822 protein-coding genes, 68 tRNA genes, 13 rRNA genes, 1 other RNA gene, 6 pseudogenes, 10 riboswitches and 4 other annotated features (2 of these 924 cut by a window edge) are annotated in these 922,746 nt (G+C 37.9%); of the genes and pseudogenes, 229 read left to right on the top strand and 681 right to left on the bottom strand.

The window, feature by feature from the left end; translation table 11 throughout:
* A protein-coding gene (locus MHI34_RS14115; protein ID WP_036124257.1) for a spore germination protein crosses the window boundary here: on the bottom strand, positions 1 to 361 show its start. Its footprint begins 1,307 nt before the window's first position; 361 of the gene's 1,668 nt are visible here — the first part of the coding sequence; the start codon lies at positions 359 to 361; its stop codon lies off the left edge, out of view.
* A 405-nt stretch (positions 362 to 766) separates the two neighbouring features.
* On the opposite strand from MHI34_RS14115, the gene MHI34_RS14110 reads away from it, so the two are divergent.
* The 6 genes from MHI34_RS14110 (at position 767) to MHI34_RS14085 (ending at position 7,254) form a co-directional block, all read left to right on the top strand.
* Positions 767 to 1,771: a hypothetical protein gene (locus MHI34_RS14110; protein ID WP_058844351.1), complete on the top strand. Its 1,005-nt coding sequence runs from the start codon at positions 767 to 769 to the stop codon at positions 1,769 to 1,771.
* A gap of 642 nt (positions 1,772 to 2,413) precedes the next feature.
* On the top strand, positions 2,414 to 3,541 hold the full coding sequence (locus tag MHI34_RS14105) for a hypothetical protein (protein WP_036124253.1): 1,128 nt from the start codon (positions 2,414 to 2,416) through the stop codon (positions 3,539 to 3,541).
* Positions 3,542 to 3,715: 174 nt separating this feature from the next.
* A complete protein-coding gene (locus MHI34_RS14100; protein ID WP_058844350.1) occupies positions 3,716 to 5,206 on the top strand; it encodes a serine hydrolase domain-containing protein in 1,491 nt (496 codons plus the stop codon).
* A gap of 574 nt (positions 5,207 to 5,780) precedes the next feature.
* A complete protein-coding gene (locus MHI34_RS14095; RefSeq protein ID WP_139149540.1) occupies positions 5,781 to 5,882 on the top strand; it encodes a YjcZ family sporulation protein in 102 nt (33 codons plus the stop codon).
* A 503-nt stretch (positions 5,883 to 6,385) separates the two neighbouring features.
* Entirely contained in the window at positions 6,386 to 6,772 is a 387-nt protein-coding gene (locus MHI34_RS14090) for a hypothetical protein (protein WP_340809288.1), read from the top strand.
* Between the two features lie 17 nt (positions 6,773 to 6,789).
* On the top strand, positions 6,790 to 7,254 hold the full coding sequence (locus tag MHI34_RS14085; RefSeq protein WP_036124246.1) for a hypothetical protein: 465 nt from the start codon (positions 6,790 to 6,792) through the stop codon (positions 7,252 to 7,254).
* Between the two features lie 455 nt (positions 7,255 to 7,709).
* On the opposite strand, the gene MHI34_RS14080 is transcribed toward MHI34_RS14085, so the two are convergent.
* From MHI34_RS14080 to MHI34_RS14065, 4 genes are all read right to left on the bottom strand, one after another.
* Positions 7,710 to 8,291, bottom strand: coding sequence for a hypothetical protein (locus MHI34_RS14080; RefSeq protein ID WP_342503552.1), 582 nt, complete (start codon positions 8,289 to 8,291; stop codon positions 7,710 to 7,712).
* A gap of 639 nt (positions 8,292 to 8,930) precedes the next feature.
* Positions 8,931 to 9,542: a hypothetical protein gene (locus tag MHI34_RS14075; protein WP_036124242.1), complete on the bottom strand. Its 612-nt coding sequence runs from the start codon at positions 9,540 to 9,542 to the stop codon at positions 8,931 to 8,933.
* A 34-nt stretch (positions 9,543 to 9,576) separates the two neighbouring features.
* Positions 9,577 to 10,191: a hypothetical protein gene (locus MHI34_RS14070; protein WP_058844346.1), complete on the bottom strand. Its 615-nt coding sequence runs from the start codon at positions 10,189 to 10,191 to the stop codon at positions 9,577 to 9,579.
* A 267-nt stretch (positions 10,192 to 10,458) separates the two neighbouring features.
* Positions 10,459 to 10,944, bottom strand: a complete 486-nt coding sequence (locus MHI34_RS14065; RefSeq protein ID WP_342503551.1) for a DinB family protein — start codon at positions 10,942 to 10,944, stop codon at positions 10,459 to 10,461.
* 341 nt (positions 10,945 to 11,285) lie between these two features.
* Between MHI34_RS14065 and MHI34_RS14060 the strand changes: the two are divergent.
* Positions 11,286 to 11,586: pseudogene (locus MHI34_RS14060) on the top strand (IS3 family transposase); the annotation flags it as partial.
* A 51-nt stretch (positions 11,587 to 11,637) separates the two neighbouring features.
* Here MHI34_RS14060 and MHI34_RS14055 read toward each other — a convergent pair.
* From MHI34_RS14055 to MHI34_RS14045, 3 genes are all read right to left on the bottom strand, one after another.
* Positions 11,638 to 11,865, bottom strand: coding sequence for a hypothetical protein (locus tag MHI34_RS14055; RefSeq protein ID WP_036125924.1), 228 nt, complete (start codon positions 11,863 to 11,865; stop codon positions 11,638 to 11,640).
* A gap of 192 nt (positions 11,866 to 12,057) precedes the next feature.
* Positions 12,058 to 12,594, bottom strand: a complete 537-nt coding sequence (locus MHI34_RS14050; RefSeq protein ID WP_230593913.1) for a hypothetical protein — start codon at positions 12,592 to 12,594, stop codon at positions 12,058 to 12,060.
* A 401-nt stretch (positions 12,595 to 12,995) separates the two neighbouring features.
* Positions 12,996 to 13,069: transfer RNA gene (locus MHI34_RS14045), tRNA-Arg, on the bottom strand.
* Positions 13,070 to 13,289: 220 nt separating this feature from the next.
* Between MHI34_RS14045 and MHI34_RS14040 the strand changes: the two genes are divergently transcribed.
* On the top strand, positions 13,290 to 14,036 hold the full coding sequence (locus MHI34_RS14040) for a glucose 1-dehydrogenase (protein WP_058844342.1): 747 nt from the start codon (positions 13,290 to 13,292) through the stop codon (positions 14,034 to 14,036).
* 92 nt (positions 14,037 to 14,128) lie between these two features.
* On the top strand, positions 14,129 to 14,779 hold the full coding sequence (locus MHI34_RS14035) for a hypothetical protein (protein ID WP_342503550.1): 651 nt from the start codon (positions 14,129 to 14,131) through the stop codon (positions 14,777 to 14,779).
* Positions 14,780 to 14,793: 14 nt separating this feature from the next.
* Here the strand turns inward: MHI34_RS14035 and MHI34_RS14030 are convergent, their stop codons facing one another.
* The 14 genes from MHI34_RS14030 to MHI34_RS13965 form a co-directional block, all read right to left on the bottom strand.
* Entirely contained in the window at positions 14,794 to 15,462 is a 669-nt protein-coding gene (locus MHI34_RS14030; protein ID WP_058844341.1) for a DUF2071 domain-containing protein, read from the bottom strand.
* 59 nt (positions 15,463 to 15,521) lie between these two features.
* The gene (locus tag MHI34_RS14025) at positions 15,522 to 15,692 is read right to left on the bottom strand and encodes a DUF2639 domain-containing protein (protein ID WP_170829897.1); all 171 of its coding nucleotides are present in this window, start codon (positions 15,690 to 15,692) and stop codon (positions 15,522 to 15,524) included.
* 98 nt (positions 15,693 to 15,790) lie between these two features.
* Positions 15,791 to 17,251, bottom strand: coding sequence for a YdiU family protein (locus tag MHI34_RS14020; RefSeq protein ID WP_058844340.1), 1,461 nt, complete (start codon positions 17,249 to 17,251; stop codon positions 15,791 to 15,793).
* A gap of 130 nt (positions 17,252 to 17,381) precedes the next feature.
* On the bottom strand, positions 17,382 to 17,885 hold the full coding sequence (locus tag MHI34_RS14015; protein WP_036128211.1) for a metallophosphoesterase: 504 nt from the start codon (positions 17,883 to 17,885) through the stop codon (positions 17,382 to 17,384).
* A gap of 12 nt (positions 17,886 to 17,897) precedes the next feature.
* Positions 17,898 to 18,491 carry an XTP/dITP diphosphatase gene (locus tag MHI34_RS14010; protein ID WP_036128214.1) on the bottom strand — a complete coding sequence of 198 codons (594 nt, stop codon included), beginning with the start codon at positions 18,489 to 18,491 and terminating at the stop codon, positions 17,898 to 17,900.
* A gap of 2 nt (positions 18,492 to 18,493) precedes the next feature.
* Complete coding sequence (gene rph / locus MHI34_RS14005; protein ID WP_036128216.1) at positions 18,494 to 19,243, bottom strand: ribonuclease PH; 750 nt, start codon at positions 19,241 to 19,243, stop codon at positions 18,494 to 18,496.
* A gap of 134 nt (positions 19,244 to 19,377) precedes the next feature.
* Entirely contained in the window at positions 19,378 to 20,175 is a 798-nt protein-coding gene (gene racE / locus MHI34_RS14000) for a glutamate racemase (protein WP_036128218.1), read from the bottom strand.
* A 10-nt stretch (positions 20,176 to 20,185) separates the two neighbouring features.
* The gene (locus MHI34_RS13995; RefSeq protein WP_016991542.1) at positions 20,186 to 20,638 is read right to left on the bottom strand and encodes a MarR family transcriptional regulator; all 453 of its coding nucleotides are present in this window, start codon (positions 20,636 to 20,638) and stop codon (positions 20,186 to 20,188) included.
* A gap of 74 nt (positions 20,639 to 20,712) precedes the next feature.
* Positions 20,713 to 20,934, bottom strand: a complete 222-nt coding sequence (locus tag MHI34_RS13990) for a LuxR C-terminal-related transcriptional regulator (RefSeq protein ID WP_004226437.1) — start codon at positions 20,932 to 20,934, stop codon at positions 20,713 to 20,715.
* Between the two features lie 187 nt (positions 20,935 to 21,121).
* Positions 21,122 to 21,586, bottom strand: a complete 465-nt coding sequence (locus MHI34_RS13985) for a thioesterase family protein (RefSeq protein ID WP_036128221.1) — start codon at positions 21,584 to 21,586, stop codon at positions 21,122 to 21,124.
* Between the two features lie 297 nt (positions 21,587 to 21,883).
* A complete protein-coding gene (tnpA, locus tag MHI34_RS13980) occupies positions 21,884 to 22,357 on the bottom strand; it encodes an IS200/IS605 family transposase (protein ID WP_271912593.1) in 474 nt (157 codons plus the stop codon).
* 191 nt (positions 22,358 to 22,548) lie between these two features.
* Complete coding sequence (gene sdhB, locus MHI34_RS13975) at positions 22,549 to 23,328, bottom strand: succinate dehydrogenase iron-sulfur subunit (RefSeq protein WP_058844339.1); 780 nt, start codon at positions 23,326 to 23,328, stop codon at positions 22,549 to 22,551.
* A gap of 5 nt (positions 23,329 to 23,333) precedes the next feature.
* The gene (gene sdhA / locus MHI34_RS13970; RefSeq protein ID WP_036128225.1) at positions 23,334 to 25,088 is read right to left on the bottom strand and encodes a succinate dehydrogenase flavoprotein subunit; all 1,755 of its coding nucleotides are present in this window, start codon (positions 25,086 to 25,088) and stop codon (positions 23,334 to 23,336) included.
* A gap of 66 nt (positions 25,089 to 25,154) precedes the next feature.
* Positions 25,155 to 25,763 (bottom strand): succinate dehydrogenase cytochrome b558 subunit, encoded by a 609-nt coding sequence (locus tag MHI34_RS13965; RefSeq protein ID WP_036128227.1) that lies wholly within the window; start codon positions 25,761 to 25,763, stop codon positions 25,155 to 25,157.
* 272 nt (positions 25,764 to 26,035) lie between these two features.
* Here MHI34_RS13965 and MHI34_RS13960 point away from each other — a divergent pair, with 272 nt between their 5' ends.
* Positions 26,036 to 26,470: a YslB family protein gene (locus MHI34_RS13960; protein ID WP_036128229.1), complete on the top strand. Its 435-nt coding sequence runs from the start codon at positions 26,036 to 26,038 to the stop codon at positions 26,468 to 26,470.
* A gap of 95 nt (positions 26,471 to 26,565) precedes the next feature.
* On the opposite strand, the gene MHI34_RS13955 is transcribed toward MHI34_RS13960, so the two are convergent.
* The 14 genes from MHI34_RS13955 to zapA form a co-directional block, all read right to left on the bottom strand.
* Positions 26,566 to 27,792 carry an aspartate kinase gene (locus MHI34_RS13955; RefSeq protein ID WP_058844338.1) on the bottom strand — a complete coding sequence of 409 codons (1,227 nt, stop codon included), beginning with the start codon at positions 27,790 to 27,792 and terminating at the stop codon, positions 26,566 to 26,568.
* Between the two features lie 113 nt (positions 27,793 to 27,905).
* A riboswitch (Lysine riboswitch) is annotated at positions 27,906 to 28,084 on the bottom strand.
* A gap of 109 nt (positions 28,085 to 28,193) precedes the next feature.
* Positions 28,194 to 29,984, bottom strand: coding sequence for an excinuclease ABC subunit UvrC (gene uvrC / locus MHI34_RS13950; protein WP_036128233.1), 1,791 nt, complete (start codon positions 29,982 to 29,984; stop codon positions 28,194 to 28,196).
* 124 nt (positions 29,985 to 30,108) lie between these two features.
* Positions 30,109 to 30,420, bottom strand: coding sequence for a thioredoxin (trxA, locus tag MHI34_RS13945; RefSeq protein ID WP_004226420.1), 312 nt, complete (start codon positions 30,418 to 30,420; stop codon positions 30,109 to 30,111).
* 121 nt (positions 30,421 to 30,541) lie between these two features.
* Positions 30,542 to 31,891, bottom strand: coding sequence for an amino acid permease (locus tag MHI34_RS13940; RefSeq protein WP_141904735.1), 1,350 nt, complete (start codon positions 31,889 to 31,891; stop codon positions 30,542 to 30,544).
* Between the two features lie 58 nt (positions 31,892 to 31,949).
* Positions 31,950 to 32,182, bottom strand: a binding site (T-box leader).
* 129 nt (positions 32,183 to 32,311) lie between these two features.
* Positions 32,312 to 33,289, bottom strand: coding sequence for an electron transfer flavoprotein subunit alpha/FixB family protein (locus MHI34_RS13935; protein WP_342503549.1), 978 nt, complete (start codon positions 33,287 to 33,289; stop codon positions 32,312 to 32,314).
* 47 nt (positions 33,290 to 33,336) lie between these two features.
* Positions 33,337 to 34,110 (bottom strand): electron transfer flavoprotein subunit beta/FixA family protein, encoded by a 774-nt coding sequence (locus tag MHI34_RS13930; protein WP_036128240.1) that lies wholly within the window; start codon positions 34,108 to 34,110, stop codon positions 33,337 to 33,339.
* Between the two features lie 113 nt (positions 34,111 to 34,223).
* Complete coding sequence (locus tag MHI34_RS13925; protein ID WP_271910646.1) at positions 34,224 to 34,997, bottom strand: enoyl-CoA hydratase; 774 nt, start codon at positions 34,995 to 34,997, stop codon at positions 34,224 to 34,226.
* A gap of 14 nt (positions 34,998 to 35,011) precedes the next feature.
* Positions 35,012 to 35,593, bottom strand: a complete 582-nt coding sequence (locus tag MHI34_RS13920) for a TetR/AcrR family transcriptional regulator (protein WP_036128243.1) — start codon at positions 35,591 to 35,593, stop codon at positions 35,012 to 35,014.
* Between the two features lie 147 nt (positions 35,594 to 35,740).
* Positions 35,741 to 37,435 (bottom strand): AMP-binding protein, encoded by a 1,695-nt coding sequence (locus MHI34_RS13915; protein ID WP_036128244.1) that lies wholly within the window; start codon positions 37,433 to 37,435, stop codon positions 35,741 to 35,743.
* Positions 37,436 to 37,863: 428 nt separating this feature from the next.
* Complete coding sequence (locus tag MHI34_RS13910; RefSeq protein WP_036128246.1) at positions 37,864 to 38,277, bottom strand: DUF350 domain-containing protein; 414 nt, start codon at positions 38,275 to 38,277, stop codon at positions 37,864 to 37,866.
* 22 nt (positions 38,278 to 38,299) lie between these two features.
* A complete protein-coding gene (locus MHI34_RS13905; RefSeq protein WP_101966538.1) occupies positions 38,300 to 40,666 on the bottom strand; it encodes an endonuclease MutS2 in 2,367 nt (788 codons plus the stop codon).
* Positions 40,667 to 40,684: 18 nt separating this feature from the next.
* Positions 40,685 to 42,394: a DNA polymerase/3'-5' exonuclease PolX gene (gene polX, locus MHI34_RS13900; protein WP_058844334.1), complete on the bottom strand. Its 1,710-nt coding sequence runs from the start codon at positions 42,392 to 42,394 to the stop codon at positions 40,685 to 40,687.
* Positions 42,395 to 42,453: 59 nt separating this feature from the next.
* Positions 42,454 to 42,993, bottom strand: coding sequence for a CvpA family protein (locus MHI34_RS13895; RefSeq protein ID WP_036128251.1), 540 nt, complete (start codon positions 42,991 to 42,993; stop codon positions 42,454 to 42,456).
* A 5-nt stretch (positions 42,994 to 42,998) separates the two neighbouring features.
* Positions 42,999 to 43,259 carry a cell division protein ZapA gene (gene zapA, locus MHI34_RS13890; protein ID WP_036128254.1) on the bottom strand — a complete coding sequence of 87 codons (261 nt, stop codon included), beginning with the start codon at positions 43,257 to 43,259 and terminating at the stop codon, positions 42,999 to 43,001.
* Between the two features lie 135 nt (positions 43,260 to 43,394).
* Between zapA and rnhC the strand changes: the two genes are divergently transcribed.
* Positions 43,395 to 44,321 (top strand): ribonuclease HIII, encoded by a 927-nt coding sequence (gene rnhC / locus MHI34_RS13885; RefSeq protein ID WP_342503548.1) that lies wholly within the window; start codon positions 43,395 to 43,397, stop codon positions 44,319 to 44,321.
* Between the two features lie 279 nt (positions 44,322 to 44,600).
* Here the strand turns inward: rnhC and pheT are convergent, their stop codons facing one another.
* From pheT to MHI34_RS13865, 4 genes and pseudogenes are all read right to left on the bottom strand, one after another.
* Positions 44,601 to 47,018, bottom strand: a complete 2,418-nt coding sequence (gene pheT, locus MHI34_RS13880; protein ID WP_342503547.1) for a phenylalanine--tRNA ligase subunit beta — start codon at positions 47,016 to 47,018, stop codon at positions 44,601 to 44,603.
* Positions 47,019 to 47,030: 12 nt separating this feature from the next.
* A complete protein-coding gene (gene pheS / locus MHI34_RS13875; RefSeq protein WP_036128260.1) occupies positions 47,031 to 48,068 on the bottom strand; it encodes a phenylalanine--tRNA ligase subunit alpha in 1,038 nt (345 codons plus the stop codon).
* Positions 48,069 to 48,460: 392 nt separating this feature from the next.
* A complete protein-coding gene (locus MHI34_RS13870; protein ID WP_058844332.1) occupies positions 48,461 to 49,225 on the bottom strand; it encodes an RNA methyltransferase in 765 nt (254 codons plus the stop codon).
* Between the two features lie 204 nt (positions 49,226 to 49,429).
* Positions 49,430 to 50,771, bottom strand: a pseudogene (locus tag MHI34_RS13865) (FAD-binding oxidoreductase).
* A gap of 152 nt (positions 50,772 to 50,923) precedes the next feature.
* Here MHI34_RS13865 and MHI34_RS13860 point away from each other — a divergent pair.
* From MHI34_RS13860 to MHI34_RS13850, 3 genes are all read left to right on the top strand, one after another.
* On the top strand, positions 50,924 to 52,333 hold the full coding sequence (locus tag MHI34_RS13860) for a LysM peptidoglycan-binding domain-containing protein (protein WP_342503546.1): 1,410 nt from the start codon (positions 50,924 to 50,926) through the stop codon (positions 52,331 to 52,333).
* Between the two features lie 140 nt (positions 52,334 to 52,473).
* Positions 52,474 to 52,638, top strand: coding sequence for a YfhD family protein (locus MHI34_RS13855; RefSeq protein ID WP_139149533.1), 165 nt, complete (start codon positions 52,474 to 52,476; stop codon positions 52,636 to 52,638).
* A gap of 12 nt (positions 52,639 to 52,650) precedes the next feature.
* Positions 52,651 to 52,842 carry an H-type small acid-soluble spore protein gene (locus tag MHI34_RS13850; protein WP_036128267.1) on the top strand — a complete coding sequence of 64 codons (192 nt, stop codon included), beginning with the start codon at positions 52,651 to 52,653 and terminating at the stop codon, positions 52,840 to 52,842.
* A 51-nt stretch (positions 52,843 to 52,893) separates the two neighbouring features.
* Here the strand turns inward: MHI34_RS13850 and MHI34_RS13845 are convergent, their stop codons facing one another.
* Complete coding sequence (locus MHI34_RS13845) at positions 52,894 to 55,038, bottom strand: EAL domain-containing protein (RefSeq protein ID WP_244504879.1); 2,145 nt, start codon at positions 55,036 to 55,038, stop codon at positions 52,894 to 52,896.
* A gap of 197 nt (positions 55,039 to 55,235) precedes the next feature.
* Positions 55,236 to 55,763, bottom strand: coding sequence for a sigma-70 family RNA polymerase sigma factor (locus MHI34_RS13840; protein WP_271910658.1), 528 nt, complete (start codon positions 55,761 to 55,763; stop codon positions 55,236 to 55,238).
* A 238-nt stretch (positions 55,764 to 56,001) separates the two neighbouring features.
* On the opposite strand from MHI34_RS13840, the gene sspI reads away from it, so the two are divergent.
* Positions 56,002 to 56,211: a small acid-soluble spore protein SspI gene (gene sspI / locus MHI34_RS13835; RefSeq protein WP_036128269.1), complete on the top strand. Its 210-nt coding sequence runs from the start codon at positions 56,002 to 56,004 to the stop codon at positions 56,209 to 56,211.
* A gap of 78 nt (positions 56,212 to 56,289) precedes the next feature.
* Positions 56,290 to 57,669: an FAD-linked oxidase C-terminal domain-containing protein gene (locus MHI34_RS13830; RefSeq protein ID WP_036128270.1), complete on the top strand. Its 1,380-nt coding sequence runs from the start codon at positions 56,290 to 56,292 to the stop codon at positions 57,667 to 57,669.
* Positions 57,670 to 57,715: 46 nt separating this feature from the next.
* Here MHI34_RS13830 and MHI34_RS13825 read toward each other — a convergent pair whose 3' ends face one another.
* The 24 genes from MHI34_RS13825 to MHI34_RS13710 all read right to left on the bottom strand — a co-directional run bounded on the left by MHI34_RS13825 (position 57,716) and on the right by MHI34_RS13710 (position 94,425).
* Positions 57,716 to 58,228, bottom strand: a complete 513-nt coding sequence (locus tag MHI34_RS13825; protein WP_036128271.1) for a GNAT family N-acetyltransferase — start codon at positions 58,226 to 58,228, stop codon at positions 57,716 to 57,718.
* Positions 58,229 to 58,243: 15 nt separating this feature from the next.
* Positions 58,244 to 58,957, bottom strand: a complete 714-nt coding sequence (locus MHI34_RS13820) for an amino acid ABC transporter permease (RefSeq protein ID WP_036128272.1) — start codon at positions 58,955 to 58,957, stop codon at positions 58,244 to 58,246.
* Between the two features lie 12 nt (positions 58,958 to 58,969).
* Positions 58,970 to 59,674: an amino acid ABC transporter permease gene (locus tag MHI34_RS13815; protein WP_036128280.1), complete on the bottom strand. Its 705-nt coding sequence runs from the start codon at positions 59,672 to 59,674 to the stop codon at positions 58,970 to 58,972.
* Positions 59,675 to 59,697: 23 nt separating this feature from the next.
* A complete protein-coding gene (locus MHI34_RS13810) occupies positions 59,698 to 60,522 on the bottom strand; it encodes a transporter substrate-binding domain-containing protein (protein ID WP_058844327.1) in 825 nt (274 codons plus the stop codon).
* A gap of 20 nt (positions 60,523 to 60,542) precedes the next feature.
* Positions 60,543 to 60,821: a glutaredoxin family protein gene (locus MHI34_RS13805; protein WP_340809307.1), complete on the bottom strand. Its 279-nt coding sequence runs from the start codon at positions 60,819 to 60,821 to the stop codon at positions 60,543 to 60,545.
* Positions 60,822 to 60,834: 13 nt separating this feature from the next.
* On the bottom strand, positions 60,835 to 61,848 hold the full coding sequence (locus MHI34_RS13800) for an LLM class flavin-dependent oxidoreductase (RefSeq protein WP_342503545.1): 1,014 nt from the start codon (positions 61,846 to 61,848) through the stop codon (positions 60,835 to 60,837).
* A 45-nt stretch (positions 61,849 to 61,893) separates the two neighbouring features.
* Complete coding sequence (locus MHI34_RS13795; protein WP_058844325.1) at positions 61,894 to 63,222, bottom strand: LLM class flavin-dependent oxidoreductase; 1,329 nt, start codon at positions 63,220 to 63,222, stop codon at positions 61,894 to 61,896.
* Positions 63,223 to 63,406: 184 nt separating this feature from the next.
* Positions 63,407 to 64,303, bottom strand: coding sequence for a LysR family transcriptional regulator (locus MHI34_RS13790; protein WP_036128277.1), 897 nt, complete (start codon positions 64,301 to 64,303; stop codon positions 63,407 to 63,409).
* 862 nt (positions 64,304 to 65,165) lie between these two features.
* The gene (gene argF / locus MHI34_RS13785; RefSeq protein WP_340834826.1) at positions 65,166 to 66,131 is read right to left on the bottom strand and encodes an ornithine carbamoyltransferase; all 966 of its coding nucleotides are present in this window, start codon (positions 66,129 to 66,131) and stop codon (positions 65,166 to 65,168) included.
* 229 nt (positions 66,132 to 66,360) lie between these two features.
* Positions 66,361 to 67,131, bottom strand: coding sequence for a thioesterase domain-containing protein (locus MHI34_RS13780; protein ID WP_342503543.1), 771 nt, complete (start codon positions 67,129 to 67,131; stop codon positions 66,361 to 66,363).
* Entirely contained in the window at positions 67,122 to 68,204 is a 1,083-nt protein-coding gene (locus MHI34_RS13775) for a Gfo/Idh/MocA family oxidoreductase (RefSeq protein WP_342503542.1), read from the bottom strand. Before MHI34_RS13775 ends, MHI34_RS13780 begins: the two co-directional genes overlap by 10 nt.
* Positions 68,201 to 69,325, bottom strand: a complete 1,125-nt coding sequence (locus MHI34_RS13770) for a saccharopine dehydrogenase NADP-binding domain-containing protein (RefSeq protein WP_342503541.1) — start codon at positions 69,323 to 69,325, stop codon at positions 68,201 to 68,203. Before MHI34_RS13770 ends, MHI34_RS13775 begins: the two co-directional genes overlap by 4 nt.
* Entirely contained in the window at positions 69,309 to 74,825 is a 5,517-nt protein-coding gene (locus MHI34_RS13765) for an amino acid adenylation domain-containing protein (RefSeq protein ID WP_342503540.1), read from the bottom strand. The genes MHI34_RS13770 and MHI34_RS13765 overlap by 17 nt, the downstream gene beginning before the upstream one ends.
* Before the next feature lies 1 nt (position 74,826).
* A complete protein-coding gene (locus tag MHI34_RS13760; protein ID WP_342503539.1) occupies positions 74,827 to 75,864 on the bottom strand; it encodes a methyltransferase in 1,038 nt (345 codons plus the stop codon).
* 11 nt (positions 75,865 to 75,875) lie between these two features.
* Positions 75,876 to 76,640: an ABC transporter permease subunit gene (locus MHI34_RS13755; RefSeq protein ID WP_330493083.1), complete on the bottom strand. Its 765-nt coding sequence runs from the start codon at positions 76,638 to 76,640 to the stop codon at positions 75,876 to 75,878.
* The gene (locus MHI34_RS13750) at positions 76,624 to 77,382 is read right to left on the bottom strand and encodes an ABC transporter ATP-binding protein (RefSeq protein ID WP_036121594.1); all 759 of its coding nucleotides are present in this window, start codon (positions 77,380 to 77,382) and stop codon (positions 76,624 to 76,626) included. Before MHI34_RS13750 ends, MHI34_RS13755 begins: the two co-directional genes overlap by 17 nt.
* Before the next feature lie 14 nt (positions 77,383 to 77,396).
* Complete coding sequence (locus MHI34_RS13745; protein WP_342503538.1) at positions 77,397 to 78,365, bottom strand: MetQ/NlpA family ABC transporter substrate-binding protein; 969 nt, start codon at positions 78,363 to 78,365, stop codon at positions 77,397 to 77,399.
* Positions 78,362 to 86,164 (bottom strand): amino acid adenylation domain-containing protein, encoded by a 7,803-nt coding sequence (locus tag MHI34_RS13740; protein ID WP_342503537.1) that lies wholly within the window; start codon positions 86,162 to 86,164, stop codon positions 78,362 to 78,364. The genes MHI34_RS13745 and MHI34_RS13740 overlap by 4 nt, the downstream gene beginning before the upstream one ends.
* Positions 86,161 to 87,804 (bottom strand): AMP-binding protein, encoded by a 1,644-nt coding sequence (locus tag MHI34_RS13735; protein ID WP_342503536.1) that lies wholly within the window; start codon positions 87,802 to 87,804, stop codon positions 86,161 to 86,163. The genes MHI34_RS13740 and MHI34_RS13735 overlap by 4 nt, the downstream gene beginning before the upstream one ends.
* Before the next feature lie 37 nt (positions 87,805 to 87,841).
* The gene (locus tag MHI34_RS13730; RefSeq protein ID WP_036121611.1) at positions 87,842 to 89,554 is read right to left on the bottom strand and encodes an ABC transporter ATP-binding protein; all 1,713 of its coding nucleotides are present in this window, start codon (positions 89,552 to 89,554) and stop codon (positions 87,842 to 87,844) included.
* 108 nt (positions 89,555 to 89,662) lie between these two features.
* Positions 89,663 to 91,411 (bottom strand): ABC transporter ATP-binding protein, encoded by a 1,749-nt coding sequence (locus MHI34_RS13725; protein WP_330493079.1) that lies wholly within the window; start codon positions 91,409 to 91,411, stop codon positions 89,663 to 89,665.
* Positions 91,412 to 91,476: 65 nt separating this feature from the next.
* Positions 91,477 to 92,946, bottom strand: coding sequence for an energy-coupling factor ABC transporter ATP-binding protein (locus tag MHI34_RS13720; protein ID WP_342503535.1), 1,470 nt, complete (start codon positions 92,944 to 92,946; stop codon positions 91,477 to 91,479).
* Positions 92,940 to 93,662, bottom strand: a complete 723-nt coding sequence (locus MHI34_RS13715; RefSeq protein ID WP_051891635.1) for an energy-coupling factor transporter transmembrane component T — start codon at positions 93,660 to 93,662, stop codon at positions 92,940 to 92,942. Before MHI34_RS13715 ends, MHI34_RS13720 begins: the two co-directional genes overlap by 7 nt.
* 40 nt (positions 93,663 to 93,702) lie before the next feature.
* Positions 93,703 to 94,425 carry an MptD family putative ECF transporter S component gene (locus MHI34_RS13710; protein ID WP_244504859.1) on the bottom strand — a complete coding sequence of 241 codons (723 nt, stop codon included), beginning with the start codon at positions 94,423 to 94,425 and terminating at the stop codon, positions 93,703 to 93,705.
* A 56-nt stretch (positions 94,426 to 94,481) separates the two neighbouring features.
* On the opposite strand from MHI34_RS13710, the gene MHI34_RS13705 reads away from it, so the two are divergent.
* Both MHI34_RS13705 and MHI34_RS13700 read left to right on the top strand, forming a co-directional pair.
* The gene (locus MHI34_RS13705) at positions 94,482 to 95,441 is read left to right on the top strand and encodes an AraC family transcriptional regulator (protein WP_036121620.1); all 960 of its coding nucleotides are present in this window, start codon (positions 94,482 to 94,484) and stop codon (positions 95,439 to 95,441) included.
* A 65-nt stretch (positions 95,442 to 95,506) separates the two neighbouring features.
* Positions 95,507 to 96,166, top strand: a complete 660-nt coding sequence (locus tag MHI34_RS13700) for a 4'-phosphopantetheinyl transferase superfamily protein (RefSeq protein WP_342503534.1) — start codon at positions 95,507 to 95,509, stop codon at positions 96,164 to 96,166.
* Positions 96,167 to 96,335: 169 nt separating this feature from the next.
* Here the strand turns inward: MHI34_RS13700 and MHI34_RS13695 are convergent, their stop codons facing one another.
* From MHI34_RS13695 to MHI34_RS13685, 3 genes are all read right to left on the bottom strand, one after another.
* Positions 96,336 to 97,862, bottom strand: a complete 1,527-nt coding sequence (locus tag MHI34_RS13695; RefSeq protein ID WP_342504468.1) for a thiol-activated cytolysin family protein — start codon at positions 97,860 to 97,862, stop codon at positions 96,336 to 96,338.
* Positions 97,863 to 98,097: 235 nt separating this feature from the next.
* The gene (locus MHI34_RS13690) at positions 98,098 to 99,186 is read right to left on the bottom strand and encodes a M42 family metallopeptidase (RefSeq protein WP_036121625.1); all 1,089 of its coding nucleotides are present in this window, start codon (positions 99,184 to 99,186) and stop codon (positions 98,098 to 98,100) included.
* 94 nt (positions 99,187 to 99,280) lie between these two features.
* Positions 99,281 to 99,766, bottom strand: coding sequence for a dUTP diphosphatase (locus MHI34_RS13685; protein WP_036121628.1), 486 nt, complete (start codon positions 99,764 to 99,766; stop codon positions 99,281 to 99,283).
* Positions 99,767 to 99,873: 107 nt separating this feature from the next.
* Between MHI34_RS13685 and MHI34_RS13680 the strand changes: the two genes are divergently transcribed.
* The gene (locus MHI34_RS13680; protein WP_036121631.1) at positions 99,874 to 100,269 is read left to right on the top strand and encodes a hypothetical protein; all 396 of its coding nucleotides are present in this window, start codon (positions 99,874 to 99,876) and stop codon (positions 100,267 to 100,269) included.
* A 24-nt stretch (positions 100,270 to 100,293) separates the two neighbouring features.
* Here the strand turns inward: MHI34_RS13680 and MHI34_RS13675 are convergent, their stop codons facing one another.
* The 24 genes from MHI34_RS13675 to citZ all read right to left on the bottom strand — a co-directional run bounded on the left by MHI34_RS13675 (position 100,294) and on the right by citZ (position 124,022).
* Entirely contained in the window at positions 100,294 to 100,557 is a 264-nt protein-coding gene (locus MHI34_RS13675) for a DUF1294 domain-containing protein (protein ID WP_058843380.1), read from the bottom strand.
* A 176-nt stretch (positions 100,558 to 100,733) separates the two neighbouring features.
* Positions 100,734 to 101,093, bottom strand: a complete 360-nt coding sequence (rplT, locus tag MHI34_RS13670) for a 50S ribosomal protein L20 (RefSeq protein ID WP_004226314.1) — start codon at positions 101,091 to 101,093, stop codon at positions 100,734 to 100,736.
* Between the two features lie 55 nt (positions 101,094 to 101,148).
* Positions 101,149 to 101,349, bottom strand: a complete 201-nt coding sequence (gene rpmI / locus MHI34_RS13665) for a 50S ribosomal protein L35 (RefSeq protein ID WP_004226312.1) — start codon at positions 101,347 to 101,349, stop codon at positions 101,149 to 101,151.
* A gap of 31 nt (positions 101,350 to 101,380) precedes the next feature.
* Positions 101,381 to 101,884 (bottom strand): translation initiation factor IF-3, encoded by a 504-nt coding sequence (gene infC, locus MHI34_RS13660; protein ID WP_025114499.1) that lies wholly within the window; start codon positions 101,882 to 101,884, stop codon positions 101,381 to 101,383.
* A gap of 95 nt (positions 101,885 to 101,979) precedes the next feature.
* Positions 101,980 to 102,128 (bottom strand) — a sequence feature (ribosomal protein L20 leader region).
* Between the two features lie 170 nt (positions 102,129 to 102,298).
* Positions 102,299 to 104,230: a threonine--tRNA ligase gene (gene thrS / locus MHI34_RS13655; protein WP_036118963.1), complete on the bottom strand. Its 1,932-nt coding sequence runs from the start codon at positions 104,228 to 104,230 to the stop codon at positions 102,299 to 102,301.
* A gap of 502 nt (positions 104,231 to 104,732) precedes the next feature.
* Entirely contained in the window at positions 104,733 to 105,662 is a 930-nt protein-coding gene (gene dnaI, locus MHI34_RS13650) for a primosomal protein DnaI (RefSeq protein WP_255358782.1), read from the bottom strand.
* A gap of 27 nt (positions 105,663 to 105,689) precedes the next feature.
* Positions 105,690 to 107,054 carry a DnaD domain protein gene (locus MHI34_RS13645; RefSeq protein WP_342503533.1) on the bottom strand — a complete coding sequence of 455 codons (1,365 nt, stop codon included), beginning with the start codon at positions 107,052 to 107,054 and terminating at the stop codon, positions 105,690 to 105,692.
* Positions 107,055 to 107,070: 16 nt separating this feature from the next.
* Positions 107,071 to 107,541 (bottom strand): transcriptional regulator NrdR, encoded by a 471-nt coding sequence (gene nrdR / locus MHI34_RS13640; RefSeq protein WP_036118958.1) that lies wholly within the window; start codon positions 107,539 to 107,541, stop codon positions 107,071 to 107,073.
* 188 nt (positions 107,542 to 107,729) lie between these two features.
* Complete coding sequence (locus tag MHI34_RS13635; RefSeq protein WP_036118955.1) at positions 107,730 to 108,752, bottom strand: glyceraldehyde-3-phosphate dehydrogenase; 1,023 nt, start codon at positions 108,750 to 108,752, stop codon at positions 107,730 to 107,732.
* 204 nt (positions 108,753 to 108,956) lie between these two features.
* Positions 108,957 to 109,550 (bottom strand): dephospho-CoA kinase, encoded by a 594-nt coding sequence (coaE, locus tag MHI34_RS13630; protein WP_036118953.1) that lies wholly within the window; start codon positions 109,548 to 109,550, stop codon positions 108,957 to 108,959.
* A 13-nt stretch (positions 109,551 to 109,563) separates the two neighbouring features.
* Complete coding sequence (gene mutM / locus MHI34_RS13625; protein ID WP_036118952.1) at positions 109,564 to 110,436, bottom strand: bifunctional DNA-formamidopyrimidine glycosylase/DNA-(apurinic or apyrimidinic site) lyase; 873 nt, start codon at positions 110,434 to 110,436, stop codon at positions 109,564 to 109,566.
* Positions 110,437 to 110,448: 12 nt separating this feature from the next.
* Entirely contained in the window at positions 110,449 to 113,076 is a 2,628-nt protein-coding gene (polA, locus tag MHI34_RS13620; protein WP_036118950.1) for a DNA polymerase I, read from the bottom strand.
* Entirely contained in the window at positions 113,073 to 113,258 is a 186-nt protein-coding gene (locus tag MHI34_RS13615; protein ID WP_036118948.1) for a hypothetical protein, read from the bottom strand. Before MHI34_RS13615 ends, polA begins: the two co-directional genes overlap by 4 nt.
* A gap of 104 nt (positions 113,259 to 113,362) precedes the next feature.
* Positions 113,363 to 113,779, bottom strand: coding sequence for a hypothetical protein (locus MHI34_RS13610; protein WP_036118946.1), 417 nt, complete (start codon positions 113,777 to 113,779; stop codon positions 113,363 to 113,365).
* A gap of 183 nt (positions 113,780 to 113,962) precedes the next feature.
* Entirely contained in the window at positions 113,963 to 114,973 is a 1,011-nt protein-coding gene (locus MHI34_RS13605) for a protease modulator HflC (protein WP_036118944.1), read from the bottom strand.
* Positions 114,973 to 115,935, bottom strand: coding sequence for an FtsH protease activity modulator HflK (hflK, locus tag MHI34_RS13600; protein ID WP_036118942.1), 963 nt, complete (start codon positions 115,933 to 115,935; stop codon positions 114,973 to 114,975). Before hflK ends, MHI34_RS13605 begins: the two co-directional genes overlap by 1 nt.
* A gap of 139 nt (positions 115,936 to 116,074) precedes the next feature.
* A complete protein-coding gene (locus tag MHI34_RS13595) occupies positions 116,075 to 116,788 on the bottom strand; it encodes an LrgB family protein (RefSeq protein WP_340809328.1) in 714 nt (237 codons plus the stop codon).
* A complete protein-coding gene (locus MHI34_RS13590; protein ID WP_036118937.1) occupies positions 116,785 to 117,153 on the bottom strand; it encodes a CidA/LrgA family holin-like protein in 369 nt (122 codons plus the stop codon). The genes MHI34_RS13595 and MHI34_RS13590 overlap by 4 nt, the downstream gene beginning before the upstream one ends.
* 366 nt (positions 117,154 to 117,519) lie before the next feature.
* On the bottom strand, positions 117,520 to 119,055 hold the full coding sequence (locus MHI34_RS13585; RefSeq protein WP_036118935.1) for an ATP-binding protein: 1,536 nt from the start codon (positions 119,053 to 119,055) through the stop codon (positions 117,520 to 117,522).
* The gene (locus MHI34_RS13580; protein ID WP_036118933.1) at positions 119,052 to 119,768 is read right to left on the bottom strand and encodes a response regulator transcription factor; all 717 of its coding nucleotides are present in this window, start codon (positions 119,766 to 119,768) and stop codon (positions 119,052 to 119,054) included. Before MHI34_RS13580 ends, MHI34_RS13585 begins: the two co-directional genes overlap by 4 nt.
* Before the next feature lie 52 nt (positions 119,769 to 119,820).
* Positions 119,821 to 120,261: a MaoC/PaaZ C-terminal domain-containing protein gene (locus MHI34_RS13575; protein ID WP_141904685.1), complete on the bottom strand. Its 441-nt coding sequence runs from the start codon at positions 120,259 to 120,261 to the stop codon at positions 119,821 to 119,823.
* A gap of 186 nt (positions 120,262 to 120,447) precedes the next feature.
* A complete protein-coding gene (gene mdh / locus MHI34_RS13570) occupies positions 120,448 to 121,386 on the bottom strand; it encodes a malate dehydrogenase (RefSeq protein WP_036118928.1) in 939 nt (312 codons plus the stop codon).
* A gap of 178 nt (positions 121,387 to 121,564) precedes the next feature.
* Positions 121,565 to 122,827, bottom strand: coding sequence for an NADP-dependent isocitrate dehydrogenase (gene icd / locus MHI34_RS13565; protein ID WP_036118927.1), 1,263 nt, complete (start codon positions 122,825 to 122,827; stop codon positions 121,565 to 121,567).
* Between the two features lie 79 nt (positions 122,828 to 122,906).
* The gene (gene citZ / locus MHI34_RS13560) at positions 122,907 to 124,022 is read right to left on the bottom strand and encodes a citrate synthase (RefSeq protein WP_036118926.1); all 1,116 of its coding nucleotides are present in this window, start codon (positions 124,020 to 124,022) and stop codon (positions 122,907 to 122,909) included.
* Positions 124,023 to 124,272: 250 nt separating this feature from the next.
* Between citZ and MHI34_RS13555 the strand changes: the two genes are divergently transcribed.
* Complete coding sequence (locus MHI34_RS13555; RefSeq protein WP_082673687.1) at positions 124,273 to 125,238, top strand: AI-2E family transporter; 966 nt, start codon at positions 124,273 to 124,275, stop codon at positions 125,236 to 125,238.
* Here the strand turns inward: MHI34_RS13555 and MHI34_RS13550 are convergent.
* The 8 genes from MHI34_RS13550 to MHI34_RS13515 form a co-directional block, all read right to left on the bottom strand.
* Positions 125,222 to 125,611 (bottom strand): FxsA family protein, encoded by a 390-nt coding sequence (locus MHI34_RS13550; protein WP_051891590.1) that lies wholly within the window; start codon positions 125,609 to 125,611, stop codon positions 125,222 to 125,224. The genes MHI34_RS13555 and MHI34_RS13550 overlap by 17 nt on opposite strands.
* 201 nt (positions 125,612 to 125,812) lie before the next feature.
* On the bottom strand, positions 125,813 to 127,573 hold the full coding sequence (gene pyk / locus MHI34_RS13545) for a pyruvate kinase (RefSeq protein WP_271910704.1): 1,761 nt from the start codon (positions 127,571 to 127,573) through the stop codon (positions 125,813 to 125,815).
* A 26-nt stretch (positions 127,574 to 127,599) separates the two neighbouring features.
* Positions 127,600 to 128,559 (bottom strand): 6-phosphofructokinase, encoded by a 960-nt coding sequence (gene pfkA / locus MHI34_RS13540; RefSeq protein ID WP_036118919.1) that lies wholly within the window; start codon positions 128,557 to 128,559, stop codon positions 127,600 to 127,602.
* Between the two features lie 323 nt (positions 128,560 to 128,882).
* Positions 128,883 to 129,839, bottom strand: a complete 957-nt coding sequence (locus MHI34_RS13535) for an acetyl-CoA carboxylase carboxyltransferase subunit alpha (protein WP_036118918.1) — start codon at positions 129,837 to 129,839, stop codon at positions 128,883 to 128,885.
* Complete coding sequence (gene accD / locus MHI34_RS13530; RefSeq protein ID WP_036118916.1) at positions 129,832 to 130,689, bottom strand: acetyl-CoA carboxylase, carboxyltransferase subunit beta; 858 nt, start codon at positions 130,687 to 130,689, stop codon at positions 129,832 to 129,834. The genes MHI34_RS13535 and accD overlap by 8 nt, the downstream gene beginning before the upstream one ends.
* A 24-nt stretch (positions 130,690 to 130,713) precedes the next feature.
* Positions 130,714 to 131,355 carry a GntR family transcriptional regulator gene (locus MHI34_RS13525; RefSeq protein ID WP_340809335.1) on the bottom strand — a complete coding sequence of 214 codons (642 nt, stop codon included), beginning with the start codon at positions 131,353 to 131,355 and terminating at the stop codon, positions 130,714 to 130,716.
* A 131-nt stretch (positions 131,356 to 131,486) separates the two neighbouring features.
* Positions 131,487 to 134,570, bottom strand: coding sequence for a DNA polymerase III subunit alpha (dnaE, locus tag MHI34_RS13520; protein WP_101966540.1), 3,084 nt, complete (start codon positions 134,568 to 134,570; stop codon positions 131,487 to 131,489).
* Positions 134,571 to 134,592: 22 nt separating this feature from the next.
* Positions 134,593 to 135,537, bottom strand: coding sequence for a bifunctional oligoribonuclease/PAP phosphatase NrnA (locus MHI34_RS13515; RefSeq protein WP_036118911.1), 945 nt, complete (start codon positions 135,535 to 135,537; stop codon positions 134,593 to 134,595).
* 90 nt (positions 135,538 to 135,627) lie between these two features.
* Between MHI34_RS13515 and MHI34_RS13510 the strand changes: the two genes are divergently transcribed.
* Positions 135,628 to 135,933 (top strand): YtpI family protein, encoded by a 306-nt coding sequence (locus MHI34_RS13510; protein ID WP_058843386.1) that lies wholly within the window; start codon positions 135,628 to 135,630, stop codon positions 135,931 to 135,933.
* Between the two features lie 56 nt (positions 135,934 to 135,989).
* Here MHI34_RS13510 and MHI34_RS13505 read toward each other — a convergent pair whose 3' ends face one another.
* Both MHI34_RS13505 and MHI34_RS13500 read right to left on the bottom strand, forming a co-directional pair.
* The gene (locus MHI34_RS13505) at positions 135,990 to 137,297 is read right to left on the bottom strand and encodes a DRTGG domain-containing protein (protein WP_036118907.1); all 1,308 of its coding nucleotides are present in this window, start codon (positions 137,295 to 137,297) and stop codon (positions 135,990 to 135,992) included.
* 152 nt (positions 137,298 to 137,449) lie between these two features.
* Positions 137,450 to 138,133 carry a metal-dependent hydrolase gene (locus MHI34_RS13500; RefSeq protein ID WP_340809339.1) on the bottom strand — a complete coding sequence of 228 codons (684 nt, stop codon included), beginning with the start codon at positions 138,131 to 138,133 and terminating at the stop codon, positions 137,450 to 137,452.
* Between the two features lie 233 nt (positions 138,134 to 138,366).
* On the opposite strand from MHI34_RS13500, the gene MHI34_RS13495 reads away from it, so the two are divergent.
* Positions 138,367 to 139,455 (top strand): Xaa-Pro peptidase family protein, encoded by a 1,089-nt coding sequence (locus MHI34_RS13495; protein WP_340809340.1) that lies wholly within the window; start codon positions 138,367 to 138,369, stop codon positions 139,453 to 139,455.
* Between the two features lie 48 nt (positions 139,456 to 139,503).
* On the opposite strand, the gene ald (MHI34_RS13490) is transcribed toward MHI34_RS13495, so the two are convergent.
* Positions 139,504 to 140,619: an alanine dehydrogenase gene (ald, locus tag MHI34_RS13490; RefSeq protein WP_036118902.1), complete on the bottom strand. Its 1,116-nt coding sequence runs from the start codon at positions 140,617 to 140,619 to the stop codon at positions 139,504 to 139,506.
* A 425-nt stretch (positions 140,620 to 141,044) separates the two neighbouring features.
* Here ald (MHI34_RS13490) and MHI34_RS13485 point away from each other — a divergent pair, with 425 nt between their 5' ends.
* Positions 141,045 to 141,494: a universal stress protein gene (locus MHI34_RS13485; RefSeq protein ID WP_036118901.1), complete on the top strand. Its 450-nt coding sequence runs from the start codon at positions 141,045 to 141,047 to the stop codon at positions 141,492 to 141,494.
* 209 nt (positions 141,495 to 141,703) lie between these two features.
* On the opposite strand, the gene MHI34_RS13480 is transcribed toward MHI34_RS13485, so the two are convergent.
* From MHI34_RS13480 to MHI34_RS13460, 5 genes are all read right to left on the bottom strand, one after another.
* Entirely contained in the window at positions 141,704 to 142,633 is a 930-nt protein-coding gene (locus MHI34_RS13480; RefSeq protein WP_271910709.1) for a class I SAM-dependent methyltransferase, read from the bottom strand.
* Positions 142,634 to 142,723: 90 nt separating this feature from the next.
* A complete protein-coding gene (tpx, locus tag MHI34_RS13475; RefSeq protein WP_004226187.1) occupies positions 142,724 to 143,227 on the bottom strand; it encodes a thiol peroxidase in 504 nt (167 codons plus the stop codon).
* 134 nt (positions 143,228 to 143,361) lie between these two features.
* Positions 143,362 to 143,988, bottom strand: a complete 627-nt coding sequence (locus MHI34_RS13470) for an RDD family protein (RefSeq protein ID WP_089934178.1) — start codon at positions 143,986 to 143,988, stop codon at positions 143,362 to 143,364.
* 12 nt (positions 143,989 to 144,000) lie between these two features.
* Positions 144,001 to 145,014 (bottom strand): signal peptide peptidase SppA, encoded by a 1,014-nt coding sequence (gene sppA / locus MHI34_RS13465; protein ID WP_036118896.1) that lies wholly within the window; start codon positions 145,012 to 145,014, stop codon positions 144,001 to 144,003.
* A 166-nt stretch (positions 145,015 to 145,180) separates the two neighbouring features.
* Positions 145,181 to 146,782, bottom strand: coding sequence for an acyl--CoA ligase (locus tag MHI34_RS13460; protein WP_340809343.1), 1,602 nt, complete (start codon positions 146,780 to 146,782; stop codon positions 145,181 to 145,183).
* 190 nt (positions 146,783 to 146,972) lie between these two features.
* A riboswitch (TPP riboswitch) is annotated at positions 146,973 to 147,070 on the top strand.
* A 92-nt stretch (positions 147,071 to 147,162) separates the two neighbouring features.
* On the opposite strand from MHI34_RS13460, the gene thiM reads away from it, so the two are divergent.
* Genes thiM through thiE form a run of 3 tightly spaced genes read left to right on the top strand, consistent with a single transcriptional unit; the run spans position 147,163 to position 149,373 of the window.
* Positions 147,163 to 147,930 carry a hydroxyethylthiazole kinase gene (gene thiM, locus MHI34_RS13455; RefSeq protein WP_036118892.1) on the top strand — a complete coding sequence of 256 codons (768 nt, stop codon included), beginning with the start codon at positions 147,163 to 147,165 and terminating at the stop codon, positions 147,928 to 147,930.
* Positions 147,918 to 148,742, top strand: a complete 825-nt coding sequence (gene thiD / locus MHI34_RS13450) for a bifunctional hydroxymethylpyrimidine kinase/phosphomethylpyrimidine kinase (RefSeq protein WP_036118890.1) — start codon at positions 147,918 to 147,920, stop codon at positions 148,740 to 148,742. Before thiM ends, thiD begins: the two co-directional genes overlap by 13 nt.
* Positions 148,732 to 149,373, top strand: coding sequence for a thiamine phosphate synthase (gene thiE / locus MHI34_RS13445; protein WP_342503532.1), 642 nt, complete (start codon positions 148,732 to 148,734; stop codon positions 149,371 to 149,373). The genes thiD and thiE overlap by 11 nt, the downstream gene beginning before the upstream one ends.
* Positions 149,374 to 149,443: 70 nt before the next feature.
* Here thiE and MHI34_RS13440 read toward each other — a convergent pair whose 3' ends face one another.
* The 5 genes from MHI34_RS13440 to ezrA all read right to left on the bottom strand — a co-directional run bounded on the left by MHI34_RS13440 (position 149,444) and on the right by ezrA (position 154,530).
* Positions 149,444 to 149,659, bottom strand: coding sequence for an alpha/beta-type small acid-soluble spore protein (locus MHI34_RS13440; RefSeq protein WP_036118875.1), 216 nt, complete (start codon positions 149,657 to 149,659; stop codon positions 149,444 to 149,446).
* Between the two features lie 144 nt (positions 149,660 to 149,803).
* On the bottom strand, positions 149,804 to 151,015 hold the full coding sequence (gene thiI, locus MHI34_RS13435) for a tRNA uracil 4-sulfurtransferase ThiI (protein WP_036118873.1): 1,212 nt from the start codon (positions 151,013 to 151,015) through the stop codon (positions 149,804 to 149,806).
* The gene (locus MHI34_RS13430; protein ID WP_036118871.1) at positions 151,015 to 152,169 is read right to left on the bottom strand and encodes a cysteine desulfurase family protein; all 1,155 of its coding nucleotides are present in this window, start codon (positions 152,167 to 152,169) and stop codon (positions 151,015 to 151,017) included. The genes thiI and MHI34_RS13430 overlap by 1 nt, the downstream gene beginning before the upstream one ends.
* A 106-nt stretch (positions 152,170 to 152,275) precedes the next feature.
* Positions 152,276 to 152,743: a GNAT family N-acetyltransferase gene (locus MHI34_RS13425; RefSeq protein ID WP_340809846.1), complete on the bottom strand. Its 468-nt coding sequence runs from the start codon at positions 152,741 to 152,743 to the stop codon at positions 152,276 to 152,278.
* A gap of 86 nt (positions 152,744 to 152,829) precedes the next feature.
* Positions 152,830 to 154,530 carry a septation ring formation regulator EzrA gene (gene ezrA / locus MHI34_RS13420; RefSeq protein WP_036118869.1) on the bottom strand — a complete coding sequence of 567 codons (1,701 nt, stop codon included), beginning with the start codon at positions 154,528 to 154,530 and terminating at the stop codon, positions 152,830 to 152,832.
* A 163-nt stretch (positions 154,531 to 154,693) separates the two neighbouring features.
* Here ezrA and hisJ point away from each other — a divergent pair, with 163 nt between their 5' ends.
* Complete coding sequence (hisJ, locus tag MHI34_RS13415; protein WP_340809348.1) at positions 154,694 to 155,488, top strand: histidinol-phosphatase HisJ; 795 nt, start codon at positions 154,694 to 154,696, stop codon at positions 155,486 to 155,488.
* Positions 155,489 to 155,512: 24 nt separating this feature from the next.
* Entirely contained in the window at positions 155,513 to 155,992 is a 480-nt protein-coding gene (locus MHI34_RS13410) for a GAF domain-containing protein (protein ID WP_036118867.1), read from the top strand.
* Between the two features lie 86 nt (positions 155,993 to 156,078).
* On the opposite strand, the gene MHI34_RS13405 is transcribed toward MHI34_RS13410, so the two are convergent.
* Positions 156,079 to 157,962 carry a GGDEF domain-containing protein gene (locus tag MHI34_RS13405; RefSeq protein ID WP_342503531.1) on the bottom strand — a complete coding sequence of 628 codons (1,884 nt, stop codon included), beginning with the start codon at positions 157,960 to 157,962 and terminating at the stop codon, positions 156,079 to 156,081.
* A gap of 473 nt (positions 157,963 to 158,435) precedes the next feature.
* Between MHI34_RS13405 and rpsD the strand changes: the two genes are divergently transcribed.
* On the top strand, positions 158,436 to 159,038 hold the full coding sequence (rpsD, locus tag MHI34_RS13400) for a 30S ribosomal protein S4 (protein WP_036118865.1): 603 nt from the start codon (positions 158,436 to 158,438) through the stop codon (positions 159,036 to 159,038).
* Between the two features lie 119 nt (positions 159,039 to 159,157).
* Here the strand turns inward: rpsD and MHI34_RS13395 are convergent, their stop codons facing one another.
* Together MHI34_RS13395 and MHI34_RS13390 are read right to left on the bottom strand one after the other, a co-directional pair.
* On the bottom strand, positions 159,158 to 160,354 hold the full coding sequence (locus MHI34_RS13395) for an MFS transporter (protein WP_340809350.1): 1,197 nt from the start codon (positions 160,352 to 160,354) through the stop codon (positions 159,158 to 159,160).
* A 90-nt stretch (positions 160,355 to 160,444) separates the two neighbouring features.
* The gene (locus MHI34_RS13390; protein WP_058843400.1) at positions 160,445 to 160,993 is read right to left on the bottom strand and encodes a MarR family transcriptional regulator; all 549 of its coding nucleotides are present in this window, start codon (positions 160,991 to 160,993) and stop codon (positions 160,445 to 160,447) included.
* Positions 160,994 to 161,533: 540 nt separating this feature from the next.
* On the opposite strand from MHI34_RS13390, the gene MHI34_RS13385 reads away from it, so the two are divergent.
* Together MHI34_RS13385 and MHI34_RS13380 are read left to right on the top strand one after the other, a co-directional pair.
* Positions 161,534 to 162,739: an iron-containing alcohol dehydrogenase gene (locus MHI34_RS13385; protein ID WP_036118859.1), complete on the top strand. Its 1,206-nt coding sequence runs from the start codon at positions 161,534 to 161,536 to the stop codon at positions 162,737 to 162,739.
* 144 nt (positions 162,740 to 162,883) lie between these two features.
* Positions 162,884 to 163,687, top strand: coding sequence for a cobalamin-binding protein (locus tag MHI34_RS13380; RefSeq protein ID WP_340809353.1), 804 nt, complete (start codon positions 162,884 to 162,886; stop codon positions 163,685 to 163,687).
* 57 nt (positions 163,688 to 163,744) lie between these two features.
* Here the strand turns inward: MHI34_RS13380 and tyrS are convergent, their stop codons facing one another.
* Positions 163,745 to 165,013, bottom strand: coding sequence for a tyrosine--tRNA ligase (gene tyrS, locus MHI34_RS13375; protein WP_036118855.1), 1,269 nt, complete (start codon positions 165,011 to 165,013; stop codon positions 163,745 to 163,747).
* 85 nt (positions 165,014 to 165,098) lie between these two features.
* Positions 165,099 to 165,307: a binding site (T-box leader), on the bottom strand.
* A 102-nt stretch (positions 165,308 to 165,409) separates the two neighbouring features.
* Between tyrS and MHI34_RS13370 the strand changes: the two genes are divergently transcribed.
* Positions 165,410 to 168,418, top strand: a complete 3,009-nt coding sequence (locus tag MHI34_RS13370; protein WP_089934189.1) for a transglycosylase domain-containing protein — start codon at positions 165,410 to 165,412, stop codon at positions 168,416 to 168,418.
* A 137-nt stretch (positions 168,419 to 168,555) separates the two neighbouring features.
* Positions 168,556 to 169,437, top strand: a complete 882-nt coding sequence (locus MHI34_RS13365) for an NAD-dependent epimerase/dehydratase family protein (protein ID WP_036118853.1) — start codon at positions 168,556 to 168,558, stop codon at positions 169,435 to 169,437.
* Between the two features lie 171 nt (positions 169,438 to 169,608).
* Here the strand turns inward: MHI34_RS13365 and MHI34_RS13360 are convergent, their stop codons facing one another.
* The 5 genes from MHI34_RS13360 to acsA form a co-directional block, all read right to left on the bottom strand.
* On the bottom strand, positions 169,609 to 170,739 hold the full coding sequence (locus tag MHI34_RS13360; protein WP_340809355.1) for an acetylornithine transaminase: 1,131 nt from the start codon (positions 170,737 to 170,739) through the stop codon (positions 169,609 to 169,611).
* 73 nt (positions 170,740 to 170,812) lie between these two features.
* Entirely contained in the window at positions 170,813 to 171,598 is a 786-nt protein-coding gene (argB, locus tag MHI34_RS13355) for an acetylglutamate kinase (protein ID WP_340809356.1), read from the bottom strand.
* Positions 171,561 to 172,793 (bottom strand): bifunctional glutamate N-acetyltransferase/amino-acid acetyltransferase ArgJ, encoded by a 1,233-nt coding sequence (gene argJ, locus MHI34_RS13350; RefSeq protein WP_340809357.1) that lies wholly within the window; start codon positions 172,791 to 172,793, stop codon positions 171,561 to 171,563. Before argJ ends, argB begins: the two co-directional genes overlap by 38 nt.
* A gap of 57 nt (positions 172,794 to 172,850) precedes the next feature.
* Positions 172,851 to 173,885 carry an N-acetyl-gamma-glutamyl-phosphate reductase gene (gene argC / locus MHI34_RS13345; RefSeq protein WP_170829887.1) on the bottom strand — a complete coding sequence of 345 codons (1,035 nt, stop codon included), beginning with the start codon at positions 173,883 to 173,885 and terminating at the stop codon, positions 172,851 to 172,853.
* Positions 173,886 to 174,120: 235 nt separating this feature from the next.
* Positions 174,121 to 175,842, bottom strand: a complete 1,722-nt coding sequence (gene acsA, locus MHI34_RS13340) for an acetate--CoA ligase (RefSeq protein WP_089934201.1) — start codon at positions 175,840 to 175,842, stop codon at positions 174,121 to 174,123.
* Between the two features lie 327 nt (positions 175,843 to 176,169).
* Here acsA and MHI34_RS13335 point away from each other — a divergent pair, with 327 nt between their 5' ends.
* From MHI34_RS13335 to MHI34_RS13325, 3 genes are read left to right on the top strand one after another with little or no spacing between them, the layout of a single operon-like run.
* Complete coding sequence (locus MHI34_RS13335; RefSeq protein ID WP_036118837.1) at positions 176,170 to 176,802, top strand: GNAT family N-acetyltransferase; 633 nt, start codon at positions 176,170 to 176,172, stop codon at positions 176,800 to 176,802.
* Positions 176,803 to 176,826: 24 nt separating this feature from the next.
* Positions 176,827 to 177,474 (top strand): acetoin utilization AcuB family protein, encoded by a 648-nt coding sequence (locus tag MHI34_RS13330; protein ID WP_058843409.1) that lies wholly within the window; start codon positions 176,827 to 176,829, stop codon positions 177,472 to 177,474.
* A complete protein-coding gene (locus MHI34_RS13325; protein ID WP_036118833.1) occupies positions 177,474 to 178,634 on the top strand; it encodes an acetoin utilization protein AcuC in 1,161 nt (386 codons plus the stop codon). The genes MHI34_RS13330 and MHI34_RS13325 overlap by 1 nt, the downstream gene beginning before the upstream one ends.
* Before the next feature lie 244 nt (positions 178,635 to 178,878).
* Here MHI34_RS13325 and ccpA read toward each other — a convergent pair whose 3' ends face one another.
* Both ccpA and MHI34_RS13315 read right to left on the bottom strand, forming a co-directional pair.
* Complete coding sequence (gene ccpA, locus MHI34_RS13320; protein WP_036118832.1) at positions 178,879 to 179,883, bottom strand: catabolite control protein A; 1,005 nt, start codon at positions 179,881 to 179,883, stop codon at positions 178,879 to 178,881.
* A 174-nt stretch (positions 179,884 to 180,057) separates the two neighbouring features.
* Positions 180,058 to 181,143, bottom strand: coding sequence for a bifunctional 3-deoxy-7-phosphoheptulonate synthase/chorismate mutase (locus tag MHI34_RS13315; RefSeq protein ID WP_036118830.1), 1,086 nt, complete (start codon positions 181,141 to 181,143; stop codon positions 180,058 to 180,060).
* 174 nt (positions 181,144 to 181,317) lie between these two features.
* Here MHI34_RS13315 and pilM point away from each other — a divergent pair, with 174 nt between their 5' ends.
* Complete coding sequence (gene pilM / locus MHI34_RS13310) at positions 181,318 to 183,471, top strand: pilus assembly protein PilM (RefSeq protein ID WP_036118828.1); 2,154 nt, start codon at positions 181,318 to 181,320, stop codon at positions 183,469 to 183,471.
* A 52-nt stretch (positions 183,472 to 183,523) separates the two neighbouring features.
* On the opposite strand, the gene MHI34_RS13305 is transcribed toward pilM, so the two are convergent.
* From MHI34_RS13305 to MHI34_RS13265, 9 genes are all read right to left on the bottom strand, one after another.
* The gene (locus tag MHI34_RS13305) at positions 183,524 to 184,015 is read right to left on the bottom strand and encodes a YtxH domain-containing protein (protein ID WP_036118827.1); all 492 of its coding nucleotides are present in this window, start codon (positions 184,013 to 184,015) and stop codon (positions 183,524 to 183,526) included.
* A gap of 133 nt (positions 184,016 to 184,148) precedes the next feature.
* Positions 184,149 to 184,652: a DUF948 domain-containing protein gene (locus MHI34_RS13300; protein ID WP_036118825.1), complete on the bottom strand. Its 504-nt coding sequence runs from the start codon at positions 184,650 to 184,652 to the stop codon at positions 184,149 to 184,151.
* Between the two features lie 109 nt (positions 184,653 to 184,761).
* Positions 184,762 to 186,075 carry a UDP-N-acetylmuramate--L-alanine ligase gene (gene murC / locus MHI34_RS13295; RefSeq protein ID WP_036118824.1) on the bottom strand — a complete coding sequence of 438 codons (1,314 nt, stop codon included), beginning with the start codon at positions 186,073 to 186,075 and terminating at the stop codon, positions 184,762 to 184,764.
* A 229-nt stretch (positions 186,076 to 186,304) separates the two neighbouring features.
* Positions 186,305 to 189,613, bottom strand: a complete 3,309-nt coding sequence (locus tag MHI34_RS13290) for a DNA translocase FtsK (RefSeq protein WP_342503530.1) — start codon at positions 189,611 to 189,613, stop codon at positions 186,305 to 186,307.
* A gap of 261 nt (positions 189,614 to 189,874) precedes the next feature.
* A complete protein-coding gene (gene ytpR / locus MHI34_RS13285; protein ID WP_089934482.1) occupies positions 189,875 to 190,489 on the bottom strand; it encodes a YtpR family tRNA-binding protein in 615 nt (204 codons plus the stop codon).
* A complete protein-coding gene (locus tag MHI34_RS13280; RefSeq protein WP_036118818.1) occupies positions 190,486 to 191,310 on the bottom strand; it encodes a DUF1444 domain-containing protein in 825 nt (274 codons plus the stop codon). The genes ytpR and MHI34_RS13280 overlap by 4 nt, the downstream gene beginning before the upstream one ends.
* A 70-nt stretch (positions 191,311 to 191,380) precedes the next feature.
* Positions 191,381 to 191,899, bottom strand: a complete 519-nt coding sequence (locus tag MHI34_RS13275; RefSeq protein WP_036118816.1) for a hypothetical protein — start codon at positions 191,897 to 191,899, stop codon at positions 191,381 to 191,383.
* 94 nt (positions 191,900 to 191,993) lie between these two features.
* Entirely contained in the window at positions 191,994 to 192,515 is a 522-nt protein-coding gene (locus tag MHI34_RS13270) for a DUF84 family protein (RefSeq protein ID WP_330492990.1), read from the bottom strand.
* A 59-nt stretch (positions 192,516 to 192,574) separates the two neighbouring features.
* Positions 192,575 to 193,651, bottom strand: a complete 1,077-nt coding sequence (locus tag MHI34_RS13265; protein WP_036118812.1) for a M42 family metallopeptidase — start codon at positions 193,649 to 193,651, stop codon at positions 192,575 to 192,577.
* Positions 193,652 to 193,816: 165 nt separating this feature from the next.
* Here MHI34_RS13265 and MHI34_RS13260 point away from each other — a divergent pair, with 165 nt between their 5' ends.
* Entirely contained in the window at positions 193,817 to 194,131 is a 315-nt protein-coding gene (locus tag MHI34_RS13260; protein ID WP_036118810.1) for a peptidase M4, read from the top strand.
* A gap of 53 nt (positions 194,132 to 194,184) precedes the next feature.
* On the opposite strand, the gene MHI34_RS13255 is transcribed toward MHI34_RS13260, so the two are convergent.
* The 7 genes from MHI34_RS13255 to pepV form a co-directional block, all read right to left on the bottom strand.
* Positions 194,185 to 195,411, bottom strand: a complete 1,227-nt coding sequence (locus MHI34_RS13255) for an ATP-grasp domain-containing protein (protein WP_342503529.1) — start codon at positions 195,409 to 195,411, stop codon at positions 194,185 to 194,187.
* Positions 195,412 to 195,540: 129 nt separating this feature from the next.
* Complete coding sequence (locus MHI34_RS13250) at positions 195,541 to 196,404, bottom strand: MBL fold metallo-hydrolase (protein ID WP_036118806.1); 864 nt, start codon at positions 196,402 to 196,404, stop codon at positions 195,541 to 195,543.
* An 11-nt stretch (positions 196,405 to 196,415) separates the two neighbouring features.
* Positions 196,416 to 197,066, bottom strand: a complete 651-nt coding sequence (gene trmB / locus MHI34_RS13245) for a tRNA (guanosine(46)-N7)-methyltransferase TrmB (RefSeq protein ID WP_342503528.1) — start codon at positions 197,064 to 197,066, stop codon at positions 196,416 to 196,418.
* 95 nt (positions 197,067 to 197,161) lie between these two features.
* Complete coding sequence (locus MHI34_RS13240; protein WP_342503527.1) at positions 197,162 to 198,094, bottom strand: diacylglycerol kinase family protein; 933 nt, start codon at positions 198,092 to 198,094, stop codon at positions 197,162 to 197,164.
* A gap of 3 nt (positions 198,095 to 198,097) precedes the next feature.
* Positions 198,098 to 199,102, bottom strand: coding sequence for a nuclease-related domain-containing protein (locus MHI34_RS13235; protein WP_058845060.1), 1,005 nt, complete (start codon positions 199,100 to 199,102; stop codon positions 198,098 to 198,100).
* A 479-nt stretch (positions 199,103 to 199,581) separates the two neighbouring features.
* Entirely contained in the window at positions 199,582 to 200,436 is an 855-nt protein-coding gene (dat, locus tag MHI34_RS13230) for a D-amino-acid transaminase (RefSeq protein ID WP_036118799.1), read from the bottom strand.
* A gap of 27 nt (positions 200,437 to 200,463) precedes the next feature.
* Positions 200,464 to 201,870, bottom strand: a complete 1,407-nt coding sequence (gene pepV, locus MHI34_RS13225; RefSeq protein WP_342503526.1) for a dipeptidase PepV — start codon at positions 201,868 to 201,870, stop codon at positions 200,464 to 200,466.
* A gap of 357 nt (positions 201,871 to 202,227) precedes the next feature.
* Between pepV and MHI34_RS13220 the strand changes: the two genes are divergently transcribed.
* Entirely contained in the window at positions 202,228 to 202,449 is a 222-nt protein-coding gene (locus MHI34_RS13220; protein ID WP_036118795.1) for a DeoR family transcriptional regulator, read from the top strand.
* Between the two features lie 272 nt (positions 202,450 to 202,721).
* Complete coding sequence (locus tag MHI34_RS13215; protein WP_080717032.1) at positions 202,722 to 203,891, top strand: MFS transporter; 1,170 nt, start codon at positions 202,722 to 202,724, stop codon at positions 203,889 to 203,891.
* Positions 203,892 to 203,939: 48 nt separating this feature from the next.
* Here the strand turns inward: MHI34_RS13215 and MHI34_RS13210 are convergent, their stop codons facing one another.
* The 4 genes from MHI34_RS13210 to asnB all read right to left on the bottom strand — a co-directional run bounded on the left by MHI34_RS13210 (position 203,940) and on the right by asnB (position 210,075).
* Positions 203,940 to 205,457: a GGDEF domain-containing protein gene (locus tag MHI34_RS13210; RefSeq protein ID WP_089934489.1), complete on the bottom strand. Its 1,518-nt coding sequence runs from the start codon at positions 205,455 to 205,457 to the stop codon at positions 203,940 to 203,942.
* Positions 205,458 to 205,615: 158 nt separating this feature from the next.
* Complete coding sequence (locus MHI34_RS13205) at positions 205,616 to 206,329, bottom strand: pseudouridine synthase (RefSeq protein WP_342503525.1); 714 nt, start codon at positions 206,327 to 206,329, stop codon at positions 205,616 to 205,618.
* 10 nt (positions 206,330 to 206,339) lie between these two features.
* Positions 206,340 to 207,953 carry a polysaccharide biosynthesis protein gene (locus MHI34_RS13200; protein ID WP_080717031.1) on the bottom strand — a complete coding sequence of 538 codons (1,614 nt, stop codon included), beginning with the start codon at positions 207,951 to 207,953 and terminating at the stop codon, positions 206,340 to 206,342.
* Between the two features lie 271 nt (positions 207,954 to 208,224).
* Entirely contained in the window at positions 208,225 to 210,075 is a 1,851-nt protein-coding gene (asnB, locus tag MHI34_RS13195; protein WP_036118787.1) for an asparagine synthase (glutamine-hydrolyzing), read from the bottom strand.
* Between the two features lie 287 nt (positions 210,076 to 210,362).
* On the opposite strand from asnB, the gene MHI34_RS13190 reads away from it, so the two are divergent.
* Positions 210,363 to 211,613, top strand: a complete 1,251-nt coding sequence (locus tag MHI34_RS13190; protein WP_036118785.1) for an NAD(P)/FAD-dependent oxidoreductase — start codon at positions 210,363 to 210,365, stop codon at positions 211,611 to 211,613.
* Between the two features lie 468 nt (positions 211,614 to 212,081).
* On the opposite strand, the gene MHI34_RS13185 is transcribed toward MHI34_RS13190, so the two are convergent.
* From MHI34_RS13185 to MHI34_RS13160, 6 genes are all read right to left on the bottom strand, one after another.
* Positions 212,082 to 212,774 carry an AIM24 family protein gene (locus MHI34_RS13185; protein WP_036118779.1) on the bottom strand — a complete coding sequence of 231 codons (693 nt, stop codon included), beginning with the start codon at positions 212,772 to 212,774 and terminating at the stop codon, positions 212,082 to 212,084.
* A 276-nt stretch (positions 212,775 to 213,050) separates the two neighbouring features.
* A complete protein-coding gene (locus MHI34_RS13180; protein ID WP_036118777.1) occupies positions 213,051 to 214,319 on the bottom strand; it encodes an OFA family MFS transporter in 1,269 nt (422 codons plus the stop codon).
* Positions 214,320 to 215,085: 766 nt separating this feature from the next.
* Positions 215,086 to 215,991: a DMT family transporter gene (locus MHI34_RS13175; protein ID WP_036118776.1), complete on the bottom strand. Its 906-nt coding sequence runs from the start codon at positions 215,989 to 215,991 to the stop codon at positions 215,086 to 215,088.
* Positions 215,992 to 216,158: 167 nt separating this feature from the next.
* A complete protein-coding gene (locus MHI34_RS13170; protein ID WP_036118775.1) occupies positions 216,159 to 217,370 on the bottom strand; it encodes an amidohydrolase in 1,212 nt (403 codons plus the stop codon).
* The gene (locus MHI34_RS13165; protein WP_342503524.1) at positions 217,367 to 218,617 is read right to left on the bottom strand and encodes an amidohydrolase family protein; all 1,251 of its coding nucleotides are present in this window, start codon (positions 218,615 to 218,617) and stop codon (positions 217,367 to 217,369) included. Before MHI34_RS13165 ends, MHI34_RS13170 begins: the two co-directional genes overlap by 4 nt.
* A gap of 43 nt (positions 218,618 to 218,660) precedes the next feature.
* Positions 218,661 to 220,220, bottom strand: coding sequence for a glutathione ABC transporter substrate-binding protein (locus MHI34_RS13160; protein ID WP_342503523.1), 1,560 nt, complete (start codon positions 220,218 to 220,220; stop codon positions 218,661 to 218,663).
* Positions 220,221 to 220,401: 181 nt separating this feature from the next.
* Between MHI34_RS13160 and MHI34_RS13155 the strand changes: the two genes are divergently transcribed.
* The 8 genes from MHI34_RS13155 (at position 220,402) to MHI34_RS13120 (ending at position 228,696) form a co-directional block, all read left to right on the top strand.
* Complete coding sequence (locus MHI34_RS13155; RefSeq protein WP_036118772.1) at positions 220,402 to 221,304, top strand: ABC transporter permease; 903 nt, start codon at positions 220,402 to 220,404, stop codon at positions 221,302 to 221,304.
* Positions 221,305 to 221,318: 14 nt separating this feature from the next.
* On the top strand, positions 221,319 to 222,239 hold the full coding sequence (gene nikB, locus MHI34_RS13150) for a nickel ABC transporter permease (RefSeq protein ID WP_036118771.1): 921 nt from the start codon (positions 221,319 to 221,321) through the stop codon (positions 222,237 to 222,239).
* Between the two features lie 14 nt (positions 222,240 to 222,253).
* Positions 222,254 to 223,267: an ABC transporter ATP-binding protein gene (locus tag MHI34_RS13145; RefSeq protein WP_342503522.1), complete on the top strand. Its 1,014-nt coding sequence runs from the start codon at positions 222,254 to 222,256 to the stop codon at positions 223,265 to 223,267.
* Complete coding sequence (locus tag MHI34_RS13140) at positions 223,264 to 224,256, top strand: dipeptide ABC transporter ATP-binding protein (RefSeq protein WP_058845053.1); 993 nt, start codon at positions 223,264 to 223,266, stop codon at positions 224,254 to 224,256. The genes MHI34_RS13145 and MHI34_RS13140 overlap by 4 nt, the downstream gene beginning before the upstream one ends.
* Positions 224,257 to 224,293: 37 nt before the next feature.
* Positions 224,294 to 225,046: a histidine kinase gene (locus MHI34_RS13135; protein ID WP_342503521.1), complete on the top strand. Its 753-nt coding sequence runs from the start codon at positions 224,294 to 224,296 to the stop codon at positions 225,044 to 225,046.
* A gap of 38 nt (positions 225,047 to 225,084) precedes the next feature.
* Positions 225,085 to 225,783, top strand: a complete 699-nt coding sequence (locus MHI34_RS13130; protein WP_036118767.1) for a response regulator — start codon at positions 225,085 to 225,087, stop codon at positions 225,781 to 225,783.
* A gap of 4 nt (positions 225,784 to 225,787) precedes the next feature.
* Positions 225,788 to 227,050: a permease gene (locus MHI34_RS13125; RefSeq protein WP_342503520.1), complete on the top strand. Its 1,263-nt coding sequence runs from the start codon at positions 225,788 to 225,790 to the stop codon at positions 227,048 to 227,050.
* 464 nt (positions 227,051 to 227,514) lie between these two features.
* Positions 227,515 to 228,696 carry a nucleoside transporter C-terminal domain-containing protein gene (locus MHI34_RS13120; RefSeq protein ID WP_036118765.1) on the top strand — a complete coding sequence of 394 codons (1,182 nt, stop codon included), beginning with the start codon at positions 227,515 to 227,517 and terminating at the stop codon, positions 228,694 to 228,696.
* A 137-nt stretch (positions 228,697 to 228,833) separates the two neighbouring features.
* Here the strand turns inward: MHI34_RS13120 and leuS are convergent, their stop codons facing one another.
* The 4 genes from leuS to MHI34_RS13100 all read right to left on the bottom strand — a co-directional run bounded on the left by leuS (position 228,834) and on the right by MHI34_RS13100 (position 235,087).
* Positions 228,834 to 231,251, bottom strand: a complete 2,418-nt coding sequence (gene leuS / locus MHI34_RS13115; protein WP_036118764.1) for a leucine--tRNA ligase — start codon at positions 231,249 to 231,251, stop codon at positions 228,834 to 228,836.
* An 87-nt stretch (positions 231,252 to 231,338) separates the two neighbouring features.
* Positions 231,339 to 231,549: a binding site (T-box leader), on the bottom strand.
* A 66-nt stretch (positions 231,550 to 231,615) separates the two neighbouring features.
* Positions 231,616 to 233,358 carry a SulP family inorganic anion transporter gene (locus tag MHI34_RS13110; protein WP_089934498.1) on the bottom strand — a complete coding sequence of 581 codons (1,743 nt, stop codon included), beginning with the start codon at positions 233,356 to 233,358 and terminating at the stop codon, positions 231,616 to 231,618.
* A gap of 56 nt (positions 233,359 to 233,414) precedes the next feature.
* Positions 233,415 to 233,762: a metalloregulator ArsR/SmtB family transcription factor gene (locus MHI34_RS13105; RefSeq protein WP_036118762.1), complete on the bottom strand. Its 348-nt coding sequence runs from the start codon at positions 233,760 to 233,762 to the stop codon at positions 233,415 to 233,417.
* A 146-nt stretch (positions 233,763 to 233,908) separates the two neighbouring features.
* Positions 233,909 to 235,087 carry an MFS transporter gene (locus MHI34_RS13100; RefSeq protein ID WP_036118761.1) on the bottom strand — a complete coding sequence of 393 codons (1,179 nt, stop codon included), beginning with the start codon at positions 235,085 to 235,087 and terminating at the stop codon, positions 233,909 to 233,911.
* Between the two features lie 236 nt (positions 235,088 to 235,323).
* Here MHI34_RS13100 and MHI34_RS13095 point away from each other — a divergent pair, with 236 nt between their 5' ends.
* Positions 235,324 to 236,280: a TIGR01212 family radical SAM protein gene (locus MHI34_RS13095; protein WP_036118760.1), complete on the top strand. Its 957-nt coding sequence runs from the start codon at positions 235,324 to 235,326 to the stop codon at positions 236,278 to 236,280.
* Complete coding sequence (locus MHI34_RS13090) at positions 236,277 to 236,852, top strand: class I SAM-dependent methyltransferase (RefSeq protein WP_058845048.1); 576 nt, start codon at positions 236,277 to 236,279, stop codon at positions 236,850 to 236,852. Before MHI34_RS13095 ends, MHI34_RS13090 begins: the two co-directional genes overlap by 4 nt.
* A 64-nt stretch (positions 236,853 to 236,916) precedes the next feature.
* On the opposite strand, the gene MHI34_RS13085 is transcribed toward MHI34_RS13090, so the two are convergent.
* Positions 236,917 to 238,425: an alanine/glycine:cation symporter family protein gene (locus MHI34_RS13085; RefSeq protein ID WP_036118756.1), complete on the bottom strand. Its 1,509-nt coding sequence runs from the start codon at positions 238,423 to 238,425 to the stop codon at positions 236,917 to 236,919.
* A gap of 127 nt (positions 238,426 to 238,552) precedes the next feature.
* Complete coding sequence (locus MHI34_RS13080) at positions 238,553 to 239,359, bottom strand: alpha/beta hydrolase (protein ID WP_036118754.1); 807 nt, start codon at positions 239,357 to 239,359, stop codon at positions 238,553 to 238,555.
* Between the two features lie 134 nt (positions 239,360 to 239,493).
* On the opposite strand from MHI34_RS13080, the gene MHI34_RS13075 reads away from it, so the two are divergent.
* Positions 239,494 to 240,006, top strand: coding sequence for a gamma carbonic anhydrase family protein (locus tag MHI34_RS13075; protein ID WP_036118752.1), 513 nt, complete (start codon positions 239,494 to 239,496; stop codon positions 240,004 to 240,006).
* Between the two features lie 177 nt (positions 240,007 to 240,183).
* On the opposite strand, the gene metK is transcribed toward MHI34_RS13075, so the two are convergent.
* Positions 240,184 to 241,380, bottom strand: a complete 1,197-nt coding sequence (metK, locus tag MHI34_RS13070) for a methionine adenosyltransferase (protein WP_058845047.1) — start codon at positions 241,378 to 241,380, stop codon at positions 240,184 to 240,186.
* A gap of 257 nt (positions 241,381 to 241,637) precedes the next feature.
* A riboswitch (SAM riboswitch) is annotated at positions 241,638 to 241,756 on the bottom strand.
* Between the two features lie 389 nt (positions 241,757 to 242,145).
* On the opposite strand from metK, the gene pckA reads away from it, so the two are divergent.
* Both pckA and MHI34_RS13060 read left to right on the top strand, forming a co-directional pair.
* Positions 242,146 to 243,732: a phosphoenolpyruvate carboxykinase (ATP) gene (pckA, locus tag MHI34_RS13065; protein ID WP_036118749.1), complete on the top strand. Its 1,587-nt coding sequence runs from the start codon at positions 242,146 to 242,148 to the stop codon at positions 243,730 to 243,732.
* A gap of 85 nt (positions 243,733 to 243,817) precedes the next feature.
* On the top strand, positions 243,818 to 244,774 hold the full coding sequence (locus tag MHI34_RS13060) for an alpha/beta hydrolase (protein WP_342503519.1): 957 nt from the start codon (positions 243,818 to 243,820) through the stop codon (positions 244,772 to 244,774).
* Positions 244,775 to 244,871: 97 nt separating this feature from the next.
* Here MHI34_RS13060 and MHI34_RS13055 read toward each other — a convergent pair whose 3' ends face one another.
* The 10 genes from MHI34_RS13055 to MHI34_RS13010 form a co-directional block, all read right to left on the bottom strand.
* Positions 244,872 to 245,648 carry a prolyl oligopeptidase family serine peptidase gene (locus tag MHI34_RS13055; RefSeq protein WP_036118745.1) on the bottom strand — a complete coding sequence of 259 codons (777 nt, stop codon included), beginning with the start codon at positions 245,646 to 245,648 and terminating at the stop codon, positions 244,872 to 244,874.
* Entirely contained in the window at positions 245,632 to 246,099 is a 468-nt protein-coding gene (locus tag MHI34_RS13050) for an NUDIX domain-containing protein (protein WP_036118781.1), read from the bottom strand. The genes MHI34_RS13055 and MHI34_RS13050 overlap by 17 nt, the downstream gene beginning before the upstream one ends.
* Positions 246,100 to 246,335: 236 nt before the next feature.
* Complete coding sequence (locus tag MHI34_RS13045) at positions 246,336 to 247,259, bottom strand: aminopeptidase (protein WP_342503518.1); 924 nt, start codon at positions 247,257 to 247,259, stop codon at positions 246,336 to 246,338.
* An 11-nt stretch (positions 247,260 to 247,270) separates the two neighbouring features.
* Positions 247,271 to 248,032, bottom strand: coding sequence for an IclR family transcriptional regulator (locus tag MHI34_RS13040; protein WP_036118741.1), 762 nt, complete (start codon positions 248,030 to 248,032; stop codon positions 247,271 to 247,273).
* Positions 248,033 to 248,167: 135 nt separating this feature from the next.
* Complete coding sequence (locus MHI34_RS13035; protein WP_340809370.1) at positions 248,168 to 249,436, bottom strand: ArgE/DapE family deacylase; 1,269 nt, start codon at positions 249,434 to 249,436, stop codon at positions 248,168 to 248,170.
* Positions 249,429 to 250,382, bottom strand: a complete 954-nt coding sequence (locus tag MHI34_RS13030; RefSeq protein ID WP_342503517.1) for a DUF1177 domain-containing protein — start codon at positions 250,380 to 250,382, stop codon at positions 249,429 to 249,431. Before MHI34_RS13030 ends, MHI34_RS13035 begins: the two co-directional genes overlap by 8 nt.
* Before the next feature lie 50 nt (positions 250,383 to 250,432).
* Positions 250,433 to 251,440, bottom strand: a complete 1,008-nt coding sequence (locus MHI34_RS13025) for a dipeptide ABC transporter ATP-binding protein (RefSeq protein ID WP_036118734.1) — start codon at positions 251,438 to 251,440, stop codon at positions 250,433 to 250,435.
* Entirely contained in the window at positions 251,424 to 252,446 is a 1,023-nt protein-coding gene (locus MHI34_RS13020) for an ABC transporter ATP-binding protein (protein ID WP_036118732.1), read from the bottom strand. Before MHI34_RS13020 ends, MHI34_RS13025 begins: the two co-directional genes overlap by 17 nt.
* Before the next feature lie 17 nt (positions 252,447 to 252,463).
* On the bottom strand, positions 252,464 to 253,330 hold the full coding sequence (locus MHI34_RS13015) for an ABC transporter permease (protein ID WP_058845041.1): 867 nt from the start codon (positions 253,328 to 253,330) through the stop codon (positions 252,464 to 252,466).
* Positions 253,331 to 253,332: 2 nt separating this feature from the next.
* The gene (locus MHI34_RS13010) at positions 253,333 to 254,295 is read right to left on the bottom strand and encodes an ABC transporter permease (protein ID WP_036118726.1); all 963 of its coding nucleotides are present in this window, start codon (positions 254,293 to 254,295) and stop codon (positions 253,333 to 253,335) included.
* 216 nt (positions 254,296 to 254,511) lie between these two features.
* Between MHI34_RS13010 and MHI34_RS13005 the strand changes: the two genes are divergently transcribed.
* From MHI34_RS13005 to MHI34_RS12990, 4 genes are all read left to right on the top strand, one after another.
* Positions 254,512 to 256,113, top strand: coding sequence for an ABC transporter substrate-binding protein (locus MHI34_RS13005; RefSeq protein ID WP_089934507.1), 1,602 nt, complete (start codon positions 254,512 to 254,514; stop codon positions 256,111 to 256,113).
* A gap of 62 nt (positions 256,114 to 256,175) precedes the next feature.
* Positions 256,176 to 257,246 (top strand): amidohydrolase family protein, encoded by a 1,071-nt coding sequence (locus MHI34_RS13000; RefSeq protein ID WP_036118719.1) that lies wholly within the window; start codon positions 256,176 to 256,178, stop codon positions 257,244 to 257,246.
* A complete protein-coding gene (locus MHI34_RS12995) occupies positions 257,243 to 258,385 on the top strand; it encodes an amidohydrolase (protein WP_342503516.1) in 1,143 nt (380 codons plus the stop codon). Before MHI34_RS13000 ends, MHI34_RS12995 begins: the two co-directional genes overlap by 4 nt.
* A 5-nt stretch (positions 258,386 to 258,390) precedes the next feature.
* Complete coding sequence (locus tag MHI34_RS12990; RefSeq protein ID WP_342503515.1) at positions 258,391 to 259,062, top strand: AroM family protein; 672 nt, start codon at positions 258,391 to 258,393, stop codon at positions 259,060 to 259,062.
* A 403-nt stretch (positions 259,063 to 259,465) separates the two neighbouring features.
* Here the strand turns inward: MHI34_RS12990 and MHI34_RS12985 are convergent, their stop codons facing one another.
* On the bottom strand, positions 259,466 to 259,783 hold the full coding sequence (locus MHI34_RS12985; RefSeq protein ID WP_016992524.1) for a hypothetical protein: 318 nt from the start codon (positions 259,781 to 259,783) through the stop codon (positions 259,466 to 259,468).
* A gap of 137 nt (positions 259,784 to 259,920) precedes the next feature.
* Here MHI34_RS12985 and ytzI point away from each other — a divergent pair, with 137 nt between their 5' ends.
* The 4 genes from ytzI (at position 259,921) to MHI34_RS12965 (ending at position 261,660) form a co-directional block, all read left to right on the top strand.
* Positions 259,921 to 260,067 carry a YtzI protein gene (ytzI, locus tag MHI34_RS12980; RefSeq protein WP_094029263.1) on the top strand — a complete coding sequence of 49 codons (147 nt, stop codon included), beginning with the start codon at positions 259,921 to 259,923 and terminating at the stop codon, positions 260,065 to 260,067.
* Positions 260,068 to 260,097: 30 nt separating this feature from the next.
* The gene (locus MHI34_RS12975; RefSeq protein WP_180957787.1) at positions 260,098 to 260,259 is read left to right on the top strand and encodes a hypothetical protein; all 162 of its coding nucleotides are present in this window, start codon (positions 260,098 to 260,100) and stop codon (positions 260,257 to 260,259) included.
* Positions 260,256 to 260,489, top strand: coding sequence for a membrane protein insertion efficiency factor YidD (yidD, locus tag MHI34_RS12970; protein WP_036123166.1), 234 nt, complete (start codon positions 260,256 to 260,258; stop codon positions 260,487 to 260,489). Before MHI34_RS12975 ends, yidD begins: the two co-directional genes overlap by 4 nt.
* A gap of 109 nt (positions 260,490 to 260,598) precedes the next feature.
* Complete coding sequence (locus MHI34_RS12965; protein WP_089934515.1) at positions 260,599 to 261,660, top strand: zinc ABC transporter substrate-binding protein; 1,062 nt, start codon at positions 260,599 to 260,601, stop codon at positions 261,658 to 261,660.
* On the opposite strand, the gene MHI34_RS12960 is transcribed toward MHI34_RS12965, so the two are convergent.
* The 7 genes from MHI34_RS12960 to MHI34_RS12930 form a co-directional block, all read right to left on the bottom strand.
* The gene (locus MHI34_RS12960; RefSeq protein WP_271910752.1) at positions 261,657 to 262,880 is read right to left on the bottom strand and encodes a transglutaminase domain-containing protein; all 1,224 of its coding nucleotides are present in this window, start codon (positions 262,878 to 262,880) and stop codon (positions 261,657 to 261,659) included. The two genes, MHI34_RS12965 and MHI34_RS12960, sit on opposite strands and share 4 nt — an antisense overlap.
* Positions 262,881 to 263,011: 131 nt before the next feature.
* Positions 263,012 to 264,436, bottom strand: coding sequence for an o-succinylbenzoate--CoA ligase (locus MHI34_RS12955; RefSeq protein ID WP_342503514.1), 1,425 nt, complete (start codon positions 264,434 to 264,436; stop codon positions 263,012 to 263,014).
* Positions 264,437 to 264,746: 310 nt separating this feature from the next.
* Positions 264,747 to 264,944, bottom strand: coding sequence for a hypothetical protein (locus MHI34_RS12950; protein ID WP_342503513.1), 198 nt, complete (start codon positions 264,942 to 264,944; stop codon positions 264,747 to 264,749).
* Between the two features lie 70 nt (positions 264,945 to 265,014).
* Complete coding sequence (menB, locus tag MHI34_RS12945; protein ID WP_036123154.1) at positions 265,015 to 265,833, bottom strand: 1,4-dihydroxy-2-naphthoyl-CoA synthase; 819 nt, start codon at positions 265,831 to 265,833, stop codon at positions 265,015 to 265,017.
* A gap of 63 nt (positions 265,834 to 265,896) precedes the next feature.
* Complete coding sequence (gene menH, locus MHI34_RS12940) at positions 265,897 to 266,706, bottom strand: 2-succinyl-6-hydroxy-2,4-cyclohexadiene-1-carboxylate synthase (RefSeq protein WP_342503512.1); 810 nt, start codon at positions 266,704 to 266,706, stop codon at positions 265,897 to 265,899.
* Positions 266,703 to 268,418 carry a 2-succinyl-5-enolpyruvyl-6-hydroxy-3-cyclohexene-1-carboxylic-acid synthase gene (menD, locus tag MHI34_RS12935; protein ID WP_058845032.1) on the bottom strand — a complete coding sequence of 572 codons (1,716 nt, stop codon included), beginning with the start codon at positions 268,416 to 268,418 and terminating at the stop codon, positions 266,703 to 266,705. The genes menH and menD overlap by 4 nt, the downstream gene beginning before the upstream one ends.
* Complete coding sequence (locus tag MHI34_RS12930; RefSeq protein ID WP_271910758.1) at positions 268,411 to 269,796, bottom strand: isochorismate synthase; 1,386 nt, start codon at positions 269,794 to 269,796, stop codon at positions 268,411 to 268,413. Before MHI34_RS12930 ends, menD begins: the two co-directional genes overlap by 8 nt.
* 247 nt (positions 269,797 to 270,043) lie before the next feature.
* Between MHI34_RS12930 and MHI34_RS12925 the strand changes: the two genes are divergently transcribed.
* Positions 270,044 to 270,964: a 1,4-dihydroxy-2-naphthoate polyprenyltransferase gene (locus MHI34_RS12925; RefSeq protein ID WP_036123142.1), complete on the top strand. Its 921-nt coding sequence runs from the start codon at positions 270,044 to 270,046 to the stop codon at positions 270,962 to 270,964.
* 13 nt (positions 270,965 to 270,977) lie between these two features.
* Here MHI34_RS12925 and MHI34_RS12920 read toward each other — a convergent pair whose 3' ends face one another.
* The 26 genes from MHI34_RS12920 to MHI34_RS12795 form a co-directional block, all read right to left on the bottom strand.
* Positions 270,978 to 271,904: a dipeptidase gene (locus tag MHI34_RS12920; protein WP_342503511.1), complete on the bottom strand. Its 927-nt coding sequence runs from the start codon at positions 271,902 to 271,904 to the stop codon at positions 270,978 to 270,980.
* Between the two features lie 47 nt (positions 271,905 to 271,951).
* A complete protein-coding gene (locus MHI34_RS12915) occupies positions 271,952 to 272,401 on the bottom strand; it encodes a TraR/DksA C4-type zinc finger protein (protein ID WP_141905367.1) in 450 nt (149 codons plus the stop codon).
* A gap of 75 nt (positions 272,402 to 272,476) precedes the next feature.
* Complete coding sequence (locus MHI34_RS12910; RefSeq protein WP_271910760.1) at positions 272,477 to 273,238, bottom strand: MerR family transcriptional regulator; 762 nt, start codon at positions 273,236 to 273,238, stop codon at positions 272,477 to 272,479.
* Between the two features lie 844 nt (positions 273,239 to 274,082).
* On the bottom strand, positions 274,083 to 275,285 hold the full coding sequence (locus tag MHI34_RS12905) for a diaminopropionate ammonia-lyase (RefSeq protein WP_340811938.1): 1,203 nt from the start codon (positions 275,283 to 275,285) through the stop codon (positions 274,083 to 274,085).
* 274 nt (positions 275,286 to 275,559) lie between these two features.
* Positions 275,560 to 275,631: transfer RNA gene (locus MHI34_RS12900), tRNA-Glu, on the bottom strand.
* Positions 275,632 to 275,633: 2 nt separating this feature from the next.
* Positions 275,634 to 275,724 (bottom strand) — tRNA-Ser (locus MHI34_RS12895).
* 9 nt (positions 275,725 to 275,733) lie between these two features.
* Positions 275,734 to 275,810, bottom strand: a tRNA-Asn gene (locus tag MHI34_RS12890).
* A 7-nt stretch (positions 275,811 to 275,817) separates the two neighbouring features.
* Positions 275,818 to 275,891 (bottom strand) — tRNA-Ile (locus tag MHI34_RS12885).
* 1 nt (position 275,892) lies between these two features.
* A tRNA-Gly gene (locus tag MHI34_RS12880) sits at positions 275,893 to 275,966 on the bottom strand.
* 5 nt (positions 275,967 to 275,971) lie between these two features.
* Positions 275,972 to 276,047 (bottom strand) — tRNA-Phe (locus tag MHI34_RS12875).
* 57 nt (positions 276,048 to 276,104) lie between these two features.
* Positions 276,105 to 276,180, bottom strand: a tRNA-Asp gene (locus MHI34_RS12870).
* 3 nt (positions 276,181 to 276,183) lie between these two features.
* A tRNA-Met gene (locus MHI34_RS12865) sits at positions 276,184 to 276,258 on the bottom strand.
* Between the two features lie 53 nt (positions 276,259 to 276,311).
* A tRNA-Ser gene (locus tag MHI34_RS12860) sits at positions 276,312 to 276,404 on the bottom strand.
* Positions 276,405 to 276,419: 15 nt separating this feature from the next.
* Positions 276,420 to 276,496, bottom strand: a tRNA-Ile gene (locus tag MHI34_RS12855).
* A 7-nt stretch (positions 276,497 to 276,503) separates the two neighbouring features.
* Positions 276,504 to 276,577: transfer RNA gene (locus MHI34_RS12850), tRNA-Met, on the bottom strand.
* 27 nt (positions 276,578 to 276,604) lie between these two features.
* Positions 276,605 to 276,680: transfer RNA gene (locus MHI34_RS12845), tRNA-Ala, on the bottom strand.
* A 16-nt stretch (positions 276,681 to 276,696) separates the two neighbouring features.
* Positions 276,697 to 276,773: transfer RNA gene (locus tag MHI34_RS12840), tRNA-Pro, on the bottom strand.
* A gap of 7 nt (positions 276,774 to 276,780) precedes the next feature.
* Positions 276,781 to 276,857: transfer RNA gene (locus MHI34_RS12835), tRNA-Arg, on the bottom strand.
* Positions 276,858 to 276,865: 8 nt separating this feature from the next.
* Positions 276,866 to 276,954: transfer RNA gene (locus MHI34_RS12830), tRNA-Leu, on the bottom strand.
* 5 nt (positions 276,955 to 276,959) lie between these two features.
* Positions 276,960 to 277,034, bottom strand: a tRNA-Gly gene (locus MHI34_RS12825).
* A 35-nt stretch (positions 277,035 to 277,069) separates the two neighbouring features.
* A tRNA-Leu gene (locus tag MHI34_RS12820) sits at positions 277,070 to 277,154 on the bottom strand.
* A gap of 17 nt (positions 277,155 to 277,171) precedes the next feature.
* Positions 277,172 to 277,247, bottom strand: a tRNA-Lys gene (locus tag MHI34_RS12815).
* Positions 277,248 to 277,255: 8 nt separating this feature from the next.
* Positions 277,256 to 277,331 (bottom strand) — tRNA-Thr (locus MHI34_RS12810).
* Positions 277,332 to 277,334: 3 nt separating this feature from the next.
* Positions 277,335 to 277,410, bottom strand: a tRNA-Val gene (locus MHI34_RS12805).
* Positions 277,411 to 277,420: 10 nt separating this feature from the next.
* Positions 277,421 to 277,536: ribosomal RNA gene (gene rrf, locus MHI34_RS12800) — 5S ribosomal RNA — on the bottom strand.
* 319 nt (positions 277,537 to 277,855) lie between these two features.
* Positions 277,856 to 278,926: a cysteine desulfurase family protein gene (locus MHI34_RS12795; protein WP_082673677.1), complete on the bottom strand. Its 1,071-nt coding sequence runs from the start codon at positions 278,924 to 278,926 to the stop codon at positions 277,856 to 277,858.
* 100 nt (positions 278,927 to 279,026) lie between these two features.
* Here MHI34_RS12795 and nadB point away from each other — a divergent pair, with 100 nt between their 5' ends.
* From nadB to MHI34_RS12775, 4 genes are all read left to right on the top strand, one after another.
* Positions 279,027 to 280,613 (top strand): L-aspartate oxidase, encoded by a 1,587-nt coding sequence (gene nadB, locus MHI34_RS12790; RefSeq protein ID WP_058843238.1) that lies wholly within the window; start codon positions 279,027 to 279,029, stop codon positions 280,611 to 280,613.
* Positions 280,570 to 281,430, top strand: a complete 861-nt coding sequence (nadC, locus tag MHI34_RS12785) for a carboxylating nicotinate-nucleotide diphosphorylase (RefSeq protein WP_058843237.1) — start codon at positions 280,570 to 280,572, stop codon at positions 281,428 to 281,430. The genes nadB and nadC overlap by 44 nt, the downstream gene beginning before the upstream one ends.
* A complete protein-coding gene (gene nadA / locus MHI34_RS12780) occupies positions 281,417 to 282,520 on the top strand; it encodes a quinolinate synthase NadA (protein ID WP_058843236.1) in 1,104 nt (367 codons plus the stop codon). The genes nadC and nadA overlap by 14 nt, the downstream gene beginning before the upstream one ends.
* Positions 282,521 to 282,717: 197 nt before the next feature.
* Positions 282,718 to 283,134, top strand: a complete 417-nt coding sequence (locus MHI34_RS12775) for a VOC family protein (RefSeq protein ID WP_058843235.1) — start codon at positions 282,718 to 282,720, stop codon at positions 283,132 to 283,134.
* Between the two features lie 60 nt (positions 283,135 to 283,194).
* On the opposite strand, the gene MHI34_RS12770 is transcribed toward MHI34_RS12775, so the two are convergent.
* The 24 genes from MHI34_RS12770 to MHI34_RS12655 all read right to left on the bottom strand — a co-directional run bounded on the left by MHI34_RS12770 (position 283,195) and on the right by MHI34_RS12655 (position 291,228).
* A tRNA-Glu gene (locus tag MHI34_RS12770) sits at positions 283,195 to 283,266 on the bottom strand.
* A gap of 2 nt (positions 283,267 to 283,268) precedes the next feature.
* Positions 283,269 to 283,359: transfer RNA gene (locus MHI34_RS12765), tRNA-Ser, on the bottom strand.
* A 9-nt stretch (positions 283,360 to 283,368) separates the two neighbouring features.
* Positions 283,369 to 283,445 (bottom strand) — tRNA-Asn (locus MHI34_RS12760).
* A 7-nt stretch (positions 283,446 to 283,452) separates the two neighbouring features.
* A tRNA-Ile gene (locus tag MHI34_RS12755) sits at positions 283,453 to 283,526 on the bottom strand.
* Between the two features lies 1 nt (position 283,527).
* Positions 283,528 to 283,601: transfer RNA gene (locus tag MHI34_RS12750), tRNA-Gly, on the bottom strand.
* A 5-nt stretch (positions 283,602 to 283,606) separates the two neighbouring features.
* Positions 283,607 to 283,682 (bottom strand) — tRNA-Phe (locus tag MHI34_RS12745).
* Between the two features lie 57 nt (positions 283,683 to 283,739).
* Positions 283,740 to 283,815, bottom strand: a tRNA-Asp gene (locus MHI34_RS12740).
* Between the two features lie 3 nt (positions 283,816 to 283,818).
* Positions 283,819 to 283,893 (bottom strand) — tRNA-Met (locus MHI34_RS12735).
* A 53-nt stretch (positions 283,894 to 283,946) separates the two neighbouring features.
* Positions 283,947 to 284,039, bottom strand: a tRNA-Ser gene (locus MHI34_RS12730).
* Between the two features lie 15 nt (positions 284,040 to 284,054).
* Positions 284,055 to 284,131, bottom strand: a tRNA-Ile gene (locus MHI34_RS12725).
* A gap of 7 nt (positions 284,132 to 284,138) precedes the next feature.
* Positions 284,139 to 284,212, bottom strand: a tRNA-Met gene (locus MHI34_RS12720).
* A 27-nt stretch (positions 284,213 to 284,239) separates the two neighbouring features.
* Positions 284,240 to 284,315, bottom strand: a tRNA-Ala gene (locus tag MHI34_RS12715).
* Between the two features lie 16 nt (positions 284,316 to 284,331).
* A tRNA-Pro gene (locus tag MHI34_RS12710) sits at positions 284,332 to 284,408 on the bottom strand.
* Positions 284,409 to 284,415: 7 nt separating this feature from the next.
* Positions 284,416 to 284,492 (bottom strand) — tRNA-Arg (locus tag MHI34_RS12705).
* Positions 284,493 to 284,500: 8 nt separating this feature from the next.
* A tRNA-Leu gene (locus tag MHI34_RS12700) sits at positions 284,501 to 284,589 on the bottom strand.
* A 5-nt stretch (positions 284,590 to 284,594) separates the two neighbouring features.
* Positions 284,595 to 284,669 (bottom strand) — tRNA-Gly (locus MHI34_RS12695).
* A 35-nt stretch (positions 284,670 to 284,704) separates the two neighbouring features.
* A tRNA-Leu gene (locus MHI34_RS12690) sits at positions 284,705 to 284,789 on the bottom strand.
* A 17-nt stretch (positions 284,790 to 284,806) separates the two neighbouring features.
* Positions 284,807 to 284,882 (bottom strand) — tRNA-Lys (locus MHI34_RS12685).
* Between the two features lie 8 nt (positions 284,883 to 284,890).
* Positions 284,891 to 284,966, bottom strand: a tRNA-Thr gene (locus tag MHI34_RS12680).
* A gap of 3 nt (positions 284,967 to 284,969) precedes the next feature.
* Positions 284,970 to 285,045, bottom strand: a tRNA-Val gene (locus tag MHI34_RS12675).
* Positions 285,046 to 285,055: 10 nt separating this feature from the next.
* Positions 285,056 to 285,171, bottom strand: a 5S ribosomal RNA gene (rrf, locus tag MHI34_RS12670).
* A gap of 165 nt (positions 285,172 to 285,336) precedes the next feature.
* Positions 285,337 to 288,264 (bottom strand): 23S ribosomal RNA (locus tag MHI34_RS12665).
* 243 nt (positions 288,265 to 288,507) lie between these two features.
* A 16S ribosomal RNA gene (locus tag MHI34_RS12660) occupies positions 288,508 to 290,059 on the bottom strand.
* Together the 16S, 23S and 5S rRNA genes with 20 tRNA genes alongside form the textbook arrangement of a ribosomal RNA operon.
* 269 nt (positions 290,060 to 290,328) lie before the next feature.
* A complete protein-coding gene (locus tag MHI34_RS12655; protein ID WP_058843227.1) occupies positions 290,329 to 291,228 on the bottom strand; it encodes a DMT family transporter in 900 nt (299 codons plus the stop codon).
* A gap of 369 nt (positions 291,229 to 291,597) precedes the next feature.
* On the opposite strand from MHI34_RS12655, the gene MHI34_RS12650 reads away from it, so the two are divergent.
* Both MHI34_RS12650 and MHI34_RS12645 read left to right on the top strand, forming a co-directional pair.
* Positions 291,598 to 292,320: an MgtC/SapB family protein gene (locus MHI34_RS12650; protein ID WP_036119888.1), complete on the top strand. Its 723-nt coding sequence runs from the start codon at positions 291,598 to 291,600 to the stop codon at positions 292,318 to 292,320.
* Positions 292,321 to 292,334: 14 nt separating this feature from the next.
* On the top strand, positions 292,335 to 293,318 hold the full coding sequence (locus tag MHI34_RS12645) for a cation diffusion facilitator family transporter (protein WP_036119886.1): 984 nt from the start codon (positions 292,335 to 292,337) through the stop codon (positions 293,316 to 293,318).
* Positions 293,319 to 293,372: 54 nt separating this feature from the next.
* Here the strand turns inward: MHI34_RS12645 and MHI34_RS12640 are convergent, their stop codons facing one another.
* From MHI34_RS12640 to pruA, 5 genes are all read right to left on the bottom strand, one after another.
* Positions 293,373 to 294,110 (bottom strand): hypothetical protein, encoded by a 738-nt coding sequence (locus MHI34_RS12640; protein ID WP_342503510.1) that lies wholly within the window; start codon positions 294,108 to 294,110, stop codon positions 293,373 to 293,375.
* Between the two features lie 364 nt (positions 294,111 to 294,474).
* Positions 294,475 to 295,638 (bottom strand): iron-containing alcohol dehydrogenase, encoded by a 1,164-nt coding sequence (locus MHI34_RS12635; protein ID WP_342503509.1) that lies wholly within the window; start codon positions 295,636 to 295,638, stop codon positions 294,475 to 294,477.
* A gap of 270 nt (positions 295,639 to 295,908) precedes the next feature.
* Complete coding sequence (locus MHI34_RS12630) at positions 295,909 to 297,153, bottom strand: Glu/Leu/Phe/Val dehydrogenase (protein ID WP_036119879.1); 1,245 nt, start codon at positions 297,151 to 297,153, stop codon at positions 295,909 to 295,911.
* A gap of 83 nt (positions 297,154 to 297,236) precedes the next feature.
* Positions 297,237 to 298,430: an ornithine--oxo-acid transaminase gene (locus tag MHI34_RS12625; RefSeq protein WP_036119876.1), complete on the bottom strand. Its 1,194-nt coding sequence runs from the start codon at positions 298,428 to 298,430 to the stop codon at positions 297,237 to 297,239.
* Positions 298,431 to 298,681: 251 nt separating this feature from the next.
* Complete coding sequence (gene pruA / locus MHI34_RS12620; protein ID WP_036119871.1) at positions 298,682 to 300,226, bottom strand: L-glutamate gamma-semialdehyde dehydrogenase; 1,545 nt, start codon at positions 300,224 to 300,226, stop codon at positions 298,682 to 298,684.
* Positions 300,227 to 300,371: 145 nt separating this feature from the next.
* Here pruA and MHI34_RS12615 point away from each other — a divergent pair, with 145 nt between their 5' ends.
* Complete coding sequence (locus tag MHI34_RS12615) at positions 300,372 to 301,679, top strand: sigma 54-interacting transcriptional regulator (RefSeq protein ID WP_058844857.1); 1,308 nt, start codon at positions 300,372 to 300,374, stop codon at positions 301,677 to 301,679.
* Between the two features lie 43 nt (positions 301,680 to 301,722).
* On the opposite strand, the gene yugI is transcribed toward MHI34_RS12615, so the two are convergent.
* Positions 301,723 to 302,100 carry a S1 domain-containing post-transcriptional regulator GSP13 gene (gene yugI / locus MHI34_RS12610; RefSeq protein WP_036119858.1) on the bottom strand — a complete coding sequence of 126 codons (378 nt, stop codon included), beginning with the start codon at positions 302,098 to 302,100 and terminating at the stop codon, positions 301,723 to 301,725.
* 84 nt (positions 302,101 to 302,184) lie between these two features.
* Complete coding sequence (locus MHI34_RS12605; RefSeq protein ID WP_230593773.1) at positions 302,185 to 302,724, bottom strand: sigma-70 family RNA polymerase sigma factor; 540 nt, start codon at positions 302,722 to 302,724, stop codon at positions 302,185 to 302,187.
* A gap of 222 nt (positions 302,725 to 302,946) precedes the next feature.
* On the opposite strand from MHI34_RS12605, the gene MHI34_RS12600 reads away from it, so the two are divergent.
* On the top strand, positions 302,947 to 304,287 hold the full coding sequence (locus tag MHI34_RS12600; RefSeq protein ID WP_036119854.1) for a sodium-dependent transporter: 1,341 nt from the start codon (positions 302,947 to 302,949) through the stop codon (positions 304,285 to 304,287).
* Between the two features lie 81 nt (positions 304,288 to 304,368).
* Here MHI34_RS12600 and MHI34_RS12595 read toward each other — a convergent pair whose 3' ends face one another.
* Complete coding sequence (locus MHI34_RS12595; protein ID WP_080717041.1) at positions 304,369 to 304,629, bottom strand: DUF1871 family protein; 261 nt, start codon at positions 304,627 to 304,629, stop codon at positions 304,369 to 304,371.
* A gap of 72 nt (positions 304,630 to 304,701) precedes the next feature.
* Here MHI34_RS12595 and MHI34_RS12590 point away from each other — a divergent pair, with 72 nt between their 5' ends.
* Together MHI34_RS12590 and MHI34_RS12585 are read left to right on the top strand one after the other, a co-directional pair.
* Positions 304,702 to 305,871 carry a MalY/PatB family protein gene (locus MHI34_RS12590; protein WP_036119849.1) on the top strand — a complete coding sequence of 390 codons (1,170 nt, stop codon included), beginning with the start codon at positions 304,702 to 304,704 and terminating at the stop codon, positions 305,869 to 305,871.
* Positions 305,872 to 305,983: 112 nt separating this feature from the next.
* The gene (locus MHI34_RS12585) at positions 305,984 to 307,402 is read left to right on the top strand and encodes a hypothetical protein (RefSeq protein WP_330493966.1); all 1,419 of its coding nucleotides are present in this window, start codon (positions 305,984 to 305,986) and stop codon (positions 307,400 to 307,402) included.
* Positions 307,403 to 307,462: 60 nt separating this feature from the next.
* Here the strand turns inward: MHI34_RS12585 and MHI34_RS12580 are convergent, their stop codons facing one another.
* Together MHI34_RS12580 and MHI34_RS12575 are read right to left on the bottom strand one after the other, a co-directional pair.
* Positions 307,463 to 307,675, bottom strand: coding sequence for a hypothetical protein (locus tag MHI34_RS12580; RefSeq protein ID WP_036118109.1), 213 nt, complete (start codon positions 307,673 to 307,675; stop codon positions 307,463 to 307,465).
* A gap of 22 nt (positions 307,676 to 307,697) precedes the next feature.
* Positions 307,698 to 308,285 carry a peptidylprolyl isomerase gene (locus MHI34_RS12575; RefSeq protein WP_036118107.1) on the bottom strand — a complete coding sequence of 196 codons (588 nt, stop codon included), beginning with the start codon at positions 308,283 to 308,285 and terminating at the stop codon, positions 307,698 to 307,700.
* Between the two features lie 238 nt (positions 308,286 to 308,523).
* On the opposite strand from MHI34_RS12575, the gene MHI34_RS12570 reads away from it, so the two are divergent.
* The gene (locus tag MHI34_RS12570) at positions 308,524 to 310,374 is read left to right on the top strand and encodes a transglycosylase domain-containing protein (RefSeq protein WP_036118104.1); all 1,851 of its coding nucleotides are present in this window, start codon (positions 308,524 to 308,526) and stop codon (positions 310,372 to 310,374) included.
* A 482-nt stretch (positions 310,375 to 310,856) separates the two neighbouring features.
* On the opposite strand, the gene MHI34_RS12565 is transcribed toward MHI34_RS12570, so the two are convergent.
* Positions 310,857 to 311,420: a DUF5366 family protein gene (locus tag MHI34_RS12565; protein ID WP_089934034.1), complete on the bottom strand. Its 564-nt coding sequence runs from the start codon at positions 311,418 to 311,420 to the stop codon at positions 310,857 to 310,859.
* A 154-nt stretch (positions 311,421 to 311,574) separates the two neighbouring features.
* Here MHI34_RS12565 and MHI34_RS12560 point away from each other — a divergent pair, with 154 nt between their 5' ends.
* The 7 genes from MHI34_RS12560 to mnhG are packed head-to-tail and all read left to right on the top strand — an operon-like array spanning position 311,575 to position 317,330.
* Positions 311,575 to 313,986 (top strand): Na+/H+ antiporter subunit A, encoded by a 2,412-nt coding sequence (locus MHI34_RS12560; protein WP_342503508.1) that lies wholly within the window; start codon positions 311,575 to 311,577, stop codon positions 313,984 to 313,986.
* Complete coding sequence (locus tag MHI34_RS12555) at positions 313,973 to 314,395, top strand: Na(+)/H(+) antiporter subunit B (protein WP_036119837.1); 423 nt, start codon at positions 313,973 to 313,975, stop codon at positions 314,393 to 314,395. Before MHI34_RS12560 ends, MHI34_RS12555 begins: the two co-directional genes overlap by 14 nt.
* Positions 314,395 to 314,736, top strand: a complete 342-nt coding sequence (locus MHI34_RS12550; RefSeq protein WP_004228379.1) for a Na(+)/H(+) antiporter subunit C — start codon at positions 314,395 to 314,397, stop codon at positions 314,734 to 314,736. The genes MHI34_RS12555 and MHI34_RS12550 overlap by 1 nt, the downstream gene beginning before the upstream one ends.
* Positions 314,729 to 316,216 carry a Na+/H+ antiporter subunit D gene (locus MHI34_RS12545; protein WP_342503507.1) on the top strand — a complete coding sequence of 496 codons (1,488 nt, stop codon included), beginning with the start codon at positions 314,729 to 314,731 and terminating at the stop codon, positions 316,214 to 316,216. The genes MHI34_RS12550 and MHI34_RS12545 overlap by 8 nt, the downstream gene beginning before the upstream one ends.
* Positions 316,217 to 316,220: 4 nt before the next feature.
* Positions 316,221 to 316,700 carry a Na+/H+ antiporter subunit E gene (locus MHI34_RS12540; protein ID WP_036119832.1) on the top strand — a complete coding sequence of 160 codons (480 nt, stop codon included), beginning with the start codon at positions 316,221 to 316,223 and terminating at the stop codon, positions 316,698 to 316,700.
* Complete coding sequence (locus MHI34_RS12535; RefSeq protein ID WP_342503506.1) at positions 316,697 to 316,978, top strand: Na(+)/H(+) antiporter subunit F1; 282 nt, start codon at positions 316,697 to 316,699, stop codon at positions 316,976 to 316,978. Before MHI34_RS12540 ends, MHI34_RS12535 begins: the two co-directional genes overlap by 4 nt.
* Positions 316,962 to 317,330, top strand: coding sequence for a monovalent cation/H(+) antiporter subunit G (gene mnhG, locus MHI34_RS12530; RefSeq protein WP_036119829.1), 369 nt, complete (start codon positions 316,962 to 316,964; stop codon positions 317,328 to 317,330). Before MHI34_RS12535 ends, mnhG begins: the two co-directional genes overlap by 17 nt.
* Before the next feature lie 49 nt (positions 317,331 to 317,379).
* On the opposite strand, the gene cysC is transcribed toward mnhG, so the two are convergent.
* The 4 genes from cysC to MHI34_RS12510 form a co-directional block, all read right to left on the bottom strand.
* Complete coding sequence (cysC, locus tag MHI34_RS12525) at positions 317,380 to 317,973, bottom strand: adenylyl-sulfate kinase (RefSeq protein WP_036119825.1); 594 nt, start codon at positions 317,971 to 317,973, stop codon at positions 317,380 to 317,382.
* Positions 317,970 to 319,109 (bottom strand): sulfate adenylyltransferase, encoded by a 1,140-nt coding sequence (gene sat / locus MHI34_RS12520; RefSeq protein ID WP_036119823.1) that lies wholly within the window; start codon positions 319,107 to 319,109, stop codon positions 317,970 to 317,972. Before sat ends, cysC begins: the two co-directional genes overlap by 4 nt.
* Positions 319,110 to 319,180: 71 nt before the next feature.
* Entirely contained in the window at positions 319,181 to 320,245 is a 1,065-nt protein-coding gene (locus MHI34_RS12515; RefSeq protein ID WP_330493971.1) for an inorganic phosphate transporter, read from the bottom strand.
* A gap of 12 nt (positions 320,246 to 320,257) precedes the next feature.
* Positions 320,258 to 320,959 (bottom strand): phosphoadenylyl-sulfate reductase, encoded by a 702-nt coding sequence (locus tag MHI34_RS12510; RefSeq protein ID WP_036119818.1) that lies wholly within the window; start codon positions 320,957 to 320,959, stop codon positions 320,258 to 320,260.
* Positions 320,960 to 321,423: 464 nt separating this feature from the next.
* Here MHI34_RS12510 and MHI34_RS12505 point away from each other — a divergent pair, with 464 nt between their 5' ends.
* Genes MHI34_RS12505 through MHI34_RS12490 form a run of 4 tightly spaced genes read left to right on the top strand, consistent with a single transcriptional unit; the run spans position 321,424 to position 325,293 of the window.
* The gene (locus tag MHI34_RS12505) at positions 321,424 to 322,476 is read left to right on the top strand and encodes a sulfate ABC transporter substrate-binding protein (protein WP_036119815.1); all 1,053 of its coding nucleotides are present in this window, start codon (positions 321,424 to 321,426) and stop codon (positions 322,474 to 322,476) included.
* Positions 322,477 to 322,487: 11 nt separating this feature from the next.
* Positions 322,488 to 323,321, top strand: coding sequence for a sulfate ABC transporter permease subunit CysT (gene cysT, locus MHI34_RS12500; protein ID WP_036119812.1), 834 nt, complete (start codon positions 322,488 to 322,490; stop codon positions 323,319 to 323,321).
* 10 nt (positions 323,322 to 323,331) lie between these two features.
* Entirely contained in the window at positions 323,332 to 324,207 is an 876-nt protein-coding gene (cysW, locus tag MHI34_RS12495) for a sulfate ABC transporter permease subunit CysW (RefSeq protein ID WP_036119808.1), read from the top strand.
* A gap of 15 nt (positions 324,208 to 324,222) precedes the next feature.
* Positions 324,223 to 325,293 (top strand): sulfate/molybdate ABC transporter ATP-binding protein, encoded by a 1,071-nt coding sequence (locus MHI34_RS12490; RefSeq protein ID WP_342503505.1) that lies wholly within the window; start codon positions 324,223 to 324,225, stop codon positions 325,291 to 325,293.
* Between the two features lie 409 nt (positions 325,294 to 325,702).
* On the opposite strand, the gene MHI34_RS12485 is transcribed toward MHI34_RS12490, so the two are convergent.
* The 9 genes from MHI34_RS12485 to MHI34_RS12445 form a co-directional block, all read right to left on the bottom strand.
* Complete coding sequence (locus tag MHI34_RS12485; protein WP_145991300.1) at positions 325,703 to 326,557, bottom strand: IS3 family transposase; 855 nt, start codon at positions 326,555 to 326,557, stop codon at positions 325,703 to 325,705.
* Positions 326,542 to 327,048 (bottom strand): helix-turn-helix domain-containing protein, encoded by a 507-nt coding sequence (locus MHI34_RS12480; RefSeq protein ID WP_180957841.1) that lies wholly within the window; start codon positions 327,046 to 327,048, stop codon positions 326,542 to 326,544. The genes MHI34_RS12485 and MHI34_RS12480 overlap by 16 nt, the downstream gene beginning before the upstream one ends.
* Positions 327,049 to 327,260: 212 nt before the next feature.
* A complete protein-coding gene (gene cysI / locus MHI34_RS12475) occupies positions 327,261 to 328,976 on the bottom strand; it encodes an assimilatory sulfite reductase (NADPH) hemoprotein subunit (RefSeq protein WP_342503504.1) in 1,716 nt (571 codons plus the stop codon).
* Positions 328,977 to 329,098: 122 nt separating this feature from the next.
* Positions 329,099 to 330,892 carry an assimilatory sulfite reductase (NADPH) flavoprotein subunit gene (locus MHI34_RS12470; RefSeq protein ID WP_342503503.1) on the bottom strand — a complete coding sequence of 598 codons (1,794 nt, stop codon included), beginning with the start codon at positions 330,890 to 330,892 and terminating at the stop codon, positions 329,099 to 329,101.
* A gap of 42 nt (positions 330,893 to 330,934) precedes the next feature.
* Entirely contained in the window at positions 330,935 to 331,084 is a 150-nt protein-coding gene (locus MHI34_RS12465; protein ID WP_080717104.1) for a YezD family protein, read from the bottom strand.
* Positions 331,084 to 331,827 carry a sirohydrochlorin chelatase gene (locus MHI34_RS12460; RefSeq protein ID WP_342503502.1) on the bottom strand — a complete coding sequence of 248 codons (744 nt, stop codon included), beginning with the start codon at positions 331,825 to 331,827 and terminating at the stop codon, positions 331,084 to 331,086. Before MHI34_RS12460 ends, MHI34_RS12465 begins: the two co-directional genes overlap by 1 nt.
* Positions 331,828 to 331,836: 9 nt before the next feature.
* Positions 331,837 to 332,610 (bottom strand): uroporphyrinogen-III C-methyltransferase, encoded by a 774-nt coding sequence (cobA, locus tag MHI34_RS12455; protein ID WP_058844845.1) that lies wholly within the window; start codon positions 332,608 to 332,610, stop codon positions 331,837 to 331,839.
* Positions 332,611 to 332,908: 298 nt separating this feature from the next.
* Positions 332,909 to 333,112 (bottom strand): hypothetical protein, encoded by a 204-nt coding sequence (locus MHI34_RS12450; RefSeq protein ID WP_036119794.1) that lies wholly within the window; start codon positions 333,110 to 333,112, stop codon positions 332,909 to 332,911.
* A 134-nt stretch (positions 333,113 to 333,246) separates the two neighbouring features.
* The gene (locus tag MHI34_RS12445; protein WP_036119791.1) at positions 333,247 to 334,755 is read right to left on the bottom strand and encodes a leucyl aminopeptidase; all 1,509 of its coding nucleotides are present in this window, start codon (positions 334,753 to 334,755) and stop codon (positions 333,247 to 333,249) included.
* An 83-nt stretch (positions 334,756 to 334,838) separates the two neighbouring features.
* On the opposite strand from MHI34_RS12445, the gene MHI34_RS12440 reads away from it, so the two are divergent.
* The gene (locus MHI34_RS12440) at positions 334,839 to 335,363 is read left to right on the top strand and encodes a divergent PAP2 family protein (RefSeq protein WP_342503501.1); all 525 of its coding nucleotides are present in this window, start codon (positions 334,839 to 334,841) and stop codon (positions 335,361 to 335,363) included.
* Positions 335,364 to 335,453: 90 nt separating this feature from the next.
* On the opposite strand, the gene MHI34_RS12435 is transcribed toward MHI34_RS12440, so the two are convergent.
* From MHI34_RS12435 to MHI34_RS12415, 5 genes are all read right to left on the bottom strand, one after another.
* Positions 335,454 to 335,783, bottom strand: coding sequence for a YuiB family protein (locus tag MHI34_RS12435; RefSeq protein ID WP_036119784.1), 330 nt, complete (start codon positions 335,781 to 335,783; stop codon positions 335,454 to 335,456).
* A gap of 305 nt (positions 335,784 to 336,088) precedes the next feature.
* Positions 336,089 to 337,882 carry a carbon starvation protein A gene (locus MHI34_RS12430; protein WP_342503500.1) on the bottom strand — a complete coding sequence of 598 codons (1,794 nt, stop codon included), beginning with the start codon at positions 337,880 to 337,882 and terminating at the stop codon, positions 336,089 to 336,091.
* Between the two features lie 118 nt (positions 337,883 to 338,000).
* Positions 338,001 to 338,738: a LytTR family DNA-binding domain-containing protein gene (locus MHI34_RS12425; protein ID WP_338651801.1), complete on the bottom strand. Its 738-nt coding sequence runs from the start codon at positions 338,736 to 338,738 to the stop codon at positions 338,001 to 338,003.
* A gap of 6 nt (positions 338,739 to 338,744) precedes the next feature.
* The gene (locus MHI34_RS12420; RefSeq protein ID WP_058844841.1) at positions 338,745 to 340,496 is read right to left on the bottom strand and encodes a sensor histidine kinase; all 1,752 of its coding nucleotides are present in this window, start codon (positions 340,494 to 340,496) and stop codon (positions 338,745 to 338,747) included.
* A 24-nt stretch (positions 340,497 to 340,520) separates the two neighbouring features.
* On the bottom strand, positions 340,521 to 341,018 hold the full coding sequence (locus MHI34_RS12415; RefSeq protein ID WP_058844840.1) for an NUDIX hydrolase: 498 nt from the start codon (positions 341,016 to 341,018) through the stop codon (positions 340,521 to 340,523).
* Positions 341,019 to 341,187: 169 nt separating this feature from the next.
* Here MHI34_RS12415 and MHI34_RS12410 point away from each other — a divergent pair, with 169 nt between their 5' ends.
* Together MHI34_RS12410 and MHI34_RS12405 are read left to right on the top strand one after the other, a co-directional pair.
* Entirely contained in the window at positions 341,188 to 341,739 is a 552-nt protein-coding gene (locus MHI34_RS12410) for a hypothetical protein (RefSeq protein ID WP_342503499.1), read from the top strand.
* 211 nt (positions 341,740 to 341,950) lie between these two features.
* Positions 341,951 to 342,472, top strand: a complete 522-nt coding sequence (locus MHI34_RS12405) for a GNAT family N-acetyltransferase (RefSeq protein WP_342504467.1) — start codon at positions 341,951 to 341,953, stop codon at positions 342,470 to 342,472.
* A gap of 212 nt (positions 342,473 to 342,684) precedes the next feature.
* On the opposite strand, the gene MHI34_RS12400 is transcribed toward MHI34_RS12405, so the two are convergent.
* Positions 342,685 to 343,059 (bottom strand): iron-sulfur cluster assembly accessory protein, encoded by a 375-nt coding sequence (locus MHI34_RS12400; RefSeq protein ID WP_036119760.1) that lies wholly within the window; start codon positions 343,057 to 343,059, stop codon positions 342,685 to 342,687.
* Positions 343,060 to 343,245: 186 nt separating this feature from the next.
* Between MHI34_RS12400 and MHI34_RS12395 the strand changes: the two genes are divergently transcribed.
* Positions 343,246 to 343,938 carry a DUF2225 domain-containing protein gene (locus MHI34_RS12395; protein ID WP_342503498.1) on the top strand — a complete coding sequence of 231 codons (693 nt, stop codon included), beginning with the start codon at positions 343,246 to 343,248 and terminating at the stop codon, positions 343,936 to 343,938.
* A 48-nt stretch (positions 343,939 to 343,986) separates the two neighbouring features.
* On the opposite strand, the gene MHI34_RS12390 is transcribed toward MHI34_RS12395, so the two are convergent.
* A complete protein-coding gene (locus tag MHI34_RS12390) occupies positions 343,987 to 344,223 on the bottom strand; it encodes a NifU family protein (protein ID WP_004228295.1) in 237 nt (78 codons plus the stop codon).
* 83 nt (positions 344,224 to 344,306) lie between these two features.
* Between MHI34_RS12390 and MHI34_RS12385 the strand changes: the two genes are divergently transcribed.
* On the top strand, positions 344,307 to 344,642 hold the full coding sequence (locus MHI34_RS12385; protein WP_141905624.1) for a YuzD family protein: 336 nt from the start codon (positions 344,307 to 344,309) through the stop codon (positions 344,640 to 344,642).
* A gap of 71 nt (positions 344,643 to 344,713) precedes the next feature.
* Here the strand turns inward: MHI34_RS12385 and MHI34_RS12380 are convergent, their stop codons facing one another.
* Entirely contained in the window at positions 344,714 to 345,778 is a 1,065-nt protein-coding gene (locus MHI34_RS12380) for an NAD(P)/FAD-dependent oxidoreductase (protein ID WP_036119742.1), read from the bottom strand.
* 269 nt (positions 345,779 to 346,047) lie between these two features.
* Between MHI34_RS12380 and MHI34_RS12375 the strand changes: the two genes are divergently transcribed.
* Positions 346,048 to 346,284, top strand: coding sequence for a YuzB family protein (locus tag MHI34_RS12375; protein WP_036119739.1), 237 nt, complete (start codon positions 346,048 to 346,050; stop codon positions 346,282 to 346,284).
* Positions 346,285 to 346,364: 80 nt separating this feature from the next.
* On the opposite strand, the gene MHI34_RS12370 is transcribed toward MHI34_RS12375, so the two are convergent.
* On the bottom strand, positions 346,365 to 347,117 hold the full coding sequence (locus MHI34_RS12370) for a TIGR01457 family HAD-type hydrolase (protein ID WP_036119736.1): 753 nt from the start codon (positions 347,115 to 347,117) through the stop codon (positions 346,365 to 346,367).
* Positions 347,114 to 347,572, bottom strand: coding sequence for a DUF86 domain-containing protein (locus MHI34_RS12365; protein WP_036119733.1), 459 nt, complete (start codon positions 347,570 to 347,572; stop codon positions 347,114 to 347,116). Before MHI34_RS12365 ends, MHI34_RS12370 begins: the two co-directional genes overlap by 4 nt.
* A gap of 88 nt (positions 347,573 to 347,660) precedes the next feature.
* Between MHI34_RS12365 and MHI34_RS12360 the strand changes: the two genes are divergently transcribed.
* The gene (locus MHI34_RS12360; RefSeq protein ID WP_036119730.1) at positions 347,661 to 347,927 is read left to right on the top strand and encodes a DUF3055 domain-containing protein; all 267 of its coding nucleotides are present in this window, start codon (positions 347,661 to 347,663) and stop codon (positions 347,925 to 347,927) included.
* An 86-nt stretch (positions 347,928 to 348,013) separates the two neighbouring features.
* Here the strand turns inward: MHI34_RS12360 and MHI34_RS12355 are convergent, their stop codons facing one another.
* From MHI34_RS12355 to sufC, 15 genes are all read right to left on the bottom strand, one after another.
* Complete coding sequence (locus MHI34_RS12355; protein WP_170829885.1) at positions 348,014 to 348,202, bottom strand: hypothetical protein; 189 nt, start codon at positions 348,200 to 348,202, stop codon at positions 348,014 to 348,016.
* 57 nt (positions 348,203 to 348,259) lie between these two features.
* A complete protein-coding gene (locus MHI34_RS12350; RefSeq protein WP_342503497.1) occupies positions 348,260 to 348,787 on the bottom strand; it encodes an HAD family hydrolase in 528 nt (175 codons plus the stop codon).
* 117 nt (positions 348,788 to 348,904) lie between these two features.
* On the bottom strand, positions 348,905 to 349,252 hold the full coding sequence (locus MHI34_RS12345) for a YutD family protein (protein WP_036119722.1): 348 nt from the start codon (positions 349,250 to 349,252) through the stop codon (positions 348,905 to 348,907).
* A 33-nt stretch (positions 349,253 to 349,285) separates the two neighbouring features.
* On the bottom strand, positions 349,286 to 350,203 hold the full coding sequence (gene lipA / locus MHI34_RS12340; protein WP_036119719.1) for a lipoyl synthase: 918 nt from the start codon (positions 350,201 to 350,203) through the stop codon (positions 349,286 to 349,288).
* A 106-nt stretch (positions 350,204 to 350,309) separates the two neighbouring features.
* Positions 350,310 to 351,107, bottom strand: coding sequence for a sporulation protein YunB (yunB, locus tag MHI34_RS12335; RefSeq protein ID WP_051891599.1), 798 nt, complete (start codon positions 351,105 to 351,107; stop codon positions 350,310 to 350,312).
* Between the two features lie 23 nt (positions 351,108 to 351,130).
* Positions 351,131 to 352,240 carry an HD-GYP domain-containing protein gene (locus MHI34_RS12330; protein ID WP_036119715.1) on the bottom strand — a complete coding sequence of 370 codons (1,110 nt, stop codon included), beginning with the start codon at positions 352,238 to 352,240 and terminating at the stop codon, positions 351,131 to 351,133.
* A 33-nt stretch (positions 352,241 to 352,273) separates the two neighbouring features.
* Entirely contained in the window at positions 352,274 to 353,641 is a 1,368-nt protein-coding gene (locus tag MHI34_RS12325) for a bifunctional UDP-sugar hydrolase/5'-nucleotidase (protein ID WP_058844835.1), read from the bottom strand.
* A 20-nt stretch (positions 353,642 to 353,661) separates the two neighbouring features.
* The gene (locus tag MHI34_RS12320; protein ID WP_058844834.1) at positions 353,662 to 354,486 is read right to left on the bottom strand and encodes a sulfite exporter TauE/SafE family protein; all 825 of its coding nucleotides are present in this window, start codon (positions 354,484 to 354,486) and stop codon (positions 353,662 to 353,664) included.
* Positions 354,486 to 355,343 carry a DUF72 domain-containing protein gene (locus tag MHI34_RS12315; protein ID WP_342503496.1) on the bottom strand — a complete coding sequence of 286 codons (858 nt, stop codon included), beginning with the start codon at positions 355,341 to 355,343 and terminating at the stop codon, positions 354,486 to 354,488. The genes MHI34_RS12320 and MHI34_RS12315 overlap by 1 nt, the downstream gene beginning before the upstream one ends.
* A 177-nt stretch (positions 355,344 to 355,520) precedes the next feature.
* On the bottom strand, positions 355,521 to 356,516 hold the full coding sequence (locus MHI34_RS12310; RefSeq protein ID WP_340811977.1) for an ABC transporter substrate-binding protein: 996 nt from the start codon (positions 356,514 to 356,516) through the stop codon (positions 355,521 to 355,523).
* A 258-nt stretch (positions 356,517 to 356,774) separates the two neighbouring features.
* A complete protein-coding gene (gene sufB, locus MHI34_RS12305; protein WP_036119701.1) occupies positions 356,775 to 358,172 on the bottom strand; it encodes a Fe-S cluster assembly protein SufB in 1,398 nt (465 codons plus the stop codon).
* 101 nt (positions 358,173 to 358,273) lie between these two features.
* Positions 358,274 to 358,699: a Fe-S cluster assembly sulfur transfer protein SufU gene (gene sufU, locus MHI34_RS12300; protein ID WP_058844831.1), complete on the bottom strand. Its 426-nt coding sequence runs from the start codon at positions 358,697 to 358,699 to the stop codon at positions 358,274 to 358,276.
* Positions 358,689 to 359,918 carry a cysteine desulfurase gene (locus MHI34_RS12295; RefSeq protein WP_058844830.1) on the bottom strand — a complete coding sequence of 410 codons (1,230 nt, stop codon included), beginning with the start codon at positions 359,916 to 359,918 and terminating at the stop codon, positions 358,689 to 358,691. Before MHI34_RS12295 ends, sufU begins: the two co-directional genes overlap by 11 nt.
* A complete protein-coding gene (gene sufD, locus MHI34_RS12290; RefSeq protein WP_036119683.1) occupies positions 359,918 to 361,225 on the bottom strand; it encodes a Fe-S cluster assembly protein SufD in 1,308 nt (435 codons plus the stop codon). The genes MHI34_RS12295 and sufD overlap by 1 nt, the downstream gene beginning before the upstream one ends.
* 18 nt (positions 361,226 to 361,243) lie before the next feature.
* Complete coding sequence (gene sufC, locus MHI34_RS12285) at positions 361,244 to 362,029, bottom strand: Fe-S cluster assembly ATPase SufC (RefSeq protein WP_089934132.1); 786 nt, start codon at positions 362,027 to 362,029, stop codon at positions 361,244 to 361,246.
* Positions 362,030 to 362,549: 520 nt separating this feature from the next.
* Between sufC and MHI34_RS12280 the strand changes: the two genes are divergently transcribed.
* The gene (locus MHI34_RS12280; RefSeq protein ID WP_036119678.1) at positions 362,550 to 363,452 is read left to right on the top strand and encodes a LysR family transcriptional regulator; all 903 of its coding nucleotides are present in this window, start codon (positions 362,550 to 362,552) and stop codon (positions 363,450 to 363,452) included.
* Between the two features lie 508 nt (positions 363,453 to 363,960).
* On the opposite strand, the gene MHI34_RS12275 is transcribed toward MHI34_RS12280, so the two are convergent.
* From MHI34_RS12275 to MHI34_RS12205, 15 genes are all read right to left on the bottom strand, one after another.
* Complete coding sequence (locus tag MHI34_RS12275) at positions 363,961 to 365,007, bottom strand: glycosyl hydrolase family 18 protein (RefSeq protein ID WP_342504466.1); 1,047 nt, start codon at positions 365,005 to 365,007, stop codon at positions 363,961 to 363,963.
* A 22-nt stretch (positions 365,008 to 365,029) separates the two neighbouring features.
* Positions 365,030 to 366,781, bottom strand: coding sequence for a polysaccharide deacetylase family protein (locus tag MHI34_RS12270; protein ID WP_342503495.1), 1,752 nt, complete (start codon positions 366,779 to 366,781; stop codon positions 365,030 to 365,032).
* Positions 366,778 to 368,649 (bottom strand): glycosyltransferase, encoded by a 1,872-nt coding sequence (locus MHI34_RS12265; RefSeq protein ID WP_342503494.1) that lies wholly within the window; start codon positions 368,647 to 368,649, stop codon positions 366,778 to 366,780. The genes MHI34_RS12270 and MHI34_RS12265 overlap by 4 nt, the downstream gene beginning before the upstream one ends.
* Entirely contained in the window at positions 368,646 to 370,076 is a 1,431-nt protein-coding gene (locus MHI34_RS12260; RefSeq protein WP_330493982.1) for a polysaccharide deacetylase family protein, read from the bottom strand. The genes MHI34_RS12265 and MHI34_RS12260 overlap by 4 nt, the downstream gene beginning before the upstream one ends.
* Before the next feature lie 16 nt (positions 370,077 to 370,092).
* A complete protein-coding gene (locus tag MHI34_RS12255) occupies positions 370,093 to 371,418 on the bottom strand; it encodes a nucleotide sugar dehydrogenase (RefSeq protein WP_342503493.1) in 1,326 nt (441 codons plus the stop codon).
* Positions 371,419 to 371,939: 521 nt separating this feature from the next.
* Complete coding sequence (locus tag MHI34_RS12250; protein ID WP_036119645.1) at positions 371,940 to 372,788, bottom strand: MetQ/NlpA family ABC transporter substrate-binding protein; 849 nt, start codon at positions 372,786 to 372,788, stop codon at positions 371,940 to 371,942.
* 70 nt (positions 372,789 to 372,858) lie between these two features.
* Complete coding sequence (locus tag MHI34_RS12245) at positions 372,859 to 373,527, bottom strand: methionine ABC transporter permease (protein WP_036119643.1); 669 nt, start codon at positions 373,525 to 373,527, stop codon at positions 372,859 to 372,861.
* A complete protein-coding gene (locus MHI34_RS12240) occupies positions 373,517 to 374,545 on the bottom strand; it encodes a methionine ABC transporter ATP-binding protein (protein WP_036119655.1) in 1,029 nt (342 codons plus the stop codon). The genes MHI34_RS12245 and MHI34_RS12240 overlap by 11 nt, the downstream gene beginning before the upstream one ends.
* An 83-nt stretch (positions 374,546 to 374,628) precedes the next feature.
* Positions 374,629 to 374,732: riboswitch (SAM riboswitch) on the bottom strand.
* A 56-nt stretch (positions 374,733 to 374,788) separates the two neighbouring features.
* Positions 374,789 to 375,100 carry a thioredoxin family protein gene (locus MHI34_RS12235; RefSeq protein ID WP_036119641.1) on the bottom strand — a complete coding sequence of 104 codons (312 nt, stop codon included), beginning with the start codon at positions 375,098 to 375,100 and terminating at the stop codon, positions 374,789 to 374,791.
* Between the two features lie 14 nt (positions 375,101 to 375,114).
* Positions 375,115 to 375,456: a TOPRIM domain-containing protein gene (locus MHI34_RS12230; RefSeq protein WP_036119638.1), complete on the bottom strand. Its 342-nt coding sequence runs from the start codon at positions 375,454 to 375,456 to the stop codon at positions 375,115 to 375,117.
* A 91-nt stretch (positions 375,457 to 375,547) separates the two neighbouring features.
* Entirely contained in the window at positions 375,548 to 375,928 is a 381-nt protein-coding gene (gene gcvH / locus MHI34_RS12225; protein ID WP_036119635.1) for a glycine cleavage system protein GcvH, read from the bottom strand.
* Positions 375,929 to 376,134: 206 nt separating this feature from the next.
* The gene (locus MHI34_RS12220; protein WP_342503492.1) at positions 376,135 to 376,491 is read right to left on the bottom strand and encodes an arsenate reductase family protein; all 357 of its coding nucleotides are present in this window, start codon (positions 376,489 to 376,491) and stop codon (positions 376,135 to 376,137) included.
* Between the two features lie 231 nt (positions 376,492 to 376,722).
* Positions 376,723 to 378,507 (bottom strand): acyl-CoA dehydrogenase family protein, encoded by a 1,785-nt coding sequence (locus MHI34_RS12215; RefSeq protein ID WP_036119631.1) that lies wholly within the window; start codon positions 378,505 to 378,507, stop codon positions 376,723 to 376,725.
* A 126-nt stretch (positions 378,508 to 378,633) separates the two neighbouring features.
* Entirely contained in the window at positions 378,634 to 379,806 is a 1,173-nt protein-coding gene (locus MHI34_RS12210) for an acetyl-CoA C-acetyltransferase (RefSeq protein WP_058844823.1), read from the bottom strand.
* A gap of 49 nt (positions 379,807 to 379,855) precedes the next feature.
* Positions 379,856 to 382,240 carry a 3-hydroxyacyl-CoA dehydrogenase/enoyl-CoA hydratase family protein gene (locus MHI34_RS12205; protein WP_271910814.1) on the bottom strand — a complete coding sequence of 795 codons (2,385 nt, stop codon included), beginning with the start codon at positions 382,238 to 382,240 and terminating at the stop codon, positions 379,856 to 379,858.
* A 376-nt stretch (positions 382,241 to 382,616) separates the two neighbouring features.
* Between MHI34_RS12205 and MHI34_RS12200 the strand changes: the two genes are divergently transcribed.
* Together MHI34_RS12200 and MHI34_RS12195 are read left to right on the top strand one after the other, a co-directional pair.
* Positions 382,617 to 382,931 carry a thioredoxin family protein gene (locus MHI34_RS12200; RefSeq protein ID WP_036119622.1) on the top strand — a complete coding sequence of 105 codons (315 nt, stop codon included), beginning with the start codon at positions 382,617 to 382,619 and terminating at the stop codon, positions 382,929 to 382,931.
* A 59-nt stretch (positions 382,932 to 382,990) separates the two neighbouring features.
* Positions 382,991 to 383,494 carry a C39 family peptidase gene (locus MHI34_RS12195; protein WP_271913619.1) on the top strand — a complete coding sequence of 168 codons (504 nt, stop codon included), beginning with the start codon at positions 382,991 to 382,993 and terminating at the stop codon, positions 383,492 to 383,494.
* Between the two features lie 86 nt (positions 383,495 to 383,580).
* Here the strand turns inward: MHI34_RS12195 and MHI34_RS12190 are convergent, their stop codons facing one another.
* The 9 genes from MHI34_RS12190 to MHI34_RS12150 all read right to left on the bottom strand — a co-directional run bounded on the left by MHI34_RS12190 (position 383,581) and on the right by MHI34_RS12150 (position 393,397).
* Positions 383,581 to 384,468, bottom strand: a complete 888-nt coding sequence (locus MHI34_RS12190) for a 5'-3' exonuclease (protein ID WP_330493984.1) — start codon at positions 384,466 to 384,468, stop codon at positions 383,581 to 383,583.
* Between the two features lie 114 nt (positions 384,469 to 384,582).
* On the bottom strand, positions 384,583 to 385,575 hold the full coding sequence (locus MHI34_RS12185) for an agmatinase family protein (protein WP_334312329.1): 993 nt from the start codon (positions 385,573 to 385,575) through the stop codon (positions 384,583 to 384,585).
* A gap of 419 nt (positions 385,576 to 385,994) precedes the next feature.
* Positions 385,995 to 386,987: a polysaccharide deacetylase family protein gene (locus tag MHI34_RS12180; protein ID WP_330493986.1), complete on the bottom strand. Its 993-nt coding sequence runs from the start codon at positions 386,985 to 386,987 to the stop codon at positions 385,995 to 385,997.
* 4 nt (positions 386,988 to 386,991) lie between these two features.
* Entirely contained in the window at positions 386,992 to 387,738 is a 747-nt protein-coding gene (locus tag MHI34_RS12175; protein WP_230593767.1) for a hypothetical protein, read from the bottom strand.
* Complete coding sequence (locus MHI34_RS12170) at positions 387,719 to 389,392, bottom strand: GNAT family N-acetyltransferase (protein WP_342503491.1); 1,674 nt, start codon at positions 389,390 to 389,392, stop codon at positions 387,719 to 387,721. Before MHI34_RS12170 ends, MHI34_RS12175 begins: the two co-directional genes overlap by 20 nt.
* Before the next feature lies 1 nt (position 389,393).
* The gene (locus tag MHI34_RS12165) at positions 389,394 to 390,524 is read right to left on the bottom strand and encodes a glycosyltransferase family 4 protein (protein WP_170829883.1); all 1,131 of its coding nucleotides are present in this window, start codon (positions 390,522 to 390,524) and stop codon (positions 389,394 to 389,396) included.
* A gap of 11 nt (positions 390,525 to 390,535) precedes the next feature.
* Positions 390,536 to 391,171 (bottom strand): sugar transferase, encoded by a 636-nt coding sequence (locus tag MHI34_RS12160; RefSeq protein WP_036119603.1) that lies wholly within the window; start codon positions 391,169 to 391,171, stop codon positions 390,536 to 390,538.
* A 141-nt stretch (positions 391,172 to 391,312) separates the two neighbouring features.
* Positions 391,313 to 391,762 carry an SACOL1771 family peroxiredoxin gene (locus MHI34_RS12155; RefSeq protein WP_058844818.1) on the bottom strand — a complete coding sequence of 150 codons (450 nt, stop codon included), beginning with the start codon at positions 391,760 to 391,762 and terminating at the stop codon, positions 391,313 to 391,315.
* Positions 391,763 to 391,795: 33 nt separating this feature from the next.
* Entirely contained in the window at positions 391,796 to 393,397 is a 1,602-nt protein-coding gene (locus tag MHI34_RS12150; protein ID WP_230593771.1) for a Na/Pi symporter, read from the bottom strand.
* A gap of 212 nt (positions 393,398 to 393,609) precedes the next feature.
* Here MHI34_RS12150 and MHI34_RS12145 point away from each other — a divergent pair, with 212 nt between their 5' ends.
* Positions 393,610 to 394,233: a hypothetical protein gene (locus tag MHI34_RS12145; RefSeq protein WP_058844816.1), complete on the top strand. Its 624-nt coding sequence runs from the start codon at positions 393,610 to 393,612 to the stop codon at positions 394,231 to 394,233.
* Positions 394,234 to 394,272: 39 nt separating this feature from the next.
* Here the strand turns inward: MHI34_RS12145 and MHI34_RS12140 are convergent, their stop codons facing one another.
* Together MHI34_RS12140 and MHI34_RS12135 are read right to left on the bottom strand one after the other, a co-directional pair.
* Positions 394,273 to 395,883 carry a GNAT family N-acetyltransferase gene (locus MHI34_RS12140; RefSeq protein ID WP_342503490.1) on the bottom strand — a complete coding sequence of 537 codons (1,611 nt, stop codon included), beginning with the start codon at positions 395,881 to 395,883 and terminating at the stop codon, positions 394,273 to 394,275.
* Between the two features lie 136 nt (positions 395,884 to 396,019).
* Positions 396,020 to 397,708 carry an FAD-dependent oxidoreductase gene (locus MHI34_RS12135; RefSeq protein WP_342503489.1) on the bottom strand — a complete coding sequence of 563 codons (1,689 nt, stop codon included), beginning with the start codon at positions 397,706 to 397,708 and terminating at the stop codon, positions 396,020 to 396,022.
* A 234-nt stretch (positions 397,709 to 397,942) separates the two neighbouring features.
* Between MHI34_RS12135 and MHI34_RS12130 the strand changes: the two genes are divergently transcribed.
* Positions 397,943 to 398,629 (top strand): ZIP family metal transporter, encoded by a 687-nt coding sequence (locus tag MHI34_RS12130; protein ID WP_230593770.1) that lies wholly within the window; start codon positions 397,943 to 397,945, stop codon positions 398,627 to 398,629.
* A gap of 37 nt (positions 398,630 to 398,666) precedes the next feature.
* Here MHI34_RS12130 and MHI34_RS12125 read toward each other — a convergent pair whose 3' ends face one another.
* Positions 398,667 to 399,728, bottom strand: a complete 1,062-nt coding sequence (locus MHI34_RS12125) for an S-layer homology domain-containing protein (RefSeq protein ID WP_342503488.1) — start codon at positions 399,726 to 399,728, stop codon at positions 398,667 to 398,669.
* A 342-nt stretch (positions 399,729 to 400,070) separates the two neighbouring features.
* Between MHI34_RS12125 and MHI34_RS12120 the strand changes: the two genes are divergently transcribed.
* Positions 400,071 to 400,967 (top strand): copper oxidase, encoded by an 897-nt coding sequence (locus tag MHI34_RS12120; protein WP_342503487.1) that lies wholly within the window; start codon positions 400,071 to 400,073, stop codon positions 400,965 to 400,967.
* A 221-nt stretch (positions 400,968 to 401,188) separates the two neighbouring features.
* The gene (locus MHI34_RS12115; RefSeq protein ID WP_342503486.1) at positions 401,189 to 402,088 is read left to right on the top strand and encodes a 3-hydroxyacyl-CoA dehydrogenase; all 900 of its coding nucleotides are present in this window, start codon (positions 401,189 to 401,191) and stop codon (positions 402,086 to 402,088) included.
* A 54-nt stretch (positions 402,089 to 402,142) separates the two neighbouring features.
* Here the strand turns inward: MHI34_RS12115 and MHI34_RS12110 are convergent, their stop codons facing one another.
* On the bottom strand, positions 402,143 to 402,334 hold the full coding sequence (locus MHI34_RS12110; RefSeq protein WP_058844808.1) for a hypothetical protein: 192 nt from the start codon (positions 402,332 to 402,334) through the stop codon (positions 402,143 to 402,145).
* Positions 402,335 to 402,337: 3 nt separating this feature from the next.
* Positions 402,338 to 402,889, bottom strand: a complete 552-nt coding sequence (locus MHI34_RS12105) for a sigma-70 family RNA polymerase sigma factor (RefSeq protein ID WP_340809389.1) — start codon at positions 402,887 to 402,889, stop codon at positions 402,338 to 402,340.
* Positions 402,890 to 403,062: 173 nt separating this feature from the next.
* Here MHI34_RS12105 and MHI34_RS12100 point away from each other — a divergent pair, with 173 nt between their 5' ends.
* Together MHI34_RS12100 and MHI34_RS12095 are read left to right on the top strand one after the other, a co-directional pair.
* Positions 403,063 to 403,218 (top strand): YvrJ family protein, encoded by a 156-nt coding sequence (locus MHI34_RS12100; protein ID WP_080717074.1) that lies wholly within the window; start codon positions 403,063 to 403,065, stop codon positions 403,216 to 403,218.
* A 117-nt stretch (positions 403,219 to 403,335) separates the two neighbouring features.
* Complete coding sequence (locus MHI34_RS12095) at positions 403,336 to 403,617, top strand: hypothetical protein (RefSeq protein WP_230593837.1); 282 nt, start codon at positions 403,336 to 403,338, stop codon at positions 403,615 to 403,617.
* Positions 403,618 to 403,664: 47 nt separating this feature from the next.
* Here the strand turns inward: MHI34_RS12095 and MHI34_RS12090 are convergent, their stop codons facing one another.
* Positions 403,665 to 404,162 carry a GNAT family N-acetyltransferase gene (locus MHI34_RS12090; RefSeq protein ID WP_330493708.1) on the bottom strand — a complete coding sequence of 166 codons (498 nt, stop codon included), beginning with the start codon at positions 404,160 to 404,162 and terminating at the stop codon, positions 403,665 to 403,667.
* Positions 404,163 to 404,815: 653 nt separating this feature from the next.
* On the opposite strand from MHI34_RS12090, the gene MHI34_RS12085 reads away from it, so the two are divergent.
* On the top strand, positions 404,816 to 406,252 hold the full coding sequence (locus MHI34_RS12085; RefSeq protein WP_036122875.1) for an amino acid permease: 1,437 nt from the start codon (positions 404,816 to 404,818) through the stop codon (positions 406,250 to 406,252).
* 314 nt (positions 406,253 to 406,566) lie between these two features.
* Here MHI34_RS12085 and ald (MHI34_RS12080) read toward each other — a convergent pair whose 3' ends face one another.
* From ald (MHI34_RS12080) to MHI34_RS12065, 4 genes are all read right to left on the bottom strand, one after another.
* Positions 406,567 to 407,694: an alanine dehydrogenase gene (ald, locus tag MHI34_RS12080; RefSeq protein WP_342503485.1), complete on the bottom strand. Its 1,128-nt coding sequence runs from the start codon at positions 407,692 to 407,694 to the stop codon at positions 406,567 to 406,569.
* A 15-nt stretch (positions 407,695 to 407,709) separates the two neighbouring features.
* Complete coding sequence (gene kynU / locus MHI34_RS12075; RefSeq protein WP_170829884.1) at positions 407,710 to 408,996, bottom strand: kynureninase; 1,287 nt, start codon at positions 408,994 to 408,996, stop codon at positions 407,710 to 407,712.
* Between the two features lie 161 nt (positions 408,997 to 409,157).
* The gene (locus MHI34_RS12070) at positions 409,158 to 409,766 is read right to left on the bottom strand and encodes a TetR/AcrR family transcriptional regulator (RefSeq protein ID WP_036122895.1); all 609 of its coding nucleotides are present in this window, start codon (positions 409,764 to 409,766) and stop codon (positions 409,158 to 409,160) included.
* A gap of 534 nt (positions 409,767 to 410,300) precedes the next feature.
* Positions 410,301 to 411,149, bottom strand: a complete 849-nt coding sequence (locus MHI34_RS12065; RefSeq protein ID WP_036122898.1) for a pyridoxamine kinase — start codon at positions 411,147 to 411,149, stop codon at positions 410,301 to 410,303.
* 178 nt (positions 411,150 to 411,327) lie between these two features.
* Between MHI34_RS12065 and MHI34_RS12060 the strand changes: the two genes are divergently transcribed.
* Together MHI34_RS12060 and MHI34_RS12055 are read left to right on the top strand one after the other, a co-directional pair.
* Complete coding sequence (locus MHI34_RS12060; protein ID WP_036122901.1) at positions 411,328 to 411,882, top strand: ECF transporter S component; 555 nt, start codon at positions 411,328 to 411,330, stop codon at positions 411,880 to 411,882.
* A gap of 136 nt (positions 411,883 to 412,018) precedes the next feature.
* Positions 412,019 to 412,459 carry a cell wall hydrolase gene (locus MHI34_RS12055; RefSeq protein ID WP_036122904.1) on the top strand — a complete coding sequence of 147 codons (441 nt, stop codon included), beginning with the start codon at positions 412,019 to 412,021 and terminating at the stop codon, positions 412,457 to 412,459.
* Positions 412,460 to 412,695: 236 nt separating this feature from the next.
* Here the strand turns inward: MHI34_RS12055 and MHI34_RS12050 are convergent, their stop codons facing one another.
* The 3 genes from MHI34_RS12050 to MHI34_RS12040 form a co-directional block, all read right to left on the bottom strand.
* Positions 412,696 to 413,610, bottom strand: coding sequence for a hypothetical protein (locus MHI34_RS12050; protein ID WP_058844805.1), 915 nt, complete (start codon positions 413,608 to 413,610; stop codon positions 412,696 to 412,698).
* 404 nt (positions 413,611 to 414,014) lie between these two features.
* Positions 414,015 to 415,271, bottom strand: a complete 1,257-nt coding sequence (locus MHI34_RS12045) for an MFS transporter (RefSeq protein WP_058844804.1) — start codon at positions 415,269 to 415,271, stop codon at positions 414,015 to 414,017.
* Between the two features lie 991 nt (positions 415,272 to 416,262).
* Positions 416,263 to 417,867 carry a hypothetical protein gene (locus MHI34_RS12040; protein ID WP_058844395.1) on the bottom strand — a complete coding sequence of 535 codons (1,605 nt, stop codon included), beginning with the start codon at positions 417,865 to 417,867 and terminating at the stop codon, positions 416,263 to 416,265.
* Positions 417,868 to 419,088: 1,221 nt separating this feature from the next.
* Between MHI34_RS12040 and MHI34_RS12035 the strand changes: the two genes are divergently transcribed.
* Positions 419,089 to 419,667: a hypothetical protein gene (locus MHI34_RS12035; protein WP_036122920.1), complete on the top strand. Its 579-nt coding sequence runs from the start codon at positions 419,089 to 419,091 to the stop codon at positions 419,665 to 419,667.
* A 290-nt stretch (positions 419,668 to 419,957) separates the two neighbouring features.
* Here MHI34_RS12035 and MHI34_RS12030 read toward each other — a convergent pair whose 3' ends face one another.
* The 4 genes and pseudogenes from MHI34_RS12030 to MHI34_RS12015 form a co-directional block, all read right to left on the bottom strand.
* The gene (locus tag MHI34_RS12030; RefSeq protein WP_036122923.1) at positions 419,958 to 420,140 is read right to left on the bottom strand and encodes a hypothetical protein; all 183 of its coding nucleotides are present in this window, start codon (positions 420,138 to 420,140) and stop codon (positions 419,958 to 419,960) included.
* A gap of 290 nt (positions 420,141 to 420,430) precedes the next feature.
* A pseudogene (locus MHI34_RS12025) lies at positions 420,431 to 420,667 on the bottom strand (transposase); the annotation flags it as partial.
* 527 nt (positions 420,668 to 421,194) lie between these two features.
* Positions 421,195 to 422,481, bottom strand: coding sequence for an S-layer homology domain-containing protein (locus MHI34_RS12020; RefSeq protein WP_342503484.1), 1,287 nt, complete (start codon positions 422,479 to 422,481; stop codon positions 421,195 to 421,197).
* Between the two features lie 578 nt (positions 422,482 to 423,059).
* Positions 423,060 to 423,209 carry a hypothetical protein gene (locus tag MHI34_RS12015; protein WP_186436198.1) on the bottom strand — a complete coding sequence of 50 codons (150 nt, stop codon included), beginning with the start codon at positions 423,207 to 423,209 and terminating at the stop codon, positions 423,060 to 423,062.
* A 715-nt stretch (positions 423,210 to 423,924) separates the two neighbouring features.
* Between MHI34_RS12015 and MHI34_RS12010 the strand changes: the two are divergent.
* Positions 423,925 to 424,602, top strand: a pseudogene (locus MHI34_RS12010) (IS30 family transposase); the annotation flags it as partial.
* Between the two features lie 452 nt (positions 424,603 to 425,054).
* Here the strand turns inward: MHI34_RS12010 and MHI34_RS12005 are convergent.
* The 5 genes from MHI34_RS12005 to MHI34_RS11985 all read right to left on the bottom strand — a co-directional run bounded on the left by MHI34_RS12005 (position 425,055) and on the right by MHI34_RS11985 (position 434,142).
* The gene (locus MHI34_RS12005; RefSeq protein WP_342503483.1) at positions 425,055 to 429,845 is read right to left on the bottom strand and encodes a DNRLRE domain-containing protein; all 4,791 of its coding nucleotides are present in this window, start codon (positions 429,843 to 429,845) and stop codon (positions 425,055 to 425,057) included.
* Positions 429,846 to 430,572: 727 nt separating this feature from the next.
* On the bottom strand, positions 430,573 to 431,361 hold the full coding sequence (locus MHI34_RS12000) for an HNH endonuclease (RefSeq protein WP_342503482.1): 789 nt from the start codon (positions 431,359 to 431,361) through the stop codon (positions 430,573 to 430,575).
* A complete protein-coding gene (locus MHI34_RS11995) occupies positions 431,354 to 432,499 on the bottom strand; it encodes an AAA family ATPase (protein WP_342503481.1) in 1,146 nt (381 codons plus the stop codon). The genes MHI34_RS12000 and MHI34_RS11995 overlap by 8 nt, the downstream gene beginning before the upstream one ends.
* 702 nt (positions 432,500 to 433,201) lie before the next feature.
* The gene (locus tag MHI34_RS11990) at positions 433,202 to 433,462 is read right to left on the bottom strand and encodes a hypothetical protein (RefSeq protein ID WP_342503480.1); all 261 of its coding nucleotides are present in this window, start codon (positions 433,460 to 433,462) and stop codon (positions 433,202 to 433,204) included.
* 26 nt (positions 433,463 to 433,488) lie between these two features.
* Positions 433,489 to 434,142 (bottom strand): hypothetical protein, encoded by a 654-nt coding sequence (locus tag MHI34_RS11985; protein ID WP_342503479.1) that lies wholly within the window; start codon positions 434,140 to 434,142, stop codon positions 433,489 to 433,491.
* A 201-nt stretch (positions 434,143 to 434,343) separates the two neighbouring features.
* On the opposite strand from MHI34_RS11985, the gene MHI34_RS11980 reads away from it, so the two are divergent.
* From MHI34_RS11980 to MHI34_RS11955, 6 genes are all read left to right on the top strand, one after another.
* Positions 434,344 to 434,601, top strand: coding sequence for a hypothetical protein (locus MHI34_RS11980; RefSeq protein WP_342503478.1), 258 nt, complete (start codon positions 434,344 to 434,346; stop codon positions 434,599 to 434,601).
* Between the two features lie 14 nt (positions 434,602 to 434,615).
* The gene (locus tag MHI34_RS11975; RefSeq protein WP_342503477.1) at positions 434,616 to 434,849 is read left to right on the top strand and encodes a DNA-binding protein; all 234 of its coding nucleotides are present in this window, start codon (positions 434,616 to 434,618) and stop codon (positions 434,847 to 434,849) included.
* Positions 434,850 to 435,194: 345 nt separating this feature from the next.
* Positions 435,195 to 435,455, top strand: a complete 261-nt coding sequence (locus MHI34_RS11970) for an Arm DNA-binding domain-containing protein (protein ID WP_342503476.1) — start codon at positions 435,195 to 435,197, stop codon at positions 435,453 to 435,455.
* Positions 435,419 to 435,658, top strand: coding sequence for a hypothetical protein (locus tag MHI34_RS11965; protein ID WP_342503475.1), 240 nt, complete (start codon positions 435,419 to 435,421; stop codon positions 435,656 to 435,658). Before MHI34_RS11970 ends, MHI34_RS11965 begins: the two co-directional genes overlap by 37 nt.
* A 457-nt stretch (positions 435,659 to 436,115) precedes the next feature.
* Positions 436,116 to 436,301 carry a tyrosine-type recombinase/integrase gene (locus MHI34_RS11960; RefSeq protein ID WP_342503474.1) on the top strand — a complete coding sequence of 62 codons (186 nt, stop codon included), beginning with the start codon at positions 436,116 to 436,118 and terminating at the stop codon, positions 436,299 to 436,301.
* 662 nt (positions 436,302 to 436,963) lie between these two features.
* Positions 436,964 to 438,196, top strand: a complete 1,233-nt coding sequence (locus tag MHI34_RS11955) for a DNA cytosine methyltransferase (RefSeq protein WP_342503473.1) — start codon at positions 436,964 to 436,966, stop codon at positions 438,194 to 438,196.
* 125 nt (positions 438,197 to 438,321) lie between these two features.
* On the opposite strand, the gene MHI34_RS11950 is transcribed toward MHI34_RS11955, so the two are convergent.
* The 4 genes from MHI34_RS11950 to drmE form a co-directional block, all read right to left on the bottom strand.
* Positions 438,322 to 438,849 (bottom strand): phospholipase D-like domain-containing protein, encoded by a 528-nt coding sequence (locus MHI34_RS11950; RefSeq protein WP_342503472.1) that lies wholly within the window; start codon positions 438,847 to 438,849, stop codon positions 438,322 to 438,324.
* 141 nt (positions 438,850 to 438,990) lie between these two features.
* The gene (locus tag MHI34_RS11945) at positions 438,991 to 440,790 is read right to left on the bottom strand and encodes a DUF1998 domain-containing protein (protein WP_342503471.1); all 1,800 of its coding nucleotides are present in this window, start codon (positions 440,788 to 440,790) and stop codon (positions 438,991 to 438,993) included.
* Entirely contained in the window at positions 440,787 to 444,137 is a 3,351-nt protein-coding gene (drmA, locus tag MHI34_RS11940) for a DISARM system helicase DrmA (protein WP_342503470.1), read from the bottom strand. The genes MHI34_RS11945 and drmA overlap by 4 nt, the downstream gene beginning before the upstream one ends.
* Before the next feature lies 1 nt (position 444,138).
* Positions 444,139 to 446,406 (bottom strand): DISARM system-associated protein DrmE, encoded by a 2,268-nt coding sequence (gene drmE / locus MHI34_RS11935; protein ID WP_342503469.1) that lies wholly within the window; start codon positions 446,404 to 446,406, stop codon positions 444,139 to 444,141.
* Positions 446,407 to 448,949: 2,543 nt separating this feature from the next.
* On the opposite strand from drmE, the gene MHI34_RS11930 reads away from it, so the two are divergent.
* On the top strand, positions 448,950 to 450,116 hold the full coding sequence (locus MHI34_RS11930) for a site-specific integrase (RefSeq protein ID WP_342503468.1): 1,167 nt from the start codon (positions 448,950 to 448,952) through the stop codon (positions 450,114 to 450,116).
* Between the two features lie 136 nt (positions 450,117 to 450,252).
* Here MHI34_RS11930 and MHI34_RS11925 read toward each other — a convergent pair.
* The 4 genes from MHI34_RS11925 to MHI34_RS11910 form a co-directional block, all read right to left on the bottom strand.
* Positions 450,253 to 450,328, bottom strand: a tRNA-OTHER gene (locus tag MHI34_RS11925).
* Positions 450,329 to 450,514: 186 nt separating this feature from the next.
* Positions 450,515 to 451,522 (bottom strand): DUF4435 domain-containing protein, encoded by a 1,008-nt coding sequence (locus tag MHI34_RS11920; RefSeq protein WP_342503467.1) that lies wholly within the window; start codon positions 451,520 to 451,522, stop codon positions 450,515 to 450,517.
* Between the two features lies 1 nt (position 451,523).
* Positions 451,524 to 452,966 carry an AAA family ATPase gene (locus MHI34_RS11915; RefSeq protein WP_342503466.1) on the bottom strand — a complete coding sequence of 481 codons (1,443 nt, stop codon included), beginning with the start codon at positions 452,964 to 452,966 and terminating at the stop codon, positions 451,524 to 451,526.
* A 1,086-nt stretch (positions 452,967 to 454,052) separates the two neighbouring features.
* Positions 454,053 to 454,190 (bottom strand): hypothetical protein, encoded by a 138-nt coding sequence (locus MHI34_RS11910; RefSeq protein ID WP_342503465.1) that lies wholly within the window; start codon positions 454,188 to 454,190, stop codon positions 454,053 to 454,055.
* Between the two features lie 81 nt (positions 454,191 to 454,271).
* Here MHI34_RS11910 and MHI34_RS11905 point away from each other — a divergent pair, with 81 nt between their 5' ends.
* The 3 genes from MHI34_RS11905 (at position 454,272) to MHI34_RS11895 (ending at position 456,211) form a co-directional block, all read left to right on the top strand.
* On the top strand, positions 454,272 to 454,853 hold the full coding sequence (locus tag MHI34_RS11905; protein ID WP_342503464.1) for a hypothetical protein: 582 nt from the start codon (positions 454,272 to 454,274) through the stop codon (positions 454,851 to 454,853).
* A 180-nt stretch (positions 454,854 to 455,033) separates the two neighbouring features.
* The gene (locus MHI34_RS11900; RefSeq protein ID WP_342503463.1) at positions 455,034 to 455,474 is read left to right on the top strand and encodes an NUDIX domain-containing protein; all 441 of its coding nucleotides are present in this window, start codon (positions 455,034 to 455,036) and stop codon (positions 455,472 to 455,474) included.
* Between the two features lie 182 nt (positions 455,475 to 455,656).
* Entirely contained in the window at positions 455,657 to 456,211 is a 555-nt protein-coding gene (locus MHI34_RS11895) for a recombinase family protein (RefSeq protein ID WP_342503462.1), read from the top strand.
* Between the two features lie 218 nt (positions 456,212 to 456,429).
* On the opposite strand, the gene MHI34_RS11890 is transcribed toward MHI34_RS11895, so the two are convergent.
* The 27 genes from MHI34_RS11890 to MHI34_RS11760 all read right to left on the bottom strand — a co-directional run bounded on the left by MHI34_RS11890 (position 456,430) and on the right by MHI34_RS11760 (position 481,056).
* Complete coding sequence (locus MHI34_RS11890; RefSeq protein WP_342503461.1) at positions 456,430 to 456,603, bottom strand: hypothetical protein; 174 nt, start codon at positions 456,601 to 456,603, stop codon at positions 456,430 to 456,432.
* A gap of 280 nt (positions 456,604 to 456,883) precedes the next feature.
* Positions 456,884 to 458,149 (bottom strand): hypothetical protein, encoded by a 1,266-nt coding sequence (locus tag MHI34_RS11885; protein WP_342503460.1) that lies wholly within the window; start codon positions 458,147 to 458,149, stop codon positions 456,884 to 456,886.
* A 101-nt stretch (positions 458,150 to 458,250) separates the two neighbouring features.
* Positions 458,251 to 458,610, bottom strand: coding sequence for a helix-turn-helix domain-containing protein (locus tag MHI34_RS11880; RefSeq protein WP_342503459.1), 360 nt, complete (start codon positions 458,608 to 458,610; stop codon positions 458,251 to 458,253).
* 353 nt (positions 458,611 to 458,963) lie between these two features.
* On the bottom strand, positions 458,964 to 459,347 hold the full coding sequence (locus MHI34_RS11875) for a hypothetical protein (RefSeq protein ID WP_342503458.1): 384 nt from the start codon (positions 459,345 to 459,347) through the stop codon (positions 458,964 to 458,966).
* A gap of 87 nt (positions 459,348 to 459,434) precedes the next feature.
* The gene (locus MHI34_RS11870; RefSeq protein ID WP_342503457.1) at positions 459,435 to 459,698 is read right to left on the bottom strand and encodes a hypothetical protein; all 264 of its coding nucleotides are present in this window, start codon (positions 459,696 to 459,698) and stop codon (positions 459,435 to 459,437) included.
* A gap of 719 nt (positions 459,699 to 460,417) precedes the next feature.
* On the bottom strand, positions 460,418 to 461,383 hold the full coding sequence (locus MHI34_RS11865; RefSeq protein ID WP_342503456.1) for a site-specific integrase: 966 nt from the start codon (positions 461,381 to 461,383) through the stop codon (positions 460,418 to 460,420).
* A gap of 179 nt (positions 461,384 to 461,562) precedes the next feature.
* Positions 461,563 to 461,918, bottom strand: a transfer-messenger RNA (tmRNA) gene (ssrA, locus tag MHI34_RS11860).
* 337 nt (positions 461,919 to 462,255) lie between these two features.
* Positions 462,256 to 462,723, bottom strand: coding sequence for an SsrA-binding protein SmpB (smpB, locus tag MHI34_RS11855; RefSeq protein WP_025116583.1), 468 nt, complete (start codon positions 462,721 to 462,723; stop codon positions 462,256 to 462,258).
* Between the two features lie 70 nt (positions 462,724 to 462,793).
* Positions 462,794 to 465,262: a ribonuclease R gene (rnr, locus tag MHI34_RS11850; RefSeq protein WP_342503455.1), complete on the bottom strand. Its 2,469-nt coding sequence runs from the start codon at positions 465,260 to 465,262 to the stop codon at positions 462,794 to 462,796.
* 37 nt (positions 465,263 to 465,299) lie between these two features.
* Positions 465,300 to 466,046 (bottom strand): carboxylesterase, encoded by a 747-nt coding sequence (locus tag MHI34_RS11845; protein ID WP_342503454.1) that lies wholly within the window; start codon positions 466,044 to 466,046, stop codon positions 465,300 to 465,302.
* Between the two features lie 190 nt (positions 466,047 to 466,236).
* Positions 466,237 to 466,464, bottom strand: coding sequence for a preprotein translocase subunit SecG (gene secG, locus MHI34_RS11840; RefSeq protein WP_036116760.1), 228 nt, complete (start codon positions 466,462 to 466,464; stop codon positions 466,237 to 466,239).
* 239 nt (positions 466,465 to 466,703) lie between these two features.
* On the bottom strand, positions 466,704 to 467,894 hold the full coding sequence (locus MHI34_RS11835) for an MFS transporter (RefSeq protein ID WP_342503453.1): 1,191 nt from the start codon (positions 467,892 to 467,894) through the stop codon (positions 466,704 to 466,706).
* Between the two features lie 274 nt (positions 467,895 to 468,168).
* Positions 468,169 to 469,449 (bottom strand): TRAP transporter large permease, encoded by a 1,281-nt coding sequence (locus MHI34_RS11830; protein WP_036116764.1) that lies wholly within the window; start codon positions 469,447 to 469,449, stop codon positions 468,169 to 468,171.
* Entirely contained in the window at positions 469,446 to 469,931 is a 486-nt protein-coding gene (locus MHI34_RS11825) for a TRAP transporter small permease (protein WP_338651847.1), read from the bottom strand. The genes MHI34_RS11830 and MHI34_RS11825 overlap by 4 nt, the downstream gene beginning before the upstream one ends.
* Positions 469,932 to 469,947: 16 nt before the next feature.
* Entirely contained in the window at positions 469,948 to 471,009 is a 1,062-nt protein-coding gene (locus MHI34_RS11820) for a TRAP transporter substrate-binding protein (protein WP_082673735.1), read from the bottom strand.
* Between the two features lie 40 nt (positions 471,010 to 471,049).
* Complete coding sequence (locus MHI34_RS11815; protein ID WP_036116769.1) at positions 471,050 to 471,235, bottom strand: 2-hydroxymuconate tautomerase; 186 nt, start codon at positions 471,233 to 471,235, stop codon at positions 471,050 to 471,052.
* Between the two features lie 12 nt (positions 471,236 to 471,247).
* Positions 471,248 to 472,018, bottom strand: coding sequence for a fumarylacetoacetate hydrolase family protein (locus MHI34_RS11810; RefSeq protein ID WP_271910887.1), 771 nt, complete (start codon positions 472,016 to 472,018; stop codon positions 471,248 to 471,250).
* On the bottom strand, positions 472,018 to 473,031 hold the full coding sequence (gene dmpG / locus MHI34_RS11805) for a 4-hydroxy-2-oxovalerate aldolase (RefSeq protein WP_089933846.1): 1,014 nt from the start codon (positions 473,029 to 473,031) through the stop codon (positions 472,018 to 472,020). Before dmpG ends, MHI34_RS11810 begins: the two co-directional genes overlap by 1 nt.
* Positions 473,028 to 473,915: an acetaldehyde dehydrogenase (acetylating) gene (locus tag MHI34_RS11800; RefSeq protein WP_342503452.1), complete on the bottom strand. Its 888-nt coding sequence runs from the start codon at positions 473,913 to 473,915 to the stop codon at positions 473,028 to 473,030. The genes dmpG and MHI34_RS11800 overlap by 4 nt, the downstream gene beginning before the upstream one ends.
* Before the next feature lie 15 nt (positions 473,916 to 473,930).
* On the bottom strand, positions 473,931 to 474,710 hold the full coding sequence (locus MHI34_RS11795; RefSeq protein WP_141904946.1) for a fumarylacetoacetate hydrolase family protein: 780 nt from the start codon (positions 474,708 to 474,710) through the stop codon (positions 473,931 to 473,933).
* A 14-nt stretch (positions 474,711 to 474,724) separates the two neighbouring features.
* Positions 474,725 to 476,191 (bottom strand): aldehyde dehydrogenase, encoded by a 1,467-nt coding sequence (locus MHI34_RS11790; RefSeq protein WP_342503451.1) that lies wholly within the window; start codon positions 476,189 to 476,191, stop codon positions 474,725 to 474,727.
* 76 nt (positions 476,192 to 476,267) lie between these two features.
* On the bottom strand, positions 476,268 to 476,729 hold the full coding sequence (locus MHI34_RS11785; RefSeq protein ID WP_036121150.1) for a RidA family protein: 462 nt from the start codon (positions 476,727 to 476,729) through the stop codon (positions 476,268 to 476,270).
* Entirely contained in the window at positions 476,704 to 477,735 is a 1,032-nt protein-coding gene (locus MHI34_RS11780) for an amidohydrolase family protein (RefSeq protein WP_036121153.1), read from the bottom strand. Before MHI34_RS11780 ends, MHI34_RS11785 begins: the two co-directional genes overlap by 26 nt.
* Positions 477,726 to 478,280 (bottom strand): 3-hydroxyanthranilate 3,4-dioxygenase, encoded by a 555-nt coding sequence (locus MHI34_RS11775; RefSeq protein ID WP_036121155.1) that lies wholly within the window; start codon positions 478,278 to 478,280, stop codon positions 477,726 to 477,728. The genes MHI34_RS11780 and MHI34_RS11775 overlap by 10 nt, the downstream gene beginning before the upstream one ends.
* Before the next feature lie 25 nt (positions 478,281 to 478,305).
* Complete coding sequence (locus tag MHI34_RS11770) at positions 478,306 to 479,061, bottom strand: IclR family transcriptional regulator (protein ID WP_036121159.1); 756 nt, start codon at positions 479,059 to 479,061, stop codon at positions 478,306 to 478,308.
* 22 nt (positions 479,062 to 479,083) lie between these two features.
* Complete coding sequence (locus tag MHI34_RS11765; RefSeq protein ID WP_036121163.1) at positions 479,084 to 480,559, bottom strand: 4-hydroxyphenylacetate 3-hydroxylase N-terminal domain-containing protein; 1,476 nt, start codon at positions 480,557 to 480,559, stop codon at positions 479,084 to 479,086.
* A 26-nt stretch (positions 480,560 to 480,585) separates the two neighbouring features.
* On the bottom strand, positions 480,586 to 481,056 hold the full coding sequence (locus tag MHI34_RS11760) for a flavin reductase family protein (protein ID WP_342503450.1): 471 nt from the start codon (positions 481,054 to 481,056) through the stop codon (positions 480,586 to 480,588).
* A gap of 1,035 nt (positions 481,057 to 482,091) precedes the next feature.
* Here MHI34_RS11760 and MHI34_RS11755 point away from each other — a divergent pair.
* The 6 genes from MHI34_RS11755 to dltD all read left to right on the top strand — a co-directional run bounded on the left by MHI34_RS11755 (position 482,092) and on the right by dltD (position 488,254).
* The gene (locus MHI34_RS11755) at positions 482,092 to 483,738 is read left to right on the top strand and encodes an alkaline phosphatase (protein ID WP_342503449.1); all 1,647 of its coding nucleotides are present in this window, start codon (positions 482,092 to 482,094) and stop codon (positions 483,736 to 483,738) included.
* A 278-nt stretch (positions 483,739 to 484,016) separates the two neighbouring features.
* Positions 484,017 to 484,154 (top strand): teichoic acid D-Ala incorporation-associated protein DltX, encoded by a 138-nt coding sequence (locus MHI34_RS11750; protein WP_036121175.1) that lies wholly within the window; start codon positions 484,017 to 484,019, stop codon positions 484,152 to 484,154.
* 17 nt (positions 484,155 to 484,171) lie between these two features.
* Positions 484,172 to 485,647, top strand: a complete 1,476-nt coding sequence (gene dltA, locus MHI34_RS11745; RefSeq protein ID WP_342503448.1) for a D-alanine--poly(phosphoribitol) ligase subunit DltA — start codon at positions 484,172 to 484,174, stop codon at positions 485,645 to 485,647.
* Entirely contained in the window at positions 485,644 to 486,807 is a 1,164-nt protein-coding gene (dltB, locus tag MHI34_RS11740; RefSeq protein WP_342503447.1) for a D-alanyl-lipoteichoic acid biosynthesis protein DltB, read from the top strand. The genes dltA and dltB overlap by 4 nt, the downstream gene beginning before the upstream one ends.
* A gap of 41 nt (positions 486,808 to 486,848) precedes the next feature.
* A complete protein-coding gene (gene dltC, locus MHI34_RS11735; RefSeq protein ID WP_036121183.1) occupies positions 486,849 to 487,082 on the top strand; it encodes a D-alanine--poly(phosphoribitol) ligase subunit 2 in 234 nt (77 codons plus the stop codon).
* Positions 487,079 to 488,254 (top strand): D-alanyl-lipoteichoic acid biosynthesis protein DltD, encoded by a 1,176-nt coding sequence (gene dltD, locus MHI34_RS11730; RefSeq protein WP_058844371.1) that lies wholly within the window; start codon positions 487,079 to 487,081, stop codon positions 488,252 to 488,254. The genes dltC and dltD overlap by 4 nt, the downstream gene beginning before the upstream one ends.
* A 153-nt stretch (positions 488,255 to 488,407) precedes the next feature.
* Here dltD and eno read toward each other — a convergent pair whose 3' ends face one another.
* From eno to MHI34_RS11675, 11 genes are all read right to left on the bottom strand, one after another.
* Positions 488,408 to 489,700, bottom strand: a complete 1,293-nt coding sequence (gene eno / locus MHI34_RS11725) for a phosphopyruvate hydratase (protein WP_036124037.1) — start codon at positions 489,698 to 489,700, stop codon at positions 488,408 to 488,410.
* A gap of 2 nt (positions 489,701 to 489,702) precedes the next feature.
* Complete coding sequence (gpmI, locus tag MHI34_RS11720; RefSeq protein ID WP_342503446.1) at positions 489,703 to 491,244, bottom strand: 2,3-bisphosphoglycerate-independent phosphoglycerate mutase; 1,542 nt, start codon at positions 491,242 to 491,244, stop codon at positions 489,703 to 489,705.
* Complete coding sequence (tpiA, locus tag MHI34_RS11715; protein WP_036124043.1) at positions 491,237 to 491,998, bottom strand: triose-phosphate isomerase; 762 nt, start codon at positions 491,996 to 491,998, stop codon at positions 491,237 to 491,239. The genes gpmI and tpiA overlap by 8 nt, the downstream gene beginning before the upstream one ends.
* 27 nt (positions 491,999 to 492,025) lie before the next feature.
* Positions 492,026 to 493,210 (bottom strand): phosphoglycerate kinase, encoded by a 1,185-nt coding sequence (locus MHI34_RS11710; protein WP_249645968.1) that lies wholly within the window; start codon positions 493,208 to 493,210, stop codon positions 492,026 to 492,028.
* Between the two features lie 356 nt (positions 493,211 to 493,566).
* Complete coding sequence (gene gap / locus MHI34_RS11705) at positions 493,567 to 494,583, bottom strand: type I glyceraldehyde-3-phosphate dehydrogenase (protein ID WP_036124048.1); 1,017 nt, start codon at positions 494,581 to 494,583, stop codon at positions 493,567 to 493,569.
* Positions 494,584 to 494,709: 126 nt separating this feature from the next.
* Entirely contained in the window at positions 494,710 to 495,762 is a 1,053-nt protein-coding gene (locus tag MHI34_RS11700; RefSeq protein ID WP_058844370.1) for a sugar-binding domain-containing protein, read from the bottom strand.
* A 174-nt stretch (positions 495,763 to 495,936) separates the two neighbouring features.
* The gene (locus MHI34_RS11695) at positions 495,937 to 496,059 is read right to left on the bottom strand and encodes a hypothetical protein (RefSeq protein ID WP_255358808.1); all 123 of its coding nucleotides are present in this window, start codon (positions 496,057 to 496,059) and stop codon (positions 495,937 to 495,939) included.
* Positions 496,060 to 496,320: 261 nt separating this feature from the next.
* Positions 496,321 to 496,554, bottom strand: a complete 234-nt coding sequence (locus MHI34_RS11690; protein ID WP_342503445.1) for a glutaredoxin family protein — start codon at positions 496,552 to 496,554, stop codon at positions 496,321 to 496,323.
* Positions 496,555 to 496,731: 177 nt separating this feature from the next.
* Positions 496,732 to 499,005, bottom strand: coding sequence for a S9 family peptidase (locus MHI34_RS11685; protein WP_342503444.1), 2,274 nt, complete (start codon positions 499,003 to 499,005; stop codon positions 496,732 to 496,734).
* Positions 499,006 to 499,167: 162 nt separating this feature from the next.
* Positions 499,168 to 499,917, bottom strand: coding sequence for a TPM domain-containing protein (locus MHI34_RS11680; RefSeq protein ID WP_340835164.1), 750 nt, complete (start codon positions 499,915 to 499,917; stop codon positions 499,168 to 499,170).
* A complete protein-coding gene (locus MHI34_RS11675) occupies positions 499,917 to 500,498 on the bottom strand; it encodes a LemA family protein (protein WP_342503443.1) in 582 nt (193 codons plus the stop codon). The genes MHI34_RS11680 and MHI34_RS11675 overlap by 1 nt, the downstream gene beginning before the upstream one ends.
* Before the next feature lie 135 nt (positions 500,499 to 500,633).
* On the opposite strand from MHI34_RS11675, the gene MHI34_RS11670 reads away from it, so the two are divergent.
* Positions 500,634 to 501,248, top strand: a complete 615-nt coding sequence (locus MHI34_RS11670; protein WP_036125689.1) for a spore coat protein — start codon at positions 500,634 to 500,636, stop codon at positions 501,246 to 501,248.
* Positions 501,249 to 501,304: 56 nt separating this feature from the next.
* On the opposite strand, the gene MHI34_RS11665 is transcribed toward MHI34_RS11670, so the two are convergent.
* The 4 genes from MHI34_RS11665 to MHI34_RS11650 form a co-directional block, all read right to left on the bottom strand.
* On the bottom strand, positions 501,305 to 502,027 hold the full coding sequence (locus tag MHI34_RS11665; RefSeq protein ID WP_036125693.1) for an amino acid ABC transporter ATP-binding protein: 723 nt from the start codon (positions 502,025 to 502,027) through the stop codon (positions 501,305 to 501,307).
* The gene (locus MHI34_RS11660; protein WP_036125696.1) at positions 502,024 to 502,734 is read right to left on the bottom strand and encodes an amino acid ABC transporter permease; all 711 of its coding nucleotides are present in this window, start codon (positions 502,732 to 502,734) and stop codon (positions 502,024 to 502,026) included. Before MHI34_RS11660 ends, MHI34_RS11665 begins: the two co-directional genes overlap by 4 nt.
* A gap of 68 nt (positions 502,735 to 502,802) precedes the next feature.
* Positions 502,803 to 503,591, bottom strand: a complete 789-nt coding sequence (locus MHI34_RS11655; protein ID WP_036125699.1) for a basic amino acid ABC transporter substrate-binding protein — start codon at positions 503,589 to 503,591, stop codon at positions 502,803 to 502,805.
* Positions 503,592 to 504,092: 501 nt separating this feature from the next.
* Positions 504,093 to 504,167, bottom strand: a tRNA-Arg gene (locus MHI34_RS11650).
* Positions 504,168 to 504,474: 307 nt separating this feature from the next.
* Between MHI34_RS11650 and clpP the strand changes: the two genes are divergently transcribed.
* A complete protein-coding gene (gene clpP, locus MHI34_RS11645) occupies positions 504,475 to 505,065 on the top strand; it encodes an ATP-dependent Clp endopeptidase proteolytic subunit ClpP (protein ID WP_004228025.1) in 591 nt (196 codons plus the stop codon).
* A gap of 618 nt (positions 505,066 to 505,683) precedes the next feature.
* Here the strand turns inward: clpP and MHI34_RS11640 are convergent.
* The 14 genes from MHI34_RS11640 to MHI34_RS11575 form a co-directional block, all read right to left on the bottom strand.
* On the bottom strand, positions 505,684 to 505,941 hold the full coding sequence (locus MHI34_RS11640) for an HPr family phosphocarrier protein (protein ID WP_036126715.1): 258 nt from the start codon (positions 505,939 to 505,941) through the stop codon (positions 505,684 to 505,686).
* 113 nt (positions 505,942 to 506,054) lie between these two features.
* Positions 506,055 to 507,002, bottom strand: a complete 948-nt coding sequence (gene whiA, locus MHI34_RS11635) for a DNA-binding protein WhiA (protein WP_036126718.1) — start codon at positions 507,000 to 507,002, stop codon at positions 506,055 to 506,057.
* A gap of 65 nt (positions 507,003 to 507,067) precedes the next feature.
* On the bottom strand, positions 507,068 to 508,063 hold the full coding sequence (locus tag MHI34_RS11630; RefSeq protein ID WP_342503442.1) for a YvcK family protein: 996 nt from the start codon (positions 508,061 to 508,063) through the stop codon (positions 507,068 to 507,070).
* Between the two features lie 4 nt (positions 508,064 to 508,067).
* Positions 508,068 to 508,961, bottom strand: coding sequence for an RNase adapter RapZ (rapZ, locus tag MHI34_RS11625; RefSeq protein WP_058844366.1), 894 nt, complete (start codon positions 508,959 to 508,961; stop codon positions 508,068 to 508,070).
* A 9-nt stretch (positions 508,962 to 508,970) separates the two neighbouring features.
* Positions 508,971 to 509,438, bottom strand: coding sequence for an 8-oxo-dGTP diphosphatase (locus MHI34_RS11620; protein ID WP_036126724.1), 468 nt, complete (start codon positions 509,436 to 509,438; stop codon positions 508,971 to 508,973).
* Between the two features lie 337 nt (positions 509,439 to 509,775).
* Complete coding sequence (trxB, locus tag MHI34_RS11615) at positions 509,776 to 510,720, bottom strand: thioredoxin-disulfide reductase (protein WP_058844365.1); 945 nt, start codon at positions 510,718 to 510,720, stop codon at positions 509,776 to 509,778.
* A gap of 181 nt (positions 510,721 to 510,901) precedes the next feature.
* Positions 510,902 to 512,425 carry a tetratricopeptide repeat protein gene (locus MHI34_RS11610; RefSeq protein ID WP_036126728.1) on the bottom strand — a complete coding sequence of 508 codons (1,524 nt, stop codon included), beginning with the start codon at positions 512,423 to 512,425 and terminating at the stop codon, positions 510,902 to 510,904.
* Positions 512,426 to 512,515: 90 nt separating this feature from the next.
* Positions 512,516 to 513,133, bottom strand: coding sequence for a bifunctional phosphoribosyl-AMP cyclohydrolase/phosphoribosyl-ATP diphosphatase HisIE (gene hisIE / locus MHI34_RS11605; protein WP_058844363.1), 618 nt, complete (start codon positions 513,131 to 513,133; stop codon positions 512,516 to 512,518).
* Positions 513,130 to 513,891 (bottom strand): imidazole glycerol phosphate synthase subunit HisF, encoded by a 762-nt coding sequence (gene hisF, locus MHI34_RS11600; RefSeq protein WP_036126732.1) that lies wholly within the window; start codon positions 513,889 to 513,891, stop codon positions 513,130 to 513,132. Before hisF ends, hisIE begins: the two co-directional genes overlap by 4 nt.
* The gene (hisH, locus tag MHI34_RS11595; protein ID WP_036126734.1) at positions 513,885 to 514,517 is read right to left on the bottom strand and encodes an imidazole glycerol phosphate synthase subunit HisH; all 633 of its coding nucleotides are present in this window, start codon (positions 514,515 to 514,517) and stop codon (positions 513,885 to 513,887) included. The genes hisF and hisH overlap by 7 nt, the downstream gene beginning before the upstream one ends.
* A complete protein-coding gene (gene hisB / locus MHI34_RS11590) occupies positions 514,514 to 515,113 on the bottom strand; it encodes an imidazoleglycerol-phosphate dehydratase HisB (RefSeq protein WP_342503441.1) in 600 nt (199 codons plus the stop codon). Before hisB ends, hisH begins: the two co-directional genes overlap by 4 nt.
* A gap of 4 nt (positions 515,114 to 515,117) precedes the next feature.
* Positions 515,118 to 516,392, bottom strand: a complete 1,275-nt coding sequence (hisD, locus tag MHI34_RS11585) for a histidinol dehydrogenase (RefSeq protein WP_342503440.1) — start codon at positions 516,390 to 516,392, stop codon at positions 515,118 to 515,120.
* 32 nt (positions 516,393 to 516,424) lie between these two features.
* Positions 516,425 to 517,069: an ATP phosphoribosyltransferase gene (gene hisG / locus MHI34_RS11580; RefSeq protein ID WP_036126740.1), complete on the bottom strand. Its 645-nt coding sequence runs from the start codon at positions 517,067 to 517,069 to the stop codon at positions 516,425 to 516,427.
* Positions 517,062 to 518,234 carry an ATP phosphoribosyltransferase regulatory subunit gene (locus tag MHI34_RS11575; protein ID WP_342503439.1) on the bottom strand — a complete coding sequence of 391 codons (1,173 nt, stop codon included), beginning with the start codon at positions 518,232 to 518,234 and terminating at the stop codon, positions 517,062 to 517,064. Before MHI34_RS11575 ends, hisG begins: the two co-directional genes overlap by 8 nt.
* A gap of 562 nt (positions 518,235 to 518,796) precedes the next feature.
* On the opposite strand from MHI34_RS11575, the gene MHI34_RS11570 reads away from it, so the two are divergent.
* Positions 518,797 to 519,000, top strand: a complete 204-nt coding sequence (locus MHI34_RS11570; protein WP_036126744.1) for a hypothetical protein — start codon at positions 518,797 to 518,799, stop codon at positions 518,998 to 519,000.
* Positions 519,001 to 519,084: 84 nt separating this feature from the next.
* Here the strand turns inward: MHI34_RS11570 and MHI34_RS11565 are convergent, their stop codons facing one another.
* From MHI34_RS11565 to MHI34_RS11495, 15 genes are all read right to left on the bottom strand, one after another.
* Positions 519,085 to 519,627, bottom strand: a complete 543-nt coding sequence (locus tag MHI34_RS11565; RefSeq protein ID WP_036126746.1) for an acyltransferase — start codon at positions 519,625 to 519,627, stop codon at positions 519,085 to 519,087.
* 6 nt (positions 519,628 to 519,633) lie between these two features.
* Positions 519,634 to 520,275, bottom strand: coding sequence for a pyrophosphatase PpaX (gene ppaX / locus MHI34_RS11560; RefSeq protein ID WP_342503438.1), 642 nt, complete (start codon positions 520,273 to 520,275; stop codon positions 519,634 to 519,636).
* Positions 520,276 to 520,288: 13 nt separating this feature from the next.
* Entirely contained in the window at positions 520,289 to 521,110 is an 822-nt protein-coding gene (gene lgt, locus MHI34_RS11555; protein WP_036126751.1) for a prolipoprotein diacylglyceryl transferase, read from the bottom strand.
* Positions 521,111 to 521,158: 48 nt separating this feature from the next.
* Positions 521,159 to 522,094 (bottom strand): HPr(Ser) kinase/phosphatase, encoded by a 936-nt coding sequence (gene hprK / locus MHI34_RS11550; protein ID WP_036126752.1) that lies wholly within the window; start codon positions 522,092 to 522,094, stop codon positions 521,159 to 521,161.
* Between the two features lie 138 nt (positions 522,095 to 522,232).
* Positions 522,233 to 522,550: a cytochrome c551 gene (gene cccB, locus MHI34_RS11545; protein WP_036126754.1), complete on the bottom strand. Its 318-nt coding sequence runs from the start codon at positions 522,548 to 522,550 to the stop codon at positions 522,233 to 522,235.
* 48 nt (positions 522,551 to 522,598) lie between these two features.
* Positions 522,599 to 523,441: a YitT family protein gene (locus tag MHI34_RS11540; protein ID WP_036128012.1), complete on the bottom strand. Its 843-nt coding sequence runs from the start codon at positions 523,439 to 523,441 to the stop codon at positions 522,599 to 522,601.
* Positions 523,442 to 523,601: 160 nt separating this feature from the next.
* On the bottom strand, positions 523,602 to 524,831 hold the full coding sequence (locus MHI34_RS11535; RefSeq protein ID WP_036128015.1) for an HDOD domain-containing protein: 1,230 nt from the start codon (positions 524,829 to 524,831) through the stop codon (positions 523,602 to 523,604).
* Positions 524,832 to 524,993: 162 nt separating this feature from the next.
* Positions 524,994 to 525,641: a VTT domain-containing protein gene (locus MHI34_RS11530; RefSeq protein ID WP_036128018.1), complete on the bottom strand. Its 648-nt coding sequence runs from the start codon at positions 525,639 to 525,641 to the stop codon at positions 524,994 to 524,996.
* Between the two features lie 250 nt (positions 525,642 to 525,891).
* The gene (locus MHI34_RS11525) at positions 525,892 to 527,439 is read right to left on the bottom strand and encodes a fatty acid--CoA ligase family protein (RefSeq protein ID WP_036128021.1); all 1,548 of its coding nucleotides are present in this window, start codon (positions 527,437 to 527,439) and stop codon (positions 525,892 to 525,894) included.
* A 142-nt stretch (positions 527,440 to 527,581) separates the two neighbouring features.
* The gene (locus MHI34_RS11520) at positions 527,582 to 529,516 is read right to left on the bottom strand and encodes an ABC transporter permease (protein WP_036128024.1); all 1,935 of its coding nucleotides are present in this window, start codon (positions 529,514 to 529,516) and stop codon (positions 527,582 to 527,584) included.
* A complete protein-coding gene (locus tag MHI34_RS11515) occupies positions 529,488 to 530,264 on the bottom strand; it encodes an ABC transporter ATP-binding protein (protein WP_036128027.1) in 777 nt (258 codons plus the stop codon). Before MHI34_RS11515 ends, MHI34_RS11520 begins: the two co-directional genes overlap by 29 nt.
* A gap of 12 nt (positions 530,265 to 530,276) precedes the next feature.
* Positions 530,277 to 530,702 (bottom strand): hypothetical protein, encoded by a 426-nt coding sequence (locus MHI34_RS11510; protein ID WP_036128029.1) that lies wholly within the window; start codon positions 530,700 to 530,702, stop codon positions 530,277 to 530,279.
* 11 nt (positions 530,703 to 530,713) lie between these two features.
* A complete protein-coding gene (locus MHI34_RS11505; protein WP_036128032.1) occupies positions 530,714 to 531,697 on the bottom strand; it encodes a sensor histidine kinase in 984 nt (327 codons plus the stop codon).
* A complete protein-coding gene (locus MHI34_RS11500) occupies positions 531,697 to 532,401 on the bottom strand; it encodes a response regulator transcription factor (RefSeq protein WP_036128035.1) in 705 nt (234 codons plus the stop codon). The genes MHI34_RS11505 and MHI34_RS11500 overlap by 1 nt, the downstream gene beginning before the upstream one ends.
* A 100-nt stretch (positions 532,402 to 532,501) precedes the next feature.
* Entirely contained in the window at positions 532,502 to 533,494 is a 993-nt protein-coding gene (locus tag MHI34_RS11495; RefSeq protein WP_036128038.1) for a lipoate--protein ligase, read from the bottom strand.
* 144 nt (positions 533,495 to 533,638) lie between these two features.
* Here MHI34_RS11495 and yhfH point away from each other — a divergent pair, with 144 nt between their 5' ends.
* Positions 533,639 to 533,764 carry a protein YhfH gene (gene yhfH, locus MHI34_RS11490; RefSeq protein ID WP_004230455.1) on the top strand — a complete coding sequence of 42 codons (126 nt, stop codon included), beginning with the start codon at positions 533,639 to 533,641 and terminating at the stop codon, positions 533,762 to 533,764.
* A gap of 658 nt (positions 533,765 to 534,422) precedes the next feature.
* Here yhfH and MHI34_RS11485 read toward each other — a convergent pair.
* The 6 genes from MHI34_RS11485 to MHI34_RS11460 all read right to left on the bottom strand — a co-directional run bounded on the left by MHI34_RS11485 (position 534,423) and on the right by MHI34_RS11460 (position 541,003).
* Positions 534,423 to 536,612, bottom strand: a complete 2,190-nt coding sequence (locus tag MHI34_RS11485) for a YhgE/Pip domain-containing protein (RefSeq protein WP_342504446.1) — start codon at positions 536,610 to 536,612, stop codon at positions 534,423 to 534,425.
* Positions 536,613 to 536,744: 132 nt separating this feature from the next.
* Positions 536,745 to 537,317 carry a TetR/AcrR family transcriptional regulator gene (locus tag MHI34_RS11480; protein ID WP_036128535.1) on the bottom strand — a complete coding sequence of 191 codons (573 nt, stop codon included), beginning with the start codon at positions 537,315 to 537,317 and terminating at the stop codon, positions 536,745 to 536,747.
* Between the two features lie 121 nt (positions 537,318 to 537,438).
* A complete protein-coding gene (locus MHI34_RS11475) occupies positions 537,439 to 537,963 on the bottom strand; it encodes a FixH family protein (protein WP_036128538.1) in 525 nt (174 codons plus the stop codon).
* Positions 537,964 to 537,966: 3 nt separating this feature from the next.
* Complete coding sequence (locus MHI34_RS11470) at positions 537,967 to 539,355, bottom strand: ATP-binding protein (RefSeq protein WP_036128540.1); 1,389 nt, start codon at positions 539,353 to 539,355, stop codon at positions 537,967 to 537,969.
* On the bottom strand, positions 539,352 to 540,035 hold the full coding sequence (locus tag MHI34_RS11465) for a response regulator transcription factor (protein ID WP_036128542.1): 684 nt from the start codon (positions 540,033 to 540,035) through the stop codon (positions 539,352 to 539,354). Before MHI34_RS11465 ends, MHI34_RS11470 begins: the two co-directional genes overlap by 4 nt.
* Positions 540,035 to 541,003, bottom strand: coding sequence for a YncE family protein (locus tag MHI34_RS11460; protein WP_230593975.1), 969 nt, complete (start codon positions 541,001 to 541,003; stop codon positions 540,035 to 540,037). Before MHI34_RS11460 ends, MHI34_RS11465 begins: the two co-directional genes overlap by 1 nt.
* A gap of 183 nt (positions 541,004 to 541,186) precedes the next feature.
* Here MHI34_RS11460 and MHI34_RS11455 point away from each other — a divergent pair, with 183 nt between their 5' ends.
* From MHI34_RS11455 to MHI34_RS11445, 3 genes and pseudogenes are all read left to right on the top strand, one after another.
* On the top strand, positions 541,187 to 542,272 hold the full coding sequence (locus tag MHI34_RS11455; RefSeq protein ID WP_036128547.1) for a glycosyltransferase family 2 protein: 1,086 nt from the start codon (positions 541,187 to 541,189) through the stop codon (positions 542,270 to 542,272).
* Positions 542,273 to 542,440: 168 nt separating this feature from the next.
* A pseudogene (locus MHI34_RS11450) lies at positions 542,441 to 544,772 on the top strand (collagen-like protein); the annotation flags it as partial.
* Positions 544,773 to 545,117: 345 nt separating this feature from the next.
* On the top strand, positions 545,118 to 545,252 hold the full coding sequence (locus MHI34_RS11445) for a hypothetical protein (RefSeq protein WP_342504500.1): 135 nt from the start codon (positions 545,118 to 545,120) through the stop codon (positions 545,250 to 545,252).
* Between the two features lie 131 nt (positions 545,253 to 545,383).
* Here the strand turns inward: MHI34_RS11445 and hemY are convergent, their stop codons facing one another.
* The 3 genes from hemY to hemE all read right to left on the bottom strand — a co-directional run bounded on the left by hemY (position 545,384) and on the right by hemE (position 548,945).
* Positions 545,384 to 546,805, bottom strand: coding sequence for a protoporphyrinogen oxidase (hemY, locus tag MHI34_RS11440; protein WP_058843262.1), 1,422 nt, complete (start codon positions 546,803 to 546,805; stop codon positions 545,384 to 545,386).
* A 14-nt stretch (positions 546,806 to 546,819) separates the two neighbouring features.
* Positions 546,820 to 547,740: a ferrochelatase gene (gene hemH / locus MHI34_RS11435; protein ID WP_058843261.1), complete on the bottom strand. Its 921-nt coding sequence runs from the start codon at positions 547,738 to 547,740 to the stop codon at positions 546,820 to 546,822.
* 155 nt (positions 547,741 to 547,895) lie between these two features.
* Positions 547,896 to 548,945, bottom strand: a complete 1,050-nt coding sequence (gene hemE / locus MHI34_RS11430) for a uroporphyrinogen decarboxylase (RefSeq protein WP_036117406.1) — start codon at positions 548,943 to 548,945, stop codon at positions 547,896 to 547,898.
* A 244-nt stretch (positions 548,946 to 549,189) separates the two neighbouring features.
* Here hemE and MHI34_RS11425 point away from each other — a divergent pair, with 244 nt between their 5' ends.
* Positions 549,190 to 549,705: an antibiotic biosynthesis monooxygenase gene (locus MHI34_RS11425; protein WP_036117408.1), complete on the top strand. Its 516-nt coding sequence runs from the start codon at positions 549,190 to 549,192 to the stop codon at positions 549,703 to 549,705.
* Between the two features lie 75 nt (positions 549,706 to 549,780).
* On the opposite strand, the gene MHI34_RS11420 is transcribed toward MHI34_RS11425, so the two are convergent.
* On the bottom strand, positions 549,781 to 550,962 hold the full coding sequence (locus MHI34_RS11420; protein ID WP_058843259.1) for an ABC transporter permease: 1,182 nt from the start codon (positions 550,960 to 550,962) through the stop codon (positions 549,781 to 549,783).
* Entirely contained in the window at positions 550,946 to 551,695 is a 750-nt protein-coding gene (locus MHI34_RS11415) for an ABC transporter ATP-binding protein (RefSeq protein WP_036117411.1), read from the bottom strand. Before MHI34_RS11415 ends, MHI34_RS11420 begins: the two co-directional genes overlap by 17 nt.
* 104 nt (positions 551,696 to 551,799) lie before the next feature.
* Here MHI34_RS11415 and MHI34_RS11410 point away from each other — a divergent pair, with 104 nt between their 5' ends.
* The 6 genes from MHI34_RS11410 to MHI34_RS11385 all read left to right on the top strand — a co-directional run bounded on the left by MHI34_RS11410 (position 551,800) and on the right by MHI34_RS11385 (position 555,150).
* Positions 551,800 to 552,213 carry an HIT family protein gene (locus MHI34_RS11410; RefSeq protein WP_036117412.1) on the top strand — a complete coding sequence of 138 codons (414 nt, stop codon included), beginning with the start codon at positions 551,800 to 551,802 and terminating at the stop codon, positions 552,211 to 552,213.
* 148 nt (positions 552,214 to 552,361) lie between these two features.
* Positions 552,362 to 552,898: a tryptophan transporter gene (locus MHI34_RS11405; protein WP_036117414.1), complete on the top strand. Its 537-nt coding sequence runs from the start codon at positions 552,362 to 552,364 to the stop codon at positions 552,896 to 552,898.
* 132 nt (positions 552,899 to 553,030) lie between these two features.
* A complete protein-coding gene (locus MHI34_RS11400) occupies positions 553,031 to 553,426 on the top strand; it encodes a YtxH domain-containing protein (RefSeq protein ID WP_036117416.1) in 396 nt (131 codons plus the stop codon).
* A gap of 157 nt (positions 553,427 to 553,583) precedes the next feature.
* Positions 553,584 to 554,144 (top strand): HTH-type transcriptional regulator Hpr, encoded by a 561-nt coding sequence (locus MHI34_RS11395; RefSeq protein ID WP_036117418.1) that lies wholly within the window; start codon positions 553,584 to 553,586, stop codon positions 554,142 to 554,144.
* A gap of 205 nt (positions 554,145 to 554,349) precedes the next feature.
* Complete coding sequence (locus tag MHI34_RS11390; protein WP_036118042.1) at positions 554,350 to 554,895, top strand: DUF3267 domain-containing protein; 546 nt, start codon at positions 554,350 to 554,352, stop codon at positions 554,893 to 554,895.
* Between the two features lie 69 nt (positions 554,896 to 554,964).
* Positions 554,965 to 555,150 carry a hypothetical protein gene (locus MHI34_RS11385; protein ID WP_008173337.1) on the top strand — a complete coding sequence of 62 codons (186 nt, stop codon included), beginning with the start codon at positions 554,965 to 554,967 and terminating at the stop codon, positions 555,148 to 555,150.
* Positions 555,151 to 555,317: 167 nt separating this feature from the next.
* Here MHI34_RS11385 and MHI34_RS11380 read toward each other — a convergent pair whose 3' ends face one another.
* Positions 555,318 to 555,422, bottom strand: coding sequence for a YjcZ family sporulation protein (locus MHI34_RS11380; protein WP_004230765.1), 105 nt, complete (start codon positions 555,420 to 555,422; stop codon positions 555,318 to 555,320).
* Between the two features lie 143 nt (positions 555,423 to 555,565).
* Here MHI34_RS11380 and MHI34_RS11375 point away from each other — a divergent pair, with 143 nt between their 5' ends.
* Entirely contained in the window at positions 555,566 to 556,546 is a 981-nt protein-coding gene (locus tag MHI34_RS11375) for a peptidylprolyl isomerase (protein WP_340809438.1), read from the top strand.
* A gap of 82 nt (positions 556,547 to 556,628) precedes the next feature.
* Here the strand turns inward: MHI34_RS11375 and MHI34_RS11370 are convergent, their stop codons facing one another.
* From MHI34_RS11370 to MHI34_RS11355, 4 genes are all read right to left on the bottom strand, one after another.
* Positions 556,629 to 557,933: a HAMP domain-containing methyl-accepting chemotaxis protein gene (locus MHI34_RS11370; RefSeq protein WP_342504445.1), complete on the bottom strand. Its 1,305-nt coding sequence runs from the start codon at positions 557,931 to 557,933 to the stop codon at positions 556,629 to 556,631.
* Between the two features lie 183 nt (positions 557,934 to 558,116).
* Positions 558,117 to 559,052, bottom strand: a complete 936-nt coding sequence (gene yhaM / locus MHI34_RS11365) for a 3'-5' exoribonuclease YhaM (protein ID WP_058843256.1) — start codon at positions 559,050 to 559,052, stop codon at positions 558,117 to 558,119.
* Positions 559,049 to 561,937, bottom strand: a complete 2,889-nt coding sequence (locus MHI34_RS11360; RefSeq protein WP_342504444.1) for an AAA family ATPase — start codon at positions 561,935 to 561,937, stop codon at positions 559,049 to 559,051. Before MHI34_RS11360 ends, yhaM begins: the two co-directional genes overlap by 4 nt.
* Positions 561,938 to 561,941: 4 nt before the next feature.
* A complete protein-coding gene (locus MHI34_RS11355; protein WP_058843254.1) occupies positions 561,942 to 563,156 on the bottom strand; it encodes a DNA repair exonuclease in 1,215 nt (404 codons plus the stop codon).
* Between the two features lie 247 nt (positions 563,157 to 563,403).
* Between MHI34_RS11355 and MHI34_RS11350 the strand changes: the two genes are divergently transcribed.
* The gene (locus MHI34_RS11350; protein ID WP_036075853.1) at positions 563,404 to 563,589 is read left to right on the top strand and encodes a YhzD family protein; all 186 of its coding nucleotides are present in this window, start codon (positions 563,404 to 563,406) and stop codon (positions 563,587 to 563,589) included.
* A gap of 47 nt (positions 563,590 to 563,636) precedes the next feature.
* Here MHI34_RS11350 and MHI34_RS11345 read toward each other — a convergent pair whose 3' ends face one another.
* Positions 563,637 to 564,419: an enoyl-CoA hydratase gene (locus tag MHI34_RS11345; RefSeq protein ID WP_036118062.1), complete on the bottom strand. Its 783-nt coding sequence runs from the start codon at positions 564,417 to 564,419 to the stop codon at positions 563,637 to 563,639.
* A 139-nt stretch (positions 564,420 to 564,558) separates the two neighbouring features.
* Between MHI34_RS11345 and MHI34_RS11340 the strand changes: the two genes are divergently transcribed.
* On the top strand, positions 564,559 to 565,530 hold the full coding sequence (locus MHI34_RS11340; protein WP_342504443.1) for a rhodanese-related sulfurtransferase: 972 nt from the start codon (positions 564,559 to 564,561) through the stop codon (positions 565,528 to 565,530).
* 117 nt (positions 565,531 to 565,647) lie between these two features.
* On the opposite strand, the gene MHI34_RS11335 is transcribed toward MHI34_RS11340, so the two are convergent.
* Positions 565,648 to 567,297, bottom strand: a complete 1,650-nt coding sequence (locus MHI34_RS11335) for an FAD-binding dehydrogenase (RefSeq protein ID WP_036118069.1) — start codon at positions 567,295 to 567,297, stop codon at positions 565,648 to 565,650.
* Between the two features lie 806 nt (positions 567,298 to 568,103).
* On the opposite strand from MHI34_RS11335, the gene serA reads away from it, so the two are divergent.
* From serA to MHI34_RS11320, 3 genes are all read left to right on the top strand, one after another.
* Positions 568,104 to 569,711, top strand: coding sequence for a phosphoglycerate dehydrogenase (serA, locus tag MHI34_RS11330; RefSeq protein ID WP_036118072.1), 1,608 nt, complete (start codon positions 568,104 to 568,106; stop codon positions 569,709 to 569,711).
* A gap of 105 nt (positions 569,712 to 569,816) precedes the next feature.
* Positions 569,817 to 570,314 (top strand): RNA polymerase sigma factor, encoded by a 498-nt coding sequence (locus MHI34_RS11325; RefSeq protein ID WP_342504442.1) that lies wholly within the window; start codon positions 569,817 to 569,819, stop codon positions 570,312 to 570,314.
* Positions 570,301 to 571,224, top strand: a complete 924-nt coding sequence (locus MHI34_RS11320; protein ID WP_342504441.1) for a hypothetical protein — start codon at positions 570,301 to 570,303, stop codon at positions 571,222 to 571,224. Before MHI34_RS11325 ends, MHI34_RS11320 begins: the two co-directional genes overlap by 14 nt.
* A 43-nt stretch (positions 571,225 to 571,267) precedes the next feature.
* Here MHI34_RS11320 and MHI34_RS11315 read toward each other — a convergent pair whose 3' ends face one another.
* The 5 genes from MHI34_RS11315 to MHI34_RS11295 all read right to left on the bottom strand — a co-directional run bounded on the left by MHI34_RS11315 (position 571,268) and on the right by MHI34_RS11295 (position 576,169).
* Entirely contained in the window at positions 571,268 to 572,056 is a 789-nt protein-coding gene (locus MHI34_RS11315) for an HAD family hydrolase (protein ID WP_342504440.1), read from the bottom strand.
* A gap of 131 nt (positions 572,057 to 572,187) precedes the next feature.
* Positions 572,188 to 572,436 carry a DUF3006 domain-containing protein gene (locus MHI34_RS11310; RefSeq protein ID WP_036118080.1) on the bottom strand — a complete coding sequence of 83 codons (249 nt, stop codon included), beginning with the start codon at positions 572,434 to 572,436 and terminating at the stop codon, positions 572,188 to 572,190.
* Complete coding sequence (locus tag MHI34_RS11305; protein ID WP_036118084.1) at positions 572,423 to 573,613, bottom strand: MBL fold metallo-hydrolase; 1,191 nt, start codon at positions 573,611 to 573,613, stop codon at positions 572,423 to 572,425. Before MHI34_RS11305 ends, MHI34_RS11310 begins: the two co-directional genes overlap by 14 nt.
* 69 nt (positions 573,614 to 573,682) lie before the next feature.
* The gene (locus MHI34_RS11300) at positions 573,683 to 575,029 is read right to left on the bottom strand and encodes a GntP family permease (protein WP_036118087.1); all 1,347 of its coding nucleotides are present in this window, start codon (positions 575,027 to 575,029) and stop codon (positions 573,683 to 573,685) included.
* Positions 575,030 to 576,169 carry a glycerate kinase gene (locus tag MHI34_RS11295; RefSeq protein ID WP_036118091.1) on the bottom strand — a complete coding sequence of 380 codons (1,140 nt, stop codon included), beginning with the start codon at positions 576,167 to 576,169 and terminating at the stop codon, positions 575,030 to 575,032. It abuts the gene before it with no gap.
* Positions 576,170 to 576,333: 164 nt separating this feature from the next.
* Between MHI34_RS11295 and MHI34_RS11290 the strand changes: the two genes are divergently transcribed.
* A complete protein-coding gene (locus MHI34_RS11290) occupies positions 576,334 to 577,431 on the top strand; it encodes a sugar diacid recognition domain-containing protein (protein WP_036118094.1) in 1,098 nt (365 codons plus the stop codon).
* Positions 577,432 to 577,453: 22 nt separating this feature from the next.
* Here the strand turns inward: MHI34_RS11290 and MHI34_RS11285 are convergent, their stop codons facing one another.
* Positions 577,454 to 578,959, bottom strand: coding sequence for a coproporphyrinogen III oxidase (locus MHI34_RS11285; RefSeq protein ID WP_058843246.1), 1,506 nt, complete (start codon positions 578,957 to 578,959; stop codon positions 577,454 to 577,456).
* Between the two features lie 173 nt (positions 578,960 to 579,132).
* Here MHI34_RS11285 and MHI34_RS11280 point away from each other — a divergent pair, with 173 nt between their 5' ends.
* Entirely contained in the window at positions 579,133 to 579,528 is a 396-nt protein-coding gene (locus MHI34_RS11280; protein ID WP_036118100.1) for a hypothetical protein, read from the top strand.
* A gap of 256 nt (positions 579,529 to 579,784) precedes the next feature.
* Here MHI34_RS11280 and MHI34_RS11275 read toward each other — a convergent pair whose 3' ends face one another.
* The 4 genes from MHI34_RS11275 to MHI34_RS11260 form a co-directional block, all read right to left on the bottom strand.
* Positions 579,785 to 580,696, bottom strand: a complete 912-nt coding sequence (locus MHI34_RS11275) for a copper amine oxidase N-terminal domain-containing protein (RefSeq protein ID WP_249645961.1) — start codon at positions 580,694 to 580,696, stop codon at positions 579,785 to 579,787.
* Between the two features lie 557 nt (positions 580,697 to 581,253).
* Positions 581,254 to 581,916 (bottom strand): ribonuclease H family protein, encoded by a 663-nt coding sequence (locus tag MHI34_RS11270; RefSeq protein ID WP_058843244.1) that lies wholly within the window; start codon positions 581,914 to 581,916, stop codon positions 581,254 to 581,256.
* A gap of 147 nt (positions 581,917 to 582,063) precedes the next feature.
* Complete coding sequence (locus MHI34_RS11265) at positions 582,064 to 582,411, bottom strand: YlbF family regulator (RefSeq protein ID WP_036118573.1); 348 nt, start codon at positions 582,409 to 582,411, stop codon at positions 582,064 to 582,066.
* A 15-nt stretch (positions 582,412 to 582,426) separates the two neighbouring features.
* Complete coding sequence (locus tag MHI34_RS11260; protein WP_101966584.1) at positions 582,427 to 583,569, bottom strand: DUF445 family protein; 1,143 nt, start codon at positions 583,567 to 583,569, stop codon at positions 582,427 to 582,429.
* Between the two features lie 213 nt (positions 583,570 to 583,782).
* Here MHI34_RS11260 and MHI34_RS11255 point away from each other — a divergent pair, with 213 nt between their 5' ends.
* The 4 genes from MHI34_RS11255 (at position 583,783) to MHI34_RS11240 (ending at position 587,436) form a co-directional block, all read left to right on the top strand.
* Entirely contained in the window at positions 583,783 to 583,986 is a 204-nt protein-coding gene (locus MHI34_RS11255) for a YheE family protein (protein ID WP_342504465.1), read from the top strand.
* 171 nt (positions 583,987 to 584,157) lie between these two features.
* A complete protein-coding gene (locus MHI34_RS11250) occupies positions 584,158 to 584,574 on the top strand; it encodes a hypothetical protein (protein WP_036118581.1) in 417 nt (138 codons plus the stop codon).
* A gap of 444 nt (positions 584,575 to 585,018) precedes the next feature.
* A complete protein-coding gene (locus MHI34_RS11245; protein WP_170829877.1) occupies positions 585,019 to 586,338 on the top strand; it encodes a hemolysin family protein in 1,320 nt (439 codons plus the stop codon).
* A gap of 189 nt (positions 586,339 to 586,527) precedes the next feature.
* Positions 586,528 to 587,436, top strand: a complete 909-nt coding sequence (locus MHI34_RS11240; protein WP_036118586.1) for a cation diffusion facilitator family transporter — start codon at positions 586,528 to 586,530, stop codon at positions 587,434 to 587,436.
* Between the two features lie 18 nt (positions 587,437 to 587,454).
* On the opposite strand, the gene MHI34_RS11235 is transcribed toward MHI34_RS11240, so the two are convergent.
* The gene (locus MHI34_RS11235) at positions 587,455 to 588,198 is read right to left on the bottom strand and encodes an effector binding domain-containing protein (RefSeq protein ID WP_051891583.1); all 744 of its coding nucleotides are present in this window, start codon (positions 588,196 to 588,198) and stop codon (positions 587,455 to 587,457) included.
* 65 nt (positions 588,199 to 588,263) lie between these two features.
* Positions 588,264 to 589,190, bottom strand: a complete 927-nt coding sequence (locus MHI34_RS11230) for a YafY family protein (protein WP_342504439.1) — start codon at positions 589,188 to 589,190, stop codon at positions 588,264 to 588,266.
* A gap of 566 nt (positions 589,191 to 589,756) precedes the next feature.
* Here MHI34_RS11230 and MHI34_RS11225 point away from each other — a divergent pair.
* A complete protein-coding gene (locus tag MHI34_RS11225; RefSeq protein ID WP_036118596.1) occupies positions 589,757 to 590,878 on the top strand; it encodes a response regulator in 1,122 nt (373 codons plus the stop codon).
* Positions 590,879 to 590,950: 72 nt separating this feature from the next.
* Here the strand turns inward: MHI34_RS11225 and MHI34_RS11220 are convergent, their stop codons facing one another.
* Positions 590,951 to 591,598 (bottom strand): response regulator transcription factor, encoded by a 648-nt coding sequence (locus tag MHI34_RS11220; protein ID WP_342504438.1) that lies wholly within the window; start codon positions 591,596 to 591,598, stop codon positions 590,951 to 590,953.
* Positions 591,599 to 591,610: 12 nt separating this feature from the next.
* Positions 591,611 to 592,726, bottom strand: a complete 1,116-nt coding sequence (locus tag MHI34_RS11215) for a GAF domain-containing sensor histidine kinase (protein ID WP_036118602.1) — start codon at positions 592,724 to 592,726, stop codon at positions 591,611 to 591,613.
* 188 nt (positions 592,727 to 592,914) lie between these two features.
* On the opposite strand from MHI34_RS11215, the gene MHI34_RS11210 reads away from it, so the two are divergent.
* Both MHI34_RS11210 and MHI34_RS11205 read left to right on the top strand, forming a co-directional pair.
* Positions 592,915 to 593,340, top strand: a complete 426-nt coding sequence (locus MHI34_RS11210; protein WP_036118605.1) for a disulfide oxidoreductase — start codon at positions 592,915 to 592,917, stop codon at positions 593,338 to 593,340.
* A 54-nt stretch (positions 593,341 to 593,394) separates the two neighbouring features.
* Positions 593,395 to 594,234 (top strand): RluA family pseudouridine synthase, encoded by an 840-nt coding sequence (locus MHI34_RS11205; protein ID WP_036118609.1) that lies wholly within the window; start codon positions 593,395 to 593,397, stop codon positions 594,232 to 594,234.
* A gap of 443 nt (positions 594,235 to 594,677) precedes the next feature.
* Here the strand turns inward: MHI34_RS11205 and MHI34_RS11200 are convergent, their stop codons facing one another.
* The 4 genes from MHI34_RS11200 to MHI34_RS11185 all read right to left on the bottom strand — a co-directional run bounded on the left by MHI34_RS11200 (position 594,678) and on the right by MHI34_RS11185 (position 597,351).
* A complete protein-coding gene (locus tag MHI34_RS11200; RefSeq protein ID WP_145991300.1) occupies positions 594,678 to 595,532 on the bottom strand; it encodes an IS3 family transposase in 855 nt (284 codons plus the stop codon).
* Positions 595,517 to 596,023 (bottom strand): helix-turn-helix domain-containing protein, encoded by a 507-nt coding sequence (locus tag MHI34_RS11195; RefSeq protein WP_180957783.1) that lies wholly within the window; start codon positions 596,021 to 596,023, stop codon positions 595,517 to 595,519. Before MHI34_RS11195 ends, MHI34_RS11200 begins: the two co-directional genes overlap by 16 nt.
* A 244-nt stretch (positions 596,024 to 596,267) precedes the next feature.
* Positions 596,268 to 597,098, bottom strand: coding sequence for an aldo/keto reductase (locus MHI34_RS11190; protein ID WP_342504437.1), 831 nt, complete (start codon positions 597,096 to 597,098; stop codon positions 596,268 to 596,270).
* Between the two features lie 79 nt (positions 597,099 to 597,177).
* A complete protein-coding gene (locus MHI34_RS11185; protein WP_170829926.1) occupies positions 597,178 to 597,351 on the bottom strand; it encodes a hypothetical protein in 174 nt (57 codons plus the stop codon).
* Between the two features lie 390 nt (positions 597,352 to 597,741).
* On the opposite strand from MHI34_RS11185, the gene MHI34_RS11180 reads away from it, so the two are divergent.
* Complete coding sequence (locus tag MHI34_RS11180) at positions 597,742 to 598,587, top strand: VOC family protein (RefSeq protein ID WP_342504436.1); 846 nt, start codon at positions 597,742 to 597,744, stop codon at positions 598,585 to 598,587.
* Positions 598,588 to 598,754: 167 nt separating this feature from the next.
* Here the strand turns inward: MHI34_RS11180 and MHI34_RS11175 are convergent, their stop codons facing one another.
* From MHI34_RS11175 to queG, 3 genes are all read right to left on the bottom strand, one after another.
* Positions 598,755 to 600,104, bottom strand: coding sequence for an IS1182-like element ISBsp5 family transposase (locus tag MHI34_RS11175; RefSeq protein ID WP_340811474.1), 1,350 nt, complete (start codon positions 600,102 to 600,104; stop codon positions 598,755 to 598,757).
* A gap of 296 nt (positions 600,105 to 600,400) precedes the next feature.
* Positions 600,401 to 600,874, bottom strand: a complete 474-nt coding sequence (gene trmL / locus MHI34_RS11170) for a tRNA (uridine(34)/cytosine(34)/5-carboxymethylaminomethyluridine(34)-2'-O)-methyltransferase TrmL (protein ID WP_058844476.1) — start codon at positions 600,872 to 600,874, stop codon at positions 600,401 to 600,403.
* A gap of 330 nt (positions 600,875 to 601,204) precedes the next feature.
* Positions 601,205 to 602,335, bottom strand: coding sequence for a tRNA epoxyqueuosine(34) reductase QueG (gene queG, locus MHI34_RS11165; RefSeq protein WP_058844477.1), 1,131 nt, complete (start codon positions 602,333 to 602,335; stop codon positions 601,205 to 601,207).
* A 59-nt stretch (positions 602,336 to 602,394) separates the two neighbouring features.
* On the opposite strand from queG, the gene MHI34_RS11160 reads away from it, so the two are divergent.
* From MHI34_RS11160 to MHI34_RS11150, 3 genes are all read left to right on the top strand, one after another.
* Positions 602,395 to 603,084, top strand: coding sequence for a phenylalanine--tRNA ligase beta subunit-related protein (locus MHI34_RS11160; RefSeq protein WP_101966939.1), 690 nt, complete (start codon positions 602,395 to 602,397; stop codon positions 603,082 to 603,084).
* Between the two features lie 15 nt (positions 603,085 to 603,099).
* Complete coding sequence (locus MHI34_RS11155; RefSeq protein ID WP_058844479.1) at positions 603,100 to 603,609, top strand: hypothetical protein; 510 nt, start codon at positions 603,100 to 603,102, stop codon at positions 603,607 to 603,609.
* Between the two features lie 353 nt (positions 603,610 to 603,962).
* Positions 603,963 to 605,549 carry a catalase gene (locus MHI34_RS11150; RefSeq protein ID WP_271910948.1) on the top strand — a complete coding sequence of 529 codons (1,587 nt, stop codon included), beginning with the start codon at positions 603,963 to 603,965 and terminating at the stop codon, positions 605,547 to 605,549.
* 157 nt (positions 605,550 to 605,706) lie between these two features.
* On the opposite strand, the pseudogene MHI34_RS11145 reads toward MHI34_RS11150, so the two are convergent.
* The 3 genes and pseudogenes from MHI34_RS11145 to nagB all read right to left on the bottom strand — a co-directional run bounded on the left by MHI34_RS11145 (position 605,707) and on the right by nagB (position 608,076).
* Positions 605,707 to 606,100, bottom strand: a pseudogene (locus MHI34_RS11145) (cytidine deaminase).
* A gap of 6 nt (positions 606,101 to 606,106) precedes the next feature.
* Positions 606,107 to 607,012: an LD-carboxypeptidase gene (locus MHI34_RS11140; protein ID WP_036119268.1), complete on the bottom strand. Its 906-nt coding sequence runs from the start codon at positions 607,010 to 607,012 to the stop codon at positions 606,107 to 606,109.
* A gap of 350 nt (positions 607,013 to 607,362) precedes the next feature.
* Positions 607,363 to 608,076 carry a glucosamine-6-phosphate deaminase gene (gene nagB / locus MHI34_RS11135; RefSeq protein ID WP_249646140.1) on the bottom strand — a complete coding sequence of 238 codons (714 nt, stop codon included), beginning with the start codon at positions 608,074 to 608,076 and terminating at the stop codon, positions 607,363 to 607,365.
* 186 nt (positions 608,077 to 608,262) lie between these two features.
* Between nagB and MHI34_RS11130 the strand changes: the two genes are divergently transcribed.
* A complete protein-coding gene (locus MHI34_RS11130) occupies positions 608,263 to 609,009 on the top strand; it encodes an arylamine N-acetyltransferase (protein ID WP_342504435.1) in 747 nt (248 codons plus the stop codon).
* 41 nt (positions 609,010 to 609,050) lie between these two features.
* On the opposite strand, the gene MHI34_RS11125 is transcribed toward MHI34_RS11130, so the two are convergent.
* The 7 genes from MHI34_RS11125 to MHI34_RS11095 all read right to left on the bottom strand — a co-directional run bounded on the left by MHI34_RS11125 (position 609,051) and on the right by MHI34_RS11095 (position 616,347).
* Positions 609,051 to 610,136 carry an S-layer homology domain-containing protein gene (locus MHI34_RS11125; protein WP_271910951.1) on the bottom strand — a complete coding sequence of 362 codons (1,086 nt, stop codon included), beginning with the start codon at positions 610,134 to 610,136 and terminating at the stop codon, positions 609,051 to 609,053.
* A gap of 99 nt (positions 610,137 to 610,235) precedes the next feature.
* A complete protein-coding gene (locus MHI34_RS11120; protein ID WP_271910952.1) occupies positions 610,236 to 610,925 on the bottom strand; it encodes an ABC transporter ATP-binding protein in 690 nt (229 codons plus the stop codon).
* A 2-nt stretch (positions 610,926 to 610,927) separates the two neighbouring features.
* Positions 610,928 to 611,959, bottom strand: a complete 1,032-nt coding sequence (locus MHI34_RS11115; protein WP_342504434.1) for an ABC transporter permease — start codon at positions 611,957 to 611,959, stop codon at positions 610,928 to 610,930.
* A 149-nt stretch (positions 611,960 to 612,108) separates the two neighbouring features.
* Positions 612,109 to 612,909 (bottom strand): phosphotransferase, encoded by an 801-nt coding sequence (locus tag MHI34_RS11110; RefSeq protein WP_249646136.1) that lies wholly within the window; start codon positions 612,907 to 612,909, stop codon positions 612,109 to 612,111.
* A gap of 17 nt (positions 612,910 to 612,926) precedes the next feature.
* On the bottom strand, positions 612,927 to 613,469 hold the full coding sequence (locus MHI34_RS11105) for a GNAT family N-acetyltransferase (RefSeq protein ID WP_342504433.1): 543 nt from the start codon (positions 613,467 to 613,469) through the stop codon (positions 612,927 to 612,929).
* A 338-nt stretch (positions 613,470 to 613,807) separates the two neighbouring features.
* Positions 613,808 to 615,418: a hypothetical protein gene (locus tag MHI34_RS11100; RefSeq protein ID WP_271910957.1), complete on the bottom strand. Its 1,611-nt coding sequence runs from the start codon at positions 615,416 to 615,418 to the stop codon at positions 613,808 to 613,810.
* A 68-nt stretch (positions 615,419 to 615,486) separates the two neighbouring features.
* On the bottom strand, positions 615,487 to 616,347 hold the full coding sequence (locus MHI34_RS11095; protein WP_271910959.1) for a helix-turn-helix transcriptional regulator: 861 nt from the start codon (positions 616,345 to 616,347) through the stop codon (positions 615,487 to 615,489).
* A gap of 147 nt (positions 616,348 to 616,494) precedes the next feature.
* On the opposite strand from MHI34_RS11095, the gene MHI34_RS11090 reads away from it, so the two are divergent.
* From MHI34_RS11090 to MHI34_RS11070, 5 genes are all read left to right on the top strand, one after another.
* Entirely contained in the window at positions 616,495 to 616,851 is a 357-nt protein-coding gene (locus MHI34_RS11090) for a DUF771 domain-containing protein (protein WP_342504464.1), read from the top strand.
* Positions 616,852 to 616,868: 17 nt separating this feature from the next.
* The gene (locus MHI34_RS11085) at positions 616,869 to 617,207 is read left to right on the top strand and encodes a hypothetical protein (protein ID WP_271910960.1); all 339 of its coding nucleotides are present in this window, start codon (positions 616,869 to 616,871) and stop codon (positions 617,205 to 617,207) included.
* A 52-nt stretch (positions 617,208 to 617,259) separates the two neighbouring features.
* Positions 617,260 to 618,189, top strand: a complete 930-nt coding sequence (locus MHI34_RS11080) for an FtsK/SpoIIIE domain-containing protein (RefSeq protein WP_342504432.1) — start codon at positions 617,260 to 617,262, stop codon at positions 618,187 to 618,189.
* Positions 618,129 to 618,581, top strand: a complete 453-nt coding sequence (locus MHI34_RS11075; protein WP_342504431.1) for a hypothetical protein — start codon at positions 618,129 to 618,131, stop codon at positions 618,579 to 618,581. The genes MHI34_RS11080 and MHI34_RS11075 overlap by 61 nt, the downstream gene beginning before the upstream one ends.
* A 217-nt stretch (positions 618,582 to 618,798) precedes the next feature.
* Positions 618,799 to 619,317 (top strand): hypothetical protein, encoded by a 519-nt coding sequence (locus MHI34_RS11070; RefSeq protein ID WP_342504430.1) that lies wholly within the window; start codon positions 618,799 to 618,801, stop codon positions 619,315 to 619,317.
* On the opposite strand, the gene MHI34_RS11065 is transcribed toward MHI34_RS11070, so the two are convergent.
* The 21 genes from MHI34_RS11065 to MHI34_RS10965 all read right to left on the bottom strand — a co-directional run bounded on the left by MHI34_RS11065 (position 619,280) and on the right by MHI34_RS10965 (position 627,929).
* Entirely contained in the window at positions 619,280 to 620,116 is an 837-nt protein-coding gene (locus tag MHI34_RS11065) for an AAA family ATPase (protein WP_342504429.1), read from the bottom strand. The genes MHI34_RS11070 and MHI34_RS11065 overlap by 38 nt on opposite strands.
* Before the next feature lie 130 nt (positions 620,117 to 620,246).
* A tRNA-Leu gene (locus MHI34_RS11060) sits at positions 620,247 to 620,327 on the bottom strand.
* 46 nt (positions 620,328 to 620,373) lie between these two features.
* Positions 620,374 to 620,447 (bottom strand) — tRNA-Cys (locus MHI34_RS11055).
* Positions 620,448 to 620,455: 8 nt separating this feature from the next.
* Positions 620,456 to 620,530 (bottom strand) — tRNA-Gly (locus tag MHI34_RS11050).
* A 4-nt stretch (positions 620,531 to 620,534) separates the two neighbouring features.
* Positions 620,535 to 620,609: transfer RNA gene (locus tag MHI34_RS11045), tRNA-Gln, on the bottom strand.
* A 17-nt stretch (positions 620,610 to 620,626) separates the two neighbouring features.
* Positions 620,627 to 620,702, bottom strand: a tRNA-His gene (locus tag MHI34_RS11040).
* 35 nt (positions 620,703 to 620,737) lie between these two features.
* A tRNA-His gene (locus MHI34_RS11035) sits at positions 620,738 to 620,813 on the bottom strand.
* A gap of 12 nt (positions 620,814 to 620,825) precedes the next feature.
* Positions 620,826 to 620,899 (bottom strand) — tRNA-Trp (locus tag MHI34_RS11030).
* A gap of 13 nt (positions 620,900 to 620,912) precedes the next feature.
* A tRNA-Tyr gene (locus tag MHI34_RS11025) sits at positions 620,913 to 620,996 on the bottom strand.
* Positions 620,997 to 621,005: 9 nt separating this feature from the next.
* Positions 621,006 to 621,081, bottom strand: a tRNA-Thr gene (locus MHI34_RS11020).
* A 12-nt stretch (positions 621,082 to 621,093) separates the two neighbouring features.
* Positions 621,094 to 621,166: transfer RNA gene (locus MHI34_RS11015), tRNA-Phe, on the bottom strand.
* 16 nt (positions 621,167 to 621,182) lie between these two features.
* Positions 621,183 to 621,258: transfer RNA gene (locus MHI34_RS11010), tRNA-Asp, on the bottom strand.
* A 3-nt stretch (positions 621,259 to 621,261) separates the two neighbouring features.
* Positions 621,262 to 621,336, bottom strand: a tRNA-Met gene (locus MHI34_RS11005).
* 26 nt (positions 621,337 to 621,362) lie between these two features.
* Positions 621,363 to 621,438, bottom strand: a tRNA-Val gene (locus tag MHI34_RS11000).
* Between the two features lie 15 nt (positions 621,439 to 621,453).
* Positions 621,454 to 621,528 (bottom strand) — tRNA-Glu (locus tag MHI34_RS10995).
* Between the two features lie 24 nt (positions 621,529 to 621,552).
* A tRNA-Ser gene (locus MHI34_RS10990) sits at positions 621,553 to 621,644 on the bottom strand.
* Positions 621,645 to 621,649: 5 nt separating this feature from the next.
* Positions 621,650 to 621,726: transfer RNA gene (locus MHI34_RS10985), tRNA-Asn, on the bottom strand.
* 16 nt (positions 621,727 to 621,742) lie between these two features.
* Positions 621,743 to 621,858, bottom strand: a 5S ribosomal RNA gene (gene rrf / locus MHI34_RS10980).
* A gap of 112 nt (positions 621,859 to 621,970) precedes the next feature.
* A 23S ribosomal RNA gene (locus MHI34_RS10975) occupies positions 621,971 to 624,898 on the bottom strand.
* Between the two features lie 244 nt (positions 624,899 to 625,142).
* Positions 625,143 to 626,694 (bottom strand): 16S ribosomal RNA (locus MHI34_RS10970).
* Positions 626,695 to 627,041: 347 nt separating this feature from the next.
* Positions 627,042 to 627,929, bottom strand: coding sequence for a nucleotidyltransferase-like protein (locus MHI34_RS10965; protein ID WP_036122165.1), 888 nt, complete (start codon positions 627,927 to 627,929; stop codon positions 627,042 to 627,044).
* A gap of 149 nt (positions 627,930 to 628,078) precedes the next feature.
* Here MHI34_RS10965 and MHI34_RS10960 point away from each other — a divergent pair, with 149 nt between their 5' ends.
* Complete coding sequence (locus MHI34_RS10960) at positions 628,079 to 628,432, top strand: YgzB family protein (RefSeq protein ID WP_004230509.1); 354 nt, start codon at positions 628,079 to 628,081, stop codon at positions 628,430 to 628,432.
* Between the two features lie 21 nt (positions 628,433 to 628,453).
* Here the strand turns inward: MHI34_RS10960 and perR are convergent, their stop codons facing one another.
* The 3 genes from perR to bcp all read right to left on the bottom strand — a co-directional run bounded on the left by perR (position 628,454) and on the right by bcp (position 630,435).
* Entirely contained in the window at positions 628,454 to 628,897 is a 444-nt protein-coding gene (gene perR, locus MHI34_RS10955) for a peroxide-responsive transcriptional repressor PerR (RefSeq protein WP_004230508.1), read from the bottom strand.
* A 120-nt stretch (positions 628,898 to 629,017) separates the two neighbouring features.
* Positions 629,018 to 629,962, bottom strand: a complete 945-nt coding sequence (locus MHI34_RS10950) for a D-2-hydroxyacid dehydrogenase (protein ID WP_271910978.1) — start codon at positions 629,960 to 629,962, stop codon at positions 629,018 to 629,020.
* Entirely contained in the window at positions 629,959 to 630,435 is a 477-nt protein-coding gene (bcp, locus tag MHI34_RS10945) for a thioredoxin-dependent thiol peroxidase (RefSeq protein ID WP_342504428.1), read from the bottom strand. The genes MHI34_RS10950 and bcp overlap by 4 nt, the downstream gene beginning before the upstream one ends.
* Before the next feature lie 130 nt (positions 630,436 to 630,565).
* Here bcp and MHI34_RS10940 point away from each other — a divergent pair, with 130 nt between their 5' ends.
* Together MHI34_RS10940 and MHI34_RS10935 are read left to right on the top strand one after the other, a co-directional pair.
* Positions 630,566 to 631,852 carry a glutamate-1-semialdehyde 2,1-aminomutase gene (locus tag MHI34_RS10940; protein ID WP_036122177.1) on the top strand — a complete coding sequence of 429 codons (1,287 nt, stop codon included), beginning with the start codon at positions 630,566 to 630,568 and terminating at the stop codon, positions 631,850 to 631,852.
* A 137-nt stretch (positions 631,853 to 631,989) separates the two neighbouring features.
* On the top strand, positions 631,990 to 633,078 hold the full coding sequence (locus MHI34_RS10935; RefSeq protein WP_036122179.1) for an aromatic acid exporter family protein: 1,089 nt from the start codon (positions 631,990 to 631,992) through the stop codon (positions 633,076 to 633,078).
* Positions 633,079 to 633,206: 128 nt separating this feature from the next.
* Here the strand turns inward: MHI34_RS10935 and MHI34_RS10930 are convergent, their stop codons facing one another.
* The 19 genes from MHI34_RS10930 to mutY form a co-directional block, all read right to left on the bottom strand.
* Entirely contained in the window at positions 633,207 to 634,241 is a 1,035-nt protein-coding gene (locus MHI34_RS10930; protein ID WP_036122180.1) for a toxic anion resistance protein, read from the bottom strand.
* 22 nt (positions 634,242 to 634,263) lie between these two features.
* Positions 634,264 to 635,895 (bottom strand): YceG family protein, encoded by a 1,632-nt coding sequence (locus MHI34_RS10925; protein WP_271910982.1) that lies wholly within the window; start codon positions 635,893 to 635,895, stop codon positions 634,264 to 634,266.
* 92 nt (positions 635,896 to 635,987) lie between these two features.
* Entirely contained in the window at positions 635,988 to 636,803 is an 816-nt protein-coding gene (locus MHI34_RS10920) for a hypothetical protein (RefSeq protein ID WP_271910983.1), read from the bottom strand.
* Between the two features lie 8 nt (positions 636,804 to 636,811).
* Entirely contained in the window at positions 636,812 to 637,912 is a 1,101-nt protein-coding gene (locus tag MHI34_RS10915) for a cysteine protease StiP family protein (protein WP_340809454.1), read from the bottom strand.
* Positions 637,909 to 639,270, bottom strand: a complete 1,362-nt coding sequence (locus tag MHI34_RS10910) for a phosphoribosyltransferase family protein (RefSeq protein ID WP_342504427.1) — start codon at positions 639,268 to 639,270, stop codon at positions 637,909 to 637,911. The genes MHI34_RS10915 and MHI34_RS10910 overlap by 4 nt, the downstream gene beginning before the upstream one ends.
* The gene (locus MHI34_RS10905; RefSeq protein ID WP_340835208.1) at positions 639,251 to 640,444 is read right to left on the bottom strand and encodes an HpcH/HpaI aldolase/citrate lyase family protein; all 1,194 of its coding nucleotides are present in this window, start codon (positions 640,442 to 640,444) and stop codon (positions 639,251 to 639,253) included. Before MHI34_RS10905 ends, MHI34_RS10910 begins: the two co-directional genes overlap by 20 nt.
* An 83-nt stretch (positions 640,445 to 640,527) precedes the next feature.
* On the bottom strand, positions 640,528 to 641,274 hold the full coding sequence (locus tag MHI34_RS10900) for a TerC family protein (protein WP_058844622.1): 747 nt from the start codon (positions 641,272 to 641,274) through the stop codon (positions 640,528 to 640,530).
* 40 nt (positions 641,275 to 641,314) lie between these two features.
* Complete coding sequence (locus tag MHI34_RS10895) at positions 641,315 to 641,890, bottom strand: TerD family protein (protein ID WP_036122208.1); 576 nt, start codon at positions 641,888 to 641,890, stop codon at positions 641,315 to 641,317.
* Positions 641,891 to 641,923: 33 nt separating this feature from the next.
* On the bottom strand, positions 641,924 to 642,505 hold the full coding sequence (locus tag MHI34_RS10890) for a TerD family protein (RefSeq protein ID WP_036122212.1): 582 nt from the start codon (positions 642,503 to 642,505) through the stop codon (positions 641,924 to 641,926).
* Positions 642,506 to 642,535: 30 nt separating this feature from the next.
* Positions 642,536 to 643,153 carry a TerD family protein gene (locus MHI34_RS10885; protein ID WP_036122214.1) on the bottom strand — a complete coding sequence of 206 codons (618 nt, stop codon included), beginning with the start codon at positions 643,151 to 643,153 and terminating at the stop codon, positions 642,536 to 642,538.
* Positions 643,154 to 643,436: 283 nt separating this feature from the next.
* Positions 643,437 to 644,333, bottom strand: coding sequence for a nickel transporter permease (gene nikC, locus MHI34_RS10880; RefSeq protein ID WP_036122217.1), 897 nt, complete (start codon positions 644,331 to 644,333; stop codon positions 643,437 to 643,439).
* Positions 644,334 to 644,345: 12 nt separating this feature from the next.
* Entirely contained in the window at positions 644,346 to 645,350 is a 1,005-nt protein-coding gene (locus MHI34_RS10875; RefSeq protein ID WP_036122220.1) for an ABC transporter permease, read from the bottom strand.
* Positions 645,351 to 645,577: 227 nt separating this feature from the next.
* A complete protein-coding gene (locus MHI34_RS10870) occupies positions 645,578 to 647,194 on the bottom strand; it encodes an ABC transporter substrate-binding protein (protein WP_342504426.1) in 1,617 nt (538 codons plus the stop codon).
* A 21-nt stretch (positions 647,195 to 647,215) separates the two neighbouring features.
* A complete protein-coding gene (locus tag MHI34_RS10865; protein WP_342504425.1) occupies positions 647,216 to 648,205 on the bottom strand; it encodes a dipeptide ABC transporter ATP-binding protein in 990 nt (329 codons plus the stop codon).
* Positions 648,180 to 649,193, bottom strand: coding sequence for an ABC transporter ATP-binding protein (locus MHI34_RS10860; protein ID WP_342504424.1), 1,014 nt, complete (start codon positions 649,191 to 649,193; stop codon positions 648,180 to 648,182). Before MHI34_RS10860 ends, MHI34_RS10865 begins: the two co-directional genes overlap by 26 nt.
* Positions 649,194 to 649,471: 278 nt before the next feature.
* Positions 649,472 to 651,196 carry an ABC transporter ATP-binding protein gene (locus MHI34_RS10855; RefSeq protein ID WP_170829920.1) on the bottom strand — a complete coding sequence of 575 codons (1,725 nt, stop codon included), beginning with the start codon at positions 651,194 to 651,196 and terminating at the stop codon, positions 649,472 to 649,474.
* Between the two features lie 200 nt (positions 651,197 to 651,396).
* Entirely contained in the window at positions 651,397 to 651,945 is a 549-nt protein-coding gene (locus tag MHI34_RS10850; protein ID WP_036122234.1) for a DUF402 domain-containing protein, read from the bottom strand.
* A gap of 307 nt (positions 651,946 to 652,252) precedes the next feature.
* Positions 652,253 to 652,429, bottom strand: coding sequence for a gamma-type small acid-soluble spore protein (locus tag MHI34_RS10845; protein ID WP_008173504.1), 177 nt, complete (start codon positions 652,427 to 652,429; stop codon positions 652,253 to 652,255).
* A 95-nt stretch (positions 652,430 to 652,524) separates the two neighbouring features.
* Positions 652,525 to 653,559 (bottom strand): A/G-specific adenine glycosylase, encoded by a 1,035-nt coding sequence (gene mutY, locus MHI34_RS10840; protein ID WP_089934585.1) that lies wholly within the window; start codon positions 653,557 to 653,559, stop codon positions 652,525 to 652,527.
* Positions 653,560 to 653,755: 196 nt separating this feature from the next.
* On the opposite strand from mutY, the gene MHI34_RS10835 reads away from it, so the two are divergent.
* A complete protein-coding gene (locus MHI34_RS10835) occupies positions 653,756 to 654,742 on the top strand; it encodes a metal-dependent hydrolase (protein ID WP_338651889.1) in 987 nt (328 codons plus the stop codon).
* A 35-nt stretch (positions 654,743 to 654,777) separates the two neighbouring features.
* On the opposite strand, the gene MHI34_RS10830 is transcribed toward MHI34_RS10835, so the two are convergent.
* From MHI34_RS10830 to MHI34_RS10815, 4 genes are read right to left on the bottom strand one after another with little or no spacing between them, the layout of a single operon-like run.
* Positions 654,778 to 655,047: a YfhJ family protein gene (locus MHI34_RS10830; RefSeq protein WP_036122243.1), complete on the bottom strand. Its 270-nt coding sequence runs from the start codon at positions 655,045 to 655,047 to the stop codon at positions 654,778 to 654,780.
* Positions 655,048 to 655,377, bottom strand: a complete 330-nt coding sequence (locus tag MHI34_RS10825) for a YfhH family protein (protein ID WP_342504423.1) — start codon at positions 655,375 to 655,377, stop codon at positions 655,048 to 655,050.
* Entirely contained in the window at positions 655,374 to 656,177 is an 804-nt protein-coding gene (recX, locus tag MHI34_RS10820) for a recombination regulator RecX (protein WP_036122249.1), read from the bottom strand. Before recX ends, MHI34_RS10825 begins: the two co-directional genes overlap by 4 nt.
* A 13-nt stretch (positions 656,178 to 656,190) precedes the next feature.
* Positions 656,191 to 656,955 (bottom strand): hypothetical protein, encoded by a 765-nt coding sequence (locus MHI34_RS10815; RefSeq protein ID WP_342504422.1) that lies wholly within the window; start codon positions 656,953 to 656,955, stop codon positions 656,191 to 656,193.
* A 124-nt stretch (positions 656,956 to 657,079) separates the two neighbouring features.
* On the opposite strand from MHI34_RS10815, the gene MHI34_RS10810 reads away from it, so the two are divergent.
* The 3 genes from MHI34_RS10810 to rlmD (MHI34_RS10800) all read left to right on the top strand — a co-directional run bounded on the left by MHI34_RS10810 (position 657,080) and on the right by rlmD (MHI34_RS10800) (position 660,307).
* Positions 657,080 to 657,988, top strand: coding sequence for a TIGR01777 family oxidoreductase (locus MHI34_RS10810; RefSeq protein ID WP_340809458.1), 909 nt, complete (start codon positions 657,080 to 657,082; stop codon positions 657,986 to 657,988).
* Positions 657,989 to 658,056: 68 nt separating this feature from the next.
* Positions 658,057 to 658,881 (top strand): polysaccharide deacetylase family protein, encoded by an 825-nt coding sequence (locus MHI34_RS10805; RefSeq protein ID WP_036122253.1) that lies wholly within the window; start codon positions 658,057 to 658,059, stop codon positions 658,879 to 658,881.
* A gap of 37 nt (positions 658,882 to 658,918) precedes the next feature.
* On the top strand, positions 658,919 to 660,307 hold the full coding sequence (rlmD, locus tag MHI34_RS10800) for a 23S rRNA (uracil(1939)-C(5))-methyltransferase RlmD (RefSeq protein WP_036122258.1): 1,389 nt from the start codon (positions 658,919 to 658,921) through the stop codon (positions 660,305 to 660,307).
* Positions 660,308 to 660,768: 461 nt separating this feature from the next.
* Here rlmD (MHI34_RS10800) and MHI34_RS10795 read toward each other — a convergent pair whose 3' ends face one another.
* Both MHI34_RS10795 and MHI34_RS10790 read right to left on the bottom strand, forming a co-directional pair.
* Positions 660,769 to 661,404: a hypothetical protein gene (locus MHI34_RS10795; RefSeq protein ID WP_342504421.1), complete on the bottom strand. Its 636-nt coding sequence runs from the start codon at positions 661,402 to 661,404 to the stop codon at positions 660,769 to 660,771.
* A gap of 237 nt (positions 661,405 to 661,641) precedes the next feature.
* Positions 661,642 to 662,826: an MFS transporter gene (locus MHI34_RS10790; protein WP_342504420.1), complete on the bottom strand. Its 1,185-nt coding sequence runs from the start codon at positions 662,824 to 662,826 to the stop codon at positions 661,642 to 661,644.
* 370 nt (positions 662,827 to 663,196) lie between these two features.
* Between MHI34_RS10790 and MHI34_RS10785 the strand changes: the two genes are divergently transcribed.
* Positions 663,197 to 663,382 carry an SE1561 family protein gene (locus MHI34_RS10785; protein ID WP_036123069.1) on the top strand — a complete coding sequence of 62 codons (186 nt, stop codon included), beginning with the start codon at positions 663,197 to 663,199 and terminating at the stop codon, positions 663,380 to 663,382.
* Positions 663,383 to 663,423: 41 nt separating this feature from the next.
* Here the strand turns inward: MHI34_RS10785 and MHI34_RS10780 are convergent, their stop codons facing one another.
* Positions 663,424 to 664,224: a YwqG family protein gene (locus MHI34_RS10780; RefSeq protein ID WP_342504419.1), complete on the bottom strand. Its 801-nt coding sequence runs from the start codon at positions 664,222 to 664,224 to the stop codon at positions 663,424 to 663,426.
* A gap of 189 nt (positions 664,225 to 664,413) precedes the next feature.
* On the opposite strand from MHI34_RS10780, the gene MHI34_RS10775 reads away from it, so the two are divergent.
* Both MHI34_RS10775 and MHI34_RS10770 read left to right on the top strand, forming a co-directional pair.
* A complete protein-coding gene (locus MHI34_RS10775) occupies positions 664,414 to 665,952 on the top strand; it encodes a fumarate hydratase (protein ID WP_036123075.1) in 1,539 nt (512 codons plus the stop codon).
* A gap of 285 nt (positions 665,953 to 666,237) precedes the next feature.
* Complete coding sequence (locus MHI34_RS10770) at positions 666,238 to 668,142, top strand: heavy metal translocating P-type ATPase (protein WP_342504418.1); 1,905 nt, start codon at positions 666,238 to 666,240, stop codon at positions 668,140 to 668,142.
* A gap of 62 nt (positions 668,143 to 668,204) precedes the next feature.
* Here the strand turns inward: MHI34_RS10770 and MHI34_RS10765 are convergent, their stop codons facing one another.
* Together MHI34_RS10765 and MHI34_RS10760 are read right to left on the bottom strand one after the other, a co-directional pair.
* Positions 668,205 to 669,122, bottom strand: a complete 918-nt coding sequence (locus tag MHI34_RS10765) for a YihY/virulence factor BrkB family protein (protein ID WP_036123312.1) — start codon at positions 669,120 to 669,122, stop codon at positions 668,205 to 668,207.
* Positions 669,123 to 669,144: 22 nt separating this feature from the next.
* Entirely contained in the window at positions 669,145 to 669,471 is a 327-nt protein-coding gene (locus MHI34_RS10760; protein WP_058843701.1) for a hypothetical protein, read from the bottom strand.
* 178 nt (positions 669,472 to 669,649) lie between these two features.
* Between MHI34_RS10760 and MHI34_RS10755 the strand changes: the two genes are divergently transcribed.
* Entirely contained in the window at positions 669,650 to 669,871 is a 222-nt protein-coding gene (locus tag MHI34_RS10755; RefSeq protein WP_036123318.1) for a DUF1128 domain-containing protein, read from the top strand.
* A 54-nt stretch (positions 669,872 to 669,925) separates the two neighbouring features.
* On the opposite strand, the gene motB is transcribed toward MHI34_RS10755, so the two are convergent.
* Positions 669,926 to 670,690: a flagellar motor protein MotB gene (gene motB / locus MHI34_RS10750; RefSeq protein WP_036123321.1), complete on the bottom strand. Its 765-nt coding sequence runs from the start codon at positions 670,688 to 670,690 to the stop codon at positions 669,926 to 669,928.
* Positions 670,674 to 671,477: a flagellar motor stator protein MotA gene (gene motA / locus MHI34_RS10745; RefSeq protein WP_036123322.1), complete on the bottom strand. Its 804-nt coding sequence runs from the start codon at positions 671,475 to 671,477 to the stop codon at positions 670,674 to 670,676. Before motA ends, motB begins: the two co-directional genes overlap by 17 nt.
* A 191-nt stretch (positions 671,478 to 671,668) precedes the next feature.
* On the opposite strand from motA, the gene MHI34_RS10740 reads away from it, so the two are divergent.
* The 3 genes from MHI34_RS10740 (at position 671,669) to MHI34_RS10730 (ending at position 673,925) form a co-directional block, all read left to right on the top strand.
* Positions 671,669 to 672,910 (top strand): aminopeptidase, encoded by a 1,242-nt coding sequence (locus tag MHI34_RS10740; RefSeq protein WP_139149537.1) that lies wholly within the window; start codon positions 671,669 to 671,671, stop codon positions 672,908 to 672,910.
* A 140-nt stretch (positions 672,911 to 673,050) separates the two neighbouring features.
* Positions 673,051 to 673,185, top strand: coding sequence for a hypothetical protein (locus tag MHI34_RS10735; protein ID WP_255358791.1), 135 nt, complete (start codon positions 673,051 to 673,053; stop codon positions 673,183 to 673,185).
* 179 nt (positions 673,186 to 673,364) lie between these two features.
* A complete protein-coding gene (locus tag MHI34_RS10730) occupies positions 673,365 to 673,925 on the top strand; it encodes a carbonic anhydrase (protein ID WP_036123327.1) in 561 nt (186 codons plus the stop codon).
* 53 nt (positions 673,926 to 673,978) lie between these two features.
* Here the strand turns inward: MHI34_RS10730 and MHI34_RS10725 are convergent, their stop codons facing one another.
* On the bottom strand, positions 673,979 to 674,566 hold the full coding sequence (locus tag MHI34_RS10725) for a GNAT family protein (RefSeq protein WP_051891670.1): 588 nt from the start codon (positions 674,564 to 674,566) through the stop codon (positions 673,979 to 673,981).
* Between the two features lie 166 nt (positions 674,567 to 674,732).
* The gene (locus MHI34_RS10720) at positions 674,733 to 675,557 is read right to left on the bottom strand and encodes a polyphosphate kinase (RefSeq protein ID WP_036123330.1); all 825 of its coding nucleotides are present in this window, start codon (positions 675,555 to 675,557) and stop codon (positions 674,733 to 674,735) included.
* Positions 675,558 to 675,755: 198 nt separating this feature from the next.
* On the opposite strand from MHI34_RS10720, the gene MHI34_RS10715 reads away from it, so the two are divergent.
* A complete protein-coding gene (locus MHI34_RS10715) occupies positions 675,756 to 676,469 on the top strand; it encodes a hypothetical protein (protein WP_036123333.1) in 714 nt (237 codons plus the stop codon).
* Between the two features lie 33 nt (positions 676,470 to 676,502).
* Here the strand turns inward: MHI34_RS10715 and map are convergent, their stop codons facing one another.
* Positions 676,503 to 677,258, bottom strand: a complete 756-nt coding sequence (gene map / locus MHI34_RS10710; RefSeq protein WP_036123336.1) for a type I methionyl aminopeptidase — start codon at positions 677,256 to 677,258, stop codon at positions 676,503 to 676,505.
* 161 nt (positions 677,259 to 677,419) lie between these two features.
* Positions 677,420 to 677,980 carry an energy-coupled thiamine transporter ThiT gene (thiT, locus tag MHI34_RS10705; RefSeq protein ID WP_036123339.1) on the bottom strand — a complete coding sequence of 187 codons (561 nt, stop codon included), beginning with the start codon at positions 677,978 to 677,980 and terminating at the stop codon, positions 677,420 to 677,422.
* Positions 677,981 to 678,116: 136 nt separating this feature from the next.
* A riboswitch (TPP riboswitch) is annotated at positions 678,117 to 678,224 on the bottom strand.
* Between the two features lie 127 nt (positions 678,225 to 678,351).
* On the opposite strand from thiT, the gene MHI34_RS10700 reads away from it, so the two are divergent.
* Together MHI34_RS10700 and MHI34_RS10695 are read left to right on the top strand one after the other, a co-directional pair.
* Positions 678,352 to 678,675, top strand: coding sequence for a DUF4870 domain-containing protein (locus MHI34_RS10700; RefSeq protein ID WP_342504417.1), 324 nt, complete (start codon positions 678,352 to 678,354; stop codon positions 678,673 to 678,675).
* A gap of 55 nt (positions 678,676 to 678,730) precedes the next feature.
* Positions 678,731 to 678,853: a hypothetical protein gene (locus MHI34_RS10695; RefSeq protein ID WP_255358792.1), complete on the top strand. Its 123-nt coding sequence runs from the start codon at positions 678,731 to 678,733 to the stop codon at positions 678,851 to 678,853.
* Between the two features lie 41 nt (positions 678,854 to 678,894).
* On the opposite strand, the gene MHI34_RS10690 is transcribed toward MHI34_RS10695, so the two are convergent.
* The 9 genes from MHI34_RS10690 to MHI34_RS10650 all read right to left on the bottom strand — a co-directional run bounded on the left by MHI34_RS10690 (position 678,895) and on the right by MHI34_RS10650 (position 691,510).
* Complete coding sequence (locus MHI34_RS10690; RefSeq protein WP_342504416.1) at positions 678,895 to 681,975, bottom strand: SMC family ATPase; 3,081 nt, start codon at positions 681,973 to 681,975, stop codon at positions 678,895 to 678,897.
* Positions 681,972 to 683,129: an exonuclease SbcCD subunit D gene (locus MHI34_RS10685; RefSeq protein ID WP_342504415.1), complete on the bottom strand. Its 1,158-nt coding sequence runs from the start codon at positions 683,127 to 683,129 to the stop codon at positions 681,972 to 681,974. Before MHI34_RS10685 ends, MHI34_RS10690 begins: the two co-directional genes overlap by 4 nt.
* A gap of 142 nt (positions 683,130 to 683,271) precedes the next feature.
* On the bottom strand, positions 683,272 to 684,174 hold the full coding sequence (locus MHI34_RS10680) for a GDSL-type esterase/lipase family protein (protein WP_342504414.1): 903 nt from the start codon (positions 684,172 to 684,174) through the stop codon (positions 683,272 to 683,274).
* Between the two features lie 31 nt (positions 684,175 to 684,205).
* Entirely contained in the window at positions 684,206 to 685,435 is a 1,230-nt protein-coding gene (locus tag MHI34_RS10675; protein ID WP_330493928.1) for an aminopeptidase, read from the bottom strand.
* Position 685,436: 1 nt separating this feature from the next.
* Positions 685,437 to 686,585: a DEAD/DEAH box helicase gene (locus MHI34_RS10670; protein WP_036123358.1), complete on the bottom strand. Its 1,149-nt coding sequence runs from the start codon at positions 686,583 to 686,585 to the stop codon at positions 685,437 to 685,439.
* A gap of 224 nt (positions 686,586 to 686,809) precedes the next feature.
* Entirely contained in the window at positions 686,810 to 687,511 is a 702-nt protein-coding gene (locus tag MHI34_RS10665; RefSeq protein WP_036123362.1) for an amino acid racemase, read from the bottom strand.
* Positions 687,508 to 688,740, bottom strand: a complete 1,233-nt coding sequence (locus MHI34_RS10660) for a hypothetical protein (protein WP_058843706.1) — start codon at positions 688,738 to 688,740, stop codon at positions 687,508 to 687,510. The genes MHI34_RS10665 and MHI34_RS10660 overlap by 4 nt, the downstream gene beginning before the upstream one ends.
* A 59-nt stretch (positions 688,741 to 688,799) precedes the next feature.
* Entirely contained in the window at positions 688,800 to 689,789 is a 990-nt protein-coding gene (locus tag MHI34_RS10655; RefSeq protein WP_089934607.1) for a C39 family peptidase, read from the bottom strand.
* Between the two features lie 224 nt (positions 689,790 to 690,013).
* Positions 690,014 to 691,510, bottom strand: coding sequence for a long-chain fatty acid--CoA ligase (locus MHI34_RS10650; RefSeq protein ID WP_089934608.1), 1,497 nt, complete (start codon positions 691,508 to 691,510; stop codon positions 690,014 to 690,016).
* Positions 691,511 to 691,748: 238 nt separating this feature from the next.
* Between MHI34_RS10650 and MHI34_RS10645 the strand changes: the two genes are divergently transcribed.
* Positions 691,749 to 692,354, top strand: a complete 606-nt coding sequence (locus MHI34_RS10645; protein WP_058843707.1) for a metallophosphoesterase family protein — start codon at positions 691,749 to 691,751, stop codon at positions 692,352 to 692,354.
* Positions 692,355 to 692,397: 43 nt separating this feature from the next.
* On the opposite strand, the gene MHI34_RS10640 is transcribed toward MHI34_RS10645, so the two are convergent.
* The 6 genes from MHI34_RS10640 to MHI34_RS10615 form a co-directional block, all read right to left on the bottom strand.
* Positions 692,398 to 694,149 carry a protoglobin domain-containing protein gene (locus MHI34_RS10640; RefSeq protein WP_089934610.1) on the bottom strand — a complete coding sequence of 584 codons (1,752 nt, stop codon included), beginning with the start codon at positions 694,147 to 694,149 and terminating at the stop codon, positions 692,398 to 692,400.
* A 265-nt stretch (positions 694,150 to 694,414) separates the two neighbouring features.
* A complete protein-coding gene (locus MHI34_RS10635; RefSeq protein WP_036123376.1) occupies positions 694,415 to 694,999 on the bottom strand; it encodes a DUF305 domain-containing protein in 585 nt (194 codons plus the stop codon).
* Between the two features lie 99 nt (positions 695,000 to 695,098).
* Complete coding sequence (locus tag MHI34_RS10630) at positions 695,099 to 695,287, bottom strand: cysteine-rich CWC family protein (protein ID WP_089934612.1); 189 nt, start codon at positions 695,285 to 695,287, stop codon at positions 695,099 to 695,101.
* Between the two features lie 76 nt (positions 695,288 to 695,363).
* On the bottom strand, positions 695,364 to 695,561 hold the full coding sequence (locus MHI34_RS10625) for a hypothetical protein (RefSeq protein ID WP_058843710.1): 198 nt from the start codon (positions 695,559 to 695,561) through the stop codon (positions 695,364 to 695,366).
* Between the two features lie 14 nt (positions 695,562 to 695,575).
* On the bottom strand, positions 695,576 to 695,785 hold the full coding sequence (locus MHI34_RS10620) for a hypothetical protein (protein ID WP_058843711.1): 210 nt from the start codon (positions 695,783 to 695,785) through the stop codon (positions 695,576 to 695,578).
* A 45-nt stretch (positions 695,786 to 695,830) separates the two neighbouring features.
* The gene (locus MHI34_RS10615; RefSeq protein WP_170829902.1) at positions 695,831 to 695,971 is read right to left on the bottom strand and encodes a hypothetical protein; all 141 of its coding nucleotides are present in this window, start codon (positions 695,969 to 695,971) and stop codon (positions 695,831 to 695,833) included.
* Between the two features lie 89 nt (positions 695,972 to 696,060).
* Between MHI34_RS10615 and MHI34_RS10610 the strand changes: the two genes are divergently transcribed.
* Together MHI34_RS10610 and MHI34_RS10605 are read left to right on the top strand one after the other, a co-directional pair.
* Positions 696,061 to 696,555, top strand: coding sequence for a L,D-transpeptidase family protein (locus MHI34_RS10610; protein WP_342504413.1), 495 nt, complete (start codon positions 696,061 to 696,063; stop codon positions 696,553 to 696,555).
* Positions 696,556 to 696,842: 287 nt separating this feature from the next.
* Positions 696,843 to 698,516 carry a ribonuclease J gene (locus tag MHI34_RS10605; RefSeq protein ID WP_036123392.1) on the top strand — a complete coding sequence of 558 codons (1,674 nt, stop codon included), beginning with the start codon at positions 696,843 to 696,845 and terminating at the stop codon, positions 698,514 to 698,516.
* Between the two features lie 55 nt (positions 698,517 to 698,571).
* Here the strand turns inward: MHI34_RS10605 and MHI34_RS10600 are convergent, their stop codons facing one another.
* Positions 698,572 to 699,219 carry a hypothetical protein gene (locus tag MHI34_RS10600; protein WP_089934614.1) on the bottom strand — a complete coding sequence of 216 codons (648 nt, stop codon included), beginning with the start codon at positions 699,217 to 699,219 and terminating at the stop codon, positions 698,572 to 698,574.
* 213 nt (positions 699,220 to 699,432) lie between these two features.
* Between MHI34_RS10600 and MHI34_RS10595 the strand changes: the two genes are divergently transcribed.
* The gene (locus MHI34_RS10595) at positions 699,433 to 699,822 is read left to right on the top strand and encodes a helix-turn-helix transcriptional regulator (protein ID WP_004225641.1); all 390 of its coding nucleotides are present in this window, start codon (positions 699,433 to 699,435) and stop codon (positions 699,820 to 699,822) included.
* 30 nt (positions 699,823 to 699,852) lie between these two features.
* Here the strand turns inward: MHI34_RS10595 and MHI34_RS10590 are convergent, their stop codons facing one another.
* Entirely contained in the window at positions 699,853 to 700,728 is an 876-nt protein-coding gene (locus MHI34_RS10590) for a radical SAM/SPASM domain-containing protein (protein WP_330493932.1), read from the bottom strand.
* Between the two features lie 195 nt (positions 700,729 to 700,923).
* Here MHI34_RS10590 and MHI34_RS10585 point away from each other — a divergent pair, with 195 nt between their 5' ends.
* Positions 700,924 to 701,343, top strand: a complete 420-nt coding sequence (locus MHI34_RS10585) for a hypothetical protein (protein WP_036123400.1) — start codon at positions 700,924 to 700,926, stop codon at positions 701,341 to 701,343.
* Positions 701,344 to 701,398: 55 nt separating this feature from the next.
* Here the strand turns inward: MHI34_RS10585 and MHI34_RS10580 are convergent, their stop codons facing one another.
* From MHI34_RS10580 to MHI34_RS10570, 3 genes are all read right to left on the bottom strand, one after another.
* The gene (locus MHI34_RS10580; RefSeq protein ID WP_036123402.1) at positions 701,399 to 702,802 is read right to left on the bottom strand and encodes a SpoVR family protein; all 1,404 of its coding nucleotides are present in this window, start codon (positions 702,800 to 702,802) and stop codon (positions 701,399 to 701,401) included.
* Positions 702,803 to 702,835: 33 nt separating this feature from the next.
* The gene (yhbH, locus tag MHI34_RS10575; RefSeq protein WP_036123405.1) at positions 702,836 to 703,993 is read right to left on the bottom strand and encodes a sporulation protein YhbH; all 1,158 of its coding nucleotides are present in this window, start codon (positions 703,991 to 703,993) and stop codon (positions 702,836 to 702,838) included.
* 186 nt (positions 703,994 to 704,179) lie between these two features.
* Positions 704,180 to 706,129: a PrkA family serine protein kinase gene (locus tag MHI34_RS10570; RefSeq protein ID WP_271911017.1), complete on the bottom strand. Its 1,950-nt coding sequence runs from the start codon at positions 706,127 to 706,129 to the stop codon at positions 704,180 to 704,182.
* A gap of 148 nt (positions 706,130 to 706,277) precedes the next feature.
* Here MHI34_RS10570 and MHI34_RS10565 point away from each other — a divergent pair, with 148 nt between their 5' ends.
* Together MHI34_RS10565 and MHI34_RS10560 are read left to right on the top strand one after the other, a co-directional pair.
* Positions 706,278 to 707,273 carry a M23 family metallopeptidase gene (locus MHI34_RS10565; RefSeq protein ID WP_036123406.1) on the top strand — a complete coding sequence of 332 codons (996 nt, stop codon included), beginning with the start codon at positions 706,278 to 706,280 and terminating at the stop codon, positions 707,271 to 707,273.
* 265 nt (positions 707,274 to 707,538) lie between these two features.
* The gene (locus MHI34_RS10560) at positions 707,539 to 709,233 is read left to right on the top strand and encodes a methyl-accepting chemotaxis protein (protein WP_342504412.1); all 1,695 of its coding nucleotides are present in this window, start codon (positions 707,539 to 707,541) and stop codon (positions 709,231 to 709,233) included.
* 56 nt (positions 709,234 to 709,289) lie between these two features.
* Here the strand turns inward: MHI34_RS10560 and MHI34_RS10555 are convergent, their stop codons facing one another.
* From MHI34_RS10555 to MHI34_RS10545, 3 genes are all read right to left on the bottom strand, one after another.
* Entirely contained in the window at positions 709,290 to 709,964 is a 675-nt protein-coding gene (locus tag MHI34_RS10555; RefSeq protein WP_036123410.1) for a hypothetical protein, read from the bottom strand.
* 511 nt (positions 709,965 to 710,475) lie between these two features.
* The gene (locus MHI34_RS10550; RefSeq protein WP_036123412.1) at positions 710,476 to 710,670 is read right to left on the bottom strand and encodes a hypothetical protein; all 195 of its coding nucleotides are present in this window, start codon (positions 710,668 to 710,670) and stop codon (positions 710,476 to 710,478) included.
* Between the two features lie 141 nt (positions 710,671 to 710,811).
* Complete coding sequence (locus tag MHI34_RS10545) at positions 710,812 to 711,306, bottom strand: DUF1456 family protein (RefSeq protein ID WP_342504411.1); 495 nt, start codon at positions 711,304 to 711,306, stop codon at positions 710,812 to 710,814.
* Between the two features lie 186 nt (positions 711,307 to 711,492).
* Here MHI34_RS10545 and MHI34_RS10540 point away from each other — a divergent pair, with 186 nt between their 5' ends.
* Entirely contained in the window at positions 711,493 to 711,696 is a 204-nt protein-coding gene (locus MHI34_RS10540; RefSeq protein WP_004225662.1) for an alpha/beta-type small acid-soluble spore protein, read from the top strand.
* Between the two features lie 74 nt (positions 711,697 to 711,770).
* Here the strand turns inward: MHI34_RS10540 and MHI34_RS10535 are convergent, their stop codons facing one another.
* Together MHI34_RS10535 and MHI34_RS10530 are read right to left on the bottom strand one after the other, a co-directional pair.
* Positions 711,771 to 712,967, bottom strand: a complete 1,197-nt coding sequence (locus tag MHI34_RS10535) for an MFS transporter (RefSeq protein WP_141905453.1) — start codon at positions 712,965 to 712,967, stop codon at positions 711,771 to 711,773.
* A gap of 302 nt (positions 712,968 to 713,269) precedes the next feature.
* On the bottom strand, positions 713,270 to 714,631 hold the full coding sequence (locus MHI34_RS10530) for a trypsin-like peptidase domain-containing protein (protein WP_342504410.1): 1,362 nt from the start codon (positions 714,629 to 714,631) through the stop codon (positions 713,270 to 713,272).
* Between the two features lie 185 nt (positions 714,632 to 714,816).
* Here MHI34_RS10530 and MHI34_RS10525 point away from each other — a divergent pair, with 185 nt between their 5' ends.
* Entirely contained in the window at positions 714,817 to 714,972 is a 156-nt protein-coding gene (locus tag MHI34_RS10525; protein WP_157492969.1) for a hypothetical protein, read from the top strand.
* A gap of 73 nt (positions 714,973 to 715,045) precedes the next feature.
* Here MHI34_RS10525 and glpK read toward each other — a convergent pair whose 3' ends face one another.
* From glpK to MHI34_RS10505, 4 genes are all read right to left on the bottom strand, one after another.
* The gene (gene glpK, locus MHI34_RS10520) at positions 715,046 to 716,542 is read right to left on the bottom strand and encodes a glycerol kinase GlpK (protein ID WP_342504409.1); all 1,497 of its coding nucleotides are present in this window, start codon (positions 716,540 to 716,542) and stop codon (positions 715,046 to 715,048) included.
* Between the two features lie 19 nt (positions 716,543 to 716,561).
* Positions 716,562 to 717,365 carry an MIP/aquaporin family protein gene (locus tag MHI34_RS10515; protein WP_342504408.1) on the bottom strand — a complete coding sequence of 268 codons (804 nt, stop codon included), beginning with the start codon at positions 717,363 to 717,365 and terminating at the stop codon, positions 716,562 to 716,564.
* Between the two features lie 162 nt (positions 717,366 to 717,527).
* On the bottom strand, positions 717,528 to 718,085 hold the full coding sequence (locus MHI34_RS10510) for a glycerol-3-phosphate responsive antiterminator (RefSeq protein ID WP_036123424.1): 558 nt from the start codon (positions 718,083 to 718,085) through the stop codon (positions 717,528 to 717,530).
* 67 nt (positions 718,086 to 718,152) lie between these two features.
* On the bottom strand, positions 718,153 to 719,796 hold the full coding sequence (locus MHI34_RS10505) for a glycerol-3-phosphate dehydrogenase/oxidase (RefSeq protein ID WP_342504407.1): 1,644 nt from the start codon (positions 719,794 to 719,796) through the stop codon (positions 718,153 to 718,155).
* Between the two features lie 332 nt (positions 719,797 to 720,128).
* Between MHI34_RS10505 and MHI34_RS10500 the strand changes: the two genes are divergently transcribed.
* Positions 720,129 to 720,308 carry a hypothetical protein gene (locus MHI34_RS10500; RefSeq protein WP_036123441.1) on the top strand — a complete coding sequence of 60 codons (180 nt, stop codon included), beginning with the start codon at positions 720,129 to 720,131 and terminating at the stop codon, positions 720,306 to 720,308.
* Positions 720,309 to 720,457: 149 nt separating this feature from the next.
* Here the strand turns inward: MHI34_RS10500 and MHI34_RS10495 are convergent, their stop codons facing one another.
* The 17 genes from MHI34_RS10495 to MHI34_RS10415 form a co-directional block, all read right to left on the bottom strand.
* A complete protein-coding gene (locus tag MHI34_RS10495; protein ID WP_101966914.1) occupies positions 720,458 to 721,426 on the bottom strand; it encodes a tRNA-dihydrouridine synthase in 969 nt (322 codons plus the stop codon).
* A 195-nt stretch (positions 721,427 to 721,621) separates the two neighbouring features.
* Positions 721,622 to 722,989 (bottom strand): 23S rRNA (uracil(1939)-C(5))-methyltransferase RlmD, encoded by a 1,368-nt coding sequence (gene rlmD / locus MHI34_RS10490; protein ID WP_342504463.1) that lies wholly within the window; start codon positions 722,987 to 722,989, stop codon positions 721,622 to 721,624.
* 109 nt (positions 722,990 to 723,098) lie between these two features.
* Positions 723,099 to 723,221 carry a hypothetical protein gene (locus MHI34_RS10485; protein WP_004225690.1) on the bottom strand — a complete coding sequence of 41 codons (123 nt, stop codon included), beginning with the start codon at positions 723,219 to 723,221 and terminating at the stop codon, positions 723,099 to 723,101.
* A 14-nt stretch (positions 723,222 to 723,235) separates the two neighbouring features.
* The gene (locus tag MHI34_RS10480) at positions 723,236 to 724,261 is read right to left on the bottom strand and encodes a cytochrome d ubiquinol oxidase subunit II (protein ID WP_036123446.1); all 1,026 of its coding nucleotides are present in this window, start codon (positions 724,259 to 724,261) and stop codon (positions 723,236 to 723,238) included.
* A complete protein-coding gene (locus MHI34_RS10475; protein WP_271911024.1) occupies positions 724,258 to 725,604 on the bottom strand; it encodes a cytochrome ubiquinol oxidase subunit I in 1,347 nt (448 codons plus the stop codon). The genes MHI34_RS10480 and MHI34_RS10475 overlap by 4 nt, the downstream gene beginning before the upstream one ends.
* 554 nt (positions 725,605 to 726,158) lie before the next feature.
* On the bottom strand, positions 726,159 to 727,073 hold the full coding sequence (locus MHI34_RS10470; RefSeq protein ID WP_036123451.1) for a diacylglycerol kinase: 915 nt from the start codon (positions 727,071 to 727,073) through the stop codon (positions 726,159 to 726,161).
* A 73-nt stretch (positions 727,074 to 727,146) separates the two neighbouring features.
* The gene (locus MHI34_RS10465; protein ID WP_036123452.1) at positions 727,147 to 727,710 is read right to left on the bottom strand and encodes a thioredoxin family protein; all 564 of its coding nucleotides are present in this window, start codon (positions 727,708 to 727,710) and stop codon (positions 727,147 to 727,149) included.
* A gap of 157 nt (positions 727,711 to 727,867) precedes the next feature.
* Positions 727,868 to 729,295, bottom strand: coding sequence for an Asp-tRNA(Asn)/Glu-tRNA(Gln) amidotransferase subunit GatB (gene gatB / locus MHI34_RS10460; RefSeq protein ID WP_036123454.1), 1,428 nt, complete (start codon positions 729,293 to 729,295; stop codon positions 727,868 to 727,870).
* A gap of 1 nt (position 729,296) precedes the next feature.
* The gene (gene gatA, locus MHI34_RS10455; protein ID WP_058844195.1) at positions 729,297 to 730,760 is read right to left on the bottom strand and encodes an Asp-tRNA(Asn)/Glu-tRNA(Gln) amidotransferase subunit GatA; all 1,464 of its coding nucleotides are present in this window, start codon (positions 730,758 to 730,760) and stop codon (positions 729,297 to 729,299) included.
* Positions 730,761 to 730,784: 24 nt separating this feature from the next.
* Positions 730,785 to 731,072, bottom strand: coding sequence for an Asp-tRNA(Asn)/Glu-tRNA(Gln) amidotransferase subunit GatC (gene gatC / locus MHI34_RS10450; RefSeq protein ID WP_004225708.1), 288 nt, complete (start codon positions 731,070 to 731,072; stop codon positions 730,785 to 730,787).
* 232 nt (positions 731,073 to 731,304) lie between these two features.
* Positions 731,305 to 732,444, bottom strand: coding sequence for a CamS family sex pheromone protein (locus tag MHI34_RS10445; protein ID WP_036123459.1), 1,140 nt, complete (start codon positions 732,442 to 732,444; stop codon positions 731,305 to 731,307).
* A 110-nt stretch (positions 732,445 to 732,554) separates the two neighbouring features.
* Complete coding sequence (ligA, locus tag MHI34_RS10440; protein WP_089934637.1) at positions 732,555 to 734,558, bottom strand: NAD-dependent DNA ligase LigA; 2,004 nt, start codon at positions 734,556 to 734,558, stop codon at positions 732,555 to 732,557.
* Between the two features lie 14 nt (positions 734,559 to 734,572).
* Positions 734,573 to 736,825, bottom strand: coding sequence for a DNA helicase PcrA (gene pcrA, locus MHI34_RS10435; RefSeq protein WP_089934640.1), 2,253 nt, complete (start codon positions 736,823 to 736,825; stop codon positions 734,573 to 734,575).
* A 32-nt stretch (positions 736,826 to 736,857) separates the two neighbouring features.
* Positions 736,858 to 737,547 (bottom strand): heptaprenylglyceryl phosphate synthase, encoded by a 690-nt coding sequence (locus MHI34_RS10430; protein ID WP_101966911.1) that lies wholly within the window; start codon positions 737,545 to 737,547, stop codon positions 736,858 to 736,860.
* A gap of 110 nt (positions 737,548 to 737,657) precedes the next feature.
* Positions 737,658 to 737,978, bottom strand: coding sequence for a YerC/YecD family TrpR-related protein (locus tag MHI34_RS10425; protein ID WP_004225717.1), 321 nt, complete (start codon positions 737,976 to 737,978; stop codon positions 737,658 to 737,660).
* Positions 737,979 to 737,993: 15 nt separating this feature from the next.
* Positions 737,994 to 739,055, bottom strand: a complete 1,062-nt coding sequence (locus tag MHI34_RS10420) for a DUF3048 domain-containing protein (protein ID WP_271911029.1) — start codon at positions 739,053 to 739,055, stop codon at positions 737,994 to 737,996.
* Positions 739,056 to 739,118: 63 nt separating this feature from the next.
* Positions 739,119 to 740,840, bottom strand: a complete 1,722-nt coding sequence (locus MHI34_RS10415) for an adenine deaminase C-terminal domain-containing protein (protein WP_036123472.1) — start codon at positions 740,838 to 740,840, stop codon at positions 739,119 to 739,121.
* Positions 740,841 to 741,036: 196 nt separating this feature from the next.
* Here MHI34_RS10415 and MHI34_RS10410 point away from each other — a divergent pair, with 196 nt between their 5' ends.
* Positions 741,037 to 741,465 carry a YgaP-like transmembrane domain gene (locus MHI34_RS10410; protein WP_249663929.1) on the top strand — a complete coding sequence of 143 codons (429 nt, stop codon included), beginning with the start codon at positions 741,037 to 741,039 and terminating at the stop codon, positions 741,463 to 741,465.
* Between the two features lie 113 nt (positions 741,466 to 741,578).
* Here MHI34_RS10410 and purD read toward each other — a convergent pair whose 3' ends face one another.
* The 31 genes from purD to MHI34_RS10255 all read right to left on the bottom strand — a co-directional run bounded on the left by purD (position 741,579) and on the right by MHI34_RS10255 (position 777,143).
* Positions 741,579 to 742,835, bottom strand: a complete 1,257-nt coding sequence (gene purD / locus MHI34_RS10405; RefSeq protein ID WP_036123475.1) for a phosphoribosylamine--glycine ligase — start codon at positions 742,833 to 742,835, stop codon at positions 741,579 to 741,581.
* 81 nt (positions 742,836 to 742,916) lie between these two features.
* Positions 742,917 to 744,443: a bifunctional phosphoribosylaminoimidazolecarboxamide formyltransferase/IMP cyclohydrolase gene (purH, locus tag MHI34_RS10400; RefSeq protein WP_342504406.1), complete on the bottom strand. Its 1,527-nt coding sequence runs from the start codon at positions 744,441 to 744,443 to the stop codon at positions 742,917 to 742,919.
* A gap of 113 nt (positions 744,444 to 744,556) precedes the next feature.
* Positions 744,557 to 745,126, bottom strand: coding sequence for a phosphoribosylglycinamide formyltransferase (gene purN, locus MHI34_RS10395; RefSeq protein ID WP_036123479.1), 570 nt, complete (start codon positions 745,124 to 745,126; stop codon positions 744,557 to 744,559).
* Positions 745,126 to 746,181 carry a phosphoribosylformylglycinamidine cyclo-ligase gene (gene purM / locus MHI34_RS10390; RefSeq protein WP_342504405.1) on the bottom strand — a complete coding sequence of 352 codons (1,056 nt, stop codon included), beginning with the start codon at positions 746,179 to 746,181 and terminating at the stop codon, positions 745,126 to 745,128. Before purM ends, purN begins: the two co-directional genes overlap by 1 nt.
* Positions 746,182 to 746,273: 92 nt before the next feature.
* Complete coding sequence (gene purF / locus MHI34_RS10385; RefSeq protein ID WP_058844201.1) at positions 746,274 to 747,698, bottom strand: amidophosphoribosyltransferase; 1,425 nt, start codon at positions 747,696 to 747,698, stop codon at positions 746,274 to 746,276.
* Complete coding sequence (gene purL, locus MHI34_RS10380) at positions 747,674 to 749,908, bottom strand: phosphoribosylformylglycinamidine synthase subunit PurL (RefSeq protein ID WP_342504404.1); 2,235 nt, start codon at positions 749,906 to 749,908, stop codon at positions 747,674 to 747,676. The genes purF and purL overlap by 25 nt, the downstream gene beginning before the upstream one ends.
* Positions 749,895 to 750,578 (bottom strand): phosphoribosylformylglycinamidine synthase subunit PurQ, encoded by a 684-nt coding sequence (gene purQ, locus MHI34_RS10375; RefSeq protein WP_054611985.1) that lies wholly within the window; start codon positions 750,576 to 750,578, stop codon positions 749,895 to 749,897. Before purQ ends, purL begins: the two co-directional genes overlap by 14 nt.
* A gap of 2 nt (positions 750,579 to 750,580) precedes the next feature.
* Positions 750,581 to 750,829, bottom strand: a complete 249-nt coding sequence (purS, locus tag MHI34_RS10370; protein WP_342504403.1) for a phosphoribosylformylglycinamidine synthase subunit PurS — start codon at positions 750,827 to 750,829, stop codon at positions 750,581 to 750,583.
* 2 nt (positions 750,830 to 750,831) lie between these two features.
* On the bottom strand, positions 750,832 to 751,542 hold the full coding sequence (purC, locus tag MHI34_RS10365) for a phosphoribosylaminoimidazolesuccinocarboxamide synthase (protein ID WP_089934996.1): 711 nt from the start codon (positions 751,540 to 751,542) through the stop codon (positions 750,832 to 750,834).
* Positions 751,543 to 751,672: 130 nt separating this feature from the next.
* Positions 751,673 to 752,968 (bottom strand): adenylosuccinate lyase, encoded by a 1,296-nt coding sequence (purB, locus tag MHI34_RS10360; protein WP_089934994.1) that lies wholly within the window; start codon positions 752,966 to 752,968, stop codon positions 751,673 to 751,675.
* A 13-nt stretch (positions 752,969 to 752,981) separates the two neighbouring features.
* Complete coding sequence (gene purK, locus MHI34_RS10355) at positions 752,982 to 754,106, bottom strand: 5-(carboxyamino)imidazole ribonucleotide synthase (RefSeq protein WP_036124076.1); 1,125 nt, start codon at positions 754,104 to 754,106, stop codon at positions 752,982 to 752,984.
* A complete protein-coding gene (gene purE / locus MHI34_RS10350) occupies positions 754,103 to 754,591 on the bottom strand; it encodes a 5-(carboxyamino)imidazole ribonucleotide mutase (RefSeq protein ID WP_089934991.1) in 489 nt (162 codons plus the stop codon). Before purE ends, purK begins: the two co-directional genes overlap by 4 nt.
* A 209-nt stretch (positions 754,592 to 754,800) precedes the next feature.
* A riboswitch (purine riboswitch) is annotated at positions 754,801 to 754,899 on the bottom strand.
* Positions 754,900 to 754,992: 93 nt separating this feature from the next.
* Positions 754,993 to 755,187: an NETI motif-containing protein gene (locus MHI34_RS10345; protein ID WP_089934989.1), complete on the bottom strand. Its 195-nt coding sequence runs from the start codon at positions 755,185 to 755,187 to the stop codon at positions 754,993 to 754,995.
* A gap of 142 nt (positions 755,188 to 755,329) precedes the next feature.
* A complete protein-coding gene (locus MHI34_RS10340) occupies positions 755,330 to 755,605 on the bottom strand; it encodes a hypothetical protein (protein ID WP_036124085.1) in 276 nt (91 codons plus the stop codon).
* A 116-nt stretch (positions 755,606 to 755,721) separates the two neighbouring features.
* Positions 755,722 to 755,837, bottom strand: a 5S ribosomal RNA gene (rrf, locus tag MHI34_RS10335).
* A 187-nt stretch (positions 755,838 to 756,024) separates the two neighbouring features.
* Positions 756,025 to 758,952 (bottom strand): 23S ribosomal RNA (locus MHI34_RS10330).
* Between the two features lie 306 nt (positions 758,953 to 759,258).
* A 16S ribosomal RNA gene (locus tag MHI34_RS10325) occupies positions 759,259 to 760,810 on the bottom strand.
* A gap of 488 nt (positions 760,811 to 761,298) precedes the next feature.
* On the bottom strand, positions 761,299 to 762,600 hold the full coding sequence (locus MHI34_RS10320) for an NCS2 family permease (protein WP_036124549.1): 1,302 nt from the start codon (positions 762,598 to 762,600) through the stop codon (positions 761,299 to 761,301).
* Between the two features lie 126 nt (positions 762,601 to 762,726).
* Positions 762,727 to 762,828: riboswitch (purine riboswitch) on the bottom strand.
* A gap of 217 nt (positions 762,829 to 763,045) precedes the next feature.
* Positions 763,046 to 763,714, bottom strand: coding sequence for an MOSC domain-containing protein (locus tag MHI34_RS10315; RefSeq protein WP_271911043.1), 669 nt, complete (start codon positions 763,712 to 763,714; stop codon positions 763,046 to 763,048).
* Positions 763,715 to 763,900: 186 nt separating this feature from the next.
* The gene (gene guaA, locus MHI34_RS10310; protein WP_036124553.1) at positions 763,901 to 765,454 is read right to left on the bottom strand and encodes a glutamine-hydrolyzing GMP synthase; all 1,554 of its coding nucleotides are present in this window, start codon (positions 765,452 to 765,454) and stop codon (positions 763,901 to 763,903) included.
* A gap of 156 nt (positions 765,455 to 765,610) precedes the next feature.
* Positions 765,611 to 765,712: riboswitch (purine riboswitch) on the bottom strand.
* A gap of 32 nt (positions 765,713 to 765,744) precedes the next feature.
* Positions 765,745 to 767,928: a transglutaminase domain-containing protein gene (locus tag MHI34_RS10305; protein WP_342504402.1), complete on the bottom strand. Its 2,184-nt coding sequence runs from the start codon at positions 767,926 to 767,928 to the stop codon at positions 765,745 to 765,747.
* The gene (locus MHI34_RS10300; protein WP_058845188.1) at positions 767,925 to 769,106 is read right to left on the bottom strand and encodes a DUF58 domain-containing protein; all 1,182 of its coding nucleotides are present in this window, start codon (positions 769,104 to 769,106) and stop codon (positions 767,925 to 767,927) included. The genes MHI34_RS10305 and MHI34_RS10300 overlap by 4 nt, the downstream gene beginning before the upstream one ends.
* Positions 769,103 to 770,047, bottom strand: coding sequence for a MoxR family ATPase (locus MHI34_RS10295; RefSeq protein WP_058845189.1), 945 nt, complete (start codon positions 770,045 to 770,047; stop codon positions 769,103 to 769,105). The genes MHI34_RS10300 and MHI34_RS10295 overlap by 4 nt, the downstream gene beginning before the upstream one ends.
* Before the next feature lie 195 nt (positions 770,048 to 770,242).
* A complete protein-coding gene (locus MHI34_RS10290) occupies positions 770,243 to 770,923 on the bottom strand; it encodes an ABC transporter ATP-binding protein (protein WP_058845190.1) in 681 nt (226 codons plus the stop codon).
* Positions 770,920 to 771,720 (bottom strand): ABC transporter permease subunit, encoded by an 801-nt coding sequence (locus tag MHI34_RS10285; RefSeq protein WP_058845191.1) that lies wholly within the window; start codon positions 771,718 to 771,720, stop codon positions 770,920 to 770,922. Before MHI34_RS10285 ends, MHI34_RS10290 begins: the two co-directional genes overlap by 4 nt.
* Positions 771,720 to 772,172 (bottom strand): nitrous oxide reductase accessory protein NosL, encoded by a 453-nt coding sequence (locus MHI34_RS10280; RefSeq protein WP_058845192.1) that lies wholly within the window; start codon positions 772,170 to 772,172, stop codon positions 771,720 to 771,722. Before MHI34_RS10280 ends, MHI34_RS10285 begins: the two co-directional genes overlap by 1 nt.
* Positions 772,169 to 773,440 carry a NosD domain-containing protein gene (locus MHI34_RS10275; RefSeq protein ID WP_342504401.1) on the bottom strand — a complete coding sequence of 424 codons (1,272 nt, stop codon included), beginning with the start codon at positions 773,438 to 773,440 and terminating at the stop codon, positions 772,169 to 772,171. The genes MHI34_RS10280 and MHI34_RS10275 overlap by 4 nt, the downstream gene beginning before the upstream one ends.
* 60 nt (positions 773,441 to 773,500) lie before the next feature.
* Positions 773,501 to 774,148, bottom strand: coding sequence for a hypothetical protein (locus MHI34_RS10270; RefSeq protein WP_342504400.1), 648 nt, complete (start codon positions 774,146 to 774,148; stop codon positions 773,501 to 773,503).
* Between the two features lie 208 nt (positions 774,149 to 774,356).
* Positions 774,357 to 774,677 carry an NAD synthetase gene (locus tag MHI34_RS10265; RefSeq protein ID WP_342504399.1) on the bottom strand — a complete coding sequence of 107 codons (321 nt, stop codon included), beginning with the start codon at positions 774,675 to 774,677 and terminating at the stop codon, positions 774,357 to 774,359.
* Positions 774,678 to 774,836: 159 nt separating this feature from the next.
* On the bottom strand, positions 774,837 to 775,661 hold the full coding sequence (gene nadE / locus MHI34_RS10260; RefSeq protein ID WP_271911045.1) for an ammonia-dependent NAD(+) synthetase: 825 nt from the start codon (positions 775,659 to 775,661) through the stop codon (positions 774,837 to 774,839).
* A gap of 21 nt (positions 775,662 to 775,682) precedes the next feature.
* Entirely contained in the window at positions 775,683 to 777,143 is a 1,461-nt protein-coding gene (locus MHI34_RS10255) for a nicotinate phosphoribosyltransferase (RefSeq protein WP_342504398.1), read from the bottom strand.
* A gap of 312 nt (positions 777,144 to 777,455) precedes the next feature.
* On the opposite strand from MHI34_RS10255, the gene MHI34_RS10250 reads away from it, so the two are divergent.
* Complete coding sequence (locus MHI34_RS10250; protein WP_036124574.1) at positions 777,456 to 777,797, top strand: P-II family nitrogen regulator; 342 nt, start codon at positions 777,456 to 777,458, stop codon at positions 777,795 to 777,797.
* Positions 777,798 to 777,812: 15 nt separating this feature from the next.
* On the top strand, positions 777,813 to 779,111 hold the full coding sequence (locus tag MHI34_RS10245; RefSeq protein ID WP_342504397.1) for an ammonium transporter: 1,299 nt from the start codon (positions 777,813 to 777,815) through the stop codon (positions 779,109 to 779,111).
* A gap of 136 nt (positions 779,112 to 779,247) precedes the next feature.
* Here MHI34_RS10245 and MHI34_RS10240 read toward each other — a convergent pair whose 3' ends face one another.
* On the bottom strand, positions 779,248 to 779,748 hold the full coding sequence (locus MHI34_RS10240) for a methylated-DNA--[protein]-cysteine S-methyltransferase (RefSeq protein ID WP_036124579.1): 501 nt from the start codon (positions 779,746 to 779,748) through the stop codon (positions 779,248 to 779,250).
* A gap of 94 nt (positions 779,749 to 779,842) precedes the next feature.
* Here MHI34_RS10240 and MHI34_RS10235 point away from each other — a divergent pair, with 94 nt between their 5' ends.
* The 3 genes from MHI34_RS10235 to MHI34_RS10225 all read left to right on the top strand — a co-directional run bounded on the left by MHI34_RS10235 (position 779,843) and on the right by MHI34_RS10225 (position 782,372).
* Positions 779,843 to 780,574, top strand: coding sequence for a phosphate ABC transporter ATP-binding protein (locus MHI34_RS10235; protein ID WP_330493954.1), 732 nt, complete (start codon positions 779,843 to 779,845; stop codon positions 780,572 to 780,574).
* Positions 780,571 to 781,323 (top strand): iron export ABC transporter permease subunit FetB, encoded by a 753-nt coding sequence (gene fetB, locus MHI34_RS10230; RefSeq protein WP_036124583.1) that lies wholly within the window; start codon positions 780,571 to 780,573, stop codon positions 781,321 to 781,323. Before MHI34_RS10235 ends, fetB begins: the two co-directional genes overlap by 4 nt.
* Before the next feature lie 74 nt (positions 781,324 to 781,397).
* Positions 781,398 to 782,372 (top strand): proline dehydrogenase family protein, encoded by a 975-nt coding sequence (locus MHI34_RS10225; protein WP_036124585.1) that lies wholly within the window; start codon positions 781,398 to 781,400, stop codon positions 782,370 to 782,372.
* 39 nt (positions 782,373 to 782,411) lie between these two features.
* Here MHI34_RS10225 and MHI34_RS10220 read toward each other — a convergent pair whose 3' ends face one another.
* The 10 genes from MHI34_RS10220 to MHI34_RS10175 form a co-directional block, all read right to left on the bottom strand.
* Positions 782,412 to 783,023 (bottom strand): response regulator transcription factor, encoded by a 612-nt coding sequence (locus tag MHI34_RS10220; protein WP_036124587.1) that lies wholly within the window; start codon positions 783,021 to 783,023, stop codon positions 782,412 to 782,414.
* A 21-nt stretch (positions 783,024 to 783,044) separates the two neighbouring features.
* Positions 783,045 to 784,052 (bottom strand): sensor histidine kinase, encoded by a 1,008-nt coding sequence (locus MHI34_RS10215; protein ID WP_170829892.1) that lies wholly within the window; start codon positions 784,050 to 784,052, stop codon positions 783,045 to 783,047.
* Positions 784,053 to 784,323: 271 nt separating this feature from the next.
* Positions 784,324 to 785,355: a fatty acid desaturase gene (locus MHI34_RS10210; protein WP_036124589.1), complete on the bottom strand. Its 1,032-nt coding sequence runs from the start codon at positions 785,353 to 785,355 to the stop codon at positions 784,324 to 784,326.
* A gap of 110 nt (positions 785,356 to 785,465) precedes the next feature.
* Complete coding sequence (locus tag MHI34_RS10205; RefSeq protein ID WP_340812190.1) at positions 785,466 to 785,966, bottom strand: N-acetyltransferase family protein; 501 nt, start codon at positions 785,964 to 785,966, stop codon at positions 785,466 to 785,468.
* Positions 785,967 to 786,071: 105 nt separating this feature from the next.
* Complete coding sequence (gene metH / locus MHI34_RS10200; protein ID WP_036124594.1) at positions 786,072 to 789,503, bottom strand: methionine synthase; 3,432 nt, start codon at positions 789,501 to 789,503, stop codon at positions 786,072 to 786,074.
* Positions 789,496 to 791,343 (bottom strand): bifunctional homocysteine S-methyltransferase/methylenetetrahydrofolate reductase, encoded by a 1,848-nt coding sequence (locus MHI34_RS10195; RefSeq protein WP_089934270.1) that lies wholly within the window; start codon positions 791,341 to 791,343, stop codon positions 789,496 to 789,498. The genes metH and MHI34_RS10195 overlap by 8 nt, the downstream gene beginning before the upstream one ends.
* 91 nt (positions 791,344 to 791,434) lie before the next feature.
* Positions 791,435 to 791,535: riboswitch (SAM riboswitch) on the bottom strand.
* A 99-nt stretch (positions 791,536 to 791,634) separates the two neighbouring features.
* Positions 791,635 to 793,029, bottom strand: a complete 1,395-nt coding sequence (locus MHI34_RS10190) for a protoporphyrinogen oxidase (protein ID WP_330493953.1) — start codon at positions 793,027 to 793,029, stop codon at positions 791,635 to 791,637.
* Between the two features lie 232 nt (positions 793,030 to 793,261).
* A complete protein-coding gene (locus tag MHI34_RS10185) occupies positions 793,262 to 794,554 on the bottom strand; it encodes a globin-coupled sensor protein (protein ID WP_036124600.1) in 1,293 nt (430 codons plus the stop codon).
* A 626-nt stretch (positions 794,555 to 795,180) separates the two neighbouring features.
* Positions 795,181 to 796,467 carry a tetratricopeptide repeat protein gene (locus MHI34_RS10180; RefSeq protein WP_342504396.1) on the bottom strand — a complete coding sequence of 429 codons (1,287 nt, stop codon included), beginning with the start codon at positions 796,465 to 796,467 and terminating at the stop codon, positions 795,181 to 795,183.
* A gap of 72 nt (positions 796,468 to 796,539) precedes the next feature.
* Complete coding sequence (locus MHI34_RS10175; RefSeq protein WP_342504395.1) at positions 796,540 to 797,556, bottom strand: YdcF family protein; 1,017 nt, start codon at positions 797,554 to 797,556, stop codon at positions 796,540 to 796,542.
* 184 nt (positions 797,557 to 797,740) lie between these two features.
* Between MHI34_RS10175 and MHI34_RS10170 the strand changes: the two genes are divergently transcribed.
* Together MHI34_RS10170 and MHI34_RS10165 are read left to right on the top strand one after the other, a co-directional pair.
* Positions 797,741 to 798,211, top strand: coding sequence for a hypothetical protein (locus tag MHI34_RS10170; RefSeq protein WP_036124606.1), 471 nt, complete (start codon positions 797,741 to 797,743; stop codon positions 798,209 to 798,211).
* Entirely contained in the window at positions 798,199 to 798,486 is a 288-nt protein-coding gene (locus tag MHI34_RS10165; protein ID WP_036124608.1) for a DUF2653 family protein, read from the top strand. The genes MHI34_RS10170 and MHI34_RS10165 overlap by 13 nt, the downstream gene beginning before the upstream one ends.
* A 45-nt stretch (positions 798,487 to 798,531) precedes the next feature.
* Here MHI34_RS10165 and MHI34_RS10160 read toward each other — a convergent pair whose 3' ends face one another.
* The 4 genes from MHI34_RS10160 to MHI34_RS10145 all read right to left on the bottom strand — a co-directional run bounded on the left by MHI34_RS10160 (position 798,532) and on the right by MHI34_RS10145 (position 802,166).
* Positions 798,532 to 798,900, bottom strand: coding sequence for an ion channel (locus MHI34_RS10160; RefSeq protein ID WP_036124610.1), 369 nt, complete (start codon positions 798,898 to 798,900; stop codon positions 798,532 to 798,534).
* 104 nt (positions 798,901 to 799,004) lie between these two features.
* On the bottom strand, positions 799,005 to 800,627 hold the full coding sequence (locus MHI34_RS10155; protein ID WP_036124613.1) for an S-layer homology domain-containing protein: 1,623 nt from the start codon (positions 800,625 to 800,627) through the stop codon (positions 799,005 to 799,007).
* Between the two features lie 101 nt (positions 800,628 to 800,728).
* Entirely contained in the window at positions 800,729 to 801,895 is a 1,167-nt protein-coding gene (locus MHI34_RS10150) for an endonuclease Q family protein (RefSeq protein WP_036124615.1), read from the bottom strand.
* 100 nt (positions 801,896 to 801,995) lie between these two features.
* Positions 801,996 to 802,166 carry a hypothetical protein gene (locus tag MHI34_RS10145; protein WP_170829888.1) on the bottom strand — a complete coding sequence of 57 codons (171 nt, stop codon included), beginning with the start codon at positions 802,164 to 802,166 and terminating at the stop codon, positions 801,996 to 801,998.
* A gap of 208 nt (positions 802,167 to 802,374) precedes the next feature.
* On the opposite strand from MHI34_RS10145, the gene MHI34_RS10140 reads away from it, so the two are divergent.
* The 3 genes from MHI34_RS10140 (at position 802,375) to MHI34_RS10130 (ending at position 803,692) form a co-directional block, all read left to right on the top strand.
* Entirely contained in the window at positions 802,375 to 802,953 is a 579-nt protein-coding gene (locus tag MHI34_RS10140) for a TetR family transcriptional regulator (protein WP_036124620.1), read from the top strand.
* 71 nt (positions 802,954 to 803,024) lie between these two features.
* A complete protein-coding gene (locus MHI34_RS10135; protein WP_036124623.1) occupies positions 803,025 to 803,378 on the top strand; it encodes an SMR family transporter in 354 nt (117 codons plus the stop codon).
* Positions 803,378 to 803,692, top strand: a complete 315-nt coding sequence (locus tag MHI34_RS10130) for an SMR family transporter (RefSeq protein ID WP_342504394.1) — start codon at positions 803,378 to 803,380, stop codon at positions 803,690 to 803,692. Before MHI34_RS10135 ends, MHI34_RS10130 begins: the two co-directional genes overlap by 1 nt.
* A gap of 284 nt (positions 803,693 to 803,976) precedes the next feature.
* Here MHI34_RS10130 and MHI34_RS10125 read toward each other — a convergent pair whose 3' ends face one another.
* Both MHI34_RS10125 and MHI34_RS10120 read right to left on the bottom strand, forming a co-directional pair.
* On the bottom strand, positions 803,977 to 804,768 hold the full coding sequence (locus MHI34_RS10125; RefSeq protein WP_342504393.1) for a heme ABC transporter ATP-binding protein: 792 nt from the start codon (positions 804,766 to 804,768) through the stop codon (positions 803,977 to 803,979).
* Between the two features lie 5 nt (positions 804,769 to 804,773).
* On the bottom strand, positions 804,774 to 805,820 hold the full coding sequence (locus tag MHI34_RS10120; protein ID WP_036124629.1) for an iron chelate uptake ABC transporter family permease subunit: 1,047 nt from the start codon (positions 805,818 to 805,820) through the stop codon (positions 804,774 to 804,776).
* Between the two features lie 144 nt (positions 805,821 to 805,964).
* Positions 805,965 to 806,153, bottom strand: a riboswitch (cobalamin riboswitch).
* Between the two features lie 302 nt (positions 806,154 to 806,455).
* Between MHI34_RS10120 and MHI34_RS10115 the strand changes: the two genes are divergently transcribed.
* A complete protein-coding gene (locus tag MHI34_RS10115; RefSeq protein WP_342504392.1) occupies positions 806,456 to 807,025 on the top strand; it encodes a YdhK family protein in 570 nt (189 codons plus the stop codon).
* A gap of 40 nt (positions 807,026 to 807,065) precedes the next feature.
* On the opposite strand, the gene MHI34_RS10110 is transcribed toward MHI34_RS10115, so the two are convergent.
* From MHI34_RS10110 to MHI34_RS10085, 6 genes are all read right to left on the bottom strand, one after another.
* Positions 807,066 to 807,767 carry a response regulator transcription factor gene (locus MHI34_RS10110; RefSeq protein ID WP_036124632.1) on the bottom strand — a complete coding sequence of 234 codons (702 nt, stop codon included), beginning with the start codon at positions 807,765 to 807,767 and terminating at the stop codon, positions 807,066 to 807,068.
* Positions 807,745 to 809,139 carry an ATP-binding protein gene (locus MHI34_RS10105; RefSeq protein ID WP_036124634.1) on the bottom strand — a complete coding sequence of 465 codons (1,395 nt, stop codon included), beginning with the start codon at positions 809,137 to 809,139 and terminating at the stop codon, positions 807,745 to 807,747. The genes MHI34_RS10110 and MHI34_RS10105 overlap by 23 nt, the downstream gene beginning before the upstream one ends.
* A gap of 514 nt (positions 809,140 to 809,653) precedes the next feature.
* Positions 809,654 to 810,196, bottom strand: a complete 543-nt coding sequence (locus MHI34_RS10100) for an NADPH-dependent FMN reductase (protein ID WP_271911067.1) — start codon at positions 810,194 to 810,196, stop codon at positions 809,654 to 809,656.
* A gap of 63 nt (positions 810,197 to 810,259) precedes the next feature.
* Positions 810,260 to 810,877, bottom strand: a complete 618-nt coding sequence (locus MHI34_RS10095; protein WP_036124638.1) for a nitroreductase family protein — start codon at positions 810,875 to 810,877, stop codon at positions 810,260 to 810,262.
* A gap of 62 nt (positions 810,878 to 810,939) precedes the next feature.
* Positions 810,940 to 811,923, bottom strand: coding sequence for a ring-cleaving dioxygenase (locus MHI34_RS10090; RefSeq protein ID WP_342504391.1), 984 nt, complete (start codon positions 811,921 to 811,923; stop codon positions 810,940 to 810,942).
* Between the two features lie 50 nt (positions 811,924 to 811,973).
* Complete coding sequence (locus MHI34_RS10085) at positions 811,974 to 812,408, bottom strand: MarR family transcriptional regulator (RefSeq protein WP_036124642.1); 435 nt, start codon at positions 812,406 to 812,408, stop codon at positions 811,974 to 811,976.
* A 150-nt stretch (positions 812,409 to 812,558) separates the two neighbouring features.
* Here MHI34_RS10085 and MHI34_RS10080 point away from each other — a divergent pair, with 150 nt between their 5' ends.
* Positions 812,559 to 814,544: a catalase gene (locus MHI34_RS10080; protein WP_342504390.1), complete on the top strand. Its 1,986-nt coding sequence runs from the start codon at positions 812,559 to 812,561 to the stop codon at positions 814,542 to 814,544.
* Between the two features lie 51 nt (positions 814,545 to 814,595).
* Here the strand turns inward: MHI34_RS10080 and MHI34_RS10075 are convergent, their stop codons facing one another.
* From MHI34_RS10075 to MHI34_RS10065, 3 genes are all read right to left on the bottom strand, one after another.
* Complete coding sequence (locus tag MHI34_RS10075; RefSeq protein WP_244508184.1) at positions 814,596 to 815,069, bottom strand: YusW family protein; 474 nt, start codon at positions 815,067 to 815,069, stop codon at positions 814,596 to 814,598.
* A gap of 95 nt (positions 815,070 to 815,164) precedes the next feature.
* Positions 815,165 to 817,378, bottom strand: coding sequence for a YcdB/YcdC domain-containing protein (locus MHI34_RS10070; RefSeq protein WP_036118974.1), 2,214 nt, complete (start codon positions 817,376 to 817,378; stop codon positions 815,165 to 815,167).
* Between the two features lie 126 nt (positions 817,379 to 817,504).
* Positions 817,505 to 818,794, bottom strand: coding sequence for a glycoside hydrolase family 18 protein (locus MHI34_RS10065; RefSeq protein WP_036119005.1), 1,290 nt, complete (start codon positions 818,792 to 818,794; stop codon positions 817,505 to 817,507).
* Between the two features lie 573 nt (positions 818,795 to 819,367).
* Between MHI34_RS10065 and MHI34_RS10060 the strand changes: the two genes are divergently transcribed.
* Together MHI34_RS10060 and MHI34_RS10055 are read left to right on the top strand one after the other, a co-directional pair.
* On the top strand, positions 819,368 to 819,787 hold the full coding sequence (locus MHI34_RS10060; RefSeq protein WP_058843580.1) for a hypothetical protein: 420 nt from the start codon (positions 819,368 to 819,370) through the stop codon (positions 819,785 to 819,787).
* A 13-nt stretch (positions 819,788 to 819,800) separates the two neighbouring features.
* The gene (locus MHI34_RS10055) at positions 819,801 to 824,891 is read left to right on the top strand and encodes a DUF4132 domain-containing protein (protein ID WP_342504389.1); all 5,091 of its coding nucleotides are present in this window, start codon (positions 819,801 to 819,803) and stop codon (positions 824,889 to 824,891) included.
* A gap of 43 nt (positions 824,892 to 824,934) precedes the next feature.
* Here MHI34_RS10055 and MHI34_RS10050 read toward each other — a convergent pair whose 3' ends face one another.
* Together MHI34_RS10050 and MHI34_RS10045 are read right to left on the bottom strand one after the other, a co-directional pair.
* On the bottom strand, positions 824,935 to 825,666 hold the full coding sequence (locus MHI34_RS10050) for a hypothetical protein (RefSeq protein WP_036118980.1): 732 nt from the start codon (positions 825,664 to 825,666) through the stop codon (positions 824,935 to 824,937).
* On the bottom strand, positions 825,659 to 826,996 hold the full coding sequence (locus tag MHI34_RS10045) for an AAA family ATPase (protein WP_101967020.1): 1,338 nt from the start codon (positions 826,994 to 826,996) through the stop codon (positions 825,659 to 825,661). Before MHI34_RS10045 ends, MHI34_RS10050 begins: the two co-directional genes overlap by 8 nt.
* Before the next feature lie 150 nt (positions 826,997 to 827,146).
* Here MHI34_RS10045 and MHI34_RS10040 point away from each other — a divergent pair, with 150 nt between their 5' ends.
* The 3 genes from MHI34_RS10040 (at position 827,147) to MHI34_RS10030 (ending at position 833,201) form a co-directional block, all read left to right on the top strand.
* Complete coding sequence (locus MHI34_RS10040) at positions 827,147 to 827,611, top strand: hypothetical protein (RefSeq protein ID WP_036118983.1); 465 nt, start codon at positions 827,147 to 827,149, stop codon at positions 827,609 to 827,611.
* A 538-nt stretch (positions 827,612 to 828,149) separates the two neighbouring features.
* A complete protein-coding gene (locus MHI34_RS10035) occupies positions 828,150 to 829,898 on the top strand; it encodes a methyl-accepting chemotaxis protein (protein ID WP_036118985.1) in 1,749 nt (582 codons plus the stop codon).
* Positions 829,899 to 830,033: 135 nt separating this feature from the next.
* Positions 830,034 to 833,201 (top strand): amino acid adenylation domain-containing protein, encoded by a 3,168-nt coding sequence (locus MHI34_RS10030; RefSeq protein ID WP_342504388.1) that lies wholly within the window; start codon positions 830,034 to 830,036, stop codon positions 833,199 to 833,201.
* A 349-nt stretch (positions 833,202 to 833,550) separates the two neighbouring features.
* Here the strand turns inward: MHI34_RS10030 and MHI34_RS10025 are convergent, their stop codons facing one another.
* From MHI34_RS10025 to groES, 5 genes are all read right to left on the bottom strand, one after another.
* A complete protein-coding gene (locus MHI34_RS10025; protein WP_036118989.1) occupies positions 833,551 to 834,561 on the bottom strand; it encodes an ABC transporter substrate-binding protein in 1,011 nt (336 codons plus the stop codon).
* 10 nt (positions 834,562 to 834,571) lie between these two features.
* On the bottom strand, positions 834,572 to 835,333 hold the full coding sequence (locus tag MHI34_RS10020) for an ABC transporter ATP-binding protein (protein WP_036118991.1): 762 nt from the start codon (positions 835,331 to 835,333) through the stop codon (positions 834,572 to 834,574).
* Between the two features lie 4 nt (positions 835,334 to 835,337).
* Complete coding sequence (locus MHI34_RS10015; RefSeq protein WP_180957836.1) at positions 835,338 to 836,387, bottom strand: iron ABC transporter permease; 1,050 nt, start codon at positions 836,385 to 836,387, stop codon at positions 835,338 to 835,340.
* Between the two features lie 701 nt (positions 836,388 to 837,088).
* Positions 837,089 to 838,720 carry a chaperonin GroEL gene (groL, locus tag MHI34_RS10010; RefSeq protein ID WP_058843576.1) on the bottom strand — a complete coding sequence of 544 codons (1,632 nt, stop codon included), beginning with the start codon at positions 838,718 to 838,720 and terminating at the stop codon, positions 837,089 to 837,091.
* Between the two features lie 130 nt (positions 838,721 to 838,850).
* Positions 838,851 to 839,135, bottom strand: coding sequence for a co-chaperone GroES (gene groES / locus MHI34_RS10005; protein WP_004224358.1), 285 nt, complete (start codon positions 839,133 to 839,135; stop codon positions 838,851 to 838,853).
* 171 nt (positions 839,136 to 839,306) lie between these two features.
* Here groES and MHI34_RS10000 point away from each other — a divergent pair, with 171 nt between their 5' ends.
* Entirely contained in the window at positions 839,307 to 840,071 is a 765-nt protein-coding gene (locus tag MHI34_RS10000) for a type II CAAX endopeptidase family protein (RefSeq protein ID WP_058843575.1), read from the top strand.
* A gap of 77 nt (positions 840,072 to 840,148) precedes the next feature.
* On the opposite strand, the gene tatC is transcribed toward MHI34_RS10000, so the two are convergent.
* The 3 genes from tatC to MHI34_RS09985 form a co-directional block, all read right to left on the bottom strand.
* Positions 840,149 to 840,973: a twin-arginine translocase subunit TatC gene (gene tatC / locus MHI34_RS09995; protein WP_036119000.1), complete on the bottom strand. Its 825-nt coding sequence runs from the start codon at positions 840,971 to 840,973 to the stop codon at positions 840,149 to 840,151.
* A 17-nt stretch (positions 840,974 to 840,990) separates the two neighbouring features.
* Positions 840,991 to 841,176, bottom strand: coding sequence for a twin-arginine translocase TatA/TatE family subunit (locus MHI34_RS09990; protein WP_010857065.1), 186 nt, complete (start codon positions 841,174 to 841,176; stop codon positions 840,991 to 840,993).
* A gap of 165 nt (positions 841,177 to 841,341) precedes the next feature.
* Entirely contained in the window at positions 841,342 to 841,977 is a 636-nt protein-coding gene (locus MHI34_RS09985; RefSeq protein WP_036119002.1) for a redox-sensing transcriptional repressor Rex, read from the bottom strand.
* Positions 841,978 to 842,230: 253 nt separating this feature from the next.
* On the opposite strand from MHI34_RS09985, the gene MHI34_RS09980 reads away from it, so the two are divergent.
* The gene (locus MHI34_RS09980) at positions 842,231 to 844,174 is read left to right on the top strand and encodes an ATP-binding cassette domain-containing protein (protein WP_058843574.1); all 1,944 of its coding nucleotides are present in this window, start codon (positions 842,231 to 842,233) and stop codon (positions 844,172 to 844,174) included.
* A 441-nt stretch (positions 844,175 to 844,615) separates the two neighbouring features.
* Here MHI34_RS09980 and tsaD read toward each other — a convergent pair whose 3' ends face one another.
* From tsaD to MHI34_RS09950, 6 genes are all read right to left on the bottom strand, one after another.
* Positions 844,616 to 845,632 carry a tRNA (adenosine(37)-N6)-threonylcarbamoyltransferase complex transferase subunit TsaD gene (gene tsaD / locus MHI34_RS09975; RefSeq protein WP_058843573.1) on the bottom strand — a complete coding sequence of 339 codons (1,017 nt, stop codon included), beginning with the start codon at positions 845,630 to 845,632 and terminating at the stop codon, positions 844,616 to 844,618.
* Positions 845,632 to 846,084, bottom strand: coding sequence for a ribosomal protein S18-alanine N-acetyltransferase (gene rimI / locus MHI34_RS09970; protein ID WP_058843572.1), 453 nt, complete (start codon positions 846,082 to 846,084; stop codon positions 845,632 to 845,634). The genes tsaD and rimI overlap by 1 nt, the downstream gene beginning before the upstream one ends.
* Positions 846,077 to 846,784 (bottom strand): tRNA (adenosine(37)-N6)-threonylcarbamoyltransferase complex dimerization subunit type 1 TsaB, encoded by a 708-nt coding sequence (gene tsaB / locus MHI34_RS09965; RefSeq protein ID WP_342504387.1) that lies wholly within the window; start codon positions 846,782 to 846,784, stop codon positions 846,077 to 846,079. Before tsaB ends, rimI begins: the two co-directional genes overlap by 8 nt.
* Positions 846,781 to 847,230 carry a tRNA (adenosine(37)-N6)-threonylcarbamoyltransferase complex ATPase subunit type 1 TsaE gene (tsaE, locus tag MHI34_RS09960; protein ID WP_036119017.1) on the bottom strand — a complete coding sequence of 150 codons (450 nt, stop codon included), beginning with the start codon at positions 847,228 to 847,230 and terminating at the stop codon, positions 846,781 to 846,783. Before tsaE ends, tsaB begins: the two co-directional genes overlap by 4 nt.
* Before the next feature lie 185 nt (positions 847,231 to 847,415).
* Entirely contained in the window at positions 847,416 to 847,754 is a 339-nt protein-coding gene (locus tag MHI34_RS09955) for a hypothetical protein (RefSeq protein WP_036119013.1), read from the bottom strand.
* A gap of 470 nt (positions 847,755 to 848,224) precedes the next feature.
* Positions 848,225 to 848,300 (bottom strand) — tRNA-Asp (locus MHI34_RS09950).
* Between the two features lie 150 nt (positions 848,301 to 848,450).
* On the opposite strand from MHI34_RS09950, the gene opp3b reads away from it, so the two are divergent.
* From opp3b to MHI34_RS09930, 4 genes are read left to right on the top strand one after another with little or no spacing between them, the layout of a single operon-like run.
* Positions 848,451 to 849,380 (top strand): oligopeptide ABC transporter permease, encoded by a 930-nt coding sequence (gene opp3b, locus MHI34_RS09945; RefSeq protein ID WP_342504386.1) that lies wholly within the window; start codon positions 848,451 to 848,453, stop codon positions 849,378 to 849,380.
* On the top strand, positions 849,377 to 850,408 hold the full coding sequence (gene opp3C / locus MHI34_RS09940; RefSeq protein ID WP_340812213.1) for an oligopeptide ABC transporter permease: 1,032 nt from the start codon (positions 849,377 to 849,379) through the stop codon (positions 850,406 to 850,408). The genes opp3b and opp3C overlap by 4 nt, the downstream gene beginning before the upstream one ends.
* 13 nt (positions 850,409 to 850,421) lie before the next feature.
* The gene (locus MHI34_RS09935; protein ID WP_342504385.1) at positions 850,422 to 852,413 is read left to right on the top strand and encodes an ABC transporter ATP-binding protein; all 1,992 of its coding nucleotides are present in this window, start codon (positions 850,422 to 850,424) and stop codon (positions 852,411 to 852,413) included.
* A complete protein-coding gene (locus MHI34_RS09930; protein ID WP_231744985.1) occupies positions 852,410 to 852,775 on the top strand; it encodes a DUF3899 domain-containing protein in 366 nt (121 codons plus the stop codon). Before MHI34_RS09935 ends, MHI34_RS09930 begins: the two co-directional genes overlap by 4 nt.
* A gap of 423 nt (positions 852,776 to 853,198) precedes the next feature.
* On the opposite strand, the gene MHI34_RS09925 is transcribed toward MHI34_RS09930, so the two are convergent.
* Complete coding sequence (locus tag MHI34_RS09925; protein WP_271911090.1) at positions 853,199 to 854,881, bottom strand: peptide ABC transporter substrate-binding protein; 1,683 nt, start codon at positions 854,879 to 854,881, stop codon at positions 853,199 to 853,201.
* A 136-nt stretch (positions 854,882 to 855,017) separates the two neighbouring features.
* Here MHI34_RS09925 and MHI34_RS09920 point away from each other — a divergent pair, with 136 nt between their 5' ends.
* Positions 855,018 to 856,082, top strand: a complete 1,065-nt coding sequence (locus MHI34_RS09920) for a Xaa-Pro peptidase family protein (RefSeq protein WP_342504384.1) — start codon at positions 855,018 to 855,020, stop codon at positions 856,080 to 856,082.
* 176 nt (positions 856,083 to 856,258) lie between these two features.
* Positions 856,259 to 857,545 carry an RNA polymerase factor sigma-54 gene (gene rpoN / locus MHI34_RS09915; protein WP_340812218.1) on the top strand — a complete coding sequence of 429 codons (1,287 nt, stop codon included), beginning with the start codon at positions 856,259 to 856,261 and terminating at the stop codon, positions 857,543 to 857,545.
* Between the two features lie 69 nt (positions 857,546 to 857,614).
* Here the strand turns inward: rpoN and MHI34_RS09910 are convergent, their stop codons facing one another.
* From MHI34_RS09910 to MHI34_RS09890, 5 genes are read right to left on the bottom strand one after another with little or no spacing between them, the layout of a single operon-like run.
* On the bottom strand, positions 857,615 to 859,096 hold the full coding sequence (locus MHI34_RS09910) for an aldehyde dehydrogenase family protein (RefSeq protein WP_342504462.1): 1,482 nt from the start codon (positions 859,094 to 859,096) through the stop codon (positions 857,615 to 857,617).
* An 18-nt stretch (positions 859,097 to 859,114) separates the two neighbouring features.
* Positions 859,115 to 860,017 (bottom strand): 4-hydroxy-tetrahydrodipicolinate synthase, encoded by a 903-nt coding sequence (gene dapA, locus MHI34_RS09905; RefSeq protein WP_058843566.1) that lies wholly within the window; start codon positions 860,015 to 860,017, stop codon positions 859,115 to 859,117.
* 27 nt (positions 860,018 to 860,044) lie between these two features.
* Positions 860,045 to 860,917 carry a proline racemase family protein gene (locus MHI34_RS09900; RefSeq protein WP_342504383.1) on the bottom strand — a complete coding sequence of 291 codons (873 nt, stop codon included), beginning with the start codon at positions 860,915 to 860,917 and terminating at the stop codon, positions 860,045 to 860,047.
* A 12-nt stretch (positions 860,918 to 860,929) separates the two neighbouring features.
* Entirely contained in the window at positions 860,930 to 861,949 is a 1,020-nt protein-coding gene (locus MHI34_RS09895) for a proline racemase family protein (RefSeq protein WP_342504382.1), read from the bottom strand.
* Positions 861,946 to 863,127, bottom strand: coding sequence for an FAD-dependent oxidoreductase (locus MHI34_RS09890; protein ID WP_342504381.1), 1,182 nt, complete (start codon positions 863,125 to 863,127; stop codon positions 861,946 to 861,948). The genes MHI34_RS09895 and MHI34_RS09890 overlap by 4 nt, the downstream gene beginning before the upstream one ends.
* A 154-nt stretch (positions 863,128 to 863,281) precedes the next feature.
* Here MHI34_RS09890 and MHI34_RS09885 point away from each other — a divergent pair, with 154 nt between their 5' ends.
* From MHI34_RS09885 to MHI34_RS09865, 5 genes are all read left to right on the top strand, one after another.
* Positions 863,282 to 864,988 (top strand): sigma 54-interacting transcriptional regulator, encoded by a 1,707-nt coding sequence (locus tag MHI34_RS09885; RefSeq protein ID WP_342504380.1) that lies wholly within the window; start codon positions 863,282 to 863,284, stop codon positions 864,986 to 864,988.
* Between the two features lie 141 nt (positions 864,989 to 865,129).
* Complete coding sequence (locus MHI34_RS09880) at positions 865,130 to 865,399, top strand: (2Fe-2S)-binding protein (RefSeq protein WP_058843564.1); 270 nt, start codon at positions 865,130 to 865,132, stop codon at positions 865,397 to 865,399.
* A complete protein-coding gene (locus tag MHI34_RS09875; protein ID WP_036119074.1) occupies positions 865,396 to 865,734 on the top strand; it encodes a (2Fe-2S)-binding protein in 339 nt (112 codons plus the stop codon). The genes MHI34_RS09880 and MHI34_RS09875 overlap by 4 nt, the downstream gene beginning before the upstream one ends.
* A complete protein-coding gene (locus tag MHI34_RS09870; protein WP_342504379.1) occupies positions 865,727 to 866,947 on the top strand; it encodes an FAD-dependent oxidoreductase in 1,221 nt (406 codons plus the stop codon). Before MHI34_RS09875 ends, MHI34_RS09870 begins: the two co-directional genes overlap by 8 nt.
* A gap of 262 nt (positions 866,948 to 867,209) precedes the next feature.
* Positions 867,210 to 868,661, top strand: a complete 1,452-nt coding sequence (locus MHI34_RS09865) for an alanine/glycine:cation symporter family protein (RefSeq protein ID WP_342504378.1) — start codon at positions 867,210 to 867,212, stop codon at positions 868,659 to 868,661.
* A 34-nt stretch (positions 868,662 to 868,695) separates the two neighbouring features.
* On the opposite strand, the gene rrf (MHI34_RS09860) is transcribed toward MHI34_RS09865, so the two are convergent.
* The 23 genes from rrf (MHI34_RS09860) to acpS form a co-directional block, all read right to left on the bottom strand.
* Positions 868,696 to 868,811, bottom strand: a 5S ribosomal RNA gene (gene rrf, locus MHI34_RS09860).
* Between the two features lie 186 nt (positions 868,812 to 868,997).
* Positions 868,998 to 871,925 (bottom strand): 23S ribosomal RNA (locus MHI34_RS09855).
* A 242-nt stretch (positions 871,926 to 872,167) separates the two neighbouring features.
* Positions 872,168 to 873,719: ribosomal RNA gene (locus MHI34_RS09850) — 16S ribosomal RNA — on the bottom strand.
* A gap of 197 nt (positions 873,720 to 873,916) precedes the next feature.
* A tRNA-Gly gene (locus MHI34_RS09845) sits at positions 873,917 to 873,990 on the bottom strand.
* Positions 873,991 to 874,008: 18 nt separating this feature from the next.
* Positions 874,009 to 874,085 (bottom strand) — tRNA-Arg (locus tag MHI34_RS09840).
* A 26-nt stretch (positions 874,086 to 874,111) separates the two neighbouring features.
* Positions 874,112 to 874,197, bottom strand: a tRNA-Leu gene (locus tag MHI34_RS09835).
* A 66-nt stretch (positions 874,198 to 874,263) separates the two neighbouring features.
* A tRNA-Lys gene (locus MHI34_RS09830) sits at positions 874,264 to 874,336 on the bottom strand.
* Positions 874,337 to 874,351: 15 nt separating this feature from the next.
* Positions 874,352 to 874,426 (bottom strand) — tRNA-Gln (locus MHI34_RS09825).
* Between the two features lie 5 nt (positions 874,427 to 874,431).
* Positions 874,432 to 874,507, bottom strand: a tRNA-Asp gene (locus MHI34_RS09820).
* Positions 874,508 to 874,538: 31 nt separating this feature from the next.
* A tRNA-Glu gene (locus tag MHI34_RS09815) sits at positions 874,539 to 874,610 on the bottom strand.
* 1 nt (position 874,611) lies between these two features.
* Positions 874,612 to 874,688: transfer RNA gene (locus MHI34_RS09810), tRNA-Asn, on the bottom strand.
* Positions 874,689 to 874,777: 89 nt separating this feature from the next.
* Positions 874,778 to 875,236 (bottom strand): SprT family protein, encoded by a 459-nt coding sequence (locus tag MHI34_RS09805; RefSeq protein ID WP_036119086.1) that lies wholly within the window; start codon positions 875,234 to 875,236, stop codon positions 874,778 to 874,780.
* 74 nt (positions 875,237 to 875,310) lie between these two features.
* On the bottom strand, positions 875,311 to 877,479 hold the full coding sequence (locus tag MHI34_RS09800) for a Tex family protein (RefSeq protein WP_036119089.1): 2,169 nt from the start codon (positions 877,477 to 877,479) through the stop codon (positions 875,311 to 875,313).
* A 137-nt stretch (positions 877,480 to 877,616) separates the two neighbouring features.
* Positions 877,617 to 878,402, bottom strand: a complete 786-nt coding sequence (gene sigB, locus MHI34_RS09795) for an RNA polymerase sigma factor SigB (RefSeq protein ID WP_036119097.1) — start codon at positions 878,400 to 878,402, stop codon at positions 877,617 to 877,619.
* The gene (gene rsbW, locus MHI34_RS09790) at positions 878,380 to 878,850 is read right to left on the bottom strand and encodes an anti-sigma B factor RsbW (RefSeq protein WP_036119099.1); all 471 of its coding nucleotides are present in this window, start codon (positions 878,848 to 878,850) and stop codon (positions 878,380 to 878,382) included. The genes sigB and rsbW overlap by 23 nt, the downstream gene beginning before the upstream one ends.
* The gene (locus tag MHI34_RS09785; protein WP_036119101.1) at positions 878,850 to 879,182 is read right to left on the bottom strand and encodes an STAS domain-containing protein; all 333 of its coding nucleotides are present in this window, start codon (positions 879,180 to 879,182) and stop codon (positions 878,850 to 878,852) included. Before MHI34_RS09785 ends, rsbW begins: the two co-directional genes overlap by 1 nt.
* 63 nt (positions 879,183 to 879,245) lie before the next feature.
* A complete protein-coding gene (locus MHI34_RS09780) occupies positions 879,246 to 880,241 on the bottom strand; it encodes a PP2C family protein-serine/threonine phosphatase (protein WP_271911108.1) in 996 nt (331 codons plus the stop codon).
* A 12-nt stretch (positions 880,242 to 880,253) separates the two neighbouring features.
* Entirely contained in the window at positions 880,254 to 880,655 is a 402-nt protein-coding gene (locus MHI34_RS09775; protein ID WP_036119108.1) for an anti-sigma regulatory factor, read from the bottom strand.
* A 413-nt stretch (positions 880,656 to 881,068) separates the two neighbouring features.
* Positions 881,069 to 881,419, bottom strand: a complete 351-nt coding sequence (locus MHI34_RS09770) for a type II toxin-antitoxin system PemK/MazF family toxin (protein WP_004232054.1) — start codon at positions 881,417 to 881,419, stop codon at positions 881,069 to 881,071.
* Between the two features lie 4 nt (positions 881,420 to 881,423).
* A complete protein-coding gene (locus MHI34_RS09765) occupies positions 881,424 to 881,687 on the bottom strand; it encodes a hypothetical protein (protein ID WP_036119113.1) in 264 nt (87 codons plus the stop codon).
* A 335-nt stretch (positions 881,688 to 882,022) separates the two neighbouring features.
* Positions 882,023 to 883,144, bottom strand: coding sequence for an alanine racemase (gene alr / locus MHI34_RS09760; RefSeq protein WP_036119117.1), 1,122 nt, complete (start codon positions 883,142 to 883,144; stop codon positions 882,023 to 882,025).
* Between the two features lie 213 nt (positions 883,145 to 883,357).
* On the bottom strand, positions 883,358 to 884,416 hold the full coding sequence (locus MHI34_RS09755) for an outer membrane lipoprotein carrier protein LolA (RefSeq protein WP_036119122.1): 1,059 nt from the start codon (positions 884,414 to 884,416) through the stop codon (positions 883,358 to 883,360).
* Between the two features lie 124 nt (positions 884,417 to 884,540).
* Positions 884,541 to 884,894 (bottom strand): holo-ACP synthase, encoded by a 354-nt coding sequence (acpS, locus tag MHI34_RS09750; protein WP_036119125.1) that lies wholly within the window; start codon positions 884,892 to 884,894, stop codon positions 884,541 to 884,543.
* 64 nt (positions 884,895 to 884,958) lie between these two features.
* Between acpS and MHI34_RS09745 the strand changes: the two genes are divergently transcribed.
* Positions 884,959 to 885,582, top strand: a complete 624-nt coding sequence (locus tag MHI34_RS09745; RefSeq protein ID WP_036119129.1) for a rhomboid family intramembrane serine protease — start codon at positions 884,959 to 884,961, stop codon at positions 885,580 to 885,582.
* 61 nt (positions 885,583 to 885,643) lie between these two features.
* On the opposite strand, the gene MHI34_RS09740 is transcribed toward MHI34_RS09745, so the two are convergent.
* The 8 genes from MHI34_RS09740 to MHI34_RS09705 form a co-directional block, all read right to left on the bottom strand.
* Positions 885,644 to 886,219: a GNAT family protein gene (locus tag MHI34_RS09740; protein ID WP_036119132.1), complete on the bottom strand. Its 576-nt coding sequence runs from the start codon at positions 886,217 to 886,219 to the stop codon at positions 885,644 to 885,646.
* A gap of 580 nt (positions 886,220 to 886,799) precedes the next feature.
* Positions 886,800 to 888,272 carry a PH domain-containing protein gene (locus MHI34_RS09735; RefSeq protein WP_058844724.1) on the bottom strand — a complete coding sequence of 491 codons (1,473 nt, stop codon included), beginning with the start codon at positions 888,270 to 888,272 and terminating at the stop codon, positions 886,800 to 886,802.
* Positions 888,265 to 888,744 carry a PH domain-containing protein gene (locus MHI34_RS09730; protein WP_089934468.1) on the bottom strand — a complete coding sequence of 160 codons (480 nt, stop codon included), beginning with the start codon at positions 888,742 to 888,744 and terminating at the stop codon, positions 888,265 to 888,267. Before MHI34_RS09730 ends, MHI34_RS09735 begins: the two co-directional genes overlap by 8 nt.
* Before the next feature lie 135 nt (positions 888,745 to 888,879).
* Positions 888,880 to 890,412, bottom strand: coding sequence for a DEAD/DEAH box helicase (locus MHI34_RS09725; RefSeq protein WP_340812234.1), 1,533 nt, complete (start codon positions 890,410 to 890,412; stop codon positions 888,880 to 888,882).
* 352 nt (positions 890,413 to 890,764) lie between these two features.
* Positions 890,765 to 891,457, bottom strand: coding sequence for an alpha/beta fold hydrolase (locus MHI34_RS09720; RefSeq protein WP_342504377.1), 693 nt, complete (start codon positions 891,455 to 891,457; stop codon positions 890,765 to 890,767).
* A 59-nt stretch (positions 891,458 to 891,516) separates the two neighbouring features.
* Positions 891,517 to 892,887, bottom strand: a complete 1,371-nt coding sequence (gene murF / locus MHI34_RS09715) for a UDP-N-acetylmuramoyl-tripeptide--D-alanyl-D-alanine ligase (RefSeq protein WP_342504376.1) — start codon at positions 892,885 to 892,887, stop codon at positions 891,517 to 891,519.
* An 11-nt stretch (positions 892,888 to 892,898) separates the two neighbouring features.
* Positions 892,899 to 893,978: a D-alanine--D-alanine ligase gene (locus tag MHI34_RS09710; RefSeq protein ID WP_340809565.1), complete on the bottom strand. Its 1,080-nt coding sequence runs from the start codon at positions 893,976 to 893,978 to the stop codon at positions 892,899 to 892,901.
* Between the two features lie 237 nt (positions 893,979 to 894,215).
* Complete coding sequence (locus MHI34_RS09705) at positions 894,216 to 894,968, bottom strand: hypothetical protein (RefSeq protein WP_036119163.1); 753 nt, start codon at positions 894,966 to 894,968, stop codon at positions 894,216 to 894,218.
* A 346-nt stretch (positions 894,969 to 895,314) separates the two neighbouring features.
* Between MHI34_RS09705 and MHI34_RS09700 the strand changes: the two genes are divergently transcribed.
* Positions 895,315 to 896,502, top strand: a complete 1,188-nt coding sequence (locus MHI34_RS09700) for an FtsW/RodA/SpoVE family cell cycle protein (RefSeq protein ID WP_036119166.1) — start codon at positions 895,315 to 895,317, stop codon at positions 896,500 to 896,502.
* A 57-nt stretch (positions 896,503 to 896,559) separates the two neighbouring features.
* Here the strand turns inward: MHI34_RS09700 and MHI34_RS09695 are convergent, their stop codons facing one another.
* On the bottom strand, positions 896,560 to 896,697 hold the full coding sequence (locus MHI34_RS09695) for an Lmo0850 family protein (protein ID WP_164908744.1): 138 nt from the start codon (positions 896,695 to 896,697) through the stop codon (positions 896,560 to 896,562).
* Positions 896,698 to 897,006: 309 nt separating this feature from the next.
* Here MHI34_RS09695 and MHI34_RS09690 point away from each other — a divergent pair, with 309 nt between their 5' ends.
* The 3 genes from MHI34_RS09690 (at position 897,007) to cls (ending at position 900,619) form a co-directional block, all read left to right on the top strand.
* Entirely contained in the window at positions 897,007 to 898,167 is a 1,161-nt protein-coding gene (locus MHI34_RS09690) for an MFS transporter (RefSeq protein ID WP_342504375.1), read from the top strand.
* A 62-nt stretch (positions 898,168 to 898,229) separates the two neighbouring features.
* Positions 898,230 to 899,024: a YwqG family protein gene (locus tag MHI34_RS09685; protein WP_342504374.1), complete on the top strand. Its 795-nt coding sequence runs from the start codon at positions 898,230 to 898,232 to the stop codon at positions 899,022 to 899,024.
* 137 nt (positions 899,025 to 899,161) lie between these two features.
* A complete protein-coding gene (cls, locus tag MHI34_RS09680; protein WP_036119229.1) occupies positions 899,162 to 900,619 on the top strand; it encodes a cardiolipin synthase in 1,458 nt (485 codons plus the stop codon).
* A 50-nt stretch (positions 900,620 to 900,669) separates the two neighbouring features.
* On the opposite strand, the gene MHI34_RS09675 is transcribed toward cls, so the two are convergent.
* From MHI34_RS09675 to MHI34_RS09660, 4 genes are all read right to left on the bottom strand, one after another.
* Positions 900,670 to 901,452: a M15 family metallopeptidase gene (locus MHI34_RS09675; RefSeq protein ID WP_342504373.1), complete on the bottom strand. Its 783-nt coding sequence runs from the start codon at positions 901,450 to 901,452 to the stop codon at positions 900,670 to 900,672.
* A gap of 153 nt (positions 901,453 to 901,605) precedes the next feature.
* Positions 901,606 to 901,854, bottom strand: coding sequence for a hypothetical protein (locus MHI34_RS09670; RefSeq protein WP_058844729.1), 249 nt, complete (start codon positions 901,852 to 901,854; stop codon positions 901,606 to 901,608).
* A 55-nt stretch (positions 901,855 to 901,909) separates the two neighbouring features.
* On the bottom strand, positions 901,910 to 902,671 hold the full coding sequence (yidC, locus tag MHI34_RS09665; protein WP_036119178.1) for a membrane protein insertase YidC: 762 nt from the start codon (positions 902,669 to 902,671) through the stop codon (positions 901,910 to 901,912).
* A 164-nt stretch (positions 902,672 to 902,835) separates the two neighbouring features.
* Positions 902,836 to 903,630, bottom strand: a complete 795-nt coding sequence (locus MHI34_RS09660) for a helix-turn-helix transcriptional regulator (RefSeq protein ID WP_036119181.1) — start codon at positions 903,628 to 903,630, stop codon at positions 902,836 to 902,838.
* 505 nt (positions 903,631 to 904,135) lie between these two features.
* Here MHI34_RS09660 and MHI34_RS09655 point away from each other — a divergent pair.
* From MHI34_RS09655 to MHI34_RS09645, 3 genes are all read left to right on the top strand, one after another.
* Positions 904,136 to 904,786 (top strand): LytTR family DNA-binding domain-containing protein, encoded by a 651-nt coding sequence (locus MHI34_RS09655; protein ID WP_036119184.1) that lies wholly within the window; start codon positions 904,136 to 904,138, stop codon positions 904,784 to 904,786.
* A 352-nt stretch (positions 904,787 to 905,138) separates the two neighbouring features.
* Positions 905,139 to 906,659, top strand: coding sequence for a succinate CoA transferase (locus MHI34_RS09650; protein ID WP_036119187.1), 1,521 nt, complete (start codon positions 905,139 to 905,141; stop codon positions 906,657 to 906,659).
* Positions 906,660 to 906,778: 119 nt separating this feature from the next.
* Entirely contained in the window at positions 906,779 to 907,921 is a 1,143-nt protein-coding gene (locus MHI34_RS09645) for an MFS transporter (protein WP_036119191.1), read from the top strand.
* 17 nt (positions 907,922 to 907,938) lie between these two features.
* Here the strand turns inward: MHI34_RS09645 and MHI34_RS09640 are convergent, their stop codons facing one another.
* The 12 genes from MHI34_RS09640 to MHI34_RS09585 form a co-directional block, all read right to left on the bottom strand.
* Positions 907,939 to 908,247, bottom strand: coding sequence for a hypothetical protein (locus tag MHI34_RS09640; RefSeq protein WP_036119194.1), 309 nt, complete (start codon positions 908,245 to 908,247; stop codon positions 907,939 to 907,941).
* A 497-nt stretch (positions 908,248 to 908,744) separates the two neighbouring features.
* Complete coding sequence (locus tag MHI34_RS09635) at positions 908,745 to 909,026, bottom strand: GNAT family N-acetyltransferase (RefSeq protein ID WP_036119196.1); 282 nt, start codon at positions 909,024 to 909,026, stop codon at positions 908,745 to 908,747.
* A gap of 145 nt (positions 909,027 to 909,171) precedes the next feature.
* Positions 909,172 to 910,086, bottom strand: coding sequence for a DUF1002 domain-containing protein (locus MHI34_RS09630; RefSeq protein WP_036119200.1), 915 nt, complete (start codon positions 910,084 to 910,086; stop codon positions 909,172 to 909,174).
* Between the two features lie 148 nt (positions 910,087 to 910,234).
* On the bottom strand, positions 910,235 to 911,092 hold the full coding sequence (locus MHI34_RS09625) for a S1-like domain-containing RNA-binding protein (protein ID WP_036119203.1): 858 nt from the start codon (positions 911,090 to 911,092) through the stop codon (positions 910,235 to 910,237).
* 29 nt (positions 911,093 to 911,121) lie between these two features.
* Complete coding sequence (gene mntR / locus MHI34_RS09620) at positions 911,122 to 911,541, bottom strand: transcriptional regulator MntR (RefSeq protein WP_036119205.1); 420 nt, start codon at positions 911,539 to 911,541, stop codon at positions 911,122 to 911,124.
* A 122-nt stretch (positions 911,542 to 911,663) separates the two neighbouring features.
* Positions 911,664 to 911,966, bottom strand: coding sequence for a late competence development ComFB family protein (locus MHI34_RS09615; RefSeq protein WP_036119208.1), 303 nt, complete (start codon positions 911,964 to 911,966; stop codon positions 911,664 to 911,666).
* A gap of 164 nt (positions 911,967 to 912,130) precedes the next feature.
* Positions 912,131 to 914,254: a heavy metal translocating P-type ATPase gene (locus tag MHI34_RS09610; protein ID WP_340809568.1), complete on the bottom strand. Its 2,124-nt coding sequence runs from the start codon at positions 914,252 to 914,254 to the stop codon at positions 912,131 to 912,133.
* Positions 914,235 to 914,606, bottom strand: a complete 372-nt coding sequence (locus tag MHI34_RS09605; protein ID WP_036119214.1) for a metalloregulator ArsR/SmtB family transcription factor — start codon at positions 914,604 to 914,606, stop codon at positions 914,235 to 914,237. The genes MHI34_RS09610 and MHI34_RS09605 overlap by 20 nt, the downstream gene beginning before the upstream one ends.
* Before the next feature lie 151 nt (positions 914,607 to 914,757).
* Positions 914,758 to 917,127 carry a penicillin acylase family protein gene (locus tag MHI34_RS09600; protein ID WP_342504372.1) on the bottom strand — a complete coding sequence of 790 codons (2,370 nt, stop codon included), beginning with the start codon at positions 917,125 to 917,127 and terminating at the stop codon, positions 914,758 to 914,760.
* Between the two features lie 415 nt (positions 917,128 to 917,542).
* Positions 917,543 to 918,298, bottom strand: a complete 756-nt coding sequence (locus MHI34_RS09595) for an exodeoxyribonuclease III (protein WP_340812245.1) — start codon at positions 918,296 to 918,298, stop codon at positions 917,543 to 917,545.
* A gap of 52 nt (positions 918,299 to 918,350) precedes the next feature.
* On the bottom strand, positions 918,351 to 919,265 hold the full coding sequence (gene murB, locus MHI34_RS09590) for a UDP-N-acetylmuramate dehydrogenase (RefSeq protein WP_271911143.1): 915 nt from the start codon (positions 919,263 to 919,265) through the stop codon (positions 918,351 to 918,353).
* Positions 919,266 to 919,488: 223 nt separating this feature from the next.
* Complete coding sequence (locus tag MHI34_RS09585; RefSeq protein ID WP_036119224.1) at positions 919,489 to 919,794, bottom strand: helix-turn-helix domain-containing protein; 306 nt, start codon at positions 919,792 to 919,794, stop codon at positions 919,489 to 919,491.
* A 326-nt stretch (positions 919,795 to 920,120) separates the two neighbouring features.
* Between MHI34_RS09585 and MHI34_RS09580 the strand changes: the two genes are divergently transcribed.
* Positions 920,121 to 920,648 (top strand): YceI family protein, encoded by a 528-nt coding sequence (locus MHI34_RS09580; protein ID WP_036119238.1) that lies wholly within the window; start codon positions 920,121 to 920,123, stop codon positions 920,646 to 920,648.
* Positions 920,649 to 920,684: 36 nt separating this feature from the next.
* Positions 920,685 to 921,056 carry a DUF2500 domain-containing protein gene (locus MHI34_RS09575; protein WP_101966900.1) on the top strand — a complete coding sequence of 124 codons (372 nt, stop codon included), beginning with the start codon at positions 920,685 to 920,687 and terminating at the stop codon, positions 921,054 to 921,056.
* A gap of 25 nt (positions 921,057 to 921,081) precedes the next feature.
* On the opposite strand, the gene MHI34_RS09570 is transcribed toward MHI34_RS09575, so the two are convergent.
* On the bottom strand, positions 921,082 to 922,746 hold the 3' portion of the coding sequence (locus tag MHI34_RS09570; RefSeq protein ID WP_058844738.1) for a bifunctional 2',3'-cyclic-nucleotide 2'-phosphodiesterase/3'-nucleotidase. The gene runs 696 nt beyond the window's last position; 1,665 of the gene's 2,361 nt are visible here — the last part of the coding sequence; its start codon lies beyond the right edge, outside the window; the stop codon is at positions 921,082 to 921,084.

Genomic DNA, 922,746 nt, shown 5'->3' with positions numbered 1-922,746 from the left:
TATGCTTGTCAATCAGCTCTTTATCGCATAACCCTTTAAGAAAAACGATGGCTGCACGATTACCAGTATTTCCAATGTGAAATTCTCTGAAATGGATATCCCAATTATGACCAAGTTCTTTCCTCATTAGTAAGAGATCTTCACTGTAATTACCTGTAAATTGCTCTAACGTTTTTTGAATAGGTTTATGCACCGTCTCACTTTGATCACTATATTCTTTTATATCAATCTTGCCGTTGCCCTTTTTGACAATAAAAAAACCATTAAACAATTTGAAAATCAAATATGGAATGAAAAATGCTAAAAAGCCCTGAAAAAAAACTTGCCAATGCGGCACATAGGAAATCACCTTTTCCCACATATTGATCACCCTCTTTAGTACAATCGTACAGAGTATCCCTACATGTTTTTAGCATTATCTAAGCAACGGCATTTTAAACTTCTAATCCCCAACATTCTTCACAAAACAAGACATCTGATCTTTGATAGTCATAAAAAAACCAGCCTCAAATAATTTGAGAACTGGTATTAATAAATTGTTGTAGTATTGGATAAGTTGACTTGTCTTTCCTAAGTATTCTTCAATATCGATTCTACTTACTTTCTAAATCCAATTTTCTTTAACGACATTGATTTCATGCGTTATGAGCAGGACTCCCCATTCCCCTCTCATGCCTTATTTCCACCTTTAATGTTTAGGATAAATGAAATCTATTAAATAGGATATGGTATACTAGCTACTATGAAAAATTAGAAGGTGAAATTTATGCTAGAAGTCAGTGAAAGTAAATTAGCACAATATAGTCTACATTTTGTGAGCGAAACACTTATTTTAGGAGAAGAAGCCTTGTCTCAACCCGAAGTCATGCTAGAAGCAGCCTTTACACAGCTTGCATTTAGTAAAATAGATATGGAGCAGCAATACGAATTTTTCCATGAAACCAATATTGAGCTTAATGAAGTTTTTACGTATTCTAAGGCTATTTTTGAACAGAGCAGTAACTTTCTAGAACAGTCACAAAATATGGCTAGGCACTTACATAGTGTCTCACAACATCCAAACATCAAAAGCGGTGAACTGTTTATTGGTTTGTTCGAAAATTGTTTACTATTGAATGAGGCTAAAAAAGTTATTGCCATTGTCAAAATTGATGAAAAAGAAATATTTTTAGATGTAAAAAATGACCACAATCAAATGATTATCAACGGCGTTGATGGTATTAACGTCAAGAAAATAAATAATATGGCTATCATTGTTGATATGGGACCAGATCAAGCACCTGCTGTGTTTATGAAAACGAAACGTAAAGAAGATATTGTTTATTGGCAAGAACGATTTTTAAAAATTAAAGCAGCAGATGAACATTATCATAAAACGGATTTAGCATTAGCTGAATGTAAAAAATACATCTTAAAGGAAGAAAATTATACAAACACGGAGAAGCTGGGACTTCTGAATAAAACACTAGATTATTTTAGAAATGAAGAGGAGTTTCAAGTAAACCATTATATCGACACCGTATTTGAGCAAGCAGATGCTAGCCAAAAAGATATCATCATCAACTCAGTCAAACCCTATGAAACAGTCATTTCGGACAGTGCTTTAGAAAAGGCTGAGAAGAAGTATAAACGTAAAATCAAACTGGATGCCAACATTGAAATACAAGTAAATATTCAACATATCGATCAAATAGATGAGCTGATTGAAGTTGGCTATGATGAGGCAACGAATCGTAAATTCTATAAAATCTATTTCCAGGATGAACAGTAGAAAGGGCATTCACTTTTTATGAAAGCTGATTTAACATAAACAGATAAAAAATAATCATTCCCATTTCAGACTACCCGCTTTCCTGTGGATTGGCGTTAAGCTACTTCCTTCGCTATCTCTACGTGCAGGGTCTCAAAAAGGCTCGCTTACCCACTGGAATCGGTAGACTTTCACTATAGTCAGTAGTAGTGGAACATTTTAAACATTAGAATTCAATTGATGTTCATCAGAAGGTGCTCCTAAAGCTAACAATTAGGAGCACAAAGCTAAAACCATCATACTCTGCACTAATGCCTTCGTTACTCGTGCAATTCCAAGGACGTACTAGGTCGTAACGGAAAACGCTCCTCCCCTTGCAGAATAGTAACGTTCAGTTCTCTTTCTCCCTATAGAAAACACTTTCGTCATGTCCTTGTACATATACTCCTTCCTTCAATCTAAATAAGACCCAATCTTTTGTGTAAGTTGTACTGTAAATAATGGCTATTTTTCAAAGCAATCGGGTACTAAAAAAGAGAGGGCATGTCTTGAACTCCGCTCTTTTGATTTCTTTAAAAATTTTTAAAAAAGATAAAACCTTTTCAATTGGTAAAACGTCTAATTATTGGTAACACAAGTTAACCTAAAGGAGAATTGATAAACATGAAAAAACCTGTTAAAAAAACATGGCTACTGGCTTCAGCACTAACACTAGGAATGGCTGTATTAACACCGCTGCAAGCTGGTGCAACATCTGTGGAAACAACAAATAATGTCATAATGCAAATAGAACAAAAAATACAAGGTACCGTTAAATATTTTGGTGGTGATGGCCTTACTATCAAAGGTACAGATGGCAAAAATTATTATATTGGGTTACACAAATTCTCTGATCAGCAAATCGAGCAATTGAAGCTAGTGGAAGGACAGGAAATTTCAGTTGAAGGTAGCATTATAGAGGATTACTCGGACTTCTATACCTTTGATGTGTACAAAAAATCACTACCTAAGGGCGTAACGAAAGAAGAGTTAATCCAATTAGAAAAACTCTTTCATGACATGAAAAAAGCAGGAAAAGAAGAGAATTATGAGGAAATGGAACGTCTCTATCAAGCGATGGATAACATCACAAGACCCTATGAATTAGCAAACTGGCAACCTGAGCCGTTTGAAGAATTTATCAATGAAGCAGCATTTACTGAAAAGAACATTGTTATTAAAGCTCAAGATAAAGAGCAGTTGAAAACTCTTTATACAGAATGGATAAAATTCACAAAAGAAGATAAAACGGAAATGGCACAAGAAAAAATAGATAAAATTTACACGATCCTTGAGCCGTATCACCAAGAGCTGTATCCGCCACTAACGTTTGAGCAATACATGGCGGACATGGAAGTAGATTTGACAAAAGAGGAACTCACAGAGTTAAAATCTATCTATGATGAAGCTCAAAAAGCAGATAAAGATAAAAACGAAGAGTTATCAATGAAGCTTTGGGATCAATTCTACGAAAAGTTGAACTCACATTTTAAATATGAACAAATTTCCTTTGAAGAATATATGGCTGATATTGAATTCGAAATTAGTCAATCGGATTACACAAAATTAAAACAACACTATGAAAAAGCTGTTACCCTTGAGAAAGATGGGGAAGAAGAAAAAGCTGGTGAGCAATGGGAAGCCTTCTATAAAATTTTAGATCCTTATTATGAGGCCAATAAAGATATTCTCATCTCTGCATCTAAACTCATAATTAATGGGCAAGATTTACTTCCAGAGCAAACTAAATAAATTTTATTGGGGCTCTCCTATTGATATAGGAGTAGCCCTTTTTGAGTTTTCTGATGTGACAAAATTGTCATGTTATCCCTCGAATAGTCATGCTAATCGATGGTTTGACCATATTTTGGTTGTTATAGTAATCCATGTTGTAACAAATATATTTCATTCTAAGGAGAAAACAACATGACACGATTAATGAAAAAATCGATGATGATTGCTGTAATATTGATCTTTTATATTTTGATACCCAAATTAGTACAGGCTGCATCAAATGATACAATTAGGAAAATTGATCAATTTATTGAGGAACAGCAAACCATTAGCGAAATCCCAGGCCTTTCGGTAATCATTGTTGATAAAGGGAAAACGGTATATCAAAAGGGCTTTGGTTTTGCAGATATGAAAACAAAAACGCCTGTCACTTCTCATACCCTTTTTGAGCTAGGCTCCACCTCTAAAGCATTTACGGCGCTTGCTATTCTGCAATTAGAAAATCAAGGTTTGTTAAAACGCTCTGATAATGTTCAAAAATATATCCCTTGGTTATCATTAGCCTATAAAGGGGAGGAACAGGTCATGACAATTCAGCAGTTATTGTCACATACAAGCGGAATTCCCTCTAATTCAATTACTCGTATTCCAGAAAGCACGGCTGATAACGCCCTTGAGCTAACGGTCAAAACATTACTGGATCATCCATTAAATCGCAAACCAGGTAGCTCCTTTGAATATGCAACGATTAATTATGATGTCTTAGGACTAATTATTGAGCATGTTTCGAAACAGCCATTTGATCAATATATCCAGCAAAATATTTTACAACCTATTAACATGGATCAATCTTTTGTAGGGGTTCATCAAGTACAATCTAGTAATATGGCTTCTGGTTATAAAATTGGCCTTATGAGAGAGCAGGCATATATACCACCTGTCTACAGTGGGAATATCCCTGCTGGCTATATCATCAGTAACGCCAATGATATAGCGAGATGGTTGAAATTACAGTTAGGAAACAGCGAAATCTATTCACTCAGTAACAATCTCATTCAAGAATCCCATATTCCCGATCAAACAGTGGAGCCTTTTGATACGAATACTTTTTATGCAAACGGTTGGGCAGTTGTTGAAAAGGACAATAAACCATATATTTACCATGCTGGTGAAAATCCAACCTTTACTTCATATTTCATCATGCAACCAGATGAACAAATAGGCGTAGCTATTTTAGCCAATATGAATACAAGTTTTACAACAGCGATTGGACAAGGGGTCATGGATTTATGGGAAGGCAAAACGATTCAAAATCAACATGTTAGTAGCTATCAAAAGCTAGATAAAATTGTAACAATTATAAGTGCTATCGTCATCGCAATTAGTATTTTCTTCTGTTACCTATTATTTAAAAATATTCAAAGCCTCTATAACAAGCAACGTGGTTTGGCAAAATTAAATTACAAAAGAATATTCCTTTTATCTGTACATTTTGTACTCGCTACTACACTACTGGCCGCGATATTTTTTACGCCCACTATTTTACTCGGTGGCCTAAATTGGACATTTATCAAAGTTTGGGCTCCCACTTCTATTACGATATTGTTGTATAGCACCATTGTGGCAAGTTTCCTCTATTTTTCACTAGGGTTTACACTCATTGCTACAAAAAAGAAAATCTAGATAACGCCTACATTTTCGATGAAGAAAAGAAGGATAGTTCGTCACAATCAATGGATATATTTCACACATTTAAATGATAGATAAGAATTTTATCCATCTATTTTCATTGTAGGTTGAAAATTAAATGGTAGGTCCAAACAGGAAAGGTCACCTCTATACTTTTTAAGATTCTATTCGTAATGCTGAGGAGATGACAGAAGACTTTCACCTGCGCAAATTAAAAAGGCAAAAAGAATGGGTAGTCTTATGAATTGAACGATGAATGGTAAGTTGGTTCGCCCATATTGCAATAACACCAAATAATAATAAAAGCGGCGTTTTTGAAACTTGACATTTATTTTTTTATAAAAGCATCACCGCTTCATTTAAGCTAAAACACTAGCTACAATTCTGGATTGGGTCAATATAGAATAATCAATTAGACGAATACCCCTCTCCTTTCAATATCCCCACATACAATAAATTGAAGAAAGGAGAGGTCACAATGGGATACTTTGGAAACACAGGCGGTTTTAATTGTTGTTACGGAGGCTATAGTCAAGGCTTTGGTCAAGACTATGGCGGAGGTTATTGCATGGACTACGGTAAAAATAATAGTTCCACATTCGTTTTAATTGTTGTTCTATTTATTCTTTTAATTATTGTAGGCGCAACTTTCGTGCAAAAAGAATATTAATATGAATCATCTTTCACTGTAAGAAAACGAATATAAGCTAGTGCCTTCATTATTGGCAACTATCGATCATGTCGTTACAGCACCATAACAAAAGGGTCACCTCCAGCTGGTGACCCTTTTGTTATGGTGAGAACATCTTGTTGATGTCATTATAAAACTTGCCTCGTCAAATTTTGTTAGTTCACAATTAGGGAAAAAGCCAGTTCTTTTCCCAGCTTTTCATCGGACTAGGCGTCTTTTTTAAGGAAATGCTATTGTTCTCACTTCAATTTTCGTTAGTTCAATATAACCAATAAGCTAGATATAATTGAATAAAATGATAGAAATTCCAGATGCACAATTCGAGGAAAGTTTTATATTGAAAGATGGCAGAGAAAAATAGAACAGATGGCAAATAAAGTCGCCTGTTTTTCATTTTTCGCTTTTCATCATAAATAAATCTTGCTATCATTTCTTTATTTCCAGCAGGTAAAGTCGTAAAATCGGGGAAAATCTATAGTTTATTGAAGAAATCCGGTAAAAAGGATGAGGTAAATGCATTAGCAGGATTAGGGAAAGTTCAAAAGTTTAATAGCAGAGGAATCTTAATGGATGGAAATTCTAAGACTGGATGGCAACATATTGATAAAAGACATGTGTCAGGAACTGCTGCTACAAAAGGGACAACACTTTTTCCAAAACACCTTGGTGAGGCGAAAATTAAAAATTTAATTATGGAGTCTCTAGAAAAAGGACAATTAGCAAGTGTTAATCCAAAAGATGGTACTATGGTATATAAATATAAACCTAATAAATATGGTATTGATGAAATGACAACAGTTGTGACAGATAATTATGTTATAAAAACTTCTTACCCAACCAGTGGGAAATCAGTCATCACTAAAAGATAATTAGAGGAGAGCACTACATGCGAATAAAATTTAATGTCGATGAAGATATATTTGTTTTAAAAAACGAGGATCTTGGTTATGATTACTATTTCGATAGTTATTTAGAAGTATTAGTTAGTGATGGAGATGTCGAAGAATTACTCTTTTCTACAACTATGCACAGTACTATTGTAATTGAATTAAATGAGTTATTAATACGACTTCATCAAACAAATGAAGTACAAAAATTAGACCCATTTGGAAACGCTAATATTATTAGCTTTGAAAAGAAAGGTCATAATCTCATTATTACGAACTACAGTCAATTATCTGGTAATAATGAATGGGTACATACTTTCGATTTATTCGATTTTACAAGTGCTTATATTAATGAATTAAAGAGATATTTAAATTCTTTGATGGCGGTAGATAGTAATGTAATAAAATATAAAAGTTTTGTATATCTTAAAGAAGGGTTAGACTCATTACAAGCAATTAATTAATAATAATGGAGTAATTCCCTTCCAAAAACAGAGAATCATATGAACTAACCCCATAAAAGTCAGATACTAATTTAAACTTTTATGGGGGTTTTTTTATTCAAGTAGTCTGGCGATACTGCATCTATGATTGAAATTGCGAAAAATAATCTTAAACCTTCTAGCTTTCCTTTAATCAGTTCATTTTTTGTCAAACCAAGCTTTATAGACTGCTTGCTGTAATCTAGTAAGGAGCGAGAATGGAAAGGGTATACTTATCTATTCTCAACTGAATTTGGTAAAGCTTATCTTCGTTACTCCTTCAGTAGTGATGGGATTATATTATAAAAAAATCCAGATTCGTGTTATCGATTAACGACACACTTTTGCTAATTTATATAAATAGTTATTTAATCAAGAAGCAAGAATGTAAAAACTATTTGATAATTAAAGTTATCTTATAAACATATTGTAAGGCTTTATATACTTGTTCCATCCGTAAAGATTATGGATTTAATTTTATAGTTAAAAGTCATATTCTCAAATGGTAAATTATAAAAGCGCATATCTACATCATTGAATTGATTTAAATCAACAGCAGTATTAAAGTTTGTAGAACCATTTGCAGGAATAACATCCCATTCATATTTCATTACTGACTTGTATACTAACTCGCCGAACATATCATAAAAATATGTTTCTGCTAAAAATCCTTTAATGTCTTTATCTGTGTGATTTATATATTTCATAATAAAATTTAATTCATATCCATAGACATTATTATCAGTACTAGGATCTCTAGGAATAACATCTTCTAAAACTACTGTCAAAGATGTATTTAAATGATTGTCTTCATCAGTCTCTTCATTAGTGGAAGCTTTCTCGATAGCTAAATTATCTTGATTTGTTGTTACTGCTTTTTCCTCTTGATGTAAAGTCTCTACTTTTTCTTGTTCATTCTCACCTGATTTATCAACACGCTCTTCTTTCTGATTACATGCTGATAGAATTAAAATATACAATAAACATAGTAATAATAACTTTATTTTACTCTTTTCCATAATAATTCCTCCATATATGTATTAATCTATATGGTATCATAATTAGGAAATTCCACTCAATACAAAATAATCATTTTAAGTGTTAATAATATAAATCAAATTAAAAAAATGTCCTTGCAATAAAGCTAAATAACTAGGAAAAGAAAATATGACATCTACATTGCATTTATAAATATAGCTAAGCTACTTTCCCAAAGAATGAACTTATTTTAAACAAGTAAATTTTTCACTATACCTTAGCAAACTTTTTTAATATGTTATTAATCTTAACAAAGCATATTCGTCTACACATATTGTTTTCTCATGAACGTAGCAAACGATATTTAAAATGACTACTATGTTATTTGAAGAAGATTTATTACCATCTAGATGGCTTCACGCTAAATGTTTTTTATCCTCCTTGTCGGAGAGTTGTGTGCCGAACAAAACTATACTATTAGATACTTTTGAGGTAACTGTAGCTACCTTGAAGCTTGATTGCTTCCTATTTTAGGAGATATAAAGATAAGTTGAACAGCCTTGTATTACTCTCATGGCTGGCTCAAACGATCGTCGATTTGGATTACTGTTCGAATAGTTGCTGTCTCTTTTTAACATAGTAAAAAGCACCCAAATAGGAGTGCTTAATACAATAAATAGCTATCTAATTATTTGTTCATACGTTTTCCCTTTTACAGTAATTATCGCTTTAAGCGGCTTCCCATCCTGCTCTACTTGTTCTGGAACGGAAGCTAAAAAATGTAGTGTACCATTTTTCAGAGGTTCAATTGATGTAATATTTGTAAACGTGAAATCTGATCCACCTCGATTTTCTATTGTTGAGAAAGTCTTGTATTCGTATTTTCCATCATAAATAATTTTTACATCTACAAATTCATTAGATGTTTGACCTGTTGTTAGTAAACTTTTTACTAAAATAATTGTATCTAAGTATACTTCCCCCTCCTCTTCATTTTTGTAATATGTATACACAGAACTTGGATTTGGTGGTGAAATTTGTTTACCAAAAATATTGTTGTTAATTGTGATTTCTGCATAATTATCAACTACTAATACATTACCTTTAGTAATCGTCAGAACTTCCTCTACCTCTGGTTCATTTTCTTCATTATTTTCAGATGCCTTAACTTCTTCCTCTGCATTTTTCTCAACAGACTCTTTTGTTTTGTTATCTGAACTGCTGTTTTTATCACTTTGACCACAAGCTACCAATAAAATAGACACCAATAATAATAATCCTAGCTTTTTCATGACAACTCCTCCTGTATATTAGGTGCTCTTCAAGTTACTTATCGTTATTTTCATTTAATTCATCTGGATAAACCATAGTATCAAATACTTCTCCATTTGATTCATCTTTAATATATACTGTGACTTTATAATGTTCAACGTCTGCACCGTTAAATAATTGGTAGTACATGCCTGCTAAAGCAAGCCCAAAGGATGCCAGTGCATCGAAACTACCTTCAAACTTTTCCTTATTTACTGTGAGTGTAAACTCAGAAAAAGATTTGTTATAAGCCACATCATTTATAGAAGCAAAATCTTCACTTGTTTTAAGTTCTTCTACACTTTTTACTATTCTTTCTTTTAATTCCTTCATCATTTTTTTGTGCTCGGATTTAGACATTTTATAAGTTAAAGATCCATCATCATTCTTAATAACTTCCTTAATTCCACTATTTTTTGCCTCCGAAATAATAGAATCTATGTCTTGTCCCTTGTAAAGTGTAGCCGGTATGGTAACTTCAACATTTAAAAGTCCTTTATCCACTTTTAATGTTTCTTCTGATGCTTTTTCAGCACCTTCTTTTTTCTTACCACTCTCATCACCTTGGCTACAAGCTACTAACAAAATACCTAGTAGCAAAATAAGTGGTAAAATAAGCAATTTTTTCATTTATTCAAACTCCCTTCTCCACAAATATACATGGATAATCGAGGTAATTCTATGATTATTTTCATATTTCTACATTTTTTACTCCTATCAATAAAAAAACACCCTCATGCGAGAGTGTCTGATATCAAAGCTATTTTTACTTTTTCTATCCATTACTATGTTTTCATTTTCCTCTATCTAAAACCTATTTTTATAGCTTTTTATCAATCGGTATATTAAAAGCTTATTAAATCTTTCCATCTATTTATATTTATTTGGTCCCTACCTCTAACCCTTCAATGATGAAGAGAGACCCCGTCTAATTAGGTTTGCAGAGATAGGCTCTCTTCCCATCTCTCTAGCCCAAATTGATAACTGTCCTATATGATGGATTTCATGTACAATCGTATGGCGAATGACTTCACCCCATGTATGCGTCTCAATCCTTCCATCTGCCAATGTATTATGGAGTAAACGCTCTTCCATACTGTCATCCCATTGGTTTACAAAGTTTTCTACTTCTAAATGAAATTCAGCTTCCAATTTACGAACCTTTTCCAAGCTATTATATTCCTCAAAACTCTCCTGAAAATCAGTTTTACCTTGTAAAAGTCGTATCCAACTCCATTCGACATCAATTATATGGAAAAGTGTATGTAATATACTTCCCATTCCACCAGGTCGGTTTTGCAAAAGCTCTTCTTCACTCAACTCGTCGCACCAACGAAACCAGTCTTCTCTTACCATCCAATTATATTTAAAAAGTAATTGCAAAAAAGTTCCTCCTTAATTAAAAATGATTGAGTCATCTCAACAAGTTACTACTTCTTCATATATAGTTAGGATTCCTTCTCTTTAATTCCTTCAAATGTGAGAAATTCGTACGCAAATCACGCTATAAATTATATAAAGGCACTGTTTGGGAACGTTTAAACCGTCGTGTCAGTACCGTATACCCTTCAAAAAGTCGTAACAGACATATAGACGAAAAAGCCTAATACTGGATTTATATAATGGTGAGATTATTGCTTTAGCATATCAAAATGCCCGACACTCGATTTTGTGATGGGTTAGTGCTCCTAATCATTCATGAACGTGTAAAATACCATACGACCATTCACTCAGATCAAGCGTGGCATTATCAACATAATTCGTGGGTGCAAACATTAAAACAAAACAAGATTTTCCAAAGCATATCTCGTAAAACAACTTGTGCAGACAATGCCGCAATGGAGAACTTCTTTGATTTACTCAAACAAGAAATATATGACGTGGAAGAATGAATCTCCTATGAAGCGTTAAAAAAGAAAATAGAGAAGTTTATCGATTACTATAATAATGAACGAATTAAAACAAAAACTGGCTGGCTTAAGCCCAGTAAATTACCGAACTCATGCCAGCCAATTAGCTGCATAACTAAAACTTTAACATTAAAAGGTCACTACCTTTGGATGTGACTTATTATGATTAATCAAATTCTACAGTGTCTTGCACTACTGATACCTTATAAACATTTTTAGTATTAATTAATACCGTTTTATAATTTTCTGTTTCAGTAAATGAATACCAGGACTTCTCATTGAATCCATTAGTAATTTCTTCTGCAAAAGTTTCTTGTCCAATATTTGTCTTGATTTTATATTCTTCTTCACGACTTTCTTCAAAGTAAAACTTTACAGTATATTCATAATCCATTAACCAACACCCCCCATCTATCCATATCATGGGACAAATAGGATGGAAGTAATCAACGCTTTTGATCAATTCACACTGTTTTTTTGCGAACTTTCCTAGTATTAAGAAATTCATTTTCTTACTTATTTATTTTTATGAGTTAACAAAATAAAAACCACACTCTTTTTTGAATGTGGCTTTAGTATTTATTCATTAAAAAAAATCACCTTTGAAAAAAGGTTTTATTCCAACTTCTCTAAATAAATATTTTATTGGATGGCAATCATTGACCAAATTTCTGTTGGGAATTAAAATTTCCTCCCTGAGTTCTTTAAATATTTCTGGATTAATTTCCGGAAACCATTCTTCATAACTCAAATGTTTATCTTTCTCTATCAGAAGTAAATAAACAACAATAATTTCAAACATATAAGGAAATTCTCGTTTAATATTTTGATAGTTATCTAACAATGAAGTTATATAGTCCTCAAAATTAAAAAATTTTGCTCCTTTTTCATTGTTATATTGTAAACGTTCCTTTTCAGGTTTAAAGACAAAAGTCGATTTATTATACCAGTTACCTAACATGCATGTAAAAAGTAGTAATGCATATTTTTTAGTTTCTTGATCCTCATCATTAAAATATTTAAAATATTCATCGTAAATATAACTCTTGGCAGTGGTAAAATACCCAATTTCAATCCCAGAAATAGTTTGTTTCACATTTTGTATAATTTTATTATTTCCCATCCCATAGTCACTTTCTTTAAAAATTTCCATAATATAGATTGTAACATAAATTTAAAATACAGGGAACATTGATACTATAATCCAATCATACTTTGAATATGACCCTGACCATGAACTCCCTTTTTGAATTGCAACCCTAACTCTTTGTCCTTCTTTAAACGAAACAAATTCTTTTGTATAACGATCTTTAACTGTAGGATCTTTTATCAATTCGTCTGTTCCATTTTAATTTCTTTGTTCACCATGTTTACATTTTGTTTACCTAATTTATTTTTTATATGTTATTCTATGCGATTCTTAAAAATATTAATATAAACAAAAAAAGCGCTCAAAACCTATTGTTCATAAGGTTTCAAGCGCTTTTCAATTTGGTTAAAAATTAACCTTTGATTTGTTATTGACGTCCCAGGAGGGATTCGAACCCCCGACCGACGGCTTAGAAGGCCGTTGCTCTATCCAGCTGAGCTACTGAGACATGGTGTCATTTCTATGTATTTCATAGGAAGGACAATACTTATTATATGTACTTTATGGCATAATGTCAACATTAATTTTACTATGTAGGCAAGGTTTGCCTCATATTGTTCATCATATGTTGCCACAGCTTCGATTATACCATGTCTTACTCCTCTCAAGAAGACGAATATGAAAATATTTGCTACACTATTGGCGATAAAAAATTGGGAGGTATGTAGATGTTTAAGGATTCGGTCGTTGTTGTTACAGGTGGCGCACAAGGGATTGGCAAAGGGATAGTGCTTGCATATGCACGGCATGGCGCAAAGGTGGTAATTGCTGATTTAAATGACGGTTTAGGTCAACAATTAGAACAGGATATGCTTGCACAAGGCTACGCTGTTTTATTTGTTCAAACAGATGTAACGAAGGAACAGGATATCGTTCAGTTAATGCAACGAGCTGTTGAGCAATATGGGACTATTCATATTTTAATTAATAATGCTGGGCAGTTTCAGCATATCTCTCCTTATGATGTGACGTTTGAGGAGTGGAATCATCTACTACACACAAATTTAACGAGTGCCTTTTTCTGTGCCAGAGAGGCTGCGAAGGTGATGAGGCACAATGTGAAAGGTGGTTCGATTGTTTCGTTAGCATCTACACGGGCTGAGATGTCAGAACCTAATACGGAAGCCTACGCGGCTACAAAAGGTGGTATTGTGGCGTTAACACATGCTTTAGCGCGGTCTTTAGGTCCTGATCAAATCACGGTGAATTGTATTTCGCCTGGCTGGATTGAAACAGGCGATTATGAGGCACTTCGACCAGTCGATCATGTACAGCATTTATCAGGAAGGGTTGGTGTGCCTGAAGATATCGCACAGGCTTGTCTCTATTTAACAAACCCCGTAAATAATTTTGTGACAGGCATTAATCTTACGGTCGATGGCGGCATGACAAAGAAAATGATGTATGAAGAGTAGTTTTGTCATTTGCTCTTCCTTACTTGTTCTTCATACCCAGAGTTTCCTTAGAGTATGCTACTGTAGGAGAAAGAACAAGAAGGAGTGAAGCCTTGTACCCCTATTCAAATGGGTTTTCATTAAGCCAGCTGTATCAAGCCCCCTCTACTCAATATACGGCACCGATTCGTCACTTTTTACATTCACATGATTACCGGCGCTGTATCAGTAAAGCCGAAGCTGATTTTATGGCGATGAATCGCTTACTTTGGATGGAGCATGTCAATTGGACGCGAATGACGATTATTAGCATTGTCTTCAATTTACCTGATCTTCCTTTTGTGCAGCAGCGTCTGTTACGAAATGCGACTGATTTAGGAAATTGTCTACGTCCCTTTTACGGCGACTCTATAGCAGATCGATATACAGCATTAATTAAAGAACATCTGCTGCTGGCTGCTCAATTAGTGACAGCTGCTTCTAAAGGAGATGCTACCACAGCGGAAGCAAAAGAGAAGGAATGGTATCGCAATGCAGATGATATTGCGCTATTTTTGCATACGATTAATCCTTACTTAAGTAGAGAGGCTGTCCAAAAAATGTTTTATACGCATTTAGCTTTAACGAAAAATGAAGCCGTGACGATGATCCAGAAAGATTATCAAGCTGATATAGACGTTTTTGATGAAATTGAAGCAGAAGCTCTAGCCATGTCAGATATGATTGCTGGCGCCATTGTGATGCAACTTTGTTATCTTTTTTAATGTAAAAATCCCATTTATTTGCGTTCAACTACTGGTGGAAAAACTTTCGCTACTTTGTTTTTAGCAAAATGAGCAATAGGCTGCGTTCCCTGAAAATTCCCCTTCATAAAAGAAGCTAATGTATTACTGTGAATCGTTGCGCTTGCCCGCTGTATTTCCCATGGTGAGTGGTGGATATCAATTCGAAAAAGGGTATCCTTCCACTTGGCCCATGAATGATAACGTTCTACAATCCATTGGTCAAAATTAGTATTCGTGTGATCTTCTATTGTATAAGTAACCCTTAATCTTTCGTCACAGGCTTTGTAATGGCTTGTATATGAAAAGTGATTTTCTCTTTGTTTTGCTAAGATTTTGGAGAAGCGGTATGGTAAACTACCTAATGCCGTGATTTTTGACACGAAATAATTCGTGACATCTAAATGAAAAAAATAGATGCCTTTCATGCCGTTATACTCTACATATGTTCGGACATTCAATTGTAAATAGATATTCATTCCAGGAATGGTTGGTAGAAATCGTAGTCGATGTCGATGAACTTTAAAAAGGACAGCACTTAGCCAAGCATTTTGTTCAAAGAGATCAAGTTTTAGTTCCTCAGGTAGATGTTTTTCTAACTCTTTGGGGTCTATGGGCCAGTGTAAAAATAGAACATCTTGCCATGTCTGTGTCATCATCCACATAGAAAAACTCCTTTCTAACTACTAGCTTTTCCTAGAAAGGAGTTATTCAAACAACTGGACTATTGATCTTGCTCAGCATATTCTATTTCAACATACCGATAATATAAATTTCGTAATTCAGATTCTTTAAATAAGCCTAAATGGTTTTTAAATTGAGGATGAACCATTATCCCATGAGCTCGTAACTCTTTGACAAACCAACCTTTTGAAAATTTATGCACCGACCCCATTCTCCTTTATCTTTATTCATACATAGAGTATGCGATCGGATTCTGTAGAGTGCCTATATACAATAAAAAACGAGAGAATGAATGTCTCTCGTTTTTACTCATGTGCCACAAAAAGTACGATATGGTTGATTAGACGGTTCAGGTAATGCAGCATATTCTTGTTGCTCTTTCGTATGGGCATAAGGCTGAGCAAGGACTTTTAATAAATTATTCATAACACGATAGTCGTCTCGTTCTACAGCTGCTTCTAAAGCTTCTTCTACCCTGTGATTGCGAGGAATAACAGCAGGATTATGTTGACGCATTAATTGTTGTGACATTTCTTTCGTTTGCTGCTGTCTCGCTAATCGCTCCGTCCATTTTTGATGCCATTCTTGAAACGCTGATGCATTCATTAATGGGGTATCTTCCATTTGCTCAAAGGTTAAAGCGATAAACGTATTCGTATAATCTGCTTCGTATTGTTGCATAAGCTGTAGAAGCCCTTCAATAAGCTGGACATCTTCTTGCTCTTCATTAAAAATACCTAGCTTTGCGCGCATCCCCTTTAACCAATTTTCAACGTAGAAGTGAGGATATTGTTGTAGCGTGTCTTGTGCCAATTGAATAGCTTCTTCTTGATCATCGTGAATGAAAGGGAGTAACGTCTCAGCTAAGCGTGTTAAATTCCAGCCACCAATGTTGGGCTGATTTCCATAAGCATAACGACCTTGCCGATCAATAGAGCTAAATACAGTCGCGGGATCATAGGTGTCCATGAAAGCGCAAGGACCATAATCAATGGTTTCACCGCTAATGGTCATATTATCTGTGTTCATGACTCCATGAATAAAGCCCACTAACTGCCACTGTGCTATTAAGGATGCCTGCTTCTTCATGACTTCCTTTAGCAAATAAAGATATCGATTTTGAGTGCCAGTATCAGCTGAGAAATGACGTTCTAATGCATAGTCAGCCAAGCGTTGGAGCTCTTCATCTGTTCCCCATTGTGCGGCATATTGAAAGGTCCCTACTCGCAAATGACTGCTGGCAACTCGCGTGACAATTGCTCCTGGTAATTCAGTTTCTCGCATAATCATTTCACCTGTAGCCACTACTGCAAGACTACGTGATGTGGGAATCCCTAACGCAAACATCGCCTCACTCATGATGTACTCCCTTAGCATTGGCCCTAACGCAGCTCGTCCATCTCCACCACGAGAATAAGGTGTTCTACCAGAACCTTTTAGTGCGATATCATACCGTTCCTGTTGAGGTGTTATATGTTCTCCATATAAAAGTGCTCTACCATCACCCAACATATTAAAATGACCAAATTGATGCCCTGCATAGGCTTGTGCAATTGGTTCGCCACCTTCTGGGATTTTATTGCCAGCTAAGATAGCGACTCCTTCTTCCCTCTGTAAAGCTTGAGCATCTAATCCAAGTGACACTGCAACAGCTTCATTTAACAAAACTAGCTTTGGTGAACGAACAGGATTTAACGAAATATCGGAATACATAATACTTGGTAGTCGAACATAACTATTATCAAAATGCCAGCCAATTGTCTTTTCCATGTTTTCTCCTTTATTGCCTTTTGATTTATTTTTGCAATTTCAACATTAATCATTCCTAGTCAAATTTACCACTAGAAAGCCTACATAAAAATCCACATAACTTTAATGTTATGCGGATTTTTATTTTATGTTAATTTCGTTGAAAAATATGAGTCGCAATACTTTGATGATCATCTGTCAAGCAAGCGACTTTAAAAGAGGTTGCAGTGATTTCCACAACCGCAAAGCTTTTCTCTTTACGACCACGTGGTTTTAATAAGCTTCCAGGATTTAAAAATAAAATATCATCAATCATTTCGGCACCAAGGATATGAGAGTGACCAAAGCATACGATTTGTGCGTCCACCTCTTTGGCCCGATAGGTTAATGATAAGATGGAATTTTTCACATTGAATAAATGGCCATGCGTCACAAAAATTTTAACATCATTGACTGTGAAAATTTCCTCTTCGGGGAAAGCTGTTTCACGATCACAGTTTCCTCTTACTTTTTTCACGCCTTTTAATGCCTCATGTGAGAAAGGAAGTTCACTATCTCCACAATGAATGACAACATCTATTTCAGGATAAAAACCTTTAACCTTTTCGATGACATGGCTATCACCATGTGTATCGCTCATAACAAGTATTTTCATGGATATCACCTCTTATTTTATAAGATTCGGTAATTGTTCCTTTAACTTGCGAATGGCATTGCCACGGTGAGAAATAGAGCCTTTTTCCTCTGGTGAAAGCTCAGCCATCATACGATTTAAGCTTGGTACGAAAAAGATTGGATCATAGCCAAATCCATTCGTTCCACGTTTTTCATGTGCAATAACCCCTTCACATGTGCCGAATACCGTTGTCGTTACAAAATCAGGTCCTGCAATTGCAATGCAGCAGCAAAAACGGGCAGTACGTTTGTCATCTTCGACACCATGTAAATTAGCTAACAATTTTACCATGTTTGCTTCGTCGTCATGATCGCCAGCATAGCGGGCAGAATACACGCCTGGCTCACCATTTAATGCATCCACTGCTAAGCCACTATCATCTGCAATCACAATTGTGCCAAGTTCCTTCGCCAACGCTTCTGCTTTTAAGATTGCATTTTCTTCAAATGTTGTACCAGTTTCTTCTATTTCCATTTCTGGTGCTACTTCAAACATTGTCACTACTTCATAACCTAGTGGACCAAATAATGCTTCAAAATCTTTTGCTTTTCCTTTATTTTTTGTGGCGATGACTACTTGTTTCATAATTATTGATTCCCTCCGACTTTGTTGGCCAGTTCACCAAGCGTTGTTTTTTGAAGATTTACTAATTGCTGAATGCCTTTTTCACCCAATGCTAACAATTCATTCAGTTCTTCACGAGAAAAGGTAGCTTCCTCACCTGTACCCTGTATTTCAACAAATCGCCCTGTGCCTGTCATCACAATATTCATATCAACAGCAGCAGCCACATCTTCTACATAATTTAAATCAAGAATGGCACCTTGTTCTTCTACAATGCCAACACTTGTTGCCGCTAAAAAGTCTGTTACTGGGAACTTCTCAAATGGCTTTTCTTCAGCAAACTTAGCAATTGCCTGTGTCATTGCAACAAATGCTCCTGTAATAGATGCTGTACGAGTGCCACCATCAGCTTGAATAACATCACAGTCAATCCATACAGTGCGTTCTCCAAGGGCTTCTAAATCGACAACAGCACGTAATGCACGCCCAATTAAGCGTTGAATTTCCATCGTACGGCCATTGACTTTTCCTCGTGAGGATTCACGTGGTGTACGTTGAGCGGTTGCACGAGGAAGCATTGAGTACTCGGCTGTGATCCATCCTTTCCCTTGGCCACGTAAAAAGCCAGGTACTTTGTCTTCAATTGTTGCTGTGCAAATTACTTTTGTATTACCTACTTGAATTAATACGGAGCCTTCTGGGTGTAATAGATACTCTGTATCCATTTTTACAGGTCGTAGCCCGTCTTCATTTCTTCCATCAAATCTTGTCATATCATTCGTTCCTCCTAAAAACTTTCGCGCCCTCATCTTATCACAATTTGTGCCATCAAAAAAGTACTCGGACGTTTATGTACATAGCTAAAAAAACGGCAAAAATCAGCCTAGCCTGTTGCTAAGCTGATTTTTTATTTTAATGTCATACGTTTTATGTCAAGAGTACCTTGCTCCAGCCAATTCTCAGCGATTGAACGGAAAATTGGAACAGAACCAGATGCAAAAAATTTATGGGCAGGCACCGCATCAGCATTTGCTAAAGTGCCGTTATACGCTAACATTTCTTGAACATCTTTTGCTGTTTCCTCCGCAGAAGATAACACATTCACATCTCCTCCGACAACAGCTTCAATTTGTTTTTGTAAAATAGGGTAATGTGTACACCCTAAAATAACCGTATCAAATTGTCGATTTTTCAACGGCTTTAAGCCTTCAGCTATTAACTTATTTGCAAAGTCACCTTTGTATTCGCCACTTTCTACAAGTGGTACGAATGTTGGACATGCTAGTGGGATAATATGTGTTGACGTATTAAGTGATAATAAGGCTTCTTCATACGCCCCACTTTTAATTGTTCCTTCTGTTGCAAGCACAACGACTTCATGTCGCTTCGTCTTTTTTACAGCTGCACGTGCGCCAGCATTAATAACGCCTAGTACCGGAAAAGGCATATTTCTTTGTAAACTTTCGAGTGCTACTGCAGTCGCTGTATTACAAGCAATAACGAGCATCTTAATATTCATTTTTTCGAGTGCTTTTGCCATTTGCCAAGTGAAATTCCGTACTTCCTGACGACTTCTTGGACCATACGGACATCTTGCTGTATCGCCAATATAATAGATCGTTTCGTTTGGCAATCGCTTCATGATTTCTTTTGCTACGGTTAAACCGCCTACTCCTGAGTCAATAACGCCTATCGGGGCATTCATACTTTCCGCCTCAATCCTGTTTCATGTGTACATGTAGTTTTTCTAAATAGCTTGATAATTGCGCGACTTCTTGTTCATTAAAACCAACAAGCATCTCCTGCAAGTATTGCTGCCTTTTTTCAATAACTTCTTGAATAATACGTTCGCCCTTTTCGAGAAGATGAACGACAACAACACGGCGATCATTTTCATCACGCACACGCTTGACTAATTCATTTTTCTCCATTCGATCCACTAAATCTGTTGTTGTGCTAAAGGCTAAATATAAACGGTTTGATAATTCGCCAATTGTAATATCACCAAGCTCTTCTAACCACTGTAATGCAACAAATTGTGGCGGCGTTATCGCATAGTCGGAAACAATTTCTCTTCCCTTTTGCTTCACGATGGCCGCTATATAGCGTAATTCCTTTTCAACCGTTGCAACGGTTTCAGGTGAGTGCTTTGTTACTTCATCCGACATATAACTATTTCACTCCTAAAAATACGTTGAATAGTTCTATTTTGTCGTTTTTTTCACGAAATAGCAAGTGTCCATTAGTCTAATTTAAATTCTTCCAAGCGTAACAGCTCAATTAACGCCTGAGATCGATTCGTTACACCTAGCTTTTGAATTGTATTGGAAATGTGATTCCGCACTGTTTTTTCACTAATACCAAGCTGCTCTGCAATATCTCTCGTTGTTTTTTCAGCTAATAAAAGCGCAAATATTTCACGTTCTCGGTTTGTTAAAAGAGAACGATGATGAGAGCCATTCATTCAGTTACACCCTCCTCCCCCGCACGTATTGTAACTTATGTTAAGGGGCTGGAAGCGGTGACGGCTATTTGCATGATTATTCCATGTTTCCTTAAAAATTTCGAAAATTACATCGATACATTCATAAATTTTATGTAAAATGCAATTCCTACTTTTTCAATAAACTTTCATATAATTACACTATAAACTAATGAGGAAGAATCGCCAATTGAATGAATTTCGTCCTATCTTCCTCAGAAATCGGCACACTCTTGCCTGTTCGAGGATCCATTTGCACAATTGTTCCACGACCAGTGAAGCAAATTTCATTCTTTTGATTTTTAGCAAGATAATGAATGTCCAGTGATGAATTTCCAACTTTCGCGATCTTTGTGTAAATTCGGAGAACATCATCAAAGAAGACCTGCTTCACATAATCACATTGTAAATCGGCCACTATCGGTATAGCCTCCACATCCTCATTAACTGCTGAAGGCATTAAAATACCTAAATGATGGAAATAATCAATTCTTGCTTGCTCAAAATATGTAAAGCTAACGGTATTGTTCATATGACCAAACATGTCTGTCTCTGAAAAACGTACACGTACCTCACTATAAAAGGAAAAATCCTTTTCCCACTCTTGAAAATCTTCAATATAGTTTGCTTTCATGTTACACCATCCCCTGTTATGTATTTGCCTGTTTTAATTATAATGACGGCAAATGAAATGAATACATATTCATTATAAAAGAAAATACTATATTATCATAGAAAAAACCGCAATTTACGCCTTTTATCACAAATATTCCTTCTGTTTATATCATATGCAACTTCAAATCAGAACCACCAGTATAACTGGTGGTTTGCTCTGCGCGTGAAACGCTGGGGTACTGGCCCATGTCTAAAGACATTCTGAATGGTCTGCCAACCGCACTCCGTTTTCACACAAACCGCTAAAGCGGCTTACTTATTTTTTCTTTCTCTTGATTTCTTCTCCTGTGAATGGGTCAATGAATTCTTTCATCGTCATTTGATCTTGCAGGATATCTTCTTGTAATTGATTTTTTATATACTCTTGTATCTTTTTCTTATTTCGGCCGACTGTGTCCACATAGTATCCTCGACACCAGAATTGACGATTACCGTATTTATACTTTAAATTCGCATGTCGGTCGAAAATCATTAGACTACTCTTCCCTTTTAAATAACCCATGAACGCAGATACACTCAATTTCGGTGGAATACTTACCAACATATGAATGTGGTCAGGACAGGCTGTTGCCTCTATGATTTCTACATCTTTTCTTTCACATAATTGGCGCAATATTCTTCCAACATCTGCTTTAATTTGACTATAAATAATCTGCCTTCTATACTTTGGCGCAAAGACGATATGATACTTACAATTCCACGTTGTATGTGCTAAACTTTTGTTATCCATTTATGGTGGCTCCTTTCGTACGAAGTCGGTTGACTAGACCTGACTTTATTGTACGTTTGGAGTTTTTTTATTGTCCATAGCTAAAAGCTTTCCGGAACCCCCTGCATAGCAGGGGGTTTTCAAAGCACACAAATAAAAAAACTCCCTCACACAAAGTGTAAGAGAGTTTGGGCATTTAGCTTGTCCGTATATTAATCTACGTAGTGATCAGAACCGAAGAAGTTACGGAACATTTGCACTGTAGTTGCACGGTTTAGTGAAGCGATAGATGTTGTTAAAGGAATTCCTTTTGGACATGCAGCTACACAGTTTTGAGAGTTACCACAGTTCGCAAGGCCACCATCACCCATAATAGCATTTAAACGTTCATCTTTAACCATTGCACCAGTTGGGTGAGTGTTGAAAAGACGTACTTGTGATAATGGAGCTGGTCCGATGAATGAAGCTTTTTCAGACACGTTTGGACATGCTTCCATACATACACCACAAGTCATACATTTAGATAATTCATAAGCCCATTGACGTTTACCTTCTGGCATACGTGGACCTTCACCTAAATCATAAGTACCATCAATTGGTACCCAAGCTTTCACTTTTTTAAGTGCATTGAACATACGTTCACGGTCAACTTGTAGGTCACGAATAACAGGGAATGTCTTCATTGGCTCAAGCTTAATTGGCTCAGTCAATTGATCAACAAGTGTTGAACATGATTGACGTGGACGGCCATTGATGACCATTGAACATGCACCACAAACTTCTTCTAAACAGTTCATATCCCATGATACTGGCGATGTGTTTACACCATCCTCAGTAACAGGATTTTTTTGAATTTCCATTAAAATTGAGATTACGTTCATACCATGACGGTAAGGCACTTGGAATTTTTGCCAGTAGCTATTGCCGCCTTGTGTATCTTGACGTAAGATTTCCACTTTGACCATTCTTCCAGTATTAGCTGCGATTTGCATAACTTTTAGTCTCCTTTCGCAGAGTAGTCACGTTTACGTGGTGGGATTAAAGAAACGTCGACTTCTTGGTACGTGATGATTGGATTACCAGTAGTTGGGTCAAACTTCGCCATTGTTGTTTTTAAGAACTGCTCGTCATCACGGTTAGGGAAATCAGGTTTATAGTGTGCACCACGAGATTCATTACGTAATAGTGCACCTTTTGTCATTACTTTTGCAAGCACTAACATATTTTTAAGTTGACGCGTAAAGTGCGCGCCTTGATTACTCCATTTTTGCGTATCGTTAATGTTGATGTTATTCCAACGCTCAGTAAGCTCATCAAGTTTTTTCAATGTATCTTCAAGCTGATCATTGTAACGTACTACAGTCATTGTAGCAGTCATCATTTCACCAAGCTCTTTATGCAGTAAGTAAGCGTTTTCTGTGCCTTCCATTTTCATGATAGCATCCCATTTCGCTTGCTCCTCTTTGACACGAGCATCGTAAATCTCTTGTGGAAGATCTTCTGCATGCTTTTTAAGGTGTTTTACATAATCTACTGCGTTTGGTCCTGCAACCATACCACCGTAGATAGCAGATAATAATGAGTTCGCACCAAGACGGTTTGCACCATGTTGAGAGTAATCACATTCACCTGCTGCAAATAGACCAGGAATTTCAGTCATTTGGTTGTAATCAACCCATAATCCACCCATTGAATAGTGAACTGCTGGGAAAATTTTCATTGGTAATTTACGTGGATCATCCCCTACGAATTTTTCGTAGATTTCGATGATACCACCAAGTTTAACGTCCAATTCATGTGGATCTTTATGAGAAAGATCTAGGTATACCATGTTCTCGCCATTAATACCAAGTTTTTGGTTTACACAGACATCAAAAATTTCACGTGTTGCAATATCACGTGGTACTAAGTTACCATAAGCTGGGTATTTTTCTTCTAAGAAGTACCAAGGTTTACCGTCTTTATAAGTCCAAATACGACCACCTTCACCACGAGCTGATTCTGACATTAGACGGTTTTTGTCATCTCCAGGAATCGCTGTTGGGTGAATTTGAATGAATTCACCATTCGCATATGAAGCACCTTGTTGATAAACGATAGAAGCAGCAGAACCTGTGTTAATAACAGAGTTTGTTGTTTTACCGAAGATAATACCAGGGCCACCAGTCGCCATAATAACAGCGTCTGCACGGAATGATTTAATTTCTTCTGTACGCATATCTTGCGCTACGATACCACGGCAAACGCCGTCATCATCGATGATAACACCAAGGAATTCCCAGTGTTCATATTTATTTACTAAACCAGCTACTTCATGAGAACGAACTTGCTCATCTAGCGCATATAGTAATTGTTGACCAGTTGTTGCACCAGAGAAAGCTGTACGGTGCATTAAAGTACCACCAAAACGACGGAAATCTAAAAGTCCTTCTGGTGTACGGTTGAACATAACACCCATACGGTCCATTAAGTGGATAATGCCAGGTGCTGCGTCACACATACCTTTTACTGGTGGTTGGTTCGCTAAGAAGTCCCCACCATATACTGTATCATCAAAGTGAATCCATGGAGAATCCCCTTCACCTTTTGTATTTACCGCACCATTAATTCCGCCTTGCGCACAAACAGAGTGTGAGCGTTTTACAGGAACTAATGAGAATAAATCAACTTCAGTACCAACTTCAGCTGCTTTAATCGTTGCCATCAGACCGGCAAGACCACCGCCGACAACAATTATTTTGCTTTTCGCCATGATTATTTCTCACTCCTCTTAAAAAATTGCAATGATTGCTGTTACTCTATCGTAGCTTCTATTGAATTATACGAAAGCTAAAATAGCAGCCACACCAACTACACTTAGAATTACGAAAATAATGTTTGTTACGTAAGTAGCAATCTTTTGAGACTGAGGAGATTGTGTAATACCCCAGCTTACTAGGAATGCCCATAAACCGTTAGATAAGTGGAAAGTTGCTGATATAATACCAACAATGTAGAATCCAAGCATGAATGGATTAGCAACGATATTCGCCATCATGTCGTAATCAACGTGTGTGCCAAGTGCTTTTTGAATACGAGTTTGGAAAATATGCCATGCAATGAAAATCACTAGGAATACACCAGTGAAACGTTGTAAAGAGAACATCCAGTTACGATATGTGCTGAAACGTCCTGTGTTTGGTGTAGCAGTGAATGCAATGTAGACACCATAGAATGCGTGGAACATTAATGGAATATAGATGACAATCCATTCAACTAGGATAAGGAATGGAATCTTTTCCATTACTGCGGTAGCATCGTTGTAACTTTCTGCCCCGCCTGTTGCTGTAAAGTTAATGAACAGGTGCATCGTTAAAAACAGACCTACTGGAATGATACCAAGTAGAGAATGTAAGCGACGCCATAAAAACTCTCGATCTTTCGACAAGACTGTTACCCCCCTTAGTACTTAAAATAGCACAACAAAAGAAGTCATCATTTTGTAAATGATACTTCATTGACTGTGTATTTCATCATGGTACAATATTATGACATGTTTATTGTACTCTCAAGAGCTACGAGCGTCAAGGCAACTCGGAGTTTTTCATAGAGCTTATTAAAGAACTAATCTAGTACATGATGCGTTGTTTTTTCTCGAAAAATCTATCATTACTTTATTACTGTTGAATTTTAAGAAAATTCTAAGAAAGAAGGATAACAATGTTAAACACTCCATCTCCTACAATTTCATCATTTGGTTATGAGCTCATTCGCGATCATATTCTATCTTCTATCCTTGGTAAACATGAGAATGATGTCCTTTATTGGGCAGGTAAAGAGCTTGCTCGCAAGTTCCCATGCAAAAGTCAAGACGAACTTATCGCATTTTTCGCAGATGCCTGCTGGGGTACACTAGAGCTCATGAAGGAATCAAAGGATGGTCGCATTTTCCAATTGACAAATGACCCTGAAATATTGCAAATCAAACAACGAAGCTTTAGACTGGAAGCAGGATTTATAGCAGAGCAAATTCAATTAGCTAAAGGCTACCTTACAGAATGCTATGATGAAAAGCGAGAAAAGCAGCACTATGTCATGTTTACAGTCAAATGGGATGTCAAGGAACGTATTATGAATACCATCCCTACTGAATGATGAAAAGGATTGTCTCCCTATTCAATGGGATGACAATCCTTCTTTTTTCTTCCTTTAATTTCGGACTATTACAGAAAATACTGTTTCTTCTATTATTATATATAAAGTGCTTGCTCTAAATTGAATTCATCATGCAAGGCATTTGCTGCACGAATCATATCATCCTGTGGTACAACAACAGACACTTTTATTTCAGACGTACTAACCATTTTTATAGGAATATCTTCACGACGTAATCGATCAAACATGCGAGCAGCCACACCTGGATTAGAGGCCATACCTGAACCAATGATAGAAACCTTCGCCAATCCTATTTCAAAGTCAGCAAAACTAAAGCCAAGTGACAATTTACTATCTTCTAGAACACGCAATGTTTCCGCAAATTCTTCTTTTAAAATGGAAAAAGACACAGTTGGTTTTAAGCCATCAATGATTGCCTGTACAATAATATCTACATTAATGCGGTTTTCTGCAAGGATTGTAAACATATCTGCCAATGCACCATCGGCATACGCATCATACCCCACTGTCAAACGGATAATATCTGACTCAAAGGCTACACCACGGACGACTAAATTTTTCTCCATTTCCACTTCCTCCTTCAATAAAGTACCTACTGACTCTACTAAGCTAGAGCGTATAATAACGGGCATTTGAAATTTTTTTGCTAACTCCACTGCACGAGGATGAATAACATGTGATCCTAAATTAGATAACTCCAGCATTTCATCATAGGAGATTTCCTGCAGCTTTTGAGCTTTGCTGACATAGCGTGGATCTGCTGTATAAACACCGTCAACATTTGTGTACATATCAGTTCGCTCTGCTTCCAATGCTACCGCGAGTGCTATAGCTGTTGTTTCAGCTCCGCCTTTGCCAAGTGTAGTAATATTTTGTTCCTCATCAATACCCTGTTCTCCAGCAATCACTACAATTTGTCCCTGTACAAGATGTTCTTCAATACGACTGTCATCGATATAGTCGATACGTGCATGACGATACTTACAATCTGTATGTATACCTGCTTGCCATCCAGTTAAGGACACTGCCTCATAGCCCGCTTCCTGTAATGCGATGGCAAATAAAGCGCTGGATAATTGAGAGCCCGTAGACACGACTGCAGCTAATTCTCGTTTGGGCACTTCGTCCGTTAGTTGATGTACCATCGTTTGCACATCTTTCGTTGTGTGTCCCATTGCTGCAACGACCACGACTACATCGAAGCCTCTGTCCTTTTCAGCAATCGCCTTCCTTGCTGCCTCTTGGATTTGTTCAGTAGAAGCTAGTGCAGCCCCTCCAAACTTCATCACTATTTTAGCCATTTCTTGCGTTCTCCTTTCCAGTCATATATTTCACCTGCTTCTAGAAAACTAAAAGGCAGCCTCCACATAACGTGAAAGCTGCCTATAACATGTACAATGATCGTAACTTGTGCATGTGTGATAGCTCTCCGAAACTTTTAGAATCGACAATCTTACATTTCTTAAATGTAAAACCAGTACAACAAAGGAAACAACAATGCTATACTTCGGCAAGCTCCCCTTTCACACACGATCTCTGGACTTGTTCATCCTCCATTGTGTTACTCTTGAATCTTGCACCTCTATCATCACCATAAAGTGAATGTATTCAATTGGTTTAACGCTGGCGTCAACATGCTAGCCACACCAGTTCGCTATTCATCACATTGATGAACAATGTTATTTACAACCTTAGCACATGTCTATTCCTTTGACAATGACTCTTGCTGAAAATAGCTATAAATTTGGCTCGCTAAATTAGCAGGTATTCCTGCCTCCTGCAAAGCTAGCTCGCTCGCCTCTCGAATTTTCTTAACTGAACCAAAATGTTTGAGCAACTGCTGCTTGCGTTTTGGCCCCACACCTTCAATATGGTCTAACACCGATTGAATGGCATGCTTCTCATGCTGTTGGCGCAAGAAGGTAATAGCAAAGCGGTGAACTTCATCCTGAATTCGTTGTAATAAATAAAAGCCATCACTAGTACGCTTTAAGGCAATTACTTCTGGTGGATCACCAAACAATAGCTGCGACGTATTATGCTTATCATCTTTTGCTAAACCTGCAATCGGTATAACAAGTCCAAGCTCATCTTCTAGTACTTCACGGGCGACTTCCATTTGCCCCTTGCCACCATCAATTAAGACCAAATCTGGCAATGGCAAGCCTTCCTTTAAGACACGCGAATATCGCCGACGTATAACCTCTTGCATCGCACCGTAATCATCATGCTTTGCAGCCGTACGCGTTTTGTATTTACGATATTCCTTTTTCGCAGGCTTTCCATCAATGAAGACAACCATAGCCGATACAGCATCCGTGCCATGCATATGACTATTGTCAAATGCCTCAATTCGTAATGGCGTTGAAATACCTATTGCTTCACCAAGTGCCTCACAAGCACCAATTGTCCGTTCTTCCTGCCGTTCAATTAGCTGGAATTTAGCTGCCACAGCAATCTCAGCATTTTTAGTTGCTAATTCAACCAATTCCCTCTTTTGACCTCTTTTTGGTGTAAGAACTTTAAGCTCTAATAACTCCGTTAAGATGGCTGCATCAATTGCTTGTGGAATAAAAATTTCTTTCGGCTTAATATGCTCTGGTTTTTCATAAAAGCGGCCAACAAATGTTAAAAACTCTTCCTCAGCATCTTGATAAATTGGGAAAACCGAGACATCACGCTCAATCAGCTTTCCTTGGCGAACAAAGAAAACTTGCACACACATCCAGCCTTTTTCGACGGCATAGCCAAATACATCGCGGTTCGTTGTATCACTTGATACTATTTTTTGTTTCTGCATGACCGTATCAATATGTGCAATCTGATCGCGAAACTCCTTCGCTCGCTCAAATTCTAAGTTTTCAGCAGCTGCAAGCATTTTAACTTCAAGCTCTTTTTTGACTGCCTCGACACCACCATTTAGAAACTTCGTCATATCCTCAATCATCTCTTGATAAACCTGACCATTAATTTCTTTTACACAAGGTGCTAAACATTGCCCCATATGATAATACAAGCAAACTTTGGAAGGCAATTGGACACATTTGCGCAATGGATACAATCGATCCAACAGCTTTTTCGTTTCACTTGCCGCATAAGCATTGGGGTAAGGACCAAAATATTTAGCCTTATCCTTTTTTACCTTACGTGTCGTAATAAGACGTGGATGTTTTTCATTCGTAATTTTTAAATATGGATATGTCTTATCATCTGTTAGCATGACATTGTATTTTGGATCATGTAATTTAATGAGATTCAGCTCTAAAATAAGTGCTTCAATATTAGATGATGTCACGATATACTCAAAATCTTCTATTTCACCGACAAGCCTTTGTGTTTTGCCTTCATGTGTTCCCGTAAAATAAGAACGTACACGGTTTTTCAGTATTTTCGCTTTGCCCACATAAATGATTGTCCCTTGACGATCCTTCATCAAATAGCAGCCAGGCTGATCCGGTAAAATATCTAGTTTACGCTTGATTAAATCGTTCATTACCTACCTGCCCCCCCTACGTAAAAATCCCTCTCAATTGAATATGATAGATATTACCTTTATTATATAACGAAAAAAAGCCGAACACATCTATTGATGGTCCGGCTTTTGTGAACTTCATTAATTACGCATGTTTTGCGATAAATGCTTCTAAAGCTTCTTTCGGTTGGAAGCCTACAGTTTTGTCAACTAATTCTCCATCTTTAAATAATAGTAAAGACGGAATTGACATAATTTGATACTGAGCTGCAGTACCTTGGTTATTGTCTACATCAACTTTTACAATTTTAGCTGCACTTCCTGCAGCGTCCATTTCTTCAAGAACTGGCCCAATCATTTTACAAGGTCCGCACCAAGCAGCCCAAAAGTCTACAAGTACTAACCCTTCTTTAATATCGTCCTGGAACGTAGCATCTGTTGCATGTACAATTGCCATTTGAAATCCTCCTTAAACTTACTATGATTGTAGTATAGCATGGATAAATTCACTTGAGCGAACAATCTGCCTGCAATGTATTTTTTATGAAAAACTGTGTCGAAAAAAACTATAAAGACCATTAATTGGCTTGATAACGACCTTTCCATACATAGGTGAATGTTATAAAAAGATAAATGCCTAACGTAATGCTTGTCACGATAATAGATGTTGTAAAAATAATCCCAATTAAAATCGCACTTAAGGCAATAATGGCAATCCATGTTGTATACGGGAACCATTTTACTTCATAGGCACTTGTATGTTCTGCTTGTTTTTTACGGGATTTCAAATGGGCAATCGCAATAATTAACCAAATAAATAACACGGTATAGCCAAGTGATCCCATTAGAAAATCAAAAGTCTTGCTGCCAACATATAAAGATAGAATAACTCCTAAATACATCGCTAATGTACACATTAAAATAGCATATACTGGCACTTTTCTTTTAGATAAGTGGGCAAATATTTTAGGAACCCGTCCGTCTACAGCTTGTGTATATAGTACACGGGATGAGCCATAAAGCCCTGAATTCATGGAAGAAATAATGGCAAGTATAACAACAGCATTCATAATGTGATCTGCGCCTGGAATGCCAATCATTTTGAACACCATTACAAAGGGACTTTCAGGAACTCCGTTTACTTCATTCCATGGAATCAAGCTTACGATAATAAAGAAAGGCAGTAAATAGAATGTAACAATACGTACTAATGTACTACGAACCGCTTTTGGCACTACTTTTTCAGGATTTTTCGTTTCTGCTAATGTAATCCCAATGATTTCTGTACCACCATAAGAATAAATAACAACTAACATAGCAGCAATTAATCCCATAGATCCGTTAGGGAAAAAACCACCGTGCTCGGTTAAGTTAGAAAAACCAACGGCTGTATGGTTTCCAAACGTAGCAAGTAATAAAATAAGTCCTGCTATAATAAAGACAATAATAACGGTAATTTTGATCAATGCTAGCCAGTATTCCGTTTCCGCAAATATTTTCACCGATAATAAATTAATGGCTGTCACTAACACAGAAACAGACAAGGCAAGTATCCAAATTGGATATTCTGGCAACCAATATTGAATAAAAATAGCGGCGACGACAGATTCTGCTGCAATATTTAAAACCCACATTTTCCAATAGATCCAATCAAGGAAATAAGCAGGGTATTTTCCCAACACTGATTGAACTAAATCTCTGAACGTTCTTGCGTCTTTATTTCGAACAGCCATTTCTGCTAGACCTTGCATGACAAATAATAAAATAATGCCCCCTATTAAATAGGCAATCAGCACTGAAGGTCCTGCCATATCAATGGCTGCACTACTTCCTTTAAATAGACCTGCTCCGATGGCTCCACCTAACGCCATCATGGTGATATGACGCGAGGTCATAGTTCTTGTTAATTGTTGCTTGTTCTTTTCCACTTTCTTACCTCCTAAAAATCAAAAAAGCATATCATCTACTCCTTCATCATCAAATGAAAGAAGAGACGATATGCTATCAGCAAACCGCGGTACCACTCTAATTGGTTCTTGAGAACCCAACTTAAAAACCCTGTAACGAAGGTTAATCGTCAAACAAATAGAATAATCCGACAATTCTATTTATGTTACCACTCCTAGGCAAGTTCAAAGTCTTATTGGTCTGCGTTGCACCATCCCGCAGCTCTCTTCACCGAATAATGAGCTTTTACTACTCCTAATCTTTGCGTTTCTAATCATTATTATTGTATCAATCACTATACTGGCTAACGTTAATTATGTCAATATTTTATTTTGCGATAATTTTCAAATAGTACTTCATCACAAAAAAAGCAGGAAGGATTAGCCCTTCCCGCTTGTGCATTACGCGTTTACTTTTAACGCTTTAAATTCTTCTATTAGAAGTGGGATCACATCGAATAAATCTCCAACGATACCATAATCCGCTACTTTGAAAATATTAGCTTCTGGATCTTTATTAATAGCAACAATTACTTTTGAATTTGACATTCCTGCTAAATGTTGAATCGCTCCCGAAATACCAGCCGCAATATAAAGATCTGGTGTGACTACCTTACCAGTTTGACCGATTTGTAGTGAATAGTCACAGTACTCAGCGTCACATGCACCACGTGATGCTCCAACTGCACCGCCTAGTAAATCTGCTAGCGCTTTTAATGGTTCGAAACCTTCTTCAGATTTCACCCCACGACCACCAGCAACGACTACTTTCGCTTCTGATAAATCAACACCTTCTGAAGATTTGCGAACAACCTCTTTAATAATTGTGCGAAGGTTTGTAATATCAACAGTGATTGCAGACACATTGCCAGTTTTACCCTCTGCTTTTTCTAAAGGTGTAATGTTATTTGGACGAATAGAAGCTAAAACAACGCCTTCTTTCACTTTCACTTTTTCAAAAGCTTTACCAGAGTAAATTGGTCGGATGAAGACAACATCATCGCCTGCACCCTCAATAGCAGTAACATCAGATACTAGGCCTGCTTGTAATTTACTTGCGATTTTTGGCGATAAATCTTTTCCATTTGCTGTATGTCCAAAGACAATGCCAGCAGGTTTTTCTTGCTCGATAACAGCTAATAGTGCTTGACTATAGCCATCAGATGTATATTGTTTTAAATGTGGGTGTTCCACTGTTACTACGCGGTCAGCACCATATTCAAATAATGGTCCTGTTAAACTTGCTACAGCATCTCCTAAAAGTACCCCAACAACTTCGCCACCATCAGCGATTTGTTTTGCAGCTGCAATTGCTTCGAAAGAAACATTACGTAAGCTTCCTTCACGAACTTCACTTAATACTAATACTTTTTTTGACATAGCATATTCCCTCCGTTACCCTTTAAGATTCGATTAACATCAAATAATTAAACAACTTTTGCTTCTGTGTGAAGTAGATTTACTAGCTCTTTTACTTGTACAGAAAGGTCGCCCTCTAGAATGCGGCCTGCTGCTTTTTGAGCTGGCAAGAAGATGTCTACTGTTTCAATCTTCACTTCTACATCATCTTCATCGATATCTAAATCATCTAACTCAAGCTCTGCAAGCGGTTTCTTTTTCGCTTTCATAATACCTGGTAGAGATGGGTAACGTGGCTCATTTAAACCTTGCTGAGCTGTTACTAGTAATGGTAAAGAAGTTTCAATTACCTCTGAATCTCCTTCGATATCGCGAACAATTTTCGCAGATGTTCCATCAATTTCAAGCTTTGTAATCGTTGTTACATAATTTATATCTAATAAGTCTGCAACACGTGGACCTACTTGACCTGAACCACCATCGATCGCAACATTTCCTGTTAAAATTAAATCCGCCTCTTTATCTTTTAAGTATTCCGCTAATAGATAAGCTGCTGCATTTTGGTCTAACTCATCTAAATCGTCTTCCGTATTAATTAGCACTGCTTCGTCTGCTCCCATGGCAAGTGCTGTACGTAATTGCTTCTCTGCATCCTCGCCACCAATTGTCACTACTGTTACTTTACCACCAGCAGCATCGCGAACTTGGATTGCTTCTTCAATGGCATATTCATCATAAGGGTTGATAATGAATTCTGCGCCGTCCTCTTGGATTTTACCACCCGACACTACGATTTTTTCTTCTGTATCAAACGTACGTTTAATTAATGCAAAAATATTCATATATCCATACCTCCTGGAACGTTTTATAATTCTAAGTAAACTTATAAATATTATATATTTTCAGTTTCGATAACGCCGATAACATCTTAAAACTGTTATCGACATTTGGGAAATTATTTGCCAGTAAACATAGGCTCACGCTTTTCAATGAATGCTTGAATTCCTTCTTTGGCATCTTCTGATACGAATACTGTCCCAAAGGATGTTGCCTCTGCTTCAATGCCCTCATAAAATGATGCATGCTTTGCATATTGCAATGTTTGAATAGCTGCTTTTAAAGCAATTGGGCTTTTCTTTGCAATATTTTTCGCAATTTTCAACGTTTCATCTAGCAGTGCTTCGTCTGAGAATGTACGATTCGCTAAGCCCCACTGCACGGCTTCTGCACCAGTAATTGGCTCACTTGTAAACATCATTTCAGCAGCCTTTGCTACACCTACATAACGTGGTAAGCGCTGTGTACCACCAAAGCCAGGTATAAGACCTAATTGTAGTTCAGGTAAACCTAGTTTTGCCGATTCAGTGACAAATCGCATATGACAGCTCATGGCTAATTCAAGCCCACCGCCTAATGCCGCACCATGAATGGCTGCAATAACAGGCTTCGAGAATGATTCAACTCGCTCAAATACTTGCTGCCCGTTGCTAGCTAGCTTCGTAAATTCTTCTCCAGATTCTACCCCAGTAAATTCTTTAATATCTGCCCCTGCAGAGAAGAAACGGCCTTCACCATGAAGTACAAGGACTCTTACTGCATCATCGTGTTCAACAGCATCTAAGACAGCGTTAACTTCTGCAATAATACCGCGAGATAATGCATTTGCTGGTGGGCGTGCAATTGTAATAATCGCTACCCCATCTTCTACTTTCCAACTTAGAAATTCCATTTCTCCACATCCTTTTAAGCTTTAATGCCGTTCAGGATTAATGCCTGAACCTTTGGAACTTGTTCCATCAAATCATATCGATAGTCATTCATAACCCACGACGTAATCGTTTCATCAATTGTTCCAAAAACCATTTGTCGTGCCAAGCGTACATCCATCGTCTGATTAAACTCCCCTGAAAGCATACCTTCGACTAAAATTTGATCGAGTAAATGTAAATACTCACGTAGTACACCATTAATTTTTAATCGTAAGTCTTTGTTTGACTGGCGAAGCTCTAATTGTGTGACGGTTGCTAGGTATCGATCTGTCGCAAGAACATTAAAATGATTGGCAATCATTCGTGAAAGTTTGTCACGAGACGTACTTCCATTTTCTATTATATCTTGTAATGACTCTACAAAAACAGCCATTTTTTCATTAAAGACAGAAATTAATATATCTTCTTTATTTTTAAAATATAAATAGATTGTTCCATCGGCCACCCCTGCCTGTTTGGCGATTTTCGATACTTGCGCTTGGTGATACCCATTTTCCGCAATAACGATGACAGCTGCATCAATAATTTGCTTATATTTCGGCTTATCTCGTTTCACTTTTATATCACCACCTAAAAAACATGCGCACGTCTACAATATCAATATGACGTGTGAACCTAAAAAAATATGAAAATATGAATGGTCATTCATTCATATTTTCATATTATATTTTACAGCATTACTTGTCAATACTTTCACACGTATTTATTTCGCTTCTTTATTCGCCAATTTTGTTTTTTCTTCGTCTACCAAAGAGCGGCGTAAAATTTTTCCTACGGCTGTTTTTGGTAGTTCCTCTCTAAATTCATAATAACGAGGAACTTTAAATGCCGCTAGATGCTGACGGCAATATTTATTTAATTCGTCCTCTGAGATCGAATATCCTTCTTTTAAAACAATATAAGCTTTTACCGTTTCTCCACGATACGGGTCAGGTATGCCTGCAACAACACACTCTTGAATTTCTTCGCGTTCGTATAACACTTCTTCCACTTCACGAGGATAAATATTAAAGCCACCCGCTATGATCAAATCTTTTTTACGATCCACTACATAGAAGAAACCCTGCTCATCCATATAACCAAGATCACCTGTTAAAAACCAGCCATCGACAAATGTCGCTGCTGTATCCTCAGGTCGGTTCCAGTAGCCCTTCATCACTTGTGGACCTTTGACAGCGATTTCACCCACTTCGCCAACTGGAAGCTCTTCCGTATCCCCTGTACGTAAAATAATAGCTTCTGTATTAGGCCAAGGTAAACCGATTGAACCAATCACTCGCTTACCCCAAATTGGCGTAGCATGTGTTACAGGTGATGTTTCTGTTAATCCGTAGCCCTCTACGAGCTTCCCACCAGTAACCGCTTCAAATTTCTCCTGAACTTCAATTGGCAATGAAGCAGAACCACTTAAACACGCCTTAATAGATGATAAATTATAATTCGCAATGTCTGGATGATTTAGAAGACCAATGTATAAGGTTGGTGCACCGGGGAAAAGTGTTGGTTTTTGTTTATCAATCGTTTTTAATGCCGTTTCAGCATCAAATTTCGGTAAGAGCACCATCTTATTTTGAGTGAATACTGATAATAGCATAACCGTTGTCATACCATAGACGTGGAAGAATGGAAGAATGCCCATAATGGTCTCTTCACCATGCACACATTTATACATCCAGGCATCACACATTGTCGTATTGGCAATTAAATTTTTATGGGTTAACATAACCCCTTTTGGGAACCCCGTTGTTCCACCAGTATATTGTAGGAGTGCTAGGTCTTCTTCAAAATCAAATGAGATATGATCAATTACCTTAATCGGTGCGGAGCGCATGATTTCTGAAAATAAATGATTTTGCCCGCTATGTTCAACCTTGACACTAAAGCCATACTGCTTTTTTTGAATAAATGGATAGACTAAATTTTTTGGGAATGGTAAATAATCTTTAATGGCTGTCACGATAACATTTTCAAGTGCTGTCTCTTTCATAATTTTCATCACTCTTGGATATAAAATATCCATGACAAGAATAACCTTTGCACCTGAATCAGCCATTTGGTATTGAAGCTCACGTTCAGTATAAAGTGGATTTGTTTGTACGACAACAGCACCTGCATACATAGCGCCGTAGTAAGCGATTACACTTTGTGGCGAGTTAGGTAGCATAATAGCTACTCGATCTCCCTTTTCCACACCTAATGCTTGTAAATAGTTTGCGAACCTTAAAGCTGATTCATATAGCTCGGTGTACGTCAAATCCTTCCCCATAAAATGAATCGCAACTTTGGATGGATTCTTTTTATAGGCGCGTGTCAAAAACTCTTGCACAGGAATTTCCTCAAACGTTAAAGACGGTGGTACTTCTTCAGGATAATTTGCTAGCCATGGTTTTGCTGTCATACGTCCTCTCCCCTTTGTCCCAAACTTTGTCAATTCTTATATTTATTATAATGAAAAAGAAATGCAGTTTCAAACAGAAAATAGAAAATAAATGCATTTTCGATTAATTATTATGCAATTCACAACATTAATATGACAGATATTTAGTCTGTTTTATTTGCATACACCTTATGAATACTCATTCATTCTCAAATCTTTCAAATAGAAAATTATGAGGATATTCCTATACTATAAAAATAATTATTTATTCAGGTTATGGAGGAAAATGAATAGCTGTTAGCAGAAATTGAAGTAAATACAAAAAACGCACCCTCATAAGAGAATGCGTTTTTTACTTAAACAGTCATCATATAGTAGACGCCCACTGCCAAAAATGCGATACAGACAATGATTAGTACTTTTGCTAATTTTTCCATGTCATGACACTCCTATGCAATACTTGCCCCAATTACAAACGATAGACCGACTGAAATGGTAAAGGAAATGAAACCAACTGAGCGATTATCATTGGCAATCTCTTGATCTACATTAAAACGAGGTGTCATAAATTCAAATAAGAAATACGCTACAATCAATAGTGTAAAGCCAAAAAGACCCCAGCCAATCATTTCACTTAATGTGCTATGGCGTGCAATGGAAAAACGAAAGATGTTGCAAATCCCTAGTATTTTTCCACCTGTTGCAAGGGCCACAGCAACATTACCATTTTTAATTTCTTCCCAATTCTTATATTTCGTAACGACTTCGAACAATGCCATCGAGACGACTAAACATAATACAACAACACTAAAATATCCTGCCGTTTCGATAATTGGATATCGCCAAAAGCCAGAATTCAGCATTTTTCTCCGTCCCCTTTATAGCTTATTTCAATTCAACAACTGTGACGCCTAAGCCCCCCTCGCCGGCTTCACCAAAACGGAAGGATTTCACGCGCTTATGCTTCTTTAAATAGCTTTGAATACCTTGACGTAAAGCCCCTGTACCAACCCCATGAATAATAGACACACGCCCATAATTAGCGAGTAACGCATCATCAATATATTTCTCTGTTCTTAAAATAGCGTCCTCATAGCGTTCACCACGCAAATCTAATTCTAATTTTACATGGCTATTGCGATTTTTCACACCAGCTGTTCGTAATACCGTCTCTTTTTCAGGCTTAATATACTCTAAATCACTATCAGCGATTTTCATTTTTAAAATCCCCATTTGGACAACCCATTCGGTATTTGACACTTTTTCTAACAAAGTACCTCGTTGACCATAGCTTAACACCTTTACCTCGTCCCCGACAACTAAGTTTTGCGCACGTGCTTTTACTTGCGCTGCTTTTTTCAGTACTTTATTGTCTTCAAGTGGTGTTGCTTCTTCCAGACGTTTACGTGCTTCAATCAATTCGTGCTCCTTGACAACTTGATCAGCATTTTTGCGCATTTCTCGAAGCTCTGCAATAATCGCTTCCGCTTCTCTTTTCGCTTCATCAACAATTTTACGAGCTTTTTCCTTTGCTTTCTTATCAAGTGCCTCTTTACGCTCTTCATAGGCTTGTAATTTATCTTGAAGCTCTTTACGTAAAGTTTCCGATTCTACTAGCAATGCATGGGAACGTTCTGCATCATCTTCTGATTGGCGACGTGTTTCCTCCAATGAAGCAATCATCGATTCAACCTCATGTCGGTCTGTCCCTGTAAAGCCTTTCGCACGATCGATAATGGATTCAGGCAGTCCAAGACGACTGGATATTTCGAATGCATTAGAGCGCCCAGGTACACCAATAAGTAGACGGTAGGTTGGACTCAAAGTTTCAATATCAAACTCTACACTAGCATTGGCAACACCTGGTCGATTATAGCCATACGCTTTTAGCTCAGGATAATGAGTTGTAGCCATTACACGTGCACCGCGTCCATGTACTTCGTCTAAAATGGAGATAGCTAAGGCTGCTCCTTCCTGAGGATCAGTACCTGCTCCTAATTCATCGAAAAGAACAAGTGATTCATGATCAAATTTTTGTAGAATGTCTACAATATTGACCATATGAGACGAGAACGTAGAAAGTGACTGCTCAATTGATTGCTCATCACCAATATCAGCAAACAATTGCTCAAATACAGCAAGTTCTGAGCCATCTAATGCTGGCACTGGTAATCCTGCCTGCGCCATTAATGTACACAGACCTACCGTTTTCAATGTTACCGTTTTACCACCTGTATTAGGACCCGTAATGACAATAGCTGTAATTTCTTTGCCCAATTCAATATCATTCGGAATAGCTATCTCTATTGGTAGAAGTGGATGACGTGCACGAACTAGTCGAATATAGCCATCCTTATTCATTTTAGGCATTGTACATTTATTGGCTTGTCCATATTTGCCTTTAGCTAAAATAACATCAATATCCCCTAAAACTTTCACTAAATTAAATAAATCTGATGCTACTTCTTGCACCATTGCACTTAATGCCAGTAAAATACGCTCAATTTCCGCCTGCTCCTTCATTTTTAAGCGATGAATTTCATTATTCGCTTGTACAACAGAGTCTGGCTCGATAAATAAGGTTTGACCAGAAGAGGATTGGTCATGGACAATCCCGCCATAATGGTGACGATATTCTTGTTTAACAGGAATAACAAAGCGATCATTACGAATTGTCACAAGTGTATCAGAAAGCATTTTCGCTGCATTACTTCCACGAATTAAACTTTCCAGCTTAGAACGGACTTTCCCTTCTTCAGCTCGTAAAGATTGGCGTATAGAACGCAATGTTTGACTAGCCGAGTCTAAAACAGCTCCATTGTCATCAATACAGTTGTTGATTTCATGTTGCAAACCTGTTAAAACAGGTATCGCTTCCTTTTTCGCGATGAAATGTGGAATTTCAATCACTTCATCAGCCTCTAAATCCTCAATGAAATTACGTAAAATTCTACTCGCTCGAATTGTGCTCGATATTTCCATTAATTCTATTGCTGCTAGCATGCCTCCTATTTGGGCACGTCTTGCAGATGGTCGTACATCAAATATTCCTCCCATTGGAACATTGCCTTTAACACGTAAAATGGATAATCCCTCATCCATCTCCTCTAATAATTGTACTACTTTATCAAAATCTGTTTGTGGTACAAGCTCCTCAATGGCAGATTTCCCAATAGAGCAAGTACAATATGAGGCCACTTGTTGCCGAACTTTATCGTATTCTAGTGTTTTCAATGCGCGTTCTGCTATCACTGAGAACACCTCCTCAACCTATTTATTTCGTCGTATGAACGCCTCAAACTGTTCAAGCGTCCATGTATTCACTATCATATCTTTCGGTAGCCATGCTCTATTGGCATAGCGAACACCGATATCCATAAAACGTAAATGCGCTATATCATGAGCATCTGTATTAATGGCTACAGGTACACCTGCAGCTAAAGCCATTTCTAAATGTTCCACACATAAATCTAAACGATACGGATTTGCATTTAACTCTAAAATTTTACCATATTCCTTCGCCCACGCAATCAGCTGTTTCATATCAGGATTATAGCCATCACGATCCTCAATAATTCGACCAGTTGGATGGGCAATCATATGAACATAAGGATTTTGCATGGCCGTTAGTAAACGTGCCATAATTTTATCTTGTGATTGTGTAAAGCTCGAATGAATAGAAGCGATAACAAAGTCTAACTCTTTTAACACTTGATCGTCGAAATCAAGGGAGCCGTCTGGCAAAATATCCATCTCTGTCCCTTTAAACAAATGGAAATCTGGATGTGTTGCATTAAATGCCTCAATTTCCACACGCTGTTTTTCTAAACGCTCCGGTGTTAAACCATTTGCTACTTTTAGAAATTGTGAATGATCTGTAATAACGCTATATTGATAGCCACGCGCTCGTAATGCCTCGCCCATTTCTGCAACAGAGTATGCACCATCAGACCAGGTCGTATGCATATGTAAATCTGCCTGAATATCCTCTAATCGCACTAACTGTTGAATCGTCTTTGTATTATCAAATTCCACAGTTCCTGTACGTAAGCTTGGTGGAATCCAAGGTAGGTCAAAATGAGCGAAAAATGCCGCTTCATCTGAAAACGTTATAACGGTACCATCTTCCTGTTCAACGCCATATTCACTAATTTTTTCACCACGCGCTTTGGCAAGTTGGCGCATACGCACATTGTGGTCTTTTGACCCTGTAAAATGATGCAAGGCAGTTGCATATTCATTGTCCTTCACTAAACGGAAATCAACACCAACTGGCTCCTCTAAGTCTAAAATCACTGAAATTTTAGTATCTCCCGCTGCCACTACTTCTTGGATGGCTAATCCATTTAATAACTTTTCACGTACAGCCTCAACTGCTTGTGTCACCACAATAAAATCAATATCTTTACTTGTTTCTAGCGCCCGACGGAAGCTTCCAGCAACTGAAAAACGTTCCACTTCCTTCATACTACCTAGAAGCGCCTCTATTTGTAAAACCACAGGCTCAAGCTGCCAAATTGGTAAACGTTCTGAGCGATTCGCCAAATTAGCGAGTTCCTTTAAAATTTTTTCCTCTGTTTTTACAGCAAAGCCTGCTAATTCACGAACTTTCCCTGCTTCACAAGCTGCCTTTAAGCTTTCTGCTGAGTCAATGCCTAGCTCTTGGTGAAGCTTCGCAATCTTTTTACCTCCCAAGCCTGGCAATTTTAACAATGGCAATAATCCTTTAGGGACAATGTCTTCTAGTTCTTTTAACAAACTCGATTCACCTGTTACCATCAAATCCTCAATGACAGCAGCCGTTCCTTTACCAATCCCTTTAAGTTTTGTTACATCGTCCATTTCACTTAATGAACGCTCGTCCCCCTCCAGTGCTGCAGCTGCTTTCCGAAAAGCAGATACCTTGAATGGGTTTTCTCCTTGTAGTTCCATATATAAAGCAATTTTTTCGAGTGTGCGAATAATTGTTTTTTTATTCATTGGTAATTCCCCCTATCGTAAAAACACTTCTCTCAAAACAGAGAGAAGTGCACAGTTTACTATTGCATATAAATATACCACCAGTTTTGGAACATCTTCGTAATAATCGGTGTATGCTCCAACATAAGCCCACTTAACAATGACTTCGACATTAAATTTTGAATGACATCAATCGGCAATAAAGCGCACACGTATAGCAAGATAAACATAATTAAATAGTTTTCAATCATGCCAAGTAATGCGCCAAGCCAACGATTCACTGTATTGAGCACAGGTAAATACGCAATAAAATCAAATATCGATGCCACGATTTGCAATGTTATTTTAACAGCAAAGAAAATTACCGCAAAGGCAATCACACGATAGAAGGTGCGATCTAAATCGAGACTATCAATGACGACACCAAGGCTACCTGTATCAGTGACACCTGGATAAGGCACCCAAAATACAAATTTTTGTGCTAATGGCTTATAATAAATATACGCAACAATTAGGGCTACGACAAAGCTGACAATGTGCATCATTTGTACAATGAAACCTCGTTTTGCACCGACACCAATTCCAGCTAGCAGTACCACTAATATGATTAAATCTAACATTCTCTTCAACCCTTTAGTTTTTTCAATTCTTCTTCTAGTTGCTCCATTCGTTCTTTTAATAGTAAATAATCATGTACTGTATTTACTGCCGTCAGAACAGCAAGTTTTGTGCTATCAAGTGAGGGATTATGTACGCTCATCTCGCGCATCCGGTCATCAACAATCGAAGCAACAAGTCGCATATGGCCAATGGATTCTGAGCCGACCATTTTATATGTATGACCATATATTTCCACAGAAATTTTATTTTTTTCTTGTTTTTCCATAGTCGCACCCTCCTATAAATTCGATGCACACACGATCTTTTCAGCTTGTGAGCACCATCACACAAAAAAGCTATTTATTATCATACCATGAAAGGTATAAAATTGTGAACAATGAGGACAGAAAGGAACGATTAAATGTCAAATATTGTGCTTTCCATTTCAACAAATATTCAAAAAGAGGTGATGGCTTACTACGCAACCTATTTTATCGAGCGTAAGGCTCCTGGTGTCATATTTGCTGCAAAGCTACCAGATACCGCCATTACTATGTATAAATCAGGAAAATTAATGTTTCAAGGAGGTGGTGCTGAACGCGAGGCGGCACGTTGGGGAACTATTGAAAAAACAACTAGCCAGACATCCTCATCTATCGGGGCAAAGGGTGATGTACTACCTGAAAATTTCGCAGCAATGTCTGTCTTAGGCTCAGATGAAACTGGCACAGGTGATTATTTCGGCCCTATCACAGTGGCTGCGGTATATATACCTACCTCCAAAATCGAACTTATTAATGAGCTTGGCGTAAAAGATTCGAAAATGCTAACGGATGATTACATGCGAAAAATTGCACCGGATTTACGAGCAGCTTGTGTCCATAGTGTCCTCGTATTACACAACGAGAAATATAACAGCCTACAGGCAAAAGGCTATTCCCAAGGAAAAATGAAAGCCATGATGCACAACAAGGCTCTAAAAAATACGCTGACGAAAATGGCACCTGAAAAACCCGAATTCATTTTAATCGACCAGTTTGCCGAACGCGGTGTCTATTACAATTATTTAAAAAACGAACATGAACTTGTACAAGAAAATGTCTATTTTTCTACCAAAGCAGAGCAATTACATGTCGCTGTCGCTACAGCATCTATTTTAGCGCGTGCTGCATTTTTAAAGGAAATGGATCGATTGAGTGCAATCGCAGGGCTTACCTTAATGAAGGGGGCTTCTAGCAAGGTAGATATGCAAGCAGCTCGCATTTGGCGTAGCCATGGCGAGGAATTTCTACGCTCCATAACAAAATGGCATTTTGCCAACACCGAAAAAGCACGAAAGAAGATTTAAAAAGCATTCCATGTTCTTTTAAGTAGCAGGGGGAATCTTATGGGTAGTTCCCATATCTAGGTTCTTTTGAAAAATAGTAATCTTGCTAGATTCCAATTGTACGAGAACGCTTTTAATTCGATTGAGAGCGACTTGGACTACTTTGAGCAACTACCTTCTCGGAGTGAACGCTTTGAGCCTCTTTGAGAGTGCCTTTCTGCTTGCGCTGATCCTCCCCCTTAGCTAAATTCCCCAAGTAAAAAAAGACTGCCTCAAAAAGACAGTCTTTTTTCAAATAGATTAGCGTACTTCTGTACCTGCAATCGTAGCAATAGCTTTTAACACTTTATTGTGTGCGGCTACTACTTCTTCGTCCGTTAAAGTACGTTCTGGATCGAAGTATGTGAGAGAAAATGCAACGGATTTTTTACCTAGCTCCATTTTTTCCCCTTCATAAACGTCGAATATGCGAACGTCTTTTAATAATTTCACGCCAGCTGCGCTGATAGCTTCGACAACTTCACCTGCTGTTGTTGCACGGTCCATAATGAGCGCGATATCACGAGACATGACTGGGAAACGAGGCACTGATGTATATGCAAGTGGGGCTTCTTGTGCATTTGCATTTAATAGGGCAACTAAATTCATTTCCATAACATATGTGTCTTTGACTCCCCATTCTTTTTGCTCTGCAGGATGGAGTCCACCAATAATACCGACTTGCTCGCCATCTAATAAGATGCTAGCCGTACGTCCTGGATGTAATCCATCCACTTGTGCTTTCACAAATGTCATGCGATTTTCTAAGCCAAGTTTACCGATTACACCTTCGATAATACCTTTTAGCACAAAGAAATCTACTGTTTTTTTCTCACCTTGCCAAGCATGATCTAGCCATTTACCTGTTAGTACCGCTGCTACATGCTCTTCTTCGTAAGGTTGCCCTTCATCTGATTGACCAAGGAACACAGAACCAATTTCATATAAAGCAACACCCTCAGCCTGGCGAGCCACATTATACGCAGCCGCTTCGATTAAGTGTGGAATAAGGCTTTGACGTAATGTAGAGCGCTCCTCACTCATTGGCATTAACAATTTAGTTACTGGCTCTGCTTTTAAGGCAAAACGTTGTGACAATGCATCAGATGTTAATGAATATGTTACAGCTTGGTAGAGGCCAGCCCCTTCCAAATAATGACGAACAACACGGCGATTAGCTTGGTATGGTGTTAGATTGCCTACTTGTGTTGCCCCCTCTGGCAATGTCATAGGGATTTCATCATAACCGTAAAGACGAGCAATTTCCTCTACAATATCCTCTTCGATTTTAATATCTTGGCGGCGTGTTGGCGCATCAATCATTAGTAAACCATTTGCTGCCTCTACACCAAATTTTAGACGCTCTAAAATCGAAAGCATATCTTCCAATGCAATCTTCATCCCTAAACGCTCATTAATAAAATCTGGAGAAACGACTACTCGCGCTGCTGTTTTATCTAACTCATCTACTAGACATGTACCCTCTAATACTTCACCGCCAGCTAATTCAGCAAGCAATGCGGCAGCACGTTCAGCGGCTGGTAAGACACGATTTGGGTCTACCCCTTTTTCAAAACGAGCCGATGCATCTGAACGTAGACCAAGGTGACGAGATGCTTGGCGTACTGTTAAACCATCAAAATAAGCTGATTCAATGACAACAGTCGTTGTTGCGTCTGTTACCTCTGAATTGGCACCACCCATTACGCCAGCAATCGCCACTGGTTCTTTTCCATTCGTAATGACTAAATCAGAAGCTTTTAAAGTTCGTTCTTGGTCATCCAGTGTTGTGATTTTCTCACCTTCTTTTGCTTTACGAACGACGATTTCACCTGTTGCTAGGCTATCATAGTCGAAAGCATGCAATGGTTGACCATATTCCATTAACACATAGTTGGTTACATCCACGACATTATTGTGAGGGCGTACACCCGCTGCCATTAAACGATTTTGTAACCACATTGGTGACTCACCAATTTTTACGTTTTTCACCACTTTTGCGACATACATCGGATTTGCTTGTAAATCTTCTACACGTAGCTTTAATAAATCCTGTGCTTTTTCATTAGCCGTTTTATATGCAATCTCTGGATACTTAATTTCCTCAGTAAGGATGGCACCTACTTCATAGGCTACACCAAGCATAGAAAGAGCATCTGAGCGGTTTGGTGTTAAGCCTAGCTCTAGCACTGTATCACGTAAGCCTAAAATAGCCAGTGCATCAGAGCCAACTTCTGCATCTGACGGTAATACGTAGATTCCTTCTGAATATGCTTTAGGAACAAGCTTGCCTTCGATTCCAAGTTCTTGCAATGAGCAAATCATACCGTTTGATTCATGACCACGAAGTTTTGCTTTTTTTATTTTAATGCCACCTGGTAAATGTGCACCGGGACGAGCAACAATGACTTTTTGACCAGCATCTACATTTGGTGCACCACAAATAATTTGTTGTGGCTCTGCTTCTCCAACATCAACTTGACAAATATTTAATTTATCAGCTTCAGGATGTTTCTCTTTAGACACTACATAGCCAACCACTACTTTATCCATAGCGTTTGCACGATCAATAACTGCATCTACTTCGATACCAGAGCGTGTAATTTTTTCAGCTAATAGCTCAGGCGCTAAGTCCTGTGTATTGACATAATCTTTTAACCATTCTAATGATACTAACATGTTTTATCCCCCTTACGCTTCTGTTCGCTCGAATTGTGATAAGAAACGAGTGTCACTTGTATAGAAATGACGAATATCGTCAACACCATATTTCAACATCGCAATACGTTCTGCACCAATACCGAAAGCGAAGCCAGAAACTTTCTTCGGATCATAGCCAGCCATTTCTAATACATTTGGATGCACCATACCTGCGCCTAGAATCTCAATCCAACCTGTGCTCTTACATACATTACAACCAGCGCCACCACATTTGAAACAAGAAATATCCATTTCTACTGATGGCTCTGTGAATGGGAAGAAGCTCGGACGAAGTCGAATTTCGCGGTCTGCACCAAACATTTTTTTCGCTAAAGTATCTAATGTTCCTTTTAGATCACTCATACGAATATTCTCGCCAATGACTAAACCTTCAATTTGCATAAATTGATGGGAATGTGTTGCATCATCATTATCGCGACGGAATACTTTACCTGGACAAATGATGCGAATAGATTCACCCTTTTTTGCTTCCATTGTACGAGCCTGTACTGGCGAAGTATGCGTACGTAGCAATATTTCCTCGGAAATATAGAACGAATCTTGCATATCACGTGCTGGGTGTCCTTTTGGTAAATTTAGTGCTTCAAAGTTATAGTAGTCCTTTTCTACTTCAGGACCTTCAGCAATTTCATAACCCATTCCGATAAATAAATCTTCAATTTCTTCAATGACGCGTGTTAACGGATGGCGATTTCCTACTTTCACTTCACGACCTGGTAAAGTGACATCAATCGACTCACTTGCTAATTTTTCAGCAATCGCTGCTTCCTCTAGAACAACCACCTTTGTTTCTAGTACTGCTGTTACATTTTCACGAACATTATTCACTAAAGCCCCCATTTTCGGACGTTCTTCAGCTGATAATTTCCCCATCCCTTTTAGTAAATCTGTGATAGGTCCTTTTTTCCCTAGATATGCAACACGCACTTCATTCAATTCTTTTAAATTTGCTGCTGCTTCAATTTTAGCAAGAGCTTCTTGCTCTAATTGTTTTAATTGCTCTTCCATGTTAAAACCTCCTTAGAAAATAAATGCCTGCATTTTAGGCATAAAAAAAACTCGCCCCTAAAAAGGGACGAGGACATATTCGCGGTACCACCCTAGTTATTGCAAGCAAAAAACTTACAATCACTTCATTGACATAACGACTTGATGAAGCCGGCACACCTTTACAGCATCACGCTGGTCCCGGTAGCTGCTCACGGGCTGAATTCAAAATTGCATTGGTACGGCGTCGGCTCTCAATCTCCGGCCTTACGCTCCCTGTCGTCCATTCACAATCTTTACTACTTCCCGATCAAAGCATTTATTATTTAAACATACATTTTAGAATAAATTATACAATAACGAATAGTAGCAAATCAAGAGACAACTACCTGAATCCCACAAGGATCTGTCAATTATTTCACAAAGCCATATAAAACAATACCTGTTGCAACTGCTACGTTTAATGATTCAGCTTGTCCAAAAAGTGGAATAATCATATTTTGATCTGTCATCGCTAATAGCTGTGGCTGGATGCCACTTCCTTCATTCCCCATAATAATAGCAAATGCACCCGAATGCTGAATGTCACTATATGGCACTGCCTCCTCATCCAAAGCAGTACCAAAGACAGGTACACCTTGATTTTGTAGCAAGTCTACCCATTCTGCTAAGTCTCCGCGTACTACTGGGATATGGAAATGGGAGCCTTGAGCTGCGCGTAATGTTTTAGGATTGTAGGCATCTGCACAGCCTTTTCCTAAAATCACGGCATCTAATCCTGCTGCATCGGCAGTGCGTATCATTGTTCCAATATTACCAGGATCTTGGACTGCATCAATTAATAGCACTTTACGCCAAGTGGCCTTCACTTCATCCTCTAAAATTGGCTGTTTACATACAGCAAACACGCCTTGAGAAGTTTCTGTTTCTGCGAATTCCTTTGTTACTGCCGCTGTTACTTCTACAATAGCAACATCATCAATCGGCCATAACATTGGCAAATCAATACCTTCACGTACAATAATTTGTAATACTTGCTCTTTATTTTTTAAAGCTTCCTCCACAAGATGAAAACCCTCTATTAGAAATTCACCTGATCGTTCACGCTCTTTTCTTGTTGTCGCTAACTTTTTCCAATATTTCACTAACGCATTTTGCGTAGATTCAATTCTCTTCATATGCTACCTCTTACCGCCTTTTTCCTATATATTGACCACTATTATACCTTAGCAAATGGCAAATTTCATAGTTATGTGAGAAAACTATTATTTCTATAATCATTACACAATACTTTAAGAAATCCATATATGGTACCAACTGTTACATGAGTACGAACATCAAAATAGAGCAGTAATGCCTATGCACCCTACTCTATTTTCATTTTACAACCATTTTCTATTGGGTGTAATACTTTGCGGAAATTGAAATACATTCAATGGATCATATTTTGTTTTCACCTCTCGTAATCTTCTAAAATTGCGACCATAGTAGGCTGTCGGCCAATGCTGAATCAATCGATCTGGAAAATTAACATAATTACCAGCTGTATAAGGTGATAAAGCTCCTCGTAAGTCTTCTACCCACTTGATATTTTGTTCTTCCTCATTCGGCTTTTCCCAAGAAGTATTATATTCTTGCGCTATTAATGCATTGCGATAGTAATAGGCTGTGCGATTTGGTGCAATTTCACTGACTTAAGGCTTGTTGCCATATCGTAGTATTTGGATTAGGTGCATGGGCTAAAAATTTTTTCATTCTTTGAATTGCCTCATGTGGAAGGGGTCTCTCTATAAATGACCCCGACCTTTTTCGAAGGGCTGGCTGATTGCCGCTCGGTATATCAAAAAATTCGACGGCTTGAATATATGGCACTTCCTTTATCCAAATACTTGTTGGCGAACCTGTTTTTCTAAGAGGGCGCAGCAATTTCTTTAATTCAGCTGCTGTTCCTATGAATTCCCCTTGCGCAACAATTTCGCCTACTTCCTTCGTTTTTAACTCCATTTGTGAAGTCAAACGTTCATTTGTATAGGGCGACCATTTTTGCCAGGCATCAAAAGCCGCTTCAAAATCATCCCATCCCCATGTAATGGAAAAGAGTGATACATTCCTAATAGCATGTAACTTGAAGGTCAAAGAGGTAACAATGCCAAAATTGCCGCCACCGCCACCACGACTTGCCCAAAAAAGATCGTTATTTTGTTGCTTATTTGCTCGAATCCTCCTAGCGCCATCCTGTCCACTTGCGACCACCATTTCAATTTCCATAAGATTATCACAGGTTAACCCGAATAGACGTGAGAGCATCCCAATTCCACCACCAAGAGTTAAGTCGACAACGCCCACACTACTTTCTGTACCAGCTGGAATTGTTACACCATGTTCCCATAATGCACGATATACTTTTCCCATATTGGCTCCAGCACCGATCTTTGTTGTCATTTCAGAAAGATTTATTGAAATATTATTCATCTCACTTACATCAATGACAAGACCTTTGTTTACTAAAGAAAAATTTTCATAGCTATGTCGACCACTACGAATTCTGAACGCTTCATCATTTTCTCTAGCCCATTTTAATGCATTAACCACATCCTTCGTTTCTTGACAAAATACAATAATACTCGGATACTTAGGGTTATTTAAATTATTATTCGTCCTTGCTTGTTCATAATCTGTATCTTCAGGAGTGACGACTCTACCCGTGAGCTTCGCCTTTTTCAACTACAATCTCCTTTCTCACAATGATACTTATCCTATGCAAATCATTTAGAAAGAATTTGAAGTTTCAACTATTTTACTGGACTCACATGAAAATACTCATTTTCACCTTTGAAACATATGATGCACTAATAACATCGTGTAGGAGGTGTTCTATGCTTATTCATGTAGTGAGTGCTGGCGAAACATTATGGCAAATAGCCAATCATTATGCTGTACCTGTTCAATCGATCAGTCTATTAAATGCATTAGCTACACCCGATCAATTAGCTATCGGGCAATCACTAGTTATTCCTTCTCCTTATACCATTTATACTGTTCAAAGTGGGGACACGTTATGGTCAATTGCTCAACGCTTTAGTGTTCCTTTACAATCCATCATTTCAGAAAATCATCTAACAAATCCCGATATGTTAACACCAGGAACGAAATTAATAATTCCCCCCATCATCCATATCGTGCAGCTAGGAGAAACATTATGGCAAATAGCTCAGCGCTACGGTACGACCGTTCAAGTCATTGTGGTGGAAAATCAAATAAACAATCCTAATATGCTATATGTAGGAACTAATTTAATCATCCCAAGAGAATTACCGATGATTGAAGTCAATGCTTATTCCTATCAGCCATCTGAAGAAGCGATTGATTCAATTAATGCCGTTGGTCACCTTTTAACGTACTTTAGTCCCTTTGCTTATAAAATGAAGGAAGACGGTACATTACAGCCCATCAGCGACGAAAGTATGATAGCAGCTGCAAAGGCTAAAAACATCATCCCTATGTTAACGCTCGCTAATTTTACTGCTACAGAAGAAGGCTCTAATTTAGCACATGTCGTCTTGTCCGATGCTGACCTACGAAAAAAAGTTATGAATAATGTTTTACAAGTGATGCAAGATAAAGGCTACCAAGTATTGAATATCGATTTTGAAAATGTTTTGCCAGCAGATCGTGAAAATTTCAATGCCTTTATACAATTAGCCGCTGATATGCTTCATCCAAAGGGCTATTTAGTGTCAACTGCCCTTGCACCAAAAACAAGTGCTACGCAAACTGGCACATTGTATGAAGCACATGATTACGAAGCACATGGGAGAATTGCAGATTTTGTAGTATTAATGACGTATGAATGGGGATATCGACTTGGCCCTCCACAAGCCATTTCCCCTATTAATGAAATGCGAAGAGTTGTGGAATATGCCTTAACTGAAATTCCAGCCGATAAGATTCTATTGGGCTTTGAGCTGTATGCGCGTGATTGGCTCTTACCTCATGTCAAAGGACAGGAAGCAGAAACGTTTAGTCCGCAGGAGGCGCTTAATAGAGCCATCAAGTACGGAGCAACAATACAATTTGACCCGACTGCACAATCTCCTTTTTATCAGTATGTCGATGAGCAAGGAAGGCATCATGAGGTATGGTTTGAGGATGCAAGAAGTGCACAGGCGAAATTTGATATGGTTAAACACTATAACCTTCGAGGTATTAGTTATTGGGCATTAGGATTCCCGTTCCCTCAAAATTGGGTTTTATTAAGCAATCATTTTTCCATTAAAAAACCTTAATGCTCGTTATTGTTCTCAAAAAATAAAGAGCTATGCAACTTTTTCCCATGTGAAGTAACGACTTACTACCTGTGATGTCGGGATAAAAAATGCTGTTTGAAGCCATATTAACCTATATCAACAGGAAAGGAGCAACTCACATGGGAAGAGACAATAAACAAGGTCAAAGCAATAATAAAGCTTCATTACCTCAAACACCAAAAAACCAAAAAATCGCACCAAATAAGGTGAGTGAAGAATTTTCTCAAGAGTTTATGGAGCTCATTAATTCAGTCACACAAAACAAAAATAAACAAAAAAAATAAGGGGGGCTTCCGTTGAATTTTCAACGTGCACAAGAAATTGTCGCCTCACCGTCAGAATATGAAGTGAGCTATAATGGCGTTTCCGTCTGGATCGACCAACTCCACAATGATGAGAAAACAGCGACTGTTCACCTTCGCCGCTCTTTAGAAGAGCGATCTGAAGTAGCTATTTCCGAATTAAAGGAAGAATATCTCGTTCATTAAACAGATAGAACCTGCTTATTTGCATAGTCAATAAGCAGGTTCTTTTTTTATTTAAATAATATAATCCTCAATATATTGAAGCTGTGTTAACACTTCATCTATATGGTGGTGTAACTCCGTATAAGTTTCTGAAATTTGCTGAGGTGAGATTGGCTTACTAAATAGATAGCCTTGAATATAATCACAACCGCCATCCATCAGAAATGATAGTTGTTCCACTTCTTCAATACCTTCTGCAACAACCTTTAAACGCAAATGTTTAGCCATCGAAATAATCATGGAAACAAGTGCTTCATCGTTTGGATTATGCGGCACATTTCTTACAAAAGTACGGTCGATTTTTAAACAATCAATGGGAAAATCCTTTAAATAGGATAAAGATGAATAGCCTGTTCCAAAATCATCTACAGCAATTTGAATGCCTAATGCCTTTAATTCATGTAATAGCTGTGTCATTTGATCAATATTCATCGTCATACTTTCCGTAATTTCTAATTGTAGATATTTAGGCGTCAATTTTGTGCGTTGTAAAATTTCTTCCACCATTTCTACTAAATCCTGCTGAAATAATTGCCCAAGTGACAAATTCACTGCCACCTTCATCGGGGGTAACCCTTGTTTTTCCCATGTTTTCGCTTGCATACAAGCTGTTTCTAATATCCATTTACCTAATGGGATAATAAGCCCACACTCTTCGGCAATGGGAATAAATACATCTGGTGGTACAAAGCCACGCGTCGGATGCCGCCAGCGGGCCAATGCTTCGACGGATTCAATTGTGCCCGTTTTTAAATTTACCTGTGGCTGATAATCTAAATAAAACTCATTATTGGCTAATGCATTATGTAAGTCTTGCTCTAACAAAATTCGATCTGCAATGTCTTTTGACATATAAGGCTTATAAAAAAGAAATCTTTGGGGTATTTGTCTAGCCTCTCTCATTGCTAATTGGGCATGCATCAATAGCTCTTCGCCCGTCCATTTATCCTCATAGAGGGCAATGCCCATATTCAAGTTGCCATTTAATGAAAATAATTGTACCTGCAAAGGGTCTTTCATGGCACTTTTGAGATTTAAGCAAAATTGTAATAATTCTTCAACCGTCTTTACATGATTAATATAAATAACAAATTGACCCTCTCGCAGCTTCGTTGCAAAATAATGAGGAGGTACAATCGCTTGAATGCGCTCTGCGACAAGCTTCATCATTTTATTAGAATTACTTATCCCGATAGAGGAGCGAATGGCTGCAAAACGGTCAATTTCTATGGCAATGATGGCCTTCTGCACTTGATTATCATGTAAATTTTCCTTTAACGTCTTTAGTAATAAATGCTCATTTGGCAGTAGTGTTATATCATCGTGATAGGCCTGAAATCGCAGCTCTTCTTGAGATTGTTCAAGATCCTTTTTAATTTTTAATAATTGTTGAAACGGCTTTTCCACAGATGTATAATAAATCGCCTTTAAGAAAAAGTAAAAGGCTAAAAATTGATAAATTAATGCCGAGAAATCCCATATCGCATTTTGATCTTGACTAAAAATAAAAAAGACATCACTTACAATAAGCGAGATGGCTGCACTGATTAACCACATCGATCGCTTCGGCATTTTTTTTAGATACCTACTTACTATCACAATGGTTATAATTTGAAGAATTATAGCAAAAAGGTGTACCATATTATCAATATACACTAGCAATTGTTCTGACAATATGTTGGATACCATATACACTAGAGAAATACTGACTATAACGAATAGCAAAGAACTACCATATGTAAACAACCGATAGTTCATTGATAATTGTTGTCTTTTGAATAAAATAATCAGTAGAAATCCAATGGATAGATACACACGCATTAATATATGTATTGACTCGTCCATATAGCCCCATTCAGTAGATTGACTAAAGAACAAGCTAACTAATTCAAGTAATGCAATTATAAAAAAAATGTTCCCTATGTATAAAGTTTGATTGGATAATAAGTGTGAAAATACTAAATAAGATTGGATCGCAATAGCCATTGTAAAAACAATGATTAAAACTTGGATCACCAATTTTAAATTTTGATAAATGTCACCTTGGAATACACCATACATTTGATTGCTAAAGCTTAATAATGGTATGACAAGTAATAACGGCAATATTATGTACCAAACCTCTTTTTTCTCTATTTGATTAAACCATTTCTCCACTACAAACCCTCCATACAACTATCTAAACATTGACTAGGAAATTCTAACTAACTATATTAAATAATACACTTAGAATTGTATATTTCTTTGACTTCTTACAAATCATAACACTTTTATCTGAATTTGTATGCATTCATATCAAGTATGCTAATATTCATTTTATTTCAATATTAGCATACTTTTGATATTTTAGTACTTCATTCCACTTCAAAAACTTGGTTACTTAGCCTCTGGAAGATTCTAGCCCGTCTTTTTTTACTAGCAGCGACAGATAAACCTAGTACTTTGGCTATTTCTTGATCATTGTAGCCTTCTACATAATAAAGGAGTAGTATTTTTCTTTCTATCTGCTTTAACTGGGTCAAAATACTTTCAAGGTCAATAGAATTTTTTTGATTCTCCCCTCCTTTGAACTCACTACGAACATAATCGAGTGTTTCATCATCAACGACTGTTATTCGCTCTTTATAGCTTCTTTCCTTTGATAATTCATTTAAAATCTCTCCTTTGATCGATGAATATATATAAGCGGAAAATTGTCCTTTTGCTGGATCTGCTTTTAGCCATGCCCTCCATACAGCAATGGAAGCAATATGACGATAATAATCAAACTCCTTATAGATATGAAGTTGCTTAAGAATAACGGTAATCATTGGTTGCACACATTCTAATATTTCTTCAAAGGATTGTGTTGGTGAAAGCTTTTGCTCGTTCTGAATAGACATTTTACTCTTCCTGTCGACTATGCACAGTCCAATATTCCTAGGTGATACTATCTTAGTCCCTGGCGTTTATTGAAAGCGAGTACACATTTTCATCATTTCATCGTTGAGAATGACTAAAATCCCTGACCTATTTATACATAATCTCAGCAATTTATTGTAAAAATCATATATTTTTCTTTGGCATTTCATACATATTTAAACGATGATTGGACAAATTACTACTAAGGAGGCGAAATAGATGAATTTTCAAATAAGAGATGCCATTACTGCAAATGTTCATGGTCAATCTGCAGCAGAATTTAAAGATATTGTGGAAGATGCCATTAACCGTGGAGAAGAACATTTACTGCCAGGGCTTGGGGTGTTTTTCGAAAATTGGTGGAAGCAATCAAGTCCATCTGAACAAGATGAATTCGTTCAAAAACTAGAAAAAATATTTGCAAACTGATTTTTAATGCACAGTGCATTCCATTTCCAATAAATGCGTGATAAAGTTTTATTTATCAGAAAATTTGGAGGGATTGGAATGACTGTTGCAGTAGAATTACTTGTCAATCAACTCAAACAGGTATTATTAGAAGAACAAGTGTCAACAAACGAAACGGTACGACAGCTACATGGGAAGGATGAATCTCATCATGCCGTGAGCCTACCTGATATCGTTGTTTTTCCACGCTCCACAGCAGATGTCAGTGCCGTTTTAAAAATTGCACATGCACAACGTGTACCAGTTGTACCATTTGGTGTTGGCTCCAGCCTAGAAGGAAATGCAATTCCTATTGCACATGGTATTTCCATCGACTTCTCTGAAATGAATGCTATTTTAGAAGTTCGACCTGATGACCTTCTTGTAAAAGTACAGCCTGGGGTCACACGTTCTCAATTGAATAAGGAATTAAAAAAGCACGGTCTACAATTCACAGTAGATCCAGGTGCAGATGCAACATTAGGTGGCATGGCAGCAACGAATGCTAGTGGTACAACCGCAGTACGTTACGGTGTTATGCGGGATCAAGTTCGTGATTTAGAGGTTGTACTTGCAGACGGCTCCGTCATCCATACTGGTAATTTAGCCGCGAAGTCCTCTTCTGGTTATCATCTCAACGGTCTATTTGTAGGCTCAGAAGGGACACTTGGCTGCTTTACAGAGTTAATATTGAAAGTCTACGGTATACCTGAATTTGTAACAGCAGGACGCGCAGTTTTTGACACAGTAGGCGATGCTGTCTGTGCCGTCACTGCTTTATTACAGGTAGGCATTTCAATCGGCCGAGTGGAATTAGTTGATGAAGCCTCTATGAAACAAGCCAATATCTATAACGATACTTCCTATAGCGAAAAACCAACATTATTTTTAGAATTTCACGGAAATGAAGCAGGTATGCATGCAGATATAGCATTTGCTACAGAAATTTTTGAGGACTTCGGCTGTCTATCCGTTGAATTTGAACAAGATAATGCGGCACGTAACAAGCTTTGGGAAGCACGTCATTCCTTAGCCTATGCGTATATTCATGCTTACCCTGGGAAAAAGCTTATGTCAACAGATGTCTGTGTACCAATCTCCATGCTTGCAGAAACCATTTTGTATGCGCGTGAGCAGCTCGATCATATTGGTCTTGCAGGCGGGATTGTCGGACATGTGGGCGATGGAAATTTCCATGCACTACTAATGTTAAATCCTAATGACATAGAGGAGCAGGCAAAAGCAGATCGCTTCAATGAACAGATTGTTCAATATGCTTTACTTCGGGGTGGTACATGTACAGGTGAACATGGTGTTGGCATTGGCAAAATGAAATATCAAGCTACTGAGCACGGTACCTCTTTAGCTGTCATGAAAAGTATAAAAGCAGCACTCGATCCATATAACATTATGAATCCAGGAAAAATTTTCACCCTATAACTAACGATAAACCCGCTGAATGACTATGTCATCAGCGGGTTTATGTTTATAAATCATAGCGGAAGCTCTTGACTAAAATGTCGCCCTTATAAAATTCCTTTGACTCGTCTCGTACAAAGCCTAGAGATAAATAAAGATTAATAGCAGCCTGCATGATATCACCTGAATGTAAATAAAGAGCCTTATCCTGTCTCTTTCTGGCAAAGGCAAAACTTTCGTGTAATAATTTCTTAGCGACCCCTTGCCCTCTCCCTTTCGGATGTACGCCTAACAAGCGTACGATCGTAGATTGAATATTCAGCTCTGGCAAGCCATATGCTTTTTCCGCATCAGTAAATATTTGTAGCCCTCCTACTATCTCCTCACCACGCTTTGCTACAAGAATTGTTTCTGCGTTCGGATTGCCGACTGAAGCACGGATATCACTTAAATATGACTGCCAATGTTCAGGGTCCTGATAGTCTTTTTCGTATTGCTCATAGCTCTCGACTAAAACCTCAAGATAGCGTTCATAATCTTCCTCTTGTAAATGTTCAATCACAATGTCAGCTACTGTCATGCTAGTTTCCCCTTTCTATGATGAAAAGCCACCCTTACGATAGGCGGTTACTCTTTTTTCAATGCGATGTGAGATCCATTCTGCCACAATTGATATTCCCCAATAAATGATTCCCACAGCAATAAATGACTCTAAAAACTTTAAATTCACAGAAGCAACGATATTCGCAGCACCAGTCAACTCTTTAATAGATAGAAAAAATGCTAAGGATGTGGCATGTAAAAAGCCAATAAAGACGTTTGTCAAATTCGGAATAGACTGCCCAAATGCTTGCGGTAAGATATAACGTCGCATCGCTTGAGTAAATGTTAAACCAATCGCATAGGCTGCTTCTAATTGTCCTTTCGGTACACTTAATATTCCTGAGCGAATAATTTCAGAAGCATAAGCTCCCGCACTAAGTGTTAAGGCGAGTATGACAAAAAATAATATAGGAATGGTGCTTGATTGTATCTTTAACTGTAAAGTACTTGCCATCATATCCACTAGCATTGGCAAGCCAAAATAAACGAGCATGATATGCATAATAATGGGCGTGCCTCTAAAAAAAGAGACATAAAAATTAAGTATAGGCGCAATAAATTTTATTTGTTTAATGCGAACAAAAGCGACGATTATCCCTATAACAATACCTAATAAAACAGGTGTAATGGTCATGAATAAGGTTAAAGGTATTACTTTACTAATTTCTCGTAAGGCTTCTACTATAAAAGCCAGATCAATGGTCATACTATATTCCCCCTATTGTGAAGCCAATTCCTTTGGCATATAACGATTAAAATAGCGTTCATTGAACTTAAATAGTTTTTCCAGCACGATCACGATAATATAGTAAACAATAGACAATGCTACATAGATTTCAAACGCTCGTGTCGTTGAAGCAATCAAGGTTTCTCCACGTCCAACCATATCCATTACGCCAATAGAGAACGCTAGTGATGTATCTTTTAATGAACTAATCATCGTGTTTGCTATATTTGGAAAAGCAACACGAATTGCCTGTGGGAAAACAATGCGCATAAAAGCCTGTGTTCCATTTAAGCCTACTGAATAGGCAGCCTCCATTTGTCCTCGGTCAACGGTTAAAATAGCAGCACGAAATATTTCGGCAAAGGCTGCCGCATTGCTTAGTGTGTAGGTAATAATGACAAAATACATCGCATCCATGCGAGTAACGTCAATATGAATCAATTTTAGCAATGCAGGTATGCCGTAAAATACTAAGAACAACTGCACTAAAATAGGGGTTCCACGAATAAAGGATATATAGACCGTGATGATCTGCTTCAATACGGGTATGTGAAGTAGCTTCGGTATGGCTAGCACAATCCCTAGTACCATACCAAAAAGTATGGAGAATAGTAGTATTTCAAATGTTACTGGTAAATATTGAAGCAATGTTGGAATGATCTTCGCAATGAGCATGACATCAAAGTTATTTTCCATACTTCCGCCTTCCTTTCCTGTCATTAGAAGTCTACTGTGTAATCATCACCTAACCATTTTTTACTAAGTTCACTTACCACTCCCTCTTTCTTTAATTCAACGATAGCTTCATCTAAACGCTCCTGTAATGTCACTTCATCTTTATTGAGTAAAAAGTATACTTTTGAATTTAATAATGCGTCACCTACAACCTTTTGTTGTGCTTCATTGCTCTCGTTATAGTATCTGACTGCGAACGGTGTTGTAATAATGGCATCAATACGACCTGTAGCCAGTTGATTATTGACATCTACTGAACCAGAAGAATAGACGATATTCGCTCCTAAATTATGCTCTTTATTATATTTTTCAATAAAAACAGCGGAGTTACTCGTTGGTGAAACACTGACATTCTTCCCTTTCAAATCCTCAACGGATTGAATTTCTTTATTTTTCTCATTCACTGTCACCTTTAATGGGAAGACATTATACGGCTCTTTATTGAATAAAAACTTCTCCTGTCGTTCACTATTGACTTCCATTTGATGGGCAATAAAATCAATTTTCCCTGTCTCTAAACTTAGTAATAAATTGGAAAATTCCATTGTTTTAAACTCAAATTCATATTCTGGTAGCTTCTCATCAATTGCTCGAACAAGCTCCACGTCATAGCCCGTTAAATTGCCTTTATCATCTAAAAAGCAGATGTTTGGAAACTGTGTCCCCGTACCTACAATGATTTTTTGAACATCTTTCCCACCCTGTGCTGTATTTTGGGCACTCGCATCTCCATCTGATTTTTCTGAGCTTACGCAGGCTGTTAATAGTGCCGCTAGTACAAATAGTAGATAAAACGATATTTTTTTCATAAAATCCCTCATTCCTTCTGTTATGCATGTGAGGGTAAGCTCACAGCAAGTGCCTTCTGCAGGTGTTCTAAACCTATTTCTGTTACAGCTTGATAGATACCCGTTTCACTTGATCCAATTTCTACAATAGGTACATATCGAACACCATATTTTATTTCAAGGATGTCGCGGAACGTATCATTCGACGTGACATCCACCGTTTTGTATGCTATTCGTTGTTCCTGTAAATACGCTTTTATATCCTCGCAATAACTACAACCTTGTTTCGACCAAACAATTATCTCTACATTTTTTGTCATGATGATGACCTCCTTAGCTGACTGCCATTTTTTGCTGTAGCTGTAAATTAACTGGACTTAATAGTTCGAATGAGCGTTTACGTTCAAACTCCTTCAATACAGGAGTATGCAAAATGAATTCATCTACCTGATATTGAACATGAAAATCATCTAATATTGCTTTAATATCCTTAGGCGATCCATAGACAATATCTGCCTCATATTGTTTGACTGTATACGCCTCTCCAGACTCTTGACCAAATTTTTCAGCTAGCTCTATGGATTGTAATGTCAGTGTTCTACCACTCGCTAAATGCACCTTCGTAATTTTTTGATCCCCAATCAATTCCTTTGCTTCCTTTTTGGTTGGAGCTGCAATGGCTGCGATTGATATGGCGAAGTGGCCACTGGCATTATACTCACGATAGATACGTGCTGCTTGCGCTAATACATCATTGTCACTATTAATAAATCGAGCAAAGACAAATGCAATGCCGAGTTTTCCTGCAAGAGCAGCACTTTCTGGGCTAGCACCGAGTAAAAATAATGTTGGCTTTATCTTCGGAATCGGCGTTGCTTGTATACCATATAATTCGTGCTCTTTTGGTATTGATTGCTCCATTAATTGCTGTAAAAATGTTAGTCTATCTTCAAAATCGTCCCCTTGATTGAGCGTGCCATATTGTAATGCCTTTGTGGAAAGAGGTAAACCACCTGGTGCTTTTCCAATACCTAAATCCACTCGTCCTGGCTCCAACGCTGCCAGTACATGGAAGTTTTCTGCCACCTTGTATGGGCTGTAATGTTGTAGCATCACACCACCTGACCCGATATGAATGGATTTTGTCTTTGCCAATAAATAGGAAACTAATACTTCTGGCGAGGAACCTGCTAATGTTTCTGTATGATGGTGCTCCGACACCCAAAAACGTGAGTAACCCAACTGCTCCGCTTTTTGTGCAAGTGCCACTGTTTTTTGCAAAGTTTGTTCGTTTGTTGCATCCTCGATAATCGGACTTTGATCTAATATGCCTAATGTATAGCTCATCCAATGCCTCCCAATTTCTTTTATTCGAATAAATTTACTAGGTTTTTAGACAGACTGTGTGACATAGCGACTTTCTTTGAATGGTAACCCCAAATTCCCACGCAGTGTTTCTGCCTCATAGTCTTTACGATAAAGTCCTCTTGCTTGTAAAATAGGCACGACCTTATCCACAAAATCTTCAAGAGCACCAGGCACTGTCACACCAATGATGAAGCCATCTGCCGCTTCCTTTTCAAACCATTTCTGTACTAGATCCGCTACCTGCTCAGCTGTCCCAAAAAAGGCTGTTTTAGGTGTAGCTTCACGTAAAGCAACCTGACGTAATGTAAGACCCTCTTGTTTAGCATATCGTTTAATATAATCAGTTGTACTTCTAAAGCTATTGGCTCCAATGTCACCTAGTTCAGGAAACGGAGCATTCACATCATACTGAGTAAAATCATGATGGTCGAAATAACGCCCAAGATAAGCAAGTGCACGGTCTATGGAAACTAGTTCAACGATTTCTTGATATTTTGCCTCTGCTTCCTCCACTGTATCGCCAATAATAGGTGAAATTCCTGGGAAGATTTTTACTTCATCTGGATTACGCCCAAATGCTGCCACCTCTGTTTTTACTCTTCTGTAAAATGTTTGCGCCTCTTCAATTGATGCACCATGTGTAAAAATAGCATCTGCATCCTTGGCAGCCAATCGAATGCCTGCATCTGATGACCCAGCTTGGAAAATAACAGGCTGACCTTGTTTTGACCGTCCAATATTGAGTGGACCTTGAACTGAAAAATGGGTGCCTTTATGATGTAAAATGTGTAATTTTTCTGGATCAAAAAATTGATCATTGTCAACGTCAGCAATAAATGCATCATCATCCCAAGAGTCCCATAAGCCTTTGACAACCTCTAAATATTCTTCCGCAATTTGATAACGCTCTGCATGGTTAGGATGTTGGTCGATTGTTTTATTGTAGTTCAAAGCAGTACTTTCTAATGGAGTAGTTACTACATTCCAGCCTGCACGCCCCGCACTAATATGATCTAATGAAGCAAATTGTCTTGCCACTGTAAATGGTTCGCTATAGGAAGTTGAAACGGTTCCAACTAAGCCAATATTCTTCGTCGCTACAGCCAATGCTGATAAAATTGTAATCGGCTCAAAGCGGTTTAAAAAATGAGGGATGGATTTTTCATTAATAAATAAACCATCTGCAATAAATGCTACATCAAATTTCCCTTGCTCTGCCTTCTGAGCCTGCTGAATATAAAAAGGCAAGCTTACACTTTGATTACTCGCTACCTTTGGATGACGCCAACTAGAAATATTGCCCCCCACTCCATGAATGATGGCCCCAAATCGAATTTTATCCTGTCTAGCCATGTCAATTCCTCCTCAATCCTTATTATTTACTAAACTTAGTGGTTAAGTATGTTTTTGTTTAAAAATTTTTTATTTATGCTAATTCATAAATAAATTTGGATTGAAAATGATATTACAGTTCCTTTAGACAATATGCAATAGGCTACGTAATAGAAAAAATTTTAAGTTCTGAAAAAATATTTAATCAATGCCTTTCTTGCATGCTTTCAAATTGCTTAGCGGTCTCACAGATTGTCTGCCAAAAGGCTGTCGTCAACACCTCTTTATCTTTATAGGTTAAAAATATGTGTTGATTCATATCCAATAAATGCTTGACGTCTATCTCCACAAATTCACCGCTTTCGAGCTCCTTTTTGACGCAAAGATGTGGTAAAAAGCTAATATAGTTCTTTGTCCGAATAAATTCCTTTGCAACTTCTAAATGATCCGTACGTACTTCAATATTGGCTGTCACACCCTCTATCTCAAACATTTTATGCACATAATTCCAATCAAACGCTCCACATTCAAAAAACACCATTTTCTGTTGGGCTAACTCCTTTGCTTGCATGCGTTCACGTTGTTGTAATAGATGATCACGATGTTTCACAAGTTTCACCGCATTGTTTAATAATAGCTCATTACTGATGCCATCTCGATGCACATATTGAATAAGACCTAGATGGATTTGATGGCTTTGTAACTTTTCTAAAATCATCGTAGTTGAACCTGTAATTAGTTGAAATCGCAAATAAGGAAATTGCTCTTTCCATTTTGGCAATGCATAGGCTAAGAAATACTGTGCTGTCACCCCATTTGCCCCAATACATACTTCATCTGTTTCCTGTGTTTCCTCTAATTGCTTCTTTCCTTGCTGAAACGTTTGGACAATTTGTGTAGCAAACGGTATAAAGTCTTTTCCTTTCTCCGATACGCTCACACTTCGTCCATCTCGGTAAAACAATTCAACACCAAGCTCCCTCTCTAACGATTTGATTCGTGCTGTCACAGTCGGCTGTGAGAGAAACAACGCATTGGCTGCCTTATGGGTACTTTTGTAATGGACAACATATAAAAATGCCTCGATATGGTCTATATTCACGAGGAGTTCACCCCTTCATACTTATTTATCCTATTATATAAATAATTCTTCATATTCTCTATAATTTATTGGAAAACTATGTTTTTAATTTTTATCAAAAGAAAAAGTAACCTAGCGTCTCCTAGGTTACTTTCATAGTGTTGAAAAACAAAACCATCCATAGAATTTATGTGAAAGGTGAAAAAGGATTTCCGTTGCAGGCTACTTGCTTTCCTGTAGGCGAGCGCCGAGCCGCTTCCTCTGCTACCGCTCCGTTTAGAGGCTCGCCTGTCTCGCTATCCCACGGGAGTCAAGTAGCCTTCCACTCCAATCCATAAAATAAAATGTTCACTTTTTAGCAAAAAAGTGAAGGTATTCACTACTCTTTTATGGAGGGGTGTTGGCACACATCACTTCTCCACATTGAAAGTAAGAGGCTATCCTTTCTTAATAATATAAATAATGGGCTATTTTGTTCAGGAAAAGACACTTTTGCAGAATGGTTGATTGGAGTGGAGCCAGCGTCACTCCTAGGGGATTTAGCGTCACAGAGGAGACCCTGGAGCGAACGCAGTGAGTGAAGCGGCTCATCGGACGCCCCCTGGAAAGGACGCTGGCGGAACGGACATCAACCTCTCACCTTGCAAAGTTGGTTTTTCTGCTATTGATATCACCTTTTTTCAACAACATAAAAGTAACCTAGCGTCTCCTAGGTTACTTTACTATGTAGCGATGTTGCCATCCATCTTGACATCCAACATCGCGCGTGGTTTACAGCCCTCTGTCTGCGCTACCACTGTTATGTTATTCACTTGAACATCCTCTGCTGCGCAAGTAAACTCTTTTTATCGTACTTCTCAACTCGAGAAGCATATGTCCAAATTTAAGCAAGAATCGATGCCAGTACGGCTTTTTGTGCATGCAGTCTATTTTCGGCTTGTTCAAAGATATAAGAATTAGGTCCATCAATAACTGATGTTGCCACCTCTTCCTCACGATGTGCTGGTAAGCAGTGCAAGAACATATAATTTGGTTTTGCGTAGGCAACTAGCTCATCATTAATTTGATAACCAGCAAAGTCTTGTAAACGTTTAGCCGCTTCTTCCTCTTGACCCATCGATGTCCAAACATCTGCATAAACCACATCTGCATTTAACACGGCTTCAACAGGATCATTTGTGATCGTAATGGTACTGCCATTTGCCGCTGCAATCGCCTGTGCTTTGGCGATTACTTGCGCATCACACTCATACCCAGCTGGTGTTGCCACAGCGACATTCATGCCGACATGTGCAGAAGCTACGACTAGTGAATGCGCTACATTATTGCCATCGCCTACATAGGCAATTTTAAGCCCTTTTAAAAAGCCTTTATTTTCTGCAATCGTTTCTAAATCCGCTAATGCCTGACAAGGATGATAAATATCCGTTAGTCCATTGATGACTGGAATAGCTGCATGCTCTGCAAGCTCCTTGACCATCGCGTGAGAATTTGCACGAATCATAATCCCATCTAAATAACCAGATAATACATGTGCTGTATCATAAATCGATTCACCACGACCAATTTGCAAATCGCGCGCATGCATAAACATACTTTTCCCACCTAATTGATTCATGCCAACTTCAAATGAAATACGTGTACGAGTTGAATGTTTTTCAAAAATCATGCCAAGTGTTTTACCTTCTAATAATCTTGGACATTTTCCCTCTTTTGTAATCATTTTTAGCTGTGTTGCTAGTTCAATCAGTTCTTGAACCTCTTGACTTGTATAGTCTAGCAATGTTAGAAGATCTTTTCCTTTTAAACTAGATACTAACTTCAACTGTACTTCTTCGAGTAATTTCATCGCCTTCGCTCCTTACATCGTTGCTGTTGAAATTAGTATATCATGCATAAATATAAAATCAACTGAATTTTTATAATTTATTTCAATTAGTAAGCACGAGACTTTAAATGTGACAAAAATTCGCCATATAGAATATTTATGCATACATTAAGATTCATCTATACTAATTTTTTAAAGCACAAAAAGGATACCTCCGTTTTAAGGTATCCTATATATATTCTTTGCGTAACTAATAACTCATATGACAGGTGTTTTCCTGACAACTCTGTTCTAACTCCTTATAATAATCCTGTTTATTTTCATATGGGAAAAAGTGACTTCCGGAAAACTCTTTCAAATGAAAGGTATTAGTCGTGACAACTTGCCAATTTTTCACATTACATGCTGGTGCATCAGGATCATTCGTTCCACAATGTGCAAGAATCGGGCCATGGAATAATTCGTCTTGATAATCAAACGACTCATTCAAGCGATAATCATTTTTTACAATAGGTAAAATATATTGCAGCACTTCTTCATTTTCTAACAATTCATTCGGTGTACCACCTACTCTTTTTAACTCTTGAATGAGCTCACTATCGTCCATCGTTGTTTGATAGTCATCAGGAAAATCATCCTGTGGGGCATGGCGGCCAGCTACTATTAATAAATTCACCTTTTTCTTATATTTTTCTTCTAACAAACAGGCTGTCTTAAATGCAAGAATAGCTCCCATGCTATGACCATAAAAATAAATTCGTGTTTGGCTTGTCACTTGATGAATAGCCTCTGCAATTTGTGGTATGACATTATGATAATTTGTCATGTACTGTTCTTTTATTCTTGTTGACTTTCCAGGTAGCTCGATCGGAAAGACAGCTAAGTTCCTCTCCCATGTTTTCCAATTTTTAAAAATGGCTGCACTGCCCCCAGCGTGATGAAAGCAAAAAAGCTTACAAGGATGACCATAATCTAACGCTTTCACAAAAGGAAACCATTTTTTCACATTCATCATATCCATTCTTTTTCTCCCTTAATATCCCTCATTCTTAACGGCTCTCGTTCCTGTATATAGACTTTTTGGGACGGCCCCATTTTCTTCCCAATATTATTCCATAATCTACAAGCTGTTAAATAATATTGTGTTGTTTGATTGAAGTAAGAACGACTCCAAATTTCTTCTGAAAATGTTATAAGAGAGCGTTCAACACTTTTTGGCCATACCTTTATATATAAATCTTCAAAGCTCGTATTTTGTGCAGGAAAGACAATCTCCTCAACCGGATAGCTTAAGAATTTATTGTCTCTTTTCTTATTAAATATAGTTGACTCGTTTAATGATGAGCTCATACATGGCATCCAGTGTACTGATCCATGCGGGTCTGGTAGATACAATGTTCCTCTGTTCGTTCCTAAAATCACTCTATGCAACAAATAAATATTACTTTCTGGATTAGCTAAATCCATTTGATTGAAAATGCGTAACGTCACTGGAATATCCCGGATTTGTCCAGATAGCGTATAAAAGGGATCATGCTCTGTAGGATTATTAATTGGTTCAAGTGTACAAGTTTGTAAGCCCCCAAGTGCTTGTCCGATAATATCAAGCATTGGAAATAATACTTGGATACTACACGCCGCCTCTAAATAAATAATGTCGCTAGCTTCTCTTAATGTTTGCGCTGTTTGTAAAAAGGCATATACGGCATCAACATTTGGATAAAAACTATTCAAGTGATACTTACAATTACCAACTTTCGCACTTTTAATTAGCTTTAAATAATCATCTTCATGCACTGGATGCTCCTGAATAACATGTATACCTTTTTCTAAAAACGCTTGTGCAATGCTTGTCCCTGCTCCACCCACGATAGTCGATTTAACAACAACACAGGCAACATCCACCTGCTCATTTGTTATTTCATCCACATCGGTGTAAAGCGGTACATTTAATGTATTAGCGAGCTCTTCCGACTGTTTACTACCTTTAGATAAAATACCTACAAGCCTATAATGAGATGGTAAGTTTAAAATTGCCTGCACATAATACGCTCCAAATTTCGTACCACAAACCACTACCCTTAACGGTCTCATAATAGCCCTTCTTCCAACAAGCTTACATGATTTTCTGTATATGAAGTGATGCTAAAATCTTCTATCGCACCCTGCAAACGCAATTCTCGCATCACAATAGTAGGGTTTAATACGTCATATGCCCAATAAACACCATTTTCGTGCACCATTCCTTCTATAATTGCTTCTACAGATAATGCACAAATAATGCCACTAATCATAAAGCTATTTTGACTAAGTAATTGAGCTTTTCGTCGTATTGGCTGTTGCTGATACTTTCCAATCATTTCAATGATAACGGTGTACCATGTTTGCCGCACAGGGAATACAGTGAGTCTTTCCATCAATTCATCTATAATTTGATGTAAATGTTCTGATGTATTTTTCATCGCCAATCGTATACATGCTTGTTGTAATAATGAAAAAACAGCTTTATTTGGATACATATTATGCCAATGTGCTTCAGTTATCTGTAGCTTTTTTGCGAGGCGGATGGTTTCATTTGTTATATACCTTTGAGTATAGATTTCTTTTTCCTCACCATAAATGGTGACATTTATTTTTTCTGGCTGTACAGTATCTCGTACTATTTCTTTATTCTTATAAAAGGCATTCGCTGTGCCAAATCCATAAATGGAGCTAAGCATTAAATCAGCAGCTGCTCCTTTACTATATGTTTCTTCACCACCTGCATAGCCGATTACTTTCTCTATTTGATCAAACCCTTCTTGAGCTAATAAACGAGGAAGAATCCCAGATAAACCGGGAAAACTTCCTGCTGAAAGAATCATGATATTCGTTAGCTCCTGCTGCATAAATTTTTTTTCCAACAAATCGGCACCAAATGCATCAACATAATGGGCTCCCACTTTTTTTGTAGCCTGTGCTACTCTATCAATAATGCTATACGATGGGCCTGCACAATTTAATACAATTGTACATCCTGTACAAAATGTCTCTAGCGCCTCTTGGTCATATATATCTACTTGCCTATAATCTATATATTCATGTGAGTGAGCATGTTCTTTATTGCCACTTCTACTACCACAGCGTAGTGGATATTTATCCTTTAAAAATCGTACAGCTGCTTGTCCAACGGATCCACTGTAGCCAATAATTCCTATTTTAAATTGATGGTTCATGACTAACTCCTTTAAGCAGTAAATGAGCAGTCTCTTTCACATATGGCTCTTGTAAACAGGTAATGTGATTGCCATTTATAGGTATAATATTCAAGTGACCAAATGTAATCTCTTTCCAAAATTCTTCATTTCTTGTACCCATGACTGGTAAAAAGGATGACGTTTTATCGATACAGCTAAATGCAGCTACATCTCCCATGAAAGGCTCTGTTCCATACGATACAACACCTTTAAAGCTTTGACAGAAAATTTGATATAGCGTTTCCATTCGCTGTTTTTGATAGGCAGAAATATCACCCTGCAAAGCTGGAACAGTCGTATATAAATCTACCAATCTTTGTTCAGGTGACTTACTAGCAAGCTTTTGGTAACAGTGTGCAACTGGTGTGAACTCTCCCGTTAGTTCACATAAATCTTCAATCGTAATCATGTTCGTTTCTTTTTTGATTAAATCTTGTAATGCTTTTTTGAGTAATTCATCGTCAACAGCATGACCGCTTTTTTCAAGATCTGCACCTATTAATAAACCAAATGTTCTTTCCATTAATAAATCATTTCGAAGCTTGGCATCACACGGCGTAGTATCTATAGTTATGACTGGTTCAACTTGAACACCCTCTGCAAGTAACACCTTTGCTGTTTCAATAGCGATAAGTCCACCCATGCAGTATCCTATCAGTTCATAGCTTGCAGCATTTAGCTCTAACAATTGTTTGGCATATTTTTGCCCTAAACTTTGAATGAGTGATTCAGATGGATAGGCTAAATAATCTGCTTCATCGCCAAAAATAAACCCTGCTATCGTATCTTTGCGATTAGATTCTTCTATTAAATAAGGGAGCAATTGATTGTATGGTGTAAGTGTCCCTGTTCCATCATGAAATAGAACTTTCATGTTACTGCCCATTTCACCTTCAGCTAAAATAACGAAAGACGTTTTCTTATCTGAAGTAGTTTCATCCTGCACTGTTTGATGATTTTCCACTGAGTGACTTATCTTTTCTGCAATCTCTGCAATGGTTGGCGTTTGTAAAATCTCTACCATTAATTGATCCCACTCCCAATGCTTCACCTCTGGTAGTGTATCTCTCATGGCGGCCACAATTTGTGCCACTAGTAATGAATCACCACCTGCTTGATAGAAGTTTTCATTACGCCAAATACTTTCTCGATTTAATGCCTTTGCCCAGATAGCTGCAATTCTTTTCTCTAAATCGCTTTGTGGGGATTCTCCAGATTGTGCAATAAATGGATTAGATGCTTCTAAGCGACTTTGTAACGCACCACGATCCACTTTACCATTTTCAGATAACGGTAATTCACGGAGTACTTCAATATGCGCTGGGAGCATATATGCTGGTAATTGTTCTTCTAAATATTGTTGAATCTCACTCGCATAAATTCGCTTGCGTTCACCTCTAAACTGACCAACAAATACTGCCTGATTGGCTGCTGATAATGGATCATTTGGGGTAGGATATACACCCGCTATCTCCATTTGTGCTGCTGCAAATAACTCATGCCACTGTTCACGATTAAAAAATACTTGATCATTGTCTTTACGAAAATCTTCAAAATCATTTAGACCCGCATGAAATTCCATCGATGTAAGGAGGGAATAGTTTTCCCCTGTTGTATCCGCCACGATCAATGCCCCACCTTCCACTGTCATTTCCTTAAAAGCCTGTAGCACTTGTGGTGCTTTTTTAGCATTGTGTAAAACATTATTACATAAAATCAGGTCAAAGGAAGATGCTTGAATTCCTTGAGACCAATAGGATTGATTGATATCATACAAACCATATGTAACCCACTTATAAGGTTCAAATGATTTACGTGCTTCATTTAAAAAGAATTGTGATAAATCTGTAAAAACATATTCTACATTTTTTTGATCTAATGACGGTATTAACTCTAAACTTACACCACCTACGCCTGCTCCTACTTCTAAAATTCGAAATGGTTTATTTGGATAACTCGCTCTAAATTCATCTATAATCGTATGAACAGCTTGAATCGTCACTTGATTTAATGAACGACTAATCAGATTGTCTTTATATGCTGCTAAGGCAATCTCAAAGCTGCCTTTTGGGAAAAATAAATCTAACGAATCTATTTCGCCCCGAAGTAAACCTAGAAGATGCTTACTTGAATCCTCAAAGTAATCCACAAGCTTTTTACCATATTGCATTTTTCCCTCAATTTCTCTCCATTGTAGCCAAGACATTGCTGAAGCATTATGCGGTAAATCTGTATGAATTAGATAATAGTTTGTCGTAGCTGGATTTTGCTGAATAAGATTCTCTTTACATAACACATTCAGCCATCGTCTGAGTAGCTGATGATAATAGGGATGAACTTTCACAATTTGCTGAATCTCACTAAAAGAAAATTCTCGATCATCTATAAATATATCTAAGTCCTGGAATGTTTTCATAATATCTAGGACGGCTGTCCAATTGGAAATTGTAGACCATTGTGCAAATAGCTCGCGATCTACAGCATGAGTTGCTCGATCTCCAGCAGTCTTCACTATAGCTGCTAACTTGTCTGAAGGAACGAAGGTTGTGACTTCATTTGTATTTTTTCTTGCTTGCGCGAATGCTGAAATACTAAATTCTTTTGCTGCCGAATCCTTATTTGCAATTACGGCAGCATGCTCTATCTGCTGCATCCGTTGTAGAGAGCTTTCAACTTCGCTTAGTTCAATGCGGTGCCCATGAATTTTTACTTGCGTATCTTCTCTTCCCAAAAATTCAATCACACCATCTGGTCGGTATCTGCCTAAATCGCCAGTGGCATATAACCGTTCTTCTGTGTAAGGATGGATTATAAATTTCGCTGTAGTATTTTTTTCATCGTGTAGATAGCCAGTGGCAAGCCCCTCTCCTCCAATATATAAATCACCAATTGTCCAGTCAGGGCATTCTTCTAGCTCCTTATTCAACACATAAAAATTTTGATTGGCCAATGGCTTACCATAAGGAATGCTATTTTTATAAGCCGTATTCATATCTATTGGATAATAAATAGACCAGATGGCTGCTTCTGTAGCTCCACCAAGACTGATAAATTGCGCTTCTTCAAAATAATGTGCCATTTGTTTAGGTAATGTAACAGGTATCCAATCACCAGATAAAAATACTAGACGCAATACGTTATGAAGAGTTGTTGTCGTATCCTGCATATAAGCGGAAAGAAGTTGCATTTGAGCTGGTACTGAATTCCAAATAGTGACCTGCTGAGATGTTATAAGTTCCAGCCAATGTTTTGGATCTTTATGACGTTTATGCTCTGGTAATATAATGCTACCACCAACACTTAATAAGCCGAAAATATCGTATACGGATAAATCAAATGCTAAATTAGCAATGGCTAAAACTCGATCATGCTCTGTTACATGGAAACGCTGATTCATATCCATTATTGTATTTAGCGCCGCTTTATGACTGACAATAACGCCTTTTGCTTTACCTGTACTGCCTGATGTATGAATAATGTAAGCTGGCTGCTCAACGTCTACACGTACAGGAACTAATTGTGCTTCTGATACAACGTTTAATTGCTCGACACTAATAAAAGAAAGAGCATCTTGTTCGTATAATTTACTAGAATGACTATGACTTAAAATAAATGTGATTTGCGATTCATTGATAATATCTTTCTTCCGTGCAATCGGTTGCTCTCTCTCTAAAGGTACATACACGCAACCCGCTGTTAATGTTCCTAATACAGCAGCAATTTGCCAAATCCCTTTCGGTAAATCAATGGCTACAAAATCCCCTTGCTGTACACCTTCCTTCAGCAATGCCTGTTGAATAGCAAATACATAGCGACCGAGCTCCTCATATGTAAAATATTTGCCATCTGCATAAACAGCCCTATTTTTAGGATATTGTGTAATGGCATCTAGCACTTTGTCATACAGTAATCCTTTAGGTAAATTAACTGTTGTATTCTTTATTTCATTTCTAACCTTTTGCATTGCTTCTGGTAAGCCTATCACATCGCGATCAGTCCACGCTCCCTCGTTATTTGCCAGGTTTGTTAGGTGATCCACAAAAAACTGAAAAGCAGTATCCATTAAACCATTTGGAAAAATGCCCTCTCGTACATCCCAATTTATCAATATCCCATCTGGTTGTTCAGATACTTGACAATCAATCCACACTTGAGGAGTCTGACTAATTTTATAGGCTAGCTTCAACTTAGGCTCATTATCAGACATATGGCTATTTACCTCAGCACCTAATGTGCTTGTATAAACAACAGGAATAATAACATCTCGATTGCGCTGTCGCTTTAATTCACGCAATACCTCAATTCCTGAAAAATCCCGATACTCTAAATCTGTCCAGAGCTGCTGTTGAATTTCAGCCGCATGCTCATAAAAAGCTCTATCTCTTTTTGCATATATTTCCAATAGATTAATCGTTGTAAAGTCTCCAACTATATCATGAATTTGAGCATGAATAGTAGGACGGTTAAGCATCGTAATATTCAAGCAAAAATGCGATTGTTTTGACCATACACCGATAATTTCAGCAAAAGCCGTCAATATAATACTAGATGGTGTTAGTCGATGCTCTTTTGCCTTCTGACTTAAACTTTGCCACTCGTGTTTCGGTAATAAAAAATTAAATTGTTCAAAACGAATGGTATGACTATCCATTTTGTCACTTACAACTGGTAACTCTGGCGCTTCTGGAAAAGTCTCTAAACGGCTAGTCCAATAATTTTTAGCTTTGTCATAGGCTGCCGATCGATTATATTTTTGTTCATATTGTTGGGTCATGACATCTCTAAATTGAATGTCTAAAGCTGGTAATGGTGTATTTTCTGTATAATAAAAGTGTTCTAATTCAGCTATTAATACATTGATACTGACAAAATCCGCAATTAACATATCAATGGATAGATGAACAGTACTTTGATTCTTTTGCTGTGTCAGGACGAGGTCGTACAACGGCCACTTATCAGGAGCATACTGTTTAACAGATAGCTCATTTCTTACTTGTAATAATCGTTGATTTGCAGCTTCAGGTGCTTCCTCTGTTAAATCAATAACCTGTAAAGCTGGAAGCTCTACATTTTCTAGTACTTGCTGATAGCCCTCCTGATGCACTATCGCACGAAGCATATCATGACGCTTTATGACATGATGCCATGCCTTTTCAAGCTGTATAGGATCAAAAATAGTACCAACTAGTTCAGCATATACTTTACAGCCTACTCCACCGTAATGATAATTGCCGCTTCTTCCTACTAAATAAGCTGATTGAATATCTGTAAGTGGAAAGGAATCATAACGTCTTTCTGCATCATGGGTGATTGGCTGATGTTCTTTTTGTAAAAAGTCAAGAAGCTGCTCTTTATGCTGTCGTAACCGCTCTTTCCGTTCATGTGTAAGTACACCAGTTGGAGCCTTAAAATGTAATTTCCCATCTTCTACCCAAAGATTTACGCCCAATTCGCGATACTCTGCTACTAATTTTTTCATATTATATTATGCCCTCCTGATATTCGAAGTCCTTTTTGACAATTTCTATTAGATAGTCATCTTCCTTTAATGGATAAAGTGCTTTGATCTTTAAGTCGCTTTGATGGAATAACGCTTCAAACTGCGATTGTGTTCGTTCCTTGCCTCCGCACATCGTCCAAATATTTAAATCCGTCATATATAAATGCGAGGCATTTCCTTCTATGACCTCTGGTAATACTTTTTCAATAATAGTTAGTGCAGAATTTTCGCTCATACTTTCGGCAATATTACGTAAAATTGTAATTGCTGCTTCATCCTCCCAATCATGGAGAATTCTCGATAGAATATAGAGATCACCTGACCGTGGCACTGCATGAAAAAAATCTCCTGCCTGAAACGTACATCGACTATCGAAACCGTAAAGTGCCAGCTTCTCCTCCGCCTTTTGTTGAACATGTTGTAAATCGATTACAACCCCTTGAGCATTGCGATAATATTCCAAAAATTTCACAATTATCTCTCCAGATCCACCACCAATATCAATAATTGTCTTGATACAGTGCCAATCCTTTTTTGCTGCGAAATAGGTGTCTAATTGAAGCTGTTCACTTGTTTTACTCATCATATTATGAAACACTTCAAATTTTTCGTTTTGCTGTATTTGTGCTTGAAAATAAGGCTGTTTCTCTACTAATTGATATGGGATTTTGTTCATTTTTATTGCCTCACATAGTTTTGACCAATAAGGCATTGCTTGTCTCCCTGTAAATAGCAGAAAATCCTTTAAAGAATCCTTTGCTTGTCCTGCCAACCGTTCCCCTAAAGGAAGTAAATTAAAATAATTTTTTTCTTCATTCACATACTTTAAAGCCACTAATGGTCTCATAAAACGAAAGAGTATGTCTTCATCAATTGCTAATTCCTCTGCCAATAACGATACATGTCTTCGTTCTTGATATAAGGCATCAAATATTCCTAATTCACAAGCTGTATAGAGCAAATAAGATGTAGAAAAGCCTTGAATCGTTGAACGTATCATATTTCCTTGTATATCCATAGTTTTTCTCCTTAATGGTTACTGCTATTATCTGCCATCAATTTATACCATTTACAAACAGTGTTTTCTGCGATATTAATAAGGGCATATAACCCTCCACCCAATAAAGCTAGTCCTATCACACCTGCATACATAGCTAGATAATCTCTACTATCCATTCGATTTAAAATGTAATATCCTAATCCGCTAAAAGATGCAAAAGTTTCTGCTATAAATAGAATGGCTAATGCTGTTCCTAATGAAGCCCTTAAAGAAGTCATTACACTCGGTAAGCAATAGGGTAATGTCAAATGAGACAATGTTTGTAGTTTTGTAGCATTTAATGACCGGATAACTTGCTTCTGATCATAAGGAATTCCCTTCGCTGCATCACGGATGACTACGACTAATTGAAAATAAAGAACAAAGGCAATTAAAATGATTTTTGGGGCATCGCCTAATCCAAATAACACAAGAATAATTGGTAAAAAAACAACCTTCGGGATAGGGTAGAGCACATATAATAAAGGACTTAATATGAGGTCTATTTTGTTATTCCATCCCATAAGTAATCCTGTAGGAATCGCTAATAAAAGAGCGCAGCCAATACCAATAGCTACTCGATAACTACTAATGACAAAATGTGGTGTTAAATCACCGTTTGTTACTACTGTTAAAAATGATAGTCCTGCTTTAAAGGGAGAAGGTAAAAAAGGTTTATTTAATGCAATGCTAGACAGATGCCATAATAAAATAATCATGATGGCAGCAATCACTATACTATATGTCTTCTTCACAGGGCTCTCCCTTTAATAATTGTTTAATCCGCTGTTGCTGACGATACATGCAAGCAGGATGATGACGCCCCTCTATTTGATAATCATTCTCAATAATTCCTGCAATTGTTTTTCCATTCGTGTGAAATACAACAATTCGATCGCTCATCATCAGCGCTTCATCAATATTATGTGTCACGAATAGTAAGGTTAAATTTCTTTCATGACGTATTGTTTGTAATGTCTGCATGAATTGCTCCTTCGTTAAAATATCTAACGCAGAAAACGGCTCGTCCATTAACAAGACTTTTGGTTTTTGAATTAAAGCCCTACCGATGGCAACCCGCTGCTGCTGCCCCCCAGATAGTTGGAAAGGGTAGCGGTTCTGCAAATCGTGAATATTCAATTGCGATAAAATTAATTGTGTGTCCCTGTCCCTTTCCTGCTTAGAGCGTTTAGCAAGCTTTAAAGGGAGAGCTATGTTAGCTTTCACGCTTTTCCATGGAAACAGGCCATAATTTTGAAAAATAATCGCTATCTCCTGCTGTGGTCCTTTCAGTTCTTTACCATCAAAATAAATGGTTCCTTTAGTCGGTTTCTCCAAGCCAGCTACAATATTTAAAAATGAGGATTTTCCGCTACCTGAGACACCAACAATAGCTACACATTCACCTAAAGATATATGAAGGCTAATATTTTGCAGAGCGTTCACCATACCTGAGGCTGATTTGTATGCTAAGTCAACATGCTGAATTTGATACATGGCCTATCCTCCTTTTACTGTTCTTCTAAGGATGTCTCTACTAGCTCTTCATATGAAAAGGCTTGCTCTAATAATCCTTTAGAAACTAACCAATCCGAAAGACGCTCAATATTTTCTTGTGCTGGTACACGATTAGGCGTAAAGGCTGGAACTGTATATTGTTCTTTTAAAATTTCTGGTACATTCGCCACTTGTAAGGCAAGCTCAAAGTATTTTTCTGGCTGCCGATTTACCTGTTTAATGGCTTCATTGTAGGCTTCCAGAAATTTTTTAACCTCAGCTCTATTTTTTGTTATATTTTTTTGTGTCATCACGATGACTGATTGGGAAAAGTTCTCGCCAAGCGTTGTATCATCAATGACAATATTTGCACCTTGGGCAACTGCATAGCTTGCCAATGGCTCTGGTAGTATAGCTACCTGCGCTTCTTTTCCAGCTAATACGGCATCTACACGTAATGAAAGATTCGGCAAATGAATTTTTGTTATTTGGGAGGATTCTAGTTTTAAATGGCGCTCATATTGCTCCATTAGATAATCTATCATTGTATTTTCAGCGATCATTACAGATTGTCCTTCTAGCTGTTTCGGTTCAACAATAGCGCTTTGCGGAGAAGAAACGACTAAAAATCTTCCCTCCTTCTCCGTCGCACCTAATGCTAATGCAATGGTTTTAACATCCAAGCCTCCTTTTTTTATTAAATTTTGGACTATCATATCAGTCATCATGCCGTCGAGCTCACCAGCCTCCATCGCCTTGGATTGGTCAGAAGCACTGCCAAACTCTATCAGCTCAACATCGACACCATATTTTTGAAAAAGTTGATCCTTCTCAGCTACATATAAAGGCAGACTATCATCGATTCGTAACACACCTATTTTTAATGAAGAATGCTTAGCTATTTTTGTTTCTTCACTACAACCACTTATGCAAGCCATCATGATAATCATGAAACATATTCGGGCAAGGAGATGCTGTCTCATAGAGCTCCTTCCTCCATAGTGACACTTTGCTCTTCAACATATGCTGCTAGTTGTTCAAGGCGTGTATGCGTGAATAGTGTTTGAATAGAAAGCTCTATAGTGAATTGCTCTTTTATTTTTCCGATCATTTGAATGGCCATTAAAGAATTACCTCCACATGTGAAAAAGTCATCATCAAGTCCAGGCTGTTCGTAGGATAATATTTCTTCCCATATTGCTGCTACGTCTTTTTGCATCTCTGTATAAGGTGCTCTATACTTCTTTGACAGCTCTTGCTCATTCAATGGTAACTGTTGTAAAAACTTACGGTTTACTTTCCCATTTTCTGATAGAGGCATTTTATCAATAGATTTATAGATTGTAGGCAACATATAATGAGGCAATTTTTGAGCAAGTAATTGTTTAAATTGTTCATTATTTAGTCCATCTTGTTCATCTTCTAATACTACATATGCCACTAGTATTGATGTTCCATTACGTTCATGAACAATGGTTGCTGCTTCCTTCACACAAGGCAATTTAGCTAAGTGATAATCTATTTCGCCTATTTCAACCCGATAGCCATTTAATTTGATTTGTGCATCTGCTCTTCCTAAAAATTCAATATTGCCATCAGGCAAATATCGCCCTAAGTCGCCTGTAGCATATAGACGCTCTTTTGTCATTGGATGAATTAAAAATTGCTCATTTGTACGGTCTTCATTTTTCCAATAGCCTTTTGCAAGCCCTACTCCTCCGATATATAAATTTCCTGGTACATTCACAGGGCAGGCCGCCATTTGGTCATTTAAAATATAATAATATTGGTTGGCTAAAGGTTTCCCATATGGAATACTCTTCCAATTCCCATCTACTGTTTGTATATCGAAAATATTCGACCATATAGACGCCTCTGTTGCACCACCTAATCCTAAAATTTGTGTCTTTGGCGCAATTTCCCAAATTTCACTTGGCAAGCTTATTGGAATCCAGTCTCCACTCAGTAGTACCGCTCTTAATGTTGGATATGTGAAAAACTCTATATTTTTAGTATATTGTGCCAGCATTTGCATAAAGGCAGGTACTGTATTCCAAATGGAAATGTGCTGCGTTTGCAATAATTCATTCCAATGAACGGGATCTTTTATGCGCTCAGCTCGTGGTACTACTATGGCTCCTCCAACAGCAAGTAAACCGAAAATATCATAGACCGATAAATCAAACGTCAAGTTAGATAACGCAAGAATGCGATCCTCTGCACAAACGCCAAGTCGATCATTAATATCTACTATCGTATTCACTGCACCTCGATGATCAATCATGACCCCCTTCGGCTTTCCAGTAGAACCAGAAGTATAAATGACATACGCTAAATCAGAAGACAATAATTCAAGACTAGTAATAAAACATTCTTGATGTGCCCATTCAGGATCAATGACTGTCACATGATAATCATTTAAAAAAGGTAGCTGTTTAAGTACATGTGCTTGCGTCACAATGGATTGAACTTCTCCTTCCTGTAAAAGAAATTTCATCCGTTCAATCGGTGTTGTACAATCTATCGGCAAATATGCCTTCCCTGCCTTCATAATGCCTAAAACAGCAACTATCTGTTCCCATCCTTTTTCCATAACAACAGCAACTAATCTTCCTTTAGTACGATCCATTGCGAGTATTGCTTGCGCAGTATGGTTCGTTAAATGACTTAGCTGTTCGTACGTCATATTTTTTTCTTCCGAAATCACTGCCAGATTAGTAGGATTTGCTGCTATTTGTTTTTCAACAAGACTGATTAATGTCTCGTCGGAGATAGCTGTGTCTGGTCCTTTCAATTTCCCTTCTTGCTCTTGACATGGGAAACATACAAGACTCCTAATTGGCTGTTGCCATAAGTCTTCTTTCCTAGCAAGCTCCTTTAAAATACGGGTGTATGCTTCAAACATGTCGCGAATTAGATACTGCGGGAAAAGCTCCTCTATGGCATCCCAGCTTAACCATAATTCACCCTTTTGCTCTGAAACTTGATGATCTAGCCAAACTTGAGGTGTCTGAGATAATCCATATACAATATCCCCTAAATAGCTAGTTTTTGTTGTAGATCCATTATTTTTTTCAAGCCCTAAGCCACTCGTGAAGACAAAGGGCATCATAATCCCCATTTGTCGATTCCATTTTTTTGCTAGTGCTCGTTCGACATAAACACCACTTACATAAGGATGTTCTAAATCCTGCAATAATTGCTTTTGAACAGTTCTTGCACGCTCTAAAAAAGATTCTCCTTTTGACATATCAATAGATAACAGATTAAGAGATGTAAAATCACCTATGAGCTGGTCAACATCTGGTTCGAACAACACACGATGGAAACGAGTAAGATTAATCGTAAATTTCGGTTGGCTACTCCATCTCGCTAACGTTTCAGCATAAGCAGCTATTAACAACGAGGCTGGTGACAAGTTCATTTTGGCAGCCAATTGCTTTAATACTAGCCATTCTTCTGTCGATAGCTTTTCCTCGTATCTTGTAAATTTACAGTTAGATAAATCTTCTTTATAATCAAGCAGTGGTAAATCAGGTGCTGGATACATATTGTCAATTCGCTGATGCCAATATTGAATATCCCGCTTATACATTTCGGTCTCTCGAATTTTTTGATAAGCCAGTATATAATCTCTAAATGTCGTTTGAAGTGTTTGTAGTTTTGCTGAAGAATCATCATATAGCCGCTTCCACTCTTTAAATAAATAGAACATACTAAAGCCATCAAAAATGATATTGTCAAAACTAATATGGATTCTTGTTTTTTGTTCATTAATGGCCGACATACGAATATCAAATAATGGCCACTCACTCGGAATAAAAGTTTGATGTTCCATCTCACTGCGCACTAACGTGAGCTGTTCTTTACGTTGTTCTGCTGAAAGATTCGTAAGATTATAGGAAGCAATGGAATAATACGCTACAAATTCTTGGACTTGTTGCTGTTGTCCATCATTTAAAATAATGGCTCTCATCATATCATGATGTTGGATAAGACGATTCCATGTTTGCTCCACCCTTGCATGATCGAGGGAAGAACAATCCATTTCAAAATAGCAATGAGTAGATACATCCCCGTACGCATAAATGCCGCTACGGCCTAACCAATAGGCTTGCTGAACGTCTGTTAATGGGAACGGCTTAAAACGATCCTGCTCATTAGGCTCTATACTTGGTAACTTTTTCTCCGAGTCCTCATTTGACTTTTGGTGCACTAGTTCCTCTAATAACAAGGCCATTTGTTGAAACACTGGTTGATTAAAGATGGCTTCTAAACTCATTTTGACAGCAAATTGCTCTTTTATTTTTGCACTAAGCTGAGTAGCTAATAATGAATCTCCACCAAGCTCAAAATAATGATCGTCTATGCTAATGGCTTCTTGCCCTAATACTTCTTTCCATATTTGTGCTAATCTCAATTCGATTGAGGTTGTTGGTGCAATAAAATCCTTTTTAGCTAGATCAGCTTGCTCTTGTTGAGGGATTGGTAATGCTGCTCGATCTACTTTTCCATTAGCAGTAATAGGCAACTGCTCTAATTGAATAATGACTTGTGGAATCATATAGTTTGGTAATCGTTGTTCTAAGTAACGGTGAAGTGGTTCTAATTGGAAATCTAATGTTGATTGTCGTTCAACTTGCGCTACAAATAAATACTGTGTAAACGCGGTATCAATAGACTGCGTCGTCATATTGGTGAAGCCCTCGTCTGTCAATACTGAAAGCCAATCATTTTCTGATAATAAGGGAAGGCATGTCTTTGCCCTTTCATCCTCATAATGTATAAAGCCATCCTCTAAAAATGCTGTACTGACTAATTGCAGAGGATTATTTTCCGTCATTTCTAATTGAATGAATAAACCGCCATGCTTTAATAGCTTTTTTAAATGTTTAAGTGAATTTCTAATATGGGCTGCTCTATGTAAAGAATGAGAAGCCACAATCACATCATAGTCACCATCTACAAAGCCTTGAGAAATCGGGCACTTATTTATATCAAGCATTTTGTAATGGATATTCGGTTGTGACCCTACAATTTGTTGAGCACGATTTAAAAAATAGTTGGATTCATCTGTAGCCGTATAATGTAGCTCATCTGTCGAAAATGCTTCCATTACTATTTGAAGTGTGTTGATATGACGCGTCCCAATCTCTAATATTTTGAGTGGTGCTTGACGTTCTATTCGATGATTTAATACCGTTTGAATCAAGTTTATGAATACTTCTTGCTGTTTGTTTCCATCAGATAGGTTATCTGTCAATTGCTCTAAAGTGTGTACATTATGAGGAAGCAATAATTCTAAAGGCTCTATTTCACCAGTTAAAAGTGCATAGCCTTTTTCAAAAAAGGTAGAAATAAATTCATTTATATATGTTGTTTGTTTTTTATTTAAACGATGAAACGATTCTTCATTTTGGACGATTAAGCATTGTTTATTATGAATAATCGGCCCATCACATGAAACGATATTGTTTTTTTCTAAAAATCTAAACCATTGATCGATTAAGCTTTGATATCGACTGTTGATCTTTTCTCGCTCTATGATCGTTATCCTATTGTAGCTTGCATCTTTTTCTATTGGAAAACCACATCTGACAAGTATTTTACAAATCGTTTCCGTAGTGAGGTGGGTACAATAATTTTTAAATAATCGATAACGATATTCATTCTCATTTACATTTTTTAAAAAATACCCTGACGCTTTTAATTGATCTATGTTAGACCAATCAATCATGGGTTTATTGTTCTTTATAGATTGTACCTGCTCTTTTTCTGAACAACTTACAATATAAGCAGCTAAATATTGGCTTTCCTCTCCTCTGACAGTGACAACGGCATCCTCCACTTTCTCATAGCTTCGCATAACACTTTCGATTTCACCTAATTCAATACGATGACCCCGTACCTTTACCTGGGAATCATTTCTTCCTAAAAATTCAATAAGCCCATTATGCCAAAATCGCCCATTATCCCCTGTCTTATACCAGCGAATACCTTTTTCTTCTATAAAACGCTCAGCAGTTAATTGTGGTTCTCCTACATACCCTTTGGCTATACCAGCGCCGCCTATCCACAATTCTCCTGCTTTCCAATTCGGACAATCTTCTCCATTTACATCAATCACTCTATAAAACTGATTTCTCAATGGTCTTCCATAAGGGATAGATCGCCAACTTGCTGGTAACGGGTGATCAACATTATAGTAATTGGACCAGATTGCCGCTTCTGTCGCACCACCCATCGCTACTAATAAACCTCTCGGTGCTACTTTTAACAATCGGTCAGGAATATCTAAGTTAATCCAATCACCTGACAGCATGACGATACGTAAATCTAAACAAATTAATTTTGCACTTTCTGCCTCTATTAAAAACATTTTCAATAAAGCGGGTACAGAATTCCATAGTGTAACATGATAATGACGAACCAACTTTAACCAAATATCAGCGTTTCGAGCCGTATCGTCTGAAAGAAGAACAATGCTGCCACCAACACTCAAAAGACCAAATATATCGTATATAGACAAATCAAAATCTAATGAGGATACTGCTAAAATACGATCTTCCATGCTTATGTTATATTTTTGATTGATATCTGCAATTGTATTCCAAGCTGCTTTATGACTAATTTCCACACCTTTTGGTTCTCCCGTTGAGCCTGATGTAAAAATAATATAAGCTGAGCTGTTTACATCCACTTTAGGCAATGTCACATGACCAAATTGTTGTGTTTGTTCTATTTTAATAACTTGTACTTGATCAATATTTTTATATTTTGCCTCATAGGGAGCAGCTGTTAAGATAAAGCTTACATTAGCCTTTTCCATAATTTTTTTATAGCGTTCACTTGGCTGTGTCACATGTACTGGAACAAAGCATCCCCCAATAGCCAAAACCCCTAAAATTGCTTGAATTTGCTCTAATCCTCTCGGCAATGAAATCGCTACTCGATCACCTTTTTTAAAGCCGTTATGTAACAATGTGGCAGCCACCTGTTCTGCCTGTAAGGACAGTTGTTTATAAGTTATTTCATGATGGTCTATCCCATCTATTAGCGCTATAGCATATGGTTGTTGCTTTGCTATTTCAAAGAAAGACGTATGCAAGCACTGTGCAGAATCTGTTACTATGGAATCTTCTATTACTTGACGTCTTGCTATTTGTGCTTTCGTTTCGATAGCTGGATGTTGGAGCCAATGCTGTTCGTCTTCAATTAACCAATGAATGGTTTTGATAAACAGATCAAACATGTCATCCAATAAACCTGATGGAAATATGTCATCTAAACCATCCCAAATACATAATAAACCACCATCCATATCAAACATTTGAAAGTCTAACCAAACTTGAGGTGTTTGAGAAATCATGTAATGAATCTTGCCAAATGCATCTTTAAATTCTTCATTAATAAGTGGTACACCTAAATTACATGAAAAAACGATTGGAGCAAAGGCTTTTTCATCTGGGTGATACTTAGCTAAATCTCGTTGAATTTTGACCCCTGAATAAGCCGTATAGTTCATATCTTGATGAAATTGCTGTTGTAAACTTTTTGTAAAGGCTAAAAAAGACTGTTGTGTTTCACTATCAACCTCCAATAATAACAAGGTAGTAAAATCAGCTACAACATGCTCTAGCTCTTCAGACAAAGTATCTCGATTGAACAATGGTATATTCATAAGAAAACGGGATTCACTGCTCCACTTATTTAATGTGTAAGCATAAGCTGCTAACAATACCATCGCAGAAGTAACGTTATAACGAGACGCAATCAATTGCAGCTTGCTCCAAGCAGTATCTTCTAAAAAGTACTCTCTTCTTGTAAATTTAGGTTCGTGTTGTATCAACGCAGCATTGTTTGACAACGGTAGTTTAGGACCTAATGGTAAAGTGGCTAACCTGTTTTTCCAATAGGCTTCGGCATAACGTTCTTCATCAGCATTTGCTAATTTTTTATCATAAAGATATTTCGCAAAGTTCCAATTTTCAGGTGCTTTTGGTTTTTGTTGTCTAGTATAAGCAGCCGCTAAATCATGTAAAATGATTTGGAAACTTTGCACATCAGCTACAAGTAAGTCGATATCGAAATGAAGTCGCGTTTTACCATCAGGCAATAGAGATAGCTGTAATCGAGCTACTTCCCCTTGATCAATTGCCAATAGCCGATGTGAAGTATTCGCACGAATAGCTTCTAATTGTTGATTAACCTCGTCTTGTGAACATGTTGTTAAATCGTGAACAGCAATAGCTGTAAAAGGGGATGCTGTTAAAACTTGCTGTTGGCCATCCTCCGTATACTTAACACGGAGCATAGGATGATGCTGGACAATGATGGCCCATGCCGATTCAAGCCGCTCTATATCAATATGTTGACCGTTAATTTCCATATAACCATGACAGCCATTTCCGCCTAAATATTGACCGCTTTGTCGCCCAACCCAATAGGCATACTGTACATCTGTTAATGGAAATGGCTCATACATATTAGGTATTGTTTTATCTTGATTTTCTAATAGGGAGTTATCACTATTTATTGAATGGACAGCCTCTCTATTTAATAATTCGTACCAAGCGCTCAAATAAGGTTCCGATATTAATTCTTTGAAAGTAATGGTAATGCCAGCTTTTTTTAGTTTGCTGACTAATTTCATGACTTGTAAGGAGTTTAAGCCTAACTCCAATAAATTTTGATCCGCGCGTATTTCTTTCTTTATACCGAGGAGTTGATTGACTTCTAATGCTAGATTTCGGATGATGTCTAAATCACTTTCTAATTTCAATGCATAGACGCCTCACTTTCCATAGCCATCTGTTTTAATTTTTTTTTATCCACTTTCCCTACATTTATAAACGGTAATCGCTCAACATATATGATTCGATCTGGAAGTTTATATGGAGCAACACCTATATGAAATAAATAACTACATATCTCATCTCGTTCCATTCTTTGTCCATCGGTCACTATAAATGCACAAATGCTTTCTCCTAGATCCTTATCTGGTAAACCAACAACAGCAGCATCTTTTATCATTGGCTGTGTACGTAAAAAACTTTCAATTTCAGATGGTATAACATTTTCACCTGCACGATTAATTTGCTCCCTTACTCGACCGACAATTTGTATATTTCCATCTGATGTAATACGAGCCTTATCACCAGTACGTAAAAAGTAATCCTTGGTAAAAATTTCTGCATTTAAAGCAGATGCTTGATAGTATCCGCCAAATGTATACGGACCTTTTGCCACCAATTCTCCAAGCTGACCCTGAGGAACTTCTCTTCCTAGCTCATCTATAATCTTTATTTCATCACCTATCGAAATTGCCTGCCCTTGACAGCTTGTAACAATTTCCACAGGATCATTTAATGCTGTGAAACAAGTAATCCCTTCGCCGAGTCCGTATCCTTGTTGTATTTTACAGTGAAATGTATTCATAAATTGAACAGCCATTTCCTGCTCTATGTGAGCAGCGCCAATTAAGACCACCTCTAAGCTCGACATATTCAAATCTTCATACCATTCAAATGCTTCTAACCAAAGGCTAGCAATTGTTGGTACAATGGCGGTATGTGTCACCTGTTCTTTTTCGATTTCATGAAATGCTTCATCAAAGCTAGAGGTTTGACATAATACCACTTTTCCACCTGTAAAAAGAGTACCTAATATACCTGGTGAGCATAACGGATAATCATGTGAAATCGATAGTACAGCCATGTATGCCGTTTCAGGAGTCATTCCACATTTTTCAGCAGAGGCGAATGCATTATAGGCATAAGCTTCATGTATTTTCGGAATTATTTTGGGAATGCCTGTTGTGCCACCAGACAATAAGTATAATGCAGTATCTCTATAGTGAGGTGAAGCGCTAATTGCTAATGAATAGTTCCTTTCTTTCAGTTGATCTACTGTTACATGTGTATAGGATGCTGGCCACTGTATGGTGGATTCCCCAACCGTCACAATATATCGAATACTTTTATGCTGAGGAATTACCTGTGCGGCCATACATTCATACTGGAAACCTAGATAACTACTGCAACATATATAAGCTATTGGCTGAACCATTTTGGCAACTGTATCGATTTCTACTTCTCTATGGGATGGCAACATCAAAACAGGCTGCACACCTATTTTTAACAGACTAAATAAAACAGTAATAAATTCAATTGTATTTGGTAGCTGCATTAAAACCCGATCACCCTGCTGCCAACCTAAAGATAAAAAGCCTGTCGATAATTGCTTAATTTCTTGAAGCAGCTCTTCATAAGTTAAGCGTCGATTCCCTTCCACTACTGCCAGATGATGCGGAAATCGTTGAGCAATGATGTCAAGCTCTTCCATTAATGTTTTCTTTCTTAAAAAGCCCAATTCTTCATATCGTTCTACTTCTTGTAAATACCAATCCATTTGCTGAGACATCCTTTTCGCCTCCATTCTCTCTGTTAACATCTATTTGTTAGACGATACTTAATTGATGTTCTTTTTTCCACATAGCTGCATATTTGCCCTCCTTAGCGATAAGACTTTGATGTGACCCTTCTTCAACGATTTGTCCTCCATCCACAACTAATATATTGTCTGCATTTTTAATAATGGAAAGTGTATGGGCAATCATCACCACTGTTTTTTTCTTTTTCAAAAGATTTTTAATCGCTTCTTTTACAGCTAACTCATTTTCGATATCTAACGAAGCGGTCGCTTCATCTAATAAAAGTATAGGACTGTCCTTTAAAATGGCACGTGCAATGGATATACGCTGCCTTTCACCACCAGATAACTTATTACCATTTTCCCCAATGATTGTGTCATAGCCATACTCCAACTTCTCAATAAAATCATGGCAGTTGGCCTCTTTTGCAGCATTAATAATTTCTTGTTTTGTTGCTTCTGGCTTTGTATAGCGAATATTATTTAATATCGTGTCATTAAACAAAAAAGTATCTTGATCAACCATTGAAATTTTTTGCATTACTTTTTCAGTAGCGATCGATTGAATCGTTTGCTGACCAATTAAAATATCACCACGATTAGGCTCATAATATTTTGTGATTAAATTTAAAATAGTTGATTTTCCCGAACCCGATGGCCCGACAATTGCTACAAACTGGGAAGACCCAATTTCAAAATTAATATCACGCAATACAGGTTCTTCTTGGCTATAGGCGAAATTCACATTGTGAAAAGCTATACTATATTGTTCAGGTTCAAAAAAGGCATCACTTGATGGCTCTTCCTCTGCATCTAATACAGCTTCAATTTGACGTTTGGCAATCATAAAATTTTTATAAGAGGTAAGGTCAATAAAAAGTGTGCCAAACAATTTACATGTAAATAAAGGACTGATGCTAATTAGAAAGAAGGAAGAAGCCTCTAGATTTCCTGCCAACCATTGATGACCTGCTAAATAAAGAACAATCGGTAAACTGAACCAACAGAGAATACTAAATATCGTACCAATTGGAATTACTTTGATCTCATATACATAACTAATATCACTATAGGCTTTCATAGAATCAGTTGTTGCTTTATTTTTAACACCACCTAAACCAAATGATCGTAGCGTTTGAATACCATTAATATACTCCACTACATCACTTGTATTTTTTGTCATAATATTTTTCTTCTCGTTCCCGTATTTTTTTACCATTAAAAAGGACAAGTAAAGTGATGGTAATAATAATAAGCCTGAACATAAAAGAACTATTCCAGCAGATATCGAATGCGTTGCAACGAAGCCAATTAACAGTAAGCTAAACGAAGTATTTTTTATAATATCACCAATTTTATGAGTCAAAATATTTTCATAATTATTAACACTTGTTGTCGTTGCATTAATGTACTCGCCAATTTGTGCCTTCGTAAAGGAGGAAAGTGGTATTTTTTTCATTTTATCGCCCAGCGACAAGCGAAGAATTCTACTTACTTGCGCACCACCAATTTGCCCTCTCGTATAACCAAATGCATAGACAATTAAGCGAATAACAAAAACAGCACCTAATAATAATATAGTTTGAGTTAACATGCTCATCGTTAATTGCTCTGTAATTAAGGCTTTAATCGTGTAGTATAAAACGATAAAATTAAAACCAGCTAGCATCCCTTCGATGACATTGAAAACAACAGAAAGATAAAAAGAAATATTTTTTCTAAATGCATGTTTTTTGTCCATACTAGATTCTCCTTCATCCATTAATTACGCCTTGGCGTAATTGTACCCGTCGCTACGTAGGTAATTTTCTTCCAAATATGTGACATCTGCTGAACCAAGATAAATATCTTACAATTCATACGTAATTTCTCTAGCTTTGCTATAATCCTGCCAAACTTTTTTATATGAAGGGCATTCTTCTAGCATATCTTGATGTGTTCCACACGCTTGAATTGTTTCATTTTCGACAATGGCCACTCGATCACAATGCTTAATCATTCCAAGACGATGTGCAATGATAATAACCGTTTTACCTACACAAAGCTCAGCAATGGCCTGATCAATTTCGGCTTGATTTTCTGGGTCGGCTGCGGATGTGGCTTCATCCAATATTAGTATAGGCGCATTTTTTAAAATGGCACGTGCAATCGCAATACGCTGCTTTTCACCACCAGAAAATCTAATGCCAAAGCTCCCTACCTTCGTATCATAACCATCTGGTAATGAAATGATAAAATCATCAATTTGGGCCTTTTTTGCTGCTTCTCTTACTTCATCAAGTGTGGCGCTAGAACCCATAACAATATTTTCGAAAACGGTCCCACTCGTTAAAAATGTCTTTTGGAATACTATCGTTATATTTTTTAATAATTCCTCATACTCAATAGCCTTGACGTTTTGATTGCCGATTAACACTTCCCCTTGTTGAACATCATTAAAGCGTGAAATCAACTGGACAATTGTACTTTTCCCTGAACCTGAAGCACCGACAATAGCTATTTTTTCATTTTCAGCAATCGTTAGATTCACATTTTTTAAATGTTCTTTCTGCCCATCATAAGAGTAGTTAACATTTTTCAATTCAATAGTATAATTCTTTGGAAATGCTTGCCCTTGTTCAAAAACAGGTGTTTCTAAAAAAGTTACACATTTCTTTACAGCATTTAATACTTGTGCAAAGTTCATGCCTAATTCTTGTAGAGGGCGTAGTTCTGTTAAATACAATGAACCTACAAATGCAAAAAGAATAAAGACACTTCCTGTTAAGCTACCATTTAAGAACCACATGCCACCTATGGGCACCATTAGCAATAAACCGCACTCTATAATAATGATATAGCTCGCATATGGTGGGCCCATTTTCAAAGATATTTCTTTCCATGTCTTAAATTCATCATCTACAGCTTTAGCAAACTTTTGAAAAGATGAACTGCTCATGTTAAATGCCTTAATTAAACGCATGCCTTGAATATATTCGATAATGATTGCATTTAAATTAGCTATAGAACGTGCTGCACGATCCATCATTTGATTCGTACCACGAAACATGATGGCCATAACTGCTACTGCAATGATTAATGGAATAAACGAAATAAGCGCTAACGGTACATTTACCGTACATAAATAGATAAAGACAGCTATTGGACCACTCATATAAAAGATGAGCTCTGGTAAATGATGGGCTAAAAATAATTCTAATTTTTCGATTTCTTCATTTAATAATGTTTTAATTTCCCCTGTATTTCGTTCATTTAAAGAGCCTAATGGTACTTGTGCCATATGCTCTGTTACTTGACAACGCACTTTAAATAACGTTCGATAGGCTCCTTTATGCGAGAGAGTACCAGAAATAGCAAAGAGCCCAAATCGAACAATGATCGATGTAATCAAAAGTAATAAATTTTGAATTAATAAGGCTTCCGTTAAGGTATTGTGATAGACTTGCTCAATAATTTGATAAATAACGAAATAAGGTACAATTGTAGAAAGACCACTAATTAAAGAACATAAAACCGATAAATATAAATATTTTTTATCTTTTCCTGCCCAAGAAAGAAGCATGAAGATCGGATTTTTATTTTGTAGTGCTTTTTCCATTGTTATTCAGCCCCTTCCTACACAATCATCTGTGTAATTTTACATTGTACTTTACTCAGCAGCCGCTAACCTTGCTGTAGAGTGAAAGCATCAATTGTATACTGCTGATTTTCTTTATTCAGTATATAATCGTCTTGCTTCTTTCCATCTTCAAAACGAAGAATACGGTGACAGCAGGTCGCTATAAATTCCAGGTCATGTGTTATAACAAAAACAATTTTATTAGCCTCCGCTAAACTTTTTAAAATACTTGCCACCTTTTGCATACTGTCATAATCTAGTCCACTTGTCGGTTCATCAAATACTAAAATTTCCTTTTCACTTATTAAACTAGCCGCTACTGCAAGCCTTTGTTTTTGTCCACCTGATAATGTATTAGGGTGTCGGTCTGTCAACTCTAATAAATCCATCTCCTCCAATACCTGTTGTACTAAATTTGAATCAGGATTTTTCACCCCAAAGACACATTCCTTTTCGACTGTTTCAGCAAATAACTGATAATTAACATCTTGCATCACCAGATAGGAGAGCTGTGCTTGTTTTTTCGAAGTTAGTTTTTGATTATTAAAATAAATATTTCCAGATGTTATTTTATGTAGACCACATAGCGATCTAGCAAAGGTCGTTTTCCCTGCCCCATTATGTCCTGTGATGGCAATAATTTCGCCGCTTTTTGCTGCAAAGTGTATATTTTCCAGTATATTTCTCTTTTTATGTGAAATCGTAACATCCTTCACAACAAGTTCATGGACTTTATGTTTAGCAGGCTGCTGTCGATGTTGAAACTGTACATTGCTTAAATAAAGCGTGCGTAGCCCCAATTGTTCCAGCTGTTGATTCGAAAGCTGTAAAAATTCCTTTTGTGTATAAGTTGATACAATTTGTCCCTTATTTAACACAATGGCAGTATCAATTAAATCTCTTAAATAATAAAGTCGATGTTCAGATATAATAATCGTCTTACCTTGCATTTTTAGTAAGGCAATCATCTCCTTTAATTCTTCAATAGCAGCCGCATCTAAATTAGACGAAGGCTCATCTAGCACAAAAACATCCGGTGCAACAGCATAGATACTCGCAAAGGCAATCTTCTGCTTCTCACCACCTGATAAATGAAAAATATTACGACGACGAAGCTTTTCTAAACGAAGTTCCAATGTAATCTCTTGCATTCTTTCTTCCATCATTTCTTTTGGATATGCCATGTTTTCCATTCCAAATACAATCTCACTATCTGTATCAACGTTAAAAAACTGTGATCGTGGATTTTGAAAAACTGTCCCTACCTGTTCACTTAATTCATACATCTTTCTATTTTCTACAGGTAGATTATTTAACATCACTTGCCCTTTAAGTTGACCGAAATAAAAATAAGGAATTAAACCGTTAATTGCTCTGATAATCGTTGTTTTCCCACAGCCACTTTTACCACATAATAAAATGCACTGTCCTCTTTTCACATGAAAATTTATATTTTCGATACCTTCACTTTTCTCATCTGTATAATGGAATGAATATTGCTCGATTTTCAACATATGAACAGCCCTCCAAATACAAAAAACGTCAATACAAAAACGACAATACTATCGCTTAGTTGAAAATGTACATGTTGAAAGCAAGAGCGCTCTTTCGGGTTTTCAATTCCTCTCGCTATACTTGCAGCAGATAATTCATCAGCAATTTTGGATGCTGCCATCATTAAAGGAACATATATGCATTCAACCGTTTGCATAGGTTTTGTTAGAAAGCCTATGATGGAGGGAGAAATGCCCCTTAATTTCATCGCATCCTTTATATAGCGCCAATCTTCCCCAATCATAGGAAAATAGCGTAACATGACTGCTAATGGAATAATTACTTTTTTTGAAAGTCGTAGTTTTCCTAAGGCCGTCATAAATTCATTGATTTTGGTAGTCCCAACTAGTAACCCTCCCATGACAACACATGGAAAAATTTTTCTAATAAACATAGCAAACGAGACAAACATTAGCTCCCATGTACCAGATAAAAATCTTTCACTTATAAAGTGAATACCTAGAATAAATCCATATCCTAGCATCATTTTTATTGAAAATGACAACATACCCATCAATAGACAAAGACTAAATATGATGACCATTAATAGCAGTTCGTATTGAAAAGAAGGTGACAAAAACACCGCAACATTCACTAACAGTAGCAGGTATATTTTTGTTCTTGGATCAAGCTTGACGGTGGAAACTTGCATATGCACATTGCTCTGCTCATACATATAAATCTTCTCCCTTAATCTTAAAGTTTCACCACTCTAGCTATGCCAGTACCCCAGATTTCTCAAACTGTTTTTTCAATAATTTTTTCCCTAAAAAACCACTAATGAGTGCGCAGAGCATTGTACCAATAATCATTGCTGGTAGCATCCAGTTTTGGGCCGTTGTTAGCATCGTATCCATATAAGCTTGTTCTGTTCCTTGACCTACTAAATACTCCTTATATGCTTGTTGATTGAACCATAGCATTATGTAAGACCCCATAGGATGAAGTGAAAAAACAATATAACTCATCATATTAATCGTATTATTTTTATACTTGCCAATTGATGCAATGAATTCGCCTAGCAAAGCTAGTACTATACATGCTAATGACCATAACCAGTACATCCCTGTTACGAACGTAATAATCGCTATCAATATCCCCAAAATTAGTATTGGACCAAATTTCGGTACTTTCGCTAGCATTAATAAATAAATAGGGCCCGTTAATAGGGCTGCACCCGCTGGCATTAAAAAAGTCAATACAGGGTTGGGTGCGAAAAAGGCTGACCCAATCATCATAAATATAAAGAAAAGCGCTGAGAAAATACCGACTGTTATTAAATCTTTCATCGTAAGCGTTTTTTGTTGCATCGTTTGTGTATACATATTTACATCACAATCCCTTTCTATTGTAATTTTTACTATAATTAGCATCTTTAATTGATAACGATTATCATTATCTATTATAATGAATAACAGTACATAAAAATATGCCCACACTGTGTTTACGTCTAATCAAGGAAAAGGAATGTCTAATTGAGGGAAGGGGAAAGCAAATGACTTTACAACATTTTGAACCTCTATTATTAAAAAATGGATTTTCACAAGATGATCAGAAGAGTAAATATAACGCCATAGGAACTACTTTCACAATTGATCCAGCTTTAGGTAACGGGTATTATTGGATATATCATGCCAAAGATATGTTTTCTATTCTTATTCATGATTTTTATTTTTTTGAGGATCATCGATTAGAATTAACGATGCCTGAGCTACTAACAATCACATACTACGAATCTATTTCAGGCGAGGAGCTTCATCCTTATCAACCATTAAAGTCTGGCTATATAAGAAGCTATTGGAGCAAAGGTGAAAAATATAGTGCTATTATTCATAAAAATATTCCAGTACAATCAATTGGCATTGAGTTTACTGCTACATTTTGTGATCAATTTTTAGCATATAAATATGGTGAAAAATATGTGAATCCACGACAAGCGTTAACAACATTAAAAGCGACATCTACTTTTTCAGAGATGGTTATTCTCCTTCGACAAATAGCTGCTTATCGAGGTTCCGACCTAACTTCTGCCCTTTTTTATGAAGGAAAAGTATATGAAGCATTGGCTCTCATTATGGAACGAGCCCTTTCTGATAAAACATGTCATTGCTCACAAATTTCTAAAGAAGATATTCACCATATTGAGCATGTAGCCGCTCATATCGAAAATTACTATACGCTTCAACTAACATTAGATCATTTAACGAAAATTTCATGTATGGGTGCTACAAAATTAAAAAAGCTATTTAAAGAAGTGTATCATTGTACAATTACTGAATATATCCAAAAGCAACGAGTCCATCAGGCTGAGAAACTACTAGCTCATACAGAGCTTCCTATTAATGAGATTGCTCGGAAAGTAGGCTATCAAAGTGCCGGAAGGTTTTCAGAACTATTTAAACGTTATCTAGACCTCACACCTAAAGAATATAGACAGCAATTATCGAAAGGCTAAACGAATAGGAGGGTATAATTATTATAAAACTGGCTTTACTTTCAATTACAGATGTACACTTTGACATGTACCATTCGAAACTTACAGCTTTTATTTCCAATGAGAAAAAAAATAGACTTCAAAAATTTCACTATAAAGAAGACTACAAGCGAGGGCTATTTGGGGATATATTAGCTAGATATTTAATTTCAACAAATTTTAATATAGCCCCCTGTACTATTGAATTTGCTAATAATTCGTATGGCAAACCTTTTATTAAAAATTTACCAAATGCCTTTTTCAATGTTTCTCATTCAGGAAATTATGTTTTTTGTGGTGTCAGTAATACAGAAATTGGCGTTGACATTGAAAAGCATCATTTATTGGATCTCAATCTTGCCCAGCATATATTCTCCTCTGAGGAATATAAGGATCTCATCACGTTATCGGACAAGGATCAATTAGATTATTTTTTTAAGCTTTGGACATTAAAGGAAGCCTACATCAAATACTTAGGCATTGGCTTATCAACGCCACTTCAATCTTTTTCTTTTAAAATAATGGATGGCACTATTCATTTCCATGGTAACCATTGTGACATTCTTTCTTTTTTATCCACCCATCTCGAAGGACAATATTCGCTTGCTTGCTGCTCTACTGAAGCTATTGAAGCAAATGCTATTGAATTATTATCTTTACAGACTATCATCACCTCTTTCAACAATAAGATGGTTTATGAATCTTGAATGCAATCCGTGGGGGCTTTCATCTCCCACGGATTAATTGCTTTCACCAATCGGACTTGTACAGGTTCTAACCAACGCAAAAAACCTCCTAACAATAATTTGTTAGGAGGTAAAACGCTATTATCGAAATTGAATATCATTTTTCACATCATTATGATGAATTTTGATGTTAATTAATACTACCTGTTGGGTATAATGTCGTTCCTCCAATGGAGACTTTGATTTCATTAGACATTGGAACATTATATTCATCAATAACCGTTCTCCACCATTCCCATGCAAGACCTGTACACTCTCTTGCATAAATTCTTATATTTTTTGAATTAGCAGGAAGTGGTATTACTGTAGAGAAATGAGCTGTTTTGTCCTTCCAATTTCCATCCCAAGTTTTATGGGTTAATACTTCATTTCCATTTTCATCATAGGAAAATTCGTCCCAGGCTACTTCAAATTGAGCAACATATGCACCATAATGATCAAGGATGATCTTTCCTTTAGAATATTCTGTAGATGTCGTCTCAATATAATCTGTATTATTATGAACAGCAGCAATTGAATGATCCTTTAAGAAAACACTTGTATACGAAATTGGATATGCTGGATTTTTAAGACTAAATTCTGCATTATCTTTAATTATTCCTCGAATATCATTAAAGTCCTTTGAGACAATTTGATTATGCTTTTGTGAATCTCCTCCTAATACTACAGCCGTAAAGGAGCTTTCTTCAAAAATATCCTTGTACTGTGCACTAGTTTCTACATTCGTATTGACATTCTTCAGTAAGGCTTTAAAAGCAGCTTGTACATCCTTGCTCTTAGAGCTTGTTTCTAATTTCACATAAATTGTTCTACCATAAGCTACATTTGATACCATAACAGGAGGAGCATCATTACTTACCCCTTTACGCGTTAATTCTTCAAAATGGACACTATCATCAAAAAGGTCTGATGGATTGTTAGGTAGTTCAGCACTTACGGTATAAAATATTTGTTTGTATGCTGCAACCATCACTTTTTTCTCGCCGTTCGCAATCGCATTAAAGTCAATCCCTAGTGAATTGTCAAGAACTTGAGCGTTAACATTCAGAGCACTCGCTATTTGAGATTTGCTATAAACCATAGATTCAGAATATTGTAGTCTTGCAGGTAAAGTATGTGTTGTGGAATATTTCTCACTCCAAGTAGATACTAACTCATCTACTGCCCCAGACACATTACCATATGTTGGATTATCCACCGTTATAGTATTTTCCCTTTTCATGCCAGGTAAATCAATGCTAATATTTAGAGGTTTTCTTTTAGCTACCAATAAACTAGGTTGATTGTCTACAAAAGCTCGGTTTGCAAGTTGTAATGCTCCTGGATATGTACGATTCGCCATAGAATCAATAATTGAAATATCCACTGGTGAAGTTGTAAGTGATTTTTTGTTACGTTCAACCACTATAAATTTATTATTTGAGTTAATACCTTCTTTTGGAACAAAGCTATCAACCTTGTCACCATTCACTGCTAATACTTCCTTGTTATTGTAGTTCAAGTTTGCTATACCTGTATCAATGTCAGATATGCTTTTTTCACTAGATGTATTCGTATCAAGTGTTTCAGCAAAAGAAATACTAGGATAATTTATGATACATAAATTAAGAGATAAACATAATAAAAACTTGATTACTTTTTGAATTCCCAAATAAATCCACTCCTTTTATAGGAAATTATACCATACAAAATTAATTTTCAAAAATAGTATTTTGGTTTCATTTTCAACTTGCTATCTAGTATGTACTAATGACTATTGTGTAACATTTGCTATGATATCCTAACTATTCCCTCTTAAGTAAGCTATATTGGTTTGAGCAACGAAAAAAGCCTCCTAACATTGTCGTTAGAAGGCAAAACTATGGGAATTCTATTTAGTTCTTATCATTCAATCAATCAAATGTAATTTTATTGACTGCATCACGGTCTAATTTTTTAATAACTTCTACCATTAATTTAACAGCGTTATCATAATCATCACGATGTAGGATACCTGCATGTGAATGGATGTAGCGTGTCGCAATACCGATGGATAGTGCTGGTACGCCATTTGCTGTTACGTGGATGGAGCCAGCGTCTGTCCCACCGCCAGCCATCGCTTCAAATTGATATGGAATATTGTGCTCATCTGCTACATCTAATACGAATTCACGTAAGCCACGGTGTGATACCATAGATGCATCATACACAACGATTTGTGGGCCAGCACCCATCTTACTAGTTGATTCTTTAGCTGTAACACCTGGCGTGTCTCCTGCTACACCTACATCTACTGCAAATCCAATATCTGGTTGGATTTTATGTGTTGCTGTTTTAGCACCGCGAAGCCCCACTTCTTCTTGTACATTCCCTACTGAATAAAGAATGTTAGGATGCTTTTCATTTTGTAACGCTTTCATAACATCAATCGCAATAGCACAACCGATACGGTTATCCCAAGCTTTTGCTAATAGATACTTATCATTTTTCATAACATTAAATTCAAAGTATGGTGTTACCATATCGCCAGGACGCACGCCCCACTCAAGTACTTCATCTTTAGAAGCAGCACCAATATCAATAAACATATCTTTAATGTCTACTACTTTATTACGTACATCTGCAGGTAAAATATGAGGTGGTTTTGAACCAATAACCCCAATCACTTCATCACCCTTGCGAGTAGTAATCGTTACACGCTGTGCAAGCATTACTTGACTCCACCAGCCACCTACAGTTTGGAATTTAATAAAGCCTTTGTCATCGATTTGCGTTACCATGAAACCTACTTCATCTAAATGTCCTGCTACGACAATTTTAGGACCGTTTTCATCGCCTACTTTTTTAGCAATTACACTACCTAAGTTATCTGTTTCTACAGTGTCTGCATATGGTGCAATGTATTTTTTCATGACCTCACGAGGTGCACGCTCATTACCTGCAATACCATTCGCATCTGTTAAATCTTTAAACATTTGCAATGTTGAATCTAGTTGTGTCATCCTTTTGCCTCCTACTTCTCGTATCTACTTTATTATACTTCGTTTACCGAAATATTCCTAGCTTAATCGTCTGAAAATTAGTGTATTTCTTACTTTAATATCCTGAACGCTGACGCTGGTAATTTTCTTGGTTTTTCTCAATATAAGCGCCAACCACGTCCTCAAATGTAAAACTGAGGTTATACGCGAGTACCCCGTAGCATTGCCAAATGGCTAAGTAGCGCTCCTTGGTAGGTTGCTGAATAAATGTTAAAATAGCACTTTGTGTCTCTAAAAAAATGGCTGTTAAATCTCGATTTTCTTCTACCACAGGCCACTTTTCAATCGATGTATAGCCCTTTAATAAGCCAAGCGATAAGATAAAGTGAATAGAATCCACATATTCTTCTAAAATAACCTCACGTGCTGAAGGCCCCTTTGTGCTCCAAAACTTAAAGCAGCGCGTTTCATTCGCAAGCTCTGCTAACTCTACCATTAAGGCTAAGCCCTTTTCCTGAAACACATCTTGCTGAATATTTTGTGTTTGCTCGATAAAATCATCCAGCTCTTGTTGCATTGTAAACAATTGTTGTAAATTCATTTTTATCTCCTAAATTTCTAAAAAAATATTTTAAATAAAATGAAACTATTTGACCTCTCTAATCGTATAGGAAAGAATAACCTTTCTTCAAGGGGGAAAATTTAAAAATGTTGCCGTTACTAATTCGACTTGCTGTGATAGCGCTTATTATCTATGTATTTTATAAAGCGATTCGTTATATAACCGATCCTAAACGCAAACTTGATGAAGCCTATGAAAAAGGCCAATATTATTTTTACGATGACGTTAAAAATGTGCGAAAGAATTTCTTCATTTCCTATAAGGGTGCTCTTTTTGAAGGTGAAAAATACCTAGGCACGACAGAGGATGCTTTCGAGGTTGTGACTATTTTTGTCGGTGCGCGTGACGCTGCGACGCTGCAAGGCCTCTCCAAAAGCGACTTTGAATATTTACAGCAGGAAATTTTATTGAACTATCCAAACGCAAAAATTAATTGGAAGCAGCCCATTGAACAGCTTATGCGGAACACATCCCCATCATGAGGATGTGTTTTTAATTCATGTCAATTATGACCACAATTGTACAATGATAAAAATTTGAATGGCTGCTAATAGTGGAAAACCAAATGCAAAACGATTGTGGCGTGTTTTATGGCGGAATAAATACATACCTAGCACGCCACCTCCTGCCCCTCCTGCTATGGCAAGCGTAAACAACGTGCGCTCCGCAATACGCCATTCATGTTTTTTAGCACGCGATTTATCCATACCCATTAAAATGAGCAGCACAATCGATACAATGCTCATATACGCTAATAATGCTTGTCCCATTTCTTACTCCTTTATCTAGAAAACGTTATACTACTAATCTAACACAAAAAAGACTGATGGAAAAATCCATCAGTCTTTTTTAACACCTGTCGCTTATGCTTTCGGTGCAGAAAATTCCTATTTTGCACCTGCCGCTGCGCTTTCGGTGCAGAAATAATAGTTGACTACGTCAACTATTATTTCGCTACTGCTTTTTTAGCAGCGTCTGCTAGTTGAGTGAATGCTGCAGCATCTGTTACAGCAAGGTCAGCTAACATTTTACGGTTAACTTCGATACCAGCAACTTTTAAACCGTGCATTAAACGGCTGTAAGAAAGACCGTTCATACGAGCAGCTGCATTGATACGAGTGATCCATAATTTACGGAAATCACGTTTTTTCTGACGACGGTCACGGTATGCATATTGACCTGACTTCATTACCGCTTGGTTAGCAACTTTATATAATGTATGTTTTGAACCATAGTAACCTTTAGCTAATTTTAATACTTTTTTACGACGTTTGCGCGTCACTGTTCCGCCTTTTACGCGTGGCATATGAATTACCTCCTGCTTTTCATTTAAAAATGAATGTTAGTATTTTTGTAGTCAATTATTTCATGTAAACAAGTAAAGATTTGATGCGTTTGAAGTCACCAGATGAAACGATGTTTGCTTTACGTAAGTGACGTTTTTGTTTCGTAGATTTGTTTGCGAATAAGTGGCTTCCATAAGCACGGTCATATTTTAATTTACCTGAACCCGTTTTTTTGAAACGTTTCGCAGCTCCACGGTGAGTTTTCATTTTTGGCATGTCGAATTCCTCCTAAACTGTTCGTCTAATATTATTTCTCGTTCTTTGGTTGAAGAACTAAGAACATGCTTCGGCCTTCCATCTTCGGTTTTTGTTCTACCGTTGATACTTCAGCACAAGCTTCAGCAAAACGATCTAACACACGTTGACCAATGTCTTTATGTGTAATCGCACGACCTTTGAAACGTAAGCTACATTTTACTTTATCGCCTTTTTCAAGGAATTTAATCGCATTACGTAACTTCGTTTGGAAATCATGCTCATCGATTGATGGGCTCAAACGAACCTCTTTCATGACGATGACCTTTTGATTTTTACGAATTTCACGGTCTTTCTTTTGCTGTTCAAACTTAAATTTACCATAGTCCATGATACGAGCGACTGGCGGCTTGGCTTGAGGGGCCACAAGGACAAGATCCAAGTTTACACGAGTGGCGATTTCTAGCGCTTCATTACGTGTCTTTACACCAAGCTGGTCACCATTGTGATCGATTAATCGAAGTTCACGTGCGCGAATGCCTTCGTTTACATACATGTCTTTGCTAATAGTAATCCACCTCCAAGTAGTTGTCGCGAATACATGGTTTGGGCAAAGTCTTGCCCGGTTGAACGGTACATCCTCTTGTCATGTCCATAAAAAAAGGACGGACATTTTTGAAGATGTCCGCCCGCTATATGTGCATGCGCAAGTCTACGCAAAACAATTCAACGTGTCATACCTGTTCACAGCCTTTAAAGCGTTGTATCAGGTGAGAAGCGGGCAGCCTCTACTTCAACCACAAACTTTGTATTCATTAACCTTAACTATATTAGCATGTATATGATAAGCTGTCAAATGTTTATTTTCTTATCACTACTAGCTTAGCCTAAATGTAAATGTTCTATACAAAAACAAGATTCATTTTACACAGAAACCCTCACTTTGGCAAGCGTACTTTATTATGAAAGCTTATTTTGTAATTTCGGCTTTTATAGTTGCTAGGAAATCCTCAAAGCTAATTGTTTCGGAATCTTTTGAGCCATAGCGTCGAACATTTACGCCATTTGCCTCTACTTCCTTGTCACCAATTACTAGCATATACGGAATCTTTTTCATTTGTGCTTCACGGATTTTATAGCCTAATTTCTCTTCACGATCATCCATTTCCACACGCAAGCCAGCTGCTGTTAATTGCTCTTCAATTTGTTTTGCATAGTCGAAGTGTGCTTCATTCGATACTGGAATAACTTCTACTTGTACTGGTGCTAACCAAGTTGGGAATGCCCCTTTGTATTCTTCAATTAAGAAGGCAACGAAACGTTCCATTGTTGATACAACTCCACGGTGAATAACAACTGGACGATGTGGTTTTCCATCTTCCCCAACATACGTTAAGTCAAATCGCTCTGGTAATAAGAAGTCTAATTGAACTGTAGATAAAGTTTCTTCTTTACCAATCGCTGTTTTTACTTGAACGTCAAGTTTAGGACCATAGAATGCCGCTTCACCTTCTGCTTCGAAGTAATCTAAGCCAAGCTCATCCATTGCTTCTTTTAACATGCTTTGTGCTCTTTCCCACATTGCATCATCATCGAAGTATTTTTCAGTATCTGCTGGGTCGCGATAAGATAAACGGAATGAGTAATCATTTAAATCGAAATCTTTATAAACCTCTAAAATTAACTGTACTACTTTTTGGAACTCCGCTTTAATTTGATCTGGACGAACAAAAATATGTGCATCGTTTAAAGTCATTCCTCGTACACGTTGTAAACCTGAAACCGCTCCTGACATTTCATAACGGTGCATTGTACCAAGCTCTGCAATACGTAATGGTAGGTTACGATAAGAATGCATGCTGTTTTTGTATACCATCATATGGTGAGGACAGTTCATCGGACGCATAATTAATGTCTCGTTATCCATCTCCATTGGTGGGAAAATAGAATCTTGGTAATGATCCCAATGACCCGAAGTTTGATAAAGCTCTTTCGAACCTAATACAGGTGTATAAACATGTTTATAACCTAGTGATAATTCTTTATCGACAATATAACGTTCAATAACACGACGAATTGTTGCACCATTTGGTAACCAAAGTGGTAAACCTTGACCTACTTTTTGAGAAGTTGTAAATAGTTCTAACTCTTTCCCGATTTTACGGTGATCACGTTCTTTTGCTTCTTCTAGCATTTGTAGGTGATGTTTTAATTCTTCTTTTTTGAAGAACGCTGTACCATAAATACGTTGTAGCATTTTGTTATCAGAGTTCCCTCTCCAATATGCACCTGCTAATGATAACAGCTTGAATTCACGTAGTTTCCCAGTTGATGGTACGTGAATACCACGGCAAAGATCGAAAAACTCGCCTTGATAATAAATAGATACTTGCTCATCTGCTGGAATGGCCTCAAGTAATTCTAATTTGTATTCATCGCCAATCTCCTCATAGATTGCTTGTGCTTCGGCACGGCTTACATTTTTACGTTCTACCTCTAGGTTTTCAGCAATAATTTTTTTCATTTCTTTTTCAATTGTTGGCAAATCTTCAGCAGTAATTGGTGTTGGTGAGTCAATATCATAGTAGAAACCACCTTCAATGACTGGGCCAATACCAAGCTTCACATCTGGGAATAGACGTTTAATAGCTTGTGCTGTTAAATGGGCAGTAGAGTGACGTAAAATTTCAAGTGCTTCCACATCATCTTGTGTAATAATCGCAATTGTTGCATCCTCTTCAATTGGTGCTTTTAAATCTACTAACACACCATTGATTTTACCGGCATAAGCTTTTTTACGTAAGCCAGGGCTAATAGATAATGCTACATCATCAGTTGATGTACCTTTTGCAAATTCCTTTACAGCGCCATCTGGGAAAGTTAATTTAATCATTTCTGACATATTCTTTGCACTCCTTCATTTTGTTGAATACATAATGCTTGATGATTAGCTTGAGTCATTGTTTGTGTGACTTCGGCTTGAATTGAGCGGGGTCCTACTCGGTTAGAGTGGAGACATTACTTTCATGAGCTACTTCTTTCCTTTTATGAGCGGAGCCACCATTTCACACAACGATTTCAATGAAATCTGAGACAAATAAAAAAGCCCCGTCCCTACGAAAGGGACGAAGCGTATGCTCGTGGTTCCACCCTTCTTCCTTCCGACTTATCCAAAGTCAGACGAAGCTCAAGGCTAGCTAACGGGCTAGGGACCGGCGAAAGATTATCCCTTTCGCTGCTCAGTAGGTAGTAAATGATGTGCTCACACTAGGAAGTTTTCAGCCAATGACTTCCCTCTCTATAAGCCGATACACAAAATTCATGTCCTCATCAATGCATATTGATATTAAGTATATGAGTCAGTATACGCTCGATTGTCGAAAAATGCAACTATCAATGCCATGTTACATTCTACGATTATTACCTCGCATTTCAATGGGCTCAGTCAAGGCTTTTATTCGTTCCATAATACGTCCTGCCTTTACAACCTCGATATCACCTTTTTGTGACTGTGCTAAATGATGCTCTAATTCATCGTAATTAAAATTAGATGTAATAAACGTTGGCAATTGCTCTGCCATACGATAATGGAAAATAGTTCCTAATATTTCATCTCGTGTCCAAGCCGTCATTGTTTCTGCGCCTAAATCATCTAGCATTAAAACAGGAGCTTTTTTTATATAATCAATTTTCTCGTTCAAGGTATTGTCGCCAATGGCGTTTTTCATTTCTCGTAAAAACTCTGGAACAAAAACCACAACAGAGCGAATTTTAGTGGACGCTAATTCATTAGCTAGTGCTCCAAGTACAAAAGATTTCCCTACACCAAATTTACCGTATAAGTAAAAACCTTTTGAAGGTAATTGACCTGTTTCTTTTGTCATTTTTACAAATTGAGCTGCCTTTTGTGCAATTGTCACACGTGATTCATCATCAATACTTAAATCTTGAATAGTTGCTTGAAGCACGTCTTTTGGCATGTGCATACTGGCAATCATATTCGCAACATCTCGACGTTCTTCTTCTCTGATTTTTTGCTCACAGCGTACATAGTCCATTTCAATAGAATTCCGTACTACCCTTAATGTAGGAAGGAAGCCTTTTAAATAGTTTGTACAATGTTCCGTATTGTCACAGCCACAGCACTCAGTAGATTGACTAATAAACTCATGAAGCTTAGGTAAATTTCGCTCTATATTGTCATAGTTTAATTCATCTGCATGCTGAGCTAGAAATTCCTGCACACGTGGATGTTCTAAAATTTCACGTCGCATTGCTTCATAGCGTTCTTGAAACGAGGGTACATTAATTGCTCGTTTTAATGGTCCATTTATAGGTTCGATAGTTGTTCACCTTCTTTACTATTCACTTTTTCCTAGCATCTCTAATATTTTCTGTCGCTCTTTTTCAAAATCTATTGTGCTAGAAGTAGATTCCTCTTGTTTTTCATTCCGTTTATAGAACCATTCAGGCACTTTTTCTTCACGTTGCTGTCCTGAACGTCTTTTGTTTTGCTGATTCGTTTTACTTGTAGTCTGTGGCTTATTTTTCCAAGCCGTATATTTATCATGCTCTTGACGTGCAAGCTCCATAGCTTCCTTGGCTGTTTGAACATTTTTACGTACCCAGTGATCCGCAATCGTTTCCACATATTTTTTTGGCAGCTTCATATCTGTCGTTAGCATAACGTATTCTAACAAAGCATTGACCACTCCAATAGGCATACCATGCTGAACGATTAAATTTTCCGCTAGCTGGACAGAAGTTTGCAAAGGCTCTTTTCCATTATTAATATCACGTAACACTTGTACAGGTGCTGTCGTTTCTAAATAGTGTTGGAGCTCTTGATCCTTCGTTTTTTGCCCTGCTTCTGCTGCTGGTAATGGTTCAGTTACCCGTGCTAATTTTGGCGGCTCCTTTGACACGGTTAATTTATAAAAATCGGCAGCAGCCTTACGTAAACGTTCCTGGGAAATTCCTAAATCATCATCCAAAGCAAGAATCACAACTTTTTGCATATCAAGGGCCGTTAAATGATATAAAAACGCCAGTTTTGCTATCGCTTCACGTACTTCTAATGTCAGCAAATTGGAAGGTACCAATTGCTCTGACAAACCTGCTTGTAATAGCTCAAAATCAAATTGCTCCAAATAAAAAGGATATACTTTCGGTTGTTTATCCTTATGACTCGTATCTACTTGTATATCTGCTGGAATATTAGCATGAACAGGCTTAAAGACATCAATAAAGGCACGGGACACATCCTTAAGCTCCGTATCCTTTATTGGTGACATAAAGCGCTGACGTAAATTTCGATAGGCCTGTTCGCCAATTTTGCTAAACAAAAACATCGACAGCAACGGGTCTTTCATAAAGCTATCTGCATCTAGTGGGCGCTGTAGCTCATATAAAAAACTACGCTCACCAGCATTTTCCTTTTTCCATGTACGCAGCAAACCAATTGCCTCTAGTGCAATACGAGCTTCAAACACTTTACCAATGGGCAATCCAAGCACATTCATTAAATAATAATGTGTCATTTGTTGTTTTGGCATTTGCTCTGCTTCCGCCCATAATGTTAAATAAAGGCTGATTGGCTCTGAACCCGTTAATGGTTGATAAAATAATGTAACTAATTGACGCTCCTGTGTAGAAAATACATGAGGTAGACGAATGTCGAAAGGATCGCCAGGCTGCAATTCCTTATATAAATGAATCAACGTCATTCATCCTCTCTGTTTGCTATAATTTCTTCTCCGTCTGACGTTGAATAATGTCCTTTATTTCCTCAATAAAGACATTGATATCTTTAAACTGACGGTAAACCGATGCAAAACGCACATAAGCGACCTCATCGATTTTGGCTAGGCGGTCCATTACCATTTCACCAACATCTTCTGAACGTACTTCTGAATTTCCAATACGGCGAAGATCCTTTTCAATTGACAGGACAAGCTCCTCCAGTACATCAAGCGCCACTGGACGTTTTTCACAAGCACGAATAAGCCCACGAAGTACCTTCTCACGGCTAAACTCCTCTCGTGAACCTTCCTTTTTCACTACAACTAATGGTGTTTCTTCAATCTTTTCAAACGTTGTAAAACGGAAGCCACATGACTCACATTCACGACGTCTACGAATTTCTTTGTTATCATCTACTGGCCTCGAATCCACAACACGCGTTCCGTTAAATTGGCAAGATGGACATCTCATATAATTACTCTCCTGATTTACAACATTTTAATATTTCTATTATAACAAATTTCCTACATGTAAGAAAAGTGCATTCATGTTTGTGTGCTCATGATAAACCTAAAGAACCTAAAGCACAAGGAAAGTTTCTCCAAAAAAAGAGCACATTGAAACCATGTCGATTTCAATGTGCTCTCTATAAAAAATTATTACGCGTTTACTGTCTCTAAAGCATTCGCCACTTTTTTCACAAGGTCTACAACACGTGCAGAGTAGCCCCACTCGTTGTCATACCAAGCAAGTACTTTCACTTTGCGATTGCCTAAAACCATTGTAGAAAGTCCATCAACTGTTGAAGAGTAAGTAGTTGTATTGTAATCAGCAGATACTAATGGTTCTACTGAGAAGTTGAGAATGCCCTTCATTGGCCCCTCTGTTGCAGCTTTTACGAATGCTGCATTGACAGAGTCAACTGTGACATCCGTATTTAAATCTACTACAAGGTCTACTAAAGATACGTTTGGTGTAGGAACGCGAAGTGCCATACCATGAATTTTACCTTCTAATTCAGGTAAAACTAATTTCAATGCTTTTGCAGCACCTGTAGATGTTGGAATAATAGATTGTGCGCAGCCGCGTGCACGACGTAAATCTTTATGTGGATTGTCTAAGTTCTTTTGGTCGTTTGTATATGCATGAACCGTTGTCATTAAGCCATTTTCAATGCCAAATGTGTCATTCAATACTTTTGCAACTGGCGCTAAGCAGTTTGTTGTACAAGAAGCATTTGAAATAACATCATGTTTCGCAATATCGAGTTTGTCATCATTTACACCTAAAACAATTGTGACATCTTCGTTTTTACCAGGTGCTGTTAGGATTACTTTTTTTGCCCCAGCCTCTAAGTGCATAGCTGCTTTATCACGCTCATTAAATTTACCAGTAGCTTCAATAACAATATCTACACCCATTTCAGCCCAAGGTAATTTTAATGGATCACGTTCACTAATAATTTGAACACGTTTACCATTTACAACTAAAGCATCGCCTGCTGGTTCTACCGTACCCTCAAATGTTCCGTGATTTGTGTCATACTTAATCAAATGTGCTAACGTTTCTGCTGGATAGCTTGCATTAATTGCAACGATGTTTAAACCTTGTTGTACGATAGCCTGGCGGAAAACCATACGTCCGATACGCCCGAAACCATTAATAGCAATTGATACTGTCATTTATAATATCCTCCCGTGAGTACAAACTCAAATTAATTAATTATATACTTTATGGTGATTAGTATAACACAATTTTAAAAAAGATGAACATTATATATTGAGAATATAAAAGTTCTTATTTTCTGAAAAATTATTCTTTATTATGGCATTTTCCCATAAAAAAATGCGCAGCAAGATTGGCTTGCTACGCACCTGATTGACCAATTAAATAACACTCCAATAGCGCAGGATTTTTATTAATTGTTCCTCTGTGTTTTCTATATTCTCATTATTGTAAATGACCGCATGTGCACCTTTTTCTTTGACAGACATCGGTAGCTGCGAGTGCATACGCGCCAATGCATCCTCTTTCGATAAATGATTGCGTTCCATTAAGCGACGGAGCTGAACTTCTTCACTGACTGATACCACAATGATACGCTCTACAAAATGCTGCAGCTTACTTTCAAATAACAATGGAATGTCCATTACCACATGCTCATGTCCTGCCTCTAAATAGGCATCGCGCTGACGTAGCATTTCTTTGCGAATAGCTGGATGCATAATATCATTTAATATTTTGCGCTTAGCAGGCTCATGGAAAATGATATCCCCAAGCATTGTTCGATTTAAATGGCCATCCTCAAGCAAAATGGCTTGTCCGAAGCTTTCAGCAATGAATGCTAAAGTCTCTGTTCCTGGTTCTACAACATCTCGTGCTACAACATCTGCATCGACAATCGGTAACCCCAGTTCGATCATCATTTTTGCTACTGTACTTTTTCCGCTTGCAATACTCCCTGTAAGTCCGATAATCATCGTTAAATCCCCTTTAATGTTGACAATTTGGGCAATAAACTGAGGTACGCCCACCAATCGTCATTTGACTTGTTGCCATTTCACATACTGGACATAGCTTTTTCCCATACATTTGCAGTCGATTTTGCATACTCCCAGCTTCCCCATTAATATTTCGATAGTCGGATATCGTTGAACCGCCTGCTTCAATGCTTTGACGTAGGACAGTAACAATTTCCTTGAATAATGCCCGCTTCCGCTTTTCACTGATGCGGTTCATTTTGCGTGCTGGGTGAATTTTCTGAGCAAACAATGCCTCTGTAGCATAAATATTGCCACAGCCCGATATGACTTGCCCATCCATAATCACTTCTTTTACCGCCTTATTTTCATATTTCGGTAATTTAGATTTTGCTATAAAAAAGTCACATGCATGCTCATCAAATGGCTCTGGGGCCATTTTTGTTAATGGCGCATGATCTTCAATTTTTGTTAGAAAGCGAAGTTCGCCAAAGCGGCGAATATCCGAATAAATCAAGTATCCTCCATCAGCCATTTTAAATGTGGCATGAATATGCTTTTGGAATTTTGCCTCATGGATTTCTTCTGGTGAATTGACAACAAACCAGGCACCTGTCATGCCTAAATGACTGACAAGGACATATGGAACATCATCCCTCAGCAAATGAAAGAAAATGTATTTCGCTCGTCGTTCAATTTTGGTAATGGTCATCTGGGACATCGTTATTTCAAAAGCATCAGGCTCTGCTTGTTTTACAATACATTGTTTCCCTTCACTAAAAGAGAAATGTACTCTTTCAGATAGTTGAACCTGTTGAATGGTGCGTCCTTCAATCTTTGGTTTCAATGCCTGGACGACACCTTCCACCTCTGGTAATTCAGGCATTTGAATCCCTCCTTATTTTGCCTCGTACCATGTCGAGCCATGGTTAAAATCTACTTTGAGCGGTACTGAAAGCTCAATAGCATTTTCCATTACCTCTGGTACAATTTTTTCTAGCAATGCAATTTCTTCCTGAGGTGCTTCAAAGATCAATTCATCATGCACTTGAAGAAGTAGCTTTGCCTGCATTTTTTCTTTTTTCAATCGAGCATCCATATCGATCATCGCTTTTTTTATAATATCCGCAGCACTTCCCTGAATCGGCGTATTCATCGCAGTACGCTCTGCAAAGCTTCTTAAATTAAAGTTGGAGCTTGTAATGTCTGGTAAATAGCGACGTCTATTTAAAATCGTTGTGACATAACCATTAAATTTCGCATTTTGCACAATATCATCCATATACTGTTTCACACCGGGGAAACTTGCGAAATACTTTTCAATAAACGTGGCTGCTTCCTTACGTGTAATATCTAAGTTTTGTGAAAGGCCATAATCACTAATACCATAGACAATACCAAAGTTAACAGCCTTCGCTGCACGACGCATATTGCTATCAACCTCTTCTTCGGCTACATGGAATACATCCATAGCAGTACGTGTATGAACATCCATCCCTTCACGGAAGGCCTCTACAAGGTTTTTATCTTCCGACATATGTGCAAGCACTCGCAATTCAATTTGTGAGTAGTCAGCAGAAAACAGAATCCACCCCTCTTTTGATGGGACAAATGCTTGACGGATTTTGCGACCCTCTTCTAAACGAATCGGGATATTCTGCAAATTTGGATCAGTGGAGCTTAAACGCCCTGTCGCCGTTAATGCTTGTTGGAAGCGTGTATGGACCTTGCTATCTGATTCATGGATTTCCTTTAATAAGCCTTCAATATATGTGGATTGTAATTTTCCAAGCTGGCGATACAACAGAATATGTTTGATGATAGCATGCTCTGACTGTAATTTTTCCAGTACATCAGCCGCTGTTGAATAGCCCGTTTTGGTCTTTTTAATGACAGGTAACCCTAGCTTATCGAATAAAATAACACCTAATTGTTTAGGGGAATTAATATTAAAGGTTTCTCCAGCTTCCGCATAAATTTCTTGCTCAATCACTATCAGCTTATCATTAAGCTCTTGACCCATTTTCTCTAACGTAGCACGGTTAACAGTAATCCCTTCACTTTCCATCTCGCCCAAAATCCCTGCCAATGGTAGCTCTAGGTTTTTATAAAGTTCAAATTGTTCATTCTCTTTTAATAAGGTTGCTAACTTTGGCTGTAATGACCACACAGCAAAGGCTTTACGGCTAACATGCTGTGCAAGTTGATCCATGTCAGGAATTGCACGCTTAGCTCCCTTTCCATAAACCGTCTCATCTGCTTGAACATCATAGTAACCTAATTCCTTCGCAAGTGTTGCTACATCATCCCCGCTTAATCCAGGATTATTAATATAAGAGGCTAGTAGCAGATCAAAGTCAACGCCTGCCAATTGAATACCTACTCGCTTTAATGCCGCTTGAGCTGCCTTTGAATCGGACATATACTTTATTTTTGTGGCATCTTCTAGCCAGCGACGGAGCGCATCCGATTTTGCTGCAATATCAAATGGAATATATTGCGTCTTTGTTCCATCTGACAACGCAATTCCTAGTAGCTGACAAGTGTGATAATGCTCATTTTCCAGTTCAACATGGACAGCCATTACATCTAGTAAATCCTCTGGTTGCACTTCTTCGGCTAGTACATAATCGAAAGGTGCTTGCTCTTCTTCCTGCATTGTAAAATCACTTTTATCAAGGAGTGATTTAAAGCCAAGCTCACGCCAGACATTGATTAATTCTTCTTCATTTGGTCCGTTATAGGCGAGGTCAGCAAGTGAAATCGTAATAGGGGCTTCTGTATAGATCGTTGCCAGCTTCTTACTCATGATAGCCTGCTCTTCATTAGCCACCAGCTTTTCCTTCATTTTAGAAGCTTTCAATGTATCCATCGCCTCATAAAGTGCCTCAACGGAGCCATGCTCTTTCAATAATTTAACAGCGGTCTTTTCACCAACACCTGGCACACCAGGAATATTATCGGAGGCATCCCCCATTAAACCTTTCATATCGATAATTTGTAGCGGTGATAAACCGTATTTTTCTGCAATAAAGGCAGGTGTATTTTTCTCAATTTCTGTTATGCCTTTTTTCGTAATATAAACGGTTACTTGCTCTGTCGCCAGCTGCGTTAAATCGCGGTCTCCCGTTACGATGATGACATCCATATCTTGTGACGAAGCCTCTTTAGCAAGCGTCCCAATAATATCATCCGCTTCATATAATTCTTGCTCATATTGCTTAATACCATAGGCATCTATAAGCTTTCGTAAATAAGGGAACTGCTCTGATAGTTCTGGTGGTGTCTTTTGTCGCCCACCTTTATATTCCGTGAAAGTTTCATGGCGAAACGTAGTTTTTCCTGCATCAAAGGCCACCAATATTTTCGTTGGCTGTTCTTCCTCTAATATTCTTTGTAGCATTGTTGTAAAGCCGTATACAGCATTAGTATGAATACCACTATCATTCGTTAACAATGGCAACGCAAAAAACGCGCGATACGCTAAACTATTACCGTCCAATAATAGTAATTTTTCTTTGGTCATGATTTTATCCTCCTGCGTTGTCTTCTACTTCCCTCTACTTTATCATAACAATGCATTTCAAGTAAAAAAAGCAGACGGTCATCCGCAAGATTATCCGCTACCTTCGAGGTGCTAACCGTCACTTTCGGCACGCTATCCATCACATTTGTGGTTTTATCCATCACTTCTGCATCTCGATCCATAGCAAAAAGCCAACCGCTCAATGCGATTGGCTTTATTAATACATCATCAAACCGTTAAAAGGTTATAATCTGGGTCCATCTGAAATTTCAATATTCGATAGCTGTTATTGATTGGATGTACGATAAAAAATTTCTTCATATATGACGGTTAATATAAATGCATTCATAAAGGCAATCACTAGAAATAATGGCATACCACCTAATTGTGGCTGTGTCAACTCTTGACTAAATACCATTACCATACTGATTTGTGCCAAAAAGAAAATAAAGCCGATCCCTACTTGCCAAATAGGACGCTGAATCTTACGTTTTTCATACCAAAACAATTTTTTAAACAAATTTCTTACATCCGCTGCAATAATAATACTCATTAAAAAGATACAAACAAAAAAGACTGGTATATGATAAACACTTTTCGTCACCCAGGAAAATTCAGATAGGCGAAAGAAGAGTGTCAATAACGATGCTATACTACAAGCGATCCCTAAATTTTGGAGCCATGTGCTAATTTTTAATTTCAAAGCTCTTACCCCCAACTATTCATTTTAAACATTTTCATTCTATCAAATTATAGTAGATTGGGGAATATAAAATTATAAATTTCTATTATTTTCATAAAATAACAATCCAAATAAATAGATAATTATAATTCTGTAGCAATAAAAAAGACGCCTCTTTCATAAGAGACGACTTTAATTGACTGTTTATTTTATATAACCAGACAAAATATTGGCATATGGTGAAGTAGAAGGTAAAATGATGACCGTATCTTCTCCAACCGTTTTCTTATATGATTCTAGCGTGCGGTATAAAGAATAAAATTCAGGATCTTGAGAGAATGATTTATTATAAATTTTTGCAGCTTCTGCTTCACCTTCAGCTTGAATAATGGCAGCTTCTTTATTGGCTGTAGCTAGCATTTCTTGTACTTCTTGATCTGTTTTGGCTTCAATACGACGTTTCTGAGCATCTCCCTCAGAAAGATATTTTTGGGCAATGGATTCACGATCTGAAATCATGTTCGTAAAAACAGATTGCTCATTTTCAGTTGGCAAATCAATGCGACGAATACGTACATCTACTACTTCAATGCCGTATTTATCGTTTGAAAGCAGTTCATTAACACGTTCAGTCACCGTATCATTAATGCTGCCTCTCGAAGAATCCTCATCATTAATTATTTGATTATAATCAATTCGTCCAAGCTCAGATCGAATAACAGAATAAATAAATTCTTCCATTCGTGATTCCACTTTTTCAATCGTCCCAGCATTAGAAATTAATAATTTTGGATCTGTAATACGCCATACAGCATAATTATCGATAATTATTCGCTTCTTATCCTTTGTATTAATCTCTTCTTCTGAAATTTCATATGTCATTTGGTTTTTTGGTAACTTAGTGACACTTTGAATAAATGGAATTTTCATATTTAAACCGGGTTCGCGCTCGAACTTAACAACCTCTCCGAACTGTCGAACAACTGCATATTCCGATTCCTTCACTATATAAATATTCGTTAATAAAATAATCACTAGAGCAAATACAGCTGTTAATGTTACAGCTAGAGAGATATACTTCTTTGGATTATTAGGACCTTTTTTTGACATTTTCACTACATTGTCCCCTGAGTCGCCTTCTGATGGAGCAGCTTTTTTACTTTTGCCCGATAAAAAATTGAGGAATTTGTCAAGATCCTTATTTTTTTGGTCCATTAGTTACCGCTCCCTTCTTTTTTCTCTGTTTGTGTCTGCTGAGGTTGTAGTGACTGTAGCGGCAAGTACTTCATCGTACTACCATCATCATTCATAATGTAAATTTGTGCTTTTGGTAAGACATTTTCTAGCGTCTCTAAAATTAAACGCTCACGTGTAATTTGTTGATTGCCTTTATACTGCTCATACATTTTATTAAAGACAGCTACATCACCTTGTGCTTGCTCAATACGAGCTGTTTTAGCACCTTTTGCCTTTGACATAATCGCATCTCGTTCACCCTGGGCTTCATTAATGCGTTGGTTTTCATATTTTTCAGCTTCATTTATTTTCGTATTTTTCATTTCACGTGCATCTGTAACAGCTGTGAATGCTGCACGCACATCTTTATTTGGCAATTCTACATCTTGTAATTTTACACCTAAAACACTAATTCCAATATCGTACTTTTCTATAAGAGATACTAATAATTGACGCGTTTTTGCTTCGATATCAGCTTTACCTTCTGTTAACGCTGCATCGATAGAAGAACTTCCGATAATAGAACGAATGGCACTCGATGTCGCGCTATGTAATATTCTTTCAGGATCTTGTGAATTAAATAGAAACTTATTAGGCTCAGTAATTTTCCATTGAACAACAAGGTCTGTTAAAACAATATTTTCATCCCCTGTAATCATCTTTGTTTCAGCATCGTAGGCCTCTAGATCTCCCTCTTTATTTTGCTTATAGCCAAATTGTAAACTAAATGTTTCTTTTGATAAAATTTCGACCGACTGCACTGGCCAAGGTAATTTAAAGTGAAGACCTGGATTTGTAACCATATCATCGGCACGACCAAATGTAATGACAACAGCTTGTTCTGATTCATCCACCGTGTACCATGATGTAAAAACTGTAATAAGTGCAATAATACCAAATATTCCAAGTCCAACTATCATTAGTGTCCTTTTCACACTCATGTCTATTCCTCCCTTTTGCTTAGTACTATTGTTTACGGGAGACCTTAAGAAAAAGTTTCAAAATATTTTCATATAATTATTTTTACGTGACGCTTTGTAAAAACATTTCTGAAGCAAGATAAAAAAATCCTGTTACCTTTTATGGCAACAGGATATTGATAACCAGATGTTCAAATACTGGGAAAATGGTTGTAGATAATACAATGCTGATTAAGGCGGCAACGATCATTGCCAGGCTAGCAAATGTTCCTTCTAGCTCGCCAAGTTCAAATGCTTTAGAAGTACCAGTTCCATGAGCACCCATCCCAAGCATTAGGCCTCTAGATGAAGGTCTGTGGAAACGGCATATTTTAATAACGATGGGTGCCAACAAGCTCCCTAAAATACCAGTCGTCATAACAAATACGGCTGTAAGAGTAGGGGAACCTCCAATCATATTTGAAATGTCCATCGCTATCGGTGTTGTTACTGAACGTGGCACTAAGCTATGCACCAACTCATCATTTAGCCCTACCACTAGAGCCATGATAAAGGATGATACGATAGCAACTGCAGAGCCAACCGCAATACTGACGAAAATTTCGAATGCGTGTTTTTTTAATAGATTCACATTTTTATAAATCGGAATCGCAAACGCAACGGTTGCTGGCCCTAGTAAATTTGTTAAAACATTCGCTCCAGTATTATAGGTTTTATAAGGTATGCCTGTCAGCAATAAAATACCTATAATCACTAAAGGCGTCATCAGCATGGGTGATAACCATTCTTTTTTATATTTCTTATAGAACATTTTACAAATATAGAAAATAGCAATAGTTCCTAATAAGCTGATGATAGCAATAAATAGACTCATACTGTATCACTCTTCTTTCGTTGCTCTAGCCATTGTGCTGTATAGCCCGTTACAAACATCACGACAATTGCACTTACAGCAATGACCAGCACAACCTTCATTCCTTGCACACCGAATAAGGCATGATAATCAATTACACCGATGGCAGATGGGATAAAGAATAGTAAGAGTTCACTTAGTAATACAGCTGCTCCTAATTCAATCCATTCAAGCTTGATTATATGAAACTGTAAAAGTAAAAATAATAGGACGAGCCCTATTATGCTCCCTGGAATCGGCAAGTGAAGTAGGCGTGCAATAGTATTTCCGATAAATAATAAGATGTAAAGATAGCCGATCTGCACGATACTTTTGACGATTTTCATGGTCATCCTTCTCTCATTTTTTTCTCTGCCTCAACAGTCAGAAAAACACAATTCAAAATGAAAAGAAGGTTGATTCACTGACTGTCAAAGCGATGGTTTAACAAACAATTGCCAAAAAAATTGTTGTTAAACTTTATGCTACTATACTTTACACCTATTTTTCCTCCCTGTAAAACAGAAAAAGAATGTAGTGCCTAAAAAAGACACTACATTCTTTCTGTGGTGAAAATAAAATCCTTATTAAAAAATCTCCAACTAGATAGTAGATTTTTTATGGTTATCGTCTTAACAATCATATAGGGGGTTTCTAGTAATTAGTATAGTACCCAAATATGAATATAACATGTTGTTCATGTAAAGGAATTGTTAATCTTTTGGAATCATGACAATCATTTTAGTCCCCATTCCGACTTCGCTTTCTACTTGAATACGACCATGATGGGCCTCTACAAGATGCTTCACAATCGCTAACCCTAATCCTGTTCCGCCAGAATTACGACTTCTTGCTCGGTCCACACGATAAAAACGCTCAAAAACACGGGCAATTTCATGCTTTTCAATACCAATTCCTTGGTCTTCTATTTCGATAATGCCATGTGTTTCATTTTCCTTTAAACGAATGGAAACAGTCGTGTTTTCAGGAGAATATGTAATAGCATTGGTAATTAAATTCGTCACGATTTGAATAATACGGTTGGCATCTCCCATTACTTGGACATCTCGTTCGAAATCTACTTGGAAGCTCATATTTTTCTCATCTAACCGCGGTGCAGTCAGCTCTGCTCCACGGATTAAAACATCTTGTAAGCCCATCGGCATAATATTAACAGTAAAGCCATGCTGCTCAATTTTTGACAGCTCTAATAAATCTTGAATGAGCATTTGAAGTCGATTACTTTCTTTATAAATGATCTCTAAAAAGGAGATCAGCATTTTTTCATCCTTATAGGCCCCATCCAATAATGTTTCCGAAAAGCCTTTAATAGAAGTAATAGGTGTACGTAATTCATGTGATACATTAGCAACAAAGTCTTTTCGAATTTGCTCCAATCGAACAAGTTCCGTTATATCGTGCATAACGATAACAACGCCTAGCCATCGTCCATGATCCCCGATGACAGGTGCCCCGTAGACTTCTTTATTATAGAGCTCCTGCTGTATTTCCATTTTGATTTGTTGTCGATAAGGCATCTCTGTTAGAAAGACATGATCGATAAATTGCTCTAATGATTTTGGTAAACCTATTGTACGAAATACCTTTCCTTGTACATCATCAAGCTGCATATCAAAGCGCTCTAGAAATACCCGATTCACGATGGAAATATTTCCTTCACGGCCAATCATCATGAGAGAGCTTCCCATATTTTCAATTAAGGTCTTCAGTCGTTCTTCCTCTACTTCACGTATCGTCGTAATATCCTGTAAATTACGTGCTAAAATATTTATGGAATGACTGAGTGGTATCATGCGTTCATGTTCATTTTCATGGGCACGTGCACGGTAGTTTCCCTTGGCAAGCTCAAGAGCCGTTTCTGTCACGTTATCAATAGGTGCCGTAAAATTGCGAATCATATAACGGCTTACAATGGCGATTAAAATTAATGTGATGGTGAAAAGAACAGCTAGTACTAAGTAGAGTCGGGCATGCACATAGGACAACAAGGATTCCTCTTGTTTCATGCTTTGTACTGCATACAATGCTTCCTGATCTTCCTTTGATAATTCCATCTTGCGTTCATCGATTACTTGATCCATCGACGCCTGTAATTGCGTGGTTGCTTGTTCATTGTATTGCTTGATATAAACAGGAAAAAGCTGACCTATAACAATCATTAGGACAGCTAGTATCGTTCCAAGTAAAAGCATGAATGTCAAGAATAAGCGGTTGCTCATTGATTTCATGTCGTTTTCGGCTCCTCAAATTTATAACCTAGGCCTCTGATTGTTTTAATGAACATTGGCTTACGGCTATTTTCCTCGATTTTATCGCGAAGGTGGCTAATGTGTACATCCACAATTCGAGTATCGCCAGCAAAATCATATTTCCATACAGCACTTAATAGCTGATCACGTGTTAAAACTCGATTTTTATTTTCAAGTAAGTAAATAAGTAGCTCAAACTCTTTTGGTGTAAATTCCAATGCTTCGTCTTGTAAAAAAACTTCAAAACGCTCTGGAAACACTCTCAATTGTCCAAACTCATACATTTTTTCTTTAGGCTCATCCTTATCATCTACCACAACATTTTGTGTGAAACGTCTTAACACAGCCTTGACACGTGCCAATACTTCACGTGGACTAAAAGGCTTTGTCATATAATCATCTGCGCCTAGCTCAAGACCAAGAACTTTATCAAATTCGTCATCTTTTGCAGTTAACATAATGATAGGCGTATTCATACGTTGCTGTCGGATTTGTTTACATACCTCCATACCATCTAGTTTTGGAAGCATCAAATCCAAAAGAATTAAATTGGGCTGTAGGTCGATTGCTTTTTCAAGTCCTTCCTGACCATCAGCAGCCGTTTCAACGACATAGCCAGCCTGTTCTAAATTATATTTCAATAATGTTGCAATCGAAAATTCATCTTCAATAACTAAAATTGTTTTTGTCATGTATAATGCCTCCGTAAGTGATTTGAAACCCCCATTTCAAATCTCAAGACGTCTATAATGTAAGCGGTGGTGTCACCAACAGCATCCCTTCAATCACAAGCTCCTTTTGCTCATTATATGAGTGTACAGATACCGTAATCGTATTGTCGTATTTATTGACTGCCGTTACCTCTAAAAGCGTATCAAATAATTCATAATGATAGAGAGGACCTAAATATTTTAAATGTTGCTCAATAATTCGCGCACCTGGCCCCGGAATATACTTGGACACAGCTGATGTAATAATTCCATTTAACATAATTGTCGGCACAATTGGTTTTTGAAAAGGTGTCATCGCCGCATAATCATGTTGAATATAAAGCGGATTACTATCGTTTGTCAGCCCTAAATACAGCAATAAATCCCTATCCTCGATTTTTTCTGTTATATGGATCTTCTCGCCAACTGTAATTTCATCAATTGTGAGACCAAGTTTACTATTTTTTTGAAGCAAAGATACGCCAACCCCTTTTCTATCATACTACATTCATAGTATCAATTTTATGCTAAAAGTACAATGAAAAGCAGAAGGACCTTAAGCTTCCTAACACTTGAACATAAAAAAACGAGCAGGAATTATCCTGCTCGTTTTCGAGTAAGCTCGAAAAAATCTGTTTAATAACGCTGATGCATTATTCATTTACACTAAAATTTTCATCACATTACGGACTGCATCTGCCGATTGGTCTAAAGCTGCCTTTTCTTTGTCCGTTAACTCAAGCTCAAAGATTTTTTCAATACCATTGGCTCCAAGTAAAGTAGGAACGCCTAAGTATAAATCATGGTAGCCATATTCACCTTCTAAATAAGCGATAGATGGCAAAATACGTTTCTGATCTTTAATAATGGCTTCAGCCATTTCAATCAGTGCCGCAGCTGGCGCATAATAGGCAGAACCATTGCCAAGTAAGTTGACAATTTCTGCTCCACCATTGCGTGTACGATCAACAATCTCTTCCAAACGTTCGGCAGAAATTAATGTTTCTAACGGAATGCCACCTGCAAATGAATAGCGTGTTAATGGCACCATTGTGTCACCATGACCACCCAATACAAAGCCAGTAATGTCTTTCACTGAAATATTGAGCTCTTGTGCTACAAATGCACAGAAACGAGCTGTATCAAGAACACCCGATTGACCGATAACACGATTTTTCGGGAAGCCAGTTTCTTTGTATACTGTATAAGTCATGGCATCAACTGGATTTGTCAGTACAAGGATTGTAGCATTTGGTGAATGCGTAGCAATTTCTTTTGAAACAGTTTTCATGACACCTTGATTGATTTGAACGAGATCATCACGACTCATACCTGGTTTACGCGCAACACCAGCAGTAATGATGACTACATCCGAATCAGCCGTATCTGCATAATTGGAAGTGCCTTGTACATAAGAATCAAACCCTTGTATTGGTGCTGCTTCCCACATATCTAGTGCCTTTCCCTTTGTTGGATTTTCTGCTTGTGGAATATCCACTAATACGACATCACCAAGTTCTTTCTGAGCTGCTAAAAATGCTGCCGTAGCGCCTGTAAAGCCGCCACCGATTACTGAGATTTTTTTACGTTTCAGAGACATTTTGAATACGCTCCTTTAAAATTAGGTTATATATTTTAAAAGAGGGAGGAGACATACATCTCACTCCCTCGTTTAAACAAGTTTATCGTAAATATTCAATTTAAATTTACTTTCACCCTAATTATATCGGCAGAATAAACTATCCGCTTTAGTGATAATTCCTATTTTAGAATAGAAATTATAGGTTTTTGATTAACTCGTTCGCGAATTCTGAACATTTCACTTCTGTAGCGCCGTCCATTAAACGTGCGAAGTCATAAGTTACAACTTTAGAAGAAATTGTTTTCTCAACAGATTTAGTGATCATGTCAGCAGCTTCTTGCCATCCTAAGTGTTCAAGCATTAATACACCTGAAAGTAAAACTGATGATGGGTTTACTTTATCTTGGCCAGCATATTTTGGAGCTGTACCGTGAGTAGCTTCGAAGATTGCATGTCCAGTTACATAGTTGATGTTTGCTCCTGGAGCGATACCGATACCACCAACTTGTGCAGCTAGAGCATCAGAAATATAGTCACCGTTTAAGTTCATTGTAGCTACTACATCGAACTCAGTTGGACGAGTTAAAATTTGTTGTAAGAAGATATCAGCGATAGAATCTTTCACTAAGATTTTACCAGCTGCTAAAGCGTCAGCTTGCGCTTTGTTTGCTGCTTCTTCACCTTGTTCAGCTTTGATTGCATCATATTGATTCCAAGTGAATGTTTGATCAGCAAATTCTTTTTCAGCTAATTCATAACCCCATTTTTTGAATCCACCTTCAGTGAATTTCATGATGTTACCTTTATGAACTAAAGTAACAGATGGGCGTTTATGTTTAATTGCATATTCGATAGCAGAACGTACTAAACGCTCAGTACCTTCTTTAGATACAGGTTTTACACCAATACCAGAAGTTTCTGGGAAACGGATTTGGTTTACACCAAATTCAGTTTGTAGGAAGTTGATGATTTTTTGAGCTTGTTCAGAGCCAGATTCGAATTCAATACCAGCATAGATGTCTTCTGTGTTTTCGCGGAAGATAACCATGTCAACGTCTTCTGGGCGTTTAACTGGAGAAGGCACTCCATCAAAGTGACGTACTGGACGTAAGCATACATATAAGTCAAGTTGTTGACGTAATGCTACGTTTAGAGAGCGGATACCACCACCGATTGGCGTAGTAAGAGGACCTTTGATTGCAATTAAGTATTCGTTAATTTTGTCTAAAGTTTCTTGTGGTAACCATTCACCAGTTTGGTTAAATGCTTTTTCACCAGCTAAAACTTCTAACCATTCAATTTTCTTTTCACCGTTATAAGCTTTTTCTACAGCTGCGTCGATTACGCGTGATGCTGCTGCCCAGATATCTGGACCAATTCCATCACCTTCGATGAAAGGAATTACTGGATTATTTGGTACATTAAGTACGCCATTTTCAACTACAATTTTGTTTGACATTCTGTTGCCTCCTAAATTCATAATCATAGGACTGTGTTAGTGATAACACAGTCCCAAACATTCTAGCATATTTTCCAAATTAGCGCTCGCTGATTGGAATATATTTTTGCATGCCTGGTCCAACATATTCAGCACGTGGACGGATTAGGCGGTTGTTTGCATATTGCTCAAGGATGTGTGCCACCCAACCTGAAGTACGAGATACTGCGAAAATTGGTGTGAACAGGTCATGATCAATACCTAAAGAATCATACACTGACGCAGAGAAGAAATCTACGTTTGCAGGTAATTTCTTTTGTTCCACGATCATGTCATGGATTTTAACTGACATCTCATATAGCTCTGGTTTACCAGTTAGCTCAGTTAATTTTTTAGACATTACACGTAAATGTGGTGCACGAGGGTCGCCTTTACGATATACGCGGTGACCGAAGCCCATGATTTTTTCTTTGTTGTCTAATTTATTTTGAATGTAAGATTCAACATTTTCAAGTGAGCCGATTTCAGATAACATTTTCATCACTTGCTCATTTGCTCCACCATGAAGTGGTCCTTTTAATGCACCGATTGCTGCTGTTACACCTGAATAAACGTCTGATAAAGTAGCTACACATACACGTGCTGTAAATGTAGATGCGTTTAATTCATGGTCAGCATGTAATACTAATGCTTTGTCAAATGCTTCAATTTCAATAGCTGCTGGCTCTTCGCCTTTTAGCATGTATAAGAAGTTTGCAGCATATCCTAATTCAGGTTTTGGCTCAACTGGCTCTAAACCTTTACGAACACGTGCAAATGCAGTTACTGCTGTAGCAATTTTAGCTTGTAGACGAATTGCTTTACGGTAGTTTGCTTCTGGATCCATAACATCCGCTTCTTCATCGAATACACCAAGTAAAGATACTGCAGTACGCAATGCAGCCATTGGATGTACAGTTGAAAGTGGGTATGTTTTGAATTGGTCGACAATCGCTTGCGGAATTGACATATTGTCTGCCAATTGTTGTTTTAATTCAGCTAGCTCGTCCTCTTTTGGTAAACGAGTATGCCATAACAAGTAAATTACCTCTTCGAATGACGCATTTTCTGCTAAATCATCAATGTTGTAACCAACATATGTAAGTGTGTCATCGATAATTGAACTGATTTTAGATTCCGCTGCTACGATACCTTCTAAACCTTTAGTTGCTGACATAAATTATCGCTCCCTCATATTTAAACTTTGTTATAAATGCGTTTTTTTTGTTGCATTTACGGTTTTTGCTCATATGAACCATTAAGTAAATCGCTTACATTGCTATTATAATCATTTTTGACAGCTTTGTGAATGAAAATCCTCCAAATAAAGAAAAAGACGTCCGAACGACTATATATTTGTTCCAAAGAGATTTTTTTGTATATTTTGACAATCGTATTATCAATTGATTTGAGGTGAATTTGTAAAAATGAGGAATTTAAAGTATTTTTCATATGAAAGAACTACAAGTGTTTTACTTTTTATTTTTTATTTAGTAATACTTTGGTTTGTATTACCTGTTTCACTTGCAATTTTTTTATCCTTTTCGACGTATCCTGTTATAAATTTCTTACATAAATATTGTAGGATTGCCTATTGGATCGCAGCAATTATTGTGGAAGTACTCATATTAACTTGTATTTTTCTTCTTGTTGTCATATCCATTAACAGTATCATTGTTATCTTTCCAGAAATTCGAGAGACATTACAAAATTTCCCGCTTTTTAGTGAATATGAATCCATGTTTGTACAAGTATTAAAAGAAAAGTCACTGTCCATATTTGATTCTATCATCATTTACACAGCAGATCTTTTCCAAGTATTAATGAAGCATGTTATCGAGGTGTTTATTTTTTTAGTCGCTTATTATTTCGCTTTATTAGAAACACGGAAATCACGCTATTGGTTTTTTCAATATGTCCCTAAGAAATATCGCCATGAGTGGCAATCTCATTTTGCAAAAATCATGCAACTCTTTCATTACTTCTTATTCGTGGAGTTTCAATTATTCACCATTACCCTACTAATCCTTTGTGCAGGGTTTATGATCCTCCAGTTTGAACAAGCCATCATTAAAGCTTTTATTGTAGCATTTGCAGATGTATTACCATTTTTCGGAATCGGTGTTTTTCTTGTACCAATGAGCATTTATTTTTATTTCAACGGCAACACCTTTTTATGTGTAGCCATTCTACTACTGTATTTATTTGTTCAATTAACAAGGCAGCTAGCTGATTCAATGCTTTGGTCCAATACGCTACAATTACGTACATTCCATACATTTTTTATCAGTGCTGCCTCTATTCTATTGTTTGGCTTTTATGGGATCTTGCTTAGCCCTATCTTTTTATTTTTAGCAGTAAAGCTAAAGGAAAACTCTATCTTTGAACGATAATGAATTGGCCTTTTTTCATTTTTTTACGCATCCAGTAATAGACAACTGGTTGGAACATTTTTCGAGAAAATGGCATGAGCAATAGTAGACCAATCAGATCTGTTAAAAATCCTGGTAATGCTAAAAGCAAACCACCACTAAACGTTAATAATGCATCCACTAAAGCAGCACCTGGTGCCTCTCCGCGTGCCAACGTATTTTTTACATTTTGGACAGAATTCATACCCTTATTCTTCATGACATAAATGCCAATAACGCTCGTTGCAATAATGAGCAATAAAGTACTTAAAACACCAATATTTTGTCCAATGACTATTAATAACGCCAATTCGGCTAAAGCGTAGACAACGAAACCAAGAAAAATTTTACGCATATTTTTCTCCTTTCTACATGAAAAGCTATACCTTTTATACGTTATTATAGCCCATTTAGTTTCATAAAAAAATGAATACCCTCATTCAAAGAGAATGTCTATTCCTTAGTATGGATAGAGAAAAGAAGTTACCACAAAATGTGTACAACCTTATTTAAAAGCTCTAGTACAAAAAATCGCACTAGAGCTTTTCGTTACTTGTTAAAGAACACTCGCATGTCCTTTGTAAATAACTCCTGTTTCAGCGTCCATTGTAATCTCTTGATCATGACGTATTAATGTTGTGGCTTCTTTTACGCCCACAATTACTGGAATACCAAGGCTTAGACCAACAACTGCTGCATGACTCGTTAGACCACCTTCTTCAGTAATCAGACCAATACAATTTTCTATAGCTGGCATCATATCTCGATCAGATCCAACTGTTACAAGGATGCATCCTTCTGTATCGTAAGCAAGTGCCTCAGCAGCATTTTTGGCAACGACTGTCTTCCCTACAACAGAGGCTTTGCCAATCCCTTGACCACGAGCTAGTAAATCTCCGATAATGTGTACTTTCATTAAGTTTGTTGTACCTGCTTCACCTACTGGCACACCTGCTGTAATGACAACAGCATCTCCGTGCGTAACGAAACCATGTTTCAAGCTTTCATCTACAGCTAGCTCTAAAATTTCATCTGTTGTTGTCACTCGTTGACAAACAATTGGATAGACACCCCATACTAATGTTAAAGTATTGGCTGTATTTGGAGAGCCTGTCACTGCAACAATTTGCACACCTGGTCGATACTTGGCGATCATTCTTGCTGTATTACCACTTTCAGTTGGTGCTAATACGGCTTTTACCCCTAAATTGATAGATGTATATGCTACTGCTTGAGAGATAGCCTCCGTCATATTCGCTTCTTTTTCACGACTACGGGCAGAAACAATTTTTCGATAGTCTAAAGAATTTTCAGTATGCTGTGCAATTTTATTCATTGTTTGAACTGATTCTACTGGATAAAGACCCGCAGCAGTTTCACCTGATAGCATGATGGCATCTGTTCCATCGATGATTGCGTTCGCTACATCACTTGCTTCTGCACGTGTTGGACGTGGGTTACGCTGCATAGAATCTAACATTTGTGTTGCCGTAATAACCGGTTTACCTACTTGATTACATTTTAAAATCAATTTCTTTTGAACAAGTGGTACTTCTTCTGCTGGAATTTCAACACCAAGATCTCCACGAGCAACCATTAATCCATCAGATACTAGGATGATTTCGTCGATATTATCGACACCCTCTTGGTTCTCGATTTTCGGGATAATTTGAATATGACTACCACCATTTTGTTCAAGCAATTCACGGATTTCAAGCACATCCTTTGCACGACGAACAAATGAAGCAGCAATAAAGTCTACACCTTGCTCAATACCGAATAGAATATCTTGCGCGTCTTTTTCTGTGATCCCTGGTAGCTGTACAGAAACACCTGGTACATTTACACCTTTTTTATTTTTTAGGACGCCAGCATTTTCAACAATCGTATGAATTAAACCTTTTTCCAGATCAGTTGCTAATACGCGTAACTGAATAAGACCATCATCAAGTAAAATAATTGAGTTTTGCTCAACATCTTCAATTAAACGCTCATATGTGACAGAGAAGCTTGTCTCAGTACCTTCTACTTCAGTCATTGAAATATCAATCACTTGGCCTGCTGCTAAATGTAGCTCACCATTTTTCATATTATGTGTACGAATTTCAGGTCCTTTTGTATCAAGTAAAATTCCTACTGGTTTGTTTAACTTTTGTGCCACTTCACGAATTAATTGAATACGCCCTGCATGTTCTTCATGAGATCCGTGTGAAAAATTCAAGCGGGCTACATTCATACCTGCTTCCATTAATTTTTCTAAAGTTTCTGCCGACTCACTTGCAGGTCCGATTGTACATACGATTTTTGTTTTTCTCATTTTTGCCCACTCCGTTTTATAACAAATTATATTGATAGTTCTTTCATTAGTGTATAAAGGCTTACATCTGCCTCATGATTTTTTTCAAAAGCTTCTGGCATATCATAATCAATGACTTGGTGATTACGAATACCTACTGCTCGACCAGCCTTGCCTTCCATTAGCAATTCAACTGCATGTGCACCAAATTGACTTGCCAATACTCGATCTCGTGCGGTCGGTGAACCGCCTCGTTGAATATGACCTAGCACTGAAACGCGTGTTTCTTTTCCTGTTTTTTCATTTAACAACTTTGCCAGCTCACTGCCAGACATGACCCCTTCTGCTACAATAATAATGCTATGTTTTTTACCACGTGCAGCTCCACGGTCTAAGCGTGCTACAATATCATCTAAATTATAATCTTCCTCTGGAATTAACACTGTTTCAGCACCAGCAGCAAGGCCTGCCCACAAGGCGATATCACCTGCATCACGCCCCATGACCTCAACAATGAAAGAATTTTCATGAGATGTAGCTGTATCTCGGATTTTATCGATGGATTCTACGACTGTATTAAGAGCCGTATCAAAACCGATTGTATATTCCGTTCCTGGAATATCGTTGTCGATTGTTCCTGGCACCCCTACAACAGGGAAACCTTTTTTTACTAAATCCATTGCACCTCGATAAGACCCGTCACCACCAATGACAACAAGTCCTTCAATTCCAGCAGCTCTTAAATTGTCAATACCTTGTTGTTGGATAGCATCCTCTTTAAACTCTGGACATCTGGCCGAATTTAAATGCGTACCACCACGCTGAATAATACCACCAACTGCACCTAAATCAAGTTCTTCCATATATCCTTTTATTAAGCCTTCATAACCATGCTTAATTCCGACAACATCAATCCCATGAAACGCTGCCTTACGAACGACCGCTCGAATAGCCGCGTTCATTCCAGGCGCATCTCCACCACTAGTTAATACAGCAATTTTTTTCATTGTCGAACCTCCTGCAGTTACTATTATTATTCACATTAACATGAAAAAACAAACTATGTAAGGGCTCTGAGGATACAAAAACATAACTTTTACATAAAAAATGAAAAGAATGCGCTTTCACACACTCTTTCCATTCCAAAACATCCTAAATCTAACATTTCTTCAAGAAGTCTGGCGTTTATCATGCGCTATTATCTTCTTTAATTTTTATAGCCTTTTAATATGTTAAGATACAAATTTTGTCTCTTTACGAGCAAATTTATACGCTTAGATTTTTTATACACGATCAGATAAGAGCATTCATTTGTTATGAACAACTATGTTTACGCTTCTGTATATTGTCCTATTTTTTTGAATTTTTCATAACGATCTTCAATTAATTGTTCTCCATTTAGAGAATTTAATGTATGAAGTGTGTCGCTAATGCATTCTTTAATAGAAAGAGCCTGTTTTGCCACATTGCGATGGGCACCACCGATTATTTCAGGGATAATGCCATCTATTACACCAAGTTCTTTTAAATCTGGTGCTGTAATGCGCATAGCTTCTGCCGCTTGCTTAGCAAGGCTACCATCACGCCATAGAATTGAAGCTGCGCCTTCAGGAGAAATAACGGAATATGTTGAGTTCTCTAGCATAAAGACACGGTTTGCTACACCTAGTGCTAGTGCACCACCACTTCCTCCTTCACCAATGACGATACTAATAACAGGTACAGTTAAGCCTGCCATTTCAACAAGATTTCTAGCAATTGCTTCACTTTGTCCTCGTTCTTCAGCAGCTTTACCTGGGTAAGCACCTTTTGTATCAATAAAACAAATAATCGGTCGCTTAAATTTTTCAGCTTGCTTCATCAAACGTAGCGCTTTACGATAGCCCTCTGGATGCGGCATACCAAAATTACGGCGTATATTTTCTTTTGTCGATTTACCACGCTGATGACCAATAATCGTTACTGGCTGCCCTTCAAAAATGGCAATCCCACCTAGAATAGCTGCATCGTCACCAAACGTACGGTCACCATGCAGTTCAATAAAGTCTTCACACATCGCTTCAATATATTGTAAAGTTGTTGGTCTTTCTGGGTGTCTTGCTACCTGCACACGATCCCAAGGCTTCATATTGGCATAAATCGATTGCTCTAATTGCGATAAACGTGTTTCAAGCTTTTCGATTTCTCCTGACATATCTACATCTGCTTCAGCAGCAATTGTTTTTAATTCATCAATTTTCTCTCGTAATTGTACGACTGGTTCTTCAAATGCTAAATTTTTAGGCATGTTGGACGCCACCTTTCGTATGCATTTTTACAAGTAATGAAACTTGTTTACGTAAATCCTTGCGAGGGAAGATAGCATCAAGCTGACCATGCTCTAATAAAAATTCTGCTGTTTGGAAATCGCTTGGCAATTTTTCTCTTACTGTTTCTTCAATAACACGACGACCTGCAAAGCCAATTAATGCTTGTGGCTCGGCAATATTTATATCACCAACAGAAGCAAAGCTTGCGGAAACTCCACCCGTTGTTGGATGCGTTAAAATAGAAATGAACAATAAACCATGATCACTGTGACGCTTTAAAGCCACACTTGTTTTAGCCATCTGCATTAATGACAATACGCCCTCTTGCATACGAGCACCACCACTAGCAGTAAAGATGATAAATGGCACACCTAATGCTGTTGCCTTTTCTATTGCTCGCGTGATTTTTTCACCCACAACGGAGCCCATTGAACCCATGCGGAAATGAGAATCCATAATTGCTACGACGATTTCTTCGCCATCTAACGTTCCGACACCCGTTAGGACAGCCTCATTTAAACCTGTTTTCTCTTGGTCGGCTGAAATTTTTTCTACATAGGCTGGGAAATTAAGGGGATTACTTGTTTGTAAATGATCATCCATTGATTCGAATGAGCCTTCATCTAAAAAATAGTCCACACGCTCTTGTGCTGTCATTTTGAAATGGTGACTACATTTTGTACATACTTTATCGTTTTTTTCTAATTCCTTTGTCAGTTGAATGTGACGACATTCAGGACATTTCGTCATTAACCCTTCTGGAAATGTCTTTTCTTGTCCGTCCTCTTTCTTTTTTCGATTACCACTAAATAAGCTGCGTATTGCCATGTTCGACTCCCCCTTTGTTGTTAGCTAAATGCTTTGTACAGTACTCATCCACTGTTCATAAGCTTTCAATGCTTCTTTTTCGTACCCAAGCTGCATCGATTTTAACATCGTTTGAATGATTAATTTTTCATCTTCTGTTGAGTTTCGATTTAAACGGTCGCCATCATAAGCTGCTAATTGAAACCAGATTTTTAAAGAAAGACGATTCCCTGTCGTAATCAATAACTCTCGTAAAATATCTCGACAATTAACCGCTCCCTCTATTTCTAGTTTCACAAAAAAACCATCCCACACAGGTAGTGTGCGAAGAATCTCTGTACAACTTATTACGCGGATTGCTTCCATTTCATGAATTTGTCGCGTTAATGCGACATCTTTCTTCGATTTTTCATCTTCTAATATAAACATCGACAGTATTTCTACGAGCTGATGCTTATGTGTGGACGCAAGAAAAGTACCACCACCGTGTCTTGTTTCAATAAGCCCTAGCAATTCTAAGCTTCGCAAAGCCTCTCTCACAGAGGATCGCCCGACACCTAGACGCTCTGATAGAACTCGTTCGGAGGGTAGTTTTTCACCTGCTTGGATTTTTTCCATTTTAATGAGTTGACGTAGTTGTTGGACGATTTCTAAAAACACTTTTTTTTGTTCGGTTTTTTTATCCATACGACTAACTCCCCTTATCAAAAAAGTGGTCTGACCACTTTTTAACGTTGATTCTAGCTTACAAAAGAACCGTTCAAAAGTAAAGGAAAAACTGCATAAAATTTATGCAGTTTCTATATTCTTGTTTCATTTCATATCTTTTTTGTCGCTTGTGCATGTTTTACTTTGATTTGTAGCTTACCAAAACGCCTCTCCAACACACCATCAATTACTAGCATCTCATCCTCTAACAATAAATCTTGGACAAGTTGAAAAACTTGAGGGAATAATGTAATCGAAACAGCTCCATACTCATCCTGTAGCTGAACGAAGGCCATTTGCTCCCCTTTTTTTGTACGAATTTTTTTCACTTCTTCAATCATACCAATCATTTTTACATAACTACCGTCACGAAGTTGCTTTAACTCGCGACAAGTACTATTGACATCATGCCAGTGTAGTCTTTCTTGTGCTACTGGATGGGTAGAAATATAAAAACCTAAGCTTTCCTTCTCATGTACTAATTTTTCCTTTTGAGACATCTCTTCTGCCTGCATATATTTTGGCTTACCAAAACTAAGTGTCATAGCTGATGCCAGATCTATATCTTCAGTAGGTCTTAATAACTCCGCATGTTTTAAGGCTGCGTCTACTGTCATGAGAAGAACAGCCCTGTCCTTCTCAAGATAATCAAGCGCTCCAGCATAGATTAATGCTTCCATCACTTTGGCTTTAAAATGCTGTGCACTTAAGGCAACAGCCAAATCAAACATATTATTCAGTACTTCTGGACTTGTTTGACGTAGCGTATTCACTTTTTCTATCAGAGTATGGGGCACACCTTTGATGCCAGATAAGCTGTAGCGAATACCTTCATTTTCTACTGTAAAATACTTTGTACTGTTTTTTAAAGAAGGTGGATAAAATGGGATGCCTTTATCCTTTGCCTCATGGACAAGTTGTTGAATCTTATCGACATTACCTGTTGCATTAGATAATAACGCTGCATAAAAGCTTCGAGGGAAATGCGCCTTTAAATAGGCCATTTGATAAGAAATGACACTATAGGCAACCGCATGACTTTTAGGGAAACCATAATCCGCAAAACGCACAATCAGTTCATAGACTTCTTCCGCTACTTGCTGATCAAAGCCTTGCTGTAATGCCCCTTGAATAAATGCAGCACGTTGCTCCTCTAAAACTTGACGATCTTTTTTACTCACTGCACGGCGCAGTAAATCGGCTTGTCCCATTGTAAATCCTGCGAGAACTGAGGCAATTTTGATAATCTGCTCTTGATAGACAATTACACCAAATGTCTCTTGTAAAATAGGCTCTAACACTGGATGGGGCATCGTAACCATTTCTTTACCAGCTTTTCTTCTTGCATAGACCGCAATAAAATCCATTGGACCTGGACGATAAAGTGCATTTATAGCTACAATATCTAAAAAGTTCGTAGGATGGATATCACGTAAAGCTTGTTTCATTCCGTCTGATTCTAATTGAAAAATCCCTAGTGTATCCCCTTTTTGTAAAAGTTGAAACGTCTTTTCATCATGCATAGGGATTCGTTCAAATTCTATCCAAGGTCCTCCCGCTTTATAAATAGACCAACGTATTTGCTCTAAAATGGTGAGATTACGCAAGCCTAAAAAATCCATTTTGACGAGACCGCACGCTTCAATATCCCCCATCGGCCATTGCGTACTATAAATACCATCATGCCCTTCTTCAATTGGTACCGTATTCACTAATGGCGAAGGGGCGATGACAATACCAGCTGCATGTGTAGAGGAATTTCTAGGCAGACCTTCTAATTTTAGCGCTACCTCGAACCATCGCTGATGCTTTTCATTGTCCGCAAGCCAGTTTTGAAAGTCATGTGAATCTGCCATAGCTCTTTGCAATGTAATACCAGGCTTATTTGGAATCATCTTCGAAATTTTTTCTAATGTCTCTGCCTCAAAACCAAAAACCCTTGCAACATCCCTCGCAACTGCCTTTGCAGACAGTGTGCCAAATGTAATAATTTGCGCAACATTGGCTTTGCCATATTTTTGGGCAACATACTGAATCACTTGATGTCTTTTACTATCAACAAAATCAATATCAATATCAGGTAAAGTAATTCTTTCAGGGTTTAAAAAACGTTCAAATAATAAACCATAGGCAAGTGGATCTACTTGTGTAATGGCGAGGCTATATGCCACAAGGGAACCTGCGGACGAACCACGACCAGGTCCAGTCAAAATGCGATTTTCTTTCGCATAGCGCATAAAATCCGCGACAACTAAAAAATAGTCAGCAAAGCCCATGGAACAAATAATTTCAAGCTCATATTGTAGCCGTTCCCGATAGGCTGTAGGTATCGTCATTTGCTGAAATCTTTCTTCTAATCCTGTAAATGCTTCCTTCATCAGCAAGCTTTCAGCTGTTTCATCTACAGGTACAGGAAATTTAGGCATTTGCACAGACATTTCAGGTACAACAGCTTTACAGCTAGCGAGCATTTGTACACTTGCTTCAAGCCACTGTGGATGATCAGCAAACCAATTTTGCCATTCATCTGCTGTCGGTGCAAAATAGCCTTGCACATCGGCCGTTAGCATAGTGTTTCCTAGCTTATCACCTGTATCAATTGCTCTTGCTACTTCATAAGCAAAATGATCTTCTGGACGTAAAAAATAACAGCTTTGAGTGGCAACAAGCGGAATAGACTGTTCTTCGCACCAAATCACTATTTCTTCTTCATTCGCTGTTTTTACTCCATCTGGTCTAGCGATGCCCACATATAATTGCTGTTGAAATAGCTGAATTAAAGCAGTGACCGCAGTATGCCAATCCTCTAAATCTGCAAAATCATTTGTGGAAAGCAGAGCTATACAACCCGCTGCGTATCCCTCAAGCCACTTCCAAGGCAACACTTCGTCTTGTCTAATGGATATAGCACTACTAATCTTTAATAGCTGTTGATAGCCCTCCTGCGTTTGTGCATACAGAACAAGAGGGATGGTTTTCTCATGCCACTGTACGTTAACGGAAAGCCCAATGACAGCGTGGATACTTGCTTGCTGCAATGCTTTACAAAAAGGCAAAAGCCCGTACAATTTCGTATTAACGATTGCACAGGCCTGTGTCTTTTGCTCTTGTAAAAAAGGAATCAATTGCTCAAGCCGAATTGTGCTTTTCAATAAATCCGCGCTCGTATACATTTTCGTATATACATGTGTCAAATGAATCCCTTCCTTTTCTCTGTTAATGATACGCCTTACACATTTCTTGTAATCTTGAAATAACGTGGTCAGCTTCCTCCCATGAATAAGCTGTCGCACCAGATGCAAGCGGATGTCCTCCACCATTAAATTCTTTTGCTAATGTATTAATAACAGGTCCCTTCGAACGTAGACGTACTCGTATTTGATCTACTTCTTCAATGAAAACAACCCACGCGCATATCCCTTTAACACTGCCAAGGCAGCCTACTAATAAAGAGGCCTCAGATGGCACTGTATTATACTCAGCTAACAATTCCTTTGTTAGCTTTACATAGGCAGCTCCATGCTCATCCATTGTAAAGTTTTGATATATATAGCCTTGTAAATTAAGTAGCTTTTGCTCCATTTCATACATACCATCAAAAATTTGATTTCGATCAAAATCATATGTAATCAGCTCTGAAGCCACTTTAAATGTTTTCGCTGTCGTGCTTGGGAACTGGAATCTTCCTGTATCCCCTACAATTCCTGCAAATAATAGGCGTGCAGCAGCATCTGTAAGTTGCCAGCTAGCAACTGCCTTGCCTTCTTCATACAATTCATAAATCATTTCACTGCATGAGCTTGCTGTCGTATCTACCCATAATAAGTCACCATATGCATCGTCATTTGGGTGGTGATCAATTTTTATCACCATTTTTCCTTTTGTATAGCGTTGATCGTCAACCCGCTCTGTATTGGCCGTGTCTGTGACAATCACTAAAGCATTGTCGTACATATCATCTGCTATTTCATCAGGCTGTGCCATAAACGATAAGGAAGCGTCATGTTCACCAACAGCAAAGACCTTTTTCTCAGGGTAGTTGGCTAAAATAATCTCTTTTAAACCTTGCTGAGAACCATAAGCATCCGGATCTGGACGTACATGACGATGAATAATGATTGTTTCAAAGGCCTTAATTGTGTCGATGATTTGTCTTTTCACCTTAAATTCCTCCAAAATGATAGTAAGAACCGTTAGCATTTTTTTATAATTATCGTTACAATAATGTCTAGTTATGCTAGGAGGTTTACTATGCTCAATTTAATATTTGTATTTGCGATTATCATATCTTTTGTTTTTTATTTCTATTTTAAAACAAAACAATTCCGTTCTCCACTACCAATTACTAAAAATTGGTATAAAAGTAAGGCGAATATCGGCTTAGGTTCCTTAATTTTATCCTTCGCTTTAAATCAAGCTTATTTATTCCCAGGCTTATTTACATTTATTATTGTAGCAATTCTTGTCGCACTAGGCATCTTAGTTGTTATAGAAAATATAAAAAAAGCACGCCATTATGGGCAATTTGTTGAGGAAGAATTCCGCATTAATCAATAATATATGTAACAAAGGGATGACCAAGCAATTGCGCTAGGCCATCCCTTTTTCAATACTTAACGTTCTAATAGTTGGAACATCATCATTGCCTTACCGACAAGCATTTGTTGATTATACACTTCGAAGTCCATTTTCACAAACTTACGACTCATGTCTAAAATGCGAGGCTTAACCGTAAGCGTACTTTCCATTTGAACCGGCTTAATAAAATAAATAGTCATATTCTCAGCCACTGCATCACCACGTTTACGGCGTTTTAAGGCAAATGAACCAACTTCAGCTAGTAAAGTTGTAAAAGCACCATATGAAATGGCCCCATATTGATTGGTCATTTGTGGTGTGACTTTAAACTCTACTATTAGTTCTTCATCACCCAGTACCTTCATCTCATTTTTCACTAAATCATCAATCGTTTCACCGTGCTGAGGCTGTCTTTGTGCTAATTGCAGCGCCTTAAGTACATCCTGACGACTAATAACACCTTGCAAAACATTGTCATCATCAACAATTGGTAAAAGATCAATTCCTTCCCAAATCATACGATGCCCAGCAGAAGCGACACTCATTTTCATGGAACCAGCAATCGGATTTTTTGTCATTACTTTTTCAACTAGCTCGTTCTCTTCACGACCAATAACGTCTTTTACGGTAATCATCCCGACTAATTTATTTTGATGTGTGACAACAGGAAATGCACCATGTGTTGTGCGTTCATTTAACTTATGAAAATGATGGATCGTTTCATCATTTTTTAAGGCAGCCGTGTCAGTCATTGGGACATAAATATCTTCAATAAATAAAATATCTTTTTTGATTAATTGGTCATAAATTGCTCGGTTAATCATTGTTGCTACTGTAAACGTATCATAGCTTGTTGAAATAATGGGTAAATCTAATGAATCCGCAAGTATTTTATTATCTTCCGTTGTATCAAAACCGCCAGTGATTAAAACAGCTGCACCCGCTCGAAGTGCATTTTCATGTGCCTTAATCCGGTTACCAACAATCAATAAGCTACCTGCATCTGTATAACGCATCATGTCTTCTAATTGCATTGCACCAATGACAAATTTCGTTAACGTTTTATGTAGACCCGATTTTCCACCTAAAACTTGGCCATCGACAATATTGACAATTTCTGCAAAAGTTAAGCGTTCAATATTTTCTTTCTTTTTTTTCTCAATGCGAATTGTTCCAACACGCTCAATCGAACTTACTAAGCGACGATTTTCCGCTTCCTTTATGGCACGATAAGCCGTCCCTTCACTCACTTGCATTTCTTTCGCTATTTGACGTACTGAAATTTTATCACCCACGGGTAGTGATTCGATGTATTGTAAAATTTTCTCATGTTTTGTAGACAAAATATCACCTATTTCCTAAGCTTCTATTCTGCTCTTAGTGTACCATATTTTTTATAAAAATATTTAATATAAAGTGATCAAATTGTTTAACTTTCCCCATCATTTCAACTACTAGCGTGGTGTCAATTCATATAGTACAGCCCTATCAACGATTAGAAACAGTTTACTTTTTCGCCAGCTTTCAAAATTTGAACCTCTGTATTTTGCACTAAATCTGCAAAAATTTGTGGATCCTGCTCGATTGGTGGGAATGTATTGTAATGAATTGGTACGACAATTTTCGGCTTTAAGAATGAAACCGCGCAAGCTGCATCCTCTGGTCCCATTGTAAAATTATCCCCAATCGGTAAAAATGCAATATCAATAGGGTGTCGTTTGCCAATTAATTTCATATCACTAAATAGAGCTGTATCACCTGCATGATAAATCGTTAATCCCTCAACAAATAATAAAACCCCTGCCGGCATACCCATATAAATTATTTCATTATTTTCTGTTACATAAGATGAACCGTGAAAGGCTTGTGTAAACTTCACCTTACCAAAGTCAAACTCCTTAGCACCACCAATATGCATTGGATGTGCTTTTACACCTTGCCAAGAGATCCAATTAGCTAATTCATTTGGAGCAATGACTAACGCATCTTTTTTCTTCGCTAGCTCCACTGTGTCCCCAACATGATCATTATGCCCATGTGTAAGTACAATAATATCTGGTGCTTCTCCTGCCACCGTTAAGTCTGTTTGCCCATTGCCATTAATAAAAGGGTCAATTAAAATTGTTTTCCCGTTTGTTTGAATTTTGACAACTGAATGTCCATGATAACTAATTTCCATTTTAAAATCCTCCTCGAAAACCAAATTACAGTTCATCATTTTAATTCGCTACTCATGCGCTTTTTCCCTTTTTTTGATATGCTTGTACAGAGAATAATCGTAGTGTTCTCTAACAGCCTTATACCCTGTTAGCGCACAATTATTCAGTACTAGAAAAGGAACATCGACATTGCTTTATAGAGTCGACGCTTTTTTACGTAAAATTTCCCATGTACTAAAAGGAGGACATATTGATGTCAAAGGTCGAAGAAATCCAAAGTTATTTACAGCAACATCACATCGATGCAGCATTCGTAACAACACCTGACAATGTTTTTTACGTTTCAGGCTTTAAAAGTGATCCACATGAAAGATTACTAGGAATCATGATTTTTAAAGATGCCGAGCCTTTTCTAATTTGTCCACAAATGGAGATTCCAGATGCGAAGGCAGCAGGTTGGTCTTATGAGGTAATCGGCCATCAGGATACTGAAAACTCGATGGACGTTCTTGCGCAAGCAATCATTTCACGCCAAGTTAATCCGACTACGTTTGCTATTGAAAAAGCGCAACTAATCGTCGAGCGTTTAGAAGCTTTACAGCAATCATTCCCACAGGCTAACTTTGTTCGCCTTGATGAAAAGATTAATGCTATGCGCGTCATCAAAGATGAGACTGAATTAGAAAAATTACGTAAAGCTGCGGAGCTAGCAGATTATGCAATTGAAATCGGTTGTAAGGAGATCGCTGAAGGGAAAACAGAAATGGAAATTCTAACAGCCATTGAAAGTGCTATTCAAGATAAAGGTTGCAAAATGTCCTTTGAAACAATGGTATTAAGTGGTCCAAAAACGGCCTCTCCTCACGGTAAGCCTGGTGCACGTAAAATTGAAAAAGGGGATATGGTATTATTTGACCTTGGGGTTATTTACGATGGCTATTGCTCAGATATTACGCGTACTGTTGCCTTTGGGGAGCCTAGTGAAGCACAGAAGGAAATTTATCATGCTGTTTTAGCTGCCAATACAAATGCTGTCGCAGCTGTAAAACCAGGTATTCGTGCGATGGACTTAGATAAAATTGCACGTGATACTATCACAGAAGCTGGCTATGGTGAATATTTCACTCACCGTCTTGGTCATGGCCTTGGAATTTCTGTGCATGAATTCCCATCCGTTACAGGTGCAAATGAAATGACGATGGAAGAAGGCATGGTCTTTACAATTGAGCCAGGGATTTATAAATCAGATGTGACAGGCGTACGCATTGAGGATGATGTAGTTGTAACGAAAGATGGCGTTGAAGTATTAACAAAATTCCCGAAAGATTTAATTGTTCTATAATTACACACAAAAAAAGGAAGCAACTAGTGTAGTGCTTCCTTTTTTGATTTATTGAATTAACTCATCCACTTCGACAAATGGAAGACCTTGTGAATCTGCCACTGCTTTATAGACTAGTTGTCCATCTAATGTATTCACACCTTTTTTCAGTGCCGCATTATCTAGGCAAGCTTGTTTATAGCCTTTGTTTGCAATTTGAAGTGCATATGGAATTGTATTATTTGTTAAAGCAATTGTTGATGTGCGCGGTACTGCTCCTGGCATATTTGCTACTGCATAATGTACTACGCCATGTTTCACATATGTTGGGTCATCATGAGTTGTCACACGATCAGACGAAGCAAAAATACCGCCTTGGTCAATCGCAATATCGACTACAACAGAGCCAGCTTGCATTGACTGAATCATTTCTTCAGAAACAAGTTTCGGTGCTTTTGCGCCTGGTATTAACACCGCACCAATGACTAAATCTGAATCTTTCACTGATTCTGCAATATTATAAGGATTTGAAATTAATGTTTGAACATCACGACCAAACAGATCTTCTAATTGACGTAAACGTTCTGGGCTTAAATCGATTACTGTCACATCCGCACCCATGCCAACAGCGATTTTTGCAGCATTTGTTCCTGCGATGCCACCACCGATTATTGTCACCTTGCCACGCTGCACACCTGAAACGCCACCTAATAAAATACCTTTACCAGCATGGTTTCTTTCTAAGAACTGTGCACCGATTTGCGTAGCCATTTTACCAGCTACTTCACTCATAGGCGTTAACAATGGTAATGAACCGTTTGCTAATTGCACTGTTTCGTAGGCAATACCTACAACCTTTTTATTTAAAAGTGCCTGAGTTAGTTCAACCTCTGGCGCTAGGTGTAAATACGTAAATAAAATTTGACCTTCATAGAAATAATCATATTCAGAAGCTACAGGTTCTTTTACCTTCATGATCATTTCTTGTGACCATGCTTCTTTAGCAGTTTGAACAATATGAGCTCCTGCTGCAATGTAATCAGCATCCGTAAAGCTTGACCCTAAGCCTGCTCCAGTTTCAATGTATACCTCATGACCTGCGTGTGTTAAAGTTACAACTCCTGCTGGTGTCATGGCTACACGATTCTCATTGTTTTTAATTTCCTTTGGAATACCAATCTTCATTGTTTCCTATCCCCTTCCATAGCATAAAAAATAAGCATCATTATTATGTAACTAAGAATTGATGCACCCCTTGCCATTCCATATTACCAAACAAATGCAAAAAAAGCTTTAACTAAAGCAAATACAAATAAAATTTCTAACATTTATAAAATACTAAATATTTAAACGATGAATAATGGTATAAATTATTATATTTGAAAACTAAAAAGACGGCTATAACAGTTGCTAACGAAGTAAATACTTCCACAAGTTCTACCGATCAAAAGGCGTTTACACGCTGTAAATAGTGGGAATTAAGTAAGTGTATATAATTGACATTTTGAAATGAAATGTCTTCACTTTTTCATATTTTTCTTTCGGAAAGTATTTCCTTTAGAAAATCATTTGGTATAATCAACATATACAAATCAGGGAGGTTTTTCAAAATGGCTAATCATTATAAAAGCATTGTTGTTGCAGTAGACGGCTCAAAAGAAGCTGAATATGCATTTCGTAAGTCAATTGATGTTGCAAAACGAAACGAAGGTGCTGTCTTAAATCTAGTAAATGTTATTGATACACGTTCATTCGCTGCAATCGAAGCATATGACCGTTCCATTGCAGAACGTGCTCAAGCATTCTCTGAAGAGCTATTAAATGGTTACAAAAAACAAGCTGAAGATGAAGGCTTAACAAACGTTAATCTTATCATTGAGTACGGCTCTCCTAAAAATATCATTACAAAAGAGCTTTCTAAAGTCGTAGACGCAGATCTAATCATTTGTGGTGCAACTGGTCTAAATGCAGTTGAACGCTTCCTAATCGGTTCAGTATCTGAAGCAATTGTACGTTCAGCTAAATGTGACGTACTTGTTATCCGTACACCAGAAAACTAATTCGCAATACATAAAAAGGTATCCTTCCATAGGATACCTTTTTACATTGTGTTGAAAAACAAAACGATCACTAGAATTTCTATGAAGGGTGAAAAAGGCTTTTCATTCTAAAGGACGCTGGTCCAACAGAAATCACCCTCACCTTACCAAAAGGTTTTTTTCTGCTAGTAGTAACATCATCGTTTTACTTATGTCGGCTTCCAGAGCAATTATTTGCCCTCTTTCCACATCCTCACTTTTTCAAAGAACAGCGCAAGAGCTTGCTTATTCTGCATATTCGGTACTTTTGCTAATAGTACTTCTTTAGGTGCTTTCAATTCCTTTGCTTGCTTTTGCAAAATCACAATACTTTTTTCTAATGCCTTATTGGCAAACATAGCCTCAGGTAATTGAATAATAGCTTGAATCCAAGCATGCTTTTGAATGTACTTGTGTAGTTGCTTAGACTGCTCGGAGTCAAAAAGATGTGATGGCGCAAGGAAAAATAAATAGCCGCCATCCTTCGTATAATTCATCGATTGCTCAATGAATAGATGATGAGCATAACTCATCCCCTCTGCTGCGCATAATTCATAATCGAGTGCTACTTCTTCATTAGGATAATAGCCTACAGGTAAATCACAAACAACGGCATCCACTGGGTTTACCAATAAATCTTCTAAGGCATCTTGACGGTATAAGGAAATAGGCTGTTCTGTTAAATCAGCAGTAGCAGCAGCAAGACGAATTAATAGCTCGTCAACCTCTACGCCTGTCGCTTCCACTTTTCCATCTAATAAATTCATGACTGTTAGTAGTAAATTCCCCGTACCTACGGCTGGGTCCATAATTGACATTTTTTCGTTTGCAAGGCGCTCTTCAAATATTTGCTCCACAAAATAGCCAACTAGTAACCCTAACGTATCAGGTGTCATTTGATGGTTTGGCTGCGACCCTTTGCGCATTCCTTTTAAAATAGCGATTTGAATAGCTTTGCGAATATCCTCTTTTGTTGCATCCTTTTGTGAAAAATTCACTTCGCCATCAAGCCATGCCTCAAGACCATCTAGCAACCCTTCTAACAATGTTAAATCTTGTTCTTTTTCGATCTTTTCAGCATGCTCATTTAGCAGACCAAATAATTTCTCGATATTTTCCATATTTAAACTTCCTTTCACGCAGAAAAGAGCCGTGACAAACTCTCGTCACAGCCCCTTTGTCTAGTATTATCTTAGCCTAAAAGCAGCTCATTATGCTAGTGCTTTAACAGCTGCAATGGCCGCTTCATAGTTTGGATGATCTGTAGCTTCAGGTACATATTCAACATATGTTACTTTATTATTTGCATCCACAACGAATACTGCACGTGTCAGAAGACGTAATTCTTGAATGTACACGCCATACGCTTCACCAAATGAAAGATCGCGGTGATCTGATACAGTTTGCACCGCATCAATACCTGCTGCACCACACCAACGCTTTTGAGCGAATGGAAGATCGACAGATACTGTATAAATAACTACATTGTCACCCAGGTTAGCTGCTTCTTCATTAAAACGGCGTGTTTGTGCATCACATACACCAGTATCTAATGATGGTACAACACTAAATAGACGAATTTTGCCTTCTGAATCATTTAATGTTACAGGTGATAGGTCATTCGCTAATACCGTAAAATCTGGAGCTTGATCGCCCACCTTTACTTCATTTCCTACTAGTGTTACTGGACCATTTTTAAATGTTACTTGTGCCATATAAACGCCTCCTTATTTCATATGTACATAATATTACTAAATGAAGGGAATTAATTGCAACTAAGATAGCTTACTTTAGAAGAACTAGCTTAGAAATAGGAAAGACTGTCTCGAATTAGGAGACAGCCTTTTGTTTATTGTTCATTTTTTTCCTCTAGCTTGGCTAGTTCTATTTTTTCCTCTTGCACAGTCGTTTCTATCTGCTCTTGCTGTTTTGGCAAAGCGGCTGGTGCTGGATCCTTTTCAACAAAGACTTTTTCGTGCACCACTGCTGTATCTGCAAAATAATCATGTAACCCTTGATTTTCTGGTAAAATGACTACCAAAATATACAGAGGCATAAAAATATTATTAATAATGCGGCCAATCCAATCACGGAATAACACATCTGACCAAGTAAGCTTATCATGCTTTAATGAAATAACACGTAAGCCAAAAACCATTTTTCCAAGTGTTTGCCCAAAGAACTTTGTCATCAGTACAAAATAGCTATAATAGAGGATCGCTGTGATGATTGAAATCGGTGCATACCAAACAGATTCTGATAAGGACCAATCCATTAGATAAAAGATAGGATTGATAAGTATTCCAACTACAGCAGAAATAATGAATCCATCTAATAAAAATGCCCAAAACCGAATCCAAAAACCAGCCGTTTTTAAAGCATAGTTTTTATGCTTTACTGACTCATCTGGAGCGTTCATAAGAAAGCCATTTTCCATAGAGGGTGAACCTTGCATAACAAATTCATTGTTTGTCATTGTACTCCCTCCTTAGTATTCCCCGTATAAATACATCATTTTCGGTGCACTGTAGTCGGTCATAATTTTCATTAGCATTTTTTCTTCTGCAGATGGACCAAACATGGAGCCAATTTTCATCCCAACGTATGATTGCCAGCCTCCCATATCGTACGCATACTCAAATAAAGCAGCATCTTCCAGTCCATAATCTGCACGTAGAGCAGCGATGGCTGCTTCTTCATCACCAATTTCATCGATTAAACCTGCTTCAAGCGCTTTTGTGCCACCAAGAATACGACCATCTGCAACCTTCTTCACTTCTGCTTCAGACATATTACGTCCCTGCTCTACAATGTCTACAAATTCTTCATACGTTTCATTAATCATATCCTGCATCATTGCACGTTCTTCTGGTGTCACTTCACGCATTGGGCTTAGCATATCCTTATGCTCCCCTGATTTAAACGTTTCAAATTTAACACCTACTTTTTCAGCCAATGCTTGGTAGTTAATGGATTGCATAATGACGCCAATTGAGCCTGTTATTGTATCACGATGGGCAAAGATTTTATCTGCAGGTGCTGAAATATAATAACCACCTGATGCTGCCATCGAATCCATCGATACATAAATTGGAATTTGTCGTTCTTCTTTAATTTTTAGCAGCTTTTTATAGATTTCTGCTGATTCTTTCACACCACCACCTGGTGAATTGACGCTTAAAACAACGCCCTGTATCGAATCATCATACAAAATATTATCCAATTGCTCTAAGAAAAATGTATGATCATAGGCAACTGGTTGCCATAATGTACTTGAGCCGATATCTTGAATCGCTCCATCTACCTTTAAATAAGCAATTCGCTTATCAAAATTGTCCCCTTCAATGACATTTTCATATACATCTAAATTATTCCCAGCCATCAAACTATCAAAATTACCTAGGAAATCTGCTTTAAATAGGGCAAAAATGGTGTTAATTCCTAATGAAAATAGTAAAAGAACACCTGCGACTACTAAAGCAACCCACCTTTTTACATTCATGTCTTTCCGCCTCCTCAACACGTAATACGAATGACTTGCTTATTTGTTTCATTTTTTTGCAATAATATGCAAAAAGCTTGTTGCTATTTATTTCCTCATATTACCTTACCTAAAAAAATAAAAAAAATCAAAGTCCATACCTTTGCATGAACTTTGATTTTCGACATTATTTCCTAGGAAATGATGATGAATGGCATTGCTTTGTTTCTTGTTGTCGTAATTCAACTCGTCGAATTTTTCCAGAGGATGTTTTGGGTAGCTCTTCGACAAATTCAATAGCACGTGGATATTTATATGGGGCAGTCAATGATTTCACATGACTTTGAAGTGTTTGAATAAGTGTTTCATCACCAATTTCACCATTACGAAGAACAATAAATGCCTTTACAATATTTCCTCGAACTTTATCTGGACTGGCAATGACAGCAGCTTCTTTCACAGTTGGATGCTTCATCAAAGCATCCTCTACTTCAAAGGGACCAATTGTATAACCCGAGGAGATAATGACATCATCTCCTCGACCCTCAAACCAAAAGTAGCCATCTTCATCTTTGTAGGCACGATCTCCTGTTATATACCAATCACCACGGAATTGTAAATTTGTACGTTCAGGATCATTTAAATATTTTTTAAAGAGAGCTGGTGTTTCACGATGAACAGCAATATCACCCACCTCTCCCACTGCAACAGGATTGCCGAAATCGTTAATAATATTAACGGTGTTGCCAGGAGTAGGTTTTCCCATTGAGCCAACTCGCGCCTCCATCCCTACCATTGTACCAACAAGTAATGTATTTTCCGTTTGACCATAGCCATCTCGCACTTGTAAATGGAATGTTTCTGAAAATACGTTGATAACCTCACTATTTAATGGTTCACCTGCTGATACAGCTTGGCGAATTGCATGTAAATCATATGCGTGTAAATTTTCAAGTGATGCCATAAAACGATATTCAGTTGGTGTACAGCATAATACATTGATTTTGAATTTTTCAAGCATTGCCAAATAGGAAGCCGCATCAAATTTACCTTTGTAAACAAATGCAGTAGCACCACTGCCTAATGTAGCGAGAAAGGGACTCCATATCCATTTTTGCCATCCAGGTGCTGCTGTTGCCCAAACAATATCATTTTCTTGTACACCTAACCAATGTGGTGCTGTTGTTCGTAAATGAGCATAGCCCCAGCTGTGTGTATGTACCGCTGCCTTCGGGTTACCTGTTGTGCCGCTTGTATAGGCTAAAAATGCATTATCAGTACTTTTTATCGGAGTTGGATTTATGTAAGTTGTAGGTTGATGGTGCATTTTTTCTAGTAAAGGCTGCCAAGGCTCATGTGCTTTCCCTATGACAAATTGCTGTATGCCCTGTAAATTTCCAACTTCATCAAATTGTTCAATATAGGGCTCATAGGCAACAACCCCTTTAGCATTGGCGTGATGAATGCGATACTCAATATCTTTTGTTCTTAACATTTCTGAGCTTGGAATGATGGTTAAACCTGCTTTTAATGCTGCAATATAAACAATATATGCTTCCACTGAGCGTGGTACCATCACTAAAATCACATCACCCTTCGTTAAACCTTGTAAGGTGAAAACATGTGCTGCTTGATTCGCTTTTTCCATCAAATGTGCATATGTAATAAATTGTACAGCTTGATTTTCTTCATAAATAATTAAAGCATTTTTCGTTGCATCCTGAGCATATTTTTCAATTTCCTCTGTTATGTTATACCATTCTGGTGCAACTAAATCTTGTCTTTTCATGGCAAATGCCCCCTTTTGCTATGACACATTATAAAACTCCTTTTTCAGTATTTTCAATGGTTTGCGCTTAATTTAGGTAAAGTCATGACAACTATCATACCTAGCTATATGGCATCAGTCACGTTTTGTCGATAGGAAAACTAGCTATTGAATACAAATGAAAAGTATGGTACATTTTGGTCAACTAAAAGCAAAATTGCAGGGGGACTCGAAAGAGTTGAGAAGGTAAAACCTGACCCTTTGAACCTGTTAGTTAATACTGACGTAGGGAGCAACAGACATCGATTTTTTCAGATGAAAGGCTCTTTTTCGTGTATTTTCACATAAAAAGAGCCTTTTTGCATGCTTACGTCCATCCACAAAGGAGGACTAAAATTAAAATGATATTTCAAACAATTCGTCAACAGCAACCACTTATTCATTGCATCACAAACTATGTGGTGGCAAATTTCCAAGCAAATGGTTTATTAGCATTAGGTGCTTCGCCCGTTATGGCTGACGATAGCCAAGAGGTTGAGGAAATGGTAGCAATGGCACAAGCATTATTAATTAATATCGGGACACTCAATACTCGCACCAAAAACGCCATGCTGTTAGCAGGAAAAAAAGCTAATGCACTTGGCATTCCAGTTATATTAGATCCAGTTGGGGCAGGGGCTACAACTTATCGCAAGGAAACCGTTCAATACTTACTTGAAAACATACAATTTGCCGTAATTCGCTGTAATATCGGTGAGCTTGCGGCTATAGCCAATGTAGATTGGCAACAGAAAGGTGTAGATAGTGGTCATGGCTCCATGTCACTGGAGACGGAAGCATTACTAGTGGCACAACGATATAATTGTATCGTTATTGTAACAGGTGAACGTGATCTTATAACAAATGGTGAGCATAGCCAGTGGATAGCTGGTGGCCACCCACAAATGACAGAGGTCACTGGTACTGGCTGTTTACTTAGTGCGCTTTGTGGTGCTGCCTATGTCGCAGGTAACAAGCCATACAACCAATTAGCAGAAACACTCACTTACTATAAAAAGGCAGCGGTACTAGCTTCTGCATTCACTGCAGATATCGGTGATTTTCAAATAGCTTTGCTTAATGCTATACATCGTTTATCAAAGGATGGTGAAGCATCATGCATATTGTAACGACGATTGCTGGATCAGATAGTGGTGGCGGTGCTGGTATACAGGCTGATTTAAAAACATTTCAGGAATTAGAGGTGTTCGGCACTTCCGTTATTACAGCTTTAACTGCACAAAATACAACAGGCGTGACAGGTGTTTTCCCCATTGACATTTCGTTTGTGGAAAAACAATTTCAAGCGTTAGTCGAAGATTTTCCGATTGCTGCAATGAAAACAGGCATGCTTTATTCCTCTGGTATTATCCAAGCCATCGCACGCATGATCGGTGAATTAAACATACCACTAATTGTGGATCCCGTGATGATTGCAAAAGGTGGAGAAAGCTTATTACAGCAAGAAGCTATTGAGGCGTTACGCTCATCTTTACTACCACTAGCTACGATTGTTACGCCAAATATACCCGAAGCAGAGGCTCTCACGGGGAGAACCATTCGCCATTTTGAGGATATGAAACAAGTGGCTCAAAGCTTTTTACAGCTAGGTGTACAATGCGTCATTGTAAAGGGTGGGCATTTAGCAGAACCACTTTATGCCATTGATTATGTATTTTTCAAAAATGGACAATCTTTTTCGATGCAGTCTCCACGAATCCAAACCAAAAATACACATGGTACTGGCTGTACATTTTCAGCAGCACTCACTGCTTTTCTTGGACGAGGTTTAGCGATGGAAGAGGCTATTATCGAAGCTAAAAAATTTATTCAATTAGCGATTATGCATGATTTAGCCATCGGCAACGGGCACGGACCTACAAATCATTTCGCTTATCAACAGCATAAGGAAGCCTGTGAGGTAATTATTCATGAAACGTGAGGATTTACAGCTTTATTTTATTATGGGGACAGGCAATGTTTTTCAACAAAATCCCATCCATCTCCTCGAAAAGGCATTGCAAGCTGGCATTACGATGTTTCAATTTCGCGAGAAAGGGTCTCTTGCCTTAACTGGATTAGCCTATGAACAATTTGCACGCCAATGTCAAAAACTTTGTCAGCAGTATAATGTACCGTTTATCGTTAACGATGATATAGAGCTCGCTTTGCGAATTGGTGCCGATGGCGTTCATATTGGACAAGATGATTTAGATGTTGAAATGGCACGTAAAAAAATCGGGAACATGATACTTGGTGTTTCTGTACATTCACAGGAAGAATTACAAACAGCTATAGACCATCATGCTGATTATGTAGGAATTGGTCCAATCTTTGCAACAACATCTAAAAGTGATGCACAACCACCATGCGGTACAAATTTTTTACAGCAAGCTTATCATCTTTATCCTGAATTACCGATTGTAGCGATTGGTGGGATTACTTGTACAAATGCACATTCTGTTTTTCAAGCAGGTGCTGATGGTGTTGCCGTTATTTCTGCTATCTGTGAAAGTCAAGACATTGCACACACTGTATCTACATTTACGTCATTATATCGCATAAAAAAATGATCTATAAACAAACTAAAACCAGTGCCTTTTACGGTCACTGGTTTTAAGTTTATAAATGCTTAGTCAGCATTTATTGGTTGTTTGGCATACCTTTTAATTGAGATTCTGCCATTTGTACAAGACGTTTAGTGATTTCACCACCAACGGAACCGTTAGCACGAGCTGAAGCTTCAGCTCCTAATTGAACACCAAATTCTTGTGCAATTTCGTATTTCATTTGATCTAGTGCTTGTTGTACACCAGGTACTGCAAGCTTGTTTGAACTGCGGTTGTTGTTTGAAGTCATGTGTCTCACCTCCTTGTGAATATAGAATGTGCGATATTCGATTTTTAATACGAAAATTTTAAAGGTAAATTGTACCTCTAATGGCATCTAGCCAGTAATATAAAAAAGCCGTCTCAAAATGGACTTTGAGACGGCTTTGAATCCTTATAATAGTTCTGCAAACTTATCTTGTTGTTGCTCTTCTTTCTTAGGGAAAATATAGACCTCTCGATTTTTTACTGCTCGCTCGATTAGCTCATCAAAATCAGAGAAGCTTTCATAATGCTCGACCTTTTCAAGCTTCGGCTTTGTTTTTGGACTTGTAGGTGTAAAAATCGTACAGCAATCTTCAAATGGCTGAATAGATGTTTCGTATGTGCCGATTTTTTCTGCAATATCAATGATTTCGAGTTTATCTGATGAAATTAACGGACGCAAAATAGGTGTATTCGTTACAGCATTAATCGCTGTTAAACTTTCAAGCGTTTGACTCGCTACCTGCCCAAGACTTTCACCTGTTACAATGGCAAGTGCCCCAATTTCCTCACGCACCTGATCAGCTACTTTCAACATCATACGGCGTGTTGTTGTCATCGATACATTAGAAGGCACTTTCTCTTTAATAAGAACTTGTATTTCAGTAAATGGAATGACATGTAAACGAATACTAGCACCAAATTTCGTTAGTTCATTGGCAAGTACCTTTACTTTTTCTAATGAATTTTCGCTTGTATATGGTGGACTAAAGAAGTGAATCGCTTCTAATCGCACGCCTCGCTTCATCATTAAATAACCTGCAACAGGGCTATCAATACCACCAGATAACATTAATAAAGATTTTCCATTAGACCCTACAGGCATTCCACCTGCGCCAGGAATAACTTGTGCCATCATATATGTTGCATCATGACGAACTTCTACACGTAGTTCAATATCAGGCTGCTTCACTTTGACTGATAAATTTTGAAATTGCGGTAAAACATAGCCACCAATCTCACGTTGGATAGCATGAGATTCTAAAGGAAATGTTTTATCGGTACGTTTCACTTCTACTTTAAATGTATGCTGCTCATCTTTAAATGTCTCCATTATAGTGATGGCAAGTTTCTTCATACTTTCTATATCTTTTTCACATGCAGCCACAGGGCTAAAAGATTGAATACCAAAAATTTTAGGTAAGCCTGTTACGAGTGCCTGCATTTGTGTTTCGTTTTCTATAGCAATAAACATACGATCACGCTCTGTACGAATATGCAGTTGTCCTAGATCGGCAAAAGCATGACGAATATTTTCACGTAAGCGACGGATAAAATCCATTTTGTTGCGACCTTTTGTAGAAAGCTCACCATATCGAATTAAAATTTCTTTCCAAATCATTACTTAATTTCTCCTTTGAGTTCCAGCATGACTTCTGCTAGTACTTGTTTAAACTTTTCTATATCTTGTGCTGTGTTATGCGCACCAAAGCTCATACGAATTACACCTTTTTTATAATGCTCATCGAGGTGCAGAGCCTCGACAACATGGCTTGTTTTCGTTTGCTTCGATGAACAAGCACTTGATGTTGACACAATGATGCCACGTTTTTGCATAGCATTAATAATGACTTCCCCTTTTAAATCACGAACACTGAACGATAAAATATGTGCAGCTCCTTGTGGAGTCGATAAAATATGCACTGCCTCTCCGTATCCTTTTAGTTGCGTACGAATTTCATCTTGCCATTGACGGTATTTCATTGCACGGTCATTCAATGTTTCTACTGCTAATCGAGCCGCTTTTGCTAATGCAGCTGCTTGCGGTACCGCTACAGTACCACTTCGCAAACCAAATTCCTGACCTCCACCAAGTGCATAAGGCTGCCATCTCATGCTTTTACGAAAGGCTAATACACCTGAGCCTTTAAAGCCATGAATTTTATGACCAGAAATAGCAATACTGTCTGGACCTTCTTCTCCATTAAAGGACACAGCTAATTTCCCAAAGCTTTGAACAGCATCAACATGAAGAGCTGCTCTACTCATTTCATGAATCATTGCTGCTGCTTCCTTAATAGGCTGGATAGCACCCATTTCATTATTCACATGCATAATGCTAACTAAAATTGTATCTTTACGTATTTTAGCACGCAGCTCCTCTAAAGAAATGACTCCATGTTGATCAACTCGAAGATAGTCAACCTCATAGCCCTCTTTTGTAAGCTGTTTAACTGTTTCTAAAACCGATGGATGTTCTATTTCAGTCGTTAAAATATGCTTTCCTATATGTGTATTACTACGTGCTATACCAAAAATAGCTGCATTATTTGACTCGGTCCCACCTGAAGTAAATAGCACATTTTTTGCCTCTGTCTGCAAAATATCTGCTACTTGCTCACGTGCACGCATTAATAAATCATTTGCTTCAACTCCCATGGCATGGATGGATGCAGGATTGGCATAATACTGCTCATTCACTACCATAAATGTCTGCATAACCTCTGTTAAAGGTTTTGTTGTTGCACTATTATCTAAATAAATTGTCTTAACCATCACTTTTCACACACTTTCAAAACGTTGATTTAACGGTATTTATCATAACGCAATCTTTGGCGATTGACCACTAACTTTCACGATTCTTCAAATTTTAAATAGCATATTACACTTTTTTCAACATTGTAATAAAGACTGTTGGTGTACTAAATTCACTATCTTTGATAAAGCCGAATTTTTCATAAAGACAAATGGCTCTCTTATTAAATCGGGCCACAGTTAAACGAAGCGGTAGTTGATGCTCTTGTTGAATTGTTTTGACAATAAACGAAAAAAATGCCGTCCCTAAGCCTTGACCAGTTAGATTGGGCTTCATACCGATGCCGATATCTACATAGCATGCTGCATATGCCCCAATGTCATGTCCTTTCGGTACTTGTGCGGCTGTGCCTGTGCAATAATAGCCGATTAACTCCTCCCGCTCATTAAAGATAGCATAGTAGGGATTTTCGAGCATTTCTTGTAAGGTTTCATCTGATAAATCATTATTATAAAAATCATATGGTGCTGCATAATGCCATTGTAAAATTTCACTCGCATACTTCTCATTCATTTCTCGTAGCGACAGCTTCAACCGTATCACACCTTTCCCTCTATTTAAAAAGAAAGCTGTCTAAAAAGTAATCGCTATACTTTTTAGACAGCTAACAGTTATTTGAATTAATTTGACATAGACTCTTCTGCAACCATTTCTTGAATACGTTTTAAAGCACCTGGCTCCATCTCTTCAACAGCTGTTCCTGCTTCTTCTAATGCTTTCGCATAACGGAATTGATGGAATGCCTCTTCAGCTTCTTTTAAACGCGCGTTCAATGTTGGATTCGAAGCACGATGACGATTTCCATACTGAATAATACGTTCAATAAGCATAACATTTTCTATTAACTCATGTGCTTTGACTTTTACATCCTCTACGCACAGTGTGGCAGCATTTAAATTATTATGAACAGTCCCCATATTTAATGGTACTTCTTGCAGGCTTTGCATAACAATGTAGATGTGCTCTGCAGCCTCATCAAGACGTGCATCCATTTCCTCAGGGATTCCTGGGATATTGGCCTTGTTCAATAAGCGATCTGTATCTTGTAATATTTTCTTTAAATTTTCAACTTGAGCGCGGGCTTTATTTTCATCAATTCGAAGTTTCTTCATTGTATTTGATAAATGTCCTTGCTCCTCATGAATTCGTTCAAGCTCTTCACTAATTTCGATTAATTCTTCCTGTAAACTAGAATAAGCCGATTTTTCTTCTCTCACACGCATAGCTAATAAGTCGTAGCGACGTTGTAATGCTTCCAATTGCTTTAATGCAGCTTTCGGAATTTCTGCATCCTTTTCGTTCAAATGATAACTTTGCTGCACATAGGTCGCTTCATCATTCACTAATTTTGTTGAAGAAATAACATTAGTGATGGAGCTTAATAGACGCTCACAATTTTGATCAACGTAATTTTTAGCAATAACCTCTTTTTCAAGTAAATCATAAAAATGATCGATTTCTTCATTTATTTCTGTCACACGAGGTTTAACTACTGTTAAATTAAGCGCTGCTAAGTCTTTTTTTAATTCATCAAACTCTTTTTCATACTTATTTAATGCCTCAGTCAATTCTAAATGCTGTAAATAGTAAGATTGATCTTCCATTTCACGTTGACCATTCCGCAATTCCTGAACCGCTCCTGGTAGCTTCACTTGTAATTCCGTTAAAATAGTTGGGACATCATTAATAAATTCAAAGGTCTGCTGTGATTCTTGATTTAAACTAATGACAATTTCGCGTGCTTGCAAATAATTCCCATCATTTGTCAATACATCAAACTCTTCAAACTTTTGTACAAATGTTTCTAGCTTTTTCTCAAGTGCAGGTAACGCTACACCAAATGAATGTTGGTGAGCAAGCAAAGTCTTTCTTGCTGAGCGATAATATTCCTTTAATTGTTCAATTTCAATTCGATTTTTTTCTTCGCTGCCAATTAATTCATTCAGTTCTTCTAAAATTTTATCTTTATCTTGTTCGCATTTCTCAATATAATCTTCAATTTCACGTTCTATAAACGTCGCTTTTTTAAAACGAAGTCGATTAATTTGATCCTCAGCATCAAATAGCAATGAATCAATTTTAGTCATATGTACATCGATGACCTCATCCCAAGTATTGCGCCATCGTTCAAACATTTCTTCCGTTTCACCGTTCATGTTTAAAGATTTTACTTTTGAAATTTCTTCATTTATAGGATTATGTTGAATTTGTAATTTTTCATTTTCAAGTTTTGCAATGATTGCAACATGTTTTCTTCGCATCATAAATCCTACTATGGCTAAAATTAATAGTAGGATAATCGGAATGATGATATACTCCATCGTAAGCCTCCTATTCTACAATAAACGAATTGGCTAGTTGTCTTTATTATATACTATGTTTTCGCCTTTTGTACTAAAATTTAAGTGTTTTTCAGAAAACTGTATTTTCGCTATTGTGAAATACTTAAATAGCGCATCTATAGAGCTAAAGGAGTGGTAAATTATGAAACGTGATGGGCATATACATGGTCCTTTTTGTCCACATGGCAGTTCAGACTCTTTCGTGCAATATATTGAAAAAGCAATTTCTCACCATTTCACTGATATCACCTTTACTGAACATGCCCCATTACCAAAAAATTTTGTCGATCCTACCCCGCAAAAAGATAGCGGAATGAATCCACATGATCTCATGCCCTACTTTGGGGAATTGCAACACCTACAAAAACAGTATGCACAAGATATTCGCATCCGAATTGGGTTAGAAGTTGACTATATCCAAGGTTTTGAACAAGAAACTCGGCAATTCCTTGATACATATGGACATTTTTTAGATGATGCGATCTTGTCTGTCCATTTTTTGCAATGGCAAGATTCCTTTGTATGTATCGACTTTTCTCCTGAGTGCTTTATTGATTTTTCAAAAAAAGTTGGCTCTGTTAAACAGGTTTATGATTTATATTATGATACTGTCCTACAATCCATTAAGGCCGATCTTGGTCCATACAAGCCGAAGCGGATTGGGCATCCATCTCTTGTTCATAAATTTCAGCTAGTGCATAATGAAAAAATCAATGATGCCTCACGCATCAAAGAAGTATTAGACAGCATGAAATGTGGGGGCTATGAGCTAGATATAAATAGTGCTGGTTTAAGCAAACAATATTGTCAGGAGCCTTACCCTCCATTTACTTTTATCAAGTATAGTCAAGCTATTGAACTGCCATATGTATTTGGTTCGGATGCACATAGCGCAACGGACTTACATCAACATCATAATGTTATATTACCAATATAAATAATTTTTAAACGAGGTGCTTATATGTTTACAAAAATTAATTACGAAGGATCAATTGCTGGCCAATATCTGACATTATCCAAACAATTAGATGCACTACTGACTGGCGAAACAGATTTGATCGCCAATTTAAGTAATGCCTCAGCACTTTTAAATCAGTTTTTAACTGACATTAACTGGGTTGGCTTTTATATCCTACAAGAAAATGAGCTTGTACTCGGACCCTTTCAAGGTCTTCCAGCCTGCGTGAGAATCCCCATTGGCCGTGGCGTTTGTGGAACATCTGTGGCAACGAAAGAAACGATTGTTGTCAAAGATGTGCACGAATTTCCAGGACATATTGCCTGTGATGCTGCTTCACAGTCCGAAATTGTGATTCCATTGATAAAACAAGGCAAGATCATTGGTGTCCTTGACATTGATAGCCCCATTGTGAGCCGTTTTTCAGAGGAAGACCGCAATGGCTTAGAACAATTTGTCCAAACATTACTTCTTCATTTATAAAATATTAAAAAATTGCCCTGAAATGTTTTATATTGTCATTTCAGGGCAAATTATTTGTACAGCCATAGACATTTCGCCTTATTCGCCTATACATTAGTTTGATAAGAGCCGTCATGAATGCAAAAACGATTTTTCCCACTATTTTTCGCTTCATATAAGGCTGTATCAGCATGTAAAAAAACAGATTGGAATGCTGGTCGGTCTCGTTCATCCCATGTTATGAGGCCCGCAGAAATAGTTACTTGTGGATCTGTAGTACTCGGAATAACCTCCACAATGGCGGATGCTAATTCTAATGCTTCCTGCTCCTTAATGTTTGGTACATAAACAGACATCTCTTCTCCGCCCCATCTTGCACAAATCCCACGACTACCAATCGTCTCTTTCAATTGGAGCGCTATTTGCACAAGAATTTTATCCCCTACTTGGTGACCGTACGTATCATTGATGCGCTTAAAATTATCAATATCAATTAACAAGAACATCCCAGACTGGTCGTATTCAAGCGACTTTTCTACAAATTGATCGAGATAACTGCGTGCATATAGTTTTGTTAAATGATCCAAATCGACCATTTCCTGAAGTTGTGTTCGTAAAATTGAATTAGCAATGGCTAAAGAGGAGTGATGAATTAACGATTGCATTAATTTAAAACTATCGAACGAAAAGAAATATGGCTCTTTATGTAAGACAATACTAAAACCATTGATCTTTTCTTCCATTAATATAGGGATCGCCCTAATGGAACGGTACTCAATTTGATTCGCTGTTAAACGACTGAAATCGGCAATAAACAGTGGATCATTCGTTTGAGCAAAATGCTGCTCAACATGTTTTATATAGGTTTGCCCCTCTTCTGCATTGAACAAAGATGTACTTGCGCCCGTCACTTCAAACGTATCATTTTTTTTAAATGCGAAACAAACTTCCATTGGTTGAAAAGATTTCAGTAACTGCTTTTGTAGGAAAAGTAACATTTCATGAATGTCAATCCGCATATTTAAACGATGTGATGTTTCATTGATGAGTTGTAAATCGCTTACAAGACGATGCGATTGATGATATAATTTTGCATTTTCAAGTGCATTTCCTGACGCTTGTGCAAGCATTCGTACGAAGTCTTTTTCAGTCGTTGAAAAAAGATAAGTCGTTGGTGCACTTACTTGCAAGATGCCATAGATAGCTTGCCTGCCCTTTATCGGCGCATTTAACAATCGACAATTTAAATCACTCGCTAGTTCTGTTGTTAACTCTCCTGATACAAAAGCCTCAATTGTAGCAGGTCTTTCTGATAAATAATCAAAAAGCTTAATATCGATGGTCGTATGTCGATCTTGATCATTCGATAATATAAGCTCTACATTAAACTCAGGGAAATTATCCCTTATATTTTTCAATACATTTTCTAAAATTAAATCAATATCCATTGTTGAATGAAATAAATCAGTCATATTATAGAGTTTTCTATATTGATCTTCGTTTATTTTGACATCTAAATTGTCCCTCATCATTTGAAGAACCTTCGAAAGTATTTCTATACACTCTTCACCATAATCCGAGGTCATAAAGTCATTCCAAGACTCTGATGCCTCCACAAGTAATACACCAATGGGATGTTTGCCCTCTGCTTGGAAAAGCACCATATCTGTCATCATTGAATAGGCCTGTCTTGCTTTTATTATATAAGGAATTTTCACTACTTTTTGTTGATAAAAACTAGCTTCGATCATCAGCCATGACACAGCATTTAGCTTTGTTTCAATTGTTAATGAAGCCATCTCCTCAATAGGTATTAATGAATTACCTTCAAAGCTGAGAAAAGCTGCATTATCAATTTTCAAGTGCTTCTTTAGACACTGTTTTAATGAATAAAAATACCCATTAAAACTAGCTTGTTCTTCATTAGAACTCACCCAAAAGCTCAAAACATCAGATTTTATATATTTTAGCGTTTGTAAATGGTCTGTCATGAAATCACCTTTTCTATATAACGTCCAAATCAATTACTATTAACTTATAATATATTATACATAATTTGTGTCATTTTGACTATGTAATTATCCCTTACTTTTACATTTTACATTACACAGCGTATCATTAACTATTTTCACATCATTTGAAATAGGTCTTAAGGAATTTCCTACTATGAAAACTCATGATGAAATTTTATATGTTAATAATTGACGTCCTTGTCCTGAGCAGTTACAATGGAGTTTGTGTAAAATAAACGCAGCAGTGGTATAAGCTTATAACTGTATTTTATTCCTCTATTTTCATATGTACAACTACTTAGATTCTTCTAGCAACGGAAATTAGATGGTGTATTGCGTAACCTAACGGCTGCATAGGCGAAAATACATGAAAATAAAATGCGTGTAAGAATGGGTACTACTGGTTTTTGTTTTACAACAAAAAAACCAAATTTAAAGGAGGAGACAACAATATGTCTCGTTATACAGGTCCATCTTGGAAATTATCACGTCGTCTTGGTATCTCACTAAGCGGTACAGGTAAAGAAATCGAAAAACGCCCTTACGCACCAGGTCAACACGGTCCAAACCAACGTAAAAAATTATCAGAATACGGTTTACAACTTCAAGAGAAGCAAAAACTTCGTCATATGTATGGTATGAACGAACGTCAATTCCGTACACTATTTGACCGTGCTGGTAAAATGAAAGGTGTTCACGGTGAAAACTTCATGATCCTTCTTGAAACTCGCCTTGACAACTTAGTTTACCGTTTAGGTTTAGCTCGTACTCGTCGTGGTTCTCGTCAATTAGTTAACCATGGTCACATTTTAGTAGATGGCAAACGCGTTGATATCCCATCATACAGCGTAAAACCAGGTCAAACGATTTCTCTTCGTGAAAAATCTCAAAACCTTGCTGTTGTAGCAGAAGCTATCGAAGTAAACAACTTCGTACCTGACTACTTAACATTCGACGCTGACAAAAAAGAAGGTACATTCACTCGCCTTCCTGAGCGTTCTGAATTATCAGCTGAAATCAACGAATCATTCATCGTAGAGTACTACTCTCGTTAATGACAACAAAAGCCCTGAAATCCCTTGTATATCAAGGTTTCAGGGCCTTTTTATTGTCTTCACCATATAATTGTAATAATAATTTTTACTTAGAGCTTCATCCTAACACCCCTAAACAATCAATTTAAACTTTTGTTGTTTCCAATTGTAATCATTAGTGCGGAAACGAATCCGATACTAAGTGTGATAGCTAGAAGAAGAAAGGCTACAGCAAAGCTACCAGATTGTATCAAATAAACAGATATGAATGGCGCAACACTTGTTCCAGCAAATAAAATGACTGTATACATAGAGATTGCAATCCCTCCCATATTCCAGCCTAACTGGCTAACAATTGTCACTAATGAAGGAACCGCAAGAGCAATCCCACTAACAAATAAAATACTAACGATCGTTAAACCAGCTATGGTTGAAAGAAAGCTCATCATGATTAGTGCGATAATCGAAAATGACAAGGCCATTTTCAGTACAAACAGCTCATTAAAGCGCTTTGCTAATTTCCCTGCAAATGGTGACATAACCATTCCTACTATCCCAAAGGCACGAATGTAAATGAGGTTCTGACTTTTCATACCAAAGGAATCACTCGTTAAATATGCCCCCAAAATAATGTACATACTGACAAATGACATTAATAAAACAAATGCAATGATATAACTAAATATCAAATTTCTATTGGTGAAAATAATACCGATTCTCTTCAAGGGAGCCCATATATTTTTGGTTTCATTGTGAACGATTCCCTTCGGTAAGATCCACACGACTAACAAAGCAGTCATAGCATACACTACTGCAAGCACATAAAAGATGACGTGCCAATGACTATGTTCACTTACATATCCACTAAATACCTGACCAACTATACCCGCTACAAGAAATCCCGTACTGATAAAACCAACTGCCCCAACTTTTCGATCATTTGGAAAAACCTCAAGAGTATAAGCAAGCGCTACTGGTGAAAATGTAGCTGCCGCAAGCCCTTGTAATCCTCTCAATAGAAGAATAACAGAAAAATCATTAACTAAACCTAGAAGTAACGTTATCACACTTAATGAAAAAAGCCCAAATACGATGACATTTTTACGTCCATATTTTTCTGATATTGCACCATAGAAAAAACACCCTAGCGCAAAGCCAAATGAAAAAACACTTGATGTAAAACCTGCTTTAGACAATGAAATATGAAAATAATCACTGAATAAACTAATAAGAGGTATTGTTAAATAGAGGCTCGACATCACCACCATACCTGTCCAGGCTAAAATAGTTGTCATTAAAGTATAATTTGCGCGATTTCCTGAAATTACAATGTTCATTAAATAAATCACCCTTTTAGTTTGATTAGCTTATAGTTAGATAATCTAATTAAACAACTAAAAATTAAACTGTATCAATATAGCTACAGTTTAACGTTCCACCTTTAGTTTTCTTTGTATAGATTTTAATAATTTACTCACTAATTTCTCGAATACTTTTCGTTCATCAGGTTCCAAATCGATTAAATTAGAAGCACATGACGACCAATAAGTCGGTAAAACCTCAGCGATAAAAGTACGCCCTTCATCAGTTAAACTTACATAGATCTTCCTCCGATCTTCTTTACTATGATTCCGTACAACAAGATTTCTCTTTTCTAGCCAATCCAGCATTGATGTTGCTGATGCCCTCGTAATTCCCAATCGTTTAGCTAAAGCAGACGGAGTCGCACGTCTCTCTTCATGTAGTGTCAGCAATAGTAATAAGTCCAATTTACTTTCTGTAATTCCAAAAGGAGCTAACTCATTGTCTGTTACATCTAAAACATGATCACTTAACCATAACAACATTAATCCCAATTTTGCATCTTCTTGATTTGTCTCACTTGAAGAGGACGCCTGAATCAGTTCAATATATGGCTCTACCCCTAATACTGGTAAATCATCTTCATTCGTGTACGTTTTCTTAAGTTTTGTCATTGAATCACCTTTTAATTAGATTATCTAACTATTAACCATTCTAACTATAAAATTAATCTAATGCAAGAACTTTTATTTCCACAAATTTCTTCAAAATAAAGCCACTATTTTTTAGCGCAGACGTATTTCATTATAACGAACAATAATTATTCCCCTCTCATATGATGACAATCTTATGTACTTTAAAATAGTAATTACACCGTTTCAAAATAACATAATCACTACCTTAATAATAAAAACAAAATATCAGTTATTTACTATTCAACTACTCATAAAAATAGAACCATTTTCTAAAAAATATATTTTACTTTCATAGTAAAATATTTTTCAAACTACATTAAATTCAATATTCTTATACAAAACTACTTTCTAAACACCCTTTCAACACCTTAACTTTTTTGTGAAATAATAACATAAATAAAATGAACAATTTTAATAAAAATACGAGTTGAACTTTTACAAAAAATAGAATACGATGAATTCCGAAAGGTGGTTCACCATCATTCAAGCAATAATAATTTTTTAAAAGGGGTTGGAAATATGTCAGACGTTCTAAAGCAATTTGTTATGCCGAAAACAAACTTATTTGGACCTGGAGCAATTCAAGAAGTTGGTAAACGCTTAAACGATTTAGAAGTGAAAAAGACATTAATCGTAACAGATGAGGGATTACACAAATTAGGTCTCTCAGAACAAATTGCAAACATCATTACAGCTGCTGGAATCGATGTAGCAATTTTCCCTAAAGCAGAACCAAATCCAACAGATCAGAATATTGAAGATGGTGTAGCAGTATATCATGCTGAAAACTGCGATTCCATTGTTTCTCTTGGAGGAGGCAGCGCACACGATGCAGCAAAAGGTATCGGACTTATTGCTTCGAATGGTGGACGCATTCATGACTATGAAGGCGTTGACAAATCACAAAATCCATTGGTGCCATTAATTGCAATCAATACAACTGCTGGGACAGCAAGTGAAATGACTCGATTCACAATTATTACAGATACAGCACGTAAAGTGAAAATGGCCATTGTTGACAAACATGTAACACCGTTATTATCCATTAATGACCCCGAGCTTATGATTGGCTTACCACCGGCTCTAACTGCGGCTACTGGCGTAGATGCATTAACACATGCGATTGAATCCTTTGTTTCTACTAATGCTACGCCAATTACAGATGCATGTGCTGAAAAAGTACTTCAACTCGTTCCTGAATTTTTACCGCGTGCTTATGCGAACGGTGCTGATTTAGAAGCGCGTGAGCAAATGGTGTATGCTCAATTTTTAGCAGGAATGGCCTTTAATAATGCATCGCTTGGCTACGTGCATGCGATTGCTCATCAATTAGGTGGCTACTATAATTTACCACATGGCGTGTGCAATGCTATTTTATTGCCACATGTTTGCCGCTACAATGTAACAGCACGTACAGAACGCTTTGCTCGTATCGCTGAATTATTAGGAGAGAATGTGGAAGGATTAAGTAAACGTGATGCCGCTGAAAAGGCTATTACAGCTATTGAAAAGCTATCACAAGATTTAAATATTCCTAGCGGCTTCCGTGCATTGGGTGCAAAAGATGAGGATATCGAAATCTTAGCGAAAAATGCAATGCTGGATGTTTGTGCTGAGACTAACCCTCGTAAAGCAACACTAGAGGATATTAAACAAATCATTACTAATGCAATGGGGCCTCTTGCGAAAAAAGAGGAGTCACTCGAAGCGGTTGTCCTTTCTTAATCGAGGAATTCATATAAGCCTACCATGACAATAGATGGAGAAAACGCTTGTTTTCTCCACTTTTTTATAGGTTCAGTATACATACATTGTCTATACTAGAAACTCTCGCTATACTTTTCTTAAAAAGAATAGGAGAAAAACGATATGCGTTTAATTTCAATTTGTCCTAGCAATACAGAATTAGTCGCTTATTTAGGGCTGACAGACCAGCTCATTGGTGTCGATGATTTTTCTGATTGGCCAGCTACGGTTAAAGATTTACCACAGCTTGGACCAGATTTATCCATTAATATGGATGCATTAGAGGCATTACAGCCTGATCTTGTCCTAGCTTCCTTAAGTGTGCCTGGGATGGAAAGAAATATTGAAGCATTGAAAGAAAGAAAGATTCCCCACATCATTTTTAATGCAAACTCACTAGAGGAGATTGCTCAGGACCTTCTGACACTTGGAAGAGCTTGTTATGTGGAAAAACATGCACAGGCCATCGCCGAACAATACATGGATTCTATCGAAAAGATGCGTTCCATTGCACAGACTATCCAAAAGAAACCTACTCTTTATTGGGAATGGTGGCCCAATCCTATTTTTACACCAGGAAAAATAAACTGGCTTACGGAAATTAGTGCTATTGCAGGTGGGGTTAATTTATTTCAAGATGTAGATCTTGCCAGTGTTCAAACGGATTGGGCAGATGTCGTTGAGCGAAAGCCCGACTACATTATGATGGCTTGGGTAGGTGTAGCATTTGAGCGTATACAGCCTGCTAATTTATTAAAACGTCCACATGCTAAAGAGCTACATGCCGTTCAAATGAAACAGCTTCACGTAATGGAAGAATGGCTGTATTGCCGCCCCTCTCCACGGCTGATCGAAGGTGCCATAAAGCTTGCGAACCTATTGCATCCTAAAGAATATAAACAGATAAAACCTCCAAGTTTCTTATAAATGAAAAAAAGCAACATTCCCCTGAACAAGAGGATGTTGCTTTTTCATTTATAGAAATTAAACGAACTTCACCATATGATATTTTTTCTTCCCACGACGCACAATGCTGAATGCATCCTCTAAACGGTCCTTGGCATCGAATACATATTCTAAGTCCGTCACCTTCTCACCATTTACACTAATCGCACCATTTGATACGTCCTCACGGGCTTGACGTTTTGAGGATGAGATCCCCGCTTCCACAAGAAGGTCTACAATATTTTTGTCCTCTTTAGCCATTTCAATAGAAGGAACATCTTTAAATGCATCCTTCATTTCTTCAGCTGAAAGTGCTTTTAAATCCCCTGAGAATAAAGCTGCTGTAATACGAATGGCTTGCTCTAATGCCTCTTGACCATGAATTAAACGAGTCATTTCTTCTGCAAGTGCTTTTTGAGCCTTACGTAAATGTGGTTCTTCTTCTACAGAGACAGCTAATGCTTCAATTTCTTCACGGGAAAGGAACGTAAAGATTTTTAAGTATTTGATCACATCTGCATCAGCAGCATTGATCCAGAATTGGTAGAACTCATATGGAGATGTTTTCTTACTATCTAACCATACAGCACCACCTGCTGTTTTACCGAATTTTGTGCCGTCTGCTTTCGTTACTAAAGGAATCGTAATTCCGAATGCTTTCGTTTCTTCCTCATGTGTTTTACGAATAACTTCTAAGCCTGTTGTAATATTACCCCATTGGTCAGAGCCACCTACTTGTATACGACAATTGTAGTGATTGTATAAATGATTGTAATCAATACCTTGGATTAACGTGTATGCAAACTCTGTAAAAGAGATTCCTGTGTCTAGACGAGAAGCAATCGTATCCTTTGCTAACATGTAGTTTACGTTAATTAATTTACCGTAATCACGTAAAAATTCAATTGTATTGATATTGCCAATCCAGTCGCGGTTGTTCACAAGCTGTGCACCGTTGCCATCTTCTGCAAAATCAAAAATACGTTCTAATTGGCTACGGATTCCTTGGACATTTTTATCGATTTGCTCTACTGTTTGTAATTGGCGCTCTTCTGAACGACCAGATGGGTCACCTATCATCCCTGTTGCACCACCAACAAGTAAAATTGGACGGTGACCAGCTTTTTGGAATCGACGAAGTGTTAACAATGGAACAATATGTCCTATATGCATGGAGTCTGCTGTTGGATCTACTCCACAGTACAAGGATACTGATTGCTCATCTAATAATTTTGCCATGCCTTCTGCATCTGTTTGTTGGTATAGCAAACCACGCCATTCTAAATCTTGTAATAATTCGTTTGTCATATTAATTCCTCCTAAAAATGGTTGAAATGCGTTACGTGTATGGGCTTATTTAAATAAAAAAAGTCCCTACACGCAAATAATTGCATGCAGGGACGTTAAGTTACAAACTAACGCGGTACCACCCGGCTTGAAGATGTCATCCATCTTCCACTTCATTCAACCGCCTTTATCGCAGGCGCACACGTCTAAGCTCCAAGCACGTAATTCGTCTCTACACTATGACCAGTTTTCACCAACCACTGGCTCTCTAAACAGGGAATATAGATACTACTGCAAACTCTTCATCACTAGAAAACTATAAACATAATTCTATACGAATCTATTTCAAAGTCAATAACTATGTTCGAGCTAAAACATTATGTGCTATAATAGACAAGATTTTAGGAGGTCGATACATTGAAAGATTGGATTGAAAAAATCAATGCGAAGATCGATGAATTACTTGAACAAAAATGGATGAAGAAATTACGTATTTCAGGTAGTGTTACCTGGAACTTATTTTTACTATTTTTAGTCTTTGCATTGGTGGGCACTGTATTTGTCGGATCAGTTGGAGCTGGGTATTTCGCTTCTCTCGTAAAAGAAGAGCCATTACGCTCAAAAGAAGAGTTGCGCAATCAAATTTTTAGTTATGAAGAAACCAGTGAAATTTATTTTGCCAACGATATTTATATTGGGAAGTTACGGACAGATTTGGATCGCCGTGAAACATCACTTAGCAATGTAGCACCAGATGTTGTGAATGCTGTTCTAGCAACAGAAGATGAATATTTCCGCGATCATAACGGCATAGTACCAAAGGCGGTTGTTCGTGGTTTATTACAAGATGTCACTAACTCTGCTACGCAAACAGGTGGATCTACCCTTACTCAACAGCTTATTAAAAACCAAGTACTAACAAACGAAGTATCCTATGAACGTAAAGCTAAGGAAATCTTACTGGCAATGCGTTTAGAACATTTTATGACGAAGGAAGAAATATTAGAGGCTTACTTAAATATTATTCCGTACGGTCGTAACTCTTCAGGTCGAAATATCGCTGGTGTTGAAACAGCCGCTGAAGGGATTTTTGGTGTGAAAGCTAAAGAATTATCTCTTCCACAAGCTGCTTACATAGCTGGTATTCCACAGGCACCATTTGCCTACACACCTTTTACGAATACAGGTGAACTGAAAAGTGAAGAAGCTTTAAAGCCGGGTATTGATCGTATGAAAACGGTACTATATCGTATGAAAGAAGCTGGTTATATTGACGACGCGCAATACAAAGAAGCTTTAGATTATGATATAGCGGCAGATTTCCGCGGACCAGAAATGCGTGCGGAGGATCGTTACCCATGGCTAACATATGAGCTTGAAGCTCGTGCAAAAGAAATTATTGCAGAGAAACTAGCAAAAGAAGATGGGGTTGACCCAGAACGATTAAAAGCAGAAAAAAAACTAAAGGATAAATACACAATTTTAGCAGATCGTGATGTTCGTTCAAAGGGCTATCGTATTTACTCAACCATTAATAAAGATATGTATGATTCCATGCAAAAGGCCGCGAAGGACTTCCAGTATTACGGTCATACGTATACTGGTAAAGGAAAAGATCCTGTCACTGGTGAAGAAATAGATATTGAGATGCCTGTACAAGTGGGCAGTATTTTAATAGAAAATACTACAGGGAAAATTTTAAGCTTTGTCGGTGGTCGAGACTTTAAAACAACACAAGTAAACCACGCTACACAGGCTTTTCGCTCTAACGGTTCTACTATGAAACCATTACTTGTTTACGCTCCTGCTATAGAATATGGGGTAATCGGTGCAGGTAGCCCACTCGTTGATGTGAAATTCTCGATTGGTTCCTGGAGTCCAAGTAACTATATTACGAGTGATGAACGAGGTCTTATTCCAGCTCGTGAGGCATTAGCAGACTCTCAAAATATTTCAGCGCTCCGTTTATATAATGACATTATTAATAGACGCCCTGCTGATTTATTAGTAAAAATGGGATTCACAAAATTACATCCTGATGATTTTACAAACTTAGCAACGGGTATCGGTGCTTTAAGTGAAGGGACTACTGTTGAAGAAAACACAAATGCCTTTGCAACTTTTGCAAATGGTGGACAATTCATTGATGCTTATATGATTGATCGAATTGAAGACCAAGAAGGAAATATTGTTTATCAACATGAAGTGGAACCTGTCCAAGTGTTCAGTCCCGAAACATCTTATATCGTGACAGATATGTTACGTGATGTTCTAACGAAGGGAACAGGGACAATGGCACGAAATACGTTAAAATTCTCTTCTGATTTCGCTGCAAAAACAGGGACTTCTCAAGAGTATAAAGATGTTTGGTTAGTTGGCTATAATCCAAATGTATCCCTTGGTGTTTGGATGGGGTACGATCAGCCTCGTACACTTTATGCATTTAACAATACGTATTTACAGCCAAGTGTTCGTGTCAATAAGCTATGGGGCACTTTAATGAATGCTGTTTATGATGCAGACCCTCAATTAATTGATCCGCCGACAAGCTTTAAGGCGCCTAAAAATGTTGTGACTGCTTCATTCTGTGGTATTTCAGGTATGGCACCTTCTGCCGCTTGTGCAAACGCAGGTCTTGTACGTTCAGATTTATTTAATGCGAAAGTATTTTTACCGTCACAGCCTGATGATAGCTTAGCATCTTCAAGTGTTGTAACGATTAAAGGAAAAACCTATAATGCTCTGCCAAATACACCAGCAGAATTTGTTAAATCAGGTGGTGCAGGCATTAATCAAGCATTTATCAAACGAATGCTAGGAAGACTTGGTGGTAACCCAGCTAGTCTATTACCAAAGAATTCAACATTGTCGAATTCATCTGTATCAGCAGTTGATTTCCCAGCGGACGATAGCCCACCAGCAGCTGTAACAGCTACAGTAAATGGCTCGACATTATCATGGTCAGAGTCATCAAATGATGTTGTTGGTTATCGTATCTACAACGTTACGAATGGTGGTAACACACTTGTAACGTCTGTGCTAGAGTCAACACAAAGTATCTCTGTTGCTAGTGGACAAGCATATGTTGTGGTCGCTGTAGACATTACAGGTCTAACATCACCACAGTCTAATGTTGTTTCTACTGGTGGTAGCGAAAATGAACCTGACCCAGAGGAAAACGAGCAAGAACCAATTCCACCAACAACGCCACCTACAAATGGCAATGGCTCTGGTAGTAACGGTAATGGTTCTAATAATGGGAATGGCTCTAATAATGGTAACGGCTCTGGTAATAACGGCAACGGCTCTAATAACGGCGAGGGCTCTGGTAACAATGGCAATGGAACTGAAAACCCGGAAGATGGCTCAAATGGAGGAGACAATGGCAACACCCCTCCTCCTGACACATCAACAACAAGACGCTAATCTATGTGGCTTAGCATAAAGCAATCGAATAAAACAATCTAGCTAAACAGACTTACTACATCATTACTTATGAATTGTAGTAAGTCTGTTTTTTTGTCATTATAAAGAGGACTACTATTTTGAAGGGGTGGAAAAATATGAACATATTAGTTTTAGGAGGCACACGTTTTTTTGGTAAAAAGCTGGTGGAACTTTGTATTCAAAATGGACATGATGTAACGATTTTAACACGTGGTCAAAGCGGTAATCCCTTTGGTACAAATGTTAAGCAATTAGTGGCCAATCGTAATGATCGTGACGCTTTAGCACAGGCACTAGCTAATACTACATGGGATATTGTTTATGATAATATTTGCTATTCTCCCAACGAGGCACAAGCAATTTGTGAGCTATTAAAGGGGAAAACTAAAAAACTGGTTTTCACCTCTACTCTTTCAACCTATGAAGTAGATGGAAAGATGAAAAAGGAAGAAGACTTTGACCCATTCCAGTATCAAATTCGCATGGGTCAACAAGAGGAATTTTCTTATGGCGAGGGCAAACGACAAGCAGAGGCTGTCTTATTTAAAGAGGCTTCGTTCCCAGTTGTCGCTGTACGTTTTCCGATTGTGATGGGGGAACATGACTATACACATCGTTTACATTTCCATGTTGAACGTATTTTACAGGATCAACCGATCACTCTACCAAACATAGATGCAAAAATGAGCTATATTACAGATGAGGAAGCAGCTGCATTTTTATATTTTACTGGTGTTACTCCTATAGAAGGTCCATACAACGCTACTGCGTCTGGTACTATATCACTTAAGGATCTAATAGCTATGATTGAAGAGATAAGTGGTAAGCGTGCAAAAATTTCACTTATTGGCGGAAATGAGGAATCACAGTCACCCTACGGAGTTCCTGCAGACTGGTATATGTCGAATGAGAAAGCAGAGAAAGCAGGATTTACATTTAGTCAGCTTGAAAAGTGGCTACCCGAATTAGTGAGCACTTTAGTAAAACAGCTCCAATAACTCTTTAACAACACAAGACGGCTGGTACAAGAGGATTTTATCCAATGAAAAACCCAAACTATTTAACGAAACGCTCATCTAGTGTTTCGTAATAGTTCGGGTTATCTATTTATATAAGAAAATGTCTAGCCTTTATCATGGACAATTAATTATAACCCATCCTCTATTCGTTCAATGTAAAATCATCTTTAAAATAGCCACTGCTTTGTCAATCTCTTCCTTTGTGACCGTTAATGGTGGCAAGAGGCGAATAACAGTTGGTCCTGCCCCCACTAATAAAAGACCACGCTCTTCTGCTGCTGCAATATAAGGTGCTACCTCTGTATTACCACAACCAATCCCTAACAACAGACCCTGTCCCTGAATGGTATAGCTAGAAGGTAAATTTGCTTTTAGCTGAGCCACAAAATAAGCCGATACTTCTCGTACCTGCTGTAAAAATTCCGGCTCAAATACATGGCTCAAAACAGCTTGTGCTACATTCATTGCAAGAGGGTTTCCACCAAATGTTGTACCATGTGTTCCAGGGCTAAATGTCGCATGAAGCTCGGCAGTTCCTAGCATGGCGCCAACAGGGAAACCACCGCCTAATCCTTTTGCCAATGTCATAATATGTGGTTTTAATACCGTTTGTTCAAAGGCATAGCGTGTGCCCGTTCGTCCAATACCTGTTTGTACTTCATCAATAATTAGCAGTATCCCTTTGTCATCACAAGCTTTTGTAATAGCTGCTGCAAATTCTGCTGATACGCTATTGACACCGCCCTCTCCCTGAATCATTTCCAGCATAATAGCTGCTACCGAATCATCAATGGTTGCTTCAAGTGCGGCCACGTCATTGAATGGCAAAATCGTAAACTTTTCTACGAGTGGTCCAAAGCCATTATGTACTTTGCCTTGACCTGTTGCAGACATGGCGCCAAAGGTACGACCATGAAAGGATTTTTCAAATGTAATAATATGATGTTTTCCTGTATGCTTCCGCGCTAATTTAATAGCCGCCTCATTAGCCTCTGCTCCACTATTACAGAAAAAGGCATGAGCAAAGTGCGTATGGGCGATTAATTTTTGTGCTACCTTCTCCTGACCCGGTATATCAAAAAGGTTTGATATATGCCACAGCTTTTCACTTTGCTCTTGCAGTGCCTGCACAATGGCTGGATGGGCATGACCAAGGCTCACTACAGCAATTCCACTAGTAAAATCTAAATATTGTTTCCCTGTAGAATCTTCCACAACGGTCCCATGTCCTTTGACAATTTGTGCGCGGCGCTTACCGTAGTTCCCAAATAAAGCACTCATGTTATCATCTCCACTATCATTAGAAATAGTCTTCTTTCAACAACTATACTTATCACATTATCTTATTAGAACTCTAGGGCGAATGAAGTTTACTCGAAGCGATAATCGTTGTCCCTATTAATGTTTCTCCCACAATTTGCACAGAAGGAATACCTGCACGTAAACCGTCAATAGCCCCTTGTACTTTCGGAATCATTCCTCCGTATATATGCCCCTGCTCTGTCCACTGATCGATGAGAGCAGGTGTAGCTATTGATTGATATTCATCCTGAATACGAATACCACTCACATCCGTTACGAGTAATAAGCTATCTGCCCCTATCGCTAGCGCAATTTCACTTGCCACTGTATCACCATTTATATTGAGAGCCTGACCTGCTTCGTTAGCACCTACACAAGCAATAACTGGAACAATCCCCCCACTCATTAACATTTCCAATAATGACGTATTGATGGTTTTGATAGCTCCAACATAGCCATAAATAGCTCGATCTAAAAAGTCTGTGACCATCAATTGACCATCAAAGCCATTTAGCCCAAGAGCAGCTATACCTGCATGTGTTAATTCATGAACTAGCGCAGGATTCACTTGACCGATTAAAGTCGATTGGACAACTTTCATAGCCGCCTCATTCGTAACACGTATGCCATTTAATGTATGTGATTGTATACCTCGAGCAGCCAGTTCGCAATTAATGGCTGGACCACCACCATGGGTGATAATCAGTTCTACCCCACTTTCTTGTAACCTTTTAAAATTATCAAAGAAAGCTTCATTTAACCCTTCCAGTGTACTGCCTCCAAGCTTAATCACCATACGTTTACGAGCGGTATGAGGCATTGATTTGGACGTAGTCATATGTTAAGTCACATCCCCAAGCATGCCCCTTGCCTTCACCCAGACCAAGAGACACATAGATTTTTACTTCATGCATTTTTAATATTTGAATTAACGCATCTTCAGAGAAAGCAATTGGCTCACCGTTTTCAACCATTGTGGCACCACCAATTTGAATAGTAATTTTATCTGGATCTATAGTTGCTCCACTATACCCTACCGCAGCAATAATACGCCCCCAGTTAGCATCACAGCCAAAAACGGCCGTCTTCACAAGTGGTGAACCCACGACAGTTTTAGCAATTTTTCGTGCCTCTTCATCTGAAATTGCCCCCACAACTTCCACTTCTATGAGCTTTGTTGCCCCTTCTCCATCTTTGGCAATCATTTTTGCTAAATCTTCCGCCACTGTTTGCAACGTGTAATAAAAATTTTGCCAGTCTGGATGCTCAGGCGTTAGAGTATCATTTCCCGCTAAACCGTTTGCCAATACAACCACTGTGTCATTAGTGGATGTATCCCCATCCACTGTAATAGCGTTAAATGTCAAATTTGTAATAGCTGAAAAAGCCGCTTGTAACACATCAGATTCAATGTTGGCATCAGTTGTAATAAAACCAAGCATTGTTGCCATATTCGGTTCGATCATGCCTGAACCTTTTGCAACACCAGCGATAATGACTTCCTTGCCATCCACCGTTGTACTATAGCTTGTGTTTTTCATAACCGTATCTGTCGTCAAAATAGCTTGTGCAAAGTCAATGGCACTTTCTAAATTATCCTTTGGCTCTAGCTGTTGAATACCATTAGCAACTGGCTCCAATTTCATTATTTCGCCAATAACACCCGTTGAACAAACACCTATCAAATTCGGTGCAATTCCTAGCTTTTCAGCAGCTAACGCCTGCATCGTTTGGGCATCCTTAACCCCTTGTTTACCAGTGCAGGCATTCGCATTGCCAGAATTCACAACGATTGCTTGCATTTTCTTTGTTGTATAGACAACTTCTTTCGTGACTTTTAATGGTGCTGCTTGGACAGCGTTTGTTGTAAAAACACCAGCTACACTTGCGGGTACTTCGCTTACTAAAAGTGCTAAGTCTTTTTTCTTATGCTTTAAACCGCAATGTAATCCTGCCGCTTTAAAGCCTTTTGGTGAAACGATATTTTTACTTGATAATTTCTTCATTACAGTTGTTAACGTAGTGACTGTCATTCGAAATTCCTCCTTTGATGGATAAAATAAGACAAGCATACAGTTCCCTGCATGCTGTTAAATAAAGAACGGTACAACATCTAGCCCTGTCGTTTGTGGTAAATCAAATTGCACATTCATATTTTGAATGGCTTGCCCTGCTGCCCCTTTGACAAGATTGTCAATTACACTGACAATCGTGGCACGATTCGTACGGGAATCAACTTTTACCAAAATATCACAATAGTTTGATCCTTTCACACGATTTGTCCCTAAACCGTTTGCATCCGTAACTACTCGAACAAATGGATGCTTTTCATAGGTTGTCTGTAAACAAGTGATCAATTGTGCCTCTGTAATGCCAGGCATAACAGGTGCATAGGATGTCGCCAAAATCCCCCGTGTCATTGGCACCAAATGCGTATTAAAAGTAATCGTTGTATCTACATGAGCAAACATGGAAAGTGCCTGTTCGATTTCTGGTATATGCTGATGTGTATTTACTTTATAGATTAAAAAGCTCTCATTCGCCTCACTAAAGTGGGTCGTTTGTGATGGCTTATTGCCAGCTCCCGAAATACCGCTCTTAGCATCAATCACTAAAAAGCTCGGATCAATCAACCGCTCCTTTACAAGTGGCAATAAGGATAACAAAACCGCTGTTGGGTAACAGCCTGGATTAGCAATAAGTGTTGCTTGCTGGATAAGTTCTGTATTCCATTCCGTTAAGCCATACACACTCTGTTGCACACTATGGGATGGTGCCGCTTTTTTGCCATACCATGCTTCATAGCTTGCGAGATTTTTTAAGCGATAATCACCAGATAAATCGATTAATCTTGGTCCTTTTCCAATCAATGGCGGTAAAAGCTCACTAGTCACGCCAGATGGTGTACTCGTAAACAAAACATCAAATTTTTCTAAAGTGTCATACTCTATTTTTTGTAATGGCGTATCTACTATCGTAATAAGATGACCAAATTTTGAAGAAAAAAGTACACCCTCTTCTGATGAGGTAAATAAATCAATCTGATCCACAGCCGGATGGTTATGTAAAAATCGAATAAGCTCTAGTCCACCATATCCAGTTGCTCCAACAATACCTACTTTCAATGCACTCACCTCTGAAATAAGTTAAAAATAGTATACGTCTGCATATTTATTAAGTCAACTGAATTTTTATAAAATTATATATTTTCTCTGTAGACTTTACTTCATCTTTAGAATGCTTATGTAACATTGTAAAGTCAGAAAAAAGAAGGCAAGAATCCTTTCGTTCATCGAATGAATCCTTGCCTTCCTTTTATGCATATGTTGTATAAATATCAATTGTTGTTAGCTTACTTGTTTAATCTTCCATCGTCGATAAATCACCAGTTGGCAAATTTAATTCCCATGCTTTCAATACGCGACGCATAATTTTACCACTACGTGTTTTTGGCAATTTATCCTTAAATTCAATTTCACGCGGTGCTGCATGTGCAGATAAACCTTTCTTAACAAAATCACGGATATCTTCAATCAATGCATCAGAAGGTTCAACCCCTTCTCGTAAAGATACAAAGGCTTTAATGATTTCCCCCCGCACTGGATCTGGCTTCCCGATAACACCTGCTTCGATTACATCTGGATGCTCAAGTAGCTTGCTTTCTACTTCAAACGGTCCTACACGTTCACCAGCTGTCATGATGACATCATCCACACGTCCTTGAAACCAGAAGTAACCATCATCATCCATATAAGCCGAATCACCGGATACATACCATTGTCCTTTTAGGAAATAAGATTCATAGCGCTCTGGGTTGCCCCAAATTTGGCGCATCATGGCTGGCCAACCACGTTGAATAGCTAGATTACCCATTGTAAAGGGTGGCACTTCATTGCCAGCATCATCAACAATCGTTGCATGAATACCTGGAAGAGGTTTCCCCATCGAACCCGGCTTAATATCCATCGAAGGATAATTACAAATCATATGAGCTCCTGTCTCGGTCATCCACCATGTGTCATGTATACGATGTCCTAATTCCTCCATTCCCCAACGAATAACTTCTGGATTCAAAGGCTCACCGACAGATAACACATGTCGTAAAGAGGATAAATCATAGCTTTCGAGTAAACCACTACCTGCCCCCATGAGCATACGGAACGCAGTTGGCGCACTATACCAAACTGTTACACCATAATCCTCAATGGCTTGATACCATGCTTGCGGTGAAAATCTTCCGCCAACAATTAGCATTGTCACACCGTTTAACCAAGGCCCAAAAATACCATAGGCTGTTCCAGTAACCCATCCAGGATCGGCTGTACACCAATAGATATCGTCTTCCCGTAAATCAAGCACCCACTGTGTTGATTGATATTGCTGAATCATTGCATTATGGACATGCAACACACCCTTTGGAGCACCTGTTGAACCTGAAGTATAATGAAGAATCATCCCATCTTCTCTCTCAACCCACTCCACTTCAAATCGTGCCGAAGCCTCTTTTAAATGTTTATTAAAGTCTAGAATTTGAGCTGTTTCCTCAATATCCTCCCCAACTAAAAAAACATGTTCTAGCTGAGGCAATTTGGCTAATGGCACACGTTCAAGCAACGCTGGTGTTGTGACTAATACTTTCGCCTCACTATCTGCCAGACGATCATACACAGCTCCTTCCATAAAAGCTTCAAACAATGGTCCAACAATAACACCCATTTTCAGTGCACCTAACAATGAAAAGTAAAGCTCAGGTGAACGTGGCATAAAAATAAATAAACGATCACCCTTTTGCAGGCTAGTAGCTGATTTAAAAACGTTTGCCGCTTTATTTGTTAATCTCTTCATTTCATTAAAAGAGTAAGCCTCTTTTCGTTTACCATCATTAAAATAAAGTGCCACCTTATTTTTACGTTGTGTTTCTGTATGACGATCAATTGCCTCATACGCCATATTTACTAAACCTGTTTCGTACCAGCTAAATGCCTTTTCCGTATTCGTCCAATTATGAGACTTTGCTACTTCTTCGTAATTCGTTAAATGGTGTTGACCAGGTAAAGCCATTAGCTTCTCCTTCATTTTCATCCCCATAAAACTACCCCTTTCTTTGCTTTTGCATTTGTCTAAATTTCAACAATCCCCCCTGTTGAAATGTAGAAATAATCGTAAAAGCAAATTTGATATACAGCCTTTGTTATATAACAGTTTACTACTGTAATAATGATAGAATTCTTAATCACACTACTTTCATCTGTTAAATAACAGAAGCATTATATTTTTATTTTACACGAATTTTGATGGATTGTCTTAATATTTTCACTTTTCCAAAAATACAGGTATATTTTGCAAAAATAAGCGTTTTTCCGCAAGAAATCAGCTATAATGGAATTATTAAACTCAGGTGGTGTAATTATGGAACATAAAAAAACTTTTTTTTCTGTCACAAAGGAAACTAAGCATGGTACTGTGTATGTGGAAGGACCTGTACCTCCAGAAAAATTAGCTACATATTCATTCCATGAGGGCTTGGTTGCCTTCAGACCTCCAAAACAGCAGCAGCAGGCCATCATCGAAATTGCAGGGCTCCCAGAAGGTCGTATTATTATTATTCGAAACGAAGATATTATCGTAGGCTATGTTACCTATCTTTATCCTGATCCACTTGAACGATGGGCAGAAGATCGAATCGATGACATGATTGAATTGGGAGCCATTGAAGTCATTCCAGACTATCGTGGAACGGGTTCAGGTAAGGCTCTGCTAGCCGTTTCATTTATGGGAGATGAAATGGAAGACTATCTGGTGATTACTACCGAGTATTATTGGCATTGGGATTTAAAAGGAACGGGTTTAAATGTTTGGGACTACCGCAAAATGATGGAGAAAATGATGAGCTCCGTCGGCTTTGAATATTTCGCTACGGATGATCCCGAAATTACTTCACATCCAGCAAATTGCCTTATGGCACGTGAAGGAAAACGTGTGCCTCCTGAGACAATGGAAAGATTTGATAGGCTTCGTTTTAGAAATCGTTTCATGTATTAAAACCAACACAAAGGGGATGCGTATATGATCGTAGAAGAAATTATGAATGATGAGCCTTACACATTAGCGCCTACTAATACCGTGCATGAAGCACTAAAGCTAATGCGTGAAAAAAAAGTTCGTCATTTACCAGTTATAGATGAGGAACGTCATGTTTTAGGTGTAATTACTGAACGAGATATTAAAGAGGTCTTACCGTCATCATTACAGGATGAACCTCACTCTCCTGTTTTTAATGCAAAAGTAGAGGAAATTATGGTGAAAGACCCGCTTATCGGTCATCCACTAGATTTCGTTGAAGAGGTAGCTCTTACATTTTATGAAACGAAAATAGGCTGTTTACCGATTGTCTCTGGTGGAAAATTAGTAGGGATTGTGACAACAACAGACTTACTCTATACATATATAGAGCTGACCGGTGCTACGGAGCCTGGCTCAAAAATCGAGATCCGAGTATCAGATACGCCAGGGGTTTTATTTGAAATCACCAAAATATTTCATCAACATCATGCCAATGTCCAAAGCGTCTTAGTTTATCCTGATTCTGAAAATACACAAAATAAAATTTTAAGTGTCCGAGTAAAAACACTGAATCCTTTAGCCATGATTGAAGACCTTCGCAAAGAGGGCTTTGATGTTCTCTGGCCCAATTTACCAGGTGTTTCATTATAATGAAAAAGGCCGTATTCGTTTACTCGCCTGAACAACTCGGATATAAATTTTCAGATACACATCCTTTCAATCATAAACGCTTGACGCTAACTATGGATTTACTAAAAAATATCAATGCTCTTGATGATGTGGATATTGTGCCTGCTCGTGTTGCAACGGAAGAAGAGTTATTGCTTGCACATGATCCAAAATATATAGACATCGTGAAAAGAGCTGGACATGGTGAATTATCGGAAGCACAATGTGAAAGCTATGGTATTGGCACTGAAGATACACCTATTTTTGCCAATATGCATGAAGCAAGTGCACAGCTCGTTGGTGGAACGTTAACCGCTGTTGATTATGTAATGGAAGGTAAAGCCGAACATGCCCTCAACCTTGGCGGAGGGCTACATCATGGTTTCCGTGGTCGTGCATCAGGATTTTGTATTTACAATGATAGTACGGTTGCTATTCGTTACTTGCAGGAAAAATACAATGCTCGTGTACTTTACGTAGACACAGATGCTCATCATGGAGACGGTGTCCAATGGAGCTTTTATGAGGATCCAAATGTTTGTACATTGTCTATTCACGAAACTGGCCGCTATCTCTTTCCAGGAACAGGAAACATCACAGAGCGGGGCAATGGTCAAGGCTATGGAACCTCGTTTAATTTTCCAATGGATGCTTTCACAGAGGATGAAAGTTTCCTAGATATTTATGAACAGTCCATGCGAGAGGTTTTTGAGTTTTTCAAGCCCGATGTTGTGTTAACACAAAATGGTGCTGATGCCCATTTTTTTGATCCGTTAACACATTTACACGGAACGATGAATATTTATCGTGAAATTCCAAGGCTCGCCCATCAATTAGCACATGAGTATTGTCAGGGGAAATGGATTGCTGTTGGTGGTGGTGGCTATGATATTTGGCGAGTGGTGCCTCGCGCCTGGTCCATGTTATGGTTGGAAATGACTGATCAAGTATGTCCAACAGGATCACTCCCTCAGGCATGGCTTGATCGCTGGCAGCCAGAAGCACCTGTTCCTTTTATACCAACTTGGGAGGACCCAATTCCTTTATATGAGCCCATTCCTCGAAAAGCTGAAATCGAAGAGAAGAATGCTCAAATGTTAGCCAAAGCGCTACATATTATTCGAAATGAAAAAAGAGATTAACTTTTTTTGCCTCACGATCAACGTGAGGCTTTTTCATTGGAGCGATAATGGCCCGCCGCATTTAATCCATCGCTTCTATAGTTCTATTCTTCATTTTGGAGTTCTATCCACCACTTTTATAGTTTTATCCACTACTTTTAGAATTCTATCCTTCATTTTTATAGTCCTATCCACCACTTTTGCAGTTCTATCCATCCATATAAAAAAACACGCAAACTCTTCACAAGTTTACGTGTTACAATCATTATTTACTTTTGACCGATTGTCGATGCTCAATACGGTGGGGTAGAATAACTGCCTCGTCCTCGACAGGCTCCTTGCTCATTAATTTTGTCAGCAAGCGCATGGCAACTGCTCCAATATCATATAGCGGTAATGCTACACTTGTTAGCTGTGGGCGTACCATTCGCGCTAGCTTTGAGTTCTCAAAGCTGATGACTTCAATATCCTCTGGAACATTTTTGCCTGCGTCTTGTGCGCCATGAATTAAGCCGATTGCCAGCTCATCACTGCCTGCAAAATAAGCTGTTGGTGGATGTTCGAGAGCAGATAATATTTCCCAAGCCTCTAAGCCCATGTCATAGCTAGACTCTTCTGCGGCAATTAATGCCTCATCTATTGGTAAACCAGCATCCTGCAATGCTTTCTTATAGGCTGCTAGCTTGAATTTTCCGTTAATTGTATACGAAAGTGGACCAGTTACGAAACCAATACGTGTATGTCCATTTTGAATAAGTAATGAAATTGCTTCATAGGCCGCTTGGAAATAATCGATATTCACAGTGGCAATTGTCTGCGATTCATCAACCGAGCCAGCTAGCACAATCGGTACTGGAGAATGATCCATCGTTTGTTGCATTTTTTCTGTGACCTCATCACTCATCATAACAATTCCATCTACTTGTTTTCCAAGCATCGTATCCAGTAGCTGTAACTCTTTATCTTCATGTTGATCTGAGTTGGCTAAAATAATATTATAACGATACATCGTGGCAATATCCTCTACACCACGAGCCAGCTCCGCATAAACATTGTTTGCAATATCTGGGATAATCACGCCAACTGTTGTTGTTTTCTTACTTGCTAAACCTCGCGCTACTGCGTTTGGACGGTATTCTAATCGCTCAATTACTTCTAATACTTTTTTTCGTGTTGCTGGTTTTACATTTTGATTACCATTGACTACACGAGAGACCGTTGCCATGGAAACATTCGCTTCTCTTGCAACATCATAAATTGTAACAGTCATCGTACGTGCCTCCCTTTTTTCCTATTATAGCCTTATCATACGATAATTTTCATATTATTTTCAAGAAGAACTACGTAAAAACCAAGTACTAATAGTCCTATTCTAGACATTATTTTGTCACGATATAACAAACACCGCCTGCCGAAGTAAGCAAGCGGTGTTCGCTGTTAACAATTAAGCATGAATTTCATGATTCTTCATGAATTTTTGTAGTGTTTCATAGAATGCGTCAAATGTTGGAATGTCCATTTGTTGTTGTGAATCAGACAATGCTACAGATGGATCTGGATGCACTTCTGCCATAACGCCATCAGCGCCAATTGCGATGGCTGCTTTAGCACATGGTAATAATAAATCACGACGACCTGTTGAATGCGTTACATCTACGAATACTGGCAAATGCGTTTCTTGTTTTAAAATTGGTACAGCTGAAATATCTAATGTATTACGTGTTGCTTTTTCATAAGTACGAATACCACGCTCACAAAGGATAATGTTTTCATTGCCTTTAGACATAATATACTCAGCAGCATGAATGAACTCATCAATTGTAGCAGCTAAGCCTCGTTTTAATAGGACAGGTTTATTTGTTGCACCTGCTGCCTTTAATAATTCAAAGTTTTGCATATTACGTGCACCAATTTGGATAACATCTATATAGTCTAATGCTTCCTCTAAATGACCTGGTGTTACGATTTCTGTAATCACACCTAAACCATATTCCTCTGACACACGTTTTAAAATTTTAAGTCCTTCTAGCCCAAGACCTTGGAAGTCATATGGAGAAGTACGTGGTTTATAAGCACCACCGCGAATTAACTTTTCGCCTTTTGCTTTAATAGAAGCGGCAACAGCTGCTACTTGCTCATACGACTCAACTGCACAAGGACCAAATACGAAAGATGGCTTCCCTTGTCCAATTAATTCACCATTGATATTAACAACTGTATCTTCGGATTTCTTTTTACGAGATACAAGCAATTCCTTCTTCTTATCAGCTTCTAATTGTTTTAAAGCTGTTTTAAAGATTTGCTTAAATATATAATCAACCGTCATTTGGTTTAATGGTCCTTGATTGTGTTCTTTAATAAGATCGAGCATGTGTCTTTCACGTAGTGGATCATAGCGATTCACACCTTGCTTTTCTTTAATCTTACCGATTTCATCAACTACAGCTGCACGTTCGTTAATTAGACGAAGAATTTCTAAGTTTAAACCGTCAATTTGACTACGTAAGCTTTCTAAATCTTTTTGGCTCATGCTTACTTGCTCCTCTCCTCATGACAGACACTTTCAGAACTCTGAAATGTATGTTACATTTTTAGATAATAGCATTATTATAATCAATGTTGTTCAGAATGTCACGCATTTTTAATTTAGCGCTTCAACTCGCTAAATTATTTTTCAAGTATGACGCGAAAGGAAGCGATTACATTGAGTTCTAAATTATTCGCACTTGATATTGGTACACGCTCAGTGGTCGGGATTATTCTACAAGAAGAAAATGACCATTTTCATGTGGAAGATATTTTAGTGAAAGAGCATAAAGAACGTGCCATGGTAGATGGTCAAATACATAATGTCATGTATGTGGCAGATTTAATAAATGAAATAAAACGTGAACTCGAAGAAAAACATGGTCCTCTTACAAAGGTAAGTGTGGCTGCCGCAGGTCGATCTTTGAAAACTGAACAAGCTAGTGTGACCATTAATATACGTAATCGGCCTATTTTTACTGAAGAAGATATTAGTCGCTTGGAACTTCAGGCCGTTCAACAAGCACAGCAACAACTTTTACAACAAAAGGAGGATGCAAAGATTAGCCACTATTATTGTGTAGGCTATTCAGTCCTCTATTATCGCTTGGATGGCGAGGAAATCGGCAGTCTGCTCGATCAACAAGGTGATGAAGCACAAATTGAAGTGATTGCCACTTTCCTACCTCGCGTTGTTGTGGAATCACTTATTGCTGCTCTTAAACGGGCAGATTTAGAAATGGAAGCACTGACATTAGAACCTATTGCTGCCATTAATGTGCTCATTCCGCCAACGATGCGTCGCTTAAATGTGGCACTTGTTGATATAGGGGCAGGAACATCTGATATCGCGATCACTGATAAAAGTACAGTTGTGGCCTATGGTATGGTGCCAACAGCTGGCGACGAAATTACAGAAGCATTAAGCGACCACTATTTACTAGACTTCCCTGTAGCAGAAGAGGCAAAACGTCAGCTCCAAACAGCAGAAGAAATATTAATTCAAGATATCCTAGGATTTGATCAGTTTTATCCAAAGAATGAGGTGTTATTAGCAATTGAGCCTGCAGTGAAGCAACTGGCAAAGTCTATTGGTGAAGAAATCTTACGACTCAATAATCGTGTCGCACCGAAAGCCGTTATGTTAGTTGGTGGTGGTAGCTTAACACCCAATCTGACTACAGAACTTGGACAAGTCCTTGACTTACCAGCAAATCGTATCGCTGTTCGAGGTATTGATGCTATTCAAAACCTTACAAAGGAAGAACATATAAAAGCATCACCTGAGTTAGTCACGCCGATTGGAATTGCGATTGCTGCTAAAAAAATGCCGATTCAATATATGAGTTTAACGGTTAATAATCAAGTGGTTCGCCTTTTTGAATTAAAGGAAATGACTGTGGCGGATGCTTTTTTAGCGGCAAATATACGAGCAAAGCAATTATATGGAAAACCTGGACTTGGGCTATCTGTCAGTGTCAATGGACAAGATATTTTTATCCCAGGTGGTCATGGGCAACCAGCAGAAATATTGGTCAATGGCCAACAGGCATCTACCAAAACATTGATTAAATCGGGTGATGCTATTCAGCTAATTGAAGGGCAAGATGGGCAAACTGCAACAGCTACAGTGAGAGATCTTGTTGATGATGCAGCGATAAAAACAATTACAATACAACAAACCAAATATGTGATTGAGCCAAAAATTACTGTCAATCAATCACCTGCATCACTTGATACAATTTTAAATGATCGTGATAGAGTAGTTTTTGATATAGCTGATACAATTGAAGATGTATTTAAAGTCACGAACAACTGGAATTTAGTCAAACAATTTGAATCCTATTCTATTCAAGTGGACAGTCAACCTTTGTATTTACCAGAATTCTCTTCACAGCTAATGATTAATGGAAAAATAGCTAAAATGAGCTATGCGGTTCAAGATGGCGATATCATTAGCTTTCACCAACCATCTTTACCAACCGTACAACGTATAGCAGACCAAATGAACCTTTTGCTAGAGGATAAAATCATTATTCATTTCCAACAGGAAGTTTTAGAACTTAAGAAAACAGCAAATGAGGCGCTCGTCAATCAAAACGTTGTATCACCACTGTCCACTGTGCCGAATGGAGCAACTATCGAATTTAGAGAAAAGGATCGCAGTCGTTGGATTTATCAGGATGTATTCCGTTTCTCTAATTGGCAGTTACCAGGTACATTTAAAGGGAATTTCACGATTTTAAGAAATGGTCAACCAGCAAGCTTTGATACAGAAATATTTGGTGGCGATCAACTAGAAATACTATTAGAAGCTTCACCCATCACTTAAAAAAGGGATACGTTACATCATTATCATGTAACGTATCCCTTTTTATTATGCATTATGCGCGTACTTCTTCATTTGTCTCTTCTGTTTGTTCCTTTATTTCTTGAGCTTTAGGTTCCTCACTAGGAATAAATTCCTCTAGCGGTTCTTCACCCTCAAAGGAAACCGTACCATCATCAAAAACAGCTGGTGCTTTTGCCGTTTTCAATGTTTTTACTTTTTCCACTAATTGTGTAGATTGTTCTTGAAGTTGTTTAGAAAGTTGAACCGTTTTATCTTTTGCAGTTGTCGAGAAGTCTGCACTCTTATCTTTTAACTGAACAGCTTGTACCGCCACATCACTACGTAAATCTTTTCCTGATTTTGGGGCTAACAGTAGACCTGCCGCAGCACCTACGATTCCTCCGACTAATGCGCCAATCACAAAATCTTTCATGTTTACACGCTCCTCTTCATAAATCGAGTCTTGTGAATGATAAAGCTGAGGTAAAGAACTTTCAAGCTGTTGTTCCTTTACTTCGTTAAAATTTGGCTTTTGAGTTGTCATACAACAATTCCTCCCCATCTTATTATCAAATTTGTCTAGACTGGTTGTCCATCTACTTTCACAGATGCATCTACAACTTATGTCTAAGACTTTATTTTTATTCAGTCAGCATGTAATACTCACTGAATAATTATCATTTTTTACGACCCCATTTTCTTTTTGGCTTTTCTTCTACCTGTACCGTTTCAAATGCATAGGCATCCTCAGAAACTGACTCTTGCTCAATGATTTTGCGTTTTTTCCACTTATCCGCAATACCCATCGCCACATTACTCCATTGTACAACCTGTGCAATTTTTTCTTCGTTTTGTTCTACGCTTTTAGAAACAGAAGAAGTGATTTGCTGTACAGAATTATTTAAACCATTAACGGAATCACCAATACCTTTAACAGCTTGAACAACTGAATTTAATTGTTCCGATTTATGTTGAATATCATCTGCTAAGCTATTTGTTTTTGTTAATAAGGACGTTGTTTCACGCGTAATGCCTTCCATTTGTCCTTCAATCCCAGATAATGTCCCAGCTAAACTGTTTAAAATGGACTTGAGCGAAAATAATGTCATACCAACGCTCACACATAAAATTAAAAATCCGATTGCAGCAATAATGGCTGCAATATACAAAATCACTTCCATAAGATAACCTCCTGCTAGTAAATTGTCTTTACTATTACTTTCCCTATCTTCGACAAAAAAAACGGAATTCCTTCTCAAATTTGAGAAAAAACAGCTTAACCCCTACGGACTAAGCTGTTTCATTGTTTGTAAGCACGTCTTCAAAAGCATCTTGGAACTTGTGAACATCACCAGCGCCCATAAATAAAAATACTGCGCCTTTATGTTTTGTTAATATATCAATTCCTTCAGTGGTAATCACTGCACTGCCTTCGATAAGAGACGCTAAATCATGAATAGATAGTGCACCTTGCGTTTCTCTTGCAGAGCCAAATATATCACATAAATAGGCTGTATCTGCAAGGCTCAAACTATCCGCAAAATCTTGTAAAAAAGCTTGGGTACGTGTAAATGTATGTGGTTGGAAAATAGCAACTAGCTCACGTTCAGGGAACTTTTGTCGTGCCGATTGAATTGTTGCACGAATTTCCGTTGGATGGTGTGCATAGTCGTCTATTAAAACAGTATCCCCTATATCGGTTTCAGTAAAACGTCTCTTAACACCTTTATATGTGTGTAGACGCTCCTGAATAATATCAGGTGAAATGCCTTCATATTCGCATAGCGTAATGACAGCCAATGTATTTAAAACAGCATGATCCCCAAATAACGGGATAAAGAAAGTACTATAAAATTCATTGCGAACAAATACATCAAATTTTGTACCTTTAGTTGTTTTTTCTACATTACGCGCTTCGAAGTCATTTTCAGCACCAAATCCATAATAGACAACTGGTACTTTTGCTTGAATACGCTGAAGCTGTTCATCATCACCACATGCGATGATTGCTTTTTTCACTTGTAACGCTAATGATTGAAATGCAGAATATACATCCTCTATGTTGGCAAAGTAGTCTGGATGATCAAAATCGATATTAGTCATCACAGCATAATCTGGATTGTAGGCTAAGAAGTGACGGCGATATTCACATGCTTCCATCACAAAGAAATCAGCATTTTCATGCCCTGCACCTGTACCATCACCAATTAAATAAGATGTTGGCTTATAACCGCCTACAACATGTGCCATCAAGCCTGTTGTAGATGTTTTACCATGCGCACCTGTGATTGCAATGGATGTATAGTTGCCAATATATTCACCTAAAAATTTATGGTAACGAATGATTTCTACACCGATTTCTTGGGCACGTACTAATTCAGGATGATCATCTGGAAACGCATTTCCTGCAATTACTGTCATGCCTTCTTTAATATTATCTGCATTAAATGTAAAAATTGGAATATTACGTTCACGTAACGGCTGCTCCGTGAAGAAATATTTATCGACATCTGAGCCCTGTACTTGTTCACCAGCATCAAATAAGATTTGTGCAAGCGAACTCATGCCAGAACCTTTAATGCCTGTGAAATGAAAAACTGTCATTAATTAAACCCCCCGGGAATTTCAATATCCCATCTATCATCTATTAGGTGTAACGTATTATTTCACGAATCGTTAGGTATTAATACCTTCACAAGTGTTAAAAAATACGTACTATTCAACACATCCTGTCTATTATAGCACTTTTTATGCATAAGGATAGATGTGTAACTTTTCTAAAAAAACTAAAATCGACGTAAATTAGATAATCTAGACGAAAACAATGCAATTCTTATTCAAACATAGTAATTAAATCTTCTTCTGTAATGTAACTTTCACGCGGCTTACTTCCTCTTGCCTCCGAAACAAAGCCATGTGATTCTAACATATCAATTAAACGAGCAGCACGATTATAGCCAATATGATACTTTCGTTGAATCAATGAGGTTGAGGCGCCACCTTGCTCATAGACAAATCGGCAAACATCTTCAAACAGATCATCCTGTTCTGCGGACACCTCTGTTTTCTTCAATAACTCCTCTTGATCGAAAATATAATCAGGCTCTCCCTGCTCACGAACATGCTCAATAATGGCTTCAATTTCATCATCTGTCACAAATGTTCCCTGTAGTCGCACTGGCGCTGACATACCATTACCTAAATATAGCATATCCCCTCGCCCAAGTAATCTTTCTGCTCCCTGCCCATCTAAAATGGTACGAGAATCAATTTGTGAGGAAACAGCAAAGGCAATACGTGTAGGGATATTTGATTTGATTAACCCTGTAATAACATCCACAGAAGGTCTTTGCGTCGCAACAATTAAATGAATACCACAAGCACGTGCCTTTTGAGCAATTCGACAAATGGCCTCCTCTACATCAGCCGGAGACATCATCATTAAATCAGCTAACTCATCAATGACAATTAAAATATAGGGTAGCTTCAAGCTATGCTCATTATTTTTATCTGCTATTGCATTATAACGTGTAATATCACGTGCACCTGCATGAGCAAATAGCTGATAGCGACGCTCCATTTCCTCCACTGCCCATTTCAGTGCAGCCGTTGCTGCCTTCACATCTGTAATAACAGGGCTAACTAAATGCGGTATATGGTTAAATGGTGCAAGCTCTACCATTTTAGGGTCGATCAGCATGAGTTTTAACTCATGTGGTGCAGCTTTATATAATAAACTAACCAAAATAGAATTAATACAAACAGATTTACCCGAACCCGTTGCACCAGCAATTAAGCCATGAGGCATTTTTCGCAAATCTAATGTAACAGGCTTTCCTGTTAAATCAAGACCTAACGCTGCCTCTAATGGAGAATCCGATTCAAGGAAAGAGGCACTATTTGTCACCTCTGACAAGCGAACAGCACGAGATACGCGGTTTGGAATCTCAATACCTATTGAACTTTTTCCAGGGATTGGTGCCTGAATACGAATATCTTTTGCTGCTAAGGCCAGTTTTAAATCATCGGCTAAGTTTCGGATTTTACTAACCTTTGTACCATGGCTCACCGTTATTTCGAATTGCGTAACAGCTGGCCCCTGCATAATCGATTCAATTTGAGCGGAAACCTGGAAATAAGAAAGTGCCTCGACCAATGTATCTCCCTGTTGTTCCATCCAATCCGTATCCTGTGTTTTCTCCTCTGGTGGCTCTAAATACTCATCTGTAGGCTTTTGATAGACATGAACTGGCTTTGCAGGTTTTTCAGCTTCCTGTGCTTCCACTTCAAATACTGGTGGTTCCTCTTGCTTGTCAACAGACTGTACAGGACCATACGCTACAATTTCTGAAATTTCATCAGTGTTGGTAGTTAGTTCTGGTTCTGGTTCTGGTTCTGGTTCTAGCTCTAAATCTGGTTCTAGTTCTGATTCTAGCTCTGACTCTAAACCTCGTTCTAGTTCTGATTCTAGCTCTGACTCTAAACCTCGTTCTAGTTCTGATTCTAGCTCTGACTCTAAACCTCGTTCTAGTTCTGATTCTAGCTCTGGCTCAGTAGTAGCTGAAATTTCATCATTAGCGGCTTTTTCAATTTCTGTTCTTTCTTGCGTTAATACACCAGACATTGTTGTCACAGGTGTCATTGTAATGACTGCTACATTGTCTTCAGAGCTATGTGGAGTAGTAGCATTTCGCGTATCGTCCTTGGCATATTGATGGGATGCTAACTCATCTTGCAATGGCATATGCTCTGTCATTGACTCAACAAGATCCTCTTCTGTTAGCGAATCAGCTGGTTGGGGACGATCTATTATTACAACGCTGTCTAGAGAACATGATTCTTCCTCTTCATAGGCAACCGCCACATCCACTGGTTCGTTTTCCATTGCTTTCTGAGTACTTTCTACATGAAGAGGCTGTGCCTTTTTCATTTGCTGTTGGATTCTCCATTTTTCTTTATCCGTTTTTAACATGAGGACATTAAAAGGAATACGACTTGTTTCTTCCTTCTGCACCGTATCAACAGATTGGTCGTCAACAAGTAATGGGTCATCCTTCGATGGCTGTACAACTGTTACCTCTCCGATATGAATCGTGGAATTTTCGATTTGTACTTGCTCTACTATCATTTCTTTCACGTGAATTTCAGATTGATCGGCAGAAAGTTGTTGAACTGTTTGGTCTTGCAGAACAGCTTCCTTCACTTGATCTTCAAAGGCCATGGCAAATGATGTTGTTTGAGGTATAGCCATATTAGATAACATACTCTCCTGCTCACCATTAGCCTCTACCGATACATCATCATCAAAATGAATAGGCTCATTTGCTAAAGGTAGCTCATCAGGTTCAATGATTTCATGCTGCTCTACTTCAACCATTTGACCTATGCTAGCCGGCTCTTTTTCTTCTAGTATATTTTCATTAGCCTCATTTGTTGTCGTTTCTTTTATAGAGTTCGTAACCGTCACCATTTCGGTATCATGTACCGAGGTTTCTTGCTCCTCGTATTCTTCTTTTCTTTTATCTAATAATTCTTTGATGGGACTTGGTTTTGCAAATCCATAGACGGGTGAAGGTACATCTGTTGGCACAAAGCGTTTACGATTCTCAGGTAAAATGCTTTCAACTTTTTGTTCCTTCCACTGCTTTTTCTCTTTCGAAACAGATGCTGGTGCAGACGCAGACTTAACATTGACTGTCTCATGTTGTGCATCCCGAAACACTAAGCTTGCTCGTGAACGATATTGCTGTTCTACAGGCTGACTTTTCATCGTTGTTTTTCGACCAGTGCGTTTTGAACGATTTGCTAATAAATCACGAATCCCTGAAACCTCCACATCATAAACACTGGAGTCAACAATATGGTGGTTTAAATGCTTCGGTAAAGATAAATCACCAATCTGTCCATAATCATCATTACCCATTTGATCAAACATTTCTTTTTGTGGTGTGTAGGATGTCCCGCTTTCATCATCGTCAATCAATGGAAAACGGAAAGTCTTCTGCTTAGCCATCGGTACTTCATTTTGCGTATGTAGTTGCTCGGTCTGCTCTTCTTCGTAGCCATCATAATATTCTTCATACTCGTAATATTCATCTTCTTTATTTATAAATTTACTAATTTGTTTTTTAAACCAGTTCACTTCGTTTCACTCATTTCTCTTACACTTCATTTATAGCATTGGCTTGATTCATATAATTAATAGCTCAATGTCTATATCAAAAAGCATACCATAAAAACGCTCTTGAAACTTGCATTTAGAGGCTCATTCTAAACAAAAAAATCGTTACGCTACTAGCATATTAGTAACATAACGATTTAGGGCATTTCACCTTGATACAAGGAATAATATCATGATAAAACATTTACATTTTAATAAATTCCTTTTCAAATAAAGGCATTTCTATTTAGTTGGTGTTTCAAAAGCACTACCAATAGTGGCATCTTCCGGTAATACTAAAATTCCTTTTTCAGAAGGAGCGTTAGGAATGGCTAATTCACGAGCTGAGCAAAGCATGCCGTAAGACTCAACACCACGTAAATTTCCTGCTTTAATGAGCATACCTGAAGGCATTACTGCACCAATTTTTGCAACCACTACCTTCTGACCTGCTTCTACATTAGGAGCACCACAAACAATTTGCAATGTCTCATCGCCTACATTTACGGAACAGATACTTAATTTATCAGCGTTTGGATGCTTGTCCTTTGTTTCCACATAACCCACCACAAATTTTGGAGAAAAGTCAACATCAAGGTTGATTGTAGCTCCATTTTTCTCGATGGCTGCAGTTAGTTGTGCTACTAGTTCTGGTGTCACTTCCACTAAGCCTCTTGCATCTGTTTGGATGTAGCTGCTTGCATTGAATAAATTAAACGCCTTTATTTCTCCTGTTTGTGCTTCTTTTAAAATAGCGATATCTCCAGCTCGTTCTACTACTGTTTTCACAATAGACTCAGTTGCTAATTGAACTAGCAAGACATCTCCTACATGCTCTTTGTTGTAAAATACGTTCATTGTTTTTCTTGCTCCTTTTTCACTCTGTTTTTGGCTAAAATAAAGATTGGTTCTAGTTCCCCATCTTCATAAATAAAAGATAATGATGTGATCGGTACTATACCGACAGTAAAGAAATGCATCGTCATCTGTGCTAATACATCATACCCTGTTTCATTGCGAATATCACCTATAATTAACACATCTTGATGTGGCACAGACAATGTCATATCGCCTTCCACCAGTGCTCGCATGTCTGTCAAAAAACTCTCATTTAAAATACGGCTAGCATCGTAGCCATCATTCACATTGACAAAATAAAATAGATTACCTGCTACCTCATCCTTTTTATATGCGGTTGGTAATTGCTTTACTGAAAAGCGTGCCATTTCACGAATTTGCTCTACCGTTAATTGTAATGCTTCTAGCATGGATTCATCAATAAAACGATAGGTTTTACCCAAATCGAGCGCATAAAAAATACGTGTCTCCGCTGTATGCTCAGTTGTAATAAACGCATGTCCTTCTTTAGATGCTTGGGGATAAGAAGTCGCACGTATAATAGGATAAATTTGTGTAGTCGTTTGAAAGCCTTGTTCTTTTTCTTGCTCCATCGCATTAAAAGTCTGCTCAATCGTATAGACAACTTCCTCAATCGCTGCCTCTTGCTTATCATTGTATTTTGCTAAGATACCAGGTAATGAGAGCTCCATTCCTTTGTCAATCGTCTTATGATTCAATCTTAATTTATCATGCTTTTTATCAAAATGAAATTCGTATTTCTCTTCATTCAATCGTTTTTTTAATAGCTCTATCAGTTGTTCTGATTTCAATTGCTTCATTTTTCTCACATCCTGACTTCAAAATGAAACGGCTCACATGTTTGTGAACCGTCTGTTCAATCCAATCTATTTACTTCATTTTAACCGAATGTACAATTTTCGTCATCTCACGCAAATTAGTTTCAATATGTTTGGTCTGAGAAATCGTTGTCATTTTCACGCCGCCGCTACTAACAATGAGCTCCATCTCATTTTTATCTTCCGTCTTTAGAACCGCAGTGAAGCCAAAACGACCATTCTTGTCATAAGTTAACTCTTCGATAATTTTGTCCGCTTCATTTTCTTTTAAAAGATTATAATAAAGTTTACTGTCTTGTGCTTCTTCATCATTAATAAAAAGAATATAGCTTTCTTTTCCTTTTGAAATCACAATATTATAAGCATCTGAACTGTCTTCAACTTTAAAGTTTGAAGGTAAGTATAATTTGATATCTCCAATTTTCTCCGTATGTTCTTCTGGCTCTTCAGCAAAAACCGTCTCCGTTAATTGAAGCCCATTCGCAATTTGGTCATCAATCGATTGATTACAGCCAGAAAGGACCAGAAGTAAAAGCATCAGGCCGATAGTTTTTAGCCAGGTAAACGACATGTTCCTCTTCCTTTCTCTGCTAACTTTTTTCTATTTTAAAAAAATTATTCATCAGATGCAACCTAACTGCATGCTGAATACTAATTCCATTTAACTATTTTCGTGAAAATGTGAACAAATATTGACCAACCAATAGTGATACAATATGCTCAAACATCATCTGTCGACTCACTAAACCTTGCGTAAAAATACCTACAGCACCTGCACCTTGACGAATATCTCGACGTTTTGTGTATTGCTCCATAATAGGGCCAAGCTCTCCACCACCTCTTATTTCCTGGGCAATTTCTTTTGGTAATATAATTTGTGCACCAGCAGCTGTGAAAATTGTTCCATCAGAAACTGTTAATGCACCCCAATTACAAACATACATTTCATCATCTATTTCAGTTACGCCACCCTCTAAGCCAAATGCAAATTGTGCACCTGTTGTGTTCATGGCGTTTTTTGCACGATTAATCGCCCCTAGTCTCGTTTCTTCATTACTTATTGGTTGATCTGACACTTCAGAAGCAGCTTTCACATGCGTAAAGATGGCATCTTCAAAATATTGTCGAGCAATTACTTCAACTGCCTCTGTCTTCGCTTTATTCATTGTCCCAATGGCTATATTCATCTAATCCCCACTTTCTTTCCATAGAAAAAGATGCCTCTAAAAGGCATCTTGTTAACTTCTTATACATTAGCGCGAATTGTCTCTAATGTCGAACGATCTGCTTTTTTCACTAATTCAACAATTAATGCCTTGGCAGCTGCGTAATCATCAATATGAATAATGGACGCTGACGTGTGAATATAGCGTGAGCAAACACCAATAACAGCGCTTGGAACACCATCATTTGCTGTATGTACTCGCCCTGCGTCAGTTCCTCCCTGAGATACAAAGTACTGGTAAGGAATATGATTTGATTCGGCAGTATCTAAAATAAATTCTCGCATACCACGATGTGTGACCATTGTGCGGTCTAAAATACGAAGTAATGTACCTTTGCCAAGCTGTCCAAATTGATTTTTTTCTCCCGACGTATCGTTAGCAGGAGAAGCATCTAATGCGAAGAATAAATCTGGTTTAATCATATTTGCTGATACTTGAGCACCACGTAAACCTACTTCCTCCATAACATTTGCGCCTGAATATAAATGCGATCCTAGTTTTTCATTTTGTACTTCTTTCATTAACTCAATCGCTAGACCACAGCCATAACGGTTATCCCAAGCCTTAGCCATAATTTTTTTCGGATTGGCCATTGGTGTAAATGGACAAATAGGAATGATAGATTGTCCTGGACGAACACCCATACCCATTGCATCTTCTTTGTTGTCAGCGCCAACATCGATAAGCATATTTTTTATATCCATCGGCTTAGCACGTTCTGCATCTGTTAATAAATGCGGTGGAATAGATGAAACAACGCCAGGTATTGCGCCATTTTTTGTATAAACTTCTACACGCTGTGCAAGCATAACCTGGTTCCACCAGCCACCTAATGTTTGGAAACGGATCATGCCATTATCTGTAATAGAAGTAACCATAAATGCTACTTCATCCATATGTCCAGCAACCAACACTTTCGGCGCGTCAGCAACCTCACTGCGCTTAACACCAAAGATGCCCCCTAAATTATCTTGAACGATTTCATCCGAGTATTTTTCTAACTCAGAACGCATGAACGCACGTACAGCATGTTCATTCCCCGGAGCGCCTGGTAGTTCTGTTAATGTTTTAAATAATTGTAATGTTTCCTCATTCATGATGACTCTCTCCCCACGAAGTAGAATATTCTTCCTTGCCTATTGTAACACATTTATTTCCGAATTCGAAATATTGATACATTTCCTAAAACTGTTAAAGTGTGAACGTGCATTCACTCCATAGGCTATGCTAAAATATAGGTATAGAAAAAGGAGGAAAGATGTATGAAATTACGTGATTTTTTAATTGGTGTTGCAACTGGCTTAGCTGCCGCAGTCATTATTAAAGAAGCTAGTGAAAAAGTTTCTCCGTTCGTACCTGCAGGACAAGTACTTGAAAACATAAAAAGAGAGTTTAAAAAGGATGCACCGATTGACGGTTCTTGGATTTTTATGAAAACAGAAGATTTCACAAACGGTATTATGACTATCCCAGTATATCGCGGAGGAATCTCTCGTATGAATGAAGGGGAAATGCAGACTTTCGAGTTTGCTGCCGACGCACGCTCTGGTGTTGTCGTGGAACTAACAGAAGTTTAATCATGTATAGACAATAAGAAGCCATCTCCAATGAATGAGATGGCTTCTTATTGTTATTCGGATAAACCTTTATTATTAAAGTACTTTTTATACTTACGATAATAATTCAAGTTATTGAGCGTTAACTTCACCCAACGCTTCATATTCATATCCTCATTAAAGTAAAGAGAGTTTGTATATTTGCCCTCACTAATTAATTTTTTTGCTTCTAGTTTAAGCTTTTCATTTGATGCATATTTGAATAATACGCCCTTAGGAATAATCATCCATAAATGTTTGTCCTGCACATATGTGACATCTTGCTCGATATTTAACATATGGTCATCAGCGACATACTTCATTAAATTATGACCACTTGCTGTTACATAGTAGCTAGAGCGACCATTACGTAAATTAATTTCAAATAGCTTATACTGCTTGTCTCGAATATCATATTTCATATCGAAATTTGCAAAGCCTGTATAACCGATATCCTCTAAGAAGAATCGTACTTGATCCATTAATTCTTTATCATAGGTTGTAACGATGGCTGCATAACTTCCGATTCCTTCAGGAGAATGTTCTTCTAGAATAGGATTACCTAGACACATCAGCTTTACTTTTCCATCTTTCCCTACGTAAGCATTTAACACACGCATATAAGAATCATCACCAGGAATAAATTCTTGGATAATCATAGTATCCTGATATGTTGAGCTATAAATCGCTTTTAATATGGCCGTTTTTTCCGCATCATCATGCGCAACAAATACTTTTTTCTTACCTGGGAATTTACATGCCCAATATTCTACAGAGTTTGAAGCTTTTAAAATAATAGGGTAATCAAATGGTGGTGTAAAGTTTTCATAGTTATCGGCTGTCACCGTTGTTGTACCTGGATATTTAAAATTATATTGATCACACATTTTATAGAAGTTTTCTTTCAATAAAATTTCATCCATCAATGATTCATCGATGTACGGTACAGTAAAATGCTCTTGTAACGCTGGCTTATTTTTAATAATCAGCTTAGCATAATCGTCTCCACATGCTAAAAGCAATAGTTTTTTATCAGCATATTTTTTTGCAACTTCTGCAAGTGCAGGTGCAAAAACATCTTGTTCATTTAAACGGTCTATTTCTTGAAATTGTAGGATATGGCTATCTTGAGTCGCTGTTAAATGAGAACGTCCTAAAACAAGTGGTTTAATACCATATGCTTCATAAAACGCGCGTGCCATACCATATGCATTCATATCTGATCCTAGTAAAACTGGTAAAAATGGTTGTTCAGTTGCCATGTTTATTTCAACTCTCTTTTGTATTTTAGTATCGTGTTAAGTGTATCATATTTTCTATCCTGTTCACGAACAAAAAAGCGAGGTAATTGACATTTTATATGTCAATTACCTCGGCCTTTGCTGGCGCTATTAAAATGTAATAACAGCTTGTCTACTACGTTCAAGCTTATTGACAATTTCTTTGCCCGTTTCATCCCATTTAATCATACGGTAATATGCATCGTGATAGAAAATAAAGCTATAGCTATTGGTAAGCGCCTCTTTTATAAGTCGCTCTTTGGCAAATACACTTGTCATTGGGTAATCATCATACGCTAATACCCATAATGGATTCTGGTGAGCATGTGTTGGCATAATATCCGCCATATGCAATAATACTTCACCATTTTGCGTTAGCTTGATAACAGCATGTCCCTCACTATGTCCACCTGTATGAATCATTTCGATCCCTGGTACCACTTCCAACGTATCTTCATAGGTTTCAACTAAGTGCTGCACTGGCTCCCAATTCTCTTTCCAATACGTATTTTTAGAGCGGATATTAGGATTACGCATTTCATCCCATTCAATTTTCGTAACAAAAATTTTGGCATTCGGAAAAGTTGGTACAAGTACATCCTCTTCCCATTGTGTTAAGCCACCAGCATGATCAAAATGTAAATGAGTCATTAACACTGCATCAATATCCGCTGTTGTTAACCCCAGTTCCTGTAAGCTTTCCGTTAATGAGGATTCCTCGGTTACACCAAAGTTTCGTAATTGTTTTTCGTTTAATTTATTAAAACCAACTCCTGTATCAATCAGGTAGTTTTTGCCCTCATATTGAATGAGAATGGGTTCTGTTGGTAATTCAATTTGATTTTTTTCATTGACTGGATATTTACGTGACCAAAGCGGCTTCGGTACAACACCAAACATTGCCCCGCCATCTAGGCACGTAACACCCCCGTTAAGCCATGTTAATGACATTTTGTGAAACTGTAACTGATCCATCCATATTCCCCCTACAATTTAATGATAAATTGTGATTCTAAGCGATAAATCGGCTGCCCTTTCGCAGAAAATTTCTCCTCATATTCCGTCATCACATTATCCTCTGGCATATTTGCATGTAGGTCGAGAGATACATACTTTAGTAACATACCATATTCAGACATACTGATTAAAGAATACTCGAACAGACCACGGTTATCCGTTTTAAAATGGACTTCCCCATTATCCACTAAAATCGACTCATATAATTTCAAAAAACCCTCGTGCGTTAAACGTCTTTTTGCATGACGTGTTTTTGGCCAAGGATCTGAGAAATTCAGGTATACACGTGATACATCATTTTTATCAAAGAATTTATATAAATCTGCGCCATTTACTTTTAGTAAGCGTAAATTCGCTGGAGATTTTGCCTCTAGCACTTTTTCTAGTGCACAAACAATCACACTATCATAAAGCTCAATGCCAATATAATTAATCGTTGGGTTTTGCAAAGCCATACCTGTAACAAATTGCCCTTTTCCAGAACCTACTTCAATATGGATAGGATTGTCATTTCCGAAAACAGACTGCCACTTTCCTTTAAAGTCTTCAGGATTTGGAATAATCACCTCTGGGTGATCTGCAATCATTTCCTCTGCCCAAGGCTTATTTCTTAATCTCAATGTTGTTCCTCATTTCTTTCTTGTGAAATTATTGATGTTTTATAGTATAACGTATTCCCCTACAATTCGCATGAAATTATTGCACAATGATATTTTTAGGCATCTTTAGCAATAACCTGCCATGCATTTTGCTGTACTGTACAGTGTATAGGGATCCCTTGATTCACAACGCCCACGTAATTGCCATCCGTATGACAATCAACCTGATGAGCGCGTACACTCATATCAAAGTGTTGGCCCTGTAAAAAAGTAATTTCCTTAAATTTTGTATGCTTTTCAAAAAAAACAGTGATAAAAACAAATAATAATTTGATACGTGATATTCCATGGACAATCGTTATATCCACAAGGCCATCATCTGCTTTTGCAGCTGGTGATATTTTCATGCCTCCCCCGAAATAAGGCTGATTACTCATCGCTACAAACCATGCCTGCTGGAATTGCCATTCTTGTTCACCTGAACGAATCGTTACATCAAAACGCTCAAAGCGAAATAACCCTCTCATAACAGCTACAGCATAGGAAAGCTTTCCTAACCCAATTTTATTCAGATAAAATTTAAGACGAGATGTATTAATTGATTTTGTCACATAGGCATCGAAGCCTATACCCGCATTATTAACGAAAATTTCATTCCATTTATCACCGAGCTGAATAATTCCTGCATCCATCTGTGTATTGGCCATAGTGTTCCTTACATAGGCCTCTATTTGCCTCGCATGTTGAAAGCTTGGGAAAAAGCGGGCAAAATCATTGCCAGAGCCTGCTCGAACGACACCTATAATGACGTATTTATTATGTACAACACCACTAACTACCTCATGGATGGTGCCATCACCACCAACAACGACAAGTAACATGTGTTCTTGCTGTTGCTGAGCCCATTGTTTGGCTATTTCCTTCCCATGTCCTTCATATTCCGTAAAAGCTACTTGATAGGTGATCGTTAGTTGCTGTTGCAGCTGAAGCCAAACCCTCTTGCCTTTCCCATTTCCTGCTGCCTCATTGACAATAAATAATACCTGCATATATCAGTCCTCTGTTGGTTGTGGCGCTTGCTGCCAAATGTCTCGATTAAAGGAGGTTGTTTGGACAGTATTTAAAATTGTTTGAGCAGCCCGTATTTGCATATGCTTCATAGGAGAGGAAACTTTTCTCAACTGCTCTATCCATTCGTGGTAATTTCGACGATCAACAAAGCGAATCCCAAATGGTGCACCAGGATAATCAAAATAACCATTCCGAGTTAGCACAACTTTACGGATAGGCATATCTATATTCTCTTGTTTAAATAATTGCGATAGCACCGATTCCATCCGCCCTAAATTAATTGTTGGATTCAGTACTTTAACGTCCTTAGTTCCCACTTTCTTCATCCAGAAGCGATCACTCCCACCTACATAGACAGCTTGATTTTCAGCTTCTAACACCGTAATACAAATACATTCTGTTGGTGACATGAGTACTACATCAAGCTCAATAGGGGCTTTTCTTATTTGTAGAATAGGATAATAAAACAACAAATAGTTATCTGGTAACGTTTGCAATAATGTACGTAGTAAAGAGTCACGCATGAAACGAGGATCTACATATGATTTTTCACGTAATGTTGAACTAGCCCATTTCATTTGAAAATGGAAAAATTGATCGATAAACATTCGTTTCAGCTCATGGATGGATTGTGGTGCAAACACAATTTTAGGTTCAAATGTGAGCGTCGTTTCTTCTTCTGGAATGGTATCTTCATCACTGACAAGCTCGTTGGATATTTCTAGTTTTTCAACATCCTCAGTTGCTTCCTTTTGGCGGCCAGCAAAGATTTTTTTGAAGAAGGAAAACCGTTCCTTTTCTTCGAAGGCATTTGTTTCTGCCTCATTGTCGTCATGTTGCCATTCGCTTATATCCTCTCCCAATTCCCACTGACGCTTAATGCGCTCCCACTGACTTTTCTTTAAGCGCACAAATTGAGTTGGATATCTCGCTAAATCAATTTGATAGCGTGAAATATAATCTTGTAATTTCACCAATTGTGCCATGTAAAGGTCACTCCATTCTTACTCACCATATCTATATTTCTTTTTATCTTGATTCAGCAATTGTTTTTTGTACTAAAAGCGTGTGTTCAAACGCTCGCTGAAATAGGGAGAACACTGTCAAAAAGCATCATGCCCTGAAGCAATGACGACGTGATCTACTCCATGTTGTCCCGAATCCCTCGACGAATGTTACAACCTTTAAGAGAAGATAATTAACTGCTCACACAACAGGATGACTTGAGGTTAACTTCTTACTTGCAGGCTTGAAAAAAATTTAGACACTATTACACCGAGACATCATGGATTACGATTGCTTTAGTAGAAAAAGAGGCAATTGTATACATTACATCGACATTTGTTCTACGAATTTCAATCTGTAAAATTATTCTTTCCTATCCTTTTTATTTTACATGACGACACTCAACATTACATCCATAAAAAAGAGAACTATCCTTATTGGTAGTTCTCTAAATGTTTTTTTATTTTGTATTTGAGGAAAGTGGTAATTTCGCTTCAAAAGCTTGTTGCAATTGACGTGTCCATTCCCCTGGTACACCAGCACCAATTTGGTTTCCATCAACATCCACTACAGGCGTCACTTCAGAAGATACAGACGAAACAATGATTTCATCCATCGTTAATAAATCAGCTTTTGTCATCGGCTCTTCCACGACAGGTAAATTAATTTCCTCTGCACATTTTAAAATGACTTGACGGGTAATGCCATTTAAAATGAAGTTATTCGCTGGATGTGTATAAAGCTTGCCGTCTTTAATACCATAAACATTCGCTGATGAGCATTCTGTCACGATATCCCCACGATGTAATATCGCTTCATAGCAACCTTTTTCAGCAGCCTCTTGCTTTGCTAATACGGCACCAAGTAGGTTTAAAGATTTGATATCACAGCGTAACCAACGAATATCCTCAACAAAAGTAGCCTTTACCCCTTTTTCAAAGTTTTCATATGCACGTTCACCCTCTTTAACATTACCAGTTAATACAGCTGGAACACTCGCATCTGGGAAAACATGATTACGGGCATTAGCACCACGTGTAATTTGGAAGTATACATGCCCTGTATCTAGATTATTTTTTTCAATTAGCTCATGTAATAATTTGTGTAAAACGTCCTTTGTATAAGGAATAACAAGACGAATTTTTTCGGCGCTTGCATAGAAACGATCAATATGCTCTTGTGCTGTAAACATATTTCCGTTATAAACTTTGATTACCTCATAAATGCCGTCACCGAATTGATAACCTCGGTCTTCTGGAGATATCACAATCGATCCTTCTTCAACAATTTGATCATTCCATAATGAATATGCCATGTTTTGTTCATCCTTTTCGTCTTTGAGTTATTTTTTTCCTGCAAGTTCAACAATTGCTTCAGCATAAATTGCTGCAGCTTTAACGAGATTTTCAACGACAACAAACTCATCTGCACGATGCGCTACATCTGGCTCTCCCGGAAACAGCATGCCAAATGCCACACCTTTTTTCATCACACGTGCATACGTCCCACCACCTGTCGATAATAGAGGTGTTTCTCTATCACCCGTTTGACGTCTATAAATAGCTGCTAATGTTTGGATAAATGGATCATCTTCACTGACATAATGCGGTTTGGAGTCGTCTTGAATATCTAGTGAGAACCCTTTTTCCACCGTTAAGCGTTGAGCCGCCGTTATTTTTTCATCGAATGGGTAGGACACAGAATAGCGCATACTAATTATTAAACTGCCACCTTTATGAACATCATAGCTGACGATACCTGGATTTAATGTAGTTTTTCCTGACATTGCATCCTCAAACTGTAGCGCAAGCTGATGGCCGTAATGATCCTGATAAAAAACATGTGCGATAAAGTCAACAAATTGTTTACTTGCCTCTGTCGTCAACTCTTGTTGTAAAAATGCTGCAAGATAAACAGCTGCATTAACACCTTTTTCTGGTTCCATTGCATGGGCTGCTTTACCTTTGATAGTTATTATATAGCGAGAGTCCTCCATTAATAAAGAGCCATCTAGCTGATTTTTGCTTAAAAATGTTTGAAAATTCTGTTCGAATGACTCGGAGACATGCTGAATTGTTGCTTTCGCAAAATCAGGTACCATATTTGGGCGCTTTCCTGCATTAAATAGTAGTAGTTGTTCTTTCGTTGCATCACCTATTTTATTTTGAGAGAACACAAGCTCGGCAATGCCTTTTTCCGCATTGATGAGCGGGAAATCCGCATCTGGTGCAAAACCAATTGTCGGCATTTCCTCTTGTTTAAAATAGTGGTCGACACAGCGGAATCCTGTTTCTTCATCCGTACCAATAATCATTCGTACTCTTTTTTCTAATGGAATACCCGCTTCTTTCACAAGCTTCATAGCCATCCATGCCGCAATCGTAGGACCTTTATCGTCAATCGCACCACGTGCATATAACTTACCGTCTGCTACTGTACCGCTGAATGGTGGGTATGTCCAGTCAGCTTCGTCTCCAACCGGTACAACATCAACATGACATAAAATACCAAGTGATTCTTCACCTGAACCCATTTCAATATGCCCAGCATAATTATCAACATTTTTCGTTTGTAAGCCTTCGTTCTGACCTTTTGCTAGTAACCATTCAAGCGCTTGAAGTGGACCATCTCCAAATGGTACTTCAGTAGTTATTGTATCCTCATCAAGAACACTATTAATTTGCACAAGCTCCTGTAACTCTTGTATCAATTCATCTTGCCTTTCTTTTGCAGCCTGTAACCAATCCATACCATATACCTCCTTCAAAGTATCAACATTATTCTACACCTTACAACATATATGACAATCAGCTTTCTGACAACTATTTTCAGTAACTTCTACTGACACTACCACATATAGCATGTTTTTCACGTATTCCCACAAAATACAGTATAAAATTTATATTTCAAATGTAAATTTCTCTTGCATTCACTAGAAAATTAAGTAGTTTTTCTATATAATGAAGTTATCAGAATAATTGTTCTGACTATAAAATTAGAAAAGGGGATGTCTAAGGCAGCTACTTATTAGCCTAAGTGCACTCCGCACATATTGTCGTCCGCTAGTCTTTGCCAAGAGAATTAAGATGAAGGAGTGGTTCATTTAATGAAACCAACTACTGATCGAATGCTTAATCGTATTAAAGACGTGTACATGTTTATTTTAGACAAAGGAACCGTGTCTACACAGGATTTAGTCGAAGAGTTTAGTATCACTCCTCGCACCGTTCAAAGAGATTTGAACGTGTTAGCCTTTAACGATTTGGTAATGAGTCCAAGTCGAGGCAAATGGACAACGACGAAGAAAAAAGTAAAAATGACGTCTTAGTTTTACGTTTTGTACGTAAAGCATTGTGTATGGAAAAAGAATGACCTTTCGTCGGGGTCATTCTTTTTTGTCGTTATAAGCGTATTAGATTTTTTTATGGCTTATTGGAAGGGCCAGTCATTTCACTATTGTGCATTCAAAACATACCCTTTATGCTCCATACTTACAGAAAAATTTCCCTATGTGCTCCTTCAAGATTATTTTGACTATTTACAGTTGCTTAACAATCCGTTAAACTCGAAACATTCTAAATGTTGAGAGGAGGATTTTATTTGAAATTGTCAACGTACTTTCATCCATTAGTTTGGATTATCTTAGGCGGAACAATATTTACACGTATTGCAAGCTTTATGGCAATGCCTTTTTTAGCTATTTATCTACATAATGAAATTCAAGCCTCCCCTTTACAAATTGGGTTGACGATTGGAATTGCGCCACTTATTTCCACTATTGGTGGATTTTTTGGTGGTTATCTAACAGATCGCTTTGGTCGAAAAAGTGTTATTTTACTAACGATTATTGTTTGGAGCCTTGTATTTTTCGGCTTTGCAACTGTTCATACCGTATGGCTCTTTGTCCTATTCAATGCCTTGAATGGTCTTTGTCGTTCATTTTTTGAACCTTCCACACAGGCATTAATGATTGATTTTACACCTGCTGATAAACGAAAAAGACTATTTTCGTTACGTTATACAGCCATTAATATTGCAGCGGTCATCGGCCCTATTATCGGTGTGTACATCTCACAGCTATCAAGTCCAAGTATCCCCTTTATGCTGACAGGTATTATGTATATCATTTATGCTGTATTTTTATTTTTCGTGTTAAACCGTTATCAAATGCAACAACCTAAAGCTGTCACTCAAACAAAAATACTAAGTACATTCACAATTTTATTAACAAATCGTGTACTACTTAGCTTTATTTTAGGTGCCATCCTAATCAATATAGGATACTCTCAATTTGATTCTACATTACCACAAATCATTGAATTAAAAATCGAGGAAGGTGCGAAACTTTATTCGCTATTAATCTCTCTCAATGCAGCGGTTGTCTTATTATTACAATTACCAATAAGCATTGTATCAGAGCGGTTTTCATCGTCCGCAACATTATTGGTAGGTATACTGTTCTTTGCAATTGGTCTATTTTTATTCGGATTCTCCAATAATTATACGCTCTATATCATCGCCATGATTATTTTTACAATAGGTGAGATTTTTGCCTTCCCAACAATGAATGTTATGATTGATGAAATTGCACCAGATACACAAAAAGCAACTTATTTGGGCGCTGCGCAATTTAAAAATTTAGGCGGCTTTATTGGACCCATAATAGGTGGTTGGTTATTGACTCATTATATGAATGCTATGTTTGCTGTCATCGCCATTCTTGTATTATGTAGTTGTTTCTTTTATAGATCCAAAACGACAACGCATTAAAAAACGCTCCATTGCTATCATTGGCTAATGATAGAATGGAGCGTTTTTTTAAATACTATAGTCTTCGTCAGCAGCGACCTCAGCATAACTAGAATATTGATCTTTACCTGCATTTTTAGATTGATATAGTGCCTTATCCGCCCGTTCAAATAAGCTCATTTCTGTCTCTTCAACATGATGATAAATGGCGCCACCCATGCTGACAGATAATACGGACCATTTTTCACTAGCATATCCCTCATATTTTACGGTTCTGATTTGAGTCAAAATGGCCTCTGCAATTTGTTGCATCTGTTGTTCTGTCGTATCGTACAAGACAATAGCAAATTCATCTCCACCGAATCTCACGACAAAACCATTGTTTTTCACTACATGCTTTAAAATCATGGCTGTTTCAATCAGGATACGATCCCCTTCCACATGCCCAAATTGATCATTTACTTGCTTAAAATTATCCAAGTCGATTAACAACAAACCCGGCACATTCATTTTTCGTTTTTTTAATAAATTGTCAAACTTCCGAATATAGGTAGCACGATTATAGACACCCGTTAACGGATCGAATGTGGCAAGATAGATTGTTTTAGATAAAATTTTATTGATGACTAATAGCATAATAAATGCTGTTAGCAAGGCAATGGATAGTAAAATCCAAAATTGTTTTGTATTTTTTTGGAGCGCTTCTATTTTAGTAAAATTGACAAATTTCACATAAACAAGCCTTTTTGAAGACTCCCCTCTCACTGTCTCTGCTTCATAAGGCAAAAAAAGATGCGTTTCTATATAACCATGATGTAATGCTTTTTGAAATTCAACTGGCTCCATTTTTTTCTTCGCTAGCTCAAAATATTGCTGAAATTGTTTGGATTGATCTCGCACGGTGATCTTCTTCAATCTAGAATCATCAAAAAAAACTCCACCGGCGTTAATGATTTGCACTTCTACTAAATCCTCGTATTTAGCAATTAAGGATTCTGCGGTTTTCTCAAAATTAAAGGTTTGAAAGACTGGATCATTCAGTAAGTCTATGCCTAACTCAAGCAGATATTTCTTATCATGCGTTGCCAAATAGCCGAACTTTCGGTATTCTCCTGTCGTTGTCGAAATATCTATTCCATCTGTATAAAACTCACCACTAGCACGCCGCTCATCCAATAATGCCGAAAAACGCTGACAGCAGCTCGAAAAATCCAAACCAATATCTTTCTCAAATGTCGTGTAAATCACCTTGTTGGATTGATCTACTATGTAAATATCCATACCATGCTTCTGTTTCTTCTGTTGCAAATCCCAAGTTTCAATAGCAGGATTTTTGCGATAATCGTTTTGTAATTTTCTAAGTTCCTGTTCCATATTATCTGACATATTTTTATCAAAATAAAAATGAGCATTATCGATCGTTTGCATATCTGTCAGAATATGATTTTCAATTAATACTTTATTCATGGCCACTTGCTTCTCGATATCTGCCACTAGTATTTGTCTGTTGACATATGAAATGACAGCAACGAGTATGACTGCAAAAGCTATTAAAGATAGTAATAATTTTATACGCAGGTTCTTCATATATTTGTCCTCTACCTATTTTCACCATCATATTTTAAAAACTTTAGATAATGATAAGCTACATGAGTACATCACAGTAACTCATTCATATTATACCGTTACTGTCATCATACTGTATATAAAAAATCCCCGATGCTATAGTAGCACCGAGGATTGTGTTAATGATTGTTTTGTAAGCTGGCTAGCTCTTCTGCAGTTAGTTCACGATATTCACCTAATGCCAGCTTATCATCTAGGTGAAGATTCCCCATAGACAACCGCTTTAAATACGTTACACGTTTACCCACAGCCTCAAACATTCGTTTCACCTGATGAAATTTGCCTTCCTGAATTGTCAGCTCTATTTCTGATTGCTGTGCAGATTGTAGAATCACAAGCTTTCCAGGCTTTGTAACGTAGCCATCATCTAATTCCACGCCATGCGCAAATTTCTCGACATCTTCTTCCGTCACAACGCCCTCAATCTGTGCAAAATAAACCTTTGGCACATGTTTTTTCGGAGACAATAAATTATGGGCCAGCAAACCGTCATTGGTTAATAACAGTAACCCTTCTGTATCTTTGTCCAGCCGTCCAACTGGGAAAGGTTGAAAATGCTGATGCAATGGCTCTAATAATTCAATCACCGTTTCGTCTCTTAAATCTTCTGTTGCAGAAATAACATCAGGTGGCTTATTCATCATAAAATAGACAAACTCTGTATAAACAACGCACTCTCCAAACACTGATACAATCTGCTGTTCTGGGTCTACATGTAGCGCTGCGTCTTTAACATAAGCACCATCCACTGTGACAGCCTTTTGCTTTAATAGCTGCTTCACTTCTTTACGGGAACCATACCCCATATTCGCTAGTAATTTATCTAAACGCATAGTACCACTCCTATTTCATTCCCAGTTTGCTCATAATGCGCGTTAATCGTTCACCCAATAACTTTTGTGCCAAACCTAAGCGCAGTGATAAAAAGCCGTAAACAGCCACACCAACACCCGCACAAATAATAGAGAATAGTAATGCTGAGAATTTACTATCTACTGGGCCCATAAGCAATTCCAATAATTTATGCACAACGAGCACGCTAATTGCCATTGCCATTGTCAATAAAGCAATCAACATAACACGACGAACAACCATTTCTGATCGATAATTCAATGTTTTTCGTAGCACAAGGATATTGATAAGAATCGATACACTATAGCCAATTGCAGTTGCCACAATGGCACCATCTGCCTCCAGCCAACGAATGAATGGAATATTTAACGCTAGCTTAACGAATATCCCTGATAATAAGCTGAAGACAATCCACTTTTGAAAATCAATCCCTTGTAACAACGCTGCTGTTACTTGGAATAATGCAAATAAAATCGCAACTGGTGCATAATGCGCTAATATAGTAGCACCCATTTCACTTTCTGAATAAAGCATGAAGTAGATTTCATTAGCTAAAAGAGAAATACCTACTACAGCTGGCAATGTAATAAAAATTAAAATTTGATAGGTTTTATCCATCGCATGGCGTAGCGATAAATACTCACCCTGTGTGTAATATTTTGTAATCGTCGGTACTAATGCCATTGAAAAGCCTGTCGCTAGCATGACCGGAATGATGACAACCTTATGTGTCATAAAGTTTATCATCGATAAATAAGTATCTGTCACTTCTGCTAAACCAATGGAAGTCATCGCCCCATTAAATGTAAGCATGTCAACTAATTGGAATAACGGGTTGGCTACTCCAACAAACACCATTGGTATGGAATAGGTAATCACTTCTTTATAAATATTGGACATCGGTAGCTGTGTAGACGTCACACTTTGGCTACGTAATAAGTTGAATTCAGGCTGATATTTTTTCCAGTAGTAATAAAGAACACCTAATCCACCGATTGCCCCAATAAAGGCAGCAAACACAGCAAACGAAATCGCTGTCTCTGGCTTCCCTTTGAACACCACAACGACTAAGAAAGAACCACCAAGTAACACAACAATTCGCACAATTTGTTCTACCAATTGAGAAACTGCCGTAGGCTCCATTTTGTCATAGCCTTGGAAGAAGCCGCGCCATAGACTCATAAATGGTACGACGATTAAGGCAAAGCTGACCCAGCGAATCACCGAAGCAATTTGTTCAACCGTAAAGACTTGTTCCTCACTTTTAATAACTAGCCCTGCTATCGGCGTTGCAAGCAGGAAGAGTGCGATAAATGCCCCGAAGCCTGTTACCATCATAATGAGTATGCCCGATTTCATCAGCTTGCGACCTGATTGATAGTCTCCCATTGCATTATACTTGGAGACAAATTTAGAGACGGCTATTGGCGCACCTGAAATAGCTATTGCCAACATAATAGAATAGGGAATATATGCATACTGATAAAGCGCAATGTTCTTTTCGCCAACAATTGCATAAAACGGAAAAATATAAATTAATCCGAGTACCTTCGATAAAAACATCCCCAGTGTTAATATCGCAGTACCTTTCATTAAATTGGACATCATACCCATCCATTCATTGTAAAATCAATATTAATATCGTAACACTTCAAGGATACTTATAAAACATTTTCGTTTCTGTTACTTCAAAGAAACCAACATGCAAGCGCTATCACCTTGTGAATAGCATAAGTAAACCAACTGTAATCTTAACATATTTATAGGAAATGAGACGCATAAATACACCAAAAAGTTCATTCAAAAATACCTGATGAAAAAAGACCTTAAAATAATCGGTGAGGAATGGAACATCCCCACCGATTAACCGTATTTCTTATACCATGTCCACAAAGAACTTTTTATACCACACTAGGAATACATAAACCGTCCAAATATATCGACCGCGATTTGCTTTCCCTTCATAGTGCTCATCTAGATAGCCCACTAATTGTTTTGTATCAAAGAATTCATTCGCAAAGTCCGTTGTAAACATTTCTTTGACCATGCTGTAATACTTTTCTTCACGTAACCAGTGACGAATTGGCACTGGGAAACCAAGTTTTGGCCGTTTCGCCCATTCCTCTGGTAATTCTTGATGTGCCGCTTGACGTAAAACATATTTTGTATCAATGTCGTTGACACGATATCTAGATGGAATATTTTTCGCTAATTCCATAACTTCTTTATCTAAAAATGGTACACGTAATTCAATTGAATGAGCCATACTCATTTTATCTGCTTTTAATAAAATGTCACCAGGCATCCAAAGGTTTAGATCCAGGTATTGCATTTTTGTCACATCGTCATCACCAGGCACTTCATCATAAATACGTTTTGTAATCGATTTTACAGATGGCGCATTTTTATAAGCTGGTTTTAAAACATTAATGGCATCTACTTCATCCCACACGACTGCTTCTCCAATAAAACGCTCTTCTACCGTTTGAGCACCTTTAATAAGGAAGTTCGTATATTGATTTTTCGGTAGGGCTTCTGCCATTCCTCGTAATGTTTTACGAAGACCTAATGGTAGTTTTTCGTATTTTTGCATTTTCCCTGAGTTTTGATACCAAGCATAGCCACCAAAAATTTCATCTGCGCCTTCACCTGATAGCACAACTGTTACATCTTTTGATGCAAGCTCTGAAAGGAAGTAAAGTGGCACTGAAGATGGATTGGACTGTGGCTCATCCATATGCCATTGAATTTTAGGAAGAGCTTCAAAGCACTCATCCGCTGTAATATATCTACGTTCATTTTGAATATTCAACGTATCTGATAAATCTTTTGCAAGATTTGTCTCATTGAACATATCTTCATAGTCAGCAAATCCTACTGAGAAGGATTTATCTGGGCGTAATAAAGAAGTAATATAACTAGAGTCAATACCACCAGATAAGAATGAACCAACTTTTACATCACTAATTTTATGAGCTTCTACAGACTCTTTAACCGTTGACTGAATTTCTTCGATATATTTTTCAATCGGTGCGTCTTTTGCATGGAATTTTTTATCCCAATATTGCACAATTTGCTTTTGTCCATTTTGAATCAGCATATAGTGTGCAGGTGGTAATTTAAAGACACCTTTAAAGAAGGTTTCATCCATTGAAGAATATTGGAATGTTAAGTATGGGCGTATCGCCTGTTTATTTAATTCTTTAATAAATGAAGGATGTGGTAAAAACGATTTTATTTCAGAACCGAAAATAAATGTACCATCTGTTGTATGCTCAGAATAGTACAATGGTTTAATACCAAAACCATCACGTGCAATAAATTGTAAATCATTCTTTTTATCCCAAATACAGAAGGCAAACATCCCACGTAGTTTTTTCACAAAATCTACGCCATATTCTACATAGCCATAAATAATGACTTCACTATCTGACTGTGTTTTAAACGTATGACCTTTTTCAATAAGATCTGCACGTAACTCTTGGAAGTTGAAAATTTCCCCATTAAATACAAGCACAATATTGCCGTCTTCACTATATAATGGTTGATTTGCTACTTCTGATAAGTCAATAATACTTAATCGACGGAAACCTAACGTTACTTTATCGTCACTATGAATACCGCCGCTATCTGGTCCGCGGTGAATAATTGTATTCATCATATTTTCTATTGTTTGATGATGATCAATCACATTTGTTCCATTAATATAACCAATAAATCCGCACATTCTATTTTTCACCTCATAATTTAGTGCATAACCTTTACCATAATAGCATGAAAAGACGTTCATTTCATGCTGACAATGCTAATAAAGGAAAACTTTCATCGAAACAATTGTATAACAAAGATTCATGTGTTTCATTCTACTATAAACACTCTTCATCACGAAAGATGAGATAAGGAATTATAAAACACTTTTCTATTATTTTCAATGTCCAAGAAAACCCCTCTCTATATAGACTTCATGTATAATAGGAAAGATTCCTAATTTGAACAGAAAGTGAGTTTCTAACTATGTATGATGTAATCGTGATCGGTGGTGGCCCATCTGGTTTAATGGCGGCGATTGCTGCCGGAGAGCGTAAAAAGAAAGTGTTATTGTTAGAAAAAGGCGCAAAACTTGGCAAGAAATTAGCCATCTCTGGCGGTGGACGTTGTAATGTTACTAATCGTTTACCTGTCGAAGAAATAGTTAAGCATATACCTGGCAATGGTCGTTTTCTTTATAGTCCATTTACAGTTTATAATAACGAAGATATTATCGCATTTTTTGAAGGGCTTGGTGTCGCCCTAAAAGAAGAGGATCACGGCAGAATGTTCCCTGTATCCAATCGGGCACAAGATGTAGTTGATACACTAATTCGTCAGCTTCAACGACTACATATTGAAGTTCGTTTACACACAGCCGTCAGTAAGCTTCTGATGGACGAAAATAAAATTTTGGGTGTACGTCTTGCGGATGGCTCCGAAGTCCGTAGTCAAGCAGTCATTGTAGCTGTTGGTGGCAAGGCGGTCCCACAAACCGGTTCAACAGGTGATGGCTATCCTTGGGCAGAGCGTGCTGGTCATACAATCACGACGCTCTTCCCAACAGAGGTGCCTGTTCTATCAAAAGAGGACTTTATCCAAGCGCGTGAGCTTCAAGGGCTAGCATTGCGTGATGTCGCTGTCTCTGTGCTCAACAAAAAAGGCAAGACACTTGTCACACATCAAATGGATATGCTCTTTACCCATTTTGGCTTGAGTGGTCCCGCTGTTTTACGCTGTAGTCAGTTCGTTGTGAAAGAATTAATGAAAACAGGCTATGAACCAGTGACAATACGTATTCAGACACTGCCTCATTATAATGAAGAAACATGTCTGCAATATTTAAATAAACTAATCAAGGAAGATCCAAAAAAGGCTGTGAAAAATGTCTGGAAAGGCATTGCACCAGAACGGTGGCTCTTATTCTTATGTGAGCGAGCAAATATCGATGTCCAATCAACAGGTGCTGAGTTATCCCAAGAGAAAATTCGTCAATTAGCACATTTACTAGTCAATTTCACATTAAAAGTGAGCGGCACACAGTCACTTGACAAAGCGTTTGTTACGGGCGGTGGTGTCTCTGTAAAAGAAATCGAGCCAAAAACAATGGCATCAAAGAAAAAAGAAGGTTTATTCTTCTGTGGAGAAATTCTTGATATTCATGGCTATACAGGGGGCTATAATATTACCTCTGCGCTCGTAACGGGACGTATTGCAGGAATGCATGCTGCATTATAATAGAAGAGAAAGACCTTTTGGCAAGGCAAGGGGTTGATTTCCGTTCAAGGGGCGTCCGATAAGCCTCCTCCACCATGTTTCTTTATCTTTCATTTAGCTGTTGCAATCGAATAGCCCTTTATTTGTATAATGAGAGAAAGAACAGGCTCTTATTTTCAATGTGGAGAAGTGTTTAGTTACAACACGCTTTCATAAATGCTTAGTGAACACCTTCACTTTATTTAAAAACCTTTGCTAAAAAATTAAATATTTGTGGGTTGAGGTGGCAGGCTACTTGACTCCCATGGGATAGCGAGACAGTTGAAACCCTACACAGAGCGGTAGCGGAGGAAGCGGCTCGGTGCTCGCCTACAGGAAGCAAATAGCCAGCAACGGAAATCCATTTTCATCTTTCACAAAAATGCTATTGATTGCTTTGTTTTTCAACACTATGAAAAAGCGTGTCCAAGAAAAACGGACACGCTCTTTTTAGCTTTCACTAGACATATAAACTTCTTCAAACGGCTGGATAATGACAAAGCCTTCACCCGAAAATGCCATCTGAATGGATTCGCCACTGCCACGACCGATAAATGTACGGAAGCTGATATCTGTTTTAAACTCAGGTGTTAAATTTCCTGACCATGCAACGGTAGCATGTGGATCAGTATAAACTGTTTCACCTGGTTTCACTAATAATGTCAATGGTTCAAAATGTGTTGTAATGGCCACTTTCCCTGTTCCTTGTAGTGTCACATTGAATAGACCACCTGACATGATGCCAGCCATTTTACGCATTAAGCGTATATCCCATTCAATACTAGGCTCAAAGGCAAGTAAATCATTTCCGTTTACACAAATACTATCATTTTTCAAATCAAAAACCGTTACTTTCTTTCCTTGGTCTGCTAAATAAAGTCTTCCCTTTCCACTTGCTTTCATCAATTGCGTGCCTTCACCTGTTAAAGCCTTCTTAAACATCTTACCAAGACCATGCTCCAGCACACGCTCACGTTCAAATTTAATATCACCCGTATAGGAAATCATTGCACCCATTTTTGACCATACTTCACCGTTTAGATTCACTTCTAATACTCGTTCAGTTTCCAATTCAAAATAATCATTCTCATTGTCATCTTGCTGTGTTTTATGAACAAATTCATCTAAAGAAAATTTCCCCAAGATTCATCCCTCCTAATTACCTTATATACGTTTACTGTTGAGAAAAGATTCAAATTTTAGCGAATTGTCCCTGATTGTGCATTTCGTTACAAAATTTCTCTTTTAATAATAAAATCACTTCATTTCCAGTCATGTTATTGACATCAAATATATACTGTTATACATTAAACGAAGAAACGATAATTGTTATATAACAATCGCTGCAAAAAAATAACTATATAAGTGCCATGTGCGAAATGACACTTATATAGTTCCTGTCTCAATTGAAAGTTCACTTTATTGAGTAGCGGAGACATCTCCAACATTTTGTGCTGCTTTTAAAGCAGTTTGTTTACGTACATCTGCACGTAGTGTTAACGAAATAATTAATGAAGCTGCGATTAACCCAGCAAATACATAGAACACAGGAATATAGCTTCCGTAAGCATTTTTAATTGTACTTACTAACAACGGTCCGAAAATACCACCTAATGACCAAGTTGTTAATAAATAGCCATGAATAACGCCAAGTTGCTTTGTACCAAATAGATCACTAGCAAATGCAGGTAAATTCGAGAATCCACCACCGTAGCAACTAACAACTAAGAAAATAAGTGCTTGGAAAATAATTACGTTTGTTGTATGTGGTAGGACAATAAATGTAATTAATTGTGCTGTAAAGAAAATAACAAAAACGTTTGAACGACCAATATAATCAGACACAGCGGCCCAAATTAAACGACCACCACCATTAAATAGCCCCATTATTCCTACCATTGCAGCAGCACCAGCAACTGATAGACCAACAATCTCCTGTGCCATCGGAGAGGCAACAGATATCATCATAATCCCCGCAGTTACATTGACTAAATGCATGGACCATAGCATCCAGAAATGCTTTGTTTTGACAGCCTCACGCGCTGACATCACTGCTAAATCTTTCTTTACTACTTCTTTGCCTTTATCGGCAGCTGCCTTCATATTCGCTGGCATATAACCAGGCTTAGGCGGCGCTATATATGAAGCCCCTAAAATCATTAACGTGAAATAACTTGCCCCTAAAATAAAATACGTTGTAGAAATGCCAACTGCCTCCATTAAGTTGGCTGCGACTGGCGCTGTAATTAATGCACCAGATCCAAATCCAAGTACGGCCATACCTGTTGCTAGACCACGGCGATCTGGGAACCATTTTACAAGTGTTGATACAGGGGCTATATAACCAATCCCCATACCTAACCCACTAAGAACACCATATGTTAACCAGTACATGACAACAGAATCCATTGAAATCGCTACACCCGCACCAGCTTGTCCTGCTCCAAATAAGACAGCTGCTACCATCGCCGATTTACGTGGCCCCATTTTTTCTACTAAGCTACCAAATAATGCGGCAGAGAAACCTGCAAGCCCCATCATAATGGTAAAGGCAACCGTTACCTTTGTTTCACTCCATCCCATTTCTGTGACAATCGGTAGCTTATATACACTGTATGCATAGGCTCCACCGATTGAAAGGTGAATAGCGATTGCAGATAATGCAATTAACCATCTATTTTTATTCATAAATTCTCATTTCTCCCCTCTTTTGCTACCTGTGAAAATTCTATGAACGTCCATGTAAAACAATTTACCACTTAGAATTATTCAAATGCAAGATGTTTTTCTAAAAAATATTATTTCTCCAAAAAGTATTTTGTTTTTTTATCAATGATTTTTATCACATAAACCTTACAGTCTCTAAGTATAAATTCGTTTTTCCTACAAAAAACATGACAGCTTTTAGCTAATATTACTTTTCTACCCTATTATACTAGGTATCATTAATTATATTAATATAATTATTTTTGTGCATAACTTCACATTCTGATGTTGTATACGTCTTATTTTACCAACAATATTTTTATGCTCATTTCTCTAAAAAGGAAGCAGATCAAATTAATGAATAATAGAAATTTTTAGAACAAAAGAGAATTTCACCATATAAATGTACGAAATTTTAATTTTTAGAAGTAGCAATAAAAATTAAAAATCAATTCTGTTTTTACTTAAACTTTCAAAAAAATAATTTATTGACAATACAGAGTATGCATATTTTATAAATAGCTTTCAATCGCTCCCTATTTTTATTATTCAAATATACATTTTTATTTCAGGAAATTGAATATTAATGGCAACTAAACAAAATCAATTGCTTCTTATAGAATACAAATAATCTGGAACAAGACGATTTTCGAAGTCATATTGTTTTTGTAAAAAAATAAAACAAGCGCTACAAAAAAACAGCATGTTAGAAGCTACCTCTAACATACTGTACAGAAAAATACATTTTTTAATTTGTTTTTCCTTTCATAAAAAGCATAACTTTTATTTCTTTATAATAAATACATAGCAAAATCCCTAGTAAAATCAGTAAGGAGCCATAAATTTGGACACTGGTAGGAAATTGCTTTAAAAAAATCGCACTCAACAGCATGGCAATAGCTGGCTCAAAATTCAATAACAGCGAAGCATTCGTCGAGCCTATTTCCTTCATTTTTTGATTCCACATTAAATTACTAACCCCATGAATAACGATTGCTGATAAAACTAGCAAAATCCAATAGGGGTATGTTACTTGCCAATTTGTTTGCGGCAATATAGTAAAAGAAAATGGTATAAGCATCAGTAAGCCAATTAGATTTGTATAAAAGGTGATGGACTGAGCTGACATTTTTAGACTAAGATGATTCACAATAATAAGGAATAAGGAAAAGCTTAGCATTGTAATTAAACTTAGCACCTCTCCCTTACCAATAGAAATGGTGATGAGAGCTCCTTTTGTAATGATGAGACCCACTCCTACAAATGAAATGATCGCACCTAGCCAAAATATGCCGTTCCGTGATTCATGATAAATCAATTTATTCAATAATGATGTGACAATCGGTGCACAGGCTAATATTAAAGCCGCAGTGATAGGAGAAGTATGCTGAAGGCTGGCATAAAAACTATAGTGATTAATGGAAACGCCCAGTATTCCTGCAATGACCAACAATAGTAAATTCTTGCGCGTAAATATTGTTCGGGTAATAGCTTTCCAACTAATACATCCCAAAAATAAAACAATGATAATTAGCCTAAAAATGGCGACTGTTATAGGAGCCCAGTGTTCAATTAAAATCGAGCCAATAATGAAGTTACTGGCCCAAAAAAATACACAGCTAAATAAAATCATATAGATAGTTAATTGCTTCATATTAATCGTACCTGCATGTAAAGAGACTTCTACATAAGTTCTGGGTCAACTATTAAAAATCTACTTCCCTTTCCTTTATTAATCTTTTCTATTAAAACATAAGTATAGCAAACTAGAAGATTTCTAGTTTGCTATCATATCTAAATAAGGGGGATTTAGATTTATACTTAGTTGATAAACTTACCATTTGACATAACCACACGGTTAGATGGTTTACGTGCAATGACCTCAGCACTTGATACTGCGTCAAAGAATACAAAGCTTGCTTCGTCTTTCACATTCGGCCAAACCTTCTGACCATTTGCATCTAATGGTGTTACACCATTTGTAATATATTTTAATGTTTGTCGAATAGAGCGTTCATCTAGCTTACGAGAAATATCAGCAAAAGTAGTCGCTTTTTCTAAAATATCTCCAGAGCCATTAGGACTCCAAGAATCATAAAAGCCATCGCACCCAAAGTGGACATCTACTCCGTGCTCTGTTAGTAAATCAATTGGTGGAATTAAACGTCTTAAATCGAATGGCACAGTAGACATAATTTTCACTTGCTGTTGTGCGAGACGATCAGCTATTTTATGCTGTTCCATAACGGATACATCCCCAAGTGAAAATGCATGACTAATCGCCGTTCTACCTTGATATTGTGCATCCTCAACGATATCTATCCATTTATCGATTGTATAATACCCAACATGACCACCATCATGGAGGTGAATATCAACATCTACATTAAACTCCTGTGCGATATCCATCACTTCATAAAGAGAAGGCTCAATTGAATTATCAATCCCTGCTGGATCTAAGCCGCCAATCATCGTTGCCCCATTGCGTAAGGCTTCACGCAATAATTTAGGGACATCATCTCTTAGTAAGCCATGCTGTGGGAAGGCAATGACTTCTGACGTCACAACATCTTTATATTCATCCAATGCCGCTAGTACACCTTCTAAATTTTTCAAGCCAATGTAAGGATCAATATTAACATGGGTACGAATATGGTTGGCGCCATTCTTAACGATTTTCTCAATCATTGCAGCTGCACGTTGTTTACCTGTTGTAGCAAGAACGGATAACTCTTGTGCTTCACGATCAAGTCGTTCCTTTAAATTTTTTACGGGTACACAAGCCTTCCATGGTAAAGTTAAGTATGTTTTATCTAAATGATTATGCATTTCCTTAAAGGCAGGTAATAGCAGCTTCCCGTTCATATTTGTTACTTCATTTGGAGAATCGATTACCTGCGTTGCTGGTACAATTTGAGAAATATAGCCATCTGTAATTTCAAGGTTAAAAAGCTCCACTTTCGTACCAACTGTATCATTTTCTTTTACATATTCTCCTGTTTCAAGTAGAACATTTGTAAGCCAGTGCTTCATCTGAATTCTCCTTTCAACTCTCCTACTTCCTGTTGGTGAATAATTTTGCCCTGTGAAATAACAGTAGAAATTGGGCATCTTCTTGCTATAACATGAGCAGTGCTAACGCCATCTACTAACAGCATATTGGCTTTATCACCAGCTTGTGGCCAAACACGTTCTCCCGCGTCGTTCAAAGGTGTGATACCACCAGAAGCGTATTTCCAAGCACGACTTAATGAATATTCGTCGATAAAACGGAATCTCTGTGCCATCACATTTAATTTCATAATCGTATTGCCTGTACCGTATGGTGACCAATGGTCTGTTAAACTATCATGTCCTACAGAAACCTTTACACCATTGTTATAAAGATAAGGCATTGGTATTGTTGAACGATTCAGGTCTGTTGGTACAGTTGTTGTGACATCCATTTGTACAGCAGCCATCGCCTGTACTAAATCTTCTAATCGTGACTGTTCTAAATCCGCAAGTGCCATCGCATGGCTAATTGTCACTTGTCCTTCTTTTTTCGCTTGTTTCGTTAACTCGATTAGCTTATAAAATTCAAATTCACCAAGTGTGTTAGCTGTATGAATATGAATATCTATTCCTGCATTATAGTCTTGGGCAATACCCATCGTTGTGTGCAGTGATTTCTCAATATTGCGATCTACAATGGATGGGTCAACGCCCCCAACGAGCGTTGCACCCATTGCCATTGCTTCACGGATCAATTCTTCCACATTGGAGCGTAATAAGCCATGTTGTGGAAAAGCCACAATCTCATAGGTGATTTGATCTTGATATTTTTCTAATACTTGCTTTGTGATGTCAATGTGTTTTGTCCCAATTTGTGGGTCCACATTACAATGTGAACGAATATGTGTATGTCCTTGGGAAATAAGCCACCTCACCATTTCCTCTGCTCGATAAGCAGCCGTTGGTAATTGCTTTGGTAATAGCGTTCTTTCTTCTTCAATACGCGTTAATATCCCTTTAGTAATGGGTCTTGGTGCTTGCCATTCCCCACCAAAATACGTTTTATCGATATGGATATGCATTTCTCGGAAAGAAGGGACTAATAGTTGCTTTTGAGCATCCACTACTTCTACGTCTCCATCGGCCACTATATTGTTATCCACTTGTTGAACATGCCCATCTACGATTAGGACATCATAAATACCTGTACGAGTTGCAACAATATGTTCATTTTCGTGCTCATATGCTTCTTCTAATCTTACATTTTTCAGCAATAGTTTACTCATAGTTTCCTCCCAATTGGTAATTTTTATCTTTCACCAAATTCCATTATTCTACAATTTCAACGCCACCGATTATTGTGTAGTTAGATGCGTCTAACCAGAAACCTTTTACAGCATTGCTGTAGACTGCTAAATGCTCATAGTTACGAACTGGAATGTATACAGCTTCATCTAACTCTATTTGCATTGCCTTTTTGTAGATTTCATTACGTGCTTCTTGATTTGACTCAGAACGCCCTTGCTCAATTAGCTTGTCTACCTCTGGATTTGAATAGTAGAAATGGTTGCCTGGAGGTCCCATAGAAGCCGTGTGGAATAGATTAAATTGGTTATAATCAGCATCCCCAGTAGCATTACCCCAACCACTAATAAATATTTGGTGCTGTTCTTTCGTGATTTCAGAAATAAATGCACCATACTCCATTACTTGAATTTCAACATCTAATCCAATACCTTTTAATTGAGATTGAATAACCTCAGCCATATTGATACGCTCTTTACGGTCACTTGTCAGTAATTTAACTTTTGTTCCTTCTTTAACGCCAGCTTCTTTTAGTAACTCTTTTGCCTTTACTACATCATAGTCATATGGTTTTGTTTCACTAGAATAACCAATAATTTTAGGACTCATTGCCGAATTTGCAAGTGTACCTACATTATCATAAATACCACTAATAATTGCTTCGCGGTCAACTGCATAACTAATTGCCTGACGTACTTTTACACCTGATAATAGTGCATCTTTCACATTGAAACCGATAAATTCTACTGCAAGTCCTTCGGCACGGAATAAATTCATCGTTGAAGAATTTTCTATGCGGTCAATCTCTGTTACGGGTACTTGTTCAGCGATATGTGCTTCTCCACTTTCAATCATTGCTAAACGAGTAGAGTCCTCTGGTACGACTTTAAATGTTACTTTATCTACTTTTGGTACAGTGCCCCAGTAATCTTTGTTTGTATTTAATGTAATTTCTTGACCAGATTTCCAATCCTCGAATACAAATGGACCTGTCCCTACTGGATGTGTTGCTAATTCATCAGCCGTTTCCGCAATAGCTTTCGGGCTGATCATACTACCTTCTTGACTTGCTAAAATAGATAAAAGCGGTGCATATGGTTCTTTTAACTTCAACGTGACAACATACGTATCATCTACCACTGCTTCATTAATCATTGATAATTTATCACGTTGTGGTGAACCAGTTGCAGGATCTAAAATACGATCAAATGTAGCTTTAACAGCCTCTGCATTAAAATCTGCTCCATCATGGAATTTAATGCCCTCATTTAATGTAAATGTCCAAGTGACATCATCTTTTTGCTCCCACTCTTTTGCAAGTAATGGAACAATTTTGCGATCTCTATCAAAAGCAACAAGTGTTTCATATATTTTGCCATGGATAATATTCGCTGACGGAATATCTGTAATAAAATGAGGATCAAGGCTTGTCGCATCCGATGCTCTTAAAACAACTAATTCTCCTCCTACACTTTTTGATCCCTCCTTAGAACCTTCTGAACTTTGATTACTTGCAGTTGAACATGCCTGTAAAACAAGTACGGTAATGAGTGTCATAAATAAAATCAACTTCATTTTCTTCATAAACATTTCCTCCTTATATGATTTGATCCTTACATTTCGAATTATAAAGAAATAAAATTCACTTGTTTTTTAAAATCTTTACGTGTTTTTTAAATTTTCTGACTAATACTCCATTAATCATTTACATTCTTTACGCTTTTCACTAAATTGAAAACAAATCAAATAGAAAAGGAGATTCGATATGGATAAAGTAACTACTACTATCGATCATTCTGTTTTAGTGAATGCACGCAAGGCCTCTAGAAAAAAGAATCTTGTCTCTTTCCTAAACAAAATAAAAAAAAATAAAGCGGCGGTCGCTGGGGGCATCATCATTCTTCTATATATATTGATGTTTCTTATCGGACCTATTCTAGCACCTTATGATCCTTACGACGTACAGTTAGATCAAAAATTACAAGGGCCAAGTTTAGATCATCTAATGGGCACCGATGACAAAGGACGAGATATTTTAAGTCGAATTTTATATGGTTCACGCTTATCCATTGGAGTTGGTATTTCAGCTGTGTTATTTGGTGGATCGATTGGCACATTCCTAGGACTTATCGCTGGTTATTATGGTAAATGGGTTGATTCTATTATTAGTCGAATTTTAGATATCATGCTTGCCTTTCCAGGTATTTTATTAGCTCTAGCTATTGTCAGTGCATTAGGGCCAAGTCTAATTAACGTCACAATTGCAGTAGGTTTTTTCTCTATCCCCATGTTTGCTCGTATCGTACGTGGCTCGACAATGGAAGTTAAAAAACTAGAATATATCGATGCTGTCAAAACACTCGGAGCAAATGATATGACGATTTTAATTAAACATATTTTCCCGAACATTTTATCACCGATTATTGTACAAGCATCTATGCGTTTAGCAACGGCTATTCTATCTGCGGCAGGTCTATCCTTTTTAGGATTAGGGGCACAGCCACCATCTCCTGAATGGGGTGCCATGCTATCAAACGGAAGAGATTTCTTATTTACTGCTCCTTATATGGCGCTATTCCCTGGTATTATGATTTCCATCCTTGTTTTAGGATTTAACTTATTTGGCGATGGTTTACGCGATGCGCTAGACCCAAGAATGAAAAATTAAAGGAGAGAAGACACATGACATTATTTATCATAAAACGGCTCGCTCAAATTATTCCTGTGACCCTTGGTGTAACGCTTGTTGTTTTTTTAATTATGCAAATGATCCCCGGTGATCCCGCCATTATTTTAGCAGGAGAAGGAGCTTCTCAAGAAACGGTTGAAGAATTACGTGAAAATTTAGGGCTTAATAAACCATTAGCTATCCAATATACAGATTATATTAAAAATCTTGTACAGGGAGATATGGGGCATTCGTTAAAAAATAAACAACCTGTATTTGAGGAAATTACTGCACGTTTACCAATTACAATTGAGCTAGCCTTTTATAGTATTTTAATCACTATTATTTTGGGGTTGATTGCCGGCATCATCTCAGCAATCCGTCCATATTCGTTTATGGATGTTGGACTAATGATTGTCGCCTTATTAGGGATTTCCCTACCAAGTTTTTGGTTAGGTATTTTATTGATGTATGTTTTCTCTGTACAGCTACACTGGCTTCCTGTAGCAGGTTGGGATAGTGCCAAACATATTATTCTACCAGCGGTCACACTAGGTGCTGGTGGCGCTGCAATCGTTGCGCGTATGACTCGCTCTAGTATGCTAGAGGTTGTGAACCAAGACTATATTCGAACAGCGAAGGCGAAAGGTTTAAAAGGCTATATTATCATTTTAAAACACGCACTACGCAATGCCTTAATTCCAGTTATTACAGTTGTAGGCTTACAGTTTGGTAGTTTACTTGGGGGAACAGTATTAGTAGAATCTGTGTTCGCTGTCAACGGCTTAGGACGAATGATTGTAGATGCTATTCGTACACGAGATATACCTGTTGTTCAAGGCGGCGTTCTCGTAGCCTCATTAATATTTGTTTTCATTAATCTTTTCGTAGACATATTATATCGAATTTTTAATAAACGAATGGATTTAAACTAGGGAGGGAAAAAGCGATGAAACAAAATACCGTGTTAGAAGTAAAAAATTTACAAACTTATTTTTATTCGAGTGAAGGCGTTGCCAAAGCTGTGGATGGTGTTTCCTTTATACTTCAAAAGGGAGAAACGCTAGGCATTGTTGGTGAATCTGGTTGTGGGAAATCAATGACCTCCCTATCGTTACTTCGTTTAGTACCGTCACCTCCTGGTAAAATCATCAACGGTGAGATTTTCTTAAATAATACAGATATCTTAAAATTATCAGATGAGGAATTACGCAAAATTCGAGGCAATAAAATATCAATGATTTTCCAAGAGCCTATGACAAGTCTAAATCCTGTGTTATCCGTTGGGGAGCAAATTGCTGAATCTATTCGCTTACACCAAGGTTTATCACGTAAAGAGGCATGGCAAAAGGCCGTCGATATGATCCGTCTAGTGGGAATTCCTGCACCAGAAAAAAGAGCGAAGCAGGAGCCGTACCAGTTAAGCGGTGGGATGCGTCAGCGCATTATGATCGCAATGGCATTAGCGTGTACACCAGATGTTTTAATTGCAGACGAACCTACAACGGCACTTGATGTAACCATTCAGGCTCAAATTATTGAAATTATACAAAATCTGCAAAAGCAATTAGGCATGAGCATTATTTTCATTACTCACGATCTAGGTGTTGTAGCAGAAATTTGCGATAAAATTGCTGTGATGTATGCGGGGCAGATTGTAGAAGAAGGCACAACAGAAAGTCTTTTTGAAAAACCGTTCCACCCCTATACAAATGGATTAATACAATCATTACCAAAGCTCTATGAAGAGCAAGAAGAATTATCTACTATTCACGGAACTGTTCCAAGTCCATACAATTATCCGGTTGGCTGTCGTTATGCAGAACGTTGCCCATTTGCTACAGATTTATGTCATGAACAACAACCTGAGCTTATGACTGTGGAGCACGAGAAAAAAGTAAGATGCTGGATGTACAGTAAGGAATGGCAGGGAGCAACACTTATGGAGGAGATGACCATATGATAAAAGAGCAGCAAGCACAGCCACTATTACAAGTAAATAATTTAAAACAACATTTTTCCTTAAAAAAAGAAAAGCTCTTCGGTCCTCAGCAAATTGTAAAAGCTGTGGATGGTGTTTCCTTTGACATTATGCCTGGTGAAACACTTAGCATTGTTGGAGAATCTGGCTGCGGAAAATCAACGACGGGGCGTTCTATTTTAAGATTAGATGAACCTACTTCTGGAGAAGTAATGTTATTTGGTAAAAACTTAGTGAATATGAACAAAAAAGAGCTACGTGCTGCACGCAAGGACATCCAAATTATTTTCCAAGATCCGTATGCATCCCTTAACCCACGAAGAACCATTCGTAAAATGTTAACAGAGGCCATGTCTATTCAAAAAATAGTACCACCTGAACAACAAGAGGCACGCATGATTGAATTAATGTCGCTTGTTGGATTACGTCCTGAATACTTAGAGCGCTATCCACATGAATTTTCTGGTGGTCAGCGTCAACGTATCGGAATTGCAAGAGCTCTTGCAGTCAATCCTAAAATTATTATTTGTGATGAATCGGTTTCTGCGCTAGACGTTTCTATTCAAGCACAAATTTTAAATTTATTAAAGCAGCTACAACGGGATTTAGATTTAACATTTTTATTTATCTCGCACGATTTAAGTGTTGTTCGACATATTTCAGATCGTATCATAGTCATGTATCTTGGAAAGGTTGTCGAAATTGCTGATAAGCATTCCCTTTTCACACAGCCATATCATCCTTATACAAAAGCATTATTTTCTTCTATTCCAGTAATCGACAAACAACATCGCAAGGAGCGCATTATTTTAAAAGGAGACCTACCGTCACCTCTTAATCCTCCTACTGGCTGTAGCTTTCACACACGTTGTCCATTCGCCACAGAGAAATGTAAAGCAGAAGTTCCAGCATTACGAGAAATCACCGCAACACATAAGGTAGCTTGCCATTTTGCAGAAAATTTAGTTTAATGTATCTTACACTTATAAAATAAATGGAGAGATCATTATGTTACAACTAGAAACCTTCAACATATATATTCTCCTATGTGTAATTGCTCCAATTATTGGAGCTTTTCTGCTTACTTTTATATTTATTTTCGAAAAACAAATCGATAGCCTTGAGGAAGAAAAGAGAAGTTTAGAGCTCAAGCAGGATTTACAACGAGCGAATATTCTTCAGTTAAATCAGCAAATACAACCACATTTCTTTTTTAACGCATTAAATTCATTGCTAAGCCTAGCCCGCATCAATCGTAAGGAAGATTTGGTTGCGGGTATTGAGGCCTTAGCAACGTTTTTTAAATTTAAATACAATAATCATGAGGTTTTAATCACGTTAAAGAACGAGATACAATTTATGGATAGCTATTTAAATATTCAACAGTTACGCTTTGGACATCGTTTGACGATTCATAAGGATATGGATGATGAAGCTCTATCTGTACAAATACCTCCATTTATTTTGCAGACCATTATTGAAAATGCATATAAACATAGCTTTGAAAAGCATATAGGACCTGCTGAGTTATCCATTAGGATTAAAAAAATGGACAAGATCTTATTAATAGAAATAAAAAATACACAGCCCTTAGAAAAGATAGAAACTGCTATTGAACAGCTAGAAGATGAATTACAGCAAGGTTATGGTCTTGAAAATATTAGACAACGGCTTGAGCTTATTTATGGTCTCGAAAATGTTTTATTTTCGATTCAAAATAATGAACAGTTTTACACAGTTACAATTCACGTTCCCGCTTAGCCCTTCTATCAATTTGAATGTGAAAGGAGAATCTCACCATGCATATTTTAATCGCAGATGATGAGCCGTTAGAGCTAGAGCAAATGATTTATTTATTAAAACCGCATTTCCCTAATTGGACATTCCATACTGCTCAGGATGCCTCACAAGCTCTGCAATTAGCTAAAAAACACCGTATGACTATCGCCTTTTTGGATATCCAAATGCCTGGGAAAGATGGTATCACTTTAAGCAAGGAATTAAAAGAAATGTATGAAATAGACATCATTATGGTAACTGCTTATCAGACCTTCGAATATGCCCAGCAAGCATTGCGTATCGGGGTAAAAGATTATCTTACAAAACCTGTTATTGCTAGTGAATTAGATGCGATTGTGGAGAAATATAAAGTATGGAGCTCCAACCATGATGCGATTCAAAGCGCGCTTTCTTATATCCATGAAAACTATTATGAAAAGCTCGGTTTAAATATTATTGCAGAAAAGATCCATTTGAATCCAAGCTACTTAAGTCGTAAATTTTTGGAGGAGCAGTCTATTGGCATTAATGAGTATATAAATAATTACCGCCTCGAAATGGCCGTGAAGAAAATAAATGAAAACCTAGACGCAAGCATGTCTGCAATCGCGGAGAGCTGTGGATTTAATAGCCAACACTATTTTAGTGTGGCCTTTAAGAAAAAGTATAATCAATCGCCACGTCAATATAAATCCGCTAAAATGAGTAAAGGTATTTGATAGTATGTTAAAAAATTATTCATTGCTCGTACCATTTGCAAGTTTAAGCACAGCAGCAGGCGTCATCATTCTTTTAGCAAGATGGATTAACGGTAATTTATTATTGTCCTCTCCCTCAGCTCTTATTTCTTATGGCTTTATGGCAGGCATTTGTTATACATTAGCAACAGCCATTTCATTTATTGTATTGAGCTCCTTGTTAAATAAAAGGAATTACAAGCAAAACCAGCATACACAAAGCTTTTTACTCTCTACCATACAACAAAAATTGAGTGGTATGAATTTAAAAGTGATACGACTGTTTTACCTTTTGACAAGCATTGAACTTTGGTTAATTCAATTAATTAGCATTAGTGTCTTGTCTGAAATCATGTTAAATATCCCGATACCCATTACGCTTTTTTTATTTCTAACCGGTATGTTACTGTTTGATCGCATCATGTCTGTGAAAAGTATACTGTGGCTAGAAATTTTATTTATCATCGCCCTGTTTTCATTACTTATTTTTATCCCTATTTACTACTTTGTACAAAATGGAGCAAGCACCGTTTATGAAGGCATTCGTTTATACCACCCTTATTTATTTTATTTTAAAAATAGCGAAATCCTCCTGTTCTATGTCATTATTCAATTAGCCGTTTTAGGACAAGTACTTTTTGATAAATCAACATGGTATTTAATTGCATTTATCAAGCCCAAAAAAATACGTCGCAGCCTATTTTCATCAGGTGTGATTTTAGCATTATTAACATTATCCTTTACAGCTATTTTAATGATTGCTTTATACAGTGGCTCCTTTGGTCAGTTTCAAGTGCTAATTTTTACGTTCTTATATGAAGTACAGCCTGGGTTTCTGACATTCGCTTTCCTTGTCATTGTCCTGTTGGCCGTTGTGACGTCCTTACTTGTAGATATGCGTGCAACAAAACGTTTTTTTATGAAGAAAAGACCCTATTATTTTTACTTAATTGGACTTATGGTCATTTTACTTACCTTTTTCTTATCTATCGATTTAACGATTTTAGGGGTTATTTATTCTTTCGCGTTCCTGCACATTACCATACTGCCGTTTATGTTAATTCTTTTATTTACGAATCGCCGTATTCATAAACATAGTTGGTTTGTCATACTGCTATCTATCCTCATAGGAATTGGCGTTGCCCTAAGCTTCAATGCACTTTACGGATTAGCAACTAGCTTTATGATCTCTAGCATTTATCAATTAATGCTTCAGACCGATACTATAGAAAAAATGCCTGAACCCTAAAATATATGGAGGTCAGGCATTAGTCTGTAGTTAACTAAATATATGTCTTTTATGTTTTCGTCAATAATGATTAGGTAAAAAAATACATCCTAAATACCTTCTTCTGCATCTTTAAATAACACCACTCGTACGTTTGCCACAATGGTCAGAACTTCCCAAACACGCCTTACACTTTCACTTCCCTAGTTGGTTTCCTACGTTTTCATTTACACATTGGTCATAAAATTTTAAAAACTTCACACAATAAAAAAGTGTTTTGACATGAGCTTTTCTTGTTATAGAACTGTATTTATCGTATTCGTATGCCCTGTTGCATACTTTTTTTCTATTATCTATTGAATAACTAGCAAAAAAACTGTTATAGTGAGATTGTTTGTCTGACGTCTGACTAATTAAGATCTTTAGCTGTTCTTCTGAATTTAGAACATCAGGACAAACTATTACACATACTTATGGAGGAACTTATGAGATACTTAATATCCTTTTGTGGATTGTTACTTGTTTTTGCCCTAGCTTTATTAATGAGTAAAAACAAAAAAGAAATAAAATATAAATATATAGTGGTGATGTTAATCATCCAATTTTTATTGGCAGCTCTACTACTCAATACGACAATTGGTTTTGTTTTAATCAAAGGAATCACCAAAGTATTTGATCATTTATTGTCTTACGCAAATGCAGGGATATCATTTGTTTTTGGTGGATTAGCAAATGAAGGAGAGTCTCCGTTCTTCCTAGCTGTATTATTACCGATTGTCTTTATATCAGTCTTAATTGGGATTTTGCAGCATTTTAAAATTCTCCCTTTCTTCATGAAATGGATAGGATTACTGTTGAGTAAAGTAAGTGGAATGGGGAAATTGGAATCCTATAATGCTGTTGCTTCCGCAATGGTTGGACAATCGGAAGTATTCATTACAGTTAAAAAACAATTAGATAAGATTGCGCCACAGCGTATGTATACATTATGCGCATCCGCGATGTCGACCGTCTCGATGTCAGTTGTTGGCGCGTACATGACGATGATTGAACCAAAGTATGTCGTAACGGCGATTGTGTTAAACTTATTTGGTGGTTTTATAATTGTTTCCATCATTAATCCGTATACCGTAAAAGAAGAGGAAGATATCTTAACCATTGAAGATGAGCAGAAGCAAGCTTTCTTCCAAATGCTTGGTGAATATATTATGGATGGCTTTAAGGTAGCCATCATTGTTGGAGCCATGCTAATTGGTTTCGTAGCATTAATGGATTTAATCAATTCATTGTTTGATATGATTATCGGTGTTTCTTTCCAAGAAATATTAGGCTATATTTTTGCACCAATAGCTTTCCTAATGGGTATCCCATGGGCAGACGCTGTTTCAGCTGGTGGAATAATGGCCACTAAATTAGTAACGAATGAATTTGTTGCTATGATCAACCTTGGCGACGTCTCAGAGTCCATGAGTGAACGTACACTGGGCATTATTTCGGTATTCCTTGTATCCTTTGCCAACTTTTCATCCATCGGTATTATTTCCGGAGCAGTTAAAGGGTTGAATGAAAGACAAGGTAATGTCGTTGCTCGTTTTGGCTTAAAGTTATTGTACGGAGCCACACTTGTCAGTATCCTAACAGCTATTATTGTTGGATTGATTATTTAAACATCATCATTTGAACTGCACTCCGATAGTTATGGAGTGTAGTTTTTTAAATTATCCACTATAAACTCTTCACGAAAAATAAAAAATGTACATCACTAAAATTTCATTTAGTAATGTACATTTTAATTTATGTCTCTTTATTTAACGACAATATTGACAAGTTTGCTTGGAATAACGATAATTTTCACTAGGTTTTTTCCTGCCATATATTCTTGTACTTTTTCATCAGCAAGCGCTACTTTTTCGATATCCTCTTTTGAAGCATCTTTCGCTACGACGATTTTTGCACGGACTTTACCAGCCACTTGCACAGCAATCTCCACTTCATCATCCACAAGCTTCGTTTCATCGTATGTTGGCCATTGCTCGTAAGAAAGTGTTGAATCGTGGCCTAATAGCTGCCATAGCTCTTCTGCAATATGCGGCGCCATTGGTGCTAGCATTTTAACAAAGCCTTCCGCATACTCTGCTGGAATAACGTCAGCTTTATAGCAATCATTGATAAATACCATCATCTGTGAAATAGCTGTGTTAAAGCGGATACCTTCGTAATCCTCTGTCACTTTTTTCACTGTTTGGTGGTATGCTTTTTCAAGTGTTTGATCGTTAGACACTTGAATTTTTGATGAAATAGCACCATCTTCTTCATTAACAAATAGACGCCAAATACGATCTAAGAAACGACGTGCCCCGTCTAAACCATTTGTTGACCATGCAACAGATGCCTCTAGTGGTCCCATGAACATTTCATACAAACGTAATGTATCGGCACCATGTGATGAAATGATTTCATCTGGGTTTACAACATTACCTTTCGATTTAGACATTTTTTCATTACCTTCACCAAGAATCATACCTTGGTTAAATAATTTATGGAATGGCTCTTTCGTGTGAACAACACCTAGATCATAAAGAACTTTATGCCAGAAGCGAGCGTAAAGTAAGTGCAGTACTGCATGCTCCGCTCCTCCAATATAAATATCTACTGGTAACCAACGTTTTAGTAACGCTGGATCTGCAATCGCCTCTGTATTTGTAGGGTCGATATAGCGTAAGAAGTACCAGCTAGACCCAGCCCACTGTGGCATTGTATTTGTTTCACGGCGACCCTTTTTGCCTGTCTCTGGATCTACAACATTCACCCATTCAGCGATATTAGCTAATGGTGATTCACCAGTACCCGATGGACGGATATTATCTGTTTTTGGAAGCACTAATGGTAATTCTGATTCTGGAACAGGTGTGATCGTGCCATCTTCCCAATGAATCATTGGAATTGGTTCACCCCAGTAACGCTGACGTGAGAATAGCCAATCACGTAGTCGATAAGAAATTTTCTTCTCTCCAACGCCTTTTTGCTCTAACCATTCAATTGCTTTCGCAATGCCATCTTCTTTATTTAAACCATTAAGGAATTCAGAATTAATATGTTGACCATCACCTGTAAATGCTTCTTTGCTAATGTCCCCACCCTCAAGTACAGGAACGATGTCTAAACCAAATGCAGTCGCAAATTCATAGTCACGTTCATCATGTGCTGGCACCGCCATAATAGCACCTGTACCGTAAGACACTAACACATAGTCAGCAATCCAAATCGGCGCTTTTTTCCCGTTAATCGGATTCACGGCATAAGCACCTGTGAATACGCCTGTTTTTTCTTTTGCTAAATCTGTGCGCTCAAGATCCGATTTCATTTTCACTTTCTCTAAATATGCCTCAACAGCTTGACGTTGCTCAGCTGTCGTTATTTGTTCTACCAATTTATGTTCAGGCGCAAGTACACAATATGTAGCACCAAATAATGTATCTGGACGTGTTGTGAAGACCGTGAAGTTTTGATCTGAACCATCAATAGCAAATGTTACTTCTGCCCCTTCTGAACGACCAATCCAGTTGCGCTGCATATCTTTAATAGATTCTGGCCAATCAACTTCTTCTAGGTCGTCGATTAAACGATCAGCATACGCAGTAATTTTAAGCATCCATTGTTTCATTGGTCGACGTTCTACTGGATGCCCACCACGCTCTGATTTCCCATCAATTACTTCTTCGTTAGCCAATACCGTACCAAGCGCTGGACACCAGTTAACAGCTACTTCATCCACATAGGCTAAACCTTTTTTATAAAGCTGGATAAAAATCCATTGTGTCCATTTATAATACTCTGGATCCGTCGTGTTAATTTCGCGATCCCAATCATAACTGAATCCTAGCTCTTGAATTTGGCGTTTAAAAGTTGCAATATTTTTAGCTGTAAATTCTGCTGGGTCATTTCCTGTATCGAGTGCATATTGCTCAGCTGGTAAACCAAAAGCATCCCAGCCCATTGGATGTAATACATTGTAGCCTTGCATACGTTTAAAGCGTGATAAAATATCTGTCGCTGTATATCCTTCTGGATGTCCTACATGTAGTCCAGCGCCAGATGGGTATGGAAACATATCTAATGCAAAAAATTTAGGCTTCGCTGTTTCATTTTCAGTTTTGAATGTTTTGTTATTAGCCCAATATTGCTGCCACTTTTTTTCAATTTGTAGATGATTAAAACTCATTCTTTTTCCTCCTTCGATTGAATCATGTTGCTCTTCATCATAATTGACAAAATATTTAAAAAATAAAAAAACTCGTCCCTTTCTTATAGAAGGGACGAGAGAATTTGTACTCCCGCGGTACCACCCAAATTAGTGATTACACTCGGCTCAAGCTTCCTTAACGCGGAAGAAACGACACACGCTGTTTCACGCGGGCAGACTCAGAAGGCGAGTTCAACTTGCTTTCTTACTAGCTCCCACCAGCCGCTAGCTCTCTAAAAAGAACGACAAATTTACTATTCCTCATCACAGTCTTTACATGATATTGCATTTATTCTAATGGAAAGTATTGAAAAGCACAAGCCTTTGTTTACAGACTAACCCATTACTGAAGAATTAATTCCTTTTCTTCCTTAGATTTTGATAAATCCTTACATTCATGAAAAGCAAAATGCTGGCATCCGATGCATTTCTTTGTGTCCAAATAGCCGAGAGCCTTAGTAATCGCTTCTCCAGTATGCTGATAAAAATGATGCGCTCCAATCTTATCGTAAATACCATTGTGCTGAAGAGCTACTTTTAAATCACCTTGCACACCTGTTACCAGGATTTTACCACCCTGTGCTGTAAAGTTTTCAATAATATTGCTAAAATATGCTTCACCAGTGGAATCCATAAAGGGCACTTTCCCCATTCGCAATATCAAAACTCTTGGTTGCTGATGCAAAGTGCTTTCAATTTTTTGTTCAAACATTTGAGCAGCTCCAAAGAACAATGGTCCTTCAATTGTATACATGCTAATTTGCGGACAATCATGCTGCTGGTGAACGACATGGGGCTGTACCTTCCCACTTTTGTTTGAATGGTCTGGGAGTACCTTTGTCACAACAAGCTTTTCACTCATGCGTTTTGCAAATAATAGCACAGCTAATACAAGCCCTACTTCCACTGCTAATGTGAGACTTGTAAACACCGTTAATAAAAAGGTAATCAATAACACTAGCGAGTCACCCGATTTTAATTTCACAATATGTGAGAAATGGTGTCGTTCGCTCATATTCCAGGCTACAACCATCAATACAGGAGCCATACTTGCTAATGGAATATGAGACGCATATGGTGCTAATAGCAATAATGTAACTAAAACAAATACTCCGTGTATGATACCTGACATAGGCGATACTGCACCTGTTTTAATATTAGTTGCAGTCCGTGCAATAGCACCTGTAGCTGGAATCCCCCCGAACAAAGGCGTCACGATATTAGCAATTCCTTGACCAATCAGCTCTCGATTACTGTTATGCTTACTATTCGTCATCCCATCTGCAACGACTGCCGATAGTAGTGACTCTATGCCCCCTAGCATGGCGATGACAAACGCTGGTCCAATAAGCAGTTGTAGGCGTTCAAAGGTGATATCAGGTATAGCAAAATGAGGCAATGAATTCGGAATTTGCCCATAAGCTGTCGCGATCGTAGCAACATGTCCTGTAAAGAGGAAAGTGGCCACAAGTGTAGAAACAACAATACCTGCTAATGCTCCAGGAACCTTTGGAAAAAACTTCGGCGTCATCAGTATTGTCACAAAACAGATAACAGCCGTCAAAATACTATACATATTGGTCGTTCCAAGCTGCTTCATAATTTCTTGTATATTGGCAATAAAATACTCATGTCTTTTAACATTTGTTAACCCTAAAAAGTTGGCAATTTGACCTGTAAAAATAATAACTGCTATACCTGCTGTAAAGCCAACTGTTACAGGGCGAGGAATAAATTTAATTAAAGATCCTAACTTAAAAATGCCCATTAAGCAAAGCATAATCCCAGCCATTAATCCTGCAAGTAATAAATCCTCATAGCCATAGGTAATGACAATTCCTAATAAAATCGGTACAAACGCCCCAGTTGGCCCACCAATTTGATATTTCGATCCACCAAAAAGAGAAATAAGAATACCCGCAATACAGGCGGTATAAATCCCATATTCGGGTTTCACCCCCGATGCAATGGCAAAAGACATGGCAAGTGGAATAGCGACGATCCCAACTATAATTCCGGATAATAGATCCTTCTTGACGTGATGAACAGAATACCCTTCAAAGCGTCCTGTAAACAGTGACTTCATAGATAAATCTTCCCTTCGAAATAATAAGCAAAGCATAATTTTTCAACTTCTTTGATTTACTTATTGCCTTCGTCACCTTCATTGCTCGTCATTTCCTCTAATCTCGAAATGGTGTTAACTAAATGGTTATTGAAAATATCCTTTGCCACCCCAAGTAATTCACCAATCATCGGATCACTTAAAGAATAGTAGACTTTTTTACCTTCCTTCACACCATAAACGATATTTTTGGCGCGTAATACACTTAATTGCTGAGAAACAGCAGAACCCTCTTTCTCTAAGCAATCTTGAATCTCATTGACACTTTTCTGACCTTCTACAAGGAGTTCCAGTATTCTAATGCGTAACGGATGTGCTAATGCTTTAAAAAAATCCGCCTTAAATTGTTGTAAACCCTCTTCCATAAAAAACACCCTCCACATTACTACATATTCAAATATTTGAATATGTATGATTGTAAGCCTGTATCGATTATTTTTCAATAGCTTCAATAAAAAAAGAGCAAAACCAAGTGCTGATCACTCGTTTTTGCTCTCTTCCTTGCCCACTATTAATCTGCAACGATATTATTCTTTTTTAAAGGATAATCATAAGTTAAACATGGAATAATAGCCAACAGCACAACGACCACTAAAGTTAATACAAGAGGTATCATGCCAAATTGATCCACCATTATCCCACCGAATAATGGCCCAATCATCCGACCACCTGTCGCTGCACTATTGATAATGCCCTGATAGAATCCTTGTCGACCTTTTGGTGCGAGCTGATTCGCGATGGTTGGTAATGCTGGGGTATAGAACATTTCACCAAACGTTAAAACAAGCATCGCGGCTCCAAACATTTTAAAATCACTCGCAAAGGCGATGATTCCAAACGATAGGGCAATCAGAATTACACCAAATACGAGCTGACGCTTTAAATTGTTTTCCCATCTTTTCACAAGCGGTGCAATGAGTGGCTGACCTACAACTATAAGCAAACCATTTATTGTCCAAAGTAAACTATATTGCTTTAACCCTAAGCCTAAATCTTGAGTATAGGATGAAATAGTAGCACTCCATTGAGAATATGCAAGCCAACATAACACTGAGGATGCGCTAATAATTAACAAAGCATAGAATGGTGCTTTGTTAACAATTCGTTTACTTTCACTGACGACATTTTTAGGGGCAATACTGCCTGCCTCTAAACGTTTAAATGTAAATAAAGCAATAAAAAAGAATAAAATATACATGCCTAAATTCACTTTAAAAACATAATCAAATTGATAATCAGCCACTATACCCGCAAGAGCAGGGCCAACTGCAACACCAACATTCTGTGCCAAATAGATCGCATTAAAGGCTTTTCGTCCGCCCTCAGGCCATGCAGCCCCTGCTAATGCGAACATACTTGGAAAAACGATGCCCCCACTAAAGCCTAGTATCGTTAAAAACCACACATAATGTGGCCAACCATGCCAAATTGTTAAGCCTATTAATGAAGCAATCGTTAGCAGGATGCCAAACATAATCGCCTTATAGCCACCGATTCTATCAAATAAGTAACCACCTAATAGATTGCCCAATACTCCAGCAGCAGAGTTGAGCATTAAGACAAAACCAGCCATCGCTAAAGTTTTCCCTAAATAATCATGCATATATATGGCATTTAAAGGCCATAAAAAAGAGTTACCTGTTGTGTTCACAAGCATTCCAATAAGTAAAAACCAAACACGTTTTGGCATATGATGACCTCCATTATTTCGCCTCTCTAAATAGCTAGTTTATGCTGAAAACCTTAAAAGCACAAGAAAAATAATTTTACCCTTTTTACAAGTATGCCATCATACTTTAACTAAGTTTTAAAAGTCTTTTTCTTGTTTTCATTACAATTTTTCTTCATTGATGTAACGATCAAGCCCTTCCCCCATGACGGAACGAAAAGCACATGATAGAATAAAGCGTTAGAGGAGTGAAATAAATGACAGAAACGAATTTTCCTTTTCCTTCAGAAGGAAAAAGGTATTATACATGGAATCGCTATTTACGTGATCAATTCGGACATAAAGTATTTAAAGTCGCATTAGACGCAGGCTTTGATTGTCCAAACCGTGATGGCACAGTCGCTTTTGGTGGCTGTACATTTTGCAGTGCTGCAGGCTCTGGTGATTTTGCCGGTAATAAGGTAGATCCAATCGATGTACAATTTGCTGAAATCCGAGACAAAATGCATCAGAAATGGAAGGACGGCAAATATATGGCGTACTTCCAAGCCTATACAAATACACATGCCCCACTGCCAGTTTTAAAGGAAAAATTTGAAGCTGCTTTAGCACAAGAAGGTGTTGTTGGTCTTTCCATTGCTACTCGCCCTGATTGTTTGCCAGATGATGTCGTGGAATACTTAGCAGAGTTAAACGAGCGTACGTATTTATGGATTGAGCTTGGTCTTCAAACCGTGCATGAAAAAACAGCGAATCTGATTAATCGTGCCCATGATTATGCAACCTATGTGGAAGGCGTTGAAAAATTGCGCAAGCACGGCATACGTGTTTGCTCACATATCATTAATGGCCTGCCTCTTGAAGACTATGACATGATGATGGAAACTGCTCGAGCAGTAGCACAGCTAGATGTCCAAGGCATAAAAATCCACTTACTACATCTACTAAAAGGGACGCCAATGGTGAAGCAATATGAAAAAGGCATGTTAGAATTTTTAGATCAGGATGTCTATACAAAACTAGTAGCAGATCAATTAGAACTTCTCCCACCTGAAATGGTCATTCATCGTATTACCGGCGATGGACCGATTGATTTAATGATTGGACCAATGTGGAGCGTCAATAAATGGGAAGTATTGAATGGTATTGATGCCGAGCTTGAACGTCGTGGCAGCTGGCAAGGGAAGTTTTATAAGGCTGAGGTTACAAAATGAAACTACAACGTGTTTTACAATATGCACAGCAGCTTTTAAAGGACAGTATAGATGAGGGAGATACGGTCGTCGATGCTACTGCTGGAAACGGTCATGATACATTGTTTCTAGCACAGCTTGTGGGGGATAATGGACAAGTTTATGCCTTTGATATTCAAAAAGAAGCGGTTGATGCAACACTCCTTCGCCTTTTAGATCACGGTTTAGAGCATCGTGCACTGGTCCTTAATAAAGGGCATGAAGACGTAGCACAGTATGTACACAAACCTGTAGCTGCAGCCATTTTCAACCTTGGCTATTTACCTGGCAGCAATCATGACATTATTACAAAGCCCGCTACAACGACACAAGCTATTGAGGATTTACTAAAGCTTTTGAAGGTTGGCGGCCTAATCATTCTTGTTATTTATCATGGTCATCCTGGTGGTAGGGAAGAACGAGATACGGTCATGGACTATGTTAGTAGGCTTCCACAAAAACATGTACATGTCTTAAAATACGAGTTTCTCAATCAACAAAATGATCCACCTTTCGTTATTGCGTTAGAGAAAATGAAAGAATTTCCTATTTAATACATGACATGCAAAAGGCTATCTACTAGTTTAATAGAAACTAGTAGATAGCCTTCGTCATTTACTATTTATTTTTACGTTGCTCATTATAATCAACCCAGAAATCTGCACCCTTAATGCCTAGTTTACGAGGATCAAAGACAGGGTCTTTCCCCTCTTTTTTCTGTTTCTCGTAATCTTTTAATGCTACGATAGCTGGTTTCATAATAATTAAAATAGCAAGAACGTTAATCCAAACCATTAGTCCAAGACCCACATCTCCCATTGCCCAAGCTAGGTCAGACGTACGGACTGTACCATAAAAGGCAGCAACTAAAATGGCAATTTTCGCAATCCAAATGAAAATCTTCTCCGTGCTACCTCTGAATAAATAGGCGACATTCGTTTCAGCAATATAGTAATAGGCCATAATTGTTGTAAAGGCAAAGAAGAATAACGCGATTGCTACGAATGGAGCTCCAAAACCAGGTAATGATGAATCAACTGCATATTGTGTATAAGCAGCACCTGCTTCAATACTTTTCGCAAATGTCATTTGCTCATCGCCTGCTAATCCGCCACTATTGAATTCCCCAATATGGATAAATGGATCTGCTCCTTCAGCGGCCTTTTCATCATGTACATTGTACATACCTGTAAATAAAATCATAAATGCAGTAGCAGAACAAATTAATAATGTATCAATGTACACAGACGCCGCTTGTACTATCCCTTGTTTAGCAGGATGTGATACTTCCGCAGCAGCAGCAGGGTGCGCCCCTGTTCCTTGACCAGCTTCATTGGAATAGATGCCACGCTTCACTCCCCAAGCTATCGCAGAACCAATGATACCACCAAAAATCTCTTGTGCACCAAAGGCACTTGAGAAAATTAAAGCAAAGACTGCAGGTACCTCAGAAATATTCATAGCAATAATGATAATAGCCATAATAATGTATGCTAATGCCATGAACGGTACAATGATTTGGGCAGCATTCGCGATAGATTTAACTCCCCCAATAATAATAGCACCTAACAACACTACAATAATCAGTCCTGTAATCCATGTATCCAGACCAAAAGCGTTTTCAACAGCTCCTGCAATGGCGTTAGACTGCACACCTGGCATTAAAATTAGCATTGCAATCAACGCAGCTACAGCAAAAATAACTGCAAACCATTTTTGACCCATTCCCTTTTCTATGTAAAAGGCTGGTCCACCACGATATTCCGTATCTTTTTCTTCTTTATAGATTTGTGCTAATGTTGACTCTACATATGCGGTAGCCGCACCAATGAAAGCGATTGCCCACATCCAAAAGACAGCACCAGGTCCCCCCATCCCAATTGCAGTTGCAGTACCAGCAATATTACCAGTACCTACACGGCCTGATAATGCAATCGACATTGCTTGGAAAGATGAAATCCCCTTTTCCGATTTCTCCCCTTTAAACATTAAAACAAACATGTCTTTAATGTGTCTAACTTGTAGAAATCTTGTGATGATTGAGAAAAAAAGTCCAATCAATAAAATACCATAAATAAACCACGGACCCCATAAAATGCCATTCAACTTACCAACGATTACCTCCATTATACCCCTCCAATTTGAAAATACCATACTTTAAGTCATTATAGTATTACACTTTTCTGAAAATTACAACATTATATTTAAGTAACAATATTTAAGTAAGTCTTCTAGTAAATGGAAGGGATAAAACCTATTTAATGATATAACCGATTCTTCGAAGAGCATTATTAATAAAATCACGAATATACATAAAAATCTCTTCTCGTTCTACTTCGTGAAATAAATTGTGATAGCAATTTGCCCATTCTTTAAATTGAAACTCTGTAAACTCTTGTTGATGGAGCCAATTTCGAGTTTGTCGTGTTTCCGTAATTTTATCTTTCTCAGCTGTCATAATGAGCATAGGCATATTCGGAAATTCACCTTTTGGAAGCATCACTAAATTTTTCATCATCTGCTGAAGCTCTCGATACCATTTCACTGAAACGACTGACATGAATGGTACCTCATCTTTCATTTCGTCCCTACCTTCAACATTGCGTGTAAGGTTCTCATATGAAATATTGTGAGTCATTTTAACATTTGCAGTCAATGCACTTAGACTCGTTAAAGCATTTGATAATTTACCTGGTAAAAGCTTTAATTGCAGCCACGGTGATGTCAAAATAATCCCTGCACATTCATATTGCTTCTTTTGCATTGTGTGAAGAACTAACGTTGCTCCAAGCCCATGTCCTATTACAAAAGTTGGTAAATTATATGAAAAAGCATTCTCAATCAGATTTCTTGTATATTTATTGTACAATTTGAAGTCCTCATCATGGACACGAGCAAACCTTGCATTCACGCCATGATTAGGTAAATCTCCCATGACTATGTGGAAGCCTTCCAATCTTAATTTCTCTATCAGCCATGCATACCATCGGTGATTTTCATATGCACCATGAACTATAGCAATCACAGCCTTTGCTTGTCCTTCAGCTTCCCATTTCCACATTCACATAGTCCTCCTAAAAAATAATTACACATTGATTATATCGAAATAAATAGCTCATTTTAATTTTATATTTCCATAAAGTTGCGTATTTGATACGATAATACTACATTATAGAAAGAATTGAGGCGATTTTCATGATTTATCCATTTAAAGATAAAATGCCAAAGATCGATCCATCTGTCTTCATTGCTGATTACGCAACTGTTACGGGCGACGTAACAATTGGTGCTGAAACAACCATTTGGTTTAATACGGTCATTCGTGGTGATGTTTCCCCAACCATTATTGGGAAACGTGTCAGTATCCAAGATCTTTGTTGCTTACATCAAAGCCCAAAATTTCCGCTAATTATTGAAGATGAGGTAACAGTTGGACACCAAGTCACTTTACATAGCTGTACAATTCGCAAAAATGCTTTAATTGGTATGGGCTCCATTATATTAGACGGGGCAGAGATTGGAGAGGGTGCATTTATTGGGGCAGGAAGCCTAGTACCTCCTGGTAAAGTCATTCCTCCGAATAGTTTAGCATTAGGTCGTCCGGCAAAAGTAGTCCGTGAATTAAATGCAGAAGATAAAGAGGATATGGAACGTATCGTGCGCGAATATGCAGAAAAAGGACAATATTATAAATCCCTTCAGAAGTAAACAATATACACAAAAATTCAATATTAACGAAAAAAATACCTCGCATTTCCGTGTAACCAAAATGTTCACGGATCGTAGCGAGGGATTTTTTGTAAAACAAAGGGGACAATATTGCCCCTTTCCTTTTTAATACATTAGAATAATTTTCTAATGTCTTCATTACTTTAGCTCAATAGTTTATAGATGTGCCTTTTCTCGTAGAGCATCTGCTTTATCGATTTGTTCCCATGGTACATTTAAATCTGTACGACCAAAATGACCATAAGCTGCCGTTTGTTTATAAATCGGACGACGTAAATCTAGCATTTTAATAATACCTGCTGGACGTAAATCAAATAGCTCACGTACCCACTCTACGATTGCGCTTTCTTTCACTTTACCTGTACCAAATGTGTCAACCGCAATGGAAACTGGTTGAGCCACACCAATCGCATAGGCAAGTTGTACCTCAGCGCGTTCTGCCAAGCCAGCTGCTACAATGTTTTTTGCTACATAACGTGCCGCATAAGCCGCTGAACGGTCTACCTTTGTTGCATCCTTACCAGAGAATGCGCCACCACCGTGACGTGCATAACCACCGTATGTATCAACAATGATTTTACGTCCTGTTAAACCAGCGTCCCCTTTAGGTCCACCGATAACAAAACGGCCAGTCGGGTTAATAAAGTATTTCGTGTTTGCATCTAATAATTCACTTGGCACAACGGGTGCAATAACAAATTCTTTCAGATCAGCTTGAATTTGTTCAAGTGTTGCTTCTTCATCATGTTGTGTTGAAATAACAATTGTATCCACTCGCACAGGTACATTATTGTCATCATATTCAATCGTTACTTGTGTTTTTCCATCAGGACGTAAATACGCTAATTCACCTGATTTACGAACTTCTGTTAATCGGCGTGCTAATTTATGTGCTAAGCTGATTGGCAATGGCATTAGTTCAGGTGTTTCATTACATGCATAACCAAACATTAGACCTTGGTCACCAGCACCAATTGCTTCAATATCAGCATCTGTCATAGAGCCTTCACGAGCCTCTAAAGCTTGGTCAACACCTTGTGCAATATCAGGCGATTGTTCGCCAATAGCTACAAGCACCGCTAGATTTTCAGCATCAAAGCCATATTTACCACGTGTATAGCCAATTTCTGCTACAGTATCACGAACGATACCTTTAATATCAACGTAAGTAGAAGTAGTTATTTCTCCTGCTACTAATACTAATCCTGTTGTGACAGTTGTTTCACACGCTACACGTGCATTTGGATCTTCTGCTAAAATAGCATCTAAAATGGCATCCGAGATTTGATCACAAATCTTATCTGGATGTCCTTCTGTTACACTCTCTGATGTAAACAGTCGACGGTTTGTCATTTGGTTTTCCTCCTATTACTCTTACAAAAAGTAGTTGTGTATGAATACGGTACTCATTACCCATGTCAAGTCCGCTCCTAAGGATTGAACTCTCAAGCCGTTACTGCTGCTTTTAACACGAGGATTTCGAAAGATCTGTCATTATAATAAGGAAAGAACTACATATACTTACCTTTACATTCTTTTTTAGCAATAAAAAAATCCTTTACTCACGTTACTGCACATGAGGAAAGGAATAATGACTTCGTAACCTTTCACTCTTATCGTTCAAGGGATGTTCCCTTGCATCAGGTTGGCACCAACGCATGCTGTGAAATAAAACATGCAGGTTGCCGGGTTTCACAGGGCCTGACCCTCCACCAGCTCGGGATAAGAGTATCCGTTCATTTTCATGTTACTGAAAAGGTTGAACGTTGTCAAATATTTTCTTATGTATTACTGTATAGAAAGGAAGGAACTGATTACACAAAAACTTTTCATACTTGGATGATGATGTAAATAGAAGCAAATTAATCCCTACAACATACCTAGCTACTTGTGGTAACATATGTGTGGCTCAATTTTTGCGCCTAATTACAGTAGGATTGATCGGATTCTACTCGAAAAACATTATTTTTTGTCAGTTTATTGAAAAGTGATAAAAACTCTAAAATAATTTCTTAATTAGTATAGATTATTTAAGCAATTGTGTTATACTATTTTTGAAATTAAGAAAAAATCCCTCTAAATCAAGGGAATACTATAAAAAAGGATGGTATTTAATCGATGAATTCAGTAGAAATTGCAAACGAACTGAAGGAATTATTAAACGGCGGTAACATTAATGTTCAACTTTCAGTACCACAATTAGCAGAAAAAGCTACATCTCGTGGTGAAGCAATGTTAACAGTAGATGGCGCAGTTCGTGCAGAAACTGGCAAATACACTGGTCGTTCACCTAAAGATAAATATACGGTAGAAGAAGAAAGCACAAAAGATCAAATTGACTGGGGTAAAGTCAACCAACCGATTTCTTCTGAAGTGTTCGATAACTTATATGTAAAAGTAATAAAATATTTAAAAGAACGTGACGAGTTATTCGTATTTAAAGGCTTCGCAGGTGCTGACAAAGATTCACAATTAAGCATCCAAGTAATTAATGAATACGCTTGGCACAACCTTTTTGCTCATCAATTATTTATCCGTCCAACTGAAGAAGAATTAGCTTCTCATGTTGCAGACTTCACTGTCATCTCTGCTCCTAACTTTAAAGCAGACCCTGCAGTTGATGGTACTGCTTCTGAAACTTTCATCATAGTATCACTTGAAAAGAAAATGATCTTAATCGGTGGTACTGAATATGCTGGTGAAATGAAAAAATCTATTTTTGGTATCATGAACTACTTATTACCACAGCAAGGTATCCTTTCAATGCACTGTTCAGCAAACGTTGGTGAAGCTGGCGATGTGGCATTATTCTTCGGTCTATCTGGTACTGGTAAAACGACATTATCCGCTGATCCAGATCGTAAGCTAATTGGTGACGATGAACACGGCTGGTCTGATAATGGTGTATTCAACATTGAGGGTGGCTGCTATGCAAAAACAATCAACCTTTCTGCTGAGAAAGAACCAGAAATCTACAATGCAATCCGCTTCGGTTCTGTTTTAGAAAACGTAGCTGTTGATCCAGAAACTCGTATTTGTGACTATGATGATGGTTCATTAACAGAAAATACACGTGTAGCTTATCCAATCCAATACATCGAAAATATTGTTGATCCTTCTGTTGCAGGTCATCCAAAAACAATCATCTTCCTAACAGCTGATGCGTTTGGCGTATTACCTCCAATCAGTAAATTAACAAAAGAGCAAGCAATGTATCACTTCCTAAGCGGTTTCACTTCTAAGCTTGCTGGAACTGAACGCGGTGTAACAGAGCCAGAACCAGTATTCTCTACTTGCTTCGGTTCTCCATTCCTTCCACTTCCAGCAACAGTGTACGCAGAAATGTTAGGTCAAAAAATTGACGAGCATGGTGCACAAGTATTCCTAGTGAACACTGGTTGGACTGGTGGCGAATATGGTACAGGTAGCCGTATGAAGCTGTCTTACACACGCACAATGGTACGTGCAGCAATCGACGGAAAATTAACAAATGTTGAAACGACACAAGATGCTGTCTTCGGTTTACACATTCCAACAGCAGTTGAAGGTGTACCGTCAGAAGTGTTAAATCCTCGTGAAGCATGGGCAGATAAAGCTGCATATGATGCGAAAGCTGCTGAACTTGCAGGCTTATTCAACGAAAACTTCAAGAAATTCTCAAACGTTTCTGATGCCATTACTACACTTGGTGGCCCATTAAAATAACGACTAGACACAAGAATCAAAGGGAACGAATTCATTCGTTCTCTTTTTCTTTACCTTGAAGGTAGCTAGTATTAGGGAGATACATATGACAAAAAAATATAAAATACTATTTTCTATTCTTATAATGTTGTTAGCTTTATTTGTTGGCGCTGGTTTTTTTGCAGGAAATTACTTTTATAATCTGGCATTAAATCCTGACACTGATAAAACAGCAGTGCTAGATGCACCTCATAATGTAATAGCTGTCAATCCTCAGGAAGCTAAAGAGAAAGAAACAACTGAGCAATGGTTTCATAAGCAATATGAAGATGCTTCGCTTCAATCCTATGATTCGCTAAAGCTCCATGCTTACTCTATCCAAAATGATCACCCCACTGACAAATGGGCTATCATCTTTCATGGCTATTCAAGCGAAGGCGCACAAATGACAAAGTATGCTAAACATTTTTATGATATGGGCTATCATGTACTTATTCCAGATGCGAGAGGCCATGGTAAAAGTGAAGGAGATTATATTGGCATGGGCTGGCATGATCGTTTTGATGTTGTTTCATGGGTCAATCACATTGTCAGCTTAAATGAGAGCGCTGAAATTGTTCTTTATGGTGTTTCGATGGGTGGAGCCACTGTCATGATGGCTTCAGGAGAGAATTTACCAACAAACGTTAAAGCAATCATTGAGGATTGTGGCTATTCTTCAGTATGGGATGAATTTTCCTATCAGTTGAAAGCAATCTTTCACTTACCTGCATTTCCAATCATGCATTTCTCTTCTGTAGTGACGAAACTAAAAGCAGGCTATACATTAGGTGAAGCGAGTGCAGTTGAACAAGTGGCAAAATCGAAGACACCCATGTTGTTTATTCATGGAGACAACGATACGTTCGTTCCATCTACCATGTTGAATGAAGTATATGAAGCGGCAAATGTACCAAAGCAAAAGTTGATTGTTGAGGGAGCTGGGCATGGTGGCGCAGAAAGTGTTGCAAGCGCGCTTTACTGGGCTACCATACAACAATTTTTAGAAAGTAACATGAAATAATCATCACCCCTTTATTGCCCCCTACTCCTTAGCATAGCTATCTTGCCTGAAGTGGATAGCTATTCTAAGGAAGGGGGTATTTTTTTTCATCATTTATTTATTGCTGTTTCATCCATTCACAAAGGGCACGGACGGTTTCACGATTTTTTGCTGGTGGGTATTGATGTGCATGGTCTGGATCATACCAGGTTTCGTATGATTTATTCGCATCTTCTAAAAAAAAGGCTAGTTGTCTGGCATGTTCGATATCTACATTTTCATCACGATAGCCATGTATGATTAATACAGGCGCAGTGATCTGCTCTATCTCGAAAAGTGGGGTTCGCGCATCATATGCTTCTGGTACACGATTCGGTGTTCCGCCAATTACACGCTTCATCATTCTGCGCATATCCGTACGTTCCCAATAAGTGGCTGTTGCGTCCGAAACACCTGCCCATGTGACGACCGAGGTAATATCCTTTCTTAAAATGGCTGTCCAAAGAGCCATAATTCCCCCACGAGAAAAACCAAAAACATGTATATTGTCATTACAATATTGCTTGAGAACATCTACGGCATAAACAGCATCATAACGGTCTGCTCCTGCAAACTCATCACGGCCTTCTCCACCACGATTTCCACGATAGTATGGGGCAAAAACGATAAAGCCCTGTGCAGCAAATTGGGCAATACGTGAAGGTCTTACCATCCCAATGCTTTGCATGCCCCCTCTTAAATATAAAAAACCATCATATGTACCTTCTGCCTTTGGCTCTGCTAATAATCCTTTTATACGTAAGCCCTGTGATAGATAGGTTATTTCTGTTAGTCGTATGGCTGGATTCGGTGAGGGATAGGCACGTTTTTCCACAATTTCACCATTGTATGTCACGGTCTTTCAACTCCTCCAGCATTTTCTTCATACCCTCATCCTTCATATGAAAGCTTAAATTAGGATGATGAGCAAATTCTTCATCCGTTAGCCAAAGCATACCCGATGTTTCTAAATCAAATTCAATGTCCTCCTGCGTTAAAAATTGTGCAGTAAAAACAGATTTACAAAACACAATGGCATCATGAACGGCATATTCTGCGAACCATTGGAGATTTTTCACACGGACACCCGTCTCTTCGAAAACTTCCCGAATAGCCGCCTCCTCTAAAGTTTCACCTTGCTCTAATTTGCCCCCTGGCACCTCTACACCACGTCGTTTATGAATAGTACATAGCCATTTATTTTCATGCTTTAACAAAACAAGGACGTGCTTTGGCTCGACTTCAAATTCCCCTCTTGAAAAACTCAAATCTACTTGTAGACCATGTAAATCTGTAAATGTTAGCATATTTTCAACCTCACGTTCTTTCTTGATGACCAATAGAAGCTATACCTATTCTTTGCTCCTATTTTATGGACAGGATCTACTGTTGGTTCCTAGTTTAACGGAATGCTAGATGCAAAATGTTTCCTTTCCTCTAGCTTATCTATGTTAACTATAGTGTAATCCTACAAAGACAAGCAACTGTAAACTATAGTGAGGTAAAGCAAAAAAGCGTGCTTCATATGAAGACACGCTTTTCCTTAGATGACTTGCTGACCATCGAAATAGACAGTGGGGTTTTTCACAACGCAATCAATATGGACATCAGCCATATTTGCTCCACCGAATGGCTTATTACTACCAAATGCAATATGGATTGTCCCATACACCTTCTCATCCTCTAGTATATTACCACATAGGATGGCACTTTTATTCGCTCCGATGCCAAACTCTGCAATGATTCTACCATTTCCTTCACCAAGTAAAGCAAGTAATTGAGGACCATCAGGACCGATTGCCTCCTCTAAACGACCATTCGTGATTTTTAATAATAATGGCTCCTTTAAAACACCTATATTAGCAATCGAACCATCCACTAAAATCTCTCCATTCGCAGATGTTTCTAGTGGTGCAATATAAGATTCTCCAGAAGGGATATTTCCATGCTCTCCAGCTTGGCGTATAACACCTGTAGAACGAATTCCCAAACGATTTTCTACACTAAACGTTAATGTATGCCCGTCTTTGTCAATGCGAATATTTTTTGCTGCATCAAGTAAATGAACATATTTTCCTACCATATCTTCTATTTCCTGTGCATCTGCATGTAGCGCACCTTGCTCTAGCATATCCATTGTAACACCTGGCATTGTCGCCACTCGGCCACCCTGTTCACAGGCGTTTTTACGAGCAGCTGTATGTGTTAATGAGTGCGAGGTAATACAAAGCGTGACATCGACATTCGTCATCAGCGTCGAAACAGCTTGGATTGGCTCCTGTCCAGATTTATCTAATAGCGGCATTACCATTAACATTGTCTTCGCTGTAATAGATTGCCCAGCTTTATAAAAGATTTGCGCAATATCTTGCTTATGAATATCTGTTAAGATTAACAGTGTTTCAGATGATTGAACATTTAGATTACCTTTTAGTATAGTAAGTGCAATATCATGTAAATGTTGCATAATAAAACTCCTTAATTAAAATTCAAATGATATCTACGAATAATTCCTTCTATTTCATTTCTCGCCTCTTTTAATGGTTCTAAAACTTCTGGAACACGTTGTTCCGTAAAACGATAGATTGGTCCAGAAACAGTAATGGAGGCTACGACCTGATCTTCACTATTGAATATGGGCATGGCAAGTGCCAGTACATCAACAGAATATTCACTGTTACTGAGTGCATAACCACACGCACGAATTTTTTCCAGCTCTGCTCGTATTTCATTAGCATCTGTCATCGTATTATTCGTATAGGCTGTTAAAGGCTCGTCAATCACCTTGGCAATTTGCTCTTCATTTAGAAAAGCAAGCATCGAACGATAGGATGCCCCTACATAAAGTGGGGATCTACTTCCTCTTGAAACAGTAAATTTCACCTTATTAACAGGTTCGGCTTTTAGTAATGTTAACGCTTCCAGTCCATTCAGTACAGTAAAAATAGCTGTTTCGCCTGTGACATCTTTTAATTTCTCAAGAACCGGCATACATAGCTGATCTATGTTTAATGAATCATACATATTCATACCAATCTCCCATAAAGCAATACCGAGTGAGTATTTTTTTGTTACAGGATCTTTTGTAATAAACCCATTATTTTCAAAGGTTTCAAGAATGCGATATAAATTTGTATGATTCATATTCATCGCCATTGCTAACTCTCTTCCACCCCATATGGGCTTTTCTTTTGTAAACATTTTTAAAACCGCAATTGATAAATTTAACGTCTTTAGCATATCTCTCATCCTTTTGATCTATTTATCTGTACAAACGGCTGCAAATCTTTCTCTTAAAGGGGGAAATAAGCGACAGATTTAGCAGCCGTCAGCACCTGATATCACTTTATCAAAAGTAAGAGAGTAGCTAATCTCTTACTTTTGATATAGGAAATCAACAGCAGCAGTAATATATACTTTTGCACAGCGTACGATATCCTCAACACGCACTTTTTCATTGTAACCATGAATACTTGGTAAATAGGCTGGGCCGTACTGCAATACAGGAATATTATATTGTCTGAAATGTCGAGCATCACTACTTGCCCATTGCATAACACCATATGCCTCTTGCCCTGTTACAAATGAAATATTTTCCACAATGGATTGGCATACAGGATTTTCGGCAGGCGTATAATTTGCTACACTTTTGAAGCCAAAACGTTTGATTGAATAATCAATAGCCAAACCATCTAGTTTATGTTTCAAAATTTCTGTTACTTCTTCTTGTGTAATACCGAATGGTAAGCGACAATCGACCTGAACCTTGCAATAATCTGGGATTACGTTGGACTTCGTACCTCCCTCAATTGTACCAATATTTACAGTAATTTTCTCTAAAACTTCTTGATATTTCAAACGATCTTTTTCCACCTCTCGCATGTATTTTTTAGATACCTCGATAAGTGGCAGTACCTCTTCTGGGATCGTAATTTCCAAATCCCATAGTGTACGAATCTCTTGAATAGCTCGAATGGCATCGACAATAGCATTTCTCCCAGCTAAAGGTGATAGGCTTCCATGTCCAGGTTCCCCACGAACCTCTAATTCAAACCAATAAGAACCCTTTTGCCCAATGGTTGGATTTAGCGGTGAAGAAGGCTCAGCGATTAAGCAACCATCTCCTTGCACAAAACCTCGCTCTAACAACCACGGAACACCAAATTCGCCGCCTGTTTCTTCATCTGGCACAATCGCCAATGTTAGTTTCCCTGGTAATTCAATATTCAATTTCTTTAGTAGCTTTGTTGCAAAAATAATACCAGCTAAACCAGCTTTCATATCACTTGCACCACGGCCCAGCATCCAGCCATCCTTCACCTCCCCTGAAAATGGATTGAATTCCCACTTTGATAAATCACCAACAGGAACAACATCTGTATGACCACAATAAATGAGTTCCTTTCCCTCACCACTCCCAATAGAAGCTACTAAATTAAACATTTTATCTGCAGCTTCGTATTTTTGATAAGTAATGCCAACATCCTGTAAATAGTTTTCGATAAAAGCAGTTATTTCAGTCGTATCTCCTGGAGGATTGACACTAGGAATTTGAATGAGTTTCGAACAAAATGCAATCAGTTCATCTTGATGCTTTTCAACTGCCTCTAATAATTGCGCTTTGAGTGCTTGTAAATCATTCATGTGTATATACCTCTTTTCCTTTCGTTTGTAGATGATGCATGCTTCCATATAAATTTTTCATATGTGTAAACTGCTTTTCGTCAAAGAAGGAACATTTATGAGCTCCATACGTTTTTGCTACTTCTAATACAAATCGAACTACATTTTCTACATCTGTTACATGTGTGGCGCCTGTTGCACAGCCTGCCACGACAGATTCTGTTGTGATAGCCACACCTACAACAGGGCTTGTTGTTGCCACAGCTGGTTGTAAAATACTATTAATATGGAATAAACCATTGCCATATGGTGTAATGTCTTGCATGGTAATCGGTAGTACAACTGGAGAAATTCCTGCTGCTTGTGTGTAAACGTGCAATAAATCATCACTGATTTTTAATATGTAACCTTCTTTGACTGTTGGCGTAATGGCAAACCCTTTATGGTTACATACTTGATTGCCTTTCGTTGTATCGATTGATAGAATGGCATCCATTGTTTCTTCCACTTCATTTTCGTTCATGACACTAATATCCACTGGAGAGTTCATAAATGGCACTGGCTCATGTGGCAAAGTGGGTGCTGTTGGACAAATATGCGTTGAGAAAATAACATCTCCTTCTAACTGATCACCCTTTAACGCCATACCAATGGCTTTGGCTGCACCTGCCATACATGCTAGTGCTCCATCTCCATCTGATACAAAGCCTGTCATTTCAGGACGTGCTCCAATACCACCGAGACGACCAATAATGCCTAACGTCGGTGCCTGACCACCAGAGGATTTTCCTTGCTTTCCTTTCACTAGTACACGCACAAAATCCGTTGAGCCACTTTCACCTTTAATCGTTTTGATCTTCACATCTGCTGTTGGATCAATGCTGTGTAAATAGGCTTTAATCGTTTCTCCGTTAACATGGAAATTATCCATTACCTCGTATAATTCAATAACATGCTTCAATGACATAATCAGTCCGCTCCTTTTTACTTCTATAATTTATTCAATTACTTTCTGCTCTAAGTCGTCGACACTTCTTGCTGTATCGACGAAAATAAATGACAAGAAACTTGATGTGTAGCTGTCACAGTATCGAGTGTCGGTTGGACGTCTGCACATTTGTCTGTAGCAAAACGACAACGCTTGTGGAATGCACAGCCACTCGGTGGATTTACTGGACTGGGAACATCTCCAGATAAAATAATACGGTCCTTTTTATCAAAGGGATTTTCCTTAGGAATTGCCGATAATAAGGCTTGTGTGTAGGGATGTTGAGGGTTCTCATAAATTTCCTTATATGTCCCGATTTCCACAATTTTACCCAAGTACATGACGGCAATCCGATCACACATATAATTCACAACATTTAAATCATGTGAAATAAAAATATATGTTAAACCGAAGTCTCTCTGTAAGTCTTTTAATAGATTGATTACCTGTGCTTGTACAGAAACATCTAATGCTGAAACAGGTTCATCGCATACAACAATATCTGGATTAAGCGCAAGGGCACGAGCAATATTGATACGTTGTCTTTGTCCCCCAGAAAATTCATGTGGATGGCGCTTTGCATGATAAGCACTTAATCCTACTGTTTCAAGTAATTCAATAACACGCTTTTTACGTGATGCTTCATCACCAATACCATGGATGACTAATGGCTCGGCAATGAGATATTCAATCGTTTTTCGAGGATCGAGTGATGCATATGGATTTTGGAAAACCATTTGTATCGACTTTCGAGCAGAGCGAATATCCTTTGTATTTAAGCTTGCTAAATCCGTACCCTTAAACTCTACGATTCCCTCTGTTGGAGAAATCAGCTGGTTGATTAAACGAGCAACCGTCGATTTCCCACAACCTGATTCACCTACAATCCCAAGTGTTTCGCCCTTATATAATTCAAAACTGACGCCATCTACTGCTTTCACAAATTGTGTTGATTTTTTAAAAGGGATTGAACTTTTAATGGGAAAATGCTTTTTTAAATTACTTACCTTTAAAACAAGTTCATTGTGCTGTTGCATTAAAAATTCCCTCCTTCCTTGCGACAATTTGATTTTTCGCTTGTAAATGGCAGGCTACAAAATGGTTGTCCTGCACTTCCACTAAGTCGGGTACTGTATGACGACAAATATCTGTTGCTAAAGGGCAACGTGATGAAAAGTGACAGCCGCTATGTGGCATTGTTAAATCCGGTGGACTACCTGGAATGGCTGGCAATCTTTGTTGCTCCTGTGTGCCCATTGTAATTTGAGACTCTAATAATCCCCACGTATAAGGATGTAAAGGTTTTTCGTAGAGCTGTCTTGTTGTAGTCGACTCAACTGTTCGACCTGCATACATAACATTTACTTTGTCACATAACTCCCAAACCACACCTAAATCGTGTGTAATCATAATGATGGCTGTATCATGGTCTTGTTGTAATTTTTTCATTAAATCAAGAATTTGAGCTTGTACAGTTACATCCAGTGCAGTTGTTGGCTCATCGGCAATGAGTAGTTTCGGGTTACAAGCAAGAGCAATAGCAATCATGACACGCTGACGCATGCCTCCTGAAAATTCGTGAGGATACATTTTTAATCGTTTCTCTGGCTCGGGAATACCAACCATTTTTAACATATCGACAGCTTTGATAGCGGCATCTTTCTTCGAGATCTTTTCATGTGCTTGGATGACTTCAATAATTTGATTGCCCACTGTTAATACAGGATTCAAACTTGTAATAGGATCTTGGAAAATCATTGAAATATCATTACCTCGCACATTGCGCATTTCTTTTTCAGAAATGCCAATTAAATCACGACCATTAAAGTCAATTTTTCCATTCGTTATTTTTCCTGGCGGAGATGGAATTAAACGCATGAGAGCAGTGGCTGTAACACTTTTTCCCGACCCTGATTCTCCAACAATCCCTAGTGTTTCCTTCTTATTTAATTGTAAATTTACTCCATTGACAGCTTTCATTGTAGAGCCGCCACTTTTAAATTCTACTGTTAAATTTTCTACATCTAGTAAACGTTCAGTCATGACTCCACCCCCTTCCATTAAACTTTCATTTTCGGATCTAACGCATCACGTAATCCATCTCCTAAAAGGTTAATACCAAGAACTGTTAATAAAATACAGATTCCTGAAAATGTCGCCATTTGAGGATTTAATACTAAAAAATCTTTACCATCTTTTAAAATACTACCCCACGAAGCTGTTGGCGGTTGAACTCCTAATCCTAAAAAGCTCAGTGCCGCCTCCGAAATAATAGCGCCCGCTGTACTCATCGTTCCATAAACAATTAAAGGAGCTAAACAGTTCGGTAATATATGGCTAAAAATAATTCGACTATGTGTAGCACCTAGAGAATGCGTCACTTCGATGAATTCTTCTTCTTTTACACTTAAAACCTGACCACGAACAAGTCTTGCGAACCCTGGAATGTTGGCAACACCAATAGCAACAATAACGTTGACAAGTCCTTGCCCTAATACCGTCATTAGTGTAATAGCAAGTAAAATGAATGGGAATGCAAAAAGACCATCCATCGTACGCATAATGATCGAATCAATGCGACCACCGAAATACCCTGCCACTAACCCTAATAATGTTCCAAACACAGCTCCAAATAGCACCGCTGCAATGCCGACAATCATCGATATTTGTGTACCGTAAACTAAACGACTAAACAAATCACGTCCATAATTATCCGTTCCTAGCAAATGCCCTTCTGTGTTCATTGGTAAAAATGATTTACCGACAATCATTTCATTTGGTGGATGGGTAGCAATCAATGGTGCAAATATTGCAACAATGGCCATCAAGGTGACAATGACTAACCCAATTGTCGCTAATTTATTTTTTAGCAACTTGCGCAACAACGTATTTCTTTTTCTTGTTTCATTGACGATTGCTTGAGTCATTGTTATTTTTTCCCTCCATCCGATTCTAAATTGACCTTAGGATTGACAACTTTATAAAGCACGTCCACTACTAAGTTAACAAGTACAAAGATAAATGCGATGAAAATAACAGTACCTTGTACAACAACAAAATCACGTTTATCAATGGCATCTACAATTAGTCGCCCCATTCCAGGCCAACTAAAAATCGTTTCTGTTAAAACCGCTCCCCCCAGTAAATTGGATATCTGCATCCCTAATACCGTTAAAATAGGTGTTAGCGCATTTTTAAAGGCATGTTTACCAATCACTAAATATTCTTTAATGCCTTTAGAACGAGCTGTTTTAATATAATCTTGCGAAATAACCTCTAACATGCTTGAACGGGTAATCCGTGCAAATGTCGCCATTGGAATCGTTGCTAATGCAAATGCTGGCAAAATTAAATGTTTCAAATAGGTCCATAGACCATCACTGATGTTGCCCATTCCAGTGGCTGGGAACCAACCAAGATTGACACTAAAGAATAAAACAAGCATGATCCCCAACCAAAAAATGGGCATGGATACACCAACTAATGATACAAGCATGACAATATAATCAATGATTGTATTTTGCTTTCTAGCAGCTAATATTCCTGCTGGGATACCGACCACAACCGCTATAAACAAGGCTGCCAATGCTAGTATCACTGTGTTAGGGAATCTTTCTATAATAAGTCCGATGACAGACTCACTATAAGAATAGGAATATCCTAAATTTAACTGTGCTAAGTCTCCTACATATGAAATAAATTGCGAAGGCATTGATTTATTTAATCCTAGCTCTTCTCTTAAATTCTCTACATCTTCCACACTGGCTTGTGGCCCAAGCATTACTGAAGCTGGGTCACCTGGAATCATTCGCGTAATAATGAAGACGATGATTCCTACTACTAGCAGTGTCGGGATAAGGTTGACTAACCTTTTTAAAATAAATGAGCCCATCTTATTAAGACCTCCTTTTCATTATTAGAATCAGTGGTTCATATTGTGAATAACCACATACTACACCATGTGATAATTATTTGTAAATATATTTTTTCTGAATTTTTTTAATTTTATATTTACTTTCTGTTTACAAATGTGCTAATTTTAATTCGAACCTATCATTTTTGAATCAACGGTTCATATTGTGAAACAAAATAAAGGAGGCTTATGCAGATGAAGAAGATAAACGTAAAAAAACCTTTACTACTACTCTTTTTAACTTTATTAATTGGTGTTTTAGCAGCTTGTGGTGGGAACACAGAAAAAAGTAATTCTTCAAATGAAAAAGATGGAGAAGTCACTTCAGGTGGCAAATTAAATATTGGTCTTTCAGCCAATGCCAAAACATTTGACCCTATCAAATATACAGGGGTTTATGAATCGCAAGTTATGCGTCAAATGGGTGATACTTTAGTTGTTTATAACAAAGATCTATCAGATATCATCCCCTCTTTAGCAACAGAATGGAAAGTGTCAGATGATATGTTAGTCTATACGTTCAAATTACGTGAGGGTGTGAAATTCCAAAAGGGGCAATACCAGGATGGCCGTGAAATGACAGCGGAAGATGTGAAATATTCTTTAGAGCGCTCCGCCAAAGAATCCGCTATGAATCGTTTAAGTGGTGTGACAGAAGTTAAAGTGTTGTCAGATTATGAAATAGAAATTCACTTAACTACACCGAATGCTGCCCTTCTTGCTATGCTAACGGATGCAGGAAATATCATTATTCCAAAAGAAGAGGTTGAAGGCTGGGGCGATAACTTCTCAGAACACTTCATTGGTACAGGCCCATTCCAGTTAACAGAATGGAAAAAGGACCAAGAAGTAAAACTAGTTCGCCATGACAATTATTGGGGTGAAAAACCTCACGTTGATAATTTATCCATGAAGTTTATCTCCGATCAAAATATGATGACAAATGCATTACGTTCTGGTGACATAGATATTGCCATGGATGTCAAAGGCCAAAACAGAGAAATTATTAACCAAGATAGCAACCTTGAGCTTTTAACGAATCCAGGTTTATCTATTGTTTATCTTGACCTTAACAACAAAGTTGGTCCGACTGCTGACAAACGTGTTCGCGAGGCACTTTATATGGCAACAAATGTTGAGGAAATCATTTCTGGTGTTAACCAATGGGGTGGCGGTGATGTTTCTTATTTACCATTACCACCAGGTTCATGGGGATATGATAAATCATTAGTTGATTTAGTACCAAAATATAATCCAGAAGAAGCAAAAAAATTGCTAGCAGAGGCTGGTTATCCTGATGGCTTCAAAACAGAGATTTATGTATCAGAAGCACGTGTGCCTTACGCAACGATTTTCCAAAGTCAATTAAAGAAAAACTTAAACATTGATGTGGAAATTAAAGTGCTTGAATGGGGTACTTACAGTGATACTGTTGCAAAAGGGAACGCTCCAATGAATATTGGTGGCTGGACTTGGTATCCAGATCCTTATTTCTTCCTATATCAATTATTCCACACAAATCAAATCGGTGCGTTAGGTAATGGTAAAGGCTATAGCAACCCAGAGGTAGATAAATTATTAGAACGTGCCGTATCTGAAACAGTGGTACAGGAAGAACGTGCTAAATTATACCAAGAAGCATTAAAACTGATTTTAGCAGATGTTCCGCGTATTGAATTAGAAGCAACACAAACCGTTGCAGGTGTAAACAAAAAAGTACAGGGCTTTGAGGTTTCTACTGACAACTCCGTACAAATTGTACATCCAAACGGTACGAACGTATCCATTTCTAAATAATTAACTGGAAAAGTGGAGATGCTTGTCTCCGCTTTTCTCTTCATAAGGAGAGATTTAATCCCATGACTCGATATATAAATGGACTTGTTTTTAACTCTGAGACACGTAGCTTTAACAAACAGTCATTTCAAGTACAGGGGCAATACTTTGCTCCATCTTCTACAACGTCTGAAATAGACATCGATTTAGATGGCTATTATATTACACCTGGCCTTATCGACAGTTGTTCACAAATTGGCTTAGCTGAAATAGGGATTCGTTGGGAGGGGGATGATAGCTATGAATTTGACTCACATCTGGACTATTCTGTAGTTGATGGCATTTATCCATTCGATGCTGCCTTTCAAAAAGCTATCTCCCATGGGGTGACAGCCTCTCATATCGTTCCCTCCCCTAAAAGCTTGGTCGGTGCAAAAACAGCTATTATTCATCATACACATACAACGGTTGATGAAATGGTCATTGCCAAAGATATTGCTTATTCCTTCTCCATTGGACACCAAGCAAAAAGCACTTTTTTCGCTGAAAAGAGAAAGCCACTAACCCGTATGGGGATTGCCAAAATTTTAAGAGAAACATTGCAACAGATTCAGCAGCAAGAACCTTTAATTAAGAAAATTGTCATACGGGCACATAAAGCTGTGGATCTTGAATTCATTGACCGTCTTCAACAAGAGTTTAAGTCTACTTTTGATTTTCATATTATTCACGGCACTGAAGCTTCACTGCTTCAAGGGACATCCTTCAATACGGTCATTGCTGGCCCAACGTTTCGATATATCGAGCATAACGAGATGATGGCATTATCACCAAAACTATACCGCCAGTTGTCCCAACAACATACTCCGTTTGTTTTTTGTACGGATCATCCTGTTAGTAGCACCTCTCACCTAACATTAGAAGGTTGCTTAGCTGTAAGAGAAGGGCTGACACGTCAGGATGTTCTGTATGCACTAACAACAGGAGCTGCTAATTTCCTTGGAATCGCTCATAAAACTGGCACTATTCGTGATGGCCTTCTAGCTGATTTTGTCATATGGGATAAGCATCCATTAAATTTAGATGCACAGGTTGTAGCTACTTTTATTAAAGGAACAAAAGTTTATGCAAGGGAAGAAGGGTTCTCAGAATGATTATTTATCATCATGCAAAGTTTCTCACAGTCAATGAACAAAATGATATTTTTGAACAGTTATGGATCGAAGATGGACGTATAGTCTATGTCGGTCCAGCCAAAGATTATCCTCCTCAAGCAGAGTTAGTCGATCTTCAGGGAGCTTATGTCACACCAGGCTTAATTGATATTCACGCCCATGTTGGGACATGGGCAGAGGTTACTGAAGACATTAATGATGCTAATGAATATAGCGAGCCCTTTACACCTCTTATGCACGCTCTAGATAGTGTAGATATCCGACACTTTTCCTTCCAACATGCGTTAGAAGGCGGTGTGACGACTGTACAAACTGGTCCAGGTAGTGCCAATGTCATTGGGGGCATTTGGAGTATTCTTAAAACAGCAGGGCCCACTCTTACCTCTCGTGTTTTAGTAGAACGAAGCGGTTTAAAGGGCGCGTTAGGAGAAAATCCAAAGAATGTTTTTGGCAATCAATACAAACGAAAGCCAATGACTCGCATGGCCATTGCCCAGCTTTTACGTGATGGTTTCCAACGTGCAAGTCAACTGAATGAACAACAACGAGCTGAGCAAATTAAACAAAATTCAGAGTTGCGTCCATTCATTGAAGTGCTACGAGGTGACATGCCCCTTCGCCTTCATTGTCACAGAGCAGATGACATTATGACAGCTATAAGAATTGCTAAAGAATTTAATGTGAAGCTCCATTTAGAGCATTGCACAGAAGGCTATTTAATAGTCGATGCGGTAAAGAACAGTGGCTTTCATGCGACACTTGGGCCCTATATGTTAACCCCATCTAAATATGAAACACGTAATTCTACACCAGCGATTGCAGCCATTTTTAAAGAGCATAATATCCCATTTGCCATCATGACAGACCATCCATTCGTACCAATTCAGTACTTAAAATATTGTGCTACTGAAGCTATTCGCTATGGTTTAGATGAGGACACCGCCTTAAAAAGTATTACAATAAATGCCGCTAAGCTTGTACAGCTAGATCACCGCATTGGCAGCCTTGAGGAAGGCAAGAATGCTGATTTTGTTGTTTGGTCACACCCTATTTTTGAAACAGAAGCAAAGGTCTTACAAACGTATGTCAATGGACAAAAATATTACGAAGCGGAGTGAGCTTATTGAAACATTCAAAAATTGCCGTAGTCACAATTGGTCAAGCGCCTCGCAAAGATATGGCGGAGGATATTCAGCAATTAAGAGCATCTGGTTTACATGTTCATGAGTTTGGCGTACTGGATTCACTCTCTCCAGCCGAAATCACTTCCCTTTCACCCTCTAGTGAAGACACAGATGTTTTAGTAACACTTTTGACAAATGGACAACAAGTCAAGCTAAGTAAACAAAAGCTGATGCCCTATATTCAGACATGCATTGATGATTTACATGAATTCACTTGGGTTTTGCTTATGTGTACAGGAGATTTTACGAATAAGCTGTCATGTAAAAACCTGTTACTACCTGATCGCATGATGACATATTTAGTGAAAGGGTTACAAACAGAATTAGCACTTGGTTTAATAGGCCCTGAGCCTGAGCAACAACAAACTGTTGCGGAGAAATGGCAAAAAGCACAGTTCGATGTCACCTTTTCAGCTAGCTCACCCTATCAGTTCAATGCACAACATTTATTAGCAAAAGCACAGCTATTAGAATATCAAGGAGCTGATTTGCTCATTCTTGATTGTATGGGTTATTCCACAACAATGAAAAACATGATTAAAGATCAACTCACTATTCCCGTCATTGTTCCTAGAGAAGCAGTATTTACGATTTTAAAGGCCATTTGTTAATGGTAAAAAAGGTGATGTCAACAGCAGAAACAACCATTTTGAAAGGCGAGGGATTGATTTCCGTTCCGCCAGCATCCCTTCCAGGGAATGCCCGATGAGCCGCTTCACTCACAGGGTCTCATCAACCATGTGGAGAAGTGATGAGTGACAGCACCCCTCCATAAAGAGTAGTGAATACCCTCACTTTATTTGAAAACCTTGCTAAAAAGAAATATTTTTATGGATTGGAAGGCTAGTAGACTCCCGTGGGCGAGCGTCCTTACACGAAGCGGCTCGCCAACAGGAAAGCAAGTAGCCTGCCATGGAAATCCATTTTCACCTTTAACATCAATTCTATGGATGATTTTGTTTTTCAACACTATGAAAAAGGGCATTGCCGATGCAGTGCCCTTTTCCCGTTCCGCTAGACACGTTTATTGAAATAAGGAAGCTGCTCAACAAATGCCTTTGTGTCATCATCCCCATATTCATGAACGAGTGCATAAATTTTCATTAATCGCTTATCGATTTCATCATTTTCCCTGTCTAAGTGATACTGTATATACGGTAATTGTGCACGCCATGCATTTGAAATTTCTAGCAGCTGCATTTGCTGAAAGATTCTCTCAAATACATCTAATGCCTGTCGATCTACATTCAGTTCAAAATTCCACGGCCCAGCATAAGGATTTGTATAATAGGTTCTATTGGCAAGTGAAAAATATACGCGCTGACGATCCATCTTTATGATTCACTCCTTTTTCCATAGTATGGAGAGAACGGAGTTGTTTTATTCGCTTTAATGTCAAACTTCCTTCACAATTAATAGAACCACATAATTTATAATAGGTATGATGAACAAAGAACGGAGTGAATACTATGAGTTTAACTACGCTCTTAATAGTCGCAGTTATCATTGTTATCTTTATCACTATTGCGACGATTATCAGTGTCAACCGTGCCTATGCCTTTAAACATACTATTGATGAAAAACCACAGCAAAGCTATCATCAAGAGGATAACTAATCATAATTTATTGAATTTGGAGTGAAAGCAATGGGTGTACCTTTACCAATTATCATTATGATTGCCATGATGATGCTAATGTTTGGTCTTTCTGTCATTATTATTTTGAAGAAAAAAAATCATATCTTTACACAAACTATTGATCCGAAGCCTGAACAAATGACGTCTCAGCAAGAGGAAGAACAACGATGAAATACCCCTTTATTTGGCTCATTCAGTTTTATAGAAAATTCATTTCACCTATGACGCCACCAACTTGCCGTTTCCATCCTACTTGTTCTTCTTACGGGCTAGAAGCTTTTCAAAAGCATGGAGCATTGAAAGGCTCCATCTTAACCATTACACGTATATCGAAGTGTCATCCGTTTCATCCTGGTGGCTTTGATCCTGTGCCTGAAAAATGGCCTTCGAAAAAGAATTAACTTTCGGAGGGCATTTTTTTCTTGTACTTTTTTAAGTTGTGCGTTATTATAATAACTGTTCTAAAAAATAAATCGTAATGATTACTATTTAAGAGAGGTATCTGATTATATGAAAAAATTGTATTTATTATTGTTAGTCGCAGTCCTTGCCTTATTCACTGCTGCTTGTGGAGACAAATCTTCCACTTCCCAAAAGTCTGATGACAAGGATACGTTAAGCATCTATACAACGGTTTATCCGTTAAGCTATTTTGCACAGCGCATTGGTGGCGATTTTGTTGAAGTATCTTCTATTTACCCAGCTGGTGCGAACGAGCATACATTTGAACCCACTCAAAAAGATATGATGAAATTAGCAGATGCAAATATCTTCTTCTATATTGGCTTAGGACTGGAAGGCTTTGTCGAAAACGCTAAAAAGACTTTAGCAAACGAAGATGTCACGATGGTGGCAACTGCTGACACAGTTTCAGATGAAAAATTAGCTATCAGCACAGGCCATGTTCATGCAGAAGATGAGCATGACGAGCATAATCACGCTGCCACAGAGGAAGAGCACGATCATGAGCACGATCACGCTGCCACAGAGGGAGAGCACGATCATGAAGCTGATGAGCACGGACATGATGAGCATGAACATGGCGATATCGACCCACATGTTTGGTTATCTCCTACAATTAGTCAGGATTTAGCACTTGCTATTAAAAATACACTAGTTGAAAAAATGCCTGCTCAAGAATCGACTTTTAATGAGAATTATGAAGCACTAGTAAAAGAACTGCAGGATTTGGATAATGACTTCAAAGCAATGGCTGACAAAGCACCAAATAAAACATTCTTTGTATCACATGCTGCCTTTGGCTATATTGCAGGTCAATATGGTTTTACACAAGTGCCAATTGCCGGCTTAAATTCACAAAATGAGCCATCTCAAAAAGAATTAACAAAAATCGTTGATAAAGCAAATGAATTGCATATTCACTATATTTTATTTGAACAAAATGTTTCTTCTAAATTAGCAGAGGTTATTCAAAAAGAAGTTGGCGCAGAATCTCTTGTCCTGCATAATTTAAGTGTATTAACAGCTGACGATGAAAAAAATAAAGAAACCTACTTCACCTTGATGCAAAAAAATATTCAAACACTAGAAAAAGCGTTAAACGCACATTAATCAAGTAAGAGCCAATAAGTAGAGATTAAGCCAGTGTAAACCAACATATTATGAGTAAGGAGGTGCCCCGACGAATGGGACACCTCCTTTATTATGACGTATTTTTCTTGTGGCATGCGTTTCCCCGTTCGATAAAAAGATGGTCGGCATTTTGTTGTTTTTAGTTCCTTATCCTGCATCACTTTTGGCTGAATCGCAATAAAAACGGACATACTTCCCACTAACATTGGTGTCCATTCAGTAAAGTCAAACTGAACTAAAGTGTTTGGATCATTTGTTTTTTGTGCAATAAGCTTTGTCGGCTGTTCCACTAATTGTTGTACTGAAAGCTTATTTTCTCCAATAATAGAGATTCCTTTATTTTCAGTAAAGCTAGCTTGTAAAGGCATTGTTACACTCTGTATTTTCGTTTCTTCTAGCATCTCCGTATACTTCTCGCTTGTTGCAGCAGGAAAACTTGCGTAGTCCCAAGTATGATCCTGTGCTAATTGACGATCCGACACTAAAAAATATTGATAGCGTACTTCTCCCTTACGATCCGGCAATGGATCATCCCAAGTGACATCAATATGATACCAATCACGATCCAACTTTACTAATACCCAAGCATGGAGCTGTTCACCCACTTTTCCTGGCACATATTGTACCTCAAAGCCCAACATTTCTAACATTCGATAAAGCACTAAAGCATATGCCTGACAAACTCCCTTATTTTCTGTTAGTAACGTGTAAGGGGAATATTGACTTCCTTCTGTTTCTTTGGAGTATTCCGCAGTTAAAACAATAAAATCATGTGCAGCCTGCAGTTTTTCTATGTCACTTAATCCATGCATGGGTGCAATAATATTCGCCAAAGTTTGCCCTACAAATGCTTCCTCTGTTGGGGAAATATGATAGGTAAAGGCAAATGCAATGACAATATTATTGTTATAACCATCGTACTTCCATTTAAAGCTAGAAATATTAGTATAAATATAAGAGTTTTGAATCGCAGTTTTTGTAATGTCTGTTAGTCCATCTTTTATTTCAGTTATGTCACCAGTATAGCGAATGGAAAATTCCGAAGATAGCTGCGTAACTTCTTTATTAATGAGAGATTGTAGTGTTTCAATTGAATGAGCAGTTGCTACATTATCTTTTTCATCGTTTGCAAATACTTGCACATGACTCATTTGTAGAACAAATACTATAATGACAACATTATATATATATTTCCTCATATGAGTCATTCTCCTTTACTAACTAGTTTATGCCTCTCATTTTTTATTATGTTAATGAATGATTAATTTCATGCTAAAAGTGCGAATAAAAAAGAAGCCTTCATTTTAAGAAGACTTCTTTCACAAATTTTTTATTGTAATAATTTTCGTCTCAGCAATTTATCCGCACCATTTCGCGGAAGACTGTCTGTAATAATAATTTCTTTAGGTACTTTATATTTAGCAAGTTTCTGTAAACAAAAGGCTTGGAGCTGCTCAACAGATGCCTGCTCATGTAACACGATAAAGGCAATCGGAACCTGTCCCCATTGCTCATCTGCCACACCACATACCCCCGCTTCTTTGACAGCAGGATGTGTGAGTAACACATTTTCTATTTCTGCAGGATAAATATTTTCTCCCCCTGAAATAATTAAATCTGCTCTACGATCAATGACGAATAAATAACCTTCCTTATCGATATAACCAATATCACCCGTATGCAGCCAGCCATCCATCGTTGCATCTTTTTGTGCAAAACGTCCAATATAGCCAGGAGTAACATGAGGCCCTCGAATACAAATTTCTCCCTCACCTTTCGCATTGGGCTGCGCAATCTTTATTTGATTAAAAAATAAAGGCTTGCCAGCAGAACCAATTTTTCGCATGGCATCTTCACTTGCCAATGTAGCTGTTTGTGAGGAAGTTTCTGTCATGCCATAGGTTTGCGCGACAGCTAAGTTTAACGCATGTGCTCTCACTAAATAATCAACGGGCACTGGCCCACCTCCAGCTAACATCAACTTAAAGTGTGGCGAAGCTTTCGTATTATGCTGCTCTAACGTATGTAGAATCCGTTCCAATGTCACTGCTACAACAGACATATGAGTTACTTCCCCAACTATAATATGTTGTGAGATAGCCTCTACATCAAATTGATCGTATAAAACAACCTGATTGCCATACAGCAGTGAACGTACTAATATTGAAAATCCACTAATATGGAATAATGGTACAGCACATAACCAAACATCATGAGCCTGTAGTCCAATGTTTAAAACAGAGGCAGTCGCACTCGCCTGATGATTCCCAACCGTTTGGCGAACTCCCTTTGGAAAGCCAGTAGTACCCGATGTATACATGATCGTTGTAGTTTGATGTAAAGGCCACTCCTTTTCAATATCTACGGTGCGCTCAACCCCCTCTTCAATCGTTGAAAATAAATGATGACCTGTTTCAGGTGGCAACTTTTCTATATCCTCATCTGCAATTAACACGCACACCGCTCCTGAATCCTCTAGCTGATAAGCCAGTTCATCCTGTGATAGTCTACGATTAAGCATCACCATCTCACATTGTAAATGCATACAAGCATACATCACAATAACTAGTTCAGGCTTACTTGGCCCCATAATCGCAATTCGGTCTCCCCGTTGAATACCGAGTGCCACTAATTGTCGGGCACGTTTTATAGATAAATCCTGTAGTTCCTGAAAAGTCCAGCTTTGTTTTTTATAAGCCAATGCCTTCCGTAATGGTGTTAAATAGGCTCGTTGTAAAATCCAATTTGGATACATCTTTGTCACTCCAATCACCCTACATCTTAACGCTTTCCCATCAACTTTGTCTATTAGTCAATGGTCTTTCTCGCCCTTTTGTATGTCTATCTGTTCCGCTAATCGCTCTCTCCTTCTCTCTTTTTCAAAGTACTACTCTATCCCCCACATCTTGAGTTCTATCCAACACTTTGTGCATTTTATCCATCAATTTGAGCGTTCTATCCACCTCTCTTTTTCAAAGTACTACTCTATCCCTCACATCTTGAGTTCTATCCAACACTTTGTGCATTTTATCCATCAATTTGAGCGTTCTATCCACCTCTCTTTTTCAAAGTACTACTCTATCCCTCACATTTTGAGTTCTATCCAACACTTTGTGCCTTTTATCCATCAATTTGAGCGTTCTATCCATCGCTCTTATTATAAGTACTACTCTATCCCCCACATTTTGAGTTCTATCCAACACTTTTGATGTTTTATCAACCTCTTTTTGCATTTTATCATCCAATTTGAGCGTTCTATCCACCAAACTCCTCCTGCATGCATACAAAAAGCTCATATCTCCAAAAAGATACGAGCTTTACACCCTTTCGTCATCAAGGGAATCTTGGGAATTGACCAAAGTCTGGTTGACGTTTTTCTTTGAATGCGTCGCGACCTTCTTTTGCTTCATCTGTAGTGTAGTAAAGAAGTGTAGCGTCACCAGCCATTTGTTGAAGACCTGCTAAGCCGTCAGTATCTGCATTCATCGCTGCTTTTAAGAAGCGTAGTGCAGTTGGTGACATTTGTAGCATTTCTTCACACCATTGAACGGTTTCATCTTCTAATTGCTCATAAGGAACAACTGTATTGACTAAGCCCATATCAAGTGCTTGTTGTGCATCGTATTGACGGCAAAGGTACCAAATTTCACGTGCCTTTTTATGTCCAATAATACGAGCAAGATAGCCTGAGCCGTAACCAGCATCAAATGAACCTACTTTTGGTCCAGTTTGTCCAAAACGGGCATTGTCAGCAGCAATTGTTAAGTCACAGACAACATGTAAAACATGTCCTCCACCAATTGCATAGCCTGCAACCATTGCCACTACAGGTTTTGGGATTACACGAATTAAACGTTGTAAATCAAGAACGTTTAGACGTGGGATTTCATCATCGCCTACGTAGCCACCATGACCGCGAACTTTTTGATCTCCGCCTGAGCAGAAAGCATGTTCACCTTCACCAGTTAAAATAATCACACCGATATTTTTGTCATCGCGTGCACGTGAGAATGCGTCAATCATTTCCATTACCGTTTTCGGGCGGAATGCATTGCGCACTTCTGGACGGTTAATCGTAATTTTTGCGATACCGTTATAGAACTCATACTTAATGTCTTCATAAGTATGTAATGTAGTCCATTGACGTGTCATTGAATTGCCTCCTATATCAATAAATTCGTCTCGTTACTAGCGAGGCGCTAACGTAACAGTATATTACGTTAAATACTCCTCTACTATTGTAGCAAACTCAGCGGGATTTTCCACATGAATTGCATGTCCAGCGTCATTTACTGTAAGATGGCTAACAGTATTTAATAGCGCTTTCATTTCTAGTGCAATTTTACAAAATTTCTCATCCAATGAACCAGTAATGAGTAGTACAGGTATTTCCACTTGCGCTAGGCTCTCCCAATTTGAAGGCTGAACACCTGTTCCAATACCTCTCAGGCTTCCAGCCAGTCCCTCTTCTTTCTGAGAAAGTCTTTCTGCTCGAATGGTTTCTCGTACGCTTCCAGGAAGACGATGCTGTGTTGCAAAAAGAGGTATGTTCTCCCAAGCATGGACAAATGATTGTAACCCATTTGCCATTATTTTTTGTGCCAGTACTTCATCTCGCTCACAGCGTTCCTTTCGTTCTTCTGCTGTTCGTAAACCTGGAGAAGCACTTTCTAAGATAAGCTGTTGAATATGACCTGGGTGTGCAATAGCATACGATAAGGCAATTCTTCCTCCCATTGAGTAACCTAACAACGTAAATTTCTCTAGATGAAGCTGGCAAAATAATTCTTCTAAATCTTGTAATTGTTCCTCCATGGAGAAACGCTGTATATCCTCTGGAATAGCTGTTTGACCATGACCAATTAAATCAATGGCAATAACACGAACATTAGGTAGAGCTTGCGCTAGATCATGCCATGTAGCCGTGCTGCCTGTAAATCCATGTAACGCAACAAGTGTATGTTCACTATTGTCATTCCATATTTCAATATGCGTTTCAAGTCCTCGAATCATGCATTTTGTCATGCTTTTAGCTCCGCATTAATTCGATTCCATAGCGCTCGATGAGCATTAACATTTTCGGTTCTATCGGTAAATATTTCAACCAAACGTAAAGGATGATGTTGCTTTGTTGAAAATTTCTCTGAAAGCTCGGAGATTGTTTCCACACGCACATAGTCCATCTCATACATATGGGCAATGTCACGGAATTCAAGTGCAGTCGGTGTGCCAAATAAATCTTCATAATGATCTTCGACAGTTGACTGTGGTAAATAAGAAAAAATACCGCCACCATCATTATTCATGACAAGAATGGTTAAGTTACACTTCTGATATCTGGAGGCAATCAATCCATTTACATCATGTAAAAAGGCTAAATCCCCAATCAGCAAATAGGTTTCTCGTTTATTTCCTTGACTGAAGCCCATCGCGGTTGATACTACGCCATCGATTCCATTCGTGCCTCGATTGGCAAAAATACGCAAATCTTTCGGTGTGGCCAATAAAAATGTATCGATATCACGCACTGGCATACTGCTACTAACGAAGATATCACTACCGTCAGGAATCATTTTAAGTAAACGGCTAACTATAGCGCCTTCATCTTTCTCTACTTCTGAATACTGCTCAATAGAAATGGATGCCAGCTCATTCGCATTTTGCCATTTGGCTAAGTATGTTTCTTCAAGGGCTGTATCATTGATAGCTAATTGTGTCAGCCACTGACCGATAGTAGCATGAATAAAATGCGTAGATACGCCCGTAGCATCTCTAAACATAGGATCTTCATCGATAATCACATAAGCGTTTGGCTGTGATTTTGTGATGAATTGCATAATAAATTTTGAGACGGGCTGGGCCCCAATACGTAATACTGTATCTGGTTGAACAAGTGCTTTAAAATCCTCGCTTTTCATAATGGCATCATAGGTTGTTACGATATATGGTAAACAATCCTCTGGTACAGATGCACGCATATTCGATAAGCTTTCAACAAGGACTGGCCACTTGAGCTGACGGACAAATTCCCAAACGATGGATAAGTCCGTGCCAAGCGCTAATTCCCCAATTATAATAAAGCCTCTTTTAGTCAATTGTAGTATAGAGGAAAGTTCCTGCTGATTAGCCAACGTTGGGGTTAGTTGTCCCATGCTGCTATGTTTGAATGTTACTGTTGGCAGTTCATGCTGTAAATCAATTAATAATGGTTCGCGGAAAGGTACATTAATATGTACTGGTCCAAATGGTGCACTTGTGGCAATCGCTACCGCACGAGCAAGGTGACGCTCAATCAAAGGTAATGTCGGATCAGCCCCATCTGCTAACGGAAAATCTACACTCCATTTCACATGTGAACCATATAAATTAAGCTGATTGATAGCCTGTGGTGCACCTACCTCACGTAATTCATGAGGGCGATCTGCCGTTAAGACAATCAATGGAACTCGTGCATAGCTTGCTTCTACAATCGCAGGAAAATAGTTTGCTGCTGCTGTACCAGATGTACATAAGAGGACAACAGGCTTAGCAGTAGCCTTAGCCAGGCCTAACGCAAAAAATGCAGCTGAGCGTTCATCTACTTGACGATACATGTTTACTTCTTTCGTTGAAGCAACTGCATAGGCAAGAGGAGTGGAACGTGAGCCTGGACTGACGACAACATTTTCTACACCGGCTTGTACTAACGATGCAACCATTTTATAAACATAATCTGTTAATCTTTTTCGTTCACTCATGTAATCGTCCCCCTAGCGCACGAAGCATTGGACGGAATTTCACTAATGTTTCTTCATATTCAGCTTGTGGTTCTGAATCTGCTACGATCCCTCCACCTGCATATAAATAAGCTTTATCACTTAGTAACGCAGCTGAACGTATCGCAACTGCAAATTCACCATTCCCTTCAGCGTCTAACCAGCCAATTGGCGCGGCATATAGACCACGATTCATCGGCTCATACTTACGAATGGCTGCCAATGCTTCTTTGCGTGGTACACCACCTAAAGCTGGTGTAGGATGTAATGATTTTGTCAATTGTAAAATTGTAGCATTCTGATTTAATTGACCTTCTACAGGTGTATATAGATGTTGAATATCACGAATTTTTAATAGGCGTGGTCTATCTGGCACTGTCATGTCCACGCAATTTTTACGGAAAGTATCCACAATCATATCGACAACATACTGATGTTCACCACTATTTTTCGGATCATTTAATAAACTTTGTCCATAAGTCTCATCTTCCTCTGCCGTCTTGCCTCGTTTAATCGAGCCAGCAATGCAAGAAGAAAACGCACGACCCTCTTCTACTTTTACAAGGCGTTCAGGTGATGCACCAAAAAACAATAAATCTTTATGCTCTAAACCGAATAAATAGCTTTCTGGCTGCTCATGAATAATTTGAGAGAGTACTTGTGGTGCAGATACATCCTCTTTAAATTGCAATGCAAGTGAGCGTGCAATAACTACTTTATCCGCTTTTTTCTGTTTGATTAATGCTGTCACTTGGTCAATCGAGGCTAAATAAGGTTCCTTATAGGGTTCGAAATAATTTGTGATATCAGGTTTTGTATACGTTTTCACTTCTTTAACCTGGGCTGCATGAATTAAATGATCTCGCTCTTTTCTCAATACTTCTAGCTGATCTTCAGCCTGATGATTTTGTGTCAACAGATGAATACTCACGTATGCTTTATCATCACGAATCACAAGTTGAAATGTTGCTAATGCAAAATAAGCCTCAGGAAAATCCGTCCATTCTCCATCAACATTATTTTGCGGATCAAATGTAAAACCACCAAACAAAATAGGCTGTAACTCACTTTGTCCTTTTGGACAGTTTTTCGTTAAGTTTTTCCATTCTGCTTCCACAGCATCGAAACGTTCATGTTGAGCATTGTTTTGAATAGTATGAGCATGTCCTAGCCCAACTAATGTCATTGTTTTTTCTCTATTTTGCCAATAAAATCGTTCACCTTTATAACACTCTTCGCCTGCTGCATAGAACGCCAGTGCAGATAAGCGACTTACTTCAATTGTTTCCATATAAAAATGAAGGCTTTGGCCCAAAGAGTCCACTTCTACCTCTGTGGATTGGTACCACTTCTGTTGCATGAAAATTACCTCCGTTGCTGCAATGTTCATAATCAATGATGATTAAAATACATCATTTTTTTGGTTGGCAACACTGTTATTCGTACTGTTGCTAATCATTCTTATTTATTTTCAGTTCATAAATGCATGTTCTATTGTATCATTTTTTTTCATTAAACAGTATGTAATAAGCTGTGAACCTACCCATTTTCTCATTCTTCGTTTAAAATAAGAAGAGTCGACAACATTTGAAGGAGAGAAAGACCTTATGACCAAAGTCATTGAAGCTGATAGGGGTTTGAAAGTTTGGTGGCATTTAACACGTCCACATACTTTAACCGCTTCATTTGTTCCCGTATTTCTTGGGACAGCAATTGCTCTAGCAATTGAAAAAGAAACAATTGATTTTGGACTATTTTTTGCTATGCTCATTGCAAGTATGCTTATTCAAGCAGCAACGAATATGTTCAATGAATATTATGATTACAAATTAGGATTAGATAACGAGCATTCTGTCGGAATTGGCGGAACGATTGTCCGTCATGGTGTACAGCCGAAAACAATTATGTTGATTGCGTTAAGCTTCTATGCCATTGCTATGCTTCTTGGCATTTACATATGTGCCTCAACATCTTGGTGGTTAGCAGCTGTAGGGCTTGTTTGTATGCTTATTGGTTTCTTATATACAGGTGGACCTTATCCAATCGCCTATTCCCCATTTGGAGAAATTGTTTCTGGGGCAGTAATGGGCATGGGCATTGTGTTAATCGCCTTCTATATTCAAACGCTTACAGTGACACTCGATGCTGTATTGCTGTCTGTGCCAAGCATGATTTTAGTCGGTGCTATTATGTTATCGAACAATATCCGTGATATTGTTGGCGATACAGAAGGTGGACGAAAAACATTGGCTATTTTAGTAGGACGCGATAATGCGATTTCTGTGTTATCTGGCTTTTTTATCGTCTCGTATTTATGGGTAATCGCCCTTGTAGCAGTTGATGGCATTACTTTTTGGGCATTAATTATTTTCCTAAGTATTCCAAAACCATTACGTGCTATTCAAATTTTCCGAGACAAAAAAGAAGCCAAAGAAGTAATGCCTGCGATGAAATATACAGCACAAACGAATACATTCTTCGGCTTCCTATTAGGAATCGGTTTATTAATTTATTATTTCTTTTATTAAAAATGCGGCAGCCTTAACGGGTTGCTGCTTTTTTTATATAACGTCTGAAATTTTGACTTGCGATACCATGCACTTCTTCGGCTGAAAAACGTGAGCGTAGTGCCTCTACTAAATTTTGTGCTTCTCCTGCATGCGTTAAGCCTTTGACAGTCCTATCAATCCCATCGAAATCTGAACCTAATCCTATGTGCTCGACACCTACTAATTTTGCTAAATGCTCCACATGATCCACTAAATGTTCTAGTGTTGCATCTTTACCAATGAAGGGTGGGAAGTAAACTACATGGATATGTCCCCCATGTTCTACAAGCGCCTTTGCTTGGGCATCCGTTAAATTACGTGGGTGGTCACATAGTGTACGTGCATTACTATGACTTGCAAGAATATGCTTCGCTAAAGGCAACACGTCCCAAAAGCTTTGTTCATTCAGATGAGAGACATCAATAATAATATCTCGCTCATTTAGTAATTGTATAACTTCTTGACCAAACGGCTTCAATCCTAAACTTGCATCCTGTTCAGCTCCATGTGCAACAGCATTTTCTTCATTCCATGTTAAGCCTACTAATTTTACACCAGCATCTAGTACGGCTGTCAGTTTTGCTAAATCATCACCAATGGCATTGCAGCCCTCTAAGCTTAAAATAGCTCCTATCTCATGTGGAGCTATTCGGTCTAACTGCGCCCAATCTGTTATATGCACCATGCCCTCTGTTTGTAAAACATGGGTATGAAATGCTTCAATTTGGCGCATGACCTCAAGAAATTGCAGATTTTGTGGGATTTCTGGGTCAATAAAGATGGCGAATACTTGAGCCTCTATTTGCCCTAATTGCAGTCTTTTTTGATTGGTATGAAGACGCTCATCCTCTGCAAAATTTGCCGTTTCAAGAGTTGTTAATTTTAAAAGCGCATCACAATGTAAATCAATAATCTTCATATCCTCACCTCTACAGCTATTATACTGCTTTCACGAGGAAAAACTTACTAAATTTTATCTTGCGGTGTATCGGAAGAGCCAAATTCCTCAAGTTCAATAAAATCATCAGATCTTGGTGTTGAAGATAGTACATCTTCTTCCACCGGTCGTAAGTTTTCTTCTTTCTGTTCTGCATGCTCCACGCATGTCAAAGCTTGCGGCATAGCCTCTAAACGTCCTAATGGAATGTCTTCACCACAGACCACACATTTACCATATGTTCCGTCTGCCATTGCTTGAAGAGCTTTTTTAATTTCCTCCGCATTGTCGCCAAGATGCTCATCCATAGCCATTTCTGTTAGCTGATCCGTTAAATCACTCGCATTATCAGCAGGATGATTATCATAATTAGATAGCTCTGTCGCTTGGGGACGCTCTGATTCCTCTAATCGTTGTTCAATTTCTTGCAATTCTTGCTCTAGTTGTCTTTTTAATTGTTGCATTACTTGTTGATCCAAAAAAATCTCCTCCTCATGCCTTCATTTTTTCCTAATTTACGATTTCTAAAACATGTCAGCATAAGGAAGACCTATTTATTTACTCGTGTAAGCTATGATTGCATCGTGTAAAAATTGTGCAGTTCCCATTGCACCTCGCTCATCATAATAAGCCGTAAATCGTTCGTCAGCTATATACATTTGTGCAAGTCCTGCATGGGCCTCTTGAGAATATTCATTCCATGTAAAGCTTAGCCAGCGTTTATGCAATTCTGCCACTTCCATCGCAATGTCACTTGTAGGATTCCCGAGCTCCATAGCCTCTGCTAACCGCTCAAACATTTGCTGTTCTAGCTCTTGCATCGCCTGATATTGTTGCTCTGTCATATTCATAAGCTTAGCATTCGAAGCATCCACTGTGCCTTCTCCATATTTCGCACGAATTTCTTGTCCGTATTGCTTTTCATTATCTTCGATTAACCTTTCTTTAAAACCTTTAAATTTTTCTTCATTGGACATCGGTTGTTCCCCCTCAATGGATTGTATTGTTTTTTCTACCGTCTGTAAGATTGTTACAAGCTGTTCCTGGCGTTGAAGCAAAGCTGCTCTATGTGCTTTTAGCGCCTCTGCATGTTGAAAATTTGGCGCCTTAATAATCGCTTGAATCGTCGCAAGTTTCATATCTAATGCACGATAAAATAAAATCTGCTGTAGCATATCGACCTCCAATTGGCCATAGAATCGATACCCTGCCTCATTTGTTCTGGCTGGCTTCAGCAACCCAATTTCATCATAATAACGCAATGTTCTCGTGCTAACACCCGACAATTGAGCAAGCTCCTGAATGGAATATTCCATGTGCTCACCTCCTCTAATGCTACTGTAAACTTTGACGCAACGTTAAGGTCAAGACAAAATAAAAAATATTAATCGAACTATAATCATCCTTTCAGAATATATAATTCCATAAAAATCTATAATCTGAGTTTTTATACACCGATATGAATAATAAATATTTCACAGGAACGTGATAGGATGAAGTGTCCAAATTGTCACCATGAGAGTCATACAAAACAAGTACTAACTTTGCCTTCTCCATCCCTCTTTACAGTATGCTTGACCAATTTTGATGGATTGCTAAGCCACTTTCAGCAAATGAAGTTCGTGCTGTTGCGAATGTTTATGAAAACAGTCAACTATCTATTATTGAAACAGAATCCACTAACGAAGCAGACGCTATACTAGCTGGTCAATTCGTGTAAGCATTCCGTTTGTATTATGAGATGGCACTCAATGAGGGTGATTTTTATTGGATTGCTGATATGCTTGCACTTGGCAGTTCAGCTTATCAAAAATTAGAGAAATATAGTAATGAAATTACATATTACTTCTATTTAAAACAATGGGGTATTAGATGTACAATTTTCAAATGGTCAATACTATGTGGATATGAACGAAACGTGTGATTTTTATGATGCACAAGAAAATTATCAATTCTATGATTGCTATAAGACCTATACTGTTACAATAGATGATTATGGTGCTTTTAAAATTGCCCATATTACTATTCACTAATAAGGTCTTTTACAATCGTAAAATAAGCAAGGAAAAAATAAACTATCGCGAGATACTCTTATTTCGCAATAGTTCGTTTCTTCTGCATTGTTTTGGTAGTTTAAAAATGATCCAGCTATCTTACTGTTCATTGATTCGCATATTTCCCATGCCACACTATGTGATGATAATTCTTTTTATCTGTGTCACCCTCTGTATTAATAAACAACACCCTCGCATGTTCGTCTAGCTGTAGGTCGAGTATTAAATCTTTGTAGTGTTCATTAGTCATTAATTCATAAAAGCAACCAAACGGAGCCGCTCCTGATTCTCCTGCTATAATACGTGAGTCTGAAGCCAATGGATTTGCAAGAACGCGCATTCCTGTTGCTGCTATTTCTTCTTCACAGGAGATGCTTATTTTTATATGGGCTTTTAAGAGTCGCCAAGCCTGTGGATTAGGTTCACCGCAAGCAAGGCCCGCCATTATGGTTTTCATCTCTCCACCAACAGTTACATATTGCTCAGTACCTGCCTTAAAGCTCTCATAATAACAATTAGCAACATGTGGCTCAACTAACACAAATGTAATATCCTGCTCATAATATTGTTGTAAAAAAGCTACTACTGCCCCTGCAAATGACCCAACACCAGCTTGTAAAAATACATGTGTCGGAGCTTGCTGCATCTGTTCAACGATTTCATGTACAAGTGTTGTGTAGCCTTGCATAATCCATAATGGTATTTCTTCGTAGCCATCCCACATCGTATCCTGAATCAGGACCCAGCCATTTTCTTGTGCTAGCTGCGAGGAATAACGCACGGTTTCATCATAATTCATTGTCGTTATTTCAGCATAGGCTCCTTCTTTTTTAATATGCTGTAAACGTTCATCGGCACTGCCAGCTGGCATATATATTCGCGCTTGATACCCTAGTTCACGAGCCGCCCATGCCACACCACGACCATGGTTACCATCTGTTGTTGAAATAAAGGTTAAATTTCCTACCTGCGCTTTTACTTCTGATGATTTTAATTGTTCAAACGATAGTTCCTCTATATTTTTCTGGAGTCTATTGGCAACATACTGCGCAATTGCATAAACTCCGCCTAATACTTTAAATGCGTTTAAGCCAAATCGATAGGATTCGTCTTTTACCAAAATTTTTTCTACACCCATCCATGAAGCAAGTGAATCAAGATGATGGAGAGGTGTCTTTTCAAATTGCTCATATGTACGTAGAAATTGCCCCACTTTCTTTACTTGTTCCAATGTAAAATATGGCAGTAAAGCTGTTCCGTCATTTGCTTTATCCAGCTGATTGTGCACCCACTTTAATTTTTCATTCATTCCTATCCCTCCTTTATCATTAGCTTAGTCCATCTAGCTTCAAAATACAAAATTATACAATACAGAACTTACATTTGTCTAAGTTCATTTGTCTAAGTTCCTTGTTATGCGTTTATGATCCCCTACGGAAAAGGGAGAAAAATTTCTTAACTTCCTATATAATTAACAAGCCTTCACAGATTCGATGTTCTGTGAAGGCTTCATTTTTATAGTAACTATGTTATCAAATCAATTAAAAAGTGCAGTAGATGTAATTCATCTACTGCACTTAGTATGACCCGTACGGGATTCGAACCCGTGTTACCGCCGTGAAAGGGCGGTGTCTTAACCACTTGACCAACGGGCCAATGGCGGAGAAGGAGGGATTTGAACCCTCGCGCCGGTTACCCGACCTACACCCTTAGCAGGGGCGCCTCTTCAGCCTCTTGAGTACTTCCCCACATAAAAATGGCTCCGAAGGCAGGACTCGAACCTGCGACAACCTGATTAACAGTCAGGTGCTACTACCAACTGAGCTACTTCGGAATAATGATGGGCCTAAATGGACTCGAACCATCGACCTCACGCTTATCAGGCGTGCGCTCTAACCAGCTGAGCTATAGGCCCTTGGAGCGGGTGATGGGAATCGAACCCACGACATCAGCTTGGAAGGCTGAGGTTTTACCATTAAACTACACCCGCATAAATGGTGGGTCAGGACGGAATCGAACCGCCGACACTTAGAGCTTCAATCTAATGCTCTACCAACTGAGCTACTGACCCATTTCGTCCATGCTAAGCTTATTTTCTTTTGCTTATCATATCTTCTTATGAAAATAATGGCGGTCCCGACCGGGATCGAACCGGCGATCTCCTGCGTGACAGGCAGGCATGTTAACCGCTACACCACGGGACCATTTGGTTGCGGGGGCCGGATTTGAACCAACGACCTTCGGGTTATGAGCCCGACGAGCTACCACTGCTCCACCCCGCGATAATTTTATACGGTTTCGAGTTTTTAAAGCACCATTTATAAAGATTTAAAACTGGAGGAGGTAGAGGGATTCGAACCCCCGCGCGGTGTTACCCGCCTGTCGGTTTTCAAGACCGATCCCTTCAGCCAGACTTGGGTATACCTCCGTTGCAATATATAAATGGTGGACCTTGCAGGACTCGAACCTGCGACCGGACGGTTATGAGCCGTCTGCTCTAACCAACTGAGCTAAAGGTCCTTTAAGATGGCGGCAGAGGGGATCGAACCCCCGACCTTACGGGTATGAACCGTACGCTCTAGCCAGCTGAGCTACGCCGCCAGGATCTTTATACTGGTTAATTTATTATGGTGGAGCCTAGCGGGATCGAACCGCTGACCTCCTGCGTGCAAGGCAGGCGCTCTCCCAGCTGAGCTAAGGCCCCATAATTTCTTTGGAAATGGTCGGGAAGACAGGATTCGAACCTGCGACCCCTTGGTCCCAAACCAAGTGCTCTACCAAGCTGAGCTACTTCCCGTTCTTTTTGGCGCGCCCGACAGGAGTCGAACCCATAACCTTCTGATCCGTAGTCAGACGCTCTATCCAATTGAGCTACGGGCGCATTAAAAATGGTGCCGAGGACCGGAATCGAACCGGTACGGTAGTCACCTACCGCAGGATTTTAAGTCCTGTGCGTCTGCCAGTTCCGCCACCCCGGCACATTTGGAGCGGAAGACGAGGTTCGAACTCGCGACCCCCACCTTGGCAAGGTGGTGTTCTACCACTGAACTACTTCCGCATGTGCATAAGTTTTTTTATCTGGCAATGAAATAATGGTGCGGGTGAAGGGAGTCGAACCCCCACGCCTTGCGGCGCTAGATCCTAAGTCTAGTGCGTCTGCCAATTCCGCCACACCCGCTTATTATTATTTAAAAATGGTGAGCCATGAAGGACTCGAACCTTCGACCCTCTGATTAAAAGTCAGATGCTCTACCAACTGAGCTAATGGCTCTAAAAAAATGGTGCCGGCTATAGGAATCGAACCCACGACCTACTGATTACAAGTCAGTTGCTCTACCTGCTGAGCTAAACCGGCATATGGTGGAGGATGACGGGCTCGAACCGCCGACCCTCTGCTTGTAAGGCAGATGCTCTCCCAGCTGAGCTAATCCTCCTGGGTATTATGCCTAGCGACGTCCTACTCTCACAGGGGGAAGCCCCCAACTACCATCGGCGCTAAAGAGCTTAACTTCCGTGTTCGGTATGGGAACGGGTGTGACCTCTTTGCCATCATCACTAGACTTGCACATGGATGTGCTGGCTTCTGCGTTCTTAGCAGAAGTTTCTTTATGTATCTTGTTTTGAAGTTGTTTACCTGTCCTTCAAGACAAGAATTATTGTATAACGTTTTCTCACATTGTGCAATACTTTTTTATAAAAAAAAGAAATTATTACTTTTTGAAGTTATTTTTGCTAAGTAAGAGAAAATATTGCCCTGCAAAATATTATAACAATTGTTGTTTCAAAAGAAAACAATTATTTTATTTCACCTATTTTCTTAGCTTATAATCTATTTCTAAACAAGGAAAGGGTATAGAAAACCCTTCACTTGTTGTTTCATTAAATAGTTAAAAGCTCTTGTTTCAATCTTAGAATTTCTTCAAATGTAGTGGAAGCTCCAAAAGATAGTCTAAAAAATTGGCGTGCTGCTTCCAAAGAGTAACCCATTGATAAAATGGCTTTCGTTCCAGATTCACTATGAATATCACATGCACTACCCGTCGAAATACAGATTCCTGCCTCATTTAACTTTAAAAGAACATATTGTCCCTCTATTTTATCCATCATTACGCCACAAATAGTAGGCAATTGTTGGTTACATTCTATTAATTGGCATGTTTCAGGCAAATTGTTTTTCAAAAATCTTCTTAAAGTCTCATAATGTTGTCTTTCATATTGATAGTTTTCAATTGCTGCCGCAAAGGCTACAATTGCTGGTGTATCTAATGTGCCGCCTCTTAAACCCCTCTCATGAGTCACACCCGGTGTTAAGGCAGGTACTCGGAGCGCAGGATTCAGATAGACAGCACCACACCCCTTTGGTCCACCTATTTTATGAGCTGAGATTGTGATGGCATCTACTCCACTTGGTATAGCAAGCTTCCCAAATGATTGTACACAGTCAATATGGCTGAAAACATCAGATTTTTTAGCCATCTCTATTATTTTCTCTACAGGCTGAATAGCACCAATTTCAGAATTGACATGTTGAATTGTAATCAAAGCCGTATCTTTGCGGATTGCTTGCTGTAATTGTTCAAGGTCAATCCATCCATCCATCTGTAAAGGCAATTTTGTCACTATAAAACCCATTTTCTCAAGCGTATTCAACGCTGCATGCACAGACGTATGCTCAGCTTGAGATGAAATAATGTGTTTTCCTTTTTTAGAGGCCAGCGCTAATGACAAGATAGCCAGGATATTTCCTTCTGTCCCGCTCCCTGTAAAAATAATACCGTCACTATTTACGCCTAAAGCATTGGCTACAACCTCTCTTGATTGCTGGACAAAATAATAGGCTTGTCCTCCTAAATCATGAAGACTTGCACTATTTCCATAATACCGCTGTGCTACCTCTACATAAGCTGCAAGAGCCTCCTTCGTCATCGGTGATGTCGCAGCATAATCCATATAAATCATTGTCTTCTCCCTCTCTAGTTCATCAAGTCTTGTTTTCTTTTTTATTTTATGTAAAGATAAGTGTCAAGACAACTGTAAAGAGGGTATAACTATGGATGTAAAGGCAGATGTCCTTATAATCGGCAGTGGAATTGCTGCACTTCAAGCTGCTTTACTGCTCGAAGAACATTTTCAAGTACAAATTGTTACAAAATCATCTCTTTATATGAGTAGTTCTTATCGTGCACAAGGTGGCATCGCTGCTGTTACAAGTGAGAAAGATCATATTGAACACCACATTGCTGATACATTGAAAGCTGGAGAATATCATCACGAGAAAAAACATGTTACTACACTCATAGAAGATGGCACTAAAATCATGCAGAAATATTTAAAGACTGGTCTCCCTATCGATCGTCATGTTGATGGAAAACCGGCTCTAGGACTCGAAGGGGCACATAGTCATCATCGTATTCTACATGCAGGTGGTGATCGTACTGGTCAAATTTTCATAGATTACTTACTTCATAAACTTTCGCCTAAAACAAAGGTGAATTGCTATGAAATGGCTTATGAGCTTTTACGGAATACAGATGGTGACTGCATAGGCGCACTTACCAAAGGACAAAAAGGCATTACACGCTATTTGGCCCATCATGTCATTTTAGCGACAGGTGGTGCAGGTGCACTCTATTCAAGCACATCTAATTATCCAACCAATACAGGTGACGGCATCGCGTTAGCATTTCGCGCAGGTGCTGCCATCAGTGATATGGAATTTATGCAGTTCCACCCTAGTCTGCTTTGGTGTGAAAATGAGGCGAAGGGATTAGTTTCCGAAGCTGTTCGAGGTGCTGGTGGCATCTTTGTCGATGCACAGCGTCAGCCCATTATGACAGGCTTACATGCCCAACTTGACTTAGCACCAAGACATATTACGGCACTTGCACTTTTTAAAAAACGTGCTGCTGGTGAGGAGACGTTTATTGATATTACTAACATTCAAAATTTTGAAGTGAAATTCCCAACAATTGCTCAGCTTTGCTATGACAATCAAGTTTATTTACAAGATGGCTTAATTCCTGTAGCTCCAGGAAGTCATTTCTTAATGGGGGGCGTTATTGCTGATGACAAAGGAAGAACCACTATACCTAATCTATATGCAGTGGGGGAAGTTGCCTGTACAGGTGTCCATGGTGCGAACCGTTTAGCAAGTAACTCCCTATTGGAAGGTATTACGTTTGGGCAAAGAATGGCTCAGTTCATCATTCAACATGGTTGCCATCAAAAAAATTTCACACATGACCACCATCAATGTGCTGAAATAATGCCATCTTTATTTAGCAAACAGCAGTTACAGCAATACATGATGCAGTTTTTAGGCATCGTGCGAAACGTTAATGACTTGCAGCATTTTATTCAGCAATTACCCTCCTTACAATCACTTCTTTATACGAATCTAAAGGGTCTAGAACAAGCTGAATTGGAACTATTTATGATGCATGTTGTTGCAACATTAATGGCACATGCTGCAATTACACGAACGGAAACGCGTGGTGCTCACATTCGTACGGATAAATTAGAAATGGACGCACACTGGGCAAGTCGTTGGATTATTTTTTCGCAAGGCCAAATGAAAGTGAGGAACTCATTGTATGAATATCATCAAACTCGAGGAAATGCTCAAGCAATTTTTTAATGAGGATTTAGGTGATGGGGATTTATCGAGTGAATATATCTTTTCAGCTGAACAGCAGGGATCATTTTCTTTTTATGCTAAAGAAAATGGGGTTTTCTGCGGGGCGCTCATTATTGAGTATGGCTTTCACTTACTCGATCGATCAATAAAAATCCAACTTCTAAAAAAAGATGGAGAGACAGTAAAGACCGGTGATGTGCTTGCTGTGGTAAAGGGACCCTTACAAAAATTATTAATAGGTGAGCGCGTTATATTAAATCTTATTCAGCGTATGTCCGCTATTGCGACAGCGACCCATCATGCCGTTCGAGAAACAGCTGGTACGCATGCGAAAATATGTGATACGCGTAAAACCATGCCTGGATTGCGTATGCTGGATAAATATGCTGTTAGAACCGGTGGTGGCTTTAATCATCGTAATGGCCTGTATGATGCCATCATGCTAAAGGATAACCACATTGCCTTTGCTGGTAGCATTACAAAAGCTGTTCAGGCTGCTAGAGCAAAAGTCGGTCATACTGTAAAAATCGAAGTGGAAATTGAAACAAAGGACCAGCTAGAAGAAGCCATCATTGCTGGAGCAGATATTATTATGTTTGATAACCGTAGTCCAGAAGAAATACGAGCATGGCTTCCCACTGTCCCTTCTTCTATTGTGACAGAGGCATCAGGAGGCATCACACTTGAAAATTTAAAGGCCTATGCACAATCAGGTGTTCAGTTTATTTCACTTGGTTCATTAACGCATTCCGTTAAAGCCTTTGACATTAGTGCACTCGTTCAAATGAAAGGAGATCATTCCCTTGTCCATAACTAGTTTATTACAACAAACGACACTACTTCCAGAGCATTACCGGGCATTATCAGTAAAGGAAATGGAATCTCGTATTTTATCAATAAAGCAAAAATTAGGATCTAAACTATTTATACCAGGACATCATTATCAAAAAGATGAAGTCATTCAATTTGCAGATGCAACTGGTGATTCCCTACAGTTAGCTCAATTATCTGCCGCAAACAAGGAAGCTGAGCATATCGTATTTTGCGGTGTGCATTTTATGGCTGAAACTGCTGATATGCTGACAACGAAGCAGCAACATGTCTATTTACCAGATATGCGTGCAGGTTGTTCAATGGCTGATATGGCTGATATTTATCAAACAGAACAAGCATGGCCGATTCTTCAGCAACTCTTTGGTGATACAATTATCCCGCTAACTTATGTCAATTCAACTGCTGCCATTAAAGCCTTTACGGGAAGACATGGTGGTGCCTGTGTCACTTCATCGAATGCTAAGGAGCTTGTTCAATGGGCATTTACACAAAAACAGCGTATTTTCTTTTTACCTGACCAACATTTAGGAAGAAATACTGCCTATGATTTAGGTATTCCACTTAAAAATATGGCTGTTTGGAATCCCCATAAGAATATACTTGAAACAAATGAGCCGCTTGAGAACATTCAGGTTATTCTATGGAAAGGTCATTGCTCTGTACATGAAGGATTTACGGTTCACCATACGGAGGTCGTTCGCAAAGAACATCCAACTATGCAAATTATTGTTCACCCTGAATGCAGTCGTGAAGTTGTAGCAGCTGCTGATGATGCAGGTTCCACAAAATACATCATTGAGACAATCAATCGTGCACCAAGCGGATCGGCATGGGCTATTGGAACAGAAATGAATCTTGTCAATCGCATAATGAAGCAGCATCCAGATAAACATATTATCTCTTTAAATGAAAATTTTTGTCCTTGCTTAACAATGAATCGCATTGACCTTCCCCATCTGTTGTGGAGCTTAGAAAGTATTGAGCAGGGGCAACCACATAACCGTATCCAAGTAGATGAATATACTACAGCTGAAGCACTTAGCTCTCTCGAAAGAATGCTAGCACGAGGATAATTAGGTTGCTTTAAAAGCAGAGATGGTGTAAAAAAACGTCTCTGCTTTTTATGTTCATATAACATCTATTTTGAATAGCTTAAACAACTGCCATTTTCAAATGCATCATCATCGATCCAATCAAAGAATATCCATCTATTGCTGAAATTGACATGGCTTTATGCTCTATGCTACTGTCGATTTGGAGGTGAAAATAAATGGCTTTTCAATCGAAAAATATTTTTATCAATTTACCAGTGAAAGATCTAAACAAATCCATCAACTTCTTTAAGGAACTAGGTTTTGAGTTCAATCAACAATTTAGCGATGAGACTACAGCCTCAATGATTATTAGTGAAAATATCTTCGTATTAATGATGGTGGAAGAACGATTCAAAGGGTTTAGTAAGAAGGAAATTACAAATACTACTACGTCTGCAGAAGCAATTTTATGTCTATCTGCTGAAAATCGAGAGCAAGTAGATCAATTAGTAAATAAGGCACTGGCCTCCGGTGGTAAATCTTATAGTGAACCCCAAGATCATGGGTTTATGTATGGCTGGGGATTTCAGGATGTAGATGGGCATATCTGGGAAGTAGTTTATATGGATGAAAATGCATTGAATCAAGAGTAATATTTATATCTATGAATATGAAAAAACAGTAGATGCGTGTGCATCTACTGTTTTTTAGTATGACCCGTACGGGATTCGAACCCGTGTTACCGCCGTGAAAGGGCGGTGTCTTAACCACTTGACCAACGGGCCAATGGCGGAGAAGGAGGGATTTGAACCCTCGCGCCGGTTACCCGACCTACACCCTTAGCAGGGGCGCCTCTTCAGCCTCTTGAGTACTTCCCCACATAAAAATGGCTCCGAAGGCAGGACTCGAACCTGCGACAACCTGATTAACAGTCAGGTGCTACTACCAACTGAGCTACTTCGGAATAATGATGGGCCTAAATGGACTCGAACCATCGACCTCACGCTTATCAGGCGTGCGCTCTAACCAGCTGAGCTATAGGCCCTTGGAGCGGGTGATGGGAATCGAACCCACGACATCAGCTTGGAAGGCTGAGGTTTTACCATTAAACTACACCCGCATAAATGGTGGGTCAGGACGGAATCGAACCGCCGACACTTAGAGCTTCAATCTAATGCTCTACCAACTGAGCTACTGACCCATTTCGTCCATGCTAAGCTTATTTTCTTTTGCTTATCATATCTTCTTATGAAAATAATGGCGGTCCCGACCGGGATCGAACCGGCGATCTCCTGCGTGACAGGCAGGCATGTTAACCGCTACACCACGGGACCATTTGGTTGCGGGGGCCGGATTTGAACCAACGACCTTCGGGTTATGAGCCCGACGAGCTACCACTGCTCCACCCCGCGATAATTTTATACGGTTTCGAGTTTTTAAAGCACCATTTATAAAGATTTAAAACTGGAGGAGGTAGAGGGATTCGAACCCCCGCGCGGTGTTACCCGCCTGTCGGTTTTCAAGACCGATCCCTTCAGCCAGACTTGGGTATACCTCCGTTGCAATATATAAATGGTGGACCTTGCAGGACTCGAACCTGCGACCGGACGGTTATGAGCCGTCTGCTCTAACCAACTGAGCTAAAGGTCCTTTAAGATGGCGGCAGAGGGGATCGAACCCCCGACCTTACGGGTATGAACCGTACGCTCTAGCCAGCTGAGCTACGCCGCCAGGATCTTTATACTGGTTAATTTATTATGGTGGAGCCTAGCGGGATCGAACCGCTGACCTCCTGCGTGCAAGGCAGGCGCTCTCCCAGCTGAGCTAAGGCCCCATAATTTCTTTGGAAATGGTCGGGAAGACAGGATTCGAACCTGCGACCCCTTGGTCCCAAACCAAGTGCTCTACCAAGCTGAGCTACTTCCCGTTCTTTTTGGCGCGCCCGACAGGAGTCGAACCCATAACCTTCTGATCCGTAGTCAGACGCTCTATCCAATTGAGCTACGGGCGCATTAAAAATGGTGCCGAGGACCGGAATCGAACCGGTACGGTAGTCACCTACCGCAGGATTTTAAGTCCTGTGCGTCTGCCAGTTCCGCCACCCCGGCACATTTGGAGCGGAAGACGAGGTTCGAACTCGCGACCCCCACCTTGGCAAGGTGGTGTTCTACCACTGAACTACTTCCGCATGTGCATAAGTTTTTTTATCTGGCAATGAAATAATGGTGCGGGTGAAGGGAGTCGAACCCCCACGCCTTGCGGCGCTAGATCCTAAGTCTAGTGCGTCTGCCAATTCCGCCACACCCGCTTATTATTATTTAAAAATGGTGAGCCATGAAGGACTCGAACCTTCGACCCTCTGATTAAAAGTCAGATGCTCTACCAACTGAGCTAATGGCTCTAAAAAAATGGTGCCGGCTATAGGAATCGAACCCACGACCTACTGATTACAAGTCAGTTGCTCTACCTGCTGAGCTAAACCGGCATATGGTGGAGGATGACGGGCTCGAACCGCCGACCCTCTGCTTGTAAGGCAGATGCTCTCCCAGCTGAGCTAATCCTCCTGGGTATTATGCCTAGCGACGTCCTACTCTCACAGGGGGAAGCCCCCAACTACCATCGGCGCTAAAGAGCTTAACTTCCGTGTTCGGTATGGGAACGGGTGTGACCTCTTTGCCATCATCACTAGACTTGCACATGGATGTGCTGGCTTCTGCGTTGCAACATGGATGTTGCGTTCTTAGCAGAAGTTCCTTTATATCAGCTTCAAAATAAATGGTGTCTTGAAGCTCTCTTTTTTGAAAGAGTTGTTCTTTCAAAACTGGATAAACGGTTCATTGAATGGTTCAAACATTTTGGTTAAGTCCTCGATCGATTAGTATTCGTCAGCTCCATGTGTCACCACACTTCCACCTCGAACCTATCTACCTCATCGTCTTTGAGGGATCTTACTTACTTGCGTAATGGGAAATCTCATCTTGAGGGGGGCTTCATGCTTAGATGCTTTCAGCACTTATCCCGTCCACACATAGCTACCCAGCGATGCCTTTGGCAAGACAACTGGTACACCAGCGGTGTGTCCATCCCGGTCCTCTCGTACTAAGGACAGCTCCTCTCAAATTTCCTACGCCCACGACGGATAGGGACCGAACTGTCTCACGACGTTCTGAACCCAGCTCGCGTACCGCTTTAATGGGCGAACAGCCCAACCCTTGGGACCGACTACAGCCCCAGGATGCGATGAGCCGACATCGAGGTGCCAAACCTCCCCGTCGATGTGGACTCTTGGGGGAGATAAGCCTGTTATCCCCGGGGTAGCTTTTATCCGTTGAGCGATGGCCCTTCCATGCGGAACCACCGGATCACTAAGCCCGTCTTTCGACCCTGCTCGACTTGTAGGTCTCGCAGTCAAGCTCCCTTGTGCCTTTACACTCTACGAATGATTTCCAACCATTCTGAGGGAACCTTTGGGCGCCTCCGTTACCTTTTAGGAGGCGACCGCCCCAGTCAAACTGTCCGCCTGACACTGTCTCCTGCCCCGCTAAGGGGCATGGGTTAGAATTTCAATACAACCAGGGTAGTATCCCACCGACGCCTCCTTCGAAGCTGGCGCTCCGAGATCTCTGGCTCCTACCTATCCTGTACAAGTTGTACCAAAATTCAATATCAGGCTACAGTAAAGCTCCACGGGGTCTTTCCGTCCTGTCGCGGGTAACCTGCATCTTCACAGGTACTATAATTTCACCGAGTCTCTCGTTGAGACAGTGCCCAGATCGTTACGCCTTTCGTGCGGGTCGGAACTTACCCGACAAGGAATTTCGCTACCTTAGGACCGTTATAGTTACGGCCGCCGTTTACTGGGGCTTCAATTCGCAGCTTCGCTTGCGCTAACCACTCCTCTTAACCTTCCAGCACCGGGCAGGCGTCAGCCCCTATACGTCACCTTACGGTTTTGCAGAGACCTGTGTTTTTGCTAAACAGTCGCCTGGGCCTATTCACTGCGGCTCTCATGCGCTTGCACGCTCAAGAGCACCCCTTCTCCCGAAGTTACGGGGTCATTTTGCCGAGTTCCTTAACGAGAGTTCTCTCGCACACCTTAGGATTCTCTCCTCGACTACCTGTGTCGGTTTGCGGTACGGGCACCTCTCACCTCGATAGAGGCTTTTCTTGGCAGTGTGAAATCAGGAACTTCGTCCATACGGACTCGCCATCACAGCTCAACGTTACAGTGTGCGGATTTGCCTACACACACGCCTTACTGCTTGGACGCGCATAACCAACAGCGCGCTTACCCTATCCTACTGCGTCCCCCCATTTCTCAAACGGTGAGGAGGTGGTACAGGAATATCAACCTGTTGTCCATCGCCTACGCCTATCGGCCTCGGCTTAGGTCCCGACTAACCCTGAGCGGACGAGCCTTCCTCAGGAAACCTTAGTCATACGGTGGACGGGATTCTCACCCGTCTTTCGCTACTCATACCGGCATTCTCACTTCTAAGCGCTCCACCAGTCCTTCCGGTCTGACTTCAACGCACTTAGAACGCTCTCCTACCACTGACATCGTAGATGTCAATCCACAGCTTCGGTGAATCGTTTAGCCCCGATACATTTTCGGCGCAGCGTCACTCGACCAGTGAGCTATTACGCACTCTTTAAATGATGGCTGCTTCTAAGCCAACATCCTGGTTGTCTGTGCAACGCCACATCCTTTTCCACTTAACGATTACTTTGGGACCTTAGCTGGTGGTCTGGGCTGTTTCCCTTTTGACTACGGATCTTATCACTCGCAGTCTGACTCCCGTGTATAAATATCTGGCATTCGGAGTTTGTCTGAATTCGGTAAACCGGGATGGCCCCCTAGTCCAAACAGTGCTCTACCTCCAGTATTCTCATCACGAGGCTAGCCCTAAAGCTATTTCGGAGAGAACCAGCTATCTCCAAGTTCGATTGGAATTTCTCCGCTACCCACACCTCATCCCCGCACTTTTCAACGTGCGTGGGTTCGGGCCTCCAGTAAGTGTTACCTTACCTTCACCCTGGACATGGGTAGATCACCTGGTTTCGGGTCTACGACCACGTACTATTTCGCCCTATTCAGACTCGCTTTCGCTGCGGCTCCGCCTTCTAAAGCTTAACCTCGCACGTAATCGTAACTCGCCGGTTCATTCTACAAAAGGCACGCTATCACCCATTAACGGGCTCTAACTACTTGTAGGCACACGGTTTCAGGATCTCTTTCACTCCCCTTCCGGGGTGCTTTTCACCTTTCCCTCACGGTACTGGTTCACTATCGGTCACTAGGTAGTATTTAGCCTTGGGAGATGGTCCTCCCGGATTCCGACGGAATTTCACGTGTTCCGCCGTACTCAGGATCCACTCAGGAGAGAACGAACTTTCGACTACAGGGCTTTTACCTGCTCTGGCGGACCTTTCCAAGTCGCTTCATCTAACTCGCTCTTTTGTAACTCCGTATTGAGTGTCCTACAACCCCAAGAGGCAAGCCTCTTGGTTTGGGCTCTTCCCGTTTCGCTCGCCGCTACTCAGGGAATCGATTTTTCTTTCTCTTCCTCCAGGTACTTAGATGTTTCAGTTCCCTGGGTCTGCCTTCAAGACGCTATGTATTCACGTCAAGATACTACGCGATTAAACGTAGTGGGTTCCCCCATTCGGAAATCTCCGGATCAAAGCTCACTTACAGCTCCCCGAAGCATATCGGTGTTAGTGCCGTCCTTCTTCGGCTCCTAGTGCCAAGGCATTCGCCGTGCGCCCTTAATAACTTAACCAAGTTATTAAGCCTATAAAAAAACTTAAAAAATAAATGTGTTTGTTACAATTTCAATGTCGTTTTATCCAGTTTTCAAAGAACAAAGCTACTGCCTGCTTCTACATCTCGCAGCTTTGCGACGAAAGCGTAGCGACAGGAGCACATAATTAGAAGTAATTCATTCAAGAAGAATGAACCTTCAAAACTGAACGCAAAACGTAATCTTACAAACCCTAGGTTTGTATTCCGAAATAATCCTTAGAAAGGAGGTGATCCAGCCGCACCTTCCGATACGGCTACCTTGTTACGACTTCACCCCAATCATCTATCCCACCTTCGGCGGCTGGCTCCAAAAGGTTACCTCACCGACTTCGGGTGTTACAAACTCTCGTGGTGTGACGGGCGGTGTGTACAAGGCCCGGGAACGTATTCACCGCGGCATGCTGATCCGCGATTACTAGCGATTCCGGCTTCATGTAGGCGAGTTGCAGCCTACAATCCGAACTGAGAACGACTTTATCGGATTAGCTCCCTCTCGCGAGTTGGCAACCGTTTGTATCGTCCATTGTAGCACGTGTGTAGCCCAGGTCATAAGGGGCATGATGATTTGACGTCATCCCCACCTTCCTCCGGTTTGTCACCGGCAGTCACCTTAGAGTGCCCAACTAAATGATGGCAACTAAGATCAAGGGTTGCGCTCGTTGCGGGACTTAACCCAACATCTCACGACACGAGCTGACGACAACCATGCACCACCTGTCACCGTTGCCCCCGAAGGGGAAACTATATCTCTACAGTGGTCAACGGGATGTCAAGACCTGGTAAGGTTCTTCGCGTTGCTTCGAATTAAACCACATGCTCCACCGCTTGTGCGGGCCCCCGTCAATTCCTTTGAGTTTCAGTCTTGCGACCGTACTCCCCAGGCGGAGTGCTTAATGCGTTAGCTGCAGCACTAAGGGGCGGAAACCCCCTAACACTTAGCACTCATCGTTTACGGCGTGGACTACCAGGGTATCTAATCCTGTTTGCTCCCCACGCTTTCGCGCCTCAGTGTCAGTTACAGACCAGATAGTCGCCTTCGCCACTGGTGTTCCTCCAAATCTCTACGCATTTCACCGCTACACTTGGAATTCCACTATCCTCTTCTGCACTCAAGTCTCCCAGTTTCCAATGACCCTCCACGGTTGAGCCGTGGGCTTTCACATCAGACTTAAGAAACCACCTGCGCGCGCTTTACGCCCAATAATTCCGGACAACGCTTGCCACCTACGTATTACCGCGGCTGCTGGCACGTAGTTAGCCGTGGCTTTCTAATAAGGTACCGTCAAGGTACAGCCAGTTACTACTGTACTTGTTCTTCCCTTACAACAGAGTTTTACGAACCGAAATCCTTCTTCACTCACGCGGCGTTGCTCCATCAGGCTTTCGCCCATTGTGGAAGATTCCCTACTGCTGCCTCCCGTAGGAGTCTGGGCCGTGTCTCAGTCCCAGTGTGGCCGATCACCCTCTCAGGTCGGCTACGCATCGTCGCCTTGGTGAGCCGTTACCTCACCAACTAGCTAATGCGCCGCGGGCCCATCCTATAGCGACAGCCGAAACCGTCTTTCAGTATTTCACCATGAGGTGAAACAGATTATTCGGTATTAGCCCCGGTTTCCCGGAGTTATCCCAAACTATAAGGTAGGTTGCCCACGTGTTACTCACCCGTCCGCCGCTAACGTCGAAGGAGCAAGCTCCTTCTCTGTTCGCTCGACTTGCATGTATTAGGCACGCCGCCAGCGTTCGTCCTGAGCCAGGATCAAACTCTCCATAAAAGAAATTTGAATAGCTCAAATTGTTTTGCTGGCATCATTTTGATGTCCAAAATTTTGTTTCGTTCACTAACCGAAGTTAGTTACTGAAAACTTTATTGATTACGTTTTGCTTGTTCAGTTTTCAAGGTTCATTTTATTCAAGTCGTTTTCAGCGACTTTATTATCATATCTTGTTCACAACAAGAAGTCAACAACTTTTTAAAACTTTATTTTCAAGCGTTCCTTCTTGTTAAGGACAAGTAATAATATATAATATAGCATTATAAAAATCAAGCATTTTTCGTAAAAAAATTAAAAATCTTTTTAACATCGATGACAAACAATAGAATCCCTGCTAATACAATCAATCCACCAATGATTTGTGTCATAATCAAATACTCTTTAAATATCAGCAAGGCTAAAAGAGCTGCCCCTACAGGTTCAAATAATATAGCGATTGAAACAACATTCGTACTAACATATTTAATAGACCAATTAAATAGAGTATGACCCAATAAATTAGGGACTAACGCTAATAAGAAAAACCATAACCAATCCATCGAAGAGTATGGACCAAAAGATTCTCCTTTAATCAATACATAAAAAAGTAAAGTAATGGTACACACAACATACACAACCATCGTATACGTCATTAAAGATAATCTTTTACGCACATCCTGTCCTAATAGAAAATAAGCCGTAGCAAGCGCACAAGCAATGAGCGCAAGTATATCTCCATAAAAAGCTGTTCCACTTACTTTAAAATCCCCCCAACTGATTAACACACTGCCTACTATAGCGATGGTACCTGCAACGATCGTTTTCTTTGTTATCTTCTCTTTAAAGAAAAAGTATGTTCCCACAAATGCAAACAACGGCTGTAATGTCACCAAAACTGTAGAGCTTGCTACTGAAGTATAGTTGAGTGATTCAAACCATAAAATAAAATGGAAAGCTAAAAAGATTCCCGCAACTGAAGAAAATAACCAATCACGTCTACTTAAAGCTGTTAACTCCTTTGTATACTTCCTCAAAAATAACGGTGCCATTATTAAAACAGAAAATAGCATACGATAAAAAGCTATGATGCCAGCTTCCGCTGATGCTAATTTCACAAAAATAGCGGACATGGATACTGAAATAACACCAATTACGATTGGGATGTATGGATGAATTTTAGGTTGCTCCAAAAATCTCACCTCCATCATTGATGCCTCGCGCGTAATATTCAAACTGAATCCCCAGAAGCTATTACGTCTTGTAACAACAGTTAATTGATCTGCCTCATGCAAACACATTACCTTAGCACATAGGTTCCCCTATTTCACCAGGTGTTTGAATCCCCGCTGAAAAAACAAGCTCCACTCCATTCATTACAAGAAGGAGATTTTCTATGTCTGATACTTCTCTTTCATTTCCAAAAAAACATCTGCTTAATCAAGAAAAAAATAATTATATTTCCTTACTTCCATGATGTACAATACAAAAAAGTAATGCACATATAATAATGACAGCTTGCATATCTCTTAGCAATACGAAATATCTATGGAGGGTTGTGTATGGAAACATTATTGGAAAATATGATTACATATGAAGTTGGCATAAAATTAATTATTGCAGCCACATTAAGTTTAGTGATCGGTATCGAAAGGGAATTAAAGAAGAAGCCAGTTGGATTAAAAACCAGTTTAGTTATTGCTACTTTCAGCTGCCTATTAACCATCATCTCCATTGAAACAGCATACTCAACTCCTTCCAGAGAAGATATTAATATTACGATGGATCCTCTCCGTTTAGCTGCACAAATTGTCAGCGGGATTGGGTTTCTTGGAGCAGGTGTCATTTTAAGACGTGGCAATGATAGCATTACGGGATTAACAACTGCAGCCATGATATGGGGAGCCGCTGGTATCGGTATTGCAGTTGGTGCAGGATTTTATATGGATGCAACGCTAGCTGTCGTAATTATTGTGTTCGGCATTGAAATACTATCGCCTTTCCTGATGAAAATTGGACCTAAGCGAATTCGAATGCGAGAAATTTTATTAAAAGTCCAAATTGATGATGACAACCATACGGAATCATTTCTATTATTTTTAAAGGACAACAACATTATCATCGAAAATATCCGCATTAAAGATGTACCTTTAAAAAATGATAATGTTTTACATGAATTGGACTTGCGGCTATCCTTAATTGTCTCTGATAACCTATTATCATTTTATCGTTCATTACGAGCACTATCTTATATAGAAAAAATCGAAATGGAAATTTTAAACTAGTTGGAGGATTTTTTATGGCAGAACTATTAAAATTACTAAAGGATGGCAACAAACCCTCCCTATTGGCAGCATGTGTCAACACCTTTTTAGGAATCATCAAAGGAGTCGCCTTTTTCTTAACTGGTAATGTTGCCATGTTTGCAGAAATGATGCACTCTCTCGGTGATGCAGCAAACCAATTATTTGTGTATATAGGCTCAGCACTTTCAAAAAAGGCACCTACAAAACAATTTCCCGGTGGTTTCGGTCGAATTGTCAATTTAGTCTGCTTATTTGCTGTCATTATTGTAGCTATCCTTTCTTATGAAACGATAAAAGAAGGTTGGCATCATTTTATTCATCCTACAGGAGAGTCTAGTGGAATACTAATTGCACTCGGGGTATTATTCATAGGGATTGTTTTAGAGGGTACAGTGCTTGCCAAAGCAGCTGCTGAAGTGCTGCATGAAGCGGGTCAAGAAAAAGCAGGTCTCTCCACAATTCCAAAAGCGTTTTCTTATTTAAATCGTGCAAAGCCTGCAACCAAATTAGTCTTTATGGAAGATTTAGTTGCTACTAGCGGAAACTTTTTAGCCTTTGCTGCCATTTTAATTGCCTACTTTACTGGTTGGGGCCGAATAGAAGGTCTTGTTTCGATGATTATTGGCGCGATGATGTTTTATGTTGTCGGTAAAGTATTTCTAGATAACGCTCGTGGCGTCATTGGGGAGACTGACGAGGAAATGTTAAATCACATCGCCCATATTGTAATGGATGATCCCAATATTAAAGATATCTTCCGCCTTGAAGTAATTAAAGAAGGAGAATTTTTGCATGTCGAATTAGTAGCTGAAGCGGATCCTCATTTATCGCTGGCTTTTTTAGATGACGTACGTGACCATTTAACAGAGGTCATCTTAAGCCAAAAAGGGGTATCGAAAGTAGCGATTTTATTTGATGAAGATGATGGAAAAACAAATTGGGTACATGTTAACGAAAAACCAAAAGACACCATATAATCATTTAAAGAAAACAAATAGCCAATTGCCATATTTCAGGCAGTTGGCTATTTGTTATACTGGTATTAAACAATCTCGTTTTACATAATTTTCAACTTCATTTTGATAATCAGGTATATCCTCGTACCCAACAAAGACATGGTTGGTAATCATAAAAGTAAGCAGTCTGTCACAGGCTATCGCCTTTCTCTTCCCCCTTTGTAGAATGATGATTTTCGAAAATTGTAATGAAGCTTGACGGTTAGCTAAAGCATATTCATTAGCATTTTGAATTTCTCTGCCATCCATATGATAACCTAATACAAAATGTCCAGCAAAAGAATCCTTTAAAACATTTGGATGCATGGATTGATAGTGCACCTCTGCAATCGAATCTTCTCTGTTCATGAATTGATGGGCCACCAGATAATGTTTTAAAGCACCTTTTAAATCAATTGCGATAAATGTATCCGCTAAAATTGTTCGATAATACACAGTGACAATTTCAGCTTCTCCTAAATAAGGCTTTACTTCTACAACAATTTCTCCAGAAGGACGAACAAATAATTGTACAATTGCTTTATTTACACCATCCGAAAAATGAATAATCGTTTGTCCAAAACGTAAGCTTTTGAAAAATATACTTTGATCATCAATGTATCCTGTGATAATTTTATTATTTTCAATTTGTAGAGATTTCGCTTCAATTCCCAATACTTCTACACAATTTTGCATTTTATAAACATGCTGTTGAAATGGTATCTCCACACAATTTAATGTAACAATGCGCTTCTCTAACAATCGTTTCAACATTTGATCCCTCTCCCCTTTGTTTTAAATTGTCATTATTTTAATAAAGATGGCTGAACAATTTCTGAACATCTTTACATCATTCGAGCAATTACGACAAAAATACTTTTCTTCTTATTCAAAAGTAATATTGTTTTCAACAATTAACCAACAATTCAATTTTCACATGACTTTTCTCACCTAAAAACAATGAAAATTATATTTCTACCATCTTATTCATCTATCTATTTCACTATATCGCAGGACTTAAGAAACTTCTACGACAAAATTCAACATAAATCGTTAATTTTTCTTAACATTTCGATTCATGAAACCTAAAAAAAACAATGCGTGCAAGACCATAAATCATAGCCTCACACTCATTGTTTTAAAGAGAATTTTGTAAAATGGTTCTTACATCTTCCTCTTGCAGTTTATTAAAGTTTCCAAAAGGACCGTTCTGCATAGCATGCTCTACAATCTGTTGGAATTTCGAATCATCAATATCATAATCAGCCAAGCGATTAGGCGCCCCTAATGACGTCCAAAATGCTGATAGACGATCGATTCCTTCGTAAGCAACTTCTTCTACTGTCTTGCCTGTTGCGTCGACCCCAAATACACGTGTTGCTATACCCGCAAAACGCTCAGGATTCACAGGCACATTTAAACGCATCCAATGTGGCTGGAGGATAGCTAATCCCCCTGCATGTGGAATATCGTATACAGCGGATACAGCATGCTCAATATTATGAGATGCCCAATCACCACGAGAGCCGATTGATAAGAATCCATTTAAACCAATTGTCCCCGCCAATAAAATCGTTTCACGTAATGTCGTACTCTCTAAATCCTCAAGTAATTTGGGCGCTGTCGTAATAACCGTTCGTAATACTCCTTCACACATTTCATCTGTAATCGGAGTATTCGTTGTGTTATGGAAATATTGTTCGAAAACATGTGACATCATATCAACGATTCCATAAACGGTGTGGTTTTTAGGTACCGTCACCGTATAGACTGGATTCAGTATTGAAAATTTCGGGAATGTCGCTGGACTACCCCAGCTTAGTTTCTCTTCGGTAGCTGCATTGGTAATAACAGATCCTGAGTTCATTTCAGAACCAGTAGCTGCAAGCGTTAATACCGTTCCTAACGGTATGGCTTGCTCTACAATTACCTTACGTTTTACGATATCCCAAGCATCACCATTATATTTTGCACCGGCAGCAATTAATTTGGAACAATCAATAACAGAGCCGCCACCAATAGCTAGCACTAAATCAATGCCTTCAGTTTTACAAATTTCAATACCACGTCTCGCTGTTTCCACACGTGGATTTGGTTCAACACCACTTAATTCAACTATTGTTTTATTTGCCTGTTGTAATTTCTCTATAACAGCATTGTAAACACCATTCGCTTTGATGCTTCCGCCACCATAGACAACTAGTACCTTCTCGCCATATTGCGCTAATTCGTTCGGTAATTTTTCCAGTGCATCTTCACCAAAATGGAGCTTCACTGGGTTAAAAAATGTAAATGAATCCATTTAATTCGCCCCTTTCTAGTTGGATTTTCTCATATTTATATTGGAGAAAGCAAAGATTAAACGCCGACTTTGCAATCATAATACTAGTGATTGTTCAGATTTTGTTGAGTCACCCTCTATATAAATGGAATATTGCGTATACTTATTACGTCATTACTACTTAGATTAGTACAACAGCGCCTTGAGCACCTTATTCAAACAAATAAACAAGAAAAAACGAGTCACCCCATTATTATAGGAATGACTCGTTTCATTTCATTTATCTTCTACTTAAACCCATCCACGGAAGCGTGAAGCTTCAGCAGTACGGCGAACACCTACCATGTAAGCCGCTAAGCGCATGTTGATGTTACGTGTTGTTGCTGTTGTATAAACATTGTCAAATGCTTCAACCATTTTTTTGTATAGACGCTCTTCAACTTCTTCTTCTGTCCAATAATAACCTTGGTTATTTTGTACCCATTCAAAGTAAGAAACTGTCACACCACCAGCAGAGGCTAATACGTCTGGTACAAGTAAAATGCCACGCTCTGTTAAGATTTTAGTTGCTTCAGATGTTGTTGGACCGTTTGCTGCTTCTACTACGATAGTGGCTTTAATATTGTGTGCATTGTCAGCAGTAATTTGGTTTTCAATAGCAGCTGGCACTAAAATATCACAATCAAGCTCTAATAATTCTTTGTTTGAAATCGTGTTTTCAAATAAAGTTGTTACTGTTCCGAAGCTATCACGACGATCTAATAAATAGTCGATATCTAAACCTTCAGGATCATGCAGTGCACCATAAGCATCTGAAATACCGATTACTTTTGCACCTAAATCATGCATGAATTTCGCAAGGAAGCTACCTGCATTACCAAATCCTTGAATCACAACGCGAGCACCTTTAATGTCAATGCCACGTTTTTTTGCTGCTTCTTCGATTACGATTGTAACACCTTGTGCAGTCGCACGATCACGACCTTGAGAACCACCAAGTACTAGTGGCTTACCAGTGATGAAGCCTGGAGAGTTGAATTCATCCATGCGGCTATATTCATCCATCATCCATGCCATAATTTGTGCATTTGTAAATACGTCTGGCGCAGGAATATCTTTTGTTGGTCCTACGATTTGACTTACTGCACGTACATAACCACGGCTTAAACGCTCGATTTCGCCCATAGACATTTGACGAGGATCACAAATGACACCGCCTTTACCACCACCGTATGGTAGATCGACAATACCACATTTCAATGTCATCCACATTGAAAGCGCTTTAACTTCCTCCTCAGACACTTGTGGGTGGAAACGAACCCCACCTTTAGTTGGTCCTACAGCATCATTATGTTGTGCACGGTAACCAGTAAATACTTTTGTTGTACCATCATCCATTTTCACTGGAATGCGTACTTGTAGCATGCGAAGCGGTTCTTTTAGTAATTCATACATTGCTTCATCATAGCCAAGTTTATTTAGAGCATCTTGAATGACATCTTGTGTTGATGTGAAAAGATTTAAGTTTTCAGACATATTAAATCGCCTCTTTGTTTTTTTTAATGATAGTATATCGGCATCATTGTAACATACTTCCGAATTAAAATGTGAACATTTTGTTAAAGTTTAAATACTTTTTCAATTTGTTCAATTGACCAATCTAAATCCTCTTGAGAAATAACAAGTGGTGGTGCAAAACGAATAACTGTATCATGTGTTTCTTTACATAATAGACCTAATTCTTTTAGTTTTTCACAGTATGGACGCGCTGCCTCTGTTAATTCCATACCGATAAATAAGCCACGACCACGTACTTCTTTAATAACCGGGTTGTTAATTTCTCTTAATTTACCTTTGAAATATTCACCAAGGTCATGTGAACGTTCTGCTAATTTTTCATCTAATAACACTTTAATTGATGCAATTGAAACTGCACAAGCTAAAGGATTTCCACCGAAAGTTGAACCATGAGAACCCGGGTTGAATACGCCTAGGATATTACGGTTTGCAGCCACACAAGAAATAGGGAATACACCGCCACCTAGTGCTTTACCTAAGATGTACATATCTGGTTCTACTTCTTCCCAATCACAAGCAAACATTTTACCAGTACGTGCTAGACCTGCTTGAATTTCGTCAGCAATGAATAATACGTTGTTTTCACGGCAAAGTTCACGAGCAGCTTTTAAGAAGCCTTCTGTTGGAATGACAATACCAGCTTCGCCTTGAATTGGTTCGATTAAGAATGCTGCAGTGTTTGGTGTAATAGCTGCTTTTAATGCTTCAAGATTACCATAGTCTACTAATTTAACGTTTGGTAACATTGGACCGAAGCCACGACGGTATTCTTCGTCAGAAGATAAAGATACAGCAAGCATTGTACGACCGTGGAAGTTACCATTACATGCAATAACTTCAGCCTTGCCATCTTCTACGCCTTTTACATCATATGCCCAACGACGAGCTGCTTTAAAGGCAGTCTCTACTGCTTCAGCACCAGTATTCATTGGTAAGACCATTTCTTTATTTGTTAATTTTCCTACTAGCTCATACCATTCACCAAGATTTTCGCTGTAAAATGCACGTGAAGTTAACGTTACTTTATCAGCTTGTTCTTTTAAAGCAGCAATAATTTTTGGGTGACGGTGTCCTTGGTTTACAGCTGAATAAGCTGATAGCATATCTAAATATTTGTTGCCCTCTGGATCTTTAACCCAAGCACCCTCAGCCTCTGAAATTACGATTGGCAGTGGATGATAGTTTGCTGCACCATAATTTTGTGTTTGTTCAATAACTTGTTGAGTTTTTGTCATATCCTATTCTCTCCTTACTAAATCATGATGAAAAATCTATGGAAGATAGGGACTATGTATCTCTATGAGTAGAATAATTAAGAATTCAGCAACAATTCAACCATAAATTTGCTCACTTCTCCAAAATAAACTACCTCGTCATGAGTGTCTACGGTTTGAGCCAGGGATAGTATTACCTGGAGAAGTTTTGCAAATCCTGTCATAATGCTTTAATTTCTACTTATTAGAGTAGCCCTAACGTCAATATAAAATTAAAGCATTTCTGAAGTTGTTTTTGCTTGCATATGCAGCTGTAGGTAGTCTGGGCCACCTGCTTTTGAGTCTGTACCTGACATGTTGAAGCCACCAAATGGTTGGTAGCCAACGATGGCACCTGTACAGCCACGGTTGAAGTAAAGGTTTCCTACATGGAATTCTTCACGTGCTTTTTCTAAGTTCACACGGTTTTTCGTGATGACTGCACCTGTTAAACCGTATTCTGTATCGTTCGCAATTTCAATTGCGTGATCGAAATCTTTTGCTTTTGCGATCGCTACCACTGGCCCGAAGATTTCTTCTTTCATAATACGTGCAGAAGGTTCTACGTCTGCGAACACAGTTGGCTGTACGAAGTAACCGACTGAATCATCTGCTGTACCACCAGCCACTAGACGACCTTCGCCTTTACCGATTTCGATGTATTCCGTAATTTTGTTGAATGCCGCTTGGTCAATAACTGTTGCCATGAAGTTGCTGAAATCTGTTGGATCTCCAACTGTTAAAGCATTTGTTAATTCTTCTACACGATTAACAACTTGCTCATACACATCTTCAACGATGACTGCACGAGAACATGCTGAACATTTTTGACCTGAGAAGCCAAATGCTGATTTGACGATTGATTGTGCAGCTAATTCTAAGTCTGCTTCTTTATCCACTACGATTGTATCTTTACCGCCCATTTCAGCGATGACACGTTTAATCCAAATTTGACCATCATTTAATACAGAAGCACGTTGGTTGATACGTAAACCAACATCACGTGAACCTGTGAAGCTGATGAAGCGTGTTTTTGGATGATCGACTAAGTAGTCGCCTACTTCAGCACCAGAACCTGGTACGAAGTTCACGGCACCTGCTGGAAGACCTGCTTCTTCTAATACTTCGATAAATTTATACGCCACTACTGGTGTTGTAGAAGCTGGTTTTAATAAGACTGTGTTCCCTGTTACTAAAGCCGCCACTGTTGTACCAGCCATGATAGCAAATGGGAAGTTCCAAGGAGAAATAACGATACCGATTCCTAATGGAATATAGTCATAACGGTTGTATTCGCCTGGACGGCTTTCTACTGGTTGACCGCCTTTAATGCGTAGCATTTGGCGACCATAGTATTCCAAGAAGTCGATTGCTTCCGCTGTATCTGCATCTGCCTCTGCCCAAGGTTTCCCTGCTTCTTTTGTTAATAATGCAGAGAATTCATGTTTACGACGACGAATAATAGCTGCTGCTTTGAACAAAACGTCAGCACGAATCGCAGGGTCAACTTTTTTCCATGTTTTGAATGTTTCATCCGCTGCTTGCATCGCTTTTTCAGCTAACTCTTTGCTTGCTTTTGACACACGGCCAATCACTTCTGTTTTCTTTGCAGGATTGTACGAAACGATTTTGTCTTCTGTTGTAATGCGCTCGCCACCAATAATTAGTGGGTAGTCTTGACCTAAGTAACCTTCAACTTTATTTAAAGCCTCCACATAAGCATTGTAGTTTGCCTCTTGTGAAAAATCTGTGAATGGTTCGTGTTTGTATGGAATCATACTTAATCCTCCCTTGTGAGATGTATTTGGGTATGCAAAAAACATTGACGCAAAATATCTTTGCGTATAAAATATTCTTACACTTATTATAATGCAAAATTTTGTTGCATATTTCAAGTAAAAAATTTTTGAGGTGCACATTTTTATGAAAAATTCTGAACCTTTACTACCTTTTTATGAGTTTATTGCAACAAATGTATCCGTTGGTATCCATGCAGTAGACCTATCTGGTAAAACAATTATTTACAATACAAAAATGAAAGAAATTGAAGGATTTCATTTTGATGAACTTGCGGACCGTTCCATTATTGAAATGTTTTCGTTCCGTCAACACGAAAGTACATTAATGCGTGTTTTACAAACAGGAAAAAAGGAAATCAATGTTAAACAATCCTATTGGAATAAAAATGGTCATGAAATTACAACAATCAATGATACTTTTCCACTTTTTGTGGAAGGTAAACTCATCGGGGCAATAGAATTTGCTCGAGATATTACCTCACTTGAAAAGCTTGTTTATCAACCCCTTCGTCGTTATGATGAACCATTAACATTTGATATGATTAAAGCTGATTCAGAATCAATGAAGCAGGTTATCGAGAATGCTAAAAAAGCAGCAGCCGTAAAATTACCTGTATTATTAATTGGTGAATCTGGCACAGGGAAAGATTTAGTGGCTGAAGGAATCCACCATGCAGCCTCTCCAGATCCTGAAGCTTTTGTGACGCTTGTCAGCCGCCGTTCTGCTCAATCCGTGCTGGATAAATTACAGCAACTGTTAGAAGAAGATACGGACTATACCTTTTTCTTTGAACGCATAGATTTTTTGAGCTTAGACATTCAGGAACAACTTTTAGCTATACTACAATCCCTTCCACAGTCCAAATATATGCTGATTGGAAGTGTGGGCAGTGACCCCATTACATTGATCGCTGAAAAAAAGCTGTCTAAGTCACTTTATTATTTCTTTGCAACAATGGCTATTACCATTCCTAATTTAACGGATCGAAAAGAAGATATTCTTCCATTTGTCGATGATTATTTTACTCGACATCGAGAACGCTTTGCCTCCCAAGTCACTGAACTTGCACCAGATGTACAGGAATTATTTTTACAATATGATTGGCCAGGAAATCTTAAGGAACTTGAGCTGCTGTTGGATGAAATCGTTTCATTTATGACAACAGAGTCAACGGTTACTTCAGATTTATTGCCACTCCATTTCCGCTTCAAGGTACAACAGCAAGACACAAACAATCGTGAGCCAGAATTTTTTATGTTTCATCAAAATCATGAAGTCATGCCACTGGATGCTTATTTGCGTGAAGCCGAATCATATTATGTGCAAAATGTCTTAAATTTATATGAGGGCAATATTACAAAAGCAGCGAATGCACTTGGCATGAGTCGCCAAAACCTGCAATATCGAATCCGAAAAATAAAAAAACAATAGCAAAAAAACGAGGATCCCTTCCGTCGAAAGTATCCTCGTTTTTTTAGTGTCCTGATTGTTCGATCCAGTCTTGCAACTTATCTTTTAAGGAATTAAAACCATTTGCATCCGATTCATCTACACGGTCCTGCAATGTTTTACGCGGCGGTGCATCTTTTTTTCGTACTGATGTGGGGCGTTCCTGTAGCGCTCTCATCGATAAACTAATTTTTTCGGCCTCTTCATCGATTTCAAGAATTTTTACTTCTACTTCCTGCCCAACAGCTAAAAACTCACTAACGTCTTTAACAAAGCCGTATGTTATTTCCGAAATATGCACAAGGCCTTGCGTATTGTCATCTAGTGCTACGAATGCACCGTATGGTTGAATACCTGTAACTTTTCCGGTCAACACGTCTCCTAATTCATATTTTTTTACCATAACCTTTGCCCACTTTCTTTTTGTTTGCTACGTATATATCGCTTAAATTATAACATACGTGTAAAAACGGGGCAAAAAATCTCCTTACTCGGAAATGGCCGTAATGATGCAACGTTCTCCGCCTTTTTCTGTAGACATTGTACTTAGCTGGAAGGTTAAATGCTGACCAATCTTCTGCATTGATTCTGGTTTAACGCCCACTTTAATTGTTGTTTGGGATGGATTTATTGCATAGCGATACTTTACATCAAGAGTTTGAATGGCACTATGTAACAGCCTGTCCTCTTCAAATAGAAGAACATTATCTTCTGCAGATGAATAGTTATTTTGTTGTTGAGCGTGTAGCTTGTCCTCTTTTTCCTGCTGTCGTTGTTCCTTGCGATAGTAATCACGAGTAGCATTTAAGGTGATTTTATAGAGCCACGTTGTAAGACGATTCTGCTTAAATTGATGTAAAAAGCGATACAACTTGACAAATACCTCCTGTGAAACATCAGCTAAATCATTCCTATGTACACCACATTGAAAGGCAAATTTTTCAACAGTTCGTTGATGGATACGAATAAGCTCGGTATAGGCCTCCTTATCTCCTTGTTGGGCCCTTGCTATTAAGTCCGACTCCATCAAAGCGATTCCCCCTTTTGTTAGTGAAACGAAATATTATACCCAATTGTTACAAAAATAATATACCTTTTACTCAAAAAGAAGACCCCTCCTAATATGTTATTATTTCATTTCTAAACAGCTGCTGATATAGGAATATCCATCGTCAATTTTCTGATATCTGCTTGTGTTATGAGAATATTGAGGTAAAATAAAACTTTAGTATAAGGAGGATTTATTTTCGTGTCATCGAGAGATCAGTTTACAACTAAAATTGGTTTTATTTTAGCTGCTGCTGGAAGTGCTATAGGGTTAGGAGCCATTTGGAAATTCCCCTATATGGCAGGTACTAATGGCGGTAGTGTCTTTATTTTATTATTCATTTTATGTACATTTTTTATCGGCTTACCAGTGCTTATTGCTGAGTTTATGATTGGTCGTCGAGGGCAAAAAGACGCTGTCACTTCCTTTAAGGAACAAGCGCCAGGAAAGCCGTGGTATTTGATTGGCTGGGGTGGCATGGTGATTGCGGGCCTTATCTTATCGTTTTATAGTGTTGTTGGTGGATGGATTTTAAGCTATTTGGGTCGTGCCATTACATTTAAGCTAACAAATGCTAGTTCTGAGATGAATTACGCAGATTTATTTACCAATATTATTTCAAGCCCCTCCGAAGCCATTCTAGTACAGGGACTATTCATGCTATTAACAGTAGTGATTGTATCGGCAGGTATTAAGGGTGGAATCGAAAAAGCCAGCACATGGATGATGCCCTTGCTCTTTATTTTCTTCATTGTCTTAGTTATACGCTCTTTAACTTTAGATGGCGCAATGGAAGGCGTTAAATTTATGTTTGTGCCTGATTGGTCTTACTTTAACGCTGAAACATTTTTAATGGCTTTAGGACAAGCCTTCTTCTCTTTAAGTGTAGGTATTGCCGTTATGATTACATATGCTTCCTATTTGTCTAAAACAGAGAAGATTGGTAATTCAGCAATCAATGTAGCTTCCATGAATATTATTATTTCTTTACTTGCGGGTCTTGTTATTTTCCCCGCAGTATTCGCTCTAGGCTATACGCCTGACCAAGGGCCTGGCCTTGTTTTCATTATTTTGCCAGCTGTTTTCGAGCAGTTGCCACTTGGTGGTCTATTCTTAACCATTTTTTTCATCCTGTTGCTATTTGCTACCGTCACTTCCTCCATTTCTATGTTAGAAATTGTTGTAGCCATTGCGATTGGAGACCATCCAGAAAAACGTAGAAAGATTGCTTGGATTGGTGGAATCATCATTTTTATTTTCGGTATCCCAAGTGCGCTGTCGTTTGGTATATTATCAGATGTAAAAATATTAGATCGCTCTATTTTTGACTTTGTTGATTTTCTGACGAACAGCATCGGCATGCCGATAGGAGCTTTCCTTATTTCTATATTTGCAGGTTATTATTATACGAAGGATATTTCACGTAAGGAATTAGCCGCATCTAGCTTAATGTTTAATATCTGGTATATTTTAGTTCGTTTCGTTTCTCCAATTGCCATTTTCATTATTTTCATTCAGGGGATTTTACCTTTATTTAAATAAGAACTAGCCTCAAACGTGCACATTAAAAAAGAGGTTGTCGAATGACAGCCCCCTTTTTTTATAAGAAATATGCAAAATATTTTAAATAATACATTTTGCTTCAAATTTAATAGCAATTAGTTTGTAAGAAATGGCTACACAATCTTCAAATGGTATCCATTGTTCAAACGAATGCTCATATGTTTCTTGAATAATTTTTGCAAGTGTCGATGGATCATCTATCCCTTGCAATGCTGCTACTACATCTGCCGTTTCTGTATCATAATGGTCTGGACCTAAGTGGAATGGATCCCACTCCTCTAGCAGATGTACAGCTGCTTGATTCATTTTTATATTTTCCAAAATACTCACCTGTTATCCTTTGATCATACCCGTATGATACCATATTAAATAAAAAAGAAAAGAGTGATTTGCTTGTCTATTTTTGATCAAACTTTCAAACGTCGATGTACAAACTCTGTAAAATGGGACGCAATGGAAAAGGTATATGGCCTAGATGATGCGTCAGATATCTTGCCAATGTGGGTAGCCGATATGGATTTTGCAGCACCAATAGCCGTTTCAAAGGCATTACAGAAACACGCTGAACAAACTATTTTTGGCTATAGTTTTATGGGTGAAGAAGCGATTCAGTCAATCGTAGACTGGCAAAATACTCGCCATGCCTGGCATATTGATAAAGAATCTATCCTATTTTGTAATGGTGTTGTAGCGGCATTAGCCAATAGCATTGTAGCCCTAACAAACCCTGGTGACAAAGTACTCATTTCGCCACCAGTCTACCCACCATTCTATAACATCCCCAAAAGTAATGGGCGTGAAGTTGTAAGCTGCCCATTAGTTGAAAAAGATGGTGTGATTGGCTATGATTTCGAAGCCTTTGAACAGGCATTAGCGCAAGATGTGAAAGCCTACATATTATGTAACCCTCACAATCCAGGAGGCTATGTATGGGATGAAGCTACTTTAAAGGAGATTGTACGACTTTGTGCTAAATACGATGTCATCATTATTTCTGATGAAATACATGCTGATTTAATGTTAAACGGGGATAAGCATATTCCTCTAGCAAAGGTTGCAGGTGATGAGATCAATCGTATTATTACTTGCATGGCTCCTACCAAAACATTTAATTTAGCAGGAATTCAAGTTTCTTATATGATCGTAACAGATAGGAAAAAACGTCTACAGCTAGAGGCAATAAATATGGCAAGTGGACAAGGCTCGTTAAATACATTTGCCTCTGTTGCACTTCATGCCGCTTATACAGAAGGAGCTCCTTGGTTAGACGAGTTACTTCCATATATTTCTACAAATATGGAATATGTAAAAGCCGAGTTAGAGCAGCTTCCAGGCATTCGTGTCACAATACCACAATCCACTTATTTAATCTGGATTGATTACCGCGAGCTAGAGCTTGAAGAAAAGGACATCATGAATCGCTTATTAAAAATCGGAAAGCTTGCATTAGAGCCAGGGACAAAATATGGGGAAGAAGGTCATGGCTTCCTACGTATGAATGTCGCTTGTTCATTTGAAACCGTTCAAGATGGTGTAAAACGCTTTAAAAAAGTGTTTGAATAGAAAATAACAGTAAAAAGGATATCTCAACTTTTGGAGATATCCTTTTATATGTTTAAAATAATGATTTTGTGGAAAAGTTTCTTATCAATCGGATGTAAAAAGAGGTGTTTTCATGGACTTAGCGCCATTAATGATTAAACGTGCATATATGACATTCTTATTTCCCTTTGCCTATTCCACGAAAAACCGTCAAAAAATTGGAGAGGTACTACTAAAGGAAGGTTTTACTTTTTTCACCCTAAATAATACAGCTCTTGAAAATGCCTTTTATGGTGATACGACAATCATCCATGAGGAGCTTGCCCAGTTTTTCTATCCCTTTTTAGAGGATAAATTATTCCCATACGATATGAATAGCCCTGACTTTATTCGGTTTTCAAAAGCATTCTATACCCAAGGCTCCTTACATCATCTAGACAGTCGTATTCATTATGAAATCACGAGTATTGATGTAACACTATGTCCTTTTGGAAACGGTATTATAACCGTGAGAACAAATATAACAGATACCCCACATGATATAAGTGACATTTTAAATTTTATTCACTATTTTAGAGTACTGGAGGCTAAGCTTCGAGAAGAAAAAGGGGCGAGTCATCATTTTTCCTTTGGCCATTGTTCTTCAACCAGTGAACTATTATTTAACTATTTTATCCCCTATTTACAGCCTTTTTTACAGCATCAACAAGACAATAGCTACGAAGGATTACCGTTTTTCGAGGATGAGCGGATGTATGCTTCTGCCTATTTAATTGCTGAGAAAGAAGCAGACATATTACCTGAGCATTTATTTCGATTAGGACAAGTAGATGGTAGAACACCTGCAGGCAAGCCCTTTATTTCCAGCACAAACGCTCAATATATTGCGCAATATGTGCAAGACCATGCACATACACGTTGGGCACCCAATAGCTATATTATTACTTCGGCACAGGCACAAATGACCCTTACGAATTTGCCCTTTGAAAAGTGTACACATAGCATTCAAGAGTTTATGGGAACACACTATTATAATCTTTTCATTCATTATTTTTACAAAATGATGCTCTTAAAGTTGTCCTATGAATATAGTGAAATCAAATGGGGCAAGGATAAGCTCGTTGTGAATGAATTAATTGAATTAATTACAAAATTTTCGGCACGCTATTATTTTGAAGAAGTGATTGTTCGAACGGAAGGAAGAGAAATTTCCCAAATGCTACGAAAGCTGTTCCGTATTAATGAGCATTATGTAGAAACCAAAGCGACATTGGACAGTTTGTATCGCACACAAGAGGATCAATCAGATAATAGAAGTAATAATTTACTGTTTATTTTAACTGTATTTACTGTGGTATCTGGTATTTACGGTATGAACTTAGTTATTGAGGGGTGGAAGGATAGCAGTGATTTCGAGAGTATTTGGAGTTATACACTATTCGAATGGCTAGCGTTTATTACCGCATTAAGTGGGATTGGTTTATCGCTTGTACTCGTTTGTTTCACTGGCTTCAAGACGGTGCAAAATATGATTCGTCGTTATAAAAAATGATCTATAAAAAAGAATCTGCTTACCCTTAACATCTAATGTGGGAAGCAGATTCTTTTTTAGCTAAATGTTTTGTTGATTATTTGTATTTTTCTTATCTGCTAGAATACGTGCTTCGATTTCTTTTGATTTCATTTCCTGTTTCTTAGAAATTTTTCTAAAAAGCATAAACACGATAATACATAGAATAAGCATGATTAAAAACTCAAAAGCCGCTGGAATATAACCTGATTTGTCTTCAGGGAAATATAAAAATTGGTACATAAAGTTTTGCATACTCTACACGTCCTTATAAGTATTATTCAAAAACCGTAATTGACTCAATTTTCACATCTTCTAATGGTTTATCGCGGAAATCTTTTTCAACATCCGCAATTTTGTCCACAATGTCCATACCTTCCACAACATGACCGAATACTGTGTGTTTATGGTCTAACCAAGGTGTACCACCATTTTGTGCATAAGCTTCAATGATCTCCTCTGGGAAACCAGCTCCTTGTAATTGGCGAAGCATATCACTTGGCAGATGCTTCATTTGTACGATGAAGAATTGAGAGCCATTTGTGTTTGGACCTGCATTTGCCATTGATAACGCACCGCGCAGGTTAAACAAGTTATCTGAGAATTCATCTTCAAAAGAATTACCCCAAATCGATTCTCCACCCATACCAGTACCAGTTGGGTCTCCACCTTGAACCATGAAGTCTTGAATAACACGGTGGAAAATAATGCCATTATAGTAACCTGATTTAGCATGGCCTAAAAAGTTCTCAACCGTTTTGGGTGCATGCTCAGGGAACAACTTAATTTTGATAGCACCTAGTGTTGTGTTCATTTCTACAAGCACTTCGCCTGCTTGTACGTCTGTTGTTAATTGTGGAAACATGGAAGTCTCTCCTTTAATGATAAATTTCAGTTTCAATGAAAAAAATGACTAATGCATCCTTTCCGACCTCATTTTAGTCTAACATACTTCTTATTGGTTTTCTTCATCAAAGTATTGACGATTTTTGCAATTTTAACTTTCATAATCAAAACCAAGGAAATAGGTCTGAGCGAGTATTTGGAATCAATCCAAAATATGTTATTCTGATGAAGGATTTATCGAAAGAGTGGAGGCACACATGAAAAAGGCTTTTGGTTTTTTTATTATATTACTATCCCTACCTGCTTTATGGTGGATTAGTACAAACATTAGGACAGAAATCAATACCGCTCAAGCACATGAGGAACAAATATCGAGTGCTATTCATTTACCTGAGGTACAAACCCAACTTCCTGTCACTCTAATTGATCGAAATGGGCAAACATTTAGCGAGGAATATGTCGAATGGCGACAGCCGTTAACCTTACAAGAAATTCCACAAATTGCCCAGGAAATATTCATTACAAGTGAAGATGCTGATTTTTATGAGCATATCGGTTTTGATTTAAGTGCAATCATTCGTGCAGTTGTAGCCAATTCGAATAGCAACACAGCCTCTCAAGGTGGTAGTACGATTACACAGCAGCTCGTTCGAATGCGTTATTTATCTGATGAAAAAACATATGAGCGGAAATTAACAGAGCTTTTTTATGCGCATGAATTAGAAAAAGAATTTGATAAAGAAACTATTTTAACAATGTATCTTAATGAATCCTATTTTAGCAACCAAGTTTATGGTATCGGTGGAGCAGCGACCTATTATTTTCAAAAGCCACTTCAAGAATTAAGCATTGCTGAAATTGCTTTTATTGCGGCGATCCCAAATAACCCCTCTCTTTATAATCCTTTGAAAAATTTCGATCAAACTAAAGCGAGACAGGAGCGTTTGTTAGATACGCTAGCAGTTAATGGCGCTATTACAAAGGAAAATGCAGCTACCTACAAAGCTGAGCCGATTACATTAAATGTGAAAGATAAAATTCAAAGTTATCCAATGTATAGCACTTACGTTCTTCAAGAGCTAAAGTGGTTAGTTGCTGAAAAAGAGGGTTATGCGGATCGACTGAGCAATACAGAGAATGAGGAAGAAAAGAAAAAAATTAAAGCACAATTAGATAATCGACTAGATACACTATTTCAAAATGGACTCATCATTCAAACTGCACTTGATCCAAATAAACAGCAACATGATGAGGTTAAAATGTCAGCTATTCTCGGTACAGGTTCGTTGCAAGCAGCTGGTGCAGTCATTGAAAACCAATCAAGAGAAATTGTCAGCTTGTATGCAGGAAAAAACTATGAAAAATTTGATTATCATCGTGCATTCCAAGGAACACGTCAGCCTGGATCAGCCTTTAAACCTTTAGCAGTCTATGCCCCTTTCTTTGAAACGTCAGCACATACACCTGATTCTATTGTCAATGGAGGTAGATACTGTGTTGGCTCGTTCTGTCCGCAAAACTATGGGGGCTATACGTATGGTGATGTGTCCCTCCGTACAGCTTTTCGACACAGCTACAACACATCTGCACTGCGTCTCTTTGAAACTATTGGCGTTGAAACGGCCTTTCAATACCTTAATCGCTTTCACTTCCGTTCGATTGTAGCGAAAGATCATAATTATGCCGCTTCATTGGGTGGGCTAACTTACGGTGTGACAGCCTTAGAGCTAGCAGATGCCTATACAAGCTTTATCGATGGCTCCTATGTTTTAGCTCATGGTATTCGTAAAGTGACAGCTTTAGATGGAACTGAGCTTTATAGTTGGGATACACAGCGTAATCAAATCTGGTCTCCGAAAACGGTGAAATATATGCGTGAGCTTCTTGCTGATGTTGTGGCAAATGGGACAGGACAAGGGGTTTACAGTAACAGCGACTATATAGGAGCAAAAACAGGCACAACTAATGACTATCGGGACTACTGGCTTGCCGGACTTAATGATGGTTATACTGCGGCTGTATGGCTAGGCTATGATAAGCCTCAATCCATGCAAAAATTAGAGGCATACAAAATTCATCATCAATTATTTAATGTTTTATTAGAGTAGTGAAACAGCCAAGAGGTAGCAGTCTTACATAACTGCTACCTCTTCATAGTGTTGAAAAACAAAACCATCCATAGAATTTTTGTGATATAAAATATAGGTATTCACTACTCATTTTATGGAGAGGTATTGTCACTATTCACTTCTCTACAATGAAAATAAGAGCCTATCCTTTCTGTAATTATACAAATAATCTACGGCTAGTATAAAAAATAAGGAAAAGGTACTTTTGCCACAGGGTTGATTGGAGTGGAGCTAGCGTCACTCCTAGGGGATTTAGCGTCTCAGCTGAGACCCTGGAGCGAACGCAGTGAGTGAAGCGGCTCATCGGACGCCCCCCTGGAAAGGACGCTGGCGGAACGGAAATCAACCCCTAACTTTACCAAAGGTTCTTTTTCTGCTATTGCCATCATCTTTTTTCAACAACAGCAAAGAGGTAGCAGTCTTACATGACTGCTACCTCTTTTCACTAGTATGTAATGTAACTAATTGGCAAACGGCAAACTTGCCAAAATGCCATTATATAGCTTCAGCACAACATAAATAATGAGTGTTAAAAGAATGGTCCACATAAAAAGCTCAAAGATTAATAGACCAATTGTGCCGCCCATCGACATAAAATGACTCATTTTATAAATCAGATAAATAAAATAGGTAAACACTGTTATGATAAAGATACCAATCAAAACATAAATAAATTGGATGGCAAATGCGGAACACATGGCGCCGATAAACAAGATAATATAGCCACCTCGAGCCTGACTAACAGTAGCTCCATCATTATCTTTTGAGAAAAACAGCATTCCTAGCTCATGAATCGTTTCCCCTACTAGTTTGAGTGCAGAGAATAACATAAAAAAAACAATGGCAAAAACAATGAGCAAAAATACGCGTAACTCAAAATCAGATAAAAATTCTCGCATACCTGAATAAACACCGATTGCTTGAAAAATCTGTAAGGATTCGCCAACAGCATACATGCCAAATGTCAAACTAAACAATAAAATTGTAATTAATGGTAGATAACCATAGATATAAGGATTCCTCATAAAAAATTTTTTCCTCTATTTTTATTGATAACTTCCTATTTATAATATAACGAAAATTCTTCCACTACCGCAAGCTAAATCCCATTCGTCCATATGCATTCGCAATTAAAGTACGTTATAATTGGTATACTTACCTGCATAAAGGAGGGTTTTTTTGTTACAAGTACTTTATATTTTCATTCCAATGCTTGCTGCAATATTAGTGCCTTTTTTATATAAACGCATGAAAAATATTCACACAGGCTGGTTTGTTCTTGCTGTACCTGCTACACTCGCAGTTATCTATGCAACATATATTGCACAAGTAGCTGAAGGAGAAGTATTTATTGCAGAGCTACCTTGGATTCCATCACTTGATATTTCCATCGTTTCGTATTTGGATGGACTTAGCTTATTATTCTCACTACTCATTACCGGAATTGGTTCATTGGTTGTACTTTACTCTATCTTTTACTTAGATAAGCATAAAGAAAAATTACATAATTTTTATGTTTACTTATTGCTATTTATGTCAGCCATGCTGGGAGTAGTACAGTCAGATCATTTAATAACACTTTATTTCTTTTGGGAACTAACATCTATTTCGTCATTTTTACTCATTGGCTATTGGTATAACCGTGATGCCTCACGCTTCGGTGCACTGAAGTCCATGATGATAACAGTCGGTGGCGGCTTAATGATGCTAGGTGGTTTCGTTCTTCTTTATTTAATGGGAGGAACCTATTCCATCCGTGAACTGATTGTGATGGCACCTAATTTAGTAGACCAACCTTTATTCACTTGGTCGCTCGTTTTATTACTTTTAGGCGCATTTACAAAGTCCGCACAATTCCCATTCTATATTTGGCTACCAGATGCAATGGAAGCACCGACACCAGTAAGTGCCTATCTTCACTCCGCAACAATGGTCAAAGCAGGTATCTATTTAGTGGCACGCTTTACACCTATTTTTGCTGCCTCAGAGCTTTGGGTATGGCTTGTAACAGGAGTAGGTCTCTTAACATTATTCTGGGGTTCCTTCTTTGCAGTGAAGCAAACAGACTTAAAAGGCATTCTTGCATTTTCTACAGTCAGTCAACTGGGACTGATTATGTCACTGCTTGGGGCGAGCGCCGTTGCCTTTCATGCTAACGACACAGTCGATACGATTAAATTTGCGGCATATGCAGCTATTTTCCACCTTATCAACCATGCAACATTTAAAGGCAGTCTATTCATGATTGCAGGGATTGTGGATCATGAAACAGGAACTCGTGATATTCGAAAACTTGGTGGATTAATGAGTATCATGCCGATTAGCTTTACTGTGGCAACAATTGGCAGCTTATCAATGGCTGGTCTTCCACCGTTTAATGGCTTCTTAAGTAAAGAAATGTTTTTAACAGCTATGCTTGCCCTTCAAAAGTTTGAATTTTTCGGCTTTGAAACATGGGGAGCACTCTTCCCTATTATTGCTTGGATCGCTAGTATTTTCACATTTATCTATAGCTTTTATTTTGTTTTCCGAACATTTAATGGCAATTACAAGCCAGAACAATTACCTCATAAACCACATGAGGCACCAATAGGGATGCTTATTTCGCCGATACTTTTAGCAGCATTAGTCGTAATTATTTTCTTCATCCCGAATTTGATAGGCAATACCTTTGTCAAGCCTGCTGTTCAAGCCATTCAGCCATTTTTATATGATACGCCACAAGCTGTTGATATACATGTATCAGCTTGGCATGGCATTAACCCTGAGCTACTGATGACAATCGGAATAATTATCATTGGGGTATTATTATTTGTTGCCTTACCAAAATGGCAAGGAATATACCAACGATTCCCACAAGCATTCACATTAAACAATGCCTATGACAAAATCATGCAGGGGTTGGGTGTTGGCTTAAATCGTTTATCACGACGCTATATGACTGGCTCGATGCGTCACTATTTACTCTATATGTTTAGTGGAATCGCTATTATCGTCATTGGCTCTCTTTTCGTGAAGGATGCTTTTAGTCTTTCATTCCAAGGGGCCTCACCAATTAGACCATATGAAATTATATTGATTGTGGTTTTATTAATTGGTACAACCATTACTATCTTGGCCAAGTCACGTTTAACAGCCATTATTGGACTGGGTGCTGTTGGCTACACTGTTGCATTATTCTTTGTTATTTTTAACGCGCCGGATTTAGCGTTAACACAGCTCGTTATTGAAACGATTTCAGTAGCACTATTTTTATTAGCATTTTATCACCTCCCGAAGCTTGGTAAGCGCGAGGAAAGAATGAGATTCCAATTAAATCGTGCCATTGTTTCAATTGCAGTTGGTGTTATGGTAACACTTGTGGCACTATCTGCGCATTCACAAAAACTGATTCCTTCTATTGCTAAGTACTACGAGGAAACCGTGTACTCATTAGCTGGTGGAGGAAATATTGTAAACGTAATTTTAGTAGATTATCGTGGTTTCGATACATTATTTGAAATTACAGTACTAGGCATTGCGGGCATGGCGATTTTAGCCATGATTAAGTTGCGTATGAATAGAAAGGAGAAAACACATGAAAACAAATGATGTGATAATACAATTTACAGCTAAAATTGTATTTTTCATTATTTTCTTCTTCTCCATTCATATATTTTTAGCTGGTCACTACACGCCTGGGGGCGGCTTTGTTGGAGGACTGTTAACATCAAGTGCACTTGTTCTCTTAGTGTTAGCTTTTGATATCAATACAGTGCGCCATATCTTACCTATCAATTATACGTATGTAACAGCTATTGGCTTACTATTAGCCCTTGCTACTGCGGCATTCCCAATGTTTGTGGGCAAACCGTTTTTTACGCATTACTTTGATTATTTCGATTTACCGCTTCTGGGCAAACAGTCATTACACACGGCCATGCTTTTTGATAGCGGTGTCTATTTGGTTGTTGTCGGCGTTACGATGACCATTATTCAAACGATTGGGGAGGATGAATAATGGAAATAATTATGGCCTTTGTCATCGGCTTTCTCTTTATGGCAGCTGTCTATTTAATTTTATCGAAAAGCTTATTACGCATTATTATTGGAACAGGCCTTTTAAGTCATGGTGCCCACCTGCTCATCTTAACAATGGGGGGCCTTGGTGGCGAAGCACCACCCGTTTTAAACGAAGGAGCCAAAACTTTTGCGGACCCTTTACCCCAGGCACTTATTTTAACAGCTATTGTTATTAGCTTTGGGGTTACAGCATTCTTCCTTGTACTTGCTTATCGTTCCTATCAGGAGCTTAACACAGATGATATTAGCTTAATGAGAGGAAGTGATGAGGATGAATAACTTCCTATTATTGCCCATTATCATCCCGTTTTTCTTCGGTATGATTTTAATGTTTGGGCAAAAAAATCTAACCTATCAACGGTCATTTTCATTACTTGGTATTGGGCTCGCCTTCATCTCTGCTATTTCACTTCTTTTAAAAGTGAAACAGGATGGTATTCAAAAGGTAACATTCGGAAATTGGCCTGTTCCTTACGGTATTACAATGGTATCTGATATGGTATCTGTATTACTCGTTACAACGACATTGCTTATTGCATTTTTTGTTGTTTGGTATGGTTTCGGTTCCATTACGAAGGAACGTGAACGCTTCTTTTATTACCCTGGTATTATGTTTATTTTAACGGGGGTCAATGGGGCCTTTACGACTGGCGATATTTTCAACTTGTTTGTTTTCTTTGAGGTATTGTTAATGGCTTCCTACTTACTCATCGTTCTAGGTGGTGAGAAGGGACAACTGAAAGGGTCTATTAAATATATTTTAATTAATGTTATTTCTTCGGCCTTATTCGTTATTACCGTTGCCTTTTTATATTCCGTAGTCGGTACATTAAACATGGCGGATATTGCTGTCAAAATTGCTGAAATTAATCAGCCGGGAATTATTACGGTTATTGCCGTCCTATTTTTAATGGTATTTGGACTAAAAGCAGCCATTTTCCCATTATACTTTTGGCTTCCTACTTCTTATGCGGCAGCGCCAATCCCTGTCCTAACTCTATTTGGTGCTTTGCTTACAAAGGTGGGTGTCTATGCCATTACACGTACCTATACGCTATTTTTTGTACATGATTTATCCTATACGCACGATTTATTAATGGTACTAGCCATTGCTACTATCGTAGCTGGATGTATTGGGGCACTCGCTTATTTTGATGTCAAACTCATTATTATCTACAATATTGTTATTGCAGTAGGTGTCATTTTATTTGGTGTTTCTCAAATGAATGAGGTTTCCTTAAAGGGTGCTATGTTTTATATAATTCACGATATGCTTATAAAGGCAGCACTCTTTATGTTAATCGGCATTGTCATCTACATTACTGGTACATCTGATTTGCGTAAGATGGGTGGTCTCATGAAGAAATATCCTGCCCTAGGCTGGTGTTATTTGATTGCAGCTTTTGGTTTAGCCGGCATTCCACCACTTAGTGGATTTGTTGGAAAGTTGCTTATTGTACAGGGAGGCTTTGAGGCTGGTAGTATGTGGAGTAGTATTTTTATCTTAGCATCTTCACTGCTTGTCCTATTATCCGTGATTCGTATTTTCCTTTATGCTTTTTGGGGTGAGGAGAAAGAAACACACGGGTCTGTCGATAAATCTGTCTATAAGATGCTGTTTATGCCTACTGCCCTTTTAGTACTCATTACTGTAGCATATGGTGTTGGTTCAGAATGGATTACGCCATTCATGGACGATGCAGCAAAATTATTAACGGATCCATCTATCTATATAGATGCTGTCATGAAGGGGGATTAACACAATGGCATTTCAAATGATTTTGAATTTTGTACTTGCCTTCGTCTGGATGTTCCTCTCCTCTAATTACACAGCAGCTGGCTTTATCATAGGGTTCATCATGGGGATCATTTTACTTATCATCATGCGAAGATTTTTCAAATCACGTCTTTATGTCTACCGCTTATGGGCCCTTATTAAACTGACTTTGCTGTTTTTTAAAGAGTTAATATTAGCCAATGTGCAAGTTTTAAAGGTCGTGTTAAAGCCTAAATTGGACATGCAACCTGCCTTTTTTGCCTATCCTACTGTTTTAACCGAAGACTGGGAAATCACTTTATTATCAAGTCTTATTACGTTAACACCCGGAACAGTGGTAGTGCATGTATCAGATGATGCGAAAACATTGTATGTACATGCGATTGATATTAATGATGTGGATGAAGCTGTTGCTTCCATTCGAGATTCATTTGAGAAAGCGATTTTGGAGGTGAGTAAATCATGACAACATTTATTATTGCTATGATCGTAGTGATTTGCTTATCGATGATTGCAGTTATTTACCGAATGGTAAAAGGCCCTTCTGCATCTGATCGTGTTGTCGCTTTGGATTCACTTGGTGTTTCACTTATTTCTCTTATTGGACTATTTTCGATTTTAGTGGAAACAAGCTTCTTTCTAGAAATTATTTTATTGCTTGCGATTTTATCGTTTATCGGGACAATGGCTTTCTCTAAATTCATAGAGAAAGGAGATATCATTAAACGTGACAATTCTCGCTAATAGCTTAGTTATCTTTTTCATTTCTGTTGGCGTACTGTTTATCGTCGTCACAGCTATCGGACTTGTCCGCTTACCTGATTTGTATACGCGTGCCCATGCCGCTTCTAAAAGTGCAACACTGGGTGTCATGTGTGTATTGATTGGTGTATTCTTTCACTTTTGGCTAATAGAAGATCATTTCAATCCCCGAATTTTACTAGGGATACTGTTCCTCTTCATCACTGGTCCTGTAGGGGGACACATTATGACTCGTTCTTCCTATATCGCTGGTGTAAAGCCTTGGAAAGGTACAGTACGTGATGAGTTAGGTCCTGAAATTGACAGAATGAAAAAGGAACAAAATGTAAAATAAACATAAAAGAACTGCTCGTTCGTACTGTCGAGCAGTTCTTTTAATTTCTTTAAATGTATCCCTTCAAAGTTAAAATCTTCGTCAGTTGTTCAACACACTCCTCGATGGAATGCTGTTCTGTGTTCAAAATAATTTCTGGATTCTCTGGTTCTTCATATGGGGCACTAATACCTGTAAAATTCGTAATTTCAGCATTCCTTGCCTTTTTATATAAACCTTTCGGATCTCTTTTTTCACATGTTTCTACTGAACACTTTACATAGACCTCTAAAAATTCACCGTCGTCTACAAGTCCACGTACTACTTGACGATCTTCTCGATAAGGTGAAATAAAAGCGGTTAGCACTATTTGACCACTTTCAATAAATAGCTTAGAAACTTCCCCTATTCGGCGAATATTTTCCTTTCGTCCGGACTCATCAAATCCTAAATCCTTATTCAAGCCATGGCGTACATTATCACCATCTAAAACGAAGGCTTGATTGCCCCGTTCAAATAATCGACGGGCAAAAGCATTGGCCACGGATGATTTCCCTGAAGCAGATAATCCCGTAAACCATAAAATAAAGCTTTGATGTTTGTTTTTTGAACGACGTTCCTCTTTCGTAATGGAGGCTTCATGCCAAACAATATTTGAACTCATTTAACTACCTCCTTACGCATGCCTTTGATTAATACATCTACAACTTCTTTGCGGCTAAATGTACTAGGTGGTACTTCTCCATTACGAAGCATTTCACGTACTTTCGTTCCTGATAGAATAACATGGGCAGAGCCATCATGCGGACACGTTTTGGTAGTAGCCATCCCCTCACATCGCTGGCAATAAAAACTATGTTCGAATTTTAATGGCACTATTCCTAATTCATCTTCTGTAAACTGTTCAAAAATCTTTTGTGCATCGTACGTACCATAATAATCACCTACACCTGCATGGTCACGACCAACAATAAAATGGGTACAGCCATAATTTTTCCTTACAAGCGCATGGAAAATGGCCTCCTTTGGCCCAGCATAACGCATTGCGGCAGGAAAAACGCCTAATTGTACACGGCTTTCAGGATAGTAGCTTTTCAATAAAACCTCATAGCTCTCCATACGTATTGTAGCTGACACATCATCCGATTTTGTTTCACCAATAAGTGGATTTAAAAATAACCCATCAATCGTTTCAAGCGCTGCCTTTTGAATATATTCATGCGCCCTATGAACTGGATTACGAGTTTGGAAGCCAACAATTGTTTTCCATCCCTTGTCGGCAAATAATTGACGTGTTTCTACGGGATCAAACGAATACGCAGGAAATTTTTGTGCGATACGTTTGATTAAGGTAATTTTTCCACCGACATAAATAGCAGGTCGGTCATGAAGCTTTTGAACTCCTGGATGTGCTAAATCCTCTGTCCCATATACAAGCAAAGCCTCTTTTCGTTTATTCGGCTCATAAATATCAACTACTTCAATAACGCCATAAACTTCATCTTGATAGACCAGTTTCACCTCATCACCAGGCTGTATCGTAGCTGCTTTTTCTTGTGTAACAGGTAATGTAATCGGAATACTCCATACTACGCCTGATGCTAAGCGACTTTGTTCCACAACTGACTCATAATCTTCTTGTGTTAAAAAGCCTTCAATTGGGCTATAGCCACCTATCGCAATTAACTCTAAATCACTTAAAGAAATAGCATCCAGCTCAATTTCCTTGTGAATGGTTGCTATCTCTTTTTCTGGGTTAAACGCTTGCACAAGAAGCCCACCATGTGGTTGTAAACTCATGAAAATCTCCTCCTACTTCTAGTTAAATACTAAGTTTTATAGTCAAAATAGTAGTTCTAGCATGATTCAATTTATATGCCTTCACCTGCGTCATAAATGGACTGCTCTTCTTCTCGCATCGTCCGCATTAGGCTAATGACACCCAGTGTCCCAACAATAATAGTGCCAATCAAAATAATGGCATAGAGGTCCTTTTCTAAAAATAGCTGCACTAAAAAGTACGAAATAGCTAACGAAAAGATAGGCGATACAATCCAAATCCGAATGATTTTTTTGACAATATGCTGATGGAAAATTTGTTTTCCATTCTTCGCCATGCCCATCCCGATGATGGATGAAGATGTTACTTGTGTTAAAGGAACTGGAAGCCCAAAAAGCGAGCTTACGCCAACAAGAAGGGCACCTGTACTAGAAATTAAGATTCCTTCTGCCTTTTGAAAGCGCACAATTTTTTTACCATTGGTTTCAAGCACCCGTTTGCCAAGTAGCATAGCACCTAGTGCCACAAATGCCCCACCTAGGACAATGCCCATCGTAACATCCATCATCCCTGCACCAACAAGTGGTCCAACAGCATTGGCGACATTGTTCATGCCCGCTGAAAAGGCTTCGAAAAATCCAGCTAATACGAGCAGAACCGTTAAAATCGGACGATCTTTTAGCAGCCCTCTGTTTTGTAATTTATATAATAATTTTCCAAAGACAAGTGCAATGACAAAGGCGACAAGCGGTACAATGATCCAAAATGATATGATAACTAGCAATGAACGCACGAATAATACTTTATAGGCTATTCCTACTCCAACAACAGCGCCAACCGTTACTTCGCTCGTTGATAAGGGGATACCTAAAAGATTGGCGAAAAATAAGGAGCTTGTCGCCGAAATTAGGATAATGATGACAACCTTTACCGTAATATAGTCCTGCGGCATAATGCCTGAGCTAATCGTTTTGACAACCTCTCCTCCGCCTAATACAGCTCCACTATAGACACCTATTGCACATAATAGTAATGCTTGCCAAGCTTTTTTGATGGCACCTGCACCGTAAGCAACGCCCATTGAGGCTGCTGCTCCGCTTGCCCCTATATTCATCGCAAAAAATAAACTAATAGCTATTGCAAAATATTCAAGCATGGCAAAACTCCTTTATTCATGTAAACCACACTCCGTTTTACCAGAACCTTGCCATCGTCCTGAACGTAAATCATCCATCGTAAATGCTGGCTTTGTACAATGCTCACAGCCGATACTTGGATAACCTTGATCATGCAATGGGTTGTATGGCAGATTGTGCTTAGAAACATAGCGCCAGACATCCTTCCATGTCCAATGAATCAGTGGACAAACTTTAATCGATTTAAATTTATCGTCCCGATTTAGAAAGTTTGTCTGTTGACGTGTTGGCGATTGTTCACGCCGCAAGCCAGATATCCAAGCCTTGTTACCTGACAAGGCTTCATGCAAAGGTTTTATCTTGCGAATGTCACAGCATTTATTTGGATTGGACTTCCAAAGCTCATCACCATATTGAGCAGCTTGTTGTTCTAATGTAAGGATAGGCTTCTTCATGACAATGTTTAGTTGTGGATATTTTTCTTTGACTCTATTAATCGTTTCATAGGTTTCTTTAAAATGGACATCTGTATCTAAAAAAACAATTGTAGCATCTGGTTTTACCTTTGAAATGAGATCAATTAAGACAATACCTTCAATGCCAAAGCTACATGCATAGACGATTTCCTCTCCATATTCTCGATAGCCCCACTGTAAAACTTCCAGTGCACCCTTATACAGATCATCAACTTGAAAATCAATAATCGGTTCTTGCCAATTTTCGTACGTTAACATCAAATCCCCCTCATAGCAAAAAAGGCATTTTAACAATAGACACAGTAAAACAGGTCTTTGTTAAAACGCCTCTAGTTTGACTAGCCAGCTCTTTATTTAATGATTGTTCACTAGTATTTGCTACCTCGTACCACAATCATTCTTCTTATTACCAAATATATACTAAAATACACCAAGTAGTCAACTAGGTTTTTTGACATATCTTTTTCATCCACCCATTTTTTCAGTTCCTTCCTGCATAGAATGAGTGGTATCTAGTGACCGTTATATTCATTTTCAAAATAATTAATTTTTTATTTAATTCCTTGTTGACTAATAGGAAATATATGTTTAATGTATTATTAAAGCTTTGACATAAATAATAAGTTGCTGATCAGAGAATCTGAAGGCCATCTACCCATGAAGTCATAACATTATGGGGGATGGCTTTTTGCATTCTTTAGATGGAAAAGGAGCGAAATGATATGAAAAAAAGGAGCTATGTTCTCCAAACGTTAGCACTATTAGCTGCAGTAACGTTAAGTTTAACTGGCTGTGGAAGTGCTAATTCAGATGAAAAAGCAAGTGGTCAGGAAGCAAAGAAGTCTGTAGAACTACTCAATGTTTCCTATGACCCAACACGCGAGCTTTACGATGAATTTAACAAGGATTTTATAAAAAAATGGAAAGACGAAACAGGTCAAGATGTCAAAATCAATCAATCACATGGTGGATCTGGCAAACAAGGTCGAGCTGTGATCGATGGTCTCGAAGCTGACGTTGTCACCCTTGCACTAGCTTACGATATAGACGAAATTGCTCAAACACGCGAGCTATTGAATAAAGATTGGCAGACAGAATTTGATTATAACTCGACCCCCTATACATCGACTATTGTGTTTTTAGTACGCAAAGGGAATCCAAAAAACATTCAAGACTGGGATGATCTAATTAAAGAAGATGTGTCGGTCATTACACCCAACCCCAAAACATCTGGTGGTGCACGTTGGAACTACTTAGCGGCTTGGGCTTATGCTGGAAAGTTATATAACAATGATGAAACAAAAATAAAAAAATTTATGAAATCACTCTATAGCAATGTTGAAGTATTAGATTCTGGCGCTCGTGGTGCTACAACGACATTCGTAGAACGAAAGATTGGAGACGTCTTAATTGCATGGGAAAATGAAGCCTACTTATCTTTAAATGAATTAGGGAAGGACGAATTTGAAATCATCACACCATCATTAAGTATTTTGGCAGAGCCACCAGTTGCAGTTGTTGACAAAATCGTTGATAAAAAAGGGACACGTGAAGTTGCGGAAGCTTACTTACAACATTTATATAGTGATATCGGGCAAGAAATTGCGGCAAAAAACTATTATCGACCACGTAATGAAACCATTCTAGCAAAATATAAAGAGCAATTTCCTCAGCTTGAACTTGTGTCCATTGATGATTTTGGCGGTTGGTCACAAGCACAAGCTACCCATTTTAAAGATGGTGGTACCTTTGATGAAATATATGTACCACAATAAGGAGCGTTTTGATGAGTCAGTTAATCCTTCCTAAAAAATCACGGCGAATAATTCCAGGCTTTCATCTGTCTCTTGGTTATACAATGCTCTATGTTAGTTTACTAGTGTTACTACCACTTTCAATGATTTTCATTCATACCATGTCCTTAAGCTGGACTGAGTTTATCGCTATCATTACAGAGCCTCGTGCTGTTGCCTCTTATAAAGTGAGCTTCAGCACAGCATTGATTGCGGGCTTACTAAATGTACTTTTCGGCACCATTATCGCATGGGTTCTCGTTCGCTATCAATTTCCATTTAAACGAATCATTGATGGGCTAGTAGATTTACCCTTTGCCTTGCCTACTGCTGTTGCTGGTATTGCTTTAACATCACTCTATGCGCCAAATGGCTGGATCGGTCAATTTTTTGATTTTAAAATTGCCTTTACACCTCTTGGTATTATGATCGCGTTAACATTTATCGGGCTACCTTTTGTAGTACGTACAGTCCAACCCGTATTACAAAATATTAGCGCTGAGGTCGAGGAAGCTTCGGCAAGTCTTGGTGCCAATCGTTTACAAACCTTCAGTAAAGTCATTCTGCCAGAGCTATTACCTGCCATTTTAACTGGCTTTTCATTAGCCTTTGCCCGTGCACTTGGTGAATATGGCTCCGTTGTTTTCATTGCAGGAAATATGCCGATGAAAACAGAAATTACACCGTTAATTATTATGACGAAGCTAGAACAATATGATTATGCAGGTGCTACCGCAATAGCAGTTGTCATGCTTGTGACATCCTTTATTCTGTTGTTCACCATCAACTTGATCCAATGGCTAGCCAATCGTCGTTTTGTACAGTAGGAGGTACCACATGGAACAATCAACATTTATTCAGCAGGCTAGTAGTGAGAAAAATAAAGCAGCCCCAAAGTCTGCTGCATTACAGGAGCCCCGTATTGTTCGCTATTCGTTAACGTTCATTGCCTTAGCTTTTTTAGCTTTCTTTATCGTACTACCTTTACTATCTATTTTTATTACAGCCTTTCAAAAGGGAGCCGACGTTTATTTTGCTGCTATTACACATCCAGATGCGTTAGCTGCTATTAAGCTTACGTTAACGGTTGTAGCTATTGCTGTACCACTTAATGCTCTTTTTGGCGTAATGGCTGCATGGGCCCTTACAAAGTTTAATTTTAAAGGGAAAAATCTATTACTTACCATCGTTGATTTACCATTTGCCGTCTCCCCTGTTATCGCAGGACTAGTATTTATTTTATTGTTTGGTTCACAGGGACTTTTCGGTGATTGGCTGTTCGCACATGATATTAAAATTGTTTTTGCCTTGCCTGGCATTGTCCTCGCCACTATTTTCGTCACTTTACCCTTTGTTGCACGTGAGTTAATACCACTCATGCAAACACAGGGCACATCTGAGGAGGAAGCGTCCATTTCACTTGGTGCCAACGGCTTTAAAACATTTTGGTATGTTACATTGCCCAATATTAAATGGGGATTGTTCTATGGTTTGATTTTATGTAATGCACGAGCCATCGGGGAATTTGGGGCGGTCTCTGTTGTATCAGGTCATATCCGTGGCATGACCAATACGATGCCACTTCATATTGAAATTCTCTATAATGAATATCAATTTTCAGCAGCCTTTGCTGTTGCCTCCTTAATGAGTGTTATGGCCATCTTTACATTAGTTGTGAAAGATATAATCGCATGGAAATCAAAATCTAGTTAAAAGGAGATGGTCACGTTGAGTATACAAATTCAAAATGTATCCAAAAAATATGGTGCTTTTCAAGCATTAGAGGATATATCAGTTCATATTCAGTCAGGGGAGCTAGTAGCACTGCTCGGCCCTTCTGGTTCGGGAAAAACCTCTTTATTACGTGTGATTGCGGGGCTGGAAACCACTGATGTTGGTGATATCTTATTCGATGGTCAGTCCATAACCAATCGACATCCAAAGGAGCGCAATGTGGGCTTTGTCTTTCAGCATTATGCCCTTTTTCGTCATATGACAGTCTTTGATAATGTCGCATATGGGCTAAAGGTTCGCCCGCGAAAAAGCAGACCCTCAAAACAAGAAATAACAAATAAAGTGATGGAATTATTGCAGCTAGTCAAACTCGAAAATTACGCTAATCGATATCCAACACAGCTTTCAGGGGGGCAACGGCAACGTGTAGCACTGGCAAGAGCCCTTGCTGTAGAGCCTAAGGTTCTTTTATTGGATGAACCGTTCGGAGCACTTGATGCAAAAGTTCGCAAGGAATTACGTCGCTGGCTACGAAAGTTGCATGATGAATTTCATATTACCAGTATATTTGTGACACACGACCAGGAGGAAGCACTAGATGTAGCGGATCGCATTGTCGTAATGAATAATGGCAAAATCGAACAAATTGGCAGCCCAGATGAGGTGTATACGAATCCAAATAGTCCATTTGTTTATGACTTCTTGGGCAATGTCAATCTTTTTAAAGGTCGCTTACATAATGGTAAGCTCATGCAAGGCGAAGTTGCACTGGATGTACCAGATGCCCTCACACATACGAATGATAACGTAATTGGCTATGTACGCCCTCATGACATTCATATCGAAAAAACAATTATTCCAGGGACAGTTCCTGTTAAAATCAGTCATATTCATTTGCTAGGACCTATTGTCCAAATTGAGCTACGCCGTGAGGATCTTGATGAATTTTTAGAGGCGGAGTTATCAAAAGAACAATTTTTCCACCTACAGCTTAAAGTTGGCGATCAAGTATTTGTAAAGCCAAAACAATTAAAAGTATTTATTCCCGAAGATTACTCCATTTAAAAAGCCATGTAGCAAAGCAATTTGCTACATGGCTTAGTGTTGAAAAAACAAAACCATTAATAGTATTTTTGTGAAATGTGAAAATAGATTTCCATTGCAGACTACTTGCTTTCCTGTGGGCGAGAGCCGAGCCGCTTCCTCCGCTCCAATCCATAAAAATGTTTCTTGTTAGCAAAGGCTTTCAACTAAAGTGAAGGTATTCACTACTCTTTATGGAGGGATGTTGTCACTCATCACTTCTCTACATTGAAAATAAGAGGTTATCCTTTCTCTACAAATAATGGGCTATTTTGTTCATTACGTCTAGTATGAAAGAGAAGGAAAAGACACTTTTACCACATGGTTGGTTGGAGTGGAGCCAGCGTCACTCCTAGGGGATTTAGTGAACTGACCCCAAAAATTTGAACTTTTAAGAAACTCTTCGAAACTCAACTGGACTTTTTCCGTTGAGTTTTATTTTTATCCGTTCATGATTGTAGTAGTGGATATAGTCTACTAACGCTTTTTTGAATGCTTCGTAGTTCTTAAACGTTGTTGCGTATAGAAATTCTGATTTCATAATGCCAAAAAAGCTTTCTATCACGGCATTATCTAAACAATTTCCTTTCCGTGACATACTTTGCTTGATTTCATGTGTTGCCAATAACGCTTTAAAACGTGGTATTTGATATAACCATCCTTGATCAGAATGGACGATTAAGCCACTCTTTTTCGATAACTTTGTATACGTAAACGCCTTCTTAAAAGACTGTTGAACTAACTCAAAATTAGGTGATTTTGATACCTCATACCCAACGATTTCTCGATTGAATAAATCTAATACAGCGGATATATAGATTTTTTGACCGTTTATTTTAAACTCCGTTACATCGGTTACCCATTTCTGATTGGGTGCAGTGGCTTCAAAATCACGTTGGATGACATTCTCTGCGACATAGCCGACTGTCCCTTTATACGAACGGTATTTTTTAGGGCGTACCGTCCCTTTTAAGCCCAATTCTTGCATCAATCGTTGGACCGTTTTATGGTTGATGAAAAACCCTTCATTTCGGAGGGCTAAACAAATACGACGATAGCCATAACGCCCCTTATGGTAATGAAAAAGCGTCTGAATTCGTTCTTTGATCGCCTGATATTTATCTGGTTTTACCCATTTTTGGAGATGATAATAATACGTACTTTTCTTAAGTTTCGCGACTTTTAATAGAGCTTGAAGAGGAAAATCCAACCTTAGCTCATAGACAGCTCTTACTTTTTCTTGGATTTGAAGGCATCCTTTTCTTGAACTAAGGCTTTCAACTTTTTTAAATAGGCATTTTCCATCCGTAAATACTCAATTTCCGCTTTTAACTCATCCGTTGTTTTTCCATTTAAATCGGACGAAGGTGGTTGTTTTTTTGGCATTGATTGGCGCTCCTTTTCTACTTGATAGAGCACCTCACCAGCCGTTGACATCCATTGTTTTTTCCATCTCCGAATGGTTTCACGGGAAGGAATATTAAACTTCGCAGCAGTCTGAAGGAGCGAATCGCCCGTCTCTATCAGGTGTTGAATTACTTTTATTTTAAAAGAATCTTCGTAATTCGTGAACCCTTGAGGACGAATAATTCCTTCGATGCCATGATAGCGATATAATTCAATCCATAATCGAATGTACTGTCGATCCCTCTGTAATCGATTGGCAATCTGATACGTACTTTCTTTTTCTTCAAAGTAAGCTAGAACTGCGGCTAATTTTTGTTCATCAGAAATCACTACCTGCACCCCCTATAGTAGATTTTTAAGTCCAATATTTTGGGTGCAGCTCAACGCAGTGAGTGAAGCGGCTCATCGGACGCCCCCTGGAAAGGACGCTGGCGGAACGGAAATCAACCTCTCGCCTTGCTAGGTTCTTTTTTTGCTATTGACATCACCTTTTTTCAACAACAAGCCATGTAGCAAAACAATTTGCTACATGGCTTTAATCATTAGTGAAATTCTCTCCCATCATTAACAGCTGTCACATATCCAGCACGAATAACAAAGTCACCAAAATGCTCCCCCTCTAAACGCTCCTTCGCAAAATGCAGAAGAATTGGTCGAAGCTCTGCTAATATCTCTTCTTCGCCAATATTTTCACGATAGATTTTATTCAATCGGTTGCCTGTAAAACTTGCCCCTAAATACATATTATATTTCCCTGGTCCTTTACCGATAAAGCCAATTTCAGCCATAGCTGCACGTGAACAGCCGTTTGGACAGCCAGACATGCGTATAACAATTTCTGTTTCATTTAATCCTGCCTCATCGATAATGGCATCAAGCTTCGTAATGAGCGAAGGTAAATAGCGTTCTGCTTCCGCCATTGCTAAACCACAGGTTGGTAAAGAAACACAGGCAATGGAATTGCGACGTAAGGCAGAATAATGCGCACCATCTGTTAGTTTGTATTGTTCAATAATCGTATTAATTTTTTTCTTTTTTTGTGGGGTCACATTGCTAATCATTAAATTTTGGTTCGGTGTTAGGCGAAAATCACCTGTGTGTACTTTAGCTATTTCGCGTAATCCTGTTAACAGCTGATAATCTTCAAAGTCTTTTATACGACCATTTTGAATAAATAACGTGTAATGCCAATGACCATCTGCCCCTTTAATCCAGCCAAATTCATCACCAGTACGCTCAAATGTATAGGGACGAGCCTGCTGAATTTCCCAGCCTAGCCGACGTGTTAATTCTTCTTGGAACCAGGCAAGCCCTCTTGCATCGATCGTGTATTTAAAACGTGCATTTTTGCGCACAGAACGATTCCCATAATCACGCTGTATCGTAATAATTTTCTCTGCTGTTTCCAATAATTTATCTGGCGTAATAAAGCCAATTAAACGAGCAAGCTGTGGATAGGTTTCATGGTCACCATGGGTCATGCCCATTCCTCCACCAACAGCTACATTAAAGCCAATAAGCTGATTTTTTTCAACGATGGCAATAAGTCCAATATCTTGTGAAAAAACATCCACGTCATTACTTGGTGGAATCGCAATCCCTATTTTAAATTTACGAGGCAAATATTGTGCTCCGTAAATCGGTTCAATTTCTTCATCCTGACTATCTATCACCTTTTCCCCATCCAACCACAATTCATGGTAAGCCCGTGTTCGAGGTAATAAATGCTCACTTAGTTTGGCAGACCAGTTGTAAACCTCTTCATGCAATGCCGATTGGTTTGGATTCACATTACACATCACATTGCGGTTTACATCTCCACAAGCTGCCAGAGAATCCAATAGTACCTCATTGATTTCCTGCATATATTTTTTGACATTCCATTTTAAAATACCATGTACTTGAAATGCTTGACGTGTTGTTAACTTTAAAGAGCCATTACCATACGTTCTAGCCATTTCATCCATGACTAGCCATTGTGCTGGTGTAGCTGCGCCACCTGGTGTTCGTACACGCACCATAAATTGATAAGCAGGCTCCAGCTTTTGACGTTGACGTTCATTGCGCAGATCTCGATCATCCTGTAAATAACTACCATGGAATTTCATGAGACGGTTATCATCCTCTGGAATACCAGAGCTTAATGGATCATTCATGGTACGTTCAAGCGTACCACGTAGGTAATTACTGTCAGTCTTAATGCGCTCTACATCACTTGGTTCTCCAGGCTGTGGAGGTAAAACTATCTTTTCTGTCATTCTTGATCGCTCCTTTAATCCTTCACCTTGGCGTTTTGGCTTCCATCTGGGGCTGTGCTTTTTAGCTAAGGTACGAGCCTCACTAGAGGAATCATTTGCTAAAGAACTCATGCTAAATACAGTTAGTAAACGTCACGTTGGTAGCGTTTCTGCTGTTTTAATTCATTCACAATGATTTTTGCTTCCTCTGGTGTTTTCTGCCCTTGCTGCTCAATGATGTGATGAATGGTTGCATCCACATCAGCTGCCATCGACTGTTTATCACCACACACATAAATGACAGCACCCTGCTCAAGCCATTCATAAAAGCTCGCCGCATTTTCTTGTAATTTATGCTGAACATATACTTTTTGGTCGGTATCTCGTGAAAAGGCTACATGCATTTGGCTTAATGTGCCCGATGCAAGCCAACGTTGCCAATCCGTTTGATAAAGAAAGTCCGTAACAAAATGCTGGTCGCCAAAAATAAGCCACGCTTTCCCCTCAATCCCTAACTCTTCTCGCTCCTCTAGGAAAGCTCGATACGGGGCAACTCCTGTACCTGCTCCAATCATAATAATTGGCGTATCTTCATTCTCTGGTAATCTGAAGTTCGGGTTTTTATGAACATAGATTGGTAATGTATCACCAATTTGAACGTGTTCTGCTACACTGCCAGAACAAACACCCAAACGTTTTCTGCCAGCTGTCTCGTAGCTAACCTTTCCAATGGTTAAATGAACTTCTTCGTTATTGGCCTTTTGGCTACTAGCGATGGAATAAAGTCGTGCTGGAATTTTACGTAGCATCTCTACAAATTGCTGAGCACTCCATGTAAATGGTGCAAAATCCTTTACCACATCAAGTAAATCTCTACCTTTTGCATAGCCCTTCCAAGCATTCGGTTCCTCAAATAGCTTTAAAAATTGTTGATGCTCTGTATAAGCACCTATTTTTTCGAGTAAAGGCCTAGATAACACCGTAATCTCTAATTTTTTCTGTAACGCATCCCTCAATGCTACCGTTTCCTCAAAAACAGTCACTTCCGTTTCTGGATTGAATTGAAGGGCTGCCAGCAATGTATGGACTAATTGCTCATCATTCTCTGGCAGAATGCCAATGCTATCTCCAGGTTCAAAATGAAAATGAGCTCCCTCAATTGATAATTCAAGATGACGTGTCTCTTTATTCGAGCCACGACCATTTAAATTCAGATTTTCAAGTACTTCAGCGTAAAATGGATTTTTTCTTGAATATGTAGATTCTTCTAGTAGTTGCGTGTCTTCGTTTGATGTTGAAGTAGACCCTACAGCAGTTGCTTGCTGCAGAAATTTTTGTTGAACTGCTGAGAACCATTGTGCAGCTGCGTCGTCATAATCCACATCACAATCAGTTCGGGGAACCATTCTTGTTGCACCTAATTTGGCGAATTGCTCATCGAAATCCTTCCCCGTTTTACAGAAAAATTCATAGGAGCTATCCCCTAAAGCAAGGACCGAATACTGTAGATGCTCTAGCTTAGGTGCGCGCTTACTGTGCAAAAACTCATAGAATTGTATCGCTTGATCTGGTGGATCACCTTCCCCATGTGTACTAACAATCAGTAAAAGATTTGTTATCTTTTTTAAATTAGTTGCTTTAAATTTTCCTAATGATGAGATAGTAACCTCTACATGTTGAGCTTTTAAAGCGGCTGCATATTTTTCAGCTAACCCTTGACTATTGCCTGTTTGAGAGCCATATAAAATGGTCATTGTTTGGGTAATGGGTTGGGCTGCTGGTGTTGGCTGTTCCTCATTTGCCTCCAATGTTGCTAGTGGTGCACTTAAATAACCGTTAAGCCAAATTTTTTGTTCGGTTGTTAATTTAGGAAGAAGCTCATTTAATAACTTCACCTGCTCTTCATTAAATGGACTGTTTATTACTTGCAATTTCAATCTTTGCCACCTCACGAATCATCATCATTTCATTTTTTTAGATTATCGAAGCCTGATCTTTTCCTTTTTTTCGATTTGAACCACGTACGCATTTTGTACAATCAATGTAATTGATCCGTGGTTCACAGTATTTAACATTTGGCGGACATTCTCTAATGCTAGATTTACGTTTTCAGCTCTTTTATCTACCATTACGAAACACCTTCCTCTTTAAAATGTAATAATTCATCAATACGTTCCACTAACACCTTTTTCACATTGTCATCGTAGCCTAGGCTTTCACAAAGCACGATATCTTGACTGTCAAAACTCTGTATTCGCTTGGCAATACTTTGCCTTAAAATACCTGTAAATAATAAATACGGTACAATAAAGACTTGCCGTTGCTTCCCTTTTTCTTGTTGGAGCCAGTCTTCAAAAGTCGGTCCCATCCCATATAAAAAGCATGTATCAACAACTTTATAGTGGTATTTAGTACGTAACTTTGCTGCAATTTTTGCTAGATCTCTTTTGACGGCTGAATCACTACTCCCACGCCCTATGAGTAAAACACTTGCGTCAAACTTAGGTTGCTGTTTTTCTATTATCCTAGCTTGTAATGAGTCAATTAATCGTTCATGGATTCCAAGAGGCTCACCATAAGTAAACTTTACAGATGGATATTGCTTTTGAGCTTTTGCCACTTCTTTCGGAATATCTTGTTTGGCGTGTTGGGCAGCTAGTAGTAGAATGGGCATCACTGCAATCGCTGTTGCACCTTTTCGAATACAACTCTCAATTCCTTCAGCAATGGTCGGTGTTGCAAGCTCCAAAAAGCAGATTTCTTGAATGGATACATGAACTTCCTGCTGCACGCGTTGAAGAAACGTTACGGCCTGCTCTACGCCTGCCTTGACTCGGCTGCCGTGTGCAATATATAAAATTGCTTGCATCATTCCACATCCTTACCTCGTTATTTGGACTGGCTGTGGCGTGTTATGCTCAAACCATTGAATTGTTTCTCTTAGTGTCACAACTTTCCCTACTAATATGATGCTAGGGTTTTGAATAGTTTCCGTACACACAATTTCTTCAATTGTAGCTAAAGTACCCGTAACGGTTTGTTGCTTTGTGGCTAATGTGCCCCAATGAATAACAGCCACAGGCGTATTTTCATCACGGCCATATTTGAGTAATTGCTGACGAATGTATGGCAGATTACCAACCCCCATATAAATGGCAATCGTGTCAATTCCCTTCGCAAGACTTTCCCAACGTATCGCATCTTCTTTCCCATCCTGCATATGCCCCGTAACCATGGCAAAACTTGAACCTAATGCCCGATGTGTAACAGGAATGCCTGCATACGCTGGCGCTGCTATACCTGAAGTAATGCCAGGTACAATTTCAAATGGAATCTGATGCTTAGCTAGTACCTCAGCTTCCTCAGCCCCTCTACCAAAGACAAACGGATCTCCTCCTTTTAATCTTGTTACGACATACCCTTGCTGTGCATAACTGACAAGAGTCTGGTTGATCTGCTCTTGAATCATTGCATGCTGTTGTGGTAATTTCCCACAAAAAATCAATTTAGCGTCTTGCTTGGCATAATCCAATAGCTCTTTATTAATGAGTCTGTCATATAAAATAATGTCAGCACATTCAATACAACGTAATCCTTTGACCGTAATGAGGTCAACATCTCCAGGACCTGCACCTACGATATAAACTTTCCCCATTCCGTTTCACTCCTTCTATCCTCTATTTATAGTGGAGGGAGTCTTCTGTACCTGGTGGTTCAAAAAACACTTATTGAATCAAGATAATAAAAGAGGCCAATATTATCCTTAGGCACAACAATGCCTATGAACAATAAAAGCCTCTAGTTTGCTAGTCAGCCACCTATTTAATTCTTAGTAATATAATAAGAATAATAAATAATTTAGTATATTCTGTCAACACCCAATTTGCTACTTCGTAAGGCACAACAAAAACCAGTTGCCGATTATAGGGCAACTGGTTGATCGTTTTATGTGCTTACCAAGGTCTGCGATACCGTGGACCTGGTCGAAAATATGGACCTGGCTGATATGGTCGATAGTTTGGATAATATGGATTATAAGGATATTGATTAAATTGAGAGCCAAGGAAACTTCCTAAAAAACCACCGAAAAACGGTGCACCAAATGGCCAAATAAAGCCTCCAAATCCTCCTCCTGGGTAACCTCCGAAATTGCGCATATGCTACCTCCCTTTTTACTCTATCGTATGAAGGAAGATACATCTATCATATGTAGAATGCCTATTCTATCGGGATTAGTGCTTAAATCACAAAAAATCAGCGAGAACAAATTCCCGCTGATTGCCATTCTCTCTTACTTTTCTTCCCCTAAACGTTGAACAAAATTCGCAAGCGTACGTACCATAACCCCAGTACCGCCTTTAGGCCCTAAATCATGTATAGCCACTGCATCAGATGTGCCAGCAATATCTAAATGAATCCATGGCGTATCGCCAACAAATTCGCCTACAAAGCCTCCACCGAAAATCATATGACCATCACGACCTGGAGAGTTGTTTAAATCAGCTACATCTGATTTACGAATTCGTTTTTTATCATTCTCTGTTAAAGGCATACGCCAAACAAATTCATCTGTCTCATTTGCAGCTTCCATAAATGCTGCGAAAAATGCATCATCATTCGCAAGAGCACCTGTTTTATCCATACCTAGCGCAGTAATGACGCCTCCAGTTAAAGTAGCAACATCAATCAGTGATGTAGCACCTTGCTGTTTAGCATATGTAGTTGCATCTGCCAGAACTAAACGTCCTTCTGCATCCGTGTTTAAGACTTCAACCGTTTTCCCACTATACGTAGTAATCACATCATCTGGTTTAAATGCTGTATCAGATACCATGTTATCTGTAGAACCGATAACAGCTACAACATTTTTATTTGGACGTAATTCACCGATAATTTTCATCGCTCCAAGCACAGCTGCTGCGCCGCCCATATCGCCTTTCATACCGACCATTGAGTCTTTTGGCTTTAAAGAATATCCACCTGTATCATACGTTACCCCTTTACCGACAAGGCCAATTGGATCTTCAAAATCTTCAGTCGCTTTATATTTTAAAGTAATTAATCGTGGTTCTTCATATGAGCCTTGGTTAACACTTAAAATACCGCCCATACCTAGTTCCTCTAATTGAGCTTTACCTAAAATCTCTACTTCAAAATCATACTCTACTGCAAGTGATTGTGCATAATTGGCTAAATCAGTTGCTGTTAGTAGATTTGGTGGTAGATTAATTAAACTACGAGCTTCATTGACAGCATCCGCATAAATTACACCTACTTCAAAGCTAGCCACAACCTCATCTATATCCTCTGACATTGTCACAAGATGAACAGCATTAATACGTTTATCTACTTCGTTTGAAGTTGTTTTGTAATGAGGAATAGCATAATAGCCAAGTCCAATTCCTTCTCCTGCTAAAAACGCTACATCTGTAGTTGCAATTGAATCTGTTGTAAATGATTCAAGCCAAATGGAATACTCTTTTGCCTTTAAAGCTTTTAATTCTTTTCCTACTAAACCAAATGCTGCGCGAATATCACCTTCTGTTAAGTTTTTACGCTCGTCCAGGCCTACAAATAAAATACGTTTAAGGTTCGCATGGTCTTTCACAAATGGCAATTTCGTTAGTTTCTTTAATTCTGTTGATACGTCCCCAGCACTAATCCACGTATCAAGTGATTCACCGTAAAAAGATGAAAAGCTTGTCCAATCCTGCATTTGTTCACGATGTTTTGTGACTCCCACCACTAATAGTTCTGTAGAAATCGTTTCAAATGTTTTTGCTTCTTTTACAATATGCATGTAAATTCCTCCATTCCATATACTATTATAACGAAGTTTCTGAAAAGTACGTAATATTTGCCTGTATCTTCTTTTAGAAAATAATGAATGTTATAATAAAAGCAATTATTTGCAAAGGTTGTGATGAATTGAGTTTACTTCAAAATACCCCATTACTAATTGCCCTCTTTGCCGTTCTCTTTGCACAGTTTGTCAAAATCCCCATCCATTTTTTAATGACTAGACAAGTGAATTGGAGCCTGTTTACCTCGACGGGTGGTATGCCTAGCTCTCACTCTGCCTCAGTCACTGGACTGGCAACCTCGATTGCTTATGAGACGGGGTTGGAATCCCCTATTTTTGCAGTAGCCGCTATGTTTTCCATTATTGTGATGTACGATGCCAGTGGTGTTCGTTACCAAGCAGGACAGCATGCCGCTATATTAAATCAGCTGCGCAAGGACTTCCAAACATTGCTCCATGATTTAAAAAAATGGCCTCAGATGGATGGGCAGGAGAAAATGGAGGAATTAAAAACATTATTAGGTCATAAACGAAGCGAAGTATTTTTTGGGGCTCTCACAGGTATTTTTATCGCCATCATAACCTACGAGTTTTTCATATTATAAGCAATAAAAACACATCCTCTAGAGGGAGGTTGTGTTTTTTTGTATAAAAAAAGTATTCTTCCTTCGATTGAAAGAAGAATACTCAGCAAGTTAGAACATTCGATATCCACTTTTTCGTAAATAAATCATCACGATACCTGCCACAATGGAACCCGCAAATCCACCTGATAAAATAGCAATATCTACAAACTGTAGCGCCTGTAATTTATCGATTAGTGCTGGGAATGCAGAACCTGGCTTAAAAATATAATCTAAGAAGCTTACTTCATCTACAATAAAGATGACAACGATTGGATACACAATCGACATTAACCATGTCATACGTAACAGCATATTTAACAAAAATCCGATACCAAAGAACATGACGAAAAATAACAATATTGAAATGATTAACTGTACTAATGAAACTGGACCATCCATGTATGTATAACCTCCGTTTTCCTCTCATTAGTTTACATGATTACGACAACGCTTTCAATGAACATATCCTTGTTTTCGCTTGTTCGACATATTTAGTTAATCTTTCAGTTATCGCGGATTTTTGCAGGTATTCTTTCTCTTAACAAGAGTATTTCTTTGTCTTCCGCGAGTATTCCTCCTCCTATCGAGAGTATTTCCCTGTCTTCCGCGAGTATTCCCTCCTTCATCGCGGGTATTTTCCCGCTTTTATCATCAAAAAACTATTGAAGATAGGGCTTCTAATCTTCAATAGTTTTACTGTTTCTTTATGAAGCTGTTTGAGCTAGCAAGAACTTCGGTGATTTCCAAAGCTGTGCCCATTTTTTAAAGGCTGTGATGACGATTAATAAACCGAGCATCAGCATAATAACGGATAAGATGCCATTTAACATATTGAAGCCTGCAGCTGCTGGATTCCAATACACATTTTTAATCATCCAATAGCCTGCAACATTGACAGTGACGTATAAATAAGCCAATGGAATAAAGCATGTTAACGCATAAACTCGCTTATCTGCCACCTTCAATACCATCGTCACTCCACATACTAAACCAATAGCTGCCATCAGTTGATTGGATACACCAAATAATACCCAAATGGAGCTAATATCCCCCGAATACAATAAATAGCCCCACATAAAGCAGGCGAGTGCACTGGCAAAAATTGTACCCGGTACCCAATTGGTACGCTTCAATGGTTTATAAACATTGCCACCAAAGTCTTGAATCAAATAGCGAGCTACTCTCGTTCCTGCGTCAATAGCTGTTAGAATAAAGACAGCCTCAAACATTATTACAAATTGATAGAAATAAGAAGATAACTCTGCGAACCAAGGAATGCCTGTAAAGATATCTGTCATTCCAACAGCCAAGGTTACAGCGCCTCCTGTTCGTCCCTCTAAATCCATGCCAATGCTTTGAGACAAGGCTTGTAAATGAACAGGCTCCATCCCTAATGTGGCAAATACAGCTGGTGCTGAATTAATCGCAAAATAGTCTGCTGGATGAAGGGCTGTAGCTGCAATCAAGGCCATCACGCCTACTAATGACTCTACTAACATTGCGCCAAAGCCAACAATACGAATATCTTCCCAACGATCAATCATTTTAGGCGTCGTTCCTGAGCCTACAAAAGCATGGAAGCCTGAAATAGCTCCGCAGGCAATCGTAATAGACACAAATGGCCATACAGGACCTGCAATTACTGGGCCACCGCCATGAATAAATTCTGTTAACGGCGGGAACTGAATAGCAGGATTGACAAAGAAAACGCCAATAATTAATGCAATAAATACACCAATCTTCATGAAACTACTTAAATAATCACGTGGGGCTAGTAATAGCCATACAGGCAAAGCAGCGGCTAAAAAGGCATAAATCGGTAAGATAATAGCTAATGTATCACGGTCAAACGTTAAAAATTCACCAAATGCTGTACCTTGAATAAGTGGCCCGATAAATACGCCAATCATCAATAAAATAAAGCCTACTGTGGATGTTAAAATTAAATTGCCTGTTTTTCGATAAGCAATCCCTACTAGTATCGCGATTGGAATAGTAATCCCTACCGCAAACGTTCCCCATGGATTACGTTCTAAAGCTCCTAACACCACCATTGAAAGACCTGCCATAGTAATCGTAATAATAAATAGCATCGCAAGGCCTGTACAGAAGCCAGCAATAGGACCAAGCTCCTCCTTCATCACTTCTGATAAGGATTTCCCTCCATGACGCATGGAAGCAAATAACACAACAGCATCATGGACAGCCCCACCAATTACCGCTCCTATTAATAACCATAGAAGTCCAGGTAAATACCCGAACTGTGCAGCTAAAATCGGTCCAACCAATGGTCCTGCGGCGGCAATCGCTGCAAAATGATGCCCAAAGGTTACCCATTTATTCGTCGGAACATAGTCCTTACCATCTTCCAAAGCATGCGCTGGCGTGGGCGTATCATCTTTTATTTTGAGTACCTTTTTTGTAAAGAATATGCCATACAAACGATAGCTAATCACCAAAACACAAATAGATCCTATCACAATTGTAATCGCATTCATGCAAACACCCCTTTTACTTTTTTCACATCATAGCAAAGGAATGTCCCCCATATTCATGAAATTAACTGAAATGTCAGAAATCAAAGTTGAAATGTCGTATTCTTCTATTGAAATGCAACTATTTTGATAGGTCAAAAATTTTCCGTACATCCTTCATATACAGCCTACTAACCGGAATTGAATGTCTGTTGTGCAATATTAAATTATATTTAGAACTACTCCAAGGCTCTAGTTCCACAATATGCTCTAAATTAACAATGAACGCACGATGGACACGCACAAAACCTTTTAAAGCCAGCTTCTTCTCTAACGCTGCCAATGACTCCGAAGCGAAAAATCTCCCTTGCTCTGTCACAACCACCGTTTTACTGTCCTCAGATGTACAATATAAAATATCCTGTATTTTCATTAATAAAATTCGATCGTTTACATAAACCGTTAATTTATCGAGCTTGTCCAACTGTGAAAACTTTATTTCTTCCATTGTTTTTACCTGGGCAGCTCTTTTTTTAGCTAATAGCTTTTCCACAGTAGCTTGTACTCTTTGTGCCTCAAATGGTTTCAAAATATAATCAAAGGCACTGACCTCAAATGCCTGTAATGCATATTCATCATAGGCTGTAGCAAAAATAATTTCGGGTCTTTGTGCATCTAACAGTAGTTGCTTAGCTAAATCGAGTCCATTCTTCATTCCTAACTCAATATCTAAAAATACACAATCTATCTGTTCATACTGTTTGCAAAAGTCCTCTAGATTTTCAGATTCGCCACAAACATTTACTAACGCTGTTTGCTCTAATAAATACCTCAACTCAGCGCGTGCCAACGGTTCATCATCCACAATATATACATTCAATCTTTTCTACTCCCATCTAGTCGCCTTTAGCGGCAGTTGAATCATTATTTTCGTTCCTACATCCAATGTACTCGCTATATGAAAATCTGCCTCTGTGCCGTAAATTTCATGAATGCGTTGGTAAATATTCCATAACGCCGTTCCTGTTCCTTGCTCCGATTGCATAATATGTTTACCGAGCTGTTTCACCTGTTCTTTTCTCATACCACAGCCATTATCTTCCGTTACTAGTACTAGCTTATCGTTCACTCGTTGTACTTTGACAAAAATCTTGCCTTCCTTGCGGTTTTTAAAGGCATGATAAATAGCATTTTCAACAAGAGGCTGTAATGTAAATGGAGGAATTTGCACATCAAAGAGTGTTTCATCCATCATAAATTCGACTTCGTAACGATTAGGAAATCTTGTTTGCTCAATGGATAAATAAGCCTCAACATGATCAATTTCATTTTTTAATGGAATGAGCATTTGCCGTGCGCCTTGCAAATTGCTTCTAAAAAATGTGCTTAGTTTGATCAATAGTGCTCTTGCCGCATCTGCATCTGTTCGGATCAAGCTCGAAATCGTGTTCAGACTATTAAAGAAGAAATGAGGATGAACTTGTGCCTGTAATGCTTTAATTTCAGCGTCTTTTAATAACTTTCGCTGTTGTTCAATTTCAGCATATTCGAGCTGTGAGGAGAATAGTCTACTTAAGCCCTCCGCAAGCTCCTTCTTCACTCCTGTTAAAGATTCTGCTTTCGTGAAATAGAGCTTTAAGCTTCCAACAGTGCGCTGCTGTACCATTAAAGGCAGAACAATGGCAGCGCTTAATGGGCAACCATCATGTGGACATTGAATCTCCTTTGCCGAAGTAGCCATTAAAATTTCGCCTTCCTTTAATACACGTTTCGTTAGAGCTGTCATAATTTCACGATGAATTAAATGATGATCCTCACCAACACCGACATGTGCCAATATGCCCTTTTTATCAGTAATAGCGACCGCCTCTACTTTTATTTCCCTTTTAATAATTTCAGCAACCGTTTGGCATGATTCTTCATTCAAACCCTTACGAAAATGCTCAATCGTTTGTTGGGCAATCGAAAAAGCTTGATGTGTTTGTAAAGCTTTTGTCCGTTCTTCCTCATCAATAAATGTTTTAATAATCATGAAAAATAAAAATATCCCAAAGGCATTCATCAAAATCATTGGCAGCGCAATTAACGATACTAACTGCAAAGCTTGCTCGAATGGCTTCGCGACTACTAAAATGACAATCATCTGAATCGTTTCCGCACAGATTCCAATAATGACAGCTTTCTTATAGGAAAAAGTTTGACGTATTTTGAAACGTTTGCTTAATCCACCTGTCATAAAGCCAGCAAGAATCGTCGAAACACCACAGGCTATCGCTGTAAAGCCCCCAAGTGTAATTCGGTGAACACCTGCAATAATCCCTACACAAACACCTACAAGGGGCCCACCAAAAATACCTGCAATGGCTACGCCGATTAACCTCGTATTAGCAATAGCCTCCTCAGCATTGATCGTACTATGTATCATCTGATTTAAAGGATGAATCGTACCGCTTTCAATTTTAATACCTGTATAGCTACTAATAATACATAAGCTACTAAAGATAATGATAAGCCATATTTTCTCCTTCTTTCCTTGCTCCTGAAACAGCTTCTCTCGAAAAAGTCTCCATCTGGACATTAAAAAGGCAAACACAATGATCAAACCGACTCGCTCCAGCATAAATAAAAATAACTCCATCATAGCCTTCCTCCTGAAGTCATATCATTTTTTAAAGAACAGTCGATAAGAGGTATAACCAAAAATATCGCCAGGATTAATCCCCTCTATCGCTTCTAATTGATGTTTTTCGAATTGATTGGATGCCATTTCTTTTAACATAACCGAGGTTGTTTCATCCTGTGCTAGCTCATGAGGATACAACCATTTGGCTTCTAGTATTTCTTTTTCCTGAATGCATACCTGTTGCTGCTCATCTAGCATATGACAATAAAAAATCGCCATATTATCACTAATGTCATCACGGATGACACCCGTTCTAAATCCAATTAAGCCTGATACACTGCAATCAATTCCTGTTTCTTCTTTGATTTCACGAATGACCGCCTCATCCACTGTTTCACCTGCGTTGACAAACCCTGCTGGCAATGACCAACGTCCTTTCAAGCCGCTATAAGCCTTTTTCACAACTAACCATTGTCCAAGCTCATTGACCGTAACACCTGATACACCCAACCATATTTTTCCTCGATCTTTTTTCATAACCTTCACCTCTATCTAACTATTATACCTGCTTGCTTTCAATGGAATGAAGCTTTTATTCAGAATTTTAAGACCAATCTTTATATACTATAAAAATGCGTATACATACCTTATTTGTAAATATGTTACACTTTCAATAACAAGGAAGTTTGATTTAGGAGGAGACCTTATGTTAAATGCACTCTCAGTGCGAGCAATGTACTTTATAACAGCACTTATGTTAGCAATATTAACTCCTTTTCTTGCCTTTTTTATGCCCTTAACTATATCGCATACATTTTATTTTAATAGGGATAATGTCGTACTGATTACACCTCCTAGCAACTTTATTATGCTTTTAATAGCCATCGGATTGATAGTATTAGCTTTGATTGTCCTCGGATTAAAAAGAAATCCATATATTTACGCCATTTCTTCTGCAATCATCTTAAGCAGCTTCGTATTAGGTTATTATTCTTTTTTAAGCTATAGCGCCATACAAAAGGATCAAATCGTTTTTCAACATTATCACAAACAAATTATTTATAAATGGCAAGATATAAATGAGGTTATCTACGAATATGAAATAGGCTCTGTAGGAACGTATTACTTTCAAACAACAAACAATGAACAATTTGTTATCGAGGAAAACGGACAATTTGGTCTCGATGAAAAAAGGGCCATTTACCAGCTAGCTATTTTAAATGAGGCAAAGTTTATTGAGCGTGAAAAATCTGATTAGCCCATGAAAAAGACTTCTTTCATTATCAATGAAAGAAGCGCTTTTCTTAGAACTGATTGTACATTAACTATTATTTCATTAAAGAGGGTCTCACCAATGTAAACATGTAAATTCCAATTTCCTGCTATCGGGAATTCCATTAAAGAAGGTAGATGTTAGTTTGGCTTAAGATAGGTAGAAATCCTACCTCAATGGAGAAAGGGAGATGAAAATGATTATTAAAATGACTCAAGATAATCTAAGGGATTTTAATAAAACAAACGACGGTTTTATGGTTTCAGGAAGGATTGTACCGACATATGCAAATAATATTTGGACATTCACAGAGGAAATATTTGCTGAGCCTTACTTCAAGAAATATGATGATAATGAAATGGACCTTCGTTACATAGAGGAAGTCGAGAAAGCTGTATTTTTTTATTATATTGAAAACAACTGTGTTGGGCAGATTAAGATGTGCTCTAATTGGAATGGATATGCACTTATTGAAGATATTGCTGTTGCAAAGGATTATAGAAAAAAGGGTGTTGGTACTGCCTTACTAAATAAAGCAATTGAGTGGGCAAAAGAAAAGAGCTTTTGTGGTCTCACTCTTGAAACACAGGATATCAATGTTTCAGCTTGTCATTTTTATGCCAAAAATCACTTTATAATAGGTGCAGTGGATACAATGCTTTATGCAAACTTTCCAACAGCAAATGAAATAGCGATTTTTTGGTATTATAAATTTTAGATTATTAGAATGCCCTGTTTCATTATATAAACGGGGCTTTCGTTTTAAATTTTTATGTTTGCAAACCATAGTAAAAGCCTCTTCAATTTGTTGTTATCCCAACATACAAATCAAAAAGGCTTGGTATCTATAACCCTAAACCGCTATTTTAGGGTTGTGTTCTTATTTTAAGGATTGTGTACACTTATCTATCAACTTCCTGATACAAGTTTTTATTCACAAACCTCAGGTGTACCTTCACGTTTAGCTGTTTTAAATGAAGTACCACAGCCACATGATGCAATAGCATTTGGATTATCAATTGTGAAGCCACCGCCCATTAGCGATTGTTTATAGTCAATTTTTGTTCCCATCAAAATCGGCGCATCTTCACGGGAAACAAGAATTGTTAAACCATGCTGTACATCTTCAAAGTCATCCTCTTTTTTCTCTTGATCAAAGTGCATGCCATAGGATAGTCCGCTACAGCCGCCACCGTTCACCACTACACGTAAAAAAGAACCTTGTTCTTCATTATGCTCCATCATTTCATTAATATGAAAGCCAGCAGCTTGTGTAACTTCAATTACTTTTTTTGTACTTGTCATCCCAATCACCTTCCTTCTTACGTATTATCATATCAATTTTGACCATTGTATGACAAACATTCAGCTTCAAGTCGATTTTTAGTCATAATTCTAATATTTTTCACATTTTTAGTATTTTTTATTCATGTTAATAAAAACTCTATTGGTATAATAGTTACAACGACTTCTTTGTAGGGGGGAATATATATGGAGATTTCACCATATTACGAAAAAAAAATTCAATGTTTGAATTGCAAAAAAGATTTTCCGACATTAAAGGTACGCTCTAAATTTATTAAAGTAGACCATACCGAAACAGATTTTCAACCGATCTATGCAGATGATGTCAATGCTCTTTATTACAACGTCTTTGTTTGCGAGCATTGCGGCTTCTCCTTTACAGAAGACTTTACAAAATATTTTGCACCAGGTATTCAAGATGAAATTCGTACACACATTACGGAAAAATGGGTGCACCATGATTTCAAGGGTGAACGCACCGTATTTCAAGCGATTCAAGCCTATAAGTTAGCTTTTCTTTGTGGGACAATTAAAAAAGAAAAAAATGTAGCGATTGCCGGATTAACTTTACGTCTTGCTTGGCTTTATCGTTCTTTGAACAATAGCGGACAAGAGGAACGTTTTTTGAAATTAGCACGTGATTATTATATGGAATCTTACTCAACTGAGGATTATAGTTCAACACAAATGTCAGCTGTCCGCATCATGTATATGATTGCTGAATTATCCAGACGCATTGGAGATATTGAAAATGCCACACGTTTCTTTTCAAGAGTCATTGAAAAACAAAGTGCTGGGGGCGAAGCAAAAATTGTGGATATGGCGAAAGAGCAATGGGCCATTATACGTGAAGAGAAAGAACATGCACGCCATGTATAGCTGAAAAAAGTTCTAGCTGTGCTGACAGCTAGAACTTTTTATGATAGCTTAGAATACTTGCTCTACTTCCACAATACCTGGTACTTCTTCTAGTAAAGCACGTTCAATACCAGCTTTTAATGTAATCGTAGAACTTGGGCAACTGCCACATGCACCTAATAAACGTAATTTAACAACGCCATCCTCAACATCTACTAATTCACAGTCTCCACCGTCACGTAGTAAGAATGGACGTAATTTATCTAATACCTCTTGTACTTGGTCGTTAATTGTTGCTTCTGCCATTTATCTCGACTCCTTTCCTTATAATGATTATAATGTTAGCAACAGAAAAAATCCAATATTGAATCACAAGGAGAGAAAATACTATGCCATCAACAAAACCGATGATTGAAATTTATGGAACAGCTGTTATCTGTGCTAGCTGTGTCAATGCTCCATCTTCAAAAGATACATATGAGTGGCTTCAAGCAGCCATCGACCGTAAGTACCCAGATCAAACCTACGATATTCGCTATATTGATATTGAAGGTCCAATTGAGAATGATCGCGACCAAGAGTATGCCAAACGTATTCAAGAAGATGAGTTTTTTTACCCTCTTGTCCTCATAAATAATGAAGTTGTTGGTGAAGGCTATGTGCAATTAAAGCCTGTATTTACAGCACTTGAAAATTTAGGCTTTGTTCCAGACGAAACTGTTTAAACAAAGCTAAGGGATTGCTTCAACATGATGTTAGAGCAATCCCTTTTCTCTCTATGAAAGACAGTAGCTAATTAATCATTTTGACGTTTGTAATACCATAATAATCCTGATTTCATTAAGCGCGCGATACGTCCAGTGACTGTTGTATCAGCTAAGTACACAAAGCCTTGTTTTTTACCAAGAGCCCCCATGAAGCCTTTTAATTTAATGTCCGGCATCTTCTCTGGTAAATGTTCACCTTTCCAACGCATACGAAGTACTTTTACGATTTGCTCCGCTTGTTCCTCAGCTAACTGTGCTGTTGGAGGTAAATCTGATGAAGCACAATCCCCTACAATATAGACATGTTCATCATCAAGTACATTAAAATACTGAGTGACAAGTGGACGGTCATGTTTATCTTTCTCAACATCCATATCACGAACGATTTTGACAGGCTGTACACCTGCAGTCCAAACGACAGCATCGAGTAAAATTTCATCTTCGTGATTGAAAATTTTACCTGGTTCTACTTTTGTAATATTGGAGTTGGCTATAACATCAACATTATGCTTAACAAACCAATCCTTTACATACTTACTTAGTTTTTCTGGAAAATCCTTAAGAATACGTTGACCACGGTCAAATAACTTTATTTTTAAATCTGATCGACTTTCACGTAGCTCACTTGCAAGCTCAATTCCACTCAAGCCAGCCCCTACAATTCCCACTGTAGACCCAGCAGGTAAACCACAAAGTGCTTGGAATGTTGCGCGCGATTGTCCCATCGTTTGAATGCTATATGTGTGCTCTTCCGCACCTGGTACACCATGATATTTATCTTCACAGCCAAGCCCAATGACTAAATCATCATATTCAATACGTTGCCCGTCTTCTAAAAGGACTACTTTTTCTGCACGATTAATTTCAACGACTTCTCCATATACAGCCGTTAAACGTTCATGCTCTGGGAAGCTTACACGAATTTCTTTATCTGTTGCAGTCCCTGCCGCCAATGCATAAAATTCTGTTTTTAAACTATGGAAAGGGGCTCTATCTACTATAACTACCTCTCTGTCTAATGGTAAGCTATTTAATAGACGAAGCATGACACGCATATTGCCGTAGCCGCCACCTAAAAGTACTAATTTACCCATAATAGTCTCCTTTTATATCTCTTTTAATAATTGTTCACAAAGTATCCACAAACGAGTATAACCGATTGTGAGAAGTTTCACAATATCAGAATGAAATTTTGTGAAAGATTTCACATAATAAATGAGAACTTGTTCATTTCGATTGATTTTAGAGCTATTAATAACGAATTCCCTTTATCTTTTATCAAAAAACGTTTCTTTTACCTTAAACATAAATAATTGACGAAAATCGTAAAACCGAGTAGCATTACTTTGGTGAGGTGACATGAATGAATCCAATGGTTGAATTTTGTATAAGTAATTTAGCAAATGGCTCTCAAGCAACTTATGAAGTACTCGAACGCGATCCAAACATCGACGTTTTGGAATATGGCTGCCTCAGTTATTGTACAAAGTGCTCGGAATCTTTTTATGCAATTGTAAATGGTGAATTAGTAGAAGCCGATTCTCCTGATGCATTAACGAAAGCCATTTATCAATTTATTGAAGAAAATCCATTATGGTAGTTTTCTAAAATGCCTATATGAAATAAATTTGAACAAATAAAAAGGATGTTATGCTAAAAATCAGCATAAACATCCTTTTATTATTTTAATACATCCACTACATATGTAGGTTGACATTCTTTTTCTAGTACAACCTTTGTAGGAGTAACGCCTGTATTCACATGAATGGTGTCACAGCCAAAATGAATACCACACATAATGTCCGTGTCATAGTTATCACCGATCATCACCATGTCTTCTTTAGCCATTCCATGTTCTGTAGCGATTACTTCCAGCATGGCTGGTGATGGTTTACCAATATAGATTGGTTCAACATCTGCAACCTCTCCTACTAAGCGAGCAAAAGAACCATTGCCTGGTAAAAAGCCGTACTCTGTCGGGAATTTAATATCTTGATTAGTCGCAATAAAGGTTGCCCCTTTTTGGACAAAAATCGTTGCTCTAGCAAGTGCCATATAATCAAGCGTACGATCAATACCCATAACAAATACTTCCGGCTCATCTTCAACAGGTTCAATATTTTCATTGAGTAATGCCTGACGTATTCCATCTGTGCCCATCATGGCTACTTTTTTGCCTGCGAAATGAAGTGCCACATATTTTGCTGTTACCAATGCACTTGAATAAATATGCTCTAATGGTGCGTTTACACCAATAGACATTAAAGCTTCCTGCAGTTGTTCTCGCGTCTTCGAAGAATTATTCGTTACATAAAATGGCTCAATTCCTGCTTGCTGTAAACGATGAATAAACGCAACCGCTGAAGGAATTCCTTCCTTCCCGCGATAGACAGTGCCATCTAAATCAAAGCAATAGGCTTTATATTGTTTCATTGATGGTCCTCTGGTAAAAAAGCTGAAACTGGCCCTAATTCATTTGTTAAATAATGGTGGACTGCTGGCGAGAATTGCTTTAAAGCCTCTAAATTGGCTGTTAGTACCTGAATAACCTCTGGGATATCTACATCTATAAACTCGCGTACAAGCATTTTACGCAAGCCAACAACTGCTTTATATGGTGCTTCCATTTCAGCAGCTACAACTTTTTCATCGACTAAAATATCGATGATATCCTCGTAGCTTCCTGGATCACGCATAATGAAACCGTCAATCATTAAATTGCCTACATCCATCATTGACTCCATAATGTTGTGTCCAATTCGCTCGATAGCTAATTTCTTTATATCATTTTGAAGCCAGTTATCATTATCCTCTGTCTCCAAAATAGTTAATAGCCCATCTAAGTACTGTAAATTTTTTGTGATTTTATTACGATCTACAAAATACACAAGGAAAGCCCCCATTCAAATCATTAAAAGTTGATAGTCTTTTCTCTTCTATAGTACCATAACTATAGGACTGGAAGGAGATTAAAAGATGGAACGTTTTTTTTTATATGATGATGTAGAAGATACAAAAACACGCTTTGTTAGTTTTGCTGGGAAAAAGCTACGTTATGATTTAGCTATTTTACAATCAGGCCGCTTCTTTGGGAAAGTGCTTGTCATGGATATTCAATTTGGTCGCTTTGCTATCATCGGCCCTGATGATATAGAAGAACCTGGTTACTTAGAACATGTGTACAATCGCACAGAGGAAGAAACGATAGAATTACGAGAATATTTACGTGAATTATTGAACTAACACCCTTTTTACTGGGTGTTTTTTTATAGGGCATAAAAAAATTCCGCGTTACCCTGTAGGCGATTGCGAAATCTTTTTACGTATTGTTATTTATTTAAAGTAGATGGATTATTTTTATTATGGGGCTTATTGTCTTTGTTTTCTTCATCATTTTGTTTTTTTGCTTGCTGATTTTGACCAATAACCGCTAAATCATCTACACTTATATCAAAACCATATCCGTATTCCTCACGATCTAATGGCTTTTTATCGCGCTTGTTCTTTGCCAATATCATCACCTCCACTCATAAATTATCCTTTTTTTAATGTTTTATACTTCTTTTTTACACTCATTAAGTCGTTGAATCCTCAATAATCCAATGTGCAGCACTTATTAAATCTGGGAAAACGGCATCTGCTAATGGATCTTGGTCTCCTAAAAATACACCCTTCGTTCCTGCTTGTTTGCCTGCAATTATATCCGTGTCCGTATCACCGACCATATAGGATTTAGATACATCAATGTTATATTTCCTCGCTAAATCCACAATTAATTTACTATTGGGCTTTCGGCAAGCACAGCCCGACCTAGGCTTATGTGGACAATAAACGACCTCATGGATAGTGGCGCCTTTTTTCTTGAGCTCCTTCACCATATACTCATGTATTTTCTGTAAGCTCGTTTCCTTCATAAAACCTAAACCGACACCACCTTGATTTGTCACAACAAACACATAATCAAAATGTTTATTTAACTTCTTGATCGCCTCAGGCACCTGTGGTAAAAAGTATAAATCCTTAGGCTTATTGACAAATTTCACACGACTCGTTAGTACCTCATTGATGACACCATCGCGATCTAAAAATACGGCTCTTTTCATATGCAACACACCTTTAATAAGCTGTTTTGTGCTTTAGTTTTCCCCCATTACTGCAAAAGAAAACAAGGACACAAGAAAAAACCTGATGCCTATCACATCAGGTTTCTCTTATCTTTTTTATTCCGCTAAAGGTTCTTGGTCTGTTGGCTTTGTTACTACACTTGTATCCAACACTTCGGGCTGTTTCATGACTTTGCCCGTTTTACGTAACACAAAATAAGCACAGCCAAAATTACAATACTCATATAGATAGTCTTGAAGCGTACTTATTTTCGTATCAAAAGTTGATTTTTGATTTTTATCATCAAAAAAACCCTTTAAACGTAATTGATTATAGCCCCAATCCCCTACAATATAATCGTATCTAGCTAAAATATCTGAATACCTTTCCTGAAAAACTTCCTCCTGAAAGGCTTCTCGATAATCCTTTATTAGTTCATATTCTAATCCTTCAATTATGATCAAAGTGACACCACCCTTTTCGTTCAGCCTTGACGTTTAGAGTTCTGCTTGTAATTGACGTTCTTTTGTTGCAGCATTTACTTGTTCATCTGCATGATAACTACTACGTACAAGTGGGCCTGCTTCACAATGTTTGAAGCCTTTTTCCATGGCAATCTTACGCAGTTTACCAAATTCAATTGGTGAATAATACTTTTTAACTGGTAAATGCTTTTTCGTTGGCTGTAAATATTGACCGATTGTCATAATGTCTACATTATTCGCACGTAAATCGTCCATTACTTCTAAAATTTCTTCGTGTGTTTCGCCTAAGCCAATCATTAACGAGGATTTCGTTGGAATTTCTGGCTGCATCTCTTTAGCCAAACGAAGGAACTCTAATGAGCGTTCGTATTTTGCACGAGCACGTACTCTTGGTGTTAAACGGCGTACCGTTTCAATATTATGGTTTAAAATATCTGGTTTCGAATCCATTAGCAGTTGAAGGTTTTCTTTTATACCACCTAAATCTGATGGCAGCACCTCAACAGATGTGAAAGGACTTTTACGGCGAATAGCACGAACTGTTTCGGCTAATACTTGCGCACCGCCATCCTTTAAATCGTCACGCGCTACCATTGTGATTACAACGTGCTTTAAATTCATAATTGCTACTGAATCTGCAACGCGCTCTGGTTCAGCCAAATCTAGTTCATTGGGTAACCCTGTTTTGACTGCACAGAAACGACAAGCACGTGTACAAACGGAACCAAGAATCATCATGGTAGCAGTACGTCTTTCTCCCCAGCATTCATGGATATTTGGACAGCGAGCTTCTTCACATACTGTATGCAGATTTTTCTCACGCATCAGCTTTTTAAGCCCTTTATATTCGTCGTTCGTGTTTAGTTTTATTTTTAGCCAGTCTGGTTTTCTTACATGTTCTTCTTTACTTGTAGGTTTACAAGATGTCATACGAATATCGCCCCTATCAAAAATATGCATTTTTTAATATTAACTATCTTCACTGTTGTCAATGTAACATATTAAAGGAGCTCCAACAACTATCACAATAACATTTCTACTTATAAGGGACAGGTATTTCGATGGAGGGTTGCGGTGCATCACTACTATTTGTATAAATGTTTGGAACAGGACCTCTCGTTAAGCCCATTGCTACAGGGATATCTTGTGCAACGGTTGAAGATTTACTAGCGAACGGGACAATAATCTGTACATTGACTTCTAAATGAATACCTACCTCCACATAAGCACTGTTGATCCCAAATTCCTGAATGGAGGACGTCACATTGCTATGAACATTTCCAATCACGTGGAAGCGTATCGGAATCTTTGGCCCTAAATTTCCGAGCAAAGGTATATTGGCCGCTTGACCAAGAGGTACAAAGAAGACAATACCATCACCTTCCTGAATTCTGTTAATATCATATTCAACATTATCTAATTCAGGTAAATGCGATAATTCTCCTTGTTCAGCTTGCTCTAAATACATTTTAACAAGCTCTAATGTCTCTGCTCGAACACGATTAATAATTTCTGTATTAAACTTAGTCGTCATCATTTCAGATGTACCGGGAGGAATATCTTGAATGATATCATTGACATCTAATACATTTGAGGTACGTGAATTAATGGCTTTGCTCACAACGTATGACGCAATCTTAGTGGTTTGTACCTCGGCATACTGCAAATAGGTTGGCATGAGCCGTTCGTTTAAATAATAAATAAATAATATAAGGCAAATAACCGTACTTACAATTAAAATTGTTAATCGATTAAGACGTATTCCCCTTTGATTATATGAGCGTAATTTCATCCTTTTTCGAGGGAAAAACAAAAAAATCTCCTCCTGTTCCATAACGTATGAACAGGGGGAGCAATTTATTCTACTTTTGCGGAAGCCACGTAATCGGTCTCAACACTTTCAATTGAAACACTAGGATAATCCACTAAATTGATTTCATATGTAGCTGCGAGCAATTGATTTTGCTCTTCAAAAATACGAATCCACGGTAATGCTGCATCCAATGTATTTTGTCTGGATACAATACCGCGTCGTCCATCCGATAATTTTAAAATAACGCCATTTGGATAGTGGACCACTGCCCTTTTTAACGCTTTTACAACACGAGCATCATAAAGAGTACCAGAGCCTGCTTCAACAATTGCTAACCCTTGTGAAGGTAGCATCTTTTCACGGTAAACACGATTGGTTGTAACTGCGTCAAAAACATCTGCCACGCCAATAATCTTGGCAAAAGGATGAATTTCAAAATCAACAAGCCCTCTTGGATAGCCGCTTCCGTCAATTCGCTCATGATGCTGAAAAGCACAATGTGCCACAAGTAATGAGATAGAATGTAGATTGCGCAATAAATCAAAACCATAACGAGCATGCATTTTCATTGTTTCAAACTCATCATTAGTGAGACGATCAGGCTTTGTTAATATATCTTTAGGTACCATGAGTTTACCAACATCATGCAGTAAAGCACCAATACCGATTAAGCGTAAATCCTCAGCCGAATAACCAAGCTCTTTGGCAATCGCAATGGAGTACAAGGTCACTTGGAAGGAGTGTTGATATAAATATTCATCAAATAAATAAGCATCTGTTAAAATAGTTAAAATTTCATCATTTCCAGTTACTGCAGAAAGTAGTTCATCTACAATTGAGACAATTGTCTTTGATTGCTGATCTAATATATAAGAGGCATTTACGGGATTACAACCATCAATGGATTGGAATGAATCCTTTATAGTTGTAATCACTTTATTTCGCATAGCAGGTGGAACGGTCTCTTCTACTTCTATACCTTCAGAAATATCATCGTTAATATATAGATAATGCATATTTAACTGTTGAAGTCGTTGAATAATCCGGTCATTAATAACAACATCTTTCTTTAAAAGTGGATGACCTGCCTCATTCCAAATGGTTCTACCTAATACCATTCCTTCTTTTAATACATCGATTGAAATTAATCGCATGATTTCTTCCCCAATCCATTCTTTAAACTCTCTCTATTGTTTAAAGAATCTTTGACCATAATCTATCATAATGTTTCGTAAAAATTCAGGTAAAATATATTGTTTCTTCGCATATTTAAAGCTTGGATAAAAATAACCAAATGTAAATAAATCTAACGTCACAAGTTTATAAATATGATCGTGATCCGCTAGCTTGCCATTAATCAATAATTGGCGATTGTCATTCATTGAAAATCCGTATGTCAACATTTTCCCAAAAATAACGCCTCTAAACCCTAAACCTTTTAATTCGATATAGGGCCACTCTTCATTTTTGGATTGCATATAAATTTCTTTCATTTCTGCAACGGATAATTCAATTGTACATAAATTAATAGGATGTGGAAAAATTCGATGCAAATCTAGCGCAGTTACAGTGCCCTTCGGTAAACCATCTAAAAAGATACCTGCATTGAACAATGCACAGTCGGCACCGCTTTTTTCCAAAATGGCATGTGCAAATAAATCTGATAGCTGTGAGTAATGGAACCATTCCTTGTTATAGGATTTATTTGTTGTAAAGACTGGTGTATCCAGTATTCTGTTACCTTCATCCTCCCAAAACTGTACCATTTTCTGTTCATTATTAACAATTGGCAAATCCTTATTATGAATTAAAGTATCCTCTTTTTCAACAATTTTCCTCATTTTTTTATCATATTCTATGACAAGATGACCTGTATATTGGCCAAATTTCCCTCCACCTGTCAGTAAAACACCATTGATATGTTTGCCAGTTGGCAAGACATGATGTGTATGGGACCCGAATATCACATCAATTTCGGGACATTCTTCCGCTAAGAGCTCATCCTCTGTAATGCCTAAATGTGACAAGCACACAACAATGTCAACCTCTTTACGTAGTTGATGTGCTAGACGTAGCAATGTACTGCGGGCATCATCCATATGCCAATTTAATTCTTGATAATACACTTCAAACATGGCTGTAGCAGCAATTACACCTATTTTTGTACCTGTTTCTGTTGTTAAAATAACATAGGGCTTCATCCAAGATGGCTTTTCCCCTTGAGAGGCATAGACATTCGCCACCACAACTTCAAAATTGGCATCATCATATAAATGGAAGAGCTCTTCATGTGACAATGTAATGCCTTCGTTGTTACCGATTGTCACTACATCATAACCTGCCTCATTAAGTAATTGTACATTGCCTCTCCCAACCGTCGCCTCTGTATAAATATTAGAACGGTCTAAGTGATCTCCAACATCAAATAAATAGCTTGTTTCCCCTATTGCCGCTAGATTGTTACGCATCTCTTTCACATAGCTTTGCATACGTGGCCAATACTTAAAATGACTATGCAAATCATTTGTGTGAAAAATATGGATTTTTTCAAGCATTAAAGCCACCTCATTTCAAATTAAGCTAATATGCCTTCTATAATGGAACGAATTCCTAATAATAATAAAATAATCCTTAGGGCGAGTACAAGCGTATCTGATTTAATTCTTTTATTTAATGCCGCCCCCAATTTTGCCCCAATATAGGCCCCTGGAATAACAGGGATTGTATAGAGCCACGGCACATGTCCGAAGTAAATATGGCTTGAGGAATTTACAATGGACGTTAAAAACACCATAAACATCGATGTTGCCACTGCGACATGTGGTGGAAATAAAAACAAAATAATCATTGCTGGTACAATCATCGAGCCACCACCAATGCCGAACAGCCCAGAAGCAAAGCCAATACCAAATGTTAATATAAAGGCAAACCAAATAGGATAGCCATATATAAAGGTATTGCCCTCAGAGTCTGTAAATTCTTGTTGCGTACCATTTTTCACAAACCATTTTACTGGCTTCAACTTGTCACGGACAAGCAAAATGATTGATAAAATAATAAGCAGAATACCAAAATATAAATTGAAGGATGGTAAGTCTAATCCTTTATTGACCCAAGCTCCAAGAATCGTTCCTGGAATACTTCCAAGAAAAAATATAAAGCCACTTTTATAATCCACCGTTTTGGATTTCATATAGCTTAATGTGGAGGCTAGCCCTGTAAAGATCATCATAACAACTGATAAACCCACTACTTTTTGAGGCGTAATATCTGGAATCATTCCTAGATTTAAACCAATATATAAGGTTGCTGGTACTAAAACGATACCACCACCTAGCCCAACCAATGAGCCAATTAGACCCGCCAATAGTGCAATGATAACTAATAAAATAAATTCCATTATAGTTCCCCTTCAAACATGTTTAATTGTTTAGGCGCTAGTCCAACATCTTTAATATCCAACATGTCTTGTAGCTCCTTTGCATTTTTCGCTGCATGATTACCTGAATTATTATTAAATAATACGAAGAGTTCATTGACCTCTTTTTCAAGCTTTTGCATGCTATGCCCAAGCTGTTGTAATTCTTCTTTATTATAATCATATAAAAAGCGAACTTTACGCCAATTTTCAGCATTCCCTGTGTTGCGCCATCCATGGATATTGCGCCCATGGATACGGATAAGTGCTTTACTCGCCGTCACTACAGGATAGAAGGGGACTGAACCTACACCAGCCTGTGGTTCATCACAAATCGTATGAATAAATTGATGTTCACGTAAAAAATCCATCGTCTGCTGTACGACATTTTCTGCATACCATGTTTGATTTCGAAACTCAATAGCTACTTCAAAATCCTTGAGCTGCTTCCGTATATACAATAAATATTGTACATTTTTTGCCTGGCAATCAAACCACGGTGGAAATTGTGCTAATACCATTGCTAGCTTTCCATAACGTTTAAATTCATTCGCACATTCGATAAAAGCATTGAACATATCATTTTTTGTTTCAAAAGGTATATCACCACGCAAATGGCCAGTCATACCTTGGTAGGCCTTTACAACAAAACGAAAATTTTCGGGTGTATCCTCACACCATTTACGAACATGCTCCTTGGACGGGATGGCGTAAAAAGACGTATCGACTTCGACCGTTAAAAAATGACCTGTATAATCAAATAATTTATCTTTTGAGGTAGTCACTCCACTAGAAAGTGAAGGGTGATCGCCCCAACCAGTTAATCCAACTACAATCATGTGACACCCTCCTCTATGTACATAATCATAGCACACAGTATGATACTAGAAATAAACATCATGTAAAAAATATCGCATTCTTTTGTACATTCAAAATGAAGATTTGTCTCTTATATGCAAAAGAAAAAGCATGAGTCCATATACCCTTGAACTCATGCTACTTAATTCGGCTACCTATTATTTCACAAGATTTTGTTGGATAGCCTCTAAAAACTTAATTCGGCTATAAGCTGGGCCACCTTCCATTAATGGATCAAGTACATTGACAAACACTTGGTCATTTTTAAAGGCATTAATATTTTGGATGATTGGATTGTTTTTAAAGTCTTCTAAAGCATTTGGTGCATCCGCATTTTCATCTGTTGAAAACTGTACAAATAAATAATCAGGGTTCATATCTGCCAGTTGTTCCACAGAAATGGCTTCTTGTGCTTTTGCTTTCGCAACTTCATCAGGCACTGCTAAACCGAGTTCTCCATAAAGAACAGCATTTAAAAATACTTCTTTTGGATAAACATAAGCCTGTCCACCACGAATACGAACAGCAGCTACTTTTTTATCTTGTAGTTTCTCAGTTAACGTCGTTTTAGCAGCTTCAATATCTGCCTTATATGTAGCTAAGATTTTCTCTGCATCTGCTTGCTTACCTGTTAATTCAGCTAATAAGTTTAAATTAGACTCCCAGTTCGTCGATATATGTGACACTAAAATAGTAGGAGCGATTTTCTCTAATTTACTTTGTACTTCTTCTGGGAACTTTGTTGAACCTAAAATGACATCAGGATCTAATTCTAATATTTTTTCAAAATTTGGTTTGATTTTCTCACCAATTGATTCTGCTTTGTCTGTTACAGAAGCATATAGCTCAGGGAATTTGCCACCAATAGCAATAGCTCCTACTGGATGAACATCAAGAACAACCATATCCTCCATCGCTTCCATAGCACCTGTTACCACAATTCTTTCGACCTTTTCTGGTACTTCATAGCTTTCACCAAGATATTCAATTGTTCTCGTACCATCTTCATTTGTAGATTCATCTTTTGTTTGCGTTGCTTCTTCTTTTGGCGTATCTGTGGATGTTTCCTCTTCCGTAGTCTTTTTCTCACCACATGCAGCTAGGATCAGCATAAATAATGCGATGACACTAATAAATAGAAACTTCTTTTTCATTGACAATAATCTCCTTTAAATTGTTATCGTTATGACAAATAGCTATGTCATCTGGCATATTGAAGCATTGAACATGAAATTATTTTATCAGCTCCTACTTTTCAATTGATATTGATTCTCATTATCATTTTAGTATGTATTCATCCAAAAATCCAGTATTATTTTAATATATTACAAAAATCCATTTTCGATCTGATATATCAGATCATAAAAAACCCCTAGTCACAAGTTTTACTGTGACTAGGGGTGGTAAGTTAATTACCCGATAGAACCTTCCATCTCGAATTTAATCAGACGGTTCATTTCTACTGCGTATTCCATTGGTAGTTCTTTTGTGAATGGCTCGATGAAGCCCATTACAATCATTTCTGTCGCTTCTTCTTCAGAAATTCCGCGAGACATTAAGTAGAATAATTGCTCTTCAGATACTTTTGAAACTTTTGCTTCATGCTCTAAAGAAACATTATCATTTAAGATCTCGTTGTACGGAATTGTATCAGAAGTCGATTGATTGTCCATGATCAGTGTGTCACATTCGATGTTCGCACGTGCACCACTAGCTTTAGGACCAAAACGAACTTGTCCCATATAAGTTACCTTACCACCTTGTTTAGCAATCGATTTCGATACGATTGTTGAAGATGTGTTTGGTGCCATATGGATCATTTTTGCGCCAGCATGTTGGTGCTGTCCTTTACCTGCTAATGCAATGGATAATGTCATACCACGAGCACCTTCACCTTTCAGGATACATGCTGGGTATTTCATTGTTAACTTAGAACCGATGTTACCATCAATCCATTCCATTGTACCGTTTTCTTCAACAACTGTACGTTTCGTTACAAGATTGTAAACGTTATTCGCCCAGTTTTGAATCGTTGTATAACGGCAATAAGCATCTTTACGTACAACAATTTCTACAACTGCAGAGTGTAAAGAGTTTGTTGTATAAACAGGTGCTGTACAACCTTCAACATAATGTACGTGTGCACCCTCGTCCACGATAATTAATGTACGTTCGAATTGACCCATGTTTTCAGAGTTAATACGGAAGTAAGCTTGTAATGGTGTTTCTACTTTTACACCTGGTGGTACATAGATAAATGATCCACCTGACCATACAGCTGAGTTTAATGCAGCAAATTTATTGTCCGTGTAAGGAATTACTTTGCCCCAATATTGTTTGAAAATATCTTCGTTTTCACGTAAAGCTGAGTCAGTATCTTTGAACACAATACCAAGATCTTCAAGGTCTTTTTTCATGTTGTGATAAACTACCTCAGACTCATATTGTGCTGATACACCAGCAAGATATTTTTGTTCTGCTTCTGGAATACCTAATTTATCAAATGTAGCTTTGATTTCATCAGGTACTTCATCCCATGATCGTTGTGTAGCTTCTGATGGTTTTACGTAGTACGTAATTTCATCAAAATCTAAATCTCCAAGATCGCCACCCCATTGTGGCATTGGTTTTGTATAAAATGTTTCAAGTGCTTTTAAGCGGTACTCAAGCATCCACTCTGGCTCTTGTTTCATATTTGAAATTTCACGGACGATTTCTTCAGTTAAACCACGTTTTGAACGGAAAATTGATACGTCCTTGTCATGGAATCCGTATTTGTAATCGCCGATATCAGGCATTTTTTTAGCCATCGTTTCTCCTCCGTTCACTGAGATGTATTTTCTCCAGGTATTCAACCCTTGTCTTGGATGAAAGCCATGTCGCTTTCATCCAAGCAACAAGGATGTAAGATTTATTTCACGCCTTTTTCCATTGCTTTCCAAGCTAATGTCGCACATTTAATTCGTGCAGGAAATTGTGAAACACCTTGCAGTGCTTCTACATCCTCAAGGTCGTATTTATCGCTATACTCTTCCCCCATCATCATCTTAGAAAAAATATCTGAAAGCTCTATTGCTTCTTCAACCTTTTTCCCTTTGATGAGCTGTGTCATCATCGATGCAGAGGACATGGAAATAGAGCAGCCTTCGCCGTCAAATTTTGCATCCTCTACGATACCGTCAGTCACTTTTAATGTTAAGTGAATGCGGTCGCCACATGTTGGATTGTTCATATCAATCGTTACAGCATCCTCTTGTAAAGATCCTTTATTACGAGGATTTTTATAGTGATCCATAATGACTGAACGATATAGTTGATCTAAATTATTAAAAGACATCTCCAAAATACTCCTTCGCAGAACGTAACCCTGCAACTAAACGGTCAATATCCTCTTCTGTATTGTACAGATAGAAGCTTGCACGCGCTGTTGCTACTTGCTGAAGACATTTCATTAGTGGCTGTGCACAATGATGTCCTGCACGAACAGCAATCCCATTCATGTCAAGCACCGTTGCAACATCATGTGGATGTACATCATCTAAGTTAAATGTCACCAATCCACAACGCTTCATTGGATCACGTGGACCGAAAATTTTCAAACCGTCAATTGTCTCAAGCTGATCCATTGCGTAGCCTACAAGCTTATGCTCATGTGCTGCAATATTATCTAGCCCAATGTCAGTTAAGAAATCAATAGCGGCACCTAAACCTATTGCACCTGCAATAATAGGCGTTCCACCTTCAAATTTCCACGGTAATTCCTTCCACGTTGAATCATAAAGCCCGACAAAATCAATCATTTCGCCACCAAACTCAATTGGCTCCATCTTTTCAAGGTGTTCCTTTTTACCATATAGTACACCTATTCCAGTTGGTCCGCACATTTTATGCCCTGAGAATCCGAGGAAATCCACATCCAAATCTTGCACATCGATTTTCATATGTGGGGCAGCTTGTGCACCATCGGCTACCATAACCGCACCATTAGCATGTGCAATTTGAGCAATTTCTTTAATTGGATTTATTGTTCCAAGGACGTTTGACGCCATAGAAACAGAAACGATTTTCGTTTTAGGTGTGACTGTTGCACGAACTTTCTCCAGACTAATAGTACCATCTGCTTCTAGCTCAATGTATTTCAATGTTGCATTTTTCTCTTTAGCCAGCTGTTGCCAAGGAATAATATTGGAGTGGTGCTCCATATGGGTAATAACAATTTCATCACCCTCCACGACATTAGCACGCCCATAACTTGACGCCACCGTATTTAAAGCCGTTGTTGTGCCACGTGTAAATATAATTTCCTGCGTTGATTGTGCATTGATAAACTTACGAACTTTTTCACGTGCACCTTCATATTTATCTGTTGCACGATTTCCTAATGTATGCACGCCACGGTGAACATTAGAATTATCAAATTCATAATATGCTTTAATAGCTTCAATCACTTGAACAGGTTTTTGAGACGTTGCAGCACTATCAAGATAAACAAGTCTATGACCGTTGACATCCTGATTTAAAATTGGGAAATAGCTTTTAATGTCTTTATTCATCATTAGCGAACTTTCCTTTCAATAACCTCCGTCAGTTGCTTTTGAACGCCCTCAATTGGTAATTGCGTAACAACTGGCGCAAGGAATCCATGGATAACAAGGCGCTCTGCCTCTGCTTTTGAGATACCACGGCTCATTAAATAATAAAGCTGTAATGGATCTACTCGACCAACAGACGCTGCGTGTCCTGCTGTTACATCATCTTCATCAATTAATAAAATTGGGTTTGCATCCCCACGAGCTTTTTCTGACAGCATTAATACACGTGATTCTTGTTGTGCATCTGCTTTTGTCGCACCATGCTCGATATAGCCAATACCGTTAAAGATTGATTGAGCTGCATCTTTCATTACACCATGCTTTAAGATATGCCCGTTAGAGTTTTTACCCCAGTGACGAACCTCCGTAGTGAAGTTAAGTTTTTGTTCTCCACGACCAACTACTACTGTTTTTGTATCTGCATGAGAACCGTCACCAATTAAATGTGTAATGTTTTCAGAGATTGTATCTGAGTCATTCATCAAACCAAGAGCCCAGTCAACTTTTGCATCACGTGCTAATCGTGCACGACGATTTACGTATGTCGTAAAGCCTTTTGCAAGTACATCTACTGCACCATATGTTACTTGTGCATTATCTTGGACAACGACTTCAGCAATAATATTTGCTTGACCTTTTGCCTCTTCAATTGTTGAAATATATGTTTCTACATAAGTTACAGCAGAATTAGCTTCCGCTACTACTAAAACGTGGTTGTATAATGAAGCTTCTGCATTGTCGTTTAGGAAAACAACTTGAAGTGGTTGCTCAATGATTACGTTCTTTGGTACGTATACAAACACACCACCATTAACAAGCGCTGTATGAAGTGCTGTTAACTTATGCTCCTCCACTTTAACAGCTTCTGTCATAAAGTATTTTTGAACAAGTTCACCATGTTCACGGACTGCTGTGAAAATATCAGTAAAAATAACACCTTTATCAATAAGTTCTTGCGATGTCTTAATGTACGCTGGTGTATTATTACGTTGGATATATAGGTTTTCTTGTGATTCAAGGTCAATTAACCCTTTTGCTTCTTCAGGTAGAGCATCCAATGAAGAGAATGCCTCACTATGAACCGCCAATTGCGGGAATTCCATGAAATCCCATTTTGTAATATTCGTTCTATCTGGTTTTGGCAAATCTAAACCAGTTACTTTGTCTAGTGCTGCCGCGCGAAGTTCTGTAAACCAAGTTGGTTCACCATTTGCTTCTGAGAACGAGCGCACGTCCTGTACTGTTACAGGCAAGTTAAGTTCCACTGTCATGCTAGTTCGTCCTCCTTCTTATGCTTCTTGTTCTTCTGCTTCTTCTTCGATACCTAATTCTTTTTTAATCCAATCATAGCCTTCTGCTTCTAAGCGTTGTGCAAGCTCTGCACCACCAGATTTTACAACACGTCCTTGCATCATTACGTGTACATGATCTGGAGTAATGTAGTTTAATAGACGTTGATAGTGTGTGATCATTAAGCAGCCAAAGCCTTCACCGCGCATTGCGTTAATGCCTTTTGATACTACTTTTAATGCATCAATATCAAGTCCAGAGTCAATTTCGTCTAAAATTGCAAATGTTGGTTTAATCATCATTAATTGAAGAATCTCATTACGTTTTTTCTCACCGCCAGAGAAACCTTCATTTAAATAACGTTGAGCCATATCTTCATGCATTTCTAGGAAATCCATATTTTTATCTAATTCACGAATAAATTTCATTAATGAAATTTCATCGCCTTCTTCACGACGTGCATTAATCGCCGAACGTAAGAAATCAGCATTTGTTACACCAGCAATTTCTGATGGATATTGCATTGCTAGGAATAAACCAGCTTGAGCACGCTCGTCCACTTCCATTTCAAGTACATCTTCGCCATCAAGCTCTACAGTACCTGAAGTGACTTCATATTTAGGATGACCCATAATTGCAGAAGCTAGTGTCGATTTACCAGTTCCGTTTGGTCCCATGATTGCGTGAATTTCATTTGTATTAATTGTAAGATTTACGCCTTTTAAAATCTCTTTCCCGTCGATCGCAACGTGAAGATCTTTAATAACTAAAGTTGACATGAAAATACCTCCATAGTGTTCAGTGAATGGGTCAACCATTCCTTAATTATTATCATTCTAATCTTAACTGAAAATCGTTCTCTATGCAAACCATTTCAATTACTTTCCCATTTCTCAAATAAAATATTGAAAAACAAAGGATTTATAAGCATTTTCAGATTATTACTAGTTCAGCTAGACAATGAGAATAGACTTTCTTCATTTTCAATGAAATATCCCTAATTGAGAATAGATTTCATCTAGCTACATAGTGAAAACCCCTTGGAAAGTGTTAATTGTAGCGGTTTTATGACAAATTTGCATAAACAACCATAACTATACTATAACCTATTTCATTAAAATGGAATCAATTAAAAACAAGATATTTTAAGCAAAGTTTCTTCTAGACTTCAATAACCAAATCCATCTCGCAAGATAACATAATATTCTAATTATTATTTTGACATTTACAATCATTTTTCATCTTAAATAATATATAATTAAGGTAAAATCAATCTTATTTTTAGATTAATAGAGGTGAATGTTTGTGGAGTTACGTCAATTACGCTATTTTGTAGAGGTTGCTGAACGGGAGCATATTTCAGAGGCCGCGGAGCATCTCCATGTAGCCCAATCTGCCATCAGTCGGCAAATCGCAAACCTTGAAGATGAATTAGGCACGCCGTTGTTCGAGCGCGTTGGTCGAAATGTGAAATTAACTCCCATTGGGAAAACATTTCTTGAGCATACCATTACAGCCTTAAAGGCCATTGATTTTGCGGCAAAGCAAGTAGAAGAATATTTGGATCCTGCCAAAGGTTCTATTAAAATTGGCTTTCCAACAAGTTTGGCTAGCTATGTTCTGCCTACTGTTATATCCGCCTTTAAACGAGAATATCCCGATTTACAATTCCAACTACGTCAAGGATCTTATCGATTTTTAATTGATGCGGTCAAAAACCGGGAGTTAAACCTAGCCTTTTTGGGACCATTACCCCCTAAGGACGAATCCATTCAGTCCACAATTCTGTTCACTGAGAACATCGCCGCACTACTACCCGCTAATCACCCATTAGCTAAAAGGGAAAGTATTCAGCTAGCAGAGTTGAAAAACGATTTATTTGTCTTATTTCCAGATGGCTATATATTACATAAAGTAGCTATGGATGCTTGCCGTGCTGCAGGCTTCTTACCAAATGTTATTTCAGAAGGTGAGGATTTGGATGCACTGAAAGGTTTAGTAGCTGCTGGTATAGGTGTTAGTCTATTACCTGAAAGCTCCTTATATGATTCAGCCGCTCGATTTACCGTCAAGGTTCCAATTGAATCACCCACAATACCTAGAACTGTTGGCATTATCTCACCCGTAAATCGAGAAATCGCACCATCTGAAGCAATCTTTTTAGATTTTGTGAAACATTTCTTTTCTCGTCTTTCCCAATTCCAATAAAAAGGCGATGTCAATAGCAGAGAAAGACTTTTTGACAAGGCGAGAGGTTGATTTCCGTTCCGCCAGCATCCTTTCCAAGGGGCATCCGATGAGCCGCTTCACTCACCGCGTTCGCTCCAGGTCTCCGCTGTGACGCTAATCCCTAGGAGTGACGCTGGCTCTACTCTAATCAACCATACTGCATTTTGTCTTTCTTACTAACTTAAGGAACATAGCCTATTATTAGAAAAAGGATAGGCTATTATTTTCAATGTGAAGAAGTATTGGTCCCAACAGCCATCGATTAAATGAGTAATGAACACCATCATTTTATTTGTGCAACCTTTATCACTTTGCAGATGAGAGTGGCAGACTACTTGACTCCCGTAGGATAGCGTGACAGGGGGCAACTGCTTTTATTCTGCACAACAGCGGCAAGCAAGTTTCCTAAAACGAAAAGCCCTTTTCACCTTTCACTTTCAATACTATGAAAAAAATCGCCTGAAAAGGCGATTTTTTTGCATGAATGCTATTCAATTGATTGCTCACTGATCCATTGTAAAGTTCTTGCACCTAAGCCTCCAGCACGCCATAGCACCACGTCATGATAGCTTCTTTTTTGTATATAGTTTACCCATTTTTCAAGTGTTTCTTGATCTGCATACCAAACCTCATGACTGACATTGTCATCATCTACATACGTAAAATAAACGGCCCCACTCCCCTTATCACGCTGCTTCACTGCATTCGCTTCAGCTAATAGTTGTTCAGCCTCAAGCTCTGTTAAAGCAACAATTTGACCTTCGGCTACCCAATCAAAGCCTCCTGTAGCAAAGGCAATCGCTAAATCCTGATTGGACTTCTTCACTTTTCTCACTAAATCATTGAGAAAAGAGTAAGTGGCCTTCGCACCTGGACCACTATGATAGCCATGAACATTATAGGCCATGACAGTATAGATTGGTCCATTTGGCAATTTCATATTAAATGGAAAACTTGGCTCTAGAACGACATGTAATGTCACATCCTTTTTTGAAAGAGCTTTGTACAGCTCTTTTAAAAAAAGAATGTAGTTTCGAAGGTCTTTCTGTGCTACCTTTTCATAATCAATCTCAATGCCACTCACTTGGTATTGATCGACTACTTGCAAAATATTATTGATATGCTTTTGCCTCGCAGAAGAATCCTGCACGAGTCTATGCAAAAGCGTACTGTCCTTTTGAACAGAAGGGGCATTATCTGTTACATAATCATTGATAAGCGTTAGGATTACAGGATGGGAATCATTAAATTGTTGCTGCGTTTGTTGTAGCATGTCAATCGCATTTTCAGTTAATAATAGTTCATCTTTGCTATTAAAATAAGCACCGAAAACCCGTATATCTTGTAATCCATCTAGAGAATTTTTCACATCCTCCATCGCAGATTTATTTTGCCATTCTGGTAACCAGATGGACAATCGAAGCTTCTCCTTGTCCTTTATTCCTACCTTTGCTTCAGCTGGTGGCTCTTTACTATTACTACAAGCAGTGATAAATAGTAGTGCTATACATATAAACAATACAAAGTTCTTCACTTGAATCAAATTTCACCCCGATTTAGAAGGTATCAATAAAGAAATCCACAACATGATTAAACATGGTGATGGTTTTATGCTTCACCTTCTCAAAATTCGTATATTGGTTCGTAAATATGGTTTGATCTTTACTGTCTGTAATTAATATATCCTCTATCAATGTATCGTAAATATCATCTGCATACTGTTCATGTGAAGTATCCTTTTTACTGTACAATGCACCAAATCCAATTTGTGACCCTTGTAACAATGGATTTATTTGAACGGTCTCGGATAATACATTATCAACATCTATTTCTATTTTATCCTTATTCACGGTAATGTTAAATACTCTTTTTTTCGTTAAGTTTCTTGGGTATTCTTTGTCATTAATCCGTGACCCATTTTGTGTATCTTGATAGGAATAAACGGTCGCTTTGTTAAAGGCATATTCCTCTTCATTCCATTTTATTTCATTTAACTGAAAATGCTGCTTTTCAACAATTCCTGCTCCTGGTAATTTTTCGCTAATCACAATCTCATTATCTACTAATGCAACTCGCAAATAGCTATTCGTTTTTTCATCGTAATTAATATAGAAGGCTTGCTGACCCACAACATTTCCCTTAAAAGTAAAATGCGCCTGATAGTTTTCGGGTAAGGCTTCCTTAAAGAGAATTCTCCCTTCACTTGATGGTGCTGATGTTAACGTAACTTCATTGTTTTCAAATTCAGCAGCACCGTTCATTACATCCCACTTCTGTGCTAATGAAAGATCCCCTATTTTGAATTCAACATTTTGTTTACTAGCTTGACGGATTTTCATCATGACATGATTGGTTGACCAATAGGGGGAGACTTGCAAGCGATTTAAATTATACAAATCTGCCTCTCGATCATTATAGGCACCTAACTCTAAATTGAAGTGCATACGAAACTTGTCTTTAATTTCCTTATCATTGACATGCTGAACAAGTGGGTCCATATTGTTATACAGTGAGTTGGCATGCATAATTGCATAGGCTTTCGGCACTTCGCCAAACTCCTGTTGATAGATTTCCTCCATCAATGTGTAATCCTTGCGAATGCGTTTTTCCATCTCTAATCGTGTTTCACTTGGAATCATATATTGATTTCGAATAAAGTCCATTAAATAGTGGTTATAGTATTCTATCGTTGTTTTATTTGGTACATTATTTTCATCAATCACACCAAGAGACTGTCCCTTATCATTAAAAATATTAATATAGGTTAGCCTATATCCATTAGATCCTAGCTCCCAATAACCGCTTCGTTCCATTAGCTTTAAATCTTTAGGCTTTAAAAATTTATTGTCTCGCGTATCCATTTTATTAGCATACGTAAACATCGTCGCCTTATAATTTAATTTTTCCATAATATTTTGAGCAAAAATACTGGAGTCTGTTCGTCCATCCTCAAACGATAAATACAATGCTTTTTCTGGCAATGGTTTATCTTTTTGATAAAAATCTAAAATATCCTGTTGCGTAATGGTTTGATAACCTTGCTTTTCTAGCAATGTTAATTGTTCTTCTAAATTCTTTTTGGACACATATTTAGGTGAATCATTTCTACTCACACCGAAATAGGAAAGGGCAATAAAGCCCTCTTTATTGTTTAATGGTACCGTTTCAGCTGTTCGTTTCTCTGTTAAAAATACAGCTTTTATTAAAATAACAGCTAACAAAACTACAATGATTAATTGCACGATTGAACGGATGATTTTTCGACGATTTTTTTTTGCTGGCTGGAGTTCTATATTTCTCTCATTCATTCCTTCTCACCCATTTTTCTAATTTTTAACATCGAAAATCGGGATTTTCGTAATTTTTGCTTTTCCATTTTCTTTTCTTTCGCGAGAATGTCCTGAGGTGTCTCCCTTGTCCCCCATGTAGATTTCCAAAACGTCACCCAAGCAACTGGCATCTGCCAAAGCAAAATAAATTCATAATAGAGAACAAAGATAAAGCCAAATCCCCATAATTTACTTTTTCTAAAGAATAAATGAGCCAAACTCATTAGCATGGCCATTAGTAGTAAGCCAATTAAAAAAGTGGTTGGAAAAATACCATACATCAGTGGTACATAAATTAAGTTATAAACAACGACAATTGGTGCAGCAATCGGCACAATTAAACCAATAATGAAGAAAAGGAACATAAACGGTTCTTTTTTCCACATAAATAAAAATGCTCGTAATGATTCTCTTAGCCAAGAGCGTTTCCATCTCATTTGCTGTGATAAAAAAACTTTTGTGTCAGAGGGTACGATCGTTGAGCAAATGGCATTGTCCTGATAACCTGTTCGATGCGTTTTCAAAATATAGTTAGTCATACTGCGATCATCACCAAATGTCGCTGGCTGACCAAGAAATTTTTGATTGAGCCAGGCCTTTTCATTTTTTAAAATAAGCTCTTTTCGATAACATGCTAATGGCCCAGATAAGCAAGTAACCGTATCAAACCATGATTCAGCCGCTTTCATAATGCGGAAGGCGATATAATAACGGACCGTTTGTAATTTCGTTAGAGCATTCGTAAATTTATTTTCAACCTCAGTTCGGCCAGCTACACCGCCCATTTTAGGATCTTGAAATGGCTGTACTAAATTGCGGATTGCATGTGGCTCTAAAAAGCTATCTGAATCCACAAAAACAACTAAATCATGCTTTGCTTGATGAACACCAGCTACTAACGCTTCCCGTTTCCCTCCATTTTGTGGCAGCTTATAAAACTGTAAGCGATCATTTGTCCTAAAACGCTGGCCCTCTTGATGAATAAGGTCAATCATGTCCTTTGCCTTTTCTTCCGTACGATCTGTTGAACAATCATCCACAACAATGACTTCTAATTTATCTACTGGATAATATTGATTGATACAGCTTGAAATTGTGCGATGAATCCATTCTTCCTCATTAAACACGGGGATAATAATCGATACACCTGGTTCAAACTTCGGATTGATTGGTACATTCTTATAGAAAATACCAAATATATATCTACTTAGTAGAAACGTAGCCGCAATAATACTATATAAATATAAAAATTTATTAAACCTAAAGTAAATCACACTTTCGGCTCGCATTAACATGACAATAAGTGATACAACCAATAAAAATAAACTGGCCATAAAAATAGAAATGCCCCAACGTTTTTTTGTCATATATTCATTCAAAGGCTGTAAAAATTCACAGGCAACGTAATACTGGATTTGTCCATCTACCTCTTTCGTAAAAAAACGTTTAACCTTAGCCTTTAACTTTACTTTAGCTTCATAGCCCTCAGGCATCGCTCCACCTGGTATTGTAAAATTCATTGTTAAAATTTCATCGATGAGTAAATGATGGGGCTGATTCGTGTAAACAAGGATACCTGTTACTGAAATATCCTCCGCATAGTATTTGTCTGAACTCACTTGACGTCGTGCTCGTTTAATTTGCACCTCAAAATGAGTTTCATAGCGTAAGCTTAGTTGTTGGAGTCGATAAATTTCATTCACATCGGCAGGATCAATTTCATCTTTCTGGTAGGATGCGCCACGCCGATTGACAAGGCTCCGTACATTTTCGGGATCAGGAATATTTGATAAAATCCGACGATCAGAGCGTGGTATGGTTAAAACCTCTTTTTTCGTTTTCATCATTCATTCACATCCCTATTTGAATCTTCTTCAATCCAAGTCGACATTTTACTAAAGCTGTAACCATCTTGTTGCAGCTTTTCAATGATGAGTGGCAGTGCTTCCACCGTATTAGTTCCATCTAAAATGTGCATGACAATGACCTTTCCTGGCCCGACCCTAGACATCACTCGATCATAAATGTCTTGTGCTGTATACTCTAAATTCCAATCAAAAGAAGCTATATCATACATAGCAATCGTTTTAATGCCCGCAGCAGTGATGATTTTGGCTGTTCGCTCATCCATTATGCCTTGTGCTGGTCTAAAATAGAGTAGAGGTGGCTCTTGTAGCGCATAGGTCAAAGCCCTATGTGCTTTTACTAAATCATCCTGTAAATCTTCGGGTGTCATTTTCGTAACATCTAGATGGTAATAGGAATGACTGGCTACCTCATGACCTTCCTCTACAATCATCTTTGCTAATTGTGGATTTTTCTCCACGCCACTACCGATTAAGAAAAAGGTGCTTTTGATTTCATATTTACGTAAAATATCCAACACTTCTTTTACTCTTTTTTCATGTGCCCAGTCATCAAAAGTAATCGCAATCTCCTTTTTAGTCGTCTCTTTCCGATAATATAAATTCGGCTTGACCTGCTCATAATTTAAATTGGGGCTAACAGCATCATAACCAGCTATCTCTTCTACAGACTTTGTTAAATAGCGCTCATCTAATAAATCACTTAAAGTAGTAAAGGTATACTCCCGTTCATTCGCTAATTGGGCTAATAAAGGAATGGCATCCATAATAGCAGGGTTAATGTATGTGTTGAGATGAATAATAGAGCCCCTATCAATATATTGGCCGATATAGTCGATCAATTCCTGAGCACTTTGCATTTTTCGATCAAGTGGATTAATAGATAATCCAATAACGGCCTTCATATTTAGTGCTGCTGCTGCTAAGCGCATATTATCGGTAACATCACCTGAGCGACTGCGAACAAATTGTGGTGTATAACCTAAATGCTCTTTAAAAATTTGATTGGTTAAAACGATTTCTTCATACGTTTGGTCATAATCTAAAGTTGATACATCTGGAAATGTCAATGTACCATTTTGCACCTCATGTCCCCTTTTTAATATTTCTTTAACAAGCTCTGGCTCCTGAGCAACACGCATCCCCTCTAGAAAAAAGGTTGCTTTCATATTCGATTCATCTAATTTTGTCAGTAGTAACTCCATCGTTTCATTATCTGCGAAGCCATTAAATGTTAAGGCAACCTTTGGCACAACTATATTGGCATGACTGATTAAGTCACTCATAGTACCATCAGATTTTTTGACGTCTATGGTAGAATCAACTGGGTGAATCGTTTCTTTAGGAGCAGATTGACAGCCTGCTAACAACAGTAGAATGAGCAGACCACATAGTTTAAGTTGTTTCATTTCCCATGAATTCTCCTTATAATTTGTAATAATTTTTATTTTTAAACAGAAAATGGGTATTTCGTGTATCAAAAATTAAAGAAGCCTGTTGGTCAATTAAAGAGTAATCAATATCCGAATGATTCGTTAAAATTAATACTGCATCTGCCTGTTGGATTATTTCTACTGTTAGTAGGTCCGTCTTGACAAGAGCTTGCTCTACAGAAAAGGTTTCAATAAAAGGATCGATAATCTTTAACTGACACTGATTCTCTAGTAGTTGTTGAATAACACGAAGTGCTGGAGATTCACGTGAATCATTTATATTGGGCTTATAAGTAACGCCAATGACAACAATGTTTGCCTTACACAGCTCTTTACTTTGTAGACGTAAGTAGTTTTCTAATCTGTTCACAACAAAATGGGGCATGGAATCATTGACTTTATCTGCCGCTTCAATTAGCGTTGCTGAGATTCCGTGTTGTTGTCCTGCCCACAATAAGTATTTAGGATCGACTGGAATACAATGCCCTCCTACTCCTGGTCCAGGTGTAAATGGCATAAAACCATATGGCTTTGTAGAAGCTGCATGAATGACTTCCCAAATATCGATATCCATTTTGTAGCAAATCTGACTTAACTCGTTGACAAGGGCAATATTAATTTGACGAAATGTATTTTCCAGCAATTTCTCCATCTCAGCCACTCTTGGGCTTGAAACAGGACAAACATTGGTATGAATGACTGTTTCATAAAAGATCTTTGATACTTCTAAGCATGCTGCAGTTATTCCACCAACCACTTTAGGCGTATTTGATACGGAAAAGTTGATATTTCCTGGATCCACACGTTCTGGTGAATAGGCTAAAAATAAATTTTGACCAATCACAAAACCATAGTTTTCTAAAATAGGCTGGACAATTTCTTCTGTTGTCCCAGGATACGTTGTGCTTTCAAGAATAACTAACCCATTCGTCTTGATATATTGTCCGATGGTATGTGTTGCTTCTTTTATATATGAAATATCGGGAGTTCCTTCTGCAGTAGTAGGTGTAGGCACACAAATCATAACGACATCCACTTGTGAAAGCTTAGAAAAATCATTCGTTGGCTCAAATTGATTACTCTTTATCATTTGCTGTATATTTTCTTTAGGTAGATCAGCGATATAACTATGACCATTTTGTAACTGCATGATTTTATCTTGGTTTTTATCAAAGCCTATTACCTGAAACCCACTTTGAACCATTTCCACTGCAAATGGTAACCCTACATAGCCAAGTCCAATAACCCCAATTGTAGCTTTTTTTGTGTGGATTTTTTTTGATAAAGCTTTGCTTAATGATGTCGTTTCAATTGTCATAAAAAATTACTCCTTTATCTAATCTAGTAGTCCATTGTCATCGTTCTTTTCGTTACAGCTTCGTTTGACCATAGTTATTCATGGCAAGCATTCTGCAAAGTAATTTGTCACTTCTCATCATCGTACTGTACAGACTCCTTTCATCGCTACATACTTACGTATGATTTTTCTAGTCAAAATAGATTAAAAAAATAAATTTAACTCAAAAAAACTTCATCAACATTTATATAGTACTAATTATAACTAAACAATTTCTAAACAATCATAAAATATACTCATAAACACCTACATTTTATGTAATTTAATAATATTTGTGCAATAATGTTCATCCTATTTAACAAATAATTTCAGAATTACTTTCTAACTCTAAAAAAATCAACACTAAATTATGTTAATTATTGGTAAATCAACATTTTTTAATAATTGCAATAAAAATAACCCCCTCAAGTACCATTAATAAGCGATACTTGAGGGGGCTAATAAAAAAGTAAGTGAGTTAGATCACTCACTTACCCTTTGAATTATTGTACTGGTACTACTGCACCTTTCCATTCTTCTAAAATGAAGTCTTGGATTTCTTTAGAAGTTAATACTTCTAATAATTTTTTAATTTCTGGTCTTGTTTCGTCGCCTGCACGTACTGCGATGATATTCACATACGGAGATTCTTTGTCTTCAAGAGAAATAGCATCTTCGATTGGATTTAAACCATTATCGATCGCAAAGTTAGAGTTGATAAGTACTGCATCGCCCTCATCATTTTCATACATTTGTACAAGCATTTCTGGTGCAGTATTCGCATCAAATTTAAAGTTTTTAGGATTTTCTTCAATATCCTTTATTTCTGCTGCCGTTTTATCAATACCTTCTTTTAATTTAATTAAGCCTTTAGCTTCCAGTAATGATAGCATACGACCGTGGTCTGATACTGAGTTAGAAAGTAAGATTGTTGCGCCTTCAGGCAGATCTTCTAAAGTTTTATATTTTTTTGAGTAAATACCGATTGGTTCAATATGAACGCCACCAGCATTCACGAAATCATAGCCATTATCTTTAATTTGTAACTCCAAGTATGGAATATGTTGGAAATAGTTTGCATCAAGTGTTTTTGAATCTAGATCTTGGTTTGGAAGAACATAATCTGTATAAGTTTCAATTTCAAGGTCGATGCCTTCTTTAGCTAAAATTGGTTTTGCTTTATCTAGGATGACTGCGTGTGGTGTATTAGAAGCACCTACTTTTAATGTTACATTGTCTTTACTATCTGTTTGATCAGATGCTGAATTGGCATCTTCCTTTTTATCTGTACCACAAGCTGCTAATGCTAGTACAAGTATAGATAAAAATAATCCTGCTAATAACTTTTTCATTTATGACACTCCCTTTTATTTGTTTCAAATATGTTAGCGGTTAGAACCGGAATAACCTCTTTTAGTCTTACTAACGTTTATCGATCTTCACCGTTATGAGATCACCAATCCATTGAATGATAAATACAACTACTAAGATCAGAATAGTTGCCATTAATGTTACATCTTGGCGGTTTCGTTGGAAGCCGTCTAGGAAAGCTAAGTTACCAAGACCACCTGCACCGATAATCCCTGCCATTGCAGTATAACCAACGAGGGCAACAGCCGTTACAGTAATCCCTGAAATTAGTGCTGGTAAAGATTCAGGGATCAGTACTTTCCAAATAATTGTGGATGTTTTTGCCCCCATTGAACGGGCTGCTTCAATGACACCTTTATCTATTTCACGTAACGCAATCAATACCATACGAGCGTAGAACGGGGCTGCACCAATAATTAGAGCAGGTAATGCCGCATTTGCTCCCCGAATCGTACCAAGTAAGAATTTCGTAAATGGAATTAATAAAATAATTAACACGATAAATGGGATGGAGCGGAAAATATTAACGATTGAACCCGTTAAAAAGTTAACCATTTTATTAGCCCATAGCTGATTAGGGCTTGTTAAAAATAGAACGATCCCAATGACTAACCCAAGAATAAATGTGACAACTGTAGAAATTGCCGTCATGTACAATGTTTCATACATAGCTTGCCACATATTTTCCCAGTCTACGTTTGGAAAAAGATTAGTTAGCATTTGCGATCACCTCCGTTTGTACTTCGACTGTATTTAAATAACGAAGGGCTTCAGCCACATTTGTTTTCGAGCCATCAATTTGCACAATCAGTGTACCGTATGCACCGTTTTTCGTTTGCGAAATATTACCATGAACAATGCTTACTTCTACATCAAATTGTTTCACAAGATGTGAGATAACCGGCTGCTCGGTCTTTTCACCAACAAAAATCAGTTTGACAAGTTGTCCAGTTGGATAATTTGTTTTGATTTGTGCCACCGTATCCTGTGTTTCCTTTGTATCCGTAATCTGAGATACGAATTTTTTAGTAATAGCCGCTTGTGGTGCTTGGAAAACTTGCAATACCTCACCACGTTCCACTATTTCGCCTGCCTCCATGACCGCTACACGATGACAAATTTTGCGGATGACATGCATTTCATGGGTAATCAAAACGATTGTTAAGCCTAAACGTTCATTGATATCAACGAGTAAATCAAGAATGGCATCCGTCGTTTCAGGATCGAGTGCGGAAGTCGCCTCATCACATAGTAAAACCTCTGGATTATTCGCTAATGCACGGGCAATCCCTACACGCTGCTTTTGTCCACCAGAAAGCTGGGATGGATATGCCCTGTCACGTCCCTCTAGACCAACAAGTGCAATTAATTCCTTTACTCGTGCTTCACGTTGAGCCTTTGAAACACCTGCTATTTCTAGAGGAAATGCAATATTTTCGGCAACTGTTCTAGACCAAAGTAAATTGAAATGTTGGAAAATCATACTTACCTTTTGTCTAGCTGCTCTAAGCTTTTGCCCTTTAATCGATGAAAATTCTTGACTGTTCACCGTTACTGTTCCTGTTGTCGGTTTCTCTAAACCGTTTAATAAACGAATCATGGTACTCTTACCAGCGCCACTATAGCCGATAATGCCAAAAATTTCACCTTTATTGATGGTAAGGTTGACGTCTTTGACTGCCGTTAATTCGCCATTTGCTGTTTTGTACTTCTTCGTAATATTTTGAAGCTGGATCATAGCGAATACTCCTTTTCTCATATAGAAAACCCCTTCACTCACAGACAAGTAGAAGGGGTCACGTATAATAACGTTAAACCGTTCTCTCATCTTTCAAAGAAAAATCTTTGAGTGATTTGGCACCTTTTCACTTTGTGATGGTTGCCGGGCTTCATAGGGCACTTCCCTCCGCCACTCTTTATAAGAGTTCGATATATTTAATGTTTTAGTAATATATTTGATACTTTACCACGCTAGTAAAGTTCAGTCAATTGATTTTTTTAACAATTCGTATAAAAATGGTACGGATTGAAAAGCATAAATCTTATCTGTCACTTTTCCGCCATCACTAACAAGTAAACACGGAACACTTTCAATTTGATGCTCAACAGCAACATGCTCTAAAAAATTTATATTCGCTTTACCTATTGGTAGCTGTGGCAGTAATTGTTCAATAATGGCCATCATTTTAGATGCCACTGCACACGTTCCACACATCGGTGTATATAAATAAAATGCAGCTTTCTGTCCCGACTGTTTAGCCGTTTCCCACTGCTCTTTTGACCATTCTTCCATTTCCTCACGCAACCTTACAAAATATATTCATTATGGATTGAAAAATGTGCACGCAGTAATATCATCGCTAACACTTTTCTTGGTGTCGTCTCTACTTCCTTATAGGTTGGCATTGTACGTAAATGCTCTGCCTCTGGATAATGTCTGTCCATTAATGCACGCAGCTTATCGCCTGAAGTATCTGCATCAAAAAAAGTAAATAGCTCACAGCTCTCATAGGGATCGAGCAGCTCTTCTAATTGATGCACACCAATTGTACCATTCGTACATAGTATTGTAACATTCTCATTTAAAATTGGCTCAATTTGTAGCTTATCTGAGCGTCCTTCTACTATTAAGCATTTTCCCTCGAACATTACGCCACCTCCATTTAGACATACCCACTTATAAGTCATTATATAACAAAAAACGCCGGTAGTTTCCGACGTTTTTCGATTATAGCTTGTCTTATTCAGCGATCATTTCTTCGTATTGCTCTGCTGTCATTAGTTTTTCAACTTCTGATGCATCAGCAGGCTCCACAACGATCATCCATGCTTTTTCATATGGTGATTCATTAACGAATTCTGGGCTATCTTCTAAATCTGCATTTACTTCAACTACAGTACCTGAGATTGGTGCATACAATTCAGAAACAGTTTTAACTGATTCTACGCTACCGAATGGATCATCTGTTTTGATTTCGTCGCCAACTTGTGGAAGCTCAACGAAAACGATATCTCCTAATTCAGATTGTGCGAAGTGAGTAATACCAATACGTACTTTTCCATCTTCTGTTTTTACCCATTCATGTTCTTCAGAATAACGTAAGTCTTTAGGTGTGCTCATGCAAAAAACCCCTCCATAAATATGTAATATATTCACTTTCAGTGTGCCATACTTCTCCTATAAAAACAAGATTCAATTACGTGCCAGCTTAATTGCAGTCCACAATTTTTTCAAGTTACTTGAAATACATCTCTGTTAAAAATTTGTGACATCTGCCGGTGACTTTATCTCGGTTAGAAGAGTCGTTCGATCCTGTTTAAATACGGCTATTTCCAAGTTTGCTCAAAATCTGATTCTTTAAACCCTAGCGTTACTTTTTGGCCATCCGTTACGATTGGACGTTTGATTAACATCCCATCAGAAGCAAGTAGCTCCAGCTGCTCATCTTCAGTCATTTCCGCTAGCTTGTCCTTTAAACCAAGCTCACGATATTTCATACCCGATGTATTAAAAAATTTCTTCAAAGGCAGTCCACTGGCATGCCAAATGGCTGTTATTTCATCCTTTGTTGGCGATTGCTCTACAATGTGTACCTCTTCATAGGAAACCTCATGATCATTTAACCACTTTTGTGCTTTTTTACATGTCGTACATTTCGGATAATGGATAAATTGAATCGTCATTAAAATGCTCCTCTACTGTCTTTTTCTGTAGTATACCATCATAATTGTTTCGAATGGTGGAACTTCTCTCATTTTCGTAAGCCTAACCATCCGTTTTGCTGTTCTATTCATCACTTTCTCTATTTTATACGTCAATCTAGCTGTTCTATCCGTCAGTTTCAAGCTTCTATCCATCTCTCATAAAAAAACCTAGCTATCCTCTTACAGATAGCTAAGTGAAAGTGTATGCTATTAAACAATATATTTTTCAGCTTCGATTAGTTTAACAGAAGCTTCACGTTTCTTCGCAATTAAGTTATAAGGATTATTGCGTGTTAATTTACGAAGTGCAGATAATGTCATACGTGCTGCATCGCCATCTGCTGAAGCAAGAATTGTGTCTTTTGCTTCCTTTTCGATTTCTGTGAATGCTTCTTGGCAGAAGATTTGCGTGTATAGCAATTTCTGCTGTGCTTTTTCAGCGCCATCACGAGCAATTGCCTTTTCTGTACGTAAGACAGCTGACTCCATTGCAAATAATTGATTAGCGATATTGGCAATATTCACTAATACCTCTTGCTCCTGATCAAGCTTCGCACCAAAGCGTTGTGCTGCTAAGCCTGCAGCTAATACAGCAATCTTCTTAGCATTTTTCACTAAATATTTTTCTTGTGCTAGTGGCTCTGTACCGATGTCTTCTGGCATTAACATTAGCAGCTCTTGCTGTAAATTTTGAGCAACTTGTAATAAAGGAAGCTCGCCTTTTAGCGCCTTTTTCATAAATGTGCCAGGGACAATCATGCGGTTAATTTCATTTGTACCTTCAAAAATTCGATTAATACGAGAATCACGGTAAATACGCTCTACCTCATATTCAGCCATAAAGCCATAACCGCCATGTAATTGTACGGCTTCATCTGCAATATAATCTAATGTTTCCGACCCAAATACTTTCGCAATAGAGCATTCAATTGCATACTCAGCAATAGCACCTGCAATTACTTTTCCTTGCTTTTGCTCTTCAAGGCTTAACTGGCTTAAACGATCCTCAAATAGACCAACAGTACGATAGTTTAATGATTCGGACGCGTACAATTGAGAAGCCATTGTTGACAATTTCTCTTTTGTTAGATTGAAATCAGAAAGCTTTGTTTTAAATTGCTGACGTTGGTTTGTATACTGGATAGCTAACTCCAATGCACGTTTAGAGCCACCAATTGTGCCCACACCAAGCTTATAACGACCAATATTTAAAATATTGAAGGCAATGACATGCCCACGACCAATTTCACCTAATAGATTTTCTACAGGTACTTCCGCATCTTCTAATACTAATGTACGAGTTGACGATGATTTAATCCCCATTTTCTTCTCTTCTGGGCCTACTGAAACGCCATTGTAGGCACGTTCTACGATAAAGGCAGAGAATTTATCACCATCAATTTTTGCATAAACAACAAATACGTCAGCAAAGCCTGCATTTGTAATCCATTGCTTCTCACCATTTAAAATATAATGTGTGCCTGCCTCATTTAATTTTGCAGTCGTTTTTGCCCCTAGAGCATCTGAACCTGAACCTGGCTCTGTTAATGCATATGCTGCGATTAATTCACCTGAAGCAAGCTTAGGTAAATATTTTTTCTTTTGATCTTCATTACCAAATAGAACGATTGGTAGTGAACCAATCCCAACATGTGCACCATGTGTGATGGAAAAACCACCTGCAACAGACATTTTCTCAGCAATTAAAGCTGAAGAAACTTTGTCTAGTCCAAGCCCTTCATATTCTTCTGGCACATCTGCTCCAAGCAAACCTAATTCGCCTGCACTTTTTAGGAGACGCACTGAATGCTCAAATTCATGGTGCTCTAAATTTTCAACTACTGGTAAAACTTCATTTGCTACATATTCCTCTGTTGTTTTAGCAATCATCTTATGCTCGTCAGTGAAATCTTCTGGTGTAAATACACGATTTAATTCCACATCTTCAATTAGAAATCCGCCGCCTTTAATGAAATCAGTTGTTTTTTCAGTCATGATAAATTCCTCCCAATATATCTATTTTGATTGTTTAATCCCCAAATGAACATGTATAGAAAAGCTTGATGTGAACATGTTCGGAGGCAACCGTAAACCGTACACCTCAAGCTGATCTAGAAAATTTTATAAAATTTCAAATACACCAGCAGCACCCATGCCGCCGCCAATACACATTGTCACCACGCCATATTTCTTCCCTTGACGCTTCAATTCATGAATAAGCTTTAACGTTAAAATAGCTCCTGTAGCACCTAGAGGGTGACCTAATGCAATTGCTCCACCATTGACATTGACTTTTTCTTGGTCGATGCCTAAATGACGTACTACCTGTAATGATTGAGAAGCAAATGCTTCATTGATTTCCCATAAATCAATGTCATCTATGGATAAACCTGCAATTTCTAACGCTTTAGGTACTGCCACAATCGGACCAATTCCCATTACTTCAGGAGGCACACCACCAACTGCAAAGCCTAGGAATTTTGCCATTGGTGTCAGTCCTTGCTGTTCGGCCTCCTCACGATCCATCACTAGTACAGTTGCTGCACCATCAGAAGTTTGAGAGGCATTACCAGCCGTTACACTGCCCTTTACATGGAAAGCTGGACGCAATTTTGCTAAGCCTTCAACTGATGTACCTGGTCGTACACCTTCATCCATACTAAATGTAAATTTTTTTACTTGTGGTTTATTGTGGTCGTCTACGTAATGCTGTTCCACTTCGATTGGTACAATTTCATCATTGAACTTGCCTTCTTTAATCGCCTTTTCAGCAAGAACATGCGAGCGAACTGCAAAAGCATCTTGATCTTCACGACTAACATTGTACTGGCGAGCCACTTCCTCAGCCGTATGCCCCATACCCATATAATATTGCGGAGCCGTTTCAGCTAATGTCGGATTTAAGCGTGGTGTATTCCCCACCATCGGCACCATACTCATAGACTCGACACCGCCAGCTAGAATCACCTTTGAATGACCTAGCATAATTCGTTCTGCTGCATACGCAATTGCCTGTAAACCTGATGAACAAAATCTATTAATCGTTAGCGCAGGAGTTGTATCTGGTAATCCTGCTAGTGCCCCAATACTACGTGCTACATTCATCCCTTGCTCTGCTTCAGGCATCGCACAGCCTAAAATTAAATCATCAATCGGTCCTTCATAGCCCGCTCTTTTCAATGTTTCTTTGACTACAACAGCACCAAAATCATCTGGTCTTACTGTTGCTAAAGAACCTTTTTTTGCTTTTCCAATTGGAGTTCGTGCTCCTGCTACAATAACGGCTTCACGCATCGTATTAATCCCCCTTTGTTTCATGTGCAAGATTGATCTATTTTGTCAATTAGTTACGAAGTGGTTTACCTTTTAACAGCATGTGTTGCATTCTTTGCTGAGAAAGTGGATCAGCAACAAGGCTAAGGAAAGCCTCACGCTCTAAGTTCAATAGATACTGTTCGTCAACTAATGTACCGTACGGAACCTTACCACCCGCAATGACATAAGCTAATTTTTTAGCAATTTTTAAATCATGTTCGCTAATAAAACCTGACTCAAACATGCCTTGCGCACCGATGAGTAATGTTCCGTAGCCTGATGCACCGACCACTGGCACTTTTGTTGGTACAGGTGGTTGATAGCCCGCTTCGTAAAGCGCTAATGCAGCTTGCTTCGCATCATATAATTGATGGTCTGGGTTAACAGAAATACCATCTGCAAAGTTTAAGAAGTTATTTTCACGTGCTTCCTCACCAGAAGTTGAAACCTTCGCCATTGCAATTGTTTCAAATACTTTATTAGCAATATGTTGATAGTCTACATCTACGCCGTTCGGTAAGCCCTTTAGGAATTTTTGATAAAGCGCTTTATTACCACCACCGCCTGGAATTAAACCAACGCCAACTTCCACTAAGCCCATATACGTTTCCATCGTTGCTTGAATATGTGCAGCTGGTAAGCAAACCTCTGCTCCTCCACCCAATGTCATGGCAAAAGGTGCTGCCACAACAGGCTTACGTGAATATTTGATTTTTTGCATAGCATCTTGGAATGCCTTAATCACGAAATCTAGCTCAAAAATATTATCATCCTGTGCTTCTACTAAAATCATCCCTAGATTTGCACCTACACAGAAGTTTTTCCCTTGATTGCCGATTACTAAGCCCTTATAGTTAGCCTCTACTTCATCAACCGCAAAGTTAATCATTTGGATAATATCTAAACCGATTGCGTTCGATTGTGAATGGAACTCAAGCAGTGCAACTCCATCACCTAAATCTATTAAACTAGCACCTGTGTTTGATTTAATAACACCATGCTTTTTCTTATAGCGTTTTAAGTTAATCTCTTTTTCATTGACTGGAACTTTCACATATTGCGAACCATCATAGTAAGCTACATCGCCATCTAATTCAGAATAAAATGTCTCAAAGCCATTCGCTAACATCTCTTTGACAAATGCAGGGACTTCTCGACCTTCAGCCTCCATTTTTGCTACAGATTCTTGTACACCAATAGCATCCCAAATTTCAAATGGTCCTTGTTGCCAGCCGAAGCCCCATTTCATAGCATTATCAATGGCTACAACATCATCTGCAATTTCACCGTGTAGCTGTGCTGAGTAAATTAATGTTGGAGCAAAGATCCCCCACAATAACTCACCTGTACGATCCTTTGCATAGGTTAATGCCTTCACTTTATTAGCTAACCCACGTGTTTGTTTCGCCATTTCAATAGAAGCTGTTTTTAACTTTTTCGCTGGACTATACGATAATGTTGTTGGATCAATCTCAAGTATCTCTTTTCCTTGTTTTAAGAAGAAACCTTGACCCGATTTTGCACCTAACCAGCCGTTTTCAACCATTTTTTGTAAAAACTCAGGTACTGCAAATACTTGCTGTTCCTCACCTATTGTTTGGTCGTAAACATTTTTTGCTACATGAATAAATGTATCTAAACCAACAACGTCTAGTGTACGGAAAGTTGCAGATTTTGGACGACCAATAAGTGGACCTGTTACAGAGTCTACTTCACCAACTGAATAACCACCTTTTAACATTTCCTGTAATGTGATCAGTAAACCATATGTTCCAATGCGGTTTGCAATAAAGTTTGGTGTGTCCTTCGCCAGTACAACACCTTTACCAAGCACATCTTCCCCAAATGTTTTCATGAAACTAACTACTTCAGGAGCAGTTGTATTAGCAGGAATCACCTCTAGTAATTTTAAATAGCGAGGTGGGTTGAAAAAGTGTGTGCCAAGGAAATGCTTTTTAAAATCATCTGAACGTCCCTCTGCCATAGCATCAATACTAATACCAGATGTGTTTGAACTAATGATTGTTCCCGGTGTACGAACAGCATCAATTTTTTCATAGAGACTTTGTTTAATTGGTAAATTTTCCACAACAACTTCGATAATCCAATCTACATCTTTTAGTTTCCCTAGATCATCTTCAAAGTTGCCAACCGTTAGTAGTGATAAATTTTTCTTAGAAGTAAGTGGTGCTGGCTTTTGCTTTAATAACTTTTGCAAAGCTCCGTTTACAATACGATTTCTTACAGCTGGATGCGCTAAAGAAAGACCCTTTGCTTCTTCCTCTTGCGTCAGTTCCTTCGGTGCGATATCCAATAGTAATGTTGGTATACCGATGTTTGCTAAATGTGCTGCAATTCCAGAGCCCATCACCCCAGAACCTAGAACAGCTGCTTTTTTAATGTTGTAAGTCACAAGCAATTCCCCCTTATTCTCCCATTGAATGAATAGCCATTCATTTTTTGGCCAAAAAAATATCAAGTGTACCTTAGTGGATTTTTGTCTTGTTGTTGGATGAGAATCACTCCATTCAACCAAGCACTACTAAGGTTTATCTCCGTTCTCATTACAACTCTTAATGAATGAAGATAAAACTACTTTTCTGTTTTTAGTGTAGATTATTTTGTCTAATTTAGCAATCTTTTTTCAAGAATTATTTTTGCAATATACATCTTTTTTTGTTCTTTACGAGCTAAAAGCAGACAATATGTAGCGCTCAAAACAGCCAAACAGAAAACTTTCAGGTTGAGAGAAAAATGTGTAGAATGAAAAGCAAGGAGAGTGAATACTGATGAAAACAATTACTACTGCAGAACAATTTAATGAACTAATCGCTGGTGACCAAAAAGTGCTAGTGAAATTTTACGCTGGCTGGTGCCCAGATTGCACACGCATGAATATGTTCATCGATCCAATCATTGAAGAGTACAACCAATATGATTGGTATGAGCTAAATCGTGATGAGCTTCCAGAAATCGCTGACAAATATGATGTTATGGGAATCCCAAGCTTATTGATTTTCCAAAACGGTGAAAAACTTGCACACTTACACAGTGCCAATGCCAAAACACCTCAGCAAGTAACAGAATTTTTAGCTGCACAATAATAATGAAAAAAGAGCTGCATTTCTTCTTGAAATGCAGCTCTTTTTGGAAGGGAAACATGATGCACCAACAATTGGCTTTATATGGAACATCACAATATGATGCATCCATTGCACCAAGCTATCGAAATTCTGCCTGTGGGCCCACTACGATTTACGTCATTTTAAACTATTTGAACAGTTCAGCTCCTTCTATTAATAAGCTTTATCGACAGCTTGGTGGCACAAAAATTGGTTTGTTTAAATGGCGACTGATTCACAACCTCCGCGAACTGCAACCCACCTGGGATATTCGAACTTGTTCACTAAAAGAAGCTTTACAAGAAATTGACGCAGGTCGCCCTGTTGCTATGCGTTTTGACCGCTATTTTAGCCTACAGTGGCAGAATAAAAAATCAACATTTGCCTACCATTGGGTACCGCTTATTGGCTATACCATAAAAAATGATACGTTATCGTTAATATTTCATGATAATGGTGGGCCACAACGTGACAGTCAAATTCGGCAGGCTCTCTACAAAGACAATGACAAAGTATTATCGTTCGTTAAAATAACACCTCAGTAGGGCAAATAATGAAACGTCCTTATTTGCTCTCTCCACTCATTTCTCATAAAAAAACAGAGCATATTGCTATACTCTGTGATGATCCATTAAATAAGGGAATATAATGAGCGTGCATGCTTTGCAATTAGCGTGTAGCCACTCTCTTCTATCTCTTTAAAAATTTGCGGTTCATAGTTTGGTAACATAAGGCTTGTAAAATCGGCATCAATTGGAACATTCGTTTGAATTGTTGCAAGCTCATGGGATAATTTCAGCATGTCCAAATTCTCTTGAATTTTTGTCCGTTGCCCTGGCTTTAATTCACCGAGCGACGCTAAAATTTTGTCAATCGAGCCATATGTTTGGATTAACGTTAGTGCTTGCTTAGGACCAATCCCCTTCACACCTGGATAGCCATCACTTGTATCACCCATAAAGGCTTTAACCTGTGCAAACTGTGTTGGTTCAATACTATATTCTTCTTTAAAGCGAGCATGTGTATAAATATCGTATTCTGTGTAGCCTTTTTTCATAAAAGCAATTTCTGTAGATGGTCTTAAAAGCTGAAGCAAGTCTTTATCACCACTAATGACAGTAATATCTGCCTGTTCCTGCCATTTGGTAATCATCGAGCCAATTAAATCATCAGCCTCCATGCCCTTCACTCCGAAATTTTGCCAGCCAATTTGCTGTGATAAATTTTTCGCCATATCAAATTGAGGGAGCATTTCCTCTGGTGGTGCTGGGCGATTCGCTTTATAGCCATCATATAAATCATTGCGGAATGTATGTGCCCCCATATCCCAGCAAACAGCCATATGCGTTGGCTTCATGATCGATTGTGCCGTTAACACATGTCGCACAAACCCTTGGGCTCCATTAGTCGGTGTTCCATCTGCCAGACGAATAAAATGCCCCATTGCAGCGGAAGCGAAAAATGACCGGAATAACAGTGCCATCCCGTCAATAATCAATAGTTTTGGTTTTGTTGTCATGCTATATTTCCTCTCTATTACAATACAAAGTTTGTATCTATTATTGTTTTCTACTTAAACATTATAGCAAACTTTCAATAATCAGCATTGTTAATACACGGAAATACGCTTACTTTACAACATAACCTTCCCTTTTTTCGAGATGCGATTGCGGTGATCCAGTTGAATCCCTGTTAACCATTGTAAAAAAGCTGTCACTCCAATCTTAACAGTTTCTGGACGCAGCACTCCTTCCTTCGGGTCGGCGTAAACAAAATCAATATGACGAACCCCTTCATTTTCACCAATTAGTTTAAGAATATCAAACAATTCATAGGCCGTTAAACCACCTGGTGTTGCTGCCGGAACATCGCGCGCAAACATAATATCAAGAGCATCTAAATCAACGGAAACATAAATGCGATCTACCTCATACATAAGCTGACGTAGCATTTCGCGGATTGTGAGCTGAATACCATCACGTCGCATTTGCTTTAACGTAATCATATGAATCCCTTGCTCTCTTGCATAATGAATCATTTCAGGAGAATTAAAAAAGCCATGCAGACCGACATTATACACATGTTTCCCCTCCACAACCCCTGCTGCCATTAACTGATGGATTGGCGAATCTTGCGCTAAACCAACCTCCTCTTGATTTCTTGCATCTAGATGCGTATCAATTTGAATAATGCCAATCCGATCTTGTGGAAAAGCATTCTTTATGCCTTTTAGTGAGCATGCTGTAATGGCATGATCGCCTCCAATCAAACAAGTAAAGCTTTTTTGAAAGGCGATACTTAAATTTTCCGCTGCCGCCTCGATGGCCGATTCTGAAAGCATTCTATCTTGTTCATGAATCGCCACATCTCCTATATCAACGACTGATAGCGCACGTAAATTTATCTGCTCATCTAAATTATACGATTGAAAGCTTGGCCAAGCTTTCCGAAATGCTGTTGGGTATTGCGCTTTTGTTGAGGCTCCACTGGCATACGATAAAAGAGCACCATATACGACAATATCCACATCATTCGGGTTCGGATTTAGCTGCTGCTTTATCCATTGATGCATCGCTGATCCATTTTCTTGCTTCCATTGGCATTCTGGTTGTATAAACATATTCATCTACCACCTTTATATCTTTTCTATTCAAGTTAAATTGACCTATACGAACTTACGCTCTCCCTAAAAAGTCTTAACATATATCCTCTATAGTAATAGTACCATTCGTACATTCAACTTCGTCACTGTTTTTCTTTTTTCCTCTTTTCTTTTAAATTTTCTCCTTATACAACAAAAGAGCAAACTAGAAATCAGTTTGCTCTGCCCATTTTATAGGAATAAATATTTGTTTTTCATCCCGAGTTGGTGTCTTTCACGAGAGTTACCACTATTTTAGAACGCTTGCTCTTCTTTATAAGCGGCTTTCTCACCTCGAGAGCTATTGGACCACTTTCATGAGCAAGCTACCCTTCGTAAAGAAGATGTGAACCCCAACTTTGTTTCCAAAAATTCTCTACTTTTAATAAAAGCACTCGAATCCTCTACTTCTGCTGTTTAGAACGACTTTCACAAAGTTCTGCTACTTCATACATGGAGTAACTTTGAAAATCATATTGACTGCGCAAGGTCTGAAAATAACTTAATAGCTCTTCTAGCATAGCTAAATTTTTATCAAGATGTTTGCCAAAATTATGAGGATGCCACCATAAATGATAAAATGCTTGTGCCTGAGCAGCTTCGAGCATGCCTTCCTTTATGCGATTTACTTTTAAACCCTCGAATACACGTAACGGACTACAATAAGGTCTTAAAAAGGCACTTGATCGAATATTTATTAGTTGGTCCTCTTGCATTTCCTCCAGTGTAGCCATATGATGACCAGTTAGATTCCAATAGCTATCTAGCCACTTTTTGGCACCCAAAAGTCTCCCCTTTTTCGTAAACTTTTGGGCATCATACAGAACATGATTTTCGGTACCTCTGTAGCAAACATAGCCCGCTTCTAAACATGCTGCTAAATAATCTTTGTTTACTTGATTACGGGGAAAGACTATGGATTTCATCGGAGCAACATACCCCTCACTAATCGTTTTTGTCGCATGTAAGTCTGCACAAAAGGCTGCTTCTGTTTGACCATTCTCTAAGCAATAGAAGTGAGAAAAGGTATGGCTTCCTATTTCCTGATGTGGTGTACGTTTAATCTCCTCAATTAATGATTTCCCAAAATGCAAGAGATCCTCTTGTTCATTTTCGCCTACTTTTGCTAGCTGGCTATGCGCCGCAAAGCGCATGTTATCATATTTCACAGGGATACCTCGTAAATAATGAGCCATTTCTGCCTTTGATTCTGCAAACAATAATCCGACTGTAGCCCAAGTCGCATGTATGTCATATTGCTCAAATAACGCTAGTATCCTGGGCAGGGCTTTCCGTACACCATAAAGGTTCTTATTATATTGTCCATATCGAAATACATCATGGACACCCCAATTCAGCTCAAAATCTAATGAAATAACGAGACCCCCACCATTCATGTAACTACTTCCTCCATTTTTGCACACCTAGTAACAGTGCACGTATTTTGGATTGAGTAATATAGCCTGAGTAAACATGGACAAGCTTGCCTCCAAAGCTTAATTTAAAGGCTCGTACATTTCGATTGTCCGTTAACTCACCCATATCATATAAAACAAAACCTTGTGCTTTTAGATGCAGTAGGTTATGCCAGATTAAAAAACGATTAGCATAACGGATTGGGCGTTTTAAATGAGCGGGCATAGCTGATGCATGGCAAGTTGCCACATAATAGGACATCGCTTTTTTCTCATGTACAATATCTAATCGATAGCACAGTGTTTGTCCACAAATACTTTGGATCTCAGATAATAATAATGCCCCCTGTTCGTTGAGGAGCATAATAGTTTCCATTTGCGACTTGCCAATCGCTTCAAGCTTTTTTCTTTTAGCAAAATGATTATAAAATTGCTGAAAGGCTCGTAAGTTTTCGAGGGATGGCTCTTTATACAAAATGACTTGATAAGATTCCTTTTGGGCACGTCGTAAAATTTTGCGATTGCCTTCAGAAAGCGCTAAATACAATGATAGCTCATGTTCTTGCAAATGAATGTGAATCGTTTCACTTTTTACAAGCTTTCGACTAGGTACCAATGAATGTGTATACCCTACGACTTTCATTGATTTTCGAAAATTCGCTGGTTTTTCTAAAAAATAAAAATGCTGCATTGCGATATTCCATCGCTTACTTTTAATGGACAGAATGAACATCGCCCCCACTCTCTGTATATTTTTCTACTCGCTGTCGCTCAAAACGAGCGATTTTATAATGTTTCATTCGAGAAATAGGTTTATAGCCTAGCTGTACTAAACGTTTACGTTTCCGCCATTGCCAAAAGCTTGCTGTTACCCACAATGTTTGTGCTGGTTTTATTTTTCGGAAATACGCTGTAATAATATCGATTTGTTTGAAAACATCATAGGCTAAAAAATAGGTTTCCTTCGGTAAGGCTTCTACAATTTTCATTGAATCTACACGCCAATTGGAGGCATGTAACGCAAAGGCTGGCTTATTCGTTTCCGCAAAGGAGTCTTTATAGATCTTATAGCCCTTATAATAAAGAGCAATGACTTCTTCCTGATCAAGCTGCATCGCTTCCTGAATGGACATTTCTTCAAATAAATTACCTACAGGCTGCTGTGGCGATACGTCCTCTGATGGGGATAATTCATACAGCTCCACTTGTTTCAAACGAATACATTTTTCTACGAATTGTTGTCCATATTCTAGCCAATCTTTTATCTTTCCATACTTTACTAAATAACGTAAATAGCCTAGTGTATTACGCTTCCAGTCCACAATTCGTTGATTGCCCTTTACGTGTTCTTTAAGCCGTTCCTTTAGCGTCAAAAAACCTGCCAATAGATTTGTACGTTTCGTACCACTGCTAGCAAGCATATGCCTCGTAAAATCAATGCTAGAACGCCAATCAAATTTATAAGGCTCATAGCCAATGCTCATATCAAATAAGTTATAGTTTGCTGCAAACGTTCGCTGAATGGTTTCCTGATTGACTATACGACCAGCACCAAATAAATTGAAGGTTGGCTCATGTGCCAGAGCATAAGTTACATAACGACCACGACAGCCAAGACCATAGGTGAAAGCAATCCACTGGTTTTCAAAAACAAGTGCATCGACCTCCACCTGTAATGCCTCTCCTTTTAGCATTGTAAGACGCTCAAAAAAATCTCTTTTCTTGCCCTTTGTAAAATCACTTGTATCTAGCTTCTTTGCCCAGCGTCTATCAAACAACCGAAACATTTGCCAAAGCTCGTCCTGTGATGGCTCACGCATTGTTAAGGAGCCTAAATTTCGGAGCTTTCGTTCGCGACGATCAACACCATGCATTTTTCGCCGTTGCTGGAAATGATGCTGAAAATCTACTTCTGAAAAGGCGAGATAGGGTGTCACAACACGGAAAATACTTGTACGTAATTGTCGCTCTACAAAGTATTGCTCCACGACTTTTGTAGACACTTTACTTTCTAATAAGCCATGCAGTGAAAAAACAATATGCCGATGCCTCTTAATCAGTTCATCAAATACGAAGGTCGTTGCTTGTGGTAACCATTGATGTTTGGCAACAACCCCTGTATAGTTAGCAATATTTTCACCTGCAAAGGCATACACTCTTATCCCCCATCGAACAGATACCTTAAAGGGGAAAAACGCAATGATTGTCCCGTCATGTTCAATGGCGTAAAGCTCAACTCGTTCTTTACGCCCTACAATTTGCCACCAATTATAAAACCAAGCAAATTCTATAAACGGGTTATCATTGTCCTCTGCTTCTAAAATGGCATCCCAAATTTCCTTGTACCACATAAGCTCATCATCTGTTCTAATGCGAATTAATTGCAATTTAATCCCCTTTCTTCACAAGTTCTGAAACAGCCTGTTGATACACTGTTACTGTTTTTTGATACATGGGGATAAACGTGAAATCCTGCAAGTAACGACGTTCACTTGCATTCCCCATTTGTTGCCTTAAAATAGTATCCATTAACAATGTACGAAGCCTCTTCTTCAATAATTCATATTCTTCTCGCCCTACTAAAAATCCATTATCCTTATCTGCAATAAGTTCGTTCACACCACCTACATTTGTTGCAATAATTGGAAGACCTACACGCATTGCTTCAATGATAGAAATCGGCAAGCCTTCCCAATCTGACAACAATACAAATACATGGCTCTTCTCTAGATATGAATGAACGTCTAATTGATTGCCTAAAAAGGTTACACGATTCGTTAAACCATGCTGAACAACGAAACCCTCAAGAGCTGGACGTAAAGAGCCATCCCCAATTAATTGAAGATGCCAAGATAGATCTGTGAGCTCTGCTAATGCCTTTAGTAAAATATCCTGTCTTTTTGGCACTTCAAAACGAGCAACCATGATAATGATTGGCTGCTCCACGAATGTCTTTTCAGTTGCCTTGCTTCTCTCAATTCGATCAATTCCATTATGGATGGTCAGCAATTTATGAGCGGGCGCAACCTTTTCCAAGAGGGCTAGTTCCCGATCATATTCAGATACTGTAATTATTTTTGTTGTGAATGGCTGAACCGATTTTTCCACCCGATGATAGAGTAGCTTTTTCTTGCGGGGAACACCTTCTGTAAAACTCCAGCTATGTGCAGTAAAAACAGTTGGGATACGTAGTAAACTGCCAACGACACGACCTATTACACCTGCCTTAGATGAATGGGTGGCTACAACATCAGGTTGTATTCGTTTGAAGATTGCTCTTAATTGCCAAAATGTTTGAAAGTCTTTCGTTACATGAATATTTCTTTGCAAGGTAGGGATGGTGATCACTGGAATTTGTTGTTCTTGTAAGCACCATAATGAGGGCTGATAGGAACCTGTCACGACAGTTACTTCATGCCCATCTTGTTTGAGCTGGATAGCAAGTGCCTCCACATGCTTTTGTGCTCCTCCCACTTTATCCATTCGTGTAATAAGCTGAACAATCTTCAGTCTAGCCACTCCTTATTTCTTTAATAGGCACCTGTTCTTGCTACTACGACATAAAGTGTCTTCAACACAATTTGAACATCCATCCAAAAGGAATAATTTTCAACGTATTCAACATCATAAGAAATTTTTTGCCCATGTGAAATATTCGACCTACCGTTAATTTGGGCAAGACCCGTTAAGCCGGGTTTTACCTTCAGACGCCTGGCCTGTAGCGGGTTATACGCATTTGTAATGGTGGGAACCTCTGGGCGTGGTCCGACAATGCTCATCTCACCCTTTAACACATTTAAAAGTTGTGGAATTTCATCAATACTGAGCTTTCGAAGGATAGCACCCACTTTTGTAATCCGTGTATCTTGCTCTGTTTTAAAATAATAATCATCAGGGATACCGTCAGCACAAATAGCAGGCATATTCACTGGAATTGCTTGAATACACATGGTTCGTAGCTTCCAAATCACAAAGCGGTGATGATCGAGGCCAGTTCTTATTTGTTTAAAGAAAATAGGGCGACCTGTCGTCATGAGTAAAATGAGGAATACTATTAGCATAAGAGGGATTGTCATGAAAAGTAAAAATAATGCTCCAACTATATCAAATATTCTTTTGCCGTACTGACCATAGAATGTGAGATTCTGAGCTGTCTGAACGTGCAATACATCATCCTTTGCATTTTTTTAGCACTTATCACTATATATTCATTTTGAACATTTCTAGAACTATTAAAAAAAAGTGCCTCCTTTTATAAAAAAAAGAGTTATATCAGCGACCTATGCTGAATAACTCTTTTTGCCTTATTATATGCTTGCTTCCAAAATTTGAACATCACATTCAATCATAACGTTACCTTTTAACGCTTTACTAATCATACACGTTTGTTCCGCCTTTTGTGCTAAACGTTCCACTCTTTTTGCAAGTTGTTCTGATAATGCTTGGACAACAATCGTTGGGTTATGCACAATTTTCTCATAAGTAAATACACCATTTTCTACACTGACAAACCCATGCGCTTGCATGGATAATTGCTGCACCTCAATTTCTGATCTTTCAAGGAGGGCTGCTAATGTAATTAAATAACACGTTGCCGCTGCCCCTAACAGCATTTCATCAGGATTTGTCCCAATGCCAGGTCCATTCATTTCCTGAGGAATAGAAATTTCTGTTTGCAAATTGCTTGCTTTGATGTTCCCTGTACCATTTCTTCCCTCTGCCCATGTTAAATCCATTGTAAATTGATGCTGAACCATTCTATATCCTCCTTCTGGAGATGAGTATTCCTTTTATTCAACTATTGCTGTGTTTTTTTCTGCCTCAACATGACGACCTTTTTTAGTTACGGTTTGATACTCAGCAAGGCGAGCCGTTGTACGCCAATAGTGATAAATAAGGCGATCAAGCCACAGTAAAGCCTCCACTTTCGATACGGCTGTCTCTAACTCTACCACATTTTCAACAGTATGCTCGAAGTACGCATTTCGTTTGTCACGTCGAACTGCCGCCATTTCGGAGGATGTAACCTCAAGCAGAGTTGCAATCTCAGGTAAACGCTCATCCTCATCGATAATCAATAGAACTTTTTCCAATACCTCTAACCATTTTTGAGTTAACGTCACCTGTAATTGGAAGGCATTAGGGTTCTGCTCACGTAATGCCTTAGATAGACGGTACAAATGATCTAAAGCATGTAAAAGTGCTATATGCTTAGAACGTTCCTTTTGCGAAGAAGATTGTATAGCATCCATAAATAAACGTGTTTTTTCAATCGCCTCATCAATTTGAGCTAATTGACTGTCTATTTCGGCTGTTCGTTTTTTCCCTTGTATAAGGATAACAATGACAGTCGTCAATTCCTTGGTAATGTCCTGTAACGTATTGAAGGATACTTCTACAGCTACCCCTGGTAATTTAGCTACACTATCATCTAAATTCCGTGTTAAATGATTTCCTTTTTCAGGAATCATTTTTTCAATAGCCTTTGCGAAAGGGCGTACAAAAGGCACAAAAAGAATGGCTCCGATGACACTAAATAATGTATGGAAAACAGCAATGCCTAATGTTTCATCGAAGCTACCATTGATGGATTTCGTGACAAATTCGGTTAGAGTGAACATAAACGTTGCACCAAATGTTACTAGAATAGCCGTTACTACGTTGAACAATACATGTGTCACGGCTGTTCGTTTAGCAGCTGTTGATGCACCAATTGCAGCAAATAATGCTGTAGCAGTCGTACCAATATTTTGGCCAATAACTAAATAAGCTGCCTGTTCAAAATCAATAGCGCCTGCATATAAAGCTGTTAAAGTGGCGGCGATTGCGGCACTAGAAGCCTGCATAATAACTGTCATAATAAGACCTAAAACAATTAAAATTAGTATTCCACTAATAGAATTTGCACTAAATGCATCGAATGGAATTTTATCCTGTACAGCTGCCATTCCTCCCTGCAGGACATCAATACCTAAGAATAATAATCCAAAACCAGTAACTAGCCCACCAACTGCTTTGTAGTCACGAGGAGCAAGCAATTGCACAAACACACCAAGAGCAATGAAAGGCAGTGACATTGTCTGCATATTAATTTTGAAGCCGATTAGTGAAATAATCCAACCAGTACTTGTACTCCCAATATTGGCGCCAATAATGACACCAATTGATTGGACAAACGTGAGGAGACCCGCACTGACAAAACCAATGGTAATCAAGGTAGTGGCGGTGGAGGATTGCACTAGCATCGTCATCAATGTTCCTGATAATACCGAACTAATGGTCCCACCTGTAAAACGATTTAGCCATTTTTTCAAGGCATCTCCTGCCAATTCCTTCAAACCGTTAGTTAGCATCGTCATCCCAAGTAAAAATAAACCGATGCCCCCTAGCACATTGATCAACCTATCAACACTCCCTACTAAATAATCTCTATTGATGCTCGACTCCTCTTTGGAGACGTTTTATTTCTTCATCGTACCATTATTGAATTTGAGAAAATAGGGATGTTTTCCTTTAACGAACAAAATAATCCATAATTTTACGAAAAACAAGATGATAATTTTTATGGTAGAATAGAATAAATAATTATTTAGGAGATTTTCAAATGATTTTAACAAAGCAAGAAGCAATACAAGCACTTAAAAAGAATAAGTTTATCGGTTTTACAATTACAACAGGCAATATTATTATGAAAAAGATCAATAAAACCGAATATAATATTTTTGTCTTTGAAGAAGGTCGAGATAAACCTTTACGTTATGTTGGTTCTATTATGAACGTTATGGCGACAATGAGCGATAAAGCTTCTAATAAAGATTTTGTCGTTGTTGAACAACTTCCAGCAGCAAGCAGCAATGAGGAAACGCAAACTTCTAATCAACAGGCAGCAACAGAAGAAAAAGTAGCACCAGCGATAGAAAAGGAAGAAACTGTAGCTGAAGGAACAGAAGAAAGCCGTGCGATTGCTGGCTATGAAGGGCTATATGAAATGACTGTGAGTGGTCGCATTTTAACGGTCCGTGAAAATCGTCCTTTAGCTCGTTGTAATGACGAATACGGCTTCCATATTGCACGACTAACGAAGGATGGCAAAGCATCCAGTCATAATGTCTTTGAGCTTTGGAAGCAAACATTCCCTGAACTTGAGCACACTCATTTCAAAGGTGCGTTAAAAGCAAAATATGGTACAGGCTGTAAACTAATCGATAAACCTGGTATCCATTTTTAATGAAACACCCTCAGCTTTTTTTGCTGAGGGTGTTATTTTTTAGAATTGATATATTTTTCGCCATTTGAACAACTTCACAATGTGAATTTTGGCTACCTTATGGAACCCAGCATACTGAAGCTTGTGCCGCCTTTGTCCATCATACCATGAAGCGATTGTACAAACCGCTCTCCCTTCACGCTGCACATCAGCCACAATGTCAGCTAGTCGCTGGCTATCATATTCCCTGATAAAGGACATATTTTCTGGCAGCTCATAAGAATAGTCAAGCATTTCTTCAATTGCTATTTTATCGTGTCTCCTATATAAAACTTGATTGTTTTCCCCAAACAGCCGATAGCCCTTATAGAAACTTGCAACATAATGTGCTCGCTCATTCAGCGTCATGATATCCTTCATTGTTATCTCTTGAAAGTTTACTAATTCTTTTGCTTGATTTTGCTCTGCGATATAAACGTCTAATATATGAATGGCTAGAATTCGTTGGAGTCTGCTTGTTAAAGCCTTTAACCAATTTTTTGCACTGGCATTCTTCACAAAATAACGCAGTTCCCCTAGTCGATCTCTCTTCAATTTCACTAGCTGATGATTATTCGTTAATAGACTTTTCAGGCGATCACGAAATACCATCCATGTTCGAATAACACGCTCTTTGACCCCTTTTGTACTCATGACAAACTTCCTTGTGAAATCAATATGTGTATACCATTCAAACTTATATGGCTCATAGCCACTTCCTAAGTCATAATAACGATAGCCAGAGTCATGGGCTTTTAACATATTTTCTTTTTCTATGATGCGACCAGGACCAAATAGATTGAAATCAGGCTCATGTCCCATTGCCTGACAGAAGTTACGCTCTCTACAGCATAGATCAATGGTAAAAGCAATCCACTGCCCTTCAAATTGCAAATGATCTACTTCTACTCGTAATACCTTGCTGTTCGTTTTGGCTAATCGTTCATAAAATAAGCGAGTTTGCTTTGCTGTAAAACCACTTTTATCAATTTTCTTTTGCCATCTTCTTGTAAATAACGTAAACATATCCTGTATATGATTGTGCTTCACACTTTGAAAGACTACTTGACCAAGTGACCTTAATTTATGTTCACGACGCTTCAAGCCTTTGAATTTTTTCCGGTGCTTTTTCAAAAACTCATCCAATGAGATCGATTGAAAATCTATATAGGATGTTACTGTTCGAAATATAGAATAAGGCATCTGGTATTCTATGGCATACTTTTCAAGCGCTTGCGAGGTAATTTTACTTTCTAACAAGCCATGAAATACTAACAAATAACGCTTATATTTTTGGCTAAATTCCTTTATTAAATAAGCAATTGCCTGCTCTAGCCATCGCTTTTCTGCTATGACTTCCATATAGGTCGCAAATCCTTGTCCTATAAAGCTAAAATGATGGATTCCATACCTCACAGAATGAATGAACGGAAAAAAAGCAATGGCCATGCCTTCATTTTCGACTACATAAATCTCTACATTGTCATGAGCCCCTAGTGTTGCCCACCACGTTGAGATCCATTCGTATTCAATAAAAGGATTATTATTATGCTCTCGTTCAAGTATTCCTGACCAAGTACTTCTATAGGGCTCTAATGTTTCAATGTCCGTGATGAGTCTATAAGCTAGCAACGTACTAAATCGCTCCTTTTTCCGTTTTCATCGCCATACATTTAGTAGCCACTATATTCCTAGCAAGAAAGTGTTAGAACATTTCCCCAATGTAAAAACCCTTCCTCATCAGCGTGCTGGAAGGGTTCCGTCCAATTTATACATTTACAAGTGATGCCTCTTCTTTTGCTACTCCTTTGGCCATATATGTTGTCGCCACATAGCTTAAAGTCATACCAGGTCCAATGGTCGCTCCTGGTCCGGGATACGTTTCTCCCATAATAGACGCTGAACAATTGCCAGAAGCATATAAACCTTCAATTGGTTCACCATCTTTCTTAATCACCCGAGCATATTCGTCCACAACTAAACCACCTTTTGTACCAATATCTCCTGGATATAAACGCAATGCATAGAACGGGGCTTTCTTTATCTCTGCCAAATTTGGATTTGGTAATGTCGGGTCCCCATAGTAATTATCATAGGCGCTATCTCCTCGATAAAAATCATCATCATGACCGTTCCGTGCAAAGTCATTAAAACGATCTACCGTCGCTACTAGCCTCACAGCTGGCACATCCATTTCTCTGGCAAGCTCTTCAATCGTCTCCGCACTTTTCACGATGCCATGATCATACCAACTTTTCGGGAAGGCTTGTCCTGGAAACAGCCCTGTAAAAATATAACGGCTTTTAGCAGAGGCATCAATCAATATCCAGGAAGGAACAGCCTGCTCTGTAGCTTCTTGATGCTTGTACATCCTCTCTACAAATTCATGATAGGGTGCCGCTTCATTAACAAAACGTTGCCCTGTGCTATCCACTACCATCATATTCGGTACACCGCGATCTGCCACTAGGAAGAATGGTTGCCCTTGCGGATCAATAACAGAAGGCGCTCCCCACACTTTATCCATTAGATCTAACGTAGCGCCAATTTTCACGCCAGGTTCAATGATGTCGCCTGTCTGCCCTTCTGGTGAAGAAGTCCACGCAGCATTCGTTGGGCTAGGTAAATACTTTTCGCGGAGTGCCTGATTATGTGAAAAGCCACCTGATGACAGAACAACACCCTTCTTTGCCTCAATGCGCTGCTCTTGCCCATCACGTTCCACAACGATGCCAATCACTCGTCCCTTGTCCATAATGAAATCTTTAAAGGCAGTCGATAGCCAAAGCTCGCCATTTGCCTCCGCAAGAGAGAGCCGTAAACGTGCCACTAAAGCCTCTCCTAAAGCTACTGGGTCACTCTTTGTCACCTTTGATTTTACTAAACGCGCCCCTAATTTCAGTGCAGTCGTTTTTCCTTGCAACGTTCGTGTAATCATATTCACCTTATGAAACTCGTAACTATTCATCGTAAAGCCTTTTGTTGATAGTGTTGCCCGACGCATAGTATTAGCTAAAGAACCCATTTTCGTTAAATCGAAAATCAGTGGTTCAATGGAACGTCCCTGTGACAAGCCACCGGGTTTTTCAGGATAATAATCCGAGTAGCCTTTTGCATACTGGAAGCGCATATGCTTAGTTTTATTGTATAAAAAGCGTAACATTTCAGGTCCTCTCGTAATATAAGCTTCCTTTAACGCTTCTGGCACACGATCACCGATTGTTGAATCTAAATATTGGCGTGCAAGCTCATGTGTATCTGGAACACCTGCGCCTTTAATGACATGATTATTCGGAATCCATAAGGCACCGCCTGAAATAGCAGAAGCACCGCCGTAGCGATCTGTTTTTTCAATCACTAATGATTTCAATCCTTGTAATTTTGCTGTTAAACCTGCTGTCAATCCTGCTGCACCTGATCCTACTACAACTACATCATAACTTGCATCCCATTTCATTCAACCATTCCTCCCTATATGAGCTTAATCGATGAATCTGGTCTTTCTATTAAAAAGTATAAAATTAAACTAATATTCAGTCAATTGAATGAATTCGCTATTTTCCTACATTATGAAATTATCCACCGCTTTCTAGATACATTCTTGCAAGCATATTCATGTCCAATTAGCATATATTTGGAAAAATGACATTCAAGTTTATGATAGGGCGGAGGAACTTTACAGGTGAGTGCAATGATACTTGGCGGATTTCTATTTTTCAGTGTGAGCATTGGGGGTGCGATTGCCTGGATTTTCTCTAAGCTATTTCAGCATACGACACAGGGATTATCATTATTATGTGGGGGCTTTCTAGTAGGCATACTTGTGCTAGATATCATCCCTTCTTCATTTCAAATCTATCAATCATTCGGTATTATACTAGGCATTTTTATCGGTTATTTCATCTTTCAACTACTAGACACCCTATTTCATGCTTCACATACACAAAATCCATCGGTTTCTCTCCTAACTCTTGCTATGATTATCCATACAATCCCTATTAGTCTCACTGTTGGAAACTTACTTGGAAATGCTGCCTTAAGTATTTCGCTCACAGCCTCTATTATTCTTCATCATGTTCCAGAAGGCTTTGCTCTTTCAACCGCACTTATTTCTCAGGGGGAAAAGCTATGGAGACTTTTCATTTATTTCTTTATCTTCTCTATTTTCTTTAGTATCTTTATTTGGTTTGGACAATACTGGTCTTTACCGGAGAAAGCACAAGGGGTCTTAATGGGGATATCGATAGGATTAATTGCCACGGCTAGTATTTCTGAATTTATTTTGCATCAGCTACAGAAAGTCTCATTTAAATCATTTTTTATCTACCTCTTTTTAGGCTATTTCCTCAGCTATATTTTCCATATACTTGTGGAGTAAAAAAGGGTGTCTCTAATATTAGAGACATCCTTTTTCATTATTCTTCTTCACTTAGTAGCATTAAAGTAAGCGTTAGAATTTTAGAAACCTCTGCACGAGTCAGATTTCCTTTCGGGTTAAACTTCCCATTCGTGCCATTTAAAATTCCTAAATGTTGTAAGAGACCAATAGCTTCTACTGTTTCTCCACGCATTTGATTTTTATCTGTGAAAGTATTAGTTGTGCTCACTCGTGAGACATTAACTTCCATACTTTCTAAATATCTAGCAGTAATGTATGCCATTTCCTCGCGTGTAACAGGCTTTTTCGGCTCAAATTTTTCACCATTAAAAATATCAATTAAGCCATACTCTTCTAGAATTGCTACTTCCTTTGCACCCCAGAATCCATTCAGGTCCGTATAAGTAGCTGGTCCCTCATAATCTTCATTTACATTTAAGCCAGATGCTCGGAAAATAATGGCCGCTAATTCTCCTCTAGTTACTTGTCCATTCGGATTAAAAGTTGTGGCAGATGTACCCGTGATAATATCAGCTTGATATAGCAATTGGATATAGCTCTCAGCCCAATGACCAATGGCATCCTTAAAATAACCACCTGGCTTTAACTCAACATCTGCACGAGCAAATACTTGAACCATATCATTTAAATCCTCTGTGCTAACAGCTTCCCATTTCCCTGCTGTATAAACTTCACTCTTAAAACCATTGCCAGTTTGCGTAATTTTTATTTGAATCGCATTACCGAATAACTTTTTAAGCTCTTCGTAGTTTTCTTTAAATTCTTTTTCTCCCTCTGGATATAGGTTTGTACCATCCTTGTAGGATTGAAGAATCGACTCTAACGAAATTTTTACTGTAATACTATTTTTCGTTGTAACAATCGAGACTTCATCATTCTCAAAGCCTATTTTAGATAGCAATAGCATTTTATAAATATCTTGATAGGACATTGCCTGTAATTGACTAGTAGCTGCAACAGCCTGCTTTGGATGGATAATATTTGCCACATTTACAGTTTCCTGTGCCTGTGCCTGTCCACCAAATCCTCCTGTTAAACATGCAATACTTAGTGCACCAGCTAACATTACTTTTTTCATCGTTCTTCCTCCTTCAATTCATACACCAAGTGTACTAAAACAGGACTTAGTAAATCTATAAAAATATGTAAATAATTCAATAATTATAAGAAAGACCTATTTATTACATACTAAAATTTTACTACTTCCCTTTTTATTTCGGCATGTATTCAATTAAGCGACAAGGTAATTTTTTATTATTTCTAAAAAAATTTAATAATATTACCGCCTTATATTAATTACTAGCATGATTTTTATGTGTGTTTCTAGTCATAGATGCTATTGAAACCATCCGCCTCACATGTCCTAAATTTAACAACGACAAACATACAATAGAAAATCATGCTTACAGGAGGCTTCTTAATGGTTATCACCCCTGGTATTAAAGATTTACCCTATGTCATGCAAGTAAATGGTACGAAGTTTTTCACTTTGATTGCAGAAGAAATAACGTGGGAGCTTGTCGATGGAATCTTCATTCAGGCGTGGGGCTACAACGGTTCCACACCTGGGCCAACCATTCGTGTTTATCCGGGGGATCATATATGTATTCGTGTCATTAATCGACTACCTGAAAAAACTAGTGTACATTGGCACGGCTTACTTGTCCCGAACACAATGGATGGTGTTCCTCCCATTGAACCGTCACCTTTTATCGAGCCAGGGCATTATTTCGATTATCATTTTACAATTAAAAACCCTCCCGGAACATATATGTATCATTCGCATGTGAATGTCGCTGTGCAAGATAATGCTGGCCTTTTAGGCGGATTTATCGTTGAAGACCCATGCTTACAAAACATTTCTCAGCACAAGGATTATCTATGCCTATTACAAGAATGGGCTGTCGATCAATTATCCTGGGGGAAGCTTACAAAAGGTACGTATCCTTTAAACTTTATTAAGCCTGAATTTAATTTCTTCACGATCAATGGCAAATGCTATCCTTTCACAAAGCCATTAGCCGTACATTTGGGTGATACTGTAAAAATTCGTTTTGGCAACATCCAAATGCATCACCATCCCATCCATTTACACGGTCACCAATTCCATGTCGTTGGGGCAGATGGTTTTCCTATCGCTAGCCACACACAAATTGCTAAAAACACCATTCTTGTTGCCTCTGGTGAAACATGGGATATAAGCTTTACGGCTAATAACCCTGGTATCTGGCCCATCCATTGCCATATGCCCCATCATGTTACAAACAATGGCGCACCTGGTATTGGGGGCATGTTTACTACAGTGAATTATCTTTAACATGGAGGACAGCTTAAAAGCTGTTCTTTTTAACGTTATATTTCTTTATTATTGGGTACATACTTGATAAGGAACATCACATAAAGCTTTATATCTCTATAATATTAGAGTCTATCATTTGATTTTTATTGAAGGTTAGAAGTAGTATGGAATTGTAACGAAGGATTATCTACCTATCCACACTATTATATTAATGTAACAATTTCAAAGGAGGAATTTCGATGAATTATCAAAACATTACGGTTGCAGGTAGCGGTGTATTAGGAAGTCAAATTGCTTACCAATCTGCTTTCAAAGGTTTTAATGTAACCGTTTACGACATTAATGACGAGGCTCTAAAAAATGCACAGGATCGCATTACAAATTTAAAACCCTTGTATCAACAAGACCTAGGTGCGACACAAGAAGAAGTAGATGCTGCTTATGCACGTCTTACTTTTAATAGTGACTTAGCTCAAGCTGTTGCGAATGCAGACCTTGTAATTGAAGCCATTCCTGAGGTTGTGAGCATCAAAACTGAGTTTTACACAAATCTAGGCAAAGTAGCACCAGCAAAAACAATCTTTGCAACAAACTCGTCTACTTTATTACCTAGTCAATTTGCTGAGGCAACTGGACGCCCTGAGAAATTTTTAGCTCTCCACTTTGCAAATACTATTTGGAAAAACAATACAGCTGAAATTATGAAACATCCTGGTACAGATATGACAGTATTTGATGAGGTTGTAGAATTTGCACGTGCAATCGGCATGGTACCTCTACCATTATATAAAGAACAACCTGGCTATATTTTAAACTCATTGCTTGTGCCATTTTTAGATGCAGCTGAATCTTTGCTTGTAAAGGAAGTAGCTGATCCAGAAACGATTGATAAAACATGGATGATTGGTACTGGTGCTCCACTTGGGCCATTTGCTATCCTAGACATCGTCGGCATTAACACAGCCTATAACATTGTGGAAGCGAAAGCAAATGCTACTGACGATGAAAACATGAAAAAATTAGCTAACCTATTAAAAACAGAGTACATTGAAAAAGGTAAGCTTGGTCGTGCAACTGGCGAGGGCTTCTACACATATCCAAACCCAAGCTTTGCTAAACCAGACTTCTTAAAAGGTTAATGATTCAAAAGAGCAATTATCCCATTAAAAAGGAAAATTGCTCTTTTCTTTTTTTCATGTAAAGAAATCCCAAAATCCAGGTGTGTCCTTAAATTCTTTTGTCGCCATTTTTTCAATAATTTTTAATTTGATCTCCTGTTCCAGATCCTCTCTGTCCTGATAACTTGTTTGATGAAGACACTGCTTAATTTTTGGCATGAAGTTCTCAATGATTATTAGCGTCTCCTCATTGTAGTTGTTTTCCATTGATTATCTCTCCCCTTTTTTAAGCATCTGCTGAAGTTTCTTTAATGCCTTTCGATGTAGATTGGATATATTTTGAGGTGATGTGTGTAATGTTTCTGCTATTACTTTAATCGTACAATCTTTGACATAAATCAGCTCTAAAATTTGAAGTTGCTTGCCCGTTAATGTTTTTAAAGCTTTAAAGAGCTGTTCGTTTTCAACCATGTCCAATAATCCTCCCTCAATTCTTACGTCTCCTCTAGTACACTCAGTCTCAAATAGGTCATTATCTACGATTAATAAGAAGCGGTTTTGCAATCTTCTCCTTTTTTTATCAAAATCCAAGCTGAAGAAATAAATTAAACTGCTGACATATGTTATTTTTCGAACCCTTATATAGTGAGTTTGAAAAATTTCATCAACCATTTTCCTATTACAATCGGTTGGATATAAAATGGCATTTCGAACCAAATAAAGATTTTTAGCATCAGCTAAAAAACTTCTAATAATTGGATTTTTAATCTGCTCTATATTCCTGCGAAAAAACGCCTCTATTTTTTGATGCTCATTACACATTATTATCACTCCTATCTATCCGTCTTCTTGCTAAATAAAGTGAATATCCTCTCTCTATTATAAACCAAAAACAGAACAAATGTTCTATTTAAGATTAATTTATATTGATTTTATGGTGCAGCAATTCACTTTAGTCATTGTAAGGCACAACAATATTGAAGGAGGAAGATGTCATGATTACACCTGAAACGATTCAAATATGGGTTAGCTTAATTGGAAACTCTGGTTTCCCTATTGCCATTACCATCTATCTCTTTGTGCGATTCGAAAAGAAAATAGAGGTTTTAGAAGCGGTCATCTTGAGATTATTAGATAAAATGGAGCAATAATCAGCCTAAAAAAATTTACGGCAGCACTCTTTAAAAGGAATGCTGCCGTGTGACTTAACCGTGCAAATTCATACAATATATGTAAGAACAAATACTTTTTAGATGGGAGGGGATTTTATGAATCACAATAACATGCTGTCACCGAATATTGTCATGACCCTTTTTATCATGCTTGGCATTTCCTATAATTACTTTTACGATTCATTCGCCATTCAAATTGAATACTTAGGCAATCTAGGATTTTGGCTGACACTCCCCTTATCAATTATTATTATTGTGTTGAGTATATGGCTACTTAAAAAGAAAGTGTCCATTGTTAGCACTTTACTTATACTTGTTATGGCTGGTATTACTTTAGTCATTGCATTATTTTCATTGTTCCATTGGAGTTCACCATAAAAATTTATAGCCTTTGAAGGCTGACTTCAAAGGCATTTCTTTTTTTACTAGATGTACAGCACCATATAATCTTCATCAACATATTGCTGTCCTATTTTTAACGCACGCTTTTCTGTTCCAAACACCTGAAAGCCTAGCGATTTATATAGCCCTTTTGCTGAATCATTGGAAGACACAACCGTTAAATTGATCTGCTCAACGACCGCTAATACCTTTGCTTGATTAATGACGGCTAACATTAAATGTTTACCTAAGCCAAGCCCTCGCTTTTTTGGAGAAACATAAACGGCAAAAATGTTCGCTTTATGCTTTAGCTTCATTTTATTTTCCTGTACCAATGTCGCAACGCCCAGCAAATCATTCTGTTCAAATGCCCCGAATGTAAACGATTCCTGACCCTCGAGTCTACTTGCAAATAAGGCAAGCCCCATATCCTTTTCCTCTTCAAAGCTAGAACCAAATGCCTCCGGATTCATTTGGAGTCCCTCTAATCTCAATTGACGATATACCGCAGCATCTGCTGCTGTTAAAAGCCTAATTTCCATTCTTCCCCTCCTATAACACTTTTCATTTTTATCGACCATAGCGAATAGCATTTGATGTATTTTTTCAGGAAAATGAAGGAGGTTAAAATAGATGTCTAGCAGTATCGCGAAACACACTCTTATACTGTCGGTGAACACTATTAGCAGTACAAGAAAAATACACTTTGTACTAAGTAATCAAGACATAGAGCAACCTTAACGAAACAATCGTTTTGCAAGCGTTCTTAAAAGATTTTGCTAGGCAAACCCAATGCATATTTTCAAGCTATACAGTTGCTGGTTATTTATAGAAGACATCATTTTCGTATAACACTAGGGATTTTTCAGGAGATTTGTTTTCTTATCAAGCATAACCTCTACTAAATAAGTGATATAGTATCAATTATTTACGGAAATGATTTTATTAAGCATAAAGGATAGTTATATATGAAACACCTTACTTTTAGTGATTATAATCCGTTGTTGATAAAATAAACAAACCAAATTACATACATTAAAGAGAAAAAAAGATATATATTCAGAAAATTACGACATATTATATTGACACTGTGTCATTTTTAATTTAGTATATGCATAGATTCACCAGATTTTTTAGAAATGATAGAAAGAAGTTGATCTATGAAAGATGAAATTTACACAAAGGGGATGAAAGAATGGTTAAACATAACCACAGTATGGAAGACATTATGGAACGTGAGCAAGGTTTAAACAAGGGATTAAAGACAAATCAAATTACGATGATTGCCATTGGAGGTGCCATTGGGACAGGGTTATTTCTCGGCAGTAGCTTAGCCATCGGTCTAGCTGGTCCAAGTGTTATTGTGAGTTACGCTATAGGAGCTCTCATTGCACTATTACTAATGGGTTGTCTCGCAGAAATGACGGTTGCGCACCCTACAACTGGATCATTTGGTGCTTATGCTGAAAAATACGTAAATTCTTGGGCAGGATTTGCTATTCGGTATTCCTATTGGTTCTCATTAATCTGTTCAATTGGTACAGAGGTGACCGCTGTTGCCCTTTATATGCGGTATTGGTTCCCAAGTGTACCCAATGCTGTATGGATTATATTATTTGCTGCTATACTGCTTTATGTAAACGCTACCACAGTGAAATTATTTGGCGCTGTAGAATATTGGTTCTCCGTTATTAAAATCACTGCGATTGTCGGCTTTATTATTTTAGCTAGTATTGTTATTTTCGGGGCAGATAGCTCCTCCAATATTGGCATCCAAAACTACTTCAATGATGGCGGCTTTTTCCCACATGGTTTTTGGGGAATGTGGATGGGTATATTTATTTCATTATTTAGTTATCTAAGTATTGAAATGATTGCTGTAAGTGCTGGGGAAGCAGAGAACCCAAGGAAAGCTGTCCCAATTGCATTAAAATCAGCTGTGATTCGTTTAATTTTATTTTATATTGTAACACTTGTACTAATGCTGATGATTGTCCCTTGGGGAATGGCAGGTGCAGACAAGAGCCCATTCGTTAAAGTAATGGAAATATTAAATATTCCTGGTGGCGCATCCATGATGAACTTTGTTGTTCTAATCGCAGCGCTTTCGGCTATGAATAGCCAGCTTTATATTTCTACTCGTATGATGTTCTCACTTTCACGGGGTGGCTTTGCTCCGAAGCAATTGGGTAAGCTTAACAAAAGACAAGTTCCGACGAGGGCATTGCTCGCATCTGTTATCGGTATTATCATTGCTACAGCATTTTCGATTTTCAAGCCAGAATCAGCTTTATCGCTTATGATTTCAATTTCAAGCTTTGGCGCTATGTTTGCGTGGTTTATGATTTTCATTACGCATCTATTTTTCCGTAAAAAATACAAACCGATAGATGGAGAAAAACTACCTGTACGTATGATTGGTTATCCTTATCTAACCATTTTAGGAGCCGTTCTATTAGCTTCTGTCGTATTATCAACATGGTTCTCTCCTGATTTTAAAGCAACATTACTTGTCGGCTTCCCTTGGCTTATCTTCATTTCCATCTGCTATTATATTTGGAAACGAATAAACATAGCAAAAAATCGTGTCATCACAAATGATCTTGAGGAAGAGCAAGTAGAAACCATATAGCATAGTTGTTAAAGCGCTAAAACTAATAAGATACCTCCAAGACTGATAAAGGATAGGAAATTCTCTATCCGTCTTGGAGGTATTTTTTAGATGAATGAAATGGAAAAATAGCTCCTAGAAAACCAGATGTATACTTGATCTTAATACTATTAGAAAGCAAAGCCATTCAGTTCTAAAAGTCTATTGATCGTACACATAGCTAACAGCCAGATAAAGATGCTACTATATAAAAGGCCTGAGTTCCTATACTATACTGAACTCAGACCTTTTCAATTTCTTTTTACATTCATATAATCTCAGTTCTTCGAGTACAATTACACAATTTGACCTTTTAATAGATCCTCTGCGCTTTCATATGGTAGCTGTAAAGCTTCAGCAACCTTACGCATTGTAATTAGACCTTGATAAACATTCAAACCTTTTCGCAATGATTCGTTTTGTAATAGTGCTTCCTTATAGCCCTTTGCTGCAATTTGTATAGCATATGGTAATGTCACATTCGTTAAAGCCATTGACGATGTTTTCGGCACTGCACCTGGCATATTACCAACTGCATAATGCACAACACCGTGTTTTTCGTATGTTGGATTATCATGTGTTGTTACACGGTCTGCTGTTTCCACAATTCCTCCTTGATCAATGGCCACATCTACGATAACAGAGGCTGGCTGCATGGCTTTCACCATCATCTCTGTCACAAGTCGGGGCGCCTTGGCACCAGGAATAAGTACTGCACCAATAACCAAATCTGCTGTTTTCAATTGTTCTGCAATGTTGAAACTATTGGATAGCAACGTTTGAATACGATCCCCAAATATCTCTTCAAGCTGGCGAAGTCGAGCAGGATTGACATCTAAAATCGTTACATTTGCACCTAAGCCTACAGCAGTCTTTGCTGCATTATAGCCGACAACCCCACCACCTATAATGGTTACATTACCTTTTGCCACACCTGGCACACCGCTTAGTAAAATACCTTTACCACCATTTGTTTTTTCTAGATAATGTGCACCGATTTGCGCAGCCATTCGACCAGCCACTTCTGACATCGGAGCAAGAAGTGGCAGGCTTCCATCAGCTAATTGGACCGTTTCATAAGCAATGGCTACTACTTCTTTTTCTAAAAGTGCCTTCGTTAATGCTTCATCTGCTGCTAAATGTAAGTAGGTAAATAAGATTTGTCCTTTGTAAAAATAATCATATTCTGAAGCGATTGGCTCTTTTACCTTTAGGACCATTTCGGCAGCCCATACGTCCTTCGCCTTTGGAACGATGGTTGCACCAGCTTCCATATAGTGCTCATCTGTAAAATTCGAGCCAAGACCTGCGTTCGATTCAACAAGTACTATATGACCTGCAGCTATTAAAACACTTGCACTTGCAGGCGTTAAAGCAACACGGTTTTCCATTACTTTTATTTCTTTAGGTACACCAATAATCATTCCATTACTCCTTTATTATGCAACGATTTCCCGTTCATTTTTGAATTGCTCATACAATTTTTCATCCATAATTGTTTTTAGTATTTGAACGACTTCATACACCTCTTCAAAGGTGTTATAAAGTGCCACAGGTGCGATACGAATACCATTTGGTGCTCTAAAATCAGGAATAACTCCCTTCGCTTTTAATGCCTTACAAATACGAGCCGCTTCTGTATGTGTTAAAAAGATATGTCCACCTCGTTGCTCATTGATTACTGGGCAATTAACTTCGAAACCATATTCGCCCAAATATTGATAGTATAGTGCAATGAAATACTCTGTTAGCTGAATTGATTTCTTACGAATACGTTGAATGCCTGCTTCATTAAAGAGTTCCAACGCACCTAGCAGTGGCGCAAGGTTTAATAAATGTGGTGAGCCCATTTGATAAGCACCTGCATCTGGTGCCTGTATAAGGCTTGTTTCCATATCAAATTGCTTTTCTTTAGCCGAGCTAAACCAACCTGCCAAGCCTGGCTTTGTATTAAAATGCTTCTCATTGACGAATAATCCAGCGACAGCACCAGGACCTCCGTTTAAATGTTTATAATTACACCAGAAGGCAAAGTCCACATCCCAGTCATGTAGTGAGTGCTCTATAGAACCCACTGAATGACAAAGATCAAAGCCAATTAGAATACCACGCTGATGCGCTTCCTTTGTTAGCGCTTCCATATCAAGAATCTGGCCACTTCGATATAACACACCAGGAAGGATAATCAATGCCACATCATCTGTCATCGCAGATACAATATCATCGTGCGCATAAAAGTGCCCGTCCTTACTACGAACATATTGAATATGCTCCTCAATATTTTCATAATGCAAACCTAATTGACTTTGTACTGCATATAAGTCAGTTGGGAAATTTAATTCATCAATAACAATTTTTGTTTTATTACCTGTTGGCTTATAAAATGTTGCAATCATTTGATGCATATTCACAGTAGTAGAACCTGTTGCAATGACCTCTTCTGGTTTCGCGCCTACAATCTTGGCCAGCTGAGCACCCACTTGCTCAGATAAATAAAACCAAGGATATTCCCCTTGCGTCCACCCATCAATGCCGTACTGTTTCCAAGAATCTAAAAGCGTCAACAGACTTGCCTCAGCTTTCTTTGATAAAAGCCCTAATGAATTCCCATCAAAATAAATGGTCTCTGGCTGAAGATAAAATTGTTCTCTAAATCCTTGTAAATCATCATTTTTGTCTAAAAAAGCTGCGTATTCTCTTGTAGGATTAAACTCCATATTAAACACCTCACCTTTCTAAAATATTGGTAGCATGGTCATCTTTTAACCACCTTATATTCATCTTATCAAAAAGTGACACAGTGTCAATATTTTTTAAAAAAAGAATTTTTATGTTTTAAAATTGATTTTTAATACATAAAACAGAAAAAACCTCCAACAGGGGGAGGTTAATCAGTATAGAGGCCTTTCATATAAAAATGTACCATTAATTCTACATTTTGCTCGATTGAGACATTTGGGTCTTGCAAGCAACGCCAAAGGAAACTCTCATTAATGTGATACCACATATTTGCAACATCTTTGGCATTTAGATGGGCGTATGCAATATTATTATTTTGCACATATAAAATATCTTTCTCAATATGATCAATAAAGTGTTGCTGAACAAGAGACCATTTTTGACGAATTTCCTCTGAGCTCCCTATTGCCTCAAGAACCAGCTTCATGAGCTTCTCGTTTTCTATACCTTGCTTATTGAATGCCTTTACCTGGAATGTAATTTGCTCTCTTGCTTCTTCCTTTGATTTCGGAACAAAGCTTAACTTCGCAATATTGTACATTTTTTCAAGAAGCGAATCGATTATTTCTATTAAAAGTGCATCTTTATTGGAAAAATAAACATAAGCTGTGCCATGCCCAACACCAGCTTCCTTAATAATTTGCTTCATCGTTGATTTCTGAAAGCCCAGTTCGAAAAATACTTTTTTCCCAGCCTCAATTAATGTCCTACGCGTTTCATGAGCACGGTCTTGTTTAATTTGACTACGATTCTTCATAATACACCAACTTCCACTTTCTCATTATACAGTGATAAAAAATAACAAGGTATTACATGAGGTTGAACAGAACCAAAGCCAATTTTGATTGTACTTCAATCAAAACTGGCTTTCCTTTTCATTATAACATTTTTATTATGACGAAATAAGAAGAAACCTTTTATTACAGCACACTACGTTTTTTCTGCACCCTAACAACACTTAACTTCCCAAAACGAGTAAGCTCACAATCGCTTGTTCAAAATATTTTAATACAAAGTGAAAAGAGAAAGATACACTGCTTGCACACGATTAAGTAATAAACTTAGCTAATAGAAATTAAAAAGGCTGCCCATATCAAACTTATAACCTCAATTGTATTTTTTAATCTTTAACTTTAAATTCTACGCACATTATTTAGTCACAAATAGTGCCCTAAAATAAAAGCGGCGTGTAAGCTCATATTAGCCCCCTCGCCACTCATAAATTTATCAATCCTTCAAGAAAATCAAATGACCCTTTTTCAAATATCCAATAGAGGAAATCAATAATAATCTAAAGTAGCATGCGTAAAAACTGTTCAAAATGTACGCCTGCCTCGCGTGGAACTTGCTCCTTCGATGTAGCTTCGATTGCGGCGGCTAAAAATGTCTCTGCCAGCTTCATAGACTCCACTAAATCTTGCCCACGCATCATGCCGCCCATCACAACGGATGCAAATAGATCACCTGTACCTGAATAGCTCTCACCGTTATAGTTGCGAATACTATGGAAAGACCGCTCCGCATCGACAAACATATTGCCAACATAACGCTTGCCCGCAGCTGCTGTTGGTGGATTCAATCCAGTAATAATGACGTTCGCTCCAGTCGCCTGTTGTAGCTGTTGTCCTGCCTCTTCAAGAGTCTGAATATACTCGATATCGTTTTGATAGCGCTGTAGCTTCTCATACGACAAACCTGTAAGCAAGCAGCATTCCGTAACATTTGGTGTAATAATGTCAGCACACTTCACTAACTCTTTCATTCGATCAAGTAACTCACCCGTAAACATTTTATAAACCTCGCCATGATCGCCCATCACTGGGTCAACAAGCAATGTCGTTTCATTGGCGTGAAACACGTCCAAAAAACGAAAGATATTATCGATTTGCTCCTTCCCTGTGACAAATCCTGTGTGAATGCCATCAAAGGTAGTTCCAAGCTTGCTCCACTCATCTACAAAATAGTCCATCTTTGACGTTAAATCCTCACAATAAAAACTCGAATACCCTGTTTGCGCCGTTAAAATAGCTGTTGGAAGCGGTACTGCTTGTACGCCCATTACAGACAGTACAGGTATCGCAGCCGTTAACGAGCACTTCCCAAAGGATGACATATCTTGAATTACAGCAACTTTTTTCATCATTCATTCCACCTAACTCATCCTGCTTATACTTACCTCATCGTATCACAATTAGAAAGATGCGAAAATAACCTCAATCTGACCTCTAATTTTTTTATAAAATTGACACTTTCACAACAGTCAGTCCTTTGCTAAAGTAAAAATCATCAAAATATTCATCATAGTGAGGAAGAGATAAATGCAAAATATACAAAGGCCATCATCCTTTACAAAATCACGCACGAAAACATTTGATTTAGTCATTACAGCTATTTTAGCAGCACTTGTTTTCGTAGCTACCATGTTCATCAATCTTAAGCTACCGATCGGGCAAGGTGGACTTATTCATTTAGGGACATCCATGCTTTTCATTTCAGCCATTTTATTCGGACCTAAAAAAGGGGCACTTGCTGGAGCCATCGGAATGGGTTTATTCGATATCGTAGGCGGCTGGTTAATCTGGGCACCGACTACTATTATTTCACGTGCATTACAAGGCTTCATCGTTGGTAAAATCGCCTGGTCAAAAGGACATACAGGTGATAATCTTGGGCTGAATATTTTAGGGGCCGTCGTATCCATGCCTGTGATGATTGCCGTTTACTATGTGGGGCAAGCCATTATGTTCAATAGCTGGATTGCACCGATGGCATCCATTCCAGGAGACGTCATTCAAAACTTTGTAGGCTTAATGATCGCCATTCCAGTATGTGTTGTACTGAAAAAAACACCTTATTTTAAAAAGAATTTTTAATCTAAAGACGCCATCTTGCTGTTTTGTACACTGCAATGATGGCGTTTTTTTATTGAGTAGTATGAAAAACAACGAATTTCTAGATAAAGCGAAACTAGCCTTGATCTTTTTCATACTATAGGGTGGAGGTGTAAAAATGCCAAGAGTAAAATACCGCGATGCAGACGTTGCTTTAATGGCAAGGATGATGAGAGCTGAGGCTGAGGGTGAAGGACAACAGGGTATGCTATACGTTGGCAACGTCATTGTCAATCGTGCAGTAGCATCTTGTTTAGACTTCAACGATGTTAGAACCATTGAACAAGTTATTTACCAGGTACAAGGTGGAAATTATTCTTTTGAAGCCGTTCAAAAAGGCAATATGTTTTACCAAAGAGCGAGAGAAACCGAAAAAAGATTAGCGAAACAAAATTTAGACTTCTGGCGAGATCATCCAGCAAAATATGCACTCTGGTACTTCAATCCATATGCCCCATGTCCCCCAACATGGTACGGCCAGCCGTTTACTGGTCAATTCAAAAATCATTGCTTCTATGAACCAGCTCCAGATACTTGTGAGAGTGTTTATATGGGATAGGGTAATATTTGAGTTCGCTACGCATTTTTAGTTATTCCTATATTAAATAAGGAAAAACATATTATTGACCAATGAAATAAAGGGGAACAATCTAAAACTTAGATGTTCCCTTTTTGAAATTGAGTTAGGATCATTCAGAAGATGGAGCACCAACGTTCAAACGATTTTTATACATTTACGAACAGTAAATAATAAAATGCATTTGTGAAATTGATTTAAACTCCTAAAAGAATTATTTAATCTTGGAAACTAGTTAATATACCATCTTCAAAATAAAGATATTGCCCGTTTCCATAAACCCATTGTTCATAAGACCCGTATTCTGTTACTGTTCTATTAATATCATAAGGTGCGCCCCATAGTGATGCTAATACTTCGTCATATGTCATTCCAAGTGTAGGATTCATCCCCCTTGCATTTTCAATTTTTTCATTCATTACTTTTTTTTCTTCAGCTCTTCTCTCCATTGTATATAAATTACTTCGATATTCATGTTCTATCCATCCCCAATCATTTAGAGTTATTGGCCCAAACGATGATGGATTGGCATAAGACGTATTTGTTATTCCTGCTACAATTTCATCCCTCATTCTTCCAAAGTATTTAGGATTTACAGCAAGTGCTAGTGCTCCTGAAGCCTTATAGGAATTCTGATCGGTTTGTAAATATAAAGCATAATTATACATTGCTAAAAATTCTTCATTGTCTTCTAGTACTTTTGTATTTTCATATAGTTCTTGAACTTTTAGGAAATCTTTTGTTCTGACTGCTTGTTCCATCTCATCTAATTTTAACTTTTTCTCTTCTTCTATAATTTTTACAACCTTATTCCAATCTTCACGATTCAAAACGATTCTCATTCTGTTATATTTAGATCCCAAGAATTGTACATTTTTTTCCTGTATTAATTGATCTACAAATTTTGTACCAACTGCTCTAACTTTATCAATTTCTGATTCTGATACATCTAAAGTTTCCATTTCAACTAAAAGATCCTCATATTTCCTTTCTTTTATAAGTGTTTCTAATGTTAAAATCTCTGCCTCAATACCGCTTTCCATATTTTTTTCTTTTATAACTTTTTCATCATTACAAGCAGACAACATTAAAATGAGACCAACACCGATTGCAATATGTTTAACTTTTAACACTGTTCATTACCCCTTTACGCTTTCCCCATTATGTAATATTGCTATTGAAAATCTTTTGTTCTTGAATGCAAAAAATAATAACGATCCATTGGTACTATTCTTATGTATCAATCTTTTCATAAAAAATAAATCCTACTCAGGGGAAACATCTTTTTAAATACCTAATTATGAAATATGTTACAAAAAGCTCAATATATACATTTTATATTTCTATGTAATTTTAATCAATAAGATAGTAAATTTATACTGTAATGATTACGTTGAAGGAGTAATATGGATTCGTTTTGTACAATAAAAGGGAATTACCTTTAATACAGGTATTCCCTTTCGTCATTACATTATGGCGCAGTTTTATTCACCTTCGAAATCTATGCTCTGTTTATAAGTAGGATAAAAGGATGTTCTCAACCTCCTGTTTCCACACGCCTTTCCTTAAACAACATCACCCCAATTAAGCCCATAACAGAGAATGCGACTGGCGAGATGAAACCATAGTAATATCCATCACTGATGTTACCTGAGGCAGACTGAAAATAATCCAAAATATAGCCAAACATAATGGGTAATAATGCTGCACTTAGAAAGCCCCCTGTATTGGCAAACCCCGAAACGATACCTGATTCAGCTAAAGGGAAAGTTTGGCGAACAGCTGCAAAAGTCAAGGCACTTGCACCATATCCAAAGCCGATGATAAAGAACAGGACAATGAGCATGAAAATGGATGGATGCCCTTTCAATAAAAGAAAGGCAAACCAACTCACTAAAACTGCAATATGAACAACAATATAAGGCTTTTTAATCGTTCCTAACCAACCTGCAACCCAACTCGTTAACGGAGCTCCCATCAGTGCCCCAATCAATCCAATCATAATGAGCTGGCTTGCCTCAGCACGTGTCATCTCATACATATTGATCCCATACGGAACAGCCCACGAGCTGATAAAGCCAACATAGCCTCCCACAACGCCAAAATGACAAAAAAATAAAGCCCACGCTTGTCGACTCGAACATATTCTGCGTAATAAAACAGAGGTTTTTTCACGTTGTACTTCTTCATTTACAACGACTAATTCTTCTGCAAAAATTCGTTTTGTAGTTTTCACAAGCACAAAATAAAGAAGCACTCCACATAAGCATAATAAGAGCCCCGTTGAAAAAAATGTGATCCGCCAACCAAATAACAGGATCAAAGTCGCAAAAGGGACTGTCGCCAATAAGAAACCAAGACTCCCGGTCATCCCAGCAAAACCAATTAATCGGACAAACTCCTTTTTCTGAAACCATTGCGCCAAAATGAGCACCATATTCACCCATATGGTCGCATCCCCTACCCCAGTAAGCATTCTAGAGAAAAACAGTACGAATTCATGTGTACCTAAACTATAAAGAATTGTACCTAATCCTGTAAGGGCAGCACCAACGATAAGAAAAAAATTCGGCCCAAACCGATCCGCTAAAATCCCCATCGGAATCTGCAAACCTGTATACACAAAAAATTGTATACTCGTCAATAACCCGATCGTCGATGCTGTCACACCAAAATCCTTCATCAATTGGTCCGTAATTAACCCTGGAGCAGTTCGCTGACTTGCCATTAACAAATAGGTAAACAATACAGCAACAAACACAACCCATCTGTACTTATGATGTTGTTTGTCCAATAATCACTACTCCCATTAGCTTTTATTTTATGTATATGAATTTTAGGTTGGGGAGAAGACCTTCTATTTGAGGTAGTTTTGAAATGAACATACATGCTGACATTACATTGAAAGAAAATGCACCTAGCCTAGACTAGGTGCATTCCATAGTGTTGAAAAACAAAACCATCAATAGACTTTTTGTGAAAGGTGAAAATAGATTTCCGTTGCAGGCTACTTGCTTTCCTGTGGGCGAGCGCCGAGCCGCTTCCTCCGCTACCGCTCCGTGTAGGGGCTCGCCTGTCTCGCTATCCCACGGGAGTCAAGTAGCCCTCCACTCCAATCCATAAAAATATTTCTTTTTAGTAAAGGTTTTCAAATAAAGGGAAGGTGTTCACTACTTTTTATGAAGAGGTGTGTCACGCATCACTTCTCCATATTGAAAATAAGAGTTTATCCCCTCTAAGAATACAGATAGTGGGCTATTTGATCGCTCTACTACTATGAAAAAAAGTAAAGACACTTTGCAGAATGGTTGATTGGAGTGGAGCCAGCGTCACTCCTAGGGGATTTGGCGTCACAGATGAGATCCTGGAGCGAGCGTAAGTGAGTGAAGCGGCTCATCGGACGCCCCCTGGAAAGGGCGCTGGCGGAACGGAAATCAACCTCTCACCTTGCAAATTTGCTTTTTCTGCCGTTGACATCATCTTTTTTCAACAACATGAAATGCACCTAGCCTAGACTAGGTGCATTCATGCTATATTATATGGCTGGAGGTTGTGCTTTACTCACATGTACTTTAATGAACCAACTAGTCTCTTGAAAAATATTTTACTGGAATCATTAACAACTCACCGTCACATTTTCTGTAAAGTATTTATTACTTAAACAGCTAAGATATTATGTGACTTTATTAAGCTTGTCCGAAAGAATTGAAATAACAGGATTTCCATATTAAAACTTCACAAAAAAATGGAACTTTTATACTTTAAAATCATCAAATAAAGCTTTTTTATTTCTGCAAATATGACTTTAATTCATCATTTTTTTGTTCCCAATCTAATAAATAATTATATGCTTCTTTTATATTCATATACATAATTTTACTATTTTTAGCTGTGCTTAAATCTCTTCTCAGTTGTAATAAATTTTCAAACTCAACTATATTATTTCCTGTTTGATCATTATATTCATAAACTTCAAACTTACCTAATAAGTTTTTGGTTACTTCATATTTAGGATATTTGATTATTTTGCCGCTATATAACGCAAAACAGAATAAGATTAAACAACTTGAAATTATGATTTGTATTATGTGAATAATTCCAAAGAATATACCTTGATCAAGGGAATATGATACATTAAATAATTGTGTAGCGAAACTTCCCAAAAACAAATTAATTATATTTTTGACTTCAATCGAACTACTGCTTAAATCATTCACTAAATAATAATAGGTTACCTTCACAATGAATGATAGAAACGCAATCTCGATTAGACTTTTTATTATCAGTATTATTCTATCCATTGAGTTTAAAGAAGACGACTTTATGCGATCCGAAATTACATCGACAAAAAACGCTTTTAAAATCTCATATCCTCTCATTAAAAATCTTGTGGAAATAAACAGAAGTGACATGATTAAAAATGTTAAAAAATAGTCATTAGAAACTTTCAATAACAATAATGCTGTTGCGAATACAATTACTGTAATATAAAAACTTATATATAAATTCATACTATTACGGCGTTTAATTATTTGCGCTCTCTCATTCGCAATTTCTCGCCTACTATATCTTTTTCGCTTAAAAAAACTAATCTCTAATGATGAATAAAAGCCAATCTTTTTATCAACAGTAAAATATTCAACAAACAAAAATTTTTTCTCTAAATCTGCTATTAAATATTCAAACTTAATCGTTCGATAAAATACCCAAATTATAATAACCATCATACTTATAAAAGAATATGTAGCCGTAAATAAATCCATCATTACTAATAATTTTTTATATTCTATAGGAAAATTACAAATGACTATAAAATCCAAAATGATGGTAATTACTAGACTTATAGCAATGATTTTAAATGTCTTTACATATAAATATTTCACAAAGAGAAATGATATTAACAAAACAATGATAATTAGTAAAGCTGCGTTCCAATCAAAATTAAAAATTAGCGGCAATAAAAAGGGTACAGTATATAGACCTTTTATTAAAATCTTTTCCAACGAAGAGATATAAGTTAAATTATGTTTCATTAGTTTAAATAATAAGGTAAATTGTCTCAATAAATCAGTATTTAAAATTTTCATTAGAAATAACACAAAATAATATATTAATAATAACAATATTAATAACAATATTACTTCATTAACAAACGATATAATTTTCGTTAATAATGATAAATCCAACTGATTTGAATCTGGATTATATAAACTTTTAATGTTTTTATCAACAGAAGTGAAAAACTGTTTATCCTTCAATAAGGAAAAAAATCGAATTTGATCGGTAAAATCCACCGTTTTAATAGCCAAAAATAAAGTGAACACAAATGCACTAATAATAATTATAAATTTCTGTGCTTTGTGTAATCCTATAGGTTGTTTCCTACCCATTTTTAACTTCCTCCAATTCTAAGTATTGCTATATAAATTGCTCTCTCCACTTTAAAGACAAAAAAATACTTTTCGAAAAGTACATACTCACTACTGATTTTTTAATAATCCATTTGAAAGCTATGCTATAAGCGGAACCATGAATAATATAATTACTTATTTTTAACACATATTATAAAAACAAAATTTTGATATAATTTACAATTTACATAGTAAATAATCATAAAATAACCAAAAACAATTTAAGTTTTCAAATATAGACCGCCCCCTAATATATAAGGAATTTTGATATTGTTAATAAGCTGAAATTATAATTAAAAAGTATGCGGTAATCGCAAATATTGACATAGAATTAGAAATTACAATGCATTGAGCTTTTTCTAATTGTCTTAAATCCTATTTAGAAAAAACTCCGCTTCAGTAATCCCTGTATATAGCTAGTAATAGGTATAAGTAAAAGTTTTCATCTAATCTATAAAGTTATTTTGTTTGACTTGGCATACTAGAAAACATATAGTGTTGAATCGTTGTTTATCCTTGATAAAGAAATCTTGTATACTCAATAAAAATTTCTTCTAAAGATCCATACACGTTATCTGTGGTCAATCAATAATTCAGGCGGATTATTGCTATCATTTAATTTTCAGTTTTTCATTTATCGTTTTTATAAAAGGCTACCTCAATATCTATTAATGTCAGAGGAGGGCTCGTTTAAATACCGACATCGCCACATTCTACCTACTAAAAATTAAAAAAAAACGGGGTTTCTTCATATCTTCGGCATTTACTTAAAGACTATCCATGCATTTGGATATTAAAACTAAACTGCTCTCTATACTCACACTACAGAAGAATTAGATAATTAGGGATAAGTTACCACTTAACTACCACTATAGTATATAATAATTTTATAAGTTAAGTTTTTATATTTAATGATGTAATGTGGTTTTATGCAAAATTAAACCAAAATGAGATGTTAAATAAAAGAACTTTTTATTAACAATATTAAAAGATGCATTTAAAAAATAAAGCCTTTAATTTACAATAAATGCCAATAAATATATTTAATGAAGCGTTTAGGTATGAATCTGATATTATGTTTTTCATCAACAATTAGGAATGCTTATTTTTGAAGTAAAATCCTATAAATTCGATCAAATAAAAGATGTATTTAGGGCAGAATGGTTATATTTCAAGGCATAATTTGGGGGTTATTGAAAAATGAAAAAGAATAACGTTTACAAAGTAATAATTGCAATTTTAACATCTATTATAGTGATGGCTATTGTAGTTATAGGGTATCTCTTATCAACCAATGGTTATCTTACAGAGAACAAACAAGAAAGTTTGAGCCCAGAAGGTGAAAATCCTGAGGTGATAGAAACCAAAGAGGTAGAAGCAGTTGAGGTAATAAACAAGCCAGCTACTGATAAATCTTGTCTATCACCTGAATACGCAATTGCTTTAGACGAAATGTATGCTAATTACCTTGAGTTTAAACGAGTGGCACTTAATGAAGGTGGATCACTAAATTTCGATAACGCAATCAACGCTTATAACGGCATCACACAGAACTTAGCTACATCGGTCCTTATAACTAAAAAAACGGCTTATGACAAAGAAGTATATAAAGTGGTGAACGAATGGGCTGTGGATGCTTCTAACGTCTCGAATGACATGCTGGGATTCATTCAAGGTACGCTGGAGCCGACTGACTTTAATTTAAATGTCTTCAGAGCTTCGTTTGATGATCTTGATAACTTCTATGGAAATAAACTGAAATGGGAGAATTGCCAATGACTATGATGTCGAGAAGTGAGTAACTCCTAATGATATATGCCCAGTTGGGAGGTCGAAAAATTATTCTCCGTCGCTGGTGAAGCGGTAGGATGTCTTAGCACAGTGAAGGATAATAATAAATATAGTGGTGATGGTTTTTATTGTTGAAACAGAGGAAATCAAAGCTAATGTTTAATAATATATGAACTATTAGAACAAGCTCTTTTTTAGACTTGTTCTTTTTATTTTTCTACAAACTCTAATTTGTCTATAAACACTATAAATAATATGATAAGTATGTAAGGTACTACTCACCTTACACTCTGTCTCTGTAAGCAGTACGGAGGAGGAATTACTTGGACGAGAAACTCCCAAATCAAAGAGTATACATTAACTGCTAATGATGCTAAATCACCCATTGATTTTATAAAATCTGCGGTTTGATAAGCGCTTGTAAAAATTGAAATCGGTTCTTTTACATCCATTTGATCCACTGTTCACCCCCTCCTAACTGCTGTTCCTGTTCATGTGCTTCTTGCACTTGGGCAGCATAGTTTTCGATTGAATGGTACCACCCCCAACAATTTTCACCGTTCCCTTAACTAAGGTGGCAGCATATTTAGCAATCGTAATACCTGCGCTAATGCTGAAGTACTCGCCTATGTCTAACAACATTCTGAAAGGTCCGCCAACTGCACTTTATTTTCTCACTAACAGCTAAAGGCGAGCAAGTAGCCGTTTATATCAGGTTCGAATGTCGATTAAATATCATAAAACTACTTTACCTTTTCAAATAGCCTACAAATGATGAAACACTTAATTTTGGTGGGATACTTATCAAATATGAAAATGATAAGATAGGCGGTTGTTTCAATAAATTCTACACCTCATATAATTGGCGAAGAATTCTATCTATAACTACTTTAATTTGACCATAAATAATTTGCCTTCTATACTTTATTGCAAAGACGATGTGATACTTACAATTCCATGTTATATGTGCTAAACTTTTATTATCCATTTGGATCCCCTTTCGTACGAAGTCGTTTGACCAGACCTAGATTCATTGTACGGCTGGGGATTTTTTTCTTGTCCATAGCTAAAAGCTTATTGAAACTACTCGTATTGTAAGAGGCTTTCAAAAGAATATAAAAAAAGAGCCTGTTAAACAGACTCTCGTTTCCTCTTCATAATATGGCTGTCTTCACCTCTTTAATTTTTATCGATGATAATAGCTTTCTTCACTACTCAATAACCGTTTGCTATATTTTTTTACTCTTTTCTTGTTCTTCAACTTGCCATTGTTTAATTTGTAGCTACTTTTGTAATAAATTATCAACTTTTATAGTTCCTCTTGCCTTTGGATTGTCTTCCAACATTAAAAGTGATCGATATCGATATGTGAATTATTTCAATCCATTTTTACAATGGGCATATCAATATCGTTTACAAAATAATTTTCATATTAGCATCAAAATAATTCCTATGTAACTATACAACCTTACTATCCATTACTTTCGCAAACTTAATTTTACCCCTTATTCTACTCTATTTATTTCTCTCAACAATCATCGCCTGGCTTCCCAGTTCTTTATAGCTTCTGAAAAACTTCTCGGCATTATGTGAGACTCTTCCTTTTAGCGGATTCATCACATGAACGGTATTATTGAGCTCATTATATCCAACTAACACAACAGCATGTAGATTAATCGGTGCTTTAAAATATTCCTTTGTATCACTGAAATACCAAGAAGACGATACTTTTGGCGTACTTAAATCCAAGGTTACCCAAATGACTACTGGAACGTTATGATTAATTTTCTCATAGAAAAACTCTTTTTCCTTGCCGCTTACATCAGTTGCTGTATATTTAGTCGTTCTTCCAACGAAAAAATTTTCAGCAGCCGCAACAATGGGAGGTGCATAAGAAAAGAAGCCTGTCTCTAAACGAGGGTCACCTGCATATGCCTTATAAGGATTCGGACCGTATCTTTTATTATTTTGATAGGTAAATGATTCCTTTGGTAAATAATTATTGGCCATTTCCATTTTGTTTGTGGAAAATCCATAATAGTTTAAGACAGCTGTTAAAGAGGTTATTTCACAGCCATTTGGCAATTCTGGATTTTGCTTAACAATTGGAACCGTTATGTACATTTTATTTAGCTGAGGTTCTTCTACAGGAGCTTGCGCTTTTGGCGGCTCTGGTGCTACACGATATGTTTCATCTAATAACCTCGCCATCATCACGGCAAATTCTGCTCTCGTTAAAAAGCGTTCTGGTTGAAACGTCCCATCCGCAAAACCAAAAACAATTTCATTTTTCACTAATGCCTGAACAGACGAATAAGCCCAATCGTTCGGTGTAACATCCTTAAATTGAACTGAAGAAAGACCACTTAATTCAAAAGCTCTTGATAGAATCGATGACATTTCCTCCCTTGTCACAAATGCGCTCGGTTTAAATTCTTGCCCCTTTACAACATCATCAAAAACCCCTTCAGCCATGACGGCAGAAATGATATCGAAATGAGCATCTTCATTTTTTACATCAACCAACTGTGGGTCAGGTCGATCGATCACACTATATCCCTTCGCTCTCGTAACCATTAACGCAATTTGTAAACGCGTTAATTGATCATTAGGTGCAAAACTCCCATCCGGACTTCCTTGAATAATATTTTGTTGAGATAAGTATTGGATTTCCTTTGCTGCCCAATGCTTTTGATCCACATCGTTAAAAATCATTTCAGCTGCATAAACATTTGATGCAAAGTAAAGATTATTAATCGCAATCGTTAAAACAACCATTAGTAATAGTATCTTTTTCCTCATATAACGCTCCTCTGTTTTCAAAAATAATCATATTTATACTAAATTACAATAATTATATTTTCTGCATAAGAGGATTTTGTATCATAATAGGAGCTTAGTAAAAAAGGGGGGCATTTTGTAAAAATTTCACTGAATTTTGCTATAGCCTTAACACACTAAGTCTACAATAAATACATTCATGCTATATTATAATGCTGGTTGAGGTTGTTTACTCTAGTCGACACGTTCTCACCTTTGCAATTGAGGTGGGTTAATTCATTTTACTTCATTCATAAATTCTCCAAACCTTTTTACGATTTCTTTTGCTTTAGTATGGTATAAATCATGATTTCCTTCAAATGTCATCACTTTTCCATACCAAATCTTTTATTTGTTTTTCCAATGAAGATGTCTTCCCTATGACAACAAATAAAAAATGCTAGGTGGGACAAGAAATGTCAAAATCGAATAATGTAGAATGGATAACTGATGACAAGTTTTCTGTCACCGAATCTACAATTTAGGAAAATAATGAATTCTACCGTCAATATCAAAGAAAAACATAGGGAGATATTAATCTTCCTATGTTTTCATTCATATTATTGATCGGTTTGTTCTTGCTTCTTTTTCAAATACTCTGCACGTATTTTCTCAAGTTGCTGCTTTTTATCGAATTTGGCTGGCTTGTGTTTTTCATGATACTTAGCCACAGCTGCCTTACCTTTGGTATCCAATTGATATTTCCCCACTTTGGTTCACCTACTTTTCCTGCCTTTAAAGAAATCTATTCAACAAATATAGTATACCCTATTTTGTTGATGTAAATCTTTTTCCTGTAGTAGTGTACCGCTTAACCTTAATTTCAGTAAAAGCTTAGTAAATAAATCATAGCCAAATGTATTTAAAATATCTGTATCTGCACACATTTCAGATGATGTTACCTTTATTCTTATTTATGTGACGTAAATCATAAAATTTCCGTTCAATAAACGATGTAGTTTCCACGCATTAATACAAAAGAGCTTTTCGGGAAAATCCCATTCCAAATTAATATAAAACACCCAGATAAATTATAAAAGTTCATAAAATAATGCTTCCGAAACTCCAAATTCGACTAGAATTTAAACTTTTGGAAGCATTATGTTTGATATTTTTATTTTAGGAAATCTTATGGTTTAATCCACTTTGTAACCTAAACTTATTACCACTTCTATCCAAACTCGTCTAATTCCTCCTTCCAAAAAAATACTTTTGTTACCTAATTCCCTTTGGATTTTCCTATACTTGGATAAAAACCTTGGTTATGTAGTGTGGTAGCAGCAACTTCTATTTCAGCTACAATTTTAGCTATTCTTATTTTTCTCAATTCAGATGAGTATGCTTTGTATCGCTTAACAATTTTTTCGCATAAATCTGGCGCATTCTTTCTAAGCATTTTTTTCGAAATAAGCTGTTCAAGAAAAGTTGCGGGATACTTGGTCACCTGAACAAATTGTCGGCCGCTTGTATCAAGGACATCTGCGTTTTAAAACCATCTATCGCTGGATTTAGGATGGTCTTTTAGAAGTGCCTATAACCGTTCTCCGTCAAAAAGGTAAGCGTCAAAAGCCCCGCGAAACAAGGGGTAGATTTAACATTGGTACACCAATTTCTAAACACCCAAAAGAAGTACGTAAACGTGAAACCTTTGGACATTGGGAGTTAGATACAATTGTATCTGGACGTGGGAAAGCAAAAGGTTGTGTAGCAACATGTATTGAGCGAATGACACGGTGGTATGTTGGCTTTTTGATACCAGATCGCTCAAGAGCAGTACGTCTTCTTCATACTAAATTACCAAAAGGCACTATAAAAACAGCCACAACAGACAGAGGTAAAGAATTTAGCTGCTATAAAGTGTTAGAAAAAGACTTGAAAATTGATGTTTATTTTGCGGACGCATATTCTTCTTGGCAACGCGGAAGTAACGAAAATGGAAATGGATTACTTCGCGAATTCTTCCCTAAGCAAACAAATTTCGAAGAAGTATCACCAGAAGAACTTACAGAACCATTAAACTATATCAACAATCGACCAAGAAAATGTCTTGGTTGGAAAACTGCAAACGAAGCTTTTAATGAGCAATTGTTGCACTTAATTTGACAAATCATCGTATAAAAAAAATAAAGCTGACTTTAATAAGCCAGCTTTACCCACCATTTACTGTTTATTACCTCATGATTACAAAAATGTGCATAAGTAATATACTATGATTTTCTATTATTTATTCTTACAATTTGAACTCCAAATACAATTGAATTGTAATAAAAGTAATTAATACTATCACAATCCACAGGTTGTTAAGCCACTTTGAACCTGTTTTATTATTTATTTTTTTATAATGGATTAAATAAAGCTCAAACATCCAAAAAATCCAAATAAAAATATAAATGATATAAAAGTTTTGTTTTGTAGTAAATATTACTGTAAACATCATTAAAAATATACAATACAAAAATACTCTCATTGAAAGAAATTTTATCATTAAAAATTGAATTATAGGTTAAAGAACGCCTATATTTCCCCTTCTTTTTACTGTAGTAATCTTATCTATTCTACCAACCATTGAAATAACCATTTTTACGTTTTGCATCTCTTCGATCGAGATAATCAAATAAAATTTCACCTGGGCTACCTATATTAACCAAGAAATCGGTAAACACAACTAAACCTGAAATTATACCACTTATCACTAAATTAGACACACCTCTTCTTTGAAGAGATTTTCTAATACTTTTAGCGAATATATGTTTCTTAGCTTGGGCAAGTTGTTTGACGCTTTTCAAAAAGAGTTTACCACTGACTAAGCCACCCAAACCAGATACAGCAACCATTAAAGCCATATTTATTAACGTCGATAATATTTTCTTAGAATTCCAAAGAGCGTTTTTCCAAGATTCCCCATCAGGATCCACATTCATCACTGGATTATTATTCGCATAATTATAGCCATTTAATGATAAAGGATTCATTGTATTTCCACGTAAAGGATCTAACGATAAAAACACACCTGTATCTGGATTATAATAACGCGCCATCAAATAGTATAGTTTAGTATCTTCATCATATCGATATCCTGCATAACGATATGGGTTAATAGTTGCCATATTACCTTTTTGGCTCATAATATTTCCCCATGCATCATACGTGTATTCTGCAACAATGTCACCCTTTTTATCTGTTAAGGCTAATACATCTCCTCGATAATTCGTTAAGTAGTAATAAGTTAAGCCCAAATATGTCATTGTTAAAGGGGAACCATTATCGTTATAGGTATAGGATTTGGTAATAACTCCACTTGCATCTTCTTCAAACAAGACTTGATTTGTCAGACCATTATAACGATAATACGTTTCACCATTACTATCTTTACTATATACACGACGTCCGTTTTCATCATAACGATAAGATGCAACTGTTGCACCTGTTGGAGACTTGATTTCTGTTAATTGATCAAAGGCATTCCAAACATATTGGAATACACCATCGTTTTCTACATTTCCGTTGGCACTTACATTATAAGTCTTATCACCAGCAGTCTTCATTTGATTCGCATTATTATAACTATAGCTGGTTGTAGTTGAACTACCGTTTTGCAAAATAGTTTTAGAAGTACGGTTTCCTACTGAATCGTATGTGTATGATATGGATAAACCATTACTGTATTGTTCTTTGATTAGCTGATTTAAAGGGTCATAAGTGTAAGTGACTGTTCCATCATTATTCGTCACTTTAGTAATTTGCTGATTTTTATCATATTCATATGAATTTGTACGCCAAATTGCTTCACTATTTGTTTTCAAAGTTTCAGTTTGTAACTGATTCGCCTTATACTTATTTAAAATAACTGCACCATTTACAAAAGTTGTGCTCTCCAATAAGTTGTTTTTGTTCCATATGAAGCTTGCTGATAATTGCCCATCGAGTGTGACATTGGTTGTTTGACCATTTTCATCTGATGCATACTCAATTGTATTTTGGCCAAATTGAATTCTTGCTAAATCTTTTTCATTTTTGTAAGTATACATAATCGAGCGATTTACAGGTGCGTTAATGTCTACTCTTTGTAATAGTTCATTTTCTGATTGTGTGTACGTAACTTTTTGATTATTTAGAGTATGATTTGTCACAGTAGTGGATAAACCATCTACTTGTGTTGAAAACTGATTAACCCCATTTACTTTCACAGTCTGTGTATTAGTATCACTTGAAGTTGTATAGGCGATTTTTTCATCTGATGCTTTGATAATCTCAGTTAATGCTCCGTCAGCATTATAATTATAAGATGTTACTTTTCCCTCGGCGTTTGTTTCTTTTTCTATGGCATTTTGTGCATTATAGCTGAGAGACATTTGTTTTTTACCATCAGCATTTATCACAGATGTTAAATTACTGTTGGCATCATACGTATAAGTCGTTATTTTCTTTGCAGCATCTTCTACTTCTACTAATTCATTTTTAAGATTGTAGCGATACCTAGTTTTCCCCTTTTTTCCGTCTTCATAAGAAAGGATATTTCCATTAAAATCAGTTATAGTTTCAGTTGTGATACCTAATTCAATATCTTGATAGGTTGTTAGTTTTTGATTATTCTCATAGCTTGTACTATACGTTTCGATTTTCCCATCCGGATATTTTACTTGTGTCAAATCCCCATGGCCATTATACATATAGGATGTTGTGTCTCCCTTAGGTGTTGTGGAGGTTTTTAGATTACCATTCTCATAAGTGTTGGTAGTTGTTTGCTGATTGGCGTCTGTCTGAGTTAAAAGATTACTATACTCATTATAAGTATAGGATTCTATCCCACCTTTTGAATCATTAGTGCTTAATAAATTTCCCTTTGTATCATACTCAAATTTCTTAGTATAAGTAGATCCATCTGAATAAATAACATTTTGTGAAAGAACATTATAGCTATTGTCATCTAGTGTATAGGTTGTTGTGTCCCCTGAAGGATCAAACATTTTCGTTACATTAAAATTGTTATTTAAACCATAGCGTGTAACAGTACCTTCTGGGCTTGTAACTGTCACAATATTGTTTGTTCGATCTAAAGAGTAATTAGTGATAGAATCTACTTGACCGTCTAATGAAGGTTCTTTTACAGATACTAAATCTAATTCACTATTATATCCATAAAGCATTATTTTTTGTTTACTATCAATGATTTTCGTTAACTGTCCATTAGTCGTGTAATAGAACGAAGTAGGTGTTGATGTAGTGTCATCTTTCTTAACCAGTACTCGTGTTAAATAACCATCAGTATACGTATACGTTATATCCTGTTTATTGTATTTTGCATTTGTAATAAGCCCATCAGTATAAGTTAACAGTAATTTTGTGCCTAGATTAGTACTGATAGAAGTAAGCTGATTTGATGTATCATAATTATAAGTGATTGTATTGCTATTTAAATCTTTTTGCTCTGTAATATAGGCTACTTCAATATCTGTATCACTAGTGCTTTCTCTAACTTTAAATGTTGTTGTGATACCAGTTTTGCTAGTCAGTTTAAAAGTGTACTTATCCACCATAACCAAACTATCATAATTACCTGCTGGTGCAATATACTTATCTCCATCCCATGAGTAAACATAGACCGTACCATCTGCATCTTTATATTCGACATTAAAATATTTATTATTATAAAATAATTTCTCTGAACCTGTAAAACTCCAACCATAGCCAAATGAAGATTTTTCAAAATCCTTACTATTATACGTTCGAGTAAAATCTAAACCAAATCCTCCATAGTTGAATAAGCTAAAATCTGTGTATTGAACAACATTATTATTTGTGCCTAAATTTACATAGTTCGTTCCATTTGAAATATCATGTGTGGCATAATCCCAATAATCTTCTAAACCTAAACGGTTAGGTGTTTTATAAGTAACCACAAGTTTTGGTTTATAGGCGAGTGGGTTGGTTGTGCTTTCACTACTGATGAATTTTTTGTAAATCATTGTACTTTCTGAAGTGCTTTTTAATAATAAACCAAGATTTGATTCTGGATTATATAGCCATCCGCTCACCATACTCGTTGGAATAGACCATCGTTTAATACCTTCTTCTACATTACTCGGTACTGAAGAGACTCCTGTAACAGTTGAAAGAGGCGTGGTATTATAATCTCCCCCTACTGTTGTCCAGCCTCCTGCTGTTGAATAGTTATTCCATGTTGCTGTATTTTCATCCCATGAACGTTTCATCGCATGCATACTTAAATTAATAGGAGTTGGATCATTAGTTGAAGATAGATAAAGACTTACATCCGCAGACATAATAATGCTTTTTTCTGGAATAGGTGTTACATCAAACTTCAATAAACTTCTTACAATATTTCCGTCTGTGGCTGTACCTGTAGCTAATTCTGTGTCATTTCCTCCGGTTTGCGTTGGAAACTTTTTACGAATTGTTGTATCCACCATTTTTGAGTTTCCTTGGATACGTACAATTGTTGGATCAATGACAATAGGGTATTGTCTTTTAGTATCCTGTAGCCAAGCTGTATCTGGAGTTAAATCAATCCATAACGTATTGTTTTCTTTTCTTGTTTTTAACGTGATATTATAAGATTTTGCTTCCTCTGGTATAGAATTTGTACCGTCAATAGATTGAAAGCCTACAGGTTTATAAGCATCATACATAAACGGAGCTTCTATAACATAAACCAACTCACCCGTTTTAGCGTCGTTTAAATGGATTTGATTATTAATTTGTTCATATGTCAAACTTTCAAGGGATAGCTGATATGAGAAGGTTTGTGGTAACCCTTTTTTGGGCTTTTTGTTAATTATAATATCTTCTTTTACAAAGTTTTCTCCAACAGAATATGTAGTGGAAATATTATCAAAAACATTTTGGTACTCAATTTGGTTATCTGTAGCAACCCCGATAACCTCTTTAGCAGGAATGATTTCACCTTTTTGTTCCATTTCTTTTAATCCAATATTAAGGATGTATTGGTTATCTGCTACTTGTACGTTGTTTGTTTCCTCTTCAAGTTTTTCATCAAATGTCACAGCAAAGTTATTGCCTTTATTTTCAAATTGCCCTTTGCCATTATTTCTCTTTTTTTGTAGGTCGTTATCAATATCTTTCCAGTTACCTTTACTATCTTTAAAGTGAATAGGCGTTTCATATATTTCAGTTGTATAAGTACCATCAGAATTGTTAAACGTTTTAGAAGTTTGCGTCCGTTCTCCTACTACTTCAGTTTTTTCGTTTCCTTTCGTATTTGTTTTGGGAGATTCTTTGGCAGCCACACTTGCAAAATTCCCAAAAGGAATAAAGGCAATGAACATTGCCAAAACAATCAATTGAATGAATATTTTCTTTAGCAATTAGTTTCCTCCTAATAATTGTGTTTTTTCAAACATTATCTATTATAGACAGACAATCACTATTAAGATGGTGCTAAACTATCTATTTTTGATAGTATATTATGGATAAAAATAGTCATAAAAACCTATCATCAATAACAAGAAAATAACTAAATCTTAAAACCTTTTTGGTAAATAAACAACAGAATAAGATAATTGCAATATTGGCACTATTTTCACTTCAAAATAAAAACCCTGCAGTATATTACAGGATTTTAACTCAATCTTCTTAGTTCCTTATCAGCTTCTCTACAAGCACATGGTCCCCTAATGAAAAAACACTTTCCTTTATCGAGGAGAGCGCCCGATTGCGGTATCGTTTTCAAAATCAAGCATAAAACTTCCAAAAATAAAATAAAGCATAAAGTTTCCAAACGAAAATTTTATGCTTTACGTCACAGACATTCATTGAAATCATTTGATTTCTACAAAATGGAGACGTCGGGAGTTCAACCTACCTCTCCATAACATTGATTTAATAAACTTCAAAAGACCATAGATAAATTTTGACGATATTTTGACTACATTTAATAAAAATGTGTTGCGGGAGCAATTGATTTATTTAGGAGATTCTTTTCCTAAATAAAAAATCGGAACTAATTTAATATTTTCCACTCTAAATTAGTTCCTTTTCTATTTACAAGTCTGTGTCCTATTTTTTAATTTTCATATCGATTTTTAAAGCATGTTAATTTGCTGTTAATTTCTCTTTAAAATAATTTAAAAATAAAGTTTTATTTGTGGAAAGTGCATTTATATTCAATTCATTTACAATATCTAAAAATTCAGGATCCCAACGATTATGCTCTTTCAAAAAAGATATTATTATCTCAAATAAAGGAGAATTCGTTAAAACCGTAGAAACTGTACCCGCATAGTCTTCATCACTTAGACCTTCTTGAAATATACCTTTGCAAGAATTCGCAATTCTATTTAACCTTCTATTTGATGGATTCTCATTATACTCCAAAATTTTCTGATAAACATCTTCTAGTAAATTTAAAACAGCATCTGAAATTTGTTGTCTAACTAATACCACTTTACTAGAATCATTCAAATTAATTTCTTCGATTGTATTTTCTCCAGCTATAGTTACAGGTCTTAAACGATATAAATCCAACATAATATGCTCCTTAGGGTTATCAAGAGCAGGATTAATAAATGGATTTAAGTATGTATCGAAGTCACCCTTATTAACATTACATCGCTTACAAATAGGTAAAAGATTGTCCCAATCAACAACATTTTCAGGATATTTTATTTTAGGATAATAATGCTCTACTTCTAAATAATTTGATTCTATCTCTAACTTGCATTCACAATAAACACATTTCTGATATGAACTAGCTAATAATGCTTCCTTTATGAATTTTTTTTGCCATACTGATTCTTTCGTTATTTTGTAAACCTCTGTAAGTTCTTTTTGTAATTGGCTTGTTAACTCTACTGGACAATCTAATTTATTAATTTTAATCATATTTATATCCCCTTATACTTGCTACCTGTAAACTCAATATTTTTCCAATTGGATTGTTTGGATGTAAAAAAATCTTTAATTTATTTAGATAAAGTTCAGCTGATTTCCCATCTAGAGTATCTATCGCATGTTCTATATTACTTACTAATTCAGAATATAATGTCGACCTTGTACTTTTTAATCCCATAACATCTTCTAATATTTCCTCTATTGTCCATCCTTGATAACCATAATTAGAATTGCTTTTATGTACAATTGCCTCACAATTTCCACTAACATTTTTTATAGAAATTACTTCTCCTCTTTCTGCTGATTGAACAATATGTGGACTATGTGTTGTAACTATGATTTGCGCGTTAGGTACTAGCCATCTTAAAATATCCAATACTTTTTTCTGCCATTCTGGATGGAGGTGTAAATCAATTTCATCTATCAATATAACTCCATCAAATTCATTAATATTTTTATTAAAACTCCCACATTCTGTAGCTTTTTTTATAATTTCTAAGAAAATAATTAAACATGATAAGTATCCTGATGATAAGTCCGTAAGATTCAATTCTCCGTCTATGGTTTCGACTAATATTTCAAAATTGGGGATGTTATTTCGGTGAGTTACATAATTTCCTTTTCTTATATTATCTTTAACCTTAACTCTACTAAACTTTATACTAGAATCTAATTTATTAAAACACTGAATTGCTAATCGTAAATCGTCATACTCTGATACATCCAAATTTTCTTTTAAATAATTTTTTCCAAACCAATTAACTACATAAGTAAATTTATTTCCCCAAAAATTATTGTACTGAGTTCTAAATATATTAAAGTATAAGAATTCTTTACCTGTTTTCCCATCAACATATCTTTTTTCAATATCTAAATCTCTTTCTTTGAAGTAATTTCCAAAATCTGATTCACCATAAATGTAATAGCCAGATTTACCCCACACTAAATTTTTTTTTAATCGTATGTTAATTCTTTCATTACTTTTTAAGGCATCGTGAATACATTCTAATATTGTAGTTTTCCCAACCCCATTAGCTCCACATATAATATTTAAAAAAGGATTAAATTGAATCTTTAAATTCCCTATTCCATTGATTTTATTTATGTCTAATCCCTGTATTTTTAACACTACATTCCCTCCTTAAAGCAAATAAAATGGTTCTTCACCATAACTTGTGGTTGATTTTCTATTAATTCAATAATTTTACATCTCCCTTTAGAAGAAAAGCAAAAACTCACGTATCGTAATTGTGCCTAGACAAACCACGAGAGGAGTTTTCGCTTTGTACTCCAAGTCTATCAAAATGCTATTACCATTACCATCTTTTTTCAAAGTTTCTTTTCCATCTAATGGAGAACCAACTGTATTTCCTGCTACTGTAGGTACAGTCCGAAGTTTAGTGGCAGAGTTGCATTATTCCTGATGGAGTCTGAGAAGATATAGCTTGTAACTTCATAACAAACTTGAATAGGTACCACGAAATTCGTTATCGACAGACCTTTGTATATTCCATCAAGATATTCATCTTCATACAGATTGAAAATTACATAGCCAGACTCAAAATCAAGTACAAGTGGTTCTTTTTTCGGAACCATATATAATATTAATGTCATTCAGCGATGCTATGATATGAGAAGTTTTTAAATCAACGATTGTAATGGAGACCCCATCTGAAGGAGTACGTATTGATTGACGAGCTAATCGTTTCTTAAATGTGTAATTAATACAGCACCTATAGACCACCGAATCGTCTCGTAAAATATTACGATTCAACCCATCCAAGATAGATTTCATTATCTTCAATAGCGGTAGTTCATCAACTGAACGTGTTTACATCACCTCAATTTGAATTTCAACCATACTCTGTTTGATTGGAAGCTTCAGCTGTCTTGCTAATAAATCAGCATGAAATATTGACTGTATTTTATTCTGAAATTGCATCATATCAATTGCTTGTAATTGCTTTGAACCTTTACCTTTAGTGGTCACGTGTGTGTAACTTAACGGCTTTCCACTTATCTTGAATGTATTGTTTGAATCATGCATCAAAGAGTATGTATCTGAATCAACAATAATATTAGTATTTATCAAAACTTATCTTCCCTTCCCCAATTAGTTTATCTATCTTTTTTAATTTTAGACTTAGATATATATTTTGGACGCAATACAAATATTGCACTGGAGTTGCTTGGAGGATTAATACAGTCGAAATCACCTCTGTAAATGTGTTGATAATACTGATGTTCAAACCAAATTTTTACTGATTGAAAGAAGCCATCTTTAATCAAATAATTAACGTTTCTAATGGCTTCTTTTTCTGTCATCTTTAATGAATAGTAGAAGGATGTATCAATATCAATTTCCTTCCTTGATTGATCTATCGATATGATATTTGGATCAACTCCTCCAAAATAATCTAACCAACAATACCTGTATAGCATCACGAGTGTTCGTACCTTTTCTTCTTTCCAAGCGTTTTTTGTCGGCGCTGCGGGTAAATAAACATTTGATAAAACGTCATTAGGAATAGAAGTGTATCCTTCTTGTAGCTGTTTCAATTTAAATGTATTAATCGGTTCCGAGTATCCTATAAATTTGTTTGTCCTTTCATCGAAATCTGGAGCAATCAATATCTTTGTCTGATACATTTGATGGTTATTTGAATTGGATCTTTGAATAAAACAATTGCTTTCTAGCCAATTTAATATTCGTGTTAACTCTCGATAACCTATGCTAAGGTCATTTTGAATGACGGACTTTGCAGTGTGCATAGTCTCAACTTCCCAATCGTAATTCCTACAAATGTATAGATATACCTTCAATGTACTATGAGTCGTTGATAATTCAGATGTTTTTGACCTTGATATTTATATTAGAGATGCTGCTATTAACACTAGTAAATTTAATGTGGAAGAGATCGAAAATAAATTGGTGACAACTCTGTTCCTAGTCGTAGAAGGAAAATTCACACCTTGGTTAATGAAGAGTTTCCTACAGGTGAACAAAAGAATCTGTACTATCGCGTATTAAAAATGTATGAGTCTGATTTAATAACTTTATTAATGAATGTCATACAACAGGCAGAGCTTAATCCATCCACCCTTTCATATAATTCATTTGCAAGGGCATTAAAAGTAACTCCACTCAAAAAAGCATACGAGATTACTAATACACACATTAGTGAATTGCCGGACATTGATGTAGAAAAGATTCAGATGAATAATAATTGAAGGAGAACAACTAAATGAATGAGAATATGCAAATTAATGAAGTAAACATGGAGAAGCTTATATCAACTGTAGTAATAAAAACCACCTCTTCATTAAAAAATTCTTTAATTGAAAGTGAATGGATGTCCTTAAAAAAAACAGCAAAATACGCAAATGTTTCATACAACACACTAATGAAGTTTCGTTTGATGGGATTAGAAATATCCGGAATAGATGGGGTTAAAAGGGTTTCCAAAAAAAGAAATTGACCGCTTCTTGGATGAGGATAGCTTTAAAAAAACAAAGATAAATTAAGAGGATTATTATGTATACTAACAATTCGTCTCCAATACCACATTATAAAAATAAGATTGGCGAAACTCGAATAGTATCAATCTTGGCCTTGACCATTCTGCTGAGACTGCTTACAAACAGCTAATATTTTATTAAACTCACCATACAGATTTAGAATGACATTGTACTACTAACTCTAAACAATTTAATTACCTATGTCTTTACGAGGAGAATTACCTTGCGAATCGATTATACTATCAATAGAGGATAACTCCTCTCCTTTTATATCTTGCCCCCGCAATGATACTAGGAGAGTTTTTATGACAAGGACAAAAGCATCACCCATTAAAAGCTATCAAGATAAATGTGGAAAAACTCTGTATATGTTTCTTGTGTATTTAGGAATAGATGAATTAACAGGTAAAGCAAAGAATACTACTCTTCACGGCTTTAAAACAAAAAAAGAAACTGAGTTAGAACTGAATCGTATAAAAGTAAAGCAGATGGAACATACAGACAGACTAGCGTTGAAACATATCAAGAGATGTATGATTTATGGATTATTCACTACGAAAAAATAGTTGAAGAAAGTACTTTTATTAAAACACTAGGATATTTAATAAATCATATTCTACCTAGCCTTGGGAACTATCGAATTGAGAAAATCAGCATTGCTATTTGTCAAAAGCACTATGATGAATGGGCTAGTAAGTTAAAAAAACTCGTACAATTAAATCTTATGCTAAAAAAGTTCTGGACTTTGCAATTAAATATGGTTATATAACTACCAATCCTTTTACACATGTAGAAACAAAGGTTAAACAAACATTTATTGATCCAATTGATGAGGCAGATGAAAACTTTTATAGTAAGGAAGTATTACGTACCTTTTTAGAATACGCTGAAATTCATTTAGACTATAAAGAATATGCACTACTTCGCTTAGTCTCCTACACTGGCATGCGTAAAAGCGAAACATTAGCCCTTACAGGGAATGATTTAAACTTTGTTGATAATGAATTAACAACGCTATAGGGCGCGGCAAAAATACACAGCTATAGAAAAAATTTACGAAGACAGGGAAAGCTAGAACAATTAAAATCGCTGATAACACTGTGGCTATTTTAAAAGAATGGAAAAAGCAACAGAAACAACATTACTTTAAGTTAGGTATCAATACACTTTAGAAAAACCAATTAGTATTTAGTAATAAAGAAAATGCTTATATTCAACCTAGGCAAGTGCAAAGTAAACATTCAATAAAGCGTGTATCACCACATGGTCTACGCTACACGCACTGTTCTTTGTTATTCGAAGTTGAAGCAAGCATTAAGGAAGTACAAGATCGCCTTGGTCACTCTGACGTAAAGACTACTTTAGATATCTATACACACGTAACGAAGAAGGCACTATACAGAAGTTTGTGAACTATTTAGAGAGTTAAGTTTCCGACTATTTTTCGATGAAATCAGATGAAATCAACTGACAAAAAAAAGTGCCAAAATCCTATTATATCAAGGATTTTGACACTCATTGAAATCATTTGATTTCAGAAAATGGAGACGAGGGAAGAATTATATTTTGGTAAAAACCTGATATATCAACGTTTTAAAGCCGTTTTTCTACTTCAAATTTTGAGACAGACCTAAATTTGACTCAAAATAGAATTTTATAAAAAACTTGCTTACGGAGACAATTTCATTTTTTTATTAATGATAATGATTCAGCTACTCCTAGTTACAATTATATTCAATCGTTCAATAAAATTATTTACTTCCTATACAAAATTGGAAGGTTTTATTACTTCAATTATAATTACTACAAATATAAGTATGTTTCCCTTAATTTAATTTAGTTAAGCGTTTTCTCGTTTCATTTAAAAGTAGTTCTAAAATCATCATTCACTCTATTTACAGTTACTATATTAAAACCAAGGTTAAAGCTTCATCCAACACTACCTCTATCAACAAGATATTTATTCTTAATCAAAACAATATAAAACAAATTATAAGTGATCTTACCATAAAAATTTTAAAGTTCCTTTTTATTATACATCTTGTATAATTGCAGTTAAGGAGTTGTATGTAAAATGAAAGTGATAGACCTATTTGCAGGTGGAGGGGGACTTTCTGAAGGTTTTAGACAAGCTGGTTTTGAAATAGTCGCCCATGTTGAAATGGATAAAAGTGCTTGTAATACGCTGAAAACACGTGAAGTCTTTTATTACTTAAAAAACACCAATAATTTAGATAGTTACTTACGGTATTTAAAAAAAGAAATTAATCGTGATGAGTTATTTGATATGATTCCAGAAGAAATCTTATCGCGTGTTATCCAATCTGAAATAAATATAGAAACACTTCCATCTTTAAGAAAAAGAATTGATAACATTTTGGCATCTTACGATAATCCTAAGGTGGATTTAATTATTGGTGGGCCTCCATGTCAAGCGTACTCTACTGCTGGGAAGTCAAGAGACCCTTATAATATGCAGAATGATAAACGAAATTACTTATATTTTAGATATATAGATTTCTTAAAATACTATAGACCTAAAATGTTTATTTTTGAAAATGTTAAAGGAATTCTAACTTCATTAGATGGCTCAGTATTTGAGAGTTTACAAAAATATTTATCTTTAGCAGGCTATACTCTGGATTACAAAATACTAAACGCTAAAGATTTCGGAGTTAGTCAAAATAGAGAACGTGTAATACTAATAGGTTGGCAGAAAAATTTAAACCTCTCTTATCCTATATTTCCAAACGAAAACTTTTCTACAATACAAGAATTATTTAGTGACTTACCTTCTCTTCAATCTGGCGAATCAATAGACGGAAAATATGCCTATTTAAAAAATAAAAATATCAATAATAAATTTATCAGACCTGATAATTGGGTTATTTTAACACAACATATCACCCGGAAAAATAATGAAAATGATTTAAAGATTTATCATTTAGCAGTAAGCACATGGTTAAATGAAAAAAGAATTCTTAAATATAATGAATTACCTAAAAATCTTCAAACACACAAAAATACAAAATCATTTTTAGACCGCTATAAGCCCCTGAAAAATGATGATATTTCGCATACTGTTGTGGCACATATATCAAAAGATGGGCATTACTATATTCATCCTGATCTTAATCAAAATAGATCTATCTCTGTTAGAGAAGCAGCAAGACTTCAATCTTTTCCCGATGACTACTACTTTGAAGACTCTCGCACCGCCGCTTTTAAACAAATCGGTAATGCTGTTCCACCTTTAATGGCTTATAAAATAGCTGAAGTGTTGTTTGATCTTCTAAATAAAAATTAATAACTGAAAACCAGCTTCTTTCATTAAATCAATTATTAAAAGCAGGAATGTTATAACAATAACATTTCTGCTTTTTTACATACAGCAAAATTGTTTCAAATAGAGGTAAAATATCTTTAACTATTTTAATTTAAAATTTCAAAATAACTACTACTAACTAATTTCCCTAAAACATCGTTCAATTTAATTACATTTTTATCGTTAGTAAGTATCCCTATCTCAATATTGTTAATTATACCATTATAAGAAAGATTCGATGAAGAAACAAACGCTCTTGTTTTATCAAATATCATTACTTTAGCGTGTAAGTGCGTATAACTATCGGATGGATTGAATCTATAAACTTTAAAATTTGGTAATTTAATAGCTGCCTTAAACATCGATTCTTCTACATCTTTATCTATTAAGAATGTTACTCTTACCCCTTGTGTAGATTTTAAAATTAACAAATCAATTAATTCTTTTGCAAATTCTGAAATTGCATATCCCGTAATTAATATAGACTGTCTTGAAGCCAAAATATTTTCTCTTATAACACCTACAGTTTTTCTTAATTCATGATTCATTTCTAAGGAGTTGCTAATAACTATTTCAGTGTTACTACTATTTTCAGTAGCTTTTTCTCGCATTCCATTTAGTAAATCGATTAACAAAGTTACTTCCTCTTCACATAAATTCGGAAAGTAATTCAATAAAACTTTATGAATCCTTAATGATTCAAGCTGAGAACCACTTAGCATCTCATATAATTCGGTAATTAACACTTGTAATCTAGTAGAACTAATATTCATTTTTTAATACAGACCTTTAAAATACGGATTGTATTTACTACCCATAGTTTCAACAACTAACGATCGATCTAACAACATATTACCTACTTCACAAGCAGTTTCAGGTAACATAGTACACGCAAAACAAGATACACCATTAATGTAATTATCCTCTGAAGGTATTTGAGTTGAACAACTTGGATCATTTGAGCAAAACCTTGCCTCATCTAAAGCTTCAATTATTGCTTTTCTTAGATTTGTCACTTCTCCCATTTCAACCAATCCTCCCAATGAACCTTCTTGATCTGTACTACCTGTATATATTAACAATCCTGCCATACTTTCGCTATAATAGATCCTTTCTTTAATAGCAGAGGATGAATAACCACATTGTAAAGAAAATTGTTTCATTAACAAATGTGAGAAAGTATGTAACATTACGTATATCGCATCTTTCTGTGTTTGCTCTGTCCATCCTTTTTTAAATATATATTGATTATAAAGTTTATTATATTTATAAGATTGATCCTTTAATTTAGAATTTTCATCTAACCATTGATTAATTGTTTCACGATTAAATTCTATAAATATACCCTCTCCTAATATTTCAACTGCTGGAAGCCAATTTGTTTGATTATCCCCTAATTTCACAATATCTCTTGGGTCTCTAGCTTCTGGCTCTGGACTATCATTCCTTGAAAAACCAAGTAAGACAAGTATCTCCTTTAATCTGTGCGCTTTTACAATACGGGAAAAATATTTTTTTAAATCAGTTGGTACAGCAACTTCTTTTGCTTTAAAAATTTTATCATCGCTAATAGCTTTATTAATATCAGTTAATACATCGTACTCCATTTCCTTTATTTCATTGTAATTTTGAATATTAATATGATTGTTTTTGTTATGTTTATATTCATCCCATGCAGAAGCAAACTCTTCTGCTGATTCAATACCTATAAAAGTATTTTTATTACGATTATAATACAATCCCAATGCCTGCCTACCAAAATCTTCAACATGACTATCTAACTTGTCCTCTATCTCAGAAAAAATATTGAATTTTACATCTTCAACTCTCTTAGTATTTTTTGTTTCTACAGGAATAGAGATTGCGCTTCTAAGAACAGGGAAATATACATTTGAGGCCCCTCGTTGTAAAGGTACTATCCCTCCATCACATGATTCTTTCTTGTTTAGAAGATGAGGATGATTACCTTCACATCGTTGTGGATAATCAGCAAAGTTTTCTCTTTGCATACCACCTCCCATATGATTCCATTCTCCACAAGTTTCACAAGAAACAACTATAGATGAAAGACCTGAGTTATTCCCAGAACTAGAAAGCTTTAATTTACTTTTACAATCTAGTTTTCCACTTTTTTTATGAATCCACCAATGCCAAGGGAAATCATCTAAATGGTTTCCTAAATCACAAGAAATAATAAAACGAGCTGGATAAGCTTTAAAAGGATATTCTCTACCTTTAGAGCATTCCATACATATAGGACCATGTTTCAAGTAATTTTCTATATCAAAATTTTCTCTTATATCAAATAATCGTCTACAATTAGGATTAGAACAAACATGATAATTTGGGAAAGGAATAGCAGGTAAATCTCTAAAACCTTTTGTAGGAATTTTCTTAAACTTATCTTTTTTTAAAAAAGCTCCTAATCTTTCATCTTCTATATCATCTAAATTATTCCTCCAATAGGAAATATCTAAGACTACTAAAGAATCTTTTACTGCATCCATTATTGCACCAGGTCCAAATGTTGTTATAAGTTGCCCTGGGCGAACTTCTCCTACTTCATTTTTAATCATTTAGACCACCCCTCATAAATATATATTTTAGAAGTACTTTCAATTTGCCTCATAGAATCTAATGTAGGGTGTTCATATTTTATATCTACACTTTCTCTGATATTTTTCAAATCGTTAAATCTTGAAAGTAATCGTTTATCCTTTTTTTCAATACGTTCTTTGGATGGATAATAATAATATTTTAGATCTGGATATAGTTCTGCTGCCTCTATCCATAAATCTAAAAATTGATTTATATCTTGTATAGTATCCAGAAGATTTTTAGAATCTACTGTCTTAACCCTATTTATTAATGTTTCTTTAACCGAAAATAAATCTAAATTTACAATTTCAGATGCTGCTTCATCTTTAGCCAAATTAGGATATTGGAGTCTAATTAATCCTACTATTAAAGCATGTAAAGCACGATCTCTAGCTCTAGCCGCAAACGGTGTAGCTGTTGTGCCTTCAACAAAATTATATAGCCTACTATGATATCCTTTAAAATTCTCATAATGTGATAGATCTCTTGGACGATAAGGATTGTAAACTGTTACAACAAGCCCAGGCTTACTACGTCCCACACGACTTGATGCTTGGATATATTCTGACGTTTGTTTAGGTTGACCATTTATTACCATTAAACCTAATCTATCTACATCCATTCCAACAGAAATCATATTTGTAGCCAATGCAACATCTAATTCCTTGTCACCAACTTTTCTCTCTAAAAGTTCTAATACTTTCGGAATTTCATAAGAAGGAACACGTGACGTCAATTCTTTATTCTTATTTATATATCTCCGCTTGGAATAACCATACTTTTCAACTATTCGTTGAATCCTTTTCCCAATGTCGTCAGCTAATAACCATACTGCTCCACCAAGTTCCCTTACACTATTAAAATATCCTATTAAAGTACGGTAAGGATCTATATAAGGGACGTATTTCGCATAACGTTCTTCAAAAAGAATTGTTTCAGAAACTTGCAATAGGACAGCATAAACTCTCAAAATTACGGTTTTCATCGATTGACCACTAACACATACACCAGCATATAACCTAAATGGAAAATCATCTAATGGCTGTTCTTTTCCAAAAAAAGAATCCTCTACACTTAGTCCGGCAGGCGGAAACTGAAATACTTGGGTTTTACCAAACACCTTTCTAACTTGATCATTAGCATTCTTTATAGTAGCTGTTGCAGCCACATATTTTGCGGGCATCCTTACCCCATTAATATTTGCTGTTGTTAATTCATCAATGGCACTTTCATATAAACCATAAATTGTTCCTAGAGGACCTGTAATAAGATGTAATTCATCTTGTATAATCAACTCTGGTGGATAAAATGGTTTTACAGTATGGACTTTAGCAGAAGGTTTGATATGACGTGAGGGGTGTGCTTCTCCTTCAGCTATATATCCGCACTTTTCACACAATCTGTCCACTTTCCCAAATAATGCAGCTGTTTTTTCATCCCATGGAAGCCTTGCAAATTTATCTACAGTCGAAATAATCACTGTAGGTGTTTTTCTGTATATTTCTTCGTCGATTAGGTAAACAGGGATATGGTATTTAGAGTAATAACATTCCATATTAGTACAATAAATTTCAATACCTGTTTTAGCCACATGAGTATCTCTTGTCGGTAAAAATTTATAATTCAGTTTCTTTGTCCCACAACAAGGACATTCGATTACTTGTTTTTCAATTTTTTTATACTCATAATCTACTTTATTCTTGTCTCTACGGCTTCTTTCATTTTCTTGAAGTTCTTCAAATTTATTAGCTGTTACCCCTCCTCCAACCCAGAAACCAATTGAAAATTCTTTTTCACCATATTTTGGACTTTTTTTAGCTCTAATATATTCAGCGGCAGCTATTAAACGCATTAATCTATCACGTTGTTGAGTGGTTAATAGTCTCAATGTATATCTCAAAATAACAGTAACACCACCATCTTTAGTATATTCATCACTCTGATTGTTCGTTAGTCTACGATAACCTAACAAAAACGCGATAATTCCTAAGTAAGCCTCTGTCTTTCCTCCACCAGTAGGAAACCATAATAAATCTACAATCTTTCTATCATTACTTAAAGGATCGATGATTCCTTCTACATTCATTAAAATAAATGCTAACTGAAATGGTCTCCATGAAAAGTTTTCTTTGTTTAATTCTTCAACTAAAGTTGTTTCTTTAGAGTTTTTAGCATAATTTTTCATACTTACCTGTGTATGCATAACTTGGTTCATAAATTTAAATGCATCATAGGCTAAGTCATTTTCTAATAATATTTGAATACCTTTTCTAATCCTAGATAAAGCTAATTTACATTTTTCTAAAGAATTTAAACCTGACTGCTGGTCATTCACTTTTTCAATTGGTAAATCAGCAATCCAATTATCATAACGAGTTGCTAGACTTAATAACTTTTCAATAACCTCATCTTTATTAACTGAAACAGCAAAACTTTTGATAGATAAATAGTCATCGCGTAAATCAGGCATAGCAGGATCAAATGGTAATTCAGTACTCATACCTTGGACTTCATGGGTTGGAATAAATGATGTTTTTAAACTCCTTGCTTTAGTATTAGAAAAATCACTCCATTCTACAGCACAACCAAAACCCTTTCCAAATATTGGTTTGTTTCGATATAGAAATTCTTGAAAATCTCTATTATGTACTTTAGCTTCATTTTCACATAAAAAGATAGCTGATTGATCTGTAGAAGAAATTTCAAATTCTACTTGATAAATAGATTTTGCATTTGTCTTATCAATATTTTTATTTACTAAAAAAATTGATAAGATTTTTTTATCCGTTCCGTTTATCGCAACAGTATCCCACATAACATAAATATTATTTGCTAACTCTAAAATTTTAATATTACTATCTAAATTTAATTGTATTTCATGACACACTATATTCCTAATGTATTTCGGTAGATCTTTTTTTATAAATTCTCCTGTTTTTTTATTTTTTACATGCTCAGTAGTATAAGTTTTTTCATATTGACCCCAAGTAGCTTTAAAAGATATCTCCTTAATATCATTTGTTAAATAACTTTTAATCCCTACTGAATTTTGCCTTTTATTAACTATTAAGTTGTTTTTAAGTGTATTTTCGTCATTTTCTTCAGTTCCCTCTACTTCTTCATTTGACAGGGTTTCATAGATTTCAGTTAAAACTTCTAAATCAATCTGCTCTTCAGATTCTAAAGGATATAAAATTCCTGTTAAATATGCTTGTGAGGGGCTTTCATTCAAAATATCAATTTCATCATAACTTGGACCAATTAAGTCTTTCTTTAATTCATTAATAAAAATTTCTCTAACTTCTGAATAAACTTTTCTATCCATATTAATCCTCCCGCTCAAAAATAATCCCAGTTTCTGTAGACTTTATTGAAAATAATCGATTAGATATATCTTTAACTTTTTTAGTTGATACAACTTTTTGTAAATCCTCTAAAGTAACATTATATTTTTCTAAAATTTCGAAATCTTCATCTACAATCTTTTTATTTGAATAAAATATTAATTGGTTTAAAATCCTTGAAGCTAATCTTCTTTCAGTCCTAATATATCTCATAGAAGAATGATAAAATTCGGCATCATTTATAAACTCTTTGATGTTTAAAGCTTTTCCCAAATATTCTATGTCTTCTTTATCTCTCGGTCCAAAACTATATCCATTTTTCCAGTTATTCAATACAAATTTTGTTAATTTATTCCAACCTAACTTTTTCATTTTATCATTAAGGCGATTAACATCTATTTTTGAATAAATAAATTTGTCTTCATATGTATACTTCCATTTCTTAACCACTTCATAATGATAAGAAGATTCAGAACCAGAATTAACACTCTCTAAGAAATATCTATACAAGTCCTCTCTGATATCACCATCTATGAAAACAACAACATCATTTCTTTTTAAATCTCTAGCATACTTTTTAACTATATTTTTGTCATTATTATTTATATATTGTACTACCATCCCTGGCTTCAAAAAAATCTTGCTGCCATCTTGAAAAGTAATTAAATTTGCTCGCACCGAATTTTCACCTTTATAAGGTTTATCAACTCTTACTGAATAGTCCACCTTTATTTTATCTAATGAACTAATTAGATTTTCAATCTCTAACTCAGAGAATAATTTTTTTCCACCCGTATCTGCATTCTTTAATTTACGATAAAGTAAATCATATACTAATATGTCGTTACCCTTGCGTATCCCATTATCAAAACAATTTTTAATTTCGCTCAAAGCATAATATTTTGTTTTTAATTCACGTATCTCTATCTGGTATAATAAAACCAAAGTTTTTTTCCCAAGGTTTTTAGTTAGAATATCTAAGTCTTTAAATCTTATTGCAGACGTAATTATCACTTCGTCATATTCCTGATATTTCATTTTTAATACGTCATAATAAGTAGCCACATTAAACCCATAATCAACTAAAGAATCAATGTCTAAATCGAAATATAGAGATAATTTCTCTTTTAGACCAATGCTATCTATCTTACTACTTACTACTATCAATATTTTTTTTCTATCATAGTAGGCTCTTTCACATATTCGTAAAATCTCTTCATATTTTGGACAAACTTCATCTAATTTATATTTATTATAGATATCTTCTATTAAGACAATTAACTTCTCAAGTTTTCTATTTACATATTTGTAGTCACTATCTTTTAATTCTTTAATTAAATCGCGTATCATATCTGATTGAGTCACTGCTTTTGCAATAAAATCATACTCTAACCCTTCAATACATGTCCTAATAATATTATATAAAATTTTATTACCAATCTTTAATTCAAAGTTCGGCATAGCTTCCTTTTTCAAATCTTTAAGTAATTTAAATGCTTCTTCTAATTCATTATCAAAATTTGTATTTATATATTTAATAACTAAATTTTCCAAGTTATCTAATTCTACTAGCCCCCAAAATTCCTGATTAGAATTTAATATATAAGGCAGCCTTTCATCAAAATAAGAACTAAAAAATATAGTACTCGGACATTTAAAATTAATAATTTCGAAGGGTTTTTTTATTGAAGTTGCATCAATAAATACATAATCAAAATTATTACTAAAATTATAAGCTGTGCTTAATACATCACTTATTACAAATGCAGGTGGTAATACATTATCCAATTTCCCTAAAGCATTTCTATCCCCTCTACTTTTTTCCTTAAAGTTTTCTCGTCCCAATGCTAAGGGATATATATGTAACATAGGTATATTCTCTGGTAATTCATTTTCATAATAAACATTCAAATAATGACCCCAATATACAGGCGTATATTCTTTTGAATTCATATTACAAAATATATTTTTATCTTGAAGAAATTTTCTATATCTATTACTATGTTCGATCACACTATTTGTTAATAACATTTTCTCTGTCATTGCATTAACAAAAAATTTATTTTTACTAATAATCAATATACTAATACGTTTGGTAGGAGGATTTTTTTCATTAATATTTAATTCTTTACTAAAATATTCGTTCAACATTATATTCAAAATACACTCATTGTCCTGAAGAATAATAATATTGTCTTTTTCAATAGTAAAGTTAATAGTCTCTTTTTCATTTTCAATATAATATACCATATTTACCTCCTTAGTTATTTTATAGTACATCCAAAATACTTTAACTATTATATAAGTTGAACTAGGTATTTCTATTACAGTTTTCATTGCTTCCTGCAGTTTGCGGACAGTCATTATTTGTCAGGCTATTCGTCCTTTCGGGCGTTTTACTTGTTCAGAAGGGTGTCTCGAAGCTCTTTCATTCACTCGGGTGGAGCTACACGGGCCCGACCTACACCTTGACCCTAAACACTTTCTAGAAGAGACATTTCTGACTCTAAAAAAACTGATTTATGGTACTATTCACCATTTTCTCTTTGAAGATGAATAGATGATTCGAGATTATCAGGCAATCGGGCTTACCTAGTTTCTTAAAGGAAAGCAGCACCTTATCCCAACTTATGGCCAGCATAAGGGCGTCAAGTTGATCAACACGCTTGATTATGAAACAAGCAAAATCCTTTGTTTGGAGGAAGAATCATATGATGCTGAAGAGTTTCTACCCTTTCTGCATACGTTACTTGCTCGCTATCCAACAGGGCGGATTGTGTTGGTAGTGAACAATGTTCGGATTCACCATGCTAAGGTGATTCAGCAGTTTCTTGAACAACACAAAAGTCGGCTGCAGCTTGTGTTTCTGCCCCTTTCATCCAGCAGTTAAACCTGATGGAGGGCATATAGAAATGGCCAAGGAAATGGTTGTTTAAAACGTCTTCTTTGGCAGTGTATAGAAAATTGGACTGGCTGTCCGAGCCATTCTTCGCTATGCAGATGAACATCATGAAGAGGTGATCAACCAGCTGTGTGTCAGAATATAAAATTACAGAGTCAACTTATATAGTTTGGAATTTATTGCACTTATATATTGTTACTCCTTCTATCACGTCAATAATATTATTTGCTACGATTATATCATAGAAAATAACAACAAATATTTAAGTTCTGTTTCCCTTTAATTATTTTTATTACTATACGAAACTTATTTCACTTTTAACCTTTTCATACAAAATAAAAAGTACTGATTGCCCTCCAGATATCATTCCCTAGTACAATTAAATCTCCTTATAAGTAAAAATGGTGAGGACAAATAAGACTTCAAATGGATTGCACGATCGTCTGTTTTATTTAGAATTCAAATTACGCTTTTAATGTTTACGCCCCCTCATTACATTTATTACAACAAAAAAGGCTATGCTAAATTTTCACTTTTAGCACAGCACTTTAAATTTTATAATAATTGGACATTCTACTTACTTTCTAAATAATTATTTAGAAAATTCATTACCATTTCGGAATATAGTGTTTAACTCAAAGTTTCAGCTAACCTTTTTACCAATATGCCACATTAGAACAAGTGGAATTGCATTTCCTAACGCTTTATATTGCGTCCCCTCAGCTCTAACTAGCTTAAAAGAATTCGGGAATATTTATTTCTAATGAGGGTTCTGTACTATTCAAGCTTCCCTTTGCTAAATGCGCACCAACAGTATTACAAGGTTCTTCAATATTTTGCGCCCTACCTTTATTCATCACTGTTTTAGCATTAAACATTCCTTAGACAGCGCGTTCGCTAAAATAGTATTTTTCATATCTCATTTTCAGAAAAAATAACTGCCTTCAATGGAACATAACCAAGTGTAAATAAAGAATGTGTTTCTGTGTAATTACCGTCTGGGAATTTAAATGTCTTTTTAAGATCATTTCAAATTCAAACAATAATAACACATTGTCGTTTTTGAGACACTCCAAACTTAGCAGCGTTGAGTAATTTATAAGATACACTGGTACTCAGCTTTTTCAAATTCAGAAATAATTAAAGGGAAACCTTCTCCCTTATTGGCAGATAATAAAAATTTAACATTATATTCCATTTATGGTCAGCCATTCGACTTCGTAAATACTGCTGTTCTTTTGTTTGCAGGGAATAATTTGCCTTATATACAAAGATGGCAACGAAATAGTTTCCAATTTACTAAAACTGATTTTTAGAAAGAAATATTGGAAAGATACTATCCCAACAAAAATAACGTATTAAAATTTCTTGAAGATCATTGTACTATCGATTCTAATTACAAAATCCACAAAAATAAATTAGAGAAGGCTTATCATCTCTACTGCTCGATTAGTAAGAAGTAACATCTTTCCAAAAGCAGTTTAATGAAACATTTAATCAAACAATTACACCTAGCAAATTTAAAATTAATGATAAAAATCTTCATGGACTATGGGTTAATCTTAATAGATGGAAATCTAGAGGGAGATAAAAACAATGCATAATCAAGCAAATAAATATACATCAATTTCTTTAATCAAAATACAGATAGTTGAATATTATATATTACAAAATACACCATAAATTTATATAAAATCCTCGCAAAATTTAGACATTTGGGCCTAAAAATATATCAAATTGACGGCATTAAACGCTTAATCGATCGCTTCTTAGAAGAGCATAGCTTTTAAATACTATGAGAGGATTTTTCCCCAGTTAAATTATATATTATAACTGTGAGGATTAATCCTCTCTTTATATCTTGCCCCCGCAACGATATTAGGAGGATTGCATGACAAAAAATAAATTTTCACCGATCAAAAGTTATGAAAATAAAGACGGTAAAAAGTTATATAAGTTCCAAGTTTATTTTGGTGTAGACGAGCTTACAGGTAAAGCTCGAAGTACTACCCGTAGAGGTTTTAAAACGAAAAAAGAAGCTGAGCTTGCTTTAGCACGTATCAAACTTCAAGTCTCTGAAGGCACATACAAACAAAAAAGCATAGAAACATATCAGGAAGTATACGATCTTTGGATCACTCAATACGAAAAAACTGTAGAAGAAAGTACGTTTGTTAAAACAGTAGGCTATTTTAAAAATCATATCTTACCTACTATGGGTCGTTACCGAATAGAGAAAATTACGATCGCTATTTGTCAAAAACATTACAATGAATGGGCTTCAAAGATTAAAAAGGCTCGTACCATCAAGTCTTATGCTAAAAAGGTATTAGATTTCGCTATTGTGCATGGCTTTATTCAAACGAATCCATTCACTCATGTTGAGACAAAAGTTAAGAAGGCTTTTACGGAGAGTGCTGAAGATGAAAATGAAAACTTTTATACGAAGGAAGAGTTAAATTTATTTTTAGAGAAAGCAAATGATCACCTTAACTATAAAGCATATGCGCTATTCCGTTTGATTGCTTATACAGGTATGCGTAAAAGCGAGGCCTTAGCTTTAACATGGAATGATGTGAACTTTGTGGAAAGTGAGTTAACTATTAATAAAGCTATTGGACGTGGTAAACAAACACAGCTTTATTTGAAGACCACTAAGACTGGTAAACCTCGCATGATCAAATTAGATGAAACAACTTTATCGATCTTGAAAGAATGGAATAAGCTTCAAAAGCAGCAATATATTCAGTTCGGCATTAATACGCTGAAGAAAAATCAATTGATGTTTAGTAATACAAAAAACGATTTTATCCAGCCTGGTCAAGTTCAGAAGTGGATGTATAGTGTTCAAAACAAATACACTTTGAAGAAAGTATCACCACATGGCTTACGCCATACGCACTGCTCACTTTTATTCGAAGCTGGTGCAAGCATTAAAGAGGTTCAAGATCGACTTGGGCATTCTGATGTAAAAACTACTTTAGACATTTATACACACGTCACGAAAAAGGCCAAAGAAGGAGTTATACAGAAGTTTGTTAGCTATTTAGAAGGTTAAGTTTTTGACTTAGTTTTGACTAGAAATTGACTAGATTTGAATGAAAACAGGTGAAATTGGATGAAATTAAAAAAGTGCCAAAACCCTGTATTATCAAGGGTTTTGACACTCTGTGAAATCATTTGATTCCATAAAATGGAGACGGCGGGAGTCGAACCCGCGTCCAAAGACTCCAATACTTCAGCTTCTACGCGTGTAGTTTGCCTATTTACGATTCGCGTAACATTATGCCGACAAACAGGCGTCCTGTACGCTAACCTGGAAATCTCTTGCCGATGACTCAGGTGGTACTTCATACATCATTTATGGTTAAGGTGTGTTACATTTAATTTAAACGTGGTTTAAAAAACCTACTAGTAAATCTAGAATAAACTATATTTGTAATATATTCAATCCATTTAATTAGCTACTCTAACCTTTATATTATCTTCAAATTGCTTTGTTTCTAAAAATTCTTTCAAGTCTTCAGGCGTAAATGCATGTTGAGATAAATTAGATAAAATATTTTTTGAGTTTATATCTAAATTAACTGAGTCCCTTTTGCATGAAAAATACTCTTTTTTCCCATTGAGAAGCTTTAAATTTTCTATAATTTTTTTCAAGAAATGTAGTTCCATTTTCCCATGACTAAGATTATCTAGATTTTGAATAACATTATCAAGTTCTTGTTGATACATTGATTCAACAACTCCAATAACGTTTAAAAATTTTTCTAAATTCTCTTTTGCGTGATTTTTATTTTGCCTAACCTCATTCTGAAGTTTTTCTAAATAATATATTTTCAAACTTTCAAAATTCATTTCTTTCTTTATTTCCAGTTTTCTAATATCAATATCTACAAAATCAGATATTTTAAATTTATCTATATTTATACTTACTTCTAATTTGTTAAAACAAATTATGAATGCATTTAGACCTGCAAGTAATCTTCTATATTCCGACAACTTTTCGTTGTAATCATGAACCACTTTTGAATAGTCTTCTTCAATTGTATAAATACCAAACTCTTTAATAATAATTCTCTTAAAGGTTTCAGGTCTGACATAAAAATTCTCCAATGAATGATAAGGTGTTTCAAAAACGTTATTATCATATTGATTTATTTTTGTTTCATAATCTTTATCTATAAAAAAGGAAGTTAGTACTTTACTGAATTTAAAGTTATCTTTTATTTTTTTCCATAAAATTATTACATTTTTTTTTCCCTTGCAATCATAACCTACAATTTTATCTATTGGAAATTTTGATATTTGTTCAACCCTATCTATGTAATATTTTCTATCTTCCCCTTCAAAAAAACAATGTATAGAATCTGGATATTTTTTGTAATTGGTTCTTGAAAAATTAGTCCATGCTACCGACTTATCTTGGAGGGACTCTTTCATACTTTCTTTAGTAATAGGCATATTAAATTACCTCAATTTCGCAATCATCAATATTAATAACTTCAATTTCATCAAGTATTTCTTTAGATAATTCAAATAATCTATCTTCTTTAAATATAAAAGGAGAATGTGTAACACATATTAGCTGTTTACAATTACCTGACCCTATAATGTCAGGAATAAACTGTTCTTGCCACTCTATTGATAAAGATAGTTCAGGTTCATCAAATAAAATTATATAACCTTTCTCATACTCTAAATATATTTTTGAAAATGTTGATATAATTTGCTTTTCTCCTGAAGACAATTTAGTTAAAGGAATCACTTTTCCATTCAATGTATTTCTAATTTGTAAAGTTACATTACTTGCGTCGTATTCATATCTTTTATTAACTAAATATGAATTACATACATTCACAAAACTCTCAATTTTATTATCAATGTTTCTTAGTTGTTCATGACTAGCTAGAAGATTTTTAATAAAGTTTAGTAAATAGCTATTATTTTTAGAATAAATTGATTCATCATCAACCATTTCTATGATCTTCTCTTTATATTCTTTTTCAATTTCTGTTCCTACACGATCTAGAGATATTTTCAGATTATTTATATTTATGTCGTTTATTTTTAAACTTGGTTCACTTATCACACTATTACTGACATATTGTTTTAAAAGTATTGCAGTCATCTGATTAAAACTGTTAATAGAAGTCACCCTGATTTTTTCCAGTAAATCTTTTATAGTATTTTCAACATCAACCATACCAAAATTAATTAGTTCTCCATAGTTTGATAAGTCATCCTCTTTTTGGCGTCGATATTTAATTTCAAATTCTTCATTAGATGATGATGATGAAAATGCAATTAATTTTGATAAATCTTCTTCAATTCTTCTAAACGTTGGGAAGTATAAAATTTCATTACTTTTATTAAATTCTTTTAGTCTTTTTTCTAATTTATAAATAATGTTGCTTCGAAATTCCAATTTCCCCATATATTCAAATATTTCTCTTTCAGCCGCAACTCTACTGAAATCAAATCTTAAGGTGATTTCTTCTCTTATTTCTCTAAATGCAAAATGACTTCTAAATTCACTTCTAGAAAGTTCATCTTTTAAATGAAGAAGATACAAGATTTTTTCTTCAAATTCTGATTCAAATTCAATATAAAATCTTGGACTGTATCTTCTCCTTATATTTTTATTAAAAATATTGTATTGTTCTATATCATCTTTAGAAAAATGGAAAACTTCATTATTTTCAAATTCGATTTGAATGGACTCAAAATCTATTTTACTCAATTCCAAAAATTTACCCTTTAATGAATAAAATATTGTAGATAGTATAGTTGTTTTACCAATTCCATTCTCTCCGATATAAATATTTTCTATCTCTTCAAACTTTAAATTCACATTCAAACTTTGAAATAATCCATAAATTTTAAAAGACTTCAACCCATTATTCATTCCAACGCCTCCTTACTACTAATATTCACAGAAATACCACTTAATTGATATGATAATTTTTTGATTAAGTTTTAATTTAATTTTTCCAACCGATTAAAAAATCTAAGAAATTCGACCTTCAACATTTTAATCTTTTTTAAATATTATTATACTTTTTATTATCTTTATTCTAGATGTCCTAATCCACCTCCCTACTGCAAGATGTTACTATGTACACTATTTTAGGAGGACTACATTATGACAATTAAAATCAACCATATGCAGCAAAATTAACATATCAACAGGTTTATCAAATTTTTTATTTGTACTATGAAAAGAATGTCTCGCCATGCTACCTTGCACCAACTTTTAATGTTGCCAAATCTACAATCAGAAATATCGTGAGTGATAAATCACGACAAGATTGTTATGAGGTTTTTATAAAGTATAGATATACTATGAAAGAACAGTTCGAGGAACTTGTTACTTCATATAAAGATAAGTTGTTTTAATAAATGATTATGTTCCATACAAATAACCGCCTAGTTACGGATAGACGGTTCTCTTATTGTTTATGTAAGTATTTTATTATTACAGTTTCTAGCACCCTTAAAAAGGTGCGATAGTAATCGAGACGATACCTTACCCATTAAACTATATCTCAATCCGTATCAGGACAGTCTAACCGTTGTCATTACTAGCTTTCTAGCTAATTATGCATGAAAAAGTTTTAAAAATGGTGCTTATATTTTTCACACAGCAGACTGACCCTATATCACACCCAGCCCCCATAGGGTGGGCTTCCTGTTAATATTGAGTTAGACAAGATGAAATACACTTTCCTCACACGACTCAGGACGTTATAAAGGCGTCTCAGCTAATTCTAACCTTTCTTCCTATCGATAGTGTAATGTGATGGTTCTCAGCTTCCTTAGTTCACTGGTGACATTTACGTTGTTAGCTGTGGTGTCACTGTGTCTATCCTTCCTTATCCTGTCTGCTGGTGGCTGTTTTGTCCCATCGCTGTCGTTTGTTTGTTTGTTTGTTTGTTTGTTTGCATTCTTACTATTGCTTCCTGTCAAGGCGAGTGGTTGTCTATCCATACTATCAATCAGCTATATTTCTCCATTCCCCTTCAAGATCAGGTGTTGCAACATGTTCAGGCGTTATTATCTCACGCTTTACAACTTTCACTTCTATTCCGTTATTCTTACTATCTAAGTATTCTTTAAACCATTTATTCATTACCTTTCCTTCCAGTTCGTAGCTAGTTTACAATTATTATATCTTTTTAAAATTTAATTAAAATATTTTAGAGGAGAACATATGGAAAATAATACAAGACCTAATAAAGCAGAAGAAATGTTTTTAAACTTAGCATATAACAGATTTTATGATTTGTATGAAGAAATTATGGAAGATTCTTTTTGGGATAAAGATTCATATTATCGATTTACTAAAATAAATTCTATGTTTACAGTCTATGCTGAACTCTTAAACTACGAACCACTTAAACATGTTATAAAAATTATCGAATTGAAAAGACCACCTATGGAATCTAATATAGCCAAAGAATTATTTAAATTTATTCGAAATACTATGGCACACTTTCCCTTCTTTGATTCATGGAATGAAGTCTATGTAAATAAAGAAATTATAAATTGGTATAAAAAAGGCATGATGATAGATAAATTTCTAATTTCCTACGAAGGCAAAGAGGAAGTTAAATATCGCTTTTGGCATTCTAAAAAAAAATCAATGACATATTTAAGTATAAAGTTCCCTACTTCCTATACTGCTGGTGAAAATATATATCTTAAAGATATACTTAACGAAAAAGAAGGTATTGAATTTGCTAGCATTCTTATGAAAAAGGTTTTAGACACTCAAGTCATAGAAAATAGCTAGAAAGATAAATTGCATTTATAACTTATGAATTGTGGATTGGATTCTTCTTCAACTACCGAGGCAGTTAAGTTGAATAAGAAAACAGAATGCTAGGTTGTTACTGCTAAATTTAAAGGATAATTCCATAGTGTAAAGAATTTATTTAAAGTAATAGTAACCATAAAATTTGAGGTGCAAAAAATGAAAATTCAATTTTATGATATAGGTTCAGTAAATGAAAAGGATTTAAAGTTTGCTGTTATAAGTACTATTTATAAGGAGAAGTGGCTTTACGTAAAACATAATGAACGAAAGTCATGGGAAATTCCTGGTGGGCACAGAGAACCTGGAGAACTAATTATTGAAACAGCTAAAAGAGAGTTATTTGAAGAGACAGGGTGTAAAGTAGCTGATTTATTTCCAATTAGCGACTATTCAATGGATGATTCTTTTAGTAAGGTTTTTGGAAGGTTATACTTTGCCAAGGTTAAGGAACTTGGCCAATTGCCAATATCAGAAATTGATGAAGTGAAACTATTCGATAATCTCCCTAATAACCTTACTTATTTAGAGATTCAACTAAAATTGTTTGAAAAGACACTTACTTTCATTGAAGATTGTAAAGATTTGCACTTAAAGTAACGGGGTGCTTAGTTGAATAGCTAAATTGATGTATCCATCTCATAACGAGGTGGTCTTTTTTATTCAAAAGGGGTCTCAACTTATAAGAATTGACACCTTTAACTATATCCTGTATTATCAAGGTATCAAAACGTGTCATAACTTAGTGTCATAAATAAGACGTCAAAAGGGGCTATTACATAATGAAATATGGCTATGCAAGGGTATCAACAGCTTCACAAGATTTAGAAGTACAATTAAAAGCATTAGAAGGTGCTGGTTGTGATAAGATTTATCAAGAAAAATTTACAGGTACTAAGACAGATAGACCTCAATTCAATGAGTTACTACAGGTATTAAAAGAAGGTGACACATTGGTTGTAACTAAACTAGACCGTATCGCACGTTCAGCCTCACAAGGAAGTGAATTAGTAAAACAACTAATTGATAGAGGGATAGCTGTTCACATCTTAAATATGGGTTACATGGATAACACCCCAGCGTCTAAGCTTATTAAGAATATCTTTTTTGCTTTTGCAGAGTTTGAAAGAGATATGATTGTAGAACGTACACAAGAAGGAAAAGCCATCGCCAAACAGCGTGACGACTTTAGAGAAGGTAGACCAAACAAGTACAGCCAAAAACAAATAGAACATGCTTTAGGATTATTAGAATGCCACTCATATAAAGAAGTTGAGAACATGACAGGGATCTCTAAAAGTACGCTTATACGTGCTAAACGAAAGGCTACACTCTAAATGGTGTTAGCTTTTTTTTAGTTCCTTTTTTAGCATCTTCTATGTAACGTCCCTAAAAAGGAATATTATTCATTGGTCTTCTAATGTCTAGTGGATAGTGCTTAATCCATAATCCTGTGCAAAAAAAGTTTGTAGGGGGACGTGTATATTGTGCATCTACTTGTTGTAGTATAGCTTAATTGCCTGCCACACTTGGTATCCCCCAACTCTATAACTTTTTATTTGCATATTTTTGCACAGTATTTATTCATGACCTTTTCTTGCTTTCCTATCAAATCATGCAACGCTATTACTATTATATCTTCTTCAGATATTCGTCTCCCTTCGATAACTGATTGATTTCTCATTGCTAATTTAATCGTATTATCAAATACACTACTATTGTATGCCATTCAATTCCCCCCCTTTCTCTGTACTTCGCTTCGCTACGTATGTGGACGTTTCACGCCCACACAGTTTTAAAGCTAATAATATTAGTTATTTTTTATCTAGTACAAGAAGGACACGCTAGTGTTCTTCCTGAATGACTGGGGTAGATTTTTCTACCGCAAGTTATTTAGCAAATTACTTATATACTTTTCTAATACTTTCTTTTTAAAGAAACATGCTAGAAACCCTTATACACCAATGGTTACAGCGTTTGTTTACCACCCTTCGAGAGTAAAGATAATATTAAACTTCATTATTAAGATACTGTTCCAATAGAGTTCTCATTCGGATAGATGGTATATATATGTTTATTGGTTCACCTTTACGAATACGGCTACGAAAGATCCATTGTAGTAGTTCTGATAAAGCAAATAAATTCATATTAACTTCAACACCTTGTTTATTAAAGAAATGTTTTGTCAAAGGATTCATATAAACGTTAGCTAAATAAATACATGTACTTTTGTGTTGAAACTCATTTGTAGCCCTTGCATTTACACTTACAAATTGTTCTTTTAATCCCCTTGGGGTTAATTTATCCTTATAATCTTTAAAGGTAGTCCACATTACTTCATCTGTAGGCACAGTACATTTGTTACGATAGAAGTTATATGCATTATCTTTAATTACTTTTCTCGCATCCTTACTTGCAGTTTTTTGCTTTAAATCAGATACACTAAAATAATTGTGCCTATTCCCCATCTTGTTCATATCTTTTCTGTCATTAGGTGAAAGGTAATAAATGTTTATCATTCTTTTTAAATGCGTTCTATCTTCATTTTCAAAGGAAACATATGGTGCTAATTTATAATCCTTTCCTTCCTTTACGACAGTTCTATACACATATTTTTGACCATACAAGTCAAAATAAGCACGTTGAATCTGACCATCAAACATATAAGTCAATATAAATACACTTTCAAAACAATTAAATGTTTCAACAGGAAATAACCGATACAACGCTACTGGTACCTTATCTTTATCTTCATACATCATTAGTTTTCCCGAATTAGCCAAATTTCTTACTTTTTCAAAAAAGCCTTTTTTATAATCAGTTTGTTGCCATTCCACCAAACCATTTTTACCTAATCCAATCACCTTATTTTCTACTAGCATTTTTAAATCATCTGTTGCAATATCTACTTGTTCAATTACATCCATAACTTCATCAAGAATTAACGTGTAATTTTCCATCTCCAACAGATCAATAAAATCACGGTCTATATTTTTTAATAGTGAATGAGTAGATACAATATTTTCACCAGCAGCAATTAGACGTTTAACATCCTCTAGTTTCGTGTCCCCTTCTCTATCTTCATTAGGTTGTTTAAAGCCACGGTTAACAGATGCTATTACTCGTTCTACCTCAGTTTTAAATGGTGTAATATACATGAACTTCTGATAGGCTGGGGCATTCTTCATATACTGAATTGCCCAGCTGGTTTTTCCACTTCCCATAATTGAATCAATAATGTTAATTTTCGTTTGTGTAGGTTTCTTGCAAAACATTTTATACGTTATCTCCTTTTCCATGTGTTTGTGTAAGAATATTCTTACAAAGGGACACTTGCATAATTCACATGAAAAAGGACACGTACTTAAGATCTTTTTTATAAATGAATTTTATACCAACTTTTAGTCCACCCTTCTCTTTCTACTATAGTTTTTGTTCTAGTTACGATTGGCTTGTCGTTAATTTTTACAAAAAGCAAATTATTTATATACCTACTAACTGTTTTTCTATGGACACCAATTCGTTCAGCTAATTGCCGTTGTGTTGGGCAGCATTCTCCTTTCTCATTGACGTATGAGATGAGTGTCATAAGTGTAGCAAACTCATATACCCCAATCTTTGCGATTAGACCATTGTTTAAAACATTCGCATTTACTTTAATGTAGGATTCTTCATGTACCTCACCTTTAGCTAAATCAATAACCCTTTCATGTTGCAGTGTTAAATTTCCTTGCATATTAAATCAACCTTCCTTTTATAATTACTAGGGTGAAAAATAAACCCTACATAGAAGTACTTGCAGATATCATCAAAAATAGGACATATAAAATAAAAAAGCCGTCCGACTATCCGAACGACTTTTAATAAATTATTTCTTGTTTCTTTAGAAAGAAGTATCAGTTGTAATTGCTTCATTATCCTTGTTAGTTACTGTCACGTTAGCAAGAAGGTATGTACCCTGTGTATTGCTTCCAAATTCCCCAACAACATTCTTAGTAGTAGATTTCATTCACTGTAAATTCAACGTCACCAAGTTTAATTGTTTCACCAATGCCAGCAAACTTTGCTTCTTCTTTAGCTGGTTTCTTACTACTTTTTTCGCATAACGTGAAGTTCCATATCCACTTCCTGTAATTTATGTGTAAGATACCTTACAGATTCATGCAGTTCTTTGTGTGATACTTGTTCCATCTTTAAAGAAAGTATTTCTTGCTTCATGTCCATTAAAGTGATTTTAAAGAAATCTTGTGTTCTTTGAACTGCATTTTCAGTTTCTCGTTGTGTTCTTGCTTGTGACTGTATAGCTTTTTCAGTTTCTTCAAGTTGTTGACCAATGCCATTATGTTTGTTTTCGACTGATTCAAGGCGTTCTTCAACTTTATCAAGACGCTGTTCCATCTTGTCAAAGAGTTGGTTCATTTCAATTTTCATTTCTTGTAACATTTCCAAAATCATTTTCAATTCGTTTTCCAATTTAATTCACCTCTATAGTTGAAGACCCTAATTAGCATCTTTAATAATAGTTTCCACTTATAACTTCAATCTGAGGACAAACAAAGCTTAACTATCTTTATCAGGAATAGTATAAATCTGTTGGATTTGACACCATGCAGCATTTAAATATTCTTCAACCGATTCATTGATTTCTGGTAATCTAAATTCTCCATCACCATCTAGTACATACTTTAAAATCCTTTTTGGATTATCGGATAATTTAGGTTCTATACCAAATACACTTAATGCAATTTCAAGTTTTAACTTACCTTGATATTCTCGCACTGCCTCCCCTAATAAATAGCGAATAATTCTGGTTTCATCCGACATTATTTTTATCTCCCTTACTATTATATTGACAAACCTTGATTCCCCTCCCACCATGAAGCCTGAGTTGAGGACAACAGGTGGTGCTGAAAATGACTGCCTATATCACTGAGACTAAAAATTGAATCAATGACATAGACAGACATTCGCTTGTACTTCATGAATCCGTCATTTGAGGTTTCCAGTACGTATGCCCTTGTTTAAATGTGACTCTCTCGAATCAATACACGTAGTTTCTACTTCTGCCCCCGAAACGTCTTGTAATCCGTCTACACACTCTTTGTATGTATCGTGAATGCCTATCCTACTGTTATGAGGAACTCGGCAACAATTACAATATATCGTGTATTCTGCATGACCGTAATCATTCAGACCTTCCACACCTAGCTGTTAATGGTCGCTACCACCCTTCAGACACTACGAGAAACAAGGAACTCGCTTATTAGTGCCCTAGACTTAGTTAATGCATCGGCTAAGTCATAACCTTTCCAGTTTTGTTTTGATTCGAGTTAGTGGGCAACCTCGAAAGAGTTTTTCCTAAGAAAGACAATAGGAAAGTAGACCTTTGCACTTAAGCTTTTTTTGAAGTAAAATGAAGGCAATGTAACTCATATTCAGTTATCGATTGTGTGTCGATTTTTTTATGGGTTTCGCACTAATGTCGCCAAACATATAGTGCATTTCTTCAAGAGGGTGTTTCCAGCACTCTCTTTTTTATTTGTCTATAAATAATCCTTTAAGCTACGTGCTACTTCTTCCACGTTAAGATCTAAATACTGCGTTGTTACTGCTAAATCAGAATGACCTAATGCCTTACTGATTAAAGGCACACTAGCCCCCTTATTCAATAGATTTTTCGCATAGCCCCTTCTAATCGCATGTGGGTTAATATTTTCTAAGCCAAAACATTTTGAATACTTATTAAGCTGTTTAGAAATTGCACAGTTTGATGATTTTGATGTACTCATAGACAAGCCATTCTGTGTGATAAACACACTTTGATTGTTAATCTTGTAATGCTGACGAATTTTTTTATTTTGCTTAATCAGCAGTTGCAGCATTTCAGTTAATTCATCATCTAATGGCAGCTTTAAAAACTTGTGATTTTTTAATGTTGAACCATCTAAATTTAGGCACTGGTGTTCAAAGTCAATATGCCTTTCCTTCAACTCACAAAGTGTATGGATACGGATTCCAGTTCTGTACATCAGCAAAATAGCAGTAACGTCTCTAAATCCGATAAAGGTCGATTTATCTATGAAGTGAACCAGTTTGAGAATATCGCCTTCTTTAGCTGCTGCTTTTACCTCTGTATCAACCTTAATTTGAATCTTTAGCCAGAACTTATCTTTCAGCCAATCATTGAAATAGAATTTTCCTAACACGGCTTTAATGGTCTTTAAACGTATTTTTTTCGTTTGCTGTGAAACATCTAGACCTTCTAAATAGCTATAAATTGTATCAATCGTAATTTCTTCTACATAGAGAATCTTGTTAGCTTCACAAAATCCCCGAAAAATATAATCATAGCTATCAATAGTACGAGGTCTATTGCCAGCGATGTTCATTTGCTTAAATACTATTTCTAATGCGTAATCAATTGGTATCCAATGATTGTTACTAGCTTTAGGATTAACTTGACGTGCATTTCCCATCGAAAACACACCATGCTTTCTGCTTTTATCCAAACAAAAAAACCCCCTATTCATTGTGTGAATTAGAAGGTTTATAAACGCAAGTATTCAATTAAATGTACCCTTAAAAACGAAAAAAGTTAGGGAGTCTTTTTGAAAGTTTAACACCTTCATCAAGTTACCCTAACTCTTATAAACGTTGATTTAACAGCATTTCTACTGCTAAATACTATGTATGGAGACGGCGGGAGTCGAACCCGCGTCCAAAGACTCCAATACTTCAGCTTCTACGCGTGTAGTTTGCCTATTTAGGATTCACGTAACATTATGCCGACAAACAGGCGTCCTGTACGCTAACCTGGAAATCTCTTGTCGATGACTCAGGTGGCACCATCGACCGTATCCCACTAAAGTTGGGCCCCACGTTCTCTACATGGGCGATAGAGAGGCAGAGCGCTTACGAGCTTACGCTGCGAAAGCTAAGTTTTGTTGTTTGCCAGTTATTATATAACTGTCGTTGATGACGGAGCCGAGCCCTCCGACGCGCGACTAAAGCTTGAACCATCCCTGTCGAATCCGTAACGTCCCCTTGATATATGAATCAAAGCGGTTGGGCTTCGTTCAAACAAAGAGCTAGAATTGCTTCTAGTACGGTGGGAGCTTAAAGTACGCTTCCATGAAATCTGGCAATCAGTAATACATATTATAAAACAAAACTAGCGATAGTTCAAGTATCTCGCTATTGTATAAAAAATTGGCTTAAATACCTAGGATATCCGCTAGATTGGGCTTTCTATCCATCACTTTTGTTGTGCTATCCACCACATTTCAATCTCTATCCGTCACTTTCGCTGTTCTATCCGCCTCGCCCAGCATCAACACCTAAAAAAGCTCACCAACAACAAGGTGAGCTTTCTCGAAATCTATTAATATTGATTTTTTGATTTGAAGGTACGTTCCATTTCGCGTTTGGCTTCTTTTTTGCGCATGTCGTTACGTTTATCGTAGTCTTTTTTCCCTTTGCCGACGCCGATTAAAAGCTTGGCATAGCCGTCTTTGATGTACATTTTCAATGGAACAATTGTGTAGCCGTCACGTTTTACGGCACCGACTAGCTCGCCGATTTGCTTTTTATGGAGCAGCAGCTTGCGGGCGCGCAGTGGGTCGTGATTGAAACGGTTGCCTTGATCGAAGGGGCTGACATGCATGTTGCTAATCCATGCTTCGCCATTGGTGATTCGGACATAGGAGTCCTTTAGTTGGGCCTTGCCTGCACGGATGGATTTGATTTCTGTGCCGGTTAGGACCATGCCTGCTTCGATTGTTTCCTCAATAAAGTAATCATGTCCAGCTTTTTTGTTTTGTGCTAATACTTTTCCAGAACCTTTTGCCATATTCTTCACCCTCTACTTAAAGGTTGAGCATTAGCGAAAGCATCCTTACTTAGGACACTTTCGCTAATGCTTATTTACGTTTTGATTTTTTCTTTTTGTTTTTCTTTGCAATGCCCTCGTAAAACTTTTGCTTTTGTTTCACGCGTTTTTTAGGACCTGGGCTTGAGTCATCTTTGCGGCGACCACGCGGGTCACGGTCGCTTTCACGACGTTCACCTTGCTTGGCGCTACGACTTCCACGGTCATCCTCTTGGCGACCGCCTCTACGGTTGCCACCACGTCCGCCTTTTTCTTCGTCGCTGCGTGTACTTCGTTGACTGCGTCCACCCTTGTTATCACTATAATTTTTACGTGCATGGATGACAGTAGGAGCTGCTTTACGTGTTCGTCCATATGAAGTTACCATTCCAACGATTTCAAAGTCAATGGATGACTCCTCAATAATGACATTGGCAACACGGACTGTCACTTCATCACCAATACGGAATTGACGATTTGTTCGTTCACCAATCATAATCATTTGACGATCATCGAAGCGGTAGTAATCATCTGTCATATTACTGATGTGAACAAGCCCTTCGATTGTGTTTGGCAGCTCCACGAAAATACCGAAGTTTGTAATAGATGAAACGATCCCTTCGAATTCCTCGCCAATTTTATCAGACATGTACTGTGCTTTTTTCAAAGCGTCCGTATCACGTTCGGCATCTACAGCACGACGTTCACGCTCAGAAGTATGGTCGGCAATTTCATCCATTGCCATACTCCACTGTGCAATCGTTTCTCTAGAAGTATCCTTATTAATTATATACGTACGAATTAAACGATGTACGATTAAGTCTGGATAACGACGAATTGGTGATGTGAAGTGTGTATAGAAATCCGTTGATAAGCCAAAGTGACCAAGGCTTTCAGGATAATATTTTGCCTGTTGCATCGAGCGTAGTAGCATTGTTGAAATAACTGGCTCCTCTGGCATACCATCAATGGCTTTTAAAACATCTTGCAGTGCCTTCGGATGCACTGTATTACCAGTACCTTTAATTAAAATACCGAAGTTCGTAACAAATTCAAAGAAGCGTTGGAGCTTTTCAGGCTTTGGATCTTCGTGAATACGGTATAGGAACGGTACATTCATCCAGTGGAAGTGCTCTGCAACTGTTTCATTGGCAGCAAGCATGAAATCCTCAATTAGCTTCTCTGCTACTGTACGTTCACGTAATTCAATATCAACTGGCCAGCCTTCTTCATTGACAAGGACTTTGGATTCTTTAAAGTCAAAGTCAATCGCCCCTCGTGTTTCACGTTTACGACGTAAAATACCAGATAGCTCAGCCATATTTTTAAACATTGGCACAAGTGGCTCGTAGCGTTCGATTAGTGCCTCATCCTGCTCCTCTAAAATCATGTAAACGTCCTTATATGTCATACGCTCTGTCGTTTTAATGACACTTTGGAAAATTTCGTGTGAAATGACATTACCATTCCCATCAATAATCATTTCACAGGATAATGTTAGACGGTCAACCTGTGGATTTAATGAACAAATACCATTTGATAGACGATGTGGAATCATAGGGATTACACGGTCTGTTAAATAAACACTTGTTGCACGGTCATAAGCTTCGATGTCAATGACCGAGCCTTGCGTAACATAATAACTAACGTCTGCAATATGTACGCCAAGCTTGTAAGTACCATCTACATTTTTCGTTACGGTTACCGCATCATCCAAGTCTTTTGCGTCTGCACCATCAATGGTCACGATCGTTTCATGTCGCAAATCACGACGACCTACTAAATCTGCCTCTGTAATTTCATCTGGGACGCGTTGAGCAGCTGCGATGACTTCGTCTGGGAATTCAGGTGGAATGTCGTGCTTATATAAGATCGATAAAATATCCACACCTGGATCATTTTTATGCCCTAAAATTTTGGTAATATAGCCTGTTGCGGATTTTAAATCCTCTGGCCATGTCGCAACCTCAACAACAACCTTATGACCGTCAACAGCTCCTAATGTGTCTCCCTTTGCGATAAAGATATCCATCGGTAGCTTTTTATCGTCTAAGACAACAAAGCCAAAGCCTCGATTAGCCTGGAATGTGCCGACAAAGCTTGTTTGACCGCGCTCGACGACCTTTGTGACAGTCCCTTCTCGTCGGTCCCCAAATGATTCTTTTAAGACACGAATTAAAACGATGTCTCCATTAATCGCACCATTAATTTCATGCGGTGGAATGAATACATCATCCATGCCCTCGACATCAGGTGTCACAAAACCGAAGCCCTTCGCATGTCCGATAAATTTACCCCTTAGCAAATTCATACGCTCTGGTAGGCCATAACGATTGGAGCGAGAACGCACAACTAAGCCTTGCCCTTCCATACGGACAAGGGTTTTGACAAGCTCCTTGAACTCCTCAGCATCCTCAAAACCGAATTCATCCTCGATTTCACCGACAGTTAATGGTTTATAATCATCTTTGCTGAAAAAATCGAGTAAACGACTTTGTAGTGTATCTTTTTGGTCTTTCATACATATTCCCTCCTTCATGAGAAAATCCTATTTATAATTATTGTGCCCAATTTAGGCTTTCTAAAAAGCGATAAATATCTTCATGTAATTGATCTTTTTCTTGATCCAATGTAATAACATGTTTTGAGTTTTCATACCACTTGATATGCTTTTCAAGTGACTCAGTTTGATTATATATAATGTTGGCAGATTCTGTCTCTATTACTTCATCATTTGTAGCTTGTATGACAAAAATAGGCGCATAAATCATGTCAATTTCTTGTCGTGTACGGGCAATAAATTCACGTAGCTCCTGTAGAGATGGCATCCCTTTTTCAGCAATGAGTGCTACTTCTGCTTCAATTTGCTCATTTTGTTTTCCTAAAAACTTTTTATAATCCCTTGCATATTTCAAGACACCCTCAAACATAATGTCTGTTGTACGCATTGTCATAGGGGCGCACATTGTGACAATTCCTTTAACAGGATTATTTAATGCCACGTTTAGTGCCATCACACCGCCTAATGAAAGACCAGCGACAGCAATTTCTTGATAGCCAGCATCCTGTAACTGTTTGTAGGCGGCAACGACATCCTGCCACCAGTCTGCTGGACCTGTTGTGATTAGTTCTTCTGGTTCCACACCGTGACCTTTATAGTGAGGTGCCAAAGTAGTATACCCTTTTTTCTCTAAAAATCTACCAAGCATTCGTACATCTGCAGAGCTACCAGTAAAGCCGTGTAATAATAATACAGCACGTGGTCCTGCTTGAAAGAAAAATGGCTGTGATAATGATTTGTTCATTGTAAGCACTCCTTCATCCTAAAACACTCATCCATACTATACCCATTATAGCCATCTCGATTATGTCTAGCGAATAACAAGCTGGATCGCAAATTACAATTCAATTTTTGCTATGGAGAGAGAATTTACCATTTAGTTTTGATAAAAGAAAACGCCCAACCAATTTGGTTAGGCGATATATCTTCAACTATTAGATTTTTGTAATAGCAACTGCTAAAATGAAAAATAGTATAGCTAACACAATTGTTGCACGGTGAAGGATTAAATCCATACCACGTGCTTTTTGCTTTCCAAATAGTTGCTCAGCTCCACCCGAGATGGCACCTGATAAGCCTGCACTTTTACTAGATTGAAGTAATACCACAACGATCAACGCTAATGATACGATAACTAATGAAACTAATACTACTGTATGCATTCACTGCACCTCCCGAACTTTGAAACATCACAACACCTTTTAGTATAACAAAAAGTGGATTATGTGACAACTTTCATGATGAAATCATTTACAAGCTCTATTGAAAATTTACTAGAATCTTGAATTTTATCAATTTCCTCGTATGATCAGGGCTAGCGTTCATTCTAGAAAAATTCTTCCTGAGGTCGCAGTTAGTATACATGCTCTTGTGGTACTGTATTCAACGTGGTGACTATCAGCTATGATGGTTGGACTTTCTTGACAGTAAATAGTGCTATTACCATGAATATGGCACAGCAGGAAAATAGACTAATTAAAAAAATCCCACCTACGAAATAACCCCAATATTCCACAAGTGAACCAAAAACCGGTGGAATTAAAAATACACCTATGGATGCCACCATTATACTAAACCCACTTGCAAAACCACTCATCGATTTTTCTACACTTTCAACAGCTAGCGTCATCCATATACCATTAAAGCCCGCAAGAGAAAAACCTATAATTGCTATACACATCACTATAAAAAAGGTGGAATAGGTAAAATACATAAGGATTATCCCATTTGCGCTTAGTATAGTAATGATTAATAATACAGCCCATCGATTTTTATTAAAAAATTTATCACTAATAATCCCCCACAACACTCGCCCGCTTGCCCCACTAATTTCAGCAATAGCCAAGCATATGCCAGCACTATAAATAGGCCAGTCCTTTATTTCATACAAAAATAATATAATGTAGGTGTTAAATGTCATTTGAATACCCATTAAGATGAATGCAGAGCTATTCGTAAAAAAGAGCCATTTTGAATGAAGGAAAATGCGTAACTGCTGACGTAAAGGCAATTTAGTAGCTATCTCAGTTTGTGAATCTTCTTTTGTTTTTAATACAAAAGGCATTATGAAACTAAACAATAATAATACTACTGCCGCTACAGACAATGTATAACGCCAACCAATGTAAGCTACTAATGGAATCAGGACAACACTCGAACCTGCTGAACCTAGTGTAATAGACATCTGTTTTAACCCCATTAGTAATGAAACTTGATTTACTGGAAGTATGTTCATAAGGAAACGATTTGTAACAGGATGCATTCCTCCATAACCCATCCCTGCTAATACAACAAATACTAAGGCCAACGTATAATTGTCTATCCAAGCAAAACTTAAAAAGCCTGTTCCAACAATAATCATCAAGCAAACCATTATTTTACGGGTACTCAATCGATCTGCTAAATAGCCAACTAGCAATGTTGCTATAAATTGACCAATAAAAAGAGCAGTTGGAAGAAATCCTAACTGCCCTTTATTCAATGATAAGTCTGCACTAATATAGAACATTAGAGGGCTAATGCTTCTCCCAACAAAGGCAGTTAAAAATTGAGCAATGATGATCCACATTGCAATACGTTTCATCTGTTGCATAATCCATCAAAACCACCTTTTACGCTCGATGAGCCAATTCATTTCCACCTAATACAGTGGTCAATCTTTCAAGTGTGTTGTGATTAGCCTACTTTAACTATTACTATTAAAGTTGTGATTGATTTCCGCTACAGGATGCTCGTTTTCTGGGCAAGCAGAAGTCGTGCACCCTCCTTCACAATTAACTAAAAAAATGTAGTACCATATATTAATTGACTATAAAAGCAACCATAAGATAGCCTAATATTCTCCTAATTAACGTACCTGCTACTCCCTACATCCCCAACCATCTTGGTACGAATAATACAAGGTCCGGAATATATGTTAGGAATAGTAGCACGATAAAGGAAATAACAATAAAAGGAAAAACACTCTTTACTAGCGTTTCAAACTTCACTTTTGCCATCGATGATACGATGAAAAGTCCTGTCCCTACTGGCGGTGTTAATAAGCCTAACGTTAAGTTAATACAAATGATGACTCCAAAATGCACCGGGTCAATATTAAATGCTATTACGAGTGGCATCATGACAGGTACTAGAATAATTAATGCGGCAATTCCATCTAGTATCATGCCGATTAGTAACAATGCTAAATTCACTAATAATAAGAATACCCATGGACTTTCTGTAATGTTTAACATATTTTCTACTAACAATTGTGGAATTCGTTCAAAGGCAATCATCCATCCAAAAATATTGGCCATAATAATTAAATATGTTACTGTAGCTGTATTTGTCACCGTATTGATTAGCATTTTAGGGAGCTTTTTGATATTTAACTCTCTATAGACAAATAAACCGACAATTACTGCTAGTAAACAAGCGATAGCAGCAGATTCTGTTGCTGTAAATACACCTGTTAGAATACCTACAACAATTGTAATGGGTATTAATAGTGCTGGGATTACTTTTAATGACTTGCTTCTAATATCTGCCCACGAAGCCCGTTCACTTTTTGGGAATTGTTGTTTATAGCCCATATAAGAAATAACTAAAATAAAAACAAGACCATAAATAATCCCTGGGAGAATCCCAGCCATAAATAGAGCGCCAACAGATGTACTTGATAACGTACCGTAAATAATGAAAATCATACTTGGTGGAATAATAGGTGCGATAATAGAAGATGCTAATGTTATAGACGCTGCGAATTCACGTTTATAGCCTTCCTTCTCCATTTGCGGTACCATTACTTTACTCATCATTGCAGCTTGAGCATTTGCTGAACCTAGAATCGATGCTAAAAACATATTGGCAATAACTGTCACATAGGCCAGCCCTCCCCTAAAATGCCCAAAAAGGACACGAGCAAATTGAACAAGCCTCGTTGTAATACCGCCCTCATTCATAATTTCACCCATTAACATGAATAACGGAATCGCTAATAGGCCAAAATTTTCAAGCCCTGAATACATACGTAATGGTGTAGAATCTAATAATGTCACCTGACCATTTAAGATGAAATAAATAACTGTCGTAATACCAAGCACCATTGAGATGGGAATACCAATGATAAGTAAAAGAAAGAAAATAACGAGTACAATATAAGTCATGTATTTTCTCCTTCTCTATTTTTAAGTGTGTCAATTAAATGTGAAAGAAGATGGATTGCTGCAAAAATTAATCCAATTAATACTGCACTATAAGGAATCCACATTGGTAATTGTAAGGAGCTCGATTTTTGTAGCAACATGGCAGGATTCATCATCCATTTGTAAGCGTAATAGATTAATATAAATAAGAACGCAATCATCATGCAATCCTGAACAATTTTAAAAATCCTTTTACTACGCTTAGATACAGCATCATATAAAAATGTAACTGAAGCCTGAGTACCATATTTCAGACCCCAGCTTCCTCCAATAAACGAAGTCCATATTAATAAGAAAATCGAAACTTCACCAGCCCAAGGGATGGGATCTTTAAAGAAATAACGAAAAATAACCGCAAATATCATTAAGATAGCAAGCGCAGCCATTAAAATGATCATCAGTAGTTCTTCGATTTTAGTAATAACTTGACTAATTTTCGCCATCTAGCCATTCCCCCATTTACTTACGGAATTCATTAATAAACTGTTTAATTAAAGCAGATTTTGCACTATACTCGGCGTCAAATGCTTCGATTTGCTCTTTAAATACATCTGCCCCCAACTCATAAACAGTCATTCCTTGACTGGCAAGTTCTTTTTTGAATTCTTCTTCTTGTCCAACTCGTGTTTCTACTGCATAAGCTATTGCTGCTTGTAAGGATTCATTAATGATTTTTTGAGCATTTTCAGATAATCCATCAAACATTCCCTCATTTGCTACGACAATTGATGGCCATACCATGTGGTTTGTTACAGCTACATACTTGGCTACTTCGGAGTATTTATTTGTGATTGTCGCATCTAAATCCATATCCATTCCGTCAATAACGCCTGTTTGTAATGCTGAATATACTTCTGGTAATGGTAATCCTTCTGGTGCAGCTCCCGCATCTTTATAAAATTTTTGGAGCGGCGGACTTGGTGTTACTCGCATTTTTAAACCTGCTAAATCCGAAGCTTTTTTAACTTCTTTTGATTTCAATACCATCGTACGTTGACCAGCGAAAAGGTAATCCAACCCTTTTAATCCTGTTCCGTCTACTTTTCCTAAAATCTCACGTGCAATATCGGTATGACTTGCATCTGAAGCTTCTTGTAAATTTTCAAACGTGTATGGTGCGAACCATGCAGCCATCTCAGGTGTGCGCGTACTTAAAAAAGCGGCTGTAATAAAAGCAAAGTCTATCGAGCCTGCCTCTACTTGTTGTACCATGTCCGCTTCAGTCCCTAATTGACTTGCAGGGTAAATTTCAAGCTCCATTTTGCCATCTGAGCGTGCCTTTAATTCTTCATTAAATTTTTCAGCAGCTTTATGCCACATATGATCTGTTGATGTAATATGGGCAAGCTTAAATTTCTTCTTTGGAATATCTTCATCCGAACTAGTTGCTGACACAGCTGATTTATTGTCCGTCTTTGCATCTGTTTCATTTGTTGTGTTTGAGTTACCACAAGCTGCCAAAACGAATAAAAGTGCGAATAAACAACTAACTAGCATAAACTTTAGCGGTTTTTTTATCATAAAATATCCCCTCTATTTTTGATTTAATATGTTGCATTGGTTATGGCTCCGCCTTCGTCTTTCCACTAATTCCCCAATGAACGGGTGGCACTTCTATTAAAATAACTCTTACACTATCAATTGGAACTCGTGCCGTTTGAACAATGGTAGTTGTAACTTCTTGTATAATTTTTTTCTTTTGCTCCACAGACCGTCCTTCTAATAACTGAATTTGAACAATTGGCATATTTAGTCCCCGCTACTTCACAACTAATGTTAGCTTGCCAAGTGTCCCATAGTCTGCTTCTATTTCATCACCAGCTTTTACTGGAATTGCATCTGTTATGCCACCTGTTAAAACGAGTTGACCAGGCAAAATACCTCTACCTTCTTTTGCTAACATCGTTAATAATTCAATGACCGAATAAATGGGATGACCAAGTACCGCAGCTCCTGTACCATGTAGTTTCTCTTCTCCATTTTGTTTCAAAATGACTTCTATAGAAGCCCAATCACATGTATAAGGTGAAAATGCTTGCGCACTCAGCCAAATTTTCGATGAAGAAGCATTATCAGCTATTACATCAGGTAAAGTAAATGAAAAGTTTTTATAGCGACTGTCAATGACTTCAAGTGCTAGAAATACGTTTTCAATCGCATCCCATACTTCTAATGGTGTTAAATCCGCACCTTGTAGCTCTTTTTTAAAAACAAAGGCTACCTCTGCTTCCACACGTGGATGAATATATTCAGCAGCTATAATTTCATTTGTCCTAAGATTCATTTGTGAGGTTAAACGCCCATAAATTGGAGAATCCACCCCTACTTGTTGCTGTTTAGCAATGCTTGTTAGGCCCATTTTCCAACCGATAAACCGATTGTCAGCTGTCATCGTTTTTTCCATACTAATTTTTTGAATCTCATAGGCTTCTTCTACTGTCAAATTTGGTTTTGAGTTAGTAATCTTTTCAACTGCCTCTTTTGTTGCTTGTGCTTCCGCCACCCGCTCAGCATATTCAAATAAAGACACTATGCACTCCCCACTTTCTGTTGTGCAATTTTTTGTGCTACTTCAATGATCGTATCCTCTTGTCCACCTACAACATTTAATTTGCCTAACTCTACTAAAATATCTCTAGCATCAACACCCACTTTTTCAGCAGCTATATTGGCATGACGTAAAAAGCTTGAATATACGCCTGCATAGCCCATTACTAAACTACCTGTCGTAATATCTTGTGGATGTGGCAAAATATTGGCACGAACATAATCAGCCAGATCGAGTATTTGGTATAAATCTATGCCTGTTTCAATACCCATGCGATTTAATACTGCGACCAATACCTCAGTTTGTGTATTGCCTGCTCCTGCACCTAAACAACAAATACTGCCATCGATACGTGTAGCACCTTCTTGAATCGCTACAAGTGTATTGGCAACAGCCAGAGACAAATTATTATGCGCATGAAAACCAATCTCAATGTTTAAATGAGCACGTAATAAACGAATACGATTCTGTACATCAGACGGTAGCATAGCCCCTGCTGAGTCCGTAACATACACGGCATCAGCCCCATATGATTCCATTAACAACGCCTGCTCTAATACTTTTTCAGGTGATGCAGAATGTGACATCATTAAAAACCCAAATGCCTCCATCCCTAGTGCTTTCGCTGTTTCAATATGTTGCTTTGATACATCTGCCTCCGTTACATGTGTAGCAACACGAACAACTCGAGCACCTGCCTCATAAGCCTCTTTTAAATGATGTATTGTGCCAATTCCAGGAATAAGCAAAACCGTTATTTTAGAATCTCCAGCAACTTCTGCTGCCGCTCTAATTAACGCAATATCATGCTCTTTAGAAAAACCATATTGAAGGGACGAGCCTCCTAAACCATCTCCATGCGTGACTTCAATATACGGTACACCGGCTTCACTTAATTGCTTCGTTACATAACGAACTTGCTCAGAAGAAAATTGATGGGCAACCACATGGCTACCATCACGAAGTGCAACCTCTGTTAAATAGATTTGACTCATCGCACTTCCACCTCCCTAACGCTCATTGTTTTTGCCATTTCTTCAGCCACCTTCAATCCAGCGGCCGTCATAATATCCAAATTTCCAGCATAGATCGGTAAATAATCTCCCAATCCCTCTACTTCAATAAATACGGTAACTTTCTTTCCATCTACAATCGGATCTAGCTTCAAGCGATAACCTGGTACATATTCATTTACTTTTGCGACCATATTTTTTACGGATTTAATAATCTCTTCCGTATTCGCTTCTTCTTCAAGGAGACATAACACCGTATCACGCATCAATAAAGGTGGCTCTGCTGGGTTTAAAATAATAATTGCCTTTCCTTTTTTTGCACCGCCAATCAGCTCAATTGCATTGGATGTTGTTTCTGTAAATTCATCGATATTAGCTCGCGTTCCTGGACCTGCACTTTTCGAAGCAATTGTTGCAACAATTTCAGCGTAATCAACACTTTGTACACGGCTAATGGCGTAGATGATTGGTATCGTCGCCTGACCTCCACACGTAATCATGTTTACAACAGGCTTTTCCATATGCTCTGTCAAATTCACCGTCGGTACAACAAATGGACCTACAGCGGCTGGCGTTAAATCTATTAGTCTTTTGTTTAAACCTTGTAAAGCTTTCACATGAGCAATATGTGCCTTTGCTGATGTTGCATCAAATAAAATATCCGCCAAATGTGGTTGCTCTAGAAATCCTTCAATCCCATTGGAAATCGTCTGAAAACCTGCCTCTTGTGCACGTCTTAAGCCATCTGATTCAGGATCAATGCCAATAAGTACTGACATCTCTAAGTACGGAGATCTTTGGATTTTCATCATTAAATCCGTACCAATATTACCTGAACCAATAATGCCCACTTTTATTTTTGTCATGCTAGCTTCCTCCCTTTACACAAACTCTAGTTCGACTGTACCTAATAATTCACCGAAGTCGGCTGTGAACTTATCACCTTGTTCAGCATCCAATGCTGCCGATAAAGCACCTGATAATATAACCTCTCCTGCTTCAACACCAATATTGAAATCTGCTAGACGGTTTACAAGCCAAGCTACACAACTTGCTGGATTGCCTAAAACATCTTCTCCCTTTCCTTCATTCATAAACGCTCCATTTTTATAAAGCTGCATTTCGATTGCTGGTAAGTCGACATTGAAGACCTCTCGTTTCACTTGACCTAGTACGTATTTTGCAGAGGAAGCATTATCTGCAATGGTATCGAGCAATTTTATTTGCCAATTGGCAATGCGACTATCTACGATTTCAAGACTAGCTACAATATAATCTGTTGCTTCAAGTACCTCCTTAACAGTGACATTAGGTCCCTTTAAAGGAGACTTCAGTACAAACGCAATTTCGCCTTCGACTTTCGGCTTTAAATAACTTGATCGTTCTGTTTTTCCTTCTGTAATTTCCATATTCGATAAAAGATGCCCATAATCTGGTTCATCCACGTTTAATAGATTTTGCATTGCTAAAGATGTCAAACCAATTTTTTTACCTGTAATTTTATGGCCATTCAGTAACTTCCTATTAATGATTTCAAGTTGAATGGAGTAAGCATCTTTCAATGAAATATCTTTAGCTGATTGAGTAATCGGCTCAATGCCAATGCGTGTTCTTTCTGCTTCTAATAATTTGTTAGACCATTCAATTAGATTCACTACCATGCTTTCCCCCCAAGTTATAATTTAATTGTTACGTTTGAGACCTCGCAGTAGAATTCAAAGCTGTGTGCGCCACCTTCACGCCCAATTCCGCTGTGTTTCATCCCACCAAATGGTGTTCGAAGATCTCTTAAATACCATGTATTTACCCAAACGATGCCTGATTCAATTTGACCTGCAACACGATGTGCACGTCTTAAATCATTTGTCCAAATAGTTGCACCTAAGCCGTAATTTGTATCATTTGCACGGGAAATCACGTCGTCTTCTGTATCAAAAGGTAATACTGTAACAACTGGGCCAAAAATTTCTTCGCGTACACAACGGTCCTGATCCGTTAAATCTGTAATAATTGTTGGCTCAATATAGTAGCCTTTATCGATAGTAGCTGGACGACCACCGCCTGTAAGAATATTGCCACCCTCTTCTCTGGCAATTTGAATGTAACCCATTACTTTTTCATAATGCTCTTTCCCTACGACAGAGCCGATATCTGTCGTTGCATCAAATGGATCTCCAATTTTTAATTCTTTTGTACGAGCTACAAATTTCTCCACAAATTCTTTATAAATATCACGTTCTACATATATACGAGAACCACAGAGACACACTTGCCCTTGGTTTGTAAAGCTTGATTTTAGCGTTGTTGCAAGAACTTCATCTAGGTCCGAATCTTTAAAAATAATAGTAGGATTTTTGCCCCCTAATTCAAATGAAACTTTTTTCAATGTAGGGGCAGCAGCCTTCATAATAGTAGTGCCTGTTTTAGTTTCCCCTGTAAATGTAATAGCATCTACATCAGGGTGTTCTGATAGAAAAGCGCCTGCTGAATTCCCACCAAAACCGTGAACTAAATTTACAACACCATCTGGTATCCCCGCTTCTTGACATAATTCAACCAAGCGAGTAGCTGTCATTGGTGTAAGCTCCGCCGGTTTCATAACAGCAGTACTACCTGCTGCTAAGCAAGGGGCTAATTTCCAAGTTAAAAGTAGTAATGGTAAATTCCAAGGATTAATCATAGCCACGACACCTACTGGTCGTGTCACTGAATAATGAAGTGCCATATTGTCTTGGTTATAAGATTCATTGCCAAGTGAAGTAACGTAATCCGCAAAGAAGTGGAAATTATGTGCTGCACGTTTAATATCCATTTCTATCGCTAAATGATACGGCTTGCCTGTATCTATCGTTTCTAAAGCAGCAAGTTCTTCAACATTTTCTAAAATGAGGTCGCCAATACGTCGTAACAGTAGAGAGCGCTCTTTGACAGTGAATTTTCCCCACGGTCCTTTCAAAGCAGCTTTTGCAGATTGTACTGCTGCATCGACTTCTTCCCTAGTCGCTTCTGCTACCCATCCAATGACTTCTTCTGTAGCAGGATTTATATTTTCAAACACTTTCCCATCTGTAGCGTCAATGAATTCACCGTTTATGAAATTACGACAATTAATACTTTTCGTTTTAAACGTTGCATGTTGCATCACTTTTCACTCCCTCAATTATGGAGCGACTTTAAGAAAAAGAGTGTTTTACCTTTTTCTCAAAGTCGCTTTTTGATTATTCTGAAATTTCAACAACCATTTCTATTTCAATGGCTGTATTATTAGGAAGTTGTGCCATCCCAACTGCTGAACGGGCATGTTTGCCTCGTTCTCCAAAAACATCCACTAATAAATCTGATGCACCATTCATAACTTTTGGCTGTTGTGTAAAATCAGGCGTAGAATTGACCATTCCTAAAATTTTTACAATACGCTTCACCTTCGATAAATCACCTAATTCAGATTTCAATACAGATAACAGGTTAATCATCGATTGGCGACAAGCTGCATAGCCATCATTTACTGTTAAATCTTCACCTAATTTGCCATGATACTGATCGACACCTTGACCTGATGTAAAAATTAAATTACCTGTTCGTACACAACCAACGTAATTTCCAACTGCTTCCCTTGGCTCAGCAAGTTCTATTCCAAGCTCTTGCAAGCGTTCTTCAGGCGTTTTCACTTGATTTACCATTTAGAACCCTGCTCCTTTCTACATTTAAAAATGACATAGCGTTTTCACCTAGAATGGCTTTACGTACTTCTTCTGATAAGTCCAAGGTTTCATCTATGATTTTTCCAGGGTTAATTTCTCTTAGTAAAAATGGATAGTCTGATCCCATCATAATTTTCTCATGGCCAAAACGTTCAATTAAGTAATGTAGATTTTGTGATTCATATACTAATGAATCAAAGTAAAAATTTTTCGTGTAGTGGCTTGGAGGATATTTTGTACGTCTAAGGCTTGGCCAAACATCCCAACCTTGGTCTAGACGTGGAAGAATATAAGGGAATGATCCGCCACCATGGGCAAAACAAACCTTTAAATTCGGACACTTTTCCATTACACCACTCCACACCAAGCTCGCTGCCGCTAAAGCTGTTTCACTCGGCATGCCAATTGTATATAAAAAGTTATGTCTTGGTGTTCTCTCTTGTGCTAAGGTTTCCCAAGGATGAATAAAGAGCGGCATTTCATATTGTTCTGCCGCTTCAAAAAATGGCAGTAAATACTCGCTGTCCAAATTTTCTCCATTGATATTAGTGCCAATTTCAATTCCGGCTAGACCTATTTCTTTGCACCGTTTTAACTCCACAACAGCCGCTTTTGCATCTTGCAACGGTACAGTTCCTAGGCCGATAAAACGATCTGGATGTGCTTTAACAACATCTGCAATAAAGTTATTTTGGAATTGTGCAAGCTCTACCGCTTGTTCAATAGGTGCCCAATAAGAAAATGTGACAGGTACGGGTGAAATAACCTGCATATCTACACCCTCATGATCCATATCCTCAATGCGTTTTTTTGTGTCCCACACTTGATTGGTCACTTCCCTAAATACTTCACCACTTACCATAATATCCGCTCCACAAGAACATTTTTGCTCTAAGACAGGCCACTTATCATTATCATACTTACTAGCAAAATTCGGTAAATCTCTCGGATAAATATGTGTATGAAAATCGATTCTCATTGCCATTCACTTACAGTCTCAGGCATTACATGTCCACAACTATCACATTGACGTAAATCTTTAGAAGCGTTGAAGTAATCAATACCATCTGAGATTTGTTTCCCAATGTTTGTTACTTGTACGCGTAGACGATACAATTCATGGTCACATTCACTGCATAGCCATACTAAATCCTCTAACTCGCCTTCTTTACGTTTTCTCTCCACGACAATTCCATATGTGTCTGCAACGCGGTGTGGTGAATGAGGGACGTTTGCTGGTAGCATAAACATTTCGCCTTCCTTCACTTCAATTACTTCACGTTTACCTTCATCATTAATAACCTCTACAAAACAAGAACCTTTAATTTGATAGAATAGTTCATCTGATGGGTCAACATGGAATTCACGACGAGCATTAGGGCCACCAAGCAACATAATTAAAAACTCAGAGTCTTCCCATAGCACTTTATTATTCACTGGCGGTTTTAGTAAATGCTTGTTCTCCTCAATGATTTTAAAAATGTTTTGAGAACGGGCTTGTAATTTACTTACTTGCGTTGAATTGGACATAATTGAATTCCTCCTAATTTTAAATTTAATAATTTATTGTCATATAGCCTAGTTGTCTCGAAATTAGTTCTGCTGAACGAATTACCTCACGAACAATTGCCTGTTTATCCTTACCGTTCATATAACTTTTTTCACCTACTAAGTTAAGGGCTGCTACAACTTGACCATTATAGGTTTTAATAGGTGCTGCAACCCCATAAGTATTGGACGCATTTTCCTGATCGCTAATGGCATAGCCGTTTTTATAAACTACTTCAAGCTCCTTTTTCAAATCATCTACAGAGGTGATAGTATTGGCAGTTTGCTTAAACATGCCTTTTTCCAACATCGGCAACATAAATGCTGGATTATACGTTAATAATACTTTCCCAATGCTTGTTGAATAAGCAGGATAACGAGTCATACCGACAAATGTTGGTACTATATCCGCATGTGGAGACATAGCCTTGTATACAAATCGAACTTCCCCATTATCAAACATCCCAATATGTGAAGTACCTTTAAAACGCGCAACCAAATTACTTATTATAGGGCCTGCTTCAAAATTAATTTCTTGGTAATACATAACTTTGTTACTCCACTCAAGAATTTTCCAGCCTAATCGGTAACGCTTATCACTGCCTTGCAAGAGAATACTTTCTTGACACATTGTTTTTAAGAAATGATGGACTGAACTCGGAGGTAAATTTAGCTTTTCTGCGATTTCTTTATTACTTAAAGATGGTTCGCCATCCAAAAATAAATCGATAATGCGTGAGATTTTTTTTACCGATGAAATCAAATGCTTCACCTCCAAGTTCAATTTATACTGTTTGTTTCTCGCCTACATCTTCTTTCGCAAGAATGGATTCAACTAAATCAAAGGAGTACCGTTTCTTAAATTTATTGTAGTAAATAGCACGTTTCCGTATTGGATCTCCTGTATAATAGCGTTCGTATTGAAGCGCTCTCATACCAAACCCTTCACCACATAAATCCCAGGCTAGCTTAAAGATTTTCATTCTTAGTTCTGCATCTACACCTTCTCGTCCACCATAATGACGATCAATGCTTGGACGAAGCTCTGGATTTAAGAAATCAGCTTCAGTTGGCATCATTAGCAAACCGCCTGCACCAATTGTTTGCATGACTTCAATGGCTCTCGGATATATTTCTGGCATCATGCCGCGAATGGTCTCTAAAGCATCTGGATTTAATCGCGCTTCACCATGCTCTGTTACCGTAAATTCATGCTCCGCTGTTCGAATCAATGCACGAATGACTTCTACATATTGCACTAATTCGCCGAGATCACGTTGCACATTTAAATATTGATCTACACCAATCGAATCAGCAACCTTACAAGCTACCTCTACAGCAAATGCCAGTTTAATGTATCCTCTAACCCCTGACTGATGTGCGGGCTGTTCAGCAATACCTGTCATTGGATACAGCAAGTTCGCAGCCTCAACGTTGTTATATAAAAACACACGATCCCATGGTACTAATACATCTTCAAAAATGAGTAGTGCATCCATTTCCTCATAGCGAGAAGCCAGTGGATGATCGAATGTTGAACGTGTACCATCTTGAACGGGTTCACGACAAATAATTTTTAACCCTTTCACATCAATCGGTACAGCAAAAGCTAATGCATAACGCTCGTCTCCTGGTACAAATCCTGGGTATGAATAGATAATGACTTCATCCGTAAACGCCGCTAATGTTGCTAGCATTTTTGCTCCGCGGACAACTAATCCATCAGGACGTTCTTCTACTACACCTAAGTGCGTAAACTTATCTGTCTGTTCATGTGATGCTTTACTTCGGTCATTTTGTGGATTCACAATGGCATGAGTTAAGAACACATCATTATCTCGTATATAGCGATAATAAGCTTCAATATTCTTAGCCCAATCTTGGTTGTATTTCGCCAAGAACCAAGAATTTTGTGCTAAAGAAGTTACCACTGTATTTAAAAAATCTGGTGTTCTCCCCATCAAGCCAAAAGTTTGGCGAGCTACTACTTCAAAAGCTTTACTACGTTTCATAATATCTTCGTAGGATTTTGCAAAAAGGAATGAAGTGGCTACACGCTCCCCTGTTTCATCACATACATGCGTTAAATCTTCTTGATATTTTGGATCATGTTGTAAATCATATAACTTTGCAATTTCTTTAATTGGTTGTTGAAAATAGGGTTCATCGTAAACACTCTCTACTAAACGACCATTTAGCCATACTTCTGGGTTTCTTGACTTTAATGCATCCATAAATTGTTGCCCTGTTCTAATTCCCATAATTAATAATCCCCTCTACTAAATAACTATTGTTGTATGAACTGTTTTGTCGAGCCCATCTTGCCTTCAAAAAATGTAAGCGCTTCACTATTAGTGCATCCAAAATTAAGGATTTCTCCTATAAATAAAACATGGTCTCCCGCATCCACTTCTTTCCATGGCTTACATTCGATAAAAGCACAAACATCTTCAATTTTTGGAGCTATACCATCTTTAATCCATGTAATTTCAAGCCCTTCTTGCTTACGTCCTGCAAACTGCCATGCTATAGACTCCTGTTGATCTGATAAAATATTAATTGTAAATGCATTGTTTTTCATTTGAGATAACGCATTTGCTTTTTTATCAATAGATACTAGTGCTAGAGCAGGCTCTAACGAAACTGAAGTAAATGAGTTCACTGTAATCCCATTAATCCCCACACCATCAAACCAAGTAACGACCGTCACACCTGTAGGAAATTTTCCAAATGTTTGTCTAAGTAATTTTGTATCCATTTATAGCACCCCCCTTTAATTTATTATCAGTATCATAACAACTTCTCTTCTCCTTGAAATGCATTATATTTCAAATAGTGAAATCAAATAAAATTATTTTTCTACTTTAAACCCCTTTTTTCTATAAAAAATCATTTTTATCTATTTTAACAAAATGATATTTTTGTTCGATTTGATAATCTACTAGTTTAATATGTTATATTTCGTTTGAACTCTCTTTATCTAAAACTATATCAATATTTTTATCGATTCACACTGGAATTAACTGAAAAATCTAAAAATATTTCTATTTATCGCCTGTTTATAAGCTAAAAAGGGAAATATCTATATAGATTGCTTCATGCCATTGTTTATTAATAATTGAACTATGGCATGGTGACGGCTTGCCATTTAATAGAACTTGTACTATACACGGTAATAAAAAGTTGCCTCCAAAGCATTTTTACATACTTCTGAGGCAACATATATTTAGTGAACTAATCGGCAATGAAAATTACCTATTGGCGGCATCATTAGCTACGGCTTTCAAACTAAGCAAACCCACTGTTGAACCAAATGATTTTAAATGCGCAGAAGTTAAGTGTATTTGGCAAGTTAGTGTTGATGATCATTGGTATCATCTTCATTTAGCCCTACCCTCTGCAGTTTCCTACGAATATTTTTTAGTTTGTGATGAAAAACTAAGTTAAGTCATTTATGGACTACTGATATTTATTTTGCTGCGACTAGTGCCAACTATGCTTATGCAAAGACTCCATTTATTGTAGTGACTATGACAATGCTGGCTATTTAGCAATAATTGAAATTGAAAGCGGTTGAAGAAGTATTATTCAAGAATGAAGTTCTTAAATTAGACGGCTCACAGCATCACCAAAGTTATACTGCCTCAATCGAATCCATGTGATAAGCGCACAGATTCCTTCCATTCTTATATCTTCATTTACAGTATTACCATATTTTATTAACAAATATTTAACAGTAGCTTTACACCCTTCCTTTACACTTACATTTGAAATCATTTAAAGGAGGAAAATCATGAAATACGCAAAAAAATGGACTTCATTGTTTTTAGCAAGTGCTGTAACGTTATCCGCAGTTAGTATCCCACAACAAGAGGTAGAAGCAGCCGAAGTAAAGAAACCGACAAATGTCATTATGCTTGTAATGGATGGGAGCAGTAATAATGCGGTTACCCTTTCTCGTTGGTATAAGGGTGAGGGCTTAGCAATGGATGAGATTTTATCTGGTGCTATGCGCACGTATTCTGCTGAATCAGCCATTACAGATTCTGCGCCTGCTGCTACGGCTTTAGCAACTGGTCATAAATCGAATGATAAATATGTAGGCGTTTTACCATCCGTGATTAATTCCCCTGGTTTAGCACAAATTGCTCAACAAGATGCCTTCCGACCTGTAGCCAATGTGCTAGAAGGAGCTAAACAAAAGGGCAAGGCGACTGGACTGATTTCTACTTCTGAAATTCAACATGCAACGCCAGCTGGTTTTTCAGCGCATGTTAACAATAGAAGTCAATATGGTGATATTGCTGAACAGCAAGTTTACCAAAATATTGACGTCGTTTTAGGTGGTGGCTTAGAGTCGCTGTCACCAGGAACTACAAAAAATGCCCGTCAAGATGGCGAGGATTTAATCCAGGTTCTGAAAGAAAAAAATTATGATTTAGTTCAAACACGTGATGAACTATTCAAAAGTCAGTCTTCAAAAATTTGGGGAAGCTTTGCACCAAGTGCACTTTCCTATGATTTAGATCGCGCTAAAACAAGAGCATCCGAGCCTACGCTTGCTGAAATGACGAACAAGGCAATCAATACGCTAAAAAAGGATGAGGACGGCTTCTTCCTCTTTGTTGAAGGTAGCAAGGTCGACTGGGCAGCACATGCCAACGATACAATCGGTATCATTAGCGATATTTTATCGTTTGATGATGCTGTAAAAGAAGCGGTTAATTTTGCGAAGGAAGATGGCAATACATTAGTTATTGCCGTAACAGACCATGGAAATAGCGGGATTACGATGGGGAATGCCAACACGACTAATACCTACTCCAGTATTCCAGTCTCTGCTTACATTGATCCGTTGAAAAAAGCGTCCATGACCGTTGAGGGAGCATTAAGTCAATTAAAAGAAGACCGTTCTAATTTAAAAGAAGTGGCTGCCCTTTATGGCTTAGATCAATTAACAAAGACTGAATTGACTAAACTAAAACTTTCTAAAGACTTAGGCAGTGAAATGGTCAAAATGCTGGCAAATCGTGCGAACATTGGCTATACGACAGGTGGTCATACCGGTGAGGATGTGTTTTTATATTCATTCGGTCCATCTAAGCTGACAGGGCTAGTAGAAAACACTGATTTAGCTCATACAATGGCGCAATTCATGGGCTTTGACTTAAATACACTTACAAATGATTTATATGTGCCAGCAACAAAGGCATTTACGGAAAAAGGCTTTACAACAAAAATTGACTTATCCGATAAAGAAAACCCAACATTTATTGCACAAAAGGCAGATGTGATGGTGAAAATCCCAGTCAATAAAAACACAATGCTGTATGAGCAAACTTCAACAAACACTGTAAAGACCCATACATTTGACACAATAAATATCTATAATGGCTCTGAATTTTATGTATCAAAAAAAGTTTTGAATGCCGTGAAATAAAAACAATAGCGCGAACATAAGTTGAGATTATTCCCTTATGTTCGTGCTTTTTTTACATAAAAAGACCAACCAATAGTTTGTAAAATCCACACTTTCCCCCATAACCTTAAATTTACCTTAAATTAATCTTATGATTTACTGAATTCACCTTAATTCAGCAACATTTTTCTCCACATTCCGTCAAATCAGTGTTAAAAACATAAGGTAAGGATTTTTCACTAGTAAATTACTATTTTTTGAAAATTTAATCCTATACTTTTTTCATTGGAGGTGGACAAATGCAATCCATCAAAAATAACGAGCCTTTGCGCTTTATTGCCTTGACGCTATTTTATTTGATCGTTTTGGTACTGCTGTTTCTTATACATGGTTTCCATGATATGAACGCTGGACCATTTATATATACGGAATTTTAAATAAAGGAGATTTTATAATGTTAAGTATTTTAGCAGCTATTGAACGCGTGGCCCTCCAGCAGCCACAAAAAACTGCTTATCAAACGCACCATGCTTCCTTAACATACGGTGAGCTTTGGCACTTATCGGATAATGTAGCTGATTATCTGATGAAGCTTAACTTGCGGAGACAACAACCTATTGTCGTTTATGGACATATGTCCCCTCTACAAATTGTCGCCTTTTTAGGTGCTGTAAAAGCTGGTCACTCATACGTACCTGTTGACTCTTCAACGCCAATAGAAAGATTACAGCTTATTTTAGAAGCATCTGGAGCAGGTTTATTATTGATAACAGAGCCATTACACATGCTCACGAATATCCCTGTTATGGCGGTGAGTGATGTCTTAGCGAGTTCCTCAAAGGACGTTACCCTATCATCAGCGACATGGGTGCAAAACGAGGAAATCCATTATATTATTTACACTTCTGGTTCAACTGGTCAACCAAAAGGTGTCCAAATAACAGCTAGTAATTTAGCACATTTTGTCTCTTGGATGCACGAAAACTTCCCTTTACAGGACGACGGTGTATTTTTAAATCAAGCGCCTTATTCCTTTGATTTATCTGTCATGGATCTGTACCCGGCTCTTGTTGGAGGTCACACACTTTACGCGATTACACAGCAAGAAATCGCCAATCCTAAAGCATTATTTGATTCTTTAGCTACGTCGAATACTCGTGTTTGGACTTCTACACCTTCCTTCGCCAAGATGTGTTTAATGAACAAAGAGTGGAACCAGCAGCTCATACCGACATTAGATACTTTTTTATTTTGCGGCGAGGTTTTACCAATAGCGGTATGTAAAGAGTTAATGTCACGCTTTCCACAGGCTACCATTTATAATTTATACGGTCCTACGGAAACAACGGTCGCGGTATCCTATGTAGAGGTGTCCAAAGCATTAGTGGAACGCTTTGGACAATTACCGATTGCCCCTATAACGGAGCCGAACGTCGCTTTATTAGAAGATGGTGAAATTGTTATTTCAGGCCCAACTGTCAGTGCAGGGTACTTGGGAGCGCCTGATTTAACAGCGAAGGTTTTTTCAACAGTAGCTGAACAACGCATCTATCTAACAGGTGATTTAGGCTATGAGCAGGATGGTTATTTATTCTTTTCTGGGCGCAAGGATTTCCAGGTTAAACTACATGGTTATCGTTTGGAAATTGAGGAAATTGAAAAACAAATTAGCAACCTACCACCCGTTTCAAGCTGTGTTGTTGTACCGATTTATAAAGAAAAGGAGATCATCTCGCTTAGTGCACATGTTGTTTTGCGCGAGCCATTAACAGACTCTCCCTTCAAAATGACAAAGCAGTTAAAAACACTTCTATCAGAGTATTTGCCTGCTTATATGGTACCAAAAACGTTTAAATATATGGACGCTTTACCATTAAATCCGAACGGTAAGGTTGATCGTAAAGGATTGGCGGTTATGGAAACAGTATGACGCCTTATGGAAATATAGCATTCTTTGTGATCATCGGACTTTTATTACTACCAACAATCCTATTGGGTTTACAAGGCAAATCTTCTAAATACTATAATCTATTTGTGTCATTGATTGTCTTAGCTCTTATCTTTGGACATTCATTGAATGGGTCCATTTCGCTCATTCTATTTACGGTCTTTCAGATAGTCCTTATTGTGGCTTATCAGCGTTACCGCCTTCAGCAAAATAGTGGAACAATCTTTATAATAGCTGTACTCTTGTCGATATTACCACTTGTCCTTGTGAAGGTACTACCGATTCTTGGATTACATCATTTATTTGGCTTCCTTGGTGTGTCCTACATTACATTTAAAGCAGTGCAAATGATTTTAGAAACCCGTGACGGCTTAATGAAAGAGAAAATTCCTGTCATAGAGCTAGCGTATTTCTTACTATTTTTCCCTACAGTATCATCAGGGCCGATTGATCGCTGGCGACGTTTTACAAAGGATTTTCATACTGTACCTTCCTTGGAGGATTATCAAAAGCTGCTGTTAAGTGGGCTCAACTATATCTTTGTCGGCTTTTTATATAAATTTATTTTGGCGTATTTAATTTACAACTACACCCTCATTTATTTGCCAAATCATACGTATAACTATTTGACACCTTTCCAGGGGCAATTAGCGTATATGTATATGTATAGCTTTTACTTATTCTTTGATTTTGCTGGCTATAGTGCATTTGCTGTTGGTGTGAGCCGAATAATGGGCATACAAACGCCTATTAACTTTAATCGTCCATTCGCAAGTCGCAATATTAAAGACTTTTGGAACCGTTGGCATATGAGTCTTTCCTTTTGGTTTAGAGATTACGTCTATATGCGCTTTGTGCTTTGGATGACGAAGAAAAAGTGGCTGAAAAATAAATTCGCTATTTCGTATATAGGCTTCTTTTTACTATTCTTTTTAATGGGTATTTGGCATGGCCTAGAATGGCACTTTGTGGTCTACGGACTCTATCATGCCCTATTAATTATTAGCTTTGATAAGTTTGAACGCTGGAATAAAAAGCATAAGCGCTGGCCTAAAAATAAGTGGACCCATGCTATTGGCGTCTTCATTACGTTTAATGCCGTATGCTTTGGCTTCTATATTTTTTCTGGCAAATTATTTTAACCAAGGGCTGAAAGAGCCTGTTCAATAAAGGAGAATTATTAATGGATCAACAACAAGTTTTAGAAATGCTAGTCGAGTTATGTGAAGATGAAATTATTGTAGAGAACCCAGATATTGATTTATTTGAAGAAGGTTTGCTAGATTCGTTTGGGACAATTAATTTATTAGTAGAAATTGAAAACCGCTTTAATATTTCTGTACCTATAACTGATTTTAATCGTGAAGAATGGAATACACCGAATCGAATTGTAGGGAAATTAGCTGAAAGACAATGATGAAGAAAGGCTTTCTCTCTCTATTTATCGCCTTTGCTCTTTTTACTGGCTTTGTCTTCTTTCCGAATGCATGGATCAAGGCGTGGATTTCCGATGAGGATGTGGAGCAAGCCAAAACAAACATGTCTCCACTTGTCTTTCAAGGTACGTATTTACAGGAACGCATGTTACAGGAGCCTCATTCCATGCCTTTGTATGGCTCCTCTGAATTAAATCGTTTTGACCCTTTCCATCCCTATAATTATGCGCGAGCATCTGAAGCGCCGTATTCAACATTTATGATTGGGCGTGGGGGAATGCAGTCCATTACTCATTTTTTAAATTTTGCTGCTCAAGAGGGAAATTTAAAGGATAAAAAATTAGTTTTCATCATCTCCCCACAATGGTTTACAGAAAAGGGCATGGGTGAATTTCACTTTTCACCGAATTATTCGATGTTACATGCCTATGATTTAGCTTTTAATCAAGAGATGGATGCCGACCTTCGTAAACGCGCCATGGAACGACTGCTAGAATTTGATACCGTTGAGCGGGATCGTCTCTTAAAAACGATGTATCAATATCAAATGTCAAACGGTAAGGAAAAGCCGATTACGGGACGTTTGGCGATGGTGGCAGGGCGCTTCCATAAGGAATTGCTAGAAAAGAAGGATTTATATTATTCCCTTTTCCCACGTAAAGGTCATCACTTAAAAAGCAATGACAAGCTCATTGCCAATCAAAGCTTTGAACAGCAATTACAGCATGCTGAGGCGTACGGAAAGAAACGTGTTTCCAATGACTACATGATTGAAAATCGCGCTTACCAGCGACTTGTTAATGCTAATTTTTCAAAGTTTAAAGGAATGCGAAAGAAAGAGGATTACACGAAGTCTCCGGAATATAAAGATTTTCAATTGGTCATGGATGTGTTAAAAGATGCTGGTGCCAAGCCATTATTCGTATCCATCCCGGTTAATGGCTACTGGTATGATTATAATGGCTATCCAGAGGAACGTCGTCAGCAGTACTATGATAAGATGCAGCAAGTATTAAAGGCTGCCAATGTTGACTACGTTGATTTTACAGACCATGAATATGACCCTTATTTTATAATGGATACGATTCATATTGCCTGGAAGGGCTGGGTCTATCTCGATCAAGAACTAGACCAACATTGGGCACAGCCATAAAAAGGAACTGTAGACAAACTCAAAAAAATTGAGAGTTTGTCTACAGTTTTTTTCTTTTATAATGACATAAAGTAAAGCCGTTGATTTCCACTTCAATAGGCACAAAAAGAAATGCCCCAAAGTATCAATAAACTTTGAGGCATTTTTTGTCTATTATTTAAGGTTGTAGAAAGATTGTAATCCAAGGAACTCTGCTGTTGAACCAAGTTGATCTTCAATGCGAAGAAGTTGGTTATATTTTGCTACACGGTCTGTACGTGAAGGAGCACCTGTTTTAATTTGACCAGCATTTGTAGCAACGGCGATATCTGCAATTGTTGCATCTTCTGATTCACCAGAACGGTGAGAGATAACAGCTGTGTAACCAGCACGTTTCGCCATTTCGATTGCTTCAAATGTTTCAGTTAATGTACCGATTTGGTTTACTTTGATTAGGATTGCATTTCCTACGCCTTGCTCAATACCAGCCGATAATTTTTTCGTATTTGTTACAAATAGGTCATCACCTACTAATTGCACACGACTACCGATGCGATCTGTTAATAGCTTGTGGCCAGCCCAGTCGTTTTCGTCTAAGCCATCTTCAATTGAAATGATTGGGTATTTGTTTGTTAACTCTTCGTACCAATCAACCATTTCTTCAGAAGTTTTCACAACACCTTCACCATCTAAGTGATATTTGCCATCTTCTTTGTTGAATAGTTCAGATGATGCTACGTCCATAGCAAGTCGAACTTCTTCACCTGGTTTGTAGCCTGCTTTTTCAATCGCTTCTAAGATAACTGTAATCGCTTCTTCGTTAGAGCCAAGGTTTGGTGCGAAACCACCCTCATCACCTACTGCCGTGTTGTAGCCTTTTGCTTTTAGAACCGCTTTTAGGCTATGGAAAATCTCAGCGCCAATGCGTAATGCATGACGGAAAGATTCAGCCCCAACAGGCATAACCATGAATTCTTGAATGTCTACATTGTTATCTGCGTGAGCTCCACCATTTAAAATGTTCATCATTGGTACTGGTAATTGTTTAGAATTAAACCCACCAAGATATTGATAAAGAGGTACATCTAAATAATCTGCCGCAGCATGTGCAACTGCCATCGATACACCTAGAATTGCGTTGGCACCTAGCTTGCCTTTGTTTTCTGTGCCATCTAGCTCGATTAAAGCTTTGTCGATGACAACTTGGTCAAGAACTGAATAGTTACCCTCTAATTCTTGCGCAATAATTGTGTTTACATTTTCAACTGCTTTTAATACACCTTTGCCTAGGTAACGAGATTTGTCACCATCGCGTAATTCCACCGCTTCGTATTCACCTGTTGATGCACCTGATGGTACGATTGCGCGTCCAAATGCGCCTGATTCTGTAAATACTTCAACCTCTACTGTTGGGTTCCCACGTGAATCTAAAACTTCGCGCGCATAAACTTGTGTAATAAATGGCATAATTAATTCTCCTCTTTTTCAATTAATGATTGTCCTGTCATTTCAGTAGGCTGTGACACCTTTAATAATTCTAACATGGTTGGTGCTAAATCGGCTAAAATACCACCATTTCTTAACATTATATTTGCTTTTGTCACAATTACTGGAACAGGATTTGTTGTATGAGCTGTCATAGGCTCACCTGCTAAAGTCAATACTTCATCAGAATTACCATGGTCAGCTGTAATAATAGCTGCGCCTCCTTTTGCAAGAAGAGCATCTACTACTTTGCCTAAACATTCATCTACCGCTTCAATCGCTTTAATCGTTGGCTCAAGCATTCCACTATGACCCACCATATCAGGGTTGGCAAAGTTGAGAATAATGCCATCAAATTTCTCAGCAGCAATTTCTGCAAGCAAGGCTTCTGTTACCTCATAGGCAGACATTTCAGGTTTTAAATCATATGTTGCCACTTTTGGAGAGGCAATTAAAATACGTTCTTCACCTGGGAATTTTTCCTCACGTCCACCACTCATAAAGAATGTAACATGTGGGTATTTTTCAGTTTCAGCAATGCGTAACTGTGTTTTCCCATTCGTTGCTAGTACTTCACCAATCGTATTTTTTAAGTTGTCATTTTCATAAGCAACTTGTGCATTGACGTTATCACTATAGTGTGTGAAGGATACAAATTTTAAATTCTTTGGATGCTTTGCAGATACAGCAAAACCATCAAATCCTTCATTTGTGAACACTGTGGATAGCTGAATAGCACGATCAGGACGGAAGTTAAAGAAAATCACTGCATCATGATCGCTAATTGTTGCTACTGGCTCACCATGCTCTTGAATGCTGAAGGGTATCACAAATTCATCGGTTACTTCACGCTCATAGGATGCTGCTACACCACTTTTTGCACTTTCTGCTGTTTGACCAACACCATCAACAAGTACATTGTACGTGAGAGCGACACGATCCCAGCGCTTATCCCGATCCATTGCATAATAACGTCCGTGAATCGAAGCAAACTGACCAATACCCATTTCAGCCATTTGTTTTTCTGTTTCTTCGATATAGTCTAATGCCGTTGTTGGACCAACATCACGTCCATCTAAGAAACCATGTACATAAACTTCATCTAATCCTTGCTGTTTAGCTAGCTTTAATAGCGCAAACATATGCTCATAATGACTATGAACACCACCATCTGATAATAAGCCCATAACATGGAGCTTGGAGTGATGAGCTTTTACATATGCTACTGCATCTAAAAACGCTTGATTCATAAAGAAATCCCCTTCACGAATCGATTTATTTAAGCGTGTTAAGCTTTGATAAACAATTCGTCCAGCACCGATATTTAAGTGCCCTACCTCAGAATTCCCCATTTGGCCGTCAGGTAATCCAACGGCTTCTCCCGCCGCAGTTAATGTAGCGTGAGGATATTGACTCCAATATCGATCAAAATTTGGCTTGTTGGCTTGTGCTACTGCATTCCCGAATGTTTCATCTCGAAATGCAAAGCCATCTAAAATAATTAATGCTACTGGCTTTTTAGGCATTTGCTGCCGCCTCCAATAATGTTAAGTAAGATTCTGGCTGTAAGCTTGCTCCACCCACTAAAGCACCATCAATATGCTCTTTCGTTAAAAGCTCCTGAATGTTATCAGGCTTCACACTGCCGCCATATTGAATGCGTACAGCATTCGCCGTTTCAGCATTATATAGCTCTTCGATAACTGCACGAATCGCTCCACATACTTGATTTGCATCGTCTGCTGTAGCAGTTTTACCAGTACCAATCGCCCAAATCGGTTCATAGGCAATGACCATATGCTCAACTTGCTGTGCATCAAAACCAGCAAGTGCCGCTTTAATTTGTCCAGCCACCTTTTGCTCTGTCGTGCCAGCCTCACGTTCCTCTAGTGTTTCACCACAGCAAATAATTGGCACGATATTATGTGCAAGCGCTGCTGCTACCTTTTTATTAATCGCTTCATCTGTTTCATTGTAGTATTCACGACGTTCTGAGTGCCCTAAAATGACATAGTCAACATCTACACTTGCTAGCTGGGCTGGGCTAATTTCACCAGTAAAGGCACCTTCATTTTCAAAATGCATTGTTTGTGCACCAATCGCCAACTCTGACTCACTAGCAACCTGCACAAGTGTAGGTAGGTAAAGAGCTGGTGCGCAAACAACAGCATCTACTTTGTCATTGGTAGGAAGTTTATCCTGTACTGCATCTACAAACTGAATAGCTTCTTCAAATGTTTTAAACATTTTCCAGTTACCCGCAATAATTGGTTTACGCATCATGTTGCCTCCGATTGTTTAGTTAGTTTATTTATCGTTTAGTGCTACAATTCCTGGAAGTTCTTTACCTTCCATTAATTCTAGAGAAGCACCGCCACCTGTAGAAATATGATCCATCTTATCTGCTACTTCAAATTTTTCAACAGCAGCTGCTGAATCACCGCCACCGATTACTGTATAGCCTGCTGTTGTTGCCATTGCATCAGCAACCTTTTTTGTGCCGTTAGCAAATTTATCCATTTCAAAGACGCCCATTGGTCCATTCCAAATGATTAATTTAGAGTTTTTAATAACTTCTGCATAGTTTGCAGCTGTTTTTGGTCCAATATCTAGACCCATCCAATCAGCTGGAATAGCATCTACATTAACGATTTGTGTTTCAGCATCTTGTGAAAATTCATTTGCCACAACAGCATCTACTGGCATATGTAATTGCACGCCTTTTGCTTTTGCCTTTTCAATAAAGGACTTTGCTAGCTCAATTTTATCTTCTTCTAACAATGATTTACCGATATCGTAGCCCTGTGCCTTGATGAATGTAAAGGATAAACCACCACCGATAATTAAGTGATCTACTTTCTCTAATAGGCTTTCAATAACACCAATTTTATCTTTTACTTTGGCACCACCAATAATCGCTGTAAAGGGATGCTCTGGGTTCGACAATGCTTTACCGAGTACATCTAATTCCTTTTGCATAAGGAAACCAGATACAGCTGGAATATGCTTAGCAATTCCTTCTGTAGAAGCATGTGCACGATGAGCTGCGCCGAAAGCATCATTGACATAGATATCAGCTAGCTGTGCAAATTGCTGTGCTAATGTTGGATCATTTTTCTCTTCACCTGCATGGAAACGCACATTTTCCAGAAGAAGAAGATCCCCATCATGCATGCTAGCAACAGCCTCTTCTACCACTTGACCAATAGATTCATCCAGCTTCGTAACAGGCTTGCCCATTAATTGTGCTAAGCGAACACCAACTGCTGTTAAACGCATATCTTCTTTTACTTCACCCTTTGGACGACCTAAGTGAGAGGCTAAAATAACTTTCGCACCTTGCTCTACTAAATACTCAATTGTAGGAATAGCTGCACGAATTCGCGTTTCGTCTGTAATGGCACCATCTGCCATTGGAACATTAAAATCTACACGTACAAATACGCGTTTACCCTTTACATCAATATCTTTCATCGTCTTCTTATTTAACATGAAGAAACTCCCTTCAAAGCTGTTTTAGTCTTACATTCTTGTGTTTTACCCATCTTGGCGCGACACCATGCTTGCTAAATTGAAAAGGCACTTTGGTACTTTTTTGGCACATCAGCTAAAAGAATTTCAATCTCCAACTTTTGATAATGCACCCTAATACTTGTTTTTATAGTAGCAAAAGTTAAGTGTTATGTCTTGCAATTGCTTGTCCTGTATAAAAAGAGAGCAAGGGTAAAATCCCTTACTCTCTTTACCCTTGTATATTATATCTATTCGATATTATAAAGGCTATACTTTTTGTGCATAAAAAGCAGTAATATGTCACACTTTTTACTCCAAATGTCGAAATATGATACTTATTTATGGTTTAATCCTTGTTCAGCAATGTATAAAGCTAAATCCATTAAACGAGTAGAGTAACCAATTTCGTTATCATACCAAGCTAGAACTTTCACCATTTTGTTTTCTAATACCATTGTTGAAAGGCCATCAACAGTAGAAGAATGGTGGTTACCGTTATAATCAATCGATACTAATGGTAGCTCATTGTAATCTAAAATGCCTTTTAATTCATTTTCAGAAGCTTCTTTTAATACAGCATTAATTGTTTCTTTTGTTACGTCTGCTTTTAGCTCTACTACTAAGTCAACACATGATACGTTAGGTGTTGGCACACGCATAGAGAAGCCATCTAGCTTACCTTTTAATTGTGGTAATACTTTTGATACAGCTACTGCTGCACCAGTTGTTGTTGGAATCATAGATACCGCACCTGCACGAGCACGACGTGGGTCAGAGTGTGGGAAGTCTAAAATTCGTTGGTCATTTGTGTAAGAGTGAATTGTTGTCATCATACCGCGTTCAATGCCAAATTTTTCATCAAGCACTTTAGCTACTGGTGCTAGACAGTTTGTTGTACAAGAAGCATTTGAGATTACGTCATCAGTTGCTGGGTTATAATCCTCGTGGTTTACACCCATAACAAATGTTGGCATTGCCCCTTTGGCTGGTGCAGATAGAATAGCTTTCTTCGCACCTGCTTCAATATGCTTGCCTACTTCTTCCATTGAACGGAAATGTCCAGTACATTCAAGAACTACGTCTACACCTAGCTCACCCCATGGTAACTGTGCAGGGTCTTTTTCAGCATAAACTTTTATGCGTTGACCATTTACTACGAAAGAATCTTCATCTGCATTGACTTCAGCATCATAGATACCGTGGACTGAATCATATTTCAATAAGTGTGCAAGCTGACCAGCATCTGTTAAGTCGTTTACAGCTACTACTTCAAATTCATCATGCTTCATTGCCTCACGAAATACTAAACGTCCAATACGTCCAAATCCATTAATCGCTAATTTTAATGCCATTGTTAATTCCTCCAATAATGTGTAATGTCTGTTTCTAATGAATAGAAACTTTAAATTTGCTTTATGCTCATTCAAAAAGTGTTTCACCACTTTCTGAGATCGAGTGATAAGTTTGGTACTACCCCATCATTTAAGATGGTTGTTTTCTATAGAAGATAAATTCGCCGCAATGGCTTTTGCAGCTGCTTCATCTGTTATAAATATTGTTTGCTTGGGTGCTACTTTAAAATAAGAAAGCATAGCATTAACCTTTTGTTTCCCCGCTGCCACTGCAATAACTTGCTGACTATTTTGTACTTGCTCTAGTTGAATACCAATCGTGCGTATACGATGGACAATTTCACCTTCTGCATTAAAATAATAGCCAAAAGCTTCACTTACAGCACCCTTCTCCTCAAGAATTCGTAAATCCTCAGGAGATGAATTACGACGAATCGCCATTTCCTCTGCGGAGCCAATTCCATGAATGACACAATCTGCTTGATCATAAAATGCCATCATTTCTGTAACCATAGGCTCTGTTAACATGGCTTGATAAGCTTGCTCACTTAAATGCTCTGGTAAAAATAAAGTACGGTACTGTGTCTCCATCTGCATGGCAAATGTTGCAACAAGTGTATTGGCTTGCATTTGCATTTCATGTCCAATACCTCCACGTGCAGCAACAAATGTAATATCCTTTTGTATATCGCCAGGATGTAAAAATTGTGCAAGAGACGCAACGGATTTTCCACCTGTGACAGCTACTACCTGCCCATCAAAGGCTGAAGACATAAATTGTAGTGCCGCTTCTTTGCCAAGTAAGGTTAAAATCGTATCGTCTTCATTGTAATCACCAGGAACTACAACTACACGCTCAATACCAAAATGCTGTTCCAGCTTTTTCGCAAGCTGAGTTAAGCCAGACCATTCGTAAACGATAGCTCTTAGTTTTTCAATAACTATTTCACCATCATCTGTACATACCATACCCGACTTTTGTGAATCTAATAACCCTTGCTCGCGTAAAATATCAGTTTCTTTACGAATTTCTCTTTCTGTCATTTTCAGTGAATCGGCAAGTGTACGTCGTCCGATTGGCTGCATGAGCTGAACAGCTTGTAAAATTCGATATCTTGATTGCAGAAGCGGATACAATTCAGGAAGTAGCCTTTGTTGTGCCTCTGGAACAGTGAACATATTTATCTACTCCCTTATTAATAGCTGTGGGTTATTTTTTATCCCACAACATTATTTCGTGTCCCACTTATGGTTTTATTATAATATGCATTGTTTTAAAGCGCAAGTAAATGTATAGTTTTGGCTAAAAAAAAGCCTCATAGCTTTGAAAACAGCTACGAGACTTTGTTGCGTTTATTTTGTGAAAGATAAAATTGCGTTCTTCTTAAATCCTTCTAAAGCTTTTGTTGCTTCACTTTTATTTGTAAATTCAAAAATACGAACATCCTTTTTCTCAAATACTGTAATAACCCACATTGTAAAATCTCCCTTCACATCATTTATTTTTGTAATATAACAATCACGAAACTCTGTGATACATCTGATAATCTGTTTTATAACAACTTCTTACTTGATACCTATTCTACTCCGTTTTTTATGAAAAGGAAGTCAAATGTGAAGGTCTTCACAAACTGTTCAAATTCAAAACGCTTTCATTGAACAATTTGTGAATTGTGTGGAATACAGCTAACAATAGTGTCATTTATACCGTTATTAATTCTTTATTAGTCTGGTGCATCAACTACTTAATTGCTCCAGCAATGTAGCATAATCTAGATTGCCATACTGAATCACAGCACCATCCTTTTCGACTACCGGAATCATTAGCATATATTTTTCATGTATATCATCATCCTGTTCGATATCAACGATATTAATATCGAATGGTATATCCTCCTGTACAAGCTTTAATGTCTGCAAGCCTTCCACACATAATGGGCAATTTGCTCGACTAAAAAATTTAACAATCATCGATAGCACCTCCTCATCTTATTATAAACGAAAGTGTGATGAAGGAATGTTTTCTATTCTTTGATAACTTTTGATTGAACTGTCTTAGCTTCCCTTTTCGCATCCATATAATGGACTATTGTAATAAAAAAGGCATTGACTGTGCGGAAGCCGCACATCAATGCCTTTCGATTATAATTATTTTAAATGACTGTCGAAGAATTTCACCATGGCATTGTAGAATTCAATTCTGTTTTCTTCATTAGCGAAGCCATGTCCTTCGTTATCCTTTAGCATGTACTCAACATCCACACCTCTAGCACGTAAGGCTTCCACAATTTGATCGGATTCTGCCTTATTAACACGTGGATCATTTGCACCTTGAGCGACAAATAATGGTGTTTTGATTTTATCTGCGTGGAAAATAGGTGAAACAGCTGTTAATAAGTCTTTGTCCTTTTCTGGATGACCTACGCGTTCATAAAACAAGTTACGCATCGTTTCCCAGTATGGAGGAATGGTATTTAATAAAGTGAAAATATTAGATACTCCTACATAATCAACTGCTGCAGCATATAAATCAGGTGTATACGTAATACCAGCTAATGTTGCATAACCACCAAAGGATGCACCATAAATGCCGATACGCTCAGGGTCTGCAATACCTTGATCAATCGCCCATTGCACACCATCTGTAATATCGTCCTGAATTTTAAGTCCCCATTGCTTATTACCAGCTTGAAGGAATTCCTTCCCATAGCCAGTTGACGAACGGAAATTCACTTGCAGTACGGCATAGCCTCGATTAGCTAATAATTGTACTTCTGGATTGAAGCCCCACATATCGCGTGCCCAAGGTCCTCCATGTGGATTGACGATAAGAGGAAGATCTTTAGCTTGTTGATTTTTCGGTAAAGTTAAATAGCCGTTAATTGTCAAACCGTCTCGACTCTTATAAGAAATTGGATGCATTTCAGCAAGTCCTTCTGGTTTTAACCAAGGGCTTAAAGTAGCCAACTCTGTTAAGTCACCTGTTATGGAATCATAGTAATAATATTTTCCATACACGGTATCACTTGAAACGCTCACAATAAATTTTGTCATCTCTTTATTGTAATCATTGATACCTAATTCACTTTCATGCACCCCAAGCTTATTTTGTATTTTACGGAACAGCTTTTCAAACTTTTTATCAAAGAATTGATAATGCAGCTTATCAGTAACATAAGCACCATATAATAATTTATCTTGTTCAGCGCTATATAAAACACCCGAAACATCTACTTCATCATTGGACATTATAACTTTTTCATTGCCTTCTAAATCATATTTTACAACTTCTACTTTATCTCTACCTTTGTTGGAAGTTGCATAAATTGTTTGATTGTCTTTAGAGAAAGCCAGTGGCACTACTTCATCCCCTGCTTCCACTTCAATAAACGGTTTAAATTCATCCTTTTCAGAATCTCGATAAAGGATTGTTCCTGCCACACCATCTGTTGCTACGGCAACACGCACATTTCCATTCCGATCTGCTAACCAGTTTGTAATATTACCTGGATTTTTAGCAACATGCTTTGTTTTACCTGTCTTGACATTCAGCTTGTACACATCAAAGACAGTGGCATCCTCTTTATTCATCATTATAAGAATTTCATCTTTAACACCCTGTAGGCCACTTAATATTCCTACTGTTACATTTGGATATGGCGTTAAATCTTTTTCCTTTGACCCATTAAATGTAGTAGAATAAATATGGAAGTTTTCATCTCCACCTTTATCCTTTAAATATAATAAACTATTTTCCTTCCAGAAAAATCCTGCAATATCACGATCTTTAGAGTTCGAGACGCGAACAGGCTCACTATCATCATTCATTTTTTTTACGAAAACATTGGATCTGTTGTTCCATGCAGAGGCAAATGTGATGTAATTACCATCAGGTGAAAGTTCATAGCCGAAATTCCCAGGATTCTTCATGAAATCTTCTACAGAAATTTCCTTTACACCTTTATTATTAGAACCATTTTTAATTTGTTTTGCATTGTTTAACATTTTAACTGCATCTTGTTTAGCAATAGCATCCGTGCTTACTGACACATTTTTAAATATACCAAGCTTATTGGCTTTCTCTAAATACTCAGCAAGCGATGCTTCTTTTTCTTCTTTATTTAAAGCTCTTACTAAAATACGAGCGGCTTCATCACGTTTAATCGATAAATTTAAATCCGCGAACTCCTCAGCCTTTACCCATGTATCAATAATTTGTTGCCGCATTGAATCTGATCCGTGTTGGAAAGTTAATGCTGTTACAGCTAAATTCAAAAATTCCTGCACTGAAATGCGCTGCTCCTGCGCTATTACAAAGCTATTTGTTTCATTGGCAGCACGTACTTCTTGCATGGTTGCAGGAATAGCTACAGATGTTGTTAAAATGATCGCTAATGATGCAGATAAAAATCTTTTTTTCAAAATGATTCCTCCCTATATCAGTTTACGTTATATCGAAAGTCGATATATTCAAATTATACCAATTTTTGTATTATTGTCAATGTTTGATATTTTTTATGATCATTACTTTTTCTTCACTCATAATGAAAGCGAACTAAACAATTAGTTCGCTAGGTATTACGATTAAAATTTTCTGCTCGCTCCTCCGCCTGCGGAAGATCCTCCACCGAATCCTCCAAAGCCGCCTCCGCCTGAACGCCCTCCACCAAAGCCACCTGGATAACCACCATAGCCTCCAGCACGAGGACCTCCACCACCTTTCGAAAAGAACGTATAAATAATAAGAACAACGAGAACGATCAATATAATTAACCAAGTTGGCATGTCTTCACCTTCGTCTGCTGCCGCTGGTAATTCACCATTCCAATTATACTCCTTGGCAACAGTGCGAAATATTTCAGCATATGTCGATTGGAAGGCTTGATCTATGTCACCCGTACTTGCAGAAGGATAAAATGCCTCATCTAAAATACGTCCTAATTTTCCATCTGGTAATGGCCCCTCTAATCCTTGACCAACAGCTATTACTACGTCATTATTCCCTTCACCCTGTCCAAATGTAGCTAAAATTAAAACACCGTTATTTTTCTGTTCGTCACCTATTCCCCAAGAACGAATCATTTTTGTAGCATACATCTTTGGCTCCTGTCCATCTAGACTATCAATGGTTACAATCATGATTTCAGCGCCTGTGCCTTGATCCAATTGCGCGGAGTAATGATTTAATTGTTCTTTGATACTTGCAGATAATACATTGGCAAAATCATGTATATACGTATTTTTCATCGGTGACGGCATAGTTGCCTTTGCCATGTTCGTAAATAAAAGAAACACCGAACAAACGATGATTATCTGTACAAGGCTACGCTTCATTAGTGTGTACCTGATTGACTAAAATCGATTGATGGTGCTTTGTCAGCTCCTGCTGCGGCTTTAAAGTATTCTTTTTGTTCAAAGCCAAACATTCCTGCCATCAAATTACCTGGGAAACGTTTAACTTGCTTATTAAATTGCTGAACTTCATTATTGTAATCCTCACGTGCTACCGCCAGGCGATTTTCAGTGCCTGCTAGCTCATCCATTAACTGACGAAAGTTTGTATCTGCCTTTAAGTTTGGATAATTTTCAACAACTACAAGTAAACGACTAAGTGCTCCAGTTAAAGCATCATTTGCAGCAGCTTGCTCCTCTAGAGTGTTTGCACTACCCATTTGTGCACGTGCTTGTGTAATACTTGCAATCACCTCTTGCTCATGGTTCGCATAGCCTTTCACTGATTCGACTAAATTTGGAATCAAATCATAACGACGTTGGAGCTGATTTTCCACTTGTGCCCATTTCGAATCTACATTTTCCTCTGCAGTCACCAGGCTATTATATTTAGGAATGAATAATAAGGCGAATAGAACAAGAATAAGAACAATTATCCCAATTGGTCCAAGCAACTTTTTCAATTTATAGAACCTCCTCGACCTACTTTTCCTTTCTTCAATAGTCTACATTTTTGTCTTTACATTTATACCGTATGAATTTCATTTGACTTGACATACTAATTACTGCATCAAAAAATCATTGAGGAGGCGTTTTTTTTGTCACAATCGTTTTACAATGAATCATCAAATCAAACCAATTTCAATCAACAACATAGTCTAAATCATGGTGGCCATGAAATGATGGACATGCATGAAACAATTGGCGAAATTATCGCAGGTATGAACCAAGCCATAATTTTACGCCCACATGTACAAGATCCGGAATTATTGAATATTTTGGATCGCCAGTATAATTTTACTTTAGGTATGTACAATACAATTGTAGAGTCCTTCAAAACAGGACATGATCCATCTGTTCCAACAGGACGTTACCAAATGGAGACAGGAAATGACTTTAAATATGGCGTAAATCCTGGTCAACCAAAAAAGCCAATGCAAAATGCCAATGAAATTAATGATGAAACTATTTCAGGGTTCTTACTTGGTGCTCAAAAAGGTTCAGCAAAATGTATGACAACGGCTGCTTTAGAGACAACAAACCCAGTTGTTCGTCGCGTTGTTGCTGATAGTATTCCTAACTGCATTGAAATGGGCTACGAATTATCCATCTATCAAAATAAACATGGCTATTATCAGGTACCTCAATACTCACAACAGGATATGCAAACGATGCTGAATGCATATGACACAACAACTAATCCCCTTCATTAACACGAAAGAGCAGTCTCTGGTGGTAAACACCAGAAACTGCTCTTTATTCATTAAGATTATAATACCTTCCCTAAAAACGCCTTTGTACGGTCACTTTGTGGATTGCCAAAGAGTTCCTCTGGAGAGCCTTCTTCTACAATATAGCCACCGTCCATAAAGACTACTCGATCCCCTACTTCACGAGCAAAGCCCATTTCGTGCGTAACAACAACCATGGTCATCCCTTCAGCTGCTAGATTTTTCATAACATCTAGCACCTCTTTGACCATTTCAGGATCAAGTGCTGAAGTGGGCTCATCAAATAAAATGGCTTTTGGCTTCATGGCTAAGGCACGTGCAATGGCTACACGCTGCTGTTGACCACCCGACAGCTGCTCAGGATAGTTATATGCCTTGCTGTCGAGTCCAACCTTTTTTAACAGCTCATGCCCTAATTCTTCAGCTTCTGGACGACTCATTTTGCGAATTTGCATAGGGGCCATCGTGACATTATCGATAACTGTCATATGCGGGAATAGATTAAATTGTTGAAACACCATGCCAACTTCTGCCCGAATCTCATTGATATTCGTTTTTGGCGCATTAATTTTCACATTTTCAATATAAATAGCACCATCTGTTACATCTTCCAGCATATTGATGCATCGTAAAAATGTACTTTTGCCTGAGCCAGATGGTCCAATCACACAAACAACTTGTTTCTCTTGGATTTCATAATCAATGCCTTTTAATACTTCAAGCTTTCCGAAATATTTGTGTAGGTTTTCAATTTTTATCATCTTGCTTCCCGCCCTTCTGCCTTAGCTTTACGAGGGACATAACTATTGCTAAATCGTTTCTCGATAAATGCCACGATCTTCGTTACACCATATGTTAAAACTAAATAGAGTAGTGCAGCAACGATGTACGGTTCCCAGAAGCGGAAGCTTGCACCTGCTACTACCTTACTTGCGTATAAAATATCTGGTGCTGCAATAACTGTTACTAATGAAGAATCTTTTAATAATGCGATAAATTCGTTCCCTAATGGTGGAATCATACGTCTAAATGCCTGTGGTAAAATGACCTTACGCATCGCTTGGTTATGTGTTAACCCTAAAGAACGAGCTGCCTCCATTTGCCCCTTTGCAATACTTTGAATACCTGCACGGAAAATTTCCGCATTGTAAGCAGCACAGTTTAATACGAGCGCTGTAATCCCTGACACCATATATCCTAAAGAATGACCAAAAATTGTTGGAATAACTGCTAAGTGAATTAATAAAATTTGCACAAGCATTGGTGTTCCACGGAATAAATCGATATATAATTTTGATGGCCAATAAATCCATTTTTTACTCGATAATTTTCCTAGGCCTAAAAATAGTCCTAATAGAATACCTCCAAAATAACCACTAAGTGTCAAAATAATTGTTACGCCAATACCCCGTATAAACATATCTCGGTAGTTCCAGACAATGTCCCAGCGTAAGTCAAAGATGTCCATCCGAAAACCCCATTTCCCCTTTAAAGTGAATGAGCCGCTAGCATACTAGGGGCGTCATCATTCATTTATTACTTGAAATCAGAACCTGTAATTTCTTTTAATTTACCGTTTTCTTTAATCTTTTTAAGACCTTCATTTAATTTATCTAATAGCTCTTTGTTTCCTTTTTGAACCATAAAGCCATAATATTCTTTTTCAAATGCATCATCTTCGATTACTTTTAGTTTTTGATCTGGATGCGCTTTAATGTATTCGTAAACTACCGCATTGTCTCCAATAGCTGCATCAACGTTACCGTTTAACATCTCTTGAATTGCGATTGGTTGACTTTCAAACGCCATAATATTTGTACTTGCTTCCCCTTGTAGCTTTTTCGCCGCCATATGACCTGTAGCATTAATTTGTACTGATACCTTTTTATCTTTTAGTTCAGCTAGAGATTTAATTTTTGAATCTTCTTTTACAACAATCAATAATTGAGACTCATAATAAGGCTCTGTAAAATCAAATGATTCTTTACGCTCTTCAGTAATTGTGATTCCTGAAGCACCAATATCTGTTTCACCGTTTTTAATTGTTTGGAAAACTGGCTCCCAACCAATGTTATTCCAGTCAACTTCAAAGTCCATTTCATCAGCAATAGCTTTTAAAACATCGACATCAATCCCCACAATTTTCCCTGAATCGTCAACAGATTCAAATGGTGCGAAAGTTGCCTCTGTACCAACTTTATATATTTTCTTACCATCTTCTGAAGATGAGCTTCCTGAAGATGCACCATCCTTTGTACCACATCCTGCAAGTGCTAATGTTAATGCTGCAACCATCATCAGTAGCATCCAACCTGTTTTCTTCATTGTATTTCCCCCTATTTCGATAATTTTCCGAAATGCGTATTATTTTTCGCAATTCGGAAATGTTAGACTATTAGGTCAATTATATTAATATTATAGTATTTAGACAACAACTTTTCGCATAAAACTAAATATTTTTTCATATTAATTTATAATAAACTTATATAATTAGAAGAAACATGTATAAATAACAAGAAATCTAATCTAAAATTAATATATATACACTACAATCCACACCAAATTTCGATAAATTTAGGCAAAAAAAAAAGAATCCCCTCAGATAGGATTCTTTTTTTCGACTATTTCTAGTCTTCACGTACAGTATGTCCACTAAAAAATAATTTGGAGTTATTGCTTTTTTGAAGGTTTGAAAGGAATAAATAGGGGAATAATGCCAACTAGGACAGTATTGCACCTATATCTCCCTCTCGATCTCCGCTAAGCAGGCTGCTAAACTACTTATTAGGAGATGAGCTATAACAAGTCTATCTATATTCAGTAAAATGGCGCCCTCGGAGGGAATCGAACCCCCAGTGCAAGAACCGGAATCTTACGTGTTATCCATTACACCACGAGGGCAAAGGCACAAAAAAAAAGTACTCACTCTAGGCTTACGAAAAGCATGATGTAGATAACCCTCATTTTTTGAAGCATACCTGCAAAATAGTGTACTGTACTTTAAACTTATAACCTCAATTATTATACAAGCCTATCACATATAATTCAACCATAGAATGCAAAAACATTTTATTTTTTTTATTTCACTTTAGCAGGGTTAATATTTGACCTTCCCTGACTATAATGTGTATGATAAGGATACAGCTGAAATAACAATGGAAATTTTCAGCAAAGGTATTCGAATTTAGTTTTTTAAGGAGGATTTAACATGAATTTAATTCCTACAGTTATTGAACAAACAAGTCGCGGTGAACGTGCATATGACATTTATTCACGTCTACTTAAAGACCGTATTATTCTTTTAGGAAGCGCTATTGATGACAATGTGGCTAACTCCATTGTTGCACAACTTCTTTTCCTACAAGCGGAAGATCCAGATAAAGATATCTCTCTTTACATTAATTCACCAGGTGGATCAATTACGGCTGGTATGGCTATTTATGACACAATGCAAATCATTAAACCACAAGTTCAAACAATTTGTATTGGTATGGCTGCATCAATGGGTGCTTTCTTACTAGCTGCTGGTGAGCCTGGTAAACGTTTTGCATTACCAAATGCAGAAGTAATGATTCACCAACCACTAGGTGGCGCACAAGGTCAAGCGACAGAAATTGAAATTGCTGCTAAACGTATTTTATTCTTACGTGAAAAATTAAATGGCATTTTATCTGAACGCACAGGCCAACCACTTGAAGTCATTGCTAGAGACACAGATCGTGATAATTTCATGACTGCTGAACGTGCTAAAGAATATGGTTTAATCGATCACATTATGCACCGTAGCGATAATAAATAAAAATGAGAAGGCATCACAGACTCGCTCTGTGATGCCTTTCGTGTTGTTGAGAAAAGGTGATGTCAACGGCAGAAACAGCCATTTTGAAAGGCGAGGGGTTGATTTCCGTTCCGCCAGCATCCTTTCCAGGGGGCGCGCTTCACTCACTGCATTCGCTCCAGGGGGCTCCTCTAGGACGCTAATCCCCTAGGAGTGACGCTGGCTCCACTCCCATCAACCATTCTGCAAAAGTGTCTTTTCCTGAACAAAATAGCCCTTTATTTATATTATTAGAAAGAGGATAGGCTCTTATTTTCAATGCGGAGAAGTGATGGATGACAACACTTCTCCATAAAGCGTAGTGAATACCTTCACTTTATTTGAAAACCTTTCTAAAAAGAAACATTTTTATGGATTGGGGTGGAAGGCTACTTGACTCCCGTGGGATAGCGAGACAGGCGAGCCTCTAAACGGAGCGGTAGCGGAGGAAGCTGCTCGGCGCTCGCCCACAGGAAAGCAAGTAGCCTGCAATGGAAATCCATTTTCGCCTTTCACAAAAACGCTATGGATGGTTTTGTTTTTCAACACTATGAAGGCATCACAGATTTGCTCTGTGATGCCTTTTGTGTTCAATGAATGTTAGTCTTCATTTTCGATAATTGTAGCCAATGCTGTAACCGCTTGCTCCGCATCGCTGCCGTCACTACTTAAAGTAACTTCAGTGCCTTTAGCGACTGCTAAGCTCATGACACCCATAATGGATTTGGCATTTACTTTTTTCTCGTCTTTTTCCAGAAAGATATCCGCACTAAAACGATTTGCTTCCTGCACAAATAGTGCTGCTTGTCTAGCTTGTAGTCCTAATTTTAATTTGACCTGGACTCTTCTCTCAATCATACTCAAAACTCCCCTTCACTACCGTTCATCTATTAGTTTTATCTTACCTCACTTACTAGCAAAAGAACAATAAGCGATTACGCATGACATTCATACCTGAAAAGTATGAAAACTTAACCACCTATTTTTTCACCGCGTCTTAATGCATCAGCAATCTCATCAATTTTTCTCAATCGATGGTTAACACCTGATTTACTAACCGTTCCACTTGATACCATTTCACCAAGCTCTTTTAATGTCACATCCTGATATTCTACCCGTAGACGTGCTATTTCACGTAGCTTTTCTGGTAGCTGATCCAGACCAATTGAATTTTCAATAAATCGAATATTCTCTACCTGTCGTAATGCTGCACCAATAGTTTTGTTTAAGTTGGCTGTTTCACAGTTCACAATACGGTTGACGCTATTTCGCATATCTCGCAATATGCGCACATCCTCAAACTTCATCATGGCCTGATGTGCGCCAACAATATTAAGGAAATCTGAAATTTTCTCTGCTTCCTTTAAATAGGTGACAAAACCTTTTTTTCGTTCAATTGTTTTGGCATTAAGTTCAAATTCATTCATCAAATCCATCAATGCCTCACCATGCTCTTTATACAAAGAATAAATCTCTAAATGGTAGGCTGATGTTTCTGGATTGTTGACAGAACCTCCTGCTAAAAATGCTCCTCTTAAATAAGCTCTTTTTTGACCACTCTTTTTGATGAGCTTTCTTGAGATTGTATGGTTAAATTGAAAGTCGTCTGAGATGATTTCTAAATCAATTAGCAGCTCGCGCGCACCTTCTCTTACACGGCAAATATACACGTTATTTTTTTTCAGTCGCATTTTCTTACGAACAAGCAATTCTACATTGTACGGATACAATTTTTTCATAATCGTATATAGTCTTCTAGCAATTGCAGCGTTTTCAGTTTGCACGTCTAAACTTAGTTGTTTATTTGCAAAGGATAATGAACCATTCATACGAATTAGGGCAGAAACTTCTGCTTTCATACAATGATTGTCCGCTTCTATTTGCGTTAATTCCTTTTTTGTTTCAGAAGCAAAAGACATATCATGCCCCCCTTTCAATCATGATTTCTATGTATATGTTCATCTTACCATATACAATCAATCCATTATGTTTCTATAATGGGTCTTCTTACTTTTTGCTGGTAAATATCAGCATAATCTACCAGCCATTCTGCAACATTGATAGCATTATGTCGAACAGTCCCATCTGACCGAATTGTAGCAATATCACGTTGTATAACCTCTAAGCCCATACTTTCAAGCTTTGCCACATCAAATGTCACTGGCTCTGCTCTTTCTTCTTTATATAGTTCTTTTACAGGGTTAGGGAGTTCTTCGTCGTTTACTAAAATAGAATCAATAAAATCGCCGCCAACATGCTTATGTATGGCTGTTACATGATCACCTGCTGTATAAGAAATCGTTTCACCTTTTTGCGTCATTAAATTACAAACATATATTTTTCTGCCTTTCGCTTTCACAACAGCTTCCCCTATCTCCTTCACAAGCAGATTTGGAATAATACTTGTATATAAGCTTCCTGGACCTATTAAAATATAGTCTGCACGGTGAATCGCACGAATGGCTTCTGGTAACGGTTGCACATTTTCGGGTACTAAAAAAACACGATCAATGCGCTTTGATGCTGTTGGAATTTTTGATTCTCCTTCAATAATTGAACCATCCTCTAGCACAGCATGTAAGTTTATTTTTTTATTTGCAGCTGGTATGACACGACCATGAACTTTTAAAACCTTGCCCATTTCACTTATAGCATGATTAAAATCTCCAGTAATATCAGTAAGTGCCGTAAGCATTAAATTTCCTAAGGAGTGACCTTTTAAATCCTCTGATGCTGAAAAGCGATATTGAAACATTTGCTCTACAAGTGGTTCAATGTCTGATAATGCCGCAATCACATTACGTACATCACCAGGTGGCGGAATATCGTAGTCATCACGTAAACGGCCTGAAGAACCCCCATCATCTGCCACTGTCACAATGGCAGTAATATCAAATGGGTGATGCTTCAGCCCGCGTAGTAATGTGGAAAGCCCTGTACCACCACCTATTACGACAAGCCTTGTTTGCTTTTTCCCCATTCACTCATTCCTTTCTACGATTAATATCACGATGCGTAATAACCGTATTTTCCTTACCTGCTAAATATGCCCCAAAAAATTCTGCTAATGTCACTGAGCGATGCTGACCGCCAGTACAACCAAAAGCAATGACAAGCTGTGACTTACCTTCTTGTCGATAAAGAGGAATCATAAAATCTAATAAATCCGTTAGTTTTTTTATGAGTATTTGCGTATCTTCCAAAGCTAAAACATAAGAGGATACCTCTGTTTGTAGTCCTGTTTTGGGACGTAGCTCCTCCACATAATAAGGATTTTTAAGAAAACGAACATCAAACACTAAGTCTGCATCAATAGGCATTCCATGTTTAAAGCCAAAGGACATAATGTTCACGGTAAAAATAGTATCTGCCTCACTAGCGAATTCATTGACAATTCTTTCACGTAATTGCTTCGGTTTCATGTTCGATGTGTTATACACAAAATTAGCACGGCCCTTTACTTCAGATAAAAGTGCACGTTCCTGTTTAATGCCATCTAAAGGTAAACCATTGACTGCTAGTGGATGGGCACGTCTTGTTTCTTTATAGCGTCTAACTAATGTGGCATCGTCTGCATCTAAAAATAACATACGAGTATCAATATCGCCTTCTTTTAGTATATGGTCTAACGCGCCAATAAGAGCATCAAAAAAGTCGCCACCACGCATATCCATTACGGCTGCAATACGCGTACTATTTTTACCAGAATCTCTTAGCAGAGTTAAAAAAGTTGTAAGTAACGCTGGTGGTAAATTATCAATACAGTAATACCCTAAATCCTCAAAGCTTTGAATAGCTACGGTCTTCCCAGCCCCAGACATTCCTGTAATAATAACCAATTCGTGTGTACATTGTTGGCCTTCAACCACCACTGTCATGCAACTCCTTTATTGTTCTTTTGATATTTGTATTTTTTGATGAAGTAATTCAAAATTCGTTGTATAGTCAAACGTGCCATATTGAATGCCTGATTGCGAAACCGCAAATTGTAAATTAGTTCGATCTCCTTCAGCCATTGGCAAATGTGCTAAATCCTCTACTGGGTGCCATGCAAGCTTGCCTTCTCTCGTTTCTTCGAATGGTATACCTTCTACATCCTTAGCAACAAATGTATAGAGCATCCACTCATCCACTACATCATTATTTTCTTTAATAATCATCGTATAAACACCCTTTAAATGAACATTTAAAGGTGTGACATTCGTTTCTTCTTGAAACTCACGTACAGCAGCCTCAAAGATGGATTCACCGCTCTCCATTTTCCCTCCTGGAGCAACGTACCAGCCTCTTCTTGGTTTCTGAAGTAATAATACTTTACCGTCTTTTACGGCAATTAAATTTGCAATTCTTTGCATAGGCACACCTCTAATCACTTTTGCATTCTACTCCCCATTATAGCAAGACCTTGCAAGATTTGTCCTCATTTACAACTCTCTAGTAAAGACAATTAACAATTTAGGTTTATTCATGTGTAATGCTTTTATGTTAGGCGAAAAATACGTTTATTTTTTTAATTTATACAAATAAAAAAGTAGGTTGCTCCCACCTAATTGAGGCGGAAACAACCTACTAAACAAAATAAAAGGGGGATTGCTAATTACATTTTTTATCATACACCTTTTATATGTCATTCAAGTTACAGCAATATTAAAACCACATTAAAATTGTATTTTTTTCCTTTAAATAGCCATGTTAGGCATTAATTTTCTCTAATAGCTCTTCCACATAATGCTGTACAGCTTGTGCGGCAATACTACCGTCACCTGTCGCTGTCACAATTTGGCGAAGTGTTTTTTCACGAACATCTCCAGCTGCAAAGATACCTGGGATTTTAGTTTCCATATTGGCATTTGTCAAAATATAGCCAGCGTCATTTAAAATGCCTAATGATTCAAATGGTTTAGTTAAAGGCAACATACCAATATAGATAAAGACACCATCTGCTGCAAATTCAGATTCTGTACCATCAACAGTTGATTGTAATGTGACACTACCAACTTTACCATTAGCTTCATTAATTTCTTTTACAGTTGCATTCCAAATGAAATCAATTTTGTCATTGGCAAAGGCACGATCTTGTAGAATTTTTTGGGCACGTAATTTGTCACGACGGTGGACAATCGTTACTTTATCAGCAAAGCGAGTTAAATAAACGCCCTCTTCAACAGCTGAATCGCCACCGCCTACAACTATTAGATTTTTTTGTTTAAAGAATGCCCCATCACATACTGCACAGTAGCTGACACCACGACCGCCTAGCTCTTTTTCACCTGGCACACCCATTTTTTTATACTCCGCACCTGTTGTAATAATAATGGCACGTGTTTTATATTCTTTTGCACCAGATTTAATTGTTTTATATTCTTCACCATCAATGATTTCTGATACATCACCATAGGCATATTCTGCACCAAATTTTTTAGCGTGCTCAAACATTTTTGTAGATAGCTCAGGCCCTAAAATTGTATCAAAACCTGGGTAATTTTCTACTTCCTCTGTGTTTGCCATTTGCCCACCAGGAATCCCACGTTCAATCATTAATGTTGATAAATTTGCACGAGATGTATAAACAGCAGCAGTCATCCCAGCAGGACCTGCACCAATTATTACTACATCATAAATTTTTTCTTCTGACATCAATACTTCCCCCTAAACAGAATACTTTTTATCTTCATTCAACCAATAAGTGTAACGTCACCTACAGAAGAAGATAAAGCCCTTGACGGATAGGATAATGTCGCCAAGGAACATTGGTGATAACGTTAGTATGTTCATCGTATGTGAAAGTATAAAGTTATTCAACTATGTTGCTCACACGTTAATTATGACTATTAGGTAAAAACGTTAGAATTTCATCAATATACTTCGATAACGTTGATACAGATACTCCATATTGTTGGGCAATTTCCTTTTTTGTTACTTTGAGCATCTGTGAAGATCTAAATAAATAATCATTGGCTCCTGCAATTGCTGTTGGGTTTGTAAAACGATAGTTTTGTATTAGCGCTTGTTCACATAGTACAAACCACATTTGAAACATTGGTACAATGAGTGATGAGAGCTTCCCATACTGTTCTAATAAAATTTCTGGTACGTTGACAGCACGTAAAAAGCTCGCTTCTACTTTGTTCTTCTTATCAAATTCGTGGCCGAGTGAATAAGCTAAAAACAATTTCTCAAATGTGTCTAATTGTTCAACATTAACCAATTTCGGATGAGCGATAATTTCTTGCTTATGTGCAGTACCCTTCAGTAAAAACAAACCAAAAATGCGCTCACTCGTATAAGTACTTTCTAATTTTTCAACAATAAAATCACGGTCATGCTCCAATGCATCAAGTGCAAATTCATTTTCTTGTTGGCGCCATGGCTCAAAGCCCTCTTTGTCAGGGTCTAGCTCTAGTAGCTGATCCCATGCACTTTTCGATACTTCCTCATGACCTGAGAAATAGGCCGCATGTGACAACCAAAAGTAAAAACCAGCATCTCCAACATAGCCTCTCTTTTGCATACTACGCAACCATTTATAGGCTAATTCATACTGTCCTATTAAGGCTAATGTAGCCCCTAATTTATAACGGTGCTCCCATGTGTATGGCTGAATTTTGACAAGTATATTTAGTAGTTCTTGTAAATCCTCTTCATTTTTTTCATAATAAGCAATCACCGTTAAATTACATAGTGCATGTAAGTTCCCCTTATTTTCACGTAGCACGGTATGTAAGAGAGCCTTCGCCTGCTCTTCTTCTCCTACATAAAAATAAGCAAGTGCTAAATTATTATAGGCTGACCAAAAGGCTGGTCGATCTTCAATTAAATCTTCTAAAATAGTAATAGCTTCTGGAAAATCCCCTTTTTCCATACAACGACGAGCTTGCTCCTGACGATACAAATCCTCACCAGATTCTTCAGGGTCTTCCAAATCATCCTGCTCAAAAGCGACAAATTCTAGTATTTCTGCTGCTTCATCTGCATAAGCACCCTCTGGTTCTAGCCGCAAATACTCTTCTGCAAAACGTTTCGCATCATGCATGATGCCCACACATCCTGATACTTCTGCCATATAGAAAATGATTTCTGGATTATCTGGATCAATTTGATAGGCATGACGAAGCAGATCATACGCTTCCTCAAAACGTTGACCTTCTAACTCTACGATGGCTAGCTGCAAGATAATCATAGGATCATCAGGACTTAAATCTACCGCACGTTGTAAATATTTATAAGCTTTATTCATTTGTCCACTATTCATTGCTTGAATTGATTTTTTATAATAATAGTCGCCTGTTGGAATGAACGACACTATATTCGATTGAGTCTCATTTTGACGTTTCTTTTCCAATATATTTCCTCCGAAACAAGAAATAAGGAACGCATTTTACGTTCCTTTACACAGTAATTTCTATTATACCATACAATCAATAATATGCCGTTATTTCTCCTCGTGACGTTTTTCCAACACATGTAGAACATCATAAATACTTACTTTTTGTTCTTGTAGCAATACTAGAAGGTGATAGATTAAATCAGCTGCCTCCCATTTTACTTCTTCGGCATCGCGGTTTTTAGCCCCAATGACAACCTCAGTTGCCTCCTCCCCAACCTTTTTACAAATTTTATCGATACCCTTGTCAAATAAATATGTAGTATAGGCTCCTTCTGGCATTTCCTGCTCACGCTTTGCAATCACACGCACAAGTTTAGCGATGATGCCTACAGAGCCAATCTGCTCATTTTGTTGAATCACCTCTGTAAAGCAAGAAGTTGTACCATTATGACAAGCTGGGCCAGCGGGTAGCACTTCCACCACTAATGCATCCTGATCACAGTCTGCTTTTACGGACACCACTTGTTGTCTATGACCACTTGTTGCTCCTTTATGCCACAGCTCTTGACGAGAACGAGAATAAAACCAAGTTTCTCCTGATTCAATTGTTTTAGCTAATGATTCTTTATTCATATAGGCCACTGTTAGCACTTCTTTTGTGTTGGCATCTTGTACAACAGCTGTAACAAGACCTTTCTCATCGAACCGAATATTCTCTATCATCTTACTGCCACTCCTTTGTCACGTAAGTATTCTTTTACTTGTAATACGTTCGTTTCTTTGTAATGGAAGATTGAAGCCGCCAATGCAGCATCTGCATCTACCTCTTGTGCTAATACTTCGTAAAAATGTTCGGCATGTCCCGCTCCACCACTAGCGATAACAGGAACTGTCACTGCCTCTCTTACCGCTTTAGTTAAGGCCAAATCAAAGCCAGATTTTTCACCATCTTGATTCATACTTGTTAATAAAATTTCCCCTGCTCCTAAGCGCACGGCTTCTTGTGCCCACTCAACGGCTGACCAAGTTGTTTTATTGCGTCCACCATGTGTATAAACCATCCATGTGTCATCTTCTTCACTATAGCGAGCATCGATTGCAACAACGATACATTGTGCACCAAAGAAATCAGCGCCCTCTTGAATAAGAGCTGGTCGCTCCAAAGCAGATGTATTCACAGATACTTTATCAGCACCTGCACGTAAAATACGCTTCATATCTTCCAACGTACGAATACCACCTCCAACTGTAAAAGGTATTGCAAGTGTAGCAGCTGTTTGACGAACAACATCTATCATCGTTTCTCGACCTTCATGTGAAGCAGAGATATCTAAAAATACAAGCTCATCTGCGCCCTGCTCATCATAGAACTTTGCAAGCTCCACTGGATCACCTGCATCACGGATAGATACAAATTGGATACCTTTTACAACGCGACCTTCCTTGACATCAAGACATGGGATAATACGTTTTGTTAGCATGCCTTCACACCTTTCAGCCATTGCTCTAATAAATAAATGCCTAGTTCTCCCGATTTTTCAGGGTGAAATTGCATGCCTGTCACGGAACCATTCGTTACAATACCAGGTACTTTTATGCCACAGTAGTCTGCATAGGCAACAAGCTCAGATTCCTGAATATGTGTCGCATAAAATGAGTGAACAAAATAGACATGTTTCGCTGATACTTCACCGTCCAACCATGCAGGGCGATTCGTCAAGATCAGTTCATTCCAGCCCATATGCGGCACACGATATGCTTGATCTCCTTCGATACCACTAAAGCGTTGAATATGTCCCTTGAAAAAACCTAGCCCTTGTGTTGGGGTTACTTCTTCACTTTGCTCAAACAATAATTGCATGCCTAGACAAATTCCCAATAGAGGGCGATTTTCACTTTGTGCCTTTTGTAAATAACGGTCTAATTTAGTTTCTGCTAAACGCTTGCGAGCATCAGGAAATGCGCCAACCCCCGGTAATAGTAGTGCATCTGTTGCATCTAACACGCTCTCATCAGCCGTCACAACGACCTCACAGTCTAGTCGTTTTAATGCTTGTTCTACACTAAATAAATTGCCCATTCCATAATCAATAACACCTATCTTCACGTTAACAGCCCCTTAGTCGATGGTACTCCTTTAACACGTGGGTCAATTTCAACTGCCGCATCAATCGCACGTGCTAATGCTTTGAAAATCGCCTCAATAATATGATGTGTATTATGGCCATAAGGTACAATCACGTGAACATTCATGCGTGCCTCTAGCGCAAATTTCCATAAAAATTCATGCACTAATTCTGTATCAAACGTTCCCACTTTTTCCTTTAATGGTGGCACACGATACTCTAAATGCGGACGATTGGAGCAATCTACAACTACCTGTGCTAGTGCATCATCCATCGGCACAAATGCTGTGCCATAGCGTTTTATGCCCTTCTTATCACCAAGTGCTTCACGAACAGCCTGCCCTAAGACAATGCCAAGATCCTCTGTTGTATGGTGATCGTCGATATAGGTATCACCATTTGCTTGTATGGTCCCATTAAATAATCCATGCTTCATAAATAAATCGAGCATATGGTCCATAAATCCCACACCAGTTTGAAGATTTGCTTGCCCTTCACCATCTAAATCGATTGCTACTGAAATTTGCGTTTCATTTGTTGTACGCTCTACCTTTGCATATCTCTTCTTTACTGTCATCGCCCTATTCCTTCTCCCATCCGCGTGATTCCACTGCACGTGCATGCCCCTCTAAGCCTTCCATACGTGCTAGACGTGCAATTTTTGGTGCATTTTCTTGCCATGTTTTTTCACTGTAATAAACAATGCTTGATTTCTTTACAAAATCATCTACGTTTAAGCCACTTGCAAAACGAGCCGTGCTATTCGTTGGTAATACATGATTGGTTCCTGCAAAGTAATCTCCCACAGGCTCCGAGCTATACCGACCTATAAAAATACCGCCAGCATGTCTTATCTGTTCAACAATCCTTTCAGCATTTTCTGTCACAATTTCTAAATGCTCAGGCGCTAATGAATTAATGGCTTCCACCGCATGTGACATCGTTTCAGCTACATAAATGACCCCGAAGGTTTCTATGGAGGCACGAGCTACTGCCTGACGTGGCAATTCCAGCAATTGCTTCTCTACTTCCTCAGCTACCCTTTGAGCTAATGGCTCTGAGGTAGTGACAAGGATGGCACAAGCCAATGCATCATGCTCTGCCTGTGATAACAGATCTGCAGCTATTTCATCAGGATATGCTGTATCATCTGCCAAAACCGCAATTTCACTTGGCCCCGCGATCATATCAATTGCTACTTCTCCAAATACCTCACGTTTGGCGAGAGCCACAAAAATATTCCCTGGACCTGTAATTTTATCAACTGGAGCAATTGTTTCTGTACCATATGCAAGTGCAGCAATCGCTTGTGCACCACCAATTTTATAAATTTCATCCACCCCTAAAAGATGAGCTGCCACAAGGACACCTGCTGGCAGTTTCCCATTCTGACCTGCCGGAGAAGTAATGACGATACGCTTCACACCTGCAACCTGAGCTGGAATCACATTCATTAATACAGATGAAGGATATGCTGCTGTACCACCTGGAACATACAATCCTACTGCGTCTAGTGCTGTTACGCGTTGACCTAGCCAAGAACCTTGTCCTAGCTCTAAGCGATAGCCTGAACGTATTTGTTGCTCGTGATACAGACGAATATTTTCGGCTGCTTCTGCTAAATCCTTATAAAGTTGCTGGTCTAGCGTATTTACTGCTTCCTCGATTTCTGCCCCTGTAACACGTAAGCTCTCTGGGGCATAGCCGTCCCATTTTTCAGTATAAGTACGGAGCGCTACATCTCCTTGTGTCCTAACATCTGCTAGCACTTGTCGCACAACTTTTAATTGTTCCTCATTTCCCCCTTCAAGTGGTCTTTTTAAGGAAATGCCTTTTTCAAGCTTTGTTATTTTCATAGGATTAATCCCCTTTAGTCCTTCATATGTAGCTAAATATGATTCCTTTTTTGCTCATTTACACATTTCTTTAATCGCTTCACAAGATCAATAATACGCTCACCCTTCATACGATAACTTACGGGATTTGCAATTAATCGTGATGAAACAGCTGTAATAAACTCATATTCTACTAAGCCATTTTCTTTTAAGGTACGCCCTGTTGAAACGATATCGACAATGCGATCAGCTAAACCAATCATTGGTGCTAATTCAATAGAACCGTTCAGCTCGATGATTTCAACCTGCTCTCCAATGCCCTTGTAGTACTTCATTGCGATATTCGGATATTTCGTAGCGATTCGAGGCGCAATTTCATTCATTGGTGTGTTCGGTAATCCCGCAGATGCGATATAGCAATGACTAATTTTTAAATCTAATAACTCATGCACTTCACGCTGTTGTTCTAACAAAACATCCTTCCCAGCAATGCCAATATCAGCAACACCATGTTCAACATAGACAGGGACATCCATTGGCTTGGATAAAATAAAGCGAATTTTTTCCTCTGGTATCTCAATCATTAATTTACGTGACATTTCTACCTCTTCTGGTAAATTAAAACCTGCCTCTAACAGCATTTGATATGCCTCTTCAAAGATCCGTCCCTTTGGCATTGCAATTGTTAATTCATTCACCGCCTACTTCCCCCTGTCCAACAACCACCACTTCTGTAAAGTATGCTAAAAAGGCTGCCTCATCAACTAGGCTACTACGCAACTGTAAAGTAGCTAATTTTCCTGCTGCCCGTAATGTTTTCACCTTTAGTAATGCTGCCTCGAATTGTTCTTCTTCAAAAAGCACAACTGTTGCTTCCTGTCGTTTCTCTGACTGGCCATTGAACGTTTCTAATAAACGATCAACTCGAATACTAAAACCTGTTGCACCAACTTTTGAGCCAAATACTTCTAATAAACCATCATAGCGTCCACCATTTCCTAACGGAAAGCCACTTCCTACCGCAAAAACTTCAAAAAGCATGCCAGTGTAATAACTCATATGACTCGAAAGGGTGAAATCAAAAGCTATATACTCAGCTAAGTCAGCCAATTCCAGCAGTTGAGCAAGTTGTTGCATGTATTCTAATGCATCATTTTTACGCACATATTTTTCAATATCTCGGATGTCTTTAACATTCATTGCCTCCCCAATAAATTGTAGGAGGGCATCAGATTTAGCTTTGGGTAAATCAAATGATTCTACTGCTTCTTCAAACCCTACATAATTTCGTTGAACCAACAATGTTCGAAGTGTTGCTTGCTGTTCAATACTCTCTGTGTAATCTTGTAAAATGCAATTTAGTATACCCGCATGACCAATCGTGACTTTAAACTCTTCTAATTTAAAATGTTTTAATAGCTCCATTGCTGTCACAATAACTTCTGCATCGGCAAATACAGATTGATCCCCTATTAACTCAATCCCCATTTGATCGAACTCCGCTGGTCTTCCACCTTCCGCTTCTTGAGCTCGAAAAACACTTGCGAAATAAGCAAGACGTAAAGGAATCATTTCTTTTAATAATTTCGCTGTAGCTACTCGAGCAATCGGTGTTGTCATATCAGGTCGTAATACTAATGTATTTCCTTGGCTATCCACTAGCTTAAATAAATGAGCATCAGCAATAGCTGAAGCTTTCCCCACTGTATCGAAATACTCTACAGCGGGTGTTTTAATGAACTCATAACCCCTTTTATATAAAAAGTTTCTGCCAGCATGCCTAACGGCTTCAACCTTCTCATAGATTTGCGGAAATGTATCGCGCATTCCAAGTGGTTTTTCAAACATTTTTATCGACGACATATGAACACTTCCTTACATTTCACTTTAATTCACTAGAGTGTTAGAGAATTAGATTATGAAAGAATTCTAACTTATTTCTTTTAAGCAGTCAACTTTTCTTCTTTAATTAACGAAATCTTTAAATACTTATTATTCTGTTAATTATACCTATTACTTAGTGAACAACGGTATAAAAACAAGACATCATTTCTCTTAAATTTTGACAAAATGTTTTACTGAGAATGAGAATATGTCTAAAATGTGACATGAAGATTATAAATCAACTAAAGTATTCACTAAAAAATTGAGAATGATTCTCTCTTATACAATTGTTGGAAAAAATTAAGTTTTATCAACAACCTATTCTCAATACAGTCACGCATATATTATATAGATATAATATTATTGAATGAAATATTAAAAATGATTCTCAATCTCATTATCAATAAGAATACCTTAATATCAATACTTTTATTGATTATTACTCTCATTCTATTTTTTCTTTTACTTTTTTAAAAGCTTAATATAGAATAGCATTAATAACAAAAAGCACCATATAAACTACACATTGGAGGGATTTATTATGGCATGTCCATTCGTACAACTAAGTGAGCAAATGATCGTAAGTATTTGTAAAGGTGAGTTTTACCCTGGCGACAAAGTAACACTTCATACAACAGAAGACATAGATGGGACTGCAATTAAATCAACCTTTGTTGAATCAACTTGCTTAGGTGATCACGACAATTGTGAATTCAAATCAGACTATGACGCAGCGCTTGCATAAATATTAAAAGCTACTCCAAAACCGGAGTAGCTTTTTAATATGAAAAAACTCACGAAGTATGTAGTCATACAACGTGAGTTTTTATTATTTTTTTGGTGTACACCATTCTACAACCTCATTGCGCTTACGCTCAGCCATTTGTTCAGCCGTATAAATAATTCGCATAGGATTGCCCCCTGCCAAACACCCTGCCGGCACATCCTTATGTACAAGGGTGGCGGCTGAAACAATGGCACCGTCTCCGATTGTTACACCTGGTAGAATCGTTGAATTTGCGCCAATCATTACTTCATTTCCAATATAAACATCACCTAAGCGATATTCCTCTATTAAATACTCATGCGCTAAAATTGTCGTATTAAAACCAATCACTGTATTTTCACCAATGAAAATACGTTCGGGAAACATGGTATCTGGCATGACCATTAAGGCTAATGAAGTTCGCTCGCCAATAGTCATGTTTAAAAATGTACGATAAAGCCAGTTTTTCACACGTAAAAATGGTGTGAAGCGTCCAATTTGAATGACAATGAAACACTTCATCACCTTCCAAAAGGACACCGTGTCATATATATTCCAAAGCGAATTGGCTCCTTCGACACGATAACGTTCTGTTTTACGCGCCATCTGCCCTTACCCCTCTTTCACAATATCCAATAAATCTGTCATATGCTGTAGCATATATTCTGGTTGATATTGCTGTAAGTATGCCTCACCTTTAATTGCCCAAGCAACACCTGCTGCTCTTACACCTGCATGATGCCCTGCTTCAATATCGTGCGAATTATCACCAATCATAATGGCATCTTCTTTGTCTATTCCTAAACGTTGTAAAGCAAGTAGTACTGGCTCTGGGTCAGGCTTCACATTTTTTACATCATCTGTGCCAATACGCACATCAAATAAATGTGTCGCACCCATAATAGAAAGCCCACGATCAATAGTCTCATTACGTTTTGTTGAAACGATAGCCAATCGAATACCCTGTGCTTTTAATTGCTCTAGTGTTGACACAACATCAGGATATTCGCTAACTAGTTCATCATGATGCTCTATATTCCAAGCGCGATAATTTGCGATCAAAGCTTCCTCTTCATCTGGTGCAATGTCATTAAATGTCTGTTTGAGTGATGGACCAATGAATTTCAAGCAATCTTTTGGCGAATATTGCCCGGGAAATCGCTCATTTAATACATGCATAAATGTTTGAATGATTAAATCATTCGTATTAAGTAACGTGCCATCAAAATCAAACAATAGTGCTTTAACAGCCATATTTTACATCCCCTTATTTATTATCCAAGTATTTTACGGCTGGCTTTACCTTTATTCTGCGATAAATAATGGCACCTAGTCCAACTACAATACCAATAATGGACACTACCTGTGCTGAGCGTAAATCGCCTACTAGGTAGAGACTATCTGTACGCATACCTTCGATATAGAAGCGACCAATAGAATACCAAACTAGATAGCTAAAGAAAATTTCCCCACGATTTAAGTTTACTTTACGTAAGACTAATAAAATGATAAGCCCAATCAGGTTCCAAACGGATTCATATAAAAATGTCGGATGTACATAAGAACCTAATTCTTCGATATACATTTGATTGATAATCCAATCTGGTAGCATTAGATTTTCTAAAAAGGCTTTTGATACTTCCCCACCATAAGCCTCTTGGTTCATAAAGTTGCCCCATCGACCAATAATTTGTCCAATTAAAATACTAGGTGCTGCAATATCTGCTACTCGTAAAAAGCTTACATTTTTTATACGAGTAAATATGTAAGCTGTGACAAATGCTCCAATAAGTGCACCATGGATGGCAATACCGCCATTCCAAATCTCAATGATTTTACCTGGATTTTCACTATAGTAATCCCATCGCATGGTCACATAGTAAATACGTGCACAGATGATGGATATAGGAACTGCCCATAACAATAAATCTGCCAGGAAGTCTTCAGGCAATCCCCGCTTAACGGCCTCTCTCTGCCCGACAATATATGCTAAAATGATTCCCGACACAATTAACAATCCATACCAACGAACCGGAATAGGCCCTAAATGAAAGGCAATCGGGTCAATCTGTAATAGTAGTAAATCCATCTTCTGCTCCTCTCAATATGTCATTCACATAATTTAGTTCACAACTGTTTAATCATCTAACTCATCATTAGATGAAATTACTTCATCTAAACGTCTTGAAAACTCCTCTGCTGCGTTTACGCCCATTCTCTTTAAGCGGTAATTCATCGCAGCCACTTCAATAATAACGGAAACATTCCGTCCTGGTCTTACAGGAATCGTTAGTTTGGTTAGTTCCGTATCAATTATTTTCATTTTCTCTTCTTCTAAGCCTAATCGATCATAAACTTTTTGCGGGTCCCAAATTTCCAGCTCAATAATGAGTGTAATCCGTTTATACGGACGCACTGCACTTGCACCAAATAGCGTCATAATGTCAATAATGCCGATTCCGCGTATTTCCAATAAATGCTCTAGTAAAGGTGGGGGACTACCAATTAAAAGGTTTTCTGATTCTTGACGAATTTCTACACAATCGTCCGCTACTAAACGATGACCCTTTTTAACAAGCTCAAGTGCTGTTTCACTCTTCCCAACGCCACTTTTACCAATAATAAGCACACCAATTCCATACACATCGACAAGCACGCCATGCGCTGCTGTCATTGGTGCTAAGCGTCCCTCTAAATAGTTTGTTAATCTACTCGAAAATTTGGTTGTCGTCATATGTGTTTTAAAGACAGGAACATGCTTTTCGTTGGAAGCCTGAATCAGCTCCTCAGGGACTTCTAAATCTCGAGAAATAATAATAGCAGGTGTATCTTGCGAACAAAGTAAACGCATACGCTCAAGCTTGACATCTGCTGGCAGCATTTCGAAAAAAGACAGTTCCGTTTTGCCAAGCAATTGGACGCGATTTGCCGGATAATGTGTAAAGTATCCTGCCATTTCAAGTCCTGGTCTTGAAATATCACTAGTGACGATCGTTCTTCCAATTCCTTCCTCGCCAGCTAATAACTCTAACTTAAATTTCTCCATAACATCTCTTGTTAATACTACGACCAATGAAAAAGCCTCCAATCAATGGATAAGGTTCTTCTTATTTTAGCATGTCTATGTCTAAAAGGAATGTATTTACTCTCAACACAGCGTTTACCTCCATAAAAAAACTAGCGGCTCTCCAGCCCGCTAGTTTTATAAATACTATTTTTGAGTTGCCAACCATTTGGCTACTGCCTCAGCATCTGCCCCTTTTACAACCCCTGGAGGCATACCGTTTTTACCGTTATTAATAATATCTAAAATTTCTGATTCAGATAAACGAGCACCTACGTCATTTAATGCTGGACCACTTGCACCTTGTAACTCGCCACCATGGCAAGAAACACAAGATTTCATGGCAATCGCTTCACCATCTGGCTCTGTAGCACCTTCATTATTACTTGCAGTTTTATCTCCGCCACCACATGCAGCTAAGAAGATTGCTGATCCGAACACTAATGTTAACATTGCTTTTTTCATTAGTACCCCTCCTCATAATAAATACCTTACGCCGCCATTATACCAAAATTATGCACGTTTGAAACCTTCTCCTAATACCTCATAAGCATCAGAAACGATGACAAACGCTGATGGGTCAACGCTTTTAATGAGTTGTTTCAGCTTTGTGAATTCTGTTTGATAAACAACAACCATGAGAACTGGTCGTGCTTCTCCTGTATAGCCACCGATTGCTGGTAACTTAGTTATACCACGATTGATTTCAGCATAAATGGCTTCTCTTACCTCATCTTGTTTCAATGTAATAATATAGACCATTTTAGATTGGCTAAAACCTAACTGAATGATATCAATCGTTTTTGTTGTAACATAAAGTCCAATCAGAGCATACAAACCTTTTTCTAAATCAAAAACAACTGCTGCACTAATTGCGATGATTCCATCAATTAACAGTACACTTGTTCCAAGCGACAACCCAGTAAACTTCGTTATGATTTGCGCTAGTAAATCAGTGCCACCAGTTGAAGCATTCCCTTTAAAGACCAGTCCTATTCCTAAGCCAACAACAATTCCACCAAAAAGAGCTCCCAGTAAAGCATTATCAGTCCAAGGCTCCCAGCTATTCGTTAACAAGACAATAAAAGGTAACGTAATGGTACCGATAAATGATTTAATCCCAAATTTTTTGCCTAGCAATAATACACCAGCAATAAATAATGGTACATTAAATGCATATTGAACAATTCCCGGATTCCATCCAAACAAACCATGCAAAATCGTACTAATGCCACTTACCCCACCTGAAGCGACTTGATTTGGTAATAAAAAAACATTAAAACCAATAGCAATTACTGCCGCTCCAACAATCACATACACATACTCCACAATGTTATCTCTCACATCATGTCTCATTTCCCCACGCCCACTTCAACTATCAGAATTTTTTAAAGACGAGATGATTATAGCAAATACTCTTCATATTGAGAACTTCATCTTGATGAAGGGAATATGCCATTGTGGAAATATAAAAAAAGCTATCTTAAATGAAACGTTAAGATAGCTTTTGCACAGTTTAAAATGATTTTTCAGCCCATTCCATGGCTTCATAATATAAATGATCAATATCAACTAGTGGAATATTCAACTGTGTCGCTAGCTCTTCTAGACGTGGCCAATCTAACTTCCCTAGTGCGATACTAAACTCTAGATAGGGTGTCATATCCGTTTCAATGCCCAAAATGGTGCTCGTAATATCCTCTGAGAACGGTAATTGTTGTAAAATGACCTCTATAGGTCTTTGAAGCAACGTATCAATGAGTGAAAACATGCCTACTAAGAAATATTCTGAGAAATTCTTTTTGTAAGAAAGCTTCGCTAGCTTTTCACAAACCTTTGCTCGGAATAAAGATGTACACAGCACTTCTTTAAAAAGATCAGAATTGGCGTCTATATCGATTTCTCGCATGGCCAATAAATAGATCCATTTTCGTAAATTTGATACGCCCAGTAACACAATGGCTTGTTTAATGGAGCGTACCTTCGATTTAGATCGTTTAGATGAATTATTAATCATTTGTAATAATTTATACGTCAATGAAATATCACGTTCGATATTTTCCGCTAATAATTGGATATTTGGCTCTTCTTCTTTTAATAAAGAGATGATGTGAATATATTGAATTGTATTCGCTGGAATGTCTGTTGCTCGTATTATTTGAGGTTGTTCAAAAAAATAACCTTGAAATAACACATAGCCAGAAGATTTAGCTACTTCAAACTGATGACGCGTTTCTACTTTCTCAGCGAGTAATTGAATGTTTGGAAACTTATCCTTTACTTTAACTTCAATTTCCATTCGTTTAACGATAGATGATGCTAAAAAATCAACCTTAATATAATCAATCTGCTCAAATAATTCATCATAAATTTCCACATGCTCATCCATAATAAAATCGTCTAAAGCAATTTGGAACCCATGTTTTTTTAGCTCAATTACACGTTCCACTAACTGAGGAGTAAGTGGAACATCTTCTAGTATCTCAATCACAACCTGTGAAGGATTTAAAAATTCATGAATGGAGCTCATCAATAAGTTTTCAGTAAAATTAACAAAACCCGGTTTACCTTTTGTTACCTCTTCAAAACCAATTGAAAGAAATGAGTTCACAAGTACGTCAATCGTTGCTGCATCTGAATCGACCATTGGAAAGGCATTGACGTTTTTGCCACGATATAATAATTCATAAGCAACTACCTGCTCATGAAGATTAAAAATAGGCTGTCTGCCAATAAATACTTCCATTTCGCTGCCCCCATTTCTTCATATTCTAGTAATATATAGTATATCATTTTTACGACCTGTTGTTTATACTTCACACTAATTTAGTATGGTCACTATTAGACATATAACACAAGAAAGGACAGTCCTAGTGATGATCCATTGATCACTTTAGGACTGTCCTCATTATTTACCTACTCTAGATTTGATAGCACCAATAACTGCAGGCACAACTGATATAAAGATTATCAAAATAAGGACAACCGAGAAGTTATCTTTAATAATAGGAATATTACCAAAGAAATAACCTAGTAATGTACAGCTGAATACCCATAATATTGCACCAAAGATATTATAAAATAAGAAATAGCTATATTTCATTTTACTTGCACCCGCCACAAACGGGATAAATGTACGAATAAATGGCATGAAACGAGCTATAACAATCGTTTTCCCACCATGTGTATTAAAGAATTTTTCAGCTGCCTCCATACGTTCTTTTTTAACAACTCTTCCGAGGAGGCTCTTTGGAGGGATTGATGTTCCTACCTTATGACCAATATGATAGTTCATCGTATCTCCTAAAATAGCTGCTGCTAAAAATACAGGAATTAAAATCCACATATCAAAGGCACCCATTGCAGCTGCTAATGTTCCACTTGCAAATAGCAATGAATCACCAGGTAGGAATGGGAAAATGACAACGCCTGTCTCTACAAAAACAATCGCAAATAAAATCAGATAACTCCAATTGCCAAAATCACGAATAATTTCTTCTAAATGCACATCGATATGCACAATAAAGCTTATTAACTCCTTAATGAGTTCTAACATGTTTTTGTATGCTCTCTTTCAATAGTATTTTTACCTAAAAGCTTTGACGTAGCTTCACATCAAAGGGTTCCAGTTTTGTACGTCTTTTTACATTACTTCCTCACTATATGACAAGCTCTTGAAAAGTATGTAGAAGATTTCACATGTTTGATTTTATCACTTACAGACAACTACTCTCAACTGATTTTACTATTATACGAATAATGTACATAAAAAAAAGCTACCATTTTTCAATAGTAGCTATACTCGTTTAAACTTTTTCTTTTAATGAACGTCGTAATATTTTCCCTGTCGTGTTTTTCGGAAGTTCATCCAGTATCTCAATCATCTTTGGCACCTTGTATTTCACCATATGCTTGGCACAATAAGATAGCAGATCTTCTGTCGTAGTGGCTGCTACTTCTTTTAACACAACATATGCATGTACAGCTTCCCCTAAGTTAGGATCTGGAAAGCCTACCACCGCCGCCTCTACAATATTATTATGGGCAAACAGCACTTCCTCAACCTCACGAGGATAAACATTAAAGCCACCTACAATAATCATATCTTTTTTGCGATCGACAATGTAAAAATAGCCTTCTTCATCTACCCTAGCTAAATCCCCTGTATAGAGCCAGCCGTCGCGAATGGCCATGGCCGTTTCTTCAGGCATTTTATAGTACCCCTTCATCACATTAGGGCCACGTACAATCAGCTCGCCAACTTCGCCAACAGGTACTTCCTGACCGTTCACATCAACCACTCTATTCTCCACATTGCTTATCGATGTACCGATAGAGCCAGCTTTTCGATCACGATCAAGTGGATTAAAGCATGTAACAGGCGAAGCTTCCGATAAGCCGTATCCCTCTGACACACGCACATTAAATTTCTGTTCGAAATTATGTAAGAGTGCAACAGGTAAAGATGCCCCACCTGAAATGGCCAAACGAATTGTCGAGAAATCTTCAGGATCACCTTCAGGTAATTGATACAAGAAATTATACATGGTTGGAACACCAGCAAATACCGTTGCTTTTTGCTCTCTCGCTAAAGCAAAAATTTCAGTAGGGCTAAAGCGAGGTGTAAGTAAAACTGTTGCTCCGCTTAATAAAGGCGCATTGACCACAACCGTTAAGGCAAATACATGAAACACTGGTAATGTAGCAATGACGCGATCATCTGCCTTGATTCCTAAATAATGGGCAACATCACGAGCATTTGAATACACATTGCCATGTGTCAGCATAGCACCCTTTGGACTACCTGTAGTTCCTGAAGTGTATAAAATAATAGCATTGTCATCATCTGCAACTTCCACAGGCTCTAAAGATTCAGCAGCAGTGGCGATGACCTGTGTAAATAAATGCGTTTTTTCTTGTGCTTGCGGTGATAACGCTGCCATTTTTTCCGCTATATCTGGCGTCGTTTCACAAACTATAAATGTGCTTACTTGTGGAAATGCTTGTACACCCTTTTCAACTAATGGAAGCAAAGCGTCGAGTGCAATGACTGCTTTTACATCCCCGTTATGCAAAATATAAGAAATTTCATCTGGTGTATAGATTGGGTTAACTGGTATTGCTGTTGCCCCTAAACGCATTGTTGCATACAAGGCAATTAAATAGTGTGGCGTATTGCCGAGTAAAAACGCCACATGGTCCCCTTTTTCAACACCTAAATCTTGTAATCCCTTTGCAAAACGACCAACTGTATGCTCAAATTCCCCGTAAGTTGTATCTTTCCCCATAAAATGATACGCAACTTTTTCCGGCTGCTCTGTTGCCTGTTGGCGAACACGTGAAACTAAATTCAATTACACCATCCCCTTATCGTATAAAATGAATCGTTATTCAGTAATATTATATAAGAAATGTATCTAAAAGACAATGAATCTTTTTATTTCATGTCATAAATTACGTTAAATAATTCATTTTTTTCTCTTTTAAACAAAGACATCATGAGCGGATATGTGAGATGTAACGCCAACGAATTAAATAAAAGTAGACTACTTGTATTAACACAAAGAAGCCAAAAGCAAAGAATACTTCTTTTACAATCGAAATATTTGCTATGTCTCTCAAAATACCTTGTACCATTAGAAAAGCAAAGGCACTATGCATCATTGCAACACCCCAAGGCAAAAAGAATTGAGGAAATAAATGACGATTAACAAGCTTTTTCAGCTCCGCATCAGTTAAGCCCATGCGCTTTAACACATCAAATTTACGCTTTTCACGTTCAAGTGATGTATGCAATTTAAAATAGATAAAGCTCCCAGCCGCAAGTAAAAATACAGTGGCAACCAATACACCCACTAAAGTAAATAATGAGTAGGTAGCTAGTATATAAGAATAATTTAATCCTGCATTTTCAAAGTAAAATGGACTAAATTTATCCTTTTTAAGAAAATATAAATTGGATTCTAGATGGTCTATAGCCCTCCCGATATCTTTTGTTTCCATCCATTGTGGTATAACGAATGTAAATAGATGATAACTAGGTTGAATAATATCTTGATCAGAGATCGGATGAATCAGCTTTGCGAAGTCCTCATCACTAATGACAATTGAATTGACACTTACAATTGAACCTGGAAACACTATTTTTGGATAGACACTATCGATGGTAATCGGAATATTATTCTCTTCTAAAACGGTGTGCACAATTCTATTTTTTAATTTTTTTAACGAATCCTCTGAATAAGGGATAAATACTGCCTCACCAGCTCCCAGGTTCAGTAATGGATAACTATACGAAGAAAGCAAAACATTCATATCGGACTCTCGAAATACCTCCACTTCATTTCGAGTGAAAGAAGAGGTTTGCTTCACTACAATAAAACGGGACAGCTGATAAGATAAACCTTTCTCCTCTAATTGCAGTCGCAATGAATTGATATGCTCTCGCTCAAATGGATTATCCACATCTCCTTTATAAACCAGCCCTAATGGATTTAAGCGATCATATTGAGTTGTATAGGAGGACATAGTAGCTAAAACGCCCACAGACAAAAAGGCAAGTGTTGATACCATCGTAACAACGAAAAACATTTTCACATTATCCATCATAATATGGGTTTGTTCAGCTAGTGAGAGAAGACGGTAACGTTGCCAATGAAACTTGCGTTTTCCACGTGCTAAATCTAAAAAGCACGGGACGGAATCACTGAAAAAATAATATGTGCCGAATGTTGCTGAAAATGGTATTAATAAAGTTAGCCAGATGAATGCCGTATGTCCTACAACAAACGCTAAAATATACGTCGTTAAAATTAAAGCAATACCGTAAATAGCTCGGATTTTGGAATAGGTTGTTAAGCTATTTACATAATCACTGCCTTTAATAAGATCTCGTAATTTTCTCTCTCGTGTAAAATACACACTAATAAATGAAATGACGACAAACGCACTTGTAAAAACACCAATTGTTAGTAAAAACGGCTGCCAGGAAACATATAATGGTAATTCATCTAAATGCAAAATTTCTCGTACGATCATAAAAAAGAATTTTGAAAACGAGAAGCCAAACACGATACCTACAATAATAGAGCCTGACCCAATAATCATTGTCTCTAAAAAGACAAGTCTATTCATCTGGCGCTTTTCCATTCCTAAATGCAATAAAATGGCGAATTCATGGGATCTTGCCTCTAAAAAGGCACTCATGGAATAATACAAAAAGAATAATGTAAAGAGGACGAGAACAATTTCAGCACCCACCATCCCGATAAGTGATACCTCTCCTAATATCCCGCGCTCAATATCAGGATGAAACATTAGCATTGAATAGATAAAAAATACAGCCACAGAAAAAAAGCTTGCCATGAAAAAGGCACCATATATCCGGCTGTTCCGCACGACATTACGGTAAGCGAATTGTCGAAAGGTCACCTACTTGCCCTCCTCCTAGTAAGCTCAAAACATTTAATATACGTTGGAAAAACATTTGACGACGATCATCTCGATAAATTTCATTGAAAAATTCACCGTCTTTAATGAACAACACCCGATCACAATAGCTAGCTGCAATCGGATCATGTGTGACCATTACAATCGTCGTTTGTTTATCCTGATTGACTTTTGTTAGCAGTTCGAGCACATCACGTGAAGAATTCGAATCTAAATTACCCGTAGGCTCATCCGCTAAAATCAGACTCGGATTATGGATAAGTGCTCGACCAATAGCCGTTCTTTGTGCCTGTCCACCAGATATTTCATTTGGACGTCTATGAAGGAAAGAAGTTAAGTCGAGCTTTTCTACAATACTAGCTAGACGTTCCTCCATTACTTCTAAAGGCTGTTGGTCTAATGTTAGTGGCAGCACGATATTTTCCTCGACCGTTAGCATGTGCAAAAGATTGAAATCCTGAAACACAAAACCGAGCTGTCTTCTTCTGAAGTAAGCAAGCTCAGTTGCATTTAATTTATGTGGATTCATGCCATCCAGTATGATTTCACCGCTAGTAGGCTCATCAATTGTCGAGATAATATTCAGCAAGGTCGTTTTGCCACTTCCGGAAGGTCCCATAACAGCTAAAAACTCCCCTTCTTCTACATCAAAGCTCAACTGATTTAATGCCCTATGTGTCACTTTACCTTCATATACTTTTGTCACATCTTTAATTTGTAAAATAGGCATACGTCATTCACCTTATTTCTTCATTAATTCTAAGGATTGTGGTAAAAGCCACTGTAATACGACCTCAAAGCCGATTTGAAAATGAGGCTCTGTTAATGTCAGAACGGACTCTTCCTCTACTAAACTAAAGCAATGCTCCCCAACAATCACATCCCAAGCATCTATTTCTCCCTCTAGGATCTCACCGCACACAGTATAATACCCACTGTACATCATCTGTTGACCTTCGATAGGAAATGCATTCAATAATGTAGGTTGCTGTAAGTTTAACCCAAGCTTATTTGAAAAATGCAATAGTTCTTCATCGAGCCTCTCATTTGCCTTCAAGAAATTTTGATAAGCAAAATGATCCCCCTCTTGCATTTGTGTCATATAAAGAGCTTTTGTTTTCTCCTTATCAATAGTTAATACCCAATCTTCTATACGTACTTCTCCCATCCTAGCGCCCCCTAATTTGTAAATGTCACTGTCACAATTGTCCCTTTTCCTACCTCTGATGTAATAGCCAATTCATGTCCTAGCTTTTCACAGATTTCTTTGGCTAAATAAAGGCCCATCCCAGTAGATTCTCCTGTTTTCCGCCCATTTTCACCAGTAAAAAAGGCTTTCGTAACACGTGAAAGATCAGAAGCTGGAATCCCAATTCCCTCATCGCAAATGGCTAGCTGTACATAGTCATCCTTTTCAATGGCAGAAATCACAATTTTTTTATTGCTTTCAAACGTGTATTTCACCGCATTTGTAATAAATTGGCCAAGAATGAAGCGAAGCCATTTCGAATCACTGGCAACAATAAGATCATCCTCAATATGAATTTCTGGGAAAACTCTTTTCGTAATAAATAAACGTTTATTTTCATTAACAGTTGCAGTGACAATTGCTTTCAACGCAACCTGTTCCACTTGCATATCATCCTCAAAATTTTCTAAACGTGCATTAACAAGCACCATGTCCAAGCCTCTACGTAAACGATCAATTTCCTCCTGTACGTTCTTTTTATCAAGAGGTCGGTCATCCTGTAATAATAATTCAATGACTGAAATAGGTGTTTTCATTTGATGCACCCATTGGTTCATAAACTGATCATGTCTTTTTTGACTTGCATATAGCGCATGCAGCTCATGCTGATAAAGGCGATACAACTCGTGCATGTACTTTTCGGTTTGCATAGCTTCTGGCGTTTTTGCGTTTTTTTGTAGCACATCCTCCATTGCTGTTGGGAGATGAGTGATTTTCATCAAATAACGTTGGCGCATTAAATAACGCACAAGTAAAAATGAAGCTAATAGGACAAGGCTAATACAGAAGGAATAAATAGCCGTATCAATATTTCGAAAGCCATCTAGCATATAAATGACCATAATGAAGCCAACTAATAAGAGCTGGAACACAATAAATGATGCATAGTCACGTAAGAATAATTTCCAGCCCACTATAGCTCACCTGCGCTTAATATGAACCGATAGCCCGCACCACGTACGGTTTCAATTGTTGATGCTATGTGATAATCTGCTAACTTTTTTCGTACGCGCGTCATATTAACATTCAACGTGTTCTCATCGACAAATGCCTGATCGTCCCAGAGCTCCTCTAGTAGCTGTTCACGCGTCACGACTTTCGGTGCATTTCCCATAAGCAGCTCTAAAATGATGCATTCTTTTTTCTGAAGTGGAATTTCTAAATCATTTTTATGTAGCTCCATTCTTTCTAAATGAAGTACAAGCTGTCCTTGCTTGATTGTCCGTTCCTCTTGCCTTGCTGCATACTCACCATATGTACGGCGTAGATGACTACGGATTTTAGCCAAAACAATTTCATAGTTAAATGGCTTGGTAATGAAATCGTCGCCCCCATTTTCAAGCGCAAAAATTTGGTCCATTTCTCCAGAGCGAGCAGAAATGAAAATAATCGGGCATGTTGTAAGCTGGCGTAGCTGGCGACACCAATAATAGCCGTCATAAGCAGGTAAATTTATATCAAGCAGCACCATATGTGGATTAAATGCTGTAAATTCTTCGATGAGATGATCAAATTCTTGGATTGTTGCAACTTCGTATTGATATTTTCTAAGCGTTTCCGCTAGTAATGATGCAATCTTGACATCATCTTCTACTATGAATATTCGATGCTTTTCCATATCAACACTCCTTTCTTTCTATATTGTATCAAAAAAAGGTTCGACGACATAATTGTCAGCGAACCTTTAGGCTAAAACATTACACGAAACCGTATTTTCCTTAATAAATTAATTGTAAAAAGTCCTCAGTTGAAATTCCACCAAAATATGTAGGAATATCGATATCTGCTAATGCCTTAGCAATGGCAGCTCTATCATAGTTTGTCCCAACTAAAAGCTGTTCTATATCAGCCATATCCCCTACACCAAAGAAGTCACCAAAAATATGTGCCTCTTCAATCACACCATGATTAACTTCTAGGCGGATATCAATGCCACCTGTTGGGAAACGATGTGTTTTTTGAATATTAAAGCGTGGTGATTTCCCAAAATTCCACTCCCATGTTTGATAACGCTCTGCGGATAACTTGTGTATATTTGCCCAATCTTCCTCTGTTAACTCATAATAGCGAATATTTTCTTCCCCACCGAAAATGGATTTCAAAACTTCAAGACGGAATTCTTCTACTGTCATTTGTTCTTTTAAAAACTCCGAAATATTTGCTACTCGTGAACGGATGGATTTGATACCTTTTGATTCAATCTTATCTTTTTTGACTTTCAAAGCTGACACTACTGCATCAATTTCTGTATCAAACATTAATGTGCCGTGACTGAACATACGTCCTTTTGTAGAGAACTGAGCATTTCCAGAAACCTTTCGCCCTTCTGCTAGAATATCATTACGCCCTGAAAGCTCAGCATTGACACCCATTTTAGCTAGAGCATCTACTACTGGCTGTGTGAATTTTTTATAATTCATAAAGCTATTACCATCATCATTTGTAATAAAGCTGAAGTTAAGATTCCCTAAATCATGATAGACAGCACCACCACCTGATAAACGACGCACAACAATAATGCCATTGTCCTCTACGTAGTCTGTATTGATTTCTTCAACTGTATTTTGGTTTTTACCGATAATAATGGACGGTTGGTTAATATAAAAAAGAAGCACTGGCTCTTTCTCAACGTCCATTGTTTTTAATAAATACTCCTCAATAGCAAGGTTAATACGTGGATCATGGATCCCTTTATTATCAACGAAAATCATAGTTCACGTTTCCTCCTTCACAAACTATCCATATTTATTTTAACGTAAATTAGGCATTTTGTGTTGACGAAAAGCATCTGTTATAATACACTAGGAAATATCAAAACAGTAATAGTACAGATGAACTTAAAGGAGGAGTCCACAATGTTAGAAAACGTAGTTGAATTTTTCAAGAATTTACCTGCAAAGCAATGTACTGAGTGCGGTGAAAAAATGGAAGAACAAAGCGAATGCTACAGCAACACTTGTGAAAAATGTAACCACCTATAAGCATTTGCCTATACTGTAATTTGTCATATACGTGCCCCACACGTAGCAATCATGACACACTTCATCATATTTTGATGAACCCTTAATTAAATCTCTTACACTTACAAAAACAACAGCTGATACGCTCATATCAGCTGTTGTTTTATGTTATTGAAAAAAGGTGGTGTCAAGGCGAGGGATTAATTTCCGTTCCGTCAGCGTCCTTTTCAGGGGGTGTCCGATAAGCCGCTTCACTCACTGCGTTCGCTCCAATCAAGCATGTGGAGAAGTGCTGCGTGACAACACCCCTCTATAAAATGAGTAGTGAACATCTTCCCTTGAACCTTTGCTAAAAAGTTAACATTTTTATAGATTGGCGTGGAAGGCTACTTGACTCCCGTGGGATAGCGAGACAGGCGAGCCTCTAAACGGAGCGGTAGCGGAGGAAGCAGCTCGCCCACAGGAAAGCCAACGGAAATCTATTTTCACCTTTCACAACTATGCTATTGATGGTTTTGTTTTTATTTATATAGAGAGATATTGTGCATTTAGTGGCGACTCCAATAGGGCTAGCGTGCAAGGAAAACGCCAATTCATAGAGAAAACCAATAGTTGCCTATATATCCTTTTACCAAAAGAAGCACTCACCGAATAGTCGATGAGTGCTTCAAATGTATTATTAGTTTTCTTCTGCTACTTTAGAGTAACGTTTATTGTGAAGTAGCATGAAGTAACCGAATGTAATGGCTAAGAATGCTACTAAGAATCCAGCTAGAACACCATAGTTTTGCATTAAGAATGTCATATCGCCAGTTGAAATACTTGATTTAAATGCTTGAACCGTATATGTCATTGGTAAAAGCTTGTTAAATACTTGTAATGGTGATGGAATTAATTCTAGTGGGAACGTACCTGCACTTGTTGTTAATTGTAAAATTAACACAACAATTGCGATGAAACGTCCTGGATCACCAAAGATCGAAACAAGCATTTGAATTAAGGCTAAAAATACATAGCTTGTTAATAATGCCGTTATGATAAAGTAGCCCATGTTATTTACTTCAAGTCCTAGACCCCATTTTACAATACCTACTGTTAGTAATGTTTGCACTAAACCTACAACGGCTAATACAGTCACTTTACTTGTAAACCAAGCTGCACCATTTTTTGGTCGGATAGCTGGTTCAACAAATGGGAACACAATCGAAATTAATAATGCCCCTACGAATAAGCCAAGAGAAATAAAGTACGGTGCAAAACCTGTACCATAGTTTGGAACATGGTTTACAGACTCTTTTTCAACCTCTACTGGACTACCTACCATATCATATGTGTCTTGATTTGCTTTGACCTCATTTGCTTTTTCACTAGCCTCACCTAATTTGCTAGATAACGTTGTCGTACCATCTGCAAGCTCTGTAGAACCATCTGCAAGTGTTGCGGAACCTTGTGCTAGCTCACCAGATTTCGAAGCAAGCGTAGAAGTACCTTGATTTAATGTTGTTGTACCATTTGCTAATTCATTTAATCCAGATGCTAATGTTTTTGAACCTGTTACAGCTGTATTCACACCTGCATGTAGTTCACCTAATTTTGCAGCTAATGTCGCATTACCTGCTTGTAGACCTTTTGCACCTTCCATTAAAGCATTGCTTTTAGCCGTTAATGCGTTTGCACCAGCTAATACTTCTGCCTGACCTGCTGCAATTTGACTTGCACCAGAGCTTACTTGATTAGCACCAGCCTGTAATTTTTCTGTACCAGCAGATAAAGATGTTAAGCCGTTATGCACGCTAGCACTACCAGCTTGCAGCTCTGCTAATGTTTGCTTTAATCCTGCTGCTTGTTCCTCAGGCATTGAAGCCATCATCGTTTGTAATTGGCTAGATAAGGCTGTAATGCCTGCCTCCACTTTCGCAGAACCAGCTGTTAATTGGTTGGCTGCACCATTTAATGCACCTGCATTTTCAGCAATAGAAGCTGCGCCTGCACTAATTTGTTGTTGTTTATCGTTTAAAGTGTTTAAACCTGCCCCAACTTTTGCAACACCTTGAGTATATTGTGATAACCCTTGTTCAAGACTAGTTGCACCATTTGCTGCTTGCTGTGCACCTTGTTGTAATTGGACAGTACCATCTTGTAGTTTGACTAAACCGCTTGATAAATCATTCGCACCTTTCGCAGCATCTCCAGCACCTTTTGTCAGTTTATCTGTCCCATTCGACAGTTCAACTGTGCTTGAAGCTAATTGCTCTAGATAGCCTTTTAAATCTTTTGCACCATTTGCTACTTTTTGTGCACCCTCATCTAACTTATTCGAGCCATCAGCTGCCTCTGTAAAGCCATCTCCAAGTGTTGCAATGGAATCAAATAATTTTTCAGCATACGTTGCTGATACTTGTGAATTTACTTCAGCACGGACACGATCCATTGCAGTCTCACCAATTTGAGCACCAAGGAAGTTAAGACCTTCATTTGGAATGTAGTTCATCACTAATTTCGAAGGTTTGTCATCTAATAATGTTGTAGCATGCACAGAGAAATTTGTTGGAATTTCTAAAATCATATAATAATCACGACTATTTAAGCCTTTTTCAGCTTCATCTTTTGAAACCTCTATAAAGTTAAATTGTTCGCTATCTATCAATTTATCAACTAAGGTATCCCCCAAGTCTAATTTAACGCCATCCATCTCAGCACCAGTATCCTCATTAACTACAGCTACTGGGAGATTAGGAAGCCCTGCATAAGGATCCCAAAACGCCCATAAAAACATACCTGCATACATTACTGGAATAAATAATACAGCAATGATTGAAACAAGCATTTTTCTTGTTTTAAAGATCTTCAGCCACTCAGCTTTAATCATATAATATCCTCACTCCTAAACTATTTGACCGAAAACGTCATTTGGTCATTTTCATTCAAAAAAAATAGTCAACCTCGGCAATTTTGCAAAAAGACACTTGATTCGACACTTTTATATCTGTCTTTTACCGAATCAAGTTAGAATCAAACCTCGAAAGATTGTTTCCTTGAAAAGATTAAGAATCTTTTCTTCAGGGATTACATCACCGTGTAACTCATGCCAATCGACAACAAAAGCAAGATATGCCTTTAACAATAAGTAACCGACCAGTTCTGCATCGCAATCTCTAATTTCACCTTTTTTAATACGACGCTGTATTAACTCTGAAACATACGATAAGATTTCTGTTTCGATGCGAAGTAGCACCTGTTTAACAGCTGGTGTTCGTAATTCTTTTTCTTCCTCGATTAGCTTTGCAAATAAAAGATGTTTTTCACGGAACTGTAGCATTTTCATTAAAGCATTATGCGCATTATCCATAAAGCTTGCTGATGCATCCAACACTGCATCTGCTTCCGCCTTCATCTCTCGTACAAGTGACATAGCAATCTCTTGAAATAAAATTTCTTTATTTGCAAAGAATGTATAAATCGTACCTTTACCGACATTAGCGATTTTCGCCACTTGCTCCATCGTTGTTGCTTTGTAGCCAAACAATGTAAAAGATTTTGCAGCTGCTTCAAGAATTTCCTGCCTACGATCCATTAGTAACATCCTTTCTTGTTAGGTTATGTACCTCTAATGTACACTTCAATAAAAATGACCAGAAAACCATTTCGGTCATCTGGTCATTATCATATTCCTATTTAAAAAAAAATGCAAGCATTTAATGATGATTTTTTTCATCTTTTTCTTCGTCATCATGATCAGCATCATTTGACGTACCATTACCATGATTCATCATATTGTTATCCATGCTGTTATTAGATTTCTCATCCTCTGGTAAAACCTGTGTCATATCTGGGCTACCAGCAATAATTTGCTGCTTTGGCATATTATGAACACCATTAGCTGTAGTATGTGCATACATATAGTAAACACCGTCATGATCGAATGTAGTCGTTGCTTTATAGACGCCGTCTTTTTCTAATTTCCCATCAATCATTTGTCCTTCATCACGTTTCCCTGATTCCCAAACTTCGAATTCTACTACAGCATCATCAACGTTTTCTCCACCTTGTTCAACGTGTGCCGCCAGCTCAATTGTTTCATTGAGTACTACCTCTTTTGGTGTTAAAATCTCTACCTCTGGAATTTGAGGTACAACTGGTTCTGGTAAAGCCTCTTTTTTTTCTCCACATCCTACTAATAATGTAGGCACTGCAATTAGCGCGAATAACCACTTTTTCATCTTTTAATCCTCCATTAATGGCAACCGGATTTTAACGGTTGTGCCTTTTTCAACAACACTTTCAATTTCTAACGATCCCTGTAACTGCTTTAATAACTGTTCAACAATGGATAACCCTAATCCACTACCACCGTCTGCACGACTCCGTGCTTTGTTAACACGATAAAATCGCTCTGTGACATGTGATAAATCCTCGGATGGAATACCGATTCCATAATCCTTGATTGTAATTTGTGCACTGCCAGTCTTTTCAACAGCAACAATTTCCACCTTAGAATTTTCATACGAGTAATTAATTGCATTTTCAATAATATTAATAAAGATTTGCTTTAGCTTTACTTCATCCGCTTCAATAATGAGCGCATCATCTACATCTACATGTAATGTTATGTTCTTTTTATCTGCTTGATGCGTTAGGATTTTTTGAACCTCTCGCAATGTCTCCCCTAGTGGAATAGGGTATAAAACTAAATTGGTTTGTTCATTTTCTGTTCTTGCCAGTTGAAGTAATTCGTTTGTTAACCGCTCCATTCGATTCGCCTCACGGACGATCAACTGTATGGTATCTTCTTTTTGACTTTCTGTAATGATGCCATTTTGCATAGCCTCGCTATAGCCTTTTACATAGCTTATAGGTGTGCGTAATTCATGCGAAACGGTTGCTAGAAACGTTTTTTGTGCTTCATCCTCCTGCTGAATGGCCTCTGCCATTTTATTAAAGGTACTAGATAATTTACCAATTTCATCTCGTGAATTGACAGGCACACGTGTCTCATAATTCCCATAGGACATCTGTTCCACTGCAAGTTGTAAATCGTTTAATGGTCGCATAATGTGCCGGATACCTTTATAAATCAAATAGCTAGCCACTACTAAAAATATGAAAGCACTAATAAACAACAAAATCACGCCACTATTAGCTAACTCACTAATTTTGGCTAATGGGAAATAAATATAAATGATACCCTCTAATCGATTTTGATCAACGAGCGGTATAACTACGGAAATAAGTTGTCGATCAAACCGTGGCTCATATCCAATTTTTTGCACATATTTTCCTGCTAATAATTTCTGTCTTTCCTCAGGGCCAATCAGGGTCTCATAATCTATATCAAATGGAACACAGGCACTTAACTCACGTGGATTCCTTACCGCAAATATATTTAAATTTGAGTAATCATTAAATTGTTCAATATCTGCAATAAATTCATCCGTCACCTTCCCATTGTCATACATGGTCTGTAGCTTCAAGCCAACTTCGACCATTGTCTCTTCTGTATCTTGTACATATAAACGTTGATACAAAAAGTTTGTGAGAACATACATAAAGACAACGGTAATGATTAAAAATGCAAAAATTAACAACCAAATGCGAGTGGCAATCTTTTTCATTCGCCAGGATCAAAGCGATAGCCCACTCCCCAAACGGTTTGAATATGCGCAGCCGCATCCTTTCCAAGCTTAATTCGTAAAGTTTTAATATGTGTATCGACCGTGCGTGTGCCACCTACATAATCAATATCCCAAATGCGCTCTAGTAATTGCTCTCTCGTATAGGCATTTCCCGGATTTTTCATAAATAAGTGCAATAGCTCAAATTCCTTTAAGGTAAGCGGAATACTCTTTCCATCAACAGATACTTTACGTGCAATTTCGTCTATTTTAATAGGACCAATAATCACGTACTTTTGCTGTAGCTCTGTAATATTCGCGCCGCTTCTTCTTAATACAGCATAAATTCTCGCCACTAGTTCGTCATGTGTAAAAGGCTTAACAATATAGTCATCTCCACCAAGTGTAAGACCTTTCACCTTGTCCTCATTGGCATCACGTGCTGTCAGGAAAATAATCGGTACATTGGACATAGCACGAATACTTTGACAAACGACAAAGCCATCTTCATGGGGCATCATCACATCAAGTAATACTAAATCAATATTTTCACGTACTATCACATCATAAGCCTCAGTACCACTTGCGGCAGTAAATGTCTCTATATCCGAATTATTTAGCATCATCTCAATTAAATTACGCATATCCTGCTCATCATCAACTATTAACACAGTTGTCATCATTGTTCCTCCCTTACTAACAGTTGAAAAGCACCTTTCCCTACATCAACTGTTTTTTCCTTCTGATCACCCTTTATAAAGTACAATGTGTGATCGTCATAACCAGCGACAACAATATAGTCTTTAAACTGGTTCACTACAAAGGGATTTGCACCAACCTCTTGGTGCCATTTAATATGGCCATCAAAATCAGCAACATACAACTCATTGTGACCATGACTTACAACAAGAACGGCATCCTTGGTCTTTTTTAACCCTACTGGCATTAAAGGCATATCAATCTCTCCGTTCAGATGGCCAGTAGTCAAATCATATTTTTTAACGGAGCTGTTGGGCTTACTTCCTTCCCCATGCCCACCTACCCATAGCTCATGTGTCTCTTCTAAAATAGCTATGCCATGTGCGGATTTTTGAATTGGCCACTCTTGTTCAATGGTCAAATCCTTCATGTTTAACACTGATAATTTTGTATCTTTAAAATTAATAACATACAGTTTATCTTTATACGATGCCATTGACATAGGATAATTGCCAAGTTGTTGTCTGACTAGTTCATCTCCCTTTTGATCAAAGCTTGTCACCGTATTCGTTTTACTATTCGTTATAAAAAATTGCTTAATGTTGTCATCATAGTACACATTCGTTGTACCGATCTCTACTTTTTTGGAATAGCGCTTTTCTCCGGTCGATAATGTATAGACGTCGATATTATTTAATTGGTGTCCATACAATAAGATTTGGTCATTCCCTAACAGTATTGCCCCAGAATAAGCTTTATCAAATGACCAAGTAGCAAATACATTGCCATCTTCATCAATAAAATCTAATGATGGTTCTTGTATGTTTAACGAAGCTATAAAATTCCGATCCCTTTCAATGGGTTCATATGATTTTTCAGTACAACCTGCTAACCATATAATTTGTAGTAACGAAAAAATGAAGAATGCCCATTTTTTCAACTTTATCACCTCTGCCCCTTTACTATACTTCACAATTGTGAAATTCGGGTGAAACTTGGAAGGTAAATTTATGACAAACCATAAAAATACTTTTCACATTTCAAACTCACGAACCTCCTCTCAGTTCAATCATCCAACCCATACTGTCAGCGTTACATATACTACAAAGATACTGGTAAGGAGGAATATAGCGTGATTTCCATTAGCTTATGTATGATTGTAAAAAATGAAGAAGATGTTATTGGTCGATGTCTTGAGTCCGTCAAAGATATAGTGGATGAAATTAATATTATTGACACCGGTTCAACCGATAGTACAAAACAAGTGGTTGCACAATTTACAGACCGAATTTTTGATTTTAAATGGATACATCATTTTGCAGCGGCACGAAACTTTTCCTTTCAACAAGCAACAAAGCAATACATCCTCTGGCTAGACGCAGATGATGTTTTTTTAGAGGAAGATCAAGAAAAATTGAAGTCGCTCAAAGCCTCTCTAACCTCTGATATAGATGCCGTGTCCATGAATTATCATCTAAGCTATGATCATGAGGGAAATGTGGACGCCTTAATAAGGAGATATCGCCTTGTAAAAAGAGAAAAGCATTTTCAATGGATCGGTGCAGTTCATGAATATTTAGAAGTAGGGGGCGTGCTGTTTGATAGTGATATAGCCGTTAGCCATTTACCATTAACACATGATCACTCACGTAATATTACGATTTATAAGCAACTTATTGAAGCAGGAGAAACACTAACACCGCGAGATACATTTTATTTTGCTAATGAATTACTAGATCATGGTCAGTTTGAGGATGCCATTTACTATTACGAATTATTTTTAACCTCAAAGTTAGGCTGGGTAGAAGATAATATTCGCGCCTGTTTTAAATTAGCAGATTGCTATTCCAATTTAGACGATAGAGAAAACAACTTCAGTGCTATTTTACGAAGCTTTGAATACGATGTCCCCCGCCCCGAAGCCTGCTGTCGCCTTGGCTACCACTTCATGGAACAATTCAGGAATTACGAAGCTATTTTTTGGTACGAACAAGCACTGGTAATTAAACAAAATCCAAACGCTCCTTTTCAAAATAAAAGCTTTTCAACATGGCTCCCACACTTGCAGCTGTGCGTACTTTTCGACCGTTTACAGCAATACGAACTAGCAAATACCCATAATGAGCTAGCCAGCTCCTTCATTCCAAATGATCCAAAAATTTTACACAATAAAGAATATTTCAATCGTATTTTAACAATCGATCAAAATGACTCTTAGAAAATATCAATAACTAAATAAAAAGGATTTAGCCCCTATCGATATAGAAAACCTTCTACTATTTTAAGCGTAGTTGCAACGAATCTATAAATAACTTTAATAAGTAGATATGTGTCTACCTCCTCTATCATTGTGCAGAATACGATATTTGAGAGAGGAGGTGAGATTATGCATTTTGGAAAATTTATAGATAGAGTTTGCACTAAGTGTCATTCCTACCCTTGTTGTTGCAAAACTGGACCTATTCCCAGTTGTCCAATTTGGCCTGTAAAACCTACAGGACCTACTGGGGGGATAACTGGACCTACAGGTAGTACTGGACCTACAGGTAGTACTGGACCTACAGGTAGTACTGGGGTTACTGGCCCTACTGGCGTTACCGGGGCTACTGGCGTTACTGGGACTACTGGCGCTACTGGAGATATCGGACCTACCGGGGCTACTGGCGTTACTGGGGCTACTGGAGATATCGGACCTACCGGGGTTACTGGGGTTACTGGGGTTACTGGGGTTACTGGGGCTACTGGGGCTACTGGCGTTACCGGCTCTACTGGAGATATCGGGCCTACCGGGGTTACTGGCGTTACCGGGCCTACCGGGGCTACTGGCGTTACTGGGGCTACTGGCGCTACTGGGGCTACTGGCGTTACTGGGGCTACTGGCGTTACCGGCTCTACTGGAGATATCGGGCCTACCGGGATTACTGGCGTTACCGGGCCTACCGGGGTTACTGGGGCTACTGGGGATATTGGATCTACTGGTGTTACAGGTGCTACTGGAGTTACTGGCCCTACTGGAGATGTTGGACCTACTGGAGCTACGGGCATTACTGGCGCTACTGGCGTTACTGGTTCTACTGGGGTTACTGGCCCTACTGGAGATATCGGGCCTACCGGGGTTACTGGCTCTACTGGCGTTACCGGCTCTACTGGCGTTACCGGGGCTACTGGGGTGACCGGAGCTACGGGCATTACTGGCTCTACTGGAGATATCGGACCTACTGGGGTTACTGGGGTTACTGGGGTTACTGGGGTTACTGGGGTTACTGGCTCTACTGGCGTTACCGGGCCTACCGGGGTTACTGGTACTGCTGGCCCTACTGGCGTTACTGGTTCTACTGGGGTTACCGGGCCTACTGGAGATGTCGGACCTACTGGTATAACTGGAGCTACTGGAGATATCGGACCTACCGGGGTTACTGGACCTACTGGTGCTACTGGGGATATCGGACCTACCGGGATTACTGGACCTACTGGTGCTACTGGGGATATCGGACCTACCGGGGTTACTGGACCTACTGGGGATATCGGGCCTACTGGTATAACTGGAGCTACTGGGGATATCGGGCCTACTGGCGTTACTGGAGCTACTGGGGTTACTGGCTCTACTGGGGATATTGGACCTACCGGGGTTACTGGTGCTACTGGGGATGTCGGACCTACCGGGGTTACTGGCTCTACTGGGGTTACAGGGCCTACTGGAGATATCGGACCTACCGGGGTTACCGGCGCTACTGGCGTTACAGGGCCTACTGGAGATATCGGGCCTACCGGGGTTACCGGCGTTACTGGACCTACTGGTGCTACTGGAGATATTGGACCTACCGGTGTAACTGGACCTACTGGTGCTACTGGGGTTACTGGAGCTACTGGGGTTACCGGAGCTACGGGCGTTACTGGGGTTACTGGCACTACGGGCGCTACTGGCGTTACTGGTGTTACTGGACCTACTGGTGCTACTGGCGCTACTGGGGATATCGGACCTACTGGCGTTACTGGCTCTACTGGCGTTACCGGAGCTACGGGCGCTACTGGCGTTACCGGCGTTACTGGACCTACTGGTGCTACTGGCTCTACTGGGGATATCGGACCTACTGGCGTTACTGGTTCTACTGGGGTTACTGGCTCTACTGGCGTTACCGGAGCTACTGGCGTTACTGGAGCTACTGGGGATATCGGGCCTACTGGTATAACTGGAGCTACTGGGGATATCGGGCCTACTGGGGTTACTGGCTACTGGGGATATCGGACCTACCGGGGTTACCGGCGCTACTGGGGATATCGGGCCTACTGGGGTTACTGGCTCTACTGGGGATATCGGACCTACCGGGGTTACCGGCGCTACTGGGGATATCGGGCCTACTGGGGTTACTGGCGCTACTGGGGATATCGGACCTACTGGTATAACTGGAGCTACTGGGGATATCGGGCCTACTGGTATAACTGGAGCTACTGGGGATATCGGGCCTACTGGGGTTACTGGAGCTACTGGGGTTACAGGGCCTACTGGAGATATCGGGCCTACCGGGGTTACAGGCGCTACTGGTACTGCTGGCGTTACTGGACCTACTGGGGTTACAGGGCCTACTGGCGTTACTGGACCTACTGGAGCTACTGGAGATATTGGACCTACTGGTGTTACTGGGGTTACCGGAGCTACGGGCGTTACTGGCGTTACTGGGGTTACCGGACCTACTGGGGTTACTGGAACTACTGGACCAGCGTTTACAGAAGGATTCTCTGCATTTAAAAATACTTTAGCTGTTAATGCTTCTACCTCCATCACTAACTGGAGTGTAGCATCACCTTACTTTACAACGCCTGCTTTCAATCCAACAACTGGAATATTCACTGTACCAACTACAGGTAGATATTCCTTTGAAGCGACCATTAACTACTCTACTACAGCGGCTATTAGTGTCACTTTAGGGGGTGGAATAAACCCTTCATTTGCAATACGACAAAATACTACTACGAATTTAATCAGTGGCTTATTCCCTGTATTAAACGTAAACGTCGCGCTCATATTAACATTGCGTGCGGTTCTTGGAAATGGAACGGTAACTTTGGCAGGAGAAGTACAATTAAACGCTGGAGACACTATCGATCTGTTCTATGAAGCCAATGGTTTGACAATCGGTCTTACACTAGGTGGTGCTAACTCTGGTGGTATCGTTTGGTCATGTCATCGAATTTCTTAGATTTAGATGGTCATCACTATTTGAAGCAAGTGGAAAAAGCAAACTACGAAATCGTGGTTTGCTTTTTCTTTTTCAAAAAACAAAAAATAGCACAAACATTTGTTATGCATGTTTGTACTATTTTTCATCTATTATTTAAACATTTCCATTAATACTTCATCTGCAACATGTTTACCTTGCTGCACACATTCTGGAATTGATATTCCCTCAAATGAGCTTCCTGCAAGCTTGACATTTGGAAAATGTTCTTGTAATTCCTGCTTTATACGTTGAACTTTCGCCTCATGTCCAACTGTATATTGAGGCATCGCATTTTTCCAACGTGTAACCACTGTCGTTAGAGGGTCCCCATCTATGCCAATCGTTTTCTTTAAATCCTGTAGCACCGTTTTTTCGATTTCAGTATCAGATAGTGCCACAATCGCTTCATCTCCCACTCGCCCAATATAACTACGTAATAGTACATAATCGTCTGGTGTGGTAGCTAGCCATTTTCTGTTCATCCATGTACAAGAAGTGATTGAAAAATCACTATTTCGAGAGACATAAAATGAAAGGGCATCTAGATCACCAAGTTGATCCTTTTTAAAGGCCATTGTAACGGTTGCAATCGTTGCAGCCTTCATTGTTCCCAATTCATGTAACAGATTATGCTTACTAAACATTTTTTCTGCCATATTAAAGGGAGTAGCAATAATAACAGCATCTGCTTTTATATGTGAGAAATTATTGAGCATTACTTGAACTGATCCATCTTTGCCATGCTCTATTTCTTCTACTTTGACACCTTTCATGACTGTCCCTGGAAGTAGTGATTCTTCTATACTTTCAATGAGTGTTTCAAGACCATTACTAAAGGTTTGAAAAATCCCTTTGTTTTCATCAATATGATGATTGCTTAAGAAATTTGTTCCTGACTTTTTCATGCCAATCAACAAACTCCGATATTTTTGCTCTAAACTATAAAGCTGCGGGAAAGTCGAGCTCATACTTAATTGCTCAATATCCCCTGCAAATGTTCCTGCTAGTAATGGTTCTACTAGATTTTCTACTATTTCAGAACCAAATCTTCTTCTAAAAAACGCGCCTAACGGCTGATCGTCATCTTGTGCAGAACGAGGGATGAAAAAATCCCCAGCCGCACGAACTTTACCGCTAAGTGAAAACAGACCTGATGCTATAAAGGATGAGATATGTGGTGTCTCTCCTGACAAGAGATGACTAGGTATTGGATATAACTGACTACCAACAGCAACATAAGTAGGCCCTGCATTGCTTGTCAATAATTTCTGTTCAATCCCGAGATCCTTTGCTAAATCATTAACATAATTTTCACGATCAAAAAAAGATTCTGGCCCACGCTCAATAATAAAACCATCTTTTCTTAAGGTCTGAATTTTTCCGCCAAGACGTAATGACGACTCGACAAGTACGATATCTAATGGCAATCCTTTTGCGCCTGCTTCTTTTTGCATATAGAATGCGGCTGTAAGGCCTGTAATGCCACCGCCTACGACAACTACCTTTCGTCTTTTCTGAGTCACCAACATCATCACTTTCTTTTCGCTTAGCTTAATTTTTTATGAATCGCATCTACCATCGCATCAATAAATAATGGGTGTGTATTTGGCATCGCTGGGCGATAGTATTTTGCGCCAAGTTCATCACAAACAACTTTACATTCAAAATCGTTGTCATATAACACTTCTAAATGTTCTGTTACAAAACCTACTGGTGTATAAACAAATGAACGGAAGCCTTTTTCTTCAAATAGCTCACGTGTTAAATCTTGAACATCTGGGCCAATCCAAGGCTCTGGTGTTTGGCCTGCTGATTGCCAGCCAACCTCTACATTTTTTAGACCTGTCGCAGCTTGAATAAGACGTGCTGTTTCAATTAATTGATCTTCATACGGATCGCCCAAGTTTTTAATTTTTTCAGGCAATGAATGTGCTGACACAATTAAACAAGCTGTTTCACGTTCTTCTTGTGGCATTGCATTAAATGTATCATTTACTTGTTGTTCCCAATACTCAATGAATTTCGGCTCATCATACCAAGATTCTACAGAAGTAATCGTTAAGCGACCTCCTGCTGCCTCTTCCGCACGACCGTTATAAGACTTAATAGAGAACGTAGAGAAATGAGGGGCTAGAACAATAGAAACCGCTTCTTTTATGCCCTCTGCCACCATTTGCTCTACTGCATCTTCAATAAATGGATGAATATGTTTTAAGCCAATAAACAATTTATATTCTACAGCATCCTGCACCTCATTTAAACGTGCACATAGGGCTTCAGCTTGTGCTTGTGTCGCCGCAGCTAATGGAGATAAACCACCGATAGCTTCATAGCGGCTACGTAAATCCTCTAAGTGCTCTGCCGAAGGTTTACGTCCATGACGAATATGCGTATAGTAAGGTTCGATATCTTCTTCTTTATAAGGTGTTCCGTATGCCATTACCAATAAGCCTTTAACTTCTTTCATTACCCTTTTCACCTCTAAAATTGTTTTATGTTTTCATACATTATGTGACAAAAAGAAGCTGCCCAATCTTTAATATTGGACAGCTCCCTTTCTATATGGAAAATAAAATTTCCTATGTAGAAAGGGACATATTTTTCACATTTGATTCACTTCTATTAAGAACGAGCTTGAATTTGTTGTGCACTGTATTCATGAATAAGTGTAGTGAGACGTTTTAAGATATCTGGGTTGACCTCTGGGAAAACACCATGTCCTAGGTTAAAGATATGACCTGGCATTTCTAAACCTTGTTCAATAATATCTTTTGTTCGTTTCTCAATGACTGACCAATCTGCTAATAAAAGGGATGGATCTAAGTTACCCTGTACCGGTTTTGTAATACCATTCGCACGCGCTTCTTTTATTGGCAAACGCCAGTCTAAGCCTACAACATCAATCGGTAAATCATTCCATTCCTTTGCTAAATGGCTCGCACCGACACCGAATTGAATGAGTGGCACATTTTCTTTTTGCAGCTCTGCAAAAATACGAGTCATAATTGGTTTAATAAATACACGATAATCCTCAACATTTAAGGCTCCTACCCACGAATCAAATACTTGGATTGCCTTTGCACCAGCTTTAATTTGAGCAGTTACATCTGCAATAATCATGTCAGCTAGTTTATCCATTAATGCAAACCAAGCTTGTGGCTCTGATACCATAAATGATTTTGTTTTATTATAGTTTCTTGAAGGGCCGCCTTCAATCATGTAGCTTGCAAGTGTAAATGGTGCTCCAGCAAAACCGATTAAAGGAACATTCAATTGCTCTTCTGCCAATATCTTGATTGTTTCTAATACAAACGGTGTATGCTCATTAGCATTGAATTCACCTAATTTTTCTACATCTGCTACTGATTGGATAGGGTTTGAAATAACAGGACCAACGCCTGCTTTGATCTTTACATCTACCCCAATCCCCGGAAGAGGTGTCACAATATCTTTGTATAGAATGGCTGCATCGACATTATAATTTTCTACAGGTAGACGAGTGACATATGCACATAGCTCAGGTTGATGTGTAATTTCCTCTAAGGAATATTTTTCTTTAATGGCACGGTATTCTGGCTGAGAACGTCCTGCCTGACGCATATACCATACTGGCGTGTGTGCTGTCCTTTCTCCACGTGCAGCACGCAGGAGTGTATCATTAAAAGTTGTCATGAATAGTTCCTTCCCCTCGATAAATTCATACTATAAAATTGTCTTAAAAAATGTTTTGTTTATTCCTTTATTATTGATATCCGTTTCCAATAGTAAACGCTTCCTCCGTAATTGTATAGTTTTCCTAGTGAAATGTCATAAAATTGTTCTTTCTCGGCAGATTCTTTTTGAACAGAGCGTTAGACTTACGCTGAAAAGGGTATAATCACGCTATAATTAGTAAGATCGTAAGGAGGATAAATTGATGTATATTTATTTAACTTCTGGCACTGGTGATTTTTTAGAACAGGTAAAAAATAAGTATCCAAATGAGCATATGATTTTAATTCATGGGGATGGAAACTCTGTGCTGATTCATGAGACAGAAGGAAAGACAGTTTTTGCGACACCACGTAAATTTGAGGTACTGGATTCAGTAAATGAATTAGAGGAACGAGGCTTCTTTGTATTTAATAATATTCCTGTGACAGATGAAGGACGACCTGTTTTCGAACACCGCTTTTTAGAGCGTTCACGCGCCATTGAAAATGAGCCTGGCTTTGTGGCGTTCCGTTTATTACGTCCGATCAAGAGTGATACTTACATTGTCATGACGCAGTGGAATGGACCACATTCATTTGAAGCATGGAAGAGCTCTAGAGCCTTTGAATCTGCACATGCTAAAAGAGATGATTCATCAGGTGTAAGCCAGCAAAATATCTTTTCAGCAGCTTCTTATGTAACAACTTATAGTGCTATGCCAAATGAGGATACAGAATAGTAGATAAAATAAAAGCTCATTTTCCGAATACTAGCATTGGAAAATGAGCTTTTCAATTTATCAGCTACAATCTATTTATTTGGAAATTTTTGCTGTTAATTCGCTAATTACAATAACAATGACAATGGCTAAATAAAACATTGGCTGTGTGATAGCACATAAACCAACAATAATAGCTTGTGTAACCATTGCTAAACGGACAGTTTGCTTTACAGCTAATTGGCGGGCATGCTCTGGTAAAGGATAGAGCATGTCCATTCGAAATTCACCACTTGATAGTAAGGCTTGTTTTAACTGAATTGTGGTCGCAAAGCTGAGTGCACCAGCAACAATCCATGTCACTACAGGAATATCAACAAAAACTGCGATGACTCCCGAAATGGCCGTAAGACGAAGCCATAAATAGAAATGGTCATCTGTACGGACAAAGGTACGAAACACCAAATATTTTTGAGCATTCTCTTTACCATATGGCACAAATCTATACAGCCAGTCCATCCAGCGTCGGCGTCGGATACTTCCGTGTAGATGAGGTACATCTGTAAAATAATTAGCAAAACGGTAAAAGCTCATCATACGATTCTGTTCAATTTTGACAAAATGTTCATAAGGCACAGGTTCGCCAACTGATTTTTTCCTAAAGATAATGATATAAACCACACTAATAACTGTCGCTATTACCGCTAGTATTAGCTGAGCATGAAGCCCCATGTATAAAACAGCCCCGAATATGACAGCTCGAATAAGCCTGTCCACCCAAACCATTTGACCTCGCTCACTGTATCGGTAGCTGAATTCTCCTTGCACACTTATATATTTCAATACAATGATAAGTAAAAAGATCGTCCATATTTCAGTTGTTGTTAATGCCGTTACGGCTTTCAATAATGGAATACATACAATATAAACAATCGCTACAATCCATACTTGGGACCAGAACGTCCAAGCCAATGCTTTGCTAAAATATTGAGACATTTTTGATTCTAAAGGTAATAAGTATACTTGATCTGGTTCTCTCAACAGCGTAGTAGGACGGCTAAAGGCCAATAAAATCCCTATCATAACAGCTATGACGATTTCTGCTGGAAAGTCTGTTTGGACAACTTTCAGCCATTCGCTATATTGGTAGCCCCCTGCTCCAATAAGAAATACAAGTACAATTGCAATATGCCCTGTAAAAATAAATTGCATATACTTTTGTACTTCTCCTATATAATGCATGAAGCGAGAGGACCATACATCACGCAAATTCTTCATGGTCCCGCTCCTTTGTCATGGCAATATAAAGATCATCTAATGTCGCATTCGGCATAGCAAATGATTGACGCAATTCCGCCATCGTCCCCTGTGCTCGCACTCTTCCTTCGTGCAATAAAATAATTCGATCGCAATGCTTTTCAGCCGTCGATAGAATATGCGTAGACATTAATATAGAAGCACCTTCTTTTTTCTTTTCATCCATCTGATCTAGTAATGATTGAATACCTAGTGGATCTAATCCCACAAAAGGCTCGTCAATAATATATAGACTTGGATTCACTAAAAAAGCACACATAATCATGACTTTTTGACGCATCCCCTTTGAAAAGTGTGAAGGGAACCAATTTAATCTTTTCTCCATGCGAAACTCTTTTAATAGCACCTCAGAACGAGCATCGAGGGTTGCCCTATTAATCCCATAAGCCATCGCTGTCAATTCTAGATGCTCTCTTAATGTTAATTCATCGTATAATACAGGAGTTTCAGGAATATAGGAAAATGCTGTCCGATATTTGTCCGTATCTTCCTTCAATGTCACACCATTTAAACGAATGTCCCCTTCCTTTGGCAACATCGTTCCGATAATATGTTTAATCGTTGTACTTTTACCAGCTCCATTTAAGCCGATTAAGCCAACTAATTCTCCTTTTCCAATTGTAAAAGATAAATCTTTAATCACAGGCTTTCTTGTATAACCACCTGTCACATGCTGTACCTCTAATACTGACATATCCTCACTCCTCTTCTTGTTTTATATTTTATCAAAAATTAGCAAATGATACAGGTTTGAGTATGATAGAATGTACTTACATATACGTTAAGGGGGAAATTCTCATGAGCGATTGCCTATTTTGCAAAATTATTGACGGATCTATTCCAAGTACCAAAGTTTACGAGGACGATCATGTCTATGCATTTACAGACATCTCACCTGTTGCAAAAGGTCATACATTATTAATTCCAAAGCATCACTGTCAAGATCTATTTGAAATGCCAGAGGATGTAGCACGTAATCTATATGCAGTTGCACCAAAAATCGCTAATGCTATTAAAGCAGCATTTCAGCCAATAGGTATGAATACGATTAATAACAATGGTGCTGCCGCTGGACAAACTGTTTTCCACTACCACTTACATTTTATTCCGCGTTACGATGAAAAAGAAGGACTAGGCTTAATTTGGCAGACTCAAAAATATTCACCAGAGCAGTTAGCCGAAGTTGCAGAAAGTATTAAAGCCAATCTATAAGTCATTTGTAATATATTAACATTAAAATGTTCAGAAAACTGTATTGCAAATTGAAAAATTTTGGCGTACAATCACAAATAAGTTTCGCTAACGATCAAGAGGATACGTTAGGAGACAAATAGATTAGCTTAGTCGAGGAGAGATACAGATGAATACAAAAAATTTAGTATTAATGGCATTATTAGTAGGTGTTGGTGCAGCCCTTTATGTGGTGACACCAGGTATGGTGAATGGCATGAAACCTGATTTCATGTTAACAATGATGTTTATTGGCATTTTATTGTTCCCCACTGTGAAAGAAACGTTCTTACTTTCGCTTTCAACAGGCGTACTTTCAGGTTTATTTACAACATTCCCAGCAGGTCTTGTCCCAAATATTATTGATAAAGCAGTAACAGGCTTTGTCTTTTTAGCCGCTTTATTGATTCTCAAAAAACTAGCAAATCATTTCGCTGTATCAGCTATCTTAGTTGGATTAGGAACTATTCTTTCAGGAACTGTCTTTTTAGCCGTAGCACTTTTCGTGTTCAATGCAAATGTTGGTGCAACGTTTGCGATGTTATTTATTGGCGTTGTCCTGCCAGCTGTCGCATTTAATGTCGTTGCTTTTGCCGTCATTTATCCCATTGTCACAAAATTAGTGAAGCGTTCTAAATTCAATACAGCCATTTCTCAAATATCATAAACACTTACTTAAAATAATTAAAAGAAACTAAACGGTGATGGTAAATCACTCGTCTAGTTTCTTTTTTCTTTTTGTATTTGTACAATTCATGGTTTAATAGTAGATAAACATGACTAGAAATGAGGTATCAATATGAAAGCAAAACCATTTTTACTTGGACTAACAACAGGCATTATCGGTGGGACAGTCGCTGTACTTTTTTCAACGCCACAATCAGGACAACAGCTACGTGCTTCTGTCAAACAAAATGTCGATCAGACAAAAGGAATGCTCCTTGATGTCAAACAACAAGTAGGGACTGTTAAACAATCTGTCAACACTTTAACAATTGAAGTAAAAAATAATATCCCACAAATAATAAATGATTTAAAACAAACAATTACAACTTTCACTGAAGAAATCGAACCAACTAAAAATAATTTGCAACAAGAATTAGATGCATTACAGAATTCGATTAGCGAAATCGAGAAAAACATTGCACAAATTACAGAAAATAAGAAAAAACCACAAGAAAAAGTTAGCGACTAAAGTCCTTTTCGAATGGTAAAAAATCTATTTTTTTATCAAAAATCATTACTATAATATTATTTTTTAACCACTTTTCAATTTTTTAATTTTTCTAACTTTAAACTTTTTTTCTTTACTGCTATAATATTTTTAAAAATGTGAAAGAAAGCAGTAGGTGATGGCTTTGTCAGAGGAATTATATACACAAAAAGAAGCGATGCTTTATAGTCAAAGAATCGCACAGTTATCTAAAGCGCTATGGAAAGCGGTAGAAAAAGATTGGCAACAATGGATTAAACCTTATGATCTAAATATTAATGAACACCATATTTTATGGATTTCATATCATTTAAAAGGAGCATCCATTTCAGATGTAGCAAAATTTGGCGTGATGCACGTTTCTACCGCATTTAATTTCTCCAAAAAGTTAGAAGAGCGTGGCTTCCTTAAATTTTCGAAGCGTGATGACGACAAACGTAATACTTACGTGGAGCTAACTGAAACTGGGACAGAGCTCATTATAGAGATGAATAAAAACTACCATAATACGTATCATTCCGTATTAGAAGGATCACTAGCATTAAAAGATCTATATGGCCGTTTCCCAGATTTTTTAGATGTGATGGCTGTTATTCGTAATATTTATGGTGAGGATTTCATCGATATTTTCGAACGTTCCTTCCAACATTTCCGCGATTCCTTTGACACACTAGAAGAACGCACACCTGTAAAAGGATAAGACGAAGCTTCAAACTGCACAAAATTTTTCCTGCCCTTATTTATTAGTTGAACATACTGAGGTATACTACTGTTCATTCAGGAATAAATCATGTGAAAGGAGGTATTTCAGAAATATTTCTGAAATACCTCCTTTTTCTTGCATTCTAACATCATTCAATTTACATTAAATAGGACACTTCCTATTTCGGAGTTGATACTAAGCCATGCATTGTTGGAAAATTTTAAATCTAGAACATCATTACGGTACTACGCGTATTATTATAATGAGTGTTATTACCTTTTTGTCGGTCTTTTCTGTTTCGTATGTATTGTTTAATTTATTCAACGAGGAGCATTATACAGATCGTTTATTCTGGCTCTTTGTCATAGCAGCCTTAACACTTTATCCAGTTCATAAATTTTTACATTTTCTGGCACTATACGATTTACGCCAGCATTTAAAATTGCGTGTACGTACTCAATTTTATATAATTCCAGTTTTACACATGCGTATTCGTGAGCCTTTATCAAAAAATCGTTACATCTTAGCATTACTTACGCCTTTTATCATTCTAAACACAAGTATTATAATAGGAACTTGGCTTTTACCGGCATATACACATTATGGTACATTGCTGCTAGCCTATCATTGTAGTCTATGTTTGATTGATATCCTTTACGTGAAATACCTTTTGCACTCACCTAAAAATTCGCAAATAGAGGAAACTCCTAAAGGTTATGAAATTTTAGTTCCACCAACCGTTCACTAAATGCTTGTACTTGTTTTTTAATGACGTTCTTTGTTATGCTATTACTATTGAAAGAGGGGAGGAATAGACTTGCTATTAATGATTGTAGTTCTATTCTCGGTATTCTATTTATTTCAAATTAACCGCATGACATATGCTCTATGCATGCGACGTGAAATTCCCGAAGAAAACCAACCAAAAATATTCCGAACTATAAATATACTTATTACCATATTACTTGTCTCATTCTATATTGAAATTTTATATGCAGTATAACAGTACATCCGCGCCCGTCCGCACGCTCGAAGAATAAGTCGAGCCCCCCATGCAACAACTTTTTCTAACCAAGAAGATTGGTAGTATCTAAGGCATGCGGCGCGAATGTCTAACATTGTTAAGAAAAGCTAAGAGTTGGAGCTCTTAGCTTTTCGCTGTTTTATTAATTAGTATAGGAACGCTGCACCAACGATAATTAATAAAATAAATAACACAACTAATAAAGCAAAGCCTGAGCCGTAGCCACCGCCACCGTATCCTCCGTTGCCCATAACTTCACCCCCTTTCTTTTCTATATCCTATGCGCTTCAAAATTTGAAATATAGGCAATACTCAAGGGGGAACCATTTTGTTTTTAAAACGTTTATGTTATAGTAAAAAATGGACGAAACCATGTTAGGAGAGAATATCCACTATGAAAAAGACAGTTTTATCTTTAACTCTAGCTGCATCTGTATTAGCGCTTGGTGCTTGTAGCGGCGGAGACAGCAAAGCAATCGTTACTTCTAAAGTGGGCGATATTTCAGTAGCTGATTTTAATGAAAAGGCAAAAGCTTTAACAGGCTCATATGTAATGCAACAATTGGTGACTGAAAAAGTTTTAGCTGACAAATATGAAGTAACAGATAAAGAAATTAAAGAAGCTTATGACACAACAGCTTCACAATTTGGTGAAGGCTTTACACAAGCACTTGCTGAAAGTGGCTTAACAGAACAGGGCTTTAAAGATTCTTTACGTGTTCAACTTCTTCAAGAGAAAGCTTTAAAAGATCAAGCAATTAAAGAAGAAGATGTGAAAAAATACTACGAGCAAATGAAAACAGAACTTAATGGTCGTCATATTTTAGTAGCAGATGAAAAAACAGCTAAAGAAGTCATTGAAAAAATTAAGGGCGGCGCTAAGTTTGAGGATGTAGCAAAAGAGTACTCAACAGATACAGGTTCTGCTCAAAAAGGTGGAGAGCTTGGATGGTTCTCTGTTGGTGCAATGGTAGATGAATTTAACGATGCTGCTTACGCTCTTGAATTAAATACATTGAGTGAGCCAGTAAAATCTAGCTTTGGTTATCATGTAATTGAAATTACGGAGAAGCGTGATGTAAAAGGTGTCGGTGCATTTAAAGATGAAGAAGAAAACATTCGTTCAACAATGTTAAATAAACTAAACCAAACAGGTGAAGCTCAAGCTATTCTAAAAGATATCATTGCAAAAATGGCTAAAGATGCGAATGTTAAAACATCTGATAAAGATTTAAAAGATTCACTAGAATTCTTCACAACAACAAGTGAAGAACAGGCAAAAGCAGCTGAAGAAGCAGCTAAAAAAGCAGAAGACAAAGCTGCTAAAGAAGATTCTGAAGACAAAGCAGAAGATACGGACAAGGAATCTAAATAATCGAGGGAATATTGTTTATCAATTGAACAATATCCACAACAAAAAGGAGCATCTGACAAATCAGATGCTCCTTTTTCCTTCTCTATTTCACTTTAAATTGGCTAATTTCAGCTTGTAAGTCATTTGACATCGTTTGAAGGACATTTGCCGCGCTCGCAATTTCCTCATTAGAAGTACTTTGTTGCTCTATGGATAAAGCAATATGCTGCATACCTGAAGATGTGCCATTCGCCATACCTACAATTTCTTTTACAGCAGAATCTGTTTGGCTTGCCTTCTCATTAACGCGCCATACGATATCCGTAACTTCCGTTGTACGTTGGCTAATCTGTTGTACATATTCCACAATATTTTTAAAGGCATCACCTGTCTGTTCAACAGCCTCTCGCCCTTCATCTACATATTGTGTGCCACTATTAATAGCGAAAACAGCACCGGAAGTTTGGTTTAATATATCATCCACTAGTGTTCGAATATTGTCAGCAGCCTTCCCAGATTCCTCTGCCAACTTTCTAACTTCATCCGCAACAACCGCGAAGCCTTTTCCAGTCTCTCCTGCTCGAGCCGCCTCAATAGATGCATTCAATGCAAGCAGGTTTGTTTGATCGGTAATGCTTGTAATTAACGAGACAATCGTACTAATTTCCTTTGATTTTTCACCTAAAGCATTCACAACTTCTGTTGATTGGTGAACAGAATCATTAATCGTATTCATTTTATCAATCGTTTGCTCAATTAGCTGTAAACCTAAATCAGCCTTTTGATTTGTTTCATTCGCTATATCTGCAACAGCCTGTACAGCAGAAGATGCATGGTCCATATCTTTGGAAATGAGATTAGCGGATTCAGATAAAAGGTCCATTTGCTTCAATTGTCCTTCCGCACTGGAAACAATATCTCCAATAGCATCAGAAATGGTTTCAACCGTGTGACTACTTTGCTCTGTAATCGTTGTAAATTCCTTTGTATAAGTCGAGACATCCGCAGATGCTTTATTCGTCTTTTCAATAACCGTGCCAATTTGCTCTAACATATGATTAAATTCAGTGGATAATTGTCCAATTTCATCTTTGAAACGGTCGTCAATGCGTACCGTTAAATCACCATCAGCCGCCTGTGTCATAGCCTTTAATACACGCTTTACACGTTTTAGGACGATATATCTCGTACATAACGAAATAATGACTGTACCAATAAATAACGAAATAAACGTATTAATGGCAACACCTGCACTGCCGTTTAAATGTACTACTTTTTCAAATTGATGACTAACAAATTCTGAGATATGCGAGCTAATAAATAAACTTATACCTATAGCTAGTATCATTTTGAAAATTAAACTTTTCCAAAACTTAATTTCCCGTGAAAAAAGTCCCTCTGTTTCCATTGCTCTTCCCCATTCCTATCATTTCTCTCTTTATTCTAAAATAAATACTAGCATTGGTACAATAGTTAGGTACTAAAATTACACATATGCATATTTAGACTTATCGAAATCAGTATAGGTTAGTTAATAAGCAACATCAATTATCAATTTCTCAACAGGTTAGGGGCTTAATCATATTACTTTTTAAATAGTAGGCTTATAGAATGAACGATTATCAAGTGGGAAAAGCCGCTCAGTAAATTCACCTGGTGTCGTTTTCCCTAATGCTCTTGTTAGCATGTTCATCTTCGCGTCTATATTATCAATATAATGTAAGATTTCCGCTTCTTGAAGCATCGGTTTTTTCGGACTCCCCCACTCTTCTTTCCCATGGTGAGACAATACCATATGCTGCAACAGCATAACTTCTTCGCCTTCAATTTCTAGCTCACTTGCAATTTTGGCAATTTCATTCACCATAATGGTAATGTGACCTAATAAATTGCCCTCCACTGTATACATCGTGGCAACAGGCCCAGACAACTCCACAACCTTGCCAATATCATGCAAAATAATGCCTGCATATAACAGGTCACGATTAAGTGTTGGATATAAATCAGCAATGGCTTTTCCTAGTTTGAGCATGGACACCATATGATCTAATAAACCAGACGCATAGTCATGATGGTTTTTAGTTGCTGCCGGAAAAACTAAGATGGCATCATAATGTTTTTTAATAGCCGCTCTTGTAATACGTGAGATATTTGGATTTTTAATATCAAAGAAAAATTGTGTCAATTCTTCATACAATTGTTCTTTTGGTGTTGCAGAGGATGGTACTAAATCATCGATCGCAATACCTTCCTCTGGCTTGGCAACACGAATAGATTTGATACGCAATTGATTCTTTCCTCTATAGTCGTGAATCTCTCCACCTACACGTACAATGGCCTCAGCATGATACATTTTTTCATGATCCTCATTTGTATCCCAGAGCTTTGCCTCAATATCTCCACTTTTATCTTGTAGTAATAGCGACATAAATGGCTTTCCAACGGTTGTAACACCTTTTGTCGCTTGTTTTATTAATAAAAATTGATCAACTGCTTCTCCAACTTGGAGCGTCGTAATCCCTTTCATGTTGACGCCACTCCCCTTTCATTTGCTAATGCTCCTATATCGACAATTTGCTCTTTCTGCCAATGTTTGAGCATTGTATCATGACAAGTAAAATATAAAATTTGACGTTCATATCCTACTTCTTTCATTAATTGTACCATTTTGTTTGTACGGTTTCGATCAAAATGGACAAATGGATCGTCCATAATAATTGGAAATGGAGCAGTGCTCACTAGTGTTTTTGCAAGGGCCAGACGTAATGCAATATAGGCTTGTTCTTTGGTAGCCTGAGATAATTCAGCCATTTGATAACGTAATCCTGCTACATCTTGTGCAACAAAATAACCTTCATCATGAATCGAAAGTTTATCGTATCTTCCCCCTGTTAGTAAACGGAAAATCGCATTCACCTCCACAAGGACATGAGGTAATTTTTCTTCACGTAGGCGGAATAATGTTTCATGAATGGCTGTCGCAACAGCTTTTTTAGTTGCCCATTGCTCAATCAGCTGCTGCAATTCTGCTTTCTCCTGCTCAAGCTGTTGTAGCAATTGCCCATACTTTTCATCATTTAATAGCTGATCTTTTTCAATGAGCAAAGCAGCACGTTGCGCAAGACATTGGTCGATCGCTAGCTGCGTTGAATTTTGCTCTTGTTCTAAAGCATGTATGTCCTCGTTAACAGTGTCCTCCACTAGACTCTCTCGCTGTGGAAGATTGAGTGAGGCGAGTTGAGCCTGAACCGTTTGTAACTCTGTCATGATGTTTTTTTGCTGCTCAAATTGCTCATACATTTCATAATAAGCCTGCTCGTTTGGAACTTGTGCTTCATTCAATAGCTCAGCCATTTCAGTTGTATAACGGTCCAGTTTTGATTGCCCACCATCCATTTTTATCTTCAGGCCAGCTAGCTGTTCTTTTGTTTGCTGTACTTGCTGTTGATGTTGTTGTGCTTCAAGGTAGGCTGTCCGTAAATACATATATATTTCCTGTTCATTATAGGCTCCCTCTAAAACCTGTTGAAGCTGTTTATAAATATGCTGCTTTTCTTTTTGAACTTCTTGCATAAGGCTTAGGGTACTATTTTTTTTAGCTGCTAGCTCTTGCACACTCCGAATACGCATAAATAATTCGGGCATTAACGTTCTGGCGATTGTTCCCTGTAATCGATAACGTTTTAAAAAATGCTGGAGTGTGTGAGTGGCTTCTTCACTCTCTATCTCAGCCTGTTGAATTTTATATTCAAGAGAAGCGTATTGCTGCTCCTTCTCCTTTTGCTGTTCATTGACGTGTACCCAACGATCTTCATATCTTTGCTTCTTTAATAGCACCGCTTGTACCGTCATTTCCTCCTGCTCTAACTCTCGAAGAAGGGAGCTATGCTCTTTACTAGTAGGCTCATCCGCTTGTTTAACATATCGGATAAATAACAGAGTCAGCAATGATAAAACAGCTCCGATAATGGTCGTAACTATGTTTTTTTCAAATACACCATAAATCAATGACAATAAACCGATTAGCAGTACAAGCCAGCTAAAATAATGAGGTTGCTTTTGTTTACTACGTTGCGATTTGGCCGCACGTAATTGCTCAAGCTTACGCTTTTGTTGGGGCCACTGTGCTAAAATATGTTCTTCTTCATTTGTTAATGACTCTTGCATGAGCCGTTGCTTTTGTTTGGCAATTGTCTCTAATTCTAGATGGACTTGCTCTAGTGAGCGTAGATGAAACTTTAGCTCGTCCTCTGCCTCCTCCAATTTACTTAATTGAAGCTGAAATTGTTGTTCCTGCTGGAGTGAAACCGTTTCTTCGAGAAGATTCTCCTGTGCCTCTGTCTCGAGTACGCCTAATAAACGAAACTGTGCTTTCATTTCTTGCTCAAACATAAAGAGATCATCATGTAAATTTTGCTCCTTCACCATCAGCTGATGCCACGTTGCCTCTTTTTGCATAAGACGAGCCATTTCATTGACCGTATGCTCATCCGCTATGGTAAGTACTTGATCTTGTAATGTTTGACATTGCTCCTTTAATTGCATTAGCTGCTGGCTTTCGTGTAATAGACGATCCTTTAATTGCTCATAGCGTCTTATACCTTCTGGCGGAAACTGTACATGTTGATAATTGACCAGTGTCTGCTGTAAAATCTGTTGCTGTTTGAGGAGAGGAAGTGCCTGCTTTTGAATCGTTAACTGCTGCCATTGTTGTTGCAGCAGTTTTTGCGTACTATAAAGCTTTTCTAGATTATGCTCAAGTAGTTGTAATTGCTTTAATTTGTCCTCAAATGTTAGAATCTTTCCCTGCTCCTGTTTAATCGTACGCTCAAGCTGCTTTAATTGCTCAACCTTTTGATTAATCACGGGTACTTTACCTGTTTTTTTAAACAGCTCATTTGCCTCTTTCTCCATCTTCTTTTCAAGAGCTGATAAATGTTGAACCCCTGTTGTGCCAGAGGCTAGTAGCAAATGGGTTAGCTCCTCCTCTGACATTTTTTCAATGCCCTGTAGCTCATGCAATGAAAATGAAAAAATGGATTCAAAGGACGTTCTAGAATACCCATATAAAAGCTTAGTTAATAGTTCCTCGTGTCCCGTTGTTCCATCCTCTAGATAAACAGAAACATCGCCCGCTGCCTTTCCTTTCACACGTTCAATAGTGCACTGGCCATAAATAGGATGCACGAGTGTGAGCTGACCACCATATTTCGTCGAAACTTTTGGTTCATATTTGCGCTGTGTCTGCTGCCGTATGGGGAAACCAAAGAGCATTTGTAGTATAAACTGCTGAATCGTCGTCTTTCCTGCTTCATTTAATCCATAAAAAATAGTGACACCCTCATTTAAGGAAATGGTGATGTTTTCATGCTTACCAAAGCCATATATTTGGATTTTTTGTATAGTCAGCATGTGATCACGCCCTTTGAATTTCTTCTGCCAATAATGCCTGTGCATTTTGCGTTAAGTTTTCAATATCCTTGTCACTTAGTGGCTCTATCAGCCTTGCACCACCAGCATATTGGTATAAATCTTTTAGAATATCTTTCCATTCATTACTGTCCCACTGCTCCATTAAGCTGACAACGGATTGAGTTGCTGCTGTCTGCTCATAAAGACTTGCTGTCTTCTGCAATACCAACTTTTGTACCCAACACATCGGCTCAATGCCTTCCTCCGTCTCTCGCACAGTATCTAACCATGCATCTACAGTTGCGTGTTCAAATAAAGCTTCCGTTTGTTCATCAATGTTTTGCAGGTGAAGCTCAACTACTGATGCCCCGTACTTCGTCCTATTCGTTGTGATCGCTTCCGAACATCTTTTTAGTAATTCATTGGCATGTACAACATTCGTACAATCCACTTCTATCGTGTTATAAACGACAGTAGATGTAGGGATAAAATCTAGCTCATTCGATGTTTGGGATAACGTCACGTCATAAAAGCCTTTCAGTCCTTGTTCTTTACGATGTCGACTTTGAATATTGCCTGGATAAACAATGGGAGGGTTTTGATGTAAAAGCTGTCGTTTATGAATATGTCCCAAAGCCCAATAATGATAGTTCTTTTCTATCAACTGCTGCTTAGTGAAGGGGGCGTAAACATCATGGGTCGTGTTGCCTGCCTCACTGCCGTGTAGCATACCAATATGAATGGCATGCTGATCCTGTGCAATTGGATAACTTTCAATAACTGATTCCTTTAAATGGCGTTCATGATAGCTGAAACCATATATATTTACTTGCTGGCCTCGGATTTTTAATTGAACCACGGTCGTTTCCGCTGGTAGTTCATAGACATTGCTTGGCAAAGCAAAGCGTGTCCAAGTGCCATTTAAATGATCGTGGTTACCATAGCTCACAATCACAGGGATGTTGTGTTGGAAGAGCTTTTCCATTGCATCCTGAAATCTTCGTTGTGCTTGCAAGCTACGATTTTCACCATCATAAATATCTCCAACAATTAATATAAAATCAGGTTTCTCTTGAATTGCTTTATGGATAATTTTATCGAATGCTTCAAAAGTACTCGACCTAATGTTCTTTAAAATGTGCTCAGGTAATCCAAATAAACCTTTAAATGGACTATCTAAATGTAAATCTGCCAAATGAAAAAAACGAATTGCTGTCATCCAATCACCTCAAATAGTAGATAATTATCGCCTCTGTACCGTAATATGTTCACTAAACAAAACCGAATATTTGTTCTATTTTATCATAGTTCACGTTTTATGAAAAATGGTATTACATAAAAAACAGCATTGCCTTACTTTTTCCACAATTTTCGTAATTTATCAAAAAATTCACTAGTTTTACCGTGAAGTTTATAAATCTTCTATGTATAATAGAAATATATTTAAGTAAAAGGGTGGGGTTTGTATGGAGAATTATCGTTTTACAGCTTTTGAAAAAACAGGGGAAACATTATTTGATGAAACTTGGACATTTGAAAATGATGAGGCTGCTAAACTAAACGGACAACAACAAATTGAGGAAAAAGGTGTTGCCGACAAAACTCATCGTCTTGTAAACGCTTCGGGTAAATTAATTTTATTCCATGTTTAGTGGCTAAAAGGCACGTAGTCATTGTTGCTACGCGCCTTTTATGATTGTTATTTTCCTACAAAGACAGGCATTCTTTTCTCTACAAATGCATGAATGCCTTCTAGATGATCTGTTGTTTTACGCATAGCGGATTGCCCCTCTGCTTCTAAAGCTAGGATATTTTCTAGCTGAGGCAAATTTTGAGCATGTAGAATTTTTTTCGTTGTAATCATGGAAGAAATAGGTGACGCAAGCATTTTACCAACAAGCTGATCTGCCATGGCAAATACAGTACCCTCTGGTGCAATAAAGTCAATAAGCCCTTCATCTAATGCTTCTTTTGCTGTTAATACCTTCCCCTCCCAAATCATCTGTTTCGCTTTAACAGTCCCCACACGTTCCTTCATGAAGAAATGACCACCTCCATCTGGGATTAGTCCTATTCCAATGAAATTCATAGCTAGCTTACTATTTTCACAAGCCACAACTATATCTGCCCCAAGTGTTAGACTAAACCCTAGACCTGCCGATGCACCATGAACAGCAGCAATCACAATCATTGGTAACTGATAATACGCTTTCACAATACGTGAAAGATAGACCATTGCCTCATCAATATTTAATGGTTTATTTTCATCTAACATAGCCTTGATATCGCCACCCGCAGAAAAGACTTTTCCTTCTCCACGAATAACAAGCACCTGTATATTTTGTTCCTGTTGGAGAGCCTCAAAGCATTCTGCGAGTTCTCGCATCATAACATCATCCATAGCATTCATCGCCTGCGGACGATTCAATGTTAACGTTGCACGACGTTCTAATTTTTCTAAAGTAATCGTTGAAAATTCCATCTCTATTACCCCCAAATATGAATAGTCATTCACTATGTACTATTCGTGTTTTTTTAGAAAACTCCTTCTACTCTAAGCAAAATTGCTCTTGTTATGCTATATTAAAGGACGAATATTGAGTTAAAGGTGGTAACGTATTTTGATACAGAAGGACTATCGTGTATTACTTTATTATAAATATATTACAATTGAAGACCCTGTAGCATTTGCAGAAGAACATTTAGCATTATGTAAAGAAATTGGACTTCTTGGACGTATTTTAGTAGGCTCTGAAGGCATTAATGGCACCGTTTCTGGTACCGTTGAGCAAACAGATGCTTATAGGAATCATATGAAGGCAGATGCTCGTTTTAGTGATATTATGTGGAAAATCGATGAGGTGGAAGGACATACCTTTAAGAAAATGCATGTACGTCCTCGTCAGGAAATTGTCCATTTAGGTTTGGAGCATGATATTAATCCTTTGGAAATCACAGGCGATTATTTATCGCCTAAAGAATTTATGGAACAAATGCAAGAAGAGAACACTGTGATTATCGACGCCCGAAATGACTATGAATATGATATTGGTCATTTCAAAGGTGCTGTACGACCTGATATTGAAACCTTCCGTGACCTTCCAGCTTGGATGGAAGCACATAAAGAAGATTTTGCAGATAAAAAGATTTTAACTTACTGCACAGGTGGTATTCGCTGTGAAAAATTCTCTGGTTGGCTAAAACGTGAAGGCTATGGTAAAAGTGTTGGTCAATTACACGGTGGTATTGTAACCTATGCAAAAGATCCTGAAGTAAAGGGCCAGCTATGGGATGGTCAGATGTTTGTTTTTGACCGTCGTCGAAGTGTACCGATTAATCAGGTTGAGCATGTCATCGTTGGGAAGGATTACTTCACAGGTGAACCTTCTGAACGTTATACAAACTGTGCAAACCCTGAATGTCATAAATTAATGTTATGTGAGGAAAAACACGAAGCATTTTATATGCGTAGCTGTTCAGATGATTGCCGCCGTGCAGAACGCAATTTCTTTGTCGAAGAGAATGGTTGGACGAAGGAGCAGGTTGAGGAGCAAATTGCTAAGATTGCAGAGATTCAAAACGCAAATCGTTAATACTTGGTGAGATAGGGTTTAGCCGTGTGCGTAAATGGTCTAAACCTTAAAATAGTAAGCCATCTACTAGCCCATCCAAAAAGAGCATCGTCCTGATGAACGATGCTCTTTTTCTTATTATTCCTGCGCTAAATAGCGCCCAACCTGCCGTCCACTAAATAAACAGCCTCCGACAAATGTCCCTTCTAAAGCACGATAGCCATGAACACCCCCGCCACCGAAGCCACTTACTTCACCAGCAGCAAATAAACCTGGTATAGGTTGACCATCCATACCCAACACCGCACCATTTAAATTTGTTTGTAAGCCACCCAAGGTTTTCCTAGTTAGAATGTTTAAACGTACGGCAATTAATGGCCAATTTTTAGTATCTAGAATTTTATGTGGTTTGGCAACACGCACTAATTTATCTCCAATATAATGCCTTGCCCCATGAATAGCGTTAACCTGTAAATCCTTCGTAAACTTATTGTCCATTTCTCGATCCCTTGCCAAGATTTGCTCTTTCACTTTCATGAAATCCAGTAGCTCATTCCCTGCTAGTTTATTCATGCCTTCTACTAGTTCTTTTAAATCATGTGCAATCACAAAATCTTCGCCATGATTTTTAAAAGCTTGGATAGGGGCTGGTGGACCTGGCATTATACGCTTAAGCACATCACTAATGCTTTTGTTTGTTAAATCTGGGTTTTGTTCTGAACCAGATAGTGCAAATTCCTTCTCAATAATTTTTTCCGTTAAAATAAACCAAGAGTAATCATAACCTGTTTTTTGAATTGCCTCTAACGTACTGAGCGTATCAAAGCCTGGGAAGTTGGGTGCATGGAATCGATTACCTTCTGCATCAAACCATAAGGAGGAAGGCCCTGGTAAAATACGAATGCCATGGTTGGGCCAAATTGGATCCCAATTTCTTAATCCCTCTGTGTAATGCCACATGCGATCACGGTTTACAATACGTCCTCCAGCATGTTCTGTGATTTCTAGCATTCTCCCATCAACGTAAGCTGGCACACCACATACCATATTTTTAGGAGGAGTCCCAAGTCGTGCAGGCCAATTTTTTCTTACTAAATCAAAATTAGCCCCAATACCGCCACTTGCTACAATCACGGCATCGGCTTCGTAGGAAAATTCTCCAATCCCCAATCTCGAACTTTTTTCACCTCGATTAATAAAGGTTTCTGCTAGCACTGTTCCACTGATTCCTGTAATTGTTCCATCATGTTGTATAAATTCATCCACACGATGTCTTGGTCTAAAATCGATAAATCCATCTTTCATAGCTTGCTTTACTTTATTTACAAATGGCTTTACTATGCCAGGACCAGTTCCCCATACAATATGAAATCTTGGTACAGAATTGCCATGTCCTCCCGCTAAAGAGCCTCCCCGTTCTGCCCATCCAACCACAGGGAAAAATTTGATACCTTTTGACTTTAACCAGTCATATTTTTCACCTGCAGCAAAATCAACATAGGCTCTGGCCCATTTATAAGCCCACGAATCCTCATCTTCTAAACGATCAAAGCCTGCAGTTCCTTGCCAATCTTGCCACGCCAGTTCTTTACTATCTTTAATTCCAAGCCTTCGCTGCTCTGGAGAATTTACTAAAAATATCCCACCAAAAGACCAATATGCCTGTCCCCCTATTGAATTTTCAGGCTCTTGATCTACTAAAAGAACTTTTTTCTTTGCATCGATTAACTCACAAGCAGCAACTAAACCCGCAAGTCCAGCACCAACTATTGCAACATCGTACTGCATTTTTACACCCCCAAATCAAATCATCCTTAACTAACATTCTTCTCTCACAGCCTGTTTACCTTCTAAAATCTAATTTTTTGTCTAAAATGTGACAAGCGAAAATGTTCGCTTTCTCACACTAAAATCATCAAGGAATAGCATAAATCATCTAATTTATTCCATTTAATTACCATATAATTTTTTAACCGTAAACTACATGGAACACTGATACTATCGCACTTTTCAAATATCGTTAACGCTTTCATTGTATCCTCCAAAAAGACGAATATTAAACACTAAGAAAACAAACAATGTTCGTTTTTAGTTATTATTCAGACTTTTGAAGTCTATATTTTTTAAGTTTTTCAGAAATATCGTTGACAAAGGTGAACAATAGGGATTATGATGTTAACAAATTTAATCACACAAAATATAACGACGGAGACATACTAGTCACAAGAAAATCCAAAGAGAGCTGATGGTTGGTGTAAATCAGTGATTTCTACGATAATAGTTCCACTCCAGAATAGATAAGCCGAACAACTTAACAGTAAGCTTATCCGTCCCATGCGCGTTACGCATATAGCTAAGACTGCCAGAATAAATTTTCCAGCAGTGATTAAGGGTGGTACCGCGAACCAATGTTTATTCAGCCTTTCGCCCCTTACAACACAATAACTGTGTCTGTAAGGCGTGGAAGGCTTTTTATATTGTTTTCGATTTAGAAAGGAGATCGTTTGCATGCTGTAAGATGTTCGAATTTTACAAATTTCAGACTGTCGTAGATAAATCCACAACCCATATTTATTAAAAAGGAGCTAATTATAATGACTACTGCAACAAAAAACATTAACGTATTTATCGCTGATCCACTAAGTGAGGATGGTATTTTCCCATTACGTCAGGAGCAAGATTTAGATTTAAACATTATTGTAGACACTGGTCTTGCACCAGAACAATTAATCGCTAAAATTGCAGATGTGGATGTATTACTTGTTCGTTCTCAAACAACTGTGACACGTGAAGTGATCGAAGCAGCTAAAAACTTAAAATTAATTGGTCGTGCTGGTGTGGGTGTCGATAATATTGACCTTGCTGCTGCTACTGAACATGGCATTATCGTTGTCAACGCACCAGATGGTAACACAAACTCAGCTGCTGAGCATACAATCGCAATGATGACTTCACTTGCCCGTCATATTCCACAAGCTTTTAATACATTAAAAAATGGAAAATGGGATCGCAAATCTTATGTTGGTGTTGAGCTAAAAAATAAAACGTTGGGTGTTGTAGGCTTTGGACGAATCGGTGTTGAAGTAGCTTATCGTGCAAAAGGTCAACGTATGAATGTTATGGCATACGATCCTTTCCTAACAGATGAACGTGCAAAAGAATTAGGTGTAACAAAAGCAACAGTTGAAGAAATTTGCGAAGCAGCAGATTTCATTACAGTTCATACACCACTTCTTCCTGAAACACGTAATCTTATTAATAAAGAAAAATTTGCGATGATGAAAGATGGCGTGCGTATCATTAACTGTGCACGTGGTGGAATTATCAATGAAGATGATTTATATGATGCAATCGTAGCAGGAAAAGTAGCTGGTGCTGCCCTAGATGTATTTGTTTCTGAACCAGCAACAGATCATAAGCTACTGACTTTACCACAGGTAATCGCAACGCCTCACTTAGGTGCATCGACAATTGAAGCACAAGAATCTGTTGCGGTTGATGTATCAAATGACATCATTAAATTTTATAAAACAGGTACCGTAACAAACCCTGTAAACATGCCATCTATTCCGAAAGAGCTTCTTGCACAAGTTGAGCCTTTCTTTGAATTAGCTGAAAAGCTTGGTTCATTCCTATCACAATTAACAACAGAGCCTGTAAAAGAAATCAACCTATCTTATGCTGGTGAAGTAGCAAACTATGATGTACGTCCATTAACTTCAAATGCACTAAAAGGCTTATTAGCAAAAAATCATGGTAATCATGTAAATGATGTCAATGCCCGTTACTTATCTGAACGTATCGGCATGAAAATTAATGAGCACAAAACAACAACTGCTAAAGGCTTTACAAGCTTAATTACGATTGAAATTATTACTGCTAATGAAACGCATACAGTAGCTGGTACATTATTAAACGGTTTAGGTGCACGTATCGTAAAAGTAGAAGACTATGTTGTGGACGTCATTCCACAAGGTCACCTTCTTTACATTAAAAATACGGACAAACCAGGTGCAATTGGCCGTGTAGCAACAAAGCTTGCAGAAAAAGAAATCAATATCGCAACAATGCAAGTTGGCCGTGCACAGGTTGGTGGTACAGCGGTTATGATGCTAACGGTTGATAATGTTGTAACTGAAGAAGATTTAGTTTTTGTAGCACAGCTTGAAAACATTGATGAGGTAAAAGCCATTAACCTATAATTAATAATAACAAGAAGCAGGGAGTCTCTACTCTCTGCTTTTTATTTTGGTAAAATGATACTTTTCTAAGGGTTCTTCGTCTTTAAAGAAAAGGAGGTGTACAGCTTGAAGATAGAAGAAATATTTTACTTACATAACCACACCATTTTTAAATACTTATATTACTTACTAAATGATGAAAAATTAGCGGAGGATTATACACAGGAAACCTTTGTCCGTTATTTGAAACATCACCAAACAATAAAAGAAGGAGCCGATCTCGCTTGGTTGCGGTGCACTGCACGTAACCTTGCCTATGATCATTATCGTCGAAAAAGGATAATTCAGTTTGTCCCTTTTTTACAACAGCATGAAGAACAAGCGTCACCTTCTCCTCATCAATGGCTGATGCAACAAGAAGATGCCAAGATGCTATATCTTGCTATTCGTAAACTAAAAATCACCTATCGTGATGTAATCATTCTGCGCAAAATAGAGGGACTATCCATCGAGGAAACCTGCACTATCCTTGGCTGGAATGAGGGAAAAGTAAAAAACACATTAAAACGAGCACTCATCGCATTAAAAAAACAGTTAGGAGGTGAGATGGATGAAGAATTATAAGAAGACATGGCAACACTTAGATGATTTAATGTTATCTGATCAGCAGCAAAAAAAATTATTACGCAATATGACAGAGCCCTCAGTAATTAATAAACAAAAGACTAAAAATAGATGGAAAATTCCTTCTGTGTCATTGCTATTTATAGTAGTTCTTTCTATATTACTATTATCTTTTGTTCAAAGTCCTACTAATTCTCCTACAACAATGGATTCCTCCAAAGCAATCCAACGAATCTATTTAAAGGAGAATATGAACAAGGAAACCTTTATAGCACAGGATTCTTGCCTTTATGTTCCTCAGCAATGCTATGCTCATGCAAAGGCTATCACACAGCTACAACAAAATTGGGACAACGCTTCTCCTGTAACAATATCCGCTAGTCAGTGGAAAAGTGGTACTATCTATGATATTTTGATTCTCTATAATGACCGTACACAAGAGAAATGGAAGGTACTCAATAACAAGATTTTCTTCAATGTTGAAACACAGCAAGCCTTTCTGATTGAAGAGTCATTTGACTCACTACGCTATTTTTATGATGAGAAGCGGTCGACGAAACTTATTATTGGGAACATTTTCATCCTACTTATGCATTTCATACTGTGGATTGCTAAAAAAAGAATGCCTTATACAGAACGTCGCTTTTTTGCTGCGACAGTTGAGCATGCCATTGCCAATGCCATCATGCTCGTGTTGTTTGGAGGTATTTCATTTGTTATCTATTTTGTACACCATACTATTCATGCAGTAATTATTTATGGCCTTTTCTCACTCTACTCCTTTATGCAAATCTATTATCGTAAAAAGGCTGGTGAACCTCAGGGTTACTTAATAGCTAGCGCTCTTGTCCAGCTTTGTATAGCTATAGCTTTTACATGTTTATATCTTGGACTAAATGTCTATTTTTAACAAAAAATGTACTGACTCCATGAGGGATCAGTACATTTTTATATTATAGCTTATTTACAAGCTCCATCAATGCTGTCAAAGAGTCTACCTCATAGGAAGGTATCACAGCACCATCAGCAATATGGTTTTCACGATTAATCCATACATTGCGCATACCCACACGTGATGAGCCTAAAATATCGGTATTCAAATTATCGCCAACCATAATGGCCTCATCAGCGGTAATTCCTACTTTTTCCATAACATATTCAAAAATGGACGCATCCGGCTTCCCTTTACCAAAGTCTCCCGAAATAATAATGTGATCAAAATAGGGGGCAATTTCTGGAGTGAATTCTAGTTTTAAGTTTTGCAGACTTGGTGCACCATTTGTTAGCAAGACAAGCTGATATTTTCCTTTTAATTCATCTAACACCGCAAAAGTATCTTCGTATAAAAATGGCGCTACTTTACGCTCGGCTACAAAGCGCTCTCCTAGCTCGGCTCCAAACGCTGTATCCTCAATACCAAGAGCAGCTAACCCTTTTGTCCAAGCCGCTGCACGATAACTAGGAACAATTTCTTTCATTTTTTTGAAAGAATCTGTAGCGTCATCAAAAGTTCCCCAAAGACCTTCAAACGGATTAATACCAATTAAAACGGTATAATCATATGTTTCATAACCTTCATATAAAGCACGTGCCTCTCGACGAACCGCTTCCTCTAGCTCAGCAGGGTTCACATGATGTACTGTTGCAGCATAGTCACATGTTTTTTCAAATGCTGTTTTGACCGATTTTTTATCCCATAGTAATGTATCATCTAAATCAAAAATAATTGTATTTATCGACATTTTGTCCGCTCCTAGCTCACGATTAATACTACTATTTTAGCATATTTTCAAAATATTTAGGATAACAAATTAAGTACAATTCCTCTATCTAAAAATAAGCTGTGCGTCAAATCTTCACAGCTTGTCATCTATTAATTATGTTTATTACGCAAACGGTTCATTAAACTTTGAATGTCTGCTCTTTTTTGTTGTGTTTCATCTTGTAAAATTTCAATATAGTAAATGCCATCTTTTTCTTCTATCTGCACACGATCACCTACTTGCACTGGCTTGTTCATGGCTGACTGTGAAATAATGAGTTGTTCCTCTTCCTCTGGAAACATTAAGAAAATCGCATAGCCATCTTCAATACGGTCTAATGTGTATTTACTCGAGCTCACTGACAAGTTCCCCTTTCTCATTGCGTAATTGCGCAGCATCTCCATCATTTAACCAAATCTGTTTAGTTGTCCATTTCAAATAATTTTGCCCTTCTCTTGCATTAGCTCCACTTGTAATATAAATTATTTTCCCTGGCTGTAAAGTGAGATTTGGAAAATTAAACACTTGATTCCCTTCAATTGAAACAAGCTGCCAATCCTTTAAAGAAACAGCTTGTTGTCCATTATTTTTAATGCCTACAATTTCAGTAACTAAATCCTTGCTGACGATCTCAATAGCTGGAGCAGATACTTCTATTTCGGTAGTTTTTTTGCTAGTTTCCACTTTAGAAGTTTCCTTCCCATTCACTGTATAGTTTACCCCATCTGTGGATACCGTAATCGTTCCTAAATCCGCTGTGGCATAGATTTTACTACCAATAGCCTGCAAACGATCTACTACTTCTGCATGTGGATGGCCATATTTATTATCTTCCCCGTAACTTAATATCGTGACTTCTGGTTTTACAGCCCGAATGAATTCCTGTGAGCTACTTGTGTTAGAGCCATGATGCCCTGCCTTCAGAACAGTTGCTGTTACATCATACTGCAGCATTTCTTTTTCTAATGCTACTCCAGCATCTCCTGTTAATAAAAAAGAGACATTGCTATAAGTCATTTTTAAAACAATGGAAGCATCATTATTATCTGATGCCTGCTCATTCGCATTCAATACTTTCACAGTTACATCCTTATCAAACTCAATAGTTTCACCTGTTTTTGGCACATAATAAGGGATATTTTTTTCATCAATTAGTGTCAGCATTTCTTCAAAGGTTTGGGATGTATGTACTTTACCCGAATCATAAAATTGCTCAATCGTAAGTGAATTTAACACAGGAATGAGACCGCCAATATGATCTGCATCTGGGTGTGTCGCTACAACTACATCGAGCTTGCTCACTCCAAGTTCCTTTAAATAAGAGACAATCTGCTGCCCTGCACCTTTCACTCCTCCATCCACAAGCATTGTTTTACCATTTGGTGATTCAATCAATATAGAATCCCCTTGACCCACATCAATAAAATGAACGCGCATATCATGACCAGCCGTTACAGCCATTTTCTCTGGCTTGATTGCCTCAGTACAGCCTGCTATTAAAAAAATACAAAGGAGCAATACTATTATCTTTTTCATCAACTAACTTCCTTTCTCTTTTTCTATTATACAAAAAGAGAGCTAGCCATGGGCCGCTCTCCTTCTTCTTTAAACGAATATCCACCATAAAATCATCGTAATTGTAATTGTGACAAGACCCTGCAATAAAGTTGCGACCGTTTGTGCTTTATAGGCCTGTGTGACTTCCATGCCACTATACTGTGTAATTACCCAGAAAAAGCTGTCGTTCACATGACTAACTGTCATTGCTCCAGCACCAATTGCCATCACCACTAATGCTAACGGTACCGCTCCCTCAATTCCTAATGTTACAAGCATTGGCGCTACTAAAGTAGAGGTGATCACAAGTGCCGTTGTGGAAGAACCTTGAGCTGTTTTCAATGCTGCCGCTACAATAAATGGCACAAGAAGGAATAATGTACCTGATGCAAACATGCCTAAATCCATTTCCTGAAGCATTTCTCCAACACCAGCATTTTTAATAACAGTTCCAAATGAACCGCCAGCTCCTGTAATAAGTAAAATAGGAGCCGCTTCTTTTAAGCTTTCACCAATCCAGCCCGTTAATGTCGTTTCACTAATTTCAGGTAATAATAAAAATGCCGATGCTACACCTAAAAATAAAGCTACTGTTGGTGAACCTAAAAATTTAAAGATTGTATTGAATGTCGATTCTGTATCACCAACTAATGCTGCTATAGAACCTAGACCAATTAACACAATTGGTAAAACGATTGGCAAAAAGGCTTTAAATGTTGACGGCATTTTGCCAAAAGATTTAATCACTTCCTCATAATCTAATGCCTCTACCTCATCTTCGGGTACTCGAATCTTTGTCGCCACTTTCACCGACCATAGATAACCTACAAATGTCGCTGGTATCGCTACTAATAAACCAATGACAATGACCGTTCCTAAATAATCCGCAGCACCAATATTCCCTGCTGCTGCAATAGGTCCTGGGGTTGGTGGCACTAATACATGTGTAGCAAATAAGCCCGTTGCTAAAGCTACTGCCATTGAAGCAATTGTGACATTTGCTCGCTTTGCCAATGATTTTTGCAAGCTAGATAAAATAATAAAGCCTGAATCACAAAACACTGGAATGGACACGATATAGCCAATTAAAGACATCGCTAATTGAGGACGCTTTGGCCCTACAATTCTTAACACGACTTCCGCCATTCGATAGGCAGCACCTGACTTTTCTAATATTAAGCCTATAATCGTACCAGCGATAATAACTAAGCCAATGCTTGTCATCAAGCCACCAAATCCAGTATTAATGCTTTCAACGACTGATAATAATGGCATCCCTGATGCCATTCCAACAAAGAAGGCACTAATTAATAGCGCTAAAAACGGGTGAAGCTTTAACTTAGCCGTCCCCAGTACAACAAATAATACCCCTATTAAAATAATGATGAACAACATCTAGTCATCCCCCTTTTGTATGGTACGCTCAATCAATCTCTTAGTTTTTAAGCGAATATAGTGCGTAGGATCTTGCATCGCCTGCTGCACACTAGTCTCCTCATCTACTAAAGATTCGACAACTGAAAAATACTCTTGCAGAGCTGCCTTTGCCTTTCCATCGATTCCTCCCGATAATAACAATGCCTCTACCTTAGCAAGTCTAGCAGCCTTTGCCACACCCAATGGTGCCTTACCATGTAATGTTTGTAGATCGGATTTACCTTCTCCTGTTATCACAAACTGTGCCTCTACTAAATGTGCCTGAAGCTGTACAGCATCTAATACAATATCAATCCCTGCATAAAATGTTCCATTTAAAAATGCGATTAAAGCACCACCCATTCCCCCAGCAGCTCCCGCACCTTTATAATCATGCAGCCGAATGGAAAATTGGGCTTCAACAATATCTGCAAAATGCTTTAAACAGCGATCAAATTCGGCAATCTGCTGTTTTCGGACACCTTTTTGTGGACCAAAAATGGCTGTTGCCCCTCGTTCACCAATGAGCGGATTATCAACATCACAGGCTATTGTAAATGTCGCCTCGGCTAATCTAGCATCTAGCTGGCTAATATCTATAACATTTAATTTCACTAAATTAGAAACTCCAGCCTCTAGCTCTGAACCATCCTCCGTCATTAATCGAACGCCTAATGCCTGTAACATTCCAATCCCAGCATCATTCGTGGCACTTCCACCAATGCCGATAATAAACTTTCTATAGCCTTGATCGAGTGCGGCTTTAATTAACTGGCCAGTGCCATAAGATGTAGCTAGCTCTGGATTTTTCTCATTATCTTGTAGCAGCATAATGCCAGATGCTTGGGCCATTTCTATAACACATGTTACTTGATCCCCCAACACTCCATATTGAGCCTGAATTGCCCTTCCCAATGGATCTAGGACGTTTACAGAAAAATATTGACCTTCTGTAGAGGCAATCAGTGATTGTAGCGTGCCTTCTCCCCCATCTGCAACTGGTAATACGATTGTTTCAATCGATTGATCCGCATCCAGGATTCCTTCCTGCATTGATTTTGCTACTTCAACTGCTGACAGAGTACCCTTGTAGGAATCTGGACTAATGATGACCTTCATGCTATACCTCCACTTATGTCGTCCATTGACATTTACGTAAATTTTCCTATCCTAAGTTAAGCGCTTACAATTTATTATAATGACAATAAATTCAGAAAACATTATAATGGGTGTACAATTTAACTGTCCTATAACAGGCTGTTTTTTATGCGAGGTGTATAAACATGTTGACGAAAAAATTAGCAGAAGAAATCGTACATCAAACGATGCTACGTTTGCGCCACAATATTAACGTCATTAGCCCAAGTGGCGTGATTTTAGCCTCTGGCGATAAAATGAGGGTGGAAAATATTCATGAAGGTGCCCTTCATGTGACACAAACAAAAGAGACATTAATTATTAACGAAGAAAATATCGAGCAGTATCCGAACACAAAACCAGGCATTAATATGCCAATCATGTATCAGGATGAAGTAGTAGGGGTTATTGGCATCACAGGAGAGTCTGAGGATATGTTTGAAATTGCCAATCTTGTACAACTCACAACAGAAATTATGACACACCAAGCCATTGTTGAATCTAAAAGTGAATGGCAACGAAAAAATAATGATTATATATTTGAAGCACTTGTTCATGGTAGTAAGTTAGATGCAGCCTTAAATGAACGAATTCAAAAATTACCCTTTGCTCTAAAAGCTCCCTTTCAAGTGATTTTAGTGAGCTTTAATGAGACATCTTACGTAGAAAATTCAATTCCCCTCTTTTTTGAGGATTTATTTTATAAACAGCCTATTCTTGCCGGCCATAGCCAATTGCAAGAATACTATATTCTGCTGACAAATTGTGAAGAACAGAGTTGTCGTCCCATTATCAAAGCGCTACGCAAACAGAAACAGAAGCTGCCTTCCCTTCAAATAGGTATTGGTCCTGTTGTGCAACATCTATCACAGCTTCCCTATAGCTACCAAGGCGCAAGAACAGCGCTAGAATTTGCAACAGTCCAGAATGAATTAACCTTTTTTGAAGATGTCGAGTTATTTTCTCTTTTTAAGCCTCGAGAATCAGAAGAAGTACAAGCATTTCATCATCGTATACTGAAAAATATGGATGCTAAACAGTTGGAAACATTACAATCATTTTTTGACTGTAATTTACAATTAAAGCTTTGTGCACAACAACTGGCTATTCATCGTCATACGCTTACCTACCGATTAAATAAAATAAGAGAAATGACAGGCTACGACCCACAATATTTCGAGGATGCCGTTATTTTAAAAATGGCCTGTACATTGCGAACGCTACAAATAATGAAGGCAACCTGAACAACGCAGATTGCCTTTACCTTTATGCTTTATATAATTCATCTAAAAACTCTATTTTTTTCCCAATAGCCTCTTCAAAGGTCATAATATAGGCTGCTGGATCTTTCGGATTATGGAATTGCGTAATTCTTCCTGTCTCAGGATGAACAAATTTAGAGGATGCTCCACAGCCAATCCCTAAGATTGTCTGCACCTCTTCCATAATCACAATATTGTAGATACTTTCTTCACCAGCCTTACTATAGCCGACATTTTCTAAATTACCTAAAATATTTTTTTGACGGTATAAATAATATGGAACATAGTCATTTTCTTTAGTCCAAACCTGTGCCATTTCCATCATTTCGGCCACTGTATCGCGATCCGCTACTTTGTATTTATCCTTATTACGTGTCATCTCTGACGCTCGTTTAAATGATAGCGTATGAACCGTTAATGATTCTGGCTGCATCTTAGCAGATTCTTCTAAAGAATGCTGGAACTCGTCTACCCCTTCATTCGGTAATCCAATAATGAGATCCATATTAATATTGTTCATACCTGATTCTCGTGCAAGCCAAAACTTATCAATGGTTTCCTGAACCGTATGATGACGACCAATTGCTTTTAATGTTTCATCTGTATATGATTGCGGGTTAACGCTAATACGATCAATGCCCCATTTTTTTAGTACCTCTAATTTTTCAGGTGTGATTGTATCTGGTCTGCCGGCTTCAACAGTCACCTCTCGAATTGTTTCGGGATTTGGGAAAGACTCATACATTGTTTGATATAAGGCGTCCATTTCATCTGCCTCAATTGAAGTTGGTGTGCCGCCTCCCCAATAGATAGAGGTGATTTTCATATTATTGTCCTTTAACCATTTGCCCATTTCGCGCAACTCAATATGCAAGCCATCTAAAAAGGTTGCCACACGACCTTGCTTACGGTTACTACCAATCGCATAGGCTGGGAAAGTACAATACGCGCACTTCGTCGGACAGAATGGAATGCCGATATAAACACTAATCTCTTGCCCAATCTCATCTATATCAGGAATGGTTACTAATTGTCGTTCCACAATTTCCTTTAATAGTGCCACCTTGTCCTCTGATAAACGGAAATCTCGAATCAAAAGATCAGCAATCTCTTGTTCACTTTTCCCTTCTTTTCTAAATTTATGATAAAGCTTTGTTGGGCGCACACCTGTTAAAATCCCCCATTGCTGATGCATCCCCGTATGCTGCTCAAGCACATTTAAAAATACATGTGATAATGCACGTTTCATACGAATATTTAGCTCACGATCAGTCGCTGCTGATTCATATTGAATGCTATATTCATTTGTATATTGCTGCCCATCTACAGTCAATACGGCTTTTGTAGAAATGGAAAAATCGTCCCCAGTCTGATAATCAAATGATGCAGACATATCTGCTCCCTCTGGTTCTACCTTCAGCTTGGAGTCCTCAAAAAATAAATTCGCTATATGATTTAATACCCTTATCCAATCCTCAGGATATTTTTGATCTATGTGAATAATTTTCATCTTATTTCGCTCTCTTCTTTTCTTATTCCAGATATAGTGCAGATTTAAGTTTAACAAATTTCTATGTCTTTAAGCAAAGTAACAATTACAATCCTAAAATAACAGAATATTCAATTTTCAAATAGACAAACTATTTCTTTATCATTATAATTTTTAAAAAGGTGGTGTTGATAGTGTTTATTTTAAAAAATAGCAACCGAATAGACATTTCTCGCTTTATACATCAAATAGAAATAACATTTCATCAGTTTGACTTAGAACGTTGTGATGAAAAAACATTATATGTAACGGTTTTATTTAGATATGGCACACATCATGTTCTTTGTGATTTTATCTATATAATCAACCAACAAGACATTTATGGTGCCATCTCTATCAATGAGCACTATGAAAAAGCAAGAGAATTTATTCAACAACACTCCCAGCAATTTTTACTGTATTCAGATGAAATGACATTAGCCAAAAATTTTATGAATACAGTGTCTTTTAAGCAATGTCTTCAACAATTTGCAAAAAGGTATCCTACCTATGCTTCCTTGAAAAACTACTATCCCATAGCAATAGCATAATGACCACAAATGAAAAGAGTATGCCAAAAACTTTCGGCATACTCTCCTAGTGTTAAAAAACAAACAATAAACTTTCGAAAAAGGCTTTTCGTTTTAGGCCACTTACTTGCTGCTTTTACGCCGAACAAAATCAGTTTCGCCGTCTCGCTATCCTCCCAGAGTCGGACGTCCATGGAAAGGACGTTGGCGGAGCGAAAATCAACCTTTTGCCTTGGTCAAAAAGACTTTTTCAGCTATTGATATCATCTTTAATCTTTTATTTTAAATATTCTTCAACAAATTCAACCGGTACATAGGTTTTTGTGTCTTTCAGTGTTGGTGCTACTTTTAGTGTGCGTAATGCTTTATTATAGCCAAATGTTGTTTCTCCACGCGTCAATGTGTAAGACATATTTCCCTTTGTAAGAATAGCCCCTTTACCAGTTGAGTCCACTTTGAAGCCAAGCTTTTCAGCAATTATACGTAATGGCACCATTTTTGTACCAGCTACTTCGTAAGAGTCTGATGTGATAATTTTATCAATTTCTTCATTTACTGGATTCGTCGTAGTTGCGGGATAATCATCCAGTACAATCACTTTAGATGGTGTTGTTTGTGCTGGAATACTTTTAGTAGAGGCTGTATAGAAAACAACTAGGTGCTTCTCTGTTAAATCTTTAGCCTCTACTTTTTCACTTTTTGCGTTTAATAGCTCTGTTTCATTACCGATATTTAGTTTTAACATATCATACGTATTCGTTAAATCCTCAAAGAAATAATCAACTTCAACAAAGCCAACTTCTTCTGATTCTACAATGACAACCTCAGGATTGAATTGTGGTGGATAAATATATTTTTGAGGCTTGTTGGCAAATGTATAAGCGATTACTTTATCTCCTTTTTGAAGATCCACTTTCTTACCTGTATTGTCAAACACAAGAGTATCTTTCGTCATTTCTAATACATTTATTTGCTCGCCGTCTTTTACAGTGTAGTATGTAATGTTTTCTCCAACACGAACATCTTCCACAGTACCACGCGTATTATTGAAAATGTGTACTGGATCTATTTGAATTTGTGGTACTTCTGCTTCTGTAGCATGCTGCTCATTTGCTGAAGCTACTGGCACTATGGCACTTCCAAATAATAATGCAGTCATTGCCACTGGTGCTAACTTTTTCATGTTCATAAAAATCTCTCCTTATTGTTTGGGTTCAAAGGAGTAGTAGTTTTAAAATGGGAAAAGTTTCATCATAAGCAGAGAAATTTATGAAAAAAGGTGATGTCATCAGCAGAAACAGCCATTTTGAAAGGCGATGGTTGATGTCCGTTCTGCCATTGTTCTTTCCAGGGGGCATTCGATGAGCAAGCTTCACTCACTGCGTTCACTCCAATCAACCATGTACAAAAGTGTCTTTTCCTTATCTTTCATACGAGCCGTAGTGAAAATAACTCATTATTTTTTATGAGTAGAGAAAGGATAGTCTCTTATTGTCAATGTGGAGAAGCGATAAGTGACACCCCCTCCAGAAAGAGTAGTGAATACCTTCTCTTTATTTCAAAACCTTTGCTAACAAGAAACATTTTTATGGATTGAAGTGGAAGGCTACTTGACTCCCGCTCACCCACAGGAAATCAAGTAGCCTGCAACGGAAATCCATGTTCACCTTTTGCAAAAATTCTATGGATGGTTTTGTTTTTCAACACTATGAAGAGGTAACAGTCACTACTGCCTCCTCTTCTTCGTTAGTCTTTTACAATCTCTCTCAAGCCCGTAATATTTATACCATTTAACGCTTGTGTAGCAAGACGATCCGCTTCAGCATTGTCTTTACGGGAGACCAGCTGATATTCTGGTTGAATGTTAAACTGCTCTAGCTTGGCATCGATTTTATCTGCCCAGCTTGCTAACTCCTTTTCTAAAGCAGGCCATTCCCCATTTAACTGATTGATGACTACTTGCGAATCTCCTATAATTTTCACAGGCAAATGGTGAACATTTAACAATTCTAGCTCCACTAAGCCTAAATAAAGTGCCGCATACTCTGCTTCATTGTTTGATTTTAGTTCAGACGAAAAGGCATTTTTTCTTAATCGGAAAGGTTTACCATTTTGTTCATAATAAATGGCACATCCTAACCCTGCCTGCCTTGTCCCAAGGTCAAACCCACCATCAAAATAGACAGTAATATTATGCGGCTCCGTCTCTATTTCCTTTAAATAGGCTTTTAGCTCTTTCAGTGACCAATTGGTATCTTGCCGATCTATGCAATGTAACGATTTTACTCTTCCCGTTCTTTCCATATCCTCTGCTAGTAATAATGCTTGAGCAGCAGGCATTTCAGCTGAACGTAAAACAGTTGTTGCTCCTTTTGGTGTTTTATAAGTCCATTCAATGATGACATGCATAATCATAACCTCCGATACTCCCTGACTTATACATAAAGTAAAAACGTGTACCGACCACTTGCGGATACACGTTTTCTTCTTACTTGTTATATGTGCAATTCCGAGGACAATTATTCCTTTTTAAATTGCAATTTATCACATTTTTATTTATTGAATTCCTTCGTATAAACCTTGAATAGGTTTTATTAAAATGCGATTCACTTCTTCGATTACTTTACTTAACTTCATTTCTGACTCAAGCATCGTTGAGATTTTTTCATTTTGCTGTGCAAGCTGTGCTGCTTTTTGTGCATAGACAAGCTCATCTTCCAGTATATCCTCACCTGCTAATTGTTTTTTCTGTAAATCAATTTGGATTTTACGGAAGTTTTTAAAGACATTTAATGCCTCTTCATCATTCTTTACAACTTCAACTGCAGCTTTTAAAGCTTCAAACTCAGGAATCTTCCGAAAAGTTGCCTCTAACGCATTAATGTCATTATAAATATTAATCATTCATACATTCTCCTTTTAAATAAAGTAAACAATTAAACCTTGCACAATCCCAATCAATCCACCAAGAACTGCACCTAATACGGTAATCATTTTAAACTCACGTTTTGAAATACCTAATACAAGCTCCTCTAATTTTTCTACTGGGAAAGAGTCTACCTGTTCTCTAACAACCTCTTGTAAGTTTAAACGTTTTAGTACATCCTCAAGTTTTTCCTCAGCTTTCACAAAAGCTTTTTCTATAGCTTGTGGAATCACCGTATACTTCGCCCACTCATTTCCTTCAGGCCAATAATAAGAAATCGGGTGATTTAAACGTTCAGCGATTGCTAATTGCTCTTTCACGTACACTTGTAATTTCGATAAAATAGGTTCAAATTGAACATCTTGTAAAAAGTCCATTGCTGGTCGATCTTTTAATTTTTCCAATTCCTGTGTAAATATTTTTGTTAGTAATGTTGACGTTCCTGGCGCTTGTAAAAACTTCACAAGCTCACGTTGAACTTTACCAACAAGTGAGGAGGAATCACCTAAAAACATATTGATCATGCCACCAAGAGAGCCTTTTGATGATAAAAAATCATCAATCATTGCCTTGATTGTCATTTCGCCTTCTGGTGATAAAAAGTAATCCTCACCTTTTTCTAAAATATGATGAACCGCTACAGGAATTTTAGCATCAATCGTATTTTGAATATCATCAGATAGCAGAGAACGAATTGATTTTGTTGATAGTGTATTCTTTACTGCCGAAAATTGTCCCTCAACTATCGCTTCAACCTTCTGCTCAATGGTAGCTGACAGTTGCGAAAATCCTGCTAAGTTTAGCCAATCCTGAATGGTTTTATCGTTTGTAAAGACTGTCTCTTCAACCTTTGCTTGCACAAATTGTTCTACTTTGTCCTGAATATCTTTTGAGAAAAATTTCTTTCTAAATGTTTCAGGCGTTAATAAGTAATTTACTACTGTGAGACCTAGCTGTTTTGCTAATTCATCACGTCGTTTTGGAATAAGACCTGGCGTAAACGGTAATCGCCAGTTTTTAATATATATTGCTTTATGTGGACGAAAAAGCATTTTAATGGCCAGATGATTTGTTACGCCACCAATTGCCGCCCCAATAATTGCCATAAAAAGTAATGTCACGATAAAATTATCCATTAGTATCCTCTCATTTCAATTGTATTCACGATTGGCGTATTTTGTCGCCTTCTGCACTCATTATAGCAGAGCAATGATTTTCTACGAAAGAAATATCCTCTTTAGAATTTCCAATCTTATGCTATTAACTTCTATCCTAAAAGCGAATAGTTGCAAAATTACCATTATCCTTGAATAATATGAACTACATACAATAGAAACGAGGTTTAGATGATGATTCAGCATTTCAGTTTTAAACCATTATTTGACAATTCCCAAATTCCTGGGTGGGCTATTTCATTTTTTTATCAACGACAACGATATCAGGCTGAATATATAAAGGATGGGACAATTCAATGGATAGGACCAATTCCACCAAACGAAGAGGATGTTAAAAAAATGATACATGAACTCATGCTGTTCCACGTATACGACTAAAAAAGTAGTCATTTTTTCGTAATAATTCCGCATAAAACTACCTATATTTACTAACTAATAGCACGTCCTTTAAGCTAATTATGTTGATTCATGTTGAAATTTGTATATTTTTCTTATACATTTATGGTATCAGCTTAATAGTAAATGTTTTTTATGCAGGGGGCCATTTCAATGAGTAAAGTCACACTTTCGGATGACTTAAACAGCTATAATTCAAAAGCATTAATTCGTACAAAAGTAAAAGAATTTTTTTCAGAATTTTCAACCAAAATATTCGAACTAACCGATGAAGCGGGTACTATGAATAGTAAAAAATTCGAAGAACTTTCTGGCTATAAAAGCGACTTCTACAATGAATATTGCAGTCAATTAAAGGGCTTTTTTGATTCTTCTACTAGCTCTTTCGGGAAGAAATCAAGTAAAATGTTCTATTTAACGTATAATGGAAAAAATTATGTATTAACACAGCAGGGCATTACAGAAAAAGCACCTGTATCTATTGCTCCCTTCACAGGCGTAATACCTAGTAAGGAAACCATTCATGATGTTGAAAAGGCATGTTTAAAATTACGGTTCCAACAAGAATAACCGAGTAAAAAATGGCAACATTTTTTTTGCATAGAAAAGGGGAGTCTCAAATAATCGAGACTCCCCTTTTAGCTATAAAAAATAATTCATTTAAAAAAATCCGCAAGCTAAAGCACTCTTGAGATTTTTTGACGTGTCGTAATATATGAGATGCAAAATGCTTCTTTCCCTAAACAAACTATCTTTGCTCTTTTTAAAGTTAGCATATAGCTATGGCAATTACAATCTTTTGGTATTTGAATCTAGTTACTTTTTTCAAAAAGGTACTGGAAAAACTAGCGAAAAAATCGTTGTCAATATTTGTGTTTTTCTTTTAAATAATTTATTATTGAGACATCCAACAATTTTTTAAATCATAGGAGGTGTACACTTTGTTTACTTCCCTCATTCGGGCGGGAACAAAGGAATTATTTGGACGGAGACATATTGGAGATAACCATTAGGTTGGCGGCATTCGCCCTACTAATTATAATGACAGGATTTTTCGTTGCAACTGAATTTGCAATCGTAAAAGTGAGATCTACCCGCATTGATCAATTGCTCGCAGAAGGGCATAAGAAAGCGAAAAATGCAAAACGAGTTGTTTCAGATTTAGATGAGTATTTATCTGCGTGTCAGTTAGGTATTACCATCACTGCACTTGGTTTAGGTTGGTTAGGTGAACCTACATTCGAAATCATTTTGCACCCAGTGTTTGAATTTCTAAATTTGAATGGTAGTATTACATCTATCCTTTCATTCATACTTGCATTCTCAATCGTAACGTTTATGCATGTTGTTATTGGGGAGTTGGCGCCAAAAACATTAGCCATCCAAAAAGCAGAATTTGTCACATTAAACTTATCTGGCCCATTAATTTTATTCCACAATATTACGTATCCAATCATTAAGTTATTAAACGGATCTGCCCGTGGTTTAACTGGTCTTTTCGGCTTAAAAATGATGTCAGAATCAGAAGTAGCCCATACAGAGGAAGAGCTGCGAATGATTTTATCGGATAGTTTAAAAGGTGGAGAAATTAATAACTCAGAATATGAATATGTTAACAGTATTTTTGAGTTCTCAGATCGTCTTGCAAAAGAAATTATGGTTCCTCGGACTGAAATTGTCGGCATTGAAAAAGAGCTAACAATTAAAGAAGTGTTCGATTTAATGGGTGTCGAGCAGTATACTCGTTATCCAATTCTTGATGGAGATAAAGACCATATTATCGGCTTAGTCAACATGAAGCATTTGTTAACCGCTTACATTAAAGACTCCAAAAATGGTGATAAGCCTGTTATGGACTATATGCAACCGATTATTCGAGTGATGGAAACAACGCAAATTAACGATTTGTTACTAAAAATTCAACGTGAACGTATTCATATGGCCATTTTAATGGATGAATATGGCGGAACATCTGGTCTAGTGACGATTGAAGATATTATTGAGGAAATTGTCGGCGATATTCAAGACGAATTCGATGAAGATGAAATCCCAGAAGTACAGGAAATTGCAGAAAATCATTTTATTTTAAATGCTAAGATGCTTCTTGAAAATGTAAATGATATACTAGGTACTGACATAGAAGATGATGATATTGATACGATCGGCGGTTGGTTCATGACGAAGCGTTTTGATGCAGTCGAAGGAGACAGTATTCAGGAGCAAGGTTTTGAATTTATCGCAAAAGAATTAGATGGGCACCATATTTTATACTTAGAAGTTCTGAAATTACCTGAAAGTGATTTATCAAATGAATTTGACGCAGTCATGGACTGAAATTGAATTGCCTCGTTGTACTTGTCATGGTATTATTGAAATCACGCTTGTATAATCCGAGCTATAAATATGGTCTTTCCTTCACATCTTATAGATGGGAGCAAATACCGTAATAAATAGATCGAACGACTCCCTTTTTAAGAGGGAGTCGTTTTCTAATGTCCGAAAGTTTTGCGAGGGGGAAACAAAATGGAGCTCTATACAAATTTACGGCAAGGGGAAAAAGGTGCTTGGCTATCCATTGGTACATATCTAATCCTAAGCTCTGCCAAACTTACTATTGGCTACATTGGTACATCAGAAGCATTAAAAGCAGATGGTTTAAACAATACCACGGATATCATCGCCTCCATCGCCGTACTGATTGGATTACGCATTGCTCAAAGACCGCCTGATTCTAACCACCAATACGGACATTTACGTGCTGAAACGGTTGCCTCTTTAGTTGCATCATTCATTATGCTTGTAGTCGGTCTCCAAGTACTTATTAATTCTTTACAAAATTTATGGCAGCCAACTGGTACAACACCTTCCCTGTTAACTGCTTATGTAGCAATCGGTAGTGCCGTTGTCATGTATGTCGTTTATCGCTATAATTTGGCACTATCTAAAAAAATTAAAAGTGCCGCTGTTAAGGCAGCAGCATTTGATAATCGCTCGGATGCCCTTGTCAGTATCGGCACAGCCATCGGTATTTTTGGAGCTATTTTTGGCTTTCCGATCATCGATTCTCTGACAGCCCTCATTGTTGCCTTTTTAATTATTAAAACAGCAGTAGAAATCTTCTGGGAAGCTGTTCAAAGTCTGACAGATGCATTTGATATTGATGAAGTGGAGACATTATCGGTCTTAATCCGTAATGTGGATGGTGTAATCGAGCTCTTGGACTTTAAAGGGCGTGCACATGGAAATATGTACTTCATCGACATAACGGTTACCGTTGACCCTTATTTAAATGTTTTTGAAAGTCACCGCATTACTGAAGAAATTGAGCATACCATTATGCGCGAAAATCGTTTTTGTCAGGTTCTTGTGCATATCGAGCCCCATGTAGAATTGATTCCTCCACAAAACGACGACAAGTCTCCTACCAATTAATTGGTAGGAGACTTGTTTTTATTTAATGGCGATATAAATATCTACCTGTGCTTCTTGTGGATTAGCGCATCGTTCATCATACAATTCAAAATCCCCTGTATATGTTCGTTCAACTGTAGCATTTGCAAACCATGTCCAAATCTCTTGCCAAGCTTGGATAACAACCTCTGGCAAGCTTCCTTTCTCAGATGTAAAAACTAAATATTTAGCTGTTGGCATCGTTTTAACGACTAAACCAGCTGGTGTTTCATCATCATTGCTTGACACTTCTACACCTAGTGTAACGGCGTAATCTCCATTCACATCCGTCTCATAGTCTGAATACAAACCATAAATATTGTTATTTTTACGTTCAGCTATTTGGCCTGAAATATTTTGTTGGTAAAAGTGATCCCATAATTGTGGGATTTTAGCTTGTGCTGTCATTTCATTTGCATTACTTGTTTGAGCTGAAATTCCTATGATTTGAAAGGACTCCAATTCCACCATTTTTGGCTCTTTCCATTCATCTTTTCTCCATCGTTTTAAACTTGGTAAAAAGGATGTCAGCATATGACGTGCCTCATTTTCAGGCATACCATCTTCCTGAAGATGTGGTACGCATATTTCGATCATTTCTTTCACTGTTAATTGAGGTTGTTTAAACTCTCCTCCCTCATAACAATATGTACAATACTCCTGACTTTTGTGCCCTTCTTTTTCACTACCTAATAATGCCTCATCTACTAATGGCATACCACAGCTTTGACAATAGCTTTGCATCGTCATTCCACCTTTCGCTTTATTTGTTCTTACTATAGCAAAGGAAACCTGACAGCTGTATGTCATCAATTGTCTTGATTTTTATATAAAAGGACAATTTCTTGTGCGCGTTTTTGGATAATATCTCTTATATATAGCGGTTCTATGATTTTTATACGATGACCAAAGCTAAGCAAGAAGCCATAAAGCCATTCATCCTCTGGTATGGCAATATTAATGATAGACTGCTCATGATCTATATACTCTGCTCCAAAAGATTCCTCCACCAATGTTGTGATGGCTTTATCAAAAAAAATAACTAAATTGACGACGTTTTGTGGTTGATGCCATTTTTTCCCCCATGGCAGCTCACTTAAATTCACTTCCTTACGCTCAAAGATAGTCTCCTCTTGCAATAAATTCTTGATTCTCGCAAGTTTAAATAAACGAAAGTCCTTTCTTAATGTGCAATAGGCATATAAATACCAGGTCTTTCCTTTCTGAACAATTGTATGAGGTTCAACTATCCGACTTGTTTGTTCACCATGCGTAGTAGAATAGTATAAGCTTACACAATGCATGCTCTCTATTGCATTCTTTAATGTCGTCATATGCTCTTTAAAAAGAACGTTCGGCCCCCAAGGACTAAAATCTACAAAAAGGTGATCCATAGATTGTTTGACCTGGTCATCAGCAATACATGTTAATTTTTCAAGAACTGCTTCAGCGTGCGAATCCTCATAGGTAGTCAAGGCACTTTTAATAGCTGTAGAAAGTGAAATAAGCTCATCCTTCGTCAACACTTGTTTATCAACACGGTAACCCTCCATTAAATGAATGCCACCATTCACACCTTGTTGACTAATAACAGGGATACCTGCACAGCTAAGTGTTTCAATATCTCGATAAATCGTCCGAACGGATACATTAAATAGCTCCGCTAGTTCTTGTGCCTTAACTTTTTTTCGATTGATTAAAATCATCGTCATTGTTAGCAGACGTTCTAATTTCATAGCGAAATCCTCCTCCATCCATATCCCATAATTCCTATATAACTTTTCGTTTCAATTACTAACAACCTATCTTTTTAAGTATTTTTTAAGTACTTTTTGAGTTTTATTTAAGACAAATGTACTATAATAACGCCTGATTAATTATTACAATGATTATACTATTTTTACAATATAAGAAAATACAATGCTTTGGCTACATGTCCAGCTTTTATTTCCCAATACGATGCTATTTCATTTTTTTATAAGAATAGTTTAATAATAAACGCCTAAACAATTATTTCAATTCTCTTACACAACATAAAAAACTTTTATCTTCTATATAATGAACGGCGAATACTTTCTATGAAGGGATTTGACGTGGTGTGTGACAATATACTACAGGATTCTTTGACTCTCGCCTGTGAAAATCCTACAACATTGATTGCTTTTTTCTAGTATCAAATTTTTAATAGAAAAGTTACGTGATGTTCACTTTTCTTGCCCTTCACTCTATATAGGAAGCCTTTCACCAAAAATGAACTAGAGTTTAATCGTTATCAATTTAATTGTAAAAAGGAGAGTTTGATATGATTCGAGCCGTTTTAATAGACAATGAACCTTTAGCTTTACACTATTTTCAAAATAAACTACATGCCTTTCAACAAATACAGGTTATTCAAACCTTTACAAGTGTCGAAGTTTTTCTGAATGAGCTGCCTAATTTAGAGTTTGAGGTTATCTTTTTAGAGGTAAAACTCCAAGAATTATCTGGACTTGAAGTAGCTGATATTATCAAAACGGAACGTCCACAAGTGAGCGTAATTTTTATTACCTCCTATCATGAATTTGCGTTACAAGCCTATGAGATTGGTGGTCTGGACTATTTATTAAAGCCTATCAGTCCTGCTCGTTTAGAAAAAACGGTAGCTCGCATTGAGCATGAATATTCTATCCAGCAAATGCTTCAGCAAGCTACGCAAACTGTGTTAAACGTACAATGCTTTGATCAATTCGCAGTCTATAGCAATAATAGCTTAGTCGCTTTTAAAACAGAAAAGACGAAGGAATTATTTGCTTACTTTATTTTGCACCCAAACATACCGATTCATCGGGATTACTTAATTGAAATTCTATGGCCAGATTTAGACTATGTACGAGCTAAATCTAATCTCCATACCGCTCTTTCTTATTTAAGAAAGACTTTGAATATGATCGGCTATGAAAACTGTATCGTCTTTTCAAATAAATACTATATCTTTGAGAAACCAACTATTGTGTGTGATCTATATGATTTTCAAAAACTTCATGAAGATTTTTCACGCTTGGAGTTTCCCTCCATATCTTTGATTAATCAATGTCTTTCTATTTATAAAAATGGCCTCTTTGTATTCGATGATTATGAGTGGTCAACTGCCGCTAAAGATAGATTAACGAAATCATACATAGAGTTATTAGAGAAGGGGTTTCAAACAACGTTTCTTTCTGATACTGAGAAGGCTCTTGAATTTCTACATGCTTTATTTGAGTATGACCCTTACAATGAACAAAAGCTTGAACATTATTTATACACGTTGACTCAGGCAGGGCTTCACGAACAAGCTTATAAAATTTTTCAAACATATAAACAAAAGCTTCAGGAAGATTTAGCACTGACACCAAGTGCTACCTTATTAGAGATCTCCCAAAAATTATTTGTTCAATATAAATAATGTAAAAACGGCGAGTACTACTTTGTTTTGTAGTAGCTCGCCTTATATTTTTGTACGTATTTTGAAACATGTTTAAATACCGCTACCCTCTGTTAAACCATGCTTCACCGCATATAGTGCTGCTTGTGTACGGTCTTGCACTTGTAGCTTTGTAAAGATATTGGAAATATGCGTTTTCACTGTTTTTTCTGTGACAAAAAGTGAGGATGCAATTTCTCGATTACTCTTTCCTTTTGTCAGCTCTGCAAGCACATCTTGTTCACGAGGTGTTAGTGGATTTAATAAATGTGGTGCATTTTGTGACTCTTGACGATCCATTTCAAGCGTTGTCGTTGCTTCTGGATGCAATGTATTTTCGCCACGCATAATACGACGAATGGATAAGACCAATTCATCTGGCTCAATATCTTTTAACTGATAGCCTGCTGCTCCTGCCTCCATTGCTGGAACTACATGATCTCGATCCGAAAAACTAGTCAGCATTAGAATTTCTATTTTTGGAAATTTTGCTTTGATGCGTTTTGTTGCCTGAATGCCGTCCATCTCAGGCATCACTAAATCCATTAAGATAATATCTGGTTGAATGCTTTCTGCTAATGATACAGCTTCATGCCCATTTTTCGCCTCTCCCACAACCTCAATATCCTTTTGTGTCTTTAAAAAAAACAATAGTCCTCGACGCACCACATGATGATCGTCTGCAATTAATACACGTATCATGTTCTCTCCCCCTTAATATGGCAAGCGGATGAGCAGCTCCGTACCTTTGCCAATTTCACTTACCCAGTCAGCAGTGCCTCCAACTGATTTTGCACGATCCTTGATAGATTGTAAGCCCATTGAAAGCAGCTTTGTATTATTGTCGATGACAAAGCCTCGTCCCTCATCTCGAATCACCAATAAAATATCTGTTGATGTAACCGTAATATACAAGGCTGCTTCTAGCACCCCTGCATGACGACGCACATTATTGAGCGCCTCTTGTGCTACACGAAATAATGTTTCTTCAATACGAGAGGGGAATTGCAGTACACCAGAAACCATAACATGTAGCTTTAAGCCAAGCATTTCAGCGTATACTTTAATGGCTTCAAGTAAACCATTTTCTAATCCCTTCGGTCGCAATTGCCAAATCAGCGCACGCATTTCTGTTAGAGCATCTTGTGTTAAATGCTGGATCTCTTTAAATGTTTCTTTCACATCACAATCATCCGTCATCTCAATACCAGCTCTCGCTGTCAACGTAACAGAAAATAGTAGTTGATTAACGGAATCATGTAGGTCACGTGCTAGACGGTTACGCTCCTTCACAAGTGCCATTTCTTGCTCCTGCTTTGTCAGTAAAATTCGCTTAATAGCTGAACCCATCTGAAATGCAACGGATTCTAATAAAGCTAGATCCTCCTCTGAAAAGCGTACCGTGTCCTTGGATGCAACATTTAATACACCAAAACGTTCTTGTCCAGATTGAAGGGGTACCGTGGCATGATGTGTAATTCCTTCATGATCGCCAACATTTGCTGCAATGGCACTTTCAATTCGTTGACACTCAATTATATTGGAGGCTTTTTTTAGCTCTTCATTGCGATAACGTGAGACGCACCAACAGCCACCTTTGTTTAAATAATGACAATTATTAAATTCCAATGCCTCTGGTAGATTTTCATGGACAACAAGCTCTGAGCGTCCCTTTGCATCAATAAAAAAAATCCAGCCTGTTTCAAATTTAGTGCCATTTAAAAATTTGATGAGTGCACCTTTTAGCATTGTGACAATTTCAGTTTCTTCATTTAATAGTTCAGCAATTTCCTTTAAAATACTAATATTGGAATGCTCATTCTCCCTCACGAAAACACCTCTTCTTTAGCATTACTACTGTTAATGATACCATTAAGGGATTGGAGACGTCTGCTTGAGTCGTTCATACTTTAGACTGAAATTCATAACATACCTTATTTTGTGTAAGTTGATTTACATATAAAACTAGAACAACTATAATCGAACAAGTACATGGTTTTATGAAGGGAAGAATGGATATGTCTAAAAAAGAGGAAAATGGCTTATTATTTATATGGATAGTGTCTGCTGTAGCGACACTAGGTTCATTATACTTTTCTGAAATTCGTCACTATGAACCTTGTAAATTGTGTTGGATTCAACGTATTTTTATGTACCCAATCGTCATTATGACGACAGTAGCATTGATCCAAAAAAATGCTCGTATCGCTGTCACAACAGCTGTGTTTTCTGTGATTGGAGGCTGTATATCACTTTACCATTACGGAATTCAAAAGCTAAGTTTTTTAGCTGACAATGCCCCTTCCTGCGGCGCGGTTTCTTGCACAGGACAATATATTAACTGGCTAGGCTTTATTACTATTCCGTTTTTAGCATTAACTGCATTTATTTTAATCGCAGGGGCAAGCTTCTATTTAATAAAAGCTTCAAAAGCTGCAAAATAATCGAGAGACCGTGTTCTACCAATGGAATGCGGTCTTTTCTACGGAGGAAGATCTATGTTTCATTATGAAATAACTGAAGATAACTTACATGTTGAAGAGCTGTTACGCAATCAATGGCGACTTGGCAAAAAGCTAGTCCATGAATTACGTATGGCTAAAGCAATCACTTTGACAAATGATGAGCTGATTCAATGGAATACACCTTTACAGGCAGGGACAATTATAAAATTTACATTTCCTATTCCGACATCTAACTACAAACCAACACCTGTTTGTGCTATTGATGTAGTCTATGAAGATGAACATTGTTTAATCGTCTCCAAGCCAAAGGGCATGGCAACACATCCGAATGATGCTCGTGATACACATACTTGTATGAACCATGTTATGGCACATATTAAAGAACAAGGTGGTGTATACGCCGAGCATGTTCATCGTCTTGATAAAGGGACACAAGGTTTATTACTTGTAGCAAAACACCCATTAGCAAAGTCTATTTTTGATCGAATGATTGAAGAAAAATCCATTATTCGTACGTACGCCGCAGAGGTACAGGGTAATTTACGTACATCATCAGGAACGATTGCTGAACCAATTGGAAAGGACCGCCATCATGCGACAAGACGGGTTGTATCCAACACGGGACAGCATGCCGTAACTCACTATGAAGTGGTGGCCCGCTACAAAAACTCCTGTGTTGTCCACCTCATTCTTGAAACTGGACGAACGCATCAAATTCGTGTTCATTTAGCCTATATCGGCCATCCAATTATTGGTGATACAATGTATGGCGCACGAGAAACAGCAAATGATGACTACGAGCTCCATGCGATTCAATTAGAATTTGAACATCCATTTTTAAATAAACGAATTACCGTCAAGGACGAGCAGTAAGTAAAAAAATCCCGCCCTCTATTTGAGAGCGGGATTTCATAGTGTTGAAAAACAAAACCATCCATAGAATTTATGTGAAAGGTGAAAAAGGATTTCCGTTGCAGGCTACTTGCTTTCCTGTGGGCGAGCGCCGAGCCGCTTCCTCCGTGCAGGGGCTCGCCTATCTCGCTATTCCCACGGGAGTCAAGTAGCCTTCCACTCCAATCCATAAAATAAAAATGTTCACTTTTTAGCAAAAAAGTGAAGGTATTCACTACTCTTTTATGGTGGGGTGTTGGCACACATCACTTCTCCACATTGAAAGTAAGAGGCTATCCCTCTCTTATACTATAAATAATGGGCTATTTTGTTCAGGAAAAGACACTTTTGCAGAATGGTTGATTGGAGTGGAGCCAGCGTCACTCCTAGGGGATTTAGTGAACTGACCCCAAAAATTTGAACTTTTAAGAAACTCTTCGAAACTCAACTGGACTTTTTCCGTTGAGTTTTATTTTTATCCGTTCATGATTGTAGTAGTGGATATAGTCTACTAACGCTTTTTTGAATGCTTCGTAGTTCTTAAACGTTGTTGCGTATAGAAATTCTGATTTCATAATGCCAAAAAAGCTTTCTATCACGGCATTATCTAAACAATTTCCTTTCCGTGACATACTTTGCTTGATTTCATGTGTTGCCAATAACGCTTTAAAACGTGGTATTTGATATAACCATCCTTGATCAGAATGGACGATTAAGCCACTCTTTTTCGATAACTTTGTATACGTAAACGCCTTCTTAAAAGACTGTTGAACTAACTCAAAATTAGGTGATTTTGATACCTCATACCCAACGATTTCTCGATTGAATAAATCTAATACAGCGGATATATAGATTTTTTGACCGTTTATTTTAAACTCCGTTACATCGGTTACCCATTTCTGATTGGGTGCAGTGGCTTCAAAATCACGTTGGATGACATTCTCTGCGACATAGCCGACTGTCCCTTTATACGAACGGTATTTTTTAGGGCGTACCGTCCCTTTTAAGCCCAATTCTTGCATCAATCGTTGGACCGTTTTATGGTTGATGAAAAACCCTTCATTTCGGAGGGCTAAACAAATACGACGATAGCCATAACGCCCCTTATGGTAATGAAAAAGCGTCTGAATTCGTTCTTTGATCGCCTGATATTTATCTGGTTTTACCCATTTTTGGAGATGATAATAATACGTACTTTTCTTAAGTTTCGCGACTTTTAATAGAGCTTGAAGAGGAAAATCCAACCTTAGCTCATAGACAGCTCTTACTTTTTCTTGGATTTGAAGGCATCCTTTTCTTGAACTAAGGCTTTCAACTTTTTTAAATAGGCATTTTCCATCCGTAAATACTCAATTTCGGCTTTTAACTCATCCGTTGTTTTTCCATTTAAATCGGACGAAGGTGGTTGTTTTTTTGGCATTGATTGGCGCTCCTTTTCTACTTGATAGAGCACCTCACCAGCCGTTGACATCCATTGTTTTTTCCATCTCCGAACGGTTTCACGGGAAGGAATATTAAACTTCGCAGCAGTCTGAAGGAGCGAATCGCCCGTCTCTATCAGGTGTTGAATTACTTTTATTTTAAAAGAATCTTCGTAATTCGTGAACCCTTGAGGACGAATAATTCCTTCGATGCCATGATAGCGATATAATTCAATCCATAATCGAATGTACTGTCGATCCCTCTGTAATCGATTGGCAATCTGATACGTACTTTCTTTTTCTTCAAAGTAAGCTAGAACTGCGGCTAATTTTTGTTCATCAGAAATCACTACCTGCACCCCCTATAGTAGATTTTTAAGTCCAATATTTTGGGTGCAGCTCATAGCGTCACAGAGGAGACCCTGGAGCGAACGCAGTGAGTGAAGCGGCTCATCAGACGCCCCCTGGAAAGGACGCTGGCGGAACGGAAATCAACCCCTCGCCTTACAAAATTGCTTATTATGCCGTTGACATTACCTTTTTTCAACAACATGAAATCCCGCCCTCTATTTGAGAGCGGGATTTACTTATTTCCTAAAAATCAAATTTGAAATGATCAGGATCTTGCCCAAATCGTTGATTTCGATTTAATGTAGCCATTTTCTCCATCTGGGCTTGTGTTAATTCAAAGTCAAAAATCTGTGCGTTTTCCTCGATTCGACTTGGTGTCACTGATTTAGGAATAACCAATGTATTGTTTTGTAAATGCCAACGTAACACTACTTGAGCAGCCGTCTTTCCGATTTCTTGCCCTATTTCCACTATTGTAGGGTCAGTAAGTACGCCTCCGCGCCCTAGCGGTGACCATGCAGTAACAGCAATTTGATGTTCACTGCAAAATGCGCGTAATGGGATTTGCTGTAAATAAGGATGTAACTCCACTTGATTGACCATCGGAGCCGTATTTGCCTTTGCCAGTATTTTTTCTAAATGATGCTCATGGTGATTCGATACACCTGTCGCTCGAATTAATTTTTCATCGTATAGACGTTCAATTGCTCGATAGGTTTCTTCAAAAGTTTCTGGGACAGCCCAATGGGTTAAATATAAATCTAGGTAATCTATATTTAATTTCTTTAATGAAACCTCAAAAGCGCGTAATGTGGCATCATATCCTTGGTCATTATTCCACACTTTTGTCGTAACAAATATATCTTCACGTTGAATGCCTGAATGACGAATCGCTTCTCCTACCTCTACCTCATTGCCATATAACGATGCTGTATCAATAGCTCGATAACCAAATTTAAGTGCTTTATCAATAGCCTGTAATGTTTCTTCACGTTCGGTCATTTTATAAACACCTAAACCAAAGCAAGGCATTTCTACACCATTTGATAATGTTTTCGTTGATTGTAAATGCAAGAAGCACAACCCCTTTCTTTTCCTAGTACCATTATACAAAAAATTGGATTTAAGAAAAATAAAGCAGCTGTTTTAAACCTTACTTTTTCTCGATTTCCGTATCCTCCTCCAATTGTATAGGGTCAGCAATACGTTCATCCTCTGCCAGTTCAAGACCATCTCGTAAATGCTCCATCTGTTTCCCCAAATCTTTTAATTCTTTCATATCTCTAGCCATTGAACCATTTTCAATGTTTGGCACTTTTTTTTCCATAATGATCACCTCATTTATAGTTTTCCCGATATCGATATGTTTGAACCATTTCTGACATATTTTATTCCGCTATGTCGTTTCATTTTTATAATAGATAGGCTATACTAAAAAGAGATGTCTTTAGAACATGAGGAGGGTACTTCCATGAAATTATTATTAATCATTGGTGTAACAGTTGCTTTCTTAACAGCTATTTTTACCGCTGGATACGAAGGCGACTACAAAGCAGACAAATAATAGCTCAAGAAAATCACTAAGCATTTTGCAAGGCTTAGTGATTTTCTTTTTTTGTAGAACAACAGAAATACTTGACTTTCCTTTGTTTTTAAAATAAACTAACTTACATAAAGTAACTTAATAAAAAAAGATAACTATTTGGAGGTATCCTATATGCATTTCCATGAAAAACCTAACACATATGTAACGAATGTTGAAATAAAAGTAAGCGATCTCCAACGCTCTTTAACCTTTTATCAAGAAATAATAGGCTTTAAAATTTTACAGCAAGAATCACATAAAGCTACGTTGACTACCGATGGAGAAACTGCTCTTTTAACCATTGTTCAGCCTGAAGCAGTGGAAGAAAAGCGAAGCATGACGACAGGGCTTTATCACTTCGCCTTATTATTGCCAACTCGCCGTGACCTAGCCAATGTCATTACTCATTTTCACGACAAAGGTGTACACCTTGGGGCTTCTGATCACGCTGTCAGTGAAGCACTCTATTTAAATGATCCTGATCATAACGGTATTGAGGTGTATGTGGATCGTGATGAAAGCGAATGGACATGGCATAATGATTACGTGCATATGGTGACAGAACCACTCAATATCCGTTCTATTTTAGAAGAAGGAGATGGAAACTGGAATGGACTTCCTGCTGGTACAGTGATGGGTCATATTCATTTATCTGTCTCCAACTTAGCAGAAGCTGAGCATTTTTATACTAAAGGCTTAGGTTTTGAGATTGTCACACGCTATGGTTCCCAAGCACTATTCATTTCAACAGGTCGTTATCATCATCATATCGGTTTAAACACGTGGCACTCAGAAAATGCTTCAAAGCTTGGCCAAAATCAAGTGGGTTTGAAAACATTCTCCTTGCGACTAGATAACGAAGAACAAGCAGCCACTATGAAAGGAAACCTTCGTGTAATGGGTGCACCAGTCATAGAAATTGCTGGTGGATTCCAAACAGAAGACCCTGCTGGTAATGTTGTATTATTGAAGTTTTAGTATTAAAAAGGCAGTTCTCACATGCGGAGAACTGCCTTGAGACTGTAGACAAAAGCCCATCGAGAAGTTCACTCTCGATGGTTTTTGTCATTTTTCTTCCTATTTTATTTTTAACATTTGGTAATATACTACCAAATTCAACATACTCTTCGAGCTTAGTTGCTCTCTTAAGCTACTTGCCACGTCCAAGTAGCCAGTTTCTTCAAATTCATGGCAGCAAAAGTAAGCATCGCCTGCATGGACAATTTTTTTAGACCTCTTAAGGTTGTCCATCGCATACCATGCTTTTCTTTTGCATCGGCAAAGACACGCTCAATCGTTTCTTTGCGCTTTGCATAAATTTGTTTGATGTCATAGGAATGGCGTAAATGTTCAGCTTCCTCCACATACGACTCCCAAATATGGCGTTGAATGAGTTTTTGATGATGCTTACTTTCTGTACATTGGGAAAGGCTTGGACACTTCGCACAAATCAAAGGATTCGATTTATATTGGCGATATCCTTCCTTCGTCGTTGTCGCATACTTCAATATCTGCCCTTGTGGGCAAAGATAACAATTATAGTGCTCGTCATATGTATACTCGTGCTTTCGGAAGAATCCATCTTTCGTTTTAGGACGTGTATACGGAAGAACAGGCAACATTTGATTCTCTAACAAAAAGTTCGTAATCGCTGGTGTTTTATAGGCTGCATCTGCCGCAACAGCGATTGGTTTTTGAACGTTTTGAATGACCCTTTCAACAAGTGGCTGTAATACATGGCTATCGTGCACATTTCCCGGAGTCACAATGGCACCTAAGACAAAGCCTTTTTCGTCTGTGGCTGCATGGAAAGAATACGCAAACTGTTTCGTACGTTCATCCTTCACGTAATAGCCACTTTCAGGATCTGTCGTGCTTTCCTTTATTTCTTTCCATTCTTCCTTTTCAAATTTCTCCGGGGGAAAGGGCTTTTTTCCGTGTTCTTCACGATCCATATTTAACTCTAATTGAAGTTTTTCTTCATAAGCCCGTGTTTCTTTTCGCACGACCTTTTTATCATACTTCCGTTTATTCGCACTCGCTTTCACATGCGTAGAATCGATAAATAAATGGTCTGCATGGAGGAGTCCTTGATGCATAATCTCTTTTAAAATACGATAGAATATCTGTTCAAATATATCAGTGTCTTGAAAGCGACGGGCATAATTTTTACCGAAGGTAGAGAAATGCGGGACTTCTGTATGGAAGCCAAATCCTAAAAACCAGCGATACGCCATATTCGTTTCAATTTCTTTGATGGTTTGACGCATGGAGCGAATGCCAAAAACATATTGAATAAACGTCATTTTGAAGAGAACGACAGGATCAATACTTGGACGCCCATTAGGTGAATAGAGATGTTCTACTAAAGGATAGATAAATGAAAAATCAATAGCAGCCTCTAGTTTTCGCACTAAATGATCGTTGGGAACTAATTGATCAATCGTTAACATTTCTAATTGTTCACGTTCATTGGTTTGATTCTTCGTCATCATGGTTGATCACCTCAAAAGTTTACTTTTCAACACCCTATGTAGATAGAGTATTTTATATAGAAGTTGATTGGAACGAAGGGCGGCGACTCCTGCGGGAAAAGCGGGAAAGTCGAGATCCTGGACTGAGCGAAGCGAGGGAAGCAGCTCGACCCCGCCCGCGGAAAGCGTCCGCCCGTAGTGGAAATCAACGGCTTTACTTTATTTTATTGTAAAAGAAAAAAGACTGTAGGCAAACTCAAAATTCAGCGAGTTTGTCTACAGTCTGAGGCAGTTCTCACATGCGGAGAACTGCCTTTTTAATGTAAACCTGGATAGCCTTGTTGTCGTAATGCCTCATAAATGACAATGGCAGCCGTATTAGACAAATTGAGTGAACGTATATGATCACTTTGCGGAATACGCAAGCACATATCTCGTCGATCATATGCAAAGTCCTTTGGCAACCCTGTCGTTTCTTTTCCAAACATAAAATAAATATCTCGATCTTGATCACTAAAATCATGCGTCGTAAACGGCTCATCACTATACGTTTCGATTAAATAAACATCTCCATTTTTAGAATGCTCTATAAAATCATCCAGTGAATCATGATAGACAATATTCACACTATGCCAATAATCTAAGCCTGCTCGTTTCAACATTTTATCGTCCGTCGAAAAACCTAGTGGACGAATTAAATGTAACGATGTATTCGTACCAGCACAAGTACGAGCAATATTCCCTGTATTAGCTGGAATTTCTGGTTGATATAAAACGATATGCAATGGCATAACGACACACTTCCTTATTCAAAATTTCTTTCAGCAGGCTCTTGAACAGAGCCAGATTTTTTTAGAATGAGTAGCCCCTCGGATAAAATGAGACTCAGTTCTTTTGAGTCGGTTTTCCCTCTCGGTAAGCGAGCCATAGTTCTTTGGGAGCGACTTTTCCACATATTATGAGCAGGCACGGCTCTTTTAGAGCGAACCGACTTCCTTTATGAACGAAACCCCAACCTTTTGGAGCACCCTCCGCTCAAACTAGAGCCGCTTCTCCGACAATTCCAGTGACTGATTTCACCCTCTAATAGAAAGCAAGTAAACCAATTGCCCTGACTCAACTTATTGGAAAAACTGCAACCCTTTATGAATTTCACTGAGTACTTCTTCATCCTGTTCTGTAACTTCCGCTTCATGTAAAGCAGATTGGGCTATTTCTCCACCTATCTTGCCTAAAGCCCATGCAGCTGTGCCACGAATGACAGGACGTTCATCTTTTTGAAGAACATCAATTAAATCTGGTATGGCGGCTTCTTCTTTAAAATGAGCGAGTGCTAAAATGGCATTACGCTGGATAGGCTTTTTCCCACGCCAAGAGCCTGAGACATGACCAAACTTGGCCTTAAATTCTCGATTAGAAATCGTTAAAAGAGGAGTCAATAATGGCTTGGCAAGTTCTGGATCTGGCATAAATTCTTCATGCATCCAATTAATTTTCCCTTTATTTTTAGGACATACTGTCTGGCATGTATCACAGCCATAAAGACGATTGCCGATATGATTTCGGAACTCATCAGGCAGTAATCCCTTTGTTTGGGTCAGAAAGGCAATACAGCGCTGCGCATTCAGTTGTCCTCCTTGGATTAAGGCGCCAGTCGGACAAACATCCAAGCACAATCGACAATCTCCACATTCATCCTCCATTGGCTTATCTGGCGCAAAAGGGATATTTGTGATGAGCTCTCCCAAATACACATAAGAGCCAAATTCAGGCGTTATAATGGAACAATTTTTCCCACTCCAGCCAATGCCTGCACGTTCTGCTACGGCTCGATCTACAAGTGCTCCCGTATCTACCATCGATTCAATTCGCACACCCTCGACGTGTTCCTCAAGCCAAGCAGATAATAACTTCAAACGTTCACGTATTGCTGTATGATAATCGACACCCCATGAAGCTCGACAAAAAATTCCACGCCTTGCACCTTTTTTACCAACTGGTGCATTTTGCATACGCGAAGGATAGGCAACAGCTATCGCTACAATGCTCTCTGCTTCATTTAATAATTGAAGGGGTTCGGTACGTTTTTCAATATTACTTTCTTCAAAACCAGACTGGTAGCCTAGCTCCTGCTGGCGACGCAATCTGTTCTTTAGTTCTGTAAAGGGAGCTGCTGTTGTAAAACCTATTTTATCAACGCCAATGGACATCGCATATGCCACAAAGTCACGTTGTAGGTCATGTATGTTCATTTTATTTCCAACTCCTTACATGGTACAATAATAGAAATAGATAAAGTAGGTGATGTTCATTGGAAATTTCCATTAACCAATCTTTATTAGCACGACATCCCGAGCTAAAAATCGGCATTATTCATTATACCAAAATTGTCGTAGCAGAATCCCCTCAAATGATTAAAGGACGTATGCAATTGTATCAGGAAAATCTCTTTCTAGAAATGCAAGAACAACCCGTGACACAGCGTGAGGGTATCGCAGAATGGAGACAGCTATGGAAAAAGCTTGGTGCTGATCCAAACCGTTACCGTCATTCAGCAGAAAGCCTAATGCGTCGAATTAGTAAGCAAAACTATTTAACACCACTTCATTCAGGTGTTGATTTAAATAATTTCTTTTCTCTCCAATACGAAATGCCAATTGGGCTGTATGATGTCGCTCCAATCAAAGGGTCTGTGGAAATTGCTCTTGGTCATGATGAAATTAGTTACGAAGGTTTAAATGGGCGATTGAATACATTAACAAATATTCTATATAGTCGTGATGAAGTAGGAGCATTTGGCTCACCTTTTGTCGATTCTAAACGCACAGCTGTTACAGAGGAAACGACTGAGGCATTACATATATTTTATCTCCGACCATCGTTAACAACTGAAGCAGCAAACGAACTTCTTGCGTCAGCAGGAAAAATGTTTAATCAAATCCATGGCGGTCATTATCAAACCGCACTTTTGTCAAATAATGCGCCATCTACAACACTATAAAAAGGACGTGTTTTCATGATTAATCTTGCAGAAGCAGTTAAACTAAAAAGTATTTTAGGGAAGAAAACTCAAGAGCTTGTTAGTGAACTACATCGTAGTGCTGTTGTGACAGTAGAAAAAGGACAAGCTCCTAAAACAAGTAATCGTGCTCTCCCCCTTATTGAGGCTGACCTAGCACAAATTCGTCTCGATGCACGTACGCTAGACCGTTTAGTATATGAAGCGAACATTCAAAACTCCGTCGATTTTAAAGGTGAAAAGTTAGCACTAGTAGAAGCCATCGAATTGGCGACACAGCTCCGTGCCGAGGCTGAATTGTGTAAAGAATTTAGTATGCGTGAAAAAGAAAGTGTCCGATTTGGCTATGGTGAAAATGCAATGTTATACGAAATCACTTTGTATGAGCCTGATGCATATCGAGAACGAGCAATTCAACTCGAAAAAGATGCACATAAACTATCCAATCTTATTAATTCAAAAAATTATAGTATACAAATTAACTTTGACGATTCTCGTTATTTCTAATCTCGGGGCGGTGAGACTCCAAACCGAGTTGGATGTGCTGTTTTCAAATTCAGCTTTTGAGCTAACTTGCCTCAAACCAATAACAAGTTACCTGTTACTGTATGACCGATGACTAATGACCAACTATAGGCAAAAGCCATACTCAACCAACTTGATTCCGTTTGAAAACGCCATCCATGGCTCTCCTACATTTATGTATGGAGAGCCTTTTTATGTAGATTCAGCATTTTTTCAAGGACGTAAATGGTGAATTATGGAATATTGATGCCAAGTTTAAATGTCGATGAATTCGAATGTCTAGTTTGCCCCATTCAAGGACAAAATGGAAGTATCTATAGGAAAGGGGTCATACTATGACACAGCAAAATGATTCAACACATGAGCAAGATACAACCTTAACAAATCGACAGGGCCATCCGATTACCAACAATCAAAATTTACGAACAATCAGTAATCGTGGTCCTGCAACACTTGAAAATTATGATTTTCTAGAAAAGATGAGTCACTTTGACCGAGAGAGAGTTCCTGAACGAGTGGTCCATGCTCGTGGTGCTGGTGCACATGGTTATTTTGAAACTTATGGTGTTGTGGGTAATGATCCAATTTCAAAGTATACACGTGCAAAAGTCTTTCAGGATAAAGGGAAGAAAACGCCTGTCTTGGTGCGTTTTTCAACTGTGATACACGGCGGTCACTCCCCTGAAACTTTACGTGATCCACGAGGCTTTGCAGTCAAATTTTATACAGAGGATGGCAATTGGGATTTAGTGGGCAATAATTTAAAAATCTTCTTTATTCGTGATGCCATGAAATTCCCAGACATGATCCATGCTTTTAAGCCAGATCCTATTACTAATATTCAGAGCGTCGAACGTTTCTTTGACTTTTGTGCTAGCTCTCCAGAAACCTTCCATATGGTCACTTTTGTCTACTCACCTTGGGGGATTCCAGCTAATTATCGTATGATGCAAGGCTCTGGGGTCAATACGTATAAATGGGTTAATGATGAAGGGAATGCGGTTCTTGTCAAATATCACTGGGAACCACTACAAGGCATTAAAAATTTAACACAAAAAGAAGCAGAAGAAATCCAACAGAAAAATTTCAATCATGCCACTCAAGATTTATATGATGCCATCGATCGTGGTGAATATCCTGAATGGGAGCTACATGTTCAAATAATGGAGGATGGTCCACATCCTGAGCTTGATTTTGATCCATTGGATGATACAAAGCTTTGGCCAAACGATCAATTCCCATGGTATGCAGTTGGCAAAATGGTATTAAACAAAAATCCTGAGGATTATTTTGCTGAGGTGGAACAGGCCGCATTCGGCACAGGGGTACTGGTTGATGGCTTAGATTTTTCTGATGATAAAATGCTACAAGGTCGTACTTTCTCTTACTCCGATACACAGCGTCATCGTGTAGGGGCTAACTACTTACAGCTACCGATTAATGCGCCTAAAAAGCGTGTTGCTACCAATCAACATGGTGGGCAAATGATGTATAAACGTGATTTAGCACCCGGTCAAAATCCACATATAAATTATGAGCCATCTATGCTCAATGGTTTAAAGGAAGCGACACAAGCTGGGAAAGAACATACACCCTATGTAGAGGGAAATCTTGTTCGTGAATCAATCGATCGTCAAAGCAATACTAAGCAAGCTGGCGAAACTTACCGTAGCTTTGAGCAGTGGGAGCGAAATGAACTTCTTGAAAACTTAATACGCGATTTATCAGTCTGTCACGAGGATATTCAAAATGCAATGATTGCGCTAGCAGAGGAAGCGGATGAAGAATATGGTCGTTTACTCAAAGAAGGTTTGCATAAGGCACGAAAAAACGCCTCCGCTTCTAAACCACTTGGCAATATCGATGGCGATCAAGCACCTCAAGATGCTATCAATAAAGGTCATGATGCCGAGCCATATTAACTAAGTTAAAAATAGGCTGGGACAAACCAATGAAAAACCCGATCTATTTTACGAAACACTCCTTTAGTGTTTTGTAGTAGCTCGGGTTTGCTTTTCGTCTTAAAATTATCTGGCTTTCATAATAGCCAAATTAATTATGTATAAGCCTCTTTTTGCATTATTGCTCATAAGCCTTATACCAATGATAGGGTTGAATTTCTTTTAATAACTTAAATACTAATTCACCATTTGCATTCGTAATCGCAGCTTTCACATTCTCTCCTCAATAGAAAAGTCTTTCCTGACAGACCCCGCATGGTGTAAGTTCTGATTTTTCACTTTCTCGAGCAACACAAATTGAATGTGTAACCTTTGTATTGAATTGATGGGCCTCTAGAATGGCTCCCGTTCCCATACATAATTCAGTAGCTGGCATTCATGACCTCTGGTGCGATACTTGTTAAAATCCGCCCATCTTCAGTATACAAAGTTGCAGTTCCTCCCCAGCCAGAGGGATATCTTTTTTCTGCTAATGCTACTGCCGATTCATATAGTGTTTTTTCAATATCCATCCTACATCATTTATGCACGCCAGGTAATATTTTCAATACCTTTTCCTCGGCGTCTAAAATAGCATCCACTCCTAGTGGAATGGCAATATTCGTCGTTTCATGCCCAATCTTAAAGCCAGCCACAACCGGAATGCCCAATTCAGCAAAATACTCCTTCATCAACAGATGCAATGCCGCTTCATCAGCTCCTGTCTGTGTAAATGAGCCAATGATTACACCTGCTAACTGTTCTAACTTCCTAGCCTGTTTTAATTGCTGAAGCATCGAATCAATTCCTGGAATCGTTTCACCTAGTTCTTCTATCAATAAAATTCGACCTTCAGTACGCACTTCAAATTTGGTTCCTAATGTGCTGACAAGACGATAGAGATTGCCTCCGATAATTTCACCTCTTGCAACACCCCCAGCAATTGTTGTTAAAGGAGAAATCGCCTCTGTATACTGAATTTCCATCGGGGAAAATAATTGTAAAAACATTTTCTTTGATAAGTCATCCATCTTACTAGCTGCCATAAGCAGAGGGCCATGAAATGTCACTAGGTTGGCATATTCATTGATGGCACAATGTAAATATGTCAGATCTGAAAAGCCCCAAAAAATTTTAGGGTTTTCCTCTAATAAAGTATAATCAACTTTTTCAGCAATTCGTGCAGAGCCATAGCCTCCCTTGGCACAAAAGATCGCTTTCACTTCAGGGTTTTTCACCATTTCATGCAGATCACCTAACCTGGTCTCGTCATCTCCAGCTAAATAATCATGTTTAGCATGAATCGTATCACCTACAATATAGCGAAGCCCTAATTCGTCCAAAAAGGCTAATGCATCTCCTAGCTTTTCAGGCTCTACAAGACTTGAAAGGGCAATAACACCAACTAAATCACCTTTTTGTAGATATGGTACTGTACTTTTCAACGCAATCACTCCTCTTTTCCTTATTTTAGCATAGCCATACTATGGGAGCATTGATTATTGCGATGCTTCATGCCTAAAATAAACCATAATATTAGAAGTTATCGCTTTATGATAATCTCGCCATAGAGCTTACCTTCCAGACACACTATCTAGCACAAACTTTATTCATTGGAAATAGACAGCAACGATTGCTGGTATTTTTGCTTCTATCGTTGCTTTTTTGCTGGAATAACAGTGTCATACTGTTTGGTGCGGACAAGGTGAATATTTATTTTTTTCGATGAAAATTATCCTACCGGAAAAACAAATAAGCAAAGACTTCCACTATAAGAAGTCCTTGCTTATTCTTGTTAGTTTGTTCCACCATAAATAATCGTAACATTAGGATGGTTTAATAATTGACTTGCTGGGAAATCTTCCGTCACATGACCACTCTTCAATTTTTCCATTGCATCCAACTTCTTCTCTCCAAAGGCAATAAGGACGATTTCCTTTGCCTTCATAATGGATTGAATGCCCATCGTAATCGCATGTGTGGGCACTTCAGAAGGGTCATCAAAGTAAATAGCGTTTTCTGTTCTTGTGGACTCTGTTAACTCAACTATATTAGTCATAGAATCAAACGAAGTGCCGGGTTCGTTAAAGCCTATGTGACCATTCACACCGATTCCAAGCAGCTGTAAATCAATGCCTCCTGCTTCCTCAATACGTCTATCATATGCAAGACATTCGGTAGCTAAGTCGGCTGCCTTGCCATTTGGCAAATGTATATTTTCTTCTTGTATATCTACAAAATTAAATAAATTCTTATGCATGAAAGTCCAATAGCTTGCTGGGCTTGTTTGCTCAAGACCTACATACTCATCCAAGTTAAAAGTTTGAACATCCTTAAAAGATAGATGACCTGCCTGATGTCTCGCCACTAATTTCTTATACATACCAACAGGTGATCCACCCGTTGCTAACCCTAAAATACTATTAGGTTTCTCTTGTATTTGCTTGGAGAAAATATGAGCTGCAACTTCGCTCATTTCCTCATATGTATTTACTTCTATCCACTTCATAGTAATTACGATACCTACCTTACCCTCAATATTATTAACTAATATGTAAAATATTTCACTTTATAGTAGCTAATATATTAATCTTACTAGTTATTTAGCTATTTTTCTATCATTTCCTCCTTCAGTTTATGCGTGTAATCTTAGACTATTTCGGTTATGTTATTAATAAGGAAGTGAGGCGATTTTATGAATTCTCAGATTCATCACTATTTACAGCATATTCAATTTCAAGGATCTTTAGAGCCAACTATACAACTACTTGGACAACTACAAACGAAACATCTATTGACCATTCCCTATGAAAATTTAGATGTTGCCTTGAACCGTGGTATCTCCTTCGCTATCCCTGATTTATATCAAAAAATAATGGTTGAACGACGTGGTGGCAATTGCTTTGAACTCAATATCTTATTTAGCTGGCTCTTGCGGGAACTTGGATTCTCTGTTACGAATCGATATGCGCAGTTTTGGCGTAACGTGGCAGAAGATACACCTACAGAGGAGATTCCTATGCACCAGCTTTTATTAATAAATGAGGGTGGACAGACCTATATCTCAGATGTAGGAGTAGGTGCTTTAGCACCCTGTAAGCCAGTACCATTGATTGCAGGACATCAACATCGTGAAGGCCAAGAGTTATATAAAATAGAACGAGATGAAGCAAATGGTTGGATGCTGTTTGAACAAACAAAACAAACTTGGCGTTTGCTTTATAGTTTTCATGATGATGCAAATGAGGCAAAATTTGCACCTCGACTCTCGCAGCAAAAAAATAAAATTGCTATGATTCGCACTACTCGTGGACGTCATACCATGATGAACAACGAATTTAGAATCTATGAAGGTTCATCCTTAACAATTTATACTACACACAATGACAAAGAATGGCTGCAAGCTCTTCAGCGTTTTTTTCATATTACATTACAAAACTAACAACAAAGCAAGCCCACTTCAAAAAGAGGCTTGCTTTCAATTTATTTCATTGTACGATTTAATAACTCTAACACAACAATGTCATTGTGTAGCTCTTTCACTAAACCAATTCCATCTACAAAATAATAAGTTTTCACCACATCACTATAGATGGATCTTTCTTCAAGTATCACGACACCTGTATATTGAACCTCACCAGCTCGCACAGTACCGTTAGTCGTTTTAACTGTCACTCGTACACCAGACGTCACTCCCTCGTCATCCTCATGTAAAATGACACCTATTCTAAGTGGTAGTTCCAAATACAAATCATAATGTGTGGTAGCATCACTAGCAATAGCTTGACCATATATACGGTCATGTCCATATAACAGTTCATTAGGAAATGTTTGTGCTGTACTTACATTTTGGACTGTCCATACATCATTTTTACCGTCATGATGGTCATATTGATAGTTTAACGTATAGCGTTGATTATCACTTAAAGAATAATGAGCATACGTATAAACAAAAGCAGGATCTTTTAGCAAATCAGGCTTAGTCAGAGTCATCGCTCGTGCCAAAAATGCTGAAAAGTGAGCACGTGTAACAGGTTCATTTGGTTTAAATGCTCCATCCTCATAACCTCTTATTAAATGATTATGAGCCAATGTTAAAATCTCTTTATAGCCTGGTGTCTGCTCCGTTACATCCGAAAAATAATAAGGATCTGAGCCCTTTAATTGAAAGGCTCTGTGCAGTACAATAGCCATTTGTCCTCTTGTAATCATTGCATCTGGATGAAATTTATCGACTGCATTAAAAATGCCCGCATTTTGTACCGCAGCAATTTCTTTATAATACTTATGTGCAGTCGTTACATCCTGAAAATTAGGATTTTTTATATTGATTGTATTTAATCCTAGAGCACGAGTTAACATCACAGCAACCTGTGCTTTCGTAACTTTTTCGTTCGGCTTGAACAGAGTATTTGAATAACCCCTCACAATATCCTGCTCTACTAAATAATCAATTTCTGTTAATAATGTCTCATCAGTTAAATCTTTAAAGCTTGCTGCCCGTACTTCCTTAGGTAATAGACAAACAGTTATCAGGATTAAACATATAATTTTCAATAGGTTCTTCACATTATCCCTCCTCCTTCGATTCTTTACCCATCTAAGTCAATTTTTACTCTTCATATGAAAATACCACAACCATAAAAGATATGATTGTGGTATTTCCAATTAGTACATAGCATTTGGTAACACAAGCCCATCGCTCATTTTAATAATACGATCAGCATAGGCGAGCATTTCTTCATCATGTGTCACCATTAATGTTGTAATCTTTAATGTTTTCGTTAATTCTCTTAGCAACAGCATAATTTCTTTAGAACGCTGGGAGTCTAAACTAGCTGTTGGTTCATCAGCAAACAATACTTTTGGTTGATGAATGATGGCACGTGCGATTGCTACACGCTGCTTTTCTCCACCTGATAAGGAGGAAGGATAAGCCGTTTTACGATGAGCCATTCCAACTAATTGTAGTAGATGATTCACTTCATGCTGCTGTTCGTGCTTCTTTAACCGAGACTCAGCAACATCTAGCATTAACAGCAGCTGCTCCTCCACTGTCAGAAATGGTACGAGATGCGCAAACTGAAAGACAAAGCCAAATTTACTTGCACGTAATTTCCGTACCTGCTCAGTGCTCATCGTTGTAAGATTTTGTTCTTCGAAAAACACTTGCCCATCTGTTGCTGGCTGTAGTCCCGCAGCTATCGTTAACAGTGTACTTTTCCCTGAACCAGACGCACCTACCAATGCAGTAATCTCCCCCTCTTTTAACGAAAGATTGATACCTTTTAAAATTTCCTCCTCCACTTCACCATTTTTAAACGTTTTTCGTACTCCATCAATTGTAAACAATGTCATGATTATGCCTCCCCTTGTTGTATGGCTTGTAACGGTTCAATTTTTTTAATTTGTAGACCCGACAATGTAGCTCCGATAAAGCCAATGATAAGAAACACTATGGATAACTGTGTTATGGTGCCAATTGCTAAGGTGAAGGGCATTCCCTTAGGTGCAACAACATTAAATAACTGGCTAAGGCTAATGGATATGACAAGTGAGATCATTGTAATAATAGCCATCTGTGTCCAGATCATTTTAAACAACTTACTTGTTTTTAAACCAATTGCTTTTAAGATGCCATACAAACCAATTTTTTGCACATTCATCATATAGAAGAAAATGGCGAATAACATGCCACTAATGACAACTAAGAACCATATAATCATATTTAAAGATAGCTGTTCCGCACTATAGCTGGGAATTGTATTGAGAAATTCTTTATTGTTGTATGCTTGTAGCCCTTTAAACTCTTTTGGCTCGCTATTTGGTACATAAATTAACTGTTTGTCATTTACACGATACATCTCGTGATAGGCCTCTTCACTAATGTAAGCGACAGGTGCGTGGCTATATTTCTTTTGCTCCACAAAGCCTTTAACGATGAACTTACCATTGTATTGATTATTCTTTAATGTATCTCCGACTTTGATTCCTTTATCCTGTAACGAGCTATCTAACAGTACCTCCCCTTGATGCACATTTTGAAACAATCTGGACTCGGTAGATGTAACAAAGGCAACACTCTGCTGTTTATCGTCTTGATCATTTAAAAAGCCCATTTGAATCGAAAAAGCTACTGCTTCTTTCTCTTTCCCCATGACTTCCTGTTGAAGGTCGCTATCAATTCTCGAAAGATTAAACGCCCCCTCTGCATCTTCAGCCATGTAAATTTGTCCTTTCGGTAAATCTTTAATTAAAGCTGCATTATCCTGCGATAGACCATTTGCCAAACCCGAAATAATAAACGTTAAAAAACTAACTAGGAAGATAATGGAGCCCAAGATTAAAAACCGTACTTTATTCTTCTTTATCTCTTTCCACGCAAGATTCATTACTAACCCCTCCATTTCTTTGATTACTCATAGCTTAAAATATTTACATGAACAGAGCATGAACTAATCATTAAAAATGAACGGGAAAATAAAAAACCGATCTATAAAGGAAGTTTTTATCCTATAGAACGGTTTAAAATATTTTTAATTTAAAAAAATTCATATAATCCATTTTTAAAGTAATTGTATTCATTTTGGTCTATTAACTTAACGCCGTACCCTTCATAGAATATCCGTTCGTCTTGTTCTGTTTCAAATACATGTGGTTTAGGGCGTACCGCCAGAGCAACATCATATCGTGGATCACCTAATGCTCCAGCACTCCAATCGATAACTCCTGAAATTTTTCTATTCTGTACAAGAACATTGTCAATTGTGAAATCACCGTGTATAAATGTTTGCTGAATGATTTTTGGTTTTTTCCTTTTCAATTTATCTAATAATTTTGGAGTGCCATCTACTTTAAAATTTTTCAAATTACACTCAGCTTGTCCCAACATATCGTCTATCCATGGTGTGTTTTTTACTAACTCTTGTGGACATCGGGTTGAATGAATGGCAGAAAGGATCTTTCCAAAATTAAATATTATTTCATGTCTGTTTTCCTCTTTAATCTCATTTTCTAGTGCACTTCTAACGGTGTCACCTTCTAAATATGCCATTAAAGCCCATGACTGATTTTCTAATGGTTGTTCAATAAAATAATGCAACGTTGGAACTGGTAATGTAGATTTTGATAAATGTTTAAGGACAGTTGCTTCTTTCGTTAACCAGGAACAAAATTGTGTTCCTTTTGTTCTTTTTAAAACGAATATTCCTCTTTTAGAATTAAGAATTCCTACATCCGATGTATGTCCTTGTCTTGGAAAATAAATATGGATAACTCCTCCAACATACTCAACTATGTCTTTAGGTATCTCATTTCGTTGTATGGGATGCAAAATTTTCACCACCAATGCTACTTATTTTAATCAGCCTTTCTTTTTCCTCTAGTTTGATAAAGAACAGGATCTATATTACTCCACACATAAATTAATAAGTCTAAGTCTTGATTTCCTATATTAATCTTTTCCGTTTTTTCTAATCTAGCACCCAATCTCTCATAAAAACGCTTCGACTGATTATCCTCTAAAACCTCAACAAATATTTTTTCATAGCCTAATGCTTTCAACTTAGTAAACAATTTATTGACTAGTTTACTGCCTATTCCTTGACCCTGAAATTGATCTAAAATGTAGATGGATGTTAAATCCCCAGACCCTTCAATTTCATTTTCAGCTCTCTTACCACCATCAGTAAATCCAATAACTTCCCCATTATTGTTTTCTGCAACAAAGACATAATGATCAACTTTAGAGATGTTCCTTACCCATAATTCTGTTCTTTGCTCATAAGACAATTTTTCTAAATACTCGGTAGGAAGAATATTTTTATAAGTATTCTTCCAACTATCTACATGAACTTTTGCTATGCCTTTAGCATCCGACAATTTTGCTTCCCTTATAATCATGTTCCACACCTACCTTCGTATTTACTGTTTATTCAATATGTATGTATTTATATCCTCTTTTGGCATAAAAAATTTTAATCATTCACGCGAAGTTTAGAATGAAATATTATTATTGACGACAAATAAAAAAACGCTTCTTACACTAAGTAAGAAACGTTTCTATAGACAGTTTTAACATACTGTCTAGGATACCGGTGGTCGGGGTAATTGCGTAAGAATAGGTTAGTATAGATAAGAAGAAACACGATTTAATTACATTGTTGAAGGTAGTTAAATTGAGTTTCTATTTTTATTTTCTACAAATTTTCTACATTAAACTTTATAACATCATTCATTGTTTAAGCTTGTTCATCTCTTAAATGTAACATTACTGAATTGGTACTTTTCTTAAAATTAGACATAGAAATTTCGGGTCTATCAATTAACCCATAATTAATACCATAAGAATGCTCTAACGGTAAAAATCGCGAATATCTGTTTCTTTGCTCTATAAAATTAAAAATGGTAGTTTCTTTATTCTCAATGTGACTACACAAAACCTCTAAATCTGATAAGCTTATATAATCATAAAACTTAACTTTCTTATTTAAATTTTTCATTTCTGCAACAAATTCTTTTTCGTATAATGGTATTTTAGGAAAACGTTGCGTAAAAACTGAAAGTATATATATTTTCTTTACATCGCCAAAGTAATTTGGATTATTTTTTATTATTTTTTCATAAGCTTCATTCGCTTGCAATATAGGATTAATAGCATACTTTTTAAAATCTTCACTTGTAACCTCATTATCAGCGCTTACCTTTGTTTCTTTTCTAATTTTCCCTCCCTTAGCCTCAACAATAAGCAATGATTTTCCAATTTTAACATATGCATCAGATGAGTCTAAATTATCATGTCCAAATTTAAATTCCTCAATAAACTCATAAGGTAACTTCGAATATTTTTTTATTGAGCTTTCCAAGATATTGTTCACGTATTTCTCAAATAACCTCCCATAAAAACTTGGGAAATTCTTTTTATTTTTTCTACAGCAAATTAATAGTTTAAACCATAGTCCATCAAACATTGCTGCCTCTAAAAATGGTAAAGAAAAAATTACATAGTGGTTGTCGTAATAAAATATTGGTTTAGATATTAAACCTTCCGCATCATAATAATTTTCTATACTATTTAAAGCCCATTTTTTCAAATCATCTACATTAACAGTCAAATCATCTAAAATTTTTTTATATATGTTTTTTACACTTGTTGTTTTATAATAATCTTCCGAAATCCCAATTAATTCGTTTGATAAAAGCGTCTCATTTTCTGTTCTACTTAGCTTTGCATGTATAGGAAATATTACCGAAATATAGTCTTTAATTGAATATCCATAAAATTCTTCAAATAATGTATGGATATCAATAAACTCTGGGTCGTTTTTGTCGAAATTATTAAATATATTTTCGTATATTTCATACTGCCTAGATACTATCCTAGTTATATCCTCTGTTCGACTCGCCAACCATGTTTTTAAAATAGTTTCTTGAAGACCTTTTTCTGTGTCTACATCATCTTTGATTAAAGAGGTAATTTTCAAGACTGTTAATAATACGTTATAGGTTTCAGAGAAATTATTTTCAAACTTGTTAGTTGGATTTTTTAATCCATATGCTAAAAACATTTTTATGGCATAGTTAAGATTTATAAAATCAAATAAATAAATTGAATCTATATTTGCTACATCTTCTTCACATAAAAAATTATCCTTTAATTGTTGAACCTGCTCTTTTTTTAACTGCTCATTATACAAAGTAAATTTAGAAATTATAGCTAATGCTTTTTCAACTTCAATACTTTGAATATCTTTTATTACTTCTTCTTGACTTGGTTTATAAGGGAATAATTGTTCATAAGTTAAATAGCTCCCCATTACACTTGAAATCTTTCTAAATTCTTCTGTAATCAAAAAAGCACCTCATTTCATTTATAAAAAAACTCAAACCACCTTTAATTTGATGATTTGAGTTAGAAAATTTAATAACGATTTCCATTCTCATAAAAATCTTTTGCGTTAGCTATAAAAATTTTGTCCAACTTCTCCATAATACTTTTCTTAATGGAAGCATACTCTTCTTTTGCTTCTGCTAGCTCCCTTTGCCTAAACATTGTTGTTTCATTAGTATCATTAAAACCACCAAAAGATGCATGTTCAATTGGCATATACTTTTTATCTGCAATAAAAATATTTTTTGACATTACCCAAGAAAATTCTGTTATAAGCTCATTTAATAATGGTTTATTATCATAACTTAGCCTACGTAGTAAATCCATCACCCTCAATAAAACTTGATCATTATACCTTTGATACATTTCCTCAACATATTCTTCTTGTTTAAAAATTGCCGATAGCATAGGTAAATAGACATTTCTATAGTGATTGTTTTCCTCAATATCATAATAACTGACTTTCTCAACAGATGTACCTAAGTTTTTTAATAAATAATGGAATTGTTCATCGTTTCTTAATTCAGGATTTATTTCTAAAGCAATTTTAAATATCCCTTCCACATTCTCATAATCCACTTTATTTTCAAAAATTGATTCGACCAATTTATCATAAAATTCATCACTAAATTTCATAGGTTTCATGTAAGAAAAAAGTCTTCTAACATACTCATGCATATCACCATGAAGTATCCAATTAACATCTTTTTTACATAATACCGATATTCTTTCTAATCTCTTTTTACTTGGTATATTGACACCATTCTCCCAATTACTTACTGTACCCTTAGAAGCTTCAAAAACCAATTCACCGAACTCTTCCAAATTCCAACCAAAAGACTCTCGTATTGATTTAATTCTAAGACCAATTTGCTTTTTATCCAGTTGCAATGGTTTTGTTCTCCTTTCAAAAATCAATGTATTTATACCCTATTCTAACATGTACAAGCTTTATTTTAAAATCAGTCTTTACAATTATCGATGTTTCGTTTTATAATCACATTAAGGTTTCGTTTTATAAACAAATAAACAAAACCTATAATTCCACCAAAAACAAAACATCTAATTAAGGAGGTACTTGTTATTCAACATTTTGAAATTACGGTTCCAATTCAACTTCCTAAAAATTTAATAATTATCGAAGTCAATGAATACCAAGAACTGAAGAAATCAATGAAACTTGGGGTTTGGTGGAGTATGGAAGATGTTTTAAAAAGAATTTGTATCAGTAGAAAAACATTTACAGAAAAAATCTTATCCAATCAACAATTTCAAAAGGAACTAGAATCATTTGTTCACTTCCCAAAATCAAGAGGTGAAAAATACTACTTCTTAGCATCTAAAACAACAGAATTCTTAGAAACAAGATTTAAAGAGATTATGAAAACAATGTAGGAGGATTATTAAAAAATATGGAAATTAAAGAACTAAGTAATTTAATTGATTACAAAAAGTTAGGTGAAAAAATGCTATTGGTAGATGCACCAAAACCAAACTTTAAATATGTAAATGGTAAAAAAACTGAAGAAATTGGAGCATATACATATGTTTTAGTTTTAGAGGAATTTGGATATGAAAAAATCGAAGTGAAAATTGAAGGTAATATCCCTCTTATCAAACCTGAGGTATTCTTACCCAAACAGTCAATTCCAATAAAAGTGAAAGACCTTCAATCAAATCCTTATATCGGGAAAAATGATGGTAAATTCTATTACAACTTCAAAGCTTCATCAATTTCACTAAACAAATAATTAATCATGCCAGAGCTGCAACTCTGGTGTTTTTTTGAAAGAAGGTCCTCTTATGAATGATAAACCAACTCATAAAAAAATTAAAGTTCAATATCACCATCGAAAAAGTTTTTTAGAAGGTTTTGCTCTCTCTTTAACCCCTATAGCTATTACAGCTGGTTTGGACTTAGGAGAACCAATACTGGATTTTCTATTTAATATAGATTTACCTTTCAATCATAAATTGCTCCCTCTCATTACACCAATAATATGGGGAGGAATGTACTTTCGAAGTAAGTACTCATTTTCGAGAAATAAGCGTATTGCAGCTATTTTATTTGAAGTAATTAAAGCAAATAATTTATTCAAAATAGAGGATTTAGGTTATTATCAAAAAATTTATACTTCCTTAACATTCACCTTCTATTTTACACGATACAAATTAGTAATTGATACCGATAGCCATGGCGCATCATATACAAAACAAGTTAATGAACTAGGGCCTATATTGGAGTTGGCACTTGGTTTAAGACTTTTAGAAATTAATATTTCAAACCCAAAGTTCACACGTTATGAATTCTTACTTATTCCTATTCAAAGTTTAATTATCGATAACTCACATGATATCCCTAAAAGTAAGAATACAATTCAATTGGACAGCGAAAAATACTGGGATTATATTAAATCCCCGCATGCTCTAATAGCTGGTGCAACATCATCTGGAAAAACATACATGTTATATTATTTAATGCTTCAATTCGCTCAACAAGATGCAGAAATCTATATCTTAGATCCTAAACGAAGCGATTTGTCCTCATTAATTCATTTTATTCCTGAAGGACATAATCATGTTGCAATAACACCTAATCAAATTTGCGGCATACTTCGAACAGTAAATGATGAAATGAATTTACGTTATGAAAAATACTTTAGCCAACCAAAATGGGAGAAAATTTTCAATACTATAATTTACAGCCAATTGTTATTTTTTTCGATGAAGTAGCTGCATTTAATGAAGAGGATAAAAAAGTTGCAAAAGAAGCTGACTCTTATTTAAAGCAATTACTATTCAAAGGTAGACAAGCAGGTATATTTTTAATACTTAGTACACAAAAACCTACTGCTGAAGCCATCCCGACAGCTATTCGTGACCAAATGGGGCTTCGAATTGCTTTAGGTCAACTCTCAAAACCTGGTTATAAAATGACACTAGGTGATGATTGGGATGAACTACCTTCTGTAGAAACCGGTACAGGAAAAGGGCTAATTATGATGGATGGAATGAACTGGAATGTACCACGTGCTTATACATCTCCTTTACTAAATCTTGAATCTATTCGTTTTCAAGATACTTTATCTAAATTATTAGAAGAAGGTAAGCAAAAATTCCAATAAGATTCTTATGAACAGAACAATTTCTCCGTTATGCCCTTTTGACCTTTTCGTTTTTGAAAGGGAAATTTCTTTGCTTGCAAAGAAAAACGGAGTGGTTTAGCGGAGCACCGTTTCAGAAATGAAAAGGCATGCCGAAGCATAGCTGAGGCAGTTAACTTGTTATATACACAAACTTAACGAGAAAATTGAATATCGCAGAGATTAATATGGAGATTGAATGTGTATAAAATTTTATAACACAAAAATTATTCAATCTTCCATAACTGAGATTTATGAATATGACGAATTAATCGCATATAATTTTACAAACCCCATTACCGTTGAAAAATCAGAACGTATAACTTTTGAAAATGCAACACCAGAAATGAAGCGTGAACGGATTGCAAGAATGAAAACTCGTTATCTTAATGAGCGTTGGGAAATTTCTAGATTAATAGACGTAAACTTTGATAACCAAACAAGTTTCCTTACGTTAACGTTTAAAGAAAACATTCAAGATATAACAAGTTGCAATTATGAATTCATGAAATTTATTAAACGATTAAACTACAAAATATATAAAACGAAAAAAGCCACTTTAAAATATTTAGCTGTATGGGAATTACAAAAACGTGGGGCAATTCATTATCATATCCTATTATTTTCAATATCTAAAATCCCTTATACAGAACTCTCAAAGTTATGGAAGTTTGGATCAGTTAATATAAAAAAAGTAGATCTTCCGAGACATTCTTAATATCTTCTCTAGATTTACTATATTTAGATGCAATATTCCCTTGATACCCTACCATTAAATCATTAACTATAAACGTTGAAGAACTAAATATTCCCATCTGAGCAACATCTTTATTCTGTTCGAATCTCCATCTAATTTCACCCGTTTTCATTGTTTCTTCTTGTCTTCTCATTGTATAAACTATTCCTAAAGGAGTTATCTCTAATTCCTCATCATACATTAGATTAGATATAACCGTATTTAATAGTCTTATACCTAAAATTGAATATCGATCAATCTTTGCTGGAACAATATAATAATCTGAAGCAAATAAAGCTGCATCAGTATAAAAAGAAATAGTAGGTGGACAATCAATAAATATATAATCATACAATTCTTTTAATTTATGCTCATTAATAAATTTGTTTAGTCTTTTATATAACGATTTATTAGAAGTATCATCTTTAATTATATCAATCGTACCACATATCAAGTCAATATTTGGTTCACTTTCAAATTTTAAAATAACCTCCGAAACAGATGGAATCTTTGGTCTTTCTGAAATCGTTTTAGTATCTTCAAAAATCTTTCGAATAGTTATTCTATGACGATAATCATTCATATATTCTTCAGCTTGATTTACAAGGTCCATAATTGATTGTGTTGTATTAAATTGTGGATCTAAATCGATTAATAGAATCTTTTTTCCTTCATAATTAGCTAGATATTCTCCTATACCTATACAAAGAGTGGTTTTTCCTACGCCACCTTTCATATTAATAAAAGAAACTACTTTACCATCTTTAATTTCTTGACTCATATACCAAATACCCCCATTCAAATTAATACTATTTTACCACAAATTATTGAACATCTTTTAAAGTTTTCTACATATTTTCTACATAAAAAAAAGAACCCTTGTTATTTCAAGGATTCTTCGCTGTAAAAGATACCGGTGGTCGGGGTCGAACCGACACTCCAAAGGAACACGATTTTGAGTCGTGCGCGTCTGCCAATTCCGCCACACCGGCATAATGGAGATAAAAAAAATCGGATACACCGATTAGAGTTAAAATATGGAGGCGGCAACCGGATTTGAACCGGTGATAAAGGTGTTGCAGACCTGTGCCTTACCACTTGGCTATGCCGCCATCGAAGTTGGAGCGGAAGACGAGGTTCGAACTCGCGACCCCCACCTTGGCAAGGTGGTGTTCTACCACTGAACTACTTCCGCAAAATGGCTGGGGTACCTGGATTCGAACCAGGGCATGACGGAATCAAAATCCGTTGCCTTACCGCTTGGCTATACCCCAAAAGATAATTATATAAATGGGGCGACTGATGGGAATCGAACCCACGAGTGCCGGAACCACAATCCGGTGCGTTAACCACTTCGCCACAATCGCCATTATATTATAATTTTTATTAATTTTACTTTAAATGGGGCGACTGATGGGAATCGAACCCACGAATGCCGGAACCACAATCCGGTGCGTTAACCACTTCGCCACAATCGCCATAAAATTAATTGGCAGGGGCAGTAGGAATCGAACCCACACCAAAGGTTTTGGAGACCTCTATTCTACCGTTGAACTATGCCCCTATAATAATAAAACTGGTGGAGGGGGACGGATTCGAACCGCCGAACCCTAAGGAGCGGATTTACAGTCCGCCGCGTTTAGCCACTTCGCTACCCCTCCGGGAATACATGGTGCCGGCGATAGGAGTCGAACCCACGACCTACTGATTACAAGTCAGTTGCTCTACCAACTGAGCTACACCGGCAAAAAAACATGATGGGTCAGGACGGAATCGAACCGCCGACACTTAGAGCTTCAATCTAATGCTCTACCAACTGAGCTACTGACCCTTGTTATTAAAATAAATGGCGGTCCCGACCGGGATCGAACCGGCGATCTCCTGCGTGACAGGCAGGCATGTTAACCGCTACACCACGGGACCATTTGGTTGCGGGGGCCGGATTTGAACCAACGACCTTCGGGTTATGAGCCCGACGAGCTACCACTGCTCCACCCCGCGATAATCATATACTATTGTAAAAATAATGGTGGAGGATGACGGGCTCGAACCGCCGACCCTCTGCTTGTAAGGCAGATGCTCTCCCAGCTGAGCTAATCCTCCATCTGGGTATTTAAATGGTGACCCCTACGGGATTCGAACCCGTGTTACCGCCGTGAAAGGGCGGTGTCTTAACCACTTGACCAAGGGGCCAACTTTTGGAATAAATCAAAGTGCTGGCGGAGAGTAAGGGATTTGAACCCTTGAGACAGTGTTAACCGCCTACACGATTTCCAATCGTGCTCCTTCGGCCACTCGGACAACTCTCCAAGAATGGCTCCGAAGGCAGGACTCGAACCTGCGACAACCTGATTAACAGTCAGGTGCTACTACCAACTGAGCTACTTCGGAATAATTTTAGTATATAGCCTAGCGACGTCCTACTCTCACAGGGGGAAGCCCCCAACTACCATCGGCGCTAAAGAGCTTAACTTCCGTGTTCGGTATGGGAACGGGTGTGACCTCTTTGCCATCATCACTAGACTATTTGAAAGACAATACTTATTATAACATATTTTATCAAAATTACAAGTATATTATAATATTTTTTATTCTTTCAAAACTGGATAAACGTACATTGAATGGTTCAAACATTTTGGTTAAGTCCTCGATCGATTAGTATTCGTCAGCTCCATGTGTCACCACACTTCCACCTCGAACCTATCTACCTCATCGTCTTTGAGGGATCTTACTTACTTGCGTAATGGGAAATCTCATCTTGAGGGGGGCTTCATGCTTAGATGCTTTCAGCACTTATCCCGTCCACACATAGCTACCCAGCGATGCCTTTGGCAAGACAACTGGTACACCAGCGGTGTGTCCATCCCGGTCCTCTCGTACTAAGGACAGCTCCTCTCAAATTTCCTACGCCCACGACGGATAGGGACCGAACTGTCTCACGACGTTCTGAACCCAGCTCGCGTACCGCTTTAATGGGCGAACAGCCCAACCCTTGGGACCGACTACAGCCCCAGGATGCGATGAGCCGACATCGAGGTGCCAAACCTCCCCGTCGATGTGGACTCTTGGGGGAGATAAGCCTGTTATCCCCGGGGTAGCTTTTATCCGTTGAGCGATGGCCCTTCCATGCGGAACCACCGGATCACTAAGCCCGTCTTTCGACCCTGCTCGACTTGTAGGTCTCGCAGTCAAGCTCCCTTGTGCCTTTACACTCTACGAATGATTTCCAACCATTCTGAGGGAACCTTTGGGCGCCTCCGTTACCTTTTAGGAGGCGACCGCCCCAGTCAAACTGTCCGCCTGACACTGTCTCCTGCCCCGCTAAGGGGCATGGGTTAGAATTTCAATACAACCAGGGTAGTATCCCACCGACGCCTCCTTCGAAGCTGGCGCTCCGAGATCTCTGGCTCCTACCTATCCTGTACAAGTTGTACCAAAATTCAATATCAGGCTACAGTAAAGCTCCACGGGGTCTTTCCGTCCTGTCGCGGGTAACCTGCATCTTCACAGGTACTATAATTTCACCGAGTCTCTCGTTGAGACAGTGCCCAGATCGTTACGCCTTTCGTGCGGGTCGGAACTTACCCGACAAGGAATTTCGCTACCTTAGGACCGTTATAGTTACGGCCGCCGTTTACTGGGGCTTCAATTCGCAGCTTCGCTTGCGCTAACCACTCCTCTTAACCTTCCAGCACCGGGCAGGCGTCAGCCCCTATACGTCACCTTACGGTTTTGCAGAGACCTGTGTTTTTGCTAAACAGTCGCCTGGGCCTATTCACTGCGGCTCTCATGCGCTTGCACGCTCAAGAGCACCCCTTCTCCCGAAGTTACGGGGTCATTTTGCCGAGTTCCTTAACGAGAGTTCTCTCGCACACCTTAGGATTCTCTCCTCGACTACCTGTGTCGGTTTGCGGTACGGGCACCTCTCACCTCGATAGAGGCTTTTCTTGGCAGTGTGAAATCAGGAACTTCGTCCATACGGACTCGCCATCACAGCTCAACGTTACAGTGTGCGGATTTGCCTACACACACGCCTTACTGCTTGGACGCGCATAACCAACAGCGCGCTTACCCTATCCTACTGCGTCCCCCCATTTCTCAAACGGTGAGGAGGTGGTACAGGAATATCAACCTGTTGTCCATCGCCTACGCCTATCGGCCTCGGCTTAGGTCCCGACTAACCCTGAGCGGACGAGCCTTCCTCAGGAAACCTTAGTCATACGGTGGACGGGATTCTCACCCGTCTTTCGCTACTCATACCGGCATTCTCACTTCTAAGCGCTCCACCAGTCCTTCCGGTCTGACTTCAACGCACTTAGAACGCTCTCCTACCACTGACATCGTAGATGTCAATCCACAGCTTCGGTGAATCGTTTAGCCCCGATACATTTTCGGCGCAGCGTCACTCGACCAGTGAGCTATTACGCACTCTTTAAATGATGGCTGCTTCTAAGCCAACATCCTGGTTGTCTGTGCAACGCCACATCCTTTTCCACTTAACGATTACTTTGGGACCTTAGCTGGTGGTCTGGGCTGTTTCCCTTTTGACTACGGATCTTATCACTCGCAGTCTGACTCCCGTGTATAAATATCTGGCATTCGGAGTTTGTCTGAATTCGGTAAACCGGGATGGCCCCCTAGTCCAAACAGTGCTCTACCTCCAGTATTCTCATCACGAGGCTAGCCCTAAAGCTATTTCGGAGAGAACCAGCTATCTCCAAGTTCGATTGGAATTTCTCCGCTACCCACACCTCATCCCCGCACTTTTCAACGTGCGTGGGTTCGGGCCTCCAGTAAGTGTTACCTTACCTTCACCCTGGACATGGGTAGATCACCTGGTTTCGGGTCTACGACCACGTACTATTTCGCCCTATTCAGACTCGCTTTCGCTGCGGCTCCGCCTTCTAAAGCTTAACCTCGCACGTAATCGTAACTCGCCGGTTCATTCTACAAAAGGCACGCTATCACCCATTAACGGGCTCTAACTACTTGTAGGCACACGGTTTCAGGATCTCTTTCACTCCCCTTCCGGGGTGCTTTTCACCTTTCCCTCACGGTACTGGTTCACTATCGGTCACTAGGTAGTATTTAGCCTTGGGAGATGGTCCTCCCGGATTCCGACGGAATTTCACGTGTTCCGCCGTACTCAGGATCCACTCAGGAGAGAACGAACTTTCGACTACAGGGCTTTTACCTGCTCTGGCGGACCTTTCCAAGTCGCTTCATCTAACTCGCTCTTTTGTAACTCCGTATTGAGTGTCCTACAACCCCAAGAGGCAAGCCTCTTGGTTTGGGCTCTTCCCGTTTCGCTCGCCGCTACTCAGGGAATCGATTTTTCTTTCTCTTCCTCCAGGTACTTAGATGTTTCAGTTCCCTGGGTCTGCCTTCAAGACGCTATGTATTCACGTCAAGATACTACGCGATTAAACGTAGTGGGTTCCCCCATTCGGAAATCTCCGGATCAAAGCTCACTTACAGCTCCCCGAAGCATATCGGTGTTAGTGCCGTCCTTCTTCGGCTCCTAGTGCCAAGGCATTCGCCGTGCGCCCTTAATAACTTAACCAAGTTATTAAGCCTATAAAAAAACTTAAAAAAATAAATGTGTTTGTTACAATTTCAATGTCGTTTTATCCAGTTTTCAAAGAACAAAGCTACTGCCTGCTTATACATCTCGCAGCTTTGCGACGAAAGCGTAGCGACAGGAGCACATAATTAGAAGTAATTCATTCAAGAAGAATGAACCTTCAAAACTGAACGCAAAACGTAATCTTACAAACCCTAGGTTTGTATTCCGAAATAATCCTTAGAAAGGAGGTGATCCAGCCGCACCTTCCGATACGGCTACCTTGTTACGACTTCACCCCAATCATCTATCCCACCTTCGGCGGCTGGCTCCAAAAGGTTACCTCACCGACTTCGGGTGTTACAAACTCTCGTGGTGTGACGGGCGGTGTGTACAAGGCCCGGGAACGTATTCACCGCGGCATGCTGATCCGCGATTACTAGCGATTCCGGCTTCATGTAGGCGAGTTGCAGCCTACAATCCGAACTGAGAACGACTTTATCGGATTAGCTCCCTCTCGCGAGTTGGCAACCGTTTGTATCGTCCATTGTAGCACGTGTGTAGCCCAGGTCATAAGGGGCATGATGATTTGACGTCATCCCCACCTTCCTCCGGTTTGTCACCGGCAGTCACCTTAGAGTGCCCAACTAAATGATGGCAACTAAGATCAAGGGTTGCGCTCGTTGCGGGACTTAACCCAACATCTCACGACACGAGCTGACGACAACCATGCACCACCTGTCACCGTTGCCCCCGAAGGGGAAACTATATCTCTACAGTGGTCAACGGGATGTCAAGACCTGGTAAGGTTCTTCGCGTTGCTTCGAATTAAACCACATGCTCCACCGCTTGTGCGGGCCCCCGTCAATTCCTTTGAGTTTCAGTCTTGCGACCGTACTCCCCAGGCGGAGTGCTTAATGCGTTAGCTGCAGCACTAAGGGGCGGAAACCCCCTAACACTTAGCACTCATCGTTTACGGCGTGGACTACCAGGGTATCTAATCCTGTTTGCTCCCCACGCTTTCGCGCCTCAGTGTCAGTTACAGACCAGATAGTCGCCTTCGCCACTGGTGTTCCTCCAAATCTCTACGCATTTCACCGCTACACTTGGAATTCCACTATCCTCTTCTGCACTCAAGTCTCCCAGTTTCCAATGACCCTCCACGGTTGAGCCGTGGGCTTTCACATCAGACTTAAGAAACCACCTGCGCGCGCTTTACGCCCAATAATTCCGGACAACGCTTGCCACCTACGTATTACCGCGGCTGCTGGCACGTAGTTAGCCGTGGCTTTCTAATAAGGTACCGTCAAGGTACAGCCAGTTACTACTGTACTTGTTCTTCCCTTACAACAGAGTTTTACGAACCGAAATCCTTCTTCACTCACGCGGCGTTGCTCCATCAGGCTTTCGCCCATTGTGGAAGATTCCCTACTGCTGCCTCCCGTAGGAGTCTGGGCCGTGTCTCAGTCCCAGTGTGGCCGATCACCCTCTCAGGTCGGCTACGCATCGTCGCCTTGGTGAGCCGTTACCTCACCAACTAGCTAATGCGCCGCGGGCCCATCCTATAGCGACAGCCGAAACCGTCTTTCAGTATTTCACCATGAGGTGAAACAGATTATTCGGTATTAGCCCCGGTTTCCCGGAGTTATCCCAAACTATAAGGTAGGTTGCCCACGTGTTACTCACCCGTCCGCCGCTAACGTCGAAGGAGCAAGCTCCTTCTCTGTTCGCTCGACTTGCATGTATTAGGCACGCCGCCAGCGTTCGTCCTGAGCCAGGATCAAACTCTCCATAAAGGAAATTTGAATAGCTCAAATTGTTTTGCTGGCATCATTTTGATGTCCAAAATTTTGTTTCGTTCATTAACCGAAGTTAGTTACTGAAAACTTTATTGATTACGTTTTGCTTGTTCAGTTTTCAAGGTTCATTATTCAAGTCGTTTTTCAGCGACTTCTTAATATTAACATCTCGCTCAAATCATGTCAACTACTTTTTTGAAAAAGTTTTTTGTGTTTTTCATCGAGCATTTCGTTATGTCTTAGCGACAATTAATATAATACAATATCAAGATATCATTCGTCAACTACTTTTCTAAAAAAATATCGAGGTATTTTTAAATACCTCGATTACAAGCATACTACAGTCATTGCCCCATTTCTAGTGCCTCTTTATTGACCTTGTAATGACGGTGAAATATCATCTCATTTTTTGCAGCAATTGGTTCTATTTGAATATAGCCTTTATCCACTAAATATTCGACAAACACTTCTAAATCTACTGAGTAATTCATGAGCTCATGATGGTCATGCAATTCCTGAATCGTCCACATGTCTTTCGTTTGCATAACTTCTAATATATGCTGTGCACCATCACGTGTACGAGAATGAATTAAAAACTCACTTGCTAAAAACAATAATTCTAAGCGCTTTTCTATTGGCTCATTACTCGTCACTAGCTCTTCATACAGCTTGTAGATAGCAGGCTCTATTTTTTTCACTTGTGCCCAAACAGTAACTTCAGGGTATAGTCCGCTATCTATAATAGAAAGACGACCCAAATGATGTAATGAATCGACTACGTGATTATAAGCATCCAAGTAACTTCCTTTATCGAAGTATTCTTTCCCCTCCAGATATCTGCGAATTAACTTTGAGAATTGGATGCCTGTTTTAATTTTACGACCGCTATACGGGAATTCTTGCAATTCTATTTTTAATTTATGCAAAAATTCATTACGATCAAATAACACCCTTCCAAAGAAAATCCAATCGACTACCTTCTTATTAGAACCGATGAGCAACCATTTTCGTATTAACTTCTCTGTAACTGTATGTAGAGCTACTTTATTTCCTTCATATAAGTAATGTTTCGAAAAGACTGGCTGCTCTGCTTCTTTTACGATAATTAATAAAACTGTATCAAATGTATCTGTAACGTTACTATGTTCCTCACGCTTCTCCACTAAAATTACGCCTAATGTATTCGACTGACTCGCACGTTCTTGGTAGATTGGACGCAATACCTGCTCCATGTTCAGCCCCCCTTTATTCATATAGGTTCTCTTGTTCCGTTAAAAATTCGACATACTCTAAAAGTATTCCTTCTTTCATTCATCTCAAAGCTAAAATACTTCGCCCTTATATGTTATAGTAGATTTTAGATTGGGAGGCAAGATGAAATATGAAACCTTACAAAAGTAAAATTAATAAAATTCGTTCATTCGCATTAGCACTAATCTTCTTCGGTTTTATTGTCATGTACGGAGGAATTTTCTTTAAAAATAGCCCGATATTAGTTTTAATTTTCATGTCATTAGGTGTTTTATGTATTATCGGTAGCACAGTCGTATATGCTTGGATCGGGTTGCTTTCAACAAGAGCTATTCAAGTGGAATGTCCTAATTGTCATAAACATACAAAGGTTTTAGGGCGTGTTGATATGTGCATGTACTGTAATGAACCACTAACGCTTGATCCAACTTTAGAAGGTAAAGAGTTCGATCAATCCTATAATAATAAAACAAAAAAATCCTAGCCCTTGTAAGAGCTAGGATTTTTATTGTACTTTAGCAGTAGCAACTTTACATGATGGACAAGTGCCGTATATCTCTAAACGATGCGAGTGCACATCAAAACCAGTTACCTGTGATGCAAAATGCTCTATTTCGTCGAGTCCTGGATAATGGAAATCGACGATCTTACCACAGCATTCACAAATCATATGGTAATGGTCATTTGTCACGAAATCAAAGCGACTTGAAGCATCTCCATAAGTCAGTTCTTTCACAAGACCCACTTCACGAAATACACGCAGGTTGTTATAGACAGTCGCTACACTCATATTAGGAAACTTTCCCTCGAGTGCTTTATAAATTTCATCGGCAGTAGGATGTGCCATTGATTGAATAAGATATTCCAAAATAGCATGACGCTGAGGAGTAATACGAACACCAGTTGTTTTTAACGTGTCCAGTGCATCCTGTAAATGCGTTGCAGACATCGTCATGCACCTCTTCCATAAGTATTATTAATTTATAATTGTTATAAATAGTGTATCCAATTCGCACTACTTCGTCAACAATCACACATTGCTTATTCTCAATAAATCAATGGCTGGCCCTTAATATCCTCTAGATAAATCCATCGTATTTTCTAAATCCGTGTCACCCTTCAGCCATTTTGTTAGGCTTGGCTTGAAAATTTCTAAGCTTCGTTCAACATAACGAGAAGAATGGCTAGATACATGTGGTGATACAATGACATTCGGTAACGTCCATAATGGATTGTCCGTTGACAGAGGCTCTTCTTCAAAGACATCTAAAACGGCGTAACCAATTTGCTCTTTTTTGATTGCTTGAATGAGTACCCTTTCTTCCACTAAATTGCCTCGACCAAAATTCATGAAGATGGCGCTATTTTTCATAGCAGCAAAATGCTCTTCTTTTAATAAATGGGTCGTTTCTTTTGTTTTTGGTAACACCGAAATAACGATATCCGCATTAGGTAAGGCCTCTTTTAATTGAGCAAAGCTAATCATCGTATCCATATACGCCGCTTCTTTTCCAGAGCGGTTGCAGCCAATCGTCGTCACGCCAAAAGCCTGCAATAAACGCCCAACTTCTGAACCAATCGCTCCTGGGCCTAAAATAAGCGCCGTACTATCTCGTAATTCCGTTTGCTGCGCTTTTTTCGACCATTCACTTTTCTTTTGCTGCTCATACATCCAAGGTAACGCACGTTTAATCGCTAAAATATGGGCAAGCATCGATTCAGCCATTGGTGTTTTATGAATACCACGGACATTCGAAACTAAAATCCCACGTTCAATAATCGCTTGAGCTGGCATTTTTTCTATACCTGCTGAGGCAACGAAAATCCATTTTAGCTTTGTCGCATATTGGATACTTTCTTCTGTTAAATCTTCACCATATGTAACTAAAACATCCGCTTGTTGAAGAACTTCATTCGATAAGCCACTTTTGAAGATAAAATCAACCTGTGGAAATTCTGCTAATAACGGCTCTCGTAAATCTGGTCTAGGTTCAAATGTAAAATAGATTTTCACTTTGCTGCCTCCTGATCTGCTAAATAGGTATACACTTCTTCAATATGATTTTTTACACGTACTTTACGCCAAGCTTTTACAAGCTTACCCTCAGTATCAATTAAAAACGTTGAACGCTCTATGCCCATATATTCACGTCCATACATTTTCTTTAAAACCCACACACCATATGCTTCAGCAACGGTATAATCGTCATCAACTAATAATGAAAATGGTAAACTATGCTTATCAATAAATTTTGTATGTTTGTTTGCGTTATCTGGACTAACACCCAGAACAACAGCATTTAAATGACTGAAGTCCTCGAACTTATCGCGAAAATCACAAGCCTCCGTCGTGCAGCCTGGTGTCATATCTTTGGGATAGAAGTATAAAATAACATTCTGTCCTTTCAAATTAGCTAACTGTACCATTTCTCTCTTTTCATTCATTAGAGAAAAATCTGGCGCCTTTTGTCCTTCTAGTAAAGTCATAACAATCTCCTCCTCTGTAGGTTCTATTTTACTCTAAGTAACAAATCAAGTCATATCCCTTAATTTCTTTGGATTTCTTACAACGATAGGTCTACAATAGATTACGTATAAAAAGTTAGGAGGCAATTCTATGAATCACGCAAAATCTGAAGCAATACATGCAGAGGCTATACAGCATATCGTGGGTGGTGTAAACAGCCCTTCTCGTTCATATAAAGCAGTAGGTGGCGGTTCTCCTGTGGCAATGGCTCGAGGAAAAGGTGCTTATTTTTGGGATGTAGATGGCAATCGTTATATCGACTATCTAGCAGCATATGGACCAATCGTTACTGGTCATGGCCATCCTCATATTGCAAAGGCCATTACACATGCAGCTGAAAATGGTACATTGTTTGGAACGCCAACTGAATATGAGGTTACTTTCGCAAAAATGCTAAAAGAAGCCATCCCATCTATGGACAAAGTGCGTTTTAACAACTCTGGTACTGAGGCTGTTATGACAACTATTCGTGTTGCACGCGCCTATACAGGCCGAACAAAAATCATGAAATTTGCTGGTTGCTACCACGGTCACTTCGATTTAGTATTAGTAGCTGCCGGTTCTGGCCCAGCAACATTAGGAACGCCTGATTCAGCAGGTGTAACAACTTCGACTGCTGAAGAAGTTATTACGGTACCTTTCAATAGCCCTGAAGCCTTTACAGAAGCTATGAATAAATGGGGCGAGGAAATTGCAGCGATCTTAATTGAACCAATCGTAGGCAACTTCGGTATTGTGGAACCAAACCCAGGTTTCCTTGAATTAGTACATGCGACAGCAAAAGAAAAAGGTGCTTTAACGATTTACGATGAAGTCATCACAGCCTTCCGCTTCCACTATGGCGGTGCTCAAAATTTACTCGGTCTAACACCTGATCTAACAGCACTGGGGAAAGTTATTGGCGGTGGCTTACCAATCGGAGCATACGGTGGTCGTAAAGAAATTATGGATACAGTTGCACCCCTCGGCCCTGCATATCAAGCAGGTACGATGGCTGGAAACCCTGCCTCTATGCAAGCAGGGATTGCCTGCCTAGAAGTGCTACAAACACCAGGTATTTACGATGAAATGGATCGATTAGGTGGAATTCTAGAAGAGGGTATTTTAGCTGCTGCCAAGAAGCATGGCGTAACCATCACGTTAAATCGCCTCAAAGGGGCACTAACGATTTACTTTACAGATGTGAAAGTAGAAAACTACGACCAAGCTGAAAACTCTGACGGTGAAATCTTTGGTCGTTTCTTTAAATTGATGCTTGAGCAAGGTATCAATCTAGCTCCTTCTAAATATGAAGCGTGGTTCTTAACAACTGAGCATACGGAAGCAGATATTCTTGAAACTATTAAAGCCGTAGATACTGCGTTTTCTCAATTGTAAGCATGTGACAATACAAAGGCGACTTGTTAGTAAAAGTCGCCTTTTTCATATTCAAGCATACAAATCTATGTATTTTATGTGCACTTCCTTCTATAATGTAAAGAAACTAAAAAATATTAGACAGAAAGGACATCTTTATGAAATTAGGTGCCCGTGTATTTAAAACTGGTGTCGCTATTGTCTTAGCACTGTTTATCGCAGAGTTATTAAAGCTCCCTTCACCTGTTTTTGCTGGAATTGCAGCCATTTTTGCGATTCAGCCTTCTATTTATCGTTCATATCAAACTATTGTAGAGCAAGTGCAGGCAAATATTATAGGTGCGACTATCGCCGTTATGTTTGGCTTACTCTTTGGCCATCATGTTGTTGCCATTGGCATAGCCGTCATAATAGCTATTGGTTTAATGTTGAAGTTTAAACTTGAAAAATCGCTTTCGTTGGCGTTGGTGTCAGTTGTGGCTATTATGGAATTTCAAGGCGATGACTTCTTAACGTTTGGATTGATACGCTTTGTTACTATATTAGTTGGAGTGTTAGCAGCATTTGTTGTTAACCTTGTTTTCCTACCACCGAAATACGAGGTAAAGCTATTCCGTAAAATCTATATTTTACAGGACGATATTATTCGTTGGACACGACTTGCTGTACGTCAGGCTTCTGAGCATACATCCACAAAGGGAGCATTAAGTAAATTTAAAAGCCGTATGTTGCGCGTGGATACGCTGTATGATTTATTCAAGGAAGAACGTAATTACTTCAAAAATAAAAAGTATGTGAAAGCACGTAAACTTGTAGTCTATCGTCAAATGATTTTAACTTCCAAAAAAAGCTTAGAATTACTACAGCGTTTGCATAAGCATGAAAACGAATTGGCGCAGCTACCTACGCAATTTCACTTGATGATACAGGAGCGACTTGATTCCTTATTAACATACCATGAACAATTGCTCTTGAAATATACAGGGAAATTAAAGCCTGAGCATTCACAGTGGAGTAAAAGCATCGACTATGTCCAACGCAATGAACTGATGGAAATTTTCATCAAGCAAGTCAACTTTGCTCGTGAAGAAGGCGATATGGAATTTTCTAGCTATCACCTACTTTATATACTATCGCGTATTTTAGATTATGAGGAAAATCTAGAGCATCTAGATACACTCATCGTATCCTATCAAAGTCATCATGGACATGAAATCAATGTAGAATTTGAAGAAGAATTTATTTAACTAGCGTTTTAAGCGACAGATGATCTTAAATCAAGGGAGTTTGAACACCCGCTAAATCAAGATTAATCTGTCGCTTTTACTATACAAAAAAAATCCTCCAAGTAGTGACCTACTTTAGAGGAAGGGTGTTAGTTTCGCAATGTTAGCAGCTGTTGCTCTGCTTGCTGACGTTTTACCGTTTGCTCATCACGTAAATGCTGATAATTTTCAATACCTGAAACAATAATGTCCCACATTTCTTCGAGGCTCTGTGTTGGGCCTGATTGCTGACCCATAGCAGTGCTTAATTGCACCGCTTCATCGCTAGCTCCTCCGAATTGCTTCAGACGATTTTCAAAGGCTGATGCAGATTGATTTTGTAATTGTTGTCGCCTATCATTCACCGCATTCATTAATCCCATTTTAAAAACAGGGATGGTCTTAACAAAAGCGCCATTAATTTGTTCCATCAGTTCACTATTGCCATGACGTAGCATTTCGATTTGCGGAGCTGTTAAAATGGCGACCATACGTGATTTTTCTAATTCATCTATTTTCTGTCGGAGCATCTCAGCAATTGCTTGCAAACTATTCAGCTCCATTTTCGCCACCTGATTACCAGCCTCGCTCTGCTTTTCATACATCGGAATCAATGTTGTTTGTACTTCATGTAATTTTATATCAGTAGCTACGATATATTTTTCTAGTTCAAGATAGTACATCAAGTCCTCGTTATATAATCGTGCAAGTATTCGATTATCCTTCGCTAATTCCTCTTCCATCAACACAAAATGATAATGAATTTTCTCAATATCTCTACCCAGTACATTGTATTTGGCAAATAAATCTTCATCATTTTTGGTTTTACGTGCAAATAGCTTTTTAAAAAAGCCCTTTTGCTCAGTAAAATCTTTTTTATCAAATGTCTGCATTAGAACTTCAAGCTGCTTAAATAATTCATTTGATTCAAAGGATGTTGAGCGGGTAATAATAGCTAAAATCTGATCTGCAAATGTAGCTAATTTTGTCGCTGGCTCTTTTCCGAGCGCCAATAGTTCTAACTGATTTTTTATATTGATTCGATTAGCAATTTGCTGAACCTCTGCATGGTCTCGCAACTGTTCTTTGACGGCGTCAGCGGTTTCTAAGGTCAGCTGCTCCAACGTCTTCGAGATATTTGACATTCGTGCCGCCTCCTTCCTGCCATTAGAAAAAACGATTAAAGAGTTTTTTAATGATTTTATCGGGTGCAGTTTTTTGCTGTTTGGGTTCTTCATAGGGCAAGTCAAATAGCATATGTTCTAAACGATGTACATCGAATGTATCCTCTTGCAAATGCTTTTCTAAGTCAAGTTGGCCTGTCGGATTATAAAATATAATATCCATACCAAAACGATTTAAAAATGCCAATAATGCCATATCCTCACGTGATAAAGCTGGTTGCTGAGGTGCTTGATATAATACCAGTTTGGGTACATCTTGTGAATAATCAAAGCTTTGCATTAATCGCAGGATATCCTGAGGAATCATCGTCATTTGTTTGAATAAAAATAACTGTAAATCATATAAAGTCTCATTTGGCTGTTGTTTCAACATGGGCTGCTCACAGGAAGTTTTTATCGTGTGGGCGATTGCACGCTGTAGCTCCAATGTTAACTCACCATATTGCCACCAATCACTTTGCATAATACGCTCTACTGACAGCTCCCCATTCACTAAGCAATGCTTATAATGAAAATGAAAATTGGCTCTGCTTGTTGCTGCATAAGGAAATTCCTGTACAAAAACCGTTTGCGAACTTGTCAGTAATTGATGCATTTGATGCCAGTATTCTTCTCTTTGGCTTGAAACACCACTAATTTTTGCAAATATAACTGGGATGACTACCTCATCTCCAATCACTTCAAACTGCGGTCGAACCAAAGCCTTCTCTTTTGCATAAATAAAAATATCATCATATGTCATCCGTAATGTTAATGAACGTGGCATAAAATCTTTAAACTGCCAAGGCTTATAGACACCTGATTGTTGATCATGCATTAATTGTTCAAAATGCTGACTAGAGCGATAACCTACCGTTGCCTGCCGATCGCGAAGCTTATCAGGAAATGGCTGTAAAGTTGTTTGATTAGCATATGCGTACGTGATAGAGAATGTATCAGTAGGGTCAATCTCTGCTAATTCATCTATTTTAGCTGGATGGAAAATTAAGACGTCACAGCCAAGCTCCATTAATAGTAATAAGAAATAACGCTGACTTATAGTGGTTTCCCCATACCAAACAACTTTAGGAAAATCATCAGTTGGTTTCATGGATTTTGTCCATATAATCCAATGGTTTTTTAGCCACTTCACCATATCAATTAAAAATCGGCGAAAATCATTTGCTAGCAGACCTAACGATTGTTGTTGTTGGAATAGTTCTACTACTTTAATGGTCGCTAATTGTAAATGGCGATTCATAACACCATCATCATGCTTTGGTATTAACTGATGACCATACATCATCGCCACTAGACGATTAATAGATAGCCCTTTTGGCGTTTGTTGATGCTGCGATAAAATTGTTTGTATGGCTTGAAAATCCTTTTGTTCAATATGCTTATTTAATTCTTCACTTAAAATATGGATATTAGCGTTTTGTGACAATGTAAATAACGAATTGAAATAATCATCTTCTTCGATTGGTACACCTAATACACGAACAGCAATCCTACTAAAACTAACTTGTTGTGCTGTTTCCTCATAAAATGCACGATCCTTTGGTGAATCTTGAAACGCCTGTAGCCAATCATCAGGATGACGCTCCAACACTGATTTAATTGTGATTGTTTGCATACAAACGCACCTCCTAAAATCATCCTCAGCATATGCTGAAGCATTCATTTGTCATAGGACGACTCTATCTTATGACAAAAATAATTGAAAGCTTATACTATTGTCTGTTGTGAAGTCATCTGTAAAACCGTATCTAGCAAATCTTTAGTAAATGCTTCACCATTATAAGCCGAGTAAGTTGTATTTTGTAAAACTTTTGGCTGTTTATCCTTTAAATCTCCATGATTCGGTGTAAAAGCTAAATCAGCCATCGCCAGCATTCCATAATCCATAATAGAATCCCCTGCCGCTATATGCACATCGTATGTACAGAACTCTTTCATATATTCGATAGCCGCTTCCTTCGTCAGTACCTTGGGCATAAAATACAATTTTTTACCTTGTAAAAGAACATACCAGCCATACGTATCAAACTCTTGAATCATAGCTTGTAATTCCATGTGTGGTAAAGTTTCAAGATCCACATGGTGTACATAAAACAGATTATCTATATACAAAGAACGTTGTAGCCATGTATCGGATTTAATTGATTGAAAATGCTTTAACAGATCCTCTCGTGGGATTGAAGAATCTGCAATACGTCTACATAGTGTTTTCGTCCATTTTTCAGAGGGCTGGCCCTTTTCTAATATTGTACCCCCATTGCTTGTAATTGCAAAAGCAGGACACATATCACTAATAAAATGAATTCTTTTATATTGATGTAATGCCCTAGTCGTAACAGGTACAAATATTGTTTGTTGGTGTATCTGTTGCAATAGAGATGCTGTTGCCTGCGTCATCATGCTCATTGCTTTCTCCGCCTTGTGTTCAACGACCACTGTCTCTGTAATCGGCGGAAAACTCTCCATCATACGTTGAGAATAAATAAGCGTTCTATCTAAATCCGATGTAAATAGTATCATCATAATCTCCTCTATAATGCTTTGATTAAGCCACAACATGCATAGGACATATTCGAATATTCTTCTACCTGTACATTTTTTTCTTTGGCTAATAATAAAATATGTCCCAATTCATGCAAGTACTGTGGATTAATTAAAATTTTCCAAGGTAACCGTCGAAGCAACACTCTAGTCGTCTCACCTACACCTGGTTTGATAAAATGAATATTCTCAATGCCAAAATCGCGTTGAATCTTTTGCACAGACTTCATGCCCTCCCAAGTAATGGGAGCGATGACCTGCTCTTGAAATTGTTGCAATATCGTACTCTGTACATGTTCAAAACATGTGACGATACGTTCTATGTACAGGTTAGAGACATCCATATCTTCTAACTCTTTGTAGTATTTAGCACCATGAAAGTCATTTGCATCCATGAACTGTAAATTTAACACCGTTCTACTCACCAATCCAGATACAGTCGAATTTAAACAAGCAGACGGGATTAAAAAGTCTTGACGAGTTCCATAGATGGTAGCACAATGCCCAGGATCAGCCAATACAGCTAAATTGGCATTTAATTGTCCGGGCTGTTGCGCATTAAATTTTTGACAGGAATGGATTAATTCATTGGTAATTGCCCCTTTTCCTGTCCAGCCATCAATAAATTGAAGATTTCCTAGGGGATGCTCTGTCAAAATGTAACGGATCGCTACCTCATCAAACCCTCGACCACGTAGTATAGAAATAGAGTAATGTGGAATATTCACCCTATATCGCATGGCTATATACCGTTTGATTAAAATGCCAATGGGTGTACCTGCCCTTGCTAAACTAACAAGCACTAAGTTTTCTAGCCCTCTATTTTCAATGATTTGCTCTGCCACCACTCCAACAGCGATGGCTACTCTCTCTACATGCGCATCTAACGTTTTATAAAAAAGATTCATATAGGTGTTAGATGGTTGCCTTTCCATTGGTAGCATTTCAGAATAATGTGTGCCTGATTGAATAAGCTGTTCACGTTTTTCATTATCCAGTTCAAGATAAACATGCCCAATATCACGCAATAAAAATAGAACATCATCTGGTGCATAGCTCCCCATTTTGTCTGGCTGCAAAGTTGAAATCATTGTTCTACCTCCCATTCATGCATACAAATCACGTAGACTTTGGCGTTACTTAGTATTTGTAACTCATTTACCACACGAGCAACAACCTCTTTACTTGCTATACGTTCCACCATAAAGAAAAGTTCCGTGTAGGATTGGCTTTGTATATTATATAAATAATTATCAACGCCATTATTCTCTGGACTTTCAAAGGCTATTTTTTCAGTAATCGTGTATCCTAAATCGTCCGTACAATAGATCGGACTACGAGTAGTTGATTGAAAATAAACGTCGTTTCCTAAATAAGAGGCAATTTGCATAGGGACATACATAAACTCACCTGTTCCAATAACTAATGCCGGACCATCTGTACGAAGCTTTTGTAATTGCTTGGCGATGGTCTGTAACATTTTCTTTTGTTGAAAATGCTGTTTTGACGTGAGCATAAATCTCCCTGTTGCTACTAGATAGGGTTGACTATTTACGAATTTATTCTCAGCAATAGATCGATAAAACTTACGATCAATAGATTCTTGAATTGGCCATAGTGTCAGATTATTTGTAGGTTGTGTTAGTATATTAGGCTGTGTGCTCGTTAAGCTTGGTATACCAGAACAATTAAAGTGTCCACAGATGATTGAGGTGAACGTAATGGAAATACCCCATTGCTCTTCTAATTGCTGAAAAATCTTTTGTTGCTGTTCAGAACGCCAATCTAAAATAGAGAGCACAGCATACTGCTTAACTAACGGAAATTTCTGTCTTAATGTTTGAATGATATTAATAACCGTATTTCCAGTAGTAATCTCATCATCAATTAACACAATGCGTTTAGCTTGTAGTAACACTTCTGGCTCCTCAGTATAAATTCTATGGCTTGTCGCATGGGAGTGTTCTTCCTCAAATGTAACAAAGGGCTCAAAATCGGGAAGCACTTCACGTGTTGTGTGAATATACATTGCATTCGAATCGTATGCGTTAAATACCGCATGTCCTAGTGCAGTAGCTGTCTCGGCAAATCCAATGAACAATGTTTCTTGTGCTAACTCGAGGCTACCCTCTGTAGAATTTTGTACTTCTGACAAATCCGCACCCTCTTTTAAAGCTTTAACGACTGCTGATGAAGCTGCTACTTTTTGTCCAGTAAGATGCTGATGATACATCATGGCGAGCAGGGTCCCTGTCAGTAAGGGCACTTGCGGGCGCACAGCTAAATGTTTACCAAGTACGGTGCTCACAAACAAAAATTGTCTCTTCTTATTAATACGAGCAGCCATTTTAAACAAGTTGGTTAGCGCAAAATTATGCGGATTGTGGGTAATTTCTATATCGATTGAATAATCCGGTAAAATGCTTAATTTACTCATTTGTTGTTGCATAAACACTACCACCTATTTCTGAATTTAATAAGAGTGAGGCAAAATCGACAGATTCATGATAGACACCATAGACCTGTGCCTGTTTTAATATTCGCTGTGCCCATCTCATATGTGGTTTGATTTCATTCATCTTGTTCGCATAGTGACTTTTCATCACACCTTTGCGACCATCATTATTCTCTACAATACTTAGAGCATCTAAATATTCTTCATAGGAAATGGCATAGAGGGCATGAACAACACGGATATGACTAGGATGAATAATTGTTTTTCCCACAATACCATTTTGTTTATCCATTAACACTTCTTTCATTAATCCATCTAAACAATCGTCTAATAATGCTTTCCTCGTATCAAGAGCTCCCTTTTCACTAAATGGTGTTTCTCTTAATGCAGGCTTTAATACACGCTGATTACTAAAATACTCCCACACAGGCCCCGAGATAACAAACCCGTCTTCCTCACGACCAAGGACGTTGACAATATCTGCAATACAATCACGGATCACACTGATATCATAAATGGTCGAGTCCATACGACGACGAATTCCATAAATGCCACAGAAATCAGTAGCACCAATACGTACATTTAATACACGAGCTCTGTATTGATGTAGCACTGCCTTAATGTCTAATAATGCTTCCATGCGAGATTCCTTATAGAGCACCTCACGGCTCTCTAAAATCGGCATACCATATAGAATTAAGTCATTTTCTAAAATTGTTTGTTCAAGAAGCTCAAAATAACGGGCGCCCTGTGCTGCTGTAAACTTTGGAAATACATAGCCCGTTAATATTTCTTGCTTTTCCCCTAAAATAGTTGTTAACCTTTGAAATTGCTCAACATGACGTACACGAATAAAAAGTAATGGTAGATCCTGAAGTAATAATTTTTTTTGTTGATAGAGTGCATATAGCTCACTAATATCCTCCATCAACTTCGCTTCACAATCTTGTAATTCTATATCGCCTACTGCATCCTCCAGATCAATGACGAGCGATGTGAGTTCTTCATATTTTTGTGATTGAATCAAACTCACAATCGCAGGCATAGAAGCTGGCATATACAGAGTCGCACCTAGAGCATATGATAAAATATCTGGCGTTTCCCACTTAGTAAAAGGCTGTGGCTTCTTAAAAAAAATCGTCTCTGCTTCTGTTGCAAAGTGTTGCATCTAATCCTCTCCCCGATAACTATGCCTTTTGTGAAAAAAGCACTGTATCAGCCTGTTCTATACAGACCAATACAGTGCCTTGTTTACACTGCTGTTTTCTTATTCATCTTGTGAACAATAAACGTCAATAAGAATGCAGCAATTAAAATAATAAAGAATACTTCATGTGAAAGATGGAATCCAAAAATACTAGCAAACATTTTCAATGCAATAATGGCAATTAAAATATAGGCAGTCGTTTCAAGTTCTGGTACACGTTCAATCAATGAAAGAAATACACCAGCGATGGTACGCATCATAATAATGCCTAAAACTCCACCTAATAAAAGAACCCATACTTGATCGGATATGGCAAATGCCGCTAATATAGAGTCTACTGAAAAGGCGATATCCATTAATTCAACTGAAATAACAGTCGCCCAGAAAGTACCAAAGACTCGAACCATCCAACCTGTCTTCTTAAACTCGTGTGCGTCTCCTTCATCAGTGCTTTTATTTTTAAAATGTAATATGACTAACCACATTAAATAAGTTGCACCGATCACTTTAACAATAGAGAATTTTACGAGGTAAACGCCAATACCGATGAAGAGAAATCGGAAAAAATAAGCCCCAAACATCCCATACATTAGCGCTTTTTTCCGCTGATGCTGTGGAAGATGTTTAACAAGTACTGCTAAAACAAGCGCATTGTCTGCAGACAATAGCCCTTCCATAATAATCAATGAAAAAATAAGGCCCCATGATACTGGATCTGTTAAAACTTGTCCCCACATCTGCCAGTTAAAAAACTGTGCATATGTATTTAATATCTCGTTTATTACATCCACCGAAGATCCCCCGTCATGTCATGTACCTATACCCTACTCGTTACTGTAGGCCATATGCGTTGATTAATGCTGCTAGTCCACCCTGATAGCCTGAGCCTACTGCGGCAAATTTCCACTCGCCATTATGACGGTAAAGCTCACAAAATACAACGGCAGTTTCAATACTGAAATCTTCGCCTAAATCATAGCGTAATACCTCTGATCCCGAATCTTCATTTGTCAATCGAACATAAGCATTTAGTACTTGTCCGAAGTTTTGATGACGACCCTCAGCATCATAGATAGTAACCGTTACCACAATCTTTTCAATTTGAGGTGATACTTGCTTTAAGTTGACAAGAATCTTTTCATCATCCCCATCACCTTCACCCGTACGATTATCACCTGTATGAACAACAGATTGGTCTAGACTCGCTAAATTATTATAGAAGATAAAATCTTGTTCATTACGACATTTACCTGATGCATCTAGTAAAAATACAGATGCATCGAGGTCAAAGTCTTGCCCACCATCAAATTGCTTAACATCCCAGCCTAAGCCAATGCCAATGCTATTTAATCCTGGGTCTTGCTTGGTTAAATCAATACGTTGCCCTTTACTTAATTGAATAGCCATTCAAAATCTCCCTTTCTGTCCAAAGATGAAATTTTAGTTTACACTTAAGCCATAATCATTACATAAAGCAGCTAAGCCGCCTTGGTAGCCAGCACCAATTGCATTAAATTTCCATTCTCCATTATGGCGGTATAATTCCCCTACTACGATAGCTGTTTCAATACTGAAATCCTCACCTAAATCATAACGGATAATTTCCTCGTTGGAAGCAGCATTAACAATACGAATATACGCATTAGACACCATTCCGAAATTTTGACTACGAGACTCTGCATCATGGATTGTTACAGTGAAGGCTAGTCGTTGAACATGAGCAGGCACTTGCGTTAATGCAACTTTTACCACTTCATCGTCACCTTCACCAACACCCGTTAAATTATCGCCCGAATGTTCAACTGAACCGTTGCCACCTGTTGTATTGTTGTAGAAAATAAAGTCATTTTGATCAGCTACTTTGCCTGTATCAGCCAGTAAAAATACAGATGAATCTAAATCAAAATCATTACCACCGTCATATTTATTTGTATCCCAGCCTAAACCTACAACAACATTTGTTAATCCTGGATTTGTTTTTGTTAAATCTACCTTTTGACCTTTTTGTAGTGAAATTCCCATACTCTTTATTCCTCCTATATAGTCATTTATTTATTGATATCTTCGAACAACATCGCCAAGTTTTATATCATTCGTTCCCGTACCAACTGCAGCAAATTTCCAGTCACTATTATGACGGTAAATTTCTCCACAGACTAACGTCGTTAAATTCGAATAATTATCAGTTAAATTATAGCGAATTAGTTCGCTTCCTGTCCTGTCATCATACACACGAATATATGCATTTTGAATCATACCGAAATGTTGATTACGACCTGCTGCATCATAAATGTTTACAACAAACACAAGTTTGTTATATTGCGTTGGTACAGACGATAGCTCAATTGTAATTACTTCATCATCGCCATCGCCGTCTCCTGTTAAATTATCACCAGAATGTCGAACAGAGCCGCAATTACTTGTTAATTTTCCAAAGTAAACAACATCGTCTCCCGCTATCACCTTATCATCTTGCAGCATTAAGACTGAAGCATCACAGTCTATGCTTCTGCCACTGCCACTATTTCTACTAGAAAATAAACCACCTAAAAAGCCGCCACTTTTCTCTTGCGCTACAGGGTCCCACCCTAAACCTACTTTAATTTTATTTAAACCTGCGTTACCTTTTGTTAAATCAACTCGTTGCCCTTTTTGTAAATTAATCCCCAATTTTAACACCCTCCTCAAATATGTATTTCAACTGAAAGATTATATGGTAAGTAATAATCTACTAAAATAAAATTTTTCTACTTTTTAAGTCTAAAATAACGTGACAAAAAATTCAATTAATGGCTCCTAAAAGATATTTTCGCTTATTTTTAGAAAATTCCTCCTGTTACCTACTACTCTTTAAAACGACTTTGCTGTAAAAGAGTTCCTTTTATTCCCTTTCGTATAGATGGGCAAAATAGCTAAAAAAACCTTCTAACTAGTAGAAGGCTATAGTATTTAACTAACTTTTCATCTTTGGATCGAGTGCATCTCTTAGGCCATCTCCCATCAGGTTAAAGCCAAGAACCGTTAGCATAATTGCTAATCCAGGGAAAATCATAGTCCAAGGAGCATTTAATAAAAACTTTCGAGCATCTGCTAACATTTTTCCCCACTCAGGTGCTGGTGCTTGAGCGCCCAGTCCGAGGAAGCCTAATGCTGCTGCTTCGATGATGGCAGTCGCAATTGCAAGCGTTCCTTGTACAATAATAGGCGTCATAGAATTCGGCAAAATATGTGAAAATAAAATTCGTGAATCACGCATGCCGATTGCTTTTGCCGAGACAATATACTCTTCTTCTTTGACGCTCAACACTTTGGAACGAATTAAACGTCCAAAATTCGGTATGTTAATAATGGCAATGGCAATTAATGCATTTTGTAAGGATGGTCCTAGTACCGACACAACAGCAATCGCTAATAGCATACTAGGGAAAGCGAGCATAATATCAAAAATACGTGAAATAATTGTATCAATCCATTTACCATAATAACCGGCGATAATACCAAGCAAACTACCCACAATTACCGATAAAACAACTGAAAAAAAGCCTACCCATAGCGAAATCCGTGCACCATGAATGATTCTAGAAAAAATATCTCGCCCAAAATCATCTGTTCCAAACCAATGATCACCTGATGGCGCTAGTAAACGCTTCGATAAATCTTGTTCATTTATCCCTTGTGGTGCAACGAGCGGTCCTACTACAGCAAGTAATATAAAAAATATAACAATCCCTGCACCTATTAAAGAGATTTTGCTCTTTTTAAAGCTTCGCCAGCCCTCTAACCATGGACCGACCGCTCGTTCTTGAACTGGTGCTGCTTCTTTTTTTATGTCAATTGCTCCAGTCATCATTGCAGCTCCCTTCTATTTGTATTTAATACGTGGATCAATCACTGTATACAGTAAGTCCACGATTAAGTTAATCATGATGAAAATAAATGCAACGATTAGAATACCTGATTGAATGACAGGATAATCCCTGAAGCCAATCGCATCATAAATATAACGACCAATTCCTGGCCAACTAAAAATCGTCTCTGTTAGAATGGCTCCCCCTAGCAGTAACCCCGTCTGTAACCCGATTACCGTTATTACAGGAATAATAGCGTTCTTTAGAGCATGCTTATACACAACAATAAACATTTTTTGGCCTTTTGCTCTTGCAGTACGTACATAATCTGAGCGCATAACTTCTAACATAGAAGATCTTGTGATTCTTGCAATAATAGCCATAGGAATGGTTGCCAGTGCAACTCCTGGTAATATTAACCTCTTTACAACTTCAATAAATTGATCGAAGCGCCCTTGAATGAGCGTATCCAATAAATAAAAATGGGTTATAGAGGTTATTGGATTTCGAACATCCTCTCGACCAGAAGTAGGTAACCAGCCAAGCTGACTACTAAATGTCCACTGTTCCATCAAGCCTAGCCAGAATACAGGTACAGATACACCAACTAATGCCACCACCATCGCTGTATAATCGAACCAAGAATTTTGGAACCATGCAGAAATAATACCCGCATTCACCCCAATAACAATGGCAATAATCATTGCGAAAAATGCAAGTTCAGCTGTTGCTGCTAAGTATGGAAAAATTTCTTCTGATACAGGTAATTTTGTACGTAAGGAAACACCTAAATCTCCCTGAAAAATGCCTGCTAAATAACTAAAATATTGTGTATACCAAGGCTTATCTAATCCTAAACTTGCGTTTAACGCCTCGACCGCCTCTTTTGTCGCCTGTTGTCCTAAAATAACTTGTGCTGGATTACCAGGTATTGCGCGTATCAACATAAAGACGATAAAAGTCATTCCAAGCAAAACTGGGATTAGCTGGAGTAAACGTCTCCCCATATAGTGAAGCATCTTCATCACCTCTCTATGATTTTCATAATCTACTTTGAAGTCTTTATATACTGTTGAAAGGTTGAACCTTCACCAAACGATTTTGAATGTTTAGATGAGTGATCTTTCACACAGGAGAAAATGATTGTCTATTACTAGAAAAGAATCTGCGAGATTTCCACGGCTTACCCGCAGAAAAGCAAGCAGATTCTTTTAAACTCCTCTATTCAATTAGAAAATGAAGTTTACTATTGAATATCTACTGCATCTAAACGGTCAGAACCTGTAGGATGCGCAATATAATTCGTCACTTTCACATTAGCAGCTAAAATTGGAATAGAGTGAGCAAGTGGAACCCATGGAGCATCCTCAGAAATCATGACTTGAGCTTGCTTATAAAGTTCATTACGCTTGTCCTCATCAATTTCAGTTTGAGCAGCTGTTAACAACTTGTGTAATTCTGGATTGTCATAGAATGTATAGTTATTAGAATGGATATTATCACCGTCTAATAACGTGTATAGGAAGTTATCCGCATCTCCATTATCACCTGTCCAGCCAAGTAAGAATGCATCCGCTTCACCATTTTGTGCTTTTTCTAAATAAGTAGCCCATTCAAATGATACAATTTTAGATTTAATGCCTACATCTTCTAAGTTCTTTTGAATCGCTTCTGCTACTTTTTGTCCGTCTGGCATGTATGGACGTGGTACTGGCATTGCCCATAACTCAATTTCTTTACCATCATAGCCTGCTTCAGCAAGTAATGCCTTCGCCTTTTCAGGATCATACGTATAGCCTGTAACATCATCGTTATAACCTGAAATTACTGGTGGCATTGGATTTTTCGCTGGCTCTGCTAGTCCTTCATAAAATGCATCCACCAATGCTTGCTTATCAATTGCATAGTTGACTGCTTGACGCACTTTGACATTATCGAATGGTGGTCGAGTCACTGTTAAACCTAGATAACCAACGTTCATAGATGGACGTTCGATTAATTGTAATTTAGCATCGCCTTCGATTGTTGCTTTATCAGATGGACTTAAACCATCAGCCACATCAATATTGCCTGCTAACAAATCATTTAAACGCGCAGAGTTATCTGGAATAGAACGATAAATAACTTTATCTAATTTTGGATAGCCATCAATATAGTAGTCTGGGTTTTTCTCGATCGTTACAGAATCATTACGTACCCAGCTAACAAATTTGAATGGGCCTGTTCCTACTGGATTTGCAGATAAGCCTTCTTCATCTGCCTCAAATGCTGTAGGCGAAGCAATCGCAAATGGGGACATGGCTAAATTCTTTAGGAATGGTGCTTGTGGTTGACTTAACTTAAATACAACCTTATAGTCACCTTCAGCAGTAACTGATTCGATTACTTGTTTGTCTCCAACGACAAATTGGGAGCTAAAATAAGGATATTTATCAGTACTTGACTTCCAACGTTCAATATTTTTCACAATTGCCTCGGCATTAAAATCTGTACCATCATGGAACTTCACACCTTCTTGTAGCTCAAAAGTATAAGTTAATCCATCTTCTGAAGCCTCCCATGATTTTGCTAACCCAGGTTGAATCGTTACATCTTGTTCGCCAAAGTTTACTAATGTTTCATAAATATTAGCTGTTACCGTAAAAGATTCACCATCTGTAACAACAGCAGGGTCTAGTGCTACTGAATCTCCACCACGACCATACACTAATATTTTTGGTTCACCACTGCCAGCTGTATCGCCACCAGTTGATGTATCTTTACTACCCGTATCCTTAGTATCTGAGCCGCCACAAGCTGCTAAGATTGTCGAGAGAATAAGGAGTAGCATTACCCCTAAAGTCCAAAGCTTCTTTTTCTTCATTAAATTTCCCCCTATGAGTTTTTATATCATTGAATGTTGAAGCGCCCCATAAAGATGGCAAGCAACATAATGACCCGGTTTTACTTCTTGCATTTTAGGTACTACTTGGGAGCATTGCTCCTTTTTAAAAGGACATCTCGTATGGAAAGTACAACCGCTTGGCGGGTTTGATGCACTCGGAATATCTCCAGAAATAATGATCTGTTCCCGTTCAAACATCGGATCAGGAACAGGGACCGAAGATAAGAGTGCCTGTGTATATGGATGAAGCGGTTCAGCATATAAGTCCTCACTCGCTGTCAACTCTACTAATTTACCTAGGTACATTACGCCAACACGATTGCTGATGTGGCGCACTACCCCTAAATCATGGGAAATAAAAATATAAGTCAGCTTTAATTCCTTTTGCAGCTTTTGCAATAAATTTAATACTTGTGCCTGAATGGACACATCTAGCGCAGATACTGGCTCGTCCGCAATAATTAAGCGCGGGTTGGTCATCAAGGCTCTAGCAATTCCGATACGCTGCCTTTGCCCTCCGCTAAACTGGTGCGGATAACGCTTGATATGATATTCATTCAAACCAACAATCTCAAGTAGCTCCAACACCTTTTGTTTCCGCTCTTTGGCATTTCCTATGCCATGAACAATAAGGGGCTCCTCTAAAATTTTGCCGATGTTATGGCGCGGATTTAATGAGGCATAGGGATCCTGAAAAATCATTTGAATATCTCTACGTGCCTTCCTCATTTCATTATTGGATAATTCTGAAATTACTTTACCTGCGAATTCTATTTTACCTTCCGTTGGCTCCAATAAACGCATTAATAAGCGGCCTGTTGTGGATTTACCACAGCCTGACTCTCCTACAATGCCTAATGTTTCTCCTTCAAATACCTCAAATGAAACATCATCCACCGCCTTCACATCCCCGGCATGTGAATTCAGGACACCCTTTCGAATAGGAAAATATTTTTTTAAACCATCAACCTTTAATAACGCTTTCGACACGCTGTTCCACCCCCTGCTTCTCTAGTAAAAAACATCTCGATTTATGGTTCTCTGCTGCCTCAAATAAAGGTGGTGTTTCTTGTAAACAACGTTCCATCGCATGTTCACAGCGTGCCGCAAATCGACAGCCGACCTGGATGCTCCCAGGTTTTGGTACACTACCAGGAATAGAATATAGATTGTCTTTTTTATAACGCATATCAGGTACTGATTGAATAAGTCCCTGTGTATAAGGATGTTTCGGATTAGTAAAAACTTCTTGAATCGGTGCCTCTTCCACGATTTGTCCAGCATACATTACAATCACTCGCTCACAAGTCTCCGCTACAACGCCCAAATCATGTGTAATTAACAACACAGCTGTATTCAACCGTTTATTTAAGTCTTTCATGAGCTGTAATATTTGAGCCTGAATCGTCACATCTAATGCGGTTGTAGGCTCGTCTGCAATTAATACTTGAGGATCACAAACAAGTGCCATGGCAATCATAACCCTTTGACGCATTCCACCAGATAGCTGGTGGGGGTAATCCTTTAACAATTCCTCAGCCCGTGGTAAACCTACAAGTTTCATAATTTCAACCGCTCTTGCAAACGCTTCCTTTTTCGACCATTTTGGATTATGAATTAGAATCGCTTCTTTTAACTGGTCGCCAATCGTAAACAAGGGGTTGAGAGAAGTCATTGGTTCCTGGAATATCATTGCAATGTCTTTTCCACGAATTTTTTGCATTTGTTTATCCGTACATTTTGCGAGATTTTTGCCATCTAGCAAAATTTCGCCACCTGTTATTTTCCCTGGTGGTGATGGGATCAATCCCATGATGGACAGCGACGTAACGCTTTTTCCGCTTCCCGATTCTCCTACAATTCCTAAAATTTCTCCTTCATGGACAGAAAAATCGATATCATCTACAGCAGGAATTTGTCCATTATCTGTGAAAAAGGTTGTTTTTAAACCTTTTATTTCTAGTAGCTTCTTCCTCATGCGCAACGTCCCACCCTACCTATATTTTACTTAGTTGTATAATGTTATTAACAGCATACTATAACTTTTGTTAAATTCCCTATTTTCAGATAATTCTACCTAAAAATCTTTGCTCTTTCAATCACTAATATTCTCCAAATTACATAGTATTTCTACATTAATCTCATTTCATAATAACTAAATCTTATAAAGAGATAGTTTTTTAGCCTTTATAACAAAAAAATAGCCTTCATTAAATGAAAGGCTATTTTGAAAAAATTCCATATATCATATAAATTTTAATCTAAATGCTGTACTTGGAATAAATTATAATACGTTCCTTGTCTGTCCATTAATTGTTCATGTGTACCATTTTCTATTAATTGCCCATGATCTATGACGAAAATCTTATCCGCATGGGTAATAGTAGACAGACGATGTGCGATGATAATGGTCGTCCGTTCATGAGCAAGTTTATCGAGTGATTCTTGAATCAATGCTTCACTTTCTAAATCTAACGCAGAAGTAGCTTCATCAAGGATTAAAATCGGTGGATTTTTTAAAAATACTCGCGCAATAGCAACCCGTTGTTTTTGCCCGCCAGATAGCTTTACACCTCGTTCTCCAACCTTTGTATCATAGCCATTAGGCAAACCCATAATAAAGTCATGTGCATTTGCAGCTTTAGCTGCCTCAATGACTTGTTCATCTGTTGCATCTGGTCGTCCCATTAAAATATTTTCTTTAACAGAATCACTAAAAAGTATATTATCTTGCAGAACAATACCAATCTGTGAGCGTAACGAATGTATAGTGATATCTCGTACATCGTGTCCATCAATCGTCACCTTACCACTTGTTGTATCGTAAAAACGAGGAATCAAACTGATAATCGTGGATTTACCACCACCACTCATCCCAACAAATGCAACAGTTTCTCCAGGATTAATCGTAAAATCGATAGCATTTAAAATAGATGCGCCAACTTTTTCATATTGGAAGGACACGTTGTGAAAGCAAACTTCCCCATTTGCACGTAGTAGTTCACGAGCATTGTCCTTGTTTTTCACTTCATAAGGCTCATCTATTAATTCAAACATCCGATCCATTGAGGCGATCGACTGCGTCAAAGTAGTCGAGGCACTTACAAGGCGGCGAAGTGGACCATACAATCGTTCAATATAAGCAATAAAAGCAACCATTGTTCCAACTGAAAGTGATCCATTTATGACTTGGTAGCCCGCATAGGCTATGACCAACAATGGCGCTACATCCGTGATTGTATTAACTACTGCAAATGACTTAGCATTCCACTTTGTTTGGTCGAGTGCCTTTTCTAAAAATTCCCCATTTGCTGTATCAAATAATTTTTGTTCATGCTTTTCTAGTGTGAAACTCTTAATAATGCTCATACCAGCTACACGTTCATGTAAATAACTTTGTACACCCGCAAGTGCTTGAGAACGTTTACGTGTTAAAGCTCGCAGTTTGCCAAAAAAGTATTTCACACTTAATGCATAAAATGGGAAAGCGACTAATGCGACTAATGTCAGCTTTACATCCATTGTTAGCATAATGACAATCGCAATAATAATCGTCGCTAGGTCCAGCCAAACATTCATTAACCCCGTCATAACAAAGTTCTTCGTTTGCTCAACATCATTAATGACCCTTGATATAACATCTCCAGCACGTGTATTGGCATAATATTTTAAACTTAATCGCTGTAAATGTGCGTAGATTTCCTTACGAATATCAAACAACACCTTATTACTAACGTGTTGTGCAAAATATTGACGATAATACTCGATTGGTGGACGGATAATAAAGAACACAATAATGGTTCCGCCTAACCAATATAACAGCTCTTTTGTTTTATCTACATCTGTTAGGTCTTCTGCTGCAATAATATCATCTAACACAATTTTAATGAGTAGTGGAATAAACAGGGGAATAGCAAATTTCACTATACCAATGATAATCGTTAAAATAATTTCCCATGTATATGGTTTTACAAAGCGCATATACCGCTTTATGCTTCCCAACTTTTCATCACATCCTTACAAAAAGAAACAGACATTCGATTATGAATGCCCTACGTATTATAGCAATATTTTGATTAAAATACAGTTATATTGACTTTACAGCGAACTATTTTACTTCTCTCTTTACAGTTGGCTGTATCCAACAAAAAAACACCTATTAGGTAAACTAATAGGTGTCACTAACAATCATCTGACTGCATATCAAGCTGGAACTTGTAACGATTTGTCCAGACATCGATGAAGTCGGGTGCAAATGGTCCTCTTTTTTGTTGAATCCAGCTTATTAATTTATCGACATTGCGCTTTAAAATTTTATCAATGACTTCAGGATAAGACATTTCCTTACGATGAAGCTCATATTCATCCTCATCTAAGAGGGTATAAGACATGTCAGGATAAACTTTAATGTCTAAATCATAGTCGATATATTTAATGGCATTATTATCGAAAACAAATGGTGAGCTTAGATTACAATAATAATACACACCGTCTTCACGTAGCATACAGATGATGTTAAACCAGTGTTCCGCATGAAAGTAACAAATAGAAGGCTCTCTCGTTAGCCATGTCCGACCATCGGATTCTGTCACAAGGGTCCGTTCATTCGCACCGATAACGATATTCTTTGTTCCTTTTAAAACCATCGTTTCTTGCCAAACACGGTGGATACGGCCATTGTGCTTATAACTATGTATTTGTATCGTTTCTCCTTCTACCGGTAATGCCATTTTGAAGCCCACCTTTTCGTCTATGCTACCTAAATCTAGCAGTCTCTAGTATATTATAGCAATGTGTACGCGAAAGGTGTAGTTAGAAAACCACAAATTTCACTACGCCATTTTGAATTAGTATAAAATTTAGTCAATTAAAGCGATTTTTATAAGCTTGTCAGCCTCAGTGGGATTATTTAATTAATTGCAACGCTATACCACTTTTAGAGGATTTTCTTAGCAATTAGAAAGGGGCTGTCTTTTTCATCTTTTCGGATTTTAGACAGCCCCTTAGAGGTAAATGCAGTTATGCAGTTACAAAGTGTTACTCACCTAAATCTTGGTTAGTTTTAGAGAAACGGCCTGAAGCTGGAGCTTTCTTTTGCTCTGCTTTTGCATTTTGCTTTTGCACTTCATTTACGTCCGTTTCATAACCAAACTCTTCACTTTGACGTTGCATGTTTTTATTCGGTTGGAAATTTTGGTTGTTTTGTTTTTTCATCCTTCATTCACCTCCACGCTAGTTATTGTGTACTGAGGTGATGACTTTTATGCTCATGAATTGATTATTTTAAGATGGATTTAATTTCCTGCGATTTACTTTTTGACTTCTTCCCAAATTTTTAGCATCGGGACAGGCATCGGCAAACGTTCTATTTGCTCTCGGCTTAGCCAGTCGCCCTGCGCAAAAGACTCACATTTCATATAATAGCTATTTATATGCCAAGTTAAATGTGAAAAAACATGTTTAAATGTAAGCAACTCATGTTCGGCATGAACATTTACTGTAAATTCTTTTTTAAAGTTTTCTACTGTAGATTGGCTTGTGTCAATCATCGGAAATTGCCATAGATTAGCAAGTAGACCTTTCTCAGGACGCTGCTGCATTAAAAATCGTCCGTTTTCATCTTCACATACAAGGACATCATATGTAAGGTGCTTCATTTTTATTTTTTTTGATTTGACAGGTAATTTTTCTGGTTCCCCTTCATTAAACGCCGTACAATATTCTCGTACTGGGCATAATAAACATTTGGGCGAGGTAGGTGTACAAATAAGCGCGCCGAGTTCCATTAAACCTTGGTTAAAAGAGGAAGCATGCTCAGGATCAATGAGTTTCTCCACCGCTACTTCGAAAACTTTCTTCGTTTTTGGCATAGCGATGTCATCATGTATATCAAGTACCCTACTTAAAACTCGCATAACATTACCGTCTACTGCATGTTCAGGCTTGTTGTAGGCAATACTTAAAATAGCACCTGCAGTATAGGGACCAACACCTTTTAATTTTGATATTTCGTGGCGATTGTCTGGTACTACGCCTCCGTAATTTTCTAAAACCTCACGAGCACCTGCTTGTAAGTTGCGAGCTCGAGAATAATACCCAAGACCTTCCCAATGCTTCAGTAAGTATTCTTGTGGTGCTTCTGCGAGCAAATCTAATGTTGGAAAACTTTCCATAAAACGATTGTAATAAGGAATAACTGTGTCGACACGTGTCTGCTGTAGCATCACTTCTGATACCCAAATTTTATAAGGGTCAGTTGTATGTCTCCACGGTAAGTCGCGTTTCTCAGCGTTAAACCAGTCGACTAAAGATTGTCGAAATTCTGTTACATATGGGTAATTCACAGTGACCTCCGTTGTTTTTACGATTTAATTTATGATGAAAAGGGTATACAATTAAGAAAAGAACATTCGGGTTTAGTCGACAAAAATCGTCTCCTTTGCTTGAATGTCATAAAATTTAATAGATCTTTTATTATTATTGAAATAAAGATGTATGCACATTGTACTCGATTTTACCGCATACTAGGAGTGGATATTTTTGGATTCAGGTACACATTTCGTTATGGGTATTGCCCTTGGCGGTCTTGCATTAGCCGACCCTGTAGTAGCCAATCATTCAATGACTTTTACAGCAGTAATGGCAGGGACAATTATTGGCTCACAAGCTCCAGATGTCGACACTGTGTTAAAGCTACGTAATAACGCTATCTATATTCGACATCATCGAGGAATTACACATTCACTACCAGCTGTGGCTATTTGGCCTATTTTAATTACAGTTGTTTTATCGCTTATTTTGCAAGACGTAAATGTGTTTCATTTATGGCTTTGGACCTTTTTAGCTGTTGGCCTTCATGTCTTTGTTGATATTTTTAACGCCTATGGTACGCAAGCAATTCGGCCATTCTCTAAAAAATGGGTAGCATTAGGTGTCATCAATACATTCGATCCAATTATCTTTTCCTTACATTGCCTCGGTATAGTGTTATGGGCATTTGGCACAAATCCAGTTTGGACATTTAGTATCATGTATATCGTAATTGTGATTTATTATATTTTACGATTTGCTGTTCAAAGAGCTGTAAAAAAAGCTGTGCATCATACCATTCAGGACGAGGAATATGTTATTGTAGCACCTACAATGCGCTTCTTCCACTGGCGAATCGCAGCCAAGTCTAAGACTCATTATTATGTTGGGCGTGCTTATGGAAGGACTGTTAATATTTACGATAAATTCGAAATCAAGCCTTTACCTAAAACAGCTGTTATAGATGCGGCAATGAAAGATTCTAATCTAGCTGCATTTGTGTCCTTCTCTCCAATGTACAGATGGGAAATTTCAGAACTTGAAAATGGCTTAACAGAAGTAAGGTTAATCGATTTACGTTATCGTAGTGATAATCGCTATCCTTTCGTAGCTGTTGCACATTTAAACGATGATTATGAAATTGTTACGTCTTATACAGGGTGGATTTTTACAGAAGATAAATTACAGAAAAAGCTACAAATTGGCGCAAGTAATTAAGCAGTAAACCCTGACCAATAGTGGTCAGGGTTTTATTATTGTAACATATCATCACTGGCATCTAAGAAATGAGCATATTTCGGATTGCGTCCTGCAAAAACATGTAATTTATCACCATAGCTTGCAATTAATTGACGCACAAGATTTTCTGTGTACTCTGCCCCACGATAAGCATATCCTGCTTTCGCAGCTGTTGATTCAAAATCACTCCATAATAATTCCACCCAAACTCGTGCCCGTCCAACAGACATTTGTGGATTTTTTGCTAGTAACTCTGCTGTTAATTTTTCAAGTTTTTCTTCCATTTACTTACCCGCCTTTACAGGGGATAATATCGATACAGGTAATGCCTCTTGGTACTTGTCCCCGCCTAAACGATGTCCCCAAGCAAAGCGACCCTTTAAATAATCTACTTGGAAAAACTCATTATCTGAACCATCAATACGATACATTTCTCCAGGAACAATCGTATCCAGATCTACTAAATACGCTGCTGCCATTAAAGCTTTGCGCTCATAAACAGCAAACTCATTGAAAATTCCTAGCTGTTCTGCCTTTCGAGCTTTCTCTTTTAGAAAAGCAATTTCTTCTCGCAGTTCGTGCTCGGTCATCGCAGCATAATTTTTTTCGTTCATTCTTCATTCTCCTTCTCTTCTATAAAACGATCTATTATTTCTATAGGAAAACCCTTTTGATAGAGCGCCTGTTTAACTTTCATCTTTAGCTCATAACCAGTATACTTCGATACATACTTTTTCCAAACTTTTTCGCCTTGAGTATTTAATAACTGCTGCCAGTTATCATCATCCTGCACTATCTCAACTTGGCTAAGCACCTCTTCCACGATCGGAAATGCATAACCTTTTCTTAAAAGAAAGTCCTGGATCTTGGTCTTTATTTGTGTTGGCGTTTTCTTATTCTGTGAGCGAATAATTTTCTCCGCTAACTGCATTGCCAGTTTTAATTGTTCCTCAAAACTATATGTAGCAAGCACTTCATCCTGCAAATTTTTCTCAATGCCCTTTTTAATAAGATCTTGTCTAATGGCTCTCGGCCCTTTTTTCATCGTAGCCTTCTTGGTATCAAGCAATGCCTTTGAATAGTTTTCATCATTGATAAAGCCATAAGACTTTAACTTCTGAATTGCCTCCAATATTACGGCTTCTCCAAAATCTAATGCGAGCAGTTTTTTCTTCACCTCATGCTCGCTTCGCATTTGATAAGAAAGAAAGTTTAACCCCTTATTAAAGGCCTTACGTATTTCATCCTCATAGGCAATCTCTTGGATTTCAAATTCATCAAGCACCTTTCCCTTTGTTAAACCGAATTGAATAAGTATGGCTTCATCAACTGGAAAAGCATATTCCTCATTTATATAGATATTATATCGTTCAGGATTGTTTTTTTGACGTGCAATTTTCGTAATTATACGCATAGCAAACACCTCACTATTGCATATTATAGCATTTCTTTTTTAAGGGAGCAGTGATCTGACAAGAGGGTTTTGCTTTCATTCGCGAGTATTCCTCTTCCTTCCGCAAGTATTCCTCTTCACTCCGCGAGTATTCTTCTTCACTCCGCGAGTATTCCTCTTCACTCCGCGAGTATTTCTCTTCACTCCGCGAGTATTTCTCTTCACTCCGCGAGTATTTCTCTTCACTCCGCGAGTATTTCTCTTCACTCCGCGAGTATTTCTCTTCACTCCGCGAGTATTTCTCTTCACTCCGCGAGTATTTCTCTTCACTCCGCGAGTATTTCTCTTCACTCCGCGAGTATTTCTCTTCACTCCGCGAGTATTTCTCTTCACTCCGCGAGTATTTCTCTTCACTCCGCGAGTATTTCTCTTCACTCCGCGAGTATTTCTCTTCACTCCGCGAGTATTTCTCTTCACTCCGCGAGTATTTCTCTTCACTCCGCGAGTATTTCTCTTCACTCCGCGAGTATTTCTCTTCACTCCGCGAGTATTTCTCTTCACTCCGCGAGTATTTCTCTTCACTCCGCGAGTATTTCTCTTCACTCCGCGAGTATTTCTCTTCACTCCGCGAGTATTTCTCTTCACTCCGCGAGTATTTCTCTTCACTCCGCGAGTATTTCTCTTCACTCCGCGAGTATTTCTCTTCACTCCGCGAGTATTTCTCTTCACTCCGCGAGTATTTCTCTTCACTCCGCGAGTATTTCTCTTCACTTCGCGAGTATTTCTCTTCACTCCGCAAGTATTCCTCTTCCTTCCGCGAGTATTTACGCTTATTCTGGAATGCACTGAAGATGTTCGCTTTTGAGTTAAGTGTTAAACTTACTAGTAAGTGTTTTTATTCGATCAGAGAAGAGGTGCTTGTTATGAAAATCGTTATTGCAGGTGGCACTGGCTTTGTCGGGAGTGCACTCATAAAGCTATTACAGGATAATGGACATGATGTTTTTGTCTTAACACGTCATCACTCAAGACTAGAAAATGGTATTCACTATGTACAATGGCTACAGCAGCACGAGCAGCCTTTGCCTTTTTTAGAGGGTGCTGATGCCTTTGTTAATTTAGCAGGTGTTTCATTAAATGATGGGCGCTGGACGAAAAAACAGAAGAAGGCTATTTATTGGAGCCGAATGAATGCAACACTTGAATTAGTGAAGATAATGGACTTGCTAACGTCAAAGCCTAAAGTTCTTATCAATGCTAGTGCCGTGGGGATTTATCCTACTTCTACAGATGCTGTCTATCATGAGGATTTTATGGACCATGCCCATGATTTTTTGGGTACAACCGTCCATGATTGGGAACGACATGCGAAACGAGCAGAATCATTAGGGATTCGCGTGGCTTTTGCACGCTTTGGTGTCATCTTAGGCCGAAATAGCGGTGCTCTACCACCTATGCTATTGCCCTATCAAATGTATATAGGTGGAACAATTGGTTCTGGTGAACAATGGCTCTCTTGGGTACATATTGATGATGTAGTACGCGCAATTTATTTCGCGATTATAAATGAAAATATTCGTGGTCCATTTAATGTAACAGCTCCAAATGCTATGCGAATGAAAGAGTTCGGACAAACAATCGCAGAAGTCATGGGCAGACGCCATTGGATGCCTGTCCCAAGTTTTGCGATGCGTTTAGCTCTTGGTGAACAAAGTTCGCTTGTTTTAGAAGGACAACATGTGCTGCCCACTATTTTACAACAACATCATTTTACATTTAAATATCCTGTTTTAAAGCAAGCACTTGAAGATTTGCTAAAAGCTCAGAATTAGAAAAAATTAAGTTGGATAATTTTTTTATAAACTACGCATTCTAATGAAAAAGAAAGGATGCGTTTTTTATGTGGAAACAACATATTGTAGGTGCGGTAATTGCTACTTTTATTATTGCCGCAGGAATTAGTATTAATCCTTATTTCGCTGCTGGTTCTGATGAGCACCATTGGGGCTTTAAGCGTGCTAAAAATGGTGAGCAGGCGGAAGCAGGAGCGCAGCTTGATCAGCTACTTGACCAATATGGTGCGATTTACAAAGGAAAGCCAGATAAAAAAATTGCCTATTTAACATTTGATAATGGCTATGAAAACGGCTTTACTGAAAGTATTTTGGATACATTGAAAAAAGAAAATGTACCAGCAACTTTCTTTTTAACAGGGCATTATTTAGACAGTGCCAGCGATTTAGTGAAACGCATGGTGGAAGACGGTCATATTATTGGGAATCATTCATATGGTCATCCCAATATGGCGCGACTTTCTCCAGATGGAATGCGTGCGGAATGGCGGAAATTTGATGGGAAGTTACGTGAATTAACTGGAATTGATCGTACAACATATGCTCGGCCACCTGAAGGTTCTTTCAATGCAAAACTTTTAGAAGTCGGAAATGCTGAAGGCTATCGCCATATTTTCTGGTCTGTGGCTTTCAAGGATTGGATGAAGGATGAACGTCGTGGTGCGGATTATGCCTATAACGCACTTATGGAACAATTACATCCTGGTGCTGTTATTTTAATGCATACTGTAGCACAGGATAATGCCGAAGCTTTACCAATGTTTATTGCGGAAGCTAAAAAGCAGGGCTATACCTTCTTATCGCTTGACGATTTAGTATTGGAATATGAAGATTTTCCTGTCGCTTTGCAATCGCCTGCTCCTTCGTTATAATGGGGAGATGACATTATAGAGCAGGGACGTGGAATGTTTGACGCAGCAAACAACAATGACCGTGGGACAAAAATTCCCACTAACAATAAAAAGGCTTGGTATTAATGGTGAGGGTGTAGGGTTTTATAAACGTAATGTAGTTTTTGTAAAAGGAGCTATTCCCGGAGAAGAAATTACAGCTCAGGTGACGAAAACACAGCGTAATTTTGCTGAAGCAGAAGTTTTAGACATTCGTAAAGCTTCGAAGCATCGTCAGGAGGCACCTTGCCCAGTTTATAACGAATGTGGTGGCTGTCAACTTCAACATATGACATACAATAAACAGCTACTTGAAAAGCGAGACATTGTCATTCAAGCATTAGAACGTTATGCCAAACCTTTAACTGAAACGATCGAAGTACGTAAAACACTTGGTATGGATAATCCTTGGCACTATCGTAATAAAAGCCAATTCCAAGTACGTAAAGAGGGTAAGCGTGTATACGCAGGTTTATTTGCTGAAGGAAGCAATAAGCTCTTGAATATTAATGATTGTCTCGTACAGCACCCAGTCACTTCTAAAATTACCGTAGCCACAAGAAAGATTTTGCAAAAACTAAATATCACTATATACGACGGTCGTACGCTAGATGGTTTAGTGCGTACGATTGTTGTACGTACAGGGATTCGTACTGGTGAGACACAAGTAGTTCTTGTCACAACACGAAAAGAAATCCCTCATTTAACTGAACTTATCACACGTATAAAAAAAATCGATCCGAGTATCGTATCGATAGCACAAAATATTAATCGTGAAAAAACATCATTAATATTTGGTGATGAAACCATTGTACTGGATGGCAAGGAAACGATTCATGAAGAGCTTGGTGAACTAGCCTTTGATTTATCAGCTCGTGCCTTCTTCCAGCTAAATCCAACACAAACTGTTCATCTTTATGATGAAATAAAAAAAGCCGCTGCATTAACGGGGAAAGAAACAGTCGTTGACGCCTATTGCGGTGTTGGAACAATTGGGCTATGGCTAGCAGATCAGGCGAAAGAAGTACGTGGGATGGATGTCATTCCAGAAAGCATTCAAGATGCGCGTAAAAATGCGCGCAACCATGGCTTCAAGCATACAAAATACGCAGTCGGCACAGCCGAAAGTGTCCTTGCCAAATGGCGCAAGGAAGGTTTTACTCCAGATGTAATTACAGTAGACCCACCACGAACTGGACTAGCACCAGAATTTATTCGAACAGTGCTTAAGCTAAAACCTAAGCGTTTTGTTTATACGTCCTGTAATCCATCCACTTTGGCGAAGGATTTACAACAATTATCAAAGCTTTATCATGTTGAGTATATCCAGCCTGTCGATATGTTCGCACAGACGGCACAGGTGGAATGTGTTTGTAGCATGGTTTTAAAACCTGAGTATCAGAAATAGTTTGGCGACTTTTTAGATGCAGCCTGTATATTACAGGCTGCATCTTTTTTCCTTGGTTTCCTTTTTATATGAATGAATAAATAAAAAACACATCAAAATTAATTGATGTGTCAGACTGTAATTACAGTCTGAAAGGACATCTCAAAATAAATTGAGATGTCCTTTTTATGTCATGCACAGCACAGGCTGCCTGGTGGGTGATGGACGGTCCAGAAAAGTCGATACCTTAACCAATACCCCAGGATTTAATAGATTTTTAAATGTTAAACTTTTAGCTTTTATCAAAAGAACTTTGACACGTAAGTTTTGATCTTTCACCTTTAACCTTTAAGCTTTCATATCAGTTTAGTTGAAAGTTTCCTTTGAGTAAGACATGTTTTACGTTTTAACTCGCACACATGCCTTTAAGCGCGAACGACTTTTCGTTTTCCATTTTCGCTAGACCATGCCTATTTATTTCGTTAAGCTTCCACTTCAATAAATGTCGTAGCATTTGATTCCGATAGGACAGCATCAACCTCTGATTCAAATTCTTCAATACGAATGCTCAATGACTCAATTTGTTTTTTGACATTTAAAGGATCAATGATTTCATACTCATTTCTCTTCATAAATGTTTCAGTATGTAATTTGACTTCATCCGGAGACTGTTTATCTTTATTACCTAATATGTTAATTAAATAGGTTTCCAGTTTTGCAGGTAATGCATCATTTTCTTTGGCAACGGTATTAATGGTTGAACGATATTGATGCTGCATGATTTCTAGCAAATTCTTTTCATATTGAATAGATTGTTTCCGTTCGATTGCCTCTGCTACAGTCATTTCTTCCTTACCAACTATCACCTTTGTGCTAGCGTTAGACTGTACAACTAGAGCTTTTATTTTATTTCGATAGCTAATCAAGCCTACCACCTTATCATAGGACGCTTGCATTTGCTTTTCATATTCTTGAATGTCTACACCATTCATTTTACGATTACTTTTTCGATTAGCTACTACTGCACTAACCTCATTCGTTGCTGTCTCAATTCGTAGGTTCAGCATCTTTAATTCTGTTAAGGCACGATGAATAGATAGTTTTTTCATTTCAGTCATGATAAAACCTCCTTCTTAAGCAAGTGTTCTTTCATTATAAAGAGAAAGATGTATAAAGTCCAAAATTACCCATTTTATTTTTTATTGCTTTCATAAGAACATGCCTGTATAATACATTTCTAGGTGCCAAACCTATGTAACTTGGACGGAACATCCTTGTTACGCAAAAAAACGCCATAACAGCACGGATTTGCTGGGCGTTTTTTGTTTTTGAGCGGGAGATGAGCCCCGCTCTTTTTATTTTGCCATTAATGTTTGTTTATGCTTTTGGCGTCCAAATACAAGTAGCACCATAGCAACAGCTAGCAACAACATTGCTACAAGTAAAAGGAAGCTATAATTTTTTACATATTCTATATAAACGCCACCTAAAAAAGGCCCTGTTAAACTACCAATACTTAAAGCAATTCCACAAAGTAAATTTCCTGTAGGCAGTAACTCTTTTGGTGTTAGATCAGCCATGTATGTAATCCCTAAAGAAAACATGGAGCCAACTAAAGTGCCTGTTAAGAAAAATGCTATAGCCACAGCTAATTGAGAGTGCTCTAAAAAGCTGGCGATTGCAAAAAGCATAGCGCCTCCAAACGAGCCTACCATCAAGATATTCCGTCTTCCTACTTTATCCCCTAATGCACCAAGTGGTACTTGTGTTAAAATCCCACCAAATGTAAAGACAGATAGAATAATAGGGATCATACCTACTTCGTAGCCTTTGCGTAAAGCATAAACTGGGAATAAAGCATTTAATGAAGACTCAAGGAATCCATAAACGAAAGGTCCTAAAAACGCCATCCATCCAAATAAAATAGCCATTTTGTAGCGTTGCCATCCTCTTGCATTTAAGTCGCCTGTTAGTCGCTCAGGTTTTTCATTTTGTAAGAAAAATACAAAAGACCATGCAAACAAGCACATGATGGATGATATGATAAACGGTAACGCTTCAGCGATCTTAATCAGCTTCACCATAAGTGGCCCTACGGCAAAGCCTATACTAAATGACAAGCCATAGATGGCCATTCCTTTTCCCAAACTTTTATGATCTGCTGTGCTTGTAATCCATGTTTGGGTCGCATAATGCAAAGCATGGTCCCCTACTCCAATGAGCAAACGAAGGACAAACCAGAAGGTCACACTTTTCCAGAAGGGAAATGCTAGCAAAGATGCAAAAACAAGTGCTCCTCCAACTAAAATAATTGGTTTGTAGCCCCATTTTCGTAAAGGCTGCTCGATAAATGGTGAGATTAATAGTGTTCCTATGTATAAACCTGTTGCATTCAAGCCATTCAATGCCGAGGATACGCCATCCCGTTCAAATATGATCGAAATAAGCGGTAACAGCATCCCTTGTGAAAAGCCTGATATGGATACAATTAATACTAAAATGGTAAATCGTTTTTTGCTGTAATCTGAGAAGTATGTCATCTTTTCCTCCAATATCGTCATTCTTCCAAAGAACAGCATATCAAAAAGCCTTAGCGCTCACCACATGTGATTTTACGCTAAGGCCTAACTAATCCTTATATTCATTTAATTGTATAAACACGAAATTCGGCTTTTGATTATTACCGGATACTTGTTTAAACTCCCTCCTTTTCAAGTTAGCTTTGCAATGATACTTTTTCCAATCAGCTCCTTTACTTTATCTTAAAACAACTTTAACATACAGCCTCAATATTGTAAATATTCTGCCTATTTATTTTTAAAATTAATCTCTTAGTCCTAGGTGTTTACCTAAACATTGAAATTTAAGCCCAAATCAGCTACGATAAAAGGGATGAAATGAGGTGTACGAATGTCAAAGCCAATCACTGATAAAAAACAGCAAGTAACCTACTTAAAAGAGCGTCTTGAAATTTTTTTAGAAGTATTAGATGCCCTTGATCCCGAAACTGCTGAATTAGAGGATATCGATCGCTTAATTCAAATGATGGATGATTTAGAAGATAAAATGGAGCAGTTTAATGCTCGTGAACAATAATGAGTCAAAACAAGCGAGCATATTATATGCTCGCTTGTTTTTTAGTGGCAGTCCCAATTATAAAGTACCTTGCTAAAATCTTTATTGTTTAGCTCTTCTGCTGTAATGAAGAAATTGCCGACACCACAATCGCCCCAAAGGATATCATCACCTACACTATCAATCTGTAATAACATGATTGTAGAGTCCGTATAATCACCGTATGCTCGTGGATCTTCCTGTGTAAAGTACGGATACCCACCTATTTTATGTCCATCACCAGTCAAAGCATCATAGAAAGCATCTTCTAATGTATCATCATCCTCTATTGATGTTAAGATACTGGCGTACATGTCATTACTTCTAAAATCATCAATGGACAATGGTTCAAAGCCTGCTTGAAAGGATAGTGCCATTTCACGCTCTACAGGAAAATACATCTCCTCATCCACTAATTTGACAAATGAAAAATCTTGAACGAGCTTTGTTTCATCATGCACGATCGATTCATGGAAGATAACACGAAATCCTTCTTGATTTTGTCCATTATCAAAATCCATTCCTAACACATCGTCATAACCATCAATATAAAACTGTAATATTCCCTCTTCTGGAAAATTCGCTAGATGCTTTGGTACTTCTGTAAAATTAATTTGAGCTAATAGCTTCAAAGGTTGTCCATTGTTATTTGTTGGATATTCCATCGACAGTGGAAAATAGGGATCCCCTGCAAACTTACTTTGAAATAAAGATGTTTCGCTTACCTTCGTATCAACCAATACAACAGGCTTCATCGTTTCTTCTATTAATGGTCTATATTTTTCAAATTCTTCCGGTAATTCAAGTAAAGTTTTAGCAGCCATTCAAATTCCTCCTAATTGTGGATTCACTTCTATTTTAGAACAAACGTTCTATTAAATCAACCCCTTCTCAAAATACTATGAAAACAAGCTTTAATTTAGGGCTCTCAGATAAGGACTCTTTTTTTCATTAGTTGAAAAGAGTATAATGTAACGTGGAAATAATCAATTTTTCTATGGGGGGCAATACCAATGAATCTACAAACTTTGGAGAAAAGTCTTTATGATTTAATTACTGAAACATCTACGAATTTACCTAAGGATGTACGTCGTGCTATTAAAAAAGCAAAAGAAGCTGAGAATGCTGGTACACGTGCTGCAATGAGTTTAGACACAATTGCAAATAATATTATTATGGCAGAAGATAATGTGTCACCAATTTGTCAGGATACAGGGCTACCAACTTTCAAAATCTATACACCTGTTGGCGTAAACCAATTAGAAATTAAAGCTGCAATCAAAAAAGCAATCAATGATACAACAGCAGATGCTAAATTACGTCCAAACGCGGTAGATTCTTTAACTGGTGCAAACAGTGGGAATAACCTTGGTGATGGTTTACCAGTTATGAAATTCGAACAATGGGAAAAAGATTACATTACAATTAAATTAATTCTAAAAGGCGGCGGCTGTGAAAATAAAAACATTCAGTACAGCTTACCATGCGAATTAGAAGGTCTTGGTCGTGCAGGTCGTGACTTAGACGGTATTCGTAAATGTATTTTACACTCTGTCTACCAAGCACAAGGTCAGGGCTGTTCAGCTGGTTTCATCGGTGTAGGCATTGGTGGAGATCGTTCTTCTGGCTACGATTTAGCAAAAGAACAATTATTCCGCCATGTTGAAGATACAAACCCAAATTCAGATCTTGCAAAATTAGAAGAGTATGTTGTCAAAACAGCTAATACATTTGGTATTGGTACAATGGGCTTCGGTGGTGAAGCAACATTACTAGGCTGTAAAATTGGGGTGATGCACCGTATCCCTGCTTCCTTCTATGTATCTGTAGCTTATAACTGCTGGGCTTACCGTCGTATGGCTGTGGACATCGATCCACAAACAGGCGAAATTATGAATTGGCACTACCAAGAAGGTGAAAAAATCACGTTCAAAGAAGATGAAGTAGCTGCTACAACAGAAGATACAACTACAAATCTAGTAGAGCTTACTGCACCAATTACGGAAGAACAAATTCGCTCACTAAAAGTGGGAGATGTCGTTTCTATTACTGGTCGTATGTATACTGGCCGTGACGCTATCCACCACCATTTAATGAGCCACGATGCACCAGTGGACTTAAATGGACAAGTTATTTATCACTGCGGACCTGTAATGGCAAAAGATGAGGAAGGCCACTGGACAGTAAAAGCAGCTGGACCAACTACTTCTATTCGTGAGGAGCCTTACCAAGGTGATATTATGAAAAAATTCGGTATCCGTGCTGTGATTGGTAAAGGTGGAATGGGACCAAAAACATTAAAAGCTCTAAATGAACATGGTGGCGTTTACTTAAATGCAATCGGTGGAGCAGCCCAATACTATGCAGACTGCATTAAAGGTGTTGACGGCGTTGATTTAATGGAATTTGGTATTCCAGAAGCTATGTGGCACTTAAATGTAGAAAACTTTACAGCAGTTGTAACAATGGACTCACATGGTAACTCTCTACATGCAGATGTCGATAAATCATCATTAGATAAACTTGCTTTGCATGCAGAAAGAGTTTTCTAATTAAATAAACGGTAGTAGTCATCCATTTGATTGCACCATTTTGTAAGGCACAGAATATTCCTAGTGAATAGACTGTGCTTTTTTTATTTAAAATCCCCTATCATCATCACCCTATGGTCAAAGTAAATATCCTTCAAACTTCCTACTTTATTTTTATAAATTCCTTTGTTATAATAATTCTAAATAAAAGAGATGGTAATTGAAATCCATTTTCAATTAAAAACTTTAATAAATATTAATTTATAAAGGTTTTGATATTGATTTTCATTATCAGGAGGGATATAGATGGAATACTCTAATCGAGAAAATATAAATTTAATTGAGAAAACAAAAGAACATGCTGAATTGATCGCTGCATTGATGGCGGGCATTTTCATCTTACTTGCATGGCGTTTAGATACGAGCGGACAAACAACTGCTTCAGTTCTACTATATTTAATTGCATTTTTTGTAGGTGGATTCGCAAAAGCAAAAGAGGGCATTGAAGAAACGATTGAAGATCGAAAATTAAATGTAGAGCTATTGATGTTATTAGCCGCCATTGGTTCTGCAGCAATCGGCTATTGGACAGAGGGAGCTATTCTTATTTTCATTTTCGCAGTAAGTGGTGCACTTGAAACATATGCAATGAATAAAAGTCATCGTGAAATATCAGCACTTATGAATTTACAGCCAGAAGAAGCTTGGTTAGTACGTGGCGGATTTGAACCTATGAAAGTGTCCGTGTCCACGTTAAATATCGGCGATCATTTATTAATTAAACCAGGTGAACGCATTCCAGCAGATGGTATTATTTTCAAAGGACAGTCTTCTATTGATGAATCGGCTATTAGTGGCGAGCCGCTGCCTGTCTCAAAAATCGAAGGTGACGAAGTATTTGCAGGCACAGTAAATTTAAATGGTGCTATTACAATGGAAATGACCAAAGCAAATTCAGAAACACTTTTCCAAAAAATTATACAACTTGTCCAAAGTGCGCAAAGTGAAAAATCTCCCTCACAACAATTCATCGAAAAATTTGAGGGGTCTTATGTAAAATTTGTGTTATTAGGTGTTGCCTTAATGATGTTCCTTCCCCACTTTTTACTCGGCTGGGATTGGACAACGACATTTTACCGAGCAATGGTGTTATTGGTGGTTGCATCCCCTTGTGCACTCGTAGCATCAATTATGCCTGCAACACTAGCAGCCATCTCAAATGGTGCAAAAAATGGTGTGCTTTTTAAAGGTGGCTTACATTTAGAGCATCTCAGTGTTTTACGTGCTTTAGCTGTCGATAAAACAGGTACTTTAACACAGGGTAAACCAGTTGTTACAGATTTTATTGTCCGAGAAGGCGTAGATCGTAATCTAGCTTTAGCAAAGCTTGCAGGGATTGAATCGCAATCCAATCACCCACTAGCTCAAGCCATTACCACATACGCTAAAGCAGAAGGAATTAACACATTACCACAGGCAACAATCGAGGATATTCCTGGTTGGGGTATAAAAGGGACGATCCACAATGAGGAGTATCAAGTAGGGAAACCTGAGTTTGTTGGTACTCAGCTTGCCAATGACTTTGCAAATAGTGCAGCTACAAAACTTGCCGCAGAAGGGAAAACAGTTATTTTTATTCGGGATCAGCATGGTATTGTTGCCTTAACAGCTCTAAAAGATACTGTACGCAGCGAAGCTAAAAAGGCTGTAGCTCTATTAAAAGATCTCGGTATTCAAGTAGTAATGCTCACAGGTGACAATGAAAAAACAGCCAAAGTCATTGCAAAGGAAGCTGGCGTTACCGAATATGTAGCAGAATGTCTACCTGAAACAAAAGTTACTGAAATGAAACGCCTACTTACACAACATCAATTTGTTGGAATGGTCGGCGACGGTATTAACGATGCCCCTGCATTAGCTACGGCAACTACTGGCATTGCGATGGGTGAAGGAACAGACGTTGCATTAGAAACAGCGGATGTTGTGTTAATGAAAAATGATTTATCCAAAATTGCTTATGCTGTGCGCTTATCTCGTAAAATGCAGCGTATTGTAAAACAAAATATCTTCTTCTCTATCGGTGTTATTGTTTTATTAATCGCCTCTAACTTTTTACAAGTAGTCGACCTACCTTTAGGTGTAATCGGACATGAAGGTAGTACAATTCTAGTTATTTTAAACGGTTTACGCATGCTCAATAAAAATATCTAATGACAAAGCCTCGCCTTTCTCATAAAGAAAAGCGAGGCTCATTTTGTTTTATTGTTATTTCCTTACTCATGAAGTTCTTTTTGTAGTGCCCTTTTTTGCATGGTAGCATTTAATACCCCACCAAAGATGATAATAATCCCCGTAAAGTATAACCAGAGCATTAAAATAATGACACCACCGATACTACCATATGTAGCAGAATAATTTGCAAAATTATTAATATAGAAAGAGAAACCATATGTGACTGCTAACCAGGCAAGTGTCGCAAACATCGCCCCTGGCCATACACCCATTATTTTTAAACGCGGGCTTGTATTTGGAACGACCCAGTAGATTCCCATTAAAACGATAAAAATAAGTAAAGGTGGTATTGACCATCTTAATTTGTGCCAAATAGATTCAAATTGCTCCTCAATTCCAACGATTGAAAATAGGAAATGCCCTATTTGCTGACCAAAAACTGGTAGTAAGAGAGCGACAGCCATCACAATTACAAGAGCGATTGTAAAAACCAGTGACAACCCTCTATCCAATATGCCAGCTCTCCCCTCTGTATCATAGGCTTTATTTAAAGCTCGAATAAGCGCATTAATACCTTTCGATGCAGACCAAATTGTACCGAGAACCCCGATGGACAATAAACTACTATTTCGATTTGTTAAAATCTCATTCAGCGTATTTTCAATCAGCTTATACACTTCATCTGGTAAGATATTCACTAAAAATGAATAGACCTGTGTCGTTTCTAAATTTAGATACGGTAATAGCGTCACTAAGAAAATAAGTAAGGGGAAGAACGATAGTAAAAAGAAATAAGCCAATTGTGCAGCAAGCGCAGATATTTCAACTCGCTTTAGCCGACTTATTAAATCTTGAACAAAGCCTTTGGATGTCATCACGTCAATCGATTCCTCCTCAGGAGAGACAAACGACTTTACGAACCCAAAAGCATTTTGCATTGTTGCTTTTTTTCCTTCCATATAATTCCTCCTAAAGCTTCCTTTACTCTTTTTCAGGTAAAGTAAAGGCTGATTTCGTGTCCTCAATCATCCCTTGTATTGTGGAAGGTAATTCTTTAAATTCATCAACCTTCTCAGCAATCGTGTTAACATTATCAGACACGCTTTCACAAAGCACTTTTGCTGCCAGCACTTTTTCCTCCACTAGCACCTGTAGTTCTTCACGATTTGATGCATAATATGTGATGGCTTCCTTCATTTTTTTAGTTGTAGCAATTGTTGTTTCACGCGTTGTACGATCGAGCATACTTAATGCAGCACCAACTGCTGCTCCTGCTACGATTGAAGCTAATAATTTACTCTGACCCATATTTATAACCCCCTGCTTGTGTATTTGCATATTCCCTATTATTTCATAAATAAACAGCTTCCTGCACTTATTCTACCCAATAACAGTCTATTTTTAAAGCAATGCTCAAATACGGAGTTGACATTTTTTTTATTCAATGAAATGATATGTGCGAGGATTATGAAAGGTAGGGTAAAAAATGGATTTATCAGTTCCGTCTAAGGAAAACGTAGTGTATATGGTGGATCAAATGAAGGACAAGCTACGCATGGTGAATGTTGATGCAATGAAATCAGAACATTTCGATGAAGCTAATTATGAAGATTTAGTGTATTTATATGAGATGGTGATGAAAAGAGAAACATTTAGCCCAAGTGAAATGCAAGCGATTGTTGCTGAATTGGGGTCTTTACGTAAGTAAAGTAAATAAAAGCTATTAGCATATGACGATTGGTCAGCCGCTAATAGCTTTTTATTATTGTGTATTTTTTGCTTCTGAACCATCTTCGGTAACCAATGGCTGAATAAGCACTTCTACACGTCGGTTCTGTGCACGACCTTCTGCTGTATCGTTTGGAGCAATCGCTCGGTTTTCACCATAGCCTTTCGCACTAAAGTTCTCAGACTTTAATTGTGAATTACTATCTAATAATACCATGTAAAAATTAGACGCACGCATTAATGATAACTCCAAGTTTGATGAGAAGTTAGGGCCAGCTGGCACATTATCTGTATGACCTGTAATAACAATATTACGAGGTGGATTAGACACTAATACATCCGCAAGCTCTTTTGCAATTGGAATATATTCTGGTTTAATCGTTGCTTTACCAGGATCAAATAAAATACTATCACGGATAGTTACAAGCAATCCCTCATCTGTCATTTCAGTTGCAAATTGACCTTCCATCTCATTAACTGCAATAAAGTTGTCGACACTATCTTTAATAGCTGCTAGCTCTTGTTGATCCTTTAAATAGGCCGAATTTTGCTGTGGCGTTTGGTCGCTATCTGCATTCGGGCTTGGTACTGGTGCAGGCTGCTCTAGAAAGCTTGTTCCACCGTCAAATACTTGACTAAATACCGCCGACATTCTCTCTAACTTTTCTTGATCAACTGAACTTGAGGCAAATAAAATAATAAACACAGCTAAGAGCAAAGTTAAAATATCTGCGTATGGAACTAACCAAGATTCATCAATATGTTCATCATGCTTTTTTTTCTTAGCTTTCTTTGCCAAGGCCACCCGCCCCGCTTTCACCAGAAATTTGACGACGTTCTTCCATCGTTAAGTATGATGATAGTTTCTGTTCAATTACACGTGGAGCCTCCCCTTCTAATACTGAAAGGATACCCTCAATCATCATTCTCTTTTGTTTTACTTCTAAAGCAGACTTACGCTTTAACTTGTTCGCAAATGGGTGCCATAAAACATAACCTGTAAAGATACCGAGTAATGTAGCCATGAAAGCAGCCGAAATAGCATGTCCAAGCTTTTCGATATCGTTCATATCAGCCAATGCGGCGATTAACCCTACTACTGCACCAAGAACCCCTAAAGTTGGTGCATATGTACCTGCTTGCGTAAAAATAGCAGACCCACTAGCATGACGCTCTTCCATTGCTTCCACTTCTTCCGTTAGTACATCACGGATGTAGTCAGCATTTTGACCATCAATTGCTAATGTAAGACCATTTTTTAAAAATGGATCTTCAATTTCAGAAGCCTTGCTTTCAAGTGCTAATAGTCCTTCACGACGAGCTAAGTCAGCCCATTGTGAAAACATTTTAATAATTTCTATATCATTCGCTAATTTCGTTTCTTTAAAAAGAATTTTAAATAGCTTCGGTACGCGCTTTAACTCTTGCATTGGAAAGGCAATTGTTACTGCTGAAATAGTACCAAAAATGATAATTAGAATGGCTGCAGGGTTATAAAATGCACTTAAGCTTACACCCTTCATCACCATCCCCGTTAATAGTGCTACTAAGGCAAGTATTAACCCTATAATCGACGATTTATCCATCCTAGAACCTCCAAATCTACTATTACTGTTATTTTCGTCTGTTTTTCCATATTTTAAATATATATATTCCTAGTATAAATGTATTTCACTTATTTTTCGATGTAATTAATGCTTTTTATTCACATTTCGACCATTTTTGATTATATTGAATTAAGAATATTACACTAAACTGTCTTATATCGAAAGGGGATATGAATTTGTTATTATCATTTAACACAAAATTACTAAAATATGCCGAATTAGCTGTGAAAGTAGGAGTAAATATCCAAAAAGGTCAGTATCTTTATATAAGCTGTTCGACTGATAACCTAAAATTGGCGCAAATAATTACCAAAATAGCTTATAAAAATGGTGCAAAACAGGTATTTGTCGATTTATCGGATGACGAGCTTGTACGTGCTCGTTATGAGGGAGCACCAAAAGACTCATTTGATTTCTTCCCGCCATGGAAAGTGCAAGAGCGTGAATGGTTGGTTGAACACGGAGCCGCTTTCTTAAGCATTAGCTCACAAAATCCAGATTTACTAAAAGGTATAGAGCGTGACAGAATCATGGCCTTCCAAAAAGCATCTGGTAAAGCATTAGCAAACTATTATCAATCGCTACAGTCTGATAAATTTAGTTGGTCAGTTATCGCTGCTCCATCTAAAGCCTGGGCAGCAAAAGTATTCCCTCACTTACAAGAGGAACAACAAATGGATGCATTATGGGAAGCCATCTTTGCAGCGACACGTATTGACGTTGAACATTCTATAGAAGCTTGGCATGCTCACGATCAGGAATTACATAGCAAAGCTGATTATTTAAATGGGAAGCAATATAAGTCGCTCCACTATACTGCTCCAGGCACTGACCTAACTATTGAGTTACCTACACATCATGTGTGGACAGGTGGCAGTAGTATTAATACACAGGGCCAAGCATTTATGGCCAATATGCCTACAGAAGAAATTTTTACAGCCCCTTTAAAAACAGGTGTTAATGGGTATGTTTCCAGTACTAAGCCATTAAGCTACGGAGGCAATATTATCGATCATTTCACTTTAACATTTAAGGATGGTCGTATCATTGACGTGAAGGCAGAGCAAGGACAAGAAATTTTAGCTTCCCTTATTGAAACAGATGAGGGTGCTCATTATCTTGGTGAAATAGCATTAGTTCCACATCAATCACCTATTTCACAATCTAATTTATTATTTTACAATACATTATTCGATGAAAATGCCTCGAATCATTTAGCCATTGGCAGTGCCTACGCATTTTGCATTGAGGGTGGTAAAGAAATGACTTCTGAGGAATTAAGTGCACATGGTCTTAACCAAAGCTTGACACATGTAGACTTTATGATTGGATCGGATAAGATGAATATAGATGGAATTACTCATGATGATCAAATAGACCCAATATTCCGCGATGGAAATTGGGCAATCTAAATAATCCATTCCTACTAATAGTATTCTAGGCTAAGTATGTTAAGGTTGTCATAAATTATCCTTAGATTTTCCTAGTAACCTATTGTATAATTGTTTTAGGGAAGTTTAGTAGATCATTTAAGTAGAGAGGAGCTCTAATAATGTTCATTACAACTGTTCTTGGCTTTTCAGCAGTTTTATTAATTTCAACGGGATTCTTCATCCACTACCTACAAGTTGGTTTAGATAGCAAGTCTTCAGTAACTGTAGATCCAAAGCCAAACGAAGAATATTAATGTATAAAAAAACAGCTACTGCAATGGTAGCTGTTTTTTTATCACTTACAAGTTATTTTCATCTATTAAAGCGTAGGAAACTGCTTCTTTATTGTAAAAATTATCTGAAAAAAGTCTTTATTGTTTGCATATTGAACGTTTTGCTCTAAAATATTTTTGTAAGGAAGGGAGCAATATTCATGACAATGTTACAAGATATTTTAGAGTTTAATAAAGAGTTTGTACAAGAAAAGAAATATGAACCATTCATCACTACAAAATATCCTGATAAACGTATTGTTGTTTTATCTTGTATGGATACTCGTCTTGTAGAGCTTTTACCAAAAGCTATGAATTTGCGGAATGGCGATGTAAAAATAGTGAAAAGTGCTGGCGCATTAGTGAGCCATCCTTTCGGTGCAGTTATGCGTAGTTTATTAGTGGCTGTCTATGGCCTACAAGCTGATGAAGTGTATGTCGTTGGACATTATGACTGCGGAATGAGTGCAGTTGACCCTGATGCTATGCTTAGTGAAATGGTGACAAGGGGTATTGATCCAGAAACAATCAAAATGTTGGAATATTCTGGTTTTGATTTAAAAGAATTTTTACGTGGTTTCGGTGACGTAGCAACAAGTGTTAAGAAAAGTGTCGATACGATTCGTAATCACCCATTAATGGTGAAAGACGTTCCTGTTCATGGTTTAATCATTGATCCGAATACAGGTCATCTTGATTTAATTGAAGACGGTAGCAAATAATAGCTAATAAAAAACAAGTGCCCATCTCTCGTGAAGGATAGGCACTTGTTTTTCTATTCATCCTCTAAACGCGCATACATATAGTGATCTACCCATCGGCCATTAATATACAGTAGCCTCCTTAGCAGACCCTCTTGTTGAAATCCAGCCTTCTCTAATACGCGCATAGAGGGGTTATTTTGTGTAGAGACATATGCCTCTACACGGTGTAAACCAATTTGATCGAATGCGAATCTCACCACCATATTTACAGCCTCTGTGACGATTCCCTTGCCTACATAGATTTCATCCATCGCATAGCCAACAAATGCACTTGAGTACGGTAAGCGTTTTACAGCATAAAGTGCAATATGCCCTATTAGATTATTTGTTCCATGCTCAAAAATACCAAAAGTAAATTCTCGTTTTGACTCCATTAAATAGAGACTCTCTTGAATTTTTTTATATTGAGCATCAACTGTATAATATTCAGGTTTTTGTAGTGGCTCGTATACAGACCAAAAGTATTTATTGCGGCTTACGAGACCCGATAAACTTCGTGCATCTTTTTCTTGGAATGTGCGGATGTAGCATTTTTCCCCCTTTATCGTTACCACATTCCCACCCTTTTTTCTTAATAAATTCCAAATTTTAAGCACCATTTCTCCACACTAGCCTTCCAATAAATATCAGTACATTTCTCATTCTCTGTTCACATTGGCTACAATCTAATGATTGTAAACCCTAGTTTTATTTCATTGTATGTAAAAAAAGATGCTGCTACAACTAAAACAGCTCATGTCTTATTGTTACAGCAGCACCATTTTATTATTTTGTTTTTTGTTCTTGCTTTTTCTCATTTATTATTTCTAAACTGGATGAATCAGCATCCTCTAGCTGTCCATTAGCTAATACATTTGTTAGATGAAGACCACGTTTTTGAGCCTCACGTTCAATATGTGCAATTGTTTCTTGAAGCACCTGAACACGCGCATGTTTTTTATCGTCTCCAGCAACTAAAATCCATGGAGCATCCTTTTTATCTGTCTTGTCAAACATTGCATTCGCCGCTTCAATATATTGTGGTGATTTTTCTCGATTCCGCCAATCCTCGTCTGTTAGCTTCCAAGATTTATAAGGGTTTTCTTCACGTTCTTTAAAGCGTTTTAATTGCTCTTCATCTGAAACATGTAGCCAGAACTTAATAATTATGTAATCTCCCGCAGTTAAAATTTTCTCGAAATTATTAATTTCTTCATACGCACGAGACCATTCATCCTTTGTTGCAAAGCCTTCGATACGCTCTACTAGTACACGTCCATACCATGAGCGGTCGAAAATAGCGATTTGTCCATGCTGCGGTAATTTTCTCCAGAATCTTTGTAAATAGTTATAGCGTAATTCATGTGGCTGTGGAGCTGAGATAGGGTGTACCACATAACCGCGCGGATCTACACGTTCAATCAATCGTTTGATCGCGCCACCTTTACCAGCAGCATCCATTCCTTCAAATACTAAGATTAAACCTATTTTGTTTTTTAGTAAAAACTGCTGTGCATTTAACATTTCATATTGGAGTACTTTTAATTTCTTTTTATACATCTTTTTATCTAGTTCAATGGATAGGTCTAGGTTTTTCAAATTTTGTGCCATGAAACTTCACTCCTTTTGGTTGGATATTCTTATTGTACTAAAGAAATATATGGATGCCTATTGAGATGGTAAATTGTAGATATTACGAGCAAAACAACACGATACATTGTTGAAAGTTTCCGTTATAATAAAAATAGTGACAGCACTATACTTATTTGTCTTTTCCCTATAAAATCTAACACGAAGGGAGAGGAAAACATGCCTCGGTTTATCTTGATGACAATTTCTTATCTTGTCTCACTCATCCTAACCTTTTCATCCTTTTTCGTGAATATCAACGGTCAATCTATGCTAGAAATCGCTAATCGCTTTTCTGTAGTATTTGCACCAGTTAGTGTAAGTCATGTAATTTGGATTCTTATTTATTTTTTACTCGGTTATTGGTTAGTTATGAATATCAAAAAGACAACTATGAAACAGTCTGCGCTTTTTAGCTGCATAAATATATTGCAAGCATTGATGATATACGTATGGCATCATGAGTTATTTATTGTTTCACTTGGCATTACATTACTCTTAGTCTTGTATTTATTTATGTTGTATAATACGTACCCTCTTCATGACAAAGCAATGTCGGGTCGTATTCCTTTCTCCATTTATTTTGCATGGATGACATTTATTTTTATTACGAATATCAGTTTTACGTTAACGGCTTATGGTTGGAACGGCTTTGGTCTTAGTACGCCTCTTTGGGCAGTAATTTTGCTGACATTAGGTGGAGCACTTGCGCTACATATCCGTTTCCATCACTTTGATATTTTGTTTCCTAGTGTTTTTATTTGGGCTTATATAGGAATCGCCTTACATAATGGTTTTGATGAGCTACTTGTCACTACCGCCGCCTTCTTTTTATGTGGTGTTCTCTTTGTTGGTATTTTATTTATTAAAAAAAATCCTGCCTACCAAAAATAAATTGGTAAGCAGGATTTTTCATTTCATTGCATTCTATTCTTCGTCTAATGATGTTAGGATAATCGGTTTATCTTTTGTTACAATGACTGAATGTTCAATTTGAGCTACAAGTGATTTATCAGGTGTAATGAATGTCCAACCATCACCAGCTTCTACAATATGCTCTGCCTTCGCTGAGATAAACGGCTCAACCGCAAGCACCATACCTTCTTTCATAATTGTAGAATCCCATGCATCATAGTAATTTAAAATGTGATTCGGCTCATCATGTAAAGATTGACCTAAGCCATGACCAGTTAAATTCATAATAACAGTTAAGCCATTAGCATTCGCCTCACGTTCAACTGCCTTACCAATTTGATTTAATTTAGACCCAGCCTTTACCTTTGTCATTGCTCGATCAAAGGCGCTTTTGGCAACGCGACATAGCTTTTCTTTGTCCTCATAGCCATCACCAACCACAAATGAAATACCAGTGTCAGCAAAGTAGCCATTTAATGAACCAGAAACATCGATATTTACAATATCCCCTTCTTGAATAACACGTTTTCCGGGGATACCATGCGCCACTTCTTCATTGACACTAATACATGTATACCCTGGGAAATCATATTCTCCCTTTGGACCAGATATCGCGCCAGCCTCTGCAAACATACGGCCAGCAATTTCATCTAGCTCCAATGTTGTAACACCTGGTTTTGTGGCAGCTTTCATCGCTTCACGAATTTCAGCACAAATGCGTCCTATTTTTTTAAAAGCTTCAATCTCTTCTTGCGTTTTTACAATCATGTATAACGTCCCTTTCATCTAATATCTATACTTTAATATAACATAACTTGTTATGCGTATAACGATAAACGCTTTAAATATTGTATGCTTCCTTACTTTGCGAAGTGCGCAAAGAGTTATTTGCGACAAAAAAGCCCCTTCACAAATGTGAGGGGCATGTTTTATGCTTTTCTTTGCATTAATTGTGGAGCAGCTGTGAATAAAAGAACGCCTACAATTGCCGTTAAAATAGTTGCTGGTAGCATATATGTACCATTATAGATGATGGAATAGATCCATGCATTTTGATCGCCAGCATATTCTGCAAAAAATACAGCGCCAGCCGTCGTGTGGGCTGCATATCGTAAAAAGCCCGCAAGTACCGTACCTAATATAATGTAAAGTGCCATTTTTGTTTTGTTGGCATTTTTGGCAGCCGCCAACACGGGTCCACGCACAACCGCCGCTAATCCTACAACTGTGAAAGCAACACCATAATCAAGGAATCCTTGTAGCCAGTGCACAATCGTAGCACCAAACATGGTTTGCATTACACCTACGAGTAATCCAGTTGTTAGCCCAGCTACTAAGCCCCAGCGAAATGCTATTAACATAATAGGTACCATGACTAGACTAACAGAGCCACCTTGTGCCCATACTTTAAAGGAAACCTGATCAAGCACAAGACCGATTGCTGCAAATATCGCAATCTCCACAAGCATTAATAGTCTTTTTTTGTCCATATATATTCTCTCCTTTGTTCCGATGTAGGATACAAGAGCAGGAATAGAAATGCGCTGATATGTCTCTTTCTGACACCTTTTTATTCCCTCAAGAATGAAAAAACGATGCCAGGACAGAGCCTCACATCGTACTAGTGTCGGTTTCTATCCACATCCCTACGCAAGCGTTAACTTACAGGTTCAAAGAGTCAAGGCATTACGTGCCCAGTCTCAGCTGACATCATCAGCTCCCCTTGTGGTCGTTACATCTGAATTTATTTGAACATTCTCATTGTACGCAAAGGATAGAAGGATTACAACCTCTTCCATATATTATTTTTTTGAAACTTTGCTGTTTTTCATGCGTAAATATTAAAAAAGGAGGTACAACTATGGAGAACCAAAAAATTTTATCTGCCTTTAGTTATTTAAGTATTTTCTTCGCCCCTTTTATCGTCCCATTAATTGTGTACATTATTACGAAAGATAGTGACGTAAAAAGACATTCAATTCGTGCACTTATCTCTCATTTAATTCCTTTTGTTTTCGGCATTCTGTTCTTTATTGTCTTTGTTTTTTCTACATTTAATTTGGATCCAACGTCCGGCAATAATACGATGTTGATTATTTGGTTCGTTTCGTTTGCCATTTATGCCATCATCTCACTAGGAATTGTAATATGGAATATTATTCAAGCTGTTCGTGTTATTCGTTAATGTTTCATTTTTAAGCGAAACAGGTAGTAGTAATTGTAAAAGGAGCTGTTTTTGAATGAAAGTATCAAATGTTGTGAAAACCGCCGTAAAATTAGCACCTATTGTTATTCCTATCGTGAAAAAAGTAATGGCTGCAAAAAAAGGGACAACGCCTACAGCCACCCCTCGAAAAAAATAAACAGCAGGCGTATTCCCTTGTTTTGGAAATACGCCTTTTATTTATTTCACTTCAAAGTGGGTTTGACTATGTCCATTCAATGTTTTTTCTACATGTAAGACCGCTGGCATCGCTGATTTTAATTCAGGCACATGAGAAATCACGCCAATCATACGACCAGAATCCTGTAAAGCAATTAATGTATCAATTGCTTTATTCAAAGATTCCTCATCAAGCGAGCCAAAGCCCTCATCAATAAACATGGTTTCAATATGAATATTCCCTTGGAAGCTTTGAATGACATCTGCCATTCCTAAAGCAAGACTTAAGGAAGCATTAAATTTTTCGCCACCGGATAATGTTTTCACATCACGTAATTGATCCGTATAGGCATCATATACATCAAGCCCAAGCCCACTTTGCTTCGCATGCTTTTCTAGTCTATCAGAACGTCTAAGCTCAAATTGACCATTTGATAAGTGATAAAGACGAATATTAGCGGCATCGGTAATTTGGTCTAAGTAATTAATTTGAATGTATCGCTCAAAGGACAGCTTTTTCGAATTTTGTCCGTTTAATAATCCATAGAGTTCCTTTACTCGACTAGCTTCTTGTTCAAGTAACTGAAGCTCTCTCGCTGTTTCTTCCACTTTTTTTATAAAGCCCTGGCATGCTTGTGCAAAACCATTCATCTGTTGCAAACGTTTAAATGCTTCCTCATACGCTGTACGAAGTTGTTCTACTTTTGCTTCCATCATCACTAAATCTTGCTTCTCTTTCCCTTGAAGATACATAGCCCCTTCAGTTATTTGGATTTTCAGGGTGTGTACCTGTAAAGCATAGTCACTGCATACTTTGCGAAGTGCCTCCAATTGGCTCGCACTCCGTTTGGCAGCTGCGTATTCCTCATAGCTGTCAAAGCCGATTTCCTGCATGCTTGCTGAAAATTGCTGCCGCTTTTCATTCATTTTGAGTTGTAATTCCTCAAAAGATTGTTTGGCGATTTCTACAGTTAGTTTTGCATTACTTGTCTCTTCTTTTACGACATGCAAATTTTCTTGACTCTCTTGCCATGTTTTTTGCAAATCCATTTTCTGTTTACTAACATCCGTAAGTTGTTGCTTTAATTGCTGTAATGTTGGTAAATTGGCTGGCATCTGCTTGAGCTGTTCTTCTACAACCGCTTGTAATCTTGTCCATTCTTTCATGTGCTCAGCTAAATATTGCTCTAATTCCATCTGTTTATTTCTAAGCTGCTCTATTCTATCACGTTGATGCTTTAGCTTTAATCGCATATCTGCTAGTTGATGATGGACAACTTTTAAGCTCGCAATCTCTTGCTCCGTCTTGTGTAAAGTAGCGATGAGCTGTGCTTGGTCTTCTTGTTTAATATGCTGTGCTTCTAGCTGCTGATATGTATCTTGAAGAAGCTGTTGCGTAGATGACAAAAGTGCTGCCTTCTCTAGATACATACGCTCGTCTGAAGAAGCCTTCACTCTTAACGTTTCCACTTGAGCAAGTTCAATAACTTCCAGTTGCTCTTTATGTGTTTTCTCGTGAGTCATACTGCCACAAACAGGGCAAGGCTCCCCTTCCTTTAGCTGTTCCGCTAAAATACTAGCCTGACTTGTCAGCCACCGTTGCTGCAATAATAGAAGGGCCTTTTTACTTTCTTGATAGTGAATGTCTGAGGCAGCTACGTCCTGCTGTGCTAACTCTACGGCACTTTTATATTTCTCAGCTTGTTTGACTAAAGCTACCTGTTCACGTAGTTTCGGTAACTGTTCTAAGTAGCTTTCATATGGCTCAACCTGTTTTTCATAGCCTTCCATCGTTTGAGAAAATTGCTGCAATTGCTCTTGTTCTTTTTCCAATAACGTCAGGTTATCAGCCACCGCCATTTTTGCTGTTTCAACATACTGCTCAGCTATTTGCAGCTGCTGCACGTTGTTTTCATAGGCCTCGCATTTAGGCAATGACGCTAATAATTGCAATTCCTGCTGCAAAATTTGTTGACGCTCAGGCTCTTTCGCCTCTTCTACCCTATATTTTTCTTGGGCTCGCTGCAGTTGCTCTTCTGTTTGCTGATGCTTAACTTGTGCTTGCTGAAAAGCTTGTTCCTTTACATTAAGTTCAGCACGTAAATCAATGCATTGTTGTTCAAGTAGCACAAGTCGCTCTGCTTGTTCTGCTAAAACAATCTCCTGCTCCTTCGCGCTATATGAGTCCTGCTCTTGTAACAGCATTTGTAGTCGCTGCTGTCGATTCGCTTGCTCATCAAATTGCTCATTCAGTGTTTTAGCTAATCGATAATATTCTTGTTCTTTTTGATGAAGGCTATAAGCTTCTTCATATTGTAGCTGTTCATCCTCAATACATTTTGTATAGTATATAATCTCCTCATCAAGTGCCTGCTTTAGTTGATGTAAATTTTCCGTTTTGTCAGCAATTAATGTGAATAACGCTGATGAACGTTGTGGTAAGACACCGTCAATTTGACCAAGTAAATGTTCTTTTAATTGTTTGGCACGTTGTAGATCACTCTCTGCCTCTTTTCGTTTAGCATCAAGCTTTTTCGTCATGACACCAAAGCGGTCTGTTTTAAAGATTTTCCGCAAAATAACTTCTTTGTTTGTAGAATCTGAGGTTAATAGCTTGCGAAATTCACCTTGAGGTAGCATCACAATTTGGCTAAATTGATCTTTTGTGAGACCTATTATTTCCTGCAATTTTTTATCGACTTCAAGCGTTTGCTGCTTCTCTACAATGCTATAATCAAGCTTTCCCTCTTTTACTTCAGCTAACTCTATTTTCTTCCCAGTAATCGTTTTATTTTTTTCTTTAATATGACCGGGCTGTCGTATTATTTGATAGACCCTTCCATGCATTTCAAACATGAGCTCTACAGCTGTATAAATATCATCATGAGCAAAGCCACTTCGCAGTAAAGCCGTATCCTGACGATCCTCACCACTGCCTGATCCGTAAAGGGCATAACAAATGGCATCAAAAATGGTTGTTTTTCCAGCACCGGTTTTACCAGAAATAGCAAACAATCGATGTTCCCCTAGTTCTTGAAAATCAATTACTTCAGTGTCTTTATAGGGACCAAATGCAGTAATCGTTAACTTTAATGGCTTCATTTTACTGTCTCTCGCTCCTCATCTAATAATTCCTGTAACATCTCTGTGAAAAGGCGTTCCGTATCTTCATCTGGCTGAATACCGATAATATCGGTAAAGAAAGAACGGAATAAATCAATATCCTCTAGTTTTTCCGTTTCTACAACTTGTAGCTCACGCGACACCTCTTGTCGTAATACCTTACGTTCCACATGCATAGCGTGCGGAAACACACTGCGAATGCGTTCCATCGGCGAAGACACCGAAGTTGTATCCGTCAATCTGACAAATACATAATCATCACTTGGTGTGAGCTTTAATAAATCCTCTAATTGACCTTCTACTACTTGTAAATCTCTTCTTGGCACAAGCTTTCTTTTAGTTACTGTGCTATTACCATGCTCATCTAAATCAATGATTAAAAAGCCTTTTTCATGTAAATGCTCAGATAACGAATATTTTAATGGAGAGCCTGCATAGCGAATGGTTTCATTTAAGACAAAATGTGCCTTATGTAGATGCCCAAGTGCTGTATAATGAAAGGGTTTAAATAAAGCTGCACTCACACAATCTGAGCCTCCTATGGAAAGCGGTCGCTCTGAATCACTTGTATTCGCTTCTTCCTCACCATACTTCGTTACAAAAGCATGTCCAACAAAAACATGACGTTTGCTTGAATCCATGTCTGGCGTGATATACTCAATTATTTTTTGCATGGCATCTTGATGAGAGCGGATTGCCTCTTCTTCAAAGATGCTGCGAATAGAAGCCGGCTCTGCATACGGTACAAGATGGAAATGCACTTCGCCATGCTCATCATTCAAAACAATAGGTGCATGATTTTTTGTAAATTGACCCTTGATATATAAACCGCTATCACTCATTAAACGACTACCGAAATTCAGTCGACCTGCACTATCATGATTTCCCGCCACCGCTAAAACAGGAATCTTCTTCTCTAATACAATTTTTGCTACTACATCATTTAGTAAATTGACTGCCTCTATAGGAGGCATCGAACGGTCATATAGATCACCTGCTATGACAATTACATCTGGTTTTTCCTCATCTATCGCTTGTATAAATTGTTCGAGAATATACTGTTGATCTTCTGTCATATAGACACCTTGAACAAGTTTTCCTAAGTGCCAATCTGCTGTATGAAATATTTTCATTGTTGTACCTCCTAGTCTTCTTTCTATTTTAGCATGACTATTCCCTCTCTAGTGCTCTCTAGCAGTTTAGTAGTTCTATCCAATATTGGCTTTCATAGAAAAAAAGCATCTTATTGGGTAAGATGCCTTTGCTAACGATTATTTAGATGTTTTTGATAAAAGCTTGATAACCTGGGAATCCCTGAATAACGTAAGCAACACGAGCAGGCTGTTGTTGTGTCACTTTCTCTTTCTGGGGCTTCGCTGATGATTGTTGCTTGACAATTTCCTCAAATGACAAAGGATTTGCCTTAGGTAATTCTGATGAAGAAATCTGTAAAGCATCACTACCACTATAAGCCTGTAAAAATGAGTTAGCCATTTGACGATAGCCTTCAGCATTCGGGTGGACGTCAGCACTATTTGGTAAATAGCTTGTTCCATTCAATCCAAAGGCATCATAGACATCTACATAAACTGCTCTTGCATGCTCTGCCTGTTGCTGTAAAATCGCATTTAATTTAACTAGCTGTGCATTGGTTCCTTCTTTTTGTGACGGATGGACAGTTGGATAGGCAAAATAATAGCCCATGACATATACCTTTGCTTTTGGTGCACGTTCTACTAACTCATCTAAAATCGTTGTCATATTTTTTCTCGCCAAGTTTAAAGCGTAATCTGTCTGCAACTGTGAAAAAGCTAAAGTTCCAGCACTTGGGTTCACCTGAACAAGACGCAATAAATCATTGGCACCTGCTGACACCGTAATCAGTGTGGCGTTTGCTAATAAATGTTGCGCTTCCTCCGATTGAATTCGGTCTAACACATTCGCTGTTGTAAAGCCTGGAAAAGCAAGCTCTTTTGTATAAAACGATAATTGTCCAATCGAACTTAATTTCATGGCAATTAAATCACTATACCCTACATCAATTTCTTGATAAGGTGTTTGACCTGCAGCTAATGAATCTCCAATCGCCACGTAGCTTTCCGTTTGAGCAAAAGCAGATGAAGTCCAATATGTCATGGATAATATCGTCACACCGATTAAGCTCCATAATCGTCTCATCTGCTCTCCTCCTTTTCTTTCTGACTAAAGATTAAAAAGCCCAGCTACCCTTACGGAAAATAGGCTCTACCGTACCATCTGGTAAAATACCATCAATGTCCATTTCTCCGCTGCCAATCATAAAATCTTCATGTGTCACAGAAATATTAGCTCCTAATGCTTCAAGCTGACCATTTTCTAAGTCTCTACCACCTTCTAAGCAAGTCGGATATGCTTCACCAATAGCTAAATGGTTTGAAGCATTTTCATCGAATAATGTATTGAAATATAAAATCTCTGACGCTGAAATAGGTGATTCGTGAGGGACAAGTGCTACTTCACCTAAATAGCTTGAGCCTTCATCCACTTGAATTAGTTCTTGTAATAAATCATGACCAACTTCAGCCTCTGCCTTAATAATTTTGCCCTCTTCAAATGTTAATTTAAAGCCATCAATCATATTGCCTTGATAAACTAATGGCTTTGAATTACTGACATAACCGTTTACACCTTGCTTCATTGGAAGGGTATACACTTCTTCAGTTGGCATATTGGCAACAAAGACATTATCCTCTGGCGTTTTACTGCCACCCGTAACCCATTTATGTTGTGGTGCTAAAGCAATTGTTAAATCTGTACCCGGTGCTGTATAGTGAAGCTTTGCATACTTTTTATTATTTAGAAGCTGTGCACGCGATTCTAAATTGGCTATATGCTGACGCCAATTGTCCACTGCATTACCTTCCCCAATATGCACTGTTTTAAAGATTGCCTCCCATAAGGCAGGTACTTGCTGCTCTTCTGTTAAATGGGGGAATACCTTTGCTGCCCATTTAGGTGAAGGGACCGCAACAATGGACCAAGCAATTAAATCCTTCATGACGGCATTACGATAATTTTTCAATGCTGCACCAGATACTTTTTGGTGGGTTGCTAATCTGTCTGCTGGAATGCCTGTCAAATTATCAGGATCTGCTGCATCAATCCATAATAGAGCCCCTTTACGTTCAATAAGCTCATCACGCATTTTTACGACCCATTCAGGGAAGCGACTAAACTCCTCGTCAGAAGCATATTCAAAATAGGCACGATCCATTTCGTCATCTGAAAAATTCACATGTACACGTCCTGCGCCAGCCTTATAAGCCTCTTTAACAACTAAACGAACAAAATCCAAAGCATCTACCGATGTATTGACTAATAGGTACTGACCTGGTTGGATGTTGACACCCACTTTTACCGCAAGCTCTGCATATGCCTGTAATTTTTCTTCAAACGTCATATTAATTCCCTCGCTTTTGTCCAATTGTTTTAGAATTACCTTCCATCAGCTTGCCATCATGCCATATTTTTTGCACAGGCTTGCCTGGTACTTCCCTTGTCCACTTTTTATACGTTTTTTCATCATGATACGATAATAACGTTAATACTTCACCATCTGCGCCCGCACGACCTGTACGACCTGAACGATGTAAATACTGCTCAATTGTTCGTGGTACATCAACATGAATAACATGTGTTAAACCAGCAATATCTAAACCACGAGCCGCAATATCTGTGGCAATTAAAATACGGGCATCTCCTTTACGGAATGCATCTAACGCTTTTTTTCGTTCTTCTTTTTTCATGTCGGAATGAAGAGTGACAATTGGTGCTGAGCGGTACTGCAGTTTTGTTTCCTTCATTAATAATTGATCGATATTATTGACAAAAGCTAGTGCTCTTAAGCCTTCTGTATGTGAGAGTCGACGTAGGAAATCTGTTTTATCACGTTCTTCTACTTTCACAAAAGAATGTACTACTTTACCGACCTTTAACATATCCTCAGGTTTAATTTTAAAACGTAAAGGTTCAAACATCATACGACTTGCTACTAATTCAATTTCCTCCGTTATCGTAGCCGAAACAACAACGACTTGTCGGCCAAAAGCCGAGCCTTCGATAAAGGATTTGACGACAACACGGTATTCACGACTCAGTAATTGATCGCACTCATCTAAAATAACCGTTTCAATTTCTTTTAGTTTTAATTTCCCTGCCCGTGCTAATTCATTTAAACGACCAGGTGTGCCAACGACAATCGTTGGTTTTTTCTTTAGCTTTTCAATTTGACGAGCAGAATTGGCACCACCAATCAGTTGTTGAACTGTAATATCTGTGCCTGCCGTCCATTCACGGATAACTTCTACAATCTGCATCGCAAGCTCTTGTGAAGGAGCTACAATCAGTCCTTGTGTTTGCTTTTTTGCCCCATTCACTTTATTCAATAATGGTAAAACATACGCTAATGTTTTACCTGATCCTGTTGGCGATTCCGCTACAATATCTTTGCCTTCAAGCATAGCTGGTATCATTTCATCTTGAATTTTCATGGGTGTTTCAAAATTCCATTTTGCTTGTATTTCTTCTTTTAATAAATTAATGACTGACATGTTATTTCCCACCTTCTATCTACTTGACACTAGTTTAACACACTCCGCCGTTTCCTACTTTATATGTACGAAGCTATTGTCCAATCGTTTCAGGAAACCATTGATTCCTTCCATAAAAAATCTGCCTAACCCAACACGGAAAAAAGTAAGCTTGACCACAACTCTTTAAAGACTTGTAGCTTACCCGTGAAAAGCAAGCAGATCCTTTTCAATTTATTTAACGACTAATCGACTAGCTCATAGCCACAAGCCAAAATGGCACATTCAGCTAAAACGATTAATGAATCAATATAAATTTCATTTAATTTCAAATCCCTATTAACAATAGATAGCTCTGTACAGCCTAAGACAATGCGGTCACAATTTAATGCTAGCATCGCCTCTTCTATTGGTTGCCAATCCTCCAACGTAACATCCTTGCCAGCCTTGACATAATCATAAATGATGGTCATCACATAGGCTCTCATCTCATTATCTGGAACAACTGGTGTAATGCCATATTCCTCTAAGGCTTCCTGGTACATACGTGATGTTAATGTTCCTGTTGTTGCCAAAATTCCAACACGCTCTGCTCCTAAATCAGCAGCACGCTTCGCCGTTTCACGAATCATATTCAATACAGGAATGGGAGAGCCCTCATCAATTTCATGATAGAACGTATGGGCTGTATTGCATGGGATTGCAATCATATTTGCCCCTACAGAAGCTAACTTTTTAGCATCCTCAATGATGACTGGAACTGGATTATCCTTTTTATTATCTAAAATAAAAGCCGTACGGTCAGGAATATTTGTATCATTATCAATGATCGTATGCAAATGCTCCTGATCCTTTTGTGCCTTCGTACGTCTTACAATCATTTCTCCAATAAACATTGTTGCAAGTGGCCCTACGCCACCGATAATACCTAAAGTTTGTTTTTTCATATATTTGACAGACCTTTGTTATTAAAATATTTCTTATATTTGCGATAAAAGCTTAAATTATCAAGCGTAACGTTCAACCAACGTTTCGCATTCATATCCTTATAACTAAAAATAGAATCTGTAGCCATCCCTTGGCGAATCAAACTTTTCGCTTCAATGACTAACTGTTCATTTTGTACATATTTGAAAAGTACACCATTTGGTACAATGGTCCAAAGATGCTTGTTTTGCACGTATGTTAGCGACTGTTTACTACCTCGAACATAATCATCCGCCACATACTGCATGAAGTTATAGCCACTGGCTGTCACATAATAATTGGAAAGTTCATTATGTAATTCAATACTCAACAATTTATATTGACCATCACGATCATCATATTTCATATCAAATGTAGCATAGCCTTGGAATTGTATGGCTTCAAGGAACGTCTTTACATTGTCCATTAATTCCTGATGATAGGTTGTCATGATGGCTACATAACGACCAATCCCTTCTGGAGAATGCTCTTCTAAAATGGGATTACCCACCGCAAGAAGTTTTGCCTTGCCATCCTGCCCTATATAGGCATTAACAACAAGCATATTCGCATCTTCCCCTGGAATATATTGTTGAATCATAAGATCATCTCGATAGGCCGATTCCTTATAAATAGCATGGAATATACTGTCCTTTTCATCCTTATCATACGCAATATATACTTTTTTCTTACCAGGAAAAATACATGTAGCATATTTTGTCATATTCATGGGCTTTATGACAATTGGATACTCAAATGGCATGTCGTAGTCCTCGTAATCATTCACCGTGCAGACATGCATGGCAGGAAATTGAAAACCATATTGTGCACAAAGCTCATACATCTTTTCACGAGTTAATAACTGCTGAGCAAGTGTGGCATCTACATAAGGAATAATGAAATCCTCTGCTAATTCCGCTTTATGTTCTATTATTTTTTTGACATAAAATTCATCACAGGCTAGTAGCAGTAATTTTTTATCAACGAATTCCTGCGCAATAGCCTGAAGTGCCGTAACAAATCGTTCGTCTATATGAAGTCTCGGTACCTCACGAAAAGTCAGTAAATCACTTTGATGAATTTTTTCCATATTCGTATGGTTTAATGCAAGTGGCTTCACACCATAGGCTTCGTAAAATGCTCTGGCCATGCCATAAGCATTCATCTCATCCCCAAGTAAAACCGGTAAAAAAGCGTGCTCAATGGCCATTCTACTCAACTCACTTCTGCTTTTTTATTAGTGTAACATACTAAAGATTTATGGCTAATTTATTTATGAATAGCTACGGCTTGCTGATCTAATTCCCGATAACTTTTGAAAAATTGATCGACATTGTATGTAACATAACCTTTTAATGGATCCATTACTACTACTTTATCCCCTAAATGCCCTGTCAAGACAACTGCATGTAAGTTCATATAGGCTTCATGTGATGTTGTCTCACCTTCAAAAATCCAGCCTCTATTTGCATTTCGTTTAGGTGACGATAAATCAAGCGTCACCCATGTTACAACAGGAACCCCCTCGCGAACAAGCTGTAAAATCTCGTCCTGTGAGGCCTTACTCATATTTGACACGCGTAAATCAGCTTGTTTATCTGCAATGACTGCCTCTGCCGCCTTAACAATGGGTTCAGCAAAAACATACATACCATGAGCTTTATCACGCGGATTCCCTGCAAAAGCCTCATGTGGATTTGGCCCAAAACGTTGGTTGTTTACAGTACGTATATTTTGCTTTGGTAAATAGTTATCAGCCATTTCAAGCTTTGAAACATTCATTCCAAAATAATTTAAGACAGCTGTGAGTGATGTTATTTCACAGCCATGTGGAAGCTCTGGCTTTTGCATGACAACAGGTACATCTAATTCTTGCTCGTCTCTAGAGAAGTGTGTTTGCAATCGATAGTATGGCTTCGTTGTATCATACGTAAAATTCTCGATTGTTGTATATCCATCGTTTGTTGTACTATTTTCCAGTGTTGTTGCAGCAATGGTATATTCTCGCCCTGCCTTGAGCTTCGCGAATACGGCTTCTCCCTCTTCTGAACCAATCGCTTCCTCTACTACATCACCTGTTTGTACATCTGTTACTGTGACATAGAGATTGGGGATAGGTGCCCCGCTATTAAATTCTACCGTTAAAACAGTTAATGGATTTTTTTGTTCTGCTTCTTGCTGTGAAAATGGCTGACAGCTCGAAAGTAACATAATAATCAAAATGCCTATAAGTAAAAGGCGTTTATACCCCGTCCACAAGACAAATTCCGCTCCTATTCTAATTGGAAGAGTAATCCCTTCGCCATTCTATTTATTCAATTTGTCGTAGACTCTATTATACGATACTTTTATAATCGTTCCTATTTTATCTTATTTCAGGACATAATTTTTTGTATGGAAAGCGAAGCGGCAGGTACACAGAAACTTGCGAGTAAGCTTGAAAAAACTGGCTAACAATTATGCCTATGCATCGTGGATAGTACTTAAATCGTCGTCACTTTAGGTCGTAATGTATGCTTTAACACCTTACCTGAAGCATTGCGCGGCAGTTCTACTAAAAATGCAATTTCATACGGTACTTTATATTTGGCAAGTCTTGTTTGGCAGTAAGATAATATTGCCTTTTCATCGAGTGACTGCCCTTCCTTTAATACAATAAATGCTTTTGGCACCTCTCCATATACTTCATGTGGTAATCCTATCACTGCTGCCTCTAAAATTTCTGGCATTTGATATAGCACTTCTTCCACTTCAATTGGGTAAATATTTTCCCCTCCACGGATGATCATATCTTTTTTCCGATCTACAATATATAAATAACCTTCCTCATCAAAGCGTCCTAAATCTCCTGAATAGAGCCAGCCATCTCTTATCGTTCTAGCTGTTTCCTCTGGATTGCGCAAATAACCTTTCATTACTTGTGGCCCTTTAACACAAATTTCGCCAACCTCGCCAGCTGGTACTGACTTTCCTTCACTATCAACCACGCATACCTCCGTCTGAGCTAATGGCTTCCCAACAGAGCCAATTTTCGTTAATGCATCCCTATCTAATAAAGAGGTAGCTGCAGGTGAATTTTCGGTTTGACCATAGAGATTTTGAACCTTTACATTTGAAAATGCCTCTTTCACTTGCTTTACGAGCTCATAAGGCATTGGAGCAGCCCCGTAACATAATAAACGTAAATGATGAAAGCTATGTTCCTTAAATCCAGGCGTATTTAAAATGATGGTATACATGGATGGAACACCAAAGAAAATAGTCGCTTCAGTTGCGGCAATTTGCGCTAACGTTTTTGTTGGTGAAAATGCTTCTTCGATAACAACTGTTCCTCCTTGATAGAACATTGGCATAGCAAAGACGTGCAGGCCAGCACAATGGAATAAAGGTGTACAAATAAACATCTTGTCCTTGCTAGACATTTTCATTGAAGAAGACCAAATATCGGCAGTAGCCAAGATATTTTGATGTGTTAGCATGACGCCCTTTGGTTTACCTGTTGTCCCAGAAGTATACATGACCACTGCTGTATCATGGGCCTCTAATTGTACAAGCTTTCTTTCACATCCCTCATTTTCAAAAATGTTTCTCATTTCTTTAAATCCAATCGTATGTTGGAATGTATAGGCAACATCCTCCAATGCTTCTGCTAGCCTTTCATCATAAATGAGACCCTTTGCTTGTGAATGATTAAAAATAAAATCAACCTCAGGTGCTGCTAATTTAGTGTTAATAGGCATCACAATAAAACCTGCTAGTTGGACACCTAAATAAGCGATTAAAAACAAATCTGAATTGAGCGTATATAATGCAATCACATCATCTTTTTCAAAATCCTGTTCTTGTAGGTATGCTGCAAATCTTTCTACACGTTGATAAAAATCGCGATAGCTCAACTTTTTTCCATCATACAAGGTTGCAATTGCATTCGGTTGTTGCACAGCATAGTTTTCAAGAATATCTGTCATGTACATCGTCATTATAAACCCTCCAAAAATTCATTTTTTAATGCTGGATAGTGTCTGAAACTATGAAACTACTGAAAATTCAGAAAATTATGATTATATTTTAACAAGCAATGCGTTTCATGGCAATTTTTCTACACATTCAAAATATGAAGTAGAAGTAACGAAATATTCTTAGACGTTTTACTTTTCTATCAATTTCTATTGGGTGTATGATATTTGTACGATTATTTTTAGGAAAGGCCGGATTGACATGCTTTATGCACTTTTAGGAGATTTACATTCTAATATAGAAGATACTAAAGCTGTTCTAGCTCATATTCAACAAACAGCAGAGGAAGCAAAAATCATTGGTTTAGGTGATTTATATGAATGCACCGTCAGTAAGAAAAAAGCGCAAACCTTATCTGGCTTACCTTTACAAAAGGCAGCCATAGTAGAAAGCGAATTTGAAGAATTACTAACCTTCCCCTCTATAAGAGGTAATCAAGAGGAACGCATTACGCAGGTCACTGGCATCGAACGTTTTCAGGCTTTACCTGAGACGATAGAGATAGATGGTGCGACACTAATACACGGACATCAATTTAAATGGAGTGTAAGCTGGCAGCCAACATTCCTTCCTTTTCATAAGCCACTGTTTTTCTTTGGTCATAGTCATGAATCAGGCCTTTATCATCAGCAAAAGAAACTACCCATTCGTATTCGCTATGGCCAACCAATTGCCTTACAAAATAAACAGTATGGTGTCAATGTTGGTTCTGTTGTCGACCACCGTGAATGGTGTCTTTATGATAGCACACAGCGCACCGTAACATTTATGTGTGTCCCATCTATTGATTCGTCAATAGAAATATAAAAAAAGAGCAAGCTAATCCCAGCATTAGCTTGCTCTCAAATTTTTAGTGAATATATTGTTTTTTCCCGTTCAATAAAATTTCCTTTAAGGCCTTTAGTTTTTCAATTACAATATATGATTCTTCTGTAATTTCCTTCAGATATTTTTCAGCCTCCCCTTTATTGCCTATATTATATTCTCGTACCGCCTTTTTAGCTATATCATGGACATGAATAAATGGTTGTTCTAACTCTACATAGACACGCTCTTCGCCTAGTAGCTTTTTCCCTGTACCATAATACCATTCACCAAGGCGCGACTCCTGTGGTGAGCCAACATCCTGCTCTGTCATTGTTTCAAAGCCAAGCAGTAGATTATAGATTTTCCAGCGCCATAATAAATGGTCTGTAATAGCTAATTCAATAATATCCTCCTGACTAATAATAAAATTTTTAGAAATTGTTGTTGATCGGTATCCGTCAATCATTTTACTTAACTTGTAGATAGCCGAGCCCATATCAAAAACGATGATCTTACTTTTTTGCATACTCTCAGTGATAGTATGGTTACGTTCAGAAATAGTTGTAGCAGATTGTGCTTGTACCTTTGTCGTTGTGGCAATTTCCTCAAAGCGAGCTCCTTGCTGCTGTAGACTTTTATTTATCTCTGCAAGCGTCTGTGAAATATGTAAGGTATCCGTGACGCCTTGATGTAAATCCTGTGAAAATTGAGTTGTTAGTGAACTAATATTATGCGTAATATGTAGTAGCTCCTGTATATCTGTATGTATAGATTTGACAGATGTACTTGTATCATCAGCAAGCTTTCGAACTTCCTCCGCAACAACTGCAAAGCCTTTACCCGCTTCTCCAGCACGAGCCGCCTCAATAGAAGCATTTAAAGCCAATAAATTTGTTTGATCTGCAATTCGCTTAATTAATTCCATCAGCTTCGCTACACTATTGACACGTTCCACTAAACGCTTTATATCCTCCTGCATGGATTTATGACCTTCATCGGTTGTTTGTAAAATGGATGATACTTGTTGTAACGATTCTAAATCCTGATTTAATTTTTTAAAGGCATGCTTTGTTTGGGCTGAAATATCACCAACAGATGCGGCGATTTCTTCAATACTCTCATCTAGCTCGTGCATCAATTGATCTGCTGCAACAATCTCCTGTTGCTGAATATCTTGAAATTCAATCAATTCCTTAATCGTATCTAACTGGGTATTATAAGTAATAATTTCACCTAAACCATTTACAACAGAGCCAGCCTGAATTTCAATATAGGTTTCTAAAATGATCTGTTGGTCGATCGTTACTAGACTATCATAAGACAATAGGACATCCAGCATTTTTTCTTGATCGCTTGATAGCTCTTTGACAATCAGCGGTATGATTAATTGGTTAATGAGTGTATAGGCAGAAATCATCCAGTTCGGCAGTACACCGATTCGGGCATGTACATAAGCGATTTTACGTCGTTTAAATACATAATCTAAATCTAATTCATCATCAAATAGGCTTATAAAATGTGAATCAAAAAGCCCTTTTAAACGCTCTACTGATGAATGCGTATTGATAACTTGGTTAAATTCTGGAATTTCCAATAAACGATCATAAAAATTGTCGAGTATTTGTTGGCGATTATTTTCATAGATTTTGCGTAAAAATCCAACAGATTCTCTTCTAATTCTAGATAAAGCAAGAAAATCTAGCTTTTCTTTAAAGCGTTCATTAGCCTCAATATCTGAATTTTTCGCAGCTGAGAAATAATCATAATTTTGATTTATTTTCTTCCTTTTGAACATTGTTACCACTCCTTTTGTAATAAAGTAAATAAAAATTACCAATATTTTAAAACGAATTATAGATCTTTCTTCATTGCCTTCAACTAATAAAACATATATATTTTACCAACAACACTAATACAAAAATAGATTTTCAAAAAATTCTTTACACCGTCTTATTCTTTTGTCCACTTTATTGACAATTTCTCATTTTCCCTGTTAAACACTATTTTTACACAGAAAAAACGCTAAAATCATGTCTGACTTTAGCGTTTCACATAAAGTGTTAGCATTCGCAATCACAATTTTGTAAGCTATCCAGTAACTTTTCCATAACTTCTAGTTGCTCACAAAGTGTTTGAATCATACAACGTAAAATAGGGATTAATTCTTGGCAAATACAGAATCTCAGCACATTTTGTGCCAGACGGATACCACCCTGATGATGGACAATCATTTCTCGTAGATAATTGATATTAATGCTATTCGATACTGGTGGTGCACACATTGCATTGAACATAGCTTCTGTAATTTCTTTATAAGCACACATATACTCGTATAATTCATACTCTGAATTTTGCACGACACAACATCGATTTTGTATCGCTTCAAGACTCTCAACCATTTCTGTGTGAGTTCGAATAATTTCTAATGCAAGATTTTGTACAGGGATATTCGTTGTATAGCGTAAAACGTTTTCGGACATTTGAATTGCTGCAACTTGATGAGGGATAATTTGCTTAATAAAATTTTCAGAAATACTACAAGTAATCGTTACATAGGTCATGCCCTGCATCATTTTTTTGAGGATTCGCTGATATTCCTCTAAATATGCCTTTGTTACATTACTGAGTTCAATTGGTTTAGCCATAAGACACACTCCTTTCAGAGTAATGTATGCCCGCTAGGTTGTTGTGCGATAGACAATTGTACCAATGACTCCATATTTACGCCTCATTCATCGTAATCATTATCCTTGTTCTTTCTTATATGTATCTAAGCATGTTGGACAAATACATGTCCTTTGCTCCGTTTGCACTGCATTTAATAGCTTTTCTGGAAAGTGCACCGTCATACACCAGCACTCTTTTTCACCTTTTGCTACTCCACAATGATTTTCTCCCCCACATAATGGACAGCTCTCTTCTCCAGTTGACATGTTCCTGCACCTCCTTTACCTACCATTGTAAAATAAAAAAAGGAAGAGCATTCAATACTTACTCCTCCTACTACGCTTATTGTTGGTGCTTGTGTATATCTTGCTTTACTTCTTCTATATCTGTGTCACTATAAATGGCCGTCCCCTGCCCTCCACTTTTAGCTAACAATGCCTTTACCTCATTATAGGATAATCCTGCATCTGCATTTTTTTGCTTTACTTCATTAATATTCGTGCCCACAGATGTAAAATGGGCTTCTTTTTCATGATTCATTGCGTTTTTACCTCCTACAATTCATCTGGCTGCATTTCAATTAATTCATCGCCTTCTCTTTTTACTCGTTTATTGAGCTCCTCTACTGGAATGGCGTCGACAGTCTGCATATCTTCATGCAAATCGAAAAGACTAATTGTATCTGATTCAACCATGTCAGGTTTGTCCTTGCTATTTAAATTCATAAACATTTTCTTTTCATGTGGTACTTTACTCATGTCCATTTCTGTCACACTCCTTTCTCTATAATGTGTGTAAAGCTGGACAGATTATGTGTCACTCCCTTTTGCACCTTTATCCATTCGATGATATTCAGCTATTTGAATCACTCGTACATGCTTTGTGTGCAATTCATGGTAGATGCCCCTACTATCCGTAAAGGAGATATTTTGATCGCGTTCACTTTTCACTAATTTCTCTGCTTCTTGTTGTGATTCAATATCAAATCATTTGAAGCATATAGTAAAATCATAAACCTTTGCAGAGGAGGGAATAATGATTGATTCATTCAGTTAAAGCTGGAGAAACACTGACTCAAATTGCTCAGGATTATCGTACTCAGTTGGCATCCATTATTGCTGCTAACCCAGGAATCCAGCCTGATCATCTTTTTATTGGTCAACAAATTGTCATCCCGGGCTTGCCAAATCCCGATACAATTCCTTACCGTATCGAAATATCTACCAATAATCGCTGGCTACGTTTATATAGAAATAATATCCTTCAAAAACAATACCCTATCGCAGTCGGACGCATGCTTCATGAAACACCAGTAGGCAGTTTTATTATCATCAATAAAGCTCCAAACCCTGGTGGTCCTTTTGGAACGATGTGGATGAGTCTCTCTAAAGAACATTATGGAATTCATGGCACAAATGATCCTAGCTCTATTGGGCATGCTGTTTCACATGGTTGTATTCGAATGCAAAATCAAGATGTTGAAGAGCTTGCCAGCATCGTCCCTATTGGTACAGAAGTAGTGATTCATCCCTAACGAAAGAGACTATCTATAGTTGTAAACCAAAATAGATAGCCTCTTGTTATGTTTAATCCTGTTCGCTTGTCTGGGCAAATTGCATATCACCTTTTTTTGAGGGATAAAGTGCATCATGAATAAATTGAGCATGATTTCTAACCAATCCCTATGTATATGCCACAAAATTAGACAATGATTTACCCCATTTCGTGAAATACAATTAGTAGCATTATTGTTTTCGTATAGGATGAAATGCTAAAAGCTATACTACCTATAGTTAAAGGAGAGCTATAGGAGGGAATACGTTGTCCACAAGTAAACAGTTATTATCCATATTTGCCTTAGGAGGCATTAATGAAATTGGAAAAAATATGTATGTAGTACAATATGCAGATGACATCATCATTATTGATTGCGGAGCAAAATTTCCAGATGAAACCTTACTTGGTATTGATTTAATTATTCCTGATATTACTTATTTACTGGAAAATAAAGGAAAAGTAAAGGCTCTAATTGTTACGCATGGTCATGAAGATCACATCGGTGGTATCCCCTATTTATTAAAAAAATTGAATGTGCCTGTGTATGCTACTCGTTTTACTCTAGGGCTTATCGAATTAAAGCTCAAAGAACATAAGCTGTTAAGAGAAACCGATTTAATTGAAATTCACGCTGACTCCGCTCTACATTTAGGACAAATGGATATTAGTTTCTTTAGAACTAATCATAGTATACCTGATTGTTTAGGAATCGTAATGGGCACTCCTGAAGGGAACGTAGTCCATACTGGCGATTTTAAATTTGATTTAACACCCGTTAATAATCAATTTGCCGATATTCATAAAATGGCTGAAATTGGTTCAAAAGGAGTGCTCGTTCTTATCTCGGAAAGTACGAATGCAGAGAGGCCAGGTTTGACACCTTCTGAACAGCTTGTTGGTCACCATATTGAGGATGCTTTTTTACATGCTGAACGGAAAGTAATCATTTCGACCTTTGCTTCAAACGTTAATCGTATCCAACAAATCGTACATGCAGCTATTGCTACCAATAGGAAGTTAGCTTTATTGGGACGCAGCATGGTCAATGTTGTTGATGTAGCGATAGAACGGGGCTATTTATTTGTTCCAGAAGATATGTTAATTGATGCACGAGAAGTGAAATACCTTCCACCAGAGGAGGTTGTGGTACTTTGCACAGGTAGCCAAGGCGAGCCTCTAGCTGCGCTTGCCCGTTTAGCAAATGGCAACCATCGTGAAGTGAAAATTCTTCCAGATGATACGGTTATTTTAGCGGCCTCCCCAATTCCAGGCAATGAGAAGGGTGTATCGCGGATTGTGGATAATTTGTTTCAGCTTGGTGCAAAAGTTATTTATGGATCTTCCAGCCATACAGGCATGCATGTTTCAGGACATGGTCATCAAGAAGATCTGAAGCTTATGCTAACATTTATGAAGCCACAATTTTTCATCCCTATTCATGGTGAATTCCGCATGCTACACCAGCATCGCTTATTAGCAGAAGCGGTTGGAGTCCAAAAAGGGAATACCTTTATTATGAAAAACGGCGATGTCGTTGATATTGAAAACTCGAAGGCACGACAAACTCGTAAAATTCCAGCAGGTGATACGTATGTTGATGGAATTGGTATAGGTGAAGTTGAAGGCATTGTCCTTCGTGATCGCAAGCAGCTTTCAGAAGACGGAATGCTTGTCATCGTCTTAACACTCAATAAAGTAGATGGTGCTTTTATTTCAGAACCTGATACCATATCCCGTGGTTTTGTTTATGCGAAGGATTTCGAGGAGCTGTTGAATAAGGTCAATGTGCTTACCAAAGAAATCGTTGTAGAACTACAAGAAGAAAACAGACAGCAAATCCATGTTCTACGACGTGAAATCAAAAGAGCAGTAGGACAATATTTATTTAACCAAACTAAACGAAAGCCTATGGTTTTACCAATTATTATTGAAATATAACTGATCGGTGCAAGGATTGAACAATCCATCTTGCACCGATTTCTGTTTTGTTCAATCACTTAACACTAAAAGGATCATTCAAAAAATCACCATTAAAAAATATATGTAACATATCAATATATTGCCGTTGGAGCTGTTCAAAGCCATAATGTATGTCATTTGAATGCTGTTTGACTTGCTTTGAAATATCATTAAAATACTGTGGGAGTCCCTCTATCGCCGTTACTAAAGAATCTTTATTAACTAATAAATATTGGATAGCGTTTAATAGCTGTGCTATGTGAAGCTGAATATCAATCGGTGGTAATTCAATCATTATATGATAGACATTACACACGTTATTATTTACTTGATACCATTTTAAAAAGTGCAATAAATAATCACTGACAATTATCGATTCATTAGGGATGATGGCAATAATATCCTGACCAATACATACAGCCTTTTTACACTGATAAATTGAGGATTCTTTCAAATTGATTTTGTTAAGAAGGATACTTTTAGCAGGCACTTGTGACATAGTCAGCGAATCCATTGTATGATCAACTCTCGGTACTTGACTAAAATCATCTTCTATTATTAATTTCATTAGCGTTTTTTCAGATATGAAAGGAGTGCCTTCTCTCGCAAAACTTGTATCATTCATCATGCTATTACCCATTTGGATTTTTGCTACTTCTTCTATAAAAAACTGCTTCACCATGTTTGATCCTCCAATCCCCTGTCCCATTTTATACCCTTAAAGCAACCTTCACTAACGCCTTTTACCTAGTAACTTATTTAGGCTATTTGTCTAATAAATGATTTATCATTAAACATTGTACCATTTTAACGGTACTTTTTCTCTATTATACCACTATAATAGTATAGTCATTTCCACTATTTTTCACTAGCTTTTAACATAGAGGTGAATCATATGTCAGATTTTTTAAAGCTAGTAGGTGAACAACTCCGTATTATTAGATTATCCAAAGGGCTAAGCCAAGAAGAAGTGGCTGAAAGAACAGGGAAGTTAGGTTTCAGTAAAGGACGCGTTTCCAATATCGAACACGGACAATCTAATATTACCCTTAGTACATTGGAAACAATTATGAAGGCATTGGATATTACCCCTGAGGAGCTTTTTAATTTTCAAAAATTATCTGGCGTTACTGATATTGAGGAAAAGAACCTCATGCTAGACATTCATCGATCATTATTAAGAGAACGTAACTTAGACGAGGTAAAATACGTAGTTCGTATTACGAAGGATTTTTTAGATACGATTGATTCCCAATCGAAGAAAAACAGCTCCAATGGTCAATGACACATCGGAGCTGCTTCTTTTCAATAATAGCTACATACCAAACTTTTGACGATAGCCACATTTTCTGCATAGTTCCTCAACAGCCTCTCTTCGTGAGAAGCCATCTACAATCTTATTGGCACGTTCTCCCTCCACAATTTCTGAGAAGGATTTCTCATGAACATTTCCTAAATTAATGACACCTTCACCATCTAAGCAGCAAGGTACAACTGTTCCATCCACAAGAATAGCTGCTTGACTACGCAATGCATGACAAAAACCTTTACCCTCGTCCTCTTGTTCAAGCAAGCTCGGCCATTTAAATTCATGATCCTGATTCAAATAAACATGAGGAGCAATTTTTACCCCTTTACCAGGCTCTACTCTTTCTTCAATGTGATAATCAAGATTATACTCGTTTTCTAATATTTCTAATGTCTCACGATTTCGACGTGCTGCAACATCCGAAACATGATCCTGTTGTAAATTCCATAAACGATAGGAAATGATGGTCTTATATTCTCTAGCATCCCGCACAAAATCCAAAATATCCCTCAAATACTTTTCACGGTTTTCAGAACCTTCATGCCCATCAAAACTATGCAATGAGAAATTAATTTGACGTAATGCCGGTTTTCCTAATATTTTTTCCCGACTCTTTTTGATAAGTGTCCCATTTGTTGTGATATTGACTTTAAATCCCTTTGCATGGGCGGCATCTAATAGCTGGTCGATCCTTGGGTGTAAAAGTGGCTCTCCTTTGACATGCAAATAAATATATTTGGTATGTGGGCGAATTTCGTCTAATATTTTATTAAATTGTTCGACTTTTATAAGTCCTTTTGCACGAGCTGTAGGTGGACAAAAACTACATGCTAAATTACAAACACTCGTTATTTCTATATAAACCTTTTTAAATGTTCTCAACGTTGCTTCTCCGTTCCCATTCACTAAATAATCAAATCTCATTCATTTTAACAAATTTATTGGATAGATAGCAAAAATCGTTGAGTTTACCTCTGGACACTCCTACCTTTTCTCTAGATAACATGGCTACACGTACAAGTGGGTTTACGAAGCGCTAATATGTTAATAGTATATTAAACGAAAGGAGGAGAAATAATGTCTGGTTTTAGTTCTAAAAATTTTTTTGGACCTGACGAACCTGAGCGGGAATCCTCTAATAAGCAAGGGAAAAATCATATAACGATTAATTTTACATTCAATATAGGAAATACAGACTTTCACTTTGAACAGCGAGCAGAAGGTGGAGGTCAAATCAATCATGATGTAGGTACAAATGCCAACCAAGGTGGACAAAATGCTAGTAACGGTAGTCATACACGCAATGTTCATTCTCAATTTGCTGATGGAAATGGCAGAAGTGGTATAGCTGGTAATCATAATGACGAGGCAGGTGGCCAGCAAGGAATAAAAGTACGGGATAGCTTAGTAATTGATAGCGATATCCATTCATCTTCAAATCATAGTGAAAGTAATGAAGAGGACATGGATGTGTTAACTGAAGATAGTGAGCAGTAGGATCTAAAAAACTTCTATCTGTTTGAGCAAGCTGTCAACAGATAGAAGTTTTTTATTAGACATTACGTTTATAATTTTTTGTACCATCATATGAATAGAGCATTGGCTTATTATCCACGTATGTTTCTAAATGTACCGGGCGACCCCATAGTTGATAAATATAAGGTAATACATTTTCTAAATACTGCGGATCTAACTCCATCCCTTCGTAACCATGTACTAAGTAGAGCTCACCATTACGTAAATAATCGCCATTTTTCACCACAATATATGGGAAGCCGCCGTTTACACGCATCGATACAAGCTGATCTCGTACCATCTCATGATCTTTATCAGTGATACGATATTCATTCCCTTTCTTTTGGAACAAATATAAATCTTCTCGCTTTGCCAAATCTTTGGTTAGGTAGTTTCGAATAAAGGAAATATCTGATTCTATCTCTCTTACCTCAAAGATTTTTTCACGTCCGGTGTTTGGCTGCACGCCTAACCGCTTCATTTCCTCTGTAGGGTTATTATAGCGATTTTCAATATCCTCAAAAATCTTTATCCCAAGGTAATATGGATTAATTGATGTTTTGGACGGCTGGACAACCCCTGCATTTAACTTGGCGAATTCGATTGTCTCAGCGGTTGTTAATTTTAATTCTCGCATGATTCGTTGATGCCAGAAGGAAGCCCATCCCTCATTCATTATTTTCGTTTCCAATTGTGGCCAAAAATAAAGCATTTCCTCTCGCATCATTGTTAATATATCTCGTTGCCAGTCTTCCAACTCACGGCTATACTCCTCTAGGAATAACAGGATATCCTTTTCTGGCTTTGGTGGAAATTGCTTTAATCTTCGTCTAATAGGTTTATACACTTTTTCTTTTTCTTCGATGCTCCACAAATCATCGTATGGTGATTTTGCTGGTGTTTTTTCATCTTCAAGCTCCTCATCCTCACTCCAAGATAGCTTAGGACGTATAATGGAGGGATCAATATGCTCTTGAATAGCTAACACTGCATCTAAAAACTGCTCAACCTCATCCTTGCCATATTCTCTTTCATAGCCAGCTATTCGTTCAGCCGTTGCCGTCATGCTCTCTACCATGTCTTTTCTAGTGTTGGAAAAACGCACATTATTTTTAAAGAAATCACAGTGTGCTAATACGTGAGCGATAATCAATTTATTTTGAGTTAACGTATTGGTATCCAATAAAAATGCATAGCATGGATTAGAATTGATCACAAGCTCATAAATCTGACTAAGCCCTAAGTCATATTGAAGCTTCATTTTATGAAATTGTTTTCCAAAGCTCCAATGGGAAAAACGCGTAGGCATACCATAGGCGCCAAATGTATAAATAATATCTGCTGGACAAATTTCATAACGCATTGGATAGAAATCTAAGCCAAAGCTTGAGGCAATTTCGGTAATTTCATCTATTGCTCGGTGAAGCTCTTTCGTGTCCATTTTACGCCGCCTCCTTTGAACGTGGTGCTGAGCTCACTCTTCATTTTTTTTGAAAAAGCTCTTTAAGGCATCGTATACATCGCCCTTTTTTCTCAAAACATGGTATCTAAATTTGGGATCATCAATTTTCTTGTAAGTATACATAAGTGTTGAAAAACGGTTATGTTGGTTCACCTCACCATAGCCAAACATACTGGAGACATCCATTAACTCTCCCACCAGTTTCAAACACTTTTCATTATCCATTGAAATATTTTCACCATCTGAGAAATGTACAGGATAAATATTATAGCGAGAAGGATGATATTTACCTTCAATCAATTCCAGTGCCTTTTTATAAGCTGACGAACAAATAGTTCCTCCACTTTCTCCCTTTGTGAAAAATTCCTCCTCCGTGACCACCTTCGCCTCTGTATGATGGGCAATAAATTCTATTTCCACTGTTTCATACTTGGAGCGTAAAAACTTCGTCATCCAAAAGAAGAAGCTCCGTGCACAATATTTTTCAAAAGCTCCCATCGAACCACTCGTATCCATCATGGCAAGTACTACTGCTTTGGATTCGGGCTTTTCAATCTCATCCCACGTCTTGAAACGTAAATCATCATTATGGATTGGCGTAATTTCAGCTTTCCCTTTCATGGCATTGCGCTTTATTGCATTTAAAATCGTACGTTTTTTATCAACATTGCCCATTAGCCCTTTTTTTCGAATATCATTAAACTCTATTTTTTCGGTTTTAATATCTGCTTTTTCTTTTTGTTGTAAATTAGGTAACTCAAGTTCATGAAATAAGACGTTCTGAATTTCCTCAATACTGACTTCCGCTTCATAATAATCTTGGCCAGGCTTGTCACCCGCCTCTTTTCCTTTACCTTGAGCCTGATTTGCTTTACTGCCATCTCGAGCTACTACATCTCCAACACTACTATCCCCTTGTCCTTGCCCTACATGCTTAGAGTTATCATAGTTATATCGAATTTTATATTCATCAAGTGAACGAATCGGTATTTTAATAACCTCGCGACCATTAGACATCACAATACTCTCTTCACTAACTAAATCGGGTAAATTATTTTTAATCGCATCCTTCACTTTTTCCATATGGCGTTGCTGGTCCTGGTGCCCTTTACGATGGAGAGACCAATTTTCCTGAGAGATGACAAAGCGTTTATTTTCGTGTTCAGTCATTTTTATCCTCACCCATCTATCAAATTCGCTTTTTCTATACTATGCTTGTGAGCCAAATTCTTGAACTTTTTTCGTAAAATGAATTGTGCATCTATATTAATCCCTTGTCCTGATAGTAAAAGGAGTGCCCTAAAATTGGGACACTCCTATCTGACTTGTAACAATCCAAATCAAGGTGAAAATTAATTACCGATTGAGTAGACTTCCTACATATTGCAGCAGCTCATTTGCCGATGTTGTGTTATAGCCATGTTCATCAACTAGTCTTGCAACAACCTCATTAATTTTCTTCAGTTGAGATTCATCTGGCATTTTAGAAGAAGTAGTAATTTTCACAACATCTTTCAAGTCCGCAAATAATTTCTTTTGAATCGCTTCTCGCAATCTTTCATGAGAGTTGTAGTCAAATCGTTTACCTTTTCGTGCATAAGCAGAAATACGAATGAGAATTTCCTCACGAAATGCCTTTTTAGCATTTTCTGAAATACCAATTTGCTCCTCAATCGAGCGCATTAATTTTTCGTCAGGATTCATTTCCTCACCAGTTAGTCGATCGTATAGCTTATTTTTATTACAAAATGCCTCTACATTATCAAGGTAATTGTTCATCAATGATTTTGCCGATTCTTCATAGGAGTACACAAAAGCCTTTTGTACTTCATTTTTAGCAATTTCATCATATTCCTTACGTGCAACCGCAATGTAATTCATATATTTTTCGCGATCCTCTTGAGAAATAGAAGCATGCTGATCTAATCCATCCTTCAGTGCCCGTAAAACATCTAATGCATTAATCGATGGCACCTCTTTACGAATAATAGCAGAAGAAATACGGTTAATGATATAGCGTGGATCAATACCGTTCATCCCTTCGCTCGGAAACTCTTTTTTCAGCTCCTCCAAGTCAACGGAATTAAATCCCTCCACATTTTCTCCGTCGTACAAGCGCATTTTCTTAATCAGATCCACACCTTGTTTTTTCGGCACTTCTAATCTAGTGAGAACCGAAAAGATTGCTGCGGCCTTTAAAGCATGCGGTGCAATATGGACGTGGGACATATCACTCTCTTTTATCATCTTTTGATATATATGCTCTTCCTGACTAACTTTTAAGTTATACGGTATCGGCATAACGATAATTCGAGAATGTAATGCCTCATTCTTCTTGTTCGAAATAAAGGATCGATACTCCGTTTCGTTTGTATGAGCAACGATTAATTCATCTGCACTAATTAAAGCGAATCTCCCCGCTTTGAAATTTCCTTCCTGTGTTAGAGATAATAAGTTCCACAAGAATTTCTCATCGAGTTTCAGCATCTCCTGGAATTCCATCATACCCCTATTGGCTTTATTGAGTTCCCCATCGAAGCGATATGCTCGGGGATCTGATTCTGAACCAAACTCACCAATAGTAGAAAAATCAATACTTCCTGTTAAATCAGCAATATCCTGTGATTTAGGATCTGATGGTGTAAATGTTCCGATGCCCACACGTTTATCTTCCGAAAAGGTAATACGTTCAATCATCACGTTTTCAATACGCCCATCGTATTCCTTTTCAAGACGCATCGTATTTAAAGGCGATAAACTTCCTTCAATTCTTATACCATACTCTTCAAAAAATTCATTACGCAAATGATGTGGAATTAAATGTAATGGATCTTCATGCATAGGACATCCCTTAATTGCGTAAACCGCACCCTCATCTGTGCGCGAATATTGTTCTAATCCACGCTTCAGTAAAGTAACGATTGTTGATTTACCACCACTAACAGGTCCCATTAATAATAAAATACGTTTTCTAACATCTAACCTGCGCGCTGCTGGATGGAAATATTCCTCCACCAGTCTTTCAATTGCTGTTTCAAGCCCAAAAATTTCTTGTCCGAAAAATTTGTACATTTTTTGCCCATCGCGTTCCTCTACACCAGAACTTTTTATCATATTGTAGACGCGTGAATGGGCTGTTTGAGCAACTTCAGGTCTTTCCCTAATGATGTTTAAATAATCTGCAAATGTCCCTTCCCACTTCAGCCTATTTTCTTCTTCGCGATAGTTTTTCACTTTATCTAAAATGTTAATAGCCTTCCCTCCATTCAGGGCTTGATTTATAACATAGTATGAAGTTAATCGCATGATGATACCCATTACTTTTTCTTTGACGACGTTTCTTCTTATTATTTCTTTTTTAGGGATAAAAAGATTGCGGATTTATTGGCTGTTTAAGCTTACTGAATGAAGATAAAAATTTCGGTTATTCTAACGTTAGAAAGGAGGTCCATCATTGCATCGCCATTTTATTTTTCTTTTCACATTTTTATTTTTAGGAATGATGCTGTACCCTACTGCCTCTTTTGCAAAAGAGGAGCTAACAGAAGAAGAAGCTTTACAACAGCGTATGTCCTATTATGTACAATTTGATGAATTACTCATTCCTTGGCATTTTTTAGCGGCTATCGATCAGTATGAAAGAAATCTCCAATCTGTTCGTAAAGATATCCCTAAACGAGAAGGCTATTTGGCTATCCAATTTTCTGATGAATATTGGTCAGGCGCATTAAATCCTGTAAAGGAAGATACCTCACCTGAGACGATTAGCTATTTCGGTGGTATGGGCCTTGATGGGAATCATGATGGAATCGCTAGTCCAAAGGATGATGAGGATGTCATTTTTTCAATGGCTAGTTATTTAGGAAAATTCGGCACGACTGATGAGGATTTTAAATTAGCATTATGGGAATATTATGGAAGTGAAGAAGCAGTCAATCAAATTTTTACGATTTCCACACTGTACAGACATTTTAAAACAATTGAACTGGATGCACATACCTTCCCTCTCAATATTCGCTCGAATTACAGTTACAGGGGTACTTGGGGTGCCAATAGAGGCTGGGGTGGACGTCGGATTCATGAAGGAACCGATATTTTTGCAAGTTATGGAACCCCTGTCTTATCTACCTCCTATGGAATTGTTGAGGTAAAAGGCTGGAATCAATTTGGTGGCTGGCGTATTGGTATTCGTGATAATCATAACTCCTATCACTATTATGCCCACCTTGGTAGCTATCATAAGGACATTGAGGTAGGCTCTGTTGTAGAGCCTGGCACGGTGCTTGGCTATGTGGGAAGCTCTGGATATGGGAAAGAAGGTACATCAGGAAAATTCCCTCCTCATCTTCATTATGGTATTTACAAATTTAATGGAAGAACCGAATGGGCTTTTGATCCATACCCTTCATTATTGCAATGGGAGCGGCAAGCAAAAAAACAAAAACAATAGATCTTTTATAATACATGGCACTTGAAGCATTTTGCTACAGGTGCTTTTTTCTTATTATATAGGAAAATTATACGCAAATATATTCATTAGTCGTTAGACATCTATATATATTTAACTACAGGCAACCCAGAACCCATTATACGATTGTACTAAAAAACTATTTTTAACTATTTTTACCGAAAGCCTTATTAATCTACACAAATAGTTATAAAATAATAATTATGATTGAATAAAATTCTCAATGAGATAGTAAAGGGATGAGGAAATGAAAGGCATTTTACAGTTTAAAACACTTAAAGCTCGAATTTTAAGTGCATTTATTTTTTTGTTAGTTTTAGTAGTGAGCTTTACAACCTATACTTACAATTCCAATACAAATATGGAGAGACAGGCAAAAGGTTTAGTAAAGGAAGATCTAGTTGTTTTAAATGCCAGTAAAAATTTAGCATTATCTATGAGTGTGCGACTATCAGCAGCTTTAAACTATGTAATGACTGGTGATGAAAAATATAAGGAAACGTTTAATGAATATCGTCAAATGGCTGAGGAAAACAATGCTATTCTAGACGAATATGAAACATCAGATGAACGTACTCTGCTAGTAGAAATAGCACGTGATTGGAGTAATCTTGTCAACACTGAGGTGTTTGATATCTACGAAAAGGGCAATAAAGAGTTAGCTTTAGAAAATTTAATGGATACACATGCCCTCGTGACCAAAGTACGCAATGGTTATGAGGAACTTGCGGATGAACGTGCCGATGCGATTACGTCCGTTGGTAATGATGTTGTTTCAACAAGCTCTCAAAATCGAACAATCGGGATTGCTTTCAGTTTAATTTTAACTATAGCTGGTATTCTAATTGCTATTATTACAGCTAGTACCATTTCCAGACCGGTTAAAGTTGTAGCGAATCGTATGAAAGAATTAGCAGATGGTAATTTGCAACTGGAGCCATTAGTAGTGAAAACACGAGATGAAATCGGCACGTTAATGCTTGCTGCTAATGAAATGAACAATAAATTAAAACAAACGATTCATTCCATCTACAGCGTTTCAGAAACAGTGGCCGCAAGTAGTGAAGAGCTGGCTCAATCATCGAATGAAGTACAAGCAGGGACAGAGCAAATTACAGTAACCATGCAAGAGCTTGCTTCAGGTACAGAAACACAAGCGTCCACAACGGGTGATTTAGCAGAAACAATGACAGCCTTTAAGCGCAGTATTCACGCCACGACACAAGAAGGCATTGAATTAAAAGAACATTCTAGCCATGTCCAAAATTTAACGGTTTCTGGTAAAGGCTTAATGGTTCAATCGACTAAACAAATGGCTGCGATTAATGACATTATGCTAGATTCCGTGAAAAAGGTTGAAAGTTTGAATGAACAGTCCGCCGAAATTTCCAAGCTTGTGTCAGTTATAGACGAGATTTCAAATCAAACAAATTTACTCGCACTCAATGCAGCGATTGAAGCAGCACGAGCAGGTGAACACGGAAAAGGCTTTGCCGTTGTCGCAGATGAAGTCCGCAAGCTCGCTGAACAAGTGCAATTCTCTGTCACGGATATTTCAACAATCGTCCATCGTATTCAAGGTGAGACAGGCAATGTCACTTCTGCCCTACAATCAGGCTATGAAGAAGTTAAAAGAGGAACCGCACAGCTCGATCAAACAAACGAAACATTTGATCAAATATCAAATGCAGTAGAGGATATGATCGAGAATATTACGACCATTTCTACTAATTTACATCATCTTGCTCAAAATTCAGAAACCATTAATGTCTCTATAGATGACATGGCTTCTATTTCACAGGAATCCGCCGCCGGTGTTGAACAAACAACAGCAACTGTAGAGGAAACCGCCGCTACAATGGATGAAATCGCTAGAAGTGCAAATCAACTCGCAGGAATGGCTGAAGAACTAAACACCCAACTACAGCAATTTAAAATTTAACGAACTACACAACAAAAGCTATCTCAAATTTTTCTAATTCGAGATAGCTTTTTCGATTATTGCCAATGATTGATCGGAACTCTTTCCAATTCATGACGTTTGATAATTACGCTTATCTTTTGAAACCATTTCTCACAAAGCTCCATAGCTTCCTTGTAGTCCTCTTCCTCTTTTGAAATTGGCTCTTCACCATTATCCATAAACATATATTCTTGAATTGGCTCTGATAAATGATCCACCACTAATTTTAAAGAAAGCTGTGAAATTGTATCTTCCTCCACCTCCACTTCCTCTATTTCATCCGCTTCCCCAAGTAAAGACCCACTCATAAGGTGATTCTTTGTTCTAATCATAAACTCTTCGTCTTCCATGATGGCCACTTCATATATTTTGTTAAATGGAATCTCTATTATTGTCAACTCTTCATCTAGCGATTCTCTTCGTGCAAAAATAAGCGTATTTGTCTGTTCATTTAACAATAAAGCATTTAAAGCATCATTGGATAATGTACATTGGGTATGAGGAATAGCCATTATCTCTTCTTCACTAGCTTCCGTCATTTGTACCAAAGTTTGTGCAGCAATATAACGTTCTTTTATATATCGAATGCTACCAATACTGACTAAAGCAAGTCCTATTAAAAAAAATAATGGCTTAATGATGGCTAATTCAATTGCATTTGCTAGAAAAAGATAGACAATCCCTAATAAAATGAAGAAAATATTTTTCATTCAGACCCCGCCTTTATCAAGATAATTGCTAGAAAAAATAGGTTGATGTACTAGCAATTTTATTCTCGACTCTAGCTTTTCATTCTAATAAAAAACACGAATCCATTGAAATTCAATGACCTCGTGCTCTCCATAGTTTAATTTTTCTTTACTGCTTGCACCAAGGACATGTTGTGATGGTAGTACAAGTAAGCTCACCACGACAATCGTGATACCCGTTATAAATTGACTTGAAAGCTTCCCCTAACATTCCGGAATCCGGCTAATCCCAATAACAATAATACCAGCAATAATCATACTGCGTATTTTAGACTATTGAATGCATCTTTAATTAGTGTTTATTTACTTGAGAATACATCATTGTGAAGTTTTCATTCACCATGTCATTTATTGAACCTTTCCATTTCGGTATAAAATCATTTTGTCATATCAACATAAAAAAACAGCTACGACCTCAATGCGAGTTGTAGCTGCCTATTTCATTCCACTTACCCCTAAGTGTTTGATTGCATTATACGTTTTGTGTGACAAGTAAAACGGATGGTATAAACGATAGTGCAAACATAGCGATATACCATAATGAAGTACGACGTAATGAAAAACGAACTTTTTTTCGTTCTGCATAAAAAATATCTAGCATAACTGCAACAATAAAAGGCATTGTAACGCATGCAATAGCTACTAATAAGATGTCAAAATAAATCATACAAGCACCCCTTTGTTTGTGAACATTTTTCATCTTTTTTGTGAACAATTTGTGATAAATTTATTGTACACAATTTCGTCACAAATTGTCAACGAATTTTAAAGAAAAAAATGGTACTTTATGATTTAAAACATCTGTCTGTTACCCTCTATATTTATATGTTAAGCCCCTTAAAAAATTACGTACGAACGAATCACCGCACTCTTTATAATTACGGTGACTTGGATTTCTTAAAATGGCACCTAATTCACCTTTTGTCACCTTAATTCCACCATCATATAAAATTTCAACCATCTCCTCAGTTGTTAAGGATAAGGCAATTTTCACTTTCTTTAATAGCATATTGTTCGGACTTTCTTTTCCAGACACAGGTAGTGGTCCCTCAGCCTGTCCTTCCTTTGGCTTCTGTGGCCCACGTTTAAAGGTAATGAGTCCATTTAAAAAAGCTTCCAACATTTTATTATTACAACTAATGTATGTTTCTGGTGCTTCTTCCTCATCATTAATCTTAATGAGCATATTTAATACTTCTTCTTTCGTATAGTTCATACCACCTAGCTTAAAAATTTCCACCATATCTACATTTTTTATATCGAATGCATAGCGTAAACGAATTAAAATATCATTATTCGTCATTCTGTTGTTCCTCCTTTAATCAACCTTCTATAGTAAAGAGCCAGGCTTAATTATAACAGAGAGTTTGCTGATTATTGCTGGCTTTCCACAAGTTGTTGTTATTAGCATTTAGCGTGTGCGTTTCCTTCTTTTTAAATGTATGAAAAGTTGGTAAGCAACCATTCTAAGCTCAAGGAGGTGAGAACAATGGCTAACAATAACCGTAGTTCAAATAAGCTTCTAGTACCTGGCGTACACGAAGCTGTCAATCAAATGAAATATGAAATTGCACAAGAATTTGGCGTTCAGCTTGGGCCAGAAGCATCTTCTCGCGCAAATGGTTCCGTTGGAGGAGAAATTACAAAACGCCTTGTTGAAATCGCTGAGAAACGTTCAAAAGGTTTATTATAATTAAATAAAAACTAATAAGAAAAGAACGAATCCCATTTGAAGAAGTGGAATTCGTTCTTTCGTGATGTATAGGATTAAGCCGTTTGCAAACCCTTGCCTGTTCCCTGAAGTGTCAGCATGACGATAAAGGAAATGCAATACAATGCTGCTAAGTAAATCATAACGACTGTCATATCGTAACTTTGTAAAATATAGCCGACAAAGATTGGTGAAAATCCTCCTATTGCTCGACCAAAGTTAAAAATAGTATTTGTTGCTGTACTGCGAATTTGGACTGGATAGAAGCTACTAATTAATGCACCATACCCTGCAAACATTCCGTTAGAGAAAAATCCTACAACTGCACCGCCTAATAATATGGCTACTGCACCTGTTGCAAAGGAATAAAGGAATACTGCACAGGCTGAGGCTAATAAAAAGATACCGAATGTACGCTTTGCACCAAAACGATCCATAAATCTACCAAATGTCAGCATTCCAATAATCATGCCGACAGCGGTACTAATTGTCCACAAGGCTGAGCTGGAAACTGATAATCCTTGCGATTTTTGTAGCATAGATGGTAGCCAAATCATGAGGCCATTATAGCCTGCGATTTGAACAGTAGCCATTAAAATCAGCGAAAGAGTCGTCATCGTGATTCGTGGTGAAGCAAATAATTGGGCCAGTTTCCCTTTCTCTTGCTTATTGTTTTGTTTATTCTGTGACGCCACCCATTCTGGTGATTCATCAAGATTTTTACGTACGATAAAGGCAAAAATGACTGGTAATAAACCGACGAAGAATAAAGCTCTCCATCCTAAAGTTGGTAAAATGATGGCACTTAGTAATGCCGCTAAGATCACCCCATACTGTGCCCCTACACTTACATACGAAGAAGCTCTTCCTTGTTTATTCTTCGGCCAAGCCTCCGCCACAAGTGCCATACCAATACCATATTCCCCACCAGCTCCTAAGCCAGCGATAAATCTATAAACATAAACTTGCTCAATACTTGTTGCTACGCCTGTTAAGGCTGTTCCGATGGCAAATAATATGACGGTATACGTAAACACTTTTACGCGACCATATTTGTCGGCCAACACACCAAAAATAATACCACCCATCAGCATTCCAATATTCGTGATGGATGAAATCAATCCACCAGTTGCAAGATCAATATTAAATTCTGCAATAATCATTGTCATAGCAAAAGAAATAAACATAATGTCCATTCCCTCTAGCGTTAACCCTGCCACTGAAGCGACCACGGTTTTTTTACGATAATCCATTCTTTGTAGCCTCCAATTTTCTAGTTGTCGATCTCTTTTAGTGAATGGATTATAGCTGTCTTGTCCATTCTCTTTTGAAGCCTCACGGGACTTCCTTTAAAAGAGGAGTATGGAACAATAATAAAAGCCCTTCCGTCACAGAGGACAAAAGGGCATGACAAAGCAAAGATATTAGCTTAAAAATATCACATAGCCCTTTTCAGCCTCTCTGGACCGTATTAAAGGATTTATATATCGTTCATTTATACCGTTCTACATTCTATAAGATTACGAATGAAAAAGCAATGGTTGAATAGTGGAAATTAGCCTGATACTTCAATAAAGTTTTGGGCAAATTGATAAATCAAATGAGCTGGTACAGCTAAGTTCAGATTCTGACCATCATCAAAGCCTGCTGTTATCAAACCGACCAATCGTCCATGCATATCCAATAAAGCACCACCAGAACTGCCATTGGAAATAGCAGCCGTAAATTGAATCATAGACATTTTTCGAAGATCTCGAAAGCCTGAAACAATTCCATCAGAAACCGAATTAAATAATCCTAAGGGACTGCCAATCGCCACAATTTTTTGTCCGCGAACTAATTGATCATCTATTTTAACAGGCAAAGGTAGACTTGTTCTGTCTACCTTCAAAATAGCCAAATCATGCATGTCATGATATTTCACAAATTGATGGGTAATATACTCGTTTGGATCATTTTCATATAGCACTGAATAATAGTTCCCACCACCTACAACATGCAAGTTCGTCAAAATATAGCCATCGCGATGGAGAACAACTCCAGAACCAAAACATAACACCTTACCATCTGCACCAAATGTCTTTATCATCACAACAGACGTCGCTAAAGAAGCCAACTGTTCATAACTACACTCTTCTGTAGTAACCATACTAGTACTATGAACTGGGAGAATCGTCGGTTGTTGTGGTGGTATGCTTTTCATCGAGAGCATTTTAGGGATTATGAATTCTTTTTCATAGCAATTACGACAACTCTGCAAAGTAGATGATGCTGCTATGATAGGATACAAATTAGTGATATCCCCTTTAGGGTTCATATAACATATATCGCAGCCAAGTGTCGATAAAAAATATAAGAATAATGATTCATGCTGCGTAATGTCTCCTATAAAAACAATTTTAAAGGATGCTTGATTTTCCTTAGAAAAAATTTGTGGTAAATAATAATCCATCCAATATAAAAATTTAACTGCAAAGTTTTTTAGTAACGTGTCATTAGCATGCGGCTGATGTTCTTTAAAAAGATGGAGAATTTTTTTAAAGCTAAGCTTTTTTGTCCATTCAAGTTGATCATTCGGTAATTTACCGCATAAAGATGTCTCATACAGTAATTGCATGCTATCAGCAGCAGCCTGCCAATCTCCCCAAAGCTCCGACAGTCTATCTGCATCTTTCTTATTATTGATGACCTCAAGCCTATGTAGTCGTAAATAAAATACGCTTTGCTTTGTGAAATACTCATCCATTTTTAAAATATCTTCTTTATAAAGATCTACAGAATCAGGTATACCAATATAACGTAGAAAGACCACTTCCTTCGTAAGGGCATTATTGTGAGGATTGATCTGCATAAACTCCTGAAAAGGATTAGCTAACTTTTTATACTTAATTTTTAACGGTCTCGTTGTCACAACCATCTTCATACAACTCCTATAAACACGTCATTACATATAATGGTACTATATACAATACAATTCTCTGATTTCTCTCTAAATCCTCTATTCCTAACGAACAAAAAAGCCCAACTCTATAAAGAACTGGACGTTTTCTTCACCTTTCTCAAATAAAAATAGACAGAAATACTTATCAGAAGTAATAGCTAATGCAAATGGCAAAACAGCTATACGAAGAGCTGCTTGAAAAAGAAATCATACCAGAAGAAAATGAAAAGGAATTAGCATTGAAAGTCCTCGCTCAAATGATCGAAAATTTGAGGACTCATTGGACATTCGTTACGAGCTATCTGGAGACAACATAAAAAATAGAGAAATCCGAATTCGGATTTCTCATTAATTGAAGCTAGTTATACCCCAGCCTCTCAAATGGTTTGCTTACTTAAATACTTGCGCTGCGGCAACAGCCTTTTTCCAGCCTGCATAAATATTGTCACGATACTCGTCACTCATATTTGGTGTAAATTGACGATCTAAATTCCAATACTTACCGATCTCCTCTGTTGAATGCCAATAGCCAACTGCTAAGCCTGCTAAATAGGCAGCACCTAAAGCTGTTGTTTCATTGATAACTGGGCGATCAACAGGGACATTTAATAAATCTGCTTGGAATTGCATTAAGAAATTATTTGCCACAGCTCCGCCATCTACACGCAATTTTGCTAACGGAATATTAGCATCTGCTTCCATCGCTGCTAATACATCCTTTGTTTGATAAGCTAATGATTCTAGTGTCGCACGTACAAAATGTTCCTTCGATGTCCCACGTGTTAAGCCAAAGACAGCTCCTCGCACATCAGAATCCCAATACGGTGTGCCTAAGCCAACAAATGCTGGGACAACATAAACTCCATCTGTTGACTCCACACGCGTCGCATATTGCTCTGATTCACTCGCATTACGGAACATACGCAAACCATCACGTAGCCATTGAATCGCTGAGCCTGCTACAAAAATACTGCCCTCTAAAGCATACGTTACTTTCCCATCTAGGCCCCAGGCTAATGTTGTCAATAAGCCATTATTTGACTTCACTGCCTTTTCGCCTGTGTTCATTAACATAAAGCAGCCTGTGCCATATGTGTTCTTGACCATTCCTTCTTCAAAACATGCCTGACCGAATAATGCTGCTTGTTGGTCACCAGCAGCACCCGCAATTGGGACAGCAGAGCCAAAGAATAAAGCCTCCTCTGTATAGCCATAAATTTCAGAAGAAGGACGTACTTCTGGCAGCATAGAGGCAGGAACAGTTAAAATTTCTAAAAGTTCTTCATCCCACTGTAACTCATGGATATTATACATCAATGTACGAGAAGCATTTGAATAATCTGTTACATGTACTTTCCCACCCGATAACTTCCAAATTAGCCATGTATCAATTGTACCGAATAGCAACTCTCCTGCCTCAGCTTTTTCACGTGCTCCCTCAACATGATCTAAAATCCACTTCACTTTTGTGCCAGAGAAGTAAGCATCGATTAATAAGCCTGTTTTATCACGGAATAAATCATTGTAACCGCTTTCCTTTAGTTGCTCACAAATATCATTCGTTTGACGTGATTGCCAAACAATTGCGTTATAAACAGGTTTACCAGTATGTTTATCCCACACTACGGTTGTTTCGCGTTGGTTTGTAATCCCAATCCCTGCAATTTGGCTTGAATCCACTCCTTTTTCTGATAACACGGTTGCAATACAAGATAGGATAGATGACCAAATTTCCTCTGCATGATGCTCTACCCAGCCTGCTTGTGGAAAATGTTGTTGGAATTCTTGTTGGGCAGTGTGTACAATTTTACCCTTTTCATCAAATAGAATAGCTCTTGAACTTGTTGTGCCTTGGTCTAACGCTAAAATATATTTTTTTTCTGACATAGAAATCCCTCCAAATAAATTAGTCTTCAACTTGAACATTCTTGACAGTTAATTGTGCCCCTATGAAAATAGTAACAACAATCACTGCAACAATCCAAAATGCTATACTATTTTTCCCTTCAAATATTTGTTGGAAAAACAATGCACCAAATGTACCACCAATAATTGGACCTACAACTGGTATCCATGCATATCCCCAACCAGAATCACCTTTTCCTGAAATCGGCAAAATAAAATGGGCAATACGTGGACCCAAATCGCGGGCAGGGTTAATCGCATAGCCTGTTGGGCCACCTAAAGCCATCCCAATCACAATAATTAACAGACCAACTAAAAATGGATTTAAACCATCTGTAATCGTATTTGTATCTAACGCTAAAATGCCTAATACTAAAATAAATGTTCCTATCATTTCAGATAGTAGATTTGATAAAGGATGCTTAATAGCTGGCATTGTGGAAAATGGCGCTAATTTTGTATCTGCATCTGCTGTTGCCTGCCAATGTGGTAAATACATAAAGTAAACAAGCGTTGCTCCTAAAAATGCACCAATCATTTGTGCTGCAATATATGCTGGTACATCTCCCCATGGGAAATTGCCAATCGTGGCAAGAGCAATGGTTAGTGCAGGATTTAGATGAGCACCGCTAATTCCCCCTACTGCATAGGCTGCCATTGCAACAGCAAGTCCCCATGCAAAGGTAATAACAATCCATCCACCACCAAAGCCTTTCGATTTGTTTAGCACAGTACCAGCTACAACGCCGCCACCAAATAAAATAAGAATCATTGTGCCGACCAGCTCAGCTGTGAACGTAGACATAGTGAAGTCCCCCTTTGTGATAATAGCCCACGGAAAACAAAAAGGAACCCACATTTAATCAAACTACATTAAAACATGTAGATGAACAAATGTGGGTTCCTTTTCCTAACCACGCGCTTATGAACTTAAGTTCATTTTAGAGAAAAAAACATACAGAGTCAACTATTTATTGAAATTTTCCCATAATTTCTTATTAGATGTTGTAACGGCGATAGCGCCTCCAGTTAACGCTTCTTCAATATTGTCCACTGTACGCACTAAGCCACCTGTAATAACAGGGATTTGTGTCCGCTCATAGATTTCTTGAATCATAGACGGAATAATGCCTGGTAATAGCTCAATATAATCAGGCTGTGCTGTTTCAATCATCGAATAACTTTTTTCAAGAGCAATCGTATCAATCAAAAACACACGTTGAATAGCCATAATTCCACGAGCTTTGGCTTTCATTAGCATATTGGAACGAGTTGAAATAATACCAGCGGGACGAACATCATTACATAAAAAGTCCGCTGCAAAATTATCCGTTTTTAAGCCATGAATTAAATCAGCATGAATAATTAATTTTTTTCCATGCCGATGTGCCTCACGCTTTAAAGACATCAATAAGCTAATATGCACCTCCAAGAGGACAATATAAGTGAATGGACTTGCTATTATTTCGTCAAACTGCTTAACAGTACGCGCTGCAGGAATTACCTGTTGATTATCAAAATGCATACCATTCTCTCCTTCCCTTATAATACAGGGTAAATGCTCACCTTATATTATGAGAGTAACTACCTCATTATAGCGCAGTTGTCGCTCGTTTTATTTCTTTCTTAACATCTTCTTCATATTGTGTACGTTGCTGTGCTGTCCAGTTGAGTTGCTTAGCCATTTCATCTAAAATAGCCTCTTTATATTGTTTAACAATGGCCATTTGGAAGAACATATATCCTGTACGACGAACCATAAAGTCATTCGGATGAACGACCATTTCATGATGAATACCATACATTAATTGTGCATACAGCCATGATGGTAAAACTGGATGTCCTTCCTTAACATAGTTAAAGACAATATCTACATTGCTACCATAATGCTGTGTTAAAAATTTAGCCTCTTCTTCGGATAAGCCTAATTTTTTGCCTAATCTTGTATGGTCATGTAAGAAGGCATATAATTTCTTTGAACCGCCAATATCACCACCAGAAATTGGTATTTTCTTTGTTGTACATGGAGAAGATTGAATGCCAAATTGTTGCTCTAGTTCCTGTGCAATCGTATTTAATACCGTTTCAGCCATTTTACGGTAGCCTGTTAATTTCCCACCTGCAATTGTTACAAGTCCTGATGGTGATACCCACACTTCATCCTTACGAGAAATTTCAGACGGATTTTTTCCGTCCTCATGAATCAACGGACGCACACCTGCCCAGCTTGATTCAATATCCGCATCTGTCACCTTTACATTTGGGAACATATAACGAATCGCGTTCATTATATAATCACGATCCTCTTGATAAATATCCATATTACGAGCATCACCCTCATAAAATGTATCTGTTGTTCCTACATAGGTCTTACCTTGACGAGGAATGGCAAATACCATGCGACCATCAGGTGTATCAAAATAAACAGCTTGTTTTAATGGGAACTTTGATTCATCAAAAACAATATGCACACCTTTTGATAAAATTAAATGCTTCCCTGCCTGCTTCCCTTCAATTGTGCGCACATCATCCACCCATGGACCAGCAGCATTAACCACTGCCTTTGCACGAATATCAATTGTACGGTCTGTTATTAAATCCTTTGCTACAATGCCATTGATTTTTCGCTGTTCATTATATAAGAAGTTTTCGGCTTTCATATAATTAATTAATGTTGCACCTTTTTCAATCGCTGCCTTCGCTACCTCAATCGTTAAACGAGCATCATCCGTACGGTATTCCACATACATACCACCGCCAAGCAATCCCTTTGTTTTCACTAATGGCTCCTTCTCAATGGTTTCAACTGCATTTAACATATAACGACGCTCAGCACGTCTGACTCCTGCTAAAAAGTCATAGACACGCAAGCCAAGATTTGTAGAGTATTTTCCAAATGTCCCGCCCTTATGAAAAGGTAACAGCATCCAAACAGGTGTTGTCACATGTGGACCATTTTCATAAACAATGGCACGTTCCTTTCCTAACTCTGCTACCTCTTTTATTTCAAATTGCTTTAAATAGCGTAAACCGCCATGTACTAATTTTGTCGAACGGCTAGAGGTACCTGCTGCAAAATCCTGCATTTCCACTAATGCTACAGAAAGACCGCGAGCAATAGCATCTAGTGCAATACCACATCCTGTAATGCCCCCACCAATTACTAATAAATCATACTCCCTACCTTGTAGTTCCTCCATTGTTTGTTGTCGTTGTATCGCAGAAGCTGTACTCATACTTTATTTCCTCCCTCATCATTTTAAAGATAAAAAAAGACCATCAAAAGCATATGTACGCTAGGTACATACGTTTTCAATGGTCTCTCAGTTACTCAAACCTGCTATTAACTTACTTTTTATTGTAATATGCACATTCGAAAAAGGCAAGTTTATGTTTTAGCAGTATACTGTTATGTGAAGAAATATGCGCTACGAAAGTAGCTACACATGCCTAAACAAAAACGTTTTTTAGCAAAAGATGATAGCCTCTACTGTTCATTTGAAACTTAATAAACATTTGATCGTAAATATATTAAAAAATTGTAACGGTTAAAAAGGATTGAGAATTTATGAAGGATTGGTGGCAAAGAAGAAAAGGCAAGAAGTACCACAGCGGTTATACATTTTTAGATTTCATTTTTGATGTACTCGTTTGGATACCTGAACTCATTCTCTTGCCTTTTAGAGTCCTTTTCTGGTTACTTAGAGGCATAGGGAGATTGATTGGTGATGTATTTGATTTTGTCTAAAAAATGCTGTTTGCTTATAAAGGTTAAAATTAATAGGAAGATTCATTTGTAGCCTTTATACCAGAAAAAAAGCAAGAGTAAGGAGTGGATATTGCTTACTCCTGCCCTTGCTTTTTATGAATTATGCTCCATTCTTACCAGCTAACAGGTCACTCCATATTATTTGCTTCAAAGTTATCTAGCAATGCACGCACTTCATCTGTTGATTTCGTGTTCATCAATTGGCTTCTTAATTCACCAGCTCCACGGAATCCTTTGACATAAATTTTGAAAAAGCGGTGAAGCCCTGTGATGGAACGTGGTAGTACTTCCGCATATTGATCTTGCAGATCGAGCTGCAGTCTTAAAAGATCAAGATACTCTTTACTGCTATGCTCTTTTGGCTCTTTTTCAAAAGCAAACGGATTTTTAAAAATACCTCGCCCAATCATCACGCCATCAATACCATATTGTTCAGCTAGCTGCAGTCCCGTTTGACGGTCAGGAATATCTCCATTGATTGTTAGTAGCGTATTTGGTGCAATACGGTCACGTAACTTTTTGATTTCCGGAATAAGCTCCCAATGCGCATCTACTAAGCTCATTTCCTTTCTTGTTCGTAGATGAATCGAAAGGTTCGCTATATCTTGTTGTAAAATATGTGTTAGCCACTCCTCCCACTCATTTATCTCCTTATAGCCAAGACGGGTTTTCACACTGACAGGCAATCCACCCGCTTTTGCTGCTTGAATCAATTCTGCCGCGACATCTGGACGGAGAATAAGGCCACTCCCTTTTCCTCTTGATGCCACATTCGGTACAGGGCAACCCATATTAATATCAATGCCTTTAAAACCTAGCTCTGCCATACCAATACTCATTTGACGGAAATAGTCGGGATTATCCCCCCAAATATGTGCCACCATTGGCTGCTCATCTTCTGTAAAAGTCAAACGGCCTCGTACACTTTTCTGTCCCTCTGGATGACAATAGCTATCCGAATTTGTAAACTCTGTAAAAAATACATCCGGCCGACCCGCTTCATTTACTACATGTCGAAAAACAACATCTGTCACATCTTCCATTGGTGCCAGCACAAAAAATGGTCGTGGTAAATCACGCCAAAAATTATCTATCATGTTAAACCCAAATCCTCTCACTATGAATAAAACTCTATACTTTCAGTGCAAAATATAAAGCTCAATTTTACATTTATATCATGCCCAATAACTTTTTGAAAATCAGTCACGTTTATTATATCGAAAATCGTTCTTAAATGGTAATTGTCTAAATAGAAAGCAGATAGTATAGATTTCTCTACACCATCTGCTTTTCTACTCTACTAACGTTAGCCAAGCAACCGCTTCACAATGCGTCGAATGCGGGAACATGTCTACTGGCTGAATTTCCTGTGTTTGATAGCCGCCATCCTCCAAAATACGAAGGTCGCGTGCTAGTGTAGCTGGGTTACAGGAGACATAGACCACTCGCTTTGGTTGTTGCTCTAAAATGGTTTTTAAAAGTGCTTCATCACAGCCCTTACGTGGTGGATCAACTACCAGTACGTCTGCTTCCTTTCCTTCCTTATACCATCTCGGTATAACTTCCTCTGCTGGGCCAGCCTCAAAATAAGTATTGGTAAAACCATTGAGTACTGCGTTGCGTTTAGCATCTTCTATCGCTTGTGGGACAATTTCAACCCCCATGACTGCCTTTGCCCTTTGTGCAAGGAACAAGGAGATTGTTCCAATTCCACAATAAGCATCAATCACTCGTTCATCCCCTTGCAAGTTAGCATAATCAAGTGCTTGTTTATAGAGGACCTCTGTTTGCTCTGGGTTGACTTGATAGAAGGAACGAGCTGAAATCTCAAAACGTACATCGCCAATTGTATCAATAATGATGTCCTTGCCCCAAAGATTGATGGTATCATCACCAAAAATCACATTGGTTTTTTCATTATTCACATTTTGCATAATCGACGTAACGTTCGGAACTAATCTTTGAATCACTGCAACGGCTGCCTCTTTTTGTGGAAACTTTTTCTTTTTTGTTACAAGGACAACCATGACCTCACCTGTTGCTCGTGCTTTACGAATGACAACGTGTCGCAGCATTCCTTCGTGTGTATGCTCATTGTAAGGGCGAATTCCTATCGCCGTTAATTCCTTTTTCAAGCCTGCAAGAATGGCGTCCGCTTCTCCTGTTTGAATTAAGCAACGATCCATATCTACAATGCTATGCGTTTTTGTTTTATAAAAACCTGCAATCGCTTGTCCTTCTTCATTTACAGAGAAGGGGATTTGCGCTTTATTACGGTAATGCCAAGGCTCTTCCATTCCTTTTACAGGAAGAACAGGTGCATTAATTTTACCAATGCGCTGCATCACATTGCGCACCATATTTTCTTTCCACTTTAACTGCCCCTCATAGGATAAATGCTGTAATTGACAGCCGCCACATTGCTTGAAATAATCACAGGGTGCTGCTACTCGATCTGAAGATGGCTTAATAATATCTACAACTTTTGCAAAGCCATAATTTTTTAAGGTTTTCATCACATGGATTTCGGCTGTTTCGTTCGGAAGTGCGCCTTGTATAAATAGTGGGTAGCCATCAACCTTTGCGACGCCATTGCCATCATGTGTTAAATCTTCTATATAAACTGAAAGTCGATCATTTTTTTTCACGGGTGCTGACATTCGTACATCCTCCATTTCAATCTCCTTATTGTAGCATGTGTTGGCGAATGAAAAAAGAACAAGACTTGCCCGTTATATTGTTCTCCTCACTAACTTGAAAAAAGAGCCGCTATTCGCGACTCTTTTCTTGCTCTTTTGTAATATGATAATCCCTTGGTGCCCACCAAAATGCACACAAGATCCCAAGAATGACGACAATAAAAGGTGCATAAAAAATTAAGAAACTTTGCATACCTTGATTTCCTCCTATGCGTGATTGTCTTCTTTTCCTGTCACATAGTTTTTATTGAACAAGAATAGTTTCATCAATAAATAGAGTGAAGGAAGAAGAAGGCACAGCCCTAAAATAAATGCGATGACTAAAGCAACCGCCATTTGTGTGCTTGTAAAACTATCATAAATTGTTAAATACGGATACAGTAAGTATGGATATTGTGCTATCCCATATGCAAAGAAGGCTACAGCAAATTGAGCAATAAGAAGCCCAACTGCAAGTCCGTACTTTTTACGCATGGCAATGAGCATCACTGTAATAATAAATAAGACAGCTGAAATCGCAAACATCCACCATAAATTCACCATGTGACTATAACTTTCTGGGTTAATGGATTTCATTTCATACATAATGCCCAGTGCACTAATCATTAACGGTGCTGCCCAAACAAGTGCATATTTTCGCATCAGTTTAGTCGCTTCTACGTCATTTGCTTTATGAGCATACCACGTTAAAAATACGGCTGAAATATACAGCACAGCAGCGATGCTCAGTACCACAATGCTCCAAGCAAATGGACTTGTATATAAAGTCCAGTAGTTTAGCACAGGTTGCCCATCAATCAGATCAACATAGCCTCCACCAGCAATGGCAAAAACAACAGATAAGGAAGCGGGAATTAATAAACCTGCCACACCGTATGTCAGCGTATACCCTATATGTCCTCGCGTGCCATACGATTCAAAGGCATAGTAGGAGCCACGAATTGCTAACAGTACAAGCGAAATACTGACTGGCACAAGTAAAATCGTTCCGTAATAAAAAGCAGTTTGTGGGAAAAATCCAACGATCCCTACGAAGAAGAATACTAAAAAGACATTGGTTACTTCCCAGACAGGCGATAAATAACGTTTAATAATATTTGTTAAAATATGATTTTTACCAATTAGTAGGCTATAAGCGTTGAAGAAGCCTGCACCAAAATCAATGGATGCGACAATGACATAGCCAAATAGAAAAATCCATAATACGGAAATACCTAATACCTCTAACGTCATAGGATGTCACCGCCTTTTTCAGAGTGGCGATCTTCAATTTCACGCTCAATTGGATTCTTTTTAAACATTCGCACCAAGACGACAATACTTCCTACCGCTAATACTGCATATACACCTGCAAACAACAACAGCATTAAATCCACATGATCACTCGTTGTGGCTCCTTCTGGTGTTCGCATCAAACCATAAAGAATCCATGGTTGACGTCCAACCTCTGCAAGCCACCAGCCTGCTTCAATGGCAATGATAGAGAGTGGGCCACCCGCCACAATGATCCATCGATACCACCGTGAATGTATAAACTGCCAGCCCCGTGCTTTCCCTACAACATAAAGTAATGAAACTAGCACCATAAACATACCAATGGACACCATAATATCAAAGAGATAATGAATATAGAGTGGTGGTAAATCCTCCTCCGCAAATTGATCTAAGCCAATTACCTCTGCGTTAGGATTAAAATGTGCAAGAATGCTCAAAGCATACGGAATTTTAATAGCGTATTTTACTTCTTCTCCATCTAATACACCAAATAATACAAGCGATGCTTTACCCTCTGTTTCAAAATGCCATTCTGCAGCGGCTAGTTTTTCGGGTTGATATTCAGCTAAGTATTTTCCTGAAAAATCTCCAATTACAGCAGCAGCTATGGAGAAAATTAAGCCAATTTTCATAAGTAAAAGCAAGGATTTTTTATGGTATACATGCTTAGAGCCTTTTAACATTCTGTATCCCGCAATAGCTGCTAGTACAAATGCTGATGTCATATACGCTGTCACAAGTACATGCGCTACCTTTGTCGGCATGGCCGGGTTAAACATCGCTAAAAAAGGTTGAATATTGACAAGTTCTCCGTTTACAATATCAAATCCTTGTGGTGCATTCATAAAAGCATTAACAATTGTAATGAAGACCGCTGACATCGACGCTCCAACAGCGACAGGAATTAATAGTAGCATATGTTTTTTCTGACTATCAAAGCGGTCCCATGTATATAAATAGATCCCTAAAAATATAGCTTCAAAGAAAAATGCAAACGTTTCCATAAACAATGGTAATGCAATCGTTTGACCAGCAAGTTGCATAAAGTTAGGCCACAATAATGAAAGCTGTAAGCCAATGGCAGTTCCTGTTACAACACCTACGGCCACAGTAATAACAAAACCACGCGCCCAACGTCTCGCCATTAAGATATAATGCTCATCATTCTTTTTATACCCAGTCCATTGAGCAATCATAATCATCAACGGGACACCTACACCAATCGTTGCATAAATAATATGGAACGATAATGTTAACTCCGTTAATGCTCGACTCCAAAAGACTGCTGATTCATTAATCATCTCATTGCCCCCCTAACTTCCAAATATTCTTCCAAGAATGGAAAGTAGCATAATAATTGCAACACCAAAACTTATCCATATAAGTTTCTTTTCTTGTGACTTATACAAAGGCAACACTTCCTTTCCCTTATCCATACCCCCATTTTCCACTATTACAACGAATAAAACCTTAATAACGGACCGAAATTTCAGGCTATTATTAAGGTTTCAAATTTTGTTCAACTAATATACGCACATTTGCCAAACATTTTTCTAAATTCATTCACAATCTAAGTTCTAAAGATAAAATTGTATAATTTAGTCCATTCCAATTTAATAAAGGAAGCAATCGGATTAAGTAGGTTTTCAGAGATTCTTATGTGGCACAGTTCTGGTTTTCGGCTTCTATTGGGAAGGTTAACTTTGGGAGTGTGGGGGGGTAGATATTTTTGGGAGTGGTGAAGCTTTTCTCTTTAGGGGACTTCCTAATATGCAGATCCCTTACTTTTATAAGTACGATCAGATAGAATCCAAAAAGCTCATCCAACTAAAATAGGATGAGCTTTTTGGATTGATTAAATACGGTCTTCTTCTCGAATATCTGCAAGTGGGACAAAGATTTCAATGTGACGCTTCAGATTTTCAAATGTAGCCGGTGCGTCTCCGCCATATTCGCCATCTAGGTTAAGATGGACTTCGTTTTCAGTCGTGACTTTGACAACGCTGGCTTTTTTATAAATGACACGATCGTCATTTAAATGTTCGCCTCGTAATGCCATAGCAGCTAGTTGAATAAACTCTGGAAGGCTTACTTTTTTCAGTACTATTACTGTAAAGTAACCATCATTAATACTCGCATCAGGGGCAAGTTTTTCAAAGCCACCTACTGAATTCGTTAAACCACATAGGAACATCATGGCGTCCCCATCAAATACTTCGCCATCATATTCAATACGCATATGGGAAGCTTTGATGGATGGAATCATTTCTACTGCCTTTACATAATAGGCTAACTGACCAAGCATTGTTTTCATTTTACTTGGTACTTCATAAGTGAGTTCTGTAATGCGTCCCCCAGCAGCAATATTAATGAAATAGCGTTCGCCATTTAAGAGACCCACGTCCACTGGTAATGTGTCGCCTTGAATTATAATGTCTACAGCCTCATCAATATTTCGAGGAATATGCACAGCACGGGCAAAATCATTTGTAGTGCCCATCGGAATTAGACCAACTTTCGGACGGTTTTCAAATGGACTTACACCTGAAACAACTTCATTTAATGTGCCATCTCCACCAACTGCGATGATGATATCAAAACCACGCTCTACCGCATTTTTTGCTGCAAGCGTTGCATCTCCCTCACATGTTGTTGCATGACAGGATGTCTCATAGCCTGCTACCTCTAGTTTTTCCAACACCTCTGGTAGATGTTTCTTAAATACTTCGCGTCCAGATGTAGGATTATAAATGATTCTTGCTCGTTTCATAACATACCTTCCTGCTTCATAAGATTCTATTTCATTCAACGAAATTCTACGTTGAAATGTTGCAATGCTCTTGTTATTTTTGTAATGCGTTTGTTACCTGTTTTTTAAAGTCCTCATAGACATACGTCCAGTAAGTTGAGTTCGAGATATTTTCCTCTCGAATTTCTGCATAAAGAGCTTTTTGAGCTTCTTCAAATGTTGGATCTTCTTTATCTGGTAAACTCGCTCGTTTCGTTACGACTAACTCTTGTAATTCAGGCGCACGTGGTCCCCATTTTCCTACAACCTCACCTGCATCATCTAACAACAGATAAATCGGGATAGCACGACCACCGTTTGTTAAATAACGATCAATTAACTCTGTATCAGCATCGCGAAAAACGGTACGCATTTCTAACCCTGCCGCTTCAGCAACACGACGAATAATAGGGTTGTTTAACATAGCGTCTCCGCACCAATCTTCTGTAATAGTTAAAATTTTTGGCTGCTTATCTTTTAGTAATTCGATGAAGCCATCGTTTGTTGGCACTTCAAAACCATCATAAATACGGAAGCTCTCTTCTTTCAACGTCGTCATGTTCTCCATATATTGTTGTATCGAAATAGCTTCTTGAAAATATTGTTGTTCAGTTTTCATTGGCTCGTCCCCCTTATTATTGTCTATTCTATATTTTGCTATGAATACTCTTTTTAAACAACTATTAAGTGTTATAAATTGCAAATTAGTTACATTTTTGAAAATTAATAGCCGAGGGAGCAATAAAGCTCTCTCGGCTATTATGTTACAACGAGTATTATCGTTTGGCAATTTCTTGTTGTAATAATTTATTAACCATTGGAGGGTTGGCTTGACCTTTTGTTGCCTTCATAATTTGACCAACTAAGAAGCCAATCGCACGATCTTTACCATTTTTAAAGTCTTCGATGGATTGTGCATTGTTATCTAAAACTTCTGTTACGATGGCTAGCAGTGCACCTTCATCGGAAATTTGAACTAAACCTTTCGCCTTCACAATATCCTGTGCAGAACCACCGTTTTCTACTAATTCAGCAAATACTTTTTTACCGATCTTAGAAGAAATTGTTCCGTCAGTGATCAATTTCACCATCTCAGCAAGGTTTTCTGGTGTTAGTGCAGTATCTTTAAGATCTTTTTGTTCCGCATTTAAGTAAGCTGAAACATCACCCATTAGCCAGTTAGCAGAAAGTTTCGCATCTGCACCGTTCACAATCATTGCCTCGAAGAAGTCTGAGATTTCTTTAGAAATAACAAGAACTCCTGCATCATATGGTGTTAAGCCTAATTCTTCTACATAACGTTTTTTACGAGCATCTGGAAGCTCAGGAATTTCTGATTTCACTCTCTCTAGCCATGCATCATCAATCGAAAGACGAACTAAGTCTGGCTCTGGGAAGTAACGGTAATCATCTGTTCCCTCTTTCACACGCATTAAAATTGTTTTACCTGTTTTTTCATCGAAACGACGTGTTTCTTGCTCAATAATACCGCCTGATAATAATACATCTGCTTGACGTAATTCCTCATGCTCTAAACCACGACGAACATAGTTGAAGGAGTTCAGGTTTTTAAGCTCCGTTTTTGTGCCAAATTCTTCTTGACCATACGGACGAAGAGAAATGTTGGCATCACAACGTAATGAGCCTTCTTCCATCTTACAATCAGATACGTCTGTATATTGAATAATTGATTTTAATTTTTCTAGGTAAGCATATGCTTCGTTTGGTGTACGAATGTCTGGCTCAGAAACAATCTCAACAAGTGGTGTACCTTGACGGTTAAAGTCAACTAATGAGTGATCCCCAGCATGTGAAAGTTTACCAGCATCTTCTTCCATATGAAGACGTGTAATACCGATACGTTTTGTATAGCCGTCTACTTCAATATCGATCCAGCCGTTTTTACCGATTGGTTTATCAAATTGTGAAATTTGATAAGCTTTCGGATTATCTGGATAGAAGTAGTTTTTACGGTCAAATTTTGTTTCTTGTTCGATTTCCATATTAAGTGCAAGTGCAGCACGCATTGCGAAATCTACTACATTTTTGTTAAGGACTGGTAGGACACCAGGGTACCCTAAATCAATTACTGTTGTATTTGTATTTGGTTCAGCACCAAAATGAGCTGGTGCTGGTGAGAAGATTTTTGAGTTTGTTTTCAACTCAACGTGTACTTCTAAACCAATGACTGTTTCAAAGTTCATGTTATTTTCCCTCCCACATTTGAGGAACTTGTTTATGGAACTCTGTTGCTTGTTCAAAAGCATGAGCTACACGGTAAATAGTTGCTTCATCGAAGTATTTACCAATAATTTGTAAACCAAGTGGTAGTCCGTTTTCAAAGCCACATGGAATTGAAATAGCAGGTACTCCAGCTAAGTTCATCGGGATTGTTAAAATATCGTTCGCATACATTGTCATCGGATCATCGACGTTTTCACCAATTTTAAATGCTGGTGTTGGGGATGTAGGCCCAATGATAACATCAAAGTCTTCAAATACTTTGTCGTAGTCTGCTTTGATAAGTGTACGTGCTTGTTGCGCTTTTTTATAATACGCATCATACGTGCCGGCACTTAGTGAGTAAGTTCCAAGCATGATGCGGCGTTTTACTTCATCACCAAAACCTTGTGCACGTGTTTCTTTATAAAGGTCCATCAAATTTGTAACATTTTCTGCACGGAAACCATAACGGATACCATCGAAACGAGATAAGTTAGAAGACGCTTCAGATGAAGAAAGGATATAGTATGCAGCAAGTGCATATTTTGAATGAGGAAGTGATACTTCTTCTACAGTAGCACCTAGGCCTTTTAATACCTCTAATGCAGTAAGCACTGATTGACGTGCTGCCTCGCCAACACCTTCACCAAGGAATTCCTTTGGTACAGCAATACGTAAGCCTTTTACATCACCAGTAAGCGCTGCAGCGTAATTTGGTACCTCTACGTTTGCCGATGTAGAATCATTTGGATCTAAGCCTGCGATGGCTTCTAATAATAGCGCATTATCTTCAACGTTGCGTGTAATTGGTCCAATTTGATCTAAAGAAGAGGCAAATGCAACTAGACCAAAACGAGATACACGACCATATGTAGGCTTCATCCCTACAACACCACAGTAAGCTGCTGGTTGACGGATTGAACCACCTGTATCTGAACCAAGAGAGAATGGTACTTCACCTGCTGCTACTGCTGCTGCAGATGCACCTGAAGATCCCCCTGGTACGTGGTTTAAGTTCCATGGATTTTTTGTTGTTTTATAGTATGAGTTTTCGTTAGAAGAACCCATTGCAAACTCGTCCATGTTTAATTTACCAACTGTAATCATGCCAGCTTCACGTAACTTATTGACAACAGTGGCATCATAAATTGGCATAAAGCCTTCTAGAATTTTAGAGGCACAAGTTGTTTCTAAACCTTCTGTTACGATGTTGTCTTTCACACCGATTGGAAGACCAAACAGTGGTCCACGCTCTTCAAATGGGACTTTATCCATTTCAGCAGCTTGTGCAGTTGCTTTTTCTTCGTTTGAAGCAAGGAATGCTTGTACATCGCTGTCAAGCTTTGCAATACGCTCGTATGCTTCTTTCGTTAAGTCAGCGATTGATAAGTTACCTGCTTTCATTTCCGCTTGTAACTCCTTAGCTGAACGTTCAAATAACGTCATGAGGAATCCTCCTATGTTTTAGTATTACATGATAGCTGGTACTTTTACTTGACCATCTTCTTGTTCTTTTACGTTTAACATCATTACTTCACGGTCTAAACCTTTTACAGCTACGTCTTCACGCATTACATTCACTAGTGGTAAAACGTGAGTTGTTGGTTCAACATTCGTTGTATCTAGCTCATTTAACTGCTCCGCAAAGTCTGTAATTTTTCCAAGCTGTTCAGCAAATTTCTCTGCTTCTTCTTCTGTAATAGCAAGACGTGCTAAATTTGCCACGTGCTTTACTTCTTCTTTTGTTAATTTAGCCATTTTTCACACCTCCGAATACTGGTTCAATTCATTGTTTTTATTGATAACAATAGGGTTGAATAAAGTTAACCATGCCAATAATCATAACATTTTTCATATTAAAAATCACAACTTTCACTAAAAATATAGAAACTTTCACTACTATAACAAAGTGTTGTCTCTATCTACCTATTGTGTCCCTCTAATTCTAGCCATCTACATAAAAATATAGCCAGCACAAAGGCTGACTATATTAATCATAGACATGCACGTAAGGGTCCTTATCATTGGCCTTCTTAATGATTAATGCCTCTGGGCCATTTATAGAAGTAACGCTCACCTCAACATGAATATTATCAAATTGATTGATTAGAATACCCGTCAAATATTGCGTAAAGCCTATTATTTCTGCTTTACCGAAAAATTGGATTGGAATTTCAATCGAAAGATTTTGTATTTGCTTATTACGATAGAAGCCTGTTCCGATCACACTTGTATAATTCGAGAAATATTTATCAACGTCTTGCTTAAAAATTTTGAAGTTATTGCTGACATCTCGGTAAACATCCTGTGAATCATCAGTTGGGAACAAGACATAATTTTCATCGATACCTTCCCACTCTGCAATACTGTTCTGTCCAGCTTTTGCTATACCATAGCTAAAATATGACCCTGGAATAATTTGATTGCGAGCTTGCTGCTTAAACAAACCAACAACAATTGGTACATCTTTTAACTCTTCGCGTGTACGTAAACGTGAAACAATTTCAGCGGCCATTTTTTTGCCTTGCTCAACAAGTTCAGCTTCTGAAATTGGTTTTTCGTAATATTCGCCATACTGTTCTTTTTGGTAATAATAAATAGAGTTTAAGGCAAGACCTATTGAAATTCCGCCTAATTTCACTTTATTATCATTCGTTTTTGTTAAGTAATTTTGCTCTACAATGTGGGATAAATAAACGGGAGCCTTCGTTGCCCGTTCTTCTGGTGTCATTGTGTCTGTGGTCGGCGGATTTAATCCATCTTCTGTTTGTGAACTACGGGCAAGCCAAGAGCTCACCGTACTTTCAGCTAAATATTGACCTTCTTGGAAGTAATAGTTTTCCGTGTCAAACTCATTTTGAGATAGACGCATTAAACCAGATTCAACTTCCTTCATATCATATTTCGTATAAATATTAGACACAACAAGACCTCTGCTTGCACTCTCTTTATAAGGAATAAGCGTCTTATAATAGGATTCATCAATTTGTATGCTTGGGATAATTGTTGTTTCAGCTTTTTCTTTCTGTTGCGTTTCCTGTGTAAGCTCTGTTTCCTTCTTGTCAGAAGGTACACAGCCGACTAGCATTGCAGCAGCTACGATTGCTGGAATGAGTCGAAAAGACTTCATTATTTAGTGCTCCTTTACTAATAGTCAGTTTTAGGTCGAAGAATCACTCGACGCCATGATGTAATCGTTTCGCATTCTCCCTGTGAGAAAGATATGCTGTCATGCACTTATTAGATGAGGTTAAGTTGTTCAATTAAGTTGTCTTCATTCCAAACTTCGATACCTAATTGCTCAGCCTTTGTCAGTTTAGAGCCTGCATCTGCTCCTGCGATCACAAGGTCTGTTTTTTTGCTGACACTGCCTGTGACAGTACCACCTAACTCTTCTATTTTCGCCTTTGCTTCGTTGCGTGTCAATTGCTCAAGTTTACCAGTTAAAACAATTGTTTTACCTGCAAAGGGACTATCACCTATAGCCACTTCTACTTTTTTACCTTTATACGTCATATTCACGCCTGCCTCAGCAAGACGCTCAATGACTGCACGTGCATCTTCATTGGAGAAATACTCTACTAACGAAGAAGCCATTTTATCGCCAATTTCATAAATCGCTACTAGCTGTTCCTCTGTTGCTACCATTACTGCTTCCATCGAACCAAATTGCTCTGATACGATTTTAGCTGCCTTTTCACCAACATGACGTATACCTAAACCTATTAATAAACGTTCCATTGAGTTTTCCTTTGAGGCTTGAATGGCATTCACTAAATTGGTTGCAGATTTTTCGCCCATACGTTCTAGTTCTACAAGTTGCTCAACTGTTAAATGATATAAATCAGATACATCATGTATTAAATCTGCACGCAATAATTGCTCTACTACTTTATCTCCAAGTCCATCAATATTCATCGCATTGCGCGAAACAAAGTATTTTATGCTTTCCGCAATTTGAGCAAAGCAGGCAGGATTTACACAGCGTAGAGCTACTTCACCTTCAATACGAATCAATTCACTATCACAAACAGGGCAATTTTTTGGCATGACAAAAGGGACTGAGTCCTCTGGACGTTGCTCTATTAGCACACCTACCACTTGAGGAATGATATCACCAGCTTTTCGAATAATGACTGTATCTCCAAGGCGAATATCCTTCTCTCGAATTAAATCTTCATTGTGCAACGATGCACGTTGTACCGTCGTCCCTGCTACTTGTACTGGCGTTAAAATAGCCGTTGGTGTTACTACACCTGTACGTCCTACTGTTAAATCAATAGTAAGTAATGTTGTGACAACTTCCTCTGCTGGAAATTTGTAGGCAATGGCCCAGCGTGGACTTTTGGCGGTGAAACCTAGCTCATCTTGTTGAGCATACCGATCTACTTTGATAACGATACCATCAATTTCGTAAGCTAAATTCGGACGGTTTTCTGTCCAATGCTCTATAAAGGCCATGACCTCTTCAACTGTCGAGCAACGCTGACGCTCTTTGTTCGAAGGGAAACCAAGACCCTCTAAATAATCAAGCATTTCCGCATGCCCATCAATACCATATAGCTCACCATCTCCACCAATAGCATAGATAAAAGTTGATAATTGACGACTTGCCGCAATTTTTGGGTCTAACTGACGTAGTGAGCCAGCAGCCGCATTACGCGGGTTAGCAAATAATTCTTCTCCATTGTCAGCACGTTGCGTATTTAATTTTTCAAATGATTTTTTTGGCATGTACGCCTCACCACGTACTTCGATTGTCACAGGATCTTTTAAACGTAGTGGGATCGCTCGGATTGTCTTTAAATTGGCTGTAATATCTTCGCCTACAACACCATCTCCTCTTGTTGCCCCTTGTACAAACACGCCATTTTCATATTTCAATGAAATAGCCAAACCATCTATTTTCAGCTCACATACATAAGAAAATTGGTCTCCAATTGCCTGACGTACTTTACGATCGAACTCTCGTAAATCTGCTTCATTAAAAGCATTTGAAAGACTAAGCATTGGATAATCATGTGTTACTTTTTTAAAGCCCTCAACCACTGCTCCACCAACACGCTGTGTAGGAGAATCGGGATAAATGAGTGATGGATTCGCTTCCTCTAATGCGATCAGTTCATGTAATAATTGATCGTATACACTATCAGCTACAACAGGATTATCTAACACATAATAGGCGTGACCATATTCATGCAATATTTTATTTAACTCCGCTACACGCTGTTCTATTTCGTTCATTTATGTTCCTCCGCTTACGCTTTTTCAATCGGTGCAAATTGAGCTAGTAATCGTTTTATGCCAATTGGTTGTGGAAAGGCGATATCAAGCTCTGTACTATCACCTTCACCTTTTACACTGACTACCATACCCGTTCCCCATTTTTTATGAATCGCCTTATCTCCAGCCTTCCAGCCAAATTGATCTCCACCCGTTGCTTGTAAACGAGCTGTAGCAGGCTGTGTTTGTTGAATAGCACCAAGCGTGCGCTTTTGATAGCCAGCTGTTGAACGATTATTAGAGGCAAACGGTAACTTTGATTCTGCACCTGCCTTAGAAATGGACTCTGTAATGTCTTCTGAAATTTCACCTAAGAATCGGGAGGCGTTATTAAAGCTTGAACGACCAAAAATTGTTCGGCTTTGTGCACATGTTAAATAGAGACGTTCCTCAGCTCGTGTCACGCCAACATACATAAGACGGCGTTCCTCTTCCATCTCATCTTGATCGTCTAAAGAGCGTGAATGTGGGAATATATTTTCCTCCATACCGATAATAAAGACAATAGGGAATTCTAAGCCTTTAGCGGCATGCATCGTCATTAAAATAATATTGCCCTTAGAAGCATCTTCTTTATCTAGTGCATCAATATCAGCAATAAGAGCTAAATCTGTTAAAAAAGCAATTAAGCTTTTATCATCACTGCGCTCCTCAAAAGCCTTTGTGACAGATAAAAACTCTTCAATATTCTCTAGACGACTTTCTGCTTCAATTGTTTTTTCATTTTGCAGCATTGTACGGTAGCCTGATTTATCGATGACTTGCTCCACAATTTCAGTAACAGATAAATAATCCTGCATCTCTGTAAAGCCTTTAATCATTGCATAAAATTGCTCAGCTGAATTTGCTGCTTTCCCAGTTAGACCCATGAATACAAGATCATTCATCGCATCAAAAATGGAACGATCCTGATCAATCGCATAGCGTGCCATTTTTTCAAAGGATGTAGCTCCAATACTACGCTTCGGCTCATTAATAATACGTGCCAGTGATAAATCATCATCATTATTGGCAATCAGTCGTAAATAAGCTAGTAAGTCTTTAATCTCTTTTCGATCATAGAACTTTGTTCCGCCCACTATTTGATAGGCCATATTGGATTTAACAAGTACTTCCTCCATCACACGTGATTGAGCATTCGTACGATATAAAATAGCAAAGTCATCAAATGAACGATTTTCTTTTTCAATTAATTGCTGAATCGTTTGTACAACAAATTGCGCTTCTTCTTGCTCATTATAAGCTTTATATAAGGCAATTTTTTCACCCTCTGCATTTTCTGTGCGCAGTTCTTTTGGGTAACGTGTTGTATTATTTTGAATGACGTCATTTGCCGCCTGTAGGATGCGTTTAGTAGAACGATAATTCTGCTCAAGCATTATGACCTTGGCGTTAGGATAATCCTTTTCAAAAGATAGGATATTGCCAATGTCAGCACCACGCCATCGATAGATGGACTGATCGGAGTCCCCTACAACACAAATATTTTTAAATTTCTTTGCCAGTAACTGTACAAGTAAATATTGAGATTTATTCGTATCTTGGTACTCATCTACATGAATATATTGAAATTTATTTTGATAGTATTCGAGCACTTCAGGCACACGTTTAAACAATGTAATCGTCGTCATAATCAAATCATCAAAATCGAGCGATTGATTGCGGCGTAGTCTTTTTTCATAGCCTTTATAGACACGTGCAACGGTTTGTTCATAAGGGTTTTTATCGTTCATTTGTCCAGCGTAATCGTCAGCAGTAATACATTCATTTTTCGCTGCACTAATCGCATTTAAAATCGCTCGTGGCTCAAAACGTTTAGGGTCAATATTCTCATCCTTCATCACATTTTTGATGACTGATAGCTGATCAGTGGAATCTAAAATGGAGAAATTACGAGATATGCCTAGTTGATCGATATTACGACGTAAAATTCTTACACACATTGAGTGGAAAGTAGAAACCCACATACTATCGCCGGTACCATTCCCTAGAACGCCATCAATACGCTCGCGCATTTCTCGTGCTGCTTTATTCGTAAACGTAATCGCCAAAATCTTTGATGGATATACTTCCTTTTCTATCACTAAATAAGCAATACGATGTGTTAAAACACGTGTTTTTCCTGACCCAGCACCTGCCATAATAAGTAACGGTCCATCAGTTGTTTTGACCGCTCTTTCCTGTTCAGGATTCATTCCTGCTAGTAAATTTTTTGTTAACTGTTCCATTTTGCACCGCCTTACAAACATTTGTTCTAAAATTATAACGTATTTTTAACAGCCTTAACAGTCGCAAGTGCAGCTTTTAAATCATCATATATAATATTTCCAACTACTACCGTATCTGCAAACTGTGCCATTTCCTCCGCTTGCTTTGCAGATGTTATGCCTCCACCATAAAAGAGCTTCGTATGTTTCAGCTCGTTTTTCACTGCGCGAACTACCTCTAGATCCCCATACATCCCGCTGTACTCGACATAAAATACAGGCAATTTAAAGAAATTTTCCGCCATGCGTGCATAGGCCACTACATCGTCAATCGTTAAATCCGTTTTCGCACCTGTTACTTGTGCTACTTTACAATCAGGATTTAAAATACAATATCCTTCTGCTACCAACTCTTCCCACACCATGATATCTCCGTACTCTTTTATGGCCTCATGATGTAAATTTTTAATCCATTTTGGATCATCACTATTTAATACCGTTGGAATAAAATAATAATCATATCCTGGAGTTACCGCATCAATTGTAGAAATTTCAAGCGCTATTGGTACCTCAAAACGACGTACACGAACAAGCAAATCTAATACGCCATCTAATGTCACATCATCCGTACCACCTACTAAAATGACATCTGTGCCTGACTCACAAATTTTTTCTAGTGCCTCATCTGAAATGTCCTTAGCTGGATCTAGCTTGAACACATGTCTCCATTCTAAATAATCCATTTAATTGACCACCTATCATTTTCTATCTATTCGTTTACAAGTATAGCTTATGATTCACGACAAAAAAATGAAAAAGACTGAGCAGAACTTCTACCCAGCCTCTTTCCCTACTATTCTTTTGGTGCTTGAAACGGTTTTTCATCAGGATACAAACGACCTAACATTTCATCATATGTATCATTCCCATAATCGAAGCAGCGACGCACACGTGAAATAGTTGCTGTACTTGCTCCTGTTTCCTTTTTAATGGATTCATAGGTTTTCTTCAAACGCAATAAATGTGCAACCTCAAAGCGTTGTGCCAACGATTGAATTTCACTAATCGTACATAAATCATCAAAAAACTTATAGCATTCTTCGATGTCTTTCAACTCTAACACGGCTTTAAATAATTGATCTGTTTGATGCCCCCGAATTTTTTCGATTTGCATGCAATTTTCCTCCCTTTAAGGCTGCGTTTTCACCATTGCTTGTAACCCTGGTGAAGATGGTACGAAATGAACCCACGACTTTCCTGGTACAAGCTTTACAGGCTCCCCTGATTGCTCTACAGCCATTGGTATTCCATTAACGTTCGTCCATTCAACTTCCCTCAAATAGCCATTTTGAAATACATACGCATTTCCACCAGACGTTAAATCAATTGCTTGGCGACCAACATCATCAATGGTTTGATGGTCCATTTCAAAAAATAGTACATTTGCCAATGATACTGTTTCGCCTGTTAACATATCCTTTGTGTCCACGCCAGCCGATTGTCGTTCATAGTGATTACTTTGATGATCATACACATACGAGTTGTGGAAATCTTCATTCTTTCCATAGTAAATATCAACTTGACTTGTTTCAATGCCTATTTTACCACGTTCATCGGGTTCATAAAAAGTCTGAAGTACTTTTTCACTGTAATTCATTGAAGCGCCTACCATTTCAGCACCTTTTAGGATGTTTTCGGATGTAATATATGAATTATGCGGAGCCACACGGTCCCTGGAACGACTAAAAAGTATACCATCATAAGCCATTCCATTGATATGATCGACGATACGATGATCGAGCATCGTTTTTGCCTCTGGACTATAGCCATGCGCTACATAAAAAGCATCAAATCCCTTTGCCATATCAATGAAATAGGAGCGTGCACTTCGAACTGGACCAATATTTTCAGGTAGCTCACTTTGGTATATTGCTAAAAAGCGTGTCACATTGCCTTCCGCAAGCATTTCATAAATGACATCTGCATCAGCCAATCCAGATTGTGGACGTGCTGCTGGATGATTATTAATTGTGACCATAATAGGCCGCTGTGTAATTTCTTCTAGCACAGCCTCCCCAGTGAGTGGAGCCACGAATTTGGGTTGTTGAACAGGCTCCTCCCCAACCGTTTCTTCCTCCACTATAGAGTCATCGTCTTCTTTGACTTTTGGTGTATCCTTTGAACATCCACCGATCAACAAAGCACTAAATGCCATTGCAATCCATAATTTCTTTGATTTGAACACAAGCATACCTCTCCTTTGAACACTTACACATGACGGCAATTGTTTAAACAGCTGAAACACTTTCATTAATTAGCGCATAACAGCAGGTAATAATAACTTATTCTTCATCACATCGAAAATCCCTTTTGGTGTTATACGAATATATGGTAAATGAGTGGATTGTAAAAATAATAACGTGTAAATAGCATCTCCTAATTGATAACCTCGATCTGCTAAAGCTTGTTTTAAAGCATTTTCTTTCTCCGTTAATGCAAGTACGTCTCCATCATATAAAAGTCCACCGATTGTTAATGGGATGTCCGCTATCACTTCTCCTTTTTCGACTAGGACAATTCCACCATTTCTAGCCTTCATTTCTTCGAAAGCTTTGATCATATCTTCTTTGTTTTTTCCAATTAGCAAAATATCGCCTGTGTTTGAATAGGAGGATGCAAAGCCTTGAACATCTGTCGCAAATCCTTTAATCATCGTATTCACATGCCAGTTACCTTCCCGGTTAAGGAGCATTAAATAGCACTCGTCATGATTCGCCAGTTGCCCTTCTCTAGTAATGAAAGAGTTATAAGGCTTTGTAATAACATCATTGACTAACTGAATACCAAAGGGCATTGAAAACTGAAAATCTTGTGAATCTAATGAAAAATCTAAATCTAATGCTGGGATTGCAGAATAATCAACTGATGCAAATTTATGCACACGTTCTCCATCACGCTTCAACCAAACACCCTTCGATAAGACACTTTCAGGAACAGGATGATATTCATCTTGTAAAATATTCAGGGAAGCGAAGCGACCTGTCGCGATAAACCCATGTAAATTAGACATATTATAATAGCGTGCCACATTATAAGAAGCCATTTGATAGGCATCGATTGGAGATACTCCTGCATCTAAGGCTGCCTGAATACATTTATCCATCACACCATCCTCATGGAATGAAGGTGGTGAGCCATCTGTTGTCATCATTAAATGATCAAAAATAGGAAGTTCTTTTTCTACTATTCCTTTTAGCAGATGTGGTAAATCTGGACGAATGGAAGAATAACGTAATGTTACTGCATAGCCCTGCATAATGCGCCGCTCTACTTCCTCCACTGTCATTGCCTCATGGTCCCCATCAGCACCAAGCAGTTTCATGCGTGCTAAAGTTCTTTCTGAAGCTCCTGGGAAATGTCCTTCAATTTTTTTCCCAAGCCCCTTCGCCATTTGCATACGATAAAGCATTTGATCGTCGCCATGCAGCAGCTTAGGCCAGCCTGTCAACTCTCCACCAAGCAAGACATCACTTCGCTCTAGCCATTCCAATATGGACGTATTAGAGAAAACTTCTTCCTCTTGCTCCAGTTCAGTTTGTGAATCAAAGCGAGTCCACCAATAAAAAGAAAACGGTAGCTTTTTCAAGTTATCCAAAATTGAAAACGCTTTCTTATTTTCTAAATTTAAAACAAAACTTAAATTATCGGAAATAAAAGCTGTTGTTCCAAGCTGACCACAAAAATCTGCAAATGACTGTGGATGATAAAGCTGGAACGGATGGACGTGTGGTTCAATATAGCCTGGTACAATTGTTTTCCCTGTACAATCCACCACTTCTGTTCCTTCTAATAAAGGAGGCATTCTGTCACCAGCATAGACAATGCGATCTCCTAAAATCCAAATGTTTCCTACTACAAATTGTTTCAGCATACTATGCAAATAACGTGCATTTTTCAACACGATATCTGGTGCCTTTTTCCCATCGATTACTGCTAATTGCTGTCGTAACTTTGTTATTTTCCATACTGGATCCATGCTATTCGCTCCTTCCTAATTTACGTAATTTTTCATTGTGTAAATCCAACTTGAAATCACATACTACTACTGCATAACCGCATACTTTCATAAAAATTATGCTTTATGCAATCATCTTGTTTCAATCGTAACACAGCACTTTCATAAAGCAAAGTGCACCTCGCTTAATTTTTCCACAATGACTAAAGGAGGAAGTATGATGATGCAGCAAGCAAATTTAAGCGAAAAAAATGCATTTTGTCGTTTTGCAATGGGTACAAGTTTGACAGCATTTGGTATCGCTAAAGTTTCTAGAGATCCTAATTGTACAAAAGGTCGATTAATGATTGCATTAGGTGCCATGAAAATGGCTGAGGGACTCTTTAAATATTGTCCAACAAAGGCGCTCTTAAGCTCCAATATGCAAAATGCCATGAACACCTCTATGCAAAGTATGTTCAGCGGGCAAAATTCTATGTCTTCTGAACAAATCGATAAACTCATGAAGGATTTTTCCTCTGCTATATCTGGTAATTCTTCAGGTTCACAAGCTACCGCTTCAAAACAATCTGACACCAGCACTTCAACTCAAAATTCCTCAAATAGTAGCGATTCTTCAACGAATAAAGCTCAAAATCCTTCTTAGTCAAAGGAGCCGTCCCAATCTATTATTGAGACGGCTCTTACCTCTTACGTTTGAAACAACAAGAGGTTTCAAAAGATGATTAAAAATATTTTAAAATTTAGTGAAAATAACAATTACTTAAATGTACGCCAGCCAATATCTTGACGGAAGAAAAAGTGATCCCATGTTTCTGTAGCAATTCCAGCGTATACCTTTTCCTGTGCTTCCTGCAAAGTAGGAGCTTTGGCAGCAACTAACAGGACACGGCCACCATTACCAACAAATTGGCCATCCACTAATTTTGTACCTGCATGGAATACTGCATGGGATGTGGAAAGTGCCTCTAAATTCGGTAATGCTTTGCCTTTTTCAACGTCACCAGGATAGCCTTCTGCTGCAATGACAACACCAAGCATCGCTTCTTCTGACCATTGTAAATCAAATGGCTGTTCATCCATTAAAGCCATCATAAATGCCCCAAAATCAGAAACCATACGCGGTAACACTACTTGCGTTTCTGGATCACCAAAACGAGCATTAAATTCTATAACCTGAGGACCTTTCTTTGTTAAAATTAACCCAGCATATAAAATACCTGTAAAGGAAGCACCATCAGCATCCATCCCTCTAACAGTAGGTTCTACAATTGTATGATATGCAAGATCAACTACTTCTTGAGAGATTTGTGGTACAGGCGAGTATGCACCCATGCCTCCAGTGTTTGGTCCTTTATCACCGTCATAGGCACGTTTATGGTCTTGTGCAATAACCATTGGATAAATTTGTCCTTTATGTACAAAGGACATAAAGGAGAACTCTTCTCCGTCTAAAAATTCTTCAATGACAACACGTGAAGAGGAATCACCAAAGCGTTGATTGCCAATCATATCCTCGACAGCTTCAATTGCTTCTTCCTCTGTCATGGCCACAACAACACCCTTACCAGCCGCTAAACCATCTGCTTTAATGACAATAGGCGCCCCTTGTTCTTGAATATAAGCGATCGCTTTTTCTGCTTCAGTAAACGTTTCATGTGAGGCTGTAGGAATATTATATTTATTCATCATTTCTTTCGCATAGGATTTGCTACTTTCGATTTGAGCTGCAACCTTTGAAGGGCCAAAAATACGTAAACCTCTAGCTGTAAAGAAATCAACAATGCCTTCAGCAAGTGGCTGTTCTGGGCCAACAAATGTTAACGCAATATCATTTTCCTTGGCAAATTGAGCAAGACCTGCGAAATCCATTGTATCAATAGCTACAACTTCTATTTCGCCTCCCATTCCATCATTGCCTGGCGCTACAAATACTTTGTGAACCGATGGAGAAATGCTAAATTGTTTAGCGATTGCATGCTCACGACCGCCGCTTCCGATTACTAATACATTCATTTTAAAGAATCCTCCTATTTGTAAGTAAGACCGAGATGAACCAGCATCTCGGTCTGTTTTGTTTCTTATATGTTTTATTAATTAGTGTTTAAAATGGCGTACGCCTGTGAATACCATAGCAATTCCATATTCATTTGCTTTATCAATGGAATCTTGATCTTTAATCGAGCCACCTGGTTGAATAATAGCAGTAATTCCTGCCGCTGCTGCTGCTTCAACAGTATCACTCATTGGGAAAAATGCGTCTGATGCTAGTGCAGCACCTTTTGCTTTTTCTCCAGCTTGCTCAAAGGCAATTTTAGCAGCACCTACGCGGTTCATTTGACCTGCACCAACACCAAGTGTCATTTGGGAATCTGTTACAACAATCGCATTCGATTTAACATGTTTGACAACTGACCAACCAAGCTGTAATGCTTCCCATTCCTGTTTTGTTGGTTCACGATCTGTCACTACTTTAATATCTGCATTGCCAAAACCATAGCGATCCGGCTCTTGTACAAGAAGGCCACCTTCAACAGATACTACGTTGAATTGATCTTGTTTTGCTTGCTCAAATGGAATAGTTAGTAAGCGAATATTTTTCTTTTGCGTTAAAATGTCTAACGCTTCTTGTGAGAATGCAGGTGCAATAATGATTTCTAAGAAAATGTGACTTAACTTTTCAGCAGTTGCTGCATCTACTTCCATATTTAACGCGATAATACCACCAAAAATAGATGTTGAATCTGCTTCATAAGCTTTATCGAATGCTGCCTCTAATGTAATACCTGTACCAACGCCACATGGATTCATATGCTTTACTGCTACAGCAGCTGGCATTTCAAATTCTTTGACGATTTGTAGTGCTGCATTACCATCTTGAATATTGTTGTAGGATAACTCTTTCCCATGTAATTGTGTAGCATAGGCCAATGAGAAGTCTGAGCCAAGACGTTTTTGGTAGAAAGCCGCTTTTTGGTGCGGGTTTTCTCCATAGCGTAAATTTTGCTTTAACTCATATGTCATCGTTAAGCTCTCTGGGAACTCTTCTTCTGTCAGGTAGTTCGAAATATAAGAATCATAAGCGGCTGTGTGACGGAAAACTTTCGCAGCTAATCGACGACGTGTTTCAATTGTAGTTGCGCCGTTTGCTTTTAGTTCTTCTAATACTGTTGCATAGTCATTGCTATCCACGATTACTGTTACATATTGATGGTTTTTTGCAGCAGAGCGTAACATTGTTGGGCCACCGATATCAATGTTTTCAATTGCATCATCCCATGTTACATTAGGCTTTGAAATTGTTTCAACAAATGGATATAGATTAACACAAACAATCTCAATTGGCTCAATTCCATGCTCGTTCATTTGTGCTTGATGAGAAGCATCATCAAACTTTCCTAATAGACCACCGTGGATCATTGGATTTAATGTTTTCACACGACCATCTAAAATTTCTGGGAACTTCGTTACTTCATCTACTGCCGTTACAGCCACCGCATTATCCTGTAACATTTTTTTCGTACCGCCAGTTGATAAAATTTCATAACCTAATGCTACTAATTCCTTTGCAAATTCTAAAATACCATCTTTATTGGAAACACTGATTAATGCACGTTTTGTCACAACAATATCCTCCTAATTTTTATCGTGCTTACCACGAACTGACTTGCTTCTATAAGATTAATAGAGTTAGGTCTTACTTGTTGAGTAAGGTTCTCGACCTAACTCCTCTTCAGTTATTGTAATAATTGCCGTAAAGCCTTTGTATATAATAGATGCTCTTGCTTATGAATTTCAGCTTCTGTTGCCTCTCGATTTCCTTCAATGACAGGTACAGCAGCCTGTGCGATAATCGGACCAGTATCCATTCCTTCATCAACAAAATGCACTGTTACCCCTGTAATCTTTACACCATGATTGATTGCCTGACCAATGGCGTCCTTCCCGGGGAATGCTGGCAATAAGGAAGGATGGATATTAACAATTCGTTGCGGAAAGGCTGCTAATAATACGTCACTAATTAAACGCATATACCCTGCAAGCACAATCCATTTCACATCGCATTCATGTAAAGCATCGATAATGGCTGTCTCATAAGCTGCTTTTGATGCAAACTCTTTTGGATTTAATGCTAACACTGGAATCCCCAAATTTTCAGCACGTGTCACTACAAACGCACCGGGCTTATCTGTCACCACTAGTTCAATCTTTGCATGCAGTTCTCCACTTCCGATCGCCTCTTGAATGGCTTGAAAATTACTCCCGCTGCCTGATGCAAACACGGCGATTTTTGTTGGTGCAGTCATTACACTAAACTCCCATCATGTGAGCCATTAAACACTACTCCGTCGCCTTTGATAACACGTCCGATTGGATAAGCCTTTTCACCATTTGCTTCTACTGCTGCCATTACTTTCTCAGCTTCAGCTACTGGCACAGCTATTACAAAACCAATCCCCATGTTAAAGACATTATATAGATCTTTATCTTCTAACTGGCCTTTATCTTTTAGGAATTCAAAGATACGTAATACTGGCCAAGTACCTAAGTCGATTTCCGTTGCTAATCCTTCTGGCATCATACGCGGTAGATTTTCATAGAAACCTCCACCAGTAACATGAGCACAACCATGTACATCTGCTGCCTTTAAAGCTGCTAATACTGGCTTAGCATATAGCTTTGTTGGCACGAGAAGAGCCTCCCCGATCGGTCCTAAATCTTCATAGCCTTCAACAATGGCATCCACCGCATATTGCTGATCTGCAAAAACAATTTTTCGCACTAAAGAATAACCGTTTGAATGTACACCACTTGATGCAATCCCAATAAGCACATCGCCTTCAACGATTTTTTCACCTGTCACAATGGCAGACTTTTCACAAGCACCTACTGCAAACCCTGCTAAATCATATTCGTCTTCTTCATAAAGACCAGGCATTTCCGCAGTTTCGCCACCAATTAGTGCTGCACCAGATTGCACACAGCCATCTGCAACACCTTTAACAATTTGTTCAATTTTTGCAGGCTCTGCTTTTCCAAGCGCTACGTAATCTAAAAAGTACAGTGGCTCTGCTCCTTGAGCAACAATATCATTGACACACATTGCTACACAATCCACACCAATTGTATCGTGCTTATCTACCATGAACGCTAGTTTTAGCTTTGTTCCAACACCATCTGTCCCTGAAATAAGAACAGGTTCTTTAAGATTTAGTTTTGACAAGTCAAACATGCCACCAAAGCCACCGAACGTTCCCATTACACCTAAACGGTTCGTACGTTCAACATGAGACTTCATTCGTTTTACAGCTTCATAACCCGCTTCAATATTTACACCTGCTTGTTCATATGCCTTTGACACGCAGAGTTCCTCCTTATCATCCAAATCGCCTCAGTACCCTAGAAGTCTTTGTATAGCCTTCTACCGATCACCAATCCGTTGCGATGTTTTTCTTAACGTAATAGTTCTTTTTCATGTGGTAAGATGGTATCCGGGAAAATCTCTGTTGGATATTTGCCTGTAAAGCATGCTAAGCATAGCCCACGATTGTCATCTTCATATGGTCGTGCAATTGTCTCTACCATGCCCTCAACAGAAAGGAACGTAAGAGAATCTGCACCGATTGCATCACGAATTTCATCTACTTTATGACTAGAGGCAATCAGCTCTTCATGTGTGGAAGTATCAATGCCATAATAACAAGGATTTGTCATTGGCGGTGAAGAGATCACAACATGAACTTCTGCTGCACCAGCATCTTTTAACATTTTGACAATACGACGTGATGTTGTACCACGCACAATTGAATCGTCCACCATTACTACACGTTTACCCTTTACAACTTGAACAACTGGTGACAGTTTCATTTTTACACCACGTTCACGTAATTCCTGTGTTGGCTGAATAAACGTACGACCAACATAGCGGTTTTTAATAAGACCTAATTCATAAGGGATGCCACTTTCTTCTGCAAAACCAATCGCTGCTGAAATACTTGAATCAGGTACACCCGTTACAACATCAGCCTCAATATGCGCACATTCACGGGCAAGTTGTTTCCCCATACGCTTACGCGCCATATGAACATTAATGCCATCAATATCTGAATCAGGACGAGCTAAATAAACATATTCCATCGCACACATCGAACGCTTTTCCATATCAGCAAAGCGATCCGATTTTACACCCTCATCATTAATAATGATGAGCTCTCCTGGCTCCACAGAACGAACGAATTCTGCACCAATTAAATCAAATGCACAAGTTTCAGAAGCTACCACCCAGCCATCTCCAAGCTTTCCAAGAGATAATGGACGTAAACCATGTGGATCACGTGCAACAAGCATTTCATCCTTTGTCATAATTAAGAAAGAATACGCACCCTTTAATAGAGAAAGGGCATTTTTCACCTTTGCACGGAATGGTGAATGCGAGCTTTTCTTAATAAGATGCGCCAGCACTTCTGTATCAGAGCTAGAATGGAAAATACTTCCTTGTCGTTCTAGATACTGTTTTAAATGTGTCGCATTGACTAAGTTACCGTTATGGGCAATTGAAAGGCTACCAGTTGAGGAGTGGAATAATAGTGGCTGTACGTTTTCAATACCGCCGCCACCAGCAGTCGTGTAACGAACATGAGCAATAGCCGCTTTGCCGTTGACTGCTTTTAATTTATCTTCGTTGAAAACATCATTAACTAGTCCTTCGCCTTTCACCGCGCGAAGATGCTGTCCATCTGAAACGACAATTCCAGCCCCTTCTTGTCCACGGTGTTGAAGAGCATGTAGCCCGTAATAGCTAAGGTGTGCTGGACTTGGGTTACCCCAAATACCAAACACCCCACATTCTTCGTTTAAGCCTCTGAGTTCAGCAAGCATGGGATTGCTCCTTTCCAATTAGAACGGAATTCCTCCACTGTACCTTCTACAAGCACACCTTTGTCCCCGTTGATTTTAACAAGTGCATCATTTGTTACGACACCAATTTGGTGAGCATCTTTGATGATTTCTACAAATGCAGCAGCATTTTCTTCTTTGACAGTTACAACAAAACGAGATTGACTTTCGCTGAATAATACAGTTGTAGCAGATCCTGCTAATGTTACTTCAACACCAAGACCGTTTGCACCGAATGTTGTCTCAGTAATAGCGACTGCAAGACCACCCTCTGCAACGTCATGGGCAGATTGTACAAGACCAGCTTTAATCGCCTTTAATAAAGCTTGCTGACGTACCGCTTCCACTTCTAAATCTATAGCTGGCGCTTTTCCTGAAATAACGCCATTATTTAATAGTTTTTGTAGCTCTGAACCACCGAATTCAGTTTTTGTCTCACCAATGACAAAGACAAGATCTCCTGCAGCTTTTACATCCTGTGTAGTTACATGAGCTAAATCTTCGATAAGACCAACCATACCAATTGTTGGTGTTGGATAAACAGCTTCACCTGAACGCTCATTATAAAGAGAAACGTTACCACCGATTACTGGTGCATTTAATGCCGTACAAGCAGCAGAAATACCATCAGCAGATTTTTCAATTTGCCAGAAGATTTCTGGTTTCTCTGGATTACCAAAGTTTAAGCAGTCTGTAATCGCAAGTGGCGTACCACCCGTTGCCACGATATTACGTGCTGCTTCAGCTACTGCGATAGCTCCACCCACTTCTGGATCTAAATAGATATAGCGAGAGTTACAGTCCGTTGTCATCGCTAAACCTTTATTTGTCCCACGTACACGAATAACAGCAGCGTCAGACCCAGGCTTCACAACTGTCGATGTACGTACTTGATAATCGTATTGATCGTATACCCACTCTTTAGAAGCTATTGTTGGAGCTTGTAATAAAGCATTTAAAGTTTCTTTATAATCCGTCACAACTGGTTCTGCGTTCTCGATTGCTTGGAACTCAGCATAGTATGCAGGTTCAGCAGATGGTTTATGATAAACAGGAGCATCTTCTGCTAACGCATCAGCAGGTACTTCTGCCACTACTTGTCCTTTGTGTAAAAGGCGAAGCATTTTATCATCCGTTACTCGACCGATTGCTACAGCATCTAAATCATATTTATCAAAAATCGCTTTAATTTCATCTTCACGACCTTTTTTCACCACTAATAACATACGTTCTTGAGACTCAGATAACATCATTTCGTACGCTGTCATACCTGTCTCACGTTGAGGCACTAAGTCTAAATTCATTTCTACACCAGAGCCTGCTTTTGAAGCCATTTCTGCTGATGAAGAAGTAAGACCAGCTGCACCCATATCTTGAATACCAACTAGAGCATCAGATTTTACAACTTCTAAACATGCTTCTAGTAAAAGTTTCTCCATGAATGGGTCCCCTACTTGTACTGCTGGACGTTGGTTATCTGATTCCTCTGTTAATTCCTCAGAGGCAAATGTTGCACCATGAATTCCGTCACGACCTGTTTTCGCACCGACATACATAACTGTATTGCCGACACCCGCAGCAATACCACGTTGAATATCTTGATGGTCAATTAAACCGACACACATTGCATTAACAAGTGGATTACCTTCATAGCAAGGGTCAAATTGAATCTCGCCACCAACGGTCGGAATTCCGATGCAGTTACCATAACCTGCGATACCCGCAACAACTTCTTCAAAAAGATATTTACCACGTGCTGATTTTAATTCACCAAAACGTAATGAATTTAGCATGGCAATTGGACGTGCACCCATGGAGAAAACGTCACGGATAATACCGCCAACACCTGTTGCAGCTCCTTGATAAGGTTCGATTGCAGATGGATGGTTATGTGATTCCATTTTAAATACTACTGCCTGTTCATCACCAATATCGACAATACCCGCACCTTCACCTGGACCTTGTAATACTTGTGGCCCTTTTGTCGGGAACTTACGTAGTACTGGCTTTGAATTTTTGTAAGAGCAGTGCTCAGACCACATTACTGAGAAAAGACCTGTCTCTGTCCAGTTAGGTAGACGTCCTAAAATACCTTCTACCATTGCAAATTCTTCGTCTGACATCCCCATACCAGCGTATAGCTTTTCATCCTTAATTTGCTGTGCTGTTGGCTCAAACTTAGTTGTTGACATGATTTTCCCTCCACTGCTTCACAATTGATTTGAATACTGCTAGACCGTCTGCGCCGCCCACCAATGCATCAACAGCTCGCTCTGGGTGTGGCATCATCCCTAATACATTGCCGCGCTCGTTTATAATCCCTGCGATATCTTCTAAAGAACCGTTTGGATTGTCACCTGAGTATGTGAATACGATTTGATTATTATCTTTTAGTGATTGTAAAGTTTCCTCGTCACAGTAGTAATTACCTTCACCATGTGCGATTGGAATATTGATGATTTGACCTTGCTCATATTGATTTGTGAATAATGTATTGTTGTTTTCCACTTTTAGCTGTACTGTACGGCACATAAATTTTAAGTTTTTATTGCGTAGTAAAGCCCCTGGTAATAAACCAGCTTCCGTCAGAATTTGGAAGCCATTACATACACCTAATACAGGTTTACCAGCATCTGCTGCTTTCTTAACCTCTGCCATAATGTTAGATTGATTAGCCATTGCACCACAACGAAGGTAGTCCCCATAGGAGAATCCTCCAGGTACTAATACGCCATCAAAGCCACTTAGATCTGTTGCTGTATGCCATACATATTCTACTTCTTCACCTAGCTCGTCTTTAATCGCATGATACATATCGATGTCACAGTTTGACCCAGGGAATACGAGTACTGCGAATTTCATGATTAGTTAGCCTCCTCGACTTCAAAACGGTAGTCTTCAATTACAACGTTCGTTAAAACCTTTTCACACATTTCTTTTACTAGAGTATCAATGTCACGTTCTGAGTCTTTAAGAGTTAGCTCAAGATATTTACCGATACGTAAATTTTCTACCTCACCGTAGCCCATTTTAGCTAAAGAACCTTGTACTGCAGAGCCTTGTGGATCAAGAATGCTCTCACGTAATGTTACATAGATTTTTACTTTTTTCATTGTTATTTGCCTCCGAGTCTAGAAAGTATAATAGTATAAACTTCAGTTAAATTACCAAGGTCTCGACGAAAAACATCTTTGTCTAACTTTTGCTTTGTAGTTGCATCCCAAAGTCTGCATGTGTCTGGTGAAATTTCATCTGCCAATAATACATTGCCATCCATATCACGGCCAAACTCTAATTTAAAATCAATTAATGTTACATTGATATCTGCAAAGATTGGCTGTAGAACTTTGTTAACAGCTAGTGCTCCATCATAAATGGCTGTTACTTCAGTAGGTGTCGCAAGATCCAGAACGTCAATATGTTCTGTCGTAATGAGTGGGTCGCCTAACGCATCGTCTTTATAGTAAAATTCTACGATTGGTCGTTTTAAGGCTGTTCCCTCTTCAAGACCAAGACGTTTTGCTAAACTTCCTGCGGCAATATTACGAACAACAACTTCAATCGGAATAATTTCTACTTTTTTTACAAGTTGTTGTGTATCTGATAATTGTTTTACGAAATGTGACGCAATTCCGTTTGCTTGTAATTTTTCGAAAATTAATGAAGTAATGCGATTATTTAAAATGCCCTTGCCGTCAATTTCTTCTTTTTTTTCGCCATTGAATGCTGTTGCACTATCCTTGTACTCAACTAGTAGCACATTTGGCTCCTCTGTTGTGAACAATTTTTTTGCTTTACCTTCATACAAAAGTTGACCTTTAGTCATGTCGTTTTTCCCCCTGATATTATGAGATACGCTTGTTATGAATGATCAGAATTGAACCGTGTCTCCACGATTCAACTCTGAAACATTTACTGGTGGCTCTAACATTTACTTTTAGATGGCTAAATAAATATTAGTTAAGTCCTAGTCGTTCAAAAATCATATCAACATGCTGTAAGTGGTAGTTATAATCAAAGCACTCATCCAGCTCTTCTTTTGTTAAATAAGATGTGATTTTTTCACTTGCATCGACCAATGTACGGAACTGAACTTGCTCGTCCCATGCCTGCATTGCTAAAGGTTGTACTGTATCATAAGCTTCCTCACGTACTAATCCCTTATCGATTAATGCTAATAAGATGCGTTGAGAATAAATAAGACCATATGTGCGTTCCATGTTACGTTTCATGTTCTCAGGGAATACTGTTAAGTTTTTCACAATATTACCGAAGCGATTAAGCATATAGTTAAGAGTAATTGTTGCATCCGGTAAAATAACGCGCTCTGCAGATGAATGAGAAATATCACGTTCATGCCATAAAGCTACATTTTCATAAGCTGTCACCATGTATCCACGCATTAAACGAGACATCCCAACCATGTTTTCAGAACCGATTGGATTACGTTTATGTGGCATTGCGGATGAGCCCTTTTGCCCTTTTGCAAAAGCTTCTTCTACTTCACGCGTTTCAGATTTCTGTAAGCCGCGAATTTCTGTTGCGAATTTTTCAATTGATGTAGCAACTAAAGCTAATGCACCTAAATACTGCGCATGGCGATCACGCTGTAAAGTTTGTGTTGAAATCGGTGATGCAGCAAGACCTAGTTGATCACAAACATATTGCTCAACACGAGGATCGATATTGGCATATGTTCCAACAGCTCCAGACATTTTTCCTGTTTCAATTACTTTGGCTGCTGCTTCAAAACGTTCAAGGTTACGCTTCATTTCCTCATACCATAAACCAAGTTTTAAACCAAAAGTTGTTGGTTCTGCATGAACACCATGTGTACGTCCCATCATCACCGTATGTTTATGCTCTTTTGCCTTAGCCGCAATAATATCAATGAAATTCACGATGTCCTTGCGCAAAATATCATTTGCTTGTTTGATTAAATAAGAAAGTGCTGTGTCTACTACGTCTGTAGAAGTTAAACCATAATGTACCCATTTACGCTCTTCCCCAAGTGTTTCCGAAACGGCACGCGTAAAGGCTACAACATCATGACGTGTTTCTTGTTCAATTTCTAAAATGCGATTCACATCAAATGAAGCATTTTCACGAATTTTAGCAACATCCTCTTTTGGAATATCGCCTATCTCTGCCCAAGCCTCACATGCTAAAATTTCAACCTCTAGCCAAGCTTGGTACTTATTTTGTTCTGTCCAAATTGCGCCCATTTCGGGTCTTGTGTAACGTTCAATCATCGCGTTTCTCCTTCTATTCTGACCAAATGCCAGAACTCTCGATTTGTTGTAGTGTTTCCTCTAAGCTTTTTGTCATAATCGTTACATGGCCCATTTTACGGTTTACCTTAGCTTCAGCTTTCCCATAAAGATGGATGGACCATTCAGGATATTTAGCAATTGAGTTACTGAGTGGCACGACATGCTGCCCTAATACATTGACCATAATGGATGGCGCCCAAAGTTCTGGCTTACGTAATGGCCAACCACAAACAGCACGAATATGCTGATGGAATTGTGAAACATTACACGCTTCTATTGAATAATGACCAGAATTATGAGGTCTTGGTGCTAATTCATTAATAACAATGCTACCATCTTCTAACACAAACATTTCTACTGCTAGCGTTCCTACTAAATGTAAGTAATCTGCAATTTTTAAAGCTTCTCGTTCCGCAGCTTGAGCTGTGCTTTCAGATATGCGAGCAGGCACAATTGTTTCATGCAGAATATGATGAACATGAATGTTCTCTCCAACTGGCTGACAATACGATTCACCATGACCATTTCTTTGAACAATGACCGATACTTCCTTTAGGAAAGGGACAAAACCTTCTGCAATACATTGAGAATGTGTGAATAGTTCTTTCGCTAAAGGTAAATCTTCAGTTGACTTTAAAAGCTGCTGTCCCTTGCCATCATAACCACCTCTTGCTGTTTTGACTATACAAGGATAACCAATCGAATCAATATTGGCTACTAATTCTTCATAAGTTTTTGCAACAATATATGGTGCTACTGGGCAACTAGCCTTCACAATAGCGTCTTTCTCTGTTATACGGTTTTGTGTAATACGTACCAACTCTGCTCCTTGAGGAACATAAGCCATTTGTGATAAGCGCTTTAAGCCTTCATAATCAATATTTTCAAATTCATAAGTGATAACATCACTTACTTCTGCAAGTTCTTCTAAAGCAGCTTCATCATCATATGGAGCTACAATACGAATATCAGCTACCTGCCCACACGGCGAGTCCATTGCAGGTTCAAGAACAGCCACTTTAAAACCTGACTCCTTTGCAGCAAGCGCCATCATTCGACCAAGTTGTCCTCCGCCTATAATACCTATCGTTTGTCCAGGATAAATAATCTTCGTCACACTAAGTCACCTGTGCTTTCTAATACTTGCTGCTTCGTTGCTTCACGTCTAGCATCTAATTTATTAGCAAGTACAGCATCTGTTGTTGACAAAATTTGAGCTGCTAGTAATCCTGCGTTTGTTGCTCCCGCTTTGCCAATCGCTACAGTTGCTACAGGTACACCACCAGGCATTTGAACGATAGATAATAATGAATCGAGTCCGTTAAGTGCACGTGATTGAACTGGTACACCAATGACAGGTAATGTTGTTTTAGCTGCTACCATTCCAGGTAAATGTGCAGCTCCACCTGCCCCAGCGATAATTACTTGTAGTCCTCGCTCACGAGCTGTCTCTGCATAGTCAAACATTAAATCAGGTGTACGATGTGCAGATACAACCTTTTTTTCATACGGTACTTGTAATTCATCTAAAATATCACATGCATGTTTCATTGTTTCCCAGTCACTTGAACTACCCATAATGACACCGATTTTCGGATTCATAAATTGTCGCTCCTTTTAAACGATAGAAAAATGATCAATTATTGTGCAAGCCTCTATTATTAATAGCTACTGCAATTTTTATCTATTTACAAAGAAAATCCCCAAATAAACTACTCTCTACTATTACACGTGAAAGCAGTTTACTTGAGGACTTAGTAAGACAAGAATATCTCCATGTACATAACTGCACAAGGATCTTCTCGTAATATGCCAAAAGTGCTTTCCCGCATAGTCCAGCATTTACGGTGCCGGGTAGAGACACTAGAGCCAATCCTCTAGCATATATGGGGGATTTATTTGTTTTTCCTTATCACATTTTAACAAGGGATTGCCTTATCGTCAATGCAAAAATGCGAACGTTTTTTATAAGTGTAAAAAAAACGTTCGGTTTTTGGTCAAATTTATTCAGTATCTTGAGTAGGTATAGCTTTAAATTGAATTTTTTGACGCAAAAAGGCTGGTTCACCATCTACTATATGAAAAAGCGGCTCTTCTTTTCGCCCTATGGCCATGAAACCATCCTGCTGCATTCTTGCTAAACAATCCTCGATCGACTCATTTTCTTGTACCTCATACCAAATTTGCTTTTTCCCCAACTTTTTCTTCCTTTCCACTTCACATTTTACATATTTACTACTTGTATTACATTATACCTTTTGTTGCTTAAAGAAGTATGTAAGAACATATAATGAGGTTCTTTCAATAGAAAAAACTGCAGATTCATATCCGCAGTTTTAATTAAGGTTCATTAAATCCATAAAAAGCTTTAAAATAGATACCTAAAAATAATAATAGTAGGAATGAATGAAGGACAACAAGAACCATGCGATAGCCTTTAATGCCTAAGAGAGCACTAACAATGCCTAAACCACCTAAAATAAAGGGCATAAACATATTGACTTGATAGAGAAATGTAAAAAAGCCTCCATACCATTTCGTTGAATCATAACCAAACAGAAAGAATATAAGTAGTAGACTCAAGATCGAAATAGCCGTAAAAAGGTTACGCCTCATTTTGATTCCTCCTGTGAATCAAGATCAATCAATATGTACATAATTTATTATAGCATTTTATGAATATTTCATAAAACAAAAAAAAGCCATGGAATATATCCATGACTTTTTAAATTGCCTAGCGACGTCCTACTCTCACAGGGGGAAGCCCCCAACTACCATCGGCGCTAAAGAGCTTAACTTCCGTGTTCGGTATGGGAACGGGTGTGACCTCTTTGCCATCATCACTAGACTATGGTCGGCTTTCAATATACATCGCATTTCTTCGTCAGCTTCTGTCGTTCAGTCAGTCACGTACTTGAGTACGCTCCTTCCCTCTCTCCATTGCTTCCTCGAACTACTCGTATCTTGAAACCCTTTATAAAAGAAATTGTTCTTTCAAAACTGGATAAACGGTTCATTGAATGGTTCAAACATTTTTGGTTAAGTCCTCGATCGATTAGTATTCGTCAGCTCCATGTGTCACCACACTTCCACCTCGAACCTATCTACCTCATCGTCTTTGAGGGATCTTACTTACTTGCGTAATGGGAAATCTCATCTTGAGGGGGGCTTCATGCTTAGATGCTTTCAGCACTTATCCCGTCCACACATAGCTACCCAGCGATGCCTTTGGCAAGACAACTGGTACACCAGCGGTGTGTCCATCCCGGTCCTCTCGTACTAAGGACAGCTCCTCTCAAATTTCCTACGCCCACGACGGATAGGGACCGAACTGTCTCACGACGTTCTGAACCCAGCTCGCGTACCGCTTTAATGGGCGAACAGCCCAACCCTTGGGACCGACTACAGCCCCAGGATGCGATGAGCCGACATCGAGGTGCCAAACCTCCCCGTCGATGTGGACTCTTGGGGGAGATAAGCCTGTTATCCCCGGGGTAGCTTTTATCCGTTGAGCGATGGCCCTTCCATGCGGAACCACCGGATCACTAAGCCCGTCTTTCGACCCTGCTCGACTTGTAGGTCTCGCAGTCAAGCTCCCTTGTGCCTTTACACTCTACGAATGATTTCCAACCATTCTGAGGGAACCTTTGGGCGCCTCCGTTACCTTTTAGGAGGCGACCGCCCCAGTCAAACTGTCCGCCTGACACTGTCTCCTGCCCCGCTAAGGGGCATGGGTTAGAATTTCAATACAACCAGGGTAGTATCCCACCGACGCCTCCTTCGAAGCTGGCGCTCCGAGATCTCTGGCTCCTACCTATCCTGTACAAGTTGTACCAAAATTCAATATCAGGCTACAGTAAAGCTCCACGGGGTCTTTCCGTCCTGTCGCGGGTAACCTGCATCTTCACAGGTACTATAATTTCACCGAGTCTCTCGTTGAGACAGTGCCCAGATCGTTACGCCTTTCGTGCGGGTCGGAACTTACCCGACAAGGAATTTCGCTACCTTAGGACCGTTATAGTTACGGCCGCCGTTTACTGGGGCTTCAATTCGCAGCTTCGCTTGCGCTAACCACTCCTCTTAACCTTCCAGCACCGGGCAGGCGTCAGCCCCTATACGTCACCTTACGGTTTTGCAGAGACCTGTGTTTTTGCTAAACAGTCGCCTGGGCCTATTCACTGCGGCTCTCATGCGCTTGCACGCTCAAGAGCACCCCTTCTCCCGAAGTTACGGGGTCATTTTGCCGAGTTCCTTAACGAGAGTTCTCTCGCACACCTTAGGATTCTCTCCTCGACTACCTGTGTCGGTTTGCGGTACGGGCACCTCTCACCTCGATAGAGGCTTTTCTTGGCAGTGTGAAATCAGGAACTTCGTCCATACGGACTCGCCATCACAGCTCAACGTTACAGTGTGCGGATTTGCCTACACACACGCCTTACTGCTTGGACGCGCATAACCAACAGCGCGCTTACCCTATCCTACTGCGTCCCCCCATTTCTCAAACGGTGAGGAGGTGGTACAGGAATATCAACCTGTTGTCCATCGCCTACGCCTATCGGCCTCGGCTTAGGTCCCGACTAACCCTGAGCGGACGAGCCTTCCTCAGGAAACCTTAGTCATACGGTGGACGGGATTCTCACCCGTCTTTCGCTACTCATACCGGCATTCTCACTTCTAAGCGCTCCACCAGTCCTTCCGGTCTGACTTCAACGCACTTAGAACGCTCTCCTACCACTGACATCGTAGATGTCAATCCACAGCTTCGGTGAATCGTTTAGCCCCGATACATTTTCGGCGCAGCGTCACTCGACCAGTGAGCTATTACGCACTCTTTAAATGATGGCTGCTTCTAAGCCAACATCCTGGTTGTCTGTGCAACGCCACATCCTTTTCCACTTAACGATTACTTTGGGACCTTAGCTGGTGGTCTGGGCTGTTTCCCTTTTGACTACGGATCTTATCACTCGCAGTCTGACTCCCGTGTATAAATATCTGGCATTCGGAGTTTGTCTGAATTCGGTAAACCGGGATGGCCCCCTAGTCCAAACAGTGCTCTACCTCCAGTATTCTCATCACGAGGCTAGCCCTAAAGCTATTTCGGAGAGAACCAGCTATCTCCAAGTTCGATTGGAATTTCTCCGCTACCCACACCTCATCCCCGCACTTTTCAACGTGCGTGGGTTCGGGCCTCCAGTAAGTGTTACCTTACCTTCACCCTGGACATGGGTAGATCACCTGGTTTCGGGTCTACGACCACGTACTATTTCGCCCTATTCAGACTCGCTTTCGCTGCGGCTCCGCCTTCTAAAGCTTAACCTCGCACGTAATCGTAACTCGCCGGTTCATTCTACAAAAGGCACGCTATCACCCATTAACGGGCTCTAACTACTTGTAGGCACACGGTTTCAGGATCTCTTTCACTCCCCTTCCGGGGTGCTTTTCACCTTTCCCTCACGGTACTGGTTCACTATCGGTCACTAGGTAGTATTTAGCCTTGGGAGATGGTCCTCCCGGATTCCGACGGAATTTCACGTGTTCCGCCGTACTCAGGATCCACTCAGGAGAGAACGAACTTTCGACTACAGGGCTTTTACCTGCTCTGGCGGACCTTTCCAAGTCGCTTCATCTAACTCGCTCTTTTGTAACTCCGTATTGAGTGTCCTACAACCCCAAGAGGCAAGCCTCTTGGTTTGGGCTCTTCCCGTTTCGCTCGCCGCTACTCAGGGAATCGATTTTTCTTTCTCTTCCTCCAGGTACTTAGATGTTTCAGTTCCCTGGGTCTGCCTTCAAGACGCTATGTATTCACGTCAAGATACTACGCGATTAAACGTAGTGGGTTCCCCCATTCGGAAATCTCCGGATCAAAGCTCACTTACAGCTCCCCGAAGCATATCGGTGTTAGTGCCGTCCTTCTTCGGCTCCTAGTGCCAAGGCATTCGCCGTGCGCCCTTAATAACTTAACCTAACGGCTTTCAATACACATCACATTTCGTTGTCAGCTTCACTCGTTCAATCAGTCACGTACTCAAGTACGCTCCTTCATTCACTCGATTGCTTCCTAGAACTGCTCGTGTCTTGAAACCTTTTAATGTTATTAAGCCTATAAAAAAACTTAAAAAATAAATGTGTTTGTTACAATTTCAATGTCGTTTTATCCAGTTTTCAAAGAACAAGTTTTGAAGATTTTCATTCAGAAGAATGAACCTTCAAAACTGAACGCAAAACGTAATCTTACAAACCCTAGGTTTGTATTCCGAAATAATCCTTAGAAAGGAGGTGATCCAGCCGCACCTTCCGATACGGCTACCTTGTTACGACTTCACCCCAATCATCTATCCCACCTTCGGCGGCTGGCTCCAAAAGGTTACCTCACCGACTTCGGGTGTTACAAACTCTCGTGGTGTGACGGGCGGTGTGTACAAGGCCCGGGAACGTATTCACCGCGGCATGCTGATCCGCGATTACTAGCGATTCCGGCTTCATGTAGGCGAGTTGCAGCCTACAATCCGAACTGAGAACGACTTTATCGGATTAGCTCCCTCTCGCGAGTTGGCAACCGTTTGTATCGTCCATTGTAGCACGTGTGTAGCCCAGGTCATAAGGGGCATGATGATTTGACGTCATCCCCACCTTCCTCCGGTTTGTCACCGGCAGTCACCTTAGAGTGCCCAACTAAATGATGGCAACTAAGATCAAGGGTTGCGCTCGTTGCGGGACTTAACCCAACATCTCACGACACGAGCTGACGACAACCATGCACCACCTGTCACCGTTGCCCCCGAAGGGGAAACTATATCTCTACAGTGGTCAACGGGATGTCAAGACCTGGTAAGGTTCTTCGCGTTGCTTCGAATTAAACCACATGCTCCACCGCTTGTGCGGGCCCCCGTCAATTCCTTTGAGTTTCAGTCTTGCGACCGTACTCCCCAGGCGGAGTGCTTAATGCGTTAGCTGCAGCACTAAGGGGCGGAAACCCCCTAACACTTAGCACTCATCGTTTACGGCGTGGACTACCAGGGTATCTAATCCTGTTTGCTCCCCACGCTTTCGCGCCTCAGTGTCAGTTACAGACCAGATAGTCGCCTTCGCCACTGGTGTTCCTCCAAATCTCTACGCATTTCACCGCTACACTTGGAATTCCACTATCCTCTTCTGCACTCAAGTCTCCCAGTTTCCAATGACCCTCCACGGTTGAGCCGTGGGCTTTCACATCAGACTTAAGAAACCACCTGCGCGCGCTTTACGCCCAATAATTCCGGACAACGCTTGCCACCTACGTATTACCGCGGCTGCTGGCACGTAGTTAGCCGTGGCTTTCTAATAAGGTACCGTCAAGGTACAGCCAGTTACTACTGTACTTGTTCTTCCCTTACAACAGAGTTTTACGAACCGAAATCCTTCTTCACTCACGCGGCGTTGCTCCATCAGGCTTTCGCCCATTGTGGAAGATTCCCTACTGCTGCCTCCCGTAGGAGTCTGGGCCGTGTCTCAGTCCCAGTGTGGCCGATCACCCTCTCAGGTCGGCTACGCATCGTCGCCTTGGTGAGCCGTTACCTCACCAACTAGCTAATGCGCCGCGGGCCCATCCTATAGCGACAGCCGAAACCGTCTTTCAGTGTTTCACCATGAGGTGAAACAGATTATTCGGTATTAGCCCCGGTTTCCCGGAGTTATCCCAAACTATAAGGTAGGTTGCCCACGTGTTACTCACCCGTCCGCCGCTAACGTCGAAGGAGCAAGCTCCTTCTCTGTTCGCTCGACTTGCATGTATTAGGCACGCCGCCAGCGTTCGTCCTGAGCCAGGATCAAACTCTCCATAAAAGAAATTTGAATAGCTCAAATTGTTTTGCTGGCATCAATTTTGATGTCCAAAATTTTGTTTCGTTCACTAAGCAAAGCTAGTTATTTGAAACTTTATTGATTACGTTTTGCTTGTTCAGTTTTCAAGGTTCATTTAATAGTTACATCAAGTAACTTTTTATAATTTAACATAATGTTAACTTCATGTCAACCGTTTATGTTAATATTTTTTTAGTTGTTCGTTTATCTCGTAACAACGTGTTTAAATATATCATCTTAAAAATAAGTTTGCAAGAGTTTCATTGAAGTAAAACTATTCTTATTTATTCGAAATCAAGTTTCTTCTATATAATGTAGAAAATTAATAACTTGATTTGTTTAGGCTATGCTCTATTTTGAATGTCTTAAACCCCAAAATAGTTTCGTGTTATTTTTGTTGTCAATGAAAAAGCACCTCTAATTGTTAGTTTCTTACCTAACAATTGAGGTGCCTTTCAAAATATATTTAACTATCTTACCCAGATAAAGTACGCAAGGAAGACAAAGAATAAGCCATACATCATAGGATGAATTTCTTTTTTACGACCCGCTAATAACATTGTAATTGGATAGAATACAAAACCGATTGCAATACCAGTAGCAATTGAATAACCAAGTGGCATCATTAATACTGTAAAGAATGCAGGTACTGCTATTTCGAATTTATCCCAATCAATTAGACGTAATGATGATACCATCAGTACCCCTACGATTACTAGAGCTGGTGCAGTTACTGCTGGTGTTACAACAGCTAGTAATGGTGAGAAGAATAAAGCTACTAAGAATAGTACTGCAGTTACGACTGCTGAGAACCCTGAGCGAGCACCCGCTGCTACCCCAGAAGTTGACTCTACATACGCTGTTGTTGTTGATGTACCAAATAAAGAACCGATTGTCGTTGCTAGCGCATCCGCCATTAAGGCACGTCCTGCACGTGGTAATTTATTATCTTTTACTAAGCCAGCCTGTGTCGCTACAGCCATTAAAGTACCTGCTGTATCAAAGAAATCTACAAACAGGAATGTTAACACTACTACTAAAAACTTCACATTAAATAACGTTCCAATGTCACCAAGTGGTTCCAATGCTACCATAAATGTAGAGTCTACACTTGGAATAGCCGAAACAACTGCTGTTGGGGGATCAATGATACCTGTGATCATCCCAATAACCGCAGTAATGACCATCCCTAAGAAAATACCAATACTACGGAATTTAATGATAAGAATAACAGAAAGAATGATTCCGAATACTGCTAGTAATGTAGCTCCAGTAAAAGTTCCTAAAGTTACCAATGTCGCTGGACTATCAACTATAATCCCTGCACCTTGTAAACCTACAAATGTGATAAATAAACCAATACCTGCTGAAACAGCATATTTAAGTTGTACTGGAATGGCGTTAATAACAGTTTCACGAATACCCGTTAAAGATAAAATGATAAAGATAATTCCAGAAAAGAATACACCTGTTAAACCAGTTTGCCATGGAATACCATAAGCTCCGACTACAGTAAATGCGAAGAATGCATTTAATCCCATCCCAGGAGCAAGTGAAATTGGGAACTTAGCGAAAATCCCCATAATCAAAGAACCGACTGCTGCTGCTAATGCTGTTGCTACGAAAACAGCACCTTTATCCATCCCTGCATTTTCTAGAATACTTGGGTTAACAGCTAGAATGTATGCCATTGCAAGGAAGGTTGTAATACCACCAATTATTTCTCGGCGATAATTAGTTCCTAATTCATCGAACATGAAATATTTTTTCATTATCAAAAAATCCTCCGTATGGTCGTCTTCAATATCGAAAACAAAAAAGACACGCTGACTACTCTACTAGTCGCATGTCTACGATATATTTCATCACCATAGTGTGTGAAATAAATTAGTGTTTATACATAGATAAACCCAAATCGTAGTCAAGTTATTTACGGTAACTTGGTAGAAACTCACGGGCCTTATTCCCGACATTATACGACGACGTATTTAATTTACATTCGTAATATATCATTTCACTTTTTAGATTTCAACCCCATTTCCGAACATTTTTACAAAAATAAATACGAAAGTTCGTGTAAAATTCTTATTTAATGTTCATATTCAACTAATTCACCGCTAAATAAACGTAGTACTGAACATTTCTGTAATCAATAAAAAGCAAAAACCCCCTGGAACTCTTTCGAATTCTAGAGGATCGTCCCTTGAACGTTATGACTTAATTCATCACTTTACTTTGTAAGATTTGAATCCTTTTTTCTAGTTTTTCTTTCCAATCATCCGCTAATGCATCCACTGCTTGTATTTGTTTCATAGCTATCGCATCTTTATTTTTAAAGTACACTTCATTGCCGTACAAAACTGTGATACGCGCAGGATGCTTTTCCACAACTTCTATTGTTGAATCTGCACAAATTGACCCTTCCTCCAGTACGCGTGCAAGATAACCTGTATAACCTGTTTCAATTAAACGTTTAAGTAATGTGGTTGCCTCAGTATATCTATCAATCGTACTACATGGAATACGTCCTTGTGTGATTTGTATGACGGCATTACCTATTTTATAAATATCCCCAATACAAACATCCGCTTCTAACATATTCGTTACTGTTAAATTTTCACCAAATGCAGCAGTAGGCAACGGTTTTCCAAGTTCATGTTCCCATTGTATGTAATGCTCTGCAGGGTATAAACAAACTGCACGGTCTGGGCCACCATGATGTTTTTTATCTGCCACATCATCCCCTTCGAAGCCACGTGATGACAAATAAACCTCTTGCATTTGTTGCTTTTCAATTCCTGTAATCATCGAACGTCCTTTACTATCAAGCAATTCTTTCGGCATTCCAACAGCAAGTGTGTGAATTATTGGCCTATTTTTCTCCATTTAAATCCCCCCCTAATCTGAATAGTACAATTCTTTTGCATTCATTTAGTTTACTACATACAGCACTTTACCAGCAATTGCTGCTTTAACCTTGATATAATTCGAATCATACAATCTATGAATAGACTAAAAATGATCAAATCAAAAAACCCTAAAAACCTCTCAAGGCTTTTAGGGCAGTTGCTGTTATTCCCACTCAATCGTTGCTGGTGGCTTAGATGTAATATCATACAGCACGCGGTTCACGTGTTTTACTTCGTTTACCATGCGGACAGAGATTTTCTCTAGTACGTCCCAAGGGATACGTGCCCAGTCAGAAGTCATGCCGTCGATAGATGTTACAGCACGGATACCGATTGCGTAATCATACGTACGTGCATCGCCCATTACACCAACTGAACGGATATCAGGTAATACCGTGAAGTATTGCCAGATGTCACGGTCAAGACCAGCATTTGCGATTTCTTCACGTAAAATGAAATCTGCTTCGCGAACGATTTCTAATTTTTCTTCTGTAACTTCACCAAGTACACGAATACCTAATCCAGGACCTGGGAATGGTTGACGCCAAACGATTTTTTCATCAAGACCAAGTTCTAAACCTAGCGCACGAACTTCATCTTTAAATAACGTTTTCAGTGGCTCGATTAATTGGAATTGCATATCTTCTGGAAGACCACCAACATTATGGTGTGATTTGATTGTTTGCGCCGTTGAAGTACCAGATTCAATGATATCTGTGTATAGAGTACCTTGTGCTAAGAAATCCATACCTTCAAGCTTCGATGCCTCTTCATCAAATACGTAAATAAATTCATTACCGATAATTTTACGTTTTTTCTCCGGATCTGATACACCTGCAAGTTTGTCCATGAAACGTTTGCGAGCATCAATTTTAATAAGATTCATATCAAAGTCTTCTGTGAATGTTTTCATTACTTGTTCAACTTCACCTTTACGGTTTAAGTTGTGGTCTACGAACATACAAGTCAATTGATCGCCGATTGCTTTATGAATTAAAACTGCTACAACTGATGAATCTACACCGCCAGAAAGAGCACATAATACTTTTTTATCGCCAACTATTTCACGAATTTTTGCGATTTCAAGCTCAATGAAGTTAGCCATTGACCAGTCGCCTTTTGCCTCACAAATATCGAATACGAATTGACGTAGTAAGTCATTACCATAAACAGAGTGACGTACTTCTGGATGGAATTGTACAGCATATAATTTGCGTTCTACATCTGCCATTGCAGCAATCGGACAAGATGCACTTGTAGCAATTACTTCAAATCCAGCTGGAACTTCTGTTACATGGTCACCATGGCTCATCCACACGATTTGCTCAGTTGGTAAGTCTCCAAATAACTTATTTGAAGTAGTGACTTTGATTTCCGCTTTACCATATTCACGCGTTTCAGCACCTTCAACTTTACCGCCATTTGTATGTGCCATTAATTGCATCCCATAGCAAATACCTAATATTGGTAAACCTAATTCAAAAATAGCTGGATCCACATGGAAAGCATTTTCATCATAAACAGAGTTTGGGCCACCTGAAAAAATAATACCCGTTGCGTTCATATCTTTAATTTCTTCCGCAGTTACCGTATGTGGGTGCAATTCACTGAAAACACCAAATTCACGGATACGACGCGTAATTAACTGGTTAAATTGGCTACCGAAGTCCAGTACAACGATTTTTTCTTGCTCTTTTAATAAAGGGCTAGCTGTCAAAATTTCCACCTCTTCTACTATTTTTAAAGGATATTTTCATTTGTTCAAAGAAAAACGCGAAGAAAGTAAAAAAACTTTCTACGCGTTCATAAGCTCTAGAATAGTGATAAAGGCGAATGCGTAGCAAAGTAAAGTGATTTACTATACTTTTCACCTAACGAAAACATCCGCCTTCATAGAGAAATCATTTAAGGTGATTTCGTAGAAACATCCGAACCCTATTATCGAACTTATATGAAAGCAATCCTTGCATTTAATTTTTTTCATTTTACTCTTTGTACACATTAAAATCAACTGATAGTGCGATTGATTAAATATTCCCAACTTTCTTTCAGCTCTCTAAAATCGACTTCTTCCTTATCTTTTCCATAAACATGTTGTTCATATACTTCTGTCAGCTTTTGCATTTCATCTGTCTCTAGCGCAGCATCTACTCGCTCAGCAAACGCACGCAATGTTTCCCCATCTCTTCTACGCAATCCAATACGGGATAATTGCTTCAACAATACATGGTAAGAAGAATCGAAGTTTGACCAATCCGCTACCTTTTTGCGATATACACGCACATGCATCTTCGGAATCCATGTTTTACGTTGTAAGTATAACGTAATACTAGTAATGATCAGTAAAACCACGATGGCAATCCACACATAAGTGAATTTTTTCAACCATGTCCACACCGCATCTAATTTAAATGTTGATGAAGACTGTTCCTTTTCAGATACCTTTTCTTGTGGTTGGGGCTGCTCTGGTTTTTTTTCCGGCTGTAATACTTCTTCCTGATCAGCTGTATCTAGTGGTATATCATAATCAATATTCACATTACCTGTAAAGCCGATGGTAGGTTCAAACTCCATCCAACCCGTGCCAGGTATATATGCTTCCACCCAAGAGTGCGCATTGTCATTCGTGATTCGATATTCGCGTAGTCCGTCTGTTATCGGTCCTGTTGTGCCAGGTGCAAAGCCTTTAACCCATCTTGCTGGTATGCCTAGTGAACGTAAAAGCACAACCATCGAAGTGGAGAAATTATCACAATAGCCTACTTTAGTATCGAATAAAAATTGATCGACATAATCTTGATTTTCAGCAGGAATTGCCGCTTCATTTTTATCGTATCTAAAGCCATTGGTTCTAAAGTAACTTTCCACAGCTTTAATTTGATCGTATATCGTAGCTTTACCTTGTGTTATATCAGAAGCTAAATCTTTTACACGCTGCGGCAGCTGGTTTGGTAATTGTAGAAAACGATTATATGAAGGATCTAATGTTTCAAGTGTAGTAGGATATGACAATTGAAGCTGCTCCATACTATAAACTGGTTCACTATAAGACAATGAGTAGTTTGATAACGATTTTGATTCACCCGCCTGCTGCTCTATCGTCATTTTTTCAGTCTGCTCATCCTGAATAAATAAAGTGGCGTCTTGAGCTGAAACAGATAATAAACCATAAGTTTGAATCAAAAATGGCATTGGAACAGCAATATCTAATTGAATTTGTCGCTCATTTTCTGGTAATCCTACTTGTAAAGAAGTATGAATGGGTGTATTTGTTTCATAGACATTTTTGCCAAAGTTTCCATCCGAAATAATCCAGCCTTTTGATGTATACGTATCTTTTGTTTCAATACGCCAATAATGCCGATCACGAGAAGAAGCCGTGAAAATTAATGTATTATCCCCTTGGAATGGGCCTCCGAGCTGACTATCATCTTGGCCATAGCCAACTGATTTTTCCCCAGTTCCGCTTCCAGCTTGGCCAGTAATTTCTTGGATGAATGGCACAGGATCTGCCCATGTTGGTCCTGTCTTTGGTAAAAAGAATGCGACAGAGCTAACAAGCAATACTGAGACAAGCATCGGAATAACAATTTTCCATTTCTCCAGTATAGTACTTGTTGTCTCAACTTGAAGCCATAGACGTTTAACAAAGAGTACTCCTGTCATAATTAATCCAAGTACAATAACTTTTACAATAGCCGCTTTACCATCATAATCACTAAACGTATCTAATGTGGCAATAAAGAAGACAGTCATAGCAAAAAAGTAAAATATATTTTTCCGCACTGAAACCCAATGGTGAATTAAATAAACAAGCATCCAAATTAATACAAGAAATAGCACTGTCCTAAAGGCATTTGATACTTGTCCAAAATCCCCCGATAGTATAGAGGCCATATTCCCTGTCCATTCAGACAATAAAAACGGTAAAGTTTCTCCTGAAAAAACGGGGCTTGTACTATAAGTGAAGACAATAAGCCAAGTAATATAGCCTAACTTCACTAATCCAGATAATATTGGATGTATTCGGAATAAACTTAACGCTAGAGATAAACCAATAAACACAAGGAAGAGATGCATCCCGCCAGTATTCGTTAATTGCATAATAGGAATAAGCCATTCACGCAAAATGAAGAATATAATAATATACGCAATGGTTAATTCTATAAATTCCCCTAATGGTCGTTTCACGGTTTCATCACCTCCGTGAATAAATGATAAAAATCTGTTGGGTCTACATAAACGATTTGTATATGTTTATAACGCATCATAAGCTCAGATTGCACAGGTGGCTGTTTTGCCACTACAAAACAAATACAGCTTTTCACTAAATTCGCAAGAGTATGTAGTAATTCTTCTGATACATCACTTGTCACATAAAGCAATGTTGCAACTTGCTTAAAAGATTGCTGATCATAAAATCTGAATTTGACATTCTCTATAGGCTTTATAGCGGCTAAATGATACATAATCTGATCTAATTGCTTTTCACCTTGTATAACCGGGAATACTTTCGTCATTTCTCCAGCGGAAATAAAAGATAAATCTCCTCGTTCTTGAACAATCATCTGTAGCATGGATGCTACTAACTCCACTTTTTCTTCAAACATTGGAGATTTTTTAGCGTCTAATACGAGCAATAACTCTGAAGATTGTCGATCCTCAAACTCCTTCGATTGTAAGGTTTGCGTTCTCGCAAATGATTTCCAATGAATCCATGAAAAGCGATCTCCTGGAACATACTCTCTTAACCCAACAGCCATAGATGTGTCCTTTACAATGGAATAGGGTGACATCATAGAGCCAACATCATATTTCGTTTGAAGGGTAGCGTATTTCATCTCCCTGATTCTCGGATAAACTAAAATAGTTTGTTCCTTTTCTGCTATGACAGGCTTTTTTGCCCAGCCAAAGAAATCATAGAAAACCATTGTAACCCCTAAGTAGCGATGCTCTCCACGAGGCATCTTTTCCAAGTCATAATGCCAGCTAAATTTTTTCCTAAAACCAACAAACTTAATGGCATTTGAATTTTCTATTTTAGCCTGTACTAACCCCTCACTATCTACAAGTTCCTCCATCATGATATAGGCAAATGGGAAACGTGTTCTTCTTTCTATCGTAATAAACACCTTTGCCGATTGCCCTCGTTCTATATGATTTGGTTCAATTTTACGCTCTACAAGTAAAATATCTTCTCTCACTACAAAGAACAAGAGTGCGTACACTAAAAATGGACTAACCGTAAAAAATACAAACCAGCTGACGAATCCTCCTTGGAACATAGCGTAACTAAATGTTACGACCATCAAAAAGGTAATCAATAAAAAATGTTTGCTTTTTTCTAAAAAGCCTTTCCATTTCTTCATTGTTCTGCAAACCTTTTAGTCGGAACAGGTGTACTCGCAATAATGCGCTTGATTATTTCGTCTGCGGCTACGTTATCGTAGCGTGCATCTGGTTTTAAAACTAAACGATGGTTAAAGACAAATGGCACAAGATATTGAACATCATCGGGTGTCACATAGCTGCGCCCTTTCATAAATGCATAAGCTTGAGAAGCTTTCATTAGCGCTAATGTTGCCCGCGGACTCACCCCTAAATAAACATAGCTATTTTCCCTTGTTTGGGCAGCAAGCTCCACCATATAATTTTTAACTGAATCTTCCACATACACGCCCTGAACAAGCTCCTGCAATTCAATTAATTGCGTTACAGATAACACTGATTCGATTTTTTCAATTGGTTTACCATTTTCAGCTCTTCGCAAAATTTCTACTTCCTGCCCTCTAGATGGGTAACCCATTTTTATCTTCAATAAAAAGCGATCCAGTTGTGCCTCTGGTAAAGGATAGGTACCCTCATGTTCAATCGGATTTTGTGTGGCCATAACAAAAAATGGCTGGTTAATTAGCAGTGTTTTTCCGTCAATTGTGACAGATGCCTCCTCCATGCCCTCTAATAAGGCAGATTGTGTTTTTGGCGACGTACGGTTTATTTCGTCTGCTAATACAACATCCCCCATAATTGGTCCTGGGCGAAATTCAAACTCCATTGTTTTTGGATTATAAATAGATATACCAACTACATCTGAAGGCAATAAATCTGGTGTAAATTGAATGCGCTTAAACTGAGCGTCAAAGGATTTCGCAAGCGCTCGCACCATCATCGTCTTTCCTACTCCAGGTACATCCTCTAACAAGACATGCCCTCTCGCTAATAATGCGACAATACTAAGCTCAGCAACCTCTCTTTTACCAATCATTACTTTTTCTATATTTTCTAAAACATCCTGTATTTGAGAATTCATAAATCAAAAAAGCCTCCCATTCCATCAGGCAATTGTGTGAATTGCACGATAACTTATCCTAAGCATAGCGAAATCTGTCTTCTAAAACAATTATCTGAAACCGCTACATACTATTGATCCTCATAAAGAAGGCTTGTTTGAATGTTATCAAACAAGCCTAGTCCTTATTATATAACGTCATTCCGTAATAGAATGTTACAAATTTATTCTTTTTAACCATATTTCTTCCAACGATGTAGCATCTTCTTGTAAAAAAATATTAGTTATCGTCCCAGAAACAATAATTTTCCCTTCATGTAAAACTAATATATCATCTGCTATTTCTTCAGCAAAAGACAGCAAGTGTGTAGAAAATATGACCGTATTCCCTTTCTCCTTTTCCTCCAACATCATATTTTTCAGCTGCGCTATCCAAAACGGATCAAGGCCATTAGTCGGTTCATCTAAGATCAACAAAGAACCGCTGCCAAGTAAGCTTTGCGCAAGATTTAATCGTTGTAGCATTCCCTTAGAAAACTGTTTAGCCTGTTGCCTGCGAACGTCCCACAAGGAAACGCGCTTCAAAACGTGCTCTTGTTCATATTTATCTACTTGTTTTAAAGATGCCAACAACTCTAAAATTTCAGCGGCAGTTAGCATAGTAGGGAAATCTACATCGTCAGGCATATAACGAATTGCTTGTGGTTTATGCCATATCATTTCCCCAGATTTTTGCTTTTCTTGACCCGTTAATAGTCGAATCAACGTACTCTTTCCTGCTCCATTGCCTCCAACCAGCGCTAAAATTCGACCTGAATGCAATGTAAAGGTTGCTTCTTTTAAACCTCTATCATTATCATAGACATTAGCTACATTTTTCGCTTCTAAAAGAATCATCGTTGCTGGTCCCCCTTTAATAACTTCGTAGCAAGCATAAGCGGCAAAACAATCCAACAAGTCGTCACAATCCCATATACCACGTGACCCAATGGCGACAAATAAAACTTCGTTACTCCATAAAACGCTGGACCAAGCACACTAGCTTGATTGCTGAATATAAAATAACCAAAGCGCAGCCATTCCACAGGATTTATATGTATCGTTATGATGGTAAGCTTTTGTAAAACATGACCAGCTACAACTGCACCTAGAGCCATTAAAGCATAAGATATAAGCAATAAAAAAAAGGACCATACAACAAGTGATAATGCTAGTGCAAATAACCTTGTTTGGGCAAATGCCCCCAGTGCAATACCTATTGATACAAAAATAAAGATACTTAATAGCGTGAGGGTAACTAAAACAAACGGTAATCGTACGCCGCCTAAAAAACCACCTAATGCTAAGACAACACCAAATGCCACTAACACAACCAGTAAAAAGGCAAGTGATGTTGCTACATATTTGCCTATAATATATTGTCGTCGTTTCATCGGATAGGTTTTTAGTAACGAATACCAACCAGATTCTATATCACCAGCTATACTCATACTTCCAATGCTTACAATAAATAATGGTAATAGAAACAATAATACATTTAAAAATGATGCTGTTTGACGTGTAAAACCCTCGATATCAGGTAAAGCCATTTGTTGAATGACAATAATTGCTACAAAAACAAATGTAAAAAGAAAGGCTACTAGTTGCATCCAACGACTTCTTAAAATTTGCTTCAGCTCTATTTTCACAAACATCACTCATGTATCCCCCAATTAAACGTTAGCAAATCCTGATAAGCCAATAGTTGACCATCTCCTTCATTAGTCATCCATTTTTGCGCTTCATCTTTTGTCGCAAATGCTAGAACTCCATAGTTCATCGGAGTCCAATACTCTTTGTTGTACACAAATGTCGCTTTATAAATGTCAATCCATTCATTGTTTGCCTTATTTTTAATATAGGCTGCGCCAACTTCATCCTCACCATTTAGCTCAAGATATTCCATCAGACACCCAATATCATCAAAAATCTCATAGTCTCCATTTTTCAAAACAATCTGTCCAGCATATTCATTATGAACAATACTCATATTACAAATTTCACAAACATCTGTTTCACTGATAATCTCACGTGGTTTATATGTTTTATCGCTACATCCTACCAATAGTGCACTGCATAAAATCAAAATAGTTATCCATCTAGTCATATTCGCATCCCTCTTTTCCAAAACCATAAACCACACATAGATACCACTAGACCAATTAACAATTGTATGATATTTATCGAAAACTCCGTCTTTCTCATATCGCTAAGTAATTTTGGTTCATTATCTACGAGTAGATTTTGTTCTGTTTTATTAATTTGCTGATCTAGTGACGTCAAGATCATGACGCTTGGTGATGCTACAAAAAATTGATAAACTGGTTGTCTCACCATCCACTGTCCAAAGCTCGATACAGCTACGTAGGGAACATCCCCGAAACCATCGCCCGCAACATCTATCCCAGTATAATCATCATAAAAATTGCCAATGAGACGCAAACCTTGGTGGTCTGATCTTGCCGTTAATATATTTCCCGTAAACTGATTATCATTTATGATTGAGTCATCCTCTACCTTTGTACCTTCTAATGCGGTCTGATTCATTCGAAAGCGATTTTCTTGTATTTGAATGTCTGAACTTTTTTGCAATGCTACACCTACTCGATTATTATGAAAGCTATTTTTTCTTATCATTGCTTGCTGAGTGTCATACATTAAAAGACCATAGCTATTGAAATCGTTATGGCTACTGACTGTATTATTAGCTATTTCTAAGTCAGTAGTCATCATGATCATTAGACCTGTAACATTATGTAAATACGTATTGAAAAGCACCTCCACACCACTCGAATACATAAAGTGTGTTCCGTAACGGCTATTCGTCACCTTGTTTCGTTGAACATCGATTTGCTTCACTTCTTCTACGTATATACCATCTTGCACTTGTTCAATAGTATTTTGTTCGATGGCAATGTCCTCGCTTTTAAACACAGCAATCCCATTGCCTTTTTCAGCATAATGTGACTGATTACCAATAATCCTATTTTCTAAAATTCGAACATGCTTTGAACGTTGAATATGGATACCTACTTGAACATCTTTTACCTCTATCTCTCTCAACTCTAGATTCTCTGCCTCATTGGCTACAATGCCTTTGTTTTTTGCACTTATCATTATATTTTCTACAGAGACATTAGCTACATGTTCAATTTTTAGTGCAGGGTTATTATTTAAAGAATACAACTCAACCCCCTCTTCTCCGCGTAGTATAATTGGTTTCTTCACCGTAAAATTCCCTTGGTAACGACCAGCAGGAATATGAATAATCTCTCCAGTTTTCGCTTGATCAATAGCAAATTGAATATCAAATTCCGCATATGCCGTTTGACTTGTAAATAGAAAAAACAAAAAGAAAAAACTGATTTGTTTCATCACTCTTCACCTCCCCATTCAGCATGAAAAGACTAGAGGAATGCCCCCTAGTCTAACGCTTTAATGACTGTGTCCCTTTTGTTCATGATTCATTTCATTCGAATGCATGGAACCAGATTCGCCATTTTCTTCCTCAGCCTTTTTTTGCATCATTTTCTTCTTACGTCTCTCCAATGCATCATCTTTAATTTTTTGTAGATCTTCAACGTAAGCTTTCGAATTTTCTTGGATATATTTATCTGCTTCAGCCTTGTTCACAAAATAAATATAGCCCCAGTTCATTGGAGATTTTAACTCTGTTTTCACAATAGTTACATCTTCAACCTTTGCCCAATCCTTTGTCACAAAATCACGGACAAATTTTTCATTTTTTTCTTCATTGGCAACCTCCGCATTTAACAAACAGCCAATATCGTCATAAAAAGCAATGGACCCATCTTCTTTTATAGCTTGTGTTGAAAATACTCCCATCTCGTGATCTTTCATGTAAACCTTCATATTACACATTTCACAAACTGTATCTTCCTTTGGCTCTTGTAACCGTGGGTCTACTAGCGAAGCAACCTGGACAGAATCTTCTTTCAATGTTGCTGTTTCATTTTTCGTAGCCTCTTGCTCCGTTTCCTTCTCTTTCACTTGGGCTTTTTCACTGCCACATGCTGCAAGTACAAATAATAATATTAGTGCAGGTAACCATAATTTTTTCACAACTATTTCCTCCAAATTTAGTTTTCTGTTGCTATACTCTACATTACAGATTAGTTGTGAAATTAGTTAAAAATCGGAGTGAAGAATTGGAAAAATTATCTTGAACATTCAATGAACATCTTCACTTCAAATATTTTGAATTTAGAGCAATTCTTTTTCCACTCTTATATAAAAACTCCCCACACTATGCATGTGGAGAGCTCGTTATTTATATGGAAGAACGGTAACTATTGAGTCGCTTCTTTTGTTTGCTTAAACGGCTTAGCTTTAACGCAGTTTCATTTAATTCCCAACGAATTTGTAAATCACTAGCACTATCCATATGAATAGGCGCTGTATGTTGATGTTGCTGCTGTTGATTTGGTGCATTTATTGAACTGTGCTTCTTCTCTTTATTTTTTTGCAAACTATTTTTAAATAGTTTTTGTGGATTTTGCCCAAAGTTATGGCTAATATCCCCAGCATGCAAATACTGATTTTCTTGCCGAAAAACACTGCTTGTCGTTGCACTCACTCTAGAAGTCCTCATAAAAAGTTACCCTCCCCTACATTTTATTATCCTTATAGGTAATTATATCGACATTATATGCTGATAATTAACAACATAGAACCAAATGGCATAAAAAAAGAGAGAAAAGAGCTATTTTCAAAAGCGAAGTTCACTTTTTCATAACTCTTTTCACTCATCTTACTTCCAAAAATCATCAAATATCGTAATTGGCATATGACGTTTATGTTGAGAACGCAAATAATATCCTTCTAAGATTCGGCGTGGTTCTTCAGGAATTTCTTTTCCCTCTAAATAATCATCAATTTGATCATATGATACACCAAGTGCCACTTCGTCTGGCAATGATGGACGATTCTCCTCTAAATCCGCTGTTGGCACCTTTTTATAAAGATGCTCAGGACATTTAAGTTCTGCTAACAGTTGCTTACCTTGTCGTTTATTTAGACGAAAAATCGGCATTAAGTCCGCTCCACCATCACCAAATTTTGTATAAAACCCCGTAATAGCCTCCGCAGCATGATCCGTTCCTAACACAACTGCCCCATTCATCGCGGCAATTGAATATTGCACCTTCATACGCTCACGAGCTTTTTCATTCCCTTTCACAAAATCATTCAGCTCAACGCCTGCATTTGCTAAAGCCAACACACTAGCATCTACAGCATTTTTTATATTCACAGTGTAAATTTTCGTTGGTTTTATATAATCAATGGCATCCTGACAATCTTGTTCATCAGCCTGCACGCCATATGGTAAACGTACAGCCAAAAAAGAATACTTCATTTCCCCAGCCTCTGCATTTAGTTCATCAATTGCCAACTGTGCTAGTTTTCCTGTTAACGTCGAATCTTGACCACCAGAAATACCAAGAACGAATCCTTTTACAAAGCTATAGTGTTGTGCATATTCCTTTAAAAAATCAATGGATTTACGTATTTCTTCCTGTACATTAATAGTAGGCAATACACGTAATTCTTCAATAATTTGTTGTTGTAAAGTCATTGTACCCGTCACTCCTCTTATTTACATTTGCTTAACCATATTGTGCACTTCTTCAATATTACGCATTTTATTATCCCAGCATTTTTGGCTGAGATCGACTGGATACTCTTCAGGATTCATCGCACGCTTATATTCATCCCATAACAATTCTAAATTTTCCGTAGCATAATCACGCATTTCCTCTAATGTAGGATTTTGATAATTTATTGCTCCGTTTTTAATAACATGCTGATGTAAATTTTTTGCTTCAAAATTCGTGACAAACTTTGAGACAAACGTATGAATTGGATGGAACATTTTAATACGTTCCTCAGCTTGAGGATTTTCATCGTGCATTGTGATGTAATCTCCCTCTGCCTTTCCATTCTTTTTATCGATAATACGATAGACATTTTTTAATCCTGGCGTGGATACCTTTTCCGCATTAGCCGAGATTTTTATCGTATCTTCAAGTTGCCCTTCGCTATTTTCGATAGCCACCATTTTATAAACTGCACCTAATGCAGGCTGATCATAAGCTGTAATAAGCTTTGTACCAATTCCCCAAACATCTACTTTTGCACCTTGAGATTTTAAATTTAAGATTGTGTATTCATCTAAATCATTCGAGACAATGATTTTGGCATCCTGGAAGCCTGCAGCATCCAACATACGACGAGCTTCTTTTGATAAAAACGCGATATCACCGCTATCTAAACGTATGCCAATAAAGTTAATTTTGTCTCCTAGCTCTTTAGCTACTTTAATAGCAGTTGGCACACCTGATTTCAATGTATTGTAAGTATCTACTAAAAAAACGCAATCACGATGACGTTTAGCATAAGCATGGAATGCATCATAATCATTTTTATAAGCTTGTACTAACGCATGGGCATGTGTACCAGAGACAGGAATCTTAAAAAGTTTACCTGCTCGAACATTACTTGTGGAAGCAAAACCACCAATAAACGCTGCCCGCGTTCCCCAAATAGCAGCATCCATTTCCTGTGCACGCCTTGTCCCAAATTCCATCGCCACTTCATTTTTAGTAATTTGTTTAATACGGCTTGCCTTTGTGGCAATTAATGTTTGATAGTTAACAATATTAAGTAATGCTGTTTCAATTAGCTGTGCCTCCACTAACGGAGCTTCAATTCGGACAATTGGTTCATTAGCGAAAACTAACTCCCCTTCTACCATGGAATACATATCCCCTGTGAATCGAATGTTTTTTAAATACTGGATAAAATCCTCTTTATAACCTACTTCATCACGTAAATACGCAATATCCGATTCACTAAAATGAAAGTCACGTAGATAATCAAGCATTCGCTCTAACCCAGCAAATATGGCATAGCCATTACCAAAAGGTAATTTCCTAAAATATAATTCAAAAACTGCTTTTTTATTATGTATGCCATCCGCCCAGTAGGATTCTGCCATATTAATTTGATATAAGTCTGTGTGTAGCGCTAAGCTATCATCTGCATAGTTTGATCTCAAAAGAAACCCCTTCTTCCGCTTTGATAATTAGTCCTAGTATACACTATATACCCAAATTCTTGCGTTTTACATATCTTCTATTTGATGTTAGGTTTTCTAACATAAATAGTCAGAAAATTTAGAACTGTTCACATTTAAGACACATTTTTTAGTACCGCTTTCATTCCTTTTATAAAAACATTTTCTGCAAACTATTTCGAGAATAGAAATATAAGATGTAAGGTAATATAACATGCATTCTAAAAAAACAATTGCATTGATTTTTATTCCGCTTTAACATGTAAATTAAATTTACGCAAGGAGCTGGTACACATGAAAAAAATTGAAGCAATCATTCGTCCTGAAGTTTTTGGGGCCGTTCGGGACGGACTTGCAAAGGAAGGAATTGCAGGTTTAAGCGTCTCTGAAATTGCCGGCTGTGGTCGTCAGTTAGGTAGAACAGGACTCTTTCGCGGCAATACGTATGAAATTGAATTTTTACCTAAATTGAAATTGGAAATGATTGTGGACGATGGGAAAATCGATGCCATCGTAGAGATTTTATTGCGTGAAGCAGCAACTGGCAAGGTCGGGGACGGAAAGATTTTCATTTATCCAGTAGAACAAGCAATTCGTATCCGAACAAAAGAAGTCGGATCGATTGCAGTAGAGTAAAGGGGGAAGATGTAGATGGATGCAGTATTATTATCGGTTAATTTAATTTGGGTGATGCTTGGCACTATTTTAGTATTCTTTATGCACGCTGGTTTTGCTATGGTCGAGGCTGGATTTACCCGCTCGAAAAATGCCGTCAATATCATCATGAAGAATTTCCTAACGATTTCCCTTGGTGGCATTGTCTATTTTTTATGTGGTTACGCCATTATGTTCGGCGACACAGTAGGTGGTATTTTCGGCACTAGCGGTTTTGCTTTAAAAGGAGTAGATGATCTTTCCTTCTTTATCTTCCAAACAATGTTTGCTGCAACTGGAGCAACGATTTTGTCTGGCGCTGTCGCAGAACGTACTAATATTTTTGCTTATATCGGCATCATTATACTTATGTCTCTAGTTGTTTATCCTGTTGTTGGTCACTGGGTTTGGAGTGGGCAAGGCTGGTTAACAGATCTAGGCTTTGTTGATTTTGCCGGCTCTACAGTTGTTCACTTAACGGGGGCTGTCGCAGCATTTGTCGCAGCTGTTATGGTTGGACCTCGACTTGGTAAATATGAAAATGGTCGAGTAAATGTAATTACAGGACACAGTATCCCATTAGGAGCTTTAGGCGTATTTTTACTTTGGTTTGGTTGGTTTGGCTTTAATGGAGCTTCAACGTTAGCTGCCGATCCTGAACTTGTTCCTAGTGTTATTTCCAATACATTCTTTGCAGCAGCTGCTGGTGTAGTTGCTACCGCTTTCTATACGAAATTCCGTTACGGTCATATTGATGGCTCCCTTACATTAAACGGTGCATTAGCCGGGCTTGTAGGGATTACGGCTGGTGCTGCGAATGTCAGTATCATGGGCTCCCTCATCATCGGCTTAATCGCCGCGCCATTACTTGTAGAAGGTGTACGTTTCCTTGAATGGAAGCTAAAAGTAGATGATCCTGTTGGAGCGATTGCGGTTCATGGTATTTGTGGTATTTGGGGAACATTGGCAGTTGGTTTATTTGACATTGGTGGTCAAGGTTTATTGTATGGCGGTGGTTTTGGTCTACTGGGGATTCAAGCAATCGGTGTCATCGCAACAGTTGCCTGGGTTAGCGTATCTGTGTCAGCAGGCTTATTGATTATCAAAGCATTTATCCCATTACGTGTAACAGCTGAAGAAGAGATTGCTGGTTTAGATGTAATGGAGCATGGTGCTCCTGCTTACGAATTCCAAGACATTTTCAAAAGCTCTGCTGTAAGAGGAGAAACCTTTGCTCATCGCTTAACACATTTCGGTAAATCACAAAGCAATGTCCAAGAAGAACAACATGTATAGCTAGTGGAAAAATCTGCTCCTGTATCTCTAGATGATGGGGGCAGATTTTTCTTTTTTAGTTAGGTAATTATTTCCATTTTTCGCTCGAAACGCTCTTCCCATTGCTCAAACCAGCCTTCATCAACCTTCACTTAATTTAAACTTGCTCTAACTCAAGTAAAAACTGTTTCATAGCGAGGCCACTTCGGAAGCCTGTTAATTGACCATTTTTGCCAATGACTCGATGGCATGGAATAATCGCTAGTATTGGATTTGCACCAATTGCAGTTCCTACAGCTCTAACTGCTTTCGGATTACCAATGCGTTGTGCGATATTACCATAGGATGTTGTTGTACCATAAGGCAATTCTTTTAGGGCTTCCCAAACGGCTAATTGAAAAGGAGTTCCCTTTACATGGACAGGTAGGTCAAACTCAGTAAGCTCCTTGTTAAAATAAGCAGTTAACTGAGCCTTATATGGCTGTAATTTTTCTGGATTTTCTTCAAAGCCATACCCTTTAAAAGGTTTTTTAGCCCACACTTCTACTTCCTCAAATGATGCATTTGGTGTTCCTATATAGACAAGACCTTTATCTGAAGCCACTAGATACATATCCCCTTGTGTATACGTTAATGTATCGACATACAATATTTGCATTTCCAAATCCCCTACTTTCTACTATTTAAACTGCATCTTCCAGTCATTTCATGCTACAGTTATTTTACCGACTATAACAAAGGAGTTTCAATAAATGAATACGTTATATGAGCCTGCCATTCACTTTCAACAAGTTCATTTTTCAGTAAATGACAAAATGATATTAAAGTCAATTACTGGGTCATTTCCAAAAGGGCAAATTACGACTCTTGTCGGTCCTTCTGGTGCTGGTAAAACAACGCTACTTAAATTATGTAATGGTCTTCTGTCACCAACAAACGGGCATATACTCATTAAAAATCAGCCTATTTCTACATATGAACCCACCTCTTTAAGGAGACATGTTGGTATTGCTTTACAGGCAGCTCCAATGATAGCAGGTACAGTGCTAGATAATCTTGCCCTTCCCCGTACACTGCAGGGGCAAAAGCTCTCGCAGCAGGAGGCTGTCCAATATTTAGAGGATGTTGGATTAAACGAAAGCTTCTTACACCAATCAACAAGTGAATTGTCTGGTGGACAACGTCAAAAGGTATCCATTGCACGAACCCTGATCAATCAATCCTCTATTTTATTATTAGATGAAATTACATCTGCGCTGGATCGTCAATCTGTACAAGAAATTGAAAAATTGATTGCTACTATTAACAAAAAATACAATGTCACGATAATTTGGATTACACATAATTTGCAACAAGCATTGACAATTGGTCACTATACATGGGTTATGATGGATGGGGAGTTAATTGAAACTGGTAAAAGTGCTTTACTTGAAGCCCCAACGAATCCACGTGTTGCAGCGTTTGTTCAGGGGGTTAATCAATGACATTTACAGCCTTATCGTTAACCCTAATCTTTGTCTGTATTCCTCTCATATTATCTAAAACATTAAAGTTGGGTCTTGAAAAAGATACGCTCATTGCAACGTTACGTTCCATTGTTCAATTGCTTGCTGTCGGCTATATTTTAAAATTTGTTTTTGACGCCAATAGTTATGGTTATATACTTCTCATGGTAGCGCTAATGATTGTCGTCGCAACATTAAATGCACGAAAAAAAGGGGTGGGTATTAAAGGAATTACTTGGAAAATAGCACTGACACTTGTCGTCATAGAAATTGTTACACAAGGTGTCTTGCTAGGATTTCAAATTGTTCCAGCTACTGCCCAGTATATCATTCCGATTAGTGGGATGTTAATTGGCAATTCGATGGTGCTGTCCATTTTATTTTTAAATCGTTTTACAGCTGAAATTAGTAGCCATAAAGATCAAATGGAATTAATTTTATCGCTAGGTGGCACGCCAAAACAAGCCGTTCATCGCCAACTGATCAATGCCGTAAAAGCTAGTATGATTCCTACGATTGAAAGCCAAAAAACAATCGGTTTAGTACAGCTACCAGGTATGATGAGTGGGCAAATTATTGGTGGGGCTGACCCTATCCATGCTGTCCAATTTCAACTTTTAATCATCTTTGCGCTCTTAACAACAGCAACATTATCCAGTATCATGATTGGTTTTTTAAGTTATCCTGTGCTATTTAATGAACGTATGCAAATACTTGATATGAAATAATTGTTAAGCTGAAATGAATATAGTTTAAAACATTTATGTTATACTAAAAAGAAAATGCAGTTAGGAGAATGACCATGTTATTACGCGATTTTTTCATCCAGTTATCTGAAAACCAACTATTAAATAGTGCTGCAAAGAAATATGGCCTAAAATTAGGAGCACAGAGTGTAGTAGCTGGTACAAATATTGAAGAAACAATTGCAAGCATCAAAGAACTAAATGCACATAATATTTCTTGTACGGTAGACAACCTAGGTGAATTTGTTTCAAGTAAAGAAGAAGCAACGGCTGCAAAAGAAAAAATCCTTACTGTAATCGAAGCCATCCATGAGAACGGTGTTGCTGCACATATTTCATTAAAACCATCTCAATTAGGTTTAGACATTGATGTTGATTTTTGTTATGACAACCTGTATGAAATAGTAGAAAAAGCCGCTTCTTATGATATATTTGTTAACTTTGATATGGAAGACTACGGCCGTCTTCAAACATCCTTTGATATGGTAGAAGAGTTATCTAAAACATTTAATAATGTTGGTACAGTTATTCAATCCTACTTTTACCGTGCAAAAGACGATATCGAAAAATTCAAGGACTACCGTTTACGTATTGTAAAAGGTGCTTATAAAGAGCCTGTAGAAGTCGCCTATCAAGATAAATTAGATATTGATTTAAACTTTATTGAGTTGATTGAATATCACTTGCTACACGGCAAATTTACGTCAATTGCAACACATGATCATAATATCATCGCACACGTAAAACGCTTTGTTGCAGATCATAATATTCCACTTGATAAATTTGAATTCCAAATGCTATACGGTTTCCGCACTGATATGCAGAAAGAGCTTGCAAAAGAAGGCTATAACTTCTGTGTGTACGTTCCATTCGGTGAAGATTGGTACGGCTACTTTATGCGCCGTTTAGCTGAGCGTCCTCAAAACCTTAACCTTGTAACAAAACAAGTGTTTACGAAAAAAACGAATACTGTTCTTGCTGTAGCAGCAGGTGCATTCGTTCTTGGACGTATAACAAAACGCAAAAAGTAAAAAAACGAACCTTATCGCGCTCATGCGATAAGGTTCTCTTTATTTGTTCCATCCTTTTTCTTTAAAGCGTGCAATGGCCTCAATACGATTACCAACATTTAGTTTTTCTAAAATGGTTGAAATATAATTACGTACCGTTCCAGCAGATAAAAATAGCTCTGCCGCAATTTCCTTTGTCGTCTTGCCCTCTGCCACAAGTGTCAGCACCTGGCTTTCACGCTCTGTTAAAGGATTTTCACTATCATCCTCATAGACAAAATCAACAAGCTCTGGTGCATAAATACGTTTACCGTCCATTATTGTACGAATCCCACTTACTAATTCCTCAATAGGGCTATCCTTTAATAAATAGCCTCTTACGCTCGCTTTCCTAGCACGCTCGAAATAACCTGGTCTGGCAAATGTAGTTAAAATAATGACCTTACAATCTGAGCCAATACTATGCATTTCTTCTGCTGCGTCTAGTCCCGTTTTCACTGGCATTTCAATATCCATAATACAAATATCAGGCTGATGCTCTGCCACCAGCGTCAATGCTTCCTCACCATTTTTTGCTAAGCCGACGACCTCCATATCCTCTTCCATACTAAGTAAAGAGCGAAGAGCCCCTAATAGCATCCCCTGATCTTCAGCGATCACAATTCGTATCATGTCACAAGCCTCTTTTCTATTCTATATGTTCTTCAGATTTTCTTTGACATTTTGATGCGTAATAGCCACTGGTATAGTTACCGTTAATGTAGTACCCTCAACACTTTCAATCTTAAAGGACCCATTAATAAACTCTAAGCGTTCCCGCATTCCCTTCAATCCGTTCCCCGTTTTCCATGCTTGTTTTTTCGTAATACCTTGTCCGTTATCCCGAACGATTAAGTAAACTTCCTTAAAGTTTTGATGGAAAGCAATTTCACATTTTGTTGCTCCACTATGTTTGACAACATTATTAACCGCCTCTTTTAGGCACATGCATAAAACATTTTCGACAAGTGGCGGAACTTGCAATGCATTTTTATCTCCTTCAAAAACAAACTCCATTTCTGCTGCCTTTAGTATTTGAGAAATACGCATTAGCTCATCCTCAAATTTTGCCGTCCGCATGTCTGACACCAATTCACGAACCTCTTTTAAGGCAATGCTTGCCGTCTGGCGTATATCCTTAATCTCAATCAAAGCCTGCTGTGGATCACGTTCAATCAACCTAGAAGCTAGATCACTTTTTAAGCCAATCATGGACAATTTTTGCCCCAAAGTATCATGCAAATCACGAGCAATTCGTTGTCGTTCCTCAAAAACAATTAACTCGGCAATACGTTCATTAGCTGTTTCTAACTGCCCCTCTAAGTTTTCACGTTTATTTTTGGAATAAATCGTTAATGGTAAAAGAACAACAGCTAGAATGGTTAGCACAACAAAAGGTAGCTGCGATAAAAATAAGTGAAGCTCCACAAAGAAGCCGACACCGGTAGATATAACTGTAAACCCAATATGTAGACCGTACATAATATAAAAGCCGACAGGTCTTCGTATGTTGCCAATAAAAAATGCTGTGAAAATAGATAGATACACATAGCCATATAAGATGGTCATGACAATATTGATGGCCATTTCAAAGCTGATCCACATATAAACTAAACCGCTTTTCGAATTCATGGAAAATCGATAGAAAATAAAATAAAGCATTAAAAACGTAATGCCAATCGAGATTTCGATATAAGATGATTTCCTAAAAATGAAGAAAAACGGTAGGAAACAAAAAATAATCCATAAATATACACTGAGCATTGGACTATTCGGAATAATACTATGCCATTTCCTCAACATAATCTCACGCTCTTTCCTACTTTTCCCTTATTATAACAAGAAAATTTAATTTATGCCTGCACATGCTTTAGACAAAACCCATCCTTTTACATAAAACAGCCATCTCGTTTGCAGAGATGGCTGTTTTCAACTAAGCGGCAATACTGCCTCTTGCTTTGCGTTTGATGATTTCATTTACTTCTTTAAACGATACAAATTTGCCTTGATCTTCATCATATAACTTGTAACGTAATGATTCTAAACTTGTACGTAACGTAATCGTTGTTGCCATGTGTAAAGGCGGCGTTTCATTATGTGCTTTTTCAAGATTATAGTTAGGTACTCGAGGAGCTAAGTGATGGACATGGTGGAAACCAATATTCCCTGTAACCCATTGTAAAATCTTTGGCAATTTATAATACGAGCTACCTTCCACTGCGGCTTTAACATAATCCCATTCTGATTCATGTTCAAAATAAGAATCTTCATATGTGTGCTGAATATAAAACAGCCAAATTCCTAAAGAACCAGCAATAAATAAGGTTACGCCTTGGACTAATAAAAATGCTTGCCAGCCCATGAAGAAAATTAAAGCAGCACAAATTCCGACCATAACGATATTCGTTAAAATTGTGTTCAAGCGTTCTTTCTTTCTTGCATCCTTACGATTAAAACGATTTAAGATAAGCACCATATATAATGGTCCTAACCCAAACATAACGAATGGGTTACGATAAAAGCGATACCATAATCGTTGTCCCTTTGAAGCTTGCATATATTCTTCCACTGTCATCATATCAATATCACCAATACCACGCTTGTCTAGGTTTGAGCTTGTTGCATGGTGAATTGTATGTTCACGTTTCCATTTTTCATATGGGAATGATGTTAGCACTCCAGTAAAAAATCCAACCCAGTCGTTTGCCTTTTTACTTTTGAAAAATGATCCGTGTGTGCAATCGTGAAAAATAATAAAAGTTCGTACGACAAACCCCGCTGAAATGGCACTTAAGCCAACTGTTAGCCAAGGTGAAACATCTACTAATAAGTAACCAGCCACCCACAATGCAATTAACGGTACAAGTGTATTTATCATTTGAAAAACACTTTTACCCGTATTAGATTTAGCAAATGGCGCTACATCTTGGCGTAACTTTTTTGTTTTTTCTTTAATAGTTGCCATCCTTTACTCCCTCGTTTCTTTTTTTCTTATGACCTCATCATAAAACAAGAGTACAAGTCAGTAACAGACGCAAACATCATAAAAAGGATATGACATTTGTCATATCCTTTTTATGATGTTGGTCCATTCAAATGCAACTGATAGAACACAAGGTCTAGCCATTGTTCAAATTTATAGCCTGCATTTTTAATTGTACCTGCATATTCAAAACCTAATTTTTCATGTACTTTAATGCTAGCAATGTTTTCTCCATCAATGCCAGCAACGAGTGTTTTGACACCCCGCTCCTCTGCAATCGCTATAAGCTTATGCATGAGCTTCGTTGCAATTCCCTTTTGATAATGCTCATTATGCACGTAGACGGAATGCTCCATTGTATATTGATAACCAGGGTAAGGACGGAATTGACTATAAGTAGCAAAGCCAGCAACAATCCCATTTTCCACAAATACAAGCAGTGGATTGCCGAATGCTTGCTGCTCCTTATACCATCGCATTTTTTCATCTAAAGTTTGTATATCATATCGGTAGACAGCCTTACTTGTTAAAATAATATCATTATAGATGTCTAAAACCTCAGGTATATCTTTTTCTTCCATGAATCGAATCATCCTGCTCACTTCCTTAATGAAATTGTCCTCACACTCTTCAATGATTCAATGGAATGGATATAGATAGTCAATTCATTGACTATCTATATCCTCCTATTTTACGCCTTAAACATTGAAGTAGCGAGCATCGGGATGAGCAAAAACAATCGCTGAAACAGATGCTTCAGGCTCCATCATAAAACCTTCTGTAAGGTGAACGCCAATATCCTCAGGCTTTAATAAGCCGAATAGTTTTTCCTGATCCTCCAAGTTAGGGCACGCAGGATAACCGAAAGAAAAACGTTGCCCTTGATATTTAGCTGCAAAACGATCTCTCATTGTAAAATCAGTGGCATCTGGGAAGCCCCATTGGTCACGTATTTCTTGATGCATACGTTCAGCAAAGCCCTCTGCTAATTCTAGTGCAGTCGATTGCAGTGCATGGCTTTCAAGGAATTTGCCAGAATCTTTTAACTGACGAGCTGTTGCCATAACCCCTTGCCCTGCTGTTACCACCATGAGCGCAATATAATCCATTTCTCCACTCTCTACCGTTTTTAAGAAATCGGCAAGACATAAAAATGGTTCTACTTGCTGGCGCGGGAAAGTAAAACGTTCAATTTCTGTTTTACTATCGGCAGGATCATAAACAACGACATCATCCCCATCCGCTTGAGCAGGGAAAAATTGATATAAACCTGAAGGCTTTAATAAATCACTTTTTAAATAATCATCTACTAAATCCTTTAGCTCTGTTGCTCGTGAATCACCGGCATCTAGCAATTGCTGAACCTGCCCTTTCAAGCCTAAATGATGTCCCAGCAATGTACGCATATTGACATATGGATATAAATGCGATACTGCATAGTCTTTCTTCACATGACGACGTAAATCAGCTGGTAAAAATACTGACGCTCCCTTTACAGTACGTACTGGCTTTATTGTTATCTCTTTAGCTGGACGTGCAGCTCTTTTTACATCTGCCTCTAGACGTTTTTGACGAGATTCCTGGATTTCAGCTAAGAAATTCGCACGCGTTTCCTTACCCATTAATAGATTTGCTTGCTCTAATCCCTGCATAGCATCCTTTGAATAAATAACTGGACCGTTGTATTCATCTGCAATTTTTGTTTCTGTAAAGCGTCGAGAAAGTGCAGCTCCACCAACTAAAATCGGTACATCAATGCCAGCCTCTTTGAAATCCTGAGCAGTAATGACCATCTGTTGCGCTGATTTTACCAGTAAGCCTGATAGCCCGATAAAATCTGGTTTTTCCTTGCGAATCGCTTCAATCAATTGTGCTGGTGTTACTTTAATGCCTAAATCGACAACCTTATAGCCATTATTACTTAAAATAATATCAACAAGGTTTTTCCCAATATCGTGCACATCTCCTTTAACGGTAGCCAAAACCATTTTCCCTTTTCCAGCACTCTCTTCATCCTTTTCCATGAATTGCTCTAAATGGGCAACAGCAGCCTTCATCACGCCTGCTGATTGTAAAACCTCCGCTACAATGAGTTGGTTATCATTAAACAATCGACCTACCTCAGCCATACCAGCCATTAAAGGACCATTAATAATATCAAGTGGCGCCTCAAAGATTTCGCGTGCAGCATCTAAATCCTCAATCAGCCCTTCTTTTGTACCTTCTAAAATATAATAAGCTAAACGACCTTCAACCGTTTTTGGTATATCCGCTTCGGTCTTTTCTTTCTTTTTATCACGATAAAAGTCTGTGAATACTGCTAATGTTTCATCATTCGTATTAAACAGTAAGTCATTTGCAAGTTTAATTTCTGCCTCTGGAATGGATGCATAACGCTCTAGTTTCTCTGTATTGACAATGGCATAATCTAAGCCGGCCTGTGTACAATGATAAAGATACACAGCATTCAGTACTTCACGGCCAACTGGTGGTAAGCCAAATGAAATATTACTTACACCCAGTACAGTTAATGTCTGTGGCATCTTTTCTTTAATTAGTCGAATTCCTTCAATTGTTTCTAGAGCCGATCCAATATACTGCTCATCACCAGTCCCTACAGGGAACATCAACGGGTCGAAAATGATATCCTCCGGTGCAAGTCCCCATTTTTCAGTTAATAATTTATAGGAACGTTCGGCAATTTCAAGCTTGCGATGACGATCAACAGCCATTCCTATTTCATCAATGGTTCCAACTACCAATGAGGCTCCATACTTCTTTACGAGTGGCATTACTGCATCAAATCGTTCTTCACCATCTTCTAGATTTATAGAGTTAATGATGGCTTTTCCTTGAGAAAATTTTAATGCTTCCTCAATGACCTTTTCATCTGTCGAGTCGATTACAAGAGGAACCTTAACCTTTTTCACAACCTCCTGCATAAAACCACGCATATCAGCTAATTCATCACGATCAGGGTTGGCTAAACAAATATCAATAACATGTGCACCATTTTTTACTTGCGCACGTGCAATTTCTGCAGCTTCTTCAAACTTCCCATCAATGATTAAATTCTTAAATTTACGAGAGCCTATAACATTCGTTCTTTCACCAATAAATAATGGACGCATAGAATCGTCATACAATAATGGTTCGATTCCTGATACCGCATGACCATGTGTTTTCTCTGGTATTTGGCGTGGTTTTTCATCTTTTAAAACCTCACGGATAGCTGTGATATGAGCTGGAGTCGTCCCACAACATCCACCTACAATATTAAGCCAGCCCTTTTCTGCAAAGCCTTTTAATTTTTGTGATAAAGATTCTGGTGATTCATGATAGCAACCTTCTTCATCCGGCAAGCCTGCATTCGGATAACAGCTAATATAGCCTGTGGAAAGCTCTGCTAATGAACGAATATGATCCGTCATAAACTCTGGTCCAGTCGCACAGTTTAAGCCAACGGATAGTGGTTTAATATGTTCAATAGAAATATAAAAAGCATCAATCGTTTGCCCTGCGAGTGTTGTACCCATCGGTTCAATTGTTCCTGAAATCATGACGGGTAGTTCTTTGCCAGTTGCCGCGAAAGCACGTGCTACACCTAGAGTACCTGCTTTTACGTTTAACATATCCTGACTAGTTTCTAGTAAAAGGACGTCTGCTCCTGCCTCAATTAACGCCTTCGCCTGTACATAAAAGTTTTCCTCTAGCTCATCAAATGTAATACCGCCAGTTACGGATAATGTTTTTGTTGTTGGACCCATTGCGCCAGCAACAAAGCGTGGCCAATCTGATGTTGAAAAGTTATCCACTGCTTGACGAGCAATTTCGACGGCACGTTTATTAATTTCTTCCGCTTTTGCGCCAAGATCATATTCATTTAACACAAGAGGTGTCCCGCCAAAAGTATTCGTACAAATAATATCTGCGCCTGCCTCTAAATATTTATGGTGAATTTCCTTAATTACATCAGGTCTAGTAAGCACAAGATTTTCATTACAGCCATCAAGCTCCTCCCCGCCAAAATCCTCAGCGGATAAGTTTTCGTTTTGTAGCATTGTTCCCATTGCGCCATCAAGAATTAAAATACGTTTCTCTAGTTGCTTTTCAATCAAGTGCTTAGCCATGTATACTTACCCCTTTTTTCTGTTCATCCAATTGCTCAATATATTTCATCAACTCTAATGTCACATCATAACGTAAAAATGGAGTGATAAGGTAAATGCCATTGAAATACTGTGCAGCCACCTCAACTAATTCCTTCGCAATGGCAATCCCCTCAAATGTTGCACGTTCTTTATCTTCACCACAGGCCTTCATTCTTGTTAAGGCATCTTCAGATAATTTTATGCCTGGCACCTCATGATGTAAGAATTCAGCACTTTTATAACTTGTAACGGGCATAATACCAATATAAATAGGTGCTTGCAAATGCTTGGTTGCCTCATAAATTTCCACAATTTTTTCCTTCGTATATACTGGCTGTGAAATAAAGTAGTCTGCTCCATACTCAATTTTCTTCTCTAAGCGTGCCACAGCACGATCTAATACACGGACATTTGGATTAAATGCAGCAGCTACTGAAAAATTTGCTTTTTTACGAAGTGGTTTACCTGAGAAGGAAATGCCTTGATTTAACTGCTTAATTAATTGGATCAGCTCCATTGATGAGACATCATAAACACTTGTGGCACCTGGGAAGTCCCCAACTTTTGTTGGATCACCAGTAACAGCTAACACATCATGAATTCCTAATGCATTTAACCCCATTAAATGTGATTGTAGACCGATTAAATTACGATCTCGGCATGTAATATGTGTTAGAGGACGTACACCATTAGTACTCTTCAACAATGCACCCATAGCAATATTGCTAATACGTGGAGAAGCCAGAGAATTGTCTGCCATCATGACGACATCTGCTCCTGCATCATACAATTGTTTTGCCCCTTCCAAAAAACCATCAATTTCTAGATGTCTAGGTGTATCTAGCTCTACAATGACAGAGCGTTCGCGCTTTACTTTTTCATGAAGAGGTTCATACTTCGTTGGCTCTGCTTCACGAACAATTTGAATCTTCTCCGGTTTGGCATACTTTTCATGAACTGGTGATAACTCTTCTAAATACTTCTTCGCTGCTGCTATATGCTTCGGTGTCGTACCACAACAGCCTCCAATTAAGCGTACCCCTTGATCACGTAATTCCACAGCCGCTCGACCAAAATATTCAGCTTCTGACTCATAAACGACACGACCATCTTCTAAGTCAAGGAGTGAAGCATTCGGATAAGCCGACATAAATGCCTTATCAGGAAGTTCTACACCTTCAAACGCCTGAATGGTATGGTGTGGACCTAAACGACAATTGACACCCACAATATCCGCACCAAGTTTTTCTAGCTCATGCAGGGCGTTATTTAAAGACATACCGTTTTGTAAAACACCAGGTTCGTGCATGGAAACTTGCGCAATAATCGGTAATTTTGTCTTTGTCCGTAGCATCTTTAAGGTAGCTGTTAATTCTTCAAAATCATAATAGGTTTCGAGTAAAAGGCCGTCTGGATTCCCAGCAAGTAAAACACTCGCTTGCTCCTCAATAGTTGCTAAGATTTCATCTAACGTTGCATCACTTTTACGAATACCACGAATACCACCAATTGTCCCTAAGACAAACTGACCTCCATCTGCCGCAGCTCGCTTTGCGATTGTAATCGCTGCTTCATTAAATTGTTGGACACGCGATTCTAATCCATAGCGAGCTAATTTAATGGCATTTGCACCATACGTATTCGTTTGGATGATATCAGCACCAGCTGCAATATATTCTCTATGAATCTTTTCAATTAACTCAGGTTTCTGTACATTCATTTCCTCATGACAATACTCCAAACCATAGCCATAAAGTACTGTGCCTATTGCGCCATCTGCCGTCAATACATGCGTTTTTAACCTTTCAAGCAATCTCATTAAACTAGCCTCTCTTCCTATATCTCTGTATAATAAAAAGCCTTCTTTTATAAAAAAAAGAAGGCTTTAATGACTCATCATTGTTTTTTCCTTCTCATCTTCGACTCAATGGTCTTCTGGATTTAGCACCTGACAAAAAAGTTGGTTGCTGAAGCTTCAATGGGCCAGTCCCTCTGCTTCTCTTGATAAGAATGTAGTATGAATTTTTTAAATAATTAAAAGAATCATATCGTTTACTGACGAATGAGTCAAGACTATTTCACATAACAAAGATATTTTTCACTTAAAAGCTTAGAAATTGGCTAGTTCCTTTGCAAGCTCCTCACCGATTTTCTTCCCATTTTGAATACAAGCACCAATCCCTACCCCAAAGTATGAACAACCTGCGATGGATAGATTAGGATAGTTTTCTTGTAATTCTTGAACTAAACCTTGTAATGCTTCACGGTGAGCTAGATCATATTTTGGCATTTGATCAATCCATTTTGTGACATTAATAACTGTTGGCTGTTCCTCTATTCCTAGGCTCTTGCGCACATCCTCTAAAGCAACCGCTGCTAATTCTTCGTCAGACATGGCATGGAGTTGCTCATATGCTGGATTGATGCTTTTATAAAAGAGTCGCACAAGTAATTTATGATCTCTTGATGTATGCCTCCATTTACGACTTGTCCAAGTTGCAGCATTACATGTAACGTCAGAATTATGTGAGACAATATAGCCCGTTCCATCTGCTGGCAATCTAGAGTCTGGTACATCAAAACCTAAATAGATCGTAATTGCTGAAGCTGTCGTAAATTGGTCAAAATAACTGTTTAATGATTCATCCTGTAGTAGGCCTTGAACAGCCTCATTCGGCAGTGCTAAAACGACATAATCTGTCTCGATGCTTTCACCATTAGCTAAGGCAATTGAATAGTGGTTTTCTTGCTTTTGAACATTGACAGTTGCGACACCCTTGATGATCTCTACATCGGTTAATGTTTGTTCGAGACGATCAATTAGAGAAGATAAACCGTTTTTGAACGATATAAACTTTTTATTGGCTGCTTTAGCAAATTGCTCACGATTCGCATCAAAGCCTTTTATGATACTTCCATACTCGTTCTTATAGTCAATCAAGTACGGTAAAGTAGAGGCAATCGAAAGCTGGTGTAAATCACCTGAATAAACACCTGCAAGAACGGGTGCAATTTGATTTTTTACAAGCTCTTCCCCTAAATAATAAGTTAAAAACTCTCCAATTGAACTTTCCTTTGTGAAGTCTTTGTTTGGTAAAGTCAAATCTTTTAATGCATCTTGTTTACCTTGCTCTGTAATCAATGTGCTTTGCTCCAAGGATGCCAAACTCATTGGTATTCCAAAAGTAGAATCTGCCGGAATGGCATGTAATTCATTATTCGTATAAATATAGGAAATACCTGTTTCGTTGTAAACTAGATTCTCCTCAAAATCAAGCTCCTGTACAAGCTCCATAACACCTTTATGACGAGCTACAATCGAGTCAGCACCTGTTTCCATAATAAAACCTTGCTCATGTGTTGAATATAATTTGCCCCCTAAATATGTATTTTTTTCTACAAGCACTAGACGCACATCTACATTATTTTCCTTCACTTGACGTTGTAAATAATGCATTGTGCATAATCCTGTAATACCGCCACCTAATACAACAACTGTTTTCATAGTAACCGCCCCTATTTTTAGTTCTTCCTACAGTATAAACTTATTTTCATTGAAAATTACGTTAAACCCTTTACAAATTTAGCAAAAATAGAGCTACCTCATCTGTGAGATAGCTCTAGCTTAATCATATGGAATTTCCATTTCAAGGTTTACAAAAAATACACATATTTATAGGTACTATAGTGTTTAATATGTCTAAAAAATACGGAAACATAAACGTTAATTTAGTAGTCTATCCTTTTAGATTTTGGGAAAAGCTCGCTAAGTTTTCTGCTGAATTCGTTACTTCTGTAAATGATGTCCCTAACTCGTTTAATATCCCGACGATTGCTTGTATTTTCGTTGCCATACAGTCGTTTTGATCCTTTGCTTCTGTCATGGCTCCCAATATGCTTGTAAATTGACCTTCAGTTTGTAACATGTTTTCCTCACCTGACGCCACTTCATCTTGAATATTTGCCAGAGAATGCTCTAATTTCTCTGTCCGTTCACTCGTTTTTTTCAATAACAATGCCACCGAAGTAACCGAATCCTTCGTTTGAATAGATAATTTACGCACCTCATCAGCCACTACACTAAAGCCTTTGCCCGCTTCTCCAGCACGCGCCGCTTCAATTGCAGCATTCAATGCCAACAGATTGGTTTGATTAGCAATATTAGTAACCACATTCATGATTGTCTCCATTTCCCTAGACATATCCGATAATTGTTCAATATTTTCTTCTATATCATGAAGTGAATGAATAATATTAAGCATATTTTGTGATTGATTTTTTAAACGTTCACGACCTTCAAGTGCTTGATTTTCAGCCAGTGTTGAGACATCAAGTGATTTTTTAGCCAATTGTTTAATTTCGTCAGATTGCTTGCTTAAGCAGCAAAATGAATTATTTGTTTCCTGAGAAATTGTGGCAAGTGCTTCGGAAGAATCAACAATTTGTCGTTCAATAGCTTCTTTCTCATGCATCATTTTTTCTTTCATTTGTTCTACAGTGTTTTCAAAAGCCTCCAAAACGAGCTGCTGCTCGAAATTACAAATTTTCGATATGGCCCTGATCGTATTAAATTGATCTTGGGGGTGCTCTATATTTTTTTCGACTAAATCAATAAATGATATGGATAAATCTTGGAATGCGCAAATATACCATTGGGTTCTAAGCCCAATATGAACATGTACCTTTGCAATTTTTACTCGTCTTTGGTAATACACCTCATCAATGGTTCCGTTAAACATTTCAATAATATGCTGCCGTAGTGTTACTTTAAGTCTGTCTACAGAACTATGATGACTAATAATATCTACCAAATGATGCTCTGTTCCTATCATGTTGTAAAAACGGTTTACGATGTGATCTACATTGTCCATAACATATGGCTGGAAAGCTTTTAAATATTGTAAGTCTTGCTTCGTTAGATTCAGCATTTCAATTTGTTTCACCATTGATTGGCGAGTAGACAAATCCATTTTTACTGTATATTGCTGTAAATCCAATACCTTCGTCTTTCTCTGTTTTTGAAAAATCACACATCTTCCCTCTTTCATTCCGTTTACTTTCAGCAGGCTGAGAAACACCAAATCCCTTTTTTAACATATTGATTGATACAAGAAAAAATACCCCGATAAAAACAGATTAGCTATTATGCTATGGGCTAATACTCTTTCTGTCTGGCACACTTCCTCCAAAAGCATGTCGAGTACCTCTTTGTACAATCACATAAAAAATATTCCCGCTCAGCAAGCAGACCTAGTCAGTACATGACTAACAGTAGACTTATTTACGTATGCTTTATTTCAAAATCACTCATTTACATTAATCATTTTATAAATTGCTGTCAATCTTATCGATTCCGTTTTTTTACATATACCACACCAAAAGTCCCTATCTTAAAATTAATGGTAATGCATAAGAAAAAAGCTACCACAATATTATTTGGTAGCTTTTTTACCCGTTTTCTTGTTTATTATGCCTATTTTTTTTATTTTTCTTATCCTTTTTTATTAATCTTCTTTAAATATCACTATATCAATATTTTTTACCCTCTCCACGAGAGCATCCATATACCTAAAAATACAACCCATTTTAAATCAAAAGTTTTATAAATGCATGACAAATAAATAATTCAAATAAACTATATTTTTTCACACAAAATTTACAATCCTTTAAGTTCCTGTAATATTTTAGAAGCTTCTGCAACACCAGCATCCGCTGCGAGGCCATACCACTTGATGGCTTCTTTCAGGTTTCTAGCAATTCCTTCACCTTTATTGTAAATATGCCCTAGTTGTAGCTTAGCATCCGCATCTCCTTGAATTGCAGCCTGTTTAAACCAATGAATACCTTTTTCGATATTGCGTATACCAGTTAGTCCATTACTCCATATATAGCCCAAATCATAAAAGGCATCTACATGATATTGTTCAGCAGCTCTTTCATACCAAAAGAGGCCACGGTTTACCTCCTTTGTTTGACCCAAGCGTCCCTCTAAATATATTCCACCAAGCCGATATTGCGCTTCGACATAACCTAGCTCTGCTGATTTTTTGTAGGCATTGAAGGCTGCTTCTACATCTGCTTCGACACCCAGTCCCTGCTCGTATATAATTCCTAACGTAAACATCGCCTCTGCCACATTTTTTTTAGCAGCATAGTCGAACCATTGTTTTGCTAATATAAAATCTTGCGGTACGCCTTCCCCATTGAAATACATATCCGCTAAATTATTGGCGGCATCCGCATGCCCCTGTAAAGCTGCTTTTTCATAGTATGAAAAAGCAAGGGAATCATTTTCTTCCACACCAATCCCCTCAAAGTAAAAATTCCCTAGTACGTATTGAGCATCTGCATGATTCTGAAGCGCTGCTAATTCAAACCATTTCAATGATTTTTCAGGTTGAAAATGTTCACCTTCTCTAGCGTTGTAGTATTCTCCCAATTGATATTGTGCATCTGCGTCTTGTTCTTCAACTGCTTCTTTATATAAATCAATAATGACTTCATGATCTAAATCCTCTTCATCTAAAATAGGGGGCTGTTCATCTTGATGACGGAAGTACCACTCCACAATATCAAGTACATCATCAACTACTGCTATACGGCTTGCTAGCTTTTCTAACGAAGAAATTTGCCAAACAAGGATATAGATAGATTCGGGAATGGCATCACGCAAGACATCGTCATATTCCGCTAACAATGTTAAAACATTCTCCTGTATGGACTGAGATTGTTCTGAATGGATAATTTGTAAATGCCGTTGTTGCTGTTCTTTCAATAGCCCTCGCACTATTTGATACAATATTTTTTGCAAGGCTGTTAGGGTAACTTCCGTGAATGTAAGTAATTTTATATTTTGAGCAAACCATGTATTTTCTGACTGTGTCAGATTTTGTAGGGAATCAATTCTTTCTTTATTTCGCTTGGCTAACATTTGCTCGTACATTATTTTCCTCCCTTGCACACTATGTAAAAAAACTGCCTTGCCACTATTATATGGAAGACAGTTGAAATTTGGTTACACATATGCTCTCAATAATAAGCCAACGAATAGCGTAATGATTAAAAAAACTGTAATATGGGCCCATTTATACATATCTAATAAGCCTATAAATTCTCGTGTAAATGCATTGGGAACATAGTAAAAGGCTGTCTTTGAGCCAATTCCTTCTGCATCTAGCTTTGCTTTCTTAGCATAAATACTTGCACGAAATACATGGAAATTATTGGTCACAAATAGCGAACGATATTTTTCTCCCTGCGCATGATGGTCCATTATTTTTTTGGAAAAGACCATATTTTGTTCTGTATTGGTCGATTGATCTTCGAGCAACATCTTGTCAGTGGGAAGATGATGTACATCTATTAAGTATTGTTTCATGGCATATGCCTCGGTTAGCTTTTCGTCATTGCCTTGACCACCAGAGACAATAATAAAAGCTCTCTCCCCATACTTTTTATACTGCTTTACTGCCTCATCTAAACGACTTGCTAAAAGTGGGGGCACTTTATCCCCAATTAACCCTGAGCCCAATACAATAATATAATTTGGTTCATAGCGTATGGGTGTAAAATGATACAGTATTGCATAGGCAAGGACACTTGTGTATAAAAACATTGTATAGCCAAAAACCAAAAACGCATAGAAGAAAAGAATATGCCAAAGTATATTTTCTATTTGGATAAAAATGACGAAAACATACCATATCATCATAATAACAAAACTTAGTCCGAGAATGGCTAACATTAAATTACGTACTTTACGCCCTTCCTTCTCTAATAATACTTTACTATTGAAAAACATTGCGATTGATAAAATAAACATAATGCTTGGAAAGCTTCCCAATATAATAAATATCCCCATTTCTGAAATAATCCCCTGATCATTTGGCAGCAATAATGGATAGTGCATAATGAACGCTCTTATCATATATATCCCTATTAAACCTAGTGCTACCGCATTGAGAAAGCGCCTTTTTTCTGTTAAGTACAACACGAGAAATAATGTGGTGAAAAGTGTTAAAGTTAGTAGCATCGTTTCACTCCTTTCTATTGCAGAATTTTCACAATCATGGCATTTGTCACTACTTGTTCAAATTTGATGATATAGCTCAATTATTGAAGGCGTTTGTTTTATTTTTTAATATAGTTCATGTAATATTACTATATAAGAACTAGTTTATGACCAAATTCAAAATTATATTGGAGGAATGTAAGTAATGAAAAAAATTCTTGCCGCTCTTTTTGCAGCGACACTGATATTTTCGACTGTTGGTGCAACATTATTCATTTCGGATACGCCAACGGCAGAAGCTAAATCCTATAAATCAGGTAAAAAAGGCTTCACTAACAACAACAACAATAATAGCTCGAATATCCAAAAATCTAAGGATACTTCTAAAGATCAAAATAATGCAACAACAAATAAAAACAACTCATCCTCTACTAATAAAGTAGATACTACTAAAAAAGGTGGCTTTTTCTCTGGCGGTCTAATGAAAGGCTTAATGCTTGGTGGTCTAGCTGGTTTATTATTCGGCAGTCTATTTAGTGGCATGGGGATTCTTGGCAATATTTTAGGTCTACTCATTAATGTAGCTGCAATTGCCGTTATCGTGATGCTTGTGGTTAAGATTATGAATATGTTTAAAGAGAAGAAGCGCAAAGAGGAAGCACAATGGCACAAATAATCAACGAACAAGATATTATTAATGCTATTTGTTTATCTCAAGCTTATTATAAAAACATTCGTCCCGAGGCAGTTCTTGTCGAATTGACTTACGAAGATGACGCTGGCTTTGGTGCAGAGGTTGAAGTAAACGGTCAAATCGAAGTGCTTAATACAGCAGCTATGATTGGTGCATTACGTGTTTGGATTAAAGATGTTCTACATAGTGACCCATTCTCAACTGGGATTGAGCTTGTTTTAGACGACGAGGAAGGCATTATTGCCAAACTATCATAAAAAAAGCAGTACAATGAATTGTTCAAAAATTCATCGTACTGCTTTTTACTTTTTCAAACGTTTCTTCATCTCTTCTTTTTCTTCCTCATTCAGAGAAAAATCTACGATAGAACGCCCTAGCATTAGCAACATAATAAACATTACTCCCGTACCAACTATTAAATAAATCATTGTAAATACTTTAGAATAAGTCGTTGTTGGATATAACCCTGTTTCTACGCCTGTTGGTATCAAACTCACTACAGCAAAATACATAGCATCTAACCAGTACCATCCTTCCGTTCCCTTGTAAAACAGTGTTCCTGATAAAATGATTAAAAACAATGTAGTAAATAATGAGATAAATTGAGGACGTTTAAATGACTTCCACAACCCTTTTACTAATCTTTTCGCAGATAATATAAATGACAGCATCCCCATTCTCCTCTTTAAATACGTTCTACAACATAGTTAGACTATACTTCGTTTTTATTAAAAACGTCAAAAGGTAGAGGTGATGTCCCCCTACCTTTTCAGCATTATTTAATGAATATTTGACTAAGGTTTGTAAATATTTTAGCGGCTTGACCTCTTGTTGTGACAGCTTCTGGTGAGAATTCCCCTTCATTTCCTGTCACAATCCCCAACTCATACAACATGGTAATGGCACGTTTTGTTTCTGCATTATAAGAGGTTACATCTGTAAATGGCACATCGCCCTTTGCACTATATGGTTGATTAAATTGCTGTTCATAGGCACGACTTATCATTAATGCTAGTTGAGCACGTGTAACAAACTGTCCAGGGTTAAATTTCCCATCCGTTCCTTTAATAAGCCCATGAACATATGCTGCTGCAATTTCTGATTGTGTTACTGCGTCATAATTTGCAATGTCAGTAAATGGTGCCTTCTCATCTGTAGATAACTCTAAACTTCTCACAAGAATAGCAGCGGCCTGCGCACGCGTTACACTACTATCAGGTCTAAATGTCCCATCCGTATAACCATTCATTAGCCCAGCACCCGCAGCTTTTTGAATGTATTCTTTCGCCCAGTGCTGTGCTGTATCTGTAAAGCTTACTGTTCCCTTTGTAGTGAAAGTAATCGTTGGATTTTGAATACTTTCATTACGAGCTGCATCGATTGCTTTGATGGAAACATTGTAGGTTGTATTTTCTGTTAAATCTTCAAGTGTAAATGTTGTCGTATCTGCATCCAATGTTGAGATTAATTTTCCATTCACATAGACATTGTAATTTGCCACACCTACATTATCTGTCGCGTCCTGCCATTTAACCTCTACAGTTGTACGATCTTTCACATCTACTTGAATAGCCTTCGTTATATCCCATAACGAGCTAGTTTTAATGATTGGTAAAAATGCTTCATTTGCGACCGCTAAATAACCAGCTTCACTTAAATGAATGTTATCAGGGTTTGGTAAATAGCTTGCAACATCCTTTGCAACAACATCGTATGTCGGCACAAAAATGGCGCCTGCTTTTTCAGCGGTTGCTTTAATTGTTGAATTCACTGTAGCCAATAACAGTTTAAATTGATTTTGTAGATTCTCACTATAGTATGGGAAAGAATTATAATAGCCCATCACATATATTTCTGCTTGTGGATTTATCTTTTTGATTTCAGATAGGATTGTAGCAATATTCGATACAGCTTCTTTAGTAGCTTTAACAAGGGCCATCGTATCAATTCCCGTTGTTTGGGACTCTTTTAATAATGGTAATAAATCATTTGCTCCAGCCGTTAATGTAATGATTTCTGCCTCTTTAATAGAAGCTCGTAACTTTACTTGTTCCTTTGTGTATCCAAAACCTGTGACTGTTTTTTCTACATCATTTTGTAAATCTGCTAAAACATTTTTGGTAGTGTAGCCTGACATAGCAAAGCCCTTATTATAAGAAGTAAGGAAGCCACCCTGCTGTAAGGCCTGTGCAATAAAATCCGTGTAGCCTAACCCAATAACACCTACCTCATTCATTCCATGTGCTAATGAGTCGCCTAGTGCCACATAATCAGATTGAATAACCCAGCTTGGTGCTATGTAGTCGTCTCGTTCTTGTGCATTAGCTACTACAGGGATGGTTAATTGCAAAGCCAGTACACTCGCTGCTAAATAACGAAATTTCTTTGATAATCGCATTTACTCTCTCCTCCACTTGTAAAATAGTCATTGTTTTCACTATTTTACTAGAGGCGAGTTAAAAATAGGTTAAATTACAGCAATCTTTTTGAAACTTTTCTCTACTCAGACTGTATTTTTCCATATATTCCACCACCACCAACCTCGATCGCTAATTGACCCGTTCTAGCTAAATCAATTAAATGAGCGATTTTATGTGGCACAACTTGTTCAAGCTGGTTGAGCGTTACCACATGTAAAATATTCATTTCAGTACCAAATGCTTCTATTAGACGTTCCATCATTTTAGGGCCAATACCAGGGATGAAATCAAGTGGTACTTGATGAATATAAGGCGGTCTATTTCGTTCATTCAGAAAATCCTCTGATAGTTCCTGAATACGTGTAGCTACACCCTTTACGATTTGCATACTTCCACAGTTTGTACATATGGTAGCCTCGTTACCTAGTCGTTCTCCACATTTAGCACAGACCGTTTGATGATACTTGCCAAGCAAAGGATTTAAACCATAATTCGCTGTTACTGCTCGACCTTGTTGTTCATGTAGAGCCATTTTTAATTCTGCAAAATTTGCTTCTGCTAATTGTAACTTTTGATACTCACGTGCCAGTTTTCCAAGCGAATGGGCATCAGAATTACTAACGAACGTATATGCTTGTAATTCTTTGATACGACTTACCATATTGGTATCAGAGCTTAACCCTAATTCAATGGCATCGATAAGCTGCGGATCAAAGACTTCTGTTAAGCTACGCTCAACCCCTCTACCAAACAAACTTTTAAATGGTGTAAAAACATGGGCAGGAATAAACAGACCTCCCAATTCATGCACCTTTCGCTGTAATGTGAGACCGTCACAATAAATTCGCTGTGAACTCAAGTGGATATTTTTCATATGTTGGGACATCCAATCAGAGAACTGCTTCATTAACATCAGTGTTGGAAAGTAAGCAAGCACATGAATAGGTCCATGACAATATTGATCGTAAATTTCGATTTCCGACCCTGGAATCAACGTTGTTTCCTGAAAGCGTAGGCCGCCCTCTTTTAATTCCTGTAGTTCACCTTGTTCAATCATCTCCATCATTTCTTCGATTACTTCGGGTGAATGACAATCAATAATCCCAATAATATCTAATCCCTTTCTAGCACTAGCAGTCTCTAAAATTTTTGCTAACGTTAATGTTTTACTGCCAGTAATTTTCACTGCTCGCCCACTAGAAGTACGCCCAATATGAATATGTAAATCTGCATAAAATGTTTGCATTTCAATCGCTCCCTTTAGTATTTCAAGTACGTAAATTTTTTTGTTCAAGCGGACTCAAGATAAAAATACCTTACATCACAGCAAGGTATTTCTCACTTTATTATGATGGATGATTGGTGGTAGTGCTATTATTTGTCTCATAAGCACCTGAACTATGTGATGACCCTGACGATGAATCATAGGCAACTAATGTCACACCAATCTTTTTTTCAAGCTCGTTAATTTTCGCAAGTTGCTGTGGATCTAATTGAGCAAATTTAATGTCTTCCATTATCATCAATCCTTTCACTCATAAAGTTCCCTGAAATAAAAAAAGTATACTTCATTCCACCTCAACTTAATTGCTTAAAGCTTTGTGATTTAGCTAATTTCCAAACGTTTGTTGAATGAAAATGACTGATATTCAGTCATTTTTTTATTGACATTGTTTTTCTCATCCTGTAACATACTAAACAAGTAAGGCAAAAGTGAGGGATTGCATGTCAAAGGAAGAAAAAATTATTCAAGCTGCAATTGAAGTTTTTCGCGAAAAAGGAATTGAAAAGACGAAGGTTTCAGATATCGTCAAAGCTGCTGGGATTGCTCAAGGAACATTTTATCTCTACTTCCCATCACGCCTTTCTGTCATGCCAGCTATTGCAAAAAATATGGTAGAAAGAATTATTACTACCGTAGATGAAGGTGTTTCAGATCATAAGCCTTTTGATCAGCAACTTGAAGAGGTTGTTGAAATCATTTTCTCGATCACAAAGGAATATGGTGATATCGTTGCACTCATTTATGCTGGAATTGCACAAACAGAGCATTTAAAAGAATGGGAAAGCATTTATGCACCATACTATGATTGGATGAGTAATTTCTTATTAACGGCTCAACAACAAGGCATCATTCGAGATTCAATTAATCCATCACGGTCAGCAAAGCTTATTATTGGTCTAATTGAATCTGCCGCAGAACAAGTTTATTTGTTTGATGACAGCAAGGATGAAACGATGACACTGCTTAAGCTTGAACTTCTAGACTTTTTATATCATGCACTTGGCCTACGTCACGCGTAAGTGACGTTCTCTTTTATCTACAAAATGACTGAACGTCAGTCATTAATTCTATTAATGAAAGGATTTTAATTATGCAAAAAGAATGGTTATATGTCGGTCTAACAAGTTTATTTGAATTGTTTTGGATATTTGGTTTTAATGTAGCAAGTTCCTGGTGGCATTGGATTATTATTGTGTCTATAATTGCTATCGATTTTCACTTCTTATCAAAAGCTTGTGAAAACCTACCTACTGGTACCGTATACGCTATTTTCGCTGGTGCAGGTGCAATTGGCACTACGTTAATGGACATTTTTATTTTCGATGGAGAGTTTAATGCGATTAAAGGTATTTTCATGTTTATTTTAATATCGGGCGTTATTGGATTAAAATTAGCAGATAACGCACCAACAGATCACGATGAAAAGAAAGGAGTGAATGCATAATGGGTTGGGTATATATTTTATTAGCAGCAATAGCCGAAATTATAGGTGTTATTGGATTACGCTTTTATAGTCAAAATAAAACGATACGAAATTTATTATTATATGTCGGTGGCTTTGGATTATCATTTGCCCTTTTATATGCATCCTTCAATTATTTACAGCTAAGCATTGCCTATGTTGTCTGGGTAGGTATTGGTACTGTCGGTGCAGTGCTTGTCAATATCATTTTCTTTGGTGAATCCAAAAATCTATCACGAATTATCAGTATCATTGCTATTATCATCGGTGTAGCAGGGTTAAAGGCCGTATCTTAATTAAACTACACTCAAAGGACATCCTTCTTATATCGAGGAATGTCCTTTGTCATTTAAACCATTGAGTATATCTTTGAACCTGTTACATTTTTATAATTAAAAACAGATACACTGCGGTCATTACTCTAGCTAATGAAAAATCCGTCTCCTGTATAAACATTGACTATTTTTCTAACTAAGAAACATAAGAACTCTTCCTGATATGACTGTTTCCTATGCCATGTATTTTCGTAAATGCTACTTTCATAATGAATATATTATGTAAATTAGTTGTCCTTACTTTTTTAAACTTGACTGACCTTCTTTGCGAATTGATCTGGAACATACGTGAGGTATGGTTTACCAGTCAAGGAATGTGTTTGAATATCAGCAAAAACACCAAATACTTCTTGTAACAATGTTGGTGTTAGCACTTCCTCGGGTGTCCCATGACACACAATTCGACCTTGCTGCAACACGTAAATTTGATCACAGTACATTGCCGCAATATTCAAGTCATGTAAAGCCGCAACTACTGTTAAATGTAAGGTTTGAATTAAGTCCATAAGCTGAAGTTGATGTTGGATATCTAAATGATTCGTTGGCTCATCTAATATAAGCACTTGTGCTTGCTGTGCTAGTGCTCGTGCAACCATTACACGTTTTTTCTCTCCACCTGAAAGGGAGCTAAAGCTTCGTTTTTCTAAATGAGCTATACCTGTTTGCTTCAAAGCATCTTTAACAATTTGAAAATCTTGCTCTTGATCTAGCTCTAACAGTTTTTTATGTGGCGTTCTCCCCATGCTAACTAAATCATGTACAGTGAAATCAAATAAAACAGGTGTATCTTGACTAACAACAGCTAAATTCTTCGCAATTGCTTTACTAGATTGCTTTAAAATATCATGCTCATTTAATAATACCGTCCCGCTTTCAGGTTTTAGAAGACGATACATATTTTTTAGCAATGTTGATTTGCCACTACCATTAGGACCAATTAACCCAACAAACTGCTTTTTCTTTATTTGAATACTTACTTCATGTAGTATACGTTGATCGTTAATGGAGAATGATACTTGCTTTGCTTCTAATGTCATATAAGTTAATCTCCTTCACCGAAAGAATAATTATTGCGACGGAGTAGCCAAATGAAAAATGGACCTCCGCAAAAGGCTGTAATAATACCAATTGGCATTTCCTGAGGAGCAATGATAATTCGAGCAAAGGCATCAGCCCACACTAAGAAAATCCCCCCTATTAAAGCACTAATCGGTATCACATATTTATAGTTAGATCCCACAATTAAACGTACTATATGAGGGATAATTAGACCTACAAAACCAATAGAGCCACTGACTGCCACCAGTACACCTGTTAACAGGGAGACAAGTAATATAAGCTGAATCCGAAATTGCTGAAGATTAACGCCTAACGTCACTGCCGCTTCTTCCCCAAGTAAAAGTAAATTTAAATTTCGATAGTGTAGCCAGAGAAGCCCAAATACGACGAAAAATATGGAAGCTGGAATGATAATATTATTCCATTTAGCTCCTGCTAGACTACCTAGCATCCAAAACATAACAGCTTTTAAAGCCCCCTCTTGCTTTGACATCATTAAAATAAAATTAGAAATGGCCGTTAAAATAAAGGAAACAGCCATACCTGCCAATAACAGACGAAAAATAGAAACCCGTCCCCCAACACGAGATAAGAAAAACACCAGTGCAATGGCAAGTAATGATCCTAGAAAGGCTGATATTGAAAGCGCGTAAATACCTAAAAATGAAAAGGCTCCTAAAATAATCACAGATGTCGCTCCGACGGCTGCCCCTGAAGAAATCCCTAAAATATACGGGTCAGCAATGGAATTTCGTACAAGTGCCTGAATGGCTGCCCCCGCAATGGCTAATCCAGCACCAACAATAGCAGCCAATAAAACACGAGGTGCTCTTATTTGCCAAATGATAATTTCCTGTGAGCGACTCCAATCTTGCTCTATGGCATTTTGTATAAAGGGGATTTTAGAAAGAATAACTTTCCATACATATAATGGTGTAACTGATACAGAGCCGACCATGACAGCAAAGGTCATAGAAACAATTAATACGAAGAAAAGGATTAAGGAAAAAAATATAAACTTTTTATTCATCCGTTTTAAACTCCTACTGAATAGTGATGAATGAAGCAATAAAAAAAGGTATTCCATACGCAACTACGCATAGAAATACCCTAGAATAAACAAAGTCAGAAAAAATCCAGCTATTGTCCGTAATTGCTTGCATCCTCGTGGGCATTACAGGTATTACTAACTGGCAGGTCTCCTGGCTTCGATTCAACACCCTATAATTGCCTTCCCATTCTTCCACAGTGGCAAATAATATTATAGGACTCCTCGTTACAGTTGCGGGACAGCGTCGGACTTACACCGACTTCCCTTTTAAGTGACATTATAAAATGGCACACCAATAGTATTTGAATTTATAAAATTGTGACGATTCTATCATACATTTTTATAGATTGTTAGTCTACATGGAATTTTATTTCTAAGGAAGAACAATATATAAGCTGTATCTTCGCAGTTTTGCTATTTGCTCGTTATAAATTGGCTATCTATTACTTAATAGTTTTGGCATGGGAGGATACTCCACCACATCTTAGCCACTTTTCCTATCACATACATCAATAACATTTCGCTCTCTTCATTCATGTCAAAAAGCAATTGACATCCATCATTTCTGCACATTTGTTTGCTACAGTAAGGGAAAATAGTGAGGAGGATATTACATGATATTTAAAAGAAAATGGTCTACTGGACTTCTAGCAGTAACGGCCTTCATTAGTTTAACAGCTTGTGCGGAGGAGCAAACGAAGCCTGCATCTCCTTCCAATAACACTGCTGAAGAAATGGATCATTCTACGATGAGCCACTCAAGCTCAGGTGAAGTACCATCCACATTAAAGAACGCGGATAATCCGAAGTTTTCTGTTGGAAGTAACGTGATTATTACGGATGGACATATGGACGGTATGAGAGGTGCCGAAGCAACAATAATAGGTGCCTATAACACAACTGCCTATGTTATTTCCTATGAGCCAACTTCCGGTGGAAAGCATGTAGAAAATCATAAGTGGGTGATTCATGAAGAATTGATTGATCCAGAAGAAGCACCACTAGCCCCTGGCACAGAAGTAAAAACGGACGCAGCGCATATGGAAGGTATGGAAAATGCGACTGTCCGTATTGAGGAGGCTATCCAAACGACTGTTTATATGGTTGATTACACTTCGACCACAAATGGTGAAGCTGTTAAAAATCATAAATGGGTGACAGAAGAAGAATTAACCTCAAAATAATATGAACAACCTCTCCAGCATTTCTGGCAGAGGTTGTTTTCTAGCTTTTGTGTTGTAACGGTTTTCTATCAATTGACTTATGCCATTTATAGCCGATACCCCATACTGTTTGCAAGTAATCATCCGCAGGGAACCCACTTTTTCTTAATTTTTCTCGTAAATTACGCACATGAGAATCAATGGTACGATCTTCAATTGTCACATTATATCCCCAGACTGTGGTGATTAGATGTTCTCTAGAAAATACTTTATTTTGATGATCTAAAAATAAAACAAGCATGGAAAATTCCTTTGGTGTTAGGGGAATTGCCTCATGTTGAAAATATAATTCAAAGGATTCCTTATCTAAGCGAAGACCCTCAAAGCTAATAACCTTTTCCTCTATTTTCGATCTTCTTAATACCGCATATATACGTGCTAATAACTCTTCCTCATCGAAGGGTTTTAATATGTAGTCATCAGCACCGAGGTTTAAGCCTTTTACAATATCCGCATGCTCTCCTTTTGCAGTAAGCATAATGATGGGTACATCCCAAAACTTCCTAATTTCTTGGCACGCCTGCCACCCATCCATCTCTGGCATCATAACATCCAAAAGAATTAAATCTGCATGCCCATCTTCTAAAAAATCGAAAGCCTCTTGAACGGAAGACATAGCTCTACAATAAAAATTCGGCTCTAAATAAAGGGTTAATAAATCTAACATTCTTGGCTCATCATCAATGCATAAAATGGTTTTCATCTGTTTCTACCCCTTTAAAAGATAATTCAAAAGTAGTTCCTTTATTTATTTCACTGCTAACCTTCACTTCGCCCCCATGCGCCTGTACAAGTTCCTTGACAATAGCAAGCCCCAGTCCAGAACCACCTAAAGCACGACTACGAGATTTTTCCACTCGATAAAATCGTTCAAAAATATAGGGTAAATCCTTCTTTGGAATCCCCTTCCCTGTATCTTGAACGATAATGCTTAAAACATCATTGTGTTTCTTTGCGGTGACTGAAGTCGTATCTCCTGACGCACAATAGATTAATGCGTTATTTAATAGATTTATTAGGATTTGCTCTAGCCTTGCTTCATCTGCCCATACTGTCAAACCCTCTTCATAACGTACAATAAAATGTATACCCTTCTCTTGAAAAGCAGGGCTTAGCTTTTTTTCAATGTTTGTAAAAAATGAATTTAAATGTACGTTTTGTTGTTCAATCACAAACGAGTTTTCATCCATTTTAGCTAAATCAAATAAATCTTTAATTAATCGAGAAAGTCTATTTGTTTCTTCTATTATAATGGCTAAATACTTTTGGCGATCCTGCTCTGTTAAATCCCGTTTCGAAAGAATGTCGGTATAGCCTTTAATAAAGGTTAGAGGTGTGCGAAGCTCATGTGCAATGCTCGATAAAAATTCCTTACGCTCATGCCTTAAATGATTCAGATCGTTAGACAACAGCTGTATAGCATTCGATAAATCCCCAAGCTCATCCTTTCCATTGGTAGAAAGGGCGACTGTAAAATCACCTTTGCTCATTTTCAATGTGGCCTCTTTCATTTGAATTAATGGTTTAGCAAGCTTTCGAGATAGAACGATAATGACTGCTATAGTGACAAGACCAGATACTAACCCAACGATGAGAAAATGTTTATTTAAGCGTTTCATTAACGCATGAATGGAGTCTGTATTTTGAAACATAAAGACATAGCCAATCGTTCTTTGCTGATTTTGAATAGGACTAATAGTGGCAATCGCTTGAACCTCTTGCCAATCATCTTGTAAGATCCTTCCCTCATACGGTATTTTTCCCTCAATCTTATGGATCATATCACTAATTTCTAAATCAGGCTGCGAAGAAACCAGTATTGTTCCCTCATAATCAGTCACTACTACATCCGTACTTTCATTAGATTCCATAAGTACCACATGTGCTAGCGTTTCCTCGTTGAAGTTCTGTTCTAATACCGTACGATGTGAATTTCCCCTTGCTTGCAAACTTGCTAGCTCTTCCTCAACTCTAGAATTGGTTAAGGAGACATGTAAAAAAAACATCATAAATGTTTCGATACAAAATAATGTAATAAAAAAGATGATGCCCAGCTTTAGTGATAATTTTCTCATCTGTAACCACCATTTTAGAATTTCTTAAAAGTATAGCGTGAAAGTATGAAGATTTCATGCAGAAACAACATTAAAAAAATGTCTATAACGAAATGGACCTCCACTAAGGGAAATTTCTTGATGCTAATGCTTCTTCTTGTGCAGGGTCTTGAATTCGGCACAACTTTATAAAATGATTGTCACAACCCATGTACGTCAGCAACAGTTAATTAATTTAGTACATAATATTGCTTAAGCTATCTTCGTTAACCTGACTTGCTATAAAATTAGTTGATGAGTAATGGATTGATTGAAGAAAAACAAGCGACTCTTTGGGGATTAGCGTCACAGAAGTAGTTTTGGAGAGAACAATGTGGGTGAAACAGTTCATCGGATGATCCTTGAAAGCTTAGCTCTATGCAAAGAACAAAGTGATCGTTCACAAAGGAAATCAACTTTGCTTTGCTCAACTGCCATTCTTATTTTTCTAATAAGATGACCCATAAGTAAAGTATACTTATGGGTCAGATTTTAATTAAATGTATTTTTTTGCCCAGTTTAAAAAGTTATCGATGACTACATCAAGGAATTTTACTGTACCTTCATCAGTTAAATTGCCTTCTGCATCGAATTTAGTGTGAACAGCACCAATGTAAACATCATTGCCGCTTAGTAATGGTGAGTTAATGCCAGGAGAGAATAAAATATCGCGTAAATGTAATTGCGCTTTTACAGTACCTAAGTTCCCCATAGATGCACCCATAATGATAGATGGTTTACCAATCATTACTTTATCTACACGAGATAGCCAATCAATGGCATTGACCATAACGCCTGGTACTGTACCATTATATTCTGGTGTCACCCATAGTACAGCATCTGCCGCCTTTACTTTTGCTTTAAAATCAAGAACCTCTTGCGGTGCTTCATTTTCGATATCTTGATTATACATTGGTAGATCCTTTAAGCTTAAAACTTCAAGATCTAACTTTTCTGTATAACGTTTTTGAATAAATTGAGCTAATTGCATATTATAAGATTCTTTACGGATACTACCAACGATAGCTACCACTTTCATGATGTTTCCTCCTAAATGTACATTATTCATAGTATTTGTATAGCAATTCTATTTTATACCACATTAATAATAAGTGGCAAATTCTTCAACTGGCTTGCGATAGCCTCGTAAGCGACGACTGTCTTCTTTTTCTTTCCCAATTGTAATCATCAGTGCTATCTCTTTGGTTTCTGGCACATGAAATAGTTCTCGCAATTTCTGATGATCAAAACCAATCATAGGACAAGTGTCCCAGCCGCGATTTTTTGCAGCAAGCATAAATAGCATGGCAGACAAAGACGCATTTCGAATAGCTTCATCCTTCATAAATGTCTCACCACGTTCTTCATAAAATTTAGTATTCTCTGCAACAATTTCTACTAGTTCACTAGCTGTTATTATACCCAAATCAACCATACCTTGACTTAGTTCAGCAGTATCTTTATAAGCATCTTTATCACCTAAGACAAGGATTACCCCTGAAGCTGAATGCACTTTATATTGACCAAATGCCGCCTCTCGCACCTTTTCCTTCATATCCTCATCCAGCACAACGATATAGCTTGCATGCTGTAAGTTAAATGCTGATGGGGCGAGCTTAACATCCTCCAAAATAGGACGAATATCTTCCTCAGTCATCTTAACGCCCTTGATAAAATTATTAGCAGAGCGACGCTTATCAATCAGCTTGGAAAATTCCACTTATTAAACCTCCAATATAGTTATGTATTCATCCAGTAGTAACCCTACTGAATGAAATAATATTACTCATATTCTTTATCGAACGTAATGGAGCTTCTTACAGTATCTATTGGACGAACGAGGCCTTCAATCTGCTCACGCTTTGGTTCTAAAAACGGTGGTAAGGACAGTTTCTCACCTAGCGTTTCATATGGCTCATCACCCATAAACCCTGGACCATCTGTAGCCAATTCAAATAAAATTTGAGGTGCTACCCGTGCATACAATGATTCAAAGAAATGACGATTTACATAGCCAGATGTATGGAAGCCAAAGCTTTCAAAACGTGCAGTCCATTCATCTAATACTGCACGATTCTCTACACGAAAGGCTGCATGGTGAACCGTACCAAAGCCTTGTCGAGCAACAGGTAACACAGTGTTATGCTCTACAATAATTTGAGCGCCATTTCCACCCTCACCTACTTCAAATAGATGGAAATCCCCTTCTTCTGCAATTTCTTTAAAAAGCATCACTTTTTCTAGCATATCTTTAAAATATTTCACATTAGCTACACGAACAAATACTGGCCCTAAACCTGTAATTGCAAATTCTACTGGGATGGGACCATCTTGCCAAGGCGTGCCTGAAGCAACTCCTGTATTATGCTCATCAGAAATAAGCTGATAGTGCTGATCGTCAAAATCAACAAAGGACAATGTTTTTTTACCAAACTGTTCTTTAATACCTGTATGTTTTACAGTCAATCGATCAAAGTGCTTTACCCAATAATCTAAAGCTGCATCCGTCGGTACACGGAAAGAAGTTTTTGATATTTCATTTGTTCCATGTACCCCTTTTGGGATGTTTGGGAAATCAAAGAATGTCATATCTGTCCCTGCACTACCTTTATCATCTGCAAAGAATAAATGGTATGTTTGAATATCATCTTGATTCACTGTTTTCTTTACTAAACGCATACCTAAAACGAATGTAAAAAATTTATAATTCTCTTCAGCACTACTTGTAATAGCCGTTACATGGTGTACACCTTTTAAATGATTCATACAATATTCCTCCCATTTATCTCGACTTCGAGATATATGTGTAAAATTTTTTAATAATTAGTAGCGTTTTTACCTACTTTTTTAAGAGACAAAATCATTGTGTCCAGCTCCTGCGATTCCAATACTTCAAAAATCTCGTTTATTTTTTGTTCATGCCTAGGGAAAATCCTTTCCATTAAAGCCTGTCCCTCATAAGTTAATAACACATACGTAACACGTCGATCTTTCGGACATGCCTTTCGATATACATAGCCTTTTTGCTCGAGCTTATCAATTACATAAGTAATACTACTGCTTGCAATTAATATTTTTTTACCAATCGCTTGAATAGGCTGCTCTCCATGATGGTACAAAAATTCAAGAACCGAAAATTCGGTTTGATTTAAATCATATTGAAGTAAATCTCTTTTAGTGGCATCCTGAATCGTTTGATATGCTCGGAACAAGACCGTAAATGCTTTTAAGTTACGATTGTCTTCCTTCATACGACTCCCTCTTTTACTTCGAATTCATTTATCTTTAATTCGAGATAATAATAACATATTCATTTTTAATCAGCAATCATTTTGTTTCTCACGTTTGCCATCTTCTTCTACGGGTAGAATGTAGTTGTAACTTATAAAGGAGGATTTTACATGAAAAAAGACGTCAATCAAAAACAACAACAGCTAAAAGCATTCCGAGTAAGTGATAAAGATCAACCTCTAACAACCAACCAAGGATTAAAAATATCGGAAGATGAACATTCACTAAAAGCTGGTGAACGAGGACCCACTTTATTGGAGGATTTTCATTTTCGTGAAAAAATGACTCATTTTGATCATGAACGAATTCCTGAACGAGTGGTACACGCACGCGGGTCTGCAGCTCATGGAATCTTTGAAACCTATAAATGCGCGAGTGACATTACAAAGGCTCAATTTTTAAATGGACAAGGAACTAAAACACCTGTCTTTGTTCGTTTTTCTACCGTTGCAGGCTCAAAAGGATCTGCTGATACTGTCCGTGATGTACGCGGCTTTGCTACAAAATTTTATACACAGGAAGGTAATTATGATTTAGTTGGTAATAATATACCTGTTTTCTTTATTCAAGATGCCATTAAATTCCCCGATTTTGTACACGCTGTAAAGCCTGAACCGAATAACGAAATTCCTCAAGCTCAAAGTGCCCATGATACGTTTTGGGATTTCATTGCAAATAATCAGGAATCTGCCCATATGGTCATGTGGCATATGTCCGATAGATCCATCCCACGAAGCTATCGAATGATGGAGGGCTTTGGTGTTAATACCTATCGCCTTGTCAACGCTGAAGGAAAAGCACACTTTGTTAAATTTCATTGGAAACCTATACTTGGGGTTAAATCATTAGTATGGGATGAGGCGCAAATCATCGCTGGAAAAGACCCTGATTTTCACCGTAGAGATTTATGGGAATCCATCGAACGAGGCGATTTCCCAGAGTGGGAGCTTGGTGTCCAACTTATTCCCGTTGAGGATGAATTTAATTTTAGCTTCGATATTCTCGATGCAACAAAAATATGGCCAGAGGAAGAAGTTCCAGTACGTATCCTTGGGAAAATGACACTGAACAAAAACGTTGATAACTTTTTTGCTGAAACGGAACAAGCTGCATTTCATGTTGGACATGTTGTACCTGGTATTGATTTTTCAAATGATCCTTTACTACAAGGTCGCTTGTTCTCCTATACAGATACTCAGTTAATAAGACTTGGAGGACCGAACTTCCATGAAATCCCTATTAATAAACCAATCTGTCCCTTCCATAATAACCAACGAGATGGCTATGGCCGACAAACCATTAATGTCGGGCAAGTTAGCTACCATAAAAACTCCTTAGCCAATAACTCACCCTCTCCTGTCTCTGAAAGCGACGGAGGATATAAACATTATGAAGAAAAATTGGAAGGACACAAAGTACGTGCACGTAGCGATAGCTTTAAAGACCATTTTTCACAAGCAAGATTATTCTGGCTCAGTATGACCGATGTGGAGAAAAAGCATATTATTAATGCCTTTAGCTTCGAACTTGGAAAAGTAAAAAATAAAGACATTCGAAAACAAGTTGTAAATATGTTTGCTCATGTCAGCTACACACTTGCATCAGCTATTGCTGATCAAATTGGTATAGTACCACCAATCCAAGTAGAAGTACCACATACTCAACAAACCTCACCTGCTGTTAGCCAAATGATCAATGCAGTCGAAAATGTTAAATCTTTTAAAGTAGCTCTGATTGTAACAGACAATAGTAGTGAAAACTTAAACGAACTAATGGCTACATTGTTAAGTAAAAATATAGTGGTTGAACTTGTGAGTACTAAGCAAGGCATCCTAAATGGCTTTGAAATTCAAGAAACATTAGCTACTACCTCCTCCGTTCTTTATGATGGGGTTTATGTGACTGGAGCTTTCCAGCATTCTGATCAGCAATCAAAAGCACTACAATTCATTGAACAGGCCTATCAGCACTGTAAAACAATAGGCTATACGGAAAATGTTTCGTTTTTACAGCATCTTGCCAATAAAAATGGTGTGGCAAACAATCTGAATTCTTTTATTCGTTTCCTTGCTAAGCATCGACATTGGGTACGATAATGAATGGAAAAGCCAGCTAACGTATTGAATCTATTAGCTGGCGTATTTCTCTTATTTAATTCGTGTAAATTCCTTTTCATTTCCGTCAACAAATTCAACATCGACTTCAATGGATTGGTAGTTGGCTTCAATATTAAATACTTTAATTACTTGATCGATTACCTCATCATTAGGTGTTGTCGAATCGAAATTTAACTGCTTAAATAATGGCTCTAATTTTGTATAAGCTTCATCCCCTTGCAGTCTTTCATTCTTACGGTCATCCTGTAACTTCGCTTCTATACCTGATTTTTTGTCTTCATATTCTACCTCATATGACTCTGTTGCAGAATAATCAACATCTAATGAAAACTCTAAAAAATTAAAGGTCATTTGGTCTGTTGGCGTATCACCAGTCTGCTGTGTACCATTTTGATTTGCTGGTGCGTTAGTAGGTACGTCCTTTACTTCATCCTTATTACAGCCATAAAGAATAACAGTCATGAAAGAAATCGTTAATAAAAATTTCAATTTCAAATTATACACTCCCTTCTTTCCATATTATTTCCCCATCCAGCTATAAACTAACCCAAAAAAGACATCTCCTTTGATGAGGAAATGTCCTTTTAATGACACGCTAATTAATAATAGAAGTTGTGATCAACTTTATTTTCTTGAATAGCCTTTGCTAAACGGACTGTTGAGATAGCCAAGTCAGCATATGACACACTCTTCGTAGCATTAAAGTTGTTTTGCTGTGCATCAATTAGACCCATACCATGTGCTAAAGCAATATAGCCTGTATACGCTGGATCAATTGAAGTTGCATCAGCAAAGTTTAATTTATAAATATCTTTATATTTAGCAACATTATCTAATTGTAATAGTTTGATTGACCACTCTGCGAACTCTTGACGAGTCAGAGTCGCATCCAATGCAAATTGATTTGCAGGCTGTATGATCCCCATTTTAACAGCTTGTTCTACTACTCCATAGAGTGGATGCTTTTTATCAATATTGTTAAAGGATTGCTTTTCACCATCTCCATTACCATAGTAACCATATGTTAAGGAATGTAATAAAATTTTCAATGCTTCTCCTTTTGTCACAGCAGCATCCGCATTAAAGTTTGCTAGATCTTTTACCTCTAACACATTTTGATTTAATAAATAATTTAACTCTTTGGCAGCCGTTGGGTGAGAAATAACAGGCTTCTCTTTAGAGTCATCTACATTATTTAACCATTCACCAGAAATAGCATCAATCTGGTTAAATAAACTACCATTGTACGTAGGAGCATACACTAAATCATAATGTTGTTTATTCTCCATATCTTGTTTTACATATTGTAGTTGCAATGTAAGTGCCTTGCTATAGGCTTCTTTTGCTTTGTCAGCTGAAATGACCTTATTGATAGATGGCCAGCTATCTATCTTTTGCTTATATACACTTAGTGAGCGTAAAGATCCATCAGAGCCAATACCTACATATAAGCCATCTCCTACAACTGCAATTCCATTCATAATGCGTGGGAAGGTGAAGTAATATTCCTTATTATATTGATCAAATACAGCATCCTCGATTGGCATTGAATACTCATGTAGATATGAAGGTGCCCATTCCTTCAAGTAATCAGTTGCCTTCTTCAATGCAGCGTCCTTCGAAATAGCATTTACTTTGTTATCTACTAAAAAATCTCTCGATAGGTCATGATACTGAACTAGTTCACCTGTCGCCTTATTGATTTCTAAAGAGCTACCAGATCCACCATTGCCATACATATACGTATAGTTTACAGAGTATATCGTCTCACCATTGTCATTTTCTCTTTCATCTACTAATTCTATATTGAGCTTCGCTTTACTCTCATCAACCTTTAAGAAATTTTTCGCGAACTCTTCAGCCTCAGCTGCCGTCATACCGTTCTTTCTTGGTGGTAATGGCTGTGCTGAAATTTTCTCAACACTCTTTGTCTTCGGCAATTGCTCAGTAAAACCATTTGCTGTCTGCCATTGCCCATTTAGAGCATGTACACCATTGAACCCTGTGGCAGGCGTATACACAAGCTTCACATTACGTTGATTAGATCTGTAGTCGTAATCAATATAATAACGAAGCTCGACAGCTAAATTATCACGAACTTGTGCCAGCATATCTTCCTCATTCTTTTTTTGATCTAAACGATCAAAGGAAGCTTTACTAATAGATTCTGCATTACTAGACATCCCCGTAATTTCACCATTTGCCAGAACATGAATAGTAATACTTTGATCTCCAATAAGAACCCCATTATAAATTGGTGAATAGACAAAGGAGTAAGTAATTGGTTCTGATAACGGTCTAGTAATATTAAAACCATATTCGTTATAATCATCACGAAGTTTGTAATTATCCGAATCAACAAATTTACCCAGGAATTTTTGTGCAATTTTTTGCGCCTCATTCTCTGAATACTTTGCTGGATAGATTGCTTCTGCTATATTTGCAGGCTGATAATAAAAACTTTCTAGTTCTAAATCATCGCCCTTAAATACAAAACTACCATGTGCATCTTTACCATTAATTGTCTTATAGAAGTTTAGTTCATATCGAACCGTTGTATCATCTCTATAAAAATGACCTGGTCCAGAATTAAAGTCATTATCCGCTACAAATTTGAACTCTTCTGGGAATAGTGAACGTAATTTTTTTATCAGCATGTTTTTTGTAACTTTTGTTTCAGTTGAAGCTACCTGAATTTCGATACGCTCCGATGATTCCTTTACATTTGCAGATACATGCGAAATTGGTGCTAAAATACCAACAGAAAATGCTGTTGACGTCAAAATAATACCTAACTTTTTAAATTTACCCAAAATATCCCTCCTAAAATACTATTTACCATAATTATAATGTATTTTCCGATATTTAGAAATGTTTTTTACAGATAATTTCCACTTAGAAGAAAATACATTGGGTAAACCCTATTTTCCTTCCTCATGTTATTTCTTCACCACATCAAAATTGGCTCCAATTAATACCCAATTTTGAGGGAATGGTAGCCCCAACTTCCAATAACCAATACCACGGAGATTATATTGTTTAATAAGATTGAATTTTGCTTGAATAGATCTAGCATCTTCAAACCACACCATATGTGCCCTACCTTGCTCATCATAGTATTCAAAGAATGGTGCTTGGGCTCGCCAATCAAACTGAATTGCTGCATTATAACGTTTGGCAATTTCAATGGCTCTTTGTGGGCTAAGTGCTTCCGCGTACGGTCCACCCTGTACAAAAGGTAACGTCCAGTCATAGCCATATAAATTTTGTCCAAGCATAATTTTACTTGCAGGTATTTCACTAATCGCATATTTTACAACAGCTTCTACCTCAGGGAGAGGCGAAACGGCCATTGGCGGTCCTGCAGAATATCCCCATTCATAGGTCATGAGTAAAACAAAGTCGACTATTTCTCCATGCGCCCTATAATCATGTGCTGCTGTCCATGGACCTCGTTCACTATCACTTGTTTTTGGAGCTAGTGCGGTAGACACTGTATATCCTTGAGCATGGAATTTTTCGACAGCTCTTCTTAAAAAATTGTTATAAGCTTGTCGTTGATCTGCTGGCAAATTTTCAAAGTCAAAGTGGATATCTTTCACTTCCCCAAGTCGCTTTGCTTCTGCAAGAATATTATCAAATAATAAATCTTGAACAGCCGTACTTTGAAAAATATCTCTCGCTAACTCGCCACTAAAACTAAAATTCTCCAGATTGGAAATAACCATAGCCAGAGATGCTCCCGTATCATCCGCAATTTGTGTCACACCTTGACTCGGTGGTCTCTGTAGGGTTCCATCCCTTCTTGCCTCATAACTGAATAAAGCTAAATATGTTAAATAGGGACCCGCTTCCCTAGCCTGATTCAAGAGGGCCTCGCTAACAGATGTTCCTCTGGGCTCTAAATACGCCAATGTTTCTGCCCTGGTTTTTGGCGGTTGTGGAATATATAATCTCGTTCCAATAGCTAATGGTTGATTGGGATTAATACCATTTACTTGAGCAAGCGTTACATAATTAATACCAAAGCGTTGCCCGATTGACCATAAGCTATCGCCTGGCTGTACATAATAAAAACTTCCGACAATTGGGATCACAAGAGCTTGCCCCACAACTAAACGATTTGGATCGGGAATTTGATTGGCCTCTACAATACTCTGAACCGTAGTCCCATACGCCTGCGCAATACCCCATAAAGACTCGCCAGCCCGTACAACATGTATTTGAATGATTTTGCCTCCTTCTCGCTTGATAAAATCATACCTATAAATCTTATGAAACCCGATAAGAAAAGATGTCTTGCTACAACACCACAAAAATCTATTACTTCGAATAGTGGATGAATTTTTGGATGGTGTATTTTATCATCCTTTTTAAAATAGTTTTTTTATTAGTGTATGAATAATAATTTCCTAAGGCTTCGGAACCCCCATTCACCTGATTTTTTGTTTGCTATGTATTCTACTGCTGTATGCCATGTACTCGATAATATCCATGTTTTTACTTTCCCTTCATTTTAATGTTTTCAATATATCTAGTGTCCTATCTTCTGCTTCTTCTCTACTATTTGTATAAGAAAACGCAAAATGATACACAACCCTAAAATATTTATCGTACAAACGTTCTATATATGACATATCCTTCTGTATAAATTCCCCCTCTTTCTACCTTATACATAAGTCTCTGTACGCTAGTTTTTGTCGCACTTTTCCCGAAATATTTAACGCAACTAGTATCATATGCCTTATTCTTTTCACTATCACCACTCTTGTATAATGAAATTATTGTAAGGAGGTGTTAGATTGCGTTTATTTTACCAGCAAAAAGTAATCGGCAAGAAATCTCGTAAGCTTCAAAAAATTCCATTTTCTATTGATGAGCCTGTTACAACTTTACAAGATTTACTTGTTCAACTTGTGACACAGCAGGTACAACAATTTAATGAAAAAATGGTCGATACACCACTTCATCTTTACTTAACGGATCAGCAATTAGATGACGCAACCCAGTATGGGAAAGTACATTTTGGAGAGAAGAAAAATGATTCTTTACAGTCAGTTGACCAAGCCATGTCCAATATGCTTCAAGCATTTCAAGATGAGCTGTTCTTGGTCCTTCACAATGAGGAATCGCTAGATTCTCTTACTACACCTTTAACCATACAGGAAGACGATGTTTTTACATTCATTAAATTAACTATGCTTGCAGGACGCATTTGGTAAGGAGGGATATTTCATGACACTTTCACATGAACAAAAAACATATTTTCAAGGTATAGTCGATTCCGCACCTATAGCTATACAGCCATTAGCTGCAGCATTACTAAAATATATGGACAACAGAGATTATGAAATAGAACAGCTGATTGCTGCTCAACAAAATTCAACACTTGAAGAGCTATTTAGTGGTCCACTATTTGACGTGCTTACGCTATTTTCTTCACAAGAACGTGCACTAAAGATTAAGAAACTAGCATTACGTTTTGATGCTACAATGTTCCAAACCGATGTTTTACGTCGATCATTTCGTTCATCTCAACCCGTGCAGGATCATCTATTCCAGTGTTTACAATTAATAGAAGAAATGCTGACCTTTGAGGAAATTACTTTGGAGGAGTTACTAGCGAATCATCATCAATACGAACATGGTACCTATCCCAATTACAGCTCTTACGTTTTGAAGAATGAAAATATAAAAGTAATGGGCTTTAACGTCTTTGAACAGTTGCTTGCTGACGAACTCTCTTTAGAAAATCCTTCTATTGAAGAGGTAGTGGAAAGTATTTTATTTGATGAGCATCACAGTAGCTTTTTCGGTCATCCGTTCATTCGGGGTATTTTTAAGTCCAATAACCACCGTATGCACGAGGCTCTTGGCAAATTATTAGTAGCAGCTGCCCGTCAAGAAGGGCTACGACAAGCAATCGTTGAAAATATTGACCATGGCAATCTTGTTGCACAGCTAAAAATGATGAAACTTATTCAAGAACATCAACTAACACGCTTCTCCTCTGTGATTCGAGCAGTCGATACTTGGATGGGGCTTGGCTATAATAGCTTTGAAAATCAAAAAGTGACGGAGGAAGTTTTAGCTTTAGCTGTCCAAGCCATCGAAGAAGATAACTTTGTTGAACAGCTACTAAAGAGTGAACGTACAATTGATATTTATGTCGCATTATGGGCAACTGCTACAAGAGACTATACAAGGCTAGATGCTGTCGTGACAACGCTCTTAAAGCGTAACAAACATATCCAGCTTACAACGCTTGCCTTTTTAAAAAATTTATCTAAGACCTCATTTACAGCGCCATTTGTGAAGGATTTAATTTTAACGACGAAAGATATCGAGTTATTTGCCTTTGCATGGGGCAATTTCCTCTATGCTAACCACTATATTAATAGCGAGTATGCAAGAGATCATGAATGGGATCAAAACCTTCAAAAATTCATGCAAGAAAATGCACAGTTGCAAGGCATTGAATATCTATTATTCGAACAACTAGAATGGGCTAAGAATGAAGTTACAAAAGAAGGGCTGAATATTACAGGTAAACCTTTATCCTTTGTCCATGTCCATTTATCATTAGAAGATTTAATTTCAGCCCAAATTATTTTGGCCCATCATGTACAAGATGAGGTATTATTCCAACGAATTATTGCACAGGCAGATTCCTACTCACCATCAAGTAGAATCGGCTTACTTAATATTTATTGTCTTGATCCTAAAACACAAGGTCAACGTGAATTTTTATTTAATTCTTTACGAGATCGCAGCTCCATCAATCGTTCTCTTGCATTGAAAAAAATACATGCTCTGACACCAACCGAAGAAGAAATCGTAAAAATTGAAGATCTTTTAGCTAATAAATCAGGGGCACTTCGTAAAGAGGCTATCTCCTTGTTAAAAGCTCAACCACAGGACCCGTTATTGCAAAGTGCTGAACGACTGATAAAAGATAGTAAGCAGTTAAAAAGGCTTGGAGGACTTGAATTACTGTTAGAAGCTTCTAAGGACGACAATTTAACGAGTGAGCAAATTACCACTTTATGTTCCTTATTACCAAAAATAACAAAAAGTGAACAAGTTCTGTTAGAACAATTAGTAGCAAGGGATGTACCACAGTATAACGAGCGCAATGGCTTTGGCTTATATACGCCGCATTCCCCTATTCAATATGATCGTATTGCCGATGGGGCCATTCAAATGAATGGTGAAGAACCTTGGCAGCAGCTTGTTCCTTTCTATGTACAGACACCGACACCATTTGAACAATTTTTTCAATATGATATTGAAAAATTGCTGTCGAAGCTTGAGCAACTTATCCAAGTACTTGATGAACATGCTGAACTTGAGTATGAGACGTACCAATGGAATGATACGCCTATTACTACAACGTTAGGACAACAATATAGTGTCCTGACAGATAAAACGGACAGTCGGCGAGATGCTAGTCTAGATGCTTATCCTATTCCTGAGGAAATTGTTCAATGGATCAAATCATCTCTATTTAGCCGTGAGGACTTAGTCTATTTTAATTTCTACAATAATCTATCAGAATACCCTGCTGCCCATGATCTTTCCGATGCAGCCCATACACTTATTAAACCTTTCTTCCAATACGAAGAAATTAAAGCACGAGTTGTTCAATTTGATTCCTTGAAATATAACTATACGATTCAACAAATTTTCTCTGTGCTATCGCAAGATAGCGATAAAATTTCAGGAGAGACAATGTTGCATAAAGAAGCTCTCTCATTACTAGAAAAGCATGCTCCTGAATTTAATAGCTTTGAACAGGCTATCGGCATAATGCTACAGCTATTCAAACAAATCCCTGCAGATCAGTGGCAGCTTGATGTTAGAGAGCAAAGTTATTATTACTATCGTTCTACATCTACTATTATTGATTTGGATGTTATTGAGACATTTGTAGAGCGATGCTGGTCTGGTTACTCAACCTATGGTGAATATGTCAAAATGCTCGCGATCAATGAAGAGCTTACAAAGCGTATGAAAAACGAAGGCTATAGTGCTAATGTATACAATTTATCACTGTTCCAATATTTAGATGCTATGAAGGCTGGGTTATTGACACAGGATCATTTATTTGAAGCCATCTTTACTGATACACTTGCTTCAGAAATATTTAACGAGCCTAATAAATTACTAGAACGCTATCAGCAGTCATTTGAAGACTTAACAGATTTTTTTGCTATTCGTGAACAAGCGATTGATCGTATTTTAGCCATAGAGCTAAAGCGTGGTGATACACCTACCACTGTAACCAAGCTTGCTAGTAATATTTCTTATTTTGAGGGTATTCATTATTTCTTACAAATTCTACAGGCACTTGATGGAGAAAAGCTTGCGCGAGGTTATATTTGGCAAGCCGAAACGAAAAAGGATGTATTCTCTCGATTGCTAACTAGCTGCTACCCTAAAAAAGAAGAAACGGCACAGCAATTAAAAGAGGCGTGGGAACAAACAGATATTTCAAAAGAACGTTTAATCGAAGCCATGATGTACAACCAGCATTGGATAGACCTTGTCAGTGAGGTCATTGACTGGGATGGATTAAAGGAATCAGCCTGGTATTTTATCGCCCATACAACTGATTCTTTATCAGACTTTGCCAAAGATCAGATTGCCCTCTTCTCTAGCATAACTGCTGAGGATTTTCGTGATGGTGCATTCGATTTAGCTTGGTTCCAAAGTGCCTACGAAACACTTGGTGCAAAAAAATTCAAACTCGTCTATGATGCAGCAAAATATGCTTCTGAAGGAGCCAACCATCGTCGGGCACAGCTTTATGCAGATACGGCTATCGGTAAGCTCAGTCCCAAACCATTTATGCAAGAAATTCAAGACAAGCGTAATAAAGATAAATTACGCGCACTTGGCCTGATTCCTTTAAATAAATCTGATGATAAAGATGCCCTAACACGCTATCAATTTATTCAACAATTTTTAAAGGAAAGTAAGCAATTTGGTGCGCAACGCCGGGCTAGTGAAGCACGCGCAGCCAGTATTGCACTAGAAAACTTAGCACGCAATGCTGGTGATGGAGAAGCCACACGCTTTACATGGCGTATGGAATTATCAGCCTTTAACGACATCAAGTATTTATTTAAAGCACAACAAATCGAGCAAATTACAGCTCATTTGCAAATTGAAGAAGATGCGTCTGTAGCCATTGTCGTTGAAAAGGATGGTAAACGTCTAAAGAATATTCCTGCTGCATTAAAAAAACATGCTGCTATTGTAACCTTGCAGGAAGCTCGAAAAGATTTACAAGAACAATATAAACGGGCGCGTCCAGCACTGGAGCAGGCTATGGAATTAGAAACCGTATTTTCAGCTGATGAGCTTATCCATTTATTAGCTCATCCGATTCTAGCTCCCCTTTTACAAAAGCTCATCTTTATCAGTGATGAACATGTTGGCATGCTTACACCAGATGGCTTACAGCTTTTATCTGCTGACATTGTGGCACTGGCACCAACGTCCGCCATCAAGATTGCCCACCCTTATCACCTTTTAGAAAGTGGTCAATGGAGACAGTGGCAAGCCTATATGTTTGAGCACAAAATACAACAACCATTTAAGCAAGTGTTCCGTGAGTTATATCTCATCAATGCAGATGAAAAAGCACAAAAACAATCATTGCGCTATGCAGGACATCAGGTAAATCCATCACAAACAATAGCTTTGCTGAAAACACGAGGCTGGCAAATGAGTTATGAAACAGGTCCTCGTAAAGTGTATTACAAGGAAAATATTGTGGCATCCTTGTATGCACAGGCAGATTGGTTTACCCCAGCAGAAATTGAAGCACCTGCAATCGAAGGGGTTTACTTCTATGATCGTCTAACCGGCAAAAATATCGTGTTAGATGTTATTCCTGCTACGATATTCTCTGAGGTTATGCGAGATATTGACCTTGTTGTCAGCGTTGCTCATATTGGTGGTGTAGATCCTGAGGCAAGTCATTCTACTGTTGATATGCGCAGTATTATTGTAGAAGAATTAGCTAAATTATTGAAGCTAAACAATGTGGAAGTGAAAAAACAGCATGCCCTCATTGAAGGTAAGCTAGCAAGCTACTCCTTACATTTAGGAAGCGGTGTGGTGCATCAAGTAGGTGGTTCGATGATTCCGATTATTGCTGTTCCATCACAGCATCGTGGACGAATTTTCTTACCAATGGTGGATGATGATCCACGCACAGCCGAAATCATGTCAAAACTGTTATTACTAAGTGAAGATACTAAAATTAAAGATCCTGCCATTTTAACTCATATTCGTAGCTATGAACAAATGCGCTAATGTAAGCCAAGTAAAAACAGGTGACAAAACAAGTCACCTGTTTTTATTGTACATCCGTTTTAATCATTTCAAATAATAGTGGTACATTCGTACCTCGTTGCAATGAATGGCAACCTTCCATTAAAAACGACCAACTTTTCTTTATTTTTTCCCTATAAGGTAGCTCTGAACTAACCGGGAGATAGGCTCTCAAATATTCTTCAATTGTGCCAGATAGATTGTCCATAAACGCATCTGCTTTTTGTATTTTTTCTGTTGGGATTTCATTGCGCTCATCCCATAAAACATGCTCTAAATTCGTAGAGAAATAAAACAATTGATAAGGTACTTTCATACGATTAATGCTAAAATGGTCGTTGGCAATTAAAATTTTAGCATTCTTCGCTTTCATATCATTACGTTGTTCAATTTGTTCTTTACGCTTAGCTGACTTCACTAAAATAGCATCCTCAGTATAAAATAAATTTTGCTCAATTTTCTCATCTACCTTGACACATTCCGGTGCAATAAAGCAACCATCCGTATCTGTAATATGAACGACAGCAGTTAAATCATTTGCTAAAAATTTATATTTTTCAAGATAGCTTTGGATTACTCGTACCACACTATTTTTAATATTCGGGATACGTTTATGGGCATCCCATTTTGTCAAAATATCTTCACGTTGTACATCAAAACGTATGGTTGAATTCGCAAAGTGAGCATCTAAATAATCCTCTAAAATAATTTGCTCCGTTTGTCCTTCCACAATGATTAAGAGTACCTTTTTAGTCATACTGAACACCCGCTTTACGAAAAGCACGTTTAATTTTAAATGTTTTGGTTTCCTTATAGACATCTTCATCCTGTCCACCAAGTTGAATAGCACGTAAGTAGACATCTCTAGCATTATTTACTTCTTTAATGCCTTTTAGCTGCATATAGCGGTGATTTTCATTTGTCGTTGTAAACCATAAGTTTTTAATAGCTAGCACCTCTAACACACGTAGATTATGGGATGTAAAAATAAGTTGTCCTTTTCCATCCTCATCTATCACTGTTAACAACTCACCCAACAAATATTCAAATACTCCCGAATCTAATTCATCAATAACCACACAGGCATTCGGATTATTGTAGACAGCTATCAATACACTAAGAACAGAAATGATCTTTAAAATCCCCTCAGACTCTGTTCGCAGCGGTAATTCCCTCTCTCCACGCTGTGATAAAAATTCAAAACGAATTCCCGGCTCACCATTATCCATCATTTGCTTTGTAATCACATTAATTTTAATAGTTAGACCCGGAATAATAGCCGTTAACACACGGTTACTTTGCTCAATTACTTCACATAATGCATAGAATGCATCCTCTCGTAATATTGCTGGTCCCTTTAAATCGTAAGGTATTAGACCTCTCGTTTTCTCTAAATGAATACTAAACGGCATGATCCGTTCTTCAAATAATGGTGCTATATTTTGATTATTAACAACATGTAAGTCTCTATTAAAATCAACCGCAATATTTTGAAGTAGTTGCATTTCTTGCTCCGAAAGTCGTTCCTGTAACAATGGCTTTACATCTTTATGGAATAGAAATGACATATATTGCTTTCTTGCTAACTGTTGAATAACAAGTAATTGGATACGTGCCTGCTCACTTAAATCAGCCAGTTTTGATTGACGAATTCGGACGTCCTTCTCTGTTACAGCTACTAATATCTTTGAACGCTTCCCTTTAGCATTTTCTCGATAGCTAAGACGTTCCAGCGTTGTATATAACCGATGCTGATCCTCCTGTAGCTCCACATAGTAATTTACATAAAACGTCCCAAATTGATTTTCAACTAAAAATTCGACATCTATGCAGGCTGTTTGCTCACCTGCTAAGATAAGTCGTTTTTCTTGTGAGGGTAGTTTCACTTCAGCAAGCCAACCCGATATAAGTGTCTTTAATATTTCAAATGCATCCACAATGGTTGTCTTTCCAGAGCCATTCTGTCCATACAGCCCTACAACATTTGCTTGTAGAAATGTCTCAAAATTTACTCCTAGTACAATTTCGCCTTGTCTTACATTTCGTAAATTTTGTATGTTCATCTTTTTTATTTTAATAATCGCCATTTGCTAAACATCCTTTTAACCTTTTTCCTTATTATAATGAAAATCGTTATATTTTATAACAATTTCAACCTTAAGTATCGACTAGCCTAAAGCCTATGGCAATTATCGCAATAGGCATATGTTAGAAAAAATGAAGAAAGGTGTGTTTCATTGGTTTATCCTAGATTAGCTCCTGATGATTTTAACAGTCAATTTCGCCCAGGTATGAAAATATGGGTAACACTCCCCACAGGTACTTATGCAGGTACATTGATTCGAACATTTGGCACTGGAGGAAGAACAGCTGAAATCCAGCTAGATAACGGTCAAATAGTGACTGTGGATGTTAGTCAAATTACTGCCGCAGGTACAGGTACACCACCTGGTAGTTCCTATCCTCCGCCATATCCACCACCCTATCCACCACCTTATCCGCCGCAACCATACCCTCCACGTCCATATCCGCCACAACCTTATCCACCGCAACCCTATCCTCCACGTCCATATCCACCACAGCCCTATCCGCCGCAACCTTATCCACCACGTCCAGGAGGGCAATATCCCGGTTTCCCACCACCATTAATACCAGGATTGCCTAATATTTTACCAGGTATCTTTGGTAATCCTCGACCATAGCCAATTAGAAAAGGTTATTTCTTTGTTCATCTTTGAATAAAGAAATAACCTTTTTTTCATTTTATTCCCATAATAAAAATGACAGAAAACCATAGCATTCTCAAGCATATCAGACATTACAAAATAAGTAAAAAGCCCTAACAAGGAGTTGAAAAATAGGATATCCACCAAATTTTTAATTCAATTGAAATCGACTAGTTCCAAGCAAACTTCTTTTTTATACTAGTAATCGTTCGAATTTTTGTAAAAATACAGACTAAAATACAAAATAGACAGACTAAAAAACTAAATTCCATTCTTTAATTTTATAAATCTAGACTTTAAATAGTAAGTTTTCTGGGTTGTGAATCAATTTTTTTGGCAGTATAGTAGTTTAATGTTAGGGGATAAATAGATTACTTTGCATTCATAAATATTTAATATGCATCTGGACTTCTACGAATAACATCACAATCTTCAATGTGCAGTACATTGACTAAATTATCCATTTCTTATCCTTAGCTTGAAATATTTGTTATATCATATTAGGAGGAAAAGTATGAAAAAACGCAAGAAGCAGCATATGTCCATTAGCAAAAAACTAACCGTAATAATGGTAAGTATTTTATTATTATTTGGTTTAGTTACTTTAGGCCTTTCTTATTATATTGTCAGAAATAGTAATTTAACAGATATGGATCAATCGCTCTCTGACAAAGGCATGATCTTAGCAAAAACGATTGATATCAATACGTTGAAATCAATACTAGATAATCCAACAAACAGTAACTCCGACGCCTTAAAATTAACAAGAGAAATGGATGCGATCAATGACAATTCTGATAGCATTACCAATCTATTTTTAATTACGGTTAATGGAGAAAATATTAATGCACCTGTTCTTTCATCTAGTATACTAGAACTAGGTGCTGAATATAATCAAGATATGATTGCTATGGGTTTATCTCCCGATTTCCTAGCAAGAATCAAAGAGGTTTTTAACACAAAAAAAGCAACAGCAACAGATATTTATAGCGATGAGTTTGGTAGCTACAAAACGGGCCTCACACCCATTTTAGATGAAAATGGTGATATGTTGGCTGCATATGCCATTGACTATGACGTATCGATGGTAACTGGAAAAGCCATGTCTGAAGCTCTATGGACATTATTAGTCACTGTTATTTTCTTAATTGGTTCATCTATTGCTGTATACACTCTTTTGAGAAAAAAATTAACACCAATTCAACAGCTTTCCTTACAATCTAAAAAAGTAGCAGAAGGTAATTTAGAGCTTGAACCATTATCCGTTACTTCTACAGATGAAATAGGAACGCTCACACAAAACTTTAACTTAATGATTGAAAATCTAAAAACTGTCATTAAAAGTACAACAAACGTTTCTGCTCGTGTGTCAAACACAGCCAACGTTTTATCGGCAAATATGCAGGAAGCTTCCGATTCTTATAATAATGTAGCTTCTTCTATGCAAGAAATTGCGAGTGGTGCGGATCTCCAAGTTCAAAAGGCAAAAGAGAGTACGATTACTATTGAAGAAATGAGTATTGGTATCCAACGCATTGCGATGACATCCAATCAAATTTCAGAATCCTCTATCTTAGCATCAGAGGAAGCTGAAAGAGGTAATGAATCGACAAATAAATCAGTTGCACAAATGAATGCGATTAGTAAAGCTGTAAATCAGTCTGCTGCTTCTGTTAAATTACTTGGCGATCACTCCAATAAAATTGAAGAAATTGTGGGCATTATTACGGGAATCGCTTCCCAAACAAATTTACTGGCATTGAATGCAGCCATCGAAGCTGCCCGTGCTGGAGAAGCTGGTAGTGGGTTTGCAGTGGTTGCTGACGAGGTACGTAAGCTTGCTGAACAGTCTGAGGCATCTGCACGGGAAATTTCTACACTTATTTCTCATATCCAGCATGATACAAACGAATCTGTCAATATCATGGTTCACGCTGTAGAAGAGGTCGATCATGGAATTGTTATGATTAATGATTCAGAAAAATCATTTAGCCAGATTCTAACTTCCATTCATCATGTAACAGGACAAATTCAAGAGCTTTCTGCTACGATTGAAGAAATGGCAGCTGGTATGGAAGAAGTAACATCTGCTGTTAAAGATATGGAAGACTTCTCTATCAATTCAAAAGACAATACGAGAGCAGTTGCCGCAACTTCTGCCTCTCAGCTGAATACCGTACAACGAGTTTCTGAAGAAGCTCAAGTATTATCCGAGTTATCTGATGAACTATTAAATGTTGTTAATACCTTTGTAGTGAAATAAAAAAGCGAAAGGGCTGCTCTTATCAGGAGATGTATGTCCGTTAGAATTCTGAGAATGATTCATTTTCTGTGGAACTAATGGCATAAACACTCCTTCATAAGTGTCTGCCCTTTTCTAAAATAGGAGTTGTCATGATTGAATAATAAACGAGAATTTGATGTATACCCATTAGAGAATAATACGCATTCTTATGAGCCACAAACTCTACCATCCAATCGTACACAACTGTTGAACGAAGAAGATTTACTAGCCTATCAAACTTTAAACCAAACATTAGCTGACTACGATCAAAACACCACAATACCTGACGTATTTTATCAGGCAGCACAACAGTTTGCTGAACGCATTGCATTGTCCTTTGAAAATGGTAAGATGACCTACCATCAGCTAAATGAACAATCCAATCAAGTTGCTCACATGCTAATAGCAAACGGTCTGCAAAAAGGAAACTATGTGGCAATCGTTATGGAACGAAGTAAAGAAACAATCATCAGCCTTTTAGGTGTCCTGAAAGCTGGTGGTGTATATGTTCCTATTGATCCAAGCTACCCGAAAGAACGGTGTCAGTATCTATTAAACGATACAGGTGCCCCGTTTATTCTAACGAAAAACGAACATACAGCATTACTGAATGATTTCATACATAATGATTCCCAAACACGTACAGTGTTAACGATCAACCAATCAGAAAAAGGCTACTCACAGGAAAATCTAACTTGTGAAATACATCCATCCGACCTAGCCTATATTATTTATACTTCTGGTTCTACGGGCAAACCAAAAGGGGTTATGCTTAAACATGAATCTGTTATTAATTTGATTACAGATAATCAAAGAATCTACCATTCAACACAAGACGATGTATATTCTCAGTTTATCTCCTATAGTTTTGACCCATCAGTAACAGAGACTTTTACCGCTTTCTTTTCTGGAGCAAGGCTTCATATGCTAACAAGTGTGGAACGTCTATCGATTGAAGCATTTGCTGATATGATTGGTCGTGAGCAAGTAACCGCTGCCACTGTACCCAATGCTTTCTTTACACAGCTAGCAACACATTTACCTGTAGAATACCGAGAAAAACTGACAACACTAAACTACCTATCTGTTGGTGGCGAAGCTCTATTACCTGCTGTCGTTCAAAAATGGCATGAAAAATTTGGATTAACTACAGAGATTATTAATCTTTACGGACCAACTGAATGTACAGTATTGTCCTCTTACTTCAAGATAAAGGATTCTATAATAGATAAACAATCCAGTATTCCTATTGGCAGACCAATCGCTAATTATGAGATGTATGTTGTTAATGACGATGAGCAGCTTTGCCCAGTTCATGAAACTGGAGAATTATGTATTGCAGGTGCTGGTTTAGCAGCAGGCTATTTACATCAGCCAGAAAAAACGGCTGAGGTATTTGTACCTCATCTATTGAAGCCAGAACAAAAAATGTATCGTACAGGTGATTTAGTTCGCCTATTACCTAGTGGTATTATTGAATTTGTTGGGCGCAAGGATTCACAAATCAAAGTAAGGGGCTTCCGTATTGAGCTTGGAGAAATTGAAACGGTGTTAAGCAATCATCCTAACATTCAGGAAGTCGTAATCATTGCGAAGAAAAAGTCCGATGGTAACAATCATTTATTTGCCTACTATACAGTGACTAGTGGTATACAACTTGAGGAAGATATTTTAAGAGACTACCTGTCAACTCTTCTACCAGATTATATGGTGCCTGAGCGTTTTATAGAATTGCCTGAAATGCCGCTTTCTCCTACAGGAAAAATCGATCGAAAACAACTAGCATCACTGGAAGTGGTTTTATCGCGTAGCCATGCATACAGCGCACCCCAAAATAATATACAGCAGCTGCTAGCTACCGCATGGGAAAAGGCACTTGGTATCGAGCCAATAGGCATTCACGATAATTTCTTCCATATTGGAGGTCATTCATTAAAAGTGCTTGAAATTCTTGTACAAGTGAAAAAGCATATACCATTCTTAAAAATACAAGATTTCTTCCACTACCAAACGATTGCAGAGCTAGATCAATATATCCGTCATTATCAGCCGGAAGCTAATGACAATCAAGAGCAACCAGCTAATCTTGTTTTTAAGGATTTAATGGAGCCAAGTCCGCTGCAAGTCTCTCAAACTGTAAGACCCTTGCCAATGACATCGGTATTATTAACAGGAGCTACAGGTTATTTAGGAAGCCATATATTATACGAGCTGTTAACAACAACAAATGCACATATTTGCTGTCTTATTCGACCAGGTGCCCATGCAACGATTGAGGACAAGCTAATGGATAGTATGCAATTTTACTTTGGCAACGATCTTGTTCATCCTATGAAAGAGCGTGTCACAGTTATCCCAGGCGACTTAGGAAAGCAACAACTTGATTTATCTGATGAAGCTGAACAAATGTTGCTGGAAAAAATCAATGCAATCATTCATTGTGGTGCCGATGTACGTCATTTTGGTGCGGCTGACCATTTCAATAATGTCAATGTGAATGGTACTCGCCATTTGCTTGAAATAGCTAAACGAAAACCGGGTATGCATTTCCATTATGTATCAACAATTGGTATTCCAGAGGAGTTAGCTGCCATTCAATGGGGCTCAAATGAGGCAAAAGGTAATTTTAATTACGATGTGAAGCTTAATAATGTGTATACCCAAAGTAAGCTAGAGGCGGAAAATCTTGTTCGAAATGCTGTAAATGATGCCATTCCTATTTCCATTTATCGTGTAGGAAATTTAAGTTGTCACTCTGAAACAGGCAAATTCCAACGTAATATTGATGACAATGCCTTTTACCGTATGATTAAATCGATGCTTTATTTAGGTAAAACACCTACTGCACAATGGCATGTTGACTTTACTCCTATTAATTATGCGAGCCAAGCACTCGTTTCTCTGGCAAGTCAGCCAGCAGCAAACGGTCATGTCTTCCATTTATGTAATCCTGTATCGCTTCCTTATTTAGAATTAATCGACATGATTAAGGAATTTGGCTATGATCTATCAATCGTTTCAGCACAGGAATATACAAATTGGCTATTGCATAGTGAGCATACAAAAGAAGCACAGGAATATTTATCGTTAGCCATTGCTCAGCTTGAAGGTGATGGAGCTGGTGATTCCCCGTTTATTTTCAATTGCAAAAAAACACTAGAATTTTTAGTCAATACGAAAATTGAATGTGCAGTACCTAATACAGCCTTTATTCACAGAATGATTCAATATGGAATAGATACAGGCTACTTCCCTGCTCCAAGTCAAGTCAACATAAGATAATCAAACAGGATATACAGCTATTTGCATATCGTTAACACTAACAGAGTGGGATACTTTTTTTAAGTACTCCCTTCTGGTGTTTAACGAAAATTTAAGAAATACAGGCTTTTGCAGGATCAGCAATGAGCATTGCTTGGTTGGGCATGTGCTATAAACCTCATTTGTTTGATACCATTAATATTAAGCGAGCCAAGAAAGAACTTTCTAGCTCGTTCTCGATTCACAACATCCTTTATCCATCTGCCGAAACAATTACAATGTTTAATAGAGAGCTGCTTCCATTGCTATAACAAAAAGGAGGAGAAATTAATAATTTCTCCCCCTTTTTTAAGCTGTCTAATCGACTCTCTTATTTAAATAAGTCTGGATACATCTCTTTTGCTAATGCTTCCATTCCATCTATTGTGTTGTAGCCATAACCAAACATGTAATTATAATCTACGATATAAATTTGTTTATTTTTAATAGCTTTCATGCTTGAAAGTTTAGGATTTGCATAAATTTCTTCGCGTACTTTTGTTAGATCAGAACCATCCCAGTTAGGAAGAATTAATACATCTGGATCTGCTGCAATTAATGTTTCAACACTTACATCGCCTGTTTCATCTTTGAAAATGTTATCTAATTTAACCATTTTGAATGCGTCATTGAAGAATGTTTCATCGTGAGCTGGGTATACAAAAAGCTCTTTTGGATCATTTGTATGCAAATAAGCAAAAGTTTTTTCTTCTTTAATACTTTCTAATTTTGAAGAAATGTTTTGTTGTCGCCCTTTTAATTCTTTAATAAAGCTATCCGCTTTGTCTTGCACTTTGAAAATTTTACCGATATTTTCGATATCTTTGTAAATAGAATCATATGTGCCACCTGTTACAGATGATTCTAAAACATATGTTTTAACGCCCATTTCATTAAGTGAGTCTACTGTCCCTACGCCCCATTCAGCATTATCAAATAAGCCACCGCGACCAAATACAAGATCAGGATCAGTTCCTAATGTAACCTCTTTCCCTACATACTCATCACTTAAAATATTTAACTTAGCGTATTCTTCTTCTACAGATTTATCGACTGCACCAAAGTTTGCACCGACACCAACGATTTTATCACCTAATCCTAAATGTAATAATAATTCTGCTGCTGGGCGTGTATTAGCCATAATTCTTTCAGGTGCTTTATCGAATACTTGATCTTTCTTTTCCCACGTTGAGCCTCCCTCAGCCTTTGCAAAGTTAGCAACTGTCAGTGGATAATAATCTTTTGTTTGTGTTTCCTCAGCTGTATTTTTTGATGTGTTACCACAAGCTGTTAATGTTAATAAAGCTGCTAAACCAATTCCTAATAATAGTTTTTTCTTCATGGTGTTCCTCCTATAGTCCATATGCAAAGCCTAATCCGTTTGTCACGGGATTAGTAAACGTTTGACATTTAATATGATATAAAGCTTCTATTGTTTCCGGTGTTAAAACCTCTGCTGGTGTGCCATGCGCATAGATTTCACCATCTTTGACCGCATAGAGATAATCACAGTAATGGGCTGCCATTTCTAAATCGTGAAGCGCTGCTAAAACACCGATGTTTAAACTTCTAACACAGGATAGTATTTCGATTTGATAACGAATATCTAAATGGTTTGTTGGCTCATCCAAAATCATAAATTTAGGCTGCTGAGCAATCGTTCTTGCTAAAATAACTCGTTGCTTTTCGCCACCAGATAGTGAAAGAAAACTACGCCCTCTATAGGATTGTAAGTTCGTACGCGTTAACGCCTCTTCCACTATGTCAAAATCCTTTTGGTTATCTGACTCTAGCATTTTTTTATGAGGTGTTCTGCCTAACATCACCATTTGCTGTACCGTTAAATCAAAATGCATTTCATTGAATTGCCCAACTACACCTAAGTGCTGAGAAATCTTTTTTTCAGGACTCTTCAAAACATCTAAATCATCTAAAAAAACCATCCCTTTTTGAGGCACAAGGCTTTTATAAATACTTTTCAACAAAGTTGACTTTCCGCATCCGTTTGGTCCGATTAAGCCCACAAATTGTTGCTTATTCACATGAATGGATATGTTTTTTACTATTTCCTTTTTGCCGATCTTTACCTCTATTTCCTTTGCTACTAATTCCATTGTTCTACCCTCCGAAGTTGTAACCTTTTTTTACAATCATATAGATAAATAATGGCGATCCAATGACAGAAGTAATGATACCAATTGGTAATTCAACATTTTGGATTAATGTTCGAGACAGAATATCCGCCCAAATCATGAAAAGACCACCTAAGAGCAATGTTCCTAACATTAATCGTTTATGGTCTGCTCCAAAAATGCCTCTCGTGATATGTGGAATAATTAAACCAACAAAACCGATCATACCCGCATAAGCAACCATTGTTCCTGTAATGAGCGAAGTAAGGATCATGTACAATTTGCGATAAGCACTTAGATTGATACCTAATGTGATAGCTGATTCATCTCCAAGTAGCATTGTATTTAGCACACGATGTTGGAAAAGGAATAACGCAGCCCCTAGCACAATCACAATTGTTAAAATCGGTGTTTTATCCCAGCTAGCAGAGGCCAAGCTTCCCATAGACCAAAACGTAACGGTTTTAATGCCCTCAGCATTATTCGCAAAAAAGATAATAAGACTTGAAAAAGAACTACATAATGCTCCAATGACAACACCTGATAAAACAAGTTTGACTGATGTCGCTTTACCACCAATGCTGGATAAGATCAGCACTGCCATAGAGGTAATCATCGCCCCTGCAAATGCTCCAAAGGCTACCCCAAACTGTGCCAACAATGCACTACTTCCAAAACCAACTAGAATGGCAAAGGTTGCACCCAATGACGCCCCTGAAGAAATACCAAGTATGTATGGATCAGCAAGGGGGTTTTGTACAACCGCCTGCATGACAGTCCCGCATAGTGCAAGTCCAACGCCAATCAATAATGCAAAAACCACACGAGGCATTCTGACCTGTAAAATAATATTCAAGTAGGATTCACTATCCACACTATCAAGCGAGCCAAGCTTCCCGTTGGATATAGTATGTAGCAAAATATCCATTGATTGCTTAAAAGGTATGCTGACTTGTCCTATTGATACAGAAAAAACGGCAGATATTAAAATGGCGCCTATTAAAAGCAAGATAATAACATAATAAATATTGCCCATTCCTATTCTGTTAGCTTCCTGATTATCCAAGATTTCACCTCTATCTAACAAACTATTAGTTAATGATAACGATTATCATTTTCATTTTGTATTGTAAGTGATAATCTTTTGAAAAACAACAGGAAAATTTTTAATTATAGATTATTCATACATTTAGTAGATGAATAATCCACTAATGGCGCTTTCATTCACTAAAATTATTTTTTCGTTGAGCATCACAACAATAAGTTTAGAAATCCCATTTATTATATAGAAGAGAAAATTTAGGAATTTCTAATTAACTAAATATAATCAACAATTGAATGCGAAAATGCTCGCTTTTATTTTTAACTATTGGTCTGTTTTATTTGGTTTATGATTATCTCATTGTTGAACTAGAGGAATTAGCTATAGGAGAATTGCAATTGGAATCCCCCTCGCCTAACTACCTTGACTAAAGGGTAGGCAACAGGAAAATCAGTAATCGATGATGGAGGTGAATTTAAACAATTTATTGGAGCTATGATGAAATCACCCTGCTGTTAAATGGATCATCGACTATAAATAGAGCTCATTGGAAAAAGGGTACTAAATGGGACAAATATAGAGCGATATACTTGTTACAAGCGCTGTACATTTAAGCTATTCATTATAAAAACCACTTCCCATAAAGTTATGGAAAGTGGTTATGTTTAGTCAAAAATTTTAGCTGAAACTAAAACTTACATCATGCCTGGCATACCGCCCATGCCGCTCATATCTGGCATTGCTGGTGCTGCTTCTGGAATATCTGCTACAACTGCTTCTGTTGTTAAGAATAGCGCTGCAACTGATGCTGCGTTTTGTAAAGCTGAACGAGTTACTTTTGCTGGGTCCACTACGCCTGCTTCCATCATGTTTACCCATTCGCCAGTAGCTGCATTGAAACCAATGCCAACTTCTTCACGTTTTAGGCGATCCACGATGATTGAACCTTCAAGACCAGCGTTATTAGCGATTTGGCGAACTGGTTCTTCTAAAGCACGTAAAACGATTTTCACACCTGTAGCTACGTCGCCGTCTACTGATTCAGCTGCTTTTTCCACTGCTGCATAGACGTTAAGAAGGGCTGTACCACCACCTGATACGATACCTTCTTCAACAGCGGCACGAGTAGAGTTTAGGGCATCTTCAATACGAAGTTTACGTTCTTTAAGCTCAGTTTCTGTTGCAGCACCAACTTTGATAACTGCTACGCCACCTGCTAATTTTGCAAGACGTTCTTGTAATTTTTCTTTATCGAATTCTGATGTTGTTTCAGCAAGTTGTGCACGGATTTGACCAATGCGTCCTTCGATTGCGTCTGCACCGCCAACACCTTCAACGATTGTTGTGTTGTCTTTTGTTACAACAACTTTTGCTGCACGTCCAAGTGAAGAAATATCCGCTGATTTTAGGTCTAAGCCTAATTCTTCAGTAATTACTTGACCACCAGTTAGGATAGCGATATCTTCAAGCATTGCTTTACGACGATCACCGAAGCCTGGTGCTTTTACTGCTACAGCATTGAATGTACCACGAAGCTTGTTCACAACAAGCGTTGCAAGTGCTTCACCTTCCACGTCTTCAGCAATGATTACTAATGGACGACCTTGTTGTACCACTTGTTCTAATAATGGTAATACTTCTTGAATGTTTGTAATTTTTTTATCAGTAATTAAAATGTATGGGTTATCAAGAACCGCTTCCATTTTATCTGTGTCAGTTACCATGTAGTGTGAAGCATAGCCACGGTCAAACTGCATACCTTCTACTACATCAAGTTCTGTTGTGAAGCCTTTAGATTCTTCGATTGTAATAACGCCGTCGTTACCAACACGCTCCATTGCTTCAGCGATCAGTTGTCCAACTTCATCATCTGCAGCAGAAATAGCAGCAACTTGTGCAATTTCTTCTTTATTGCTTACTGGACGAGAAATAGCGTGTAATTCTGTAAGTGCAGCAGCAACTGCTTTATCAATACCTTTGCGGATACCTACAGGATTTGCACCAGCCGTAACGTTTTTCAAGCCTTCACGAATAATTGCTTGTGCTAATACTGTTGCTGTTGTTGTACCGTCACCAGCGATTTCATTTGTCTTAGAAGCAACCTCTGCTACTAATTTTGCCCCCATGTTTTCATATGGGTTTTCTAGCTCGATTTCTTTAGCGATTGTTACACCATCATTTGTAATAAGTGGTGAACCGAATTTTTTTTCTAAAACAACATTACGCCCTTTTGGTCCTAATGTTACTTTTACTGTATTCGCTAATTTATCTACACCTTGTAACATTAATGAACGAGCGTCTTCTGAGAATTTAATATCTTTTGCCATGAGAATTTACCCTCCTGAAATGGAATATTCGTTAAGCTTCTTCAATATATTTATATCAATTTCATCTTATTGTCATTTTCGTTAAACAAACAATAAGCCTTCACCTTTATTTAAGGTGTGAATAATGTACTTATTCAATAATTGCAAGAATATCGCTTTCGCGTAAAATTAGGTATTCATTACCTTCAAATTTAACTTCTGTTCCAGCGTATTTAGAGAAAATAATGCGGTCGTCAACTTTAACGTCAAGCTCTACACGTTGCCCGTTCTCTAATACACGACCTGTCCCAACTGCTACTACTTTACCCTCTTGTGGTTTTTCTTTTGCAGAGTCAGGTAGTACAATACCGAATGCAGATTTCTCTTCTACCTCGATTAGTTCAATTACAATACGATCTCCTAGTGGTCTTAACAAGTGAAACAACCTCCTAATAATTAAATAATTGTTAAAATTTATTAGCACTCTATATCAATGAGTGCTAACACAATTATTATGATAATCAATCACACTTTTTTTTGCAAGCCAGAACTTCGAAAAATTTTGTTTTCTTTCCATATTCCTCTACAATAGAAAGGAAGCATATGAATGGAAAGGATTTTGACTGTGACTAATTCTCAAAAAATAACGAAACATAAAAAAACAGCCCTGTATGTCTTATTAATTTATATCTTGATGCAGATTTCAAGCAGATGGCTGCTCTTACCGTTTCATAAGCTCGTTATGAAGATAACTGGTCTAGCTTCTGAACAAGCGGCTCCCATTACTCAAGGCTGGTATATTGCCCTTAGTTTTGCTATTGCGCTCATTTTAAGCTTAATCCTAACATCTCGTGATAAAGCCTTTTGGAACATTTATCAAGGAAAAAAGGAAACGATCCCTCTTACAATTGTTTGGGGAATCTTCGGTTTCTTCCTCGTGTTTTTTGGTCAAATGATTGGTGCCGCTATTGAGATGGCTGTTTTCGGTATCGAAGGAGGTTCCCAAAATACCGCAGATATCGTCGCTATAGCTCAAGGTGCTCCCGTTGCTATATTAGCGATTGTTGTATTTGGGCCTATTTTAGAAGAATTCGTCTTCCGCAGAGTCATATTTGGCTCGCTTGTCCAAACAACAAATTTCTGGGTGGCGGCTATAGTAAGTGCCATATTCTTTGCGATTATCCACTTCGACTTCTCGCATATCTTGCTTTATACCATTTGTGGCTTAATATTTGCCTTTTTATATCACAAAACAAAACGCATTTGGACTTCTATTATCGCACACGTTATGCTTAATGGATTTGTGACACTTGTACAATTCTATGCAGAGCCATTGCAAAAGTTTCTTCAAGAACTAGAAAAAATGCAATAATTTTTTGTAAAGTCATCGTAAAGCGGAATTAGAACACAAAAGCTCGGTGTCCCATTGAGGGCACCGAGCTTTATCTATTACTGTTGATTCAATTCTTCTATTTGTCGTCGTTGCTGCTCAAGCGCCTCTTCAATTTGACGCTTTTGCTCCGCTTCCTGTTCTTCTTTTAAACGAATTTCCTCTGATTTAAGATATTTCTTATAACCAATCCGAGAAATCATAATACTAATTTCATACAAGATAAACAATGGCACAGAAACCATTAAATGTGACGCCAACTCAGGCGGTGCAATAATCGCTGCACATACAAATAAACCAAAGTATGAATATTTACGAATTCGAATTAGTAAATCTGGACTTAATATACCAATTCGCGAAAAGAATAAAACAACAATCGGTAACTGGAATAGAAAACCAAAGGGTATTGTAAGCTTAAACAAAAATGTAAAATACTCATGTATACCAATGGTTTGCTGTATCTCCAAATCATTCGATAAATTCATCATGAATTTTATGACATACGGGAAGAGTAAAAAGTACGAAAAAGATAACCCTGCAATAAACAATAGAAATGAATATGGTATATAGCTTAGAGTGGCTTTACGTTCTACTTCTCTTAATCCAGGGCTAATAAACGACCACAATTGATACATCAACACTGGCGATGAAAGAATAAAGGCAATTATAAAAACAACTTGGATATAAATTGCAAGTGGTGTGACTACGTCAAATGCATGAAGCTCAATATTATATTTTGCTCCAGTCATTTGAAGGTATTTAACAAGCGGCTTTGCGACGAAAAAGCCGCCAGCCATAGCGAGAACAAAGAAAACGGCAACAATGAACAGCCGTTTTCTTAATTCTTCTATATGCTCAATGACAGTTAGATCTTTTGGATTCATTCCTCAAACATCCTAACTTACTTATCTAGTTCTTTCTTTTTCTTGTCATCATCATCTTCGTCGGCTAAACCTTTAGTAGCATTTTTGAATTCACGTAGTGTTGAACCAAATGCCTTACCAAGCTCTGGTAACTTCTTAGGGCCAAAAATTAATAACGCGACAATTCCGATAATAATGAGGCTCATAGGACCAATTCCACCCATTACAGCCACCTCCTCTTTATATCCATCATTTTAACGCATATTTCGCCATTTTGCTAACTAATTATATGTGAAAGTTTTTCGTCTCTCTCATAGGTTTACCCGCATTTTATTAAAAAATATTATTTGACAGAAATGGTGAATTACACTTAAAAATATGTATTATTTTCACACTTCCTGATTACGAATTAAATAGATAAGCGCTTGCAATTCTACCGATAAATCAATGGTTAAGAGCTGCATTCTATCTGGTACTGTTAACCGTTCTGGTGTAAAGTTTAAAATACCTTTTGCATTCATTGCTGCTAAACGATCCGCCATTTTTTGTGCGGAGCGTGGTGAAACGGTTAAAATCGCAAGCTCTGCACCGTATTCAGCATACTTCTCCTCCAGCAAATCTGGATGAAAAACAGGAATATTACTAATCATTTTGCCATCCTTCGGTGCTTTAGAATCGAATGCTACGACAATATGTGTATTATGGTTTTTTTGAAAATTATATTTTAATAATGCACTGCCCAAATTCCCCACGCCAATTAACGCTACTTTTGTCGCTTCATGTTGATCAAGCGTCTGGCTAAAAAATTGTAATAAATGCTGCACATCATAGCCATAGCCCTTTTTACCAAGAGCGCCAAAATAAGAAAAATCACGGCGAATCGTTGCAGAATCTATTTTCATCGCTTCACTCAGTTCCTTCGACGAAATACGTTCCATACCTTCTTGTGCAAAGTTTTGAATAAATCGATAGTAAAGAGGAAGTCTTTTTGTAGTGGCTTGTGGGATTTTTAATTCTTGTTTCAAACTTTCTCCTCCTTATGATGAACCTCAATCAATTTTACTGTATTTAACTACTAATTTTAATACATTTATCCTTAACTATATACAACATTTTTGCAATCCACTAGCGTATTTCTCTTTAGTTAATGGCGCTTTGTACGCAACTAACTAAAAAGAAATCGTTTCAATCTTACATGACTGCTAGGAATAAGTAAAGCACCTACATTGCATGCAAATCGTTCATCCATTACACTAAGGTAGAATTGAGGTGTCAAGAATGATTGTTTTACAGGTCAATCAACTAACTAAATCCTTTCTTGCAGATGAAATTTTAAGTGGTGTTAAATTAGAAGTTCAACACCGTGATCGCGTTGCCTTAGTAGGGCGAAACGGTGCAGGTAAATCGACTTTATTAAAAATAATCGCTGGTCAAATGTCCTATGACTCTGGGGATATCATTATCCCAAAGGGCGTTCAGGTTGGCTATTTAGAGCAACATGCTGGATTAAATTCTACGTTAACTATTTGGGATGAAATGATGACCATTTTCGAACCGCTTTTAGCTCAAGAACAAACGCTCCGCTCGCTCGAACAGCAGATGGCTGATCCTACCGTTTACGAAAATTCCACTCTGTATGCGAAAGTTATGTCGGAATACGATCAACTACAGCATACTTTTAAGGATGCTGGCGGCTATCAATATGAATCGGACATACGTTCAGTGCTTCATGGAATGCAGTTCTATCCCGAAGACTATGATAAACCCATCAGCTCACTATCTGGTGGACAACGCACACGTTTAGCACTGGCTAAGCTTTTACTTAGTAAACCAGACCTTTTAATTCTCGATGAGCCTACGAACCATTTAGATATCGAAACATTATCTTGGTTGGAATCTTATTTAAAGAGCTATGAAGGAGCTATTTTAATTGTTTCCCATGACCGCTACTTCTTAGACCAAGTCGTTTCCATTGTCTACGAGGTGTCACGTCATCGTGTTACAAAATATACAGGCAATTACAGTGCTTATTTAGATGAAAAGGCTAAAACCTATGAACGCGATGTCAAACTTTTTGAGCGTCAGCAAGATGAAAAGGCCAAGCTAGAAGATTTTATCCAAAAGAATATTGCACGTGCCTCTACAACAAAAATGGCACAAAGTCGACGTAAAATGCTTGAACGAACTGAGTGGATGGAATCGCCAGATGGTGATGAGAAATCCGCTAGTTTTGGTTTTACTATCGAACGTCAAAGTGGTAATGATGTTTTATCCGTCGATGATTTAACAATCGGCTATGATGATCAGCTAATATCTAGTGGTATTAACCTGCGCACTTTTCGCGAGGATCGGATAGCCCTTGTTGGACCAAATGGGGTTGGTAAATCAACATTATTAAAAACAATTGTGAAAGATTTAACACCTCTTGCAGGTGCTATTCGTTATGGTACTAATGTACAAATTGGCTATTATGATCAAGAGCAAGCAAAGCTTTCAAGCAATAAAAGTGTCTTGAAAGAGCTATGGGATGAATGGCCGCTCATGAATGAAAAAGATATTCGCACTGTCTTAGGACGCTTCCTATTTAGTGGAGAAGATGTGGATAAAACCGTATCCTCTTTATCAGGCGGTGAAAAAGCACGCCTTGCACTGTCAAAATTAATGATGCAAAAGGCCAATTTTTTAATTCTCGACGAGCCTACAAACCATCTAGACTTAGATAGTAAAGAGGTTCTGGAAAATGCACTGATTGATTATCCTGGAACGCTTCTATTTGTCTCCCATGACCGCTACTTCATTAATCGTATCACAACGAAAGTGGTGGAGTTGTCTGGAACTGGGTCATTTGAATATTTAGGTGACTATGATTATTATGTAGAGAAAAAACAGGAACTGTTGGAGCTAGCGCAAATGAAGGCTGCCTCCCAACTACAAGTACAGCAAGACCTACCTGATAAGACTTCTACCTCTAAAATTGATAAAGAGGCAAAAAAACGCGAACGTCAAATTAGACGTACTATTGAAGAACTAGAAGTGAAGATGCAAGAAACAACAGCTATCATTGATAGACTCGAGGAAGCTCTCTGTGACCCTGCAATTTTCACGGATCACGAAAAAATTTCACAGCTTCAAGACGAATTAGCTACTGCTAAAGAACAGCATGAGCGATTGGAATTAGAATGGTTAGAGCTAAATGAGGAACTTGAAAATATGAATATGTAGTTACTGATTTTAAGCCATGTGCCTCGCCGCATGGCTTTTTTCTTTACACACCTTTATTTTTCATATATATTGGTCAAGTGCTATTTTTCGACAAAAAGTGCCCACAGTTTTATACACACTATAAATCTAGTAATACCAACATATCAACAGAGTTTTCCACATTGTCCACAATCAAAAATTATTTTATCCACATCATCCCTTGTAAAACATGCTACTATATATTGAATAATCACAAGTTATGCACAAGTTATCAACATATTGTGCATAAGTACGCGTGTTCGGTACTTAGTTCGCTCCATTACCTGTGGATAATTTTCTGAAAAATTTGTCAATTAACGTGTTGAATATTATTATTCTCTTCGCAACGTTCATTTTTTATCAACAAATTTTCGACAATCAAAAAAAGAGATATCTTCAATAAGATACCTCCTTCATTTACTGCTACACCCAAGATTTTAACTCCATTCCGGGACGTCCATTCATCATTAAGTTTCCTCGAACCCCCGCCTCAAACATTGGCATGGCTGCTGCTCCAATCATTGCCGCATTATCTGTACACAATTTGAGTGGTGGTACAAAAAATGGGATACCTTCCTCGGCAAATACAGCCTCTAAAGCGCTTCGCAGACCTTTATTCGCTGCTACACCACCAGCTGCTATGACCTGCTTCACCTGATATTCGCGAGCAGCACGCAATGTTTTCGCTGTCAGTACTTCGACAACACTTTCCTGAAAACCTTTAGCAACGGCTGCTGGCGAAATAGCTTCGCCTCGTTGATCCATATTGTGTTTATAATTGATGACTGCTGATTTTAAGCCACTAAAGCTAAAATCATAAGAACCCTCCTCTAACCAAACTCTTGGAAAAGGAACAGCCTCTTCACCCTCATGAGCAAGCTGATCAATACGTGGTCCACCTGGATAAGGTAAGTTTAAAACGCGTGCCACTTTATCATAGGCTTCACCAGCTGCATCATCTCGTGTTTCACCAATGACCTCAAAGGAGCCATGTTCCTTCATATAAACAAGCTCTGTATGACCACCTGATACGACAAGTGCCAACAAAGGAAATTCCATTGGCTGAACAAGTGCATTGGCATAAATATGTCCTGCAATATGGTGGACGCCAACAATCGGCAAGCTGTTAGCAAAAGCAAAAGCCTTAGCTGCGTTAATGCCAATCAATAATGCCCCTACAAGACCTGGGCCCTCTGTAACAGCAACTGCATCTAAATCGGCTGGCTTTAAATTAGCTTGTGCCAGTGCTTCTTCTATTACTACTGTAATTTGTTCAACATGATGACGTGATGCAATTTCAGGTACAACCCCACCAAATCGCTTATGACTTTCTATTTGAGAAGCCACAACATTCGACACAATTTCATGACCATTTCGAATAATCGCTGCAGCTGTTTCATCACAACTTGATTCTATTGCTAATATCAATCCATTATTCATTATAAATTCACCCACATGACAAGGGCATCCTCCCCGTTATCAGTATAATAGCCTTTCCGTATGCCACCATCTTGGAATTGAAGCTTGCGATAGAGATTTTGTGCAACCATATTTGTTACACGTACCTCTAACGTCATGACCTCCATTCCATGTAAACGAGCTATTTGCATCGCCTCACGCATTAACCCCTCGCCTATCCCTCGGCCACGTGCCTCCTCAATAACAGCTACATTTGTAATTTGAGCTGCATCTATGACCATCCACATCCCACAAAAACCAATAATACTGTCATTTTCATCTATAGCCAGCACATAATGCGCATACTGATTTTCATGCACTTCGTAGTAAAAGGAATCTAACGTCCATGGCACTGGAAATGAAGTCACTTCAATTTCATAAACCGTTGGCACATCGTCAGAAACCATTTTACGATAAGTTACATTCCTACTCATGTTCCTTCTCCTTCTGTTCTTTCAGCCAGTTCGCCTCAGCTTCTGCAATCCGTTTATATTGTGGAACAAAGTGATGGATAGCTTCGACTCTAGGTAACTCTAATTTCGTTGCTACACGAATGACTTCCGTTGCGCGTGGCAAGTCAATACTAAATGGTGCACGTACTGCTGTATCACCAAGCACCTGCTCAATATTCTCCCAAAATATATCAACATCTGTTCCTACAAATAGAATAGGCGCCTCTAATGCCTTTAAACGCACTAATAAATCATCAATATGTACATGATGATCCTCCACAAGGACCTCTAATGTCTCGCCCTGATAAACAGCTGTGTAAACATTGCCTCTTCTAGCATCAATAATTGGACAAATCAATCCGTTGTAAAGAGCAGCATTAGCAGCCAATGTCTTTAAGCTAGATACACCAACTAAAGGCTTCTGTAATGTCCATGCTAGGGTTTTTGCTAATGTCACGCCTATACGAACACCTGTATAAGAACCTGGCCCTTCAGACACTGCAATCGCATCCAAGTCATTCGGTTTTAACCCTATTCGTGCCAAGATTTCTTCAATCGCCGGCATTGCACCTGCAGAATGTGTTAATTTTATGTTTTGTACCATCTCGGCCACCACTTTGCCATCCTTCACAACTGCAATGGAGAGTGGTGTATTTGCTGTTTCTATTCCTAACCAAATCATTTCATTAGCTCCTCACATAGTGCCTCATAGCGTTCTCCACGAGGTATTAACACAAAGCGTCGTTCATTTTCTCCGATTCGGTAAATCTCTATCGCTAAGCGATCCTGTGGCAAATCCTGTTCAATTAAATGCGCCCATTCGACCACTGAAACTGCATCTCCATAAAACAGCTCATCCCAGCCAAGATCTTCATCACTTTCTGCTAACCTATACACATCTAAATGATTAAACGGTAATCTCCCCTCATACTGCTTAACAATCGTAAATGTTGGACTGTTGACTGTTCGTTTGACCCCAAGTCCCTTTGCCAAGGCTTTCGTAAATGTTGTCTTGCCAGCACCTAGATCCCCTTCTAATGTAATCGTATCTTGAGCTTCTAGTATATTGGCAAGTTTAATGGCAAAACGTTCTGTATCATCAACTGAATTCATGATTATTTCATACATATTCTTTTTTCCTCTCATCACTACATTACCTCTAGTTTACCTAAACTAACGAAAATGTTCAAAGCATCCAATATCATTTATACCTGCTTTGATTGTGCTTGTTAAAAAGCCCTGTTCTGTGATGACAATAGTTAGGTAACCTAAATGCAAACAAAAACACGTCTTCTCTTATGAAGACGTGTCAACTATCTATTGGAATGACCTTTTACAGCTATGATCTCTTTAGCAATTAATTTATCATCCTTAAATTTCACTATATAAGCCTGAGTCAACAGGGTTTCATCATTCCAACGATATTCATTATTTTTAACCTTTTTACCTGCGCCGCCTGCTGTCTCTACTACCTCAATATATGACATATCATTTTTTAATTTCTCAAATTCTACTTCGTTCATATTTTTTTGCCAGTGATACGTATTTGCTTCTTCAATCTCTATAATAGGATCTCCACAGCCTACCATCATAATCATGGAACCAATAAGCAAAGGTAAATAAAGACGTTTTAAGAAATGGTCTTTGCTCATATAAACACCTCCGTAGCCAATCCGATTACTTCTAAATTTTTACCCCTAATTTTTATTTTAGAAACATATCTCATTTTACCTTATAAAAACGCCCTCATTTATCGGTAATTTTTACTATTTTTAGATAATGTTAAAAATATGCAATAAGTTAGGCTCATGTCAATAATTCAATTAACTTCACTGGGATTGGGTGATTTTTTAGTAGCAGTAGAGGAGTTATTTAGGGCAATAGATGTTATTTTATTAAAACCAATGGGAGGTTGGTCATAAAGGCTTCAGAAATTGTAAAGCTTTTAGCCTCTATGTTTTTACCCTATGAACTGGGTCTTTATAAAATGATGCTTTCACAATTTCAACATAAGCTTGAATGCATTTCATGCTCAAATGCTAAGTTGAAAGAAAATCATTATTAAATAAAAAAAGCTCTTATGACTGTAGCAGTACATAAGAGCGATCATATCAATTTTAAATGGCGGTCCCGACCGGGATCGAACCGGCGATCTCCTGCGTGACAGGCAGGCATGTTAACCGCTACACCACGGGACCTCTTTAAGACATTTATAAATATATCATATAGTAAAAAGCTATGCAATATATATTTTCATATTTTTTCTTCACATAATTTCTTGCAATTGGCATCGATCTTGCAAATAAATTAATAGTTTTAACAACACTATTTAGTAGGAGGTTGGTGCCATGGTTCGGTACATATTTACACGAATTGGTTATATGATCATTACCCTTTTTATTATTATTCTACTGTCATTTTTATTAATGAAAGCTTTGCCAGGTTCACCATTTAATGATGAGCGTCTTCCAGAGTCTCAAAAAGAGCTACTTTACAAAAAATATGGGTTAGACAAGCCTGTTCCTGTGCAATTTGGCATTTATTTAACGAATCTTGTACAAGGAGATTTAGGAGTTTCTTTTGTCTTTGATAATCGACCAGTGACTAAAATTATTCAGGAACGTATCGGTGCATCGGCAATTTTAGGCTTTCAAGCCATTATCGTGGGAACAATTATTGGGCTTTTATTAGGAATTATAGCGGCTCTAAAACACAACACTATTATTGACTATGGAGCCACAATACTAGCCGTACTAGGTATATCGATTCCATCGTTTGTCTTTGCAGGCTTTCTACAATATTGGGTTGGCGTTAAACTAGGCTGGCTACCCATTGCCTTTTGGAATGGCTTTGAATATTCTATTTTACCAACGATTGCTTTAGCAGTTGGAGTAGTTGCTACAATTGCTCGTTTCACGCGCATTGAAATGCTAGAAGTACTTAGTCAAGAATACATCTTAACCGCAAAAGCCAAAGGTTTATCAAACCCTTTTATCATTACAAAACATGGTATTCGAAATGCCATGATTCCAATCGTGACTATTATTGGTCCGTTAACTGTTAACACTATTACTGGTTCACTTGTTATTGAAAAGATATTCAGTATTCCAGGTTTAGGTGAGCAGTTTGTTAATTCTATTATTACCAACGATTATCAGCTAATTATGGGAACAACTATTTTTTATGCGGTGCTATTTGTAACCGTTATTTTAATCATCGATATTTTATACGGGTTGATTGATCCCCGAATCCGTGTGACAGGAGGCGATAAGGCATGACTATAAAATTGACAGAAGGTATAACTAAGAGCTATTCAAAGGAGTTATTTGAATATGCATCGCAAACTGATATTACGGATGATATCACCTATCGTCCTGAGCAATCATTTTGGCAAGATGCATGGCGTGGTTTGCGGAAAAATAAAGCAGCTATTGTTGGGTTATGTACTATTATCGTCGTTATATTACTTGCCATTTTCGGCCCTTTTATGAATAGCCACGGTTATGATGAACAAAATATTGCGCGCACTAATTTACCTCCAAAAATTCCTGTCCTTGAGAATATTTCTTTCTTAGGCTTGAATGGTGTTGATAGTCGAGGCGTAGACCAATATGAAGCAAAAGGGATTGCAGAATATTTTTGGTTTGGTACAGATGAATTAGGTCGAGATCTTTGGACGCGTATATGGGAAGGAACACGAATTTCTCTTTATATTGCTTTTTTAGCAGCAACCATCGATCTAATTATAGGGGTTGCCTATGGGGCTGTCTCAGCATTTTATGGTGGTCGGACAGATAATATCATGCAACGTATTATTGAAGTGTTAGTTGGTATCCCTGGCCTAATTGTGAACATACTTTTGATTCTTATTTTAAAGCCAGGGATTATTTCGATTACGATTGCAATGGTGATTGTAGGCTGGATCAGTATGGCTCGAATTGTTCGAGCACAAATATTGAAGTTAAAATCATATGAATATGTGCTTGCTTCACGGACACTTGGTGCTAGTAACCAACGTCTCATTTGGAAGCATTTAATTCCCAACACGCTTGGGCCAATTATTGTTGCAACTACGTTTACTATTCCAGGAGCCATTTTCACGGAAGCATTATTAAGCTTCATCGGATTAGGGCTACAGCCTCCAACAGCTTCTTTAGGAACAATTGTCAATGATTCGTATAAATTACTACGAATTTATCCACATGGCATGATTGTTTCATCTATTGTCATTAGCTTGATTATGATTAGCTTTAATTTACTCGGGGATGGACTGCGTGATGCATTCGATCCAAAAACTCGTAAATAAGGAGATGCTCTAAATGAAAAAAATATTAGAAGTGAAAAATTTAAGTGTCTCATTCAACACATACAACGGTGAGGTACAAGCAGTACGCAACATTTCATTTGATTTATTTGAAGGTGAAACCTTAGCCATTGTAGGCGAGTCTGGCTCAGGAAAATCAGTTACTTCTAAAAGCCTTCTTCGCCTCAATCCAACTGAGACAACGATATTAAAAAGTGGACACATTTTATATAACGGACATAATATTTTTACTTGCAGTGAGCAAAAAATCCGAGCAATTCGTGGAGCTGAAATAGCCATGATATTTCAAGATCCAATGACTGCTTTAAACCCTACGATGACGATTGGTCGCCAAATAGCAGAAAGTATAAAGAAACATACAACTTTACGTGGCCAACAAATTACTAACCGTGTTATAGAACTATTGCAACTAGTCGGTATTAAAGAAGCTGATAAACGATATAAACAGTACCCACACCAATTTTCTGGAGGGATGCGCCAACGAATAGTGATTGCCATGGCGCTAGCTTGTGAGCCGCGCATCATTATTGCCGATGAGCCTACTACAGCACTAGATGTTTCGATCCAAGCACAAATTTTAGAATTACTAAAAAACATACAACAAAAAATGAATTTATCGATTATCTTTATTACCCATGATTTAGGTGTTGTCGCCAAAATGGCTGATCGTGTTGCTGTTATGTATGCTGGAAAAATCATTGAAATTGGCTTAGTTGATGAAATTTTTTATCATTGTCAACATCCTTATACACAAGGCCTACTTGCAGCCATGCCTAATCCAGATATTGATACCAATTCATTGTATGCCATTCCAGGAACACCACCAAACCTGCTTCAGCCACCTACTGGAGATGCCTTTGCAGCTCGTAATAAACATGCATTGAAAATTGACTTTATAGAGGAGCCACCGATGTTTCAAATAAGCGACACTCATTTCGCAGCAACTTGGTTATTGCATAAACACGCACCTAAAATAGTACCGATTCATCAACAGCCTACACAGGTACAGCAAGAGAAAAGTAAAGCACCCACTGTATTCGATAAAGAACATCCATATTTATCATTAAAGGAGGTCAAGCAGCACTTTTCTTTAGGAAAAAACACTGTTAATAAAGCTGTTGATGGCATTACGTTCGATATTTATAAAGGAGAAATTTTTGGTCTAGTGGGAGAATCAGGATGTGGTAAATCTACAACTGGACGTTCCATAATTGGACTCAATTCGATTACTAGCGGAGAAATTCACGTTGATGGTCGTAATATCAATGACAATCAAACAAAAAAAGACAAACTAACTTTCAATAGCAAGGTGCAAATGATTTTCCAAGATCCCTATTCTTCCCTTAATCCGCGTATGAAAATAGTGGATATTATTGCAGAAGGATTGGCCATCCATGAAGTACCAAAAAGTGAATGGAAGCCCAAAATATATGAGCTATTAAAAATAGTAGGATTAACAAAGGAGTATGCAAACCGTTATCCTCACGAGCTTAGTGGTGGACAACGTCAGAGGATTGGTATTGCACGTGCTCTTGCTGTAGAACCTGAGCTCATCATTGCAGATGAACCTATTTCTGCGTTGGACGTGTCCATCCAGGCACAAATAGTGAATCTACTGAAAAAGTTACAAAAGGAACGTGGATTGACCTATCTTTTTATTGCACATGACTTGTCGATGGTGAAATATATTAGTGATCGTATTGGTGTGATGTATCGAGGAAAAATCGTTGAGCTAGCAGACAGTCAAGAGCTCTATGATCACCCAGTACACCCTTATACGAAGTCATTATTATCAGCCATTCCATTGCCAGATCCTAAGTTAGAGCGAGAACGCAAACGCATTATTTTTAATGAAGCTACCTATCAAGCTAGCAGAAATTATGAGAGTGAAAGCTTTGTAGAGATACGGCCTGGTCACTTTGTTATGCTGACAGAAGAAGAGCTTGTCCAATACCGTCTAGCACAAGAAGGAGGTATATCACTTTGAATATAAAGGTCACAGCCCTACTTGCTAGCTGTATTGTCATAAGTTCCCTTAGCTATACTTGGCTCCTCCATCAACCAATAACTTTTTTAACATTGATCAACAATATTTTCCTTATTTCACTTGCATTCACTATTGTAGGTGCATCATTATTTGTTGTGCAAGGTGGGCTTTTTAATGGTATCGCCTATAGTTTTAAACGTTTTTTTGCACGTGTCACTAAAAATGGTGCCTATGCCTTTGAATTAGATGGAGATTTAGAATTTGTTCATGCACCTTCCTACACCTTCACTTATCCACTATTACTAGCGGGTATACTTGGCTGTTCCGCAACAGCCATTTTATCGATAGTTTTCTATCTATAAATGAAAAACAAAACCATCAATAGAATTTTATGAAAGGTGAAAAAGGATTTCCGTTGCAGGTTAATTGCTTTCCTGTGGTTGAGCGCCGAGCCGCTTCGCTCAAATGTTTCTTTTTAGCAAAGTTTTTTAAATAAAGTCTGGTAGAGGGGTGTTGTCACTCATCACTTCTCCACATTGAAAATAAGAGGCTATCTACAAATAATGGGCTATTTTGCTCGCTACGGCTCGTATGAAAGATAAGGAAAGACGCTTTTGCATATGGCGAGACTCTGGAGCAAACGCAGTGAGTGAAGCAGCTCATCGGACGCTGGCGGAACGGAAATCACCCCCTCGCCTTTCAAAATAGCTTTTTCTGCCGTTGACATCGCCCTTTTTCAACAACATGAAAAAATGCTGTCCTCCGAAAGTAGAGGACAGCATTTTTTAGTTTACAATTTCTACCCATTTATAGCTTATGTCAGCTGAGAATGGATGCTCGTATAAATTTTTCACGTATGGTTTTGTCAAACGACTTAACCCTTTTTGAAATGTTGGAGCGAATGCTACGTCTTCCATCATTAATTTTTCAGCTTGCTGCATAAGTTCCCAGCGCTCCATAACATCAGAGGTAGTTTTCGCTTGTTTTATTAATGCATCCACTTTTTCATTTTTATAGTTGGATTGATTATAATAAGCTGTTGATTCAAATAATTCAATGTAAGTCATAGGATCTTGATAGTCAGGACCCCAACCGCCATAGTCTAAGTCAAAATCAACAGCCCCCTCTAATGCAAGTTTTTGCTTATTAGGCTGCATATTAATTGTTAGCTCTAAGCCTTCTAAATTCGTCTCTAATTGATTTTTAATAAATTCAGCAGCTTTCTTAGATTCTGCACGGTCATATGTTAAAAACTCCAGTTTTACTTGGTCTACACCAAGTTCCTTTTTGCCAGTAGCCCATAGTTCCTTCGCTAATTCGATATCTGTTTTATTCATATCACCGTTTCCATCGCGGAAGTCATTCCCCTTGTCATCTGTTGATAATCCCTGTGGTACTAAATAATAAGCAGGAATAGAACCATCCTGTAATATCACATCAGCAAAGCCTTGTTTATCCCATGCCAAATCAATGGCTTTACGAATGTTTTGATTAGCTAAATATTGATTTTCGTGATTTATACGAATAAAATACGTATTTGGCTTTAAAAACGTTGAATACTCTGGACTGTCTTTATATTGAGCGACATACTCACTCGATAACTCGGCAGTGTCTATTTCACCAGCCTCATAGAGATTGACAGCCGTTGCTGTATCTTTGACAATTTTTTGTGTGATTTTAGTAAGCTTGACAGTGTCTTTATCCCAATAACTTTCATTTTTGACGAACGTCCATCCTTGCCCATGTTGCCAAGATTCCATCTGGAAAGGACCATTATAGATCATATTAGCCGCTTCTAGCGCATATTGATCGCCTTGGGATTCTGTAAATTCTTCATTTAATGGGAAAAACGGTGCATAAGTCGTTAAGCTAATAAAATACGGAATAGGCGCATTTAGTTGCACTTCTAATGTTTCATCGTTTAACGCCTTAATACCAATTTCCTCTACCTTTCCATAAAGTGGGTCCTCTTCTGTTTGAACATTGGCCGCATTTTTTATATCCAACATTAAGTAAGAATAAATTGCTTGTGTTTCTGGGTTTATAGCTCTTTTCCAAGCATATTCAAAATCATGTGCTGTAACTGGAGACCCATTACTCCACACTGCATCCTTGCGTATTTTAAATGTATAAACTGTACCATCCTCAGAAACTTCATGTGACTCTGCCATACCCGGAACTGGTGTATTTTCAGGCCCTATACGATATAACCCCTCGAACACAGAGTTCATTGCCGTCACAGCAAGTGCATCTACACTCCCCAATGAGCTCATTGTCGTTAAATCACCTGTTGCAACTAAATGAAGCTCTTGTGCAGCAGTATTGTCGCCTTCATCAGTAGATGCATTGTCTGATTCATTACTATTTGTAGTATTTCCAGAAGTATTGTTTTCTTTCCCGTAACAACCGACCAATACAATGAGCATTAATCCTAACAATACGACAAGCCATTTTGTTTTTTTAGCCATCCTCAAAACCCCTTTGATTTTATTGCACGAATGAAATCGCACTATAAAAATCTATGCAATTTTCATGCCGACGCCAAATATTTTTAAAATTGGCACAGATTTTGCATTATAATTTCACTAAAGGGGGAATGACAACATGTCAAAATTAGAACAATTACGAAATGCTTTACAAGCACAAGATACAAGCGCAATGATTATCACAAATGCACAAAACCGACGTTATCTAACAGGATTTACTGGAAGTGCAGGAACGGTTGTAGTAACTAATAGGCGCGCACTTTTATTAGTGGACTTCCGCTACACACAACAAGCAACGGAGCAAAGTAAAACTTTCGAGGTTCATGAGATTGATCGCAACCGTATATATGAAACGATTCAAGAGATTTTAGATCAAGATTCAATCCAATCAGTTGGCTTTGAACAACATCACGTAACTTATTACGCCTATCAATTAATGGCTAATAAATTGACAGCAACATTACAGCCTTTATCTAATATTGTGGAAAATTTACGTATGATTAAGACACCAGAAGAAATTGAAATAATTAAGAAGGCAGCTTGGATTTCAGATGAGGCATTTAAGCATATTTTAACATTCATTAAACCGGGTGTTTCAGAAATCGAAATTGCCAATGAATTGGAATCCCATATGCGAAAAAACGGTGCAACTAGTGCTGCATTTGATATGATTATCGCTTCAGGTCATCGCTCTGCTCTACCACATGGTGTAGCATCTTCAAAAATAATTGAGCAAGGTGACATGCTAACACTTGATTTTGGTGCTTATTATCAAGGCTATCGTTCTGACATGACAAGAACTATTGCTGTTGGTGAGCCACCTGAACAATTAAAAGAAATATATCAAATTGTTTATGATTCCTTGCAACATGCTCTTTCTAATATGAAAGCTGGTATGACAGGGCAAAATGCAGATAGCTATACACGTGACTACATTACAGCTAAAGGCTATGGGGACAATTACGGACATGGAGCAGGACATGGCATCGGGTTAGATATCCATGAAAATATATTCATGTCGTCAGTTTGTGAAGACATCTTAGAAGAGAATATGGTACTTACAGTTGAGCCAGGCATTTACGTTCCACAAGTTGGCGGTGTTCGCATAGAAGATGATGTCATCATTACAAAAGACGGTGTAGAAGTGATCACACACTCACCAAAAGAACTCATTATTTTATAATTTCTTTACACTTATCCTATAGATGTTTACTTTTTTTACACTTTTTAAAAACCTTTCATTTCAACATTTTGAGCTTTTTATTGGAAGCTTATAATATATTTCGTTGCACATGTCAAAATTTCTTGTCACTATATTTTCTAAGGTTAGATAGATTGATAGAGAATCGAGGTTTTATTATGCAACTTTCTATTAAGCAAACACAAGAATTACAAATCGTTATGTCTGCCCAACTTCGTCAGGCAATCGAGCTACTCCAATATTCAACTCAGGAATTAGAACAATATATACGTGAACAAGAACTCGTTAATCCTTTAATTGAATTAAGTGAACCAACACTTAAAGACCATCTACAGATTCCAAAAATGAGTAGCAGACATCTTGATATTATGCATCTTGCCACAAAATGTGAAAAAAATGTTCGTGATGAACTATTCCAACAGGTCAGGCTAACATTTTCTAACGAAAAGGACATTCAACTCTTAAAACATATTATTTATCATTTAGATGACAATGGTTATTATGAGCATTCAACGCAAACGTCTTATAATGACCTAGAAATTGAAAAGGGCATTCATTTATTACAAACAATTGGTCCCTTAGGAATTGGTGCACGCAATTTGAAGGAATGTTTACTATTGCAAACCATTTATTGTCATAACAGCCCTGCTCATGCTGAAACCGTTATTTCTAATTATCTAGAAGAGCTTGCCAATAAGAAGTGGAAACAAATCTCAAAAGAGCTGGATATATCGCTAAGTGACTTACAAATGATCTATCTTTTTATACAATCACTACAGCCAAAGCTGAGCTCATTATTTTATCAAGAGTTGGTACATATGACGATACCAGATATCATTGTTGATATCGTTGATGGTGGGATTACCTTTTCGTTAAATGATTATTATTTACCAAAAGTTAATATTCACGCTGACTACTTTCCTTATATAAAAACGCATTCCTCAGAGAAGAGTTATTTTAAAAAACACTTAACTGACTACCATTGGTTAGTTAACAGCATTGAACAACGTCGAAATACAATGATCAATATCATGAAGGCACTTATTGAAAAACAAAAGAAGTTTTTTCTATATGGCTTTGATGCCATGCAACCACTTACGTTGCGTGAAATTGCTGACCAAATAGATGTTCATGAATCAACGGTTAGCCGCATTACAACGAATAAATATGTACAAACTGCTTTTGGCACATTTGAATTAAAAGAATTATTCACCTCTAAATTGTCAACAGCAAATGGTCATAGTGTGTCGCAAATAAAGGTGAAGTCATTGCTGTCAGACTATATAAAATCTGAAAATAAAGTAAAGCCCTTCTCTGATCAAAAAATAGCTGAGTATTTTAACTCTGCGTTGGGAATTGAAATATCTCGTCGTACCATAGCAAAATATCGCGAGGACATGAACATACCTTCCTCTGCTAGACGTAAAATAAACCAGTTTAAATAATGAGAAAAGGAGCTATCTATTGGGGGTAGCTCCTTTTCCATCTAAACAAATTTAAAGCAGACTCACTTATTATTGCTTCATATTGACAAATACACTTTTCACCTCAGTATAATTGGACAAACCATATTCGCCGCCCATTTCACGACCAATACCTGACTGTTTATAGCCACCAAATGGCATCGTTTCCCATTCTAAGCCAAAATCATTAATCCATACTGTTCCTGCCTGTAGTTTACTAGCAATATAATGTGCTTTTTTTACATTTTCTGTCCAAATGCTTGCAGCAAGTCCATACTTACTATTATTAGCACGCACGATCACTTCTTCTATTGTTTCAAACGATAGAATAGACATAACAGGTCCGAAAATCTCCTCCTGAGCAATCGTCATCGTGTCCTGTACATCAGCAAAGATAGTTGGTTGTACAAAAAATCCCTTTTGGAGTGCTCGATTACCACCAGCTACTAAGCGAGCACCCTCTTCTTTTCCTTTTTCAATAAAACCAAGGACTGTATTTAATTGCTTTTGTGACACTAACGGGCCCATTTCTGTTTCCGGATCTAGTCCTGGTCCTACCTTCAATGCCTTAGCCTTTTCTGCAAGTCGTTCAACAAATTGATTGTATAGACTACTATGCACAAATACTCGTGTACATGCGCTACAGTTTTGGCCGTGATTGTACATCGTTCCAGCAAAAGTTCCCTCTATTGCTTCCTGTACATCTGCATCTGGTAACACAATAGCAGGAGATTTCCCTCCAAGCTCTAATGTTACACTTTTCACTTCATCAGCTGCCTTTTTCATCACGTGGATTCCAGTTTTTGTTGATCCAGTGAAGGCTACTTTAGCTACACCTTTATGTGTAACAATAGCTTCTCCAGCTTCTCCCGTACCCGGTACAATATTTACTACACCATTTGGAAAACCAGCTTGTTTCATTAATTGCCCTACATATAATAATGATAATGGCGTTTCAGCCGCTGGTTTGATGACAATCGTACACCCTACAGCTAACGCTGCACCTAGCTTCCATGCCGCCATTGCAAGAGGGAAATTCCAAGGAATAATTTGACCTACAACACCAACAGGCTCATGTACAATATAATTTAAGTAATCCTTGGATACTTGTACAGTCTGTCCTGTAATTTTTGTCGCCCACCCTGCATAATAACGGAAATGCTGAACAGTGCCATCCACATCATCTGCGAGAGCAGTTTGATATGGTTTACCATTGTCTATTGATTCAAGCTGTGCTAGCTCTTCACGATGTTCTTCTAGTAAATCTGCCAATTTATAAATAATTCGTGAGCGTTCAGCTGCCTCCATCGTTGACCATGCACCCTCAAATGCTTTTTGAGCAGCTTCTACTGCAAGATCAATATCTTCTGCCTGTGCTTCGCTTACTACAGCAATGACCTCTTCATTAGCAGGATTTAGAACATTCAATGTTTTACCTGATTGAGCTTGCATGTATTCACCGTCGATATACAAGCCGATTGTGGACTGTAGAAATTCCTTTACTTGTGGTTTTAATGTCAACACTGCCTCCATCATTCATCCCCCTTTGCATTAATAATGTTCAATTGCCAGTACGTCTAAATTAGTCATAATTGCTTTAAGTTGGGCATCTTCTTCCTCTGTTAGTGGGAGTCGTGGTAGACGACATGGTCCCCCTGCCCATCCTTTTAGTTCCATTGCACGTTTAGTGATTTGTACATATTTACCTGATCCCTCTAAAAATGCACATAAAGGTAATAAACGATCATAAATTGCCCAAGCTGCCTCTAAATTTCCTTCTTTTACTTGACTATATAACTTTGTGACAAGCTCTGGCACAATATTTCCAGATACAGAAATCCACCCAACAGCCCCAACTAAAAATGATTCTATGGCTAAGTCCTCTGAACCACAAAATACTTTAATATTATCTTGGCCTTGACGTACGATATCACGCGCTTTTCCAATACTGCCGCTCGATTCCTTAATGTGTGTAATATTTGGAACATCTCTACCTACTTTTAAAATCGTTTCTAAACCAATATCTACCCCCGAAGTAAACGGATTATTATAGATCATAATAGGGAAGCTTACAGATTCGGCTACTGATTTAAAATGAACATATATTTCCTCATCTTTTGGGTGTGCATAATAGGAATTAATCAATAATGCTGCGTCTGCGCCGGCCAGTTCAGCCTGCTGTGTATAGGTGATAGCCTCTGCAGTTGTCTCAGCAGCTGTACCAACAATCAATGTAATTCGCCCTTTAATTTGATCTACAGCTACTTCTACTGCTTTAAACCGTTCTTCTTTCGTTAAACTTACAAATTCGCCTGTACTACCGTTAATAGCAATACCTGTTACCCCTGCTTCAATAAAATGTTCAATATTTTGACGGAAACCATCCCAATCAATGTCCGTTTGGTTTTTCATCGGTGTTACTAATACCGGAAATACACCTTCTAATTTTTTCATCTTTTTTTCCTCCTCTACCCTCTTTTATTACACTATGATAAATCCATGCTGCAAAGGATCTTCACGGTCCACTACAAATTGATGGATTCCTGTGATATATCCTGTTAATGCAATTTCATAGCCAGCTTCATGCTTTTGACTAATTTCAATGCTGCTACCAAAAATACTGTCATTTTTTTTGACAGCTTCTTCCCCTAAAACTGCTAGTAACGCCAATGTACTGTCTACACCAGGTGAACGTAATATATAGCCATCTCGCTCAAAGGTAACTGACCGTACTGAACTGTCTAGCTGTTCATACATAATGACACCATCTGCTGTACTATATTTCTCACTTTCTAGTAATCCCCACGTACTGATTTCTGCTAATTCATCTAGAACAATTGCCTTTAATTGCTGTGGTTTTTCTACAACAAAGTAGCGGCGCTCATTATCGATAATTACTTGGTCACCTTCTATATGCGCTGGCTTCAATGTCAAATGAACTGATAAAACAGTATCTTTCGGTTCAGAAAGTTTTACATAGGCTTCATAAACACCTTTTACTGTTTCAATAGAGTAAATATTATCTCTTGAAAGCTCTATTATTCCTTGCTCAATCAACGCTGTCATTGTGGCTACAAGTGCTTCATACTTAAAATTTGTAGAAGCCGAATGTTGGAAAAATAATAGTCGATAGGATGCAATAGCTGATGGTAAAACAAGACAGCCATTCATTCCACGGTGTCCTCTAGGTTCATTCAGAAGCAATTGTTTTGTATCTTCGAATTGCGTATTTAAAGCATGAGCCGCTTCCATAATATTTTCATGCGCAAGCATGATTGGTGATTGCACAATAATACGAAAGGCTTCTCCCACTACTTGTGTATCGATCGTTTGAAAAGACTTATGAAAATTCATGCTTATCCTCCCTTAGTGATCCATTGGCGGAATCATCAAATAGCCCTCTTTCAGTGGATCCTGATTATTGTAAAAGAATCGATGCATACCCATAACCCAGGCAGATCCTGTTACCTCTGGAATAACAGCTGTTAGGCCACTAATAGCTACTTCTTCTAGTACACGTGCTTTAAACATTGTCCCCACAATACTTTCATAGATGAAGGACTCATTGAGAGCGATCTCATTTTTTGAATAGAGTGTAGCAATTTTTGCGGATGTACCAGTGCCACAAGGGGAACGGTCAATCCCTCCTGGCGGAACAACAACTGTATTTTTTAAATCTGCTAATGGATTGACTGGGTCTGTATAAAACTCAATATGTGTAAGTCCATGGATAAATGGGAATTCTGGATGGACAATATCTTCCTTAGCATTCACAGCATTGCGGAGACGAATAGCTGTGTTAATAATTTTCGTTGAATTGTCTACAGCTAAGTTTAGATTGATTTTTCTAGCATCTATAATGCCGTAAAAGTTCCCTCCATAAGCTATTTCACATTCCACTACACCTAATTCAGAATCATTTATTTCAATCGTTTTTAATAGAAAGGATGGTACATTTTTAAATGTCACTTCCTTCGCTACGCCATCCACTACTTTAATCTTTACATCAATTAAACCTGCAGGTGTGTCCAATTTTATGTTTGTATAAGGTGTATTAACCTCTATTAAATTTGCTTCAATAAGTGCTGTACAAACGCCTATTGTGTCATGTCCACACATCGGCAAGTAACCACCTGTTTCTATATAAATCACTCCAAAATCTGCTTCGGGATGGCAAGGATCTGTAATGATAACACCTGACATCACACTATGTCCTCGGGGTTCATTCATAAGAAATTTTCGAATCCAGTCAAAATTCTCTTGCATAAATAACATTTTTTCAGACATTGTTTTGCCTTCAAGCTTAGGCATACCGCTTATTAATGAACGTGTTGGATTCCCACCTGTATGGGTATCAATTGTTGTAAAGAGCTTTTGAAATTTCATTTGTGAAGTACTCCTTTCTGGAAACGACTAAGATGAACTGGTTCAGTAGGAATGCATGTATCTTTGTACTGTAGTAATTCTTGGATAAGCTTCCCAGTAACTGCAGCCAAGCTAATTCCATCTCCTTCATGACCTGCCGCAATATAGAAACCAGGCACTTCTTCTACTTCACAAATAATAGGTAAATGATCTTCCGTCCATGGTCTTAACCCTGCATATGTACGAATAATCGACATATCAGCGATTTTTGGATAAAAACGTACAGCACGTCTAGCAATCATTTTCACCACATCGTGATTCACCTTCGTGTCAAAGCCTACAAATTCGCGACTACTTCCTATTAAAAAATTTTGTGCCTCTGTCGGCTCAAACACTAACGCTACCCCGTATTTTTCAATATCCATATCCACTTTACGTTCTCCACCAAATTTTGAAATTAAATAACCAAATTCCATCACTTTTCTTAGCCCTACTAGTTGCTGACGTGATGCGACAAGAATATGTCCTTTGCGAGGTTTAATTGGAATATCAACACCCAGCATTTGCCCAATAAACGGTGCCCAAATTCCACAAGCATTAATTACTTTATTTGCTGTTATCCATCCCTCATTCGTTTCAAGTAAAAATGTACCATCTGGCTGTTTCTTAATATTTTTGACTTCTGTATGTTTTTTTATCTTTGCCCCTAACTTTTCAGCTGAGTGAAACATAGAAAATGTCAGCATATATGGGTTCACTGTTGAATCGGTTTTACATTCCAATCCACCGTATAAGTCATCTGCAAAGTATTTTGACTCATTCCGCAAGTCCTCACGATCTAACATTGTAAAATCTAAACCCGCCTCTCGTTGACGATTAACCCACTGCTGAGCAGCCTCCATCTCTAGCTCACTTTCACAAACAAGAATGCTGCCAGGATTCCGATATTCAAAGCTCATATCTAACTCTCGATTTAACTCATGTACTAATCTTTGACTGACTAAAGACATTTGACTGTCAAAGCCAGGATCTTTATCAATAGCTAAAATATTGCCATCACAGCGAGAAGAAGTACCACTCGCAAGTTCATTTTTTTCAAGTATTGTGATATCAAGGCCCGCTTTTGCACAATAATAAGCAATTGCTCCACCAATAATGCCACCGCCAATAATGACGATATCATGATGGGATTTCTTCATGTCTCTCCCCTCCTTTTCTATTCATGACTGTATGATGCAAAAAACATGCCAATCTATCTTATTGGAATTTGTTTGATAAACTAGTCACTATGTGTCAAAATTATTTATATTATTCAAAATAATTTGACAAATAAATAATGAGGGGGGACTTACATTGCATCCATATCATTTAATAATGAATAAAATATTAAAACGTAACTTTGCTATTATTTCTACTGACGATATAGTGTCCAAAATAAACGATGACAGCAAACAATATTTTGTGCTTGAAAATAATAAACCCTATGCAACAATGCGCGGTAAAAGAAAAAATGATGTTCACTATGTTGCTTGTCATACCATCCAGTTGGATTGCCCACTCAACATAGCTATTGAATATATGAAGGAATATGAATTTTTACTAGTTTGTAGTGAGGAAAAACAATATTTAGGATATTTATGGAGAGAGTCCTTAGTATACGATCTTGCCTATGAATTAGAATGTGGCAATGCTTATTTACAAACCATTTTAGACACAATAAATGAATCATGTACTGTCATTGATGCTGAACAAAATGTTGTTTATTGGACGAAGGGAGCAGAAAGCATTTTTTCTGTGTCTGGAGAAAATATTATTGGAAAGCCCATCACTCAATTTTTCAAAGAAGATCAACTAGAAATTTTACATACTTTACAGCATAGAAAATCTGTTTATCAACAGCAGCATTTTCCTCGGGAAGATCTCGTCGTCATGATCAATTCAAACCCTGTTATGCTGCATGATAAGACAATTGGGGCAGTCGTTGCTGAAACTGATATTACCCATGTCAAAAAATTAAACGAAGAGCTTCATCTTACATCTGAAAAATTATTGAATTTAGAGAAACAGATGAATACTAATGGCTTAGCCTATGATCCATTTACACTTATTCGTGGCAATAGTCCAAAGCTTAAAGAAGTATTAGAAAAAGTAAAAAAGGTAGCAGAAACCGAGGCAAATATTTTAATTTACGGAGAGAGTGGAGTTGGTAAAGAACTGTTTGCACGTGCAGTTCATGCCATTCGAGAAAAGCCTGAAGCACCATTTGTCGCTATCAATTGTGGAGCCATTCCTAGTGGCTTATTTGAAAGTGAGATATTTGGTTATGAAAAAGGAGCTTTTTCTGGAGCCCATCAAAAAGGAAAAAAAGGTAAAGTAGAGCTTGCACGTGGAGGTACTTTATTTTTAGATGAAATTGGTGAAATGCCGCTAGAAATGCAAGTAAAGATTTTAAGATTGCTACAGGAAAAAACGTTTTATACAGTTGGCGGTACAAAGGAAATGGACGTTGAATTTAATTTAGTAGCTGCTACTAATAGAGATTTAAAGCAATTAGTGGCAGAAGGAAAATTCAGAGAGGATTTATATTATCGACTGAATGTGGTGAATTTCACAGTTCCCCCGCTTCGAGAGCGAGCATCAGATATTTTAGAAATTAGCAATTATTTCTTATATGAAAAATCGATTAAATATAATCGACCTATTCAAGGAATCCCAACTGAAATAGCCAATGTTCTTTTAAAATACCAATGGCCAGGCAATGTACGGGAATTATCTAACGTTATCGAGCGACTTGTTGTATTTTCTGATGAGGGAGCCATTCATATGGAAGACTTACCTACGGATATTTTAGCAGCTATGCCAAAAGATGAAAAGTTGGAAGTTAAGAGGGATTTTCCTCTAGGGACAGAGCTTAACAATCAACTTGAACATTATGAACGAGAAATTATTTTAGAACAGCTTGCCAAAGTAAATGGTAATAAAAAAACATGTGCTAAAAACTTAGGCATTACTCGTGCCACTTTATACAATCGATTAAAAAAATTAAACATAGATGTCTAACTTTTTAAAATAAATGTCAATGTTTCTATACACTACTTTCACATATGTCTATAAAATCATTTTCTTAGCGACTTTCTTTTTTCTGGCATAGTTTTTGCATTATCTAGTATGGAAAGTATTTCATATAGTAGAGGTGGAACTATGCAAAATAAATCGATGATTGTATGTCGTTGTGAAGAAATTAGTTACGATGAATTAATAGAAAGCGCATCAAAATATAAGTGCTCTGCACGAGAACTGAAGTTACGAACACGTGCAGGAATGGGCTATTGCGGTGGCCGTACATGCCGTACTATGGTAGATAATATTGCTCATCTTCATCATCCACGTACAAATGATGAAATTTCATTAAAACATCAGGCACCCATTCGACCAGTGCGATTCTCCGATTTAGGGGAGGTTAAATCATGACAGAACGTATAATTACCCACCCCGTTTTAGGGAATTTAATCCAAAAAGAAAAAATAACTTTTACTTTTGACGATCAGGTAATTGAAGGTTACAAAGGTGAATCCCTAGCTGCTGCATTGCTAGTACAAGGAATCCGCACTTTACGTTTGCACGAAGAAACAGGGCAGCCTCGAGGCATTTATTGTAATATTGGTCACTGCTTTGAATGCCGTGTCAATATAAACGGCTTGGACGGCGAGCGAGCATGCTTAACCCCTATTTCAGATGGGATGGTTGTAAAAAGTGGGCAGCCGCTTCCTACGACAGTAAGGGACTGGAGGAAGAACCATGAATAATAAAGTAATTATAATTGGAGCTGGTCCTGCCGGGCTTGCGGCGGCCATTACATTGGCGGAAAAAAATATTGCTGTCCTTGTTATCGATGAATATTTATATGCTGGCGGGCGATTACTTGGACAATTATATGAAGAGAAGCCAGGAACATGGTGGAATGGTATTGTGGAATCTGAACGTTTATTAAAACGAGCTAAAGCAGTCAATGTTGAATTTTTACTACAAACAAGTGTATCCGATTTAGAAAAAGTGGATCAAACGTGGATCATCCACACAACCAAAGGTATATTTCGTACCCAACATCTGCTATTAGCTACTGGAGCTGCCGAATCACCTTTCCCAATTCCAGGCTGGACTCTACCAGGTGTAATGTCTGTTGGAGCAGCACAAGTAATGACAAATGTGCATCGTGTGAAGCCTGGTAAACGGGGAATCATTGTCGGGGTCAATGTACTATCTTCTGCTATTGCGATGGAATTACAATTAGCAGGGATTCAAGTAGCAGCTATCACATTACCTCCCTCTAACTTGTTAGCGAAGAAGAATAGTAATCCTTTAGAAGTTATGAACTCCTTATTACATGTAGCTCATATGGCTCCCTCCCCTCTTGTTAAAATGGGCAGCAAATTGATGAAAAATGACTTTATGAAAAAGCTCGGTATTTCCTTTTATCCCAAAAATGGTGTGAAAATGTGGGATATACCTATTATGTTGCGTAAAGCTGTTATTGAAATCGTCGGTAAAGATCAAGTTGAAGGGGTCGTTTTAGCAACAGTGAATACAGATGGCTCTCTTGTTAAAGGTAGCGAACAACGAATCAAAGCAGATTTTATTTGTATCGCTGGCGGCCTATACCCTTTAGCAGAACTTGCCTCTTTAGCTGGTTGTCCATTCCATTATATCGAAGAATTAGGTGGGTTCATTCCTTTACATAATGAACAAATGGAAACTAATTTAGAGGGGTTGTATGTCGCTGGAAATATTACGGGCATTGAAGGAGCCAAGGTAGCATTAGCACAAGGAAAAGTTGCTGGCCTTACAATTGCTCAACGTCTCAATGCAGGAGCCTCAAAGTATGATATTAAGCTTGCTATCCAAGATGTTGAAAAAACAAGAGCTACTGCACATATTCAATTTCATCCTGAAATTTCAGCCGGTCGTCAACAGATGAAACAAATTTGGGATGAATCTGTTGGACCGCTTACGATTCATTAAAAATGCCTATTAAAGAATAAAAGTCTTTTTCTCATCTTCATGAGTAAAAGGCTTTTTTGCTTTATGGCATAAAACATGCAATACATATGATGTGATTAAAAATCGTGAAAGGAGGTTTTGATTCTTAAACAATATGCCATATATGTACCTTCCATAATATTGAATTACTGATTTGTGTGACAAGATGAATGCTGCTGTATAGTACACAATTTCTTGGGTGGGAATTTCGGGTTTTGATTGAAGAAAACAAGGGGGAAAATCTATGGAGACAATCGTTAATACATTGGTCGATTATATTTGGGGAAATGCACTCGTATACTTAGCATTAGGTGTGGGTCTTTACTTTACCATCCTGACAAAAGCTGTTCAATTTCGTTATATTCCTGAGATGATTCGTTTATTACGTGAACGTAAAGAATCAAAAGAAGGAATCTCTTCGTTCCAAGCTTTTTGTATGGCATTGTCTGGACGAGTTGGTGTTGGTAATATCGCAGGTGTGGCTACGGCCATTGCTGCTGGTGGACCAGGCGCAGTATTTTGGATGGGTGTTATGGCATTTCTAGGGGGTGCAAGTGCATTTATAGAATCTACACTTGCCCAATTATATAAAGAAAAGGCTGATGGTCAGTATCGTGGTGGTTCACCATACTATATCGAAAAGGGTTTAAGACTAAAAGGCTTTGCTATATTTGTTGCGTTTGTTATCTGTCTTTCATATGGTGTTCTAGTGCCAGGAATCCAGGCAAACACAATTGCCACTTCATTTAATACTGCTTTTCATATTCCACCATTTATAACAGGCGCGGTGATTGTTGTTCTTTTGGGATTAATCATATTTGGTGGTGTTAAACGTATAGCTCGTGTTGCTGACAAAATTGTTCCTATCATGGCACTTGCCTACGTCATTTTAACACTTATCATATTAGGGGCTAATGTGAGTGAAATTCCAGGTATGTTTAAACTTATTATTACAAGTGCTTTTGGTACTAATGAAATCTTTGGGGGTATAGTTGGTACTGCAATCGCCTGGGGTGTAAGACGCTCCGTATTTTCAAATGTAGCTGGAGCTGGAGAAGCAACATTTAGTTCTGCTGCTGCTGAAGTATCTCATCCTGCTAAACAAGGCTTAGTTCAGGGTTTCTCAATCTATATTGATACAATCATTGTATGTACTGCTACAGCATTAATGATTCTCATTACAGGTATGTATAATGTTACTCCTCCTGGAACAACGGCACCGTTAGTTGAAAATATCCCAGGCGTCGTGGCAGGTACTGCTTATACACAAGCAGCAGTATCTACAGTATTCCATGATTTTGGAAGTGGATTCGTGGCTATTGCCATCTTCCTCTTCGCATTCACCACTCTAATGGCATACTACTATATTGCAGAGACAACAATTGTTTATTTAGATAATAAGCTACGCTTCCCCATTTTGAAATTAGTATTAAAAATAATCTTCTTACTCGTTGTTTATGTCGGAAGTGTACAATCGGTCAGTCTTATGTGGGGGCTTGGAGATATTGGATTCGGAAGTATGAGTTATTTAAACTTTATTGCGATTGTATTATTAACCAAACCAGCCATTCAAGTTTTGCGAGATTATGATCGACAAAAAAAGGCTGGTCTCGATCCTATTTTTGATCCAAGAGAAGTTGGAATTAAAAATGCTGATTTCTGGATAGAATATAGCAACAGTCATAAACGGAAATAAAAAAACAGTCAGCATACAGCTGACTGTTTCTATTGCCTAGCGACGTCCTACTCTCACAGGGGGAAGCCCCCAACTACCATCGGCGCTAAAGAGCTTAACTTCCGTGTTCGGTATGGGAACGGGTGTGACCTCTTTGCCATCATCACTAGACTATGGTCGGCTTTCAATATACATTGCATTTCTTCGTCAGCTTCTGTCGTTCAGTCAGTCACGTACTTGAGTACGCTCCTTCCCTCTCTCTATTACTTCCTCGAACTACTCGTATCTTGAAACCCTTCATAAAAGAAATTATTCTTTCAAAACTGGATAAACGTGCATTGAATGTTTCAAACATTTTTGGTTAAGTCCTCGATCGATTAGTATTCGTCAGCTCCATATGTCACCACACTTCCACCTCGAACCTATCTACCTCATCGTCTTTGAGGGATCTTACTTACTTGCGTAATGGGAAATCTCATCTTGAGGGGGGCTTCATGCTTAGATGCTTTCAGCACTTATCCCGTCCACACATAGCTACCCAGCGATGCCTTTGGCAAGACAACTGGTACACCAGCGGTGTGTCCATCCCGGTCCTCTCGTACTAAGGACAGCTCCTCTCAAATTTCCTACGCCCACGACGGATAGGGACCGAACTGTCTCACGACGTTCTGAACCCAGCTCGCGTACCGCTTTAATGGGCGAACAGCCCAACCCTTGGGACCGACTACAGCCCCAGGATGCGATGAGCCGACATCGAGGTGCCAAACCTCCCCGTCGATGTGGACTCTTGGGGGAGATAAGCCTGTTATCCCCGGGGTAGCTTTTATCCGTTGAGCGATGGCCCTTCCATGCGGAACCACCGGATCACTAAGCCCGTCTTTCGACCCTGCTCGACTTGTAGGTCTCGCAGTCAAGCTCCCTTGTGCCTTTACACTCTACGAATGATTTCCAACCATTCTGAGGGAACCTTTGGGCGCCTCCGTTACCTTTTAGGAGGCGACCGCCCCAGTCAAACTGTCCGCCTGACACTGTCTCCTGCCCCGCTAAGGGGCATGGGTTAGAATTTCAATACAACCAGGGTAGTATCCCACCGACGCCTCCTTCGAAGCTGGCGCTCCGAGATCTCTGGCTCCTACCTATCCTGTACAAGTTGTACCAAAATTCAATATCAGGCTACAGTAAAGCTCCACGGGGTCTTTCCGTCCTGTCGCGGGTAACCTGCATCTTCACAGGTACTATAATTTCACCGAGTCTCTCGTTGAGACAGTGCCCAGATCGTTACGCCTTTCGTGCGGGTCGGAACTTACCCGACAAGGAATTTCGCTACCTTAGGACCGTTATAGTTACGGCCGCCGTTTACTGGGGCTTCAATTCGCAGCTTCGCTTGCGCTAACCACTCCTCTTAACCTTCCAGCACCGGGCAGGCGTCAGCCCCTATACGTCACCTTACGGTTTTGCAGAGACCTGTGTTTTTGCTAAACAGTCGCCTGGGCCTATTCACTGCGGCTCTCATGCGCTTGCACGCTCAAGAGCACCCCTTCTCCCGAAGTTACGGGGTCATTTTGCCGAGTTCCTTAACGAGAGTTCTCTCGCACACCTTAGGATTCTCTCCTCGACTACCTGTGTCGGTTTGCGGTACGGGCACCTCTCACCTCGATAGAGGCTTTTCTTGGCAGTGTGAAATCAGGAACTTCGTCCATACGGACTCGCCATCACAGCTCAACGTTACAGTGTGCGGATTTGCCTACACACACGCCTTACTGCTTGGACGCGCATAACCAACAGCGCGCTTACCCTATCCTACTGCGTCCCCCCATTTCTCAAACGGTGAGGAGGTGGTACAGGAATATCAACCTGTTGTCCATCGCCTACGCCTATCGGCCTCGGCTTAGGTCCCGACTAACCCTGAGCGGACGAGCCTTCCTCAGGAAACCTTAGTCATACGGTGGACGGGATTCTCACCCGTCTTTCGCTACTCATACCGGCATTCTCACTTCTAAGCGCTCCACCAGTCCTTCCGGTCTGACTTCAACGCACTTAGAACGCTCTCCTACCACTGACATCGTAGATGTCAATCCACAGCTTCGGTGAATCGTTTAGCCCCGATACATTTTCGGCGCAGCGTCACTCGACCAGTGAGCTATTACGCACTCTTTAAATGATGGCTGCTTCTAAGCCAACATCCTGGTTGTCTGTGCAACGCCACATCCTTTTCCACTTAACGATTACTTTGGGACCTTAGCTGGTGGTCTGGGCTGTTTCCCTTTTGACTACGGATCTTATCACTCGCAGTCTGACTCCCGTGTATAAATATCTGGCATTCGGAGTTTGTCTGAATTCGGTAAACCGGGATGGCCCCCTAGTCCAAACAGTGCTCTACCTCCAGTATTCTCATCACGAGGCTAGCCCTAAAGCTATTTCGGAGAGAACCAGCTATCTCCAAGTTCGATTGGAATTTCTCCGCTACCCACACCTCATCCCCGCACTTTTCAACGTGCGTGGGTTCGGGCCTCCAGTAAGTGTTACCTTACCTTCACCCTGGACATGGGTAGATCACCTGGTTTCGGGTCTACGACCACGTACTATTTCGCCCTATTCAGACTCGCTTTCGCTGCGGCTCCGCCTTCTAAAGCTTAACCTCGCACGTAATCGTAACTCGCCGGTTCATTCTACAAAAGGCACGCTATCACCCATTAACGGGCTCTAACTACTTGTAGGCACACGGTTTCAGGATCTCTTTCACTCCCCTTCCGGGGTGCTTTTCACCTTTCCCTCACGGTACTGGTTCACTATCGGTCACTAGGTAGTATTTAGCCTTGGGAGATGGTCCTCCCGGATTCCGACGGAATTTCACGTGTTCCGCCGTACTCAGGATCCACTCAGGAGAGAACGAACTTTCGACTACAGGGCTTTTACCTGCTCTGGCGGACCTTTCCAAGTCGCTTCATCTAACTCGCTCTTTTGTAACTCCGTATTGAGTGTCCTACAACCCCAAGAGGCAAGCCTCTTGGTTTGGGCTCTTCCCGTTTCGCTCGCCGCTACTCAGGGAATCGATTTTTCTTTCTCTTCCTCCAGGTACTTAGATGTTTCAGTTCCCTGGGTCTGCCTTCAAGACGCTATGTATTCACGTCAAGATACTACGCGATTAAACGTAGTGGGTTCCCCCATTCGGAAATCTCCGGATCAAAGCTCACTTACAGCTCCCCGAAGCATATCGGTGTTAGTGCCGTCCTTCTTCGGCTCCTAGTGCCAAGGCATTCGCCGTGCGCCCTTAATAACTTAACCAAGTTATTAAGCCTATAAAAAAACTTAAAAAATAAATGTGTTTGTTACAATTTCAATGTCGTTTTATCCAGTTTTCAAAGAACAAAGCTACTGCCTGCTTCTACATCTCGCAGCTTTGCGACGAAAGCGTAGCGACAGGAGCACATAATTAGAAGTAATTCATTCAGAAGAATGAACCTTCAAAACTGAACGCAAAACGTAATCTTACAAACCCTAGGTTTGTATTCCGAAATAATCCTTAGAAAGGAGGTGATCCAGCCGCACCTTCCGATACGGCTACCTTGTTACGACTTCACCCCAATCATCTATCCCACCTTCGGCGGCTGGCTCCAAAAGGTTACCTCACCGACTTCGGGTGTTACAAACTCTCGTGGTGTGACGGGCGGTGTGTACAAGGCCCGGGAACGTATTCACCGCGGCATGCTGATCCGCGATTACTAGCGATTCCGGCTTCATGTAGGCGAGTTGCAGCCTACAATCCGAACTGAGAACGACTTTATCGGATTAGCTCCCTCTCGCGAGTTGGCAACCGTTTGTATCGTCCATTGTAGCACGTGTGTAGCCCAGGTCATAAGGGGCATGATGATTTGACGTCATCCCCACCTTCCTCCGGTTTGTCACCGGCAGTCACCTTAGAGTGCCCAACTAAATGATGGCAACTAAGATCAAGGGTTGCGCTCGTTGCGGGACTTAACCCAACATCTCACGACACGAGCTGACGACAACCATGCACCACCTGTCACCGTTGCCCCCGAAGGGGAAACTATATCTCTACAGTGGTCAACGGGATGTCAAGACCTGGTAAGGTTCTTCGCGTTGCTTCGAATTAAACCACATGCTCCACCGCTTGTGCGGGCCCCCGTCAATTCCTTTGAGTTTCAGTCTTGCGACCGTACTCCCCAGGCGGAGTGCTTAATGCGTTAGCTGCAGCACTAAGGGGCGGAAACCCCCTAACACTTAGCACTCATCGTTTACGGCGTGGACTACCAGGGTATCTAATCCTGTTTGCTCCCCACGCTTTCGCGCCTCAGTGTCAGTTACAGACCAGATAGTCGCCTTCGCCACTGGTGTTCCTCCAAATCTCTACGCATTTCACCGCTACACTTGGAATTCCACTATCCTCTTCTGCACTCAAGTCTCCCAGTTTCCAATGACCCTCCACGGTTGAGCCGTGGGCTTTCACATCAGACTTAAGAAACCACCTGCGCGCGCTTTACGCCCAATAATTCCGGACAACGCTTGCCACCTACGTATTACCGCGGCTGCTGGCACGTAGTTAGCCGTGGCTTTCTAATAAGGTACCGTCAAGGTACAGCCAGTTACTACTGTACTTGTTCTTCCCTTACAACAGAGTTTTACGAACCGAAATCCTTCTTCACTCACGCGGCGTTGCTCCATCAGGCTTTCGCCCATTGTGGAAGATTCCCTACTGCTGCCTCCCGTAGGAGTCTGGGCCGTGTCTCAGTCCCAGTGTGGCCGATCACCCTCTCAGGTCGGCTACGCATCGTCGCCTTGGTGAGCCGTTACCTCACCAACTAGCTAATGCGCCGCGGGCCCATCCTATAGCGACAGCCGAAACCGTCTTTCAGTATTTCACCATGAGGTGAAACAGATTATTCGGTATTAGCCCCGGTTTCCCGGAGTTATCCCAAACTATAAGGTAGGTTGCCCACGTGTTACTCACCCGTCCGCCGCTAACGTCGAAGGAGCAAGCTCCTTCTCTGTTCGCTCGACTTGCATGTATTAGGCACGCCGCCAGCGTTCGTCCTGAGCCAGGATCAAACTCTCCATAAAAGAAATTTGAATAGCTCAAATTGTTTTGCTGGCATCAATTTTGATGTCCAAAATTTTGTTTCGTTCACTAACCAAAGCTAGTTACTGAAAACTTTATTGATTACGTTTTGCTTGTTCAGTTTTCAAGGTTCATATCATTGTCTCTTCGGACAACTTCTTTAGTCTATCAGACAACCGGAAAGTTGTCAACACTTTTTTGGAGCGGGTGATGAGAATCGAACTCACGACATCAGCTTGGAAGGCTGAGGTTTTACCATTAAACTACACCCGCATAATATGATTTATAAATTGGCGCGCCCGGCAGGAGTCGAACCCACAACCTTCTGATCCGTAGTCAGACGCTCTATCCAATTGAGCTACGGGCGCATATAAGAATATAAAATTAATTGACTTGGTGCGGCCGAGAGGACTTGAACCTCCACGGGGTTGCCCCCACTAGGCCCTCAACCTAGCGCGTCTGCCGTTCCGCCACGACCGCATTCAATCAGTAACTTTCTCATTATACTACAAGGATCTGAGAAGTCAATGTTTTTTCCTAAAAAGATGAGCCATGAAGGACTCGAACCTTCGACCCTCTGATTAAAAGTCAGATGCTCTACCAACTGAGCTAATGGCTCAAATTAAGAAATGAATGGCTGGGGTACTAGGATTCGAACCTAGGCATGACGGAATCAAAATCCGTTGCCTTACCGCTTGGCTATACCCCAAAAAGTGGCGGTCCCGACCGGGATCGAACCGGCGATCTCCTGCGTGACAGGCAGGCATGTTAACCGCTACACCACGGGACCAATAAATAGTATTAATTAAATTATGAAGAAATGACCCCTACGGGATTCGAACCCGTGTTACCGCCGTGAAAGGGCGGTGTCTTAACCACTTGACCAAGGGGCCATGGCTCCGAAGGCAGGACTCGAACCTGCGACAACCTGATTAACAGTCAGGTGCTACTACCAACTGAGCTACTTCGGAATACTATGTTTTGCTGTCGTCGTTATCTTGTCGACTTTTACTATTATAGGGACAACTCAACAAAACGTCAACTATTTTTTTATAATTTTTTATTCCACTAGTATTAGCCTACCCAAACACTTACTACAGCAATACTTCTCAACATTCATTTTTATTTTCCGTACATATAGTTGTTGGCAATTGACACAAGTATAAGTATGACGATGATGTCTTTTAGTTGTAGCTTTAGGGGGTTGTAAAACTGAGCAAAATCGAGGTGCATTTACTTTTCTTAATAGCTCTCGAAAATCTTTATCTCGATGTTGATACCCTTTACCTTCAATATGTAAATGATAATGACATAATTCATGGAGTACAATACCTTCAATCTCTCTATAGCCATATAACTCATAGGCTTTCGGGTTTATCTCAATATTATGAGATTGTAAAAGATATCGTCCACCAGTTGAACGTAATCTAGCATTAAAGTAAGCCTGATGCTGAAAAGGTTTTTGAAAGCTTTCCAAGGATAAGCTGTGAACAAGTTGTTGTAACTCCTCATTGTTCATATATTAATCACCTCTAACAACAAGAATACCACACTGTGTAGTATAGACAGTGTGGTAAATATTTATTACTTAAATTATAATGTTTGATTTTTAGGCGGAAGCATTGTTAAAGAAATACGCCCTTTATTGACATCTATTTGTTCTACCCATACTGTGACAATATCACCTAATGCAACAACTTCTAATGGATGTTTAATGCGTTTGTTTTGTAATTTAGATATATGCACCAACCCGTCTTGCTTTACGCCAATATCAACAAACGCTCCAAAGTCCACCACATTTCTCACTGTGCCTTGCAGTTCCATACCTACTTTTAAATCTTCCATTTTTAATACATCTGTTTTAAGCAAAGGCTGTGGGAAAGCATCACGTGGGTCACGACTTGGTTTCATTAAAGTATCCACAATATCTTGAATAGTCACAACACCTATGCCCAGCACGCTACTTAAATTTTGAATATCTAAAGCTGCAATAGCTTCTTCGGCTTTCGGCGTCCCTAGCTCTTTTTTATCAATTTGAGCTTCTGCTAATATTTGTTCAGCTAAATCATAGCTCTCTGGGTGAATACCTGTAGCATCGAACGGATTTTTTGCTTCAGGGACACGTAAGAAGCCGATAGCTTGTTCATACGTTTTAGCACCTAGCCTTGGAATCTTCTTTAATTGTGCACGTGTAGAAAATTGACCATTTTCTTCTCGCATCTTCACGATATTCTCTGCAACTGTTTTGGATAAACCAGAAACGTATTGTAAGAGTGAAGAAGAAGCCGTGTTTACATCAACCCCTACTTTGTTAACAGCAGTTTCTACTATAAAAGTTAGTGATTCATTTAATTTTTTTTGAGAAACATCATGCTGATACTGACCTACACCAACCGCTTTAGGTTCAATTTTCACTAACTCCGATAAAGGATCTTGTAAGCGGCGTGCAATGGACACAGCACTACGCTGCTCAACCTGTAAATCGGGAAATTCAGCCCGTGCAATATCTGACGCTGAATAAACAGATGCTCCCGCTTCGTTGACAATAACATACGCAACATCAGTAGTAAGTTCATTTAGTACATCTGCAATAAATTGTTCTGTTTCACGCGATGCTGTACCATTACCAATTGCAATTATGCTTATTGGATATTTTTCTAAAATTCCTTTCACAGTAGCTTTCGCTTTTGCTACATCTGGTTTAGGAGGATGTGGATAAATAGCTGTAACCTCTAACATTTTCCCCGTTTCATCTACAACTGCTAACTTACAACCTGTGCGGTAAGCTGGGTCAACCCCCAATACATATTTCCCTTTCATAGGTGGCTGCAGTAATAAATTACGTAAATTCTCAGAGAAAATATGAATTGCTTGTGTTTCAGCTTTCTCTGTCAATTCGTTTCGTAATTCTCTTTCAATCGAAGGCTGAATTAAACGTTTGTACGAATCTTCAATTGCCAGTTTTACTTCTGCAATTGCAGGAGATGAGCCAATTGCAGGTATCCATTCCTTCCACATAATCATCAAAACTCTGTCTACTGGCACTTGGATTGAAACCTTTAAAACTTCCTCTTTTTCTCCACGGTTGATCGCTAAGATGCGATGCGGAACGATGCGATTAACAGGTTCTTCATACTCGTAATACATTTCAAAAACATTTTTTTCATCGATCTCAGCATTTTTTACAGTCGTTACAAGGACTCCATCTTTCCATGAATAGGCGCGGATTTTTTCACGAATCGCAGCATCATCCGCAAAACGTTCTGCTAAAATATCTCGTGCGCCCATTAGTGCTTCTTCTGTATTGGCAACCTGTTCATTATCCACAAAACCAACCGCTAGCTGCTCTAATGCGTCATTACTAAACGCCAAGAGAAGTTCTGCAAGAGGTTCTAATCCTTTTTCTTTGGCAATCGTCGCCTTTGTACGTCTTTTTTGCTTGTAAGGTCTATATAAATCCTCTACCCGCTGTAAGACGGTTGCAGCAAGTATGGCTTTTTCTAATTCTGGTGTAAGTTTTTCTTGCTCTCGGATTAATCGAATAACCTCTTCTTTCCGTTGTTCAAGTTGCTGTATGTAGTGATAACGATCCTCCACAGCTTTAATTTGCACCTCGTCGAGAGAGCCCGTTGCTTCCTTTCGATAACGTGCAATAAATGGTACCGTATTTCCCTCTTCTAATAACTTAATAACAGCATCTACTTGCCCTGGTTTGACTACAACATCCTTTGCAATGAGCTGTAACATTTGCTTTTGTTCCACATCATCACTACCTTTTTCTTTTCATTTTACCATTACACCTTACTAAAAATGCAAAAAGATAGTCTACTCAGACGAATATGAGTAGACTATCTTCATCCATTTATAAGTGTTTAACACATAAAACACCCAAAGAAAGATTAGAGCGAAACACCGCCACTTGCTAGAATAGCCTCTTGTAATTTCTTTATTGCTTTCCTTTGTATTCGAGATACATGCATTTGAGAAATTCCTAATCGTTCTCCAGCTTCTTTTTGACTAAGTTGCTCTAAATATGTAAGCTGAATAATTTGTTTTTCCCTTTCATTTAACACAACAAGCGCCTCTGAAACAATCATGCGTTTATTAGTCATTTCATAACCATCGTCTTCCCTACCCAAAATATCAAATAAGGTGACTGTACTGCCATCTGAATCTGACTCTATCGAATGATCCATAGAAAGAGCCTGATAGCTACGGCTCATTTCCATCGCTTCCAATACCTCTTCCTCGGCTACTTCTAATCGCTCAGCAATATCTTGAATAGAAGGAGAACGCTGCAATTCAATCGTCAGCGCCTCCACTGTTGATTTGATTCTCGGTCCTAATTCTTTTATTCGTCTAGGCACATGAACATCCCATGTTTTATCACGTAAAAAACGCTTGATTTCTCCAACAATCGTTGGCACAGCAAATGCTTCAAAACTACGACCAACATTCGGATCAAAACGTCTGATTGCACCTAACAATCCCAGCATCCCTACTTGAACAATATCATCATAATAAGATTTACCATTCGAATATTTACGAGCTATTGACTCAACTAGATATCGATAATGAATCACTAATTTTGTTTGCGCTTCATCATCCTCCGTTGACTGGTACAATTCAATCCACTTTAGTATATCTTCCTTGGATGAAGATTTATGTAGTGATTCTTTCGACATTTTTTTCCACCTGCTCTCTAGCGACATACTTTGTCATGAAGACAGTTACGCCACCATCGTTATTGATCATCACCTCATCCATCAAAGTTTCCATTAAATAAAGTCCTAAGCCACCTTCTCTTAGCCCTGCAATACTTTCCTCAGGATGATACGGTCCAATCTTAGACTTGATCTCTTCGAAATTAAAGCTGTTGCCATAATCCGCAATCATCATTTCCATTTTATTGTCATACAAAGCACACCCGATGACAATTTCACCTTCTTCTTCATCCTTATAAGCATGGTGAACAACATTTGTCACAGCCTCACTTGCAGCAATTTTTAAATCTTCGATATCATCATAACTAAAGCCAATCCTACTAGCTAAGCCCGAGACAGTTAATCGAATGACACTGACAAATTGCGGTTTAGCAGGAACTCTAATTTCAATATAGTCAAATTCCTTCATTATTTTAATTCCACCTTTTTATCAGTTTCAATATCCATCAAATCACTTAGACCCGTAATTTCAAACAATCTTTGCAATCTATTCGATAAACCAACTAGCTTCACTTTGCCATTTTCACGTAATGCTCTTTTATAAAAGGCAACAAATATCCCAAGACCTGTACTGTCCATGTAATTTACTTTTGATAAATCAAGTTCAATTTCTAATCCGTCTGTAATCTTTACCGCTTCTAATTCCTCTCTTAAACCAGACGCGGTAAATGTATCGATTTCCCCTTCAACAAAACCAAATAATTTATGATCAATCTCTTTAAAATATATCGTTACGTCCATATAGCACACCTCCACCATATTTGTTAGACTATTGTCTATTCCCTATTTTATTAATAATTAAACCTATTTTTTTAAAATAACGACAGTAAAATCATCCGATAGTTTAAAATTCTGAGCTTTCTCTATTTCCTTATAAAGAAGTTGGCACAACTGCTGGGCTGTTAAATGTCTATTTTGTTTTATTAAAGTTGTAATAACCTCTCTAGAATTCAAGTCTTCCTGTGCTCTAAATTCAGTCACACCATCGGTCATCATAATAATTAAATCATTGTCCTCTAAAACAATGTCATGAAACGAATATTTTGTTTCAGGTAAAACACCGAGTAATAAGCCTTTAGCCTCCAAAGAATAGAATCGATCGTCCTTGGCAATATAGTGTAACGCTGGCTCATGACCTGCCGAGGCATAAGAAAAGATATTGTGTTGTACATCTAAGCATCCATAAAACATAGAAACAAACATACTGTCGTCCACACCTTTTTCAATTACCCTGTTAATGACTTCTAAAACATAGGAAGGATCTTTATATGCATATCCTAATGTTTCAAGCCCATATTTCACCATCGACATACATAACGCAGCAGGAACTCCCTTGCCGACAACATCTGTCACTGCCACACTTAAATATTCTTCACCATCATGAAAAAAATGTACATAATCACCATTCATTCTACGAATAGGAACTGAAATCATTCCTATATCAATACTTTCTAGCTGCGGCACATATGTTTTTAATAGCGTTTTTTGAATGTTTGTCGCAATTTTCATTTCCATCTCGTATTCAGCTTGCTTTTGAAGTAAGCTTTGATGCTCTCTATGTGCCATCCCATAATGAACCATCACTTCAATAAGAAAATCATAGGCTGGCTGTGATTCACTCATTTGATCAGGAAATATTTGTTCAACAGCATTTTTATGAATACTAACAACATCCTCTGGAGATATATTTTTTTGAATTAACTGACGCGTGAAATTTTGAGCAATATATAAATTTCTTTCAGTTTGGCTGACCATATAATCTGATAATATTTTTTTATACTGAGCTTCTAATTGTTTCAATTTCTTCACGTCCTAACGCAACCATTTTTCCGCCCTTATTGTTGTACCCACTCCCATGACAGATTGAATATCTAAACTGTCCATCAATCGTTTAACACCTGGTAAACCAGCTCCTAGCCCTCCTGAAGTAGAATAACCATCCTCCATTACTTTGCGAACATTTTGAATCCCAGGTCCTTTATCTGTTGCAATAACGACTATTTTCTTTTCATGATCTATCTCAACCCTTTCAATTTCAATCGTCCCTATATTCGCATATAAATATATATTTCGTGCTAATTCACTAATTGCTGTGGTTATACGAGCTTGATCAACAGTGCCAAATCCAAGTGCTCTTGCTTCATTACGCCCCAGTTGTCTTGCTGCCACAATATCCCACTCTGTAATAATTTCAACCGAAGACTTACATGTCACTGCTGTCCCTCCATTTCCTTACAGAGTTATACTCTTACACTATAGTTCGACCTGCTGGACTTAAATTAAACTTCATAACCTCTATTAATGGAATATTCTATGTAAATTTTCATATACCTTTTAAGAATTTTTTCAAAAATCTATTTTTATTAAAAATCTTGAATATATCTTAAAGCTTTTTGTACTATTTATCAATTACGCCTCAACGGAATTTAGCTCCGATTTATTGAAGCTGCTCGAAAAACTTTTCTTCAAAATTTGTGACTTCTGCCAGAGGTTTTATCTAACAAAATTGAACTTTTATGGAGAGTTGGCCAGCTGAATCAAGATAAATAGTAAATTCAAATTATCGATAGAGAACAAAAAAAGCACCGAGATTTTATTATCTCGATGCTTCTATACACATATGTATATCAAAATTTAACTAGACCTAAACTAATCATCAACGCTCCATCAACTTTTTCCATCACAGCATGATCAAGTTGCGTAATACGATCCGTCAATCTTGACTTATCAATTGTCCGCACCTGTTCTAGCAAAATAACCGAATCACGTTCAAAACCATACTTTTCAGCATTGATTTCAACGTGTGTCGGTAACTTTGCCTTTTGAATCTGTGCAGTGATAGCTGCGATGATGACAGTCGGACTAAATCGATTGCCAATATCATTTTGAATAATCAGCACCGGTCTAGTGCCTCCTTGTTCAGAACCTATTACCGGTGATAAGTCTGCAAAAAAAACGTCACCACGTTTTACATTCAAAGTGTCATCCCCCGCTAACGAGACGCTCCACCATATGCTGTGCTTCATATTCTGCATGCAAGCATTCACTTGCAATCATTAAATTAATATGAGACATTTCAACATATCCTTTAATCATAGCTTCCCGTATTTGATTTGGTTGCTCCTGCATTAAATTTTTGCGCGCCAAAGTACGCACAAAAGATTCACCTTCAATTACTTCCTTTGTTTGTAGAAATAGTCTGTCTTGAACAGCAATTGTAGCTTCTCTTAACTTTTTCTCGTACACAGCAAGCACCTCCAACGGAACCATACACTTTTTCATTACTTCTCATTCTATCATTGAAAGATATTGTTGAAAAGACATGAAATGACAAAATATCTGACAATTTGAAGTACAAATTGTAAAAATATGTTGGTTGTCGAAGGTATATGCTGAATAATTATTATTGCAATGTTCTTCCAAATATGAGTTACTTTATGTTTGGAAAAGAAATAAGTTCTCCAGTGCTAATTTATTTACCAAATTCAACTTTTACATTGGAATGTTGCTCATTACATTACAGTGAATGCTATTGAGAGAATGTGTACTGTGTATCAGTAACTAATTCTAATGAAGGTTCATTAAAAGTATATTCTAGGAACTCTTGCTGTTATAATGCATGGTATTTCATAATTAATTGTTTCAAGCTTTGTAGCCCACTCATCGATGGAAATCACATGCTGTCCTTGTTGACCAATGAGTGTTACCTTCTCACCTATAGCATATGCTTTTGGTAGCGCAACCATACATTGGTCCATACAAATTCGTCCAACAATCGGCACTTTCTGTCCATCAACCAATACTTCTTGTCCACCTAACTTACGAATTACGCCATCTGCATAGCCAATCGGAATAGTTCCTATCCACGTCTCCGTCTGAGCAGTAAACGTAGCGCCATAGCCAACTGATTCACCTGCTTTGATTTGCTTCACATGAACAAGTTCACTCTCAAGCGAGAAGGCAGGCTTTAGTGGGAATGGTAAAATGCTTTCCACATAGGGAGAAGGAGATAATCCATACAGCGATATCCCATATCGAACAGCATCATACTGTAGGTGTGAATTTTTCACTAATGAAGCTGCCGTATTAGATGCATGAACAAGTCGCGGCTTTAAAGGCATGACTGATAAACACTTCTCAAAAAACTGCACTTGCTGATTAAAATGTGTCGAATTTTCTTCATCCGCTGTCGCAAAGTGAGTGAATATGCCATCTAGCTCCACATTAGCTGTAGACTGTATGGTTTCGTATAGTTCTACTAGCTCTTGCTCTGAGCGAATGCCTAGTCTCCCCATTCCACTATCTACTTTTATATGTAGACGCAAAGGAAGTTCTTCATTCACTAAAAGAGGAGCTGCTTGTTGAATCCAATCACTAGCAAATGCTGTAAGAATAATACGCTGTTGTGCTGCATAAGGAGCAAAGGAAACAGGAGATGCACCTAATATTAGTATGTCTGGTTCTTCAAAATGTGCTCGTATATGTAATGCTTCGTCGGGCGTTGCCACTGCAAGTATTGTGGCACCAGCCTCAAGTGCCGCCCGTGCAACGGCTACATCTCCATGGCCGTACGCATTTGCCTTTACTACAGCAATAATTTGAACATTAGGTTGTAAAAATTCTTTTAAATTTTTAACGTTCTGTTGGATTGCTTGCAAGTCTATCATTGCTTTGGTTGGTCGAAAATACTGCTGTGTCTTCATAAGAATACCCTCTTTATTTTTAATTAAAACACTATGTATGACATACATTTGTTCTAGTACGTCTATTTAGCTTGTCCACACAATGTTATTGTTCCATTCTCCAGAACTCTCACTTTAAAGGAAATAACTTAACATTTTCTAAACAGTGAGATCTTATTTCATATTGTCAATAAGCTACAGCTTTCATATTTCTGAAAGCTGTAGCTAGCAAAGTTACTTCATACTACTTATCGTCATAGATGTAGCAACTTCAATCATCTCTTCTCGCGTCAACTTGCTTGAAGCTACAAAGAATTCAACACCATCTTTTTCCCAACTAATCGATGTATCTGTAATAGCTCCTATTGTATAGCCTAAGTCAACTGGATCACCAGGTGACGATACTGGTAACATTGAATTTTCCTTTGTTACTGGTTGCTGCATAACTGTAAATGCCTTTTCACCATCGAAAGTTAGGATAACACGTTCCATACCATTTTCTTGCACAACTTTTTCATTCGCTAATTGTGCCCAATTTAGAACAGGATAATGTGTTTGGAATTCTTGATATTCAACTTCTGCACCAACTGCTTCTTTTTCATCTTTTCCTTCTTGCCCCTCTTTGTCAGCAGGTGTAGCTTGTTCACCTTTCGTGCTATCTTTATCAGTGAATTGTTCAACAGCATACTCTTTTGCAGCATGTTGCACACCTAATTTTATTTTCTTAAAGGTGATACGAATTTGCTCTTCCTTCACATCATTCATAATCGCTACAGAGGTTGGCAATAAAGTTTTCTTATCTACCGTAATGACTTGATGAGGCATACTATTTTTATAGCTATTTCTAGTAGCCGCTTCAAATATATATGCTTTTTCTTCTTCTTTCATGACAAGATTTTTATCTTCTGCTAAATCTTCTGCTAGCGCTCCAATTAAGTAAGCCTGACTATTTTTCTTTGGCCAGTCACTTTGGAATTTATACATTTTGTTTAATGTCGGTGTTACTACAAAAACGCCATCAGCATTACGCACAATCATTTGAGAAACATCTTTCCCACTTTCGACTACTTCTACTCGATAGAAATCAGGTTTTGTATGCCATACTGTCACATCATAATTTCTTGGCTCACCACCAGATTTAATCTCCATCGATGCATTTAACTCATAACCATTTGTTTCTGCCCATTTACCATTCACTTTCTTCAACACTTTTTCCTGTGAGGCTGCACCACATGCCGACAGAAGTAATATCGTACAAAGTAAGACGAGCCATTTAACTATACGGTTGCCCACGCTTTCACCCTTTCTTCTTTCAAATCCACTACGACAATATATGAACCGTATTTGTCAGTTATGTCATTTGAAGAAAGGGCAATATATTTAAATTTATAAGCCAACCTTTTAGACAAGTTAAGTACTATTCTAATAAGATTACTTGAGCAGCCGCATATTGTTTAGAATGCGTAATACTAACAAATCCATTGACAAGCTCTTCCTTAAAATATAAGACGGGATTGCCAGCCTCTCCTCTTAATATCTCCATATCATGAAGCTTACATTGTTCCCCAAGGCCTGTTCCTAGCGCTTTCGAAAATGCCTCTTTAGCAGCAAATCGCCCTGCCAAAAATTCTATTTTACGAGTTTCTGAATGACCGTCAAATAATTTTTTTTCCTTAACTGTTAAAATGCGATCTTTAAATTTATCTGTACGTTTCATGGCTTTTTCAATACGATCTATTTCTACAATATCGAGACCAATTCCCTTAATCATGTGACCTTCTCCTTTACCTATTTCCAACAAGGCATGTATAATAATTGTAAATTGAGGTGGAGCCATGTTTAGTAGAACAGAAAATTTTAAGCAATATACAAAGTATTACCCTATTGTTTCAACTTTAATAGCAATTAACTTAACGCTTTATGTATTGTCTCTTATACCCGGCGTCGGAACACTCTTGTGGAATTACGGAATCCAAGCAAATTTCCTGATTCAAAATGGTGAATGGTGGCGTGTCTTTTCCGCAATGTTTTTACATGCAGGATTTATGCATATGTTTTTTAATATGTTTTCCTTATATCTCTTTGGTCCAGAGCTTGAAAAAATCGCAGGTAAAGCACGCTTCATCACAATTTATTTGGTTTCAGGTATTGTAGGCAACATGGCAACCTATATCTTCTATGATAGTAGTTATGCGAGTCTTGGTGCAAGTGGGGCTATTTTTGGAATTTTTGGTGCTTTTGGGGCATTAGTTTACTATACACGTCGTACAATGCCAATGCTTCGTAAGCTCATCTTACCAATCATCATCATAAGTGTCATCATGACATTTCTTCAACCAAATGTGAATGTTTATGCACATTTAGGCGGTTTAGTAACAGGTTTCATTCTTGGACTTGTCTATTTACACCCAAAAAGAATTTTAAGCTGGCGTAAACAAAAGATGTCGGGTAGACCATAAAACTTAAAAGAGGAGCAGCTCAATCATGGAGTTGCTCCTTTTTCATTAGAACGAATACATGCTATAAAATCACAGTGGCCTCATTTGCCATCTTAACCTTTTTCCATTCAGCGGCGGTTAAGCCATAAACAACTTGGTCAACATGATGATCATAAAGCCACTCTGCATCCCTTAAACGCCCTTCTTCATGGAAGCCCAATACTTTTGGAATTGTACGACTGCGAATATTCCCTACCGCTACACGTACTTCAATACGATTTAACATTAAATAATTAAAAGCATAATCAATCAATGCTTTCATTGAATTTGTTACGAGCCCCTTCCCCACAAACTCATTTCCTAGCCAGTAGCCAATGCTTGTCCATTTATGCTGCCAGTTGATTTGATGATAGCCAATTACGCCTGCAAGCTCTCCATCATAGTAAATCCCTGCTTGTATACCATTATGATCAGCATATTGTTGCATAGCCTTTTTGACGAATTGCTCTGTATCTTCTACAGTTTTAACACTATCTACAAATGGCAGCCATTCACGTAATGTATCCCTTGAACGGTCAGTTAAAGCAAATAATTCATCTACATCACTCAAGTCTAATAGCTTTAAATAAGCGCTTTCATTAATATCATATTTAAACAAAGTCCCCCACCCCTTTTGTTCTATTTATTTTATTATAAACAGCATCCACATATATTTATAGTTAAAAAAGCTAATCCTTCCATAAAATTGAAAGGATTAGCTTCATGTTGTTGAAAAAAGGTGATGTCAATGGCAGAAACAGCCATTTCGAAAGGCTAGGAGTTAATTTCCCTTCCGTTAGCGTTCTTTCCAGGGAGCGTCCGATGAGCCGTAGTAAATAAAATAGCTCATTATTTGTATGATTGGAGAAAGGATGGCCTCTTATGTTCGATGTGGAGAAGTAATGAGTGGCAACACCCCTCCATAAAGAGGAATGAATACTTCACTTTATTAGAAAACCTTTCTAAAAAGGTACCATTTTCATGGATTGGAGTGGAAGGCTACTTGACTCCCGTGGGATAGCGAGACAGGCGAGCCCCTGCACGGAGGAAGCGGCTCGGCGCTCGCCCACAGGAAAGCAAGTAGCCTGCAAAAGTAATCCATTTTCACCTTTCGAAAAAATTCTATATAAATGTTTTTGTTTTTCAACACTATGAAGCTAATCCTCCCATAAAATTGAAAGGATTAGCTTTTTAGTTCATTAATGTTCATACCAAGTTAAGATTGTTTCTGCATCCTGTTGCTCTATGCTTGATACACTTCCCGTTGTACCAGTTGCTCCAGACATGACTGTTGCTTTTATAGACATAACATTTTTTCTTTTTTGAAAGTAAGATTGTGTACTTTGAATAGATTGAATTCGCTTTTTCTCCACAATCAATGTAATACGACTAAATACTCGATACTGCATGGCCAGTTGCTTTCCATCAATTTGATAGCCTGCTGTTTTATGCTGCCATATTCCGATTAGGATTGTTAACGGAATTAACAGTAATGACAACAGTCCATACGGATAAAAGTAATAACTACATGCACCCATAATTGGAATTAGCCAAATAAAATCTATTCGATAGAAGAATGGTCTTGCTCTTTTTGGTGATCGAATAAACGAAGGATGCCAATTCATATCTGGGAAAAGCTGCTCTAATGTGTGCAAACAATCCTGCTTCTTAATGAGTGGAAACAAAGTAATCTTTTTATCATTCCCATCTTCACCGTTGCCTCCAGCGCTTTCAACGACCACCGTTGCAAAGCCAGTTAATTGACGCAAAGGGTTTTCAACAATACGAATGGCTTGAATTCGATTCAGCGGTAAAGTAATACGCTTTTTCTCTAAAAGTCCCTTGGTGATAATCAATTTTTCTTCTTCAATTCGGACTGTATAATCATAGTAATTAATCAGTGTGATGACAACTGATACAACCCAAGCTACAATTAAAACGAACATCGCTGTTAGAGCGACTAAAAATGCCCCGACTTTCACAAAATCAGCTAGTTCGTGAAATACTGTTTCATAAGGAATAATATCGGAAAACTGTGAAGCAATTGCTGCAAGACCTGATAGTACGACACCGATTCCACCAGATGTTGTTGCTAAAACGAGTAAATCACGTATGGACATATGGTAAATCGTTGGAATTAAGGCCGCTTCCTCTATCACTTGGATTTCTTCCTGATCTTGTTGTTGATCTACCCCATTTTTAGCCCGACGCATTTCTAATTCAATAACATCTGCTGCCGCTTTACGGATTGCTGTCAGTTCGACCTCAGGCTTACCTCCCTTACTACCTGCTGTTTCAACCTGAACTTTCACTAAACCAAAGATGCGATGAAAAATCCCCTCGTTATAATTTAAGCTTTGTATACGTTCAAAAGGAATATAACGCTTCTTTTTAACAAACAATCCATACTTTATGCGTAACTCCCCGTCTTCAAACCAATAAACAAATGTCCGCCATTTTATAATGCCCCCAATAAGTGCAAGAAGTGCCGCACCTCCCCAGACACCAAAAAGTAAAATGGTATCAAAAAAATGATCGCTATGAAAATTCAAAGAAAAATTAAAGCCGTTTCCTATGATAATAATGGCAATTGGTAATATCATACTTTTTAATGCTTTAACGCTCGTAATAACTGCAGATACTGGATGTAAACGATTAATTTCTTTAGACATCATCTTCCGCCACCCTTGCTAAATCAGAGATGCGAGCACGAAGTATATCTGCTTCGTCCATAACAAGCGCAGGAATCGTATGTACAGTTGCTGCTGTTGAAATTGAAATATTACCTAAGTCGTATTTTTTCAAAATCGGTCCTTGTGTTGTATCAACATGTTGAACACGTACCATTGGTATTAATGTACGTTTCACAACAAATAAACCATGTTGTACTTCGATTTCATGCTCACGAACCTCATAACGCCATCGTTCCCATCTTATTTTCGGGAATACAAAAATGGATAGTATTGCACTTAGAACTACAATTGCCCCAGCTATGAAGTAAATAAATGACGGCCATTCAAAATAATATGTACCATAGCTTACTAGCCCCGCTACAATGAATAACACCAATGTTTGTATGACACCATATAAACGCCACACAGTTAACCCTTTTCGGGATATTTGATGAATCGGCTGTGCTCTCAATATCGTTCCCCTCTCTTTCTTCATTAGGTGTATACGGATTTACTCACCTTTTTGTTTCAACTATAGCCGAAAAAAAACCTTACAGCCACTATGACTGTAAGGTTTATCATAAAGAATTAGTATATTCGGTTAAAATTAACCTTCGTGACGTCGTGGAGAACGGGAACGACCTTGTCCAGCTTCTCTACGACCTCCCTCACGGCGTCCGCCTTCTCGACGGCTACTGCTACTACTGCTATTGCGACGATCTCCACTGCGAGCGCCGTCACGACGTCCGCCACCAAAGCTACGGTTACCTCGGCCACGATCACCGCCACTACGGTTACTGCTAGAACGCTCACGTCGCATTGGTAATGGACGCTCTTCTGTGATTGTTACTGGTGTATCGTCTGGCTCTCTCGTTAATGAACGTAGAGCAGCTGCAACAACGTCAATTGCTTCATGATTATCTAGTACTTCCGCTGCAAGTGTGCGGTAATCACCTAAATTGTTATTAGCAATAAGATTTTCCAGTGTTTCCACAGCTAAACGTTGTTGACCCTCTAATGCTTCATCAGTTGTTGGTGGGCGAAGAGGTGTCATACGTTTTTTCGTTGTTTCTTCCACAATACGTAAGTAACCCATTTCACGAGGTGTTACAAATGTTATGGCAAGACCTGATTTACCCGCACGACCTGTACGTCCAATACGGTGAACATAAGATTCAGGATCTTGAGGAATATCAAAGTTATAAACGTGTGTTACACCAGAAATATCAAGTCCACGAGCGGCAACGTCCGTCGCAACAAGGATATCGATTTTATTTTCTTTAAACTGGCGTAATACGGAGATACGCTTCGCCTGGCTTAAATCACCATGAATACCCTCAGCTAAATAGCCACGAATAGATAGGGCCTGTGCAAGCTCATCTACACGACGTTTTGTACGACCAAAAATAATAGCAAGCTCTGGTTGGTGAACGTTTAATAAACGAGATAAAACATCAAATTTTTCACGTTCAGCAGACTTAACAAAATATTGATCGATATTATCAACTGTTAATTCTTTTGCTTTAATTTTCACAATTTCTGGATCACGCATAAATGTTTCTGCAATTTTACGGATTGCTGGTGGCATTGTTGCTGAGAACAGTAATGTTTGACGTTCAGAAGGCACGTTTTCTAAGATTGAATTAATATCATCGATAAAGCCCATGTTTAACATTTCATCTGCTTCATCCAATACTAATGTTTGAACATCTTCTAATTTTAACGTACGACGATTAATATGATCAATAATACGTCCTGGTGTACCAACAATGATTTGAGGTCTATTTTTCAGTGCACGAATTTGACGGCCAATTTCTTGACCTCCGTATACTGATAATAATTTTACGCGCTTGTCATAGCCAATTTTATATAGCTCTTCTGAAACTTGAATCGCTAACTCACGAGTTGGAGCAATAACTAACGCCTGAATATTAGGGTTTTTTGGATCAATTTTCTCAATTAGTGGAATCCCGAAAGCGGCAGTTTTACCAGTACCTGTTTGTGCTTGACCTAATACATCACGGCCTTCAATCGCAAAACGAATAGTACCTTCTTGGATTGGTGTTGCTTCTTCAAATCCCATACGCTTTACTGAGCGTAATGTAGATTCGCTAATATTTAATTCTGAAAAATTTGTCAAACTTCTCAATCTCCTTTTTTTCCTTTTAAGTTGACAAATGGTTACATTTTCAGATGAAGTTGTCGGCAAATTCGAGCCTGTGTAGTGGAACGTTTCCGTTACTTAAAAATTTTCTCTACATGATAGTCCATATAGAGCTCTCTTATATGAAAAGGAAAGCCCGGTCTTTACCGAGCGGTTCGATTCTGTCGTAATTATTCACTTTAGAATAAAACCGTTGTGTTCAAAAAAAAGTACCCTTCAACCAAATATGAAGAGTCTTCGCACAAAATGTATCCATTGCTTACACTAGTCTAACATGGCTTTAAATCCTATGCAACGATAACGCATGAGTCGTAATAATCTGACTACTTTATTTATCCCTTAAAAACGTTAAAACCCTTGGAAACCATTCAGAACAATCTTCCTCAAAACATATATGATGCTTGCTATTATCAGAAAAATACAAAATTTTATCTTTTGAGGCTAATTTATCAAAAAGGAATTGCGCCGTATGATAGGGCACTATTCCGTCCAATTTCCCTTGCACGATATAAACAGGAATTTGAATATGTTGATAATAAGGTTCCACCATTCTAACCAGCTTCATAAATTCTATTGTGGATGCTAAAGGCACATTGTTAAACTTATGATGGTATCGTAAAAAAAGTTCGTTATTCGTCAAATTACGGTGGTAAGCCTCTGTAGCAAGCACTTTAAAATCATTGACTAACTGTTTGGGACTGACATACTTTGCAGCAGCACTTAATAATACGAGTTTTTTTACTTTATAACGTTTAGCTAAATATAATGCTATGATTCCCCCCATTGAAAAACCAACGACGATTACCTCATCTACTTTTTTAGCTAATGATCGAAAGGCAAGCTCGGCATCCATTAACCAATGCTTCGCCGTAAAACCACTCATTTGTAATTCTTCTCCATGCCCTGACAACGTCGGCTCTACAATTAGCCAATTTGTCTGTGCCCGTAAGTATGTTGTGAATGGCTCCACTTCATAAGGTCCACCTGAAAATCCATGAATACATAGTACACCTACTGACAACGTCCTCACCTCGTTTAACAATGAATAAATCGGTGAGCTTAATCCCACCGATTCATTGGTTACTGTGACGTAAATGCATTTAAAATCGTCTCTAATTTCATACCACGCGAGCCTTTAAGTAAAACAATAGATGATTCATTCGCTAGTTTTAGCTTTTCAATAATAGCCGTATAATCATCTGCTACATACAGTAAACGTTCTTTCTCAAAGCGCTCTTTTAATACTTGATAAAGATATGCCATCCGAGGGCCAAATAAGCAGAGATAATCAATTTCATGCTCATTTATATATGCTGCTAGCCCTTCGTGAAAACTTTGCTCATTCGGTCCAAGCTCCAGCATATCTCCTAACACAAGCCATTTTTCAGGTCGAATTGTAGAGGAAGCCATAAATTGAATAGCAGCCTTCACCGAGGTTGGTGCTGCATTATAGGCATCGTTGATAAATAGTGCTCCATTTGTTCCTTGTACTTGTTGCATCCTCATATCTGTTAAGACTACATGCTCTAAGGATGTACGAATTTGTTCATTGTTTAAACCTAGCTTATGAGAAATTAACATCGCCACTAATGTATTTTTTACTTGATGCTTACCAAGAACTGAAATAAAGAAGTCGCCTTCAATGATTCCATGCGTAGTAAAGTGACTGCCATCCGCATTAGCATGAATATTTTCAGCGTATAAAAGATTACCTGGCTCTAATCCGAACGGCACTGCTTGTAAGTGCTGTTCCTTGGCCACCAATTCTTGGAGCAGCGGTTCATCACCATCATAGAATAATAGACCATCAGGCTGCATCCCTTGAATAATTTCAAATTTTGCTTTTGCTATACCTGCTCGTGACCCTAAATCCTGCATATGAGCCTCGCCGATATTAGTAATAACCGTCATATGTGGACGAGCAAGCTTCGTTAAAAATTCAATTTCACCAAAACCACTCATACCCATTTCAAGAACAGTAACATCTGTATTTTCATCAAGCTGTAAAATTGTAATAGGTAACCCTAATTGATTATTAAAGTTCCCAATAGTCTTTTGTACTTTAAAAAATGGCGCAAGTGTACCCGCTAAAATATCCTTTGTGGATGTCTTACCATTTGAACCTGTAATGCCGATAAATTTCGCCTTATGTTCATTACGATAGGCTCTTGCCATTTCCTGTAAAGCTACTTCTGAGTCATCCACAAATAGTAAAGGATAACCTTCTGGAGGATTTGGTTCATCTTTTTGCCAGAGTGAAGCTCCCGCACCTTTCTCAAATGCTTGAACAACAAACTGATGCCCATTTGTTTGCTCGCCACGAAATGGCACAAATAGATCTCCTTGTTGAATTGTTCTTGTATCGATAGAAATTCCTGATACAACGGTATCGCCAAAAGCAGCCATATCCTCATTTAACCATGCAGCTAATTGTTTTAATGTTTTTTTCACAATAATCCCACTCAGTCTTTTTTATAGTGAAGCTGTTGTTTTTCTTCGTAACGTTCGATTGCTAGCTTAATGAGACGGTCAATCAGCTCTGGATAGCTCACATTTGTATGTTGCCATAATAATGGGTACATACTTACAGGCGTGAAACCAGGCATTGTATTCACTTCATTGATGTAAACGCTATTTTCAGCCGTTACAAAAAAGTCGGCACGAACTAAACCGCTACCATCTATTGCTTTAAATGCACGTTTTGCTAATTCCTTTAAGCTTGTCACAGTTTCCACTGGTAGCTCCGCTGGAATAATAAGGGCTGTAGAACCGTCCTTATACTTCGAGTCATAATCATAAAATTCAGTGACTGGTTTAATTTCGCCTGGTACCGAAACTTCAGGATAATCATTACCTAACACAGCTAGTTCAACTTCGCGAGCCATAATACCTTGTTCTACAACAATTTTACGATCATATTGCAGAGCAATCTCAATTGCTTTTATTAATTCCTCACGATTAGTTGCTTTGCTAATCCCAACGCTTGAACCTAAGTTTGCAGGCTTCACAAACATCGGCCAACTCAAGCCCTTTTCACATCGTTCAATGATGGTCTGTTGCTCGTTTTTCCACTCACTACGAATAAAGTACGTATAGGGCACTTGTGGTAAGCCTGCAATTTCAAATAATTGCTTCATCACCACTTTATCCATACCAGCTGAAGATGCTAATACACCGTTTCCTACATATGGTAAATTCAGTACTTCCAGTAATCCTTGCACAGTTCCATCCTCACCATTTGTTCCATGTAACAATGGGAAAATAACATCAAACTGCACCGCATTGCCTTTTTCATCGATTAAAAAATCAGTAATATTATTTTCTAAAATTGTGGCATTATCACCAAATTGTAATTCTTCTATTGCACTTACAGGTTTTTCCAAACGTTCTCCACGTCGCCATTCCCCGTCAGATGTAATGAAAATCGGATATACTTCATACTCCTCGAAATTCAAAGCTCCAGTAACTGCACGAGCTGTCGATAATGACACCTCATGCTCCGCTGACTTTCCGCCGTATAATAAACCGATTCTTTTTTTCATTTTTGTGCCCTCCACATACTTCTTGAGTACTATTAGTTTATCATGAAACGTCTTGACAAATGACATAAAAATCTCACCGTAATTTTTGACGGTGAGATTTTGACATTTCATCGATTATGCCTTAGTTGCATCTAATTTTTAAATTGTCTAGGCTCAATTCAAAATTCAGCATATCTGCCAACAACTGATCTTCATTTGATAGTCGCTTAATCGCAAAAATCGTTACTGATATGAAGATTAAATAATATAAATTAATTCATCATGTTCCGTTTTCAGGATCGTATTTAAGTCATCCCAAACTTCATCAGGAAATGAATACTCTGATAGGTTGCGAACTTCTATGCCATAGGCTACCTTTGGCTTTTCAATTCTGTACAAAGATAGTAACGCTCCGTCCTTAGCAAAGGATCGGTAAGATCGTAAAAAATCGGGCGATATAGATGGAATACTCGCCTTTACTTTTCGACGCCAAAAACCAGTACTCCGTTCCTTTTCACGAATTAGGCTATTAAATACATTGGCAACCAATAAATCCGAATCACTTAAATGACGAAAATAAATTTTTGTCATCTTCTCTTGATCTGAAGAATAATAGACAAATCTATTTTGTAATTTGTTAAAAAATGCAGACGTAATCGGTTCTTTTTTATGACTTATGTAAAGCAATTCTCCTTGTTCCATTGGTGTCAAATGATCTAGCCTCTTTTCGTCCATAAAATCAACCCAACACAATTCCTTTGACTCTGCTGATTTTTTCACAAAACGAGGAACTTCATCTTCCAAGACATATTCAAATTGTGTATGCATATTAAAAGAACCGTCTTCATAGGAATGTTTTAATAACAGTAAGTGATGCAGTGGTTCAAGTGCAGCCACAAATTGCGGGAATTTTAACCCGCTAAAAATGACAAATTTATCTACATCATTCATATGGACATAAATATGATACATAAAATCATCAGCTGACTTTAATTTTTTAGCCACAACCATCACCCCATTCTTCACTACATTATAAGTCTAAACATGATTTTTTTGAAACATTTTATGTTAATTGTCGTCCCAACTATATGCACAGGCATAAAAGTATTTTTTGCGTTATAATAGGAATGTTAAACATGCATTTGCATATTAATTTAAGATTACTCAATGAGTACAAGTATTGCTGAAAATTCCATTGACAATGTTCAAAGCAAGTTGCAAGCTTATCAATAGATATGAGTTATCTCATACACTCTACTGGTCAATAGCTCTCTTCTTTGAACAATTATAAACGAAATTGGAAGATTCGCATCATATTTACTCATATTGAGATACTATTTTAATTTAGGTGGCTTTTATGGAAAATAAACGAAATTTCGCAAACCGTTTTGACTGGACCCTCGCTTTTATTCTTTTCACTTTTCTAGTCATCAGTTTGTTAGCTATTGCATCTGCCCAGACATCGGGTCAATATGGCATTAACTACGTACCTAAACAAATGCAATGGTATGTTATTGGTGCAGTAATTATTGGCATCGTCATGTTTTTTGAGCCAGATCAATATAAAAAAATGTCATGGTATATGTATGGAGCAGGGATTGCCTTATTGGTACTGCTTATTTTTATGCCTGAAGGAGAAGGTCAAATCGGTGCACCCGTTAATGGTGCTAAAAGCTGGTATCATACGCCGATTGGAAATATTCAGCCTTCTGAGTTTATGAAAACTTTTTACATTTTAGCACTAGCACGACTAATCAGTAAGCATCATGAAGTTTATTCGTTAAAATCAGTAAAAACGGACTTCCTACTACTAGGGAAAATTGGTATCACACTCATCATACCATTGGCTATCATTATGAAGCAGCCTGACCTTGGTTCTGCTCTTGTATTCTTTGCGATTACTGCTGCTCTTATCATCGTAGCCGGAATTTCTTGGAAAATCATTCTACCGACCTTTTTAGGTGGAGTGGTAGCAGGTGGCACCCTACTGTGGATGGCACTTTATATGCAGGATTTCCTAGAAAAAACGTTCGGCTTAAAGGCTTATCAATTTGCTCGAATTTATTCTTGGCTAGACCCCTATTCCTATTCATCTAGCGAAGGCTATCATTTAATAACATCGTTAAATGCTATTGGGTCAGGAGAGATCTTTGGTAAGGGGTTCCGAAATCGAGAGGTATATGTAGCAGAAAACCATACCGATTTCATTTTTACTGTTATCGGTGAAGAATGGGGATTTATTGGCGCTAGTATTGTTATTTGTGTTTTCTTCTTATTAATTTATCACTTAACAAAGACAACGCTCTTATTGAAAGATCCATTCTCAACATATGTTTGTGCAGGTATTATTGCCATGATTACTTTCCACGTCTTCGAAAATATAGGCATGACTATTCAGTTATTACCAATTACAGGTATCCCGCTTCCGTTCATTAGTTACGGAGGAAGTTCTTTAATGGGCAATGCTTTAGCCATTGGGCTAGTCTTTAGTATGCGGTTCCATTATCGAACGTACATGTTTACGACACATGATGAAGATGAATAAATATAGAAAAAGGGAAGTCTCGCGCATTGAGACTTCCCTTTTCCTATTGTAAACGAGTTAAGCTTGAACTTGCGGAGTCTGCGTTGGTGGTGTTAGCACTTTTAAAAGTTCTAGTCGAGACTTTGTTACAGTGGCTGTTACACCCAACTTAGATAAATTCGAAACAATCTTTTTCAAATCTACTTCTTTCCTCATACATTCCACCTCAATCTTTCCTCGATTTTATATAACGTTTTAGGGAACAAAAAAGTTTCATTTTTCTACGAGTAAGATGTCTGACAAATTTATCATACCATTTAACTTACATATAAAATTTTTCATTTTTGTTACATTGTAAATTATTTATACCACCAAACACTTATAAAATAACCACAATCACTATATTTTATTCATCTTCAATTAATAACTATCTCCACCATGTTTCTCCATCCGAATTCTTGTCATCGTAAGAGCAAGAAGGGTAGAATGTACATAGTGAAATATTGTATGAAAGCAGGGAACTGTATGAAAAAGGCAATTTTATTATTGATGTCTGTTCAATTTCTCGTTTACCTAGGATTTGGCATTATTATTCCTGTCTTACCTGAGGTGATTGTGCAGCAAAATTGGAATGATCTCCACGTCGGTGGTTTACTAACCGTATATTCACTTGCAAGTTTCTTTACAGCACCATTTTGGGGCATGCTATCAGATAAGATAGGTCGTAAACAACTAATCTTAACAGGTCTGGTTGGTTTTAGCCTTAGTTTTGTTATTTTTTCATTATTTATAGATAACCTAGCTATTTTGTATGTCTCACGCATTGTAGGTGGTTTATTCTCAGGAGCATTGTATACAGCAGTAACAGGATTTATCGCAGATATGTCCAGTGAAGAGGATCGTAATAAATATATGGGCTTTATGGGCATGTCCATTGGTCTTGGTTTTATTTTTGGTCCAGCAATCGGTGGGGTGCTAGGCCATTATAGTTTGCAATTACCATTTATCGCATCCGCATCATTAATTGCACTATTATTTATTTATGCAAGTTTCGTCTTAAAAGAACCTGAAAAACGGAAAGATTCAACTAAACGTGCTATTGTACCAAAAGGCGCTAGCAAGATACTACAGTACCGTGTGCGTTACTTATTTATGTTTTCATTTTTAGTAACCTTTATGCTAGCGGGTGTTGAGGCTACTTTCCAACTATTCCAAATCGAAAAGATTCATATTACACCATTACAAATTGGATATTTATTTATGTTTAGTGGTTTCGTTGATGCAGCCATTCAAGGTGGCGTTGTTCGACGTATAAAAAATGGCAGCGAAACAACATGGTTAATCGGTGCTCAAATTGTAACAGCAATCGGTATGCTATTATTCACACTCACAGCTAATCTTTTTATCGCTGGTCTAGCCCTATGTGTCTTTACAGCTGGTAATGCACTTGCTAGAACGTGTGTGGTATCGCTCTCCTCGAAAGAATCTGGAGGACAATATGGAACTGCCGCAGGTCTTTCCTATTCAATGGATAACTTAGGACGTATTCTTGGTCCACTATTTTTCACTTGGTTATTTACGATGCAAGCAAGTCTCGGGTACTATATATCGGCAGCAATAGCCATTCTTTCGATAAGTTTGATTTTTATCTATAAGGCTTCCAGTAAATCATTGCGTTTTGAATAGATTCTCACTATACCGTAACTTGTTATACTTTAAAGACCTAGAGAGATATTCGGAGGGTTTGCATGAACAAAGCAACCAATTTTTTACTTCCTAAAGAGCTAGAAGCTTTTCGCTCAGAAATCGAAGACACGCTACTTTCAACAATCATTATTCAGCCATACCAACGTTCCACTACGTTAACTGAAAGTAAATTTGCTGGCGAACCCTATCTCCCCTCTTTTCAAACCTATCCAAAAGATTTAACAGGGGAGCCAATGAGATTATTAGCTCAAATTAATTTTGCCGAAATCCCACCACTACTAGGTTTTCCTTCAAGGGGATTACTGCAGTTTTTTATTTCAGCCAATACTTTTAAAACTACTACTGTCAATTATTACGAAGACATTTTTCAGCAATTTTATAAAGTAAGATTTTATCCAACTGTTAATGACAGTACAGCCCACTCTCAACAGGCACACTTTTCTATACCGACTACATTAGATGGCTTCCCTATTCGTCAGGAATTAGCTTTACAATTTCAGCTAACACAGGAACCCATTTCTGCACTAGATTATCGAGCACAACGTCACCTTCCCTTCCTCCTATCCTCCCAGATGGATGATGTGCAAGAGATTTATTTGCAACACTTCCTAGGAGCGGGAGCTAAAATTGGTGGCTATGCTTATTATTTAAATGAGGATATTCATCAAGAGTCCTTGCTACTTCAGCGCTATAATGTCTTATTATTACAAATTGACTCTCATGATGAATTAGGAATTATGTGGGCAGATTGTGGTGTCGGCAAGTTTTTTATTAACCGAGAAAAGCTTCTTCAAAAGGATTTTTCCGATATTTTATTTCAATGGGAAAATTACTAACGAAAACATGCGGATTATCCCTTACAAATCGAAGAGATAATCCTTTTCCTACCTAGCTAGATTTCATATCTTCTTTCTTCTTTTGAAGTAGGCTATACTTATGTATGTTGTTAACAATAGTAAAGGCAGGTGTAGGAATGAGCATTTTTACAGACATAGAATATTTAGTCCCTTTAACCTTGTTTTTTAATATTTTATTAGCCATGACCATCATTTTTTTAGAACGTAAAGATGCTACCTCTACATGGGCATGGATTCTTGTATTATTTTTCTTGCCATTAGTTGGATTTATTTTGTACTTATTACTTGGAAGGCAGTTACGAAGAAAGCATTTATTTCGTTGGGAAGGGCGTAAGGATATCGGGATAGATAACCTCATTAGCTATCAAATGGAAGCCATTCGCAGTGAAACATTTGAGTTTCGCATTGCAAACGCAGAAAATTATCAAGAAATGATTTATATGCACCTTAGAACAAACAATGCGGTATTAACACAGGACAACCATTTAGATATTTTCGATGATGGTGCCAATAAATTTGAACAACTCCTAAAAGATATTGAAGCAGCTAAAGATCATATCCACATTCAGTATTATATTTTCCGTCTAGATGACTTAGGTACACGTATCGTGAATGCACTGATTAAAAAAGCAAAACAAGGTGTCAAGGTACGTCTACTCTATGATGAGATGGGCTCACGTAATGTGAAAAAGCGTCATTTTAAAGAATTGCTGAATGCTGGAGGTGAAGTAGAAGTTTTCTTCCCATCCATTTTGCCACTTCTCAATCCCCGTCTAAATTTTAGGAATCACCGTAAAATTGTTGTCATTGATGGTCGAATTGGCTATATTGGTGGCTTTAATGTCGGTGATGAATATCTTGGGCTACAAAAAAAATTCGGTTATTGGAGAGACACTCACTTGCGAATTGAAGGAAGTGCGGTGCATCCACTGCAAACTCGCTTTTTACTCGATTGGAATCAAGCAAGTGCACAGCAGAAAATGGGCTACTCTGATCGCTACTTCCCTGCTATCCCGCAAAAGGGTGATGTTGGCTTACAGATTGTTTCAAGTGGACCAGACTCAGACTGGGAACAAATTAAGATTGGTTATTTAAAACTTATTAATATGGCGAAAAAATATATTTATATTCAAACACCTTATTTTATCCCAGATGTAAGCTTCTTAGACGCCATTAAAATCGCAACATTGTCGGGCATTGATGTGCGCATTATGATTCCTAACAAACCTGACCATATGTTCGTTTATTGGGCTACTTATTCCTATGCCGGTCAGTTATTACGTGCAGGAGCGAAAGTCTACATTTATGAAAAAGGCTTTATCCATGCCAAAACCATTATTATTGATGACGAGGCATCGACTGTCGGAACAGCTAATATCGATGTCCGAAGTTTCAGTCTGAATTTTGAAGTCAATGCCTTCATCTATGATGCAAACATATCGCACCAACTTGCAGAGCTATTTGAAAAGGATATTTTTGATTGTACGGAATTAACATGGGAAATGTATAAAAACCGCTCAGCACTTATTAAATTTAAAGAATCCATTTCACGTTTATTAACACCTATTTTATAAAAATAAAAAGGAAGAGAGCCTGTTCATAGTGAACCGCATCTCTTCCCTTTTTATTTCACTCCTAAATATTCTTCCAACGCAATATTTTGCTTTGTAATCTCTTTTGCAATATCTTTGCCTACATAACGATAATGCCAAGATTCATACATATAACCTGTAATATCTTCTTTATTTTGTGGGAAACGTAAAATAAAACCATACTCTTGAGCATGCGCAAATAGCCATTGTCCTGCTGGCGTTTCTCCAAATTCTGCTGTCAGCCATACATCCTCTTTTCCACGCTCTCCTATATCAAACGCTAAGCCTGTTTGGTGTTCGGAATAGCCTGGTCGAGCACTGTATCGATCTGCTGCTGCTTGTCCATCACGTTTTACATAGTTATCATAAAGTTTTGTTTGATATTCAAAAGAACGATACCCACTAAATGCAACTAAATCAAATCCTTGTTGCTTGGCGGCAGCTAACATCTGATTTAGAGCTTGTCGTGCCTCTGGATTTTCTTCAGGTGCAAAGGTAGAAGGAAGTGGATATATTTTATTTGCTAGCAAAATACCATTTATGTAGGTTGGTTCAGTAGGTAATGTTTGATTTGGTAGATAACCGTTTTCGTCAGGTTGCTGCTCTGATTCTGCAGGTGTTTCAGGTGTATTGTCTGGCTCCTCTGTTACAGAAGAGTCTTTCTCTGTAGAGTCGTTTGTTTCTGTTGTTTTTGGTTGCTCATCAGTCGCACTATTTACTTGATCATTTTTATAGTTATAGACTACAAAAATAGCTGCGATTAACGCGATAGAAATCAAAGCACCTATGATGAGCGGAAGACGATTGTTTTTCACTATTTATGCCCCTTTTAAAATATCAGGTACAACAAGGATATTGCTCTGAAAACATGCCATCCTGAAAATACCCATTTTTTTGTATTACTCGTTATAATCTTATTTTAGCACTGTTCACATTTTCAGGTGTGAATTTCCCATGTAAATATTCATTTAGTCTGTTAGAACAATGACAAATACTGCTATTGAAGCAATAGCAAAAAAGATTGCCATATACTTCATCCACTTTGCTTCTTTTACATAGCCCTGCTCTGCAAAACTTTTAGCTCTAAACCCATTTGATAAAGCGAACATAATCGTCATAGCAAGTACGGCAAAATTAAATTTCCCTATAATAATAAATACGAGTGCCGCAATACTAAAAATTGCAACAAGAATAGATGCTAGCCACTTTCTGTTCATCTTGCTGACCTCCTAAAAAAGTCGAGGCAACAGAGGCGCCTCGACATTGTTTAATTTATTTTTTTGCTTTTTCGGGATGCTCCGAATAATATTTACGCCCAATATATGTTTGAATAATCAATAATGCACCGCTGACAGACCAATACAGAGGTAGAGCTGCCATAGAAGACATTGAGATAAAGACAATCATAATTGGTGAAATATAAATAAACATTTTCATTTGAGCCTTTTGTTGCTCAGGTACAGTCCATAATGATACACGCGCTTGGACTAAGTAAACAATCCCTGCAATAATGGTCATAACGATATCAGGTGACCCTAAACTAAACCATAAAAACTCATGTGATTTTACATCCGCAGAATACAAAATCGAGAAATAAAGTCCCATAATAATTGGCATTTGAATTAACATCGGTAAGCAACCCATGTTAAGTGGATTAATGCCATGCTTTTGATAGAGAGCCATCATTTCTTGTTGATATTGTGTTTGCTCTTCTTTTGTCTTAGCTTCCTTCATTTTTTTCTGAACGGCTTCCATTTCAGGCTTGAACGCATCCATTTTCGTTTTCATCAATTGCTGCTGACGATAGTTTTTTAACATAATCGGCATTAGAACTAAACGAATTAGAACCGTGATCGCAATGATTGCTAAACCATAGCTTCCTGAAAAGATATCATTCCCGAAAAACTCCAGTAAAAATTCCATAGGTTTTACAAAGATACTATAGAAAAAACCTTCTTTGTTTTGCACTGCTTGACAGCCACTAAGCACAAAAACTGCTAGACCAAGCATTGAAAAGAGTTTCAAATTTTTCATTTTTCCACCTACTATAATTTATCAACTACTGTGAAGTATACCTTATAGGCTCTACCTTTATCAAATAGCAAGTGCTACTAATTTAGACCGCAGTTGTTCGTAAAAAAGGTGCGAGCTTTAGCCATGCTAAACGTTCGCACCTTTTCACATCTTATGCTCAAAATTTAAACATTCTGTAATTCAGTCTCTGCCATTTCAAAACGATAAAATTCATGATGAAGTTCATCTCTGAAATGCTTTGGTGTAACACCTGTATATTTTTTAAAAATACGAGTGAAATAACTTTGGTTACAGAAATGGAACTGATCTGAGATAGATGTAATACTTTTATTTGTATGTCGCAAGTAGTATTGTGATTCTTCTACACGTCGAACATTTAAATACTCAACTAATGTAATACCTACATGTTCTCTGAAAATACGTGATAAGTGACTAGTACTGATATGAAAGTTATTAGCAATACTTTCTACAGTTAAATCATTCTCAAGTTCATCATTTATATACATAATTACTTTGTTGACCGTCTGATGTCGGAAAGTCGGTTGTTTGCGATCTGCAATAAAGTAAACAAAGAAATCAATTAAATCATCCGCAAATTGTAAAAACTCTGCGTCTTTCATCTGATTTTCTATCATATCGTTACAAGCAATATTAAAAGCAAAGGCTTTTTTCGAAGGTACTTGATTGTCCAGCAGTTTACGGGCAACAATTGATGATAAAACGGAAAAATAACTTCGAACAATTTTAATGACCTGCTTACCAAAACGGATTGAAAGAATATCAATTAACTCATGCAAAGACTTTTTCGCTTTGGTAGATTCTAAATGGTAAATTTCAAATATTAATTTCGACTCAATATTAAAAAATTCTTCGACACCGATATATTGATTAATATTATCGATTTCTTGGAAGTATCTTTTGGATATCGTTTCTGACATAGAATGTTGATGTAGTTGCATAATCTTCCCCATCTTTCCTCAGAGTGCACGAATTGCATGACAAAATCTGACACCAATCCCAACGAATTAAAAATAAGAAAATAGTATTTGCTTATTCAATATAAGAACTGAGTCCTATTTCACAATTTTTTATTAAAAATAACTCAAAAATAACCCAACTAAAACACCAAATCTAAAAAAAATAGACTATACAGTGGATTTTACCATATTCTGCGATTTCCTTTCAACCACATTTTACTTGCTACTCTAGTTCTAATTTATCACATACGCATAGTAGAAACCTCGTAAACTTATTCCTAACAATTAGATTTTACCATATACCTATTAAAAAAAATTAGTCATTATATAAATTTATTTACAAATTATACAAGACATCTTACACCATTTTAATGAGTCAATCGACATTTTTCTATTTTATTCCTAAATCTTCTCTATATAATTTATATGGATATGTAGTAAAATAGATGATAATACTATTTTTAAAAGTTTAGACGAGGTGTTTAAAGTGGATCCAAAACAAATAGAAGAAATAATGGAGATAATTAAGGAGTTCTTCCCTGAGAATACATCCATTGCTATCTCTGATACAAATGAATATTTGTATTACCAGCCAAGCAAAAAAGTTGATTTAAAAATTAAGCCGGGTGATCCGATTAAAGAAGGTTCAGCCGCACACAAAGCACTTAGCTATGGTCAAAAAATCAGCTCATACATCGAACCTGATGTTTTTGGTGTCGCTTACTATGGAATGAGTATTCCTTTAATGGAGGAAGGCGAAACTAAAGGAGCTATTACTGCTATCTTCCCGCAAAAACCATCAGCATTCTTAACAAATTATATTACCATCAAAATTGATGATTGCTGGTACCCAATCAAACATGATCAAGTGATTTATTTAGAAACTCAACTCCGTAAAACATTTGTTAAAACAATGACTCGTGAAGGTTATCACCGTTTGAACCTAAGTGATCTAGAGCTATTTTTAGCACCTGACTCATTTATTCGTTGTCACCGCTCTTATATCGTTAACATTGACTTCATCGATGAAATTCAACCAGATTCACACTCAACGTTTTTATTAATTATGAAAGATGGTACGCGCATTCCGGTTAGCCAACGCTATGCAAGCTACTTCCGTCGTTCTCTAGGTTTTTAATATGGACAGACAGCGAGCAATTTTATGAATTGTTCGCTGTTCTTTTTTGCGTTAAAAGAGACCACTTCTCTCCCCTCCATTAACAATTTGGACACAGTTTTTAATGTAGAAATTTTCTAATTTTATACAACTCTACAATAAAACGTTTTCTCTGTCGAAAAATCATCTTAATGCTCGATTTTCCTTTTTTTACTCAATTTAATGCTAATTCTAAAGTTTTTGTGACAATTTGGTGATAGTATTATTCAAATGGTTGGAGTCATACTACAACTGAATAAACAGAAAATTCTCAAATGTTTTTTCTAGTTTTGTAATCGGTTTCCATCAAAATTATTTAGGGGAGGATTTTTTTATGGATGCAAATGTTCAAAAACGCCTAGGTTTAAAAGAACTTGAGAGTAAAATTGTTACTGCTGAAGAAGCAGCAGCACTTATTTCTAACGGTGATGTAGTTGGGATGAGCGGTTTTACTCGTGCTGGGGACGCAAAAGTTGTGCCAATGGCATTAGTTGAGCGCGCGAAAAATGAAGAATTCAAGATTGATGTATATACAGGTGCATCATTAGGACCAGAAGTAGATAAGTACTTAGCAGAAGCTGGTGCAATTCGTAAACGTGGACCATTCCAAGGGGACGCAGGTATCCGTAATTTAATTAATTCTGGAGATGTCTTATATGTAGATGCTCATCTTTCTCATAACGCTGAGCTAGTACGTCAAGGAATTATCGGGCCAATTAAATATCTAATTCTTGAAGCTGTTGCAATTACTGAAGATGGATTAATCATTCCAACAAACTCTGTAGGTAACTCACCAATCTTTGCAGAATATGCAGAAAATATTATTATTGAGTTAAACATTTCTCACCCAGAAGCTTTAATCGGTATCCACGATATTTATGTTCCAGGTGAACAAGGTAATCGTGAAGCAATTCCAATGACCAATGCTATGCAACGCATTGGTGAAATTGGTATCAAAGTTGATCCAGCTAAAATTAAAGCAATTGTTATTTCTGAAGAGCCAGATGCCCCTTCATTAATCGTTCCACCAGATGAAGAAACACAAACAATGGCTAACATTTTATTAAACTTCTTCAGTGATGAAATTAAAGCAGGTCGTCTAACAAAACAATTAATGCCTTTACAATCTGGTGTCGGTTCTGTAGCAAACGCTGTACTAGATGGTTTCGCAGATTCTGAATTCGAAGATCTCATTGTGGCATCAGAAGTACTGCAAGATGCAGTATTTAACCTGATTGATGCAGGTAAAGTTAAATTTGCTGCTGCTACTTCCATTACACTGACTGAGGAATTACAGAAGAAAGTATACGGCAATTTAGAAAAATATGCCGATAAAATTTGCTTACGTTCACAAGAAATTTCTAACCACCCAGAACTTATACGTCGTTTGGGACTAATCTCAATTAATACGGCTTTAGAGTTAGATATCTATGGTAACGTTAACTCTACACATGTATCTGGAACACGTATGATGAACGGTATCGGTGGTTCAGGAGACTTTGCACGTAACGCACGTCTTGGTATTTTTGTTACAAAATCATATGCAAAAGGTGGAGCTATTTCATCGATTGTGCCAATGGTTTCTCATGTTGACCACACTGAGCATGATGTGGATGTAATTGTAACAGAGCAAGGTATTGCTGACTTACGTGGTCTTGCACCAAAAGAGCGTGTACCTTTAATTATTGAAAACTGTGCACATCCAGATTACAAAGAACAATTATGGGATTACTACAACCGTGCAGTTGAGGCAACAGGTAACCACCAAACGCCTCATCTTTTAGAGGAAGCACTTTCTTGGCATGTAAATCTTGCTAAAAACAAAACAATGAAAAAAGAAGTTGTAAAAGCTTAATTTTTTAATTTTTGGACGTCTAATAAGTCAAAACTTATTGGGCGTCCTTTTGTATTGGAAATGTTATAATAGAACTACGAATCTAACTTACTATAATGTTCTATTTCATCGGAGGAGCTATGAAGAAATTTATCTATGTAATTATTTTCTTTTCGTTTTTCGACCTTTTTACCCAGCTTCCTGTTATGAGTACATATGCTGAATCTTTAGGAGCATCAGCATTTCTAACTGGTCTAGCAGTGGGTATGTATTCACTTTCCAATACATTTGGTAATATCATTTCAGGCTTTTTAACAGATCGTAAAGGACCTTTTATCATACTAATTGTTGGTCTTTTCACAACAGGTTTATCGTTAACACTATATAATTTAATAGAGGAGCCAATCGCACTATTAATTGTACGTTTTATCCATGGACTTGTTGCAGGCTTCATTGTTCCTGCTGCCTTCACATTTTTAGCAAATGCTACTGAGCAAGAAAAAAGAGGTAAGGGCAGTGCTATTTCTGGTGCATTTGTTGGTATTGCTGCCATTATAGGCCCTGCTTTTAGTGGTATTTTAGCAAGTCGAACAAGTGTCCCATTTGTTTTCAATATCACGGCAAGCTTTATGCTGCTATTAGGCATTCTTGCGTTCTTTCTACTGAAAGCAAACCAAGTAAAAAAAGAGAAAGCAGAACCGAATACATATATTCCGATAAGGGTCTTTTTTAAGAACACGGGAACATTAAAAGCCTTTTTAGGAGCCTTCTTCTTAATGTTTTCTCAAGGTGTCATTGCTTATCTACTTCCGCTCAAAGTCCAATCTTTAGGCTATGACTCTCGTTTAAGCGGTACTTTAATGAGCACATTTGGTATAATTGCTGTTCTTGTTTTTCTTTTACCAACGAACCGCATTTTTGATAAGGTTGATCCTCTGAAAACATTGTCTGTTGGTATAGGGTTAATGGGCATAAGTCAATTATTAATTAGTCAAGCTGATTCTAACACTTTACTTTATATAGCGATGGCTTGTTATGGCGTCGGTTTCGGTTTCCTATTCCCTTCAGTCAATTCCTTACTAATTGACTCTACAACTGCTGAAGTACGAGGAAAAGCGTATGGTTATTTTTATGCATTTTTCTCTCTTGGCGTCGTTTTAGGCTCTTCTTTATTAGGCTGGCTGTCACTTGGTACAATTAGCGGCTTTATATTTACTGGAATCGTCCTTTTGCTCTTTGCAGGAGCGATCCTTATTTCACACAAAAGACCTTCTCATGCTTAAATGAGAAGGTTTTGTTTTTATTTTTCTTTTTCTTGAATTTCTTCGTTATAGAAATGGACACCTGTATGTCCTCCACCCTCTGCTACCATTTCATTCGAAGCAATTTTAGTTGGAGATGTGCCCGCCTCTGTTGCTACCTCTGTTGAAACTCGTTCTGTAATTCTGTCATCCATATTAGGTCCAGATGTGAGATACGTTTCGAATTTAGCTTTCATACTATTAAACATCGTTAGTGCTTTATCACGATTCTCTTTTTTACTTAAGTAAGATGCTGCTAATCCCGCTAAACCTGCAAGGACAACACCTGTTCCTTTTCGTTTTGCCATGATCTATGACCTCCTAAAAATATAAAAACTAGCTCTGTAATATAGTTTTTCCCTAATCTTAGAAGAATAAACATTATTTTTTTATAACTTCTAGCATATATATAAATGTAAGACTTATACTTGCTTTTTTATCTAGTAATGATACTGCTATTCAATACAATTCGTCTCGTTTTTATTGCGGACAATCACACTCCATCTCCTACCAAAACTCAACTTGAAAACCTTCTATTTTTTCATTCAACATAATTTTGTAACTATTTATGATTATAAAAGGCAAGTAAAGGGAATTAATGAATTAATACTAAAAATAGGAGAGTGGTTAGGATGAAAGAATTCGATTTAGCTTATGATTGGATAGATATGGCTGCATTACTAGGTGGAGCTAGCTTCTTAACGGTATTAATTTATAGTGTCACTCTACTGTAAGGAGCTGCTTACATGATTTGCTCTAACAATTAAAAGGCAATCCGCTTAATCAAAAGCAGATTGCCTTATTTTTATTGTTTCACGTCATTATATGCATCTGATTTTTCAAATGCGGCTACAACATAGGAACAAACGGCCTCCATTTTATAACCCTTTTCACGTGCATACGATGCTGCTTGATCGAGTAATTGTTTGGCCACACCTTGACCACGGAGCTTATCTGATACATATGTGTGATCCATTACCATTACTGAGCCATTTTGCTGCCAAGTAATTTCTGCGAGTTTTTCCCCTTCTTGCTCATTCAAAAATGCATATTGATTTTCCGCTAGTTGCTGTAATTGGAATTCCATTTCTCACCACCCCTTTTTTTCATAGTACCATAGCTTTTTATATTTTCACAAAATTTGTGTACTCTTTGTGTTATGCAAAAAAATCTGAACACCCACTCTAGCATACTGAGTAGGTATTACAGATTTTTTTAACGACTATAAAACTTTAGTTAAACCATGAAGAAATGGTATCTTTTAGATTTGCGAAGAAACTTTTCACACTTTCCCAGAAACCTTTATCTTCCATGAGTGAGCCGAATTTTTCTTGGATTGTGTTACTAATATCATTTAACTGTTCAGACCATTTACTAAAATCAATGTCTAGCTTACTGATTTTATTCATTAAATCTACTAGCAATTGACGGTCCTTTTCACTTAAATTAATTTCAAGTTTGTTTAATTGCTCTTGTACAATTTTTTCTACTTCTTCACGTGTTGCTGGCTTCAATTCCGCAATTTGCTTTTTAATTTCTGTCAGTAATTCTGCAACCTTAGCATCATCTACCCCTGCAGATTCTGCAATAGATGTAGCCACTGATAATTCTTCGTTGGCAACATCGGTACGCTCAATATCAAGCGTTTCGCCTGTTGTAACTTCATATGCCTTGTAAATACCTACTAGCGCTGAATGTCCCGTAACAGCTTTTGGCGCAGCTACTTGTACCGTTGCATCTTGAATTCCTGCCGTAAGCATCGCATTCGCGTACATTTCAGAAGTTACCTGCGTAATATTAGATGGCGTTACAATCTCTATAACTAAACCTTTCCCCGTATCTCTACGTGTAATTTTCGCAGAAGAATACATACGAGAGCTTGAATTACTATCTTTAATGTATTTTACTAGATCCTCACCAGACACAGTAATTTCTTCGATTTCAGGTTCTTCACTTACTTTTAATGATTTTTTGACGGATTCTTTTTCAGCCTCAGATAAATTTGCTCCATATACGACGATAGGTACGCCCAATTTTTCATCAATTGCTTTTGGAGGCGTATTATCAGATGCAAACCCTGTTGCTGGTGCCATCACTCCAAATACCAACATTGTAGCTGTTAGTATTTTAATCCATGTTTTTTTCAAATCGTGTGACCCCTTTCGCTAAAACATCTATTAGCCTGTATAATGTATGCCACTATACAATTATTAGTACGAAAAAAAGACGAGAAGGTTTCAGATGTCTCTCGTCACTTTTTCTGTGGTAATGCAATTCTAGCAAGTGAATTTTCCACTAAACTTCTTCAGTCCAACCGTCTTGTTGCTTTATTTTACCAGCCTTCATGAGTGTTCCTAGTGCACGTTTAAATGCCCCTTTACTCATATTGAACATTTCTTGAACCTCTTCAGGGGATGATTTATCACCAAATGGCATTTTGCCGCCCACATCTTGTAGATAAGTCAATATTTGCTGTGCATCATTTGAAAGTCGTTCATGCTTTCTTGGTAAAAGGGAGCCATTCATCGAACCATCCTCTTTTACGTCGATAATCCGTACAACTACATCTTGCCCTAATCGAGGCTCTGCATTGCGCTCTGATTCATGAACAAAAATACGGTAAGGCGCTTCTACCCCTAGTAAAAATGTGCCAACTGGTAACAAACGATATGGACGTGCCTGAATGTTTTTATTGTGCATATCTTCTAGTGCACCTTCATATAGTTCTGTCACTTTTTCTTCCGTTGCCAAACGTCCAAATAAATCACCATTTCGATCCGTACGCAATGTCATAAATACATGGTCACCTGGTTCTGGCCACAACTCTTTTACTGCTGGTAAATCCTCTGCTCTTACTAAAACCTCACGAGATGTACCAATATCTACAAAAGCACCTTCACGTTCAACCACTTTCAAGACACGAGCCCAGCCATATTCTCCTTGAGTAAAAGCTGGAATAGCCGTTGTAGCAGCCAAATCACCACGACGATCTACAAATAAAAATACTTCAAGGCGATCACCTACTGCTAGTGGCTCTGTTACCTCTGAAGCATTTAAAGGGAGTTCTTCCACTCCATTTGTTAAAATCCATTTCGATGCTTGTTGCTCTAATACCGTTAATGTAACAACTTCACCTGATTGTAATGCGTTCATATTGTCTTCCTTTCCTTCACACCATCATTTTAAAGATTATGCTGTGTCTTAGATGCCTCTAATTTTTTCACGATGTCTGGATTCTCTTCCATTACTTGCACAAGATCTGCAATACGATCGATTGAATTCCAACTTAAATGATGTTCAATTCCCTCAACATCATCATAAATACGCTCTTCATCCACACCAATCATTCGTAAAAACTGCTCGAGCAATTCATGGCGCTGCACAAGACGCTTGCCAAGCTTTTCTCCTTTAGGCGTCAATGTCAGTCCACGGTATTTTTCATAAACTAAATAACCATCTTTATCTAATTTTTGAACCATTTTTGTAACAGAAGAAGGAAGTACAGATAATGCTTCAGCAATGTCAGACACACGCGCATATCCTTTGTTGGCGATTAATAAATATATTTGTTCGATATGGTCTTCCATACTAGGTGTTGGCATATCCTTTTCCCTCTCTTTCCTTTTCTTACTCTCTAGTTTACTACAAGCTTGGCTTAAAAGTTAACTGAAAATACATATGTCAGAAAAACACTTCTTCTCCAACTTAAAAAGAGCCTCTTCTATTAAGAAGTAGGCTCTACTTTGTGTCGAGGATACTTATTTACCACATGTAACGCATGAATAATCTCTTTGTTGATGCGCTCAATACTTTCAGGAGTATTCATTTCTTTAAATGCCTCATCTCTGGCTTCCATAGATGTAACATACTTACTTGGCAATGCATTTAGTGTAAGTGCCACCGTGTCGAATTCACAGATTTCGCATTTACAAAATGTTTGATATTCTGGTCCTCGTAGTAAAAAGCTTACTAAACCACGCACAATCTCTTCTGTAACATTTACTAAAATAGGATCTGACATATTCAAACTTTCGCCTCATTTATATTTAATTGTTACATTACTCCTGAAACTATAATAGCCTTTTAAAAATGCTTTTTCAAGAATCCCTAGTAGCATCTATTCGCATAAAATTCATAGCGTTAGTGTGAGATTAATTTCCTATCTTATTTTACAGAACTACACCTTACATACTACTTTTTTGCTCTAATTAGTCTTAAAGAATTAAATACAACTAATAGCGTAGCACCCATATCCGCAAAAATTGCTATCCATAATGTCAGCCATCCTGGAATGACAAGCAACAACGCAATTAATTTTAAAACTAGGGCAAATATAATATTCTCTTTAATGATGCGTAATGTTTTTCTGCTCAAGCCAATGGTATACGGAAGTTTGGTTAGATCGTCACCCATTAAGGCAATATCCGCCGTCTCAAGAGCTGCATCTGTTCCTGCTCCACCCATGGCAATTCCTACATTTGCAGTTGCTAATGCTGGTGCATCGTTTACCCCGTCCCCTACCATCGCTACAGCACCAAATTGTGCACGTAAATCCTTAATCGCCATTAATTTTTCCTCTGGTAATAAACCAGCGCGCACATCTGTCATCTTTAATGAAGTAGCAATAGCTTGTGCTGTGGGTTCTGCATCACCTGTTAACATCACCATATGCTTTACTTTCAAGGCATTTAATTTTTGTAATACGTCCTTACTTTCATGGCGCAATTGATCAGCAATTCCAATAAGCCCAATAAATTGGCTATTCGAAACAGCTGCTATTACTGTTTTACCCTGTTCTTGCAATTTTTTAACTTGATTTTCAATTTTTTTATCTACAGTAGTTAATGTCACTATCCATTTCATACTGCCTACATAAATAATCTGATTGTCTACTGTAGCATACGCACCCTTACCTGTTACTGATTGGAAATCTGTTGGTACTAACTCTGGTAAATTTTTATCATGCGATTTTTTTAAAATAGCTTTAGCCAAAGGATGCTGAGACTGCTTTTCTACTGCTGCAACTAGTTGTAATACATAGTCCTCTGACCAGTTATCTGTTGTCACAATATCCGTTACTGCTGGTTGTCCCTCAGTTAATGTACCTGTTTTATCAAAGGCTACAGCTTCAATATGTCCTAATTGTTCTAAATGAACACCGCCTTTAATAAGTACACCTTGCCTTGCAGCATTCCCAATTGCAGTTACAATGGCAACTGGTGTAGAGACAACAAGTGCACAAGGACATCCTACAACTAAAACAGCTAAACCTTGGTAAATCCAGTGCTGCCAGTCACCTACTAATAATGGTGGAATAACAGCTACTAGAAAAGCAATAATCATGATGGCTGGTGTGTAATATTTTGCAAAGCGATCAACAAATTGCTGAGAAGGTGCTTTTTCTGCCTGTGCTTCTTCTACCAGATGAATAATTTTGGCAATGGTTGTGTCTTCCACACGCTTTGTCACACGTACTTCGAGCGCACCCTCTTCATTAAGAGTCCCAGCAAATACTTCATCATTTACTGTTTTATTAACAGGAATCGATTCACCTGTAATGGCTGCTTGGTTGACTGCAGACAACCCGCTAATCACAATCCCATCCATCGCAATCTTTTGCCCTGGCTTGACAATTAAAATATCACCTATCTCAATGTCTTCTGTTGGTAGTTCCATCTCATGGAAGTGTTCTCCGTGAGCTCTTTTAATAATAGCTGTTGGTGGAGCTATATCCATTAACTGACGGATGGACTGACGAGCTTTATCCATTGAATACGCTTCAAGCGCCTCACTCACAGCGAATAAAAAGACGACAACAGCCGCTTCTTCCCATTCGCCAATAATAGCAGCGCCAATAATGGCAATCGTCATAAGCGTTTTCATATCAAATTCAAAGCGAGCTAGATTTCGGAAGCCTATTTTAAAAATGCCAACTCCACCCACAAGGATCGCTAATATGAACATCGCTATCGGTAGCGGATGTGATTCCTCTAGCATACTAACAAATAGATAGCCTAAAATAACAAAAAGCAAAGATATACCAGCTAGAACATTCTCTTTTTTACGGTAAAAAGGGGTAGCATTGTCAAGTGTTCTTGCTGCTGATTGGGTAACCTTAATGCCATCAAAGGCACCTGCTTCTTCAATTTGATCGACACTAATAGGGCCGATTACAGTAATTTTAGAAGCGCCAAAATTAACTTGTGCATCCTGTACAGCAGGTATAGCCTTTACATTCTTCTCAAATTTCGCCGCACAGCTGGCGCAGGATAGATTTTGTAGCCTGTATTCTTGTTTAGTTGGTGTCGCTGCCATTGGCAATCCCCTCTTTCGCATGTTCATAGGCAATTGTTACAATTTGGTATATATGCTCATCTGCTAAAGAATAATACATTTGCTTTCCTATACGGTGTGATCTGGCTAAATTATTTTCTTTTAAATATCGTAAATGATGGGATGCTGTCGCTACTGATGACCCAATAATAGTTGCAACATCACAAACACATAATTCATCTTCTACTGTTAAGGCATAGGCAATTTTAAGTCTTGTTTCATCAGATAATGCTTTTAAAAATTTTGCTACACCTGACAAATCAGGCATTTGTTGTTGTACCTTCGTGACCGCTTCTTCATGTACATGCGTCACCTCACATATTTCTTTTGGCATTTTCTCACCTCATTCAAATATTCGTTTGATTGTAATCAATATAACATATTATTCCATCATATTCAAACGAATATTTGAATGTTAATGATCTATATCATTGTAATTTTTAATAAAAAAAGTTAGCGCACTTATTATGTACGCTAACCTTTTATTACTGTGCCTTTAATTGTAATGTTTTTCCTTTTATATCTTCTTGTTTCACAAACGTTTGATGATAATCACCATTCGCCCAATCAAGCACTTGATCCTGGTACCAATCAGACTTTACGTGCCCGCTCTGACCAGGACCAACAATATGATAGGCTGAGCTTAAATCCCCTACATCTACCACAAAACGCCAAGATGCACCATGATTTACATTACCAGCTAAATCATTATCTGCTGCTTGTACAGTAACCTTCGATCCCCCGATTGGAACCTTTTCAGCATTAAAGTAAGCGGCAAGAATTGGTGAGGCACTACCCAATGTATGATCAAACGTAAGCTGATGGTAATCACCCCATTGCCACTTCGCTGCATTTTTGCCGAATTGATCTTGTAATTGTGCAATTGTCAGCTCGAATGCCTTATAAACTGTCTCATCCACACCACCTTGCTCCTCAATCCAAATGCTTTTCTCTCCTGCATATGCTGTACGTAAGAGTTGGTCTGTAATATTAAACTTCCCATACATGATGTCATACATATCTTCAGGCATTTGATCCTTAAACAACACTTCCTGTAACTTAATCATAAGTGTATGGAAGACAAGGGGGGCACCTGATTCCTTTGCATCTACCATATCCCAATCCTCTAACATAGCAATAATCTCTGTGTACTGACCATCCTGCTCTTTCGCTTTTATAGATGTTAATAAATCGGGTAGAAACTCTCTTGCATAAAGATTATGCTGATCCATTTGCAAATCCATCATATCTTCTACTGTAATTTCATCATTTGCCTCTAGCACTTCTTTAATTCTCTCGAAACGATAAGGCTGCGCCCAGAAATCCGTGATGTGATAAGGATAGTCCTCTCCAATGACTTGGTTATTCGCCGTTGCAATAAAGCCTTCCTTTGGATTCACTACAGTCGGTAGTTTATCCCAAGGAATAAAATCTTCCCAGCCATAGTCACTAGAATCACCTGGCACTGGTAATTGTCCATCACCTTGCTTACGAATAGGTATTTGACCATTAGCTTTATAGGCGATTGTGCCATCCTTTGAGGCAAAAACAAAGTTTTGAGCTGGTGCCTTAAAATCTTCTAATGCTTTTTCAAAGTCCTCCCAAGATTTTGCCTTATTAAACCCAAGCACCGCTCTCAATTCCGCTGTAGGTTGAAGCGCTGTCCATTGCATCGAAAATTGTGCTGTGGGCTCAGTATCCTTAAAAGCTAAATCTGTCATAATAGGGCCGTGACGCGTGACAACGACGTCAAAATCTACCGTTTCACCATCCTTCACCTTGATTGGCTCATCACGTACCTCCGCTTGCTCCCACTGACTATCATAGCGGAATTGTGTTGGGTCATCCGGATTTGGTATTTCAATATATAGATCCTGTACATCTGGCCCCACATTCGTAACACCCCAGGCAATTTCATCATTATGACCTAAAATAATACCTGGAATTCCTGCAAAAATAACACCACTGACATTTTGTTGTGGGGATTGTAGGTGCATTTGATACCAAATAGAAGGTGTACTTAACCCTAAATGTGGGTCATCTGCTAAAATCGGTTTTCCAGATTTCGTTTTATCCCCAGAAACAACCCAGTTATTACTACCATTAAATTCATTTGGTAATAAATCTGCACTAAACTGCCCTGCCACTGCTACAGGAGTTTGGATATTGGCCTCGATAATGGACGAAGCATTTTCAGGATATTTAATAAATAATTCCTTCGCCTTTGCTTCATCAAAGTTTTGTAATGCCCAGTGACGGAAGGCTAATGTATTCCAATTTCCGCCCAAATCATAAGCCATATATTTACCTATCGTTAAGGAATCAACAACCGTCCATTCCTCAGGTTCATAGCCTAACAAAGCAAATTCATAGCTTAAGGTATTGTTTTCCTTCGCCTGTGCAATAAAAGCATTTACCCCTTCAGCATACCATTCTAGTACTTGCTTACTTTCTTCATCATAAGCTGCTAATGATTTCTCCGCCGCATCACGTAAACTGAACGTACGGAAGTGCTTGTCCGTATTAACGGTTGCTTCCCCAATGATTTCAGATAATCGACCACTTGCCTGTCTTCGTGCTAAATCCATTTGAAACAGTCGATCTTGCGCTTGGACATAACCTTGTGCACGATACAGATCGGCATCTGTTTCAGCCAAAATATGCGGAACCCCTTTATCATCCCTTGTAACCGTCACATCCTGATCCAGAATACTAACAACTAGCTCACCATCAACTACTGGCTTGGATTTATTCATAAACCATGTAAATCCAATAAAAGTCACAACAGCCAAAGCAGCTAATACCCCAGCAAAAACAATGAGCCACTTTTTCCACCTAAACTTTCTCTTTCCCACTGCATAACCCCCTCTTTGCACTATATTCACGTTTTACCTTCCCAAACCCGTTTTAACGAGCAAATTTTTTAGCGAATTTCCGTATGTTATGTATAAAAAATCTTCTTTAAATACAAAATTTTATATCAATTCGCTATTAAAATAGTATAAACAATAAGAATTTTGAAGGCTACTGAACCGTTTTGAAAAATCATATTTTCCTATAGAGGAAGATATGACTTTATGTGAGAAGGTTATCTTGTGTTGGTTTCATGTATTTGGCTTACGGTCTCCTATTTTATGAGCGCTTCGATGCTACCCTTTAGTGGTTCCCTCAACGCTTTGCTTTCACTTTTGAGCGAAGCAACCCCTATTAATTTTCTAGAACAACCATAAAAAAATCGTATTTTCTCCATGAAAATACGTTTTTTTAGCACTAGACATGTAATTGTAATTCAATTGGGCAGTGATCGCTGCCCATAATGTGTGGGTGGATTGTTGCAATATCAATTTGATTCTTTAATAGATCAGAAACAACAAAGTAATCAATACGCCAACCAATATTGCGTTCACGTACTTTATTCATATAAGACCACCATGTGTAATGATCAGTTTCATCAGGATGCTTATAGCGAAAAGAATCTACAAAACCACTTGCTAATAACTCTGAGAATTTCGCTCGCTCTTCATATGTAAATCCTGAATTTCCTATATTAGACTTTGCATTTTTTAAATCAATTTCAGTGTGTGCAACATTTAGGTCACCACAATAGACTACGGGCTTCTTACTATTCAGTTTTTGTAGATAGCTTGCTAAACGGTCCTCCCAATCTAAGCGGAGAGGTAATCTGGCTAAATCGCGCTGTGCATTCGGAGTATAGACATTCACTAAATAGAAGTTTTCATATTCTAATGTAATAATTCTACCTTCATCCTGAGTGTCTTCCTCCCCCACTCCATACTTAACAGACAACGGGGTATGCTTAGTGAATATAGCGGTTCCTGAATACCCTTTCTTCTGTGCATAATTCCAATACTGCTCATATCCTTCAAGAGCAAGCTCTACTTGTCCAGCCTGACATTTTGTTTCTTGAATACAAAAGAAATCTGCTTTCATTTGATGAAAGAATTCTAAAAAGCCTTTACCTAAGCATGCTCGTATTCCATTAACATTCCATGATATAAATTTCATTTCATCCTCACTCCTAAAAAAACGCCCTTCGACTTAAACGAAGGGCGTGATATTATAGATCGTCACCAACAATTTTAACTTCTGTCTCTAATTCAACACCAAATTTTTCCTTCACGACGCGTTGGACCATTCGGATTGTTTCAATATAGTCAGTAGCAGTGGCATTACCTTTATTGACAATAAAACCTGCATGCTTGGTAGAGACTTCTGCATCACCTACACCTTGGCCTTGCAAGCCACTATCTTGAATAAGTTTACCTGCAAAATGACCTGGTGGGCGTTTGAAGACACTTCCAGCAGATGGGTATTCTAAAGGCTGCTTTGATTCACGTTGGAACGTTAAATCAGCAATCTTCGCATCAATTTCTTCTTGCACCCCTACCGCCAATTGAAATTCAGAGGATAACACATAATAGCCTTTTTTGGCAATTATGCTTTGTCGATAGCCGAGCTCAAGCTCTTCTTTGGATAATATTAAAATGTTTCCTTCTCTCGTTAACACCTTAGATGAAACGATAATATCCTTAATCTCACCGCCATAAGCACCTGCATTCATAGCCATTGCTCCGCCAATTGATCCAGGAATACCACAAGCAAATTCGAAACCAGTTAAAGAGGCTTGCGCTGATAGCTTCGATACATCTTTGATTAGTGCACCACTTTGTGCGTAAACATGCTCACCATTAATACGAATCTCATCCAGACTTGAGAATGTTACAACGATTCCTCTATGACCGCCATCACGAACAACCATATTTGAGCCGTTGCCTAACATTAATAAAGGAATATTATTTATATATGCATAGCGAATAACTGATGCTGCCTCTTCTTCTGTTTCAGGAAGAACAAAAACATCTGCTTTGCCACCTAATTTTGTCATTGTATATTGCTGTAAAGATTCATCTAACTTAATATTGGCAGGATTAATATTTTTTGCTAAATCCTTCGCCCATTGTTCTTTTGTCATGAGAGCTAATTCCTTTCTAACGTCCTTCTTACTCTACACCAGTATGGATTTAGAACCCCAATTTGACAAGTAAAATGAAGGGTATTTTTATCTCATATTATATGACAGGTAAGACCTGTGCAGAGATGATGAATATTATAAAGAAAATTGACAGTCATTCCAAGTGTCGTTTTTGGCACAATATTAAAACCAGTTTATTTACTAGTAGAACAATCTGTTCATGTTAGAGCCAACTACTTGCCCATGTTTCTATATTGCGGATAGCGCCTTCTAATGCTCGACCTTTATCTGTTAAAGAATACTCTACGCGTACAGGAACTTCGGAATATACTTTGCGTTCAACAAGCCCTTCTTTCTCAAGTTCCTTTAAGCGTTCTGATAATAAGCGCCCACTGACAGGTAAGGCAGACTCGATTTCATTAAAACGCTGTGGTCCATCTAGTAATTGATATAATATTAACCCCGTCCATCGTTTTCCGATTAAATCCATTGCTTTTGCTAAACGAGGACATAAAGTTGTCTCATTCATAATTTTTCACCTCTATGTAACTATTGTAACGATTAATGTAGTAAATGTAAATTTGAAGTAACTTATTTACATAAAATAATCAATTAACTTTTTTATATTAAATTACTAAAAGTAACTTTAATCTCATTTTTTTCAATTTATAGAGGGAATTTTTTAGATCACCTGCTAACAATAAAATGCCCATCTTTATAAGAATATGACTAACATGCTCACAGATTACACTTTTATAAAAGTGTCTACATTTCCACATTTATGAAAAACTCATTGAATAAGCAAATTATTTACTTTATCATTCGTTGTAGAATGCTGTTTTAGGGGGTTTTCAAATGAAAAAATACACTATTGATTTCAGTCATTCAACAATTGGCTTTTCTGTGCGACATATGATGATTTCCCGTATTCACGGAACATTCGAAGCGTACAATGCTGAGATAGTTGCAGCAGATATTGAACAAATGCAGAAGGCAAACATTTCATTTACTATTGCCGTGGCTAGTGTCTCCACCAAAAATCATGATCGTGATGTCCATCTCGTTTCTCCCGATTTTTTTGATGCAGACGTCTATCCAAAAATCATATTTACTTCTACATACATTGATCAACTTCATGAAAGAAAATTTGCAATTCATGGGGATTTAACTATCAAAAACATAACAAGGCCCATTGTATTTACAACAGTATATACAGGAAAAGGTGTCAATCCATGGGCACAAGAAGTATTTGGCTTTCAAGCAAAGACACAAATTGATCGTCGCGATTTTAATCTAGTCTATAATACGTTTCTAGAAACAGGCGGCGTTTTAATCAGTGATGAAATAGATATTGTTGTTGATCTAGAGTTAAATCTTCTGTAAGAATCACCTCAACACCAAAGGAAAGGAGTAATTTAGATGCTCTGGTTTGACGATCAATTTTTATTTGGTTCCGTTTTTATAACAATTATCTTTTTCATTGTTTTCGGCAGCATTGCCTTCATAGTTGTGAAAGGCATTATCAGCTGGTCTAAAAACAACAGTTCTCCCATTTTAACGGTACCCGCTAAGGTTGTGACAAAACGTACAAATATACGTGGAGGCTCTAATAATACTGGAGCATCTACGTCCTATTATGTAACGTTTGAAGAACTAAACGGAGAGCGTCATGAACTAAAAATGAATGGGCACGACTATGGACTGCTAGTAGACGGGGATTTCGGCATTTTAACTTATCAGGGCACACGGTACCATTCATTTAACAGACATAAAAAGGAGAGTAGCGATTAAATCGTACTCTCCTTTTCATAAACCGTTATTTAATTAAATATTTAGCGAATCCAGCTTCTGTTTCTGCTAAATATTCGATGCTACTACCTGCAGGAATGAACTTTTGTGCATCTTTTGCAGATAGGTAAATAACCTTTGTATTAGCTGGGAACGGCACAAATGACCAGTTATTATCCGCAGCAGGATTAATTGTTTTATTCGCCATAATATAATCAACTACAGCTTGGCGATTTTCATACGCATAGTTAGTAATATTAGAGCCATCAGCATTTTTAAATGTTGCCCCATATGATCCACCAACACGATAATTGTTTGTAATAATGATGAATTCTTGTTTTAGATCGATTGGCTTACCATTATATTGTACATTTTTAATACGGTTTGCCTTCTCATCAACAAGGATACCACGGCGATCATATTTTGCTGGTGATGATACATCAATTTGATACGTTAAGCCATCCAACACGTCAAAATTATAAGAACGTGCTTCTGAATCGATAATATTTTGCTCTTCTGTTTTATTCGAATCAATTGTTGCAAAAATACCCGCAGCCATTTCTAACCATTCAATTGCTTGAGCACCTGTCACTTTAATAGTAGCAACAGTATTATCATAATGATAGATGTCCGCCATATTTTTAATGGCAAGTGGTCCCACAGGAATGTTTGTGTAATCTAGTGGGTTATTTCGAGAGCCTGCTTTGAAAGGTGCTCCAGCAGAAAGAAGAGGTGTCTTTTCATCAGCAGTACCTTTTAACTCCTGTTCAATAAACCATTTTTGTGCTTGTGTTACGATTTGAATAGAAGGATCATCTTGTACCATTGAGAAATAGCTATGGATTGGTGCAGTTGTTTCTCCAACAGGCTGACGGATATATGTTAATGTACCTTCATGTGCTTCTTTAATAGCCTTTAGCACTGTTGCAGATGGTTTTAAGCCTTCTTGCTTAATTGATTGCAATGAACCTTTACCGTCTACCACTACCCACTCTGATCCTTGTTGTTCCAATTTTAAATCAATGACACCAAGGTGACTACCATAGCTACCCGCCATAACAGTCGGTACACCGTGAATCGTACCCTTTTCTTGATCTACATCTTTCAAGTCCTTATAGTCACCAGGGAATGTTAAATGAGAATGCCCTGTAATTAAAGCATCGATGCCTTCAATTTCTGCTAGTTGGTAACCAACATTTTCAGCACCCTTCACATAAGTGTCCCCACCAATACCTGAATGCGAAAGAACAACAATTACATCTGCACCAGCTTTCTGCATGTCTGGTACTACCTCTTTTACTGCTTCAACAGGCTCCTGCATTTCCACTTTACCTGCTAAATGAATGGCATCCCATTCAACAATCTTTGTTGGAACGATTCCCGTTACACCAACTTTTAGTGTATGCTTTTTACCTGAGCTATCGACCACTTCTTTATCAAGAATGACATACGGTGTATACATACGCTTTTTCGTTTTTGCATCGTAAGTATTAGCATTTACGACTGGATATTTAGCATCGTTTAATACTTCATCTAAAAAGTCTAGGCCATAGTTGAATTCATGGTTTCCTAAAGTTCCACCATCATATTTTAATGCATTAAGTGCTGCGATAGCTGGATGCACTTCCCCTGGCTTTAATACACTTTCTAACGCTTTATAAGAGCCAAGTGGTGTACCTTGAATTAAATCCCC

The sequence above is a fragment of the Lysinibacillus sp. FSL L8-0126 genome (genome assembly GCF_038630385.1).
In the GTDB taxonomy this organism is placed as follows: Bacteria; Bacillota; Bacilli; order Bacillales_A; family Planococcaceae; genus Lysinibacillus; species Lysinibacillus fusiformis_D.
The sequence above is the reverse complement of the archived record's forward strand: the minus strand, read 5'-3'. Positions and strand labels throughout refer to the sequence as shown.

Bases quoted from the DNA above. Each gene is read 5' to 3' on its own strand.
- MHI34_RS13495 (WP_340809340.1), top strand. From the start codon at position 138,367: ATGTCAAAGGTCGAAGAAATCCAAAGTTATTTACAGCAACATCACATC.
- rimI (WP_058843572.1), bottom strand. From the start codon at position 846,084: ATGAGTAGGAATGTAACTTATCGTAAAATGGTTTCTGACGATGTGCCA.
- MHI34_RS12320 (WP_058844834.1), bottom strand. From the start codon at position 354,486: ATGGAATTTATTTTATTAGTTATCATTGCACTATTGGCGGGTCTAATT.
- MHI34_RS13060 (WP_342503519.1), top strand. From the start codon at position 243,818: ATGACAAAAAAATATAAAATACTATTTTCTATTCTTATAATGTTGTTA.
- MHI34_RS12235 (WP_036119641.1), bottom strand. From the start codon at position 375,100: ATGGAAGAATGGTCAAAAGAGCAGTGGGAAACGGCTAAACAGTCGGGA.
- pheS (WP_036128260.1), bottom strand. From the start codon at position 48,068: ATGGAAGAGCAATTAAAACAATTAGAGCAAGAAGCTCTTGCTAAAATT.
- tyrS (WP_036118855.1), bottom strand. From the start codon at position 165,013: ATGACAAACGAATTATTACAAGATTTAGAATGGCGTGGTTTGCTATAC.
- purB (WP_089934994.1), bottom strand. From the start codon at position 752,968: ATGATTGAACGTTACACAAGACCCGAAATGGGCGCAATTTGGACAGAA.
- MHI34_RS11825 (WP_338651847.1), bottom strand. From the start codon at position 469,931: ATGGCGAAAATTAGTCAAGTTATTACTAAAATCGAAGAACTACTGATG.
- MHI34_RS10905 (WP_340835208.1), bottom strand. From the start codon at position 640,444: ATGCAACACTTTGCAACAGAAGCAGAGACGATTTTTTTTAAGAAGCCA.
- MHI34_RS13085 (WP_036118756.1), bottom strand. From the start codon at position 238,425: ATGGAGGTAATCGTTGGTAAGTTGAATGGCATTTTATGGGGTCCGTGG.
- MHI34_RS10720 (WP_036123330.1), bottom strand. From the start codon at position 675,557: ATGGCACAAAATTTGAAAAACCTAGACCTATCCATTGAACTAGATAAA.
- MHI34_RS14100 (WP_058844350.1), top strand. From the start codon at position 3,716: ATGACACGATTAATGAAAAAATCGATGATGATTGCTGTAATATTGATC.
- MHI34_RS10500 (WP_036123441.1), top strand. From the start codon at position 720,129: ATGAAGGATTGGTGGCAAAGAAGAAAAGGCAAGAAGTACCACAGCGGT.
- MHI34_RS11880 (WP_342503459.1), bottom strand. From the start codon at position 458,610: ATGCAAGGAAATTTAACACTGCAACATGAAAGGGTTATTGATTTAGCT.
- MHI34_RS11970 (WP_342503476.1), top strand. From the start codon at position 435,195: ATGACAAGGACAAAAGCATCACCCATTAAAAGCTATCAAGATAAATGT.
- MHI34_RS12575 (WP_036118107.1), bottom strand. From the start codon at position 308,285: ATGTTTCCACAATTAACAACAGACGTACAAGCAGGCGAAGTGCTTGTA.
- MHI34_RS11375 (WP_340809438.1), top strand. From the start codon at position 555,566: ATGAAAAAGACAGTTTTATCTTTAACTCTAGCTGCATCTGTATTAGCG.
- MHI34_RS13365 (WP_036118853.1), top strand. From the start codon at position 168,556: ATGAACATATTAGTTTTAGGAGGCACACGTTTTTTTGGTAAAAAGCTG.
- MHI34_RS09955 (WP_036119013.1), bottom strand. From the start codon at position 847,754: ATGAGCAAAGACCATTTCTTAAAACGTCTTTATTTACCTTTGCTTATT.
- MHI34_RS13715 (WP_051891635.1), bottom strand. From the start codon at position 93,662: ATGTATGAGCAGAGCAATGTGCATATGCAAGTTTCCACCGTCAAGCTT.
- MHI34_RS12060 (WP_036122901.1), top strand. From the start codon at position 411,328: ATGCAAAATATACAAAGGCCATCATCCTTTACAAAATCACGCACGAAA.
- MHI34_RS10320 (WP_036124549.1), bottom strand. From the start codon at position 762,600: ATGAAAAAATATTTCATGTTCGATGAATTAGGAACTAATTATCGCCGA.
- MHI34_RS09610 (WP_340809568.1), bottom strand. From the start codon at position 914,254: ATGGCAGCGACACCAACTAAACAAGAATACAGGCTACAAAATCTATCC.
- MHI34_RS12570 (WP_036118104.1), top strand. From the start codon at position 308,524: ATGAAAAAGGCTTTTGGTTTTTTTATTATATTACTATCCCTACCTGCT.
- cobA (WP_058844845.1), bottom strand. From the start codon at position 332,610: ATGGGGAAAGTTTATATCGTAGGTGCAGGTCCTGGAGATGTTGACCTC.
- gatA (WP_058844195.1), bottom strand. From the start codon at position 730,760: ATGACGTTATTTGAACGTTCAGCTAAGGAGTTACAAGCGGAAATGAAA.
- MHI34_RS10085 (WP_036124642.1), bottom strand. From the start codon at position 812,408: ATGAAGGAAGACAATCGTAACTTAAAAGCATTTACGGTCTTGTTCCGA.
- rsbW (WP_036119099.1), bottom strand. From the start codon at position 878,850: ATGAAGGAATTTGACTATATTGAAATTAGAGTTCCTGCTAAACCGCAA.
- MHI34_RS11320 (WP_342504441.1), top strand. From the start codon at position 570,301: ATGAAGAATTATAAGAAGACATGGCAACACTTAGATGATTTAATGTTA.
- MHI34_RS12240 (WP_036119655.1), bottom strand. From the start codon at position 374,545: ATGATCCAGCTTCAAAATATTACGAAGAAGTACAAAACAGCAAATGGC.
- MHI34_RS13745 (WP_342503538.1), bottom strand. From the start codon at position 78,365: ATGAGACAGCATCTCCTTGCCCGAATATGTTTCATGATTATCATGATG.
- MHI34_RS13335 (WP_036118837.1), top strand. From the start codon at position 176,170: ATGGAACATAAAAAAACTTTTTTTTCTGTCACAAAGGAAACTAAGCAT.
- MHI34_RS11700 (WP_058844370.1), bottom strand. From the start codon at position 495,762: ATGTTCACTGTTCCAGAGGCACAACAAAGGCTACTTCCTGAATTGTAT.
- MHI34_RS12985 (WP_016992524.1), bottom strand. From the start codon at position 259,783: ATGGATCGTCAGCGCGTATATTTTTCACTTGCCAATAGAACCTATTAT.
- MHI34_RS10645 (WP_058843707.1), top strand. From the start codon at position 691,749: ATGCTTTATGCACTTTTAGGAGATTTACATTCTAATATAGAAGATACT.
- MHI34_RS10425 (WP_004225717.1), bottom strand. From the start codon at position 737,978: ATGCAAATCGAAAAAATTCGGGGGCATCAAACAGATCAATTATTTAAA.
- dltB (WP_342503447.1), top strand. From the start codon at position 485,644: ATGACGCCTTATGGAAATATAGCATTCTTTGTGATCATCGGACTTTTA.
- MHI34_RS12360 (WP_036119730.1), top strand. From the start codon at position 347,661: ATGGAACGTTTTTTTTTATATGATGATGTAGAAGATACAAAAACACGC.
- MHI34_RS10285 (WP_058845191.1), bottom strand. From the start codon at position 771,720: ATGTTTGTGAAAATAGAGCTGAAGCAAATTTTAAGAAGTCGTTGGATG.
- MHI34_RS11065 (WP_342504429.1), bottom strand. From the start codon at position 620,116: ATGAGTCAAGAAATTAAAGATGGTAAAGTAGTTTCTTTTATTAATATG.
- MHI34_RS13720 (WP_342503535.1), bottom strand. From the start codon at position 92,946: ATGTTGAAAATCGAGCAATATTCATTCCATTATACAGATGAGAAAAGT.
- MHI34_RS11965 (WP_342503475.1), top strand. From the start codon at position 435,419: ATGTATGATTTATGGATTATTCACTACGAAAAAATAGTTGAAGAAAGT.
- MHI34_RS10210 (WP_036124589.1), bottom strand. From the start codon at position 785,355: ATGGCAACTATTAAAGAAAAAACAAAAAAGTTACGCCAAGATGTAGCG.
- MHI34_RS13870 (WP_058844332.1), bottom strand. From the start codon at position 49,225: ATGAAGAGAATTGAATCTACGCAAAATGCGTTAGTGAAATATTGGAAA.
- MHI34_RS13080 (WP_036118754.1), bottom strand. From the start codon at position 239,359: ATGTGGAAATGGGAAGCTGAAGGACAAGCAAAGGCTGTGATTGCTATA.
- MHI34_RS13140 (WP_058845053.1), top strand. From the start codon at position 223,264: ATGATAAAAGAGCAGCAAGCACAGCCACTATTACAAGTAAATAATTTA.
- MHI34_RS10195 (WP_089934270.1), bottom strand. From the start codon at position 791,343: ATGAGATTGCTTGAAAGGTTAAAAACGCATGTATTGACGGCAGATGGC.
- MHI34_RS13000 (WP_036118719.1), top strand. From the start codon at position 256,176: ATGACTCGATATATAAATGGACTTGTTTTTAACTCTGAGACACGTAGC.
- MHI34_RS09890 (WP_342504381.1), bottom strand. From the start codon at position 863,127: ATGAAGAAATCCCATCATGATATCGTCATTATTGGCGGTGGCATTATT.
- zapA (WP_036128254.1), bottom strand. From the start codon at position 43,259: ATGGAAAAACAAGAAAAAAATAAAATTTCTGTGGAAATATATGGTCAT.
- mdh (WP_036118928.1), bottom strand. From the start codon at position 121,386: ATGTCTCTGAAACGTAAAAAAATCTCAGTAATCGGTGGCGGCTTTACA.
- MHI34_RS10555 (WP_036123410.1), bottom strand. From the start codon at position 709,964: ATGAAAAATATTTTCTTCATTTTATTAGGGATTGTCTATCTTTTTCTA.
- hisD (WP_342503440.1), bottom strand. From the start codon at position 516,392: ATGAAAATAACAAAGCTTGAAAAAGGCATTTCCTTAAAAAGACCACTT.
- MHI34_RS10890 (WP_036122212.1), bottom strand. From the start codon at position 642,505: ATGGGAATTTCACTACAAAAAGGTCAAAAGGTAGATTTAACAAAAACA.
- MHI34_RS13260 (WP_036118810.1), top strand. From the start codon at position 193,817: ATGAAATTACGTGATTTTTTAATTGGTGTTGCAACTGGCTTAGCTGCC.
- MHI34_RS11920 (WP_342503467.1), bottom strand. From the start codon at position 451,522: ATGCCTATTACTAAAGAAAGTATGAAAGAGTCCCTCCAAGATAAGTCG.
- MHI34_RS11890 (WP_342503461.1), bottom strand. From the start codon at position 456,603: ATGGCATACAATAGTAGTGTATTTGATAATACGATTAAATTAGCAATG.
- MHI34_RS12460 (WP_342503502.1), bottom strand. From the start codon at position 331,827: ATGATGCAAGCAATTTTATATATTGCACACGGCAGCCGAGTCAAGGCA.
- MHI34_RS12100 (WP_080717074.1), top strand. From the start codon at position 403,063: ATGATTACACCTGAAACGATTCAAATATGGGTTAGCTTAATTGGAAAC.
- MHI34_RS14080 (WP_342503552.1), bottom strand. From the start codon at position 8,291: ATGGAAAAGAGTAAAATAAAGTTATTATTACTATGTTTATTGTATATT.
- MHI34_RS13005 (WP_089934507.1), top strand. From the start codon at position 254,512: ATGAAGAAGATAAACGTAAAAAAACCTTTACTACTACTCTTTTTAACT.
- MHI34_RS13775 (WP_342503542.1), bottom strand. From the start codon at position 68,204: ATGAGACCGTTAAGGGTAGTGGTTTGTGGTACGAAATTTGGAGCGTAT.
- MHI34_RS10930 (WP_036122180.1), bottom strand. From the start codon at position 634,241: ATGTCAAATATCTCGAAGACGTTGGAGCAGCTGACCTTAGAAACCGCT.
- MHI34_RS13525 (WP_340809335.1), bottom strand. From the start codon at position 131,355: ATGGATAAAAAAACCGAACAAAAAAAAGTGTTTTTAGAAATCGTCCAA.
- MHI34_RS11575 (WP_342503439.1), bottom strand. From the start codon at position 518,234: ATGTCGTCGATAAAAATGTTTGAAAAACCACTTGGAATGCGCGATACA.
- pruA (WP_036119871.1), bottom strand. From the start codon at position 300,226: ATGATTCCATACAAACACGAACCATTCACAGATTTTTCACAAGAGGCA.
- polX (WP_058844334.1), bottom strand. From the start codon at position 42,394: ATGAATAAAAAAACAATTATTCGCACACTCGAAAAAATTGCTTTATAT.
- hemH (WP_058843261.1), bottom strand. From the start codon at position 547,740: ATGAAAGAAGTTAAAGGCTTATTGGTAATGGCATACGGAACACCTTAT.
- MHI34_RS11835 (WP_342503453.1), bottom strand. From the start codon at position 467,894: ATGCAACAGATGAAACGTATTGCAATGTGGATCATCATTGCTCAATTT.
- MHI34_RS13020 (WP_036118732.1), bottom strand. From the start codon at position 252,446: ATGACTGAACGTTTACTAGATGTAGAAAATTTAACAGTAGAATTTAAA.
- MHI34_RS11260 (WP_101966584.1), bottom strand. From the start codon at position 583,569: ATGGATAATTTTATCGTGACATTACTTTTTATGGCAATTATTGGGGCG.
- mntR (WP_036119205.1), bottom strand. From the start codon at position 911,541: ATGCCAACACCTAGTATGGAAGACCATATCGAACAAATATATTTATTA.
- MHI34_RS14040 (WP_058844342.1), top strand. From the start codon at position 13,290: ATGTTTAAGGATTCGGTCGTTGTTGTTACAGGTGGCGCACAAGGGATT.
- MHI34_RS12965 (WP_089934515.1), top strand. From the start codon at position 260,599: ATGAAAAAATTGTATTTATTATTGTTAGTCGCAGTCCTTGCCTTATTC.
- MHI34_RS13510 (WP_058843386.1), top strand. From the start codon at position 135,628: ATGCTCAATTTAATATTTGTATTTGCGATTATCATATCTTTTGTTTTT.
- MHI34_RS12385 (WP_141905624.1), top strand. From the start codon at position 344,307: ATGCCATCAACAAAACCGATGATTGAAATTTATGGAACAGCTGTTATC.
- MHI34_RS10480 (WP_036123446.1), bottom strand. From the start codon at position 724,261: ATGACGTTAGAGGTATTAGGTATTTCCGTATTATGGATTTTTCTATTT.
- MHI34_RS13275 (WP_036118816.1), bottom strand. From the start codon at position 191,899: ATGTCGTTTACCTGGCTAAAAACTATCGGCCTGATGCTTTTACTTCTG.
- MHI34_RS13190 (WP_036118785.1), top strand. From the start codon at position 210,363: ATGTATGATGTAATCGTGATCGGTGGTGGCCCATCTGGTTTAATGGCG.
- MHI34_RS13205 (WP_342503525.1), bottom strand. From the start codon at position 206,329: ATGCGTTTAGATAAATTACTAGCGAATATGGGGTATGGTTCCCGTAAA.
- sufB (WP_036119701.1), bottom strand. From the start codon at position 358,172: ATGGCTAAAAAAATGCCTGATATCGGCGATTACAAATACGGATTCCAT.
- MHI34_RS10215 (WP_170829892.1), bottom strand. From the start codon at position 784,052: ATGCTTTATTTTATTTTCTATCGATTTTCCATGAATTCGAAAAGCGGT.
- MHI34_RS10530 (WP_342504410.1), bottom strand. From the start codon at position 714,631: ATGGTTGTGACAACGAGACCGTTAAAAATTAAGTATAAAAAGTTAGCT.
- MHI34_RS12435 (WP_036119784.1), bottom strand. From the start codon at position 335,783: ATGGATGGTCCAGTTTCATTAGTACAGTTAATCATTTCAATATTGTTA.
- rlmD (WP_342504463.1), bottom strand. From the start codon at position 722,989: ATGTCAGCACCCGTGAAAAAAAATGATCGACTTTCAGTTTATATAGAA.
- MHI34_RS13030 (WP_342503517.1), bottom strand. From the start codon at position 250,382: ATGTCATTGAAGCATGTTATTGAATTATACGAGGTAATGGATAATTTC.
- MHI34_RS09690 (WP_342504375.1), top strand. From the start codon at position 897,007: ATGAAAAAGGCAATTTTATTATTGATGTCTGTTCAATTTCTCGTTTAC.
- MHI34_RS11640 (WP_036126715.1), bottom strand. From the start codon at position 505,941: ATGATTGAGAGAAGAGTCCAGGTCAAATTAAAATTAGGACTACAAGCT.
- dltD (WP_058844371.1), top strand. From the start codon at position 487,079: ATGATGAAGAAAGGCTTTCTCTCTCTATTTATCGCCTTTGCTCTTTTT.
- argJ (WP_340809357.1), bottom strand. From the start codon at position 172,793: ATGACAGTCACTACGTTAACAACTGTAATGAAGAAATTATCAAGTAAA.
- MHI34_RS12220 (WP_342503492.1), bottom strand. From the start codon at position 376,491: ATGACGATTCAATTTATCCATTATCCGAAATGTACGACATGTAAAAAA.
- MHI34_RS10510 (WP_036123424.1), bottom strand. From the start codon at position 718,085: ATGCATTTTGATAATCAACAGGTAATTCCTGCAGCGCGTACTGTTAAG.
- MHI34_RS10295 (WP_058845189.1), bottom strand. From the start codon at position 770,047: ATGAATTCTCAAATACAGGATGTTTTAGAAAATATAGAAAAAGTAATG.
- MHI34_RS10165 (WP_036124608.1), top strand. From the start codon at position 798,199: ATGGCACAAATAATCAACGAACAAGATATTATTAATGCTATTTGTTTA.
- MHI34_RS14020 (WP_058844340.1), bottom strand. From the start codon at position 17,251: ATGGAAAAGACAATTGGCTGGCATTTTGATAATAGTTATGTTCGACTA.
- MHI34_RS10915 (WP_340809454.1), bottom strand. From the start codon at position 637,912: ATGATTTCAACTTTGCAGCCAGACAAAATGGGGAGCTATGCACCAGAT.
- recX (WP_036122249.1), bottom strand. From the start codon at position 656,177: ATGCGTATAATTACGAAAATTGCACGTCAAAAAAACAATCCTGAACGA.
- pckA (WP_036118749.1), top strand. From the start codon at position 242,146: ATGAATTCAGTAGAAATTGCAAACGAACTGAAGGAATTATTAAACGGC.
- MHI34_RS10790 (WP_342504420.1), bottom strand. From the start codon at position 662,826: ATGACATACTTCTCAGATTACAGCAAAAAACGATTTACCATTTTAGTA.
- MHI34_RS10630 (WP_089934612.1), bottom strand. From the start codon at position 695,287: ATGTCAACTGGAGAAGAGAGCTGTCCATTATGTGGGGGAGAAAATCAT.
- MHI34_RS11355 (WP_058843254.1), bottom strand. From the start codon at position 563,156: ATGACAGCAATTCGTTTTTTTCATTTGGCAGATTTACATTTAGATAGT.
- MHI34_RS10015 (WP_180957836.1), bottom strand. From the start codon at position 836,387: ATGGGCAATATTTATTATGTTATTATCTTGCTTTTAATAGGCGCCATT.
- dltA (WP_342503448.1), top strand. From the start codon at position 484,172: ATGTTAAGTATTTTAGCAGCTATTGAACGCGTGGCCCTCCAGCAGCCA.
- MHI34_RS10960 (WP_004230509.1), top strand. From the start codon at position 628,079: ATGAAACCTTACAAAAGTAAAATTAATAAAATTCGTTCATTCGCATTA.
- drmA (WP_342503470.1), bottom strand. From the start codon at position 444,137: ATGGATAGAAAAGTTTATTCAGAAGTTAGAGAAATTTTTATTAATGAA.
- MHI34_RS12110 (WP_058844808.1), bottom strand. From the start codon at position 402,334: ATGGAAAACAACTACAATGAGGAGACGCTAATAATCATTGAGAACTTC.
- MHI34_RS09805 (WP_036119086.1), bottom strand. From the start codon at position 875,236: ATGAACAATGAGGAGTTACAACAACTTGTTCACAGCTTATCCTTGGAA.
- thiT (WP_036123339.1), bottom strand. From the start codon at position 677,980: ATGGACAAAAAAAGACTATTAATGCTTGTGGAGATTGCGATATTTGCA.
- MHI34_RS10660 (WP_058843706.1), bottom strand. From the start codon at position 688,740: ATGGCCATTGAGCACGCTTTTTTACCGGTTTTACTTGGGGATGAGATG.
- MHI34_RS13605 (WP_036118944.1), bottom strand. From the start codon at position 114,973: ATGGACCAAAAAAATAAGGATCTTGACAAATTCCTCAATTTTTTATCG.
- MHI34_RS11500 (WP_036128035.1), bottom strand. From the start codon at position 532,401: ATGGAAAAGCATCGAATATTCATAGTAGAAGATGATGTCAAGATTGCA.
- MHI34_RS10465 (WP_036123452.1), bottom strand. From the start codon at position 727,710: ATGAAAACTGAACAACAATATTTTCAAGAAGCTATTTCGATACAACAA.
- purD (WP_036123475.1), bottom strand. From the start codon at position 742,835: ATGAATGTATTAGTAATCGGAAGCGGCGGTCGTGAGCATGCAATCGCT.
- MHI34_RS10570 (WP_271911017.1), bottom strand. From the start codon at position 706,129: ATGCGATTAACTTCATACTATGTTATAAATCAAGCCCTGAATGGAGGG.
- MHI34_RS12035 (WP_036122920.1), top strand. From the start codon at position 419,089: ATGAAAAAGAATAACGTTTACAAAGTAATAATTGCAATTTTAACATCT.
- murC (WP_036118824.1), bottom strand. From the start codon at position 186,075: ATGACAGTTTTTCATTTCACAGGCATTAAAGGTTCTGGCATGAGTTCG.
- MHI34_RS11975 (WP_342503477.1), top strand. From the start codon at position 434,616: ATGAATGAGAATATGCAAATTAATGAAGTAAACATGGAGAAGCTTATA.
- MHI34_RS10525 (WP_157492969.1), top strand. From the start codon at position 714,817: ATGCAAATGGCAAAACAGCTATACGAAGAGCTGCTTGAAAAAGAAATC.
- MHI34_RS13830 (WP_036128270.1), top strand. From the start codon at position 56,290: ATGACTGTTGCAGTAGAATTACTTGTCAATCAACTCAAACAGGTATTA.
- MHI34_RS11690 (WP_342503445.1), bottom strand. From the start codon at position 496,554: ATGATTGTTAAATTTTTTAGTCGAGCAAATTGCCCATTATGTGTGGAA.
- smpB (WP_025116583.1), bottom strand. From the start codon at position 462,723: ATGGCAAAAGGTTCTGGAAAAGTATTAGCACAAAACAAAAAAGCTGGA.
- hemY (WP_058843262.1), bottom strand. From the start codon at position 546,805: ATGATGTTGGTGACTCAGAAAAGACGAAAGGTAGTTGTCGTAGGCGGT.
- MHI34_RS09935 (WP_342504385.1), top strand. From the start codon at position 850,422: ATGAAAAAAATATTAGAAGTGAAAAATTTAAGTGTCTCATTCAACACA.
- MHI34_RS10170 (WP_036124606.1), top strand. From the start codon at position 797,741: ATGAAAAAAATTCTTGCCGCTCTTTTTGCAGCGACACTGATATTTTCG.
- MHI34_RS10855 (WP_170829920.1), bottom strand. From the start codon at position 651,196: ATGCGCTTTGTAAAACCATATACATGGGAAATTATTTTAACGATTATC.
- MHI34_RS11345 (WP_036118062.1), bottom strand. From the start codon at position 564,419: ATGGAATTTTCAACGATTACTTTAGAAAAATTAGAACGTCGTGCAACG.
- MHI34_RS12920 (WP_342503511.1), bottom strand. From the start codon at position 271,904: ATGAAGATTATTGATTTACATTGTGATGCGCTTTTAAAATTAACAACT.
- MHI34_RS10550 (WP_036123412.1), bottom strand. From the start codon at position 710,670: ATGATTTATTTTGACATCTTATTAGTAGCTATTGCATGCGTTACAATG.
- bcp (WP_342504428.1), bottom strand. From the start codon at position 630,435: ATGACTTTACTAGAAGGACAAAAGGCGCCAGATTTTTCTCTAATGAAT.
- MHI34_RS11210 (WP_036118605.1), top strand. From the start codon at position 592,915: ATGTCTAAAAAAGAGGAAAATGGCTTATTATTTATATGGATAGTGTCT.
- MHI34_RS11185 (WP_170829926.1), bottom strand. From the start codon at position 597,351: ATGGAAAAAAAAGTGCCAAACATTGAAAATGGTTCAATGGCTAGAGAT.
- MHI34_RS09870 (WP_342504379.1), top strand. From the start codon at position 865,727: ATGAATAATAAAGTAATTATAATTGGAGCTGGTCCTGCCGGGCTTGCG.
- MHI34_RS09660 (WP_036119181.1), bottom strand. From the start codon at position 903,630: ATGCAACTACATCAACATTCTATGTCAGAAACGATATCCAAAAGATAC.
- MHI34_RS13110 (WP_089934498.1), bottom strand. From the start codon at position 233,358: ATGAAGTCACTGTTTACAGGACGCTTTGAAGGGTATTCTGTTCATCAC.
- MHI34_RS11760 (WP_342503450.1), bottom strand. From the start codon at position 481,056: ATGGATACAAAATTACTTAGACAAACATTTGGAAAATTTCCTACAGGT.
- purC (WP_089934996.1), bottom strand. From the start codon at position 751,542: ATGACTAAAGGTCAACTTTTGTATGAAGGTAAAGCAAAAAAATTGTTC.
- MHI34_RS10625 (WP_058843710.1), bottom strand. From the start codon at position 695,561: ATGAATCATGAAAAAGAAGCCCATTTTACATCTGTGGGCACGAATATT.
- MHI34_RS11630 (WP_342503442.1), bottom strand. From the start codon at position 508,063: ATGGGGAAAAAGCAAACAAGGCTTGTCGTAATAGGTGGTGGTACAGGG.
- MHI34_RS13175 (WP_036118776.1), bottom strand. From the start codon at position 215,991: ATGAAGCAATTAACTATCTATATGATTTTATTTAGCTGTGTATTTTTT.
- MHI34_RS13700 (WP_342503534.1), top strand. From the start codon at position 95,507: ATGTACCATTCGAAACTTACAGCTTTTATTTCCAATGAGAAAAAAAAT.
- MHI34_RS11820 (WP_082673735.1), bottom strand. From the start codon at position 471,009: ATGATAAAAAAACCGCTAAAGTTTATGCTAGTTAGTTGTTTATTCGCA.
- MHI34_RS10680 (WP_342504414.1), bottom strand. From the start codon at position 684,174: ATGAGACGATTATGGAGCTTAATCGGTGTGACGATATTATCCATGACA.
- MHI34_RS11390 (WP_036118042.1), top strand. From the start codon at position 554,350: ATGCATTGTTGGAAAATTTTAAATCTAGAACATCATTACGGTACTACG.
- MHI34_RS10775 (WP_036123075.1), top strand. From the start codon at position 664,414: ATGAATCTACAAACTTTGGAGAAAAGTCTTTATGATTTAATTACTGAA.
- MHI34_RS12200 (WP_036119622.1), top strand. From the start codon at position 382,617: ATGAAAACAATTACTACTGCAGAACAATTTAATGAACTAATCGCTGGT.
- MHI34_RS13705 (WP_036121620.1), top strand. From the start codon at position 94,482: ATGACTTTACAACATTTTGAACCTCTATTATTAAAAAATGGATTTTCA.
- MHI34_RS09705 (WP_036119163.1), bottom strand. From the start codon at position 894,968: ATGGTTGTGGCTAAAAAATTAAAGTCAGCTGATGATTTTATGTATCAT.
- MHI34_RS11075 (WP_342504431.1), top strand. From the start codon at position 618,129: ATGGGAGAAAATTTTCAATACTATAATTTACAGCCAATTGTTATTTTT.
- dapA (WP_058843566.1), bottom strand. From the start codon at position 860,017: ATGAAAAAATTAGAAGGTGTATTTCCGGTATTAGTAACACCGATGAAA.
- perR (WP_004230508.1), bottom strand. From the start codon at position 628,897: ATGTCTGCAACGCATTTACAGGATGCACTGGACACGTTAAAAACAACT.
- yunB (WP_051891599.1), bottom strand. From the start codon at position 351,107: ATGGAACAGGAGGAGATTTTTTTGTTTTTCCCTCGAAAAAGGATGAAA.
- MHI34_RS10595 (WP_004225641.1), top strand. From the start codon at position 699,433: ATGTCAGATTTTTTAAAGCTAGTAGGTGAACAACTCCGTATTATTAGA.
- queG (WP_058844477.1), bottom strand. From the start codon at position 602,335: ATGAACATACATGACCTACAACGTGACTTTGTGGCATATGCGATGTCC.
- serA (WP_036118072.1), top strand. From the start codon at position 568,104: ATGACTACTGCAACAAAAAACATTAACGTATTTATCGCTGATCCACTA.
- leuS (WP_036118764.1), bottom strand. From the start codon at position 231,251: ATGAGTTTTAATCATCTACAAATTGAAAAAAAGTGGCAGCAATATTGG.
- murB (WP_271911143.1), bottom strand. From the start codon at position 919,265: ATGACAAAAGAACAATGGGCGAAGGATTTAGCAAAAAATATTAATCCT.
- MHI34_RS13360 (WP_340809355.1), bottom strand. From the start codon at position 170,739: ATGAGTGCTTTATTTGGGAACTACGGTAAGCGCCGCGCACAAATTGTC.
- ald (WP_036118902.1), bottom strand. From the start codon at position 140,619: ATGAAGATTGGTATTCCAAAGGAAATTAAAAACAATGAGAATCGTGTA.
- MHI34_RS13955 (WP_058844338.1), bottom strand. From the start codon at position 27,792: ATGGCTAAAATAGTGATGAAGTTTGGAGGGGCTGCACTAGCTTCTACT.
- MHI34_RS11515 (WP_036128027.1), bottom strand. From the start codon at position 530,264: ATGCCTATTTTACAAATTAAAGATGTGACAAAAGTATATGAAGGTAAA.
- dmpG (WP_089933846.1), bottom strand. From the start codon at position 473,031: ATGAGTCAAATCTATTTAACAGAGGTTGCACTTCGTGATGGTAGCCAT.
- purF (WP_058844201.1), bottom strand. From the start codon at position 747,698: ATGCTTGCTGAACTCAGAGGCTTAAACGAAGAATGTGGGGTGTTTGGT.
- MHI34_RS10110 (WP_036124632.1), bottom strand. From the start codon at position 807,767: ATGAAAACCATTTTATGCATTGATGATGAGCCAAGAATGTTAGATTTA.
- MHI34_RS10535 (WP_141905453.1), bottom strand. From the start codon at position 712,967: ATGGATTATCGTAAAAAAACCGTGGTCGCTTCAGTGGCAGGGTTAACG.
- MHI34_RS11830 (WP_036116764.1), bottom strand. From the start codon at position 469,449: ATGACTTATATTGTACTCGTTATTTTCTTTCTTTTACTTATCATTGGT.
- MHI34_RS12640 (WP_342503510.1), bottom strand. From the start codon at position 294,110: ATGTTGAAACGATTGTTAGAGAAGCGCATTGTTACATTAAATTGTGTG.
- MHI34_RS10495 (WP_101966914.1), bottom strand. From the start codon at position 721,426: ATGATAGATAATTTTTGGCGTGATTTACCACGACCATTTTTTGTGCTG.
- MHI34_RS11795 (WP_141904946.1), bottom strand. From the start codon at position 474,710: ATGGTAGTGAATCTAATTGAATGGTCTAACAAATTATTAGAAGCAGAA.
- dat (WP_036118799.1), bottom strand. From the start codon at position 200,436: ATGGCATATTCATTATGGAATGATCAAATTGTTGAAGAAGGATCGATT.
- MHI34_RS10470 (WP_036123451.1), bottom strand. From the start codon at position 727,073: ATGAAACGAGCAAGAATCATTTATAATCCTACATCTGGACGCGAAGTA.
- MHI34_RS12055 (WP_036122904.1), top strand. From the start codon at position 412,019: ATGCCAAGAGTAAAATACCGCGATGCAGACGTTGCTTTAATGGCAAGG.
- MHI34_RS13990 (WP_004226437.1), bottom strand. From the start codon at position 20,934: ATGAATGGCTCTCATCATCGTTCTCTTTTAACAAACCGAGAACGTGAA.
- MHI34_RS10895 (WP_036122208.1), bottom strand. From the start codon at position 641,890: ATGGCTATTCAATTAAGTAAAGGGCAACGTATTGATTTAACCAAGCAA.
- thiE (WP_342503532.1), top strand. From the start codon at position 148,732: ATGAAACGTGAGGATTTACAGCTTTATTTTATTATGGGGACAGGCAAT.
- MHI34_RS09710 (WP_340809565.1), bottom strand. From the start codon at position 893,978: ATGAAAAAAAGAATCGGTTTATTATACGGCGGAAAGTCAGCGGAGCAT.
- MHI34_RS11915 (WP_342503466.1), bottom strand. From the start codon at position 452,966: ATGAATAATGGGTTGAAGTCTTTTAAAATTTATGGATTATTTCAAAGT.
- MHI34_RS11655 (WP_036125699.1), bottom strand. From the start codon at position 503,591: ATGAAGAAAACAGGTTGGATGCTACTGATGATGGTTGCAGCATTAACA.
- yidC (WP_036119178.1), bottom strand. From the start codon at position 902,671: ATGAAAAATTTGAAACTCTTTTCAATGCTTGGTCTAGCAGTTTTTGTG.
- MHI34_RS11285 (WP_058843246.1), bottom strand. From the start codon at position 578,959: ATGAAAATTATTCACATAGATCAAAAATATCCTGAGGATTGGATAAGG.
- MHI34_RS11250 (WP_036118581.1), top strand. From the start codon at position 584,158: ATGAGTAAAGTCACACTTTCGGATGACTTAAACAGCTATAATTCAAAA.
- MHI34_RS11910 (WP_342503465.1), bottom strand. From the start codon at position 454,190: ATGAATAAATGGTTTAAAGAATACTTAGATAGTAAGAATAACGGAATA.
- MHI34_RS13250 (WP_036118806.1), bottom strand. From the start codon at position 196,404: ATGGATCAGTTACAGTTTCACAAAATGTCATTAACATGGCTTAACGGG.
- MHI34_RS13595 (WP_340809328.1), bottom strand. From the start codon at position 116,788: ATGAGTCTATTTATTGCTATCATCAGCTTATTAGGAACTATTGCTATT.
- nrdR (WP_036118958.1), bottom strand. From the start codon at position 107,541: ATGAGATGTCCATCTTGCCAATTTAACGGAACGCGTGTTGTGGATTCG.
- MHI34_RS11750 (WP_036121175.1), top strand. From the start codon at position 484,017: ATGCAATCCATCAAAAATAACGAGCCTTTGCGCTTTATTGCCTTGACG.
- MHI34_RS12195 (WP_271913619.1), top strand. From the start codon at position 382,991: ATGCACCAACAATTGGCTTTATATGGAACATCACAATATGATGCATCC.
- MHI34_RS13125 (WP_342503520.1), top strand. From the start codon at position 225,788: ATGTTAAAAAATTATTCATTGCTCGTACCATTTGCAAGTTTAAGCACA.
- MHI34_RS12625 (WP_036119876.1), bottom strand. From the start codon at position 298,430: ATGACAAAAACTCAACAAGTTATTGAACAAACACAAAATTATGGTGCA.
- MHI34_RS12795 (WP_082673677.1), bottom strand. From the start codon at position 278,926: ATGGATTATGCTGCGACATCACCGATGACGAAGGAGGCTCTTGCAGCT.
- gatB (WP_036123454.1), bottom strand. From the start codon at position 729,295: ATGAACTTTGAAACAGTCATTGGTTTAGAAGTACACGTTGAGTTGAAA.
- MHI34_RS10140 (WP_036124620.1), top strand. From the start codon at position 802,375: ATGTCAAAGGAAGAAAAAATTATTCAAGCTGCAATTGAAGTTTTTCGC.
- MHI34_RS10235 (WP_330493954.1), top strand. From the start codon at position 779,843: ATGAATACGTTATATGAGCCTGCCATTCACTTTCAACAAGTTCATTTT.
- MHI34_RS13800 (WP_342503545.1), bottom strand. From the start codon at position 61,848: ATGAGCTATACATTAGGCATATTAGATCAAAGTCCGATTATCGAGGAT.
- hisIE (WP_058844363.1), bottom strand. From the start codon at position 513,133: ATGATAGAGAATATTCGGTTCGATGAGAAAGGTCTTGTTACAGCTGTT.
- MHI34_RS13180 (WP_036118777.1), bottom strand. From the start codon at position 214,319: ATGAATAAAAATAGATGGTTAATTGCATTATCTGCAATCGCTATTCAC.
- MHI34_RS10910 (WP_342504427.1), bottom strand. From the start codon at position 639,270: ATGCAACAACAAATGAGTAAATTAAGCATTTTACCGGATTATTCAATC.
- fetB (WP_036124583.1), top strand. From the start codon at position 780,571: ATGACATTTACAGCCTTATCGTTAACCCTAATCTTTGTCTGTATTCCT.
- MHI34_RS10725 (WP_051891670.1), bottom strand. From the start codon at position 674,566: ATGGTGCTTAAAATTTGGAATTTATTAAGAAAAAAGGGTGGGAATGTG.
- hisB (WP_342503441.1), bottom strand. From the start codon at position 515,113: ATGACAGTAAAGAAGAGATATGCAAAGGTAGAGCGTACAACAAATGAA.
- sigB (WP_036119097.1), bottom strand. From the start codon at position 878,402: ATGTCGAAAGAATCACTACATAAATCTTCATCCAAGGAAGATATACTA.
- tsaD (WP_058843573.1), bottom strand. From the start codon at position 845,632: ATGAATAATGGATTGATATTAGCAATAGAATCAAGTTGTGATGAAACA.
- MHI34_RS13765 (WP_342503540.1), bottom strand. From the start codon at position 74,825: ATGAAAAAATTAGTAGCAGAGTATCGCGAATTGGGCGTAAATCTTTGG.
- MHI34_RS11105 (WP_342504433.1), bottom strand. From the start codon at position 613,469: ATGATTATAAGGGAAGCAAAATTGTCGGATGCTAAAGGCATAGCAAAA.
- accD (WP_036118916.1), bottom strand. From the start codon at position 130,689: ATGGCAATACGCAGCTTATTTAGTGGTAATCGAAAAAAGAAAGAGGAC.
- MHI34_RS10685 (WP_342504415.1), bottom strand. From the start codon at position 683,129: ATGAAAATATTTCATACAGCAGATTGGCACTTAGGAAAACTTGTTCAA.
- MHI34_RS10135 (WP_036124623.1), top strand. From the start codon at position 803,025: ATGCAAAAAGAATGGTTATATGTCGGTCTAACAAGTTTATTTGAATTG.
- MHI34_RS12145 (WP_058844816.1), top strand. From the start codon at position 393,610: ATGATTTTAACAAAGCAAGAAGCAATACAAGCACTTAAAAAGAATAAG.
- sufU (WP_058844831.1), bottom strand. From the start codon at position 358,699: ATGTCTTTTAATAATTTAGATCAACTATATCGTTCAGTCATTATGGAT.
- MHI34_RS10265 (WP_342504399.1), bottom strand. From the start codon at position 774,677: ATGAGGACTTCTAGAGTGAGTGCAACGACAAGCAGTGTTTTTCGGCAA.
- MHI34_RS09640 (WP_036119194.1), bottom strand. From the start codon at position 908,247: ATGGCAAAACGAAAAGGAACAGGTGTTGTCCTTGCAGGTTTAGCGGGA.
- MHI34_RS10290 (WP_058845190.1), bottom strand. From the start codon at position 770,923: ATGATTCTTTTAGAAGCGAAAAATGTAGCTAATGTCTATGATAATGAT.
- menH (WP_342503512.1), bottom strand. From the start codon at position 266,706: ATGACAAAATGCATGATTCGAGGACTTGAAACGCATATTGAAATATGG.
- MHI34_RS13860 (WP_342503546.1), top strand. From the start codon at position 50,924: ATGCTTATTCATGTAGTGAGTGCTGGCGAAACATTATGGCAAATAGCC.
- MHI34_RS12605 (WP_230593773.1), bottom strand. From the start codon at position 302,724: ATGGAGTCGGACTTAATAGCAAGGGCCCAACAAGGAGATAAGGAGGCC.
- MHI34_RS13440 (WP_036118875.1), bottom strand. From the start codon at position 149,659: ATGACTTCAAACAACAACCGCAGTTCAAACAAGCTTGCAGTACCTGGT.
- MHI34_RS09585 (WP_036119224.1), bottom strand. From the start codon at position 919,794: ATGAATGAGACAACTTTATGTCCTCGTTTAGCAAAAGCAATGGATTTA.
- groL (WP_058843576.1), bottom strand. From the start codon at position 838,720: ATGGCAAAAGATATTAAATTCTCAGAAGACGCTCGTTCATTAATGTTA.
- MHI34_RS13300 (WP_036118825.1), bottom strand. From the start codon at position 184,652: ATGGAAGTGATTTTGTATATTGCAGCCATTATTGCTGCAATCGGATTT.
- MHI34_RS13675 (WP_058843380.1), bottom strand. From the start codon at position 100,557: ATGGGACAAGCATTATTAGCGTATATGAGCATTGTATCGATTGTGCTG.
- MHI34_RS13470 (WP_089934178.1), bottom strand. From the start codon at position 143,988: ATGACAAACAATGAATTTGTTATGCAAGGTTCACCCTCTATGGAAAAT.
- MHI34_RS13265 (WP_036118812.1), bottom strand. From the start codon at position 193,651: ATGAATGAGGAAACATTACAATTATTTAAAACATTAACAGAACTACCA.
- MHI34_RS12465 (WP_080717104.1), bottom strand. From the start codon at position 331,084: ATGGTAGATAAAAGAGCTGAAAACGTAAATCTAGCATTAGAGAATGTC.
- thiM (WP_036118892.1), top strand. From the start codon at position 147,163: ATGATATTTCAAACAATTCGTCAACAGCAACCACTTATTCATTGCATC.
- MHI34_RS10780 (WP_342504419.1), bottom strand. From the start codon at position 664,224: ATGGCTGCTAAAACTTTACTTGAATTACCGGAAGAATTTGAAAAATAT.
- MHI34_RS11775 (WP_036121155.1), bottom strand. From the start codon at position 478,280: ATGTCCAATTCAACGCAAGTAAGTAAATTACAAGCCCGTTCTCAAAAC.
- MHI34_RS13035 (WP_340809370.1), bottom strand. From the start codon at position 249,436: ATGAATGATTTACAAGCACTCAAAGCGCAATTATTAGAGGCAGTTGAA.
- MHI34_RS10415 (WP_036123472.1), bottom strand. From the start codon at position 740,840: ATGGATCCAGTATGGAAAATAACAAAGTTACGACAGCAATTAGCAGTA.
- MHI34_RS13045 (WP_342503518.1), bottom strand. From the start codon at position 247,259: ATGCAACATTTACATGATATTGCACTTACTATACTAAAAGGTAATCTA.
- MHI34_RS13935 (WP_342503549.1), bottom strand. From the start codon at position 33,289: ATGTCAAAAAAAGTATTAGTATTAAGTGAAGTTCGTGAAGGAAGCTTA.
- yidD (WP_036123166.1), top strand. From the start codon at position 260,256: ATGAAATACCCCTTTATTTGGCTCATTCAGTTTTATAGAAAATTCATT.
- MHI34_RS13855 (WP_139149533.1), top strand. From the start codon at position 52,474: ATGGGAAGAGACAATAAACAAGGTCAAAGCAATAATAAAGCTTCATTA.
- MHI34_RS11465 (WP_036128542.1), bottom strand. From the start codon at position 540,035: ATGACAACTGTGTTAATAGTTGATGATGAGCAGGATATGCGTAATTTA.
- MHI34_RS14050 (WP_230593913.1), bottom strand. From the start codon at position 12,594: ATGGGAAATAATAAAATTATACAAAATGTGAAACAAACTATTTCTGGG.
- MHI34_RS12250 (WP_036119645.1), bottom strand. From the start codon at position 372,788: ATGAAAAAGTTATTAGCAGGATTATTTTTATCTATACTTGTACTAGCA.
- MHI34_RS11425 (WP_036117408.1), top strand. From the start codon at position 549,190: ATGTATATTTATTTAACTTCTGGCACTGGTGATTTTTTAGAACAGGTA.
- MHI34_RS12390 (WP_004228295.1), bottom strand. From the start codon at position 344,223: ATGGCAGAAGCAACAATTAACGACCAAGTACAAGAGGTATTAGATAAA.
- MHI34_RS09875 (WP_036119074.1), top strand. From the start codon at position 865,396: ATGACAGAACGTATAATTACCCACCCCGTTTTAGGGAATTTAATCCAA.
- MHI34_RS09645 (WP_036119191.1), top strand. From the start codon at position 906,779: ATGAAGAAATTTATCTATGTAATTATTTTCTTTTCGTTTTTCGACCTT.
- secG (WP_036116760.1), bottom strand. From the start codon at position 466,464: ATGCATACAGTAGTATTAGTTTCATTAGTTATCGTATCATTAGCGTTG.
- MHI34_RS11225 (WP_036118596.1), top strand. From the start codon at position 589,757: ATGATTCGAGCCGTTTTAATAGACAATGAACCTTTAGCTTTACACTAT.
- MHI34_RS14075 (WP_036124242.1), bottom strand. From the start codon at position 9,542: ATGAAAAAGCTAGGATTATTATTATTGGTGTCTATTTTATTGGTAGCT.
- MHI34_RS11115 (WP_342504434.1), bottom strand. From the start codon at position 611,959: ATGAATCTTGCGTGGAAAGAGATAAAGAAGAATAAAGTACGGTTTTTA.
- MHI34_RS12550 (WP_004228379.1), top strand. From the start codon at position 314,395: ATGGAAATAATTATGGCCTTTGTCATCGGCTTTCTCTTTATGGCAGCT.
- MHI34_RS12315 (WP_342503496.1), bottom strand. From the start codon at position 355,343: ATGATTGTAGTTGGATTAACTGGTTGGGGCGATCACCCTTCACTTTCT.
- acpS (WP_036119125.1), bottom strand. From the start codon at position 884,894: ATGATTAAGGGAATTGGTCTCGATATTGTAGAAATAGATCGTATTGAA.
- MHI34_RS14070 (WP_058844346.1), bottom strand. From the start codon at position 10,191: ATGAAAAAATTGCTTATTTTACCACTTATTTTGCTACTAGGTATTTTG.
- MHI34_RS14055 (WP_036125924.1), bottom strand. From the start codon at position 11,865: ATGGATTATGAATATACTGTAAAGTTTTACTTTGAAGAAAGTCGTGAA.
- MHI34_RS13105 (WP_036118762.1), bottom strand. From the start codon at position 233,762: ATGGAAGAGGGTTTACAACAATTTAAGGCGGATTTTTTTAAAGCATTA.
- MHI34_RS11570 (WP_036126744.1), top strand. From the start codon at position 518,797: ATGGCATGTCCATTCGTACAACTAAGTGAGCAAATGATCGTAAGTATT.
- pepV (WP_342503526.1), bottom strand. From the start codon at position 201,870: ATGGATTGGTTACAGGCTGCAAAAGAAAGGCAAGATGAATTGATACAA.
- MHI34_RS11205 (WP_036118609.1), top strand. From the start codon at position 593,395: ATGTTTCATTATGAAATAACTGAAGATAACTTACATGTTGAAGAGCTG.
- MHI34_RS13220 (WP_036118795.1), top strand. From the start codon at position 202,228: ATGAAACCAACTACTGATCGAATGCTTAATCGTATTAAAGACGTGTAC.
- menB (WP_036123154.1), bottom strand. From the start codon at position 265,833: ATGACACGTCAATGGACTACATTACATACTTATGAAGACATTAAGTAT.
- gap (WP_036124048.1), bottom strand. From the start codon at position 494,583: ATGGCATTAAAATTAGCGATTAATGGATTTGGACGTATTGGACGTTTA.
- MHI34_RS13770 (WP_342503541.1), bottom strand. From the start codon at position 69,325: ATGAACCATCAATTTAAAATAGGAATTATTGGCTACAGTGGATCCGTT.
- MHI34_RS13480 (WP_271910709.1), bottom strand. From the start codon at position 142,633: ATGGAAAATATCGAGAAATTATTTGGTCTGCTAAATGAGCATGCTGAA.
- MHI34_RS11695 (WP_255358808.1), bottom strand. From the start codon at position 496,059: ATGTGGGTTATTACAGTATTTGAGAAAAAGGATGTTCGTATTTTTGAA.
- MHI34_RS12325 (WP_058844835.1), bottom strand. From the start codon at position 353,641: ATGCTTGAAAAAATCCATATTTTTCACACAAATGATTTGCATAGTCAT.
- MHI34_RS10940 (WP_036122177.1), top strand. From the start codon at position 630,566: ATGAATCACGCAAAATCTGAAGCAATACATGCAGAGGCTATACAGCAT.
- MHI34_RS11485 (WP_342504446.1), bottom strand. From the start codon at position 536,612: ATGATTAAAGCTGAGTGGCTGAAGATCTTTAAAACAAGAAAAATGCTT.
- MHI34_RS13040 (WP_036118741.1), bottom strand. From the start codon at position 248,032: ATGCTAAAGACGTTAAATTTATCAATTGCGGTTTTAAAAATGTTTACA.
- lgt (WP_036126751.1), bottom strand. From the start codon at position 521,110: ATGGATTTACTACTATTACAGATTGACCCGATTGCCTTTCATTTAGGG.
- MHI34_RS10810 (WP_340809458.1), top strand. From the start codon at position 657,080: ATGAAAATCGTTATTGCAGGTGGCACTGGCTTTGTCGGGAGTGCACTC.
- MHI34_RS13315 (WP_036118830.1), bottom strand. From the start codon at position 181,143: ATGAGCCAAAAAGATTTAGAAAGCTTACGTAGTCAAATTGACGGTTTA.
- hisF (WP_036126732.1), bottom strand. From the start codon at position 513,891: ATGCTAACAAAACGTATTATCCCATGTCTTGATGTCAAGGAAGGTCGC.
- MHI34_RS14110 (WP_058844351.1), top strand. From the start codon at position 767: ATGCTAGAAGTCAGTGAAAGTAAATTAGCACAATATAGTCTACATTTT.
- MHI34_RS12405 (WP_342504467.1), top strand. From the start codon at position 341,951: ATGATTATTAAAATGACTCAAGATAATCTAAGGGATTTTAATAAAACA.
- MHI34_RS13430 (WP_036118871.1), bottom strand. From the start codon at position 152,169: ATGGTTAAGACAATTTATTTAGATAATAGTGCAACAACAAAACCTTTA.
- MHI34_RS13960 (WP_036128229.1), top strand. From the start codon at position 26,036: ATGTTAAACACTCCATCTCCTACAATTTCATCATTTGGTTATGAGCTC.
- infC (WP_025114499.1), bottom strand. From the start codon at position 101,884: ATGTATGTAAACGAAGGCATTCGCGCACGTGAACTTCGATTAATCGAT.
- MHI34_RS10275 (WP_342504401.1), bottom strand. From the start codon at position 773,440: ATGAAACAAATCAGTTTTTTCTTTTTGTTTTTTCTATTTACAAGTCAA.
- rapZ (WP_058844366.1), bottom strand. From the start codon at position 508,961: ATGACAGTGGTGGTTGAAGGCCAACAATGTACACACGAATTGGTTATT.
- MHI34_RS13165 (WP_342503524.1), bottom strand. From the start codon at position 218,617: ATGAGTAAACTATTGCTGAAAAATGTAAGATTAGAAGAAGCATATGAG.
- MHI34_RS13410 (WP_036118867.1), top strand. From the start codon at position 155,513: ATGTTTACAAAAATTAATTACGAAGGATCAATTGCTGGCCAATATCTG.
- MHI34_RS12430 (WP_342503500.1), bottom strand. From the start codon at position 337,882: ATGAATGCGATTACAATTGTGATAGGATCTATTTGTGTTTTGGTGATT.
- MHI34_RS10935 (WP_036122179.1), top strand. From the start codon at position 631,990: ATGAAATTAGGTGCCCGTGTATTTAAAACTGGTGTCGCTATTGTCTTA.
- rnr (WP_342503455.1), bottom strand. From the start codon at position 465,262: ATGAAAGACCAAAAAGATACACTACAAAGTCGTTTACTCGATTTTTTC.
- MHI34_RS10300 (WP_058845188.1), bottom strand. From the start codon at position 769,106: ATGAAGAAATGGAAAGGCTTTTTAGAAAAAAGCAAACATTTTTTATTG.
- MHI34_RS11265 (WP_036118573.1), bottom strand. From the start codon at position 582,411: ATGATTAATATTTATAATGACATTAATGCGTTAGAGGCAACTTTTCGG.
- map (WP_036123336.1), bottom strand. From the start codon at position 677,258: ATGATTGTAAAAACGCAAGAAGAGATTGAAGCTTTTAAAAAAATAGGA.
- alr (WP_036119117.1), bottom strand. From the start codon at position 883,144: ATGAAGACACAGCAGTATTTTCGACCAACCAAAGCAATGATAGACTTG.
- nadB (WP_058843238.1), top strand. From the start codon at position 279,027: ATGGATGTAAAGGCAGATGTCCTTATAATCGGCAGTGGAATTGCTGCA.
- MHI34_RS10475 (WP_271911024.1), bottom strand. From the start codon at position 725,604: ATGATTAATGAATCAGCAGTCTTTTGGAGTCGAGCATTAACGGAGTTA.
- MHI34_RS09650 (WP_036119187.1), top strand. From the start codon at position 905,139: ATGGATGCAAATGTTCAAAAACGCCTAGGTTTAAAAGAACTTGAGAGT.
- MHI34_RS12245 (WP_036119643.1), bottom strand. From the start codon at position 373,527: ATGCTAACTAATCTTTTTCCAAACGTAGACTGGGAAAATATGTGGCAA.
- ezrA (WP_036118869.1), bottom strand. From the start codon at position 154,530: ATGGAGTATATCATCATTCCGATTATCCTACTATTAATTTTAGCCATA.
- MHI34_RS13555 (WP_082673687.1), top strand. From the start codon at position 124,273: ATGAGGAATTTAAAGTATTTTTCATATGAAAGAACTACAAGTGTTTTA.
- MHI34_RS10000 (WP_058843575.1), top strand. From the start codon at position 839,307: ATGGAAAGGATTTTGACTGTGACTAATTCTCAAAAAATAACGAAACAT.
- MHI34_RS10665 (WP_036123362.1), bottom strand. From the start codon at position 687,511: ATGAAAAAACAAACTTTAGGTATTATCGGTGGCGTAGGGCCACTTGCA.
- MHI34_RS10280 (WP_058845192.1), bottom strand. From the start codon at position 772,172: ATGACTAGATGGATAACTATTTTGATTTTATGCAGTGCACTATTGGTA.
- MHI34_RS11785 (WP_036121150.1), bottom strand. From the start codon at position 476,729: ATGGTAAATCAAGTGAAAACGCCTGAAGAACGCTTGCAAGAGCTTGGA.
- MHI34_RS11895 (WP_342503462.1), top strand. From the start codon at position 455,657: ATGAAATATGGCTATGCAAGGGTATCAACAGCTTCACAAGATTTAGAA.
- ligA (WP_089934637.1), bottom strand. From the start codon at position 734,558: ATGAACGAAATAGAACAGCGTGTAGCGGAGTTAAATAAAATATTGCAT.
- MHI34_RS11680 (WP_340835164.1), bottom strand. From the start codon at position 499,917: ATGAAGCGTAGCCTTGTACAGATAATCATCGTTTGTTCGGTGTTTCTT.
- MHI34_RS10760 (WP_058843701.1), bottom strand. From the start codon at position 669,471: ATGGGTCAGAGTAAATTATTAGCTTCAATCGTAGCAGGAGCAGCAGTT.
- MHI34_RS12975 (WP_180957787.1), top strand. From the start codon at position 260,098: ATGGGTGTACCTTTACCAATTATCATTATGATTGCCATGATGATGCTA.
- MHI34_RS13155 (WP_036118772.1), top strand. From the start codon at position 220,402: ATGGATAAAGTAACTACTACTATCGATCATTCTGTTTTAGTGAATGCA.
- MHI34_RS09925 (WP_271911090.1), bottom strand. From the start codon at position 854,881: ATGGCTAAAAAAACAAAATGGCTTGTCGTATTGTTAGGATTAATGCTC.
- MHI34_RS13500 (WP_340809339.1), bottom strand. From the start codon at position 138,133: ATGGAAATTAGTTATCATGGACATTCAGTTGTCAAAATTCAAACAAAC.
- motA (WP_036123322.1), bottom strand. From the start codon at position 671,477: ATGGATAAATCGTCGATTATAGGGTTAATACTTGCCTTAGTAGCACTA.
- MHI34_RS13580 (WP_036118933.1), bottom strand. From the start codon at position 119,768: ATGACAAAAACAATTTTAGTTATTGAAGATGAATTTTCGATTGCAACA.
- MHI34_RS13915 (WP_036128244.1), bottom strand. From the start codon at position 37,435: ATGACAGCAAAACCATGGCTAGCAAATTATCCTGAAGAAGTACCACCG.
- MHI34_RS11905 (WP_342503464.1), top strand. From the start codon at position 454,272: ATGGAAAATAATACAAGACCTAATAAAGCAGAAGAAATGTTTTTAAAC.
- MHI34_RS13535 (WP_036118918.1), bottom strand. From the start codon at position 129,839: ATGCCTAAAAATTTAGCATTTGAAGAACCAGTCGTACAATTACGAGAG.
- rnhC (WP_342503548.1), top strand. From the start codon at position 43,395: ATGTCAAATATTGTGCTTTCCATTTCAACAAATATTCAAAAAGAGGTG.
- citZ (WP_036118926.1), bottom strand. From the start codon at position 124,022: ATGTCAGCAACTAAAGGTTTAGAAGGTATCGTAGCAGCGGAATCTAAA.
- MHI34_RS10155 (WP_036124613.1), bottom strand. From the start codon at position 800,627: ATGCGATTATCAAAGAAATTTCGTTATTTAGCAGCGAGTGTACTGGCT.
- eno (WP_036124037.1), bottom strand. From the start codon at position 489,700: ATGCCATTTATTACACAAGTTTATGCGCGCGAAGTTTTAGATTCACGT.
- menD (WP_058845032.1), bottom strand. From the start codon at position 268,418: ATGAGTGAACGAAAAAGATTAACAGATTATGTTTATAAAATGGTTGCA.
- MHI34_RS13235 (WP_058845060.1), bottom strand. From the start codon at position 199,102: ATGGCACAATTGGTGAAATTACAAGATTATATTTCACGCTATCAAATT.
- MHI34_RS12775 (WP_058843235.1), top strand. From the start codon at position 282,718: ATGGCTTTTCAATCGAAAAATATTTTTATCAATTTACCAGTGAAAGAT.
- MHI34_RS13200 (WP_080717031.1), bottom strand. From the start codon at position 207,953: ATGTCCAATTTAATGAAAGGTACTGCGATATTAACACTGGGGATGTTT.
- MHI34_RS12540 (WP_036119832.1), top strand. From the start codon at position 316,221: ATGGCATTTCAAATGATTTTGAATTTTGTACTTGCCTTCGTCTGGATG.
- MHI34_RS10650 (WP_089934608.1), bottom strand. From the start codon at position 691,510: ATGACGATGTACATGACAGATATTCTTGAAAACTATGCTGTGCAACAA.
- MHI34_RS10050 (WP_036118980.1), bottom strand. From the start codon at position 825,666: ATGACTAAAAAGGTACTCTTAATCATTGTGGAAGGACAAACGGAGCAA.
- MHI34_RS09865 (WP_342504378.1), top strand. From the start codon at position 867,210: ATGGAGACAATCGTTAATACATTGGTCGATTATATTTGGGGAAATGCA.
- MHI34_RS12130 (WP_230593770.1), top strand. From the start codon at position 397,943: ATGATACTTGGCGGATTTCTATTTTTCAGTGTGAGCATTGGGGGTGCG.
- MHI34_RS13160 (WP_342503523.1), bottom strand. From the start codon at position 220,220: ATGAAGAAAATGAAGTTGATTTTATTTATGACACTCATTACCGTACTT.
- MHI34_RS12085 (WP_036122875.1), top strand. From the start codon at position 404,816: ATGGTTAAACATAACCACAGTATGGAAGACATTATGGAACGTGAGCAA.
- MHI34_RS12270 (WP_342503495.1), bottom strand. From the start codon at position 366,781: ATGAATGAGAGAAATATAGAACTCCAGCCAGCAAAAAAAAATCGTCGA.
- MHI34_RS12925 (WP_036123142.1), top strand. From the start codon at position 270,044: ATGACCAAAGTCATTGAAGCTGATAGGGGTTTGAAAGTTTGGTGGCAT.
- MHI34_RS10870 (WP_342504426.1), bottom strand. From the start codon at position 647,194: ATGAAGAAAAAGAAGCTTTGGACTTTAGGGGTAATGCTACTCCTTATT.
- MHI34_RS10130 (WP_342504394.1), top strand. From the start codon at position 803,378: ATGGGTTGGGTATATATTTTATTAGCAGCAATAGCCGAAATTATAGGT.
- metK (WP_058845047.1), bottom strand. From the start codon at position 241,380: ATGACAAACCGTCGACTGTTTACATCAGAGAGTGTAACAGAAGGACAT.
- lipA (WP_036119719.1), bottom strand. From the start codon at position 350,203: ATGACATCTTGTAAACCTACAAGTAAAGAAGAACATGTAAGAAAACCA.
- tnpA (WP_271912593.1), bottom strand. From the start codon at position 22,357: ATGGATAACAAAAGTTTAGCACATACAACGTGGAATTGTAAGTATCAT.
- MHI34_RS13305 (WP_036118827.1), bottom strand. From the start codon at position 184,015: ATGACAACTCAAAAGCCAAATTTTAACGAAGTAAAGGAACAACAGCTT.
- gatC (WP_004225708.1), bottom strand. From the start codon at position 731,072: ATGGCTAAATTAACAAAAGAAGAAGTAAAGCACGTGGCAAATTTAGCA.
- MHI34_RS09670 (WP_058844729.1), bottom strand. From the start codon at position 901,854: ATGAACAGAAAGTGGCTAGCATCTATTCTTGTTGCAATTTTTAGTATT.
- whiA (WP_036126718.1), bottom strand. From the start codon at position 507,002: ATGTCTTTTGCTTCTGAAACAAAAAAGGAATTAACGCAAATAGAAGCG.
- ald (WP_342503485.1), bottom strand. From the start codon at position 407,694: ATGATTATTGGTGTACCTAAAGAAATAAAAGTAATGGAAAACCGTGTT.
- rpmI (WP_004226312.1), bottom strand. From the start codon at position 101,349: ATGCCAAAAATGAAAACTCACCGTGGAGCTGCGAAACGTTTCAAAAAA.
- MHI34_RS11480 (WP_036128535.1), bottom strand. From the start codon at position 537,317: ATGGATCGTAGGCAGGAAATTCTTGAAGCAGCTGCAAAATCTTTTACA.
- MHI34_RS11240 (WP_036118586.1), top strand. From the start codon at position 586,528: ATGGAGCTCTATACAAATTTACGGCAAGGGGAAAAAGGTGCTTGGCTA.
- MHI34_RS11660 (WP_036125696.1), bottom strand. From the start codon at position 502,734: ATGGACATCTTTGACTTACGCTGGGACATTGTCTGGAACTACCGAGAT.
- icd (WP_036118927.1), bottom strand. From the start codon at position 122,827: ATGTCAAACAAAATTGTAGTTGAAAATGGCGTACTTAATGTACCAAAT.
- MHI34_RS10045 (WP_101967020.1), bottom strand. From the start codon at position 826,996: ATGGCGATTATTAAAATAAAAAAGATGAACATACAAAATTTACGAAAT.
- MHI34_RS10430 (WP_101966911.1), bottom strand. From the start codon at position 737,547: ATGGATTATTTAGAATGGAGACATGTGTTCAAGCTAGATCCAGCTAAG.
- MHI34_RS10585 (WP_036123400.1), top strand. From the start codon at position 700,924: ATGTCTGGTTTTAGTTCTAAAAATTTTTTTGGACCTGACGAACCTGAG.
- ytpR (WP_089934482.1), bottom strand. From the start codon at position 190,489: ATGAACGTATTTTACAACAAAGAGCATGTAGGAGATGTCTTGCTAGTT.
- MHI34_RS10035 (WP_036118985.1), top strand. From the start codon at position 828,150: ATGAAAAAACGCAAGAAGCAGCATATGTCCATTAGCAAAAAACTAACC.
- nadC (WP_058843237.1), top strand. From the start codon at position 280,570: ATGAATATCATCAAACTCGAGGAAATGCTCAAGCAATTTTTTAATGAG.
- sat (WP_036119823.1), bottom strand. From the start codon at position 319,109: ATGAGTTTACAACCACATGGTGGGCTTCTTGTGCAAGCGTTTAACCCA.
- MHI34_RS12375 (WP_036119739.1), top strand. From the start codon at position 346,048: ATGAATCCAATGGTTGAATTTTGTATAAGTAATTTAGCAAATGGCTCT.
- MHI34_RS14015 (WP_036128211.1), bottom strand. From the start codon at position 17,885: ATGAAAATACTTGTTATGAGCGATACACATGGTGATAGCCATGTCATC.
- MHI34_RS09880 (WP_058843564.1), top strand. From the start codon at position 865,130: ATGCAAAATAAATCGATGATTGTATGTCGTTGTGAAGAAATTAGTTAC.
- argB (WP_340809356.1), bottom strand. From the start codon at position 171,598: ATGACTACGTCCAAATCAATGCCTCATACCGCTCGTAAACGTATGGTG.
- tpx (WP_004226187.1), bottom strand. From the start codon at position 143,227: ATGGCACAAGTAACATTTAAAAATGGTCCAGTAACACTAGTAGGAAAT.
- cysC (WP_036119825.1), bottom strand. From the start codon at position 317,973: ATGAGTTCAAATATTGTTTGGCATGAAGCCTCCATTACGAAAGAGGAA.
- trxB (WP_058844365.1), bottom strand. From the start codon at position 510,720: ATGTCAGAAGAAAAAATTTATGATGTAGTAATAATTGGTGCAGGTCCT.
- sdhB (WP_058844339.1), bottom strand. From the start codon at position 23,328: ATGCAAATCGCAGCTAATACTGGAAGAATGGTCAAAGTGGAAATCTTA.
- MHI34_RS10560 (WP_342504412.1), top strand. From the start codon at position 707,539: ATGAAAGGCATTTTACAGTTTAAAACACTTAAAGCTCGAATTTTAAGT.
- pfkA (WP_036118919.1), bottom strand. From the start codon at position 128,559: ATGAAAAAAATTGCTGTATTAACTAGTGGTGGAGATGCGCCTGGAATG.
- purS (WP_342504403.1), bottom strand. From the start codon at position 750,829: ATGAAAAAAGTAAAAATCTATGTAACATTACGTGAGAGCATTCTTGAT.
- hemE (WP_036117406.1), bottom strand. From the start codon at position 548,945: ATGACAACTTTTAATGATACACTCCTGCGTGCTGCACGTGGAGAAAGG.
- MHI34_RS10965 (WP_036122165.1), bottom strand. From the start codon at position 627,929: ATGGAGCAGGTATTGCGTCCAATCTACCAAGAACGTGCGAGTCAGTCG.
- ppaX (WP_342503438.1), bottom strand. From the start codon at position 520,275: ATGGCTGTTAAAGCACTATTGTTTGATTTTGATGGCACGTTACTTAAT.
- MHI34_RS09920 (WP_342504384.1), top strand. From the start codon at position 855,018: ATGTCAAAATTAGAACAATTACGAAATGCTTTACAAGCACAAGATACA.
- MHI34_RS11305 (WP_036118084.1), bottom strand. From the start codon at position 573,613: ATGAAAAAGATAATAGTATTGCTCCTTTGTATTTTTTTAATAGCAGGC.
- MHI34_RS12580 (WP_036118109.1), bottom strand. From the start codon at position 307,675: ATGCAAAACTTTATGTACCAATTTTTATATTTCCCTGAAGACAAATCA.
- MHI34_RS11535 (WP_036128015.1), bottom strand. From the start codon at position 524,831: ATGGAAGTATTTATTGGCAGACAGCCTATTTTTAATCTTCATGAGCAG.
- MHI34_RS10120 (WP_036124629.1), bottom strand. From the start codon at position 805,820: ATGAATAAAAAGTTTATATTTTTTTCCTTAATCCTTTTCTTCGTATTA.
- MHI34_RS12180 (WP_330493986.1), bottom strand. From the start codon at position 386,987: ATGAATGGTGGGGGTCTCGTTATTTCATTAGATTTTGAGCTGAATTGG.
- MHI34_RS13075 (WP_036118752.1), top strand. From the start codon at position 239,494: ATGATTTATCCATTTAAAGATAAAATGCCAAAGATCGATCCATCTGTC.
- cysI (WP_342503504.1), bottom strand. From the start codon at position 328,976: ATGACAGAAAAGATAGTTTTACCTCCACAGCCTGGAGAACCAAGTGAT.
- MHI34_RS13460 (WP_340809343.1), bottom strand. From the start codon at position 146,782: ATGAAAAGACAAGATTTAGTTGCACCAGAATGGTATAACATAACAGAG.
- MHI34_RS14025 (WP_170829897.1), bottom strand. From the start codon at position 15,692: ATGGGGTCGGTGCATAAATTTTCAAAAGGTTGGTTTGTCAAAGAGTTA.
- MHI34_RS10225 (WP_036124585.1), top strand. From the start codon at position 781,398: ATGTTATTACGCGATTTTTTCATCCAGTTATCTGAAAACCAACTATTA.
- nikC (WP_036122217.1), bottom strand. From the start codon at position 644,333: ATGATGACTGGAGCAATTGACATAAAAAAAGAAGCAGCACCAGTTCAA.
- MHI34_RS13750 (WP_036121594.1), bottom strand. From the start codon at position 77,382: ATGTATCAAATTCAGCATGTTGACTTAGCATACAAATCAGCCTCAGGT.
- clpP (WP_004228025.1), top strand. From the start codon at position 504,475: ATGAATTTAATTCCTACAGTTATTGAACAAACAAGTCGCGGTGAACGT.
- MHI34_RS12330 (WP_036119715.1), bottom strand. From the start codon at position 352,240: ATGCGATTAATTTCAATCGATGTATTAAAAGAAGGAATGGTATTAGGT.
- MHI34_RS09785 (WP_036119101.1), bottom strand. From the start codon at position 879,182: ATGGACGTAACGATATATTTTAAAGAGATTGATCATAAATTATTTGGT.
- rph (WP_036128216.1), bottom strand. From the start codon at position 19,243: ATGACAAGATTTGATGGAAGAAATGAAGACGGGCTACGACCTGTAAAA.
- MHI34_RS09900 (WP_342504383.1), bottom strand. From the start codon at position 860,917: ATGAATTTTCATAAGTCTTTTCAAACGATCGATACACAAGTAGTGGGA.
- MHI34_RS13405 (WP_342503531.1), bottom strand. From the start codon at position 157,962: ATGACAGACCATTTACAAACGCTAAAATATATAAAATCTGATGTTTTG.
- MHI34_RS13280 (WP_036118818.1), bottom strand. From the start codon at position 191,310: ATGAAGCAATTGAAATCAGAACAACTGATAGAGCTATTAAAAAAACGA.
- MHI34_RS13050 (WP_036118781.1), bottom strand. From the start codon at position 246,099: ATGCTAACATTTACAGATTTACATGGTCTACAAGTAGATTTGAGTTTT.
- MHI34_RS13690 (WP_036121625.1), bottom strand. From the start codon at position 99,186: ATGACACAACTAGATTCAACATTGCAAATGTTTAAAGATTTAACAGAT.
- MHI34_RS10845 (WP_008173504.1), bottom strand. From the start codon at position 652,429: ATGAAAAAACAAAACAACCAAAATTTCCAACCGAATAAAAACATGCAA.
- MHI34_RS13985 (WP_036128221.1), bottom strand. From the start codon at position 21,586: ATGAAAGCAAACTATATTGAAGATTTTCAAGAGTGGGAAAAGGATTTT.
- MHI34_RS13135 (WP_342503521.1), top strand. From the start codon at position 224,294: ATGTTACAACTAGAAACCTTCAACATATATATTCTCCTATGTGTAATT.
- MHI34_RS10150 (WP_036124615.1), bottom strand. From the start codon at position 801,895: ATGCAAACATTTTATGCAGATTTACATATTCATATTGGGCGTACTTCT.
- MHI34_RS13760 (WP_342503539.1), bottom strand. From the start codon at position 75,864: ATGGATATACAAGGAAATATGATACGTTCAACGATTCAAGGCTTTTCT.
- MHI34_RS13325 (WP_036118833.1), top strand. From the start codon at position 177,474: ATGAAAAAGGCCGTATTCGTTTACTCGCCTGAACAACTCGGATATAAA.
- cysT (WP_036119812.1), top strand. From the start codon at position 322,488: ATGAGTCAGTTAATCCTTCCTAAAAAATCACGGCGAATAATTCCAGGC.
- MHI34_RS13730 (WP_036121611.1), bottom strand. From the start codon at position 89,554: ATGGACAAAAAACATGCATTTAGAAAAAATATTTCTTTTTATCTTTCT.
- MHI34_RS12350 (WP_342503497.1), bottom strand. From the start codon at position 348,787: ATGAAAAGAGCCGTATTTTTAGATCGCGATGGTGTCATCAATGAGGTA.
- MHI34_RS10600 (WP_089934614.1), bottom strand. From the start codon at position 699,219: ATGGTGAAGCAGTTTTTTATAGAAGAAGTAGCAAAAATCCAAATGGGT.
- MHI34_RS10315 (WP_271911043.1), bottom strand. From the start codon at position 763,714: ATGGAGAAAAATAGGCCAATAATTCACACACTTGCTGTTGGAATGCCG.
- nadE (WP_271911045.1), bottom strand. From the start codon at position 775,661: ATGACTTTACAACAACAAATTATTGAAGAATTACGTGTATTGCCTACT.
- MHI34_RS10100 (WP_271911067.1), bottom strand. From the start codon at position 810,196: ATGAAAGTGGTAGCTATCGTTGGTAGTATCCGTAAAGAATCTTATAAT.
- MHI34_RS12185 (WP_334312329.1), bottom strand. From the start codon at position 385,575: ATGAATATGTTTATACAACCAGAATGCCAATGGAAGCAAGAAAATGGA.
- MHI34_RS12175 (WP_230593767.1), bottom strand. From the start codon at position 387,738: ATGTTCATTCTGTCCATTAAAAGTAAGCGATGGAATATCGCAATGCAG.
- MHI34_RS10770 (WP_342504418.1), top strand. From the start codon at position 666,238: ATGGAATACTCTAATCGAGAAAATATAAATTTAATTGAGAAAACAAAA.
- MHI34_RS14010 (WP_036128214.1), bottom strand. From the start codon at position 18,491: ATGAAACAAGTAGTCATCGCCACAAAAAATAAAGGAAAAGCAAAAGAT.
- MHI34_RS11765 (WP_036121163.1), bottom strand. From the start codon at position 480,559: ATGGGAATTAGAACAGGGCAACAATTTATGGATGCATTAAAGTCAAGA.
- MHI34_RS11080 (WP_342504432.1), top strand. From the start codon at position 617,260: ATGAATGATAAACCAACTCATAAAAAAATTAAAGTTCAATATCACCAT.
- MHI34_RS12650 (WP_036119888.1), top strand. From the start codon at position 291,598: ATGGAAACATTATTGGAAAATATGATTACATATGAAGTTGGCATAAAA.
- MHI34_RS11300 (WP_036118087.1), bottom strand. From the start codon at position 575,029: ATGTTGTTCATCATTATTTTAATAGGGGTATTATTTGTTGTACTGGGG.
- MHI34_RS10860 (WP_342504424.1), bottom strand. From the start codon at position 649,193: ATGAGGAAGAAGCTACTAGAAATAAAAGGTTTAAAAACAACCTTTTTC.
- MHI34_RS13725 (WP_330493079.1), bottom strand. From the start codon at position 91,411: ATGGAAAAAGCACTACAAAATAAAAATCCGATCTTCATGCTTCTTTCT.
- MHI34_RS10830 (WP_036122243.1), bottom strand. From the start codon at position 655,047: ATGGAAGAAAAACTTGAAAAATTAACAGCAGAGTTACTAGCAAAAAAT.
- MHI34_RS13270 (WP_330492990.1), bottom strand. From the start codon at position 192,515: ATGAATATAGCCATTGGGACAATGAATAAAGCGAAGACAGAGGCAGTT.
- MHI34_RS10485 (WP_004225690.1), bottom strand. From the start codon at position 723,221: ATGCAAAGTTTCTTAATTTTTTATGCACCTTTTATTGTCGTCATTCTT.
- MHI34_RS12020 (WP_342503484.1), bottom strand. From the start codon at position 422,481: ATGAGGAAAAAGATACTATTACTAATGGTTGTTTTAACGATTGCGATT.
- rpoN (WP_340812218.1), top strand. From the start codon at position 856,259: ATGCAACTTTCTATTAAGCAAACACAAGAATTACAAATCGTTATGTCT.
- MHI34_RS12040 (WP_058844395.1), bottom strand. From the start codon at position 417,867: ATGGGTAGGAAACAACCTATAGGATTACACAAAGCACAGAAATTTATA.
- MHI34_RS13795 (WP_058844325.1), bottom strand. From the start codon at position 63,222: ATGGCTAGACAGGATAAAATTCGATTTGGGGCCATCATTCATGGAGTG.
- MHI34_RS13240 (WP_342503527.1), bottom strand. From the start codon at position 198,094: ATGCAGGTATTATTTATTGTCAATGAGGCAGCAGGAAATGGGAAAGGC.
- MHI34_RS13635 (WP_036118955.1), bottom strand. From the start codon at position 108,752: ATGACAGTATCAATTGCTATTAATGGTTTCGGGCGTATCGGACGTATG.
- sppA (WP_036118896.1), bottom strand. From the start codon at position 145,014: ATGAATGTAAAAAGGTGGGTTGCTTTAGTAGTCGCAGGTGTTCTTTTA.
- MHI34_RS12125 (WP_342503488.1), bottom strand. From the start codon at position 399,728: ATGAAAAAAGTAATGTTAGCTGGTGCACTAAGTATTGCATGTTTAACA.
- MHI34_RS13385 (WP_036118859.1), top strand. From the start codon at position 161,534: ATGTCAGACGTTCTAAAGCAATTTGTTATGCCGAAAACAAACTTATTT.
- MHI34_RS09980 (WP_058843574.1), top strand. From the start codon at position 842,231: ATGATTGTTTTACAGGTCAATCAACTAACTAAATCCTTTCTTGCAGAT.
- MHI34_RS11945 (WP_342503471.1), bottom strand. From the start codon at position 440,790: ATGATTAAAAATGAAGTAGGAGAAGTTCGCCCAGGGCAACTTATAACA.
- MHI34_RS11130 (WP_342504435.1), top strand. From the start codon at position 608,263: ATGAATTCTCAGATTCATCACTATTTACAGCATATTCAATTTCAAGGA.
- MHI34_RS10175 (WP_342504395.1), bottom strand. From the start codon at position 797,556: ATGCTACTAACTTTAACACTTTTCACCACATTATTTCTCGTGTTGTAC.
- MHI34_RS11565 (WP_036126746.1), bottom strand. From the start codon at position 519,627: ATGGCGCGTAAAACAGAACGTTATCGTGTCGAAGGAGCCAATTCGCTT.
- MHI34_RS11380 (WP_004230765.1), bottom strand. From the start codon at position 555,422: ATGGGCAACGGAGGATACGGTGGCGGTGGCTACGGCTCAGGCTTTGCT.
- MHI34_RS12105 (WP_340809389.1), bottom strand. From the start codon at position 402,889: ATGTGTAATGAGCATCAAAAAATAGAGGCGTTTTTTCGCAGGAATATA.
- MHI34_RS13615 (WP_036118948.1), bottom strand. From the start codon at position 113,258: ATGGATCGAGATGCAGAAGTGATGGATAAAACCACAAATGTGATGGAT.
- racE (WP_036128218.1), bottom strand. From the start codon at position 20,175: ATGAATGCCCCGATAGGCGTTATTGACTCAGGAGTAGGCGGTTTAACC.
- MHI34_RS12440 (WP_342503501.1), top strand. From the start codon at position 334,839: ATGAATGTTATAATAAAAGCAATTATTTGCAAAGGTTGTGATGAATTG.
- MHI34_RS11985 (WP_342503479.1), bottom strand. From the start codon at position 434,142: ATGCACACTGCAAAGTCCGTCATTCAAAATGACCTTAGCATAGGTTAT.
- yhfH (WP_004230455.1), top strand. From the start codon at position 533,639: ATGTTAGAAAACGTAGTTGAATTTTTCAAGAATTTACCTGCAAAGCAA.
- MHI34_RS11620 (WP_036126724.1), bottom strand. From the start codon at position 509,438: ATGCAAAGAATTGCAAATTTAATTGCCGTAAAAGACGGTAAAGTATTA.
- MHI34_RS10055 (WP_342504389.1), top strand. From the start codon at position 819,801: ATGACACTTTCACATGAACAAAAAACATATTTTCAAGGTATAGTCGAT.
- acsA (WP_089934201.1), bottom strand. From the start codon at position 175,842: ATGAAAATGAAGGAGAAGCTAATGGCTTTACCTGGTCAACACCATTTA.
- MHI34_RS11270 (WP_058843244.1), bottom strand. From the start codon at position 581,916: ATGCATGTCATCATTGAATGGACTTATAAAACACCAAAAGGAGCAACA.
- MHI34_RS10700 (WP_342504417.1), top strand. From the start codon at position 678,352: ATGGAGAACCAAAAAATTTTATCTGCCTTTAGTTATTTAAGTATTTTC.
- MHI34_RS09700 (WP_036119166.1), top strand. From the start codon at position 895,315: ATGGAAAATAAACGAAATTTCGCAAACCGTTTTGACTGGACCCTCGCT.
- MHI34_RS13810 (WP_058844327.1), bottom strand. From the start codon at position 60,522: ATGAAAAAAATATCGTTTTATCTACTATTTGTACTAGCGGCACTATTA.
- nagB (WP_249646140.1), bottom strand. From the start codon at position 608,076: ATGAAGTGGATAGAAGTAAATACATATGAGGAAATGAGCGAAGTTGCA.
- MHI34_RS10670 (WP_036123358.1), bottom strand. From the start codon at position 686,585: ATGTCAGTCATTAATTTATTAAAAGAAGAAATACAAGCAAAATGGAAT.
- trmL (WP_058844476.1), bottom strand. From the start codon at position 600,874: ATGCCATTGCATATCGTTTTATATCAACCAGAAATTCCAGCTAATACA.
- MHI34_RS12910 (WP_271910760.1), bottom strand. From the start codon at position 273,238: ATGGAATATTCCATTCAGGAGCTTGCTCAATTGTCGGGTGTTAGCACG.
- MHI34_RS11510 (WP_036128029.1), bottom strand. From the start codon at position 530,702: ATGGGAGAAGTACGTATAGAAGATTGGGTATTAACTATTGATAAGGAG.
- tpiA (WP_036124043.1), bottom strand. From the start codon at position 491,998: ATGCGTAAACCAATTATTGCGGGTAACTGGAAAATGTTTAAAACATTT.
- MHI34_RS12265 (WP_342503494.1), bottom strand. From the start codon at position 368,649: ATGATGAAAACGAAAAAAGAGGTTTTAACCATACCACGCTCTGATCGT.
- MHI34_RS13025 (WP_036118734.1), bottom strand. From the start codon at position 251,440: ATGCAACAGCACAATGAACTTGTTTTAAAGGTAAGTAATTTAAAAAAG.
- MHI34_RS12415 (WP_058844840.1), bottom strand. From the start codon at position 341,018: ATGAAAAAAGATCGAGGAAAAATATGGTTGGGTGTATCAGGTGTTACG.
- MHI34_RS09595 (WP_340812245.1), bottom strand. From the start codon at position 918,298: ATGAAATTTATATCATGGAATGTTAATGGAATACGAGCATGCTTAGGT.
- MHI34_RS13820 (WP_036128272.1), bottom strand. From the start codon at position 58,957: ATGACCATTGATCTGGCTTTTATAGTAGAAGCCTTACGAGAAATTAGT.
- MHI34_RS13210 (WP_089934489.1), bottom strand. From the start codon at position 205,457: ATGAAGAACCTGCGTATAAAATTATTACTATCTTTAATAGCTTTTGCA.
- MHI34_RS13930 (WP_036128240.1), bottom strand. From the start codon at position 34,110: ATGAATATTTTTGCATTAATTAAACGTACGTTTGATACAGAAGAAAAA.
- MHI34_RS10190 (WP_330493953.1), bottom strand. From the start codon at position 793,029: ATGAAAACAGTTGTTGTATTAGGTGGCGGTATTACAGGATTATGCACA.
- purQ (WP_054611985.1), bottom strand. From the start codon at position 750,578: ATGAAATTCGCAGTACTCGTATTCCCTGGGTCAAACTGTGACATCGAT.
- tatC (WP_036119000.1), bottom strand. From the start codon at position 840,973: ATGAATCCAAAAGATCTAACTGTCATTGAGCATATAGAAGAATTAAGA.
- drmE (WP_342503469.1), bottom strand. From the start codon at position 446,406: ATGGTATATTATATTGAAAATGAAAAAGAGACTATTAACTTTACTATT.
- MHI34_RS10715 (WP_036123333.1), top strand. From the start codon at position 675,756: ATGCCTCGGTTTATCTTGATGACAATTTCTTATCTTGTCTCACTCATC.
- MHI34_RS11405 (WP_036117414.1), top strand. From the start codon at position 552,362: ATGAATACAAAAAATTTAGTATTAATGGCATTATTAGTAGGTGTTGGT.
- MHI34_RS10825 (WP_342504423.1), bottom strand. From the start codon at position 655,377: ATGAACGAAAAAAATTATGCTGCGATGACCGAGCACGAACTGCGAGAA.
- MHI34_RS12000 (WP_342503482.1), bottom strand. From the start codon at position 431,361: ATGATTAAAATTAATAAATTAGATTGTCCAGTAGAGTTAACAAGCCAA.
- glpK (WP_342504409.1), bottom strand. From the start codon at position 716,542: ATGTCAGAAAAAAAATATATTTTAGCGTTAGACCAAGGCACAACAAGT.
- MHI34_RS11955 (WP_342503473.1), top strand. From the start codon at position 436,964: ATGAAAGTGATAGACCTATTTGCAGGTGGAGGGGGACTTTCTGAAGGT.
- MHI34_RS10250 (WP_036124574.1), top strand. From the start codon at position 777,456: ATGAAAAAAATTGAAGCAATCATTCGTCCTGAAGTTTTTGGGGCCGTT.
- MHI34_RS10690 (WP_342504416.1), bottom strand. From the start codon at position 681,975: ATGAAGCCATTAAAGTTAACGATTACTGCATTTGGTCCCTATAAAGAC.
- MHI34_RS10920 (WP_271910983.1), bottom strand. From the start codon at position 636,803: ATGATGATACTATTTACATCGGATTTAGATAGAACGCTTATTTATTCT.
- MHI34_RS10765 (WP_036123312.1), bottom strand. From the start codon at position 669,122: ATGGAAGGAAAAAAAGCAACAATGCAAAATGCTTTTGGGTTCGTAAAG.
- MHI34_RS09625 (WP_036119203.1), bottom strand. From the start codon at position 911,092: ATGAACGCATTACAATCAGGTGAAGTTGTTACATTAACGGTATTAGAG.
- MHI34_RS13840 (WP_271910658.1), bottom strand. From the start codon at position 55,763: ATGTCTATTCAGAACGAGCAAAAGCTTTCACCAACACAATCCTTTGAA.
- MHI34_RS09685 (WP_342504374.1), top strand. From the start codon at position 898,230: ATGAACAAAGCAACCAATTTTTTACTTCCTAAAGAGCTAGAAGCTTTT.
- tsaB (WP_342504387.1), bottom strand. From the start codon at position 846,784: ATGATTTGGTTAGGAATAGAAACAGCAAATACACCACTCTCCATTGCA.
- MHI34_RS11230 (WP_342504439.1), bottom strand. From the start codon at position 589,190: ATGAAATTAGAACGTCTGCTAACAATGACGATGATTTTAATCAATCGA.
- MHI34_RS12905 (WP_340811938.1), bottom strand. From the start codon at position 275,285: ATGAATGAAAAATTAAAGTGGGTGCACAATCAGCTGGATAAAGCAAAT.
- MHI34_RS10080 (WP_342504390.1), top strand. From the start codon at position 812,559: ATGAAAAAAGACGTCAATCAAAAACAACAACAGCTAAAAGCATTCCGA.
- MHI34_RS11900 (WP_342503463.1), top strand. From the start codon at position 455,034: ATGAAAATTCAATTTTATGATATAGGTTCAGTAAATGAAAAGGATTTA.
- MHI34_RS10740 (WP_139149537.1), top strand. From the start codon at position 671,669: ATGAATTTGTTATTATCATTTAACACAAAATTACTAAAATATGCCGAA.
- cccB (WP_036126754.1), bottom strand. From the start codon at position 522,550: ATGAAAAAAGCAATGTTAACATTAGTGTTCGGATCAGCAATCTTCTTA.
- MHI34_RS13100 (WP_036118761.1), bottom strand. From the start codon at position 235,087: ATGCCAAAACGTGTTTGGTTTTTACTTATTGGAATGCTTGTGAACACA.
- MHI34_RS12370 (WP_036119736.1), bottom strand. From the start codon at position 347,117: ATGAAACAATATAAAGCCTATTGCTTTGATTTAGATGGCACTGTCTAT.
- MHI34_RS12510 (WP_036119818.1), bottom strand. From the start codon at position 320,959: ATGTTAACGTACGAAAATTGGCAAGAACCGATTATTGATTTTCAAGTT.
- MHI34_RS11085 (WP_271910960.1), top strand. From the start codon at position 616,869: ATGGAAATTAAAGAACTAAGTAATTTAATTGATTACAAAAAGTTAGGT.
- MHI34_RS11180 (WP_342504436.1), top strand. From the start codon at position 597,742: ATGCATTTCCATGAAAAACCTAACACATATGTAACGAATGTTGAAATA.
- MHI34_RS10340 (WP_036124085.1), bottom strand. From the start codon at position 755,605: ATGAGGCGTAACCTTTTTACGGCTATTTCGATCTTGAGTCTACTACTT.
- MHI34_RS11665 (WP_036125693.1), bottom strand. From the start codon at position 502,027: ATGATAAAAATTGAAAACCTACACAAATATTTCGGAAAGCTTGAAGTA.
- MHI34_RS12635 (WP_342503509.1), bottom strand. From the start codon at position 295,638: ATGGATTCATTTACATTTTTTAACCCAGTGAAGCTCCATTTTGGTGAA.
- MHI34_RS12260 (WP_330493982.1), bottom strand. From the start codon at position 370,076: ATGAAACAACTTAAACTATGTGGTCTGCTCATTCTACTGTTGTTAGCA.
- MHI34_RS13395 (WP_340809350.1), bottom strand. From the start codon at position 160,354: ATGAACATTGTAATTTCAGGAAATCGCGCAAATTATACTTTAATGACA.
- MHI34_RS12380 (WP_036119742.1), bottom strand. From the start codon at position 345,778: ATGGGTAAATTAGTACTTTTAGGTGGCGGCTACGGCAATATGCGTGTC.
- ytzI (WP_094029263.1), top strand. From the start codon at position 259,921: ATGAGTTTAACTACGCTCTTAATAGTCGCAGTTATCATTGTTATCTTT.
- MHI34_RS12090 (WP_330493708.1), bottom strand. From the start codon at position 404,162: ATGGAAATTAGGCTTTTAACAGCAGCAGATGCTGCGGTATATCGTCAA.
- MHI34_RS10850 (WP_036122234.1), bottom strand. From the start codon at position 651,945: ATGGCATTACCGGTAGAAGGAGAAACGATACAAATACATAGTTATAAG.
- MHI34_RS11335 (WP_036118069.1), bottom strand. From the start codon at position 567,297: ATGCAGTACGATGTTGCAATAGTTGGTGCTGGACTTGCGGGTTTAGTT.
- opp3b (WP_342504386.1), top strand. From the start codon at position 848,451: ATGGTTCGGTACATATTTACACGAATTGGTTATATGATCATTACCCTT.
- MHI34_RS13895 (WP_036128251.1), bottom strand. From the start codon at position 42,993: ATGTTAGATTTAATCATATTAGTGGTACTGCTAGCTGGAATTGGTGTC.
- MHI34_RS11415 (WP_036117411.1), bottom strand. From the start codon at position 551,695: ATGTCAGTATTAGAGGTACAGCATGTGACAGGTGGTTATACAAGAAAG.
- pyk (WP_271910704.1), bottom strand. From the start codon at position 127,573: ATGAGAAAAACAAAAATCGTATGTACAATCGGACCTGCAAGTGAGTCG.
- ccpA (WP_036118832.1), bottom strand. From the start codon at position 179,883: ATGACTGTTACAATTTATGATGTTGCAAGAGAAGCGAATGTTTCCATG.
- hisJ (WP_340809348.1), top strand. From the start codon at position 154,694: ATGAAACGTGATGGGCATATACATGGTCCTTTTTGTCCACATGGCAGT.
- MHI34_RS11495 (WP_036128038.1), bottom strand. From the start codon at position 533,494: ATGATTTTCGTTGATAATAAAGGGATCCATGATCCACGTATTAACCTT.
- tsaE (WP_036119017.1), bottom strand. From the start codon at position 847,230: ATGTATGAAATAATCATGAATTCAGTTGATGATACAGAACGTTTTGCC.
- MHI34_RS13390 (WP_058843400.1), bottom strand. From the start codon at position 160,993: ATGACAAAACTTAAGAAAACGTACACGAATGAAGATGATTTACCAGTA.
- MHI34_RS13995 (WP_016991542.1), bottom strand. From the start codon at position 20,638: ATGTCGGATGAAGTAACAAAGCACTCACCTGAAACCGTTGCAACGGTT.
- MHI34_RS10125 (WP_342504393.1), bottom strand. From the start codon at position 804,768: ATGACATTAGAAGCAAAGCAAGTATCATTCTCCATTAACGATCAACGT.
- MHI34_RS11120 (WP_271910952.1), bottom strand. From the start codon at position 610,925: ATGACATTGTTTACAATTGATGGAGTACGAAAAACGTTTAAAAATGGT.
- MHI34_RS13645 (WP_342503533.1), bottom strand. From the start codon at position 107,054: ATGACGTTGATTCATTTATATAAGGAATTGCAGCCTGGCGATCCTTTC.
- MHI34_RS11350 (WP_036075853.1), top strand. From the start codon at position 563,404: ATGGAGAATTATCGTTTTACAGCTTTTGAAAAAACAGGGGAAACATTA.
- MHI34_RS12585 (WP_330493966.1), top strand. From the start codon at position 305,984: ATGGACTTAGCGCCATTAATGATTAAACGTGCATATATGACATTCTTA.
- MHI34_RS12420 (WP_058844841.1), bottom strand. From the start codon at position 340,496: ATGGAGTTATTTTTATTTATGCTGGAGCGAGTCGGTTTGATCATTGTG.
- MHI34_RS10180 (WP_342504396.1), bottom strand. From the start codon at position 796,467: ATGTACGAGCAAATGTTAGCCAAGCGAAATAAAGAAAGAATTGATTCC.
- MHI34_RS13925 (WP_271910646.1), bottom strand. From the start codon at position 34,997: ATGGAATTTCTAAGTTGGAAAGTAGAAGATGGGGTAGCGATTATTACA.
- MHI34_RS12065 (WP_036122898.1), bottom strand. From the start codon at position 411,149: ATGAAAAAAGTTGCTGTAATTCAAGATATGTCATCCTTTGGGAAGTGC.
- MHI34_RS12445 (WP_036119791.1), bottom strand. From the start codon at position 334,755: ATGCATATTGTAAAAGAAGCAAAAACATTTGAAACGATTTCTACAGAA.
- MHI34_RS10105 (WP_036124634.1), bottom strand. From the start codon at position 809,139: ATGAGAAAATTATCACTAAAGCTGGGCATCATCTTTTTTATTACATTA.
- MHI34_RS11315 (WP_342504440.1), bottom strand. From the start codon at position 572,056: ATGTCGATAAATACAATTATTTTTGATTTAGATGATACATTACTATGG.
- MHI34_RS11930 (WP_342503468.1), top strand. From the start codon at position 448,950: ATGACAAAAAATAAATTTTCACCGATCAAAAGTTATGAAAATAAAGAC.
- purE (WP_089934991.1), bottom strand. From the start codon at position 754,591: ATGAATCCGAAAATCGGTGTCATTATGGGTAGTTCAAGTGACTGGGAA.
- MHI34_RS13585 (WP_036118935.1), bottom strand. From the start codon at position 119,055: ATGAAATCAATGAGCAACCGCTTATTCTTGACATTCATGCTTTTACTT.
- MHI34_RS14095 (WP_139149540.1), top strand. From the start codon at position 5,781: ATGGACTACGGTAAAAATAATAGTTCCACATTCGTTTTAATTGTTGTT.
- MHI34_RS10410 (WP_249663929.1), top strand. From the start codon at position 741,037: ATGATGATGCAGCAAGCAAATTTAAGCGAAAAAAATGCATTTTGTCGT.
- MHI34_RS10420 (WP_271911029.1), bottom strand. From the start codon at position 739,055: ATGCTTGTGTTCAAATCAAAGAAATTATGGATTGCAATGGCATTTAGT.
- MHI34_RS10090 (WP_342504391.1), bottom strand. From the start codon at position 811,923: ATGAATCATTTAAAAGGTGTACACCATGTAACGGCTATTACAAGTAGT.
- trxA (WP_004226420.1), bottom strand. From the start codon at position 30,420: ATGGCAATTGTACATGCAACAGATGCTACGTTCCAGGACGATATTAAA.
- MHI34_RS11235 (WP_051891583.1), bottom strand. From the start codon at position 588,198: ATGCAAAGCTATTGTCAAAGCTGTGGTATGCCATTAGTAGATGAGGCA.
- MHI34_RS10785 (WP_036123069.1), top strand. From the start codon at position 663,197: ATGTCAAAGCCAATCACTGATAAAAAACAGCAAGTAACCTACTTAAAA.
- MHI34_RS11530 (WP_036128018.1), bottom strand. From the start codon at position 525,641: ATGTTAGAACTCATTAAGGAGTTAATAAGCTTTATTGTGCATATCGAT.
- MHI34_RS13780 (WP_342503543.1), bottom strand. From the start codon at position 67,131: ATGGATATGATGAATGTGAAAAAATGGTTTCCTTTTGTGAAAGCGTTA.
- MHI34_RS12230 (WP_036119638.1), bottom strand. From the start codon at position 375,456: ATGTTCGAGGGAAAATGCTTAATAGTAGAAGGACGCTCAGATAAGCTA.
- MHI34_RS10695 (WP_255358792.1), top strand. From the start codon at position 678,731: ATGAAAGTATCAAATGTTGTGAAAACCGCCGTAAAATTAGCACCTATT.
- MHI34_RS11400 (WP_036117416.1), top strand. From the start codon at position 553,031: ATGAAAGCAAAACCATTTTTACTTGGACTAACAACAGGCATTATCGGT.
- MHI34_RS10020 (WP_036118991.1), bottom strand. From the start codon at position 835,333: ATGGAATTAGTAGCAAAGGAAATAGAGGTAAAGATCGGCAAAAAGGAA.
- MHI34_RS10515 (WP_342504408.1), bottom strand. From the start codon at position 717,365: ATGTCTACGTTCACAGCTGAGCTGGTCGGCACAATGATTCTTATTTTA.
- MHI34_RS11290 (WP_036118094.1), top strand. From the start codon at position 576,334: ATGTTGACGAAAAAATTAGCAGAAGAAATCGTACATCAAACGATGCTA.
- MHI34_RS12070 (WP_036122895.1), bottom strand. From the start codon at position 409,766: ATGAAGAATCGTAGTCAAATTAAACAAGACCGTGCTCATGAAACGCGT.
- MHI34_RS12565 (WP_089934034.1), bottom strand. From the start codon at position 311,420: ATGAGGAATCCTTATATCTATGGTTATCTACCATTAATTACAATTTTA.
- MHI34_RS10635 (WP_036123376.1), bottom strand. From the start codon at position 694,999: ATGGCTAAACCAATTGAACTCAGTAATGTAACAAAGGCATATTTAGAG.
- MHI34_RS11885 (WP_342503460.1), bottom strand. From the start codon at position 458,149: ATGTTTTGCAAGAAACCTACACAAACGAAAATTAACATTATTGATTCA.
- sdhA (WP_036128225.1), bottom strand. From the start codon at position 25,088: ATGGCGAAAAGCAAAATAATTGTTGTCGGCGGTGGTCTTGCCGGTCTG.
- nikB (WP_036118771.1), top strand. From the start codon at position 221,319: ATGACATTATTTATCATAAAACGGCTCGCTCAAATTATTCCTGTGACC.
- MHI34_RS12210 (WP_058844823.1), bottom strand. From the start codon at position 379,806: ATGCGTGAAGCCGTTATTGTAGCAGGAGCACGAACTCCAATTGGAAAA.
- purN (WP_036123479.1), bottom strand. From the start codon at position 745,126: ATGACTGCACCAACAAAAATCGCCGTGTTTGCATCAGGCAGCGGGAGT.
- MHI34_RS12615 (WP_058844857.1), top strand. From the start codon at position 300,372: ATGAAAAATTCTGAACCTTTACTACCTTTTTATGAGTTTATTGCAACA.
- MHI34_RS11175 (WP_340811474.1), bottom strand. From the start codon at position 600,104: ATGATGACGAAGAATCAAACCAATGAACGTGAACAATTAGAAATGTTA.
- MHI34_RS12310 (WP_340811977.1), bottom strand. From the start codon at position 356,516: ATGAAAAAGAAGTTTCTATTTATTAGTGTCATCGCATTATTTATGCTG.
- MHI34_RS12190 (WP_330493984.1), bottom strand. From the start codon at position 384,468: ATGACAACAAAACCAAAACTATTGATTATTGACGGGATGGCACTGTTA.
- hflK (WP_036118942.1), bottom strand. From the start codon at position 115,935: ATGAGTGTGAAAAGGACACTAATGATAGTTGGACTTGGAATATTTGGT.
- MHI34_RS10620 (WP_058843711.1), bottom strand. From the start codon at position 695,785: ATGGACATGAGTAAAGTACCACATGAAAAGAAAATGTTTATGAATTTA.
- MHI34_RS12400 (WP_036119760.1), bottom strand. From the start codon at position 343,059: ATGACAAGTACAAAAAAAGTAATTGAAGTTACACAAGCTGCTGGCTTT.
- purL (WP_342504404.1), bottom strand. From the start codon at position 749,908: ATGTCAACAACTAAGTTTGAGCCAACAGCACAGCAAATTAAGGATGAA.
- MHI34_RS10545 (WP_342504411.1), bottom strand. From the start codon at position 711,306: ATGACGAATAATGATATTTTAATTCGTTTACGCTATGCATTCGATATA.
- MHI34_RS10025 (WP_036118989.1), bottom strand. From the start codon at position 834,561: ATGAAGAAAAAACTATTATTAGGAATTGGTTTAGCAGCTTTATTAACA.
- MHI34_RS11155 (WP_058844479.1), top strand. From the start codon at position 603,100: ATGATTAATCTTGCAGAAGCAGTTAAACTAAAAAGTATTTTAGGGAAG.
- MHI34_RS13010 (WP_036118726.1), bottom strand. From the start codon at position 254,295: ATGGGCTCATTTATTTTAAAAAGGTTAGTCAACCTTATCCCGACACTG.
- MHI34_RS11275 (WP_249645961.1), bottom strand. From the start codon at position 580,696: ATGAACATGAAAAAGTTAGCACCAGTGGCAATGACTGCATTATTATTT.
- MHI34_RS10220 (WP_036124587.1), bottom strand. From the start codon at position 783,023: ATGATACGAATTGTGATCGCTGAAGATCAGGGGATGCTATTAGGGGCT.
- MHI34_RS12955 (WP_342503514.1), bottom strand. From the start codon at position 264,436: ATGTATCCAAATTGGATTTTACAACGAGCCTATTTAACACCATTACGG.
- MHI34_RS12545 (WP_342503507.1), top strand. From the start codon at position 314,729: ATGAATAACTTCCTATTATTGCCCATTATCATCCCGTTTTTCTTCGGT.
- MHI34_RS13120 (WP_036118765.1), top strand. From the start codon at position 227,515: ATGAGATACTTAATATCCTTTTGTGGATTGTTACTTGTTTTTGCCCTA.
- MHI34_RS12215 (WP_036119631.1), bottom strand. From the start codon at position 378,507: ATGACTGAAAAAACAACTGATTTCATTAAAGGCGGCGGATTTCTAATT.
- thrS (WP_036118963.1), bottom strand. From the start codon at position 104,230: ATGTCAGAAATGATTAAATTAACTTTCCCAGATGGCGCTGTAAAGGAA.
- MHI34_RS12115 (WP_342503486.1), top strand. From the start codon at position 401,189: ATGAATTATCAAAACATTACGGTTGCAGGTAGCGGTGTATTAGGAAGT.
- MHI34_RS12120 (WP_342503487.1), top strand. From the start codon at position 400,071: ATGGTTATCACCCCTGGTATTAAAGATTTACCCTATGTCATGCAAGTA.
- MHI34_RS11395 (WP_036117418.1), top strand. From the start codon at position 553,584: ATGGCTTTGTCAGAGGAATTATATACACAAAAAGAAGCGATGCTTTAT.
- MHI34_RS13130 (WP_036118767.1), top strand. From the start codon at position 225,085: ATGCATATTTTAATCGCAGATGATGAGCCGTTAGAGCTAGAGCAAATG.
- pcrA (WP_089934640.1), bottom strand. From the start codon at position 736,825: ATGGAACAGTTAACAAAAAATTTACTAGCAGGAATGAATCCTGAACAG.
- MHI34_RS12155 (WP_058844818.1), bottom strand. From the start codon at position 391,762: ATGGTTCAGCATCAATTTACAATGGATTTAACATGGGCAGAGGGAAGA.
- MHI34_RS12645 (WP_036119886.1), top strand. From the start codon at position 292,335: ATGGCAGAACTATTAAAATTACTAAAGGATGGCAACAAACCCTCCCTA.
- MHI34_RS11710 (WP_249645968.1), bottom strand. From the start codon at position 493,210: ATGTTAAATAAGAAGACGATGAAAGATATTGATGTAAAGGGTAAACGC.
- MHI34_RS10160 (WP_036124610.1), bottom strand. From the start codon at position 798,900: ATGCTGTCATTTATATTATCTGCGAAAAGATTAGTAAAAGGGTTGTGG.
- MHI34_RS10795 (WP_342504421.1), bottom strand. From the start codon at position 661,404: ATGACTGAAATGAAAAAACTATCTATTCATCGTGCCTTAACAGAATTA.
- MHI34_RS13330 (WP_058843409.1), top strand. From the start codon at position 176,827: ATGATCGTAGAAGAAATTATGAATGATGAGCCTTACACATTAGCGCCT.
- MHI34_RS12555 (WP_036119837.1), top strand. From the start codon at position 313,973: ATGAAAACAAATGATGTGATAATACAATTTACAGCTAAAATTGTATTT.
- MHI34_RS12535 (WP_342503506.1), top strand. From the start codon at position 316,697: ATGACAACATTTATTATTGCTATGATCGTAGTGATTTGCTTATCGATG.
- MHI34_RS11540 (WP_036128012.1), bottom strand. From the start codon at position 523,441: ATGAGACATGATGTGAGAGATAACATTGTGGAGTATGTGTATGTGATT.
- polA (WP_036118950.1), bottom strand. From the start codon at position 113,076: ATGACCAAAGAAAAATTACTATTATTGGACGGTAATAGTTTAGCGTAT.
- MHI34_RS09605 (WP_036119214.1), bottom strand. From the start codon at position 914,606: ATGCCAAAAGAAATATGTGAGGTGACGCATGTACATGAAGAAGCGGTC.
- MHI34_RS13145 (WP_342503522.1), top strand. From the start codon at position 222,254: ATGAAACAAAATACCGTGTTAGAAGTAAAAAATTTACAAACTTATTTT.
- MHI34_RS10145 (WP_170829888.1), bottom strand. From the start codon at position 802,166: ATGGAAGACATTAAATTTGCTCAATTAGATCCACAGCAACTTGCGAAA.
- mutM (WP_036118952.1), bottom strand. From the start codon at position 110,436: ATGCCTGAATTACCAGAGGTGGAAGGTGTCGTCCAGGCATTGAAACCA.
- MHI34_RS13090 (WP_058845048.1), top strand. From the start codon at position 236,277: ATGAAACTACAACGTGTTTTACAATATGCACAGCAGCTTTTAAAGGAC.
- dltC (WP_036121183.1), top strand. From the start codon at position 486,849: ATGGATCAACAACAAGTTTTAGAAATGCTAGTCGAGTTATGTGAAGAT.
- MHI34_RS11870 (WP_342503457.1), bottom strand. From the start codon at position 459,698: ATGTCGGATGAAACCAGAATTATTCGCTATTTATTAGGGGAGGCAGTG.
- MHI34_RS09695 (WP_164908744.1), bottom strand. From the start codon at position 896,697: ATGAGGAAAGAAGTAGATTTGAAAAAGATTGTTTCGAATTTATCTAAG.
- MHI34_RS11150 (WP_271910948.1), top strand. From the start codon at position 603,963: ATGACACAGCAAAATGATTCAACACATGAGCAAGATACAACCTTAACA.
- yhbH (WP_036123405.1), bottom strand. From the start codon at position 703,993: ATGACTGAACACGAAAATAAACGCTTTGTCATCTCTCAGGAAAATTGG.
- MHI34_RS12505 (WP_036119815.1), top strand. From the start codon at position 321,424: ATGAAAAAAAGGAGCTATGTTCTCCAAACGTTAGCACTATTAGCTGCA.
- MHI34_RS13255 (WP_342503529.1), bottom strand. From the start codon at position 195,411: ATGGCAACTGAACAACCATTTTTACCAGTTTTACTAGGATCAGATATG.
- MHI34_RS12960 (WP_271910752.1), bottom strand. From the start codon at position 262,880: ATGAGGAAATATATATATAATGTTGTCATTATAGTATTTGTTCTACAA.
- MHI34_RS11475 (WP_036128538.1), bottom strand. From the start codon at position 537,963: ATGAAAAAGTGGTTATTCGCGCTAATTGCAGTGCCTACATTATTAGTA.
- MHI34_RS13095 (WP_036118760.1), top strand. From the start codon at position 235,324: ATGACAGAAACGAATTTTCCTTTTCCTTCAGAAGGAAAAAGGTATTAT.
- MHI34_RS11470 (WP_036128540.1), bottom strand. From the start codon at position 539,355: ATGAAAAAGATTGCCACTCGCATTTGGTTGTTAATTTTTGCATTTTTA.
- MHI34_RS12395 (WP_342503498.1), top strand. From the start codon at position 343,246: ATGGAGATTTCACCATATTACGAAAAAAAAATTCAATGTTTGAATTGC.
- MHI34_RS11220 (WP_342504438.1), bottom strand. From the start codon at position 591,598: ATGATACGTGTATTAATTGCAGACGATCATCATGTGGTGCGTCGAGGA.
- MHI34_RS11295 (WP_036118091.1), bottom strand. From the start codon at position 576,169: ATGAAGGTCATCATTAGTCCAGATTCCTACAAGGGTACTCTGTCAGCA.
- MHI34_RS12450 (WP_036119794.1), bottom strand. From the start codon at position 333,112: ATGCGCAATTTCGGAGGTTACCCAGGAGGAGGATTTGGAGGCTTTATT.
- MHI34_RS13910 (WP_036128246.1), bottom strand. From the start codon at position 38,277: ATGCTGAATTCTGGCTTTTGGCGATATCCAATTATCGAAACGGCAGGA.
- MHI34_RS11070 (WP_342504430.1), top strand. From the start codon at position 618,799: ATGTGTATAAAATTTTATAACACAAAAATTATTCAATCTTCCATAACT.
- thiI (WP_036118873.1), bottom strand. From the start codon at position 151,015: ATGATTTGGAAAGAAATTTTAATTCGATATGGTGAGCTTTCTACAAAA.
- MHI34_RS13805 (WP_340809307.1), bottom strand. From the start codon at position 60,821: ATGACAAAAAATGTAGAGATAATTGTTTGGTCGAAACAAGGTTGTAGT.
- MHI34_RS12630 (WP_036119879.1), bottom strand. From the start codon at position 297,153: ATGTCTGAAAACTTAAATCTTTTCACATCAACACAAGATGTCATTCAA.
- MHI34_RS10245 (WP_342504397.1), top strand. From the start codon at position 777,813: ATGGATGCAGTATTATTATCGGTTAATTTAATTTGGGTGATGCTTGGC.
- MHI34_RS10735 (WP_255358791.1), top strand. From the start codon at position 673,051: ATGTTCATTACAACTGTTCTTGGCTTTTCAGCAGTTTTATTAATTTCA.
- MHI34_RS10580 (WP_036123402.1), bottom strand. From the start codon at position 702,802: ATGGACACGAAAGAGCTTCACCGAGCAATAGATGAAATTACCGAAATT.
- MHI34_RS09635 (WP_036119196.1), bottom strand. From the start codon at position 909,026: ATGGAATTCCAATTACAGCAACTAGCGGAAAATCAATATGCATTTTTG.
- MHI34_RS10875 (WP_036122220.1), bottom strand. From the start codon at position 645,350: ATGCTTCACTATATGGGGAGACGTTTACTCCAGCTAATCCCAGTTTTG.
- MHI34_RS14105 (WP_036124253.1), top strand. From the start codon at position 2,414: ATGAAAAAACCTGTTAAAAAAACATGGCTACTGGCTTCAGCACTAACA.
- MHI34_RS10805 (WP_036122253.1), top strand. From the start codon at position 658,057: ATGTGGAAACAACATATTGTAGGTGCGGTAATTGCTACTTTTATTATT.
- uvrC (WP_036128233.1), bottom strand. From the start codon at position 29,984: ATGAACGATTTAATCAAGCGTAAACTAGATATTTTACCGGATCAGCCT.
- MHI34_RS12515 (WP_330493971.1), bottom strand. From the start codon at position 320,245: ATGCTTGAATATTTTGCAATAGCTATTAGTTTATTTTTTGCGATGAAT.
- MHI34_RS13825 (WP_036128271.1), bottom strand. From the start codon at position 58,228: ATGACAGTAGCTGACATTGTGATTGAACATTTACAAGAGGAAGATTAT.
- cysW (WP_036119808.1), top strand. From the start codon at position 323,332: ATGGAACAATCAACATTTATTCAGCAGGCTAGTAGTGAGAAAAATAAA.
- MHI34_RS10730 (WP_036123327.1), top strand. From the start codon at position 673,365: ATGACAATGTTACAAGATATTTTAGAGTTTAATAAAGAGTTTGTACAA.
- MHI34_RS11255 (WP_342504465.1), top strand. From the start codon at position 583,783: ATGATTCAGCATTTCAGTTTTAAACCATTATTTGACAATTCCCAAATT.
- MHI34_RS10205 (WP_340812190.1), bottom strand. From the start codon at position 785,966: ATGATTCGATTCATGGAAGAAAAAGATATACCTGAGGTTTTAGACATC.
- MHI34_RS10925 (WP_271910982.1), bottom strand. From the start codon at position 635,895: ATGCAAACAATCACAATTAAATCAGTGTTGGAGCGTCATCCTGATGAT.
- MHI34_RS09575 (WP_101966900.1), top strand. From the start codon at position 920,685: ATGCTCTGGTTTGACGATCAATTTTTATTTGGTTCCGTTTTTATAACA.
- yugI (WP_036119858.1), bottom strand. From the start codon at position 302,100: ATGGTAAAAAAATATGAATTAGGAGACGTGTTGACCGGAAAAGTTACA.
- yhaM (WP_058843256.1), bottom strand. From the start codon at position 559,052: ATGAAAGGGATTACGACGCTCCAAGTTGGAGAAGCAGTTGATCAATTT.
- MHI34_RS11780 (WP_036121153.1), bottom strand. From the start codon at position 477,735: ATGGCAATGAGAATCGATTTTCATACACATATTTATCCGAGAGATTTA.
- thiD (WP_036118890.1), top strand. From the start codon at position 147,918: ATGCATATTGTAACGACGATTGCTGGATCAGATAGTGGTGGCGGTGCT.
- MHI34_RS11370 (WP_342504445.1), bottom strand. From the start codon at position 557,933: ATGGAAACAGAGGGACTTTTTTCACGGGAAATTAAGTTTTGGAAAAGT.
- gpmI (WP_342503446.1), bottom strand. From the start codon at position 491,244: ATGCCTAAAAAGCCAGTAGCATTAATTATTTTAGATGGCTTTGCATTT.
- MHI34_RS10445 (WP_036123459.1), bottom strand. From the start codon at position 732,444: ATGAAGTCTTTTCGACTCATTCCAGCAATCGTAGCTGCTGCAATGCTA.
- MHI34_RS09910 (WP_342504462.1), bottom strand. From the start codon at position 859,096: ATGGAGGCAGTGTTGACATTAAAACCACAAGTAAAGGAATTTCTACAG.
- sufD (WP_036119683.1), bottom strand. From the start codon at position 361,225: ATGACAGTGGAACTTAACTTGCCTGTAACAGTACAGGACGTGCGCTCG.
- cls (WP_036119229.1), top strand. From the start codon at position 899,162: ATGAGCATTTTTACAGACATAGAATATTTAGTCCCTTTAACCTTGTTT.
- MHI34_RS13170 (WP_036118775.1), bottom strand. From the start codon at position 217,370: ATGAAGCACTGGCTTACAAATGTTCTACTTGAAACAGGAGAATATGTA.
- rpsD (WP_036118865.1), top strand. From the start codon at position 158,436: ATGTCTCGTTATACAGGTCCATCTTGGAAATTATCACGTCGTCTTGGT.
- MHI34_RS12410 (WP_342503499.1), top strand. From the start codon at position 341,188: ATGTTAAATGCACTCTCAGTGCGAGCAATGTACTTTATAACAGCACTT.
- pheT (WP_342503547.1), bottom strand. From the start codon at position 47,018: ATGTTAGTATCATTAGAATGGTTAAAAGATTATGTCAATACACAGGAC.
- gcvH (WP_036119635.1), bottom strand. From the start codon at position 375,928: ATGAGCACACCTAAAGACTTACGTTATTCTGAAGAACATGAATGGGTA.
- MHI34_RS10505 (WP_342504407.1), bottom strand. From the start codon at position 719,796: ATGAGTACAGCTTCTGCGATACAACGACAACAAACAATGGAGGAACTA.
- MHI34_RS12255 (WP_342503493.1), bottom strand. From the start codon at position 371,418: ATGACAATTGAAACGACATCATTAAGCAAAGCTTTATCAAAAAAAATC.
- MHI34_RS12355 (WP_170829885.1), bottom strand. From the start codon at position 348,202: ATGATATTGGCAAAGAACAAGCGCGATAAAAAGCCATTAGATCGTGAG.
- MHI34_RS09895 (WP_342504382.1), bottom strand. From the start codon at position 861,949: ATGAAATTTCAAAAGCTCTTTACAACAATTGATACCCATACAGGTGGG.
- MHI34_RS13815 (WP_036128280.1), bottom strand. From the start codon at position 59,674: ATGGAAAATAACTTTGATGTCATGCTCATTGCGAAGATCATTCCAACA.
- coaE (WP_036118953.1), bottom strand. From the start codon at position 109,550: ATGATTATCGGACTTACAGGGAGTATTGCAAGCGGAAAAAGTACAGTA.
- MHI34_RS09745 (WP_036119129.1), top strand. From the start codon at position 884,959: ATGTTTAGTAGAACAGAAAATTTTAAGCAATATACAAAGTATTACCCT.
- MHI34_RS11800 (WP_342503452.1), bottom strand. From the start codon at position 473,915: ATGACAAAAATAAAAGTGGGCATTATTGGTTCAGGTAATATTGGTACG.
- MHI34_RS10115 (WP_342504392.1), top strand. From the start codon at position 806,456: ATGATATTTAAAAGAAAATGGTCTACTGGACTTCTAGCAGTAACGGCC.
- MHI34_RS13015 (WP_058845041.1), bottom strand. From the start codon at position 253,330: ATGACTCAAGCAATCGTCAATGAAACAAGAAAAAGAAATACGTTGTTG.
- sspI (WP_036128269.1), top strand. From the start codon at position 56,002: ATGAATTTTCAAATAAGAGATGCCATTACTGCAAATGTTCATGGTCAA.
- MHI34_RS09990 (WP_010857065.1), bottom strand. From the start codon at position 841,176: ATGGGTGGAATTGGTCCTATGAGCCTCATTATTATCGGAATTGTCGCG.
- asnB (WP_036118787.1), bottom strand. From the start codon at position 210,075: ATGTGCGGATTTATTGGTTATATTAATGGAACAAATGTGATTGATCAT.
- MHI34_RS12930 (WP_271910758.1), bottom strand. From the start codon at position 269,796: ATGCAACAGAAGTGGTACCAATCCACAGAGGTAGAAGTGGACTCTTTG.
- argF (WP_340834826.1), bottom strand. From the start codon at position 66,131: ATGAAATTACTCGAAGAAGTACAGTTGAAGTTAGTATCTAGTTTAAAA.
- metH (WP_036124594.1), bottom strand. From the start codon at position 789,503: ATGGCTAAGCACTTGATTGAAAAGCAACTAGAGAAACGTATTTTAATT.
- MHI34_RS13735 (WP_342503536.1), bottom strand. From the start codon at position 87,804: ATGTCTCAGCAAATGGATTGGTATTTACAAGAAGTAGAACGATATGAA.
- MHI34_RS10540 (WP_004225662.1), top strand. From the start codon at position 711,493: ATGGCTAACAATAACCGTAGTTCAAATAAGCTTCTAGTACCTGGCGTA.
- MHI34_RS13485 (WP_036118901.1), top strand. From the start codon at position 141,045: ATGGCTAATCATTATAAAAGCATTGTTGTTGCAGTAGACGGCTCAAAA.
- MHI34_RS13590 (WP_036118937.1), bottom strand. From the start codon at position 117,153: ATGAAAATCGTCAAAAGTATCGTGCAGATCGGCTATCTTTACATCTTA.
- MHI34_RS12095 (WP_230593837.1), top strand. From the start codon at position 403,336: ATGAATCACAATAACATGCTGTCACCGAATATTGTCATGACCCTTTTT.
- MHI34_RS10240 (WP_036124579.1), bottom strand. From the start codon at position 779,748: ATGCAAATATTGTATGTCGATACATTAACGTATACACAAGGGGATATG.
- MHI34_RS11420 (WP_058843259.1), bottom strand. From the start codon at position 550,962: ATGAAGAATTTGCGTGATGTATGGTCCTCTCGCTTCATGCATTATATA.
- MHI34_RS09580 (WP_036119238.1), top strand. From the start codon at position 920,121: ATGAAAAAATACACTATTGATTTCAGTCATTCAACAATTGGCTTTTCT.
- MHI34_RS14085 (WP_036124246.1), top strand. From the start codon at position 6,790: ATGCGAATAAAATTTAATGTCGATGAAGATATATTTGTTTTAAAAAAC.
- MHI34_RS13380 (WP_340809353.1), top strand. From the start codon at position 162,884: ATGCGTTTAATTTCAATTTGTCCTAGCAATACAGAATTAGTCGCTTAT.
- MHI34_RS12135 (WP_342503489.1), bottom strand. From the start codon at position 397,708: ATGAAATGGGATGCAAGTTATGATGTAGTTGTAGTAGGATCAGGTGCA.
- MHI34_RS14030 (WP_058844341.1), bottom strand. From the start codon at position 15,462: ATGTGGATGATGACACAGACATGGCAAGATGTTCTATTTTTACACTGG.
- MHI34_RS11815 (WP_036116769.1), bottom strand. From the start codon at position 471,235: ATGCCAATTGTTCAAATTCAGTTATTAGAAGGACGGTCTGTGGAGCAA.
- MHI34_RS12995 (WP_342503516.1), top strand. From the start codon at position 257,243: ATGATTATTTATCATCATGCAAAGTTTCTCACAGTCAATGAACAAAAT.
- MHI34_RS12295 (WP_058844830.1), bottom strand. From the start codon at position 359,918: ATGATGAATAAAGACATTAAAAGCTATTTCCCAATTTTAAATCAGGAT.
- MHI34_RS11790 (WP_342503451.1), bottom strand. From the start codon at position 476,191: ATGCAACATGCAACGTTTAAAACGAAAAGTATTAATTGTCGTAATTTC.
- MHI34_RS10675 (WP_330493928.1), bottom strand. From the start codon at position 685,435: ATGACGTTTGAAGAAAAATTACAGGCATATGCAGAGCTTGCGGTAAAA.
- MHI34_RS10755 (WP_036123318.1), top strand. From the start codon at position 669,650: ATGGATTTATCAGTTCCGTCTAAGGAAAACGTAGTGTATATGGTGGAT.
- MHI34_RS11360 (WP_342504444.1), bottom strand. From the start codon at position 561,937: ATGCTGACTATACAAAAAATCCAAATATATGGCTTTGGTAAGCATGAA.
- rplT (WP_004226314.1), bottom strand. From the start codon at position 101,093: ATGCCACGCGTAAAAGGCGGAACAGTGACGCGCAAACGTCGTAAAAAA.
- MHI34_RS13680 (WP_036121631.1), top strand. From the start codon at position 99,874: ATGTTGCCGTTACTAATTCGACTTGCTGTGATAGCGCTTATTATCTAT.
- MHI34_RS13685 (WP_036121628.1), bottom strand. From the start codon at position 99,766: ATGAATTTACAACAATTGTTTACAATGCAACAAGAGCTGGATGATTTT.
- MHI34_RS11410 (WP_036117412.1), top strand. From the start codon at position 551,800: ATGAGCGATTGCCTATTTTGCAAAATTATTGACGGATCTATTCCAAGT.
- MHI34_RS13550 (WP_051891590.1), bottom strand. From the start codon at position 125,611: ATGCGTAAAATTTTTCTTGGTTTCGTTGTCTACGCTTTAGCCGAATTG.
- opp3C (WP_340812213.1), top strand. From the start codon at position 849,377: ATGACTATAAAATTGACAGAAGGTATAACTAAGAGCTATTCAAAGGAG.
- MHI34_RS11845 (WP_342503454.1), bottom strand. From the start codon at position 466,046: ATGAACAAATCATTATCACAGCCATTTTTCTTTCAAGCAGGACCACGT.
- MHI34_RS11755 (WP_342503449.1), top strand. From the start codon at position 482,092: ATGAAATACGCAAAAAAATGGACTTCATTGTTTTTAGCAAGTGCTGTA.
- MHI34_RS09735 (WP_058844724.1), bottom strand. From the start codon at position 888,272: ATGTCTAAAGAAATTAATCGTTTACATCCAGTATCTGCAGTTATTACG.
- MHI34_RS10640 (WP_089934610.1), bottom strand. From the start codon at position 694,149: ATGTTCAAAAGGAAGAAAATAAATCAAAATTATGATTATTTCTCAGCT.